We start from the raw sequence: 922,746 nt of genomic DNA on the forward strand, positions 1-922,746 counted from the left end.
TGTGATCCCGTTCCATAGCATAAAGTCTGGAACGGCCCCTGTCATTCCTTCTAGACTTAAATACATCGCCATTATGTAAGCGCCAAGTCCGAAGAAAATCCCATGTCCTAAACTTAAAACCCCTGTGTAACCCCACAAAAGGTCGAGTCCAAGCACTAAAATCGCAAAGGCAATATAGCGCCCGAGAAGATTGGTTCGAAAATCACTAAGAAAAAAAGGAAGAACTAAGAGAAGTACGATGATAAGAAACATTAACCATTGCCTCGTAAATAGTCGCGTACCAATATGTTGCAAAGTCATTCACACCTTTCTTACTGCTTGCTGGCGTAGTTCTTAATCTAAAGAACGAGTTGGTAAGGAAAACAAGCCTTGCGGGCGCCATTGTAAAAAGAGAATGATGCAGGCAAAGAGGAGTACTTTTCCTAAAGAGGCATTCGTCCAATATTCAAATAAGGTGTTAAACATCCCGATCCCTAACGCACCAGCCACCGTTCCTACTAACATGCCGACCCCGCCAACAACGACGACCATAAAGGCATCTACAATATAATAGGTACCGATGGTTGGCCCGATCGGCCCTAACAGCGTCAGTGCAGCTCCAGCTAAACCAGCACAACCAGAACCAATCGCAAATGTCATTACATCCACTTTGCGTGTAGAGATCCCTAAACATGTGGCCATGCTCCGGTTTTGCATCACCCCGCGAATTTTTCGGCCATTCCGGGTTTTATAAAAAAACCAGGCTAACAAACAAAAGCTTACGAGGACGAGAGTGATAATAAACAACCGAGAGAAAGGGAGTGTCACTCCGGCAATCTCTAGCCCGCCACGTAAAAACGATGGGCTTTGGACGCCTACATTTGGTGCCCCAAAGATTGTCCGCGCTGTTTGTTGCAAGATGAGTCCAACACCAAACGTGGCTAATAAACTATCTAGAGGTCGGCCGTATAAGTGGCGAATAACGGTAAGTTCAATGAGAATACCGATAAGAGCTGAAATGACAAACGATAACGGGACCGCGAGTAAAAAGTAAAGATCAAAATAAGCCTGAGGAACATATTGACTAAAAAGAAGCTGAACAACGTAAGTAGCATAGGCTCCAACCATAATTAATTCCCCGTGTGCCATGTTAATGACTCGCATCATTCCGAACGTTATGGCAAGCCCAAGAGCGATTAAAAGAAGAATGGAGCCTAAGCTTATACCGTTAAAAAGTTGTACGATCATGCCATTCCCTACCTTTCTATAGCCAAAAGAGGGGGAGAAAAAGTTCTCCCCACATTGTGTTTAATTGCCTGCAGCCGCGCTACTAATGCCCTCTACCCATTCATAATCTTCTAAGAATGGATCGGGTTTAACAGGTTCTCCTGAATTCCAAACCTCCTCAAACTGCCCATCGGCTTGAACCTCACCAATTCGGACCGTTTTGTACAAATGTTGATTGTCACCATCTACTTTCACTAACCCACCAGGGGCGGAAAACTCAATCGTACTCGCAGCCTCACGGACAGCCTCTACATCGGTTGTTCCCGCAGCCTCGACTGCTTGGGCCCATAAGTGAACCATCAAGTAGCCCGCTTCAATTGGATCCCCTGTCACCCGGTCGTCGCCGAAGGATTCTTTGTAGGCAGTGACAAACGTGTCGTTTTCAGGTGTGTCTGTTGTCTGGAAGTAATTCCAGCTTGCTAAATGTCCGGCAAGTACATCGGCACCAATTCCGCGAATTTCCTCCTCAGCCACACTTACCGACATGACGGTCACATCATCAGCGGTAATGCCTGCATCGGCGAGTTGCTTGAAAAAGGCTACGTTGCTATCACCATTCAACGTGTTAAAAATAACGGTTGGCTCTGATTCACGAATACGGGAAATGATCGTATTGTAATCCGTATGTCCGAGTGGAGTATATTGCTCATCGACTAATGTTGCTCCATGGCTTTCTAGCTGTGCTTTAATGATTGCATTGGCGAGTCGAGGGAAAACATAGTCTGATCCTAGTAAAAAAAACTCGGTTCCTCGGTTTTCTAATAGCCAATCCACAGCGGGAACAATCTGTTGATTTGGCGCAGCTCCGGCATAAAATATGTTCGGAGAGGCTTCCATTCCTTCATATTGGACAGGGTAAAACAACAATCCGTTGTTCTCTTCTACAACAGGTAGCATCGCTTTTCGGCTCGCAGACGTCCACCCACCAAAAATGACGGCGACTTCATCTTGCTGTAGGAGCTTTGTTGCGCGCTCGGCAAATATGTTAGGTTCAGAAGCGCCATCTTCGATAATAGGGACAAGCTCTTTTCCTAATACGCCGCCGGCCTCATTAATTTCTTCTATGGCCAATAATTCAGCATCGCGCACGGATGTTTCCGACATAGCCATCGTTCCGCTTAACGAATGGAGAATTCCGACAGCAATTTGATCGCTACCGACCTCGACTTCCGTTTGTTCGGCGGACTGCTCCTGTTGCTGGGCTGTTTGCTCCCCGCATGCCGCAAGGATCAATAAGCTAAAGGCCATCATGAACACTGTTTTACGTAAAGAACTCTCCATGTAAAACCTCCTGAATTTTCTGTCTTTTATGCTTAAACGGTAGCAACAATTTACAAGCTGTGCACTATGTTCGTTAGAAATCGTTACATAAATTTATACATAATGTAAAAAATAGGACTTTAATCATAGTTAGAATTTTCTGTAATCTTTTCTAACAAACTTGTTGCACCGACCTTGTCATCAAAGATAACATGGTGACATCGGATTCTTACCAATTACTAGAAAGAGTGGTCTGTGTGAGACTAAGTCCAGTTGAAAAAGAAAAGCTATTTCTATTTATGGCAGGAGAATTAGCAAAACAGAGGATGGACAGAGGACTGAAACTCAACTATCCCGAAGCCGTAGCCATTTTAAGCTGCTACGTTTTAGAAGGGGCAAGGGAAGGGAAGTCGGTTTCTGAATTGATGAAAGACGGAAAGCACGTGCTCTCGACAGAAGATGTAATGGAAGGTGTGCCAGAAATGCTCGAAGAAATTCAAGTCGAGGCCACGTTTCCAGATGGCGTAAAGTTAGTGACGATTCATGAACCGATTCAATAAGGGGGGGGAACGTAAATGATTCCTGGAGAAGTGATTCCGGCGAATGGAGAGGTTGTCCTTAATAAAGGAAGACGGATGGTAAAAGTCCTTGTGGCTCATACGGGTGATCGCCCAATTCAAGTAGGGTCCCACTTTCATTTTGCTGAAGTGAACCGTTCCCTCCACTTTGATCGCCAAGAAGCATTCGGGATGCGGTTGAATATTGCCGCTGGTACGGCGGTACGCTTTGAACCTGGTGAAGAAAAAGAGGTGGATCTTGTTGAAATCGGAGGAAAACGCCAAATCTACGGGCTAAATGGGTGGACAGACGGTGCCATTGACGATGAGAATCTTCCTTCCTTTTTGGCCTCCTATCAAGTAAGTGAAGACAAGGAGGATGAGGAAAAGTGAAGCTAACACGTGCCCAATATGCTTCCCTCTATGGCCCAACCGTAGGTGATAAAGTCCGTTTGGCAGATACTGATTTATTGTTAGAGATTGAAAAAGATTATACCGTCTATGGCGATGAGTGCAAATTTGGCGGCGGTAAGGTGCTGCGCGATGGCATGGGGCAAAGTGCTGTTTATACGCGGGATGAAGGTGTGCTTGACCTGATTATTACGAATGCCACGATTATTGATTACACAGGGATTGTGAAAGCCGATATTGGCATTAAAGATGGACACATTGTCGGGATTGGCAAGGGGGGAAACCCTGACATCATGGATGGGGTGGAATCACATATGATCGTAGGTGCGAGCACCGAGGCGATTGCAGGCGAAGGGCTCATCGTCACAGCAGGCGGAATTGACGCTCATATTCATTTTATTAGCCCGCAGCAAATCGACGTAGCCATTGCCTCGGGTATCACGACGATGCTCGGTGGTGGAACAGGGCCTGCCACAGGAACAAAGGCGACGACTTGCACGCCAGGTAAATGGAATATTGAACGGATGCTTGAGGCGGCAGATGCATTTCCGGTGAATCTAGGCTTTTTAGGAAAAGGAAATGCGTCCACACCAGCACCGTTGCGAGAGCAAATTGAAGCAGGCGCTATCGGCTTAAAGCTTCATGAGGATTGGGGCACGACCCCTGCGGCGATTCGCACTTGTTTATCCGTTGCCGATCTGATGGATGTCCAAGTGGCGATACATACAGACACGTTGAATGAGGCGGGGTTTGTTGAGGATACGATCAAAGCCATTGGTGATCGTGTCATCCATACGTACCACACGGAAGGTGCGGGCGGTGGACATGCCCCAGATATTATGAAGGTGGCTGGATTGCCCAATGTTCTACCATCCTCCACAAACCCGACTCGCCCATTTACCGTGAATACGATTGATGAGCATTTAGACATGCTGATGGTTTGCCACCACCTCGACCCAAATGTACCGGAGGATGTAGCGTTTGCTGATTCCCGTATTCGGCCGGAAACGATCGCAGCGGAGGATATTTTGCAAGACTTAGGTGTGATCAGCATGATCTCCTCCGATTCACAAGCGATGGGGCGCGTAGGGGAAGTCATTATTCGCACGTGGCAAACCGCAGACAAAATGAAAAAACAGCGCGGCGCATTAGCCGAAGATCAAGGAAAAGGAAATGATAATGTGCGCATTAAGCGCTATGTGTCCAAATATACGATTAACCCGGCGATTACTCACGGCATAGACGATTACGTGGGCTCTGTAGAAGTGGGGAAGCTAGCCGATCTCGTCTTATGGGATCCGCGATTCTTTGGGGTGAAGCCAGAGCTCATTTTAAAAGGCGGGCTTATTGCCTACAGTCAAATGGGAGATCCAAACGCATCGATCCCAACGCCGCAGCCTGTGTTTTCACGTCCCATGTTCGGTAGCTTTGGTCGCGCACGAGGGACGACGTCTATTACGTTTTTATCAAAAGCGGCCATGGATCTCGGGGTTCACGAAGCACTCGGGCTACAAAAGAAAATCGCCCACGTTAAAAATTGCCGTTCCATTAGCAAACGATCAATGAAATACAATGACGCTACACCGAATATTGAGATTGATCCAGAAACCTACGAGGTAAAGGTGAACGGGGAAATGATCACATGTAAACCCTTTGAGGAAGTCGCGCTCGCCCAACGCTATTTTTTATTTTAGAAAGGTAAGGGAGGAACAGGCATGTACGTGCATTCAGTAATCGGAAACATTGAAGCAAAGACACCTACGAAAACCATTGAATGGATTGAACTCGATTGGGACGAATTAAATAAACGGATTTTACGAAAGACGACGGATCGTGGCAGAGAAGTGGCGATTGTCATGGAAGAGCAAGGATTGACATTTGGAGACATTCTGTATGAGGGAGAAGACGTTGCCATTGCTGTACGTACGAAGCTTGAACCAGCGTTTGTCATCCGTCCGAAAACGATGAAGGAAATGGGGAAAACGGCGTTTGAACTCGGGAATCGGCATACACCTTGCCTTGTTGAAAATGATGAAATTTATGTCCGATATGATTCCACGTTGGCGGCTCTATTTAATGAAATTGGGGTGAACTATGAACAAACGGAGAAACGGTTTAAGCAGCCGTTCAAGTACAAAGGGCATCACCACCATCACGATTGATCCGCTCATGCTCGTCGAAATGATGCACATTCATGATTCGGCGTTTCCAATCGGAGGATACACTCATTCCTTTGGGCTTGAGACGTATATTCAGCGTGACATCGTAAAGGACGAAAACTCTTTGATCCAATGGTGTCGTACCTATTTGTATGACAATCTTGGCTATGGGGATGGAATTTTACTGAAGGAGACACTCGAAGTGCTCAAAAAATCAGGCTCTTTAGCCGCAATACTCGAGGTTGATCGGCTCGCTCACGCGCAAAAGCTTGCACGGGAATCACGGGAAGGTAGCTTGAAAATGGGACGGCAGTTTTTGCAGACGGTGCTGCCGTTACAAGAAGACGAGTCGCTATCACAATGGGCCCAGCTCATACGAGCGAAGGAAGCCCACGGTCATTACGCTACAACGTATGGTGTTTTCTCCAATACGAGGGCGTATCCTGATCAAATGACAATGATCGCCTTTCTTTATTCATCGGTTGCTAATCTCGTCCACAATGCTGTGCGAGCCATTCCTCTCGGTCAGTCAACAGGGGTGCGCGTCATTCACCAGTTGCACGAGGATTGCTTACATGTGACCCAGCAGGTGGTGGCCCGGAGCTTGAACGATTTATCAAACCACGCAATTGGGATTGAGTTAGCGTCGATGGAGCATGAGCACTTACATTCACGGTTGTTTATTTCATAAGTAGATACGAAAGGATGGTATATATGAAGCCCATTCGGATTGGAATCGGCGGGCCTGTCGGCTCAGGGAAAACCCATCTGGTCGAGCAATTAACGCGAGCGATGCATGAAAGCTATGAGCTTGCTGTCATTACAAACGATATATATACGAAGGAAGATGCTCAGTTTTTAGTGAAGCATGGTGTTTTACCGGAAGATCGTATCATCGGTGTGGAAACAGGAGGGTGTCCCCATACGGCGATTAGGGAAGATGCCTCAATGAATTTTGAAGCGATCCATGAATTGAAGCAGCGGTTTACCAACCTTGATATTATTTTTGTTGAGAGCGGAGGCGATAATTTATCAGCTACCTTCAGCCCCGAACTTGTGGACGGCTTTATTTATGTCATCGATGTGGCGGAAGGGCAAGACATCCCGCGCAAAGGAGGCCCTGGGGTTACACGTTCGGATTTGCTTGTGATCAATAAAATAGACCTAGCTCCGTATGTTGAAGTCGATCTAGATATCATGGAAGAGGATGCAAAGCAGGCTCGAGGAGAAAGACCGTTCGTGTTTACCGACCAGAAGCGAGGAAAAGGCATCGAGACCATTATCGACTGGATTAAACGAGAACTGTTGTTAGAAGACATGGTAAAGGAGCCTTCCGTGTGAGGGCTTCTTCTCATTTACCTCAGCTTCATGGGCGGCTTGACCTTACGTTTGAACGCCGCCGTGGAACAACAAGGTTAGTCGCTTCCGAACAAACCCCTCCTCTTAATGTAAGTCGCGTATTAAGAACAGAGGAAGTTGACCTTGCAACGGTTTATCTAGTGGAAACATCTGGGGGAGTGGTCAGTGGTGATTCTCAAACGATCGCCATTTACGTCGGTGAAGGAGCGAGGGTAGAGTTGATCCCTCAGTCGGCAACGAAGGTGTATCCTTCCCGTAAGCAAGGCGAGAGCTCAACACAGCAAGTATGGTTGCGAGTCGATGAAGGAGCGGCTGCCTTTTGGAAGCCAGAGTCGATCATACCGTTTCGAAAGGCATCCTTTCTACAAAGCACACGGTTTCATCTCCATTCCTCCTCTACTTTTTTTTACGGTGATATGTTGACGCCAGGTAGGGTTCACCATAATGAAAGGTTTCAATACGAACAAGTGGATAGTCTTGTGGAAATCTATCTTGATGAAACATTAGTAGTGCACGATCGGGTTCACTTGCAACCGAAGGATCAATTACAGACGATCGGTCGACTTGATGGCTACTCGTATTATGGTGCTGTGTGGATGCATGCTCCGATCCTAAAGGGGGCGCACTTGGAACAGTGGATGGAAAATGGAGGGCAGAACGATCGGTTTGCATATACGTGTGTCGCTGAAGGTCTTATTCACGTCCGATGGCTTAGTGAAAGTAGCTGGCGCTTGCGAGCAGCGTTGAATGATTTGTATACGGCATTTCGAACATTTGCTTTAAAAGGAGAATAACTATGCGACGATGGTTGGTCATATGGGCAAGTATGATGTTCCTTTGCGCTTGTGGGACGCAGGAAACAGATTCTTCCCCACTGGTGGGGGAACATGAGAGTAAGCATAGGGTCAACGATCAAAAACAGCTTACAGAGACAGGTGAGCCTCTTCTGATATACACCACCGTTTTCGTTCTCGAAGACTTTATTAAAAAAATAGGCGGGGACCATGTGGAAGTGAAAAACTTGATCCCAATTGGCGTAGATGCTCACACCTATGAACCTTCCGTTCGGGAAATGATTGCTGTTGCAGAGAGCGATGGGTTCTTCTATAGTGGCGGTGGTATGGAAGGTTTTATTGAATCGATGATGCATAGCTTGCGAGATGAGAAAGTGCCAATGTTTGAGGCCTCTGAAGGAGTTGAATTTATCGGTGGAGGGCACGATCACCATCACGATCACCATCACGATCACCATCACGGGGATCGAGATCCTCATGTTTGGATTGACCCGATTCGAGCCATTCAGTTGGCGCGAAACGTAAAGGCTGGCTTGCAGCAGTTAAAGCCAGAGGCCAGCGAAGAATTTGAGAAAAACTTCGAACAATTAGTCGAGCAGTTAGAAGCGCTAGATCAATCCTTTCTTGCCATGACCGAATCGGCCGAACGATGTTTCTCGTAGCCCATGCTGGCTATACGTATTGGGAGGAACGATATGGACTTGAGCAAGTAGCGATTACAGGCTTTTCCCCGGCGAATGAACCATCGCTGCATCAAGTAAAAGAGCTAATTGAATTTGCTGAGGCGCACGGCCTTTCTCACATTGGATTTGAGAGAAACTATAAGATTCCGATTGCAGAGACGCTTATGGAAGAGTTAGGCGGTGAGGCTGTCTACTTTAATAACTTGGAAAATGTCGTCCAAGCCGACAGGGACAAAGGATTCGATTACTTTGACCTAATGGAGCAAAATGTGAAGACCTTGGAGCAGTTGTTGAATGAATAGCGTACTGGAATTGATAAAATGAAAGCTAGAGTATAAGAAAAACGGTTGCTTCCGCCATGGAGACTCGGCGCTAAATCAAGTTATTCTGGAAAATTTATCGGTTGAACTACACGGTGCTGAAGCTCTTGCTTTTCCCGCAGGCGTCTCGTGATTTTGGCCATGAATATGGTTCAGGTCGTTGTGGCTTTAAACGAACATTTCATGGAGCAAAATGTGAAGATGGTTCAGGTTGCCCATTCCGACCGCAATGCACCGAAGCAAAGGAAGGAAACCAGATGAAAATCTTAGTCAATGAATCATGGGAACAACAAAGGAAAAAGATTCAGCAATTGCTCTCAGACGAGAAAACGGGGAAGGAATCTATGGTCAGTGTAAAGTGGACGTAGAACTAGTTTTTGGCTATCCGAAGGCTCATGAATGTCCATCAGTGCCAACGAGACCTGCAGAAATGAATAAGGGTTTGCCTTTATGACCGTGTACTGACGAAAGTGCACGGCCATAAAGGCCAATCAAACAACCGACAGTCCTTTGAAGCAACAGAAAAAGATGTGGACTATAAAAATAAAATGATCCGACCTTCCTTATTACGTTTGGCTAGTTATGCCCGAGTCTCTTAGGCATGTGAACATTTAGCGGCTCTTTCTAACAGTTAATCGTTAAATCATTTAACCTTCACTTGTAACGGAATTTTACCTCGTTTACCTGAGAGGATCTCATCTCTTGTAAGGCCTGTGACCGCTGCAGTTAGCTGCACGTCAACACCATAGTCTAGCATCCGTTCAGCAATTTGTAGCGTCGTGTCTTGTTTGGCTTGATATCGAACAGTTTCAAGCAATGATAAGAGCTCTTTTTCGTAAGCATCTGCGGAAGGATATCCTTTTTCGGTCAACACCATCACCCCGAACGTACATTCTTATTAATACTATCGTAATGGGGATGATTTAAAAAAACAAGGGTAAAAAATGGATAAAATATAGTTTTATTCTCATAGGCCTTGATCTTTCGAGGATAAAAAAATTTCGAAAAATAGAATTTCGAAAAAGGGGTTGATCAAAGAAGAGAATTTTTATATAATACTTTTTGTCAACATGGATGGACATGTTGATGGAAACTGTGGCCCGTTGGTCAAGTGGTTAAGACACCGCCCTTTCACGGCGGTAACACGGGTTCGAATCCCGTACGGGTCACCATTATTTTTTGGATGGATGAAGTTACACTTACTTTTTAAAAAGAAGGCATGCTAAAGGCGCAACGTCCTATTGCAACGCATGCTCCTGTACGTTGGAGGATTAGCTCAGCTGGGAGAGCACCTGCCTTACAAGCAGGGGGTCGGCAGTTCGATCCTGTCATCCTCCACCATATTTTTGATTGAAGGGTCTGTCCTTTTGTAGGCTACGACTTGTCTCGACGCATTCACATCGTTGTCAAAGCGAGAAGAGGAAGAGACAACGAACCTGAATCAGCATCATTCATACTGCGCCGGTCTAGCTCAATTGGTAGAGCAACTGACTTGTAATCAGTAGGTTGGGGGTTCAAGTCCTCTGGCCGGCATTTTAAAAAGCACGCTTCGATGGAGGGGTAGCGAAGTGGCTAAACGCGGCGGACTGTAAATCCGCTCCCTCAGGGTTCGGCGGTTCGAATCCGTCCCCCTCCACCATGTATTGATGGGCTATAGCCAAGCGGTAAGGCAACGGACTTTGACTCCGTGATGCGCTGGTTCGAATCCAGCTAGCCCAGCCATTTTTCCTTATATTCGTTTGATCGTTTCAACCGATTGGGATGAAAATGATCTTTTTTGTTTTAGAGCCATTAGCTCAGTTGGTAGAGCATCTGACTTTTAATCAGAGGGTCGAAGGTTCGAGTCCTTCATGGCTCACCATGTCATTGCGGAAGTAGTTCAGTGGTAGAACACCACCTTGCCAAGGTGGGGGTCGCGGGTTCGAATCCCGTCTTCCGCTCCAAAAAGGGGCCTTAGCTCAGCTGGGAGAGCGCCTGCTTTGCACGCAGGAGGTCAGCGGTTCGATCCCGCTAGGCTCCACCATATGTTTATAACGTAAGTCTTGGAGGATTGTCCGAGGCTTTTTTGTCTTGCTATTCTTTCGTACGCTCAAATTCGTTTAAGAGCAAGTCGAGCTTTTGGCTGCATGACACGACAATGTGAGAATGTAATGGGTAATCTTCGCCGAGATCGATTAAAAATTTTCTTATGTGTTCAATCTCATGTATAAGCTGTTGCTGAGTTTTCTCCATTTTACCCACTCCCTTGTGTGATCAAAGTTTTTAAGCCTCTATATATAGTATTCGAAATGGAATGAACATCCCCTTCTTAAAAATTAAAATGCATTTGAATTCTCTACAAAATTCTATTTCATGGTAAAATAAAATGGAAATCATGAAACATCTTAAACGTTCATTCGTATAAGAAATAGATTGATGTAGTAGGAGTTATTATTTATGGACAGTATTGATAAGAGACTTGTGCGTGAAGTGAGGGCTGGCGATGAACAAGCATTTGCCGAGCTTGTGGAGCTTTATAAAGATAAAGTGTATCAAGTAGCCTATCGAATGGTAGGAAATGTGCATGAAGCTCAGGATGTAGCACAAGAAGCGTTTTTGCGGGCATATACAAATATTGATACCTACGATATTCAAAGGAAATTCTCCACGTGGTTGTTTCGCATTGCCACAAATGTGGCGATTGATCGACTTCGCAAACGGAAACCGGACTTCCATTTAGAGGATCCAGTCCAAGGGGCAGATGGGTTAACGATTGAATCTCAGCTAGCGGCTGATGAGGAGCCTGTGGATGACCAAGTCATTCAAATGGAAACGAGAGATTGGATTCAGCAAGAAATCCAAGCGTTGCCACCAAAATATCGAATGGCTGTCCTTTTGAAATACATGGAAGATCTATCGTTGAAGGAGATCAGTGACATTCTTGATTTGCCTGTATCCACAGTCAAGACGAGAATCCACCGCGGTCGTGAAGCGCTGAGAAAGCGAATGCGACATGTGTAGAAAGGGTGTGAGCGAATGAGCTGCGAACAACATTACCGAACATTAATTGATAAATATATTGATGGCGAAGCAACGGCTGAAGAAAGACAGGAACTCAACGAGCATTTGGAAACGTGCGATGCCTGTTTTGAATACATGCTTGAAGTACGCAAAGTGGTCGCATTTGTCCAAAGTGCCTCCCATGTTCAAGCACCAGAAGGATTTACGGAAAATGTAATGAAAAACTTACCGAAACGAAAACAAACGAATCGTTTCAAAGTGTGGATGCGTCGTTATCCTTTAGCAGTGGCTGCCGCGGTCTTCGTTCTTCTCATGTCGACCAGTCTTTTCTCCATGTGGTCCAGTGATGGGGAGCATGTGACGGTCACGGGTACAGGAAATGTATCAATTGATCAAGAGAGTGGCCGTGTCATCGTCCCAGAGGGAGAAGTCATTCAAGGGGATTTGGTTGTCCGCAATGGAGAGCTTATTATTGAAGGGGAAGTACAAGGGAACGTCTTACTTGTAAATAGTAGTCAATATTTAGCATCTCCTGGATCTGTGTCTGGTGAAATTGATGAAGTGAATCAAATTCTCGACTGGATATGGTACCATACGAAAAAGTTTCTTACGAAAGTCATTGATATTTCTGATGAACAAAACAGTCCTTCCTCCTAAGGGCTGTTTTTTTCATCCAGCCTCGATGGTAGCAACATCGTTTCAAAGGTAAGATGCCATTACAATTGAGCTTGTAGCGAGCTTTGATGAAGAAGGGTAACTTGCAGAATAGGTTTATAAAAGGTGGAAGAAACTACAGAGAATGCAAAGAACCGCTTCCTCTTTAGAAAATGTGTTATAATAGACATACTGCCTTGCGAAATGCAAGGACTTTTCTTTTCCAATAGATCCGTAATCACTTTTGTTAACAAGTAAGACGAAGTAACTTTGAATGGATACGATGCCTTGCAACCTGAGGCACGTAACGTAGATGTTTCACTTTATCAACTGAGCTCGAATGAATTGTAAAAATGGTTTGGAGGAAAGACCATGTTTTTTGGAGAAAATCTTCCGTGGCTCAATTACCTAACGCAAATACTCGACATTTTAGTCGTTACCTATGTGATATATAAAGCTATTATGATTATTCGCGGTACACGAGCCGTGCAGTTATTAAAAGGAATTACCGTTATTTTGATCGTATATGCGATCAGTATCTTCTTTAATTTGCGTACCCTTGGTTGGATCGTAAACCAAGCGATTACATATGGACTTTTGGCTGTTATCATTATCTTCCAGCCTGAACTGCGGAGAGCGCTAGAACAGCTTGGACGGGGGCGCTTCTTTGCTTCCCGTACCGCAAATGAAGAAGAGACGATGAAGAAAACGATTGATGCGATTGTCAAAGCATCCACTTATATGGGGAAACGGCGGATCGGTGCATTAATCTCTATGGAGAGAGAAACGGGAATGACCGACTATGTGGAGACAGGTATCCCGATGAATGCCAATCTCACGTCAGAGCTACTAATTAATACGTTTATTCCGAATACACCATTACATGATGGAGCTGTCATTATAAACAATGATACGATTCTTGCAGCAGCGTGCTACTTGCCCCTTTCAGAAAACCCATTCATCTCAAAAGAGCTCGGCACTCGGCATCGAGCCGCTCTTGGAGTGAGTGAGGTGACTGACTGCTTGACGATCGTCGTATCAGAAGAAACGGGTCATATCTCGTTGACAAAAAACGGCGAATTGCATAGAGACCTAGACGAGGAGCAGCTCCGCAGTTTGCTCGAAGCGGAGCTCATTTCAGAAGCGAAAATGGTCACCACCTCGCGTTGGCAGTGGGGAGGGAAGAAGAATGGATAAGCTATTTAATAGCCCATGGTTTGTTAAAATTATTTCTTTTTTCCTTGCGATCATGTTGTTTATTATGGTGAATGTAGATAATTTGAACAACCAGCCAAGCATTCTACCGACGTTTGATCACGGGAATCTTTCCTTAGGGGAGCTAGAGCTTACCGTACTATACGATGAAGAACGATACGATATTGTGGAGCAAACGGAAACAGTTCAAGTTGATTTAGAAGGTCCAAGAGGAGTGCTCACTGTCTTTCGCTTTGCCCGGCCATCTTATGAAGTATTTGTTGATTTAACCGAAGCTGGTGAAGGAAGCCACACTGTCGACGTAGAACATAGAGGGTTTCCAGGCGATTTGGCAGTGACGGTTGAACCGAGAATGGCTCGCGTTCAGCTTGAAGAACGACAAACGGTGTCTGTGCCGGTCACGGTTGAAATGATCAATGAAGAAGAGATCGAACCAGGCTTTTCCCCAGGTACGCCAGTCGTCTCTCCGGTTAACATTGAGGTGACGGCTGGCCGGAGCAAAGTGGAGCAGGTTGCCTCTGCTGTCGTTTATGTTGATATGACTGGGGCTGAAGGGGAGATAGAGCAAGATTTAGAGGTTCAGCTACTGAATGCAGCAGGGGAGCCGCTGGATTTTGATCGCGAGCCTCAGACCGTCAATGTTCGTATACCTGTTGAGAGCCCATCGGTGGAACTGCCAGTACGCGTGACTCGTGCAGGGGAATTACCAGATGGTTTGAGCATTGAATCTGTAGAGATTGAACCAAATACCGTCACTGTTTATGGTCCGCAAGACGTCCTTGACGAACTTTCAGTGATTGAAGGAGAAGACCTGTCTGTCGATTTATCTGCGATCGAAGACACCGAAACGATAACCCTCGATGTTCCTGTACCTGAAGGAGCTGAAAGTGTTAGTCCGGCACAGATTGAAGTGACACTCCACATAGAAGAGGAAGACGAATTGGAAATGGCAGAAGTTCCAATTGACATTGTCGGGATAGCTGATAATATGGAGGTTGTGTTTACGGATGGGAGCCCATCTGTTGTAGCCTTATCTGTTTTTGGAGCAAGTAAACATCTCCAAAACCTAGAAGTCGGTGATATTGACATTTATGTGGATGTGAACGGCTTATCAGAAGGGGTTCATGAGGTACCATTGGAGTTTGAGGGCCCGTCATTTTTACGTTTTAAAGCAGATACATCCACTACAGAATTGAGATTGACAGCGCAATCGAATGATGAGCGCCGTTGAAGGAGAGATCACAATGGGAAAGTATTTTGGAACTGATGGAGTGCGGGGAGTCGCCAATACAGAGCTCACGCCTGAGCTTGCGTTCAAATTAGGGCGTATCGGAGGGTATGTACTAACAAAAGACAAGGAAAACCCTAAGGTGCTCATTGGTCGAGACACTCGTATTTCTGGTGAAATGCTTGAAGGGGCTCTCGTAGCGGGTCTGTTATCTATTGGCGTAGAAGTTATGCGATTAGGAGTCATCTCTACACCTGGTGTCGCTTTTTTAACGAAAGCGGTTAGCGCCAGTGCAGGGGTTATGATTTCAGCTTCACATAATCCGGTGGCTGATAACGGGATTAAATTTTTCGGTCCTGATGGTTTTAAACTCCTTGATGAGCAGGAGAAGGAGATCGAAACGCTTCTTGATGAGGAAGATGCTTTACCAAGACCTACGGGTGCCGATTTAGGCCAAGCGAATGACTATTTTGAAGGGGCACAAAAATACCTTCAATTTTTAAAGCAAACGGTAGATGAAGACTTTACAGGTATACATATTGCACTCGATTGTGCAAATGGTGCGGCGTCCTCGCTCGCCCCTCACCTGTTTGCCGATCTTGAAGCCGATATTTCGACAATGGGGACATCGCCAAACGGAAAAAACATAAATGATGGTGTCGGCTCTACTCACCCAGAAGCTCTCGCGGCATTTGTTAACGCGAAAAATGCCGATATTGGCCTTGCCTTTGATGGTGACGCAGATCGACTCATTGCCATAGATGAAAAAGGAAACATCGTGGACGGCGACAAAATCATGTACATTTGTGCTAAGTATATGAAAGAAAAAGGGCTGTTGAAGCAACAGACGCTTGTGACAACAGTGATGAGCAATTTAGGTTTATATAAGGCGTTAGAAGCGTTGCAAATTGACACGAAGCAAACCGCAGTAGGTGACCGTTACGTCATGGAGGAAATGCGTAAAGGTGGTTACAATCTTGGCGGAGAACAGTCTGGCCACATTATTTTCCTCGATCATATTACGACAGGTGATGGCATGCTCTCTGCGCTTCAACTCGTCAATATTATGAAGCAGACAGGGAAAAAATTGTCAGAGCTTGCCGGGGAGTGGGAGACATTCCCGCAAATGCTTGTAAACATTCGAGTAACAGACAAACATGCTGTGACTGATAACGAAAAGGTTGCCGCTGTGATCAAAGAAGTAGAGCAAGAAATGAACGGTGAAGGTCGAGTATTAGTTCGTCCGTCGGGGACAGAACCGCTTGTTCGCATCATGGTTGAGGCGAAAACAGAAGAGCTATGTGACGCTTTTGTGAATAAAATAGCCGATGTCGTAAAGGCAGAGCTAGGGCAAGAGTAATTGAATCCTTTGCACATTCTCATGCGCAGGCAACACGTTGTATGTTGCTTGCGCATATTTTGTAGTAGTTGTTTGAAAATGTTGATCAGTCTGAATGAAACAAAAAAAGTTTGGAGATTTGTTGGGAATGATTGACGTGCAGACAACAATTAGGTATGATTAGCCTGTCGAAGATAGAAAGGAGGATCGCAACAGAGGGAGACCTCTATGACAGTTGAAGCGCCAGGACTATTCCACGGACGGTAACGGAATAGTTGACGAGGAGAGGGTTTATCGAAGGTTCGGCGGATGCCCTCCGGTTGCACATGACAGCCGCAAGCTTTTGTAAAAAACAGAGGGGCGACCTTCTGGACAAAGGCAAAAGCGTTCATGCTAACAAAAAAGAGATAAAGAGTGGGGGCAAGTAGCCCCCTCGGTTACTTGCCCCCACGCCCGGGAGGTAACCAAAACTATGTGTGGAATTGTAGGTTATATTGGAACGGAAGATGCGAAAGAGATTTTATTAAAAGGGCTTGAGAAGCTTGAATACCGTGGTTATGACTCAGCAGGAATCGCTGTGGCTACGGAAGAAGGGGTCCATGTTTTTAAAGAAAAGGGACGGATTGCGACCCTCCGTGAAGTAGTGGATCAAGGCGTAAAAAGTACGGTCGGAATCGGACATACTCGTTGGGCGACCCACGGTGAACCGAGCAAGGTCAATGCCCACCCGCATCAAAGCGAATCGTCTCGCTTTACCATTGTTCATAATGGAGTCATTGAAAATTATGAACAGTTGAAGCGTGACTATTTGCAAGCCGTGACATTACAAAGTGATACGGATACGGAAGTGGTCGTTCAGCTTGTTGAGCGTTTTGTTCATGAAGGACAGAGCGTGGAAGCAGCGTTCCGCCACACCCTTTCCCTATTGAAGGGATCGTATGCCATCGCCTTATTAGACAAAAAAGACACGGACACGATTTATGTGGGAAAAAATAAGAGCCCGCTTCTTGTCGGTGTTCAGGATGGGGTCAATGTCGTTGCGTCAGATGCGATGGCGATGTTACAAGTAACGGATCAATTTCTTGAAATTATGGATGAGGAAATCGTCATTGTCACAAAAGATGACGTGACCATTAAAACGCTTGATGGCACAGCCGTCAGCCGTGAGCCTTATACAGCAGAGTTAGATGCGAGCGACATCGAAAAGGGGACGTACCCTCATTTCATGTTAAAAGAGATTGATGAGCAGCCGTTTGTCATTCGTAACATTATCCAAAAATATCAAAACGAAGACGGCTCTGTCCGTTTAGACGAAGACATTCGTCAAGCGGTTATGGAAGCTGATCGGATTTACATTATAGCAGCCGGCACGAGCTACCATGCAGGACTTGTCGGCAAACAGCTCATTGAAAACTTTGCAAAACAACCAGTAGAAGTGCATATTGCCAGTGAGTTCTTATACAATATGCCACTGCTGTCGAAACGCCCACTCTTTATCTTTATCTCCCAAAGCGGGGAAACGGCGGATTCACGAGGCGTTCTCGTCGAAGTGAAGAAGCTTGGCTACAAAGCACTGACGATCACGAACGTGCCAGGCTCTACTCTTTCACGTGAAGCGGACTTTACGCTTCATACGCATGCAGGCCCAGAGATTGCGGTGGCGTCCACAAAAGCCTATACAGCACAAATGGCGGTACTCACGTTGCTTGGAGCTGACACAGCGAAAGCAAAAGGAATCGACCTCGGGTTTGATCCAATCCAAGAGCTTAGCATTGTGGCCAACGCCATGGAGACACTATGCAACCAAAAGGAAACCCTTGAAAAGATTGCCCGCGATTATTTAGCGGTCACTCGCAACTGCTTCTTCATTGGCCGGGCAACGGATTACTTCGTTTGCCTCGAAGGCGCGCTCAAGCTGAAGGAGATTTCCTACATTCAAGCAGAAGGCTTCGCAGGCGGCGAATTAAAACACGGCACGATCGCGCTCATCGAAGAGGGCACACCGATTGTCGCCCTTGCAACACAAGAGCACGTGAACCTAAGCATTCGCGGCAATGTGAAAGAAGTGGCGTCCCGCGGGGCATTCCCGTGCATCATCAGCATGGAAGGACTGAACGAAGATGACGACACATTCGTCCTCCCGAAAGTCCACAGCCACCTTACACCGCTCGTGTCTGTCATCCCGTTGCAGCTGATCGCGTACTACGCAGCCCTTCACCGCGGATGCGATGTGGATAAACCACGAAACCTTGCGAAGAGTGTGACCGTGGAGTAGGTCGGTTTTATAGTTTGACTTGGTGATTGTAGATTTGAAATAAAGTTGTACCGTTTTACCCCTTTGGATATGATTAGCCAAAGGGGTTTTTTATTGAAAAGGACAAGAACATATGAGATTAAACAGTGGATTAAAGAAGGTTGGGCAACGGGCAGTGGGCCAGATTATCACCTTGGCTTAAAATTCAAGATGACTTCTCATTAGGTCAGTCACAGAGATTAAAAGGTATAAAAACCGGCAGACAACATGAGTTTTTATCGGATTTGGAACGGAACTACTTTTATTTAAATGAGGCAGGGGATTTTTATGTATAGAATATTAATTGTGGAGGATGAAAGAAGTATTACTCATACATTAAAAAATCGTCTTGAAAAATACGGATATGAGTGTCACACAATAGAAGATTTTAAAAGAGTTCTGGATGTTTTTCAAGAAACAGAACCGCATTTAGTTATTATGGATATCAATCTTCCTTACTTTGATGGATATTACTGGTCAAGAAAAATAAGACAGATATCCACATGTCCAATTATGATTCTGTCTGCTCGAATGAGCGAACTAGACCAGATATATGGTATTGAAAATGGTGCAGATGATTTTATCACTAAGCCTTTTGTAATGGATGTCGTATTAGCAAAAATCAATGGGCAAATTCGACGTACCTATGGAGAGTATGCAAAAAACACAGAACGACGAATAGTACAATTGGGTAATACCACCTTAAATTTGGACACAGTCCGTTTATCTACGCCGAAACAGGAGGAAGTATTGACGGTAAAAGAGCTCCAGCTTTGTACTATGTTTTTTGAGTCTTTTCCAAATGTTGTCACAAGACAGCAGCTGCTTTCTGTTATATGGGATGAAGAAGGATTTGTAGAAGAAAATACACTCACGGTGAATATTAAAAGATTGCGAAAAAAATTAGAAAATGTCCAATCCTCTTTAGAACTAAAAACGATTCGGGGAATTGGCTACCAATTAACGGTGAAAGACGAATGAAGTTATTTATAAAGGATCATCTCAGCTTTATTCTTTTGTATCTGATAACGTTTATCTGCTTGCCTTTTATCATTGAACAATTAGATGGTTTTGAAAATCATTATGACTATTTTAGTTTTTTAGCCATCACTTTATTAATAAGTCTACTTGTTATTCGCTATCTTCGTCGTAAAAAAATGTATACACATTTAAAAAAAGAAAATTTGGACCAAGCTGATTTTCTTATCTATCGTCCTCATGCTCCAATAGAAAAAGCATATGCCAATCAATTAAAGGAATTTTCCTCCTTACTCTTAAAAGAACAGGACACGTATCAAAATTTTTTACAGGAACAGCAGCTACTTATTTCACATGCGGTGCATCAGATGAAGACGCCTATTTCTGTCATGCAATTGCTTGTTCAATCGAATCAAACAAACGATGTCAAATCGTTGGGAGAATGGCAGAAAGTAGAAGCCGAATGCGATAAAATATACTTTTCGTTAAATCAGCTATTGTCTTATAGCCGCTCTACCCAATTATTATCTGATTTGAAAATTGAAGCGATGCCACTAAAGAAAATCATCCAAGAGGTTATTAATGATTTAAAAGATTACTTTATTGAGGAAGAACTATTTCCCAAGGTGACAATAGCGGAAGAAGTTATTCTTTATTCAGACCGAAAGTGGATGAAAGTAGTTGTCTACCAACTGCTTAGTAATGCGATAAAATATGGTGAGAAGCACTCTACTGTTCATATTTATTACAGGAATGGTCAGTTATCGATTCATAACAGAGGGGAAACCATTCCAAAAAGCGAGATCAACCGCTTATTCAATTTGTTCTATACAGGTTCAAAAGGACGGAAAAGAAGTGAAGCAACAGGAATAGGTTTATACTTAGTCAAAAGGATTTTGGTTACGCTAGATCACCCGTTTGAGTTAACGTCTCATCATCAAGAAACCACTTTCACCATTGAACTTTCGAAAAGTATTAGTACGGCTGCCGATTGAGGCAGCCGTTTTAAATGTGTCAATATTGTCACTTTGCCGTCATGATTCTAAATGTTAAGGAATGGACTACCTCGGTATAGTAAAGTTAACAATGAAAAAAACAGGAGTGGTATATATGTCAGATATCATATTAAATGTTCAACAACTCCATAAGGATTATGTGGGAGAGGTGAACTATAAAGCATTAAAAGGCATTGACTTTCAACTGAAACGTAATGAATTTGTCTCTGTAATGGGCCCATCTGGAAGTGGGAAGACGACATTTTTAAATTGTATATCAACCATAGACCGTCCGACAAATGGTTCTATTACAATTAACCAAAAAAATCCATATGAACTGAATGATGAAGATCTTGCAAAGTTTCGACGTAGTGAATTGGGTTTTGTTTTTCAAGATTTTAACTTGGTTCACACATTAACCGTAGAAGAAAACATTTTATTACCATTGACACTCGATGCAGTGAATGCAAAGGAAATGACATCCCGTTTAGCGGAAGTCGTTGAGTTTTTAGGAATTGAAGAAATCATGAAGAAGAGAACCTTTGAAATTTCAGGGGGACAGAAGCAACGTGTAGCCATTGCACGAGCCGTTATTCATCAGCCTAGTCTATTATTAGCAGATGAGCCGACGGGGAATCTGGACTCTAAAGCAGCAAATAGTGTGATGACGCTATTTCAATCCATTCACGAAACGTTTCAAACCTCTTTATTAATGGTCACACATGATCCGTATGTTGCCAGTTTTGCTGAGCGAGTAATTTTTATGCAAGACGGGATGCTCTACAATGAAATACAGAGAGGTGACCACAAGAAGCAATTCTATCAAGAAATTGTAGATACACTGACATTTCTGGGCGGTGGATATCATGAGCTTTAATCATATTGTCATTCAAAATATAGTACGGGATAAATGGACCTATATTTCGTATTTTCTGAGCAGCGTCTTTTCTATTTTAGTCTTTTTCTTTTTTTTGATTACTGCCTTTCATCCAATGATGGATGCAATCGATGCGAATAGCTCACTTGGAATAGCCATGATTTTATGTAGTATGATTGTCTATATTTTTTCTTTTATTTTTATTATTTATTCGATGCTGGCTTTTTTAAAGAAGAAAACCAAAAGCCTTGGCGTCTTTATCATTTCTGGAGCATCGACGAAGCAAGTGCGGAAAATGGTGTTCCGAGAAAATATGCTGATTGCTTTTGCGGCAATTATTACAGCCATTGTTGTTGGATTAATCGTTTCTCCTCTGTTTTTAATGGTCGTTAAAAATATCTTGGAGGCAGAAAGCTTTGGAATGTATGTACCCGTACAAGCGATTGCAACGACATTCATTTTATTTAGTGTTTTATTTTTCATTGTTTCCAAAATAACGACACGATTTATCAAGAAAGAAGAAGCTGTACAACTGTTAAAAGCAGATGTAACACAGGAAAAATTAATACTTCCAACTCCATGGAGGTTCCTTTTATCCATCTTAGTGAGTGCAGTTTGTTTACTACCTTTCAAAGTAAATCCAGATATCATTGAAAGCTTAGGAATTCTTTATTTTGTGATTTTGTTTATCAGTCTGTTAATTACGTTTTATTTGGTATTAACCCAAGGAACTTGGTTTACGATTCGGGGATTGCAAAAAAGCTCCTCGTATTACAGAAAAACGAATATGTTATTTGTATCGAATTTACAAGCCAAAGGCAAATCACATGCTCATATCATTTATTTGCTCAGTATTTTACTGCTTGCCGTATTTGTTACGACGAGTGTTTTGTACAGTTCGTATTATAATGTCGAAGAAAATACGGAAGCTGTATATCCGTATAGCTTTCAATATATTTCACATCCAGATAATCCTATAGAAAAAGTACAGCAAGATATTGAATTTATAGAGTCAACCCTTGAGCAAACAGTGGGAGATTTCGATGCGTATCAATCTGCGTTCAAAACAGACGAAGACCGCAGGATTGGCTTCATGTCCAATACTAATTTCAACGCACTAGGCACACACCAGGCGATAACACTTAACGATAATGAATATTATGTTGTAGCAGGAAATGTGGGAATGATTCCAAATACGGATACCATTCAGGATTATGTGGATGACCCTCTTCAGTACGTAGGATTAGAAGAAGGAATGATTCTTACAACAGGATTTCGGGCAGTATATTATGTTATTCCAGAAGCGATTTATGAAGCACTCAATTATCCAGAATATCATGTGTTTGCCTATGAATTGAAGGATTGGACAGAGAAACGGGATGTAGCAGAAAAAATAGAATCACAAATCATGACAGAACCAGATGAGCGTTATGTCACATCGAAAATTTCATTATATCATGATGAATTATTTGTGAAGAGGATCATGTTTTTTATTGGTTTTATGCTGAGTCTGCTTTTTTTAAGTGCAGCCATGAGTATTCTTTATTTTTACTTGCAGACCTCTTTAGCGGGTGAAAAAGAAAAATATTTGGGCATTCGCAAAATCGGGCTATCTATGAAAGAAATGAGTGTGATTGTGACAAGAGAATTATCCATACTGATTTTTGTCCCTTTTACAATTGCTACGATTTTATTATTTATCGTGTTATTCAGTATTCGTGATGCACTTTCACCAGCATTTTTTCAGATGACTAACGTTGGTGTAGGAATTATTTTGCTGTTGTTTACTCTGAGCTTTTTTATTATACGCAAGGCATATTTAAAAAAATTGGTAGAGTAAATGCACGTTAGCCGTCGTTTTAGATCAAACCTTAATTTAAATCTACAGGAGATTGTAGATTTTGAAAAAGGATATACCTTTTTTACCCCTTTGGATTATCGTGTCCAAAGGGGTTATTTATCGAAACGTATTCCACAATCAGGCGCGATGGCTAAAAATCAATTTGAAATTTTAGACCAAAGGACCTGGAAGTTGTTCAGGTGAGTTGGGTTATTAGGAAAGGATCATATTATGAAAAATTGACTAACCTCTTGTGAAAATGAAGGTAATTTGAAATAATTGTTAGTAAGCGATGGGCAGAAAAGAGGGAGGGAATTGTAATGAATAATATATCAGTATCCTGATGGTAGTATAATGCGAATTGAACAGAGTATCGCACTTTACGCATGGCATGGTAATCACCATTTAGCACATATTCAACAAGCTTTAAGAAGTACCAAGTAAGGATTATAAAGCAATTACGCAGGCATTAAGAAAAGGATAATAGTGCCCCGAGTCTGAAGGCTTGTCAAAAGGCCTTTGAATCCTTCAAACAACAATGGACCGCTTATCCAGAGAAACTTTGGACAAGTCGATTAGTTCTTTGACTATGCCAACGCCATTCGCAAAATCGACTTACGCCGTGGAAAGCATCCGTTCCAGCCTCAGGAAAGTGACGAAAAAAGGAGCATTCCCCCATGAGAATGCCCTATGAAAAGGATTGTAATTACGCATTAAAAGAACTGGAAAATAAGATGGGGTGGCGGGTACCCGAAACGGGTCCATTGTCAGGAACCAGCTGCTCCTTCATGATGAGCTGAAAGATAGGGTTTTAAAATAGCCTCAGTAACGTGGCAAACCCGCTAGTTTTGTCCCCGTCTACTAATCTTAGTCGTTTTTTGTCTCGCAATCTATGGGTTTCAATCTACCTTAAACCAAAGATTATTCCTCTTCGTCATCTGTTTCTTCCACAACGTCTTCAAATTCTTCTTGGTCTTGCTCCAATTCGTCTTCTGTTACTTCTTCCACTTCTGCATTTTGGTCAACGCTTTCCGTTTCATTTTCATCTGCATTGCATGCTACCAAGACAAAAATGCTAGCAAGCACTAACGTCAATCCCATTTTTCGCATCTAAGACACTCCTTCATAAAGCTAAGTTTTATTCTACTCTAAACAATTGCACATGTAGTTGTCAATGTGTTCCAATAAAAAACCGATATTCTACAAATTATTCTATTAATTTACTAAAAAGGCATTGACAAATTTTTCAACAATTTATAGAATTAATTTGCACCCAAAAATCGGAAAATTAAATGAAAAAGATTTTCTTTTCAGTAGCTGCAGCCACATTTCTAGCACTTGCTTCCCAACAAGTATTGGCCGCTGAACCAGAAACGGTTTCAGAACAAGAGGGCGTATCAAATGCCGATGTGACGCCATTTGAAACAGTCGATGCCCAGAGCACGGTTTGGATCTGGTCAAGAGGCATTACCAATGTTACAGACACTCGAAAAACGGCTTATTCTAATTACTATCATCGTGACAGGCCGCACCGTTCTGCTGCACAGTTAGGGAATGATCGAGCCGTCTCGCCGCTAGGCGGTCCGGGAGCAACTACCTATGCTAGCATCCGCGGCAACAAAAACTTACCAGCAACGTTCTATCGTTTTACGTACTAAACATGCCGCTTCGTCCAGTATCTACTGGGCGAAGCGCTTCATTTCCACGATACATATAACAGGAATGATTACGAAGGGGTTTATTTCATGAAGCGTCTTTTTCTCGTTTTTTTGGCTGCTTCTTTTCTGTTTTCGGCTTATGTTTCGTATTTACTGGAGACAGACAAAGAAGTGCACGCATGGTCGGCAGCAGCGTATGCTGATTTTGCTGTTACGATTCCACGAATCGATTTGTTAGGGCCTGATATTGTGTTGTCTGTGTTAGAGGAAGCAGCTACCCATCATCAGGTAAATTTGTTGCGTGATGTCCAACTCCTTGGGGAAGGCGACAAGATTGCCTTGACGACGTTTGCCTTGCTGACAGAAAAAAGCCCCTTTCTAGAGGCGATTCCACTTCGACACGGCTCTCGTTTAACGAGTGAAGATACCCGTGATGGTGACTTGATCTTGTCTTCTCGGCGAACGAAGGAAGACGTTGAGGAAATCAAAGGGACGATACAAACATTGAGCCAGACACATACACGAACGGTTAGGCCGTTGCACCAGTTTCCTAACTATGTCTCGCCCTATGCTACCTATCAAGTGGAACAAGCTGGTACTGTTACGAAAGAGCAGTTTTCCGCCACGCTTGCCGATTTATTCAACCATTACCTTGAAGACTATGTGGAAGAGCTTGAACCGTTAACAGTCGATGATTTTGCTGTTCAAACAGAGCCTAGTCATGTGAGCACAACATTTGATCCTACCTTTCCGAAAACGTTAGCATGGACGCTTTGGGGAATAACAGGGCTGATGCTCATGTTTTACATTATGCGAAACGGCAAAACAGTCGCGATTTATAGCATGCACGGTTTTTCGCTTTTTAAGATATGGCGACGATTGATCGGCAATGCCTGTGGAGGTTTTTTTGCTTTTTATTTGTTGTTCTTGCCCCTGTTGGCTTTTGCCTTGTTTGGCTGGCAACCTCGCTATCTCTTCGCTACAATGGTTACCGGATCATGGCCATTCCTGCTTCTGCTGGCGATATCCTTTTTGTTTGTGTTTTATAGCAGTCGTTCTTCCTTAATCGAGAGCATTAAAAACAACACGAAAACGAAGCTGTTTTTAATCGTAAGCCAAGTAGCCAAGGTGGTCGCCCTCGTTTCTGTCATTGTTTTTTTGCTACAAATCGCGGATCGCCTGACAATAATGGAAGAAGTGCGTAACTCGATGACCGATTGGGCGTTCGGTAAAGATTACGGCGAATTTTATCCCCATTCTATCGGTTACGACCAAGAAGAAATGAACCAGGAGAGTGGCTTATGGCAAACAGATATTTCCTTAACTAAGAGCTTGTATCCAGTGCTAAATGCTGTGGGCGCTCTCTATATAGATGCAGTACTTTATGAAGAAGAATGGTTGCGAATGGCTACGGAATATTCACAAGAACATATTCGTTCAATACGAGTGAACCCAAACTATTTACAAGCTTTTCCGCTAGTAGATGAGAATAATAAACGTATTGCCATTCAGGAAGAAGAAACCAATCGTGTGTTATTGGTTCCTGAGCAATATAAGGACCAGAAAGAAGATATTATTGCTTACTTTAAAGAAGATTATGCGTATTGGGCAACGATGCCCGAATATCAAGCAGAGTCTTATTCCCACTTGCAAGAGCAAACGTTTGACATCATTTGGCTCGCTTCGTCTCAAGAAGTGTTTAGCTTTAATCTCTATGTCTTCCCAAACGAAGGCAATCTAATTGTTGACCCTATCATACAAGTCCTTACGGAGAATAACAGCTATCCAATGGAACGAGATTTCTTTCGTGGCTCAGTCGGAAATGATCCGCTAAAAGTCAAACTGTTGGACCAAAATACAGCGAAAACCTATGAACACTATCTTCCGCTTTTGCGCGACTTGCAGCTTGATGACAATGCCAAACACTTGGTGACCGTTAATGAACAAGCACAAAAAGACATTACTGAGATCCAACGGGCACTAACACTTGATACGATCCTGTTTGTGCTTACGGCAACAATCGCCCTGTTTATGATTGTGCAATCAAGCCATTTGTTGTTCGCACAACACAAAAAACGCTTTCTATTGCGGCGCCTTTTCGGCCACAGTCTGTTTCGTGCTTACCGTAATGTCCTGTTTTGGACGTTGGCAACATGGGTCGTCATTTTAGGCATTGCCCTTTACCGCCATAGTGGGACCCAATACTTGGCGATCGTCGTACTTGTCCTTTTCTTGACGGAAGTGGTGGTCACGTCTGTTGTGTTAATGAGGCTCGAGCAGAAAAACAAAGTTAGCGTATTAAAGGGGGAATAACGAATGGCAGCTGCAATCGTAGAACTGACTGACATCAGCAAATCTTTTCATTCAGAAACGGTGCTCCGTGACTTCAACTTAACCATTGATCGTGGCGAAATGATCGCGATTACAGGGCCAAGCGGCTCAGGAAAGACAACGATTTTAAACATTATTGGTCTGTTAGAAAAAGAAGATCGCGGCACGGTGCGGCTTTTTGGCAAGAACAAGCCAGCATACCATTCCAAACAGGCATTGCAGTTCCGTAAAAGCAAAATCGCTTACTTGTTTCAAAACTTTGCTTTAATGGATGATGAAACGGTTTCGAAAAATCTCGACGTCCCGCTCGAACTTATAAAGGGATCACGTACATTCAAACAACAAAAGAAAAAGGAAGTGTTAGAAAAAGTCGGTCTCTTTAACAAACTAAATAAAAAAGTCCACTCGCTATCAGGAGGGGAACAACAACGTGTGGCTATTGCACGCCTCTTGTTACGGCCGTGCGACTTGTTGTTAGCTGATGAGCCAACAGGATCACTTGATATGGCTAACCGCAATGTCATTCTTGATTTGTTATGCCAATTGAACCAAGAAGGAATGACGATTGTGATCGTTACCCATGATCCTGAAGTTGCCGACCGATGCGATCGGGTAATCACCCTTTAAGGAAAAGTCACTACAGGGATTAACCATGCCTTTATGGCGTTCTCCTATAGAAATGCACGTTTTTATAGGAGAACGGTTAAGCCGGGAATATCAATGCAGCACGGTAATCAAGAACGATGCTCCATTAAAGGGCGCGATATTTTTTACACAGTCAATTCTAAGAAGTTGCCTTCAGGATCCTCTATCACACTCTCATAATAGCCGTCCCCAGTAACACGAGGACCATTAACAAGGCGGTAACCGTCATTGTGTAAGCGGCCTGTCATCTGATTGACGGCCTCCTTGCTCCCCAGAGAAATGGCAATATGAGCCCAACCCATCCGATCGTCCTGATCCGGCTTATCGATACCTGACTGACACATAATCTCTAAACGTGCACCCCCGTCAAACGTTAGAAAGTAAGATTCAAATTTCTTATCTTTATTATGATACTTTGAGTTTGCATGTCCATTAAAGTACTTAACATAAAATGTTTTCATAGCTTCTAAATCTTTGACCCAGATTGCTACATGCTCTATTTTCATCTCACTGTCACTCCTCTAATGTTGCACTATTTTTACCTTTTTTAAATTCTTGCGGATGATTAAATCATCTCATCATTCATGGATGAATAGGTTACGAGTTAAAGGAGGAGCTCACTTCTCAATACTGTGATGGCTTGCCCTAATAAGAAAACTCTATCATGTTGCAATTTGATTTTTAGGATGCCTCCTCTTTTAGAAGCCTGATAGGCAAGAAATTCGTTTTTGTTTAATTTTTCTTGCCAGTATGGACCTAGACAACAATGGGCTGACCCTGTAACAGGATCCTCGTTCACACCTACCGCTGGAAAGAAGCATCTTGAAATAAAATCGTATTCAGTTGATGTCGATTTGCTTGTTACAATGATTCCTCTAGTATCGATTTGTTCTAATAGTGAAAAATTAGGATTTAATTCTTTTAACCTTTGTTCAGAGTCTATTTCAATTAAATAATCAAATCGGTTTCGGCCAACATATAACGGTTGAATGCCTAATCCATCAATCAGTTCATTAGGATACACATTTTCCTGTTTTGGTTGTTCAGATGGGAAATCTAATTCGATCCATTCGCCGCGTTTACTAGCAGTAAGTATTCCGCTTTTAGTATAAAATGTAATGGGCTGTTCCGCGCTTATGTGATCCAGTTCCCATAAAATACGGGCACTTGCCAGAGTCGCATGTCCACACAAATCGACCTCTGTATTTGGTGTAAACCACCTCAATGAGTATCCATCTTGATAAGGGTGGAGGAAAGCAGTCTCGGATAAATTCATTTCCGAAGCAACATGCTGCATCCAAATATCATCTCGTGAAGTAGGAAGAACACAGACGGCTGCTGGATTCCCTTTAAAAGCTTGATTTGTAAAAGCGTCTACTACATAAATAGGGGTTGTCATCATCTAAATTCTCCCTCTTACGATTTTTAACCACTCTTTAAATTTTACCAAAAGATTAAACGAAGCGGAAAGGCTTTTCCTTCCAAGGTTGAGAATGATGTAAAATCGACAGAAGTTAATTAGCAAGATAAGTGAATAGAAGGTTTATTGAGTATTCCAGAACTGGGGACTATTTGCTAATGTGACGGATTGTTAACCGAATGATTTTATGATTTAATTGTAGTGTAGTAATACAGTTTAATAGGCTTCTTAGGTGCCTCATTTGTAGGAGAATAGGGAAGTTTTAAAACGACGCGGAGCCCGCCACTGTAGTCGAGGAGCTGCTACAATACCACTGGGAAACTGGGAAGGTGTAGCATGCGATGAATCGGAGCCAGGAGACCTGCCTAAGAAGATGCGCTGTCATTGATGAGGCATGGCATACCCTCAGCTTATTTAAGCTGGGGTTTTTTGTGTGGTCGGGAGTTACCATCAAAGGAGGAAGGATCATGCAAAAAGTAAAGGAAACGATTGGTTCAATCAATGGGTTGGACACAAAAGCACAGCAACAAATGGAACAACATTTAAACACTCTGACGAAACCTTTGGGGAGTTTAGGTTTATTAGAATCATTGGCGATTAAAATAGCGGGCATTACGGGTCACACCCAGCCTGAAATTGATCCTGCCACCGTAATCGTAATGGCGGCAGACCATGGCGTAGCCGCTGAAGGCGTTTCAGCTTATCCATCAGAAGTTACTCAGCAAATGGTTCATAATTTCATTACAGGTGGGGCAGCGATCAATGTGTTGTCACGTGTCTCAAATGCCTCGGTACAGGTTGTTGATATTGGTGTCAATGGCACGTTGCAGCTTCCGGGTTTAATCAACAAAAACGTACGCCATGGAACAAATAATATGGCGCAAGGCCCCTCCATGGAAAGAGAAGAAGCCATTGCTGCGATAGAGGTAGGGATCGATGTTGCACAGGCAGCTATACAGAATGGAGCTAAGTTGCTAGCGCTTGGGGAGATGGGAATCGGAAATACTACGGCAAGCAGTGCGATGCTCGCTGCACTCGAGCAGGTACCGGTGGAGCAAATCGTTGGTTTTGGGACAGGTCTAAGTCATGAAGGAAAAGAAAAAAAGGTCGCTGTGATCAAGCGGGCCATTGAAGTCAACCAGCCCAACGCAGCAGATCCGATTGACGTTTTAGCCAAAGTAGGGGGATTAGAAATAGCAGGTCTTGCAGGGATTGTACTAGGCGCAGCAGCATGGCGAATCCCTGTTTTAGTCGACGGTTTCATCACGGCTGTGGCTACCCTAACAGCGGTTCGAATCGCACCCCTATGTGTGCATTATTTGATTGCATCCCACCAATCAGTGGAGCCTGGTCATGTCTGTGTGAACAAACTTTTAGGCTTAACACCACTCGTCAATCTAAATCTTCGTCTTGGGGAAGGAAGCGGGACGGCCATTGCCCTTCCGATTGTAAGGTCAGCCATCCGAATTGCACGTGAAATGGCGACATTTGAGCAAGCTGGTGTGTCTGGTGCCATTGAGGATGTTGGCAAGGAGCAGTAGAAACAGTCATCGTTGGGATGGCTAGGCCGTATTCCTTCTTTACAGGTACCGACTCTCTCTAATCAACGTGGGGTGACGATTAATACATTAGAAGTTGTCACTTGAAGGGTCGTTTTAAAATCGAATGATTCGAGCAGATATGCTTAAAAGAATGGTCTCTTAGGACAGGATGTCTCTATGAGGCCGTTTTTTTATTGTAAGCTCTATAGCGTAAATCTTTAAGAATATTAGATCAACCCTTCCGTTTTCCTTACATTAGGTGTAAGTGTTTTTCGTCTGTCATACTGGTTAAAATGTGAATAGCTCCATCCGGTGGATGATGATTTCCGAAAATGATGATAGAAAAGGGGAGTTTCACATGGCCAGTCACGGAAAATTACTAGAGGTTCAAGACTTACAAAAAAACTACGGAAAGAAAAACAATCTAACAAAAGCGTTAAAGGGTGTTAATTTTGACATTCTCCCAGGAGAATTCTTAGGAATCATGGGTCCAAGTGGCTCTGGCAAAACGACATTATTAAACTGCATTGCTACGATTATTAAACCCACCTCGGGACGTGTTCTTTTACATGGAAAAAACATCAGTGCGTTTGATAGTAAGGATTTAGCGAAGTATCGTGGCAGTCGAATCGGGTATTTGTTTCAAGACTTTGAATTGCTGGATAATCTAACGGGACAAGAAAATATCCTATTACCATTAGCCATTCATGGAGTGGATTTTACAAAAGCGCGTGTGAAGTTAGATGAGCTGGCAAGTATTTTAGATATTGCAGATATTCTTCATAAATTCCCATCTCAGATGTCTGGTGGGCAAAAGCAGAGGGTCGCCGCCGCGCGTTGTTTGATTTCTGATCCAGATATCGTTCTGGCGGACGAACCGACAGGGGCATTGGACACACGCTCCGCAAGAACGTTAATGACGAAGTTGGAGAGTATTAATCGTAGTAGTGGAAGAACGATTTTAATGGTCAGCCATGACCCTAATGCAGCGAGCTTTTGCTCTAGAATCCTCTTTATTCAAGATGGTGTCATCTTTCACGAACTACGTCGCAAACAAGAAGAGTCTCGTGAGAAATTTTATGAAAGAATTTTAACGGTACTAGCTCAGCTTGGAGGAGGAAGCGCCAATGTTCTCTAAGCTGATCTATCGTCATGCGAAACGTAGCCGTAAGGAGAATTTAATCTATTTTGCAACCCTTATAACCGCAGTCGCCTCGTTTTATATTATTCTTTCCTTGGGGAAACAAGATATTATTTTATTCTTAAGGGAGTTTGAAAGTGATGCGATTGATAAACTGTTAGCCTTAATGCCCATTGTTTATCTATTTGCGTTATTTTTATTATTTTTCTTAATTTTATTTGCTAATCAGTACCAATTAAATCGAAGGAGTAAAGAGTTCGGGCTCTATCTCATGTTAGGAATGCGCAAGGAACGCCTTGTTCTTCAGCTTATAGCAGAGGGGTTCATAACATCCATTTTTGCACTCGTTGGTGGGATTTTAATCGGCGGATTTTTGGCAGAAATCATTAGCTTGACCGTTTCTAAATTAGTGGGACAGGGCATTATCGGTCATCAAATGACCTTGTCATTAAGCGCGATTTTCTTTACGATCATCGGCTTTTTATTCATCCAGTTTGTCGCGCTAGTCATTCTTGGCGGCAGACTATTTAAACAAGAAGTCCATCAGTTACTTTATGAGCAGATGGATAAGAAAACCGACATGGGACACGTGAAAGGGAACATCATCCATCTTTTAATTGGTGTGGCCCTTCTAGGTATGGCCTACTGGAGTGTTTTAGCTCATTTTGAGGAGCTTGCAGGGTTGCTTATGTTTATCGCATTGGCTCTCGGAAGTTTGGGGACGATCTTTTTTATGAGAGGTTTTGCAAAAATACTAGGTTTCTTGGCGGGATTGTCTGAGCGTAAATCAACGAAAGGGCTCCACACCTTTACAATAAGGCAGTTTCAGGAGAACATCGCGAATCGTTCGACCTCCGTTGCCGTCACATCGATTCTTATCACATTGTCGATCATTTTAATCGCCGATGGTGCCTCGACGATTTTGAATTCAGGAAGTGATTTATATAATCGCGAGTCCTCTGTGTATGACTTTACGGTTAATGGAGAGAGCGAAAGAGTGGAGGAGTTTCTGACTTCGGAAAACATGGTGTCGTATGTTGAGGATTTAAATCTCTTGGAAATAGGAAGGATGAAAGGCCAAGGCGAGCGGTTGGAAGATGGGATGGCGTTGTCATTGGTGGATTGGTCTAAATTAAGAGAACAAATCATTATGGCATTGCCAACGAGCGATCAAGAGCAAGTGTTATCTGGAGAAATGCAGAGTTATACGATCAGTTCGGAAAACCCTGAAGCACTTAACCTGTTTGGGGTCCTAGAGATCGATGCATCAGCACCTTACCTCATTCCTGAATCATCTTATAATGGACTTTTAGAAGCAGTAGGGGAACAACCGCTGAACTTACAATCAGACGAAATGGCTTTATACTTTAATCCTGATTTTATGCCGATGGATGATTTAGATCGCATGCCTGTACTCGATCAAATTCTTGAGCAGGCTGCAAACGATGGACAACGTTTAATACGTATGGATGATCAGACCGTATCTATACGTCCATCCACTCCAATGAGAGGGTTAGTAGCAGACCGTTCAGTTGAAATCCATTCCGCATTTATCGTCCCTGATCCGATGTTCGAACAATTCGTAAACACGGAAACGTATCGGTCTTATTGGAATTTTCGCATCCCACAAAAGGTACAAGAGCAGCACGGCTTAATGAAGCCGATGATGGAGGCGAAAGACGTATTAACGTCTGCTGGCTTCGAGTTTGAAAGTTATTTACAAAACTTTGGCCGCAAGCTGTTCTATGTTGTGGCTGGAAGCTATACCGTTTTATACATGGGATTTTTATTTTTGATTATTGCTTGTACGGTTTTAGCCCTACAATTTTTAACGCAAATGAAGCAAACAGGCAGGCGTTATTTAACCCTTTCCATGTTGGGCGCGAAACGTCATCAAATGAAACAATCGATGCAGAAACAAGTGTTGTGGACCTTTCTATTGCCTGTGTCACTCGCATGTGTGAGTGGAGCTGTTGGGATTAAGGCGATGATTTCTTTTGTAATGATTCACATCGAACATCAACCGTTACTGTATCCTATTGCCCTTGCCTTTGCGTGTATTATAATTGTAATTGTGGCGATTTATGGCGTAGCCGTTGCCCGATCAGCAGATCATGAAATTGATAAATTGCGTTGGAAGCGAACGATCGATTAACGAGTCGTTCATTTCATATGAAGGAGGTGCTGAAGTGACGAGGATTATTGTTGTGGAAGATGATTCATGGATGAGAGAAGAGTTAATCGACGTATTGCAAAAAGAAGGGTTTGAGGCCGTAGCGATGACAGACTTTCATGATATCGCTCTTCAAATCGCCACTTTAGCACCAGACTTAGTTTTATTAGACATTAATTTACCGGAACAATCCGGCTTTGACATTTGCAAAACTCTAAAATCAAAAGGAATTGGTCCAATATTAATTCTTACATCAAGAGATAAGCTACAAGATGAATTACATGGTCTTCATTTAGGAGCGGATGATTATCTCATAAAACCTTGCAATCGTGATCGATTATTAGCCCGTATTCAAAACCTGTTAAGAAGATTCAAAGGGCAACCAGACTTGATCGATGGAGGCAGATTCTCACTGGACCCTAACACCTTTACTTTGTATAAGGGATCGGAGTCGTTACGATTGTCAGAGAATGAAGGAAAACTATTATTGGCTCTGGTAGAGAATAAACCTGGGATCGTATCCAAGTCTACACTGAGCGAACGTTTATGGGGGACAGACGAATATATAGACGAAAATGCCCTTCAAGTTAATCTCACTCGCTTACGAAAAACATTGCGACCGTTAAACTTGGAAGATGAAATTGAAACGATAAGGGGGCAGGGGTATCGACTGAGGGGGCAACTAAAACCATGAGAGGGATCAAGCAAATCTATGATTGTCTTTATGCTTATAAGCTAGGGTTCCTCCTTTTGATTATAACCAATCTCCTATTTATTTTTTTCGCTTGGTTAGCTTACCCGGAAACCTTTAAAGTGTTAGTAGGGCTCATGATTGTTTTTACTTTAGCGACACTTTCGCTGTCCATTTTCATCATCGTAAGGAAGCAAAACATAATAGAGGCTGCCTTTCAAGAATTTTTGTTAGAACCGAATGAGATGAACGAAGAAAGATTATGTCGGGTCTCCCCTAAGACTCATTGGTCCTGCATCCGAGACATGGGCAGCAGCATAAGATCCTATCAGGCAGAGCTTAATGAACAGGTTATGGAGTTAGCCGATTATGAAAACTACATAGAAGGATGGGTTCACGAAATTAAAAAGCCGCTGTCATTGATGACCTTGGTATTAGATAACCGTAGGGATGAAATGTCTTCCCTCGTAAGACACCGTATGCTCCATATTCGAGATCAAATGCTTGGAGACGTAGAGCGAATTTTGTATTTTGCAAGGCTTGGTGCGGCCCATAAAGATTACATGTTTGAGCCAATAAACATACTAGCCTTTTGTAAACAAACGGTTGAACATCATCAAACACTATTAGATGAATCTGGTTTTCAAGTACAGTTCATCGGTGAGGAAATGGAGATTTTTTCTGACCGCAAAGGTTTAGCTTTTATAGTCGAACAAATCCTCGCGAATAGCACGAAATACGCTGCAGCAAATCAGGACAAACCCATCATAAAATTCGAAGCTCACTATGACAAAGGGAAGGATCAACGGATTTTAACGATTCGAGATAATGGACCTGGTGTATCTGAAGAGGATTTACCCTTCATTTTTGATAAAGGCTTTACTGGAAGGAGAGGTGCCTACACAAGACAAGCAACAGGGATGGGTCTCTTCTTAGTGAGCAAGATGGCTTATGATTTAGCGCTTCAGGTGGATGCAAAATCAGAGCTAGGTTCGGGATTGACCATATCGCTCATATTTCCACGTGTGAACGAAGCCTAATGTTTAAGATAAAAGTAAACAAACGATCCCCTTTGGTATTATTTGGCCAGAGGGGGTTTTTGTGCGAAACAGAAAACTGTTGCGGTCCCCTTTCATTTACGTTATCATTATCGATAATGATAATAATAAAATAAAAAGACGAGAATGAGGGTGATGAAGATCCAACTGAATTATAGTATCAATGACCTTAAAGAAATTGATTTCATGGCGGTTCTCCCTATGATATTTCCTGTTATTGCCATAGTGATGTTATTCGTTTTAATCGCATTAATTGATTTATATCGGCATCGAAAAACAAGAAAAAATGTACTTATTTGGACGATAATAATCCTTTTGGTTCTCCCGCTCGGGCCGATAGTCTACTTTATTATGGGGAGAAAGGACAGCGGAAGAAAATGAAATTAGAAATTAAAAGTGTCACAAAAAAATATAAAGAGAAAACCGCTGTTCATGATTTTTCGATGGATCTCCTCTCAGGTGAATGTGTAGGCTTAATTGGGCCCAATGGGGCAGGGAAAACGACGCTTATAAAAATGATTACGAACATTCTGGATCCCACTCGTGGAGACATTTTACTTAATGGAAAAAGAATATTCGAAATGAAACGGGAAATTGGCTATTTACCGCAGTACCCTGATTTTTACCAATGGATGACTGCATCTGAGACACTCCTCTTTATGGGGCAATTGTCTGGCATTAGTAAGAAGAAACTGACGAAGTCGATTCCAGAAATTTTGTCAAAAGTAGGTTTGCGTGGAGAAGAGAATTCCAAGGTTAGTACATTTTCGGGTGGAATGAAACAACGATTAGGTATTGCACAGGCGTTATTACACAAGCCATCTTTTATCGTAATGGATGAGCCGGTATCGGCTTTGGACCCCATAGGTCGAAGAGAAGTTTTAAACATTATAGAAGAAATAAAAAAAGACAGCACCATTTTATTATCTACACATATTTTGGCAGATGCAGAAGAAATATGTGAGCGGCTAGTTATGATTAAAAACGGTGAAAAAATTGAGGATACAACCATGATGGAATTATTAAATCGAAACAGCAAAAATAAAATTCGAGTGGAAATAACAGATGAAAGTAAAGATTGGATTGAAGTCGTTAAGAAGCTAAATTACGTACAAGATGTGGAGGTAACAGGAAATAAAGTAAATGTAGAGGTGAAAAATATAGAATTACACAAGAACATGTTGTTGGCAAATGCGTTAAAGCACGATGTGAACATTGTAAAGTTTGAGCTAGACCATGACACACTAGAAGAGCTATTTCTAAAATTGGTGGTGGGAGAATGAACCAGTTAACGATATTAGCCAAGAAGGAAATGGTTCAATTTGTGCGGGAATTTAAGGTTGTCTGGCTGCCGCTTGTTTTTATATTTCTAGGAATTACCCAACCGGTTGTAACGTATTATTTGCCTTCCATTCTAGAGGCGCTTGGTGGGGGGCAGGGAATTACCATAGACTCAAGTATGACAGCACAGCATGGGAGTGAGGTGCTGGCTAGTACATTAGGTTCTCAGTTTGACCAACTGGGCATTATGATCATGGTTCTCTCAATGATGGGGATTGTACAATCGGATAAAGCCAATGGGATGCTAGCTTTTATTCTTACAAGGCCTGTCACAGTTGGAACTTATGTTAGTGGAAAAGTCCTCTCTACCTTTTTGTTTATTGCTAGTAGTGTAACGTTAGGATACATCGCTTCATATATGTATACCTACTTTTTGTTTACTAGTATTCCTTTTACAGATTTATTGGTAACTTTATTATTTTATCTACTGTGGGTAGCTTTTATTGTTTCATTCACAACAATGGTCAGCACTATGTTTAATAGCCAAGGTGTGATTGCATGCATTTCTATTGTCGTTCTTTTGGGCTGTAGAATGATCGTTGGTTTAAATCCCATCCTTGATCATCTGAACCCGGCAAGTATGAGCAAACATGCTATGGAAGTACTAGTTTCAGGGACATTTAATTCGAGTCTAATAGGGAGCATAGTAGCCACCTTACTATTATCAGCATTAGCCATTCACATTTCCAACATGTGGATCTCTAGAAGAAATAAAGTGTAGCATCCTATGGTTTGAATAGCAGGAACGATCACAAAAACGGATCGATGTGTGTAGCTTTACTTCGAATGTTGGGTCACGGAAATGTGTACACAATCTCCTGCATTATCAGGAATGACGGGGGTAGTAGGGATCTATTTAGGGTTTAAGCTTCACCATTTTATTTTCTGACGCTCCCTTTGTAGAGGTAAAAAAACTTAAACGCACAAATGCTTGCATCATTTAGCATATGTGCGTTTGAATGTTGAGGTTTTTATTAACAATCTGTACGATCCAAGGATATTACTCTGTCCCAAAAAGAGTCTTTATTGGTAAACGTGGAAAGGGGCTCAAAAGTTGCAATATTACGTTGACAAAATTTTTATGAGAAATTATACTAATTTTACAAGTCATACTAATTATTTAGAACGAACTATAAAATTAGTAAGAGGTGAAAACATGGACTATCATTCAAAACAGCTCTCCATCTCGATTGAACAGTCTAAGTTATTAGGTAGTGCCCTTCGGGTCAAGATCCTTCATGCCCTCGAGGATGTGCCGAAAACGGCGAAGCAGGTTGCAGACCAGCTCGGTCAGACTCCTGGGAACATCCATTACCACATACAACGTCTATATGAAGGGCAACTGATTGACCTTATCGAAACGAAAGAAATAGGCGGCATCGTAGAGAAATACTATAGGGCGAAATCGACGTGGTTTAACCTTAAGTCTGATTCTAAATCCGTATCGGGTGATGCGTCAGCCACTAGAATCACAACACGCCTGTTACTTACCACAGAACAATTAGAACAGTTTCAATCTGATCTTCGAGATGTTTTAGATCAATGGGGACGTAAATCACCACAAGACGATTGGGAAGGGCTGTTGGAGTATACGGTGGATATTTCGTTGCGAGAGGTTAATCATGAGGAACCAAGTCTGAAATAAACCAATGATGTAACAACTAAAGTAAAAGAGTATGACAAATAAGCCATCCAGAGATGACTGTTTAGCAAATTATGGTATATCAAACAAAACTTAAGTTACTGTTTCCATAATTCGAAAGCCTTGGGATTTTGCCAACGAGATTGCTTGTTCAATCGTAATTTCGCGATTTACTGGAAGAACATCGGCTTTCTGATACAGATCTGGGTTATAAGATTCTTTTTTCTTCAAAATATGGTAAATTGCTGTTAACAACATTCGCGCTATAGCGATAATGGCACGTTTGTGTCCGCGACGTTTTTTAAGTCTTAAATAGCGGTTTCGGACTTCGGGATGCTTATCGCTTTTGACTACAGCCGTAGCACACTGTACCAAAAGGGGCTTGATATAAACCCCTGCTCTCGAAACCCTTACGGATTTTTTCTTGTCAGCACTTTCGTTATTCGTTGGTGTTAGCCCTGCCCAGGAACATAAATGCTTAGCTGTCGGGAACACGTCCATATTGACACCTATTTCCGAAACCACTGCAATGGCGGAGAAGATGTTTTTAAAGGGCGGAACAGTTAAGATCAAGTTAATTTCTTCTGTGTAGGGCTCGGCAAGAGAAAGGATCAGCTGTTCAAGATCTGCTTTACGAGCTTGAAGATCATCATAATGTTGTTTAATCACAGCTATTTTCCCTGCTTGCTCAGGTGAAATAACACCATCAATGGCAAGTTCTAACTCGGGAATCTTGTCCTTCATCGAACCGTGTATAAGGGGTTCGATATCAAAATCTGTATCTGTTGGGTCTTCCAGCAGTTTTTCAATAATATTCATGGAACTCTTTCCAAAGGTATCCGACACGGTATTACCAAGCTGGATGTTCGATACCGTTAGGCTGTTTTGAAATCGATTCTTTTCACTGGACGTAAAGTTGGTCAATTTAAAACGATAACGCATCAGGTCACGAAGTTGCCGAATAGCTAGGGGAGGCATAAAGCTTCCAGCTACAAGATCATGTTTAAATAAATCAGCAATCCATTTGGCATCTTTTTTGTCCGTCTTTTTACCCCGAATGGCTTTGACGTATTTGGGATGAGCCAGAGTGATGTTGCAGGAATCTTCAAGAACATTGAACACGGGAATCCAGTATTTCCCGGTAGATTCCATACAGACATCTTTACAGTTGTTTTCACAAAGCCATTGTGACAGCTCTTTCAGCCCTTTGGTATAGGTAGAAAAGCGATGGCGTTTGTAAGTAGTCACTCCTTTGTTGGTTGAAGCAATACAGGCCACAACAAAGGTTTTGTGGACGTCAATTCCACAACAGACGGGATAGACAATTTTTAAACCCATAGGGAGAACTCCTTTCCAAGATATATAGGGATAGACAGCATTGACTGATTACCTAGCTATAAACGAGTTGTTTATACAAAGATAAGTCTGCGTGCTCGAAGTCACACTTATTTGTGCTTGGAAAGGTAATCTACACATATAATCATGCGGTCACTCCATAACTGGAGCAGCCCACTCACCTCCACGTGATTTGTAGTGTACTGGTATCCCTATAAGTCTAGAATAATAAAAAAATCGCTCAGCACAAGTTTATTTCATGCCGTTTTGTGCCTTGAGCGAAGCGAAAGGAATGGGCATAATCATGAAGGAAAATGATGAGGAATCGAGCGATGAAGGCAAGTGTATAGAAGATTAGCGGTGTCTTACTTAATACAAAAATGGGTTAAGTAGAAGACTTATGAGCCTAGAGCTGTCAAAGGAAATCGAACAACCTCAGAGCCAGCGATTGTCATCTTTGCTACGTAACCAAAAGTTCTTACTTTTATGGGTTGCCAGTATTTTCTCTGGGTTGTCTTTTTCCATTTATTTTTTAACTAAGAGTTGGTATGTAGTTGATGAACTCGGTTTGAAGACCTTTCTCGGTGTAGTCCTTATGGCTATGACCGTTCCACGTGTTCTTCTCATGATGATTGGGGGAGTTTTAGCGGATCGATTCAGACGCTCAACCATTATGTTTTGCTCACTAATCACAAGAAGTGTACTTTTATTTGGGATGTTCATTCTTCAATTTTTGGGCGTAATCAATATATGGACGCTCATTGGATTTGCTTTTTGTATTGGAATTTTAGATGCTTTCTTCTGGCCAGCGAATTACGCAATTTTACCCTCTATTGTAAAAAAAGATCACCTCACTCGTGCAAACTCTTTCTTACAAAGCACAAACCATCTCACCTTAATTATTGGACCGATGATCGCTGGATGGTTCATCACAATTACCGCGTATGAATGGATTTTTGTAACGATTATGTGCTTACTGATCATAGGTGCCATATTGATTTTTCGAGTAAAAGAACCGTTTGATAAACCGGAAACAAAGCGGCTGCCTTCGCCACTAAAGGATCTTACAGAAGGATACTCTTACCTGAGGCACTCTCCTGTCTTGCTCAGTTTGATGTGGACGAGTGTATTCGTCAATTTTTTTATCACCGGACCTGGAACGATGGCCATTCCCTTGATCGTAGAAGAACGTTTAAAGGGTGATCCTTTAGAGCTTAGTTATTTAGAAAGTACGATTGCAGGAGGACTGATACTAGGTGCAATCATGATCGGGATCATTAACCTCAGATCAAAGCGAGGCCTATTAATCATCATAAGGTTAACTGTTATGGGAGTAGCAATCGCATTATTAGGACAGGTCGCCTCTCTTTGGCAGGCCATTTTCGTCTTAGCTATTTTAGGTATGGGAATTTCAATAGGAGATATACCAGCTAGAGCCGTAGTCCAAGAAAAAACAGATTCCGATAAGATAGGTCGTGTAATGGGGATGATGTCAACGGCCTCCAGTGGTTTGATTCCATTGTCATATGGGATGACATCCGTTACCCTTTCTCTTAACCTATCGATCTCTTCGATTTTGCTTTATTGTGGCAGTTTCGTCATTCTCTTTTCGTTTTTCGTACTATGGAAATTCGATAAGCTTAGGTCTTTGGAATAGTTATCGTCAAAATGTGTTACCTTCCACTACCTTATTGTTTATTGCTAGTAGTGTAACGTTAGGTTAGATCGCTTCATATATGTACACCTACTTTTTGTTTACTAGTATTCTGTTTGCATATTTATCCAACATGTGGATCTCTAGAAGAAATAGAGTGTAACACCTCATCATTTTTTTAATGAATACATCATGAAATCGCTTTACATTGTTTGAAAAAGTACATCTACTTTTTCAGCCGTTCGATCCGCTGAGTGATCTCTTGATATTCAGCATCGATGACGGTTAAGCCGATGGCATGACAGTCTTGGAAGAACTCCTCGGCCCCGGTTAACAGCATGTTCATCGTCGAGAGGGGGACAGCACACCGCTCTAACTCCGACGAATCATGGGAAAGCAGGAGCGTGAGGGTTTGTTCATTCCGTTTCAATTGAAAATCAAATGGTTGATAAGTAAACGGGAAGGAGGCTTCTGTTTCCGTCTGTAGGGCCTCAAGTGCAGAAAGCATGCCAAACCAAAAGGAATCAATGCTATCAATGTAAACCCTATCAAAGAGCGGCTCATCTTCAATAAACATGCGGAACGTCCCTAGAAAAATCGGTTGTCCTAATGGTAACCACTTTCTCGCTTCCTCTATATGATTGGTTGGAAAGAAATATTGATCAAAAGTAGAGTCTGCCACTGATAGACCAACATCATATTGTGGTTTTAAGAAATAGCTTCTAATCATGAGCCGCCCTCCGATGGTTTAATATTTGCGTTCGCCTAATCCCCAACCATTTGGATACATTGTAATTACTTTTCCCCCTTTAATGACCAATCGTACTTGTCCATGTGGGGTGTTGCCGTAAACGACCGTTCCGTTACTCGTAAATCCATTATTAAGGATTTGCGTACGATTGTTGCTAATGATTTGACCAATGATACTTTCATAATACCCTAATGGATGTCCAGGGTTAAAGAACGATTGAACTTGAGTAGGATTTCCGATAAAGAGTTCTGGCGCATGGCGGGCAAGAATATGGGTCATTCCATAGGTGGAGCAGCTACCGAAATCCAACTCTACGGATCGACCATTTCCCACATCGTATTGGGCAATATTCGTGCTGGAATAAGTGTTCGGCAGTCGGAAATACCCTTGGGTGGCATTGTTTACTTGCCCGCACGATTTATGGTAGAATCGTTCGCCGGTTGGCTGGTATTCAATGTATTGACTATAGATGTTCCATGAATAAGTGGATGCCTGTACGTGCCCTTGCCCGAAATGAGGTGCGAGTAACAGAAAAGCGAAAAGGACTGTAAAAACAGCATAAACCGACCGTTGTCTTCTTTGCATCGTTTTCCCTCCAGATAGAATTTATTTAGTAGTCTTCCTCTATTAAACTATAGAACATTTTTTAAAGAAATATGACGCTATGATGTAGGATGTATTAAGTTTTTGTTTACATTATGCAGTCGATCCAGAGCATCTGAAATAGAAGCCAGCAAAAGTGGGACAAAAGTCATCATTTTTATTTATATGAAAGCGTTGACAAAAACAAGGGAGTAGTATATATTGAGCATGTAAAGTGAATAAACTACAAATCCTTGGGATTGTAACTGCTTCGGGCAGGCAAAACCTAAATCAATGTATAAGGAGTCGACTCACTATGAGTCTGTCATCCTGTGCGTTTGATTTGGGTTTTTTTATTGCTTTCAAACGATTAGGCCTAATCGGAAATTCAAATGAAGGAGTCGTTACTATGAATTATGAGCAGGTAGCCAAACAGATTATCGACCATGTTGGCGGTGAAGAGAATGTGAAATCGCTCGTTCATTGTGCCACGCGATTACGATTTTCTTTAATTGATCATTCAAAGGCCGATAAGGAGCAATTGCTTAAAACCGATGGTGTCATTGCGGTCAAGGAAAATGGGGGCCAGTTTCAAGTGGTTATTGGGAATCGAGTGCCTGAGGTATATGCGGCGATAGGAAAAATATCCACGATTCTCGATGACACTACAAGTACAAAAAAAGGAGGAGATACAGGGAACAGTGGCAATTTTGTCAGTCGCTTAATCGATGTGGTGGCGAGCATTTTTACCCCATTACTCGGGGTGATGGCCGGTGCCGGGATCTTAAAAGGGCTTCTGGCGATTGCCACCAATGTAGGCTGGCTTGATTCTGGGGAGACGACTTATATTATTTTGCATGCTGCTTCTGATAGTATGTTTTATTTCTTGCCGATCTTATTGGCGGTAACCGCTGCACGAAAGTTTGAAACCAATCCATTCGTTGCGGCTACGATCGCGGGAGCTCTAATCTATCCGTCCATTGTGGAGCTACATGATAGCGCTATAGATGTAACCTTTTTCGGCATTCCGGTCGTTTTGATGAATTACACGTCCACAGTTTTTCCGATCTTGCTCGCTGTTTTTGCCATGAGTTACGTGGAGAAGTTTTGCAATAAAAAGATTCATGAAGCGGTTAAAAACTTTGTCACGCCACTTATTTTATTAGTCGTCATTGTCCCTGTTACTTTAATAATCTTAGGCCCAATTGGAGTCTATTTAGGGAACGGAATTGCGTCTGTGATTCAAGAGATCTTTACGTTCAGTCCTGTTTTAGCGGGAGCGATTGTTGCGGGTATATGGCAAGTGTTAGTGATTTTCGGCATCCATTGGGAGATTATCCCGATCATTTTGAACAACCTTTCTGTCAGAGGAGAAGATGTCATTAAGGCGGTGGCAGCCCCAGCTGTCTTTTCTCAAGCAGGCGCGGCTCTCGGAGTGATGCTGCGAACGAAAAATAAAAAACTAAAAGCACTTGCTGGATCCACTTCCATTACAGCGTTATTTGGAATTACCGAGCCAGCCGTATACGGGGTTACGTTACCACTGAAGAAGCCGTTCATAATGGCCGTTATTAGCGCGGCTGTAGGAGGGGCGATTGTTGGGCACTATGGAAGTGTTGCTGTCGCCCCAGGTGCACCGGGGTTATTAACGATTCCGATCTTTTACCCTGAGGATGGAAGAGGGTTTGTTGCTTTCGTCATCGCGATTATTATTTCATTTGTATTGGCAGCTGTTCTAACGTACATCGTCGGATTTAAAGATCCAGTTGATGACGAGGACACACTTTCGAATGAGTCAGGATCTGAGAATGAAGTAAAAAGAGAAGATGACAAGAAAGAACCTAGCGCATCTGAAGAGATCAAAAGTCCGTTAAAAGGAGAGGTGGTTCCGCTGACAGAGGTGCAAGACCACGTCTTTTCATCAGGTGCAATGGGGAAAGGTGTTGCAGTAAGGCCAAAAGAGGGACGTTTAGTGGCACCAATAAACGGTACCGTGACCTCACTATTTGAGACAAAGCATGCCATCGGGATTACATCTGACAACGGCACAGAAATCTTCATCCATGTAGGCATTGACACGGTGCAATTAAAAGGGGAGCATTTTACGTCATTTATTGAGCAGGGAGACGAGGTCGCAGCTGGTGATGTATTGCTTGAATTTGATGTCGAGCGAATTACAGCAGCGGGCTATGATGTCATCACGCCTGTTCTGATTACAAATGCAAAACAATTTTCAAATGTACAAACGACAGATAAGCGCGAGGTCACAAGTGAGGATTTGCTCATTCACGTCATAAAGTAACGATGTGGTCATTAGAGGCCAAGCACATGAAACGAGTGTGGAGAAAGACTCGATCGGTGTGTCTTATCCATCGGACACGCCTGGCTTGGCCTCAGCCTTAGTTGAATCCTTTTTGAAGGTGATAAAGATGAAAGTGGTGAAAGTTTATAATAACAATGTCGTGAGTGTCTTGAACGAGCAAAAGCAAGAGCTTATCGTGACGGGACGGGGGATAGGCTTTCAGAAAAAGCGCGGGGATGAACTAGAGGAAGAGAAAATCGATAAAGTTTTTTCCTTGAAGGATCGGGCCGTTTCGGAGAAATTTAAATCTTTACTCTATGAAGTACCGATGGAGTATATGGAAGTAACCGAAGAAATTATTTCTTACGCTAAAGAAAAGCTTGCGAAGGATCTGAATGATAGCATTTATATTTCGTTAACCGATCATATCAATTTTGCCCTCGAACGATTTCAAAACGGTATCACCATTAGCCACGGACTTTTATGGGAGTTAAGACGTTTATATAAAGAAGAGTTTGCCATTGGCATGGAAGCTTTGCGAATCATTAAGGATAGGCTCGGGATTGAGTTGCCGGAGGACGAAGCTGGATTCATTACGACACACATTATTAACGCTGAATTAAACGAAGGGATGCCGAACATTTCAAATATTACGAAGGTCGTTCACGATCTATTAAACATCGTAAGGTATCATTTTAAGATGGAATATGATGAAGATTCCCTTACCTTTTTTCGATTTGTCACTCATCTGAAATTTTTCGCCCAGAGGCTGCTTAGTGGAACGTCGTTAAATAGCAAGGATGATTTCCTATTACAAATAGTAAAAGAAAATCATTCTGAAGCTTATGATTGCACACTAAAAATCGGAGAGTTTCTGAAGGCACAATATCATTATGAGCTCACAAAGGAAGAACAACTGTATTTAACCATTCACATTGAACGGGTTGTGAATCGAAAGTAACGTAGACGCATCTCATCCATGTGAATGCGACTTTTTTATATGCCATTGGTAAATGTTATATCTTAGGGGATACTAACACCTGAAACCAATGAAGGAGGGATCATATGAGCGACGATAAGAAAAGACAAAAAACCGTCTTTCGCGACAATCAAGAGGTCGTCCCAGAAGGAAGCTTGCCAGGTGATCGGGAGGATCGAAGCGACAAGATGGGGCGGTCGAATTCGGAAGAACTTAGATACAAAAACGCCGACCATATTTATGATGAATATTAAGTTCAGCATGATTTGACGAAGAGGAATCCATTTTGAGCAACAATTTCAAAATGGGTTCTTTTTGTTTTACTCCAATATGACCGTTTGCATAAGTGTATGATAGGATGGATAATGAAGTAAAAATTGGGACCATAAAAAGAAAATATAACCACTAAGGAGCTCATGATGAACATTTCATTTATCGCTAGTAACACCCTACACGAACTTGCTACTTTTCTCGAGAAATTAAATAACATACGAGAGCATCATGTCGGCTTTTGTGGCGAAAAAGGAAGTGAAATAAAGGCCACACTTGAACGTGATTTCTCAGATATAGGCGTCTCGAAATCGTTTATCGTTGGTTATGACGGAATGGAGATCAAGGGAGCCGTTGGATTGGACGTGGATACGAAGGAAGAGAGTGCGGAAGTGTGGGGGCCTTTTGTGGATGAGGACGATCCTGAAATGTGGCTTAATACGGCAACGATTCTTTGGCAGCAATTAATCGACTCGTTAACTGTCCCTGTATCCACCTTTCAATTTTTTATCAATCAACACAATGTCAATGCGAAAAAGTTTATTCTGAAGTTAAACGGAATGGAAAAGGGCGATCATGACATTTTAACGTGTGATCGAACACAGTTTTATCCACCTCTGAATCATGACGTTCGATTGTTTACGAATAATCATACCCAGTCATTTAAAAAGCTTCATGATTCTTTATTCCCCCAGACGTATTATGATGCAGAAGAGATTCTTAAGAAGATAAACGAACCAACGAACAAGCTACTAATCGTTGAAAAAGAGCAAATCGTTATCGGCTATGCGTATGTCGAGGTAGAACCGGAGCATGGGGAAGGTCAGATCGAATATATCGGTATTGCGCCAGACTATCGACGGCAAGGGCTCGCGACCCAATTATTGACAAACGCGCTCCATGTTCTTTTTTCATATCCGACAGTTGAGGACATCACGCTTTGTGTAAGCAAGCAAAACACGAAAGCGATTCGTTTGTATCAAGCGGCAGGATTTAAAAAAGAGCGTCAATTGACCTATTTTGAATTAAACGTGGATGGTCTTGACAATAGAAGGGGGAGGGGTTAAACATGAAAGCAAAATCCATTTATCTAAGCTTAACAGGTAGTTTCATTCTATTAGCACAATTGTTTTAGTATGACTTGTATACATTGAAGCGCAAAAACCAAGACATCTATCAACATCATCAGACCCAAACCCTTATCTCATTGTATTGATACCAATTACACTCTGGTCTGTCGGTGCTATCATTTGGGGATTGACTAAAAGGGTTTTATGTGTAGGGATAGGTTTACTCGTTCAAGTTTGTTTTCTTGGCTGTTCATTAATCGCTCTCCTATAGAACTCCCCCAGGATCGGTCTTATAAAAAGCTCCCTGTCAGACCATTTTGGCACCAGTCCCCATCTATTAACCTCCAAATTGACTATATACGACTTCAGCTACTCGCTACCGTCCTTTCGCTTCGTAGCCTCCTTATGTAACAAAAGTGGACAGGGGTCATCCGTACCATTGTATTGATTTTATGAAAATGGTGCTATAGTCTATCTATGTATAGATATGAGGTGGAACATTGACTCTGATACATGAACAATTGTCACAAAAGGAAATGATAAATAAAAAACAGGTCGCTACCATAAGAGAAGCCATTAATGTCCGATATCAGGATTCAACGCCGAAGGAAAAAGCTAGAATGGTAGCGAAAATGATCCATGAGCTTATTGAGGATGCACTGCCGAATGTTTCAATCGAATCAAAAAGAAGCGTCCGAAAGGCATTAATTAACCGAAAGCTTTCGGTCAACTCGTTAACGATTAGTGCCAATGACATCTTTGAGTGTGTGATCGAATTTGCGACACAGGAGGAAGTAGAACAGGAGCTAGTGTCGTGGGTAAAAAAGGAAGTGCAACTAGATGAGGATCTAGTTGAAGAGTATATGATTACGCTTCTTACTCGTACCAAAAAAGGAGAAAGCGAACTGGCCGTGTCAAGTGATCGATTTTCACATGAGATGGCAACAGAGCCGGCTATTCAAGTGGACGAAGCAAGTCAATGGATGCCCAAAAAGAAACAGCGTAGCAATAGGCTCTATTTAGTAGGCACTATATCCATTCTTTTACTTTGTCTTATTGGCCTTCCCTCGATTTTAAGTGACAACGTTATGGGAAACACTAGCGACTATGAGGTGGATAAAATCGTGAAATCCACGGTCTATGAAACAAAGGTGAGAATGGTAAACGGATTGCCTACGAATTTACAATATCAACCGATAGATGATGTAAAGCTACGAGGATGGTTGGAGGAGCGAGATTCATTGCTGGCAGAAGAACCGTATTTCTCAACGATTTTAGAAGTGGCTGACGAGTTTAATATTCATCCCCTATTGCTGTTTGCTATAACAGGGCAAGAGCAGGGATTCGTACCAAGCAGCCATACACACGCTGACGAAATGGCAAATAATCCATTTAACGTTTTTCATAGCTGGGAAGACTTCAATTCAACCATTTTAGAATCGAGTCAAATTGCGGCTCGTACAATCGTGAATTTAAGCAAAGACCGGCCCGAGGATGTTGATCCGATTCAATGGATCAATCGAAAATATGCAGAAGATCCAAACTGGTGGAAGGGTGTTTCAGCCATTTTTAATCAATTGGAGAGTGCTGTTCAGGAAACAGAGGAATAGAAATGGAAAAACGGTTGGGGAGAGAGAAAAGCTCTCGGGGACAGGAAGCAGACTACATTCGTTTGGCGACTAGCATCAGAAGCCGAGCGAATGTTTTTTTCTTATGCATGGATCTTACGTTTTATAAGCAGTATTATTGAAAGTATATTTGAAAATGATTATCATTATTAATAACGTTTTCGTAAATTTGGTTGTTCTACATGAAGCCATTGAATGACGAAAAAAGGAGTGACATGTTTTGTACATACAATCACATTTGGCAAACGTAATAAAAGAACGGCGTTCCATTAAGAATGGCTATTTGGATCAAGAAGTGCCATTAGAGCTTGTCGAACAATTGTTAGAGGTAGCCGTCTGGGCGCCAACTCATGGTCTGAGGGAGCCTTGGCGCTTTATCTTTGTTTCTAGTGAACAAAAGGAAACGTTTGTGGCTCAATTAGTTCAAACGTTTCCGAAAGAGATGCAAGAAAACCGGAGAAATTATTTTAGCCAGCCTGCTGCCTTTTTAATTGTTGTCATGCAAGAAGACCCTCGACAAAAGCAGTGGGAAGAAGACTTTGGCGCGGTCAGCTCCCTTATCCAAAACTTTCAGTTGCTTGCGTGGGAGCAGAAGCTAGGGGTTGTATGGAAGACGAACCCACATATTTACGATCCTAAAGTACGGGATTTAGTAGGTGTTGCACCAGGAGAAAAGATTGTTGGATTTTTACATCTAGGTTATTTTGATGAAGTACCGAAGGCCATGCCTCGCACATCTGTTAAAGAAAAGCTGACGGTTTATGACGGTAAATAATAAACCGGCTCCGCTAAAAAAAGTGGGGCCGGTTTCCTGTATGTCTTCACATTTACTCCATGCAGTGCATTTGGACATGGTTCCCATTAGGGTCTACAAAGCAAGCGTAAAAGCCAAGCCCTCCTGGAATCTCTGTCTTTTCTTTAGTGATAGCCCCGCCACTTTCCTCAATCTTTTTTAACTTTGTTGGAATATCATCCACGCTGATTACGAATTGGACGCCTTGTTTTTCGTTTGCTGGTTGGAGCGTTGCGTCTAAACCACCACCTGTCCCAGTATCTCCAATTTTGAAAAAGGCATATTCATTCTCGGATAAAACCTCAAATTCCCAGTTAAATAATGTGGAGTAAAACTGTATCCCCTTTGCCAAATCGGGAGCCGGAATTTCAATATGATTGATCGTGAAAGGTGTTGTCATGAAAAAATTCTCCTCTCATCATTAATGGTAAGGATAGATTACCATACAAATTGAGGAGTGGTTTCTTCTCGATTGCGATTTTATTAAATCAAACGAATCTAAGCTTGTTTTTTAAGTAAACAAGCGCAAGCAAAACAAAACAGGAATAAAAAATTTTAGATTCCCTGTTGACAATAAATCTAGTTATAACTATTATTGTTATAACGTTATTAATTTTAACGGTGAACCTAATATATGACTTGGAGGGATTTTTATGAAATTATTAGTAACAGGAGCTACAGGTCAGCTTGGCTCATTAGTCGTTGAGGCATTATTAAAAACGGTACCAGCAGAAAACGTGGCGGTTAGTGTACGTGATCCGAAAAAAGCAGAGCATTTAAAGGCGCAAGGGGTAGACGTACGCCAAGGAGATTTCACTCAACCAGAATCGCTCGTCTCCGCTTTTGCAGGCGTTGACAAAATTTTAATCATTTCGTCAGCCCCTGGTGACCGAGTGGCACAACATAAAGCAGCGATTCAGGCAGCAAAAGAAAACAACGTACGTTTCATCGCATATACGAGTATCGCCAATGCCCAAGACAATCCGTTTTTTATCGCGGAAGATCATCGCGAAACAGAAAAAGCGATTGTGGAATCAGGCATCCCATACTCTTTCCTTCGTAACAACTGGTACTTAGAAAATGAGGTAGGAACGATTCAAGCCGTTGCTAGCGGAGCACCTTGGTTAACCTCAGCTGGATCAGGTAAAGTCGGCTGGGCTCCACGCCGCGATTATGCAGATGCTGCAGCGGCTGTGCTGACTGGGGAAGGACATGAGCATACGACCTATGAATTGTCTGGCCATCCGCTCACGCAAGAGGAGCTAGCACAAGTCGTGTCTGACGCGCTTGGCCGGGACGTTGAGGTTCAGCAAGTAGACGATGCGACATACGAACAAGCGATGAGTGGCGCTGGCATTCCAGAAGAAGTGCTTCCTTTTGTTGTTGGCATTCAACAAGGAATCCGCGAAGGCTATTTGAACGTCGTAAGCGGGGACTTTGAAAAGGTACTTGGTCGTCCGCTAACTCCATTAAAGGATGCTGTTCGTGAGATTTTAAACGAGAAGTAACCTTGCGAATGACACGTGCCGCCGTTCCATTTGACAAAAGAATGGGTTATCATTAAGATCATTCTAACGGTGGTGATCAACTTGAAACAGATTAGCAGTCGTTTTTCTATAGCTGTGCACATTTTAACCTTCATTGCCTCTGTGCGAGAAGGCTGTACGGGGGATTTTATCGCTGGGAGCGTTAACTCCAATCCGGTCATTGTCCGCAACATTATGGGGATGTTGAAAAAAGCCGATTTAATCGGTGTGCGTCCAGGCGTTGGTGGAGCGTATTTAAAAAAAGATGCTGACGAGATTACGCTGTTGGACGTGTATCGTGCTGTAGATGTGATCGGGGATGATCAACTGTTTGGCTTCCATAACCCGAAAATCGAATGCGAGGTTGGCCGAATCATTGAGAATACCTTGCGGGAGGAGTTAAAACAAGCGCAGGAGGCAATGGAACAACGGTTACAACTCGTAACCATCCAGCAATTATTAGACCAACCAGAAGTAAACATGCTGCAAACGTAAAAGCTGGATCCATGAGGGATTCAGCTTTTTTCTGACTGTACAAGGGTAAAAAACGATTAACGACTGGTGGGTTACAGTTGCAAAAACGTGATCGATTTGCGACAGTGGAAGAAAGAGGAGGAGACGGATATGACGGCCATCAAGGAGTTTATTTCAAGCTTTCTACTTGTCATCAGTTGGCTCTTTTTTGCGATGAGTGCTTATTTATTTTATTGGGTGATTGTTTTTACTTTAGCGGCGATCATTCCCTTTCTTGCGATGTTGTCGGTGGGCCTATGCTGTTTTTACATCTCGAAAAAGCTTGATAGCGGGAGAGAGAGCAAACCTGCAAATGGAACCTAAACCATTCATAAGAAAAGGAGAGACGGTGCGGTGATCAAATTAATAAAAGAGATGGATGACAAGCTATCGTATTGGGAAGTGTGGGAAGACTGGGAGGATGAAAAAGCCTTAATTGTACATTACGGGTTCGTTGGTGAAACAGGGGAAACCGAAGAAGTTGAACTAGAAAGCTATGCCCAAGGGGAAGAGGTGATGGAAGCCCTAGCCGAAGAGCAACTGAAGGAAGGGTTCCAATCCTTAGATGAAGAGGCGTTAATTGAACTAGTCGTGCAATATAGCTATGAAGAAAGTGAAATAGAAGCAACGTTAGAAAAAAGACAATTCGTCGAAGAGTTGATGGATCAATGTTTAGGCTGGACAGGAAATGGGATGTGCGACGGAGGGGATATTGGCCGTGGGACAGCCAATATTTTCAACTATGTCATCGATGTCGAGAAGGCGCTCAACACGATTCTAAAGGAGCTAACAAAGCATCAACTACTCGCCAATGTCAAACTCGCTTATCTAAATGAAGCCGATGAATATGTTCCCCTTTATCCAGAAGGTACGGACTTTGTCTTAATCCCTCAAGGCTGAAAGGGGTAGAGCGACTCTTATGTCTAAGGGTCGCTCCGATGTTTGCGGAATGATGAACTTTTTTAAGGATAAATAACTCCCACCCTTGAATGATCTGTATCGTCCTCCTCATCAATATAAATAATCAAATGACCTTCAGGATCAAAGAAGATATGCATAGGATTTATCTCTTCCATTATCGTTACTTCTAGGGGAACGAGTTCATCATCTTGGAACTCATAGAAGTAAAAATGGTGTTCATCATCTAGAATGGCTAATCTGTCATTGGATGAATCAAAATAATTAATATATTGTCCATGTTCCAAGGAATGATATTCATTTGTCTTTAAATCTAAGTAGCCAAAGTCCTGCATGGTCCAATCATTATTGTCAAAATGGATGGCGAATATTTTCCCGTTGCTGTATTTTGCATATCCGGGATAATGCTTGGGTGCTTGATATTTATCAGTAGATTTATTCTCTAAATCATAAAGATAGTAATATCCGTTTCCGTTGTCACTATCTGTCCATAATAATTTATTATCATGTAAATGCACAAAGGCGTGATATAAAGAATATTCATTGATATTCCCTACACTAATCGTTTCGTTTGTTTCGAGGTTGTGTAATTTGACTTCTACCTGCATTTCGTCATTTAATTCTGTCCAAGCGACATACTCCTTATATAATGAAGGCGTAAGAAGGGTTAAATACTCTGGGTTCGTTTCAGCAAGAGTCTGAATCTCACCGTTTGCTAGATTCATTGCCAGAATTTTTTCGTAATAGCCATCAACACTAGAATCTACCCAAACTAACCAATCTTCATTTACTTGTGTACTTTGCATCGCTGATTCCTCATACTCAGATTCATACAATACCTTTTCTTCACCTGTTTTCATATTGTACTGAATGAGTGCGTCTACATCGTACAATTTGGACGGATCACTATTGACATTTATAAACATCTCGTCTCCAAGGATCACAGGATGGTTGTACTCTTTATATGGAATTTCAATGATTACTTGTTTTACATCCTGATTGCATCCGGCGAGGGAGAAAATCATTAGGATCATGAATAGGTAATAGGTTTGTTTGGTCATTTAGATACTCCTATCTTTATTAAAATTGGACTGAAGATTAAGAAACATCTTCAGCCCAAGATCATTAAGGATAAATAGCTCCTACCCTTGAGTTATCCGTATCTTCCTCATCATTTATACAAATAATCAAATGACCTCCGTTATCAAAGAAAATATAAAAAGGATTTATCTCTTCCATTATCGTTGTTTCAATTGGAACAAGTTCATTATTTTGGAATTCATAGAAGTAAAAATGGTGTTCATCATCTAAAATGGCTAGCTTGTTATCACTTGTCTTAAAATAATTAATATATTGACCGTATTCTAAAGAATGATATTCATTTAACTTTATATCGTAATAGCCAAAATCTTGTGAGGTCCAATCTCTGTTTTCATCAAAATGAATAGCAAATATTTTCCCTTCACTATAACTAGCATATCCGGGGTATGGCTTTGGTGCTTGATATTTATCAGTAGATTTACTCTCTAAATCATAAAGATAGTAATACCCGTTTCCGTTGTCACTATCAGTCCATAGCAGCTTACCATTACTCATATAAACTGAAGAGTTGTATAAAGAGTATTCATTTAGAGTTGCAATACTACTCGTTTTGCCTGTTTTCAGGTTGTGTAATTTCACTTCAACTCGAGCCTCATCATTTAATTCTGTCCATGCAACATTGTCTGCATATAATTCAGGTGAAAAAATGGTTAAGTATTCAGGGTTTGTTTCACCAAGTGTTTGAATCTCGCCGTTTGCTAGATTCATTGCCAGAATTTTTTCATAATAGCCATCAACACTAGAATCTACCCAAACTAACCAATCTTCATTTACTTCTGTACTTTGCATCGCTGATTCCTCATACTCAGATTCATACAATACCTTTTCTTCACCTGTTTTCATATTGTACTGAATCAGTGTGTCCACATCGTACAATTTGGACGGATCACTATTGACATTTATAAACATCTCGTCTCCAAGGATCACAGGATGGTTGTACTCTTTATATGGAATTTCAATGATTGCTTGTTTTGCACCCTGATTGCATCCGGCGAGGGAGAAAATCATTAGGATCATGAATAGGTAATAGGTTTGTTTGGTCATTTAGATACTCCTATCTTTTATTAAAATTGGACTGAAGATTAAGAAACATCTTCAGCCCAAGATCATTAAGGATAAATAGCTCCTACCCTTGAGTTATCCGTATCTTCCTCATCATTTATACAAATAATCAAATGACCTCCGTTATCAAAGAAAATATAAAAAGGATTTATCTCTTCCATTATCGTTGTTTCAATTGGAACAAGTTCATTATTTTGGAATTCATAGAAGTAAAAATGGTGTTCATCATCTAAAATGGCTAGCTTGTTATCACTTGTCTTAAAATAATTAATATATTGACCGTATTCTAAAGAATGATATTCATTTAACTTTATATCGTAATAGCCAAAATCTTGTGAGGTCCAATCTCTGTTTTCATCAAAATGAATAGCAAATATTTTCCCTTCACTATAACTAGCATATCCGGGGTATGGCTTTGGTGCTTGATATTTATCAGTAGATTTACTCTCTAAATCATAAAGATAGTAATACCCGTTTCCGTTGTCACTATCAGTCCATAGCAGCTTACCATTACTCATATAAACTGAAGAGTTGTATAAAGAGTATTCATTTAGAGTTGCAATACTACTCGTTTTGCCTGTTTTCAGGTTGTGTAATTTCACTTCAACTCGAGCCTCATCATTTAATTCTGTCCATGCAACATTGTCTGCATATAATTCAGGTGAAAAAATGGTTAAGTATTCAGGGTTTGTTTCAGCAAGTGTCTTAATCTCACCATTTGATAGATCCATTGCAAGTATTTTTTCATAATAGCCATCAACACTAGAATCTACCCAAACTAACCAATCTTCATTTACTTCTGTACTTTGCATCGCTGATTCCTCATACTCAGATTCATACAATACCTTTTCTTCACCTGTTTTCATATTGTACTGAATCAGTGTGTCCACATCGTACAATTTGGACGGATCACTATTGACATTTATAAACATCTCGTCTCCAAGGATCACAGGATGGTTGTACTCTTTATATGGAATTTCGATAATTGCTTGTTTTGCACCCTGATTGCACCCAGCGAGAGAGAAGATCGTTAGGATCATGAATAGGTAATAGGTTTGTTTGGTCATCTGAAGACTCCTATCTTTGCAAAGCTGGATTAGAGATAGCTTATTATCTCTAATCCAGCTCTATTTTTATTAGTAAGCCATAGCTTTATTTGATCCTGCTTTATCTGCTTCGTATACAGCTCTAAATACACCATTTGAAGAAGTAGATCCAACCGAATCCCATTGGATACCACGGTATTTATCTTCATGATGTGGGTCTACTGTTCTCATCCTCTTTTTTCCACTAGAGTATTCATAAGAATAACCACTGATCGTATTGTAATGTCTACTAGCTTTTCCGTCATATCTGGTTAAGTATTTGGTTTCCATTAAAACGATAGGGGCATTCGTTTTGTTTTTAATTACCCCTTTCACTCTTGTTTCAAATGTCGATTTTGGGCTACTTACATTGGTGATATCTGCTGCTACATAGGGATTACTACTAAACCCGAAGGTACTTTTATAGGAGTTTAATCCACTTGCTATCCCTGATGTTGTACTTCCGGAAGAGGTTGTTCCAATCTTGGACGCTAAAGTTGATTGACTCGGCAAGCTTGTAGATGAACCGCTTTTGCTTTTGTGAAAGCTCAAAGTCTGTCTAGCAGATGCAGGTCCACAATAATAGCCATTTTCTTGTTTATAGTTTGAGACGGAAATTGTATAAAATTCTCCTTCTGTAACAGTGTTAATTCTCATATCTTCTTTTAAGGTCTCTTCTAACCATTGATCTTTTTCTTTTGCTAGAGCTTCTAATTCAGCATCTAATGCCGGGGTTAGCGATGGGTCATTTAGCATAGCTCCAGTGTGACCTTCAGTTTCATCATTCGCTTCCCCATCATTAGCCAAAGAGATAGTGGGAGAAGCAAACAGCAGAGTAGAAAGGGCGCTTACCGTTAATAATTTAGTCCATTTTTTATACGGATTCATGGATGAACCCTCCTAAATAAGATTGAATCGGCCGATTCACCTAAATTCTAGTATATTTTGGATGATAAATCCAAACTTTTCCTTCGATAAATTATTACAAATTTCTATGAATTTCTACAATTTCCCCCTAATAAAGATATTTAAGTCTATGAAGAGAGTTAAAGAGTTAAGGAATCTTCAAAGAAGTTGGCTAAATTTAGGTGTACTATAATCTCGAGGGACGAACGGTGGGAGTGAAATAATGGCTTTCAATCTCGTGTTTAACCGAATCAATCGGGAGCTTAAGATCTCTCCTCCAGATGTGGAAATCTCCATTTTTGAGACGTCAAAATATAACCGGGCATCAGGTGATTACTTAGGTATCAACGAACTTCAATGATTATGTAGAGGTAGGAAGGCGGTCATTCGTGACTGTCTTTTCTTTATACAAGTCGATAAAAGCCGTTTATGTCATAATGAGAGGGAATCACTCAATCAGAGGCAGGTGATCTCGATGTTTTTAAAGAGAATCGAACTACAGCGGGAAAAAGTTCTTTCGTTTCAAGAGTATCCTTTTTCGATTCCGGCGATTAAACATTTTCAAAGGTTAGAGCTGAAAAGCCGAGTGACTTTTTTTGTCGGGGAAAATGGTTCAGGGAAGTCGACCTTACTTGAGGCAATTGCGGATAAATGTGAATTTAATACAGCGGGTGGCGGGCGCAATAACTATTATGAAGTAGATGCTTCCGAATCAGCCCTTGGTGACTATATTCGTCTTTCGTGGCTACCGAAGTGTCGAATGGCTTCTTTCTACGGGCAGAGTCTTTCTACCATTTTGCCTCCCATGTAGATGAAGTAGATGCGCGACATGCTTATGGGGGCCGCTCATTGCACCACCAATCCCATGGTGAGGCGTTCTTATCCCTGTTTGCCAACCGGTTCAACCGGAAGGGCGTCTATTTGTTGGATGAGCCTGAGGCGGCTTTATCACCGCAGCGTCAGCTTTCGTTTTTAGCGATATTACATGATTTAGTCTCATCGGGCGATAGCCAATTTATCATTGCCACCCATTCGCCGATTCTCTTAGGGTATCCTCATGCGACCATCTTAAGCTTTGATCATGGCACGATTGAAGAGACCACGTATGAGCAGACCGAACACTATCAATTGACGAGGTATTTTTTAGAGAATCGCGAACGAATGTTGCGTGAGCTTTTGGGGGAGTAAGGGTTTAGCGAGACCGAAGTCGTTAAATAATCAGCAATCGCAAACTGAGTTTACTCTCCAACTAGCTCTTTGCATAATGCCCAAAGCTTCTCCCGAATGTTCGTATTTTCATAGGCTGGGTACACATTTGAGCCGAGGAGAAGCTTCATTTGCTTAAAGAATCCAGGATAGTGTGTCGGCGACGGCTCCATGATTTCCAACTTATCGTTAAAAAGCTTGCCTGTCGTCTGTTTGTACTTGTCAGATGTACAAATCGTGAAATACTTGTCAGCCATATAAGATGGGGGCGGGAAAAATAGATTTTGTCCCCAAGCTATAGGTCTCCACCATGGCTTCACCTTTTGAATGGTACGCTTAGACATTTTTGCCCCATTGATTTGTAAGGCGTTCACCTTAATCCCATCATCAGCAAAAACCTCTGCCATTTGAAAGGTTAGCAGCATTAACGCCATTTTCGATTGACAGTACATTTTATAAACACTGTATGACTTGGTGCCATGATTTTCTTGCAGTAGATCGAGGTCAAAGGTTTGTTTCGGATCAAAAAAATGTTTAATAATGTTGCTTCCGGCATGAAGAATTCTTGGGTCTTCCGATTGCTTTAGTCGGTCACGGAGTAATGAGGTCAGCAAATAGGGGCCGAACACATTAGTAGCAAACGTTAACTCAATGCCATCCGGACTTAGACGATAAGGCTCCCCGTGATTAAAGTAGGCTGCATTATGGATGAGGATATCTAGGCGTTTATATTGGCTGTTGAAAGTAGTACAAAATGTGCGAATCGAGGCGAATGAAGAGACGTCCAGTTCCAACAAGTCCACGTGATCATTGCCTGAAGCCGCAATAATATCGTGCTGGACTTTGCGACTGAAGGCTATATTTCTACAAGCCATGATGACATGATCTCCTTCATTTGCAAATCGCTGTGCGGCCTCTTTTCCAATCCCAGAATTCGCCCCTGTAATGATCACGATTCGTCGGTTTTCCATGCTTCACCATTTCCTCTCGTTTAGGGTTATAAGTCTTTTTCTTTGCGAACTTGTGCAGCCGTCAACACATCCTCGGCTAAGCTGTCTTGCAGCTTTATGATGTTCTCCATGGTAAAGTCCTCAGGTAGTAAGTCATTGGCAACCATCATTGTAAGTCCGAGTTGGAATGCTCTCATTTTAAGTAAAATGGTCATGAGTTCATCTTCTGAGAAGCCTTCAAGCTCAGGGTCTTGCTTCATTAATTGAATTAGATCCATTCCCTCATCATAGTCTTGCAAATATTCATTCGGCTTCATCATGAAATCATGAACGAAAACGGGGTACTCTTTAGCCATTTGAAGGCTGGCAAGCCCGATGTCTCTAAATGGGTTTCCTGTTTTCTGCTTTTGAATCATTTGCTGGCTTAGCTGAACTATCTTTTGAACAACAGCGTGTTTAAGCTCCTCAACATCTTCAAAGTTTACGTAAATAGGGGCGCTGGAACTGCCTAAATGATCAGCTACTTTTCGAATAGTAATCTTGTCGATCCCTTCCGTTTTTGCAATGGAAAAGGCCGAGTCAATAATGTCTTCCTTGGTAAATTTCTTTTTCGGGGGCATCATTGGTCACTCCTTATCTTATTTACTACCGTTATAAAACATATGTTATATAACATATATTATACATCAACTGTTCGTTTTGTGAAGCTTCTTTTGTTGTACAGTTGAAAAAATGAAGGTAGTGTAAGGGAAGGTGGAAAATTAAATAAAAATGATGCAGCTTTCAAACTTATTTAAAAGTTAGATTGATGCCACCTTAAGAGTCAGCAAATGTAGGACAAAATCAAACAATCACTTAAGACTTTTTGAACATGTGAAAGGGAAAATAATAAGAGACTAAAATAAATTTTGGATACAACCAAAAATTTAACGTAGGGAAGACGTCAAATGAAAAAACAGAAAATAACTATAATATCTATAATCAGCTTTATAATTGTTATATGGCTTCTGATCTATTTATCCAATGCAAATCTTACAAATGTTGTAGGCGATAGAGAAATTAAGGAAGAACTTAGTTATGGGGATTATAAGGTTATATTTAGTACAGATTCTGAGTACATTTATGGGGAAGTTTTTGAAATGGGGTTATTTGGATGGAGGCTCATTAATTCTTCGAGTCCGGCAGTTAATGATCTAGAACATCATATTAAAGAGCATATATTTCGACCTTCAAATATAGGTAGTATTTCAATAGGAAGCCAAGGATTTTTATTTGGTTACGTAAACCAAAAAGAAGTTGAGTCAATCCGTTTCCAAACAGATGAATTTGAGTACTTATTAAAAGTGAAGGACTATTTCTGGCTTATTCCTGTTGACGAAACGTACTTAGAATTTAAAGACGAACAATTAAGTGTCATATTAAAGAATGGTGAAGAAATTTTCTATCCTTTTAAGGAAGTTGAATGAAACAAGATTGCTTCTGATGAACCACTTTTTCTATAGCGTGAACGGATTCTTACGAAAGCGAGGCTAATGTGCCATGTCTTTACTAGAGGTGACAGAGACGTTATGCGCTCACGATCCAAATGATCGCCCTTTTATTGTTGGCATCGACGGATTAGGAGGAGCAGGGAAAACGACGTTTGTAAAAAAGCTAAGCCGAGAGCTAAAGAATCGGCATCGTGAAGTCATGGTTCTACCTCTCGATGATTACATTGTGGAAACGAAAAAGCGATACGAAACAGGCTATGAAGAGTGGTATGAATATTATTATTTGCAATGGGATATTCGATTGCTAGAGACAGAGCTGTTCAAAAAGCTACGCAATAACAGCACCGATTTAACGTTACCTTATTACGATCGAGCGACGGACACAATTATGCCGAAACACATTCACTTAACCTCTTCCACGATCGTTCTCATAGAAGGTGTCTTTTTGCAACGAGACGAGTGGAGAGATTATTTCGACTATGTTTTATTTATCGACTGTTCTCGTCCTAATCTTGGGATTGGGACGTTTTTTGTTTTGAAAGAAATTCTGTTCACAAATCCGGTTACGATTTTATCGTTTATGGCGATTTTCTCAGGTCTCGGTCTAGCAACGACTGGGGCAACCGCCGTTAACAGCTTTTCCCTAGTACTAGGCGTCTTTCTAGGATCGGCGTTATGGTGGCTGTTGCTGAGTAGTTTAGCAGGGGCGGTAGAGCATCGAATGAAAAAGCGTTCTCTCCATGTCATTCACCGAGTCTCAGGATTGATGTTGCTAGGGTTTGGCGTCTGGTCGTTAGGGAATTGGCTCATGGGAGTTTAAATGAACGAAGGGAATTGCCCTCGGTTGTTGAAATAAACAAGACCATTTCCAAAGAAGGATGAGAAAGATGAAAAAGCGACTGAACAAGTTATAACCTTATGCGGCAGCGAACCGAGCGCGTGCCCCTCCATTGAAAGCTACTGCGTAACCATAAACACAAAAAGCGGAGGGATGAACATGAGAACTGAACAAGAGATGATGGACGCCATACTCACGATTGCAAAGAAAGAAGAACGAATTCGGGTAGTCTATATGAATGGTTCACGGACTAACTCGAATGTGCCAAAGGATCTTTTTCAAGACTATGACATCGTCTATGTCGTAACGGACATAGCTCCATTTATTTATTCAGGAACAGCAATGGTTGAAAAAGTTTGGTGAGCCACTGATGATTCAAGAGCCAGATCAGCTTGATGCTGGCATTGGGATCAATCGGGATTTTAGCCGTAGGTATGCTTTTTTAATGCTGTTCACGGATGGTAATCGGATCGACTTGACCTTGCAAACGAAAGAGACGATGAGGGAAGTATATGAAAATGATACGTTGACGGTTCCGCTGTTAGATAAAGATCATTGCTTACTACCGATCCCGCCACCGTCCGATAGCGACTACCATGTCAAAGAGCCTACCGAAGGCGAATTTATTAGCTGCACGAACAACTTTTGGTGGTGCCTGCAAAACGTTGCGAAAGGCATATGGCGAGACGAATTACCATACGCCAAGCAAATGTTTGAGCTGACAACAAGAGCGTCTTTAGATGAGATGGTGAACTGGTGGATTGGGCTGGAAAGCGATTTTCAACTGTCCACGGGAAAGCTAGGAAAGTACTTCAAAAAGCACCTTCCTCCACCATACTGGGCTATGTACGAAGCCACCTACGCAAACAGCGATTACGAACAAATGTGGGAGTCGATTTTTATCGCATGCGACCTGTTCCGAACATTAGCAAAAGACGTGGCCGCAGCATGCTCATTCACTTACCCAGAAACGGATGATCGAAACATGACCGATTATTTGCATCGCGTAAAAAATTTGTCAGCCGATGCAACGGATATGTAGGAACAACCGCACCCTGCGGATAAGCGGGGTGCCTCTTATGACAAATGGAAGGAATGGAGACGGAGAAATGAGCCTCTTCCTACTCGCCCTAAGTCGCTGGGATGAGCCAAGGACGTTGTGATGAGGAATAAAAGAAAAGGGAGGGTGCTCTAGCAAACGGTTAACAAACCGTTAGTCTTTCGTGGTATCCTTATGTTAGGTTGGGAAGCAGCGCGTATTTTGGTGCGAACCCTAAGCGCACATAAAATCCCTAGGGGGCCCGCACCAAAAAACGAGGATATTATGTGTAAATGTGTGCCGATATGTAATAAAATGAAATAAGGAACAATTGTAATGAGAGAATCCCTTAATGACAGGTAAATATTTTCCATTCATTAGGTGATTTTCGCTGTCGCACTCTATATGAGTGCGTGGATTGAAATGACGTACTCCTGCACGGCCGCGACATTTGCCCAAAGTCGCACTCTATATGAGTGCGTGGATTGAAATTCAAATTTCGTTAGTTATGTATCAGGAATCGTTAAGTCGCACTCTATATGAGTGCGTGGATTGAAATCGTTTTAATTAGATCGGTCTTTTGGAGCGCTATTGTCGCACTCTATATGAGTGCGTGGATTGAAATGCCGACTGTTACGACAATGGGTGGCGGTCATCGCGGTCGCACTCTATATGAGTGCGTGGATTGAAATTCCTCTACCTTTGGAGGAGGTGTCTGAGCTGGTTGAGTCGCACTCTATATGAGTGCGTGGATTGAAATGTTGTGGCCGTCCGCTCAAAACGGTAAGGAGCCGTGTCGCACTCTATATGAGTGCGTGGATTGAAATGCAGGTTATCTCCGAATCTGATTGGTTTTTCAGAGTCGCACTCTATATGAGTGCGTGGATTGAAATTTTCGTCGCCCGTTTTTGTTCCAAGCCAAATAACTTGTCGCACTCTACATGAGTGCGTGGATTGAAATGTAACTATGGGGGGAGAATGCACTGCGTGCGACAGGTCGCACTCTACATGAGTGCGTGGATTGAAATTTTTCCTTAGCTGCTACACCAGATTGAAGAGCACGTCGCACTCTACATGAGTGCGTGGATTGAAATGAGTCTTCGACAAACTCCTGCTCTTCTGCGGGGGGTCGCACTCTACATGAGTGCGTGGATTGAAATTTGTACCCTCCTGTAAGTTAAGATATTTGCTGTCACGTCGCACTCTACATGAGTGCGTGGATTGAAATACGCGCGAGCGAAGAGTATCCGCGAAGGTAGAATGTCGCACTCTACATGAGTGCGTGGATTGAAATTAGTGGTATGTGACTAGTCTCTACACCTTCACCGTGTCGCACTCTACATGAGTGCGTGGATTGAAATGGAGGTAGCGCGAAAGAATATTTCGCAGAATCAGTCGCACTCTACATGAGTGCGTGGATGAATAGGTTACACTTAGTTGGACAGTTTCGTTAAGGTCATATACACTTGATTCAAATAAACTCTGAGGAGAATCAAACATGACCAAGCGTCCGAGAAGAAGCTATACAAAAGAATTTAAGGATCAAATCGTTCAACTTCATGTTTCTGGCAAGCCCCGTGCAGAAATTATCAAAGAATACGAGCTGACGCCTTCTGCCTTTGATAAGTGGGTTCGGCAGCACCAGAACAGTGGATCCTTTGAAGAAAAAGACAACCGTACACCCGAACAGGAAGAGTTGATTCGGCTGCGGAAAGAGAATCAAAAGCTTGCCATGGAGAATGATATTTTAAAGCAAGCCGCGCTGATCATGGGACGAAAGTAGATGTGATTCGGAACAACCGCCACAAATACTCGGTATCAGCAATGTGCGATGTCCTGCAAATGGCCCGAAGTACGTACTATTATGAAGCAAAAATTCGAGACGACCAGGATGAAGAGTTGTCGGAACTGATCGTTGATATTTTTAAGAACAGCCGTGATAACTACGGCCAAAGAAAGATTAAAATTGAGCTAAGAAAGAAAGGCTGGACTGTATCAAGACGCCGTATTGGGCGGATTATGAAGGAGCAGGGCCTGGTTTCCAAATATACAGTAGCTCAGTTTAAACCAGCAAAAACAAGCTGTAATGAATCAGAAATTGGGAATACACTAAACCGGGAGTTTAATCAGGAGCAAGAACTGAAAGTCGTTGTCAGTGATCTAACCTACGTACGTGTTCAACAGAAATGGCATTATATTTGTGTATTAGTAGATTTATATAATCGTGAAATTATTGGCTACAGCGCAGGTCCTCATAAAAGTGCTGAGTTAGTTCAACGTGCCTTTGCATCGGTTAAATACAATCTTCAGCGCCTCGAATTATTCCACACGGACAGAGGAAGTGAGTTTAAGAACAAACTTATCGATCAGGCATTAGAAACCTTTGGCATTGAGCGTTCATTGAGTGAGAAAGGAACGCCCTATGATAACGCCGTCGCAGAAGCCACATTTAAGACGATCAAAACAGAGTTCGTTCGTGGTGCGGTTTTTTCTAGCCAACAGGAACTTGACCTTGAACTTTTTGACTACGTTCACTGGTTCAATACTATTCGAATTCATGGATCATTAGATTACTTAACACCGACTGAATACAAGTTAATGAACCTTTAAATAATTGTCCGATTTAGTGTTGACATTCCAGGATTGAAATTATGTCATCAATGTGAATAATTTTATGGCCACTTGTCGCACTCTACATGAGTGCGTGGATTGAAATACATAATTTAACATGATGCGTGCGAAACGCGATGTCGCACTCTACATGAGTGCGTGGATTGAAATATTCCCCTGTACCGGTAGAGCGATAGTATCAAAGTCGCACTCTACATGAGTGCGTGGATTGAAATTCACCACGGCCATAAATGAGGGAAAGGGAATAGACTAGTCGCACTCTACATGAGTGCGTGGATTAAAATTTCATGATAATTTGGAGGATTTGGAGAATATCGAAGTCGCACTCTACATGAGTGCGTGGATTGAAATCACATTGATCCAACCAGTATAAAAGTCTGTGTCGTCGCACTCTACATGAGTGCGTGGATTGAAATATGTTGTATCCAATCAACCGAATAACAGTTAACGTCGCACTCTACATGAGTGCGTGGATTGAAATTTCAATCACTATTATTTCATCTGCCGCTTTTAGTGTCGCACTCTACATGAGTGCGTGGATTGAAATATAGTAAGATCGCTCCTTTATTGGTTGTTGTTGTTGTCGCACTCTACATGAGTGCGTGGATTGAAATTTGGATTAATTCAGTCGTGGCCGGCTGCATTTGTGTCGCACTCTACATGAGTGCGTGGATTGAAATACGTTAAACATTAGCTTCTTAATGTGGAATTTTAGTCGCACTCTACATGAGTGCGTGGATTGAAATCGTTAGCTTTCTTCGAGAAAGTCGAATGTTGGGGGTCGCACTCTACATGAGTGCGTGGATTGAAATACTTTGATTTTTCGCGGTGACGCTGTTTTATACTGTCGCACTCTACATGAGTGCGTGGATTGAAATTTAGTGTACGGATTATAATCGAGCCATTCATCGAGTCGCACTCTACATGAGTGCGTGGATTGAAATTTCTAACTTTTCTTGCACCCAAGGTACGATGTACCCTGTCGCACTCTTCATGGGTGCGTGGATTGAAATTGGATCATCGACAAAGCTAGCAAGCGCTAACGTCGCACTCTTCATGGGTGCGTGGATTGAAATTTCGAAGAGAATCAAGATCTGATACTGCTTCCAGTCGCACTCTTCATGGGTGCGTGGATTGAAATTTCAAAAATTACAACCTCATGAGGTGTTAAATTCACGTCGCACTCTATATGAGTGCGTGGATTGAAATTACACCTGCTGCTTCGCATGCTCGGTATGCTTCTAGTCGCACTCTATATGAGTGCGTGGATTGAAATTATTCTTAACTACTACTTCGTAAGTGATGTCGTGTCGCACTCTATATGAGTGCGTGGATTGAAATTAGCATCTCTTGGGTTTCCCATCCTGCAAGAGCCAGTCGCACTCTATATGAGTGCGTGGATTGAAATGCCAAATGTTTTGATGTCCACGGATTCGTTTGTGATGTCGCACTCTATATGAGTGCGTGGATTGAAATCTCGCGAATTACGGAGAGCAATTGACGCCCGAACACGTCGCACTCTATATGAGTGCGTGGATTGAAATACCTTCCTCTACACCCGCAAAGCTGCGCACAGCTTTGTCGCACTCTATATGGGTGCGTGGATTGAAACAACCCCCTCTGGAACAATAGTTTTTCGTTGCTGCGTCGCACTCTTCATGGGTGCGTGGATTGAAATATGCCTCTCAATCATGCTTGATTCGAGTTAACACTTACGAACGTGTAATCGAATAAAATCAAGTCAGTGGTTAAAAGGACCTTACAGACTAGGAACGAAAATTGCTGATGGTCCTTTACGATTAATGCAGGCTAGCCACTTGCCCTGCTCGTCATCAGTCTGCGTACAGGGAGGAGTGAGTGAATGGCTAGCCCTTGAAAATGGTTGCTTAAAGGTGATGAGGGGTGTAATAAAGGTTCTTAGTCAAATGTTGGGGTGGCATAGGAGGGCGAGCCCCTCTTATCCTACCCCGAATGTTTGATGTTTGAATTGATGATGCAAGAGAATACGGTTTCGCAAGCGATCATAACGCCGAAAACCAAAGGCATTTCTCTTAATCACCTTCGTTTGATTATTCAGTCCTTCAATAAAACCATTGTTTAAGCCAAACGCGAGGCTATTCAAGATCTCGGTCTGCCAGTTCTTCAGCGTCTGAATGGCTCGGTGGAACTCCTTTAACGGGCTCGCCTCCACTCTTCGGTAAAAGGCGTAGAGCCCTTGCTTCACCTCGCTCATTCGTCCTTCCCTTCCTTGCATCTTCGCTTCTTGATACCACTGACGAAAATGTTCTTTTAGCTCATACGCTTCCCTTAAATCAGGGGATAGCTCTAAGTACCGCTCCACCTTCTTCTTTTGCTTATCATCCAGTCCTTCTCTCTCTTTCTGAAACAGATGTTTGATCCGTTTACATCGTTTTCGATGATACGGATGGAACGCTTTTTGCACTCGGCGGCGAACCCCTTCCAGAGCCCAGTAGATGTAACGACAGAAATGGAACGGATCCCCAATGATGAGCGGGTGGCCTAAGGCCTTTTGAACAGCCGACTTGAAGGTATAACTGAGATCCATCACGACTGTTTTCACATGATGACCCTTCTCTTGAAGATATCGTTTAAGCGTATCGGCTTTACGATCCGGTAAGATATCCAGTGGCTTCCGTGTATCTGCATCCGCAATGATCACTTGATATTTCCCCGCATTCGTATCCCCTTTGTAATCATCAATCGCAATCCGAGGAGGAAGGTGATCCACCTTCTTCACGAGGGGGGCCGCCAATTGATCAAACCGGCGCATGGCAGTTGTCACGGACGTTTGGAATTGATTCGCTGTGTCCGTAAAGTTCTTCCCTTGAATGAGCCGTAAGCGAAACGCTTGATTCCATTCCACTGTCTGACGCTGATATCGCTCTACAAAACAGGCTTTCTCCGCAAACCGCTTCCCGCATCTGCACGCGTACCGGCGCTTTCGATAGAATAGATACACCCACCGTTCAAAGAGCTTGAGATGTTGAACTTTTTGGATGCGGTAATCATGGATTCTCTCGGTTCTCTCCCCGCAGGATGGGCAACGATGAGGCGTTCGCGGCATTTCTACATGGAGCGCGATAAAGTCCTCTCGTTCCTCCATCTTTGTGACCTTCACACCTTTTAATCCGGGCAAATCCATGGTAAAATTCATCGTACACGCAGCTCCTATCCTTTCTTTGTTTCTAGGCAATTCAAGGATAATGGATAAAGGAGCCTGCGTGCATTTTTTTTGCCCTCTTTTGTGCAAAAACCCCAACATTTATTGTAGAGCCGTAATAAAAGAAACCGCCCCTCACTAGGTAGAGACGGTGATTTTCCAATTCTTTTGTATAGTTGTTTAATCCAAGAAACCAAACATCTCTAAATTTTCCAAGTACCATTGGAAATATTCATCCTCTGGATCTTCCTTATAAGTTAGGAGGCCAGCCTCAATTTCCCCTGCGATGATTAACGCATTAATATAACGGCCAATCTTTTCACATTCGCGTACAATGAATTCGGTGACATGTTTACCGTCCTTACTTTCAAGAATTACATTGACCCTTCGGCCTTCATGTTCATCGATGTTAATATGGGTTAGAATGTGGTCTTCCTTTGTTTTTAATTGATTAAAATCAAACGGATTTAAACGGTTGTCGATTATTTCCTCCCGGTGCTCCTTTTTTTCTGCTGCTGAGTACCATTTGTTTAAGATCACCGGGTCATCAATGACAAAGCACTTGTAAATATAATTTTCATCCAAGTGATCGTGAAACTTTAACTTAATCATGTATTCATTTGGGATTTCTCTTGCTTTAAATTTTGAGATCAGGATTCGTTCCACATCATCTCGAGTAAAAACAAGCTGCTTTTTTCGACGTAGGTACTTTTTAAATAACTTGTGATAATCTTTCAAAGTATTCCATACCTCCTATTTAACTGGGGGTCCATAAAAAGCATGGGAAGCTGGCTTCTTGTCACCTGCGTGCCAATGCCAATATCGTCCTTTCCTTGGATTTAATCAACCTTCCGTAATAACTCATAAGTTTCTACGAAAGAATCAAAGCTGGCTTCCTTTCCAAAAGGAAGGTCCTTGCAAAAAGAATAAAACTCCTCTGCTGCTTTCTTAGCCGCTTTTTTAAGCTCTACATAGGGGATATCCTTATAATGCCTTTGGTTGACAGCCTTTACGGCGTTCGACGTATCTTTCATGAGCCACTTCACTAACATATTCTTTTGTACGATTACGCTTTAATTCTCTAGCAATCGTGGAATGGTGGCGATTGAGTTCTTTAGCGATTTGACGAGTCGACCAGCCCAACTTTTGAAGGGTTTCTAGTCGTCCACGTTCAAACGTGGTAAGATGGGAGTAGCTCATGATAAACCTCCGTGTAAGGGTTGTGTGGTAACTTCATTTTACACGAAGGATCATGGGCTTTTTGTGTTTATTTTTAGGTGTCGCACTTAATATTACAATTCGTCATCTAAAATAAAACTTGGGATTTACTCACAAAGGTTAACAGTGTATGTGCGAACCTGGGTCTGGTCTCCGGACGAGAAAAGCGGCCACGCCGGAAGTCTTGCCGTTTACCGAAGATTGTTGCAGACCCACACCCCTGTTCCAGGAGGGGCTAAAAACATGCAATCAGCCATTCGAGATTTTTTGGATAAGCATTATTAAAATCAGGATTTTTTAAAAAGAAGCACCTCTAAAAGGAGATGCTACTTCAGAATTAAAGACTATCAAAAGTACTAACATCAATACCAATAATGACGTGTACAGGAATTTTATATTCATCTAATGTTTGAAATTCATAGTGCTCAGGTTGTTTTAAAAAATCTAATTGATTATCCGTTAAGTCGTCTTTAAGTGTGAGTTCCTGTCTGACAGTTATTCGATTGTTATCTTTATCAAGCGAATCAATTAATGAGTGTCCATCTACAGGTTCGGGTAACTCGACCAAAGCTTCGCTAATTTCATCGTTTCCATCAAGATCAGCAAAATTATAATAGAAATTGTTGGCTGTGTTTTGGATTTTAGACAGCAATTCTTCTGTTAAAGCTATTTCCATACTTAAAGTTAGTTGATCCTCTTCTATGCTAATCAGCAATGTATCATTCTTTAGGTTTTCTCCATTAAAAGTATCTTGAAACTCCCTAATTGACTGATATTTCTCAGTAGAAGGTTCTTGTTCTTGAACGGTTTCTTTAGATTTTTCCGGTTCATTAGCTGAATCAGGTTCTGCTTGGCACCCGACTAGAATAATAGCAATCAATGAAATCAAAACATGAATTCTATACTTCATGATGTAACTCCCTTTTATTATTTGAGTTTTGTTTCGTCTTTATTTTCAGATTGAGATGAATTGTTAGCTAAAGATACATTCAGTGAGTAAAAGCGAACAAAGTAGTAAGAGCAACGAGAGACAACTTCATTTTTGAATTCTTTTTTATAATTTTCCCTCTTTTGAATTTGTTGGTGTTGATTAGTAAATATTACTATATAAAACATGTATTGTAAACCATCTTTTCATGAAAATAGAGTAAATAAATATATTTAAATAAGGTAATTTTGGAGAAGGGTTTACGACTTTTCAGAAAGGAAGTACCGGAGCTTAATTTTCACAAAATGATAGAAAGCAGGGGCTGTCCCATAAGTCAAAATGATTGACTTATGGGCAGCCCTTTTGAATACAAAAAAATCGCCCCGTTCGTTATAATGTAAGTACCCACACAAACAAAATAAGAAAACGGAGGCGATTCTTTTGAGTAACTCTATAGCTACTTTCATTCATTATAACATGGACCAATTAGTCCTTCCAATGGATTTTAGCGATCTCATCGCCGAAGACCATGTGGCGCGTGTGGTGAATGACATGGTGGAAATGGTGGATGAAGATCTCTTCTACGCCCCATACAAAGGTGGCGGCCGGAGTGCCTACCACCCAAAGATGATGACGAAAATCATTTTGTATGCCTACACGCAAAAATTATATTCGTGTCGCGACATTGCCAAGTCCCTGCGTGAACATCTTCCGATGATGTGGTTGGCCGCTCGTCAAACACCAGATTTCCGCACCATTAATCGTTTTCGCTCGGAACGAATGAAAGACATCATTGAGCCATTGTTTACGTCCCTCATTCAGTTACTGCTCGACCAAAACTACATCACCATGGACAACTACTTTCTCGATGGAACCAAAATCGAGGCGAATGCCAATCGATATACGTTTGTTTGGAAAAAGTCCGTCCAGAAGTATAAGGAGCGGCTACAGGACAAGCTCGAAGAATTATTCGCCCACATTGAAGAGACGATTGATTCCGATAACCAGCAGGTAGAGAATGATCAAGGGGAAAACAAGCGTGTGACTTCTGAACAGTTACGTGAAGCTGTCACTCAAGTGGAAAAACAGGCGAATCAAGCGGAACAAGCCCTTCATGACGAACAAGATCCGGTTCTGAAAAAAGAGAAAAAAGCGGAAGCTCGTCACTGGCGCCAATTACATAAGAAGTTAAACACAGACTATCTGCCACGCTTAGAAAGATACGAAGATCAATTAGCGACATTCGGTGATCGAAATAGTTTCTCCAAAACCGATCGAGATGCCACATTTATGCGTATGAAGGAAGATCATATGAAAAACGGTCAACTGAAACCCGGATATAATGTACAGGCAGGGACCGAAAATCAATTCATTGTCGGTTATTCCATTCATCAACGCCCAACAGATACTCGTTGTTTGATTCCACACCTTCGTATGCTTGAAGAACGCCAACTCCCCTTTCCAAAGAAGCTAATCGCAGACGCTGGTTATGGAAGTGAGCCCAACTATTTATATATCGCTGAAAACGAATGGGATGCCCTCATCCCTTATCATACGATGAGAAAAGAAGAAAGCCGGGTCTATCGGAACGACCCATGGAAGGTACAGAACTGGACGTATTTGGAACATGATGATACCTATATATGCCCAAATAACCGGAGAGTGACTTTTCGATACTACCGCAAACGAACGGATGCCTACGGATACGAACGAGACTTCAAAATATATGAATGTGAAGACTGTACCGGGTGTCCATTCAAGACGGATTGTACAAAAGCGAAAGGCAATCGCCAGATTCACTATAATCCGGTATATGAAGAAGGAAAATCAAAAATGAAACGAGCCCTTGATACGGAAGAAGGCGCAAAGACCTATCGAAAACGGAAAACAGAGGTCGAAAGCGTGTTCGGTCATATCAAGGGCAATCGGTCGTTCCGTCGTTTTCACCTTCGTGGCCTTGACAAGGTGAACATTGAGTTTGGGCTGATCGCAATCGCCCACAACTTCCTGAAACAGGCGAAGACCATCCGCCTGTTTCAGGAAGAGATAAACCGATCATCGGAGACAAAAAGCCTGAAGCGACTTATAAATGTCACTTCAGGCTTTTCTTTTTAAGGGCTTTTGAGACAGCCCCCTGCTGTTACACAAAGTTGTATAGGCTAGAAATCGGATTTACCTAGCTAAACGAACGAGTGTGAACCCTAAGGACACATAAAATCCCTAGAGAACCCACACCAAATAAAAAGTAAATTGTGTAAAAATATGTGTTAGAATTAAAAGGAACATAATGATTTTAATAAGAATAGAGAGAGAATTTTCCTAAGGGGAGGGTGAGATTCCCTTTTACTAGGTGATTTCCTAACTACGTCACAAAAAAATGTCGGATTCAGCTCGCTCAAACTTGTGAAAGCTGGAGATCGAAATCAGGTCAAAATGATTACAGCTTAATTGAAATTTTTGCCGATATGCTAATAATAGATTTTCTGGATTTTAAAACAAGACAGGGGAGTGAACGAATGGAGCTAGGCACACCTATTGCAGAGGGAAACACAGCAAAAATCTATCTTGTTGAAAACAGGATTGTAAAGGTGTTCAAGGATTATTTGCCCGATACAGAAGCAGCAAAGGAAGCAAGGAAACATAAATACGCCCATTCATGTGGACTGTCTGTGCCTGAAATTTTCGATGTCACTGAAGTCAATGGAAAACAAGCGATTATGATGGAATATATCAACGGGAAAACAATGGGAGAGATTTTATTCGAAAACAAGGAACAAGCAGAATATTACATGAGTATTTCCGTTGATATACAGCATCAAATTCATTCGAAAGTCGCTGATTCCCTTGAACCTATGTCTGAAAAATTAAGCCGTCAAATTAAGGCTGCTCCTGGATTGAGCAATAACCAGAGGTCAGCTTTATTAAAAAGATTAGAAACACTGTCCACCGACAACAGGCTTTGTCATGGAGATTTTCATTTGTACAACTTGATCATGACGAACAATAAAGTAACGATTATTGACTGGGTGGATGCCAGTGTGGGCGATATATGTGCTGACATTTGCCGTACGTACCTCTTATATTCCCAGTTTTCCGCAGAGCTAGCCGATATGTATTTACATCTTTCTTGCAAAAAAAGAGGTTTGTCTCAGGCTGATATTTTTCAGTGGTCACCAATTATAGCAGGAGCAAGACTGTCAGAAACGGTTATATCAGAAAAATCGGAACGTCTGATCGAAATAGTAAATCATCATTTTCCCCGCTAGCTTGTATGCAGGGGCTTCAAAAGAATGTCCGCTGTTTTTTGTTATGGGCTTTACAACGAAAGAAAATGACAGTGAGTATAATGCTGCTATTGATATCTAGCAAAAAAAGGTCACCTCCTTCTGGTGCGAACCCCAAGCGCACATAAAATCCCTAGGAGGTCCGCACCTGTTGATATGACTGGTTTTTTGGAGAAATGTATAGCGAATAATGCCAAATAATAGTAAACTAAAAATAGGTTCGCACCTTTGCTCACTGGAAGCCTTGTCTCGCAAGCCTTCCAACTGGGCGCTGTCGCACTCTATATGAGTGCGTGGATTGAAATTCACCTCATATCCAGTACCGCGCGTACTTTTGCCGTCGCACTCTATATGAGTGCGTGGATTGAAATACCATTTCGTCTCCATTCTAGATTCGTATTCTTCGTCGCACTCTATATGAGTGCGTGGATTGAAATTCATATAGTTGTATCTGGCTTTTATTCCTGGTCTCGTCGCACTCTATATGAGTGCGTGGATTGAAATTTTACCACACCGCTCGCAATATATCGGTTCATCGTCGCACTCTATATGAGTGCGTGGATTGAAATGTAAGCGGAAGAAGTTTGCTCTTTATGAGCGATCAGTCGCACTCTATATGAGTGCGTGGATTGAAATTATACTTAAGCGATAAGGAGGTAAATATATGTCGTCGCACTCTATATGAGTGCGTGGATTGAAATCCCACTGTATCGTTGAGGATAAATAACCATGTGGTCGCACTCTATATGAGTGCGTGGATTGAAATAGTCCTTCTACTTGTCCGTTCAGCTGCTCGATAGTCGCACTCTATATGAGTGCGTGGATTGAAATTTGTAATAGATCGCTATTGTGTTTACATGGTATTGTCGCACTCTATATGAGTGCGTGGATTGAAATAAAGATGAGAGAGAAGCAGCGCTGAGCTGTCATGTCGCACTCTATATGAGTGCGTGGATTGAAATTATGTTGTGTGGGGCAGATGACGGATCAAGTGTCCGTCGCACTCTATATGAGTGCGTGGATTGAAATCATTCCCCAGTTTTGAACGATAGGTTCAAACTACGTCGCACTCTATATGAGTGCGTGGATTGAAATCTTTCAAGGTAAACTGGACGGAGGGTACCACACCCGTCGCACTCTATATGAGTGCGTGGATTGAAATGAATCAAAGGCGCGCTAATCGAGCTTGACGGAACCGTCGCACTCTATATGAGTGCGTGGATTGAAATTTTGATGTCCTCGGCCAGTTTCGTCCAGTCTTCTGTCGCACTCTATATGAGTGCGTGGATTGAAATACGCGCTGAAACGCTCATCGATCAAAACGCGCAAGTCGCACTCTATATGAGTGCGTGGATTGAAATAAAATCGTTGTTGGGGCAAAACAAAAGCGTGCCATGTCGCACTCTATATGAGTGCGTGGATTGAAATTCAGCACGTTCAATCGTCGTCTGGATTGTGCTCGTCGCACTCTATATGAGTGCGTGGATTGAAATCATTTGCGGATGGTTGAAGCCGAAACACCTAGATGTCGCACTCTATATGAGTGCGTGGATTGAAATACTGTTAAGCACAGCATGAAGGCGAAAGGCAGCATTGTCGCACTCTATATGAGTGCGTGGATTGAAATAAGTGCTTAAGCGGTTGGCTTAATGTCAGATGTCCCTGTCGCACTCTATATGAGTGCGTGGATTGAAATTCGCGGTGGTACAAATACGCCTTATCCCACGGAGGTCGCACTCTATATGAGTGCGTGGATTGAAATAGATCACATCAAGCCAGCAAACGACGATGAGTGTGTCGCACTCTATATGAGTGCGTGGATTGAAATGGTCTCGCGATTGACGACGAGGAAAAGGGCGAGTTGTCGCACTCTATATGAGTGCGTGGATTGAAATCTTGCCATTCTCCTTCAAGTTTTATATATGGAGTCCGTCGCACTCTTCATGGTGCGTGGGAAATAATAGTGAGCGAGCGTGACATTTGGTTTCTGCAATGCTTCGATTTGGCTTATGCGGATTCAATAATCATGAAGAAGATGACCCTGAATCATTTCTGAGGTCATCTTTTTACTGTAAACCAACTTTTTAACTATCGAGTTTATAGTCTTAACATCAAATTTCCTATTATCTCAATTCGAGAATATCTATTTCCCCACTCCAACCGTTTAAATGGTTTTGCGGCATGCTAACACTGATGATCTACTGAAAAAATCGATGAGTTGATAAAAAATATAAATATATCGAAATACACTCTGGTTTAGATTCACTAGATAATATACTTTTTTAGGTAGTGTGTTGTACCGAAGCGTAGTGTTTACAATATAGTCAAAACTCAGATATTTCTTTTCTAATTAGTATCCATCATTTAGCAAATGCTTCGCTAAGCTTGTGAGACTTAGCGTGATTATAAAATACTAAGGTTTTAATAAGTAACTCTCTGATTATTATTTAATGTAGGACATTTAGTGGGTTTCTTTGGAAGGGTATAGGTTTGTCGATGTAGAATAATATCAAAATATCTTATTTTTGCAGTTTTTTGATGGAGGGGATAGAAATGACTAAAGAAAAACGTAAACAGAAGCTAGTGGCAAATGTGAAAGAGAACTACCGACAAGTAGAACAATCGATCGTGAACCAGCTCTATATGAAACATGATTTACATGGAACAAGCATTGGTTCTGCCCGTGAGGATATCTGGGCTCAGTTGTTTGAAATGATTATTCCCAAAAAATTTGTCATTGAACACTCCGTCTTTATCATTGATTCGGAAGGGAATGTCTCCAGTGAGGTTGATTTGGCTATACTTGATGAAACCTACACCCCTTATATTTTTCGTTACGGGCGTTTGAAGTTTATCCCGATTGAAGCGGTGGCTGTGGTGGTAGAATGCAAAAGTCAAAGTTTAGAAGGGATCACAAAATGGTGCGATAACTTAATGAAGCTAAAAACCGCAGATAATTCAATCACAAGAATAGCAAACCAAATCGCCATTGGCTCGGTTCCTACACAGAAATCGACATGCCCGATTCGCATTTTATGTACGCTGAAGTCGGAAGTGAACGAAGAGATTCAGCAAAACTTTGATTTTGTGCTCCTTGCTGTAAACGATGACATGGGAGGACGTATTGATATTGAGGATAATAGAGGAGGGAACTTGAAAGACTGGTTTAGAAAGCTTAATTTTCATGAAACGAACCCTGATAAAGAAATCTGTAACGAGAAACTCTTAACGGATATCAAGCTGAAAGACTACGAAGTGAAAGATGAAGATGATACACTTGTATCTTTGCTCACGTTTAATTTCCAATTGAATCAACTGTTAATGCTAATTAATAACCCTTTACTGTTCCCGCACCGCGCATATGCCAAACTATTTAATGCGGAAAGGATGGGTTCGTGATGGGCGACTATGTTGTTGCTGTATCGATTGATAAAGTACAGTCATTCCTTTACCATGTGCTGCAGGCGTATATCCAGGAAAATCAGGCCAACAGCGGGACACTTCGGGAAATCGTAAATTCATCGCAGTTGATCTCCGAGACGTTTTTTAGGGACATTGGAATCAAGGGAGAAGATGGCGAGTTTAACGATCATATTGATGAGCTATTGCTTGCATGTTCAGGCATGTGCATATTTACCACCTCGCTTGACCAAGAACAGATTACGAAAAAGCTGAACCAATTGTTCAGAAAGTATTATAAAACGTTCAAAGGCCAGCTGTTAATTAAACATGTTGTCTTTGAGAGGAAGCTTTCGACAAGCCAGGATAAACTAAGGGCAATTAAAGAGAGTAAAGACCGCCTTAGACAACCGAAGTGCCTGAATGAGATCATCACTAGTCATCGAGACTTGCTATTTCAGTTTTGTGGTGTCCCTAAGGGAAATGAACTTCGATTATCAATTGATCTAGATAAAATGTATCCGTCGTTTTCACGCGATATTAATGCGCTCTATTCCCAAGAAGAGGATGACAACGACAACCATTTTCGGATTGCTGTTATTAAGGCTGATTTAGACGGCATGGGGGCTTTGTTTGAACAACTTGGAGATTACAAGATATATAATGCAATCAGCCAATTATTGTCCAAATTCATAAGTCTGGATTATTTACATAAAATCACTGCGAAATATCAGGAGAAGGACAAGGACTTCAAGCTGTATCCATTATATATGGCTGGAGATGACATCTTCTTCGCGGTGACTGCTGCTCATTTATTGGGTGGTATCAATTTGTGCAAAGAAATTTTGCAGCAATTGAATGAAGAGATCAACAAATTAAGTGAACATTACATCACCCATTTGCCACAGCTTTCCTTGAGTGTAGGCATTGATTTTACCTTCAACCGTGAGCCAATTCGGTATTACTATGAGAGAGTACAACATCAATTGGATGAGGCTAAGGCTTGTTCACGAAACGACAAGGATAAGGTTGAAAAGTCCTCTTATATGAAGATTAGCATTAATAATTATATCTTCGAGGATTATGATGCAGAGAAGAAATCACAATGGGCTTATTTTAAAGATGATGTAGCTCTTTTGAAAGGAGCCATGGGAAAAGGCTTTGCTGCGCATCATTTTTTATACGGGTTGCTAAGCAAGATTAGCGACAAGACGATTGGTAGCAGTGACGTTAAATTCAGCAACGCCGTTCTGTATCATTTATTGCCAGAGCATTTGGAGAGCAGCAATAAAGATCTGAGAGAGTATGAATTATTGCTGATTGAAAAACTTCTGAGACAGGTGCTTGCCCCAAAAGAAGAACGTAGCTGCGGGAGAAAAGAAAATTCGAATGGAAAGAGGAATTCAGAAAAGGAATTGCGTTTTGGGTCTCGTCAACGTATTCGGTTAGAAAGATATGTGCGTATGCTACTGCTGTTTTCTGATCCACGTTTTGCGAATACAGGTGATAAAGTCGAGCCTAAATATTCTGATATCCGTAAGTTACGAGGAACTCTGTTCAATAAGCCGTTGAGGTATTTGTATCATCAGAATTTGTATGGTTCCTTGAAGAACGATAACACGATTAAAGAGTATGATATTCGCCAATTCCGTAATTTTTTTGCGATGTTTGATAGATATACAGCTCCTAATGGATCTAAGGTTGAGACTTACCGGAGGTTACAAATCTCCAGCTCCATGTTTCACCGCTTCAAAAAAATGGACAAGAGTCAAATCGGGACCGTTGCTGAGATGCTTCAATCAGTGAATGATCGGACGAAAGAAGATATTGAAGAACTGAAAGCTCAAAGGAAATTAGAAAAGAAAGCACCACCGGGGCTATTCTTTGATAAAGAAAGCTTTCGGAGTGTTGGAGATCGGACAAACCTTTGGACAGATGACTATATAGACTCCTTGCTTATTTTCTATCGTTTGAACGAGCTATCCATACTATACAAAACTTTATATCCATATAAGTTGAATTAAAGGATTACAATTACTCTCTGTTGAAATATAAGGGTAACACTTACCAATGAACGGAGAGGAACGAGATGACCCATTCACGTCAACATGAAATCGAAATCTTGCTTACAGCGATGAAAACGACCAAAGATAAACGAATGTATGAACGTTATCAAGCGATTTACTTTTATTTACAAGGCTATTCTAAAAAAGAAATCACAACCATGATTGGGCGTTCCGAAAAAACTATCTATAACTATGTGAATGCCTACGAAGAAAAGGGACTAGATGGCTTAACCATGGGACAATCACCTGGAGCGCCACGCAAATTAACACCCGAACAAGAACAGGAATTGGCTCAAGTGATTGCGACCAAACTTCCCGTAGATGTTGGCTTCCCAGCTAAGTATAATTGGACGTTAAAGATCATTGCTTCATTTATCGAGAAAAAATGGAACCAACCGTATACTCTTCGTGGTGTCTCTCGACTTTTACACGATTTAGGCCTTAGTTATACCAAACCGACTTATACGCTGGCAAAAGCTGACCCGTTGAAACAAAAAGAGTTTGTGGAAGAGACGTTCCCTGCCTATAAAAAAACTCTTAAATGAGGAGATTGACCATCTTCTCTTTCAAGATGAGTCGATGATTCGGGATTACCAAGCTCTTCAATACACATGGTTTTTAAAAGGCAAGCAACGAATCATTCCGACTTATGGAAAGCACCAGGGTGTCAAACTCATCGGTACACTTAATTATGAAACGGGAGATGTGCTTTGTGTAGAAGAAGAACGATACGATGCCGAAGCGTTTCTTCGTTTTCTTCAAAAGGTATTGAAACACTATCCGACCGGTAAGATTGTCATGGTGTTAGATAATGCCCGTATTCATCATGCGAAGCTGATTGAACCTTTTTTGCGTAACCACCAACATCGTTTAGAATTGGTTTTTTTACCACCTTACAGCCCTGAGTTAAATCTCATTGAAGGGTTATGGAAATGGCTCAAATCAGACGTAATTAATAACCTTTTTTATTCCTCTGTTAAAGAGATTCGAAGAAATGTGCAAGCTTTTATTCGTGAGTTAAATGACTCACCTAGAAAAGTTATTGATCGATTGTGCATTCGATTGTAAAAGATAAATTCAACTTATACAGATAAAAAGAAAAAAAATCAGACTAACAGAAATAAAAATCGGAACCAAAAAGATAGAGGACCGAAAGGGGATAAAAGATGAGCGTGAATACGATCCAGTTGAAAGTGACTACACTTTCTAATCTGTTTATAGGTGGTTCCCCGAGAACCTTTGAGATTGGCGGTATCGATCTGTTTACCGTCACTGATCATAATGGCAAGCCTTATATTCCGGCATCTTCTTTCAAAGGGAGCTTGAGAAGAATTGTGCGGGATCTAACTAAAAGTTCCGCAGAAGCGAAGCTGATAACGGAAGCTTACCAAGGTTATCTTGTCACCAAGCAAGAAGAAAACTTGCTCCGGATTGAAGAAATGAAAGAGAAGGATGAGCGGTTCCTAAGGGAAAGGGTTGAAAAACGTTTTGAAGAAGCAATCCATAAGGCATCAGCGGAGTACCTGTTTGGAGTGGACGGATTTAATCATACGCCGAAATTAATCTTTAATGACTTGCAACTAATAGGAACAGGAGATGTTGATCCATTCTCTATTGACTCTAAAAACTCGATAGAAGTGATTAGTGATTCCCATAAGGCTCCTGATGTAATCGCCAATCCACGAACCTATAAAACGGTTCGTCCAGGTGTAGAGTTTTCAGGGGAGATTCATTTTTATATGCTTGATCAATTAACAGTACCAATAGATGTTACAGCGAGATTTATAGAGAATGCTATCTATCAATTTAATGCTGGCGTATATCGTCTGGGCAATTCCGGAAGCCGTGGATATGGCAGAATACAGGTGGAAGTGAGCCGGGAGGGAGATTGATTTGACTGAAACTGTAACTGTAACCTATAAAGTAGAAATGTCACTGACGGGACGGCTTACACAGCTACCGGATTCTCAGAGAATATTTGGCGCGTTAATTTATCTGTATGCAGAGCGGTATTCCTCCGAGAGAGCAACGTTACTGGTTTCAAAGATTAGGGAAGGGGAGTTGTACTTTTCCTTGTCCAATATGATGCCTCGCGATTATTTGCCGCTGCCACAAACTTATTTACTGGACTCATTATCTGGACAGCCGTCCGATCAGTCTGATAGGAAGAAGGACAAGGGAACCTATAAGGAGATAAAGAAGCGCTCTTTCATGAAGTTGGCGGAGATTTTCAAGGCGATAGAGAATCCGAACCAAGCTGACTATCTGTATCCTTTTTCGTGTATAGAGTCTTCCCAACAGATTCACGCGGCGATTGACAGTCTCAGGTATGACATGCCAGGGCTGGATCCCAATTTGTACTCTGTCCCTGAAGTCAACGTCGTCGAAGTATTAGATGAAGGAAAAAAGGAGATCGTTACTGAATTTTCGTTTTACCTACGCGTTGACAAGTGTGAAGAGAGTGGTGAGTTTTGGAATGCCTTGATGCATGCACAAGAGAGCAGAAGACGCTTCTTTCTGGGAGCTAGAGCTTCGCAAGGCTTCAATACATTTATAGTGAATCGCATACAATCTTTTGAGTTTGGTGATTCAGGTCAGCAGCCAAATACCTATTTGAATCTGGGGATGCTTTTGCCTCAAGAGATTAATTTTAATCTCTCGTCACTAAAGCTTTTTACTTCGGAAAGGCGCCCTTATGATTCTGCAGGAGGATGGGATAAGGAGTTCTCTGGTCAGTTTATCAGCTTTATTGACGCAGGCAGCATTGTTTTTGTAAAGGAAGCTTTGAAAACAGCTGGCTGCTCGATTCAATCACCATTTAACTCGCGAGATATTGTGTTTGGGAATGCTTTTCTACTTCCAATAAACATTGATAGGAGGAAACAGCATGACGATCCATCCACCTCGTAAATATAATTATCGAATGAAAACTTACTCAACATTGGTTCTGTCTCCGAGGGATCACCAAGGTTTTTATAAAGCGGCAGGCGATTTCATACCAGAAGATTTGGAGAAGCAGGCTTCCGAGCATGTGAACAAGGAAAGAGTTAACATCATTTATCCATTTTATCAGTACGGGACTTATCCCCGATATGCGCCTGCAGAGACACAATATTATATTCCAGGTTCCTCTATTAAAGGAGCTTTACCAGATATCGGAACAGAGAAAGGTAAACCTTCATTGATGGTAGATGATATCAGAGTGAAGAGCGAGGATATTCAGCTATATCATTTGCAAAAAGTACAGAATATATCCAAAGAGGATACGCCAATTGAAGTCGCTGAGTTCTTCCCCAATGTTGCTGTTGAAATGCTTAGAGCGGACTCGGAGTATTCTGGAGAACTTTTTTATGTTGGGTCAAAATCAAACACAAAGCTAAAACATGAACCAGAGCTTTATTTTCGAGAGGCAGATCAAGCTACAAGAACCAAGCTTGAGCAACTGGTTCAAAGAATCAAGGGGATGTCCGATCAGGTGAAAAAGGAAGAGGATCAACTTATCTTAAGTGAATTGAGGAAAAACGTCCAAGCGATCTTGAATGAACCACAAGCCGACAGCAGCAATAATTTTCTGTTGATACTTGGCGGTTACAAAGGGCTTATGCTTTCAGCAATATCAATTAGAGATGACTATAACAGTGCGGTTTATCTTGATAAGACAAAGAGATTGCCTCATGGTCTGGTTCAATTAACATTGGAGCATAGCAGTGTATAATTCAGAGTTGTTTTCACTATCATATATGCCATTACTTATCCGATTAAAATGTTGCGAATCCGTGCGATTACCGCGTTATCTTGGCTCTACACTTCATGGTGTGATGGGATGGATACTATCCACAAATAATGAGACTTATAAATATGTTTTTGAAAATCGCAAATATGGAGGAGGAAAACAGGACATTGTAAATCCTTATATTTTGGAACCGCCCAGATTTCAAGAGATTTACAATGAAGGAGATATGCTTTGCTTTAAGTTTATTCTGTTAGGCAATGCCGTCAACTATACGAAAAGCGTGATCGATTCGTTGGTTAGCATTCCCTACTTCGAGCTTGGTGTGGAAAGAAAAAAATTTGAGCTTGTGGATATTTTGCAGGCGGACAGACTGGAGCCGATTTGGCACTCTGGCAAACTCCATATGGAACCAATCGCAACCAATATGCTTGCCTCTTGGGAGCAAAGAGGGATTTCCAGATGTTCTATTCATTTGATAACGCCGCTTCGTATACGACGAGGCGGGGAACTACTAAGAGAAATCGATTTTCCAACGATTATTCGAAGCATTACAAGGAGAATGGAGTCATTAACGAAGCGATATGGTGGATACGTGGATGATGATGAAGTATCCTATGTTTGCGAGTTATCGAATTCGGTAAAAACAACTTCTTCTGGCTTGTACTGGAGTGAGATGAGCCGATATTCGAATAGAAGAAAAAGGAAAATGGATTTTGGTGGCTTGCTTGGTGCGATGACATTTGAGGGAGATATGTATCACTTTGCTCCATGGTTATATGCCGCAAGTTGCCTGCATGTTGGTAGAAATGTTACCTTTGGCTGTGGTCAACTTGATGTTGTGTTTGGATAAATTTCGGGCTTCATAGTGTGTCTTTAAGTGAACATAAAACAGGTGCGAACCCCAAGCGCACATAATATCCCTAGGAGGTCCGCACCTGTTGATATGACTGGTTTTTTGGAGAAATGTATAGCGAATAATGCCAAATAATAGTAAACTAAAAATAGGTTCGCACCTTTGCCCAGTTGGAAGCCTTGTCCCGTAAGCCTTCCAACTGGGCGCTGTCGCACTCTATATGAGTGCGTGGATTGAAATTCGAAGCGACAGGGCCTATGTTAAACCTCGCAAGCGTCGCACTCTATATGAGTGCGTGGATTGAAATTGATAGGAGGTGATTGATCAACTCCTCGTTGTTGGTCGCACTCTATATGAGTGCGTGGATTGAAATCACTTATACTTGAGCAAGGCAAAAGTTGAAATGGTCGCACTCTATATGAGTGCGTGGATTGAAATCACTTATACTTGAGCAAGGCAAAAGTTGAAATGGTCGCACTCTATATGAGTGCGTGGATTGAAATCTAACCCAAGCGGGATTGTCTCCTGAACTCTCCCGTCGCACTCTATATGAGTGCGTGGATTGAAATCGTCATACACAATCACGCTATCCCCTTCGTCGAGTGTCGCACTCTATATGAGTGCGTGGATTGAAATTACTATTCACAACCACGCATCGTATATAATCAGGTCGCACTCTATATGAGTGCGTGGATTGAAATTTCCGTGGCGTGGAATTCAACTGTTGAACCTGCGTCGCACTCTATATGAGTGCGTGGATTGAAATATTGTTTTCCTCCTTATCAATCTTTCTGTTCCCGTGTCTGGAATGTCAACACTAAATCGGACAATTATTTAAAGGTTCATTAACTTGTATTCAGTCGGTGTTAAGTAATCTAATGATCCATGAATTCGAATAGTATTGAACCAGTGAACGTAGTCAAAAAGTTCAAGGTCAAGTTCCTGTTGGCTAGAAAAAACCGCACCACGAACGAACTCTGTTTTGATCGTCTTAAATGTGGCTTCTGCGACGGCGTTATCATAGGGCGTTCCTTTCTCACTCAATGAACGCTCAATGCCAAAGGTTTCTAATGCCTGATCGATAAGTTTGTTCTTAAACTCACTTCCTCTGTCCGTGTGGAATAATTCGAGGCGCTGAAGATTGTATTTAACCGATGCAAAGGCACGTTGAACTAACTCAGCACTTTTATGAGGACCTGCGCTGTAGCCAATAATTTCACGATTATATAAATCTACTAATACACAAATATAATGCCATTTCTGTTGAACACGTACGTAGGTTAGATCACTGACAACGACTTTCAGTTCTTGCTCCTGATTAAACTCCCGGTTTAGTGTATTCCCAATTTCTGATTCATTACAGCTTGTTTTTGCTGGTTTAAACTGAGCTACTGTATATTTGGAAACCAGGCCCTGCTCCTTCATAATCCGCCCAATACGGCGTCTTGATACAGTCCAGCCTTTCTTTCTTAGCTCAATTTTAATCTTTCTTTGGCCGTAGTTATCACGGCTGTTCTTAAAAATATCAACGATCAGTTCCGACAACTCTTCATCCTGGTCGTCTCGAATTTTTGCTTCATAATAGTACGTACTTCGGGCCATTTGCAGGACATCGCACATTGCTGATACCGAGTATTTGTGGCGGTTGTTCCGAATCACATCTACTTTCGTCCCATGATCAGCGCGGCTTGCTTTAAAATATCATTCTCCATGGCAAGCTTTTGATTCTCTTTCCGCAGCCGAATCAACTCTTCCTGTTCGGGTGTACGGTTGTCTTTTTCTTCAAAGGATCCACTGTTCTGGTGCTGCCGAACCCACTTATCAAAGGCAGAAGGCGTCAGCTCGTATTCTTTGATAATTTCTGCACGGGGCTTGCCAGAAACATGAAGTTGAACGATTTGATCCTTAAATTCTTTTGTATAGCTTCTTCTCGGACGCTTGGTCATGTTTGATTCTCCTCAGAGTTTATTTGAATCAAGTGTATATGACCTTAACGAAACTGTCCAACTAAGTGTAACCTATTCAGTCGCACTCTATATGAGTGCGTGGATTGAAATCTCGCTGATCTCTTCGTACTCAAGATCATCCATGGTCGCACTCTATATGAGTGCGTGGATTGAAATGGGACTTACCTTTTTTCAAACGATTGTGGTGTCTTGTCGCACTCTTTATGGGTGCGTGGATTGAAATTCTGAGTTTATTGACCGCCCTTGTCGCACGAGATCGGTCGCACTCTTATTGGGTGCGTGGATTGAAATGCGCTCTGTTTACTTTCACTTCTTTGAAAATCTCGGTCGCACTCTTTATGGGTGCGTGGATTGAAATTTTTGTTGTCACTAATTTTCCTTTGCGCCCACCGTCGCACTCTTTATGGGTGCGTGGATTGAAATTGCTTATTAGCGATTTCTTCCCCATTTCGAGAGAAGTCGCACTCTATATGAGTGCGTGGATTGAAATAATGTCTTGATTTTGCCATATGCCGTACCTGTGTAAGTCGCACTCTATATGGGTGCGTGGATTGAAATTCGATTTAGAATCACCACGGAGCAAGCCGCCAACATGTCGCACTCTACATAGCGCCCCTGCACCAACATCATCGAGCGGTGACACCCGATGACACCTAAAACTTTCATCATACGTGTCGCCATTCTCCATAAAGTGGCCCCTGTAAACAAGCGAACTTATACTCATGTGAAATAACCTTTTCTCCTTTTAAACCGAGAGAAGGTTATTTGCTTTCTCTATCTAAATTCCCATGCATCTAATGAAAACGACCAAACACCGTGACTTCCCCAAATAAAAATGGGCCTCGCGAAATCGTTATAGTCTTTTACCCTACCTTTAGACCGCAACTAAAGGACAATAAGCTAGAAAAAGAGGGAATTTTGTCTATATTTTGATGATTTTTGGCGCATAGTCTGGTAAAATGTACATAATTCAGTAAATATATTATAGGAGATTCGATTATGTACATTGCCCATATTCGAGAGGTTGATAAGGAAATTCAGACTCTTAAAGAGCACTTGTGCGGTGTCCAATGTTTAGCCGAAACGTTTGGAGCGAAATTGAGGTTACAACATGTAGCTGGATTGGCGGGGCTCCTCCACGATCTAGGGAAATACACAGATGAATTCAAAGATTATATCTATAAAGCTGTGTTTGAGCCCGAGTTAGCTGAGAAAAAGAGGGGACAAGTTGACCATTCCACGGCAGGGGGCAGATTGTTATACCAAATGCTTCATGACAGAGAGAACTCCTTCCACGAAAAGCTTCTTGCCGAAGTTGTTGGTAATGCCATTATTTCACACCATTCTAACTTGCAAGACTACATTTCTCCCACCATAGAATCAAACTTCCTTACGCGTGTTTTAGAAAAAGAACTGCCAGAATATGAGTCAGCGGTTGAGCGATTTTTTCAAGAGGTCATGACAGAAGCGGAATTGGCTAGGTATGTAGCTAAAGCGGTAGACGAAATAAAGCAGTTCACGGATAACAGCCCAACACAAAGCTTTTTCCTCACAAAATACATTTTCAGTTGTTTAATTGATGCGGATCGTACGAATACTCGAATGTTTGATGAACAAGCTAGGGAAGAAGAACCAACTCAGCCTCAACAGTTGTTTGAGCACTATCATCAACAATTGCTCAACCATCTTGCTTCATTAAAAGAAAGCGACAGTGCGCAGAAACCAATTAATGTACTGCGGTCTGCTATGTCTGAGCAGTGCGAGTCATTTGCCATGCGGCCATCTGGTATTTACACGCTATCCATTCCGACAGGGGGTGGGAAAACGCTGGCTAGCCTTCGCTACGCACTAAAACATGCTCAAGAATATAACAAACAGAGAATTATTTATATTGTTCCTTTTACTACAATCATAGAACAGAATGCCCAAGAAGTAAGAAACATCTTGGGAGGTGACGAAAACATTTTAGAACATCATTCAAATGTAGTCGAAGACAGCGAGAACGGTGACGAGCAAGAGGATGGAGTCATCACGAAAAAGGAGCGGCTAAAGCTCGCCCGAGACAATTGGGATCGCCCGATTATCTTTACCACCCTTGTCCAATTCCTCAATGTTTTTTATGCGAAAGGTAACCGTAATACGCGGCGTTTACACAACTTAAGCCATTCCGTCTTAATTTTTGATGAAGTGCAGAAAGTACCGACCAAATGCGTTTCTCTTTTTAACGAAGCCCTTAACTTTCTTAAAGAGTTTGCACATTGCAGTATTCTTCTCTGTACAGCGACTCAACCTACCCTCGAAAATGTAAAACATAGTCTCCTGAAAGACCGGGATGGGGAAATCGTGCAGAATTTGACTGAAGTCTCCGAAGCTTTTAAACGAGTTGAGATTCTAGATAAAACGGATCAGCCAATGACCAATGAGAGGTTAGCAGAATGGGTTAGAGACGAGGCGCCATCATGGGGCAGTACGCTCATCATTCTGAATACCAAAAAGGTTGTCAAAGACTTGTATGAAAAGCTAGAGGGTGGGCCTTTGCCAGTTTTCCATTTAAGTACATCGATGTGCGCTGCTCACCGCAAGGACCAGTTAGATGAAATTCGGGCTTTGCTTAAAGAAGGTACTCCGTTTATTTGCGTGACCACTCAATTGATTGAAGCAGGGGTCGACGTCAGCTTTAAATGTGTGATCCGCTCACTTGCTGGACTCGATTCAATTGCTCAAGCGGCTGGGAGATGCAATCGACATGGGGAAGAGCAGTTGCAATACGTATACGTGATTGATCATGCGGAGGAAACGTTATCGAAGTTGAAAGAAATTGAGGTTGGGCAGGAGATTGCCGGAAATGTCCTTGCCAGATTTAAAAAGAAGGCAGAGAAATATGAAGGGAATTTGCTCTCTCAAGCAGCAATGCGTGAATACTTTCGATATTACTACAGTAAAATGGACGCTAATTTAAATTACTTTGTCAAAGAAGTCGACAAAGACATGACCAAGCTTTTGATGAGTCTTGCTGTGGAAAATAGCTATGTCACCTACTATCAAAAAAAGACAGGTACTCATTTCCCTCTCTTATTAAATGGAAGCTATAAGACGGCAGCTGACCATTTTCGCGTCATTGATCATAATACGACCTCGGCTATCGTCCCATACGGAGAAGGCCAGGACATTATTGCTCAATTAAACAGTGGAGAGTGGGTTGACGACTTATCAAAGGTGTTGAAAAAGGCGCAGCAGTATACAGTCACCCTTTATTCACAAGAAATTGACCAGTTAAAAAAGGAAGGCGCCATCGTTATGCATTTGGACGGTATGGTGTATGAATTAAAGGAAAGCTGGTATAGCCACCAGTACGGAGTTGATTTCAAAGGAGAAGGCGGGATGGATGATCTGATCATCTAACACCCCGCCGTAATACAAAAGGTTTCCACTTTTTATTTTTTTTCCTTCAATCCACGCATTTCGCGACTAATACAATACTATTTCTTAAATTATTTTTATAGAACTTATAAGCAAAAGATTCGCCTTTCAAAAATAATAAGAAGTGAAGGAACCTTTATCTTCCCTCATACATATTCTTTTACTAACAACTGAGAGGTGGAGATAGAATTGAAAACCATTAAGACAAAGCAAGAAAAGAAGAAAGAGCATTTTCCTTTGAGTAAAGAGGAACAATCCCTAGAAATTTTGAGAAATGTAGTTGAAGTAGTTAGGTCTATCGTGAAATAGCTAATTTGCTCCTTAGTAAATGGCATACCTAAGGAGCGCTTCTTCTTTAATTAAATAAAGGAGGTGAAACCAACCCATGAGAAACGAAGTCCAATTTGAGCTATTTGGAGACTACGCGCTTTTTACTGATCCGCTTACGAAGATTGGTGGGGAGAAGCTTTCCTACAGTGTCCCTACCTATCAGGCGTTGAAAGGAATTGCTGAAAGCATCTACTGGAAGCCGACGATTGTCTTTGTTATCGATGAGCTTCGGGTGATGAAGCCGATTCAGATGGAGTCTAAAGGGGTGCGTCCGATTGAATATGGCGGGGGTAATACGCTTGCCCATTATACGTATTTAAAAGACGTGCATTATCAGGTAAAGGCCCATTTTGAATTCAATCTTCACCGACCTGACTTGGCGTTTGACCGCAATGAAGGGAAGCATTACAGCATTCTTCAGCGTTCTTTGAAAGCTGGGGGGCGGAGAGATATTTTTCTTGGGGCGAGAGAGTGCCAAGGATATGTAGCTCCGTGTGAGTTTGGGAGTGGCGACGGTTTTTATGATCGACAAGGGAAGCATCATTTAGGAACGATGGTTCATGGATTTAACTATCCTGATGAGACGGGTCAACATCAGCTTGATGTGCGGTTATGGTCTGCTGTAATGGAGAATGGGTACATCCAATTTCCAAGGCCCGAAGACTGTCCGATTGTCCGACCTGTGAAAGAGATGGAGCCCAAAATCTTTAATCCAGACAATGTTCAATCTGCCGAGCAATTACTCCATGACTTAGGAGGTGAGTGAAATGAGTTGGTTGCTTCACCTATACGAAACCTATGAAGCCAATCTCGATCAGGTTGGGAAAACGGTGAAAAAGGGAGAGGATCGAGAATACACATTGCTGCCGATCTCCCATACGACCCAAAATGCTCATATCGAAGTAACACTTGACGAAGATGGCGACTTTCTAAGAGCAAAAGCATTAACGAAAGAGAGCACGTTAATCCCTTGTACAGAAGAGGCTGCCAGTCGCTCAGGTTCAAAGGTTGCACCGTACCCTCTTCACGATAAGCTTAGCTATGTTGCTGGTGATTTTGTCAAATACGGAGGAAAGATCAAAAATCAAGACGATGCTCCTTTTGACACCTATATAAAAAATTTAGGTGAGTGGGCCAATTCCCCGTATGCGACGGAGAAGGTGAAGTGCATTTATACGTATTTGAAAAAAGGGCGATTGATTGAAGACTTGGTCGACGCAGGTGTCCTTAAGCTCGATGAAAACCAACAATTGATCGAAAAATGGGAAAAGCGATATGAAGAGCTACTGGGGGAAAAGCCCGCTATTTTTTCAAGTGGTGCTACCGATCAAGCGAGTGCTTTTGTGAGATTCAATGTTTTTCACCCTGAGTCGATCGACGATGTTTGGAAAGACAAAGAGATGTTTGATTCATTTATTTCTTTTTATAATGACAAATTAGGCGAAGAGGATATTTGTTTCGTCACAGGGAACAGGCTTCCTAGCACAGAACGCCATGCAAATAAGATCCGTCATGCGGCGGATAAGGCAAAATTAATATCAGCTAATGATAACTCTGGTTTTACCTTCCGTGGGCGATTTAAAACAAGTCGAGAAGCCGTGGGCATTAGCTATGAGGTTTCTCAAAAGGCCCATAATGCTTTGAAATGGCTCATTCATCGCCAAAGTAAAAGCATTGATGATCGTGTGTTTCTTGTTTGGAGTAATGATAACAGTCTTGTGCCTAACCCAGATGAGGATGCGGTAGACATCATGAAGCATGCCAACCGTGAGTTAGAAAGAGATCCAGATACAGGGCAAATTTTTGCAGGTGAAGTTAAGAAAGCGATCGGCGGCTATCGGAGTGACTTGAACTATCCAACAGAGGTTCATATTCTCGTTCTTGATTCAGCAACGACTGGGAGAATGGCCGTTCTTTATTATCGAAGTCTCAATAAAGAACTCTATTTGAATCGTTTAGAGGCGTGGCATGATTCGTGTGCATGGGAGCACCGGTATCGAAGGGACGAAAAGGAGTTTATTTCGTTTTATGGGGCACCTGCAACGAAGGATATTGCATTTGCCGCTTATGGACCGAGAGCGAGTGAAAAGGTCATAAAAGGCTTAATGGAACGAATGCTTCCTTGTATTGTCGATGGGCGTCGGGTCCCAAAGGATATTGTTAGAAGTGCCTTCCAACGGGCTTCAAATCCGGTCTCGATGGAGCGCTGGGAATGGGAAAAAACATTAAGTATCACATGTGCCCTTATTAGAAAAATGCACATTGAACAAAAGGAGGAATGGGGCGTGCCACTTGATAAAAGCTCAACGGACCGCAGCTACTTGTTTGGACGCTTGCTGGCTGTTGCTGATGTGTTGGAGCGAGGGGCTCTCGGTAAGGACGAAACAAGAGCTACCAATGCTATTCGTTATATGAACTCTTATTCAAAAAATCCAGGACGTACGTGGAAAACGATTCAGGAAAGCTTGCAGCCGTACCAAGCCAAACTCGGAACTAAAGCGACCTATTTATCAAAGCTAGTCGACGAGATCGGCGATCAATTTGAGCCAGGGGACTTTAACAACAACCCTCTGACGGAACAATATTTGCTTGGGTTTTATAGTCAACGTCGTGAGCTTTATAAGAAAAAAGAGGAGGAGACCAACCAATGACTATACTTGACCACAAAATTGATTTTGCTGTTATTCTATCTGTTACTAAAGCCAATCCGAATGGAGATCCCCTTAACGGAAACCGCCCACGTCAAAATTACGATGGGCATGGGGAGATTTCTGATGTTGCGATCAAGCGTAAAATTCGCAATCGTTTGCTAGATATGGAAGAACCTATTTTTGTTCAATCTGATGACCGTAAAGCAGATTCTTTTAAAAGTTTGCGAGATCGTGCTGATTCGAATCCTGAGTTAGCCAAAATGCTGAAAGCAAAAAATGCGTCTGTTGATGAATTTGCAAAAATTGCTTGTCAAGAGTGGATGGATGTGCGTAGTTTTGGACAAGTATTTGCGTTTAAAGGCTCCAATTTATCCGTTGGTGTTCGCGGTCCTGTGTCGATTCACACAGCAACGAGCATTGATCCTATTGATATTGTTAGCACCCAGATTACAAAAAGTGTTAACTCGGTCACGGGTGATAAACGTAGCTCAGACACCATGGGAATGAAGCACCGTGTCGACTTTGGTGTTTATGTGTTCAAAGGGAGCATTAACACGCAGCTTGCAGAGAAAACAGGCTTTACGAATGAAGATGCGGAAAAAATCAAGCAGGCACTCATCACCCTGTTTGAAAATGACAGCTCTTCCGCCCGCCCTGATGGGAGCATGGAGGTCCATAAAGTGTACTGGTGGGAGCATTCTTCAAAGCTTGGACAATACTCTTCTGCCAAAGTGCATCGTTCATTAAAAATTGAATCAAAGACGGATACACCTAAGAGTTTTGATGATTATGCCGTTGAACTATATGAATTAGATGGCTTGGGTGTTGAAGTGATTGATGGCCAGTAATGAAGAAGACCGCTATTTGATGTTGTCGGGACTCCAGCACTTTCAGTTTTGCAAACGACAGTGGGCCTTGATTCACATCGAGCAGCAGTGGGAAGAGAATGTCAGGACGATTGAAGGGCAACATTTGCATAAAAAAGCCGACCAACCGTTTATGAAAGAAAAGCGGGGAAGCAAATTGACCGTTCGCGCCATGCCCATTCAATCTAAGAACCTTCAAATAAGTGGTATATGCGATGTGGTGGAATTTGTTCAGGATTCAGAAGGCATCGAGTTGTCGGGTGTGTCAGGCAGCTATAAGGCATTTCCTGTTGAATACAAGCGAGGGAAGCCAAAGAAGGGCGATGAAGATATTGTTCAATTGGTGGCTCAAGCGATGTGCTTAGAGGAAATGCTTGTTTGTCGCATTGATAAAGGATATTTGTTTTACAACGAGATCAAGCACCGCGTCGAAGTGCCAATCACGGATGCTTTAAGAGATAAAGTAGTACAGATGGCAAAAGAGATGCACCATTACTATGAAAATCGTCATACACCGAAAGTGAAGACAGGCCCTTTTTGCAACAATTGCTCGTTGCAATCTATTTGCTTGCCGAAGCTGATGAATAAACGCTCTGTGAAACGTTACATTGAGGGGAGGCTGAGCGAATGAAAAAGCTATTAAACACTCTATATGTGACTCAGCCTGATACGTATTTGTCCCTTGATGGTGATAATGTGGTATTACTCAAAGAGCAAGAAAAGCTTGGCAGATTACCCCTTCACAATTTAGAGGCGATCGTCAGCTTTGGTTATACAGGGGCTAGCCCTGCACTCATGGGGTATTGCGCAGAGCGAAACATTTCGATCACCTTTTTAACGAAAAATGGGCGTTTTTTGGCGAGAGTGATCGGGGAAAGTCGAGGCAATGTGGTTTTAAGAAAGACACAATACCGCCTGTCTGAGAACGATCAAGAGTCCACAAAAATTGCCCGAAACTTTATCACAGGGAAGGTATACAACAGCAAATGGATGCTTGAACGGATGACGAGGGAACATCCGCTTCGGGTCAATGTTGAACAATTTAAAGCAACCTCTCAACTTCTGTCCGTTATGATGCAAGAGATCCGCAATTGTGACAGCTTAGAAAGTTTACGTGGATGGGAAGGGCAGGCGGCGATCAACTATAATAAAGTGTTTGATCAGATGATCTTGCAGCAGAAAGAGGACTTCGCTTTTCATGGACGTTCAAGAAGACCGCCAAAGGACAATGTGAATGCGATGTTATCATTTGCTTACACGTTACTCGCCAATGATGTAGCTGCTGCGCTCGAAACGGTGGGTCTTGATGCTTATGTCGGTTTTATGCATCAAGACCGTCCTGGCCGGGCGTCCCTTGCCCTGGATCTTATGGAAGAACTAAGGGGCCTTTATGCTGATCGATTTGTTCTTTCCCTTATTAATCGTAAGGAAATGACAGCGGATGGATTTTATAAAAAGGAAAACGGAGCTGTCCTGATGACGGATGAAGCACGTAAAACATTTTTGAAAGCATGGCAAACCAAGAAACAGGAAAAAATCACGCATCCATATCTCGGGGAAAAAATGTCGTGGGGGCTAGTACCTTATGTACAGGCTTTGCTGCTGGCGCGCTTTCTTCGAGGAGATTTAGACGAATATCCGCCATTTCTGTGGAAGTAGGTGAAAGCATGCTTGTTTTAATTACGTATGATGTCCAAACCTCAAGCATGGGAGGCACGAAAAGGCTTCGAAAAGTGGCCAAAGCGTGCCAAAATTATGGACAACGAGTGCAAAACTCTGTCTTTGAGTGCATTGTGGATTCAACTCAATTAACGTCGTTAAAATTAGAACTCACTAGTTTAATTGACGAAGAAAAAGACAGTTTGCGCATCTACCGATTAGGAAACAACTATAAAACCAAAGTAGAGCATATTGGAGCCAAGCCATCTATCGATGTAGAGGACCCTCTTATCTTTTAATGGTGCGAACCCCAAGCGCACATAAAATCCCTAGAGGACCCGCACCAAAAAACGAGCATATTATGTGTAAATATGTGATACTATGTAATAGAATGTAGATCACAACATGGAAAAAGAACAGAATGAACGAAAATTTCCTATTTTATCAAAGTGATTTTCTAGAATCTAGGGGATTTTCGCTGTCGCACTCTTCATGGGTGCGTGGATTGAAATATTATGACGTTGTGGGCGGTGATTCTGTTAAAGGCGGTCGCACTCTTCATGGGTGCGTGGATTGAAATATTACACATATTATTTACTTCCCATCCATCCTCTTGTCGCACTCTTCATGGGTGCGTGGATTGAAATGCGGAGGTCACCGCATTTGTTGCAATCTTCGCGGTCGCACTCTTCATGGGTGCGTGGATTGAAATTTATCATGAGGTGATCACATGGAGGTAAAAAACGTCGCACTCTTCATGGGTGCGTGGATTGAAATGTACGTATCGTAAATCTCTTTTATAGTAAGGTTTGTCGCACTCTTCATGGGTGCGTGGATTGAAATTAAAACTATAAACAAGTTATCTAAAGAAGGTAAAATCGTCGCACTCTTCATGGGTGCGTGGATTGAAATCTTGTGTATCCGAATCTAAATTTTTAAACCATAATGTCGCACTCTTCATGGGTGCGTGGATTGAAATTTCTTGCGCCAGCTGCCTCCATCAGATTTCTCGTCGTCGCACTCTTCATGGGTGCGTGGATTGAAATCTCCACCCCAATACTAACCTTTTGAGTAGTATTATCGTCGCACTCTTCATGGGTGCGTGGATTGAAATTCAACATTTGTTGCTCTTCTTCCAGGCTTTCTAAGGTCGCACTCTTCATGGGTGCGTGGATTGAAATAGTAAAGGTAAGCCAAAGACGGTTAACCTTATCCAGTCGCACTCTTCATGGGTGCGTGGATTGAAATCCCTCGTAGTACTCTCTCAATTCCTTCAATCTCGGGTCGCACTCTTCATGGGTGCGTGGATTGAAATATCTTTGACATAACCTCTTCATGCGGCATTGATTTGTCGCACTCTTCATGGGTGTGTGGATTGAAATACCAGAAGGCCTCCGAATCAAAGGCGCGCTAATGTCGCACTCTTCATGGGTGCGTGGATTGAAATCCTTTCGTTTGATTTTCGTTTACTTCGATATAAAGTCGCACTCTTCATGGGTGCGTGGATTGAAATGCCCTTGTACTTGTTGACAGCAACTGATCAGGCGGTCGCACTCTTCATGGGTGCGTGGATTGAAATATTTTCAATCTCTGCCGCGACTTTTGCATTTATGTCGCACTCTTCATGGGTGCGTGGATTGAAATCTTCAATCAGGGATGTTTTGGCTTTTGTAAGGGGTCGCACTCTTCATGGGTGCGTGGATTGAAATTATTTCTTCGTCGGTCACATCGTAATAGTCAGCGGTCGCACTCTTCATGGGTGCGTGGATTGAAATCAGATGACCGATCCCTCCCGCTTGTCGATATCCAGTCGCACTCTTCATGGGTGCGTGGATTGAAATTCTAATGAGGCGTATATCGGGAACATTGTCTATGGTCGCACTCTTCATGGGTGCGTGGATTGAAATGAACAATTTAAAGATGGAAACACTTTAATCGAAGGTCGCACTCTTCATGGGTGCGTGGATTGAAATTCCACCGCCGTGCCTGTCTTTCGCTTATGTTTAGTCGCACTCTTCATGGGTGCGTGGATTGAAATTCCGATGATGTCACTGATTCTGTTTAGCTCTCTGTCGCACTCTTCATGGGTGCGTGGATTGAAATAAGTCCTCCGCGATCCAATCGAGAAATCGATTCACGTTCCACTCTACATGAGTGCGTGCTGCACGGGTTGCTTCCTAATTACTCCAATCAATCTGTTCTTACAGGATGACGATGCTACTTTCAATAACGTGTCAAGAACTTTGGTATTTGAACACTGCTAGGAGAGGTCGGCTGAATGGACTTCGGCATCCCAATAGCCTTGGGGGAACTAAGACAAAAAACTATTAATGGCCATTTGCCGGAAGTGGAAGTGTCCTATTAGACAAAGGGGATTTTTCCCATGCATGTGGGCTTCATTCCGAGAATATTAGCTCCTCACTAAGATAAAAGGAAGAACGAGCCTTTAAGTGGAGGAAGGTCTCTAGACAAGGCTACGTTCCCTCAATACAATGAGCGCGACTGGATGTTTTTTAAGATTCTAATTATGACGGCTTCTTCGGGAATACAGTATAAGACCAAGAATAAATCGTATCAACGACGAAAATAATGCCCCACAGCATGGCAATGCTATAGATCGTCTCATTTGGATAGGGGCTTTGTTCATACGTTCCATGTTCAATCCAGGACCAATCCTTTACGTAAGCTAGGCTTTCGGACAGACTGTCGGTTCCCATTGAGATAAAGATCATTTGTGCTGTCACGAAGAGGGCGATGTGGATATAGGACGATCTGCGATAGCTTCGTGCCACATACGCCGGGTCTTTTTGTAAGGACATCAGCTGTCGGTCTTTCTCTGTTAATAAATCGATGCCTTTCCATCCTCCGATTTTTTGCCGCATCCAGCGATCGAGTTTCTTGAAGTCGCCAATCCCAAAGGTGATCGCGTATAAGACGAAGACCGTAATAATGATTTGCAGGGTGGAAATCTCCCCCGTTTTGTTGTATAACCACCATGCTAATGCTGCTTCCAATGCGGTAATGCCGATAAATAATAGAATAAATAGTAAGCTTGCTTTCCGAATGTTGAAATAATATCGTGTCACACCAAAGAGCAGCAGGCAAATCACCGTAAGAACTTCCATTGTAATAAAAATCTCCACCTGGTAGTCAAGAAAAAAAGTGCTCATTCGTCCCCTCCAATTAAACGGTTTTGGCTTCATTCAACGAGTACATCATGAAGGCCTTCCCATGTTTCCTTTCCATCTAGTTTAGTCCCTTCTTGTTGTGATCACTATTCATATGTATCATGATTTTTATGTGACAGGTGTCATACGTGGAAAGAACTCTCAGACCATGATGTGGAGTAAGGGCTTGCCAAATGACAAGGTCGTGTTAATGAAGGGAAGGACACATCCGGTGATATTCATTGAACCATTGTTTTTGTGGTTCTACAAAAAATGTTGGGGTTTTCGCACAAAAGAGGGCAAAAAAATGCACGCAGGCTTCTTTATCCATTATCCTTGAATTGCCTAGAAACAAAGAAAGGACAGGAGCTGCGTGTACGATTTACCATGGAGTTGCCCAGATTAAAAGGGGTGAAGATTGCCGATATTCGAAGATTCTCTCAAGGTCATGTCTGGTATAATAGAAGAGCAATAGAATAGGATTTCTCAAGGGTGGTCGGCACACTCCCAAGTTGAAAGGGGGTGGTGCTGTTTGACGGTATTTGAAGCGTTGATGTTTGCCGTAGCGTTTGCGACTTTAATCATCGCGGTGCTGTCGTTTCATGAAAAAAAGGTTCTTAGTCAAATGTTGGGGTGGCATAGGAGGGCGAGCCCCTCTTATCCTACCCCGAATGTTTGATGTTTGAATTGATGATGCAAGAGAATACGGTTTCGCAAGCGATCATAACGCCGAAAACCAAAGGCATTTCTCTTAATCACCTTCGTTTGATTATTCAGTCCTTCGATAAAACCATTGTTTAAGCCAAACGCGAAGCTATTCAAGATCTCGGTCTGCCAGTTCTTCAGCGTCTGAATGGCTCGGTGGAACTCCTTTAACGGGCTCGCCTCCACTCTTCGGTAAAAGGCGTAGAGCCCTTGCTTCACCTCGCTCATTCGTCCTTCCCTTCCTTGCATCTTCGCTTCTTGATACCACCGACGAAAATGTTCTTTTAGCTCATACGCTTCCCTTAAATCAGGGGATAGCTCTAAGTACCGCTCCACCTTCTTCTTTTGCTTATCATCCAGTCCTTCTCTCTCTTTCTGAAACAGATGTTTGATCCGTTTACATCGTTTTCGATGATACGGATGGAACGCTTTTTGCACTCGGCGGCGAACCCCTTCCAGAGCCCAGTAGATGTAACGACAGAAATGGAACGGATCCCCAATGATGAGCGGGTGGCCTAAGGCCTTTTGAACAGCCGACTTGAAGGTATAACTAAGATCCATCACGACCGTTTTTACATGATGACCCTTCTCTTGAAGATATCGTTTAAGCGTATCGGCTTTACGATCCGGTAAGATATCCAGTGGCTTCCGTGTATCTGCATCCGCAATGATTACTTGATATTTCCCCGCATTCGTATCCCCTTTGTAATCATCAATCGCAATCCGAGGAGGAAGGTGATCCACCTTCTTCACGAGGGGGGCCGCCAATTGATCAAACCGGCGCATGGCAGTTGTCACGGACGTTTGGAATTGATTCGCTGTGTCCGTAAAGTTCTTCCCTTGAATGAGCCGTAAGCGAAACGCTTGATTCCATTCCACTGTCTGACGCTGATATCGCTCTACAAAAGAGGCTTTCTCCGCAAACCGCTTCCCGCATCTGCACGCGTACCGGCGCTTTCGATAGAATAGATACACCCACCGTTCAAAGAGCTTGAGATGTTGAACTTTTTGGATGCGGTAATCATGGATTCTCTCGGTTCTCTTCCCGCAGGATGGGCAACGATGAGGCGTTCGCGGCATTTCTACATGGAGCGCGATAAAGTCCTCTCGTTCCTCCATCTTTGTGACCTTCACACCTTTTAATCCGGGCAAATCCATGGTAAAATTCATCGTACACGCAGCTCCTATCCTTTCTTTGTTTCTCAACAATTCAAGGATAATGGATAAAGGAGCCTGCGTGCATTTTTTTTGCCCTCTTTTGTGCAAAAACCCCAACATTTATTGTAGAGCCGAAAAAAAATAATCCACCCTTGAGTTAGCGGCTCAGGTGGATTCGTCTATCCTATGGCCGATCCCCTTGGAGGGAACCGTTTTATTGCATGACCGTCGATGTTACCGCATCGGCGGTTCTTTGTTAATATGCTTCATTCTACTCACATTATACCGCAGAGCTTTTGTAAAAGCAAAAGCGTCTTCGACAAACGAGTCAATCTCATCATCTCCAGGTCAAAAGGGTATGGAAAAGACACTCCGGTTTGCGCCGAGGTGTCTTTTTAAGTGACCGCGCAACCTTGGCATCCCTGACCCCAATCATCGCGCCGTCCTGTCTATTGACTTTTCTCTTCTTTTTCCCTCTTGAGTCTTCTGAACAGTTCGAGCTGTTCGTCTAGAAAGCGAAGTTCCTCATCGTCGAGGTCTTTGTATTTGTAGGATAGCGGGTGTTCGTGCACTGAGCTGTTGGCGTACGGTTCTTTTGCATCGGTTTCTCCTGCTAGGAAGGCGATGGAGACGTTGTATTTCTGGGCGAGTTGTTTCAGTTTGCCGATGGACGGCTCGTTGCGGCCTTGTTCATAGAAGCCGTAGGCGCTTTCGGTGATGTTAAGAAATGAGGCAACCTCCTGTTGGGTGAGGTTGTGGGCATTTCGCAGTTCGCGTAAACGGTCTTTAAGTTCAGCCATAAGCATGTCCTTTCTTTCGTTATTATTTTCCATTATACAACTAATGGTTGGGTGGACGGAAGGAAACTCGAAATAACACTTTGAAAAATTGGGAAAAACCGTTGACTCCCTATTATTTGTTGGGTAAACTATGACTAGAAAATGTTGGGGAGTGATCGATTTGCGTAGACGGGAAAAATTGATTTCTTTTCGGAAAGGGAAAAATTGGTCTCAGCAAGATGTGGTTGATTTGTTGAAACTCAGGTACGACGTCTCCATAACGGAGAGCTATTACGGGATGATAGAACAAGGCGTGAGGATGCCGAGTTTAACGGTTGCGATCGCGGTCTCTCATTTGTTTCAAGTCGAGCCTTCCGTCCTATTTGGCGTTCCCCGTCGCAAAGCTCACGATCCAAATTTTTCAAAGATAAGAAATGGGTTCGATAAAAGGGATGAATAATCCTTTATTTGTAAAAAAACAACCTGTTTCCGTCAAAAAAAGATGAAGGGGTGGAGTCGCTTTTCTACAAACAACGTTCATCTGAGCGGTATTGTCTGTATTTTCAAAATAGTACTTTCGGGAGGTAACGATGAATAAGATATGGGTTTTTGTCGCTGTTGTTTTACTGCTCGTTGGCTGTGGCGGTAACCAGGAAGAAGTGGGTTCTTCGGAGAGCGAGACGGATTCGAATGATGAAGCGGATCGGACGTTAACAATCGCCATCGGAACAGACATCGTGTCGTTTGATATTCATGACCATAACAATACGTCCACAGAAGCGGTTCACGATAACATGTTCAATTACCTCTTTAAACGGGATGAGAACAATGTCATTCAACCAGAGCTTGTGGAGACGTTTGAATCAATCGATGATCGGACGGTTGAGATGACCTTAAAAGAAGGCGTCACCTTCCATAACGGGGACCCGCTCACGTCAGAGGATGTGAAGTTTACCCTTGAGCGCGTCGCCACCGATGATACGTTACAAGAGTATCCGAACTACAAGCAGATCAAGGAAGTGGAGATTAAGGACGAGTTAACATTTCGAGTCATTACCCATGAACCGGAACCATCCTTGTTTCACCGTTTGTCACGGCTTGGTTCAGGAATTTTACCGAAAACCTACATCGAGGAAGAGGGATGGGATCACTTTCTCGCCAATCCGGTCGGGACAGGCCCGTACCAATTTAAAGAGTGGGTCCGTGATTCGAAAATTGTGTTGACGCCTTATGAGAATTACTTTGAAGGAGCTGTGGACGAATGGGATGAGGTCGTGTTTCGCGTCATTCCGGAAAACTCCACTCGGGTAGCGGAGCTGCTTACAGGAGGTGCCGACATTGCTGTCAACATTCCGTCCGCTGATTGGGAGCGGGTAGAGGAAAACGAAGGGACATCGATGAAAACCGAGACGTCCAACCGAACGATTATGCTCATTTTACGGGCAACGGAAGGCTATCCGACTGCTGACGTCCGCGTGCGTCAAGCGCTTGATCTTGCGATTGATAACAAGGCGATCACAGAAAATGTGTTGCGCGGCGGCGGGATTCCGACGAAAACGCGCGTTGCGCCAGGCAATTTTGGCGCAGAAGAGTCGCTTTACAATACGTACGATTATGATGTGGAGAAAGCGAAACAATTGCTGAAGGAGGCTGGTTATCCTGACGGGTTTGAGATGACGCTCCATTCACCGCATGGACGTTATTTACAGGATGCTGAAGTTGCGGAGATGATCGCGGGGATGCTGCAGGCAATTAATGTAGAGGTTCGTCTAGAGTTTATGGAGTGGAGCAATTTTGTCGAGATGCGGCAGGCAGGAGAAAACAAAGACGCCTATTTGATTGGCCTCGGCAACTCTATGTTTGATGGTGCTTATTCCGTTGACTGGCACCGCTCCGATCGTTTTGTCGGTGAGACGGATTACAAAAACGAAGAGATTGACGCACTGTTAGAAGCATCCGCCGTGAACATGGATGAGGAGGAACGGGCGAAACAAATTCAGGAGATTCAACGGATTGCCGCGGAAGAGGTCCCTCATATTATGCTACACCAAGAAACGCTCCATTACGGGGTGAGTGATCGGATTGCATTTGTCCCGTCCATGGATGAAATGATTTATGTTCCAGCGATTACGAGAAAATGATTGGAAAAGCCAGAGCTTACCTGGCTTGTGGAAAAAGGAGGGGGATTTGTGGCCGCGTTTGTGTTCAAACGATTGGCGGAAATGATTCCTGTGCTGTTTATCATTTCCTTTATTGTGTTTGCACTCGTCTTTGTAGCCGGTAATCCGGTGGCGCTTATGCTGCCGGAGGATGCTTCTCAGGAAGACATTGACCAGCTGACCGCCTCCCTCGGGTTGGACCAGCCGTTTTTAGTTCAATACGGTAAGTACTTGCTCAACTTAATTCAAGGGGATTTTGGCGAGTCGTTCCGTTATAACACAAGCGCTCTGCCGCTCGTACTCGAGAGGCTTCCAGCTACTCTTGAGCTGGCGGTCGCCGCGTTAGTGCTTGCGGTGGCGATGGCGATTCCCCTTGGTGTTTGGTCAGCGACGAAGCAACATTCGCCCGTTGACTTGCTTGCGGCTGGAGGGTCTGTCATTGGCAAGGCGATGCCGAACTTTTGGCTTGGAATTATGCTCATTTTGATTTTTTCTGTCATGCTTGGCTGGTTCCCAGTGTCAGGGCGGGGAACGCTCGGTCATTTAGTGCTTCCAGCGATGACGTTGGCGACAGGGATTGCGGCGGAGATCACACGATTGCTTCGGTCGAGCATGATCGAAATTTTAAATCAGGATTACATTCGAACGGCGAGAAGCAAAGGGATTCGCGAGGGAATGGTCGTGTACAAGCATGCGTTTCGCAATTCCCTCATTCCTCTCGTCACGATTGTCGCGTTGCAAACATCGACCGTGGTCGGTGGAACGTTGATTACGGAAACGGTGTTTTCGTGGCCAGGACTCGGACAGCTGCTCATTCAAGCCGTTCATATCCGAGACATGGCAATTGTGCAGGCGTGTGTGTTCGTCATTGCGATCTTAGTTATTTTCATGAACTTAGTAGCCGACGTTTTGTATCGGCTGCTCGATCCACGGATCAAATACGAGTAGAGGAGGTGCCGGATTAATGGAAACAGAAACGACGGTCACACGCCTTATGCGGCAAAGCAGGACAATGGGCTCAAAGCGTCTACTTGCTTGGGGGCGGCGTCTGGTACGGAGCAAGACGGGGACGGTGGGCTTGATCATTGTGTTGGTAGTCTTGCTTTTGGCCGCTTTTGCCGACGTTCTAGCACCTCACAACCCACATGAGGTAAATCCAGCCATGATGTTAAAGCCACCTGCCTGGTTGGACGGGGGCTCCAGCGAACACTTTCTTGGTACCGATCATTTGGGGCGCGACATCTGGAGTCGAATGGTGTATGGTTCGCGGATCTCGCTACTCGTCGGAGTGACAGCTGTCGTCCTCGCTGGGCTTATTGGCGTGACGGTTGGAATGGTCGCCGGATTTTATGGTGGCTGGTTGGATACCGCGTTCATGCGGTTAGTGGATTCGTTTTTGTCTATACCCAACATTTTGTTGGCTCTCGTCATTTTAAGTGTCTTCGGTCCAGGGGTTTGGACATTGATTTTCGTGCTTGGTGTTACAAACTGGGTGAACTATGCTCGGCTTGTCCGCGGAGAAGTGCTGTCGATTAAGGAAAGGGAGTTTGTGAAGGCAGCGCGGGCAATTGGCGTAAAAAATCGCATGGTGATGGTTCGCCATCTGTTGCCGAATGTCGTGTCTCCATTTATCGTCATTTCTACGTTAAGTGTGGCAACAACCATTATTTTAGAGGCGTCCCTCAGCTTTTTAGGGTTAGGGATACAGCCTCCCGATATTTCGTGGGGCGGTATTTTAAGTGATGGGCGCGACTATATTGCGACAAGCTGGTGGCTTGCAACCTTTCCGGGTCTTGCGATTACGCTGACGGTGTTAGGCATCATTTTCCTAGGCGACTGGCTCCGAGATGTGCTTGACCCGCGCGGCCAAAGCCGGCGATAGAGGGGGGATAGAATGAAAAAGGATACGCTTCTTTCAGTACGAGAGCTGAAAACATACTTTTATACGGAAAGCGGTGCGGTTCCATCGGTCAATGGGGTGTCCTTTGAAGTTAAACATGGGGAAACCGTGGCCGTTGTTGGTGAATCGGGCTGTGGCAAAAGCGTCACCTCCCTTTCCATTATGGGGCTTGTCCGCTCGCCGGGGAAAATCGTCGGCGGTGACATTCGATTCAATGGTCAAGACTTGACAACCATCAGCGAAAGGGAGTACCGGAAGCTAAGGGGAAATGAGTTGTCGATGATTTTTCAAGAGCCCCTGACGTCGCTCAATCCTCTGTTTACGATTGGCAACCAGCTAGGCGAAGTGATTTTGCAACATCAACAAGTGACAAAAGAGGAAGCGAAGCAGAAGGGGATCGAGATGTTAAAAAAGGTGGGGATTCCCCGTGCGGAGCAGGTATATCGTTCCTATCCGCACCAATTAAGTGGCGGTATGCGCCAACGGGTGATGATCGCGATGGCCCTCGCATGTGAGCCGAAGCTACTCATTGCCGATGAGCCGACGACCGCCCTCGATGTGACGATCCAAGCGCAAATTTTGCAGCTTATGCGTAAGCTAGTGAAAGAAAACGATACGGCGATTTTGCTCATTACCCATGATCTTGGGGTGGTGGCCGAAATGGCTGATACGGTGATCGTCATGTATGCTGGTCAAGTGGTGGAGCAAGCTGATGTGTTCACGTTGTTTGCGACTCCGGCCCATCCGTATACGCAAGGTCTGCTCGCAAGTACGCCAAACATTCATGCCAGTGGAGAAAAACTGCAATCGATTGAGGGAACCGTACCGACCTATGAGACGATGCCAAAAGGCTGTCGCTTTTTCCCCCGTTGTCCGCATGCTACTGAGCAGTGCGTGCATCAAGAGCCACCATTAATGAAAACCGGACGAGGACAGCACGTTCGCTGCTGGCTGTTCGATGGGAAGGAGGCGGCTTCTGGATGAAAGAGGTGCTATTGGAAGCGAAAGGCCTGACGAAGCATTTTGACGTGAGCGAAGGGTTTTTCAAACGGAAAAAGGCGGTGCTCCGAGCGGTTGATGGGGTGGATTTGACGATTTATGCAGGGGAAACGCTCGGCATTGTCGGTGAATCAGGCTGCGGAAAGTCGACGCTTGGACAGCTGCTCATGCGTTTACTGGAACCGACACGTGGTACGCTATCGTTTGCAGGCAGTGATTTTTTAGCATTAAAAGGGGAGGCGCTGCGGCAGAAGCGATCGGACATTCAAATCATATTCCAAGATCCGTTTTCCTCGCTCAATCCACGGATGACGGTGAGGGAGATTATTGGCGAACCGCTTAAAACGCATCGTCTCGCCAAGGGAAATGACCTGATCAAGCGAGTGGATGAATTGATGGATGCGGTTGGTCTTGATCGTAGTTACGCCAAGCGCTATCCCCATGAATTCAGCGGGGGGCAGCGCCAACGCATTGGGATTGCACGGGCGATTGCCCTAAAGCCGAAGCTCATTATTTGCGATGAACCGGTTTCGGCACTCGATGTGTCGATTCAGGCGCAAATTTTAAATTTAATGGTACGATTGCAGAAGGAGTTTCAGCTGACGTTTCTTTTTATTGCCCACGGCTTGCCAGCTGTGAAACATATTAGTCACCGAATGGCCGTCATGTACTTAGGGAAGGTAGTAGAGCTTGCCTCTAAAGATGCCTTGTTTGCACAACCGATGCATCCTTACAGCGAAGGCTTGATCCAGGCGGTGCCGATCCCTGATCCGACTGTTCGAAACGACAAGAAGTGGGTGACGCTGGAAGGGGATTTGCCAAGCCCGGTTCATCCACCGTCGGGCTGTCGCTTTCACCCTCGGTGCCCTTATGCGCAAGACAAATGCACCGTGCAGGAGCCGGCGTTGACGGAAAAAGAGCCTGGCCATTTTGTGGCGTGCCATTTCCCATTAGAAAAAACGAGAAAGGATCTGATGTAGGTGGACATAGGGGATAAAGGGGAGATGCTTTCGTTATTGAAAGCACTCGTGAACATAGACAGCGGTTCGTATCATAAAGAAGGGGTGGATCGAGTCGGACGAATGTTGACGAACGCCTTCAAACAGATCGGTTTCAAGGTGGCTATTTTTAAGCAAGAGCGCTATGGGGATCATCTTCTATTCACCCATCCTCATGCGTTTGATCCGAAGATCCTGCTCGTCGCCCATATGGATACCGTGTTTCCTGTAGGCACAGCTGCTGTCCGTCCGTTTCAATTGATCGGAACCCGTGCGTATGGACCCGGTGTTATTGACATGAAGGGCAGTCTGGTGTCTTGCCTATATGCGATCAAGGCTCTTGTGGATGCCCAGTCTCCTGCTTTGAAACAGGTGGCGATTTTAATGACGAGCGATGAAGAAATTGGCGCTCCCTCTGGCCGTGAGATCATTGAGAAAATAGGCGTTGGTAAGAAGGCCGTGCTCGTGATGGAGCCTGCACGTAAAGACGGCTCCCTTGTCACCGCCAGGCGGGGCGGCGGTCGCTATACGCTGAACGTCACGGGCAGGGCAGCTCACTCTGGGGTTGAACCGGAAAAGGGACGAAGCGCCATTGAAGAGCTGGCACATAAAATTATGAAGCTGCATGCTTTGTCAGATTACGAATCGGGAATTAGCGTCAATGTCGGGGTGATTGAAGGAGGAACAGCGGTCAACACCGTCGCAGATCGCGCGAAGGCAAAAGTGGACATCCGCATTAGCAGGCTCGAACAGGCGGAGCCACTGGATCGGGACATTCGCCGGATCTGCGGCACACCGGATGTCGATGGGACGACGATTGAGTTGAAAGGCGGAATCACGCGCCCACCGATGGAGCGAAACGCCCAAACGGTTGCCCTTTTCCAATTGATCCAACAAGTAGCTTCCACAATCGGGCTCGAACTGACGGAAACCGCCACCGGTGGCAGCTCCGACGCCTCATTCACGTCAGCATTAGGCATCCCGACAATTGATGGCATGGGCCCTGTCGGCGGCTTTCCCCATAGCGAAAAGGAATATTTGCGAGTGGACACGATGCAAGAGCGTACCTTGCTGCTGGCGAAAGTCATTGAGCGTTTGTCGGAGTGAGGGTGGGTGGCACACGATATTCTTCAATCGTTTAGAATCTTATCATTACTGTTAATAATATTTCACGCTCAAACTAATGAGCGTGATTTTTATTGGGGAGGGCTTTCACAAACACGAATAAAAAAGGGAGAAAAAAGTCGATACCTGACATTCGTTGTCAGGAAAAAAAGTATCCTTTTAAAAAAGCTTGAAAGAGAGGGATGAAAGTGAATCGGGCAAAAGTGAGGGAAAAGATGAAACGAATAAAGGAAAAAAAGGGAGAACAGAAAAAATCGGTTCAAACACAGTTTCGTGTGAAAATGGAACAAGCTAAAAAGGCAGCTGCTCCTGAAAAAACGCCAACAACGTCCACACTTGAGCAGCTTCAGACAGAGCGGAAAAAACGAAAGCAATTGTCGAAACAACTACTTTACATGGAGAAGAAGGCCAAACAATTAAAGGCAGAGTTATTAAAAAAAGAATCGCAAGTGCGAAAGCTGAAAAAACAAGTAAGCCAAGTGAGCCAGCAGCTAAAACAAGCCAAAGTAGCAGAAAAAACAGCGAGAGAAGTAGCGTCCTCTACTGTGGAAGTCAATCGAGCGCTAGAACGGGAACTAGTGGACTTGCGAAAAAAGAAAGTGCAAGAGGATAAACAAGTGACCTTAATCAACAACCGTTTAATGCGAATTAGTGCGCTTCAGCAAGAGAACAACGCACTAAAAAAACAAGTGAAACAATTGCTGGCAAAGCAGCAACCGACTGAAGAACAGGTCTACCAACAGCTCAAGCAACGAAAAGAAGAAGTTCGTAATTTGCAACGACGCATTCGCCAGTTAAAACAAAAAAAGGAACCGACTGTGTTTGAGATGTACCAACAGTTGCACAAAGGGTTAACAATCGAAACGGTCTCAAACTACATGCCAAATGAGAGAAACGTATTTGCAATGCTCGTTGAAGACATTGAAGCTTTGGCTAATCAGCGGCAAATGAAAAAAAGGGGACAGCCACTAGAGGAAAAAAGCCAAAAGACTTCGTATTTATTTGGCACAATGTATAAACAACCGCAAACGGAGGATTTCTTATTTCGGGATTTAGAGGGAAAAGTATACCAAATCGAACACAAGGGTGAAATAGTCGACGACGGACTTCCTGTCAAAGCAAAGCTTGTTTGGGAAAATAAAGTGGAAATCACCAAAGTTTATCAAACAATCCCGAAACAAATGAAACGTAGGGAACAAAAAGCAAGAAAACAAAAAGTTCAAGACAAGCCTATATTTGTCCCGATTGGCACATTCCGTGTTTGTCTAATAGGCTCCCAGCGTATGCAACGCTATAAAAAGCGCTTGGAACATCACGGGGTTCGTGTAACTATTTGTAACCCGTTTGAAGACAGCCCAGAAATCATTCGTAACGCATGTAAAAAATCAGCCTTAACGATTGTTTGTACCCAGCATACGTCACATACGGCGCTTGCCTTAGCACAGTCAAACAGTCAACATCTAGAGTGCATAAAACATGATAACGAAGAGAATCTCGTCGCTCGTACACGGTTCTTTGCCAAATGGAGTTTGCTCCAATTAGAAAAAAATAAAAAGAGGGAAGTGCTATACAAAAAGGAGAATAAAAAACAAAAATGACGTGTAAAGAAAACGTTTTTCAGATATTGGCTTGAATCACTAGTAACGAAAGCTACTAAGTCATGAAGTTAGAGGGGGATTTGTGTTAAAAGTGTTACTTTGTGGGAGTTTGCTGTCTAGACCCCTATAAGGGTAGTCGTAGATAATGCCAAGTCTATCCTAAGAAAAGGGGAATACTTCCTACTAATCAGAGTTTGATTTATTAGATGTTTTCGGTTCAACTCCCCCTCAATCCAAAAAGCCTATTAAAATAGATAATCTGGAGGATATCCAATAAGGTATTGAGAAACGTATCTAAAATTTTATGCATGGGAGGAATTTACAATAAAAGCAATTGGACCAATCTTTTATTTTTAATGATATGTACTTAAATTGAACTAAAACGAAATCAATCAAGTTAGATTTGTTTCTATCCCACTAAGTTCTCGTAACCTTTTCCCATTCTTTTTAGGTTTATGCAAAAGAAAAAGGACTAAGGACTATAAATAGGTTTGAGTATCGTTTCGTGGTTCTTTCTACAATCGACGTATTCTATCAGTCTAACGACTCGAGAGTTTTTCGAACAATCTTTTATTTCGCGTTGATCCTATCAGCCAAATGGTAACGTGTCATTAGTTGTCGATACTCCTCATACAAGCTATCTCTTACATCAACTGGTTCAAGTACCTCTACGTTTAGACCAAATCCACGTACCCAACGAAGGAATTCTTTACGACTTCTGACCGTTGCATGGAGGAGGAGCGATCCATCGCTTTGTTTTTCTATCTTCGTTTCCGCATAAAAAGTATATTCATCGACATAGCGGGCCACCTCTTGGTGAAAGCGTACCACAAACTTTGTTTCCTCCGCGTCATCAGCAAAAATAGCCCACCGTTTGGACAAATACTCATCCACGTTAAAGTTAGGGTCCATTACAAAGGTCTCTTCCTTAATTACAACTGATAAAAATCGATTTAACCGGAATGTTCGAAAGTCTTTACGCAAGGTACAATAAGCAAGCACATACAAGTGGCCGTTCCTTGGTATAATGTAATAAGGGTGAATCACCCGCTTTGCCATAGTATCATTATAAATTGCATAGTATTCAACTTCAATCGCTTTGTTCTCAACCATTGCTTGGAATAAAAGCGGCATTACATGATTCGTATCTTTATTGCTAACTTGATCGTGAAAGCGGATGCGGTCACCGAGCTCTTCACTCATGGCTAGCAACTGAGATGTATGGGAGTCTCGTGTAAGCCCTTTTAATTTTTCAAATCCTGCACGATAGGCGTAGTGTACTGGATGATCATTATGGAGAAAGTCATTTGTAACTAATGGATACACGGTAAGGGCCATCCATTCCTCTTGAGTCAGTTTACGATGTGGTACAACGGGACCAGAAATGAAATGATACCCATTCTTTCCTTCGGTTACGTAATGCACGCCTACTTTTTCAAGCAATGCCATGTCACGATAGATTGTCCGCTGAGTAGTTCCGCAATATTCCGCCAACTCACTTGCTGTAATCGTGTCTCGCTCTCTTAACAGGTTCAAAATCGTAAAAATCCGTTCGACTTTTTGTAAATCACGTCTCACATCTCCCATAGCACCGCCTCCTTTTTGACTTTCCTTTTAGTTTACTGGCAACGGAGATCCATGTCAAAACGATAAAAGTGCATGTTTTTATAGAAACAAAAAGAGACATTTACACAAAGTTCAGATAAAACGTATCCCTTGTCACTAAACGAGAAGGGGAGATACAAGTTTATAACCCACTAAGTTCAGATAAAACATCAAGAATAGACATGTGACGATGGCCGCAATTGTGAATTTATAACCCACTAAGTTCAGATAAAACTATATCAAGCTCTTTCTCTACCTTTGCTTTAGCTTTTATTTATAACCCACTAAGTTCAGATAAAACGGGGGCTGCTTTGAGGTTTATGTCTGGACCAATAGGCATTTATAACCCACTAAGTTCAGATAAAACGAAGTTTCCTAACCGAAAGGCTCGCGAACACTACTCATTTATAACCCACTAAGTTCAGATAAAACGTGGAGAGTCTGTTTTAGGAAATAAGTCCGACCAAATTTATAACCCACTAAGTTCAGATAAAACAGAACGGTAGAGATAAGAATTTTTGGGGAATGTGCGAATTTATAACCCACTAAGTTCAGATAAAACTTGCAGTCGGGGAGAGGTTGCCGCGCTTTGGAGCAGAATTTATAACCCACTAAGTTCAGATAAAACGAAGACGATAAAATAAAAGTGATCAATCAATTAAAAAATTTATAACCCACTAAGTTCAGATAAAACGAAACACAAATGATATAGTGCCGTTTCCGGTTATCGTCATTTATAACCCACTAAGTTCAGATAAAACGTAAAATGCTTCCCATCGAATCTTGGCATACCTTACAATTTATAACCCACTAAGTTCAGATAAAACGATCGATGAGATGGACATCCATTTTTATTTTGGTCTATTTATAACCCACTAAGTTCAGATAAAACACGGTGCGCCTGTTCCTTCGTTCAAAGTGATCGTTGCATTTATAACCCACTAAGTTCAGATAAAACGGGTATATCTGTTGCTTATGGTGATGGTTCTGCATTTATATTTATAACCCACTAAGTTCAGATAAAACAAACAAAAAACGCTGACACGCCCATTTATGTTTTTCACATTTATAACCCACTAAGTTCAGATAAAACGGGCGCGACCTTGTTTAAAAGATAGCATATGATTTACAGATTTATAACCCACTAAGTTCAGATAAAACAGGAAATGCGTTTGTATAACGTCACCATGCGGATCAATATTTATAACCCACTAAGTTCAGATAAAACGTGTGTTTAGGTACATGCCCAATGGCGTGATTGGCATTTATAACCCACTAAGTTCAGATAAAACGCTTTAGTTTTTCTGCCAACTCAAGTAATTCATCTGTATTTATAACCCACTAAGTTCAGATAAAACGCAAAATCCGTCTATAAAGCATTACAAAACCTTTCTGAATTTATAACCCACTAAGTTCAGATAAAACTCACGCTAAAGAAATAAATGAGCCTGATTTATTGGACTTGATTTATAACCCACTAAGTTCAGATAAAACGCTAGCGGCCGCTAATAACGCTGTTAGTGGAACGGAAATTTATAACCCACTAAGTTCAGATAAAACCTTACTCATTTGATACCCCTGCCTTGATTTCATAGGGATTTATAACCCACTAAGTTCAGATAAAACGTTATTTGAGTCTAAAAGACAACAAGGTTAAAGTATATTTATAACCCACTAAGTTCAGATAAAACGTATAGGCGTCTGTATAGCGTTATATACGTATTTTAGATTTATAACCCACTAAGTTCAGATAAAACCTCGTCAAAATAACGCCACCCGTCAGGCGGAAGCGAATTTATAACCCACTAAGTTCAGATAAAACGTAGGTGAAAACCATGAATAAATGCAAAACATGCGACATTTATAACCCACTAAGTTCAGATAAAACAGGGTGATCGGGATGAAAAAGGTAATGGTCAGAGCTATTTATAACCCACTAAGTTCAGATAAAACTGTCATCATTGATTACTTGCAACTACTCCAACCGCATTTATAACCCACTAAGTTCAGATAAAACTTGATTGGGCTTGATTCAGCCCAATTTGAAGTGGGCAAATTTATAACCCACTAAGTTCAGATAAAACATACGGCACGAGGATTGTCATAAAATTTTTATTCAGATTTATAACCCACTAAGTTCAGATAAAACGTATAGGCGTCTGTATAGCGTTATATACGCATTTTGAATTTATAACCCACTAAGTTCAGATAAAACCCTTCCATTTCAGTCGACAAAAAACCTTGAAACATTAGGCTTTTACGCGACTGCTTGGTTTAGCAAGCGTCTTGATTTTGCAGTGGATCGTCGGTCGTGTGTTTATAATTGTTTTAAATTAGCTCGTATCCCTTGTTGGGTAAGGCTTTAAGATATTTCGCTTTAAAATCGATTCACTGCAATCAACAAGTTTTCTTTCTTTATTCTACCATTTATCAGGATAATATTCATAATAGTTTCAACTATGTGAATGAATAATTTAACTATCTTTTTTACGCAGCATCCTGCAAGGTTAAGATTATTATTTATAATGGTTTCAAGACTAGCTATACTAAAAAGTATTTTTTTGCATTCTAAATTTCGTATTAACCCCCGAATTTTGGACAAAAGTTAACTTACTCTTTGATTTTCTTAATTTCTTGCTGTTTTTGAGCTTCTCTACATATTTGGTGAAATGGCCAAATGGCTTGACAAGGAGCCTCTGCGGGTATAATTTCACTGCCAAGACACCACTTTATAAAGCTTGGCTGCACCGATCAAGGGTATCATGCCCGCCACTCCATATAAAGTCGTGCTCAGACCTAATCTGACCTAGACACGAATTTCTTTGATTTTCAGAGATTGTGCCTTACTCATTTCGTAGAACTCTGATGGTGCTAGATCAAGAATACTAGAATGCATTCTTCGATCGTTGTAGAATCTCATAAACTCTGAAACTTCTTGATAGGCCTCACTATATGTTTCAAATTGAAATCGGGAAAGACAGTTTCCTCCAAGATTAGGTGAAAAGATTCAATATATGAGCATTTATGGAATGGTAATTACTGGGTGTTTTTCACCCAATAATCTTTTTAATTGATCATTCTCTTGTGAAAGTTTTTTTATTCATTGGGCTTGTTCCAGCGATTGATATTACATCGTCATATTTCCCTTCTCTGTATTCCTTGACCCATCGTAAGTTCATATCGACGAGCTACCAAAGCCGCATTACCTGTTTCAATGGCTTCTTTACATACTTGAACTTTAAATTATTGGGAATGTTTGGTTCGTTTCATGATGTCAGCTCCTTTAATATTTTTAGTTAGAGCTGTCCAAGTTCATTTTGGGACTTAAGAGATTTAATCATTTCAGTCATTTGAACTTTTGGGTTATAGAAACGGCATAAAAACACTTATCACGTTGTTTTTGTTCTTTACTCAATGTGTTATAGTTAGAAATAACAAAGGAAAATGCTTTATGTGAATTGAGAAGGTTATAAACTTAATTATTTTTATAATTAAAATCTTTATATGAACCTAGTGGGGTAATCAGCTATTTTACAATCAATCAGAGGTTGTAAAGTAGCTTTTTTTTGTAAAGATCTTAAAACACATTTAGTGACAATATTAAGTGATTAATTGAAAAATTTTATTGTTTTCTGCTTGTTAAAAATACCAAAAGTGTAGTTGCTGCGAACATTTAAGGAATAAGAAACCTTAAAATAGATAATTTACGCTTTTTAGACTTTTTGATTTTTCCTCCTGGACAAATGTAAACGCTAGAATGAAGTTGACAGTTTTTGCTCGATAAGATTTTACACTTTTGCTCAATCAACCTACTACTTTAGTAAAATAGATAGTAATGTTATTTTACTGGGGGTTAGGGTTTTGGAGGAGAAGTTAGTGTTATATGTAAAGATCCATGAATTACGTAAGAGAAAGTTTAAAGTAGCACAAATCGCTAAGGAGCTGAAAGTTTCAAGACCGACTGTCTATAAGTATTTAGACATGACATTTGATGAAGCAAAAGCATACACTGAACACCCTTTGGGGAAGAAGAGAAAACTAGATCCCTACAAAGACTGGATACTTGCTTGGCTAGAAGAATACCCTCATCTAAGTAGTGCTCAAATTCATGATTGGCTTTTGGAGAGATACCCCGATCTTGTCGTCGGTGGAAGTACGGTGAGAACGTATGTGAAAGATATTCGTGAGGTTTATCAGATTGAGAAGAAGGCCATGGTCCGTCAATATGAAGCCGTTCCTGAACAACCAATGGGTAAACAACTTCAGGTAGACTGGGGTGAGACAAAACAGAAAACGACAGACAACAAAGAAATCAAGCTCTATTTCATTGCCTTTGTCCTCGCTCATTCCAGGCAGAAATATATGGAATGGCAGGCGCGTCCTTTTACGACAAGAGACGCGATTCGTTGTCATGAACATGCCTTTCAGTTCTATGGAGGACGAACAGAAGAAATTGTTTATGATCAGGATCACTTAATCGCAGTGAGTGAGAATGCTGGACAACTGCTTTTAACAACGGAGTTCCAACATTATGTGAATGAACGTGAGTTTAACGTTCACTTGTGCCGAAAAGCCGATCCGGAATCTAAGGGCATGATTGAGAATGTAGTGAAATACATAAAGGGCAACTTCGCAGACAGTCGAGTGTTTAGCGATATAGAAGATTGGAATAGTCGAGCACTACAATGGCTTCAGCGTACCGGGAATCATCAGGTTCATCAAACAACGAAAAAAAGACCAGCAGAAGTGTTTCTCCTTGAAAAGCAACACTTACTGCCAGTCTCTTCGTTACTTTCATATGAAAGTACCCATAACCAAAGTATAACAAGAATTGTAAGCAAGGACAACACCATCCGGTACAAGTCAAACCGTTATTCTGTTCCCCTAGGGACGTATCAAACAATGAGTGAGAATCTTGTCTGGATTGAAGTGAAAGACGAAGGTCAAAAGACGCTCGTCATTCGCAGAGAAGCAAAAGGTGAAGTCATTGCCGAGCATCTTGTGAGCTCAGAAAAAGGAAAACTCATTCAAAATCGCCATCACACTCGAGATCGCTCCAAAGGGGTTGAAGAGCTTAAGCAACGCCTCGTCTCTTGCTTTGAAGATCAAGGTCAGGCAGCTGCTTATTTAGATGAGATCAGCCAAAGATACCCGAGGTATCGTCGAGATCAATTTGCGATCCTCTATAAGATCATTCAACAGTATCCAGCATTCATTGATACTGTTTTGACAAAGTGCATGGCAGAGAAACTATATCATGCGAATGATTTTCGTGATATTGCTCATCACCTTCATACATTGCGAGATGAACCGATTGAAGAGGGACAACCCTTTTATACTAGCTCACCAAAGCATTCTCATATCAAAGCATCTACCCGTTCTCTACTTGCCTATACCAGCATTTTAGGAGGTAGAGCATGATGAACAAGACTGTGCATGAATTACAAGATCAATTTCGTCAGTTACGTTTAGCAGAGACGGCGGAGGAGCTGCCACAGCTTCTTCGCGAAGCTGAAAAAGCATCATGGACCTACCTGGAATTTTTAGAATCGATCACTCGATATGAATTAGCAAAACGTGAAGCAAAAAGCCTCGAGAAAAGAATGAAATGGGCGCGCTTCCCTTTCGTGAAGTCGTTAGATGAGTTTGAACTGAAAGGACAAAACGTTCTGACGGCTCGTCAGCTTTCTCAACTCCGAGAATTAAGCTGGCTAGAGCAGCAGTACAATTTAATCCTTCTGGGTCCCCCTGGTATAGGTAAAACACATATCGCCATTGGATTAGGACTGGAAGCTGTGTATAGAGGATTCCATGTTTACTTCGCTACAATGGGTGAGCTTGTGCAGCTTTTAAAGTCAGAAGAATACCTGAATAAATCTAAAGTTCAGCTTAAAAGAATTAGAAATGCCGACCTTGTGATTATCGATGATTTAATGTATATGGCGATGGATCAGAGAGAAGCAAACTTGTTTTTTCATTTGATTAACCATTTATACGAACGAAGTTCGATCATCCTGACTTCAAATAAGAGTCCAGAAGAATGGGGTCATTTAATTGGAGATCAAGGAATCACAACAGCTATTTTAGATCGCTTACTTCATCGGGTGGAAGTCATCCATGGTGGAGAGAATGAGGAAAGTCATCGCATGAAAAACCGGAAAAGCATTTTTTCAGCAGAAGTGTAAAAAGGAAACGAGCAAAAAGTGTAAAATTCGACTTGACGTCTACAACAAAATCCTACACTTTTTTCAATGGGACTTAAACTGAAAGAAAATCGAACAGTTGGTTAGTCTTGAAGCTTGAAAAGGTAAGGACCACTAAAATTAGTGATTTTAGTACTATTCAGTTTAACGAACGTGTTTTCCACCACACTCTGTCAAACTAAAGCAGGTGTCAAGCCCCTTGTGCATCTTGTTTATATGGTAAGAACACTGTTTATACCAAAAAGGCTGTGCTAACAAAAAGAAAACTAGTATTTGTATTTTTTGATTTTTAGAAAAATAGAATCATGGTACATTCTGATCTTATTTATGCAACGATAGATACTTGACATAAAAAAGCGAGTTATCTATTATAAAAATTATTAATGGGTATTATTTTCTGGGTGGTGAAATAATCTGAATAAGATAACTTAATTATTAAAGTGAGCCAGGCTATTTAGGGGGAAAGAAGGGAGAATTCTAGAGAGGAGGTCACATAAATGTACATTTTTTTGATTTTTCTTAATCTTAAAATTCACTTTGGCAGAAGAAAAAAAGAAAAAATTTTAACCACTGACGGAACCTGTCAGTCCCAAAAATAAGATAGAATCATAGATTGCAAATACAGTTGGTTGTTGTCGAATATATGGTTGAAATGGTATATTTTGAGTAGGTGTTTATTCCTTTTTTGGAGGTGACTTATGCGAGTTGCAGTTACGTACAAAGTAGAGAAATTGCCGATTGCCTATCGTTTAGTTGTATTGAGCTTTATCAAAGAAGCGTTAAGGCGAGGAGATGAGGCCTACTTTAATGAACTATACGGTAGTAGATCTAGGAAAATGAAGCCTTTTTCGTATTCTGTTTATTTGAGAAATTTTTCTGTCGAAAGAGAAGAAATTCGTTTGTCTGAAATGACGATCACCATCAGTTCACCTGATATGACCTATATGCTTCATCTTTTCAATGGTCTGCAAGAAATGCAAACCTATCAAGCAGGTGAGCATGAGTGGATACGAAAGACGATGAAATGGCTTCCAGAAGCTAGTATTTGTGAGGACAAGGTCTTTTTTAAAACTCTCTCACCTGTACTGGTTGAAGATAAGGATGGAAACCCGGTTCATCCAGGCGATCAAAACTATGAACGGGAGCTTAGTTATTTTGCCTCATTGCGGATTCAATCGTTGGCTAAGCGTGAACCTTACCGGGAGTTACGGATTGTGCCAGGAAACCTAAAACGACGTGTCATCAAAGAAAGCAATTCAACTTTTCGTGAAAGTCAAGCAGGAGCCTATTTGACATTTACAGCCTATCAAGGAATGTATCAATGCACTGGTCATCCAGAAGATTTACAGCTTCTATATCAAGGCGGGCTGGGCAAGCGGGTTTCCCAAGGGTTTGGATTACTTGATTATGCAGGGGAAGGGGGACAGCCATGAGCGCGATACATATCGAGGCGGAGGATTGGTTAATGACGGCTGCCTTAATTGGTGTAGTCCGACTATTTGAGAATGAGGATTTGATAACCTCTTCTGGTGTGAAGCTGGAAAAACATCATTTAAAAGAAATTCCTAAAAAATATTTTGATTATTTGTTAACCCATTTTAGTATTGTAGACCGTGATGTCGATCGTATGAAATGGCAAGTTAACCGAGCCAACATAAAACCGGAACAAGTGAAGGACTGTGCTAAGGAAATTCGAAAGATCATGGGGGAACAAGCGAAAAAAGTCGAAAAGTATTTTGCTGATACAGATGAAGCCGTCAAATTAAAAACACTATTGGACAATCTTAAAGCAGTTAAGGCGGGGGATGATGGTTCAGTTATAGCTGAAGCGGTACACGAATACAAACAGATTATGTCAACCCCTTTTATCAATGAAAAGCTAACATTAAACTACGTCAAAGCGGTTATTCTAGGACCACTTTATGGCCAACCCAGCTTTCTACAGCCATCTTTTAATGCCAAAACGAGAGAAGCGCATGAACAACAGTTTTATAAAGACTTTGTATACGCTGCGGAGTTGGATTTTGAATTTTATGAACAAGTGAAAGGTGGGTATCAGTTAGAGACGCTTCTTCCGTTTTTAGAAGAGAGAGAAGAATACAAGCCTTTCAAGGATTGGCTGAAAAAACTAAAAAAAATGTCTTCTGCTGAGGTGCTTCACGCTTTTTTTACGGAAGAGCAGTTGCCATGTTCGTTTGTAGAAGGGTTTATTGCTACACAGTCTTTTGAAGAAATGGTGTTTTCACCACTAGCATTATCAAAAGAAAAGGCGGCTAATTTTAACTGGAATTTCAACCGGAATACCCCGGTACCGATTAGTGGCTTGGCGAGGTTGCTTCTATTTTTAGTGCCAATAGGCTTAACTACCTATACTCGCAAAGTCGGCTCAACGACATCAGGAGAGACGTTGCGTTTTTCTGGATTGATTCTTTCCCAGCAATTGTTTCCGGAAATCGTGAAGCATAACGAGCAATTATTCGCAGAACGGCAAAAAAAAGGCACTACGTTCGGCGAGGCGATTGTGACCGTACTGGCGGATGCTTCTGCCAAGGCTAAAAAGAAAAGTCAATCGTATATGTATGTCGAGTTTTTCTCCAATTATCAAACAAAAAAGACGCTTCTAGACTATTACCATATGCCAGGCTACTTAGTTAATTACTTGAATAACCACGGGCACTCGATCTTTCAACTTAAACACGCTGAATTACGTGATCGTTTTGTGCGAATGTTGATGAAAGGGATCGATACGAAGCAAGTGGTCTTTGACTACATCCGAACAGCGATAAAAGAACCTTTTCATGCCGTTGGTGCATTCTCAGCAGTAAAGGAAAGAAAGCGGTTAAATCAAGCGAAAAAGGGAGTGAGCAATTTGACAAATCAGGATAAGAAAATTTCGTTTATCTATATGAAGGGCGCTGAGTTAAGGCGCAATTATGTAAGGCCAGCAACAAGTACGGAAGAAGCGGGCATTTATCAGGCTAGTGGCCAAAAGAAATTGGAGAGTATCGCCTACCGGCTCTTAAATTCCGTCAAAGCAGGAAACCGTCATGCATTTATGGATACCGTATTCCGAATGTATATGGGAACGGGCTTAACAATCCCAACGATTTTCACTGACATTAACAAGGAACAAGGGTTGGATTTTGAAACAATTGCTAGTGCGTTTATAACAGGTTTGTTGGCAGAAGATCGTTCAAACAGTAAAGAGGAGGTAAAAGCGAATGGGTAAAGCAATTTCATTTACAGTTATCTTTAAAGCAAATTCATTGAATTATGGGGAAGGTGTCGGCAATGTATCCGAATTAAAAAAGATTCATCGTGGAAATGGCGATGTCTACACATTTGCGTCTCGGCAAAGTTTACGTTATGACATTGTCCGACTTGGAAACGAGCTGTTTGAGTGGAATTTAAATACAGTAGATAAAACAAAAGGAACACTTCAATTTAAGGATGACGTAACAATTGCTGACTCTGTTGAAATGGATTTATTTGGTTACTTAAAAACAGGTAAAAAGTCAATCAAACGTCCGGCGGTCGTTCGTCTTTCCCATGCTGTTTCCCTTGAACCATACCGCCACGACATGGAGTTTTTAACGAATATGGGTCTTGCCGAACGAATTGATGAAACGGCCAATTTAGCAAATATTGAACAGCATGAGAGTTTGTATGCGTATACAGTTACGGTTGATTTAGCTAGAGTCGGAAATGACCAGGGTGAAGAACTAGCAACAGAAACAAAATGTGATCGTGTCCAGCAATTTTTGGATGTTGTGAAATTATTAAATCGCCATATTCGCGGACGGCAAGAAACATTGTCTCCTTTGTTTGTCATTGGTGGACTTTATCCAGTTGCGAATCCATTCTTTTTGGGTCGTGTTCAACTAAGACCAGATTCACGGACGTGGGATTTGAATTTAGACAGTATTGCTGATGTGATGGATACAACAGTTGGCAGTAACCGAATTGGTGATTATACACGAATTGGTTTCGTAACCGGTCAATATGGAAATGAGAGTCAATTTGAGCAAGCAGCTGAGGGCAAGGCGGGAACAGTAGAAGCATTCTTTAAGGCTTTAAAAGAGGAAGTAGCACGCTATTATGGAGTGACTCAGTAATGAAAGTTCTTCGGTTGAAGCTTTACCAAGAAACAGCTTGTTATAAGAAACCGTTTGCTTTTAAAGTCTCGGAAACGTACCCGTTGCCTCCTTATTCTACTGTAAAAGGGATGCTTCATGCGGTACTAAATGCAACTTCATTGGTTCCGATGCGTTATAGCATCCAAGGCAGGTACGATACGCTTGTTACTGATTATCAAACCCACTATTTTTTTAAAAAGAGCAAGACGGAGGAATTTGTGTTAACAACAGCAGGGCTGGGGATCGAACGAGAATTCAAGGATTTGACCTCAATGCCGATTTACATGCATTTGCTATACGATGTAGAACTGCTGATTCATGTAAGCGCAGAGGAAGATGTTCTTCATCAGTTAAAAGAGGCCATTTTATCTTCAGACAGCCATCTGAGCCTTGGACGCTGGGAAGATCTTGTCCGCGTTGATGAGTGTGAGTTGGTGGAGACGAAACAGGTAAACGACGATATCACTTTACAGTCTTACAGTGCTTTTGTACCTGAACAGTGGTTAGACGAAGGTGATTATTTTCCCTATAAATTAAATTCTACCTACCGATCACTAGACGGAAATGTTAGGGTATGGGATAAGATTGCTGTCGGATATGTTCAACCAGGTTATACGATAGAAGAGCCATTAATTGATTCGTACGGGGACTGCGTATTGTTGCATAACTAAACGAATAAAGAAGTCAGGACAACTGGCTTCTTTTTTACTAGGAGGAGATTGTATGGACTTTTATGCAAAATCGGATCCTGAAGAAACCATTCGTGAGCATACAGAAGAGCTGTTAAAACGTTACGAACAATTGAAAAAGCAGTATGGGGACCGATTACCTTTAACAGAACGTGATTGGTACTTGTTGAAAATCATGGTGCTCTATCATGATGTTGGGAAAGCCGATGCGTTTTTTCAAAATAAAATCAGGAGTGCCTTAGAAAAGCCGTTGCTTCAAGCAGCCTCTGCGTTTGATGTCCAGCATAACTACTTATCTATCCTTGCCATCCCTGTTAAGCAACTAGGTCTGGATAAAGAAGAGGAAAAGCTGGTTATGCAGGTGATTGCTTACCACCATGAACGGGATCGTCCCGTGCATGTGGTAGAAGCGTTGGCTAACTATCGTGAAAATATATTACCAATTCGTGACAAGCTGCAAGCTCATATGGGGTTAGAAATCGAGGAGAGAATCAAGCAGAAACGGTTTGATCGCATAAGCACATCACAGCGGTTTACTCCTAGTCATGGTCCAATTTTTCGTCGATATGTACTCTTAAAAGGATTATTGCACCGGCTAGACCATGCGGCCTCAGCTCACGTCCCAATTGAATTAAGTCATGACTTGGCTGTTGGCGATTACGTCAATCGTTTTATGGAGCGAGAGTTTAATGGTGCGAAAAAGGAGCTGCAGCAGTTTACGGAAGCAAATCAGGACAAGCATGTTGTAGTTGTGGCCCAGACGGGGATGGGGAAAACAGAAGCGGGGTTGCTATGGCTTGGGAGGGAGAAAGGTTTTTTTACGTTGCCTCTCCGCGTTAGTTTAAATGCGATGTACGATCGGATTGTCAACCCGGACAAAATTGGCTTCACTCATGTAACAGATGAACATGGTGAGACCGCAACAGGCCTACTGCATTCAACAAGCTTAGATTATTTGCTGGATACGGTAGAGGGCGACGATTCTATCCTTGAAAAAGTCCATGCGCAATCAAAAGAATTTGCTAATAAACTTGTTATTTCTACCATCGACCAAGTATTAAAATTCCCATTCTTCTATCTTGGGTTTGAAAAAGAGTATGCGACCATGGCTTCTTCCAAACTAATTATCGATGAATTGCAAGCGTATAACCCAAAGATTGCTGCACTGCTTGTACGCGCCATGGCCATGATCGACGAAATTGGCGGCTCCTTTTTAATCATGACAGCAACCCTCCCTGACTTTTATTATAAAGCGCTCCAGCGGGAATTAAAGCAGCCGAACAAATCCATTTGTTACGGAGAATTTATTGATGATCAAGTTAAACGGCATAACGTCTCGATTCGGGAAAAGTCGATACTTGATTGCGCGAAAGAAGCGGCTGAAGCTGGGAAGACAAAAAAGGTATTGATGATCTGTAATACGGTAGATCAAGCAAGAGAGCTGTATAAAGAAGTTGTAAGGCAGTTGCATAAAGAAGTTGTGCTTCATCATCCCAACACAGAGCAGCAAATAGAAGGACAGCAGAACTGGACTGAAATCCATAAAGAAGTCGTTCAACATTATCCTAATATTCACTTGCTGCACTCACGGTTTATCCAAAAAGACAGAAAGCGGTTGGAGTCAAAGATTATGGCATTCGCGAAAAGTGAACAAACAGGTATTTGGGTGACAACTCAGCTTGTGGAAGCAAGCCTCGACATCGATTTTGATGTACTCTATAGCGAAATGGCTTCTCTTGATAGTCTGTTTCAACGATTAGGTCGCTGCAACCGAAGAGGGGAAAAGACAATTGATGTAACAAATGTCCACATTTTGACTAAAGACGTGAGTGGCGTCGGTTCTGTATATGATCAAGAGATTTATCAGCGAAGCCTGGACTTACTAAGCGAACAGAGTGGTGTGTTGATGGAAACGAAGAAACATGCGATGATTCAACGTTTGTATGATGAGGAGGCTTTAGTAGGGACGGATTTTAAAGCAGAATTTGATGAAACATTAAAGCAACTAAAATCTCGCCCTCTCTATGAAATTAGCAAACAAAAAGCACAGTCTTTGTTACGAGATTTTCAACAAAACCAGGTGGTTCCAACTATGTTTTTAGAATTGGATGAGGTCCAGCAGGCGATCAACGATTGGGAAAATGCCAACAAGCAATTTGAGCGGAAGGAGGACATCAAACGGGCAAAAAGGAAGGCTCGGCGTACGATTGAAAAATACTCTGTTAGTGTAAATAAGTTTAAAAATCTAGGTTTGAGTGATTTCTATGGGATAAAAGGGCTGCACATAGCCGAGTGTCGATATGATGCAACGCTTGGGTTATTAACGGATGAAATAGAAGGTTTTTTCTCATAAGAAGACAATGTCCACAAATGGAGGGGAAGTGTCATGCAAGCACAAACAATTGGAGGAGTCGATATTCATTACCTATCACTGTGCAAAAGAAAACTATGGCTGTATAAACATGGGATCTCCATGGAAACGGAGACAGATCGGGTAAGGGAAGGAAAAGTGCTTCACGAAACGGCTTATCCAAGAGTCGAAAAAAGGGAGATTCTAATTGACAATGCGTTTAAAATTCGACTCCATGGATGGTGAATATGTTCGAGAAGTAAAACTATCAAGTCGAATGAAAGATTCGGATAAAATGCAAATGCTGTTTTACTTATATCAGCTTGATCAAAAAGGAATCAAGAAAAAAGGATTGATCAGTTACACAAAAGAGAAGCGGACGATAGAGATGGTCTTAGGGGAAAAGGAAACACAACAAGTAAGACAAGCAATTGCGGAGGCTTTTCAGGTGATTAAGCAGCCTAGGCCGCCAGTGGTCAAGAGATTGTCCTACTGCAAAAAATGTGCCTATTATTCATTTTGCTATGCTTTGGAGGTAGATGACGATGATGCGTGATCATTATGTTTTTTCAAGTGGACGGCTTCAAAGAAAAGACAATACCGTATATTATATAGCCGAAGAAGGTGCCCGTAAGACATTACCTATTGAAAAAATCCGAAACCTTCATATTTTTGGTGAAGTGGATATGAATACAAAACTACTAAATTACTTAAGCCAGTATGATATTTGTATACATATCTATAATTATTACGGCTTTTATGCAGGGACATACTATCCACGTGAAAAAAATATCTCTGGTTTTCTTTTGGTTAATCAAGCAGAACACTACACTCACAAATATAAACGTTTGTTTTTAGCTCATCAATTTATTGCCGCTGGGATACATCATATGCTTCGAAATCTACGAAAGCGAAAAAAAGAAACTGCAACCTCAATCGAAGCCATCATGGCGATTCAACCAGATTTACAGACTTGTACAGACATTCCCATGTTAATGGGAAAAGAAGGGCAAATCCGAAAGATGTATTATGAAGGTTTTCAGCATTTAATCAAACAAGATTTTGTCTTTTCCAAAAGAACAAAGCAGCCTCCTAATGATCCAATAAACGCGCTTCTTTCTTTTGGTAATACGATGATGTATCAAACAGTCTTATCGGAAATTTACCGTACAGCGTTAAATCCGACTATTAGTTTTCTCCATGAACCTTCCACAAAACGGTTTTCTTTGAGTTTAGATTTAGCTGAAATATATAAGCCGTTGATCGTCGATCCACTTATTCTTACATTAATTAATAAAAGAACCATTACGAAAAAGCATTTTGAAAATTTTGAGGGTGAGATTTGCTATTTAAACGAGGAAGGAAAGAAGCGATTCCTCCGAGCTTGGGAGGAACGGCTACAAACAAGTATCATGCATCGAAAATTAAAGCGAAAAACGACTTATCGGTATTTAATTCGCCTTGAATGCTATAAATTGATCAAACATTTTATCAATGACGAAGTCTATAAACCACTGAAAGCGTGGTGGTAGCTGTGTTTGTCATTATAACCTACGACGTTAGCGAAAAGCGTGTCGGAAAAGTGTGCAAAACGCTACGGAAGTACCTTGATTGGACACAAAACTCTGTATTTGAAGGGGAAATCACGAAAGGTACTTTGAGCAAATGCTTAGCTGAGCTTGATGCTATCATCGAAAAAGAAGCAGACTCGATCTATATATACCAAGTAGCCAATCCAAAAAATCTTAAAAAATCCGTCCATGGATACGAGAAAAATCTTACTAACTTATTTTTATAAGTGGTAGAATGAAGGAAAAGAAACCCATCTATGCAGTGAATTGATTTTCGAGGTAAATGGAGGAAGGCCTTGTCAGAATTATAGTTTCAGCTACTTTAAAACGTTTCTAAATAGGCAACCGACGATTCAATGCAAAATGAAGATATTTGATAAAGCAACAATCATAAAAAAGCCCACAGTACTAAGGCTTTCAGTTGGCTAAAATGAAGGGTTTTATCTGAACATAGAGGGTTATAAATCCGTAATGTAATAATAAATACGATCTTGTCCCTCCATGTTTTATCTGAACATAGAGGGTTATAAATGAACAACGAGGTTATGGTAAAGAAAGGCGGGAAGTTCGTTTTATCTGAACATAGAGGGTTATAAATGAAGAAATTAAAAAACAATTCGTAAGTGTCTATCTCGTTTTATCTGAACATAGAGGGTTATAAATTTGCTCATCCGTCATCCTAAGGAGCTTGTCGCTCTTGTTTTATCTGAACATAGAGGGTTATAAATTAAGGTCTATCGTTTCAATATCGAAAACTTTCTCTCCGTTTTATCTGAACATAGAGGGTTATAAATTTGCATGGCGTCATCCTTTAGTCCAGTGAACCATACAGTTTTATCTGAACATAGAGGGTTATAAATAAGAAGAAAAGGAGTGAATCAAATTGGATAACAACGAGTTTTATCTGAACATAGAGGGTTATAAATGAATACAAGATTAAACTAAGTTGGAAGTGAAGTCATGGTTTTATCTGAACATAGAGGGTTATAAATTCGTAAATATCGGGAGCGTCCGTTTTGTACCGGTCCTGTTTTATCTGAACATAGAGGGTTATAAATGGTCACTGTTATCGTCGTCCAACGATATTGCGTGATACGTTTTATCTGAACATAGAGGGTTATAAATGTGGGACTGGCGGAGACGTAATACGTTGTTTATCGAGTTTTATCTGAACATAGAGGGTTATAAATTAGCCATTGTGGTCGGTTGGAGTACATCCATCTCAAGTTTTATCTGAACATAGAGGGTTATAAATCCGGCCGCAACCGCGCCAATCCCCGCCTCGACAAACGTTTTATCTGAACATAGAGAGTTATAAATGTGGAGCGTACTAAACCTCGTCTATTTCCGCGATATGGTTTTATCTGAACATAGAGGGTTATAAATGACCTTCGCCGTGCCGAACCGTCTGCAGGACGAAGAGAGTTTTATCTGAACATAGAGGGTTATAAATTCCGATCTTTTCGGCTATCACGTTAATGATCTCTTTGTTTTATCTGAACATAGAGGGTTATAAATGAGTTACGAGAGATGTTGTTGGATTTATGGCGAGAGGTTTTATCTGAACATAGAGGGTTATAAATTCAATAAAGGAACAAATGTTCCACCTTGGTTAAATTCGTTTTATCTGAACATAGAGGGTTATAAATTACACCCAATTCGAATAAAAACATCTATCAATTATGAGTTTTATCTGAACATAGAGGGTTATCAATCTCCATCAACGTTTTCTTCTTAGGGGAGAGGATTAGATCTGATGGCGAGGGGGGAAGTATAGCAGAATGAGAAGAAGGGAGGACGGATTTTATAGCTCAATATGGTACTCTCCCGTTGTTTATAACCATGAAGATTGATAGAACTGTGTATTCAATTTTATAACGATCCAAGCACTAGTCTATACAAATTTATCACAAGTTAGCTATCCAACCAACTAGCTTGGCTCTCTAGTTTTGAAATCGAAAAGACGATAAGGGTAAAAAGAAGATCTGCTATCTTAACATTTTTGGGTCATTATTTTTACTTTGCTGGCGGTCTTGACACGCGTTCGCTGTGGCACCAAATCTCTTAAACCAGTCCTACTTGCAACGGAAAAAACAGAACCTAGGTGAAAGCGATCAAGAATTATAGCAGATCAAGGTAAAAGCCACCAGTAGACAACATTCGAAGCATCTTTTGAAAGGAGTTACTCCCGCATGGCAAAACCTAATGTTGTGACGAAAGAAGAATTAATCGAGGCAGCCAAGCGCTGTATTGTTGAAAAAGGAATTCATAGTTTAACCTTGAAATCGGTTGCCGAGGGGGCCGGTGTCACCCAAGGAACCGTATATTATCATTTTAGAAGCAAGGATCAATTGATGTTGGAAATTGTAGAGAGCATGTGTACCTCGGCCTGGCATTCATTAGAATCTATGAGTAAGCAAGAAGGCGAAAATACCCATTGGATTCAAGCGGCCTTGCACTCAGCACATGACCGAACAACGAAAGATGCGTACTTTCATAAACTACTTGCTTCCTTAATCGTGACCGGATTTACTAACGAACAGATACGACAGAAGCTGGAGAAGTTGTTCCAATTTGAAAATCAAGTGCTGAAGGAGCAAATGGCGGCGGTCCTAGGAGATCATGAACTTCACGGCGTCTCTTTAGAGGTGTGGAGCGTTTTGTTTAACGCCTTAATCGATGGTTTGGCCATTCAGGCTTTAGTTGCAGAGAATACGGACATCGACGGTCTTTATCATCATTTGCATCTTTTAGTAAATAAACTACTTGAAGCCTCACGAGCTTAATGAGTTAACTTATAACTGAAGGTAAAGGAGTGTTTTTATGTTTTTTCTACTTTGGGGTGTTTTGGTTTGGCTTGGTGCTACTGGAGTTTTCAAATTGGCGGGACACTTCTTTTTTTCTCCTGAAAATCCAACACTGATGATCCTTTCCTATCTTCTCGTGATCCCATTGATACTGGTGTTAACCTTGCCGCTGTATAAATGGAAACAGTTAAATGATCACGAGAAACTAAAGGCCGCTATTTTTATTGCATTGCCTGGCATGCTGCTGGATGTGATCGTTCTTCTTAATTTTCAAGAGATTTTTACAAATCTTAGCCCTGACGCCGATCAATATTTTGCCTCATGGTTGCTCTGGGCGTATTCGCTCATGATCATGACCGGTTTTTTGAAAGCAAAAACCAAATGAGAGGCATGCCGTGTCCTTCGTGTTTCCCAGTTTTGAGCGTGTAGACCTTTTTTTCTTCGCAGTCTCTAGTTTCTTACAACCGCATGCTGCTGGATGTGATCGTTATGGTAATATGAAGGAACAATGGTCAGCTAGCGAAGTGGCCACCTGAGCAGGGGGATCTATATAGATGGAAACGAATGCATTAGACGTCAATAAGCAAAGCTGGGACCAGGCGGCGCCACGTTTTTTTGCGAGAAATCCTTTACCAGAATACGGGCCACTTGCCCCGAGTGAAGAAGAGCTCCATTTATTTGGAGATGTTGATCGTTTGAAAGTGCTAGAGATTGGCTGTGGTAGCGGGCATTCTTTAAAGTATTTAGATGAAAAACAGGCGGGGGAGCTATGGGGGATTGATTTATCGACCAAGCAAATCGAGGTGGCTCAGACGGTTTTAAAAGATTCTAGGGCACCGGTCACCTTGTTCGAGTCACCGATGGAGGTAAACCCAGGCTTGCCTACGGATTATTTTGACATCGTGTTCTCCATTTATGCACTAGGTTGGACAACGAACCTCACGAAAACGTTAGAGAATGTCTACCGCTATTTAAAGCCAGGAGGCTCGTTCATTTTTAGTTGGGAACATCCAATGTACAACCGTGTGAGACAACATCAACACGGTTTAACGGTGGATAAGTCTTATCACGAGGAAGGGGCTTATGCACATGAAGCATGGTCGAGTCCTGCTATAATGCAGCAATACCGGTTGAGTACCTATCTCAATCATCTAATTGATCACGGATTTAAAGTGGAGCGAGTGATTGAGGATGTTTGTTTGGCTGATGTTCAAAAGCACACGAATGGCTGGTACGGATACGAAAAAGCCCAAATGATCCCCATCACTTTGATCATAAAATGCCTAAAACAATAAAATGTGGAAAACATGTGGATAAGTTAATACTATAATCACTGTCAGCAAAGCTTTGTTGGCAGTTTTTTTGTAGGTCGTAAAAACTAGTACTGCGTAACTGGATAAGGATGTAAGTCGTGATTTTCTCGATTGGATAGAAAAGGTCGTATGATCATGCTAAGAAACAACTTATCATTTTAAATTTTAAGAAATTTTTAATAATGTTGTATAATTAGAAAAATGAAAGGGGATTGTCTTATCAGGATTTATAAGGGAGGTTAGGTATTCAAATGAAAAACAAAAAAATTATTAATGTTTCCGAATCTATTTTATTGGTCAGCTCATTTTTTATGTTTATGTTTGTTAATAAATATTTAGTGTTTATACCTGAATTTAAATATATTTTTGAGAGATATACTTTATGGTACATATTACCTGTTATAACTTTAGGTTTAGCTATACATTCATTTTGGAACAGGGAAACCTAATAATTCGGTTTTGATAATTATAAAAAAGGGTGGCTGCCAAAATTTGTTTTGTCTGACCCTCTTGGCACTGAATCGAATAGACAGGCTGGTAGCATTTGCTTTTATCCCCATTAGTCATTTTATTCTTCCGATTCTAGTGCGCCGATATTGGTTGGGGTGTGGATGGCACGTAAACACTTGTTAACGGAAGCGCATCTTCATCGTAAACAGCTACGCCGCATGGCAGTTGTCGGGATTTCGATTGCGCTTGTCGGTGGTCTGCCTCTCGCGATCGTTGGGGCACACTCATGGGAACTGAGCCCAATCGCCACTGGCTTGATCCAGGCGATCCACATCATGTCTGGTATTGCCGGGGGGTGTGCATATGCTGCCTTGTTTGGCCTGCTCGGTCCTGTGGTTAATCGTTCAGCGTTGGCCATTCGGGCTTTGGTCGCGCTAGGGAAACGCTCCTTTACCTTTTATGTTTTCAATGAAACGATGCTCGTTCTGTTGCTCTCCCCGGTCGCTTTAGGGCTTGGAGGAGGGCTCCATAGCACAGGAGCTGCTGTGACCGCCATCCTTATTTGGCTGACTGCGGTTGGGCTTGCCTTTTTGTTGGAGAAAAAGAACATGCGTGGCCCTCTCGAAGTGTTATTGCGTTGGCTTTTAGACCGAAATGCTCCAAAGTTAAAACAAACACAAGCATGATCTACGGAAGGTCGTTCTTAGGAGCGCCTTTTTTGTTGAAAGGAAGCGAAACATCTTTGCAGGGATCGGAAAGAGGAGACAGAATAGGAAAATGGATCAACGATTAAAGGGGGCTACGTATTGAAGTATATGATTTCATTGTCAAATCGATTGATGCAGCGCTATTTACCGGACCCTTTTCTCTTTGTTGTTCTTCTCACGTTTCTCGTATTTGCTCTATCCTTGATCTTCACGGAGAGTACACCTCTTACAATTGTTCAATACTGGGGAGAAGGCTTTTGGGGGCTGCTGTCGTTTTCCATGCAGATGGTTCTTGTGCTTGTAACAGGACATGTGCTAGCAAGCAGTCCTTTGTTTAAAAAGGGGCTCGGTGCGCTAGCTGGGCTTCCAGCTTCTCCAGGGCAGGCGATTTTATTAGTAACCGTCGTTTCTTTAGTCGCTAGTTTTATTAATTGGGGGTTTGGTTTAGTCATAGGTGCCTTGTTTGCAAAAGAGTTAGCGAAAAAAGTAGACAACGTTGATTATCGGTTGTTGATCGCGAGCGCCTACAGTGGGTTTATGATTTGGCATGGCGGATTATCAGGCTCCGTGCCTTTGACGATTGCTACACCAGATCACTTCGCCCAAGATATGATCGGAGTCATTCCGACAAGTGAGACGATTTTTGCGCCGTATAACTTGGCGATTGTTTTTGCACTATTTATTGCGATTCCCCTTGCCAATCGCTTAATGATGCCGGGAAAATCAGATACGGTGACGGTGGATCGCTCCTTGTTGGACGATGGACGGGATCTGCAAGCGGCTTCCCTTGAATTAGAGGCGATGACACCTTCAGACCGCCTTGAGAATAGTCGGATGATCTCCCTGTTGGTTGGTGTGCTCGGACTTGTTTTTTTAGGTTATTACTTTGCAACCAATGGATTTGAGTTAAACCTAGATATCGTCAACTTCTTGTTTCTCTTCCTTGGGATTTTATTTCACGGCACGCCAAAGTTGTTTTTGAAAGCGGTAACAAATGCGGTGAAAGGGGCGAGTGGCATTATCATTCAGTTTCCTTTTTACGCGGGGTTAATGGGGATCATGGTTTCCTCTGGGCTGGCTACCGTGATGTCCGAAGCTTTTGTGTCGTTTTCAAACGAAGTGACCTTCCCGCTGTTCGTTTTTCTCAGTGCGGGCATTGTTAATGTGTTTGTTCCTTCCGGTGGCGGCCAGTGGGCGGTGCAAGCGCCCGTTGTGCTAGAAGCTGCGCAAAGCTTAGGAGTTCCTGCGGCTAAGGCAGCGATGGCCGTTGCGTGGGGAGATGCGTGGACGAATATGATTCAACCGTTTTGGGCGCTTCCCGCTCTTGCGATTGCTGGTTTGAAAGCGAAAGACATTATGGGCTTTTGCGTGATGATTTTAGTTGTGAGCGGCGTAGTGATATCGCTCGGATTTTTGCTTATGTAACAAAGGTTATGTGAACTGTGTGAGGGAAATGAATCGATCCTTACACAGTTTTTTCGTAAGGATTATGATCAATTTGAGATTGAAACAGTCATGCAAGTAGGAACGATATTCGGGCACAAAAATTCAGAAGGAACCCTCGTCTCTAGTGCAGCGATCATTCCATATGAGTCGAAGCTAGCTTCGATTGGGATGGTCATCGTGTCTAGTCAATGTCGAGGGCTTGGTCTCGGTCGGGAAGTCACCGAAGCCTGCATCAAGGCTACACTGGAAGATACGACGTTGATGCTTATTGCGACAGACGAAGGCCGGCCGCTCTATGAAAGATTGGGGTTTGCAGCGGTTGAACGAATTCATAAGCATCTTTGTGATGATTATAAGGAACCGGAGTCGATACCAAGCATGGATGTTACGATTGAAGAGCTTCGATCGAATGATTTTCGCCAACTGGTTCAGTTAGATGAAGGTGCAATGGGCGTTAGAAGAAGTCGGTTTCTCAAGCAACGGACGACTCAAGCAAACCAAAGCCTAGTGGCAAAAGACAAAGCTGGGAACGTGATTGGGTATGGCCTTTCGATTTTAGGGCTAATCCATTTAATCATCGGGCCGATTGTCGCGCCAAATCATGAAATTGCCTGCTTGGTCCTTGATCGGTTAGCTTGTCAACATAAAGGAAAGCTTCGAATGGATGTGCCATCAGGGCATCATACGTTTTTACAGCATTTGCAGCGAAGAGGGTTTACTGAGGTGAACACACCACCTGTCATGGTGAAGCAATCAGCCTACGAACCGAGGCGAAACGGTACGCTGTTCGCGATTGCGGCCCAAGTGTTTGGATAAAATGTTTAAATAAACGTTTAATTAAGCGTATGTAACGAGAGAGCGGACTGTTCGTAACTTATAGAAAGGGTGCGAGAATTATAAATAGGCAAATTCCCCTCTGTCTAAGGTAGGCAGAGGGTTTCTAGTTGGATGCCATTCCTTTAGCATGAAAGGGTTTTTATATCTAAATGAACCAGCTATATGGAAGAATTTAGTCGGTTATACCTACGTTTTTTTTTTACAAAATAAAGATCGTTTTTCCCGTTTTTTGTCATGATGAGAAAAGGGCTTTTTCGTCGTGTATAATGTCGATTGAAAGGTGCATGATGTGATGTCTCAATGAGTGTGGGGAGCACAAAATTGAGAGATGGGCTGCGAGATCACAGAGGATTCACATTCTTTCAGTGGGTGAGAATATGAGGTGCTTCTGGTCTTTTTTAATTAAAAATCAGCTTAAAGAGAAAGAAGGAGAAAACCATGAAAAAACATTTATGGGGAAAAACGTGTTTAGCTGTATCATTAAGTGTCATGGTGACCGCATGCTCTTCTGCACCTTCCACAGAACCAGTCGATGAGCCGAGCGAGACACATGAGGAAACGAGCGGTGGCGCACACGAGGTTCATTGGTCTTACACTGGAGACACTGGTCCAGAGCATTGGGCAGAGTTGGATTCGGAATATGGTGCTTGCGCTCAAGGAGAAGAGCAGTCACCGATCAACTTAGACAAAGCGGAGGCCGTTGATACCGATACCGAAATCCAAGTTCATTATGAGCCGAGCGCGTTTACGATTAAAAATAATGGTCACACGATTCAAGCAGAGACTACCTCAGATGGGAACACGATTGAAATCGATGGAAAAGAATACACACTCGTTCAATTCCACTTCCATATTCCTTCCGAGCATGAAATGGAAGGAAAGAATTTAGATATGGAGCTACATTTTGTCCATAAAAATGAAAACGACGAGCTCGCCGTACTCGGGGTCTTAATGAAGGCCGGCGAAGAGAACGAAGAGCTAGCGAAGCTATGGTCAAAGCTACCAGCAGAAGAAACAGAAGAAAATATTTCGTTAGATGAGTCAATTGATTTGAATGCGCTCTTGCCAGAAAGCAAAGAAGGATTCCATTACAACGGTTCCTTAACGACGCCTCCTTGCTCAGAAGGGGTAAAGTGGACCGTGCTATCTGAACCGATTACTGTTTCACAAGAGCAAATCGACGCGTTTGCTGAGATCTTCCCAGACAATCACCGACCGGTCCAACCTTGGAACGACCGTGACGTCTATGACGTGATCACTGAATAGAAATAAATTCCATGTTAAGCAATACTACGCCCTACACGTTAGAGAAACAATCAACCGTGTAGGGTGTTTTTATGTTAGCTCATAGGGGATAAAGGAGAAAGAATAGTTGAAATCACGATGGTTACATGTTCGAGATCATGGAAGTAGCGAATCGCTGTTAAAGGAAGTTTGGTTAGGGGGAATTGTTTAAAGCTTTATGTTTACGAGCTCTCCCTCTTTGCTAGAATTGCCAAAAACCAACACCATATATCTAGTAGTTGTAATTATGGTTTATTCTCATGTTAAAATATAGGCAGTAGGAGTTGAATATCAATACATGAGACCAAAAAAAATTGATCAATCACTTATAATACAAGCATCATTGGCATTACTAGAAGAAAGCAACGTAAAAAGTTTTTCCATTAGAAAATTAGCGGATAAACTAGCGGTAAAAGGTGCCTCTCTTTATTGGCATGTAAAAAATAAAGATGAATTGCTCTGTTTAATTGCTGATTATTTAAGTCAAAAAGTCGAATACCCGAATCCTAGGTTGTCGTGTGAAGTACAATTAAAAGTCCTTTTCTCCCATTTTCGTGATGTGTTATTAACGCATAAGAATTCTGCATATGTATTTATTGAGACCCCGCCAGTTCATCCTAACCGGGTGGAACTTATTTCAAAAGTAAGTGAATTACTTGTTCAGTTTGGATTACCTGAAGAGAAAGTTTTTTCGGCAGCTTGGATGTTAAATAATTATGTCATCTCCTTTGTTACAGAGGAGTACCGTTTAGAAGAAGTGAACGATAAACCAAAAGAGTCGATTGATGATTTAAACCTGCCATTTAATCTGGCCAAGTTTAATACCCAGAAGGAATTTGATTTTGGGCTTGAAGTCATTTTAAATGGATTAAAGCAGGAATGTCTTAAGTAAAAGATCCTCTCGTCCAAGCAAGAGGATCTTTTTAGTGAATGGTGCTTCTCATGTTGAGCAAAAGAAGGGTACATACAAGAAAAACCCAGATCCAAGCTAATACTGTAAACCGAACAATAATGGAAAAGTCAATGATAATGGCACCAATTAACCAACCTAGCCCAGCAATGATACCTAGATACGCAAGCCAACGTTTTAAGACAGGAACAAATAATAACACAATTCCATATAGAATGATCGATAGCCCAAGCATAGCTTGTGAGATGAATGCGGTCGTTCCTAACATCGTTAAAGTAGCATTCGTCTCGATAACAATGGATCCATAGGTTTCCTCATCGGCGGAGACCCATTTAGTTGCTAGTAGCGGAAGGGCGAAGCTATGAATATGGAAATACAGAGCAAAAACACCACAAGTCATGATCATAAACGAATTAGCCACCTTACTCCAAATAATTGCGATCTTATTACTTAGTAATGAAGTCAAGATGATGAAGGAAGCTAGCCATAGGAAGATGGCTGCGATATTGGCTAAGTGAACTTCTCTCCACAAAGTAGAATCTGCCAGGAAGGGGAGGAGTGTCTCCGCTTCTTCAATCGGTGGATTCCCATGTATGGCTGAAGCAAAAATATATAGTAAAGTACCTATTATCCCTAGTATAGCTCCAATTTTTACGAAATTTCGCTCATCAGGATTGATCGTGATACCCATTATGGCTCACCCCTTTTACCTCAAAAACTAACAATGTTAGTTTTTGATTATAAAAAATGATGTAACTTTTAAACAAGTTTACAAATAAGCAAGACCCTACTTCTTAAGGTCCATTCCTTTGACAGCAACGGCTGTAATAAAAATTGTAATGCAAAAAATGGTTGTACTCGAAATTATCGCAATTGGTAAAGTCATATTTCTCCCTCCTCCTTATGGTTTTTAATCTAACGATGTTAGCTTATAATGGTTTGATTCTGTTGTCAAGTTGTAAAAGTGATCATTATTTCTTATTGCTTACGATTAAAACTGATGATTATACCGTTTCTCTTATGTGTAGTACCATTATATGGTGAGTTGATAGAGGAGGCGGTTACATGAAAGCGATAGTGGTTACAGCCTTTGGTGGGCCAGAGCACATGATGTGGGAAGACGTGAGCACTCCGGTAATCAAGGAGAATGAAGTGTTAATCAAAGTGGTGAAAACAAGTGTCAACTTTGCTGATATTAAAGCAAGGTACAGAGTAGGAAAGGGGGAACTCTCCCCTTTATTCCAGGTCTTGATGCTGCTGGATATGTTGAAAAAGTAGGGAGGGGAGTGTCTGACATCCAGGTTGGCCAACGAGTGATAGCATTTCCTAAGAGTGGGTCCTACGCAGAGTATGTCGTCGCAGCTGAATCACTTGTTTTTCCGATCCCAGATGAGATCAACTTTCGTACCGCAGCTACCTCCCCGATCGTTTCTTTTTTGTCCCACCGTCTCCTATGCAATGTGGCGCAAATGGAGCGAGGCGAGTCAGTGTTAGTCCACGCAGCAGCAGGTGGTGTGGGAACGACAGCGATCCAAATGGCTAAGCTGTTAGGAGCGGGGACCGTCATCGGTACCGTAGGGAGTGCGGATAAGATAACAGCCGCGAAAGAAAGTGGAGCGGACGAAGTCATTTGTTATGAGGAAGAGGATTTTGCAAAGAGCGTTCAAGAGATGACAAATGGAGTCGGCGTAGATATTATCTTAGACTCGGTTTCTGGGTCGGTTACAGAGAAAAGTCTTCAATGTTTAGCCCGTTATGGCAGGTTAGTACACTTCGGAAATTCTAGCGGGGCGATTGGAACCATTAAAACGATCGATTTGCATGCAAGTTGTAGGTCTGTTCTCGGATTTAGCCTTGGGACAACCCGAAAGTGTAAGCCCCATTTATTAAAGGAAACCGCTCGCCACGTTCTTCCTTATTTGGCTTCGGGGAAATTAAAGGTTCACATCGGTCATGAATATCGACTAGCAGATGCAGCAGACGCCCATCGATTAATGGAAAGTAGACTAAATAGAGGCAAGATTCTTTTGAACGTGGAATAGGTGAGAAGGGAACATAATTTGTTGAGTGATGTATAGCTTTTGATAGATTTCACCTAAAGGAGAAGGCTCGTCCATTGGCGGGCGTTCTTTTTTAGGTGTTTGTATTTGACCTTCTACACTATTTCCCTTAGTATAGAATATAAATAGGAATGATTACGATTTATGCGAAAGGTACTGACTATGAAAACGAAACCGATTGATCTTTACATCCTGAGTGGTTTTTTAGGGAGTGGAAAAAGTACGTTATTGAAACGATTAATTGAACAAGAGCAAGCTAGGGGCAACAAAATCGGGGTTTTGATGAATGAACTGGGGGAGGTCAGTGTCGATTCCTCCATTGTACCTAAGGATACTCCGTTAAAAGAAATGTTAAACGGTTGTATTTGCTGCACGATTCAAGGGGAGCTTAGCGCCCAGCTCCAATCATTTATCGAGGAGTATGAGCTTGATGTTATTTTCATTGAAGCGACAGGGGCGGCCCATCCTCTTGAAGTGGTAGAGGCTTGTACTCATCCTGTTTTTGCGGGTCAGGTTAGAGTGAGAGGGGTACTAACGGTTGTGAATGCTCGCCAATGGATTGAGGGAAAGATGAGCATCAAAATAAAAAAGCTTATGGAGGCACAAGTGACGTTTGCCGATCTCATCGTCGTTAACAAAGTTGATCAAGTGACAGATGCGCAGGTAGAGCAGCTCACAACAAGTATAAAAGACTTGAATCCGAAAGCGATTATTATACCGACAACTTTCTCAAATCTAGAGCCTGTTCATTCGGAGAGGCTTCATCATGCTGCCGCTCCCTCTTCAAGAGGCTCTGAAAGCAAAGCCCATGTGCATGAGCATTTACATTTACGGACGATGGCCGTTCCGATTCAACATCCTGTGGATCGAATGGAATTGCTTTCATTTTTAAAAGGAATTCAAGGACAGATTTACCGAGTGAAAGGGTTCATTCATCTGAAGGAGTCACCGGGGCTGTTTTTATTCAACTACGCTTATGGTGATCCGATGTTTGAACGGCATCGGACTGATCAGGCGTATGCACCGGTCCTTGTTTTTATCGGAGATGACCTCGATCATCAGGCGATTGAAGAGGGCTTACAGCAATTACAACAATAAAAGGTGACCCGTGCACGTAAAGGAGTGTGGAAGAGATGGCGACGTGGAACTTAACGAAGACGAAACACCATGTCCTTATTTGCAACGGAAGTAGCTGCAATAAAGCGGGGGCTGAACAATTGACCCGATCGATCCGTGCAGAGATTATGGCGAAGGGACTAGATCCTATCATCCATACGACAAGAACCCTGTGCAATGGGCGTTGTCAGGATAAATGTGTGCTCATTACGTATCCTAGTGGCCATTGGTATAAAGAGATGTCAAGCGAGGATGCGCCCCGGTTTGTTGATTCGTTGCTATCAGGGAGACGGGTGGAAGAAAAAATCAGCCATACTTTTAATGGAGAGGCATTTGAACCTACAGAAGGAACCGTCCTTGGCGTTGAAAAGGATCAGGAGCTTGTAAGAAGAGTATCAAAACTATGATAACTGCAAGAAGGTGGGAACCGTCATTGATTTTAAGTGGAAAAACCATTTCAGAAAAACTAACTGAAAAAGAACTAGAGATAACACCGCTGACGGAAGAACAAATTCAACCAGCCTCGGTTGATTTACGGCTTGGTCCTCATTTTGTCACGATCGACGATTCCAAAGAGGCTGTAATTTCATTTGAGCGCCCGATCCGTTATCGGGAATGGACGACAAGTGACGAAACGATCGTTCTTCCACCGCATACTTTTTTGCTAGCGACGACGATGGAAACCGTCAAGCTACCGAATCATTTAACGGCTTTTGTTGAAGGAAGAAGCTCGGTTGGGCGGCTCGGATTATTTATTCAAAATGCTGGCTGGGTGGACCCAGGATTTAACGGACAAATTACGCTTGAACTGTTTAATGCCAATCGCTTGCCCATCGAATTGCCGATCGGACGGAGGATTTGTCAGTTGGTGTTTGCAGAGGTAACGGGGGAAGTAGCACCGTATCAAGGAAAGTACCTTTTTCAAAAAGGTGCGACCATGAGCGAAATTTACAAAGACGCGTTTTAATGGTAATAGAGTTCATTTAGGTGAACTCTTTTTTACGATCAGGAAACAATGCGAAAGGAGAGGACCATGTTAGAACATTTATACCGTCAACTGGTCATTGACCACGCGAAAAAAAGGCGCAACCATCGGAGGATTAGCGGAGAACACGTACAACAAACCCATTATAAAAACCCTACTTGCGGCGATGTGATCACCCTGTACGTGGAGCTTCAAGGTCATCACGTTGACGATATTGCCTTTGTCGGGGAAGGCTGTAGCATCAGCATGGCTTCAGCATCCATGATGACCGAGCTTCTTAAAGGGGTATCCTTAGAAGAAGCTTCAAGCATGCGCCATGCGATGGAGCGCATGATTCGGCATGGGGAAATCTCAAGTGATGTTGATTTAGGGGACGCTCTTTCCTTGGAAGGGGTTCATAAATTAAGAGGGCGACACAACTGTGCGCTCATGGCTTGGCAAGCACTGGATCGAGTCATCGGCCATGAAACAACCTATGAGCCAGTGGCTCGATCGTGAAGACGCCGATAAGAATGGTCGTGTGAACCCCCACGTGCTCGCACCAAAAAAAGACTGAATCGTGCGACAAAATGTGGTAAAGTGGAATATAATCAAATTGGTGGAAGAGTCGTAGAATCAAGTTCAAATGAACGAGAGGGATTCCGACTCACACCTAGTATATGCCATGCTAACCTACATGGAAGCACTTTAATCTCTCAATTTGCCTACGAGTATCACCAACTGTTAAAGTGAGCAAAAGGATGAAGCTCAGGCTGTAAAGGTTGAAAAAGCACGTACGATTCTCATAGTATGAAACGGATCGTGAGGTGATACGGATGGAAAAGTCTCCGCTAGTTCATGAAGGTGGACGGTCGGTCACGTTTCTAAAGCAAGGTGTGGATGAAAAAGGGGCATACTTGTTAGTCGAACATCGGATGATGCAGCAAGGAGCGGTGAATGGACCCCATTGGCATCCGGTTCTACAAGAGACGTTTACAGTGAAAGAAGGACAGATGCGCTTTGTCATTGATGGGGAAGAAAAATTCGTCGAGGCAGGGGAGCAGGTTACGATTGAGCCCAAGCAGGTTCATCAGTTTTGGAATATGAGCGAAGAGCGACTCGTGGCTATACATGAAGTCCGTCCACCCGGAAATCATTGGGCGATGTTCGAATTGCTCCATAAGCTAGAAGTCGAAGGTAAGGTGAACCAGAAGGGGATCCCGACCAACCCGTTATGGGTCGGAGTGGCGTGGGAATTGATGGATGGTTACATAAAGGGGCCACCGCTACTTGTGCAGAAGGTTGTTTTTGGTGGATTAGCCAAGCTGGCCAAGATCTTTGGCTATTATCGTTAAACGACACTCGTTTCCTTTGTGGGAATGATAGACAGATAGAAAGTGACCGTATTAAGATAAAGCCATGTCAGCGTTTTTGAATGGTAGAAGCTAGCTAGACATGCTTTTTTTATTAATCGTTTACATCATCTCTGGCTACAGAAAAAGGGAGATTAATTGCTTGAGGAAATGAAAAGGAAATAATCAGTCAACAGGGCGATTGCTAAAAGGGAGCAATCGCTATTTTTACGTATACGGAGCACTGAGGAGGGGATGGCCTAATGTCAGAGCAGGATATCGAAAGGTTTTTAAGTGAACAAAATAAGAGAGTGGAAGACTTATATCAACCAGTCTTATTGAATCACTGGATGGTAGCGACGACCGGGGAACAGGAATGGAGTGATAAGCACGAGCAATCCTTAAGCGAGTATTGGGCCCATTTTTCCGATCGAGAATCTTTTCAAAAGGTTACTCGCTTTCGAAAAATCGATTCGCTCCCCTTGATGCAGCGGCGGCAACTTGATGATTTACATGATAAAATGATCAAAAATCAATTCGAGGAGGGCACTCGCCAACAGATCCTCTCGCTGGAGAAAAAGATTTCACATGTATTTACTACGTTTCAACCACTTAAATTTATTGATTCACGTTTACCTTTCCTGTTACGCTTTCATTCCCATACGCTAACGACAGAAGCGAGCGCGCTGTTTTTTGGTCGAATGACTAAGATGGCCGAATGGTACGAGCAATTTCTCGGAATTGATCGGGAAACGTGTGAAAGAATCGGACGAAACATGGAAAAAATGCTACAGCGGCAAATGGTCGTGTCGACAAGATGGATGCTTACCTTTAGCTTTTTTGAAAAATCATTGTATGAAGACCCGGATCAAGATATTAATGCTTTGTGGTGGAAGCTCGTCAAGGAGATTCAGTATATGGCCCCCCCAGAGGATACAGGTTCTCCTGATTGGGCGGCAAAAATGCATTTTTCGTTGGCGCCTGTTTACTACCAAGATTACCTTCTAGGGGAAATGGCCGCTTCTCAATTGCACCATTACATTAAAACAAACGTATCCACGGATCTATTCAGTCCGAACGTAGGAACTTATTTAAAGGAAAACGTTTTCAAACTGGGGGCTTTGCTACATTGGAACGATAAGATGAAAAAGGCAACAGGGGAATATTTGACGCCGACGTATTTTATAAAGCAGTTTTTTACGAATGATGAAGCAAGCTAGCGATCCCTTACGAGAGGCGTTACAATTTGGATAAGGTAAACGTATTGTATGTAGAGTGGGATGATTAAAGAAAAAGCGAAGGCCGCGGCCTTCGCTTTTTTCCGTAGCATAAAGCCACGTTTTTCTAAAATCATTCTTCTTCATGAAGCACATGACCTTCCACATGCTTTCGTTCGAGGAGGCGCTTCGTTTTTCGGTAGTCGACCGATTTAAAAATGAAGTCAAAATCATAGTTTGGCGGGTAGAGCTCACTTGCGGGAATATGAAGAGTTAACCGCTTATGGTTGATCCGCTGCTTCTCTCCTTTGATTTGCACGATGTAATGCCCTGTCTCATCAGGCCCTTTATAGACGATGCCAATGGCACCATGGGGAGAGACGGTGACGTTATCCCCTTGGTTGAATTGGGGGATCGGTGCTTTTTTTGTCTTTCCTTTTGTTCGAATATGATTGGACGTACGCAACTGCCTTTCATACCGAAGTCTTTGCGTTGAATCGAGATCTTTAGTGGTGGTATACCGAGATTCTCCTAACTGATCCCCTGTAAGCTGCTGGGCTCGGTGAATGAGCTCTGGATGGAGACCGAGTGTAAAGGCAATGTCGAAGGCTTGACTATTTCCCGTTTCCCCTAATAATAGGCGATAGGTTGGCTGAAGGGTCGCTACATCAAACTCCATTGAGCCGTTCAAAAAGCCTTCATGTGTTTTGGATAGGGACTTTAACTCCCGGTAATGGGTCGTAGCTAAAATCGTCGCTCCTTTTGCGAAAAGCTGCTCCAAAAGAACTTGGGCAAGAGCCATTCCTTCGTTCGGATCGGTTCCCGAGCCGAGCTCATCGACGAGCACCAAGGTTTGATCATCCGCTCGCTCAAGGATGTGAATAATATTTGTTAACCTCGAGCTGAACGTGCTTAAGTTTTGTTCAATGCTTTGCCCATCACCGATATCAACGAATAGCTTTTGAAACACGTGAAGGGAGGTCTTCGGTCCAGCCGGAATCATCAGGCCTGTTTGTGCCATTAAGGTAAGGAGCCCGACGGTTTTTAACGTCACTGTTTTACCGCCTGTGTTCGGACCTGTAATGATAAGCGCCCGTTCACGAATGCCTAGCTTTAGCGAAAGAGGCACGGCTTGCTCCCCTAATAGAGGATGGCGTGCGTCATCGAGATGGATCGTGTAGTCATCGTTAAGGGCTGGGATGACGCCATCAATCGAACGACCGTACTTCGCCTTTGCAAATAGGACGTCATAGTGGTGCATAATGTCCATCGCCAAGTGCAGTTCTTTCTCGATCGCCAACACACTTGCTGTTAACGTATAGAGAATTGTTTCCACTTCATAGCTTTCTGCGGCGAGCAAATCGTCCAATTGTTCATAGAGTGCTCCCACTTCTTTTGGCTCCATAAATACGGTCGCTCCCGAGGACGATGTATCGATTACAGTGCCTGAAACTTTGGAGCGATACTGCTTTTTGATCGGAATCGTGAACCGGCCGTTTTTCTCGACGACTATGTTCTCTTGGAGATAGGAAGCGAGCTTCTTCGAAAGGCACATGGCTTCCGCTTTTTCTTTTACTTCGGCTCGCTTGATCCTGAGATGTCGGCGGATGTTGGCCAGCTCTGGCGTAGCATGGTCGTCAATTTGCCCGTGACGAAGGCTACGCGCCATTTCATCTTCTGTATCGCCCATATCTTCGATTGATTGTACATACGTGGCGACGGTTGGAGCCACTGCTACTTTATCGCGCATATACCTTTTGAGCTTGCGGCAATGCTCGAGAAACGACATCACGCGCTGGAGCTGACTCGGCTGTAAATACAATCCCTTTTTCGCTTGCTCAAGATAGGTGGTCATATCATCGAGAGAATGAATCGGGACACTTGAGTTGATGGCAAGAATCCGTCCTGCTTCATCGACCTCGTGAAGCATGCGTTCAATTTGTTTTTTATTAAGTGTGGGCTTACTCATTCGGATCGTTTCCTTTGCCCGATCTGTATAGGCAAATGATGCTACGGTTTCTAATATGTGATCATAATCAAGTTGTTGTAAAGCTGTATCGTTCATGACGAGAATCGTCCCTTCTGTAATAAAATGTACACAAAAAACGCCTCAAGCAATCGCTTGAGGCGTTCGTTCGCCCTTTACGTTGAATAGACCCCGAATAAAGACAGACGGGTGCCTAGAATGATTGCTCGGTTCTTAACTCGTACGAATAGGTAGCACAAATAAACCGACGTGTATGTCGATTTTTTTACCGATTCGTACGTATCCAATTACGGATTAGTTAAGAACACTCACGCTCATAAAACAAACTCCTTTTTAAGCCCCGTCGGACAGAGGCCGTCAACGTAAAGGTTGTGTAATTACTCCAAGTGTATGCACGTTTCTTGATTTTGTCAATGTCCCCCTTTGGAATTAGTGGTAACGGTTTAAAAAGAGAACGTTGTATAATAGGAAAAAGCATAAAGGAGGGTGTCATGAAAGTAAGTAAGGCAAATGGGGAGCATTACATATGGGGCGACCAGTGCGATGGCTGGCATTTAGTGAAAACCGATGAGTTAAGCATCATCCACGAGCGGATGCCACCTCAAACGCAGGAAGTGCGGCACTATCATGAACGCTCTCGGCAGTTTTTCTTTGTCTTTTCAGGGACAGCGACACTTGAGGTGGATGGTGAAAAAATTCAAATTGGCGTGCAAGAAGGGGTGGAAGTCCCGCCACGTGTCCCGCATCAAATGTTCAATGAGTCAAGCGAAGATGTGCATTTTCTCGTCACCTCACAGCCAAATAGTCGAGGGGATCGGGTGTTGTGTAAATGAGAGAGTACATGGGGAGGCAAGCGATGAAGAAATTGGTAGATGTCAGTCATACGATTGAAAATGGTCTAATCACGTATAAAGGACTGCCGGCTCCGATAATTTGTGACTATTTGAGCCGAGAGGAGTCACGATCCTTCTATGAACCAGGTACGGAGTTTCAAATTGGCAAGATTGAAATGGTAACTAACACTGGCACCTACATTGACGTTCCCTTCCATCGATATGCTGATGGGAAAGACTTATCAGAAGCAACGGTTGAACAAATGGCCGGGCTGGAAGGTGTCGTCATTCCGATCGATAAGCACGTGAGAAAAATCGATGTTGATGTATTTAAAAGCGCAGATCTTCACGGAAAGGCTGTGCTCATCTATACAGGCTGGGACGAGCATTGGAACACGGAACGGTACTTTGAGGATCATCCGTATGTGACGGAGGAAGCGGCGAACTACTTGAAGGAGCAAAAGGTCGCGTTGGTAGGGATCGACTCCCATAACATTGATGATACATCGGGCAAAAGGCGTCCGGTGCATACGATTTTATTAGGGGCGGACATCCTGATTGTTGAACACTTATGCAAGCTGGGACAGCTCGTGGATCAATCGTTTCTTTTTTATGCGGTAGCACCAAAATTCAAAGGGGCCGGTACCTTTCCAGTTCGGGCTTTTGCGGAAAATGTATAAGATATAGTGTTGGGTCTAGAGAGATTGCGAGGAGCAGTCTCTCTTTTTTAGGAGGAAATGAGTTTGTTCATTCCCACTAAATGGTGAAAGATTAAGGGATTTTTAAGATTTTTCGATCATTAAGTTACGCTATAATAAAAGAAATTTAGGACAAATGAAAGAATCGGTGCTGAACGTTGTAGATCTTCTATCGTTACAACAGCGGCATCAGGCAACTCATCTACTTTCGACTGGAAGGAAAACGCTGCTCATAAAATCGCACAAGAACGTGGAAAAAAAGAGTGGTACCGACGCTTTACACTACGGGTTTGCAAAGTGGAGCGAGATTATTTTTTCGAAAGACCCTCCCATTTGTAGTGAAAAAAGCTTTTGACTTTACTGGAAATCAACTGTATAATTGGCGGTGAACTTTTAATGATAGGAGGATTGCTAAAGAATGTATTCTAACAGACTTCGTATTCCAGTTTTGAACGCGTAACTAAATACGTTCAAAAGCTCTGCTTGTGTGCAGAGTAAATGGGATCAGTCTGTCCTTTAGCAATCTTCATTCGGAATATACGATGAGAAGAAAGGCGACTCGTTCTGCCTTTCTTTTTGTTTGTTTAAGGAAAAAAAGGATGACGAGTTGCGAATCTGGTTTGGGTCGTGAAAAGTAGTTACAGGGAATAACTACTTTGTGTCATTGAGACCTTAATCAGCTTCTTTGTGTGATCGCTCTTTCGTTCTACAACGGGAGAGGTCTTTGTGACAGCTTATCATCTAACGAAAACAGGATTGGTCTGTTTCCCTTTTACTCAAATCACAAGCAGAGGCTTGTGATTTTTTTATTGAGAGGAAAGGGATGATCGCTATGACGAAAAAGAAGCATAAATACAGCAATAAAAAACTTAGTCGCGGAGAGCCCCCCAATTTCTCCGGTCAGCATTTAATGCATAATAAAAAGCTACTGCAAGAAATTGTGGATCAGGCAAAGGTTAGTAAAAAAGATACCGTATTAGAGCTCGGCGCTGGCAAAGGGGCGTTGACGACGTTTCTTAGTGAACGAGCGAAAAGAGTGCTCGCAGTGGAATATGACCAAACGTTTATTCAAGTGTTAAACCGGAAAATGGCGCACGCCGCCAATACGACGATCATACACGAGGACATTATGCGCATTCATTTACCTAAGGGGGAATTTGTCGTCGTTTCCAATATCCCATATTCGATTACGACGCCAATTATGAAAAAGCTTCTTTCCAATCCGGTAAGTGGTTTTCAACGAGGTGTGATCGTGATGGAAAAAGGAGCAGCGAAACGGTTCACGTTGCCTTTCATCAAAAATGCATATGTGCTTGCATGGCGGATGTGGTTTGACTTGGAGTACGTCAAAGGGATTTCGAGAGAGTGTTTTTCACCTCCTCCAAAGGTGGATTCGGCGATGGTATTCATTTCTCGCAAGCCGGACCCAATTGTACCGTATAAGGATCGCTCCGCCTTTTTCGGTCTAGCAGAATATGCGCTCCGCGAGCCTAAGGCGCCAGCTGATTCACTGCTACGAGGGATTTTTACAGCTGCACAATTAAAACATGTGAAGCGCAATGCTGGGATTAAGCACGATGTCTCAATTGGTGCATTATCGGAAAGGCAATGGGGCGTCATCTTTGAAACCATGACTCAATATGTAAGACGGCCGCTGTGGCCACGACCGAGAAAGACAACATTATAAAGGGTGTGTAAATAAATGAGCAAAACAAAAGAGCAAGTCGTTGAGCTGGCACAAAAGCACGGAATCACGATTCAGGAAGGATCATTGATATTGAATGAATCCGGTCTCGATTTTCAAGTCGTATTTGCCTTAGATGTGAATGGCGAACGTTGGGTGTTACGCTTACCGCGGCGGGAGGATGTCGTTCCTTCAACGGCGAAAGAAAAGAAAACATTAGAACTGATTGCCCCTCATCTTTCGATGCAAGTGCCAAACTGGGAAGTGTACTCAGTGGAAATGATCGCGTATAAACAGTTAAAAGGGGTACCAGCAGCCACGATCGACCACGGGAGAAAGGCGTACGTATGGGAAATGGACCACACGAACGTCTCTGATCGGTTTATCGACACACTTGCAAGCGGGATGGCATCCTTGCATCAGATCAAGCAGGATGAGGCAAGGCGTGCAGGCGTCCCCGCGGAACAAGCAACGGAGGCAAGGGAACGAATGAGCGTACGTATGGAAAAGGTGAAGTCGGAATTTGGCGTCAGTGAACCACTTTGGGCTCGCTGGCAAAAGTGGTTACACCACGATGCTTTATGGCCAGCCGAAACAGGTCTCGTTCATGGGGATTTGCATGCGGGACATATTCTCATTGGCGAGCAAACGGAAGTGTCAGGTTTTATCGATTGGACAGAGGCGCAAGTAACCGATCTATCGGAAGACTTTGTTCCCCATTATCGAATTTTTGGGGAGGCAGCACTGAATCGGTTAATTGCCGCATATGAAGAGGCGGGTGGTTATGTTTGGCCTTCCATGAAGGAGCACGTGATCGAACGGGAGGCAGCCTTCCCTGTAGCGATAGCCGAGTTTGCTTTAAAATCAGGAATCGGTGAGTATAAGCGAATGGCAAAAGAGGTCCTTGGGGTGGCTGAGTAACTTTGAAATAATAAGAACCGGTCTCATTAGCCGATAGTCGGCTATGGGACCGGTTTGTTTAAGGATAAAAAGGCCACTCTTATTACGTCAAGTGATGATGGTAATAGGGCCGGGGAGAATTACGATTCATACACCTTCGTCATCCAATCGACAATGCTGAGATTTTCTTCTTCGCGCAGTTGTTCCACGTTATGGTGACCGATAATTTTCCCCTCTTTGATTGCAATGACCTCATCTAAAATGTTTTCCACTTCACGAACTTCATGGGTCGTAATAAGAACGAGCTGTCTTTCGAGATCGATGAAGGAGATGAGTCCTTTGACGATCGATTGCCGTACCATCGGGTCAAGCCCTGATAACGGTTCATCCATAAGGATCACGGGGACGTTCCGGGCTAAAGACAGTACGATTTTTAATCGTCCGCGATTTCCTTTCGACAGTTGTTTCAATTTGCTTTCAGGATCAAGCTTCATAAAGGTTAAAATCTCATACGCTTTTTTCGGATCGAAGTCAGGAAATTGACTCGCATAAAATTCAATCGTCTGTTCGACATTGTAAAATCGGTAGTACTCATCAAGCTCAGACAAGTACGAAACCGAGGAGGCGATTCGACGACTCACCTTGTTGCCGTTTACGAGTACTTCCCCTTTTGTCGGGTAAATAAGACCAGCGATAAGCTTCAGCGTCGTGGATTTGCCACTACCATTTTCGCCGACTAAGCCAGTGATCTTCCCTCGTGTGAGCTCCAAATTCACTTCTTGGAGCGCTGCTTTTTGTCTATATTTCTTCGTTACTTGTTGAAATGAAATCATTGCTCAGATGCTCCTTTCTCTGTTAAATAAGATTCGAGCCCTGCTTGAATTTCGTTATCAGAGTATCCCATTTCTCGCATCCCTTGGACGAAATGAGAGATTTCCGTTTCCTTCATTTGCTCTCGTATAGCTTGGAGAACCTGCTCATCTTCTGTTACAAACGTTCCTTGCCCCCGTTTGGATTCCACAATTTTCAACCCCTCTAGTTCTCGGTACGTACGTTGCACCGTATTTGGATTCACATTGGCTTCAATTCCCATATCGCGCACGGAGGGAAGCTTTTCTCCTAGGCGTAATTCCCCGCGGACGATTTGCCGTTTCACCCGCTCTGCTAACTGTAAATAAATCGGTTCTGAAGAATGAAATGTGTCAGTCATTGATTACACCTCAACTTTACGATCAAGAATCCAGCAACCGCCGCCAAAGAGCAAAATAGCCAACGCCAGGTCACGCACAAAGTGACTAAGGTATAGAACGGTTGTTGTTTGCTCAATTTCAAAATGGTGAACCTCATTTGAAATACTAAACTCAACCCCTGAAGGAATATTTCCTATGTGAATCGCTCCCCAAGTTAAGAAGGGAAAGCCATCGAATGCACTAAGGAGCCAGACCGCCCCGACGAAAAAGATGAATGTGAACACGAAACTGAGAAAATCGTTATACGTTTTGCTTAACGCCATGAAAATCGTCCAAAAAAAGAGATAGGTACATCCAAATAAGATGGTGGTGATCATTAGATAAATCATCCACAGGGTTAGGACGCCAAGCCATTCACCAGAATTGATGGACACCATGCTGTTTCCGAACGCTTGCCATAATACGGTCACAGAAATGATAAAGGTGATGAGCATATAGGTAGAGCCTGAAACAAGTTTGGCTAACAGTAAAGATGATGTTGGTAGAGGGTTATGCAGCCATAAATGCATTCGTTTTCGCTCCACATCTAAGCTGTACAACATGTAGTAGACTAAATAGAAACTGTGGAGAGTGATTGCGGCGAAAGCAATGAATGTCAGTAATTCCCATACCATGTCAAGCGACCTGCCGATTAGGATACCAATCGCAAACATACCAATTAGAAAGACAAGTGAAAAAATAAACGCTGGTAGCCCTAAGCGGAACTCCTTTTTCGTTAAATCGAGCCAAGCAGTCATAATTATTCCTCCTATGTTTGAGTGTCTTATTGTACTAATGAAATAGTACACTAAGACAAAAGGACAGTCAAGGCCTTTTCAGAAAATGTACGTAAGCCCACCCCTAACATTAAGCGAAGGTAGCGATTGTCAGCATTTATCTATGCCCAATGCGAGTCGTGAAGTAAAAAAGCTAACAGAAAAAAAGTTGATAAAAAAAATGGAAACGGCTATCGATCGTAGAAAACAAATAATAAGCCTTTAGCTGAGGGTGAAAAGGTAATGGAAGGCGTGTTCCATGTCATTGAAGCAAGGTTTGTCAGCTCATCGATGGTGCTGATCAAGTTGAATTAGCGGAAATCGGCGAGGCTTTCAATGTGCTTCAAAGACATCTTTTTAAACAAGAGAGAAGATAAGGGGAGATGTGGGCTTGATTACAATCAAACGGTTAAAGGATTGCACAATGACAGAAGCAGCAGAAGCCGGGAATCGGGGATTTGAAGATTACTATGTAAATATTGGCTTCACCCCTGATCGGCTAGTTTCCATGCTGTCGTTAACAGGACTATCATCTGTACACTCGGTGGTCGCTTTTTATGACGATCGTCCTGCAGGCTTTATCTTAAATGGCATTCGAATGATTGGCGGAAAACAAGTCGCATGGAATGGTGGAACGGCTGTAGTCCCTGAACTTAGAAGGCAAGGGATCGGTCAAAAACTCATGGCAGCCACGGTGGAATGCTATGAGGAGCAAGGGGTTGAGCTGGCGACACTCGAAGCTTTTCGCATAAATGAGAGGGCGATTGCACTCTATGAGACATTCGGCTACCACATTGTAGATCAGCTCTGTTTTTTGCAGCATATCGGTGCATTGGAAACGAGCTTCCGATCAAAAAGTGTTGGAGAGAACGACTATCGCGTCGCAAGAGGAACCGCACATGACGTGAGGCTACTTTCTTTTTATCAGCACACGGCTCCTTGGCGAACGCAGTGGTTTGCACTGCGCGGTGGCCAGTCCATCCTTGTCAAAGATGCGCTTAATCACACCATAGGGTATGCCTTGTACGAACGGGTCTTTGATGGGGAAGGATCGTTGGCCTCGATTGTGCTCTATCAATGTGAAGCCGCTCCGGGGCGAGACGATGCTGATGAAATTGTTCGGGTGGCCCTTGATGCTTTATTTGCTCCCCATGACGAGCCGTGCAAACGAACAACTTTTAACATGCCGAGAGCCAATAAGCGAGTCGTGCGTATTTTGCAGGAGGCTGGATTTACGGATGCCCATACAGCCGACGGCGTTCCCTTTGAACAAGTTTATATGGTAAGAAAGGGAAAGGATGATCGATAAACATAAGGGAAGGGTACGCGGAAATTCATTTTTGACATATGGTTTCTTAACGTTCTGACACCCTCTTGATTTAGTGTTAGATATTAACATACAAATAATAGAATGGAGATGTCTACTTTTGTCGTAAATATTGTATTATAATTGAAAATTATTTAATATATAGATGTTCAAGGTACTGTCAATAAGTTTGTGTAACGGTCTTAGGGTACTCCTCGAATAGGGTTTCTAGCTTATGACTGTCCCTCTGCAGAGGGACAGTCATAAGCTGCTCGTCGCTCCTTGATTATGGCCCGGAGTAGCGTTGCTTGAACATTTCTTGTAAAGCTTCGTAGGCCTCACCAAAACCACGAAGCCTACGTGTCGCCCAGCGTTCGTTATAGTCAATCGCTTGGAGATACACGATCTTCTCCGCCGCTTTCTCATTGGGTAAGCTGTTCATCGTTTTCGTACGTTTCTTTATTTCTTTCATTGTTCGTTCGATAATATTCGTCGTGTAGATCATGGGCCTGATCGTAGAAGGATACGACAAGAACGTCAAAAGGACATCTAAGTCCTTCTCCCAAGTAGCCACCACTTTTGGATAACGCTTTTGCCAATTTTCTTTAAACTCCTTAAAGCGGTTTTTCGCTTCCTCATACGTATTGGCTTGATAAATCGGCTTGAAGTCCTGGGCAACGGCTGGTTGATCTTTCTTCCGAACAGCGTGTAAGGCATTTCGCACCTTATGAACCACACACCGCTGGACATCTGCCTTTGGATAGACGGCCTTCATCGCTTCTTCTAGCCCAGCTAAGCCATCAAATACACCAAGGAGGACTTCTTCTAAGCCGCGGCTATAGAGATCGAGAAGAATGTTTCGCCATCCATTCGCACTTTCTTGACCCCCTACATAAAAACCTAGGATTTCTCGGTAGCCTTCTTCTGTTACGCCAACGACAAGGTACACCACTTCATTCGCCACATCCTCTCGGCGTAGCTTGAGGTAGGTCCCATCTAGATAGAGCACGGAATAACGCTTTTTTAGGGGCCGCTGTTGCCACTGAGTGATATCTTCTGTCACAACATCTGTCACTTGACTGATCGTTGATGCTGAGTATGAGTGACCCAGAATCTTTTCAATAAAGTGACCGATCTCACGTGTGCTAACCCCTTTTTGATACATGGTGATGATGGCTTCTCCTAGCCACTCTTCTCGACGTTGGTATGGAGAAAATAGCTCGGTTTGAAAGGCATTTTGGCGATCTCGTGGAACGCGTAGATTCTCCAGTCGGCCATATCTTGTATCCAACTGGCGAGTGTAAAAGCCATTCTTTTGGTTTTTTCATTCTGGATGTTCATGCGTAAAGAAACTTTCCATTTCTTCTTTCATGATGGTTTCGAGCTTCTCTTTTACAAATTCACGAACCATAGAATCTAATTGATTTTCAAATGTACTTTGTCCTATACTAGTACTCATAGGTAGGGCCTCTCCTCTCAGTTGGTTTAGCGGTTAACTAGAGGGTACCCTACCTCTTTTTTTGATTCAACGCCTTTACACAAACTATCGTACATCATCATGTTCCATGTGATTTACGATTTTAATAGTTGTTAAAGGAGGTACAGATTATAAAGGAAAATAAATAGGATTGTTTTAAATAGTAGGTTAGAGCTTTTGATATTTCAAAGGAGATGAATAAAATGAAGAAAGTATTAGGGGTGTTATTAGTTAGTGGTTTACTTATTTTACCTAATGGAATAATGTTAGCTAATGAATCACATATTCAGACCACACATGGAATTGAAACAGTTAACGGAGAACGATATGAAGTGTCCGAACACAAAGTAGAAAGTCGTGAAATTCCAGATGGTACCATGTCTATAACAGCAGGGAAAGCAGGGAAAAGGTATTCTTCTACTAAGACTTACAAATCTCTTTTAGGAAACTATTATTTTATTTCAAAATCTCAAGCTGATTACCAGCAAAATGTAATCGGTGTAAGGGGCCGTGCATTTGATAGACACGATGGATTAGTCTCTTCAAAGTCTGATAAACAAACTCATTCTACAATTGCTAGCGTGAAAGTTTTCCCTGATATGAATAGCTTCTATAATGCATACGCTGTGGGTAACCATACTTACGAGAGAAAAGGTTTTAAAAATTATTATCCAGAAACCAAATCGTATTGGGGGAAATAGTTAAGAGTATGGTAAAAGACACCTTACAATTATAGTTTATAAAGAAAGGCGTTAAATGACGCCTTTCTTTAAACTAAATTTAGGAGGAATTAAAATTAAAAGAAAATTCATTATCATTAGTTGTATGACAATCACGTTAATAGCGATTGTCTATCTCCTGTATCAAAACCGCACCTTCCCTATTGAAGAAAATTCAAGCATATATATGATTGGAGAAGATCCTGATCAAGGTGTTGAAATTTGGACGACAAATACTCAAGGAGATCCAATTATGAATGATACCGTGTTTGAAGTTGAACAGGAATCAACAATAGTCAATGTACATATTAATCATGAGGTTAATACTTCAAGGGAGTATGGAATTATCGTGTTACAGGATTTCATTCAGTCCTCCTTTCAGGTTGATGGGGTAAGTTACAATAATCTATACACCTTTGAATCAGATCCTCTTACTGAGAATATAATTCCGTTAGAAATCGACATCTTTGATGACTCAAAGGAGCTGATCATTTTAATCATTAGAGAGCCTCACGTGAAAGAAAAAGAATTTGATCTTGAAAAAGCCGTTAATTATGAGCTTATCTATGGAAAACGGCACCTCTTGAAATCTGATCTTGAGTTACCGAGTGAATTTGTTGAGCCAGACGGGTATGTATCTGATGAACAAAATGAAATCGATATTTTTTTAAGTAGTGAAAAAGAGGATTTACAGGCGATTGCATCTATGACTGAGAATACAACCCTTTATCTCCATGTAGGAAATCAAGGACTCGGTATATCGGTGCCTTATGCTATTGTAGGGTTTATGGACTGGAAGCAGATCGAAATTGAAGGAGAAAACTCTGTTTTGTATATAGAATCACCGGTAGATTCGTCTGATAGAGCAATATATGAGTTTTTAATTCCAAATGTAGAACATGACACAAATCTACAATTTGTGTTGTGGCGTTTCCTTTTCCTTATGAGAATTTAAATGAACGGGTGTTGTTCCCAGTTCAAGGGACATTTAGAGTTGTCATCGAAGGGAAGCAATGATTGAAAATCTCTGAACCGCAAAACAAAAATTTTAGTGAACCCTAAGAAACTACTAATGATTGGTAGTTTCTTTTTTTTGTGCTCCCTTCACACCAAAAGCATTGAGCCGGCAATTGATCATGTTTGTCCTACGCATGTTTCATAATTGGTACTACCAAACTTTGTGATAAGTGGTACTACTATCAACCAGTTCCCCATGGTAGGTTAAAACGAATGGTAGGTTAAAACGAAGATGTTTTTTCTAGATTTTAGAAAGAGGAAGGATCGTGGAGGGAATCTAAATATGAATCAGACAATCTCGGCTCAACTAAAAATCATGTTCGCGATGGTGATCGTGGGAAGCTCTGTCGTGGCAGGGAAAATGCTTGTAGAAAGCTTTCCTGTCTTTCTCGCCTCGGAATTGCGCTTCCTCATCGCAGCTCTCATTCTCGTTCCAATGTTGTTGAAAAAGGAGGGGATTCCGACTTTTAGCAAAAAAGAGGTGGGAATTCTCTTTTTACAAGCGCTGTCTGGTGTTTTCTTATTTAGCATCTTCATGTTGTATGGGTTAATGTACACAACCGCTATGGAAGGGGGCATCATTATGAGCACACTACCAGCGGTTGTCGCTCTGATGGCGTTTATCACCTTGAAAGAAAAGCTGACAAGATTGACGATCATCGGCATTCTCCTAGCAGTAGGTGGAACGCTCGCTATCAATACATCAGGCACATTATCAGACGTTGAACGGGGGGTGGCTCCATTGCTGGGAAATCTTTTGATCATAGGTGCAGTCATTAGTGAAGCTCTATTTATCATTTTCGGAAAATCGATTTCCCAAAGAGTCTCGCCTCTGGCGATTTCGACGATGGTTAGTGTATTTGGGGTCGTTCTGTTTCTGCCGTTTGCTATCTATGAAGCGACAAGATTTCCGCTAACAGACGTATCTTTAAACGATTGGTTGATCATTTTCTATTTCGGTGTGGTCGTCACTGTAATTGCTTTTGTTCTCATGTATCAAGGAATTGAAAAGGTTCCGGCGAGCACAGTCGGTGTCTTAACTGGTGTATTACCGATAAGTGCTGTGCTGCTCTCAGCCTTGATTTTAAAAGAAAGCTTTTCAACGTTTCATGTGGCCGGCATGGGTCTCGTACTAGCTGCTATTTTGCTCATTTCGATTGATTCAAACGTAGAGAAAAAAGAAGTTGCTTCTCTCAAAAAGAAGAAAGGCATCTCTTAAGAGAGGTTGTCTCATAAGCTACTTGTTTTAAGAGCAACAATCCGTTTTTTTTTTAAGCTACCTAGAAAGAAAATGGTTGATCCCCGTAAAGCTAAATGAGGTTTGGGGGCATTCAATTCTTATTTTTCTCGGCCAAAACGTCCATCGAAAACGTCTCGCGAAATCCTGTTTTTCCAAGTGGAGTGATGTTTAAAGCTCTCGAACGGGGCAAACGTTCTATCCAATGGAGTTGATAAAACCGCTCAAGCAAGGCGTGGCCTAATGCACCTGCCAGATGGGGGCGTCGTTCACTCCAATCTAAGCATTTATGGGAGAAGGAGCGGCGCTTTTTTCGTAGTTCTTCTAGGTTGACTTGAAAATCGGAAAAGAACCGCTCTCCTTTATCCGTTATGGAGAAGCCATTTTCCGTTTCAAATATGAACTGGTTTTGAAGCAATGACTCCATTAATTGCACCCCCACATGCCCTGCTAAATGGTCGTAGCATGTCCGTGCAAAGCGTAGTGCATGATCTTCTGTCGCTTGATTGAAGGAGTGGATTTCTTTTGGTGGAGCAATTGCTAACAAGGATTCCAGTACGTTGGCAACGTCCGAATCGACAATTCCGTAGTAACGATGTCGGCCTTGCTTTTCAACAGCGACGAGATGAGCTTCTACCATTTTCGTTAGGTGAAAGCTAGCCGTTTGTGGTGTAATGTTAGCCGCTAATGCGAGCTCTGTCGCGGTGTGGAAGCGTCCATCTAATAAAACGGTCATCATCGCCCCACGAGAATCATCGCTCACAAGGGAAGCGACAAGGGATAGGTTTGTATGCTGCATAATCCAGCCTCCTTGTATTCCATACTTCGATGATAGTTGAAATATCAATCAATTACAATAAGAGACATCAAATGGAGAAAGGATGTCTCGAATGAGCCATGTGAAGTCGACAACGATAAAACCGAGCATTTTATATTACGGAACACCCGTCATCTTACTTACGACGCTGAATGAAGATGGAACGGTCAATATTAGTCCCATTTCTTCGTCTTTTGTCTTAGGAAATCATATTGTTTTAGGGATTGGGGTTGGCGGAAAAGCAATGGAAAACTTAGAACGGCATACGGAATGTGTGATCAATCTTCCGAGTCCCGAATTATGGGAACATGTCGAACGATTAGCTCCCTATACAGGAAAACAGCCGGTACCAAGGGAGAAGGAAGCCCTTGGATTTACGTTTGAAAAAGATAAATATGGGCGAAGCGGCTTAACCCCCGTTAAATCGCTTTCAGTTCAACCGGATCGAATCGCAGAATGTCCGTTGCAAATGGAGGCAAAGGTCATCGATGTAAAGGTCCCAGCTCATTCCCCCTACTTTGCCATTGTGGAAACAGAAGTGCTCCATGTCCATGCCCATGACAGCATTGTCATCGATAACCGGTATATTGATCCGGCGCGTTGGAGTCCGCTCATTTACAATTTCCGGCACTACTTCTCGCTAGGAACAGAGCTCGGAAAGACGTTTCGCAGTGAAACATAGCGTGATTGCGCCTCATGATCAAGCAGCTGTTTTTTACGCTCCATCCCCCAGGCAAAGCCGGTTAATTTCCCCGTTTTCCCGACGACACGGTGACAGGGGATGACGAGTGCTAATGGATTATGACCGATCGCCTGCCCTACAGCACGATAGGCGTTCTCTCTTCCGATGAGTGCGGCGATTTGTTGATACGTCTGCGTGTCGCCATACGGGATCGAAGCAAGGGCTTTCCATACTTCTTGCTGAAAGGGTGTCCCTCTCATATCAATCGCGACGGTAAACTGTTTTAAGGTTCCTGCAAAGTAGTCGGTGAGTTCGCGAATGCAGTGATCGGTTTGCTCATTAGGTCTCTGATGAGAAGTAGTGGTACTAAAGCGAATGTACAGTACGTGTGTATCGCTAGATAGGATCTCCATCGGTCCAATGGGAGAGAAGTAATAGTCTTGATAAAGGTTCATATGTGTTGCCTCCATTAACGTTTATTGACCTAAGCATATAAAAGGAAGCGACCGAAAGCTTTTCTATTTTTGCTTTGTTATTTTGAATCGAATCAATCAGTGGAAAATGTGTGATAAGATAAAAGAGATGAAAAGGAGGAGTTCCTATGGATGAACGATATTGGCAGGCGATTGTGTCTTGTGATCAATCGTATGATGGCGTTTTCTATTATGCGGTAAAAACAACGATGATTTATTGTCGCCCATCGTGTCGGTCGAAAACGCCGAAACGTGAGAATGTCCTCATTTTTCATGATCCTGAACAACCACGAACAGATGGATTTCGCCCCTGTAAACGATGCCGACCAGATGTGCGGTCTTTTCGCACGACAAAAGAAGAAATTGTTGAAAAGGCAAAAGCATTTATTACTGCTCACTATCAGGAGGAATTAAACGTGTCGGTGATTGCAAGTCAAGTCTACGTAAATCCTTTCTATTTGCAGCGGATTTTTAAGGAAGAAACGGGGCTTTCTCCGAGCCAGTATCTACTTAAAAAGCGGATAGATGCTGCTCTAGCGATGTTGGTTAATCAAGAGGAAACCATTACGGATATTGCATTTAAAGTGGGTTTTAAAAACCCAGCCCACTTTTCAACGGTGTTTCGACATATGATGGGGCTTCCGCCGAAAAAGTATCGAGAGTCTTTTACGTAACCTAGCGATTCTGGGAAGGGGTTGTCGTATGGGTAGACAATTCAGCAACTTCTTATTAATGCAACTATCGCTCTGCCACCGCAGAGTTTTTTTCGTTCATGGAGTGATGCTGCTATACTCCAGAATTGAATGTCTATTTTAAAAAAGACGCCCCTCGTAAATAGAGGCATACTAAATATGATGAAAAGGAGGGAGATTGTTGAGGTTATATGTAATGTTACTCAGTTTGAGTCTTATATGGGGATTTTCATTTGTTTTTATCGAACATTTATTAGGGATCGTCGGAGTGTGGGGAACGGTTGTAGTACGCTGTTTTGCAGGAGCGATCATCTTGCTTCCGATTTTGCTAATGAGACGAAAGCTGTTCTGCCGCCCTGCGCCGTGGAAGGCACTTATGATTGTAGGGATTTTTAATGCGGGGCTTCCGTGGGGGCTGATTGCTCTAAGTCAAACAGAGATTTATAGCAGTACAGCTGCTGTTTTAAATGCGCTGACGCCTTTGTTTACAGGTTTAATAGGATTTCTTCTTTATTCGAATGCGCTATCTAGACAGCAGTGGGGAGGGATCGTCCTTGGCTTCAGCGGCGTTGTTGTCCTTACAGGATTTCAGCTTCAACTTCTGGCACCTGAACACTTCGTCGGTGTCGGTACGATGATACTCGCAACGATTTGTTATGGTTTTGCTTCACAGTATGTGAAAAGACATTTACATGATACGGATGTTGTACTTATCACTACATTCTCTTTGCTTTTTGGTGGTTTGGTCGGTCTCATCGGCATGTGGATCACCGATTCATTTCATGTCGTGCGTGTTCCTTTAACTATTGACTGGCTCTCTCTTATTTCAATCATCGGTCTCGGTTGCTTAGGCTCTGGCATGGCCCATTTGCTCTATTACGATTTAATGAAAAAAGGCGGTCCTGAATTTGCAACGACCGTCACCTATTTGATCCCGATGACGGCCATTATCTGGGGGAAACTCTTTTTGGACGAACTCATAACAAAAAATATCGTCATCGGTATGCTTATGATTTTAATGGGTGTCTACTTTACGTCGAAAAAAGGAAATGTATGCTCAGAAGCGAAGGAGAACAGCAATAAAGGTGAGCTAGCTTGAGTCCCCCTTTTTAGTTCTATCATTGCCTAGGGAGGGGCTCATTCGTACAATGAAGAGGATGTAGAGGTTTTTCTGATTCTTCTGCTTATATGGTACGATTGGGTTAGGACCAAGTTGGAGGTACGAAGGTGAGAAAGAAAAAAACAAAGCTAAGCATTTTAATCACAGCTCTTGTCTGTTTAGTGGTGATCGTTGCTTTAATCATTACCGATTTACTTGTGAGCGTGGCTACAAGTGAACGACTGCAAAGCAACATTGAAGAAAAAGCGATCGCGATTTCTCGAACAGTCGCCAAGGCGCAGTGGGTCATAGACGGTTTGGAGAATGAAGAAGAAGAGTGGCGTGTTCAAACGTATACAACGGAAATTCAAAGCGCTACAGATGTCTTATTTATTGTTGTGATGGATATGGAGGGGATTCGCAAATCTCACCCGAACCCAGAAGAGATCGGCAAACGATTTGTTGGAGGGGATGAGGTTGCGGCCTTAGAAGGGAGGGAGCATGTCTCGATTTCCACTGGTACGTTAGGGGAGTCGTTGCGTGCGTTTACCCCCATTTTTAATGATCACGGTGAGCAGCTTGGAGCTGTTGCTGTCGGGATCTCTCTTCAAGAGGTGAACGATGTATTAGCGGACAACCATACAAGCATTTTAAAAGGTTCTGTTATCGGAATTATTGTTGGAATTATTGGGGCTCTCATTGTTGCGAGTTATATTAAACGGGCGTTGTTAGGACTAGAGCCGTTTGAGATCGCGAAAATATTAGAGGAGCGAAGTGCGATGCTCCAATCGGCACGTGAAGCGATCATCGCGGTTGATAGTAAAGGGACGATTACCCTCGTCAACAAATCAGCGCTGAACTTATTTGAAAAAGCCGGAATGTCAGGCGATCCGATCGGGAAAAAAGTGACGGAGTTTATGCCGACCTCCCGTTTAGAATGGGTACTAAAAACGAGGCAGCCTGAGTTTGACGAAGAACAACAGATGAATGGAATGACCATCTTAGTGAACCGGGTGCCGATCATTGTCAATGATGAAGTCGTCGGGGCGATTTCGACGTTTCGTGATTTAACGGAAATAAAGCAACAAGCAAAGCAATTAACAGGTGTAAAGCTTTATGTGGAAGCTTTGCGTGCCCAGTCTCATGAGTTTATGAACAAGCTTCATGTCATCCTGGGGATGGTGAAAACGGAAAGCTATGATGAATTAAACGACTACATTCATCAAATTGTCAATCACCGCTCGACGGAATTAAACCATGTGATCAAACGGATAAAAGATTCCGTTTTAGCTGGATTTATCCTTGGGAAGTTAAGTTATGCCAGAGAGAAGCATATCACGCTGGACGTCCAAACGAAAAGCGTCATTCCGAAGGCTAGCAGTGAACAGATGGTCCATGAACTGATTACGATCTTAGGAAATTTAATTGACAATGCGCTGGAAGCAGTGATAAAAGCGAAGGAGAAAACGGTGCTCGTTCAGCTGGAATACAGCAATGAGCGGTTACACATACGCGTACAGGACACGGGGCCAGGGATACCGGACGGTGAGCAGGGCGATATTTTCAAAAAAGGGTACTCAACAAAAGGAGAAAATCGAGGCTACGGTCTATATCTAGTGAAACAAAGTGTCGAGAAACTGGGCGGCGCAATGGAGTATGAAAGCCGCGCCACAGGCATGACGTTTTACGTCGACATTCCGTACAAAACAAGGAGAGACAAGCGATGATTCACGTACTAATCGTGGAAGATGATCCGATGGTGGCCGAATTTAATAAGCGATATGTAAAAAACGTGGATGGATTCCATCTAGTGGGTATTGCTTATCATGTGGAAGAGGCGAAGACCGTCATCGAAGAGAAAAAGGTCGATTTAATCTTACTTGATGTGTACATGCCGGGAGAAAACGGGTTGGAACTTCTAAGCTATATTCGCGCTGAAAAATTGGGGATTGATGTCATATTAATTACGGCGGCCTCGGATGCTGATCACATTCAAACCGCTTTGCGGTACGGTGCTGTTGATTATTTAATTAAGCCATTTGAGTTTGAGCGATTCGAGCAAGCTTTGCTCTCATACAAAGACAAGCAATATGCATTACGAGAGAAGGAGCAACTCAATCAAGAGGAACTCGACCAACTACTGCTATCAGATGACAAAGATCCGGATCAGGAAATCGCTCTTCCGAAAGGGTTGACGCAGAGCACACTACAAATCATTGTGGAAGAAATCCGCAAAATTGGCGAAACGCCGTTTTCAACGGATGAGCTTGCTGAACAAACGGAGATTTCAAGAGTGTCGATTCGAAAGTATTTAAAATTTCTCGTGGACATTGAGTGTTTGGAGGAGCGACTAACCTACGGAATCGGTCGTCCCGTCTACTCGTATCAATATATAAAAGAAAATGGAGATCGACTGAAGCAGTACCTTAGCGGCTAATACGCCGCTTTTTTTAATTTCAAAACCCTTTTAATAGTTACAAAAACATTCATAAAACGTTCATTTTTTTATAATGAAATCACGACATTGTTAGTGAAAGCGATTACTTTTGGAGGGACTCGAAGTGGCTAACCCAAATTTGAAAGAAGAGGCGATTGCGCTTCATCAGAAGCATTCAGGGAAATTAGAAATCGTCGGCAAAATGGAAATTACAGATGAGAAAGACTTAAGTCTTGTATACACACCGGGTGTTGCAGATGTTTGCAAGCAAATTGCAGAACAGCCGGATAAAGTGAATTCATTGACGTCACGTGGGAACATGGTGGCGATCGTCACAGATGGAACCGCTGTGTTAGGTCTAGGAAATATTGGCCCTAAAGCGGCCATGCCGGTCATGGAAGGGAAAGCCCTTCTCTTTAAGAAATTTGCCAACATTGATGGCTTTCCAGTCTGTTTAAATACGCAAGATACAGACGAAATTGTCCAAATTATTAAAGCCCTTTCCCCTACCTTTGCGGGGATAAATTTAGAAGATATTGCGGCCCCGCGCTGCTTTGAAATTGAAGAGCGGTTAAAGGAGGAGCTAGACATTCCTGTTTTTCATGATGATCAGCACGGAACGGCCATTGTCGTCCTTGCTGCTTTAACGAATGCTCTGAAGGTCGTCAACAAGCTGAACCAGCCGATCAAAATGGTAATCAACGGAGCTGGGGCAGCTGGAACCGCCATCGCGAACCTGTTGCTTCATGCAGGCTTTAAAGACATTACACTCGTGAGCCTAGAAGGTGTCGTTGCAAAAGGGGAGGCATGGCTCAACCCAATGCAAGCAAAGATGGCCGAAGTTACGAATCTAGCCGGAGTGAAAGGCACATTAAAAGACGCGATTACAGACGCAGATGTCTTTATCGGCGTATCTGGACCAGGTGCGATGAAGAAAGAACACATCCAGGCAATGGCTAAAGATCCAATCGTTCTTGCGCTTGCAAATCCGATTCCGGAAATCTATCCAGAAGAAGCGGTCGAAGCTGGAGCGGCAGTAGTGGGAACAGGGCGATCCGATTACCCGAACCAAGTGAATAATCTGCTTGCTTTCCCAGGTATTTTCAGAGGCGCTTTGGATGCCGGAGCGAAGACGATTACGATGGAGATGAAAATTGCAGCTGCATATGCAATTGCCGACGTTTTATCAGATAAAGAAGTGAATGCGAACATGATTATTCCTGATGCCCTTGATGCACGGGTGGCTCAACGCGTAGCCGAGGCCGTAGCTACGACGGCGTTACAGCGAGAAAGAGTCGCTGCTCTATCAGCGAATTAAACAGGTGGAACCGCACCTTCTCATCAGTGGTGGTGGGAGGGTGAGGCCACAATCGACTTGTGAGGTTTTAGTTTTAGAAAAGGGGATGAGAGAGATGAAACAAGCAGCTGAGAAATGGCCAGCAAATGAAATGAAAAATAAGACAGTGCCACTTCCGAAAGCAGGAGTTAAAATCTTTGAAACACCTGTTTTGTGGTTTTTTGTTTTTGCTATTGTCACAATCGTCAGTTTATATACAGGGAACCTTCCCGGTGGAATGATCGGAAGCTTACTGGTGATGATCGTTCTTGGCGAGCTATTAGGCTGGGGCGGGGATCGGACACCGATCGTAAAGACGTATTTAGGTGGAGGCGCTATTGTTGCGATCTTTGGTTCCGCTTACATGGTCTACAGCGGTTTGCTTCCTGAATATGCAATTACGGGTGTAACTGACTTTATGACGACAGGCGGGTTTCTTGACTTTTACATCGCTGCTTTAATTACTGGAAGTATTTTGGGGATGAGTTCGAAGCTCTTAATTAAGGTCGGAGTGCGCTTTTTTCTCCCAATCATCGGTGCAATCATTGGTGCAATTGTTATAGCAGCAATCATTGGTAGCCTTGTTGGTTTTTCCGTTCAAGATGCGATTTTAGTGATGACCTTGCCAATTATGGGTGGTGGAATGGGTGCAGGTGCTGTTCCGATGAGCCAAATCTATTCAGAGCTTTTAGGGAATGAGCCGAGCTATTACATTTCTATGCTTGTCCCTGCATTAGCGTTAGGAAACGTATTTGCGATTATTTTTGCTAGCGTGTTAGACATGGTCGGAAAGAAATATCCTTCATTAACAGGTAACGGTCAGTTGATTGAAGGGGTCGAACAAGAAAAGAAAGAGCACAAATATGACATTAAGATTATGGGTGTCGGCTTACTAGCCGCGATTACGTTCTTTACAGCGGGCAGCATTTTAGGAGATTTTCTACCCATTCATGCGTATGCGATTATGATCATTCTCGTAGCGATTGCGAAAATTACGAACATGCTCCCTAAAGTTGTGCTCGATGGTGCGAGCCAATGGTATCAGTTCGTTGCGAAAAACTGGACGTTCGCGTTGCTTTTCGGTATCGGTGTCGCTTACACAGACTTAAACACCGTGCTTGAAGCATTGTCTTATCAATATGTGCTTACCGTTTTCGGTGTCGTATTAGGGGCGATTCTCGGTGCGGCTCTCCTTGGAAAGCTCGTCGGCTTCTATCCAATCGAAGCTGCAATTACGGGTGGTTTATGTATGGCCAACATGGGTGGCACAGGAGACGTAGCCGTATTGTCTGCTGCGAAACGGATGCAGCTTATGCCATTTGCGCAAATTTCCTCTCGCCTTGGAGGCGCGATCATTCTCTTAATTACCGGGTTGATCATACAACTATTCTTGTAAAAAGAAGAGCATTGGGCGTTAGCCTGATGCTCTTTTCCATCTGGCGGAAAAGGGTTTTTCCACGTCTTCCTCGAAATTGTAACAGAACGCCCGTTTCGGAGGAGAGACTAATGAGCATGAGTGACCGAGCCCGCTTTCATGCGGTTTTTCAATATATAGAAACACATTATAAGGACAGGATTGATCTTGATACGCTAGCGAATCGGTCCCATTTATCAAAATATCATTTTAGCCGACTGTTTAAAGAATTGACGGGTGACTCCCCTATGGCCTACGTTAACAAAGTACGTGTTCAAAAGGCGATTCCCTTATTAACATCGACAAAGAAAACGGTTCTAGAAATCGCCAGCCTTTGTGGCTTTGATTCGGTATCAACCTTCAATGCAACATTTAAAAAGCACTATGACCTTACCCCATCCTACGTTAGAAAAAATAGCAACAATTCGTTGGTCGTCAGCAAAAAGCAAGAAGAACTACCCGCAGTATTACGTTATGATCCTATTAATGAAGACAGTTTTTTAAGGAGGATCTGGACGATGAATATATCGATTAAAGAATTACCTGATTATGAAGTTGCGTTCGTGCGGCATGTGGGCAGTTATTTAGAAACATACAAAGCATGGGCAACGTTAGGAGCGTGGGCTAGCGAGAACCGGCTCGATCCGCCTCAATCCTATTTTATTGGGATCTCTTTGGATGATCCTATAACGGTAGAGGAACACCTCTGTAGGTATGACGCGTGTGTGACCCTGCCGGAAGGCTTTACGAAAAAACCACATGAGGACATCCAATTTAAAGGTTTAAGCGGTGGAACATATGCCCTATATAGCTTTTATGATCGAGTCGATAAGCTCGGAATCGTATATCAAAGCATTTTTACACAATGGTTACCAGCAAGTGGGTTTGTGGCCGATGACAAGCCAAGCCTCGAATTTTGTATGAATGATCCTGCCCTTGATCCTGAAGGGAAGGCAAAGGTGGACCTGTATATTCCGATTAGAAAGAAATAATGAAATAGATACATGCGTCTCCTTAACGGAAGAGGAGGCGCTTTTTTAAAAAAGGTGAATTTGTCTTTATCGAATCATCCATAAAAAACGCGGCATTTCTAGACCATCGTAACGGACTAAACGAGAAAGGTAGAATAGGATAAACTAATACAGTTTGAACCGGTGGTGAACGGCCGTTGACAGAGGATGAATTGTTACTTTATGGAGCGTGGGTTGACGCTATTGGTACCATTGTCTCGGCTTATGCTGAACTACGAGAAATATCAGGATTCAATGATGAAAACGACAAGATTGTCTCGATTGGTGAAGGGCTACAGGCAGTTGGAACAGCGATGATGGGAATCGTTACAACCGAAGACCTAATGAACTTTGCAGGAACATGGGTTGATGCTGCTGGAGCCGCAACGGCCTCGCTTGCAGCGTACCGACAGTCGGTTGAGGGCGGGGAATCTGATGCGAATCTCCGTCTAGAGGTACTCGGCGATACGTTTCAAGCGATGGGATCTGCCATGAGTGCATTGGCTGAATATAGGGCAGGGGCACCTTATGCAGGAAATGTACTACAAAGTCTTGGAGCCACCCTTGAAGCATTGGGCGCCCTTTTTGAACAAAAAAGCCGAGAGGAACAAGGACAAATGCTCGCGACTGTTGGGGCGATTATTCAAGCAACAGGAGCTAATTTAAATGCAGTCCTTATTTCATTCGATCATATGAATTCAGATTGATCAAGAGTTGTTAAAGGTTTGGGAAATTTCTTTTTCGGCAAGATCTTCATTAGCTGCCTCTATTTCCTGATGCTCGTCAATGGAGTCTCCGACTGGCTTTTGATTCGTACTGTAAGGGCGGCCGTGCTCAACACCGAGCTCCCCTGATTGATTGGCTTCGGTAGGAAAGGGAAATGTCTTTTTTTGCTTGTTTTTCATTATGCTCACCTCATCCATTAGCTTGCCTGTCCGTCGCACGATTATGCTGGGCGTTTTTGACAACGGGTCATGCTGTATAGTTGAGGTGCTTTTTTCTAACGCTATGGTGAGAAAAAAAGGGGGGATTTATGTGGAATTTGTTGATCGGTTATACGAATTGTATAAAGATAAATTAACCGGAGATGAAGAGGACGCGTTCATCATTATTGAAGGAATCATGGAAAGCTTTACCGCACGTGACGTGAACCAGCTGTTTCACGACTTACCGGAGCCAGAACGCTTTGATATGCTTGCGCTCTATTTATATGAAAAGTTTCGTCAAAAGCTAGCTGAAGAAGGAATCGGCCAAACGAAAAATAGGGATGATGGACAAATAAAGTTTTATCATTAATTTTGTGCCAAACCAATTGCTGGAATCAGCTGAGCGACTTGTGGTACCTTTTACTTGCATGGTTAGCGTTTGACCAACGCAGGAAAAATGACAAGTAAAGGAGAGGATCACATGAACAAAAAAGCGATTGCCAAGGAAGAAATTTTAAATGCTTACCGTTTTCGCCACGCGACAAAAGAATTTGATCCAAACAAAACGATCCCCGCAGATGACTTTCAGTTCATTTTGGAAACAGGTCGGTTATCACCAAGCTCATTCGGAATGGAGCCATGGCGCTTTATCGTGGTACAAAATGAAAAGCTCCGAGATAAAATTAAGAACACATCATGGGGAGCGGCAGGCAAGCTGCCAGAGGCGAGTCATTTCGTGATTATTCTTGCGCGTACACATCTAGATACACGATTTGATTCAGCCTATTTAAAAGAACAATTTAGTGATTTTCCTGAAGATCGCTTGAGTCAGTATTTAGGCATGATCGAACAGTTTCAGAAGCATGACTTTAAGCTGCTTGACCAGGAACGTTTTCTCAACGATTGGGCCATCAGGCAAACGTACATACCACTAGCCAATATGATGACTGCTGCTGCGGAAATTGGCATCGATTCATGCCCAATTGAAGGCTTTAACGTCGAGCGAATGAATGAGCTATTAGCTGAGGAAGGGCTATTAGAAGATGGTCATTTCACCATTTCGGTTATGGTCGCTTTCGGATATCGAAAAAAAGAGCCTCAGCCGAAGACGCGCAGACCGTACGATGATGTCGTAAAGTGGATTGAGTAACGAAGAAAAAGCGAGGGGGAGTTCCCCTCGTTTTAAATTTGGCTGTTGCATTTTTTGTCACTCCTTATTATAATGATTATATAGCTATTATGTATTGCAAGGTAGTTATTTTTTTGTTCCGCTGTCTTGTTTTACAAGATAGTAACCTTGCGATCTTTTTTTGCATAACTACATTGCATTACAAGGTAGGTGGGAATGTGTCGATTCGCAGTCAACTGCTTAAAGGAATTCTTGAAGGGTGCATTTTAGCGGTCATTCGTCGTCAATCGGTGTATGGATATGAACTCGCCGTAAAACTACAAGAACATGGATTGGAAGTGAGTGAAGGATCTATTTATCCAATATTATTAAGGTTGCAAAAAGAAAAATTGATTAAAGGTACGATGAAAAAATCGCCGACGGGACCGAACCGGAAATATTACGTGTTAACCGAAGATGGAATGGCAGCACTCGAACAGTTTAAACAAAATTGGGAACAACTTAAAACACCAGTCGATGGTTTGTTGGAAAGGGTGGAAAAGCTATGAATGCAGATGAATTAATAAAGGATAACAATGAAAAACGAAAGCTTTTGACAGAGGAGAATTTAAAGGTGTATGAGGATTTACTCCTTTATATCCGGTTAGCTCATTCAAAATCGGAACAAGAAACAGAGGAGCTACTAACAGAGCTGCTGGACCATTTACTTGAAGCCCAAGCGAAAGGGAAATCAGCTAAAGCGGTATTTGGCGACAATCCGAAGCAGTATGCCGATGAGATCATCGGTGAAATTCCGAAAATGGTTACGAAGGAACGGTTCGGTTTATTCGCGTACGGTCTATCGATGTTTTTTGCGACCGTGTTAGTCTTCTCGGGAATCTATCGTATGTTTCGTTATTATGTGTTTCAAGTTGGGGAAGCTGTTAGTGAAGTTTACGTTGGTACAGCGTTGATAACGACCATAGCCTCGATCGTAATTGCGTGGATGTTTGTTTTTGTTGTTTTTCAATATTTTCGCTGGAGTTGCTTTCGTACGATAAACAAAGTGTTTGAATTTTTTATTCTCTGGCTCGGAGGAATGATTCCGTTCGCTTTATTTTTCGCCTTGCTCTATTTCACACCTAACGTTGGGCGTATGATTGAAATCCCTGTCTATCTATATTTTGTTGCAGGTGTCGTTCTTTATCTTGCGGCAAAATGGTTTCAATCCAGAGCTAAATCGTCTATATAAGAGAAATGAGGCTGGGACAAATCTAACTAAGAAGTAATTGTAGAAAGGGTCCGATCATCAAAATAAGATGTTTGGACCCTTTTTAGTTGTATTTTTGGTCATCTGTTGTCCTATTAACTGCTCATGGCGGTGTACTTTCTCAAGTTCACCGCCATGAATGCAAAACCTAATTCATTTTTTACCTTCTCTTTTCCTCTCACTGACATACGAGTGAAACCCAAATTAGCCTTCAAAAATCCGAAGACTGGTTCCACATCAATCTTACGTTTACCGTAGATTTCGCCCGTTTTCTCTTCTGAAAGCTTTTGTCTGATGGATTCCTTTTGCTGTTCCCATTTTTCATTGTAGTGTATTTTTCGATTATGGCCTTCTTTAGCCTTGGTGCATTGGGAACGGAATGGGCAACCTGAACAATCCTCACACTCGTAGACTTTAAATGCTCGTGTAAAACCACTTTTATCTTTCCGATTCGATAGGTAACGGAACGTCAACTTTTGCCCGTTTGGACATGTAAAAGAATCTGTTTCCTCGTCATATTCCCAATTGGCAGAGTGAAAGTCGTTATTTTTATATCTTTTTTTCTTCTCCTTACGGTACATATTATACGTGATAAGTGGAGTGCACTCCCGATTCATTACATCTTCATAATTCTGTTCACTACCATACCCTGCATCAGCGACAATGTACTGGGGCAGCTTAAAGAAGTGTTCCTCAATCTTATCCAGAAAAGGAATAAGCGTGCGTGTATCTGTTGGATTTGCGAAGACATCAAATGCAAGCGTATATTGCCCTTCTGTCGCAATTTGCACATTATATCCTGCTTTTAGCTGGCCGTTCTTCATGTAATCATCTTTCATTCGCATAAAAGTGGCATCCGGATCCGTCTTGGAATAACTGTTACGCTCTCCGAATATGGACATGTCGTTTTGGTATTTTTGTTTGCGGGCCAAAAAATCTTTGAACTGTTTGAGGTACTGTTTCGATCTTTTGCGTTCCGAACGTAGTTGTTTACGTTCCTCTACTTCTGCACTTTCTTTAATTTTTTTATCAAATTCCTCCACTTTCTCGTCAAGCTTTTGCACGACCTCGTGGAGTTCTTTAGGAGATAGTTCTTCCTGATCTTCCCGTTCTATTACCGGAATAATTTCCTTTTCCAGCAATTCATCATACATTTGATTGGATTTCTCCACCAAAGCTGCACTGTATTTTTCCGTCGCTTTGCGCCAAACAAACGTAAATTTATTGGCGTTCGCTTCGATCTTCGTCCCGTCAATAAAGATAGCTTCTTCCTCTATCAATTTTTCCTGCACAAGCTGGCAACGAAATTGGACGAAGCACTGACGTAGTAGTTCTTTTACGTCTTCGTGGACACGAAAGCGATTGATGGTACGGTAACTCGGTTCGTATCCTTGAGCCAGCCACATCATACGAATACTATCCTTGAGTAATGCTTCCATTTTTCTTCCGGAGAAAACAGATTGTGTGTAAGCACATAAAATCACTTTCATCATCATTCGTGGATGGTAAGCAGGGCTGCCCGTTTCACGCAAAAAACTGGCGAAGGCTTCATCAGGAATCTGTTCCACGAGGTCATTTACAGTGTAGGCAATATCCTTTTCCTGAAGCTTTACTTCTAAATCTAACGGCAAAATCACTTGATCCATGTTATAATATTTAAACATAAGGACACCCCCGGTAAGTTATTGTGTGGTTACTTTAATTTTACCAGAAGGTGTCCTTTAGGTTTCAACAAATTAGTTGATTGTAGCGAAAGGAGCGAGACGCCTTCGGGAAAAGCATTCGGCGAAGATCCCGCAGGGCGGTTTTCCCGAGGAAGCTGAGGCAATGCCCGAGGCAAGCGAGCATCCTGTAGCGAAAATCAACAACAAAGTTTAGCAGAGCATAAAAAGGAAAGAGAGACACCCACCCAAACTTATTGGGATGAGTGCCTCTCTATTTTTTATTTACCGGGTTTTGTCCCAGCCTCTTTCTTTTATGCTTTGAAATGGTGGAGCAATTGTTATGAGTCTTACGTGAATAATAAAAGTTGATTCAGAATGTTTCTTGACTCTCACGTTACGTGATGATTTATGATGCAAGAAGGAAGGAGGGGAAAATGAAATGGCGATGAAAGTGAAGGAAGTGGCTGAGCTTGTCGGAACGAGTGTCCGTACTCTTCATCACTACGATGAAATCGGGCTGCTCATACCTGATGAAACGACAGAGGCTGGTTATCGTCTTTACTCCGATGACAATCTAGAAATGCTACAGCAAATTTTGTTTTTCAAAGAGCTTGGGTTTTCTTTGAAACAAATTAAAGAAATTGTTTACAGTCCGACGTTTGATCGGTTGGAAGCTTTGTCCTTGCATCGGAACATGTTGCTTGAAAAACGAAGCCGAATCGATCAAATGGTGGAGACGATCGATAAAACAATTAAGCATTTGAAAGGGGAGATTCACATGACGAACGAAGAGAAGTTTGCCGGATTTGACTTTAGCCATAATCCGTACGAACAAGAGGCAAGGGAACGCTGGGGCGATGAGGCAGTTGATCGTTCTAACGAAAAGCTTGGTCGCTTGACGAAAGAAGAGCAACAAGCCCTTGGGGAGCGAATGAACGAAATTTATCGTCGGCTTGCAGAGATGCGCCATCTTTCACCACAATCACAAGCTGCACAGGAAGCGATTAAAGATTGGTATGAATTTTTAAACAACAACTTTGGTCATCACTATACACTAGAGGCTTTTAAAGGATTAGGGCAAATGTACGTGGAGGATGAACGATTTACGCAAAACATTGATCAATTTGGGGAAGGATTAGCCTTATTTATGAGTAAGGCCATGGCCGCTTTTGCGGATCAACAGAAAAAATCGTAAAATCGCCTTGACTCTCACGTAACGTGAGGCACTATACTCACCCTTAGAAAATGGCAAAGGGTGAAAAGCGTATGGAAAAAGTAATTAAACAAATCGTTACAATCAACCTAGAAGCGGGAAAAGCGAACCCAGCAAAAGTAGGAAAAGACCTTGCTCCAACCGGGATAAACCTTCTTGGCTTCTGCAACCAATACAACGAGATGACGAAACATCAGCTCGGTCTCGTCGTTCCGGCAAAGATAACGATATATGAAGATCGCAGCTTCAACGTGAAGCTCAAGACACCACCTGCTGCCTTCTTGTTAAAAAAGTATGCAGGTGTAGAGAAGGGGGCTGCCCAACCGGGGAAAGAGGTTGTCGGCTCGATTACCACGCAACAGCTACGAACAATAGCGGAGATAAAGCTTCCTGATTTAAATACGACTAGCATCGATCGTGCGATGAAAATCATTGCCGGAACAGCGAGGAACATGGGCATTAACATCGAGGATGATTAGTTTTTTATCAATACAAATACCACACGCAGGCAAGCGTGTGGTATTTGGTTCAACGATATCCGGTCGCATCGGCTTCCTTCCCGGTGAGTTGGACCTCAACAAGATAGCGCCAACAATCGGGCTTGGAACCGTCTAGATCAGTGAATCCATAAACTTGCGCAAGCTGACCGCTCGAAAGAGACTGTCCGTTCCAACGGGAAACGTTTGGGTCACTCGCAAGAGCGGCAACAGCACGGCCGACAAAACGGGGTGATTCAGAAATGACGAAGTGAGGCTCTTTTATGGTCGCATCACGCCAATTACGCTCTGTAACCTCGAAGTGATCAAGCATGATTTCAGAGCGCATCCAACCTGGTGTTAGAGCAACAGCGGTGCATTCATGTGGCTGGAGCTCTTGGGCTAATCCCCAAGCCATACGGAGGACGGACGTTTTGGCTAAGTCGTAATATAGCGGTTGCCTGTAATGTTCCCGATTATATTCAGCAGTCCCATCTGTCATTTCAACGACAAGACCCCGGCTCTTTAGAAGAAGTGGCAACGCAAAGTGACTCGTGATCAAGTGGGTATCGATTGCCAGGCGAAGCATCCGTAATCCATCGTCCAGAGAATGCTGCCAAACGGGGGCATTCCATTCAGTAAGCAGCTCACCGCCCCAAATGTCGTTGACGAGCACGTCTAGTTTGCCTTGCTCACGTTCAATTTGGGACACTAACGCCTCTACTTTCTGTGGATCAAGATGATCGACAGGAACAGCAATACCTGTGCCCCCTGCGTTTGTGACGAGCTCAGCTGTTTCTTCAATCGTTTCCGGACGATTGTACTCGGAGCGCCTTTCGCGGGTCGTTCGCCCCGTCACATAAACGGTCGCCCCTGCCGCCCCTAATTCAACAGCAATTCCTCTCCCTGCACCTCTTGTTGCCCCTGCCACTAATGCAACTTTTCCTATTAAAGGCTTCATATAACATCCCCTCCCTTGAATTCTCTAGTAGTGTAGATTAAAATGATGACACCTTTTGTCATATATTTTGTGGAAGATAGAAAATGGATACGGAGGTGGGAAGAGCATGAAGGCCGATCGATTATTGGAGATAGTTGCATTGCTACAAAACCATGAGAAGTTGACCACACACCAACTAGTCGATCATTTGCACGTTTCGAGTCGAACGATTTTGCGGGATATGGATACGCTTAGTGCCTTAGGCATCCCGATTGTAGCCGAGAGAGGCAGAGCGGGGGGATGGAAATTGATGGATCATTTTCGAAGCCAATTAAGTGGAATGAGCATGACTGAATTAAAAGCGTTATTTATTCTTCCGTCCGACAAGGTGTTAAAAGACTTAGGCATTCCGACGAAGGGGCGAGATATTCGCTTGAATATGTTGTCTAGTTTGCAAGGTAACCGAAAACATGCCGTTCGTCCATATTTAGAAAAGGTTTATATTGACACCGGAACGTGGAAACCATCGAAGGAGAGAATGGAAGAGTTCAATGTAGTTCAGCAAGCGGTTTTCGAGGAGAAGAAATTATACATTGTGTATGAAAACGCCAAGGGGGAACAACGAGAAAGGCTAATTTCGCCTTTAGGTCTTGTCGCAAAAGGGAGCGCATGGTATGTAGTGGCGACAGTGGAAACAGGGGACATTCGTAATTTCAAATTATCCCGTATAAAAGATTCGAAGCTAGTCCGTGAGCCGATCGTTAAACCGGAAACGTTTTCCCTCGCGACTTATTGGAATGAGAGCAAGGAGCAGTTTGTCCAGACACTTCCCTCTTATGAAGCAACGGTTCTCGCTCACGATTCCATCATTCATCGGCTAACGTTCACAGGAAAATTCGTAGAAAACATTCAGGTTGGCCATCGTGATGATGAGTGGGTTACCGTCAATTTATGTTTTCACGATGAACAGGAGATAACAGAATATGTGCTTGGATTTGGTGGTCGAATGAAGCTAGTAACGCCAAAGCATTTGATTGGGCGAATTGTACAGCAAGCTAGCGCAGTCATTCAGCAATATGCTAGTGATGAAGAGCCAACAAATGAAACGAAGGAGGGATTATAAGTAAGTTTCCCACTTAAACAGATGATTTTTTATTCGTTTTATTGTATAATTATTAATCGAGAGGAGGAATGGCTCATGTACATACCAAAAGCATTTCACGTTGATGATGTTAACGAACTGATGACATTTATACGCAACCATAGCTTCGGAATCATGGTTTCACAAACAGAGGAGTAACCCTTTGCCACCCATCTTCCTTTTTTGCTAGACGAACAAAAAGGAGAAAAAGGTGTATTGATCAGCCATTTAGCAAGAGCAAACCCGCATTGGCAAGGATTGCAGGATCAAAAGGTGCTTGTCGTGTTTCAAGGCCCACATGCGTACATTTCGCCTACTTGGTATGATGAGCCCCGTACCGTGCCGACATGGAACTATGTTGCTGTTCATGTGTATGGAACCTTTCGACAGATTCAGGACAAGCACAAAGTGAAAGAGTGGATCGAAAAAACGGTGAATGTTTATGAGCAAACAATGAATCCGCCATGGGAAGCTGTGTTTGATGAACCGTTCATGGAAGGTTTGCTGAATGGGATCGTCGCTTTTGAAATTGAAGTTGAACGAATGGAAGGCAATTGGAAACTCAATCAAAACCATCCGATCGAAAGGCAGGAGCGTGTAGTAAAGAAATTAAAATCGATCAATGAACCAAATGCGCAAAAAATGGCAGAATTGATGGAAAAAGAGATTGAGAAAAGGAATAAATGATGTCTCTTGACAGAGGCATTGTTTGCAAGGAGACATTCCTGGTATTCCTGATGGAAAATTCGGATAATAATAAAAATTTTATATTGATTTTCCAGATGATCCACTTTAAAATAAAGAAAAAATGAAAGGAGGGGAAAAGGAGATAAAGCGTGCTCGATTTTCCACAGGGTGTTTTTCCGTAAAAGGTCATCATCGATTCTATTACGATTTATTTTTTTAACTCGAAAAGTAAACGTTTTCTTTTTGAAGGTAAGGCTGTGTGAAGAAAGATTCTTTTTATTACAAATTTGTGCAAACGTTTGCCTAAATTGCACAAGGGGGAGGAAATATGAACGCCAGTTATGTAAAAAAAGTGAGCCTTTATTTGCTATTGTCATTTGTGATAACGCTTCCATTGTTTTCGCCTACATTCTCTATCAATAGCGTTGATGCCTCTCAAGGTGGCGAGCAGCAATCGTTCTCATGGGATAACGCAACGGTATATTTTGCGATTACCGACCGTTTTCACGATGGCAACCCATCCAACAACCAGTCATACGGACGACCACAAGAAGACGCATGGGGTCAAAACATTGGGACGTTCCACGGTGGGGATCTCCAAGGGTTAACGGATAAGCTTAATGAGGGATATTTTACGGAGTTAGGCATTAATGCGATTTGGATCACTGCTCCTTACGAACAAGTGCATGGCTGGGTTGGTGGTGGCTCAGACGGTGATTTTGCCCATTACGCTTACCATGGTTACTATGCATTAGACTACACGATGATCGATCAAAATATGGGAACGGTTGAAGATATGAGGGAATTCGTCCATACAGCCCATGAGCAAGGGATTCGGGTCGTTTTGGACGTGGTGATGAATCATCCTGGGTATAACACGATTAAAGATATGCATGAGTACGGGTTTGGTAATCCCGGGGTATCAGAACATTGGACGCCTGGTCAAGGACAAAATTGGCACGATGTCCATCAACAGATTAACTATGAGGACGCGGGTGCTTGGCGTCATTGGTGGGGACCTTGGATTCGGGCGGGTATTGCCGGTTATGAATCGTGCGGAAATAGTGAGATTACGATGTGCTTAGCCGGCTTACCAGACTTTAGGACGGAACTCACACATAGTGTAGGGTTGCCACCGCTATTAGAAACGAAGTGGAATCAAGAACGACAAGGTGGATACGAGGACTGGATCGTACCAGCTGCGAATGACCTGCGTCGTGATTTAGGTGTTGCACCAGCTGATTACATCGTTAAATGGCTTTCTGCTTGGGTTGAAGAATTCGGTATTGATGGATTTCGTGTTGATACGGCAAAGCATGTGGAGCTGTCCCGCTGGCAGCAATTAAAGGATGCTGCAAATGAAGCTCTCTGGAAATGGCGGGAGGAGAACCCAGAAGCCCCGGGCGCCAACTGGACAGATGATTTTTGGATGGTCGGTGAAGTGTGGGGACATGGTGTTGGCCGGAGTGAATATTTTGATCATGGATTTGATTCGGTGATTAATTTCACATTCCAAGGGGAGCATGGCAACGGGCCCGCGTACCGATTAGATACGATGGAAAGTACGTTTTCTCGGTACGCCGATGCAATCAATACAGATTCGACCTTCAATGTGCTAAGCTACTTATCCCAACATGATACGCAGCTATATCCGCGTGAGCGACTGATCGACGGAGGAACGTATTTAATGCTGCTTCCTGGCGGTGTGCAAGTATTTTACGGAGATGAGACTGCGCGACCTTTTGGACCTACAGGCTCTGACCCTCATCAGGGGACGCGTTCATCGATGAACTGGGATTCTGTCAATGAGGAAGTATTGCACCATTGGCAAAAGATGGGGCAATTTAGAAGCAACCACCTAGCGGTTGGGGCAGGGGAACATCGACAAATCGCTGCAAGTCCGTATACGTTTAGTCGCACATATGTTGAGGGGGATGTGGATGACCGCGTAGTCGTAGTAGTCGGCGCGAGTGGAGAGACAACAATTGACGTTTCCTCTGTCTTTTCGGACGGACAACAAGTCCGAGACTTCTACACCGGGAATGTGACTGTCGTCGAAAATGGTCATGTTACGTTCCCGGCTCATCGAAATGGTGTCATTTTAATTGAAAGGGCGGGAGACTTGCTTCCATCTGTATCCGCTTCTCCAGCTGGTGGTGAGTTTGATCGTGAGCAGCAAGAGGTGACCCTTTACGTCCAACATGCGGAGTGGGGGGCGTATACGATTGATGGTTCCGACCCTAAGGAAGAAGGAACAGCTTTTGCCAATGGGGACGTGATTACGGTTGGTAGAGAATTAAACATCGATGAATCTCTAACGTTACGGCTTTATGCTGAAAATGAAACTGGTGAAGCGAAAGCCGAGTTCACGTTTACAAAGGTTCCAGCCTACCCGCAAGTTTTTGCTGATCCTCCTGGGGGTACTTTTGCTGGTGACACACTCAAAGTAACGCTTCACACTCGGAATGTAGAGGGTGGAACCTACTCGATTGACGGCTCTGATGAGCAAGCCTTTACCGATGGGGACGAGATTATGATTGGGAAAGGGATAGAAGCTGGGAGCGAGACTACACTCCAGCTTAAAGCTGAGAACGAATTCGGTACAATAGAAGAAACATACACATACACGAAATCAACGGGGCTGACAATTTATTTTAAAAAGCCAGACTCGTGGGGAACGCCGCATTTGTATTATTACGATACAAACCCTAAAGTCGATGAGCCGACATGGAGTGAGGCCCCTGAAATGGAGCATTACGAAGGGGATTGGTATACGCATACGATCGAAGGAGTAGAGAGTGTGCGACTATTATTTAAGGATCGTGGAACGAATCAATGGCCTGGTCCTGGAGAGCCTGGTTTTTTCCGAGATCAAGACGGTTGGTTCGATGGTGAATGGCATGTTGATAGACCTGGGGACGCAACGGATATAACGATTTACTATAAGACAGGATGGACTCATCCGCATATACATTATTCGCTGAACCAAGGGGCGTGGACGACCTTGCCGGGGGTACCACTGACAAAATCAGAATATGAAGGTTACGTAAAAGTAACGATTGAAGCCGAAGAAGGTAGCCAGCTTCGCGCAGCATTCAATAACGGCAGTGGACAATGGGATAACAATCAAGGGAGAGATTACGATTTTTCTTCAGGGGTTCATACACTAGCAGACGGGCGAATCTTAAGTGGAACTCCTAAGTAAGTAATACGGGTGACTCGCAGCGATCAGCTGACGAGTCGCTTTTTTTATGAGTAACTGGAAAATCAGAGCATAAATGGTTTTCGATTACTTTACCAACATTTAATATGAATAGGTTCATTTTATTAATAGATGTTGAATGATAGAGAAAGCGAGCCTAAATGAATGAAAACAATAGATGATGTACGCTTACATTCTATTTTTTTAAATCTATGATTCGTGTTAAGATTTCGATGTTTACAACGGACTCGACTTTTGTGAGAGTCAAAAGTCACATTTTTAATAAAAATAAAAGAAAGAGGTGCTGAATTGAACATTCAACAACTGAAAAACGAATGGTTTGGCAATGTCCGTGGGGACGTTCTTGCGGGCATTGTGGTCGCCTTAGCGCTCATACCAGAAGCAATTGCCTTTTCCATCATTGCAGGTGTTGATCCGATGGTCGGACTTTATGCGTCGTTCTGTATCGCGGTCGTTATTGCTTTTGTCGGTGGTCGGCCAGGTATGATCTCTGCTGCAACAGGAGCAATGGCACTCCTCATGATTAACCTCGTCGCAGACCATGGGCTACACTATTTGCTAGCGGCAACGATTTTAACAGGGGTCTTGCAAATTTTATTCGGTGTTTTCAAATTAGCTTCCGTCATGAAATTTGTCCCTCGTTCCGTCATGATTGGGTTTGTCAATGCCTTGGCGATTCTAATTTTTACGTCTCAGCTGCAACATTTTGTCGGCGAAACGTGGGTCATGTATGCGCTCGTCGCGTTAACTCTCGCCATTATTTATCTATTACCTAAAGTGACGACGGCGGTACCATCCACGCTCGTTGCGATCATTATTGTGACTGCGATTGTGATCTTTGGAAACATCGGCGTGCGCACGGTCGGCGATTTAGGAACGCTTACACAAAGTCTACCAACCTTCCTAATTCCATCCGTCCCATTTTCGTTTGAAACGCTCATGATTATTTTTCCATATTCCCTTGCCTTGGCGATTGTCGGTTTGCTAGAATCATTGTTAACAGCCAACATTGTTGATGATATGACCGATACGGAAAGTGATAAAAACAAAGAAAGTCGTGGACAAGGGATCGCGAACATTGTGACTGGTTTCTTCGGGGGAATGGCAGGCTGTGCGATGATCGGTCAGTCGGTCATTAACGTTAAATCTGGCGGACGGGGCCGATTATCGGCCTTAGTCGCGGGTGTGTTCCTTATGTTTTTAATTATCGTCCTTGGGAATGTAGTTGTGCAAATTCCGATGGCAGCCTTAGCTGGGGTTATGATCATGGTATCGATCGGTACGTTTGATTGGAGTTCATTACGAAACTTGCATAAAATCCCAAGAACCGATGCTACAGTCATGGTTGTGACCGTTGGAACCGTTGTATATACGCACGATCTTTCCAAAGGGGTCTTGGCGGGCGTCGTATTAAGTGCGATTTTCTTCGCTGCGAAAATTTCTCGTGTGAAAGTTGAGGAAATGACGAGCGCTACTCCAGAACTGAAACGTTATAAAGTACAAGGTCAGTTGTTCTTTGCTTCTGTATCCGATTTGCCAGCGAAATTTTCCTATATGGCAAATGTAAATGAAGTAGAGATTGATCTATCTGAGGCTCACGTTTGGGATGACTCAGCCGTAGGTGCCCTCGATAAAATTGAAATGAAGTTTGAACAGCAGAATATCAAAGTAACGTTTACAGGTTTAAATACTGAAAGCCGGAAGCTGGTTCAGCGAATGGGCGGTCTATCCAAAGCCTCTGGACATTGATTGATGAAAAAGAGGTCGCTGTATTTCAGCCGCCTTTCCTTGTATAAGAAGAGTCAATGAGCTTTATTCGAGAACTCAGTTTTGGGCAACTACATCTCTTTTGCCCTTTAAGGCTAGGCCTTCGTTTTAAGAAACCAATGCTTTCCCTATAGGGCAAACGAAGAGAAAGCATGTGAGAAATAAGAATGATGCAATCTGACTTGGCGACAAGCCAAGTTTTTTTGTAAGGGAGAGGGAATAATGAAAAAAATACTTCTTGCCACAGATGGATCGGTCCAGTCACAGCGTTCTGCTGAGCAGGCCATTCAGCTAGCGACTGCTTTTAATGGGGTTATTGATGTCGTCCATGTCATTGATGCAGAACGTGCGAAGCATGATGCCTTAAAAAACATTACCCCTGCCGCGTTAGAACAAGATCGGAAGCAACGTCTGAACCCGGTACTGACTAATATTAAAAAGGAAGGGATTCCGTACAAGCTGCATTTCCTCAAAGGAGAGCCCGGCCCATCCATCGTCGATTTTGCGAACAAAGGCGAGTATGATTGGGTCATCCTTGGAAGTCGTGGACTGAACCCATTGCAAACGATGGTGCTAGGGAGCGTTAGCCATAAAGTAGCGAAGCGTGTAAAATGGCCGGTTATGATTGTAAAATAGTGAGATCTCGCGAGCGGTGCTCCTTTTTAAAGGAGGAGCGCTTTTTTTAGATTATTAAACTGTGTAAGAAAAGAGACCGAATGAAGAGGGAAACACTGTAATAAGATGTAAAAAAAGGGGGGGCGGGAAATGGAAAAAGTGCTCTTATTTTGTGATCCAGGCATTGATGACTCTGTTGCCATTATGTATGCGTTGCTCCATCCTGGCCTTGATGTCGTTGGCATTGTAACAGGGTACGGGAATGTAACCCAAGAACAAGCAACAGCGAATGCCTTTTATTTGCTTTCACTTGCAGGACGTTCTGATATTCCTGTCTACGCTGGAGCGCAGTTCCCACTAACGGGTGAAATCGCCACCTATTATCCCGAAATTCATGGTGAGAATGGGCTTGGTCCGATACGTCCCCCTATAGATTTAGAAGGGGAGTTGCTAAACTTCACCGATTTATTTGATTTGATTATATCCTACCCTGATGACATTACGATCATTGATGTTGGGCGGTTAACCTCCTTAAGTATTGCATATATACTAGGCGAGGAGACAATGGGAAGAGTGAAGCAAGTGATTGTCATGGGAGGTGCCTTTTTCGTACCTGGAAATGTGTCTCCCGTGGCTGAAGCGAATTTTATTGGAGATCCGGTTGCGGCTAACTTAATTATGGAACGAGCGCGGCCGTTGACCGTCGTTCCGCTAAATGTGACGAGTTATTCGGTCGTTACCGATGAGCATATAAGAGCGATCACCGACCGATATTATAATCCATTCACTCCCTTCATTCAGCCAATCTATCACTATTATGCAACGGCTTATTCTGCATTAATCCCTGGGCTAGAAGGGGCCTTATTTCATGATGTGCTGGCTGTTATGGCGCTCGTTCATCCTGAGATGTTCCAGATGATGAAACGGGATGTTTCCGTTTCGATCGCTCCACTGACGAGAGGACAGAGCGTTGCTGATTTTCGCCCGTTTGCTCCAGAAGGGGAACTAAAGATCGCGGTTGACTTTCACTATCCTACATTTATTCAAAGCTTTATCCAAGTGCTACGGCGAGAGTTATAATTATTTTTTGCAGACAGCGACACCGAATGCATAATGAACATTTGTCCGCTTTGGTTCAATGGTTACCCCCCGTTGATAAAACACCTCTTTTTCAGAAAAGGAATCAAACAATGAACGAAATTCCTCCTCTGTTAGTTGATGATAGTGAAACGGTTCATCACTTGGCTTTCCTCTCCCTTGGCCGAACGGGGTAGATAGAACGAGGGTGCCGTCTTTTTTTAACAGTTGTCTCATTCGCTCGATAAACAGACGATCGTCTTTTACATGTTCGATCGTTTCAAATGAGAGGATCGTATCAAACGTTCCGATTTGGTTCCGAAGGTAGGGGTCCATGGCGTCACCTACTAAGAAAGACACTTTCGGGTGATAATAGTTTTGCTTCGCATAGTGGATGACGTCAGCGTCGAAGTCAACCCCGAGGACTTGATCCACTTCCGTTTTGCGCGTTTTTGCCACCATGACGCTACCATAGCCAGTACCGCATGCAATGTCGAGAACGCGGCCGCTCGCATAAGGGGTTGAAAAATAATAACGGGCTAAATGCTCTAACAGCATTCCGTTCATAGGCTTCATATTTTTCGGAATAATTCGTTCTCCTGTATCGTCTAACACCTGAAATCACCGCTTCTCTGTAAAATCAATTAATCCCTATCTTAATTGAAAACCCTCGTTCGAGCAAATGAGAAAAAAATGTCCTTAATTGGTATAGACATTTTATCGATTTGAAATGTTCTTTTGAAAAGAGCTAAGTGTTCTAAGCGATCATTCATTTATGGCGAATGTATCCGGCATATTATGCTATAATGGTATAGACATGTGTCTTTGTAGGAAAGGAGGAGGAGGTTCAAACGTGATTAATAAAAACTCTCCTTTACCGATTTATTATCAGATTGAAGAACAAATTAAGCAGCAAATCGAATCAGGGGTGCTCAAACCCGGGGATATGCTCAAATCCGAGCGGGAGTATGCGGAGTATTATGATGTCAGTAGAATGACGGTAAGGCAAGCGATTAACAACCTTGTGAACCAAGGATACATATATAAGAAAAAAGGTAGCGGTACTTATGTTCAAGAGAAAAAAATTGAGCAGGCGTTAAACGGGCTGACGAGTTTTACAGAAGATATGAGAAAAAGAGGAATGGAGCCTAGCAGTCGCTTGCTCAAATTTGAACTGATTCCAGCAACGGCAAAAATCGCAAAGGAATTAAACTTGAAAGAGAACACGCCCGTTACAGAGATTAAACGAATCCGTTATGGTGATGGGGTACCAATTGCCATTGAACGCAACCTGTTGCCTGCGAACTTAGTGAAGGGATTAAATGAGGAAATCATAAACCAATCCTTATATCAATACATTGAGGAAGAGTTGAATTTGCGGATCGCCGATGCCCTACAAGTGATTGAAGCCTCGACTGCTAGCAAAACAGAAGCCGATCTATTAGAGATTCAAAAAGGTAGCCCGATTTTGTTAATTGAGCGTAAAACGTTTTTAGCCGATGGGACTGTATTAGAGCTAGTGAAATCCGCTTACCGAGCCGATCGGTATAAATTTATGATTACGATGCAACGATAAAAAACAAGGGGCTGTCCCATAAGTCAAAATGATTGACTTATGGGCAGCCCTTTTGAATACAAAAAAATCGCCCCGTTCGTTATAATGTAAGTACCCACACAAACAAAATAAGAAAACGGAGGCGATTCTTTTGAGTAACTCTATAGCTACTTTCATTCATTATAACATGGACCAATTAGTCCTTCCAATGGATTTTAGCGATCTCATCCCCGAAGACCATGTGGCGCGTGTGGTGAATGACATGGTGGAAATGGTGGATGAAGATCTCTTCTACGCCCCATACAAAGGTGGCGGCCGGAGTGCCTACCACCCAAAGATGATGACGAAAATCATTTTGTATGCCTACACGCAAAAATTATATTCGTGTCGCGACATTGCCAAGTCCCTGCGTGAACATCTTCCGATGATGTGGTTGGCCGCTCGTCAAACACCAGATTTCCGCACCATTAATCGTTTTCGCTCGGAACGAATGAAAGACATCATTGAGCCATTGTTTACGTCCCTCATTCAGTTACTGCTCGACCAAAACTACATCACCATGGACAACTACTTTCTCGATGGAACCAAAATCGAGGCGAATGCCAATCGATATACGTTTGTTTGGAAAAAGTCCGTCCAGAAGTATAAGGAGCGGCTACAGGACAAGCTCGAAGAATTATTCGCCCACATTGAAGAGACGATTGATTCCGATAACCAGCAGGTAGAGAATGATCAAGGGGAAAACAAGCGTGTGACTTCTGAACAGTTACGTGAAGCTGTCACTCAAGTGGAAAAACAGGCGAATCAAGCGGAACAAGCCCTTCATGACGAACAAGATCCGGTTCTGAAAAAAGAGAAAAAAGCGGAAGCTCGTCACTGGCGCCAATTACATAAGAAGTTAAACACAGACTATCTGCCACGCTTAGAAAGATACGAAGATCAATTAGCGACATTCGGTGATCGAAATAGTTTCTCCAAAACCGATCGAGATGCCACATTTATGCGTATGAAGGAAGATCATATGAAAAACGGTCAACTGAAACCCGGATATAATGTACAGGCAGGGACCGAAAATCAATTCATTGTCGGTTATTCCATTCATCAACGCCCAACAGATACTCGTTGTTTGATTCCACACCTTCGTATGCTTGAAGAACGCCAACTCCCCTTTCCAAAGAAGCTAATCGCAGACGCTGGTTATGGAAGTGAGCCCAACTATTTATATATCGCTGAAAACGAATGGGATGCCCTCATCCCTTATCATACGATGAGAAAAGAAGAAAGCCGGGTCTATCGGAACGACCCATGGAAGGTACAGAACTGGACGTATTTGGAACATGATGATACCTATATATGCCCAAATAACCGGAGAGTGACTTTTCGATACTACCGCAAACGAACGGATGCCTACGGATACGAACGAGACTTCAAAATATATGAATGTGAAGACTGTACCGGGTGTCCATTCAAGACGGATTGTACAAAAGCGAAAGGCAATCGCCAGATTCACTATAATCCGGTATATGAAGAAGGAAAATCAAAAATGAAACGAGCCCTTGATACGGAAGAAGGCGCAAAGACCTATCGAAAACGGAAAACAGAGGTCGAAAGCGTGTTCGGTCATATCAAGGGCAATCGGTCGTTCCGTCGTTTTCACCTTCGTGGCCTTGACAAGGTGAACATTGAGTTTGGGCTGATCGCAATCGCCCACAACTTCCTGAAACAGGCGAAGACCATCCGCCTGTTTCAGGAAGAGATAAACCGATCATCGGAGACAAAAAGCCTGAAGCGACTTATAAATGTCACTTCAGGCTTTTCTTTTTAAGGGCTTTTGAGACAGCCCCTTGTTTTGCTTATAGCTACCTTAATTTGACGAAACGGCTACTTTTTGTAGCGCCTCGCGATCGGCGATTATGGTCACTTGTTCATGGCGCTGTAAGACTGAGGCAGGGAATGATTCGTCCACCTTTCCGTGAATTAATTGGTACAATGCGTCTGCTTTCTTTTTCCCAGATGCAAGCAGAAGAATTTCCTTTGCATTCATGATCGATTGAATGCCCATCGTGATCGCCTCTGTTGGTACTTCCGATAAATCATTAAAATAGCGGGCGTTTGCTTCTCGTGTTGAATCTGTAAGCTTAACAATATGGGTAGATGACTCGAACGAGGTGCCAGGTTCGTTAAAGCCAATATGTCCATTTGCGCCAATCCCTAATACTTGCAGGTCGATCCCGCCATGCTGCCGTATAAGTGCTTCATATCTTTCACATTCCGCGTTGAGATTGGAAGCTGTCCCGTTCGGTAAAAACGCCTGTTTATCTGGAATGTCGATATGGTCGAACAAAGCTTTGTGCATGTACGTGTAATAGCTATTGGGATCATGACGATCAAGTCCGATATATTCGTCCAAATTAAACGTTGTCACTTGATGATAGGAGGTCCCGTTTGTTCGGTGATCGTTGATGAGAAGCTCGTACATCTTTTGCGGTGTACCCCCTGTGGCCAAACCTAAGGTGATGGTTGGATCGCGTTGAACCTTTTCGATCATAAACTGTGCTGCTTTTAGGCTCATATCATCAAAATGTTTAGCTTCTATGATTTTCATAGGACTTGGCTCCTTTCTGATAAACAATCCTTCCTTGGCACATTGTGAGGACAACATTCCAGTCTTGATCGAGTACGGTAAGGTCTGCGTCTTTTCCGACTCGAATGCTCCCTTTACGATCAAAAACATTTAGCTGCTTAGCGGGATTCACGCTCGCCATTTGGACCGCTTCTTCTAAAGAACATCCTGTGTAGGTCATCACATTTTTTACCGCATCGTTCATTTTTAATACGCTGCCTGCCAACGTTCCATCCGCTAACAGAGCTTTTCCGTTCTTCACATGGACGGTCTGTCCTCCAAGCTCGTAGGTGCCGTCGGCTAACCATTTTGCGCGCATCGCATCTGTAATGAGTATGATGTTGTCCGCTGTTTTCGCATCATAAGTAGCTTTGACAACCTCAGGATGGACATGAATGCCATCAACGATCAGTTCGACCGTCAACTCATCTCGCGCTAACGCTGTGCCTGCAACGCCAGGCTCACGATGGTGGAAGCCCCTCATCCCGTTGTAAAGGTGGGTGACATGGTTCGCACCGTGGGATATGGCGTCCATCATCTGTTCGTGCACCGCATCTGAATGTCCGATTGATGCAATAATTTGTCTAGACCGAAGTGCACCGACCAATTGCAGGCCTTGCTCTGTTTCAGGTGCCAGCGTAACTAATTTGATTGTGCGACCGGATATCTCGTACCACCTATTAAACAGGGATAGATTTGGCTCTAAAATATGTTCAACTGGTTGGGCGCCTGCTCGTTTTGCTGAAATAAAGGGGCCTTCTAGATGGACCCCTAACAGTTGGGCTCCTTCGTTGTGAGGTCCTTTTGCATATTCTGACACATTGGCTAATGCTTGCTCAATCCGCCCTTGCCCTTGGGTGATGGTCGTTGCTAAAAATCCTGTTGTTCCTTCCCGTACAATGCTTTTTGCGATCGTTTCTAGACATATTTGAGATGCGTCCATTGTATCGGCACCGTGTGATCCGTGGATATGGACATCGATAAAGCCCGGAACGACATAACATCCCGAAAGATCAATCGACTTATCATGCCTGTGAGTCTCGATCTCTTGCTCTGTTACTTCCGTAATGATGCCATGTTCTATTTTTAGAAAACCTTTGTCGTATGACTGTGTTTCACCAACGATCGAAGCTCCTTTTAATACGTAATTTCCGTTCTTCATGACGAGCTCCTTTCCTTTTATTCCTTTATCTGACGTTTAAAATCGCGCTTCTAGGAATTCATTTCGCATCGTGTTATGACATCCCCAGCGAAAGAACTTCCGTTATCCTCGCTTTCATTATAACAAGTGCGAGTTAATTTGTATATACCAATTTAGTTTGTTATATCTACTAATACTGTTATTATCAGTTTTTGTTCATTTATGTATAATAATAGGTATAGACAACTAATCATGGTGGTGATACGATAGGTCGTAGTAGAGATAGGACAATTGGGCCAAAATGAAAGATAAGGAGATGACATTATGCTTACATTTTTACAGAGAATAGGGAAATCCCTTATGCTACCGATTGCGGTATTGCCGGCCGCGGCTATTTTATTAAGGCTTGGCCAAGAGGACTTGTTCAACCAAGCGTTCATCGCGGCAGCAGGTGCTGCGGTCTTTGATCATTTGCCACTTATTTTTGCGATTGGCGTCGCGATCGGATTTTCGAAAGATTCGAATGGTACCGCTGGGTTGGCGGGAGCGATCGGGTATTTAGTATTAGTCAACGGTACACAAGCGATTGATCCTAATGTAGATATGGCCATTCTTGGTGGAATTATTTCTGGGATTGTTGCTGGACTTCTTTACAATCGCTTTCATGACGTCAAACTCCCTCAATGGCTAGGGTTTTTCGGAGGGCGGAGATTTGTTCCAATTATAACCGCTACTGTGATGGTCATCTTTGCAGGCTTGTTTGGTTATGTGTGGCCGCCGATTCAAGATGGGATTAATCAAATCGGTCAATGGATTATCGGTGGAGGAGCGCTTGGTGTCGGAATATTTGGGTTCTTGAACCGGCTGTTAATTCCGGTCGGGCTGCATCACGTATTGAATAGTCTCGTCTGGTTTGTATTTGGTGAGTATGAAGGCGCGACGGGTGACTTGCACCGTTTCTTCGCAGGTGATCCGACAGCAGGGTCATTTATGGCGGGTTTTTTCCCGATTATGATGTTCGGTTTGCCAGCTGCAGCACTTGCGGTGATTGCGGCGGCTAAGCCTGAGCGCAGAAAAGAAGTAACCGGGATGCTCATCGGAATTGCAGTGACCGCTTTTGTGACTGGGGTTACGGAACCACTTGAGTTTTCGTTTATGTTCCTAGCACCGATTCTGTATGTTGCTCATGCCTTGCTAACGGCGAGTTCGATGGCGATTGCTCATCTACTTGAAATTCGCCATGGGTTTGGCTTCTCTGGGGGAGCCATCGACTTTGTCTTGAACTGGCGGCTTGCCACCAAGCCTGCCCTTTTGATCGTCATGGGTCTCATTTATGCGTTCATCTATTTCGTCCTCTTCTATGTGGTCATTAAGAAATTTGACTTGAAAACACCAGGTAGAGAAGATGAAAGTGAGGAAACGGGTGCTCCAAGTGATGGACAAGCCGATAAATATGATGTGATGGCGAGCCATTTCATCACTGATCTTGGCGGACAGGAAAACCTCAAAACGATTGATCATTGCACGACACGTCTACGTTTAACAGTCCATGATATGGGGAAAGTGAATGAGGAATTGCTGAAAAAGCATGGGGCTCGCGGTGTCATTAAAGTCAATGAGACGAACGTTCAAGTCATCATCGGAACCGACGTGGAATTTGTGGCTGATCGAATGAAAAACAAGCATGGTTAATAGGGAAAAGGTGGCGTGAATGCCACCTTTTTTGTTGGCTTCATGGTTGCAGGATCAGGCTTTTCATACTCTAGTCTTTCCACCATCACTGTACCGACAGGCTCTCCGTTATATTGCTTATAAAACGGGTATCAATGGAAAGACATTACATTAAATAGAGGCAAAAAAGGGCGCTCTTGCATAAGGGACGCCGGTTTACGTTAAGGTCATGTCTGTGTCCAACGTTGATAGGACAACATGAGTAACGGTTTCGGCAAAGGGGGAAAGCTGCTCAATAAAAGCTTCTACCTTTGACAGATCTTCCATGTAAGCTTTGATCATAAAGCAGGCTCGACCAGCAATGCGGTGGCAAAATTCCACGTTGTTCATGCCCTCAACTACCTGTTTAAAGCGGGAGTATTCCCCATACTTCACGGTAGCTTCGATGAGGCAGCTCACAGGATAGCCGACCTTGGTCAAGTCGATGGCGACCGTATAGTTTTTAATGATTCCATACGACTCCATCTGCTTGACACGCTCGCGAACAGCAGGGGAAGACATGTTAATTTTCGTACCGAGTTCCTTCATGGAGATACGGCCGTCCTTCATTAATTCATTTAGAATCTGCTTGTCGATTTCGTCGATTTTTATCATGAAAGTGAATCCTCCAATCTCTTTAAAAAAGAAAAGAAATTTCCTTAAAGTCAATCAAAGTGATATGTAAGGCGAGAGATGTCTTTTATATGATTATGGCAAGGGAGGGATGAGGATGGCAAGACTTTCAGCTGGACCATATGGGGAAACCCCTTTTCAGAAGCGATTAGGCCATAATTGTTACATTTTACGCGCTTGGAATGGATTGAGCGAGATTCTCGAACAAGACGGGGCATTGTCTAGCACATTAAAAGAACAAGTGAGGCGAGCCCTCGCACAAAAAAATGGCTGTGAGTACTGCAAAGCAAAAGGGAGGCCTGATCCACAGCTGGTCGATGAAAAAACGGGAGTGGCCATCGGATTTGCTGAGGCGTTTTTACAAATGAGGGGCGCGGTGCCTGATTCCATATTTGAAGTTGCAAGAGAAGCGCTTAGTGAACGAGAAATGAGTGAGCTCTGCGCCTTTATTTGCTTTACGACCGCGTCTCAATTTTTTGGTGCGTTGATGGACCTTCAGCCAGATGAGGATGAATAGCATTAACTGGCTGGCTAGTGGCTTTACCATTGTTGTTCAGTGGTGAGGCCACTTTTTGATTTGTCGTATTCAGAAATATTTAATAATTAGAATTTTATATTGAAAGTTGGAAAAATGTCATGTAAGATGACATTATAGATCGATATAATAGATCGATCTAAAAAAAGGGGTGATATAATGAGTAAGAGATAAAATTTTTTTTAAAACATAATGTAAGCGCTATCTATTTGTAATTAATCGTTAGAAAAATGAAACTCTATGTTCTAGCTCAGATCAAGGGGGGTAAGGATGAAAAAAAAGGTGAATGTGCTTTTTTCTCTATTAGTTATTCTCGTTCTCTCTGCTTGTGGAGGAGAAACGGCTTCCCAGACAGACGAAGAATCTTCTGGAGAACAGAAAACGATGAAACTCGCGGTTGCTACATCTGAAGATCGATCGTTAACAAAAGGACTTTATAAGTTTGCAGAGATAATTGAAGACGAATCAGGAGGATCTATTCAAGTGGAGGTATATCCGAACGGTCAGCTAGGTGGGGATCGGGAAGTACTTGAGGGGGTTCAATTGGGATCAATTGAAGGTACCACTGTTTCCACTGGTCCTGTTGCTCAGTTTTCTCCACGCTTCAATGTTTTTGATCTGCCTTTTCTATTTCCATACAATGATATTGCTTATGAAGTTTTAGATGGCCCCATTGGACAAGAGTTATTAACGGATTTGGAGGAGCAAGGGATAATTGCCATTAACTACTGGGAAAATGGATTTCGTCACCTGACAAATAACGTAAGGGAAGTTACCACAGTTGAAGATATAAGAGGGCTGAGAATTCGTACATTGGAAAATGACCTTCATATGGATATGTGGCGCGAGCTTGGTGCCAATCCTACCCCGATAGCCTATACTGAGTTGTTTACGTCATTACAACAAGGTGTGGTTGAAGGACAGGAAAATCCTGTTGGTAATGTAACGACCATGAATTTTTTTGAGGTTCAAGATTATATAACAAAAACAGGTCACATCTATAATGCGAGCGTATTCATGATAAGTGAAGTTTTTTGGAACAGTCTTACAGAAGAGGAGCAAGAGTTGATTGTAAGGGCAGCTGAAGAAGCTAAAATCTATCAGCGTCAGTTAAATCAAGAAGAAGATCTTGAAGCCTTTGAGCAGTTAAAGGCAGAAGGAATGACAGTCACAGAACTGTCTGAAGAGGAGATACAAAAGTTCGTAGATCAGGTACAGCCAGTGTATGAAAAATACTCTAATCTGATTGACAAGGAGTTTGTTAAGCAGCTACTAGAAACCATTGAAGAAGCATCCCAATAATGAAGTTCCAAGGGGAGTATCCTTCTCCTTGGAACTACTACTGTTTTGAGAATGACAAAAGTATAGATCTTGGATAGGATCTATACTTTTGTCTTTCTTAGTATGAAGGAGGGGATAATAGTGAAGGTTGTACGTTGGCTTGATCACCATTTTGAAGAGATGTTTTTGCTTGTTTTTTCAAGTGTTATGGTCGTTGTAATCGCTTTACAAGTTTTTATGAGATATGTGATAGGATCCTCGCTTCCTTGGTCTGAAGAATTAGCACGATACTGTTTCATTTGGCTCGTTTATCTTGGTATTAGTTATGGTGTGAAGAAGCAGCGTCACATTAAAGTAGATGTAGTTTTACTTTTCTTAAAAGATAAATGGCAAATTATGGTAAATATTTTTGCGAACCTCTTATTTCTTGTATTTGCGTTCTATGTCATTTTTTACGGGGGACGCATTGTGTCTCAGCTTTTACAATGGGGACAATCGTCACCAGCCCTGCATGTACCAATGGGATGGGTTTATGCCGCAACACCGATCGGAATGGGGTTAACGGCCATCCGTATTATTCAACAACTAGTAAAACAGATTATGACAATACTTGGAAGGGCGGAATTTGAAGTAAAAACAGAGCAAGATCTTATTTTTGAGGCAAATCCCGAACAAGTAGATCAAAAGACAAAGAGATAGGAGAGAGATCGAATGACAGCTTTCGTCTTATTCGGTAGTTTTGCACTTCTATTGTTGTTAAGTGTACCTATAGGAATTGCTCTAGGGCTAGCAACACTAATCACGATTATTTATAGTGGTTCTTTACCATTAGAGTTCCTTGCTCAAGGGTTAGTCACATCTGTCGACTCCTTTCCGCTGTTGGCGGTTCCATTTTTCATTTTAGCTGGAGAAATAATGGGGAAAGGGGGCGTTTCAGATCGCCTATTCAACTTTGCTAATACGATTGTTGGAAATAAGACAGGAGGATTTGCCATTGCAGCGATTTTGACCTGTATGTTTTTTGCAGCGATTTCGGGTTCAGGACCGGCAACGGTTGCAGCTGTAGGAGGAATTATGATTCCTGCTATGGTGAAGCGAGGTTACGATAAAAGATTTGCAACGGCTGTTGTGTGTGCTGCTGGGTCTTTGGGTGTTATTATTCCCCCTAGTATTCCAATGGTTATTTATGGGGTAGTTGGGACAACATCCATTGGGGATTTGTTTATTGCCGGGATCTTACCTGGAATCTTCGTTGGGTTGGCTTTAATTGTTTGGGCATATATCTACTCTAAGAAAAAAGGATACAAGGGGCAAACGGAAAAGAGTACGTGGAAAGGTTTTGTAGAAGCTGGTTGGGAAGCAAAATGGGCTTTGCTTGTACCAGTTATTATTTTAGGAGGGATCTACGGAGGTATCTTTACGCCAACGGAAGCAGCAGTCATTGCTGTTGTATACGTATTATTTGCTGGGCTAGTATTCTATAGAGAACTTAAAATAAGAGATTTGCCAAAAATTATTGTGAATGCAGCTCTAACAACGGCTACTGTGTTAGTAATCATTGGCACGGCCACTGCATTTGGGAGGATTCTCACGATTGAACAAATTCCGACTCAAATAGCAAACGCGATGCTTTCAATATCTGAAAACCCAATCGTTATTATTTTACTAATTACGCTTTTGCTGTTGATTATCGGGTGCTTCATGGATACTGTGGCAGCGATTATTATTGTAACACCAGTGTTTTTACCCATAGCTACAAATTTAGGCTATGATCCGGTCCATTTTGGAATCATTATGGTTGTTAATTTGGCTATTGGTTTTATTACACCTCCTTTAGGTGTTAATTTGTTCGTCGGGTCAGGCATTTCAGGTTTGTCTATCGAATCCTTATCCAGAGCAATTATTCCCTTTTTTGTTGCCATGGTGTTGACGCTAATACTTATTACTTTTGTGCCGCATATTTCTTTACTATTTCTAGGAAGATAAACGGGGTGAAAGGAACCGATGAAATCAATAACAAAGACGATAACCATCCAAGTATCGGATGAACAGACTATTGTCGATTTAAGTAAGATACTTCAGTCATATCAAGCAGATGTTTTGATAAAGAAAGTGCTGAACGGAAACATACTAGAGGTTAATATAAAAAGCTTCTTAGGCTTGATCACACTTCGGCTACAGAACAATGATCGCGTCGAAATTTTAGCCGTAGGTGAAGATTGTGAAGAAGCATTACATAAAGTTGTTGAGTATTTTACTTAAACTTGAAACTTACCGATTCCTAGTTTTGATATATACAGAAAACTTAATATGTAGAATGGCCTCTAGCAAACTCGCCAGCTGGCGAGTTTTTCTAATGCTCATAAAATCACGGAAAGGTGATGAGACTTATGGTGATTTGACAGTTAAAGAAAACGTCATCATAATGAAAAGTATTATGATGGATACGAAATTTAATTTAGACGTTAAATAGGTGAGGATGATGAACAAAAAACGACGCCGTGTCACATTACAGGAAGTAGCAGAGCATGCTGGAGTCTCTCGTGCGACAGCATCTCTCATAGTAAGAAATAGCCCCAATATTTCAGAACCGACGAGGCAAAAAGTATTAAAGTCAATGCGTGAGCTTGGTTATGTATACGATCGTGTGGCTGCTAACCTTCGTTCCCAACGATCAAATACAATTGGGTTGATTATTACCGACGTTGCCAACCCGTTTTTTGCTGATTTGCTTGTCGGAGTTCATCACACTTTAGAAGCAGATGGTTATACGGTCATTCTCGGAACTACATTTGATTTAGAACAAAAACAAGAACAGTTATTATCAACCATGTTGGAACATCGTGTGGGAGGAGTCATCCTGTGTCCTGTTTCAAAAAGTGATCCAGAAACGATTGAACGTTTAGCTCATTGGAACATTCCGATCGTCCTAGCTGTACGTGAAATTCTTGGCCTAGATGATTATGACTATGTTGGGATAGACTACAAGGGTGGAGCAGAGATGGCAGTAGATTATTTAATTGGAAAAGGGCATCGCCGTATAGCGTTTTTAGGTGGGCTATCCGATTCCTCGGCATGGCAAGCGAGAAAGGAAGGGTATTCTCAAGCTCTGAGACGGGCAGGGATAGAGTTAGATGAAACATTAATCGTGGAAAGTCCCGCTATAAGAGAAGGTGGAGTGAGCTCAATAAATCAAGTGATGACACTTGAGGAGCCACCTACTGCCGTATTTTGTTTTAATGATTTAGTGGCGTTTGGGGTAATGGAAAGTTTAAGATCAAAAGGCCTAACTCCTGGTAAAGACCTTGATGTGGTTGGGTTTGATAATGTTAGAGAGTCAGCCATGACCAACCCGTCATTAACGACAATATCGTCCTTTGCTCGCATTATTGGAAGTAAGGCGGCAGAGCTACTGCACCAACGGATATTAAACGATGATATGGAAAGAAGACATATCGTATTAGATCCGAAGCTAGAAATTCGCGAGTCTACACAATCAAAGCTTTTGTAACCATTCCCTCGTTTCCGATTAATTAAGGAAACGAGGGAATTTTCATGTTCGAAGGTGATAGCTTATTCTTTCATAGCCACTAGCCGACAGGTTTTACGTAAGCCATGTGACGAGATAAGCAATGAAAATACCAATCGATATGTAAAGTAATGCGAACGGAAAGTTCCACATTCCGACTCTATAAGGGTTAAGTTTTAAGGAATCGGCCAAAATAGTTACGGATAAATTAAATGGACTGTATAACACGGTAGATAAGCTACAAACAATAAATACAATTGCTAGAGAAGGAGAGGAAACCTCATCTAAAAAAGGCCTTAATAATTCAATTAACAATGTAAACGACACAAGCGGGTGGAAGCCAATTAAAGATGTAATGAGAAAATAACCAGCAATCATACAAAAGAAGGGAAGCGCTGTGGACAGATTTGAGACAGTGTAGAACATCTCTTGTAAAAACAACAAATGATTGGATTGACTGAGCATTTCCACAAAAAAACCTGCGCTTAAAAACATATAGAAATAATTAGCGAGACCGTTTGTTCGTTCTCTCCAAAGTGGGACAAGTAATTGAAAAAATCGTCTGCCCTTTTTGATGACAAAAGCCCAGCTCACGGTGATCGGGACGATTAATATCACAATGGAAAGCAAATAACCCTTTTGGAAAATAAAATGAAAAGTACTAACAGCTAAAAAAAACGTTAGCAAAAGAAGGATGAAAGGTTGAACATGGCTAAACATCTTATTACTTTGTGTTACATGATCATTACAATTCTTCAAAGGCCAATGACGATATTTTATCGAAGAAACGATCCAGTCAAAAGAGACGACAATAATCAAGATCAGGACCATAACCGGAAAAATGGATAAATAACTTGTCCCGGTTACATCTAAGGAAGTAACAACCATTACTTCCATCGGGCTCCAGGTGAGACATAGGGCATAGGCTCGAAGTAGATTTTGTGAGTAAAATCGATCGGCTTGGTTTTTGGGTAAGTGCTGTAATGAAGATGTCAGGGATTCTTTTACAAGTGGTAATGTGGCAATATTTAAAAACAAACCGAGTGTGTGGCAAACAATAAAACTGCGGCGATAGAGATGGCTTACACGATTCATTCCATGCTCCATTGATGTACGAAGCTTTGTATCATATCGTCCCATTTTGATTAAAAGATTCAGAAATGGTAGTAGAAGAAAGAGCCCCAATATGCCAAGCATTGTGTCAAAATGAAATAATAACGCATGGATTGATTGACCTGACATGATAAAAAGACAGCCCCCAAAAAACAAAAACACAGATCCTGATGTGAAATAAAGTCCACGGGCATAAACAGCAGATATAACGAGAGTGATGATGGCAACAATACCAATAGCTCCAGATAAGAGGGAGTGATGAAAAAAAGTTGAAAGTAGAAACAATAAAATTAGTGTTGGATAAACAAATAAGCGCATATGAGACATCCTTCCTTGCATTAAAGAGTTAATAATGGTTGCGAATTTTCTTAATTTATCGTAACATAATGGTAGCGATTACATTAGATCGATCTACTATTTTTTTATCGAATTAGATCGATCTAATAAATTTATTAGATAAGTAGGTGATCGACATGAGTAAACAGAGTGCAAACCCGTTTGTTAATGGGGTATGGATCACTTCTGATGACCGACAAACGGTAGACATTACAAGTCCTTATTCAGGAGAAGTCATTGGGTATCAAGTGTTAGCAACGACTGTTGATGTTGAGCAAGCTTTGCAGACAGTCCACGAAGCAAAAGATGAGATAGCCAGCATACCGACTTATGAAAGGGCACGAATTTTAAAGAAAGCCTCATCCCTATTAGAGCTGCAAAAGGAACGATTTGCAAAATTAATTTCCCTTGAACTCGGGAAGCCACTAAAAAACACAATGGATGAAGTGTCTCGCTCAATCGAAACGTTAGAACTATCCGGTGAAGAGGCGAAGCGCTTAGTAGGAGAAACGATCCCTGGGGACGCTTCAGAGCGGGGGGGTCAATCCTACGCTAGCGTTTTCCGAGTCCCTGTCGGAGTCGTTGCTGCCATTACACCGTTTAATGCCCCGCTGAATCTAGTTTGTCATAAGATTGGACCTGCATTTGCAGCGGGGAATACAACCATTCTTAAGCCGGCACCACAAACAACCCTTATCGCAACAGAATTTTTAAAGCTGTTGCACGAAGCAGGGTTACCTGAAAACGCTGTGAACATGGTGTTAGGCGGTGTAGAGGTTGGTCAGCAAATCGTAAAGGATGGTCGTGTCAATATTATTTCCTTTACCGGTGGTACAGTAGCAAGTAAAAACATTTGTGAGTTAGCTGGGATGAAGAAGGTTCTGCTAGAACTGGGTGGAAATGCCCCTACGGTTGTTCACGAAGACGCAGATGTGATAGAGGTAGCGAAGCAAGTGGCAAAAACAGGATTTAGTAACTCGGGACAAAGCTGCATCTCCGTTCAACGTTTATATGTTCACCGTTCAATCGTAAATACGCTTACTGAGACACTAAAAGAAGAAATTTTAAAACTGAAAGTAGGTGATCCGTTACTGCCTGATACAGATGTTGGAACGTTAGTGGATGTAAAGGCAGCCAATCGGATTAGAGAGTGGATTGATGAGGCAGTTAAAGCAGGAGCCACGATTGTATGCGGCGGGGAACAGAAGGGTGCTTCGGTCTCGCCTACATTGCTCATCAATCCGCCGAAAACGGCAAATGTCGTTTGTCAAGAAGTGTTTGGTCCTGTCGTAAGTATCCTTACCTACGACACAATCGATGAGGCCATTGCGGAGGCTAATGACTCTGACTTTGGATTACAAGCAGGGATTTTCACTAACCAGATGGATACGGCTTACAAATTTGCAAATGCCCTTCATACAGGAGGGGTCATTATTAACGGAACATCTAATTTTCGATTGGATCACTGGCCGTACGGTGGCGTAAAGAACAGTGGTATTGGAAGGGAAGGCCCACATTACGCCATTCAAGAAATGACAGAAACAAAAATGATTGTCTTCCAATTGCCTAGCAAACAAACTTAATCGGTGACGGACTATTTGAGGTGAACAGCGTTGTGGAGTTTATACATTAATAATCCATCAGAATTGGAATTAAAAGAATTTCAATCTGAGCAATCTGTAAAAGATAATGAAGTAAGAATCAAGCCTATATACGGGGGCATATGTGGGTCAGATATAAGTGTTTTTAAGGGAAGACTTCCCCATGCCACTTATCCGATCAGACCGGGTCACGAATTAGTTGGCACTATTATAGATGCTGGGGAAAAAGTGGAATATGAGATCGGTACAAGGGTTGTTGTTGGTCCAAATACGTTTTGTGGGACGTGCGAATATTGCTCGAAAGGCCAAACCAATATTTGTCTTAATAAAGAATCGTTAGGCGTCAATCGGGATGGCGGCTTTTCCGAAGAGTTCGTTATTCCCTCAAGGTTCGTCCTCCCTGTTCCTGATCATTTACTTGATGAACTAGCTGTACTGATCGAGCCGTTTTCTGTCGTTGTTCATGCCTTAGATAAGGTCAACATCGCAGAGGGAACGCGAATAGCTATCATTGGTTGTGGTACGGAGGGAATGCTTGCAGTAGCATTAGCCCATTATTTAGGTGCTACCATTACAGCTGTAGATGTTAATACGGAAAAATTAAAAAAAGTCGAAGAGAGTTTTCTTGGCGTGGTGTCCTCGTTGCCAAGTGAAATGAAAGATGATTACTTCGATGTGGTGATTGAAGCAGCAGGGGTCGAATCGGCTGTTATTCAAGCAGTCGATGTTGTTAAGCCAGGGGGGGATGTTGTTCTCGTTGGGATGGCTACTGAAGCGACACTGCCGATTGTACGTATTGTTCGGAAAGAGGTTACGATCCACGGCTCTATTATTTATAATTTCCCTGATGATTTCCAAAAAAGCATTAATTTTTTGTCGGAGGAATGCTTCAATGCCAAACCAGTGATCTCTAAGGTCTTTCCTTTTAGAGAATATGTGAAAGCATACAATGAAGCCGTTTCAGGACGGCACGGAAAAATTATCTTGGATTTTAGAGAGGAGTGTTCGGAATGAAAAAATTAGTGTCGCACTTATTAGTCAAATATCTTGAACATCGCGGGGTTGAACATATTTTTGGTCTTTGCGGACACACCAATATTGCGGTGTTGACCGAGTTGGAAAAAAGTAAGATCCGTTTTATAAATGTTCGCCATGAGCAAATTGCGTCATCTGCTGCAGATGGTTATGCCCGTGTAACGAAAAAAGCGGCTGTTGTCCTTAGTCATGTAGGGCCTGGATTAACGAATGCTGCTACAGGAGTTGCCAATGCGGCCCTCGATTCGATTCCAATGGTTGTGATTGCTGGAGATATTCCGAGTCATTTTTATGGAAAACATCCTCACCAAGAAATTAATCTACATTCCGATGCTTCTCAAGTAGATATTTATAAGCCATTTGTGAAGCGGGCATGGCGCGTCGAGCGACCAGAACATGTACCAGAAATATTAGAAAAAGCATTCCAATTAGCGGAAAACGGAAACCCTGGACCTGTGCTTGTATCGGTCCCAATGGACATCTTTTCAAAAGAAGTGGAGGAAGAGATGTTCATTCGTGTTCAACATCATACCAAACAACTAGAAAAGCCATCAATTGATGAGCAAACAGCGAAAAAAGTCGTTGAAACGTTAGTGAACGCAGATCAACCAGTCATTTATGTAGGGGGAGGGGTAATTCTTGCCGATGCTGCTAACGAAGTAAGAGAATTGGTCGATCACCTTGGAATTCCTGTAGCTCATTCTTTGATGGGAAAAGGTGTATTGCCAGACGATCATCCATTAACACTGGGAATGACGGGTTTTTGGGGCACGACCTTTATTAACCAAAAAACAAGAACAGCTGATTGGGTTCTAGGATTAGGTACACGCTTCGCCGAGGCTGATAGCAGCTCCTGGGAGCCTGAGTATACATTCGATATCCCGAATGGTACGAAACTTATTCATATTGATATTGATCCGAGTGAAATTGGTCGAAATTATCCAGCAGAACTCGGAATTGTTGCCGATTTAAAGCAAGCATTACAAGTGATGATCCGTGTGGCAAAAGAGCTATATCCAGAAGGAAGAACGAACGAGGCATTGAAGGTGGAAATAGCAAAAGAACGGGCTCGGTTTAAAGAAGACAACAAGCAATATGAAACGGATAATGCTTTTCCGATGCAGCCCCAACGCATTTTAAAAGAAGTACGTGAGGTTCTTCCGAGAGACGCCTATATTACAACTGACGTAGGGTGGAATAAAAACGGTGTCGGGCAGCAATTTCCAATTTATACACCTGGATCTGTATTAACACCGGGAGGCTTTGCCACCATGGGATTTGGTGCTCCAGCTGCTCTTGGGGCAAAAATAGCATGCCCTGAAAAAGTGGTTGTCTCGTTAGTAGGGGATGGTGGATTTGGACAAAACCCAGCATTACTAGCCACAGCGGTAGAAGAAAATATTTCAGTTATATGGATTATTATGAATAATTATGCATTTGGTACGATCGCAGGCTTACAAAAAGCACACTTCGGAACGACGCTCGGAACGGTATTTCAAATCAATGGTGAACATTATTCACCTGATTTTGCTATGGTTGCCAAAGCTTATGGCGCGGAAGGAATAAAAATAAGTGCAGCCGAGGAATTTAAACCAGCCCTCAAAAAAGCTATAGATATGAATAAGCCTGTTGTCATTGATGTGCCCATGATAAATAACCCAACGCCTACAGCTGGACACTGGAATATTATGGACATATACTCACCGGGAAAAAAAGTTCACCACGTGACAACGTAATTGAAAGTCCATGGAGAGCATTTTTTCATGAACTTCCATCGGCTAAGTTCTCTAGAACGAATAGATTGGAGGAGAAATTAGGATGGCTAGACAATTCTCTTTAGCTCATCTAACCGCGATTGGCTGTTCTCCCTTAGAATTAACGCTTATAGCCGCACGATGCGGTTACGATTTTGTCAGTTTACGTACGATCCAAATGGGACTACCAGAGGAAACGAACGACGGACTGCTGAATGACAAACGAATGGTGAAAGAACTCAAGGGCGTGTTTAAACAAACAGGAATTCAGCTTTTAGACATAGAGTTAGCACGGATTTCAGAGGAGCACGACCCTAAAAGCTACGTGCCCGCCTTTGAGGCTGCGGCAGAACTAGGAGGAAGACATGTATTAAGCAGCATTTGGACAAACGATAGAAATTATGCGGTGGATCGGTTTGCTGAATTATGTGAGTTGGCAAAGCCATATGGTCTGACGGTTGAGTTAGAATTTGTCCCTATTGCTGGAATTAATACATTGCAAGGAGCCGTGGATATTCTGGAGAAGGCAAAACAAGATAACGCCGGTCTTATGATTGATATCCACCATTTTCATCGTGCAAATGGGAGAACAGAAGAGTTAGAGAAGGTTCCGCAGACATGGTTTCGATATTGCCATTTATGTGATGCTCCTAGGTTGATTCCTAAAGAAAAAGACGAGATGGTTCGGACGCTACGTGAGGAACGATTATATGTTGGTGAGGGAGGAATCGATGTTGCAGGCATTATCAATCGAATTCCAAATGTCCCTTATTCCTTAGAAATTCCACACAAAAAGCGAGCGCAAAAGTTAGGATATGAGGCATTTGCTAAGCGTTGCTTAGAAACGGCGAAGGAATACTTCTCAACATATATTGACAAAGGTTCTGTTAAAAACGTAAAGGCTAATTAAACATTAGATGGATGAATTCCTCATCAATGAAGGAGGCAGTCATTTGTGGAGTCATTCGAGAAGGTTGAAAGTACATTATCCATTTTAAGTAGCTTTACACCTAGCCACAATGAGCAAACACTTGCTGAAATCGCAAGCCGCATTAAGAAGGATGAGAAAGAGACAAAAATATTGATCGATCTGCTTGTAGAGAATCAGTTTATTGAATATCGTGAGGCTAGTCAAAAATATAAACTTACTCACAAGGTATATTACCTTGGATACGTCGCTCGCTGTTCGTTGCATTTACAAGAGATTGCTCATCCGATTATGAAAAAAATAAGCGGTGTTACCAACCAAACAGTAAATCTCTTTTTACTGCAAGAAAACTTCCGGATCTGTATTGAACAGAGCATAGGAAATGATACAGTTAACGGTTTGATTGAGAAAGGGGATCGACTTCCTCTTTGGACAGGAGCAAGCGGCAAAGTATTATTAGCATATCAAAAAGAGGAATTTAAAAAAGAGATTTTTCGCACGATTCCACCTCACATAAAAATCGTTGAGATCAATAAGAAGCTAGAACAGATTCGGATAAAAGGATACTGTTGGGAAGAAGATGTCCGTAATAGCGGCTTTTCTGCTATCGCTTTCCCTATTTTTGATGTGGACGGCAAAGTTATGGCAAGCCTTTCAATAACTGGACCAACCCATCATTTCACCCGTTCATCTATTACTCCATATGAGGGATTGTTGAAGGAGCATTGTCTGCTGATTTCCAAAGCTTTCGGTTACCGTTGTGAATAACTTCTCAAAAGCATTTGCGAAAGAGATCGCATATGCTTTTTTCTATTGCAGCGAATAATTAATTTGTATATACTTTAAAGCGTAAAAGCAAATGTTAAAATGGAACTGGTGAATGAACAAAAACAATAAATGCCACGACCTGTGTAACGCGGTAGTTATCAAAATTTTGAGAGACAATGCTAATATTCAGACAGAATGAAGAACACCTCTTCAGTTATGGAATTTCACTTTATCCTATAGAAAACGAGCTTCTTTTTTGGGAGGGCTGAACATGGAATCGTCGCTTAAGTCCATGAAGACTCGATCGATTGTCAAAGGGGAGAAACCACTGGTTTGTATCCCAATAGTGGGAAAGAGTAATGCTGATATTCTTAAAGAGCTAGCTAATATTCTTGATAAGAAACCTGATATCATTGAATGGCGTGCTGATTTTTATAATGGCCTTACAAATCGTAAACAATTGTTTCAACTACTTTCCTTTATTCGTGAAAAAGTAGAAGGGATCCCTATTTTATTTACGGTTCGTTCAGAAAAAGAAGGAGGACACCCGAACCATTTAACTGAAAGGGGAAAAGTTAGTTTACTTGCTGCTTTGTGCTCAAGAGGTTTAGTAGACATGATAGATTATGAGCTGCAAAATGATCTGTTCAGTATTCATTATCTGCGTCAAGTCTCTTTGAAATACAATGTGCCAATGGTTCTCTCCTACCATAATTTTCATGAAACACCGAGTCGGGAAGTACTAGTAGAGTTATGCTTAAAAATGGATCGCCTAGACGCTGATTTTGTGAAAGTTGCGGTTATGCCAAATCAGATGGAAGATGTTCTTGAATTGTTAAATGCTATGAGTGATGTGAGAAAGACAATCAATGCTAATCTGATTGCAATCTCAATGGGATCATATGGAGCCATTACTCGTTTGTTTGGCTGGATATTTGGATCTGCAATGACTTTTGGAATTGGAGAGCAAAGCTCAGCACCAGGTCAAATTCCGGTAGAGGATGTACGAAAAGTGATTGAATTGACAGCAAAATATATGTAATTCATCAAGGTTCCTGTTTGGAGGGACCTCTTTTTTGTTGTGTATTAGATCGATCTAATTTATAATGTACATAAAGAAATAAATTGAGAAAGGGGTTAAGATCAAGTCTTTTATTTGAAGACAAATTTAAAAAAGCAAGGATTTAAAGGCTTATGCTTAAAAATGAAAGCGTTTTATAGTGCTGAAGAGAAGCTGCCGATAGAATATTAGATAGGGAGTGGGTGTGTATGTTAGGAAATAATGGCCCTCTTACAGGGTTGAAGATCATTGATATTTCAACGATGATTGCTGCCCCGTTTGGAGCGACCTTGTTAGCAGATTTAGGGGCAGAGGTGACAAAAATAGAGTTGCCAGGCAAGGGGGATACGCTGAGAACAGTCGGTCCTTGGAAAGGGGAAGAGCCTCTCCGTTGGCCGGGACTAGCCCGTAATAAAAAATCACTGACATTAGATATTCGGACAGAAGAGGGTAAATTGATTTTTAAACGCTTAATTGAAAAGGTTGATGTATTAATCGAAAATTTTCGACCTGGAACATTAGAAAAGTGGGGTCTTGGCTATGAAGAATTAAAAAAAGTCAATCCTAAACTTGTCATGGTTCGCGTATCAGGCTACGGTCAAACAGGTCCATATCGTAAAAAGGCAGGATTTGGTACACCATGCACTGCCTTCAGTGGCCACACAGCAATCCAAGGATATTCTGATCGTCCACCAGTAAGTCCGTCATACTCCCTTTTAGACTACATTACCGGTGTATACGTCGCGTTTGCTACAATGTCAGCGATGTACTATCGTGATGTTCATCAATTGAATGAAGGACAGGTCGTGGAAATGGGGCTATATGAATCAATGTTTAGAATGCTAGAATTTTTAGTAGCTGAATACGATCAAAATGGTAAGATTAGGGGAAGGAGCCCAGGGCTTGCAGGTCATTCTAGTCCTGCTGGTACGTATGAGACGAAGGATGGTAAGTTTGTTGTTCTAGTATGCAGTACTGATTCGACGTTCAATCGCTTAGCCAAAGCGATGGGTCGTGAAGATATGGTAAAAGATGAACGATATTATACGAATGCTGTTCGATTAAAGCACGATGACAAGGTACAAGAAATCGTATCGAATTGGATTAGAGGCTTTAATCTTAAGGAACTGACAGAAAAATTAGATTCTTTTGGCGTCCCAGTCAGTCCTATCTATACGATTGAAGATATTTTTAATGATCCTCACTATAAAGAAAGAAATAATATCGTGGAAGTAGAACACCCACGTTTAGGGAAGGTGAAAGTACCTGGAGTAGTCCCGAATTTTTCAAAAACACCTGGGAAAATTCGTCATAGAGCTCCTGAGCTAGGTGAACATACGGATGAGATTTTAAAAAGCTTTGCCAGTGTATCAGATGAAGAGATTAAAAAACTTCGAGAGAAAGGAGTGATTTAATTGTTGCTCCCATCAAAAGTAACGATTTGTGAAGTGGCTCCAAGGGATGGGTTTCAGGCGGAGCAAGAATGGATTCCAACAAAGCAAAAACTTGAAATTATTAAGGCTTTAGCAACGACAGGAATTCAGTCAATGGAAATTACTTCGTTTGTTCACCCAAAAGCCATTCCTCAGTTAAAGGATGCTTCTGAGGTGGTGGAACGTTCTCAAGATTTAACGAATATAAGATTTCGTGCCCTTGTTCCTAATGCAAGAGGAGCTGAACGGGCGATCAAGGCAGGAATCAAAAAAATAAAGTTAATGTTATCTGCTACTGATTCTCATAGCATCTCCAATGCAAACTGCACCGTGGAGGAAGCTCAGAACAATCATATGTCTACAATTGAACTGGCTCACCGTCATAATATTAAAGTGGGGGGATCGATTTCTGTTGCTTTTGGTTGTCCGTACGAAGGAAAGGTACCTATTGACCGTCTTATATCAATTGTAGATCGATATAATCGTCAAGGTGTCTACGAGGTATCGTTAGCAGACACAACAGGAATGGCGGACCCTGTTCAAGTTTATGAAACGTTAGGTGTGTTAAAAAGTTTGTTTCCACAAACGACGTTTACTATGCACTTTCATAATACACGGGGAATGGCACTAGCTAATGTATTTGCAGCACTACAACAAGGAGTGTTAGATTTTGATAGCTCGATCGCAGGATTAGGAGGCTGCCCTTATGCACCTGGAGCATCAGGGAACGTAGCAACCGAGGATTTAATTCATATGCTAGAGCGAATGGGAATTGAAACAGGAGTGGATTTAGAACAAGTGATTTTAGTAGCGAAAGAAACGCAAAAATTAATTGGGCACGACGGAGGAAGTTATATGCTTCAGGCAGGTCCTTGCTCTGCACTTAGTCTTAAACCAACAGGACAACAGAAAATCGGGAAGTAAAAACAACCAATAGCAGAAGCCCGAATCGGAGGAATTCCGTTCGGGCTTTAGGTATCTCTTTTACACTTTAAATTGACTCATGAGCTGTTGGAGTTCTTCAGCTAATTGGGACAAGGCTTGAGCCGAAGAGGCGATCTCTTCCATTGAGGCCAGCTGTTCTTCCGTCGAGGCAGCCACGTTTTGTGTTTGTGAAGACGTGTCCGCCGAAACTTGTGCCACCCCACCAATGGAGACGGCTACTTCGCCTGTACTTGTGGAAATGTCCTCTGTTGCGGTGACTAACTGCTTAATCTTATCCGTCAGCTTCTCCATAAAGGTGAGAATCTCTTGGAAGTTCGTCTCGGTTTCTTTAATGACGCGAAGCCCGCCCTCCACATCGTCAGCCACTTGATCAAACGAATGGTTGGAGCGTTTCATATCCTCTTGAATTTCCGCAATTAAGTTAGCAATCTGTGCCGAAGAGTGTTGCGACTGTTCGGCTAATTTACGAACTTCTTCGGCAACGACTGTGAATCCTTTTCCGTGCTCTCCTGCTCGCGCCGCTTCAATGGCTGCATTTAATGCCAGCAAGTTCGTCTGTTCAGAAATACTAGCGATGACACTGGTAATATTGCCAATCTCTTTTGAGCGCGTGTCCAATGACTTGATCACTTCACCACTTTCCTCAACCGAGCGGTTAATGGCTTGAATTTGCTTGACCGTTTGCTGGACAAGAACCTCACCGTCCTTTGCTTTACCAATTGCTTGTGAACTAATATCAGAAATGCCGTTAGCATTCTCCGAAATAGCGTGAACGCTCATGGCCATGGCTTCTAGCGATTGGGAGGCATCTTCAACACTAGCAGACGCTTTTTCCGATCCTTCCGCTACTTGCTGAATCGCTTCGGTTATCGTTTCTGTTGCCTGACTCGTCTGCTCGGCACTGGCCGTTAGCTGCTCAGAGGAGGAGGCCACTTGGTTTGCTGAATCGACCATCCGGTGGAGCGTGTCTTGTAGTTTTTCCGCCATCCGGTTGTAACTTTCGGCGACGACACTTAACTCATCTCCATTCGTGTCTTTGATGGCTGTTGTGAAATCCCCGTTTCCTGCGGCTTCAAGTGCTGCTGTTACAACGGTTAATCGTTTTTTCATTTTTCTTGTAAACCAGTAAACAGCTAAACAAGCAACGATGGCCACGAGAAGCAATGCGATAAAAATAAACGTTAAAGCATTAGCGACCGTTTCTGTTATAAGTTCCTGTGAAGCGCCAACATAGAGCATACCAATGACTTGTCCTGATGCATCGGTTAACGGCATATAAGCGGTCTGATATTGATTTCCGACGACATTGGCTTCTCCTAAATAAAGCTCCCCGTTTGTTATTACCGTTTCAATCACTTCTTCAGAGGCTTGGATCCCAACGGCCCGTTCGCCATCGATAAGGACGTTCGTGGCAATTCGTGTATCACCTAAAAAAATAGTAACCGTGCCCCCCGTATCTTCTCCAATGGCATCCACAAGGTCAAAGTTGTCATTCATCAATGTCGTTCCTTTGTAAAGCTCCCCATCGGTTGCTTTCCAGTCACCAGGAAACCGTTCATCAATGTAGCGATGAGCTAAGGCAAGATCCGCTCTAGCCTTTTCCGTTGCGAACGCTTTAATTCCTTTTGTGATTTGATCGTTGACAACTACTCCAATAACAGCGGCAAATACAAGGATGATCGACAGGACTAGGACATTGATTTTCGTTGCTAGTTTTAGCTTCATGTGAACACCTCTTATTCTTCTTTTGTCATAGGAAATTGGTTGTGTGTCCTATCTCCATTATAATCGATCGATTGCTTATTTACAATGAACGAACTAAAATCAAGGTAGAATCAAAAAAATAGATAGAAAGAAGTTCCCAGATCTTTAGTCTTGTAAGGGGAAAGGAGTAGATACGAGATGAGAATTCGACCGATTGACACATTGGATGCAGAGGCGTTTCTTGACTTAAGTAAAGCAGTTGATCAAACAGGGATGATGTTGTTTGAACCGAGGGAAAAAAAGTGGACGGAGGAGCAACAACGAAAAATGATTGATGGGATATTAGGAAGACGAAATTCGATGACATTTGTGGCGGAGGAGTATGGCAGGCTGATAGGCTATATTACAGCCATCGGTGGAAATGTGAAACGGACAGCGCACCGTGCCTATATTGTGGTAGGAGTTCGTGAAGAGGAACAAGGGCGAGGGATCGCGACAGAGTTGTTTAACCGGTTATTCAATTGGGCAAAAAGTGTGGATATTACCCGCTTGGAGCTAACCGTGATTAAAGACAATCGGAAGGCGTTTCAGCTTTATCAGAAACTAGGGTTTGTATTAGAAGGAGAAAAGGTCCATTCGCTGATGATCGATGGAAAGCCTGTCAACGAATACTACTTATATAAATTGTTAGATTAATAATAGAAGAAAAGCGGTCCAGTCTCTCTCGGACAGAAAGAGTGGATCGCTTTTTGGTGTTACGAAATGGCCCATTTTCGATCATGTGTAAACGTCATATTGACGAGAGGCTCATAGGGGAGGGAGCGGAGTGATTGGTGAAACTGCTGACGAATGTCGTCTAGATCTTTAACATTCCTCGCACAAGAGGTTCGGTCGATAATAAAGTAAATATCGATAAAGAGTGTCTGGCCCACCTTCGCCATACGCACATGAGATTCAGGAATCTGATATTTTTCCTCAATCGCATGAATGTGTGATTCAATCGATTGCTGTAATTCTAGATTTGGTGCCATCTCTAGCATTTCCTTTCCGTTCAAGACGATCTGCTTCACCGGCAGGATGATAAACAAACCGGCTGAGAGCGCGACCATTAGAGGATCGACATACGGAACGAGGAACGCGAACTTCGTATGTGCTAAAAGAAACGCTGCGGCGAAACCGATAAACACAGCGGCGCTCAGAAATGTATCCATTAACCATTGATGGGTTTCCGCTTTTATGAGCGGGTTTGCTCCTGCTTTTCGTCGTAAAAAGAAAAAGATAGCAGCACAACCAGCTGTGGAAAGAAGGGAATAGGCAGCTCCATGGATTGGAACGACATGCCGTCCGCCATCAACTAAATCACCTACAGCCGTGATGAACGCGAATAGGCAAAGGAGCGCAATAACTCCATGCTTGATGACCAGTGTGAGCGCTTGAACCATTCCTTTACCATACGGGAATTTATCCCGATCATCCTTCATCATAAACACGGTCGCCCCTAATGAAAATAGGGAAAGAACGACACTAATGAGCGAGTAGATCCCATCAAATAGAATCATATGGGAATGAATCGCCAGTCCCCAAATGATGCCAACAGCAGAAAAGATAATCGCGCCAATGACTGAAATCGAAAGATAGAGAACAGAAACGCTTGATCTCATTTTATCACCTCATAAATGATTGACTATCAGTCATTTTACAACTAAAAATACTGAGAGTTATCTCAGCATGTTCATGACAACTTGAAATGTATCTTCTTTTAACTGCGAAAGTTCTTGTTCACATTCATTGGCAAAATAATGTCTCTCTGCTGTAAATTCAATTAGGTTCACTATCATAGGAACGAGTGTTTGAATGTTGATGGTAAGGTACTTCTTTAAGTGCTTCTCAATCCAACGGTAATAAGGGTCGTAAATTTCTTCCCAGCGGTTCAAGGAATCGTAGTAAGAAAGACCAGCATAACAGAGAAGGATAACCTCCTTATACGATTTCGTTAAAGTAAAGCTTACATCGATTAACTCACGGATGAGTGTTTGCACGTCATCGTCTTCTTGAATACGGTTTTGAAGCTGATGCAATTGGTCTTGCAATATTTCATCAGCAATGGCAGGGATGATCTCATTTTTCGCTTGGAAATACGTATAAAATGTTCCGTGGGCAACACCTGCTCTTTTGGCAATTTCACCAATCGACGCCTTTTCAAATCCCTTATCCTTCATCACATCAATGGCTGCCTGCAAGATCGCTCGATAGGTCTCTTCACTTTTGTATCTCATTAGCCCCTCCCAACATATGGGTGAAAATTGATTGATAATCAATCATTATTGTATCGTGCCGATAAAATAAAGTCAAGAGAGGTCAATTTCAGCAAGAATCGGCCAAGGTGACGAGAAATATTATGAACGTTTCATCCCTTTATCATGAGAAGGATATGGTAGCATAGAAGAAAAGAGATACGAAGATAGGAGGAGATAGGATTGGATTTTACCAGTCTTTTGTCGTTCTTAGGTGTGGCGGTTCTTCTGACGCTTATGCCTGGACCAGACATCTTATTTGTCTTAGCCCAAAGTATGTCGCAAAATCGCCAAGCGGGCATTGTCACAGCGCTCGGACTTTGTACAGGTCTGCTCGTACACATTACAGCAGCTGTTGTTGGTATATCAGCGCTCATTTATCAGTCTGCTCTCGCCTTTACTGTCGTAAAATACGCAGGAGCTGCATATTTGCTTTATTTAGCATGGAAGGCGTTTCAGGAAAAGGGAGAAGGTCTTTCGATTAACAAGCAAACCACCCTTGCCTACGGAGCCCTTTATAAGAAAGGCATTATTATGAATGTGTTAAATCCAAAAGTGTCCTTGTTTTTTCTCGCCTTGCTTCCCCAATTTGTAAACAGCGGGGCAGGATCTGCACCTTGGCAAATGCTTCTTTTAGGGGTTGTGTTTCTCATTCAAGCATTCATTATTTTTTCATTGGTTAGTTGGTTTGCGGAAAAGGTAGGGCAGCTCCTCATGCGTTCTTCATTTATAAAAAATCAAATGCATCGTATAAAAGGCGGGTTACTCGCGCTTATTGGTCTTCAAGTGGCCTTTAGCAAAAATTAAGAGAGGAAGCTGACAATGACGACCATTATATTTGATATGGATGGCACGCTCTTTCAAACCGATTCCGTGTTGGAAGGGGCGTTAGAAAAAACGTTCGACTACTTACGCCAAACCGATCGCTGGCAAGGAGAGACCCCGATTGAACAATACTTAGCAATCTTAGGGGCGCCGATGCACGTTGTTTGGGAAACGATCATGCCAAGTGCCTCTCATGAGGAACGTCAGGTAGCCGATCAAGCGTTTTGGGATTTTTTATTAGAAGAAATCCGTCTCGATCACGGAAAGCTTTATCCGAATGTAGGCAAGACGCTCGAAGAATTGTATCAATTAGGTTATGACTTGTATGTGGCAAGTAACGGGTTCATGCGGTATCTACAAGCGATCGTCGACCACTATGGCTTCACCTCTTATTTGAAAGATATTTACGGTGCCGACCGGTTTGAGACGGCCTCTAAAACAGAGCTGGTGGCAAAGTTAGTTCGTGACTATAGGATTGAGGGGGGCGTGATGGTGGGGGACCGATCATCAGATCTTACAGCAGGTGCTGATGCGAAGCTAGTTACAATCGGTTGTTTGTATGGATATGGGACTAAGGATGAACTGGATTCAGCAGATGTCCTCGTGGAAGACATCTCTGAAATCCGCTCGATCGTCTCACAGCGACTGGAAAATCATCAAAAACGCTAATCCCCAAATGAGGAGAGCAGATAGTCGGTTAAGATAGGTTACATATTTCTGAATCGCCTGAAGCTGGCCAAACCACCGACCGATCCAAGCGAGCAAGCAAAAATAAAGCCATGAGACAACGATTGTCCCACATGTAAACGACCATTTGTCTGCTGCTTCATAGAGCAACGAGTTCGTGCCGATGATCCCAAGGGTATCGAGGAGTGCGTGGGGATTCAGCAGGGAAACGGTTAAGGCGAACGACATTTGTTTTTTTGCTGTAAATGGTGCTACCTTACCGTTGCTCGCTGAGGTGCTGTTCCAAATGACCCAGCCCATATAAAGGAGGAAAACGAACCCTCCGATGATCAGAAAGGGAACGAACCGCTCGACGAGGTGGGCAGCTACTGCCATCACCAGCACTGAAACGATAATGAGTATCGTATCGCAAATCGAGGCGGTCATGACAGCTGGCAATGCGCGACGAAGCTTATTTTGCGTCATCCCTTGGGTGAAAATAAATAGATTCTGTACGCCCATGGGCAAAATGAGACCGAAGGCGAGAAGAAAACCATGTAAAAATGAATCCAATCGTAAACCCTCCTAAAAGTGAAGTCGACATCATCATAGCAAGCGACGGTCGTTTGTCATCATCCAGTTCGCCTAGCTCGAGGCCAACCAGTTCATTGAAATGAAGGTGAGAAGTATGAAATTGGATTGGAAGCCTGATCGTTCAAGCCACGTTCCAATCTATCTGCAAATTAAAGAAGAGCTTAAGCGACGAATCGAGGGCGGCGAGTGGACGGTAGGTACCCTTTTGCCATCACAACGGGAACTGGCAAACCTGCTCGGTGTTAATCGAAGCACGATTGTCCAAGTGTATGAAGAATTAATGGCAGATGGCTTAGTCGAAAGTGTTCAGGGGAAAGGAACAAAAGTTGTCAACAACACGTGGAACGTCATTGCGGCTACGTCTCCAGATTGGCAGCAATACGTATCAGGTGGGGTGTTTCAGCCGAATAAAACGTATGTACAAAAGATCAACGAAGCGGAGTTTTCCGAGGAAGTCGTACGCCTTGGGACAGGAGAGCTAGCAAAAGGGTTACTTCCTGTTAAGCAAACAGAAGAAGTGCTTGCTTCCCTCTCTCTTGAAGCAAGCCATTTAAGCTATGAAGAGGCGAAGGGTTCGCTTGCTTTACGAGAAGCGGTTTGCGAATTTGTCTCAAAATATGGGATTCACGTATCTCCGTCAAGCGTCTTAATTGTTTCGGGAGCACTCCAAGCTCTATCCCTTATGACGAATGGACTGTTTCAGGCAGGGGCACGTGTGGCTGTCGAGTCCCCGTCCTATTTAATGTCGTTACGTATACTTACGTCAGCGAACATACGTGGGGTCCAGGTGCCGTTAGCGGACGTGCAACACAAGCCGAACGTTTTACGACAATACAAAAGGCAACAAGATGTGCAAATGTTTTATACGATTCCTACGTTCCACAATCCAACGAATGTAACGTACAGCACCGCTGTTCGAAAGGAGCTACTACATGTTTGCCAAGCGATTCAACTGCCAATCATTGAAGACGATGTATACCGGGAGCTTTGGTTCGATGCGGCTCCACCACCTCCGTTAAAATCACTCGATCAAACAGGGAATGTTCTCTATCTCGGGAGCATGTCAAAAATCATCAGCCCTGGTCTTCGAGTCGGCTGGGTCATCGGTCCAGAGCCGGTTATCCACCGTTTGGCAGACATGAAAATGCAGACCGATTATGGGGCGAGCTCCATTTCCCAAGCGATCGCACAGAGATGGTTAACGAATAATGATTGGTTTACGAGTCATGCCCAGTTTGTGCGAGACAAGCTGAAAAATCAGCGAAACGCGATGCTTCAATTGTTGCAGGAGCATATGGGGGAGCTAGCGGAATGGAATCGGCCCTCCGGTTCGTTTTACATTTGGTGCAAATTAAAACACCCGGTTGATATGAACCGTGTCTTCCACCGCTGTTTAAAAGATAACGTCTTAATTCATCCAGGTACGATTTATGAAGGCTTGAAGCATTCTTATATTCGTCTTTCCTATTCATACGAAACAGGGGAAAGGCTCGAATACGGCATAAAAGCGTTAGCTCGTGTGATACATGAAATGTTAGCTTGAAGGGGGAGAAGCACAGTGGAAAGTATACGGATAATCGAAATGACAGACAACGATTGGCCTGAGGTAGAACGCATTTACAGAGAAGGGATAGAAACAGGGAATGCCACATTTGAAACGGAAGCCCCTTCGTGGGAGAAATGGGATGCCGGTCATGTGAAAAGCTGCCGTTTTGTGGCAAAGATTAAAGAAAAGGTCGTTGGCTGGGTAGCCTTGAGCCCAGTCTCCAGTCGCTGTGTTTATCAAGGAGTAGCCGAAGTCAGCGTTTATGTTGGCTCGACAGGAAGAGGAAAGGGAGTCGGGCGAAAGCTTCTGGCGTCCGTTGTAGAAGAAAGTGAAAAGCAAGGGTATTGGACGTTGCAGGCGTCTGTATTCCCTGAAAATGTGGCCAGTCTCAAGCTACACCGCCAGTTAGGATTCCGCGAAGTGGGGAAGCGGGAACGACTTGCAAAACGAGAGGGTGTGTGGCGGGACGTCATCTTGCTGGAGCGACGAAGCGAAAAGGTAGGATTGTAAAAAATAAAGGCGTTAGCCACCGCGGCTAACGCCTTTATTAGAGCAGCACTCGTCTAAGACAAGCGTAAATGAGCGTTCAGTGCTTCGTGCCATTTCTGCTTTGTCTGTTGATTCGTCCGTTCTAAATACTGGATTAACATCCATAATCCTTTATGGTCAAGGTTGTCGATGACCCTCTTCATGACGGCAGCATCCGTCGTATGCTCTAAGAAGTAGATGATTTCTTGTCTCATCCTTACCCCTTTCGTGAGAGGATTAAGCTTTCGTTTTTAGCTCTTCTCGTGCAGCTCGTGCGGCAGCTACCATGTTCTTAAGGGCGGCTACGGTTTCTTTTTCCGCGCGAGTCTTTAAGCCACAATCAGGGTTAACCCAGAAAAGGCTAGCTGGCAAGACCGTTAACGCGCGGCGGATGACATTTAGCATTTCTTCTTCTGAAGGAACGCGAGGGCTGTGAATATCGTAGACCCCTAACCCAATTCCCTTTTCATACGTCGTCTTTTCAAACGCGCTAATCATTTCTCCGTGGCTTCGTGATGTCTCGATGGAAATGACGTCTGCATCGAGATCATCGATGGCTTCGATCATTTCATGGAATTCGCTGTAGCACATATGAGTATGAATTTGCGTCGTTGCCTTCACATGGGCGCAGCTCGCACGGAAGGCGGACACGGCCCAGTCTAAGTACTCTTGCTGATCTTCAGCTTTTAATGGCAGACCTTCACGAATCGCCGGTTCGTCAATTTGAATCATTTCGATACCCGCTTCTTCTAATGCCGTCACTTCATGGGTGAGGGCCTCCGCGATTTGATGTGCAATCACAGTTAACGGTAAGTCATCACGAACGAACGACCAGTTTAAAATCGTGACAGGGCCTGTGAGCATGCCTTTCACCGGTTTGTCCGTTAACGATTGGGCATACACGGTTTCTGCTACCGTCATTGGTTCGGTGAAGCTCACATTTCCATAAATGATTGGCGGCTTGACGCAGCGGGAGCCATATGATTGCACCCAACCGTTGGCTGTGAATGCAAAGCCATCTAACTTCTCACCGAAAAATTCAACCATGTCGTTGCGCTCAAATTCTCCGTGAACGAGTACATCGAGGCCAAGCTCTTCTTGAATATTGATCCACTTTTCAATGTAGGACTTCATCGTCCGCTCATACTCGACTGTCGATAGCTCCCCTTTTCGCCATAACGATCTTGTGCGACGCACATCTTTTGTTTGCGGGAAGCTTCCGATCGTTGTCGTTGGAAGAAGAGGAAGCTGCCATTTTTCTTCTTGAACCGGACGGCGCTCGTTAAAGGATTGTGGGCGCTTTTTGTTTTCAAGGTTATGAGATGTTGCTGCTCCAGAGCGCCAGCCTGATTTTTCGAGAGCGGCTAAAGCGTCGTCATTGGCCTCAAGCGCTTCTTTCACCTCAGCTTCATTTCCTGCGGCTAGCTGTTTTAATGTGTGAAGCTCGGTTAGTTTTTCATTAGCAAATGCAAGCACACCTAGCAACGTTGGGTCGAGTTTTTCCTCACGCTTGGTTGTAACCGGTACGTGGAGAAGGCTGCATGATGGTTGCAATACAAGACGATCTTTCGCTACATGCTGTTCTAATTGATGAACAAGCTCATGGCGCTCGCGTAAGTTGCTAATCCAAATGTTGCGTCCATCAATGATTCCGGCAGCAAGCACCTTATCTTCAGGGAATCCGAACGTACGGAGAGCTTCAAGGTTTTTTGCCCCACCATGAACAAAGTCTAGACCAATGCCCTTCACTGGAAGAGAGACGACCTCTTCGTAAAAAGTCACCGCGTCAAAATACGTTTGTAGGAAGAGTGGTGCATCGGCGATCGCTTCGTTTATTTGCTCGTAAATACGTGTAACAAGCGCCATTTCTCGTGCTGAAATGGAGGTAACAAGGGATGGCTCATCCACTTGAATGGAACGAGCACCTGCATCGACGAGCTCCTGGATGACCTGGATGTAAAGCGGTAGCAATGATTGAATCGTCTCTTGAAGCTTATCCTCTTCATAGCCTTTGGCTAGCTTTACAAATGAGTATGGACCTAGAATGACAGGCTTTCCATCAATGCCTAATTCATTTTTTGCTTCTAAATAGGCCTCAAGTGGAGCGTTTTTCGTTAAGCGTGGTGCAGCATCATGTAGCTCAGGAACGATGTAATGGTAGTTTGTGTTGTACCACTTCGTCATTTCACACGCCTGGGCGTTTTTGCTTCCTCGTGCCATAGCAAAGTAAGTAGAGAGTGTCGGCGTATCACCTTGTTGTAAGAATCGTTTTGGAATAATTCCGAACATTACGGCCATATCGAGCACATGGTCATAAAGGGTAAAGTCACCAACAGGAATGAGATCAACCTCTTGTTCTTGTTGCACGCGTAAATGATTGAGGCGAAGCTCTTTCATTGTGGCGAGCAATTGTTCTTCAGTGGTGTCATTTGCCCAGAACGATTCAAGTGCTTTTTTCCATTCGCGGTTTTCGCCAATACGTGGGTATCCTAGATTGCTAGTCAACATGTAAAATTCCTCCTTGAAGTGATAGAGTAAAAAGGTAAAATAAAAAGGATATTTTTACCAATATGGGAGAGTGGTAAAAATATCCTTCGTTGGATGCAACGAAACATGTTTGAAACACCTCCCTATCTCCCGTAGGTAAAAGCAGTGCTGTTAGAACAGGCAGGTCTCCTGGCTCTAGCGTCAACATTGCAACAGTCTTCCCAACCAATGAACGGTCAGTGACAATATCGTTACAACTCAGCTATGACAGTGGCGGGACCGCTCCGGATTTGCACCGGATTCCCTTTTAAACATTAAGTCTATCATGTGACTTAACGTACCTGTTCCCAAACGATGAAATTTTAATCCACTTTAACGGAGGAAAGCCGATTTGTCAAGTAGGAAATAAGCGAAAACCTAATCAGTTTCTTTCCTCCTAACCCCTTTATATCAAGCTCTAATCCAATAAATCATAGTATTCTACTCTGTTTTTGCTATTTTAATGTAATATATTTTTTTGCGAGTGGCATCGTTCAGAGCAGTAAATCGAGAGTTGAAACATTAATCAATTGTATACAAAACCCTTACATAATTTACATTTTTAAAAAATAACTGTTACTTCTTGCGTGGTACACTTTTCATGAAAAGGCTGAATGAACAGTACATATCTGGTCTTTCTAAAAAATCTATTTCATATGGAGGACGTACATCATGGGATTAAAAAAAGCAGGGGCATCTTTATTGCTAGCCACCTCATTATTTTTAACTGCATGTGGCTCAAGTGCCACGGACAGTGAAGTGAGCGAAGGGGACGCGGTTGGCGGTACAGATAGTGAAGCCTATGTACCTGAATCGTTAATGGTTCAGTTCGTTCCATCGCAAAATGCTGAAACGTTAGAGGCTAGAGCCAAGCCGCTTGAGAATCTGTTATCAGATGAATTAGGAATTGATGTGGAAGTTAGTGTATCAACTAATTATAATACGGTCGTTGAAGCGATGGCTTCTGGTCAGGTTGATGTCGGTTTCCTGCCGCCAAACGCTTATGTACAAGCTCACGATGAGTACGGTGCAGCAGAGGTTATCTTGCAATCGCAACGGTTTGGAGTGAACGAGGATGGTTCACCAACAGATGAGCTAGTCGATTACTATTTGTCGATGTTTATTGCCCGTGCCGACTCTGATATTGAATCGATTGCAGATATTAAAGGGAAAACGGTCGCCTTCCAGGACTACACATCATCAGCGGGATACGTTTGGCCTGCCGCGATTTTGTTAGACGAAGGGATCGATCCTTTAACAGATGTGAATCCGCTCATTCTCCAAGGTCATGATGCAGGAGTTACTGCTGTCTTAAACGGTGAGGCAGATGTTGCTGCGATTTTCCAAGATGCGCGTAATGTTGTTGCGGGTGATTTTCCGACTGTTTTTGAAGATACAAAGGTGATTTCGTTCACAGAGCCGATTCCAAATGACACGATTTCTGTCCGATCCGATATGGACGATGAGTGGAAAAAGAAGATCCAGCAAGCTTTTATTAAAATTGGTCAATCTGAAGAAGGTCTAGAGATTATTCGTGATATCTATACGCATGAAGGTTATACCGAATCAGAAGATGCTACCTTTGATATCGTTCGTGACTATGCGGAGCGTGTTCAAGGCGAATAAAGGCTACTGAATCTCTGATTTTCACTTCATTACTTTTCTCTATTAGTCTATTAATAGGTCGTATCTCTAGGGGCTCACGATCTTGAGGTTGTCCAAAAGGGGGGAGAGCTCCCTTTTGAACAACTTTTTTTCCTCTTTAAGGACTTTGCTTCTGTAAAAGATGAAGGATAAGAAAAAATTGCACCCGCCATTTACGGCTTGGGTGAACCAAGCTTTCTCATTTTACGACTTAACTACTTATTAGAAAGTTGGATTTCTATGATTGAACTGAAGAATGTCTCAAAAGTGTATCCGAATGGAGTAATAGGGTTAGACAATATTAATTTAACGATTGAAAAAGGGGAATTTGTCGCGATTGTCGGTTTATCTGGAGCGGGTAAATCGACCTTATTGCGTGCCATGAATCGTTTGATCGATATATCCGATGGTGACATTATGATTAATCGTCGATCGATCACTTCAGCAAGTGGAAAAGAGCTACGTATGATGCGAAGAGATATTGGAATGATCTTTCAAAATTTTAATCTTGTGAAACGCTCCACTGTCTTACGTAACGTCCTTTCTGGTCGGGTGGCTCATAATCACACGTTTCGTACGCTTTTCAATCTATTTCCTCAAAAAGATGTAGATCTCGCCCTTCAATCACTTGAAAGAGTTAATATTTTAGAAAAAGCCTATACCCGTTCTAGTCAATTATCAGGCGGTCAACAGCAGCGTGTCTCGATCGCTCGTGCCCTTGCGCAAGAGGCAAAAATGATATTGGCTGATGAACCGACGGCATCGCTAGATCCGGTCACGACGAAACAAGTGATGGATGATTTAAAAAAAATTAATACAGAGGATCAGGTGACAGTTGTCATTAACTTGCATTTTGTTGACTTAGCAAGAGAGTATGCCACAAGAATTATTGGCTTACGGGACGGAAAGGTCGTTTTTGATGGTCCAGCGCAAAGAGCAACAGACGAGGTGTTTAAAGATATTTACGGTAGACCACTTAAAGAGGATGAATTGTTAGGAAAGGAAGTCGGGTGATGGAAACGAAACTGAATGATCGGGTGCCAATAAAGCCTTCACGACATTCCTTTTACCTTTTTCTCGTGATTCTATTTATCGTTGTTTTTGCAAGTGCTATTTACATTGAAGCTGACCCTTATGTCATTGTTCAAAATGGTTCCAATATGTTTGACCTCATATCACGCATGTTTCCGCCGGACTGGTCTTATATCGTCACAACGACACCGGCAATGCTCGATACGATTCGAATGGCTTTACTTGGGACAACGATGGGAACACTTCTCTCCATCCCCGTCATGTTCCTGTGCGCAAGGAACATGTATCACGTACGGTGGCTTGTTGAAGCGTCGCGTATTGGGTTAAATGTGTTACGGACGATTCCTGACTTACTGCTTGCGGCTATTTTTGCGGCGATTCTTGGATATTCATCCCTTGCAGGCATTGTGGCTCTGTCTGTTTTTTCTGTTGGAATCATTGCGAAGTTGTCATTCGAAGCGATTGAAAACATTGATGACGGCCCGCTAGAGTCTATGACGGCCGTTGGGGCAAACAAATTACAATGGATAGCGTTTGGGGTCGTACCGCAAATCATGCCCCACTTTGTGTCCTATGTTCTTTACACGTTTGAGATTAATATCCGAGCGGCCGCGATTCTCGGATTAGTTGGAGCGGGTGGAATCGGGCTATTCTATAACCGAGCGCTCAGTTCCTTTAACTATGACCAAGTGCTGGCGCTTATTCTTTATACGTTGGTCGTTGTTATCCTCATTGATCTGATTAGCTTGAAGACAAGGGAGAAGTTACTATGAAACGGTCCGATTTGTTTAAAAAAGAACGGTTCTTGAGAAGAGCAAAATTTTCTTTGTTGTTTATTGTTCTACTCGCTTTATACGGATGGGCAATTGCGGGTATACAGTTTAACGGGATGCTTGATACGGCATGGCCCGTTACAAAAAGCATTGTACAAGGGTTTCTTACACCTGATACTAGTTATATCTATAATCCTGAGGGAGAAGATTTGCTTAGAGGTTTGCTTGAGACATTAGCTATCGCGATAGTAGGTATCTGTCTGTCTATCGTTCTCGCGATTCCGATTGGCCTTTGGGCCGCGAAAAATTTAAGTTCAACCCCGCTTATTTCACAAGGAGGAAAATCGACTCTTAGTTTTATTCGTACCTTACCGGATATCATTTTAGCTCTTCTATTTATCAAAGTCGTAGGCCCCGGCGCTTATGCAGGAATGTTAGCTTTAGGGATTGGGGCGATCGGGATGCTAGGGAAATTGTACGCAGAAGAGGTAGAGGCGATGGATCCAGGTCCGGTAGAATCGATCGTCGCCGTTGGCGGAAATAAATTAGAGCAGTTAGCCTTTGGCGTGATTCCACAAGTTTTACCAGGCTTTATTTCTGCGACTTTATACCGATTTGAAATTAATATGCGCTCGGCGGCCACACTGGGGGTTATTGGGGCTGGCGGGATTGGTACACCGTTAATTTTTGCGATTCAGGCGAGGAATTGGGATAGGGTCGGGATGATCATGATCGGGATCGTTCTTGTGGTCTTAATCGTCGATTGGTGTTCAAGCGCCTTGAGGAAACGAGTGTTATAAAAGGCTATGTCAAACGGGAGTACGTTTTCCTTTTGCCATAGCCTTTTTTACTTCAAATATGTCATTGTGAGTACTTCCGTTCATTCCATTCCCGTTTCAGTATGCTCATTTCAATCAGATCCCAATATTCTCCTTTGACTTTTGTATTTTGCCGAAGGAGCCCTTCCCGTTGAAATCCTATTTTTTCGTAGCGATGAATTGCACGAACATTAAAAGAAAAAACACCGAGAGAGACTCGATTTAACGAAAGTTGCTCAAAGGCGATTCGAAGCAGCTCCTCAATCATTGGCGCCGCAAATCCTTTTCCTCTTGCTGCTGGAAAGACGAGCACTTTGCCCATTCGAGCCGACTCGTTAACACGATCCACTTTTCCGAGTGCGATATGGCCAATGGTTTCACTAGAACCTACGGCTTTCACCTTGAATATGTATTGATCGCTTCCGTCCATATTTGCCCCATCAATGTAAGAAGCCAGCTGGGATCGAGTGAGGGGATATGTGAAGGCTGAGCCGCTCCATTGCTTTAAAAACTCGGGAGATTCGATATGTTTTATGAGCTGGTCAAAGTCTGATTCATTAAAGTCCAAAAGTTCAATCATCGGTGGCCATCCTTTCTTCAGATTTGCCTTCTCCCTTTATTATATATTTTTTAGGAGTAAGGTGGTCTTATTTTAGAAAAACCCAATTTCAAAGATAGAGGTAAAAAATACTTTACAAAATGTAACTCGTTCTTTACAATGAAGGTGAACCTTTTGGAGTTAATATCCAGTAAAGGGAGTGAATGAAGTATGCAGCTTGAAGAGATTGCGTTTTATGGAAGTTCGATTGGCGGATTATTGGTGATCATAGCGTTTGTTGTGTTTTGGATTGTCGCTAAGCAAGCAGGTGAAACTGGTCACGCGAACGAGATCTTTTTGAAAGTGTATCGATTGATGTTTTCTGTGCTTGCCATTTTTATTCTTTCCAGTGTTGTTTTTAATTTAGGGGAAAAATTAACAGGTCACTTGTTTCAGCAAGTTTCCTTAACCGTATTTTCGATTGCTACGTTTCTTGGAGCTGTATATCTACTCATCCTGAATAAAACGCGTAGCTAGTCATATCTGTTTTTTACTCGTATCGAAACGTAAATGGAAGATGGAGGGTTCATAATGACAACAACAAATTATTTGATTGAAACGAACAATTTAACGAAGACCTATAAACATGTGCATGCGGTGGACCGTATAAACCTCAAAGTAAAAGAAGGAGAGATTTACGGGTTCCTCGGACCGAATGGAGCTGGCAAGACAACGACCATTCGTATGTTGCTAGGGCTCATTAAAGCCTCTCAAGGATCGATTAAAATATTTGGGAAAGACCTGAAACAACATCGACTTGACATCTTAAAAAATATAGGGGCTCTTGTGGAATCGCCTTCCTATTATCCACATCTTTCGGGTGAAGATAACCTTGAGACGGTTCGAAAAATAGTGAAGGTCCCTAAATCACGAATTGCTGAAGTACTTGAGCTTGTACGTCTAACAAAAGTAGCAGATCGAAAAGTGCAAGAGTATTCCTTGGGCATGAAACAGCGACTAGCCATTGCTGCAGCGCTGTTAGCCAATCCGCGCCTAGTGATCTTAGATGAGCCAACAAATGGATTGGACCCGGCAGGAATTATCGAGATTCGAAACTTGATCCTTCGGTTACCTAAAGAGTATGGGATTACTGTTTTACTTTCATCTCATCTCTTATCTGAAGTTGAACAAGTGGCCTCTCAAGTAGGGATTATCGCGAAAGGAAAGTTGATTTTTCAGGATTCGATTGAAGAACTGCGTAAGAAAGCAAATAGGAAAATATTTCTCTCGACGAGCCATCCAGAAGTTGCGGCAACCATTTTACAGGAGCGGGGAATTAATGTAGATACACAAGCTCGTGGATTGGTTATGAATGATCGCTCGGACGAAGAAATTGCTCAGCTTGTGAAAGCATTCGTTGAAAAAGATATTGATGTTTACCGGATTTCTGATGAAACTTCCTCACTGGAAGAGATCTTCTTACAACTGACAAAGGGAGGACAAACGCTGTGATCCTCGATTTGTTGCGATCTGATTTATTGAAAACGAAAAAAATTGCTTGGTTATTAGTCTTGTTCGGTCCAATCGGTGTTGTGGGCCTACAATTCATTAACTATTCTTTACGTTATGACCATTTGCTATCGGTACACCCGGACCATGGTTACTTTTTTCTCGTAAACGTTCATGCATTTTGGCCACCAGCGTTATTGTTAGGGATTACACTCATTATTTCGTTGCAGGCAAGTATCGAGCATCAAAAAAACCTATGGAAGCAAATACTTATCCTTCCGGTACGACGGGAGCAAGTCTATCTTTCGAAACTGTTTTTAATTGTAACGATGCTATTGTTAACTTCCCTTTTCCTAGTTGGTTGGACGTACGTAACGGGTATCTATTTTGGCTTCACAAATGAATTCTCACTTCTTCAAGCGTTCCAAATGAGCTTTTATACGTTATTTGCTGCATGGCCTTTTGTCTTGCTTCAGTTCTGGTTGTCCATGCATTTTAAAAATCAAGGAGCTGCTTTAACGGTAGGGATTGCGAGTGCGGCCTTTATTATGTATGCACAAGGGGTACCAGACTGGCTACCTTGGAAGTGGCCCCTATTATTAGATGGATTTTCCGAAAGTCTCTCGACAAGTGTGCTTTACGGTTCCATACTTGGCATCGTTTTCGCGTTACTATCGATGTTGGTGTTAACTAGAAAGGACGTGCATTAATATGTTCTTCAATGTTCTAGAGGTTGAATGGAATAAGTTAAAACATATGAAAGTTTGGATCATCGTCATTGCGGGGCCGTTACTTGCCAGTGTTATTGGATTCTTCCCTTACTTTACGATAGATGCGAGTGAATGGATTGCATTAGCTACACAAATGATTCTTGCACACAGCGCATTGTTCCTACCTCTCTTAACAGGAATTTATGCGGCCCTAATTTGTAGTTATGAACATCAACATGGAGGCTGGAAACAGCTTTTAGCATTACCAGTGGAAAGGTACCACGTGTATATTGCTAAATTTGTTGTCATTATTACTTTACTGTTGCTGACACAAATTGTCTTTTTCTTTTCCGTCTGGCTTGTCGGGGTTGCCAGAGGGTATTCCATTTCTTCTTTTACGTATATGCCTTTACTTGTTAGTGTGCTGGCTGGGTTTCTATCATGTCTGCCTCTTGCTGCTCTTCAGCTTTGGCTTGCGACACGGTTTACAAGCTTTGCTGCACCGAGCGTGATGAATGTCATGCTGACAGTGCCTGCGATCCTTATTGCTAATTCAGAAGTATTGGGACCGCTTTATCCGTGGGCTCATCCATTGTTAAGCATGACCCAAGGCTTTTCTATGGGACTGGGAGGGGATGCTGGGTTTTTGGCAAGCAATACAGCTTTTGTTGTAACGCTTATTTTAAGCTTTCTTCTCTTTAGTGTTGGAGGGGTCATTTCATTTCAGCGAAAGCAATGGACATAGTAATTTGCTAAATGAAAGGAGTTAAGCCAAGTGATTATAGAAGCAAAAGGACTAAAAAAAATCTACAACCATGTGCCGGTCGTAGATGATGTTGATCTTCTCGTTCCTGAGGGAGAAGTATTTGGTTTTCTAGGACCCAATGGTTCGGGGAAAACGACGGTGATGCGCATGCTCCTAGGTTTAGTTAAAACAGATGGGGGAGATATAAAAATTCTAGGAAAATCCCTTGAAAAGAATCGTTTGAGCATATTAAAAGAGGTAGGTGCTCTTATTGAAACCCCTGCGTATTATGGGCATCTTAATGCGATCGACAATTTAAAAATTGCTGCAACGTTGCGCCAAATTGAAGACCATAGCCAAATCGAAAAAACGCTCGATCGAGTCGGTTTAACTTCAAGTAAGCATAAAAAAGTTAAATCTTTTTCCCTTGGGATGAAGCAACGGCTAGGGATTGCTATGGCCTTGTTGCATCAACCCAAATTGCTTTTATTAGATGAGCCTACGAACGGACTTGATCCAGAGGGGATTCAAGAAATGAGGGAACTCATTCGCGATTTGCCAAAAAAAGAAGGCGTTACTGTTTTTGTTTCAAGCCATCTTCTTGGAGAAATTGATCAAGTCGCTAGCCAGGTAGGTGTCATATATCATGGTAGCCTACTCTATCAAGGGCAAAAGAACGATTTACTGGCGAGTCATGGTGGTACGACAGTATCGGTCCATACTCCTGAAAAAGACAAGGTGGAGCAGTTATTGGTGACGGAAGGCTTTCATGTACAGAAGAGCATACGCCATAAAGAAGACGAAATTATGATCACAGGACCTCACGTCACAAAGGAAGTCATTGTCATGCTTTTACAACGAGAAGGTATTCAGAACTATTATGTGCAAGAGCATCATCGCACATTAGAGGATGCTTATATGGCGCTTATCGGAGGAAAAGGGGTTGCGGTATGAGCCATTTATTAAAGGTAGAGTGGAGGAAGCAGCGCAAAGGTGTGCTCCTTGTCCCAATTCTCCTCTGTCTTATCCTACTTCCTGTGATTGGTGGCATGGCGTTTTCGTATTTAATCCAAAATGATCGCACGGTTGAGCAAGTGTGGGCAATCATTTACGAAACGTTTCACCTCCTGTGGAGTTATGTGGTGATCATCGTCATTGTCATTTATGCTGCGTTAGTAGTAGATGTAGAACACCGATCAGGTATGTGGCCATCTGTCCTGTTGTATCCGTATGCTAAATGGAAGCATTTCTTTATTAAGGTGTTATGGGTGTTTATTTTAGTGCAACTTTTTGGACTAATTTCGTGGGGGAGTATTGCGACTGTAAGCCTACTATATGGTGGGGTTGAAAGTAGTGAGCTGATTGCTTTTGGCACATTACTATATCTACCTTTTCTTTTGGCATTACCATTTGTTATATTTCAAACCTTTCTTTCGGTTGTTCTTTCGAATTCGTTCGTCTCGATGGGAATCGGGATGTTTGTTTTCCTATTTCATAACCTTCTTCCGTCTGTTTGGTTGCCTTGGGGATCGATGATACAACCGTTCCTAGAAGGACAACCGGTTAACGTAGTAGACATTATTTTTTTAATGGTTGGAGCAGCTCTATACACAATGATCTCCTTGTTCTTTTTTGAACGAAAAACGTTTTCGACTGGAGTTGAATAGCATGTCACTCTTTCGTCAGTCGTTCATGGCTGAATGGATGAAAATTCGTAAATCGACGATTTGGTTGGTCATTTTAGGCCTCGTAGCTCTTCCTGTTTTCTACGGGTGTATTATATTTACGCAAATCGTAGTAAAACAGTATAATTATACAGACAGTGACCCATGGCTAATGCAGTTAATGATGGTTCAAATGTTTTATGGAACCATATTCCTTCCAATCATCGTATCAATCATTATTGAGACAGTGCTAAATTTTGAACGAAAGGCCAATGAATGGGAACATCTTTTTCTATTTCCCATCAAACGTAACACGTTTTATTTAAGCAAAATGGCGTGGGTATTCATTTTAACGGCTTTGGCTCAATTATTAATGTTTACAATGGTTGTGATTGCGGGGATTGTCATAAAGATTGATACAACCATCCCTGTTTTAAGTTACCTGTCCGTATTCATATTGGGAACCATTGGGGCCATTAGCTTAGGAAGCCTATTGTTTTATTTGTTCATGTTAATAAAGTCAAGTCGAGTGGCTTTAGCAATCAGCATCTTTTTGAGTTTTCCCGCCTTTTTAGCTTTGTCTAATGAAAGTGGTTCATGGCTACCATCGTTGTACCCTTGGGCTCTCCCGATTTACGGAATGACCCAATCCATGAGCAGTGTCTCTTCGCTACTTGTCTTCTTAGGAGTCTGTTTCATCCTTATCATTTTGTCGTCCTTTTTAACGATTAAACGGTTAAAAAATGGAGCCCTGTCAGGGTAGTTTAAAAGAGAAGGGCTGGGACAAAAGACAGATCGGGTGTCCTAACAAAAAAGGTTCGGATCATTAAGATAAAGTGATCCGAACCTTTTTTCTTCCTTTGGGCTAGTTTTGTCCTAGCCTACTTAAATCGATTGGGGTACCTTTTGTTCTTCTGAATAATTGTTGTAGAATGAAGCATAGTAGCCACTTTGATTTAATAGTTCTGTATGGGTTCCTGTTTCAATTATTTTCCCGTCTTCTAAGACAATAATTAAGTCCGCATTCATGATGGTCGTGAGACGGTGGGCAATGACGATTCGGGTACATTTCATGGCTGATAAATATTGGTCAATCTTTGCTTCATTGACGTGATCTAAAGAGCTTGTTGCTTCATCGAGTAATAAAATTTTTGGTTTGTGCACAAGGGCGCGGGCGAGTGCGATCCTTTGCCGCTGGCCACCAGAGATGTTATGCCCCATCTCAGATACAAGTGTCTCATAGTTCATCGGCATGTTCATAATCTCTTCGTGAACTTGAGCGATTTTTGCGGCTTCGATAATGTCCTCCATGCTCGTATCTGGATTATGGAGGGCGATGTTCTCTCGAATTGACTGATTTAATAGTGTGACGTCTTGAGGAACGACACCAATTTTTTGCCGTAATGCTCGCTTGTTCAAATCGTTTAAATTGTATCCATCGTAATAAACCTCACCTTTTGTTGGCTCATACAACCCTAGCATGATTTTAGAGAGGGTGCTTTTGCCAGAGCCTGATTTACCGACGAGGGCAACCTTTGTTCCTGGTGCGACACGTAGCGATACATCTTTCACGACTTCTTGGCCAAATCGAGAATAACTGAAAGAGACATCTTTCAAGGTAATTTCACCATGGAGGTTATGAAGGGCCTTGCGATTTTCCCCGATATCCTCCTCTTTTGAGTCAAACACATCTTGAGCTCTTCCTAAGTAAGCATTTGCTAGTATAAAAGAATTGATCGTATGAACGAGAGAACTACTTAACCCGAAAAATTGCGTAGTCACAGAATAAAAGGCTACCACTGTTCCCATTGTTACTGCTTGGGCTAGGACTTGATGAGATCCAATGTAAAGAACGATGAGCGGCGCGATCACGGTTAAGAATGTCGTTGCCGTATTTACGTTATTTAAAATATATTCCTTATTCTTGTAAGCTAAGATGAGCTTATCGAATCGATTCTCCCACTTTTGATACATTGTATCTTCCACACCAGCTGTTTTAATGCCGAATATGCCGTACATCGTCTCAGTTTGAGTTGCCTGAACTTCCGATTGCTTCATAATCTCTTTTTGATTTGCCTCCGAAATTTTTGGCCGACTAAAATAGATGATTAGGCCATTTACTGTTGCTAGGAGGAAAACGATTAAAGTAAGCAACGGCGAAAACAGCGTCATGTACGCAAGTATGACCACTAACATCCCGATGTCCAATATCCCTTTTAACAGCTGATTGGCAAGTAAGTCTCGAATGACACGCAAGCTGCCTGCGCGAAAGAGAATATCTCCAAACGAGCGTACCTGAAAAAAGTGGTACGGTAAATTTAATAAGTGACGAAAAAACTTGGTCATCATTTCTCGGTCAAGGTGGTTTTGCATAATGACGAGAGCCCTGCCTTGAATGAAGACAAAGAAAGCTTGAGAAAAAACATAGCAACTAAGCCCAATTAAGAATACTTGAAGCATCTCTCGGTTTTCTGGTAAAAGAATAAAATCAATGACAAACTGGACGAGCAATGGATTGGCGAGCGTAAGTAATTGTAACGTAACGGAAACGGCGATGATGAAAAGGAGCAGCTTCGGCTTTTTAACCATGTATGTGAGATAAGGTTTCCAAAGGTTTTTCGGCTTCTGATAGTCTGGCTGCCTTTCTGGATTGCATGTCAAAATGTAGCCTGTATATTTTTGCTGCAACTCGTCCTGCCTGATTTTCAATCTTCCTAAAGCTGGATCAACAATATAATAGTGGTTTTTTGTTACTTTCTCTAAAACAACAAAATGTTTCCCTTCCCAAAAGAGAATTGCTGGAAGTTGATGCATGTGCAAGTGCTCTGCTGGTGTTTGATAGACTTTTGCTTCAAAACCTAAATGTTTGGCTAGTTGTTTTAAGTGGAGTAACGTCGTACCATCACGCCCATTGGCCATTCGTTCTCTTAGGTAGTGGAGTGAAACATGTCCCTTGTAGTATTTGACAATCATCGCCATACAACAAAGGCCGCACTCTGTTTGTTGAAGCTGTTCAATGAAGGGTACCTTTCTTCTATGTTTGATCTTATTATCTGTCATGAATTCTCAACTCTTTTTCGGTTAATGTAGAAGAGGGAAGCTCCAGTGCTAAAATCGATGGAACGGTAGGGTTAATATGTCGAAGCAATTGATAGCCAATACCTGTGACCCCTAACATCATTCCTTGCAATTGATCGCTATGATTTAAGCCCAATTTCCAGCCATATGTGTGCGCTTGGTCGATAGAAGAAATCGCTAATTTTCTTGCTAGCTCTTTTGGCTCGGGATTGTTCGTATACTGGGCATACAACAGTAAAAGATCTAAATTTCCGAAATCACCGTGACAGAGACTATGGTTATGCCCGAACCCGTCTGATATGGTTTTGTTTAATGCAGCATTTAATTCTTCGTGAAGAAGTTCGTCATCGTAGAACTGTGCTAGTAAAAGACGGCTGATCCCAATCCCAGGAGCACCATGGCACCAAAAGGTTTGATAGGCGTTTCCCTTCCTTAAATCCACCCAATTGTTTTCCTGTTTGTTAAATCGGTTCCGTTCATAGACAAGGTACGAGTGCCCTTGTTTCAAAAGCTGTTCATCATTCGCAGCCGTTCCGTAAGTGAGTAAAGCTAACGCAAATCCTGCGGCTCCATGGCTAAGCCCCGTAAGAACCGTATCTGGCTGTTTAGAATCTAATAGCACTGACAATCGGCTTGCGGTCGTCTTTGCTACCTCAAAAACTCTAGGCTCGTTTGTCAGTTGATAGATTTTTGTCAGCATATAAAGAACTCCAGATAAACCACTGACAAAGTCCGGTGTTTCTTCGTGCTGAACACATTCTTCCAAATGCTTCAAGTATTCATATGCCTTTTGAATGATGTGTGAATCAGACCGTTGGAGTCCAAGCACCATAAGGCCATAGAACAGTGACCCTAAACCGAAATAAGCAGAAGATGGCATTAACTCAGGTTTTAGCTGTTTAAACATTCCTTCCAACAAAGCATCAGCAGCATGCCGGTAGTGTGTTTCTCCTGTTTGTTGAGCAAGTTGATCGAAAAACAAAACAATTCCTAATGTACCATCATAAATCCCTGGTGTGAGAGGGGAGACGGTTACGGCTTCATTCATTCCAACACTTACACCAATTAAATAAGCGGCATGCCGATCGTCTTCCCAAATGAGTTGCGCTAAAATGTCATCTCCTATGGCTTGGGCTTCTCGCAAAAAGTATCCATCTTCTCGGTCAGCAGAAGCAGGTGACATTGGTGTTTTTTCGTGAGAAGGTGTCCAGTCGCCATTAGTAAGGGTAGCAAGAGAGCTCTTGATATAGCGAATTTGTCTTGCTTCATCTTCACTCCCTAACTGTTGTAGTCGATGGGTGACTCGTTCAATACAAGAGGATTGAAAGAGGTCAGCGATGTCTCTTCCATATCCATCCTTAACGATGGTTCCGCCACAAGTAAGGACAAAATAAGGGATATCATGGTTTTCAAGTTCTGCTATTTCATGTGGCACGATCTTCTTAAATGGAGCCATTAACGAGGTAATGTTCCAGAATGATTCAAACAGCTTATTCCGCCTAGTCGGTTCCTGCAAATAGTCGGGGTGAGTGCTAGCCTCCAAAAATTTAGCATAAACATGAGTGGCCCGAAACACATGGCGAATTTGACATGATTCAAAAGCGAAGATAGGCCCGTTGTGGTCCATTAGTTCATCGATTTCGTTGAGAAAGAGTCGATACATTTTCCGAAAACCATCTGTAACATGGGGGATGTAATTCCCGATATTCGCTTCTTTCCCGTTAACTGTAGGTTTATTTTGGCTAGATTCGGTTACGTAAGGTTGTTCAACTAACTTCATCTCATCCGTTTTTTGATTGACGATAACCCATGTTTTAATCTTTTCAGATTGAACGCCTTTTCCCCCGCCGACTGCACTTAGATCGATATCAAGTAATTTGCCACTAGCAATTGTAATTGGAAGCATCAAGGTCCCAAAGACAGATTGTGTTAGCTCCCTAGCAAGAGCAGGGAATGGAAATGCGCTGTCGTAACAATCCAAATCATTGGTGAATAATGTTTCTAAATCAATTAACATCGGGTGTTCTCCGCAGGCGATTAAATTGTCTAAATGAAGATCTGTCGCTCCGAAAAGATAAGCGATAGCCAGATATCCTCCGATTCTTGAATAATAGCGCTCGATCTCATCCTCCGATGTTGCCTCTTGATGTGGGATAAATTCATACCAGCCGTATGTTTGTCGATCAATGGCTATAGGAATGCGTAATGATGGTTGAAATCCTTTGGAATTAACCCACTCAATAAACTCACCAAATTGTTTATCAATTGACAGGGAACGGGGCTTGTAGACTACTTTTTGGCCAGAGGCAAATGTAAGGATGGTCACACATTGACCATTTACATGAGTATCCCCGACGCCGAGCTGAAGGTTCGTTAGTCGTAAGTCTTTCTCTTTAAAAAAATCACTCAACAATAGGTAGTCTTTCATATAATACTGAATGATCTTTTTTACAAAATTGATGGTGCGCAACGTCTCATTTACTACAAGTTTACCTAGAATTGGATATATATTAAATAAATTTTTTGATTTTGAAGTTTTATTAAATTTATGGTTAAAATCCATATAACGTTCGTGTGGTGTTGATCCGTTTAAGCCTACAGTTAATTTATCAATGTGCATTTCTGAAATTAACGTACGATGAGTTAAGTGAAAGAGGCGATGGTGAACAGCTGTTAAGGTTGATTGTAGAAGTGATTGCCGTTCTATGAGCGCCATGTCCGTTTTGAAAGTCATAAAATAGTCGGACATTGATTGATATGTAAATTGAAGAAAGGGAGTATAGAAAAAAGAAAACAAATCATTTTCTGCATGGAAGTATTTCTGGATCTCTTCGGTGACAGGGATCGATAAGATGTCATGAAGTTGTTCTAGCCAATCTGTATCGTTGGTGTGCGGAAGTGTTGTTGGTACGCTAGGATGCTCACTTGTTAGAGGAGTTTTCATCGTTACCTCTCTCCTTACTAGTTACTATTCTATTTAAAAAGTTTAAATCCTTTATAGAGGAGCAGCCCTCATGATCATGAGGGCTGATTTATGTCGACACTAAGTAAGTATAAAAATGAAGAGCACGCTACATTAGCACTGGCTTGTACACTTTGTAGTTGGGCACAAGGCTACGGAGACACCAACTGTAGCGCAAGGCCAAGTTGTTTGTGCATGCACATCTCCTGAACCAGCTAGAGACGAAAGTTCCTTCTCGTTCACCTCGTCAACGAATTGTAGACCTTGGGCTTTGCGGAATTCAGGATTACGCAAATCTTTTGAATTTACCATTAAAATACCTCCTAATATAAAATTTGTCTCTAGAGACAGTTTAAATGTATCATAGCTTCCTTTAAAATCCAATATAATTTTTGTGATTTTTTTATTATTTTTTAATTTAGGAAAATTTTAAAAAAATATTGTTGACTAAATTTCAACAAAGTGGTAGATTTTAAGTGAATTACATGGAAGGAGGTGAAATTAATGACAAATCTTTTAAAAGAATGGAAAATGCCTCTTGAGCGTACTCATAATAATTCTAATCCAGCAGGGGATATTTTCCAAGAGTTAGAAGACCAAGATATTCTAGCTGGGGTGAATGGTGCTTGCGCATGGTACAACATCAGCTGCCGTCTAGGTAACAAAGGTGCTTACTGCACACTTACAGTTGAGTGCATGCCTTCTTGCAACTAATACTTAACAAAATAGAGAAAGAGAGTAGTTACGCTACTCTCTTTCTTTACATGGACAAGGAGAAGAAAATGAGAGAATTACAAAATGCTCTTTACTTTTCAGAAGTAGTGTTCGGGCCAAATTTGGAGAAAATAGTTGGTGAGAAACGGTTGAATTTTTGGCTGAAGTTGATCGGGGAGGATCCTGAAAACCTTAAGGAGTTTCTCTCGCGAAAAGGGAATTCTTTTGAAGAACAAACGCTCCCGGAAAAAGAAGCGATCGTACCGAACAGATTAGGAGAAGAGGCACTAGAAAAAGTAAGAGAAGAATTGGAATTTCTTAATACATATTCAACGAAGCATGTAAGAAGAGTAAAAGAACTCGGTGTCCAAATTCCATTTGAAGGCATTCTTCTGCCGTTCATATCCATGTATATAGAGAAATTTCAACAACAACAATTGAGGAAAAAAATTGGTCCAATACATGAAGAGATTTGGACTCAGATAGTGCAAGATATTACCAGCAAACTTAATGCTATTCTACACCGTACACTTATCCTGGAACTGAACGTTGCAAGAGTCACCTCTCAGTTGAAGGGAGATACCCCGGAAGAACGATTTGCTTATTACTCAAAAACCTATTTAGGGAAAAGGGAAGTCACCCATCGTCTTTATTCTGAATATCCAGTTGTCCTACGATTACTATTTACCACGATTAGTCACCATATTAGCTTTGTAACGGAAATTCTCGAACGAGTTGCCAACGATCGAGAAGCGATAGAAACAGAGTTTTCCCCATGCTCACCGATCGGTACTTTGGCCTCACTCCACCTAAATTCAGGTGACGCTCATCATAAACAACGCACGGTCACTATTCTAGAGTTTTCTTCGTCGTTAAAACTTGTTTATAAACCGCGTTCTCTTAAGGTTGACGGGGTATTTAATGGCCTGCTTGCATTTTTAAATGACAGAACAGGTGAAGTGATAAAAGATCAATATTGTCCTAAAGTGCTACAACGAGACGGATATGGATACGTAGAATTCGTTACCCATCAAAGCTGTCAATCGCTAGAAGAGGTATCTGATTTTTATGAAAGACTCGGTTCACTTATGAGCCTTTCGTATGTCCTCAATTCATCCGACTTTCACTTTGAAAATATTATTGCTCATGGTCCATACCCTGTTTTAATTGATTTAGAGACGATTATTCATAATACGGCCGATTCATCAGAAGAGACATCCACAGCGATGGATAGAGCTTTTCGGATGTTAAATGATTCTGTCCTTTCAACAGGTATGCTACCTTCGTCTATCTATTATCGAGATCAACCGAATATGAAAGGGTTAAACGTAGGTGGTGTCAGCAAGAGCGAGGGACAGAAAACACCATTTAAAGTCAATCAAATTGCAAACAGAAATACGGATGAAATGAGAATAGAGAAAGACCATGTGACGCTTTCTAGTCAAAAGAACTTGCCAATTTTTCAATCGGCAGCAATGGAGTCTGTTCACTTTCTCGACCAAATTCAAAAGGGCTTTACTTCAATGTATCAATGGATTGAAAAAAACAAGCAGGAATTTAAGGAACAGGTGCGGAAGTTTGAAGGTGTCCCCGTCCGGGCGGTCCTCCGTTCCACGACACGTTATACGGAACTTTTAAAAAGTAGTTATCATCCAGATTTACTAAGGTCAGCACTTGATCGTGAAGTTCTCTTAAACAGGTTGACGGTAGATTCTGTCATGACCCCATATTTGAAGGAAATTATTCCTCTCGAAGTGGAAGATTTACTTAATGGGGATGTTCCATATTTCTATACTTTGCCGGAAGAACGCGCCTTATATCAAGAGGCTTCCTCTATCAATTCAACGTTTTTTACCACATCTATTTTTCATAAAATCGATCAAAAAATAGATAAATTAGGGATAGAGGATCATACTCAGCAAATGAAAATTTTGCATATGTCGATGCTTGCAAGTAACGCGAATCATTATGCAGATGTTGCAGACCTTGATATTCAAAAAGGTCATACGATCAAAAATGAGCAGTATGTAGAGATGGCAAAAGATATTGGAGATTACTTGATGGAATTATCTGTGGAAGGAGAAAATCAGGGTGAACCTGATCTTTGTTGGATCAGTACGGTTTTAGAAGGATCTAGCGAAATTATATGGGATATTTCCCCGGTAGGTGAAGATCTATATAATGGTTCAGCAGGGGTCGCCCTATTTTATGCTTACTTGTTTAAAATAACAGGGGAGAAGCGATATCAAGAGATCGCCTATAAAGCGTTAGTTCCTGTTCGGAGATCTGTTGCTCAATTCCAACACCACCCTAACTGGAGCATAGGTGCATTTAATGGAGCGAGTGGTTATCTTTACGCAATGGGAACAATCGCTGCTTTATTTAATGACGAGCGTCTTAAACATGAGGTAACTAGAAGCATCCCTCATATAGAGCCTATGATCCACGAAGATAAAATCTATGATTACATTGGGGGTTCAGCAGGGGCGTTGAAAGTATTTTTATCTCTTTCCGGCCTTTTTGATGAGCCTAAGTTCTTGGAATTGGCGATTGCTTGTAGTGAACATTTAATGAAAAATGCGATCAAGACTGACCAGGGGATAGGATGGAAACCACCATGGGAGGTAACTCCATTAACGGGTTTTTCTCATGGCGTATCAGGCGTAATGGCTTCGTTCATTGAACTCTATCAACAGACTGGAAATGAACGGCTGTTATCCTATATTGATCAATCTCTTGCGTATGAGCGAAGTTTCTTTTCAGAACAGGAGGAAAACTGGCTAACTCCAAACAAAGAAACGCCAGTTGTTGCGTGGTGCCATGGGGCGCCAGGGATACTTGTAAGTCGCTTACTATTAAAGAAATGTGGATATCTTGATGAGAAGGTAGAAAAAGAGATTGAAGTGGCCTTGTCTACAACGATAAGAAAAGGTCTTGGTAACAATCGTTCCCTTTGCCACGGTGACTTTGGCCAATTGGAGATTTTACGATTTGCGGCCGAGGTTTTAGGCGATTCGTATTTACAGGAAGTAGTAAACAATCTCAGTGGTGAGTTGTACAATCTTTTCAAAACAGAAGGGTATCAGTCGGGAACCTCTAGAGGGACGGAATCCGTTGGTTTAATGGTGGGGCTGTCTGGATTTGGTTATGGACTTTTAAGTGCTGCTTATCCATCTGCCGTTCCTTCTATACTAACGCTAGACGGCGAAATTCAAAAATACCGCGAACCGCATGAGGCGAATCATTAACAATGAACATCATTGGGAAGACAGGAGGTTTGTACTAATGGAGTGGAATGTACTAGTTGGCGTAATTATTATTTTTGCAGTGGCAATCGGTTTGTTTTCAATTAAGAAAAAAAAGTAAGAAAGAGGAGGGAGGTTCTAGTGAGAGCCTCCCATTTCTTTATCAAGCTTAAAATTTTCGTTGTAAATAAAGCCAGTAACAAAGCGCACTAATAAGAGTCAAAGAGAACATTGTTGTCGTCAAAGATCGAAATGTTGTATAGGTCATTTCAATCCAACCTGAAATAAGGATCAAGAACGACAATCCTGCCATGACAAAGAAAAATGAAAAGCGGAACAGACGGTATTGCATCGCCTGTGCTCGTTCATCGTCACCTTCGCGTTTCATTATGATCATAAGAACAATAAACACTAAAAAGGTAATGCTGCTGATGGCATTTAAAAAGGGGATCCATGTTTCCACTTTTACTCCTCCTCGTCCTGTATGTATTGGAAAACTTCATGAATATCGGCATTAAGCGCATGTGCGATTTCAAACGCTAACGCCAGTGAAGGGACATATTTATTTTTTTCAATTGAAATGATCGTTTGTCTTGTAACACCGGCACGTTCGGCCAACTGCTTTTGTGTCATGCTGTTCTCTGCTCGTAAGACGTTAATTCGATTCGAGATCTTCCCCTTTTTCTTCATGAACTCATCACCGCCCTTCTGATTGTGTAGCCTCACAAATCATACTAAAGAAAAACCTCCCTTGTGTAAAGTTTATTTTACAGATTGCCCACTAAAGATAACAGAACACCTGTTTATGATGAAAGACCTTTTTTTGCCATTGCGATTATTGATTTTTTTATATAAAAATGGTATTTTTTTATGATAAAATGAGTGTTATCAACGGCTAGTAGGTAATTAATCATAGCGCCATAAGGAGGATAACATGAGGTATAAGCGGGAAGAAGCGTTTCGGTATGAGTTTCCTACACCGATCATTGCGACTTTACTCGTCTATGAGGAAGGGGAATTACTCGCGAAAGACGAGCGATGTGAAGTGATCAATATGAGCCTTGGCGGAGCGCGAATTAGAAGCTCCTTAAATATAAAAAATCATTCTAGAGTAGAACTTCGATATATGATGGTTCAAAACAACGTCATGCTCATGTTACCTGGAGATATTGTCTGGAAGGAATCTACGTATACACATCAACATTATGGATTAAAGCTCGTCCTTGATGTGGAGGCGGAAGATCGTTTACTAAGGGACTTAAAAGCACGTGCAAAAATTATGCAATCTCTTCCTGATAAGACTTGATATCCTTTATAATGAAAGAAGTTTAAAGGCAGGGTGATCAGTCACTTGAATGGAGGACGAATGTGAAACGCGTATTAAACTATTTTAGACAAATGAAATTTTTATTGAGGTTTTCGCGGTCGCTTCCGTTTTTTCGTGAGTTCTTCTTTACAAAACAGATTTCAGTGAAAAAAAAGCTTATAGGTGTAGCTTTGATTGTGGGGTACGCGCTGTTTCCTTATGATCTTATTCCCGACTTTTTGCTTGGGATTGGGATTCTTGATGATGTCTTTGTCGCCACACTTGTTTTAAATTGGTTTATGAAGCTAGCGCCAGAACAATTAAAGACAAAGTATCAATTAATTGAGAAAAAAGATGATTCATCTGAGAATCCACGCATTAATTAACGCGTGGATTCTCCTTTTATAAAACGCCAAATCCCATTCAGTACGTTCGCTTGGTACAATGAGAGGAGAAGGACAAGAAGGACGGGCCCGATCACGAGGCCGAGTACACCGAATAGCTGCAGTCCAGCAAATAGTGAGATTAGTGTCGCAAGTGGGTTTAACCCGAGGCTCGACGAGAGTACCTTCGGCTCGGCTAATTGGCGAATGAGCACGGTTAAGCCGTAAAGAGCTAAAAGTCCGACGCCAAGAAACAGGTTACCTGTCACAATGCTATAGATCCCCCAAGGAATAAGAATGATACCCGTTCCTAAATAGGGAAGCAAATCTACAAGCCCAATAATGAGGGCGATCGTAAATGGATGCTCCACTTGAAGAACGAGCAACCCAATAAAGTTGATGAGCGCCGTTAAGCTGATGAGAATGACTTGTGCTGTAATGAACCCGAATACTTTCGTTTTTAAATCCTTGATTACATCGAGGGTTCGCCTTCGTACAATAAAGGGAAGTCTGGTCCTTGCAGCCATTTTAAATTTGTTCCAATCTTTACTGATGAAATAAAGGCCTAAAATAATAAAAACAACAACCGTCAATGTCAAAGGAAGGGCACTGACAATGTGAGAAAGGCCATTGGCGATTGCTTGTCCTAAATTGCCAAGCAAAGAAGCGAGTTGTCCTCCTAGCTGTTGAATCCCTTCTTCTAGTGCTCTTTGTTGGGAGGGCTCTAAGCGATCAATGAGACCAAGCCCTTGATTCCAAAGGGGTAAAATTTGTTCGTTCACATAGTTTTGGATCGTCATGGAAATCCGTTCAATTTGCGTCGGAACCATTAAGGACAAGTAGCGGAATCCATCGATCATTTTCACAATCATGATGGTAACGAGCCCGCCGATTAAGCCAAATAGGAGTAACAAACTGACGAGAACAGCCAATGGGCGGGGAAGACGAATATCCTTTTCTAACGTATTCACGATCGGGTTCATGAAAAAAGCAAGCAGCGCTGCGATGAGAAACGGATATGTGAGAGACAAAAAGAAATATAGCGCATAGAGACCAGTTGCAATAAGCAGGGCAACGATGAGAAGTCGAGCGATCAGTAGTAATGTGGGATGATTCATGATCATGCGCTCCTTCCCTTTAACTGAGCAATGAAAGTACAATCAAGCCAGCGAGCCAACAATAGAGAGCAAAATAGATCAGTTTCCCGTGTCTCATTATGTTCATAAACCATAGCAATGACACATAGGAGGCGATGAATGAGCCGATAAAAGCAATGGTATAAGGGATCCATAGAGCGGTGAAATGTGGATCTTGCACGATGTCGGAAATGGCAAGCACTCCAGAGCCGAGACTGATCGGAATGTACAAGAAAAAGGAAAATCGCAAGGCCGTTTCTTGTCTCCATCCCAGTCCCATGGCAGCGACAATAGTGGCGCCAGAGCGACTAATGCCAGGGATGAGAGCAGCTGTCTGTGCTAAGCCGACGAGCAGCGCATCTTTTAAGGTGATGTCTCCATCTTGTTTTCTTCCATTTAAATGGCGAATGAGCCAAAGAGCCATTCCTGTTATGAGTAAAGCAAATGCAATCACATGAAGCTGCTTTAATTCTATTTCAATCCAATCTTTGAACAGCAGCGCGGCGAGGACTGCTGGAACGGTTGCTAACAGGAGATAAAACGAGATCCGGAAATCGCCTTTTCCTTGCGCATCTTGATACAGTACGTATCGTGCCGATCCTTTGACGAGCTTGAGCAAATCGAACCGATAAATGGCGATGACGGCAAAGAGGGAAGCAAAGTTGACCATTACCTCAAAGCTCAGTCCTTCAATTTCGACGCCAAGAAAATGCTGAAGCAGAACAAGATGCCCGCTTGAGGAAACAGGAATCGGCTCGGTAAAGCCTTGAAATAGCCCTAATAGTAAATACTTGATTAATAGCCAAAGCTCTTGACTCCACTCCACTTTCGATCTTCCCCTTTTTCATCAATAGTTAGACATGCTCTATCGTATGAGTTTTTAAGAGGAATCATGACCGATTCTCATAAAGTGGGAATGAAAAGGAGGACGAGCTTAATTTCGCCAAATGATATAGACCATATACCCAATGTAAAAGGAAGCGAGAATCAGGCCTTCATATTTTCCGACCGTGTAGCGTGTTCTCGAGAAGACGAGTAGAAGCAACGTCAGGAAAATAAGCAACAGTAAGTCGACAACGACGCGGCTATCTACGTGCATCGGGGTGATGGTGGCGGCTGTCCCTAGAACGAAAAAAATGTTAAAGATCGAACTGCCAACAATGTTCCCGAGTGCGATCTCGCTTTCCTTTTTCAAGGCAGCCGTTAACGAGGTTACTAACTCAGGTAATGATGTTCCAATCGCAACAATCGTTAATCCGACTAACGTCTCACTCATTCCGTGAGAAAAGGCGATCGCCGTGCTATGCCTAATGACGAGTTCGCCACCGCCAATAATCATGGCAAGCCCAAGAATGGAGAGGAATATGTTTTTCCCCCATGTTGGCTTGATAGCGAAATCTTGGGCTATTTTCTGTTCACGTGGACTTGTTCGCGCCACCTCAAAAATGTAATAAAGGAAAACGCAAAAGATCAGTAACAAGATCAACCCTTCGCTGCGGGATAACGTACTTTCCACTGCCCCTTCAATCATTTGGTCATTAATAAATATGTATAGCGCAATGATTCCGAGAAGGGTGAACGGAATTTCCTTACGCAATGTCGCGTTTGTCACAATTAATGGTGAGAGGAGGGCGGTAAGCCCAACGACAAGGGTAATGTTAAACATATTACTCCCAATAACATTTCCTAAGGCCACGTCAGGATTCCCGTTCAAAGCCGCGATAATACTCGCGGTCGCTTCAGGAGAGCTTGTGCCAAAGGCAACGATTGTTAACCCAATTAAAAGAGGTGAGACGTTTAACAAGCGAGCGATAGATGATGAACCATCGACAAAAAAATCGGCTCCTTTGATGAGTAAGGCAAAGCCTAGCAATAAGAGAACATAGCTCATTTCATCTCACCTTTCCATTACGTTTTGATCAAGGGTTAGCAAAGCACTCTTATGTAAACTGGTTTTTGGATTTTTTGACGGTTTGCTTTTAGTATACCATTGAACCTGCAAAAAAGCAGCATGTTGAGGGCATTGTTCGAGTTTGTTCTGAAGGTTATCGTCAGACCTATAGAGAAACATATTCAACGGAGTACATGGAGCGAGTCATTCGGGAAATTTTATGACTACGAACGGATTGAAAAGGAATTAAAAGTGTCGCAAGAATGGGGCGGGTGGTTTGACTGCTGATCATGTAGGAGAAATCTTCGTCTTGTATATGGACCCTGTCCGGCGCGGGGAAGGAGTAGGCACTAAGTTATTAGAAGCGATTACAGCTCAGCAAAAGGAGTTTGGTGCAATGGAACAATGGGTTTCCGTAGCGAAAGGAAACGAGAAAGGCATTCCTTTTTGAAGCAAAAGGCTTTATTTGCATAGATGAGAAGAAGTCGTATGCAACGACTGAAGAGGAAGCGTATACATCGTTACGTTATAAGCGAATCAAATGAAACGAGGAGCTTGATGGCTCCTCGTTTATTTGTGTCCTTAAAATTCCATTCATAGTTGGTGGTAGCGAGCTTTCTGATGGTTAAACTTTATAGCCCCTCATCCTCAAATCGCTTCAAATCATTTTTATGGCCGATGACAATTAATAGATCACGGTTTTTAATCATTTCATCCGGAACCGGTGAGACATTAATCTCTTCCCCACGCTTAATCGCTAAAATCGTCACACCATATTTTGCCCGTACGTCTAACTCGATCAATGTTTTCCCAGCTACTTTTTCCGTAGCTAACAATTCCATAATACTGTACTCATCGGAGAGTTCGATAAAATCAACAACTTTTTCAGATGACAAGCTTTGGGCAATTCGCATCCCCATCTCATATTCAGGATGGATGATCCGGTCGGCTCCGATTTTATCTAACACTTTATGATGGTAATGGTTTTGTGCCTTCACCCAGACATTTTTAATGTCCATTTCTTTCAATAGCAGAGTAGCTAAAATACTTGCTTGAATATCTTCGCCAATACAGACAATGACATAATCAAAATTGCGGATTCCGAGTGACGTTAGTGCCTTTTCGTCTGTCGCTTCTGCAACGACTGTGTGTGTTGCTGTTGCTGTAAATTCATTCACTTTATCAGCATTTTTATCGATCGCAAGTACTTCATGTCCCATGCTATATAATTCGCGACATATACTACCGCCAAATCGGCCCAAACCAATAACAGCGAACTGCTTTTTCTCCCGCTTTGCCACCGGCACTCATTCCCTATCTATTTTAAAAGTTATCTAATCCATTCTATATGGGGCCTTTACATTTGTTTTAGGAATCGTTCATCCTACTTGATCTTACCCGTCCATAATCTGGATGTCAACGGAGGAGCCCTGTATCGTATGTAAAGCTACTTATGTCTATTTCCTAGGAAATATGTTGTCGATAAGTGACTATGGTGCTTTTACAATCTTAAAAACATTTACTAAAACTAGAGAATATTAACAATTTTCTAACGTTCAGTTTATAGAAGGTTAAAAGTGTCCTACTACCATACGAGGTGGAGGAAAAATGAGGTGGAGGGGATTTGAAGTTTATTAAGACTATTCGCCAGTTTAATGCTGCTCATGCTGTCGGCTTACAAAGCCGGGGGAACAGGCAGTACGAGCTGCGAAAGAAGTCGAAGGGAATGTTGAAGAAGACACGGTGGATCGGTCAGTTGGGCTAGATTAAATTGTTGATGTCTTTAATTAAGAGAGGATGAGTTCAATGAAAAAGTGGTTACAAGGGTTGATGGTCGCGGCTGTTGCCGTGGGGATGACGGCGTGTGGAAGCAGCGAAACGACTGGAGAGGACAAGCAGGCTGAAGGAAATACAGGTGAAGTCGATCATGCAGAAGTGGATCGCTCGAATTGGCCAGAGACGTTTGTGTATGGCATTTTGCCGACAGAAGATCAGGGGGAGCTGGCCAGCCGATTTGAGGCGCTTGAAGATTATTTGGAAGAAAAGGTAGGCATTGAGTTCGAGTTGTTTGTCGGAACTGATTATAACGCTTTAATTGAAGGTATGCGTAATGGACATGTGCATGCATCAGGGTTCGGTCCATTTTCCTACATGCTTGCCCATGAGCGAGCAAACGCTGAAGCCTTTGCGACAGGTGTGTCCGACCCTGAAGATGTGTTTTATTATTCTTGGTTTATAACCCTTGAAGAAACAAACCTGAACGGATTGGAAGATTTAGATGGAGCCACCATTGCTTATGCCGATCCAGCTTCCACATCGGGACATATTTTTCCAAAAGGGATGCTAATTACGGAATTAGGGCTGACAATGGACAATGTGGATGATTACTTCTCATATGTCACGTTCTCTGGTAGTCATGAAGCGTCGCTCTATTCTGTATTGAATGGTGATGTAGATGTAGCCGGTGTTTGTAGTTCATGCATTGAAAATATCTACGACCGAGTTGAAGATCATCCGAACTTTGAACAGTTAAAGGTGATCGCTGAGTCCGATCCGATTCCAAATGGCCCACAAGCGATCAGTATGGATCTCCCTGAAGATTTACGCGAGCTCATTATTGACGCGTTTTTAACGATGCATGAAGATCCGATCATGCAAGAATTTCTTGAGTCCAATGGGTATGATGCAGGTTACATTGAAGTGGATGACAGCATGTATGATGTTGTTCGTGAGACCGCAGAAGCACTAGAGATGAGCGCAGAGGATTTGTTGAACTAGTTGGGGCTTCAGTAGGGAGAACCAAAAACGTATGGACAAAGTCAAAGGGCCTCGCTGTAGGCCCCTACTTTTTTCACGAATAGGTGTATATAAACAGCACGTCAAATTTGTTTTTTGAACAGGAGGGTCAGCACGATGGGTGAAATGATCTTAAGGGTTGAAGGGTTGAAAAAAGTGTACCCAGATGGAACCGTTGGAATAAAAGAGATCAATACATCGATCCGCCGCGGAGAGTTAATTTCCGTTATTGGGCCGAGCGGGGCAGGAAAGAGCACGTTTCTCCGCTCCATTAATCGTTTAGTGGAACCAACTTCTGGGGCGATTTTTGTTGAGGGGGAAAATATTTGTAACGCGCGAGGAAAAAAATTACGGCAAATGCGACGGAAAATCGGTATGGTGTTTCAACATTATAACTTAATTAAACGATCCTCTGTCTTGCAAAATGTTCTTCATGGCCGTCTTGGGTATATGTCAACCATTAAGGGGGGGCTCGGTCGGTTTCATGAGTCAGATACGAAACGGGCATTATCGATTTTGAAGAGAGTTGGCCTTGAGGAGCAGGCGTTCAAGCGAGCAGATGAACTTTCAGGGGGACAACAGCAGCGTGTCGGGATCGCCCGAGCCATTGCGCAAAACCCGACGTTGATTTTAGCGGATGAGCCGATTGCTAGCCTTGATCCGACAGCTTCTGAAAACGTCCTCCATTATATGAAGACGATTTGTCAGGAAGAGGGAATTACAACGGTTGTGAATTTACACCAAGTGGAGTTTGCGAAGAAATTTGCCGATCGCATGATAGGGATTAAGGCAGGAGAAATTGTGTTCGACGGAACTCCGAGGGAATTAACGGATTACACAGTCGACCAGCTGTATCAATAAGGAGGTGGATGAACATGAGTCTACCAGCTGAGCAATTGACAGAGAAGCAACTGTCACGATCAAAAAAACATGAGGGGGAATCGGTCGATCAGCTATTTCAAGATTGGAAGCGGCGTAAGAAAATGGTCCGCAAAAATCGTATGTTTACGCTCATTGTCTTAGCTGCTCTTATCATTTGGTCTTGGGTTGAGACAGGCTTTCAACTGACGTATTTATTTTCAGGTGCTTCGAACATGGCCACTTTTATTTTTGAGGACTTACTCCCTCCGGACATGACTGCGATCGGCTTATTTTTAAAGCCAGCCTTTGATACGGTCATGATGAGTTACGTAGGAATGGTCATCTCGGTCATCGCTTCGTTGTTTTTTGGTTTTCTTGCCGCGAAAAATTTGAGCTTTCATCCGCTCATTAGCGTGCTGAGCCGTTCGTTTATTGCTTTTCTTCGCGCGGTTCCGGCGTTCGTCTGGGGAATCGTTATGGTTGCTGCCTTTGGCTTAGGCCCATTTGCCGGGACGCTTGCGATAGGCTTGTCGGGAGTAGGGATTCTTGCAAAAGCGTATGCGGATATGCTAGAGGAGTTGGATACTGGACAGCTTGAGGCGATTCGGGCAACAGGAGCAACGTGGTTTCAACTCGTTGGACAAGGCGTTTGGCCGCAATTCAAAGCAGGATTTGTCGGCTGGTCCCTTTACAAAATGGATTTAAATATTCGCGAGGCCGCTGTCCTGGGCTTGATCGGTGCAGGTGGGATTGGTACAGCATTGCAAAGTTCGATCAGCCTTTTCCAATATCAACAAGCAGCGGTAGGGATCTTAATGATTTGGGGTCTTATTCTCATTGTTGAGTTTACTACAGCTAAAATAAGGGAGCGACTATTATGAGTCAGTGGGCGCAGCAAAAAAATCGAACGACAAAGCAAATCATTGGTTTTTTAGCAGCCGTTTTCTTTCTATATAGTATGTTTCATCTAGAGATTGTACCCGAGCGGGTGATTCAGAGCTGGGAAAGAAGTCAATCGCTTATTTTAGGAATGTTTCCTCCCACATTGGATGAGCCGATTGATGTGTTAGGCGCGGCTCTTGAGTCACTTCACGTTGCGGTTATGGGGACAGTGCTTGGCGTCATTTTCTCGATCATGCTCGCTTGTTTTGCAGCGAAAAACCTCGCCCCTCATTGGTCGGTTAGCTATTTGGTAAAGGGGTTTGCAGCCTTTGTCCGTGCGGTGCCAGCCTTGATTTGGGCGTTGCTGTTTATTGTGGCGGTAGGTCTTGGTCCCATTCCAGGGATTTTAGCCTTAGCAGTAAATAGCATCGGCATGCTCGTCAAAGTGTATGCGGAAGCCATTGAGGAAATCGACCACGGTGTGATCGAAGCGCTACAGGCGACAGGAGCCAATCGAGTTCATGTTATCATGCAGGGAGTCATTCCGACCATTATGTCTGCATTCATCTCGTGGTCGGTTTTCCGATTTGATGTAAACATTCGTTATGCAGCTGTTTTAGGGATAGTCGGGGCCGGAGGGATTGGCTGGGAGCTTGTGCGAGCATCTCGAGTGCTTGCCTATGACCAAGTGCTCGGCATTACGCTCGTTATTTTTGCGATGATTATCGTAATGGAATTTTTGACCCGCTATTTAAAGCAGCGTTCAGATTTCGTGTTAGCGAAAGCGTCCAATTAAGTTTCAATCTAGGTAGAGGCGCCAACCCTCTACCTTTTCTCATTGTTTAGGAAAGTATAAAATATCGACTTGTGCATAACGTGTGGATAAAAATGTGGATAATTATCAGGGTGCTACACATCAAGCGAGATATGTTCTGAATGATTCATCTATATTTGGAACGTGATAAAAGTCGCGGTAGAGATTTTGTTCTTCGTTTTCAAAAAGGGGATGCATCGTTTTTGCCAACTCTTTGGAAAAGAGTTATGATCGTTTTGAAGTATGTGTTCGGTTTGAATGGTATATGGAAGAGAGGTTTTTGATGACAAAGTCAGAGCACGCACCTGAATCTAAATCTGTAAAAGTCGTCGCCCTTGTCACGGCCCTTTGTCTATTAGGGGACTCTCTATTGTATGTTGCCCTGCCGATTTATTATCGAGAAGTGGGGTTACAATCGCTTTGGGAGGTCGGAATCATTTTATCTTTGAATCGTTTTGTTCGGATTCCGATCAATCCGTTGGTCGGTAAGTGTTACCAGCATGTAACCTTGCGCACAGGGCTACTCATTGCCGTTAGTTTAACGTTGGTGACAACGATTGGTTATGGAGTCGGTTATGGATTTCTCGTATGGGTAATTCTCCGGTTGTTATGGGGAATTGCATGGTCTTTTTTAAGGCTAGGTGGTCTGTTTACGGTGCTAGAGGAAGCTACCGACAGCAATCGAGGCAAGCTGATGGGGCAGTACAATGGGTTATATCGACTTGGGAGTTTAGGAGGAATGCTTGGAGGTGGGATTCTTGCGAGCTTCATCGGACTCTCGGCAACTGCTATCATTTTTGGGGTGTTAGCGGTGCTCGCGATTCCGTATGTGTTACGCTACGTCCCATCGTTGGCACAAGAAAGAACTGGACAACTGGAAGGCGATTCAACTGAAAAGAAACGAAAAGGTTTGTACGGTCGTCATGCGATCCTTGCCATTAGTAGTGGCTTATTGCTTGCGTTATTTCTGCAAGGTCTGTTCGGGTCAACGCTGAGTTTGCTCATGCTAGAGCATTACGGTGAAACGATTTATATCGTCGGTATGATTGTAGGGGTAACCGCCTTAGCTGGGGTACTTCAAGGGGTACGCTGGGTGTGGGAGCCCTTCCTAGCGGTCTTGTTCGGTCATTGGTCCGACGGGGATCGAGGGCGTTTGCCCCTTTTCATCCTCTTTTTGATCATGACAGCCTTAGGATACGGGGCGATGGTTCTTTCCCTGCCACTAATAATCTGGTTAGCTGCCGTTATCGTTGTAATGGTCGCTTCAACGGCTTTAACGACCCTAATTGATGCGCTGACCTCTGATGTCGCCAAAGGACAAGATGCGAATCGGGTGATGACAAGTTACACGGTGTTTCTCGATGTTGGTGCAGCCCTTGGGCCCTTACTAGCCTATTTTCTATTGGACATTGGCTTAAGTTTGACGTTTGTCTATTTAAGCTCTGCGGTGATTTTTCTACTGCTAGCTGTCCAATGGGGGTGGTGCTACTTGCGCGATCCGTTTTATCGCCATGATTCGATGAGGAAAGCAGTGTAGAAGGTAAGGAAAGGAGGAGAACGAATGATCTTTTTTGATATTGACGATACATTGCTCGATCATCAAGGAGCGGAGCGACGAGGCGCAGCGCAATTTTATCACCAATATAGGCACGAGCTTCCGTATGGAAAGGCTGATTTCTTACAAGCATGGGAAGAGGCATCTGAGCATTTTTATACAAAGTATTTAACAGGTTGTTTATCGTTTCAAGAACAACGGCGAGAGCGAATTCGTTCTTTTTTTCCAGAATTGCTTGATGTTGAAGCAGACGAGCGATTCCAAGATTATCTTGATTATTACGAGGTAAATTGGCGAAGGTTTGATGACGTAAAGGCTTGTTTAGATCGATGGACAAAGGCCGGTCTTTCGTTAGGTGTGATTAGCAATGGTTCACAGCAACAGCAGCAATCGAAGCTTGAACGGTTAGAAATAAGAGAATTTTTTCGATATGTCGTGACATCAGAAGCAGCGGGGGTTGCCAAACCTGACCCGCACATTTTTGCTTATGCTTGTAACCTAGCAAAAGAGGCAGTGGAGAGCTGCTTCTACGTAGGGGATCGGTTGAAAACAGATGCTGTTGCTAGCCAGCAGGCAGGGCTGACGGGGGTTTGGTTGAACCGACTTGGAAAGGAATTACGTGAAACGGATGTCATCATCATCCGAAGTCTGGATGAATTGGACAAGTATCTTACCATTTGAAAAAGAGACTACCAAGTGGCAGTCTCTTTTTAGTATTTTTTACGGTTGGAAGGTTTTCAGCATGGCCCAGAAGCTTGGGAGAATCCCTTCTTGTGCTTCTTTATTCGGAATGTATAGTTCAAAACGATACGTTTCTCCATTTGGATACGTCTTAGCAACATGGAAAATATTCGTTTCTCCGTCATCGCTCGTCACTTTTTCACGTAGAGAAAAGTCCACATCCTCTAAAGGTGTAGGATAGTTGTCCTCGATGGTTCCAGTTGTGTGCTCGATGATGTTGTTTTTTAACGCGTTCGTGTCAGCACTTGATCCTTCTTGAATAATACGTGTAAAAAAACTTCCGTCGTAATCAGATAAAATGACATCACGGCGCGGCTCCTCACCTGTTAAAGAAAAGTTCTCAAGAACATAAATAGAATAGCCTAATTCACCGCGATTAAATTGGGCACTGCGCATCTCTTTATCGCCTTCGACCTCGACTTCAATCTCTTTTACTTCTGAAGCGTCGCTCGTTTCTTCTGAAGCTTCGTCTTCAGTGGTCTCTTCCTCTGTCGGTTCTTCTTCAGCTGTTTCTTCTTCGTCTACAGGCTCTTCTTCAACAGCATCCTCTTCTTCAACAGCTTCGTCTTCAGCGTTCTCCACGTCTTCTATGATTTCCTCTGGATCTTCTCCTTCTGTTCCTGAAGTTCCTCCTGTACCGCATGCGACAAGCATTACGCTAAGTACACACGTAGATAATCCTAACCATAATTTTTTCATCCTAAAGGTCCCCCTCTTTCTGTCTTTTCATCTATAGAACGTCATTTAAATCATAATTGTTTCATTTTTTTAAGTAAAGAGTCATCCTTTTTTGTTGGAAAGAAAGTAAGGACAACACTAGTTTATTGTTAGAAAGTTTTCGTTTGCTTTGGCTTGCTTGTACACCTGTTGCAACTTCCAAAGGATAAACGGCAGGCTTAGTAAGCTTAAGGCGATTCCCACATATCCAGTATAATAGAACATTTTCACTGTCAGTTCACTAGGCTCTGGTGTTTCTCCGATAGGCAGGTGAAAGATGACAAGAAGCACCAAATTGTGAAAGGCATGGAGAACGATCGGGAGCCAAATATTTTTCGTTGCCATATAAAGAAAACTCCAAAATAAGCCAATCATAAAATGTCCGAGAAACCCAAGATTGACATGAAGGAGAGCAAAGACAAGTGAGGCTATAATCGCTCCGGTGAATAGCCCATACCTAGCGGCCCACTTTTGCAGCAAGAAACCACGGAAAAACATTTCCTCTACGATCGGTGCAATGAGGACTGTGGCTAGAAATCCTCGTATAAACGAGCGATCATGAAGGAACGATGGGTTTGGAATAAAGTCAGTAAGTAGGCTCGGAAAAAGCAATGCCACGAAATACATAAGGACGAAAACAATCGCCATGGAAAACAGAAGAAAGACGAGCTGCCAGCAAGCTAGCTAGGTGAACGAGTTAAACGAAGGAAACCCTTCACGGAAAGTAAGCCATGTGCGCAATGATACACCGTGCGTCTTTAAGCGCCACCAAAGGGTAAAAACCGCTACTAGTGGCAGAAACTCAGCAACATAGCTTAACACATCAAGGGAAAAAACAATGCTGACTAGAGCAAGAATGAGCATCGCTATGAGTGAGGTCGCCACACACCATAAAAGAATACGAACGATAGGTACATGATTCATCAAATGTCACTTCCAGTATAGTTGAGAGAATATAAGCTATGGTAAAATGAGGGAGTGAAACCCTTTTAGGTAAGTGTATCAAAAATAAGCGTAAGGAGGCGAATGATGACGATTTCTCTTCGTAAGCTTAGTGACCGAGTGTACTACCTTACGACAAACGGTGATTTACATACAGCACGCGCCCTTTATGAGAAATTTGGATTTGCGATCGTTCATCAAGAGAAAAAGCAATATTCAGGGTATGAGCTAGTAGATGAAACATGGGAGCGTTCCTTACTCTCATAAGCAAAGGAGCGAAAAAAATGGATGTGAAGCGAACATTGGATGAGGCGATTGACCTTCGCCGAAGGAAGCGCTATCAAGAGTCGAATACCCTGCTTGTCACACTCTGTAAGGAGCATGCTCACGATCCACAAATTCTTTATCAATGTGGCTGGAGCTTTGATGTACTAGGATTGGAAGCTCAAGCTGTTCCTTATTATGAAAAGGCGATCGCATCGGGTCTTCAAGGAAAGGACTTGGCGGAGTGTTATCTCGGGCTTGGTAGCACATTTCGAACGCTAGGGGAGTATAGGAAAGCAGAAGCCGTTCTCGCAAAAGGAGTAAAGCAATTTCCTGACCATCAGGCGCTCCGTGTTTTCTACGCAATGGTCCTTTACAACCTTGGTCGCTATGAGCAAGGGATAGAAATATTGCTAAAAATGATCGCTGAAACGAGCGGTGATGAGACGATACAATCTTACAAGCAAGCGATTCTTTTTTATGCAGATAAGCTAGATGAAACGTGGAAAGCATAAAAGGTGAAGAGCTGGAGATACTATCTCCAAATTTAGTAGGAGGTGGTATGAAATGTCGTTAACGCCTTATGAACCGTTTCGCCATTTAGATCAAATGCGTCGAGAGTTTGATCGATTCTTTCCTGACTTTCCGATCGATATATCCAACCGGCATTTGACGCTTAGTCCGAAAATGGATGTGCACGAGACGGATCATGAAGTGATTTTAGAGTGTGATATCCCAGGGCTTGAATCGAAAGAGGATCTTCAAATCGATGTGGAACCTCGCTCCGTACGGATTGAAGGACGAATCAAACGATCAAAGGAAGTGCATGATGAACGATTTTATCGTCGTGAACGGGAGATTGGTCATTTTCGTCGAGTGGTACCGTTACCAGCTGAAGTGGCTGAAGATGACATTCGTGCTACCTATCGAAATGGGGTCCTAGAGGTGCGAATGAGAAAGCGACTCGATGACCGGCGGCGCACGATCGATGTAGAATTCCATTAATCCTGTATAACAAACACTTGTCTAACGAGGCAAGTGTTTTTGTTTTTACTTTAAGAAAGTTAACTAACAAAGAAAGGCGATGGTTTTCACCGAATAATCACTACCTTAGAAGAGGGGTCATTTTCTTATAATCGTCACATAACGGCCCTTGTAACAGTACACTTCTACTCATCCTGTTTCGAGGATTGTAGACGCGATAAAATGCCCCTTGGTACAGTGAAGGTACATTCGTTACGTGTCTTTGCAAATAAATGATAGCGCTTTCTTAAAATTTTGTTTGGCACGTAAATGATCATACAGAAAGGATGTGATGATGATTGGTCCATGATCAGTCGCTAGGTAGTCGTGTTTTCAACATCTTTAATTATCTGTTTCTCTTTTTATTTTCCATGATATGTTTTCTTCCTTTTGTCCACATAGTGGCTGGCTCGTTTGCGTCGGTGGAGGAAGTGCTGCAAAAGCGATTTATTCTGTTTCCAACGACGTTTTCCTTGGATGCGTACCGTTATATCTTTTCGACAGACATTATTTTTCGTAGTCTGATCATTTCCATTCTAGTGACCGTCGTAGGAACCGCATTCAGTATGTTTTTAACATCGCTGATGGCATATGGTTTATCGCGAAAAGATCTAGACGGTCGAAGGGTTCTAATGTTTCTTGTTGTATTTACGATGCTATTTAGCGGCGGAATGATTCCTACGTTTCTCGTTGTCCGATCATTGGGCCTGCTAGATACGTATTGGGCGCTGATTATTCCTACAGCGATTAACGCTTTTAATCTGATTATCTTAAAAAACTTCTTTCAAAACATTCCTGAGAGTCTGGAAGAGTCAGCAAAAATTGATGGGTGTAACGATGTTGGGATTTTCTTTCGGATCGTATTCCCATTGTCGATGCCAGCTATTGCGACAATCTCTCTCTTTTATGCAGTCACCTATTGGAATACGTTCATGCAAGCGATTTTGTACTTGAATGATTCGAGAATGTGGCCTATTCAAGTGTTATTGCGACAAATTGTCATTATGTCTAGTGGTATGCAAGGGGATTTAACCGAGCTCGGTGCCGGGTTCGTCATGCCACCAGAACAAACAATTAAAATGGCCGTTATCGTTGTTGCTACCATTCCTGTGTTAATCGTCTATCCGTTTATTCAAAAGCATTTTGCAAAAGGAGCTTTACTAGGTTCAGTGAAAGGGTAAAAATAAAAAATGGGGAGGTATGTTCATGAAAAGGATGTCTCTAGCATGTCGATGGCTCGCATTTTTATCACTTCTGCTTTTAGTTGTTGCTTGTTCTAGCAGCAATGAGGGGACAAGTGCTCCTGCTGAAGAGGGAGAAGGCAATACAGAAGAGGAAGCATTTGATCCGGATTCTCCTTTAGATTTGGATTGGATGGTGATCCTCTATCATCAACAGCCACCTAAAGATACTGTGATTAAAGAAATTGAAGAGTTAACGAATACGAATTTGGACTTAATCTGGGTACCAGATGCGGTGAAGGAAGACAGAGTGAATGCTGCGCTAGCTTCAGGAAACTTACCGAAAGTCATTACGCTGCAAGATTTCCGAACGTCATCTGTCCTTAATGCGTTTCGCTCAGGACAGTTTTGGGAAATTGGCCCTTATTTAGATGAATTCCCAAATCTAAGTGAGATGAATGAAACGATTTTAGAAAACGTTTCTGTAGACGGAAAGATCTACGGAATCTATCGTGAGCGTCCGTTGTCAAGACAAGGGGTCGTCATTCGCCAAGATTGGCTCGAAAACCTTGGGCTTGAAATGCCGACAAACTTAGAGGAGCTGTATGAAGTGGCTCGTGCCTTTACGTATGATGATCCTAATGGATCAGGTGCCGATGATACAGTCGGATTTACCGATCGAAATGATTTAATTTTCGGAGCATTTAAAACATTGGCTTCCTATCACGGAACCCCGAATGAATGGGGATTTGATGATGAAGGTAAATTAATGCCAGAATTTATGACCGATGAATATGTGGAAACGATGAATTACATGAAGAGCCTTTATGACGAAGGCTTGATCAACACCGAGTTTCCTGTCACGAGTAAAGAACAGCAGCAAGAGCTATTTATGACAGGGAGGGCGGGAATTTACGTCGGAAATATGGTTGATGCCCGTAACTTACGAGATAAAGCGAAGGACATTAATCCAGAGATGGAAGTGGCGATTACAAACCGTATTGCCGGTCCTGACGGTGAAGACCGAGTTTGGGCGCAAGGAGGTCACAATGGAATCTTTGCCATTCCAAAATCAAGTGTTGAAACAGAGGCTGAGCTCAAACGGATTTTGGCATTCTTTGATCGCATCGCAGAGGAAGATGTGTACAATTTAATGGCCTATGGAATAGAAGATGTACACTATGAAACAATTGATGGTGAGTACTTCGAGCGAATCGAAGAAAATTTAGATGACTGGGCGGCGGAAGTTCAGCCACTAGTATCGTTAGTTGCAAGAGAAATGAATTATTTAAAAGCATACGGTGACCCTCTCTATGAGGAGTATGAGCGTCTAACGGAAGACAATAACGAAATTATTGTCACCAACCCTGCTGAGCCACTCTTCTCGCCAACGTATACGGAGCGTGGAACCGAATTGCAGAAAATCATTGATGATGCGACTTATAAGTATATTTTAGGTGAGCTTGACGAAGATGGCTTCGAAGCTGAAGTAGAACGCTGGCTTACTAATGGTGGAGAAAGCATTATCGAAGAATTAAACGAAGATTACGAAAGACTCAATTAATCCGTTACTTAAGTAAAAATCCCCCTGTTAATATAAATGACATTCAACGGCTTTAGTCACTAGATTCTCTAGAGGCTAAAGTCTTTTTTTACAGGAGATAGAATTCATGTAAGGCTCATCATCTTACGACTTTTTTTATTAATAGCTCCACGCTAGTTCGAACTCTCGACCGGCCGACTCCCACGGACAATCGCATAGCTTCCTCAAGAACATCACTGTCACGGAGCGTCCAGCCTATTGGCGATCAGAGTCCCAAGAACTTGCGCACATGTTCGACCGACTGGACGTTCAAAGTATACAAAAGAGCGCGGGGCTTTGTGAACCTCACGCTCTTATGATACTTTTGATTGACGGTATTTTCCTGGTGTCATTCCTTCCTTTTTCTTAAACGATCGAATGAAGTTTTGCGAGTTGCCATAGCATAATCGTTCGGCAATTTCTCGAATCGGCATGGACGTTTCCAGCAACCATTTTTTCGCCATCGCTAATCGATAGGAGCTCAAATATTCACTAAATGAAATGTTCGTCTCCTTGCGAAAAATGCTGCTTAAGTAGTTCGGGTTGTAATGTAGTCGTTCAGCAATGGATTCTAACGTTAGTTCCATATCAAATTCATTTTGGATGATGTGGATAATTTGGTCGGAAATTGTTTTGTATTGGGAATCCATACGCTCGGCTACAGTGTGAACCGATGGCGCGATTAATTTCGTAAAAAACCATTGCTTCACTTCATCGATTGTTTGTAAGCTAAACAATTGGTCAAAGAGCGTTTTCTTATCATAAACGTCCACTGAATCAATGCCTAGAGTTTGCAGCAGTTGGATCGTATTGTTCAGCAGCCGAAGCAAGGAAATTTGATATTGGCTCGGATGAAGGTCCTTCTGAAAGATTCCATCAATCAGTGCATCTAAGTGATCTTTCACGTTCGATTTATCTCCTAGTTTAAGGGCATCGAACAATTCATTTTCTTGCTGCTTCGGATAGTACGTATGGAACGAATGAGTGTGTGCCAAATTTGAGAAGAAAATGACTGATTGACAGCCTAGTTTAATCCGATATTTTAACGCTTCTATCCCTTCATCATACGCTTCTTGTGTTTTTGTAATATCGTCATACGGCAGGCTCACACCGATGCTCACAGAAATGTCTAGCTGTTGTCTCACTTCGTTCATGATTGCTTCTGCTTTTTCGCGTACAAAACCGTCCCGCTTTTGCTCGTGGTCAACGTTCGTGAGGAGAATGAGTACGACGGTGTTGTTTAATAGAGCGGGCGTTAATCGCTCAACTTCAGGAATAAGGGTCTCTACTAAGTTGTTGATCGAAAATAAAAGAACATCTTTTTCTTCCTTTGCATACTTCGTTCCTTCCAGGGAATCGATTTGCAATGTAAGGACATGGAGCTGCCTCCAGTCTTTCGGATATTGGAATGTTTCGTATTTTGTTTCGATTTCCGATGGGCTCATATGACCTTTGATCAAATTAAGGACGAAAAATTGCTTTAGTTGTTTAATTTGACCTTGTAGCTTCTCTTCCAATTCATTGTTTAGATCGAGAACATTATGAATATGAGCGTGAATTAATTCAAATTCATCTTTCGGTGGCTTTTTCGCTGACCCTGCTGAAAAGGTCGCGGTGATCATTTGGTATAGCTCTTGAACTGGTCGGTAAATTCGCCTAGAGCCCACCCATGAATAAAGCAAGCTTAAGAGCAAGACACCAGCTGAAATGTACATTGTAAAGGCACCGATCGCGTTCGATTGTTTTGCTAGTTCTCGGCTTGAAATGACCGATACGTAGGTCCATTGGTTGTAATCAGATGTACGAAAGGTCACCGTGTAGGTGGAATGACTTAAAGGTAAAGAAAATTGACCGTTGCCATTGGCTGTTTGCTGGGCAGCTAATGCCTCTATTAACGTACCATCGGAGAGTAAGTCATCCTCTAAGATCGAAAGGTTATGATAGCCAACAGGGCGATACTGTTCATCCAGTACGAAAAACGCTTCATTTTGACTGTTTTCACTTAAAATTTTATTGACACTACATGCTGGAATGCTGGCGATGGCCAGTCCCGTTTTTTGATTGCTGTTAAGAGGTAGTTTTTTTACTAAATTCATTTGTGTGGAACAGGAGTTGGCTAATTCTTCATTAAATTCACTCCCCCACGTGTCCACTTCATAAATCCATGTTGAATTGACGGGTAATTCAAAATAGCGTTGGAAATGGTCCTCAATTTCTTTTTTCGTAATCCGCTGTAATCCCCAATTATTCATGAGCCATTCTTGGTTTGTGCTCAGCAACACAATGTCTTCAATACCAATCTCGTATGTTTGAAGGTGGGTTAATTCTTTGCGAATATCGTTATACAGTTGAAACTGTGTAGCAGTTAACGGTTGGTTCAACGTGTCTCGAAGCAAGCTTGAGTTGACAAAGTATGTGAGCGAATGGTCGGCTGTTTTTAAAATGTGTTCAATGTTCGTTTGCGTTTGGTAGACGCTGGAGCGCTTATCCTCCGAAACTTGTTCATGAATCGCGTCTGAAGCTTTAATGTAAGAAAATGTGCCTACAAGCAAGACTGGCAAAGTGCTTAAAATCAAAATAAATAAGATCAAACGAACATAGAACGTTGTCTTACGTTTGAACATGCGGCACCTCCTTACGAATATTTGATAGCGCTTTCACTAAACAGATTATACCTTCTTTTTCAAAATGAAAAAAGTGTTCGGAAAATTGTAACAAGTGGAAGGAAGAGTGTGAGGATATCGTCAAAGCTACGAGTGACAAGGGGTTTACTAGGGTCATAATCATTAGTTAACATCACGTTCATTTCTTCAGTTCTTTACCTGCTAAGGCTACCTGTGATAGCGTTTACAACTGCGTCACTTGATGATTATAGACGATATGAAGCGATTTGCGTTACGTTGGGGATAACGTTACGAGCAAAGGAGGTTCATCCCTAATGGCGCAAGCTTCAGTTGAACAAGCGTTGCCGATTGAATCGGCGGCTCCCTCCATTCCAAAAAAAGTGAGGCGACAGCAAAAGCTTAAGCGAATCTTTCGCAACAAATATTTGTATCTCATGATTTTACCGGGACTTGTTTACTTTCTCATTTTTAAATACGTCCCGATGTGGGGGCTTATCATCGCTTTTCAAGATTATCAGCCGTTTCTTGGTGTGACAGGAAGCGAATGGGTCGGCTTTAAACATTTTGAGCGATTGTTTACAGAACCGACATTTTTCCAACTATTACGCAACACACTCGTTCTATTTTTGTACAATTTAATCTTCTTTTTTCCGGTACCGATCATTCTAGCGGTGCTTTTAAATGAGATTCGTCTCATGGTGTTTAAACGTTTTGTCCAGACGATGATTTACATTCCCCACTTCATGTCATGGGTTATTGTCGTATCGCTTACGTATGTATTGTTTACGACTGATGGTGGTGTGATCAATGAGATCATTTATAGTATCACGGGAAAAAACGTGAACTTCTTAATGAGTGAGGATTGGTTCCGTCCTCTTTATATCTTGCAGGTCATTTGGCGGGAAGCGGGCTGGGCAACGATTATTTATTTTGCAGCAATCGCGGCAATTGATCCGTCCTTGTATGAAGCAGCGAAGATGGATGGTGCCAATCGCTTTCGGCAAATTTGGCACATTACGTTACCAGCGATTCGCAGTGTCATTGTCGTCCTCTTAATTCTGAAAATTGGTGATATTCTTGAGCTTGGTTTTGAGCATGTATTCCTGATGCTAAACGCGATGAATCGCGAAGTGGCAGAAATTTTTGATACGTACGTTTATACAGCAGGTTTAAAGGAAGGCCAATTTAGCTACAGTACCGCGGTAGGTTTCTTCAAGTCAATTGTCGGTTTGATCATGGTCATGCTTGCGAACTGGTTGGCAAAGAAATTTGGAGAAGAAGGCGTGTATTAACGAAAAGGAGGAAGGGATATGTCTACGTTGTCAGTAGCAACGATGGCAGTAGCAGAACAGGCGTGTCAAACGATAATGAAAAGGTATGAGCCTCTTGAGCTTCCACCGAAAAATCGTTGGCACTATCACCAAGGCGTGTTTTTGTATGGCATGTACCGGGTGTGGGAAGCGACGAAAAAGGAAGGGTATCTCTCTTATATCAAAGGGTATGTAGATGGACTCATCGATGAACATGGAAACTTTTATTTTGCCAGAGATGAACTAGACGCAATTCAAGCGGGGTTGTTGCTATTTCCCCTCTATGAAAAAACAAAGGATTCACGATATGAGGTAGCCGCGCGTAAGCTTCGTCAGCTTCTAACGACGATTAATCGCACGAGCGAAGGAGGGTATTGGCACAAAGATAAATACCCTTATCAAATGTGGTTAGATGGCCTCTATATGGCAGGTCCGTTTAAAATGAAGTTCGCACAAATGTTCAATGAACCAGAGCTAGTGGATCACGTTCTCTACCAAGAACAACTTATGCGTAGACATACGAGAGATCCAGAAACAGGGCTTTATTATCATGCATGGGACGAAAAGAAACAAATGCCTTGGGCTGATCCAAATACAGGTCGCTCTCAAGAAGTTTGGGGCCGCTCCATTGGATGGTACGGGATGGCGCTCGTCGATATAATAGAAGATTTGCCGGAAGGCCATCCATCTAGACATGAGTTGACCAAGGTGGTAACCGATTACGTCGATACGATCAGCCGTTATCAAGATCCAGACCATGGCTACTGGTATCAAATTGTAGACAAGGGCGAGCGGAAGGAGAATTGGCCTGAGTCTTCGGGAACGTGCTTGTTCTTGTATACGATCGCAAAAGGAATGAATCTAGGCATTTTTGATCATCCGTATGTCACACAACTTAGAAAAGGGTATCAAGGACTAGTCGATCACTTTGTCAAAATGGATAAAGATGGAGATGTGACGATTTCAGGGATCTGTATCGGTACCTCGTGTGGGGTTTATGATTATTACGTTGGAAGAGAGACGAGCGAGAATGATCTACATGGTGTCGGTGCCTTCTTGCTTGCGAGTGTGGAATGTGCAAGAGCATTGAGTCGATAGTGAGGAGATCACGATGAAATGGTTCATTTTGTTGCTCAGTTTGTACGTCATTAGCGGCTGTAGCAACTCATCGGATCAACTAGAAGTAAAAATTTATTCGGAATCGTTACAGCCTTTTGTGCATGAAATAGAACGAGCGGTTTCCGACGTTCGCGCAGTAGACATCCAGTTTCAAGCACCGTTTGCTGAAAAGCTCGTGCTGGATATCGTGGCGCAAGAAGGAGATTTGTTCATCGTGGACGAAGACTTGCTTCGTGCGATCTATGATCCTATCGGCCTCTACCCACTATATGAGGTGAGTCGTGAGTCGTTCGTTGATCAAGAGCGACTCAGTGATTATGAGGATCGAGAAGGAGGAGAAGTGACGTACTATGCCCTCCCTCTTTCCTTTGCAGGTTCAGACGTAGCTCTGTTCATCCCTCTATATAGTGAGCGTAAGGAGGAGGTTATGGATTTACTAATCGATGGATTTGATCTCCAATTAGAAAGGTGAGAAAAGAACGATGAAAAAATACGCGATTTGTGGAGTTAGTAATCGGGCATTGAGGATGTTTATTGCCCCCATACTGGACCAATATGCGAAAAATCACCAAGTAGTTGCCCTGTTGGATCAAGACCCGAGACGGCTAGAGATTGCAAAGGAGCAATATCCTCAACTTGAATCAGTACAAGGCTACGATGACCAATCGTTTGAACAGATGATGAATGAGACCAAGCCGGATGTGTTGCTCGTTTGCAGCCGTGATGATACGCACATTGACTACATTTTGAAAGGATTAGCCCACGATCTACATGTCATAACGGAAAAGCCAATGGTTACAACCGCTAAGGATGCAAAGCGGGTCATTGAAGCAGAAAACAAAAGTCGCGGAAAGGTGACCGTAACGTTTAATTATCGCTACGGATCCCATCATCGAAAAATTAAAGAGCTTATTTTAGAAGGACGGTTAGGGCGGATTACGTCGATTGATTTTAATTGGTACATTGATACGTATCACGGGGCAAGCTATTTTAAGCGTTGGAATCGAGTGAGAGACTATTCGGGTGGCTTGTCGATCCATAAGTCGACGCACCACTTTGATTTAGTCAACTGGTGGGTGGATCAGCGTCCGGTCGAAGCGTTCGCATACGGAGCCCTTAACTATTACGGAGCAGACGGTGAATTAAACCCTTCGAAAAAAAATGGACGTTTTTGTGGTACTTGTGACGAGCAAGATCGATGTCAATATTATCGCCGATGGACGACACGGTCACAAAGCTCGGCCGCAAAGGATGATCATATTGAATATGTCCCGAGCACGGCGAAGCTTTATACCGACTATCGGCCAGATGCCTGTATTTTCGATGAGGAAATCAACATCGAAGACACGTATGTTGCAACGGTTCGCTACGACAGGGGAACGCTATTAAGCTATTCGATTAATTTTTCCACTCCTTATGAAGGTTACCATCTAGTAATAAATGGGACGAAGGGACGGATTGAAACGAAAGAATATCATGAGCCGAGCCGGATTCCGTTTCCATTTGATGAGCAAACCATTGATTATTATCCTTTGTTCGGTTCAAAGGAGACGATTCACGTCGTGACGAATGAAGGTGGTCACGGTGGTGGCGATCCGATTTTGTTAGAGGATCTGTTTTTAGGCGTTGATCCTGCAAGACCGTATGAGATTTTAGCCGGGGCACAGGCAGGGGCTGATTCGATTGCTGTCGGTGAGGCAGTCTGGCGCTCAGTACAGACAGGACAACCGATTAAAATCGATGATTTACTGAAAGTGGAAGTACAGCAAAGATAAAAACGCAGGGTCTCATATGAAAGGGGGAGAACATGGTGGTGGAAATGCACGGGTTTACAGGAGCTTTTTATCGAGTCTGTGTCTGGATTGCTCGCTTTGCTTATGTGAATGCGTTATGGGTGACGTTTACCTTACTAGGGCTAATTGTCCTTGGCTTTATGCCCGCAACGACGGCGATGTTTGCCGTTGTTCGTAGGTGGGTGCAAAACGATCACGACATCCCGATCTTTAAAACCTTTGTCACCAACTATCGAAAAGACTTCGTCAAAGCGAATGGACTCGGGCTCTTTTATGGCCTCCTGATCGGACTCATTTTGGTCAATCTTGCCCTGCTTCCTCCCGACCCGTTGTGGGCCACACTGTTACGCTATGTTTTTATGTTCATGGGCCTCCTTACATTCGGAGCTTTGTTGTTTCTCATTCCAGTATTTGGCCAATTTGAGCTTTCTATTTATCAATACGTAAGAACGTCGATAATGCTCGCATTATCGTATCCACATTATGCGATCACAATGACTGCTGGGATGTTCGCCCTTCAATACGTATTCATGACGGTCCCAGGGCTTATCCCATTTTTTGCTGCAAGCTTTATTAGCTATGTTTTGATGTGGTTGTCCAACCGTGTGTTCTCTCATCTTAAAAAGAGGAGTGACGCGACTGATTATGAAGCACAGGCGAGCGGGGTGTAGAGAAATGAGTTGATAAAAGGACGAGTGTAAAGGGAACGATAACAGGACAACGGGTTGATGCTAGGAGGATTTACATCTATGGTTGACGACCGATTTAACCATTTTCGAATCATAAACCGAGTCCTTGAGAAAGGGATGCCTGTCTTAACACCTGTCAGTGTGGCCATAGGCGTTTGGATGGCTGAAAGATTTTCTAACTTTGCAAGCGCGGTCCCATGGTTGTTTGCGGTTATTAGCTTTGTTGGTGCATTAGGGTTAACGTTGGTCGATATTAGGGAGCGTTTGCGCCGTCCGCTGGCCATGATCGTCACGTTGTTTATTTTACAAATTTTAATGCCGCTTATTGCATTGCTTGTAGGCATGTTGCTGTTTGACCCAATGACGAGGTCTGGGCTTGTGCTAGCCTTCTCTATCCCGACAGGTGTGATGAGCTTAATGTGGGTGACGATTTATCATGGCAACAAAAGCTTTGCCTTAGCAGTGGTCTTCATTCATACACTCCTTTCCCCCTTTTTCATTCCGTGGACATTGCGCTGGTTTATTGGGACTGATATTCCGTTTGATGTGGGCGGCATGGTATGGGGGCTACTATGGATGATTGTGATTCCTTCGCTGCTTGCCATTAGTGCCACTCGCTATACCCCGAAAGTCGTCCCTATGATGAAGGATGTGCTGTCCCCGATTGCTAAGCTACACCTTATTCTCATTATAATGATCAATAGCTCGGTTGCTGCACCGTTCATTCGGTCATGGGATCTTTCCCTTTTATACATCATCTTGACCGTCCTTGCCATTGCATTAAGCGGCTATGGTCTCGGTTATGTAGGCGCAAGGCTGTTGAAGCTCGATGAATCGATGAGAATTAGCATGGTCTACACGTGCGGGATGAGAAACATCGGGGCCGGTGCAGCGTTAGCTGTCGCCTATTTTCCGCCACCGGTTATGGTCCCGATCGTGGCTGCGATCTTATTTCAACAAGTGCTAGCTGCGGCGTTAGGGAAGTGGATGCGAACAGGAAGAACTGACCAGTCTCTTATAGGAAGGGGAACGACATGAACGAAAAATTTGCCTATATTCACGAAAAGGACAATGTCATCATTGCCTTGTCGCCTTTAGAACAAGGGGAAGTGCTCAATGTTAACGGCTTACCCATTACGTTAAGTGAATCTATCCCAAGGGGACATAAGGTAGCCATTGTTACGATCGAACAAGGGGAAGATGTAATCAAATATGGATTTCCCATTGGTAAAGCCACGACGACAATTCAACCTGGTGCCTGGGTCCATTCACAAAATATGAAAACGAAGCTGGAAGGTGTTCAGGAATACGACTATACACCAAGCGCTCCCTCGTTCCGAAAACAAGTAGAGAAGGTACGGACATTCCAAGGGTATGTCAGGGATAATGGTAATGTTGGTATCCGCAATGAAATTTGGATTATTAACACCGTAGGATGCATTAATAAAACGGCAGAACGACTCGCAGCCATAAGTAACGAAACGTGCGGAGCCGGTGTAGACGGTGTGTATCATTACCCTCATTTGTTCGGGTGCTCCCAGCTTGGTGATGACCTGCTTTATACGCAGAAAATATTAAGGAATCTCGTCCTTCATCCGAATGCGGCAGGGGTGCTCGTATTAGGGCTTGGCTGTGAAAACAACCATATTGCTGCTTTTAAGCAGGTGCTTGGCGACTATGATGACAGGCGAGTGAAGTTTCTTGCTGTCCAAGAGGCCGATAATGAAATGGAACAAGGACTCGCAATTATTGAGGAGTTGATTCGTTACGCGAAAACAGCCAAGCGCGAGCCTATCCCCCTTTCCAAGCTAAAAGTTGGCCTGAAGTGCGGAGGGTCTGACGGCTTTTCCGGAATTACCGCAAACCCCCTCGTCGGTGCGTTTTCTGATAAAGTCGTTGCCCATGGGGGGACAACGGTGATGACAGAGGTACCCGAAATGTTTGGGGCGGAGACGATTTTAATGAATCGTGCCAAGGATCAGGCAACCTTTGAAAAAATGGTTCGGCTCATTAACGATTTCAAAGAGTATTTCCTTCGGCACAATCAACCAGTCTATGAAAATCCATCTCCTGGGAACAAAGAGGGAGGGATTACGACACTTGAAGAAAAGTCATTAGGCTGTGTGCAAAAGGGTGGTTTTGCCGAAGTCGTCGATGTCCTCCCATACGGAGAAAGGTTGGAAAAGCCAGGATTAAACTTACTGCAAGGCCCAGGGAATGATTTAGTATCGGTGACAGCTCTCGCGGCAGCCGGTGCCCATTTTGTCTTGTTTACGACGGGTCGTGGAACCCCTTTTGGTGGCCCAGTGCCAACGGTAAAAATTTCGACTAACACGTCCCTTTATGAACGAAAGAAGCATTGGATTGATTTTAACGCCGGGCGGCTAGTTGAAGGGGCAACCTTGGATGAAGTAGCTGAAGAGTTGCTCGACTATGGGGTGAAGCTTGCTTCGGGAGAAGTGAGGGCGAAAAACGAAGAGTATGGGTTTAAGGAAATTTCCATTTTTAAGGATGGAGTCATATTGTAATGGAACGATTGTCTGAGCAAGTGAGGAAGGTGCGCCGATGGCTCATTGATCAACCATTTGACGGAATCTTGTTATCAGAACAAAAAAACATTGCCTGGCTTACAGGTGCTCGTGCGTACGTCAATCTGGCAACAGAGCGCTCCATCGTCTTTTTTCTAATCACCGAATCGGAGACGGTCATGTACTGTAGCAACATTGAAAAAGAGAGATTACTAGCAGAAGAGATTGGCGATACGGTTGGGGAAATCCATGTGTTTCCATGGTATGATCCTTTGCTCGCTGAGTCGATTACACAAGAGCAGTCAAAAATAGGGAAGGTTGTTCTCGATCGCGAAGTCGAAAGCGCATTCAAAGCGGTACGCTCAGCCCTTTCTCCTTCTCAAGTCGCGGATTACCGTCAACTTGGCAAGTTGTCCGCTGCCGCGGTAGAGGAAACTGCCCTTGGATTACAACGAGGCGAAACGGAGCTAGAGATTGCAGGAAGACTTGCGAACGCTGCGATCAAACGAGGAATTGAACCTGTCGTCAACCTTGTGGCTGTTGATGACAGGGTGTCTGCTTACAGGCACCCATTACCGACTGACAAACGGCTTGACCGCTATGTCATGATCGTCTTATCAGGACGGAGAAACGGCCAGTATATTTCGTTGACACGGCTCGTCCATTTTGGTGTGATCCCGATTGACCTGAAGAAAAAGCATGCAGCGGTATGCACCATTGATAGTAGATTGATGCATCACACGCGGGTCGGGCAGTCAATGGGTGATTTGTTTAAGGAGATGAAGGCAGCTTATGCTGCTGTCGGTTATCAACATGAATGGAAAAACCATCATCAAGGTGGGCTTACAGGCTACGTTGGTCGGGAGCGATTGCTGCAGCCTGATGCTCAAGAGCTCATTCAAGCAAATGAAGTTTATGCGTGGAATCCAAGCATTACAGGGACAAAATCAGAAGACACCATTCTTGTAACAGAGTCGGGACCTGAAATATTAACGTTAGGGAAGGAATATCCACTAATGACGGTAACGGTCGCTGGGTGTACGTACGAACGACCGGATATACTCGTGCGAAATGATGGATGAAGGGGTGAAACGATGGAAAAGTTATCACATGGGCTTGTGACTAGCCGTAATATGATTCGTTATGAAAGCTCCCAATTGCCGGAGCGTGTGCTTCAATTTGGCGAGGGAAACTTTTTACGTGGATTTATCGACTGGATGATCCAGCAAATGAATAAGCAAAACGTTTTTAACGGCCGGGTTGTGGTGATCCAACCAACGCCTCACGGAAAAGTCGTACCGAAGCTGCAGGCACAGGATAGTCTCTATACGGTTTGGCTTAGAGGAATTGCGGACGGAGAGACGGTCGATCATCATGAGGTGATCACGTCGATTTCCAGGGGAATCAATCCATATACAAATTGGAAGGACGTTCTTGAAGTCGCCGCATCACCAGACATTTCGGTTGTTTTCTCGAATACGACCGAGGCTGGGCTGACGTATTTAGAAGAAGGTTATGACAAAGAAAAGGCACCCCTTTCATTCCCAGGGAAGCTTGCTGCATGCTTATGGCACCGCTACGAAACATTAGGACGGGGTGAAGGGTCGGGCCTCGTGATTATTCCGTGTGAGCTTGTTGAACAAAATGGGAAAGTCTTGAAGGAGCTCGTTTGCCGCTATGCAAAAGCGTGGAATTTTCCGCAAGAGTTTTTTACTTGGCTCGAGCGAGAAAACGAGTTTTGCCATACGCTCGTCGATCGAATCGTCCCAGGATTTCCGAGTGACACTGCAGATGAATGTTTCGAAAGGTTAGGCTACGAAGACATCCTTCTTACTGTCGCAGAACCGTATCACCTCTTCATAATCGAGGGGTCGGAGCGTGTCCGCAAGCTACTTCCCTTTAACGAAGCAGGCTTACATGTGAGATGGAACCATCTGGAGAAGCATCGCAACATGAAGGTACGCGTGTTGAATGGGACTCATACGTTTATGTTTGCCTTATCGTATCTTTCAGGTGTGGACACGGTAGGAGAAGCAATGGCAGATGAGCAGTTGTGCTCGTTTATTCGCAAAGGGTTGTTTGAAGAGATCCTCCCGTGTGTGGACGCACCGGAGCAAGAAGTGACCGCCTTTGTCGAAACGGTGCTTGAGCGATTCGAAAATCCATTTTTGCAACACCGACTAACCGATATCGGTTTAAATGCGGTGAACAAGTTTCGAACGAGGCTCATGCCAACATTCAACGATTATGTAGCGCAGACAGGAGAAGCCCCGACTTATCTGCTGTTCTCCCTTGCAGCTCTCATAAACTATTACCGTGGCGTTGAGGAAGATGGACCGTTTTTAATCGGAAGACGTAGGGAAGACCCTTATCTTATTCGTGATGACCTAAAAGTGATTGAAGCGTTCAAAGTGGGATGGCAACAGGTGAATACCGGTAAACTTTCTCTTGCTCAGTTATGTGAAAACTTATTAAGCAAAAGAGAACTTTGGGGCGTAGATCTATCAATGGAACGAAAGGTTGTTGACAAGGTAGCAGAGAGTTTACAAATAATCGTTGAAAAAGGGATGCGTCAAGCGATCAGTGGAGTTCTTAATCAAATAGGAGGGAATAACCATGTCCATAAACAGTAGGGAAGTGTTAGCGGAAAAAGTGAAGAACGCTGTCAACAATCAACCGGTAACGGATATGCACACACACCTTTTTTCACCCAACTTCGGGGAGATTTTGCTTTGGGATATAGACGAGTTGCTTACGTACCACTATCTCGTAGCCGAGGTGATGCGTTGGACCGATGTTTCGATTGAGGCATTTTGGGCCATGTCGAAACGGGAACAAGCAGATCTTATCTGGGAGGAGCTGTTCATTAAACGTTCTCCTGTCAGTGAAGCGTGTCGCGGAGTGTTAACGTGTTTGCAAGGCTTAGGGCTCGATCCAGCGACACGTGACTTGCAAGTCTATCGCGAGTATTTTGCGAAAAAAACGAGCGAAGAACAAGTAGATACGGTGTTGCAGTTGGCGAACGTTTCCGATGTTGTCATGACTAATGACCCGTTTGATGACAATGAGCGCATAAGTTGGCTGGAAGGGAAACAGCCGGATTCTCGGTTTCATGCAGCGTTGCGACTCGATCCGTTATTAAATGAATATGAACAAACAAAGCGTCGTTTGTGCGATTGGGGCTACAAGGTGAACGATGAATGGAACGAAGGGTCGATTCAAGAAGTCAAGCGATTTTTAACCGACTGGATTGAGCGAATGGACCCTGTTTATATGGCTGTTTCCCTTCCACCGACGTTCTCCTTTCCAGAAGAGTCGGACCGTGGGAGAATCATTCGTGATTGTTTGTTACCGGTTGCCGAAAAGCACAACATCCCATTTGCGATGATGATCGGGGTGAAGAAGCGAGTTCATCCGGCGCTAGGGGATGCTGGCGATTTTGTCGGCAAAGCGTCAATGGATGGAGTGGAGCACTTGCTCCGTGAATACCCAAACAATAAGTTTTTAGTTACGATGCTATCGCGCGAAAATCAACATGAGCTCGTCGTCCTTGCCCGAAAGTTCTCCAACTTGATGATTTTCGGCTGCTGGTGGTTTATGAATAACCCTGAAATCATTAATGAGATGACGAGGATGCGGATGGAGATGCTCGGCACTAGCTTTATTCCGCAACATTCTGACGCTCGTGTGTTGGAGCAGCTCATTTACAAATGGCATCACTCAAAATCGATCATAGCCGAGGTGCTTATTGACAAATACGATGACATTTTGCAAGCCGGCTGGGAGGTAACCGAAGAAGAGATTAAGCGCGATGTAGCAGATCTATTCTCACGTAATTTTTGGCGATTCGTTGGCCGGAATGATCACGTCACATCAGTGAAGGTGGAGCAGCAAACGTAAAGACAGGTACAACGGGCAGCTTCCTGCTGCTCGTTTGTTAAAACGGATTATGTAAGCGCTTTCCATTAAGGGAGAGGAGGAGCTTTTCTTGAGCATATACCTGAAAAAAATCAGTATCGTCACATTGGTCTTTCTCATTGTTTTTTCTCACTTCCCTAGGCTAGGTGTCAGTGCAAATCAGGAAGAGTTGGAAGCAGGTTGGTCGTTTCGTGCTTTTGGCGGTAATACAAGTGAGGAACGGAATCCTCCACCTGTCATTCACGAGGATGGTTCGGTCACAATGACAGCGACCGGAGGAAAGATCGCAAGCGGGGATGAAGGTCTGTCTTTTATGTATCAGGAGCTTCCACATGACGTAAACTTTACCCTTCATGCCTCGGTTGATGTTCAACATTTTAATAGCAATCAGTCGGTTAGCACGCCGAACCAAAAATCGTTCGGGTTAATGGTACGCGATGCAGTGGGAGAAGATGGGGACAGTGCAGTGCAAACGGCCAACTATGTGGCAAACGGAGCGCTAGATACGGTTATGAAGGGTTTCTATAAGGAACAAGGTGTACAAACAAAATTAACGCCTTTCTCGTCTAGTCGACCCCCTATCTCAGGCGAAACGTACGAGCTTTCGATTACCAAGTCGGGGGATGCGTATCTTTTAACGGCAAACGAGGAGTCTGAGGTCGTTTTGACGGAAGGGAACTTTGATGAGACTTTATTTGCAGGCTTTTATGTGGCTCGCGACGCAGAAGTGACTTTTCGCGACTTTTCTCTCGTCATCGATAATCGCGTCGTAGAACAATTGATTGTCGACGATCAAGACATGAAAAAAGATTATTTTGTGGGGGAACCGTTCGATCCGACTGGGCTACTCGTGACCGCTCGTTTTATGACGGGAGAGGAACAGACTTTGTCTCCTGATGATTATTTTTGGACAGGCTTTTCGAGTGCAGAGCCGGGGGCAAGGACATTAACGATCCATTACTTAGGGGCTACCGAAACCATTGAGCTTAAAGTACACCAGACTGCAGTGGAAGACCTAGCGATTTTATACTACCCTGCGAAGACGACGTATTATTTGGGCGATCATTTTGATAGAGAGGGGCTTGTCGTGATCGCTACTTTAGCGACAGGAGAGAGACAAGAGGTGCCTGAGGATGACTATTTTTTATCGTTGGACGGGGAAGTGATCGATGAGTCGTTTACGTTTTCACGGCCGGGGGAGCTGGCCGTCGACGTAACGCTGAAGGAAGACCGTGCCATGAGCACCTCGTTCGCTGTCGAGGTACGGGATGCGGCTGTCACTCACTTAGAACTTTACACCCCTCCGGAAAAGCAGCTTTATTTTATTGGTGAGGAATTAAAGATGGACGGGGCGATCGTATACGCCCATTACAGTGATCAATCGCGCGTTCGATTGCTGAGAGGTGAGTATGACGTATCAAAAATAGACTCTTCTACCAGCGGCATGCAAAAGGTGACGATTACGTATAAAGGCGTAAGTGCGTCGTTTACGGTAGAGGTAAAAGAACGAGAGATACAGGAGCTCACGATTGTTCGTTACCCAAAAACGACCTATACGGTCGGAGAGGCGTTAGCTTTAGAAGGTCTAGAAATAGGGTACCTGTTTGATAATGGAGATGTGGAGAAAGTGTCTGAAGACGAATACGAGGTGGATGTTTCTGCTTACAATCAGCAACAAACAGGGGTTTACGATCTGTTTATCCATCCGCTTAGACAAGAGGTTGCATCGATCGTTCTACCGGTCACTGTGCGGGAAGAGATCGAGTATGAGTGGAAGTCGATTCGATTTGGACAATCCACGTCCAATGCTCGAAATGTTGTGAATGACTTCGGAGATGGGACGGTTGAACTAATCGCCTTAGAAGGAGGCGGAAAGGTTACTGGGGATCACGATGGGATCACGTTCTATTACACGGAGCTTGATGCGGTAGAAGACAATTTTACGTTATCTGCCGATGTAAGGGTTAAAGAGTATGCTAAAAATCCCCATGATGGACAAGAGTCGTTTGGGGTGATGGCGCGGGATGTAATCGGACCTGCGAATGATGCCAGTGTGTTTGCCTCCAACATCGCGGCTGTCGGTGGCTATAGTGGGGGGACGCGGGAAGCAAATGGGACACAGCTCTTTGTTCGAACCGGTGTGTTAGCCAGTGACGGTGAAGGAAGCAAAGGGATTCAAAAGAAAATGCTCGATCAAGAAAAGCCGAGACCTGAAACCACTCATCCAGAGGCTTCATACAGGTTAACTTTAAAGAAAACGAACAGCGGCTTTATAGGTGCATTAAATGACGGGAAAGAAGAACTATTTTTTACACCGGACATAGTGAATGTTCAAGATTCGAAGATGTATATAGGCTTTTATACAGCACGACTAGCAACGATTGAAGTGAGCAATATTGAGCTGGAGGTGACTGCTGCCGCAACAGATTTTCCAAAACAAGAGCCACCAGAGGAACCAACCGCACCTGAATTGGATATTCTTTCTTTGTCTCGTGTTTCAAAGACGGATTATGAACTAATCGTCCGCGCAAATGTGGGCGGTTCCCTTACGATTAAGAAAGGGAATCAAACAATTGAAGAAAACCTTAACGTCGAAAAAGGAGAAATGATGACCGTTCCTACAACGGTGGCAAGCCATCAAAAGACAAATTTTAGCCTTTCCTTTATTCCAGACGATACACAGCTCCTGACGTCCTATGATCGGATCGTGAGAAACTTTACGGTGACGATGAAGACGTTTAATGAAGAAGGGGACCTTTATGTTTCTCCTGATGGTACGAGTGATGGGGATGGGACAAGAGGAGCGCCGCTAGATCTCGATACGGCGATTGATTTTATTATGGAAGGGCAAACAATTGTTGTCCTGGATGGTCATTATGTACGAGATTCGAAGCTTGAGATAAACAAGTACAATGATGGGACTCCTGATGCGATGAAAGCGCTGGTGGCTGAGCCAGGCACTCGTCCGATTATAGATTTTGATAGGCGGTCGGAAGGGGTCATTTTAAGCGGCAACTATTGGCACATTAAGGGACTTGATTTTACCCGTTCTGCTGGGAACACAAAAGGGTTTACCGTCGGTGGTAGCCACAACATTGTGGAAAATAGCCGTTTTTATGAAAATGGGGATACGGGTCTGCAAATAAGTCGTACCGATGGTTCAGAACATATTGCGGACTGGCCGTCCTATAATTTAATTTTAAATAGCACGTCGTTTGACAACCGCGACCCATCTGAAAACAACGCCGACGGCTTTGCCGCAAAGCTGACAGTAGGAGTTGGGAATGTATTTAGAGGATGTATTGCCCACAACAATATTGATGACGGTTGGGATCTTTATACGAAAGTAGGGACGGGGGCAATAGGACCAGTCTTGATTGAAGATAGCATCGCCTATAATAACGGCTTTCTCACCGATGGAACGGTCGGAGCAGGGGATAAAAATGGCTTTAAATTAGGCGGTGAAGGCATCCGTGTGCCACATATTATCCGAGGTAGCATGGCTTTCGGAAACGGAGCCTACGGATTTACGAGCAACAGCAACCCAGGTGTAATCGCAGAGCAAAACATCGCCTTCAACAATGGAGGAGGAAACTTAGACTTTACTACTTATCCTAACATTCAGCCAGACTTCACAATAGACGGATTTATTTCGTACCAGCACGATGCCAGTGCACGGGATCGTTACCCGGAAGAACTGGCATCAGACCGTAACTTCTTGTTTAATGGCCAATATTCGGAAAATAAGAACGGGGTTCGTTTAACGGATGCGAATTTTAAAAGCTTAGAGCCCACCATTCCATATGAACGGGACGATGCAGGTAACATTATTTGGGGCGACTTCCTGTCCTTCATTCCTCCAGGCGAAGAAGATGAAGAGAAAGAGATCATTGAGGCAAACGTTTCGTTTTCACCGCCGATTTTCCTGCTAGCTACCGGTCGTGGGAAAGGGGTGGCACTTGTGACGTTAGCTTTACCAGGTCCTTATAAGGCAAAAGATATTGACGTTTCCTCTCTAATTTTAAATGGGGAGGTGACTCCGGTTCGTACGATGCAAACCGGCAATCGAATGATGTTAAAGTTCCAGCGATCCGATTTAGCGCGTGTACTGGAGCGTGGACATAAAGTAGAAATACAAGTGACAGGCATGCTTCAAACCGGTGAATCATTTGTTGGCACGACGCACATTTTCGTTAAATAGTCATGTACTCACCGCGCACGATTAAGGAGCGGTGAGTCTTAGTTTCTTTGAAATATAATCATTTCTTCAGTTGTTGTCGTTTACTTGTAGAGTCAGATGCAATGATTGTTCAGTTATGAAGAAACAAAGGGTAACATGAAGCCATACTGACCATTGGGGGGAGAGCGATGGCATCATATGAATCACGGGTCGTTTGGGCTTTAATCGAAATTGAGGAGCTTATGGAATCGGTTATTTATTGGTTAGCACAAAGGTATGATTCCTCCTCTGGGGGATTTTTCTATGCTCAAAGTTCAGAGCATGTGAATGTAAAGATCCCTGATATCGAATCGACAGCCCAGGCGTTAAACATTTTAGAAAGGTACGATCTTTTAAGCGGAATGCCTGATGATGTAAGGCAGCAACTAATTGGTTTTTTTCAGATGAAGCAACAAGACACGGGTTATTTTCTCGATGACAATCCAATGATGGCAGAAGATGATGTGATGGTTGCAAGAGCTCTAAGCTACAGTTTGGGTGCTTTGAAGAAGTTAGGGGGAAAGCCTCTGCATCGATTACCAAACACAGCAGGGGCGTTGCCAAGCTATATGAAAACCCCAGAAGCTTATGGCGAGTGGCTCCGCTCGGTGAGTTTAAGCAATAGTTGGCGTGGCTGTGATCGGCTCTGTGTCTCGGGCGTGTACATTAAACAATTAACAGAGGAGAAGCGACCAATGTACTTACACGAAGCATTCTCCTATTTTGCTAGCATACAAGATCCAGTAACAGGTCTATGGGGCCAAGGGAATGACTATGTAAAAATTTCTGGTACGTTTAAGCTGTTCACCTTCTACCAACAGTTTCAAAGGCAGCTTCCTAATGAGGGAGCGATTTATCAAAGCGTTATGAAAACACTTACCGAAAAGCCCGCTAAAGACATGTGTTATGTGCGAAATTCTGTCAATTTGCTAGCTGCAATGGAGCGAGAGATAGAGCTGCCCGACGTGACGATAGTACTCGAGGCGATCGGCCTACAGCTAAAACGATTAAAGCAAAAGGATGGAGGATTTTCTCGGGAAATTTCAGGTTCACTGCCAGCTCCCAATGTAGGGCAAGTGAAAAAAGAGGAGAAATACTCGGAGTTGCCACAGCCGGTCATCCTTGGTGCTGGATTAATGGAAGGAGACATGAATGCAACAACCCAAGCGGTGCTCATTCATCGATTGTGTTATCAGCTGGCGAAGCGCCCGTTTCCTTTTGCAAAGATGGCTGGAGTACCCTTTTACTCGCTGATCAAATCAAAGGAGGCCTAACATGCTCGTGCATCCACTACCGAAAGAGAAACGGTTATAGACTGTATTTTGGACAGTAAAAGGTACAAGGAATAAGAAGGGGTGAATAAATAATGGATTTTGAACTTTGGGAGTATTCAGAGCCAGGGATCAAGCGCAAGCTGTATAAACCAGGTGAAAAACTTATGATAATGAAAGTCGTCTTTGAGGAAGGGGCAGAGGGGGCGAGTCATTCTCACCCTCATGAACAACTGACATACTGTTTAAAAGGCGATATGGAGTTTACAATTAAAGGAAAGGTGAAGCGCATACAAGAAGGAGAAGTGCTCACCATCCCACCTCATGCTGTTCATGGAGCGAAGGCGTTGGCGCCATCGATTATCCTTGATGTATTTACTCCACTTCGAGAAGATTTGCTTTCCGACACATCTTCTGTGTAATGATTTTGTAAACATGCAGACTCTCCCTTGAAGCGTCCTGTGTATTTTCGCTAAGATGAAAGAAACAAAGGGAATTGGGGGAGAACGATGTGGGAGGCCCATACAAAATTATTGCATTGGATATGGATGGAACGTTACTTTCAAGCAATCATCAAATTTCAGAGGGAAATCGGCGAGCCATTGAAGAAGCTCGTAATCATGGAGTACATGTGATTTTGAGTACAGGACGAAGCTTCATGACATCCAAGGAATACATGGAATCACTGGCCCTTGACTCGTACCATATTACCGTAAATGGCAGTGAAATTTGGCATACGTCAGGAGAATTGATTGAACGGCAAATGCTTCACGGGCAACATATTGAAACGATGTGGAAACTAAAAGAGCAACACAATACAACCTTTTGGGCTGTTTCAACCGAAAAGGTGTGGCGGGGAGAATTTCCTGAAAACATTCATGAGCATGAATGGCTTAAATTTGGTTATGATGTTCCAAATCAGGAAATAAGAGAGCAGATCGAAAAGGAATTACAGGCTCATTCCGAGCTAGAAGTGACAAACTCAAGCCCTACGAATCTAGAGATTAACGCTATGGGCGTTAGCAAAGCAAAAGCTCTAGCCACAGTGTGTGAACGACTAGGGCTTACGATGGCAAATGTGCTTGCAATGGGAGATAGTTTAAATGATTTAGCGATGATTGAAGAGGCGGGCTGTGGAGTCGCGATGGGAAACGCCCAAGAGATCGTCAAGGAAGCCGCCGATTGGGTGACTGGAACAAACGATGAGGATGGGGTGGCCCAAGCGATTCGCAAGTTTGTTTTAGACAATAGCTAATAGCTATGTAAAACGCTCAGGGAAGAAAGCACCCTGAGCGTTCTTTGTCGAGAGATCTTATTTGAACCAAGAGCAACCTACAATGATCAACAAGATGAAAAGGACAACGATTAACGCAAATCCTTTCCCGCCATGATAGCCAGCTACAGGTCCATAACCAAAACCGCAGTCAAAGCCTGCACCAGCAACAGGTCCGTACCCGTACATACAAGCACCACCTTTCTATGAGCTTACTACACCGTATGCACTTCCCATTCAATGTGGTTGGGCTAATACACAGTCTTTGTTATCGATTCACAAAACTAGGGACGCGCTATGTCCTTTGACTAGAGGCCATTAGACACAGACAACATCTGTTTGCTTCTTTTCTCTAATCCCTTTAACATAGAAAGGAAAGCGAATGGAAGGGAAATTAATGATGGAATTCACATGGCAAATTGGAATAATCGTTGTCATCACAGTTGTGCTTTTGGTTGGCTGGGTGGTTTATCGACTAAAAGAAAAGAAGCGGTACGATGTGGCAAAGATCACGATCCGTGACATTGATCGAATGGACGGGCATGAATTTGAAGATTATTTGTTCGTTCTTTTAGCGGGACTCGGCTATAATGAGACATACCAGACAAAAAAGAGCAGAGACTTCGGAGCTGATTTATTATTTAACGATTCATCTGGAGCACGCACGGTCGTTCAGGCGAAATGTCTATCTGATGCTCTCGGAGTGAAGGCGATCCAAGAAGTTTTTACCGCTAAAGTTTACTATCAAGCGGAAAAGGCAATCGTCATTACGTCAACGGAAACGATCTCGGATCCGTGCAGGCGTCTAGCGTCGGCCGCTGAAGTTAAGCTGATTGAGCGGGAAGCTTTACAGGAAATTATCGCTCTCTTTAAACGAGAGCAAATGAAGCAGGCTCAGGATGTCATAGAAGCACCACCTGAAAAGATCAAAACGACACCAGAGGATAGCTATGTTTATCCTGAACAAGATCAGCAAGTGATCCGAAGTGGAGAGTTTTATTATAAAAAGCCATCGTCATTCTTCAAACGAAGTGGGTAAGAGAAAGAGGGAAAGATACATGAAGCGAATTCCATCGGTTAGAGAGCGGAACATTGTGTTGATTGGTTTTATGGGGGTAGGGAAAACATCCGTTGGGGAACAGCTGGCTAAGCGGTTATTTCGTGATTTTATTGACGTCGATCAGGAAATTGAAAAAACATGGAAAATGAAGATTTCCGATATTTTTCGCTTGAAGGGTGAAGAAGCGTTCCGTAAAATTGAACGGGAAATGACAATTGATTATTGTACGAATACATCACTTAAAGTGATCTCGTTAGGCGGCGGCGCCTACATGCAAGATGCGATTCGCACTGCGTGTCTCGACCATTGCATCGTCATTTATTTAGATTTGTCTTGGTCCTTATGGAAGGAACGGTTAAATGTATTAATAGACAATCGCCCCGTTCTACAAGACAAAAAAGTAGAAGAAATGGAACAGCTCTTTACGAAGCGGCAACCGACCTATCAAAAGAATAGCTTTCAAGTAGAAACAGATGGCCGAGAGGTAGCAGAGATAGTATCCTATCTAGAAGAAGTGATCAAGTTAGGGTGGGAAATTTACGGATCATAAATGATTAATTATACAAATCTATGCATGGGTAATAAGCGTTCAGCAAATCACTAATCTGCGAAACCAAATTAATGATATTAACTGTAAACCAGACCTAGCAAAGGGTTCGTCTCAGGTTCCAATTTGTTCATAAATCGGTTAGAAAATTTTCCTTGCATTTCCGATGTATGTTCTTTACCATACAATATATAGAGTCAAAAGCAATTAAACATTACAATATCTAGTGTTTATGGACGGTAAGGTGCCCGAAGCGGCTTAAAAGGGAATCTGGTGCAAATCCGGAGCTGTCCCCGCAACTGTGAGTGCTACGAACGGAACGATTTGCCACTGTACATCCTCTACTTCTTGAGAAATGTATGGGAAGGCTTCTAAGTAGGTAAAGCACGAGTCAGGAGACCTGCCTTACTTCCACAAGTTTCGCATCTTCGGGGGTTGAGCATGTGAAGCGGCAAGTATAAGGCAGTGCGTGTATTCCGACTGAAAGGGAGGGGGACACGCTTGTGTATTGTACTGTCGTTTCAAGCCTTTCTCTCGAAGGAAGGTTTTTTATTTGGATTGATAGGGAGGAAATAAGATGACGATGACGATTAACAAGGAGCTCCACTGGCAAGAGCGACTGAAAGAAAGGTTTCCGCAACTAGAGGTAGAGGATGTTCTTTCTCAAGGGGCTTCGCTTGAATCGATGCGAATGAAGGCGATGGATGAAATCTCCGCCGAACAGCCGGAGTGGACGTTTATTACTGCACGTATTTATTTGGAAGAGCTGTACAACAGCGTCAAAGAGCAACGAGGGCTGGCGAAACCATATACACAGTTTTACGAACTAATTGAAGTACTTGTAGACAAAGGAATTTATGAAAAGGATCTGCTTAATCGTTATACAAAAGAGGAGATCAATGAACTCGGAGAGCATTTGAATCAAGAAAAGGACGAGCTGTTTACATACATTGGCTTAAAAACATTAGCGGACAGATACCTTGCCCGACTATATGATCGGACGTTGATGGAATTACCACAGGAACGCTTTATGGTCATTGCTATGTCTCTCATGAAAAAAGAAGTAAATAGCCAGCGTCTTTCGTTAGTGAAGGAAGCCTATTGGGCTCTCTCAAACCTCTATATGACAGTGGCGACACCGACATTTGCTAACGCAGGAAAAGCGGTAGGGCAACTCTCCAGTTGTTTCATTGATACAGTGGATGATAGTTTGCGAGGCATTTTTGATAGTTGTACTGATGCTGCGACCGTCAGTAAAAGTGGTGGTGGGCTCGGGATTTACCTAGGAAAAATTCGTGCCAAAGGATCGTCGATTAAAAATTATCAAAATGTGTCATCGGGTGTTTTGCCATGGATGAAACAGTTAAACAATGTGGCGGTGAGCGTTGATCAACTAGGTCAACGACAAGGAGCGATTGCCGTTTACCTAGACATTTGGCATAAAGACATCTTTTCTTTCCTTGATGCGAAACTGAATAACGGAGACGAGCGTCAGCGAACACACGATTTGTTCACGGCCGTTAGCCTTCCAGATTTATTTATGGAGGCAGTGGAAGCTAGAGACAATTGGTATTTGTTTGATCCACACGAAATCCGTCAGAAAATGGGCTTTTCTCTTGAGGACAGCTATGACGAGCAAAAGGGGAGCGGGACGTTCCGCGAGCGTTATGAAGCGTGTGTAAACAACCCAGATTTAAGCCGAACAGAAGTACCAGCGATCGAAATCATGAAACGAATTATGATTTCCCAGCTTGAAACAGGAAGCCCATTCATGTATTACCGCGATGAAGCAAATCGCATGAATCCAAACAAGCATGAAGGCATGGTCTATGGTTCGAACCTTTGTACGGAAATCATTCAAAATATGAGTCCTACGACAGTTGTAGAGGAAAAAACAGAAGACGGAAAAATTTTAATTACGAAGCAACCAGGCGATTATGTCGTGTGTAATTTAAGTTCCTTGTCTCTTGCTCGTGTAGTCGAAGACGATGTGCTTGAAAGGCTCATACCAATTCAAGTACGGATGCTCGATAACGTGATTGATGTGAACCGTATCGAGGTGAAGCAAGCGGAGCAAACGAACCAAAAATACCGTGCGATCGGCCTTGGGACGTACGGCTGGCACCACCTCCTTGCGAAAAAAGGAATTGCGTGGGAATCGGAGGAAGCGATTCGCTATGCAGATGAACTATACGAAACGATTAACTATTTAACCATTCAAGCAAGCATGAAATTGGCAGAGGAAAAGGGAGCGTACCCGATGTTTGCCGGATCAGACTGGGAGACCGGTGAGTATTTTGAGCGGCGTCAGTATACAACTGACAAGTGGACAGAGCTTGCAGAACAAGTAAAAGAAAAAGGACTGCGTAACGGATACTTACTTGCAGTTGCTCCAAATGCGACGACAGCGTTAATTGGCGGAACGACGGCCTCCATTGACCCGATCTTTCAAAAGACGTATGTGGAAGAAAAGAAAAACTATCGCATTCCAGTGACGGCGCCAGACCTTTCGCCAGAGACGACATGGTATTATAAATCTGCGTACCATATTGACCAAACGTGGAGCATTCGCCAAAATGGAGCCCGTCAGCGACATGTCGATCAATCAATTTCGTTTAACCTCTATGTGTCCAATACGATTCGTGCGAAAGAACTGCTGGAGCTCCACTTACTTGCTTGGAAAGAAGGATTGAAGACTACGTACTACCTACGTTCCACTTCAATGGAGATAGAAGATTGTGAAAGCTGCGCAAGCTAAGGAGGATTTTCAAAATGGAGCAGTTACAGAAACGAAAAATTTATGATACAACCGCATCCAATGCATCAACAGGCATTTTAAACGGTAAGAGCTCAAACGTGTTAAACTGGGATGACGTCCGCTTCTCGTGGGCGTACCCTCTCTATAAAAATATGCTCGCTAACTTTTGGACACCATTTGAAATCAATATGAGCCATGATGCCAAGCAGTTTCCTACTCTTACGGAAACGGAACAAGAGGCGTTCAAAAAAATCATTGGGTTGCTAGCGTTTTTAGATAGCGTACAGACCGACTATTCAATGCGAGCAGCAGAATATTTAACAGATTCCAGTCTTGCCGCCCTGATGAGCGTTCTCTCCTTCCAAGAGGTCGTCCATAACCAAAGTTACTCATATGTCTTGTCCAGCTTAGTACCGAAAGCGACGCAAGATGAGATCTTTGAATATTGGAAGCATGACGACGTATTGAAGGAGCGCAATGAATTCATCATAGATGGATACGAGAAGTTTGTGGACAATCCAACACCGAAAACATTTCTCGAATCAATTGTGTATGATGTTATTTTAGAGGGACTTAACTTTTATTCGGGCTTTGCGTTTTTCTACAACTTAGCCCGAAATCAAAAGATGGTATCCACGTCAACGATGATCAACTACATTAATCGGGATGAGCAACTACACGTCTACTTATTTACGAACATTTTTAAAGAGTTGCTCGTTGAATTCCCTGAATTGAATACGGAAGAAACCAAAACATTCGTAAAAACAACGTTAATGAAAGCAGCTGACCTTGAGAAAAACTGGTTCCGCTACATTATCGGAGACAAAATTCCAGGAATCAATCCAGAGGATATGGAGACTTACATTTCGTTTATTGCGAATAAGCGAGCCGTACAGCTAGGCATGGAGAAACCTTATCCTGAAATTAAGCACAATCCGATGAAATGGATTCGTGCCTATGAGGATGTTAACAGCGGGAAGAGTGATTTCTTCGAACAAAAATCACGCCAATATGCAAAAGTATCGGCCGATAACGGTTTCGATGAATTGTAAAGTACAAAAAAGCAACTGGGACATGCCAATCCCCCGGTTGCTTTTTTACGTTAAACACACATAGATTAGGTTAGCTTTATCCAATAACGCTGGATCGCAATCCCCGCTCATCTACTACCTCTGAGTCGAGAACACCGACGTTCCTTTGAATGGTCCGAGCCGATGGAAGATTTTCTTTATCACATGTAATGAGAACTTTTTCCAAGCCAAGTGCAGCGGCTTTTTCGAGTCCGAGCTTTAACATCAAAGTCGCGTAACCTTTGCCACGTTCGCTTGGGCGGATTCCATAGCCGATATGTCCGCCGCGATGGTGTAGCCAGTCATTAAGTGTGTGGCGAATATTAATTGCTCCAATTAAGCGCTTCTGTTCATGAACTAGCCTATAGGTTGTGTTGGCGACTCGATTCGCGGGAAGGTTAACTCCGTGTTGATAATCCTTAAGCGTCTTCAGTAAATGCTCAAACGGGATAGGATTTAATCTTAAGGTAAAAGGAATAGGCGTTTCTCCTGAATTTCCCCATTCTTTAAGCATGTCGAGATAGGCGTTTTGATACGCAAGGCTTGGTAGAATTAAAGTGGCGTTCTCCATCACATGTCCCTCTTCTCTAGTATTTTTTCTTATTGTAGGACAAGGGGTTGTACGTTTCAACGGATTTTACCGATTGGATTAGGAGGAAGGAAATGACTTGTAAAGATTTTGTTCAGAAATGATAAATATGTTTATGTATGCTCGGTGAATGACAAGAAATGGAGGGGAAGAGGGCTTTTTTCCCCCTGTTTTTAAGCATAATGCAAAAAGCAGAGAAATACAGTCTTTGATATGATGACGCTAGGAAGAGTACAAGATGAATAGAAGGGGTGAACGTTAAATGATGAAGCTAACAAAAGAAGTATTGCAACCATTTCCACAATTCATTGGACAAAAGCCGCAACGGATCGTAGAGGAAGCAAGCTGCATCACCTTTGATATCAATGAGTCTCTTTCTTTGATCTTTAAAGCACGATCAGAGCATTGTTTAACCGTACGTATTCAGCAATATCAATACGTTGATTGGTCAAGGTATCAACTACAAGTTAGAGAGCTCATCTCTCATTTAGAAAGCCTTGCCCTAGAATTAGATTTTACAGAAATTGAGTTTGAGTCGAGCAGAAGAACCACTTTGTTAAAAATTTTAGTACAGCAAGGCTATAATAACCGATACGGAGGCGTCCGTGGCAATGGCCTTGAAGGGCGATATGTTAAAATGCTCGTTCAATAAAAAAGGGTGGACGCATCATCCACCACTTTCTACCTCAGTCGTTAAGCGATTGAGTTGATTAGCAGATTGAGAAACTTGCAGCGACGATTCATCCAACTCTTTTGTGACGGAAAGAAGTTGCTGTAAGTCTGTTTTCATCTGCTCATTTTTTGTTTTGACCTCATTCATCGCCTCAGTAATAGAATGGAAGGTTCCAGCCGTCGAATCCATCCCTTTTGAGCCCTCTGATACGAGTTGATAAATGGTACCGATTGAATCGACAACGGATGCGATCTGCTCTGTTGTTTTTTCGATTAATTGAGACACAGTGTTTGTTGAATCTTTTGTTTGATCGGCAAGCTTTCGCACTTCGTTGGCCACAACAGCGAAGCCTTTACCTTTTTCTCCTGCTCTCGATGCTTCAATTGTCGCATTTAACGCTAGTAAATTCGTTTGGTCGGCAATGCCTTTCACCACGTCAACAAATTCTGTAATTTCAATGGATCGGTCATTGAGATCAGTCGAGATCGTCTGAATATGTTTAACACTTTGTAAAATCGCATCCATGTTCGAGCTCTGTGTCGTAATTTGTGCTTTACCATTCAATGAAAGTGTCTCAGCCTTGATCGCTAAATCAGTCCCTTCATTGGCGGAAGCGACCACTGTTTCTGAGCGATGGACGAGCTGCTTGTTTGCTGCGCTCGTTTGTTGAGAAATGGCGGCTAACTCTTGAGCGGCAGCTGTTAAATGCTGAATTAATTCTCTTTTTTGACGCTCATGTTCAGCCTCAATCCGCTTATTCTCGTTTTCATACGCCTCCAGCACGAGCTGTTGTTCAAGATTAAGGAGCTTTATCAATGAGCGGGTGGCCAAGACAATATCAGAAGGTGATTGGAGGTGCTGCTCAAGAAGTTGAATCAACGAATCGGTTAGTTGTTGAAAAGCCGACACGTACCACTTCGTTTGTAACCCGATACGGACATGGGCTTGAGCAATCTGTAAGCGCTTTTGTAAAAACGCTTGATCAATTTCTCCGTTAAACATTTCAAGGATATGCTGTTTTAGTGTCTCTTTTAGCCGTTCAACAGAGCTGTGAGTTTCAATAATTTCGTTTAGGTTTGGTTGCTTTATAATATTTGAATAAAAAGCATCAGCGAGAACCTCCATGTTTTCTTCAACGAGAGGTTGTAATGCTTTCATTCGTTTTAAATCATCCAGCGTTAAGTGGATCATACGGAGCTGTGCAGAAAGCTCGGATTCAGCAGGGAGCTCAAACTTAACAGCAGCTTGTTCGAACTGGTGTGAAAAATAAGATTCTCGCTTGCTTGGTTTAGATTGTCGAGTAAATAAGGGCAACATTTACACTCCTTTTATGATATAAGTAATGGGTCTTTTGATTTAATGAGACCTATCTATACTATCGGTTAAATGTAAATTTTCTAAAGTGAAATGAAAAACGAGCCTTTTATTCAAAGACTCGTAGTTCGCTCACAAGGTATTTTGGAAGCCGCCTTCAGAATGAATCACTTGCCCTGTAATCCATTCGGCATCATCGCTTGCAAGGAAGGCAATAAGGTTAGCTGCGTCCTTTGGCTCACCGAGACGACCGAATGGAAAGCGAGGAAGCAATTCTTGTTTCAACTGATCTGACATCCAACCAGAATTGGTGGGGCCTGGATTTACAGCATTGATTGTGATCCCTTTTTTGCCAGCTCGGTTTTCAACGTATACGTTAAAGCTTCCACGGTTGACTTCGTGATAGCATAAGAAAGCTCATTTGCCATCGGCCCTTGAGACCACCCTGTCGTTAGTTGGATGATTCGTCCGCCATGCCCCTTTGAAAAGCGCTTCGCGAATTCAGAGGTTAATAATGTCGTAGCCCGCACATTGATAACGTAATGGGCATCAAGATTCTCACTTGTAATCGTTTCATAGGAATCATTAACGGAAACGCAAGCGTTGTTCACCAAAATATCGGCTGTTGTCCCAAACCGCTGTTCAAATGCGTTAAAGATTTGTACGTATGCATTATCTTCTGATAGATCCAGCTCCAGGTGTGCTACGGCAACTCCATGTGACTCAAGTTCCTTCGCCAAACGCATTGGCTCATCGTTTTCTCCCTTTACGCCTAAGGTCTGATCATAGTGAAAATAATAAGTGAAAAACACATCAGCGCCTCGTTTGGCAAATTCACGGCAAATGGCTGCTCCGATCCCACTTAAACGACTAACCCCTGTAACAATAGCACGTTTTCCATGAAGGTTTTTCATCGATTCCCTCCTGTATTAAATGAATAAAACAAGCCAGGCCGTCGTTTTGACCTGGCTCCTACTTTATTGTTCTGGGAAGTTTTCGTCAGCGTTTATTGCGATTTCATATGCGGCAACGAGCTGTTCAATTTCGTCTTCTGTTGCATTCACAAGCGACTGGGAGCCATTGTGCTCTTCAATTCGCATGATTTCCATCTCCTGACCAGAAGAAATCATTGTGTAATGCTGTCCTCCCATTTCAAAAACAGCTTCTACTTCATATTCATGCTCATTACCTTGTTCATCACGAATTGTGATGTGATCTTTATCTACCATGATGTCACCTCTTCCTTTCGTCTCGTTTTAGTTTGCCCAATGAAAGGAATGAGAAACGTGAGGATTCATGGTTATGCCCATTTTTCTCCCCACTGCTGAATCGCTTCAATCACAGGTGTTAAATCCTTCCCCTTTTCCGTAAGTTCATACTCGATCCGCACGGGCTTTTCTGGATAAACGTGACGAATGACAACTTCAAGCTGTTCAAGCTCTTTCATCCGTTCGGTTAAAATACGATCACTCATACCAGGAATTTGCGCTTTAATGTCTTTAAAGCGTTTTGGACCAGCTAAAAGCACTCGTATGATAAGCCCTGTCCATTTCTTTCCTAATAAATCGATCGCGGCTTCGTATTTTGGACACATTGTATTGTAATCCATTTTCTTCACCTCATCTAACGTTAGTTTACCACATGTTTTCAGTCGAGATAAATAGCAGGGGAGTGTAGGTAAAGGCAATTAAACTTTATTAATTGATTAAATTTTCGCAAAAAAGATTGACCATTTTCAGAACTCTGTTATATAATAACTTAAAAATAAATACTATGTTATAACACACATAATAAAAGGAGGAAGGAACATGATGATGAGTCGACAAGAACGTGAGAACATGATTGAGTTTTTGACACAGAGGAAAGATTTTTCAACGGAGAAGCTAATGGTCATGACAGATGCTGAGATCGAGCATCTTTATGAGCGGGCATACAGCCATCATGAACGAGGTTAGGTTCGTAAGTGGGCGCGCCTTATAGTATACTACTTGTTGGAAAAAACTTTTTACGCTAAGCAGGTGGTATCGTGAGATTGTCAAATAAGGCACTGTTTATTTTAATAACGGTCATTGTCCTTATGTATGGATTTGGTTATTGGATCATCGGTCATTTTATTTTGACACGATAAGAGAAAACACTGACGAAGGGGGGACTCGTCAGTGTTTTTTATCTTATAGACCTTGGAGCTGAGTAAGGAAGGCGGTTGCGATACCGAAATAAATCATCAATGAAAAGATGTCATTAAGGGTAGTAATTAATGGACCGGAAGCGACAGCAGGGTCAACTCCCATCCGATATAGAAATAGAGGGATGATCGTTCCTGCCAATGTCCCTGTAATTAACGTAAGGAGCAAAGAGACTCCAACGACAAACCCTAACGTAATGTTAATCCAAATCGTTCCAATAACAAAAATCAAAACACCACAAGTAAGACCGATTAAGATACCGACTCGAAGCTCACGGAAAACGAGATGGATGATGGTTTTTCGATCCAGGTTTTGCGTAACAATCCCGCGAACGACAACAGCAAGTGATTGTGTTCCAGTGTTCCCCGTCATTCCGGCAATCATCGGCATGAAGAAGATCAGAGCGACGACTTGTTCAAGTGTTTCTTCAAAGTTGCTAATGATGCTACCTGATACGAGCCCGATGAACAACAGGAGTACGAGCCAAGGAAGGCGGCGTGCTGAAGCCGTCAACGCTTTCGTCTGGAAGTCAATATCTTTACCAGAAGCAGATAGCTTTTCAATGTCTTCGTTCGCTTCACGGATGACAACATCGATTACATCGTCCACCGTAATAATTCCGAGAAGTGTGTTCTGTTGATCAACGACAGGGATCGCAATAAAATCATAGCGTTCAATCGTTCGAGCGACTTCTTCCTGGTCCATATCAACTGGTACAGAGACGACCCTGTTAAACATAATGTCTTTAATTTTATCATCAATATGAGCAATTAATAAGTCACGGTACGAAACAACACCAACTAATTTCTTTTCCTCATTGATGACATACAAATAATAAATGTTTTCGCTGAAGCTCGCGTAATCTTTTAATTTGTCTACGGCCTGACGAACGGTATAGTCCTCTTTGATCCAAATGAATTGGTTTGTCATTAGGCCGCCAGCTGTTTCTGGATCATACCCCATAAGTGACTGAACTTTTTCCGATTCATCGTCTTTCATCGCATCGAGAAATTCTTGAATGCGTTCAACGGATAGTTCATTCAACAAGTCAGCAAGGTCATCGTTGTCCATAAGGTTCATAACCTTTGATGATCGTTCAATCCCGAGTCTGTGCAAAATCTCGATTTGCATATCTGAATCAAGCTCTTGAATTAAATCGGCAATTTGATCAGGTGTTAAAAAGGTTAAAAACTTGTGATGATGCTTATCCGGTAAACTGCGATAAAGCTGTGCAACGTCGTAAGGATGCAACTCATCAAGCATTTGCTGCAGGGCACCGCGTTTAGAATCCTTAAGATATTTAATCATGAGAACGAGAAGCTGATCTTCTGTCATGTTTGCCACCATGTCGCCTCACCTGCCTACAAGTTTCTGTGCGTCTATAACTGTACAAAAAAAGAAAGAAGAAGTAAATCTCTTCTTCATTATTACCCGACAAAACCGAAAACTACTCTTTTAATATGATGAGTAAAGTTTGAAAATTTGGTTAAATATAAGGATTCCGTTGCTGATGTACATGAGCCTATGCTATAATCAATCATAATGAAAATCATTCTCATTTTTGAGGGATAGATCGAGTTTTGGAGGTTCCCCATGAGCTTTATCCAGCTTCGCGACTTAACAAAAACATTTCCTCACACTTTAAAACCGGCTGTTGATTCGGTTCATTTAATAATTGAAAAAGGCGAAATTATCGCTCTGCTTGGTCCAAGTGGCTGCGGAAAAACGACAACCTTACGTATGATTGCTGGTTTTGAGCAACCGACGAGTGGCTCGATTAAGATCGGTGGTGAGGTTGTATATGAAAATCAATTTACTGTGCCACCAGAAAAACGTGGCATTGGTATGGTCTTTCAGGATTATGCCCTGTTTCCTCATTTGACAATTGCAAAAAATGTCATGTTTGGGTTATCAAAATGGGGGACACGTGCAAAACGAGAGCGGGCGAAGGAAGTGCTTGAGCTAGTCGGGCTTGCTGACTATGCGGCACGCTACCCACATGAACTTTCTGGCGGTCAGCAGCAACGTGTAGCCTTGGCGAGAGCTTTGGCACCGAAGCCTCACGTTGTCCTTATGGATGAACCATTTAGTAACCTAGACGCCGGTCTTCGTGAGAAAATGCGTTTTGAAGTGACGACGATCTTACGAAAAGCCAATGCAACGGCGATTATTGTCACACATGATCAAAAGGATGCCTTTGCTGTAGCTGACCGGGTGGTTGTCATGAATGAAGGTGTCATCCAGCAAATTGCCACACCAAGAGAGATGTATCGCTGTCCGAAAAATTGCTTTGTGGCTCAATTTGTAGGAAAAACGAACCTTCTATCAGGACGGTTATGTGAAGACATGCGGCATGTCGATACGCATATCGGTCGTGTATCATTACCTGCTCAATCAGAAGTAATGCTTGAAAATGTGAAGGTTTCCATTCGACCAGAAGGCTGTAAGTTGGCTGAAGAAGGGCGATTTACTGGAAAAGTGGAGCGGGTAACGTATAGCGGTGAATATCAGGAAGTCGTGGTCAACCTCGGAGCAGGGACGACTGAACCGATGATCCTTTATGCGCCAATTGATCAAGATGTTCAGCCAGGGATCGTTGTCTCGTTTGATATAACGCCAGAGCTCGTAGCACTCGTGGAATAAACGGGAGACAGCACACTCCAACTGTTCCCATACGGTTGGAGTCTTTAACTTGCTGTTGGAAGGCATATTTTTGCCCCGTATAACTGGAGCTAGGACTCGCACTACAAGGCAACTATGACAACTTCTATGTGTCCACATCGTGTAGGAGACTTAGCGATCATTCAATAGGGGATGAAAAAATCCCGCTGAATATTGTTTCACTTTATTATATGCTCAAAAACAAAACAACCCAGAAAATACCTGGTTGACAACGATTATCATTCTCAATATACTTAAAGCGTTAACTATTTTCTTATTATTGTTAACATTTTACAAAGATCACAAGGGGGCTATTTCAGATTATGGCAAAGTGTTTTCGTCTATTGTTTTTTGCTTTAATGGCAGTTGCCTTATTCGCACTTGCTGCATGCGGAGCAACTGAAGAAGAAGGAAATGAAGAACCAGCAGCAGAGGAAACAGAAGAAACAACAGAAGGTGCCGAGGAAGAAGGGCAAGAGGAGCAAGTGGCTGAAGGCACTGGTGAGCTTGTTGTCTATTCTTCTCGTAACGAAGATTTCGTTAATGCTCTTTTAGAAAAATTTGAGCAAGATACAGGGATTACCGTACAACCCCTTCATGCAGGAGACAACGCAGTGAACCGTATTAAAGGGGAAGCGGGCAACGTTCAAGCGGATATTTTTATTTCCAATGACATCGGTGCTCTTGAGCATCTTCGTTTGGAAGGATTGTTAGAAGGATCTGATCCAGAAGGCGTTGAGTCCATCGATGAGCAATATCGTGCCGAAGATAATTCCTGGATTGCATTGTCTGCACGTACTCGCGTTTTAATGTATAATAAAGATCTAATCACAGAAGAAGAAATGCCAAAATCAATTGAAGAATTAACGGATCCGAAATGGGAAGACGAATTTGCGATTACCCGCGGAGGAAACGGGAGTATGATTGCACATGTTTCCGCGCTTCGCCAAGAGTGGGGCGATGAAAAAACAAAAGAATGGATTACTCAAGTGAAGGACAATGCAGGTGCAATTCTTGAGGGTCATGGAGACATTCGCCGTGCCGTTGGTGCTGGCGAGTTCAAATTTGGTCTTGTGAACAACTACTACTACCATCAGCAATTACTTGAGCCAACAGACAACAATGTAGGCGTTATTTACCCTGATCAAGGAGACGATGAGATGGGTGCGGTTGTGAACGCTGCAGGTGTTGGTTTAATTAAAGATGCACCTAACGGAGAAAATGCACAAGCTTTCCTTGAGTGGATTCTTCTTCCTGAAAATCAACGTGAATTCTCTTTTGAGTCGTTAGAAGTACCAATTAACCCTGAAATTGAAGCGCCAGAAGGAGCGGCTACGATTAGTGACTACAAAACGCATGACATGCCGTTAAGCAAACTAGGCGAAGTGTGGGAAGATACGCGTGAACTAATTGAAGAAGCTGGTCTTGATCTTGATCTATAAAGCGTTTCTATAGGTGAGTAGGAGATGTCACATCATGAATGTTGATCCACATAAACAAAAAAAGAAGGTTGGACATCGCCAGGTTGGTGAGCATCGCTCACCAACCTCTCGCCGTTTATTTAATACATATTGGCTTAAACTCTGGAATGGCTCCCCGCCAGGAGCTGTTTTACTAAGCTTTGCAGCTGTGACTGCATTGTTAATGGCTATTCCGATTGTTTATGTCGTGTGGGAATCGTTATTTGCAGGTACTGATCGCTGGCTCCGACTGTTAGATACCCGAATTCCCCAATTACTTTGGAATACATTGTCCTTAACGGTCATGGTGACATTGTTTTCAGTAGCGATTGGGGTATCGCTAGCATGGCTCGTGAATCGGACAAGCCTTCCTGGTCGAAAAATGTGGCAGTGGCTTCTTGCATTACCGCTTGTGATTCCACCGTATGTTGGGGCGGTCACTTACATCATTATTTTCGGCCCTAGAGGTTGGCTATGGCGTTACTGGCAGCAAGAAGAGTGGCTACAGCAACGATTTGGTGATTATCCTATCGATGTGTACACATTTGCAGGCATATTTTTTGTCTTAACAATGTTCACGTATCCGTATGTCTATTTGATTGCAGGTGCATCGCTTCGTAAAATGAATCGAAATTTTGAAGAAGTGGCTCGTGCGCAAGGAATGACGACAGGACAAGTGTTGTGGAGGGTTAATCTTCCGTTTCTTCGCCCAGCGATTGGTGCAGGAGCGATCTTAGTTGCTCTTTATGTGCTCTCAGACTTCGGTGCGATCGCAATGATGCGCTATACGACCTTTACAGCTGCAATCTATTATCAGATGGGAAGTTACGATAATGTCTCTGCGACGGTTTTAAGTGTCGTCTTGATTTTACTCACGCTCATCATTTTGTGGCTCGAAGCACGTACTCGAAAAAAGCAAAAATACTATCAAACAACGAACAGCTATCATGAGCCAGAGATATTATCTCTCGGCAAATGGAAATGGCCTGCATTCTTTTTTGTCGCCGGCGTGTTCACTATATCCGTTTTGCTTCCAGTGATCGTCCTTGTCTATTGGACCGTTATCGGTGTTGGAGGCGGGGTTCTCGATGCAAAATTTTGGGGGTATGCGTGGAACAGCTTAAAAGTATCTGGATTAGCTGCTTTGTTTTGTATGCTGCTTGCTTTACCAGTTGTATACTTACGATCACGTTACCCATCAAAAGTATCTCATTTTATCGAAAAGTTAAGCTATGCAGGATATGCACTTCCAGGGGTAATCGTAGCCCTCGGAATTATCTATTTATTTAATCAATACATTCCTGTACTGTATAATACGTTTTATTTAATTGCGATTGCTTTTGTTGTGAGATTTTTACCTCAAGCTATGCAATCGACGGATGCTTCTCTCAGCCTTATTTCACCGCGCATTGATGAAGCGGCGCGCAGTCTAGGCCAACCGCCTTGGAAGGTAATGTTCACCGTCATTATTCCATCGATTTTGCCGGGGGTATTAGCAGGAGGAGCACTCGTATTCGTTAGTTCGATAAAAGAATTGCCAGCAACATTGCTATTGAGACCACCAGGCTTTGATACACTTGCGGTTCGAATTTGGGTTGAAACGAGTGAAGCGACGTATTACACGGCGGCACCTGCTGCTTTACTCATCGTTCTTGTTTCGGCGTTGCCACTTCGTTATTTATTGAAGAAATATTAATTGTTATTAACGCTAAGGCTTTTCCCTTAGCGTTTTTTTTGTACCTTAAAAGAAATGGAATTATCATAAGGGGAGACTCTGACGTGAGAACTTGGTGCTAAGACGAGTTCTCCAATAAGGAAGTATAGAGAGCTGTCTAGCGAGGGCGTCGATCATCCGTGAACCCTTTCTCTCCAGTGCTTCGCCAGTGGCTATGTATATAGGCGACGCTTTTGCGTTTTGCTGAATTGTTAGCGTATAAAAGAGTTCGGTTCGTAGAGTAAGAAAAACATAAGAATGTATATGCGAGTTCATGATTTATTCAAAAAATTTATTCAGGGAAACTGTTGACACTGATAATCATTATCAATTAAAATGAGAACTAACATATTGAGAATCATTTTCAAGTAAAGGAGTGTGAAGGCGGATGTCCTCGATTATGATTGTTGGTGCGGATCACTTAGGAACGATTCCGAAAAAACTGAATGAAATCGGCTTTAGTGAAATTATGCATGTGACAGGAAGAAAGGTAAAGGCCGTTAAAAAGGAAATTCCTAGCCATGTGGATTTAATTTTAGTCCTGACGGATTACATAAACCACAATTTAACGTCAGTATTAAAAAAACGAGCGTCCGAGCAAGACATTCCAATCTGTTATGCCAAACGTTCTTGGTGTTCGATCTACAAAGTGATTGGGCAATGTGATGCCTACTGTCCGAAACGAAACAGCTGTCAATTCAAATAGAAGATTCTAGGTGATGTGGAAAAGCACTACTAATAATTTTTTTAGTAGTGTTTTTCATGTTTGCTGAACAAAGAGAACTTAATGATTTGGAAATTTTATCTACTAAAATAAAAAAGAAAAACTAATTTTCACTAGACTTATGGAGAAAAATATGAAACAATAAGTTGCGTGAGGTAAAAATAATTAAAAGGAACAAAAAAGTTTGTCCTGAGACAATCTATTTTTTTGTAGCTTGTTTTGCCTTGGGGAAACTTTTTGGCTATTAGTGAAATTGAAGGGGGATGAAGATGAAAAAGGTTTGTTTTAGTTTTGTCATGATGGTCATTGCGCTAATCGTTGCTGGATGCGGAGCAGAAGATACGGGTACTAGTGAGGATGGGGAAGGCTTAAAGATTGTCACAAGCTTTTCTATTTTGGGAGATGTCCTTGAGAATATTGCGGGGGAACGGTCTTCCGTCACATACATTGTTCCAATTGGAGAGGAGCCCCACGAGTATGAACCAGTCCCAAGTGATTTTCAAGCCGTTTCTGATGCTGACGTATTTTATGTCAACGGCCTCGGTTTAGAGGAATGGTTACAGCGACTTGTGGAAAACACATCAGATGTGGATGTCGTAGAAGTGAGTCCAACGATAGATGCTTTGCCACTTGAAGAATCGGACGGACTGGATCCACATGCTTGGTTAGATGTTAAAAATGTTATGAAATACGTAGAAGTGATTCGAGATGATTTAGTCGAAAGGGATCCAGACGGAGCTGAGATTTACGTGGCGAATGCCGAGGCTTATTTACAAGATTTGCAGGAATTAGAGGACTGGATTCATGATCAAGTAACGACCATTCCAGAGGAACAACGCACAATTGTGATCAGCGAAAATGCCTATCGCTATTTTGGAGAAGCGTACGGCTTTGATACAGTAGGAATTTGGGAACTGAATTCTCATGAAGAAGGGACGCCTGGTCAAATTTCGCGGGTTGTAGACATTGTAAAGGAACTTGACCTTCCAGCCGTGTTTGTCGAAACAACGGTAAACAAAAGCTTCATGACGACAGTTTCCAATGATTCTGGTGTAGATATTGCTGGTGAAGTGTATACCGATGCTGTCGGTTTAGAAGGATCAGGTGCGGAAACTTATATCGATATGATGAAGCACAATGTTGATACTTTCGTGAGTGGATTGTCTCAGTAATTTGAAAAAGAGCTACCCTTTATTGGGAGCTCTTTTCGTTTTTGTTCTGCTGACAATTATTTAAAATAATCGGCTTAAGATCCCGATGGCAATTAGTAAACCGAGTCCGACCCAGAGAATTTTCTTTCCGATCCCTTTCGTGAAGCGTCGCTTTTTCCAACGGTTCGGATCAAAACGAACCTGCCGATCATCAGCAGCAACAGCAAACGCATAAAAGGGTCTTGCTTTTGCAAGTACAATAGGGGCTAATGCTGCACCGCCAATCATGCCAAACAAATGGGCGAATACATTAATGTTTGAGCTCAAAAAGGTCATGACTAAGCCGATGATAATGATGGTGATGACCAATTGGGTATTAGCTGGGTCTATTAAGTCCTTGCGATAAATAACCATGTATACGAAGATACCAAACAAGCCGAAAATGGCTCCTGATGCCCCTAGATGATACGGATAAGCAAGACCGCCAAGATAATAGGTTGCTACGTTAGCGATGAACCCCGAAAGGAGATAGACAAACAAAAACTTTCCTTTCCCTAGCATTCGCTCTAAGGCTGGCCCAAAAATGACGAGGGCAAACGAGTTAAATACGAGATGGCCGATCGAGACATGAAGAAAAACAGGAGTAATGAGTCGCCAATATTCACCTTGGCTGACAGCTAAATTAAAGCCAACGCCTGTTGCGTAAACCCAAGCGCCACCAGGTAAAAGGTGTATCCATACAAACAGAGCAATATGAATGAAGACAAGGGCAGTAATAATTGGGTAACTTCGTCTGAATGTGTAAAACGATTCGTTGCGAATAAACATCGTGTTCCTCCTTTTAATGGAGTGATTCGGTTCGAACAAAAACTGCGTGTGCCATGTTCTGTTGCAACGTTTGTGTGCCCCGAAGTGTGTGGGAATAGGCAACTGTGGAGATGCAGAATGAAGTTTCACTTTATAGTATAACAAAACATGGTTGCGAGTCGCTTGGATTCAACTAATAATATTACCTAGGTGTTGTAACTATGAAGAAAAGAGGGCGATCTATGATTATCGGAACAGGCATCGATATCGTTGAGTTAGAACGAATCCAGAGTATGGTTGAGAAGCATCCGAGGTTCGTAAAAAAGATTTTGACTGAAAATGAACAGGAAGTCTTTGCTCGCCTTTCAAGAAGGAGAAGGCTCGAATATATTGCCGGGCGGTTTGCGGCCAAGGAAGCATTTGTGAAAGCTGTAGGGACAGGAATTTCCGCTGAGTATGGCTGGCATGATTTGGAGGTTCTTTCCGATGAGCGTGGGAAGCCAGTCTTAAGTGTGAATCTTGATGCGACCATTCATGTGTCCATTTCCCATAGCCAATCTTATGCGATTGCTCAAGTAATTTTGGAACGCTTGTCAAGCTAGTCTGCATATTGCCCCAGTTTGTCTCATATAGATGTAGTGCGATTAGGGTGAGCAGCTAACCTAGAGAAGAAATGTGCCTCATTGTGCACCTTATTTTTATTTTTCTCGGTAGCTGAAAGGAAAACAACGGACCAATGGGTGGAGTTGTTTTCTAATCGTTCAAATGAGACGAAGGGGTGAAATGATTTGAGAAAAGTATCTTGGTTTATGATCCTCGGCCTTATGTTTGCAGTTTTGCTAACAGGATGCGGGGAGAAGTCACAAGATGAAGTGGTTACGGATTTGGAGAAGCGGTTAGCAGACATGTCCGGGTATAAGACCCATGCAACGATGACATTGCAAACAGGAAAGGACCCACAAACGTATGATGTGGAAGTATGGCATCAAGAAAAGAGCTATTACCGCGTAGCGTTAGAAAATGAAAACAAAGACCAAAGTCAAATTATTCTTCGTAATGACGACGGTGTGTTTGTGTTGACACCATCGTTAAACAAAAGCTTCCGTTTTCAAAGCGATTGGCCGACGAATAGCAGTCAAGTCTATTTGTATGAGTCGCTAATCCAAGACATTTTAATTGATGGGGAGCGCACATTTACGTCTACGGAGGATCATTACGTCTTTGAAACAAAGACCAATTATCAAAACAAAAACTTACATGCTCAAGAGATTACTTTGAATAAGAGAGATTTAACACCAGTTCAAGTCAAAATTATGAATGCGGATTTAGAATTACTCGTTCAAGTTGATTTCAGAGATTTTGAACTTGAGGCTAGCTTTAATGAGGGAGACTTTGAAATGGAGCGCAATATGACGGGGGCGCAAATCGATGAACCGACAATGGCTGAACCGTCCGAACCGTTTGTTGTCCATTACCCGATGTATGAGCCTCAAGGGTCAGAGTATATCGGTTCGAAGGAAATTGAGACAGAAGACGGAAAGCGGGTTGTGCTCCAATATGGTGGAGAACAGTCCTATACCATTATCCAAGAGCAAAGCCGCATTGTTCCGGCATCAACGCCAATGCATGCAGACGGTGAACCAGTGGATCTCGGCTTCACAGTCGGTGTGATGTCTGAGGATTCCATTATGTGGTCTTATAACGGTGTCGATTTCTTCTTAGCAGCCCCAGATATGGATCAAGAAGAGATGATGGCGATTGCTCGTTCAGTCTATGGAACCCAAGAAAAATAATAGGAGGGCAAGCTCAGTCACTGGATAGACTGGGCTTGCTTTCGCTTGCACATTAAGAAAGTTTACCTACGACAATGGGTGAAAATAATAAGGAAAACGAGCGCTCCGTGAAGAGGTTTAGCGATGAGTAAGGTTTTTTCTAAAGGTCATAATGAGAATTGACAATGGGAGGGAAGAGTTTGATAATCTAGGGATAAGATGTAGTGTAGGATGGTGAGCACGAGACGTGGAACATTTTTATCGAGACACTTGGGTAGAAGTTGACTTAGATGCGATTGAACAAAATGTAACGAACGCTCTTCGTCTTTATAAAGACAGGGAAATGAATTTGATGGCTGTCGTAAAAGCAAACGGTTATGGTCATGGTGCTGTAGAAGTCAGTCAAGCTGCTTTACGCGCAGGGGCGTCTTATTTGTCTGTCGCTTTTTTAGATGAAGCCCTCGCATTGCGAAAAGCAGGAATCGATGCCCCCATTCTGGTCATGGGTCTAGTGGACGCTGAGCATGTTCAGCTAGCCATCAAACATCGTATTACGTTAACCGTTTATCAATTGGACTGGCTGGAACAAGCGATCTCTCGCTTGCACACTAGAGACAAGCTAGCCATTCATTTAAAGCTAGATACTGGAATGGGACGAATTGGATTACGGCGAGAAGAGGATATTCGCTCATGTATGGATTTTATCGCATCCCACGAATGCTTTGAATTAGAAGGAGTTTTTACCCATTTTGCCACAGCTGATGAGAAGGATTTAACGTATTTTAAGAAGCAATGTCAACGATTTAATCAGTGGCTTGAGTACATTCGTGAATGGCAGTTGCCCATTCGGTACGTTCATTGCGGCAATAGTGCAGCAGGCCTTAGGTTTCCTGAGAAAAATTTTAATATGTTCCGCTTTGGCATCGCCATGTACGGGCTCACCCCATCCCCTGAAATAACGGATGAGCTTCCATTCCCATTAAAGCAGGCTTTTTCATTAAAATCCCGCCTCTCCAACGTGAAAAAACTACCGAAAGGAGAAGGCATTAGCTATGGAGCTACTTATGTGACAGAGGGTGCTGAATGGATTGGTACTCTGCCGATCGGGTACGCAGATGGTTGGATTCGCCATCACTCCAATGCTGGAGGGCATGTTTTGATCGATGGAAAGCGGGCTCCTTTTGTTGGTCTGATTTGTATGGATCAATGCATGATTCGTTTACCGAAAAAACATTCAATTGGCGATACAGTAACGTTAATCGGGGAAAGTGATGGGAAGCAAATTACGATGGACGAAGTAGCAAAACGGCTAAACACCATTAACTATGAAATTCCTTGCGTGATTTCGTGGCGGGTACCGCGTATATATTTTCGAGATGGACAAATAATATCTGTTAAAAATAACCTTTTGTGAGTCGGATATAGGGTGTATCAGCTCTCCGTCAATCATTCGTTTGACGTCTATCCCCATGAGAATAATAGGGAGTTTTGCCGAAAAATATAGCCTGTTTAGTTGAAAAGGCTCTTTGCAATCGGTTGTCGCAAATGCTATGATAAGTTAGAATGATTGAATGATTAGGTTGAAGGTGATGTTGGGGGTGTCCTTTGTGTCAGAATCAAGCACAAAACGAATTGTCGTGAATTTACCACAACATTTGCTAAATGAAGTGGACGGCGTTATTAAACAAGAGAAGGTTAATCGGAGTGAGTTTTTCTCTCAAGCCACAAAAATGTATTTACGTGAACGAAAAAAACGTCAAATTCGTGAAAAAATGCAGCAAGGCTACTTAGAGATGGCGAAAATTAATCTTAATATTGCGTCTGAAGCTTTTTTGGCTGAGGAGGAAGCTGAGCACACCCTAGATCGCTTAGTAAGTGGGGTGTAGAATTTGATTGTAAAGCGAGGCGACGTGTACTTTGCCGACTTGTCTCCTGTCGTTGGTTCTGAACAAGGCGGAGTTCGGCCGGTTCTCGTCATACAAAATGATATTGGAAATCGGTTCAGTCCCACTGTCATTGTGGCTGCAATCACCGCACAAATCCAAAAGGCGAAGTTGCCGACTCATGTAGAAATTAATGCGAAGCGCTATGGTTTCGATCGCGATTCCGTTATTTTGCTTGAGCAAATTCGAACAATTGATAAACAGAGGCTGACGGACAAGATTACCCATCTTGACGATGATATGATGTCGAAGGTAAATGATGCCCTGCTTATTAGTTTAGGTCTAATCGACTTCTAAGTTGAAACAAAAAATATGAAATAACTTAAAAAGTCTAGCACAATGGTGTATAGGCTTTTTGTGTTTTTGTGAGAACTTTTCAAATAACGCTCTTATTTACATGAGAGTAGATGTGTGAGCTTGGCAAGTATGAAGGTGTCATGAAATAATAACAGTAACAATGAAAAATGGGGGAAGGTCATGGAATCCTTTATTGTGTCATTTGTTAATGAGAAGAAAGATGAGCTAGTGAAACAATGGGAGAGTGAATTACACGAAATTCGCAGTGAAATCTATCTCGATAAAATATCAGATGACCTTTTTCTGCGGACAAGCCAGGAATTCATGGAGCACACTTTTGCTGCGATCCAAACGTCTCAACAGGAAGCCGGCGAACGGTTGGCTCCCTTTACAGAACGGCTGATTCAAGGCGGTTGGCCGCTCATTTATTTCACGAAAGGCTTGCAGGCATTTCGCCGCACAGTACTTGCCGTTTTAGCGGAGGAGAAGGATTTACAGCAAGTGTTGAAGTATTTCTATGAAGTAGAGGAATGGGTCGACAGAATGGTGAATGAACTTGTCCACGATTATACAGGTTCATGGGAAGATACAATTGAAATGCAAAAGCTGTCGTTATTAGAATTATCCGCTCCGCTTATGCCTGTATTTGAAGGGGTTACCGTAATGCCTCTCATCGGAACGATTGATACACAGCGAGCGAAGCTTATTATGGAAAACCTATTAGATGGTGTGATTAAACATAGATCTCAAGTGGTTCTCATTGATATTACCGGTGTTCCTGTGGTTGATACGATGGTGGCTCATCATATTATTCAAGCAGCTGAGGCCGTTCGCCTCGTTGGTGCTCAGTGTATTCTTGTTGGTATACGCCCTGAGATCGCCCAAACGATTGTGAATTTAGGGATTAACTTACAACAGTTCCCTACAAAAAGTACATTGCAGAAAGGCATCGAAGCAGCACTTGAACAACTGGGAAAGAAAATGGTGGATAAGTAACGTGGAGGTTAAACATGAGAATTCCTATTTTGAAGCTCAAACAGTATCTACTCATCAGCATACAGGTGGAATTAGATGACCAAATGGCGTTGCGTTTTCAGGAAGATCTTTTAACGAAAATCCATCAAGAAGGCTCAGAAGGGGTCGTGATTGACTTAACATCTGTTGAAACAATTGATTCATTTATTGCCAAAGTTTTAGGGGATGTTGTGAATATGGCAAACCTGATGGGGGCGAAGGTTGTCCTTACGGGCATTCAACCAGCTGTTGCAATTACGCTGATCGACATGGGCATTAAGCTAGAAAATGTTCCGACGGCACTAGACCTTGATCAAGGTCTAGAGAAATTGCAGCAGGAATTGGAGGGATAACACAATGAAAGCCCATTCCTGTAGTGTCGAAATTAGGAATGAATGGGGGATAGTTGCAGCAAGGCAAGAAGGACGGGCCCTAGCAAAGCAAGTTGGCTTTGGAAATGTAGATCAAGCAAGAATTACGACGGCGATCTCAGAATTAGCAAGAAATATTTATTTATACGCCGAGCGTGGCCAAATTGTCTTAGAGGAAGTCGAACGACTAGGAAAGCATGGGATGACCAAAGGGATAAAAATCATTTCTGAGGATAAAGGACCAGGAATTGAAGATATAAAGCAAGTCATGGAGGACGGCTTTACAACATCAGGCGGATTAGGTGCTGGATTGCCAGGGGTTAAACGGCTTATGGATGAGTTTTACATTGAATCAACTAAAGGGCAAGGTACTGTCATAACTGCTATTAAGTGGCTTCGTTTATAAGGGAGGGTCCGCTTTTGAAGCATACAAAAGATCTGTTAAACGAACAATATCGAACCATTTTAACACGATACTTGCAAAACAAATCAGAACAAGGGCTTTATCAAGCGGAACAACTGAGCAAACAATTGTTAGAGCAAAAAGTGTCACCAGAGGAGTTGGTCAGTCTTCATCGAACAGTGCTTAGTGACTTGTTTCCTTCCTTATCTAAAGACGTCCAAGATTCATTTGAGTTTTTGCTAGAAGTCATGGTTGGCTATGGTCTCGCCTATCGTGAGCATCAAAGCTTACGTGACAGGCAGCAGGAGCTGGAGTCTGAAATTGACGTGGCGGCTAATATGCAGCAAACATTATTACCCAAAGAGAAACTAAATGTTCCATCATTAGATATAGGAATCATCAGTGTCCCGGCGGAAAAAATGAGCGGCGATTTCTATCATTACATTCAATATGAGAACGATTGTATTGGCTTTGCCATTGCTGATATTATCGGCAAAGGTGTTCCAGCAGCCCTCTGCATGTCAATGATTAAGTACGGAATGGATAGCTTGCCTGAGCAACGCCTACAGCCAGCTGCTTTGCTTGAGAATTTGAACAAAGTTGTAGAGCAGAATATTGGAGATAGTATGTTTATTACAATGATGTACGGCTATTACGACGCGAGAGCTCATCAATTCCACTATTCTAGTGCAGGGCACGAGCCGGGCTTCTACTACCGTGCTGCCACAGATACGTTCGAGGATTTAAAGGCGAAGGGGCTCGTGTTAGGCGTATCCCGCAAAGCGGTATTTCATGAATATAAGCGTGATGTGAACCTCGACGACTTTATCGTCTTTTTATCCGATGGTGTCACCGAATGCCGTGTGGGAGATGAGTTTATTGAGCGAGATGAAGTGGTGTCTTATTTGAGAAAGTATAAACAATTACCCGCGCAGGATATGGTAGAAAAAGTATATCAAGAGCTTGCTCAAATTCAAGGGTACAACCTCCGTGATGATTTTACACTTATGATTGTCAGGAGAAAGGTTTAAGCTATTCGTAAACGTGGTATGGAGTAAAAACATTGCTTTACAATGACCGGAACCATGTGGGAGGTAATCAAATGAACTTAGACATTCACCTTGAAAAAGATCAAGACACCGTTTTGCTCAATGTGGAAGGTGAGATTGATGCATATACGGCTCAAGAATTACGAGAGAAGCTGTTGCCCCTTACAGAAATCAAGGGGCGCCAAGTGGTTGTCCATTTAGCCGATGTTCATTACATTGACAGTACGGGATTAGGAATATTTATTGGGGCATTGAAGTCAGCTCACCAACACGGGAGCTTCTTAAAATTAACAGGGGTAACACCGCGTGTTCGGCGTCTGTTTGATATTACAGGGCTCGATGAAGTAATTGAAATTGACGATCATGAAAGGGAGGAAGCGAGATGAGGGTTCATCAGCCTGAAACGATTGAGATGACAGTACCAGCGAAATCGGAGTTTGTTGGTGTTGTTCGTTTAACTGTATCTGGCATTGCGAATCGCTTAGGCTATACGTATGACGATATTGAAGATATTAAAATCGCTGTAGCGGAAGCTTGTACAAATGTTGTTGACCATGCATATGACGAAGGTGGGACCATGGGGTTGTCCTTTCATTTATACGAGGATCGAATGGAGGTCATTGTGACCGACCAAGGACAAAGTTTCGATATGGATGCTTTTCGCGAATCGTTAGGCCCAATTGATGGTTCAAAACCAATTCAGGATTTAAAGGAAGGAGGACTCGGGCTTTTCCTCATTAACACGCTTATGGATAAAGTAGAAATGAAAGAGGACTCAGGGGTGGTCTTAGCTATGACCAAGTTCCTTCAAAGAGATGAGGTGGACAATCGTGTCGAAGGAATCTCTGCAACACAAACGGAACAACGATGATGTATACGATTGGATTGAATCTTATCAGCAAGGGGCTGACGAGGAGGTCCAAACTAAGCTTGTAAAGCATTATGAACCGCTTGTCCATTCCCTTGCAAGAAAATTTTCCCGCAGTCGTGCCCATGACGATGATTTGGTTCAAGTGGGGATGGTTGGGTTACTTGCGGCTTTTGAACGATATGATCCAAAGTACGGACGAAGTTTTGAATCCTTTGCAGTCCCGACGATCATTGGTGAAATTAAACGATTCATTCGCGACAAAACATGGAGCGTCCATGTTCCGCGTCGCATAAAAGAGCTAGGGCCAAAAATCAAAAAAGCAACAGATGAGCTTGCATCGGAACTTCAACGTTCTCCAAGAGTTGAAGAAATTGCAGACTTTCTAGGAGTATCTGAAGAAGAAGTGCTTGAAACAATGGAGATGGGGAAAAGCTATCAAGCCCTATCTGTAGATCGTTCCCTTGAAGCGGATCCAGAGGGCGGTGAGGTGACCCTTTTAGATTTAGTCGGTCAAGAAGATGGGGGCTATGAAAAAGCGGATCAGCAAATGTTGCTGGAAAAAGCGTTTCAAGTGTTAGATGAGCGGGAGAAGCAAATTTTGCTTTGCACGTACTTTGAGCATTTGAGTCAAAAGGAGACAGGGCACCGTTTGGGGATTTCACAAATGCATGTTTCTCGATTGCAGCGACGCGCCTTAAAAAAACTACGCGACTCCATTCGGGTTGAACTGTCGGAGTGCATATAAATGGTTGAAACGTATAATCATGAGCGTGCGACGATCGTTGTTTGGCAAAGAACGAAAAAAGGAAATGACTGCTGCGGTGATGCACATGTCGTCGTAAATCAGGATGAATATACACTCTGTGCCGTCGTTGATGGTCTTGGCAGTGGACAAGGGGCTTCAGAATCAGCGTTAGCGGCTGTACAGACCATTAAAGAACATGCAGCAGAGAACCTTCCAACTATTATGGAGCGCTGCAATGAATCTCTTTTTAGTAAAAGGGGGGCTGTTCTTACCATTCTAAAAATTGACTACCTTCAGCAGCATATTAAGTATACGAACATTGGAAATGTCTGCTTCCATTTATGTGCCCCGAGCGGTAAGAGGGTGAGGCCCCTTCCTGTGCAAGGCTATTTATCAGGAAAAAAAGACTTAACTGTAGAGGAAAAGGTGTTTCCGTACGAGGAGGGGAGCGTGTTTATCCTTCATTCAGACGGAGTGAAGGATGAAAAATTCTTGCTATACTCTGTGTTAGATTCAACTGTGACTCCAGACCTGTTTATCGAAATGCTGGAAGAGAAAGGATCTACGGATGACTTAACGATTTTAGTCGGTAAACTGAGTAAGCCTGCTCGATCGGAGTAGGTTTTTTCGCTTTTGAGCAATTGAAAACTTTGGTGCTGTCATCGCCTGACGGTCTTTTACCTTAATGGATGACTGTGCTATGATGAAGCCAATGTTATGTGAGATGGAGAGATGTTTATATGAGTGTATCACTGGGATTTGAAGAACATACGATCAAAACACTTGCCAAAGAGTTATCATTAAAGCCAAATTACATAAAGCAAGTCATTCAATTATTACATGAGGGAAATACAGTCCCGTTTATAGCTCGCTACCGTAAAGAATTGACAGGTGGGATGGATGAAGTCAAAATCCGAGAAGTATCGGAAAAATGGACCTATGCAAATCAGCTCCATGAGCGAAAGGAAGAAGTTATTCGTCTAGTGGAGGAGCAAGGGAAGTTAACCGATGAATGGAAGAAAGCAGTTGAACAAGCACAAAAGCTGCAAGAGGTTGAAGATCTTTACCGCCCATATAAACAAAAACGGCGGACACGTGCGACAGTAGCCAAGGAGAAAGGGTTAGAGCCTTTGGCGGAATGGCTCTTTTCCTTACCGCGAGATGGTGATCCTTTGCAGGAGGCAGAAGTGTATCTTTCTGTCGAGCACGAGTTAACGAAAGTAGAAGACGTCCTTCAAGGGGCACAAGATATTATAGCTGAATGGATCGCTGACGATGCAGATTTGCGGAAGCGCATTCGATCGCTCGGCTTTAAAGAAGGATCGGTCATAGCAAAAGTTAAAAAAGAAGAGTTGGATGAAAAAGGCGTCTATGAAATGTATTATGACTACGAAGAGCCTGTCCGCACGCTCGTTCCTCACCGTACGTTAGCGCTCAACCGAGGTGAGAAAGAAGATGTATTGCGAGTAACTATTCGTTTTCCTGTTGATCGAATCATCGAAATGAGTGAAAAAACGTTCATACGTCGGTTTGGTTCTCCTGCTGTTCCTTACGTAAAAGCGGCGATTGAAGATGGGTACAAACGTTTGATTGAACCTTCGATTGAACGGGAAATTCGTCATGAGCTGACAGAAAAAGCAGAAGAGCAAGCCATTCATATTTTTGCTGAAAACTTGCGCAGTCTTCTTTTGCAGCCGCCAATTAAAGGAAAAGTCGTGCTTGGGTTGGACCCTGCGTACCGTACGGGTTGTAAGCTAGCGATCGTTGATGAGACGGGGAAGGTTCTTGATATCCAAGTCATTTACCCGACGCCGCCAAAAAATGAAGTAGCAGCCGCAAAAAAAATCGTGAAAAAGTTGATCGCTGATTATGGTGTAGAAATGATTGCAATTGGAAATGGGACAGCCTCTCGTGAGTCAGAGCAGTTTATTGCTGATTTGATCAAGGACCTCCCGCAAACGATTTACTATTTAATTGTAAATGAAGCGGGGGCTAGTGTTTATTCAGCATCTGAAATCGGACGTGAAGAATTTCCAGATCTGCAAGTAGAGGAACGGAGTGCAGTTTCGATTGCGAGACGACTTCAAGATCCATTGGCGGAATTAGTTAAAATTGATCCGAAATCCGTTGGAGTGGGTCAGTATCAACACGATGTATCACAAAAAAGGTTAAATGAGTCGCTAACATTTGTCGTCGAAACGGTGGTTAACCAAGTGGGGGTGAATGTGAATACAGCTTCCCCTTCTTTACTTCAATATGTGGCGGGCTTATCAAAGACGGTTGCGAAAAACATTGTTAAAAAGCGAGAGGAAGCTGGTCGTTTTACAGCACGGGCACAGTTAAAGGATATTCCGAGATTAGGTGCAAAAACATATGAGCAATGCATTGGCTTCCTCCGTATTATGGATGGAGATAATTTATTAGATGCGACAGCCATTCATCCAGAATCCTATGAGGTAACAGGTAAGCTTTTGTCTGAAGTAGGTGCTACCGCTGCTGATGTTGGAACAGAAGATTTAAAGAAAAAGCTTCAAGCATTAGATGTATCGGCGATGGCAGCCACATTAGACGTTGGTGTGCCGACTCTTAAGGACATGATTGATGCACTCATTCGGCCGACGAGAGATCCGCGTGATGAAGTGGCAAAGCCTTTACTAAAGCAAGATGTTCTACAATTAGAAGATCTTTTGCCAGGGATGGAGTTGCAAGGGACCGTACGGAATGTTGTCGATTTTGGTGTATTTGTTGACATCGGGGTTAAACAAGACGGTCTTGTCCATATTTCAAAATTGGCGAACCGCTATATAAAGCATCCGTTAGAAGTAGTCACAGTTGGTGAAATTGTAACAGTTTGGGTTGAAGATGTGGATATAAAAAAAGGTCGAATTGCATTAACGATGCTTAGACCAGAGGACCAAAACCTGTAAAGAAGGAAAGGCGTGTATTTCGCCTTTCTTCTTTGATTATGATAGAAGAGATTTCAACGAGGGTGTAAATCATATGTTTCGTGAAGTTTGCTTCGGATATTCTTTTTTTTGGTAATAAAACCAACATTGGTTCAACAATTTGACTTTGTAGCGATTTTTATGAGCAAATGCAGTTCGCAATTGGTTGATGAGCCAGTTGGGCATTTTGCCATCTCCCCTAACGGTATGATCGTATGAAACATTATATGTGATACAGTTTGTCAGTGTTTAACACTATTTTATGGAGGCGCAGGATATGACGGAGCAGGAATTGCAACAGTTAGTAGAGGATATTTCCTTAAAGTCATTTGGAATGAAGTTCCGTCACAAGGCGCGGTTTAATCCTCGGCTACGTACAACAGGAGGGCGGTATTTATTGCATAGCCATGATATTGAACTAAACCCGAAGCATCTTGAGCTATTTGGTCTTGACGAACTCATCGGGATCATTAAGCATGAATTGTGTCATTATCACTTGCATCTGCAAAAGAAGGGATACCGCCATCGTGATGCAGATTTTAAATTACTATTAAAAGAAGTCGATGCGCCTCGATACTGTGCCAAAATTCCTCATGCACAGAACAGTGTAAAGACTCGCCATCTCTATGTGTGTACGGGTTGCGGGACAAGGTTTGAACGCAAGCGTGAGGTTGATACCTCTCGTTATGTTTGCGGAAAATGCAATGGAAGACTAAAAAAAATTAAGGGTTGATTTTTGAATTTGTCATGTGCTATATTATAGAAGTCGCTGAACGAGACACTTGTTTATAAATGAATATTAAAAAGGTCATTGACAGAATGGATGACTTTCTTTAAAATATAAAAAGTCGAAAGTGAAGAAACATTCCGCAGTAGCTCAGTGGTAGAGCAATCGGCTGTTAACCGATCGGTCGTAGGTTCGAGTCCTACCTGCGGAGCCAATGGAGAAGTACCCAAGTGGCTGAAGGGGCTCCCCTGCTAAGGGAGTAGGTCGTGTGAGCGGCGCGAGGGTTCAAATCCCTCCTTCTCCGCCATTTTCAAAATGGCCCGTTGGTCAAGTGGTTAAGACACCGCCCTTTCACGGCGGTAACACGGGTTCGAATCCCGTACGGGTCATCATTTTTAAGGGTGTCTTCGACGCCCTGAGCATTCGGAGGATTAGCTCAGCTGGGAGAGCACCTGCCTTACAAGCAGGGGGTCGGCGGTTCGATCCCGTCATCCTCCACCATTTTATTGGTCCGGTAGTTCAGTTGGTTAGAATGCCTGCCTGTCACGCAGGAGGTCGCGGGTTCGAGTCCCGTCCGGACCGCCATTATTTCATTATTTTCAAAGATTCCATGCGGGTGTGGCGGAATTGGCAGACGCGCTAGACTTAGGATCTAGTGTCCTTGTGACGTGGGGGTTCGACTCCCTTCACCCGCACTTTTAAATGAATAAGCGGTTGTGGCGGAATGGCAGACGCGCTAGGTTGAGGGCCTAGTGGGGGTTGACCCCGTGGAGGTTCGAGTCCTCTCAACCGCATAGTATAAAGCGCCCGTAGCTCAATTGGATAGAGCGTTTGACTACGGATCAAAAGGTTAGGGGTTCGACTCCTCTCGGGCGCGCCATGTTTTGAGTGAGAATTGTCCGGGAAGTAGCTCAGCTTGGTAGAGCACTTGGTTTGGGACCAAGGGGTCGCAGGTTCAAATCCTGTCTTCCCGACCATCATATGCGGGTGTAGTTTAGTGGTAAAACCTCAGCCTTCCAAGCTGATGTCGTGGGTTCGATTCCCATCACCCGCTCCATAAATGTTATGTAAGGTTTATTTTTTTGCCTTCATTTATGGGCCTGTAGCTCAGCTGGTTAGAGCGCACGCCTGATAAGCGTGAGGTCGGTGGTTCAAGTCCACTCAGGCCCACCATAAAAATAAAGTGTTGACAAATGATTTGACGCTTGTTATTATGGAGAAGTCGCTGTTAAACGACTACAGTTCTTTGAAAACTGAACAAAAGCCAAGCGAAATAAAGAGATACAAGGTATCTCGTCAATTTACTTCATTATATGAAGTGTCGCAGGAAACAACATCCTGTGAAATATGAGCTTTATCAAACTTTTATGGAGAGTTTGATCCTGGCTCAGGACGAACGCTGGCGGCGTGCCTAATACATGCAAGTCGAGCGGACCAAAGGGAGCTTGCTCCTGGAGGTTAGCGGCGAACGGGTGAGTAACACGTGGGCAACCTGCCTGTAAGACTGGGATAACATCGAGAAATCGGTGCTAATACCGGATAATAAAAAGAACTGCATGGTTCTTTTTTGAAAGATGGTTTCGGCTATCACTTACAGATGGGCCCGCGGCGCATTAGCTAGTTGGTGGGGTAACGGCTCACCAAGGCGACGATGCGTAGCCGACCTGAGAGGGTGATCGGCCACACTGGGACTGAGACACGGCCCAGACTCCTACGGGAGGCAGCAGTAGGGAATCTTCCGCAATGGACGAAAGTCTGACGGAGCAACGCCGCGTGAGTGATGAAGGTTTTCGGATCGTAAAACTCTGTTGTTAGGGAAGAACAAGTGCCGTTCGAAAGGGCGGCACCTTGACGGTACCTAACGAGAAAGCCACGGCTAACTACGTGCCAGCAGCCGCGGTAATACGTAGGTGGCAAGCGTTGTCCGGAATTATTGGGCGTAAAGCGCGCGCAGGCGGTCTCTTAAGTCTGATGTGAAAGCCCCCGGCTCAACCGGGGAGGGTCATTGGAAACTGGGAGACTTGAGTACAGAAGAGGAGAGTGGAATTCCACGTGTAGCGGTGAAATGCGTAGAGATGTGGAGGAACACCAGTGGCGAAGGCGACTCTCTGGTCTGTAACTGACGCTGAGGCGCGAAAGCGTGGGGAGCAAACAGGATTAGATACCCTGGTAGTCCACGCCGTAAACGATGAGTGCTAGGTGTTAGGGGTTTCGATGCCCTTAGTGCCGAAGTTAACACATTAAGCACTCCGCCTGGGGAGTACGACCGCAAGGTTGAAACTCAAAGGAATTGACGGGGGCCCGCACAAGCAGTGGAGCATGTGGTTTAATTCGAAGCAACGCGAAGAACCTTACCAGGTCTTGACATCCTTTGACCACCCTAGAGATAGGGCTTTCCCCTTCGGGGGACAAAGTGACAGGTGGTGCATGGTTGTCGTCAGCTCGTGTCGTGAGATGTTGGGTTAAGTCCCGCAACGAGCGCAACCCTTGACCTTAGTTGCCAGCATTCAGTTGGGCACTCTAAGGTGACTGCCGGTGACAAACCGGAGGAAGGTGGGGATGACGTCAAATCATCATGCCCCTTATGACCTGGGCTACACACGTGCTACAATGGATGGTACAAAGGGTTGCGAAGCCGCGAGGTGAAGCCAATCCCAGAAAGCCATTCTCAGTTCGGATTGCAGGCTGCAACTCGCCTGCATGAAGCCGGAATTGCTAGTAATCGCGGATCAGCATGCCGCGGTGAATACGTTCCCGGGCCTTGTACACACCGCCCGTCACACCACGAGAGTTTGTAACACCCGAAGTCGGTGGGGTAACCTTTTGGAGCCAGCCGCCTAAGGTGGGACAGATGATTGGGGTGAAGTCGTAACAAGGTAGCCGTATCGGAAGGTGCGGCTGGATCACCTCCTTTCTACGGAGTTTTTAACTCTAGTCGACCATTCGCAGTTTCATCTGCGGAGGGACGCTTGAAGCTTTTGTTCAGTTTTGAGAGAACTCAAAGCTCTCAATTAAAATGCTTTTGCTCCTGCGATTACTCGTCGCAAGGCAGCATGAAGCACAGACTGGCAAGTGTTGCATGATGTGATTGAAATCAGTAGCCTTGTTCAGTTTTGAAGGAATTGTTCCTTCAAAACAACTGATGAAATTTGACAACACGTCAAAATGGTTCTTTGAAAACTAGATAATGATAAATTGTAAGTGAAGATGAGCGCGATGCTCATTGGAAGCTTATATGACGCAAATCGAGTTCACCGGGTATTTAACCTACATCCTGTAGGGAAAATACTCACGAACGAGACGTCAAGAATTCCATGACGCTTTTGATGAATCATGTATTTTGCGACGAGAAGCAAGGAGATCGAGGACACGCGTTTTCGAGTGAGGGAGCGTATTTGTATACGTGACCGACCGAGAAGAACGCAGTGGACGAAGAGGTCCGACGCTAATCGGAAGCAAAATTTTGGTTAAGTTAGAAAGGGCGCACGGTGGATGCCTTGGCACTAGGAGCCGAAGAAGGACGCGACGAACGGCGAAACGCCTCGGGGAGCTGTAAGTAAGCTTTGATCCGGGGATATCCGAATGGGGGAACCCACCATCCGTAATGGGATGGTACCCATACCTGAATCTATAGGGTATGAGGAGGCAGACCTGGGGAACTGAAACATCTAAGTACCCAGAGGAAGAGAAAGCAAATGCGATTTCCTGAGTAGCGGCGAGCGAAACGGGAACAGCCCAAACCAAGAGGCTTGCCTCTTGGGGTTGTAGGACACTCTATACGGAGTCAGAAAGAAACGAAGTAGGTGAAGCGACCTGGAAAGGTCCGTCACAGAAGGTAACAACCCTGTAGCCGAAACTTCGTTTCCTCCAGAGTGGATCCTGAGTACGGCGGGACACGTGAAACCCCGTCGGAAGCTGGGAGGACCATCTCCCAAGGCTAAATACTCCCTAGTGACCGATAGTGAACCAGTACCGTGAGGGAAAGGTGAAAAGCACCCCGGAAGGGGAGTGAAAAAGATCCTGAAACCGTGTGCCTACAACTAGTTGGAGCCCATTAACGGGTGACAGCGTGCCTTTTGTAGAATGAACCGGCGAGTTACGATGTCGTGCAAGGTTAAGCTGAAAAAGCGGAGCCGCAGCGAAAGCGAGTCTGAATAGGGCGAAATAGTACGCCGTCGTAGACCCGAAACCGTGTGATCTACCCATGTCCAGGGTGAAGTTCAGGTAACACTGAATGGAGGCCCGAACCCACGCATGTTGAAAAATGCGGGGATGAGGTGTGGGTAGGGGTGAAATGCCAATCGAACTCGGAAATAGCTGGTTCTCCCCGAAATAGCTTTAGGGCTAGCCTCGAGGGAAGAGTCTTGGAGGTAGAGCACTGATTGGACTAGGGGTCCCCACCGGATTACCGAATTCAGTCAAACTCCGAATGCCAATGACTTATCCTCGGGAGTCAGACTGCGAGTGCTAAGATCCGTAGTCAAGAGGGAAACAGCCCAGACCATCAGCTAAGGTCCCAAAGTATACGTTAAGTGGAAAAGGATGTGGAGTTGCCCAGACAACCAGGATGTTGGCTTAGAAGCAGCCACCATTTAAAGAGTGCGTAATAGCTCACTGGTCGAGTGACTCTGCGCCGAAAATGTACCGGGGCTAAACGTATCACCGAAGCTATGGATTCGCACCGTTGGTGCGAGTGGTAGGGGAGCGTTCTACGTGCAGCGAAGTCAGACCGAGAGGACTGGTGGAGCGCGTAGAAGTGAGAATGCCGGTATGAGTAGCGAAAAGAGGGGTGAGAATCCCCTCCGTCGAAAGCCCAAGGTTTCCTGAGGAAGGCTCGTCCGCTCAGGGTTAGTCGGGACCTAAGCCGAGGCCGAAAGGCGTAGGCGATGGACAACAGGTGGAAATTCCTGTACCACCTCCTCACCGTTTGAGCAATGGGGGGACGCAGAAAGGTAGGGTAAGCGCGCTGATGGAGATGCGCGTCCAAGCAGTTAGGCTGGAAAGTAGGCAAATCCGCTTTCCGTGAAGGCTGAGCTGTGATGGCGAGGGAAATGATAGTACCGAAGTTCCTGATCCTACACTGCCAAGAAAAGCCTCTAGCGAGGTGAGAGGTGCCCGTACCGCAAACCGACACAGGTAGGCGAGAAGAGAATTCTAAGACGCTCGGGAGAACTCTCGTTAAGGAACTCGGCAAAATGACCCCGTAACTTCGGGAGAAGGGGTGCTCTGATAGGGTGCAAGCCCGAGAGAGCCGCAGTGAAAAGATCCAAGCGACTGTTTAGCAAAAACACAGGTCTCTGCGAAGCCGCAAGGCGAAGTATAGGGGCTGACACCTGCCCGGTGCTGGAAGGTTAAGAGGAGGGGTTATCCCTTCGGGAGAAGCTCTGAATTGAAGCCCCAGTAAACGGCGGCCGTAACTATAACGGTCCTAAGGTAGCGAAATTCCTTGTCGGGTAAGTTCCGACCCGCACGAATGGTGTAACGACTTGGATACTGTCTCAACGAGAGACCCGGTGAAATTATAGTACCTGTGAAGATGCAGGTTACCCGCGACAGGACGGAAAGACCCCATGGAGCTTTACTGTAGCTTGATATTGGATGTTGGTACCGTTTGTACAGGATAGGTAGGAGCCTTGGAAGCCGGAGCGCTAGCTTCGGTGGAGGCGCTGGTGGGATACTACCCTGACGGTATTGACATTCTAACCTCGAACCGTGATCCGGTTCAGGGACAGTGTCAGGTGGGCAGTTTGACTGGGGCGGTCGCCTCCTAAACAGTAACGGAGGCGCCCAAAGGTTCCCTCAGAATGGTTGGAAATCATTCGTAGAGTGCAAAGGCAAAAGGGAGCTTGACTGCGAGACCTACAAGTCGAGCAGGGACGAAAGTCGGGCTTAGTGATCCGGCGGTGCCGTATGGAAGGGCCGTCGCTCAACGGATAAAAGCTACCCTGGGGATAACAGGCTTATCTCCCCCAAGAGTTCACATCGACGGGGAGGTTTGGCACCTCGATGTCGGCTCATCGCATCCTGGGGCTGAAGTAGGTCCCAAGGGTTGGGCTGTTCGCCCATTAAAGCGGTACGCGAGCTGGGTTCAGAACGTCGTGAGACAGTTCGGTCCCTATCCGTCGCGGGCGTAGGAAATTTGAGAGGAGCTGTCCTTAGTACGAGAGGACCGGGATGGACACACCGCTGGTGTACCAGTTGTTCCGCCAGGAGCATCGCTGGGTAGCTACGTGTGGACGGGATAAGTGCTGAAAGCATCTAAGCATGAAGCCCCCCTCAAGATGAGATTTCCCATGGAGTAAATCCAGTAAGACCCCTTAGAGATGATGAGGTTGATAGGTCTGGTGTGGAAGCGTGGCGACACGTGAAGCTGACAGATACTAATCGGTCGAGGACTTATCCAAAAACAAATCAAAAGCAACGTCTCGAACTCGAGAACGCGTCCCATTATCTAGTTTTGAGAGAATCTTGTTCTCCAAAGAAGCTTCGATACAACATCGCAAGATGCGACGTTAATCGGAAGCCGTGATCAAGAGATTATTCTCTTAGGTCCAAAGAAAAGGGTTTCGAGAAACGAGCAGTTTTAGGAATCGAGCGACGACAGACCGGAGCGTACACACGGTACGTGAGGATCTGGAGGAGTGAAGATGACACCAAAATGCGACGTTGATCGGAAGCCGTAACTATCTACAAAGAGGATCAAGAGATTTGCGGAAGCAAGCGAGTGACGAACTGAGCGTATATCAACATACGTGACAGGAAGGAACAAGCGTAGCTGACAAAAAAGCTCGCCGATCATCTGACGTAGAAAGGTTTGGTGGCGATAGCGAAGAGGCCACACCCGTTCCCATGCCGAACACGGTCGTTAAGCTCTTCAGCGCCGATGGTAGTTGGGGGCTTCCCCCTGCGAGAGTAGGACGCTGCCAAGCGATAAAGCACAATCCAATCGGGTTGTGCTTTTTTAGTGTCATCTGAAGTAGAAAAGGCGCTGAAGAGCGTTGATCCGAAGGAGCAGAGTCATCGAAGGAAAGCCGATGGCCACACCATGAAAAGGCGGCAAAGAAAAGCATCATGCCCCCTGCGAGACGACCCCATTCTCTTCGTAAACGACAAGAGAGACGACGGAGGAAGAGGAATGTCTCAATGGACTCTTGCTGTTAGAGGTATTTTTTATAGGTAAATATCACCATCTAAATTCCTCACAATCAAGCAGGAATTTAAGACCGGCATCGATAAGTTTATAATTAATCAACTTTCCATAAGGAGATTGGAATGAATATCAATAAATTTGTAACACCAGAGATTATTTTCGGGGGTCATGCAATAAGGCAAGCAGGGGACGCTTGTGTTCGACTTGGTGCGAAAAAAGTGTTGATTGTTAGTGATAGGGGCGTCGCAAATGCCGGATGGTTAGAAAAAGTAATGGAACTTTGTAAAGAGTCACATCTACCATTTGCCACGTTTGTCGGTGTGACGACAGACCCGAAAGATCGCGAGGTTGAACAAGGGTGTCAAGTGTTTGTGCAACATGAATGTGATGCCATTATTGGGGTTGGAGGAGGAAGTGTGTTAGATGTAGCGAAAGCGATCGCCATCCTTGCAACGAACGGTGGAGCTATTAGTGATTATGAAGGAATCGATAAAATAAAAAAACCCCTTCCTCCAATGATTATGATTATGACAACTGCAGGATCCGGTTCTGAAGTATCGCAATTTTCAATCATAGTTGATTCGAATCGAAAAAAGAAAATGACCATTGTATCAAAAACATTGGTTCCCGATATTGCCATTATTGATCCTTACACACTCGTGACGAAAGACAGTAGCCTAACCGCTACAACGGGGATGGATGTGCTGACACATGCCATCGAAGCGTATGTCAGTATTGCGGCCACCCCGCTTACAGATGTCCAGGCCAAAAATGCCCTCATCTTGTGTGCTCAATACTTGCGACCCTCTGTTGCTTCCAAAACGAATACAGAGGCAAAGGAAGCGATGGCAATGGCTAGCTTACAAGCAGGACTTGCTTTCTCAAATGCCATTTTAGGGGCAGCGCATGCAATATCTCATGCGATTGGAGGGAAGTTTCCCTTACCGCATGGAGAAATAAACGCTATTCTTCTCCCTTATGTCATGGATTTTAATTTTATCGCAACACCTAAGCGATTTTTAGACATAGCGACATGTTTAGGAATTGATACAAGGGGATTGACGGAACGGGAAGCAGGAAATGCTGCAATCCATTTTGTCAAAGAGCTGTCCTTTGATATCGGTATTCCCACAAGATTTAGAGAGGTAGGGATAACAGAAGAAATGATTCATCACATTAGCCAAGTAGCGTTAGAAGATGCATGTATGATTACGAATCCTCGTGACATGAATGTTGAGCAAGTAAAGCAAGTATTAAAAAATGTTTTATAGGTGGTGACAATAATGTTGGAAGATAAACAGAAAATGATTGCTCGTTTAACAGGCGTTGATTCATCGAAAAAAACATACTATACAGAATTAAAGAAAACAGTCGAACAACTGAAAAAAAAATATTCAATTAGAGATTATAAATGAAGTAATGAAAAGCATTAAGATCGATATGTCACTTGATGATATTATAAATAACATGATCGATAAACTAAAACTGCTCGTTCACTTTGATCGTATTAGTTTTTTATTGCTAGCGAATGAGACTTTGAAGTTAAGTCATGTGTATCCTAAAGGCAGCTATTCCCTCGATATTGGTTCAACCATTCCAAAAGAACAGTCTCTATATTGGTCAGCATTAGATCAAAGACAAACCATTCTTCGAAGTCTGACAGATACGCAAGATAATTTCTACGAGAAACAATATTTAGCTATTCTTGATCTAAAGTCCATTTTGGTGATACCAATTTATAGTAAAAACAAGAGGATAGGTGTCCTGAGTATCGGCCGAAAACAACAGATAGATTGGAGTTTGGATGATCTTGCGTTTTTAGAGCAACTTACCGATCATTTAGCAGTTAGTATCGAAAATGTGGAATTATATGGCCAAGTCTTACGGTCTAAACAAGAGTGGGAAGATACATTTAAAGCAGTAGATGATATGATCGTAGTCTTTGATCAAGAAGGAAACGTGATTCAATTCAATGATGCTGTTCAGCATTTTCTTCAGAGTACTAAATTAACTAAGATTTCCTTACTGGCCGAACACTGTGAACCCCTTGTGAAGGAAACATTCAAATCACAAAAAGCTGGACATGAAGAAATTCATTTTCGCAATCAAATTATTTGCGAACTTTCTACGTACCCACTTGTCAATAACGAACAGGTGATTTATGGGGTTATTGCTTATATTAAGGATGTCACGGAAAAGCGAAAAATGGAGGTACAACTTATCCATTCTGGAAAACTGGCGGCTATAGGTGAAATGGCAGCAGGAGTGGCCCACGAACTTAACAGCCCGTTAACTGCTATTTTGGGGAATTCTCAACTGATTCTTAGAGATGTGAAAGATCATGACCCGTTGTTCCCACTTTTAACGGATATAAAAAATTGTGGTAATCGCTGCAAACGAATCATTAATAGCCTACTTACCTTTTCGAGACAGGAAGAATTTGTGTTTGAGGCTTGTGCAATTAATGATGCTGTAAATGAAACATTGAACCTATTAAAGTATCAATTACAAAAAGAAGAAGTTGTGATCAAAACAGACCTACAAGAAGACATCCCGTTGATTGAAGGTAACCAAGCGCAGATTGAACAAATTATTATTAATTTATTATTGAATGCGAAAGATGCACTAGAAGAAGCCTTAAGTGACAAAAAGGAAGTCCTCATTAAGACGTGGTTTCAGTACAATGAAGTTCATCTATCAGTGACAGATAACGGAATCGGAATTGAGGAAGAACGATTGGCAGAAATCTTTCACCCTTTTCATACAACAAAATCATCCAAAGAAGGGACAGGATTAGGGTTATCTGTCAGTATTGGTATCGCCAAATCGCACGGCGGAACAATTGATGTTCACAGCAAACTTAAAAAAGGGAGTACCTTTATCTTAAGGTTGCCAGCAGCTAGCACCAAGATTGGAGGGGCGGTATGACAAGCATATTAATCATTGACGATGAAGTAGAAGTAGGTAACTTTCTTTCCCATCTCTTCATGTCAAAGGGATACAGTGTGACTGTTGTAAATAGTGGAAAGGAATTCAATGAAATTGACTTTAGCCACCAGCCATTTCATGCTGCGATGATCGACCTAAAATTACCTGATGCTAATGGACTTGTGTTACTCAAGCATTTGAAAAGGAGACAACCCCATTGTAAAGTGATTATCATGACAGGTTACAGCACAATAAAAACAGCCGTCGAGGCGATGAAGTTAGGGGCAAGTGATTACATAGAGAAGCCATTTGATGATATTGACTTGTTAGAGGCCCAAGTAGACGACTTGCTCATTTTCAATGTAACCTCCAACGAGCAACGCATTCTCGATTTGGCTATAAATGTAGGGCTCATTGTGGGACAGAATGAGACCATGAGACAGTTAATTCAAACGGCTTATAAAGTAGCAGGCAAAAATGTAAATGTGTTAATTGAGGGGGAAACAGGGACGGGAAAGGAAGTGTTGGCACGGTTTATCCATCAGGCAAGTCAAAGGAGTTACGAATCGTTTATTGGGGTAAACTGTGGAGCACTATCCGAATCTTTATTGGAGAGTGAGCTTTTTGGTCACGAAAAAGGAGCCTTTACAGGGGCAACACAAATGCGGAAAGGCCTTTTTGAAATTGCCAGCAAGGGGACGCTGTTTCTTGATGAAATAGCGGAAGCCTCAACTTCAATTCAAGTGAAACTCTTACGTGTACTTGAAACACGAGAGTTTATGCGTGTAGGAGGAGAACGAATATTTCGAACAAATACCCGTCTGCTTGCGGCAACGAACGAAGATCTTCAAGAAGCGGTGCAGCAGAAAAAATTTAGAGAAGATCTATTTTACCGGTTAAACGTCGTCCATTTACAAATTCCGCCGCTTCGAGAGAGAAAAGAGGACATCCCACTCTTAATAGAACACTTTTTGAAACGATATCCAAGTATCGAAATCACGTTTTCGGATGACGCCGTAAAAACGATGCAAAGCTATGAATGGCCAGGGAATATCCGAGAATTATCAAACTGCATTACTAGGATCGTTACGTTAGCCGATTCCGGTCATGTGAAAATCACTGCTGATCATCTTCCGTTTACAGGTCAACGTTCGGTCACCTCTAAAAAGCTAACAGCTAGCAGTCGTTCCGAAACACTGGGAGAGGGCATGGACGAGCATATTGAAAAATGGATGGATGAAGCTTTATGTTTTTATTCACAAAAAGAAGAGATTGATTTAGAAGAGGTTCTTGCCCAAGTTAAACAGTTAGAGTCACAACTCGGCAAAGCTCTCATTTTACAAACGTTAGAAGCTACCCATGGCAACCGAAAAGTAGCCGCAAAACGGTTGCAAATTTCGACGAGAAAGCTCCGATATCTTTTAAATGAAAAAGTGAATACAGAATAGCGAGTAGAGAGCTCTTTATGAAAAGGGTTCTTTTTTTATTTTTAAACCCGTGTTTACCGATTTCGCGAAAAGTTGTCATGTTTTGTCCAAGAATACGGCCGTAAAGAGCCGATTTTTTGGCTGCAAGGAAGGGAACTCACATGATGAAAGCGCTTTTTGTTGGCACGATTCTTGCTTGTTTAAGTAGTGAAACCAAAATGAGGGGAGAGATTTTACATGGGTGAAATAACCGAACGAAGAATGATGAAAGCGGCGGTCGTGGATAAGTTCAAACAGCAATTAGAGATTAAGGAAGTTCCGGTACCTTCATTGGAGTATGGAGAGGTGCTTGTCAAAATTAAGGCTTGCGGTGTTTGTCATACAGACTTGCATGCCGCTCATGGAGATTGGCCTGTAAAGCCTAAGCTTCCACTTATCCCTGGTCATGAAGGGGTAGGCATTGTAGAGGAAATAGGAGAAGGGGTAACTTCAATAAAGGTAGGGGATCGGGTCGGTATTCCGTGGCTTTATTCTGCATGTGGAGAGTGTGAGTATTGTTTGACAGGCCGGGAGACGTTATGCCCAGACCAATTAAATGCTGGATATTCAGTGGATGGGGGATATGCAGAATATTGTAAGGCTCCTGCAAACTATGTAGTAAAAATTCCAGAGCATCTTGATTTTGCCGAAGTATCACCCATTTTTTGCGCAGGGGTGACGACTTATAAGGCACTGAAAGTAGCAGAAGCCAAAGCAGGGGACTGGGTCGCCATTTATGGAATCGGTGGACTAGGTCACGTTGCTCTACAGTATGCAAAAGCGATGGGTTATAACGTCATTGCCGTAGATATTATGGAGGATAAATTAGAGTTAGCAAAAAGTCTTGGAGCAGATTTAACAGTAAATGGATTGGAAGTAGATCCTGTTCAAGAAATTAAAGAAAAAGTGGGTGGAGTTCAAGCGGCCATTAGTGTAGCAGTAACGAAAAAAGCATTTGAACAAGCTTACGGATCTGTTAAAAGAGGAGGGACATTGGTAGTGGTCGGTCTTCCAAATGATGAATTACCAATTCCGATTTTCGATACAGTATTGAACGGGGTAACGGTGAAAGGCTCAATTGTAGGTACGCGAAAGGATTTGCAAGAATCAATCGAATTTGCGGCCCAAGGAAAAGTGCGAACTAACATTGAAGTTCAACCGCTAGATAAAATCAATGACGTGTTTGAAAGAATGGCAAACGGAAAAATTAACGGCCGTGTTGTATTAACAATGGCTTAAAACGATTGAATAAGGGGGAAAAAAGAATGCAAAAAATCTCAACAAACGATAGCAAATTAAATCCAAGGTTAGTGGCGTTTTTAAACGGTGGACCAAAGAAGCTATTTATTAATGGGGAATGGGTTGATTCATTCTCTGGACAATCTTTTGAAACGATGAATCCAGCAACCGGAGAAACATTAGCTCTCGTAGCAGAAGCTGGGTCAGAGGACATCGATTTTGCAGTGAAAGCGGCAAGGAAAGCGTTCGATGAAGGGCCTTGGTCTAAAATGAGTGCAGCGGAAAGAAGTCGACTCATATACAAGCTGGCTGATTTGATTGAGGATCATAAAGAAGCATTAGCTCAGCTTGAGACGTTAGATAATGGTAAGCCAATTCGTGAGACGGCCAATGCTGATATTCCATTAGTAATTGAACACTTTCGTTACTTTGCAGGGTGGGCGACAAAAATTGTGGGCCAAACCATCCCTGTACAAGGCCATTATTTTAACTACACGCGCCATGAAGCCATTGGCGTTGTAGGCCAAATCATTCCTTGGAATTTCCCGTTATTGATGGCTGCTTGGAAACTTGGTGCCGCTCTAGCTACAGGTTGTACGGTTGTGTTAAAACCGGCAGAGCAGACTCCACTTTCCGCCTTATATTTAGGAGAATTGATCAATGAAGCAGGTTTTCCAAAAGGGGTTGTGAACATTGTCCCTGGATTTGGGCATTCGGCTGGAGCTCCCCTTGTGAATCACCCAGCTGTAGATAAAGTGGCTTTTACAGGGTCGACTGATGTCGGAAAGTTAATTATGAAACAAGCGAGTGAATCATTAAAAAGAGTAACGCTTGAACTTGGGGGCAAGTCACCAAATATCATTTTACCTGATGCTGATTTGTCAAGGGCCGTTCCTGGCTCACTTATGGGCATTATGTTCAATCAAGGACAAGTGTGTTGCGCAGGAAGTCGTTTATATGTACAAAAGAAACAGTATGATCATGTCGTTGCTGACCTGGTGTCGTTAACGAACGAGATTCAGCAAGGGGATGGATTATTAGAACAAACGACCATGGGACCTCTGATTTCAAATCAACAACAAAGTCGAGTGAAAAATTACATCGATCGTGGGGTTGAGGAAGGGGCAGAACTACTAACAGGTGGGAACATTCCGTATGATCAAGGGTATTTTGTCGCCCCAACCATTTTTGCTGACGTGGATCATTCCATGACGATCGCCAAGGAGGAAATTTTTGGTCCAGTTGTAGCCGCAATGCCGTTTGATAGCATAGACGACCTAATTGATAAAGCCAATGATTCTGATTATGGACTAGCTGCCGGTGTTTGGACACAGGATATTAAAAAAGCACACTACATTGCCCACCGAATCAAGGCAGGGACCATTTGGGTGAATTGCTACAATGTATTTGATGCCGCGAGCCCGTTTGGTGGTTACAAACAATCGGGGATTGGCCGGGAAATGGGGAGCTATGCATTAGAAAATTATACTGAAGTGAAAAGTGTTTGGGTGAATATGGATTAAGTCTTAAATGACGAAAGGAGGGAAGCTATGATTCACGCTTCTCTCCTTATTTTGATCTTTAAAAACGCCAGAGATGCAACAAGGGCGGACTTAATCTTTTAGTGCTACAAATCCCCTAATTCAACTGAATCAACTGAAGGAATTGCTTTAAGCTTGTAAAAAAATTCAACGGAGTATTGATGGCTCGGGATCGATAACGTGAATTGAAGTTGTTGCTTATTTGCTTCAAGGTCTTTCATTTTTAGGTTTCGAATATCCACTCGGTCTTTTCGTTTTCGAAACGTTTTTGTTGCATCGCTCGTTTGGTTAATCGCCTCGATGACATTTGCGATGTTTGCTTGCTCCGTTAGTACCATCTTAACCCCTACATCACGATGGCGTAATGAAGCAGGACCCACCCAACGAAACATAATCGGAATGACATTAACCGCGATTAAAATAAGAATGACGGCAAAAAAGGACTCGAAATAAAAACCTGCACCGATTGCGATTCCTAAACCGGAAGCTGCCCAAATCATTGCTGCCGTGGTCAGGCCGGAGATGACATCATTGTTTCGACGTAAAATGACGCCGGCTCCTAAAAATCCGATCCCGCTAACAATTTGCGCTGCTAAACGCATAGGGTCCACATTGTTCGTATTATGAAAAATTAACCCACTCCGAGATATATGCTCAATCGAAACAATGGTTAATAAGCAACTAGCAACGCAAATAACCATGCTTGTTCGTAGACCCAGTGGTTTATGTTTCATTTGTCGGTCAATCCCAATTAGGAGGCCAAGGACGAGAGAGAGGGAAAGCTTAATGAGCAGTTCATACAGCATGGTAGTACCTCCTTAAGGTCGTTTTTTACAAAAGTGTAACTGGAAATGGTCCTTTTGAAAAGAGTGGGGGCTTTTTTCATTAGTATGCCAGAACTTATTGGACAAGAACCAATAACTTGAAATCAAAAAGCGATCCTTGTCAGAAGAAGCAGAACTTTTGTACAATCTAAAGAAAAGCAAACAAGGTGGCTAGGAGTATGAGAGAGAAAAAATTTGCAACAAAATCGGTTCACTTTACAGAAAAAGAAATAAGCAAAAACCGTAGTAAATCTAAGCCCATTTATCAAACATCTGCCTTCGTGTTTCAAGACTTAGATGATATGGAAAGCTTCTACCGAGGGGAAAAGGAGTATTTGTACACAAGGTATGGGAATCCAAACAGTGATGACCTTGGCAAAGGGGTGGCTTCTTTAGAGCAGGCAGAGGATGGCGTAGCCACATCAGCAGGAATGTCAGCCATTTTAGTTGCACTCCTAGCTTTACTTGAAAAAGGAGATCACTTGATCGCCGCGAATGATTTGTATGGTGGGACTTACCAACTGTTGGCGGAGGAGCTTCCGAAGCTAGGAATCGATGTCAGCTTTGTTCCATTTCAAGAGCGTGAAGTGGTGAAACGTGCGATTCGAAAAGATACGAAAGTGCTCTATTCAGAGACAGTCACCAATCCATTGCTACGGGTGGAAGATATTCATCAGGTCGTTGAATTAGGAAAGGAACACGGCCTTTCAACTGTTATCGATAATACGTTTGCCACACCTTACTTTGTTCAACCTTTAACATGTGGTGTAGATGTAGTCGTCCATAGTGCAACCAAATATATTGGCGGGCATAGTGATGTGACAGCGGGTGTCGTCGTAGGATCTGCAGAAATCATTCAGCAAGTTCGGCAAAAAGTCGCGACTTTGGGTTGCAACTTAAGCCCATTTGAAGCGTGGCTCGCTTCGAGAGGATTAAAAACATTGGCATTAAGAATGGAACGACAAGGGGAAAATGCTCAAGCTCTCGCCACATTTTTTGCGGACCATCCAGGGGTTTCCCAAGTGTTCTACCCGACGACTGTCTCGAAACGCGGCAATGGGGCAATAGTGACGATCCGCCTAGCCGAAAAGGTAGAGGCAGCAACCTTTTTTGAATCATTAGACTGGGTGAAAATTGCACCAACATTAGCAGGTGTTGAAACAACCGTGTCTTATCCGATTCAAACGTCTCATCGAACAGTGCCAGAGTCGCTTCGACAAGAGTTAGGAATCGACAAGCAACTAGTAAGAATTTCGGTTGGTATTGAAGATATTGAAGACATCATGGCCGCGTTCGATAAGGCCATTAAAAAAGCTGGCTCTTAAAGGAGCCAGCTTTTTTCGTCAGGACTTATTGTGAGTATGAAAGATAAATTCAAAGAAATCTTGTAGTAACGGAATTTGATCGGTAAATAGGAGTACGGGTAAAAATAAGGCGGTTAAGACGAGCCCAACCGGCGTTAATATCATGATGCGAGCTCCTTGCCAGAAGATCTTAGCCATGACATTCCCTCCTTTTTAAACTAAAAAGCAATGAAAGTATTGGAATGTTTTTAATCATACTACCGAACTTTAAATTGTGCAATAGATTAATTGAAAAAAATATTGAGAAAGACCTTGCATTGAATGTAACAGTGTGGTATTATTTATTTTGCAGTCAAAAAACTGTTTGGTGGCGATAGCGAAGAGGCCACACCCGTTCCCATGCCGAACACGGTCGTTAAGCTCTTCAGCGCCGATGGTAGTTGGGGCCTTGCCCCTGCGAGAGTAGGACGTTGCCAAGCAGCTTTAACTGCATCCATTATAGAAACAACATCATTAGGACGCGGGGTGAAGCAACGAGCGAAGCATCTGCCGAGAAAGCGACCTTAGGAACAACAACATCCATTTACTTTATAACGACGCGGGGTGGAGCAGTCTGGTAGCTCGTCGGGCTCATAACCCGAAGGTCGGCGGTTCAAATCCGTCCCCCGCAATACCAAATATCCTCATTCGTGGAAGAATGGGGATTTTTTACTGTCTTCTTTTGTGGCTCTACAATAAATGTTGGGGTTTTTGCACAAAAGAGGGGCAAAAAAAATGCACGCAGGCTCCTTTATCCATTATCCTTGAATTGTTGAGAAACAAAGAAAGGATAGGAGCTGCGTGTACGATGAATTTTACCATGGATTTGCCCGGATTAAAAGGTGTGAAGGTCACAAAGATGGAGGAACGAGAGGACTTTATCGCGCTCCATGTAGAAATGCCGCGAACGCCTCATCGTTGCCCATCCTGCGGGGAGAGAACCGAGAGAATCCATGATTACCGCATCCAAAAAGTTCAACATCTCAAGCTCTTTGAACGGTGGGTGTATCTATTCTATCGAAAGCGCCGGTACGCGTGCAGATGCGGGAAGCGGTTTGCGGAGAAAGCCTGTTTTGTAGAGCGATATCAGCGTCAGACAGTGGAATGGAATCAAGCGTTTCGCTTACGGCTCATTCAAGGGAAGAACTTTACGGACACAGCGAATCAATTCCAAACGTCCGTGACAACTGCCATGCGCCGGTTTGATCAATTGGCGGCCCCCCTCGTGAAGAAGGTGGATCACCTTCCTCCTCGGATTGCGATTGATGATTACAAAGGGGATACGAATGCGGGGAAATATCAAGTGATCATTGCGGATGCAGATACACGGAAGCCGTTGGATATCTTACCGGATCGTAAAGCCGATACGCTTAAACGATATCTTCAAGAGAAGGGTCATCATGTAAAAACAGTCGTGATGGATCTTAGTTATACCTTCAAGTCGGCTGTTCAAAAGGCCTTAGGCCACCCGCTCATCATTGGGGATCCGTTCCATTTCTGTCGTTACATCTACTGGGCTCTGGAAGGGGTTCGCCGCCGAGTGCAAAAAGCGTTCCATCCGTATCATCGAAAACGATGTAAACGGATCAAACATCTGTTTCAGAAAGAGAGAGAAAGACTGGATGATAAGCAAAAGAAGAAGGTGGAGCGGTACTTAGAGCTATCCCCTGATTTAAGGGAAGCGTATGAGCTAAAAGAACATTTTCGTCGGTGGTATCAAGAAGCGAAGATGCAAGGAAGGGAAGGACGAATGAGCGAGGTGAAGCAAGGGCTCTACGCCTTTTACCGAAGAGTGGAGGCGAGCCGGTTAAAGGAGTTCCACCGAGCCATTCAGACGCTGAAGAACTGGCAGACCGAGATCTTGAATAGCCTCGCGTTTGGCTTAAACAATGGTTTTATTGAAGGACTGAATAATCAAACGAAGGTGATTAAGAGAAATGCCTTTGGTTTTCGGCGTTATGATCGCTTGCGAAACCGTATTCTCTTGCATCATCAATTCAAACATCAGACATTCGGGGTAGGATAAGAGGGGCTCGCCCTCCTATGCCACCCCAACATTTGACTAAGAACCTCTTTTGTGCTGGGGACAGATTTTTGCTTTTATGCTTGGGAACGGAGAGAAAATCGGCTACACTAATAGAGGATGAAACAGATCGGATAAGGGCTTCATAAGGAGGTGATCCCCATGCGCGATGAGTTTTCACTTATTCGTTCAATCTCTCCGGCAAACGTTCATCAACCTTCATTGCATGTTGGAATTGGTGATGATGCTGCGATTTATGAAGGAGCACCTGAAATGGAGGAAGTGCTCTGTGTGGACACGATGGTGGAAGAAATTCATTTCAGGCGTGACACGTTAACGCCTTTTCAAATTGGATACAAAGCGTTAGCGATCAACATAAGCGACTTAGCGGCGATGGGGGCTACGCCAAAGTTTTATCTCGTGTCCATTGCGGTCCCTCCCCAATGGTCTGATCGGGAGATTAAAACTCTTTATAGAGGGATGGCTGAGTGCGCAGCGCCCTACCGAATGGATTTAATTGGTGGAGATACGGTCTCGACGAATGCAAAGCTTGTCGTGACGGTAACAGCGGTAGGGCATGTCCCGAAAGGAACTCGCTTGCTTCGGCAACGTGCTCGGCCAGGGGATGTAGTCTTCCTGACAGGTACGGTCGGTCAATCTGCCGCAGGGTTAGAGCTTTTAAATAAAAAAGGCCTTCACGGTCCCTTTACAGAAGAAGAGGAGCTACTCGTTCTAGCCCATCAACAGCCACAGCCGCAGGTGGAAGCAGGGCACCTATTTGCTCGTTCGGGCTATCGGATCGCCCTCAACGATGTTAGCGACGGGGTGGCAAGCGAGGCCAATGAATTAGCAGAGGCAAGTAAAGTGAAGCTTGTGCTCAAAGCTAACACCATTCCCCTCCACCCTGCTATGGAGACCTTTTCAAAGGAACAACAGCTTGAATGGGCGCTGTTTGGTGGCGAAGATTTTCAATTGATTGGTACGGCAGCGGTCGACGCTTTTGCTTCTTTGCAACAGCTAGCTATAAAGCGAGGGATTTCCTTGACTGAGATCGGCTATGTAGAGGCGGGGAGTCCTGTTGTTGAGTTGGAGGAAGGGACGGCCCGTAGCGTATTGAAAAAAAGTGGATATAATCATTTCGCAAAATAAAAGGTGATGGAATGAAACGGTTGATGATGATAACCCAGTCGCCTGAGGCTACAATGGCATTTGCGCAAAAGCTAGCAGACAAGCTTCTTGCCGGAGATGTGATTACACTAGAAGGAGATTTGGGTGCAGGGAAAACAAGCTTTACAAAAGGACTTGCTCTTGGCTTAGGCATAAAACGTGTCGTCAAGAGCCCGACGTTTACAATTATTCGTGAATACAAAGGACGATTACCCCTCTATCATATGGATGTTTATCGATTAAATGAAGAGGAAGAGGACCTTGGATTTGATGAATATTTCCACGGGGATGGAGTGACGGTCGTGGAATGGGCCAGCTTGATTGAAGGGCGGCTACCTCCTGTTCGCTTAGCGATTACGATTACTCATGCAGGGGAAAACGAACGCCAGCTTTCATTTACAGCCTACGGAGAGCGCTGGGAAGAGGTATTAAAGGAGTTATTGGATCATGAAGACGTTAGCGATTGATACGTCCACCTATGTAATGGGAGTTGCCATTTTGGACGGTAACCAGTTAGTAGGAGAAGTGACGACAAACCTTAAAAAAAATCATTCACTGCGACTCATGCCTGCCATCGAGTCATTAATGAAGGAGGTGGGCGTAGCTCCTAATGAGTTTGAGCGGATCGTTGTCGCCCAAGGGCCGGGTTCTTATACAGGGGTTCGTATTGGAGTGACAACAGCCAAAACGTTGGCTTGGTCGTTAGGTATCTCGCTAGTGGGGGTGTCGAGTCTTGAGGTGATGGCACAGCACGGCTACTATGCGAAAGAATTAATTGTCCCGTTAATTGATGCGAGACGGGGGCAAATTTACAGTGGGACGTATCGATGGAATGGGAAAGAAGTAGACGTGGTTGAAGCAGACCGACTGATTTTGGCAGGAGATCTAGCGAGAATGTTAGCTAAAGCAGGCGAAGATGTGCTCCTAATCGGTCAGGATGTGAGCATGCATTACGATACATTTGCGGCTGTGCTTGGTGAAAAAGTGAAAAGGGCCCCGTTCACGCACTCGTTACCTCGTCCTGCGGAGCTTGGCCGTTTAGGACAACAGCGTTCACCGATAGAAAACCTTCATGCATTTGCACCAAGCTATTTGCAATTGGCAGAAGCAGAAGCAAAATGGCGTGAAGCGAAACGGCAGGATGAAAACAATGGTTGAGAAGAAAGAGCGCATCCGCTTTATGACTGTTGATGATGTGGATGCGGTGGTTCGTGTAGAAGAGCAAACATTTACCGTTCCGTGGAGTCGAGAAGCGTTCATAAATGAAGTTACAAATAATCAATTTGCCCGCTATGTCGTATATGAAGTAGGAGAGCAAATTGTCGGGTATTGTGGTGTTTGGGTCGTTTATGATGAATCTCATATTACTAATATTGCGATCCATCCCGACTATCGTGGGGAAAAGCGCGGCGAGGCTTTGCTTCGATACATCCTGGAATTTGCCCGATTATTGGGAGCGAAAAAATTATCATTAGAAGTGCGAATCTCAAACGAAATTGCTCAACGACTTTACCGTAAATTTGGGTTTCAAGCCGGGGGCATTCGGAAAAACTACTATACCGATAATCAAGAGGACGCACTAGTCATGTGGGTGATGTTGTCATGAATGAACGAGAATTGATTTTAGCGATTGAAACGAGTTGTGATGAAACATCGGCAGCTGTGATTGAAAGTGGAACCACCATTTTAAGTAATGTTGTTTCGTCGCAAATTGATAGCCATAAAAGGTTTGGCGGTGTTGTCCCTGAGATCGCCTCCCGCCATCATGTGGAACAAATTACAGTCATTGTGGAGGAGGCGATGCATGAGGCTGGAGTGGACTTTGCTGACCTAGCAGCGGTTGCTGTTACCGAAGGGCCTGGACTTGTTGGAGCTTTGCTCATTGGTGTCAATGCGGCCAAAGCGATCGCCTTTGCCCATCAACTCCCTCTTATCGGAGTCCATCACATTGCTGGGCATATTTATGCTAATCGCCTGCTAAAGGAGCTAGAGTTCCCTTTACTAGCCCTTGTCGTTTCCGGCGGGCATACCGAATTGATCTATATGGAGAATCACGGGGAGTTTGAAGTGATTGGTGAAACTCGTGACGATGCAGTAGGGGAAGCGTATGATAAAGTGGCCCGAACATTAGGTCTTCCGTATCCAGGTGGCCCGCATATCGACCGACTAGCGGTAAACGGGGAGGATACGCTCCAATTTCCTCGGGCGTGGCTGGAGCCTGACTCGTTCGACTTTAGCTTCAGTGGCTTAAAGTCAGCCGTGATTAATACGCTCCACAATGCAAAGCAGCGAGGAGAAAACGTTCAGGCAGAGGATGTAGCGGCCAGCTTTCAAGCCAGTGTGATTGATGTACTAGTGACAAAAACGAAAAAAGCAGCAGAAGAGTATAAGGTCAGACAGGTGCTCCTTGCGGGTGGAGTTGCTGCCAACAAAGGATTACGTACTGCTCTAGAGGAAGCATTTTTTAAAGAGCCAATCGATTTAGTGATTCCTCCTCTTTCACTTTGTACAGACAACGCCGCCATGATTGGTGCAGCAGCAAGTATAAAATTCAAGCAACAGACGTTTGCTGGTATGGATTTAAACGGCCAGCCAAGTTTAGAGCTAGAGAACGATTAACCGATGTATAACCCCTTTCTAGGAGTAAAAACTAGAAAGGGGTTTTTAATTGTTATGACATCGGTAAGTTTTCTTTCTTTAGAGGATTTAAGGAAAAAAAAGTCCCGACTATCGTCCGGATAATATTTATCCACAAACATGTGGATGAAGTGGAAAACTAATAAAAATAGGGAACGGAATGGACTTTAAGTTGTGCACAAAAATGCTGTGGATAAATGGGGTGTTTTGGGGATAACACCTATTTTCCTTGTAAAAACTTAATTTTATCTGTGAGTAATCCTGTGAAAAATGTGGATATGTAGAAAAATCGCTAAAGTGGGGCATTTATCATGAAATGGTTTTATTCGTGTTTATTAGCATCAATGTTAATTTTAGGGTGTTCGTCGCTAGCTGAAGCCTTTGAACATGAAACAAGCAATCTGATTCTTCTTCTCGTTCCATCCCTTTCTTTTGATGAAGTAGAGTGGTTGTTAGAACATGGGCAGCATTCAGATATGTGGGAAACGGGACACTTGGCGGCGATGAATATTCGATCCGATGGTCCGTACTCTTACCTAAATAGTACAGTGACATTGAGTCTTGGAGCGAGAGGAGAAGGGGTAAGTGATTGGAATGCGTTTGAACGAGGGGAGCTCGTATTAGGACAACCGGTGGAAGCCATCATGCAACAGTGGCTTAGTCAAAAGCAAGAAAGCCAGCTTTCTCATCCTTACCTCCCTCAATTGGTTAAAAAAAATGCTCAAGGCCATCTCGTTGGTCGACTCGGAACGTTACTAAAGCAACACGATGTGACAATGAACGTTTTTGGACATAGCGATACGGCAACAGAACCACATCGTTACGGATCTTTGTTTGTCATGGATGGTCAAGGAAGGGCTACCGGTGATCTACAAGGAACGGTACGAGCCCTAATGAGTGCACCGCACGGAATGGCGATGAACGAAGAGGCACTGCTCTCAAAGCTGCGTGACCAAACCGATTCGAAAGCATTCACTGTAATTGAGTGGGGGGATCTGTACCGATTATTTGATCAGAAAAAGAACATGCCATCAGCTATTTTTGCAGAGAAGCGGGCTAAGGAGCTCTATCGTCTAGAGACATTTATTCACAACGTGACGACAGGCTCTGCCTCTGATGTATGGCTTCTTGCCCCGATCATGCACGATGAGGCGTATAAGCAAAAGAAGCGTTTAGCCCCCACTTATTTTTGGGGCAGCGGCTTTAAAGGTAGTCCGTATTCTGCTTCTACTCGCAGGTCTGATGTACTTGCCAATGTTGACGTGGCGCCAACGATCCTATCGTACTTTCATATTAGTCCGGACCCACAAATGACAGGGAGGCCCCTTCTGTTTCAAGTAGATAGTGTAGAAAACGATAAAGAGGCAATTGTCTCTGAAGTGAATAAGCGATTTACGATTTTTCGTACACGTGGGGCGGTCTTATCTAGCTATATTACAATGCTTGTCGTCATGCTTCTTGTGGCGAGCATCGGAAGTTGGGTAAAAAAAGGGAACCCACGCTGGCGATTAGGGATGAAAATGATTCTTGCTTCGGCCGTTAGTACGCCACTTTGGCTATTAGTATTGACGCCATTCGTGCACGAAGTTGGCCCATATCTCTTCGTGCTCACGGTTATTGGATGTTCCCTTATTTTGGGGTGGACGGCGACACAACTAAGCGCACAACCGATCTGGCTTTTAGGATTTCTTTTATTTGCTGCGATCAGCATAGATTTAATGAACGGTGGCCCGTTCATTGCCACTTCGTATCTTGGCTATGATCCGATCATAGGGGCCCGTTATTATGGGATTGGCAATGAATTTGCCGGATTGTACATAGCTGCAGCTGTTCTTCTCATCACAGGAGCTGTTTGGCAAACAGAGCTGTGGAAACGGCTAGTGATTGTGTTTGTGGTGAGCGGATTTACACTCATGATGCTCGGAATGAGTCAGTTTGGAGCGAATGCTGGAGCTACGCTGTCGGCGGGGATTGCGTGTGCCTTTGTCGGTTATACGCTCATTGGAAAACAGCTGTCAAAGTGGAATTTAGTCATTGTGAGTGGGGGCGCACTTCTCATCACCCTTTTGTTACTGTTTGTTTTACAAATGAATAGCCCGTCTACACATATAGGTGACGCGTATGAGCGGCTGCTTTCTGGAGATATCCAGTACGTCCTTCAAACAATGAAACGAAAGGTAGCCATGAACATGACGATTTTTCGCTATTCAAACTGGACACAGCTTTTTGTGACGAGCTACCTTCTTCTCGGTGTTCTGATCTGGACGCAAAGTGCCAAAAAATATGACGCTGGTCAATCGTTGTTTTTAAAAGGGGGCATTGTTGCTTCAGTAGCCCTATTGTTGTTAAACGATTCAGGGGTAGTAGCGGCTGCAACCTCCATGTTTTTCATCGTGTCCACGAACTATTATTGGCTGCTTGCCCAAATGCAAAATGGGAAAATGATGAGCGAAGGAAAAGAGATGTAACAAAACTCCCCCTTGAAAACGTGTTGTCTTCTGGGGGAGCTTTATTATCCTTCTTCTGCATGGAGAAGCTCCCATTCTTCCATGAGGGCATCGACGGCTTTTTTCGCTTCATCGATGGTCTGTTGATGTGAGAGAGCTTTCTCATGATCTGTAAACACTTCCGGATTACAGAGGGCTTCTTCATGTGTAGACAGTTGCTTCTCTAGTTCCTCAATGGAGGCTTCAATTTGTTCGATTCGCCGTTGACGCTGGCGCTCTCGTTTCTTTTGTTCCTTGTCCTGTTCAAAGCTCCCTTTCTTTGATGAGGCAGCTGCGGCATGTGAAGATGATTCATCGAGTCGTTCCCGCTCTTTGATTTCTTGCTTTTTCTCTAAATAGTAATCATAATCTCCTAAAAAGACAGATGGTTGTCCTCCATCTAGTTCGATAATTCGTGTCGCCATTCGGTTTAGAAAATAACGATCATGGGAAACGAACAAGAGCGTTCCTGGATAATCGATCAACGCGTTTTCCAACACTTCTTTACTATCGAGATCTAAGTGGTTGGTCGGCTCGTCCATAATAAGCAAGTTCGCTTTCTCCATCATAAGTTTGGCGAGCGCTAGGCGTGCCTTTTCGCCTCCACTCAAATCAGACACCACTTTTAGCACGTCTTCGCCGCTGAACAAAAAGTTTCCCAGAACCGTACGGATGTCCTTTTCAGGTAAAAGGGGGTAATCATCCCAAAGCTCATAAAGCACTTGTTTGTTCGAGTGCAAGTTCGCCTGTTCCTGATCATAATAGCCGATTTTTACGTGACTTCCATACTCAATGGTGCCCTGCTCAGCTTGAAGCTTTTTAGTTAACAGCTTTAGCAGCGTTGACTTTCCTGCACCGTTAGGTCCGATGAGTGCAACACTTTCTCCGCGATTTAGGTCAAGATCTAACCTAGAAAAAAGGGGATCTCCGTCATAACTGAACGTAAGATCGCGAACACGGAGAACATCATTACCGCTTTGTCGCTCGATATCAAAGAAAAAGGAAGCCGATTTTTCGTCGCTGTTCGGTCGATCTAGTTTCGTCATCCGTTCAAGGGCTTTTCGTCGACTTTGCGCCCGTTTTGTTGTCGACGCTCTGGCGATGTTACGTTGAATAAAATCCTCAAGCTTTGCCACTTCTTTTTGCTGTTTTTCGAACTCTTTTAACTCCTGCTCATACCGAAGTGCCTTCTCATCTAAATAGTGACTGTAGTTGCCGACATATTTCGTTGATTTCGTTCGTGAGATTTCATAGACTTGCGTCACGAGCTTATCAAGGAAATAGCGATCGTGGGAGACGATCAAAATCGCCCCAGGATACGCGGATAAATATTGCTCCAACCATGATAGAGTATCGATGTCTAAATGGTTCGTCGGTTCATCTAAAATAAGCAAGTCAGGCTTTGTCAGTAATAGCTTTCCGAGAGCAAGACGTGTCTTTTGCCCACCGCTTAGAGTGGCGATTTTCGTTTCATGGTAAGGAAAATCAGCAAATTGCAAACCAGCGAGAACATTGCGGATGTCTGCCTCGTATTGATAACCGCCACGATCTTTAAACTCCACTTGCAATGAGTCATATTCCTCCAAGAGCTTTTCGTAGCTCGAGGCATTGTTTAAAAGAGAAGGGTTCGCCATTTGTTCTTCCATTTTCCGCAATCTCCGTTCCATTTGCTGGAGCGGTTCAAAGACAGACAGCATCTCGTCCCATATCGTGAGGTCGGATTCTAAACCTGTATGCTGCTCTAAATAGCCGATTTCTACACCTTTAGGAATGATGAGATCACCGCTATCATAGGAGAGCTTGTCCGCGATGATTTTTAATAACGTCGACTTCCCGGCTCCGTTTCGGCCGACAAGGGCGACGCGATCTCCTGTTTTTACTTCAAGCTTAATGTTCGACAAAATCGTTTCGGCCCCGAACGATTTTGTGATATTCACACATTGCAATACAATCATTTTTATCATCCTACATTCATTTGTTGTCTATTTTAAGTGTACCGTAATACCGGTCGATCAACAACAAACGACTCTGAAAGTAAAACGATTACATGGTTTGAGAAAATAGTGTACAATAGTAAACGACATGAATAAGGACGTGTAGATAATTGGGGGCAGACTATGAACAACGAACCAACGAAAATTCCACAAGCAACGGCTAAACGTTTACCGTTATACTATCGCTTTCTTGAAAATTTGCACGCTTCAGGAAAACAACGGGTCTCCTCATCTGAGCTAAGTGAAGCAGTCAAGGTGGATTCAGCGACGATTCGGCGTGACTTCTCCTATTTTGGTGCACTCGGAAAAAAAGGCTACGGCTATAACGTCAATTATTTGCTAACCTTTTTTCGAAAGACGCTTCATCAGGATGAGCTGACGAAGGTCATGCTCATCGGTGTAGGGAATCTAGGGACCGCCTTGTTAAACTATAACTTTTCAAAAAACAATCATACGCAAATTGTCATGGCGTTTGATGTAGATCGGGAAAAAATAGGGAATACTGTTAGTGGTGTAAAAATCGAAAATCTTGACAATTTAGAGAACAAAATAACGTCAGACGTATCGGTGGCGATCTTAACAGTGCCTGCTGCGGTTGCCCAAAAAACAGCAGACCGTCTCGTAAACGCTGGAGTGAAAGGGATTTTGAACTTTACACCAGCAAGAATTGCGGTGCCAGAGCACGTTCGTGTTCACCATATTGACTTATCGGTTGAATTGCAGGCGCTCATTTATTTTTTAAAGCATTATCCTTTATAATAGGATATAGGACAAGAAGGGGGTGTCAGTATGCCTGGAGGATTAGGTGCAGGTAGCATTCTTATTATTGCACTTGTTGCGTTGCTTATTTTCGGACCGAAAAAATTGCCTGAGCTTGGGAAAGCGGCAGGAAACACATTGCGTGAATTTAAAAATGCTACAAAGGGCTTAGCGGACGAGGACGACGATAAGAAAAAGTACGAGAATCAACAGAACGGACAGTAGGAAGGTAGTTGTATGAACGAACGAGACATGTCCTTAATGGACCATATCGCCGAGTTAAGACGGCGGATTTTAATCATCGTCGTCTTTTTTGCCATCGCCTTGGTTGTCGGATTTTTTCTGGCAACACCGATGATTACGTATTTACAAGGCGCACCGACGGCACAAGACCTTCCGATGAACGCATTCAAATTGACAGATCCATTGCGGGTCTATATGACATTTGCTTTTACGAGTGCGTTTATTCTTGTATTTCCCATTATTTTATATCAATTGTGGGCCTTCGTCAGTCCAGGTCTTCATGAAAACGAGCGCAAGGCCACATTAGCGTATATACCGATTGCATTTTTCCTATTTCTTGGTGGACTTTCGTTTGCCTATTTTATTTTGTTTCCGTTTCTGATCCAATTTATCGGGGGATTAGCGGAACGGTTACACATTAACGAGCTTTATGGGATCAATGAATACTTTACGTTTTTGTTCCAGATTACGATGCCGTTCGGTGTGCTATTCCAACTGCCGGTGGTGGTTATGTTCCTCACAAGACTTGGAATCGTGACCCCGGAATTTTTGCGCAGTGTACGGAAATATGCCTTTTTTGTCTTACTAGTCGTCGCAGGTTTTATTACACCACCTGAACTAATTTCCCATTTAATGGTTACGGTACCTCTATTACTGCTGTACGAATTTAGCATTTGGGTATCACACTTAACATATCGAAAAGTACAAAAGCTAGAGAAATTGAGGCAAGAAGAATATAGACAGGAGGAGGGCTAGGCTTACTAGCTCTTTTTTCTATTAACGGAAAGACAAACTCATGATAACTGTAACAGTAAAATGTAATGGAAACTGTTCTAACATGGGCTAAAATCAGGACATTCTAATCGAAAATCTGTTAAGATGGATAATAGTTATTTCGAAAAGCGAAATGGTGTGACAGATGATGAAAAACATTCCGAAAAAATGGATGGTCGTTTGTGCCGTCTTGTTCGGTTCATTCACGATGATTTTAAATAATAGTATGCTTAACCCTGCCATCCCTCAATTGATGAACGTCTTTGAAGCGGATGCCGTTGCCACCGGCTGGGTCATCACGATCTTCATGGTCGCGATGGGGATGACGATGCCGCTCACAGGCTATCTAGGTGATAAGATCGGAAAAAAAGAGGCATATATTCTCGGTCTTGGCATTTTTGTGCTCGGCTCTTTGCTTGGCGCATTGTCATGGAATTTACCTTCCTTGATCGTCTTCCGCGGATTGCAAGGAATTGGTGGTGGGGTCATGATGCCTTTGTCCATGACGCTCATTTTCGATGCGTTTCCGCGAAATGAGCGGGGCTTAGCAACGGGCGTATGGGGCGTTGCCTCCATGATGGCGCCGACCATTGGCCCGACTCTTGGCGGATTTATTGTTGAGACATCCAATTGGAAATATCTCTTTTTAGTTAACATTCCGTTTGGGCTACTCGGCATTATTGCCGCCGTCATTTATCTACCAAAAATCGCGCGAAGTGGACAAATCAAACTGGATCGTTGGGGCTTTTTATTTGTGACGGCCGGAGTTGGCTCGATTCCTTTAGCGTTCGGTCGGATGTCGGATTTAACCCATTTAACCGAATGGATAAACGGGGTTTTACTGTTACTTGGAGCGTTGTGTCTGTACGTGTTTGTGCAAGTGGAAAAACGTGCAGAGCAGCCACTTTTAGATTTGAGCCTTTTTCGCATCCCAGCCTATTCTTTAAGTATATGGGTAGCAGGTATTTCATCGATCGGATTATTTGCGGGAATTTTTCTCGTGCCGCTTTTGCTCCAGCAAGTATACGATTATGGCCCGATTATGACAGGACTTGTATTCTTACCTTCTGCCCTTTTTACGGGACTGACGATGTCGATCGGTGGCCGTATGTTGGATAAGCGTGGCCCGAGTGGGATTATGACGGCCGGGATGATGATTGCGGCTGTTGGTACGTTCGCTCTTGGCTACCTTCATCTTGAGACGGCATTATGGTATATTTTTGCTTGGATGGCGATTCGCGGGGTAGGTATGGGATTGACGACGATGCCAGCAACTACGACAGGGATGAATGCTATTCCTGAAGGACTTATCTCCCGTGGGTCAGCAATGAACAATGTGTTGCGACAAATGAGCTCGGCGTTCGGGATTGTGTTTATCTCTGTGTTCTTTGAGGTACGCCGCGGCCAGCTTGCCCTTGTCTCTACCTCTTTTGAGGAAGCGACTTTGCAGGCAATCAATGAAGGTTTTTTCATTGTTGGATTCCTCACGGCTCTTTCCATCCCAGCAGCATACTGGTTGGAAAAAAAAGCGAAGCAAGGTGAACAAGAGCGGGTCAATTCCACGGCAAGTTAATGGTTGAACAAAAGATCAAGGGAAGACGCCTTGGTCTTTTTTTAATCGGAGGACCACTTTAGCACAACAGCAGGAAGTAAGGGAGTAAACATGGAAGAACGTCTAAGTAAATGCCGCGCGACGATCGAACTTCATTTTTGGAGTAGTTCAGTGACTATGTAAGCATAGGAGGTTGAAAAAGATGAACACAATCGTAATTGCACCGGACTCTTTTAAGGAGAGCATGACCGCTTTACAAGCAGCAAGAGCGATAGAAAAAGGATTCAGGCGTGTTATTCCTAATGCTAACTATCGGCTCATTCCGATGGCCGATGGTGGAGAAGGGACGGTCCAATCGATCGTTGATGCTCTTCAAGGTGAGCGAAAGGTAGTTAAAGTCGAGGGACCATTAGGAGATACGGTGGAGGCTGAATATGGCCTTTCGGGAGATAGAAAAATCGCTGTTATTGAGATGGCACAGGCGTCTGGTCTTCATCTCGTACCGAAGGAAAAGCGGAATCCGCTATGGACATCTACCTATGGGACTGGACAATTGCTCATCGATGCCCTCGATGAAGGTGTAGAGCAAATCATCCTAGGAATTGGAGGGAGCGCCACAAACGATGGCGGTGCCGGCATGGCGCAGGCAGTCGGTGTCAGGCTGCTGAAAGAAAACGGGGAGCCGATTGGAAAAGGTGGAGGTAAACTAAAGGAGCTTGCACGAATCGACATGAGTAAGGTAGATCCAAGAATCCAACAGGTGAAGCTTCAAGTGGCATGTGATGTAGACAACCCGTTAGTGGGTGAAAAGGGAGCGGCGGTTGTTTATGGGCCGCAAAAAGGAGCCACGCGAGCAACGATCCGCGAACTGGATGAACAGCTTTTGCACTTTGCCAACATCATTGAAGAGGAGTTAGGAAAAGAAGTGGCTTCGATTCCAGGTGCGGGTGCGGCAGGAGGATTAGGGGCAGGGCTAATCGCTTTTCTTGACGCAATGCTCAGCCCAGGAGTGGAGCTCGTGTTACAGGCAACTAATTTTCATGAGCTCGTGAAGGATGCAGACCTCGTCATTACAGGTGAAGGAAGAATCGATCAACAAACGGTGTATGGGAAAACACCTATTGGGGTAGCAAAGGCGGCTAAACAATATGGTGTGCCGGTCATTGCGATTGCCGGAAGCTTAGGCCAAGGTTATGAAGCGGTTTTTGAGCATGGAATTGATGCTGCTTTTTCTCTCGTTCCGCGGATCATGTCATTGGACGAAGCGATGCAACAAGGCGATTCATTACTAGAACAAGCAGCCCGAAATATAGCGGTAGTTTCATCATGGAATAAAAGCACTTGACATACAATAGGGGGGTATAGTACATTGTGAGAGAAGAGAAAAGGAGGGGTAAAAAGTGGAGACTACTTTAAATGTAAAAGGAATGTCTTGTCAACATTGTGTGAAAGCAGTTGAAGAAAACGTCGGGCAATTAACAGGGGTAGAAAAAGTTACTGTTCAGTTAGATAAAGGAACAGTTAATGTGAGCTATAAAGAGGATCAAGTCTCGATTGATAAAATTAAGGATACAATTGAAGACCAGGGATATGATGTAGAATAAGCTTTGCCGTCTCATTGACGGCTTTTTATACGAAATGTTATATACCTAATAGGGGTATAGGGAGGTGTGAGAATGAAAAATCAAAAAGAATTAACGTTGGATATTCAGGGGATGACATGTGCCGCTTGCTCCAATCGAATCGAAAAGGGCTTACAACGGATGGATGGCGTTCAAGAGGCAAATGTAAACTTAACGCTTGAACGATCGACGGTAGTGTATGATCCAGAGAAGGTTCAGCCAGAGCAGGTTATTGAAAAAGTAGAGCAGCTCGGGTACAAAGTGGTAATCGACAGAGTGGAATTTGACGTGGTTGGAATGACGTGTGCCGCTTGTGCTAACCGAATTGAAAAGAAGCTGAATCGTCTTGAAGGGGTCCACAAAGCGGTTGTTAACCTTGCGCTTGAAACGGCTACGGTCGAATACAGACCGGAAAGTGTATCACCGTCTGATTTGGAACAGGCGATCGAGCAGATAGGTTACACACTAAAGCGCAAAACAGGTGACGCTGAAGAAGGAGATGTACGGGAACGTGAATTACAAAAACAGAAGCGCCGCTTTTGGATTTCAGCGGTTTTAACGTTTCCCCTCCTCTGGTCGATGGTGACACATTTTGAATTCACTTCGTTCATTTGGATGCCTCATCTATTTATGGATCCATGGGTTCAATTGTTGCTTGCGACACCCGTTCAGTTTTATATAGGGGCTCCGTTTTACGTTGGAGCGTATAAAGCCCTTCGCCATAAGAGCGCGAACATGGATGTACTCGTCGCCCTCGGTACATCGGCTGCTTATTTTTACAGCATGTATCTCGGCTATGATTGGTTGTATGGGACGCGGGAGGGGATGATGCCGGAATTATATTTTGAAGCATCAGCGATTATCATTACCCTTATTGTTCTTGGAAAATACTTTGAAGCAAGAGCGAAGGGCCGTACGAGTGAGGCGATTCGTAAGCTTCTTGGCTTGCAGGCGAAAACAGCCCGCGTCATTCGAGAGGGGAAAGAGGAGCAAATTCCGTTGGAAGAAGTGAAAACAGGGGATCTCCTTCTCGTCAAACCAGGCGAAAAAATTCCCGTCGATGGAGAAGTGGTGGAAGGCTACTCTGCCGTGGATGAGTCAATGCTTACCGGGGAGAGCATCCCAGTCGAAAAAGATGTTGGCGATCAAGTCATCGGTGCTACCGTTAATCATAACGGGTCACTTCGTATTCGAGCCACGCGAGTCGGAAAAGATACGGCCCTCGCGCAAATTGTGAAAGTGGTCGAGGAAGCGCAAGGCTCAAAGGCAGATATTCAACGTGCGGTCGATAAAGTCTCTAGTGTTTTTGTTCCTGTCGTTGTTGCTATTTCCGTCCTTACGTTTCTCGTATGGTATATGGTGATTGATCCAGGCAACGTCACAAGTGCACTCATTCCGACGATTTCCATTTTGGTCATCGCGTGCCCTTGTGCTCTAGGGCTTGCAACGCCGACATCCATTATGGCTGGTTCGGGTAGATCCGCAGAGTTAGGTGTGCTGTTTAAAGGCGGTGAACATCTTGAACATACGCAGCGAATTGATACAGTTGTTCTCGATAAAACGGGAACGGTGACGGAAGGAAAACCGTCGCTTACTGATTTCGTCACGTACGGATCAGCTGACGAGAAGGAAATGGCCACCATGCTTCATGCTGCAGAACGGCGATCTGAACACCCATTAGCAACAGCGATTGTGGACGGGATGAAACAGCTAGGCGTGGATCGCTTGGAGGCTGACTCGTTTTCTGCGATTCCGGGACATGGCGTTGAAGCGATGGTTGCTGGAAGGAACGTGCTCGTTGGAACGAGAAAGCTCATGGCCGAGCATCAGGTTGATTATAAAGAAGCGCTTTCGAGTGCCGAAGCGCGAGAAGCCCGAGGGGAAACGGTGATGTTCATGGCTGTTGACGGCATTCTAACAGCTCATGTGGCCGTAGCCGATCAGTTGAAGCCATCTTCTAAAAAGGCCATCGAACGGTTAAAGGCGCTTGGATTGGACATTGTCATGTTAACAGGGGATAATGAACGGACGGCCCGTGCTGTTGCGAATGATGTTGGAATTGAACAGGTGATTGCTGAAGTTTTACCGAAGGATAAGAGTGAACAAATCCGTAAGCTGCAGGAACAAGGACGAACGGTCGCCATGGTTGGCGACGGATTAAATGATGCCCCAGCATTAGCAACGGCCGATGTAGGGATGGCGATCGGTTCAGGGACCGACATTGCCATCGAGGCCGCTGATTTGACCTTGCTTGGGGATGACTTGCATCGGGTTGCAGATGCAGTCCTCATGAGCCAAAAAACGATGCGAAACATTAAGCAAAATTTATTTTTTGCTTTCGTCTATAATACGTCTGCAATTCCGATTGCTGCTGCCGGTTTATTAGCACCATGGGTAGCGGGAGCCGCAATGGCGTTCAGCTCTGTTTCCGTCGTCTTGAATGCATTACGTCTGCAGCGTTTCCAAATTAAATAATATTGAAAGGTTAGAGGGGGGTGCTAAGATGGCGCATGAACACAAAAGCCCATCACATCCACGAGATGAAAAGGAAAAAGAACAATTAATGAATCGGTTGAAGCGTATTGAAGGGCAAGTGCGCGGAATCCAAAAAATGATCGATGACGATCGATACTGTATTGATATTCTCGTCCAATTGTCGGCGATCGATGCGGCGCTAAAGAAGGTCAGCCTCAACTTGTTGGAGCGTCATACGAGTCATTGCGTGGTTGATGCAGTGGAAAAAGGGAAGAGCGAAGAAGCAATCGCCGAGTTAATGGATGTGTTTGAACGTTTTTCAAAAATATAAAAAGGGGGGGGCTGAGAATCCCCCCTTTTTCGTTTGGTAAAAGCTTACCGGTCTCTTTTTTTCAGTTGTTTTCCAAGCTGGTAGAAGCGAATGGCGATAATTACATTATAGGCAGCCATGGCAATCATGATCCACGCCCATAAATTCCAGCCATTTTCATTCACGACGTGAATCGCAAAAAAGGTGACTAACCCTGCCATCGTAAAATACAGGAGGGTTAAAAAGGTAGGACTGATCTTCATAACAACCCTCCAATAAACATTTGTAGTTCTTCTAGCTGTCTTTGTAGATCCATAATTTTGTCATAAAAAATGAGGTTGACGAGCACGACATAGACGTTAATGGCCACATGGGCAACAATTGGAACGAGAATCCGTTTCGTTTTTACGTAGAGGAAGGCAAATGCAAAGCCAGCGGCTGTATAGACGAGTAAATGGGTGAAGTCGAGATGGACGGCGGCGAAAATGAACGAGCTTAAAAGCGCGGCAATCCAAAAATTAAATCGTTTATACAAGGCGCCGAAAATAATCATTCGGAAAACAATTTCCTCTAAAATTGGGCCAATAATGGACGTGACGATGATGAATGCAGGGAAGGCTCTAGTGACTTCAACGATCATCTCCGTATTTTCCGATCCAGGCTCAATCCCAAATACAGTCATTTCAATATAAGCTGCGATTGCTTGGGCGACAAACACCAATATAACACCAAGAATCGACCAAGCGACTGCCTCCCCCCGTGAGGAACGGTTGCGAATCATGTGACGATTTCGGAAATCTGGTCGCAAAAGCCAGAGAATAATCGCCAATCCGATCGGGAACGAAATAAAGCTCCAAATGCCTGGAATTTGCTCTTGTTGGAACCCTAGTATTAATAGCAGAGGAACTCCTATAAAGGCGGAAACTTGAGTTAATCCATATGTAAGTATGACCAACCAATATCGTTTATTCAAGTTGAGATCTCCTTTATCATAAGGCTATACATCACTATATTTTAACATAGTTATTCGGAAAAAGCAGAAGGAATGCCAGATGGGATGAAGAATTATAGTTAGGGTGTATATCCAAAAAATACGAGGATATACTAGAAGAGGTTTCAAGCAATTTTTTCCTTTATGCCAAACCGATGTCATTCGAAAATTTTTTGTAAAAAAATTTGTGAAGGGCTTGCAAAATAAGCAGGTTCTGATTATCATTGTAACTGTGTTAGCACTCGTTTGAAGAGAGTGCTAACAAGGAAAATCTTATAAGCTCTAAAGGAGGGTGTTTTCCTTGTTAAAGCCATTAGGTGATCGTGTTGTGATTGAGCAAGTAGAAACTGAAGAAAAAACGGCGAGCGGTATCGTGCTTCCTGATACGGCGAAAGAAAAGCCACAAGAAGGACGTGTCGTTGCTGTTGGTACGGGTCGTGTCACGGAAAATGGTGAGAAAATCGCGTTGGAAGTGAAAGAAGGCGATTCTGTCATCTTCTCTAAGTACGCAGGTACGGAAGTAAAATATGATGGTAAAGAGTATTTAATCCTTCGTGAAAGCGATATTCTCGCGATTATCGGTTAATTTTACGTAGGGTTATCCCTACATACATGTAAGACGAGAGGTTTTTGTTTATTCCTCTTTTGTAAAATACCATTCAGGAGGTTGAGAATAACATGGCAAAAGATATTAAGTTTAGCGAAGACGCACGTCGCTCTATGCTTCGTGGTGTAGATAAACTTGCTGATGCAGTAAAAGTAACGCTAGGACCAAAAGGTCGTAACGTCGTTCTTGAAAAGAAATTCGGTTCTCCACTTATTACAAATGACGGTGTAACCATCGCAAAGGAAATCGAATTAGAAGATGCGTTTGAAAACATGGGTGCAAAGCTTGTTGCAGAAGTGGCAAGCAAGACAAATGACATTGCTGGGGACGGTACAACAACAGCAACGGTCCTTGCACAAGCGATGATTCGCGAAGGCTTGAAAAACGTCACGTCTGGCGCGAACCCAATGGTGATTCGTAAAGGAATCGAAAAAGCGACTCAAGTAGCCGTTGAAGAACTTTCTAAAATCTCTAAGCCAATCGAAGGCAAAGATTCAATCGCTCAAGTTGCGGCGATTTCTTCTGCTGACGATGAAGTAGGGAAAATCATTGCTGAAGCAATGGAGCGCGTAGGTAACGACGGCGTTATTACGATCGAAGAGTCTAAAGGATTCTCTACAGAGCTAGAAGTGGTTGAAGGTATGCAATTTGACCGCGGCTATGCGTCTCCTTACATGGTGACAGACTCTGACAAGATGGAAGCGGTTCTTGACAACCCTTATGTCTTGATCACAGATAAGAAGATTTCTAACATCCAAGAAGTATTACCAGTTCTTGAGCAAGTTGTACAACAAGGCAAGCCAATCCTTATCATTGCTGAGGATGTAGAAGGTGAAGCTCTTGCAACACTTGTGGTGAACAAACTTCGTGGAACATTTAACGCAGTAGCGGTGAAAGCTCCTGGATTCGGTGATCGTCGTAAAGCAATGCTTGAAGACATCGCGATCCTTACTGGCGGTGAAGTGATCACAGAAGACCTTGGACTTGACTTGAAATCTGCGAACATCGCACAGCTTGGTCGCGCAAGCAAAGTCGTTGTAACGAAAGAGAACACAACGATTGTTGAAGGTGCTGGCGAAAGCGATAAAATCGCAGCTCGCGTTAATCAAATCAAAGCACAAATCGAAGAAACAACATCTGACTTCGATAAAGAAAAACTTCAAGAGCGCTTAGCGAAGCTTGCTGGTGGCGTCGCTGTTCTTAAAGTCGGTGCAGCTACTGAAACTGAAATGAAAGAGCGCAAACTCCGCATCGAAGACGCGTTGAACTCTACTCGCGCGGCTGTAGAAGAAGGAATCGTTGCTGGTGGTGGTACTGCCCTTGTGAACGTGATTAAAGCAGTCTCTAGCATCGGTGCAGAAGGTGACGAAGCAACAGGTGTGAACATCGTTCTTCGTGCCCTTGAAGAGCCAGTTCGTCAAATTGCTCACAACGCAGGTCTTGAAGGCTCTGTGATCGTCGAGCGCCTCAAGAAAGAAGAAGCTGGCTTCGGTTTCAACGCAGCAACTGGTGAATGGGTGAACATGGTTGAAGCTGGTATCGTTGACCCGACAAAAGTAACTCGTTCTGCGCTTCAGCACGCAGCATCTGTATCCGCTATGTTCCTCACAACAGAAGCGGTGATCGCTGATAAGCCTGAGGAAAACGAAGGCGGCGGCGGAATGCCTGACATGGGCGGAATGGGTGGCATGGGCGGCATGATGTAATTAGGCTTAAAAAGCCCTATTACATCAATAGTTTCAGCTATTAACGCTTAGAACTATCCGCGCATTTGTCCTCGCAACTATATGAAAAATGAGAAAACCCTCGTCTATTTTAGGCGGGGGTTTGTTTATGAGTGGTAGAGAAGAATGTTTTTATTTTAATTGTTAACTTGTCTTTTTCTTCGTGAATGTTCATGTTGGTATTAATGTCACTATAACCAAAAATGCTACTGGATCTCTTTAATACCTACAATAGCCTCATTAAGTAGGGGTGTATGGGTATGACGAAAAGAGTAGGGAGTGATATTTCTTTTCAATCTCGGCTTTTTTTAATCTTGGTTTCAAGTACTTGCTGCAACTGTAGATGCCATCATCCCGAGCCAAAACAAACTTCAAATAATGTTTGGATCAGGGGTGTTCTTCCTCCAAAGCATCGATAAATCGATCGATTTCTTCCTCTGTACCTTCAGCATCCATTATATTTTCTACAAGCTCGATTTTTTTCTTTACTGGTCATCTTTACCTTCTATATAGGCTAGAAATAATCTTGAAGCTCCTCTTCAGCAAGAAGTAATTTGTTTCAGCTTCGACATCTTTTAAAGGTGAAGTACCTCCCATTTTCGTAAATCCTAATTTGTGGGAGGCTCCTTTTGTCATCTCATTATCATACTAGGATTGTCTAAATTATAATAAATGGCCTGATTTAATATATCTAATAATTATGAAAATTATACCAGAGTAGACAAGGAATAATAAGTATTTTATACTAGTATCGGTAAAGTTATGATTATGATATTAGTCCTGGTTTTATGCCTTGAAAAAGGCGAGTGATTGAAATGGAAAGACGCAAAGCTGCGAGTCTGAAATCCTTCTGAATAGGGATAGTCGAGTTGTCAAAAAGGATCACAAATGTTTAATTGGCTATCCTCATTCACGTCTGAGGTAGCTTTTTATTTATTAGGCTTCGGTGGAATATGATGAGTATCGCAAACGATAAGAAAAAGGAGATGGAGAGATGATCGTAGTAGATAAACGAAAATATAAAATGGGGATTAATGAAACCGCAAAGGAAATACATGTACAGGTGCACGGTTTAATGAGAGAGGAAGATGTAGAAGGTTATATGAAAGATTTGCAGGACACCATTCATAAAGTGCCAAAACAAGAGTATACGTTCGTTGTTGACGCTACTTACCAAACACCAGTCCCATCAAAAGTTGTACCCCAGTTAGGACAAACGATGCAATTTTATTCTAGTTTAGGTTTTAAGGATATCATCGTAGTCAAACCTTCATCAAAAATTGCTCAAGTTCAAATCAGAAATGCTCTTGAAAGAATCGAGTTCCCTGGCAAATTTGTCGATCGTATCGCCCATTCGATGTAAAAGCTGCGTCATGGGGAATGATTAGATTATGATTTGAAAGGAAGTCAATACGTGCAAAAAACAGAAGTGTTATACACATATAAAATAATTACGAAGGAACAGACTGCGTTAATTGAGCAGGCCGCAGATTGTCTAGCCCGTTCATTTATCGGGGTGGATGTCTCAGGAAAATGGGTGCAGGAACCGATGGTAGGTCAATTAAATCTACGTTATGACGACTTCTATCAGTTCACAAAAGATTATTTAGATTCCACCGTAGAGCAGGGATATTGCGCAGTCGCTTTAGATCATGATCATCATGTTGTTGGTGTGCTTGCTGGCGATACCAATGCGCCAGAGATTATCGGAGAAGATGTATTTGAAGGTTCATTTTATGATATGAATGTGATTCTACGTGTTTTAGAAGATGTGGATAAACGTTTCATGGAAGACTTTAAAGAACGAAACGGAAAAGAGCTTGAAGATGGAGAGTTATTGCATTTGTTCATGTTAGGGGTGACAGCTGAATATAACCGTCACGACATTATTCAACAATTAGGGAATAAATTGATAACAAAGGCATCTTCGCAAGGATTAAAGGCGATTTTAGCTGAAGCGACAAACGCAAAGTCGATCCGTGTGATGGAGAAATATCACAATATGAAGAAGTATAAAGATGTAGAAGGAAATGAGATTGTACATAAATACGAAGAGAATGCTAGGTTAAAAGATATTCCTTCAGATATAGCAGATGGAACCTATATTTTAATCAAAGAGCTTTAAAGTGTTCATCATCGATTCTACACAATAAATAAAAAAGTAGGGGATTTGTTTATCATGGAAGCTATAATGGTTGTTCTTATTGTGATCTTATTGGGCACAACAGTGTATTTTGCATACCGGTATTTTTCGCTGAAGCACCAACCGATTCATAAAGAAATAACAAACGGAATGAAAGAAATAGTAGCAGGAAAACTGGTTAACAAAATGGACGAAAAAAGTTCCAATCATGCTGTATTTAATCAACTAATCGAGTTTGTTAGTCGTGTGAGGGAAAAGTTTCTTTTATTCTCAAAAAACGTACATGAAAAAGGAGAAAATCTAGCTGAAATTGGAGAATACGCTACTGAGAAGGCTGATATTGTCAGAGCAGCAATCGATGAGGTAGGTAGAGGATTAAACAAACAACTAGTGGCTACAGAAGAAAATGCCATGTCGATGGAAGAAATGACCCAAGCGATCGAAGATTTATCCCAGAGATCTAATGAAATTTCTGAACTGTCAAATACGACCTTAGACTTGACACAAGAAGGAAGCGAGAAGTTAAAGGATTCTTTGGAAAAAATGAAGCAGCTTAATCAAACAATCAATACAACCTATGATGCCATAAATAAACTTGGGGAAAAGTCCCACGAAATCGGCATGATTGTAAAAGTCATTACTGGGATTTCAGAACAAATTAATTTATTGGCATTGAACGCTTCCATAGAAGCTGCTCGTGCGGGAGAACACGGTAAAGGGTTTGCGGTTGTTGCAGATGAGGTTCGGAAATTGGCTGAGCAATCACGTCAGTCTTCTTCTGAAGTATCAAATATTGTGAAGAATATACAGGAAGAAACAGGAATTGTTGTAGGGTCAATGCAAAAAGGTACAGAAGAATTTGAAGATACAAATACGACCATAGTAGAGGTAGGAGCCATGTTTGAAAAGATTTTAACTGCTACGAGAACGATTGCTGAGAATAATGGGAATTCTTCTGCTAGTACAGAGGAATTATCAGCTGCCTCTCAACAGATCATGACAACAATTGAAGAAATTGCTTCAATCTCTCGTGAATCTGTTGAAATGTTTGAAGAACTAACAGAAATTAGCGATGATGAACTATCTACATTGGAAAAACTAGTCCAAGAAGCAAAGCCGCTCTTAGCGTTAAAACAAGATGTAAATCAGTTACTATTGGCATGGGATCGTGAAGATGAAACAGAGGACATGAATCAAGAGACGGAAGATAAAATCAGTGTAGCGGTTTCATGATGGCTGGAAAAACATAAGATGCTTCTCATAGGTTTGATCAAACTTGTGTGAAGCTTCTTTTTTGTATGGGGCATAATTGAGTAATCGTTAGTGCTTCCGTCATACTATTTTTTTACGGTCTAACACTTACCAGTGCTTTCTTTGTTAGAAGGCAGCAGGCGAATCTAAATCATTTAAGGTCCTAATGGTTTTGAAAAACTACTTCTAGTAAAAAGCATCAAGGAGGTCAACAATGGCGGAAATACATAAATTGTTTCCCAGTATGGATGGGAATGATTTTCAGAGAGAGGAATTATTGTCCTACTTTAAGACAATTTTAACAAAGATAGATGAATTAAAAGATCCTAACAAACTAACGCTAGGAGAAATGCCAGCATACACAGAGGATTACTATAATCGTATGATTCATCAGGCAGGCATTCCGAAAGCGGGGATGGAAATAGAAGAAGTCATTCAGAAACTCATAAAATTGGTTGAAGGTCATAGGTATGTCAATCGAAACTATGTAGCTAATGCAGCACCTCTTCCGAATATTGCTAGTATCATCGGGAATTTAGTGATGGTGCTAGTCAATGGAAACAATTTATGGGATGTGGAAGGTTCAGCAGCCGCTGCTGCCGAAGTCGAAGTCACAAGCATGCTGTCAAAGCTCATCGGATACGATGAAAATGTAAGTTCAGGGTACACAACTTGGGGAGGTCAAGGGGCTGTCTTTAACTCCTTACGTCTTGCTATTGCCCGTTATGCTCCAGATTCAAATGAAACAGGCGTACCTGAAAATCTTTATTGCTTTTGTTCAGAGCTATCCCACTATAGCCTGTATAAGTCGCTAGAAGCAACTGGGATCGGGGTAAGAAACCTGGTTCGTGTAAAAGTAAATGATGATCATTCGATGGATGTACAAGATTTAAAAGAAAAAATGGAGCATGTCATTGCAAAGGGTGGTGTTCCGCTATATGTTCTTGCCACAATGGGAACAACTGATACATTTGGGATTGATGACATAAGGGAAATGAAGCGGATTGCGGTAGAGTTAGAGGACAAATACCATTTACAGCCAATCTATATCCATGCCGACTCAGCTATGGGGGGAATGTATGCCTTCTTTAATGATTACGACTTTGAAGGCAATCCGCTGGGGCTTGAAGACAACGTTCAAGAGGTATTGAAATCCTATCAACAGAAGTTTATACATATTCAGCTTGCGGATAGTCTAGTCTTTGATTTCCATAAACTAGGACAGACCCCCTATGTCACAAGTTTATTTTTGGTTAAAAACAGAGAGGACTTGAAGTATATCGATTTAGATGAAGCCGAAACACCATATGTTGGCAATCGTGGGTATGGAAGCTATCATACAGGCTACACATTGGAATGCTCGCGAATGGGAAGTGCTTTGGCGATTTATGCGTCATTATTAGCATTTGGCAAGGAAGGCTATCAAGAGCTATTAGCGAACTATATTCGCGTCAATCTTGCATTTAGAGAAGGGCTAACGAAAGAAGTTGCGAATGTAGCGATCACGAATGAGATTTCTCCGATTACGACCTTTCGCTTGTATCCAGAAAAGACAAAATGGCATGAAGAGTTGAGCGGGCTTTTACCTGTGGAAGAAGTAATGGAAATTAATCAATTTAATGAAGAGTTTGCGGAGGTCATTGGCGCCCAGCGAGATCAGATCTACTTTGGAAATACGAAAAAGCAGCGCCTAGTGAACGTAGCCAATTCAACGAAGCGAATATCCGTTTATGCCCATAAATTTTTTACGATTTCACCCTATTCAACGTTAGAAGAGGTTCACCGTTATGTTGAATTTCTAAAAGAACATCAAGACCTTTACTTGAAAACAAAAAGCATAGCTTACAATCTAAACTAAGCCCTACATTCTCATTTAAACATTAATGAAGAGAATGGTTACAATAGAAAGAAATCAAGCACTCGGAACGCTATGAAAGATATTTTATAGAGACAAGTGGTGAGGTCTTTTTCATTACAGTCTTTCATGAGATGCCCGTGGGCACTTTCGTTTAAGTTATCGACTTTTTCGAAGGTGCTTTTTTCATTGACAGTAAGGGGAGGTTCTCTCCGTGTTTTTCACATGTTTAGTAAGGGCTATAAAGATCGTAAGCAAATGACTTGACACTGAGAAATAGCATGTTGACGGAAAAGAGGTCAATCAATTATAATTTGAAAATGATTATCATTATTAATTATGTTCAGAAAGGAATAAAGACAGCATGTGTACATTAAATAGAAAACTAATCTTACTATTTGTCATTAGCTTGATCGCTAGTATTCTGGTAGGATGTGCAGAAAGTGAATCGGGAACAGCTTCAAATGAAGGGGAAGAGAATACAGAAAAATCGATCACTTTTTCTTGGCCGAGGGATATCGGGCCAATGAACCCTCATGTTTACAATCCTTCACAATTGTTTGCTCAATCGATGATTTATGAACCATTGGTCAGCTATACGGAAGGGGGAGAGCTGCAACCCCACCTTGCTGATTCTTGGACGATTTCCGAAGATGGTAAAGAGTATACGTTCAAGCTTCGTGAAGGTGTGCAATTTTCAGACGGGACGCCTTTTAATGCAGAGATTGTGAAAAAGAATTTTGACACGTGGATTGAACATTCAAGCCTCCATAGTTGGCTCGGGGTAATGAATGTATTAGAAAAGACTGAAGTAGTAGACGAGTTTACATTCAAAATGGTGTTAAAAGAACCTTATTATCCTGCGTTACAAGATTTGGCGGTCGTCCGTCCAGTACGTTTCCTGGGTGAAGCCGGTTTTCCTGACGGTGGAGACACTTCCCAAGGAATAAAAGAACCAATCGGGACAGGCCCTTGGATGTTATCTGATTACAAGCAAGACGAATATGCGGTGTTTACCCGCAACCCGAACTATTGGGGAGAAAGTCCAAAGATTGATAAAGTCACGGTAAAAATTATTCCGGACGCAGAAACACGGGTTCTTGCTTTTGAAAGTGGCGAACTGGATTTAATTTTTGGAGAAGGGGTCATTAGTATGGATGCCTTCAATCAATTGAAAGAATCCGGTCAATACGGAACGGATCTGTCGGAACCTGTTGGAACACGTAGCTTGCTCTTAAATACATCAAATGAAAAACTAGCAGACTTGCGAGTTCGCTTAGCACTTCATCATGGATTTAACAAACAGGCGATGGTAGAAGGCGTCACCCTTGGTTTGGAAGAGAAGGCGGATAACATTCTATCCACAAACTTTCCGTACACAGATATAGATGTTGAGCCAATCGAATACGATGTGGAGCAAGCAAATGCATATTTGAATGAAGCAGGATGGGAGTTACCTGCTGGTAAAACCGTGCGAGAAAAGAATGGAGAACAACTCGAACTAGAGTTGATCTACGATAAAACAGATCCAATCCAAAAAGCGATGGCCGAAACGATGCAAGCCGAATGGGCAGCAATCGGTGTCAAGCTAGACATTACAGGGTTAGAATTAACGACACAAATTCAACGACGAAGAGCCGGAGACTTTGATGTGGATTTTTGGTATAACTACGGGGCGCCGTATGATCCTCATTCCTTTATCAATGTTGTGGCTGAAGCCGGATGGGGGGTTGCAGAAGCCCATTCCAACTTGTCGATGAAAGAAGAATTAGATGAGCAAGTAAGAGCCACTCTTGCATCTACGGATGAGACAGAACGGCAAGAGCTTTACGGTTCGATTTTGAACACGCTACAGGAGCAATCGGTGTTTGTGCCAATCTCTTATATTAAGAAAACAGTTGTGTATCAGGAGAATGTAAATGAATTTATTTTCCCAGCGAATCGGGATGAACACCCATTTAACGGGATTGATGTGAGCAACTAAACGTAGGAGGCCATGGATGGTTAGCTATATCGCGAAACGGATTTTCGCAGTGATTCCCATTGTTCTCTTTGCGATTTTCATCATGTTTGTTTTTATACGCCTCTCACCGGTGGATCCGGCTGAGGCGTATCTAACGGCAGCTAATATTCATCCAACCGAGGAACTCTTGGCTGAGAAGCGACATGAATTTGGGTTGGATCAGCCTATGGTCGTTCAATATGTCCAAACGATCGTGAAGGTTTTCCAACTGGATTTCGGTCACTCTTATGTTACGAATCAACCAGTTTGGGATGAGGTCACGGCTAGGGTGCCTGCCACGTTGCAGCTTGCGGTTAGCAGTATTTTTCTGGCCGTCCTTATCAGCATTCCACTCGGTTTCTTATCAGCCATTTATAAAAACAGCCTGATTGATCGATTCAGCAGGCTTCTCTCTTATTTAGGTGCTTCGATTCCTCAATTTTGGCTAGGGTATTTATTAATCTTTTTTTTCTCGGTCAAGCTGAATCTCTTTCCGGTCGAAGGAAGGGGATCTTGGGCGCATCTTGTGCTCCCAACTGTCACCCTATCACTGGCGCTAATTGCCATCTATACTCGTCTCTTTCGTGCCAGTGTCCTAGAGCAAATGCAGGAGTCTTATGTTTTGTATGCCAGGACGCGAGGCATTAAAGAAAAAGTCATCATGGTGAAGCATGTGTTGAAACTAGCGATTTCACCTGTTATTACAGGACTAGGTATGAATGTAGGGAAATTGCTGACTGGGACGATTATCGTAGAACAAGTATTTTCTTGGCCTGGGTTCGGGCGTTATTTTGTTGATGCGATTTTTAACCGGGACATTCCCGTGATCCAATGTTACGTGCTGTTAGCTGCATGTCTGTTCATTGTGTGCAATTTAATTGTGGATCTTGTGCAACTGGTAATGGATCCTCGTATTTCATTGAAAGGAAGGGCCGAATATTGATTTCGAGTATGCAGATCGCCTTGAAAAGTCAGAAGACCGTGGTCGTATGCTCGGTCATTTTATTCGTTTTTTTCCTCGTGGCCATCTTGGCTCCGTGGATTGCTCCCCATGATCCGATTCAAGTGAATTTGGCGCTCAAGCTGTTGCCACCTTCGTGGGAATATCCGTTAGGTACCGACCAGTTGGGGCGCTGCAATCTGTCGCGACTTCTATTTGGAGCACGTGTTTCGTTAGGGTTTGCCACTTTGATCTTTATTTCCTCCCTAGGAATTGGATTGCTGGTCGGAGCGATTGCTGGTTATAGGGGAGGCTGGATTGATAGTGTATTAATGCGATTCTGTGAAGGGGTTATGGCGTTTCCGAATCTCGTGCTCGTTCTTGGATTAGTCGGGTTATTCGGTCCTGGACTGTGGCAGGTGGTTTTGGCCTTAGTGATGGTTCAATGGGTGTATTATGCTCGGATGTTTCGTAGTATGATCGTCAGTTTGAAGGAGCAAAACTTCATTACGGCTGCCCGAATAGGTGGATCGTCGCCATGGAAGATCATTAGGCGCCATATCATCCCCAATGTTCTTCCCCCGATTGTGGTCATCGGCACACTAGAAATGGGGTGGGCTATCATGGACATTTCCGCACTTTCATTTCTAGGACTGGGGATTCAGCCACCTACTCCAGAGTGGGGAGCGATGATTCATGAAGGGAAATCGTTTATTCGAAGTCATCCTGAATTAATGCTCTATCCCGGGATTATGATATTGCTTGTGGTTATGACATTTAATGTTTTAGGTGAGTCTTTATCGGATCGGTTTGGCATCAAACGACGTTTCTAAAAGGAATGAGGAAATTGATAAATAACAATCATCATGTCTTGAAGGTGAGAGATTTAAACGTCAAAGTAAAGTCAGATCAGGGGATGCTTCCACTTGTTCAGGATCTTCAGTTAGAGCTGAAACGAGGCAAAGTACTCGGTCTTGTTGGTGAAAGTGGTAGCGGGAAAACGATGACCTGTATGTCGATATTACAGCTTTTAGATCGGAAAACAACTTGCATAGAAGGAAGCATCCAATTGCAAGGACGTGAGCTAAATGGCTTAAAGGCAGAAGACATGCGGACGATTCGCGGGAAAGAGGTTGGCTACATTATGCAAAACCCGATGAATGCCTTCTCGCCAGTATTTACGATTGGTAATCAATTTATTGAAACGATTCGTACTCATACCGAACTGACAAAAAGGCAAGCGTTTGAGTTAGCGGTTGCTTCAATGGAAACGGTCCATTTGCCGAAGCCATCTGAGTTGATGCGACGGTATCCGTTCCAGCTAAGCGGGGGAATGCTCCAACGGGTGATGATTGCGATCTCGATGTGTCTACGTCCATCGGTCGTTATTGCTGATGAGCCGACAACAGCTTTAGATGTGACGAACCAATTACAAGTACTAAAGGAGTTAGATCGACTTCGCTTAGAATCTGATTCAGCCATCCTTTTGATTTCCCATGATTTAGGGGTGATCGCAGAACTAGCTGACGAAGTGGCGGTAATGCAAAAGGGACGAATCGTGGAAAAAGCAGACGTCTTTCAACTATTTGATCACCCTCAGCATGAATATACGAAAAAGCTTTTACAGGCGAGGCCCACATTGCCAATCTATGAACAGGCTCGAGAGTTCGCCTTTTAAAATTTGTGGAAGGAGGTGGGCAAGTGAGTTTACTAGAAGTGAGAGATGTGACCCATACGTATCGTACCTCCCTTTTGTTTTGGCGTGCGAAACAGCGGGCACCTGTTCTTACCAATGTGTCCCTTTCGATCGAAGAAGGGATGTGTATGGGGCTCCTTGGAACGAGTGGAGCAGGGAAAAGCACGTTAGGTAAAGTCATCCTTGGTCTTGCAAAGCCACAAAAAGGAACGGTTTTTTTCCAAGGACAAGATCTTTACCAAATGGACCCGAAATCCCGTAGACGTGTTCGCCGTGATCTTCAAGTCGTTTTTCAAGATTGCTATTCGTCCGTAAATCCGCGGATGACTGCTGAGCAAATCATCGGGGAACCTTTGGAAAACTACGAAAGATTGTCCGCCTCCGAACAGAAACGAAAGATTGCTCATTTACTAGACATGGTCGGGCTTCGTTCGGACGATATGAGAAAATACCCCCGTGAATTTAGCGGAGGGCAACTCCAAAGAATTAATATTGCGAGAGCCATTGCGTTAAAGCCGAAGCTCATTGTATTAGATGAATCTGTAAGTAGTTTAGATATGGTTAATCAAACCGTAATTTTGGAATTATTACGTGAATTAAAGGCAGCGTTCGGCCTTTCTTATCTTTTTATCACGCATGACATAAAAGCGGCGTACTCCATTTCCGATGAATTAGCTGTTATGGAGAAAGGACAGCTAATAGAACAATGCAAGGACAAAGCTCAACTCTTTTCGTCCAAGCATCCTGCTGTAAAGAATCTGCTCTCTTCCATCCTTTCTGAGCACCCTCGGCATCGGTCCATTTCTACGGGGAGTGTTTGAAATACACTCTTCGACGAGTGAGAACAAAGTACTTGAAAGAGACTCCCCTTGTAGAGGTGGATGGGGATGTAGAGAATTTTATCGTTCGCGATGATCCTGTAAGGGTGGCCCTAACCGACACCGCTAGTTTTTGAAGGGCGACCAAGTAATTTCCAAGCAGTATAGCCTTTTGATAGAAAATAAGCAATGAGTAATAAGCCAGCTAAGATACCATCAATCCATGCAATCATCCCGGCCCCCTCTACACCGCCTTGATGGAAAGTTCCTTTATTAAGTACTCTAGTCATTTGTTATGACAAAAATAGGAATAAACTGTTATACTATGTAATCATCCACCTGAATGCCACCCACTCATAAAAAACGAATCTAGAAAAGAAGGCGATTGCTTTTGATGAGACTGTTGCGAGCAAAACGTAAAGTAAGCCTAGAGCAGCTAGTGGAAAACGAAAATATACAGAACATAAGTGTAGATTACAACGGAAACCTTGTGATTTTATCAGTGACAAAGGATGGAGGGGACACACTTCACTCCATTTTTCATGTGACGGCATCGGGGGTAAGGAAAATTTTTGTGCCACCTGTTAAAGAAGCTTTTCACCATGTGCAGCCATTAAGGGAGCACTGGCTTCTTGTCAATGCACGGGTAATGGACAATCAAACGCATAATGCTTTTGTTTACGATGACCAACAGGGTTTGGTTACATCCTTTCATTTAGGGGATGGGATTGAGCATGTGCAAACGACGGATCAAGGTGATATCTGGGTAGGCTATTTTGATGAAGGTGTGTTTGGCGATACGATCGGCACGAGTGGTTTATTGTGTTTTGATCAAAAGGGAGACATCGTTTTTGACTTTGACGCTCTTGTAAAATTAAACAAAAAAATCCCGCTCATTGATGATTGTTATGCCTTAAATGTCATCACAAATGACACAGTGTATGTGTATTACTTTGGAGACTTTCCGATAGTAGCATTGCGTCATAAATCTGAGTATGAGCTGTGGAAAGATCAACTGCTTAAACGACCACCAATTGAAGGAAGCCAAGCGTTCTCCATTTGGGAAGATCACGTCCTGTTTAGCCATGGATACAAAGAAAAAGGAACTGTGCATCTTTATTCGTTCACACAAAAGAGCGTCAAAAGCTATCTTCCTGTCAATGAAGAGGGCGAGGTCATTCACTATGAGTTTGCTACTGGACGCCAGCATCTCTTGTATTTAGTGACTGAGAACACGGTCTATCAAATCGACCTAAAACTGTGTCTGTCCTCCTTTTAACGGGCAAGCATTTTAAAAAAAGATGCGCGTCGTCTAGCGCATCTTTTTTCGCTTGCTTACAGAAGCGACAATAAATAGCCACCGATAGCACCAGTTAGGACAATCACCCAAGGGGGCAGCTTCCAAAAAACGAGCATCGCGAATAAGAGGGCAGCAAAGGCAAAGTCGGTTGCTGATAAGATCGAACTCGTCCAGATTGGGTGATAGAGGGCAGCGATCAAAATTCCGACGACGGCTGCATTCACGCCCATTAACGCTCCTTTAACTTTAGGATTGCGGCGAAGCGAGTTCCAGAACGGCAATGTCCCTAAAATCAGGAGAAACGCTGGCAAGAAGATCGCCACTGTTGCGATGAGACCGCCTTGCCAACCATCAATGACGGCACCAATGTAGGCGGCAAATGTAAACAACGGTCCAGGGACAGCTTGGGCGGCACCATAGCCAGCAAGAAATTCGGCTTCACTTAGCCACCCTGTTGGAACAAATTCTCGTTCGAGTAACGGTAAGACGACGTGACCGCCACCGAACACGAGTGCTCCTGCGCGGTAGAAACTATCAAACATAGCAATCCAGCTTTGGTTGGTGAACTCTCTGAGGAGCGGTAGAGCGATCAAGAGCCCGAAAAACAACGTAAGGCAGACCGCTGCAAACCGGTGAGAAATCGGGAAGCTTGAATGCTCTAGCTTCTCATCGATCGTTTCGTTGCGAAAAAGAAGATAGCCCACGAATCCGGCAATCAGGATAACACCCACTTGCGTAAAGGCCGTTTGCCATAATAAAGTGAGAATTACTGCAAACAGGGCGATCGTTTTTCTTTTTACATCTGGGGTAAGGTTTTTCGCCATTCCTAAAATCGCATGGGCGACAACGACGACAGCAACGATTTTTAAGCCGTGAATCCAGCCTGCATCTTGAAATCCGAACGTAAGTAGTAGCAGGGCGAAAACGATTAAAGCAATCACGGACGGGAGGGTGAACCCAAGAAAAGAGACAACCCCACCCAATACACCTGCGCGCATGACGCCGATCCCAATCCCTACTTGGCTACTAGCTGGACCAGGCAAGAACTGACAAAGGGCGACTAAATCGGCATAGCTCTTTTCGTCCAGCCATTTTCTCCGGCGGACATACTCCTCGTGGAAATAGCCGAGGTGGGCAATGGGGCCACCGAATGATGTGAGCCCAAGCCGGGTTGACACGATTAAAATTTCGAGTAACGTTTTTATATTGTTGCCTTTTTGTACTGACATAGCTCCTCCCTCTTTTGCTTATTCTTTAATTTCTTTAAAAAGTTCATAAGCTTTGCTCCGTGCTTCCTTTAAGACGGATTCCCCTTTGGCAGTGGTCGTATAATATTTGCGAATCTTTCCCTCCACCTTTTGTTCTTGTTTTACTAATAGGCCGTCCGCCTCCATACTATGGAGAATCGGATAGAGGGTACCTGCACTCATGTCATATCCGTGCTCTTTCAGCTCTTCAAGCATCCATAATCCAAAGATCGGATGCTCCTTTGCATGGTGCAAAATATGGATTTGGATAAAGCCTAGGAATAGCTTCCGTAAAATTTTATCCTCCAAACGATCATCCCTTCCTATTATCGATATTCAATATCGGAATTCGATAATAAAACGATAACAAATTGACACTTGAATTTCAAAGGGATCGAGAAGAATTAACAACATCTTTACAAATGGATAAGCCAAAAAGACAGTAATAAATGGTGAAAATAAGGTATAGTTATCCAATCGAATGAAGGAGAGGAGGAGAATAACCAATGAATCTATTAAGTGATGTCGTTTTAAGACTCGCCCTCTCCATACCTGTAGAGCCAATTAATGAAATGGTAAAAAGGGGGGATCAAAAAGTTGGGTTTGTTGTTAGCTTTGCTTATCAGGCGGTGACAGCAGGGCTTGAACTGGTGATCAGTCGCTGATAGGAATGGTCACTAAGCGACGTTCTTAACAGTCGCTTAGCTGATTTTAACATACGGGAAATCGGTTAACGGCTATCTTTATCAACACTTACGTTTCGACCAGGATAAAACTTTAAGGACTCAATCGGTTCATTCACTTTCGCCGTTCGTTCACGGCAGCTAATTTTATAAATCGCCGTTCGACTACCTAACGACGAGCGGTATTTCTCTACGTGGCTCGCAGCGAGTGGTGAATGATAATAGCCGGGGACGTATTTATCTAACATTTGCTGCATGGCTTCGGTTCCTTCCTCTATCGCTGAAACGGGTTCGATCGTTCCGAAAATGATAACGCTCATGTAAGCCGTATCGGTGTGGGCGGGGACCGGAGACACGATCGTTCCGAGATCCTCACATATGGTAAAACACACTTCGGGATTTGCTTCGATCATCTTGATCTTTCTCCCTTCAGTTGCCCCATGAAAATAAATCGCGTGGTTATGCCAGACGAAATTTAATGGGATCACATACGGTTGATCGTTCGTTGAAAGCCCTAAAAATCCAGTTCTTGCTTTATTGAGAAACTCAGTGATTTTTTTCTCGTCCTTGCATTCTCTTTTCGTATAACGAATCGCGTTCATAAATAAACATGACCTCCTTAGAAAATTGTTATAATGAGTGTATAGCGTTGTTGACCTCTTCAAAAGGGACAAAAATAAAATATTTAATAGGGTCAGTAGGGAGGCAGAGATGATTCAAATCACCCCTTTTCTTGATTCAAAAAGGAAAACACCACTTTATGTTCAGTTGTATCAATATATAAAAGAAGGCATCGAATCAGGCCAGCTTAAATCAGACACATTTTTACCGTCTATTCGAGAGCTAGCTCTCCATTTACGTGTCAGTAAAAATACCGTGGAGGGCGCATATCAACAATTGATCGCTGAAGGGTATGTGGAAAGCATTCCGCGAGTTGGTTTGAAGATACTAGAGTTAGAAGCAACATTTTTGTGTGACAAAGGAGGCAAACAACTTCAAAATGTGACAATGGGTGAAATCCAACGAGAACATAAGTCGATAGAATACGATTTTGTTTATGGTGAAATAGACACGGCACACTTACCGCTAAAAGTATGGAAAAGACATGTGCAAGAGGTATTGAAGGGAGCGAGCGAAGAACTCTTGATGTACGGCGATCCCTTTGGTGATTGGCATTTACGCCAAGAGCTTAGCCACTATCTTTTGCAATCGCGTGGAGTCTCTTGTCGGCCAGAACAGATCGTCATTACGGCTGGTACGCAGCATGCGGTTAGCTTACTTTGTCAATTGTTATCTCTTCATGGCTCGACGGTTGCATTTGAAGATCCCGGCTATAATGGTGTACGATCGGTCTTTATTAATCAAGGCTGCCGCATCGCCCCGATTCCGATTGAAGCCGATGGACTGTCGCTCTCTCGTTTACATGAAAGCCATGCCAACATCGTCTATGTGACGCCTTCGCATCAATTGCCTTGTGGCATGATTTTACCCGTTCATAAACGCTCCTTGCTTTTAGAGTGGGCCTATGAGCATGAGGGGTATATCGTCGAAGATGACTACGACAGCGAATTTCGCTATCAAGGGCAACCGATCCCTGCGTTAAAAGCACTTGATCAAAACGAAAAGGTAATCTACTTAGGAACCTTTTCAAAATCTTTTCTGCCGAGTATTCGCGTCAGCTATATGGTTTTGCCTGGTGAGCTCGTGCCTTTATATCAACAGAAGCTGGCCAACTACAATCAAGCTGCATCACCGTTGATTCAACGAGCGCTCTATACGTTTATGAAGGATGGAGACTTTCAAAGACATATTCGCAGAATGAAAAAAGTATACCAGTCTAAACATCACACCCTATTGAAATCAGTTAAAACCTATTTAGGGGATAGAGTAACCGTCATTGGTGAAAAATCTGGATTGCACGTCTTGCTAAATGTCCATGGACGAGAAGATCATGAATTAATTGAAAAAGCGATGGCATGTGGCGTAAAAGTGTATTCGACGAAAACATTTTGGTATAATCCAAAAAATCAATGTTCATCGTTTATTATGCTTGGGTTTGGTAAGCTATCAGAGGAGGCGATAAAGAAGGGAATACGTCGATTACAACAAGCATGGTTTTAAATGGCTTGAGCTTATTAGCCTCAAATCATTTTTGGTAAAGAAAGTATAACTAGCGATGTCTAACGCAGGGCACAATCATCATTGGTCCGCAAGCTCATCATGATTCATTTTTAAGCGGGGGGGTCGCCCTTGTTAAGTAGTTTAAGAGGAAGTTGTTGACAAGACGAGGATACTCGCATTAAAATATGACTGACAGTCAGTCATATTTTGTTTACTGATTAAATCCTTTTACAAAGAAGGGAGCTAGACCATGCCAACAAACACGATGCCGACTGGTCCAAAAGGGAATCCTGTGCTAGGAAACACGATTGAATTTGGGAAAGATCCACTTCAATTTATTACGAGGTGTAGCCAAGAGTATGGTGAGATTGTTCGGTTAAGGTTTGAAAGGGAGAGGGACACGTTTTTACTTAATGATCCGAAGCATATTCAATATGTTTTCATGAACAAAGGTGGCGAGTTTTCGAAAGGATATCAGCAAGATCCGATTATGGGACTTGTCTTCGGTAATGGTCTACTCACGAGTGAAGGATCTTTCTGGCTCAGGCAGCGGCGCTTGTCACAGCCTGCGTTTCACCCGAAACGAATTGCTGATTACGCCGATACGATGGTCGGTTATTGTGAGCGGATGTTGAATACGTGGATGGACAATGATACAAGGGACATAAATGACGAAATGATGCAGTTGACGATGGCGATTGCGACCAAAACGTTGTTTGATTTGGATTTGCATAAAGGAGACACTAAAGAAGCAAGTCGCTCGCTAGACACGGTCATGACCGCTTTTAATGAGCAAATGACTAATGTTTTTCGACATGTATTGCATCTGATCGGGCTTGGAAAACTCGTTCCTCCTGTTAGTCGAGAGTTAAGGGAGGCGGTAGAAAGCTTAGATAAAATGATTTACTCGATCATAGAGGAAAGACGCAAACATCCGGGTGACCGAGGCGATCTCCTTTCAATGCTTATTTCGACCTATGATGAGGATGATGGTAGCTATATGACCGATCGACAGCTTCGGGATGAAATTATTACGTTGTTTTTGGCAGGCCATGAAACGACAGCGAACACCTTAAGCTGGGCGTTTTACTTGCTTTCTCAACATCCACACGTGGAAGAAAAGCTGTATCAGGAAGTATCAAAAGTTTTAGGGAATCGCCCAGCGACATTGGAAGATATGCCGAAGTTGTCCTACGCTGAGCACGTCATCAAAGAAACGCTAAGAGTTCAACCGACAGTCTGGTTAATTTCGAGGCGTGCGGAGAAGGATGTGACACTAGGAGACTATCATATTTCGGCTGGTTCAGAAATCATGATCAGCCAGTGGGGGATGCACCGAAACCCGCGTTATTTCAACGATCCTTTGACTTTCTTGCCTGAAAGATGGGATAATAACGATAACAAGCCTTCGAAATATGTATATTTTCCGTTTGGAGGCGGGCCACGGGTCTGTATCGGCGAACGGTTTGCGATGATGGAAGCCACGCTCATTATGGCGACGATTATAAGGGAGTTTCGCATGGAGCTTGTCGACGAGCTTCCGATTAAGATGGAGCCATCGATTACGCTGAGACCGAAACATGGGGTTACCATGAAGCTACGAAAACGATAAAATATTGAGTAGCTCCAAAAGGGTCTGTAGTGATCCTTTTGGGGCCACTTTTACCTAGCAGGTGATGGAGTCAATGAAGCAGCAAAAACTAGACAGGCGGGTGGAAATTCTCACGGTGGCGCGTGAAGTGCTCGCGGAAAAAGGACTAGAAGCGACAAAGGTATCTGAAATTGTGAAGCGAGCGGGGATTGCGCAAGGGACGTTTTATTTATATTTTGAATCAAAGAATGCTTTGATTCAGGCGTTAGCAGAGGAAATGATGGGTAAGGTGTTTGCCGCTGTGAGCCAAAGCCTTTTAGAAAGCAAGACGTTTGAACAGGGGGTTAAGCATGGGCTTAGGGCTGCCTTCTGTAGTATGAGTGAGTATTTGGATATATACAACATTCTCATCAATGGCTGTGCCGTTGTCGTAGCGGACCAAAAGGATTTGAGGACGCTGTTCGACCCCTATTATGAATTGTTGGAGACGTATATTGAAAAGTGGCAAGCGGATGGAGCCGTTGATGCCAAACTTGATCCGAAAATCACCTCAAGGCTGATCGTGTCACTGACCGATCAAGCCGTTGATGATTATTATATTCAAGAGTCTGCCACCACTGTTGAGACGTATATAGAGAATCTTACTCGGTTTGTGGTAAAAGCCCTTAAAGCATAATTAAATCCAGCCCTTTTCCTCCGCTTTTTGAATCGCTTGATGACGGTTTTCTACCTCTAGCTTTTGGATCGCGGTTGAGATATAATTTCGCACCGTTCCGTTGGTGAGGTAGAGAACAGTTGCGATTTGCTCTGTTGTTTTTCCGCCTTTCGTCAAGCGAAGGACTTCCTGTTCCCGTTCTGTTAAAGGATTTTCTTCTTTTAAGAAGAGGTGCATCGCTAAGTCAGGGCTTAGTACGCGCTCTCCGTTCATCACTTTATGAATGGCCTCGACGAGAAATTCAATCGGTTCGTCCTTTAAAAGATACCCTTCCACTTTTAAATCCATTGCTTGCTGTAAATAGCTTGCTCGGGCAAAAGTCGTGACAATCATCATTTTACAATCCCACTCCTGCTCACGAATCCTTTTTGCCACTTCGAGACCTGTCATATTTGGTAGCTCAATATCGAGAATGCAAAGGTCTGGCTGATGCTTTTCAATTGCAGCAAGTGCTTCAAGGCCATTCCGTGCTTGAGCCACAATCTTTATATCGTCCTCTAGCTGCAATAGAGCGGTCATAGCACCGAGCAACATCGTTTGATCTTCGGCGATGACGATTCGAATCATAGGGTAGCCCCCCTTTTGGCGTTGTGTATCGGTATGGTCATGGTGATGCTCATACCTCCATTGGGTAAAGACGTAAGACAAACGTTCCCTTGTAGCAAGTGAATCCGTTCGCGAATGGAGGTAATTCCGTTTCCTGTTTGCATTTGATCGATTTTTCCAATCCCATTATCAATCACTTGTAGTTTGTACTCGTTGTTTGCATATTCTTTTACAATGGTACAATGGGTCGCTCTGCTATGTTTGATAATGTTGGTGACCGCCTCTCGAAGGGAGAGGGCCAGCATGCTTTCGGCGACTTTGAGCAACTGTGGTGTGGCGCCTTCTTGTTTCACCTCAAGGGTTATGTTTTGCAAGCTAAGAATCTCCTTTGCATGACTGACTTCCTCTTCTAATGATACAAATTTCATCGTCGTTACGAGTTCACGCACCTGTTTGAGGACGCGGCGTGACGTATTCATAACCTCCGTCATTTCTTTTTTCGCTTGATCTGCATCCTTTTCCACGAGACGAGTAGCGAGCTGACTTTTCATTGTAATCATCGTTAAGCTTTGTCCGAGTGTATCGTGGAGGTCACGAGCGATACGGTGTCGCTCTTCTTCTTGGATATACCGTTCAAGTTTTTGATTGGCTGTGTCGAGCTCCTCCTTTAGCAACTTTGACTTCTCACGAATGCGAATCATGAATGGCAGCACCAATTGCAAAATCAAAATCGGGAGCTGCACAGGAGAATAGAAAGTAAACCAGTGACCGTAGAGGGCATAGGCTGTGCTAATGTGCATGGCAAAAAGGCCAACGATCCCTATCCACATGAGTCGCTTCGCGTGAGCTCGACCTAGAAAATCCGAGACAATAAAGCCGTACAGTAACAGCCAAGGTTTATAAAAGATCGCGAACAGGGCAAAGATGGAACACGCAGTAAGCGCAGCAAACAGCAGTCGTATGTCTTTGTACCATAGCATCATGTAATAGGTGAACAGAAAGGCTGCTAAAAGGCTGAGGCTCACGCCGATGGGAACTGGGGAGTCTACGCTCAAGACGTTGTAAAAAAGGGATACGATAACAATGACGTCAATGATTAAATAGGTATTGATCTGGTCTTCAGGATAAATCTTTCGAAACATGTTTTATACTCCTTCGCGGGAGCCCCGCCAAATATTTACGAGCGATCTCCATCGGGCCTAATGTGAAGAAATGGTGCCATACCGTAGCAAAACTAGCGAGCAGAACGGAAATCAAGAGCCAGATCGTCACGACGGTAAGCGAATTGACACTACCACCTAAACCGAACCCCCAACCGTAAAAGATGATCGAGGCGAGAATGTTTTGCAAGACGTAGCAACTTAGCGCCATTCGCCCAATATCCTCTAGACGCCCCCAAATCCACAAATGCTTGCTTTTCTCGAAAATGAAAGCGATTAGCGCCATATAGCCGAGAGATAAAATCGGAGCAAAAAGATAACGAACAGGGAGGTCAAAAATGCCGCCGGGAACAAAAATCAACAAATTAAGCGGAATCCCTACGTACATCCCAACGGCCAATAGTTTACGCCTAATTCGCTTGCCATGTTGATCCGGCGAAAATGCACCTGCACGCATGAGAAGTACACCGCTCAAAAATAAAAATACATTCATCGGCAAAACAAAGATTGCTTCACTTCGTAGTATCCAAAAATGGTTGATTCGGTACAGAAGTTGCTCAAGCCAAGAGCCATGCTGATAAAGGGCGATGGTGTGCTCCATCGAACCTAATGCTAGTGTCCCTCCTGATAAATAAATCAGTACACTTACGAGTAGGATCAATGATACAAGTAACAGATGAAAACCTCCAACCCATTTCAACGCCCGTTTAATTGCTTGATCTCCTCGTTTGACGATGAATGAAACGATGATCGCTGTAAGGGCATAGCTCATTAAGATGTCATACTCCATCACAAGCGTGAAATGGAGAAGGCCTTCCAGAAGCAAAATAAGCGATATCCAGATGTACATCCCAGGCCAAGGGGAGCCATGACGTAAAGCCTGACGATATTTTAATTCTAACCCAACTCCGAACATGATCGTCAATAAACCGAGAAATTTACCGTTCACTAAAAATAATACTAAAAGTCGAATAAAATCGTCAGATGATGCCCACCACCGGGAATGATCATAAGTAAGTACGTAAGACAGATCCCCTAAGTAAGCAAACAGCCAGATGTTCGTGCCTAACGTTCCTAATATCGCGAAGCCTCGTAAAATATCAAGTAATCGGATGCGTGATTGTCCGTTCAACATGGTTGAACCTCTCCTTTTTCATATAAATGGATGATGCTCTTATTGTAGCGAGGGAGAAAGGCTAAACCTATTCACATTCATCAACAGTTTCATATGACAGTTGTCATGAATCCTAAAGGAGATGTGGCCAAGGTGACAGAAGATAAAATACTTGATTGTTTCGCCGATGGGGCTTTATACTAATGATAAGAAAATGGAAAAAGGAGGGTGTCCACATGAAGAAAAGATCGCTTGTTTTTTTAGCAAAAGGCGTCGGGCACTCGACAGCTGTTTTCTTTCAAACTGCGAATCACGGGAGAAGTATGTCCAATAGCGAATAAGCGACTTTGATCCTAACGATTCGTCAGAGGATATTGTGGAAAAACACCACAGGTCGCTTTCCTGTGGTTCACATTGTACGCTCAACACCACAGGATGCCTGTGGTGTTTTTTACTTTTGTAAAAAGGAGAGGAAGGACATGAAACGCGAAGGTGAAAACATTGTCGTAAAGCTAGCCAGCGTGGAGGACGTGGAACAACTATTAGCACTTGAGGTACGAAATAAAGAGTTTTTTCAGCAGTTTACAGGTTTAAGAGATTCAGCGTTTTATACGTATGAAGGGCAAAAGGAGCGAATCATCCGTGAAATGGAGGCTGCGAAAGCCGATACAGGGTATCTCTTTCTTATTTGTTTGAAGGAATCTGATGAGGTGATTGGGGAGGTGAGCCTAACAGAGGTGGTTCGCGGGAATCTCCAAAGTTGCTGGATCGGGTATTTTTTAGACAAGGTTCATAACGGAAAAGGCTATATGACAGAAGCGGTTAAGCTCGTAGTCGATTATGCGTTTACTGAGCTGGCCTTTCACCGAATAGAAGCAGGCGTCATGCCTCACAACATCGGCTCCATCAACGTGTTGTTAAAAGCCGGATTCCAAAAAGAAGGACTTGCGAGGAAAAATGTGAAGATCAACGGTCGCTGGGAGGATCACCAAACGCTAGCCATCCTAGAAGGTGAAACAGTGTCCTGATGATGTTTGTGGAGAAAAGGGACAGTATGATGTCCCTTTTTTAGAAAAAGCTTGTATTATGAAGTAGAGCATGATAGATTAGACGTATACAATATACTATAATTTGTACAATGGAGATTAGGTGTGACTGTATGTTAGAACACTTTTATTCTAAAAGCGGAATAACTTTACAACGAGTGGCTGAAGAACTGCTCATTTGTGATCTTGGTGAGCGGATTCCTAAAATCAGTGACTTAGCAGAAAAATTCCAAGTCGGCCGGGGAACGATTCAGACGTCTTTGAAAAAGTTAGAAGAAGCTGATTGTATTAAATTGGAGTCTAGAGGTCACCTTGGAACATTTTTGCGAGAAAAAGATACGGTCAAGCTTCTCCAATATTCTGGGCTTGAACGGATTATTGGCGTTATGCCGCTCCCTTACTCGAAGAAGTATGAAGGTTTAGCCACAGGTATGACGGCACAATTTGAGCAGTTAAGCATTCCTTTAAACATGGCGTTTATGCAAGGCGCACATCCTCGACTTGAAGGGGTAAAAGAAGGACGCTATGATTTTGCGATTGTCTCAAAATTTTCCGCGCTCCATGAATTAAATAATAACGAAGGGGTTATACTTTCCCTTTCCTTTGGCCCGCAAACCTATCTATCTAGCCATGCAGTGATCTTTTCGGATGAAAAGGCAAAACAAATAGAAGATGGAATGAAAATAGGGGTGGACAAAAATTCATTGGACCAACAAATTTTAACCAATGCAGAGGCCGAAGGGAAAAAGGTGGAGTTTGTCCAACTAAATTATATGCATTTATTAGATCATTTAAAAGCGAACACCATTGATGCGACGGTCTGGAACATTGACGAAATTGGAGTAACACCGTTTAATGTTCAGCCGCTTACATCAGAAACCGCTTTGTCGTATGAAACAGAAATGACGGAGGCAGTCGTTGTCATACGTGAGGATAACAAGAAATTAGATTATATATTAAACCTCCTATCGTTACCGACTATTAGTGAAGTGCAAGCAAAGGTCGAAAACGGGGATTTAATACCAAAGTATTAATCCTCGGTTTACTTTATAATTAAAGTACAAAATACTGTATATTGGAGGGTTTGGATTGCAATCGTTAAAAGCCCGTCTCGATGTGTTAAGAGACACAAACACAATCACAGAGCGTGCGAGTTTGATTGCCGAACGTACGGTGGAACAATTCGTCACAGATGAGAATGCAGACTCCTATACGATGCTCATTACTCATTTAGCGATGGCTGTCACGCGAATCGACAGGCTGGAGCCGCTATCTCCTCCACCTGAGAGTATTATGAAGGAAATTTACGAGTCTCGCGATCTAGAAGAGGCAAAACGAAGGGTGGCCTGGATTGAGGAAACAATGGGGGACACGCTTCCACAAGAGGAAAAAGAGTTTTTGATTATGCATTTTGTTAGCGCTTTAAGTATGAACTAAACCCAGAAGGAGTGGAATTTGATGAAAATTGTCATTGGTGGTCAAGTGGATAAAAAGGAGATTGAATCATTAATTCAAGAAAAAGCTGGTGAGCGTGTGGAAACAATTGTGAAATCGGACCTCGACGCGGCCATGGCGATCAAATCTAATGAGGCAGATTACTATTTTGGGGCATGCCATACTGGTGGAGGAGGGGCATTGGCCATGGCGATCGCCATTCTAGGAAAAAATCGTTGTGCTACCATCTCTATGCCAGGTAAGCCTCCAGTTAAAGAAGAGGTTGATAATGCGGTACAACAGGGCGCGAAGGCTTTCGGATTTACAGGAGATCATAAAGAGAGAGCAGTTGAGTATTTGATTGAATCTCTTTTGAAGCCATAAGAAGGCTACAACTTAAAAGGGGGGCAAAACCATGCTAGAAATAATGTTGATGGTTTGCATCGGTGCATTAGCTGCAGTGATGGCAAATTTGGGGATTGCAGTGTTTAATGATGGGATTCGACCAATCGTGCCAGAAAATTTGGAAGGAAGGATGACAAGAAAAGAGCTCGGGGTAACAGCTTTTGCTATGAGCTTTGGACTTGTCATTGGGTTCGGTATACCTATTTCTATTGCTGGCAGTATTATTTTGATTCATAGCATATTGCTTGGGTCAGATATTATTGGGTTGGCTTTGGATCGAGGGAAAGTGAAAACAACGATTGCTGCAATTATCGGTGGATTATATGGGGCGGGTATCTATATGGGGTTGCAAGTTGTTGTTGATCTTTTTACGATGCTTCCTCTCAATTTTGTTGATGCTTTTAATAAAGTAGGCGATCCAGTCGTCGTCTCATTTATGGTGTTCCCAGCTATAGCGATTGCGCTGCAATTTGGCGTAAAAAAGGGAATTATTGCTTTTGCTATTGCCGCTTTTGCCCGGCAGCTCATTGTTTTTACCAACGGAGCAGAATTGATCAAAATTGGAAGTACTCCTGTTGTTCTTAGTCCTGAAGGAATCGCGCTCGTCGTTGGAATGTTTCTATTAATCTTTTTTGCGATGAGAGAGAAATCAGAGGAAACGAATTTATCAACATTAGCAACATTGTTTACGGATCGGGTAGCCCGGATTAAAAAACATCGCTGGATCTTAATGTTGAGCGGTGGACTTGTTGCCGCGGCTACAAATCTATTACTAATCGCCGGTGACCCGATTTCACTTAACTTGTTAGCTGAAGGGAAAATGTCGGAAGGGGGAATCGCCGCGCTGGCAAAGGCGATTGGCTTTGTACCTCTTATCGCAAGTACTGCTATTGCAACAGGGGTTTACGGTCCGATTGGATTTACCTTTGTTTTTGCAGCTGGTATTTTCGCCCCAAACCTTGGGATCGCTTTATTAATTGGTGCGCTTATCATTTTCCTTGAGATCCAGTTGTTGACAAAATTAGCTACCTTCTTAGATCGCTATCCGGGGATTCGAGCTTCTGGCGAAAATATCCGTACTGCAATGTCGAGAGTTTTGGAAGTGGCGCTTTTGATCGGTGGTGCAAACGCGGCAGATGCGATTGTCCCTGGTTTCGGATTTTTTGCAATTGCTGGTTTCTATCTCATTAATGAAATTGCTGGTCGGCCGATTGTACGTATGGCGATTGGACCAGTGGGAGCAATCATTGTCGGAATTGTTGGAAACCTGTTAGTGCTACTCGGGTTGTATACTCCTTAAAATTAGTGAGATAAAGGGTGGAGCGCATGTATATTGAAACGGTTCGCGGCAAAATCAAGCCAGAAGAGTTTGGTGTCTGTGCATGTCACGAGCATCTTCATATCGATTTGAGCAGAATTAAAAATGATTCAGATACTGCCCTAGTAGAGGTGGCTCTTGTTTTAAGCGATTTAAAGAGTTTTGTATCTCATGGAGGCCAAGCCATCGTTGATGTAACCAATGATGGTATGGGACGGGATGTGGAGAAGCTCGTTGTAATGAGTGAGGCGCTAGACTTGCACATTGTTGCTAGTACAGGGTGTTACAAAGATCCATTCATCCCAGAAGAAAAACAAATGTGGACACGGGAGCAATTTGCTGAGTGGATGATCGATGAAATTATGTATGGAATTTCGGGGACGACCGTGAAGCCAGGGGTCATAGGTGAAATCGGAAGCAGCCTGAATGAATTTAAACCGGTTGAGCTTGAACTGTTCTATGGAGCGATTGAAGCAGCAAAAACAACGAAACTCCCTCTCTCCACTCATACAACATTAGGCACGTTAGCAATGGAACAAATTCGCTTATTTGATTCAGAGTCCTTGCCATTAGACCAAGTGATCATTGGCCATCAAGATTTAAATGATGATGACGAACAGGTTTTAAAGGTTCTTAGCACAGGCGCCTATGTGGCCCTCGATACGATTGGTAAAGAAAATTACCGATCAGATGAAGCACGTCTCAACTCGCTGCTTCTCTTTTTAGAAAAAGGCTATGAAGATCAACTCCTCCTTTCAAGTGATGTAACGAGGACCTCTCACCTTCTCGTACATGGAGGACAAGGATATGATGTTGTACTAAGATCGTTCATCCCGAAATTAAGGGCTAAAGGTGCAGATGAGGCAACGATTCAGAAATTGCTAGTAAAAAACCCACAAAAAGCATTTAGCATCAAGAAAGAAGGCTAAAAGAATGACAAACGAACAATCCTCCATTTTAAAAAACATGACAGTAGAGGAAGCAACGCAACTTCAACACCGACTTGTTGATGAAATTTCTAAGGAATTTAGCAATAATGAATTTTTCCAAGTAGGAGATGTAGGGTTACACCCTGGTTACAAAAGACCAAAAATGACGGCGAAGGTGGAACATGTATTACAGCAAACATTCGATGCAGAAGCCTGCGCGCTCGTCCGTGGAAGTGGTACTGGGGCCATTCGTCTCGTCCTTAGTGTATTGCTCGAACCGGGAGATGCGTGCATCGTTCATACGGGCCCTATGTATCCGACGACAAAGGAGACCTTCCGCATGATGGGGATCCAGCCCGTTGCGGTTAATTTTAATAAGCCTCAGTCTATTCTAGAGGCGCTCAAACATCATGAAGAGGCCAAAGTTTTTTTTGTTCAGCATGCTCGTCAACAACCGACCGATACGTATGACCTGCGTGAAGTGATTCATTATGTTAAGCAACATCGGCCTGATTTACCGATAGTTGTCGATGATAACTATTGTGCCATGAAGATGAAAGGGATTGGTGTGCAATATGGTGCCGACTATTCGACATTCTCTGGGTTCAAACTGCTAGGACCAACCGGGATAGGCATCATTTTAGGAAAAAAATCAGGTGTTGAGCAAATTCACGTCCGCAATTATTCAGGGGGCGGACAAGTACAAGGCTTTGAGGCCCATGAACTCGTGCGCTCGTTAGTCATGGCTCCTGTGATGCTCGCTTTGCAAAATCAACAAGTGGAAGAACTTTATACCCGTTTAAATCAAGGTGAAGTCAAAGGGTTAAAACAGGTCTATGTGACAAACAGTCAATCAAAAAATGTCATTGTGGAGTTGGAGAAGCCGATAGCTGAGGCGGTTATTCGCTCAGCAGCTACCTATGGTGCTGCCACATACCCTGTGGGCGCCGAATCAAGATTTGAGCTGTTGCCGATGATTTATCGTGTGTCAGGGACATTCCTTGAAAAAAGACCAGAGTTAAAAGCATACGGCCTTCGAATTAACCCTATGAAAGCTTCAGCGAGTACAGTCATCCGAATTTTAACTTGTTCCTTAGCGGATGCTGCGAGGGATTGTTAATTATGTTCTTACCGATGACGTTAAAACGAAATGAGGGGTTAATTCGGGCAGCTGTAAAGCTTCACCAAGAGGGAAATATCCCTGCCAATACGTACGTGGTAGATTTAGATTCTTTTGAGTCTAACGTGAAAGTGATTCAGCAAACAGCAAAGCGATATGACGTGAGCTTGTATTATATGACAAAACAGCTTGGTCGCAGCGGTTTTATCGGTCAGATCATTGAACAGCAAGGAATAGAAAAAGCTGTGGCTGTTGACATTGATGAAGCCATACAACTAAAGGAGCGGTCTTGCCAGATTGGCAACATCGGTCATATCGTTCAGCCTAGTAGGTCGCAATGGAAGTTCGTTCTAACAAAGCTAAATCCGGAAGTTGTTACGATCTTCTCATATGAACGGGCGAAGCAGTTATCTGAAGCTGCTGTGAACGTAGGAAAAGTACAAGACGTTATATTACGAATTGTATATTCTCATGATGCTGTTTTTCCCGGGCAATATGGTGGGTTTTTAATAGAAGAGTTAGAAGGGCAATTACAAAAGTTGCAACGACTTAAAGGAATTTCAGTTGTCGGCATTACAAGTTTCCCAATCTTTGAACTAAACCCGGACAACAATGATTATCAGTTTACTCCGAATATGACATCCTTGCTTCAAGGGAAAAAATTACTTGAAGCCAGTGGGATTCAAGTAAAACAAGTGAATGCGCCAAGTGCCACTAGTTGCCGAACAATTCCAATGTTGAGTGAAATAGGGGTAACGCATGGGGAACCGGGACATGCGTTGACAGGAACGACTCCACTCCATGCGTATCAAGAAGATTTGCCGGAAGTTCCGTGCATGGTCTATGTCTCGGAAATCTCCCATATGGACGACACCCATGCTTATACGATTGCTGGTGGCTTTTATTCTCGCTCCGGGATGGAAGGAGCCCTATTTGGAGCTCATGCGGATGCTGTTGTTGCCCAGCGAGCAAAGGTGGATCTCGTCTCACCGACAAACATAGATTATTACGGTGCACTTGACCGATGCAAGGAAATGAATGTAGGCGACTCGGTTATTTATGCCTTTCGGACACAAATTTTTGTTACTCGTGCCCATGTTGCGTTTGTTCGAAACATTAAGCAAAAACCTGAGGTAGTGTACTTTCAAAAGAGGGGGATGTAACGGTGAAAAAGGTGACATTGCTCGTATTAGACGGATTTGGTGTCGGTGCAATGGCCGATTGTGAAAAAGTGAAGCCAGAAGATGTGAACGCCAATACGTACAAGCATTTACGTGAAGCTGTTGATATTCACATCCCCACCCTTTATCAGCTCGGACTTGGAAACATTGTCGATCATTTAGACACAGCGAGAGCAGCGTATGGTAGATGTGATTTGGCCCATCATGGGGCAGATACGTTCATGGGCCATCAAGAATTAATGGGAAGCAAGCCTGGGGTACCGCAAAAACGGTTAATGAGCGAAGTAGGAGCAACGATTAAAAAAAATTTAGAAAAACACGGATATGATGTGAGGGATCCTGTGGAGGGTGCTCCTGTTTTATTAGTGAATGAAGCTGTTGTAGTCGGCGATAACTTAGAATCAGAAGTAGGGAATATCATTAATGTTGTTGGTGATTTCCGTAAGCTGTCGTTTGAGCAAACGATAGAAGTTGGAAAAGTGGTCCGCAGCTCGGTCGACACAAGTCGGGTCATTGTCTACGGAAATAAAGAAAAAACATCGATTGACCTTATTTTGTCAACGATAAAAGAACGACATCCAGGTCAATGGGGGGTAGACAGTCCAAAGGCAAACGTCTATGGTGAAGGGTATCAAGTACTTCACTTAGGTTATGGTGTAGACTACGAAAAACAATTTGCACACCTTGCAGAGAAACAAAGGCTTCCTGTTTATCGGATCGGTAAGACAGCCGATGTGATTCAAGCGAGTGGCTATCACAATCCTGTTGTTTCGACACGGAAAGTGCTTGAGGTTTATCAGCATGAATATAGCAAAAGTGAACGGGATTCTGTTTTTCTAGTTAATGTGCAAGAAACGGATTTGGCAGGGCATAAGGAAGATTGTTTGTGGTATAAAGAGGTCATTGAGGAAGTGGACCGATTTTTGGCTTCATTTATTGACGAATTAGATGAGGAAGACCTGCTTATTATTACAGCAGATCATGGGAATGATCCGACCATCGGCCATTCAAATCATACACGAGAACAAACGCCAGTGATCATAGTAGGACCTCAAGTACGGCCAATATCGATTGGCACGAGACAGACGATGGCTGACCTCGCGGCAACAATGGCTGACTATATGGGGGTAGCCCCACCACAGTATGGAACGAGTTTTTTACACCAGATTCTCAGATGATCATAAAGCCCCCTCTTCTTTCGTAGTAGAGGGGGTACATTTGATAAAAAGAAAAAAGGATGGTACTACAACTTTGTTTTGAGCGGTGAATAGGAGTGCGGATCTATTGTTGCATTCGTTATGTCATCGCCTACTTGGTTCAAACTTAGAATTTAAAGAGATGGAATCATCATACGTCCTAATTCGTCTGTGAGATTTTGAATGTTTGGAAACTGAGCCTTTGCCCTGTTGGCGGCTTCTGTCATCGACAGCTGAGCTGCAACGATTTGTTTGCCGCGGTGAATGCTCGCCAAGCGTGATAGTTCTTGAAACACGATTTCGTGATAGTCTGTGACATGACCATGTAAAAGAAGGTCGAATGTGTTTGGAATCACATGTTGCTTGGGATTGTAGTATGATTATACAATGATTTTCAGGTCTCGCAGCAATGAAATGAATTAGATCCGATGAAACGGTGCATGGAAAGTCGGATGGAGAGCGGATTCCCTTGATATTCTAAATGAGCAGGGAGGTGATTGAGATGGATTGGCTTAAACGAATGAATGGAGCGATGACCTATATTGAAGAACATTTAACGGGAGACATAGATTATCGTGAAGTGGCAAGAATCGCTTGCTGCTCTGAATATCATTTTAAACGGATGTTCTCCTTTATCGCTGGTGTGACCCTGTCGGAATACATCCGACGCAGACGACTGACCCTTGCCGCCTTCGAGTTAACAAACAGTCAAATGAAGGTGATCGATGTAGCAGTCAAATATGGCTATCACTCACCGGATGCGTTTACAAGGGCGTTTCAGAGCGTGCATGGCATCACACCAACAGAGGCAAGAAGCAATGGACATTCATTAAAGGCGTATCCAGCAATGACCTTCCACATTTCAATCAAGGGAGGAATCGAAATGAATTACAGAATGGAACAGAAAGAGGCATTTCGAGTCGTCGGAATGAAGAAAAGAGTCAAGCTTGTTCATAGAGGAACGAACACAGATATTACCGATATGTTGGGAACGATTAGCGACGAAACGTACATGCAGATTGAAAACCTGTCTACTCTTGAACCAGGAGGAATTCTTAATGTATGTACCAACTTTTCTGAAGGGCGAGAAGACGAAGGAGAGCTGGATTATTATATCGCGGCAGCTACGACAAAAAAATGTCCAGAACATTTAGTCGAGCTTGAGATTCCTACTTCTACATGGGCTGTGTTTACCGTCAAAGGTTCATGGGAGGACGTGCAAGAAATGTGGGGCCGGATTTATTCGGACTGGTTCCCGACTTCCGATTATGAGCATGCCGAGGGTCCAGAAATTCTATCCAGTGCAAATGAAAAAAGTGAAATTTGGATTCCAGTTGTGAAAAAATAACCAAATGAACTTCTAGGGAATGGCTTTAAGGCTGTTCCCTTGTTAGTTAAATTATTCGTTCAAAAAGGCTTTAGGAGAAAGCGCTTAATAATTTTGGTGAAAGCGTTGACATTCGAACGAGCATATAGTATATTTTAGCTAGTAAATGATAAAGGTCTATAAATCAAAAGTCCTTTCTCTCAATTGAATATGTGAAGGAATGTTACCTCTTTTGGGCATAACCTGAACTGATTTGAACGCATACTGTCGATTTTTCGGCGGGTGTGATCAGATCGGATCAGGTTTTTTTTATTACAAAAATCAAGTAGAAAGTAGGGGGTATTGATGAAATACGAGCAATTGGCTAAAGACATCATTCAACATGTCGGTGGAAAAGAAAATGTTATCAGTGTCGTCCATTGTATTACACGTTTGCGTTTCAAGCTAAAAGATGAGGGGAAAGCGAATACGGATGTGTTGAAAAACATGGATGGTATTGTCACTGTGATGAAAAGCGGTGGTCAGTATCAAGTTGTCATAGGCAACCATGTCCCTGATGTATACAAAGATGTAGTTGAAATTGGTGGCTTCCAGAATCAAGCTGAGACAGAGACGGAAGATGAGGAAAAGTCTAAAGGGCTGTTCAACAAGTTTATTGATATTATTGCTAGTATTTTTACTCCAGTCCTCGGTGTATTAGCAGCAACAGGGATGATCAAAGGGTTGAATGCGTTATTTCTCTCGACAGGGGTGTTGGAAGAGGCGAATGGCACATATCAACTCTTACATGCAGTAGGGGATTCGCTGTTTTATTTTTTCCCAATCTTTTTAGGGTATACGGCAGCGAAAAAGTTTGGCGCGACACCCTTTATCGGGATGGCGATTGGTGCATCGCTTGTCTATCCAACGTTAGCGGTGCTCACTGAAGGGGAGCCGTTGTATACGCTCTTTACTGGAACGATTTTTGAATCACCTGTCCACATTACGTTTTTAGGGATACCTGTTATTTTAATGAGCTATGCAACCTCTGTAATTCCGATTATTCTTGCGGCTTATTTTGCTAGTAAGGTTGAAGCAAGGCTAAGAAAGATCATCCCGGATGTTGTAAAAACGTTTTTAGTTCCGTTCTTTACGTTGTTAATTGTCGTTCCTCTCACGTTCATTGTCATTGGTCCAATTGCTACATGGGCTGGGCAGTTGTTAGGTCAATTTACACTTTGGGTGTATAACCTTAGTCCAATCATTGCTGGTGCATTTCTCGGTGGTTTCTGGCAAGTGTTTGTCATCTTCGGGCTTCACTGGGGGTTGATTCCCATTGCGATTAACAATCTCGTCGTGCAAGGTTCCGATCCAGTGTTAGCGATGGTTTTTGCAGCATCTTTTGCGCAAATTGGTGCCGTTGCTGCGGTATGGCTTAAAATTAAGCAACAAAAAGTGAAGACACTTAGTGTGCCGGCGTTTATCTCGGGGATTTTCGGGGTGACAGAACCAGCCATTTACGGAGTGACTCTTCCGTTAAAGCGCCCGTTTATTATTAGTTGTATTGCAGCAGCTGTTGGGGGAGCGATCATTGGATTGTTCCGCTCTCAAGGGTACATTATCGGAGGGCTAGGAATCTTTGGGATTCCATCCTTTCTTCATCCTGCGGACGGAATGGATGCTGGTTTTTGGGGAATCGTGATAGCCGTAGTCGTTGCATTCGTCTTAGGGTTTATCTTAACGTACTTGTTCGGTTTAAAAAGCGGCAATGCCTCCGATGAACAAACCGAAACAAAGGCTCATACTTCTACGGGTACTGGTGAGAAAGAGGAGATTTCGAGTCCATTCAATGGAAGCGTTATCACTTTATCCGAAATTAAAGATGAAGCTTTTTCGTCAGGAGCACTTGGGGAAGGGATTGCGATTGAACCATCCGAAGGAAAACTTTTTTCTCCAGTGTCTGGGATGGTTACAGCTCTTTACCCGACCCATCATGCGTTAGGCATTACAACGGACAGAGGGGCCGAGTTATTGATCCATATTGGACTTGATACGGTGCAATTAGAAGGGAAGTTTTTCACAGCCCATACGATTCAAGGAGCTCAAGTTGAGAAAGGTGACTTACTTATTGAATTTGATATAAAAGAAATTAAAGCAGCTGGTTATGCGGTAACAACGCCCGTTATTGTGACCAATCATAAACAGTATGGTCAATTGGTTCTAACGGATGAACAGCAGGTGAACGCAGGCGATCGTTTACTTGAGCTCACTCGTTAAAGTTTTGTCGGAATAAACGAAGGAGGTGTCTTCAGGTGAAGCGTCTTCCTTCGATTTCTCTATAACATTTTTATAAGTAAAGGAGTTTTTCATATGTCAAAGCACTCATTTCCAGAAGGATTTTTATGGGGGGGAGCGATTGCAGCGAATCAGGCGGAAGGCGCTTATCTTGAAGACGGGAAGGGATTAACGCTTGTTGATTTACTTCCGACTGGTCAAAAGCGTTGGGATGTTATGTTAGGGAAGCTGGACTCGTTTACGCCATTGGAAGGAGAGTTTTATCCTTCCCACGAAGCGATTGATTTTTATCATCGTTATCAAGAAGATGTTGCCCTTTTAGCTGAAATGGGCTTTAAAGCATTCCGACTTTCCATCTCATGGGCGCGTATTTTTCCTAACGGAGATGATCCAGAACCGAATGAAAAAGGACTGCAATTTTATGACGATCTCTTCGATGAACTATTAAAATACAACATTCAACCTGTTGTCACTATGGCCCATTTCGATGTACCCGTTCATTTGATTGAATCGTATGGAGGGTGGCGGAGCCGAAAGCTTGTCGGTTTATTTGAAACGTATGCGAAAACGATTCTTTCTCGTTACAAAGATAAGGTGAAATATTGGATGACCTTTAATGAGATCAATATGCTTCTCCACTTGCCATTTGTCGGAGCTGGTCTCGTATTCAAAGAAGGTGAGAATAAAAAGCAGATCCAATATCAAGCGGCCCACCATCAACTAGTTGCAAGCAGCTTAGCCGTAAAAGCTTGTCATGAATTGATTCCTGATGCGAAAATCGGATGCATGCTTGCCGCTGGAGCCACCTACCCATACACGTGTCACCCGAACGATGTCTTTGAGGCGATGACGAAAGACCGAGAGTCGTTTTTCTTCATTGATGTTCAGTCACGAGGGGAATACCCTGGCTATGCGAAGCGTTTTTTCCGTGATCATAACATCGTCATTGATATGGAGGAAGGAGACGAAGCGCTTCTTAAGAACCATACCGTCGATTATATCGGCTTTAGCTATTATGCAAGCCGAGTGACAAGCACAGATCCAGAAGTATTGAAAAACATAACATCTGGCAACGTGTTTGGTTCGGTGGAGAATCCATATCTAGAAAAATCGGAGTGGGGCTGGACCATTGATCCGAAAGGGTTCCGCACGACCGCAAACCAGCTTTATGATCGCTATCAAAAGCCATTGTTTGTTGTCGAAAATGGTCTTGGAGCCGTTGATGACGTCACCCTTGAAGGCGAAATCAATGACGAGTATCGGATCGACTATTTAAGAAAGCATATCGCTGAAATGGCTGAAGCGATTGCCGATGGTGTGGACATTATCGGCTACACAAGCTGGGGGCCGATCGACGTTGTGAGCGCATCGACTGGTGAGATGAAAAAGCGTTACGGGTATATTTATGTGGATCGAGACAATGAAGGAAAAGGTTCGTTGAGACGAATGAAAAAGAAAAGCTTCCATTGGTATAAAAAAGTGATTGAAACGAATGGGGAAAAACGATAATCCCTTTTAGAGGGGCCGTTTAGCAGCGGCCTCTCTTTTTCATTTTACTAGGGCTAAGAGGGCAGCCAAGTTTTTCTAAAAACAATATTGACAACACCCTTTAAGAGGAGTACATTTATGAGCGAAAACATAAAAAGATACTCGTGCACCTTTAATCGCTGAATCTCTATTGAGAGCGGGGGAACCATACCTGACAGAGTCGTTTCTGTCTTGGGGTGAATCTTATGTTTTTTATTAAGAAGGGATACTCTCCATCCCTAATCCGACAGCTAACCTCGTAAGCGTTGATTCGAGAGAGGGTCTCGATTTTTTTCAAGACCATCTTCTTTGAGGTGGTCTTTTATTGGTGCGATGGGAGAAAAGGAGCTCAAGATGAAGACACAATTTGCAGTCATTGGTTTAGGTCGTTTTGGTGGAAGTGTATGCCGGGAATTGTATCAGCTCGGTCATGAAGTATTAGCAATTGATACGAACGAAAGTAAGGTCAATGAGTTTACAACGCATGCAACCCATACGGTCATTGCAAATGCTACGGATGAAAAAGCACTAACATCTTTAGGAATCCGTAACTTTGATCATGTTGTCGTTGCGATCGGGGATAATATCCAATCAAGCGTGTTATGTACTTTGTTATTGAAGGAGCTCGGGGTACCGAACGTTTGGGTAAAGGCTCAAAATGATTATCACCATCGGGTGTTAGAAAAGATCGGAGCAGACAGAATCGTCCACCCTGAACAAGACATGGGGATTCGGATCGCACAGCATTTAAGCTCGGAAAAAATTATTGATTACATTGAGTTATCTGATGAATATAGCATCGTGGAATTAGTAGCCACAAGTAAAGTAGCAGACCAAACATTAGCCGACTTGGACATTCGGGCAACATACGGTGCGACAGTGCTTGCGATTAAAAGTGGTGAACATATGAATGTCTCTCCCCTGCCAACCGATATCATTCGGCTTAATGATATTCTCATTGTGATTGGTCATAATAATGATCTGAACCGCTTTGAGAGAGAGGGCCTGTAAGAATGGCACGACTTTTATCCAAGTCAGCATTAAAGGGGAAGGTCATTCATTTAAGCCCACCGCAAATTTTAGCGCTTAGCTTTCTCGTGTTTATTATGATCGGCACGCTCCTATTAAAATTGCCGATCGCATCAACTACGTATATTTCGTGGATTGACGCGATGTTCACAGCAACATCCGCTATTACAGTGACCGGTCTCGTTGTTGTCGACACAGGAACGGACTATACCGTGTTTGGCCAAGTGGTGATTATGATCTTGATTCAACTTGGCGGACTCGGATTAATGACGTTTGCGGTGCTTGCGGTCATGATGCTGGGAAAGAAAATTGGGTTGCAACAACGGATTCTCATCCAAGAGGCGATGAATCAAACGTCACTAGGTGGCTTGATTCGGCTCGTTAGGGTGCTACTCCTGTTCACTCTGGTGATGGAAACGATCGCTTTTATTCTCTTATCGGTCCGCTGGGTACCTGAATTTGGCTGGCGCGAAGGGATGTATCAAAGTTTATTCCATACAATCTCAGCCTTTAACAATGCAGGTTTCTCCCTTTGGTCTGACAGTTTATCTGCATACGTAGGCGACCCTGCGGTCAACCTGATCATTACGATTCTTTTCATTACGGGCGGGATCGGCTTTACCGTGTTAGCGGATCTTTGGTACAAAAAGACATTCCGTGCCCTTTCGCTACATTCGAAAATTATGCTGCTCGGTACGTTAGCTTTAAATTGCATTGCCTTTATTGCGATCTTTATTCTTGAGTACGCCAACCCGCACACCTTAGGGGGACTGGCTCAGTCGGACCGGTTTTGGGGCGCTTATTTCCAAGCGGTTACTCCGAGAACGGCAGGATTTAATACGCTTGAGATTGCCGATATGACGACGGCCTCAATTGTTTTGATTTTGTTGCTTATGTTTATCGGTGCCGGAAGTGCTTCGACGGCGAGTGGAATTAAGGTTACCACGTTTTTCGTGATGATCCTTGCCACTTGGTCGTTTTTAAAAGGGCGTGCCGAAACGGTCGTCTTTGAACGGACGATCAAACTGCATACGATCTTACGTGCCCTAGCGATTATCGTCATTAGTATGATGATTGTATTTATTGCTGTTTTCATATTGGCCATCACCGAAGACGCTCCATTTATTGTAAAAGTATTTGAGGTGTTTTCGGCCTTTGGTACCGTTGGTCTATCGATGGGACTTACAGGTGAGCTGACGACTCTTGGCAAAATGACCATTATGGTCGTTATGTTTATCGGAAGGGTTGGACCGCTCACAATGGCTTTCACGCTTGCGAGGCCAAAGCAGTCAAACATACGTTACCCTGAAGATGAAGTGTTTACAGGGTAATGATCATTTTCTTAATGAAACCTTTGCTTGGAGGAGCAGAGGTTTTTTTGATTATGCAATATGCATAAAAAGGATATGTTATAAAAATTTATCATAAAATGTTCCTATTTGGAAAAATATGATATAGTAAAAATTGTAATCTACTATTTTAGGAGGAGATCCGATGAAAAAACTAGTTTCGTCCGTTTTTTTGGCAAGTATTCTGACCCTATCGTCCTTTGCGTGCTTACCGAATCCGTCTAGTGCAGCTACTCTATCGAATGAACCCAACGAGCTGGAAGTAGATCAATTAAACGAGGTGTCTCCTATGGCTATTCCTACAGGTTTAAGATTGAGCCATCCACCTGAAATCACTGGAGCTTCTGCGACAGTAATATTTCAATTACGCTTTTCCGGTGATACAGCCGGAGGTCGATATCGATGGACATTAAGTACAGGAGATGGTAGACCAATAAGAAGCGGCTCTACTAATGCTACTAGCCATAGTGTTATGCATACTTACTCATTAAGTCCAGGATACTTGAATGATCGGTATACAATCCAAGCAACAGTCACTGGCTATAGTTCACAGAGTACTAGAAGCACGATTCAGCATTGTCGCACAAAATGTTCTTAATGAAAGAGAGGCAAGCACTAGCATATCCAAATGCTAGTGCTTGTTAATCATAATAATAGGAGAGACTTATGATGATTCAACTGAAGAATGTGTCAGTTACATACCAGGCTTTACACGAGACGTTAACGATTTTACAAGATATTACTTTAACCGTTGCTTCAGGAGAATGGCTATCGATCGTTGGCCCATCTGGATCGGGGAAAACAACGCTACTAAAACTAATTGCAGGTGCCCTCCAGCCAGTGAGCGGAACGGTGACGATCAATGAGCGATCCATTACTGACTTAGCTCATACAGACAGACAAGCGTTTATACGGACACAGGTTGCTTCGGTCTATCAACAGTTTCGTCTGCTCCCGCAATTTAATGTGCTGGAAAATGTCATGCTTCCGCTTGTTCCTTACGAGAGCCGAAAAACGATACGCCCTCGGGCGACAGAGCTGATTGATCAAGTCGGTTTAAGCCATCGAATGACCCACTATCCTCATCAACTGTCAGGCGGAGAGCAGCAGCGGGTTTCCTTCGCCCGGGCGTTGCTAACAGAGCCAGCCATCCTGTTGTGCGATGAACCGACAGGTAATTTAGATCAAGCGAATCGTGACAACATTTTAGACTTGTTGAGCCAATTACACGCTCAGGGGCAAACCATTGTGTTAGCGACTCATGACGATGTCGTCGCTCGCAGGGGAGATCGAACGATTTCCATTGATAATGGTACCATTCATAAAGGAGAACTTGGCCATGCTTCGTTATAGTTTCCGGTCGATTAAACGGAACTTTGCTAGCTCTTTGCTGTTGGTTGGGGCCCTTGTGGCGATATTTGTTGCAAGCCCCTTGAGCTTTTCGATGCTGTCGTCGATTCAAGCCGAAGTCGATGCAAACATCAAGCAGTATGCAAGAGGAAGTTATGATTTGCTTATTCGACCGATTGGTACACAGACAGCCGTAGAAACAACGCTTGGTGTCGTCGAAGAAAATTATTTGGCCCTTGGCGAAGGTGGAATTTCGCTTAACGAATGGGAAACTATCAAAGCACTCGATGGGGTAGAAGTGGCGGCTCCGGTTGCATCGCTAGGCTACTTTGCGGGAGAAACACACACTGTGGCAGTCGAATTTCCAAATAATAGCAGTTTTATTGAGGGACGATTTCAGACGTCAGATGGCCTACATACGTATCCGTTACAAGCAGGTGGCTCCTATTATGTGCTTGAACAAGAAGGTTACTACTATGGTTATGAATATGTACAACAAGGGAATGAAGAAATTCCAGGGAGTGGAGGTCCGCCTTTTTTTTCGATGCCTGTTACGTACCACTTAATCGTCGGCATCGATCAACAAGAGGAAGAAAAGCTTACAGGCTTTAATTTCTCCGCATTAAACAACAGCATCCCGGAAGGCTTTAGGTTTTATTTTGATCTTGATGTTGAGAGACATATTAAAATCATTTATTTGAAGGATGCGACTACGCCGCTAACTGTGCAAGTGGATGTAGCACCGATTGATTGGGAGACTGCTGATACGGAGCGCCTAAAGGATGAGTTAGGGCTCACCTATGACGAGCCGCTGTTTATTTCTGAACAATTTCCATCGTTATTTGCACAGTTTCAGGATCGGCACATTGGACCGATCGAAACGTATACCTTTGATCTATCTGAACACATGCCTCCATTTTCCTATGATCCTGTATCCCTTGACTACGACGGAAGCATGCATGAACCCATAGAGAATGCATACGGAGTGAGTGAATCATCCCGATTTTATCAAGCGTCCCCGATTGACTATGACATTCAAGCCGGAGGGCGCTTAAAGGTCAAGCAAGTAGGTGACTACGAAGGAATTCCAATTTACCGCACGATCCAAGAACAAGGAGGTGCTGCATACGAGTTGCATGGCATTGGGAAAATTCCGTTCTTGTTATACCCTGTCGGTCATTTTACGACAGCAGAGTACGAGCATTCCCTTTCTGCTAGCCCGCTCGGCATCTATCAACAAGCACCCTCCGTGTTATCGGATGGCACGATGCTCCATGAAACGATTGCACCGGGAAGTTTTGTCAATGCACCGGCCCACGGTCTGATGGCGTTAGAAGATGCGGCGTTTATTAAAGGAGATGCGCCGATTGATGCGATTCGAATACGGGTTGCAGGAATTACTGCGTACGATCAAGAGGCAGTGGATAAAATGAGTGAGGTGGCGACTGAGATTGCTAAATTAGGAGACTATCAAATCGATGTGATCGCCGGAGCCTCTCCTGCTCCGATGACGATGGACGTTGAAGGTATAGGAGAAGTTGTTCAGCCATGGACGAGCTTAGGGGCTGCCGCTACGATTCGTGACGGCTGGAACGGGACGAACGTCTTGATTGCAGGATTGTTCCTATTCGTAAGTATTAGTTATTTGGCGAATCGGTTTCATTTTAGACGCCATACGAAAAAAGAGGAGCAGGAGCTTTTACTTGATCTAGGCTGGAAAAAACGACATATCCGATGGCTGTATCTAATGGAAAACAGCTCGCTCATCTTCCTCTCTGCCGCAATAGCCTCTCTCATTTTGCTTACTTATATTTGGTTATATCAAGCAGATTGGTTCATTTTGATCTTTTTTGTTGCTGTCGTTGTGCTAACGTTTCTCTTTAGTTTGATCTATGTGTCGATGATGAGAGGCGTTCAGAAAATCTCTTTTCGAAGGCTAAAAGGACAAACGGTATGGATACGGAATCTGTTCTATTATCGGCGCTTACTGACGTTAAGCATCATTCAGCTAGCTTCGGTGGCACTGCTGCTCGCTTTTGTCGTCTCTTCGATTGCGGCGACGATTGCCCAAACAGGTGGAACCTATTTAGGTGTATATATTAATGATGCTGTATTTATACCTCTAGTGTCTGTTATGGTAGCAGCGCTGTTTCTTGCTGTCTTGACGGTCGGTGAGAGCACCTCAGCCTTTTTGCTTTTACGGAAAGAAGAGCTGCAAACATTGCGTGATATCGGCTGGCGTATAAAAGACGTCCACCGTCTCTGCTTAAAAGAGTCGGCTTTTTGGACAACTGGGGCGATTATGGGCGGTGTCGTCATCAGCCTTCTCACGGTCAGCGTGTTTTATTCGCTTTCCCTTTCGTTGCTTTTATTTGCTGTCGTGGCGGTCGTACTTCTAAGTAGTATTGCAATCGTAACGGCAGGAGGCATGATCCGATCCTCGTTACGAAAAATGGCATGATAACCGTGTAAAGGAGGTAAGGGCTAGCATGTTGCTAGCTCTTATTTCGCATTGATTAAAGGCTCTCTGCTGTTACCTCGAGACTCAGCAATCGCTGAGCTTTCTCTCTGTTTTCAGCCCATATAAACCTTATGTTTCTTTCTGAGACCAAAAAGAACGAAAAGATTAATAAAACCAAAATCACGCAAAACATGAAAGCGCTTTTATAATGATAATTGAAAGAAGATTCAAAAAAGGGGGAGCAAAGAATGAAAAAACTATCAAAGCGGTCGCTGTTGTCCGCTATTGTAGGAGTAAGTTTGCTAGTTACTGCAGCATGCGGTGGTGGAAGTGATTCAACAGGAGCGGATGAAGCTGGAGAGGTTGAAGAAAAAGAAAGACCGTCCAGCGTGGTGATTGGAACTGCTTCTCAAGGGGGCGTTTACTACATTTACGGTGGTGGATTGGCCCAGCTATTAGACCGTGAGCTTGGCGTAAGCTCAAATGTTGAAGTAACAGGTGGACCTGTTCACAACATGCAGCTCGTGAATGAGCAAGAACAGGACATTGGCATGATCACAATGGGTCCTGGCTATGAAGGTGTATTGGGAGAAGGGGATTGGACAGGTGGAGAGACGTATGATAACGTCCGTGTCATTTTCCCGATGTATACGACTCCTTTCCACTGGTGGTCGTTGGAGTCAAGCGGCGTAACGTCCATTGAAGACATGGACGGGATGCGTGTCGGTGTTGGACCTTCTGGAGGTACTTCCGGAACGTATCTACCAATCATTCATGAAGTGCTAGGTTTGGATATTACACCAGTTCTTGCAGGTGCTAACGATATGGTTAGCCAACAGTTAGATGGTCAGCTTGATGTCATTGGGTTTGCAGCAGGCCTGCCAATTCCGGCTGTTGCAGAAGTTGAAGCTCAGCGAGACATTCACCTATTTGGAATTGATGGAGAAAATCGTGACAAGGTTTTAGAAGCATTACCGTACTTTGAGCCGTATACCATTCCAGCGGATACGTACGATCAGCTTGATGAAGATCTAGAAACAATTGCGATGTTTAACTTCGGTATTACGTACAGTGAAATGAATGCTGACTTTGTTTACGAGCTTGTCAAAGCGTATCACGAAAACAATGATTTGCTTATGACTACACACTCTTCGGCAGAAGAGGCAGTACCAGAGGCAATTTTGCGAAATGAAGTTGTGCCTCTACATGTAGGAGCGATTCGTTATTACGAGGAAATCGGTATCGACCTTCCTGAATCCGTATATCCTGCTGAATGGGAAAACGAATAAAACGATTGTTGCAGCCCTTGCTTTCATGATGGAAAGCAGGGGCCGCAATAGTAAGCATTGTTCAAAAGATCGAATGTAGCAGTATCAACTACGAAAGGATAGGAGGGATTCCCATGGCTGATGAGCAAAAAGTGAACTCCGTTGTAAGTGAAGACAAGGCAAAAGAATTGGAAGAAGCTGTTGAAGGCCCATCCAACGCTCGTTCGTTAACAGGTTGGGTCGGAATTCTGTTCACTGTCATTGCGGTTGGGGGAGCACTCTTTCATTTATATATTTTAAACTTTCATCCGATTGAGCCGTGGATTTTTCGCAGCGTTCATATCGCGTTAGGAGCCGTTCTTGGATTTCTATTGTTTAGAGGATGGAAAACAGATTCAAATCGCGTTCATGTCGTCGATTGGTTGCTGATCGCTGCAACGTTGTTTGTCACCTTTTATATTTATCAAAATGTCTCGGCCTTGTTGTTCCGTGTTGGGGTTATGCCACAACCGATGGATACAATCGTTGCCGTTTTAGGACTTCTCATCATTCTTGAGTTGACACGGAGAACAAGTGGCTGGACGTTGCCAATTTTATCAGGGGTATTTATTGCTTACGCCTTTCTCGGACCGTGGCTACCAGGATTTTTGAATCACGGTGGGTATTCATTTGATCGATTTGTTACGTATATTTATAGCTTGGATGGAGTATTCGGCGTAACCGTTGACGTTTCGTCGAAATACATTTTATTGTTCATTGTTTTCGGGGCCTTTTTACAAATGTCCGGTGTCGGCCGATTTTTCATTGACTTTTCATTCTCATTGGCTGGTGGGATGAGAGGGGGACCGGCAAAAGTGTCCGTTATTTCAAGTGGATTGATGGGCATGATGAACGGGACATCTGCCGGAAATGCAGTAGCGACTGGGTCGTTGACGATTCCGTTAATGAGACGTGTCGGCTATAAAGGGCAGTTTGCTGCGGCGACGGAAGCGACCGCTTCTGCTGGGGGACAAATTATGATTCCGATCATGGGAGCCGGTGCCTTTATTATGGCGGAAATTACCGGAATCCGTTACTCGGAAATCATTATCGCAGCAGCCATCCCTGCATTCCTCTATTTCTTGTCTGTTTACTTCATGGTTGATTTTCAAGCGATTAAAAACGGAATGAAGGGGTTGTCTCGTAAAGAGCTTCCACCTCTCAAAGGAATTTTAAAGCAATCCTATTTGTTTATTCCAGTCGTCTTGCTTATTGCTTCCTTGCTTATGGGCTATTCGATAATCCGCTCAGGTACAGTTTCGATTCTCGCCTGCTTAATCGTGAGCTGGATCCACCCAACGACTCGGATGGGGCTAAAGAAAGTGCTCGGTGCATTAGAGCTAGGAATGAAAAATGTCATTCAGCTCTTAGCGGTATGTGCGTGTGCAGGGATTATCGTTGGGGTCATTGCCCTTACAGGGGTCGGCTTGCGATTTAGCTCCATGCTTTTAGGGATTGCGGATGCAAACAAACTGTTGGCCCTTCTATTTGCCATGGGGATCTCCATCATTCTTGGGATGGGTATGCCGACGACAGCCGCTTATGCCGTTGCAGCTGCCGTTGTTGCACCAGGTTTGATTCAGATTGGCATTGAGCCATTACACGCCCATATGTTTGTTTTCTACTATGCGGTCATGTCAGCCATTACGCCACCGGTAGCGCTCGCAGCCTATGCGGCGGCTGGTGTAGCAGGAACGGATCCATTCAAAACCGGGGTCGATGCATTCAAGCTAGGATTGGCAGCGTTTATCGTACCGTTTATGTTCATTTACAGTCCGGCGATCATGATGGAAGGCGAAATCATGAGCATTGCCCTTGCGACGATTACCGCTTCTGTCGGCGTCTACTTGCTTGCGGCAGCGGTTCAAGGTTGGTTTGCAGGTAAAGCTGCATTAACTGTTGTTCGTTTGCTCCTCATTGTCGCTGCTGTTTGTCTTATTCATTCAAGCTGGGTGTATGACTTTGTCGCCCTCGGAATCGTGGCTATTGCCTTTATTTTACAAAGAACGGTTAATAAACAAACACCATTGGATCCGAAGGCAAGTACAGTTTAAACATAAAAAATTGAAAGGGCTACTCCAAAAAGGGGTGGCCTTTTTTCTTTTCCGAGGTTAAAAACAACCGAGAGTGCTCTAGATCAGTCCCCCCTTTAGTTTTGCTCTGCATTAAGCGCGTGCTTCGCTTTTTTTAAGTTTCATTTGTTAAACATTCTGACATGATTTTTTGTCAAATAATGATCTTTTTTCTTATGGAACGATTGTGATAGATTGATGTGGAGTTTTGATAATTCTAAATTTTCATTTAAAAGGAGGTTGAGGTTTATTTACGATTTTGTTAACAGTTGGCCGTTGGTTTCGGGTACTTTATTTGGGGGTGATGGAATCTGATGAAGTGGATGAAATCCATGGCATGGTTGGCCGTTGTTTTGGTCGTTTCGTTCGTAGCTCCTGCCGTTAGTTCTGCTCATGAGGATGTGAAAACTCTCGATATTCAGTCCTATGTAAGAGACATGCAGCCGGGTTGGAATCTTGGGAATACGTTTGATGCCGTCGGACAAGATGAAACAGCATGGAGAAATCCACGTGTGACACGAGAATTAATTGAACGGATTGCGGATGAAGGGTATAAAAGCATTCGGATTCCGGTGACGTGGGAAAATCGTATCGGAGGGGCACCTGATTATCCTATTGATCCTCAGTTTTTAAATCGAGTGGACCAAGTGGTTCAATGGGCGCTGGAAGAAGATTTGTATGTCATGATTAATTTACACCATGATTCATGGTTATGGATTTATGAAATGGAGCACAACTACAATGGTGTAATGGTCAAGTATCGCTCGCTCTGGGAGCCAATGGACAACGACTAACGCCGGGGCAGGACTATGAGTTAAATGGAGAAAGACTTACAGTGAAGGCCCATGTCCTATCGGCAATCGCTGGCTCAGGTACGTTAGGTTCAAATGGCATGGTAACGGCCGAATTTAATCGTGGGGCAGATTGGCATTTTCGGGTGAATACGTATCGTACGCCTGTATTGCAAAGCACGCAAGGCCACGTGAGCAACTTCAGCATTCCTGCTTCCTTTAATGGGAATAGCTTAGCAACAATGGAGGCTGTCTATGTGGATGGCGGAAATGCTGGCCCGCAAGACTGGACCTCCTTTAAGGAGTTTGGCTATGCCTTCTCTCCTTCTTATGATACAAATGAGATGAAACTGACCGAGGCGTTTTTTCGTGAGGTGCGGGATGGTGAAGTTCGGTTAACCTTCCATTTTTGGAGTGGTGAAACAGTCAACTATACGATTATTAAAAACGGGAACCAGGTGACTGGGATAGCAGCTCAGACAACCAATTCAAAAAACAAAAATAAAAAATAAAATTGAAAGCGCTTTCTATGGTGTTGCCCGAATATCTGAGGTTCTTTAGTAGAATCCGATATTCGGGTTTTTTCATACATTATAGGGGCGCTTTTTTATGTTGCGCAGGTTAAATGGTTTTACGTATGGGAACCCTACTACTAGATTATTGTGCACTCTTTTTGAGTATCATTATCACCGTCTTATCATATGTATATGAGTTGAACCATCTAGTAACCTCTCTTAAAATTGGTAAAGGAAATGTAACGTTGTGATAGTAAGGAAATGGTATGATGGAGAGAGACGTGTGTTCGAGAAATGGAGGAACGTAGAATGAATGAAACGATGCAACGCATCGCGAGAGTCATAGAGAATGTGGAACGAGTGGTCGTCGGGAAACGTCAGGAAATCGAGCTGAGCCTTGTCGCATTATTTGCTAGCGGTCATGTGCTCTTAGAAGATGTACCTGGTGTAGGGAAGACAATGCTGGTGAAGGCGATTGCTCGATCACTTGGTGCCGATTTTAAGCGAATTCAATTTACCCCAGATCTTCTCCCATCTGATGTCACAGGAGTTTCGATTTATAATCAAAAAACGCAGCAATTTGAATTTCGTCCCGGTCCCATTATGGCCAATGTCGTTTTAGCGGATGAAATCAATCGGACCTCCCCGAAAACCCAGTCAGCATTACTGGAGGCGTTAGAGGAAGGTAGTGTGACGATTGAAGGGAAATCTCTTGTCTTGTCAAAGCCTTTCTTTGTTATGGCGACACAAAATCCAGTAGAATACGCGGGGACTTATCCATTGCCTGAAGCGCAGCTCGATCGGTTTTTGTTTCGTCTGCAACTAGGATACCCTAAGCCGGACGAAGAGCTGGATGTCTTAAAGCGGTTAGAGAAACAGCATCCAATCCAGGAGCTATCTCCAGTGATGGAAACAGAGGAGGTTATCCAACTCCAGGAAGAGATTAAGGATGTTTTCGTTGAAGATAATGTGAAGGCCTATATCGTTGAGATTGTCAATTTGACGAGAAAGCACCAGAAGGTTGAATTAGGCGTAAGTCCGAGAGGGTCGATTGCAATGATGAAGGCGGCTCAAGCTTATGCGATGATCCAAGGGCGTGACTATGTGATTCCAGATGACATCAAAACACTAGCACCATTTGCTCTTAGTCACCGCTTAATTTTAACAGCAGAGGCGAAAATGTCAGGGACTGATCATGAAGAGATCATACACGATGTACTGCAACAGGCGAAAGTGCCAGTCATACGAAAGGAACTATTGACGTAGATGAAAAAAAGCAAGCTGTTTGGAGTGTTACACCATACTTTCAAGGTTTTCTTACTCGTCGGTTTGCTCGTCGCCTCCTTTACCTATGCCATGTTTCAAGGTGGCTTTGTTAGCTGGTTTCTCTTTTATAGCGTTGTGACCGTGACCGTGCTCACCCTGATCGTGTTTCTTTTTTCCTTTCAAGGATTTGACGTAGAGCGATCGTTAAGTCAGAAAACGGCACAAGCCGGAGGGGAACTGACAGTCACGATTTATCTTCGCAGACGTTCCTGGCGGCCGTTTTTTTATATTCGCGTAAAAGATTTAGTCCCCTTATCGATCGGACGAACGGAAGGCACAGGGGCACTGTTTTTCTTTGGATTGCAACGAGAGTGGTCCTATCAGTATGTCATTTCTAATATTCGCAGAGGGGAGCACCGATTTGAGAATGTGCACCTAGTGTTCGGAGACTTGTTTGGATTGATTGAAAAAGAGACGACCGTGCCTGTTGAATCAAGTGTCTTAATCTATCCGAACGTTCATCATGTGAAAGAGTTACCACCGATTCAAAACCGAACCTTTTCACAGGGGAAAAGGGCGAATCGCAAACAGGAAGAGGAACGATCCCTTGCTGGTGTTCGTGATTATGTACCAGGTGACCGGTTATCAACGATTGATTGGAAGCAGTCAGCACGGGCGTTGAAGTTTGTGACCAAAGAGTTTGAATCATATGATGGGGAAGGGATTGTTGTTGCCTTTGATGCTTATTTAGAGACACTCTCTCCCACAAGCTTTGAAACCGCGGTTGAATTGGCAGCTTCTCTAATGTATAAAGTTTTGCAACAACGGCCTTCGCTAGAAGTGGCGGTTCGCAGAAAAGGGTGGCAGACGGTGACGATTGACACCCACATGCTCACACTTCCGTTAACGTTGCTCGCAAAGCTTCAACCGACGGAGGAGGGACCTAAGGCAAAGGATCCTGTCTATCTTTCTTGGAGAGGAGCAACGGTCTTCTATGTTTGCACAGAGTTGAGCGAGGCGATAGTCGAGGCCGCCCGTACGTTGCAAATGCAGCATGTGAATGTGCAAATCTGTCTTGTTGGTAAACATCGCAAGAACCAAGAGTTTGCTGAGCAATTAAAGCAGCACCGGATCCAGATTCACACGTTTGAACCGTAAGAAGAAGGGGGGGGTTTAAAATGGTTGAGAAAAAAACGATGAACCTAGGGAGAGATTTTTTTCTGTATGGTCTAGGCTTTTTATTATTAATGGAATGGTTGCTCCCCCTGCCTTCGATTACTGATACAGGATATATTCGTGTGTTTGTGATTTTCACTAGCCTTTTTTTCTTAATCACTTTTCTCCAGCTTCCTTTAGCTGTATCGATGGTAGTGAAACTCGGCTTCTCGATCTACGGCATTTATTTGATCTTTTATGAGAGCCCCTTTTTTGCATTGGACTGGCTTCTTCTGTTTGTGGCAGAGATGGGGGTTAATTTAGGATTTATCGTTGGTGGCAATTTCTACGCGTTAACCGATATGTTCAGGAGCTTTCTATTTTTCGTCTTGTTGTCGATTATGAGTTACTTGCTTTTTTATTGGATCGTGTACATGCGAAGAGCACTTTTCTTTTTAGTGCTTACGATTATTTACATTACGGTTCTTGATACATTTACGGCTTATGATGCCTCGATGGCGATTGTACGTACATTTGTTGTCGGCTTCGTACTTCTCGGACTTGTCACCATTTATAGGAAAATGGAGCGGGAAGGGGTTCGTGTCGGCTCGAGGTATTTGCCCTTGCGGTTAGGTTTGATGTTAGTAGCCGTCATAGGGATCTCTAGCATATTAGGCTTTGCTTTCCCTAAGCTCGATCCCCAATGGGACGATCCAATGCCGTTTATGCGTGCAGCAGTGGGACTTGATCCGTACTCTGACTCTGTCGAGGTGGTTCAACGGATCGGCTATGGGGATTCGGATGGTCAGCTAGGTGGCGGATTTATCGATGATGAAACGACCGTGTTTTACGTCACCGCTCCCGAAGCTCAATACTGGCGTGGTGAGACAAAGGACTTTTATACGGGGCGTGGCTGGGAGACAACCACACCGGAGCAAGTGCAACCGCAAGCTCCGTTAAGGACTGCCACCGAAAATCTCGTTTCTGTTGAGCAGCGAAGGGCAGAGGTTCAATTTGAAGATGGACAAGCTCGTTATGAGCATCTGTTCTATCCAGGACAGCTCGACAGCTCGGAGACGGCAGGCATTGTAGTCGACGCGTATACGGAAAAGGCTACGACGTATTCTGGATCAAGTCCAACCGTTCTTACTAGGTATGAAATTGACTATTATTATCCAACGTATTATATCGATCAGCTTCAGCAAAGCTCAGAAGTCGATCCACAAAACATTCAAGATTACTATTTGCAGCTCCCCGATTCGGTGCCGCAGCGGGTTTATGAGTTAGCCGAAGGAATTGTCTCTGAATACGAGAACCGCTATGATCAAGCAAAGGCGATCGAAAATTACTTTCAGAGGTCCGGTTTTCGATATGAAACAACAGATGTACCGATCCCGGAGGATGGGCAAGATTACGTAGATCAGTTCCTCTTTGAAACCCAGGCTGGCTACTGTGATAACTTCTCTACATCGATGGTTGTTTTGCTTCGATCGGTAGGGATTCCAGCGCGCTGGGCAAAGGGTTTCACAGCAGGAACGCTAGTGGACTCAACGAATGAACAAAACGTATATGAAATTCGTAACTCAAATGCCCATTCTTGGGTGGAAGTTTATTTTCCTGAGGTAGGCTGGGTTCCATTTGAACCGACACGCGGATTTACGAACGAATTTGATTTTACGGAAAGTCCTGTGGATAATCAGCAGAATACTGAAATTGAACAAACTGATCGAGAGGAGCCGTTAGAGACTGTAGAGAACGAAGAACAAGAAGTAGAGGATGCCTTCGCTGAGTTGGAGGAGGCTAGTACAGAAGAGGTAGCAATTTCTCCTGAAAATGGAGCGGGAGGTTTACCGTTCCCTCTTTGGTGGCTTGCGCTTCCGTTGCTGATCTTGTGTATGGCTTTATTTGCAGGTAACAAAAAGCTTGTCGGTTTGGCTTTGATTGGCTATTTCCGAGTTACCAGAAAGGAGGATGCGTTTGTCCATGCGTATAAACGGCTCCTCTGGTATTTAAACTATATAGGGCTAGGGAAGAAGCAAGGAGAAACACTTCGAGAGTACGCCGTACGTATTGATCAAGAGTGGTCTACGGAGACGATGACGACATTAACGTTTGAATATGAGCGATTGCTCTACAGTTCGGATGTGCCGGCAAACTGCTGGGAGCACGTAAAAGGGGATTGGTTGCAGCTAATGAGAAAAATTAGCTCTTGAACCTTTTGTCCTCGACTGATAAAATGTTTCCGTGTTTTACATGTAGATATCATCCCTTTCGTATATACTTGGAGATAAGGTCCAGGAGTTTCTACCAGATCACCGTAAATGATCTGACTATGAAGGTGGAATGGCTCGATATCTTCGTACGGAACGTTTGTCCTTGCGTAGGATGATGGCTAGAATTCTGCCTTTTTATAGATGGAGGGGGATTCTAGCTCTTTTGTTATTCGCTTTGTGAACGATGTGTTTTTATTCTTGGTAAAGGGTGATATGAATGATGGAACAATTATCAGAAGAAATGATTGTGGTTCTCGATTTTGGTGGACAGTATAATCAATTAATTACGAGACGAATTCGTGATTTAGGTGTATACAGTGAGCTTCACCCTAACACAATCACTGCAGAACAATTGAAAGAGATGAAGCCAAAGGGGATCATTTTTTCAGGAGGGCCAAATAGTGCTTATGCAGAAGGGGCGCCTAAATGCGATCCGGCGATCTTTGATTTAGGAGTACCTATTTTAGGGATTTGCTACGGAATGCAGCTAATGACACAGCATTTCGGAGGTAAGGTTGACGCGGCTGAGCATCGAGAGTACGGAAAGGCGACGATCACAGTAGAAAATCAATCGAAACTGTTCCAAGGGTTGCCTGTAGAACAAACGGTATGGATGAGCCATGGTGACTTGATTGTAGCACCACCAGAAGGCTTTGTTGTCGATGCGCAAAACCCGTCTTGTCCGGTGGCAGCTATGAGTGATGAAGCACGCAACTATTACGGTGTTCAATTCCACCCTGAAGTCCGCCATTCACAATTTGGCGACGACATGCTGAAAAACTTCGCCTTCGCTGTTTGTGGTTGCGAAGGAAATTGGTCAATGGAAAACTTCATTGAATTGGAAATGGAGAAAATTCGCGAGCAAGTCGGGGACAAACAAGTATTATGTGCCCTTTCTGGTGGAGTCGATTCATCGGTCGTTGCGGTCTTGATTCACAAAGCGATTGGCGATCAGCTCACTTGTATGTTTATCGATCATGGTTTACTGCGTAAAGGTGAAGCGGATAGTGTCATGAAGACGTTCAGCGAAGGGTTCAATATGAACGTAATCAAAATCGATGCAAAAGACCGTTTCCTATCAAAATTAGAAGGTGTCTCTGATCCTGAGCAGAAACGAAAAATCATTGGTAACGAATTCATCTACGTGTTTGAAGAGGAAGCAAGCAAGTTAAAAGATATGGACTTTTTAGCGCAAGGAACATTATACACCGATATTATTGAAAGTGGGACTGCCACGGCGCAAACGATCAAATCCCATCACAATGTCGGTGGACTTCCTGAGGATATGCGCTTTGAATTAATTGAGCCGTTAAATACATTATTCAAAGACGAAGTAAGAAAGTTAGGTACAGAACTAGGGATTCCAGATGAGGTCGTTTGGCGACAACCATTCCCAGGACCAGGCTTAGGCATTCGTGTTCTTGGAGAAATCACAGAAGAGAAACTTGAGATTGTTCGGGAATCAGATGCGATCCTACGTGAAGAAATTAAAAAAGCAGGGTTGGATCGCGAAATTTGGCAATACTTCACCGCCTTGCCGAACATGAGGAGCGTTGGGGTTATGGGCGATGCACGGACATATGATTATACAGTTGGTATCCGTGCGGTTACATCGATCGATGGGATGACGTCCGATTGGGCGCGCATTCCGTGGGATGTCCTCGAGATTATCTCTACGCGTATCGTCAATGAGGTGAAGCATGTTAATCGTGTCGTCTACGATATTACATCGAAGCCGCCAGCGACGATTGAGTGGGAGTAAGACGAATATTATTCGTTGTTTTTAACTTAATGTTCGTCTTTTGTATTGACGGACGCTAGTGGGTTTGCTACACTATTTTTGAAAAATAAATCGAAAACATCATTTCGTATAATGGCAGGAATAGGGCCTGCGAGTTTCTACCAAGCTACCGTAAATAGCTTGACTACGAAAATAATGGGTTTTTTACTCTTTATTTGTGGTCGAGCTTCAGGTAGCTTTCTATCTGGGGCTTTTTTTATGAAGTTCTTGCTCGTTTTCGAAATGGTGACGAATAGAAGGAGAGGAACTATCGATGGATCGCTACTTTGGATTCAAAGAGCATGGCACGACCTATGGCCGTGAATCAATTGCCGGTTTGACGACGTTTTTATCAATGGCCTACATCCTGTTTGTGAACCCACTTATTTTAGGTGACGCTGGCATGGATGTCCAAGCGGTGTTCATGGCGACTGCGCTAGCTGCAGCTATTGGAACCCTCATAATGGGGATCCTTGCTAAATACCCGATTGCGTTAGCTCCTGGAATGGGATTAAATGCATTTTTTGCGTATTCTGTTGTCATTGGAATGGGAATTGACTGGCAACTTGCCTTGTTCGGTGTTTTTGTTTCGGGAATTATTTTTATTCTTATTACAGTCTTTAAAATTCGTGAAGTGATCATTAACGCCATTCCGGCAGAATTGAAAAATGCTGCTGCCGCAGGTATCGGATTGTTTATTGCGTTTATTGGATTAAAAAATGCAGGCATTGTCGTTAGCGATGAAGCGACCGCGGTATCTTTAGGGCATATTCTCAACGGCCCGACGCTGTTGGCTTGCTTCGGTTTAATTGTAACGGTTCTTTTCATGGTAAGAGGCATTCAAGGTGGTATTTTTTACGGAATGATCCTTACGGCGATTGTTGGGCTGATTTCTGGGATCATTACGTATACAGGTGGGGGAATTGTCAGTACTCCGCCGAGTTTAGCACCAACGTTCGGACAAGCCTTCAACATTCAGATGACTGATGTGTTCTCCGTTCAATTTTTGATCGTCGTGTTAACATTCTTGTTCGTTGACTTTTTCGACACAGCGGGTACTCTTTATGGAGTTGCCAACCAAGCGGGCTTTATTAAAGATAATAAGCTCCCTCGGGCAGGTAAAGCATTGCTTGCGGACTCAAGCGCAACTTCCATTGGAGCAATCTTAGGAACGTCAACAACAACGGCCTACATTGAATCATCCGCAGGTGTTGCCGCCGGAGGACGTACAGGATTCGCTTCCATTGTCACAGCTGGATTGTTCGTCCTTGCCATGTTCTTTTCACCATTGTTGTCCGTAGTTACGGAACAAGTTACGGCAGCGGCTCTTATTGTTGTCGGAATTTTGATGGCTTCTTCTTTACGGTTTATTGATTGGACTAAACTCGAAATTGCGATCCCGTCATTTTTAACGGTGGTTGCCATGCCGCTTACGTACAGCATTGCAACAGGGATTGCATTTGGCTTTCTATTCTATCCGATCACGATGATTGTCAAGGGACGCGGGAAAGAAGTTCATCCGATTATGTATGCACTGTTCTTTGTGTTCTTAGCCTATTTCATCTTCCTTTCAGAGTAGGTGTTCTTATTTAAGCTGGATTCGTTTAGGCGGGTCCGGCTTTTTGTTTTCAATCAAAGTAAGTGAATAATTAAGTGACGTCGATTAAAATAGGAAGTAGCAAATTGTAATTTCATTACCGTTGTCAACAGGGGCTGTATAAAAAATATTACTATCGAACGCAAGGAGCAATTTTACTTCAAGAGTGGGTTTCTTCAAGTGAGTTCCTATTGAATGTAAAAAATAGAAAGTGATAAAACCAATTTGACTTATCGGAATAATGTAGTACGATGGAATTATTAAATTTAAAAAAGATTTTGTCATTTGTGAGGTGGATATCGTTGCAACTTCAGGTAATGAACAGTCCTTTTAACGAGGAGCAGGTAGAACTCCTCAACCGCCTTTTACCAACCTTGAATGCGTCTCAAAAGGCTTGGCTAAGCGGTTATTTGACAGCTATTCAATCTGCCGATACTGCAACAGTGCTAGAAGCGGTACCAGCAGCGGCTCCGGCGGCAAATACAGCCCAGCCTGTATCTAAGGAAGTGACCATTCTTTTTGGCTCACAAACAGGAAATGCCCAGGGACTTGCCGAAAATGCGGGAAAGACGCTCAAAGAACAAGGTTTTCAAGTAACCGTCTCATCGATGAGCGACTTTAAACCGAACCAATTGAAAAAATTAAAAAATCTGCTTATCGTCGTTAGCACACATGGCGAAGGCGATCCGCCAGATAACGCGCTATCATTCCATGAATTCCTCCATGGGAGACGGGCTCCGAAGCTTGAGGATCTCCGTTATTCTGTGTTGGCTCTTGGCGACACCTCCTATGAGTTTTTCTGTAAAACGGGAAAAGATTTCGATCAGCGCCTTGAAGCTCTTGGGGCTACTAGACTTCAACCGTGTGTTGAATGTGACCTTGATTTTGAAGAACCAGCTGCGAAATGGCTTGAAGGTGTTATCGCCAGTCTAAGTGAAGGTCAGGGTCAGACTGTGCCTGCTCAGCCGGCAGCTCCTGAAGCCAAAGCAGTGGAGACGGTGTATTCAAGAAAAAATCCGTTCCGAGCAGAAGTATTGGAAAACATTAATTTAAATGGGCGGGGATCAAACAAGGAAACACGACACCTTGAATTGTCCCTTGAAGGCTCAGGTTTAACGTATGAACCAGGTGACGCGCTCGGCATCTTCCCTGAAAATGACCCTGAACTTGTCGATCTGTTACTTAATGAACTGAAGTGGGATGCAAACGAAGTCGTCGCAGTAGACAAGCAAGGAGAAAGGTTGCCACTTAAAGAAGCGCTAACTTCCTACTTTGAAATTACGGTGTTAACGAAAAAGTTAATTCAACAGGCAGCTGAGCTTTTGGATAATGAAAAGCTACGCGCTCTTACGGCTTCAGAAAATGCCCAGCAATTAAAAGCGTATATTGATGGACGCGACTTGGTTGATTTCGTCCGAGACTTCGGCCCGATCAATGCATCTCCGCAGGAGTTTGTTTCCATTCTTCGGAAAATGCCACCGCGCCTCTATTCAATTGCCAGCAGCATTGCAGCGAATCCAGAGGAAGTGCATTTGACAATTGGGGCGGTTCGCTATCATGCTCACGGCAGAGATCGAAAAGGGGTCTGCTCGATCTTATGTGCAGAACGCCTTCAGCCTGGCGATACGGTGCCGATGTTCATACAGCCGAACAAGAACTTTAAGCTACCAGAAAGTCCAGAAACACCAATTATCATGGTCGGACCAGGTACGGGTGTGGCACCATTCCGATCCTTTATGCAGGAACGAGAAGAAGCGGGAGCTACAGGAAAGTCATGGATGTTCTTTGGTGACCAGCATTTCGTTACCGACTTCCTTTATCAGACAGAGTGGCAAAAGTGGTTAAAAGACGGAGTGTTGACAAGAATGGATGTCGCCTTCTCTCGTGACACTGAAGAAAAAGTGTATGTACAGCATCGCATGCTCGAGCATAGCAAAGAGCTGTATAAGTGGCTTGAAGAAGGGGCGGTATTCTACGTTTGTGGTGATAAGACAAACATGGCAAAAGATGTTCAGGAGGCCCTGCTTGAAATTATTGAAAAAGAAGGCGGCAAGAGCCGTGAGGAAGCAGAAGCGTATTTAGCAGAAATGAAGAAGCAAAAACGTTATCAGCGTGATGTGTATTGATTTTGATTGAAAGGAGTTTTTTTACAACATGGGGAACGAAAGATTAAAAGCACCAGAAGGTCCACCGAGTGATGTAGAGCGCATAAAAGAAGAAAGTAATTATTTGCGCGGCACGCTGAAGGAATCAATGCTCGAGCCGATTAGTGCTGGAATATCCGATGATGATAACCGGTTGATGAAACATCACGGTAGTTATTTGCAAGATGACCGAGACCTTCGCAATGAGCGGCAAAAACAAAAGCTCGAACCGGCGTACCAGTTCATGTTGCGTGTTCGGATGCCGGGCGGAGTGGCAACGCCTGAACAGTGGCTTGTCATGGATGAACTTGCTCAGAAATATGGAAATGGCACTATGAAGCTAACAACAAGAGAAACGTTTCAATTGCATGGCATTTTAAAGTGGAACATGAAAAAAACGATTCAGGCCATCCACTCAGCTTTGTTGGATACAATCGCGGCATGTGGTGATGTGAACCGAAATGTCATGTGTACCTCAAATCCGTATCAATCGGAGATCCATCAGGAAGTATATGAATGGTCAAAGAAATTGAGTGATGATTTGCTTCCGCGTACACGCGCGTACCATGAAATTTGGCTTGATGAAGAAAAAGTGGCAGGCACGCCAGAAGCAGAAGAAGTTGAACCGATGTACGGACCGCTTTATCTTCCTCGGAAATTCAAAATTGGTATTGCAGTTCCACCATCCAATGACATTGACGTCTTTTCTCAAGATCTCGGCTTTATCGCGATTGTGGAAGATGACAAGCTTGTCGGTTTCAATGTGGCGATTGGCGGCGGTATGGGGATGACGCACGGGGATAAAACGACATACCCGCAGCTCGCTAAAGTGATTGGCTTCTGTAAACCTGAACAAATATACGATGTCGCGGAAAAAATTATTACGATTCAGCGTGATTACGGTAATCGCTCGGTCCGAAAAAATGCCCGTTTCAAGTATACGGTAGACCGTCTCGGTTTAGAGACCGTCAAGAATGAGCTGGAAAACCGCCTTGGCTGGAGCCTTGATGAGGCGAAGCCGTATCATTTCGATCATAACGGCGACCGCTATGGCTGGGTCAAAGGTGTGAAAGGAAGATGGCACTTTACATTATTTGTGGAGGGCGGTCGTGTCACTGATTATGCAGATTACAAATTAATGACCGGCTTGCGCGAGATCGCGAAAATCCATACTGGTGATATTCGCCTCACGTCCAACCAAAACTTGATTATTGCTAATGTTACTAGCCAGAAGAAGAAAAAGATCAATGAGCTAATCGAGCAGTACGGTCTGACGGACGGTAAGCATTATACAGCACTCCGTCGCAGCTCGATTGCCTGTGTTGCGCTTCCGACATGCGGACTGGCAATGGCGGAAGCAGAGCGGTATTTGCCGAAGCTAATCGACAAAATTGACGAAATCATCGAAGAAAACGGCCTGAAGAATGAAGAGATTACGATCCGTATGACAGGGTGCCCGAACGGCTGTGCCCGCCATGCGCTAGGCGAAATTGGCTTTATTGGAAAAGCGCCGGGTAAGTACAATATGTACCTTGGAGCTGCTTTTGATGGCAGCCGTCTAAGTAAAATGTACCGTGAAAATATTGGAGAAGAAGAAATTTTAAAAGAACTTCGCGAAATTCTCCCACGTTATGCGAAAGAGCGTAAAGAAGGGGAGCATTTTGGAGATTTTGTCATCCGAGCTGGAATCATCAAAGAAACGACGGATGGAACAAATTTTCATGATTAAAATAAACTGATAGATAGCCGCTTCGAAACGATCGCATATTTTGCGTCTAGTTTGAGGTGGCTCTTTTTTTGCGTAATTGCGACACGTTTTTAAAATGGACTGCTGTTTACTAGCTTTAAAAAAGTATTGCGAAGAATGGATGTTCATGATATATTATCGATTATTGTAAGGAGATTTAGCGTTTCGAACATTGAAAGGTAGCGAGTTTATCATTAAAAAAACAGTTGCACAATTGCTCGGAATGTGTTAAATTATTAAATGTCGTTGTTGAGATACACAGCGAATCACTTAAAACCTGATAAAAAAAGTTATTGCGCGAAATTAGTTATTTTGATATAATAGATTTTGTCGCTAAAAAAACTAAAGTTCTTTGAAAACTGAACAAAAGCCAAGCGAAATAAAGAGATACAAGGTATCTCGTCAATTTACTTCATTTATGAAGTGTCACAGGAAACAACATCCTGTGAAACATGAGCTTTATCAAACTTTTATGGAGAGTTTGATCCTGGCTCAGGACGAACGCTGGCGGCGTGCCTAATACATGCAAGTCGAGCGGACCAAAGGGAGCTTGCTCCTGGAGGTTAGCGGCGAACGGGTGAGTAACACGTGGGCAACCTGCCTGTAAGACTGGGATAACATCGAGAAATCGGTGCTAATACCGGATAATAAAAAGAACTGCATGGTTCTTTTTTGAAAGATGGTTTCGGCTATCACTTACAGATGGGCCCGCGGCGCATTAGCTAGTTGGTGAGGTAACGGCTCACCAAGGCGACGATGCGTAGCCGACCTGAGAGGGTGATCGGCCACACTGGGACTGAGACACGGCCCAGACTCCTACGGGAGGCAGCAGTAGGGAATCTTCCGCAATGGACGAAAGTCTGACGGAGCAACGCCGCGTGAGTGATGAAGGTTTTCGGATCGTAAAACTCTGTTGTTAGGGAAGAACAAGTGCCGTTCGAAAGGGCGGCACCTTGACGGTACCTAACGAGAAAGCCACGGCTAACTACGTGCCAGCAGCCGCGGTAATACGTAGGTGGCAAGCGTTGTCCGGAATTATTGGGCGTAAAGCGCGCGCAGGCGGTCTCTTAAGTCTGATGTGAAAGCCCCCGGCTCAACCGGGGAGGGTCATTGGAAACTGGGAGACTTGAGTACAGAAGAGGAGAGTGGAATTCCACGTGTAGCGGTGAAATGCGTAGAGATGTGGAGGAACACCAGTGGCGAAGGCGACTCTCTGGTCTGTAACTGACGCTGAGGCGCGAAAGCGTGGGGAGCAAACAGGATTAGATACCCTGGTAGTCCACGCCGTAAACGATGAGTGCTAGGTGTTAGGGGTTTCGATGCCCTTAGTGCCGAAGTTAACACATTAAGCACTCCGCCTGGGGAGTACGACCGCAAGGTTGAAACTCAAAGGAATTGACGGGGGCCCGCACAAGCAGTGGAGCATGTGGTTTAATTCGAAGCAACGCGAAGAACCTTACCAGGTCTTGACATCCTTTGACCACCCTAGAGATAGGGCTTTCCCCTTCGGGGGACAAAGTGACAGGTGGTGCATGGTTGTCGTCAGCTCGTGTCGTGAGATGTTGGGTTAAGTCCCGCAACGAGCGCAACCCTTGACCTTAGTTGCCAGCATTCAGTTGGGCACTCTAAGGTGACTGCCGGTGACAAACCGGAGGAAGGTGGGGATGACGTCAAATCATCATGCCCCTTATGACCTGGGCTACACACGTGCTACAATGGATGGTACAAAGGGTTGCGAAGCCGCGAGGTGAAGCCAATCCCAGAAAGCCATTCTCAGTTCGGATTGCAGGCTGCAACTCGCCTGCATGAAGCCGGAATTGCTAGTAATCGCGGATCAGCATGCCGCGGTGAATACGTTCCCGGGCCTTGTACACACCGCCCGTCACACCACGAGAGTTTGTAACACCCGAAGTCGGTGGGGTAACCTTTTGGAGCCAGCCGCCTAAGGTGGGACAGATGATTGGGGTGAAGTCGTAACAAGGTAGCCGTATCGGAAGGTGCGGCTGGATCACCTCCTTTCTACGGAGTTTTTAACTCTAGTCGACCATTCGCAGTTTCATCTGCGGAGGGACGCTTGAAGCTTTTGTTCAGTTTTGAGAGAACTCAAAGCTCTCAATTAAAATGCTTTTGCTCCTGCGATTACTCGTCGCAAGGCAGCATGAAGCACAGACTGGCAAGTGTTGCATGATGTGATTGAAATCAGTAGCCTTGTTCAGTTTTGAAGGAATTGTTCCTTCAAAACAACTGATTGTTTCTTTTGCGCTTGCGTCTGCGAGTATAGCTACGAAGCTAGCTTCCTCAGCGCATGGCTGCATGAAGAAATAGCGATGATGACCATCATGATGTGATTGAAGTCAGTCGCCATGTTCAGTTTTGAGAGAACTCAAAACTCTCAATACATTTTAAAAAAGTCATCTTGTATAGATGATCAATAAACCAATGGCTGGTTATCTTTAATCAATCAGTCAATTTGTTATGGGCCTGTAGCTCAGCTGGTTAGAGCGCACGCCTGATAAGCGTGAGGTCGGTGGTTCGAGTCCACTCAGGCCCACCATAACAGCTTTCGGGGCCTTAGCTCAGCTGGGAGAGCGCCTGCTTTGCACGCAGGAGGTCAGCGGTTCGATCCCGCTAGGCTCCACCATTCATATTGCTGCAGATGTGACAACATCTTGTAGTTTTGACAACACGTCAAAATGGTTCTTTGAAAACTAGATAATGATATTGTAAGTGAAAGATGAGCGCGATGCTCATTGGAAGCTTATATGACGCAAATCGAGTTCACCGGGTATTTAACCTACATCCTGTAGGGAGAATACTCACGAACGAGACGTCAAGAATTCCATGACGCTTTTGATGAATAACAAAGAGTCTCAAGTAGATCGAGGAAGCAAGGGTTTGAGGAATGGAGCGTATAGGAAAAGGAACCACGCTAAGGGCGTGACATCGTGTCACAACGCCTGGTACCTACATCCTGTAGGCAACATGACCGAAAATCCCGAAGCTGACAAAGAGATACGAAGAGAATCTGACGTTATTTGGTTAAGTTAGAAAGGGCGCACGGTGGATGCCTTGGCACTAGGAGCCGAAGAAGGACGCGACGAACGGCGAAACGCCTCGGGGAGCTGTAAGTAAGCTTTGATCCGGGGATATCCGAATGGGGGAACCCACCATCCGTAATGGGATGGTACCCATACCTGAATCTATAGGGTATGAGGAGGCAGACCTGGGGAACTGAAACATCTAAGTACCCAGAGGAAGAGAAAGCAAATGCGATTTCCTGAGTAGCGGCGAGCGAAACGGGAACAGCCCAAACCAAGAGGCTTGCCTCTTGGGGTTGTAGGACACTCTATACGGAGTCAGAAAGAAACGAAGTAGGTGAAGCGACCTGGAAAGGTCCGTCACAGAAGGTAACAACCCTGTAGCCGAAACTTCGTTTCCTCCAGAGTGGATCCTGAGTACGGCGGGACACGTGAAACCCCGTCGGAAGCTGGGAGGACCATCTCCCAAGGCTAAATACTCCCTAGTGACCGATAGTGAACCAGTACCGTGAGGGAAAGGTGAAAAGCACCCCGGAAGGGGAGTGAAAAAGATCCTGAAACCGTGTGCCTACAACTAGTTGGAGCCCATTAACGGGTGACAGCGTGCCTTTTGTAGAATGAACCGGCGAGTTACGATGTCGTGCAAGGTTAAGCTGAAAAAGCGGAGCCGCAGCGAAAGCGAGTCTGAATAGGGCGAAATAGTACGCCGTCGTAGACCCGAAACCGTGTGATCTACCCATGTCCAGGGTGAAGTTCAGGTAACACTGAATGGAGGCCCGAACCCACGCATGTTGAAAAATGCGGGGATGAGGTGTGGGTAGGGGTGAAATGCCAATCGAACTCGGAAATAGCTGGTTCTCCCCGAAATAGCTTTAGGGCTAGCCTCGAGGGAAGAGTCTTGGAGGTAGAGCACTGATTGGACTAGGGGTCCCCACCGGATTACCGAATTCAGTCAAACTCCGAATGCCAATGACTTATCCTCGGGAGTCAGACTGCGAGTGCTAAGATCCGTAGTCAAGAGGGAAACAGCCCAGACCATCAGCTAAGGTCCCAAAGTATACGTTAAGTGGAAAAGGATGTGGAGTTGCCCAGACAACCAGGATGTTGGCTTAGAAGCAGCCACCATTTAAAGAGTGCGTAATAGCTCACTGGTCGAGTGACTCTGCGCCGAAAATGTACCGGGGCTAAACGTATCACCGAAGCTATGGATTCGCACCGTTGGTGCGAGTGGTAGGGGAGCGTTCTACGTGCAGCGAAGTCAGACCGAGAGGACTGGTGGAGCGCGTAGAAGTGAGAATGCCGGTATGAGTAGCGAAAAGAGGGGTGAGAATCCCCTCCGTCGAAAGCCCAAGGTTTCCTGAGGAAGGCTCGTCCGCTCAGGGTTAGTCGGGACCTAAGCCGAGGCCGAAAGGCGTAGGCGATGGACAACAGGTGGAAATTCCTGTACCACCTCCTCACCGTTTGAGCAATGGGGGGACGCAGAAAGGTAGGGTAAGCGCGCTGATGGAGATGCGCGTCCAAGCAGTTAGGCTGGAAAGTAGGCAAATCCGCTTTCCGTGAAGGCTGAGCTGTGATGGCGAGGGAAATGATAGTACCGAAGTTCCTGATCCTACACTGCCAAGAAAAGCCTCTAGCGAGGTGAGAGGTGCCCGTACCGCAAACCGACACAGGTAGGCGAGAAGAGAATTCTAAGACGCTCGGGAGAACTCTCGTTAAGGAACTCGGCAAAATGACCCCGTAACTTCGGGAGAAGGGGTGCTCTGATAGGGTGCAAGCCCGAGAGAGCCGCAGTGAAAAGATCCAAGCGACTGTTTAGCAAAAACACAGGTCTCTGCGAAGCCGCAAGGCGAAGTATAGGGGCTGACACCTGCCCGGTGCTGGAAGGTTAAGAGGAGGGGTTATCCCTTCGGGAGAAGCTCTGAATTGAAGCCCCAGTAAACGGCGGCCGTAACTATAACGGTCCTAAGGTAGCGAAATTCCTTGTCGGGTAAGTTCCGACCCGCACGAATGGTGTAACGACTTGGATACTGTCTCAACGAGAGACCCGGTGAAATTATAGTACCTGTGAAGATGCAGGTTACCCGCGACAGGACGGAAAGACCCCATGGAGCTTTACTGTAGCTTGATATTGGATGTTGGTACCGTTTGTACAGGATAGGTAGGAGCCTTGGAAGCCGGAGCGCTAGCTTCGGTGGAGGCGCTGGTGGGATACTACCCTGACGGTATTGACATTCTAACCTCGAACCGTGATCCGGTTCAGGGACAGTGTCAGGTGGGCAGTTTGACTGGGGCGGTCGCCTCCTAAACAGTAACGGAGGCGCCCAAAGGTTCCCTCAGAATGGTTGGAAATCATTCGTAGAGTGCAAAGGCAAAAGGGAGCTTGACTGCGAGACCTACAAGTCGAGCAGGGACGAAAGTCGGGCTTAGTGATCCGGCGGTGCCGTATGGAAGGGCCGTCGCTCAACGGATAAAAGCTACCCTGGGGATAACAGGCTTATCTCCCCCAAGAGTTCACATCGACGGGGAGGTTTGGCACCTCGATGTCGGCTCATCGCATCCTGGGGCTGAAGTAGGTCCCAAGGGTTGGGCTGTTCGCCCATTAAAGCGGTACGCGAGCTGGGTTCAGAACGTCGTGAGACAGTTCGGTCCCTATCCGTCGCGGGCGTAGGAAATTTGAGAGGAGCTGTCCTTAGTACGAGAGGACCGGGATGGACACACCGCTGGTGTACCAGTTGTTCCGCCAGGAGCATCGCTGGGTAGCTACGTGTGGACGGGATAAGTGCTGAAAGCATCTAAGCATGAAGCCCCCCTCAAGATGAGATTTCCCATGGAGTAAATCCAGTAAGACCCCTTAGAGATGATGAGGTTGATAGGTCTGGTGTGGAAGCGTGGCGACACGTGAAGCTGACAGATACTAATCGGTCGAGGACTTATCCAAAAACAAATCAAAAGCAACGTCTCGAACTCGAGAAGCGTCCCATTATCTAGTTTTGAGAGAATCTTGTTCTCCAAAGAAAAGGGTTTCGAGAAACGAGCAGGAATCGAGCGACGACAGACCGGAGCGTACACACGGTACGTGAGGATCTGGAGGAGTGAAGATGACACCAAAATGCGACGTTGATCGGAAGCCGTAACTATCTACAAAGAGGATTAAGAGATTTGCGGAAGCAAGCGAGTGACGAACTGAGCGTATATCAACATACGTGACAGGAAGGAACAAGCGTAGCTGACAAAAAAGCTCGCCGATCATCTGACGTAGAAAGGTTTGGTGGCGATAGCGAAGAGGCCACACCCGTTCCCATGCCGAACACGGTCGTTAAGCTCTTCAGCGCCGATGGTAGTTGGGGGCTTCCCCCTGCGAGAGTAGGACGCTGCCAAGCGATAAAGCACAATCCAATCGGGTTGTGCTTTTTTATTGTCAAAAAGTAAAATTGTTTCTACAAGGAGGACCAAGAGATTTGCGGAAGCAAGGGAGAGACGGACTGAGCGTATACTAACATACGTGACAGGAGGGAACGAGCGTAGCTGACAAAAAAGCTCGCCGGTCATCTGAAGTAGAAAAGAGCGCTGAAGAGCGTTGATCCGAAGGAGCAGAGTCATCACTGGAAAGCCGATGGTCACACCATGAAAAGGCGCCAAAGAAAAGCGTCATGTCCCCCCTGCGAGACGACCCCATTCTCTTCGTAAACATCGTGAGAAACGACAGAGCGAAACGGTGTGGTAAAAGACCCCCGTAGGAGAGAAAGGGGGAGCCCAAGGACGCTGCCAAGCAGTAAAGCACAATCCAATCGGGTTGTGCTTTTTTGGGTGTGCCAGGCATGCGCATATTCTCTAGGGTTCAAGTCCCGAACTGTGAAGGCAGTCGTAACAGTTAGCTTAAGACAAGGGTGTCTGGGGTGACCCAGAATCTGAAGGAAGTCGGCGGCAAACCTCCGCTCCTAGGAACACGAACTTCATAATAAGGCTAGGTAGACTTGGATGAGATTGCCTAACAAATCAAAGTCCAGACTGCCAAAGGGTCTACCGAGTAAATGAAGAGGAGACATGGAGGGGAAGAATGTGTACTTACCCTGGGAGATCTGACTGATACGCGACACGCATGTCGTAACCTTGCATAAGAGTGCAAGCTGAACGGTCAGAAGTCAGCAGAAGCCATAGTACCCGCTTGGTCTAGACAAGAGGGGAAGGGCTGAATCACGTAAGGAGAATCATCCCTTCGCATACACGCATCTTGATGAAACAGAAAACGAAGAACCTCCTTCGTGGAGGAAGCGATGAATCTCGCTGGGGACACGAAGAGAGGGTGGAGAGAGCGCGTCACATAAGAAGAACCGATGATTCACGTAGGAGATTGATACGATGTTGGAACGAATTCTATCCCGTGAAAACTTAATACAAGCACTCGAACGAGTGGAAAAGAATAAAGGAAGTTACGGTGTGGATGAAATGGACGTAAAATCCCTACGCCTCCATCTTCATGAAAACTGGACTTCCATTCGAAATGAGATCATAGAAGGGTCTTATTTCCCGAAGCCTGTCCGTCGAGTCGAAATCCCGAAACCGAACGGTGGCGTAAGGAAACTAGGGATCCCCACGGTGATGGATCGTTTCCTTCAACAAGGAAAGTGTCAAACGACTCAAACAACGGATTCGAGAACTGACGAGCCGAAGACACTCCATGAAGATGTCTGATCGGTTACGCAGACTGAATCGCTACCTCACAGGTTGGCTTGGGTATTATCAATTGGTGGACACACCAAGTATCCTCGCCCAAATCGATGCATGGATCAGAAGAAGATTAAGGATGATTCGATGGAAAGAGTGGAAAACCCCTTCCGCTAGACAAAAGAATCTAGTCAGATTGGGGATCAAGAAGGCGAAGGCTTGGCAGTGGGCGAACAGTCGAAAAGGCTACTGGAGAGTCGCTCACAGCCCGATCATGGATTATGCCCTGAACAGTGAATACTGGAAAGGACAAGGTCTCATGAGTCTAGCCGAGAGGTATCAAACAAGACGTTGGACTTAAGTGAAACCGCCGTATACGGAACCGTACGTACGGTGGTGTGAGAGGTCGGGGGTTCGTCACCCCCTCCTACTCGATTGTCAAAAAGTAAAATCGTTTCTACAAGGAGGACCAAGAGATTTGCGGAAGCAAGGGAGAGACGGACTGAGCGTATATCAACATACGTGACAGGAGGAACGAGCGTAGCTGACAAAAAAGCGCGCCGGTCATCAAAGGAAAAAGGTGTGCTGAAGAGCGTGAATAAGATCTTTAATCGGAATATGAACTGTGTTTTATTATTAAAAAAGAGCGAAAAGTCCGATCCGATTAAAGGCCATATAGTTATATACTACTAATTTCTACTTATTTAATATTCCCATTCTAATCCAACTTGCTGCGGATTTCGTAAATTTTCAACTATCATTTCCCTTTATTAAAGCATTCAAACACGAGCTAATTTATTGTCGAAAACTCTTCTAACTCATTTGAAGAGTGAATGCTGTTACTGCAATGTAGTAACCGTTTTCAATGATAACCCTGTATTGAAAAAGTCTGTAAGATATCCTCCCAAACTAATTATAATAATCAGATTTTTATGACAAAATGACATCGAAAAGTAAAGGGGGGCGCGCAATGAGTCTGGTTGAAATTTTTCGCTTTCGAAATGAGCGAATAAAAATATTGCACCTTACGTGGATCGCATTCTTCATCTCTTTTTTTACTTGGTTTAATATGGCTCCGTTAGCGACGACAATGATGGAATCAATGGATTGGCTAACGCGTGAGCACATAGCGGCTTTAGCCATTATTAACGTTGCGTTGACGATTCCAGCCAGATTAATTATTGGGATGCTGTTAGACAGGTTTGGGCCAAGAATTGTCTACTCTAGTTTGTTAGTTTTAATGGCAATCCCAGCGTTTATGTTCGCATTTGGTGATACGTGGACCCAATTAATGATTTCACGACTGTTGTTAAGTAGCATTGGTGCAAGTTTTGTCGTAGGGATTCGAATGGTGGCAGAGTGGTTTCCACCGAAAGATGTCGGATTTGCGGAAGGTATTTATGGCGGTTGGGGAAACTTCGGTTCAGCTGTAGCGGCTATGGTGTTACCTTGGTTTGCGATTACTATGTTCGGTGGACCAGAAGGTTGGCGCTACGCAATGGCATTTACCGGCGTTGTCTGTTTGATCTATGGAGTGATTTACTATCTGTTCGTGCGGGACACTCCAGAGGGAAAAACTTTTGTTCGAGCTAAACGTACAGGTGCAATGGAAGTGAGTAGCTGGAAAGACTTGATTTGGCTCATTGTTTGGACGATACCATTGCACGCAGCTCTAGGGGTATTGGCTTGGAGATTAGAAGGGATGGGCTTCCTTTCTGAAACCATTCTATACACTATCTATCTCGTATTAGCTGTTGCCCTTGTTTATCAGGTCTACACAATTTTAAAAGTCAATGTTCCATTACTCAAAAAAGGGATCCCTGAAGATGATCGGTACTCATTTAAAAATGTGGCAGCACTAAACAGTACCTACTTTGCGAACTTTGGTGCGGAGTTAGCGATTATCTCCATGTTACCGATGTTCTTTCAGTTAACATTTTCTTTAACCCCCGGCCAAGCAGGGTTAATTGCTTCATCGTTTGCCTTTATTAACTTGTTTGCTAGACCGTTAGGCGGAATACTTTCAGATCGGATGGGCAGTCGCCGAAACATCATGCTCGTCTATATGGCAGGTATTACGATTGGCCTAGTTGGAATGGGATTCATGGATTCAAACTGGCCACTAGTGGTCGCCATCTTAATCACCGTGTTTACATCGGTCTTTATTCAAGGTGCTGAGGGAGCTACATTCGCTGTCATTCCAATGATTAAAAAGAGAATGACCGGTCAGGTTGCTGGAATGGCTGGAGCTTACGGAAATGTAGGGGCGACGATTTACTTAACGTTATACACGTTCGTCACACCACAGCAGTTTTTCTTCATCCTAGCTGGAGGAGCCCTTGCAAGCTTTGTCATATGTTACTTCTGGCTAGAGGAACCGGAGAATTCATTCGCTAGCGAATACGCTCTATCTTCAGTTGATGAACAGGCTGTCCAAGAAGCAGAAGTTAGCGAGGCGGAAGAATCCGTGGTCGTACAAAAGAAAGTGTTATAACAAACAGGATTAAAAGGGGGAGACGCTGTATGAAAGAAAAGTTAGTAGTTGTCGGAAACGGGATGGCAGGAATTCGAACCGTCGAAGAACTTTTTGAAAGAGGCGGACACGAACGGTATGAAGTAACAGTAGTTGGAGAAGAGCCCCACGTAAACTATAACCGAATTCTCCTTTCGTCTGTTCTCGCAAGTGAAGCGAACATGGAGGACATTGAGCTAAACTCATTGGATTGGTATCGCGAAAACGATGTGACGTTATACCGTTCTGAGAAAGTAACAAAATTAGATCGTAAAAAGAAAGTTGTTTTGACAGATAAAGGACAAAAAATTGCTTATGATAAAGTAATTTTGGCAACTGGCTCCCACCCTTTTATGCTTCCACTACCAGGAAGTGATTTAGAAGGGGTCATTGCCTTTCGAAACATTGAAGACTGTGAAACGATGATCGAAACGGCTAAAAATTATAAAAAGGCGGTTGTCATCGGTGGTGGGTTGCTAGGGATTGAAGCAGCAAGAGGGTTGCTAAACCTAGGGATGGAAGTAGAAGTCGTTCATATTTTTGATTATTTAATGGAGCGCCAACTTGACCGAACCGCTGCAAACATTTTACGCACAGAGCTAGAAAATCAAGGAATGAAGTTTTTGTTAGAAAAACAGACAGAGGCTATCATTGGAAAAGGCCGCGTTGAACGTGTCAAATTTAAGGATGGTACGGAAACAAGGGCAGACCTTGTTGTCATGGCCGTTGGGATTCGTCCGAACCATGAAGTTGCGTCTGCTAGTGGGATTGAGGTTAATCGCGGAATTGTCGTAGATGACTACATGCAAACGAGCGATCCAGATGTCTATGCTGTCGGAGAATGTGCCGAGCATCGCGGGATGGTATACGGTCTTGTAGCTCCATTATGGGAGCAAGGGAAAATTTTGGCCAATGCATTAATGGATAACAAGGATGAGAAGTACGAAGGATCCGTTTTATACTCGAAGTTAAAGGTATCCGGAGTACAAGTGTTTTCAGTTGGAGAATTCCAAGAGCAAGATGATGCCAAGTCTGTCAGCATGCTTGATGAGTTTGCCGGGATCTATAAAAAGATCGTCACACGTGGAGACAAAATTGTCGGCTCGATTTTAGTTGGGGATACGAGCGAAAGCACCATTCTCCTCAATCAAATTATAAAAGGGGTACCTTTTGAAGGGTCACCGATGCAGCTTCTACGCTCTCATGTAGGATCAGCGGATGACGGTGTCTCGGCAGTCTCCATGTTAAGCAACGAAGATCAAGTATGCGGCTGTAACGGGGTGTCGAAGGGTGCTATTATCGATGCGATCAAAACCCAAGGCTGTGCAAGTGTTGCCGATGTAGGCGCATGTACGACAGCAGGTCGCTCATGTGGAACGTGTAAGCCGATGATCGCTGACCTTCTCGCGGAAGAGTTAGGAGAAACGGCGAATGAAAAAGAAACAATGTGTGGCTGTACAAACCTTTCTCATGAAGAAGTCGTTGCAGCGATTCGCGAAAAAGGTCTCACCCATACACGGGAAGTGATGAATGTACTTGGTTGGAAGGAAGAGCATGGCTGTTCAAAGTGCCGACCGGCGATCAATTATTACCTTGCGATGGTACATCCTCTTGAGCACGAGGATGAGCGTGAATCTCGGTTTGTCAATGAGCGCCTCCATGCCAATATCCAAAAAGATGGAACGTACTCAGTCGTTCCGCGAATGTACGGTGGCGTTACCAATCCTGATGAATTAAGACGGATTGCGGATGTAGCGGAAAAATTTAACGTCCCTCTCCTAAAGATTACTGGGGGGCAACGGATTGACTTACTCGGTGTGAAAAAAGAAGACGTTCCAAGCGTCTGGAAAGAGCTCGATATGCCTTCTGGCTATGCATACGGGAAAGCACTTCGTACAGTCAAGACGTGTGTCGGTGAAGATTTCTGCCGCTTTGGCACGCAGGATTCCATCGGTCTCGGGATTGCGATCGAGAAAAAATTCGAGCGGTTGAATACACCTCATAAAGTGAAAATGGCCGTATCAGCATGTCCGCGAAACTGTGCAGAATCTGGAATCAAAGATGTAGGCATTGTCGGCGTTGAAGGAGCTTGGGAAATTTATGTTGGTGGTAATGGTGGTGCCAGTCTTCGTCTCGGCGATCTGATGTGCCGTGTGAAAACAAGTGAAGAAGTACTTGAAATCATCGGCGCTTTCCTACAATTATATCGCGAAGAAGCTCGCTATTTAGAGCGTACGTCTCATTGGGTTGAGCGAGTGGGACTGGATTATATTAAAGAAACTCTCCTTGAGCATCCAGAAAACCGTAAAGTACTCAACGAGCGGATGGATGAGGCTTTATCTGTGCTTACAGATCCGTGGGAGGAAATTAACAACGATCCTTCTTTGAAAGAAACGTTGTTTGAGGAAAAAGTAGCGGTAGTCACTAGTGAATAAGGGGGTCAAAAGATGAACGTTCAAGCATCAACAAAAACGTATTTTATTGGTAATGTAGACGATTTCCCAGTGAAGTTAGGGAGAGATATCTCGATTGATGGCGTGAAAATGGCCGTGTTTAAATTAGAGAGTGGACAAATCAAAGCCATTCAAAACAAGTGCCCTCACAAAGGGGGACCACTTGCGGAAGGAATTGTATCAGGAGAACATGTTTTTTGCCCACTTCATGATTGGAAAATATCGTTACAGGACGGAATGGTTCAATATCCGGATGAAGGCTGTGTAACGACTTTCAAGACGACAGTGACTGATGGGAAGGTATACGTGCATATGTAAACCTGATTGAAAAAGGGGCGTCTTGCGTTGGAAGAGATGATTCAGTTTTTCCGTGAAAAACAAAAACAACAAGGGAAGGAAGCTAGGTACGATACAAGGTGTCCGTTTTGCAGTGTCCAATGCTCTATGACACTAACTGAGGAAAAGCTAGTGGCGACGAGCCGCTTTAAAGCAATCCCAAATAAACAGGACCCTACATCTGAAGGTAGGCTTTGTATTAAGGGAGTTCATGCCCATCAACATACGGTTCATCGTGAACGCATTCGCCAGCCGTTGGTCAAGACAGGCGGTGCGTTTGTGGAAACATCTTGGGAGGTAGCCCTTGGGCTTATCGCAGAACGATTCAAGCGTCTGCAAAAAAGCTATGGACAAGATGCTGTAGGTGTCTTTGGCGGAGGCTCTCTTACGAATGAAGAAGCCTACCTATTAGGGAAGTTTGCTAGATTAGCCTTAGGGACACGTTACATTGATTACAATGGACGTTACTGCATGAGCTCAGCGGCCGCGGCTGCCAATTTGACGTTTGGTGTGGATCGCGGCCTCACAAATGAACTGCGGGAAGTCGAGGATGCCGAGTGCATCGTGTTAGCAGGGACAAATCTTGCAGAATGCCAACCTACACTAATGCCGTATCTCCGTCGAGCGAAAAAGAACGGAGCGTTTATTATCGTTCTCGATCCTCGGGAAACGGGGACAACGAAAATCGCAAACTTGCATTTGAAACCAAAGCCCGGCACCGATGGGGCGATTGCTGCGGGGATGTTGAAAGTATTGATCGAGGAGGAACTGATCGATCGTACGTTTATTGAAGCACGAACGAATGGATTTGAACAAGTGGAGTCGGAGCTGCAAGAGATAGCATTGGCGGAGCTTGCTCTTGCAGCAGGCGTTCCAGAGGAGCAAATTCGTGAAGCAGCGATTCGTTTTGGCGAAGCACAAACAGGCATGATCTTTACGGCACGCGGGGTAGAACAGCAAGCAACTGGAACCGCTGATGTCAGACAATTCCTCCACATTTTATTGGCGACTGGGAAGATCGGTCGCTATGCTTGTGGCTATGGTGCTGTAACGGGTCAAGGAAATGGGCAAGGTGGTCGAGAGCATGGGCAAAAAGCGGATCAGCTTCCAGGGTATCGTTCCATCGAATCGCCTGAAGATCGAGCCTATATTGCGTCGGTATGGAATGTCGAGGAAAAGGATATCCCGCGAAAAGGCGTTTCTGCGTTTGAATTGTTTCAAAAGATTGACCAGCAGGACGTTCGCGGAATGTTTATTATGGGGTCTAACCCAGTCCTCTCAAGTCCTCATGAAAACTTAGTGAAGCGAGCATTGTCTCGATTGGATGTACTAGTTGTAGTCGATATGTTTATCTCAGAAACAGCAGAGTATGCAGATATCATTTTGCCGACAACCTCTTATTTAGAAGATGAAGGTACGATGACAAACTTTGAAGGGCGTGTGGTCCATCGTCCAGGTTCGAAACCGCCTTTTGGAAAAGCGAAGCATGACTGGCAAATTCTCTGTGAATTAGCCGAGGCGTTAGACCGCTCTCATGGCTTTCAATTTTCCTCCCCTAAGGAGATTTTCAATGAGCTTTGCCTGGCCTCTAAAGGGGGAAAAGCGGATTACAGCGGACTCTCCTATGAGAAAATCAAAGGGGAAGGTGTCCTTTGGCCATGTCCTACAAAAGAGCATGAAGGAACGGGCCGGTTGTTCGAAGAGCGCTTTTATACAGAGGATGGACGGGCGCAGTTTGGTTCTGTGCACTGCCCAGTCGATTCGGAAAACGATGAGTACCCCATATTGCTCACAACGGGACGTGTTCTTACTCAATACTTGTCGGGTACACAAACGAGGCGGAGCGATGCGTTATTGTCCAAAGAGCCCGAACCATTCGTTCTTCTCCATCCAGAAACAGCCTCTTCTTATCAAATTCAAGATGAGGATTGGGTAATGGTTCGTTCTCCTTATGGCGAGGCAAAATTAAAAGCAAGGCAGTCAGAAGGAATTCGCGAAGATACTGTGTTCGTGCCGTTCCATTGGGCTGGTTCTGTATCGATTAACCATGTTGTCGCACCAGAGCTTGATCCAACATCACGCATGCCTGCCTTTAAGCGAACGAAGGTGAAATTAAAGAAAATAATTGAAGAAAAAGGCGAGAGTTGGTATTCTGGACAAAAGAACGATAGACAGGAGTCTGAGAATACCGATGACATACTCGATCCAGTCCATTCAGGTGGGGTTGCCAAAAACCGTTGATTACAAAGGGAAGGAAGTCACCACAAGCATCTTTAAGGAGCCGGTTACGGGTCCCGTCAAACTTATGAAAACAGGCGTCGAAGGAGATCAGCAGGCCGATTTGATCAATCACGGCGGTGTAGATAAAGCTGTTTGCGTCTATCCGCTTGATCATTATTCTTATTGGGGGGATAAGCTCGGTGGAAGCTTGGGGCCTGCTGCATTCGGTGAGAATTTGACAGTTATCGCGCTGACGGAAGAGCAAGCTCATATTGGTGACACATTCCGGGTGGGAGAGGCTCTCGTACAAGTGAGCCAGCCGCGCATGCCGTGCTTTAAGTTAAATGTAAAGCATGGGGTGACAAAATTTCCGTTATGGATTCAAGAAACGGGATGGAGTGGTTATTACTTACGTGTTCTTGAAGAAGGAGATGTGCGTGTAGGGGATACCTTTTCTCTCGTCGATCGTGTCGAGGGTCACCCGACTGTTCTAGAGGTCAACCAATTGTATTATCCAAAGGACATCAATAAAGAGCAGCTTAGACGAATGAGTCAATTACCGGAATTAGCAGATGCTTGGAAAAAGGCATTTAGCAAAAAGCTAGCAAACGCATGACAAAAAGTCATGCGTTTTTTGCATGATGTGCCTCATTTTGGAAATCATAACCGGTATGATGTACCTCAGAGGTAGGTGACCAAAAATGGCGTCGATTGTATCGGTGAGCAGCTATCCGCCCCCTTATTTATTGAAACAAGAGACAACGACTGAATTTGCGAAGGAGCTGTTTCAAGAAGATTTTCGTGACATTGAGCGCTTATTAAAATCATTTTCGAACGGGCAAATCGAAGAGCGACAGTTTGCTGTTCCTCTCGATTGGTTTCGTCAGGATCATTCTCTACAAGAAAAAAATGATACCTACATAAAGCTGGCAACGATGTTTAGTGTAGAGGTCGTTCGTCAGTGTCTCCAATCGAACGTTTTTTTGAAAAAGCCAGTAGCGGAGGAGGAAATCGATACGATTGTCTTTGTGTCGAGCTCTGGGATGGCTACCCCAAGCATTGAAGCAAGAATGATGAATGAGCTACCATTCTCTCCTCATACGAAACGGGTCCCAATGTGGGGACTCGGTTGTGCCGGTGGAGCTGCTGGGATGAGCCGGGCCTATGAATATTGCCGCGCGTTTCCGCGAGCGAATGTACTCGTCGTTTGTGTCGAGCTTTGCAGTCTCACGTTTCAACGCCAAGATCGGACGAAAAGCAATTTAATTGGAGCATCCCTTTTTTCTGATGGTGTTGCGTGTGCCCTAGTGAGCGGCGATGAATCTGACGTTCTTGGGCGGATGAAAATGCCAACGCGGCCATTAATCCTAGGCTCCTCTTCTACACTCATGCCAGATTCGGAACAAGTGATGGGCTGGGATGTGAAGGATACAGGCCTCCATGTCGTGTTTTCCCGAGATATTCCGAACATTATTCGCCACTGGCTCAGGCCTAATGTGGAGCGCTTTTTGGAGACGTATCGACTGTCCTTGGAACAAATTGAGGCTTTTATCGCCCACCCAGGAGGACGAAAGGTGTTGGAAGCTTATGAAGAAGCGCTGTCCTTTTCAGACGAGATGACGGAGTATTCCCGTGACATTTTACGCCATCATGGTAACATGTCATCCCCTACGGTATTGTACGTTCTTGAAAAATTTATGAAGGATACGAGAGATCCTGGACAATATGGATTAATGGCAGCACTAGGGCCAGGGTTCTGCTCTGAATTAGTGCTTATGCAATGGGAGGCGGTTCATTGATGATATGGGTGTATGCATTCATTAGCTTAGTCATTGTGCAACGGCTGGTGGAAGTGGGATTAGCGAATCAAAATGCTAAATGGATCCGGTCAAAAGGGGGATATGAGGTTGGACAGACACATTACAAATATTTAGTACTGCTTCATGGCTTCTTTTTTGTGTCGTTAATAACGGAGGTGACGATTAAAGGTGTCGCATTCGATCTTTGGTCGGCGATTCCCTTTGTATGGTTTCTTTTTGCGCAAATCTTACGGCTATGGGCGTTATCCTCACTCGGTCGATTTTGGAACACAAGAATCATGATTCTACCCGATGCGAATGTGATCGCAAGTGGTCCGTATCGTTACATCAAGCATCCGAATTATGCGGTCGTCATTATTGAGATTGCTATGCTCCCTCTATTCTTTAAAGCTTATGTGACAGCGTTTCTATTTTCCCTACTTAATGCCATTGTGCTTTACATACGAATCCATACGGAAGAAGAAGCATTACAAGCAGCAACGAACTATGAAGCTGTTTTCGAAGGAAAAGCCCGATTCACCCCGAAGTTGGATGAATAAAGAGGATAACCTTGTTTTTCTTGGTCATCCTCTTTTCATCCTACCACTCGATTTTGGCGATTAACTCCTCATAGATGTCCACCTCACCATACCTTGTTTCTGATGTTTTGCTTTTTAACTGTACCGATGCTATCTCTTTTTCAACTTTAGCAAAAAAAGTCATTTTTTGAAGAGGGAATCTCGCATGTTTCTCTTTTCAAACGAAAGGGAAACGTGCTATCCTTTACGAGAATTTTGAATTTCTTGCCCGATCGGCAAGCCGTACGTTAAGGAAAGTAAAACGTAAGCTTACGCAAGAGGACAAGATTTTCTAATGAAAATGAGGGATGCGGGATGGTTTCTTTTTTCATGGAGCATGCGCTGACGATGATCTTGATTATTCTCATTATCAATGTCGTGTATGTCACCCTTTTTACAGTGCGAATGATTTTCACCTTAAAAAATCAACGTTATCTAGCGGCTACTGTTAGTATGATTGAGATTATTGTTTACGTACTTGGATTAAGCCTTGTGCTGGACAACTTGGATCGTATTGAAAATTTAATCGCGTATGCGGTCGGCTATGGAATCGGTGTAATCACTGGGATGAAGGTGGAAGAGAAGCTAGCCCTCGGTTATATTACGGTCAATGTGATTACGAAGGAGTATGAGCCGGACATTCCGAATACGTTGCGTGATAAAGGCTACGGAGTGACAAACTGGGTTGCCTATGGGCGGGAAGGAGAGCGGCTCATGATGGAGATCCTCACCTCTCGTAAATCGGAAGCTGACTTGTATGCCACGATTAAAAAGCTGGATCCAAAAGCATTTATTATTTCCCATGAGCCGAAAACATTCTTTGGCGGATTTTGGGTCAAAGGGATTCGGAGGTAACGATGACAAAAAAGAAGAAGCAGCGATTTGAAGTCGGTGAGCATGAAACGATTGCCGAATGCTTGGCGCGAATGGAAAAGGCGGGATATGTACCTATTAGACGAATGGAAAAGCCCGTTTTTGAGGAGAAAAGCATAGGTGGCAAGAAGGAGTACGTCCCTGTCCGCCAGCAAATTGTTTTTGAAGGGCAATTGAAGTAAAAACGAACATTGATATATAGAAAACAAATATTGTTCGAGTTTTGTTGACAAGATAAGCATTTGCCTGTAAGATTAACGTACATTGAGTTAAATTACGAAAAACGTTCTTTATATAAAGTACCTCATATAATCTTGGGAATATGGCCCAAAAGTTTCTACCTGCTGACCGTAAATCGGCGGACTATGGGGAAAGATTTTGGATCTTCTGCTTTTGAATAAAGGCGTGCCGACCAAGTTAGTAGGTTGCGTTCTTTTTTATGTTCAAAAAGCGCGGAATGAGCGATCTTTCTCTAAGGAATTCGCTTGTCCTGCGCTATTTTTATTTCAAGGGAGAATACAGGAGGGTTAGTCATGGAGCCAGTCGTTGGCGTCATCATGGGAAGTACATCCGATTGGGAGACGATGCAGCACGCATGTGAAATACTCGAAGAATTAGAGGTACCGTACGAAAAAAAAGTCGTGTCAGCCCACCGTACACCTGATTTAATGTTTCAATATGCAGAAACCGCACAGGAACGCGGGTTGAAGGTGATTATCGCAGGTGCTGGAGGAGCTGCTCATCTTCCAGGGATGGTAGCGGCCAAAACGGTCGTTCCTGTCATTGGGGTGCCGGTTCAATCAAAGGCACTGAACGGGCTTGACTCATTACTTTCAATCGTACAAATGCCGGGCGGTGTTCCGGTTGCGACCGTTGCGATTGGAAAAGCTGGAGCCACAAACGCGGGGCTACTGGCGGCGCAAATGATCGGTGCCTTTGATCATCAAGTGGCTGAGCGAGTTCGCCTGCGCCGTGAAAAAGTGGAACAAGCTGTGCTGGAAAGTAGTGAATCGCTATGACGATCATTGAACCTGGAAAGACGATTGGTATCCTTGGTGGCGGTCAGCTAGGACGGATGATGGCGCTAGCAGCTCGAGCGATGGGCTATCGCATCGCCGTGCTGGACCCTAATCCAGATGGGCCATGTGCCCAAGTGGCTGATGTGGTGATTGAAGCCGCGTACGATGACATGGAAGCTGCGAAAAAACTCGTCAGTGTATCAGATGTGGTCACATATGAGTTTGAAAATGTGAACTTAGACGTAGCCAATTATATTGAACAAAAAGGCTGCTTACCGCAAGGGGCGAACTTGTTGCGAGTCACTCAGCATCGGGCGGTCGAAAAAGAGACCATAACTACTCTCGGTTTACCTGTCGCACTGTACAAATATGTAAACGAAGCGCCTGATTTTATCGAACTGGCACAAACGATTGGCTTTCCAGCCGTGTTAAAAACGTGCCGGGGTGGCTATGATGGCAAAGGCCAACGGGTTGTTCGTACGGTCGATGAGCTCAAAAGCGCCTACGATGAATTGAAGCTAGCTGGGGAACTCGTGTTGGAGGCTTGGGTACCATTTGACAAAGAAATCTCTGTGATCGTCGCCCGAAACGAGCGAAATGACACGAAAACATTCCCGGTAGCGGAAAACATTCACGAGGCGAATATTCTTCACCAGTCGATTGTTCCAGCAAGGATTGGGGATGATCTGAGAGATAAAGCCGAGCAGCTTGCGATTCGCTTAGCGGAAGGGCTAAATTTAATCGGTACGCTCGCCGTGGAAATGTTCGTCACAACGAGTGGGGACATTTATATTAACGAACTTGCCCCGCGCCCGCACAATTCGGGACACTACACGATTGAAGCCTGCGAAACATCACAGTTTGAACAGCACGTTCGTGCCATCTGTGGTTGGCCTCTAGGTCATGTAGGACTGTATAAACCAGTTGTGATGGGGAATTTATTAGGAGAGCACTTACCTGGTGTCTTAAATGAAATCAGTGAGATGAAGGATGCGAAACTCCACCTTTATGGAAAGGCGGAAGCCAAAGAAAAAAGAAAAATGGGGCATATCACCGTCCTTGCTGATGATCTGAACAGAGCCATTGACCGGGTAGGACAGATCCAAGAAAAGGCTTGTGCTAAAATAGGCTCGTAGAAACGACAAATTCGGAGTGGAGGCTGTAAATCAATGATTGAACGGTATACTCGTCCTGAGATGGGAGCAATTTGGACAGAAGAAAATCGCTATCAGGCATGGCTAGAAGTAGAGATTGTTGCCTGTGAAGCATGGGCGGAGCTTGGAGAGATTCCGAAAGAGGACGTAAAGAAAATCCGCGAACATGCCAGCTTTGATGTGGAGCGAATTTTGGAAATTGAGCAGGAAACTCGCCACGATGTGGTGGCGTTCACCCGTGCAGTATCCGAAACGCTAGGAGAAGAGAGAAAATGGGTTCATTATGGGTTAACGTCAACAGATGTCGTAGATACAGCGCTATCCTACTTGCTGAAGCAAGCAAATGAAATTATTGAGGCCGATCTTGTCAGATTTCTTGACATTTTAAAAGAGAAGGCATTAGAGCACAAGTATACGGTAATGATGGGACGGACACATGGCGTTCACGCAGAGCCTACTACATTCGGGTTAAAGCTCGCTCTCTGGTATGAAGAAATGAAGCGCAACCTTGAGCGTTTTCGTCTTGCAGCAGAAGGCGTTCGTGTTGGTAAGCTTTCAGGAGCGGTCGGAACGTACGCAAACATTGATCCATTTGTAGAGCAGTATGTTTGCGAAAAGCTAGGTCTTGAGCGGGCTCCAATTTCAACGCAAACACTTCAACGGGATCGCCATGCAGAATATATGGCGACGTTGGCCCTTATCGCCACTTCGATTGAGAAGTTCGCTGTTGAAATTCGCGGGTTGCAAAAATCTGAAACGAGAGAAGTAGAGGAATATTTTGCGAAGGGACAAAAGGGGTCATCGGCTATGCCACACAAGCGCAATCCGATTGGATCTGAAAATATGACAGGGATCGCCCGTGTCGTCCGCGGCCATATGCTTGCGGCCTATGAAAATGTTCCCCTTTGGCATGAGCGGGACATTTCCCATTCCTCTGCTGAACGGATCATTTTACCAGATGCGACGATTGCTATTAATTACATGTTAAACCGATTCGGAAACATCGTGAAAAACTTAACCGTATTCCCTGAAAACATGAAGCGTAATATGACACGTACGTATGGTCTTATCTACTCGCAAAGAGTGTTGCTTTCTTTGATTGACAAAGGGATGGTACGGGAAGAAGCATACGATCTTGTCCAACCGAAGGCAATGGAAGCGTGGGAAAAAGGCATTCAGTTCCGTGAATTGGTTGAGCAAGAGGAACGGATTACGTCTGTTTTATCACCTGAAGAAATAGAAGCATGCTTTGACTACAACCACCATTTAAAACATGTGGACACGATCTTTGAGCGTCTCGGCTTAACAAACGAATAAAGGGGCAGGTAGCTGCCCTTTTTCAATGATTCCCAATCTTCCAAAGAAGGTGAAATTATGGAAAAGCATGACCTTTTATATGAAGGTAAGGCAAAGAAAATTTATCGGACCGACGAAGAAGGGCTCCTTTGGGTCGAGTATAAAAATAGCGCGACCGCTTTTAACGGGGAGAAAAAAGCTTCAATTGAAGGGAAAGCTCGATTGAACAATGAAATCTCCTCGCTCATTTTCTCCTATCTCAAGGAACAGGGGGTCGACTCTCATTTCGTCAAACGCTTATCAGAAACGGAACAGCTCATCCATCAGGTGACGATTATCCCCCTTGAAGTGGTCGTCCGAAACGTGATCGCTGGTAGCTTGGCGAAACGGATCGGAATCGAGGAGGGCACACCGTTAGAAAAACCGTTAGTTGAGTTTTACTACAAAGATGACGATCTAGGTGACCCCCTTGTCACAGAGGATCATATTGCGATTTTGCAAGCAGCGACGAAAGAACAAGTAGACATTTTGAAAGTGAAGGCGATCGAAGTGAATGATGCGCTCACGACTTTCTTTGCAGGAATCGGGGTAAAGCTCGTTGACTTCAAGCTAGAATTTGGCGTAACAGCAGATGGTGCCATTTTACTAGCGGATGAAATCTCCCCAGATACATGCCGATTATGGGATGCGAAGACTGGAGAGCGATTTGATAAAGATTTATTTAGACGAAATCTAGGAAACTTGCAAGACGGCTATGAACAAATTTTAACGCGAATTGAACAAAAGGCGTAACGCGCCGAAATTGAAATAGGAGGCTCATCATGTACAAAGTAAAAGTATATGTCACCCTGAAAGAAAGTGTCCTCGATCCTCAAGGGAGTGCCGTACAAAAATCACTTCATGCATTATCATTCACAGAAGTGAACGAGGTTCGAATTGGAAAATATATGGAGTTAACATTAGAAAAAGGAGAGGGCGATCTTGACGAGCGTATCCATGACATGTGTCAAAAGCTCCTCGCCAACACCGTGATTGAAGATTATCGCTACGAAGTGGAGGAGGTTATCCCGTCATGAAGTTTGCTGTCATCGTATTTCCAGGATCCAACTGTGACGCTGACATGTATCATGCCGTGAAAGACGCTTTAGGTGAAGAGGTCGACTACCTTTGGCATACTGAAACGAGCGTTGAAGGCTATGATGCGATTTTACTACCTGGGGGTTTCTCATACGGTGACTACCTCCGTTCAGGCTCCATCGCTCGCTTTTCTCCGATTATGGAGGATGTGATTCGCGCGGCGAACGAAGGCGTCCCTGTGCTCGGCGTGTGCAACGGATTTCAAGTATTGTTAGAAGCAGGGCTCCTGCCTGGCGCGATGCTTCGCAACGAAAAGCTGACGTTTATTTGTAAACCGGTTGAGCTTGAAGTACAAAACAACGACACTTTCTTTACCTCAGAGTATGAGCAAGGGGAAACGATTACGATTCCAGTAGCCCATGGAGAGGGGAACTATTATTGTGATGATGAAACACTCAAGCAGCTTGAGGCGAACAACCAAGTCGTGTTTCGCTATACCGATCGTGTGAATGGCTCACGTAACCACATTGCCGGCATCGTCAATAAAGCAGGTAATGTTTTAGGTATGATGCCACACCCAGAGCGAGCAGTCGAGCAGCTTGTGGGCGGCGAAGACGGTCTGCGCTTATTTAAATCGATTTTACGAAATTGGAGGGAATCCCATGTCGTTACACCGTGAACCTACGGCAATCGAAGTGAAAGAACAGAAAATTTACCGAGAAATGGGCTTAACTGATGAGGAGTTTGCCCTTGTTGAATCCATTCTTGGACGCTTGCCGAACTATACGGAGACGGGACTTTTCTCCGTCATGTGGTCAGAGCACTGTAGCTACAAAAATTCGAAAGTGCTACTGAAAAAATTCCCGATTGATGGCGATAAGGTGCTTCAAGGACCTGGAGAAGGTGCGGGGATCATTGATATTGGCGACGAACAAGCAGTCGTATTTAAAATTGAGAGCCATAACCATCCATCGGCGATTGAGCCATACCAAGGAGCAGCAACAGGCGTTGGTGGGATATTGCGAGATGTGTTTTCCATGGGGGCTCGTCCAATTTCGTTACTAAACTCATTACGTTTCGGAGAGTTGACATCACCGAAAGTCCGCTATTTATTTGAAGAAGTTGTCGCTGGAATTGCCGGCTATGGAAACTGTGTTGGTGTCCCAACGGTTGGCGGCGAAGTGCAGTTTGATCCATGCTATGAAGGAAATCCCCTCGTGAATGCGATGTGTGTCGGTTTGATCGACCATAAAGATATTCAAAAAGGGCAAGCAAAAGGTGTTGGCAACACGGTCATGTACGTCGGTGCAAGCACGGGCCGCGATGGAATTCACGGTGCTACGTTTGCTTCTGAGGAATTAAGCGAAGCTTCGGAAGAGAAGCGTCCAGCTGTCCAAGTGGGCGATCCGTTCATGGAGAAGCTCCTCCTTGAAGCGTGTCTTGAACTTATCAAATCAGATGCCCTTGTTGGAATTCAAGACATGGGTGCCGCTGGGTTAACGTCATCTTCAGCGGAGATGGCAAGTAAAGCAGGCTCCGGTATTGAGATGAATTTGGATCATGTTCCTCAGCGTGAAAAAGGAATGACGCCATACGAAATGATGCTTTCCGAGTCGCAAGAGCGCATGCTAATCGTCGTCAAAAAAGGTCGAGAGCAAGAGATTAAAGATATCGTTGCCCATTGGGGATTACATGCAGTTGAAGTTGGTCAAGTGACCGACGATAAGAAGTTGCGCCTTCTACACAAAGGCGAAGTTGTCGCCGATGTTCCAGTTGATGCGTTGGCAGAGGATGCACCTGTCTATCATAAACCGTCGAAGGTTCCTGCATATTATGAAGCGTTCCAAAGCGAGAAAACGCAATGGATTCCAACAATCGCAGACGTGAAAGATACGTTGCTGTCCCTTTTACAGCAGCCAACGATCGCCAGCAAAGAGTGGGTTTACGAGCAATACGACTACATGGTTCAGACAAATACGGTCGTAAGTCCAGGCTCGGATGCGGCAGTGGTACGGATTCGCGGAACGAAAAAAGCATTAGCAATGACAACGGACTGTAACTCTCGCTACCTTTTCCTTGACCCAGAAGTAGGTGGAAAGATTGCCATCGCTGAAGCAGCCCGCAATATCGTCTGCTCAGGCGGAGTTCCGTTAGGAGTGACAGATTGCCTGAACTACGGAAACCCTGAGAAACCAGAAATTTTCTGGCAGCTAGAGAAATCAACAGATGGGATGAGTGAAGCTTGTCGTGAGTTAGGAACACCAGTCATCGGCGGGAATGTGTCGCTTTATAATGAAACGAACGGTGTCGCCGTGTATCCAACACCCGTTATCGGCATGGTCGGTCTTATTGAAGATGTGGGCCATATTACGACTCAAGCCTTCAAAAAAGCAGGCGACTTGATTTATGTAATCGGCGAAGCGAAAGCTGAATTCGGTGGTAGTGAATTGCAAAAGTTAGTGAACGGCGAAATTTCAGGAAAAGCACCAGCTATTGATTTAGCGGTTGAGAAGAAAAGACAGGAGCAATTGCTTGAAGCGATTCGAGCAGGTGCTGTCGCTTCTGCCCATGATATAGCAGAGGGTGGCCTAGCTGTTGCGCTAGCGGAGTCCATGATGGGAGAAGCTGTAGGTGCGGATGTTGTCATTGATGGTGAATGGACGACGGAATTGTTTGCAGAATCTCAGTCTCGTTTCCTAGTCTCTGTTCCGAAAGAGAAGCAAGCCATTTTTGAATCATTAGTGGAGGACGCGATTCATCTTGGGCAAGTGACAGACCATCCTCAATTAAACATTCAGGATGTAAACGGCGCTCAAGTCCTGCAAGCGAGTGTAAATGAAATGCTCGAAGCTTGGAAAGGAGCTATCCCATGTTTGCTGAAATCAAAGGCTTAAACGAAGAATGTGGTGTGTTTGCGATTTGGGGTCATGAAGATGCGGCACAAGTAGCTTATTACGGCTTGCACAGCCTCCAACATCGCGGGCAAGAAGGCGCTGGAATCGTTGTGACAGATGGCCATCAACTGTCGGTTCACAAAGGACTCGGTTTAGTTAATGATGTCTTTAATCCTGATATTTTTGATTCGTTAAAAGGAAAGGCAGCTGTCGGTCACGTTCGCTATGCGACGGCAGGAGGCGGGGGCTATGCTAACGTTCAGCCCCTTGTCTTCCGTTCACAGATTGGTAGCCTTGCGATCGCCCATAACGGAAATCTCGTCAATGCGAACCATTTAAAAAATCAATTGGAGAATCAGGGAAGTATTTTTCAATCAACGTCCGATACAGAAGTGCTCGCCCATCTCATTAAGCGAAGCGGATATCACCATATTCGGGAGCAGTTGAAAAGCTCGCTCTCCATGCTTAAAGGAGCCTATGCCTTTGCGGTGATGACGGAACGTGAGCTCATGGTCGCACTTGATCCGAATGGTTTGCGCCCCCTTTCCATCGGTCGATTGGGAGAAGCCTACGTCGTTGCCTCTGAAACATGTGCCTTTGACGTCATCGGTGCTGAATATGTGCGTGAAGTGGAGCCTGGGGAGCTCGTGACGATTAACGACGACGGTCTTACGTCAGAGCGGTTTGTAGGCGAAGCGGCCCGTGCCATTTGTAGCATGGAGTATGTTTACTTCGCACGTCCTGATAGCAACGTGGACACGATCAATGTTCATACAGCTCGGAAAAATTTAGGGAAGCAACTCGCGATTGAAGCTCCAGTAGAAGCAGATGTCGTGACGGGAGTACCTGATTCCAGTATCTCAGCGGCGATTGGTTATGCTGAGCAGTCAGGGATTCCGTATGAGTTAGGCTTAATCAAAAATCGCTATGTAGGACGAACGTTTATTCAGCCATCCCAAGCGTTGCGCGAACAAGGAGTCAAGATGAAGCTTTCCGCTGTACGTGGAGTTGTGGAAGGCAAGCGTGTCGTCATGATTGATGACTCCATCGTACGTGGGACGACGAGCCGGCGAATTGTCAATATGCTGCGTGAAGCGGGAGCGAAAGAGGTGCATGTTCGCATTAGTGCGCCACCGATTAAGCATCCGTGCTTTTATGGGATCGATACGTCAACAAAAGAAGAGTTAATTGCAGCCACTCATTCGATTGAAGAGATGCGCAAGCAAATGGGGGCAGACTCGTTATCCTTTTTAAGCTTAGAAGGTCTTGTCAAAGGGGTTGGCCGTTCAAATGAAGTGTCTTCATGCGGACAATGTTTAGCGTGCTTTACCGGACAATACCCGACAGAAATTTATCCTGATACACTTCATCCACACGACAAGCTTTTACCGGTATAGGAGGTCCAGACCATGTCAGATGCATACAAACAAGCAGGGGTCGATATTGAAGCAGGCTATGAGGCTGTGGCACGCATGAAAAAACACGTCCTTCGCACCGCACGTCCCGAGGTCATCGGCGGCCTCGGTTCTTTTGGAGGAATGTTTGATTTATCGGCGCTTAACATGAAGGAACCTGTTCTCGTGTCGGGGACAGACGGAGTTGGCACAAAGCTCATGCTTGCCTTTCAAATGAATAAGCACGATACGATCGGGGTCGACGCTGTCGCGATGTGCGTGAATGATATTGTCGTCCAAGGAGCTGAGCCACTCTATTTTCTTGACTACATTGCTTGTGGAAAATCGGAACCTGCACGAATCGAAGCGATTGTGAAAGGAATTGCCGATGGTTGTGAGCAAGCAGGTTGCGCTCTTATCGGTGGAGAAACAGCGGAAATGCCGGGAATGTATGACGAGACAGAATATGATGTGGCAGGCTTTGCTGTTGGTGCGGTTGAAAAGGCTGACCTTGTGACAGGAGCAGACATTGAGAGTGGTGACCTCATTTTAGGCTTACCATCGAGCGGTGTTCATAGCAATGGCTTTTCTCTTGTGCGCAAGATTCTTCTTCACGATCACGGATACACCCTTGATTCAGAGATTCCCGCCCTCGGGAAAAAACTTGGAGAAGAGTTGTTGACACCAACAAAGATTTACGTAAAGACCGTTCTCCAAACGTTAAAGACAGGCAAAGTAAAAGGACTTTCTCATATTACAGGTGGCGGTTTTTATGAAAATGTGCCGCGCATGCTTCCAGAAGGGTTAGGGGCGGAAATTGATTACGGTTCTTGGCCGGTGCCTCCGATCTTTTCGTTCATTCGAGAGACTGGACAGTTGTCCGCGAAAGATATGTTTTCAACCTTTAACATGGGGATTGGTATGGCGGTCGTTGTTTCGAGTGATGATGCACCACATGTTATTCGCCAGATTCAAGAAACAGGAGAAGATGCGTACATTATTGGACGTGTGACCGATACGAGCGGAGTTGTGATTGGGGGAGCATTCGAATGAAGCGAGTAGCCATCTTTGCTTCCGGTAGCGGGACGAATGCCGAAGCGATTATTCAGTCACAAAAGGCAGGGCAGCTTCCTTGTGAAGTCGCTCTTTTAATCACGGATAAACCCGGGGCAAAAGTGGTGGAGCGTGTAAAGGTTCACGAAATTCCTGTCTGTGCTTTAGACCCAAAAACGTATCCATCTAAGGAAGCGTATGAAATAGAAGTTGTCCAGCTGCTAAAGGAAAAACAGATCGATTTTGTTGTGTTAGCAGGTTATATGCGTCTAGTGGGACCGACGTTGCTTGGAGCGTATGAGGGGCGAATTGTGAACATCCATCCATCGCTCTTACCTGCATTTCCAGGACTCCATGCGATCGAACAAGCGATAAGGGCGAACGTGAAAGTAACAGGCGTCACGATCCATTACGTAGATGAAGGAATGGATACTGGACCGATTATCGCCCAGGAACCCGTTTCGATTGAAGAGGAAGATACTCTTGAAACGTTAACAACGAAAATTCAAGCAGTCGAGCACAGGCTTTATCCAGCCACGTTGCACAAGCTGCTTTCAAAATAAGGAGAGAGTCACACATGAAACGTCGTGCATTAGTGAGTGTATCGAATAAAGAAGGAATTGTCCCTTTTGCGAAAGCTCTTGTCGAGCATGAGGTTGAGATTGTTTCCACAGGTGGAACGAAGCGCGCCCTTCAAGAGGCGGGAATCCCTGTTACCGGTATTTCTGATGTCACAGGCTTTCCGGAAATTTTAGATGGTCGTGTAAAAACTCTCCATCCGAACATTCATGGTGGGTTGCTTGCCATGCGTGAGCGGGACGAGCACCTGGCCCAATTAAACGAGCATCACATTCGTCCGATCGATTTTGTCGTCGTGAACCTATATCCGTTCCAGCAAACAATTGCGAAGCCCGAGGCCACATTTGCTGATGCGATTGAAAATATTGATATCGGCGGTCCGAGTATGCTGCGGGCAGCGGCGAAAAACCACCAGCATGTAACGGTTGTCGTCGATCCTGTCGATTATGAAACAGTGCTCAAGGAGCTAGCGGATCAAGGAAACGTTGCAACAGAAACGAAGCGCCGTCTGGCAGCAAAAGTTTTCCGTCATACGGCTGCGTACGACGCAATGATTGCAGAATATTTAACCGATGCTGTTGGCGAAGAGAGTCCTGAGTCACTCACGGTAACGTTTGAGAAAAAGCAAGATTTACGCTATGGGGAAAACCCTCATCAGAAGGCGACCTTTTACCAAAAACCGCTCGGGGGCAAAGCTTCGATTGCCCATGCGAAGCAATTGCACGGGAAGGAATTGTCGTACAACAACATTAACGATGCAGATGCTGCGCTATCGATTGTTAAGGAATTCAAAGAGCCAGCGGCAGTTGCCGTCAAGCATATGAACCCTTGCGGCGTTGGGACAGGTGAAACGATTAAAGAAGCGTTCGATAAAGCGTATGAAGCAGACCCTGTCTCGATTTTTGGCGGAATTATTGCTTTGAACAGAGAAGTGGATGTTGAGACAGCGAAGACGTTAAAAGAAATCTTTTTAGAAATTATCATTGCCCCGTCGTTTAGCGAGGAGGCGTTAGACGTATTAACATCAAAGAAAAATTTACGTTTGCTAATGTTGCCGTTGAACGAAGAGAATCGAGCTGAAAAACGAATAACTTCCATCCATGGTGGGGCCCTCGTACAGGAGGAAGATACGTACGGCTTTGAAGAGGCAGAGATTAAAATCCCGACCAAGCGTGAGCCAACGGAAGCAGAATGGGAAGCGTTAAAACTAGCGTGGCGTGTCGTGAAACATGTTAAATCGAATGCGATCGTTTTAGCGGACGGACAAATGACGGTCGGTGTTGGTGCGGGCCAAATGAACCGAGTAGGTGCAGCGAAAATTGCAATTGAACAGGCGGGAGAAAAAGCAGCCGGTTCTGTCATGGGTTCCGATGCGTTTTTCCCGATGGGAGATACGATAGAATTAGCAGCAAAGGCTGGTATCACGGCGATTATTCAGCCAGGTGGCTCGATTCGTGATGAAGAATCAATTGAAAATGCCGATAAGCATGGTATCGCAATGGTGTTCACAGGCGTAAGACACTTTAAACATTAAGGAAAGGGGGAGTCGTAGAAATGAATGTACTTGTGATCGGAAGCGGTGGTCGTGAGCATACGATTGCTTGGAAGTTTGCTCAAAGTGAAAAGGTTGAGAGTGTCTATGTTGCACCAGGGAATGACGGGATGTCTGATGTTGCGACATGTGTTGCGATCTCTGAGCAAGACCACGATCAACTCGTGGCATTTGCGAAGGAAAATAAAATCGGACTTACCTTTGTTGGTCCGGAGGTGCCATTGTTAGCAGGGATCGTTGATCGTTTTCAAGAAGAAGGATTGCGCGTGTTTGGTCCGTCGAAGCGAGCGGCTGAAATCGAAGGAAGCAAGTCGTATGCCAAACAAGTCATGAAAACATATAACATCCCGACAGGTAGCTATGAAGTTTTCACCAGCTTTGATGAAGCGAAGGCATATGTCGAAGCAGAAGGAGCCCCGATCGTCATTAAAGCCGACGGATTGGCCGCTGGAAAAGGAGTCGTTGTTGCGATGACGAACGAGGAGGCCATCGCAGCTCTTGATGATATGCTCAACCAAGATAAATTTGGTGGTGCTGGTGCCCGTGTCGTCATTGAGGAATATTTAGAAGGAGAAGAATTGTCTCTTATGGCGTTCGTTCATGGTGAGACGGTGATTCCAATGGTAGGAGCTCAAGATCATAAACGGGCGTTTGACGGTGATCAAGGGCCGAACACTGGTGGAATGGGTGCGTATTCTCCGGTTCCTCAATTTAGCGATGTCCAATTAAAACAGGCCGTAAACGAGATTTTAATCCCAACTGCCCGTGCCCTCATGCAAGAGGAACGTTCGTTCACAGGCATTTTATACGCTGGGCTAATGATGACAGCCGATGGACCGAAAGTCATTGAGTTCAATGCTCGCTTCGGTGATCCCGAAACCCAAGTCGTTCTGCCGCGCCTAAAATCAGACCTTGTGAACGTCATTGAAAGCCTGTTGGATGGCAAAGTACCTGAGCTTGAGTGGGACGAGCAGGCAGTGCTAGGTGTCGTCCTTGCGACAAAAGGCTATCCAGGTTCTTATGAAAAAGGGTATACCATTTCTGGTCTAGAGCAGCTCGAAGACGACACACTTGTGTTCCATGCAGGAACGAAACGAGAAGAAGAAGAGCTTGTGACAAATGGTGGACGTGTTCTACTTGTCGCAAAACAAGCCTCTACATTAAGAGAAGCACAAGCCGCTGTTTACGAGGAACTAAACAAGGTGAAAAGCGACGGGTTATTTTACCGAAAAGACATTGGCAGCAAAGTTATCGCCGAGCGCGCCGTTTCCTCACAAACAGAGCAATAATTGCCATGATGCTTCCGATCAGTAAAGCGTAAACAAACAGTGTATCGGTGGCGTATTCTTGGATATTAATGGTCATCAAAATCACTCCTTATGTAAAGGGGGCTGAATCCTAATATTAGGATCTGCCCCCCTTTTTTGTTACATGAAAGGCTTAGACTGCTCCTCGTCATGCTCGCAATGTTCGCATTCTTCGTCAGCGTACTCATCGTAAAACCCATAGTCGTTGCGTTCAAGAAAATAGGTCATTGGGCAAAAGCGTGTGATTCCTTCGGCTGTTTTCATCGCACCTGCCATCGCTGTCATGATAAGGCAAGGGTGATTGGGCCGCTTTACCATTCGAGCACTAGACCATGCGAGGGTCGTTAACCCGACCGTAATCCGTACTAAAGCATTTACTCTTCCGATATTTGGATACATGCTAGGACTCCTCTCCAATGGTCATCATTCTGTCAAAATATTTTCAATTAATTTGTAATAAATTTTCACATCTTTAATGAGTTAAACCATAAATATATGGTACGATAGGTTCAACACAATCTTTTGCAAAGTTGGATGGGTGATGTGAATGTGTGAACAAAAGTATCGCTGGACGAAAAAGCAAATTCGGCAACAGTTAGCTGTCGTTAGAGGGGAAATGGCTCCAACCCTTGTGTTAAAAAATGCAACGTATCTTAACAGTGTACGAGGCAAATGGCTTGATGCGAATATTTGGATTTATCAAGATCGCATCGTGTACGTGGGGCAAGACATGCCAGCAAAACTTGACGATGAAACGGAAGTGGTTGACTGTGGTCAACAAGTGATCGTCCCTGGTTATATTGAGCACCATGCCCACCCGTTTCAATTATATAATCCCCACAGTTTTGCGAATTATGCGGCTGCGATGGGAACTACGACACTGATCAATGATAACTTAATGTTCTTTTTGGCGCTGGAAAAAAAGAAAGCGCTTTCTATGATTGAGTCATTAGATGAGCTCCCCTCTTCTATGTACTGGTGGTGCCGTTACGATCCGCAAACGGAAATGAATGATGAAGAGGGGCATTTCTTAAATTCGAAAATCAAAGAGTGGCTTGAACATCCTTTGGTCGTACAAGGTGGAGAACTCACATCTTGGCCAAAAGTGATCACAGGGGATGACGGCATCCTCCATTGGATGCAGGAGACGAGACGGCTAAGAAAGCCCATCGAGGGTCATTTTCCTGGCGCTTCGGAAAAAACGTTGACGCAAATGAGTTTGCTCGGAGTCACAAGCGATCATGAAGCAATGACAGGGGAAGAGGTCGTACGTCGGTTAGATCTCGGTTATATGACATCCCTTCGCCATTCATCGATAAGATCGGATCTGGAAAAGATTCTCCGTGAAATGAAGGAGCTTGGCATTGATGACTTTAGTCGATGTATGCTGACAACCGATGGATCACCTCCATCCTTTTATGAGCAAGGAATCATGGATCGGCTGATTAAAATTGCCCTAGATGAAGGAATTCCACCGAAGGATGCGTATGGAATGGCCACATATTATGTTGCCAGATATTACGGCTTGGACTATGAGCTCGGCATGATTGCACCAGGGCGTATAGCTCATCTGAACTTTTTAGAAAATGTATTTAATCCTGTTCCGACGTCTGTCCTTGCGAAAGGTCAATGGGTTGTGAGGGACGGACAAAGGTATGGTACCGATTCCGTATTTCCATGGGAAGACTTTGGGATGAAGCGTTTAACAATCGACTGGGACCTCTCGGTAGATGAGCTCCATTTTTCGATGCCGATGGGGATCGAGCTCGTCAACTCGGTCATCTTAAAGCCGTATCAAGTAAGCGTTGAAGCGAGCCGGGATACGCTTGCAGAAGACCATGATGAGTGTTTTTTCTTGCTGCTCGATAAGCATGGAAAGTGGAAGATTCCGACGATGATTAAAGGGTTTGCAAAAAAGGTATCTGGCCTTGCAAGTTCATTCTCAACAACTGGGGATATTATTTTAATTGGAAAATGTATACAAGATATGATTGTGGCTTTCAATGCGTTAAAACAGCAAGGAGGCGGCATTGTCCTCGTTGAAAATGGAGAAATCACCAGCAACATTCCGTTAGAAATCATGGGACTCCTTTCATCGAAACCGATGGAAGAAGTGATGGAGGAAGAGAAAAAGTTCGTAAAAGCGCTAAGAGAAAGAGGGTATGAGCACGACGACCCGATTTACAGCCTCCTGTTTTTCTCTTCGACACATCTCCCGTATATCCGGGTGACCCAGAGGGGAATCTATGATGTTCATAAGAAAACAGTTCTCTTTCCTTCAATTATGCGTTAAACTATAAAAGGATACTTAGGTCCTTTTGGGGAGGAAACTGAGAAGCAAGGCGCCATGGACCTACTTGATGAAACGTTCGTATTCATCCTATGGCCCTTGCTTTTTGTGGTGAAGACGGCCACCTATCACTTGAACGAACAAAGGGCGTGTCTCAATGAAAAAAATAATCCTTTTGCTCTTTTTGCTTTCTGCCACTGTCGTGCTACTTGTTGGATGCGGAGGGGATGAAGAACTGGAGGCCCATGATAACGTGCCAATGAAAGAAGAGGGCGACGTTGAAGAAGCTTCGACCATTACTTACCCTCTTACAGGAGAAGTGGCGAAGGAACAAGTGAATAGGCGTGTAATCGGTGTGACGATTAACAATCATCCTGAAGCCCGTCCCCATTCAGGCATTCAGGCTGCCGACCTTGTTTACGAAGTTCTTTCTGAAGGTGAGGTAACCCGTTTGGTTGCTCTTTTTCACAGTGAATATCCAGAAAGGGTTGGTTCGGTGCGCAGTTCTAGACCGTACCATATTGAACTTGTGCAAGGGTATGGTGGGCTTCTTGTAACACATGGGTGGAGTCCAGAAGCTGAGCAATTGCTCAAAGCTGGACGAGCCGATTACTTGAACGGATTATTTCATGATGGCACACTTTTTCAACGTTCTCCTGACCGGAAAGCCCCTCACAATTCTTACATTACATTTGCAAACATTCAAAAAGGGTTAACCGATAAGGGATACACATTGGAGGGGGACGTGGCTCCTTTCCGCTTTTATGAGGAAGGGACGGAAATGGAAGGGCTTGCGATTGATGAGCTGACGATCAATTATTTTGATCGGAACCGCGTCACATACAGGATCCAGTCTGAATCGGGTGAGATGACCCGCTACAATGAGGAGCTGCAGACGATTGATCTGGACACACGGAAGCCTGTGGAAGTGTCCAACTTGTTTGTTGTGGAAACGGACCATCGGGTACTTGACGATCAAGGTCGACGTGAGATCAACTTGACATCTGGTGGAAGAGGTCTTCTTCTCCAAGGTGGCCGGCTGCAATTTGTTGAATGGAAAAATGAAAATGGACGAATCCTTCCTGTACAGAATGGAGAAATCGTGCCGTTTTTATCTGGACAAACGTGGATCAATATTGTGCCAACATCACCTGGTTTAGATAAAATGGTAGAGTGGAACAATGATGAGAAAGGTGTGACCGATGATGCAAATTGACAAATTAAGAGGCCGTGAATTGGATCAATTGTTCAAATCGATCCTGTCATTACGTGACTTAGAAGAATGCTATCAATTTTTCGATGATCTATGTACAATAAATGAAATTCAATCGTTAGCCCAACGTTTAGAAGTGGCGCGGATGCTTCGTGAAGGAGCCACTTATCATAAAATTGAAACAGAAACAGGGGCAAGTACAGCGACCATTTCTCGTGTTAAACGTTGCTTAAATTACGGTAACGACGGTTATAAAATGACGTTAGAACGAATCAAAGACGTTGAAGCTGAGTAACAAATCCGCCATCTAAGGGATGGCGGGTTTGTTTTTTCGTTAAAGCCCTCGATTTAGTCATTGTTTAGGCCTAGACTTGCAAAAGATTGTTAGTCATTTTATCAAGAGTGCTGATTTTTTTCATCGTTTTCGATACAATAGGAAAAATAAATTCGTGCAAGGACGTGGTAGTGGATGACAGATAATCGATTGGAACGAAAACTTGCCATCGCGGCAAATCAAGATAAAGCGGATCTTCTTATCAAAAATGGACAAATCGTCGACGTCTTTCAACTGGAGACATTTGAAGGAGACGTTGTCATTGCAGGCGGAGAAATCGTCGCCATTAGTGATCCAGGAACATATGAAGCCCACGAAGAGGTGGATGCAAAGGGGGCTTTCATTGCTCCAGCTTTTATTGATGGTCATGTTCATATCGAATCCTCAATGGTAACACCTGAGCAATTTGCCAAGGTTGTCGTACCTCACGGGGTCACAACCGTCATTGCAGACCCCCATGAAATTGCCAATGTGGCAGGTGTCCAAGGAGTCGAATATATGCTTGATGCATCAGAGGGTATTCCGTTAGACGTAAAAATGATGGTGCCTTCATGCGTACCGGCGACTCCATTTGAACATAGCGGAGCACGGCTGACAGCAGAAGAAGTCGCCGAGCTTTTTCGCGATCCCCGCATTTTTGGCTTAGGGGAAGTGATGGACTACCCAGCCGTTTTAACTCGAGATCAAGAGATGATGGCCAAACTAAAGGCTGCTCATTCAGAAGGGCGCATCGTCGATGGGCATGGCGCAGGTCTTGATTCGGTAGCCTTGAACGCATATACAGCCGCAGGAATCAGCAACGATCATGAGGCTGTAACGCCAGAAGAAGCAAAGGCGCGGCTTCAGCGCGGGATGTATTTGCTCATCCGTGAAGGAACTGCGGCGAAAGACTTCGATGCCTTGATGAAAGCCATTACGCCTATGAACAGTCGCCGAGCTCTATTTGTGACCGACGATAAACATTTAGATGAGCTTGTGGAAGAAGGGAGCATCGACCATCATGTACGGAAAGCGATTCAAATTGGAGTCAACCCTTTGCAGGCGATTCAAATGGCGTCCCTCAACGCAGCGGAATGCTTTAAACTTGCGAAAAAAGGGGCAATAGCGCCAGGCTTTACGGCCGATTTACTGTTCATTGAAGATTTACAATCGTTGGCGATTACGCACGTATTTAAAAACGGCACATGTGTTGCAAAGAACGGTAAACTAATCGTTCCGATAAGGGAGACGGTTCAGCCGCCACAGCGACTGCTCGAAAGTGTCAATATGAAGCTGGTCACAAAGGAACAGCTCGAACTTTCGCTACAATCAGACGAGGAGGCGCATTTGATTCAAATTCAACCGGGCTCAATCGTGACAAAGCATATTCGGGAAAAAGTAGCGGTAAAGGATGGCGTGTTTATTCCTTCAGTCGCGAGGGATCAACTAAAGCTTGTTGTGGCGGAACGTCATCACAAGCGAGGGACCGTCGGTGTTGGTATCGTAAAAGGGTTTGGCTTGACGAAAGGGGCGATTGCTACAACGGTTGCTCATGATTCCCATAACATCGTGGCGGTCGGGACGAACGACGAAGATCTATTAGCTGCCATCAAAGAGCTTGAAAATATCCAAGGTGGCATGACGATCGTAAAAGACGGAAAAGTGTTAGTCTCGTTGCCACTTACGATCGGCGGGTTAATGTCAGACCAGTCATACGATGTCGTATGTGAACAAATAAAATCAGTTGATGCGGCGATTGGGGCACTCGGCTTTACCGGGGACTTTAATCCGTTCCTCACGTTATCCTTCCTCGCCTTACCAGTCATTCCTGAAATTAAGCTGACAGATCAAGGGCTATTCGATGTGACTTCTTTTTCGTTTATTGACCAACAAGTGTATGCAGAGGAGACGAATTAAAGGATAAAGGGAGCAATCTTAGGAGTGCTCCCTATTTTCCTTTTCCTTCATTTAATTTTCATGAATCGTGAAACCATCCATTCATTGCTTACGTAGATTTAAAAAATACTCACAAAGGAGAAGTCAACGTGTTTCTGTTCAATATGATCATAAGCGCTGTCGGCATTTTATTAATATTTGCAGTCCTGTTTGTTTTTATCGTTAGCTTGTTACAGAGTAAACAACATAAGTTTTCGTATATGATATTAATAATGGCCGTATTTTTTATCGTGTTGATCGTTCGAGACACGATCCACTTTCTATGAACTATGTGGAACCCCCTTGACTAAATGTAAAACACTTTATTATCATTATTAATAATGATAAAGGAGGCGGATCAAACCAGTGGCAAAGAAAAAGGCTGACTTGCTCCTTCATCCTGTGAGAATGCGGATCATTCAAGCGATAATGTCGAAAAAGCCAATGAGCCCATTAGAGCTTCTCGAGGTACTGCAGGATGTTCCACAAGCGACGTTATACCGACAAATCAAGGTTCTGGAAGACGCGGACATTTTACGTGTTGTGAGCACCCATAAACGGCGAGGGGCATTAGAGAAAGTATATGGGATTGACCAGGAAACATTGCATATCCCTGACGACGAGCTCGAACATACGACGAGGGAAGAGCATGTTCGTTATTATTTAACATATCAAGCGAATGTGCTTCAAGAAGTAGAGGCATATGTGATGAGCAGGGACCCAAACCATTACAAAGAGGATGGGTTCGGCTACTGGCAGACACCTCTCCATCTAACGGAACAAGAACAGCAGGAGTTTGCAGAAAAGCTAGTCGAGCTTGTGCAGACTTATGCGCAAAACGAACCGAGGAGCGACCGAAATACGGTGACGATGGCGACGACATTCGTTCCCCATATAAAGGGAGAGTCATCCTAAAATGGTTCGCCTTGGTGGAATGGAGGCGATGGTCAATGAATATAGCTGATGATAGGCTGAAATATGTCCTTATTCTTCTTCTCGCAGGATTACAAGTTGGCGGCATTGTTATGGTGTTTATCAATCTCCGCATCGCGATGTTTTTATTTATTGGGTATGGATTGGCGTTGGTTTTACTAATTCTACTATTGATATGGGAACGAAGAGAAGAAAAAAGGGAGGAACTTGACTATGATGATTGTGACTACTGATCGGATTGATGGCTACAACGTAAATGAAGTGAAAGGATATGTGAAAGGAAGCACGGTACAAACGAAACATATCGGAAGAGATATTACCGCAGGATTAAAAGGATTAGTGGGCGGTGAAATCAAAGGATACAGCGAGATGATGGATGAAGCAAGGAAGCTTGCGATTCATCGAATGGTACAAGATGCGGAAGCAAAAGGAGCAAACGCAGTCATTGGTTTTCGTCTGCAAACGTCGACGGTGATGGCCAATGCAGCAGAAATCATTGCGTACGGAACGGCGGTTGAAGTGGAAAAAGAATAAACGAGATAAAAAATGAAATCATGTCGATTTCATTTTTTTCATGCTTTATTAAGTAAACATTCTATTGAGAAGGTCTTGAACGTAAATAAAAACCGCCCATGCGACCATACCGGCACAAAGGGAAACAATGAATGGTACCGAGTGTTTCGTAAGGAAGTAGACGATCAATAAAAGGAATCCTGTGGCGGGTAAACCGATAAGAACTCCTAACGTAAACTGGTTCATATTTGTCTCACTTTCCCCTTGAATGCTTAACCAAAACAAGCTTAACAAGCTAACAAGGGGAAGTGCGGCGATGATCCCGCCATAGGTGGGAAGCCGGCGGCTAATCTCCGTAACAATGGCAATCACGAACGCTGATACAATCATTTTTAAGACGAAAAACATCGCTTAGCCTCCTCGCTTAAGCGGCGAAAAGCAGCCTCGATCATTGCCTGCTCTTCCTTGGACAAATGGGTGTAAACGGCTTCGAGCTTTTTCTCATCTAAGCTCGTATGGTGGAAGAGAATGTTCTTTCCATTAGGTGTTAATGACAGAACAACCTTTCGTTCATCCTTAGGGTCCCTTCCTTTTTCTACATACCCTTTTTGAATGAGCCGTTTCATATGTTCAGACGCGGTGTTTTGCGAGATTTGCAGGAGATGGGCAATATCGCGAACCCCTACCCTTTCTTTTTTATCGATATGCTGCATGATGCGAATCATCTGGTGAGTTACTTTTTCTTCCCCGTGGGTGTAGTGCAAGTAGTAATAAATGTCGGTCCAGTACTGATTTAGGTCCATTAGAACACCTCTTTTATCGCTATTTACGATTATATCTTATATTACGATATAATAGCGGCTTTTGCAAGTGAAAGAATCATGGTATGCTAGTTTTTCCAATTGAAACAGGGAGGGATGAAGATGACAAAGCTTTATGAGCCTTTCTATCGTTTAACGATTGAACCGACCGAGTGTGAGCGTGAGATCATTGGCTCAAGACCGTTCAAGCGATTAGCCCATTTGCATCATTACGGAGCTGCCGCGTTACGAACCCCTGTTACTCATTCACGCTACGAGCATACAATTGGCGTCTGGTCACTTACCGCTCATTTTTTTCCGAGCGATCAGTTGCTTCGCCTAGTAGCATTATTGCATGATATAGGTCATCTTCCTTTTTCCCATGCAGTCGAACAACCACTTGGCTTTAACCATCATTTGTTGACTGAAAGGTTAATCGAATCTCAGGAAGTGGCGAAGATATTAAAAAAGCATGGATTTACCCCCCAGGACGTGATCCGACGATTAAATGAAAATACACCTGTTTCAAATCAAGAGAAACTTTTAAGCTTGGATCACCTTGATAGCTTTTTACGTGATACGACGCTTGCGGGCACGTGTTCGCTCATCCCGCATGAAAGCCTAGGACGTCTGTCAGTTCGCGGGAACGGAATTGAAACAGACGAAGAGACCGCCCTGCTCCTTGCTTCCTGCATTGTAAAGGACCATGAGCTCTTTTTAGATCCGTTCAACCTAGCGATGGATGCCTTATTGGCTGAAGCTATTACTCTCTATATGGCAGATAAGCCACTGGTGTCAATGGAGAACATCCCACATATGACAGATGACGAAGTCCTAACGCTGTTGAGAGGTAGCTGGAATAAAAAAGTACACGCCCACCTTAAACTCCTTTTTTCACAGCAACCCACACTCGTGCAAACGGACGATGAATCATCAGCGAAGCTCACAGTTACAGTGCGAAAGGTATATGAAGATCGACCTTTAATCCGACACGGTACAGCTAAAGGACGGGAAATGGTAGAGAAGAAGTTGGCAGAGCTGCAAGAGTTAAAGGGGCGCTTTTCCTTTGTTTATTAAGTAAGTATGACTAGGGAGCGCAGCGCATTGCAAGAATGGAGACGGTTCTTCAAGAGACCCAAAGGTCAGTCATGATTGGTCCACAACGTATCTCAGTTGCTCTCGTTTTGAAGCCGGCGCTTTGAGCTTTTTTAGATTCTTAATGAAGGTATCCCTCCATAAAAAGATTAATGATTTCTTACATTCTTACCGGTCCAAAGACAAGGGCCGGTTTCTTTGATATAATGACGATCAGAATTATGTTCGAATTGTCCGAATGAAGTAGGAGATGAATTAATGATGCTGGAGTTTCAAGAGTGGCGGCATGTGTTTAAATTAGACCCGAACAAAGAGCTTAACGATGATGATTTAGAAGCGATCTGTGAATCGGGGACCGACGGGATTTTAGTCGGAGGCTCCGATGGCGTGACATTAGATAATACGTTGCAATTACTTGCCCGCATTAGGCGTTTTTCAGTCTCATGTGCGTTAGAGGTATCGAATTTAGAATCGATTACACCAGGGTTTGACCATTATTTTATCCCTTCTGTCGTTAACAGTGGGGAGGTCAAATGGATATCCGGTTTACATCATGAAGCGGTAAAAGAGTTTGGACCGATCATGAACTGGGACGAAATCGTCATGGAAGGCTATTGTATTATGAATCCTGACTCAAAAGCGGCAACATTAACGAGTGCGAAAACGGACCTTGCGAATGAAGATGTTGTCGCTTATGCCCGCATGGTGGAAAATATGTATCAATTTCCGGTCTTCTACCTCGAATACAGCGGAACGTTTGGTGATCCTCAGCTTGTAGAAGAGGTGAGTCAAGTTCTGACGAAAACGAAGTTGTTTTATGGTGGCGGTATTCGCACTGTAGAGCAAGCGGAACAAATGGCACCATTTGCGGACACAGTCGTTGTTGGCAACGTGATTTACGATGATGTTCAAGCAGCGCTTGCAACGATCGCCGCTGTAAAAAAGTAATGGAAACTTAAGGTGAAAAGCCGTACAATAGAAATAAGAACAAGTGTTTGGTGGTGTTACGAACGTGCAACGGAAAATCATAGAAAAAATGTTGGCAGGATTGAATGACAGACAACGAGAAGCAGTGAAGCACACAGAAGGGCCCCTGCTACTAATGGCAGGAGCCGGAAGTGGAAAGACAAGAGTACTAACGCACCGGATTGCCTATTTATTACGTGAAAAAGGGGTTGCCCCGTGGAACGTATTAGCGATTACGTTTACAAATAAAGCGGCTCGGGAGATGAAAGACCGGGTCGCTCAGCTTGTTGGACCGATCGCAGATGATATTTGGATCTCCACGTTCCACTCTATGTGCGTTCGCATCCTACGCCGCGACATCGATCGGATCGGCTATAGTCGTAACTTTACGATTTTAGATTCCACCGATCAATTGTCAGTGATCAAGCAAATTTTAAAAAACAACAACATCGATTCGAAGAAATTTGAACCGCGTAGCATTTTAGGTACGATCAGCGGCGCTAAAAATGAATTGAAGACACCTGAACAATTTATGGGCATTGCAAAAGGACCTTATGAGGAAACGGCAGCAGAAGTATATGTCGAGTACCAAAAGCAACTAAAGAAAAACCAAGCGCTCGATTTTGACGACCTCATCATGAAGACAACTAGTCTCTTCAAAAAAGTTCCAGAGGTACTTGAGTACTACCAGCGGAAGTTTCAGTATATTCTAGTGGATGAGTACCAAGATACAAACCGAGCCCAATATATGCTCGTGAAGATGCTTGGGGATCGCCATAAAAATGTGTGTGTTGTCGGGGATTCGGATCAGTCGATCTATAAATGGCGCGGGGCCGATATCGCCAACATTCTTTCATTTGAAGAGGATTACCAAGACGCAGAGGTCATTTTACTTGAACAAAACTACCGTTCCACGAAGACAATCTTAGAAGCAGCCAACCGCGTCATCGAAAACAATGTGAAGCGGAAGCCGAAAAACCTCTGGACGGAAAATGAGCAAGGGGCGAAGATTGGCTTTTATAAAGCTGATACGGAGCAAGGAGAAGCCCAGTTTGTCGTAGAAAAAATTCGTGAAGCGATTCAGGATGGTGCCTCTTATAAAGACATTGCCATCCTTTACCGAACAAATGCTCAGTCCCGTGTCATGGAGGAAATGCTCATTAAATCGAACATTGACTACAATATTGTCGGCGGGACTAAGTTCTACGATCGAAAAGAAATTAAGGATGTGCTCGCGTATTTACGTCTCGTGGCTAACCCTGATGACGACATTAGCTTGCAGCGCATCATCAATGTTCCGAAGCGGGGAATCGGAGCGACGACCGTTGATAAAATTGCTGCTTATGCGGAGCGACAAGGGATCTCGATGTTTGCCGCTCTAAAGGAGATTGAGCAAATCGGTGTCACCTCCCGTGCGGTAAGCAAATTAGTTGAGTTTACTGAGCAGCTTGGTCATTGGGTGCAAATGCAAGAATATTTGTCAGTCACTGAACTAGTGGAGGAGCTGCTTGAGCGGACAGGCTATCGCGACATGTTGCAAAACGAAAAAACACTCGAAGCCCAAAGCCGACTTGAGAACATTGATGAATTTTTGTCCGTAACCCAAGAGTTTGAAAAATCGAGTGACGATAAATCGCTCATTGCCTTTTTAACCGATTTAGCACTCATTTCGGACATCGATAAGCTTGATGATGAGGACGATGGAGCCAAGCCAACCGATGCCGTTGTGCTCATGACCCTCCATTCAGCCAAAGGACTCGAATTTCCGATCGTCTTTTTAATCGGACTGGAGGAAGGCATCTTTCCACATAGCCGTTCTCTTTTTGAAGATGATGAAATGGAGGAGGAGCGTCGTTTAGCCTATGTTGGGATTACTCGTGCCGAAAAGCAGCTTTATCTAACCAGTGCCCAGCTGCGAACGATTTACGGACGAACAAATGCCAACCCGCCGTCCCGTTTTATTGACGAAATTCCAGAAGATTGCCTCGAATTTTTGAATGAACCGCAAGAAGAACTTCCGTGGATGAAGACATCACGACCGGTGACAAAAGCGAAACAACCATCTCGTTCTGTGCCGCAAATGACAACGACGGGAGGCGAACAATTTGCATGGACCGTTGGGGACAAAGCGGAGCATAAAAAGTGGGGAATTGGCACGGTCGTAAGCATGAAGGGGGAAGGCGACTCCCTGGAGCTTGACATTGCATTCCCACCGCCGACTGGCATCAAACGACTATTTGCAAAGTTTGCACCGATTACGAAAGCGTAAGAAAGGAAGACAGACATGGAACGAAACGATGCAGAGCGGAAAATTGAAAAGCTTCGTAACCAGCTTGAAGAATACGGCTACCACTACTATGTGTTGGACAAGCCTCTTGTCTCTGATGCAGAGTATGATGGATTAATGAACGAATTAATTGAGCTAGAAGAAGCTTTTCCCGAATTGAAATCCGATACATCGCCAAGTGTGCGAGTCGGGGGACCACCACTTCCTCATTTTGAGAAAGTAGAACACCGCACACCGATGCTTAGCTTAGGGAACGCTTTTTCCGATCAGGATTTACGTGATTTTGACCGCCGCGTTCGTCAAGTCGTGGGCGATGAGGTCACCTATAGTTGTGAGCTGAAAATTGATGGTTTGGCAATCTCATTAATTTACGAAAGCGGACGTTTTGTCCGAGGGGCGACTCGTGGTGATGGAACGACTGGGGAGGATATCACGCAAAACTTGCGGACGATTCCTTCGATTCCCTTGCGCTTAAAAGAAGCGGTCAGCCTTGAGGTTCGCGGGGAAGCGTTTATGCCGAAACGCTCGTTCGAAGCGTTGAATGAAGCGAAGGAAGCGGCGGGAGAAGAACGATTTGCCAACCCGCGTAACGCAGCGGCTGGGTCTTTGCGTCAGCTTGACCCGAAGCTAGCGGCGAAACGTCACCTCGATGCGTTTATTTACGCGATCGGAAGTGTGGAAGGAAAAGAGCTCCATTCTCACCATGAGGGGTTAAACTATTTAAAAACGATCGGCTTTAAGATTAATCCCGAAAGCGCCTATTGCGAATCAATCGATGAAGTTATTGACTATGTGAACAGCTGGCTTGAGCGCCGGGCAGACTTACCGTATGAAATCGACGGGATTGTGATTAAAGTAGACAATGTAAACTTTCAGGAGCAACTAGGGTATACGGCGAAAAGTCCCCGTTGGGCGATCGCTTATAAATTTCCTGCGGAAGAAGTGATCACAACGTTGCTTGATATCACATTAAACGTAGGAAGAACGGGGGTTGTCACACCGACGGCTGAGTTAAAGCCCGTCACGGTAGCAGGAACAACCGTTAAGCGCGCTTCACTGCATAACGAGGATCTTATTCGTGAAAAAGACATTCGCTTAGGTGATTCTGTCGTTGTGAAAAAGGCAGGGGACATTATCCCAGAGGTCGTGAACGTTCTCACAGAGCTTCGAACGGGAGAAGAGCGACCATTTTCTATGCCAACCCATTGCCCAGAATGCGGAAGTGAGCTCGTCCGCTTGGAAGGAGAAGTGGCTCTTCGTTGCATCAACCCTCAATGCCCAGCACAAATTCGCGAAGGACTCATTCACTTCGTCTCAAGGCAAGCAATGAACATTGATGGATTAGGAGAAAAGGTGATAACTCAACTGTTTGAACATGGGTTGATTCATAATGTAGCTGACCTTTATAAATTAAACAAGGACGAACTCCTACAATTGGAACGAATGGGTGAAAAATCAGTAAACAATCTCCTCGCTTCGATTGAAACCTCGAAGAAAAGTTCGCTTGAACGGCTTTTGTTTGGTTTGGGTATTCGCTTTGTCGGTTCGAAGGCGGCGAAAACGTTAGCCATGAATTTCCCAACCATGACAGAACTTAGACGGGCGAGCTATGACGAGCTTATCGCTGTCAATGAAATTGGCGAAAAAATGGCTGCCTCCATCGTGAGTTATTTTGAAAAGCCTGAAGTGAACGAATTAATCGATGAGCTTGCTTCGCTAGGTGTCAACATGACGTACAACGGACCGAAGCCAATCGGGGAGGAAGAAATAGCGGACAGTCCGTTTGCAGGTAAGACCGTCGTACTAACTGGAAAATTACAAGCCTTGACGCGCGGGGAAGCAAAGGAGAAAATTGAAGCATTGGGTGGAAAAGTGACAGGAAGTGTAAGTAAAAATACCGATCTATTAGTGGCCGGTGAAGACGCAGGATCAAAGCTAACAAAAGCGAAAGAGCTTAATATCGAAATATGGGATGAAGAAGCGCTAGTGAAGGCGATCAGCCACTAGGCGCACAGGAGAAGTTGGTAGGAGGAGTGAGTGAATATGCTCAAAAAGATGGGCATTGGTCTGATGGCGAGTGTTCTCTTCTTGTCCGGGTGTTTTCCTTTTGTGCAAGATACAGAAGACAATGTAGTGGACATGGGAGAAGAAGGCGATCCACAAGAGCAGGAAGTAGGCGTTGTACCTCAAGCGTCAACGGCCGAAAACTTTTATTCAAGTGTTCTTTATGATGGGACTTATATTCATGGAAGAACGCGTGGATTTGGGAGTGCGGTTGTTTACAATCGTGCAGACTTAGATCAGTTGGAGCTAGGTTTGACAGAAATAGCGAAAGAGCATTTTGATCCTGAGACTTATTTTTTCAGAGAAGGTCAATTTATCTTACGAGATGAGTTGAACAGCTGGCTTATGAGGGAAAGTGATGATAATCCGAACGGACTCAACCCTCCTCTAGGAAAAGGGGATAACATGCGAGAACGTGAAGAAGATCAGCCTCGCTACCTCTCTCATATTTTAGAGCATAACTATTTAGTAGAAGACAATGGCGAGTACAAGCTCGGTGGGATTGTGATCGGACTTTCGATGAACAGTGTCTACAATTTTCGCGTTGAAGACGACCAAGGACGCTACAACTTTTATGAGACAGATATATCAGAAAATAAAATGCTAGAAGAAGGAGAGAAGATCGCGCAAGAGGTTGTGAATCGCTTACGCTCTCAAGAAAGGGAAGATGGGAGCTTTAACGATATTCCGATCGTCATTGCGCTCTTTAGAGAACAGCCACGAGACTCGGTTATTCCGGGTAATTTTGTCGCGACCGCGGTAGCGGAGCCTGATAAAGAATTATCCGGACTCCAATCGATCAATGAACGCTATTATTTGTTTCCGTCCGATGATGCCAACAATAACGCTAGAAATGATTCAGATAACTTTTTGCGCTTCCGAGAAGAAGTCCAAGGGTTTTTTGAATCCTATGTAGGGATTGTGGGGAAAGGGTATTACCGTGACAATAGCTTACAGGAATTAACGATCGACGTGCCGATTCGTTACCAAGGAAAAACGGAAATCGTCGCGCTTTCTCAGTTTATCGCTGATCGGATCGAGCAGCGCTTCCCTAAGAACATCAAAGTCCAAGTGTACATTAACTCGGTGGGAGAAAAACAAGAAGCGATTGTGGTGCGCCAACCGAATGAAGAACCGTTTATTCATATTTTTCGGTAATAACTGAACGTTGAACCCGAGCGAGGACACAACCTCGTTCGGGTTTTTCATATGCTCGTGTATGCGTGGATAAAAACAGTGAAGATAAGGAAATTTCCTTTCATTTCGAAACAAACGGTTGAAAGATGCTTTGTGTGTGTATATAATGTATATATAGTATATATACATTATATAAATGATGAAAAAACGTAAGATGATATGACAAATTGATCGTTACAGCCGTTGATAGCACTTTTCTTAAGCAGTCATACATGACGTTCGTTTGTTTTTAAAAACCATAGAAGAGGGATTTAAATGAAAATCATTATTTCCAACAGTTCAAAGGAGCCGATTTATGAGCAAATTACGAATCAGATTAAAGCGTCTATTTTATCAGGTGAACTAAAAGAGGGGGCGGCGATACCTTCCATGCGTAAGCTCGCAAAGGATTTGCAAGTGAGCGTCATTACGACGAAACGTGCCTACGAGGAATTGGAGAAGGCGGGCTTTATCTATTCGATCGTTGGAAAGGGTTCTTTCGTTGCTGAGCAAAATTTAGAGGTCATGAGGGAGAAGAAACTGAAGGCCATTGAGGAGCAATTGAGTGCGGTCATAATGAATAGCAAAGAAATCGGGCTATCACTCGATGACTTGCAGCAATTATTGAAAATTTTATATGAGGAGTGAAACCGAATGGAAAATATAGTGGAATTAATTAATGTCACAAAAACATTCAAAGATTTTTCAATTAATAAGATGGATTTACAAGTGAAAAAAGGGTTTGTTACGGGATTCATTGGCGCAAATGGGGCAGGGAAGTCGACAACGATAAAAATGATGATGAATCTACTAAAACCAGATGACGGAGAGGTTAAGCTTTTCGGAATGGACTACACGACACATGAGAAGGCGATCAAGGAGCGCATTGGATTTGTATACGATGGTAATGTATTTTTTGAAGGACTAAACTTAAAAGATATCAAGCATATTGTTGGACCAGCGTACAAACGGTGGGATGATACATTGTTTTATCAATATGTGGATAAATTCGAATTGCCACTTAATAAGGCAATAAAAACATTTTCAAAAGGAATGCAAATGAAGGCATCATTGGCAATCGCATTATCACATCATGCAGAGTTGATCATCATGGATGAGCCAACAGCAGGGCTAGACCCCATTTTTAGACGAGAACTGTTGGATATTCTACAGGAATTAATGATTGATAATGATCGTACCATTTTCTTTTCTACGCATATTACAACAGATTTAGATCGTATCGCAGACTATATCGCTTTTATGCAGGGGGGAAATTTAGTTTTTAACCAGTCCATTCACGACATAGATGAAAATTATGCGCTCGTAAAAGGAGGATTGGATCTTTTGGATAAAGACACTGAAAAAGCCTTTGTTCATGTTCGGCGCGCATCAACTGGATTTGAAGCTTTAACGAATAACTTATCAGTTGTGAAAAATATATTTGGAGACACCGTTATCATTGAACGAGCAACTCTGGAAGATATTATGTATTACATGAAAGGAGGCGTACATTATGTTTAATTTAATCAGACGAGATATCATACTTCAGAAAAAGATGCTGCTAACGTTCATTCCTTTTATCGGATTCTTTATCTTTATGGACTCACATCCAGCGCTAATCTTTCTCGTTGCCAGTATTTTTATTCCCTTTAATGCTTATGCTTACGATGAAAAGGCAGAGACCAATATATTGCTCAATTCCTTACCTTACACTCGTAAGGAAATTATTGCATCACGATATCTTGGCGCTGTCATGTATATGCTGTTAGCCATTGGAGTGACAAGTCTAGCATTATTTATTTTCAATAAACCTTTTGCTTTATCTGATATTGCGATTGGTGGTGGATTATTTTTACTGTTTACTGCATGCACCTTCCCGTTATTTTATCTATTTAAACCTGGTCATATCACAACCGTTATCCTTGTTAGCTTTATCCTTTTAGCAGGTATAGGCCCGTCTGTTGTCATGTTTTTAGCGGAGCATTTAACAGCAATAACTGATTTTATTGTAAACTTATCTGTTCCGGCTTTATATACAGGAGCGGCCATTGTAATCATAACACTCTATGCGATTTCTTGGGGAGCTACCACTTTCATTTACCAGCGAAAAGCGTTATAAGTAAGGCTTTCTAGATTAGTTGGTAATTCAAACGAATGGAAAAAGGATCGGTACAGTTCGCAGCATTGATTTCATTCGAATCGTTTTAAGATTAATAAAATCATAATAAAAAGGGTGGTAAGCTTGGTGAAATGTAGAGTCTGTATGGTGGGGTTAAGTAATATCGCGCAAAAGCATACTTACCTCTTCTTTCAAAGGAAGCAGATTGGGCATTTGTAGGTGCATTTTCTCCTAGTAGAGCAAAGAGAAAGGCAATTTGCAAGCAGTATCGTATACAAGATTTTGATAGCGTGCAAGTATTGGCTCAAGAATGTGATGCCGTATTTGTACATAGCTCATGAGTAAATAGTGGATGTGATTAGGTCGTTTAACCTTGATGTTCTCAAGCATCAGAACGTTACCGAATACAGGTCAGTATATCCGGTTGTTAGGGGGGAGTCACCCCCCTTCTATTATGCCATTGTGGCATTAAAAGGCGAATTGTTTTTTTAGTCATGATTGACACTCCTTTACTTTTGAAGTAAGGCAAGTATAAACTGAGCACAAATAAAAAAGTAGTACGCACTTTTTTGATAGGTACTACCCGAAAGGAAAGTGTGAATATGAGTATGGCTGAATACAAAGGAAAAGTTAAAAATATTCAAGATACCCCTTTTGGTTATACTTTGTCCCTTATCGGTGGTAAATGGAAAATGGTGATTATTTACCTTCTGGCAGAAGATCAGCCGATTCGCTTTAATGAACTAAAAAGGCAGATAGGGACGATTACTTATAAAACATTGAGTTCACAGCTTAAAGAATTGGAAGCGGATGGTCTGGTGAAACGGAAAGAGTATCCTCAAGTTCCCCCTAAAGTCGAGTACAGCCTCACGGATAAAGCGGGAACATTATTACCCATTTTGGAAGAGTTATGTGAGTGGGGCGTAAAAAACCAAAATAATTGAATCTACATCTCCTTCAGATCTAAACAAAGGTTCGCGCAAGGAAATACATTCTTATTATTCGCTTGATAGTATTAGGAGAAAGTAAAATTCAGAAGATAAAAACTTGACGTTGCTAAGTATGACAGCTATTATAGATATGTAAAGTCTTTCATTGAGGTGAACACTGCATCATGAAGTATTCGAAAGCGACAAACTATGCTCTGCACACCGTGCTCTTTCTTGCAGCAGCCACCCCGAGTAAGTTTGTCGGTGTTCAGCAACTGGCGGAGCGGCAGGAGGTTTCGCCTACGTATTTATCGAAAATACTGACCAAGCTCGCCAAGGCGGGAATAATTGAATCCGTTTCAGGCGCCAATGGCGGATATAGACTAAAACGGGATTGGGAAGAGATTTCGTTCCTTGATGTCATTCACGCGATTGAAGGTACAGCCTCCTTGTTCCACTGCGATTTGAACCATGGATCAGAATGTTTGATTCAGAAGGTGATGGTCTCGGCTGAAGAGAAAATGGAGGATTATTTAAGAGAGCAAAAAATAGCTGATCTTACAAAGAAAATAGCGGGTGACTGATGAAGTCGGCTATTTTTTGGAAATAATTAGAGACATGAAGACTCTTTAAAGTCTATTATATCATTGGTTTTCTTTCGGTGAATGGCTGTGAAGCGCAGAATCCATCGTTGGGGTGCAGCCAACCAAATCAAGGGTTCAGTCACTCTTAACAGGTGTAAAGGATAGTAAAGATTAATGGAGGTGCTTAAACGTATGGAAAAACAACAGCTTGATGTAGCCATTATTGGCGGGGAACCGGCAGGATTGAATGCCGCCCTTGTGCTGGGACGGGCGAGGAAACAGGTGGCGGTGATTGATGAAGGCCGTCCCCGTAATGCGGTTACTCGCGAAGCTCACGGGTTTCTTACCCGGGACGGGATAAGACCTGCTGAATTTCGGCGAATAGCCAAGGAAGAAATCATTGCTTATCCTAACGTTTCTTTTGTGGCGGATACGGCTGTGTCGATTGCAGGAGTGGACGGTCAGTTTCAAATTGTGACTGCCGAAGGGATCACTTTTGAAACCAAGAAGCTGCTGTTTGCCGTCGGCATGAAGGATCGACCACTGGATATTCCGGGGCTGGTGGAGGCTTATGGAAAAAGCGCCTTCGTGTGCCCGTATTGCGATGGCTGGGAATTAAGGGATGAATCGCTTGTTGTCATTAACAAGGGAGAGGAGCTTCTACACTTTGCACCGATTATATCCGGGTGGACGGATCGTTTTACCATCTGCACAAACGGACCCGATGAACTGACGGAGGATCAACGGGAGGAGCTGAGACGGCATCAAGTGCCTGTGTATGATTCACCGATTCGATCCATTAATTCAAACGACGGGATCGTGCACCAGGTTGTTCTTCAGGATGGGACGATAATTCCGTGCAGGGGGATCTTTTTTAAACCGGAGCTGATCCCTGGATCGGATCTGCCACAATCCATTGGATGTGACATCACGGAAGCGGGAATGGTTGTCGTCGATGACTTCGGAAAAACAAGCGTTCCGGGTGTTTATAGCGCTGGGGATGTGGCATCTAAAATGTATCAGGCCATTGCCGCTGCTTCTATGGGCGCTCTAACCGCCGCGGCCATGAACAATGAGCTGAACATGGAGGCTTGGAAACGAAACGGGTGAAAATCGGTTACGTATGCAGTTGAAAGGACATCTGAAGGTCAGTAAGTGACGAACGAAGTAAGGTGGGTCGTCAGGCGGACAGAACGATTGCTTCCTTTGAAACTTCGGCGTTCGCCGATTCACGTATGCAACAACAAGGAATTAAGGAGGTCAGATTACTGACTAGAAAGCCATTCAAATGGAGGGGATGTCAGCTAAAAAATGTTTTCGGACAGGTAATTCTTATCAATCAGAGGGAGTGACTAGCATGACGCTGGAGTTTTCATTCGATGCCAAAATGGGGCTTGCTTACGAGAAAAATACTCGAATCTCAGTGCCCACCTATGACACGTTATTTGAAATGATCCAATCTTATTTTCGGATGCAATTGGGCGAAAAAGCGGCATCGGTGCTTGTTGTCGGTGCCGGTGGCGGCAATGAACTCTCCGCGTGGGGTCCGACTAACCCGAACTGGACGTTCACCGGAGTTGATCCTACTGTGGAGATGCTGAAGCTTGCTCAACAGAAAGCAGTTCAGCTCGGGCTGGAAAGCCGCGTCAGACTTATTCAGGGAACGATTGGCGACCTGCCGCGACACGATAGAACGTTTGACGCGGCAAGTTGCATCTTGGTGCTGCACTTCATTCACGATGAACAAGAGAAGTTGGAGCTGCTCGAAACGGTGAAAGCTCATTTGAAACCGGGCGCCCCGTTTGTGCTCGTGAGTGCGTACGGAGATCGCGATAGTGGTGAACTTCAAGACAGAATAAATGTGTGGAAAAGCTTTTTTTTAGATGCTGGAAAAGAACCAGCTATAGTGGATGAGATGGTACCCAAAGTCTTGACGCAAATTTCTTTCCTTCCTGAAAGACAGATCACATCTCTGTTGGCGGAAGCGGGCTTTACCAGTATCACCCGCTTTTATTCCACAGGACTTTTTGCGGGCTGGATTTGTCATGCGAAATGAATTAATCTGATTCCGTGCAACTGCTGTTAAGTCGCTGCTTGGGAATGCTCAACAATATGAAATAACGCCCTTCCAACTTCCAGTCGGGAAGCGAAGGGCTAAGTGCTTCAATATTTTTTCGCTTCAGCAACTCTTCTCCCCGTTTTCACACCTGCTGGGCGGTAGTCGTCCTTGTCTATTTTCAGCTTATCCGTTGCCAGACGTATAAGCCATAATCACAGCGGAAGCGGTTCAATGTGAATCTATCCCCTATGGAATCAAATAGTTCCTTTAACATTGCCGCTATCTTGCTTCATCTGTTTCAAGGGATTCGTTGAATAACCTCGTTAAGCTCCTGTCATTTTTGTTTGCCCTCCACATCGGCGGCATGATAAGTTCTCCGTTTTTATTTTATAGTGCCTTTTTTATATTTTTCATAAATCCAAAATAGTTAAAGTTTGTTTTTGAAGCATTCGTTACAAAAAGAAGAGATGCTGTCTAAGCAGGTTTTTGATGTCATTTTCCCCGCTTTTAATGTGCCAGTAACCATCTTCTTTTAATCTTGTCAATTGTGGTCTAGTATTCATTGATTCGCTTCTTTATCAGAAAAAATGATTCCTCGAACACCTCCATATGATGAACCTAAGTTTCATCACGAAAATCGGCGGGAAATTAACAGGATCTTATGATATAATAGCGCTTACATAAGTGAATTATTTGAAAAATAATCTTCATTAATTTTTTTGAATAGATATGTTTATATAGTTAAGTAAGCGCTTACGAACATCGCATTTTTGCATAACTATTCAAATGGCGGTGGTAAAAATGATTGTTTGAATGTTCTGATTTTTATATTATGTTATAGTTTTCTTTGTGATTCCTTCGGTTTTTCCTAATGTTCTTTAGTTGATGAGTTGTATACGATGAAGAACGTTGCATAAACATTGTATAGAAAACAGTGAGATCGTACGAAAAGGAGGGGATAAAATGGAGCATAGTTTAACGACAGGCACTTGGATATTACTATTTGTGCCAATGCCGCTGTTAATCTTGTTATCGATCTTGACGTTAAAGAGAAAAGAGGAGTGAGTGAACTGTGGAACTTGCAACGTTAATAACGTTTATAGTCTATCTTGTTGGAATGCTAGTGATTGGCTTAATTGCCTATCGAATGACGAACAATCTATCAGACTACGTCCTAGGTGGGCGCCGTCTTGGCGGAAGTGTAGCCGCTCTTAGTGCGGGTGCTTCCGATATGAGTAGCTGGTTGTTGTTAGGATTACCGGGAGCCTTATATGTTGGCGGTATGGGGGAAATTTGGATTGCCGTCGGCTTGGCGATTGGGGCGTATTTAAATTGGCAGTTTTTAGCATCTCGTCTACGAAACTATACAGAGATTGCGAAGGATTCGATTACGCTACCAGATTTCTTGGAAAATCGGTTTCATGACAAGTCAAAAATTCTACGTATTGTATCAGCCCTTGTTATTTTAGTGTTTTTTACGTTTTACACATCTGCAGGGTTAGTCGGGGGGCATTGCTCTTTGAAGCTTCCTTTGGAATGACATATGTTCAAGCGCTGTGGATCGGTGCAATTGTCATTATATCCTATACGTTTTTAGGTGGATTTTTAGCTGTTAGCTGGACGGATTTCTTTCAAGGGATTCTGATGTTTTTAGCTCTAATTATCGTTCCGATCGTGGCCATCAATAAAATGGGGGGCTTTAGTGAAACGTTAAACGCCGTCGGTGCGATCGATACTGCTTATTTAGATGCGTTCCAAGGAGCGACTGTCATCGGAGTTGCCTCTTTGCTTGCATGGGGATTAGGGTACTTTGGCCAACCACACATCGTAACCCGCTTCATGGCGGTAAAATCATTAAAGGAAATTCCGAAGGCACGATTTATCGGTATGACTTGGATGGTGCTGGCCCTATTCGGTGCGATCTTTACTGGGTTTGTCGGTATTGCCTATTTCTCTGCCACCGGTCCAGGACCTGAGATTGCAGGAGAAGCTCGTGAAACGGTCTTTATTTTATTTACACAAATTTTATTTGATCCTTGGGTGGCTGGCTTCTTATTAGCCGCTATCTTATCTGCCATTATGAGTACAATTGACTCACAATTACTCGTATCATCGAGTGCTCTAGCCGAGGACTTTTACAAAGGGATGCTAAGAAAAAACGCCTCCCAGAAGGAGCTCGTTTGGGTCGGGCGTTTCGGGGTTGTGTTAATCGCTCTTGTTGCGATTGTACTCGCCTACAATCCTGATAGCACCGTGCTTGATCTCGTTGGCTATGCATGGGCAGGCTTCGGGGCTGCATTCGGTCCTGTCTTATTGCTTTCTCTCTTCTGGAAGCGAATGACACGGAACGGTGCTCTTGCTGGAATGGTTGTTGGTGGTGCCACGGTCATTATTTGGGCAGAGCTCACCAATTGGTTTAACCTAAGCGTCGAGCAGTATCCGATTCTTGGGCTGTATGAAATCATCCCAGGCTTTATCCTCGCTTCAATAGCGATAATCGTAGTCAGCCGATTGGATCAAGAACCACCTCAAGAAATTCAAGACGAATTCGAAAAGGCAAAAACGAAAGTCATCTAGTGTGAAAGCCTGTCAGCATAGCTGGCAGGTTTTTTGTTGTCACTTCCTTACCGCTCAAATATAAATAAATATCTTTATTGACAGTCGAGTATTTTAAAGCTTTTCCTAGGATTTTCAAGGTTAGACATTCAAGTATTTACAAAATGTTCTATATTTGAGGATTGATGCAAAAGGTATCGATCATTTATGATAAAAGTAGGAAAATTTATGGGTTCGAAGGATCATAAATGAAAAGGGAGGGGTAAACGGTGGTCGAAAAACTAGCCAGTAGTGAAGTGGCGAATCGGCTAAATGAATGGTATGACACGATTAAACAGCAAGATGTTGAGCGAGCTAGCAAGTTAAGAAACGAAGTACAGAAAGCCATCAATCAGATGGAAGAGGATCAAAGTGTATTGCTCTATTTTAACCTTATTGATTCAAGGTACAAATTATTAATAGAGCAATTTGATGAATCTGGTAGCATTTTAAAGAGTGTAAAAGAACAAAGCGAGCAAACAGAAACAGATCACCTTCTCAGATATTACTACTACTTCTTTAGCGGCCTCTATGAATTTGGAAGAAGGAAAATTATAGAGGCTATCCACTTTTATCATCAAGCAGAGAACTTCCTCGGTGATATTCCTGATGATATTGAACATGCAGAATTTCATTTTCAACTCGCAACTGCCTATTATGAAATTACTCAAAATTATGTATCTTTAAGTCACACAAGAAAAGCTCTTGAAATTTATTCAAAACATGATAACTATGTAAATCGTCTTATTTCAACACAACTGGTAACAGCTTTCAACTACTTAGAATTGAACGAGCATAGAGCTTCTGAGTTATTATTTAAAAAAACGATACAGATAGCGTCAAATCACCAACATAAGTATATGGAGATACTCGGTTACCTTAATCTTGGGATTTGTTATGAATCACAAGGTAAACTTGAATTAGCAAAAGATTGTTTCGATGCAGCACTTGACATTAACTATCCTCAAGATAGTAAAAAGATCACTTATTTGAGAATTAAATATATGTTAGCTCGAACTTTGCTTAAAATGGACTTACTAAAAGAGGGGCGAGAATGGCTTCAATCTGCTAAGTTACTTGCAGAGGAAACCAATGAAGCCACTTATCAAGCAAAATTGATGATTCTTGATTCGATCTATTTAGAAGTGAATGAATCAGTTATTGATGAGAGTCTTAAAACATTAAAAGACAAAAAGTTATGGTACGATGTTTCAGATTTAACGACAAATGCAGCGAGACATTTCAAAAAGAAGGAAATGTTTAAGCTAGCAACGAAATATTTTAACGAAGCTTTACTAGCGAAAGAAAAAATTCCTATGTTATATAAGGAGGTAGAGAGTGAATGAAAAATGTTTTATTAACACTTATTGCGGTAAGCTTTGCCTTCAGTTTTGTTCCTCCAGAAGAGCTACCTAACAGTTATGGATCAGGAGGAGGATTTACGGCCTCAGAAAGAAACAATACAGGGGGAACTTGATATGCAGCGAAATATTTTAGTGAGGCTTTACTAGCGAAAGAAAAAATTCCTATGTTACATAAGGAGGTAGAGAGTGAATGAAAAAAATATTACTAACACTTATTACGGCATGTATCGTATTGGGATTTGCACAACCTCTAGAACTGAAAAATAGTATTAGTTCTGGAGAAGATTTTACGACTCTTGAAAAAGGGCATGTTGGTGGTCTTTAATAAGCAAAATGAGAGTCAGTGTAGGCAATATCCTTTTCCTGAAGCTTTACTTCTAAATCTAACGGCAAAATCACTTGATCCATGTTATAATATTTAAACATAAGGACACCCCCGGTAAGTTATTGTGTGGTTACTTTAATTTTACCAGAAGGCGTCCTTTTTTTGTGTCTTAAAAATTAAAGAAGTGACTAGTTCAAGGCTAGTTTTGTTTTTTAATTAGTTGATTGTTGCGAAAGGGGCGAGACGACTTCGGGAAAAGCTTTCGGCGAAGATCCCGCAGGGCGGTTTTCCCGAGGAAGCTGAGGCAATGCCTGAGGCAAGCGAGTCTCCTGTAGCGAAAATCAATGACAAAGTTTAGAAGAGTATAAAAATAAAGAGAGGTGTCCCACCCAAACATTGGGATGAGCGACTCTCTATTTTTTATTTACTGGGTTTTGTCCCAGCCTCTTTCTAACTTGAAAATGAGAATTGTCATTTGAATTGGTAATCATTACAATTTTCCTACTGGTGATAATGGGAAAAATCAGTTTTTTTAAAGATAGGGACGAAGGGAATCAGCTTTATTCATTTTTGCAGAAGTTCCCTCTCACTCCTTCATCTCCTCCGTCCGTTTTATCGTTTCGCCTTTTCTGACTCCATACAACCGGCTTTTCGGTTCATAGATCGTTTGGGACGGCCAGAGGCCATGGTGTCCCGAGAATAGGTAACTGGTGAGACAGGCGACGAAAAAGAATTCGATCCCTTTTCCGTTGAACATTTCAACGCCTAATAAGAAGGCGGCGATCGGGGTATTCGCACCACCGCCAAAGGTGACGATCATGCCTAGGGCCGCAAGAAATGATAGCGGCAAGTCGATAAAAGCATGTAGTGTGTTTCCTAATGTGGCACCAACAAAAAAGAGGGGAATCGCTTCTCCACCGACGAACCCCATGCCCATCGTTACTGCGGTAAACACGAGCTTGGCTAAAAAGGCGTAGGGAGGCACGTCCTGTGTAAAGGAATCCTCCAGCATGTCAAGGCCGCGCCCATTGTAGTCATAGGAGCCGATGATATACGTTAGAGCGACAATAATCAGACCACCGACAAAGGCGCGAACCATATGATTTTTCATCGTGTATTTTTCAGAAAGCTTGTGGATGCCATGTCTTAATTGACAATACAAAACACTCACAAGGCTAAACACGATCGCGAGCAGAATCACTTTGCTGAAGGTGAGGGCGGATACCTCTGGTACTGTTGTGATGATAAATTTTTCGTGTTCAACGTGCCAAAACTTCTCCGTCGTATAATGGCCGACAAAGCTAGCTACGAGACACGGGACGAGGGCTTCGAATTTCAGCCTGCCGAGACTGGCCATTTCCATTCCGAAAATGGCTGCGGTAATTGGTGTACCAAAGGCGGCCCCGAATCCTGCGCTAATTCCGCCCATCAGCAAAATCCTCGTATCAATCAGTTTCACCTTAAACAGTTTATTGACAGCCTCAGCCACACTTCCACCCATTTGAATCGCTGCCCCTTCCCTTCCTGTTGAACCACCGAACAGGATCGTCATAAAGGTGCCGAGGTAGACGAGAGGGCCCAACCGTAACAGCATTTTTCCTTTCCCTTGAACGCTTTCGATCACAAGGTTATTTCCTTTGTACAATTCATTACCAGCACTTGTTCCTGCCTTCATGTACAAGTACCCTAACGCAAGACCTGCGAGTGGGAGGAAGAGGACGAACCAAGGTCGGTTTTCCCGCGTTTCACCGAGGTGATCGTTCACCGTTAACAGCAAGGCGGTTGCCGAGCCGACAATGGCCCCAATCATTATGCCGAAAAAGATCCATGTCAACAGAGTGAGCCAAAAGGTTTTATTCATTCGTCTATCATCCTCATTCTAGGTGTGTTGGCGGCGGGGTTTGGTGCTTGTTCTCGGCAGCTTCAGTAAAAAGATTGCCTGTCTCATTTGGTTGGATCATCGGTGGTTGGAGCGGTGCATTTGGTAGCGCTGTTTGGATGAGCGTTTGCAGTTTTTGCATGTCCTCTTTCGTAGCGGCTTGCTTTTCCGGCTTTAGCGAGTAGCCTAATTGCCCGTTCGATTCAATCGTCGCCCATTGGACATCGCTCATGTGTTGAATCCCTTGCTGTCTTAGTCGTAATTCCAACATATCGACGGTTAAGCGCAGCTTTTTTAAGTTTTGTTCCTGAAGCTGGCCGTTTTTAATCACAACGATCGATTGCCCGTAAAAGAAACGCTCAAGGGTATCATTCTTTAAGACGATATACTCAATAAAAAGGAGGGTCAGCACAAGGAGCAGCGTAATGGCGATTGTAATCCAAATGTTTCGATCTCCTACAGGTTGGATAATTAATGAGCCGATGGCAATCATCATCACCGTTTGGGCGACCGTCATTTGCGAAATAGACTTACGACCCGCAAGACGCAAAATCAACACCCCACCAAAAACGATCACAATCGCCTTCCAAATAAAATGGAAGTCCAAAGGTTGTTCCTCCTTTCTAACTGAGTTATCCATTTTAATCCTATTGATAGCTTTCGCGAAATGAAATGTAAATATGTAGGAAGTATAGGGGTTTTCAAAAGAATGGTTACCCTCACGTTGTTTATAGGCAATAAACAGATGTCCATTGGCGTTTGTTGCCTGTATGCGGCGAATTTGGTATCATGAGAATATTGTAGACCGTACGAAAATTCTCCGGAGGTGTGGGACGTGTCACGAATTTCGATGGAACAAGTCAAGCATGTGGCTCATTTAGCCCGTTTGGCGATTACGGAAGAAGAAGCGAAGCTGTTTACTGAACAATTAGGAGACATCATTCAGTTTGCTGAGCAGCTTAATGAGCTAGATACAGAAGGGGTTGAGCCAACCTCACACGTGCTCGATATGAAAAATGTTTTACGTGAGGACAAGCCAGAAAAAGGCTTACCAGTGGAAGACGTACTAAAAAATGCACCGGACCATGAAGATGGACAAATTCGTGTACCATCAGTCTTGGAATAGTTGGGGGGAACGAGCTTCATGTCGCTATTCGACTTAAAATTAAAAGATGTACATACAAAGCTACACGAAAAAGAGATTTCTGTTTCTGACCTTGTGGATGAGGCGTACAAGCGAATCGAGCAAGTCGATGGGCAAGTGGAAGCCTTTTTGGCGTTAAATGAAGAAAAGGCGCGTGCTTACGCAAAAGAATTGGATGCCGCTCTCGATCGCTCCGAAGCAAGGGGATTGCTGTTCGGGATTCCTATTGGTGTTAAGGATAACATTGTGACGAAAAATTTACGCACGACGTGCTCTAGTCGCATTTTAGGGAATTTTGATCCAATTTACGATGCAACGGTCGTACATAAATTGCGCGAGGCTCAAGCAGTTACGATTGGAAAGTTAAATATGGACGAGTTTGCTATGGGTTCTTCCACGGAAAACTCCGCCTTCCAAAAAACGAAAAACCCTTGGAATCTTGAGTATGTTCCTGGTGGCTCGAGCGGGGGTTCCGCTGCGGCTGTAGCGGCTGGTGAAGTGCCATTCACTCTCGGCTCGGATACAGGTGGCTCGATCCGTCAACCCGCGGCATACTGCGGAGTTGTCGGATTAAAGCCGACGTATGGCCGCGTATCGCGGTATGGTCTTGTTGCTTTTGCGTCGTCCCTTGATCAAATTGGACCGATTACGCGTAATGTTGAAGATAACGCGTATCTCCTTCAAGCGATTTCGGGACATGACCCAATGGATTCCACGTCTGCGAACTTGGACGTGCCTGACTATTTATCCGCTCTTACGGGTGACATTAAAGGACTTAAGATCGCTGTTCCGAAAGAGTACCTTGGCGAAGGTGTAAAGGAAGAAGTGAAGCAATCGATTTTAGACGCATTAAAAGTGCTTGAAGGTCTAGGGGCGACATGGGAAGAAGTATCTCTTCCTCATTCAAAGTATGCGCTAGCGACCTACTATTTATTGGCGTCTTCAGAGGCTTCCGCTAACCTTGCCCGATTTGATGGTGTTCGTTACGGTTTCCGCAGCGACAATGCTGATAACTTACTGGACATGTACAAGCAAACACGTGCAGAAGGCTTCGGTGACGAGGTGAAACGCCGGATTATGCTCGGTACGTTCGCGCTTAGCTCTGGTTACTATGATGCGTATTACAAAAAGGCGCAACAAGTGCGCACACTCATCAAACAAGACTTTGAAAAGGTGTTCGAGCAATACGATGTGATCATTGGACCGACGACGCCGACCCCAGCGTTTAAAATTGGTGAGAAAACCGATGATCCATTAACGATGTACGCAAACGACATTTTAACGATCCCGGTCAACCTTGCAGGTGTTCCTGCAATTTCGGTGCCGTGTGGATTTGACAATGGCTTGCCGCTAGGCTTACAAATCATCGGAAAGCATTTTGATGAAGGTAGCGTGTACCGAGTGGCTCATGCCTTTGAACAAGCAACGGACTATCATACGAAGCGACCAACGCTGTAAGGGGTGAAAGCAGATGAACTTTGAAACGGTGATTGGACTTGAAGTCCACGTAGAATTAAAAACGGAATCTAAAATTTTCTCGGCTAGCCCGAACCATTTCGGTGCAGAGCCGAACGCCAACACGAGTGTCATTGATTTAGGCTATCCAGGTGTCTTGCCTGTCTTGAATAAAGCAGCGGTGGAGTTTGCGATGAAGGCTGCGATGGCGCTTAACTGTGAGGTTGCGACCGATACGAAATTTGACCGGAAAAACTACTTCTATCCAGACAATCCGAAGGCGTACCAAATTTCTCAGTTTGACAAGCCGATCGGTGAAAATGGTTGGATTGAAATTGAAGTAGATGGAACGAAAAAGAAAATCGGCATTACGCGCCTGCATTTAGAAGAGGATGCAGGGAAACTAACCCATAGTGGCAACGGCTATTCACTCGTTGACTTTAACCGCCAAGGGACTCCACTTATTGAGATCGTCTCAGAGCCGGATATCCGCACGCCACAAGAGGCGTATGCGTACTTAGAAAAGCTTAAATCGATCATTCAATATACAGGTGTTTCCGATTGTAAGATGGAGGAAGGCTCGCTCCGTTGTGATGCGAACATTTCCTTACGTCCGGTTGGTCAAGAAGAATTCGGAACGAAAACAGAGCTTAAAAACTTAAATTCATTCAACTTTGTGCGCAAAGGCTTGGAATACGAAGAAAAACGGCAGGCGCAAGTGCTTCTCTCTGGTGGAGAGATTTTACAAGAGACGCGTCGTTATGACGAAGCTGCTAATAAAACAGTGCTCATGCGGGTCAAGGAAGGCTCTGATGACTATCGTTACTTCCCTGAGCCAGACTTAGTGGCCCTTCATATTGATGATGAATGGAAAGCGCGCATCCGCTCTGAAATTCCTGAACTGCCAGATGCACGGAAGAAGCGGTATGTGGAGGAGCTTGGACTACCAGCATATGACGCGATGGTGCTTACGTTAACGAAAGAGATGTCCGATTTCTTTGAAGAGACGATCATGAAAGGTGCCGATCCGAAGCTTGCGTCAAACTGGCTAATGGGAGAGGTTTCGGGCTACTTAAATGCTGAGCAAAAAGAGCTAGATGAAGTGGCACTGACACCTGACGGACTGGCAAAAATGATTCAATTGATTGAAAAAGGAACCATTTCCTCAAAAATCGCGAAAAAAGTGTTTAAAGATTTAATTGAAAAAGGCGGCGATCCAGAGGAGATTGTCAAAGCAAAAGGGCTTGTGCAAATTTCGGACGAAGGCGAGCTACGCAAGTATGTTGTTGAAGTACTCGATAACAACCAGCAATCAATCGATGATTTCAAAAACGGAAAAGACCGTGCAATTGGCTTCCTTGTCGGTCAAATCATGAAAGCGACAAAAGGAAAAGCGAATCCACCAATGGTCAACAAGCTATTGCTAGAAGAAATCAACAAACGCTAACGTAGAGAGGCTGTCATCTAAGGTCATTTGTATGACTTCACGGTGACAGCTTTCTTATTGAGACAAATGAAAAAGGTGGTAGAAAGTTTAGTATGTTCTTTTTTATTAGCAGTTTGCTCGTGGTGATTTTTGCTTTTTTAACACCCGTTTCTCTTTCATTCCCAGTTGTTGCAAACGTAGGTGCCATTATCGGTATTTATCGGATTCGAAAAAAACCGAAGACAACGCTCTTAAAGATGGCAGCGTTTATTTTCGTGTTAGGATTAATGGCTGCCATTTTAAATATGGTTTATTATGGCTTACCGATCATTGGCGATGTTGACATGATTGGTCAACCTTGACTGAAAGAAATCTTGAAATTAACTTCCCCTTTCTTTACGATGATAAGTGGTAGGATTTTCATAAAACAGCTTAGAATGTCATGATCATAAAGTCTTCCTATACAATTCATGCGGGAGGGAGTTAGTCAAATGACAAAGGAGCAAGCAGTGTTAAGCGGGTTTTCCTTTATTGGTCGTACGGCACGAACGACGAATGAAGCCGAAATGAAAGGGGAAGGTGTGATCTCGTCACAATGGGATGCGTTCTACAAAGAGCCGTTTGTAGATCGAATTCCGCAGCAAAAAGAGGAAGCGATCATCGCCTTGTATACAGACTATGAATCGGATGAAACAGGCGAGTACACTTTTGCCATTGGAGCGAAGGTACAAGATGAAGCGGAGGCACCTGAAGGCTTATCGAAAGTGACCGTCCCTGAAGCGACATACGTAAAGTTTACGAGCCGGAAGGGACCGATGGATCAGGTCGTCATGGAAGCATGGCAAGAAATTTGGGAGTGGTCGAAAGCAAATCCGAATAAACGGGCGTTCATAGCTGATTTTGAAGTGTATGATGAGCGAGCACAGGATCCGCAAAATGGGCAAGTTGATATTTACATTTCGGTGGTTTAATAGAATCCAAGGAGAGAGCGATTCCCGCTCTCTTTTTTATAGTGGTTTAAAGGGTGGATCGCAGTTTTTTAGGTTTAAATATAGAAAGTATTAATCTAGAGATGCTTGAGCTGGTGATTCAACCTCATCTAAAATACGTAAAAGCTGTCTTATACAATAATACTGTAAAGTGGTTATTTGTCTATTAAATAACAACCCGCCTCCTTCTAGTCGCTACGTTTTTAAGACAACATTATTCATTTTTTAAAATCATTTGTCACAAACCACCTCCTTTTGTCGTCATGAGTAGTGAAAGAACAAAAGGAGGTTTTCATGATGACGAAACATTGGGATGTTGTCATTGTAGGTGGTGGGTTAGCAGGGTATGTAGCCGCCCTTTTTTTAGCGAAGGCGAACGTGTCGGTTTTACTCGTGGAGAAAGGAAAACGAGTGGGGGGAAGGGCAAGGACCGACGTGATAAAGGAGCACTATTTTAATTTAGGCCCCCACGCTCTCTATAAGCAAGGAAAAGCAAAGCCAATCTTGGATGAGCTAGGAGTCATGATACAAGGGAATTCGCCAAAGTTAGGCGGTCTCCTCATCGAAGGGGATAAAGATCATATCGCTCCGTTCTCACCTATCGGAATTGCGACGACGACGTTTTTAAATTGGCGAGAACGGAAGGAATGGCTGGCGTTTATGGCTAAGCTACCAACCATTCGATTGGAATCAATTGATGATGAGGAAACGTTTCAGCAATGGCTTATGCGCAACACAACATCACGAAAGGTGCAGTCACTTGTTTACACTCTTGCAAGACTGTCCACTTATTGTCACGCCCCTGAATATGTAAGTGCTAAGGTGGTTGTTGCCCATTTAAAGGCATCTACCGGTGGCGTTCTCTATTTAGATGGCGGTTGGCAGTCGATGATTGATCAATTGCATAATCAAGCGGTAGTGGCTGGAGTTCACATTCGAACTCAGGCGCAAGTCAAACAAATCGTGGCTGAAAAGGATCGTCTGTTTACGCTCACTCTTGCAAACGGAGAAGCGATCACGAGCAAAAAGGTCGTTTATACGGCCAATCCGAAGGAGCTTCCTGACATGTTGCAAGGAGAGACGCTGGAACCAACCTTTTTTGATCGCCTGAGGCCTGTAACTGGAGCCGCCCTCGATGTAGCGTTGACAACGTTACCGAATCCGAAGCGACTGTTTGCTCTCGGTACCGATCAGCCGCTTTATTATTCGGTCCATTCCAACTACGCGAAGCTTTCGAAAACGAGAGAGAGTGTGGTGTTACACGTCTTCAAATACAGCCATCCAGATGAACTTATTGATCGGGATGAGGTGAAGGCGGAGCTGGAGCAATTTCTAGAGCGAGTGCAACCAGGCTGGCGCTCGCATTTGATCACGAGACGATGCTTACCCCACATTACGGTCAATCATCGTTTGCCACAAGTGGGTGATGAAAAGGAGCTGACACAGCTAGAAACGAGTGTGTCTGGTCTATATTTGGCAGGAGATTGGGCGTCCCCTGATTCGGTATTAGCCGATGCAGCAGTAAGTAGCGGTAAACGAGTCGCGCTTGAAATAACCGAGAAAGAAAGGTGATCACGTGCAAATTAGCAATGAAGACTACGAGCAGCTGAAGCCGTTGTTGTTTTCTTTAGGCTATCGTCTCCTCGGATCTGTAACCGATGCGGAGGACCTTGTACAGGAAACGTTTTTGCGTGCTTACCAAGCGGAAGAGCGGGAAATCAACAATAAAAAAGCGTACTTGTGCAAAATGATGACGAATCGCTGCCTAGACGTATTAAAATCAGCTAGGAGAAAGCGGGAGCAATACGTCGGCCCATGGCTACCGGAACCTCTTCTAATATCAAGCGATGATCCGAGTGAAGTGATTTTACAAAAGGAAGGGCTGAGCATGGCGTATTTGCGGATGATGGAGCATTTAACTCCACATGAGCGAGCCGTGTTCCTGTTGCGAGAAGTATTCACCTTTTCTTATAGAGAAATTGCCTCCATGATGGAAAAGAAAGAAGACAACTGTCGTAAGCTCTATAGCCGCGCGAAGGAAAAACTTTCGGCCGTAAAGGGGGAGAGTCTCCATTATGAAAATAACCGCTCGGTCGTGGATCGCTTTATTCACTCGTTCCAAACGGAGGATCAAGGCGATTTATTAGAGTTGCTCTCTGACCATGTGACACTTTATACGGATGGTGGGGGTAAGGTACGAGCTGCCCTCCGACCGATCTACACGAAAGACCATGTGGCGGCTTTTCTATTTGGAATTGCCAAAAAGCGACCGAATGATTTTTATGTAGAAGTAAAAAACGTGAACGGCCAACCAGCACTCATTAGTTATGCTGACAGTGAGCTATACAACGTCATTTGCTTTTATATTGTAGGAGGACAGATTCAAGACATTTATATCATCATGAACCCAGAAAAGCTGCCAAGTAACGGGTGATGATGAAAAAGAGACTCCCGAAGCTGAGAGTCTCTTTCCTTTTACAGCCTTTTTTTCATCGCATTGGCGACAAATTCCACATCGGTACCAATGACGACTTGTATAGTCGTATCGTTGAGCTTTACGACCCCTTTAGCTCCTGCAAGCCTTAAGGCTTTTTCATCGACAGATAACCATGAATGGATCGTTAAGCGAAGTCGGGTCACGCAAAAATCAAGATCTTTCACGTTTTTCTTACCGCCCAATGCCGCCAAAATGGCTTTTGCCATCTCTTCATAATCGGCAGAAGAGGTCTCCGTCTCATCCATGCTCTCTTCTTTTTCCCGACCCGGTGTCTGCAAGTTGAGCTTGATGATAAGAAAATAGAAGAGAACGAAGTAGATTACAGCATAGATGAGCCCGATAAATGCGAGTACCCATGGCTTAGTAGCGATTCCGAAATTAATAAAGTAATCGATCGCCCCAGCAGAAAACGTAAAACCATGCCGGATCTCGAGCGTATAGGCTACTGCCATCGCTGTTCCGGTTAACACCGCATGCACCCCGTATAAAAGAGGGGAGAGGAACATGAAAGTAAACTCAATTGGCTCGGTAATTCCCGTTAAAAATGCGGTGAAGGCAACCCCGCCAAGAAGGCCAGCGGTCGCTTTACGCTTTTCTTTTTTCGCTGCGAGAATCATTGCTAAGGCAGCGGCAGGTAAGCCGAACATCATGATAGGGAAGAAGCCAGCCATAAAGATGCCCGCATTCGGATCACCGGCGAAAAAGCGATGCAAATCTCCAGTGGCGCCGTTAAATTCCCCGAACACAAACCAGACGAGCGTGTTGATCACATGGTGTAAACCGAGTGGAATTAACAAACGGTTGAAGAAGCCATAAACCCCGACGCCAGTCGCTCCAGCTCCGATAATCCACTGACCAAATGAATCAAGCCACCCTTGAACTGTCGGCCAAACAAAACCGAAGAATATGGCAAGAACGAGCATGAACAATCCAGTCATAATCGGCACAAAGCGGCGACCGCCAAAGAATGCGAGCCATTCCGGCAGCTTTGTTTCCTTAAAGCGGTTGTATGTCATTCCGGCAACGACACCAGAAAGAATACCCCCTAGAACTCCCATGTTAATCGTTTCATTGATGGCTTGGGTTCCTTCCGTTAAGACGAAAAATCCGATGGCACCTGCTAGAGCAGCAGCTCCGTGACTGTCTTTTGCAAAGCCGACGGCGACCCCGATTGCAAATAAAAGAGCTAAGTTACTGAACAACGCGTCACCGGCAGCTGCCATAAAAGGAATATTCAATAAGTCCTCTTGTCCGAGACGAAGCAGTAATCCAGCGACAGGCAATGCAGCAATCGGAAGCAGTAACGAGCGACCAATCCGTTGTAGAAATTGAAGCATCGTCTGTACCCTCCTTCAGTTTGTAGGAACGAGGGGAAGATGCCCACGGTCCCCTCGTTACATGTCTATGCCCGTCTGCTGGAAGACTTGCCTATTAGTACAATAGGTATTTTTTTCTCGTTTTTTCAAAAGCTTTGATCTCTTTCCCCCAATCAGCGACGATTTCTTCAACAGACGCCCCTTGCATGATTTGCTTGCGCACATCACCATTACCGATCAGGCGATCAAAAAAGGAAATGCCCTGCTGATCTTCGGCCGTAAAGCGGAAATCGTCGGGATACAGGTCGTGTATTGTTTTGACAATGTGAAGTCCTGTTATGACAGGTTGAAAAGATTTTTCGTCGGTCACGTGAATTTGAATACCGTGACTTAAAGTGCCGGCATGCTTGGAAAACATCGGTGTAAACGAGGCCGCACGGAATGTCACCCCTGGAAGGCCAAGATCATTCAAGGTAGCGGCTAGCTCGGTCGAGTTCACAAACGGTGCCCCGATCAATTCAAACGGCTTTGTCGTCCCTCGTCCCTCAGAGACGTTTGTTCCTTCTATAAGGGCGGCTCCGGGATAGACGAGTGCTGTGTCAAGTGTTGGCATGTTAGGTGAAGGAAGCACCCACTCTAGCGGCAAATCCTTGAAATCGGTATGACGTTTCCAACCTGTCATCTCGACAACGGTCACGTCGGCCCCAATAGCAAACTCCTCATTAAACAATAGGGCAAGCTCTCCGACGGTCATTCCGTGGCGAAGGGGAATCGGGTACAAGCCCACAAACGAGCGGTACGGTTCTTCCAACATTGGACCTTCGACTTTTTGTCCGCCGAGAGGATTCGGTCTGTCTAACACGATGAACGGTAAATCGTTTTCAGCTGCGGCTTCCATCGCATAGGCCATCGTGTAGATGTACGTGTAAAAACGCGTTCCTACATCTTGGATATCAAACAAGAGGACGTCAATGTCTTCGAGCATGTCTGGGGTCGGCTTCCGCGTTTGTCCATAAAGACTGTATACCGGTAATCCCGTTTTGTCATCGATGTAAAAAGGGACGTACTCCCCGGCTTGAGCATCACCACGAACCCCATGCTCAGGACCATACAATGCGGTCAATTCGACGCGCTCATCTTCAAACAACACATCGACAATGCTATGGAGCTCGCGGTCCACTCCAGTTGGGTTCGTAATTAGGCCAACCTTTTTCCCTTCAATTAAATGAAACTCGTTTTGTAGTAACTGCTCGACCCCGAGAGAGAACGCATGGGGATTTCCTTTCTTTTTTCCTTTCCCTGCGCCATGGGCCACAGAGACGAGCCCAAACAAGAGCGTTACGGCTAGCAAAAGAGCCATCGTCCGTTTCATGTGACACACTCCTTTCTTTACTTATTACCATGATAACCCATGGCCATATTCAAACATCACATCACCCTCGATTGTCGGTATCGTTATCGGCAGTTGTCCAGACGGCGTGAGGTCACCGACAATCGTCCGTGCGGAGGCGCGGAAGCTTGCATCACGAAATCCATATTGAGCAATGTATGCTGGAACGGAAGGGTAGGCCATGATGTCATATGGATTACGAATCGCAACAGCGACTACTGGTTGATCAGCCGATTCACTCAGCGTCGCATATAGTTGCATGTGAGGATGTGACGGTGAGCGACCAGCGACGTTAGCCGAATGGGAAGCGATGATGATGGCGGCAGCCCCCTCTACAAGGTCTTGCTGTTCGGCGGTCAAGCTCGATTGGTTGCTACTAAGTAAAATATGTTCTGTTGGAACAGAGGCGTCTTCAAAGGCAGCTGCTAAGTTTTCACTATAGGTGGAACCAACGACAACGACGTAGTCATCCTCTTTAACGGATAGAGGAAGCGTGTCTTGTTCATTTTTTATCACGGTTATGGATTGTTCGGCGATTTGTTGTTCGATCTGGCGGTGGTCGTCTGAGCCGATCACTCTTTCAGCCTCCGCGATCTGTTCATCAATCGGTGTCGGGGAGTCCGTTTTAAGGATGCCTCGGTTCAGCTTCAATGTTAAAATGCGTTTCACCGCTTCGTTCACGCGCTTCTCGGAAATTTCTCCATTCTCCACGGCTTCCACCACCGCAGGAAACACCGTCTGTAAGCCGACTGGCATTAAAATAATATCCGCCCCAGCATTGATCGAACGAATGACTGCATCCGTTGGGCCAAAATGATCACTGATCGCGTTCATGTTCATCGCGTCGGTAATGATCACCCCTTCAAAGCCGAGGTCGTCACGCATTAAATCGGTGAGCACCTTTTCCGATAATGTAGCTGGTAAGGAAATAAGTGAGCCATCCTTCTCTGAGATCACTTTTGTATCGTCAATGGCTGGGAACGTAACATGGGCGGTCATGATGGCATCGATTCCTTCGGCCATCGCTTGACGGAAAGGAGCAAGCTCTACTTCATCTAGTCGAGCCCGATCATGAGGCACCTCTGGTAACCCTAAGTGAGAATCAACATCGGTGTCCCCATGTCCGGGAAAATGTTTAGCAGTAGCAGCGACTCCTGTAGATTGTAGTCCCTTTGTGTAGGCGACTCCTAATTGGCCGACAAGCTCAGGGTTTTCCGAAAAGGATCGAACCCCGATCACTGGGTTGTCTGGATTGTTGTTCACATCGAGAACGGGTGCGAGGTTCATATTAATCCCGAGTGACTGTAGCTCCCGGCCAATGACAGTTCCAGCTTGAGAGGCTAAACCCTCTGAACGGGTAGCTCCGAGCGCCATGTTTCCCGGGAGATCTGTCCCATTTTGAAGGCGCGTCACAATCCCACCTTCCTGGTCAATCGTGATGAGCAGTCCGAGCTTTTCTGCTGCGTCTTGATAATCGTTTACAAGATGGATTATTTGCTCGGTTTCTACAACATTTTCACGGAAAAGGATCACGCCGCCGAGATGATATTCCTTCACCATTTGTTCAATCTCCGGAAGCATTTCCACCACATTCTGCCCGTTCCAAGTACGGAAGTCAGGCATCATCATTTGTCCAATTTTTTCTTCGAGCGTCATTTGGTCGAGGAGCGTTTCGATGACATCGTATTGCGGACCTTTTTCCTGAATGAGCGTGACCCCTTTTTTCGGCGTTACGTGTATGGCGATTCGGTCAGAGGATGAACCGTGTGTGGCGTGAATGAAAGTCCGGCCAGGCTTGCCTGTGAGTGTGACAGTTCCCTTGTTATCAACAGTGGCAACTTTCCGATTGGACGAGCGCCAGCTTACCTCTTGATAGGTTTTGACTAACGCCCCGTCCTCTATCGTTAATGGTGTGAAGCGAATTGAGTCTCCAGAAGGGGATGGCAGAAAGCCAGGTACATTTTCCAGCAGTAGAAAAGAAGATGATCGTTTTGCTTCGACAACACTTGACGGGGCAAAGCACATCGTAATGGCTATGATGAGCGATAGAGCAAGTCCAAATTTCATATTCTTTCTCCTCTCCTTAATAATTAGTGGCTTGCTATACTTTATGAGACAAGGTGTTGGTCTCATGCACGAGGAGAACAGAATCGGCCCAATTCCCTAGCATATGGGGAAGATTGTAAGTACAGCTTTAGCCGATTGCAGGTGGCATATACTTACTCATTAATCAAATCGATCATTGGCATAAAGTGGAGATAAAAGAGTTGGTTTCTGAAGGTAAGTACGATAAAATGAAATCGTATATTTTCCAGATGACCACCATGATCGCATCACGCGATATGTAGGAGTTGTAGCAGATGAAAACAGCTCGATTGATCTATAACCCAACATCAGGGCGGGAACAAATCAGAAAAAGTCTAGCCTATATTCTTGAGCGACTAGAATTGGCAGGATATGAAACATCGACCCATGCGACGACTGGGGAAGGTAGTGCCACGGAGGCAGCTAGGCTTGCTGGTGAGCGGAGGCATGATTTAGTCATTGCGGCAGGTGGTGACGGCACGATTTATGAAGTTGTCAATGGCCTTGCAGGGTTGGAGAAGCGTCCTACGCTAGGACTCATTCCAGCAGGAACGACCAATGATTTTGCTCGAGCGTTGAACATTCCTCGTGACATCGAAAAGGCGTGCGATATTTTAATAGAAGGTCATACGAAACCAGTGGATGTAGGAAAAGCAGGGGACCATTACTTTATTAATATTGCTGCTGGAGGGACATTGACTGAGCTTACGTATGAAGTTCCTAGTAAACTGAAAACAGTCGTCGGCCAGCTCGCTTATTACATTAAAGGGCTGGAGAAGCTTCCGCAAATTTCACCAACAGACGTAAGAATTGAATATGACGGCAAGCTGTTTGAAGGGGAAATTATGATGTTTCTCGTGTCAAACACGAATTCTGTGGGTGGCTTCGAACGGCTAGCCCCCAATGCTTCATTGCGAGATGGCATGTTCGACTTCATCATCGTGAAAAAAACGTCCTTTCCTGAATTTCTTCATCTTGCAGGATTAGCGTTAAGAGGGGAGCACATTAAGCACCCAAAAGTATTATACGTGCAGGCGAATCGGATTAAAGTGCAGGCAGAAAAAAGCATGCAGCTCAATTTCGATGGCGAATATGGCGGGCTTCTCCCTGCTGAATTCGTTAACTTATACCAGCATTTTCAGATGCTATGCCCGAAAGACTGAATTAGAAGTCTGAGCCCAATGGTTCAGGCTTTTTGTTTTTATAGTTGTGACGACCAACTAATTAGATTATAATCTAATTAGATGATTGTCTAAATGGAGGTTTCTTTATGCAGCTCAATCGATTAGTTCATTTTCATAAAACGTTAGGAGATAAGACAAGAATTCGGATCATTGCTTTATTAAAAGGAGGCCCTCTCCATGGTCAAGCGATTGCAGGGAAGCTAGGACTTACACCACCGACTATTTCTCATCACTTGTCGAAACTGCGGGAAATTGATGTTGTTTATCAACGGAGGGAAAAAAACACAATTTATTTTTATCTTGATGAAAAAAAGCTGGAACGGATGGCAGGCGCGATCTTAATGATAGGGGGAGATGAGATGTTTAATTTTCAAGTCGATGATCAAGAGAAGGTCAGAGTGATTAAAAACTTTACGTTACCGGATGGCCGAGTAAAAACGTTGCCGGCCCAGCGAAAGAAAAAACTGATCATTCTTGAGTATATGCTAAGAGGAATCGAGCAGGGGCGCGTCTATAGTGAGAAAGAGATCAATGAGCATATTAGGCAATTTCACGAAGACTTTGCCACGGTTCGTCGCGAATTTGTCATGTGTCAGTTTATGTTTAGGCAAAACGGGCAGTACGAATTAAACCCAAAAGAGATGTGGCCGCTTTAATTTTTTGTTAGGCAACTCACTTTACTTTTGCGTCATTGCGGGCGAGCGATCCCGACGATTTTTGGAACGTTGAAGTTAGCGTAACCGAAAAAGGAAGCCTCTCCGTCTAGGGGGCTTCCTTCGTTTCGTGTTGAGATAAACACTCGGCAGTTAACTACGTGTTCTCATCGACTATTAATGCTTCATGGATATGTTCGTGGAGACCGGTGTCGTCTTCAATATGGAAAACGACATGATACTCACCCGCGTTTGCAAACGTATGGCTGACTTCGTACTGACCTACGTCCGTCTCTTCGGTGTCGAGCCATGTATGTGCTTCGTCCTCATGTTGCCAAATCTCAAGTGTCAAAACCCCGCCAGTAAACGGTTTATCCTTATGTTCCACTACAATTAATAGGGTGGTTTCTTCGCCTGCTTGAATCGAGTCTTCCGCAAATAAGGAAAGGTCAATGATCTCAGATTCATACTCGACAAACGATTGTTTCTCTTGGTCAGCTGCCTCCTCACCAATCGTCAATTCATAAAGGGGCATTCGGTGCATATCTCGAGCTGTCACGTGAGGTTGGACGAAGTAGAGACCATCCTCAGGAAACTCGTAGGTCACGCGATACACTCCGCCTCCTTCATTGGTTGACTCAATCATGTCACTCTCTTCTTTTGCCCCTTCTTGCCAAAATTCAACGATTACCTCCCGGGCATCTTCAACCGGCGCCTCGTTCTGGGTAACGAGAACGTCAAAGGTCATATTTTCCCCCGATGCGAGCGCTTCCTCATACAAAAGCTCAACTTCAATCGGTGATAACTGTTCTATATGATCGACCGCACCTTGCTCCTCTTCTGTCTGGCCACATGCGACGAGGAGAATGGCAACAGCGACCATTATCAAATATTTCAAAGGACGTCCCTCCTAAAGATTGTGCGCGTTCCCTTCCATTGTAAAGAGTTGGACAAACAGAAACAAGTTTCGTGTTGTGAACGTTTTGTCAACAAATGCCGGCAAAAAAGATAGACCTTTCATACTTTTTGGTCTAGGTGAATAGACTGATTTTCGGGGAATGAAAAAGGTTTGCGATTGTTTATCACGAAAATAGGGAAAACAGAAAGAAATGAATAGCGGAAAGGGAGATGGGTACCGGTGGGAGTGACGTACCAAGTTGAGATGAACGCTGCAATTGAAACGGTGTTTCGTTATGTGAGCGAAGAAGACTTGATGCGTGAATGGCAATGCGGGTTTATGGAAAACATCTACTTTCATAAGCTAGAGGGCATGAAGCGTAAAGGAGCTACCTTCGTTCAACGGATTCACAACGGTCGAAAAGTGGAGGAATATGCAGGAGAAATCATTGCTTTTCATCGTCCGTCTTTTTACGGTGTTCGCTTAGAAAGCGACTATCTTACGATGGAAATCTTTTATCGACTCATTGAAACTGAGGCAGGTGGAACGATTGTCCATTTCGAATGCATTCCGACCTTTAACAATTGGTATACGAAGGCCATTCGCCCGTTCCTTCATCAATCATTGCGCACGATGGGGCGGAAGCAGTTGGAGGCCCTGAAGGCGTGCTTAGAACAACAATGGCAAGGAATGCCGCTAGAGTCGAGAGTGTGAGAGAGAACCTACGGAAAATTCAATGAACGATGAGGGGGAACCCCCTCTATTTTATTTGGATATGGAGTCAGGTAAGCATCCAGATCTGAAAAATGAATCTACCAAATGTGATGGTAAGGGAATGGTGATAAGAAGATAAAGCAGATCAATAATTGGTGGTGTTTCGATTAAGAAGTCACTAAGTATTTATTGTTCCTGCAAAGAATGTAACAAAATTAGGCCATGGCGGTGAACTAAGAAAATCCACCGCCAAAACGTCACAATAGGTAATAGGACAATTCAATCAAAGAAAGGTTCCCGCCATCCAGTATTGATGTTTGGAACCTTTTTTCGTTGTTTTGCTATTTTTAAATCCGGAGGGCCTTTCGCTCGCTCTCTGTAAAGACGCGAGATCGTGTCAAGAATCGCTTTCCTTCAGGCCCTTCAAGGGAAAACATCCCTCCGCGTCCATCGACGACATCGATGATTAACTGGGTATGCTTCCAATATTCGTACTGATCCCTCGCAATGTAAAAGGGGACACCACCAATTTTACCGAGAAGCACGTCATTGGCGCCGACGCGGAGCTCTCCTTCAGGATAACACATAGGCGAGCTGCCATCGCAGCAGCCGCCAGACTGATGAAACATGAGTGGTCCATGGGTCTGTTTCAGCTTGTCGATGAGCAACAAGGCCGCCTCGGTTGCCGTTACTCGTTCGGGCACGTTCATCACCTCTTAGAAAAATCCTAATGCGTCTTCACTGTAGCTGACGAGCAGATTTTTCGTTTGTTGATAGTGGCTCAGCATCATCAGGTGTGTTTCTCGACCAATACCGGACTTTTTGTACCCTCCAAAAGCGGCGTGGGCAGGGTAGGCGTGATAGCAGTTCGTCCATACGCGTCCCGCTTGAATCTCTCGCCCAAATCGGTAGGCTTTATTCATGTCCCGCGTCCAAACACCTGCCCCGAGTCCGTAAAGGGTGTCATTCGCAATCGCTAATGCTTCCTCCGCATCCTTAAACGTCGTCACAGAAACGACCGGCCCGAAGATTTCCTCTTGGAAGACGCGCATATCATTCGTACCTTTAAACACAGTTGGACTAACATAGTAGCCGTTCGCCAATTCACCTGGCAAATGATTGCGTTCACCGCCAGCGAGTACCTCGGCGCCTTCCTCCTTACCGATGGCTAAGTACGAAAGAATTTTTTCAAGCTGCTCCTGTGAGGCTTGAGCGCCAATCATCGTGTTAGGATCTAGCGGATTGCCTTGTTTAATCGCTTGTACCCGAGCCAAAGCACGCTCCATAAATGTATCGTAGATCGACTCTTGGATGAGGGCGCGAGACGGGCATGTGCAAACTTCTCCTTGGTTCAAGGCAAACAGGACGAACCCTTCGATCGCTTTATTTAAAAAGGCGTCGTCTTTTGCCATCACGTCATCAAAGAAAATATTCGGTGATTTACCGCCAAGTTCAAGTGTGACCGGAATCAAGTTTTCCGACGCATATTGCATGATTAAGCGGCCGGTTGTCGTTTCCCCTGTAAATGCCACCTTGGCGACACGACTCGAGGAAGCGAGCGGTTTTCCTGCTTCCACTCCGAAGCCGTTCACAATGTTGACAACCCCTTTTGGCAGTAGATCTTCAATTAATTCAAGCAAGACAAAAATCGAAGCCGGCGTCTGTTCTGCAGGCTTTAAGATGACGCAGTTGCCGGCAGCTAAGGCAGGTGCCAGCTTCCACGTCGCCATTAAAATCGGAAAGTTCCAGGGGATAATTTGACCGACAACACCAAGCGGTTCATGAAAATGGTACGCGACCGTATCGTTGTCAATTTGGCTCAACGTACCTTCTTGGGCACGAATCGCGCCAGCAAAGTAGCGAAAATGGTCGATCGCCAGTGGAATGTCGGCATTTAACGTTTCACGGACGGGCTTCCCGTTCTCCCACGTCTCCGCAACGGCGAGTTTTTCTAAGTTTTCCTCCATCCGATCGGCTATTTTATTTAATAGATTTGCTCGCTCAGCAGGTGACGTTTTTCCCCATTGCTCTTTCGCCGCGTGGGCGGCGTCAAGGGCTAGATCAATGTCCTCGGCTGTGGAACGAGCGACTTCACAAAAGACTTCGCCTGTAACCGGAGTGACATTTTCAAAATATTGACCTTTCACAGGCGGTGTCCATTCTCCATTCACGTAGTTGTCATACCTCTTCTTAAACGAGACGACAGCACCTTCTTCATTTGGACGTTGATACACCATTCTACAAAAACCTCCCCCATATGATTTTACTCCCAAAACAAGTGGGAGTATGTTCTTTCTTCGACAAAATGTAAGCGCTCCCTCCGTCGATTTTTAATTTTCTTAAAGGACGAGCTCACGTTCATCCTATGTGGAGAAGGAAAAAAATAGAACATTAAAAACTAAAAAATAAGCCCCTAAGAAAGGGGCCTGTGATCAATAGAACAGGTTTAATAAATCGTCTTTTTCCACTTGACCGAAGTACGTTTTGACGTCTACGTCCGCTAATGCTTGTTCGATGTCAGCTCGCTCATAACGGATGCCAACCAGTCTATCCTCCAGATCACGTACATCCCCTGTACCAAAGAAGTCGCCAAAGATTTTGCACTGTTGAATCGTACCACCTTTCACCTCAAGGCGGATGTCAATGTTGCCGACAGGGAAGCGGTGGGAATGTTGCAGGTTAAAGGCTGGGGATTTCCCGTAGTTCCAATCCCAATTTTGATACCGTTCCTTTGACAGCTCATGAATCTCTGCCCAGTCGTCGGCGGTTAATTTGTACTCTTGGATGTTCGCTTGACCGTCAAAGATCGATTCAAGTAGCAATGAGCGGAATTGGTCAATGGAGATTTTTTCGGTTAGAAATTCAGAAATGTTGGCAACACGACTGCGGATCGATTTAATGCCCTTCGATTCAATTTTATCTTTGCTAACGTTAAGGGCGGAAACAACATGGTCAATTTCAGAGTCAAAAAGAAGAGTTCCGTGACTAAACATTCGGCCCTTTGTGGAGAATTGTGCATTTCCGGAAATTTTTCGACCATCGCTTGCGATAATATCGTTTCTTCCTTTTAATTCAGCCGTGACACCGAGCTTGGCTAACGCCTTGATAACCGGATCAGTAAACTTTTGAAAGTTGCTGAAGCTCTCACCATCATCCTTTGTAATGAAGCTAAAGTTTAAATTTCCGTGGTCATGATAGACGGCTCCTCCTCCCGAGAGGCGACGGACGACGTGAATACCATTCGATTCTACATATTCCGTATTAATTTCTTCGATCGTGTTTTGATTCCGCCCGATAATAATCGACGGTTCATTAATATAAAAAAGCAAGTAGGTTTCATTAATGTCTAGGTTTTTTAAGGCGTATTCCTCAATCGCTAAATTAATGCGTGGATCGGTAATGCCTTGGTTATCTATAAAAAGCATGCGCGTCGCTCCTTTACAGTTTGTCTCTCTTATATTGTAGGGAAAAGGGAGGAGTGGTGCAATTTTCAAGCAATTGATTGACATATATAAATATTTTTATACAGGTCCGCTGTTGAAAAAGAATAACGAAGCATGAAAGATACTAGGTCAGTTGCTGTGGAAATATGGCGGATCAGAGAATGTGAGATCTGTGATAGATTAAGAACAACTTCTAGTAGAGGGAGGAAGGTAGAATGAAGCGGCGTGTACACGTGTTGATCATGACCATATTGATGATCGTTCTGGCGACTGGGACAGCTTTTGCAGACAATCGTGAAGATACAGAAGATACAGAGGAATATTTGGTCGGCTTTAAAAATGAAGCGGCCGTTCAAGCCTTCAGTAACAATGTCACGACCTCAGCGGTAGAAGTGCAGCACGAATACGAAAACCTCCCTGTCATCGTGTCAGAGCTTTCCACAGAAGTGGCCGAGTTGCTAGAAAATGACCCATCGGTTGAATTTATTGAAAAGAATGAAAAAGTATACCTTGATCCGCTTGTGATGAATAACATCCAAGAGACGGATATTCCGAAATTGGAAGAGCGTATGAAGCGGGGAGACGGGGTTAAGGTCGCGGTCCTTGATACGGGAATTGCAAGCCATGATGATTTACATGTTATTGACGGTGTGAGCTTCGTATCAGTTGAACCTTTTTACCGTGACTTAAATGGGCACGGAACCCATGTTGCGGGCACCATCGCTGCCCAAGAAAATGATGAAGCTTCGACTGGAATCGCACCGAATGTGGAGCTCTATGCCGTCAAAGTGCTGAATGGTCTTGGTGCAGGCTCGATTGCCTCGATTACGAACGGGATTGACTGGGCGATCTCAAACGATATGGACATCATTAATATGAGTCTCGGCACGAACACCGACTCAGAAGCGTTACAACGAGCGGTCGAGCGCGCCCATGATCATGGGATTTTAATCATCGCCGCCGCTGGTAATTCAGGGGAAGCGGACGAACAACATACGATTGATTACCCGGCTCGCTATGATTCGGTTGTCGCCGTTGGAGCGGTCGATGGCAATAACGAGCGAGCAAGCTTTTCAAGCTACGGGGAGCAGCTTGAAATCATGGCCCCTGGTGTTGAGATTCATAGCACCTTCCTCTTTAATCGATACGAGCGATTAAGTGGAACGTCAATGGCTTCACCTCATGTGACAGGAGCAGCTGCCCTCATTAAAAGCAACAACCCTGAGCTAACAAACGAACAAATTCGCAAGCGATTGAATACAACGGCCACACCACTCGGAAATCCGTTTTATTACGGTCATGGCCTTCTTAACGTGGACGCCGCTTTAGATTAAAAAAGGAGCCACCCTCTTTTCCGTTGTCGATGGAGGGTGGCTTACTTAACCGATGAATTTCAGTCCGATTGTTGCTGCTAAAATGAGAGCGATGCATATAATCCGTAGGGTTTGTCGTGGTTCATCGTAAAACAACATACCGAGGAGTGCACCGCCTGATGCACCGATTCCGGTCCAAACGGCATAGGCTGTTCCCATCGATAGAGATTGCATCGCCATGGCTAACAACCAAAAGCTAAGTCCAAATCCGATGATCATCCCAGCATAGGCCTTCCACGAACGGCTTCGATGGAGCTGATTAATCATCAGTACGCCGACCATTTCACATAACCCTGCGGCAATAAGAATCACCCAAGCCATTTACCCCACCTCCTTTTGTTGAGATGAAGACTGTCCGCTCGCTAGCTTTAAGCCGATTACACCCGCTAATAAAAGCACAATAAGTAGCAGCTTCATTGAAGAGAGCGGTTCGGCAAAAAGAACAGCTTCAGCACACACGGTGCCAGCCGTACCTAGACCGACAAAGACCGCGTACACAGTACCGACGGGCAGCTGTTTCGCTGCTAAAATCATTAGCGAAAAACTAATGACAATCGCGAGGGCGGTTCCTCCCCATTCTAGCGGATGATCCGCGTGCTTCAACCCGATCACCCATCCTACTTCAAACACCGCTGCTATGACAACCATAAGCCATTGTTTATTCATATAGCATTCTCCTTTCCATATAAAAAGCCCGAGACATATCGTGTATCGATATCTCCCGGGCTTTTCTCCCTCCGTGGACAAAAAAGACAATCTTTTTTGCGTTTTCTCTCGGACCAGGCCTTGCCTTGCAAGCGGAACCCTAGAAAACATTTGGCTATTCGGTTAATCCCCCTCATTATAGCAAGCCCCTTGCCAGAGTCAAGTCAAGGAATTTAGGATATTTGCCACCGGTTATGGTACAATCATTGACGAATCTACGTGAACGTGAAAAGGACGGGTACCATGAGCAAGCAACAAGCACCAGTTAACAAAAATGATGTAGTCGAAGTAACGATAGAAGATTTGACCCATGACGGGGCAGGCGTTGCAAAGGTAGACGGCTACGCTTTGTTTATCCCGAAGGCCTTACCAGGCGAGCGCCTGAAGGCAAAGGTTGTGAAAGTAAAAAAAGGCTATGGCTTCGGGCGCGTGTTAAACATGATCGAAGCAAGTCCAGATCGGGTCGAGGCGTCATGCCCCGTATTCAATCAGTGCGGCGGCTGCCAGCTCCAGCATATGAGCTATGACGCCCAGCTTCGCTATAAGCAAAAGCAAGTGCAAGACGTATTGGAGCGAATTGGGAAAATCACCGCTGTGACGGTGAGGCCGACGATCGGTATGAATGAACCGTGGCGTTACCGCAACAAAGCACAAGTGCCGGTTGGGGAGCGAGAAGGGGGCTTAATTGCAGGCTTTTATCAAGAACGGAGCCACCGAATCATCGATATGGACGAATGCATGATCCAGCATGAGGAAAACGACAAGGTGATTCGTCAAGTGAAGGAGCTCGCCCGTGAACTTGGGATTCGCGGCTATGACGAGGAAAAGCACCGTGGCACCTTACGTCACGTCGTCGCCCGCTATGGAAAAAACACTGGGGAGATTATGGTTGTTCTCATTACCCGCGGCGAGGAGCTACCTCATAAAAAAACACTGATTGAACGAATTCACACGGCGATCCCTCACGTCAAATCGATCGTTCAAAACGTGAATCCGAAGCGAACTAATGTCATTTTTGGTGATAAAACAAAGGTCCTTTGGGGTGAGGAATACATTTACGACACGATTGGTGACATCAAATTCGCCATTTCCGCACGCTCCTTTTACCAAGTGAATCCCGAGCAGACGAAGGTGTTATACGATCAAGCCCTCGAATTCGCCAACCTGACCGGAAGTGAGACCGTCATTGACGCCTATTGCGGCATCGGCACCATCTCTTTATTTCTCGCACAACAAGCGAAGCATGTTTATGGCGTTGAAATCGTCCCAGAGGCGATCAGCGATGCGAAGCGCAACGCCCTTCTCAACGGCTTCGACAACGTTCAATTCGCTGTCGGTGAAGCAGAAAAAGTCATGCCTTGGTGGTATGCCCAAGGTGTCCGCGCTGACGTCATCGTCGTCGACCCGCCGCGTAAAGGCTGTGACGAAGCTTTATTAAAGACGATCTTGAACATGAAGCCAGACCGCGTCGTCTACGTCTCCTGTAACCCGGCTACCCTCGCTCGCGACCTGCGGGTATTCGAGGATGGCGGGTATGAGACGAAGGACGTACAGCCAGTCGACATGTTCCCGTGGACGACGCATGTGGAGTGTGTGGCGTGGTTATCCCGATAATATTAGGGTTCCTACGCCTTTGTGATTGACCACAGCTTGACCTACTTGTCAGCCGGTGCTGTCAATGATTAATGTGACAATGAATTAAGAGTCTCCTACAATAGGGGGCTCTTTTGTTATTCAGAATGTTAAACAATTAAACAAAATTATTGTTTTTTCCACTTTTATGTAAAAAGTATGGTAGTGTAGTATTGAAGAAAGATTTTATATTACACTATATATTCTTTATTCAACTAAATGTAATAAGAAATTTGAATCCGATGATAAACCGAGTGAGGGATAATGATGATGAGTATCTATAAATCAATTGAAAGTGAAAAGATGATTTTGGATTTATACGACTCACAAGTTAGAGGCTTAAGAGTAGACTATGAAGAATTATATGTTAACACAAGGTATGGAGAAACCCTAGACAATGATCAAACTTTTTTATAAAAGCTGGATAAACAAAGAGCCTAAACGGTCTTGATCAATCTTTTGCTCCCATTTAAACCATGCATATAAACAAGTAGCACCTCTTGGTACGATGAATGATGTTACTCAAAAGTAGACACAGTTTTCGATAAAACTAACGAATAATACGAGGTGTCGAAAATGAGCAGACAAACAAACGTTAGTCAGGCACGTTCATACATCATTTGTAGAATCGAGGGGACTTTATGGAGGTCCTAAGATTGCAAAAGATTTTGAACGAAGAGGGATAAGTTAGATAAGCTACTTTTAAGTGTATTTGGATGAAATGAGATTTTTGTATTGAGGGTGGAACAGGATGACTAAACATGTTGATGAAATTGTCAAAGACTTAGTGAATGGAGATTTACAAAAATATTGGTCAGGTTTTGAATCAGTTGCTTATGCATTATACGATAAGAAAAATGTTTATCTTTTCAACCATCCTAGAATGACAAACAATAAACCGATTAATTATCAAGTTTTAAAGTGGAATGAACAGTTTAATGGTTGTACCCTTATACTTTATGATGATTATCCAACAGCAATAGTTGATCTCGAATTGTATGATGATTATGCAAGTTTATATTCTATCCTTATACACGAACTCTTTCACGGTTTTCAATGTATTAAAGGTGAAAAACGGTTTGCAGATGAAATGATGGGCATCACATATCCGCTATTAAAAGAAAATGTGGAGTTAAGAAATCAGGAAAGAGAGCACCTTTTTAGTGCGATGTTAGAAAAAAATGTTAGTAAAAAGAAACAACATCTTACTATTTTCATGGCCCTGAGAGATAAAAGAGCTGCCATAATTAATGAACATCTATTATACGAGAACTTTATTGAAACAATTGAAGGACCTGCTTTGTATGTAGAACTAAAGGCTTTCTCGGAGAAAAGTCCAATTTCGTACAAATCAGTCTTAAAAACTTATGGACAGCCCCTTTTGGACAAATATTTTTCTACTACTAATATACGTAGGAGTTGCTATAGTTCTGGTTTGGTAATGTGTTTATTACTAGATGAATTTTCACCAGGTTGGAAGGGAAATTTTTGGAACAAAGAAGAATCATTATATGATTTATTAAAACAACTTTTCGATGATAGGGTAAAAATAAATGCGTTAGAAATAACTCCTGAAACAAAGGAAGTAATTAATTTTGCTAAACAAAATAGAAAAAATGAATTTGAAAATTTTGAACAACAAAAGGGGATTCATTTAATTATTGAAGGCGAAATGATTGTTAAATCATTTGATCCTATGAATATTGTTTCATTTGAAGAAAGACTTTTGCATAAGAATTTCATAAAAGTATCAATTAACAACGAAGATTACCTTGTTCGACAACCTGCTATCGCCCTGTGTAAAAGCGGATTACACAATATAAAAAAATTACATATTAGAGTAAATTTCATAAATCTCAGACCTTTTGTTTCAAGGGTTCCTAGGCACAAAAAAGGAAGTACCTCCCCAAATCCAGTATAATGGTAGTCGACGAAAACATCCCAAAAAGACTGGAGGAGTACTTCCTATGACCATTATACGACAAATGAGTTTATTTAGCATGCAAGAATTATATGAGATGGAACCTACCCAACGTTATGACGCGATTTTTTCCGCTATTGATCTGTCTTCCATTGTCCACGAGGTGACGAAAAAATCTCACCTTGGGGCACCAGAAGCATTGAATTATCCAGCGATGGTTATTTCTATATTGATCCGTCTTGTCGAAGGAATTCCAACGATGAAGCACCTAATTAAGCGTTTGAACGAAGACCTAGCCTTTAAGAGAAATTGTGGTTTTCTTGTATCCGATTCAGTTCCATCTGAAGCATCCTATTCTCGACTTTTAACGAAGCTTGAGAACTCTAACATTTTAGCTGAAGTTCAGGAAAAAGTGATCCTCCAAGCGATCGCTGAAGGGTTTATTACCGATGACACGGTAGCGATTGATGCCACACATTTTGAAGCGCGTGATCAGGCTCCACCAAAGGAAGAAAAACCAAAAGAAGAACCTCAAAAACGTGGTCGTAAAACAAAGAAAGAACGTGAACAATGGCTCATCGAACAGGCAGAAAAAGAAGCGAATCTCCCGTTATTCGAAAAGAAAATCGAAGCACAATTAGAAGTCTCATTAGCCCAATTACGTCGGGAGATCCCGCAAGATCCTAAATGGGGTATAAAAAAGAACAGCGAAGGAAAGAACGTCTTCTGGTATGGCTACAAGGGCCATTTAGCCGTTGGAACCTCGAGCCAATATATTCTCCAATCGCTTTTTTCATCGGGAAACTTAAACGATGGCAAAGCCGCGATTCCTCTATTAAAAGGAATCCATGAACGACTACCTTTGAACTCTCTTCGTTATCAAACGATGGATGCTGGTTATGATTTTGAACCCATTTATGAACAGGTCTATCGTATGGGACAACAGTCCGTCATTGCCTACAATAAGCGTAATGAGAGAGAAAGAGTTGGTTTTGACGAGCATTTCGCGCCGACCTGTGTCAGGGAACATTCTTATCGGTACGATAGCTTTGACCCCAAGTACGAAACGTTAAAATATACACGACCGAAAGAGTGTCACGACTGTCCTTTAGCCAATGATGGACTCTGTCAAAAGGTATATAAAGTCAAAATCACGACCGACCTTCGCAAATACACAGCACCTGCGAGAGGTTCAAATGTTTGGAAATCCATCTTTAAACAACGCACCGCAGTTGAACGAGTTAATGCTTATTTAAAAGAGCTTTTTCAACTGAACAATGTTCGACATCGCTCAGGGAAACGAGCCAAAGTTCACTTTGATCTCGTCACCTTAGTTTACAATGCTTCTAAACTCGCTGTTGATCGTATTCGTACTAGCCATCAGCAACAACAAGCTGCTTAAATTTTTAAAAATGAAATTTTATAAATTCTGCCCGTCTCAAAATTTATAAATTAAGCAATTATGAAATTGATTCATTATATTAAATAATGAACCTATTGAAAGAAAAGATTCTATTATAATTGATGGGATAGGAGTATTAAAGGGAAGGTATAAGAAAAAAGAAAATGTTATGCATTTATATGTGGATTAGAACATATTATCTTGTTCATCTACCGAAAGCGAGAATATGGAAGCGAAAGCATGGGGACGGTTCTCTAGTTCTGAGAAGGAAAGGGAGAAAAAGAAACGTCCCGATGCATTACATAAAGTAAACTCTTACTTGTACAAGATCTATAATACTGCCGTCGACTGGACTGCGAGAATATACCCATAATTGTCCGCTAGGTGAGGTAGGTGGTCGATCAATGAGAACGGTTCCAGAAAAATAACCGTATGCAGGTGGACCTTCAAGTGCTGTCGTAAAGCGTTCTGCTGAGACGATCACCCCGTTATCATCCCGAATCTGCATCAATACATTGGCCTCAAATACACGAGCGAAGCCTTCCACAAGCTCTCTGCTTGGCATAATATCCCCTGGAAACGGATGAGTGACTACGATATTTCTTGATGACGGAAGTGGAAGGAGTAAACGAAAACCGACAAAAATGAAATCAAGTGAAAATCCAGGACGACCTTCGTTTGCTGCTAAAATTTTTGTTATCGGAATTTGAAAGCGTCTAGAAATCCCAAATAGAGTATCCCCTACTTCAATTTCGTACACAAAGGCTGGAACCCAGAGAAGCTGCCCAACAAAAATAAGGTTCGGATCCTGGAGTCTATTAACTCCGGCGATAAGGTCGAAATGTGCTGAAAATCGCTGACTAATCCGAAAAAGTGTATCTCCAGGGACCGGAAGATAGGTGGTGTCAAAGGGGCGTACGGTAGGGACAGGAATAACAAGTGTCCAGCCTGGAAAAATGACATTTGGATCGATGAAACGAGGATCCTGTAGGTTCGCCCGTTGAATTTCTAGGACTGTACTGCCAAAACGTGCAGCGATTGCAGATAACGTATCGCCTGGCTGAACGGTGTAAACGACATGTGATTGTCTTACAACAGGCATATAACATACACTCCCCTTGGGCTATTCGAATTGTAATATTCCTAGGTTAGCATCATTGTTTACGTTTTTTATTCTTACGATTTATAGTTGAAAAATATGATGAATACGAAAGACGCAGTAAATCTTAGTATGAAATTTAGAGTTGCTTTTATACCTACCAGGGTATATAATATGGATATAAACAACGAGGGGGGCAGATAATTGATAAAGAAGTGTTGGCATATCATAATCCCTATAGCCATACTAATTGGATTTTTGGGATATAAACTAGCGCTTAATGCAGCCATAGATGAAATTAGCACGGAACAATTAGCCAAATTAATGAATAAGCAAAATGAAGATTATTTCTTTGTTGATGTTCGTGAGCCTCTTGAATTTAAAGAGGGGCATATAGATGGTATGATAAATATTCCTTTGAGTACACTGGACAATAATACCGACCTTATTCCTAAAGATCATACAATAGTCCTCATCTGCCGCAGTGGTAACAGAAGTCTTCAAGCTGCAAATGCATTAAAAGATCTTGGTTATCAAAATTTAGTCAATGTAAAAGGCGGAATGCTTTCATGGAAAGGTGAGGTTATAAAATAACTTCTAAGTGGCTTATATGACGACTATTATAATTGTATTTATAGTTATTTTATCGGTTTCTTATATGAAATTGGTTTTAATTTGTGTTGAAACTGGAAAATAAATGATCAAGATCATACTATCGTGCTTGATATAAGGACTAGGTTCAACTTTAGAACCAAACAAGGAGGGAATTCTATGGAGTACAATGACAAAATGAAAAACAGAGTAAAACGTGTAGAAGGACAAGTTAGAGCTATTCTTAGAATGATGGAAGAAGGGAAGGACTGTAAGGAGCTTGTCGTTCAAATGTCAGCGGCAAGAAATGCATTGGATCGTGCGATTGGTTTAGTCGTAAGCTCTAACTTAGAGCGGTGTGTTCGTGAGCAAATTGTAAAAGGTGAAGACACGGAAGCGCTTATTCAAGAAGCCGTGAATTTATTAGTGAAAAGCAGATAGTATATAAATAAATTGATTCACAGGGGTGAGTGATATCAATTACAACACCCCTATAGGTTTAATGGACTTTGATCAACGAATTAAAATGCTCTTGACAAAAATTTTTAATCTATTAAAATACCTGTATGGGTATAGGTATGTGTATAGATATAAAAAGGAGGCTACTAAAATAAAAAACAGATAAAATTTCTTGATGGGAAAGGTCTAGATTGTCCAATATCAATTATAAAAGGGAAGAAAGCATTAAGTGAGATGGAATCAGATCAGGCTTTAGAGATTCATGCGACAGAAAGAAAGCAAAAATAACTTATCGGCTTGGACTAAATCTGGTGGGCATAAGTTACTTTCAGATAATGAAGAAGAGAGTGTATTAATGTTCTGAATTGAAAAAGGCTAAGCAATCTATTTTTTTGAATGTTTTAATACCCATACATGTATATGTAAAAGAAGAAAATGATAAAGGAGAGGACAACATGACAGACAAAAAGAAAACAACGATCATCTTGTTTAGTGGTGATTATGATAAAGCAATGGCAGCTTTTATTATCGCGAACGGTGCTGCGGCTTATGATCATGAAGTAACCATCTTCTCAACATTTTGGGGACTAAACGCTTTTAGAAAAGATCAACATGTACCAGTGAAAAAAGGATTCTTAGAAAAAATGTTTGCAAAAATGATGCCTCGAGGAGCTGATAACTTGGGTCTTTCTAATATGAACTACGCAGGAATGGGACCAAAAATGATCAAGCATGTTATGAAAAAACACAATACTATGCCATTATCTGATTTACTACGAGTGGCACAAGAACAAGGTGTAAAGTTAGTGGCATGTACGATGACAATGGATTTATTAGGACTACAAAAAGAAGAATTGATAGATGGTTTAGAGTACGCAGGAGTAGGTGCATATCTAGCTGACGCTGAAGAAGGAAATGTGAACTTATTTATTTAATAAGTTTGACCAAAAGGAGGGAAAAAATGAAGGTAGCTATTTTAAAAGCTATATTTCATCATTCATATCTGTTAAAGGTGTAAGACAAATTTCAACAAGTGACCTAAAAAAGCATTTAATGAGACAGGATATTCAATATATTGGTGCAAGAACATCCGGCGAGTTCTCTAGACATAAAGTCAACACATTACAAAACATTCGATTCGATGAACATTTTCAAAAAGGAAACCAGTTATCAAAAAAGAAAGAAGTTGTTGTTATTTTCCAGTGGAATGCGAAGCATATACCAGGAAGTGTAAATATCCCACTTGGATTACTAGGGTTTTCGTTGCATGAACTAGACAAAACGAAAGAATATATTATCGTTTGTCGCTCTGGTGCTCGAAGTGGAAGAATCACCGAGTTTCTGTCCAGTCACGGGTTTCATGCTATCAATATGGTAGGAGGCATGATGAACTGGGAAGGTAACGTTCAGTAAATTTTTTTGAACTTAATTATACCTATAAGGGTATTGTTTCTAAGGAGGACTATTAATGGAAACGATTAAATATGATCAACTAGTAGATGCAAAAGGATTAGCATGTCCGATGCCAATCGTTCGTACAAAAAAAGCGATGAATGAGCTCGAACCAGGAAAAGTATTAGAAATTCAAGCAACAGATAAAGGATCAACTGCTGATATTAAAGCGTGGGCACAAAGCACTGGACATCAATATTTAGGAACCGTTGAAGATGGTGAAGTGTTAAAACATTATCTGCGTAAGGCTAATGGAGAAGAAAAAGAAAAGCAGAAGCACCCTCATGTAGTAAACAATGAAGAGCTACAAACCAAGTTGGCTAACAATGAAGATATCGTGGTTTTAGATGTTCGTGAATCAGCAGAATATGCGTTCAGTCATATTCCTGGTGCTAAATCGATTCCACTTGGTGAACTTGAGAATCGCTTAAATGAACTAAGTGAGGATGCAGATATTTATGTTGTGTGTCGAACTGGAAGCCGTAGTGATTTAGCCGCGCAAAAGTTAACAGAAGCAGGATTTAAAAAAGTGATTAATGTTGTACCTGGCATGAGTGAATGGAGTTACCGAACAGATCATCTAAATAAATAGGAAGAGTCTATCATGAGTCAGCTTACTGTTTATACTTCTAATGGTTGTTCATATGATGTAAAAAAACGTATTCGCAGATCAAAACATTTCCTACCGTGAAGTGAATGTGGACACGTAGCAACTTGTAGAAAAAACAGGTCAATTAGGGCCTCCACAAACGGAAGTAAACGGCCATTGTGTTGCCGGTTATGACCCAAATAGCACTGTGCCAGCATTGAGATAATAGCAGGTTGGAAATTTGAGTATAAAATAGCGATCATTTCAAGTGGTGGTGGATTATTTGATGACTACAAAGTATTCAATGTAGCAACAGTTGCAGCTGCAACAGACCAAGAGGTAGCAATATTTTTAGCTTTGAAAGTGGGTGGAGCCGTTACATTCTTAGAATTCGCAAACGATGCAGATGTAACACATTATTGTTTTAATTAAATTTTTTTAAACTAAAACATACTAATGGGGGTATTGTGAAATGTCAGTAAAAGCGATGAATTCAAAAGAAATAGCAAGAAAAGTAATCGAAAAGAAAGAGCTATTTATTCTAGATGTTCGTAATGCAGGGGATTTCGCTGATTGGAAAATTGAAGGAGAAAACTTTGATTACTTCAATATTCCTTATTTTGAACTATTAGATGGTGTAGAAGAAATCATCGATAAAATTCCAGCAGATAAAGAAGTCTTAGTCGTTTGTGCGAAAGAAGGTTCTTCCATGATGGTAGCTGAGATGCTTTCTGATGAAGGGTTAGACGTAGCTTATTTAGAGGGAGGTATGAAAGCTTGGAGTGAATATCTTGAACCAGTAAAAGTAGGGGACTTGAAAGACGGTGGTGAGTTGTATCAATTTGTTCGTCTAGGTAAAGGGTGTTTATCCTATATGGTTGTTTCAAATGGGGAAGCTGCGATTATCGATGCAACACGTATGGCGGATGTGTTTGTGAATTTCGCAAAAGAAATCGGAGCGCACATTACACACGTATTTGACACACACTTGCATGCCGACCACATCTCAGGTGGAAGAAAAATTGCCGAAGCAACTGGTGCAACGTACTGGTTACCTCCAAAGGATGCAGGTGAAGTAGTGTTTGAATATGCGGCACTTGAAGGTGGGGATGACGTAGTGATCGGGAACTCAACGATCAACATTCATGCTCTATACTCACCTGGTCATACAATCGGATCGACTTCATTTGTTATCGATGAAAAGTACCTATTATCCGGGGATATTCTCTTCATTGATTCAATTGGAAGACCTGACTTAGCAGGCCTTGCTGAGGATTGGGTAGGAGATTTACGTGAGTCACTTTATAAGCGTTATAGAGAACTATCAGAAGAGTTAGTTGTTCTACCGGCTCACTTTATGATCATCGAAGAGTTAAATGACGATGGAAGTGTTGCAGAAAAACTAGGAACACTATTTGCTCAAAATCATGGACTAAATATTGAAGATGAAAATGAGTTTAGATCAATGGTGACAGAAAACTTACCGCCACAACCAAACGCGTATCAAGAAATTCGTGAAACCAATATGGGGAAAATCATGCCAGATGAAGAAAAACAACGTGAAATGGAAATTGGACCTAACCGTTGTGCAGTAAGATAACAAACGATAAAACTGGAGGTTTTATAAATGAATGCGGATAAAGTATTAGACGCAAAAGGATTAGCATGCCCAATGCCAATCGTTCGTACAAAAAAAGCAATGACTGAACTTGAGTCAGGTCAAATCTTAGAAATTCATGCGACTGATAAAGGAGCAAAAAAAGACCTAGCAGCATGGGCTAAGTCTGGCGGTCATGAGTTAGTATCAGATACGGAAGAAGATGGTGTATTAAAATTTTGGATTAAAAAAGGCTAATTGCTATGGGAGCCAATTTGGTTCCCACCTTTCTTTGGAAGGAGGTCATCTTAATGGATTTTACCTTTATTTTCATCATTTTTTCAATTGGTTTTATAGGATCATTTATTTCAGGAATGTTAGGAATTGGCGGATCTATTATTAAATATCCCATGCTTCTATATATTCCACCATTGTTTGGTTTAGCCACTTTTAGTGCGCATGAAGTTACGGGTATAAGTGCGATTCAAGTGTTTTTTGCCACAATAGGTGGGGTATGGGCCTATCGCAAAGGTGGATACTTAAATCAAACGTTAATTGTTTATATGGGATCAGCTATTCTAATTGGCAGCTTTGTTGGTGGTTATGGATCAAAACTGATGTCAGAGGGCGGAATTAATCTTATATACGGAATCTTAGCATTAATTGCCGCAGTCATGATGTTTATTCCTAAAAAGGGATTTGATGATGTTCCACTTGATCAAGTGAAGTTTAATAAATGGTTAGCGGCTAGCTTTGCATTAATCGCAGGGGTTGGAGCAGGAATTGTAGGTGCTGCTGGTGCGTTCTTATTGGTCCCAATCATGCTTGTTGTATTAAAAATACCAACGCGAATGACAATTGCTTCTTCATTAGCGATTACCTTCATCTCGTCCATTGGAGCAACCGCCGGAAAGGTTACAACCGGACAAATTGATTATTTTCCAGCCATAATTATGATCGTCGCGAGTTTAATAGCATCTCCACTAGGGGCAATGGTAGGGAAGAAGATGAATACAGAGGTTTTGAAAGGGATATTAGCTTTATTGATTGCTGCAACAGCAGTGAAAATTTGGATAGATATCTTATAAAAACAGTGACAGGCGCACTAGTGTTGCATAAATGATACCTAAACAATTTAAACGTTTTCCCTGTGAGGAGTCAAAAAAATCAGTAAAGAGGCTCGATCCATTTTATCCGCATACTTTTCAAAGTGTAAATGTGTGGCTTGAAAACGAGGGAAGAATCGTCGTTACACAAAACAGAAAGCACTTGCTTATAAAGCGAATGTTAGAAGATGGATTTAGACAATGGTTAAGAGTCTCCATACAATGAGGAGGCTCTTTTTTGTTAAAAGAAAAATATAATATTCCCTTGTTCGAATATTCCTATAATGGTATATTTATTGTACAAAAGAAAAGGAAGTCGAGAGTGAGGTGACATTCTCAAAGATACAGAAAGGATCGAACGAATGGATACGAAGACATTCAGTGCGCTTGCTGAGCAAAATCGCTTAAGAATCGTGGAGTTACTGCGGGACGGCCCGTTACCGGTAGGAGAAATTGCTAACCGAGTAGGTCTTCGCCAACCACAAGCTTCAAAACATCTGCGTGTCTTATTGGAAGCTGGTCTCGTTGAAGTCAAAGTAGAAGCCAACCGTAGAATTTATACCCTTCGGCAGGAACCATTTCAAGCATTGCATGAGTGGCTTGAAACGTATAACACCATCTGGAACGAGCGTTTTAATTCTTTGGATCGGTACTTACAGGAGCTACAAACCAAAAAGCAAAAGGACACGTGAATTTTCAATTTCGGGGAGGAAATGATGATGGCAAATTCTATGATTTTTAAGGCAGAAGGGAATCAATTGATTGCGGAGCGTGTTTTTGATGCCCCTCGTGAGTTGGTGTTCAAGATGTTTACGGAAGCGGAACATTTGAAAAATTGGTGGGGGCCGCGCGGATGGGATTCGACCTGGTGGTTCGTGGCATTTTTGCATGAAATGCGTTGATGAAAATCAGGGGGATTTTTACGGATATGAATCGTGGGGTAAGGCACTTTACCGTGAGATAGTAGAAGGAGAAAAAATCGTATACGTCGATTACTTTTCTGATTCCGAAGGCAACCTATCGGAGGAGATGCCAGCTGCTGAAATCATCTTGACTTTCATTGATCTTGGAGGCAAGACGAAAATCGTCAATCAGGTGGAGTATCCTACTGTAGAAGAGCTTCAAAAGGTTCTAGACATGGGAATGGAGCAAGGTTTCATAGAAACGTGGGATCGTCTCGTGGAATATCTCCAAGACATTCAATAAAAGATTAGATTTAAGGTGGGGCGACTGAACGCGTCGCTCCTTTTTTATGTCCATAATCTCTCATTCTATTATTCTCTTTAAGAAATTAATTAAAAATTTTCTTATAATTTAAAATACGACAAAATTCGACCGATATAATGAACGTGACTAATACATTGTGTAACACCCACTGTCAATGACAGTGGTTTCTATAAAAGGAGGAGTTTCTATTGAACAAACGTCTTAAACGATGGTCAGCGATCATGAGCTTTGTTCTGTTAGTGAACTTGCTTGTTCCTGTTGGAACGTTCGCAGATACAGAGGAAGAAAAGGTAGATATCATTGTCACCTACAAGGATGTAGTGCGGGAATCGCCTGACTCTCGTCGCTCGGTCTATGAAAACGAACACACAATGAAAACATTACCGATCAAAACGATGACAGTTCCCGTCAGTGAGGTGGAGCGACTAAAGGAAGATCCGAATGTTGTATCGGTTTCACTGGATCAACCGCTTCAATTAATGTCTGATACCCGCGAGCTCGGGGAGCATGACTGGAACAATGATATGGTCAAAGCGTTTGATGCTTGGGATGACGGTTATACAGGGAAAGGTGTAAAGGTGGCTGTATTCGACACAGGCTTTGATGAACATCAAGATATTACATATGCTGGCGGTCATTCTGTCTTTGAAGGCGAGCCTTACACGCACGATCATCATGGACATGGTACTCATGTAGCAGGGATTATTGGGGCCCGTGAAGGGACGCTTCACCAAGGGATTGCCCCAGATGTTCAATTGTATGGCGTCAAAGTGTTTAGCCAAGAAAAGGGAGGCAATACGTCTCACCTTATAGCAGGAATTGATTGGGCCATTCAAGAGGGCATGGATATTATCAATATGAGTTTAGGTTACACGAATGAAGTACCAGCCGTCCATACAGCGATTCAACAAGCGGTTGCTCAAGGAATTTTAGTGGTGGCGGCAAGCGGAAATGGTGGGAAAGCCGACGGTTCTGGGGAAACGATTGAATACCCTGCGAAGTATGATGAAGTCATTGCTGTTGCTTCGGTGGACAAGGAGATGAAGCGGACGAATACCTCGGCGACAGGGGTAGAGAATGAATTAGCAGCACCTGGTGATCTGATCGGAGGGTTAGCTCCTGGGAACAAATATGTGTTTATGAGTGGTACGTCTCAAGCTACACCTCATGTGACAAGTCTAGCTGCCATTCTGATGGGAAAACATCCTGAGCTTTCGAGCCAACAAATCCGAGCACTGTTAGTTGAACAGTCACTCGACTTAGGTTCTGAAGGGCGCGATCGCTTGTATGGCTATGGACTCGCTCAATATGTTTCTTCAACGCCGCCAGATGAAGAAGAGAACGAAGAGAGTCCAGCAGAAGATCCGCAAGAACAGCCATCTGATGGAAAAGAAAATGAAGGGTCAGAGGATCAAGGCTCCACCCCGCCAGATGAAGAAGAGAACGAAGAGAGTCCAGTAGAAGATCCGCAAGAACAGCCGTCTGATGGAAAAGAAAATGAAGGGTCAGAGGATCAAGGCTCCACCCCGCCAGATGAAGAAGAGAACGAAGAGAGTCCAGCAGAAGATCCGCAAGAGCAGCCATCCGATGAAAAAGAACATGAAGAGTCAGCACCACCGTCTGAAGGGAATGAAGGAAAGCAAGCAACACATGTGGAAGTCAAACCGGTCAATCTAGGGGGAGTAGCGATCATCTCAAATGCGGATATCGCTTCCGTACTTGATAAAGGAACATTGGTTGTGTTCTTCGATTCATCCCTAGATGACTTGACTCGTTTAGCTTTAACGGCTGATCAAGTAAAGGAACTCAAGGATCGAGGGATAACCCTTGTCATTGCAAAACATGATCTTGAACTTGTCATTCCGCACGGGGTCTTTAAAGCAGGCGATGTTGTCATCGAATTTGAACGTGTAGTAGGCAAAGGAATTCCGTATGCAGGACAGGCGAAAAGCACGGTATATCAATTCAAAATCATTCAAAATGGACAACAGGTTCGTCACTTTGATGAGGAAATCGAAATGGGTTTTCGAGTAGATCAAGAGAAAAACGTCAATAACTTAAAGATTTATTACTGGAACGAATCCCTTAATGAATGGGAGAAAATTGGCGGTAACTATCAAGAGGGTTTTATTGTAGCGAGGACAAATCACTTTAGCACATACACAGTGTTTGATTCAGCTGTCTTTGAGAAAACAAAGAGCGGGACCCCGATAAGTGGAGGAAAAACCAATGGAAACTCTACAACTGAGGGTACTACAAACAGAGGGACGTCGAAAAACGGGACAGGAAGCGAACCTCAAGCTGAGGAAAGTAACGAGCAAAATAACAAGGATGGAACATTGCCGAAGACTGCTACAAATTTGTACAATTCGCTTGCGATTGGCGCGCTGTTACTGTTGATAGGATTTGTACTTTTACGAAAATCAAAAAGAAGAATAGTAGAATAAAGAGGAATGGGCCTTTCGAGAACGATTGAAAGGCTCTTTTTGTCTCATTTTAAGAAAGGCCAATAGCAACACTTTTTATTAATTGCAAGAAGGAACGGCCACAAAAGCCATAGAAATAGTGTCAAAACCATAAAAAATTGTACGAAAGGAATGGACCAATTGAAACAGATCATTGCGCTCGGGGGTGGAGGATTTTCCATGGAACCCGAGAATCCACTGTTGGATACATACATCCTGGATCAATGTGCAAAAGCGAACCCCAAAATTTGTTTCATCCCGACAGCAAGTGGTGATTCAGAGCATTACATCACTAAATTCTATGATTTTTTCGGTAAACAAGACTGTCAGCCTTCCCATTTGTCATTGTTCCGACCACCTACGAGAGACTTGGAAAGCTATCTTTTAGATAAAGAGATTCTTTATGTTGGCGGTGGGAATACGAAAAACCTGCTCATTTTATGGAAAGAGTGGGGGCTTGATTCAATCTTGAGGAAAGCGTGGAAAGAAGGCATATTGTTAGCTGGTATTAGTGCAGGCTCTATTTGTTGGTTTGAGGAGGGTGTAACTGATTCATATGGCGATGGACTTGAACCGATAAAATGTTTAGGCTTTTTAAAAGGGAGTCATTGCCCTCATTATGATGGAGAAACGGAAAGAAGGCCTTCCTACCATAGACTTGTGACCTCTAATGAAATCCAAGGCGGAATTGCAGCAGATGATGGCGTGGCGATTCATTATATTGGAGAGGATATACATAAAATTGTTAGCTCAAGGCCGCGTGCCAAGGCCTATCGCCTTCATCAGTTCGATCACAAAGTGATAGAGACTGAGCTTGAAACAGTGTTTTTGGGCGCTTAAAAAGGACGAGCATAGCTATGTAACTCTTATCGTTTTCGTACATAGGCAAGGAGTAAGGATCTCGATCATGCATTTTTCAGTGAAACGGCCAAACTAAAGGATTCGTTCAGGTCGTTAGAAATAGTAAAGGAAGAGGATGAATTTTCCTCCTCCTTTGTTTTAGAGGGTAGCACTCGCCTTCAATGAACGTTATTGTACTCTAGGACTTGTACTTACTTACCTGCTCCAGCATTATTTATGACATGGCTTCTTACTTGAGAAGCGTTCCTTAAAGTATATGAATAGTAGTCAGACGGCTTCCAAGTGACTCCGGATGCTCTCGTTGTCATAGACCCACTATTGACAAAATAACTACCGCTATCTCTAATATATCCTGGTTTGCTTGTAGTATCGATAAAACTAGTAGGATGTCTGAGGTTTTCGAAATAGTTATTCTCAGAGTATATTTTAGCTGAAACGCCAACACCAATCGCATATCCTAAAGAGGATGAATAGCCCATATCTCTTCCGTATTTCCCCATATCACTATAGTAGTTGTTATAGAGGTGAACCATTCCGAATCTGACTCTTGGATTTCGTTGAGTTGTTCCTCTAAACCAGCAATCATGAATCGTGACTTTATATTTATCCGTATTCGTATCATTATCATTGCCACTGATTGTTATCGATTTATTATGCTGCTCAAATCTACTGTTTGAAATGGTCACATAATTAGCGCCGTTTACGATATCTATCAATCCGTCGCCATGCTTTCTCATCGTGACATGATCAATCCATATATGATGAGCGTCTTTTCCCGTGATCTGAATGCCATCATAATCGTTCGTTTTGCCATCCCAGTCACCCTCGACATACGTGCCTCGAATCGTCAGGTTTTTAACGATGACATTACTGCCTCTTATTTTAAGCCCACCATTTATAATTTCAGAGCTTGCGTTAAGGCCTACGATTGTTTTATTGGAGCTGACGTCAATGTATCTCCCTTTTGGAGAGAGATTGATGGAACCTGAGACTTTAATAATGTATTTGCCGTTGCATATCTTTCTAAATCTGCTGCATTTGTCACTGTCACTTCCGTGCCACCTGAACCACCTGTTGTTCCATTAACTCCATCGGCATTTATAGAAGCCCAACCAGTTGTACTCTTAAAGGAATAAGAGTTAGCGCTTGCAGCATTAGGCGCGGTGCCTAACATGAAATAAATAAGTAAGAAACTATTTTTTTCATTTCTACCATTTTATCGACCTCTTTCCAGAATGTATTTAATGTAAAATATATAATGTTTTTCCATTAGTCAATATAAAATGAAGAAAGTTTGTAAGAATGAACAAATTTTTCAGCTGATAGGATTCACGATAACGATAAAAGGTGGAGAGAAGGAAGAGAGAGTAACTTCTCCCTTCCTTTCCTGATCGATGTGACCTACTACCTTGACGTGGAGTCACTTTAAGATACAGGCTTCTTCGCGTTCAAGCGAATGAGTCACTCCTTTTATATACTCTCCCTTCAGAATTGAGATAATCTCTATTATTCTCCCCCTACCAGTGAGTAGATTGTGCTCTTCCTTTAATTAGGTGGATTCGTCATTGGCTCACCCTAACGAATACGAACGAGCACAGTTACTCCACACTAACAGGGAGATTTGTAGTATAATTTACCATTATAAAGAAGAAAAGGGGTCATGCGATGACAGGACATGTTGAGCGGTTTCCAATACTTGAAACGAAGCGATTGATTTTGCGAAAAATAACAACCAACGATGCAAGCAGTATATTAAGTTATCTTTCCGATAAAGAAGTGATGAAATACTTCGGATTAGAGCCCTTTCAGACACTCGAGGATGCGTTAGAGGAGATTTCATGGTATGAATCCATCTTGCATGAACAAACAGGAATTCGCTGGGGGATCACGTTAAAAGGGCAAGATGAAGTGATAGGAAGCTGTGGCTTTCATCAATGGGTACCCAAGCATCACAGAGCAGAGATTGGCTTTGAATTAAGCAAGCTTTATTGGGGACAAGGAATCGCTAGCGAGGCGATCCGTGCCGTCATCCAATATGGGTTTGAGCATTTGGAATTACAACGAATCCAAGCATTAATTGAGCCACCGAACATTCCCTCGCAAAGGCTAGTAGAAAAACAAGGCTTCATCTCAGAAGGGTTGTTAAGAAGTTATGAATATACTTGCGGTAAATTCGATGATTTGTACATGTATTCATTATTAAAAAGAGATTTTGACAAGATCCACCGCTCGTTGTAACAAAAGCCATAGAAAGGCCGGTTCCGCTAAGGACTCGACCCTTCTATTTGGTTTTATTAGGTTTTTGTAGCACTTAATTTTAAGGTGTTGATCTCAAGGAATTGTTTGATGCCAATAAAACAAGCACCCAACGCGCAAGCTTCTTTTCCGAGATTTGATATTTTAAGCGTTTTATAATGGCTAATTTTTGAATGAAGGTGTGATTGAATCTTGTGCTCGATGTTAGGCAAATGAGGCATTAATCCACTGCTAATGACAATGGTCTCAGGGTTGTAGGAATTGATGATGTTATTCAACCCAAGTGAAAAATAATAAATAAATTGGTCAAGCTTCTTCAACGTTTCTTCATCACCAGCCTCAATTAACGCTAGCACGACGTCACGATCCACGTGTTCGCGCTTCGTTGATTCCGAGATCTCCTGATAAAGGGCTTTCTCCGAAGCATAGAGCTCCCAGCATCCTTTGTTTCCACAACGACATGGCTTCCCTTCAGGCACAATGATCATATGGCCAACTTCCCCCGCATATCCGTGAAACCCTTTATAAATTTCGTTATGGACAATGAGTCCCATCCCTACTCCCGAAAAAGAGCTAATGCAGAGAAGGTTGTCCGCTTCGTGATCGCTTACGACATTTTCAGCCAATGCACAAAGGTTTGTGCTGTTTTCCACGACGACAGGAATGTTTACCGCCTGTTCAATCGGTTGCTTTACGTTTACGTTGGACCAATGGTGTCCAGGAGTAAACGCGATCGTTTCGTCATTGTCTACGATTCCGTGAATGCCAATACCAATCCCTACAACTCCATATTTAGAAGCAGGAATGTCCTTTAAAAACGACTGGATCAAAGAGATCATTTCATTTACGACATCATCGAAATCGACATTGGCTAGTTTCCACTGCTCTTTTTTGATCACTGCCCCTTTTAGGTTGCATAACATAAACGTTAACGTTTTGATATCAAGATCAATGCCTAATGTGAAAGCGGCATTCTCGTTCAATGTGAGGAGGATGGGCTTACGGCCCCCGCTAGATTCGGCGTATTGTTTTTCAATAATTAAATGTTCCTCTAATAACGAGGCAACCTGAGACGAAACGGTCACTTTATTTAAATTTGTGATTTTTGATAAATCCGAACGCGAGATTTCTTGTTTTTCGATAATTTTTTCAAGAATGGCTCGCCTGTTCATTTTTTTTATGAACGTCGCTCCTCTTGTATCCATACGTATCCCCTCAATTTGTTCTGTGAATATTGATCCCCATCATATTTAATCATACTGTTTGGCAAAAAAGAAATGAAAGGGGTTGCAAAAATTTTTTAACTGTTGTTATAATGATAGCACAAGTTTGTTAAGTTAACAAACAAAGTTATCTAATGTATTGAAAAGGTTTACAATTCGATGAGAACTGCTTTAGCAGCTCATATAAATTTAGGAGAAATAAAGGGGGAGACAGTTTGAAACATTTTATCGTTGCTTTAATGATTAGTAGTTTCCTAGTGGTTGTAGCTGCTTGTGGAAGTAATGAATCCTCGACGGACACGCCGGGAGAGAGCGGGAATGGTGAAGCGAAAGAGCACAATTTAACATTGGCTCACAATTTAAGCGAAGATCATCCTGTCCACTTAGGGTTAGCAAGGTTTGCTGAGCTTGTGGAGGAGCGCTCAGAAGGTCAAATTACGATGGAGATTTTTCCGAATGGTGTATTAGGCGATGAACGGGAAGTGTTAGAGCAAGTCCAAGCGGGTGGAGTCGATATTACAAAAGTAAGCGCTGCTGCCCTTGAGAACTTCTCTTCCCAATACGCTGTATTCAGCCTTCCGTATGTGTTTGCTGATGAAGAGCATTTCTTTCAATCGATGGAGTCAGAGGCTGTTGCTCAATTGTTTGATGAGACAGAAGCTGATGGGTTCGTTGGATTAACATGGTATGACTCTGGAGCGCGCAGTTTTTACACGGTTGATCAGCCAATCATGCACCCAGATGATTTAAAAGGCTTGCGAATTCGCGTGATGGATAGTCAAACGCAAATTGAAATGATGGAAGCTTTAGGCGGGGCCCCTACACCGATGCCATATGGTGAAATTTACACGGCGTTACAGTCGGGAGTGGTGGATGGTGCAGAAAGTAACCCTACTGCCTTAACGACTGGAAAGCATGGAGAGGTGGCAAAAGCGTTTTCTTTTGATGAGCACGCACGGATTCCAGACATTGCCGTTATTAGTAGTGCAGTTTGGAACGAATTTACAGATGAGCAGCGTCAGTTCGTACGAGATGCGGCAAAAGAATCAACAGAATACCAGAAGGATATTTGGGCGGAGGCCGTTGAAGAAGCGATCGAAGAAGCGGAGGCCATGGGAGTAGAGTTCCATTATCCAGACCAAGAGCCTTTCTATCAAGCTGTCCAACCATTGCACGAAAAATACCGCGAAGATGAGAAGATTGCTGAATTGTTAGATGCATTTGATCAGCTGCGTCAATAAAAGAGGAAGAGTGCTCCACTTAATGGGGAGCACTCCAACTTTATCTCCACTAACGGATGTTAAACCCTTTAAGTGGGGCAACGAATGACATTTTACTAGGTTCACGCTGTATAACATTCCGATAAAGAGCGGAGGATCAAGATGCTTACCGTATTAAAAAAAATCAAGACGGTCATGAACCGCGTGATCATGATAGTCGCTTCGATTCTGACAATTGTTTTAGTGCTGGGCGCTTTATGGCAAGTGTTCAGCCGATATGTGTTAAATGACCCAAGCACGTTTACAGAAGAGCTTTTACGCTTTCTTCTAATTTGGGTGGCGATGCTCGGCACGACATATGCCTTTGGATCAAATGAGCACTTAGCGATTATCTATTTGAAAAATAAGCTCCGTGACGAGCAGAGAAAGTATCTTCAACTCTTTATTGATTTTACGATTATTTTCTTTGCGGGCCTCATCTTAATCAAAGGTGGCTACAGTCTCTCCACTTCAACTTTAAATCAATTATCACCGATTTTAAGAATTCCGATGGGATACATTTACGCGATTTTACCGATTTCAGGTACGTTTATTGTGTTCTATCAAATCATTAATATGTTTGAGAGGCGGGAGCAGACGGAGCTAGCTCAGCAAGCAGTAACTTCATCTGTATCTCCGCACACAAGGAAAGAGTAGGAGGGGTCAACATGGAGCTAGCCACACAAGCCGCTTTCTTACTGTTCGGAGTCTTTTTCCTCCTACTTGCCATCGGTGTCCCGATCTCCATCAGCATCGGATTAGCTTCCCTTGGAGCCGTCATCCTCGTGATGCCACTGGAGACGATCGTGTTTACTGCTGCTCAACGGATGGTAGGTGGCATTAATAGTTTCGCATTACTAGCGGTCATTTTCTTTATTTTGTCAGGCAGCATTATGAACAATGGAGGGATCGCGTTAAGGCTTATTAATTTAGCAAAGTTAATCGCGGGTAGGCTGCCTGGTTCGTTAGCACATACGAATGTAGTCGGAAATATGTTGTTCGGTTCGATCTCAGGATCTGCTGTTGCCTCGGCTGCGGCGATTGGGAGCGTTATGGCTCCTTTGCAAGCGAAAGAAGGATACAACAAAGCATACTCTGCCGCGGTCAATATTGCTTCGGCACCTGTCGGTTTGCTCATCCCTCCTAGTGGTGTTCTGATCATTTATTCGCTTGTGAGCGGAGGGACGTCGATTTCTGCTCTGTTTATGGCTGGATATTTACCGGGCATATTAATGGGGCTTGCGGTCATGGTCGTCGCGTTCTTTATGGCGAAGAAAAACGATTACACAGTGTCGGAAAAAGTGAGCGGAAAAGAAGCAATCAAAATTATTTGGCAAGCGATTCCTAGCTTGTTGTTAGTCGTCGTCGTTATCGGCGGGATTGTCGGGGGCGTGTTCACAGCGACTGAAGGGGCAGCAGTAGCTGTTTTATACTCACTCGCCCTTTCACTCATATACCGCTCGCTAACGTGGGCCCATTTTCCGAAAATTTTAAAAGAGACAATCGTCATGACTGGGATCGTGCTGTTTCTTGTGGGGGCCTCCTCCATCATGTCGTGGGCGATGGCGGTCACCGGACTTCCTGCGGCAATCAGTCAAGCGATTTTAAGCATTTCCGATCATACAGTTGTCGTATTGATGATCATGATGCTTACGTTATTGGTGATCGGGACGTTTATGGATTTGACACCGGCAGTCTTGATTTTCACACCGATTTTTTTACCGATTGCGTTACAGATGGGCATCGATCCCGTACATTTTGGCATTATGCTTGTGTTTAACTTAGCGATCGGCATTATGACCCCGCCGGTAGGAAGCTGCTTATTCGTCGGGTGTAGTGTCGGAAATGTATCGATTGAAGAAGTGATTAAACCGCTACTGTTATTCTTTGTTGCCCTCGTGGTTGCCTTGTTTATCGTCGTCTATGTTCCAGCAATTAGTTTATTTTTACCAGAGCTGTTAGGGTTGCTTTAGTCTGTTAGGAGGAGAGGAAATGCAGAAGGGCAAGAGAACGTTTTCCATACAAACGATCGGGGAAGAAGGTATCCACTTTACGAACGAAACGGGAACGCTTAATGTTAGCGTCTTTGTGCTAGAGGAGCACCTCTTTCGTGTGTTATTTCGAAAACATCATACGTTAACAGTGCAGGCGACATGGTTAGTTGCACCGGGAATGGAGGATATTCCGTATGAGGGGAGGGATCGTCTTGATTTAACTCCTTTTTCCCTCCCAGGTTTCAGCTATGAACGTTCTGAGAATGAGGGTACGGTCTCTATTCATACAGAGCGATTAAAAGCTTATATTCAACTCGAAGGCTTTAAGGTGACGTGGTTTGAAAATAAGGATGGCGTTTGGACTGAGGTTGCAGCTGATCGGAACACGCAGGCGTATAACTTTGACGGCTCCCTCGGTCGTGGAATCTTTCATTATATGAAGCGGGATCAAGAGGATCGTTATTATGGGCTAGGTGAAAAAACAGGGAGTTTGAATCGGCACGGGAGACGGTATCGGATGATGAATCTCGATCCGATGGGGTACGATCCAATTCATACTGATCCACTGTATAAGCATATTCCTTTTTATTTAACGCGTACGAAGGAAAAAAGCTGGTACGGACTATTTTACGATAATACGGCTACATCTACATTTGACATGGGAAATGAGCTTGATAATTACCATGGCTTTTATCGATTCTACCATGCGGAAGAGGGAGATCTAGACTACTATATGATCGTTGGCGCCGATGCTGCTGAAGTGGTCGAGACATTTTCATGGCTTACGGGAAAAACGACGATGTTGCCTAAATGGAGCCTCGGCTATTCTGGTTCGACGATGACCTACACAGACGCAGAAAATGCCCAAGAACAGCTGTATCAATTTCTCGACGACTGTAAAACGTATGACATCCCATGTGATTCGTTCCAATTATCATCAGGCTATACGTCCATTGGCGAAAAGCGCTACGTGTTTAATTGGAATCGCAGCAAATTTCCTGATCCGAAGCAGTTTATCGCTGATTTCCATGAGCAAGGGGTAAGGCTTTGTGCCAACATTAAACCATGCCTTTTACAGGATCATCCACTCTATGAACAGTTAAAAGAAAAGGGGATGTTCATTAACGATGAGGATGGGCAGGAGGAGGAAGTTGTTCAATTTTGGGATGATGTCGGGGCGTACTTAGACTTCACTAATCCTGAGACGATCGACTGGTGGAAACGGAATATCACAGAGCAGCTATTAGAATTTGGCATTGACTCGACGTGGAACGATAACAATGAGTTTGAAATTTGGAAGCCAGATGCGAAGGCCCATGGGTTTGGCAAACCAATCGACATTGGCAAGATCCGACCGATTCAACCGTTACTCATGATGAAAGCCTCTTTTGAAGCGCAACGGGAGTTTGATACGAAGAAACGTCCTTATCTCATTTCCCGCTCTGGCTGTCCAGGTATGCAGCGCTACTGCCAAACATGGACGGGTGATAACCGGACGAGTTGGGATTCCTTAAAGTACAACATTAAAACAGGCTTAGGCTTGAGTTTGTCAGGAATTTATCATGTTGGTCATGATGTTGGCGGGTTTGCCGGTGAGAAGCCAGATCCGGAATTATTCATACGTTGGATTCAAAACGGAATCTTTCATCCGCGGTTCACGATTCACTCATGGAACGAAGATAAGAGTGTGAATGTGCCATGGATGTATCCAGAAATCATCAAGCCGATTAGTGACTTGATGAGATTTAGGGTGACACTCATACCATACCTTTATCAATTAATGTATGAATCGTACCAAGCCTATAAACCTATCATAAGGCCGACGTTTTATCAGTTCCCGAAAGATGAACGTACGTTTACGGAAAATGATGATTTTATGGTTGGCGATCATTTGCTAGTCGCATCTGTAGTAGAAAAAGGCGTTCATCAAAGGGATGTCTATTTGCCCGAGAACGGCAAAGGGTGGTATGACTTCTATTCTGAAAGGACGTATGAAGCCGGACAAACGATCACCTTGCCTGCCCCATTCAATCAAACACCGTTATTAGTAGAGGCAGGAGCGATGATTCCGATCAATGATCATGAGGTGACGTTTGAAACAAAGAATGAGGAAGCAAGAGGATTCCTATGCTACCCTCATTTGACCGAAGGAAACGAGGTGTTTCGTTTATATGAAGATGATGGTGAAACGAATGATTACAAGGACGGCGTATACACTTTCGTAACGGTCAAAATGGATTGTACGAAGGAAGAGGTTCGTGTGCACATCGAGAAGGAAGGAACGTTCCCCTTACCTTACGAAAAGGTAAGAGTCTATTTTCCGAAAGGGGAGCAACGAACGATTTATGTGAATGGATCTGAGGTATGTACAAACGCCAGACAGAAAATAGAAGTTTCCATTTAACGATAAGATGACGAAGGAGGCGCCAATGACGAATTTTCTTTCAGAAGACTTCCTGTTAATGAACGAATACGATCGAGAGCTATATTACACATTTGCAAAAAATATGCCGATCTGCGACTATCATTGCCACCTCAGCCCGCAAGAAATTTGGGAAAACAGACCGTTTGAAAATATGACGAAAGCGTGGCTTGGGGGCGATCATTATAAGTGGCGAGCGATGCGACTTAACGGAGTGAGAGAAGAATTCATTACAGGCGATGCTCCGGACAAAGAAAAGTTTCTCGCTTGGGCAAAGACTGTCCCGAAAACGATCGGTAATCCATTATACCATTGGACTCATATGGAACTAAAAACGTACTTTCACTTCCATCAGCCTCTTGATGAGACAAATGGAGAAAACGTGTGGGATGCGTGCAACCGCTTGTTGCAACAAGAAGCGTTTACGCCGCGGGCACTCATCGAACGCTCCAACGTACGGGCGATCGGTACAACCGATGACCCTACCGATTCGTTGCTCTATCACCAAAAGCTGCAGGCGGACGATACGTTTCACGTTAAGGTTATACCAACCTTCCGCCCAGATGGCGCGCTTAAAATCGAACAAGGCTCGTTTGCAGACTGGGTAGCTAAATTAAGCGATGTGACGGGGAAATCTATCGATACATTGGATGCCTTTTTGCACGCATTAAAGGAACGGCTCACTTATTTCGATAAACACGGCTGCCGTTCCTCAGACCATGACATGACGGAAGTCCCGTTTGTGGAGGTAAGCGAACAGGAGGCCCACCATATTTTTCGTAAAAGGTTAGCCAACGAGGACCTTACAAAGGTTGAAAACGAAAAATATAAAACATTTCTCATGACATGGCTAGGGAAGGAATACGCAGCACGTGGCTGGGTGATGCAGTGGCATATTGGCGTGATGAGAAATAATAACAGCCGCATGCTTCATAAGTTAGGTCCTGATACGGGCTTCGATTCGATTGGCGATGGACAAATCGCACACGCAACAGCGAAATTACTCGATTTATTAGATAAGCAAGGTGCGCTACCGAAAACGATTTTGTATTGTGTGAACCCAAATGCAAACTATATTCTTGCTTCTATGATTGGGAACTTTACGGAAAGTGGCGTCAGAGGGAAGGTTCAGTTTGGTTCGGCATGGTGGTTTAACGACCATATCGATGGAATGAGACGACAACTAACCGATTTAGCGAGTGTCGGACTGCTAAGTAATTTTATTGGCATGTTAACTGATTCAAGGAGCTTTTTATCGTACCCAAGACATGACTATTTTAGAAGAATCCTCTGTCAGTTGATCGGCTCTTGGATCAAGGAAGGGCAGCTTCCACCTGACATGGAGCGGTGGGGGCAGATCGTCCAAGACATATGTTACAACAACGTAGTTGACTATTTCGACATGAAGGAGACTGTTCGACTATGAGACTTACGATGAGATGGTTTGGGCCGTCAGACAAGGTCAAGCTTGAGTATATTAAGCAAATTCCAGGCATGAAAGGAATTGTCTCAGCGATCTATGATGTGGCCGTAGGAGAAGTGTGGCCAAAAGAAAAAATCCTCGCGTTAAAAAACGACATTGAGCGGCACGGATTAACGTTGGATGTGATTGAAAGTGTTCCTGTACATGAGGATATTAAGCTAGGAAAACCGACAAGGGACCGGTATATCGAAAATTACAAGCAAACTCTTCGTCATTTAGCAGAATGCGGGATTGAAACTGTTTGCTACAATTTCATGCCCGTGTTTGATTGGACCCGCTCTCAGCTCGACTTCAAGCTGGAAGATGGCTCAGAAGCTTTGATCTATGAAGAGGACGTGATTAGCCGAACAAACCCGCTTTCAGGAGAATTGGAGCTGCCTGGATGGGACACAAGCTATGAAAATGAAAGCTTAAAAGGGGTCCTGCAAGCGTACAAGAAAATATCAGAAGAGGATTTGTGGGATCATCTTACCTACTTTGTTCAAGCGATTATGCCAGTGGCCGATGAAGTTGGGATCAAGATGGCGATCCATCCAGATGACCCGCCATGGTCGATTTTTGGTTTGCCGCGCATCGTAACGAACAAGGCAAACCTCGAGCGATTGTTATCCCTTTACGATAGTCCGAACCATGGAATCACTATGTGCTCAGGGTCGCTAGGTGCCAATGAAGCAAACGACCTTCCAGAAATGATCCGTCATTTCGGCGGGCAAGGAAGAATTCATTTTGCCCATGCCCGCAACATCAAAAGAACAGGTCCTCGCTCCTTCCAAGAGTCAGCCCACCTATCGGAAGCGGGCTCCGTCAATATGGTGGCTATGTTAAAAGCGTATCATGATATCGGCTTTACCGGCCCACTTCGCCCAGATCACGGTCGGATGATTTGGGGAGAAAAGGGGAGGCCGGGCTACGGTCTTTATGATCGAGCATTAGGGGCGACGTATTTAAATGGAATTTGGGAAGCCGTTTCGTCATAAAGAAAAGCTTCTAACGATGGGCAAGCCGAGGGGGATCGGAATGGAGTTATCATTTCAAGTTGATTTAACAAATAAGGTCGCTGTTGTGACAGGTGGAAGTGGTGTGCTTGGACGAGAATTTTGTTTAGCGCTGGCCAAATGTGGGGCGAAGGTGGCCGTTATCGGAAGAACGGACGACAAGCTAAAAGCTATAGTGAACGAGATAACAGTCAATGGCGGGAAAGCCATCGCTATTAGTGCTGATGTTCTGGCCAAGACAGACATGGAACGAGCACGGGAGCAGGTTCGAACGGAATTAGGTACGTGCGATCTTTTGATTAATGGCGCTGGAGGAAATCATCCGAAAGGAACGACGCAGCTCGATTATTTGCGAGAGGCTGACTTACATGGGATTGATCAAGACGTCCGTACGTTCTTTGACCTAGATGCCGATGGGATTCGCCATGTGTTTGAGTTGAACTTTTTAGGGACATTGATCCCTTGCCAAGTGTTTAGTCAAGATATGCTCGGCAAGGAAGGGGCGAGCATTGTCAACATATCTTCAATGAACGCCTTTACCCCTCTGACACGAATTCCTGCCTACAGTGGAGCCAAGGCCGCTGTCAGTAACTTTACCCAATGGTTAGCGGTTCACTTTTCGAAAGTTGGAATCCGTGTCAATGCGATCGCGCCAGGATTTTTTTTAACCGAGCAAAACTATTCGTTATTAGTAAAGGACGATGGCACTTACACGGATCGAGCGAATAAAATTTTGAGTCAGACGCCTGCTGAACGATTCGGAAAGCCAGAAGAACTGATTAGTACACTGTTATGGCTCGTGGATTCCTCGACTAGCTTTGTCAATGGAGTTATCGTACCGGTGGACGGCGGTTTCTCTGCTTATTCAGGGGTGTAATGAGGAGCTTGGGGAAAGGGGGGAGTCTGTCATTAAGACAACGGCTTTCCCCCTCAAGGGTTTCTTGATCCTATTTTATCGCCATGGCAGCGATTTTATAAAACAGACATGTTTGCAGATAATCAACCTCCCTCTTGATTTAGCAGAGGAAGGTTGATTTAGATATTAAGTTGTCTCTGCATAGGGAAAGCGAAAGTCAACTGGCAATGGCTCTGGCTTACGACATGTGCTTTTCATTTGATAATGGTGCCCTGACGTAGAAGACATGTGAAACCCGTGCATGGCTTCTAGCACGTGGAATCCCATCGTGCCACTTGCCCGATAGTCACTCCCGGTAAGAAGAGACATAGCCATATCGGCGACACCGATCCCGCGACTGTTTTCAGTATAGTGGTAGGTTAAAGGGACCTCTACAAACTCCCTTTCATCACGTTTTCTCAATTGAACCGGCCCATTAAACGTATTTGGATCTGGAACGAGCAAGGTACCTTCACTGCCATAAACCTCAATTGGTGGAAGGACAGAGCCACCGAAGGCATCAAAGCTTGTCGTAATGCTAGCAATCGCTCCATTGGCAAAGTCAATCACACCTGAAATATGAGTCGGGGTTGACACTTTGATTTTTGTGCCTTTCTTTGGCTCGCTTAAAATGGTTCGCTCTGGATAAGTTATTCGAGCAGAGCCCGATACTCGCACCATAGGACCTAGCAAAGCGGTGAGGGCTGTTAAATAATACGGGCCCATATCATACATTGGTCCGCCCCCAACGTCGTAATAGAAGGCAGGATCAGGGTGCCAGTGCTCATGGCCACGGCTGATCATGAAGGCGGAGGCTCCAACTGGTGTCCCGATTTCTCCTCTTTCAATCACTTGAATCGATGTCTGAATCCCTGCTCCTAAAAAGGTATCTGGTGCGCACCCTACGAGTAGTCCTGTTTCTTTCGCTTTCTTCAATAGTTTCTGTCCCTCTTCTAGGGTGATCGTTAAAGGCTTTTCTGTGTACACGTGTTTTCCCGCCTCTAACGCTTGGATACAAACCTTTGCATGTACCTGAGGGATGGTTAAGTTGATCACTAGCTCAATTTCGGGATCTTCCAATAATTCTGCAACCGTGCAAGCTTTCGGAATGCGATACTTTTCTGCTTGAGCTCGTGCTCGTTCAAGATGTAAGTCGGCACATGCGACTATGGTCAGATGTTTGAACCGATGAACGTTTTCAAAGTAAATCGAACTAATATTTCCGCAACCAATGAGACCTGCCTTAATGATTCTCATCCTGTCTCCTCCGTAGGTAGCTAGTGTTATTGACTATCGCCCATGCCAGTATAGGTTTCTTTCTTCTCCGTATACAAACGAGAATATCGTTCCTTTCCTTCCGCAGCCCATAAGAAACCGCGCCGCATGATCGTTGTGACTTCAGGCATGGCGACAATATTTGCTTGATGACCTAATGAACAATAAAATACCCGTCCCAACCCCCAGCGCTTCGTCCAGACAACAGGCATATCCACTGCCTTGTTAGTGGAATGGGGGCCTTCAATAATAGGAAAGCGGGTGGTGGCTAGTACTTCGACTGCGGGGTCTACATGTAAATAATATTGTTCGCTGCAAACGTTAAAGTCTTCAATCCCTTCAAGAAGTGAACTGGAAGAATGTTTGATCTGAACGGTATAGTCAACCCCGTCATTACCTGGATGGGCAACCCAGTTGCCACCTGTGATAAATTGCCAATCCACGTTGTTGCGAAAAGCGTCACACATGCCGCCGTGACATCCGGCGACTCCGACGCCACTTTGAATCGCCTCGGAAATATGGTGGACGTACTCTTTAGGAATGGTCCCCATCGTCCAATGGGGGATAATTAAATCTAGGGATTTAAGTTTTTCCGCATCTGCATAGGATTCGAGAGTGTTCGAGACTTCTACTTGAAACTGTTCTTCCTCGAGGGTCTGTTTAAAAATATGCGCCACTTGCTCAGGTTCATGGCCATCCCAGCCACCCCAAACGATGAGTGCTTTTTTCGGCATCATCAAAAACCTCCACATCTATAAGTTAAAGATCAGAAACTTGGATCCATTCACGTTTTGCAATGGACAAATCGACGGCCTCTAAAACTTGTTGACATTTAACGCCGTCTTTGAAGTTGGGGACAGGTTGCCGACCTTCTTGTAAGGATTCCATTAGCTCGGCGATTTCATGGATAAAGGTATGCTCATACCCGATCGTGTGTCCAGCTGGCCACCATCGATCAGAGTACGCATGTGCCCCATCTGTTGCCAATACTCTGCGGAAGCCTTGGACGTCATCTTGATCATCGGTAAAGTAAACCTGCAGCTCATTTAACCGTTCAAAGTCAAAAATAACACTACCTTTACTACCGTTTATTTCAAACGAGTTCGTGCTTCGATGTCCGGTAGCGAAGCGAGTCGCCTCAAAGCTTCCTAAAGCACCGTTGGCAAATCGTGCCATAAACAAGGTGGCGTCATCAACTGTCACTGGTCCTTTTGGTGCTGTATAGTCGTTACTTCCCCTTCCTGACAATCCGGTCATTTCCGTAGGAAGCGGGCGTTCTTTAATAAAGGTTTCATTCATTCCAATTACTTCGGTTATGTCCCCAATCAGAAAGTGGGCCATATCGATAAGGTGGGCGCCTAAATCTCCATGGGCACCGGAGCCAGCAATGTCTTTTTGTAGTCGCCATACGAGAGGGAAATCGGGAGCGACAATCCAATCTTGTAAAAACCATGCGCGGAAATGATAAATATCGCCTAATCTTCCTTCGGCAATTAATTTCTTTGCTAACAGGACGGCGGGAGTAAATCGATAATTGAAGCCGATCATATGCTTCACTCCAGCAGCTTCAACTGCTTCTAACATGTGGCGTGAATCTTGTAATGTAAGCGCTAACGGTTTTTCGCAAAAAATGTGTTTTCCTGCTTGTGCGGCGGCAAGGGTAATTTCTTTGTGGACATCACTCGGGGCGTTAATGTCGATTAAATCAATGTCATCTCGGCGAATAAGGTCCTTCCAGTTAGTCGTGTATTCCTCCCAGCCATATTGAGACGCAGCCTGTGCAACCCCTTCTGGATTCCGTCCACAAATGACCTTCATTTCAGGACGAAGATGGTCTGGGAAAAACATCGGGAGGTCACGATATGCATGACTATGCGCTTTTCCCATAAATTTGTAGCCGATCATTCCAACCTTAATCGATCCCATGGAGGAGTCTCCTTTCCATAATCGTTTACGAGCAGAGCTACGAGTTCAACTTAATATTACCTATTTGATTACATCATAATAGCCATCGTTCAGATTTTACATAGATGATACAATCAAAACATGAACAATTTTGCTATTTTCTATTTCTGGAAGGGGCTGGTTCTCTGTGAATATTAAATTTTGTGGGTACTCCTTACATGCCCAGAAGTTCTATATGGAATTTAAAACGGGAGTACCAGGTTATCTTCTTCGCCTGCAAACCGAAGGAACATGTAAGGTCAAATTGAATGAAAGGGAGTTCCAATTAGAAAAAGGAGATCTTTTGTTAACAAATCCTGAAGATATGTTCGAATTAATCGTAGAAGACGGCGACAATAGTGGGGATTATCATTTGCTCTGTGAAGGTGATTGGATCGATGCATGGTGGAGACGATCAGAGAAGCCTTCCGTTAGTACAATCGATCTTGATGAGAACATCATGGCAATATGGAGATGCATGATTTTAGAAGATCGACGTTCTGTTTCTGAAAAAAATGACGAAATTCTTCATTACCTAGTGCAAACCCTATGCCTCTCTTTGGAAAGAGCAGCGATGGAAACAAAGTCAATGTCAAGCAGGCCATATACTGTTACGAGAATGATGAGATATATTGAGGAAAATGCGATCACGGGAATAAAAGTGGAAGATGTGGCGAAGCATGCAGGATTAAGTGTCTCCCGTTCGGCACATCTTTTTAAAAGTAGTGTAGGAAAAACAATGATCGAGTACGCCCATGAAATTAAATTGGCTGTAGCGATCGACTTTTTAAAACATACGACCTATACACTCGAACATATTGCCGAAGATTGCGGTTTCGGTTCGTATTCCTATTTCCATCGTGTCTTCAAAAAACATTACGGGATCTCTCCAGGCGACTATCGTTCAAGTACAAAGCATAAAACCATGACCCTCATTTAGAAAAAGGAAGGAATGTCTTTTTACAGGAAGATGGTTAGCGTAAGCGGCGAGTCCCTAGAACGGCTTCATCGAGTATTCATTGGTTCTTTAGCTTCCCTTGTTGCTTCGGTCCATCGCTATTCTTAAGCTCCTATTTTTCCATCAGGCTAAAAGCTTGCCTTCATGCAAGAAAATAGAATGGATGAATGTAAATTTGCTTGCGTGAAATTACTTGATTTCAAGTAAAAACGTTGCTCTAGACCCACTCGATCCCCGTCTGATAGGATAGAAACGCAAACGAGAATGGAAGTTCACGTAACGTCATTTTATGGTGGTGTCATGGATGGAGAGTCGTTTTAAGGAAGCAGAATTTGCAACGTGGGTCGGAATCATTGTTAATGGCTTATTGGCTCTTATGAAAGGGGTTATTGGGTGGCTTTCTGGGAGTCGAGCGTTAATCGCAGATGCAGCCCATTCAGCCTCTGATGTAGCGGGGTCGATCGCTGTTCTCGCAGGATTGCGAACCGCTAAAAAACCACCGGATGCCGATCACCCATATGGTCATGGAAAAGCGGAGAATGTGGCAACGATCATTGTGGCCATCCTGTTAATTGTCGTCGGTGTTGAGATCGCGATATCCTCTACTAAAGTATTTGTAGGGGAAATGCCATCGGCTCCTAAAGGAATAGCACTAGTGGCCATCATTGCTTCGATTCTCATCAAGGAGGTTTTATTTCAATATAAATATCGTCTGGCCAAAAAAATAAACAGCTCTGCGTTGTTAGCAGAAGCGTGGCACCACCGGTCAGATGCCCTTTCCTCGATTGCAGCCTTTATCGGGGTGTTTGGTGCCATGGTAGGTCAACATTTCAACTATCCGATCCTTGTTTACTTAGATCCTGTGGCGGGGCTAATCGTTTCATTAATCGTTATCAAGATCGGCTTTTCCCTAGCGAAGGAATCAAGCTCAATTATGATGGAGCAAGTGCTTGATCCGGAAAAAACGAAACCATTTATCCGAACGGTATCTAAGATCGAAGGCGTGAAAAGAATCGATGAATTGTTGGCAAGAACGCATGGTCATTACATTGTGGTTGATATCAAGGTAGGAGTGGATCCAAACCTTAGTGTGGAGGAAGGGCATCGAATCTCCAAACGAGTCAAAAAAGCATTGCTAGCCAACCATAACCATATTAAAAGAGTGTTTGTCCATATCAACCCGTACCAGACCGAGGGTGATCTGAACCGTCAAGAACGTATAAACTAAAAGCGAGGAATACGGACTGGGTGAGAAGGTACAACTTGCTCCGCGTTCGGGCCTTTGTGATTTGGAAAATGAAACAGAAAGTCGCTAGTCTGTTGTACCAATTCGTTTCATTCTTTCAACGATGAACAGATTAATCGATCGCATGTAATCAAAACAATTAGCAGCGAACGGCTACGATTCATGAATAGATATGAAAGATAAAAGCGAAAGGCCCACGACCAACGAATGGAAGTGGACCTTTCTTTTATTACGTTAATTGCTGCTCGGCAAACTCGCGATAGAGATCATGGGTTTGGACGAGCTCTTGATGGGTGCCGATTCCGGTGATTTGGCCTTTTTCAATAAAGATGATTTTATCGGCATTGACGATTGTCGATAGCCGGTGGGCGATCACAAACGTTGTCCGTCCCTCCATAAGGCGGGTCAATGCTTGTTGCACGATGCCTTCCGATTGACTATCCAAGCTTGCAGTCGCTTCATCCATCATTAATATTTTTGGATCTCGCAAAAACGCTCGAGCAATCGCGATTCGTTGACGCTGCCCTCCGGAGAGCTTGACACCACGTTCACCGACTTCCGTATCAAGTCCTTTCGGAAACTCGCTTATGAATTGATCCGCGTAGGCCATTTTCGCGACTTCCCAAAGCCGATCGTCGTCGATATCGTCACGATCCTCTAATCCATAGCACAAGTTTTCTCGGATCGTTCCGACCATCATCGGACTGTCCTGAGACACGTAGCCGATTTGTTTGCGCCAAGAGTACATGGAAAGCTCTTGTATGGAGGTATCCCCTATGAGAATTTCCCCAGAGGTTGGCTCGTAAAAGCGTTCCAGCAAGCCGAACATCGTCGTTTTCCCGCCGCCACTCGGACCGGCAAAAGCTACCATTGTTCCTGGTTCTACATCAAAGGAAACATTCTGGATGACGGGCTCCTCTTCATTGTAGGAAAAGGAAACGTTTTTTACGTGAATGGCCTTGTTTGAAATGTCCATCTCGATCCCTTGTTGCCCATTCTCCTCCTCGATGTCTAAAATCTCGATAATTCGCTCAGTTGCTCCTTTTGCCTTTTGCAATTGGGTAAAAAACATCGTAAACGACGTAATCGGGAAAATGATTTGGAACAAATAAAGCAAGAAAGCAACAAGCGATCCTGTCGTCATGGTTCCTTCTGCTACCCGAATACCACCATACCCGATAATAATGACGATCACGACCATAACGACGAGATACATAAGTGGGGCAATCAAAGCAAAAATTTTCCCTTCCTTTAACCCGAAGGAAAACAGCTTCTCGATCCCAGTTAACCCTTTCTTTTCTTCTGTTTGTTCGGCATTGGATGCTTTCATTAAACGGATTTCACTAAGCGTTTGCTGCACATTTCCCGTAAAGTTCGCCGTTTCATCCTGCAAACCACGAGAAATTTTTGACATTCGCATCCCGAGGGGAACCATCACGGCGACCGTGATTGGGACAGCAATAAACATTAACAAGGTCATTTTCCAATCCATAATAAATAAGATGATCACGGCCCCGATAATTGTAATGATACCGCCGACAAATTGAGGAAAATGTTGAGAGATTAAGTCTTTTACAATCCCAGTATCATTCACGACCCGGCTAACCGTTTGCCCACTCGTGTTTTTATCAAAATAGTTGACAGGCAAGCGAAGCAGTTTGAACCACATCCGTTCTCTAAGACGGGCAACAATTTTTTGCCCAACATAGGCAAGTGCGTACATGGATAACCCGTCAAGCACCGCTTGTAAAATAAACACGACGATGATCGCGGCAATGAGGAACGTATTGAGTGATTCTAGCGAAAAGCCATCGACCATTTCCCGTGTAAGTAGCGGAATTGTGAGTCCTACGAGTGTTGTAATCAAACTACCTATAAGCCCGAACGTTAAGGCAAGTTTCGGAATGCTTGTTGATAGAATGAGCGAGAAAAATGGCTTCAAACTGGTTTGTTGTTGTTTTTCCATATTATTAACTCCTTTAACGATGAGTTATCACGGTACTGATCATAATCAATTATCAAGAATAGGTACAAAATAATGCACTTTCTATTGGCAGACCTCCTAACATGATGAATCTAATATGGGACATCATCTCCTAAATGAATCATAAATCCTTCCCTTACGTAAAGGGCAACCTTATTTTTAAAAAGGAATAGATTTTCCCTAGAAAAAATCCTAGGGAGAACCTTACATGCTGGTATTTAACGATTTAAAAAAGCCCCGGTATGTGATTCTTTCACAGCGACAATTTGCTCTGGTGTTCCTTGGGCGACTACTTGGCCCCCATCTTCTCCGCCTCCGGGGCCAATGTCAATCACCCAGTCGGATGCACGAATCACTTCCAATGTATGCTTGACTGTGATCACGGTATTTCCTGCATCTACAAGTCGGTTTAGCAGAAGCAAGAGATTTTGCACATCAGTTGGATGCAGCCCGGTTGTTGGCTCATCGAGAAGATATAATGTATGGTTCGATGTTTGCTTGTATAGTTCTTTTGCTAATTTGAGCCGTTGTCCTTCACCGCCGGATAAGGTTGTGACTGGTTGCCCCCAGCTTAAATAACCGAGTCCAACTTCACAAAGCAGCTCGATGATCGAGCTAATCTTTTTCACATGTTTAAATAAGGGACGGCTTTCTTCGATGGTTAAATCAAGGATAGAGGAGATTGTTTGTCCGTTATAGGTAATGTCGAGAATGAAGTCTTTAAAGCGCCTCCCCTTACAAACGGGACACGTCACCTCAAGGTCAGGTAAGAAATGCATGTTCGTCATGACAAAACCGAGCCCTTGGCAATACTCGCATCGTCCACCTTGCATGTTAAAGGAAAAATCTTTCGCCTTTAATTTTTTTTGTTTCGCTTCAGGAAGATTAGAAAACAAGTGTCGAATGTGAGTAAACGCATCTGTGGAGGTCGCAATGTTGGAGCGCTGCATTCGTGTGAGTGGTGTTTGATCGACCGTGATCAACGTTTTGATTGCCTCAAAGCCAGTGATTTTTACACAGCCTTGAGAGGCTCCGTTGAATCCGGCGGCGAGCACATCAAACACGAGCGTTGATTTCCCTGAGCCCGAAACACCTGTGACGGAGATGAGCGTTCCAAGGGGAAAGGAGACCGTGATGTTTTTCAAATTATGTTTAGTTACGTGATGAACGGTTAAATGGTTCCCGTTTCCGGTTCGTTTTTTATGAAAAGTAGTTGGCGGCTTTTTTAGAAAGGTCCCTGTAATCGACTGCTCCTGTTCCATTAATTGGGGAACGGTCCCTTGGCCGACGACGGTACCACCGTATTTTCCCGCTCCTGGGCCAATGTCGATGATGTGATCGGCCCCTCTCATCATATCTTCATCGTGTTCAATGACGAGAACGGTATTTCCTAAATCTCTAAGGTCTTTCATCACTTGAAGTAGTCCGTGAGTATCTTTAGGATGAAGGCCTGCCGTCGGCTCGTCTAAAATATAGAGGACGCCTGTTAAGCCCGATCCTAATATCGTCGCCAACCGTAAGCGCTGGGCCTCGCCGCCAGAAAGGGTGATCGTTTGCCGATCGAGCGACAAGTAACCTAAGCCGACACGAACAATCCGAGTCAACTTTGTTTTTAAATCGTGTAAAAGAGGCTCTATCACTTGAAAGCTTTCATCTGAATAACGTTGCTGAAGATTGTCTAGCCAAGTGAGGATTTCATTCAGGGACCACTTGGTGACACGCGAAATGGAGGTATTCGCCACTAATACGCCGCGACTTCTCTTATTTAAACGCTCACCATGACAGTCAGGGCATTGCTTAGTGAAGAAAAGGTTAGCTTCACCTGATTGCCCTACTTTTTCTTTATACCTTCGCCAAATGCCTGTAACGACCCCTTCAAATTTGCCTTGTCCGACCGTTTTTGGTGGTTTTTTGTTTGGAAAATGGGCGCTAAACGGTTCGCTTTCAACCCCATAGTAAAGCAGATCCTTTTGGATGTTGTTAAAGCTTTTCAATGGACTGTCGAGGTCGAGGGAAATGTCATAGTACTCCGCTGCCGCTTGCAAAATCGCCAACTGATAGTCTCGGTATTGGCCTTTCCAAATGGCTACACCGTCTTCCTTCAAGCTTTGTTCCTCTTGAAAAACTGCTGTAAGGTCAAGCTCTGAGACATTTCCGAGACCATCGCATGTTGGGCAGGCTCCTTCTGGCTTGTTAAAGGAAAAATGGCTTCGAGTTAATTTTTCAAAGCGCTGATGACAATGGGGGGCAATCGATCAATTGCTTAAACCCTCCATCTTCCTCATACTGTTCTTTATCGACTCGAGGAGGAACCATCTTATCGCAATGGGGGCATGGCTGCTCGCCTAACTTTTCGTAGAGCACCCGCAAGTACGTGTACATATCGGTTGTAGTTCCAACGGTGGAACGGGGATTTCGGTTCGTAATATGTTGGCCGATGCTAATCGATGGTGACAAGCCGACGATTGAATCGACTTTTGGCTTACTCACCGCATCGGTCGTCATCCCCATCGACTCCATGTATTGTCGCTGACATTCTCGTTGCAGCGTGTCGAGGGCAAGCGTGGACTTCCCTGAACCGGACGGCCCTGTAAGCAGCACTAGTTTATTTTTTGGGATCTTAAGGGAGATGTTTTTCAAGTTGTGCTCCCGTGCTCCGCGAATGTTGATGTCATGTTTCAAACAAAAAACCTCCTTTTTATTGGCTTACCCTTAAATCTTACAACAGTGATGCAAGTGCGAAGGTTTAGTGATTTATCTACTGAAAATAAGTCAAAACTCCGTCACAGGACTTTAAGGTTATGTAGGAATGTTTAGTTCAAAAGTAAAAGGCTAAGTAAGAGATTACTTACTCAACCTTTACGCAATGAAACATAAATGGAGGTAAGGCCATTTAGCGACAATAAAATCACCGTGAAAATCGTAAGCCATGCAATATCAGGAGTAAATACAGTAATCGTGTGCCAAGGAGCATGGACACTATAGGTAAGGAGTGGAATAAGCAGGATAGCGGAAAGAATAGACGTTAGCCCCCATATCCGCCAACGGATGTTTTTACGAGTGCTGTTACTTTTCATCGTCTTCAGTAAAGAGATGAACCGTATGAGAAGCATGGACAACAATCCTGACATGATCCATTGAATCGTTGGAAGCTTTTTAGGAACATGGAGTGGTTGCTCACCATGCAAAATCTGAATAATGCCCTCGCGTAAATGAGTTACGGCTTCTTCCTCTAAACGATGATTTTTATTCGTAAGAATCACGCCACCCCATTTGTGTTCTGGCAAGATGAACAATTCAGCCCGTGAATCAGGAGTTGCCCCTGAATGCCAAATCATCGTCTCTCCAGAATCAAAAGTGGTCAGTCGCAAACCAAAGCCGTAATAGCGATTCTCCCTCTGTTGAACAAGAGGAGATAAATAGATGGATAGGCTTTCTTCTGTTAGAAAATCGTTTGGCTCATTCCCTTGAAGGAACTTAATATACGAAGCTATGTCCTCAGCACTGGCCGCGATGTAGCCATAGGGAGTACCTCCGTTATCATAGGAAACGCGACTTTTTGTTGGGAAGCCGAACCAAGATTGATAGCTACCAAGATACCCGTTTCTTGCTGCCGTTCCATGATCCGCTGCTGCATGCTCCATCCCTAAAGGTGAAAAAATATACTGCTTCATATATTCAGAAAATGGCTGACCGGACACCTCTTCTACGAGAGCACCAAGAATTAAGTAGTTTGCATTGCTATATTGATGTTGCTCTCCAGGAGCAGCTGTGAGCTCCTCAGTTGCTAGATTTCGCACATGACTTACGATCGCGTTTTCATCTGCAGATCCTTGATCTGCGATAGCCAATCCCGTGTATGTACTAAGTCCACTCGTATGAGCGAGGAGATGTCTGATCGTTATTTGTGCAGCGGCTCCTTGATCCTGAAGCGTGAACCATGGGAGATGCGCTTGCACCGGGTCGTCCAGCATGATCTTGTTTTCTTCTAGCAATTTCACGATCGCCAAGGCAGTTAACGACTTAGTGACCGATCCTATCAAAAAAGGTGTTTCCAGAGTGACTGCTTCCTCTGATCCTCCAGTTACACCCCAGCTTTTTGCATAAATCGTTTCACGATCCTGCACGATCGCAATCGCAGCACCTGGGATACGATGCGTCTCTAGAAATGTTTCTACATAGTTATCCAACGTACTTTCTATGTCCGGCTTTGCTAAGCTCTCGCGACTAGGTAGAAATAAACAAAACAACAAGAATAAGATGATACAGCAGGTCAATAATCTTTTCATGCTACATTCCTTTTTCGGACAAAGGCAAACACGAGAAAGCTAACGACAAAGGCTATGGAAAGGCTGATTGCCAGTAGCATGTAATTCCACCAAGGATGCTCCGAGATGTTATACAAAATATTGTATTGGAAAAATGGATTCGGATGTTGCGGTTGAAAGGAATCTGTTAAAACTAGAGACAATATGAACTGTGAAGTGAGAAAGGTAGTGATAAACGTAAGCGTGGCGATGATGAATATAGACCAGCTGTTAGGGTTCTTTTTAATGGCCGGATGGGGAAAAATTCCGTGAACGTCGAAAAAATCTTTGACGAACGTCGCAGGATCACCTATTGTCTCTAGACTGTCTTCACCGTGGTCATGAGCTTCCTGAAAATGCTCTAAAAGCTGCTGTTTAATCGTGTCACGATCTTCAGAGTTGATTTGCTCGTGTTTTAATTCATTGAGAACTTGCTGTAAAAATTGTTTTTCCGCTAAGGTTAATGATTCATTCATCGTAAAAGTTCCCCTCCTAAACCTTGTTGCAATAAGGATTGAATGTCTTCTTGCAGCGTTAGCCACTCATTTATTCTTTTCCGTAAAAACACCTTACCTGTTTCATTGATTTCATAATAAACGCGGACCTTCCCGCTCTCTGTTATTTCACGGTACGTATCGACACATCCTTGATCTTTGAGCTTCGTTAAAATCGGATAAATGCTTCCTACTCCTTTCAAACGTAAGTTATGTCTTTCTAGTTCCTTCATGATTTCATAACCGTAACTTTTTTTCTTTGACAAAATCGACAAAACGCACATTTCTAAATGTCCTTTAATTAAACTAGTGTTATCCATAAAATAACTTTAACAAAAATATATACTTCATTCAAATATATATTGAAAAATGAATAAAAAAAGTCAATCATGTGGACGTTCATCTATAATATTGTCAAAATTACCTATAGATGAAATAATTGTTAGTTACTATATCGCTAAGGGTGTGAAACATTGAAGCTGAATGCATGGTTTGGAATGATCTTCATTTTTTTATTAATGGCTTGTACTACAGCACAGACCGTTGTGACGGAAACAACTAGTTTTAAGGGGGAAAACGACAATTGGGATGTACAATACATTTATGATCCTGAGCTGAGGAAAAGAAGATCAATTGGTTTGAAATAGAGTGGAAAGGGAAGCCATTATCCGAGTGTGGTGACAAGGAAAATCCAGAATAGGAGATACTTGATCATACACTAAAGTTGAAGGTCTTCTTTTCAAAAAGAAAAATACAATGACAAAAGAGAGGGGATAATACCATTCCCTCTCTCTTTTTTGCACCACTGCTGTTTATTGAAACGAGGAAAGTCCTCTATTGCCAAGTTTAATGATTAACTCGGCCATTTCTTTCGGTGATTGTTTTAGCCCATTTTTTAGCCAACTTTGCACGATATGAATGCTTCCGTTGACGATATACAAGCTTACATACTCTGAGATGTCCGGTTTTGTATGTTTTCCAACTAAAGGTGTTTTGATGACATGGTCGTGCGCCAACATCATCACTTTCTTTTGAAATGAGGGATCACCATATTCACTAAATAAGGTTTGACAGCTTTCTCGATTGTTTGCAATATACACTAATAAATTCTCCGTCATTTGCAAGGCTTCTTCGTCTTTTGTGTAGTTGTAGGAGGATAAAGTTTCACTTAAGTCCTTGATAATCTCATCTTCAATTTGATAAAGAAGATCGTATAAATCTGTGTAGTGGGAATAAAAGGTGGACCGATTAATATCGGCGAGACCACATATTTCTTTGATCGTTATATTCGATAACGGTTTTTCTTGCATTAGCTTCATCAGGCTCTCTTTTAAGACCATCCGTGTATACTTTTTCCGTCTATCTAATTTAACACTCATCCATTTTCCCCCTTGTCGTTAGTTAAACAACAGATAACCTATTATTTGTTGGATACATAACGTTTGATAATGAACTGTTCGTTGAATAGACAACATAGTGTCATTATAATTAGCTAATAGTGAGAAAGCAAGGAGAGAAAAAGATGACAGACATCGCAGCGTTCATCTTAAAAAAAAGAAAAACGATCGTCCTTTCGTTTGCCATTCTAACGTTCATCAGTGCCATTGCACTGTTTTTTGTTTCGGTTAACTACAATATGACCGACTACTTACCAGACGAAGCACAATCAACGAAAGCCATTGAGGTCTTGGAAGAGGAGTTTGATCGTACGGTCTCTAACGCGAGGGTCATGATACGTGATGTGACCGTGCAAGAAGCGCTTTTGTATAAAAAAGAGCTAGAAGAGATCGATGGCGTGTCAGATGTTATATGGCTCGATGAAGTTATGGATTTGGAGACGCCCCTCGAGATGGCGGATAAAGATCTCGTCAAATCGTACTACAAAGATGAAAGCGCACTGTTTTCGTTAACGATTCGTGAAGGGGATGAAGTGGCGGTAACGGATGCTATTTATGAGTTAATCGGTGAGGACAATGCCTTGTCAGGGGAAGCTGTCAATACGGCAGTCTCGCAGCAAATGACTGGAAAAGAAACAATATACGCCGCATCGTTGCTAATCCCGATCATTGTAATCATTCTCATCATTTCCACAACGTCGTGGATCGAGCCATTGTTTTTCCTTACAGCGATCGGTGTATCTGTGCTTATCAATTTAGGAACGAACATCTTTATTGGGGAAGTGTCCTTCGTCACTCAATCGGTTAGTCCGATTTTGCAATTAGCTGTTTCCCTCGACTACGCCATCTTCCTCCTTCATCGGTTTTCAGATTATCGGAAACAGACAGAAGATCCGGAAGAGGCGATGCAAATAGCCGTTAGAAAATCGTTTCCAGCGATCGCAGCCAGTGCTGCCACAACGTTCTTCGGCTTTACAGCTCTGACGTTTATGCAGTTTGAAATCGGGGCAGATTTAGGGTTAAATCTCGTCAAAGGCATTGTATTGAGCTTCATTAGTGTCATGGTATTTTTACCAGCCTTAACTATATGTTTTTATAAATGGATTGATAAAACGCAGCATAGACCGTTCTTTCCTCGCTTTCAGTCAATTGGGAACGAGGTCATGAAGATACGATTTATCAGTTTAGCTGTTGTTTTTCTTCTCATTGTTCCTAGCTATCTAGCACAAGGCCAAACGTCGTTTATTTATGGAATCGGGGAACTACCGGAGTCCAGTCGTGCAGGTAGTGATACGGCGACGATTGAAGAGGTATTCGGGAAATCAACCCCGATCGTCCTTCTCGTTCCAAAAGGGGATGTGGCCAGAGAAGTGGAGATGGAGCAAGAATTAGAAAAAGTAGACTACATCACAAATGTAATTTCCTATAACCAATCAGTCAGTGCTACGATTCCAACCGAGTATATTGATGAATCGGTCACCGAGCAGTTCTATTCTGAACATTACAGTCAGATCATCCTTTATACGGAAACCGATGTAGAAGGGGAGGTGGCTTTCTCAGTCGTTGAAACGGTGCAGGAAATAGCCGCGTCGTATTATGGGGATGACGCCCTGTCACTAGGTGAAAGTGTCTCCTTGTATGATATGAAAACAACAATTATGAAAGACAATAGGGTTGTGAATCTGTTGACGGTTGTGGCCATAGCGATCGTCTTGCTGTTGACGTTCCGCTCGATTTCGATTCCGGTCATTTTATTGCTAACGATTCAATCAGCTGTATGGCTAAACTTGGCGGTGCCTTATTTTACAGATGCGCCTTTAGTTTACTTAGGCTATTTAATTGTCGGTACCGTACAGCTCGCGGCAACAGTTGATTATGCGATTCTCTACACGGAAGGCTATCTCGTCAATCGAAGAAAAATGCCGAGACGACAAGCGATCACAAAGACGTTAACCGAAAAAACATTTTCAATCTCGATCTCAGCCGCTATTTTATCAAGTGTTGGTTTTATCTTATGGCTCACGTCTTCAAACCCTGTCGTCTCATCGATCGGATTGTTGCTTGGCCGAGGGGCTTTACTTGCTTTTATTCTAGTAATCTTTTTCTTACCTGCGATGCTACTTGTGTTTGATAAGGCGATACGTAAAACGACATGGAAAGCAAATTTTTATCGGGAGGATCATTCATGAAGACAAAGAGAATACTTCTAGTTTTAATCACGGTGCTGCTTGTTATGCCTGCGAATAGAGGGTTAGCGGCAACGAATCATGCTACAAATGAGGGGAACATCACGACGAAGGATGAGGTCGTATACGCCAGCTTAAAGGCTGCTGGAACGTTGAACGAAATATATGTAGTGAACATATTAGAGGTGACAACACCTGGCTCTATCATAGATTATGGTCCATATACAACGGTTAAAAATCTTACAGACCTCTCTGATATTGAGCAGTCAGAGGATAAGGTAGAATTACACGTTTCACCAGGTACGTTTTATTACCAAGGAAATATGAAGGATCGTAAACTACCATGGGATATTGATATCTCTTATCGGTTAGATGGGAAAAAAGTCGCTCCAGAGTCATTAGCAGGAAAGGATGGACGGTTACTTCTCACGATCAAAACATCAGCCAATGAGACGGTCGACCCCGTATTCTATGAAAACTATGTATTGCAAATCATGATGACGTTAGATACGGAGGTTGCTAGCCATATTCAAGCCCCCGATGCGACGATTATAAACGTAGGGAGAAAAAGACAAATCGCGTTTAATGTTATGCCTGAGAGTGACGGGGAATTTAGTCTCCTAGCAGATGTAGTTGATTTTGAAATGGAGGGCATAGACATTTCCGCTATTCCATTGTCAATGGCTATTGATGCACCAGAAATAGATGAGATGAAGGACATGCGGACATTAAGCGATGCGATTGCAGAAATGAACGATGGTGTTTCAGAATTAAATAAAGGAGTCTCTGATTTAAATCAAGGCGTTCATCGCCTGCGTGAGGGCTCTAGTAAATACGAAGCGGGGATGAGCGAAGTAAAGCATTCTTCTTCTGAATTAATTCAAGCGTCGGAAACGATTGAAGAATCTCTTATCGCTCTAGAGAAGGCTCTTAGCGGTTCATCCGCAGAGATGGACCTTAGTGAGCTAGCTCAATTGCCAGAAGGCTTATCGCAATTAGCCGACGGTCTTCGTGAGGTTGCCGATGGATTAAGTCAATTAAAAGTCAATTATGCGAAAGCGTACGCTGCTTTGGACGAGGCTATGGATGAAATCCCTAACCATCAGATAACAGAAACCGAGGTTCAGCAATTATATAAGAGTGATGCCAACCGGCAAACGGTCGATCAATTGCTTGAAGTTTATGTAGCTGCCCAGACGGCAAAAGGAACATACGATGCAGTAAAAGAAGCCTTTGCGGCTGTAGAAGCAACCCTTGAACAAACAAGCAGCTCTGTTCATGACATGAGCAACCACTTGGCATCGCTTGCGAGTGAGCTCTCAGCCTCGTTAGAAACGATGGAGGGACTTGATTCCTTGAGTGAACTACAAGAGGGAGTGGCACAACTTGCCGCGAATTACGGGGAGTTTCATGGAGGGCTCATTTCGTATACGGACGGAATTTTCCAACTCGCAGATTCCTACAGCGAGATTCATTCCGGTCTTGATGGCATTGCCGAAGGGACGTCTGAATTAGAAACGGGTGTTGACGAGCTTCACAAAGGAACGAAAGAATTAACGAATGAGACGAACGATTTACCAGAGCAAATGCAAGAAGAGATCGATGCTATGATCGACGACTATGATAAATCTGATTTTGAAGCCGTGTCCTTTGTTTCAGCAAAAAACGAAAACATTCACTCGGTTCAGTTCATTCTTAAAACCGAGCCGATTGAAGTGGAAGAAGGAGAAACAACGGTAGAAGAGGAAGAAGAGAAACCAGGTTTTTGGCAACGGCTCAAACATCTATTTTCCTAAAGTAAGGGCATGAGAAAGGGAGGCAGTTGCCTCCTGTTGATTTATTGAAATAATTGTTCTTGCAACTTTTGGGTGGAGTCCTCAGTTAGAGAATACAGCGTATGCGTATCACCTGTGTACATGATCGATCCTGTTTTGGCTTCATCATCTAACCAGAGGTGGAATGAAAAGTCTTCCTCATTGTCACGCAAAAGTTCGATATCAAAATCAGCTTTGACTACGTTGACAATGCCGTCCATTTTCGTAGCGGTTTCGATTGCTTCACCAAACACGGCAATTTCATCCGGATTGTTCAACGTCATGAATGGTGCTTGATTGATTTTGCCGAATTGTTGAAATTCAGACACGGAAACAGAAGTAATCTCGTTTGAAGTTGGTGTAGAGGATGAGGAACAGCCGGTAAGCAATAAACAAATGAAAGTGGATAAATAGAATAAGTTTTTCAAGTTTAATTCTCCTCTTTTTTTCTTGTGAATTTTTGAGTCGACTTCATGTAACGCCAAAACTTTTGCTTTGGTTACATTTAGCAATTGTTTTTATCTATACCTAGCACGTACGAGTTAACGGCTAAGCTAGGATGGATTACTTATTTTGTTGTTTTTTAAGAGTTGTGGTTGCCATGATTCACAAGCATACGAATGATGGTAAATATAAACGAAGTTTGAAACGAAAGAAGGCGGAGATCGTAGATAGGGTATATGATCAACTCTATAACGAAAGAAGGGATTTGTTTTGAAAAAATACCTATGGTTTGTTGGCGTTTTTGTTGTTGCATTTGTTGCTTTGCAACTAGCTGCCGGTCTCATCATGACAATGCTCTATACACCGAGCTTTCTGCTTGAAGGGGGCACATCATTACAATCAGAGGTTGTATTTGGAGAAGCAAGTCTGATTCCTCCAGTCGTCCTTGCTTTACTGGCGCTAGGGGCTGCTTATTTCACGACAAGATTGGTTGCCAAAAAGCGTTTACTAAATTCATAACCACTTGAGTACTCAGGAAGAGCCAGGTCCGGTGATGATCTGGCTCTTACCTTTGATTGATGATTTTTATTTTCGGATTTCGTTTTACTAACTGTTTCTTAAAATGTTCCTTTTCTTTAGGGGAAATAGCAATGTGTCTACCGTTACCATAATATAACTGAAGTTTGTTCATCGATAGAGCTGGATCGATAAACGGATTTTTTGTTTCACGAATACTTTCAATCGTTTCGATCTCAACCTTCTTTTTGAAAGGGCCGTATTCGATGACGAGCCAATCCTCTGTTACGGTATAGCCTGTTCGAAACCAAATCCACAACAACAATCCTGCTATTGTATAGAAAAAGGTTAATCTCACTGGATAGGTATCGAAAAAGCTTGGTAACATGAACACACCGAAGTCAGAAAAGACGACGGGAGGAAGAGTGAATAGGAAAATAACGAGCCAATAGATGCCCCCAAGCCCAATATCTTTTTTAGAAGGAAAATACATAGCTTCACTCCTAATCAATTAAACGTTCGAGCTTTGACTTTTTGTAGCGCAGTGGTGTCATATTCATCGCTTTGCGAAATTGATCGATGAAATAGCTTGTGCTGTTAAAGCCCACTTGATAGGCAACGTCTGTGACGTTCGATTCTGGCTGCTGGAGGAGAGTTACGCTTTTTTGGATTCGATAATCTGTCACATATTGAAGTGGCGTCATTTTTAATGTTCGTTTGAAATAACGACAACATTCAGAGCGGCTTAGCTGTCCGGCTTTCGCTATATCATCCAAGCGAATGTTCTCCCCGTAATGGAGATGAATCCATTGAAGCATCGCTTTCATTCGTTGGTTTTTAATCATGGCGGACTGATCGTATTCCAATGGAAATCCGTTTGTAATTAAGCTTTTCCATATGACCGTTAGCTTTGTCGTAATGTCCATCTCATAGTACGGGGGCTGCTCCTCGAGACATTGATGGATATTTAACGTCGCTTCTATTATGTTTTGTCCCCACATCTCACTTGAAGGAATAAGCACGTAAGGGAGGTTTGTCGCTTGAACGTACGGAGCCACGTAAGCAGTATACAGTTCACGGGATATGATCGATTGTGCCGGTACATTTAAGCAAATATAGACACAGTTTGATTCGTTCCCATCCTCCGCCATATGAAGGCACCCGCTATTGATAAACAACCCGTCCCCCTCTTGAACGATGATGGCTTCCTCATTGACTTGAAAGCGGGCTTCCCCTTGAATGATGACGACAAATTGTAGCTCATCGTGCCAATGAAGGGGCATGTAGCCATGGATGTTCTTTCGAATGGTTGTTCGATGAGAGATAATGGGTAGCATGAATGTCCAGAGATCAATCGATTCTTTCAAATTTTCATCAATGATCACTTCGTTCATCTCCACTCGATTCACCTCAATATTCTTATATTTTTTCGTCCGATTTGAGTATTTTTTAGCTGATTTTTCCCTTATTATAACACCATTATGGTATTTAAAGGTGGAGAGAAGCATGAAGCGGTGGATAGGAGTTATTCTCGTCTTAACTGGGGCCATTTGTTGGGGTGTAGGTGGCACCGTTGCCCAAAAGCTTTTCCAACAATACGATGTCGATGTGAATTGGCTTGTGTCGACTAGGTTGCTTGCGGCAGGAGCCTTGCTTTTAACTATACAATGTGTGTTAAAGGATCGGTCGCAAGTTTTCCGGGTTTGGCAGACGAGACAGACAGCAGGGAAGCTACTTATTTTCGGAATTGTAGGTATGCTCGCGGTTCAATATACGTACATGGCTTCGATCAAGCATGGCAATTCAGCAGTGGCCACATTGCTGCAATATTTAGCGCCAGCAATGATCATCTTGTATTTGTTCGTTCGCAGGCAAAGCCCATTTACAGGTCGAGATTTTGTGACTGTGTCCCTCGCCTTGCTCGGATGTTTTTTCTTATTAACGAACGGATCACTTTCTCAGCTTTCGGTGCCCACACCCGCCATTGTTTGGGGGATCCTTTCCGGCGTGGCACTCGCTTTTTATACACTATACGCTGTTCCTTTATTAAAGCAATACGATTCCTTAGTGATTGTCGGTTGGGCCATGGTGATCGGTGGTGTCGCTTTAAGTATCATCCACCCGCCGTGGCGCGTAGACCTCGCCCAATTTGAGCTAGAAACGTATGTTTATTTAGGGTTTATCGTAGTATTCGGGACGATGCTAGCGTTTTGGTTTTATATCGAAAGCTTGCAAACTCTTTCCCCGAAAGAAACGAGTCTTCTCGGAAGTGTTGAGCCATTAGCAGCCGTCGTGACGATGATTGTCTGGCTCCATGAGCCGTTCAGTGCGTTTCAATGGCTAGGAACAGCTTGTATTCTTGGAATGATTTTTATCATGGCATGGCTGAAAGAGAAGGAGATAGCCTCCGCGGAGAAAGAAAAGGCACCTTGTAAAGTAAGCTGACTTGGTGTAAACGTTACGTCTATATTGGAAAAAGAAGCTCGGCTAAATAGTAGATATGGCGATTTAATGGAGGGATAAAGTAGAATGAACTAATAGGGTTATAGAAATGAATGAAAATGATGGGAGGATATGACATGATTCGCTATCCGGTGTTAAAAGAGGGAGCGACTATTGGCGTAACCGCTCCTTCATCAGGCGTACCTAAAGATCTTCACGACTTGGTAAAAGCCGCTTGTGAGCGCATGGAGGAACGTGGGTTTCGTGTCGTTTGTGGGGAAACGGTGTGGACGCAGGAAAAGGCAAAGTCATCTGAGGCGAAAAAAAGGGCGACCGAGCTTCAAGCAATGATGGAAGATGATGCAATTGATCTTATGATTCCGCCTTGGGGTGGCCAGTTACTGATTGAAGTTTTACCATTTTTAGATTTTGAACAATGGGAGCCGAAATGGATATTAGGCTATTCTGATACGAGCCTCTTGCTGCTTGCGATAACGCTAAATACGGGAATAGCCACGGCTCACGGGACCAATCTCGTCGACTTACGGGGTGAGTATTCTGACGATACGACAGCCATGTGGCAGCCTGTGCTTTCGACAAAAATAGGTGCTTCAATTGTGCAACATTCGTCGAAAAAGTATCAAAAGGAATGGGATTTTGAGCGACCAACTCCGTGTGTGTTCCACTTAACGGAAAAGACGAAATGGCAAGGCGTTCCAAAGCAAACACTCTCCATCAATGGACGATTGCTTGGCGGGTGTATTGACGTGATTCGTCATCTTATAGGAACACCGTATGGTGATGTCACTCGATTTCAAGCAGACGTTATAAAAGGAGCACCTATCATTTGGTTTTTTGAAAACTGTGAGCTAACGACTACGGATTTGCGAAGAACATTAGTGCAAATGAAACTAGCGGGCTGGTTTGACCATTGTTCCGGAATTATGTTCGGCAGAAGCCCCACTAACACACCTGTTGAGGATTACACGGTTGACGATGTCTTTCGAGACCTTTACGAAGAACTGAAAGTCCCCCTTATGACTGACATCGATTGCGGTCATGTTCCGCCGCAGCTTACGCTCATTAACGGAGCCTACGCAGAAATTAAGCTGAACGATGGTAAAGGGACCGTTACGCAATTCTTTAAAAAGTAGTCCATCGTTTAATCGTAAAGATTATGTTAGCCTTCTCCATCTAGTCAAAAAGATTTACCTACTCGTTAGCTCTTGTTAAGCTACAGTTCATCTTGGTGCGTTATCCTTTTATTGGATAAAAGGAGAGGGTGGGGAGGATGAAACTGTTAGAGATTGGTCTGTTAGTTTGTACAGCGATCATACTGTATGGTTATGTTTTTGGCTATGGAACGAGATGGAGAAACATAGTATTGTCGATCATTGGTGTCGTAGTTCTCTTGTTTCATATCTTCATCGAAGGTCCGCGAATCCAGTCGCTTCTATTGTATGGTATTTTTGGTGTATGTCTTGTTTTTGTCGTCATTAGCTTTGTAAGAAAAACGCGAGAGGGAGAGCGGAAGAAATGGAAGTGTGTCGTTGCCGGAGGGCTGGGAACAATCGCACTGGCGGTTACGATGGCTGTGCCGCTTTATCTTCTTCCGATCGTCACCCTCCCTGAGCCCACAGGTCCATATGAGATCGGTGTCACCAATTTCCATTGGATTGATCACGACCGTGAAGAAGTAGAAGGAGTCAATGGAAATCGTGAATTGATGGTCCGAATATGGTATCCGGCAGAACTAACAGAAGGTGGATTGAAGGCACCTTACGCTTTTGATCCTAGCTATACGGAACTTGTCAGTAAAGAGCTTCCATATTATTATAAGGCATTGCTTTATTCCGTCGTTCAAACGGAAACCCATTCGTTTGCAAACGTTCCTGTAGCAGATCATGGGGCTCCTTATCCTGTGTTAATATTGTCACCAGGGTATGGAAACTCGAACTTTATGTATACAAGTCAGGCGGAGACTTTGGCGAGCCATGGTTACATCGTGTGCAGCATTGAGCATACGTATTATACAGGGCTGCCGACCCTGTTTCCTGATGGCCGTGTTGTTTATGAACAAATTGATTTTGAGGACGGTCGAGATTTAGATGAGGAAATCACCGTTTGGGTTGATGACGTCCAATTTGTCCTTGATCAGCTCCAAAAGTGGAACGAGAGTGATCCGCAAAATTTATTGAATGGGAGATTGGATATGGATCGAGTCGGTATGCTCGGGCATTCGTTTGGTGGAGCGACCACGGCGCAAGTGATGCATCAGGACCCGCGAATTCGAGCAGGGGTCAATATGGATGGTTTTCTTTTTGGTTCTCTCATTGAAGAGGGGCTTGATTATCCATTCATGTATATGTCAGGGGTAGAAGAGGTCTCTATGGAAGGCCCTGATGGAAAAAAAGTTGAAGAAGCTGAGCTGCCAGAGGAATTTCAAGAGTTTATCGCAGATGATAAAAGGCGGAAAGAGGGCGCATTGAAAAATAACGGATTGTATGTCGTAATAGAGAACGCGGAACATGAAAGCTTTTCCGACTGGATGCTGTATTCCCCCCTCTTACTCGACCGTGATCTTCCCATGTTAGATCAAATCAACAAAACGTTGCTCGACTTTTTTGATGAGCATTTAAAATAAGACATGAGCTGCCTTCAAACCGAAGGCAGTTTTTTCGTAGCAAGAACAAGACTTTCGTTCTATTAAAAAAAGAAAACTTCACAGGACTATCGGATGAGTTCTGTTGAATTTTGTAGAATCGGAGAAATACATTTTGGCAAGAATTATCGGGTTTAGTATAATAATAACAGTTTTTATAGATTACATAGTGGGAGGAGACAGATGCAGTTGTTTTCAAAGCCGATGGGTGTCGGCGAAATTTTAGATCAAAGTTTTCAAATTTATCGTAAGCATTTTAAAGTATTAATGCTCCTTGTTCTCATCCTTTTTGGTCCTTTTTATTTTCTTCAGCACTTGCTGCTCTTTAATTTATCGGTTGTGCCGATTTTTAATGAAGATGTGGTCTATACGTGGATGGATGACGACATCTTTTTCATTGGTTTTATCATTCTCATGTTGCTATTGCCTGTGTATCTCCTAGCATGGCTTCCTGTAACCATTGCGGCGCCTTTGCATGTCGTTCACGCCGTGGTGGAAAAAAGACCGATTCAGCTTAAAGAGATCTTAAAAAAATCGTTCTCTCCTTATTGGAAGATGGTAGGGAATACGTTTTTGTTTGGCCTTGTCATAATGGCGATCCAATTCGGGATGACGCTGCTAACGATGCTCGTCGTATTCGTTTTTATGTTTCTCGGTGTTTCGCTAGGTGCTGGTTTTTATGATCTAGACATGATCGGCTTTGATTCACACGGGCTTGGCATGATTTTTACGGTGATTTTTATCGGATTGTACTATTTGCTCGTATTTTCGGTCTATGTGTTGTATTCCTTTTTTATGATTCGGTTCGGCTACTTTCTCCCGCCCGTTATTTTTGGTGAGGAGCGAATTGGTTTAGGCCGTAGCTGGCGGTTGACCGAGGGGAGCTTTTGGCGAATCTTTGCTGTGTATCTCGTCATCGCCCTTGTTTGTTCTGTGATCATTCTCGGAATTTATGGCGTGGCGCTTCTTTTGTTTCAAGCTTCATTGCTCGGTCAATTAATTGCCACTCTACTCACGATGTTCGTTCTCCCATTAGCGCTCATCCCATATGGATTGATCTATTTCGATTTGCGGGTGCGTAATGAGGGTGTTGATTTAGAAAGGGCCATGATGACTTATGAAAGAAACTAGCATCCAGGCAGATAGAGAAACACTAGAAGAGATTTTGAGCCGGGAGGAGTACACAGCCTATACAAGGGAGCGGATGCCTAACCCGGTGTTGGAATGGATTCAGGGTGTATTAAAAAAAATGGAGGATCTTTTTCCTGAAATTTCGGTATCACCTGGGACATCGATTAGTTCCGCTTCGCTCGTGCTCATTCTTCTGCTTATCTTGCTAGCAGGAGTGATCGCTTGGCTTACGTACAAGCTAGTGTCAGCCCGAATCAGGCGTACCTATGCTGTCTACTTAAGCGACCGGGAAATGGAGCAGACAGTAGACGCTTTGTTACAAAAAGCTGACACATTCGCTTCGGAGCATAATTATTTTGAAGCCATTCGTTACAGCTTTTTAGCGTTGCTCAAAGGTCTCGATGATCGAGAGTGGATTCGTGCGGAAAAATGGAAGACAAACTTTGAATATGCGGAGGAGCTTTCCTTTCATCAGCCGGAAGCGGTTTTACCGTTTCGGCAGGCCGCCCGCTTATTTGAGCGTGTCTACTACGGGCGAGGGACATATGGGAAGCAGGAATATGAGCAAATGATTCAAATGGTTGCTCCATATGTGCGGAAGGAGGGAGGCCAATGAAAAGTAAGGAACATCTCCCTCTGATTTTAAGCATTGCCGCTTTTCTTGTCGTCGGGCTTCTTGTCATAAAGCCAAACTCAGAGGAAGTAGCACCGCCCTATGCTTCCTCGTCTGCAGCTCCTGATGGGGTGAAAGGGCTATTTACGTTATTTGATGAGAGTGACATACAGGTAGGTGCATGGACGAAACCGTGGACCCAGTTGCCCGATCGAGGCAATCAAACCTTAATTGTGATCGAACCACGTGACATCGTAGATGAGGAGATTGAGCAAATTGAAGACTGGGTGGCTCTTGGAAATGAGTTGCTCGTATTTGTAGACGAACCAAACGATTGGGAAATGTTCTCGTCCACCGATGGTTGGGACCATGGTGATGCGGTACAGGATATAGTGGGGATGAGTGGTTTAGAGACGATGGGTTTAGGAGAGGTTTCAACCGATGATCGACTAGAATATCGCGAGGATCTTGAGCGTATTCTCATAGACGATAACGGAATTCTTGCTGGCCGCATGGAGATAGGGGAAGGGGGCATTTCGTTATTTTTGCTCCCCGACTGGCTACGAAATGATACCATTTTGGAAAACGACCATTTCGAGCTTTTATGGCCCCATCTTAAAAGAGAGGACGGGCTCGTCTGGTTTAATGACTATCACCGAGGCATTCAAGATAAACCAGGTTTATTGGCTGCCTACCCTAATTGGTTTCTTGCTGTTGTGCTGCAACTTGTCATCGGTGCCTTGCTTTGGATTTGGTACAAGGCCGTTCGGTTTGAGCCGGCTTATACACCGAGGGAGTGGACGGTTCGGCGCGGTGATGAGACCTTGCTGGCGGTTGGGGGCTGGTATGAACGACAAAAGCTAACCCGAGAAGCGTTTGAGCAACAAATGACGTATGTGCGCAGCTTGCTCCGTGAACAGTGGGGACTACGAAAGGATGCCAGTGATCCTCAAGTGCTTGCAGCTGCGAGGCGACATTGGCAGCAGGAAGATGTGGAACGGCTCGCAGACCTGTTGCAAAGCTGGCAGGAAGCACAAAAAATGTCGAGCTACCCAGCGACGAAGTTTCTGACAGACAGTCAAAAAGCAGACTTCGTGATCAAAAAATTACAGGGAGAGTGACGAGCATTGCAACAGTTACTACAGCAAATGGATCAAGTGATCATCGGACAGCAAAAAAATATTCGTCTATTGTTAACCGCTTTTTTGGCAGGTGGGCACGTGCTGTTAGAAGGGGTGCCGGGCATCGGGAAGACGAAAATGGTCCGGGAGCTTGCCGATTTGACCGATGGCGATTTTAAGCGAGTGCAGTTTACTCCTGATATGATGCCAAGTGATGTGACAGGAAACGTCATTTTCAATTCTAAAGATAATGACTTTCAAATGGTGAAAGGTCCTGTCTTTACGAATTTATTGCTAGCCGACGAAATCAATCGAACGCCACCAAGAACTCAGGCGGCCCTGCTAGAAGCGATGGAGGAGCGGCAAGTGACGATCCAAGGGGAAACATACCAGCTGCCGGACCCGTTTTTTGTCGTGGCGACGCAAAACCCAATTGAATATGAAGGGACATATCCATTGCCGGAAGCCCAGCTTGACCGTTTTTTATTTAAGCTTGAAGTCACCTACCCTTCCCTCGAAGCAGAACTGCAGATTGTCAAAGGCCATGTTCCGTTTTTCGTTGAACAAGGGAATGAGACGGATGGTCGCTCTGCCTTTTCACTAGCCGAGTTGAGGGAGCTACGTCAACAGCTTCAACAGGTTGTTGTAGAAGACTCCCTTATGGAATACATGGTGACAATTATTCGCAAAACGAGAGAAGATCAACGGGTCATGAATGGGGCGAGCCCGCGGGCTGCGATTGCATTAATGATGGCGGCACGGGCGTGGGCTTTACTTGACGGGCGTCAATTCGTCACACCGGATGACATTAAAATGATCACGGTCCCGGCACTAAGACACCGTCTACAATTGACGCCGCAAGTAGAATTGGAGGGAGAAACTAGTGACCACTTCATCCAGGAAACGCTGGCCTCTGTTCCGGTCCCTCGCTAACGTACTGGAGAGAAAAATGATTTTGCCAACGCCTCGGATGGCATGGATTGCGATGGCTGGTGCGCTCCTTGTGGCTGTTGGATATGCTGTTGGAATCGGGCTCTGGGCTTTGCTGTTTGTCAATTTGGGACTAGTTGTCGTGAGCGGAATTGAGCTTGCCTTGCTTCCAAGGCGTAAGGAGCTAATCTTCAAGCGAGTGTTACCGGCACGAGCAGATATGGAGCAGCCGTTTCATGTGGAGATACACGGACGATCGCCGAAGCCTCTCATGGTATCGTGGGAGATTCAAGACGATGTGCCGCAAACGTTTATTGCACCGAAAGAGTCGATGGCAGGGCGATGGCGCGGGAAAACGGCAACCATTGCCTATACGACAGCGGGAAAAGAAAGAGGAAACTATCCGTTTTCCTATTTGCGCATTCGCTTAAAAGGACCCTTTGGCTTATGGATGAAGCAAACGAAAGTATTCACTGAACAGGAGATGAAAATTTTTCCTGATTTATCAGGAGTGCGAGGAATTTTAGCTTCGATGCAAAATCAATTCATGCTCGAAGGGAAAAAAGTGAATCGAAAAGAGCGAACAGGCTCTGAGCTTCACGCGATTCGGGAATACATCCCAGATGATGATCCCCGGTTGATCAACTGGAAGGCCACGGCTCGTACAGGGACGTTAATGACGAGCGAGTTTCGACCGGAGCGGGGAAAAGTCGTGATGCTCATGCTCGATTGCGGAAGAATGATGGGGATCGAGCTAAACAATCGGACGAAGCTAGATGCGACGATTGAAGCTGCCCTATCGCTAGCAGCGGTTGCTCTCAAGCAAGGGGATAAAGTAGGGTTGATCGCTTTTTCGAATGAGATTAAAGCCTACGTCCCACCGGCTACAGGTATGAAGCAATTACAAGTGATGACCGAAGCCATTTACGATCTGAAGAGCGATTTTGTTGAAGCGAGTTACAGTTTTGCGTTGCAATATTTAATGAAAGTTCAGAAGAAGCGCAGCTTGATCGTCCTCTTTTCCGATATGGACAACTACATGTTTGATAGTGGACTTAGGTCACTGTTATTACGAATCAGAAGGCAGCATTATTTGTTACTTCTTGGGCTTCGGGATGATGTTTTGCATGAGTGGACGTTGATTGATACGAAGAAGCGGCGCGACGCCTTTAATAAAAGCATAGCCTATAAGTTTACGATGGACCGACAAGCGGCCACCGCTCATATTAGAGCGGCGGGGATTGATGCGATTGACGTTCCTGTAGGAGAATTGGCTTGGAATGCGGTGAACCGTTATTTGCTCGTGAAATCTCAGGATGCTCTTTAACTTGTTGCGCTGATGCGTTTCGATTATGAACAACGCCATACCATATGTACAGGCCAAGGGCAATCAGTGTAGCAAAAGCGACAATGTACTTAGCCTCAAGGGATAGGGTCGACGGTGTAATGTACCCCTCGATCAGTCCAGCGATGACAAACAGCGGAATCGTACCAAGTAAGAGCAACGCCGATTCCTTCACCGTGCGCAGCAAACGGTATTTCCACGTAAATGGCCCAGGATGGATCATCCGGTAGCCGAGGTATAACCCAGACCCGCCAGCAATGAAAATGGCGACGAGCTCGATAATGCCGTGTGGTAAGATGTAAGCCCAAAACACATAGCTCATACCTGAATGCCAAAACAAAGCGGCGAGGGCACCAATAATGAGGCCGTTGTAGACGAGCAAATAAATCGTCAACAAGCCGAACGTGATGCCAGCTACAAAGGCGAGAATCGCCACACGAATGTTATTGACCATGATCTCTGAAGAAAAGGTGGCATTCGCTAGCTGGTCATGTCCTTCTCCGACGCGATGAGGATCAACTGCGTGACTGATTTCAGGCGGAAGGACGACATATAGGTTCATCGGATCTGTCCAAACGGCAAAAAAGCCAGCAAATCCTCCGACGATGAAGAGGAGAAGCGCTGCAAGGATAAATCCTTTTCGATCGACTAGCATTTGGACAAAGTGCCGCTTGAAAAAGTCTCCGAGACGATGGGACGTTTTCCATTGTTCTGAATGGAGCACGTGGTGGGCTCGTGACACGAGTTGATTTAGTACGATTTTGACTTCATCGTTCGGATAATAGGTTTGCGCATAAGCCAAATGAGCAGAGGCTGTTTTGTACAAATGGGAGAGACGGTCAATGTCCGTTGCTTCTACGGTGCGTTTCTTTCGTTCAAACTGGATCAGAAGCTCATCAAGCTCAGACCAGACCTTTTTATATTGTTGAATAAAATGTTGAACATTCACAGGATGGAGACGACTCCTTTCTGAAAAATAGCAGTATATCGTAGTTTCATACAATCTATATATTACCATAAGTAAACTGGAAAGGAGAGAAAAGAATGGATGCGAATAGCAACCGTCAAACGACAATTGTTACGTCAGAGCATGTGAAGTTAGAGCTAACAACCGCAGGGATTGGTAGTCGTGCGGTGGCCTTATTACTAGATTATCTGCTCATAGTCGCCTTGTTTTGCCTTTTTTGGTTGTTCGGCGGCATGCTGTTTATTTTATTTGGCGGCGATTGGAATGACCTTTTGCTCGATTATGTGTTTGCCTTTTTAACGATTTTACTCGCGCTCTTAATCGGCGCCTATTTCATTATTATGGAATACTATCGCGCTGGACAAACTTTCGGGAAAAGATGGACAGGATTGCGCGTCGTCCAAGAAAATGGTCAGCCTGTTACGTTCCTCTCTGCTGTCATACGTAATTTTTTCCGGCTGATCGACTCACTCCCGTTTTTTTATTTTATAGGGATTGTTTGGATGTTCTTTCATTCGAAAGATAAACGCCTAGGAGATGTGGCGGCTGGGACTGTAGTGGTGCGAGACGTGCAGCATGCCCGGGAGCGCCGGAAACTCCGGGCGAAGAAGTGGATTCAGCGCTTTAAAGCGAACCGTTCAGTCAACATGCAACTCCCTGAACATGTGGAAAAGAAATTAGAGCGGGAAGATTGGCAGCTGTTACAGGCATATATTGAACGGCTTCCTTCCCTCCATAAAAGCAAACGAAAAGAATTGGCGCAAAGAATGGCAGGGCACTTTTGCGAAAAACTTGAATTGGATCAGGCGCTCATGGAGCGACCCGTATCCTTTTTGATCAGCCTCTATGAAAAAGGGTATGAGGATTGGTCGATCTAATGAAAAAATCCTGTTCTCTAAGAGAGAGCAGGATTTTTTTTCATTAATAGCTTAAAAGTGCAGCAAACATAAAAAAGAAAATAAGAAGAATGACATAAAGACCGACGACAATGGCCATCATGATGAGAAAGGCTTTAGAGTAATTTTCTTTGTTCGGATTGGCATTTCCGCCAAACGCCCAAATGCACACCATGATAAGATTTACGATGGGGATCACCAAAAGAAGCATCGTGATTAACCATTCAGACACTTTCATCACTGGAGCCGTTTCCTCTGCGACGTGAACAGTTGATTGAGCTGTAGTGGTTTGAACCTCTGTCTCCATCTCTTTCACCTCCTTCCAAAAAAGGAATCAATATGTAGCCGTAACTCTCTTATTTTAGCGATTACCGGCAGATTGTGCAATACAAGAAGGAGGCTTTTATTCATTTCTATTGCTTATGATAGAATCGTAGATAAGAAAAGGCGTGACGCTTGAATAGGATGTGGTTAGATGAAGATTGGATTGCTTCGTCATTTTAAAGTGACGAGAGGATACCCGAATCGGTTAGTAACATCGGATGAGCTGATGAAGTGGGTCGAAGAGTATGATGCGTCCGAGGTGGAGGCGAATGAGGTTGATTTACGAGGGATCGAATGGGAGAAGTGCTATTCGAGTGATTTGCCGCGGGCGATTCAAACGGCGGAGGCTGTTTATGATGGGGAAATCGAAAGGATGGAAGCCCTGCGCGAAATTCGGCTTGCGCCGCTTTTTCGTATGAACGTTCGCTTGCCACTGTTTGTCCATCTCCTGTTCATTCGCGGGGCGTGGTTGTTTAATCACAAGTCACAACCAGAAGCTAGGCAGGAAGTGATTGTGAGAATACGCTCTACTTTAGATGAGATCGTAAAGGAAGAGAAGGATGTGCTCATTGTTAGTCACGGTGGGGTGATGATGTTTATGCGCAAGGAACTGATGCGCCGTGGATTTCGTCCACAGGGAGCAGCCTTTAAGCGACCGGAAAACGGCAAGCTGTATGTGTTTGAAAAACAGGGCACCTGAGAGGTACCCTGTTTTTGCTATCGAGAGGTTACCACGTTCGAAACCCTCTAGAACCTGATTCCATGTGATGCAGCAATTCAGCAATCGGAATGGCATACGCTGCGATAATGAGAAAAGCGGCAATACCGATCCAAACCCACCATTTTTCCAAAAGCTTCGGCGTGCTTGATGGATCACTTTCTGCTAATGGAAACTCGACGATTTCCTCTTCGGTCGCCTTTGGGCCAACTAGGCTGATCACGACGATCACGATTAACAGCATGGCTGATAGAAACAGAATGGTTCCGCCAACGGCCATCGTCACATGGTTGGAAAAGATGCCGTCAAACCATGTTAAAGCGGCCTCGTGTCCACCGTACTCTGTGAATGCGGTTCTTCTCGGTGCACCGAGAAGTCCCAAGACGTGTTGTGCTGTTGACATGAGGAACATTCCGAGCGACCAAGTGATTACTTGGATCAACGCTAATTTTTTCGCGAGTCGTGAAAATGGCCTTCCGGTTAAGTAGGGAACAAGCCAAAAAGTCAATCCGTAAAACGTCATCGCAACAGGAGCGCCGACAGTAATGTGAAAATGGCCAACGACCCACAATGTATTGTGGACGACTTCATTTAGTTGAAAACTAGCGTTTATAATCCCGCCAATTCCCCCGGGAATAAAGAACAACATCGCAAGGAAGAGTGAAAGGAAGCGGACATCGCGCCACGGTAGTTTTGTAAACCAGCCGAATAGGCCTTTTCCTCCTTTTTCTCTACCGCTTATTTCGAACACGGCGAACATGGAAAATGCCGTCATCAAAGACGGAATGATGACCATAAAGGTTAAAACGGTTTGGAGAAATTTCCAAAAATGATCAATTCCAGGGTCAACGGCTTGGTGATGAAAGCCAACCGGGATCGAAAATAAGAGAAAGAGAATGAAGGCAAGTCGAGCAAGTGAGTCACTAAATACGTTGACGCCAAGCAGCTTTGGAACAATTAAATACCATGCCATATAGGCTGGAAGCAACCAAAAATAAACAAGGGGATGCCCGAAATACCAAAATAACGTCCGGCTCAGCCCGACATTAATGGTATCTACCCATCCGAAGGCTAGAGGGATGAATTGAAACAATACGGTCGCGACAACGCCTAAACATGCGATGATCCATAGAATGAGCGTGGTAACCGTCATAAAGGCAAACAGAGGGCTCAATGATCCTTTATGTCGCTTTTTCCACGAGACATAATGGCCAATTAAGGCGAAGCCACTAATCCAAGTCCCTACAACGAAAAGGGCTAATCCAATATAGAAAAAGCCATTCGCTTGTAGAGGAGCGTAAAAGGTGTACAACACGCTAGCCTCTCCAGACACGATCATGATGACCGTTATGATCGTACCTAGGGTCATGACGAAAAAACCGATCCATGAAGTCATGCGAACGTTATCACTGAAGGAGCCGAGGGTTTTACTCATCCCAGTATAAAAAAAGCCAAAAATGAAGTAGGTGGTGAACACGAGTGCGAGCAATACCCCGTGGGCTGTAAGAATTTGATAGTAATCAAGCCATGCAGGTAATTGAATCGCGTCATTGCGAATGAACACTTGCAGTAGACCGCATAAAGTCCCTACTAAAAAGGCGGCATAGGCTACATTAATGTTGGTCAAGGCGAGCTTGCGATCAGGCTTTGCAACGCTATCCGTTATCGTTAGCTTTTGGTCACGTAACGCTGTTTCGGTATTCATTGAGAAACCACCTCGATTTCCATGCTCATATAATGGTGACCCGCCCCGCAGTATTCATTACATACGATTAAATAATGTCCCGTTTCTTTAAAGGTGTACTCTTTTGTTGAAATGAGACCAGGGACCACCATCATATTGACATTCGTATTGACGATCGAAAAGCTATGAGTGACGTCCGTACTCGTAACGTTAAAAATGATTTTCTTGTCAACAGGTACGGTGATCGTATTTGGTTGATAGCTAAAGGCCATGGCGACAACGGCAACTTCGTAAGTGTCTTCGTCAATTTTCGTGACGCCAGGGCTATCAAAAGGGGGCGTTTCATGCACGCGTTCAGGGTCAATGGTGCTTGACCCCCCTGAAGGATGGTGATCAAAAGAAAAGGCACTAACGCCAATAATAGTAAGAAATAAAATAAGACAACAAATACTAAAAATCAGCCAAATTTTTTCGAATTTATGCAAATGCATAAGATTTCACCTCCTTGTTATTTAGCGAGTGACATAAAACAAATACATGCCAAACCAAGCAATACAAATAAGCAAGCCGAGAATAAACACACTAACTAATGTTCCTTTCAAATGAGTATGATGTGGTTCCTGATCGGTTTTTTTCACAAGATCACCTCATTCCTAGGTATTAATTACCATCATTGTATAAAATGAAATTATTTTAGTCTGTGACTTATATCACAATAGATAGAATTTAATGGAAAATGAAATTGGATCAACGATGGGTACTCATAATTAGTGGGTTTTTCGTTTCCAGTATTTTCAAAATTAATTGTGGAGGATCTGGATACAATATTTGACGGAAAGGGTGGTGATTGACAGTGCAAAAAGCATTAGGTGTTCACGAAAGTTTAGAACTGCATGAACTGCTAACGTTTAAAAATGTTTGCTTAACGAAATCTTCAACAATGATGGGGTTAGTTAATTGTGAAGAGCTTCGTGGTCTCATGCAGCAAGATGTTCAAGCAACAAAGCAATCCATTCAGCAAATTCAAAATTTAATGCAAGGCCAGTAGGAGGGAAGAACATGAATCAATTTGTCCAAAACATGACAGGAATGGGCCCAATGACAGATCAGGTCGTGGCAACCGATATGCTCATTGCTGCAAAAGCAGGAATTAAAAATATTGCGACCGCGATCTCAGAATCTGCAACACCAGAGGTTCGGGCGGCACTCCAACAGCAACTTGACCAACAAATCCGTTTTCACGGTCAAATGACCGAATACATGATGAAAAACGGGTACTACCATCCATATAATATGGAAGAGCAAGTAAGGGTGGATCTGGCAGCGGCGAATACAGCACTTTCGCAAGCTAATCAAGGTCAACAAATGCAGCAGTAATACATGTGCAGACTAAGACCATGGAGAGATGTGTCTCTGTGGTCTTTTTTCGTTTTAAACGATGTGACTTTCGGCCTAATGGTGAGCTGTTTTGACATTTGAGTTTATAGGCTTTTACCTTTTTTAAAAAAATGAACCTCTGATTTTTCAAGGAGTTCCTTTTCTGTTCCATGAGGGTGTGTGGCACTCTCGGTGCTTTTGCTTATAGTAAATTATTCAAAACACAAAGCAGAAATCAAGAATCTTTGAAAATGAAATTCGTTATCAATAATTTTTATTAAATTAAAATTATTATTGTTTAATTTTTTGTTTGTTCATGTTATGATATGTATGTTCATCATGATTTAGTGTTATTTTTAAAGGGGTTTTGGTCATTTAGAGTGAGTATTAATGATGATTATTATTCTCATTTAACCAATAATTAAACGAGAATGAATCTCAGTTTAATGATAATCGGAGGAGGAGATTTCCATGTTTGTAGAAACAAAATCTTTGAAACAAACAAATCGAATGGATACGAGTTGGTTTGAAAAATTAAAGCCTCATGCTGAGCTGTTAGCCGCTCTGTTTAGCGGCTTGCTCATTTCCATTGGATGGGTGTTGGAAAATCAGCAAATCATTCCTGTAGCTGTTGCCGTCTATTTAGCTGCGTATGTGATCGGTGGGTATGCGAAGGCAAAGGAAGGCATTGAAGAAACAATTGCAAATAGAGAATTGAATGTTGAAATGCTCATGATCTTTGCGGCGATTGGTTCCGCGGCAATTGGGTACTGGATCGAAGGAGCGATATTAATCTTTATTTTCTCATTAAGCGGTGCGCTTGAAACGTACACAATGAACAAAAGCAATAAAGAAATTTCGGCCTTGATGGAATTACAGCCGGAGGAAGCGCTACGGGTGAGAAATGGGAGTGAGGAAAGAATTCCTGTTAGTCAGTTACTAGTCGGGGATGTCATTGTCATCAAACCAGGGGAACGGGTGCCTTCCGACGGAAAGATCATCGAAGGTCAGACAAGTCTTGACGAAGCGGCGATTACAGGGGAATCCATCCCCGTTAGCAAGTCATTACACGACGAAGTATTTGCCGGAACGGTGAATGTGCGCGGAACGATTATGGTGGAAATTACGAAGCCGAATAGCGAGACCTTATTTCAAAAAATCATTCAATTAGTGCAAACGGCTCAAAGTGAGAAATCGCCGTCCCAGCAATTTATTGAACGATTTGAGGGGCCGTATGTAAAAACAGTTCTTGTGGCGGTCGGGCTCATGATGTTTGTGCCCCATTTTGCCTTTGGCTGGAGCTGGACGGAGACGTTTTACCGAGCGATGATTTTGCTTGTCGTGGCGTCCCCTTGTGCGCTCGTAGCATCGATCATGCCAGCGACTTTATCGGCGATATCGAATGGTGCCCGAAAAGGGATATTACTAAAGGGTGGTGTGCACCTTGAGAATCTTGGCCAGTTGAGAGCAATTGCGTTCGATAAAACAGGAACATTGACGAAAGGCACACCAGAGGTGACCGATGTTATTGTTCGTGATGGAATGACGAAGGAGGAGCTACTCACCTATGTGGTGTCGATTGAAAAATATTCAAACCATCCACTCGCTTCTGCCATTGTTCGCCATGCATCCACCTGTATGAACGATCAGCTAAAACCTGTAAACATGGAGGATGTGGCTGGGTTCGGAGTCAGCGCGTATCTGAATGGTGTATCCTGGAAGATCGGGAAGGCTGATTTCGTTGGCAAGGTGGAAGCAGAGCAGTTTAAAGGCGGAGTCGCTACCCGGTTAGCTGAGGAAGGAAAAACAATCGTTTTTGCAAGAGACGAGCAAGGAATAGCCGGAGTGATCGCTCTTAAGGACCAGGTTCGCAAAGACACGCTCGCGGCGATTCAACAATTGCAAAAAGCAGGGATTCGCACGATCATGCTAACGGGAGACAGCGAAAAAACGGCGGCGGCCATTGCGAAGGAAAGTGGCATTGATACGTATGTTGCAGAATGTCTTCCAGAGACGAAGGTAGATGAAATGAAGAAACTAAAACAGGCATACGGCACTGTCGCGATGGTAGGGGACGGGATTAATGATGCTCCTGCTTTGGCAACGGCTTCCGTCGGTATCGCCATGGGGGAAGGAACCGATGTGGCGCTAGAGACGGCGGATGTAGTGCTCATGAAAAACCACTTGCCGCGAATCGCTGAAGCCGTCCAACTTTCGAAAAAAATGAATCGAATCGTGAAGCAAAACATCGTGTTCTCCATTGTGGTCATCCTTGCGTTAATTGCCTCGAACTTTATGCAGTTTCTGCACTTGCCGATGGGAGTCATCGGGCATGAAGGAAGTACAATATTAGTCATTCTAAATGGGCTCAGGCTGTTACGATAAAACTATGAAACAACTAGGCATCGTCTATATGGCGATGTCTTTTGTTCTTCCGTGAACAAAATAAACAAAATTCGTTTTATGTGAGTAAGCTTTTTCTCCGTATTTTTTGTATGGTATGTTTCTATATATTAAAAAAATTGATTCAATTCACGCCTTATTTTGAAAGCGCTTAACATTTGATAGGGCGTGTGAAGATCGTTCAGGGGGGAGAAAGCATGCTTAGTCTTATCGGTTTGGCGACGATCCTGGTCATTGTCATCATGCTTTTACGTGGCAAAATGACACCGATCATTGCATTAGTTATCATTCCACTCGTGGCTGCTTTGGTAGCTGGCTTCGACATTATTGAGATCGGCGGGTTCTTCGATGAAGGAATCGACAGGGTCATTAATGTTGTCATTATGTTCATTTTTGCGATTCTTTACTTCGGTATTATGCAAGACGCCGGATTGTTTGATCCGATCATTGATCGAATGATTGCTATTTCAAGAGGAAATGTGATAGCGGTTGCAGTAGCGACGGTCCTTATCGCAGCGGTCGCTCACTTGGACGGATCAGGGGCGTCGACGTTTTTAATTACGATCCCTGCATTGCTTCCGTTATACAAGCGATTGAATATGAATCCGTACTTGCTCCTATTGTTGGTCGGAACGAGTGCCAGTGTGCTAAACATGCTTCCGTGGGCTGGACCACTCGGTCGAACGGCAGCAGTACTAGGAATGGATGCGACAGAGCTATGGCGTCCGCTCATTCCACTGCAAATTATCGGACTCTTTGTCTTAATCGGGCTAGCCGTCTTATTAGGAATTCGAGAAAAACGGCGTATTGCCAAGCTTGATCCGACTGCCATCGCAGAGACAGCAGCGGCGCAAGAGGCAGAGATTAAAGCTGATGATCAAACAAAGAAGAAGGATCGTTCATTAGCTCGTCCAAAATTGCTTTGGGTCAACTTATTGATTACGCTCGCGTTGATCGGTCTGCTCGTCTGGGGGGAAATTCCTGCAGGATTTGTCTTTATGATCGCGCTAGGCGTCGCTTTACCGCTTAACTATCCGAAGGTAAAAGATCAAATGGAGCGAATCAAAGCTCACGCCCCTAATGCATTATTAATGGCGTCGATCATTTTGGCAGCGGGAGCATTTTTAGGGATCTTAGGTGGCACTGGGATGCTCGATGCGCTCGCTGAAGATATCGTAAAAGTGTTACCGGCATTTGCGGTTCCATATTTACACTTAATTATCGGTGTGTTCGGTGTTCCATTTGAGCTAGTGCTTAATACGGACGCCTACTACTTTGCATTGCTACCAGTTGTAGAGCAAATCGTGACCGGTTACGGTGTCGATAGTGTGACTGCAGCTTATGCTCTAATCATCGGTAACATCATCGGTACGTTTGTCAGCCCATTTGCGCCAGCATTATGGCTAGCTCTTGGTTTGGCAGGGTTAGAGATGGGGAAACATATCCGCTACTCGCTTTTCTGGGTATGGGGATACAGTTTGGTTTTGTTCATCATTGCGATCTTCATGGGAATCATAGTGATTTAACGGAAACGGATTGAAGAATGCTGATAAGTTACCTTACAAATGAATGGTTTCTCGCCTAAAATCATCATATACTAACGGTAACTTAATCGAGCTCAACACTCTTCGTATATCCTCTCAATATGGGATGAGGGTCTCTACAGGTACCGTAAATACCTAGCTACGAAAAGAATGCAGTTAATGTGTTCTTTTGTGGCTAGGTTTTTTGCGCGTTGAGGAACATGATGTATTGGCTATTTAGAAAGCGAATGCTTGAGGAGGCTTTTATATGACAACGATCCTAATTAAACAGGCAGAGATGGTAACCATGAATCCAAAGGAGGACATTGTTTACGGTGATCTATTGATTAAGGATGGGCTCATTTGTGCGATCGGTCAAGACTTAAGCGAAGAGGGAGTCGAGAAAGTGATTGATGCCACTGGACGGACGGTGATTCCTGGATTTGTTCAAACGCACATTCATCTATGTCAGACGCTTTTTCGCGGGAAGGGCGACGACTTAGAATTAATGGATTGGCTCAAAAAGCGAATTTGGCCGCTTGAAGCCGCGCATGATTCTGAGTCAATCTATTATTCTGCCTTGCTAGGTATCGGTGAGCTCATCAAAAGTGGAACGACGACCATCGTGGATATGGAAACCGTTCATCATACAGACTCTGCGTTTGCAGCGATTGCTTCAAGCGGCATTCGCGCGATATCAGGTAAGGTGATGATGGATAAAGGGGAGGAAGTGCCGCTCCCATTGCAAGAGAAAACGGCTCAGTCGATTGAAAAAAGTATCGAACTGCTTGAAGAGTGGCACAGCTTTGATGGAGGTCGAATACGTTATGCGTTTTCACCTCGCTTTGTCGTCTCTTGTACCGAGGAGCTTTTGCGTGAGGTGGGGAAGCTTTCAGCCCATTATCAAGTCCATGTTCACACCCATGCCTCTGAAAATCGCGGAGAAATTGAAATGGTCCAACAGGAGACGGGGATGCGAAACATCGAATACCTTGATCATGTTGGCTTAGCGAACGAACGGCTCATATTAGCACACTGCATTTGGTTGAGTGAAAACGAAAAACGGATCATCAAAGAACGAGGTATTCATGTGAGCCATTGCCCAGGATCTAATTTAAAGCTTGCATCCGGAATCGCGGACATTCCCAGTTTGTTAGATCAAGCAATCCCCGTTAGTTTAGGAGCGGACGGCGCTCCGTGCAACAACAATTTAGATATGTTTAATGAAATGAGACTCGCTGCATTAATTCAAAAGCCGGTGCACGGTCCAACGGCAATGGATGCTCGTACAGTTTTTAAGATGGCGACAATTAACGGGGCAAGAGCCATCGGAATGGATCATGAGATCGGAAGCCTAGAGGTAGGAAAAAAGGCAGACCTTGCGATTTTGAATTTACGTCATTTTCATACGTACCCGTCGTTTGATGTGGACCCGATTTCACGAATTGTGTATTCAGCGACGCGAGCAGATGTGGAGACGACGATTATTAATGGCCGCGTCGTCATGGAAAATCGGGTGATGAAAACGATCGATCCAGCCATCGTTCTTCGGGAGTCGGATCGTTCCATCGAACGGTTGCTAAAACGAATGCCTGCGTTAACGTAATAGTTTTATTAAATGAAAATCAAAATGAAGAAAATCTATCACAGTAGTTGTGTGGTGTGGTAGCGAATAGAAGGGAAAAACGAGGGGAAATCTTGTGATGAAGTGATTCGAACGGTTTGCGATGAAACAGACTCGCGAGCAGAGACCTTAGCGACAAATTTCACGCGGAAGGAGCAGAGGAAATTAGTATCAGCATCATGGCCCAACTCATTCAAGCTCGCGTGAAGAGGAGAACGTTCTCCAAAGAGAAACATAGTTTACTGTAGGAAGTGAACGGTAATGATGAAACCATCGGTTAGCGCCGCCATTTTAGCTGCAGGCACATCGACGAGAATGAACGAAATGAAACAGTTAGCCAAAATACAAGGGACATACATGCTAAAGTACGTAATTGATCAAGTGAGCAACCACCCATTTCAACACATTTTTGTCATCGTCGGTCATCAGGCGGACATAGTAATGAAGATGATTCAAGTGGAAGATAAGCGAGTCCAATGGCTGGTCAATGACCAATATAAGCAAGGACAGAGCACATCGTTTAAGCTAGCGATGGAGCAAGCAAGACAGTATGGGGACGCCGTGATGATGTTTCTTGCCGATCAACCATTGATCGAAAAGGAAACAGTTAACATAGTGTTGAATGAAGGGATAACTCGTGTTCAAGAAGAGCCCTTTATTGTTCGCCCCATGTATGAGAAGAAAGAGGGGCATCCGGTATACTGGGGAAATATTCACGCTCTGGATTGCTCAGCTGTGAACGGAGATGAAGGAGGAAAGACACTCATGGAGGAATTGGAGAGGATGCTTATTCCTGTTCATGATCAAGGGGTCCTTGTGGATGTGGATACTTGCGAAGATTACAAGAAAGTGAATGATTTAATGAAGAGGAAATCCCCTTCCACACATTAATTGTTGAGAAAGGGGGATTTTTTGTAAATAAGTAAGGGAAACTCACCATCAATGCCATCGCTCGTGGCTAGTTTCCGGTAGTCTCGGGTGCTTTTCTTACGAGCGAAGTACTTTTTTCGTATAAACCGTCCGAGCGAGAAGAAAATAGATGAGTTGGAACAGGAAATAGAGGACAATTGCAAACGAACCAGTTTGCCAAACGGTTGATGCAAACAAAGCGGCACGGGCGCTATTAAAGGCAAATAACGTATGGATCGTCCCAACAAGAACAGGAAGAAAAAAGAGAATGGCCAATTGTATCGTCAAAACCCGTCGTATCTCTTGATCCGACATGCCGACTTTCCTTAAAATCAAAAACATTTGCCGATCGTCCTCTAATTCAGTAAACAGCTTAAAGTAGATGAGACTTCCATTGGCAAGGAAAAATAACAACGCGATAAAAAGCCCGATAAATAATAGGAGCTGATTGGCTGTGTGTACGTCTAAATACGTCATGAAGCCTTCGTACATCACGTCTGTAGCTTCCGGTTTTTCTTGTTGCAATGCGGCATAGAATTCTTTGCCATGGGTTAGATCACCGAAGTAATATTCATGGAGGACGAGTGCCTTCTCCTGAGGGTAGTCTTTTTTCCACTCTTGGAAATGGTCATCACTTACGACGAGCAAATATTTTTCCCCTAACGGCTTGCCCCGAATAATCGCTACCTCATACAATGAATCGATCACCTTGACAAGCTTTTCCCCTTTAGCAAGGGGGATAAGCATCTCATCATCCTCATACGTTGGTGGACGATAGACGTCCCCTTCTCCTTGAACAAACGGAGCGATAAATACGGCATCATCTTCTGCAACTGTGAGTGGCTGTACAGACTCCATACGCTCCGCTCGTTGATTGTAGTCACTTACCGACATGATCCACATCGTATGTTCTCGTTGATCTAAGAGAACTGTAGATGGAAGAATCACTGTTTCATCTACGGCGTGGACATCCATCTCATATGTTTGTGCATAAGACCTGATCTCGTTCTCTGTATACACCGGCTCGTCCTCTAAGCCTTGTTGAACGATGAGTAAGTCTTGTGGACCGCGAATCGTCGTACTAGAAGAATCGCTGAACCAAAGCAATAACCCCATGCTTGATGTAACGACGGCGCTTAAAATTGAAACGATGCTTAAGATTCGAGCATTGTCTTTAAGTTTATATATGAGATTGCTAATCGTTGTCATGTTCGTTTTTTTCCAATACAGCGTTGAGCGTTGTTGCAATTTGCTTAACACGGCAGTCGTTACTTGCATAAATAGTAGGTACGTTCCGATAATGACGAAAACAAGAATAGGGATGATCGCAAAAAATAATAACACTAAGTTGGAAATGGCGGCGAGCGCATACCCTGCCATTAGCAACATCAAGGCGATCGCAACAAGAAACCGTGAATAAACAGGGGGTTCCTTCGGTTTTTTTGCTGCTTTGATTAAGTGAATCGTTTCGCTTTTTTGGATTTCTCGGAGCCCGAGCAACGTAATGAGCTCAAAAAGAAGGAGAAATACCCCAACGGTAAGCACGAGCGCGTCGATGGGAACCGCAAACGTCAGCGGGATGATCGGCTTAAGGATAACGTTGATTCCCATGAAAAAAAGTTTGGTCATTAACATCCCAAATAGAATGCCAATGACAATGGCTAGGATAGAAATCATGGAAAACTCGAAAAAGATTAGGCGTGCAATCTGTTTGTTTTCTAAGCCGATGAGCTTGAGTAAACCAAACTCTTTTTTTCGTGATTTCATGAACGTCGAATTGGAGTACCAGACAAATATAACGGTAAAGAACACAATGACAACTAAGCACCCCATAAGTAAAACGGTCACAATTCCATGGATGTTCTCACCTAGCTTTACATTCGGATGAAAAATAAACGCTGAAAACAAATAGAAGATGAATACGGTAAACGTACAGCTCAAAAAATACGAACTATACTTATGGAAGTTGCCCAGACTATTTTTGAGGAGGAGCTGACGAAAGGTCATCATACGCACCCCCTAGCATCGAGAGAACATCCAAGATTTTTTGGAAGAAGGCTTGTCGTTTTTCCCCGCGATAAATCTCGGTGTACGGCTTTCCGTCTCGTATGAAGACAATCCGGCTGCAGTAGCTTGCAGCAAACGGGTCGTGTGTCACCATTAAAATGGATCGCTCTTGCTCGCGATTGAGCGCTTCAAGGGCGGTCATTAATGATGTCGCGGACTTCGAATCGAGATTTCCTGTCGGTTCGTCGGCTAAAATTAATTCAGGATTGTGAATTAAAGCCCGTGCCGCCGCCGTTCGTTGTTGCTGACCTCCAGATATTTCATACGTTCGTTTCAGTAAAATATCTTGAATGCCTAAAATCCCAGTTAACTCCTGTAACCGTCTCTCCATTTCAGCTTTGTCCACCGATTCGAGCACGAGAGGCAACAAAATGTTTTCCTTTACATTCAACGTATCAAGCAAGTTAAAATCTTGAAAAATAAAACCTAGACGCTTGCGACGAAAAAGTGCCACTTCCTTTCGACTCAACGCTTTCATGTTGACTCCATCTATTTTTACGGTGCCTGCGGATGGTTTATCGATCATCGCTAAAATATGAAGTAACGTGGATTTTCCACTGCCAGAAGGCCCCATAATTCCTACAAATTCACCGCGCTTCACGTGTAGGTTAAACTGATCGAGCGCCTGATGAGAAGCGCCACCTTTCCCCGACGTATAGATTTTTGATACATTTTCAGCTTGTAGTAGCATCGTCATCCCTCCTGTGGTCTACTGTATAAAATTTGAGCGTGCGTAACGATTGAATGACATGACAAATGACGCGGGGAAGGTGACAATGTTGTCATCTTCACGATTCGGAAAGACGGGACGATTCATTTGTCCGAGCGCTTCCGCTGGCATCACCTTAGTAGCGTGCTATAAGCGGACGGTGGTGGAATGAAGAGAGTGACGGTCGTCCCTTCGTTAACGGTTGATTCAATCGTAATGGAGTGACCGAGTTGATCGCATATTTGTTTGACTAAGTATAAGCCCATACCTGTTGATTCCTGTAGCTTTCTCCCGTTTTCACCAGTGAAAAAAGGATCGAATACCCGCGGAAGATCTTCAGCAACGATGCCGATTCCTTCATCTTGAATGGAGACGGTTACACCGTTATCCGTTTCTTCTACTCGGACGGTGATATATTTTGAAGGTTCTCTTGCCAGAGTCGAAGAATATTTTAAAGCGTTTTGAATGAGTTGCTCCAAAACAAAAATCAGCCATTTCTTATCGGTTGCAGCGAACACTTCCTCAGCCTCTGATATAAGCCGTGGATAAATGCGATACCGGATGAACGTCTTTCGCTTGCCATGAAGAACTGAACGAATCACACTAAGTAACGCTATTCGTTCGATGGAGAAATCGAGTTCAAACTTTTGTAACCGAACCGTCGAAAGCATCATGTGCAAGCCGTCTTCAAGCTTTCCTACTTCCTCCTCAATCTGATCGACAAGCACCTCTTTAGTCCACTCATCTTGTTCTTGAAGAATTAACCGAATGACCGATAATGGTGTTTTCATTTGGTGGGTCCAGCGATTCGCAAAATGATAGGAACGGCTATGCTGTTCTTGCGCAGCATGGAGCCTAGTCGAATAGTCTTCAAATGCTTGTCCGAAAAGCTGTATCATGGCAAGCTGTTCGTTCGTAATGCCTTCTTTCACTTTAAGCAAAGATTCGAGACTCACGTTTTCTTTTGCCTGTCTTAATTCTTGAAAAAAGGGTCGCTGTCTTATGTAATCAGCGAAGAGAAACAATGCTAACGATACAACTGATAGAAGACCAATGTAGCCTATAGTAGCATTGGAAATGAACAAGCCCTCCTCATTTAGAGCCAGCTTTATGACGAGGAGAATGAGCAACGTGTTACCGATATAAAAGAGAGAATAAAACCGACGATCACGACAAAATTGAATAAAACTCATCAGACGGGCCCCCAGCTTTTCTTTAAGCAGTACCCTTGCCCGCGCACAGTCTGGATCGCATCCGTAATGCCGATATCTTCTAAACGCCGTCTGCCTCTCCGAATATTGACATTTAGCGTGTTGTCATCGACAAAGTCTATCTCATCCCAAATCGCTTCAAGTAGCTTATCTCTAGATACAATGTTCTCGACATGTTCTGCTAAACAAATGAGAAGGCGAAACTCCTTTGGACTACATTCTACTTTTTGTCCGTTCAATTCAATGGTGTTTCTATCTCGATAAAAGAAAAGGCCGTCCACTTCAAGGATGTTTTGATTTAAAGGAATCGCATAGTCTCCGTACGATCGGCGAAGAACTCCTTTTACTTTTGCAAGCAGAACCTCAAGGTGAAATGGCTTTGTTATGTAGTCATCCCCACCATTTTCAATTGCATAGACTTGATCCATCTCACTGGCTCTTGCTGATAAAAAGATAATCGGTAAGTTCGAGAGACGCCGTAGTTGCCGGCACCAGTAAAACCCGTCAAAAGCAGGTAGATTAATATCTAACAAAACGAGGTCTGGACGGTAATCGAGGAAATCTTGTTTAATCATGTCAAAATCGATAGCATATTGAGCTTCATATCCGTACTTCTTGAAATATTGGCAAATAATCGAAGCCATTTTTCGATCATCTTCGATTACAAAAATCTTATACATCGAAAGACTCCTTTCAAAACGATCTACTTGTCATTTTACACGATCAGGAAGAAAAACGTTTTTCCAGCATGGTAGGATTTTAACTTTTTCTAAATGTGAAAAAAAGAAACGCCCACCAAAAGGCGAGCGTCAAGCGGCTTTGGTTCGTTTCATGGGAAGGCGTTTCTTGTAGGTTAAGCTGCGCCAGATCCACTCCAATGGACCTGTGCGATACCGCCTGAACCAGAGCAGGCTCAAAGCCATTTGGAAAGCAAAAATGGCGAAGGCCATAAGGGTGCCTACAAATGGTCCAACCGATCCATACAAACCTAGCCCGTAACGGTAAAAAAGAAAGGTGCAAATAAGAGATTGACATAAGTAATTTGTAAAAGCCATTCGGCCAACGGTGGCAAATGGATGGAACCACCTAGCGATAGAAGTCTTCGTCACAAGGTATGTCAAGGTTGTCACATAAAACAGCATCAGGAACGGCGCCCCTATTAAAAGGTACAGTTGCTGGTTCGAGAGCGCTGCTAGTAAATTTCCACCGATTCCGATAATGAGTCCAATAATCCAAAGAATGCGATGAATTCGTTGATGCTTATCAGGATCATGCAAAATGCGTGCTTTTGCAAAGGCGGCTCCAAGTAAGAACATAGAGAAATACGGGATCGATGAAAAAAAGTAGATAAAAGGGTTAAATGTGAGCATACCGTTGATGGACATGTAGGTCATTCGATCGTGAATCCGCTGTGTAGCAATCTCACTAAACGTGCCGTTGCTGTAAACTTCAAGGGCTTGCTTCGCTTCTGACTCGTATTCCGTTTTCATCGTTTCTTCCCATTCGTTCATCCCATTTTCTCCTGTTTCTACAACGAAACTAGATAAAACGAAAGGAATCGAAAATAAAAGATAGAGAGAAAGAGCCCAAATGACGAGCGTTTTTGGTTTGGATCTTCCGAAAAGAAGGAGGACGAAGCCGAGCAAAGCATAGTCAGTTAAAATATCCCCATCCCAAATGAAAAAGGCATGGACGGTTCCAAATAGAAGCAAGACGATTAATCTTCTCACATACATGGAAGCAAACCGTGTGCCCTTCTCAAGCGATCGCTCACGCATCACCGCCATTCCGAAGCCGAACAAAAACGAGAACAGTAAAATGAATTTCATTTGAATCCATACATCTAACAAAAAGCGGGTGACATGGTCAGTGAAATGCCATGTATTTGAAAGAAAATGCTCGTTTCCGACAAACGACAAATACAGATCAGGATAACTAAAGTGGGCCATATTCACGAGTAAAATTCCGAGCAACGCTACTCCGCGAAGGACATCGAGTAGCGGCAGGCGTTCATTTTCGGCAACTGGCTGCAATGCTTTCATCCTATTCACTCTCCTAGCAATGGGTTCTATACGCTTCTTTCATTTTAGAGAAACGATTTTCTGAGAACCATCGATTGAGATTGCAAAGAGGGTAAGAAAGCTTACAAAATTGTCATCGTGAGGAGGAGTGAATTATGTTTTTACAAGAAGGGGTTTCATGAACAGGGCCATACGTAACTGTAAGGTTTCATGTCCCCCTTTTAAATCGATGCCTAGGATTCCTCGCACTTTTTAATGCGGTAGATGACCGTGTTGCGATGAATAAACATGCTTTTCGCCGTTTCGGAAATTTGACAATGGTGATTTAAAAAGCTGTCGAGTGTTTCAAGCAAGTCTTGCTTTTCCTTCGTTTCAGGAAAGGCCAAATCTTTTAAAGATGATTGATAAAATTCCTTTAGCTTCTGTTGGGGGATGGATTTGAACAGTTCAGTCATTTCTTTAATTCGGTATGTTTTAATGAACCGCTTTTTGTTTTCCCGATAGCCAGAGCGGAGAGCATCGACAGCTTCTTGAAAGGCGGTCGCAATATCGGTTACCCGTTCGGTATAATTGCTGACCCCGAAGGAAAAGGAAAAGTCTAGTATTTGGGTAAGCTCCTGCTGGATGTCCCGTATGGCATCAATAAACATCTTTTCCACCGCGTCATTGTAATAAGAAAACCCAATCAGTATGACAAAAAGGTCCCCTTTTGTAAACAGAATCAAATGATCAAAGTGCTTCTTTAAATAGGAATCTAGTAGCTCAAACATCTGCTCCCGCTGCTGTCTTAGCTCTTTTTCCATGTACAGAGGCTGAACCTCGGTCTGAAAGCTAGACATCTCATCAAATTTACTGGCTAGACAAACATATTGAAGCGATTTATCTAGTTGATAAGCTTTCCCCCTATTCAAAATTTCCTCTTCCCTAGTAATTAAACCTTCTACTAAATCACAAAAAAATCATTTTTGAGCTGTCTCGCAGTTGTTCAATCGCCAACATTTTCATAAGTTCAAAGGAGATGACGTTTGCCGCTTGCTCCAAGGCAAGAATTTGCAAGCCTTTCGCGTCTGGAGAAAGGTTTCCTAACACGACAAGGAAGCCTTTTTGCTGGTTCGCCGAATGGATCGGGTAAAGAAAAAACGTCCGGTATGGATTCGTCGTGTTGGATTGGGGGAGTGTACATTGTTGATAGGTTTGAGTATCTTCCGCATGGTTTTTTTCATGAATGAACCAATACACCTCGAAAAAACCGTCTTTATCCATTTTGTGGGTGGCAGCCATAATGTCGAGTCGCTCGTTTAATAAAATGACAGGGGCCTCTAGGATCGCCGCAAGTTTTTCAATAATTTGTGAGAATCCTTTTCCCGAAAGGATCATATTGGTAAATTCTCGATGGAGCGTTAAGGCATAATTTAATTCATTCGTTTAATTAGTGGAAAGGTTGATTTAACCGATAGCTCTAGTAGCTTTTCTGGTATAGGAATCGGTCTGACTAAGGCGCTGTTGACAATCGCTTTAGTGAGTAAACGAGGGTTTATACTGATCATTTGCAAGAGGATTTGCGCCCCTAAGGAAAACCCAATGACGATAACGTCTCTTCCCTGTGCCTTCTTTTCTATTAAACGAATTAACGCTTCAGCACTATTTAAAATAGTAAACGATGTTTCACGACCACTGAGACCATGATGAGGCAAATCAGTGATAGTGGCGAAAGTAGTCGACTTGATTGCTCCACATCCAACCACTCACCCCTCCGCCATGAAGGAACACGAGTAAAGGTGCCTCTAGATCCCCACATTCTTTCACATGTATATTCATAGATTGCACATCCTTTTATCCATATGCTTTAAGTCTATCAAAGTTTTTCCTCATGTTCTTGCCGTAACATTTTGTTAACAAAAAATTAGTACCAGATCATAATAATAAGTGATAAAATATATCCAAGTGACATGTGAGGTGAACAAGATGAATGTTTCAAAAGCTCGAATTACGGCGATCGGGTCGTATGTTCCTGAACGTCGATTGACAAATGACGACTTAGAGAAGATGGTTGATACGAATGATGAATGGATTGTGAAACGTACAGGCATTCGTGAGCGTCGAATCGCTGCGGACGATGAGTTCACAAGCGATATCGGTTATAAAGCTGTTCAAGATTTAATCGCACGCTATGAAAAATCGGTCGATGATGTGGATATGATCATTGTTTGTACTTTTACTCCCGACTTTAAAACGCCAAGTGCGGCCTCATTGATTCAGGCAAAGTTAGGCATTCAAAACACGGGTGCTATTGACTTAAATGCAGCATGTGCAGGGTTTACGTACGGTCTTCATATGGCAAACGGACTTATTTCTTCAGGGTTACATCGTAAAATCTTAGTGATTGGTGCAGAGACGATTTCCAAGGTGACTGATTACACCGACCGTACGACATGCATTTTGTTTGGTGATGGAGCTGGGGCTGTTCTTGTCGAATATGATGAGAATGAGCCGAGTTTTGTGTCTTTCAACCTAGGCTCGGAAGGAGAGCGGGCTAATAAGCTTTATTGCACAGGTCTTGCGGAGCAAATGAATGGGGAAGAGCTAGTAAACACAGGGAATCTCGTTCAAAGTGGGCGAGAGGTTTATAAATGGGCGGTCAATACAGTCCCGGCTGGCATGAAAGCTGTTTTGGAAAAGGCAGCTATGAAAAGAAATGAGATTGATTGGTTTGTTCCTCACAGCGCTAATTTACGGATGATCGAGTCGATTTGCGATAAGAGCGGCATTCCTCTCGAACAAACATTATATAGTCTCGTCCAATACGGTAATACATCATCAGCGACGATTCCCCTTGCATTAGACATTGGGGTCCGCGAAGGAAAACTGAAATACGGAGACAACGTCCTTCTTTATGGCTTTGGTGGGGGATTGGCCCATGCTGGTCTCATTTTGCGTTGGACAGTGCCAACTGAGAAGAACTAATTGCTTGTTTGATAACAGACATCCCATGATGAGGTGTCTGTTTTTTATATGCTCTTTTCGTTTAAGACTGTGAGACAAATGTTAAGCTTATCTAGCATTAGAAATGACATGTAAGGAAGAGACGGTTTGTCAACTGTCCTCATCGATAAATTTTTAGAAAATTTAAAAATAAGAGTTGATTTATTTTGGAAGCGCTTTTATAATTGTTTACAAAGGTAACTATATAGAACAAATGATAATTCGACGAAGGGGGAAGTGGAATGTGGGGATGGTTTATCGCCATTTTTGTCGGCATGTGGTTGATGCAGTTTTTCATGTCACGTATACAAATGAAAAACTATCAACAGACACTTAAACGTATGAGTGACCGTTCTTCAGGTTTTTTAGGAGTAGGAGTGCACAAGCAAAAACTTGGAATTGGCGCAATTGCTATCGTTGTGACAGATAAAGATGGAGAGATTGTTGATTGTGAGATGATGTCGGGGGTTACAGTCTTTAGTCGGTTTAAACCGTTGACGGATTTTGTCGGAATGAGTTTGAACGAATGTAAAGTCCTGTTACAAAATGAATCAGTAGACATCGCCTTACATGGTGCGTTGAAAAAAATCGAAGAGCAAATGAATCGCAAGGAAAATGTGACGACATAAGGAGGGAGTTAAATGGAATTTTTAGTTGGGCTTGCTGAAGGCTTCATTGGTATGTTTCAAGAAGGTGGAGAGGTGTTTATGGGCCTCGTCACAGGCATTATTCCGACACTTATCTGTTTAATTACAGCGGTCAATGCAATTATTAAAATGGTCGGTGAAGAAAGGATTAATCGCTTTGCTATGAAGTGTACGAAAAATATTATTTTACGCTATAGTGTGTTTCCGGTGCTTGCGGTGTTTTTCTTAACGAACCCAATGGCTTACACATTTGGACGTTTTTTGCCTGAGAAACAAAAGCCAGCATTTTACGATTCAGCCGTTTCCTTCGTTCATCCGGTTACTGGACTTTTTCCACATGCGAACCCTGCTGAGCTTTTTGTTTATATGGGGATTGCTGCTGGAATAACCGAACTAGGTCTCTCGTTAGGACCATTAGCGATACGATTTTTTCTAGTAGGGATTCTCGTCATCCTCATTCGCGGAATTGTAACCGAGTTTTTAACTGTGCGGATGATGAAAGCAAAAGGGATGGATGTAGATCAAGGATCAGTAAAGGCTTAAGGGGGGAGCAATGATGAATTATCAAGCGGTGAAAATTACCAAAGGATCAGGAGGCTGGGGTGGCCCACTCGTTGTCCTACCTGCTGGTGAGAAGAAATATATCGTCTCTGTCACAGGGGGAGGTATTCATCCTGTCGCACAGAGAATCGCTGAACTAACAGGAGCCGAGGCGGTAGACGGATTTAAAAGCTCCTATGAAAAAGAAACGATGGCATGCGTCGTTATTGATTGTGGGGGAACGGCTCGTTGTGGTGTTTATCCAAAAATGGGAGTGTTGACGGTTAATATTAATGCGACTTCTCCTTCGGGACCTTTAATGAAGTTTATTAACGAACAAAACTTCGTCTCAGGGGTAACGGAAAGTGATATTCAATTAACCGACGGAGAGGCAGCGGCCGCCATAGAACCACAAGAGGAAAAGAAGCTGTCTGCTCAAGAGCTGAAAGAGGAAGCAAAGAAAAAAGCAGCTCAATATACAGGGAAAGAGAAGAAACCGAACATTATTGAAAAAGTAGGTCGCGGTGCTGGGAAAGTAGTCGGTGTATTTTATCAAGCAGGGCGAGAAACGGTTGAGCAAGTCATAAAAAACATTTTACCGTTCATGGCTTTCGTAAGTACGCTCATCGGAATTATTTTATACACAGGTATTGGAGACGTGATCGCCAATGTCGTCTCTCCACTTGCAGGAAACATTGTCGGGTTATTAATCATCTCGGTCGTTTGTGCGATTCCTATTTTATCGCCATTGCTTGGACCAGGGGCTGTTATTGCTCAAGTGGTTGGGGTGCTTATCGGTGTAGAAATTGGTCGTGGCAACATTCCGCCTAGCTTGGCACTTCCTGCGTTGTTTGCGATCAATCCACAAGTAGGAGCGGATTTTGTACCTGTCGGCCTAACATTAGGGGAAGCCAAACCTGAGACAATTGAAGTCGGGGTTCCGGCTGTGTTAATGTCTCGCTTAATTACAGGCCCATTAGCTGTTGTGTTGGCCTACTTGTTTAGCATTGGATTGTACAACTAAGGACAAATGAAGGAGGAAGTTTTTATGGAGGGAACAATGACGTGTATCTATGAATCCGTTATTACGGGAGTCGGGTCTGAAGTTCAGTACTTTATAGAGGAAAATATGGTCGTCATTTTTAACGACACGGTTCCAGACGACTTAAAGTCAATCGGTGTCATACACAAACAGACAGAACTTCAGGCGGACGTTGCCGCAGGTGATGTTCTTGAAGTAAACGGTGCTTGCTTTCGAATATTGTTTGTTGGAGACAAAGTGAATGACACGTTGCGTGAGATCGGGCATTGCACGATTGCTTTCAATGGCGAAACGAATGCTGATCTGCCTGGAACGTTATGTGTAGAAAAGAAGCCACTTCCTGACTTTGTAACAGGGGCAACGATTAAATTTATAAAAGAATAAATAACCTAATAGGAGTGGGTACCTATGCTGGGAATTAATCGAAAATTAGAACAATTGGAGTCGGATGGGACAATAATCCGTGTTGGCCTTGTTGGAGCAGGGCAAATGGGACGGGGAATGGTCTCGCAAATTGAAAGTATGAAAGGCATGCGCGTTGTTGTGACAGCTGATATTGTACTTGAAAATGTGAAGCTTGCGTATGAGAGAGCGGGTGTTCCGAAGGATGAGGTAATCGAAACTGATGAGCTATCGAAAGCTGCAGATGCGATTCAAGCAGGAAAGGTCGTAGCAACAGGGGACGCTGAGCTTGTGACAGCCCTCTCAGAAGTGGATGTTGTTGTTGATGCAACAGGGATTCCAAACATTGGAGCAAAGATTGCCTGGGACGCTATATTAAACAAAAAGCACATTGTGATGTTAAATGTAGAGGCTGATGTGACAGTAGGACCGTTATTAAAGCAGATGGCCGATGCATGCGGTGTTGTGTATACCGGTTCAGCAGGGGATGAGCCGGGGGCGGTCATGGAGCTGTATGACTTTGCTGATGCCCTTGGGTTTGAAGTCGTCGCCCTCGGAAAAGGAAAAAACAACCCTCTTAATGTGGAAGCGAATCCTCAGACGGCAGCGGAAGAAGCAGAACGTAAAGGAGCCAGCCCGAAAATGCTCGCCTCATTTCAGGATGGAACGAAGACGATGGTTGAAATGACAGCAGTGGCCAATGCGACTGGCTTCCTCCCGGACAAACCAGGAATGAACGGTTTTGTAGGAACGGTAGAGGAACTCCCGGCTATTTTTAGGCGGAAAGAGGAAGGCGGACAGGTCGAGAACGAGAGGATCGTCGAATATATTAATGGCGTAGCACCAGGAGTATTTGCGATCGTGAAATCGGATAAAGAGGAAGTTAATCATGAGATGACCTATTTAAGTATGGGTGAGGGACCGAATTATGTATTGTACCGGCCGTATCATTTGACGAGCTTGGAAACCCCGATCTCGATTGCGAGAGCCCATTTGTATCATGAGGCGACGATCGCACCGTGGCAAGGCCTACAAGCGGAAACAGTCGCTGTTGCAAAAAAGGATTTAGCGGCAGGGGAGTTTTTAGACAGCATCGGTGGGTTTACCGTGTATGGAACCATTCTGACGGTCACAGATGCGAAGGAGAAAGGAGCGTTGCCAATCGGGCTTGTGGATGCTCATGTTCAAGTGAAGCGTCCGATTAAAAAAGGAGAAATCATCACATATGATGATGTGGAGCAAACAAAGGAATCGACAATTTGGCGCCTTCGCCGAATCCAAGATGAGACGTTGGTAGGAAAAAGGGAGCTTGAAGCAAAAGTATGAGTAAGAGCGGGCATAAGAGATGAGCTTATGTCCGCTTTCCTGACGCCCTAGGGCGAGAGAACGACAACTATTTTTTAATGTGAGTAGGTGATTCTAATGAAGATCAAGCAAATGGAAGCTGATTTATACTGCATTCACTGTAAGGGTGAGACGGAGCACTGTATTTCTTATGTGAACGAGAAGCTTTCAAGTGTAAAATGCGAGGAATGTGAGCACGAGATTGAGTTCAACATCGATGTGACTCGCGAGTTTTATAAAGAAATTTTTGCGCGGATTTCAACGAAGCCTGCGAGAATGACAAAGGAATATCGTGAGGATTTAAGTCAGCTTCTATTCTCGTTGCCTATCCGTGTCATAAGCAAGCCATATCGGCTCTTAAAAGACATTAAACAATCTCGTAACGTGATCAAAGGATATAAAAGCAAGAAAAAATCTTAACCAATAAAACCCCCCTGTCCAATGAAAGTACGGGTTTAGTTATTTTTCATGTCATTACACTAGTCTTCCTCTCAATTACTTAGAACTTTCTTTTAAACAAATGTCCTTAAAACAAGCAATAATAAAAAATAATCTATCAATTCCGTAAAAAAGGTTGACGGGAGTGGATTTCGTTTTTTATCATATTTACAAATGTAACTATAAAGAACAAATGTAAAAGGAGGTTTTTATTGTGAAGACCGTTAAGTTCCCAGCTCAAATGACGGAGAAAAAACTAGTGGATTTATTCAAGCAAATGTGGTTGATTCGCTATTTTGAAGAAAAAGTGGATGAATTTTTTGCGAAAGGAATGATTCACGGAACGACTCATTTAGCCGTTGGACAAGAAGCTTCTGCTGTCGGTTCCATTGCGGTGCTGGAGGAGAGAGACAAATTGACGAGTACCCATCGTGGCCATGGCCATTGCATTGCCAAAGGAGCTGATGTAAACCGGATGATGGCAGAGCTGTTCGGTCGAGAGACAGGCTATTGTAAAGGAAAAGGTGGCTCGATGCACATTGCTGATGTAGAGCGAGGAAACTTAGGAGCGAACGGAATTGTAGGTGGTGGCTTTTCCATTGCTACAGGTGCGGCCTTAACGTCAAAAATGAAAAAGGAAGGCTATGTCGTTCTATGTTTTTTTGGCGACGGGGCATCAAACGAAGGAAGCTTTCATGAAGCGGTGAATCTTGCTTCGATTTGGAAGCTCCCTGTCGTGTTTATTTGTGAAAACAATCAATACGGTATGTCGGGGTCTGTGAAAGAGATGATCAACATTGAACACATTGCCGATCGAGCAGCAGGCTACGGAATCCCTGGAATGGTTGTGGATGGCAATGATGTGTTCGCGGTCATGAACGTTGTCGGGCGAGCCGTAGATCGAGCACGTCGCGGGGAGGGACCGACGATCGTTGAAGCAAAAACGTATCGGTGGAAAGGACATTCCAAAAGCGATGCGAAAAAATACCGGACACGTGAAGAGGAGAAGGAATGGCGGGAGAAAGACCCAATTGCCAGATTGCGCGCAACGTTAGTGGCGGAAGGTATCGTGACAGAAGAGGAGGCAGATTCCATTCAAAAAGAGGCGAAACAAAAGATAGAAGATTCGGTTCAGTTTGCGAAAAACAGCCCAGAGCCAGAAATTGAATCGTTGTTGGAAGATGTCTACGCCTAGCGAAAGGGGAGAGGGTCATGCGAGAGATTACGTATTTGGAAGCTGTTCGGGAAGCTATGACGTTGGAAATGAGAAAGAACGAGGACGTCTTTATTTTAGGAGAAGATATTGGCGTGTATGGAGGAGCGTTCGGCGTGACGCGGGGGATGATCGAGGAGTTTGGATCAGAACGGGTTCGGAATACTCCGATCTCAGAAGCAGCGATTTCTGGTACGGCCATCGGAGCAGCGCTCACAGGCATGAGGCCCATTTTAGAGCTGCAATTTTCCGATTTTATTACGATTGCCATGGATAATATGGTGAATCAAGCGGCCAAGCTGCGCTATATGTACGGTGGGAAGGCCAAAGTTCCCATGGTGTTAAGAACCCCAGCTGGGTCAGGAACTGGAGCGGCGGCACAACATTCACAAAGTTTGGAGGCGTGGATGGCCCATATTCCAGGACTGAAGGTCGTTCAACCTGCCACCGCGTATGATGCGAAGGGGCTTTTGAAGGCAGCCATTGATGATAATAACCCGGTCATCTTTTATGAACATAAACTATGTTATCGAACGAAATGTCACGTTCCAGAAGAGGAATATTCCATTCCACTTGGTAAGGCAGATGTGAAGCGGAAAGGAACAGATGTAACGGTAGTAGCCACTGCCGTAATGGTTCATAAAGCGTTGGAGGCGGCAGTAGAGTTAGAGAAAGAAGGAATCTCGGTCGAAGTCATAGATCCACGGACGTTAGTACCTTTGGATGAAGAAACCATCATCCGATCGGTAAAAAAGACGAGTCGACTGATCGTTGTCCACGAAGCGGTAAAGCGAGGTGGATTCGGTGGAGAAATTACCAGCATCATCGCTGAGAGTGAAGCGTTTGATTATTTAGATGCACCGATCAAACGATTGGGAGGTAAGCCTGTGCCAATTCCATATAATCCGACGCTGGAGCGTGCCGCCATCCCGCAAGTGCCGGATATTATTGAAGCCGTTAAAGAAACATTGAATTGGAGTTAAAAGGAGGGAGAGCGATGGCCAAAGAGATTTTTATGCCAAAACTGAGCAGCACGATGCAAGAAGGGACGTTGCTCCAATGGTTTAAAGAAGAAGGGGACCGTGTTGAAGTCGGTGAACCGTTATTTGAGATTATGACCGATAAGATCAACATTGAGGTGGAGGCTTATGAGGAAGGGACACTGTTGAAACGATATTATGGGGAAGATGATGAAATCCCTGTGAACCATGTGATTGGCTACATTGGCACGCCAGAAGAGTCGGTGCCAACTGAACCTCCTGGAGCATCGGAAAGTACGGCATCATCAACAGATGAAGCGGATGACCATCGCACTACCGCCGTAAAAAAGGCTCCTTCTGACCGAGAGAACGTTCGCGCTACGCCTGCAGCAAGGAGAATCGCGAAAGAAAAAAGAATTGATTTGCGGCAAGTAGAAGGCTCTGGTCCAGAGGGGCGGGTACAGGCGGTCGATGTTGCTACGTTTAAGAAGAAAGGCCAAAAGGCGACCCCTTTAGCGAAAAAGGTAGCAGAGGTGAAAGGGGTTGCTCTTGAAAAGGTTCAAGGTTCTGGCCCCTACGGAAAAGTATACCGAGAAGATGTGGAACACGTTCAAGCCGCTTCGCCAGTAGAGGATAAAGGGAATCGAGTCAAACTAAGTGGGTTACGTAAGGTCGTGGCAAAACGGATGGTGGATAGCGCCTTCTCTGCCCCGCATGTGACGATTACAACCGAAATTGATATGTCGAGTACAATCAAGATCCGTTCACAACTGTTAGGGATGATTGAACAACAGACAGGCTACCGTTTGTCCTATACAGAAATTGTGATGAAGGCGGTTGCTCACGCGCTAATGAGTCACCCTGCCATTAATGCCTCTTTCTTTGAGGATGAAATCGTCTACCATGAAGACGTGCATATCGGTTTAGCCGTAGCAGTTGAAGGAGGATTGGTCGTCCCAGTTGTTAAACATGTAGACAAAAAAGGACTGGCCCAATTAACAAACGAGTGTAAAACAGTAGCTATGGCAGCTAGAGACAATCGACTTTCACAAGAAATGATGAGCGGTGGCACGTTTACGATCAGCAATTTAGGAATGTATGCAATTGACGTCTTTACACCAGTTATCAATCAACCGGAATCCGCGATTTTAGGTGTAGGTAGAATTCAAGAAAAGCCGGTAGGGATAGACGGTCAGATTGAGCTTCGCCCGATGATGACTGCTAGTTTATCATTCGATCATCGTGTCATTGATGGAGCTCCGGCGGCGGCCTTTTTAACAGACGTGAAATCCATGCTAGAGCAGCCATTTCAACTATTGATGTAAGGGGTCGATAAGAGTGAAGAGCTATGACATTGTGGTGATCGGAGGAGGACCTGGAGGTTATGTGGCTGCGATAAAAGCGGCGAAATTAGGAAAGAAAGTCGCGCTTGTGGAAGCAAAAGATCTTGGAGGTACGTGCTTAAATCGCGGCTGTATCCCTTCTAAAACATTACTTCATCAAGGAGAGATCATAGAGAAAATCAAGCAGGCGAAGGAATGGGGAATTGAAACAGGGGCTGTCACGTTATCTTTGCCGAAAATGCTTGTGCGAAAAAATGAAATCATACAAAAGCTTCGAGCGGGGATCCATTTCTTACTGAAACAAGGTAAGATTGATGTTTACTTTGGTTATGGGAAAATAGAGCGAGATCGTTCAGTCAAGATCAAAATGAAAGAAACAGCAGAAATCGTCAGTGTAAGGACAGAAAATATTATTGTGGCGACTGGAACTGAGCCAACCATTCCCCCTGTTCCTGGATTAGCAGAGGCGGTTGTTGACACGAGTGATACGATTTTTGAACTCGATTCGATTCCCCAATCGATTGTCATTATTGGCGGGGGTGTGATCGGTGTGGAGATTGCCTGCATTTTTTCTAGTTTGCAAGTCGATGTAACGATCGTCGAAATGGGCAAGCGAATATTGCCACAAGAGGATGAGGAAGCAGCTAAAGTATTGGCAAAAGCTTTGGCAGCAAAAGGTGTCCATCTTTTGACAAACACGAAAGTAACAGCGGTGCTCCAAGGTGATAAACAGAAGGTGGAGATTGAAACGAGCACCGGAGACCGAGACTGGCTGGAGGGGGAGCGGATTTTGCTGGCGGTTGGACGCACACCAAATCTTTCAGCGGTTAAGGAGCTAGGATTGGGCATGGCAGGTCCGTTTCTTAAAGTGGATGATCAGATGAGGACGAGTGATCCATCGATATACGCGATCGGTGATGTGATTGGTGGCTGGCAGCTAGCCCACGTGGCAAGTGCTGAAGGACTTGTTGCAGCCGCTAACGCTAGCGGGAAGGTGGAAATCATTAATCGTCAAGTCATCCCGCGCTGTATTTATACACAACCGGAGATCGCGAGTGTCGGCTTGACAGAGCAAGAGGCGAAAGAGAAGGGCTATTCATATAAAGTTGTAAAAGTCGATCTTCGAGCGAATGGTAAAGCGATGGCTTTAGGGGAAACGACTGGATTCGTCAAAATGATTGCCGACCCTAATTATGGGGAAATTTTAGGGGTTACGATGGTCGGTCCCCATGTGACAGAGATGATAGGAGAACCGGCTGCTTTCATCCATTTAGAAGGGACGGTTGACGAATTAAAAGCGATGATTCATCCACACCCGACAGTGTCGGAGGCTCTTTATGAAGCTGCTGCTAGCTGGCTCGGACAAGGGGTCCACCAACCATAAATTGAAACGAGCATGGGTAGATACTCGTTTGCGATTACTGGTATAATTAGTGAAAACGGGTGCGAGATGAAAGTGGGAAGGGATGAAGATGGTAAACTGGGAAGAGCGCAGACTCATTGTCAAAGTGGCGAGCTTATATTATTTTGAAGGATGGACACAAGCACAAGTTGCGAAGAAAATAGGGGTTTCACGTCCGGTCATTTCGAAGCTATTAAATAAAGCAAAGGAACAAGGAATTGTTGAGATTTATATTAAAGATGAAAATATTCATACGGTGGAATTAGAACAAAGGCTTGAAAAGAAATACCATCTCAAAGAGGCTATCGTCGTTCCAACGTCTGGATTAACGCAAGATATGATTAAAAGGGCGATCGGAAAAACCACATCCTATTATGTTTCAAAAAATATAAAAGGGATGGATTCGATTGGCATTTCTTGGGGAACGACTGTTTCGAGCTTCGTGCAAGAATACCCGTATGAACAGCACCGAGAGCTGAAAGTAATTCCGCTCGTCGGAGGAATGGGACGGAAATTTGTTGAGCTTCATTCGAACTTGTTAGCCTACGAATTAGCAAAAAAAATGAACTGTGAGTGTTCGTATCTTTATGCTCCAGCAATGGTGGAGGCGAAAGAACTAAAGGAACGACTCATCCAGTCAGAAGACATTGCCTCCGTATTGGAGGAAGGGCGCAATGTAAAAATGGCCGTCGTCGGGATCGGTAGCCCTTTTAAAGGTTCTACCATGAAGGTTATGAACTATTTGAAGGAAGAAGACATTGCCACATTAAAGAAAATCGGTGCTGTTGGTGATATGAGCTCTCGCTTTTACGATGCGCTAGGCCAACCCATCGATCATCCGCTAAACGAGCTCGTCATCGGAATCGATCTTGACGAACTAAAACGCATCCCCATCGTGATCGGTGTCTCGGAAGGAGCCCATAAAGTCGATAGCGTGGAAGCTGCGTTAAAGGGTGGGTATTTAGACGTACTAGTGACAGACGATTCAACCGCACAGTCGTTAATAAATGCAATTGGATAATAAGTGAAGCAGCGGTGGTAATCATCGCTGTTTTTTATTGGGAAAATCTTATGAATGATCGTTTTGATTAATAGGTCTTACGATTCACTAAAGAACTAGGTCTTAAAAAGGAAATGATGTATAATGAGGAAAAGTTAAAGGCAAAACGCTTTCTGTAACCCTTTTAACATGGAGATTAGGTAGATGGTGAGAATGACTTGAGAGCAGGTGAGGTCAGTGAAAATCGCAAAAATTATAAACAATAACGTCATTAGCGTAATCAATGAACAGCAAAAAGAATTGATTATTATGGGGAAAGGTATTGGTTTTCAAGCGAAATCTGGTGATCCTGTAGACAAGACGAAAATCGAAAAGATCTTTACGTTAAACAGTCAAGAGACGACCGAGCGGTTTCGTACCCTCCTGCGCGAAGTACCGATTGAAGTGATGGAAGTAACGGAACAAATCATTCAACATGCGAAGATGGCCTATAAAAAAGATTTAAATGACATTATTTATGTAGCGCTCACTGACCATATAAACTTCGCGATTGAACGGGTGAAAAAAGGTTATGAAATCAAAAACGCGCTTCTTTGGGAAATTCGTAAGCTTTACCAAGATGAGTTTGCCATCGGTCAACATGCAATCGAAATTATCGAGAAAAAGCTAGGAATTACACTGCCTGAGGATGAAGCTGCGTTTATTGCTCTCCATATCGTTAATGCCGAGTTGAATGAAGAAGTGCCAAACGTGATCAACATTACGAAATTAACGAAGCACATTCTAAAAATTGTTAAATATCATTTTAACACAGATTTAGATGAAGACTCGTTAAACTACTTCAGGTTTATTACTCACTTGAAGTTTTTCTGCCAACGGTTAATCAATCGAACATTTTTAAGCAGTGATGATGATACATTTTTCGATATCGTAAAGGAAAAACATAAAGACTCATTTGCCTGCACCGAGAAAATTAAAGAATACATTAAAAAGCAGTACGATTATGAATTGACAAACGAAGAAATGCTCTATTTGACGATCCATATTGATCGAGTCATCCATCGATAAACGAAAAAGCTAATACCTTCTCGCTTGAAGAGGTATTAGCTTTTTTGCGTTTTGTGAAAAACGATCAATTTCGCTCGTGATCGAAGTTTTTCTAATTAGCTAAACTTGTTGCTCTAAACATTCAGTCGCCGCTTCCATTATTCCTTCCTTCATAATATCGACCATTTGCTTTAATTGGTCATTCGTTGCTGCAAGAGGAGGCATTAAAACGATAACATCTCCAAGAGGTCGCGTAAGCATCCCGAGGGCTCGCATTTTTAATGTGGATCGGTAAGCGACACGTTGTTCCCAGGGGAATGGCTCGTTTGTTCGTTTATGCTGAACGAGTTCAATTCCGCACATAAGCCCTAATTGTCGGACGGCACCGACAAATTCAAGCTCAGCAACGTGTTTAAGCTGCTCTTCTAAAAACAAGGCTTTTTCTTCCACTTGTTGGATGATGTTCTCTTTTTCAAAGATTTCAAGATTAGCTAATGCGGCGGCACAACCAAGCTGGTTTCCTGTATAGGAATGGCCGTGAAAAAATGTTTTTAAATCTGTATACTCTCCGTAAAACGCTTCGTAAATATGTTCTTGTGTAAGGGTAGCTGCAATTGGGAGGTAGCCACCCGTAATCCCTTTTGCGACGGTCATGATATCAGGCTGGACGTTTTCGTGCTCAACGGCAAACATTTTCCCCGTGCGACCAAAGCCAGTGGCGACTTCATCAACAATGAGTAAAATATGAAACTCCTTGCACAATTGTTCGACCCCTTTTAAATAGCCTTTGGGCATGAGATTCATACCACCTGCACCTTGAATAAGTGCTTCCACCGTAATGCCGGCAATTTCTTCGTGCTTCGCTTCAAAAAGCTCACGGAGTTGCTTAAGGCTTTCACGGCAAAGGTCTGATTCGGTTTGCTCCTCCTGACGAGAGGAAGGAAATGGGATAACAATGGCATCAAATAGGAGCGAGGTATATACCTTGTGGTAGAGTTCAATGGACCCGACACTCATTGTACCGACCGTATCCCCATGGTAGCCGTTGCTTAATGTAACAAATGATTTCTTGTTTTCGTATCCACGATTTTGCCAGTATTGATAAGCCATTTTTACCGCAATTTCTACAGCTTCAGCGCCGCTATCGGAGTAAAACACCCGTGTGATCGCTTCAGGAGCGAGCTCAACTAATTTTTCCGCAAGTTGTATCGAAGGGATATTAGCTGCTCCGAGTAACGTCGAGTGTGCAATCAACTGAAGCTGCTTTTCAATCGCTTCATCAATTTCCTTTTTCCGATGACCATGAACGTTAAGCCATAGGGAAGAGTATCCGTCTAAATAGGTGTTTCCTTCAATATCCTTTAAATAGACACCGTTTCCGCTTTCGATAATAAGGGGGTCTTTTTCGTAGTCACTCATTTGGGTGAAGGGGAGCCATAAGTGCTTTTTACTTTTCGCTAAGAGATCGTTGCTAGTCACTGTGAATCAACTCCTTGAATCGTCGTTTATCCCAATCTTTATATAGGTGTCTCCGTAATTTGTCATCGGCAAGCACCGTATGAATGTCAGGCGAATATGGAACAATCCCGAGAATGGGAGTGTCCGTTAGTTGTTTAATCGTCTCTACATTGGACTGCTCAATCACTGGGTCCCCTATTTGTAGTTGATTAAAGATAATGCCGGCAATTGGTAGATTGCGACCTTTCATGGCTTCAATGGCAAGGACCGTATGATTGATCGTGCCAACTCGTAAAGCGGAAACGAGAATCGTAGGAACGTTAAGCTCTTCCATAAAGTCTATGTAGCAATACCCATCATTCGTAAGCGGAACATACAACCCCCCTGCGCCTTCTATGAGGACAGCATCATACGTTTCTTCCAATTGATGCACTTGTTTCATGATGACGGACCGATCTAGCGTTATGTTTGCTAGATCAGCAGCCAAATGGGGAGAGCACGGCTTTTCTAATAAGTATGTATTAAAGTCGGTTACGTCAAATTCAGGGCGGACGAGCTGGTACATTTGAGCGTCGGGCGGGATCATACGAGCTCCATTATTAGTAGCTCCAGATTGAACCGGTTTGTATGGAAAAGCGTTTACACCCATGTCGATGAGGAAACGAGTAAGTAAAGAGGTCACAACGGTTTTTCCAACATCAGTATCTGTGCCTGTAATAAAAAACGAACGAATAATGACCACCTCCTGATTATATGTTAACCAGTTTAGAAAATATGTTAACATATATGACTTAATGAAACAATCAAAAGATGATAGAAATTGGGTAAATATGGGGGATAGGATCTTGTTTGACGTATACAGGAAAAGAAAGAAAAAGAGGTGATTCGCTTGCCTTTCAGAAGGCAGGCGAATCTCTTTGTAAGCAGTCATGTAACTATAAAAATAAAGATCTCTAGCGCAACCGAAAAGGATTAATGGTAAAGATATCAATCCTCTCGTGTTGAAGCTACTTTATCAGAGGAATCGCCATCAATTGGTTTCGTCATAGGTAGAGTGATTCCTAAATGGACCCCTCCTGAACCATGGCGGCTAATGTGAATTTCGCCTCCGAGACTTTGGACGCGGTCGTTCATCATCGTTAAACCAAATCCAGGTTTAATCGGAGTAGTCGTTTGCCCGTTATCAATGAGCTCAAACCAAATTCGCTCGTCTTTCGCTTCTAATGTGAAAAAAAATTCAGTGCTCTGTCCGTGGCGTATTCCGTTAGTTAACCCTTCTTGAAACGCTCGAAAAAGGGTGAGCTCCTGTTCAGGTGTTAACTTTGGCAAATCACCGATATGACAATGAATACTAACTCCTGTGCTTTCACTCGTTTCTTTTGCGAGAGCTTCCAAACTCGGGACGAATTGAAGAAACGAAGGTTTTTCATGTAGGGTTTTAACGGAACGACGTACTTCAGCAAGTCCTTTTTTAATATGTTCCTGCGCTTTTGTTAGTTTTTCAAAGGCTTCTTCCGTGCGCTGATGTTGGAGCAATCGTTTGACCGACTCAAGTCCGACAATCGCGGTCGTTAACGTATGGCCAATCGTATCATGAATTTCCCGTGATAGGCGAACCCGTTCTTCCATTAACGTCTTTTTCTCTAGTTCTTTCCCCGCGGAGGATAATCGTTCATAGGCAAGGTTTAGCTGCTCTTTTTGTTCAATTGTTATTTTGGATATATAACTAAACCCGAAAAAAAGTATGTATTCTAACAACCTTGGAATGACAAACAAAAGCTCTGAGAAGCTAGGAAAATGAAGGTTGACAGCGACTCCAACAACAAAACACCCATAGGCGATGATCGCAATTGGAATGCTGACTCTTTTATTCATCAAAAAGGCACTTTCTGCAATGATGATGAATAAAAGAATTTGTGGCACAAAGGAGCCGTCGATCGCGGTGATGAAAAAAGCTAGGAGTAACTGCAAAAGCATAAGAAAAACGATCACTTGATTGCTTAAAGAGTAATGCCTGTGGTGACGGACGAAATAAATTAGTGTGTAACCAAGCCATAGAAGTGAAAGGTGTAGCTGGTGGTCCGGATTTGTAGCAAACAAAAATAGCCATGTGACAAATAACGAGGTATAAATGATCCCGTTAATAAATATTGTCGCTTTCTGATCCATTAGACTCACCTCCTATCTAGTTCAATTATAGCACAACTTTAGTCGTATGTATTTGTTCCCATATAGACTTATTCGATTTGGAAAGAAAAATGCTACCACCGTGCTCAGAGGTGGAATGAACGATGACAATCCCAGAGCTTTTCTACATAATTATGAAGCAACAATTAGAGGAAGAGTACCTAATATTTCTTCGCCAAGAAAAAAGTGTGACCCTCGCGTAAATAAGTTTAAGGCGGAAGACGATTTCTTTTATAAACAAGTTTCGTTTTTATTGGAAAAAATTCCTTGGTGTTGAAAAATCTTAGCCGAAAGGTCTGAGGTAGAGATGAGCAGCTGATCAAGTGTTATTTGATTAGCTGCTTTTTACACTTTAAGAAAGTTGCGCTTCTATCATTAAGGCTTGACTATCTTAGAATGGACAAAGTTAATTTTTGCTACAAAAATTAAAGGGATTGGCCAAGGCGGATTGACGCCTTGAAGGAGCTTTACTACGATCTGAGTGAATGCGCTTACATTAGGTGTGTGCATTTAGCATTTTTATAGGGCAATCCGTTCTCTGGACGATGCCACAAAAAAGGTGGGGTGAACGTTGAAAAAAGGTAGTGTCTTTTCCTTTGTGTTTATTGCGGTGTTGATTCTCGTGTTGCTGCCGAGTCAAGGGTTTGCAAGTCAGCCTGAGTCTTCATATTGGTATCCTGAAACGTTGCTCGATTGGAGTCCGGAGACGGATCCTGATGCGCGCTTTAACCGAAGTTCCATTCCTCTTCGTGAGCGGGAAGTGCTGTATACGGTGAACGATACTCAGCAAACGGACGCTAAGCTTGTGGCCTTATCCGCATTAAATCCCAATACGAGTGGCGTTCCTTCCCAAGGAGGAAATGAATTTTTTGCCAACACGTTCGGCTTTTGGCAATACGTTGATTTAATGGTGTATTGGGCAGGTTCTGCCGGTGAAGGAATCATTACGCCGCCAAGTGGTGACGTCATTGATGCCGCTCACCGCAACGGCGTGCCTATTTTAGGGAACGTGTTTTTCCCACCGAAAGTTTACGGGGGACAAGAAGAATGGGTTGACAAGATGCTTGCGCGTGGGGAGGACGGATCATTTCCGGCTGCGGATAAGTTGTTAGAAGTAGCCGAATACTACGGATTTGATGGTTGGTTTATTAACCAAGAAACAGAAGGAGGGACACCTGAAACAGCAAAGGACATGCAGGAATTTCTCCTTTATCTTCAGGAAAATAAGCCAGAAGGAATGCACATTATGTGGTATGACTCAATGATTTCGAATGGAGACATTCGCTGGCAAAACTATTTAACCGACGAAAATGCAATGTTCTTTCAAGCTGGAAATCGAAAAGTTGCTGACAGTATGTTTCTCAATTTTTGGTGGTGGAATCATAGCCAAGAACGATCAAAACAGAAAGCAGCATCGCTTGGAAGAAGTCCTTACGATTTATATGCAGGCATTGATGTAGAGGCTAATGGCACGAACACTTACGTAAATTGGCAACAAGTGTTTCCAGAAGGTGGCGAGCCGCACACATCCCTAGGGATCTACAGACCGGATTGGGCCTTTAAGTCATCTGATACGATGCGCGATTTCTATGATCGGGAACAACTCTTTTGGGTCGGTCCATCTAGAAATCCAGCTAAAGTCGATGAACACGCGGAGTGGAAAGGGATGGCTACTTATTTTCCTGAGAAGACGGTCATTAATGAACTACCGTTTGTGACCCATTTCAATACGGGAAGCGGACAATTTTTTGCGATCAATGGTAAAACCAAATCGGATGCATCTTGGAACAATCGGAGCTTGCAAGACCTTTTGCCAACATGGAGATGGATGGCTGAAAGCGGCGGAACGCCTCTAACGGTAGACTTTGATTGGGGAGAATCATTTTACGGAGGGAGCTCTCTGAAACTATCAGGAGACTTATCGAAAGAAAACGCAACAAACGTCAAGCTCTATAAAACCAATCTATTAATAGAAAAAGATACAGAGATTCAACTCACCTACAAAACGCCTGTGAAAAAACACGGACTAAAGGTAGGGATTAGTTTCCTTGACGATCCAGATGAGTTTATCTTTTTTGACTTGAAGAAGCAAGGTGATCATGAGTGGGTGACGGAAAAAGTGAAGCTGAAAAAGCACAAAGGGAAACAAATCGCCGCCATATCACTCTATGTGGAGAGCGATCAGCGAATCACCGATTACCACCTTTATGTGGGTGAATTAAAAATAAGCAACAAGCATGACAATCAACAGGTGCCACCAGAGGTCACTAAAGTAAAGGTGAGCAATCATTCGTTTGAGGATGGAATTTATGCTGATCTTTCGCTTGAGTGGACAGGAGGCGAAAATGTTCGTCATTATGAAGTTTATCGTCAACTGGCAAGCGGTGAAAAACAATTTCTAGGTGCAACACCTAACAATGTTTATTACCTTTCCAAGCTTAAAAGAGTTGGGAAGGAAGAGGCAACTACGCTCGAAGTCGTTCCTGTTAGCGAAACGTTTGCGAGTCGTCCATCTGGTACGCGGGTAACGTTTGAGTGGCCACCATACCCGAAGCCGAGAGCCGATTTTTCAGTTAGCCAAACGGTTGCAGCACCTGGTGAGTCGATTCAGTTTTTCAATCATTCCTCCGAGGTAACGGAATCGGTGGAATGGACGTTTGAAGGTGGTCAACCGAATAGAAGCGATGAACTGAATCCAGTCATTGTTTATCAGGAGGAAGGGACATATTCCGTCAAGCTCGTGGCAAAAAATAGTGAAGGAGAAGATGTTCTCATACGCGAAAACTTTGTGACGATTACAGAAGAGGCGGCAAGGATGACGAATCTTGCGTTGCAGAAAAAAGCAACAGCAAGTGGCCAATGTGCGTCAAGCGAAGGACCAGACAAGGCGGTGGACGGCAACGTATCTGACAACAGCAAATGGTGTGCTATAGGCACAAATCAATGGTTACAAGTAGATTTAGGAGAGGTCTACACGATCGCGAAATTTGTACTTAAGCATGCGGAAGCAGGAGGAGAACCAGCAGCCTTTAATACAAAGGCCTATACGATCGAAACGAGTATAAACGGCGAATCGTGGAAGCCGGTTGTCGAAGTAGTAAATAATACAAAGGCAACAAGCGAGCATTCCATTCCATTGGAGAGCGCCCGGTATGTAAGATTGTTGATCGATCAACCGACACAAGGTGGCGATCAAGCGGCACGAATTTATGAATTCGAGGCTCACGGGTTCTAGTTGGATCATTCGATAGAGGGGGGAGACCCTCTCTATTTTTTGTTTACTCTTTATGAAAGCTTGCCTTTTGTAAAGAACCTGGTGACGCCTAGTGCAGGCGTCAAAAACGAGGCGACTCCTCTAAACATTCCTATCGGTGCAACATCTCATCACATTCCTTTATATCCGTGCTTCGATCAGTCGCTCCGTTTTAAGTCGGTGCTTTGTGCTTTTCCATAAACCTTGTCAATTTTAAAGTTTTCATGTGCATTTTAAATGATTTAGATCATTCGTGTTCAAACTTTGCCTCTTTCTCGCTAAGATAGACAAAAAGGATGTAAGCGATTTCTATAATTCTAAGTGGAACGAGGGATGAAGATGGCGTACTTGTTAACGATTGATATAGGGGGCACATTTACAAAAATGGCACTCGTTTCAGTCCGTGCTCAATTGGTTGAAAAAATCGAGCAGCCGACACCGAGCAGCTTACCGATCTTTTGTCAGATGGTAGATGAATATTATGAAAGGTTTAGTCAGCGTTACAACATTATCGGCATCGCGATGAGCTGTCCGGGAAGTGTCACATCCACTGGTGACGTTCTCGGTTCTAGTGCAGTTGAATTTGTTCATGAGAACAATTTGAAGCGAACGCTTGAAGAAACATATGGACTTCCTGTAGCGATGGAGAATGATGCAAACTGTGCGGCGATCGCCGAAGGATGGAATGGGGCAGCACAAGGTGTGGGCACATTTGCCTGCATTGTGTGCGGAACTGGGATCGGTGGCGCTTTTGTCCTTGACGGGAAGCTCCGACGCGGTGCCCATTTACACGGTGGCGAATTCGGTTATGCGATCATGAATGTAGATGAGAGAGGCGATTCCAAATCGTGGAGTGAAATCGGCTCGTCAGTCGCCATCGTTAAACGGCTGAAAGGGGAACCCCCTCATGATGAGCGATGGACGGGATATCTTGCGTTTGAGGAAGCGGCGAAAGGCCATAAGAAGGCACAAGAGTCAATCGACGTCTTTTTTCAATCGTTAGCGGTGGGTGTGTTTAACCTGCAATATATGTTGGATCCAGAAAAGATTTTCATAGGCGGTGGAATTACGAGACAGCCTGGGTTTATGAAGGAGCTTGAGAAACGGCTGGCTGACATTTTTGCAGGACGTCAGGAGGCAACAATAAAGCCTTCCTTGGCTCTCTGTGAGCATCTTGATCAGGCTCAATTGTTCGGAGCAGCGAAACGGTGGCTCGACGAACATCAAAGGGGGAGGGGCGATGATTAATCGTTTAGGGGGATTTTTCACCGAGGCGAGTTTTTGGATTTGGCGAATGATGCAGTTGAATTGGGCGTGGCTCGCTCACATTTTATTAGGGGGCGTCGTTCTTGGCTTGTTTCCTGCAACAGGAGCATTGTTTGCAACGACGAGGAGATGGTTGCACGGGGAATTAGATCTTCCCATTTGGAAGTCATTTCATACGTTTTATAGAATAAACTTTTGGAAAATGAACGGAATTGGCTCAGTGTATCTGTTCCTTGGTGCCTTGTTAGTTTTCGATCTTTATTTGGTTACGCAATTAAAGGGGATCATCGCTCTCATTAGTACGATCGTCATTATCACATGTCTTGTCATTTATGTATTTTCGTTTTTCTACATGTTTTCGTACTATGTCCATTTTGAGCAAACGGTGAAACAGTATTTATGGCAGCCTTTCATTATTACACTCATAAGTTTGAAGCAAAATATTTTAATCGGTCTCGGGCTAACGGTTATCGGTTTTTTACTTTATCAGATGCCCGGATTAATCCCTTTTGCGCTAGGCACGCTACCGGCTTTTTGGGTGATGAAAGTGGCATTAAATCGTTTTCGTCAGTTTCGAGTAAATGAATAACTGGATCAGCTTTAGTGGAGAGAGAGGATTGTATGATGAAAAAAACAGCCCATATTATTTCCCATTCCCATTGGGATCGAGAATGGTACATGCCATTCGAATGCCATCGTTACTATTTAATTCAACTAATGGATGACTTGTTAGAGCTATTTGCTACAGATCCGAACTTTCGAAGCTTTCATATGGACGGGCAAACGATTATGCTCGAAGACTATTTAAACATTCGGCCAGAAAAAGAGGCGGAAGTTAGAAAATATATTCAAGACGGTCGATTGGTGATCGGCCCTTGGTATATTTTGCAGGATGCTTTCTTAACAAGCGCTGAAGCCAATGTACGAAATCTATTGTACGGGATAAAAGATACGGAGACTTTTGGACAGAAAAGAGAGCAAATTGGCTACTTTCCCGATACGTTTGGTATTTACGGTCAGGCGCCCCAACTGTTAGCACAAGCAGGTATCCGTGCGGCGGTTTTTGGGAGGGGTGTGACGCCGACGGGGTTCAATAACCAAGTACAGCACGATGACTATTCGTCGCCTTTTTCTGAATTAATTTGGGAAGCGCCTGACGGATCACAAGTAATAGGGGTTTTGCTTGCAAACTGGTATTCAAATGGAAACGAAATTCCAACGGACGAAGACGAGGCGCAGACATTTTGGGTGAAAAAGCTCAGAGACGCCGAGAGATTTGCCTCTACTTCACAGTTATTGTTTATGAACGGCTGTGATCATCAGCCAGTCCAAAAGGATGTCACTCAAGCCATTAAAGTGGCGGAAACGTTATTTCCCGATGTAGCGTTTAAGCATTCTAATTTTCACGATTATCTCACACAAATAAAGGAAGAGCTACCGAAGGAGTTACAAAAAATTACAGGGGAGTTGCGGAACCAGAAGACGGATGGTTGGTCAACACTCGTCAATACAGCTTCAGCGAGAATCTATTTGAAACAGGCGAATGATCGTTGCCAAACACTTTTGACAAACGTATTGGAACCGATGGGTCTTCTAGTTGAAAACAAATCTCTTCATCGTGATTTTTCCGAATATTATTGGAAGCTATTAATGGAAAACCATCCCCATGACAGTATTTGCGGCTGTAGCATTGATGCGGTTCACCGCGAAATGAAGACGCGGTTTGAGAAGGTAGAGGCCGGAGCGACGACATTTATTGCGGAGCAGGGAAAGGAAATCGCTACCCAAATAAACACCTTACATGATTCAGAGGAGGCTATTCCTCTCGTTGTGTTGAAGACGAACGGAACGTCTGGAAAGAGAGTTGTCCGTCACAAAGTTGCTATGAAAAAAATCTACTTTGACGAGATGGATTTTCGTCATATTCCCGATCGCTTGAAAGAGATTGTGATGCCGACATACCGGCTAGAATTCCCGAACAAAGGAAGCGTTCCTATCGAAGTGCAAGATGCAGGTGTTCGCTTCGGTTATGATCTGCCAAGAGACGGATTTAGACGACCGTATTATGCGAGAGAATTAGAAGTCACCTTTTCATATGATTCTGACCTTTATCTCGGATACGAGTGTGGCTTTCTTGTCCCGGTTGAAGAGAAACAAACAGAGGCACGAAAAGAGTTGATTGGCGATCCGTCTATGAACACGCTGGAAAACGAAGCGATGAAGGTGATGATTCATCGAAATGGGAGCTACTCTATTCTTGATAAAACGACAGGGTTCGAATATCGTCACTTAGGAATATATGAAGATGTGGGCGACATTGGCAATGAATATATGTTCAAAGCTTCATCTGATGGGGTTCGCTATACGACTGAGGCGTGTGAGGCATCGATCCGAATCATTGAAAACAATTCATTATGTGCGACGGTTGAGATTTGCCAGACGCTCTCTGTTCCAGCGGCAGCTGACGAACGATTGAAGGAGGAGCAGGAACGGTTAGTGTGGCATCCTGACAGAAAGGCAGGTAGATCTAAGGAACGAACGGACATCACGCTGCGCACGGAATTGACGTTAGAACAAGGAGCAAAAGGATTAAAGGTGAACGTGAACATCGACAATACGGCAAAGGACCACCGAATGAGAGCTCTTTTTCCAGTAGAAAGAGCCCGCGGCAACCATTATGCGGACAGCATCTACGAAATCGTAGAGCGTCCGAATACACCAGATCCGAAATGGCAAAATCCAGCCTTTGATCACCATATGCAACGACTGGTCAGTTTAGATAATGGGGAGTACGGGCTAACGATTGCAACGAAGGGCTTGCATGAATACGAGATTGTAAGTGATAGCATCGCTGTTACGCTGCTCCGCTCAGTCGGAGAACTTGGTGATTGGGGTCTGTTTGAAACACCTGAGGCTCAATGTTTTGGACAAAATGAAGCGCAATTCGTCCTTTTACCACATAAAGGGGATGTTCTATCGGCAAATGTCTATGTGGCTGCCTATGATGACCCCGTGGAACCGACGGTGATCCAAACAGAACAAAGCATGGGTCCCCTTCCTCATGCAACAAACCTTTTCCAATGGTCAGGAGAAGGGCTTGTATTAACAGCGTGTAAGCCGACAATGGATGGCCGTGGGATGATTCTTCGCTGGTTCAACCCTAAGCGTGAGGGCGAAGCGCTAATCGTGCAGTCTACGCACTTTTTACAGATTTACCGTTGCACCATTTTAGAAGAACAAATAGAGAAGCTTGGAACGGGAAATGTACAGATAGAGGTTCGACCACAAGAAATCGTGACGTTACGATTTGAATAAAAGGGAGACATGGAGATGGCTGCTGAAAGAAAAATACCGCGATCGTTGCAAGCGATCATCGATCAAGTAAAGGAACATTATGCAGACGATCAAGAGCTGCAAACATTGTTTGAACAATGTTTTTTGAATACGTATTTAACGACCATACAGGAAGATGAGCAAGGAACCTTCGTCGTCACAGGCGATATTCCCGCCATGTGGTTGCGAGACTCGAGCGCGCAAGTCCGTCCTTATTTGACGGTCGTGAAGGAAGATGCTGATATGGCTCGGTTGATCAAAGGGGTGATCGAGCGGCAATGGCGCTACATTTTGCATGATCCGTATGCCAACGCATTTAATCAGACAGCAAACAAGCAAGGGCATCAGCAAGACCGAACCGAGATGAGCCCCCTCGTATGGGAGCGAAAATATGAATTGGATTCGTTATGCTATCCGATTCAGCTCGCGTATTTATACTGGAAAGCGACAGGCGATGATTCGGTGCTACAGCCAACATTAAAGCAAGTGCTTGAGACCATATATCGGATATGGAAAATCGAACAGGACCATGAGGCAAAGTCATCCTATTCATTTGAACGAGACGACTGCCGCGTGTCAGACACGCTGTTACGAAAGGGAAAAGGAGGGTACTCGGTTCCTACAGGAATGACGTGGTCCGGATTTCGTCCAAGTGATGATGCGTGCTTATACGGCTACCTCATCCCAGCAAACATGTTTGCTGTAGTCGTCTCAAACTATGCAGTTGAATTGCTAACAGCTATGGAGGAGATTAAGCTAGCTGAGCAATTTCGCGAGTTAGAGGCAGACATTCGCCAAGGGATCGGGCAGTATGGCAAGATGGACCATCCGGTTTACGGTGAAATCTATGTGTATGAAACGGATGGGAATGGCCGGGTCAATCTTATGGATGATGCCAATGTTCCAAGCTTGCTCGCGATACCATATCTCGGTTATACAACTGCCGATGACCCTGTTTATCAAAACACAAGACGTTTCATTTTAAGTCGGGACAACCCGTATTATTACGAAGGTTCGTATGCGAAAGGAGTCGGGAGTCCTCACACACCTGATCATTACGTCTGGCATATTTCCTTGGCGATCCAAGGAATGACAGCAATTGATTCAAAGGAAAAAAAGCAGATTGTTGCCATGTTTAAGCAAACCCATGCTGATACGTACTTTATGCATGAAGGCTTTGATGTGGACCGTCCTGAACAGTATACGAGATCTTGGTTTGCTTGGGCTAATTCTATGTTCAGTGAATTTTTGTTAAGTGAGGCTGGGATTTACGTGCCTGGTAGCCCTTTAGAGAATATGAAGAACAATAAAGCGGGGGATCGTCATGTTTTATCAACTGGAAAAGCTGCAAAACCGAATCAATGAACTAGCCTCGTATCGGTATCGTGATGTAAAGCCGCTGGACAGCTTTTATATGTATGAACCAGAGCAAGGCAAAGAGAGCGTTGTTCCTACACACTACCCAAAGCAAACGTTTCACGTGAACGATACGTGGTCAGGGCGAAATAAATATGTATGGTTGAATACCTCTCTCCATCTCCCAGAAGCATGGAGTGATAAGCGGTGTGTATTATTTCTCGATGTTGGACGGACGGGAGGCGGAAACAATTCGGGCTTTGAAGCGTTGCTGTTTGTGAATAAGCAGCCGTTTCAAGGGGTGGACAGCAACCACCAAGAAGTGCTTCTCCCAAAGGAAGGCGGAAACCGTCTCGAAATTGATGTGATGATGTGGTCTGGCCTTGAAGGAGGCGGGACTCCTAGGACGCAGTACTATCGTTTCAAACAAGCGTGGTACGGTTGGCTTGATCAAAAGGTGGATGCATTTTATTTTCAAGCGAAGGCCATTCTTGAAGCGATTGGTCAGCTTGACGTTCACGATGCTACCAGAGTGGCGATGCTGTCACGTTTGAATCAAGCATTTGCTTCAATCAACTGGACACAGCCTGGGAACGAACAATTTTATGATTCTGTTTACGAGGCTCTTGAACGTTTAGAGAGAGACATGGAGCACCTCCCGAAACATTCGGATGTTCACATCCATGCCATCGGCCATTCCCATATTGATCTCGCATGGCTCTGGCAAACGAAGCATACGAAGGAAAAGGCCAAACGAACCTTTTCAACCGTTTTGCGTTTAATGGACTTGTACCCCGACTATGTGTACCTACAAAGCCAGCCCCAGCTTTACCAATGGATGAAAGAAGAGGAGCCTAAGCTGTATGAAGCCATCAAGCAAAAGGTGGACGACGGTCAATGGGAAGTGGAAGGGGGGATGTGGGTCGAAGCTGACTGCAACATTCCTTCAGGTGAATCCCTTGTACGTCAACTGTTATATGGTAAGCGGTTTTTCAAAAAGGAGTTTCATAAGGAGAGCAAAATTCTCTGGTTGCCAGATGTGTTCGGCTATAGTTGGGCGCTTCCACAAATTTTAAAAAAATCGGGCATCGATACGTTCATGACGACGAAAATTAGCTGGAACCAATATAATCGAATGCCGAATGATACGTTTTATTGGCGTGGACTGGACGGGACGGAGATCTTAACTCATTTTATTACAACCCCAGAGCCGGGAAGGCCAAAAGACTCGTGGTTTTATACGTACAATGGCCTTATGAGTGCGGAGACAATTAAAGGGACTTGGGAAAAATACCGTGATAAAGCAGTGAATCAGGATTTACTTTTAGCGTACGGCTACGGAGATGGTGGTGGCGGTGTGAACCGGGAAATGTTAGAGATGAAACGCCAGCTTGACCAAGTCCCAGGGGTACCACATGTGAAATCAACCCATGTGAAAGAGTATTTTCATCAGTTGCATGAGAATGTAGCAAATACCGCAGAGTATGTCCATACATGGGATGGAGAATTGTACTTAGAATACCATCGCGGAACCTACACAAGCCAAGCCAAAATGAAAAAAAAGAACCGGCAGCTAGAGTTTTCCTATCGAGAGGCGGAAATTCTCGCGGTGACTGCGAGCGCGGAAAAGGGGTGGGATGCGTATCCTGGGTCTTCGCTTGAAAAAGGATGGAAGCTTCTTTTGCTCAACCAGTTTCATGACATTATCCCCGGTTCGTCGATTAAAGAAGTGTATGAAGATGCAGCAAAGGATTACACCGAGGCGGCAGCCATCCAAAAGCAAGTTGTTGCTACACAAGAAAAGCGAATGGTGAATGATAAACGAGAAAAGTGGACATTTTTTCATCCATACCAATATGATACACCGATTCTTGTAACGATTCCTAAGGGAACAGACGAGCGTTTCGTGGATCAAACAGGCCATGGGCTTTCATCTCAGCAAACCGCAAATAACGAAACACTTGTCTTACTTGAGAAAAGCATTCCGTTTGCCTATCAAACAATTAGTAAAGCAACGATGGCAGCAGAAGAAGTGCAGATGCTTAGTCAGGTAAATTTTGAGGAGCGGAGGTGGGAAACTCCGTGGTATCAATTGGAATGGAACGATGAAGGCCAGTTTATTAGGATGTATGATAAACTAGGGAAAAGAGAATGGCTCGCCCAAGGCAAGCTAGGGAATGTGTTCAAACGTTTTGAAGATAAGCCCCTTGCCCATGATGCTTGGGATATTGATTTGTTCTATCAAGAAAAGTCATCCACCGTTTCTAGCTTTCAAGGCTGTGAGCTGATCGAAAACGGCCCGCTACGAACAACAGTTTTATTTAGATGGAAAGAGGACGGTGTAGTGATCAAGCAAGCGATACGGTGCTACCGTCATACGGCGAGAATTGATTTTGCAACAGAGGTGGACTGGCAAGCGAGGCAACAACTACTAAAGGTTGAATTCCCAGTCGATATCCGTACAAATGAAGCGATATACGATATTCAATTCGGCAATCTTAAGCGTCCGACCCATTGGAACACCTCATGGGATATGGCGCGATTTGAAACGGTCGGTCATAAATGGGCTGCGATCGCTGAAGCAGACTATGGCATCAGCTTGCTGAATGATAGCAAATACGGCTATTCGATCAAGGACAATGTGCTTTCCCTCTCTTTACTTAAAGGGGCTATATACCCTGACCCAGAAGCCGATATAGGCAATCATCAATTTACGTATGCATTATACCCGTTTCAAGGGCCAGCTTTTAAACGGGACGTTGAGCGGGAAGCCACTTATCTTCAGTCAGCGATCATCGCGGTGCCAGGAGAAGCGGAGATGCCGTTTGACCAGCCGCTATTCACCGTTTCTTCTGATCAAGTGATCGTGGATGCAATCAAAAAATCGGAAGACGGAACGTCCGTCATTATTCGGCTTCATGAAATGGAAGGGGCACGGGCTACAGTCAAGCTTGATTGTCGTTATGAAGCAAAGCAGTGGAGGGAAGTAAATTTAATCGAGTCTGAGGCGCTGTCTGAATGGTCCACACGACCGGTGGAACTCACTTTTACTCCTTATGAAATTAAAACAATTGAACTGACGTTATGAATGGATCGAGTAAACAGAGGCTTTTTTAAGTCTCTGTTTACTTACATCATTGGGCAGGGGAGATGAACATCATTGAAAGCGCTTAATTTATTGAGAAAGCTGAGCAGCCGAATGTTCTATCGCGTCTTCTTTACCTACTCCACAATCATCTTTTTAACGATGGCTTTTTTGTTCGTTTTTCTATCCGATCATTATTCGGAATTTATCATCCAAAGGGAAGTGGACAAGCAGGCGACAGCGATCAATCAAATCAAATCAGAAATCGAAAAAAAACACACGTTTGTGCAACAAGGGGTTTATCAGCTTTATCGCGAAAAGCATTTGATTGAAGATTTAGCCTTTGCCCTCCAGCATGACTATCAGCAATACATGGGGTATAGGCTAGACAAATATTCCAGGAGCTCGTCCTTTGTTCCTTACAATTTTGATATTTACGTGAAAAACTATTTTTCACGAGATTCTGATATTGTAGCACTGCAAGTTCGGAACGAAACATTAGGTACGCAATACCATTATTTATACAATTACGGACTATGGAAAGAAAGTGATTTTTACGATGAAGAAGAAAGGGATCTTTACGGAAAAGACAACGATTTTTTTACCTTGGAAGAGCAGATCAATGATCCGATTTCCCTTGAGCGATTAGGAACGCTCAGCGTTTATTTTACTTTTCACCATATTGACCGGCTCTTAACGTACAATGGAGACCCGATGAAGGGGAGCTATTATATTATTGATGAAGAACTAAATGTTGTTTACAGCTACGGTGACGTGTTAGACGAGGCGTTGAAAGAAATCGACTATCGCGCCACACAACAGCTTGTAAACAACCGATATTTGATCCAATCATCGATTGAACCATCGACTGGTTTCATGGTTGCATCCATTGTTCCACGAAGTGAACTGTCCCAATTGTTCCACTACAAAATTACGATGTTTCTATTGATCCTTCTTTTAACAGTTGTATCCATTGCTCTCCCTTACGTCTCGTTGAGGGGCTATTTGACTAGGGTGAATGATCTTGTTCAAACGATGAAGGAAGTGCAAAGCGGTCAGCTATCCGTTCGGATCGAGACAGGAAATGTCGACGATGATCTGGCGATGATTTCAAACACATTTAACGAAACACTGGACGAACTAGAGGACTATATTGAAAAAGTTTATTTTTCAAAGCTTAAGCAAACAGAAGCGGAGCTGGCAAACCTTCAAAGCCAAATCAATCCACACTTTCTCTACAATACGCTCGAAGCAATTAGGATGAAGTCATTGTCTGAAGGAGGAAGAACGACAGCCAAGATGATCGTTCAGCTGTCTTATTTGTTCAGATACTCGTTAAAAAGTGCCGACCTTGTCACAATCGGTGACGAGCTTCAACATGTGGAACAATACGTTGAATTGTTTAACATTCGGTTCCCGAATCAGCTCACATTTCAGGTGGCTGTTGAAGAAAAACACAAACATTACGTAGTACCTCCCTTTATTCTCCAACCGTTGATCGAAAACTTTCTAATTCACGGGTTTAAACGGGAGCGTGACGACAATCAAATCAACATTATCATCCAAGAACATAGACAAACATTGCAGATTCAAATCATGGATAACGGAAAAGGGATTCCACGAAAAAAGGTAGAGGAAATCAATGAGCGACTATCAATGACAGAGAATTCATCGCATTCGATCGGCCTATTTAATGTGAATCAAAGATTGCGCTTGCGGTATGGAGAGCGTTTTGGAGTAAGCGTTCAAAGCGAACCTGACGTTTGTACGATTGTCACGATTAGAACTCCAATGATCATAAGTGAGGTGGATGTCCATGATACGAGTGATGCTAGTTGACGATGAGCCTCTTATTTTAGAAGGCTTAAAGCATCTCATTGATTGGGGGCAATTAGGTTATGAAATTGTGGCGACGGCACGCAATGGTGTTGAAGCTTTAGAAATAGCAAAGTACGTTTCGTTTGATCTGTTGATTACAGATATTAAAATGCCTGAAAAAACGGGCTTGGAACTAATTGCAGCTTTAAATGAGCGGGAGAAGACTATTAAATCAATCGTGCTTTCAGGATTTCAGGAGTTTCATTTTGTCAAGCAGGGTCTAACCTTAGGGATTGAAAACTATTTATTAAAGCCGATCAATGAGAAGGAATTGATCTCTACGCTGTCCCACGTGAAGGAAAAGATTAACCATGCTTTTTTGAAGGAAGAGTCAACACTCGTTTTACGTGATCATTCCATTTGGCGTTGGCTTGTCGGAAAGATGGGCCATACAGAATTTAAACAACGGATGGCTTTCTACCCTGAAGTTCAATGGAAGTTCCCACTTAGGATAGGCCTGTTAAAGATGGAGTGGGATCAGCACACAGAAGAAGAGCTATATCGCCTGCAACGAACATTGGAACAAGAAACTAGCGCCATGACAGTCGTCACCCCTTCTGGTGATCTTTTGTTTATCTGGTGCGGCTTTGAAAGGGAGTCCGATTGGGGGCAAGAACGTTCACGATTTCAGTCGGTCGTCACTGAAGCGCCAATCGGACAACCGTTTGTATTTGTTCATAGTGAACCGATTTCCGAAATTCAATGCCTGTACGAAGTGTATCGAGAGATGGAGATGAAATGTGAGCTAAAGCTGTTATTACCAGAAAGAGATCATCACATGGCCGATCAGCTCACATTTAAGCGGGAAAGCGAGTTGATTCCCCCTCAGATGAACATCACATTGGAGCAAGACATTTTTGAGCATTTAGCCAATCGTCATTATCAAAAGGTACGGAAGGATCTGGAGCACATGCTCAGTGAAAGTCACTGTGAACGAAATCCGATTTTCTTAAAAAGCGTTCTCATGGAATTTTTTTATCGGCTTAAAAGTCAGTTTATTGTCCAATTACCGTTTGATCAGTACGTCCAAATTGTGCAGCAAATTGTCCACGTCGAAACGACTTCTGAGGCGATGAAAATGATCGACCGTTGCATTGACCTGCTAGAGGACGATCATCTCCAGGAAAATGAAAAAAACTACAGTCCGATCATACAAACGGTTTTGCAGCACATCCATCAACATTTTTCACAGGATTTATCGTTAAAAACATTAGGCCACTCGTTTCATATTAATCCTATCTATTTAGGGCAACTTTTTCAGCGAGAGGTCGGCTGTTCGTTTACGAAATATTTAAATCAACTACGAATTGACCGGGCGAAAAAATTGCTGTTGAATTCATACGATCGAGCTGGACAGATTGGAAAAAAAGTAGGGTATGGCGATGCGACTTATTTTTATAAACAGTTTAAAAAATATGAAGCGATGACACCGACCGAGTGGCGGAAAGTCCATAAGCATTCATAAAGGGCGTGAAAGCGCCTTTTTTTCGTGACTTCCCGAAGATTGTCCAATTATTAGTAATTACAGGTTCCCGCTCGATCGAGTGTGTTACACGTTTCCATCTCCAACCCTTTTACCGTTTAAAAACATTTACTTTTGCCAGTAAATTTAAGATATCTCAACTAGGAAGAATGTAAGGGGTTTCATAGAATGGAGGTATAGAACGATTACGCAGTTAGAGGGGGGAAGAGATGAATAAGATTCAACAAACACTAAAAAATATATATGACAATCGCATTTGGTTGTTGATGGTTTTACCGGGGCTCATTTGGCTCCTCGTTCTAAAGTATATTCCCATGTTTGGACAAATTATTGCGTTTAAAGATTTTCGTTTTCATCCGGATGGCTTTTTTGCCAGCCTGTACCATAGCGAATGGGTCGGACTTGAAAATTTTCAGTTTTTGTTTAGTACGAACGATGCGTTCATCATTACGAGAAATACGGTTTTATATAATGTCGTTTTTATTGTTCTCGGGCTTGTATTGGCTGTGGCGGTCGCAATTATTATTAGTGAGTTGACCAATCAAAAGCTGGCCAAAATCTATCAAACAGGCATGCTGTTTCCTCACTTTTTGTCCTGGGTTGTTGTCAGCTATTTTGTGTTTACGTTTTTAAGTATCGATCGTGGACTGTTCAATACGATTTTGTCAGCCATAAATATCGATCCTGTTGCTTGGTACAACGAACCTGGATATTGGCCTTATTTCATCATTACTATCAGCCAATGGAAAGGGGTCGGCTTTAGTAGCATCGTCTATTTAGCCGCCATTGTCGCCATTGATCGTACGTACTATGAAGCCGCCATTATTGACGGGGCAAGCAAGTGGCAACAAATTCGCCACGTCACGATCCCGATGATTATGCCGCTCATTATCATTTTAACAATCTTGAACATTGGAAGTATTTTTAGCGCGGATTTCGGCTTGTTCTATCAAGTGCCACGTGACTCAGGTCCGCTATATTCCGTCACTAATGTTATCGACACGTATGTTTATCGCGGGTTAATGACGATGGGGGACATTGGAATGAGCACAGCGGCGGGTCTATATCAGGCAACGGTTGGGTTTGTATTAATTTTAATCACAAACTATATCGTGAGGAAAATAGATGAAGAAAATGCCTTGTTCTAGATAGGAGAAAGGCGGAAGTCAGATGAGTGAACTCGCAAAACAAAACAGAAAAATGGCGGAGCTAGAGAGCACACCACCACCGAAGAAAAAGAAGACGTACAATCCGTACGGTTTTTCTGGATCTACTAATATTTTTATGCACACATTGATTGGAACGTTTGCATTCTTATGTATCTTCCCGTTTATTTATGTGATCATCATTTCCTTGACGAGTGAGCAATCGCTTGCGATGAATGGATACCGCATCATTCCAAGCGAATGGAGCTTCGACGCCTATCGTTACTTATGGCAAATGCGCTCAGAAGTGTTTCGGGCCTACGGGGTTACGATCTTCATCACGGTTGTTGGAACGTTGATGAGCGTCTCGATTATTGCGTTGTATGCCTATGCCATTTCAAGAAAGCAATTTTTATACCGAAAGCTGTTTACGTTTATTGCCTTTTTCACGATGCTTTTTAGCGGTGGAATGGTCCCGTTTTATATCGTCATGACACAATTTCTTGGTTTGAAAAACTCTGTCTGGGCCTTAATTTTACCAATGGCGGTTAACGCGTTTTATATCATTATTATGCGAACCTTTTTCCAACGCTCCGTCCCTGAGGCCATTTTAGAATCTGCTAGAATTGATGGAGCTGGCGAGTTTCGGATTTTTTTCAAAATTGTCCTGCCCCTTTCGATTCCTGGGATTGCAACCATAGCCCTGTTTAGTACGCTCGCCTATTGGAATGATTGGTTTAATGCTCTGCTCTTTATTGACGATCCAAAGCTTGTTCCATTGCAGTCGCTGCTCATGAGAATTGAGAATAACTTAGATTTCATTAGACAAAATGCGATGCTTTCAAGCCAAAACAGTGCGTTATTAGACTCGATTCCGCAAGATTCGGCGCGAATGGCCATGGTTGTGATTGCCACGCTTCCGATTGCCTTATCGTATCCGTTTTTTCAAAAGTATTTTGTCAAAGGACTTACGATTGGTGGAGTGAAGGAATAGTTGTCTCAAGAAGGAATCTTCCTTTTTGAAATAGATATTGAAGGAAAAAGAAATGGGGGAAAATGATGAAATCGTTTGTTATGAAGCTTGCGGTGATGGTGTTTTTGCTCGTTGGCCTAGTGGCATGTTCATCTGCCAATGAATCGAGTCAATCAGAGCCTGAGGGCCATGATGAGTCTGGGGAGCAGTCAGCTAATGAGACGGAGGCTACTGATCTAGACCATGTGACGCTGACGTGGTATATGATCGGTACACCACAACCTGACCTTGAACTTGTCATGGAAGAAGTGAACGCCTATACGGAGGAAAAAATCAATGCGACCGTCGATTTACGAATGCTCGATTGGGGCGAGTATGATGAAAGAATGCAAGTCATTACAACCTCAGGAGAAGCATACGATATTGCCTTTACGAGCTCGTGGGCTAACAACTATGCTTTAAATGCGAGACGGGGGGCGTTTTTAGAATTAAATGAGTTACTAGATGAGCACGGACAAGAAATGAAAGAGTTGATTGATCCCGCGTTTCTAGAAGGGGCACAAGTAGACGGTAAACTGTATGCTGTGCCAACGAATAAAGAAGTAGGGCAACAAGCTGTCCTGTCGTTTAACAACGAGTTAGTTGAAAAGCATAATCTCGACCTTTCATCCGTCCATTCATTGGCAGATTTAGAGCCGCTCCTGGCGGTCATTAAAGAAGAGGAATCTGACGTAACACCAATTGCCACGTTTGATGCTTACTTACCGTTTGATTCGATATTGCAAGAGGAAATGCCGTTTGCCTTTAGGCTAGAAGGAAACACGAACGAGGTAATCAATAAATACGAGGAAGACATTACGATGGAGACGCTTAAGACGATGCACGACTATTATAAAAAAGGCTACATTCGTCCAGACGCAGCAACGAGTACAGATTCTTGGCCGTTAGAGACACCGAATTGGTTCGTGCGTAAAGAGCTATACCAACCGTACGCTGAACTCATTTGGACACGAACCGCAGGATATGAGATCGCGACGAGACCTCTTCATGAGCCATACATTTTTAATAACTCTGTAACTGGATCCATGCAGGCGATTTCGGCAACATCGAAAAACCCTGAGCGGGCGATGATGTTTTTGAATTTGCTTAACTCAGACCCCTATTTACGAAACCTTCTGGATAAAGGAATTGAGGGTGTCCATTACGAGGAACTTGAGGATGGCACGATTAACGACTTGCCTGCACGTGTAGAACGCTATAACATGCCAAGCTTTGCGATTGGGAATCAGCTCATTCTAAAGTTATACGAAGATGACCCGCAAGATAAATGGGAAGCGTTTGAAGCTTTTAATGAAAGTGCGATTCCTTCACCAGCTCTCGGCTTTTACTTTGACTCGAATCCAGTGCGTACTGAAATTGCTGCGATTTCAAACGTGACGAGCGAATTCTCTCCAGCGCTGCTGAAAGGTGCTGTAGATCCAGAGGAGTATTTACCACTCTTTAATGACAAGCTGAACGAAGCTGGACTGCAAAAAGTGATCGATGAAATGCAGCGCCAATTTGATGAGTGGCAAGAACTGAATCAATAATTTGTTGCAGAAACCCTGTGCCTTTACAGGGTTTCTGTTCTTTAAAGAGAGCTAGCATTTTGCTTCGGTTAAGAGGATAATAGAGTTAAGTTTTGTAAAGGAGGATGGCACCATGAAGGTTGGAATCGATTTAGGTGGAACAAAAATAAAAGCGGCACTCGTTAGTGATGCAGGAGAGATAATTTCCGTGCAAGAATGCCCAACGGAAGCGGCGCAAGGTCCAGAGGAAGTAATGAACAAGATGATGTCTTTAACAGAAAAAGTCACGGATCATCAGCCGTTTGCCGGAATTGGAATTGGGGCACCGGGTCCGTTAAGCTCTACGGAAGGTACGATTCTTAGTCCACCGAACCTCCCAGGCTGGGATCATATTCATCTAGTTGATCGTTTTCAGGAGCAGTTTCAGTGCCCTGTGAAATTAGATAACGATGCCAATGTGGCAGCACTGGCGGAAGCTTTGCTTGGAAGTGGACAAGGATTTACGAGTGTTTTCTATTTAACGATCAGCACAGGCATTGGTGGCGGCTATGTTTTAGATGGGAGCATCGTTCATGGGGCCAGTGATTATGCAGGGGAAATTGGCAACATGATCGTTCAACCAAATGGCTATCAGCACGCAAATTTGAACCCAGGGTCACTAGAGGGGCTAGCAAGTGGAACGGCTATCGGACGAATGGCACGAGAGCGTTTTGGGGTTGAAGGTGGGACGAGAGAGGTATTTGACCGGATTCGCCGGGGAGATCATGATATGCAACGCTTAGTCGAAGAAGCGATGGACTATTTAGCGATCGGGATCGCGAATATCGCCCATACTGTAAATCCAGATGTCTTTGTTCTTGGCGGTGGTGTTATGAATGCGGATGATCTGATTTTACCGATCGTAAAAGAGAAAGTATCTCGCTACCTTTATCCAGGATTGGCACGATCAACAACGATCGTGAAGGCAAAACTAGGCGGTGACTCGGGCGTACTAGGTGCGGCGATGCTCGTTTAATCACAATGAAAACGGTTGCGAATTAGGCTCCTTTCTGTATACTAAAAACGTTGGGTCATAATTTAATAAGCACGCTCAAGCATTAGGTGGTTCAAACAATCGGTTGAATCTGAAAAGGGAAGCTGGTGAAAGTCCAGCACGGTCGCGCCACTGTAATAAGGAGCTACATGTGAAGAAACCACTGTCCAAAGGATGGGAAGGTACACATGGAGTGTTGATCTTAAGTCAGGAGACCTGCCTAATGTATGCACTTGCACCTACGCGTCATAGGGAGGAGTGATAGCTGTTTTACATATTGTTTTTAATCGTTGGATTCGTATGCTATCACAAACTCTCTTTCCTATGAAAAGAGGGTTTGTTTTGCTTTAAGAAGTTAGTCTAAGCAACGGCTTTCGCTAGATGACTTGCGACAAGCCGAGTTTTCAAATGACATTGAAAGGGCGGAGACATCCATGATCCAATCTTATCCGGTTGAACGATCAAGAACGATACAAACGAGGCTCGTATTACCACCAGATACGAATCATCTAGGGACGATTTTTGGTGGGAAAGTTCTCGCATATATCGATGAAATAGCTGCTTTAACAGCGATGAAGCATGCTAATTCTGCGGTGGTTACTGCTTCAATCGATTCTGTTGACTTTAAGTCGTCGGCTACTGTGGGTGATGCCCTTGAACTTGAAGGGTTTGTCACACATACAGGAAGAACGTCGATGGAAGTATATGTGAGGGTTCATTCGAACAACTTATTGACAGGAGAACGGACGTTAACAACCGAGTCGTTTCTAACGATGGTCGCCGTTGACGAATCAGGTAAACCAAAACCAGTGCCCCAGGTCGAGCCTCAGACCGAAGAGGAAAAACGGCTATACGAAACCGCGCCTGCACGAAAAGAAAACCGGAAAAAACGAGCAGCCTTAAGATAAGCTGCTCGTTTTTCTGCGTAAAATGATGAAATAATACTATTTTTAAAAACTATTAAATCCATTTCGATATCTAGCGAGCCGCTTCCTTTACTCGGTATTCAACTGCTTAATAGAAGGAGACATTCGTCCTTTGAAAAAGTCTAGGTGCTTTATTTATCGGATTTTTCAGACTATTTAACTGTGAAAGCTATATTCTCAGATCAGAGCAAAGATTTTTTTTAAAAGATGAAACGACATTTTTAGAAAACGCTTACATTTTTCTGAAATAACATGTATTCTAGAAGTAGATACAGAAGGAGGGAGCACGTTGAAGCGAGATCAACATTTTGAAACAAGAGCGATTCATACAGGCTATAAGCCTAACGAGCATTTTGACAGCTTAACCCCACCGATTTATCAAACCTCAACGTTTACGTTTGCTTCCATGGAGCAAGGAGGTAATCGTTTTGCTGGGGAGGAAGCTGGCTATGTTTATTCAAGGTTAGGCAATCCGACCGTTCAGATTCTTGAACAGCGGATAGCAGAGCTAGAAGGAGGAGAAGCTGCCCTGGCCTTCGGTTCAGGGATGGCCGCAGTCTCTGCCATTCTTGTTGGCTTGACGAAAGCAAACGACCATATCCTTGTCTCAAATGGTGTGTACGGGTGTACGTTCGGTTTGCTCACTATGCTGAAAGAAAAATACAACATTGACGCAACGTTTTCGCCAATGGACTCAGTTGAGGAAATCTTAGCAAACATTCAAGATAACACGACGTGTATTTATGTGGAAACACCGATCAATCCAACGATGCAGTTAATCGACCTTGAGCTTGTCGTGAGGGTAGCAAAAGAAAAAGGGATAAAAGTAATTGTCGATAATACATTTGCCACTCCGTACTTACAGCAACCGATCGCATTAGGATGTGATTTCGTTGTCCACAGTGCGACGAAATACATTGGCGGGCATGGCGACGTTGTGGCAGGCGTATTAATTGGCGACAAAGAAACGATTCAACTGATTCGAAAAACAACGCAAAAAGATATGGGTGGCGTCATTTCTCCGTTTGATGCATGGTTATTGCTACGGGGGTTAAAGACGTTAGCGGTCCGAATGGATCGTCACTGTGAAAACGCTGAAAAACTAGCGGAAAAACTAAAGGAACACCCGAAGGTAAGCACGGTTCTCTATCCAGGTGATTTTGAGCACCCTGATCATTCGATCGTTGCAAAGCAAATGAAAAAAGGGGGCGGGCTACTCTCATTTGAGATAAAAGGAACAGAGGCAGACATAGCGAAAGTTGTTAATCAGCTTAAGCTCATTCGAATTGCCGTTAGTTTAGGTGATGCGGAAACATTAATTCAACACCCCGCGACGATGACACATGCCGTCGTTCCTGAAAAAAGACGGACCCAAATGGGGATCTCTAAAAAATTGCTACGGATGTCTGCTGGTCTTGAAGCTTGGCAAGACGTGTGGGCAGATTTAGAGCAAGCATTAAATCAGTTGTAGACATCAGAAAGCTGAGTATTAAGCTCAGCTTTTTTCTTTTTGCCCACCATTAAGAGCCCGTGACTCGCCCCCCATTTGGATGCAAAATTTGTCCTGTCAAATATTTAGAGTCATCCGATGCAAGAAAGACGAAGCTTGGTGCAACTTCAAACGGCTGCCCCGGTCGGCTTAGTGGAGTGTCCGATCCGAACGTAGGAATCGAATGAGCAGGGTATGAAGATGGGATGAGCGGTGTCCAAATCGGTCCTGGGGCGACGCCGTTTACACGAATTTCTTGGTCGGCTAGAGATCCAGACAGGGCACGGGTGAAAGTCGTAACCGCTCCTTTTGTGGCAGCATAATCGATAAGCTGTGAGTGACCAAGATAGGAAGTGACGGAGGTTGTATTAATAATTGCACTACCTTTTTTCAAATGGGGGAGGGCAGCTTTCGTCATAAAAAAATAGGCGTAGATATTCGTACGAAATGTAATGTCAAGCTGCTCTTCTGTTATGTCCAATAGACTCGTTTGTCTAAATTGAACAGCATGATTATTGACAAGTACATCAAGCTTGCCAAAACGTTCGATCGTTTTTTCCACGACTTTAACGGACATTTGTTCATGTTGAAGGTCACCAGGCACGAGCAAACAATCTCGTCCGATCTCCTCTACCCGTTTTTTTGTTTCGATCGCGTCCTCATGCTCCGATAAGTACGAAATGACAAGATCTGCCCCTTCCTTAGCGAAGGCATAAGCAACAGCGCGCCCGATCCCACTATCTCCACCAGTAATAATAGCCACTCGATCAAGGAGCTTATGACTGTGGGGCCGATGGGGGTTTTCTGAGATTGGCCTAGGCTCCATTAAATATTCAAGTCCTGGGTGCCACGGCTGAGATTGAGGAGGGAAATGAACAGGAATGTCATCACATTTTTGGTGCGTGTCAATCGGTTCATGTTTCGGATACATCCTCTCACACCTTTCAAGTTCTAGACAGTAGCCCAGTATATGTAAATTAAGTGGAAAATGTTACTTTATATAGGAGTTAATTCATTGTGTATCTTTCACAATTTCTACGAATTAATGTTAAGATTAAACGTGAGAATACTGAAAATAAATCGTTATTTTGTTAGAAATGAACATTTAACTGTTGACCTTTAGGTTTGTGTGTTGTAAATTAACAAAGGAGGATGTTATAAATGAACATTCAAAAGGATGGAAAAAATGTGACCTCTCGGAGGGAATGGATCGAAAAGCTCGTTGAATCAAAAGGGAAAGTGGACATTGAAGAATTAGCTTCTCATTTTGGCGTGTCCTCGATGACCATCCGTCGCGATTTGATGCACTTAGAAGAACATAACAAGCTGATCCGAACACATGGTGGCGCCGTCGCTCCAAGTTCACTTATTGGCGAAACTCCTTACGCACAAAAGCAGACTGAGCATTTAATGGAGAAGCAGCTCATTGCAAAGCAAGCGAGCACCCTTGTCCCTGAGGGAGCAACAATTCTAGTAGACTCAGGAACGACGACCTTAGAGCTTATTAAGCTCCTTAAGGATCGAAACGATTTAACGATTGTCACAAATGACATTACGATTGCCGCTGAACTAGTGAATGCCTCACCAAAGTGCATTGTCACAGGAGGGGAATTGCAGTCAGGGGTTGGCGCGTTGTTTGGTCCGCAGACAGAAGGGATGATTCGTGAACTTCACGTAGATCTGTTTTTCCTTGGTGCCCATGCTGTGGATGAGGCTGCCGGTGTAACAGCTCCAACCTTGGAGAAAGCAGCGATAAAAAAACGAATGATGGAAGCTGCGCAGACGACATGGCTCATTTGTGATTCGAGCAAATTTTCGAAGCGGGCGTTTGCGAATGTTTGCCAGCTGACAAAATTAGAAGGAATCATTACGGATGCTAATTTTTTTACTAGCTTTAAGCATGAAAACTATCATGACAACATGGTGATTGCACAGGCTTAATGATAGGAGGCCACAACTGTGAGAATAGGCGTAATTGCAGATGATTTAACGGGAGCGAATGCGACAGGCGTTCGACTCGTAAAGCAAGGATTTCCCGCAGCGACGGTCGTGCACAGCGCGAGTGTCCCGTCCGGGGATAATTACCAAGCATTGATAATGGATACAGACAGCCGTTACGTTCGTTCTGCCATTGCGGCAAAGCGTGTGACGGATGCGATGAATCAGTTGAAGCGATGGGGCGCACGAATGTTTACGAAACGGATTGATAGTACGTTAAGGGGAAATATTGGCGTCGAGCTTGATACGATGCTTGCTGAGCTTGGTGAGTCGTCAGTGGCGATTGTCATGCCATCCTTTCCTGACTCAGGCCGAACAGTCACAGGTGGCTATTTACTCGTTCATGGCGTTCCAGTTCAAGATACATTTGTATCAAAAGACCCTGTTTCGCCGATTATCACATCGTATGTTCCAGATTTGTTACGCAAGCAGACGAAACACCCTGTCGGCTATGTTGGATTACATGAAGTGATGAGTGGAAGAAACGTCATTTTACAGCATGTAGAGCAGCTCATTAGCGAAGGAAAGCGTCTAATTGTCATTGATGCGGTGACGAACGAGCAAGTGGATGATGTAGCAAAAGCGGTAGCGGTGATTAAGGATCGACCGATCGTTCCGGCTTGTCCTGGCCCTTTTACTGCGGCGTACGTTCGCGCTGTTACCCAGCAGCAACAGGAGGATGCCCGCCTTCTTGTAGCGGTAGGAAGCGCTACCTCACTAACAGGTAGACAGCTTGATTATTTAATTACCAAGCTCGATGCTTCTCCCATCTACGTTAACCCAGAGCCTTTAGCCAGTTATACGAGCACCTGGGATGAAGAAGTGGAACGGGCGACAAAAGCGGCCCAGGAAGCGGGAAAAACAGAAAAAATTCTTATCGTCACAACGTATAAGCCAGGCCAACAGCTTGTGAACCTAAAAGAAAAAGCCAAGCAAGAAAACACGAGCGAGGATGCATTAGCGAAACGGATTACAGACGGTTTGGCGACGATCAGCCGGCAAGTGCTAGCAAGTGATGAACTATCCTTTGCTGGTTGTTTTACGAGCGGGGGAGATGTGACCGCCTCCATGTGTGCTCTTGGGCGAGCGAACGGTATTGCGTTGCAGGATGAGGTTCTCCCTTTAGCTGCCTTTGGAACGTTTGTAGCTGGTTATTTTGATGGCCTGCCAGTTGTGACGAAGGGCGGGCTTGTAGGAGATGAAACATCGATTTACGACTGCGTGCAATATTTGTTAGCACATGTAAGCAAATGTCAACTACAGAAATAGGAGTGAGAGAGATGAACAAAAAACCAATCATTGCGATTCCGATGGGAGATCCTGCAGGGATCGGTCCGGAAATTACAGTCGGGGCATTAAACAAAAAAGAACTCTATGACGTAGCGAACCCTGTTGTCATCGGCCACGGAGATATGCTAGAAAAAATGCTCCCTGTGATGAAAGCAGACTTGACGATTAACCGGATCACGACCGTCGATGAGGCGATGTTTGAATATGGCACGATTGATGTGATTCATCTTGATAACTTGAATGTAGCCGAGGTGAAAATGGGAACTGTTCAAGCACAGTGTGGCAAGGCCGCATTTGAGTACATTCGTCATGCTGTTCAATTAGCAAACGATAAAAAAGTAGACGCCTTAGCGACGACACCGATTAACAAGGAATCATTAAAAGCAGCTGAAGTCCCGTACATCGGACATACGGAAATGCTAGCTGATCTAACGAAGACCGAGGATCCGTTAACGATGTTCGAAGTTCACAGCATGCGGATTTTCTTCTTAACCCGTCATTTGTCACTGAAAGATGCCATTGATCAAATGACGAAAGAGCGGGTTCACGACTATTTGCTTCGCTGTGATAAAGCGCTCGAGAAATTAGGTGTAAAAGAAAGACGCTTTGCTGTCGCAGGCTTAAATCCTCACAGTGGGGAAAATGGCTTGTTCGGCCGTGAGGAAATGGATGAAATTACTCCGGGAATCGAATTAGCGAAAAAAGACGGCATCAACGCAGTCGGTCCTGTTCCCGCTGATTCTGTGTTTCATCATGCACTTAACGGTCGCTATGACGCAGTGTTGTCCCTTTACCATGATCAAGGGCATATTGCGGCAAAAATGACCGACTTTGAGCGGACGATTTCGATAACAAACGGTCTACCATTTTTACGTACATCCGTCGATCACGGAACGGCCTTTGATATAGCTGGGAAAGGGATCGCAAGCACGGTCAGCATGGAAGAATGCATTAAACTAGCGGCTAAATACGCGCCGCATTTTGTAACAGCGTAACGTTCTGGTTGTTACGAAGGCATGCGGAGAACGCGTGCCTTCGTTCAACATAAACATGGGGGAAAAGAGGGATAATGATGGAAGTTTCAGGAGCTCAAATGATTTTAGGTCTTGTCATTGCCATTATGGTTTTAATTTTTCTAGTCATCAAAACGAAAGTGCATGTCTTTTTAGCCCTGATCATCGCGGCTTCAATAACCGGTCTAGTCGGAGGGATGGCACCGCCTGATGTTGTAAGCGCCATCACAGAAGGATTTGGAAGCACGCTCGGGTCTGTGGCGATCATTATCGGTTTCGGTGTAATGATGGGACGAATATTAGAAGTATCTGGAGCGGCCGAACGACTAGCTTATACGGTCGTCAAAGTGTTAGGAAAGCGCAAAGAGGAGTGGGCGATGGCTGTTACGGGCTATATCGTATCGATTCCTATATTTGTAGATTCTGCCTTTATTATATTAAGTACATTAGCGAAAGCGCTATCAAAGAAAACAGGGAAGTCCATTGTTACGCTCGCCATTGCCCTTGCTGGTGGAGCGGTCGTTATGCACCATGCTGTACCACCGACACCTGGGCCGCTAGGGGTTGCAGGAATTTTTGATGTGGACGTTGGCTTAATGATCTTATCGGGGTTGATCTTTGGGATTCCGATTATCATTGTTACCGTTTTATATGCAAAATGGATCGGGAAAAAAATCTATCAGCTTCCCGATGATGACGGCTTAGGATGGATTAGACCAGAGCAAGAGGTGAACGTCGAGGATTGGCTTGAAGAGAAAGAAAACAAAGAGCTACCATCGTTGCTTCGCTCCGCTGCACCGATTGTCGTACCGATTCTCTTAATTTTCATGAATACGACGGTAACGGCCATCGGATTAGAAGGAACGCTCGTAGAGTACGTTCAATTTTTCGGTTCCCCCGTGATCGCTGTTGGGATTGCAGTCCTCCTTGCCATCTATGGATTATTCAACCACGTGAAGCGCTCGGAAGCTCTTGATCGAATGGAGGAAGGGATTCAGACAGCTGGGATAATCTTGTTAGTTACAGGAGCAGGTGGAGCCCTTGGTTATGTGCTACGCCAAACAGGAGCTGGAGATTATATAGCCGAACTTGTAGTTGATACAGGAATTCCTGCGATTTTGCTTCCGTTTGTGATCGCTTCGCTCGTCCGCTTGATTCAAGGAAGCGGGACGGTTGCCATGATAACGGCTGCGTCAATTTCTGCGCCAATCTTAACAGGGATGGATGTGAACCTTGTCCTAGCCGCGCAAGCAGCGGCCCTCGGAGCGATGGTGTTTTCCTACTTCAATGATAGTCTGTTTTGGGTCGTGAACCGCACGATTGGGATTAAAGACCCGAAAGAGCAAATGCTCGTTTGGTCTGTCCCAACAACGCTCAGCTGGTTAACGGCACTCGTTTGCTTACTTATCGCCAATCTCATTTTCGGATAAAAGCGAAAGCGTTCCTTCTCTTAAGGAAGGAGCGTTTTTTGTTTTTGTTAAAAATGTATCATGAAGCACGAAATGAATGGCTTTCTGAATGATAAAAATAAAATGAATAGTATAGTAGAAAGAGAGAATCTTGGAATACATTTTTGTAACTGATTATATGATTAGGCTTGACGCATAAAAAAAACAGAAAGGATGAGTGACCGTTGAAGCAGAGTAAAAAATTTGCATGGACGTGGACCGTTAAAGAATCGTGCTTAGAAGAATACGTGGCGATGCACGTAGATCCGTGGCCAGAGGTGTTAGCAGAACATACAAAAGCAGGAATTCGTAACTACTCCATCTTTCAAAATGGCAATCAATTTTTCTACTGTTTTGAATGTGATGATGTAGACGCAGCTTTTGCTTACATCGCCGAAAGCGAAGTGTGTCAAAAATGGAATGACCTCACGTCAAAGATGGTCGAAGGTTCGTTTGATTTTAAGGAGTCTAACCCGATTAAGCCGTTACGAGAAGTGTTTTATTTACCGTAAAACAGAGGAGAAAGGTAGAAATAGATCTGCCTTTTTCCTATCCTTTTTCTTCAATAGGAGCCCCAACATAATAAGCCTGTTTTCCAGGAAACAAATTGATCGCGCAGAGGACCAAAGTCAGGACAAGGGTTAGGATGGCTCCAGATGCAACGACCAGCTTAACTGAAAAGAACTGAGCCGACACAGCGAAGGTCGTCGTCATTGCGATGATAAGGGCTGCTTCCACAAGGCCATATAGGCTAGCGATCCGCCCCATGACCTCCACCGGGATGTTGTTTTGGTAGAAGGTCATAAAGCCGGTGTTGGCAAAAGCATTTGCAAGGGCTAGAACGAATACACCAACGGATGCGATGACAAAGCTAGACGAAAATGCAAAAATAAGATAGCCCACGGCCACAAACACAGAGCCAATACCAATTAAATAGGAGATGCCCCATTTTTTCGCAAAAGCCACGTTCAAAAATGAGCCGACTAAGATTCCAGCCCCTGCAAGACTAACGAGGAATCCGTACTCACTATCGGTTAAGAGAAGAACTTCCTTTGAAAAAGCAACCTCTAGGGAATCAATCGCTGTTTGCATGACGATAAAGCCGCTGAAGAGAACGTACACGGATATCACGTAAACATGCATTCGGCTGAAGCTTATGACGAAACGCCAATCGTCTTTTAATAGATGGAGCGACATTTTCTTTGTTTTCTTCACCTTTTTCTGCTTTTGCTCCTTTTCCACATTTGGCATGAAGCATGTAACAACGGCAGAAAAGAAAAGAGCACCAGCATTAATAATAATCGCATAGACGGGTGTTCCGATAAGAAACAAAACGCCTGTAATGGCAGGGCCGATAAAAAATGCACCTGAATCAAGTAAACTTCTAAGAGAGTTAAACCGTTGCCGTTGGTGGGCTGGGATTAACCGAGTAATGTAACTCATTGACGTAGGATGGTAAACCGACGCGGCCATATGAATGAAAAAGACAAGTACATAGATCAGCCACAATGACGAAGAAGCGATCGCAAGAAGGGTGATAAGCCCACCTTGGATGACGTCTAGGCCGATCATAAGTCGCTTCTTATTCATTCGGTCGATTACGCTCCCACACCACCAGTTCGTAACGATTGTCGCGAGCGGTCTGATGAGATATAAGGCAGCCACTGCAAGGGCAGAGCCTGTCATTTGGAAGACGATCAAATTCAGGGCAATGAAGTACACCCACACACCTATAGATGAAATCCCGATACTAAACAGTAAAATCATTGGATATTTCCAATTATTCAAAGAAAAACACATCATCCTTTTTCCTCCTTACCGCGTTATGAACAAAAAAACGTCCCCAAGACTGATAAAAGTCTTGGGGACGATCACTTGTCGTGGTGCCACCCCAGTTCGTCCATATATCACGATATGAACCTCATGTGTATAGTGAGCCTATACATTGCTAGATAACAGGAGCTCCTGTCACACCATCCCAACCTTTGGATTAAATGCTTGCCGGCCGGCGTAGGGTTGTTCCGATGTGCCGCTCAGAGTCTTGCTTCCATACAGCTCTCCTACCCGTTCTCAGCAACTACAGGCTTTCTGTGAGGAAAGGGATGTATGTACTCTTCTCTTCATCGCGTGTTAGGTTTGAGGAACATATTAGCATGGCATGAAACCAGTGTAAAGGATTTTTTTCAATCATTTGCTGAGAAGGGATTTTTTATGAGAACGTGGAAGAGTTTCTAATGAAGGAGGTGTCGTGCGTTGGCAAGTAAGGTTGAACGGTTAGATCAACGCTTGGCCGAGCTCTCGCCCAAAAACATCGGCGAGCAAGTGCGAAAGCTTGTGATCGAAATTTATGGAATAGATTTGCAGGTAGTCTCGGATAAAAACGTTGGAAAACAAGCTCGGTATCGGGAAACGCTTGTGACTGAGTTGTTAGCGGCTAATTCTCGTTACTCAAGAGAGGCTGTCCACACATTGTCAAAGGTTGAGTTTTTAATAGAATACTTGAACAGTACGGGGGAAAGATCACCTGAACGTATTCGCGAGCTCATTAATGACATTTTCGGAATCAATTTATACGGAATTTCTAGCTTAGAGGGAAAGGGTTTAGCCCTTTATTCAAAAGGTCAATGGCTCGTCAAAGGAGAACAAGATTTGTTTATTCTGCATACAAGTGCGAGTGATGAAGAAGTTTGGATTTATCCAACGGAGTACTTCAAACACCGAAGGGATGATCAGTTGTGGCCAGAATCGTTCAAGCATCGATTAGAGGCGCTTGGCTTCGTTTTTGACGATGAGCGAAAGGCTTATTCCTACAGGGAGCCAACGGGAACGTCGATTCCGAACGATTTTAAAGTGACATCGACGCAAAGTGTACTCGAAGAAATCGCGTGCATTCGAAACAAAATGTCTAAGGGAGAGGGGCTTCATTCATGAAAGGGAAGTATACGGTTTGGATCTTTTTTCTATTGATAGTCGTAGGGTGTCAGCACCATGAGGAAAAGCCGCTGACGTTTTATAGCGAAAGTGAAAATTGGCGTGGGGAGCTTATCATACAAGCAGAAGATACGGAATAGGAAAAAGCTACCACTGCCTTTCAATACATCGGACCTGCTACTGACATCGAGAGGGTCACCATATATTCACCAATCTCATCCACCTATGATTCCCATCCTGTTGAAGCACCTGTTGGAAGCATCCAGGCTGACGATGTCTTAAAACGTGACTATGAGAATCACGGATTCCTAGGGCTGTTATATGTAAATGATGAAGTAACTTTTATAATTGAATGGGAGGAAGAAAAGATGGAAAAAATCGAAGAAATCCGTTTCTATCATGAAGAATGAACACTACAAGTAAGAGGAAGCCGGGAGCTGTTGTCCCGGCTTTATCTTTCATGTCCAATTGGTTTGATCCGTTCAACCACGAATGATCGCTGCATCATAGCCTAAGTTACGAAGCCGGCGTGCAAATGCTTCAGCGTTCGCTCGGTTGGCAAAAGCACCTACTTGTACTTTCCAGAGGCCGCCTTCTTGAAAGACAAATGGCGTGATCCCATCATTTTGCAATTGATCTCTTAACCTTAAAGCATTCGACCGATTCGCAAAAGCACCTGACTGAACTTTAAAAAGGGCTCCATTGTTTTGGCTCGGTGGTGGAGGAGAAACTTGATTTCGTCTGAGGTTAAAGGCACTTGCTAGACCGTTGACATGACCGCGGGCAATTAGCTGTAGAACGGAAGCTCGGCGCAACAGGGCAGCATCATTGGCGTTATCAACAAAAAGATTTTCGGTGAGTAGGGCAGGCATTCGAGACAGTCTTAACACGGCAAAATTTGCTGACTTTTGTCCGCGATCACGAACATTAAGTTGTTGAACGATTGCGCGATGAATCGTTTGTTGCAACTGACGTGTGCGCGTGGGGCGACTAGAATGAATAAATGATTCAAATCCTGTGCCGCCTCCTGCATTATTATGAATCGACAAGAAAAAATCAGCGCCCCAACGATTGGCCATATTGGCTCGCTCGTTTAGGCTCACACTAACGTCACGATCACGGCTCATGCGAACCTCTACATTTTGATACTCATTGAGCAACATCTCACGAATGTGTCTTGCAATGGCCAACGTGAGATTTTTCTCCTGGAGCCCATTGGCGACTGCACCAGGATCGGAGCCACCGTGTCCTGGGTCTATAAAAATTTTAGCCAAGCATGATCACCTCTTAGTCAAGTTTCTCTATTACGGTATGAAGTTTGACTATAAAGGGCACGGCATTCGCTTAACTGGTTATAAACAAAATAATAAAACGCCTTAGTTTCTTTAAATAAAATGATCAACTGAACGGATCTCAGAGAAAAATTACACGAACATGGGCGCAACTTCACTCTATTCGCATAACGTACAATAGGATAGAAATGGGGAGGAGGTGTAAAGGTGTATCAACATATTGTCAAGCCGGGAGAGACGATTGCACAAATAGCTCTCGATTATCGTACGCCAGCCCAATCGATTATTCAGGCGAATCAGCTCATCGATCCGAATCGGATTTTTGTTGGGCAACGTTTGACAATTCCAGGGTTCCCTGATCCGACCCAACTCCCTTATCGAATTGACGTATCAACGAATAGACGAACGTTAACGTTGCGAACACAGCCAGCTGGAGAAGTGGTGAAAGTATATCCGATTGCCGTTGGACGAATTCTCCATGAAACCCCTGTGGGAGAATTTATTATCATTAACAAAGCCCCGAACCCAGGAGGGCCGTTTGGTACGATGTGGATGTCGTTATCGAAACAGCACTACGGAATTCACGGGACAAATGACCCGGCTTCAATCGGTCGAGCGGTTTCAAGAGGATGCATTCGGATGTACAATGAAGATGTGGAAGAATTAGCACGAATGGTTCCAATTGGTACACCGGTTTTTATCCAGCCATAGAAACCAGAGGGCAATGCTTTCTGGTTTTTACTAAGATTACATATAGGACAAGAGAGGAGACAGAGAAGGTATGCATGAGCTTCGCTTTAAAGAAGAGGAATTTTCCCTTCATCGTGATGAATATGGGCGCCATTTTATTCACGTGTATGACTATGAGTCTGTCGTCATACTTGCTCAGAACGGCGAGCATTTTGTCTTGATTAAACAATTTCGTCCTGCGCTGGGTCGCGAGATTATTCAACTGCCAGGAGGTGGGGTAAAAACGGGAGAGAGCTTGGAAGAGGCTGTTAGACGTGAAATGTTAGAGGAAACAGGCTATGAATGTGGCGAAGTGCAATATCTTGGAGGGTGTTTTCTCGCTCCATGGCTGACAAATGAAATCACCCATGTGTTTTATACAAATCAAGTTCGCTGCGTAAGGGATCCGTCTCTTGAAAGCCATGAAAAAATTGAACTCGTTCAGCTATCTGTCGATGACTGTCTACAAAAGTTAAAAGACGGGACGCTTCAAGATGGTGAGCTTGCTTTCGCTGTTTGCCAAGCCATGATTCGCGGCTTGCTCCCGCAACGTATGGTAAAATAGTGGTTATTCTCGTCCTCGAGAAGGAGACGCCTGTGGAACAAGGATCTCACGAAGAACTGATGGCGAAAAAAGGCGTCTATTACGACATGATCGACCGTGGGCAACAGACATTAGCAGAAGGAGAGGTCATTCGATGAAGCATGCCATGGGGTTATTCAAGGTGCCGTTTGAATCGATCAAGGCCGGAAGGAAAACGGTCGAAGTTCGTCTAAATGATGCGAAGAGACGGCAGGTAGCGGTAGGAGACACGATCGAATTTACGAAACTTCCTGAAAAAGAGGAAACCTTAAAAGTAGTAGTCACTAAACTTAGAAGCTACGATACCTTTGAAGCGATGTATAAAGAGATTCCTTTCGAAGCGTTCGATTGTGAAGGATGGACAATGGACGAAATGCTAGACGGAACATATGAAATCTACACTTCAGAACAAGAAAACGAATGGGGAGCGCTTGCGATTTACGTGGAGCGAATGTAAGAGGAGTAGGGAAGGGGCAGGGGATATTCCTTGAATCATGTATTGGTCATGGAAACGGAATTAACAGCAGAGCCATTATTGAAACCCATTTAAGTGGCCGTCAAAAATTATGCGCATCATGCGCTTTCTTTTTCTCGAATATGATGATTGTATGCACAGCAACTACTGGAGACAAAATACACCTGTTTTCATGATAGGTGCATTTTGTCTATTCCTCTCTTTTTTGCTGCCCATCTAATCCCTAAAGCACATCTGCTTCTTCGATATTCCGAAAGGTGAGATAAGCAAGTAAAATTCCGATACAAGCAAGAGTCACTGGAATGATGGTAATTGAACTTAGGGAAAAACCGTTATTGTTGGATGTGACGATTGCAATTAATAATAAGCCTGATACGATCGTAGTCGGGACTGATTTCTTGAGCATACCAAAGTATACTGGAGCCAAGCTGATTCCACTTGATGTTGCAGTGCTTATCAATAACGATTTCGCATGATCTATTAAAAGGTAATGGGATAGTTGATCAGGGACAAGAGAAAAATGCTCCGATAGGAAGAAAAACGCTGTTGTGACAAAAGCATTGGACAGGAGAATCGTGACAAATGTAAAGAAAAAAACGATGATCAGCTTGGCTGCAAATAGTTTTTTCCGCTGGATTGGATAGGAAAACATGACCGTAATCGTTTTATATTTGTATTCCTCGATCACCAGCCTGGCAATTAAGACAGCCGCGAATACAACAAATGTCACTTGAACCAGCACATTGATCAAGCTGAACGCTTCTCCATACGTTTGAAAAGCGTAGATTCCCTCCAACTGTTCTAAGAAAGTAATTCCGGTAACAAAAAGGGCAATGAGCACGTTGGCTATTATGATTCCTCTAATGTAGCCGCTGAAACGAACCTTCTTAAATTCTAGTTGAATCAACTTCAGCACTGTTTTCATCTCCCTCGATTAAATTCATAAAGTAGTCTTCAAGCGAATGATTTTTCCTTGCAATTGCTTCAATGTTCACATCGTTTGAGATAAGTGTTTTAGATAGTTGATTTTGAGTTAAGTGGTGGTCATATATACGAATCAATGATTGATCCATAAGCTTAACGTTTTTCAGTCCCAACTCATTGTCTAATACATATAAAGCTTTCCTTGCATCATAAGTCAACAATTCGATGTACTCTGTCTGTTGACTTCGAATGTCGTCCAATGCCACTTCCGCTACAAGCATTCCATTTCGAATGACACCGACTGTATCGGCGATCTGTTCAATTTCAGACAGAATATGGCTAGAAATGAGTATTGTAACGCCATATTCGTTGCACAATGTTTGAAATAGCTGTCTGATCTCCTTTATCCCAACCGGATCCAGACCATTGATTGGCTCATCTAAGATGAGCAACTCCGGTTTCGTACATATTGCTCGAGCGATTCCGAGTCGCTGTTTCATCCCGAGCGAAAAGTCTTTAACTGCCTTACTCCCAGTAAGTTGTAACTTTACCATTTCCAATGCTTCTTCGATCGCACTAGGTTTATAGTACCCCATGTATTCACAATGCAACTCAAGATTTTCGCGGGCTGATAATTTTTCATAAAAAATCGGAAATTCTATCATACTACCAATTCTCTTTAACATTTCATAGGATTGAGAGGTGAGACGTTGACCGAAAAGCTCAATTTCTCCTGCGGATGGTTTAACTAAGTTCATCAACATTTTCATTACAGTCGTCTTACCTGCACCATTTGGACCTAAGAAACCGTAAATCTCTCCTTTATTAACGTGTAGATTTAGATTGGAGATGATTTCTTTGCCTTGAAACGTTTTCGTTAGATTGCGTGTCGTAATGACCTTTGTCACAGTTGAGCCTCCTTTCAGCTTAATCTTAGTGTAAGGGGCAGAGCTTGATATTTACTTACTAAAACCTTAAGAAAATCTTACGTTAAAAAATCGCAGCTTCATGGCGTGAATTACCCAGTTATTCGCTTTAGCTTGACGATGAAAGATGTTCGGTCGTATGGTCGACTTTCCAAATGAATATGCCCGTTTAATCTTTCTGTGAGGCGTTTCGTAATGGTCAACCCGAGGCCGCTCCCTTGATACTGTTTATTTCTTGAATCTTCAAGTGTGTACAGTCGTTCAAATACTTTTTCACGGTCCTTATCCGAAATTCCTTTTCCACGGTCCCACACTTCAATGGATACGTACGCATCATCATGATAAAGTCGTAATCCGACCATCTTTCCGTCTTTCCCGTAACGGATGGCATTTGAGATCAAATTATCTAAAATCCGGTCTAATGCTTTTTCATCAGCTAACACATAAAATGGTTGGCTGGGGATCTCGATTTCGACTTGCAGTTTCTCGTTTTGAATCAGGTCAAAATAGGAGAGAATCCGGTTTTTGCAAAGTTCGTTTACAGCCACCTTTTTGAACGTTAAGTTCTGATCTCCCGCCTCTAATTTGGCTAAATCAAAAAACTTATTTATTAACTCAATGATTTCAATCGTTTTCGTTTGAACTTTTTCAAGTCTTTCTCTGTCGTTCGCTGAGCCTTTCCCTGCAAGTATTGTCTCAACATAACCGTGGATAACCGTTAACGGTGTTTTCAAATCATGTGAAATGTTTGCTAACATTTTTCTCATCGATAATTCTGTCCGCTGGTAATTGGCCGTTACTTGATTATGCTCCTCGATAAGATCGTTGATTGCTCGCAGCAGTTCTCGAAGCTGCGCATCCCCGGTAAAGACCATAACTGTTTCAGCTGATTGGCTTGTTCGAATCTCATCGAGTTTATGAGTCACATAAGCAAGCTGTTTATTTCGTTCAAGATTTTGTTTGGATTGCATTAGGCAGATGAACAGAAGAAGAACGAGCGTGATGCTCAGTAGTAGAGTCATTCAAACTCCCCCATCCGGTAACCGATTCCCCAAATCGTTTTGATATATTGTGGCTTGGAAGGGGTGTCTTCAATTTTTTCTCTTAACCGTCTGATATGAACATTAATGACATTTTCATCGCTATAATAGTCATCATTCCAAACGGAACGATACAACTGCTCTTTCGTAAATACTTTTTTCGGATGGGTCACAAACAACTTAAGAATCTGAAATTCTTTGGCAGTTAGTTTGATTTCTTCGCCCTTTTTTTTGACCGTAAAGCTGCTTAGCTCAACTACTAATTCATGAATTTTTATTCTTTCGTTCTCAGCACTCTGGCTTGCTTGAGCGTAATTGACCGTTCTGCGAATAGCGGCCTTGACCCGAGCCGTTAATTCAATCATGGAAAAAGGTTTCGTTATGTAGTCATCGGCGCCAAATCCTAATCCGAGTGCTTTATCTACATCACTGTTTTTTGCTGACATAATGAGAACAGGGACAACACTCTTCGTTCGAATCCATTGTAAGCAATCAATCCCGTTTCGTCTTGGTAGCATCAGATCAAGTAAAACAAGGTCATACGTATTTTGCTCAAACAGTCGTGTGGCTTCTTCGCCATCAAAAGCGCAACAAACATGATAACCCTCAAGCTGTAAATGCTCTTTCACCATCTCACTGATTGAAACATCATCTTCAATAAGTAATATTTTGTGTTCTATCATCATCATCCCACCATTTTACAATAATCTACTACACTTCCCAATTTTATCATACTAACGGTAGTTCAGGAGTTTTGAGCACTACTAAATGCTGACAAAACACATGCTGCACGATGAAAAAAGTAAACAAAGTTGACATAGAGTCATTATGTTACAGTTAAATAAGGAATACAAAGGAATGGAGGCGAGGTTTCATTGAAGAAGATGATTGACAATAGAGGAGAAGAGCATGAGTGGACGCTTATAATGGTTACAGTTTTCTCTCTGATCACTTTTAAAAAGATTGCGAAACCAGAACGATATGAAAATAAATTAAAAGGTACGTTCACATTTTACTAAAAAATTAGGGGAGATTATTTACCAAGTATCCCTCATAAGGAAGCAGCCTTAGATTAAGCAACCTAAGGCAAGGTATTGTCATTTTTCCAACAAACGGTTTACCTCTATAACGGCTTCCAGTTTAAGGCTTCACGCTTCACTTCTTAGCTCTAAACACGAAATACCCAATTGAGCTTCCGTGGATGTCCAAAAAGGCTTGATGCTGTTGCAAGGTGGAGAAGAGCTCGTCATCGATCGCCGAGGGCATCCAGTCAGGTGCTTCGCTTTCGTCGGGCCGTGCTTCTTGGACGTTACCCCGCTTGAGGACATCCATGTGAGAAAAGCCATTGTTCGTCAGAGTGGTCATCCACTCCTTCTCCGTCGGTAATTGGTTGACGCCATACACCTTCGTTAGTTCTTCGCTAGTAAACACATCTAGTGGCTTGAGCGCCATCATTTCAATCCCAAGCAAGCTGCCTGTTTTCTTTAGTACCCGGGCGCATTCTGACAGCGCTCGATTCATCGAAGTGAAAAACAGCACTGATTCGGAAAGGATAAAGTCAAAGGTGTTGTCCTTGAATGTAAGCTGCTCCACGTTCCCTTGTTGAACTGGAATGTTCAGCTCTTTTTCTTGAAAACGCTGCTTCGCTTTTTCGACCATGACTGGATGTATATCCACACCGTTAAGCTCACAGTCATACATCTGTTGAATGTACTCCAACGTTTTTCCTGTCCCGCAGCCGATGTCGAGTAATCGGCTTTCATTCGTAAGTTTCTCGTGAGCTAGTAATTGTTTTGTTAACGCAAATCCACCTGGGTGGGCGCTCCCGATCCCGAGCGTAGCAAGTAATTCTAAGTAAGACATGACCCCTTCTCCTTCCATATTTTCGTTGTCATAGTATATGGGACTTATAGGTGAACGTGATGGAGGTCTTTCTTCATTAAAACGAAAGATATAAATATTCCCTAGACTTGTCTCATACATATAGTGAGGACAGACAGTAAAAGGGGATATGCGGATGAATATGTTTGTAAGGGGTGCGGCGCTCCTTATTGCAGCCGCATTTATTAGCGAATGCTTAGAATTTCTTATCAATATGGTGTTGGCAAGGGAGCTTGGAGAGGAAGGACTCGGTCATTACATGGCACTGTTGCCGACAATCGTTTTCCTCGTCGTTATCGCAAGCATGGAGCTGCCCATTTCTGTATCTAAGTTTGTCGCAGAAAAAGAGGAGGGCTATCATCGCAGCATGCTTCAGCAAACATTGAAGTTTGCGACGATGATGACGGTCATCTTTCTTGTGGCCGCGATTGTTATCTTTCCGCTCCTCTCCGTCTTTGAGTCCTATCATCCAGCTGTTCGTTGGCTGTTGCTGTTGCTCATACCTATTGTTTCCTTTTCCTCGGTTGCCCGTGGTTATTTTATGGGTGCCCAGCATATGGGGAAAATCGCAATCGCTAACTTTTTACGGCGATCGGTCCAGCTTTTGTTACTGCTTGTTGTCTTTCAACTATTTTTATTTGATACGGAAGTGGCGATTTTTATTGCGCTATGTACCGTGGTTGCCACAGAGTTAGTCGTGTTGCTGTTTTTACTTATTTATTTTTTCGTCGGTATGAAAAAAATGAAAGGAACGTCCACCAAGTCAATCAGTCAGCCTGATGTTCGTCGAGCCTTATTAGCGGTGTCTCTCCCGACAACGGGGCTGCGAATTTTCCATGCGGCATCTTTTGCGATAAAGCCCTTTCTCATTAAAATCGCTCTCATGAATGCGGGGTTGATGGAAAGCACCGCGATCATTCAATATGGGAAGTTAGCGGGAGTGGCGTTTACGATCGGGTTTTTCCCAGGCTTTATTGCCCACTCACTGCTGACGGTTTTAATCCCAACGGTGGCAGAGGCCTATTCGAAGGGTGACATGGATCGGCTGCAACGGCTTTTAACGAATGTGATGCTCGGAACGTTTGTGTATGCAGTCCCATCGGTGCTCGTGTTTTATTTTTTCGCCAACGAGCTGACAAGTTTGTTTTTTGAAGCCTCACCTGCGGCTGTCTACTTGCAACTTCTCGTTCCATATTTCTTCTTTCACTTTTTCGTCATTCCGATGCAAGCCTTTTTGATCGGTCTTGGGATGATGAAGGATGCGTTTTACCATTCGGTTTGGGCCACAGTTGTTTCTTACGTGCTCATGTATGTGCTCGGATCGATGCCACAACTACAAATGGACGGAATCATTATCGGTATGAATACAGGTGTCGTCATGTTGACGCTCATGCATTTACTTACGATTCGCTACAAAATGCAAGAACCCCAAAGCTGGAAATTATCCAGAGCTTAAAATGAACCGATTGGCTTGCCGACGTTGGCAAGCTTTTTCATACCTTAGAGGAATGATGATTTTTGAAAAAATGTTAAATGATATGTAATATTGTTTCCTTTTTTGCTAGTGACCACGTATGATGAAAGAAAGACTCTTGAGTGATAAGAGGTGGTTGCATGGAGGAGAAAGAACGGTTGCAATTGGAAGCGGAATCCTTTTTAACGAAGTGCTATGAGGAGCTAGGCAGTACAGGAGAATTGTCGAAGCGGCTAGAGGAAGTTCGCAAGGAGATTGACAAAACGGGGACGTACGTACATACGACAAAAGAGTTGGCTCACGGGGCGCGGATGGCATGGCGGAACAGCAATCGCTGCATAGGCCGCCTTTTTTGGGAATCGCTTCATGTGTTAGATTGTCGCCATTTACAAACAGAAGAGGAAATGGCTGAAGCGCTCGTAGATCATATTACGTATGCAACGAATGACGGGAAAATCCTCCCAACGATTTCAGTTTTTCGTCCTCGCCATCCGAACAAAGGTGATGTGCGGATTTGGAATCAACAGCTCATTCGTTACGCAGGCTATGAAGAGGGCGACCAAGTGATCGGTGATCCGATTTCGACAAAATTTACTCAGGCGTGTGAGCGGCTAGGCTGGAGCGGAGAGCGAACGCCTTTTGATGTGCTTCCTTTAGTCATCCAAGATGGATCGAAGCCACCGAAATGGTTCGCGGTACCAAATGAGTCGGTAAAAGAGGTACCGTTGCGCCACCCAGAGTATGAATGGTTTGCAGGGTTTCAACTCAAGTGGTATGCCGTCCCGATCGTGTCAAACATGCGACTCGAAATTGGCGGTATCCACTATCCAGCGGCTCCTTTTAACGGCTGGTACATGGGAACTGAAATCGGTGCTCGTAATTTAGCGGATGAAGACAGGTACAACATCCTCCCAAAAATGGCGGAATATATGGGGCTTTCCACAGGGAAAGATTCGACGCTCTGGAAGGATAAAGCCCTCGTTGAATTGAATGTCGCCATCCTGTATTCCTATAAGCAAGAAGGCGTTAGCATTGTCGATCATCATACGGCTGCGAAGCAATTTGCTCGTTTTGAGCAGGCGGAACAGGCGGCCAATCGAAAGGTAACGGGAAGGTGGTCGTGGTTGATCCCACCTGTCTCTCCAGCGACGACGCACATCTTCCATCATGAGTATGAAGACGAAACGGTGTTGCCGAATTATTTTTACCAGCCAGCCCCTTATGAATCGGACACGTTTTAATCGCTCCAAAACCGGGTAATCACCAAGAGACAAAGGAGGTCGACAGATGGATCGTAAAGAAACAGCGAAACTTATGGAAAACGTAATGACCGAGCTTTCGGAGAAGGAAGGATTCCTCGGCATTGAAGATGATGAGAAGCGAAAGCGAATCGTCTTATCGGCGCAAGAAATTTTAACGACAACGGACAAAATCATTAAGAGCTACATACGGGTCTCTACAGAACATGGAATCATGCGGATTCCAGCCTACCGGGTCCAGCATAACAACATTAGCGGCTTTTATAAAGGGGGCATCCGCTTTAGCGAGTTTGTCTCTGAGGAAGAAGTAGAAAATTTAGCGATTCTCATGACACTGAAAAATGCGCTCCACCGTTTACCTTTTGGTGGTGCAAAAGGTGGCGTCCATGTAGACCCGAGAAAATACTCGGAAAAGGAATTAAACCTGATTAGTAAAAAATATGTACAGCGCTTCGCAAGAGACCTGGGGCCGAACCATGACATTCCAGCCCCTGACCTCGGAACAAATGAGCAAGTTATTGATTGGATGGTTGGAGAATTTAAAACGATTCACCCAGGTCAAGCGTATCTCGGTTCATTTACAGGCAAAAGTGTTGAAAATGGAGGGGCACGTGGCAGGCGAGAAGCCACCGGAAAAGGAACTTTTTTAAGCTATATTTGGCTCTTAAGTCAATGGTACGATGAACATGTCTCTGGTAACGGAATCAACCGAACGAAGCAGTGGGAGACCATATCAAATCTAAAGCAACAAGCCGATAATAGCGATCCAATTCGTGTGGCGGTGCAAGGATTCGGGAATGTGGGGAGCGTGGCAGCCCTCGAAGCCTATCAATGTTCAGAAATCGCCCACCGGGTTGTGGCTGTCTCCGATCGGTATACGACGCTTTACAATGAGAAGGGGCTCGATGTTCGTGCCTTGGCAGCTTATACGATCGGCGGTAAGGATTTACCGAAAAACAGTGAAGAGCTAGCGGCAGCTGGGGTGGAAGCATCGGTTTTACCAGTGGATGCCGTTCTTACGTGTGAGACGGACGTGCTCATTTTAGCGGCGATTGAAAACCAAATTCATGAACGAAATATGAAGCAAGTGAACGCCCGCGTCCTAGTGGAAGGAGCGAATGCCCCGATTTCGACAGAGGCTGATGACTATTTCGAAGCAGCGGGCACAGTGGTCATCCCTGATATTCTTGCCAATGCCGGTGGGGTCATCGTCTCTTACCTTGAATGGAAGCAGAGCCGGATTACGGAGCTTTATTCTGAGGATGATATTTTAGATGAAATGGGAACGCAGATGAAGGAAACGCTAAAATCCGTCTATGAGCGCTATTTTTCCTCGGTCGGGCATACGCTGCGTTTTACGTGCTTTACGCTAGCCCTTGAACGGCTAACGAGCTTGCTCTATAAGCACGGAAAGCTCTATTAATCGATTCAGGCCGCTCCACCTCGGGGTGGCCTGATTGTTTCTGATTGTTTTTGAACGAAAGGGGAGAAAAGCCTGTGAGGACGCATTTCGATTTACGATTATCGTATGCCAAAGGGGAAATGGGTTCACTCTGAAAAAGGGTGGGCTTTTTTGGTTTGAAAGAATTTTGTCGAATTTGATTATTTTTGATTGATTTTGACCGAAAGTGATTGTATACTCTAAATAAGAAGTCGTATGAGGTGTGTCCTATGTTAACGATCGAACGTCATGAACAAATTGTAAAACTAGTACAAGAAAAAGAAGTTGTAACGATTCATGACCTTGTCGAATATACGAATGCGTCAGAGTCTACGATTCGTCGTGATTTGACCGAGCTAGAAAAACAGAAAAAATTAAAGCGTATTCATGGCGGGGCTTCCGTCCTAAAGAAGCGCCGTGAAGAACCTACCATGGCTGAAAAAACAGTCAAAAACAATCACGAAAAAAAGAAGATTGCGGAATTAGCTGCAAGCTTCGTAGAGGATGGCGATTGTCTGTTTCTTGACGCAGGAACGACAACGTATGAATTAATTCCTTTTATTAAAAATAAAAAAATAGTTGTTGTCACGAATGGACTTGACAGCATCTCCGCACTGCTTGAGGCAGGGGTGGAAACGTACGTTATTGGCGGGACGGTGAAGCAAGGAACACGGGCATTTGTAGGACGCCATGCGATTCAAAGCTTGCAGACGTTTCGATTTGATAAAGCGTTCCTTGGCATTAATGGAGTCCATTTAGAGGATGGCTTCACAACACCGGACCCTCAAGAAGCATATGTGAAAGAAACAGCCCTTTCCCTTTCGCGAGAAGCCTTTATGTTGGTCGACCATTCAAAATTTGGAGAAACGACATTTTCAACCGTTGCGCCGATTCATGCTGCTACGATTGTGACGAGCAGCCATGTGGAGCAGCAAGTCATTCAAGCATACGAAACTCAGACAGCAGTGAAGGTGGTGACGCTATGATTTATACAGTGACGTTAAACCCCTCAATTGATTACATCGTCCAAGTGGAAAACTTTGAGCAAGGAGTCGTCAACCGTTCAGAGCGTGATAGGAAACAGCCTGGTGGTAAAGGCATCAATGTCTCCCGCGTATTGAAGCGTCTCGGACATGAGACAAAGGCAATTGGATTTTTAGGTGGGTTTACAGGAGCTTATGTAAGAAACGCCCTCGAAAAAGAAGAGATTGGTCTCTCCTTTATTGAGGTGGAAGGCGATACAAGAATTAACGTCAAGATCAAGGGTAAGCAGGAAACAGAATTAAATGGCACCGCTCCCCTGATTAAGAAAGAACATGTTCAAGCTTTGCTTGAGCAGCTAACAGAATTAGAAAAAGGGGATGTGCTCGTTCTTGCTGGTAGTGTCCCACAAGCGATGCCACAGACAATTTACCGCTCGATGACACAAATTGCCAAAGAGCGAGGCGCTTTTGTGGCTGTGGATACGAGTGGAGAGGCATTACACGAAGTATTGGCAGCAAAGCCTTCGTTCATAAAGCCCAATCATCATGAGCTTTCAGAACTCGTTTCAAAGCCAATTGCTTCGATTGAGGATGCCATCCCCCATGTTCAGCGACTCATCGGTGAAGGCATCGAATCCATTCTCGTGTCATTTGCAGGGGATGGGGCATTGTTTGCCTCAGCGGAAGGGATGTTTCATGTGAACGTTCCGTCTGGGGAGGTGCGAAATTCGGTCGGGGCCGGTGATTCGGTCGTGGCGGGATTTTTGGCAGCATTACAAGAGGGAAAGTCCCTTGAAGATGCAGTGCCATTCGCAGTTGCTGCTGGTAGTGCGACAGCATTCTCCGATGGGTTTTGTACAAGAGAGGAAGTCGAACGGCTGCAACAGCAACTTCAACGAACGATAAAAAAGGAAGGGTGATTACGATGTTAAAAATTTCAGAGCTTCTAAAAAAAGACACAATGGTACTCAATTTACGAGCTGCCTCTAAAGAAGCCGTCATTGATGAGCTCGTCCGTACGCTTGATAAAGCGGGACGGCTCAACGATGCACAAGCATTCAAACGAGCGATTCTTGAGCGTGAATCACAAAGCACAACAGGTGTCGGGGAAGGGATTGCGATCCCTCATGCCAAGACGGCAGCGGTGAAACAGCCGGCGATTGCGTTTGGACGCTCAGATGCAGGGATTGATTATGAATCATTAGACGGACAGCCAAGTCACTTGTTCTTCATGATTGCCGCGAGCGAAGGGGCGAACAACGAGCACCTTGAAACCCTATCAAGACTATCGACTTTCTTGATGGATGAATCCTTCCGTAGCACCTTAATGAAAGCGCAATCAGAGGACGAGATTTTAGCAGCAATTGATAAAAAAGAAGCAGAAACAGCTGGAGAGGCTGAGGAGAAACAGGAAGGCTATGAGCTATTAGCGGTTACAGGCTGCCCGACTGGTATTGCCCATACGTATATGGCAGCCGACAACTTAAAATCAAAAGCACAGGAGCTAGGGGTATCGATCAAAGTAGAAACAAACGGCTCAGGTGGTGTAAAGAATCGTCTCACAGATGAGGAAATTAGCGCAGCAAAAGCGATTATCGTTGCGGCGGATACGAAGGTGGAGATGGATCGCTTCCACGGTAAGCCTGTGATCCAAGTTCCTGTCACCGACGGTATTCGTAGGCCAAAAGAATTAATTGACCAAGCGTTAGCAGGGAAAGCGCCTGTCTATGAAGGCGGAGCTCAAGCAAGTGGAGAAGACGGTTCTGCAGGTGGAGGACGTCCGAAGCTCGGGTTTTACAAACACTTAATGAACGGTGTTTCCAACATGCTTCCGTTCGTTGTTGGTGGTGGTATTTTAATTGCGATTTCCTTTATGTTCGGGATCAAAGCATTTGATCCGAGTGATCCATCCTACCATCCATTTGCGGAAATGTTAATGACGATCGGTGGCGGAAATGCGTTCGGTCTTATGATTCCAGTTCTTGCGGCTTTCATCGCCATGAGTATTGCGGATCGTCCTGGATTTGCCGCAGGTATGATCGGTGGATTGATTGCGTCAACAGGTGAAGCTGGATTCTTAGGTGGGTTGATTGCCGGTTTCTTAGCAGGTTATGTTGCTCTCGGTGTGAAAAAAGTATTGGCTAACCTTCCGCAAACACTTGATGGAATTAAAACGATCTTGTTCTACCCGGTCTTTAATATTTTTATTACTGGTATGATCATGCTTGTCATTGTTGGGCCTCTAGCTGCCTTTAACACTGGTCTTCAAGATTGGCTCGGCTCAATGGGAACAGCTAACATGGTGATTCTCGGAATTATCATAGGTGGTATGATGGCAGTTGATATGGGTGGACCAATCAACAAAGCGGCCTTCACGTTTGGAATTGCGATGATTGACGCCGGAAACTTCGGTCCACATGCAGCTGTTATGGCAGGTGGAATGGTGCCACCGTTAGGGATTGCCCTTGCGACAACATTATTCAAGAAGAAATTCACGAAACAAGAGCGTGAAGCAGGGAAAACAAACTACATTCTCGGTGCATCGTTCATTACTGAAGGGGCGATTCCATTTGCAGCCGCTGACCCAGGACGTGTCATCCCGTCCATCATCGTCGGTTCGGCGTTCGCTGGAGGCTTGACCGCTCTCTTTAATGTAACTTTATCAGCGCCACACGGCGGAGCCTTCGTCATTTTTATTGGTAACATCGTCAACAATCCACTTCTCTATCTTGTAGCCATTATCGCTGGTTCAATCGTTACCGCGCTCTTACTCGGATTCTGGAAAAAAGACGCGAAGCTTTAAGTAAAAAGCTGCTGTCCCAAAAGCACCTTAAAACATAAAATCGGGAGAACCATTTGATGCGGTTCTCCCGATTTTTGTGTTGATGTGTTTTCGTTGATTATTCGAGCGAAGATCCACCGTCGCTCGTTTCTTTATGTTGTGCAGTAAGGGCCACAAGCCTGAGCTCGATGTGCACGTTTTCTTTACCGCGAAGATGCAGCCTTCGGAAGCGGAGAGTTTTGTTTGACATGACCAAATCCCCTCTCCACATCTTTTTTTTGGTGGAGCGTTCTGCCTTCTTCGCTTTCAGTTCCTCGTACACTGGGTTGTAGTGACCTGTCGATTTCCCTGGGCCTTGGTACACTCCAGCTTGAACGGCATTCTTCACATGATTCACACTCATATCATCTAAAATCCCATGTATAACCTTACGGATCGATCCACTTGGTGTATCGTTTAAAAGAGACTTTCCGCTGATTTTGGGTACTGTTCGATACATGACATTCACCACACGTGCCACATGGTTCTCTGGACTGAGATCGGAAAAATCCATAGGAAGCACGAGTGGATTCATGGTATACGGCTAATAAGTAGCCGCTTGGCTACACAAAAAATCGCCTTCTTTCGTTTGAATTTTGGTAGTGGTACCTTCATTTTAAACAATCGGTCGACTTTTTTTGTATGTTCTTTCGCGCGTTAAATGGGGTCGAACGAGCGACAGGCGGCGACTCCTGCGGGAAAAGCAACAGCGGAAGATCGCCGAGAGTGGGGTTCTCGAGGAAGCTGGAGCGTTGCCCGCGGAAAGCGTCCGCCAAGTCGCGATTTAGAACAAATCAGAAAAGCTGCATCAAAAGATAGACTTTTGATGCAGCTCCTTTTCATTTCAAATGGTTGGAGACGTCGACAAGGAAAGAAAAAACAATACCATTCCGACTCAACTTATGCTAGGATAAATGAGAAAATAAAACATGTATAACCACTAGGGGTGTCGAAAGACTGAGAGAGGCGAATCCTCAACTCTTGGAACCTGATCTAGTTCATACTAGCGAAGGGAAGTGGCGCATTTCGTGAAAACTAGTTTACGATAATCAGTCAATGCGGCATCTCCTTGTGGGTAGGAAGGAGATGTTTTTTCATGGCTTCATCAAGGTTACTTATTTTAATCGAGATCGCTATCATGAGTGGTTTAGCGTTCGTGCTCAGCTTCGTAAAAATTGGCGTCTTTTGGGCGTATGGTGGGTCGATTTCACTCGTGATGCTGCCGATCGTTGTTATGGCCTTCCGGCGTGGCTGGAAAGCGGGGATTGTGACGGGATTGATTGTCGGCTTGCTCAAATTAATTGGCGGCTACGTCGTCCATCCTGTTCAACTTGTCCTCGACTATCCGCTACCATTTTTAACGATCGGCTTGGCTAGCCTTTTTGCCGTAAAAGGTTCATTTGAAGGGAAACGTTTTTATGCGGCGATGATCGGCGGTGTGTTATTTGCCTCATTTCTCCGGTTTTTATGTCATTTTACGTCAGGCATCGTTTGGTTTGGGGAGTATGCTCCAGAAGGAACGCCTGTAGCCCTCTATTCATTTGTGTACAACATCTCATACGTGCTGCCTGAGGCGTTAATCAGCATCATCGTTCTTGCCCTTTTTGGGAAAAAATATTCACAAATGTTTCAACCGAAAAAAGAGCTCGGGGTGTAAAGCCCAAGCTCTTTTTCTTCGTTACAGGTTATTTTACTACGATTTCATCCCCTAGGACAAAGTCGGTTTTCCCGAGTCGTTCCGCATAGGCAAACACATAATAGCGGCCGGGAGCAAGCTCCGTCGTATCCCATGTGACGTCATGATAGCCTTTGCCGATGTTCTGCACGACAGCAGCCGATGTGACGTACTCTAGCGTATCGCGCGTGTAAATCCAAAGACCAAACTCCTCTGCACCGTTTGGCAAATAGGCGCTTCCAAACAATACACCATTTTCATCAATGTCTAAATCAAACGTTGTAACCCGAGGATAATCTGGCTCTGATACAAAGAGGATCGTTGGCACCTCTACTGTTTGCGATCCATCAGATACGATGATCGTACCTTCGTAATAACCAGGATCTAATTTCCGCGCGTCGACTTGTACATTAAAGTTAATCTTCTGTGTTTTTCCTGGTTGTACGCGAAGGTTTTTACTCGTTTTCACTTTAATCCCGTCTGGGTTTCCAGCGAATTGAACGTCGAATTGATACGTTTTTCGTTTGTTCGATAAGTTATGAATCGTGAAATGCTGCCGTTCCACTTGTTTTCCGCGTTCTTTCGTGAACGTACCAAACGAATGGCTACCAGGTGTGACAAGGGTTTCAGCTTCAATTGCATCAACGATACGGATGCTTCCGGCCCCCTGTGTGTTGTGCGGGTAACGGTTGCCGTTTTCGTCTACAAGGTTTTCAGCTGTATTCATAAGTGCTGCTTTCACGTGGTCAACACCCCAGTTTGGGTGAGCTTCAAGGAGAAGCGCTGCTGCACCTGCTACGTGAGGAGAGGCCATGCTCGTCCCTTGACGTGAGCCGTAACCGTACGGATCATCAGGCTGGTGCGTTGGAATCGTACTCACAATCGCAACCCCTGGTGCAGAAACGTCAGGCTTAATCATCCACGTATGCATCACAGGTCCACGTGAGGAGAAATCGGCAACAGTTTCGCCGACGAGTTTATCAAACTCGATGGAGAACGTCACGGTATTCTGACCATTTTCAAGCTCGTTTCTCATCTTTAATCCGTCTTCATTTGATAGCATAATCGTTGGGATCGCCAGTCCAGGAACAGTTGGCTGAACTCCTGCAACGTTGTTATAAATAATCGCGCCCACTGCGCCCGCTGCTTTTGCATTTTCTGCTTTTTCGACAAATGGTATTTCTCCGCGAACGATTAAGGCAATTTTTCCTTCAACGTCCACACCTTCAAAATCACCCGGTTTGCCTAGGCCTGCAAAAGCATATTCATACGCCTCGCCATCGAGTTCAAGTAGTTCCTCATCTGACGGGAAGCCCATAATATCCGCACTCGGATAATCGATTCCATCTGATGTAAACACACTCGCTTTGTACTTATTATAAGGCAAGCGAGTGGCACCGACAGAAATGGCGTCGCGGGACGTACCAGGAGACCCTACTGTCCAGTTGTTCGGACCACTATTTCCGTTCGACGTAACCGCTACAACTCCTTCGGCCATCGCCCAATCGAGGGCAATGCTTGTCGCGAAGTCAGGATCATTTAATGTATTTCCTAATGATAGATTCATAATATCTGCGCCATCTTGAACAGCACGCTCAATTCCGGCGATTACCCCAGCGGTTGATCCACGCCCACCCGGTCCTAGCACACGATATGCTAGTAGGTTTGCATCAGGGGCAACCCCTTTGATCAGACCGTTGGCGGCTACAGTTCCAGCAACGTGTGTGCCATGTGTCGTTTCTGCACCACGCGGATCACCTGGTGATGTTTCTTGTGGATCATCGTTGTTGTCGATAAAATCCCAACCTTTGTAATCACCAAAAGCGTGGACTAAATCAGGATGTGTGTAATCAACACCTGTATCAAGAATGGCTACGGTAATGCCTTCACCTGTATAACCAGCTTCCCACGCATCATTGGCGCCGATGAAGGGAGCGCTGTCTAACATCTCAGGGCTGTAGGCATCCTTTTCAATGACAATTTCGTCAAAGTCAGTCTCTACCTCATATTCTATATTTGGATAGACAGCATGAACGCCATCAACCCCTAAAATAGAAGGAATTTGATGAGCTGGGAGCTCAAGGGCAAATCCGGAAAATAGAAAGTCATACTCATGAGTAACCGTGCTTGACGGGACCAAGTCTTGGATTTGCTCAATTACCGATTGACGGGCTTGTTTTAGCTCGTTTTTTGACTGTTTTTGTCCTTGGTGTTTGGCTTCAATAATCGATGGATCTTCAATTTCGACTATGACGGTCTCTAATGCAGAGGAAGAAGTATCAATCTCCCCGACCATCGGCGCAAGAGATGGCGATTCGCCATTCGCTTGACTCACTGGTATGTAGCTTGTTAGCGTTAGAAGTAAAATAAGGGTGAAGCTAACAAAAGTTCGAAACGTTCGCATCATCAATAAAAGTCACTCCTTTATAGGAAGATAGTGTGCAAGCATTCGCTCGCCATTTTGTTTCGATTCTAGAAATGTTTGCAGAACTCCTTTAATTGTAGAAAAAATGAGAAAAAACTACTTTTTTTATATAAAAATAATTAATTATTAAAAGGAAATGTGAGAAAAAAGTCGAAAAGAATGGGAAAATCGTGGAGATAAAAAAGAAATTACTGAAAGGAATTGAGTATCGCTTTTCAGTATTTGTCGAATAACAAAGTCTTAAGTTGTAGTCCTAAAGAATCAACCTGTTGTGCCAACAGGTTTTCGCAACCGTTTCACGATGAAAAACGTATAGTTTGTTAAACGGAATAAAGGTGGAATAAATGATGCTAACGTTAGCTGAAAAATTATTACTGATCGGATTAAATGATGAAACAGGTAAAGTCCACTATCAGGCGAGTACGGCGCTTCCATACGGTTTAGCAGGTGCGGTGCTTGCCGATCTTATGCTGTTAGGGAAAGTAGAGCTTCAAGGGAAAAACATTGTCGTTGTTGATCCAAAGCCGGTCGGCCAACCGATTTTCGATAAGGCACTACACATCATAAACAAAACGCCTCGTAAACGGAATGCGAAGTATTGGGTACAAAGATTAAAACGCGACTTAAAAACGTTGCGGCAAGATGTATTAACGCTCTTGATTGAGCAAGGGATTTTAAAGGAAGAAAAGCGAAAAATTCTCGGCTTATTTGAAACGCGAACGTACCCAGCGGTTGACGGAGAAATGGAAGAACAAGTGAAGGAAAAGCTGAGAGTCCTCGTATTGCAGCCAACTGAAATCGAAGAAAACAAAGAGCTGGCCCAAGAACGGACTCTTGTCCTCCTTTCACTCGTAAATGCGTGTGATCTGTTACGACAAGTATTTGATCGACAGGAAGCACGTGTCGTGAAAAAACAAGTAAAGCATTTGACAAAAGACGTACCAGTCTCCAAAGCCGTAAAAGAAATGGTCGATGCCATCAATGCTAGCGTTGTATTAGCCATTACATCAGCAGCGGTCGTCACGTCAAGTAGTAGCTCGTCTAATTAAGCATTTAATCATGGGAGAGACTAACGATAGATCAAACATAAGGAGGCCAATCATTTGACTCATCCTGTTATTAAAAAATTGCAGTTGAAAGATACAGAGCAACCGGTTTTGATTCTCAATGCACCGAAAGAATATGAAGATGTCATCCAAGCTTTTCCACAAGAAGTTCATAAAGAGGCGAAAGAAGAAGCTTATCCGCTCATCCAAGTGTTTGGCACAACAAACGAAGCGCTTCAAGAAGCAACGATGAAGATCTTCTCGAAGCTAGCGGAAAACGGACTTCTTTGGCTCTGTTATCCGAAAAAATCATCGAAAACCTACCGTGGCTCTAATTGCAGTCGCGAGACGGTGGCACAGCTTTTGGCCGAAGCGGGCTTTGAGCCTGTGCGCCAAGTAGCCATTGACGATGATTGGTCTGCTTTACGGTTCAAACATGTAGATACTATCAAAACAATGACGCGTAGCTTTGCCGTAACCGAAGCAGGCAAGAAGCGGACGGAAAAATAAGGATGAGATCATACTAGACAGATGGCGTGGGCTCTGTTAAAATGCTCGATAACTGAATCGCGTGAACGTTAAAGATTGGGAGAGTACTTTTACCGAAAGTCATAAAAGCGAGTCGGGATGGTGGGAGCCGATTGGACTGGTGAAAGGAAACGCACCCATGAAATGGCCTGTTGAATAAAAGTAGACAGGTCCGGTTTGTCACCGTTATGTGCATCAAGTGACTCACAAATGAGTAACGAGAGTGGTACCGCGGGTAAAAGCTCGCCTCTTTTTAGAAGAGGCGGGTTTTTTATTTTATTGTAGAAAGGATTGGTTAGGATGTTAGCGCAGATGATTTCAGAAGAACTGGCTCGCATTTTATCGTTGAAGGAAGACGAAGTCGAGCGTCTTCTTGAGATTCCTCCTCAAGAGACGCTAGGGGATTTGGCTTTTCCATGTTTCACTTTAGCCAAGACGAAAAGAAAAGCTCCTCCATTCATTGCCGCGGAACTTGAGGCCGCCTTTTTAGAACATAAAGAGGTCACGGCAAAAGCGACAGGAGGCTATGTGAATTTCTTTTTTCATCGCGAGACGGTGGCTGGGCAATTATTTCAGGAGATGAAATCCAATCAGTATTGGCAGCCGAATAGCGGGGATGGTAAACGTGTCGTCATCGATATGTCTTCTCCTAATATCGCAAAACCATTCGGCATTGGCCACTTGCGTTCAACGATTATCGGACATGCGTTGTACCATCTTCTGAAAAAAACAGGCTATGATCCGATCCGTGTGAATCATCTTGGGGATTGGGGAACACAGTTTGGGAAACAAATTGCGGCCTATCAACGTTGGGGTGGGGATGTTGCTCTCAAGCAAAACCCAATCGCCTCCTTTTTGGAACTCTACGTTCGTTTTCATGAAGAGGCGGAAAAGGACGAATCGCTGGAAGACGAGGGAAGGGAGTGGTTTAAAAAGCTGGAAGAAGGTGATGAAGAAGCGGACCGTCTTTGGACTTATTTTGTCAAGGAAAGCCTGAACGAATTTGACAGAATGTATAACAGGTTAGGGGTTGAATTTGACTATGTCCTAGGGGAAAGCTTTTACAATGATCAAATGGCACCTGTCGTCAAGGAACTACAAGAAAAAGGACTGCTCACGTGCAGTGAAGGTGCTCTTGTCGTGCCATTAGAGGATGCTGACTTGCCTCCATGTTTGATCGTGAAATCGGACGGAACCTCCATTTATGCGACAAGGGATTTAGCGACGGCGATCTATCGTCATCACGTGCAAAAAGGGGAAAAATTGTTGTACGTCGTCGGAGGGGAACAGACGCTTCACTTCAAGCAAGTGTTCCACGTGCTAAAGAAAATGGGCTATAAATGGGCGGATCAGTGTGAGCACATTTCGTTCGGATTACTCAGGTTGGATGGGAAGAAGATGTCAACGCGAAGAGGTCGGGTGGTGATGCTAGAAGATGTACTGAATGACGTTGTCGCCCATGCGAAGGCAAAAATAAAGGAAAAGCACCCAAACCATCCACATTTACACGAGGTGGCAGAAGCAGTAGGTGTTGGTGCTGTCATTTTCGGCGATTTAAAGCAAGATCGCCGGCTAGATGTGAACTTTCGCTTAGAGGACGCGTTGAGCTTTGAAGGGGAGACAGGTCCTTACGTTCAGTATACGTACGCGAGAATCCAGAGCATTCTTCGGAGAGGGGATAAGCTAAATGATAGCCGTCACATGGACTGGCAGCATGTGACGAACGATGAAGGGTGGAGTTTGTTAAAAGTGCTTATTCACTATCCGAATGTGCTCATTAAGGCGACCGAGGCAAGAGAGCCGCATCAGCTCGCCCGTTATGTCCTTACCGTCAGTAAAAAATTCAATCAATTCTACCACAAATACGTCATTCTCGCAGATGATGAAACGGTGAGGCAGGCAAGGCTTATTCTAGCTGAAAGGACTGGCGAAGTCATCGCAGATGCTATGGCTGTCCTGGGGGTGAAAACACCGGAAGAATTATAATGACAACGAGGTGGCACAAGTAGAGCCACCTCAACGTGTATTTGTCTACATAGGCGACGAGCTCACTCCAATGACAAAAGGCTCTTTAAATACTTTGCAACCTCTAACATGCCGTACTGTCCTACCCGTTGCTCTGCCTCCGAATTGTAATTTGTGTTCGTGTTAATGTCATACGTGTAAAGTGTTCCGTCTTTATCGCGGATGCATTCAATGCCGGCAACCTGAATGTCGTTCGCTTTCAGCACTTGTTCATATTTTTCAATGACTGGGTCATGGAAATCTTTGCAAATTTGAAATTTGGACGTGGGTTCTTCCCCTACTGGGCAAAATTTGCTTTCGATTGAGCACGTATCGGCTGGGCATAGCTCAAATCCTTCCGATGTATCGACACGAACAGCATATAGAAATGCGCCGCCGACAAATTCACAGCGTGTAATGTAAGGTTCAGCTGCTTGAATGTATTGCTGAAGAAGGGTGATGCCATCGACCGGCTCTTCAAATTCATCACTTTCTACATACTCTTTTAAAGCTGAAATGTGTTGGAATAGTTGGACGCCAAGCCCCTTGCCTGCACGATTATGCTTCGTAATAAAGGCTTGTCCTTCAAAGGAGGCTGCCGCATCAAGTAGCTCTTTCTTTCCTACAGCTACAATCGTTTTCGGAGTGGTGATCCCGAACGTTTCTAGCGCCATATATTGATTCACTTTACTTACTTCTAGCTGCAAAGCGCGAGAACCGTTAATGACCGTCCGCCCATGGCGCTCAAGCCAAGCGAGGACAGCGCCGGCTAACTCAGGAGCGTAACGGTGTCCGCGCGTATGGGAGGAGGCGCTCATTCGATTATAGAACACACCTTCTGGCGGTGCTTCATGAAGTTTGATTGAACCTGAACGAAGATGCCAATCCTCATAAGGAAGTCCAAGCTCCTCAAGTCGTTTAAATAGGTGAACCGTCCATTCATCGTTTTCGTGGATTACGTAAATTTTTTTCATGTACAACGCCTCCTCATTCCAAGTTGTTCTTTTTTTGTCTTGCTGTTTTCGGTACAATAACAAGTAATCTTTCCGACAGATAAGGTGTTAAAACAAGAAAAAACACCTCTTCGATAAGAAGACGTGCGATCCGTTCGCTTCTTATCTTTCAGAACATCATGTTCTGCTGGAATTGGCACCTTCTTTAAAAAAAGAGGTTGCCGGGCTTCATAGGGCCAGTCCCTCCACCACTCTGGATAAGAAAATATGAAGTTTAAGTAATCATATCAGAATGATGGGAATAAAGCAATCCATATGAACGAAAAAAATGGAGGGGAATAGATTGACAGATAAACAAGCGATACGGGAACAAATGTGGCAGGAAATGACCGAAAAAAAGGTTGGCCGTTTCCCGTTTCCGTTAAAAGGACGTATTCCGAACTTCAAAGGGGCAGAGCAGGCTACCCGCCATTTAATCCAGCTTGAGGCGTATAAGCAAGCAAAAGTCGTTAAAGTAAATCCTGACTCACCTCAGCTACCGTTACGAGCGCAAGTGTTAATGGACGGGAAAACGTTGCTCGTCCCAACGCCAAGACTGAAAGATGGTTTTATCCTCGTAAAGCCAGAGTGGGTGCCAGAAGGAGAGGAGCGTAAAGCGGTGAGCCTTCGCAACATTCTCTCCTATGGAAAAGTGATTTCATTAACAGAGATGCCAGAAATTGATCTGATCGTAATGGGGTCGGTCGCGGTCGATCGCTCGGGAAGACGGATCGGCAAAGGGGAGGGCTATGCTGATCGGGAGTATGCGATCATACGTGAGCTCGGTAATCGTCCGGTCCCTGTCGTGACCACTGTTCATCAGGTACAGCTTGTGGACGTGGAATTACCTCGGGATGCTTACGATGTAACCGTTGACTGGATTGCCACAACGGAAGGACTTATGCAGTCAGTAGGAGCGATTGAAAAGCCGACCGGAATTGTATGGTCAGAGGTTACCGAGGAGGAACTCGAAGCAATGCCAGTGCTGCGCGAAATACGCGAACTGACAAAGAAGCAATAAATAGAAAGGGAGGGTTAACATGGAAATTGAAGACATCTATGGAGACTTGCCAACGATAGAAACTGAACGATTACGACTGCGGAAGTTCCATAAAGATGATGCGGCGGCCATTTACGACTATGCGTCCAATGAACAGGTGACCAAATACGTCCTTTGGGAAACGCACCAAAGCATCAAAGATAGCGAAGCGTTTTTAGCGTTTGCCTTAAACAAATACGATGAAAGAGATGTCTCTCCGTGGGCCATTGAGCTGAAAAGAAACGAGCGAATGATCGGAACGGTCGATTTTGTTTGGTGGAAGCCAAAAGACAAAACGGCAGAGCTAGGCTATGTCTTATCGGAACCATATTGGGGTGAAGGAATTATGACTGAAGCGGTGAACGCCTTAGTCGAATTTGGCTTCAATAATATGGAGCTCGAACGAATCCAAGCAAAATGCTTTGCCGAAAATATTTCGTCCGCAAGAGTGATGGAAAAGGCGGGGTTGATCTATGAGGGTACCCATCGCCGCGCCATCTATGTCAAAGGGGCGCATCGAGATTTCAAGGTTTATGCGATCATACGTGAAGATTATGAGCAGAAACATCAGCCATTGGTTCGTACTAGATCCTAGTTTTATAGTTGTTCATCGCAGCTCGCCATTTGGCGGGCTTTTTCAATATAATGAAGGAGAAGGGGTGTTACTGTCTACGGTCTCAACTGGTGAACTGGTTGTCCTTGTTTATTTAGCCTCAACTCTTTCTTCGTGTGCGGTCACGCTTTCGGCTGTTAAGAAGGAGATGGGTGCGTCGTTTGCGGTTCAATTAAGCATGAAACAGATCATCACCTCCTTGATTTCTGGGCTGCTACTATTAGCCGGTTATCGATTCTTTTTCTAACGGCATGCTTTGCTGGTCAAAAAATAGGATCGATTATTGTAAAGCCTTACTCATAGATGACAGCAGGATTTGCCAACACTGTTTCTTTCATAATCCGTCTCTATTCACCATTTCACAAAAGGCTTGATAGGCATAGCTTGTATGTTTCTCCTTTCTTCGTAAAAGCGCAGTCGTCATGTAACGATATTTTTCAGGGATTGGAAAAGCGTAAAGATCTTCGTAGGCGCCTTTTAATACGGACCGAGGGAGGAGGGTAGCCGCTAAGCCAGATTTGACACTACTTAATAATATTTCAAGTGAGTGAATCTCAAGATAGTTCTCAAGTGATCCTCCCTCATCTTGCAACCATTCCTCCAACCTTTTTCGAAATGGACACCCAGATGAAGAAACGACCCATTTCCGATCAAGCAGTGTTGTAAAATTAAACTCATCGTGCGATAGGACGACAAGCTCTTCTGTCCAACTTTCGTCTATCTCGATCCAAGGGAAGCTAGGTATGTCTGTAACCAATGTAGCGTCTAAATCATATTCTTTAACCTTCTCCAATAATTGAGGAGTTTGACCTGTTTTAATGCTAAGCTCGACTTGATTGTATGTTGATTGGTAAGACGCAATCAGAGGGATGAAATGACCACATGTCACCGTTTCAACTACACCAATTCGAAGGGAGCCATTGGGCTGCTCGTGATCTTGTAATACTCGGATTGATTCTTCGACCATTCGTAAAATAGAATCAGCATATTGTTGAAAAAGGACGCCCTTTTCTGTCAATTGGACTCCTTTTGGTTTTCGATAAAATAACAAAACGCCTAGTTCATTTTCTAGCTTTTGTAATCGAGCAGTTACATTTGATTGGACATAGTTTAACTGTTTGGCTGCTCCAAAAGTGAATTTATTATACTAAACGCAAAAAAGTGCAGTGTCAATGTAACGGTTTCTCATCTATAATTCTGACATGGTTACAAACGTTCGATTCTGGGAAGATGAAGTTAAAAAATGTTATGTAACAATCGTAGGAGGGAAGAAAACTTTATGAAGATTCAATTCGATTCTCCAGCTAGTTTTTGGACGGAAGCGCTACCTATAGGGAACGGTAACCTCGGGGCGATGGTATTCGGAAAGGTCGAGAAGGAGCGTATCGCTTTAAATGAAGACACGTTATGGTCAGGCTACCCGAAGGATTGGAATAATCCAAGGGTGAAGGAGGTACTGCCGAAAGTGAGAGAGCTGATCGCACAAGAAAAGTATGAAGAAGCAGATCAGCTCTCAAGGGACATGATGGGTCCTTATACGCAATCCTATTTACCTTTTGGCGATTTGAACATTTTCATGGATCATGGCCAAGTTGTGGCTCCTCATTATCACCGAGAGCTAGATCTATCTACAGGGATCGTCACCGTTACTTACACAATTGGTGGCGTACAGTATACCCGTGAACTATTTGTAACGTATCCTGACCGAGCCATCGTCGTTCGTTTAACCGCAAGCAAGGAGGGGTTCCTCAGTTTCCGGGCCAAGCTGGATAGTCTGCTGAGACATGTATCGAGCGTTGGTGCGGAACACTATACGATATCCGGCACAGCACCAGAGCACGTGTCACCTAGTTACTATGATGAAGAGAATCCTGTACGTTACGGACATCCAGATATGTCGCAGGGGATGAAGTTTCACGGGAGACTTGCTGCCGTCAACGAAGGTGGGTCGTTGAAAGTAGATGCCGACGGATTGCACGTAATGGGGGCGACTTGTGCAACTTTATATTTTAGTGCGTCGACTTCCTTTGATCCAAGTACAGGGGCGAGCTGCTTAGAACGAGATCCTAGCTTGCGCACAATTGAAACAATCAAGGCGATTTGTAAGAGAGGATATAAAGAGATTGTTAATCGTCATCTTGAAGATTACACGAAGCTATTTAATAGGGTTTCGCTGCATTTGGGAGAGAGCATAGCCCCAGCGGACATGTCAACCGATCAACGAATAAAGGAATATGGTAGCCGTGATCTTGGGTTGGTGGAGCTCTTATTCCAGTATGGTCGGTATTTAATGATCGCCAGCTCTCGTCCAGGAACCCAACCTGCCAATTTACAAGGGATTTGGAATGAAGAAACACGGGCGCCATGGAGCAGCAACTATACGTTAAACATTAATGCGGAGATGAATTACTGGCCGGCGGAGACTTGCAACCTAGCCGAACTGCATAAACCGTTAATTCATTTTATCGAAAGGTTGGCAGCGAACGGAAAGAAAACAGCTGAAATAAATTATGGCGCAAGAGGATGGGTGGCGCACCACAATGCTGATTTGTGGGGACAAACAGCACCAGTTGGCGATTTTGGTCATGGAGATCCGGTCTGGGCGTTTTGGCCGATGGGTGGTGTATGGTTAACCCAACATTTATGGGAACATTACACTTTTGGCGAAGATGAAGCATATTTGCGAGATACGGCATATCCGATTATGAAGGAGGCGGCGTTATTCTGTTTGGATTGGTTGATTGAGAATGAAGCAGGTTATCTTGTCACTTCACCTTCGACCTCTCCCGAGCAACGGTTCCGGATTGGAGAAAAGGGCTATGCCGTTAGTTCTGCGACGACGATGGATCTGTCATTGATCGCAGAATGCTTTGACAATTGCATTCAGGCGGCAAAACGCCTCTCAATCGATGAAGATTTTGTAAAGGTCTTATCTGATGCGAAGCAACGGCTGTTGCCGCTTCAAATCGGTAAGCGCGGCCAATTACAGGAATGGTCGAACGATTTCGAAGACGAAGATGTTCATCATCGTCACGTCTCCCACCTTGTCGGGATTTACCCAGGGCGGCTCATTACAGAGCAATCAGCGCCAAATCTTTTTGAAGCAGCCAAAACGTCCCTTGAAATTAGAGGTGACGAAGGAACAGGCTGGAGTCTAGGTTGGAAAATTAGCTTATGGGCTAGATTTAAAGATGGGAATCGCTGCGAGCGGTTACTCTCAAACATGTTAAAGCTTATTAAAGAGGATGAATCGATGCAACATCGCGGTGGTGTATACGCTAATTTATTCGGTGCCCATCCACCTTTTCAGATCGATGGAAACTTTTCGGCAACAGCTGGTATCGCCGAAATGCTTTTACAATCGCATCAAGGCTACCTCGAGTTTCTCCCGGCGCTTCCTGATTCATGGAAAGACGGGTATGTGAAAGGGTTACGAGGCAGAGGAGGATATGAAGTTGATTTAGCTTGGACGAATGGAGCACTGGTCAAGGTGGAAATCGTCTCAACTAAAACGCAAACGTGTGAAGTGCTTACTCGAATAAACATGCGAATAACCGAGAGCGGTGAAGAGGTAGAAGGGGATGTTTTGGACTCTGGACGAATGAGCTTCCAAGTGGAGAAGGGGAAGCGGTACGTCTTAAACCGAACAACGGATGGCGATTTTTAGGGAACGGATCATGAACAAGAAGTGGAAAGCTTAGACGAGTATACTTAAGGAGGCTAAAAAAATAATAAAGAATAAGCGCTCAATCATGGACGGATTTTAACGATGAATGGATGAAAGGGCTGCTTTTGAGCAGCCCCTCGAGTTTCGTACATTACACCGTCACTTTTTGTAGTTTTGCGATCATGGATAACGAGCGCCCTGTTCCAATCGCAACAGCTTCTAGCGGACTAGGTGCAAGGTGAACAGGTACGTCAATTTCATCAGTGAGCCACTCTTGGAAACCATTCATCAACGAGCCCCCGCCAGTTAAAATGACACCGCGGTCGACAATGTCACCGCTCAGTTCAGGTGGACAATCTTCAAGGGTGGCGCGTAAGGCTTCAAGAATTTGCAGTAATGATTCATTGATTGCATACTGGATTTCCGTTGATTTCAATTCAATCGTTTTCGGTAGGCCCGACACTAAATCCCGGCCACGAACTTCCATTGTCAAGACTTCGTGATCAATTGGAGCGTATCCGATTTCAATCTTTACCTGTTCGGCTGTCCGTTCACCGATCAACACGTTGTAGTTTTTTCGAATGTATTGAATGATGTCCTCGTCGATTTTGTCTCCACCGATTCGGACAGAATTGCAGGAGACGACACCGCCAAAGGAAATGATAGCAACTTCTGTTGTTCCACCGCCAATGTCAACGACTACATTGGCGACAGGCTCGTCCACTGGAAGGTCTGCACCGATGGCAGCCGCAACAGGCTCTTCAATAATTTCCACTTGTTTCGCTCCGCAGCTCCGCACAGCATCGAGAATCGCGCGACGCTCTACAGACGTCGATCCAGAAGGAGCACAGACCACGACATTAGGCTTTCGCATCGAAAGCCCAGCCGATTTGCTCACCTGTTTCATAATGTGTTTTAACATTGTGGCTGTCACGTCAAAATCGGCGATGACTCCATCCTTTAATGGACGCATGGCAACGATGTTTCCAGGTGTTTTTCCGACCATGTTTTTCGCTTCAAGTCCGACAGCGAGTACTTCGTTCGTCTCCACATTCATGGCAACAACTGATGGTTCATTTAAAATAATTCCTTTATCTTTGCTATATACAAGAAGATTGGCTGTTCCTAAATCAATCCCAATTTCTGCACTTGAAAACATGTTTTCATTCACCACTTCTTTATTCAGATTCTTTTCTGTCAGCCTATTCTACCAAGAGCGATCACCGTCAGAAAAGGGTCGGATAGCATATCTTCTATGTCGAAACTTGTAACATACATTAAAGAAATGTCTCAAAACAGGACATGTTTCTTAGAATTGAAGAAAAATGTACCACCTTTTAATGAAGTATAGTGATGAAGTCTGTGGTGGTTAGTCCCGAACTGAAAAAAGTATTTCAAAAAAGACTTCCATTTCAAGGGTTTGATAAAGCGAAGTAATAAAAATGGGAGAGCAACATTGTAGTTGCCCTCCGTGGGTGGGGAAAGGGAGTTCAAATAAAGTGACTCATTGAAGCCATGTAAGGAGGTACATGAATCACTGTCACTTTACATGTACCCTTACTGAATCGAGACTAAACATTGGATAATTAAAAGTCTTATGGCAAAAAAAGAAACCAAGTGGTGAACTTGGTTTCTGTATAAATAACTATTGTTTAATGGAAAGAATGTTTTCTGTGTTTGCTTTTTGCTCACCAGATGTATGAAGCGTGATGTGCTCTCCTTCGGCAAGGTTAGTAAAAATAATCGGCGTGATCGCTGATTTCGCTTTTTCATTAATCACATCTAGGTCGAAGCTCATAAGCTTTTGACCTTGTTGAACAATGTCATCTTGCTCGACATGGGCAGTGAATCCTTCCCCTTTTAAGTTAACCGTATCGATACCGATATGGATGAGCACTTCTTTGCCAGTATCTGTCGTCAAGCCAATCGCGTGTTTTGTCGGGAAGATCGTACTTACTTTTCCGTCAAATGGCGCATAGACGATACCTTCTGTCGGATCAATCGCAAAGCCGTCGCCCATCATTTTTTTCGAAAACACTTCATCTGGTACGTCGCTTAGATCAAGAAGCTTTCCTTCAATCGGCATGGCGAAAGAAATGTCGCCTGCAACCGGAGCGGCTTGCGCTTCATCAGGTGTTTCTTCAGTAACGACTGGTGTTTTACCATCAAGAATGTCTTGAATTTGCGTTTTAATTTGATCAGAACGTGGGCCGAAGATCGCTTGAATGCTGTTCCCCACTTCCATTACACCAGAGGCGCCTAATTTCTTCAGACGATTTTTGTCAACATTTTTCGCATCTTTGACGTTCACGCGTAATCGCGTTATGCACGCATCTAAGTTTGTTAAGTTTTCCTTGCCACCAAAAGCTTCAAGGACATTGAATGGAAGAGAGTTTTTATCTACTTCAGCCCCAGCTCCATCTTCTTCCGTTGGTTCTTCGCGACCAGGAGTCATAAGATTAAATTTCTTGATTGCAAAGCGGAACCCGAAGTAGTAAATGACTGAGAACACTAATCCAATCGGAATCACAAGCCACCAAGCGGTTCTGTTTGGAAGGACTCCGTAAAGGATAAAGTCAATGACCCCTCCAGAGAAAGTCATCCCAATCTTAATGTCCAAAATGTGCATGATCATAAATGAAAGACCAGCGAAAATGGTATGCACGGCAAACAATAATGGCGCTACAAATAAGAAACTAAATTCAATAGGCTCTGTAATCCCTGTTAAAAACGAAGTAAGGGCTGCAGATGCCATAATACCAGCAACAACTTTTTTGTTTTCAGGACGTGCGCAATGGTAAATCGCAAGTGCAGCAGCTGGAAGACCGAACATCATGAACGGGAATTTACCTGCCATGAACGTACCAGCTGTCAGCTCAGCACCATCACGAATTTGCGCAAAGAAGATCCGTTGGTCCCCACGTACAATTTCACCAGCGGCGTTCGTATACTGACCAAACTCAAACCAGAATGGCGAGTAGAAAATGTGATGAAGTCCGAACGGAATCAGAGCACGCTCAATGACACCAAAGATAAACGCTGCAACCGTACGGTTTGACTCCGTCATGTAATAAGAGAATGCGTTTAAGCCATCCTGAACGGTCGGCCAAATAAAGTGTAAGAGCACCCCGACGAATAAGGAGAAAAAGGCTGTTGCGATTGGAACAAATCGTTTTCCCGCAAAGAAACCTAAGTATGACGGTAATTCAATATTAAAGTATTTCTTGTACATATACGCACCGAGAAGGCCGGCAATGATTCCGCCGAATACCCCTGTTTGTAGCGTTGGAATGCCAAGTACGCTTGCATAAGCTGGGCTATCTCCGACCATCTCAGGTGTAACATGCCCGATAACGCTCATTGTTACGTTGATGATCAAATACCCGATTAACGCAGCAAGTCCAGCGACCCCGTCTCCATTCGAAAGACCGATGGCGACCCCAACGGCGAAAAGAAGGGCGAGATTTGCGAAGACAATGTCCCCTGCATTTTGCATAAGTTCGGCAATGATCACGATCCAATCTGCCGTTAAAAACGGAAAACGCTCCGTCATATCAGGGTTTTGGAGCGCGTCACCAAAAGCGAGCAAAATCCCAGCTGCCGGCAGTAAAGCGACCGGTAGCATGAGCGCTTTTCCGACGCGTTGCAAAACGCCGAATGATTTTTTAAACATGGAAAAAACCTCCTTATAGATGTTACAAACCGAAAAAAATCACACAACAAAAAGGCATGAGGGAAAGGGGGAAGACACAGCCATAAAGATAGGAGTCTCCTCCTTATCTCTATAGTCTGCACCTTTTCCTTTCTCTCATGCCTGCATAACCAGTAACACGGAAAGAAAAATGCCAGTTATTCTTTTGCAAGACGCTGAAGGTGTAAGGTTAAATAAACGGCTTCAGCATCTGGAATCGCTTTCTTTAACGACTGTTGCATAATTTTAATCAGCTTGTATGAAAGATTGTAGCATACTGGATATTCTTCTTTCAAGATTTTTTTTAATCGTTCTTGATTGTCGTTATACTCTCCTTTTTGGATCCGCTCGATTGCGTGATGGAGGTGACGAACAAGCCGGAGATAATCGACGTGCTGCCGATCGATCGTCAGCTCAAGCGAGGTTTCAATGACATAGACGAGCTCACTTATGAGCCTAGTATGTTGATTGACTTCCTCAAGCGAGCGTCTCGTTAGCGCGCTATGGATATGAAGAGCAACAAATCCTATTTCCCCTGGTGGAATGGAAATGTGAAAAGCCGCTTCTAACGCTTGGATAATCTCTGTGGCCACATCAAATTCTTTCGGATACGCTAGTTCAGTTTCGGTTAAAAATGGATTTTTAATATCAAACCCTTGATTAATTCGTTTAATGGCATAAAATAAGTGGTCGGTCAATGCCACATGAATATGCTCGTGTAGCCGAACCTGAAAGCGTTCTTCAATTCGTTCGATGGCGTCATTCATGAACCCGATAAAGGATTCGTCGACGTAATCGAGCAACTGTTTGTATTGCTCTTGTTCCTTCGCATCCTTCAATACAAAAAATTTTTCAGCGCTTTCGCCTGCGACTTCATCTCCCGGCCTCTTGCCAAAGCCTAGACCTTTTCCGATCAAAACGACTTCGTCATAACTCGGGTGTTCGGCAATCAAGACGTTATTATTCAAGGCTTTTTTGACTACTAGCATTGTGGCTCCTCCTACCAAAATCGTTTTAACCGAACCATTAGCCCCATGTCTTTCGTATAGCCATCATCTTAACGAAAGAGGGACATAACCGTCAAGGACAAAGTAAAAACGATTTTCCAACAAGTTCGTGACGGGTTCGATTGACTTTGGAGGGAGGGAAGTGGGGGATAGAAAAGAAAAGAGAGCTGGGACAAAACATATAGGGGGTTGATTGTGTCAAAAAACCACTTGCTTACCGCAGGCGTTTCGTGATTTTGACAATGAACGATGGGCATACATCTGTTTTTTCTGGACATCAAACAACCGACAACCCGTAAATCAATAGAAAAAAAGTTCGGATCATCAAAATAAAATGACCCGAACCTTCTTTATTGCTGTTGGCTAGTTTTGTCCCAACCGCTTTGCGGCAAGCAGTCGTTCGATGGAGTGGGAAACCCCATGCTCATAGTTTGATAAAGTTACCTCGTGGGAGATCTGTTTAATTTCGGCACGGGCATTTCCCATGGCGATACTGTAGCCAGCGATTGTGATCATCGAGTAGTCATTCATGCTATCACCGATCGCCACTGTATGTTCTAGGGGGATGTGCAAATGTTTAGCTAACCATGTCAAGGCGTTACCCTTTGAGGCGAGTGGATGTTCAAGCTCGAAGTTGTGTTCAGCTGATGTGACGAGCGTTAAGTTATCCGTTTGTTTAAAGCGATCCCAACCTTTTGCTAATTTGTGTTCATCAAAGGAAAAGGCGAGAATATTGTAGATGTTCACTTCAGTATCAAGCAAGTCACGATAAGATGAGACATATGAAAACCCAGTTTGACTGAATTGTTTTGCGGCTGCCTGGGATAACGTGCCAAGGTCTGTTTGCGGATTCGCGCTTACAAGCCGATCCATTTCGATGGCAAGCAGCTCCCGTCCATTTTGTGGTGTGAAAATCGCTTCATCGCTAAACACCTCGTAGTAAAAATGGTTTCCTTCTAGCCAATGTAAAATCTCAATCGCCTGTTTATGCTCAAGGGGAATTGAAAGCAATCGCCTTCCTGTTGGATCATGGATCGTTGCGCCGTTGGCCCCGATCACCCATGGATGCATGCCTGTTGGCTTTAAAAGGTCTACAACATCAAAGTAAGCTCTTCCTGTCGCGATCACCACTTCCATGCCAGCCTCTTGCGCCCTTTGTAACGATTCCATGTTTTCTTCGCTAATTGTGCTCTTCTCGTTAAGTAACGTTCCGTCCAAATCGATGGCGATCAACTTTTTCATTCTTCAGTCTCCTCCCCTGTGATGACAAGCTCCACACCATGTTGCTGTAACAATTGATGAAACGAATAAGGTGGGGACCGGTCCGTGATCAAGACATCAATATCGGATAAGTCAGCAAGCTTGAAATAATCAGTAACGCCAATTTTTGAATGATCGGCTAACACGATTTTTTGCTTTGCTTGCTGGAGCATTGTTCGTTTCACCATGCCATCTTCCTCGTGGGCAATCGTAAGCCCATGCTCGGAAATGCCTACAACCCCTAAAAACAATTTGTCGACATAATACGAACGTAGCCTTTCAATTACGGAAGCTCCATACAAGTAACGGTGTTTCTTCTCAAGTTTACCGCCAAGTAATTGGATGTCTGCGTGCTTTTTTGCTGACAAAAGGTCTGCGAGATTGATTGAGTTTGTCACAATTGTACAGCGAACATTTGGAAAAAAATCAGCAAGGGCTTGAACTGTTGTAGATGTATCAAGGATTAAACGATCACCTTCATGAATAAAAGATGCTGCTTTTTCGCCGATCTGCTTTTTTTCTTTTGAGACCGTTTCTAATCGTTGGTGATAGCCTTTCACTTCTTGGTGGGCAGACGGAAGGATCGCGCCGCCTCGCGTGCGGATAATTACTTTTTGTTCTTCTAGCTTTACAAGATCACGACGGGCTGTATCTCGTGATACTCCAAAACGTGCGCAAATTTGTTCAACGGTAATGCGCTGATGTTTCTTTAATTCCTCTAAAATTAACGGCAAACGCTCATCTTGGTACAAATTCATCACCAACTCATAAGTATTGTTAATTTGTTATAAGTAATTATAAGTGATTTTGCGCGATTTAAGCAAGGTGTTTGCGTGTTTTACTTATGTATTTTTCAAAATAAATATATTTTCTGTCCATAACATAAAAAAAGCCATGCTCCGCGCATGACCCTTAGGATTTACCTTGTTTAAGATCGGCGACAAGCTCAGGCAACCCACCGATAAAGAAATGATCGTTCCCGTTTAGTGTGCGTATGATAGCGTTGGGAAAGATTTCTCTATAAAATGTTTGATGTGAGGATGGGACGACATGGTCACTGCGACTATGATAAAGAACGACTCGGTCGATTGAGAGAAGTGTAGATGGATCTGTTATAGTAAACGCCTCGTTTTGCCATTCTTCGTCCCGGCCCCAAAAGGGAGGTGCAATGAGGTACAGCCCTGTAACCTGTGGAAGAGGAGGAGATTTTTCTGAGAGATATTTGACGAGAACAGCGCCCCCAAGGGAATGGCCGACAAGGATAACCTCTCCATCGATGAACGAAAGCTCTTTCTCTACTTGTTTGACCCATTGATCGTATTCAGGTGCTTCCGGATTGGGCATTTCGGGATACGCTACGTTATGTTCCGAACGGAGGGATTGCTTTAAATAATGGACAAGGTCATCACTTCTTTGAGAACCTGCACAATGAATGAAAAGAATCGTCTTCATTTAATCCCCCTTCTCTTTGTGGGTTCACCCGTAAAATCGTGCCACACGGATCAGAAATCCAGTAACCGGCTGCACCTTCATGGATTTCCACTTCATCTCTTCGGTCAACTCCGCACTCGTTTAAATGATTTGACGCGACCTCAAGGTCATCTGTCTGCACCTCGAGCCACACATCTTGTTGCGAGTAGTTGTCCATGCAATCGAGCCATAGGGTAGAGGGACCTAGTTGAAATTTATAAGATCCTTGTTCTTGACCTAGGTAAGGGAGACGCAAAATGTCCTGATAAAACCGAACCGTTTCTTCATACTTGAACTTAGGAATCTTTAGCGCAATGTTATGGCCGCCAACAAATTGAATCACAGGTTTCATGGACGATCACTTCCAATCATGTTTTGATACCGAAGGAGGCTGACGTGATGCAGCTGGGGTGCATCTTGTGAACCAGTCTAGTTGGAGCTTTCCTCTTGTGTTGTTACGTGCCACGTGATACCAAACTTATCAATTACTTGACCATACAGTGGGCTGAAAAATGTTTTCTCAAGTGGAGCGATTTCTTTTCCACCTGAAGCTAATTTTTGAAAAACTTCCGTTGTCATTTCTACATTGTTCGTTGTCAGAGCGATAGTGACGGGAGATCCACTTTGCTGCGGAAAGCGTTCAGGATCAACATCAAGACATTGGTCAGATATCATCAGGTCCATCTCACCTAGCTTTAAATGAGCATGAAGGATCAGGTCTTTGTTTACAGATGCCATAGGAGAGTCTGGTTGCTCAGGTAAATCCCCATACGTTTGAATCATTATCACTTCCGCGTTTAATGCATCTTGATAAAATTCGATAGCAGCCTGCCCATCCCCATCTAACATCAAGTAAGGATTCATAGTTAAAATCATCAAATCACCTCTTTATGAATGATAGTGTCATTTTAGCAAGAATGTCAGTGCGTGATTTCTTCTTAATTGCTATGTTGCAATGCGCGCTTTTAAAAAATTTTTCATGAGCAGTGGTAGAGAAATTAAAATAGGTGGATCATCAAGTCGTGGTGTGTGGAGCGTCAGGGAGTATTCTAGGATGGAAGGGGACTCAGTCACGATGATCGGCTCTTTAATCCGTCCGCGTAGCGTTGTATAAGGTAGTAGGATATCTTTAGCCTGCATGGACCATGAAATGGATGTGGCCATTAAATAATAGATTCCGGGTTTGACACCGGTAAAAGAAAACGAACCTGTTGATAAAAGGATATTCCCATATAATGGTACACCCTCTGGGATAGGCTTGGAAAAGAGGCCAATTAAGATAAATCCTTCAAGCGGGGCCTCAGAATCGATCTTGCCTGTTACGGTAGAAAATGGCCTGATGGATTGTAAGGAAGAGTGCCAATCCGAAAGCATTTGTAAGGAATGGAGCGAATGATTCACTTGATTCATAGATTCGCGAAAGTGAGAAGGGCTCATGCCTACACATTTTGTAAATCGGGTCGTGAACGTGCCTAAGCTTTGTTGACCGATTTCAAGCCCGATGTCACGAACGGTTAAGTTTGTGTTTAGTAGCAACTCCTTGGCTTTTTGCAATCGAAGGGCAGAAACATAATAGAGAGGGGGAAGACCTGTTTTTTCTTTAAATAAACGGGAAAAATGATAACTGCTATAGCCTACATAGGAAGCGATATGAGAAAGGGAGAGCGGTTCATACAGGTGATTGTGGATGTACGAAATTGCTACATCTATTTCGTTGTAAGGTCCTGGCATCGACGTATCCCCCCTAAGAGCTTTTACATCCTGCTTCTATTATCCCATATAAACAGGATCACGCAACAGAACTTCCCTCCTTTGTCAAACGTTTGATGCAAGTAGAAGGTGGTATAATAAAGAGAGAGGGGGAAGAAGGATGAGGGATCAAATGTTGCCATCGATTATATTGTTTGACGGTGTTTGCAACTTTTGCAACTATTGGGTACAATTCATCATCAAACGAGACCCACAAGCTACGTTTCAATTTGCCTCCCTGCAATCTGAGGTCGGCCAAGAGCTGCTAGAGAAGCATTCCATCGATCGATCCACTGATTCGGTTGTCCTTATTATGGAAGGGCAAGCGTTTGTATGCTCAGATGCTGTCTTTAAGATTGTAGCGCAGCTAGACTCTCCGATTCGATGGTTAAAATGGGCGGTTATCTTTCCGCGCTTTTTGCGTGACTTTATCTATCGGATCGTGGCACGAAATCGCTACAAATGGTTTGGAAAGCGAGACGAATGCCAAATTCCAACAAAAGAACAACGAAGCCGTTTTTTATAAACTAGTACAAAAGCAGGTGATGAATTGAAGGGCACACGAGATGTTCAAGTGATCCCGTGGCAAGGGGAAGAACAAATAGTCGTGGCAACAGACGCATCGGGTGGAGTTGGAGAAAAGGCGAAAGATCATGTCCACGTTCCATATGAAGTGGTAAGTTACTACGCGGCTCGAGTGGCGTTACTTGAATGTATGAGTGTGGGGGCAACACCGTTTACCTTCCTTGTACAAAATTTTTCAGGGGACGAACCCTACCAAAAAATGATCGATGGAATCAACAGGGCGCTAGGAGAAGCAAACCAAGCCCAAGCCACAATTGCTGGTAGCACGGAATCGAATATGGTCTTAGAGCAATCATGCCTTGGCGTGACAGTGATTGGAAGGGTTCATCAATCAGCGCTTAAAATAGGCATTACTCCGAAAGACGCAGGAATTGCGTTATTAGGAAAGCCACTTGTTGGGGAGGAAGTAGTATCTCAGGAAAAGGATGTTTTCCCACTGAAGCAGTTCGATGAACTTCTACAGGAAGAAGGCGTCTATGAAATTATTCCTGTAGGCTCAAAAGGTGTGAAGTATGAGCTAGAGGTGTTAGCAGCCACGAATGAATGGAATACACTACAAGTTCCGGTAAATGGAAATGTGGATTTAACTAAATCGTCGGGTCCGGCTACATCGCTTCTGATCACATTTGATGGAACGATGGAAGCGTTGTTGAAGGCTAAATATTCTTCTTGGTGGACCACGTTAGCTTCCAAAATTTCGACATAGTTTCATTGTTCAGGATCAGTAGAAAACATGGTATGATAAAATATAAAGTGCAACAAGGTGCACAATGGAGGGAGATACGATGGGAACACAATCAATGGAAGTGTATTTCGAAGAGAAGCTTCTCGCGGCAAAAACACAGTTTGAACGAACCATCGATTGTAAGCATACAGAATTTGACGACCTTTATCCATATATGTCAGAGCAACCTCAATTTTTCTGGTATAAGCGATATGTTGCGTGGCAAGAGCTGTTGACAGTTGTCGGCATTGCTGCAGATTTAGAGATTGAGTGGAAAAAGCACTTTTTGACGAAGCAAGTCAGCTACATTGAAGCGAAAATTCTCGATGCGAAAGTTCTCGATGACTGGTATGAAACTGAAACGAAGGAAGAAGAAATCGAGCTATAGGGAGCGAACACGTCTGCATAGGATGCAGGCGTTTTTCTTTCAAGGAATAGTATTTGATAATACTTTAAAGTTGAGACTTGTTAAAGGGATAAGAAAAAAAACGATATATAAATATGTTTATCTAAGTGGGAAGTTTTGTAGAATAATGACGGTTATTGACCATAGGAAGTGGACAAACCACCAAAAATGGCAAATACAGACTCCTTTGCAATCTGCTAGATTGAATAATAAGAGATTTCTGAAATATCTGCTAGATCGAAAAGTATGTTATTTCTGAAATTTCTAAAATAAAAAGGAGGCTGAATGGTTTATGAGACAAAGTCTAAAAGTTATGGTTTTGTCAACAGTGGCATTGCTTTTCATGGCAAACCCAGCAGCAGCAAGCGAGGAGAAAAAGGAATATTTGATTGTCGTCGAACCTGAAGAAGTTTCTGCTCAGAGTGTCGAAGAAAGTTATGATGTGGACGTCATCCATGAATTTGAAGAGATTCCAGTCATTCATGCAGAACTAACTAAAAAAGAATTGAAAAAATTAAAGAAAGATCCGAACGTAAAAGCCATCGAAGAGAATGCAGAAGTAACCATCAGTCAAACGGTTCCTTGGGGAATTTCATTCATTAATACGCAGCAAGCGCACAACCGCGGTATTTTTGGTAACGGTGCTCGAGTCGCTGTCCTTGATACAGGAATTGCTTCACACCCAGACTTACGAATTGCAGGGGGAGCGAGCTTTATTTCAAGCGAGCCTTCCTATCATGACAATAACGGACACGGAACTCACGTGGCTGGTACAATCGCTGCGTTAAACAATTCAATCGGTGTGCTTGGTGTAGCACCATCGGCTGACTTGTACGCTGTGAAAGTTCTTGATCGGAATGGAAGTGGTTCGCTTGCTTCTGTAGCTCAAGGAATCGAATGGGCAATTAACAACAACATGCACATTATTAATATGAGCCTTGGAAGCACGAGTGGTTCTAGCACGTTAGAGTTAGCTGTCAACCGAGCAAACAATGCTGGTATTCTCTTAGTAGGGGCAGCAGGTAATACGGGTAGACAAGGAGTTAACTATCCTGCTAGATACTCTGGTGTTATGGCGGTTGCAGCAGTTGATCAAAATGGTCAACGCGCAAGCTTCTCTACGTATGGCCCAGAAATTGAAATTTCTGCACCTGGTGTCAACGTAAACAGCACGTACACAGGCAATCGTTACGTATCGCTTTCTGGAACATCTATGGCAACACCACACGTTGCTGGAGTTGCTGCACTTGTGAAGAGCAGATATCCTAGCTATACGAACAACCAAATTCGCCAGCGTATTAATCAAACAGCAACGTATCTAGGTTCTCCTAGCCTTTATGGCAATGGATTAGTACATGCTGGACGTGCAACACAATAAATGCACAATGAAAGGCTGAGACAAAACTAGCCAAATGTAATAAAAAAGTTCGGATCATCAAAATAAAATGATTCGAGCTTTTTTCTGTTTGCTTCATGGGCTCATCTGTTGTTTGATTGGCCTTGTGGTACCCTTTTTGTGGAACGTTTAACTAGACTGACGTTTCCAAGTTGATGGTCAAAATCACGAGACGCCTGCGGGAAAAGCAAGAGCTGAAATTCCATCGGGGCGATTTCCCCCGATTAGCTGAAGCCTTGCTCGCGGCAAGCGAGTGATTTTTGAAACAATCAACCCCATATAAATTAGCCTCTTTCGTATCGTTATTTATCGTGTATTTGGCCTCATTTGGGTATGATAGGAGGGAGATAAGGAAAAGGGGTCGACGATTGATATGAAACGACTAATTGGTTGTGTTTTACTTTTCTTGGGGGCAAGTTTATATGGATGTGGGGGTCAAGGGGAAGATCCTGAAACCATTGTGAGCGAAAAGCCAATAGAAGAATGGGACGACGAAGAGGAAGATGGTGGAGAGTGGACGGTACCTGACATCGATTTATCGAACTTTAGACACGATCCGACGGAATGGGGAGAAAACGTCACAGGCGTGAAAACAAAGCTGGATACGAAGGAGCAAGTAATCGCGTTAACGCTCGATGCTTGCGGTGGCCCGCACGGTAGTCAATTTGATGAGGAGCTACTGGCTTACTTACAAGAGAAGGAAATTCCAGCGACGCTGTTTGTAAACGAACGATGGATTGATGAAAATGAAGACGTGTTTCTTTCCCTGGCGAACAATCCTCTATTTCAAATTGAAAATCACGGGTCTGCTCATAAACCATTATCAGTTAATGGACGGAACGCATGGAACATCGAAGGGACTAAGTCTCCAGAGGAAGTAGTTAAAGAGATTACAAACAACCAACAACGGATTTATCAACTAACAGGCCGGTCGACGAGGCTGTTTCGTTCAGGCACAGCGTTTTATGATGAAGTGGCCGTTGAAATCGCCAATGCCCTCGGAGTAGAGGTCGTCAATTATTCTGTACTCGGAGATGCAGGTGCAACGTTTACAGCGGAGCAAGTAAAGGCAGCGTTACTGAACGCCGAGCCTGGGGCAATTGTGTTAATGCATATGAATCAGCCAGCGAGTGGAACGGCAGCAGGAGTAAAAGCAGCCATCCCGTTATTGATCGAAAAAGGGTATACCTTTGCTCGTTTAGATGAATACGACTTGACCTAACTCAGAGCTTATCGGGTTAGGTTTTTCACTTTAAGAAAGTTTACCTGCATCAACGGTTAAAGATTAAGGAAAAATGACTGCTTCCCAAAGTAAGAGTTGGCGGTAAGTTAACCTTTTCTAACAGATTCACTTCTTCCAAGATGAAGTGGTTGAAATGGAAAGGGAGGAAGAGGTAGAATAGTGGAAATATTGTATAAAAAACAAATGTATATGGGGAGAAGACGATGGAGATGTTAGCGAAAGTGAGTCAATTTTTCAGTAAATATTTTGCGTTTTTTGTGATCATCATTAGTTTTGTTGCTTTTTTATCACCAGATCATTTTACTTGGATCACTCCACACATTACGATTTTGCTTGGTGTGATCATGTTTGGGATGGGGCTGACATTGAAACTCAGTGACTTTCGTATTGTGTTGCAAAAGCCGATTCCTGTATTAGTCGGAGTGCTTGCACAATTTGTCATCATGCCCCTCGTAGCATTCGCTCTAGCCTATGCTTTTAACTTACCACCGGAGCTGGCGGCAGGCCTTGTTTTAGTCGGGGCATGTCCTGGTGGTACTGCTTCAAATGTAATGGTTTACCTTGCGAAAGGAAATGTTGCTGCATCGGTTGCGATGACGTCCGTTTCGACCATGCTTGCACCGATCGTAACCCCTTTTATTTTGCTTCTTTTAGCAGGGCAGTGGTTACCCATTGATGCTAAGGCGATGTTCGTATCTATTTTGCAAATGATCATTGTACCAATTGCTCTCGGTTTATTCGTACGAAAAATGGCTCCAAATGCCGTTGATAAGAGCACAGCCGTCTTACCGTTGGTCTCCATTGTAGCGATTATGGCGATCGTTTCAGCGGTTGTTGGCGCAAATCAAGCCAATTTAATGTCGGGCGCGGCCTTGCTGTTTTTAGCGGTGATGTTGCATAATGTTTTCGGGTTGTTGCTTGGCTATTTGACAGCGAAATTTGTTGGCTTGGATGAATCGACACGGCGGGCGATTTCGATTGAAGTTGGCATGCAAAACTCAGGCTTAGGAGCAGCATTGGCAGGTAATCATTTTTCACCGTTGGCCGCATTGCCGAGCGCGATCTTTTCTGTATGGCATAACATTTCAGGACCTGTCCTTGTGAGCATTTGGTCAAGGTCAGCGAAATCGGCTCAAAAGCGTCAATCAGATGCGGATATGAAAGTCGATCTTTAAACGAAAAAAGGTGGCGAGGAGTATGGATTTTGCTAGTCGTCTGGCAGAGGAACGAATCCAAAAGGCAATAAAGGAAGGAGCCTTTGATGATCTTGAAGGAAAAGGAAAGCCGTTGACGTTTGAAGAAGATCAAGGGGTTCCCGAGGAGCTTAGACTAAGCTATAAAATCTTAAAAAATGCTGGATTTGTCCCGAAGGAAGTAGAAGCCCAAAAGGAAATCATCCAGCTAAAGCAGTTAGTGGAAGCATGTGTTGATCCAGATGAAGAGGTGAAGTTGAAGAAAAAGCTCAGCGAAAAAACGCTCCGCTACAACCAACTTATGGAGCAACGAAAATGGAGTTCCTCAAGTAGCTTTCGTCGCTACCGCCACAAGTTAACAGAGCGTTTCTTTTAGTACTATAAATGGGCTCATGTGAAAAGACGCATGGGTTCTTTTTTCATGTTAAGTCCTTAGGATGACGAAACAAATTTTCTTCCATTTCCTAAAAAGCGTGATATAATCATTCGGGTAACCATTTACTAGCGGGGGTGAAACCGATGAAACCGACAGAAACATTACAAGAGAAAGGGAAGCTATTTCTCGTTGTGATGATGCCGATCTTAATTACGCAAATCGGGCTCTATGCAATGAATTTTTTTGATACGGTTATGTCGGGGCAAGCAGGTGCCAATGACTTGGCAGGGGTTGCGATTGGCTCTAGTTTGTGGGTTCCTGTATTCACTGGTTTAAATGGTGTTTTGCTAGCATTGACGCCAATCATTGCTCAAAGCATTGGCGCTGAAAAACGAGATGATGTTCCATATGTGTTTTTGCAAGGACTTTACTTATCGATAGCGATCTCTATCGCGGTGATTTTGATTGGGGCTGTCGTGCTCGATCCGATTTTGTCCGCGATGTCATTAGAAGATGAAGTTGGCCGAATTGCGAAGGAGTATTTAATCGGGCTCGCGTTTGGGATCGTGCCCCTTTTTATATATACAACCATTCGTTGTCTCATTGACTCCCTCGGGGAGACACGGGTGACGATGTTTATTACCCTTTTATCTCTACCAATCAATATCTTTTTTAACTATGTGTTGATTTTCGGAAAATTAGGGTTTCCCCGTTTAGGCGGTGTAGGAGCAGGCTACGCTTCGGCGATTACGTATTGGTTTATTTTAGCTGTCGCGATTGTAGTCGTTGTTAAAGTCCGTCCGTTTACCGATTTTCAACTGTTTAAGAAGCTGTACCACGTTTCGTTGAAAAAGTGGAAGGAAATATTGCTACTAGGGCTACCCATTGGGTTTACGATCTTTTTTGAGACGAGTATTTTTGCGGCCGTTACGCTGCTTATGAGTACGTTTGATACGGCAACGATCGCCGCCCATCAAGCCGCGGTTAATTTTGCGTCCTTTTTGTATATGATTCCGTTAAGTATTGCATTTACTTTAACGATCGCTGTCGGCTACGAAGTAGGAGCAAAGCGAGTGGAGGATGCGCGTCAATATAGCAGGCTCGGAATTACCTTTGCCTTGATCATGGGGCTTGTTGCTGGTGTCATTATTTATGTCCTACGTGCCCCCGTCGCTTCCTTGTACACGAATGATTCCCAAGTCGCTTGGCTTATTCAGCAGTTTTTGATCTACTCGATCTTTTTTCAATTATCGGATGCTCTAGCTACACCGATCCAAGGCGTGTTACGTGGACATAAGGATGTGAATGTTCCGTTTGTGATGGCGCTTGTGTCTTTTTGGATTATCGGACTACCGACCGGATATCTTTTAGCTAACTTTTCGCCACTCGGTCCGTATGGCTATTGGATCGGTCTCATTACAGGGCTGGCTTCATGTGCGATTGCGTTATCGTGGCGGCTAAAGCAAATGCAACGAAAATTCGAGCGAGCGGCACGATTAAGTCAAAACGGAAATAGCTAGCGTTCGTTCAACGTTATGTTTGCATCATGATGGCTGAAAACAGCAGAAATGGTTTCACCAATATCTTCTTCCAATTCGTCGTCTGTCGGTAGCTCGTCGTACGATTGGATGACCGTGAATGTACGTAAGCATACGAGATGGTATGGAAATGCCCGTTCATCTTCATCTTTCACAATCACGTACAGATGATCGTTTTCCGTAGAAACCATATCGCCTACTTGTGAGACTTGACGCTTTGGATTAATGTTGACATCCATCATTGTTCTCCTCCTTTTCTAGCAGTCTCTCCTTTATTACTAGATTGTATACGAGAGCCTGTGCCTTTATTCATATGAGGGCACAGGCTTTGGTTATTTTTTGCCTTTTGCGTTTGCTCGGTTTGAGCCGTTGTCCACCATTTCACTCGCAACGTTTTCATTAAACATGGATTCGGTCGGTGTCTTATTGTTTGTCATCGCTTTGTCTTTTTGCGGGGAACGTTTTTTCACAGTTGTCACCTCTTCCATTGTCAATTGACTTGATCATTGTTACTATTTGTAAATAGACAACGGTTATTCATAAATGAGGTGGAAAGATGGCAAAGTCAAAATACTATGTCGTATGGAATGGACGGAAGCCCGGCATTTATACGAGCTGGTCTGCATGTGAAGCTCAAGTAAAAGGATATACCGGCGCCAAATTTAAATCCTATCCTTCCAAGGAAGAAGCAGAGGCTGCTTTTAGAGGAGAAGAGGCAACACCGAAGCTTGCAAAAGAGGAGATTATTTGGGAGAGCCTGTCTGTAGATGTTGGCAGCCAAGGGAATCCCGGAATTGTGGAATATAAAGGCGTTGATACGAAAACGGGAGAAGTCCTTTTTGAACGAGAGCCGATTCCGATCGGGACAAACAATATGGGTGAGTTTCTCGCGATCGTTCACGGGCTTCGTTACCTTAAGGAACGGAACAGTCGTAAGCCGATCTATTCTGATTCCCAGACGGCAATCAAATGGGTGAAGGATAAAAAAGCAAAATCGACCCTCGTGCGCAATGAAGAAACAGCGCTTATTTGGAAGCTTGTAGATGAAGCGGAGGAGTGGCTAAACACTCATACATATGAAACGCCCATCTTAAAATGGCAGACCGATAAGTGGGGGGAAATTAAGGCCGATTACGGGAGAAAATAAGATAAGTAAAAATTAAAAGAAAAACGAAACGATTGATTTGGATAGTTGAATTTCAAAATGACGCGATTGTCATTCAAAAAACTAGCTAAACGGATTGAGATCAGGGTAGAGCGTTTGTCTACTCTGATTTTTTCATGCACTTTGAACTGGTTTCTGAAAATAAGGCTTTGCAATCGTCGAGCTTTCTTTAAGGGTGAAATGGAACATGAGATTACTTTTGTTCGTATAGAAGCTAGGGGCAGATCATCCAAAAGTACTAGCCGTCTGATTAGATGATTTTCATTTACAATATGAGGGGGCAGGAATAAAATGGACGAAGATGAGTTGAGGTTGTTAAGAGGATGAATTCTTAAAGCAAGTCAAATGAGTTCAGTGACAGAAGATAGGAGAGGTAGTACATAATGAACGCCGGAATCATTGTAGTTGTTCTGATCATTGGTATGATTGTTTTTATGTTTCGCGGGGTAAAAAATTTACGTAGAACAGGAATCATTAAGGAAGATTCCCCGATCTTAGATTTCGTATTTATTCTTCCGATCAGCTTTCAAGGTTTTGTTTTATATCCAGATCGTGCAAGTGTTATTTTTCATATTTGCCTGCTTCTTTTCGTAACCGTCCTTTTGATTATAAAAAGGTATCGAAGTGCTTTGTATGTTATTCCGAATGGTCAGCTAAATACCCTCCGTTCGCTAGTTCAAGAATGTCTCTTAAACTACGAGGACGATATTCGCCAAGAGGATGGTTATCGTGAAAGTTTACTCGGGAAGCCGGTCGAGCGTTATTTGCTGCCGTCGTCACGGGCATCGATCGATCTTGTATGGCATAAAGAAAAAGAGGAGATCCCACATTCGATCAAGCTTGTCATCAACCGACCTTTTCGTTTTTTGGCGCGACGCCCATTTTTATACGAATTAAGTGACCGAATCGAACCGATGCAACAGCAGGTCGGAAAAGTTTATCGCGGGGCCATTGTGGAATTGCTATTGGCTGGGGGGCTCCTCCTTTTACTTGTCTTTTTAGTCCAGCAAGGACACGTGCTATTTCTCAAGTAATCGAAAACTTTGGAGGTTGTTGTAATGAAGGAAAAAGTTCAAATGCAGCGGAGATATTTTCATACGAACGAAACAAAAGAGCTTTCATTTCGCATGAACATGTTAAAAAAACTAAAAAAAGCGCTCCTAGACTATGAAAACGAATTGCTTGCCGCCTTAAAAGAAGATTTAAATAAATCGACGTCAGAGGCGTTTTTAACGGAGCTTGGCCCCCTTTATCACGAGATCACGTTTATGTTAAAGCATTTACCGACTTGGATAAAGCGAAAAAAAGTGAAAACACCGCTGACCCACGTTGGCTCAAAAGGATACATCCATTATGAGCCTTATGGGGTCGTGCTCATTATCGCCCCATGGAACTACCCCTTGCAACTAGCGATTAATCCGCTGATCGGTGCTATTGCAGCAGGAAATTGTGCAATCGTGAAGCCATCTGAATTAACACCTGCTACTTCTGGCGTCATCACCGAGATGATCGAAAACACATTTCCTGAAGAATACGTTTGTTCAGTGGAAGGAGGAGTGGAAACGAGCCAAGCTCTTTTAGCGGAGAAGATGGACTATATCTTTTTCACAGGAAGTGTCGGTGTTGGGAAACATGTAATGAAAGCTGCTTCTCGTCATTTAACGCCTGTCACTTTAGAGCTTGGTGGCAAAAGCCCAGCGATTGTGTGCGAAGACGCGCAGATCGCTGTGACGGCGAAAAGAATGGCATGGGGGAAATTTTTGAATGCGGGACAAACGTGTGTTGCCCCAGATTATGTCCTCGTACATGACTCAAAAAAAGAGGACTTTTTAAAGGCGCTGCAAACAGAAATAAAAACGCTTTTTCAACGTAAGATCGACAGAGGCGACTATCCAACGATCGTCAGTGATCGTCATTTTGCGCGACTCATCCGATTTTTGCAAGACGGAGATGTGGTCAGCGGTGGGCAGCATGAGCGCAATAAACGGTTCATAGCCCCAACCGTTTTAACGAATGTTTCATGGGAAAGTCCAGTAATGGAGGATGAAATATTCGGCCCTATCCTACCGGTGTTTTCCTTTTCTGAACTAGATGAAGTGATTGAAAAAGTGCGTGAGAGGCCGCATCCCCTTGCCCTTTATCTGTTTACCGAATCAAAGGAAACAGAGGAGAAACTAATCCATTCTCTTTCCTTTGGTGGCGGATGTATTAATGATACAGTCATGCATTTAGCAACCCCGTATTTACCGTTTGGCGGCGTTGGTGAGAGTGGAATGGGTGCATACCATGGAGAAGAGAGCTTCTACACGTTCTCTCATCGGAAAAGTGTGTTAAAGCAACCAACAAGTGTGGATCTCCCGATTCGATACAAAGAGAGTAAGCTGTCATTGAAAATGCTGCGCAAGCTTTTCCAATAACAAGCCCAAGTTAAAAAAAGCATCTAGAGAGTCTGTTGACTCTGTGGATGCTTTTTTTAAGGAAGAAGTTTAACCAAAATGTATAGCGCAGGGGCTCTCAATCGGTTCTTAGGCTCTTGTCATTCTTTTTCTCGGTTGCTACTAATTCCTCAATTGGTATTTCCACGGACAACTTTAATAAACATGCAGGTTTTCTGCAATAAATGTAAAGAAATATAACGAAATATTTCAATTTTTATAAAAATTATATTGGATTTCATTTTTCATTCATTTATAATGGCGGAAATAGTAGGGAATTCGCCCATGAATAAGCATTGAAGGAGGAGATGTAATGAAACCTGCCCCACATGTAGAACTAAAGCCAAATCAGAGGGGAGTTTTTGTACGATTTTTAGATATCATCGAGAAATATGGTAATAAGCTTCCCGATCCGATTATGCTGTTTGTCATCATGGCTGTGCTTATTTTAATATGTTCCGCCATTTTTTCCGCATTAGGTACGTCAGCAGTCCACCCTGGCACAGGGGAAGAGATTGGGGTCGTCAATTTATTAAACGGAGAGGGATTCATTCTCATTCTTACGGAACTCGTCAACAATTTTACTAGTTTTCCGCCACTAGGGCTTGTGCTCGTTGTCATGCTAGGGGTTGGTGTAGCAGAATCGACAGGACTCCTTTCCGCTTTGATGAAAACGACCATTTTAAATGCACCGAGAAAACTCATATTACCGACAATTGTCCTCGTCGCTATGCTCGGAAATGCAGCGGCCGATGCGGCGATGGTTGTTTTACCACCGATTGTTGCGATGATCTTTATTGCCCTTGGACGGCACCCCCTCGCTGGACTAGCTGCCGCTTATGCTTCTGTTGCTGGTGGATTTAGCGCCAATTTAATTTTGAGCATGCTAGACCCGCTCGTGGCAGGGTTCACACAGACAGGAGCACAAATGATTGATCCTGATTATGTGGCCAATCCAGCGATGAACTACTATTTCCTTGTCGCCTCATGCCTCGTACTCGTTCCTGTTGCCGTATGGGTGACGACAAAAATTGTTGAGCCCCGTTTAGGTACTTACACTGGAGAGGTAGAAGAAATAACAGGGGTAACAAAAGAAGAGAAAAAGGGATTGCGTTGGGCAGGGATTTCCGTTGTCATTCTTGCTGTAGTCTTCTTGTTTTTAACGGTGCCAGAACAGGCTCTCTTGCGTGACCCTGAAACGGGATCATTGACCGTTTCTCCTTTTATGACTGGAATTGTTCCTATCATGATGGTGTTTTTCTTAGTGCCAGCCCTCGTGTATGGATTTGTTGCCAAGGTTTTCACGTCATCGAAGGACGTTGCGGACCATTTAGCGAAGTCAATGTCAAATATGGGCACCTATATTGTGATTGCCTTTGTCGCCGCGCAAATGATCGCCTTTTTTAATTGGAGTCAACTTGGTCCGATCGTGGCAATAAAAGGGGCGAACTTTTTACAAACGATTGGATTTACTGGTTTACCGTTGCTGCTTGGTTTTATCGTCATTGCCGCTCTCATCAACTTAATGGTGGCCAGCGCGTCAGCCAAATGGGCCATTCTTGCACCGGTGTTCGTCCCTATGTTCATGCTCCTTGAATACAGTCCAGCGTTTACGCAAGCGGCGTACCGTGTAGGAGATTCGATTACCAACCCGATTACACCGATGTTGCCATACTTTGCGATTGCTTTAACCTTCGCCAAAAAATATGATCCTAAAATCGGCATTGGTACGTTTATGTCTTCGCTTCTTCCGTATTCCATCGCCTTTGCTGTCATTTGGATTATCCTCTTTACTGTCTGGTATTTGCTTGGGCTTCCCCTTGGGCCAGGTGAATATATTCATTTACACACGTAATGCCAATGGATGCCTCCCATCGTAATGGAAAGTGGGAGGCTTTTTCTGCTTTTACCAGCGTTCCTATCATGCTTCTTTTCTTATAGCTTTACGATAGACTTACAAAAAAACATCATTTATAATAAAAAACATACATCATGTCATTATTAATGAACTATTAATGTACAAATGAAATTTTTTATCTGTTTTCTATTACTTTTTAAAAAGGGAGCTGGTCGTGTGAGTGTGATGTTTGACCCCCAATCGTATCCTTATCCATCACGGAGAAATGTCGTTTACGCCAAAAATGGAATGGTGGCCACCTCTCAGCCTCTTGCTGCACAAGCGGGGCTAGATATTCTAAAGGCAGGAGGGAATGCTATTGATGCAGCTATTGCCACTGCTACTGCCTTAACGGTGTTAGAGCCTACATCGAATGGAATCGGCTCTGATGCGTTCGCGCTCGTATGGACGAAAGGAAAGCTTCACGGTCTAAACGGAAGCGGCAGAGCACCAATGTCTTTAACGATGGAAGCGGTAAAGGCAAAAGGATATGAGCAGGAACTCCCCCCGTACGGTGTTATTCCTGTAACGGTACCTGGTGCACCAGGTGCTTGGGCGGAGCTAGCCAAAATGTATGGAAACTTGCCGCTTGCCGCTTCACTGGCTCCTGCGATTCGTTATGCGGAGGAAGGCTATCCTGTGACTCCGACACTTGCAAAGTATTGGAAAGCAGCCTATGACCGATTTAAAACAGAGTGGACTGACGACGTCTATCAACCATGGTTCGACACGTTCGCCCCTAAAGGAAGGGCACCGAGAGTTGGGGAAGTATGGCGCTCACAAGGTCATGCGGACACGCTGCGAAGTATCGCTGAGTCGAATGGGGAGTCATTTTACCGCGGGGAGTTAGCAGACCAAATTCATGCGTTTTTTGATAAGTATGGCGGGTATTTAACGAAGGACGATCTAGCATGTTATCGCCCAGAGTGGGTAGAGCCTATTTCCATTGACTACCGAGGCTACCGTGTGTGGGAAATCCCGCCAAATGGGCAAGGCCTTGTCGCATTAGAGGCTTTAAACATTGTGAAAGGGTTTGAATTTTATCATAAGGATACAGTGGACACGTATCATAAGCAGATTGAAGCGATGAAGCTTGCCTTCGTTGATGGGATGAAATATGTCACCGAGCCGAGCGATATGTCGGTTTCAGTTGAGCAATTGCTCTCAGATGAATACGCGACTGAGCGGAGGAAGGAAATCGGTGAGCAGGCGCTTACCCCTGAGCCGGGGACTCCACCTCGAGGGGGAACGGTATATTTAGCGACGGCTGATGGCGACGGAAATATGGTGTCATTCATTCAATCCAACTATATGGGCTTCGGTTCAGGTGTTGTTGTTCCAGGTACAGGGATCGCGATGCAAAATCGCGGTCACAATTTTTCACTTGATCCGAACCATGATAATGCGCTTAAGCCTGGAAAGCGTACATACCATACGATTATCCCAGGGTTTTTAACAAAAGATGATCAGCCGATTGGCCCGTTCGGTGTCATGGGTGGATTTATGCAGCCGCAAGGCCACATGCAAGTGATGATGAATACGATTGATTTTGGGTTAAATCCTCAGGCGGCGCTTGATGCTCCTCGTTGGCAATGGACAAACGGGAAACAGGTACAAGTGGAACCGACGTTTCCGGTCGATATTGCTCAGGCTCTTGTGCGAAAAGGACATAAGATTCAAGTTGTTCTAGATGAAGGTACGTTCGGACGAGGGCAAATCATTTGGCGTGACCCCACGACCGGTGTGTTAGCAGGGGGAACAGAACCGCGAACCGATGGGCAAGTGGCTGCGTGGTAATAATACTCACCGCTTGTTAAGCTGAACAAGTGGAAGGAGTCAACGTATTGATAGCCATTTAGGATGACTGTGGAGAAAGATAAAATCGCTGAACGACTCGTTCAGCGATACGTTTTCTAGAGTTTTAAGCCTGTACGGCTTTTAAAACGGCGCAATAAAATGTGGCTTTCTACTCGGGTAATTCCTTGAAGAGCGTATAATTCTTCATTAATGAAATACTCAAGCTGGTCAAAATCCTCGACGAGTACGTGCATATGTAAGGTGCTCGGTCCAGTCATTTGATAACAGCTGGCGACCTTTGGATTTTCCGCTAAGGTTTCGGCTACTTTCACGAGAGAGGTTGGTTCACAATCCACTTCAAAGAAGGCAGAAACTTTTTTACCCACTTTATCGGAGTTAATGACAACGCTGAACTTTTCGATCACACCTGCTTCTTTTAACTGATGGATACGTTCGCGAATGGCCACTCGTGAAAGGCCTAATTCCTTTGCGATGTCCACATAGGACATGCGGCCATTTTCTGTTAAGAGCTCTAATATTTTTTGATCGGTTGCATCAATTTTCATCCATTTCACCAACTTACTTGGAGTCCTGTATTTATTATATTAAACGAATGGTTCGCTGTCATGTTGATTATGTAAAGAAGAAAAGGGGTAAGTGTATGGACTGGTCGTTACAACGCGATATTTTCATTGCTTTTTTCCGTTCGGGCATGCTTGGGTACGGAGGGGGGCCATCAACCATTCCCCTTGTCCATAAAGAGGTCGTCGAACGCTATAAGTGGATGACCGATGATGAATTTGCCGATGTTCTCGCGCTAGGAAATACATTGCCAGGGCCGATCAATACGAAAATGGCCGGATATATTGGCTATCGAATCGGGGGCTGGAGCGGTCTGGTAAACGGGGTGCTCGCGACCATTTTGCCAACCGTAGTCTTGTTGATTGGCTTGATCGGGCTCCTCAGCCAATTTCGAGAGTCCCGAGTCGTTCTAGGAATGACTCAAGCGGTAACCCCGGTCGTAGGCGTGATGTTACTCACGTTAACGTATTCGTTTTTTAAACAGTCAAAAAAGGGACTCGGCTGGACAGGGACATTGGTAATCGGAATCGTAAGCCTCGTTTTATATGAATGGGTTGGCGTCCATCCTGCGGTGATCATTGCAGGCTTGCTAATCTATGCCCTTGTCAGCCGAAGCGACAAATCGAAAACGAACCGAAAAGAAAAGCAGAAGCAAACGGTATAGGAGCGATCATATGATTTATTGGGAAATTTTCTTAGCTTTTTTTATTCCAAATATCGTCGGCTACGGAGGAGGGCCAGCATCGATTCCGCTCATCCAAATGGAGGTCGTCGATCGGTACGGGTGGATGACTGTCTCGGAGTTTGGTGAGCTGTTAGCGATTGGTAATGCCCTTCCCGGTCCAATTGCGACAAAAATGGCCGGATATATCGGATATGAAGTAGGCGGTGTGTTCGGGGCAACCATCGCGCTGTTTGCCACTGTCGCCCCATCGCTAATTGCCATGGTGTTTTTACTCGGCATTCTTTATAAGTTCAAAGATTCACCGAAAGTGAAAAAGATGACTTCATTCGTAAAGCCAACCATCGGTGTTCTTTTAGGGGTGCTCGCAATTGAATTTTTCGTTACCTCATGGGAAGGTGCTGGCACATGGCAAACGGTTCTATTGGCAGGTGGAAGCTTCCTGCTGATGGAAAAGTGGAAGGTGCACCCTGCTTTTGTCATTGCCGGTTCACTCCTTTATGGTGCCTTGTTTCTTGGGCATGTATAATCCTAAACCTTATTAAGCATGGGTGGCTTACCATTCATGCTTTTTTCTTATTCATTTCTTTTCATGAAGCTGCTTAAGAATAAGTAAATAGACATACAAATGGAAACGGGAAAAAGATTTTGCTACAGTGAAAATAGTACGGATATCGAAATAAATGGGAGGGGTGTGGACATGAAGTATCCACAAGTCTGGGATTTGGACACCTTTTTTAAAGGTGGCAGCCAATCAAGCGATTTTCAACACTTTGTCAAAGAAACCGAGGAGCTTGTCGATAAGCTTGTCGCTTCAACGAGCGCAAAAATGACTCTTGCACAATTGGTTAATGAACTTGTTAATGTGCAAAAGGTCATGCAGCGGCTACGACATGGGGCGGCATTTGTAAGCTGTTTAAAAGCACAAAATGTAAAGGATGAGCACGCTGTCCAATGGCAAGGTAAACTGAATGAATTACAGGCGAAGCTGCAAAACATATGGGTCGAACTTGAAGCTACGTTTGTCCGAATGGAGGATGGTGAATGGCAGGAGCTGTTGAACCATCCGCAGCTGTCGGATATTACTTTTTCATTAAATGAACGGCGGCAAGCGGCAGCAGAGAAGCTTGCACCAGAACAAGAAAAATTAGCGGCTCAACTAGCCGTTGACGGGTACCATGCTTGGGGAGAAGTATACAATCAAGCCGTTGGGCGAATGGAAATTCCGTTTGAAGAGGATGGAGAGACGAAGCGCCTTTCACCGGGGCAGCTTTCAAATCGGCTAAGCAGTAAAGATCGAAAAGTAAGAAAACGAGCATCTAAAGCCTATGCAGAAGCATGGAAAAAAGAAGCACCTTTGTTTGCCTCCACATTAAATCATCTTGCCGGATTTCGTTTAAACTTGTACCGTGCGAGGGGCTGGAACGATGTACTAAAAGAGCCGCTCTTGATCAATCGAATGAAGAGGAAAACACTTGATGCGATGTGGTCAGTCATTAACGAGAACAAGCCGAAATTTTATGAATTTATGGACCGAAAAGCCAAGCTGCTTGGTGTCGATAAATTAGCAATGCATGATATCCACGCGCCGCTGCCAAACGGTGGCAATGATAAAATAGCGTATGATGATGCGTGTGAACTGATTATCCGTCATTTTCGAAAAGTAAGCCCGAAATTAGCTCGTTTTACAGAAGGTGCGCTGCGTGATGGCTGGGTTGAAGCGGAGGATCGGCCAGGAAAACGTCCAGGAGGTTTTTGTACATCCTTCCCCCTCGCGAAACAGTCGCGCATTTTCATGACGTACAACGGAACGATGTCGAATGTGGCTACGCTTGCCCATGAGCTAGGCCATGCTTACCACGGATATTGCTTGAAAGACAAGGCACCGCTAGCTCAGCGGTATGCGATGAATGTAGCAGAAACAGCGTCCACATTTGCAGAAACCATTGTCGCAGATGCTCTCGTTCAAGAAGCAAAGACAGAAACGTTAAAACTTTCACTGTTAGAAAATAAGGTTAATCGAGCGATTGCTTTCATTATGAACATCCACGCTCGTTTTCTGTTTGAAACTCGTTTCTATGAAGCACGGAAACAAAAGCGGCTGTCCGTGAAAGAGCTTTGTGACCTTATGGAGGAAGCGCAGCGTGAAGCTTATGGCAACCAGCTTTCCAGCTACTCCCCAACCCTTTGGGCTCATAAACTTCATTTTCATATTACCGGCGTGCCATTTTATAATTTCCCATACACATTCGGGTACTTATTTTCGATCGGGATTTACCAGCTAGCCCTTGAGAAAGGCGCCTCATTTGAGGATGATTACATTGCGTTGCTTCAAGATACGGCAAGCATGACAGTAGAGGAGTTAGCGTTAAAACATGTAGGGGCTGATTTAACGAAACGTGATTTTTGGCAGTCTGCCATGGATTTAATTATTAAGGACGTAGATCTATTTTTAGAGATGACATCGTAAAGAGGCTGGAATAAGTAAGAAAAAAGGTTCGAATCATGTTATTTTGATGATCCGAACCTTTTTTCTGTTATATACGCATAACTAGACGACGTTTCCAAGTTGCTTGTCAAAATCACGAAACGCCTGCGGGAAAAGGAAGAGCTGAAGACCCATCGGGGCGATTTCCCCCGTTTAGCTGAAGCCTTGCCCGCGGCAAGCAAGTGGTTTTTGAAACAATCAGACCCATAAAAATAACTTTATCCCAGCCCCTTTGGTTTTAGCATAAGCAAACATAACCTAAGAGTGGATGAATATAAGATCACTATTGAGGGGATGTTTTTTCGGCGTTTGACCAACTTGTATATACAAGTTATACTTAAAGGGATAGAGATGAGAAAAACAATGTTGTTTACAATATAAAAAAGCAACGAGATGTAGCGGAGGGATGCTAGTATGTATCAAGAATGGTGGAGGAAAGCAGTTGTTTATCAAATTTATCCGAAAAGCTTCAATGATACGACAGGGAACGGTGTCGGTGATTTGGAGGGCATAATTCAGAAGCTTGATTATTTGAAAACACTTGGAGTTGATGTCATCTGGCTGACTCCGATTTATGCTTCACCACAAAAGGATAACGGCTACGATATTAGCGACTACTATTCGATTCATCCAGAATATGGGACAATGGAAGACTTTGAACGATTGCTCAATGAGGTTCATGATCGAAAAATGAAGGTAATTATGGATATCGTCGTTAATCATACATCGACAGAGCACGAATGGTTTAAACAATCGGCACAATCAAAGGATAACCCGTACCGTGATTTTTACATTTGGAAAGACCCGGTGGATGGTCTTGAACCGAACAACTGGCAATCAAAATTTGGCGGTTCCGCCTGGAAGTTTGATTCGAAAACAGACCAGTATTATTTGCATCTGTTTGACGTATCGCAGGCTGATCTAAACTGGGAAAATGAAGAAGTACGCAACCGAGTGTATGAGATGATGGATTTTTGGTTTACAAAAGGTGTGGATGGCTTTCGTCTTGATGTTATTAACCTCATTTCGAAGGATCAAGCCTTTCCAAACGATGACGGCTCTGTTCCTCCGGGAGACGGTAGACGCTTTTACACGGATGGCCCACGTGCCCATGAATTTATGAACGAGATGAATCGCAAAGTCTTTTCGAAATACGATGCGATGACGGTCGGAGAAATGTCATCAACGACTTTAGAGCATTGTATTCAATATACGAGACCTGAAAACAAAGAGCTGAGCATGACGTTTAACTTTCACCATTTGAAGGTCGATTATCCGAATGGTGAAAAATGGGCGATCGGTGACATGGACTTTTTTGCCCTGAAAGAAATTTTATCTAAGTGGCAAGTTGGTATGCATAAAGGCGGCGGTTGGAACGCGCTGTTTTGGTGTAATCACGATCAACCACGAGTCGTGAGCCGTTACGGAAATGACGGGAAGTACCATGAAAAATCGGCGAAAATGTTAGCAACAACGATTCACATGATGCAGGGAACTCCTTATATTTATCAAGGAGAAGAGTTTGGAATGACCGATCCGAAATTTGATCGGATTGATCAGTACCGTGATGTAGAAACGCTCAACTATTATGACATTTTAAAAGAACAAGGACTATCAGAAGAAAAGGTCATGGAGATCATTAAACGAAAATCCCGTGACAATTCTCGGACACCTGTTCAATGGGATGATAGTCCACATGCCGGGTTCACGTCAGGAACCCCATGGATTGATGTGGCGTCTAACTATCGATCAATCAATGCGAAAAAGGCATTGGCGGATAAACAATCGATTTTTTATCATTATAAAAAACTGATTGAGCTTAGGAAGACATATGACATTGTAACGTATGGGGACTATGAATTACTCTTACCTGAGGACCCGCGTGTGTTTGCGTATGTTCGGCGCTATCAGGACGAAACCTTGCTCGTCGTCAATCATTTTTTTGCTGGAGAAGTAACGATTCAGGTTCCAGAGGATGTGACGGCCGAGAAGCATCAGGTTGATGTCCTTCTGGCCAATTATCATGACCCTTCTCGTGAGTTTCAGCAGTTAATCTTGCGTCCGTATGAGTCTGTTGTTTATTATATGAAATAGAACTCGAATGCGGTGGTGAGGCGTTTTGCTTAATAAATACGATACGATTTATCAACAGTTAGCGAAAGAAATTGATGATGGTAAACGTTTGCCGGGAGAGAAACTCCCTTCCGAACATGAATTAACGGAGCTGTTTGCCACGTCACGAGAAACGATTCGCAAAGCGCTTAAACTATTATCAGAACACGGATATATTCAAAAAATTCGCGGGAAAGGCTCGATTGTCCTTGATCGGTCTACGTTTGACTTTCCTGTCTCGGGGCTTGTTAGCTTTAAAGAATTGGCCCATAAACTAGGGGATGATGTCGTCACAACAGTCCATTCTTTACAGAAAATCTCAGCCAATGATTTTTTGCAAAAACAGTTGGGCTGTGATGCTGAGGAACCACTCTGGGCTGTAGTGAGAGCACGAAAAATAAGCGGAGAATCAATCATTTTAGATAAAGATTATTTTCTCGAGGAATATGTTCCAAATTTAACAAAAGAAATCTGCCAGGATTCCATTTATGAATATGTGGAGAAAACCCTCGGATTGACGATTAGTTTTGCGAAAAAGGAAATGTTTGTCACTGAGGCAACAGAGGAAGACAAACAGTATCTTGATTTGCAAAACTATGATTTAGTGGTCGTCGTCCGTAACTATGTCTATTTGGACAATGCCGTCTTGTTCGAGTATACAGAGTCCAGGCACCGGCCCGACAAATTTCGTTTTGTTGATTTTGCCCGAAGGAATCGTTAATGATAGAGCAAAAGGCTGTTTACCGTTAGTAGGTGAACAGCCTTTTGCCGTGTTAGCTCGCTTTTTCCCACTCAAGATCCATCACATCTGCGAGGATGAGTGGTATTTCTGTGTTGTCTAACAATCCATGAAGCCGATCAGAGCAAGGCCCGAACGCATAAATAGGAATATCCGTTCCCGTGTGAACAGGGGTCGTCCATCCTATCAACGCACGTCTGCTAATGACTTGATTAATGGCATTCGTTAAGTGATCCGCCTTTTTAATTTGTTTGAGCTCTTTTTTTGTTAGCTCAAACCCAGTGTATGTTTTCATAACGTCAGCTAGGTTGGTCCGGCGTTTGTTCACTTGACTGGCAATAAATTTCCCAGTTGCTTTTACTTGTTTGAGCATATCGGGTTTTGCTTTGTACTGTCCATATGCACCTACGGAAAGTCCACCCGTATCATGGTCGCCTACGACAACGACGAGGGTATTCCCGTCCTTCTCCGCAAAATCAAACGCGACGCTCACCGCTTCTTCAAACGCTTCAATATCCTTCATGGCCCACGCAGCATCATTGTCATGACCAGCCCAATCAATTTGGCTTCCTTCAACCATTAAGAAGAAGCCGTTCGGATTTTGTTTTAACGTGTGGAGCGCAACTTCTGTCATTTCTGCTAAGCTCGGCTCTTGTGTCCCTTGTCGATCCAGCTCTGGTGCCAAGGCTCCCTCGGAAAATAGGCCGAGAACCTTTGCTGAATTTACATTTTGCAGTTCTTCCTTTGTTTCGATCAACGCATAACCCGCGTCCTCCGCTTCATTTAGTAGATGCCGGCTATTTTGCATTCCTCCTTCTGCTTCGGGAACAAACATTTTTTTCCCGCCCCCTAGTAACACATCCACCTGTCCGATCATTTGCGGCGCAATCTTCGCTTCATCGATTCTTAATGGAACACTTGCTACGAAGGCGGCTGGTGTCGCATGGGTAAGTCGAGTCGTAACGACGATTCCTGTCCCTTTTTTATGTTTTCCAGCAGCTTGTAAAATGGACTCAAGCTCTTCTCCTTCAGTGGACATACCGATCGTCCCGTTGCTCGTTTTTGTACCTGTCGCCAGCGCAGTTCCGGCGGCAGCCGAATCGGTGACCCAACTGTCAGCCGAATGAGTTTTTACCATCCCGACAAGATGGGGGTCCCAGATCGGCTCCTCCTCGCCTTTATAAATACGATAATTGGTAGCATAACTAGCCGAGTACCCATCGGGGATCATATAAATAATGTTTTTAACTTGTTCGCTGTCAGGTGTGATTGTTCCCTCCTGAACAAAAGAAGCAAACACGGTTTCCGCTGGCAAGATAAGCACAATCATAACAAAAAGTAAGACGGTTACATGTACGCGATGTTTCATAAAAACGACTCCCTTCTAGTAGTATAGGATCAAAAGGAAGAGCGACTAATGATATGTAGCTGGCAGCTTGTGCATCGGTCAAAGTGTCGTTATCTAGCTTTTACCATGAGGGATGAGAACATGTGTCGTTTTCGTTCTTATTTTCAAAAGAACCGTGAGCAGAAAAATAGACAGGTAAGCGAAACGATTGAATAATGGGTAGTGAGCGGAATGGAGGGATTTAATTGAAATTAAGTGTGTTAGACCAGTCACCGATTGCTTACGGCAGCAATGCAAAAGAAGCTCTTAGGCAGACAACGGAGCTAGCAAAAGTGACCGAAGCTCTAGGATACCATCGATTCTGGGTATCAGAACATCACGATGCATCGACCCTTGCTGGATCAAGTCCAGAAGTATTAATAGCACACCTAGCCGCCCATACGAAAAAGATTCGTCTCGGGTCTGGCGGTGTGATGCTTCCCCATTATAGTGCGTATAAAGTTGCTGAGAACTTCAAGCTATTAGAAGCGCTACATCCTGGGAGAATTGACGTAGGGCTTGGTAGAGCCCCAGGAGGGATGCCAATTGCGAAAATGGCATTACAAGAAGGGAAAGAGCAAAATATTCATAAATACCCTCTTCAAGTGAAAGATGTAATTGGGTACTTGCAGGATGATTTGCCAACGGATCATCGTTTTCATGGCTTAAAAGCGACCCCACTTATCGATACAGTACCTGACGTTTGGCTGCTCGGTTCGAGTGGAGGAAGTGCCAATGTAGCTGCGGAAAATGGTACAGGCTTTGCGTTTGCTCACTTCATTAACGGAGAAGGAGGCGTGCAAGCGGTTGAGTCGTATCGCGAGACTTTTCAGCCATCTGCTTTGTTTGACAGACCACAGACGAGTGTCGCGATCTTTGTCATTTGCGCAGATACGGATGAACAAGCAGATCAGATTGCTTCCAGTTTAGACCTTTCGTTAATCATGCTTGAAAATGGGCAGCTATCAAAAGGAACACCTTCCATCGAAAGCGCCCTTTCCTATCCGTATAGTCCATTTGAACGGGCACGCATACGGGAAAATCGGAAACGGATGATTGTCGGCTCACCAAAAGCTGTTCGGCAACAATTGGTGGAGCTAGCGAGGGCTTATGAGACAGAGGAGGTTATCGTTGTCACGATTACCCATCGCTTTGAAGATCGGATTAGATCATATGAACTATTAGGGGAAGAATGGAATGTAAACGTCCATTGACGAAATCTCGAACCCGGTGGTGAAATCCATCGGGTTTTTCCTTTAAAAACTTTCGTAGAGGATAATACAAAAGCTTCCGCTAATAGACTTGACGACAAGCCTGTTTAACATGTAAGAGAAAGGAATCATGATAAGCATGAATCGAGTGAACATTTACGAAACAAAGAAAGATTTGCACATTTTACAAGAATACAAACTATTTTGCTTATTTTTGTGATATTATTTTTAATGTAGGGTTAAAGTACTAGTTCTTATGTTCTGTTTATCTGTGCAAATAAAATAGGAAGGGGCTTTTCAGTGTCTGTAGGAAGAAAGATTATTAGTTCATTTATTATTGTGGCATTGTTGTATGGTGTAGCAAGCGGTGTTTCCCTCTATTCGTTATACAAAGTGAACGATACATACACCACGATTATTGGAGAAGTAGAGGGAGCACGTGCAGCCGCTCTGCAAATTGAATCATCAGTCAGTCAGCAAAGCAACCATTTACGAGGATACTTGCTCTCAGGAGAAAGGGAGCTACTCGATCGATTTTATCAGGCGAACCAAGAGGTGAATCGGTACATTGAAGAAATCGAGCTACTTCTTTCTGACGAGGAATATCTAGAAACGGTTGAGCTCATTCGTGAGAATAACCGCTCCATGGTCGATTCAGCCAACGACGTTGTTAGTAAATATAGGCTTGACCCAGAAGGTGCAATAGAACAAGCGAACAGTGAGGTCGTTCCACTAGGTACCGTGATTAACAGTCAGGCAAGTCAATTTGTAATGGCAATGGAAGACATTATTCAAGAGGCTGAAACTCAGGCGAATACGACTGCGAACATTGCGTTTGCCGTTGTCGTGGCCGTCAGTATAGTTGCTTTTGTTTTAGCGATTGTCCTTGCATTTATCACATCAAAAATGATAACAAAACCGCTGGCAAGACTGACGAAAGTGGCGCGGCTTGTCGCCGATGGGGATTTAACGACGGAACGGGTAAAGATTAAAAATCGCGATGAAATCGGACAATTAAATGAATCATTCGAAGCAATGAAAGAGAACTTACGCGGATTAATTCAACGTATTTTACAAAATGCAGATCAAGTGGCTGTTTCATCAGAGCAGCTTTCAGCGAGTGCGGAGCAAACATCTAGTGCGACAGAACAGACGACTAGTGCGATTGAATCCATTTCCCGTGGCGCCGATATGCAGACAAGTGCTGCACAAACTAGCGTAAAGACGTTAGAAGAAATGAATCAAATTGTGACAGAGATGACGGATGGGGCGAAGCAGATCGAAAGCAACGCGAATTTGACCCTTACTTATGCGAATGAAGGGGATACGCTCGTAAAAGAAACCGTTGAAAATATGCAGTCCATTGATGAATCAGTTAAAGGCTCTGACCAAGCGATTCAAACCCTATCGAAACGCTCGGAAGATATCGTTGAAATCCTTGATGTGATTCAATCCATTGCCGAGCAAACGAATTTACTTGCTTTAAATGCTGCCATTGAAGCGGCCCGGGCAGGGGAGCATGGAAAAGGGTTTGCCGTTGTAGCAGAAGAAGTCCGAAAGCTTGCAGAGGAGTCTTCTCAATCGACAAAGAAAATTCATGATCTTATCGATGAAATGGTAAAAGAAACGAACAATTCTGTTGAGAAAATGGGGCTAGTAAAAGAAGAAGTGTCCGTTGGGTTAAAGACAGCTGCGCAAACATCGGAGAAATTCCACTCCATTGTTGCTTCCATCCAAGGAGTAACGAGTCAGGTAGAAGCGATGAATCGTGTCACGCGGGAGGTTGCTGAAAAGTCTACTGAGGTAGCGACATCCGTGCAAAACATGGCGTCCGTTGCGGAAGAATCAGCGGAGCAATCCTCATCCGTCAGTGCAGTCGCTGAAGAGACGTTGGCCTCCATGCAGGAGGTTACCGCGTCTGCGAACCAACTAACGGAAATGGCTGAAACATTACAGGAAGCGATTAAGCAATTTAAGCTATGATTTTTAATACGGCTTAAACGAAATAACGTTGCGTTTTTGACTATTTAAAAAAGCTGTTGGGATGGCCCGACAGCTTTTGCTATTCGTCCGTTGTCAAATCCTTTCGCAAATAGCGTTTGTCTTTCATAAACAGCCACCAAAATAAAATGAAGGCAGGTATGAGTAACGCCATACCGATTAAATAGCCGATAAATAGAGAGTAGAACATCGTTTCGTTCGTAAACGCATCATAAATCGTTAAATGAGGGTAGAGCAAGTATGGCATGTGAGCCGACCCGTAGGCAAAGCTAGCGAGACCAAACTGGGCAACGATCAATAAGACTGCGACCCGCGGTTGGCCAATCTCCCCCTTTTTCGACGGCCACCAAAGAGCGCTATAGCCAATGGCAAATGCAAACAAGGATAGGGAAAATAATAGCCACTCGTTCACCATGTTTTCTACCATCCACGCTGCTTCGGGCAGAAGGGTAAAAATCGCTGCAACAGCAAAGGCGAGGGTGATCGGTCCAAGGACGATTGCGTTCCGGCGGTAGACGGAAAATGTCGACTCAATTTGTGCTTCACGGGCATAATCACTTAAAAGGAGCGCCGAGAGGAACAATTCTGTGCTTAATCCAAATCCAATATGAGTATAAAACGTAGGACTTGTAAAGAGTTGATTCAATAAGATATATTGCCGATCACCCACCGTTTCAATAAAGCCCCCAATGGCAGCAGGTAAAATGCTAATGAGCAAGGCAGGAATGAGGAGGCCAGTGATCCCTGAGATGACGATGAGCATATTCGAATATTTTTGCACGGAATACGAGTAGACCATAAACGCGCTGCGAATAATGAGCAAAAACAGCACGAGGCAAAACGGAACAATCATTAAGGTGCCGAGAGAAGCGGCAGCCCCAGGAAAAAAGCCAACAAGGGCAATGACGAGCAACACGAGGAAAACATTCGTCACTTCCCACGACGGTGATAAGTACCGGTTCGCAATACTGGCAGCTTTCGTTTCCTGCCGCTTTAAATAAAACATAGCCCAAAAACCAGCACCAAAATCGATGGAGCCAGCAATGGAATAGATGAACAGAAACGACCAAATAATGATGATCGCGATATACACTTCATTCATGAACAGCACCTCTCCTTACGTGGTAGACGACATCCACTCGTTTGACACAGGATTGCGGTGAAAGTAAAAACGCATGACGAGAGCAGTAATGACGAGCAACACGGCATAAAGGGTTATAAAGAGGATGAAGAGAAACCCTAAATTTCCTGATTGTGTTGCCGCTTCTGATGTTAGTTGAATGCCGTAAATGGTCCATGGCTGACGGCCTGTGCAGCTAAAAATCCATCCGGTTTCAATCCCGATCATTGCGAGAGGCCCAGAGGCAATCAGACCAGCTAATAGCCATTTCGGAAACGGCTTCCTTTTGAAAAAGAACCAAAAGCCCCAACAGGCGACAGCTAACCCGATTAAACTAAATCCAATCCCGACCATCATGTTAAACAACGTATGGACAAATAATGGGGGCCACTCGTTTCGTGGGTAATCGTATAATCCTTTTACGACGCCATCAGTCGTTCCAGTGGCAAGCCAACTGAGCATTCCGGGAATTTCAAGCCCTCCTATCACCCTTCCAGCTTCCGGGTCGGGTGTACCGAATATGGCGAGTGGTGCATTGTCCTGTGTTTCAAACAATCCTTCAGCGGCAGCAAGTTTAACGGGGAGGTATTGATGTAACATCTTCGCCGTATCATGCCCGTTGATTGCCGTATAGATCGACATGATCAAGCCGATGGCAAGGGCAAACATCATTCCTTTTCGGTGATAGGAAGCTTCTCGTTCAGACAGATTGCCACGGAACAGCTTATATGCCGCAACAGAGGCGATGACAAATGCCCCGGTCATATAGGCCGTTCCGACGACATGCATGGCCGTAACATAGATGCTTGGGTTGAAGACAGCCTCTAAAGGTCTGACATTCGTCACAGCACCGTCGACTATCGTAAAACCTCGTGGGGTGTTCATCCATGCGTGAGCATCCGTAATAAGGACGGCCGAGGCAGTCGCTCCAAGGGCAACAAAAAAAACACTGACCAGGCGAAGCGCAGGAGTCAGACGATCAGCGGCGTAAACATAAATGGAAAGAAACAATGCTTCGAGAAAGAATGCAAAGATTTCAATTTGGAACGGAAGAGCGATCACCTGTCCGACAATTTCCATAAAGCCTGGCCATAATAAAGACAACATGACGCCGACAATCGTACCGGATGGAATTGCAACTCCAAGCAAAATGGCGACTCCTTTCGTCCAGCGCTTGGCCATTAGCCCGTAGTCTTCGTCTTTCCGAAGCCAGCGCATGAGCTCAGCTAATAAAATCATAAAGGTGATACCTACCCCAAGGGTGGCAAAAATAATATGAAAAGCCATAGAAGAGCCAAACAGCATTCGAGCAAGGAGCACAGAATCCATTTCCCATCTTCCTTTCTTATTTCAAAATGGAGAAGAAGTTCTTTTTTACTTTTTGACTAAGGTTGGTAAACTATGCATGAGGTTGGAAAAAGAAGCGGATGTTGGAGGAATCCCCATGAAACATTATGAAGCCTACGGAATAGCTACAAGGAATACGAAGATTCAGGGGCAATTTTATCGATTGGCCGACGAGGAAGTGTTTATTCATCACTTTGAACCATTGCAAAAAAACAATGACATCATTTTATTACTTCACGGATATATGGATCATAGTCTTACGTCTGCTCGCTTGATCAATCGCTTGATTAGCGAGGGATTTGAAGTGGTGGCGCTTGATTGGCCAGGACACGGGTTGTCGAAAGGGGAAACCTATCATATTCAATCATTCAGGCAGTATAACACGATTTTTCTTCAACTTGTTCAGGATATGATCGAAAGGTGGGGGAGTGACCGTATTCACTTAATAGCCCATTCGACAGGGGCCGGGGTTGTTCTCGATGGGTTAACAAACAATCTAAAAGAGATGCCAACAGGAGGGATTGTGCTAACATCCCCTTTAATTAAGCTGCCGTCCCATCGTATAGGGAAGCTTTTTCTCCCTTTTGTTCGTAAGTGGAGAAAGCAAGTTCGACGAATTTATCGGACAAACTCCTCTGACCCATTGTTTATGAAAGCTATCGAGGAAGATCCATTACAGCATGAAGTCATACCTCTTACGTGGTTTGATGCCTATTTACAGTGGCATGAGGATATGAGAAGAAGAGCAAAATGTTCAGCTGAAAATGTAACGATTCTACAAGGGACGAGAGATACGACTGTTCATTGGAAAACAAACATGAAGTGGTTGGCTGAAACATTGCCATCGGCTGAGCGGATTCTAATCGATGGAGGTGGGCACCATTTATGGAATGAAGGCGATTTGATTCGTGAGCTCGTGTTTCGTTTCATTTTAAAAAGACTCAAAAAAACGTAAAAGCAAATCCCTCCGACAACAAATCGAAGGGATTTGCTTTTGTGCTAATTGGCTTTTTTAATCGTTTTCTGCGCTTGTGCCTGTTTTTCATCGAGACGTTTTTCGATCTTGGACAGTTGTTCGGGATCGTTCAGAAGCTCTTTCTTGTTTTCAAGGACAAGCTCTTCAAACGATAAAAGTTTTCTACCCATACGGCACCTATCCTTTTCAAAGTATTTCTTAGTACTTATTATATCGACAAAAAATAGGTATTTGTTAATAAATTGTTACAATATTTCGAATAAGAGGACTGTTTTATTTTTCAAGCAATACGTTAAAAGAATGCGTGAATACTACTCACAAAATCGTCTTCTTAAAAAAAATATAAAAATGGGGAAAGAGGCATTTACTTTTCATCGAATTGTTGTTAGAATATTTTTAACTTTAAATTAAAAAGTACAATTGTCTTTGTCGAGAGGAACTGAACAACCGCTCATGGAGAATGAATGAGGAGGAGAGGGAGACCATGACAGTATCAGAGAAAAAGCAGCTAGATGACATGGAGAGAATGATTGAGCGTTTAAAGGTTGAGATCAAGGAGTTAAAGCAATCAAAAAAAGAGGGCTTTGATTCTCTAGAAACCGATCATTTTTTAACAGAAGCCTATAATTAAATGTTATGATAAAGGTGTTTAACAAAATTTGTTAAGCACCTTATTTTTTACGTAAAGATATGCAGACGTGAAATGTTAGGAGGAAGTATTATGGAACCATCCATTCATCAGCTAACCATTCCGACCCCTTTCCGCGTTGGTCCCGTTCATCTTTATTTAATCGAAGGTCCTGTGCTAACTCTTGTTGATACAGGTCCTAACACGGCGGAAGCATGGGATGAACTGACAGTACAGCTTCGGTCAATAGGGGTCGATCCGTACGATGTGAAGCAAATTATTTTAACCCACCACCATCCAGATCATGTAGGCTTAACATTTAGATGGCCAGAGGCAACCATAATCGGTCACTCGTTATTAAGGCCTTGGCTCGAAAAGGATGAACAGTTTTTCGCAGAGTATGCTAATTTCTTTTACCCGTTTTATCGGCAACATGGCTTATCAGATCAGCATTTGAAGCAGGTGAAAAAATCGTATGTGGATTATCTCGGATTTGTAAAGGAGACAACGCTAGACACGGAAGTGGGGGAGGGAGATGAACTTCCATTCTTACCGGATTGGGTTGTTTATGAAGCGCCAGGTCATGCGCAAAGCCATATTCTCCTTTATCACCGCAAAGCCCAAGTCGCGATTGGTGGTGACGTTTTATTGGCCTCTGTTTCCTCTAATGCTTTGCTTGAAGCACCAAAAAAAGGAGAGCCAAAGCCAAAGTCCTTGCTTCAATATCGCGATACGTTACGAAAGGTTAAGCAACTTTCGATTAAAAAGCTTTACCCCGGTCACGGTCCGGTGATTGAAAATGTCGCAGAGCTTGTTGACCAACGATTGCTTGCCCACGAAAAACGAGCCCAGGATATTTTACAATTGATGAATGGAGAGGCGATGACTGTAACGGATTTATGTGAGCGTTTGTTTGCAGATGTTCACCAAGGACAGCCGGAGCTTACATTTTCTGAAGTTTATGGTCACTTAGAGTTATTAATGGCAAACGAGCAGGTGGAACAAGTGCAACAAGGTGAACGTTGTTTGTTTAAAATGAATGACTGATCATTCATGAAAAGTGCCTTTTCCTCCTTTGCAAAAGTTGGTAAGATGGAGAATAGGAAGTTCATACAGTAAAGGAGGTATGGCGTATGGAAACAAAGCAACGATACGAAAAAAAATCATCGTGCAAAACGTTATGTAAAGGTCTATTAGTAGGCGGAACCGTTGCTTTAGCTGTCATCTTGAGTCGAAAAGAGTGGCGAACGAAAATCGTCCAAGGAGCAAAGGAAGTTAAACATTCATCAGCAGAAGCGGTTTCTTTTCTCCGAGAGAATCGTGAAGAAATCATTAGCTCTATTCGAGGAGCGGCCCAGGATGTATCGACGGTGATTCGGGAAATTACCGAGGATGTAAAAACCATTTCAGAAACAGCAAATCACCTGAAAGAAAGCTCTGAGGAAATTGTGAAAGCAACGAAAGAAGCAGCCGAACAATTGAAGCAAATGAAAATCAAAGAAGATGAATAAGAAAGGACGATTCGGACAAGCTACTATCATGGCAGCCATTGCTGCCCAGTTCCATCCACTCAAGTTGATGTTCAAAACACAATAGGCAAGCAACGATTTCGTCTATGTCTCGATTGAGGTGATGACGTTGGAGAAGATCAAGAAGTTTCTAGTATGTTCTTCGTAACATCAATGAAATGAGGTGTCTCCAAAAGATAGTAATCGTTTCGACCCCAGATTGTTCATTGAATAAATGATACTTGGGATGGTTGGAGCATAAGAGGTGGTCATGAGTGGGCCACCTCTTTTTGTTGGTTTTTCATTGGTGCATGAGAGCGAAAACAAATACCAAGGAAAAAGATGAGCAGAAGAATACCACTAACAGAGTAATAAAGACTTCCCCGTTCAAAAAGATCAATAAAGACTCCTCCGACCATAGGACCGATCATACTGCCTAGTCCAAAGCTGACAGCCATCATTACGTTGCCGGTCGGCAATAAGTGGGGCGGAAGCAAATCAGCCATATACATAACGCCAAGTGAATAAAGAGATCCTACGAAAGCTCCGGCGAGGGCGAAAGAGAGAAAGAGTCCAATAAACGTATGCTCCAAATAGACCATGGACATAAATGTCGCGCCGCCGAAAAACAGGACCATAAGAAGAAGCGGTTTACGCCCCATTCTGTCACTTAAAAATCCTAGTGGCATTTGCGTAATTAATCCACCAACGACAAATGCGGGAAGCAGGATGGACACCTGCTCAACGGTTAATCCTGATCGTAATCCGTATACCGGGAAGTTACCGTGTAAGGAAGATTCTAAATAGCCGTAGCAAAACGCTGGGAGAAGGGCGAACCAACCTAGCTTAACGACTGCTTTATAACGAGTCCACGTCCCTGATTGGGAGCCGGTCTCAACATCTTGGGCTGGATACTCGTTTCGAAGTCTCAAAATAAGTAGCCAAGCAGCAAAGCTCGTAATGGCAGATAGGATAAATGGTAAAAATTCATTGATCTGCAGCAGTCTTGTCATGAACGGACCGAGCCCAAATCCGAGACCGAAGGCGAACCCATAAAAGGAAATGTTACGGCCGCGCTTCTTCATCGGGCTTGTCGTCGTAATCCACACTTGAGTGGCAAAATGAACCATATTATCTGCTATGCCAATGATCATTCTTAACACAAACCAGAACCAAAACGCTTGCCATAACGGTAATACCAATAAAGAAACAATCATCGCCATGAGTCCAATTGTAATAATCGGCTTATAGCCATAGCGGCGCAATGGTTTTTCGATGAACGGTGAGGCAAGCAAAATGCCGATATAAAGGGCTGCAGCATTCAATCCGTTCAGTGACGATGAGACACCTGCCTTCTCTAGCATAATGGCAAGAAGGGGTAAAAGCATCCCTTGGGCAAAGCCAGCGATAGCGACCATGACAATTAACACAAATAATCGGTAGGTCGGAGAATTTTGTTTTGTTGGAATCGTCATGTATAATCCCCTTTTCGGTCAAAGAATCAACATACCTATTTTACTTCGTTTCCCGAAAAGATGGAACCATTTTATTTCCATCATAGAGAGTACGCATGAACACGGAAGAGAAAAGCTCGTTCATGATACAATAAAGAAAAATGACTTTTGAAAGGGAGAGCTTGATGAATTTTTCAATGAGAGAGAACAGCTTTATAACAGAGCTTGACTTTGGCACGTTAGAAGTATCAGGAAATGAACAGTATGGTTTTCGGCCGTACCAGTTGCTCGTGTCATCCATTGCTGTGTGCAGTGGTGGTGTCTTGCGAAAAGTGTTAGACAAGATGCGGATTAGCTATGACGATATGAAAATTACCGCGGACGTTAAGCGAAACGAACAAGGGGTCAATGAAGTGACAGACATTGCGTTACATTTTAGCTTGTTTGGGGTAGATGCTTCTGAAGAAAAGATAAAGAAAGCCTTGCATGTGACGTGGAAAAACTGTCCGATTGTTCAGTCCGTAAAAGATAGCATACGCATAACTGAAACATTTGAATTGAAATAAGCGCTCTGTTTTCATGGAGTGTTTTTTCTTTTTCTAACAGATCGGACATCCTATAATGAAAGAAGAGACATTGGCAGATTGGAAAGGACCTAGGATGAATAACAAGCAGCTTGACTTTACGGAAGGAAGCATCACGAAAAAAATGGTGGTGTTTTCTTGGCCGATTTTCTTAAGCAATTTATTGCAAACCTCGTATCAGATCACAGACAGTCTTTGGGTTGGAAATTTGCTTGGCGCTAGTGCTTTGGGGGCGCTCTCCATTTCTGCGACTGTTGTTTTTATGGTTTTGTCGTTTATTATTGGTTTAAATGGAGCGACGTTAACGGTTCTTTCTCAACGACAAGGAGCGAAAGATGAAGCGGGGCTGAAAGCTTCTTTAAATGCGTTCGTGTTTGTCTTAGGGCTACTGGCGATACTCCTTGGCTTGATCGGCTATTTCAGCGCATCATCGATTTTACAACTACTCGGCACACCAGAAGAGATTTTGCCGCTAGCTGAATCATACTTAAAAATTAATTTTATCGGGATCCTATTTCTCTTTGGATATAATTTTATCGGAACGGTTTTGCGTGCGATGGGTGATAGCCGTTCACCAGTGCGGTTCATTTTTATTGCCGTAATCTTAAATATCATTCTCGATCCGTTAATGATTGCTGGCTTTAACCTAGGGATTGACGGAGCGGCTTATGCGACGATTGTGTCACAAGGAACGGCTTTTATCTATGGTTTAATCTATTCCGTTCGGAAAGCTGGTGTCCCGTTTCAAATCCCTTATGTACCGGAAAAGCGTTATTTTTTCGTCCTCTTTAAACTAGGCTTGCCAGCGGGACTATCGATGATCACGATCTCATCAGGTGTTACGGCCATTTTATCGGTGGTGACAAGCTTTGGAGAGGAGGCGGTTGCTGGGTTCGGTGCAGCCCAGCGCCTCGATAGCTTAATCATGCTTCCAGCGTTGACACTCGGTTCGGCAGTTAATACGATTGCGGGGCAAAACATTGGTGCAAATAAGTGGGAGCGAGTCCGCGCCACAGCAAAGCAAGGGGTTATGCTGATCATCGCCGTCACACTTATCATAGGATTGGTTACTTTTATAGGAGCTCAATTTTTCATTCGTCTCTTTGTCCGAGATGACGCGACCGTTGCTTTTGGCGCGATGTATATTCAAACAATTGCCTTCTTTTATCCGTTTCTCGGAATTAATTTTGTTTTAAATGGAATCGTTCGTGCTTCGGGTGCTATGTTCCCCGTTCTTTTACTTAATATCATTTCATTTTGGGTCTTACGATACCCGCTAACGTATTGGATGTCCGATCTTTTTGGGGAGCGAGGGATTGCTTTAGGTATGGGGTTCGCCTTTGTTGTGAGCAGTCTGATCGCCACCGGCTATTATTTCCTCGGAAATTGGCGAAAGGTTGGCGAAGAATTGGCACAAAAAACCGGTCATTCGAAAGTATGAAAAAGACGTTTCTCAAAGGGAAACGTCTTCTCTGCGTAAAAAGGTTCATAAAGAAGGCTAAATGACGATTGTTTTTGCTGGATTGGGCGATGAACCGAATTTTAATGACGTTTCTAGTTGGCTCTTGCCTGAGCTCTTCCATTAGTCGCTTGCACCGCTCGTTGCAACGCACCTTGGAAGTCATCATGAAGCAATGATTGTAATCCAGCAGCCGTAGCTCCCCCAGGGGTTGTCACTTGTTCACGAAGTTGTGTTGGATCTTTATACTCCTTCAGCATCTTGGCACTTCCTGTGATCATACCAATGACAAGTTCTCGAGCTTTTTCAGGGGCCACTCCATAGGATTGGGCTGATTGCTCCAATGCTTCAGCGAGAAAGTAAAGAAAAGCCGGAGCACTTCCCGTAATGGCAGTAAGATGATGAATTTGTGATTCGGTGAGCTGTTCAGACATACCGATCGCATCAAGGATAAATGAGATAAGCTGTTTGTCTCTCTCTTTTACATGTTGACCGAAACAGTAGATCGACATTGATTCCCCAACACTTGCCGCCGTATTTGGCATAATCCATGCAGTGGGTGTTCCTTTCGGAAGGTGGGTCTCCAAGTCCGTTGGGCCAATGCCAGCAGCCACCGTTATCACGAGCTGTCCATTGCAACTAGGAGATAGTTTTTTTAGCACATTCTCGTGAGCAGCGGGAGGGCAGGCGAGTAAAATGACATCTGCTTTTTCTGCCATCGCTGTCCAATCGGTCGTTGTTTTGACGGGATACGTCTTTTTTAGCTCTTTTAACCGGGTCACGTCCTTATCATTACTCACCGTGATATGAAAAGGGTTTTCTTCTCGTTTTAAGATCCCTGAAAAGATTGCTTCTGCCATCCGTCCAGCCCCAATGATTAACATATGATGTTGTTTCATCTTGAACTCCTTCCTGAAACGTCCTATTCCTTTTATTCTCTATCACCGTAACAAAAAAATCGAGTAACGGAAAGGATGGATAATTTTCGGAGCAACGAAAACAATATGAAATATCATCATGATCTACTCAAGGAGGAATTAAGATGAAGCGTTTGTTGCTCATTGCTCTTGTTCTTTGTTTTACGTTGCAAACCGTTCCAGCACTTGCGGAAAGTGACGACCAAGCCCCTGAAGAGAAAGGCATAAAAATTCCTGATTCAGTGATGACAATTGCAAAGGAAAATACGTACCCGAACCCTGCACAGGATTTACCCCGTCTTCAGCCAAGTGAGCTCGCACAGCAGCTTTTAGACTCGACGGATGTTCCAATCGAAAACCCAGAGTTGATTCGGATGTTTAACGAATCGACTTTTAGCTCATCGCCGCTTGCTCTTGCGTTTCGAGCATCCATTTATTTAGGTGAATGGCCCCTCTATTATGAATCATCGGAAACCCACGTCAATTGGGAATATCAGCGTGTCAACAAAAATGTGCTAGATAATCGTGGTGGAAAGTCAGTTAAAACTCTAACTTATAATCAAGAAGAACAAAAGAAAGTCACTGGTGGCTTGACAGCACAAATTCCGAAAAGTGACGCAGTGATGAAAATGATGATGATCAAAGCTGCGGAAAATACAGGCCTGCCCCTTGCTTTTGAGACAATCATTGGGGAAGGAACGAAGAAAGCACAAACGTATAACATCCAGCCGAAGCACATCGGTTACTTGCATAGCTATGTTCCGGCAGCAAATGAAAAAGGAAAGGTCACGTACGGTGAGGTCTATTTAACGTTCCGAGCAGGAAAACCGAAGCTAGAAATAAAAAATGTTACTCAGCAAGGCATCGGCGCTTGGATTCCAGTTCAAGATCATCTCTCATTTACTTTCCTTTCTGGTACAAAACCGCAATAACTAAAAAATGGTGACCCTATAACGGAGTCACCATTTTTTTTTACTTATGAAGCACTGCCTTTCGCTTATGGAAATCTACTTCGCGATAGTACGTGTTTTTCACTAAAATGTTCGGCCCTAAGCACTCTGCCATTGGGCAATGACAGCTCAACTTCTTGCTAATTTCAGATTGCTGCCATTTTTCATACGCTTCGATGAACGACGTTGTCATAATGTTACCAAGGGGAGGTGTATCCCCAAAGTCAGTTACAATAATGTTTCCATCAAACAAGTTCACATTTAGTCGTGAGCGCCCATCTGGGTCGTTACGGACGGTTACGTTTGGTTCACCGTAAAGCCGTTTGAGAAGCATCAAATCCTCTTCTTGATCACTGCACGGATAAAACGGAAGTGTACCGAACAGCATCCACGTCTTTTTGTCACGAGCATCAAGAAGGCGGTGAATCCCTTTGCGAATTTCGTCAAGGCTTGCCACATCAAGGGCGCTCGCAAAATCACTAGGGTACATCGGGTGAACTTCATGACGCTGACACCCCATGGATACGATTTGTTCATGAATCTTTTCAAGATGTGGGAGCGTTCGTTTGTTTATCATCGTTTCTGCAGAGACAAATACACCTTCTTGCGTCAACATTTTCGCGTTTTCCACCATGCGATGGAATAGAGCTTCTCGCTGTTCGATGGACGGCTTTCTCTCCATGACAGCAAAGCCAATATCTGTGAAATCGTTAATGCTTCCATAGTTATGAGAAATATGAAGAACATCAAGGTACGGTAAAATCTTTTCATATCGTTCGATATTTAACGTGAGATTGGAGTTAATTTGCGTCCGAGCACCTCGCTCATGGGCATAACGGAGAAGGGGCACGACGTATGACTCCACTGACTTTTTTGAGAGCATCGGCTCACCACCTGTAATGCTGAACGCCCGTAAATGGGGAATTTCATCAAGGCGGCGGAGAAGTAGATCGAGAGGTAATGCATCTGGATCTTTCGTTTGCAGCGTGTAGCCGACGGCACAATGCTCACAACGCATATTGCATAACGTTGTTGTCGTCACTTCGATATTCGTTAATGTCGGTTTCCCAAACATTTTTATGTCATCATACGCTTCCCACGGGTCGTTGTTTGGCGTAATCGATGGTACAGCATGGGTCGTGTTCACATGAAAAACTCCTTTTACCAAGCAATCTATATCTATCTCATCATAACGTATAAGCTACTAATCGAAAAGACTTAAGCAAAGAACAGGTGGATAAACGAATTTATATACGTTATTATGAATATATATTCATAGCGGAAGGAGATTGATGATGGAATTATATTGTGAAAAGCCAGCGCTAAAAAACTATTTGCAGGAAACAGAGGTGATTAATTATTCACATCGGTTGATCCAAAAGACGATAGCAGCTTTGGCTTTAGACGAGCTAGATGAAGTAGGGAAAATCAAACAAGCCTTTTTGTTTGTACGAGATGAGATTTCCCACTCTTGGGACATTCAAAGCCACAAGGTGACATGTGCCGCTTCAGATGTACTTAGGGAAAAGGAAGGAATTTGCTATGCAAAAAGCCACCTGTTAGCAGCTTTGCTTCGCGCCCAAGGGGTTCCGACTGGCTTTTGCTATCAACGGCTCATGTTGTTTGATACACCTGAAAAAGGGTATGCGCTTCACGGGCTCAACGCCGTATATAGTCAAACATTACAACGCTGGATTCGGCTTGATCCAAGAGGAAATAAACCGGGGGTTGACGCGCAATTTTCTATAACAACAGAGCAGCTCGCCTTTAAGCCCGATGAAAAGGTAGGAGAGAAAGATGGCCGCACGATTTATGTAAATCCTCTACCAGTCATCGTTGATACGTTGACGAAGCATAAGGATGCTCTTCACATGTATGTTCATCACCTACCTGATGCGTTTTGATTTCTTACTTCTAGGCTTAGAAAGCAAATTTTCATAGGATTAAAACGGTTCTCCTAAATCATTGAGCAATGAAAAGCTTTCTGCTACACTTTTTCCATAATACTTAGCCTTTTGCTCAGAACAGGCGAGAATAGGTGAGAACATGAACTTATACTTAATTAGACATGGAGAATCCATGGGGAATAAGCTAGGCAAAATTCAAGGAACAGAAGACTTTCCTCTTTCTCCATTAGGCGAAAAACAGGCAGCAGAACTCGGGTCCTATTTCAAAGCAATCCCCCTTGACTACATTTACAGCAGTGACTTAACGCGGGCTCATGAGACAGCGAAAGCCATCGGGCAAGTGAAAGGTTTACCTGTAGAGGCTACAGCCCTTGCACGGGAAGTCCATCTCGGACCGTTCCAAGGGAAAACTCGCGCCGAAATTTACGAACACTATCCAGAGACGAAAAAAACTACGATCCTAACCTCTGGAATCGAAGGCACAGAAACGGTAGAAGAGCTAACGAAACGATGCAATCATTTCCGCTCGGAGCTGTTAATGAAACACCGAGGTGAAAATGTGGCGATCGTATCTCACGGTGGATTTATTAGTATTTTTCTTATGTATCTAGTCGTTGGCGAACAATGGTACAATTTCCATCGGCCGTTTCGGATTGACAATACGAACATTACCCGAGTCGAGTGGACAGAGGATGACCGCTTCTTCATCCACTACATCGGACGCAATAATCATTTAGAGACATTATCCAATAAGTCAAACACTCTTCTATAACAAGCCGATCCCCTTGACGAAAATCGGAAAGGGGATTTTCAGAGTAAGAAAAACGATTGCCTCCTCTATTATGGCCTAGCGATAAACCGAGCTTTTCTAAAGACTTTCATGGGCAAATGGTGTGCGAGGGCGAACGGCCTTATACCATTGCATAAAAAAGACGAAGATCAAGACAATATCCACTGCATCTCCACCATAATACATAAGCACTCCGCCCATTTCTGCTTGGTTCAGTGGAACAGAGGCTGGAGGCGAGAAGTAGATATACTTAGAAAGAATTCCGTGGGCTGCCAACGCAAGGACAAGGACAATCCCGCGATAGGTAAAACTCGTACGGTGCGGCATTGGATCAATTGAAATCATCGAAGCTGTAAAAAGATAGCCTGCCAAAAAGACATGAAGGTGGATCACAATATGAAGTAAGGGATGCCCATGCATCGCATTATACAATGGGGTTGTATAGAGAATCCACAGTCCTCCGATGTTGAGGATGGACGCAACGATCGGATCACTAATCACTTGAATGTAGCGGCTTTTTAAAAGTTTGGCCAACTTACGGGCATGCTGTACAGGAAGGGCACGAAACGCGACCGTGAAAGGGGCTGCTAGCACCATTAATAAGGGAGCCAGCATCCCGAGAAGCAAATGACCGACCATATGTAGCGTGAAGTCTGTATGGGAGCGAGTAGCAATCGGGCCACAGACGGCTAGTAGGGCACAGACGGAACCCAAGATCCAAAGATTTGTCCGGTATAAAGGCCACGAGGAATAGGAACGGTTGGAATGAACGATACTCAACAGGTACAGTACAAGACCGATGACAAAGGGGATCGCCAGAACGATTTGCTCTTCAAGCCCTAACGTATGAACGTGGGTCGAATGATTACCGTTCATAACTGACCTCCTTTTCTTGGGGGGATTTTCGTTTGGCACGGAAAAGTACCACAAGCCCGATAATGACCATTGCTATTGCAAGTACGTTCCAAACGAAGTCATACACAATGACATTTTCCACGTAACGAATTTGGTGAATGCGCATAAGTTTATGTTGGATCGTTCCATCATACAGTTGAAAGAGTCCAGCCCCAAGCCATAACCCGCCCCACCAATAGCTACGCTGAAAGGTTTTTTTTCGTTTTAAGTCAGCAAACATAAACAACCCCCCAATGGTGGCAAACCAACTGAAGGCATGGAAGAGGCCGTCCGAGATTAAGCCTATTTCGGTTGTGGACCTGTCGTAAAAGTGATGCCAATGAAGCAATTGGTGAAATAACGCCTCATCAAAAAAAGCCACAAGCCCAAGGCCGAACAAAATACCAGACCATAGGCTACGCTTTGAATCAAATGGAGAAGTCATAGCAACCTCCTTCGTTTTTTTACCGTTAGTTTTCCATTTTTTAACGAGATTATGTAGATTAAAGGAAGACGAAAAACGCTTACAGTTCCATCTTTCGTAATCGTTTGACTAGGCGTATAATAGAGTCTGTATGGACTACCCGCAGCGGAAAGGGAGATGAAAGATGGAGAAACTGCAGGAAAGCATGTATCAACTCATCGTCGAAACGTCAACCAATTTACCGAATGATGTGCGCCGTGCGATTGCAGAAGCAAAGGCAAAAGAGAACGCTGGAACACGGGCAGCACTTTCTTTATCGACCATAACAGAAAACATTAAAATGGCCGATGAAAATATCTCTCCAATCTGTCAAGATACTGGAATGCCAACATTTGAAATAAAGGTTCCCGTTGGCGTCAACCAAATTGAGATGAAGAAGGCGATCTATGCAGCCATTGAACAGGCAACAAAAGATGGAAAGCTTCGTCCCAATTCTGTTGATTCGCTAACAGGGAAAAATAGTGGCAACAACCTTGGAGAAGGAACGCCGGTCATCCATTTTGAACAATGGGAAGAGGATTACATTGATGCCCGCTTGATCCTAAAGGGAGGCGGCTGTGAAAACAAAAACATTCAATATAGCTTACCTGCTGAACTAGAAGGTTTAGGCCGTGCTGGACGTGACCTTGACGGAATCCGTAAATGCATTATGCACTCGGTATACCAAGCTCAAGGACAAGGCTGTAGCGCTGGTTTTATCGGTGTTGGTATTGGCGGAGACCGGACAACGAGCTATAGCCTTGCGAAGGAGCAGCTGTTCCGCAAAGTCGATGATGTGAATCCGAATGACGACTTGCGAAAGCTCGAAGAATACGTATTAGAGAATGCAAATAAACTTGGGATCGGTACGATGGGCTTTGGTGGAGAAGCAACCCTTTTAGGCTGTAAGGTCGGGGCGATGAACCGTCTCCCAGCAAGCTTTTTTGTCTCTGTTGCGTACAACTGCTGGGCGTTTCGTCGTCTCGGCGTCGAGCTAGACGCGGAAACCGGTGAGATTAAAAAATGGCTCTACAAAGATGGTGAACGAGTCGACTTAAATGAAGTGGCAAGCCAAGTCGCTGCAACCGCTGAGACAACGGAAGTACGTGAGGTTGTGCTTGAAGCGCCAGTAACAGAAGAGCAAATTCGGGAATTAAAGGTCGGGGATGTCGTTATTATTAATGGCATGCTTCACACCGGTCGAGATGCGATCCACCATCACTTAATGGATCATGATGCACCGATCGACTTGGACGGACAAATCATTTACCACTGCGGACCGGTCATGCTCCAAGATGACGCAGGGGAATGGCATGTAAAGGCAGCAGGTCCAACGACAAGTATTCGTGAAGAGCCGTACCAAGGAGACATTATGAAAAAATTCGGCATTCGTGCAGTCATTGGAAAAGGTGGCATGGGACCAAAAACATTGAAAGCCTTACAGGAGCATGGCGGTGTGTATTTGAATGCGATTGGCGGCGCTGCTCAATATTATGCGGACTGTATTAAGAAAGTGAAGGGTGTCGACTTAATGGAATTTGGAATTCCTGAAGCGATGTGGCATTTAGAAGTGGAAGGGTTCGCAGCGATTGTGACGATGGATTCTCATGGAAATAGTCTTCACGAAGATGTCGATAAATCATCACTTGAAAAGCTCGAACAATTTGCAGAAAAGGTCTTTTAATCGATAACTGCGGTGCCTGTATGGTGCTGCAGTTTTTGCTTAAAAAAGGAAGGCATAATCGTCAATCTGTGCTCTCACACTAACGACAAATCGGAAAGGGAGTACAGCGTATGACGAAACGAATCATTTTAGCGCTCATCTTTTGCATCGTTTGTTTTTTTATTGTGTGGCAGCCGTCTGTTGAGGCCTATAGTAACAAAACGTACAACTGGAGCTTTAAGCCGTCACGGAACAACGAACCTGCAACAACGGAGTCCCATTACATCGAATTGCTCGACAAATATGGTGGCTTTTTTATCGGTGACACTTCAAGGAAAGAGCTGTATCTTACATTCGATAATGGCTATGAAAACGGCTATACGGCAGTGATTCTTGATGTGCTAAAAGACAAGCAAGTGCCTGCCACTTTCTTTGTGACGGGGCATTACTTAGAAACCGAGCAGGAATTGATCAGGCGAATGGTAGGAGAAGGTCATATTGTCGGCAATCACTCGTGGCATCATCCAAGTTTGCCGAATGTGAGCGATGAGCGATTAGAGCGAGAATTGGAGAAGGTAAAGGGAAAGTTCACTGAAATTACGGGCATTCAAGAGATGCACTATTTGCGACCACCTAGGGGCGAATTTAGTGAACGAAGCTTAGCTTTATCTGAAAAGCTCGGATATACGAATGTCTTTTGGTCGATGGCTTATAAAGATTGGGAAGTGGACAAACAAAAAGGGGCTCAATATGCTTACGATCAAATTATGAAACGAATTCATCCGGGTGCCGTCATGCTTCTTCATTCCGTTTCAAAGGATAATGCCGAAGCGCTCGAACGTGTCATTGATGATGCACGAGCCGAAGGATATGAATTTAAGAGCCTTGACGATTACATGCTGGATAAGCAGCTTAAGCCACTATAAGCGAAAAAGAGCTGGACGGATTCCAGCTCTTTTACATTTTTCAAATTAGTTAGCGTAGCTTTCTTGGCCGATGGCTGTTGCAATAGTCTCGAGCGTACTCACATCTGTCACATCAAAGGCAATCGGTTGAAGTGTACGAACAATTAGCATACCGACCTCTTTGTCCTCATTATTTTTGATCGGAAACTTTAATTCACCGTTGCAATCCCAGCGCAAATCCTCTTCAAAATTAGAGGCAGCCACAAGCTTATAGTCAAGCTGATCATACATATAGATACCGGCCCAATCTATGTAAGGGACATGCTCGACAAGGCTTTCGACCGTTTTCTTAAAAATCGATTGCAAGCCTTTCTTCTGGTACACTTGGGCCATAATTTGCAATGACACGACGTCGGTAGGAATCGACATTCTCACACTTCCTCTCATCTCTCTATTACTATTATTATTCTAGCAAAAAAGATTGGCTCGCCCGTCTAGTAAGTTTAGGAAGTTTGCAGGGCATGCTATAATGGAAGCGTAGCGAAAAAGAGAGGTATGAAGGAAAATGACGAAACAAGCGACAAATGCTGTATTAAAAAAAGGACAGCGGTTCCCTTTGACCATTAAGCGACTGGGGATAAATGGAGAAGGTGTTGGCTATTTCAAGCGTCATGTGGTGTTTGTTCCAGGAGCGCTTCCAGGAGAAGAAGTGGTTGTAGAGGTGACCGATGTGAAACCTCGTTTCGCCGAGGCGTCTATTCGGAAAATTCGCAAGTCGTCTCCCGACCGAATCAGCCCGCCTTGTCCTGTCTATGACCAGTGTGGAGGCTGTCAATTACAGCATTTATCATATGAAGCAACATTAAAGGAAAAGCGAGAGATCGTAAAGCAAGCCTTTGAACGGCATACTACGTTACGAGCAGATACATTAACGATTTTGCCAACGATTGGCATGGAGGATCCTTGGGCGTATCGCAACAAAAGTCAATTACAGCTTAAGACGGAAAAGGGTCAAGTGAAAGCAGGCTTGTATGTGATGAATACACACAAGCTTGTGGATCTGTCTAGTTGCCTCGTGCAGCATGATGCAACGAATGAAGCGTCTGAAGTGGTAAAACAAATCGTGCAAGACTTACAGATCCCCACGTATAACGAACGGAAGCGAACAGGGATTTTACGCTCAGTCGTCAGTCGGGTCGGATTTGAGACAGGGGAATTGCAAGTAATTCTTGTGACAACAAAAAAGGATTTCCCCAAGAAGGATTTGCTTGTTGAAGAAATTAAAAGTCGACTTCCTCACGTGAAATCGTTACAGCAGAACATCAATCCGAAAAAAACATCCTTGATTATGGGCGACGAAACGATTTCCTTGTTCGGTGAAGAAACGATTGAGGAAACGCTCGGTGACATTTCCTTTTCTTTATCGGCACGGGCCTTTTTTCAACTAAATCCGAAGCAAACGGTTAAGCTCTACAACGAAGTGAAGCGAGCCGCCGCGCTAACAGGAAAGGAAAAAGTAATTGATGCCTATTGTGGAGTCGGTACGATCGGCTTATGGTTAGCTGATCAAGCAAGAGAAGTTCGCGGCATGGACGTCATTGCTGAAGCCATTGAAGATGCTAAAGAAAATGCAAAAAGGCAAGGGATAACAAACGTTCAATACGAGGTTGGAAAAGCCGAGAAAATCATCCCCTCTTGGGTCCGGTCCAGTTGGATTCCTGATGTCATCGTTGTCGACCCACCACGAACAGGCTGTGACGATCAATTACTGAAAACGATCAAGCAAACAAAACCGAAACGGATCGTCTATGTATCCTGTAACCCGTCCACCTTAGCGAAGGACGTCGAACAGTTGCAGCGATCAGGCTACAAAGTGAAAAACATTCAACCCGTGGATATGTTCCCATGGACGGCGCAGGTGGAGAGTTGTACACTCCTTGTTTATGAAGGGAAATAAATAAATTAACAATTAACTTGATCAGAAGGTATCCTTTTTGTGTATACGTATAACTAGACGGACGTTGTCAAGTTGATGGTCAAAATCACGAGACGCCTGCGGGAAAAGCAAGAGCTGAAGATCCATCGGGGCGTTTTCCCCCGATTAGCTGAAACCTTGCCCGCGGCAAGCGAGTGGTTTTTGAAACAATCAATCCCATATAAAAATAAGAGTGGCACTCATCGTCGGTGAGTGTATTCTTGTTTAAAGGAAGTTAAGATTTACATTATCCCCTAGCAGAATGAGTTGAGAAGTGGACAGGATTACGGTAATAAATTATTCATTATTTAAATAGAGAATGGAGAGCTATAATGGCTGATGGTAAAGAACATAAATACAGAATGGTTTTTGGTTGGGAAGATGATAACGGAATTGGTGAAATGTTAATCCAGCAAATTATAAATGGAGAAAAGACAGCGACATGTGCTCCGAAAGAAGAGTATTCAGAGCAAGAATTGCAAGAAACTTACGAACCAGTTGGTGAAAACGTTACGGTGTTTGATAAAAATGGCAATGCCAGATGTACGGTTAGGCTACTAGAGGTATTTGAAACGACGTTCGGCAATCAAGATTTAAGGCTGGTACGAGGTGAAGGGAATGGCGACAATGTTAGTAAGTTTCAAGAAGACCACAGGATAGCTTGGAAAGATATTGGTCTTGACTTAAGAGATGATACCGTTTTAATTGTTGAACTATTTGAATTGGTAGACGGTTGATATTTGTACTTTGCATAAGGGATTTGTGAGTAAAAAATTTCAATCTAACCTTAAATGAAGAGGTCTCTGAATGAGACCTCTTCATTTATTCCTATTACCTAATCTATTTTTAATATAATAAATAAAAACAAAATCAAAATGTGGTAAAAATCTTAATATTTATAAAATTTGCAATGTTTGTGCTTTCATACTATAATCTCCAAATGAAGGAGGTGATTGTATGAAGTTCCCATAATGTGATAAAAGGCAAATCGTGGACTGAATCAAGAAATCGACAACAAACGTGTAAATAAGTAGTACGATAAAAATTTTGAGGAGGACGTATCATGTTTAAGTTCGTTACGAAAGTTTTGACGGTAGTAATTGCAGCTACAATTAGTTTTTGTTTGAGTGCAGTACCGGCAAGTGCTAATACCTATTGGCAATATTGGACCGATGGTGGTGGAACAGTAAATGCTACAAATGGACCTGGTGGAAATTACAGTGTGACATGGAGAGATACAGGGAACTTTGTTGTCGGTAAAGGTTGGGAAATCGGTTCACCAAATCGAACGATCCATTACAATGCTGGTGTTTGGGAACCGTCTGGAAATGGATATTTGACTCTCTATGGGTGGACAAGGAATCAGCTCATAGAATATTATGTCGTTGATAATTGGGGAACTTACAGACCTACTGGAACCCATCGAGGCACCGTTGTCAGTGATGGAGGAACATATGACATCTATACGACTATGCGATACAATGCACCTTCCATTGATGGCACACAAACGTTCCAACAGTTCTGGAGTGTGAGGCAATCGAAGAGACCGACTGGAAATAACGTTAGCATTACGTTTAGCAACCACGTGAATGCGTGGAGAAATGCAGGAATGAATCTGGGAAGTAGTTGGTCTTACCAGGTATTAGCAACAGAAGGCTATCAAAGTAGCGGGAGATCGAATGTAACGGTTTGGTAGAACGAGAAAGATGAAATTAACTTTCTGAATATTTAAAAACAAATCTATTGTTGTGACGAACTTAAGATTTACTCATTAAGAAGAATGAAGCGGAGCGGTCAGGGGCTCGAGCAAGGACAACCTTTTATCCGAAAAATGGCTATCGTCCTATTGGACAAGCCCATGGCCGCACCTTCCCTTTTTATTACGGAGGACCCAAACATAAGCGAGTGATAGGGCGTTGGCATCTATCACTCATCCTATTCGTCTAAAGGAGATCTACCGATGAGAAAACGATTTATTTTTCTTGTAATTGTGATGATTGTTGCTACAGCTTGTTCGCAAGTAAAGACTGTAAACAGCGAAAACCCTGTTTCGAATGATCACTTAGTATTAGTAGAGGGCGGGACCTTTACAAGTACGAAGACCAATGATTACGAAGAAACGATAACAATAGACGATTTTTATATCGGGAAATATGAGGTCACTCAAAAAGAGTGGATGGATGTAATGGGAAGCAACCCTTCACATTTCAAAGGGGACGACTTGCCTGTTGAAATGGTCAGCTGGTATGACGCTATTGAGTACTGTAATAAAAGAAGTATAAAAGAAGGGTTAGAACCGTATTACAACATAAACAAAAACGAACTCGATCCAAATAATAAGAGTGAGTACGACCATATAAAATGGACAGTAACGATCAATGAAGGGGCTAATGGATACCGATTGCCGACAGAAGTAGAGTGGGAATATGCTGCAAGTGGTGGGCAATTGAGTGAAAGTTACACATATAGCGGAAGTCATAATGTTGATGAAGTGGCATGGTATTGGAGAAATGCCGGAGATCAATACTTATCAGGCGATTGGAGCTGGCCTACTATCGAAAACAACAACAATCAAACCAATTCTGTCGGTTTAAAGGAACCTAATGAATTAGGACTTTTCGATATGTCCGGTAATGTCAGAGAGTGGTGCTGGGATTGGTACGGGGAATTGGGCGGAGATAATGAAAGCGGTTCCCTGCGGGTTGTAAAGGGAGGTGGCTGGCTCGGCGATGTCAGTAGCAACGAGATCTCCTTTCGCGGCAAATTCGAGGCGAGTGGAATTGGCCCAGATCAAGGCTTTCGCGTAGCCAGAAACAAGTAATCAAAACAGATGAGTGGTTTCATTCATGTGGACCGAAACCGTAGAAGTTGTTCTCGTTAACAATTCCCTTCCTGACTCTGGTTTCGTAAAAACAATCATTGCGAAATCGGGGTCTTTTGTGTATTTTATATCATAAATAGACAGCTACTTTTTAACACTTGTGTAATATGAGTCAAATCTATGGGAATAATTTTTCAGGTGGCTAACTAGAGGTGAGAGACAGTGAAGGTAACGATTAAAGATATTGCTACTATTTGTGGAGTATCAGCTGGAACAGTGGATCGAGCACTAAATAATCGAACGGGTATTAGTGAGAAAACGAGGGAAAAAATTTTAAAAACAGCAAAAGAGTTAAACTACAGACCCGATTACACAGCAAGAAGTCTTGTAATGGGAAAAACAATGACGATTGGGGTCGTCTTGTTTGATTTATATAACCGTTCCTTTGCCCAATTATTAAATGCGATTGAACTAAAAGCTAGAGAATTAGGCTATTTTATTTATATTACCCTTTCAGATAAAAACCCGGAAAATGAACTTAATTGTATTGAGCATTTAGTGAATCGAAAAGTAGATGGTATTATCTTGTTCACAGTGAATAAGGGAGAGCAATTTGAAGCGAATTTAAGTAAATGGGGTATTCCTATTATTACAATTTTCAATTATGTATCGGAAAAATGGGAGTATATAGGGATTCAAGAGCGACAAGCTATGAAAGAGGCGGTAGACTATATTGCAAGTAAAAGGTATAAAAAGTTTATTTATATTAGTCCACCTTTAACCTATTTAGGAAAAAACAATATATACACACAAGAAGAGAGACTGAACGGTTTTTATGATGGTCTAAAAAGTAATGGAATTACCTCTAAACCACTTATTATTAAAAATAGTGAGTATATTAAGGAGTTAGACAACATAACTTTTAGCCAAGACGGAAAAGTAGCTATTGTCTGTTCCACGGATCTCTATGCATTAGAAGTAATGAATTACCTAAAGGAGAAAGGTTTTAATATTCCTGAACAGGTAGGAGTGATGGGCTTTGATGATATTGATATGTTAAAATATATAACTCCGCGCTTGACGACTGTAAAGTACCCAATTGATGAAATTGGAAGAAGAGCGATAGAAAGCATGGTTAATAAAATTAATCATGGACATTTCATTTCGACTCCTTTACTAAATTATCAAATTATAAAAGGTGAGTCTATTTAACTGATGTCAGAAAATTTGTAAATTTGGTTGACGATTGTTAGGAAGGGTGTTACTGTATAATTAAATTGACTTAATTATTACTTTTTCTACCATTCGTTGAAAGGGAAGTTTAAAAAATAGCTGGTAGAATTGATTTTTTTGTTTTTCGTGTACGTACACGAAAAACATTGATTAGGCAATTCATCAAGGGTCTTATTTGTATTGTAAACGCTTTCTTGTTGTGTTTTGTTTTCACGAAAACGTGTACGTACACGATACTTAGACTTGAAAAAAGGAGGGGGTTCTATGTTAAAAACGGGAAAAGGTACAGAGCAAGAAGTAGTTCAGGTACATACTAGGAAATCTAGCCGTTTATTTACCTTCTTTAACTCTCAAAAGGTAGTTCCGTATGTATTGATTTCACCGTTCATTCTTTCATTCATAGTGTTGTCGTTTTACCCAACCGTTCAAGCAATTGTGATGAGCTTCCAACGAGTGTTACCGAGTGAAGTGACTTATGTTGGATTATGGAATTATTCGAGAATATTAAATCCGACGTTTTTCACTGCATTGCAAAATACGACGACCTATATGATTTTAACCGTTGTGATTTTAGTCTCCATCCCAATGTTATTTGCCGTTTTATTAAATTCAAAAGTTGTAAAATTTAGAATTCTTTTTAGGACCGCCTTATTTTTACCTGCATTAACGTCAGTAATTGTTGCAGGAATGGTTTTTCGTTTAATGTTCTCTGAAAGCGATACGGCTGTAGCGAATCAAATCCTGAATTGGATCGGACTTGAGTCCGTTGAATGGAGATATAATGCCTGGTCCGGAATGTTCTTGATGGTTGTTCTTGCATCATGGCGTTGGATGGGGATTAACATATTGTACTTCTTAGCTGCCTTGCAAAATGTACCGAAAGAATTATATGAGGCCGCGGATATTGATGGGGCCAATGTTGTACAAAAATTTTTCTATGTTACGCTACCTTTTTTAAAGCCTGTAACGATTTTTGTTACTACTATTTCAGTTATCGGTGGCTTTAGAATGTTTGAAGAAAGTTTTGTATTCTGGGAAGCCGGATCACCAGGGAATATTGGTTTAACGATAGTTGGTTACTTATATCAAGAAGGTATACAACAAAATGATATGGGATTTGGGGCAGCTATTGGTGTTGTATTAATGTTAATTATTTTTGTCATCAGTATAACTCAACTTTATCTAACGGGTGCATTTAAAAAGGGGGATCAGTAATGAAGCGAAAGACTAGTCCGATATTGTCATGGCTACTCACCATTGGATTTGCCTTTATAGCATTTATTGCTGTTTTCCCACTTTTGAATTTAATACTTGCCTCATTTCGACCGTCGACCGAATTAATGAGAAATGGGATAACGTTAATCTTTGATCCTAGTACATTAACATTGGATAACTTTATTTATATCTTTACAGAGGCTGGTTTGTATTGGACATGGTTTGGAAATAGTGTGTGGATTTCAATCGTGATTGTTGTCTTATCCCTACTATTTTCCTCAATGGTAGGGTATGCCTTGGCAGTATATGATTTTAAAGGTAGAAACTTTTTCTTTCTACTCGTTTTAATCATATTGATGATTCCGTTTGAAATATTAATGTTACCCCTTTTCCAGTTAATGATTAAACTTCAATTAGTCAATACGTACACTGCTGTGATCTTACCTGCGATAGTGGCACCCATTGCTGTCTTTTTCTTTAGACAATATGCTTTAGGGCTTCCTAAAGAACTGATGGATGCTGCGAGAATTGATGGATGTACAGAATACGGTATATTTTTTAAGATCATGCTTCCCCTGATGGGACCTTCATTAGCAGCAATGGCTATTTTACAAGGGTTAAACAGTTGGAATAACTTCCTTTGGCCGTTAGTCGTGTTACGGTCAAATGACATGTTTACACTACCTATTGGTTTAGCAACATTGTTAACCCCTTATGGAAACAACTATGATATTTTACTTGCTGGTTCTGTTATGACTATTGTTCCGATTGTTATTTTGTTTATTTTCTTTCAGCGATATTTCATAGCGGGTTTAACGGTTGGTGGAGTAAAGGGATGATTTTCTAATGGCTTCCAATGACGATTGTAAGGATGAGGGGTGAATCGCTCATGAACGGATCTCAAATTGTACTATCATTGGATCGGGTCCTTCGTTGGATCGTGCAAATCGCTGCCATCAACCTACTGTGGTTTTATTACACGTTGATCGGTTTATGTATAGGAGGTGTATTTCCAGCGACATTAGCAGCATTGGGAGTATCTAGAAAATGGATAATGGGAAACACGGATATAAATATTCGAAAAACCTTTAAGCAAATTTATAGAGAAGAGTTCTTACGCTCCAATTTGATGGGATGGTTTCTAACGATCATTGGTGGGATCCTTTATCTAAATTACCTTGCAATCAGAAACGCAAGTGAAGAGCTACTATTTGTGATCCCGTTTGCTTTCTACTTTATTTTATTCTTTTACATCATCGTTGTTCTTTGGGTTTTTCCTCTATTAGCCCATTATCAAACCACGTGGTTTGCATACATTCGCCATGCGATCATTATTGGATTGACAAACATGCACTATACTTTAGCAAGTGGTTTGGTTGTCTTTTCTGTAGTTTATTTCTCATTGGATTTTCCAGGATTGATTCCGTTTTTTTCGGTTAGTTTAGCGACAATAGGCTGTATGTGGTTCTCGATGCAAACCTTTAGACAATTAGATGAGAGAACGAATTAAAAATGTAAACGTTAACAAAAATTATAAAATCGTAAGGTACTAGAAGGAGGTGATCTCCTGATAGATCTTCCGCTGTCACCAACTTTATAAGATATTAAAAATAGGGAGGATTTCAATGGGAAAGAACATATTGTTTTTTTCGTTTGTTGGGGTTATGGTGCTTGTATTAGTAGCTTGTGGTGGTAGTTCATCTTCTTCAAGTGATGCAGATGAAACATCGGTCATTGGTGACGACATTGAAGGAGCAACAGAACTAATATTCTGGACATTTGCAGGCCAACATGTTGATTTATTTGAGGATGCGGTGGTCTCTTGGAATGAAGAGTTTCCGGATCGACCAATAAAGCTTGTTGCAGAAACGTACCCATTTGATCAAATGCATAACAATTTATTGCTTGCGTTACAATCAGGTTCAGGAGCACCAGATTTAGCGGATATTGAAGTGTCAAGATTCCCGAATTTTTTACAAGGTGTGCCGCAACTGCTACCAATGAATGATCATGTAGAACCCGTCATTGATAAATTCGTTGAAGCTCGATTTAACCTCTACGCCAAGGACGGTGAATATTACGGAATCCCTACACATGTTGGTGCATCTGTCATGTACTATAATAAAGAAATTATGGATGAGGCCGGAGTAGATATTGAATCAATTGAAACCTGGGATGACTATGTTGAAGCTGGTAAGCAAGTTGTAGAACGTACGGGGAAGGTCATGACAACTGTTCCTACCGATGATTACTTGCCGATGTTTCAAATGGTCAGCCAACGTGGATCCGATTTCTTTGATGAAAATGGAAACTTAACGTTGGATACTCAAGAGAATATTGAAGTGTTACAATTCCTATATGATTTAATCTATGTTCATGAAATAGCTGAATTGACACCAGGGGGGCAGCCACATGCGGAGGAATATTACCAATACATGAATGTTGGAAATGTAGCTTCCATGGCAATGCCAATATGGTATATGGGACGCTTCCTTGATAACATGCCTGACCTAGCAGGAAAAATGTTGATTCAGCCACTCCCTGCATGGGAAGAAGGTGGGTTCCGTTCAGCAGGAATGGGAGGTACAGGGACAGTTGTTACAAATCAGACAGACCATGAGGAACTTGCTAAAGATTTCTTAGCCTATGCAAAAATCTCAGAAAAAGCAAACGAAAAGCTTTGGACTATTCTTGGGTTCGATCCTCCCCGTTGGGATGTCTGGGATAATCCTGTATTCCAAGAAGACAATGATTTTTATCAATTCTTTGGTGAGAATATTTTTGAAGTATTACTCGATGTTCGTGATGAAATTAATTCTATAAATATCTCACAATACACCCCTAGTGTGGCGAATGAGTTTAGTACCAATATTTTTAATGATGTGTTGAGACAGCACACACACACTCCAGAAGAAGCTTTGAAAAAAGCACAAGAAACAATTGAAGCCAACATGCAGCAGTAATACTAAATGTGGGATGCAGTCATACTAGCAAAACTTAATCGTTAAGATAGGAAAGCTTTTTACTCTAGAATCCTTCGACTTTATAGAATAAAGACAGTCATTTCCGTGTGCGTACTCGGGGAGTGATTCTAAAGATGTAGGCAGATGCATTATGGATAAAAAAGAAACCACGTCGCTGAGCTGACAGTGGTTTCTTTTGGTCTTTATTTACTTGTTAATTGAGCTTTTTTGTTTAGTTTAAGATCGAAGCGATCAGCATTCATGACCTTAACCCAAGCTGCGATAAAGTCTTCGACAAACTTTCCTTTGTTATCGTCTTGAGCGTAAACTTCGGCAATCGCACGTAGAATAGAGTTTGAGCCGAATACGAGATCCACTCTTGTTGCAGTGCGTACGACTTCTCCTGTCTTACGGTCTCGACCTTCATATAGGTTGTAATCTACAGGTTTCCACTCAATTCCCATATCAAGTAAGTTTACAAAGAAATCGTTTGTGAGTGTACCGACACGATCAGTAAATACACCATGCTGTGTGCCGCCATAGTTAGCCCCTAAAGCGCGCATTCCGCCAATAAGTACAGTCATTTCTGGTGCAGTTAGATCGAGCAATTGAGCTTTGTCAATTAAGAGTTCTTCAGGGCTTACACTGTATTCTTTCTTCTGGTAGTTACGGAAACCATCAGAGACAGGCTCTAATACGGCAAATCCTTCTACATCTGTTTGCTCTTGTGTTGCATCGCCGCGTCCAGGAGCAAAAGGAACAGTTACATCAAAGCCAGCCTCTTTTGCCGCTTTCTCTACTGCAGCACTACCACCTAGTACAATCAAATCAGCGATGCTGACTTTTTTGTCTAGTTGATTTTGAATGTTTTCTAGTACTGAAAGGACTTTTTCAAGCTGCTCTGGCTGATTCACTTCCCAATCTTTTTGTGGAGCAAGACGGATACGGGCACCATTAGCTCCACCACGCTTATCTGAATTACGGAACGTACTAGCTGAAGCCCAAGCCGTTGTGACTAATTCGCTAACAGTAAGTCCAGAATCTAAAATTTTTGTTTTAAGCTCTTCTACTTCTGCATCAGTTAATTCATAATCAACGGTTGGTACAGGATCTTGCCAGATAAAGTCCTCTTCAGGAACTTCCGGACCAAGGTATCTTACTTTTGGCCCCATATCGCGGTGTAATAATTTGAACCATGCACGAGCAAAGGCATCTGCAAACTCATCTGGATTCTTATGAAAACGACGAGAAATTTTTTCGTATTCTGGATCGTAACGCAAGGCAAGGTCCGTAGTTAGCATGACCGTTGGGACTTTAACTGATGGGTCCTCTGCATCTGGTGCTAAATCCTTTTCATCAGGATCAACAGCTTGCCATTGATATGCACCTGCTGGACTTTTAGTAAGCCACCATTCATATCCAAACAATAGATCAAAGAAACCATTATCCCACTGTGTCGGATTCGCAGTCCAAGCGCCTTCAAGGCCACTAGTGATCGTGTCGCGACCTTTGCCAGAGCCGTATGTGTTTTGCCAGCCTAAGCCTTGCGCTTCAATCGGAGCTGCTTCTGGCTCTGGACCAACATGATCTGGATTTCCTGCACCGTGAGCCTTACCAAATGTATGTCCACCAGCGATAAGGGCAACCGTTTCTTCATCGTTCATTCCCATTCGGCCAAATGTCTCGCGAATGTCATGAGCGGCTTTTAGAGGATCTGGTTTACCGTCTGGACCTTCAGGGTTAACGTAAATAAGCCCCATCTCAGCAGCTGCAAGTGGATTCTCAAGCTCACGATCACCTGAGTAACGTTTATCCCCTGTTAACCACTCTTTTTCGCTCCCCCAGTAAATGTCCTCTTCAGGGTGCCAAATATCTTCGCGTCCAGCTCCGAAGCCAATTACCGGTCCACCCATATCTTCAATGGCTACATTACCCGCTAATACAAGTAAGTCAGCCCAAGAAATCTTGTTACCGTATTTTTGTTTTATTGGCCATAGTAATCGGCGAGCTTTATCAAGGTTGCCGTTGTCAGGCCAGCTATTAAGAGGGGCAAAGCGTTGGTTACCAGTTCCGCCACCACCTCGACCATCACCTATACGGTAAGTACCTGCAGCGTGCCAAGACATACGGATAAAGAATGGACCATAATGACCAAAGTCAGCAGGCCACCAATCTTGACTGTCTCTCATTAGGTCGCGCACGTCTTGTTTAAGAGCATCATAATCTAGCTTCGAAAATTCTTCAGCATAATCAAATTCTTCTCCCATTGGGTTTGATTTTTTGTCATGCTGACGAAGAATATTTAAGTTTAACGCGTTTGGCCACCAGTCGTTATTTGTAGTACCACTTGATTTAGGACTAGTAGTGGCGCCGTGATGGAATGGGCATTTTCCTGTGTTATTTGTGTCCATTTGTTTTCCCCTCTCTTTTTAAATGAAGTATTAAATAATTATTACTCTAGTTGTCGAAATTCCACGAACTAGATAATAATAATTATTGTTATGTAATCATTATAATAAACTATTTCTTAAAAAGAAAGAAATATAATAATAAATTTTAAAAGTTTTTTTGAACTGAGAGAGTCTATATAAAAATAGGCTTTTACTAGAGAAGATAGATAGCCCTTCCTTCTCAATACTATGCAAGTCATTTACAATTAATAATTGAAAATGAGAATGAATAGCGCTCATAATAAAGGGTAAAGCACCGACTGTCTCTTTTTAAGCACTAGTTATCAGAAAAACGAATGAAAATTCCTTCATATTTGAGTTAAAAGTACATAATGAGTTGGACAACAAACACTGACAATTGGTGTTAGGAATTTAGAGTCATTCATACAATCATTTGGAGGTGGCTTAGATTTGCTTACAACATGGTTAACCGAAGCAAAGAAAATTGTCATTTTTACTGGTGCGGGAATGAGTACGGAAAGCGGGGTTCCTGACTTTCGTTCAAGCCGTGGCTTGTGGCAAGGGAAAAAACCTGAGGCGTTAGCAAGCGTAGACGCAATGGACCATAATCGAGAAGCATTTATTGACTTTTACCGGATGCGAATCGAAGGACTTCAAGGTGTGCGCCCTCATAAAGGCTATGACGTGTTAGCTGCATGGGAAAAAGAACTCCCAATCACCTCTATTATTACGCAAAATACCGATGGGCTTCACGAGCAGGCAGGAAGCGAAGTGGTACTTCCTCTTCATGGGTCAATTCAGCGCTCATACTGTGTCGCATGCGGACAGAGATATGATGTGGCTCGGTACATCACCAACGAACCATATTGCTCGTGTGGAGGCTTTATCCGTCCGGCGGTTGTGCTATTCGGTGAAATGTTAAATACGGACACGCTTGCTTTAGCAGAGCGCCATACGAAGGAGGCCGATTTGTTCCTCGTGTTAGGGTCCTCTCTTGTTGTTTCCCCAGCTAATCTCTTTCCGAAAATCGCCAAAGAATGCGGGGCAAAGCTCGTGATCGTAAACCATGATGAGACACCTTTGGACCCATTAGCTGACCTAGTCATTCAAGATCAGTCCATCGGCACTTTTTTAGAAGAAACGAATCGAGCGCTTCAAGCTTAAAAGCGCTCATAAAAAACTAGACTTGTCACGATGGAGTGTGACAAGTCTAGTAGTCTAATGATCGGAATACATTCGATTGTAGCGTTCGGCGGATCGATAAGCATCTACGACTCCCCAAATCCACATGATTGGCCACGTAATGAAACCAATGAGAACGAAAAATAAAAGTCCATTGATCGCTTGAATAATAATAAATAAAATGCCTTTTCCTATTTGTCCGTTATAGATTTGGCCAAATCCGGACCAAAGAGCACTTAACACGGCAGCAATTCCAGGGTTTTTCAACGGTTGATTGGGCAAAAAAATTCCCTCCTTCCTCAAATTTACCTTATGCATTGGTAAAATGTCTTATGATGCTAATAGTAAAAGGAATTGTACCGTTTGTCAAAAAATTGTTTTCTAATCAAAGAGCTGCCCATATGTGGACAGCTCTCATCTTTTCACAAGGCTAACGCCTGCTGCAACACTTTTTCCCCATTCATCGTCCCATACGCCATTGAATCAATGATAGCCACTTTAATACCATGTGGTTCGGCCTTGCTCTTAATTTTACTTTCTAAATAACGAACTTGCGGTCCGATTAAAATGATGTTTGTCGTTCCGAGCTCATTTGCGAGTCCAGATTCGGCCGTCGCATCAATGGTTGCTTCAATTCCTTGAACTTCGGCAGCCTTCCTCATCTTATCTACGAGTATACTTGTGGACATTCCTGCAGAACAAACGAGTAAAATTTTCATTTCTATTCACACTCCTTATCGACTTTTTCGTGAAGCTCGATGATCTCTAGACAAAGGTCTTTCGTCGTCATCGAGGTCATTAAATGATCTTGGGCATGGATCAAGAGCAGGGAAGGGGAGACGGCATCACCACTTGCTTCCTGTTGAAGTAAGCTCGTCTGAGCATGATGGGCTTCATGAAATTCCTTATCTGCTTGCTCCATACGTTCTCGTGCTGCAGCGAATTTTCCTGCTTTTGCTAATTGAATGCCTTCCATGGCACATGAGCGAGCATTCCCTGAATGAAGAATGATTTGAAAGGCAATTTCTTCAAGAGGCTTTTGTTGTGTTGGCATCGGCTTTATCTCCTTCGTTATGAAAATTTCTCTGTTCGGCTCTCATCGCTGCTTTTATAAATGGAATGTAAAGGGCAGTAGCGAGCGTAATGTTAAAAAGCTGCAAAACAACGCCGGCGAATGAGCCTCCTGTCACGAGATAACCGCTAATGAGGGGCGGAGTCGTCCAAGGAACAAGGGCGACCGTCTTAGGAACGAGTCCTATAGCAATGGCCAGATACGACGTTAGTGTTAAAAGAACCGGAATCGTTAAAAACGGAATGAACATGACAGGGTTTAACACAACAGGCAATCCGAAAAGAACAGGCTCATTAATATTAAAAATCCCCGCAGGTGCTGATAGCTTTCCAATCGTTCGATAATGTTTTGAAGCGGATACAAGGAAAATCGCAGCGATTAAGGCAAGCGTCGTTCCCGATCCTCCCATGAAAACATACGCATCAAGAAATGGTTTTGTGACGATGTATGGAACATCGGCTGCACTTGTGCCTTGAGCAAACAAGCTAATGTTTTCTTCAAGTAAAGGGAGATAGATTGAATCGATCACAGGTCCTAAAATGTTCGTGCCGTGTAAGCCAAAAAACCAAAGGAGCTGATTTAAAAATGTAATGATAAGCGCGGCAGGTAGCGTGTTCCCTAACACTTGTAACGGTTGTTGGATAACGGTAAAGACGAGTTCATGAATGCTGCCGTCTGTTATTGCAGCAATAAGCATCTGCAAACCAGAAACAAGGATGAGTATAACAGTAGCTGGGATTAAGGCGCGGAAGGATTTGACGACACCGCTCGGAACCCCTTCAGGCATCTTAATTGTAAACTTTGATTGATATAAGAGACGGAAAAGTTCAGTCACCACGATAGCGGTCAAAACACCAACAAACAACCCTTGCGATCCGGTCCAAGCATATGAAAGCCCCCAATCGTCCGTCGTCGGTGTGAAAATGATATAGCAAGCGACAGCGAGAAGTGCAGCAGATAGAGCATCCACATCATAAGATTTAGCCAAGTTATAGCTAATCCCTGCTACAACAAGCAAAGAAAGAACGGCGAATGATCCATCCCATATGTTCCCTCCTAGCGTTTTCCAGCCTTCACCAAACGTGTTCAGCATAAAGTTTTGAAAAAACTCAATCGGCAAGTTGTTAATTAATACGGCAAACGATCCTATAATAATTAACGGCATAATGGCGACAAAGCCATCGCGAACGGCAACTAAGTGACGTTGTGACCCGATCCGCCCGGCAACCGGAATAAAATGCTTCTCCATCCACTGCATCACTGGATTCATTAAATAACAGCTCCCTTACGATAAAATTGGGGTAAGTGCTCTTTATGAGCATCTAGCAATTCGTCTAGGACGACCTTTGCCTTTTTTTCGTCAGCGACAAGAGGATTCATGATGAGGGCATTGTAAGCGTCGTAATAATCACCGGATAGGGCAGCTTTGATAACAAGCTGTTCGAACGTTTTCATGTGCCCGATTAACCCTTTAATATGTGGTGGAATCTTTCCAATCGCAAGCGGTCTTGGGCCGTCTTTTGTAATGACAGCATTAATCTCAACGACCGCATCATCCGGTAAATCTCGGATACTTCCGTTATTAAGTGTGTTCACAGTCTGAATGTCCTGTTTGTTCGTATAGAGACTTTCCATTAAGTTGCACGCCGCTTCACTATAGTAGGCGCCACCGCGCTGCTCAAGCTCTTTCGGTTTTTCTGATAATGATGGATTTTGGTACGTCAGAAAAAGCGAATCTTCTACTTGCTTGACGATTTCAGCCCTCGTTCCATTGTTTCTAAAAGCATCGAGATCCTTTTTTAACACCTCCTCTGTTTGGAAATAATATAAATGATAAGGGTTTGGCAGCAGCTGGAGCGCTGTGACAAACGCCTTAGACCACCCAAGAGAGACAATGTTTGCTGGAGAGTAATCGACCTTGTCTTCCGTTAGTTTCGCTAATGCTTCGGTCGTCCGGTCTTCGCCGCGAATAAACACCCTTTTTCCGAACACAAAATGATTCATGCCAATAAACTCAATCTCCACTTGTTCGACAGGGCAGGAAAACATTTCGGCAATTCCAGTCCTCATATTAAATGGGATATTGCATACACCAACAACTTTTTTGTGTGGACTATGGTGCAGTAAGGCCTCTGTCACAATTCCCGCTGGGTTAGTAAAATTGATCATCCAAGCTTGGGGACAAATGTCGTGAATCGCTTGGGCAATTTCAAGCAAAACAGGGATTGTGCGAAACGCTTTAAAGACTCCACCAGCTCCATTCGTTTCCTGCCCGATCAATCCGTGCTTTAACGGAATGCGCTCATCCTTTTCCCTTGCTTCCAGTCCACCGACACGGATTTGTGTCGTCACAAAATCTGCGCCTTCTAAGGATGCCCGTAGGTCAAATGAGCTGTGAACATGGATCGGATAACCTGAATTTTCGATCATTCTCCTAGATAGAGCTTCGATAATCGCGACTTTTTTTGCCCCGGCTTCGATGTCAACAAGAACAATTTCACGAACAGGTATCTGATCATACCGTGTGATCAATCCTTCAATAATTTCGGGGGTATAGCTGGAACCTCCACCGATGATAACCACTTTAAGTGACATTTTTTCTCCTCCTTCAATAACAAAAGAAAACGCTTCCTCTAGTACATATATATCATATTTGTTATTACTAATCAATTATTAATTGTAGTTACTTATTTTTATTTCCCTTTTTATACGTAATGACAATTTTATGGTATAATAAGAGGGAAACTTAGAGGGGGGACTACACCGTGAAACTGATTGTCAATGCAGATGATTTCGGATTATCACGTGGCGTAAACTATGGAATTGTTGATGCTCACGAGCTAGGCATCGTAACGTCCACGACGATGCTGACGAACATGCCCGCAACTAATCACGCGTTTCAATTAATGGAGAAGTATCCTAAGCTAAAGGTTGGGGTTCATTTAACGTTAAGCTGCGGTGCACCGATAACAACCGACTGCCCTACATTAATCAATCCCCAAGGGGAATTTCGCCTTACGAGCCAATATCCGTTATTAAAAGAACATGGATTGAGCGAAGAAGAAGTGGAAGCTGAGTGGGAGGCGCAAATTCAACAGTTTTATAAACGAGGGATGACACCGTCTCATCTCGATAGCCATCACCACATCCACACGTGGGAGCCGATCATTCCCGTGATCAAACGGCTTGCGCAAAAATATGACCTCCCTGTGCGAACTGGATTTCGAAATCCACCAAACGGGGTTAGGCTTTGGTCTGATGTCATTGATGCAGGCTTCTACGGAGAGGGTGTAAAGGAGAAGTATTTCATTGAGCTCTATGAAAAGTTTAAAGCGTATGACGGAACGATAGAAATCATGTGTCATCCAGCATACATTGACGAAGTGTTGAGACAGCATTCTTCTTATGTGGAAGGCCGTTTGAAAGAATTTGAAATTTTAACAAGGATTAAGCTAGCCGAAGATGTCACCCTTATATAATCAACGAAACCGACTCTGACTTATGACGTCTGAGTCGGTTTTTGGTAGTTTCGTTCGATCGTAAAGCTCGCCTTTTCACCGTGAAAATAAGCAATGGAATACTCGATCTTTGTATCGTCCGCTAAGTACGCATGGGTTTCAATTTGAATACAAGGATCTCCAATAGAGATTGATAGCTTTTCAGCGACTTCTTCATCAGCGAGGACGATATGCAAATGCTCTTTCGTCTTTGCTAATGATAGATCAGGATGACTTTGCAGCAATTGATAGAGAGAGTGTTCACAGCCTTCTTTCGTTAACCAAGTCGTTTTGCGCCAAGGCAAATAAGAAATTTCATATTGTAGAGGGGCGTCGTCTGCATAACGAATACGTTCAAGGCGGTGGACAGGTTCATTTTCGTCAATTTCCAGCATAGCCGACAAAAGCTCATCAGATGGAACAACAGTTAAATCAATTACTTGTATTTTCGGTTTTTTCCCTTGCAGGCGTAGCTGTTCACTATAATTTCCTTCGGTTGCAGATAACGTTTGCTTTACTCTGCGGCTTGCGACGAAGGTTCCTTTTCCTTGAATTCTCTCTACATAGCCATCGATTACGAGTTGTTGTAATGCATTTCGAATCGTTGTTCGACTAACGTCGTACATTTGGCATAGTTCAGCCTCTGTCGGCAATTGAGATTTAACTGGATAAACCCCTTGTTGTATGGCGTTAACTAACTCATTTTTAACATAGGAGTGTAGAGATTGATCAATGTTTTTTTTATTCACGTCCGCTGTGACTCCTTTCGGTCGATTAAATGACTATCAATCAGTATGATTATTGTTCACGTTCATTATAACATTTTCTAAAAAATAAGTATCAAATAGAATCATCAAAGGTTATAACAGGACAAAATTCACACAAATGACCACCGCATGTTTTCGCAAATCTAACAATAAAACTAGTAAAAAAGATATTTTCTTTATAGATAAAGGGAACTATTTTCTAAAGATTCTAATAATAATATTGAACATATTTGTTATTACATTTATGATCGTTTTAGTAGTAACTTTTATTTTTAATTTTGTTACTACAAATAAAAATTGATGAGGAGGAAGAGATGAATGGGGTTTCGTAAACGAATGGGGAAACTGCTCATATGGATCGTCACTGTTTTACTAGTGGTCACATGGATGCCAGCTGATCAGGTTGTAGGTGCAGCTGAAACGTCGGACGACCAATACAAAATTGTCGCCTACTATCCTTCATGGGGAGCTTATGGCCGTGATTACCAAGTGTGGGACATTGATGCGTCTAAGATTAGTCATATAAACTATGCCTTCGCAAATATTTGCTGGGACGGGAGGCATGGAAATCCAGATCCGGCAGGACCTAATCCGCAAACATGGTCGTGTCAAGATGAAAATGGAGTGATTGATGTTCCAAATGGTTCGATTGTTATGGGAGATCCTTGGATTGATGCACAAAAGTCAAACCCAGGTGATACATGGGACGAGCCACTTCGTGGGAATTTTAAGCAGCTGAACAAATTAAAAGAGGAGCATCCTCATTTAAAAACGTTAATTTCAGTCGGTGGGTGGACATGGTCTAACCGTTTCTCTGACATGGCGGCAACGAAAGAGACGAGAGAAAACTTCGCGAATTCAGCCGTCGAGTTTATTCGTAAATACGGGTTTGACGGTGTCGATGTTGATTGGGAGTATCCAGTGAGTGGAGGTCTTCCCGGAAATAGCCGTCGTCCAGAGGATAAAGAAAATCACGTCCTGCTCTTACAAGAGGTGCGAGACAAATTAGATGAGGCGGGGCAGGAGGACGGCAAAGACTATTTATTGACGATCGCTTCAGGTGCTAGCCCTGGATATGTGGAAAACAATAAGCTCAATGAAATTGCTGAGATTGTTGATTGGATCAACATCATGACCTATGATTTTAACGGTGGCTGGCAAAACATTAGCGGTCATAACGCCCCGCTTTACTATGATCCAGCTACTGCAAATACGGAGTTGCCGACGCCAGAACATTTTAATGTTGAAAGCGCTGTTGAAGGGCACTTACAAGCTGGGGTGCCAGAACATAAACTCGTATTAGGCATGCCTTTTTACGGTAGGGGATGGAGCAACTGCGATGGGGCCAATCAAGGCGAGTATCAGCGCTGCGCTCCTCCGCGTGAAGGAACATGGGAAAACGGTGTCTTCGATTTTTCTGATCTTGAGGATCATTATATTAACAAGAATGGCTACCAGCGGTATTGGAACGATGTAGCGAAGGTTCCTTTCTTATATAATGCAACAAATGGTAACTTTATCACCTATGATGATGAAGAGTCTTTCCGATACAAGACCGATTTTATTAAATCTAATAATCTAGCAGGCTCCATGTTTTGGGATGTGAGCGGTGATCGTAACGGAACGCTACTTACGGCATTAGCGGATCAGCTTGGCTTTACCCCAGATGAAGGGCAAGAACCAGAAGAGCCTTCTTTAGCACCGACTAACATTCAGGCGACTGAGGTTACGTCAACAACTGTTACTCTTACGTGGCAGGCACCGACCGAAGAGCCAACGCAATACTCGGTAGCCTACGATTCAAAAGAAAAAACGACCACTCATACAACGATTACGATCGAGGATTTGCAGCCTGAAACGACGTATACGTTTGTCGTTTCTGCTGAACATAAAGACGGAATCCGTCATGCGGGTCAAGCTCTCCAAGTCACAACGAAATCTGAAACTGGCGGTGACGGGTGTACTGCTCCGACATGGCAGGCAAACAATGTGTATACAGGCGGAGACCAAGTTCAGCATGGAGGGAAGCTGTATGAAGCGAAATGGTGGACGACAGGTGAAGAGCCGGGAACAACAGGTGAGTGGGGCGTGTGGAAGCTTATTGGCGATTGTGAATAACGATATTCGCACAGGCCGGGTAAGCATACCAGCATACAATAAAAAATACCATGGGAATAGTCGCCTTTATAACTAGAGGGGGGAGGTCACGTGGCCTCCTCCTTTTGCTCTTTTGAACGAGGACACTAACTGCAACAGTCAACGGAAAAAAAACGAGGGCATTTTGTTGCTTTCTTGTCATTCATTTTATACGATAAAAAGAGAGGCTAGGGAGGGATGATAAGATGAAACTATACAAAGCTCACTTCCTGCACCCTTATACGAACGTTCCACTTATCGTATATTTCAATGAAAATAGTGGTCTATTAGCTTTTGAAAAGGACGAAGAAGTGATTAAAGTGATGACCATGTTTGAAAGTAAAATCAAGGACAAAGCAGCATTTATGGCCAATCTCGAGAAATCATCGCACTTATGTCAAACGAGTTACCCTGTGACGTCTTTAGAAGATGTGTATGAATTTCTTGAACAGATGGGTGTTGAAAAAGAAGACATCAAATTCAAACCCGTCTTGCTCCATTAACAATATAAAGGGGAAAAGGACGCAAGCCTCAGGCTTACGTCCTTTTCTCATTATTCGTCGTCGACTAGCGGATACACACCATTTTCATCATGGGTCTCTTTCCCTGTAATTGGTGGGTTAAAGACGCAAACCATACGCATATCGGTTTTGGCGCGTAGCAAATGTTCGTCGTGCTCATCAAGTGCGTAAATTTCATTCGCCTTAATCGGCCACACTTTGCCGTCTTTGACTGTCTCAACTTCACCTTCGCCTTCGATGCAGTACACGGCTTCGAGGTGGTTCTGATACCAAATGTGCGTTTCTGTCCCTGCTTTAATGATAGTGTCATGGACGGAATAGCCCATTCCATCTTTTTTTAAGAGCAGTCTGCGACTCGTCCAGTTCTCCCCTTTAACTTCTTGTTCTGTTCCAATGATATCTTCTAATTTAACGACTTTCATGTCTGTTCCTCCTATTGGATCGATTCGTTTTCGTGTAAGTTATTGCATGACAAGCTCTTTGGTTTCGACAAGAGCTTTGATGCTTTCTTCAATGATAGCTAACCCTTTTTCTAACCCTTCATCATCGATGGTGAGTGGCGGGAATAGCTTAAACACTTCATCGTTCGGACCTGAAGTCTCCATTATGAGACCGCGGGAAAATGCTTCTTCCGTCACTTTTGAAGCAAAGCCTTCTACATCAGACGCGATTCCGACCATAAACCCTTTTCCTTTTACTTCCCCTTTTATTTCAGGGTATTCCGTTACGAGCTTAACAAGGAAATCAGAGATCGTTGCTGATTTTTCTTGAATGTCTTTTTCGAAGGAATCATCTTCCCAATAAGACAAGGCTTCGGTCGCTGTGACAAACGCGTGGTTATTTCCACGGAACGTTCCGTTGTGTTCACCTGGTGCCCAAATGTCTAGCTCAGGTCGGAAGAGGGTAATCGCTAACGGAAGCCCAAAGCCACCGATTGATTTTGACAAACATACGATGTCAGGTGTAATCCCTGCGTCTTCAAAGCTAAAGAACGTGCCAGTGCGTCCCACTCCAGCTTGAACGTCATCAATAATGAGGAGAATTCCCCAGCGTTTGCAAATCTTCTCTACTCGCTGCAACCATTCTGTACGAGCGGCATTAATTCCGCCTTCTCCTTGAACCGTTTCAAGGATCATCGCAGCAGGAATTTCAACACCTGAACCGCCATCCTCTAAAAAGCGCTCCAAGTAATCGAGTGTATCAAGGCTTTCACTGACAAAATTGTCATAAGGCATAGTCACTACGTTCGTGAGAGGGATTCCGGCCCCTTTTCGCTTGAATGAGTTCCCAGTCACAGACAAGGAACCGATCGTCATGCCATGAAATCCGTTAGTAAAGCTAATAATATCCGTACGGCCAGTCACTTTTCGCGCAAGCTTTAACGCACTTTCTACGGTATTTGTCCCAGTAGGTCCAGGGAACATCACTTTATAATCAAGGTTTCTCGGTTTTAAAATGACATCATGAAATTTCTGTAAAAACTTTCCCTTTGGCGTTGTGGCCATATCGAGAGAATGGGTAATTCCGTCATCCATAATGTAGTCCACAAGCGCTTTTTTCATTTTCTCATCATTATGTCCGTAGTTTAAGGCGCCTGCCCCAGAGAAAAAATCAATGTACTCTTTCCCGGCTTCGTCCCACATTTTATAACCTTTTGCTTTGGTGAAAACGGTTGGAAAGCTACGGCAATAACTTCGAACTTCCGATTCCAATTGTTCAAAAACGTTCATATCTGTTTGGCTCATGTTTAATAAGCTCCTCCTTGTATTTAGATACCGATACTCGGTATAGGTATTATGACCGTTCGAAAAACCCCTTTAACAATTCTTACTTGTTAAGAAAATGAAAGGTTTACGGGTGAAGGGGACCGATACGGAAAGTTAATTCAGCTTCATGATCATCGCCAGGGAATAAATCTTCAGAGAAACATTCACTCACTTCACATTGAGTGTTATACTCCCGAGCTAGCTTTTGAAACAAAGCCTGTGAAGCTTTATTTGAAGGGGTAACAGTTGCCTCAACATAATTTACATTGCTACAGATATCACGTGAAATTAATTCTTGAAGCAATTTGGATGCGAGACCTTTCCCGCGTTGTGATGAGTCAACACCAATTTGCCAAACAAATATAACATCTTGGTGTTCAGGTGGAATAAAGGCCGTTACAAATCCGACCAATCTTTCGTTTTCCTTTGCGACAACACACGTTTCCGCAAAGTATTCGCACATCATAATGTACTTGTAAGGTGAATTCGTGTCGAGCGTTGACTTGTTAACCAGTTCCCACATGGCCGCGCCATCTTCCACTGTTGGTTTTCCTATCGTAATTGTGGTATCCAACGTTTTGGGAGGGGCGGTTGCAATTTGACTGTTAATAATGAATCCTCCTTTGAAGGCTTTTTCATTGCATTGAACCTGCAATTCAAATCTCTTTTTTATCATAAAGTGACCTCGTGTAATTGGCAAATAAGCTCAATCATGATTAATGAGGGTTAATCGGCTTAAAGCGGGATAGCGTTCGCTAAGAACGTTGCTCTTATGAAATGCTTCCATATTGTATGGTTTCCTGACAGTTTGAATAATTAGATAGGGAAATGGAGGCCAGTAAAGGAGATGGCAAACCTTAATGTCACAATGGTTTGCAGCATGTTTATAACAGATGGGGGTGAAACGCAGAAAAGAAGGTAAAAAAAACAGATTTTTTGAAAAAAATATGTAAAAGTAGCTACAATGCAAAGGAAATGGGCCTCACCAGTAGCGAAGCCCATTCAACCTAGTCTATTTATTTTTTCTTTTTTTCGCCCGTTGATTTGCTGCCTTTGCGCGAGCTTCAGCTTCCAAATCTTCCGCATCGGCAAATTCTTCGTTATACTGCTGCTGTTCAAATTCCTCTTTATTTCGTTTCTTTTTACCCACGTAAGATTCCTCCTAACCTGGTTCTTAAAGAAAGCTTTTGCAGTGGCTTTCCACCATAGTGTGACCAGGCTAGAATCGGATATTCCTACTACTTTTTGGTGTTTTCAAACTGGCGATCTGCTGCTTTGAAATCGGATTGATATGTTACTTGCTGAGCTTTCTTTAGTCGATTCCGTCCTTCTGCCATACGCTGCTTTTTGTCCATTATACTCACTCCTAAAGGAAGTTTTCATTAGTGTGAACAGGAGTGGGGGACATTATCCATTTCTTTTATGCTTCCATGGCTTCATGCTGTGTGTTGGCGGTGCGTAATGTGTGCAAATGATAGTGATCTCGCTCTACTTGAAATAAATCATATCTGTGCCCATCAGGATTTAATTGTTGAAACAAATCTGGGCGAAGATCATTGGCAAGCGAGCAATAAGGCAGCTTTTTTGCCGCTTCAATCGAGCGACGATTTCCAGTACGAATGCGCATAAAAACAGTCTCTATTTGATGGGTAAAAAACAATTCGGTGAAAAAGGCATTCTTCGCAAGCTGGTTATAGCCTTTACCGAAATATGGTTTGCCAATCCATGTGCCTAAAAAACCACGATGATTTTGAAGGTCGAATAACGTAATGACCCCAATCGGGCTCTGCCATTCATCTACAATCGTTCGTGAAATGAGACGGCCTTGTTCTTCAAGTTCGATCGTCTGCTTTGTCAAAAACACAAACTCTTCATAAGAATAGGCTTTTTGCCGAACATATGGAAAAACAGCTGGGTCAATCATCAAATCATACAAAACGTGACAATCGGCAACGTCTCGTCTTTTTAACACCATATTAAAAAGCCCTCCTTTAATCGAGGGCGAATAGGCCGTCCACCCTCGAATTTATCATGTGATGCAAATAAATTCGGGGTGGGAATCGAACCCACTAGAACCAGAAAAACTGGTGGCGCACCAATTGCCTTCCCAAAACGTATTTAGTTGAAATCAGCGAAATAATGTGCTGACATTGAATTATAGTACAAATTCCTTATGTTTACTCATAATAACTCCTGATTACTCTAATATAATACTTTGATTTTATAAAAAAGGGAAGGGCTTTTAATAAAAATTAACATAAACAACATCATCATTTTTTTCCATTACGATTCATTTGGATGTGAAAAAATTTGCTTGTTCTTTAGGAATGGGTAAGTCCGTGCTATCATTGAAAAGAGAACGAATGAAGGAGATGATGGGTGATGGCAATCATTACCCGAATCGAAGTTCAGAAGCGAAACAATGAGCGGTACAATATTTTTATTCACCAAAACGGCCAAGATGTATACGCCTTTAGCGTAGACGAACAAGTATTGATTAAGCAAGGGTTAAGAAAAGGCTTAGATATTGATGCGGAGCAAATGAAGCAGATCCTGTACGAAGATGAGGTTCAAAAAACATTCAATCTCGCCTTGCATTATTTGTCATATCGGATGCGTTCGGTTCATGAAGTGCGTACGTATTTAAAAAAGAAGGATCGAGAGGAGCCTATCATCGAACACGTGCTTCACCGCTTAACCGAGCAACGGCTACTCGACGATCATGCCTTTGCAGAGGCGTTCATTCAAACAAAACGTGCCACTACGTCAAAGGGCCCATTAAAATTAAAGCAAGAGCTCGCGGAAAAAGGGGTGAGTGAAAAGACGATAGAAGGCGCTCTTACGACTTTTTCTTATGAAGAACAAGTAGAGCAGGTGAAAGCATGGCTTGAAAAGCAAAAGGGTCGTACCTTTAAAGGCTCGTCTCTAGCGTGGAAGCAAAAATTGTCACGGCAGTTACTGGCAAAAGGATATACCTCTCCTGTAATTGAGGAGGCTTTTGCTGATGTCCCGATTAAGCAAGAGGAAGAAGAGGAATGGGAAGCTTTAAAAGCCTTTGGTGAAAAAGCGATGCGAAAATATGCAGGGAAAAAGGCAGGATGGGAATTGCAGCAAAAAGTAAAGCAAGCCTTATATCGAAAAGGCTTCTCGTTAGAAATGATTGAACGGTACTTAAATGACTGAGGAGGAAGGTTGTCTAATGGAAGAAAAACGATATAGTGAGATGACAGAGTTTGAGCTACAAACAGAAATTTCTAGTCTAAATGATAAAGCAAAAAAGGCTGAGCAGCTCGGACAAATGAATGAGTTTGCTGTATATGAACGTAAGATGCTTATGGCGAAGGCTTATTTATTGGACCCGAACGATTTTAAACCTGGAGCTACTTACAAGCTCGGAAATGACGAGGAAACGTTTCATATTTCATATTTAAATGGGCGTTTCGCTTGGGGCTATCGAAATGAAGAAGCGAAGCTGGAGGCGGTGCCGATATCCTTACTTGGGGAACAATTGTCTAGGGAGGGATAAAGAAAAAGCACCCCAATGCCATACGAGGCATTGGAGCGAAATAAAAGACGGTGATTAGGTGCGTTTTCGTGTATCTACCTCTAAGACGTGGTTATGAAGACTTTGCTGCGTTTCTCCATTCACTTGATGGAACGCATGTTTCGGATTAGCTCGCGGTGAATGAAATGGATCTCTGTAGAAAAACGGATTGTTTTTTCGATCTTTTCCCATGTCGATCCCTCCATGTCTTAGCTGAGCGACCTATTGATCAGGATTTGCTTGATGCATTCGCTCCTGCGGCTTCGTATTAATTGTGCCATTTGCACGTTTGGAAGCATGCTTTGCTCGATCTGGTTCACCGTCAAATGAAATCCGATGGGGAAAGCCATGTGCTTTGTTTCTCATGAAAATGCCTCCTTCATCCGATTTCATTTTTTAGTATGAGGGAGAACGATGTGTCATATGATCGAAAATTGTTGTTAAAGGAGGAAAAGGTAATGGAAGATCGTTTTGAACGGTTAGCCGAACAACTGTTAAAAGCAAACAATCATTTAAGCTACGGGCAAGCGAGAACATGGGTAGAAAGCCTTTGGGAAGATTTTGAATCCACTCGAGCTAAAGCTGGAAGAACGTACAAAGGACAGGACATGACCGAGCAAATCGTTCTAAAATGGATCGAACAATACGGGCCTTATCTGCATCAGTACAAACCATCCGGTCATAAATTTTCCTTTTTATCGAAGGATAATCACTTAAAACATTAACACTAAAACACCTTGCAAGGAGCTTCTTACAAGGTGTCAAAAATGATTACTCAGTAACGATTTCGAGCTTTTTCTGTAACGTTTTTTCGCTGAAAACCCAGCCGGTGTAAGAGCGAATGACGTTCAAATCTTGATCCAATTGTACGCATGCAACGAACGGATAATGGCCTTTCGAGCGGTAACGCAAGTCATAAAACCGAACTTCCGTGACATCCTCTTCCAGTTCGTTGATTTCCCAACGATAGGTGGGAGAGAACGATAAGAAGGCAGCTAAGTTTTTGTCATTTCGTGCGGCATTTAAAACAGGGATGTCTGGAATTGGCTCAAAAGGGTATTGCTCGTAAAATGTAAACGAACGATCCTTTACCCTTGCCACATAGAGCATCTCCTTCGTTCGAATCACCACATGCCACTTGTTCCAGTGAAGGGTCGGTGAAACGAACACGTGAGTCGCTTCTGGGTAATGATTCCTTGCTTTGAGCACGATCTCATGTTTTAATTTCAGGCGCCATACATAGTAGCATGTGAGTACGAAATAAAGAAGTAGAAATGTTGGGATAGAGTTTGTTCCTAGATACCAACAAAAAATAGCCACTACATGAGCAAAAAAGATAAATGGATCAAAAATGTTAATCACTCCAAGAGCAATCCAGCGATCCGAAATGGGACGTAAGGCTTGAGTGCCATAGGCGTTAAATATATCAACAAAAACGTGCAAAAAAACGGCGATGAAAGACCATAGCCATAACGTGAAAAAGGCGGACTCTGGGAACAATAACCAAATGCCACCTGCCACGAGAAATGGCCAAATGAACAAGGCGGGCAATGAGTGGGTCAAACCGCGGTGGTTTCGTATATAAACAGCATTATTGCGAAGCTTTAAAATCGTATCAAAATCGGGGGCCTGAGAACCAATGATTGTTGCGATCATGACCGTCGACTTCATCATTGGATCATTGGTGACTGCAGGATCGATCGCAGCAAGGCCACCGAGGGCAACCCCCATGACAACATGGGTTCCTGTATCCATCTAGTGTATTCCTCCTTGAAGCCTTTATTATATTTATACCCGATTTTGCAAGGAAACAACAGAGGAGTGTCAGAAAAATGACTCAATCTTTACAAATCTTTATAGAGTACAAAATAAAAAAAGAAACAATAAATGAATACGAGCAAGTGATGAAGGAGATTTTGCAGGAGCTTCCATCATATGAAGCCTCAAACATCGAATGGTTCGTTGCGTCCGATCAACCTTATTTATATGTGGAAATGTTTGAAGTGCCAACTACATCCCATTATCATGTACTAAAAAAACTCCGTCAATCAGAAGATCATCGTCTGTTCGGAAAAATTATTCCGATGGTGGAAGGTGGAGCCTCAGCTATCCATTGTTGGGCGTTTGAACGAAAAAAACAGGGGGATCAATCGTGAGTAAGATACTACAAGATTTTGACATTTCGACATTTCAGAATGATTTAGTTACATGGTTTTCTGACCATTATCGCGAATTACCGTGGCGGGAGAATAAAGACCCATACCGCGTCTGGGTGTCAGAAATCATGCTACAACAAACGAGGGTCGACACCGTGATTCCCTATTACCAAGCCTTTATGAGACAGTTCCCGACCTTGGAAACTCTTGCGTATGCCGAGGAAGATCAAGTGCTAAAAGCATGGGAAGGGCTCGGTTACTATTCGCGAGCGCGAAATTTACAATCCGCTGTACGTGAAGTTGTGGAATCTTACGGCGGTGAAGTACCGTCCACTCGGAAGGAAATTTCGAAATTAAAGGGAGTTGGTCCTTATACAGCAGGAGCCATTTTGAGCATTGCATACGATCAACCAGAACCGGCGGTAGACGGGAACGTCATGCGTGTGTTATCCCGCGTATTATATATTGAAGAAGATATCGCGAAAGTAAAAACACGTACATTGTTCGAATCACTGTTATACGATCTCATTTCAAAAGAAAATCCGTCATTTTTCAACCAAGGGCTTATGGAGTTAGGTGCTTTAGTCTGCACACCGACATCACCGGGCTGTCTTCTCTGCCCCGTTCGTGACCATTGCCGGGCCTTTGCTGCAGGAGTACAGGAGCAGCTCCCGATAAAAGCGAAAAAGAAAAAGCCGAAAGCAAAGCAACTTATCGCCGCGGTAATTCGTAATGAAAAAGGACAAGTTCTAATTGAGCGTCGGCCTGAAAAAGGACTTTTGGCCAAGCTTTGGCAATTTCCAAACGTAGAATTGGAAAGCACAAAAAATGCACAACAAGTACTAGGAGATTACATACATGAACGATTCCATCTAGATGCTGCAGTTGGGGAATACGTACAAACAGTGGAGCACGTGTTCTCTCATTTAATTTGGAACATTCGTGTGTATGAAGCAACAGTCAAAGGAGTCCCATCACTCAATGACAAGTATGAGGCGGATTGGGTGGATGACAGGACGATTGAAAACTACGCGTTTCCCGTGTCTCATCAAAAAATCATTCAAGGGAATCTAAGAAAGGTGGACGATACCATTGGATTTACAGCTGAAGGATAAAGTTGTACTCGTAACAGGTGGGTCAAAGGGAATCGGAAAGGGGATCGCCCAAGCGTTTGTAGAGGAGGGAGCAAAAGTTGCAATCGTAGCTCGAGATGCGCACGGGCTTCAAGTGGCAAAACGTCAGTTAGGAAATGTTTTGACGATTCAAGCGGATGTAACTGACAAGAACGAGCGAGAAAAAATATTTAGCCAATTGCTTGAGACATACGAAACGATTGATATCCTTGTTAACAACGCAGGGGGGAGTAACGGTGGCCTCATTTCGGAAACGGAGCTTTCCTTATTTGAGGAGGCCTTTAGCCTGAATTATTTCTCTGCTGTTCACTTCAGTCAATTAGCGTTACCTGTCATGAAAGCAAAGCAATCTGGAGCCATTATTAACATTTCATCTATTTTTGGCAGAGAATCAGGGGGAAAAGCAACCTATAACAGCGCAAAGGCAGCAATGATTTCCTTCACGAAATCGCTTGCCGACGAAGTGATTCGTGATGGCATTCGTGTAAACGGAATTGCCCCTGGCTCCATCTTACACCCAACCGGAAACTGGCAAAAACGGCTAGAAGAAAACCGAGAAAAAATGGAGCAATTTATCGATCAAAATATCCCAGCCGGACGGTTCGGAACCGTAGAAGAGATCGCCAACGTGGCCGTATTTTTAGCATCGGAGAAAGCAAGTTGGGTCGTCGGTGCTACCCTTAATGTGGATGGAGGACAATCCTACTCTAATTTTTAATGAAGGACAACGTATATGAAAAAGAAAATAATCTTTCTATTGATTAGTCTCATAGTAGTCACATTTATTGCGGTCCCATTTGTTTTGATTTACATCTTGAATCACGGCAACCCGTATGAAAAATTTATCGTAACGAAAAATGTCTCTACACATCTTGAAGCGATGGGCTATACAGATGACGATCTATTGAATCAATCCTATATAGAGCCAAAATATTTAATCAACGATAGTGTATATCATGGGCATTACAAGGTCGTTTTCGCGGACGAGCCTCACCTGGAATACTTGTACGGAGTGACGAAAAGAGATAAGGAGGTCGTTCAATTTTGTGAAAAGGAAACGTTTATTGAAGAATCTTCCTATTGGGAGAGGACGACGGAAAAAACAAATCATAGTGAGGATGAATGTACGGACTATATGAACTAAATGCTGCAGTAGATTTATCTCATGAAAAAAACCTCGCAAAAACGAGGCTTTTCATCATTGATCGTCATTTACTAAGTGAATTTCTTGAATCTGTCTTTTCGTCTCGTCAGTTCCGTATTTATAAATCGCTTCATAGACGTCATTGAGACTAGATTGAAGGTCATCTTTGTCTTGATCCACCTTCTCATCATCAAAGTGGCGGAACGAAAACATATTGCCTAACTCCATATCATGCTTTTGCGCGCTATGAAGAAGCTGCTCCAATGCTTCCTTTTCTGTAGGGGTCACACGCACTTCATATTCGATCATTTGTCCGTCGTTAGCTGGTGTTGCACTTAACGTATCCATGCTAATCGGATTTAGATTGACGTAATAAGTCTCTTTCTCCAAATGAAACGCCTCCTTCCTCCGCTTTTATCATTAGTGTGCGAAGGAGAGGAAGGTTTTAATCCTCGTGCGACAAAATGATTCTCCCTTGATAGGTCTTGGCTTCAAGCGCGCGATGGGCATGAGCCGCTTCATCGATGGGAAAAACCTTTCCAATATAGGCGGATAGTTCCCCTTGTTCAAAGCCTTCAGCGATCTCTTTCCCTGCTTGGCGGAGAACGTTTTTAGGGGCTGTGAACACAAGGACGCCGATTAACGAAGCATGCTTCATATTAAGCTGGCGCCATAAAAGAGGCGGTGTATTATCAACAGGAGAGCCGATTGCAACAATTCGTCCACCAGTCGTAAGGACGTCAAAATCTTGGGCCATGTTTTCACTAAGAGACATATCTAAAATGAGAGGAACCCCTTGCCCATTCGTTGCTTTGCCTACTGCGTCCACTACGCTTTCCTCTTTATAGAAAATCACCTGATCAGCCCCGGCTTGTTTAGCAATTTCCCCTTTCTCACGGTCACCGGCAGTCGTAATGACGGTGGCGCCTGCTCGCTTTGCGAGTTGAATCGCAGCATGACCAACGGCTCCTGAGCCTCCATAGATGAGGACGGTTTCCCCTTTTTGTAACCGTCCGCGATCAAACAATGATAGATGGGCGGTCATAAACGTCATAGCTAACGCGGCACCTTCCTCATAGCTGACCGATTTTGGAAGCGGAAAGAGCAGGTGCTCTGGAATGAGGGCATACTCGGCGGAGGCTCCCTTTATGTTTGTCGCCCACACGCAGTCACCGACCTTCCAGTTTTGTATGTCAGATCCTATTTCGACAATTTCTCCCGCTACATCAAAGTGAGGAATGTGTGGAAACTGTTCAACTTGGCGGATGCCCTTACGAAAATACGTATCGACGGGGTTTATGCCGCTTGCTTTTACGTTGATAAGGACGTCGGTAGGTCCAATCGTCGGTTTTGGCACGTCCATGACTTTCAATACACTCGGATCTCCGTATTGTTCATATACAACTGCCTTCATCAGAAACACTCCTTTGTTTAGAGAATTTGCGCTAGTTGATTTGCTGCCTTCCGTAGCTCGGTCTCTGGTTGAACGAGAGCCATTCGAACATACCCTTCTCCTTCATTTCCGAAAGCATGACCTGGCGTAACAATGACACCGGCATGCTCCATCGCATGTTTGACAAACGACATGGCATCTCGCCCATCATCAGGAATTTTAGCCCAAATGAACATACCGCCCCCAGGCTTAGACACTGTCCAGCCATTCAGTTGAAGCGCTTCTACAAATGTGTTCCGCCTTTTTTCATACAGTTCTCTTTGAGTTTCTAAAAACGCATCACCATGTTCTAGTGCTTCAATGGCCCCATACTGGACAGGCAGAAACACGCCATAATCAAGGTGAGATTTTAGTGCAGCCAACGGTTGGAGAATCGATTCAGCTCCGATGGCATAACCGATTCGCGCTCCTGCAATGTTGAAGCTTTTCGACAGGGAATTAAATTCTATCGCTGTTTCAAAAGCACGTGGAACAGAAAAAATACTTAAGGCTTCTCGTTGATCAAATAGTAATTCGGAATAAGCATAGTCATGAACGATCAGGATGTTATGCTTGATGCCAAAGGCAACCAGTTTTTCAAAATAGGCCGCATCTGCCATTGCCGCGGTTGGATTACCGGGATAGTTGACAATCATTAGCTTTGCTCTTTGCTTCACATCGTCTGGTAACGTCTCCACATCGAACATAAATTGATTCGCCTCATTGAGAGGATACGTGTAGAGCTCGGCACCAGCAATATGAGCACTCGCAGCATAAATCGGATACCCAGGATCAGGAGCTAGAAGCAGGTCACCGGCATCTACATATGCAAGGGCGAGATGGGCAAGGCCATCTTGAGAACCCATAAGAGAAAGAACTTGACGTGGATTTACATTCACTTGATAACGTCGCTGATAAAATTGAGCCACCGCTTCATGAAAAGCGGCTAATCCAGTAATGGCATACCCGTATTGATTCGGGTTTGAAACATAAGCGTTCATCTTCTGTAAGACAAAATGTGGAGGTGGTAGATCTGGGCTACCGATACTTAGGTCAATAAGTTCACGTCCGTCTTGCTTGTAGGCTTCCTTCATGTTTGCAAGCTCTGTAAAAACACTTGTTGCAAGCGGAGCTAGCCTCCGTGATGGTTTAATCATAAAGACACTCCTATTCTAACGGTAGCTTCTCTCCTTCATTTTAACGGATGGGGTGAGAAATGCCTATAAAAAGAAAAGAGGTCGCAACGCGAATGCGCTGCAACCTTGTGAAGTTAATCCGGATGGATTTGTGAGCCTTGAGTCCAAGTGGCATCTTGCTTCAAGCCACCCCGCCGTTCGATTTCTTCGATAATTTCACGGTGAATGGTGGCTCCCTCTGCATTTAAATACGGCATCATTTGTTGCAAACCGTGGTGGAAGTATGCAAGCTCCTTATCAGTCCATTCCGTTTTTTTCATCATCGACAATTCCGTCATATCTCTGCCAACATACATCTGTTCCGCCTCCTTTTAGTCTGTATTAGTCTGCCTGTTCACTCGTTTCGCTATACGATATAATGAAGTGATGAATTGAAAGAGGAGTGAAACAAATGGAACGAAAAGTGGCCCTCGTAACAGGAAGCAGCCGCGGAATTGGTAAAGAAATTGCTTTGCGTTTAGCTGATCGTGGCTATGATCTCGTCATTAATTATGCGAGAAGCAGAAAAGCTGCGGAAGAAACGGCAGCGGAAATCGAACAAAAAGGCGTAAAAGCATTGATTGTAAAAGCAAATGTGGGAAAGCGGGATAAAATTGAAGAGCTATTTGCCCAAATTGATGATACATATGGTCGTTTAGATGTTTTTGTAAACAATGCCGCTTCAGGAGTTCTACGCCCGCTCATGGAATTAGAGGAAAGTCATTGGGATTGGACGATGGACATCAACAGCAAAGCCCTGTTGTTCTGTGCTCAGGAAGCTGCTAAGCGAATGGAGAAAAACGGCGGTGGGAAAATTGTTAGCTTAAGCTCGTTAGGGGCGATTCGCTATTTGAAAAACTACACGACAGTCGGGGTGTCAAAAGCTGCTGTAGAGGCGCTTACCCGTTACCTCGCAGTAGAACTTGCGCCAAAAAACATTGTCGTCAATGCAGTTTCGGGTGGTGCCGTTGATACGGATGCGCTCACGCATTTCCCGAATCGTGACGAGCTATTAGAAGATGCAGCTAAACGCACACCCGCAGGCAAAATTGTTGAGCCAAGTGACTTAGCGAATGCAGTTCTTTTCCTCCTCTCAGAGGAAGCGTCCATGATTCGCGGACAAACATTAATTGTTGATGGCGGAATTTCTTTGCTCACATAAAAAATTTTTTGGATAAAACGGATATCACCTGGACACCTTAACTACCGTGGAGGTGATACCGAATGAACAACAAGCGCCAACAACAACCGCAAGCTTCTAAAACAAACGCTCAAGAAGTAAAGCGTCAAAACCAAGCTTCTGAGCAAAACGCTGGCTTTGCTACGGAATTTGCTAGCGAAACAAACGCTCAAGAAGTGAAGCAACAAAACCAGCAAGCAGAAGCGAAAAAGCAACAACAAGCTCAACAAAATCGTCAACAAAACCAATAAAGGTTTCTTGTCTAGGAAGAAAAGAACGCGCTCTCTACAACCGAGTAGAGAGCGTGTTTCTTTTTTACATGAAGCATGAAGTTTGTCTTTTTGCTTTCGCAACCAATAAGTAATAAGAAAACCAACAGCTTCAGCATAAACTAAAGTTGTTCAATACTTGAACAGGGAAGACCCGTTCTTTGTCATCAAAGAACGTACTATAAATGAAGTGATAAATGATCAATATGTACATAAAGATATGTAGGTGTACCGAGTGTCTAAGTTTAAATAAAAAGGGGCAAAGTGGTAAAGGGCATAGAAAGCGACTCTTAACGTTTCAAAATAAGAAAGAAACAGGTATAATAAAAAGGATAGAAAAAGTTGCTATAGTTTTTGTTGAACGGTTAAGAAAGGAGCGTAGGCTCCTGACGTCCAAAAATTGAATAGGAAGGAGTCGATCATGAATTTTCCCAAAGTTGGCAGCAAGATCCAAATACAGAGCTATAAGCATAACGGATCGATTCATCGCATTTGGGAAGAAACCATCGTGCTTAAAGGGACGTCAAAGGTTGTGATCGGAGGAAATGACCGAATTCTTGTGAAGGAATCAGATGGCCGTCATTGGCGAACACGTGAGCCTGCCATTTGTTATTTTGATTCGGAACAATGGTTTAATACGATCGGCATGATTCGAGCGGATGGCATTTACTTTTACTGTAACCTCGGAACCCCGTTTACGTGGGATGAAGAAGCGCTAAAGTATATTGACTACGACCTTGATATTAAAGTGTTTCCTGATATGACCTTTAAGCTGTTAGATGAGGATGAGTATGCGATGCACCGGAAGATGATGAAATATCCACCGGAGATCGATCGGATTTTGCAGCGTAGTGTCGATGAATTAGTATCATGGATCCATCAACGAAAAGGGCCTTTTGCGCCGCAGTTTGTGGAAAGCTGGTATGAACGATTTTTGCAATACCGTTAGGGGAAGCCTGGAAGCAGGCTTTTCTTTCATTTTACACTAGCCTATGGATGATTTTAACGTGAGTAGATGGCCGATTAAACTTGTAAGTGCGCCCTACGTGATTGTCATCATGAAGTATCGTTCTATCGTATAACCATAGGAAAGAGCTTACCTTATCATAGGCATGGTTTAGAAGAAAGTGGTGGTAACACTGGAGAGCATACGTCGATATTTATTGTTTGTCCGTCCTTATTGGAAACAGATTTTTATCACGATTATTATTGGTTTATTGAAATTTGGCATTCCGTTATTGATTCCGCTACTCGTAGCATACATCATTGATGGAATCATTTTTGCTGAACAAATGACGAACGAGGAGAAATTCTCGGCTCTATTTACAGTCATGGGCGGGATCTTTTTTATTTTCATCGTTTTGCGCCCACCGATTGAGTACTATCGCCAATATTTTGCCCAATGGATCGGCAATAAAATTCTTTATGATATTCGTGACCATTTGTTTACACACATTCAAAAGCTAAGCCTTCGCTTTTACTCAAATCGAAAAGTGGGGGAAATCATCTCCCGAGTCATCCATGATGTGGAGCAGACAAAGACCTTTGTCATGACAGGATTAATGAACATTTGGCTCGATATGTTCACAATCATTATTGCTCTAGCGATTATGTTTTCGATGAACGCGTGGCTGACGTTAGTGGCGATTGCCATGTTTCCGTTTTACGGATTTTCGATTAAGTATTTTTACGCGAAGCTTCGTCATTTAACAAGGGTAAGGTCTCAAGCGCTCGCGGATGTTCAGGGACATCTGCATGAGCGGGTCCAAGGGATGAGCGTCATTCGTAGCTTTGCCCTCGAAGATTACGAACAGACGCAATTTGCCAAGCGAAATGGCACATTTTTAAATCGGGCGATCGATCATACGAAATGGAACGCGAAAACTTTTGCTGTAGTTAACACTGTGACAGACATCGCCCCACTACTCGTGATTTTTGTAGCTGCCTGTTTTGTCATTAACGGGGAATTAGAAGTCGGGGCAATGACCGCGTTTGTCTTGTACATGGAACGTCTCTACAACCCGCTCCGCCGCTTGGTCAACTCGTCGACGACACTAACGCAATCGATCGCGTCAATGGATCGAGTCTTTGAGTTCATTGATGAAAAATACGATATTGTCGACAAAGAAGGGGCTGTGAAGCTTGAGGAAGTCCACGGAGATGTGACCTTCGACCATGTGTCCTTTTCATATGAAAAAGAAGAAGCACCTGCGCTGAAAGACGTACACTTTCACGTAAAGCGAGGAGAGACCGTCGCATTTGTCGGGATGAGTGGCGGCGGGAAAAGTACACTCATCAGCTTAATTCCTCGTTTTTACGATGTAAGCAGTGGACGAATTTTGATCGATGGTCATGACATTCGTGACTATCAAGTGCGCAGCTTACGGGATCAAATTGGGATGGTACTGCAAGAAAATATTCTTTTCAGTGATTCTGTGCGGATGAACATTTTAATGGGGAAACCTGACGCTACGGAAGAGGAAGTCATCGCGGCCGCAAAAGCAGCCAATGCTCATGACTTTATTATGAATCTGCCGAACGGCTATGATACCGAAGTGGGAGAACGGGGCGTGAAGCTGTCAGGGGGGCAGAAGCAACGGGTCGCGATCGCGCGAGTGTTCTTGAAAAACCCGCCGATTCTCATTTTTGATGAAGCAACATCGGCCCTTGATCTAGAGAGTGAACATTACATTCAGGAAGCGATGGAAAAGCTTGCGAAAAACCGTACGACCTTTATCGTCGCCCATCGGCTGTCAACGATTACCCATGCCGATCGAATTATCGTGGTTGAAAATGGTGAGATTGTCGAGAGTGGCACCCATGATGAACTTATGTCCTGTAATGGCGTGTACAAAAAGCTGTTTGAGGTCCAGAACTTAGATTAACCAAATCAAAGCGGAGGAGTCGGAATGACCCTTTCACTTTGTTGGTATGAAAAGGGGATCGGCTGAACGGGATGATTGCTTCGATCCCTACATACAGAGCAGTTGATATCTAAAAACCTCCTGCCGACAATGCAGGAGGTTTTTATGTTCATTCGTCCATTTCATTAATTTGGACTTTGTTCGCTTTTTGATGGTAATTGAAAAAGCTATCGACGAGGTGGTCTAAATGCTCAAGCTGTTCTTGATATTCAATTAGTTGAGAAATCGCTGGCAGCAAGTGGGACCAAGCGTCAGCATCCACATTGTCATCCTGATAATGTGCCATGAAAGCGTCTGTTAAAGCTGACTTCCCTTCGTTCAATTCATCGTTAATTTGATGATCACATTGTGGACTAACCTTTCCGATATAACGGAGCAAAATCCGATCATGATACGTCGTCAACAAATGGAGTTGATTTTCGATCAACGCTTGGGTTTCATCCGGTAGGTAGTGCAAGTAATCAGAGCGACGCTCAAGATTTTTTAGTACGGTGAACGCTTTTTTCGTTGTCGCCACCATTTGTCTGAACAGCACGATCTTTCTCGCTTTCGCATAGCGGGTGCGGATGAAATAATTCCGCTCTTCCTTATAAAAAAGGTAAAGCTGATCAATTTTTATTAAATTTTCATTCAAACGCGATAAATCCTTTTTTAGTGATTGTGGATTTGCATCACGGCGAATGAAAAGCATCAACCATTGGATAATATCCTCCGTATTTTTTACGATTTTATGATACAGCTTCGTCTCATACCGCGGAGGGATAAACACAAGGTTTACGAGAAAGGCGGAAACGACCCCAAGCATTATCAGTAGAAAGCGATCGGTGGCAAAATCAACAAAATTCTCGACCGGGCTTTCCATAATAACAATGATCGTCACAAGTGCAATTGAGATTGTCGATGTATCTAATTTAAGCTTTAAGATTAGGGCGATGGTGATGACAATGACGACGGCGATGACAAACGGTTCGTGCCCAAAAGTCACAGCAAAAATGACAGCAATAATCGCGCCAATGACATTTGCTTGAACTTGATCCAAAATCGTCTGGAATGTCCGATAGATGGACGGTTGGACAGCAAATGCCGCGGTTAGTGCAGCAAAGACCGGTGAATCGAACTGTAGCCAAATCGCCAAGTAAAGGGATAACATAACAGCAAGACCCGTCTTAAAAATACGAGCTCCGAGTTTCATTTTTATTCAAATATCCTCGCTTTCGAAGAGAAAACTTAGTTGTGGTTCACCTATATTCACAGGTGAGGAATTGGTAACGAACGTACTATACACTGTATGAGAAAGAGAATCAAGGGGGTATTGACGATTTTCTTGTGAAGAAAAGTAAAATTTTCCCGAGAAGTAGTGGTGAGAGGTGCATGTTACGAAAAAATAATCCCCTCTGTGCGTTTACAAAGGGGATTCACCTTTTTAATGATAGCCTTTGGCAGCCATCACTGAAAAGGCATGATCAACTGCCTGAAGGGTCTTTTTAATATCCTCATCAGTATGAGCAATCGTTAAAAACCATGCTTCATACTTTGAAGGAGCTAGGTTTATTCCTTGATTTAACATCTCTTTGAAAAAGAGTGAGAATTTTTCTCCGTCTGATCGTTCTGCTTGCTCGTAGCAAGTGACTGTCTCATCGGTAAAATAAACCGTGAGCGCTCCTTTAAGCCGGTTGATGGAAATCGTGATGCCGTGGGCTTCCGCATGGGCTTTAATCCCTTTTTCAAGAATTGCCCCTTTCCGGTCCAACTCATCATATAAGCCTTCTTCTTGAAGAACTTCCAGGCATGCGATTCCGGCGCTCATTGAAGCTGGATTTCCTGCCATCGTTCCTGCTTGGTATGCTGGTCCAAGGGGAGCCACTTTCTCCATAATATCGATGCGCCCGCCATAGGCACCAATCGGCAAGCCGCCACCGATAATTTTTCCTAAGGCTGTCATGTCAGGCTCGACCCCAACATAGTTTTGCGCGCCTCCATACATGAAACGAAAAGCAGTGATCACCTCATCATATATGACCAAAGCACCAGCATTGTGAGCAAGCTCATTCACACCTTCGAGGAACCCTTCATGAGGTTCAACAATCCCAAAATTGCCGACGATTGGTTCAACTAAAACGGCTGCCACTTCTTCACCCCAATGATCGAGCGCCTCCTTTAAGGAATCAAGCTGATTAAAAGGAACGGTGATAACTTCTTCGGCAATGTTTTTCGTGACACCAGCAGAATCGGGTGTTCCTAACGTAGAAGGTCCAGACCCTGCAGCAACGAGAACCAAATCGGAATGGCCGTGGTAACAGCCAGCAAATTTAATGATTTTATCGCGGCCTGTATATGCTCTTGCTACACGGATGGTCGTCATAACAGCCTCTGTTCCAGAGTTCACAAAACGAACTTTTTCTAAGGAAGGAATCGCTTGTTGGAGCATGCTAGCAAACTGGTTTTCTAGCTTTGTCGGTGTTCCATAGAGCACGCCGTTTTCCGCTGCTCGCTGAATCGCGTTCGTAATATGGGGATGAGCGTGCCCTGTAATAATTGGGCCATAAGCGGCCAAGTAGTCAATATATTGATTTCCGTCTACATCCCAAAAGTAAGCGCCTTTTGCCTTTTCCATAAAAACAGGCGCTCCACCGCCTACTGCTTTGAACGAACGGGAGGGGCTGTTCACACCCCCGACAATCAAGGATTGTGCTTTTTGAAACAATGATTCTGATCGAGAACGATTCATGTTCTGACCTCCAAATTTATAATGTCTGTCTGTATCTAACCATAAGTAAAGGAAGGAAAGCAATAACATTGACAAGCTATCAAAATATTCATTATTAATTGTAAAATTAGTGTTATTCAGTTATAATGGAAAAAATTAATATTTTTGGGAGTTGACGTAGGCATGAGTACGCTCCAGTATATTGGTTCACAAATCCGTAGTCTTCGGAAAGGAAACAAATGGACGTTAAGTGAATTGTCGAAGCGTAGTGGTGTAACATTAAATTATTTAGCCCAATTGGAGCGAGGTGAAGTCAATGTAAGCGTAAATAAGTTGGACAAGGTATTACAGGCTTTGAATGTGGAATGGTCTTTGGTTGTACCCTCTCCTTATGATACAACGCCTTTGAAAGCAGCACTTATAAAAGAATGCATGGAATTAGAAGATGAAAAACACCTGCACATAGCTTTATCTTTAGTAAAAGAGCTTAGAAGGTTTGAAAGCTAATCGTTGACGGCGGGTGAGGAATGAAACAGGAACAGACGAATCGTATTATTTGGACGCATAGACCCTTTTTCCTCAGTCAAGCAGGAAGTGTTCAACTCCTTCTACTTCGTTCATCCCTCACTTTTTTTCTTCCAACAGTGAGTGCAACTCTTTAAAATGATTTCTTTTAATAATTATTTTTTAAAAAAGGTTCACAATCTAAGGAAATTTGTGTATCCTTTATTTAAGTAATTGCTTAAATAATTAAATGAGAGGGTGGAATCGTGAATCCTTCTATTTACAAAGCGCTGGCCGACATGAATCGGCGAAAAATATTGGATCTGTTAAATGAGGGTGACAAAACAGCGGGCGAAATTGCTGATCAATTTGATATGAGCAAACCTGCTATTTCTCAGCATCTAACCGTGTTGAAAAACGCTGAGCTCGTTCATGCAGAAAAAAAAGGCCAGTACGTTTACTACTCATTAAATACATCCGTGCTTCAGGAAATGGTGAAATGGCTGATGCGATTTACAGAAAAAGAAGGTCGTCAACCTACTGGGATAGAACCGAAAAAAACATAAATGAAAGGCGGAGAAAAGGTGAGACAACAATTAATGGCTATACTAATTGGAGCATCGTTCATTTGGGGAGTGTACGTATATTTATTTCAACTAGCCGGAACAGAGGCCGGGTTTTATGGTGTGGTGACAGCGTTTCTTCATCCGTTCATCATGGTGCTGTTATGGATCAATGTGCTCATTTTACCAAGGATAGAAACATTGAAGCCTTTTTACGAACGGTATAAAAAAGGAATGGAGAATATCTTTTTGTGCGTATTGTCCGTTGTTTTTTCGATACACGGTGTGATCCTTTTAAACGTTTCCGGGTATGATTTAAACCTTTTGCTACTTGTTCCGCTCAGTGTAGGCATTGTTACAATGACAGCTGCAAATACATTGCCGAAGTTTGTCGTGCCAATAACCGATGAAAGCTCCCTATCGTCTCTTTCATCCAAACGTTGGAATCAATTGATTCGACCGGTGGCAGCTAAGATGTTTATCGGTGGACTGATGATGATCGCAACCGTCTTCCTTCCAGAATCGATGATGCTAACTTGTTTCTTTGGGGTTTTAGCCTTTGTGATTGTAACGATCATTTTCCGTTCACACAAAGTGTTAAAACATGGCGCGTAACTTCATGGAAGGATAACGCTACCCCTGTTTCCTTGCAGACATAAATCCAAAAGGCAATTGTCTAAAAAGTTGCCCAAGTCCATATATATGACTGAGGTGTTTTTTATGGAGCAATTGCTGTTAGCTGGAGCTATGATTATGGCAGGGGTGGCGATCTTTTTAAGTGTTGTCCTCCTCGTTCGTTATTTCTCCCAATCGGGGATTTATCGCTTTTCGATCAATCATTTAACCATGCTTATTTTCGTTTACACGACGGTCATTCTCGCCTTTGCTGTCGTTTATTTATCGTTATCGCTTCAAGGTTTTCAAGTCATTCAAGCTGTAGATTTCCGTTCGATGGCATCGGTTTGGGACATTATCGAGACAACGGTTTATTTTAGCGGAGTCACTTTGCTAACGGTTGGTTACGGGGATTATGTTCCGATAGGGATTGGACGCTACGTTGCTTTGCTGCAAGCATTGCTCGGGTACTTACTCCCAGCTGCTTTTGTTGTGTCGACGGTCATGATGCGAGAAAAGCACTCACAATAGTTGTCAGAAGGAGCAAGTTTCGTTACGCTTAAATTGGAGACTATAGAAGCAAAACGATACTCTAGGAGGAATGATTTCATGTTAGAAGGAAAACAAGCACCTGATTTTTCACTTCCAGCTAGTAACGGAGAAACAGTATCATTATCCGATTTTAAAGGTAAGAACATTGTGCTCTATTTCTACCCAAAAGATATGACACCAGGATGCACAACAGAGGCGTGTGATTTTCGCGATCGGGTTGAAGATTTTAAGGGGCTAAATACCGTAATTCTAGGCGTAAGTCCAGATCCAGTGGAAAGACATAAAAAGTTTATCGAAAAATACAGCTTGCCCTTTTTGCTTTTGGCTGATGAAGATACGAAGGTGGCGCAGCAATATGATGTTTGGAAGCTAAAGAAAAACTTCGGCAAAGAGTATATGGGCATTGAGCGCTCAACCTTTGTGATCGACAAAGATGGAACAGTAGTGAAGGAATGGCGAAAAGTGCGTGTGAAAGACCACGTGGAAGAGGCGCTTGCCTTTATTAAAGAAAACCTTGAATAATCGATAGGAACGGTGAAGCGAATGAACGTTGTATCTTCAGCTCGTGTTAGGCCCGAAATCCAGCAGGAGTTACTAGACGATTATCCAAATGTTCATTTTCATTTTTTTGAGCGGATGGAGATCGTTGGCTCTGCTTTGGAAGAAGCTGATGTTCTCATTACCTATGGTGAGGATGTTACAGAGGAGCATTTGCAGGCTGCGAAAAAGCTCAAATGGATTATGGTTATCTCAGCAGGGGTTGAACAGCTTCCGTTCCAAGCCATCAAAGAGAAAGGGATCATCGTGACAAATGCGAAGGGGATCCATGCAATACCGATGGCTGAATATACGTTGTCGATGATGCTGCAAGTCGCGCGAAATGCGAAGCGTCTCATTTCTTTAGAGCAAGAGCAGACGTGGGATAGACGCGTGCCGATGATTGAACTTAATGGACAAACGGTGGGAGTTCTCGGTGCTGGTGCGATCGGACAAGAAATCGCTAGACTTGCGAAGGCATTTCGAATGAAAACGATCGGTATGAATTCTACGGGGCGCACGGTTTCATCATTCGATCAAATCGTTCCACCTGCTTCTGTTGATACGCTTTTAAAGAATTCCGATTTTGTCGTTTCCGTTCTACCTTTTACGAAAAAGACAGAGGGCTTCATGACATATGAACGTTTTCAGCTAATGAAGCCTTCTGCTGTTTTCATTAACATAGGTAGAGGAAAAACGGTCAAACAAACAGAATTACTAAAAGCATTAGAGGAAAAGGCGATTTCCCATGCTGTTCTCGACGTTTTCGAAGAGGAACCGCTTGAAGAAAACCACCCATTTTGGACGATGGATTCTGTAACGGTAACGCCGCACTTGTCGGGGATCTCTCGTCAATACCAGCCGCGCGCATTCGCTATTTTTCGGGAAAATTTCGATTCGTTCTTAGCAGGGAACCCTCCTCTCATCAACCGAATAAACTTAGATGAAGGGTATTAAACTAGAGGTGAGGTGCATATATAATGAAACTGCTCATTTGTATCATTGATAATTTTTATGCAGATGAGGTTGAAAAACAGCTTCGAGACAAGGGGTATCGTATGACTAAACTCGCGAGCTCCGGAGGCTTCATGAAAAAAGGGAATACTACGTTTCTCTTCGGTTTAGAAGAAGATGACCTCCCCGCTCTTCGCTCTGCTTTGAAGGAAGCGTGCGCCGTTGTGGAAGAAAGAAAACAACGGAAAAACAAGCAAGCGCATCGATACACATCCTTTTTACTAGATGTAAAAGATACAGCACCGCTCTTTTTAACGACTTAATTGACAATAATATCGGCTTCATACTATACTATTTATAAAGATTATAATGTAAGAATGTTTTTTTTCTTGAAAGTGAGGTGCATGACGATGTCTAATCACCGTTTACAAGGTGCAATTGAAGCATTGAAAACAACGCGGGTTCGCATGACCCCTCAACGTCATGCCATTTTGGAATATTTATTTGAATCGATGACTCATCCAACAGCGGATGAGATTTATAAAGCATTGGAAGGTCGATTTCCAAACATGAGTGTTGCGACCGTTTACAACAACCTCCGTGTTTTCAAGGAAGCTGGAATCGTTAAGGAATTAACATACGGTGATTCGTCAAGCCGATTTGATTGTGTCACATCAGATCATTATCACGTTATCTGTGAAGAGTGCGGCAAAATTGTTGACTTCCATTATCCAGGACTTGATGAAGTGGAGACTCTGGCTGAACATGTGACAGGTTTCAAAGTGAGTAGTCACAGAATGGAGATCTACGGGATTTGTCCTGACTGTCAAAAGAAAAGCCAGCATTAATCGGATTTCTTTCGATTCTCATTTAAAAAGAGTTGATGATATTAGCCATCAACTCTTTTTTTGCCTTTTAGATTGTATTTTTCGTCAAATTCCTTGCCTTCTAAGCTTCGATCGAGTGTGAGCGGCTGGTCACAATGCATGCAAGCATCAACCCGACCAAGTACTTTTGTTGGTTTCCTGCATTCAGGGCATACAACGGGAATAGCGCGTGTGGAGATCATTCCGATCCAGAAGTAAACAGCAGTGCTTGCAATAATACAGAGAAAGCCTAAGATCATGGCTAACACCATGATGACCTCATGGGTGCGGAAGAAAATCCCAATGTACATGACAAGGATCCCGAGAAACACTAACGATAAAGCAAATGTTCGTATTTTATTTATTTTATTTGAATATTTAATTCCCATAGACATGTCCCTCCTAGATGACAGTATAGCATAGTAAAGAAAGGCTATGCATAAGTTAGATGCGTCTGTCTGATGAAAAAAGACAAAAAAGAAAGGATTTTTGCTGTTTTTGTCGAACTAAAGTGTTGAAGTATAGAGAGAAGGGGGAAGGGTAATGGATGATTTGGTAAGGGCACTTTATCAAGATCGAGCTGCTGAAAGTGATACATTAGCCATTCTTGTTATGGAGAGTGAACCTTCGAAAATACACGTAACTGATCGATTCAACATAACGATCCTCGTCATTAAAGATCACTATACATATAATTGGAATGTGAAGCATTATCATCTACAGGACAAAACGTGTGCTCTTTATATAATAGATGCTTATACTTTACAGCGAGCTCTATTAACAGGGAATCACCGTAGGCTTGTGGAATGGCTTGTCCATGGAAAAACAGTATTTGACCGAAATGAATTTCTCCATTCATTTAAACAAAGAATGGAGACATTTCCTATAGAAGAAAGATCAAAAAAACTTGTCCTTCACTATGCTAAGCTGTTAAGACGTTTTGAAGAGGGCAAGGTGTTATATCAGGAAGGTCATTACTTAGATGCTTACAATTTTATGATGCACGCCTTACATCATCTAGCCAGACTATCCGTAACAGAACATGGTTTTTATCCTGAAGTGACGGTATGGGAGCAAGTTCGTCAGATTGAACCTGAGACGTACAAGCTTCTTCATGAGTTAATTGTCGGTGAAGATTCGGTGGAAAAACGGGTGGAGCTCTTGTTAATTGCTTTGGAATTTGCGATCTCAGAAAAGACAGAGGTCGGTTCTTATGAATTATTAAAATTAATTGAAGAACAATCAGAGCCGATCATGATTCAAAGTTTATTAAATGATCCACGAGTGGAAGATTACCGCATCGATCTTGAACTGCTCGTCAATCATTTAGTCAACAAAAAATTAGTAACCGTCTCATTAAAACAATCAAAGGTAGCGGGGATTTATCATCGTCAATACTCAGTTAAAAGAAATGTGGAAAAAAAATTGACATCAATTTAGTAGTGTGATATATTATTAGACGTCGCAACGAGATGGAGTATTTATGGATCAGGAAAGCGAAAAAAGTTGTTGACATTGTTTGAAGTTAAGTGTTATTATTTGAAGGTCGCTGTTAAACGACTACAGTTCTTTGAAAACTGAACAAAAGCCAAGCGAAATAAAGAGATACAAGGTATCTCGTCAATTTACTTCATTATATGAAGTGTCGCAGGAAACAACATCCTGTGAAACATGAGCTTTATCAAACTTTTATGGAGAGTTTGATCCTGGCTCAGGACGAACGCTGGCGGCGTGCCTAATACATGCAAGTCGAGCGGACCAAAGGGAGCTTGCTCCTGGAGGTTAGCGGCGAACGGGTGAGTAACACGTGGGCAACCTGCCTGTAAGACTGGGATAACATCGAGAAATCGGTGCTAATACCGGATAATAAAAAGAACTGCATGGTTCTTTTTTGAAAGATGGTTTCGGCTATCACTTACAGATGGGCCCGCGGCGCATTAGCTAGTTGGTGGGGTAACGGCTCACCAAGGCGACGATGCGTAGCCGACCTGAGAGGGTGATCGGCCACACTGGGACTGAGACACGGCCCAGACTCCTACGGGAGGCAGCAGTAGGGAATCTTCCGCAATGGACGAAAGTCTGACGGAGCAACGCCGCGTGAGTGATGAAGGTTTTCGGATCGTAAAACTCTGTTGTTAGGGAAGAACAAGTGCCGTTCGAAAGGGCGGCACCTTGACGGTACCTAACGAGAAAGCCACGGCTAACTACGTGCCAGCAGCCGCGGTAATACGTAGGTGGCAAGCGTTGTCCGGAATTATTGGGCGTAAAGCGCGCGCAGGCGGTCTCTTAAGTCTGATGTGAAAGCCCCCGGCTCAACCGGGGAGGGTCATTGGAAACTGGGAGACTTGAGTACAGAAGAGGAGAGTGGAATTCCACGTGTAGCGGTGAAATGCGTAGAGATGTGGAGGAACACCAGTGGCGAAGGCGACTCTCTGGTCTGTAACTGACGCTGAGGCGCGAAAGCGTGGGGAGCAAACAGGATTAGATACCCTGGTAGTCCACGCCGTAAACGATGAGTGCTAGGTGTTAGGGGTTTCGATGCCCTTAGTGCCGAAGTTAACACATTAAGCACTCCGCCTGGGGAGTACGACCGCAAGGTTGAAACTCAAAGGAATTGACGGGGGCCCGCACAAGCAGTGGAGCATGTGGTTTAATTCGAAGCAACGCGAAGAACCTTACCAGGTCTTGACATCCTTTGACCACCCTAGAGATAGGGCTTTCCCCTTCGGGGGACAAAGTGACAGGTGGTGCATGGTTGTCGTCAGCTCGTGTCGTGAGATGTTGGGTTAAGTCCCGCAACGAGCGCAACCCTTGACCTTAGTTGCCAGCATTCAGTTGGGCACTCTAAGGTGACTGCCGGTGACAAACCGGAGGAAGGTGGGGATGACGTCAAATCATCATGCCCCTTATGACCTGGGCTACACACGTGCTACAATGGATGGTACAAAGGGTTGCGAAGCCGCGAGGTGAAGCCAATCCCAGAAAGCCATTCTCAGTTCGGATTGCAGGCTGCAACTCGCCTGCATGAAGCCGGAATTGCTAGTAATCGCGGATCAGCATGCCGCGGTGAATACGTTCCCGGGCCTTGTACACACCGCCCGTCACACCACGAGAGTTTGTAACACCCGAAGTCGGTGGGGTAACCTTTTTGGAGCCAGCCGCCTAAGGTGGGACAGATGATTGGGGTGAAGTCGTAACAAGGTAGCCGTATCGGAAGGTGCGGCTGGATCACCTCCTTTCTACGGAGTTTTTAACTCTAGTCGACCATTCGCAGATTCATCTGCGGAAGGACGCTTCGGACTTTTGTTCAGTTTTGAGAGAACTCAAAACTCTCAATTAAAATGCTTTTGCTCCTGCGATTACTCGTCGCAAGGCAGCATGAAGCGCAGACTGGCAAGTGTTGCATGATGTGATTGAAATCAGTAGCCTTGTTCAGTTTTGAAGGAATTGTTCCTTCAAAACAACTGATGAAATTTGACAACACGTCAAAATGGTTCTTTGAAAACTAGATAATGATAAATTGTAAGTGAAGATGAGCGCGATGCTCATTGGAAGCTTATATGACGCAAATCGAGTTCACCGGGTATTTAACCTACATCCTGTAGGGAGAATACTCACGAACGAGACGTCAAGAATTCCATGACGCTTTTGATGAATAACAAAGAGTCTCAAGTAGATCGAGGAAGCAAGGGTTTGAGGAATGGAGCGTATAGGAAAAGGAACCACGCTAAGGGCGTGACATCGTGTCACAACGCCTGGTACCTACATCCTGTAGGCAACATGACCGAAAATCCCGAAGCTGACAAAGAGATACGAAGAGAATCTGACGTTATTTGGTTAAGTTAGAAAGGGCGCACGGTGGATGCCTTGGCACTAGGAGCCGAAGAAGGACGCGACGAACGGCGAAACGCCTCGGGGAGCTGTAAGTAAGCTTTGATCCGGGGATATCCGAATGGGGGAACCCACCATCCGTAATGGGATGGTACCCATACCTGAATCTATAGGGTATGAGGAGGCAGACCTGGGGAACTGAAACATCTAAGTACCCAGAGGAAGAGAAAGCAAATGCGATTTCCTGAGTAGCGGCGAGCGAAACGGGAACAGCCCAAACCAAGAGGCTTGCCTCTTGGGGTTGTAGGACACTCTATACGGAGTCAGAAAGAAACGAAGTAGGTGAAGCGACCTGGAAAGGTCCGTCACAGAAGGTAACAACCCTGTAGCCGAAACTTCGTTTCCTCCAGAGTGGATCCTGAGTACGGCGGGACACGTGAAACCCCGTCGGAAGCTGGGAGGACCATCTCCCAAGGCTAAATACTCCCTAGTGACCGATAGTGAACCAGTACCGTGAGGGAAAGGTGAAAAGCACCCCGGAAGGGGAGTGAAAAAGATCCTGAAACCGTGTGCCTACAACTAGTTGGAGCCCATTAACGGGTGACAGCGTGCCTTTTGTAGAATGAACCGGCGAGTTACGATGTCGTGCAAGGTTAAGCTGAAAAAGCGGAGCCGCAGCGAAAGCGAGTCTGAATAGGGCGAAATAGTACGCCGTCGTAGACCCGAAACCGTGTGATCTACCCATGTCCAGGGTGAAGTTCAGGTAACACTGAATGGAGGCCCGAACCCACGCATGTTGAAAAATGCGGGGATGAGGTGTGGGTAGGGGTGAAATGCCAATCGAACTCGGAAATAGCTGGTTCTCCCCGAAATAGCTTTAGGGCTAGCCTCGAGGGAAGAGTCTTGGAGGTAGAGCACTGATTGGACTAGGGGTCCCCACCGGATTACCGAATTCAGTCAAACTCCGAATGCCAATGACTTATCCTCGGGAGTCAGACTGCGAGTGCTAAGATCCGTAGTCAAGAGGGAAACAGCCCAGACCATCAGCTAAGGTCCCAAAGTATACGTTAAGTGGAAAAGGATGTGGAGTTGCCCAGACAACCAGGATGTTGGCTTAGAAGCAGCCACCATTTAAAGAGTGCGTAATAGCTCACTGGTCGAGTGACTCTGCGCCGAAAATGTACCGGGGCTAAACGTATCACCGAAGCTATGGATTCGCACCGTTGGTGCGAGTGGTAGGGGAGCGTTCTACGTGCAGCGAAGTCAGACCGAGAGGACTGGTGGAGCGCGTAGAAGTGAGAATGCCGGTATGAGTAGCGAAAAGAGGGGTGAGAATCCCCTCCGTCGAAAGCCCAAGGTTTCCTGAGGAAGGCTCGTCCGCTCAGGGTTAGTCGGGACCTAAGCCGAGGCCGAAAGGCGTAGGCGATGGACAACAGGTGGAAATTCCTGTACCACCTCCTCACCGTTTGAGCAATGGGGGGACGCAGAAAGGTAGGGTAAGCGCGCTGATGGAGATGCGCGTCCAAGCAGTTAGGCTGGAAAGTAGGCAAATCCGCTTTCCGTGAAGGCTGAGCTGTGATGGCGAGGGAAATGATAGTACCGAAGTTCCTGATCCTACACTGCCAAGAAAAGCCTCTAGCGAGGTGAGAGGTGCCCGTACCGCAAACCGACACAGGTAGGCGAGAAGAGAATTCTAAGACGCTCGGGAGAACTCTCGTTAAGGAACTCGGCAAAATGACCCCGTAACTTCGGGAGAAGGGGTGCTCTGATAGGGTGCAAGCCCGAGAGAGCCGCAGTGAAAAGATCCAAGCGACTGTTTAGCAAAAACACAGGTCTCTGCGAAGCCGCAAGGCGAAGTATAGGGGCTGACACCTGCCCGGTGCTGGAAGGTTAAGAGGAGGGGTTATCCCTTCGGGAGAAGCTCTGAATTGAAGCCCCAGTAAACGGCGGCCGTAACTATAACGGTCCTAAGGTAGCGAAATTCCTTGTCGGGTAAGTTCCGACCCGCACGAATGGTGTAACGACTTGGATACTGTCTCAACGAGAGACCCGGTGAAATTATAGTACCTGTGAAGATGCAGGTTACCCGCGACAGGACGGAAAGACCCCATGGAGCTTTACTGTAGCTTGATATTGGATGTTGGTACCGTTTGTACAGGATAGGTAGGAGCCTTGGAAGCCGGAGCGCTAGCTTCGGTGGAGGCGCTGGTGGGATACTACCCTGACGGTATTGACATTCTAACCTCGAACCGTGATCCGGTTCAGGGACAGTGTCAGGTGGGCAGTTTGACTGGGGCGGTCGCCTCCTAAACAGTAACGGAGGCGCCCAAAGGTTCCCTCAGAATGGTTGGAAATCATTCGTAGAGTGCAAAGGCAAAAGGGAGCTTGACTGCGAGACCTACAAGTCGAGCAGGGACGAAAGTCGGGCTTAGTGATCCGGCGGTGCCGTATGGAAGGGCCGTCGCTCAACGGATAAAAGCTACCCTGGGGATAACAGGCTTATCTCCCCCAAGAGTTCACATCGACGGGGAGGTTTGGCACCTCGATGTCGGCTCATCGCATCCTGGGGCTGAAGTAGGTCCCAAGGGTTGGGCTGTTCGCCCATTAAAGCGGTACGCGAGCTGGGTTCAGAACGTCGTGAGACAGTTCGGTCCCTATCCGTCGCGGGCGTAGGAAATTTGAGAGGAGCTGTCCTTAGTACGAGAGGACCGGGATGGACACACCGCTGGTGTACCAGTTGTTCCGCCAGGAGCATCGCTGGGTAGCTACGTGTGGACGGGATAAGTGCTGAAAGCATCTAAGCATGAAGCCCCCCTCAAGATGAGATTTCCCATGGAGTAAATCCAGTAAGACCCCTTAGAGATGATGAGGTTGATAGGTCTGGTGTGGAAGCGTGGCGACACGTGAAGCTGACAGATACTAATCGGTCGAGGACTTATCCAAAAACAAATCAAAAGCAACGTCTCGAACTCGAGAAGCGTCCCATTATCTAGTTTTGAGAGAATCTTGTTCTCCAAAGAAGCTTCGATACAACATCGCACCATGCGACGTTAATCGGAAGCCGTGATCAAGAGATTATTCTCTTACGTCCAAAGAAAAGGGTTTCGAGAAACGAGCAGTTTTAGGAATCGAGCGACGACAGACCGGAGTGTACTCACGGTACGTGAGGATCTGGAGGAGTGAAGATGACACCAAAATGCGACGTTGATCGGAAGCCGTAACTATCTACAAAGAGGATCAAGAGATTTGCGGAAGCAAGCGAGTGACGAACTGAGCGTATATCAACATACGTGACAGGAAGGAACAAGCGTAGCTGACAAAAAAGCTCGCCGATCATCTGACGTAGAAAGGTTTGGTGGCGATAGCGAAGAGGTCACACCCGTTCCCATGCCGAACACGGTCGTTAAGCTCTTCAGCGCCGATGGTAGTTGGGGCCTTGCCCCTGCGAGAGTAGGACGCTGCCAAGCAACTAATGTTCCACAGTAGCTCAGTGGTAGAGCAATCGGCTGTTAACCGATCGGTCGTAGGTTCGAGTCCTACCTGTGGAGCCACGGAGAGCTGTCCGAGTTGGCCGAAGGAGCACGATTGGAAATCGTGTAGGCGGTGACAAACCGTCTCGAGGGTTCGAATCCCTCGCTCTCCGCCAGATAAATTACCGTGGCCCGTTGGTCAAGTGGTTAAGACACCGCCCTTTCACGGCGGTAACACGGGTTCGAATCCCGTACGGGTCATTCTTTCTTTAGGACTTTATGTCCTTTATGTATTGGAGGATTAGCTCAGCTGGGAGAGCACCTGCCTTACAAGCAGGGGGTCGGCAGTTCGATCCTGTCATCCTCCACCATTCACTCATTAAGAAAATTACTCATATACTTTATAACGACGCGGGGTGGAGCAATGAGCGAAACTTCTGCCGAGAAAGCAACGAGTAACCTCGACGCATGATGGCGTCTGTGAGAAAGCAAGAAGAGGAGAGGTCCTGCTTCTTAGAAAAAACATCATCCATATACTTTATAACGACGCGGGGTGGAGCAGTCTGGTAGCTCGTCGGGCTCATAACCCGAAGGTCGGCGGTTCAAATCCGTCCCCCGCAACCAATAAGGTCCGGTAGTTCAGTTGGTTAGAATGCCTGCCTGTCACGCAGGAGGTCGCGGGTTCGAGTCCCGTCCGGACCGCCATTATACATAAGGCTCGGTAGCTCAGTCGGTAGAGCAATGGACTGAAAATCCATGTGTCGGCGGTTCGATTCCGTCCCGAGCCACCATCTGTGCCGGTCTAGCTCAATTGGTAGAGCAACTGACTTGTAATCAGTAGGTTGGGGGTTCAAGTCCTCTGGCCGGCACCATTTTTCCATTGACGATATGATGATTTTTCGGTATCATAGATATTGTTCCTTAATGGAGGGGTAGCGAAGTGGCTAAACGCGGCGGACTGTAAATCCGCTCCCTCAGGGTTCGGCGGTTCGAATCCGTCCCCCTCCACCATTTATTTTCATAGGGGCATAGTTTAACGGTAGAACAGAGGTCTCCAAAACCTCCGGTGTGGGTTCGATTCCTACTGCCCCTGCCAATTTATCATTTCAGTGTGGCGACTGTGGCGAAGTGGTTAACGCACCGGATTGTGGCTCCGGCACTCGTGGGTTCGATTCCCATCAGTCGCCCCATTAGTTTTGATATTGGGCTATAGCCAAGCGGTAAGGCAACGGACTTTGACTCCGTGATGCGCTGGTTCGAATCCAGCTAGCCCAGCCAATAAGCGGAAGTAGTTCAGTGGTAGAACACCACCTTGCCAAGGTGGGGGTCGCGGGTTCGAATCCCGTCTTCCGCTCCAAAGCTTTGGCGGCATAGCCAAGTGGTAAGGCACGGGTCTGCAAAACCCTTATCCCCGGTTCGAATCCGGGTGCCGCCTTTTTTGATCTTTCCACGTAATTCCTTGCCGGGGTGGTGGAATTGGCAGACACACAGGACTTAAAATCCTGCGGTAGGTGACTACCGTGCCGGTTCGAGTCCGGCCCTCGGCACCATTTTAGACAAGCTTTGCGCCCGTAGCTCAATTGGATAGAGCGTTTGACTACGGATCAAAAGGTTAGGGGTTCGACTCCTCTCGGGCGCGCCATTTCTATATATACGTACATACAAAGAGCATTGGATGATCCAATGCTCTTTTTTGGGCTCTACAATAAATGTTGGGGTTTTTGCACAAAAGAGGGCAAAAAAAGGCTCTACAATAAATGTTGTGGTTTTTGCACAAAAGAGGGCAAAAAAAATGCACGCAGGCTCCTTTATCCATTATCCTTGAATTGCCTAGAAACAAAGAAAGGATAGGAGCTGCGTGTACGATGAATTTTACCATGGATTTGCCCGGATTAAAAGGTGTGAAGGTCACAAAGATGGAGGAACGAGAGGGCTTTATCGCGCTCCATGTAGAAATGCCGCGAACGCCTCATCGTTGCCCATCCTGCGGGGAGAGAACCGAGAGAATCCATGATTACCGCATCCAAAAAGTTCAACATCTCAAGCTCTTTGAACGGTGGGTGTATCTATTCTATCGAAAGCGCCGGTACGCGTGCAGATGCGGGAAGCGGTTTGCGGAGAAAGCCTGTTTTGTAGAGCGATATCAGCGTCAGACAGTGGAATGGAATCAAGCGTTTCGCTTACGGCTCATTCAAGGGAAGAACTTTACGGACACAGCGAATCAATTCCAAACGTCCGTGACAACTGCCATGCGCCGGTTTGATCAATTGGCGGCCCCCCTCGTGAAGAAGGTGGATCACCTTCCTCCTCGGATTGCGATTGATGATTACAAAGGGGATACGAATGCGGGGAAATATCAAGTGATCATTGCGGATGCAGATACACGGAAGCCACTGGATATCTTACCGGATCGTAAAGCCGATACGCTTAAACGATATCTTCAAGAGAAGGGTCATCATGTGAAAACAGTCGTGATGGATCTAAGTTATACCTTCAAGTCGGCTGTTCAAAAGGCCTTAGGCCACCCGCTCATCATTGGGGATCCGTTCCATTTCTGTCGTTACATCTACTGGGCTCTGGAAGAGGTTCGCCGCCGAGTGCAAAAAGCGTTCCATCCGTATCATCGAAAACGATGTAAACGGATCAAACATCTGTTTCAGAAAGAGAGAGAAGGACTGGATGATAAGCAAAAGAAGAAGGTGGAGCGGTACCTAGAGCTATCCCCTGATTTAAGGGAAGCGTATGAGCTAAAAGAACATTTTCGTCAGTGGTATCAAGAAGCGAAGATGCAAGGAAGGGAAGGACGAATGAGCGAGGTGAAACAAGGGCTCTACGCCTTTTACCGAAGAGTGGAGGCGAGCCCGTTAAAGGAGTTCCACCAAGCCATTCAGACGCTGAAGAACTGGCAGACCGAGATCTTGAATAGCTTCGCGTTTGGCTTAAACAATGGTTTTATTGAAGGACTGAATAATCAAACGAAGGTGATTAAGAGAAATGCCTTTGGTTTTCGGCGTTATGATCGCTTGCGAAACCGTATTCTCTTGCATCATCAATTCAAACATCAAACATTCGGGGTAGGATAAGAGGGGCTCGCCCTCCTATGCCACCCCAACATTTGACTAAGAACCCTTTTTTGTTATTATGGACTAAACCACGATTTGACTCTTCAAAAGCTTTTTAATGGCTGAGGCTGCTTTTACTTTATCATGAAGGCACGGCGAGATCGCGAGGCGATAGGCTCCTGTTCGGATCATTCGTTTTAAATCAGCTATGGATTGAACATCCATTGTTGATTCATTGTACGTGCATCCATATTGAAAATGATGGTGTGTATCACTACCAGCGACTACCGGTAGATGCAAATGATTTGCTAGTTGTGTAATCGCATCCTTCGTTTCAGCAATTCCATTGGCATGTAAGTCTTTCCCATTTAAATCCAATGCGTCCAGTCTTTCTAGCAAATCTTCACTCAAATGATGAAGAGGCGTGCTCTTTCGAAAAGCGTGAGCTCCTATTTTAAGCATGTTATAAAGATCCGCTACGTTTAAAAGTTGCCTGAAGGAAATAAAAGAATCTGCCGTTTTATGCTCTTTTAAATGGTGATGAAGCTGAAGAACCGATTCACGTGTCCCCACTAGTAAAATATGGCCTGTCTCTTGAATATCGACTTCTACTCCGGGAAAAACTTTTAATCCATTTACATCGTAATAGTGATCAACATACGGAAAATGTCGATCGAATTGTTCATAAATCTCGTCAAACCTTAATGTATTAAAATGCTCAGTTAAACAAATGGCGTCCAGTCCCGCCTTTTTTGCCTCTGATGCCATCTCTTTTACGAACGCTAAATCAAAAGGCGCTTTTTTGGATAGCTTCATATGCGTATGGAAATCAATTCTCATTTTATTACTCCTTTAAAAATAATAAAAACAACCAACGTATACAATATCGAAAAGGAGAGGAAGCAGTAGTCTCGCCAGCCGAAGTGTAAGTGCTTTAGCTTAATTTTTTTCACTTTTTGTGAGGACAATGCTTCTGAATACCCCTTTGTCTCTAGCGCTTCCACGGTCGTTCGTGCTCTTTTAGCACTACTCAAAATGAGGGGATAAAACGATCTAACGGCGATTCTCATAAAGTAGATGATGGAACGAATGTAAAGAAAACCTCTTGTCTCTGGTGCTTTCCCACGCAGACGGAAAGAAAGGAAGATTTGATGATACTCCTCCATCAAATTAGGAAGCATTCGATACCCATATGAAATGGCGAATGATACATGGCCGGGCATGCCGATACTCAAAAAGCCATCGCTAAGCTTTTCCGGATCCATTGAGTTAAAGACGACAATGCTTGCTAGTGAAATGATCGCCAATTTTAACGTAAGCGTCATTAGTGGCACAATCGTCTCTAGATTTCCTCCAAAAAACCACGAGACCACGAACAAATACCCAGCTTGACTCATGAGCCCAATACCTAAAATAAAAAGAATCAACGGACTTACTTTACTATTAATCGTCATTGCCAGCATCAACAGAAACAAACTAAATAAGATAGATTCGTCATAAATAAACCATGGGGCAAAGCCAAAAAATAAATACCAAATAAACAATGTGCGTGGATCAAGCTTGGCGATAAATGTATCACCGTTTCCATAGGCCGTACGCAAAAGCTCAATTTTTAACTGTTCGACTGACAACTTATCGAGCAGTTTACGGGAATATTCCATGCGCTAAGATTTTCTCCTTTCGCTGTCTATAAGTAACGAATTCATTCACCGAATAAGTAGGGGGCATTCCAAGGCGCTGACTAAGTTGTAAAATTTGTGGCTGCTGTAAGCCCGCGCGGTTTAATAAGTACTCATCAGTAAAAACAGATTCACGTGTTCCATCATGAAGAACCGTTCCTTCATGTAAAACGATGATGCGCGTGGCCCATTCTGCGACAAGTTGCATGTCATGAGTTGCGATGATCGCCGTATCCACTTGGCCTTTTACCTGATGTAATACGTTCAGGATGTCTTTTTTTGTCGCTATGTCTAAATTGGCAGTTGGTTCGTCTAGTAACATGATCGAAGGCTCCATTGCAACTCCAATAGCAAGAGAGGCGCGACGTTGCTGACCGCCACTTAGTAGTCGGCCGTCACGATTGGCTAGCTCTGTTAAGCTGAAGTCAGCAAGGAGTTGCCCCACTTTCCCTTCCCATGCTTCTCGCTTTCTTGCTTTTAGAAAAAAGCTAATGTCTTTTTTGATTGAATCTTCAATAAACATATCTTCTGGGTTTTGATAAATGTACGCGACTACATCGGCTAGCTGTTCAGGTGCAATCTTTTTTGTGTCGTGATGGAGAACTTGTACGCTCCCACTGTCTGGTTTGCTTAACCCGGTTATTAACCGAAGTAATGAAGATTTTCCAGCACCGTTATTGCCAACAAGAGCTATGTTTTCACCTTTATAGATGGATAAAGAGAGATTTTGTAAAACTTGCTTGCGCTGTCTCGTTAATGTTTTATAGGAAAAGCTCACATCGTTGAAGGAAATAAGAAGTTCTTCTTTAGGAGCATCTTCGATATTCGAGCATGAACGATGTTTCCGCAGCTTTTCATCTGAGAAAAATGAAGCAGCTTCATCAAGAGTGATCGGCCATCTCCATTTTTTTTCATAATGGCCTAGCTTGTATGCTGCTTCAGTGACTTGAGGTGGATAAATGTGTCTAGTTAGCAATTCATCTACTTCTTGTAGAGCTTCGTCGGTTTGTTTTTTCCAAAGAACTTGCCCGCCATCCATCAACACGACTTGGTCACAATAGTCAGCAATAAACTCGGTATGGTGTTCAATGACGATAATCGTTTTTTCATGATCCTTGTTTAATGAGTGCAACAAGCGGTAAAACTCTCGGGCGTGTTCCGGATCTAATTGAGCAATGGGCTCATCGACGATAATGATGTCTGGATCCAATGAGAGTACACTTGCTAAGGCAAGCAAATGCTTTTGCCCACCACTAAGCTGCCATATGAATTCGTTTGGATCCACATGGAGACCAGCTAGATCCAATGCTTTCCTACCGCGGTCGATGTAATCTTCAAAGCCATAGTTCAAAGCAGGAAAACTGGCATCATCAAGGACGGTCGGACGGACGAGCTGGTTTTCAAAATCTTGATAGACATAACCGACATGGCGCGATAAAGTTGCAACTTTACCGGTTGTCGTTTGGATACCGTTAACGGTCACAGTTCCTTCAAAATCACCAACGTAATAGTGGGGAATGAGTCCATTCATTAGCTTGCACAATGTTGATTTTCCGCTACCATTGCTACCGAGGATGGCGACAAATGAGCCCCTTTCCACTGCGAGGGACACGTTGTTTAATACAGGCTTGTTTTCTCCTGGATACGTGAATGTTACGTCCTTAATTGCGATGATCGGTTCATTAGACATTTGCTGAATCCCTTTCGGCGTTTTTCCTTTTCTTTCGCATCATAAGCCAAATCGTTAGGATGGAAAGGAATATGGCCGCTCCGATGCTAATGAAAACATAACCATCACCTAGATCAAGGTCCCATTCAACTAAAGCAAAATCCGCTTCGGCTAAAAATTCAGCTATTGCTGCTATGGCTGCCAGAAGAATGAAGGTCGTAACGAGGCGTGGGGTCAGAATTTCTTTAAGAGAATAATGGACCGAACGATCTCGTGGCTTCATCCCCAATAACGGCTCGACTTTTCCATACAAACGAGGGACGAGATACAGAGTAGGCAATAGAGCAAATAAGATTCCAGAGAAAAGTACATCATTTAAAAAGGAGAAGCCTTCAATGACTACAATACTTTCCGCTAATCCTGGAACTGCTTCTAGCTCCTCAACACCAATCCAGACTTTACAAATATCAACCACCGCGCTAATAAACTGATGGATGATGACACCGAGCATTGCCGCGAATCCGACTTGGCGCTTATTCAACGGGTTGCGAACGATCGTTCCGGCTACGAACATGGCTAATGAAAAAGAAATGAATTTTTCCAACTCACCTAGCCCGCCAAATTGTCCGAGCATGATTTCCCCGAAAATCACTTCACCGAGTGACGCACCAATGGCGGCATACAATGGGTGAAAAAGGATACAGAGGGTAAGCGGGATAAAAGCGAAATACTCGACCGAAAATTCAATAGGTCCAAGGTAAAACTTTGGAATCAGCTCCGTAATCATGTTGGATAGTCCATAAAGGGACATGGACAAAATAAACACCATCATTTTTTGTGAACGGGTTAATTTGTACCTTTCTTTGAGCCGAGCCATTGCAAAAACCTCCTTAATATAAATTCACCCTTAGTCTAATGAGTATTTATTAAAGAGGTATGGGAAAACTGTAAATGTGTTGTAAAAATATCATAATTTAATTTAATGAAAAAAAACATACATTTCGAACGAGCGTATGCTATGGTAAAGGAAAACGAGCGATAAGGAGAGGAGAAAGTGAGTTCATTTCATTGGAATACGGAAGAGATGTCTCCCAATCAAGTTAAAATTGCAGATTACATTCAACGTCATACACGAGAAGTATTATTGTCAACAGAGAAGGAGATAGCGGAGGCAGTTGGTCTAAGTACAGCTTCCGTTTCACGTTTCTGGAAAAGTGTAGGTTATAAAAATTTAAAGGATTTTAAAAAGAAAATGAAAGAGAAAGTCGATATCACGCCGGCGAAAAAACTTGAAAATATGATTGATATGATCGGCGGAGATATGTGGCAAAAGGAATTTCTGACATTAGGGATAACCTACTTACAAGAGACGATAGAGCATTTTAACCTTGAAGAATTTGAAGCAGCGGTTACGCTCCTGCATCAGGCTAACTTGATTCATTTGTATTGCCCTGGTCCGACAGAAGGATTAGCTGGTCTGTTGCAGTACCGGCTCAACCGCTTCGGCTTTGCGGTGAAACCGATGAAGAGCAGCGGAAGTGAGTTACTCGAAAGCCTTTTAACGATAAAGGCGGGAGACGTCATCGTGTTGTTCGGTTTTATTCGCATGCTTCCAGAGGCGAGGGTGATCATCGACTACGCAATACAACACGATATAAAGACGATCTTAATCACCGATCAATTAGTTTCTGATTTTAATGGACAGGTTGACATTACATTGTTCGCAAGCCGAGGAGAGGTGCAGCACTTCCACTCCATGATCGCTCCAACGTTCATAATAGAGAGCCTCATCATCGCCCTCGGGAAAACAAACGAACATCAGACATTTGAACGCCTACACAAACTGTCAAATTTACGAAAACGATACGAACAACATTTACCCCGTTAATTAATTAGGGAACGACTCCTCCATTTGAGAGGAGTTTTTTATTGCTATAAAGTTGAACGGAAAACCTTATTTACTGGAAACGAATAACTTAACGTTACGTAAATAATGGGAAATCTCTTGCTAGAAGAGGAGGAATCCATTAGAATGAGAACAGATGTTCGTATAAAATAAAAATAATTTTGCGAACATGCTCAAATAATTGAAATTCACGAAGGGAGGATATATATGCGAAGGATAACAAATTATTGATAACATCTTTTCCTCAAAGGGGGAGCCGAATTCGTAATATATGATGAAGCAGAAAGAAAGGAGGAAGGCGGTGGACCCAAACGAACAATTAACCGTTCTGGCGAAAACGTATGTTGACACTAGGAGCCCAAAAACATTTGAGCAAATCTACCACATTCTGAAAGCTGATTGGCAACCGAAGTTTCCGAAGATCGCAAAATCCCTTTGGACAACCACTCATGAGGTAGAGGCTCTCTACGAAGATACTTTAATGGCTGTTCTTGAAAAGTATGACGGCAATCGTGAGTTCCTGCCGCTATTAGTCGTAAGTTTAAAAAACAGGCGGGCAGATTATTACAACAAGGTGCAGAGGCTGAGAAAACGAGAAATGTTAACACCTGGAGCATTTGAATCAACTGATAGGACTCTAGCATTGACGGACGCGGCAACGTTCGAGATCGCAGATGAGTTTAACCTTGAAGAGCATGTCATAAAAAAAGAAGAAGACCAGCGGCAACTGATCTCCTTCTTGGCTGACCCGAATCGGGTCGATGCGAAGACGACGGCAATCGTCAACGCATTTCCTAACTATGAATCCCAAACAGCTTTGGCAAGGGCACTGGGATTCGATCGTAAAACCATTAGGCAAAAATTAAAAAGCTTAGCGCAAAACTATGACGAAGAGGTCATGGGAGAATTACGCCTATACTTTTCTGCCTAATATGATAAACGCAGTGAGGTTTTTTCCTCTCTAACGTTATCACAATGTAAATGATAACAGCTCTCTAACGTGTAAACGAAATCTGCGAGAAGCCCTTAAGGTTTAGGTTAAAAAGCGTCTATATTCCAGTCCATACTAACACATTGAGAATATTTGTGCAATTGAGAGTCATTGTTTCAAAGCATAGTAGAAAACCGAGGGCAAGCAGCATCCAGAATACCTATCCACGAGAACATAGAGGGGGCTGTTACATTGAGTATGTATGACAAGGAAGCAAAAATCCGCCGTTATTCCACACGGTACCATTCGCTTGGGACCTCATTAGGGGTGCGCCGTTTGTTGCGTGATTACCATACGTTAAAAGAGCGACGATACGACGGTGATTATGTAGCATGTGATGTTTTAACAGATTTAGAAATGGCCATTTCTCTCGCATGTCTGACCACGCGGCAAAGGCAGACACTAGCGCTTATCTATATTAAGGACTTAACCCAGAAAACGGCAGCTGAACAACTTGGTCTACGCCAAGATACGATTAGCAGACATGAAAAGGCAGCGATTCAAAAGGTTGCGGCAGTTTATCAATATTGGACAGAGATCGGTGAAGGATATTAATTAAAATTGGAGGACTAAATGAAAAAAACAGAATTAAAAATGAAGATTGACACGTTATGGAGAGAAACAAAAGCAGGAAAGTTGCCACGTCATCACCGATTAAAGGCGATCGAGGGTCTGACAGAAACTTATTTTAAAACGTCAGGACAGATGCCAAGTGGAGGAGCCCTTGTTCGGCTGACGACACTATGCCTTTATGAGGAGATCACAAATGCTCACCCAGATAAAATGACACGAGAAGAGTATCCGATTATGAGCGATAACCAGTACCGTAGGAAAACAGAAGGGCGACATGTTAGACGTGGGGGAACAAACGGTAAGTTGAAACCATTAACGCGAGAGGTACCACTTTCACTCGCAGTTAACATGGCAACCGATGGAAGGGAATATCGTTACCCCTCTCGGCGCGAAAGAGATGTACAGGAGGTAATGGATATGGAGTTTTATTACCAGGGAACTCGGGAAAATCGAGAGCTTTGCCGATAAGGAGTCGCTACGAAAAAAAATAAAAACTTTTTTATAAAACGATCCATCTTTTCCGCCATTAGTTATCTTACCTTTTATGAAGGAGAGACAAAGTCACTTATTCACTGATCCTATCGTTTTTCTACATCTAAAAAACAACCTGTAAACGAACAGAATAGCAAATGATCTGTGAGTTCATTCGCAGCATGCCACAGCATTTCATAACATTCTGATAAGCCGTTCCAATCAATTGGGCGGCTTTTTACGTCGTGTTGAAAGGGGGGAGGCTTACGGGAAGCAGTTTTAGGTGTCATTGAAAAACGCTCGATCGGAAGTAGGGGCTTAGGTCTACCTGAATAAATCAAAGGAGTAGCTAGAATAAGCTGGCTACGGAAGTGAGTTTCGACACGACACTCACACAAAATAGAAGGAGGAATTATTTATGGCAATGGAATACAAAGGTGATGAGGTACTATTTGCAGTCGCAATTTCAGACGAGAATGGGGAAACGTTGGTTCGACCGTTTAACCAAACAGGTGGATCAACAAATATTTCGGCAGAAAGCATTGATTTAACGACGAAAGATAAAACAGGATCAGATTACGGCAGCGTTTCGCAAGAAGTTTCCTTGGAAGGAATTGTTACGGAAGGAGATCCTTTCGTCAATCATATTAAAAAGGCAATTCGTAACAAAGAGTTCGTCAAAATTTACGAGATTGACACGCGTACGAAAGAAGCGGAGCATGGCATGTACATGGTCTCCTCTTTTGAGCGCACGTACAGCAACGGAGAGTTTGCGACCTACTCTTTAAGTGGGACGTTAAATGGTGAAGTCTCAGAAGAAACATTGGTAGAAATCCCTGAAGGGGCTCCTGCAACTGAGGAAACTCCCTAAACAGCCCGAAGAACCAGGAGAGCCAGAGTCACCAGACCAACCGAGTGATGGAGAGCCTGGCGAGGGCGAAGGAGATGAAGAATGATGAGAAATCGGCGTCCACAAAAGGGCGCCGATTGTAATTTGAACATAATCGAAAGGATGATGAATACATGGCGACATTTGAAATGCAAGGAAAAGAATACGAGCTTAAATTAAATTTTGAAAGTGTGAAGTACTTAAACAAAGTGGTAGAGGGCGGTTCTTTAGGCTTGATCGGAAAAGCGATGATGGGAGACCTTGAAGTTTTCTCACACATTGTTCATGCCGGGCTTTTCCACCATGGAAAGAATTTTTCTTTTAAGGAAGTAGAGGCAGAAATCGAGCAGGCGATCGCAAACGAAACGTTAGATGGACAAGACGTATTTGCCATCTGCAATGAAGTCGTGACCGATAGTTTTTTCTACAAGAAGCAAGTGAACAAGCTTCTAGCAGACAATCCAGAAGCATTCGAAGCGCTGAACAAGCTCAAGTCTTAAGTGAATTAGGAGAATTAACAGAAGTGGAATGCCTGTTAGCCGATGGTTGGCGTTATTTACGTTTAACCCCTGCTGAATTTTACCGGCTGACACCGCGAGAATTTCAAATCATGATGCGGATGGAACGGGAGTATCTCCACGATGAATTGGAGCGCGCTGCGCGCATTGCCCTCATGCATGAGCAAGCGGCTCGAGCCAAAAGGCCGAAGCTATCCGATCTATACAAACGCCCAACAAACGAACAAAATGATGAAACGCTCGCGGAAAAAGCGGAAGCAGCCAACCACGCGCAAGAATGGCTCTCACAATTTACATTCGAAGCACGCGAAAAAAATAAAGAAAGGAGGTAGGATTTATGGATAGCCTTATATCTTTTGGAAAGGACCTAAAAAAATGGTCAGATAGTTTTACTGAAACGGCAAAAAAGGTCGGAGAGTTTACTAAAGTAAATGAAGATTCTCTAAAGACAATAGAAGTATACGGTCAAAAAGTGGCTGGAATAGGAGAAAGTTTATCTGAAGGGCTTAGCTCTGCTGTAAACACAGCTTCAGAGTTTGAGAAAACCCTTTCTAGTGTAGGGAAGATGATCGGATTGTCAGACGATGCACTTGGGGTATTCATGCCGAAACTGCATCCAATAATCTTAGCAATTGTTGCGATAGGAGCAGCTCTTGTTTATGCCTACAATGAATTTGAATGGTTTCGTGACATTGTCGATACAGCATGGGCGAAAATCGAAGAGACAATTACGAGTGCTACTGAAGCAATATGGGACATTCTCACCGAGATTTTCGGACAGATTATGGAGATCATTTCCCCAGTGATTGAGCTAATTAAAGAAGACTTTACAGAAGCGGGATCGGTCATTATCGATAAGTTCGGCGAGGCCTTTATGTTTGTAGCCGATCTCATCTCTGACGTTATCACGTTTATTAGTGAGGTGGTTATGACTGGCCTCACCGTAATTCAAGAGTTTTTAACGGAACATGGTGGCACGATCACAGCAATTTTGATAGGGGCTTATGAGTTTATTAAGGAAGGAATCGAATTTGTTATCAGCTTCATAGCGGATATCATTGAAATGGTTCTCGATGCGATTTCGCAATTTTGGGAAGAACATGGGCAAACGATCATGGATTTTGCAGAAGCCGCGTGGGAGACGATAAAAACAGTAGTCTCAGAAGTAATCAACACGGTGATGGAGGTTGTCAATCAAGTCCTTGATCGAATTAGTGAGCTTTGGGACGAGCATGGTGAGACGATCATGGCGATTGTAAAAGGTGCATTCGAATTTATTAAGACCATCATCGGAACCGTTATAGACGTTATTCGTGAGAGAATAAGCACTTGGCTAGAAGCTGCGAAAATCATTTTCGATACGGTATGGCCAGCTATCTCTAGCATTGTTAAGGTCGCATGGGAGCTCATTAAACTAAGCGTTAAAAATGCGATTGACTATGTGTCTGGCATAATCGATACCGTCATGAATCTTATTAAAGGTGATTGGGAAGGTGCTTGGGAATCCATTAAAAATACAGCCGAGAGAATTTGGAACAACATGGAGGCCTTCTTTGAGAGTGTCAACCTGATTGAAATTGGTAAGGACTTAATCCGCGGTCTTTGGGAAGGTATTGGTTCAATGAAGGACTGGATTCTTGGTAAAATTGGCGGCTTTATGGATAGCATCGTCAATAATTTACTATCCTTCTTCGGTATCAAATCACCTTCCCGTTTGTTCAGAGATGATATCGGCCAGTGGTTACCGAAAGGGTTAGCGGTCGGTATCGAAGGCAATCTCAATACAGTGGATAAGGCAATTACGGTCATGACCAACCTAGTCCCTTCAACGATTGACGCTCCTGCAATGGCAGCGATGGAGGTGGCCCGCCCGAATCTAAGTGGCGGATCAATTCACGGAGAGCTAGCAGTATCTGGTGGCATGACTACGTCGAATACGGAAAGCTTATTGGGACAAATTGTGGACGAATTGCGGAGGCAAAAGGATCGAATTATTGAAATGGATTCTCGTATTGTTGGCCGCTTAGTTGAGCCGCACGTGTCAGAAAGTCAAGGAAGAAAACAATATCGGACGCAAAGGTCCCCGAGATAAAAGGGGTGATAAAAGATGAATTTTAGCTTTAATGGTGTGACAAAAGAGTATATCGAGGTATTGCATGGTTTTCAACGACCGATGATAGCACCTATTGAACATGACCTTTATGAAAGTCGTCAAAACGGTGTCATCGTACGAAAGGCGAGGTTAGCACCAATTGAACTATCTGTGCCCGTGGTGATTAAACACCGCGGGCGTTCCCTTGAAGATGTAAAAACAGAGCTTAATGGTTGGTTGTTTCATCAAGAGGCAAAGCGTCTTGTATTTGAGGATGATCCTGATCGTAATTATTTGGCTAGGTTATTGTCGGTTGAGTTGGGGGAGTATGAGCACTTTGCGAAAGGGGCTATTACCTTTTACTTAGATCAGCCTTACCGGTTCGGTGCTCAAAGAGAACTGGAAGTGACTCCTACAGCCTCTGAGCAAACCATTACAGGACAGGTGGAAACACCATGGACAAGTGAAACGACGTTTAGTAATGCCACATCCCATTTCACACTGGAAACTAGCCAAGGAATGCGAATTTTTCTCCACTATCGATTCATTTCAGGAGATCTTTTGCACATCGATTATGAGAAACGAAAAGTTACGTTAAACGGCCAAGATTTAGCAGCAGCAATCAGTCTAAGCTCGCACTGGGATTCCTTAAAGCCAGGGGCTATTTCATTGAATGCCAGTGAGCCGACAACAGTCACCTATACGGAGAGATACTATTAGTAGAAAGGAGGAAACGCATTCATGACAGAGTTATTCATTTTTGATCGCGAAGACCAATTGCTTACAATACTCACAGAATCGACTGGGCTTGTACGGGCGCTGTTTCGAGAGGAATTGAATCGGGTCCCTAATCAACCGTTCGCATTTACGATTGAAGCTAGTTCGGAAGAGGCAAAACACGTGGTCGAGGAACATCAGGTCGTCTTTCGTGATAAGGAAGGCGATCTTCGTCTTTTTGTGATTAAGGAACTGGAAGATGTAGATGGTTTGAATGGACCGCAAACGACGGCGATTTGTGAACCAGCGTTTATGGAGCTAGCTGAACATATGATCGTTGAACAGAGTGTAGTGAATCAACCGGCCCATGTAGCGCTAAATGTGGTTCTTCAAGGAACTCGTTGGACGGGAAGTGTAGAAGTTAATCTCGGAAATGCAACAGAGCATTTTTCTTATGTCAGTGCGATTGAAGCCGTGTGGAACATCCTCGTGACTTGGGGTGGTGACTTTAAAGATGTCGTCACATTCAATGCGGAAAACAAAATCACGTCCCGTCAAATCAAGATTGTTCAACGGCGGGGAGTGGATCGTGGGAAGAGATTTGAAATCGATCATAATATTGAACAAATCGAGAGAACCATTCTTTCATATCCCATCACGGCCCTATATGGTCGGGGGGCTTCACTTCAAGGGGAGAACGGTCAGGAGGGTTCTTTAGATTTTGGAGAGGTGGAATGGCGGAAATCAGCAGGCGCCCCTGTAGATAAGCCGAAGGGGCAATTGTGGGTAGGAGATCCAGAAGCCCTGCAAAAATACGGGCGTAAGCACAACGGCCAGCTATTGCACCGAGAAGGCATTTATCAAAATACGGACATTGAAGATCCCGAAGAATTATTGGAGAAAACATGGGAGCAGCTGCAGAAATCTAGCAAGCCGGAAGTTCATTATCGTTTATCAGTACGATTGTTTGAACATATTTCTGGATACGAGCACGAGAAGGCGAGCCTTGGCGACACTGCCGTTGCGATTGATCGGCAGTTTAGTCGTCCCATTGAAATTCAATCTCGGATTATTGCGATTGAATATGATTTAGTTGATATCGATGGAACCGGAATGGTGGAGATGGGACAGTTTTTGTCTCTCAATGGCATGGATGAACGGCTTGAACGAGTCATTGAAGAGATTGAAAAAAATCGGGGGAAATGGGGAAGCAGCGGTACGATTACGAGGGATAAATATCCTGATATCAAACCATCCGCTCCCGTAAACCTTCGAGCAGAGAGTGGATTTCAAGCGATTCAACTTTATTGGGATTATGCGGATGAACTTTACATTGAACATTATGAAGTTTATGGAAGTCAAGTCAGTGATTTCGTTCCAGACAGTCAACACTTACTGTGGCGAGGAAAGGTTTCCGCTTTTGCTCATTTTGTTGATAAAGATCAGCAATGGTACTACTACGTCCGTGCCGTCAACTATCATGGCAGACCATCCGATTGGTCCGACAAAGTATCGGGTTCTACCCATCGAATCATTAGTGATGATATTTTGTTCGGCCCCGACCTCGCTGAGAGATTAAGAGAATTAAATCGAATCAGTGACATTATTGGTGAAGGTGGCGTAAATTTTGAACAAATTAGTGATCATGCAAAAGCGCTTTTAAATCAAGAAGCACGCCAATACACAGATGAGGAAATAAGGGCTATAGAAGATGTGATCAATGCAGAACTGGCAGAAAAGGCTGGTTTAACGTATGTGGAAGGCAAGTTTTCGTTGATCGATAGTGAGTTAGAGGCGGTTGACGGGAAATTTGTATCAGTATCCACGCAACTAGCTGAATTAGAAACCGAAATTAGTTTGAAGGCCGAGCAAACACAAGTTGACGTGATCGAGGGCGAAGTAACAAACGTGGCCCATGATCTAAGTCAATTAACTGTTAGTGTCAATGGAGTCCAGTCCGAAGTGACATCGATTCGGTCGGGAATTGGTCACTTAGAGGAGATCGTAAACGGGAAGGCGACAGAGTATAAACTTCATTTCTCGTTCAATGCCTCAAGGGATTATCTCATCTTGTTGACAAGAGCCGATTTAACTGGAGCACGAAATTATGTAGCAGGGACTCTTTTTGGCCGAAGAGTTAGTGGGAATGTTGGATCAGGAAAAATCGAAGTCATTTTCAATAATTCCTCTAATGGAGATCGGGCATCGGGCTATTTTGAAGCAAGTGAAATCCAAACGTTAAATGGATGGAGTATGGTCACTTGCGATTACAAAGGCGAGAAGTATATCGCTCTTAGACACCAACTCCCCAATGAACACGACATTTGGAATACCGATACTCGTTTTTATGGACAGATCGGCTCTGATAGCGAAATGTTACTACCGGTTGACAACTGGGGTGGGAATCCTGACATTACAAACATTCAGCCATTCGAAAGTTCGAGACCAGTTGCTACTCCCATCATGAGAGCAGAAACGCGTATTGATCAAAACTCTCAGCAAATCGCCCTTCGTGCCACGGAAATTAATTCACTAGCCGGTCGTGTAACGCAAGCTGAAGCTGAATTGTCTGTACAAGCGACAGAGATCGCCGCTCGAGTTGAAAAGGACGGCATTGTCACAGCGCTTAACCTTTCACCAGAAGGAATACGCATCAAGGGAAGCTTAATCCATCTTGACGGAACGACATTAATCAATGATGGGGTCATTCAGAACGCACATATTGCGAATGCCGCGATCACAAGAGCTAAACTGGGCACAGCCGTTATTGGGACAGCGCAGATTGAGGATTTGGCGGTGACCTCTGCGAAAATTTCTAGTGTCAACGCGGATAAGATTAACGCTGCTAGTCTATCTGCAATTTCAGCCAATTTAGGCACAGTGACGGCGGGGATTATGCGGTCGAATAATAACAACATGGAGTTAAATTTAAACACTGGGACGCTTAACATGCGGAATACAAACTTTACACTTGGAAGTGGGGCTGACATTGAGTTTACTGACCCAGGGAACCGTCTATATTTTAAACAGTACGATCCAGTAGGTAATATTACAAGAAGTGCAGGTTTTGGAATTGGTCGATCAATTAATGATCGTTTTCCATATGGGTTCCTCGGAACAACAAATACAACTAAACCCAATCCTATTGATGATCAAAACTTTACAGGATTTATCACTAACACTAATCAACGTATGATTACAGACGGTATTGGAAATTCAGTAGTGGGGAGGATTTTCCACATTCGTGATCAAGCAGTCAGTTTTAGAAAAGGTGTTGCCTTTAATTTTAGTGATTCAACCACTATGAATATTTACCCCATCAATACAGGTTCTTACGACTACGTTTTTGGATCAAATAATAACAAATGGAAAGACATTCATGCAGATAATATACGAGCAGCCCAAGTATATATACGAAATCCTGTAGGGACGGGGGGATATATATTCGAAACGCAACCAGAAAGCGGTTCAGCAACGATGGTTTTTCGGGGGATTAATGTTTCTTTTTCTGGTTGGAATTATAACTTAGGGACGTCTTCGGCTCCATGGAACTTCGGTCGAATCAATCATTTAAGACCGAGTGGAAGTAGCCATAGTGTGGGCTCATCTTCAGAGCGCTACAATTTCGTTTATACCAATACTTTGGTTGAAGGCTCAGATATTAAAATTAAGAGCGATATTAAAAATAGCTTCCTCGGATTGGCATTTATTAAAGATTTACGTCCAGTAGATTTCCAGCTTGTTGAAAATGAGCAATACAAAACAGGTTTAATTGCTCAAGAAGTTGCAGCTGAATTAGAGCAACACGGAATAGACTTAGAAAAACAAACGATCGTTACCATTAATGATAGTGTTATGGGAGTTTCATACACACAGCTTATTGCCCCAACAATTAAGGCAATTCAAGAGCTAGATTCATATGTAAGAGACGAGGTCAATTCGCTTAAACTAGAAAATCAACGACTAAAAGAAAAAATAACAAAACTTGAGGAGAAGATAGCATGATTAAACTTCAAAATAAAGAATTAAAAGACGTAGCTGTATTTCTTAAAAAATTACCTTTGAATGGTAAAAAATCTGTCCACCGGATGCGGATTGTTAAGGTCTTGGAAGAACAAAACAAAAAGCTTGGTGAAGAAGAGTTGGAGCTTTTAAAAGAGTATGTTGAAACGAATGAAAAGGGCGAATTTGTCCATGAAAGCGGTAATCTCAAGTTTAAAGGAGACGTAAAAGAATTCAAGAAACAACAGGAAGATTTGTATAACGAGTATTTCGTCTTAGACGACACAAACTTAGAAAGTGCCCTTAAGACTTTGGAAGAAGTCGTGAACGACTACAATAAAGAGTTATCAGAAAAAGACGCGGAAGCTCATTTTACTTTAGTAGAAGCTTTTGAAAATGAAGGCGAATAAAGAAAAAGATAGGAATTCAATGTAATAAAAGAGTTTTCTAATGAGCCGTGGTTCATCTTTGAGCTAGCCAAAACCTAATTGCATGATTGGAAAATCTAGTGGTAGAAAATATAGAGAGAACGAGAAGCCGAGTAAGGCTTTTTATTATGTTTCAAAAAGTCAAAAAACAGGATATGAGGTGCTAAAATGCATAAAGAAGTTAATTATGTATTTGAATTTACTATGGATGGGGAGACTCAATCACATGTGGAATATCATTATATTGATGGGTATGAAAAAAGGCGATATAGATGGATAACCGATGGTGATGGTGGGTTCCCTCAGCCGTTAGATTTTAAAGGAACTGAAAAAGAGTTTAAAACAATTAAGCCAGTCTTACTTGATCAAGAGTTGGTTTATGAGAATTCTAGAGGAGAACAAACTTATAATCTTATTTATGATTTGACGGATGTTGACGTAGTAGTCATTCTTCCATTCACTAGGTACTATATGGGGGACAGACCCTATTATGAGTTCGGATTTAGCAACTTTGTTTATAAATTTAAATTTAAAGAAGACAATTAAATGGTAAAGAGAAAATCCTAATAGATTTTAGAAAGGAGAAAAGGGATGGAAGCCTTGCTGAAATGGTCAGCAGCTGTACTTGCAGCTGCTGTCTCTTTTTTATATGGGGAGTGGACAATTTTGCTATCAATTTTACTTACATTAGTGGTCATTGATTATGGCACGGGGCTAGTAGCAGCTGGCGTAACCGGAAATATTAACAGTCGTGTCGGTCTTATAGGGATTACGCGCAAGGTTTTTATTTTCGTTATGGTGGCAATTGCCCACATGATCGATACTGTTCTGCTAGAGGTCGGAATTGAAACAGAGGCTTTAATTTTTATGGCCGCCGTTGTTTTTTATATCGTGAACGAACTTATTAGCATCTTCGAAAATGCTGGTCGAATGGGACTACCGGTACCAAAGCAATTGAAACAGGCGATTTCCATTTTAAAAGGAGATGAATCAAAATGAAAATCTTTCTTGATCCAGGGCATGGCGGTCGTGACCCTGGTGCAGTTGCAAATGGATTGCAGGAAAAAGATCTTGTCCTCACGATCTCCAAGCAAATTCGTGACATTCTCACCTCTGAGTTTGATGGTGTGGAAGTAACCATGAGCCGGGAGAATGACCGCTTTTTATCGCTGACAGAACGAGCGAATGCTGCCAATCGCTGGGGCGCGGATTACTTTTGCTCCATTCATATTAATGCGGGCGGCGGAACGGGGTTCGAAACGTTTATTCATCCAAATCCATCTCGCGAATCGGTGAATGCACAAAACATTATCCATCCTCGGATTCTCGCGGAAATGAACGTTAGAGATCGAGGAAAGAAATCAGCCAACTTCGCTGTTTTACGGCAAACGAACATGCCTGCCATTCTAACGGAAAACCTTTTTATCGATAACCCGGCGGATGCCGCCCTTTTAAATGAGGATCAATTTATTACGAAGATCGCCCGCGGTCATGCAGAAGGAATTGCAGACGCTTTTGGGCTCAATCGGAGGGCAGGGAGTACTAGCGTTGCGAAAAAGCAAAAAGCAGCAGTGGGCGCTTCCAAACAAGATACGACATCTGGCTATGATCTCATTCGGCGTTACTTTCCCAACGTTGCCGTCTTACAACGGCAGCTGATCGCAGTCGGAGAAGACTTATCACGCTACCGTGACGATGGAGTGCCAGGTGAAGAGACGTTAACTGCAATTAAGTCGTTCCAACGAAAAGAGAGAATTACTGTAGATGGAATTCCAGGGCCAGTGACTCAATCCCGTCTACTGCATAAGCTTCAATATTCAAGAGTACTTTACTTGCAAAATCCGATGATGAAGGGAGAAGACGTTCGACAAGTTCAACGCGTGGTCAACGTCAATCCTGACAGCCTTTTCGGTCCACAAACGGAAAGGGGTGCTCGCCATTATCAGCAAAAGCACGGACTACAGGTCGACGGCAAAGTCGGTCCACAGACATGGGGGCACATGTTCGGTTAAAAACAAGGAGGAACAGCACATGAATGAAGAAAAGATACGAAACATTAGTGCAGGGACGGTTACTCGGTTTATTCTATTAGTAGTTGCACTCATAAATAGTGGGTTTGAAATGGCGGGTATTTCGTTCATTCCCATTGACGAAGAAGGCGTTAGCACCTTCGTTTCTCTTGCCTTTTTAGGCGGAGCGTCGCTTTGGGCCTATTGGAAAGATAACGACATCACCCGAACGAAAGAACACCTCCGATGAACCACAGATCAAAGCCTCGGTCATCCTGACAGGGGCCCTTCCCCTTCCCTATGCTCCGCAACATTCCCTAGTAGAAAATACAAAAACAACATATTGACGCAAGTGGTTATTCATGTTATATTATTACTTGTCCAACGCGATCAACTTCTAAGATACTGAGTTTAGATGATTGTTCGAGCATGGAAGATAACGTGCCGGTGTGGCGGAATTGGCAGACGCGCACGACTCAAAAGAGTCAGATTTCCGCGATACATACACGTACGACATAAACGTTGATATAACGCTGATTCTCCGTAAGGAGGGTCAGCGTTTTTTTCGTCCTCCGCGTCAGATTAATTGTTTTACGGTATGTGTTCGGATAATTAAGCTGAACGGAGGTGAAACGTTTGTCACGGAGAAGAAAAAATGTAATTAATACGGTAAAAGTCGAGGAACAGACGGTAATCGATGTCGAGGATTTCGAAACGTCAGTCCATTTATTTTTACGAGATAGGAAGATTAAGAATCTTAGCGAGCATACGTTGAAGTATTACCGCACTGAACTGTTAGGAACAATGCGCCAACTAGAGCGTCAAGGAGTCGAGACGCATCCTTCTACGATAACGGACAGAACGATTAAAGAAAACGTTATCCTTGATCTGATGGAAGCGGGAAGGAAGGAAACAACTATCAATGCAAGATTACGGGCACTACGTTCATTTTTCGGATTTCTTAGCGATGAAGGAATGATTGCGCAAAATCCGTTTGATGACGTAGGCTTAATTAAGCAACACAAGGAGATCATCCAGACATTTACACGTGCGCAATTACGAGAAATCCTTTCGCAAGCTGATCAAGGTACGTTTACCGGCGTACGAGACTATACGTTAATGCTGCTCATGGTAGAAACGGGCGCGAGAGTACGTGAGGTTTGCGATATTACGATTAACGACATTAAATGGGAGGATAATCAAATCAAACTTAACGGTAAGGGCGCGAAAGATCGCCTTGTCCCGTTCCAAAAGACGATGAAGCGTCAACTCCGTAAGTATATGGCGGTAAGGGGGCACGTATCGGTAACGGATATTTTATTTGTCAATATTGACGATAAACCGTTAAGTAGACGGAGAGTCCAAGAAATTGTAGCTAAATATGGGCGCATGGCTAACATTAAAAACGTACGGTGTAGCCCACATACATTCCGGCATACATTCGCCAAGATCGCGGTCCAAAACGGAGCCGACGTGTTTGCGCTACAAGCCATGCTCGGACATACATCGCTAGAAATGGTACGTAATTATGTAAATCTATTTTCTTCCGATGTTTTTGAAAAACATAAACATTTCTCGCCCGTAGAGAACCTTTTCTAATCCTTTAAAAGGAGGACGGTAAAGTTGAAACGAATCACGATGACTCATGAAAAAGAAGGTTTCATGGACATGATGACGAGGATCATCGTACTACTCCCGTTAAATCTAGCGTTAAAGACACTAGGCGTAATAGCCGCTATTACAATCATCGGTATCCCTGCCTCGGTACTACTATTTAAAATGGCTAACATGTTATGGTACAAGACCTATAAGCTTGAGTGCCCGTCCTGCGGTAAAAAAATATCGATTCAAGGCGGATCAGAAGCCACAAATTGCATGTACTGTAAAGAGCGTATTGTCGCTACTTGGAGAAAACCGGCCTAGTGGGGAACCGAAATGACACTCGTTAAAAAATTAAAATAAAGGAGACGATTAAAAATGAGCAACAAATATTTAGAGTATTTAAACGATTTTGTGGAGCGTGAGCAAATCCTAAAACAATTGCGTGAGGGCAATCTACTAAACATAACGTTAGCACCGGAGATTGGCTTCACGCCGCCGAAAGCGAGCCAAAAAGAGATCGCACAGGCGTATTACCGATTTACGATGGACAAGTCGCATAATCTATCTGTTTTAACCGGAGGGGAGACGCCCTGCATCATCGAGGACGATAATAAAGGTGTGATTACACAGCAAGAGATTGTTGCTGAAATTGAGAAGCTGCTTGCATACGTTAAGGGGGATGATCTCGCTATCGCAACAAGAGATCAAGACGATCAAAACACGGAGCTGGCGATTAAAAACAAACACATTGAGACAGTTGCGCAGCTGACATTGCGCAGAGTCTAACATTTCGAGACGTGACCAAAAGCGGTCACGTCTTTTTTCGTTTGAGTACGTTTATATTCGAAAGTTTATATCTCCCCGTCACGGGACGTGTAGGCGCATATGCGGACGTATTTATGTGCGAAATCGTCTTCGCTACGTGTAATAGTAGTGAGGGGGTTTTCGGGATGAACGAGAAAGAAACGAAAATATTCGTAAAGATGTACGTTGATGCCGTAAGTAGCGGGTTAATCGCCGATATGGGACCCGACAATTGGCAGACACTTTGCGTCATCGCCTCGTATATGGACGAGAATGGGCGATGTTACCCGACACAAGCGCAGATTGCTCGTGGACTTGGCGTAAGAAGGGAGACGGCGAATCGTCGAGTAAAAAAGCTACTAGACTATCGATGGTGCGGTCGACCGATTATCGAAGCCTACCGGAAGAGAAACGGAAAGGGCGTATGGGAGAATACGGAATACGTGATTTCGGCAATTAGTCAGCTACGAATATTTGACGCTGAACCGGAGGATGTCCGTCCATGTGACGCGTAACTAACATGGCTGTAGCTAACATGGCTATACGTCACACTAACAAGAACCACGTATTAACTATAACCACGTATAACAAGATAAATAATTGCGCGATGCTTCGCATCGCCTGAAAATCAAAGATTTTCAGTCCTATTAACTCCGTTCTTTATAAGCGGAAATAATAAGCGAAGTAAGGGATAAGACGGGTGGATGCGAGTGTATACGAAATAAAATCCGAAAAATTTTATCGAAAGTGTGCGAAAAAAGAATCGGGAAGTGTATTAAGAGTGAGGAGGCGATAATGACGTGTCGGCTACTCCATAACGTATATAATCGGTTACTACAATAAACGTAGTAAAATCGTAGTAAAACGTTGATATATCAAGGGTTTCAAGCTACATCCCTTAAAGAAGTGAATATAAACGTAGTAATTCGAGTACACACGAAAGAGGAAGGGAGGGCGCTAATTTTAAACGTATGTAAACGAAGTAGGATAATTAATGCGCCAGTCAAGCAGAGCTTGACTGAGTGAATGCTACGCATTCACTCCCGTATTACATAAACAAACATCGTTATAAACGCTAAAACATAGCCACTCTCGTAATATTTGAGATAAACCGCAATATTCCGTTAGTTACGCGCGTGACGTGTGTAAAAATCCGTTAAAAGTCGTTTTCATCCGGAGGGCGGTAAGTTCCGAGGAATGGGGTAAGGGTAGCAGTTATTATTAGGGACAATGAAACAAAAAGTGGCGTCAAACGCAGTTGTGACAAAGGATTGACCGTTATTTGTAATGCACACGAAAAGGCGTATATTTTGCCGTTTTTGCACACGAAAAGGCGTATATTTTAGTTTTCGCTGGTAATCGATAAAAGGGGGGAATCAATATTGGCAAAACAAAGACCATTTATGGACGGATTGAAGAGTGACGCATTCCGCATACACATGGAGCTTAAAGACAGGTTAAAGGTTGTCGACAGTGAAACCGGCGCGGTACTAGATTATTATCGACCGGAGCCCGTCATGTCAGAAGAAAAAAAGCGGTCATTTAAGTTCATGACAGAATTAGACTACCACGCGGACAAATATGGCGGCTTCATTATTGCTTTTTTCGAGGGAAGTAGACGGATGACCGATATATTTCCAGACCTTACCCAAGCAGACTACGCGAGGTTACTTTACGTATCAACTTATACTGCATACAGCGAGAGAGATGATCTCCATTGTTATCTAAAGCACGATAACGGTCACTTTATTAATCGGAGTAGCTTGTTTAAATTACTCGGGGTTGCACGCAATACCTTTTCCGCTTTTTATCGGAAGTTAATAGATAATAACATCATTCAGGAGTTGGACGGTAAACTAGCTATTAATCCGGAGTTTTTCTTCCGCGGAGAAATAAAAAAAGTGAGCCATTTTCATTCGAGAACGACAGTCCATACGAGAGTATTTAGGCGCACGGTTAGAGAACTCTACCAAAAGTATGGCCGAAGGAAAACTAAACAGCTAGGTATCTTGTACGCAATACTTCCGTACGTTAACTTTAGGTACAATATCCTTTGTCACAACCCTACGGAAAGTAATTGTGAACTTATTCATCCTATGAAACTAGGCGAGTTGGCGGATAAACTAAGATACCGAAACGCTAGTAAACTAAAAACCGCTATGAGAGGGATTCGGTTTGAGGATATGCCCGTATTTCAATTTGTAGAGGATGCGCACGATAACCGACAACGTAAAGTAATCGTTAATCCTGCGTTATTTTACGCAAGTGGCGGCGAAACGCTAGAGACGGCAAAGGTGCTATTTCAACAAAATGGCGGCAGTGGCTACAAAAAGGATATATAGGGGTAACAGTGTGACCATAAATGATAAAAGATTAAAAATATCCAATTTAACAATATCACACTAATTCCGCATATCCAAGCGGAAATACGGAAAGGAGGAGAGTAGGTGACACAACCGAGGGAACCGGGGAGCGGAGCGATTGCATTTGCAGCCAAATATGTACGCGATCTCGACTTTGAACAAGCATTAATCACGTTGGGACGATTAATGGACGGACAATTACACGATCCGCGAGACAAGCGGGTAAAGCGGTGTGATTATTGCGGCTATTTTTGGCGGGATGAGACGAGAAATAATCGGAAACAGACGTGTTCCGCCGAGTGCAGACGAGGGATCAAGACGTTACATCAAGCGGCAAGACGAGCAAAGCAAAAGGCGCGGAACTCGGGAGGCCGAAAGCCCACGAAAAAGGGAGAGTATTACCGGCGAGAGCACGGGCTATGGACAACTGAAGGTGAAATGTTAAAACATGTAAGCAAACACGAAAGGCCGTATCCAACGCATAAAGTCGCTCAAATAGACGCGGCAAAGGGGCGAGATCGACTGACGGGCGGGCGTAGGAAACCTAATTACTATGTCCCGTATAGCGGGGACGAGAAAGACGGAGGGCACGCCTACAATCACCGAGTCAATTTACGAATACCGGAGACAGACCGAGAACCGAGCGAACTAAAAACAGGAAAAATTGACGATGTAGACGCGTATCTGCGCATGCGATACTCGGCAGAAACCTTAAAAAGGGAGCGGAAACGAGCGTCACAATTAAGTCGTAAGTTGGGACTATGCCCGTTATAATAAAGGATTAAAGTCCTATTTCTCCTCTCTTTACCATCCTTTATGATAAATAACATGGATATTATTTCCTTGAGAAAATTTTGATGGTTAGTAATAGGAAAGTATTAGTCGTTTCGATTACGGATAAAAGTAAATGGTAGGTTAATAAGAGAATAGGTAGTGGCAGAAGGCAGTCGATTCATCTAGTAGATGCCCAAGCATTCCAATGCGGGTGGTTTTACTAGGCAGTACAAAAAGCCCCATGGCCTCCTATAACTTACTGATCTGATTACATAATGATCGACAGAATCTTTTTAAGTGGTCAAGGGGGTTTCAACATGAAGTTCTTAGATGTGAACCAACATCTCTCGGAACTCGATGAACACATTAAAGTGTTAAAATCATATGGAGATGTGTTCGAGGCAGTTGAAGCAAGAATCACGCGCGTCATTAATATGGATGGAGCATTTAAAGGTGAAGGTGCAAAGGGAGTCATTTATAATCATGCCCATATGCAGCTGCCAACGATTCGTTCGATTCGAGCCTTTCTGATTTCTTTCAGTGAGACACTTGAAAAAATGAAAGCGAACATCACTGAGTATGAGCCTGCGTCAAATGGCTCGGTGTCAGAAGACTTTTGGAAAAATCAGCTACCAAAAGCATATGACCGTTACGAAGAAACGCTAGCGGAAAGAGAGGCAGCGATTAATCAGGCGACAGCCGAAGTGAGCCATATCTTACACCTCGGCAAGCTTCAGACAGGCGACGTGTACAACAGCGTCGATAGTGCACGCAAACACGCAGATACGGTGTTAGAGGGTTTATATGATCTCGACCAAGCAGGTGTCGAATTAATGGCCCAAGTACGAACGAAGATGGAAGAATTAAAAGCGACGATCCGGCAGGTGTTGGATTGGAACATGACCGGTGGCGTGACGATGAAGGGTGTCAGCATCATGGAGGTAGGTGGGTATTTTGCCAACAACGCGACCTTGCATGAGAAAGCGCCAGCAGTCGATACGAGTAAGGTGAGTGCGGGTGTGCATGATCCGGCGCTAGCAGGTAATCCTGCGTATATGATAAGCTATCAGGCGTGTTCTTTCAACGACTGGGCCAATCCGGAATTACGTGAGGATTACGAGCTAATTTATGAAACAGAAAATACCTCGAGCGCTTCGATAGGACAAGAAGCCGGATCTGCTGTACTTGATTTTATCCCAGTCGTCGGTAATATTAAGGCCGGGGTTGAAGCGGTCATAGGAAAGGACCTCATCACTGGTCGTGAATTAGAAGATTGGGAACGAGCCCTTGCTGGTGCTGCAATTATGGGTGGACCGATAGTAAAAGGGGCATCTAGGGGAGCAAGGTTAGTTAATAATGCAAGTAATGTTCCTGTCCATACAGTAAACAATAGGACACAAGCATTAAACCATGCGAAGGATTTAGCGGGTGTTCCAAGATCTCAACAACCTGTCCGTCAATGGCAAGTTGGCGATGATATTACTAAGAAAGGTGCGGACTATAAAAACTATCAATATAATGCAAATACAACTCACCACGGGCGTTACTATGAGTATGATACACCACAGGGGAAAAGGGTAGTTGTTGATCATATTAATGATGGAAGAAAGCATGCCCATGCAGGAAAACCTGATCCTAGAGTAAATCAGTTTGATTACGACTTCAAAGAAAACAGATATAAAAATATATACGGTCCGAATGGTGACCACCATATCTATTATGAATAAAAGGTGAAAATTATGACAAACCGTAATGAGATGATTCAAAGGAAAATAGCTATGATAAACGCAAGGAAAATAATGGGAGAATTTGAATATTTACAACTTATTAATTTTGAAGAGCAGGAATCTCACTGGATACACTTATTCCAACCGAAGCTTGAAGAATTTCTCAAAATTAATTCGAAGCCGACTTATGAGAAGGTCGAAGGTGATATAGAGAAAAACTATATTTTATGGATCGAAGATCGTTTAAATTTCCTAAAGAATGTAAAAGAGTGGCTTATAGGAGTTCCAAATTGTTCTGTATGGGCGAATGTAAAGGTATTAGATTATGCTAAAGCGATTGAAGAACTTTGGCTTTTCTCTGAAGACAATAGTTTTTTGATTGCTGACAAATCGTCAGGGGTAGTTGTGCAAACATTCTCCGAAGAGAAATGTTATGAGATCCATATAGGTAAATGTGATGTTAAATCTATAGAATCAAATTGATTCAAATTAGAAATGAAGAATAATAGGCAGCTTCTCTACGAGGCTGCTTTTTCTATTTTCGGTAAGGAGGTGACTAAATGACGTTAGAAAAAGAAATCCGCAAACTCGCCCGCCTACACTGCGCCAACTTTAACGCCGCCACAGAAACGGAATGCCTCTATTACGACAAACCGTGCCGATATTTCAACGAAAAAGGACGGTGCTCCTACTTCGAGACGGCCGTACTTCCGTCAGACGAAGCGCTACAAACGCGATATTGGAACGCGATCACAGGCGATGCCCAGCCCGTTTATTGCGCTTATTGTGGCGAGCCTTATGAGCGGAAGTCTAACGCGCAAAAATATTGCCGTAAGTGTGCGCCGAGAGTTGAACGAGAAATGAGACGGCTTAGGGACCGAGAATATCGACAAAGAAAACGACGGAATCAAGAAGAAATTAGTCGATTTTAGCGGGTATATGACGCGATACAGCAACGTTACTTATTGCCGAGTGTATTTGGTAGAGTAACGGCTTTTTGACGTTCAAACGCGTCGCATTAATTAACGAAAGTAAAGGAGGCGGAGGATGAGACGCTACGGAGAAAACGTAAATGTGACCGAGTACCACGTAGGTACAGCCGTCGAGCGTAAGCCGATGACGTTGTGGCCGGACGGGACTCTAACGGATATACAAGTACGTGAGTATCCCCCGACAGCACGTAATCACACGGCAGTTATTGACGTCTTCCCGCACATGGTTGCGACAGATGACGGCGATTATTTTACGGTGGTTGACGTGGTGATCGCAGACAAATCAAACGGAGAGCCAGTTTTGACGTACTGTAAGACGTTCAACCCGCGCGATGAGCCGAGACGCATCGAGGAATACACGGAGTATGACGCTGTTTACAAAGCTGAAAGAATGGGCTTTAAGGAGATCGCGGAGGTGAACGTATGGCCAAGCATGACAAATTACGGTCAAGGCGAGAGCTACGCAATCGAAAGCGCCTAAACGACGGTGATTCGTGGACAAAAAAATTGATGCATGAACTCGAAGCTAAAAAATCGAAAAAGGATGGCGGTGGATCGAATGAGTGAACAAGAAGTACAAACAAACGTAAAGATGGATGAGCAACCTGATTATAAAAAACTATACGAGGAGGCACAAAACCGTCTTAATCAGATTAAGCTACAGATTAGCTGTTATGCGGTGCTGAAAGATGAATACGTCCATCCGTCATTACACGATGATTTTATTGATCTTGCGGAGAGGATAGGGATAAAAAAGGAAGAGGATTTCACAGAATTGGTTCGCTTTTACCAAGATCATGCCGATCTCTCTCGAGTTAAATCAGACTCACCGGCAAGCAAGTATTTAAAATAAAACTTAAAAAGGAGATGTTTAAAAATGGAAAACTACGAATATATCTTAACCACTCAATCTGTACAAAACGAGGACGGTAGCTTCTTTAATCCTCATGAGTTAATTTCAGTTCCCGAGGATAAGGCGAAAGAACTAGCGAAAACAGGACAAGCAATTAGGATCGACACTCGCGTCATGGACGAGCTACAACGTAAAGTAAGACGCGCAATCAAGCAGGCGAAGAAATCTATCCGAGAGATGCGCGAGAGCGATAATCCGTATTATCACGACCCAGCCGTACTTGATTACGAGATTAAACGAGTTGAGGACGCGCTAGACCGAGAAGTTAACGAGATTAACGAGCAGTGGAAACGAGAACGTCAGCAAATGATCGACGAGGCGACCGACATCGCCGCAAACTATACGGTTAGGGTATCGTCAAGTGATCGTGATAAAGCAGAAGTAATCGTCTCTGACTTCCTTTTTGGATCAGAGACCGGTAATAAAGCGGATGCTTTGTCCGACTTTCAAGCGAGATTAGCAAGCGCTAGTCCTTCCGTTTTGCAGGCGATCAAAGCGAGATATGCCGATATTAAACGCACATTAGACACGCATTTTAACACGCTTGATGCGGTGGTTACAATGTCGGCAATCAACCGTCAACCAAAAGAAAAACTCGTAAAAATAGCGGTTGAGCAACTACCGGTAAACGTGGACCACGATTATTTTGTGTATAAAACGATTAAACAGAGTAGAGATAGATTTGCTTGGCAGGCGTTAGACTCGGTAGAATCGGCAGGCTCACTAGATGCTCAATTCCGCGCGTTAGATCGGATGGGCAAATAAGTAGCGTTTAAAATCGGCGTACTTCAACACGAGGTACGTCGGCTTTTTTTATTTCGCGTTACTCTCGATCATTGATTCGTTGTATAATATGTAGGGATTGGTTACAAGACGAGTTCTTTACGTAACATTAACCTAGTGCGTCGTTCACGATGAGCGCTGTCTAAAAACCCGAGGGTTCGTTATATCCGAACATTAAGCCGTAAAACTCCCTTCTATCAACGGTATACAGGCGCAAACACAAACGAATCACATACGAGAGATAGACGGAAGATGCCCGACGATTCTCCTGAATGAAACACGATTTTATGCAAGATTTTATTCATCGGTAAATTACGGTAAATAGCGTATAATCAACGTTTGTGGTACTGCATATTTGCGAGGATATAGCGAAAGGAATAAGGACGCGTGAAACCGTTGATATAATACGGTTTTTGTTTTCGTCTAGTTAACATAATCTATGGTATCGGAACCAATTGTGCATAACGATGAATGCTACATACATATTACAACCCAAAAACGAAACGGTACCAAGAACACGAAATGAAAAACGGAAACAGAACATCCTAATGAATAGTAGCGATAATGATGATGGACCCTTTACTTATCGTTTTATTGCATTTAACTAGACTGAATCGCATGCCAAAACCGAAATAAAAAACGGAATTACGCATGAAGGTACGCCTATTAATATAAGCGCTCTGTCCGATCCAGTCTCGATTATTTATCACGTCTATTATCGTGTAACCACGTAGACTTACGGATTAAAGCCGTTAAGTTAGCTTACATACCTCCGATAAAGCGTATAACGTCGATCTCTATCGTTGATCGTGAAAGATTTAAAGAGTCGAGGTGTTACGCACTTAATGTGGTTTACCGATGATACGTCCTTGTAATCGTTGGTTAATGTTCATCGATGCCTCGCTTATCGTATCAACGTAGACACACGAGTATTGACGGTTAATCAACGGAATCTAACGCCTAACAACGGGGTATGGGCCTGTTAGATAACGTGATAACTACGTTAATAGACGCAATGACAGATTAATGTGTACAGACAGCCGACAAATATCGAGAAAAATTTGGGTAATCACTTCGCTAAAAATCGAACGTTATAGCTGCTCTCGTGCCCAGCGTTCGTGATTCGTCGGTACGGGAGGGGGCGGGGATCGGGTGTTTTTGTCGCGCACTGACCCCCGTAACATTCCGACAAAAATTTTAAAACCGAGGGGTAACGAAAGTGGATAGAGGTGTGATATATGAGTGAAGAATTGTTAAGTGAAATGGAAAGGTTAAAAGAAATCCTAATTGCTTGAGCCACAGGAGATTTTCCGGATGAACAGGAATATAGAGAATTACGGAAGAAATTTATTTCAAATACATCTATAAGAAGAAAATTATTGCCAGAATTTATATTTAATTGTCGTACTTTTTCAGACTATTGGGGATTTATTAAAGAAAAATCAGATACATATCAAGGTAGGCGGGACTTTTTAAGAGATGCTTTCGCTGATGTTCTACTATACTTAGAAGAACAATCATTATGCTCAACACCCATAGATGAGATTGTCCTGATGTCGATTTCAAATAACAATATTTACTCATACGTCCAAGAAAACTGGAAAAGAGCTATAGACAGGAGAAACAGTGACCCCGAAGGTGCTATTACTATGGCTAGAACACTGTTAGAGACTACATGTAAACATATCTTGGATCAAGCAGGGGAGTCTTATAAAGATAGCGACGATTTACCTCAATTATATAGTAAGATTAAGCGTTTATTGAATTTGGCACCGAGTGAACATACAGAGAAAATATTTAAACAAATTCTTGGGGGCTGCGTATCTATTGTTAACGGATTAGGTTCCATTAGGAATAAAGTGGGAGACGCCCACGGAAAAGGTATTATAGGGCCGAAACCCTCTCCTCGACACGCTCAGTTAGCAGTTAATACGGCAGGTGCAATGGCTGAGTTTTTGATTGCCACGTGGGAGGAAAAAGTAAAAAGGGAGAACTAAAATAGTTGAAACGGCCACTCCCCGGAGCCGATCCGAAAACAAAAGCGAAACTATCACCGTTAGAACAGTGGCGCAGAAGGCGCAAGCAAGTACGTCCTATTGCCTGTGGATAAAAAATCGTGGTAATATTAAAAATAATTACCAAGGGCGGTGTTGGACGTGAATAGAAACGAAAGTATGCCGGCAGTCATTCTATATTATTTTGGATGGATTCTTACGATCGCGGGAGTTGTCGCAGGCCTATATCTCGGATTTACCTTAGACCTACCCAAAGATGGGTATACTTATCTAACTGATCCGCATCCATTACGTTGGGTTTACGGATTTTCTACGATAATTGGTTCCGCGGTGTTCGGATTAATTCTCGTTGGAATATCGGAGATTATCGCAATTATTTCTGAAAAAAGTTACGAGCATAAGGAGCTACAAAAAAGCGTAATACGTCGGTTAGACGAGATTATCAAGAAAGATAGCGCCGATTGAACGTCCTGAATTAACGATACTTTCCGACAAAAATTTTAAAACCGAGGGGTAACGGCTTAGAACGCTATAATAAACATTCGCATATTTTCGTATTCAATTCGTAGGTTGCCAATCGGTAGTCTACGATCTTTTTTATTTTCACGGTTGACTATCGAAATTATCCGTGATATATTACTATATGTCCGACGCGTACTACTCGTGTAATTGCGAACCCGCGCACGATCGACATTCGGTTGATATGTCGGTGATTCTACGTAAAAGTAAGCAAGTAATGTGCGGTAGGACGAATAAGATGCGCTCTATTACGGTGAAGGATGCCGTTATAGCAACGTTTAACGTGCCGGTGTGGCGGAATTGGCAGACGCGCACGACTCAAAATCGTGTTCCCTCGTGGAGTGTCGGTTCGACCCCGACCACCGGTACCATTTATTTGAATTACATAGCGTGATATCAACGTTCTCTATGATGATAGGGGACGTTTTTTATTTGCCTCTTTTGCACTCTCAAAATTGTGTCGGCTGGGGGAAGAGTAGCACTCACTTCGAGCAGAAGAACAATAGCTTTTAAATGATTAATTAAGTCTACTCTAAAATTTAAAGCTTCTTTAGGGTTTTTGATAGATAGTTGAAGTTACCAAACTTAGACAATAATGAACGGTTACTCTTGGAAACCGAATTGCACTGTCTTCTGCTCGTCTTGTAATGAAGTTTAGTTATTCTGTTTACGACGGTTGATTCTGGGCTATCCTTACTTCCTTAGCATAGCATATACGAACATTTTTGCATAAATTCTCCTCTCTCTAAGTAATCCAGAAGGGGGCGTTGTAAATCCAAATTGGGCACATTCTCTATTAAACTATTTTGATTTTCTTCCAAACAAGTTATATTTGTCTGTATATATAATACTGTGGCTCGTTTTATCGTAAACAATTAAAAAGCTTTTAAAGATCAATCCTTTCCCTAGAAGGTTTATTCTATTCCCTCGTTCCGAGACATCGAATTTTTTAGCTTGCATATTTTCAGGTAATGATTTTAATATTTCATGGAGTTGCGGGGTTATTGTAACGACTGGTTTAAAAGAATTACAGATATGGCACTTGCCTGATGGATTACAGTCTGTACAGTAAAATTGATTACAATTTGCACAAAGGTTCAATTCTTCAGCTGATATGGTATGTAAACAAGATTGACATTCAGTCGCATGATTATGACATAAGGTTGAATGAGAGATTGCAGAAACTTCTTTACACTCGTCACATAACTCTGAACTACAGACAACACACGTTTTTTTCTTGTGATCTCCTAAGCATTTATGACAGTTTGAGCATTTAAATACTCTATTCGTTTTTGCAATGAGATTATCACTTGTTATTGTAAAAGGACCAATTGATTCATTCGTGACTGAACAATTGATGTTACTTTCAGTTTTGCTGATTAAATCTATGTTTACTTTGCCAAAAGGACTTTCGACGGTAACTTTTGCTGATTCGTTATTCTCTTTTAATAACAGTATCGCGACCGGTTCAATCGTGACTTCTTGTTGTTGAATTCGGCTTTTCTTTATTTGTTGATCGATTAAATTTTTTCGTTCCTTTTTTAATAAAGCAAGTTCTTCTTCTGGAGTCAGACCTTTAGAACTTTCGGCAAGTTCGTTTTCAGACTCTAATAGATCGTAATACTCATTAATTCGGTTTATTTCTTTTTGTAATGTTGCTTCATGATCCTTTAATTTTTCAGTAATAAAAGTTTGGGCATCTTCTTGAGCAATTGCATAAAGCTTTTGTATAGCTCCATCAATAAGATCATACGAGATATCAGTAATCTGTTCTTCCTTTATTTCATCTAAAAAATCATTAAGCTTTTCCTCTGAGGGAACATTTTCAAAGGTTCCTGTTTTCAGACTGTATTTAAACCCTTTTAGATACTCCTCAGTTAGGTAAAGGTTCACAGTGGTCTTAAACCATACCATGATAAAATCACTACGTTCAAATAAAGAGCTAGTTACTTGGAGGTTACAGTCAGGGAAACTGTCCTTAAGCTTGTCTAAATGAGTTTGAATGGTCGTCGTTATGGTACCACTACTAACACCTGAATTGTATTCAGCAACGAGTTGTGCGATTTTTTGTGTGAAATAAGTTTCAAAGGTGATATAAGTTGCATGTGGATCGTTTGTTTTCTCAAAAGTTATCACCATTTCTTCTTGACCATTAAATTCATCTCTATATTTTTCTGGGAAGAAGATCTTCCAATTAGATGTTGTCATCTGGTGCACTTTCATCCCTAAAAAATGGCAGCTCTCGAGAATATATGGTTTAAGTTCATATAGTTCCATTAGGTTCCTACTCCTATTGTATTTAATATCTTAGTCGCTTGATCGACATCTTGATCTAATTCTTGTTTTGCGGTTAAAAATTCATCACTGATTGAACGTAACTGTTCTTCAACCTCGGCGGAATTCTTTGATTCCAATATAATTTTGCCTATTCGTAATTCGAAGGATTCATCGTTGTTCTTCATATAAGATAGGATAGTATCTAATTCACCTATGACAACTTCAAAAAGGTTAACCTTGGAAGTGAGGGTATATAGAAGGTACTCATCGATTGCGCCTTTTGTTGGCATTGTATAGATTTCTACGTCATTCACTTGACCAAAACGATGCACGCGACCAATTCGTTGTTCAATTCTCATTGGATTCCAAGGAAGATCGAAATTGATTAAACGATGGCAGAATTGAAGGTTTAATCCTTGACCACCAGATTCGGAGGAGATGAATACTTGTGCCTCCTTATTTTTGAATCTTTCGATCGATTGTTGCTTTTCGCGAGAGGAAAGTCTACCGTGATAAGTAGTAACGGTAAAATCATGCTCTTCAAGCAATTCAGATAGTAGATCAATTGTTGCCCGATATTCGGAATATACAATCGCTTGCTCATCTGATTGCTTGAGTAGCTTCAGAAGCTCTATTGCTTTTGATGGTGCCGTAATTCGTTCGCCTAGTTGAATGAGATCTAGACAGTTTTTTTTGTCAACTCCATCAAGCCTTGGAAACATTTTGGTTCTTAAAGTACTTAACGAGGCTTGAGGACTACTGCAATTTTGTTTCAGTAAAGATAGTAAGATGAGGACGATTAGATGTACTCTAGTTTTATCCCAGCCAATTTGAATGTCACCTTCCATATACTTTTTATAAGTATCTCTGCAAAAATCGATTACTCCATTATGGAAGTTCCTTTCAATTTCAGTTAATTCAATTTCAACGTTTCGTATCACCCTTCTAGGTAGTTCCACGAGAGTATCAGATCGTCTGTGACGGATCATGACTTTGTTTAATAAATCTCTTAAAGCTTCAATATTTTTAGGCGTATAGCGATTAACAATAAATTGTTCACGAAACTTTTTTCTGCTTTTTAAAAATCCCGGCTTTAAAATGTTTACGAGGTTAAAAAGTTCTCTCATGTCGTTTTGAATTGGCGTTGCAGACATGAGCAATGTATTATTTTTTTGTATTGTATAAACAAATTTATATGTTTGAGTTCTGTGATTTTTAAGACAGTGAGCTTCATCAACCACTAATAAGTCGAAGGTTCGTTTATTGATTATTTCTTGTCTTTTCTTAGAGCGTACTAGATAAGGCATTGATGATATAAGTAGATTTTGTTCTTCCCAACCCTCTTCTTTTAAATCTGTTAACTGTATCTTGAATTTGTCGTTCATTTCGTCTCTCCACTGTTCTACGAGAGGGGCAGGGACTAAGATTAAGACAGAATTGATAAGACCTCGAACTAGAAGTTCTTTTATAATTAGACCTGCTTCAATTGTTTTACCAAGGCCTACTTCGTCTGCTAAGATCGCGCTACCTTGCATATCTCGCAGAACTTTAATAGCGGTTTCATATTGCCAAGGTCTAGGCTCTAAATAGACTTCATCTAAACAGATTAACCTATCGAATCCTTTTTGGAGTTGGATGGCTTGAGATTGTAGTTTGAGCTTAATATTTTTTAAGGGGGAAAGTTCTTTCGTCAAATGAAGCTTTTGCTGTTTTGAAACAGGAATAATGTTCATTACGCTTGTGACTCCTTAGAAAATATTCTAAACAACTGTCTGATAGATTGGTTTGGGTTTTAACTTAATTAAATAATCTATAAGTAGTAGCGGGGTCCTGTTAACCGAAAGGATGTGGATATAATCTATTATACAATGTGTTGATGTTTTTTCGTAAAAGGTAAAAGAAGTGATCTTGGAGATTCCCTAAGTATCAAGGGCTAAAAACGCTTTCTGCTAGAGTGTTCAAAAAAATAATTAAACATATAGATATCCCCGTGTTTTCTTCAAATCAATCCATTTCTTATCATAAAGAATCCCCGTTCATGCTCTAGTCACGCAAGCACAAACGGGGGGAATGAATTACTGCTCCACTTGATTAAATCCTTTAGGTAAGACGTATATGAACAGAGTCAGAAACAATGCAACGACAGCACTCCCTAATGCCCAAGGGAGCCAAGCAACGGATGAATGATCATCTAGTGCCTGTTGCGGTAAAGGGTTCTCTGTCTCAAACAGTCCAATATGACTTGCGATCATTTCTGTTGTGACTTTGTCTTCGCCATTGAAAGAGAGGGCTCGAATCATTTCGTCATATTCTTGTTCTAGCGGTTGGTCGAATTGCAACTTACGCACTTCATCTGGTACACGTACGGGCTCTCGTGCCTCTCCTGAGCTGTGATCATTTCGTAAAGTAGGCCGGATCTCATGCTCTCGATACTCAGCTGGATCTGTACGTGTAGGCTCCTCCGCGCCAAAAGAAAGGAGGGGAGAAAACCCTGTAAGAAGCATTGCTATGGCACCACAGCAAACAATCAAACGCTTAAACATCATATTCCTCATCCTCTGCCGAATGACGTGATTGTTGATTTTGGTAAAGGTGTTTAGCCACTGGTATCGCAATAGCAAGGCAAGTAATCGCGGCTAATATTAAAGCACCTGGAATAAATAGCTTTTGCTCTCTATGTTGGATGGATATGAATAGTTCCGCTATCGGATTGTTGGAACTAAAGTTTGGCATCGCCATATCAAGGAGCGGAGTGGTAAATAGGAAAATAATTAAAACGCTCCCGAGTGCTCCAATCCATGGTCCGATCATGAGCATTAAACGAATAACTCCTACCGTAGCTAGGATTAGCAATACCGTAATGATGGTCCATTGAATGGCCTGTCCATCCGACATTGTATAGATGTTGAGTCCATATATGCTAATGATTAATCCAAGAGCAACCGATAAAATGACATAAAGTGAAAGATGTACGGGAATTGGCAAAGCCCCATAATGGTGTGCCAAATACCCTATCAGCAGGCTGACAAGCAAGATAATCACAAGCATGACAACCGGTGGTGTAAATGGCTCGGTAGGTTCTTCCACTTGTTCCCCGGCAATGTTCACAGGGTTCGCTAAATAGTTGTAGACGTAATCATTGTAATAGCCATCGTTAATAGCATTATAAAGGATGTCATTCAAATTGTTGTGTACAAGTTCGGTCGTACCAATACTCTGTTTCCATCGGTCGTTTAGATCATCCGATTTGCCTTGTACGCTGGAGACTTGTGCAAACATCTCTTCGGTGGATCCAATTAAATCGTCTTGATGTTCACTAAGGGAAGACACAGTATCGCCGAGTAGTTGCACCTCCATCAGAGACGTTTGATGACTCACTTGCACTAGATGACCGTCAAGGCCCTCGATGGGTCCAGCTTCAATTTCAATAGGCTTGTGGTTACTCTTCATTTGATCTAAAGAGTTGCCCGCAAGATCTCGTGTATCATTAACCAAGGATACAATCAGCTGTTGTTCTTCTTTTATGTCATCACTTAGCTTGGAGAGCACGGCATTTGTATCTTTAAGGAGCTTATCCATTTCCTCACGTGCTTCTCTAGAGAACTCCTGGAATTGTTTAATATCCTCGGTCAGAAACATAAAGGATGTTACTTTATCTTTTGAGCCCATGATTTGCTCTCTTAACTCTTCCATACGAGCAAAATGTTTAATCGCTTTTTCAGCTTTGTCTCGATCTACAGTGCTACTAGAGTGATAGGTTCGCATCGTCAGTTCAAGCTCAGCAAGTAATCCGTAATAGTCCATGAGCTTATCAGGGTCACGATTTTGGATTGGCTCTTCAAAATGAGACGCGAATTCACTCGCTGGTTCGGATTCTAAAATCTTCTTCTCGCGCTCATGAATTTTAGTAATGAGAGAGTTAGGTACCTCGTCTCTCCTTTTTTCTAATTGATCCACGTAATGAAGCAGTTCTTCTAGGTATCTGTCGTAGTTAGATACGAGATCGTGGTTGTTTTTGATATTTGATTTTTGATCACCTAGCTCTTTCTCTAGTTGTTCAACAAGGGCAGTTGCCCTTTCCCAGATTGTATATGGGGAACGGTCGTCCTCAGGCTGCTCAGGCTCCGGTCCTGGCTCAGGATCTGGAGTTGGCTCAGGATCTGGCTCAGGCTCCGGTGTTGGCTCAGGATCTGGAGTTGGGTCCGGGTCCGGTCCTGGTACAGGCTCAGGATCCGTTATTGGGTCAGGATCTGGCCCTGGTTCAGGATCTGGAGTTGGCTCAGGCTCCGGTGTTGGTTCTTCCTTTTCCGGTTCAAGCTGGGTAAGCAATTCTTTTATGATATTAATTTGTTCCTGCATCCCATCAAGCGTACCTGGATTTAACCCCATTAAGTCCTCTTCTGGTGCACCTGGCCGCTGTGGTTCACCAGGGGTGATTTGAGTCAGATTCTCACGTCGGTTGAGAGTTCTTTCCATTCTAGAAATAAAGGCCGTCAAAGTATCCTGCTGATTGTAATTTCTAATGACATCCCTGTGTGATTGCGGCAGAAGGTCTACCTCTCGATTGAGTGCCTGAAACGAATGGCTCATATTCGTTTCAAAGCCATGCATTTGCTGATTGAGAGTACCCATTCCAGAATGAAAAGTTAGCAAAAAGTCGTACACTTTGCTTCCTTCATTTTCTAGTTGTGGCTGAAAGGGTTCCTGCCCTTCTCTAATCCGTCTCTCGCCATCTTCTAGTAATGCTTTGAGCTCAGTGGATGCATCATTTACCAACTGTCCATTTTCAAGATCAATCAACCGTAAAGAGTCAGCTACATCGTCTTGATAGGCTAGGTATGTGTCGATATTGTTTGTCAGTGTTTCAAAAGCCTTTTCAGCTTCTGTCAGGCTGCTGTGTGAATTTCCTGCAATATCTGTCGCCTCTTTTGAGTGGGAAAATAACTGGCTCAAGCGATCACGCTGGCGATCAATTTCTTTCCCAAGTTCTTCTGAACTAGGGGCGTAAAACGCATGCATTTCATTTAAAAAATTAATCTCTTTCTCTAGTACTTCATCAAAGTTCGTTTGTACCTCGTGGATTTCTTCGCTCACATAACGCCAATACATAGCTGTAACTTGACTGTTCAGCTTTTTTTGGGCCGCTTCTAGTTCTTTTTGGACGCGTTCTTGGTTTTTTGCGTTTAGATGGGGCGAGATTTCATAACGAATGTTAGTGATGCTAGGCATTTCCTCTTTAAATGACATAATGTCACGTGAAAAGGAAGAAGGGATATAAATGACAGCATCGTATTCTTTGTTTTCCAGCCCTGCTTGTGCGACGGGTCGGCTAACAACAGGCCATTCATACTCTGATTCACCGTCCTCAATCGTTAGGACCAAGTCTTGACCGAGCGTGACGAGATCATTATCTGCTCGAAGAAAACCATCATCTTCGTTTACAATGGCGATTTGATCTGTCGTGTTTTTCGGTCGAAACATAGGTTCCGAACCAATGTAATTAAAAAAAGCGAGCGGTGTCACCACGATGATCACAATGGCGATGAGTAGGCTGACACTGCTTTTCATGCTTCTCACAGTCTATGAATCCTCCTTCATTACATAAATATAGTCTATACGTCAGCATACGACGGTATGTCAACGATTTCCTTATAATCGTACCAGAAACAACGATTGATGAAAATCACTAATTTTGTGGAAAAGTGTAAACAGATGTAGAAGTATGTATATAATCATGAATATGACAGTGGTTATCAAGGGTTATGAAATTGTGAAAAAGAGGGTTTTAATGTTTTTTTGTAGGGGAATATGTAGAATTATGAAACAACATCGTACCAGTAGCAAGTGCGTGTGGAGATCGACTATAACACGAGATGAAAGGTTCATATAGAAGCATTCTAGGGAATAACCGTAAAATTACATAGGTAATATAGGATAGGTAAAAAGATAGCGAGTACACAGGACTACGAACTATGTAATTTAAAGAAAAAATAAGTAGATAAGTGAGGAGCAAGTAACGATTCGAAGGATTTACTATGATACTGATGGGGCACTAAGGTAGGTGATATGATAGGAATACTGGACTAGGCCAAGATGGCTGATGTGTAAAATATACCAAATAAACGTTGACATGATCATAATTCGACACTTACAATAATTACGCAATATACAAAAATTAATAAATATTAGGAGGAGATTTTTCATGGCACAAATTCGCATGACACCAGAAGAATTGCGTACTGAAGCTAATGAGACTCGTTCAGATGCAGCATCTTATCAAGATCTACTACAAAGAGGAGATGCACGTATTGAGAAGCTTGGCTCTACTTGGGAAGGGGAAGCATTCCAAGGCTTCGCTGCACAGTGGCAGGACAAGCGGAAGCACGTAGAAGAGCTTATCCAACTTTATGAAGAGCTTGGAGCACAAACGGATGATATTGCAAATGTTGTAGAAACAACAGACCAAGAAATCCGTAGCCGCATTGGATACTAATTCATATCGACGGAGCGCAATCGCGATTCATGTTATTGTGGATTGTGGTTGCGCTTTTTTTGGAAGAGGTGTTTTTCGTGTTCATAAAAGTAACGGTTGATTTGCGCCATTATATAGAAGGAAAAGAAATTGATTTGCGCCTATCAGACCAATACACGGCGCGCAAGTTCATTGACATTGTGTGGGAAGTTGAAAAGCTGAATCAAACGCGACGAGAGGGAGATTTTATTCGCATTGATAACAAGGCGCGTATACTTGGGGGAGATCAGATCTTGGCAGACCATGGTGTCACAAATGGTGATCGCTTAGTGATACTGTGACATAGGAGAGGGGCAGAACAGGGAAAATGAGTGAAAGAAAACGACGTTATATAGAAGAACAAGTAGGCATGCAGTTAGGAAAAGATGAAAACAGCCATTATACCATTACCTTTCAAAATGAAGAGATTAAATTACATGATACGTTAGAAGCAAAAGTATTAGACGGATGTGATCCGCACACGACAAGAGAAATCGAACAAAATGAAGACGACTTTGTAATTAAAGTGAAACCAGTGATCCCTTTGAGGTCGTTCGGTTCGCTTCGAAATAAAGAAGAAAGTGTAAAACTCTTTGTTGCCCACGCATTGATCCAAAAAGTCATCCAACATGATCACGATAAGCTGCATCTGATTGTTAGCCCAGAGAACGTGCTTGTCAGTGATGGATTAGATGTGACATTTATCCATTACGGTGTGAAAGACAGTATCCCCCCATATGAAACAGACCCTGAGAGATTATTTCTTGAATTACGTGCTACCTTGCTAGTGCTTCTAGATGGAAATCACCGATTCCATGAATATATGAATTATCATGACACATTAAAACTATCACCTAAAGCCAAATCTCTCGTCCAACAAACAACGTTAGAAGAATTACGTGAGCTTGTTCGTCATTGGATACAGAAACACGAGCAACAAGAAAAGCAATTACATAAAGTTCCAAAAACAAAGTGGACCATACAAAAGTGGGTAGGGATCGGGCTCATTGCCGCGCTTGTACCAGCAATCATCTATATTGTGTACGTCCTTGCGTTTTTACAGCCACGCCAAGAAGCATTTACCGCCAGCCATGCTGCTTACTTAAATGAAAACTATAGTCAAGTGATTGATACGCTTGAACCGTATTCACCAAACAGCATGCCACGTGTCGTCAAATATCAACTTGCGCAATCTTACGTCGCAGTAGAACCGTTGCAAGCCTATCACCGAGAAAACCTTAAAAATGTGCTTGTGCTACAGGCTGCTGAATCTTATTTTGATTACTGGATTGCGATTGGCCGAGGCGAAAATGAAAAAGCGATTGATATTGCTCGCGGGCTCCAAGATAAAGAGTGGCTCGTCTACGCTAATGTGAAGCGTCGAGAAGAAGTCAAAAGTGATGAGAACCTCTCAGGAAAAGAGCGGGAAGACTTGATCAAAGAGATTGAAGCGGAGATCGATGATTATATGCGAGAACTTGAGGAGTTAGCAGAGGAAGGGGAATCATTCCAACCGAATGCAGAACCTGCTGCCTCTAACGAGCTAGAAGAAGATGAAGGCGATACAGAAGAAGATGATTCAGACAACCAAGAAGCCAAAGACGAAGACAAAGACAAAAAACAAAAAGATAAGGATGGAGGTGATAAATAATGTCCTCGACGTTGTGGATCTTTTACGATCAGTATGTGCAAAGGGCAACGGTGGATGGACTCCCTACTTTCATTGGCCCAGGAGAACAAGCGACGTTACGTATTTCATGCTTAAAAAACGACATACAAGTACGTGATCAAGACGGTCAGTGTTTGATCATGACTGATGGTGAAGAACTGCATACACTTCCTTCTGGTGAGTCATGCGAATTGACCATTGACGGAAAGCCTTATTCCTTCCTATATGTTGGAGAAGCGCCAAGCGAGAAAAAGTATTACATGGGTCATGCTAATCTTGTGACGATCTCAAATGAGCCTTCTGCCAATATCGTGCTACCATCAGATATTGGAATGGATTGCACATTGCTATGCGAAAGAAAGGAATGGACGCTCTATCCGAAAGAAGGCACACAAGCTCCCTATGTGAACGGGAGGAAAGTGTCAATCCCGACCCAGATAGTAGACGGTGATGAGATGCTTTTCGGACGCGTGCTTTTGAAAATAATAGAGGGGGACATTTTAGTAGTTGAAAGTAGTGATGCGTATGAAACGACGCTAACGCAAGTAGAGACGCCGACGTCCCTCATGCAACAACAGTATCCCATTTATCGTCGTACACCGCGAATGATCTACGAGCAACCGACTGACAAAGTGGAATTCTCTATGCCATCTGAAGAAATAGATGATGTTGGTAGGCCGCTGTGGATGGTTTTGTTGCCGCCAGTTGCAATCATCGTAATTATGGTGACGATTTCCATTGTTTTTCAACGCACGTGGATGCTGTTCATGTCAGTGCCAATTATGACGGTCATGGCGGTTGTGGCGACAACGATGTTTTTTCGCGAGAAGAAAAAGCGAAAGCAAAAAGAGGAGAAGCGCAAGCGCGTGTATAGCCGCTATTTAGAGGTGAAGCGGGACGAATTACAAGCGCTAGCGGATGCGCAAAGGCATGCGCTTATGTATCATTTCCCCACGTTTGAACAAATGAAGAACAAGGCGCGTCGTGTGAGTAGTCGCATTTGGGAACGAACGATTGATAACAATGACTTTTTAGATATTCGAATCGGACGGTCGTCTGTACCCGCGAGCTTCGAATTAAATCAACCGAGTGATGAGTTATCGAATCGTGATCGAGATGAGCTGATGGATGATTTTGATCGGTTTCGTGAGAAGTATTCCCATTTAGAGAATGCGCCGCTGCGTTTAAGTGTGGCCCGTGGGGCGATCGGATATGTTGGAAAGCCTTCGATTGTCGAACGTGAAGTGTCACAGATCATTGGGCAACTTGCATTTGCCCACAGTTATCATGACTTACGATTTGTTGCGATTTTGAATGAGGAACAACGTAAGAAGTGGGAGTGGATGAATTGGCTACCACATTTTCAATTGCCTGGTACAGAGGCAAAGGGCTTCATTTATGATGAAAAGGCGTGCGACCACATTTTAAATCCATTGTATCATATGCTTCGTGAACGGGATCTAGCTCAAAAGGAGACTGTTGAAAAGAAACGTGAAAAGAAGAGGTTCCTGCCGCACATTGTCTTCTTCGTCGCAAACCGTTCATTGATTGCCGAACATGGCATTATGGAATATTTGGAAGGGAAAGACAAAGAGCTCGGCTTTACGGTCATTTTCTTAACAGATGTGGCGCAAAACTTAAATGAGCATGTGCATACAATTGTGAAAGCCGTTAATCGAAATGAAGGTGAAATTGTCCTACTAAGGAATATTTCCATTCACAAACGCTTCCAGTTTGATGCATACGATCCAGCGTCAAATGAAAACTATGCCCGAATGCTGGCCTCTCTGCATCATCAACAGGGCATGACGCGCTCAATCCCTGATATGGTGTCCTTTATGGAAATGTTCCCAGGGGTCATACAGGCGAAAGATTTAGAAATCAGAAAACGGTGGCAAACAAATGACAGCACTAAGTCCCTTGCAGTGCCAATCGGCTTAAAAGCCAAAGACGAGCTCCTTGAGCTAGACGCCCATGAAAAAATGCATGGTCCACACGGATTGCTTGCAGGAACAACGGGATCAGGAAAATCTGAGTTCTTACAAACATATATTTTATCTTTAGCTGTTAACTATCACCCCCATGAAGTCGCCTTTTTGCTTATTGACTACAAAGGGGGCGGAATGGCGCAACCGTTTAAAGGGATGCCGCACCTCCTTGGTGTCATCACGAACATTGCAGAAAGTGAAAACTTCAGTGCACGTGCCCTTGCCTCGATTCGATCAGAATTAAAGAAGCGCCAGCGCTTATTTGATGAACATACCGTTAACCATATTAACGACTACACTGAACTGTATAAAGCAGGTACTGCGAAAGAACCGATGCCGCACCTCTTTATCATTTCCGATGAATTTGCGGAGCTAAAAAATGAAGAGCCAGAATTTATTAAAGAACTTGTATCTGCGGCACGAATTGGTCGTTCACTTGGTGTTCATCTTCTCCTAGCAACACAAAAACCGAGCGGGGTCGTAGACGGACAAATTTGGAGTAACTCCCGTTTTCGGATCGCCTTGAAAGTACAAAATGCGACCGATTCAAGAGAAATTTTGAAGAACGAGGATGCCGCTTATATTAAAGAAACGGGTCGTGGCTATTTACAAATCGGAAGTAACGAGCAATACGATTTGTTCCAAAGCGCATGGAGCGGTGCACAGTACTTGCGCTCAGCCCATGACGGCGAAGAGGAGATTGCGTATGTGACAGATCTCGGTTTAAAACTTGTGTCACGAGCGGAGATAAAAGAAGATCGCGAGCAAGAAAGCATCACCGAGATTGAAGCGGTTGTGAACGAAATTGCCGCAACAACTGACGAATTGGCGATCGTTCCGGCCAAAAGCCCATGGCTTGACCCATTAGAGGAACGGATCTTTTATGAAGCGACAAGTTCAGAGGACGAGGCACAAGCCTTTCCATTTGCGCTTGCCGATGACCCAGAGAATCAGCGACAATTCCCGATTTGTTATGACTGGGGCAAAAGCGGCAATTTGATGATCTTCGGTACGAGCGGGTACGGAAAGTCGACGACGCTTTTGACGTTACTTTTAGCATTTGCGGAAAAGCGCTCACCAGAGCAAGCGAACTATTATGTGCTTGACTTTGGAAACGGTGCGCTCCTGCCGTTACGCCAGCTTCGTCATACCGGGGATTACATTAAAATGGATGAAGGACGTAAATTAGAAAAGCTTATTGACTACATTGAAAAAGAAATGGAACGCCGCAGTGAGCTGTTTATGGAGAAAGAAGTGAGCAACATCTCCGTATACAATGAAGTGAGCGATGAGCCATTGCCGTCGATTTTCATTGTCATTGATAACTACGACATTTTGCCAGAAGAATTTTCAGACCAAGCACCAGCATTTACCCGGTTCGCTCGGGATGGTCAATCGCGCGGCATTTACGTGTTTGCGACCGTCACGGCAAGAAACGCCGTGAAGCCTGTGTTGTTAAACAGCATGAACATGAAGATTTGCCATTATATGATTGAGAAAACCGATCTTACGTCATTACTCGGAAGGGTTCCATTTGCGATTGAATCTGTCCCTGGCCGGATGATCGTCGCAAAAGATAAGAACTGGCTTGCCCATACGTACTTGCCAGCAAAAGGAGAAAACGACTTTGAGGTGATTGAAAACGTCAAAGCGCGTATTCAAACAATCAATGATCGCTATGAAGATTCCAAGCTGCCAAAATCGATGGCCATGTTGCCAAAAACTTTGACACTTACTGGGTTGCGAGAACGTATAAAAGAAGAGCCACGATTAGGAATCCCACTAGGGCTAAACGAAGAGACGGTTCAGCCAGTGTATATAGATCAGGATGCCGGTGCGCATATGGTGATCGCTGGTGAGCCAAAACGCGGAAAATCAAACGTGCTAAAAGTGATACTCTCATTCTATTTTGAAACCGATGTGGAGAAAATCGTTTTGTGTGACGGTGTAGATCGTCCATTGTTTGATTTTAGCCGAAAAGATAAAGCGTTGTATCCAACCAATGCAGAAGAGTTACAGCATGCAGTAGAAGAGTTGAAGCAAGTGATGGAGGAACGGAGAATGCAGTACGATGAAGCGCTGCAAGCTGGGACGGAGATTCCTCAATTCCGCCCGTATCTCTTTGTCATTGATAGCTTCAACGAATTTAAAAAGATGTTAGGGGTTTCTAAAGAGCCAGCCTTTGCAGAGATGATGCAACTGTATGGTCACCTTGAGTTTCGGGTGATTGTGGCTGCCGACCATAAGGATGTAAGTCTCGGTCGTGGTGGCGTGATGGGAGAATTGAAATCGGCTCGACAGCTTGTCCTTCTTGTGAAGAAATCAGCTCAAAGTCTGGTCAGCTTTACTCATGACCGGACGGAGAAATTGGAAGATGGATTTGGCTATCACGTGGTAAATGGTAGAGACACGAAGATTAAGATTCCTGAAGTAGTAAAAGAAGAAGCATTCATACATTCATAGATGATTGGGCATCAGCGTCATCTTTAGGCGTTACTCTAGAGGGACTCGAATCCAAATCTCTCAACGAAGAGACACGGAAAAAGAAAACAAATTGTGAAGTAAAACATACCATTTAATGGAGAAGGGGTATGCGACATGAGCGATTATTCAAGTAGAATTAACGCGCTTAATCGAGAGATCGGCGTATTAAATGATGCCATTAGTGTGGCTCAGTCTCGTCGACAAGAGTTAGCGGAAACACGTCGTCAGTTGGTTACGGGGAAATCACAGTTGAGTACAGATGAAGAGTTGATCAAAAAGCCGGAAACAGGCGAACCTGGATCAATCGGTACACATGCGTCAAACCATGAGGATGCGGAGCGAAGCATGGTATTAAAAGGACATAAGGACTTACCGGTACAAGTGCAAGAGATGATTGATGCGATTGATAGTGAAAGAGACAGACTTCAAGACAGAATCGATGGCCATAGAAGAAGCATCAGCTCAAAAAGAAATACCATTAGACATTTGAGGGAAAGACAGCGTATAGAAAATGCAAGGAAAGGATCGTGATTGATCATGGAAATTAAAGTGAATGTTGCCGAAGCTAACGCCCTGCTTCAAAGTGTTGGTGAATTAGCGGGAAGCTTTCAAGCCGTTCCTGTCAGTACATCAGCTGATGACTTAGATATGATGACTGAAGTAGATGCGGTGAAAGTGGAGCTAGATGAATATGTGCAGGCGTACATGGCGGCCTTGTATCAAACAGAAGTAGAATTGCAGTCTTTAATTCAAGGCTATGAAACAGTGGATCATGAGCTAGCCGGTCTAATGAAATAGTCGATAACGAGTTCCATGCAACCATTAGGATAGGGGCGACGGTCGAAGAAGCCCCCATCGCTCCTATAAGCTAGTAATCTGGTGAAGTACGATTCAAATGTTCAAGGGGGATCTTACACATGAAATTCTTAGATGTGAACCAACATCTCTCGGAACTCGATGAACACATCAAAGTGTTAAAATCATATGGAGATGTTTTCGAAGAAGTAGAAGCAAGAATCACACGTGTCATCAATATGGACGGAGCATTTAAAGGAGAAGGAGCACAAGGAGTTATTAACAATCATGCCCATGTGCAGCTGCCGACGATCCGCTCCATTCGCGCCTTTCTGATTTCTTACGCCGAGACACTCGAAAAGATGAAAGCGAACATCACTGAGTATGAGCCTGCCTCCAATGGCTCTGTGTCAGAAGACTTTTGGAAAAACCAGCTACCAAAAGGATACGATCGCTATGAAGAAAAATTAGAGGAACGAGAGGCGACGATTAATCAGGCCACGGCCGAAGTCAGCCACATCTTACACCTCGGCAAACTTCAGACAGGCGACGTGTACAACAGCATCGATAGTGCACGCAAACACGCAGATACGGTACTCGAAGGCTTGTATGACCTCGACCAAGCCGGTGTCGAATTAATGGCCCAAGTACGAACGAAGATGGAAGAGCTAAAAGCGACAATCCGGCAGGTGCTAGACTGGACCATGACTGGTGGCGTGACGATGAAGGGTGTCAGCATCATGGAGGTAGGCGGGTATTTCGCCAACAACGCAACCTTGCATGAGAAAGCACCCGAGGTGGACACGAGCAAGGTGAGCGTAGGAGTGTATGACCCAGCGCTGGCAGACAATCCTTCGTTAGTGCAGGGAGTCGTGAATTTTTTAGGAACAGATGCAAAAACGATTCAGAATTGGGGACTGGTCGGTGTTGATGTTACGCGAGGTGCAGCGACGGCAATTATGTTTACAACGGGCATGTTGAAATTCGTGGACAATGGCAACGGTACTGTTAAATTGGTGGCCGATAAGACATGGAAAAGTCAAAAGGGAAAGTACGAGTCAAAACTGGCTTCTAAAATACATGAGTTAATGAAACATCCAAAAGGAAAGTATTTTGGTCAACGTTTTGGAAATATACCTAGTAATCTACCTAGAGACATAGCCGGATTAAGAAACCTTCCAAACGTAGGAGTTGGAGGACTGTTGAACAGGGCTACAGGTCCGATGGTGATCTATAGAAATGGCCAGCGGTTTGTGAATTACTATCAGCGTGGAGCTGGTAGGAGTAATTTCGGAAACTTATTAAAAAATGTAAAGCATAACTTTGTACCAACGATAAAGAGCATTGATGTCAAAAATACGCTTAAAAATATGAAACCGGGTGGTGGCGGTTGGCAAAAGAATCTTGCCCGCGCAGGAAATGTATTGGCGGTAGGGCTCAACTTTATGGAAGCATTTTCGGATGAACATAAAGATAAAAGTACAGCACAAAGAACGGGTCGAGCGCTTGCCGGGACAGCGTTGGATATTGGTGCTGCATATGCCGGAGCAACTGCCGGGGCAGCGATCGGCACGATGATTTTTCCTGGCGTCGGTACCGTTGTAGGCGGGTTTGTTGGCGCAGCAGTCGGAGGTATCGCAGCGAACACATTTTTAGGGGAGCCTGTACGGCAAGTTGGAGAGAAAATTGGCGCAGCAGCTGAAAAAGGTTGGAATGCTACAGTGGATGCCGGAAAAGCCGCCTGGAACGCTGCAAGTGATTTTGGGAATGACGTCAAAGAAGGGGCAAAGAATTTATTATCAGGCGGTGCCAAAGCGCTCGGAAGTCTATTTGGTTAATATAGGTGAGTGGGGAGATATCTTTCCCCGCTCATCCCCATTTGTGAAATGACTTCTTGTTTCTGTTATGACAATGTGGAATTGAGGTGTGGTTGTGAGAAACATCCATTCTTTTTCTGATAAAAGTGAAGCGAAAGAAACTTACCCATCAATTTTAAGCCTTTATCTCATTGGTGGAGTATTTGTTTACCTTTATAGCATTCCGAATATCTTTTTTGTGTACATAAGTGATACATGGCGTTTGTTTGCGATTGTTCTGTTTTTAAGCTATTTCGTGATGAGCGCAGGTGCTGCATATGTTGTTTACCGCTTCGGAAGTTATGAGAGACTCGAGGCTAACCTGCTTAGTGCCACGGTTTGCTTATGGTCAATGGTGGCGATTAATTTATATGGGATTCAGGCGCTAGTGAACCAGCCATTTTATCAAGAACTTTATATCAATCTTCTTTGGATCCAATTATTTTTTATTTTATTCTCATGGATCAAGTGGATTCCCATTCGTACACGTAAACTGGTAGCTCGTATAGTAACCATTATTCTTGGCGCGTTTTTTATTTTTCATTTATTAGGGGTTTTTGCTTCTACTAAAGGCATGGGTATTTATGTGTTCTTGTTCGGTCAGGAGGTGGCAGTTGCCCTTATATGGCCAGGTATTGCCCTTTTTTTATCTGGATTTTGGACACGTGTGATCATGGCCGGGGGGATCGACATAGATATTACCCCAGAAGAGCGGGCGCGAATGATCGCAGAAGAAAAAGCTCGCGAAGAGGCATCAAAACGAAAACCATCAGAGGAAATGCTGTCAAGTGGACGTCACTTAGAATTCGGAGAGTTGGATTATTTGGTTGCCGAGGGAATAAGTACGTACCGGGAAAAGGGATCAAAGACGTTTGAAGATGTAGAGTTTTTATATGTAGAGAACGGTGTCCGTTATTTTAGTCGAATGGATTTGAATCCGGCGAAAGAACTGATGTTGTATCAAGAGAACGGACAATGGTATTGCCAAACAGCTGGGCAAGAACCTGAAAAGGTGTTGTTGCCACCAGAGCATCTGGAAGAGGAAAAGCATGAGTTTGAAATCGATAAACGTGAATATTTGGAGCAAGCAATTGAATACAGACGTTTAGTCCCACGTTTTGTAGAGATTCCGAGTGATATTGATGCGTCTAAGATCGACTGGTGTGACTAACACTGTGTTTTGAAATAGCATATCAGCAGTTGGTAAGAGTAGTTTTGGTAAAGTAAGAAACAGTTTAAAGGGGAGGTAGAGACGATGAGTGAAACACATCAAACTCAAGTCAGTAAAGATCGTATGATCGTTTACCCAGGGAAAGGAAGAACATTATTGCTTTCCATCTTGTCATTGGCGTTTGTAGCTGTTCTGGTGTGGGCAGCGTTTAATCGAGACACAATTGGGGAGAATGCCCAAGGAATTACGACTGTTATCGCGCCAATCCTGCCCTTAATCTTAGTAATAGGCATTCCGTTCTTTAGCCTTTGTACGGTGTATTTGTTGTATCGTCTGGTAAAACCGAAGCCGTCATTACGGATTGATAAAGAAGGAATTTACGAAAATGCTTCTCTAGCAAGTGTCGGTCTAATCCGCTGGGATGAGATTGAACGAATGGGGATGTATTCATTAGCAGGACAAAAGATGATAGGCATCGTTCCAACAGATTTTGAACCTTTCCTTCAGCGACAAAGCGGTGTAAAACGGTCCCTTTTAAGTGCGAACAAAAATAAGGAATTTCCAATCAGTATCCCGCAAAACGCTAGTGAGGTCCCATTAGAGTCGGTGTTGGAATTTGCCCGGCAGTTTATTGATCAAGAGAAAATCGGATAGGCACGATAATAAGCACATTCATTTGTGCCTATTATCGTATTGGGATGAGGATCGTGAATGGAGGGATAGACAATGATTCAGGAGAAAAAAACATTCTCGTTATCGACAGAAGAACTAAGCGTAGCGATGATGCTGTGTGGATACGAGCAGGCAGCAGCTGATGCGTTGAAGAACACGCGAGAATGGAAAAGTGACGAACAACTACAAGAAATTATCGGTGAAGCGGAATTATTATTACGGCGTCGCGGTTATCAAAATGAGAAGGGCGAGATGGATCACGGACTCGAAAGTTTGATTCATCTATTGATGAGAGCAGAGAAAAAAGTACGTTGTGTACACGGTAAAACAGTGATGCTTTTACATAACATGGGATCTCGGAAGGTGCTCGTGCAAAAATGTGAAGATGGCGTGCATAGCTTTTACGACATTGATTTGACCAAAAAGGAACAGGGTGAAAAAACCATACAAGACTTTTATCAGTTTCCTGCCGAGCAACCGATCGAGATGGAGCCGTTTATGATGTCGAGTGAGATCTTTCAATCGTTTTCAGTCGCAAAGACGGCAGAACAAATCAACGAATTGCTTTCTAAAGGAGAACATCCTCCAGCTATGCAAGTATTCATGAAGGAGTTTGTAGAGAGTGGATGTTTCCTAAATAATCTATCACTAATCAAATCTGATTACATCACTGATGAGAACGAGATGCCAGAAATCCATTTATTTTTACCGTCAACATCCTTTATTTGGTATATCGATTATACGGAAGTAGATACGCAGGGGAGCGTATATTTCTATCCTACAGAAGCGTCTTCATTAATTAAGATGATCATGACGCGGATGAAAATGTGGTTTGGCTATTAATAAATTAAGCGGCTGTGCTTATTAGAGGGGTGGATGATGAACTTGTTAGAAGAAAAGAAGATCGCCTTATCTACAGATGAAATGATTGTAGCGCTGGCCTTATGTGGTTATGAGGATGTAGCACGGGAAGCTTCCTTGCTAAAACGGGATATGACAGAAGAACAGATAGACGCTTTAGCATACCATGCAGAAAGACTGTTAAAGCACCGGGGGTATTGGAATGAGGAGCGACCAACTCAATTAGCCCAAGAAGTGGAAGATCTGATTCATGCTATGATGAAGGCACCAAAAAAGATTCGCTGCGTATATGGACAGTACGCATTGCTGTTTCATCACCTGGCAGACGGAGGCATGATTGTCCAACGCTTTGAAGGCATGGACCATATGTTCACAATTATTAATCATAACTCTGATTATGTGGAGCACCTGATCGATTTTTACGGTTTACCTGAAGAGAAGCCGACGGAGGGAATCGCGCCTTTTGCGATCGAACGAGAACTGTTTGATTCCTTGGACACGTTTACAGATGAAGAAATGGACGCAATTTGTGAAGATGAAGGCCATCCTATCTCATTTCGCTCCTTTTTAAAAGACTTCCAAGAGCGTCATGCGGTTCTAGATTCAATCACATTTATGTTTGGAGAAGAAACCGAAGAGGATCAGCGCGATGAGCCAGTTTATCTCTTTTTAAGGGGAAAATCGTGTGTGTGGGTTCTTGATTATAGTTTTGTGACGGAAAGAGATGAGATTGATGTATACTCTGTGGAAATGAAGGAGTATCTTAAACTGATTACGGAGGAAGAGCTTCCTGCTTGGTTAGAGCGGAATTAACATCAAAAGAACATACTTTATTCTTGTGGCGAGCTTTAGGGAGTTCGCAATTTTACCATGTGATTAGAAGGTGAATAGAAATAATTTTAGTTCTTGTGAGGGATGATAGATTGTCCAATAAAAGAGTCAAGAGTGGAGGATCCTCCCCAAAACGGTTTGGTCCAGAATCTTTTATGCAGGGCTACATCACTTTAGTTTTAATGGGGGTTGTGGTCTATGGTTTCAGTATTGTCAACATAAATTTCATTTACTTAAGCGATTTCTTCCGCTTTCTTGGACAAGGGATATTGATGAGCTACTTTATTGTTGGCGCAGTTGTCGTGTATATTAGTCTTCGCTTTTTTAATAGCATGATCATGTCATTGTCTATCGGATGGTCTGTGGTGCTATGGACGGTTTTCTCAGCTGCTTTATGTGCTTTGCAGGTGTTGAAAAGTTATCCCAGTCTACAATTGATATACATAGTCATTAACGCTTTTCTTTTCTTCGTCTTGTGGTTGATGTCTAGAAAAAAATCTTGGTGTCTACTAAGAAGAAAATTTTTAATTCGTACGTGGCTGTATGGACAAGCATTGTGATTTTTTTGTTTGTATCTCTTTGGCTTACTGGATATCGTCGGTATGGAGAAGGGGTTGGAGATGAAGGAATTTATCATCAAATTCTAGGAAAAGAGTTAGCTAATTCAATCGCAGGCCCTTTTTTCTCGATTTATGTATCTGCTGTTGTTATTGGTTTGTTTATGTGGATTCTCTTGAAAAAAGAAACGAAATGGAATTTCGAGGAGGTTCCTATACCAGTGGCTATAGCAGGTCACTTATTTTATCAACAAGGAAAATGGGGATATGAAGGAAGATGGGGCTATCATGCCATTGATAGTAATAATTTTCCTGATGCAGTAACATTTTTAGAAGAAAAAGAAGGAAAGTATTATTTTTACCGGAAACCAATCGGTGGTCCAGAAGAGAAAATCGTTCTCTCTAAAGGAGGAAGTGCAGAACGAGGTATGTTCTACTGTAAGATTGTAGGAAGTGAACGCCCTTCTGAACAAATCATGGTTGTATATGAAGAAAGTGTGGGCAAATGGCGTCCATACGAGTTTGAAGAAGAGGAAGAAAAAAGCTCATCATAAAGCACAGAGGAGATTAAGAATGTCAAGCAAACCTTTTGATCGAGAACCACCTGGTGGTCGTCTTGGACCTGAATCGATCACAGCAGCGTATATAATTTTAATAGCATGGGGAATTGGTGTTTATGGCTTTAGCATTGCAAATATTAACTATATCTATGTGAATGATTTTCTTCGCCTAGTAGCTCAAGTTTTGTTAGCAGGATATTTTATAGTAGGTGTGTTCATCATTCATATCGGATGGAGCTTTTTCAATAGAAAAAAAATGTTCTTGACGCTGGTATCGATGATTGTTCTGTGGACAGTGGCAGCTTCAGTTTTATGTTTTTTACAAGTATTAAATGGTCATCCTCTTGCACAATTGATATTTAGTGTGATTGTCGTGATACAACTAGTGTGCTTGCTTGTAGTGGCTCGCAATCGGCTTCCTCTATCAAATCAGTTCAAATTTTTTCTGACATATACTTCGATAGTGTTATTTATTATTTTTGGCACAATAGCTGTTCTACAGCTAGCAGGTTACCGGAGGCGTGGTGGAGTAGGCACTGATGGTATTTTCCACCAAATATTAGGTGAAGATTTAGCTGGTAAAGTAGCGGGAGCTTATTTTATAACTTATGTTTCTGCTATAGTAATAGCTATTTTAATTGGGGGTATCGTTCACATACGACGCAAGTGGAACTTCTTTTACGAACTACCCCCGGATAGAACCATCGAAGGGTATCTAATTTACATCCCTCCGAAATTTGGCTATTCCAAAGGGAAGTGGGGATATCTCCCTGTTGGAAGCAGTGATTTCCCTGATCCGGTAGCATTTATTGAAGAAAAAAATGGTGTACGCTATTTCAAAAGGAAAGTGCATAGAGCCCCAATAGAAGATTTTTCGCTACTAAAAAGGCCAGGAACGGAGAAAGGTGTGTTCACTTGTCGCGTGTCAGACGGTGAATCGAAACAGGTAAAAGTATTTTATGAAGATGGCGTGGGTAAATGGCGTTTAGGAAAATGGCATCCATACGAGTTTGAAGAAATTAACGAGAAGGCAGAATAATAGAGAGTGGCCAATCGATGGATTATTGCTGGTCAGGGCAAGATGACAAGGAGATGTCGGTGCAGCCGCAGGAACAGCGATTGGCACGATGATTTTCCCAGGGGTTGGTACGTTTGTTGGCGGATTTGTGGGTGCGGCAGCAGCTGGTATCGCAGCAAATACAGTCTTGGGAGAACCGGTAAGACAATTAGGAGAGAACATTGGTGGCGCGGTTGAAAAGGGTTGGAATGCAGCGAAGGAAACAGCCAATAACGTGACAGAAGGGGCGAGAAATTTATTGTCAGGGGGCGCCAAAGCACTTGGTGGTTTGTTTGGGTAGTGTAGGTGAGCGGGGAAGGCCTTTTCCATTGTTCTCCATTCTTTACATGACTTTATTGTCTTTGTTATAACATCGTGGAATTGAGGTGCGATCGTGGTATATGTTAAGCCTTCCCCAGGTTCACGCGGGGAAAAAAGTTTTTTGCTTGCTTATAGTGGATTTAACTTTCTTTTCGGATTGTTGGTTCATCTATACAGCATCCCAAATATTTTTTTTGTATATACTGATGACACGTGGCGTCTTTTTGCGATTCTTCTGTGGGGGAGTTATTTTATAGTGAGCGCTATTCCTGCATATGTGTACTACCGCTTAGATGACAATTCCCAATTGGGATCTTACTCGATTGTTTTTACAGGATGTTTATGGTCCATGGTGGCAATTAACTTATATGGGATTCAAGCGCTAGCCGATGAACCATTTTACCAAGGGGTTTATATTAATTTTCTTTGGGGGCAACTGTTCTTCATTTTAATTGCATGGACAAAGTGGATCCCCATTGATACACGCAAACGTGTGGCACAGGGAGTGACCATTGCCCTTGGAGCATTTTTCTTGTTCCATCTGTTGGGGTCTTTTAATTCGACTAGAGGTGCTGGCATTTATGTGTTTTTGTTTGGAGAAGACGCTGCGGTGGCCCTTATCTGGCCAGGTGTTGCTCTTTTTTTCTCTATTTTTTGGACACGTGTAATTATGGCCGCAGGTATCGACATAGACATTACTCCAGAAGAGCGAGCTCGTGAGATCCAACGATATGAAGCGGAGAAGGAGGCGCAAAAGCGCAAACTATCGGAGGAAATGCTATCAAGTGGGCGGTATTTGGAATACGGTGAGTTGGATTATCCCATTGAAAGCATAGATAGTTATCGAGAAAAGGGCTCAACAACGTTTGAAGATGTGGAATTTTTATATAGAGAAAACGATATTCGTTATTTTAGCCGAATCAAATTTCATCCACCGAAAGAAATGATTTTGTATCAAGAGAACGGTCAATGGTATTGTCAAACAGCTGGACAAGAACCTGAAAAGGTGTTATTGCCAGAATCGACAATCAAAACAGAAGAGAAATTGCGTCCATTTGAAGATGATAAACGTGCGTATTTAAAGCGAGCGATCCGTGAGCGTTTAGAAGTTCCACATTTTGTGGAAGTACCAGACGACATTGATGAATCTAAGATCGAGAGGTACAAATAGCAAGAGATTCAGAGAATGAATGGTGGAGTAGATGATTTTTAGTTAGCACGGATCCGAAGCTGTCAATGATCGAGCAGAGGTTATATTGGCTGCGAAAAGATAATCGATAGGCATTAAGGGGAGCGAATCTTAAGTCTCCATTTGAAGTAAGAAAATGGATGAAAAAGGTTAAGATGATCTATGAAATAGTCGTTTTGTCTAATATTTACAATAGGAATGATGAAATATGAAGCTGATCCCGATTTATACTGAAATTGTAAAAGATCGACAAAATCATACGATATTTCTTGATGAAAAAACACGATTTACTTATAAGGCTTACCATAAGGAGCCTAGTCAACGTTTTTATTGGATTGGATTCTTTAGTTTTTTATTCTTCATGAGAGAAATGCAACAGTTGAATTTATCTTTCTCCAATACGGTGAACATTGGCTTAATCATTGCTGTCATTATACTTGGACTAATTTCTGGTAAGTATTTCTATAAGAAATTCACATATGAAGAGTTAAAGAAATTTATTTGACCGAATCAATGATTGAAGATTATGTCGAGGAGGGAGAGAGAGTATTCAAACTAGAATTGTGGATTGCTGCTATTTGTTTGATTAGCTTTTTGTTCTTAATCATTTTATTTATCTTTACTTCTTCCTTCGTTTTATTAATTTTCTCTTATTTGGCATTGGTGTTTTTTAAGGTCTATTTATATAGACTGCCAAAAGAGAGGTTTAGATTATATAAACGTTCTACCAATTAACGACTTTGTTGAAATTTATAGTGGCTAATGTTTTCATTTTTTAATCTTGCATTCTCGTTTTTCGGTATTTCAGCTTTTCAATTACTTAACGAACTAACGGGTGCTCTTTTAAAAAGATTATGAATGGAAGAGGTACTATTGTACCATTGGTAGAAAAACAACAATTTAAGAAAAAAGGAGATCATCATGTTTAAGAAGAGCATCCGCTACCCTTTAATCTATTTTATAGTCTCTATTATTTATCAGTTAGTGATTCATCAAGAGGTTAGATGGATTGAAAACCTATTTATCTGTTCTGCAATGTTCATGATTTATATGTTGTACTATTGGGCAAAAATTCCATATGAATGGAAGAAGAGGAGTGATGAGTCATAATCGAATAAAGCAGAGTCTAATTGATCAGGTAACTAAATCGATTGGCGGATTTCGTATAAGTTACGAGGCTTTTATTTTACCCTCTCAACAGCTATAACAGTAGGTGTCTAATCTCCTTTCGAATGCCGAGTTACTCTCCCCAATCATTTTACGTTTTTCCAGTGCTGAGCTAAATAATTGCTTTACTCGCCTAACCTATAGTAATCTCAAGTTACTTACTATACTTTTTTATATAATAAGTAGTTTATTTTTCGTGGCATTACTAGGCTAGCGTTATAAGGAGTGATCAACATGGAGGCAAATACGTCTAAACATTTTCAGCGGGATGTGAAAGATCATTGGTATGTTCAGTATGAGCAAGGCTCGTTTCCTTTCATTCAAAAAGGGTGGGTTTTGCCTGTCGAGCGTTGGCGTGAGTTTGACCCTTTTATTTTAATGGCGGAAGATTGGTTTAAAAGAGGCGCTTTTTCCGATCACCCACATCGCGGATTTCAGACCATTACGTATGTCATTGATGGAAGGCTTGAACATATTGATAATGGCGGTGGACGCGACATTTTAGAGCCCGGAGATGTTCAGTACATGAATGCAGGTTGGGCTGCAAGGCATGCGGAGGAAGGAGTCGAGGAAGACATCGCTCATACGCTGCAATTGTGGCTGAATTTACCGAAGGGCCAACGAAAAACAGAAACATCTTATCAAAACATTTACGCTGAAGATGCTCCGGTCATAAACGTGAGAGGCGGATTTGTGAAAGTGTTTGCCGGCGATTTTGGTGAAGTAAAAGGGCCACTTCAATCTATTGTACCGATTACACTAGCGGAAATTAACCTTGAAAAAAATGCAACATACAAGCACCTTTTACCTGAAAACCATAATGCATTTGTCTATGTCTTGTCAGGAGATATGGACCTTGGAACAGAGGAAAAACGCGTGAACTTAACCAAGCATGGTGTTGCCACGCTTACGTATAAAGATGACGGAGATCCAGCAAGAAGAAGTGAATTAACGATTACGTCCAAAAGGAGAAGAGGAAAACTGCTGATTTACTCGGGTACCCCAATTAAAGAGGAAATTGTCCCGTATGGCCCTTTTGTTATGAATTCAATGGAAGAAATCAAGCAAGCCTTTCGGGATTTCCACGATGGACAATTTGGCCCACCCGCTGTTTAAAAGGAAAGAATAGAAGAGTAAAAGCATTGAATGGACCATCGGCTTTGGCAATGAGCGTTGCTAGTGCTGATGGTCCTTTTTCATTAGAGACGAGAGCTTGTTACTTGATAAACATATATTGTGAAAAGAGTACCATTTTTGAGCATTTAGGCTTATGCATAATTGGTGATAAAATCCTATTTAACCAATATCAACGGTGTCTTATGATAGTTTACATGGATATTATTTCCTTGAGAAATTTTTGGTGGTTAGTAATAGGAAAGTATTAGTCGTTTCGTTTACGGATAAAAGTGAATGGTAGGTTAATTAAGAGAGTAGGTAGTGGCAGAAGGCAGTCGATTCATCTAGTAGATGCCCAAGCGTTTATGCGGTGGTTTTACTAGGTAGTACAAAAAAGCCCCCATGGCCTCCGATCACCTACTTATCTATAGCATATAGACTGGCGAAACCATTCTAGTTTTTAAGGGGGGCTTTAGCATGAAGTTCTTAGATGTGAACCAACATCTCTCGGAACTCGATGAACACATTAAAGTATTAAAATCATATGGAGATGTTTTCGAAGAAGTAGAAGCAAGAATCACACGTGTCATCAACATGGACGGAGCATTTAAAGGAGAGGGCGCAAAGGGAGTCATCTATAATCATGCCCATATGCAGCTGCCAACCATCCGTTCCATTCGCGCCTTTCTAATTTCTTTCAGCGACACACTCGAAAAGATGAAAGCGAACATCACTGAGTATGAGCCTGCCTCCAATGGCTCGGTGTCAGAAGATTTTTGGAAAAATCAGCTACCAAAAGCATATGACCGTTATGAAGAAACGTTAGAAGAAAGAGAAGCAGCCATAAATCAGGCCACGGCTGAAGTCAGTCACATCTTACATCTTGGTAAGCTTCAGACAGGCGATGTATACAACAGCGTCGATAGTGCACGGAAACACGCAGATACGGTGCTAGAAGGACTGTATGACCTCGACCAAGCCGGTGTCGAATTAATGGCACAGGTGCGGACGAAGATGGAAGAATTAAAAGCGACGATCCGGCAGGTGCTAGACTGGACCATGACTGGTGGCGTGAGGATGACAGGTGTGAGCATCATGGAGGTAGGCGGGTATTTCGCCAACAACGCGACCTTGCATGAGAAAGCGCCAGAGGTAAGCGTGAAACTCTCAACTCCAGATCCACTCATTCAGTATGCAAATGATTTTCCGCTTCGTTTTAAGTACGACACTATGCGTAGTATAATGAAACTACTTGATCTATCTAACTACCAGAAGTGGTTTTCGAGTATGATCCAATCGTTACCGCTCACGAGCTTTTTTAATGTGGCACGGGCGTCTACAGTGAAAACAAGTAATACTGGAAAGGTGTCTCAAAGCCGAATGGAGTGGGAGGAGCCGGATACGACTGGCAGGAAATACGTCCAAATTGAGGTTGCCACGGGTGTGCGCATCTGGGTCTGGTCTTCGGACGGGAGAACGGCCACGCCGGAAGACTTACGGTTTACCGAAGAGCATGATGAATGGAAACGAAAATACGGCGTGAAAAAAGAAACAGATCCCACCTTGGAACAAGTGATGATGGATAACTTCAAGGATCACGCAGAACGGCTACGAACAGGAGTGAATCCGGAAACGGGTGAAGCGTTAACCGAGGTGGAGAGAATGCAGAGCTGGTCGGTCGTGCTGAGCGGCCCGTCCACACTGGCGTCTCTAGCCTACTGGGGAAACCGCTGGGGAAATGTCAAGGTCAATCCGGGAATCGTAGACAAGAAACCAACAAGCCTTGGTTCAGTCAATCCCAAGCAGAAAAGCAGCCAAGTTCATGCTGTTGAAAGCAAGCCCAAGGATAACAACCCTGTGTCGGAGAAAAAGGGGAATCATTCATCGAGGAGTGGGGTGGTTGATGGTAAGGGTAATGCAATCTTGGAGGCAGATAAATTTAAACTATCTCAATGGAAATATCGCCCCTCTGATGAAGTGTATATACAGTATAAGCATGTTTTTGATAACCCTAAATATTATGACCAAACGACTGGTAATATTAGGTGGCCAATTAATGATGGATTTGAAGGTGTTGCCAAAGATGCAACATTAAGACCAGGCACTCGAATCGACAGGTATGGTTTTGAAAGTGGAACTTTTGTCTCGCCTGAAGGGATTTCTTATGAAATGAGATCATTAGCTCCAGGTACAAAAAGTAAACCATATCATGTTTATGAAGTATTAAAGCCTATAGAAGGCTTTGAAGGAAAAATAGCACCATGGTTTGATGAAGTTGGTGGAGGGGTACAATATAAACTGACTAAGTCAATCCAAGAATTGATAGATGAAGGATACTTAAGGGAGGTATTTGACTAATGAGGTTAAACGAGCTTGAGAAGAAACTTCAAGAGATGAATATACCTAGCGATGTTTATTCGTTGAATGGTGGACTACCTAATGAAGCATTCTGTGTGAATGAGGATAATGGCAGATGGGAAATTTATTATAGCGAGAGAGGCAATAAGTCCGGAAGAAAAATATTTGATACCGAAAATGAGGCGTGCGATTACTTTTTGACATGGATTAAGCGTAATCTCAAGATTGTTTAATTTATGACACGATAGAGGTCTGGTTTACGTAGTATGGAAAAAATACATTGTGGAGATGGCTTTGTAATTATAGAGAAAGATGGAGAATATCAAATTTCTTGGGCGCAAGGACCATATAATGAGCCAGTTTTTTATCCTATTTCTAAACGAAATAAGGACAAAGCGTTAAAATCAGATCAAGACGCTCATGAAGTAATGCTTTACGCAGAAACAGGTCAATGGCCTTCAGGTGTAGAGGAAGAGACAGAAATAAATAAGGCTTTTGTACGAAAATCTCCAGAACTACTCTTAAAAGTTCCAGAGACCAGGAGTTATTTACGAAGTCTGAACTGGATGAACTGTTGCCCTTAGCTAAGAAAGCACTTACGGAATCAGATGATTAACTTGTGGGTATGTTGTACTTTCACAGTTAGGGGAAAGATTAACTGATAATGAAGATTTACTAGGTTCAGAAGTATTGCCAATATCGGCTGTTTTCGCAGGTGATGTTTGGATTTTAGAGATAATATGTAGTGCTACCAAGGCATTGGTTAGCACTACTATTTTTTATATAGTAGAAGTGGAGAAGAGGTCGGGGGCTCTTTGGGATCTTAGAATCCGTACAAAAAACTGACCTTCTTCACTTACTTTTTTGAATCAGGTTTGAGTATGTTGGATCCTAGAGATCGAGTATAAGAAATGGGGATCGATAAAAGTAAGTGAGGGAACTTCAAGACTTTTTTGGGAGGGAATAAGATGAAACATGTCATCGCATTTGAGGTATGTGTGGGCAAAAGTTACATGGTCATTTACAACGCACTGAAAAAGTGTATTTATGAGGGAGAAATCAAGCATTCACGACCTGACTTTTTTCAAAAATTAAAGGAAAAGATCAACAAATTAACTGAAGGTTATGGTGAACAGCCTTACATTGTTTTTGAATCAACTGGGGTCTATTTCAGGCAACTCGAGCGGTTTATGAACGACAACGGCTTTTCCTATTGTCTCTTAAATCCACTTGAAGCTAAACTTCAGTGCGACACCTTGAGGATCCACAAAACGGACAAGAGTGATGCCTACCAACTGGCCCTTACTCACTTCAGCTGGTAAGAAAGCACATTATTCCAGAGAATCACAAGAGTTATGGAATGAAATGCAACGAGAGATACTGGAAATATCCTCTGATGGTGAATGGGTGATTGCTGAAAACAGTGGTCATTATATACAAAAGGATGAACCAGAAGTGGTAGTCAGTGCGATAAAGAAGCTGATTGATATTCATGAAGATGAAAGGTTTTACTTAGACTAAAGAAGCAGGAAACGTATTGGTCCCCTGGTAATATCATTAGGAAAATGAAGGTGAAAGGGGCCGAGATTGAAATGGTGATTTTAAGAGCGGGATACGGTCTAGATTCTAATGGATTTATTGTGAGCGATGTTAGTAAAGATAAAATAGCTAAGGTCTATGTGCCTTGCATTTGCGAATCTGTAGAGAGACTTAAGGACTTGTTTCATCAACAATTGCACAGTGTTTATGTGTACGGTAGTGTAGCCAGAGGGGAAGCGATTGCTCTTAAATCGGATTTAGACCTTATTGCTATGTTTGATGGCCAATTGAGTTCTGTTCAGGTGGCTGAATTAAAGAAACTTGCGGGAGAGCTGTCGCAAGCGTATCGTTCTCTTGTTCGTGAGGTCGGTATCGCTGTTACCTCTTACGATTATACGGTGGACCCCGCGAATTATTACGAAAGTGCATTTCTAAAGGAACTCTGTGTTTGTGTGTACGGAGAGGATGTGGGAGAACGATTTGGTCCGTACAAACTCACATCAGAGATTGCCATTCGCTTCAATGGTGATATTGGCGAGGATCTTACTCGCGCGTTAACTAGGCTAGAAGCAGCTTCTAACGAAGAATTTAAACCATGTGCCCAAAGCTTCGCTCGTAAACTCATTCGAACCTTCTATTCAATGGTGATGGTGCGTTCTCAGATTTGGACGACACGGCTTCATGAGCAATCAGAAGTCTTTATCCACCACTTCCCAGATAAAGAATCGATGGTACGTACCTTGCTAAAGTGGATAGATGAACCGCCGACGGACCGTGAGACTGTATATGAGTTGTTTAAGAGTGAGGGTGAGTGGGCTTGTGCGAATTTTACGTATGAAGCCAATCGTTCGGTTTAAATCCGGCGATCTTTTGACTATAATAAAGAAAACCATCTAAGGGGGGAAGGATCATGCCCAAACATCACATCTATACAATGAGTTTCGCTAGTGTCTATCCCCATTATGTTGCGAAGGCGGAGAGAAAAGAACGGACAAAAACAGAGGTCGATGAAATCATCCGTTGGTTGACAGGATATAGTCAGGAAGAGTTAGAAGCGCAATTGGAAAAACAGACAGACTTCGAGACTTTCTTTGCGGAAGCTCCCGGGCTGAATCCGGCGCGGGCGTTGATCAAAGGTGTGGTTTGCGGTGTCCGAGTGGAAGACATCGAAGAACCAACGATGCGTGAGATTCGCTATTTGGATAAGCTGATCGATGAGTTAGCAAAAGGAAAAGCAATGGAGAAGATTTTGCGGAAATCATAATAAAAAACAAAGAAACACTGATTCCATGTTAGAACTAAAAAGAATCGGTGTTTTTTGTTGATTCGATACGACTTGAGCTATATGCTACATGAACATGTTTCTTCACAGATTTTCCGAGTATCCTTTATTGTAAATCACCGGAGTTTTATATTGCCACTCCTTCCAAAGTTCATCCTCCTTCACTAGTTCAGCCATAAAATGACTGACATTGATTCTGCTAGTTTTACCAGCATTAAATATTGGGCTCCTTATTGGAGATTTATAAACTTCATAGGAACTTTCATCATCATGGTTGACTAATGTATCGGGGCGTACGATAACCCATTCTACCGTTTCATACTTTGTCCCCACTTCGGTGATCAGATAATTTGCAGCCTTGACATTATCACGATGAGGCGGAAGGCAAAGATTTACTAAGGATAAAATGATTTTTTCTCCCATAGAACTTGTTTCTCCCGATAACGTATTCGTATAACCGGTTGTACTCATAAGTATGAGTTTTACTTTACTGTCTGGCTTGTTTTTGACTGTCTCACTAATCCTTTTTACTGCATCAAAGACCAAATAACGAGGTTGGCCAAAGAGCCCTTTGAGCGTCATATTGTGACCAAGGCAGGAGATCACGGCATTGGAGTCACGTAGAAGGTTATTCATTTCATCGTTCGTTAATTCGTTGATGTTCCCCTTCGCGATTTCCACTAATGGATTCTCTTGAATGTCTTTAGGGAGAACGGCACTTTCTCTGATGAGAATCCGGGTATTGATTTGTCTTTTCATGAGTTGCCTGACGACTTGTTTGCCGGTCGCACCGCTTGCCCCAAGAACGATTACTCTCATATTCTACCTCCGTTTTTAGTAAGACGTTTTGCCAAAACCAGCCGATTGAGCGTCAGTTTGCGTACAGACTTTCGTTTAGTCTTTTCATTAAGCGCGGACGGGGAACTGTTTTCGGTCGGAGGAATAGACAATGCGGATGCTATTATCGAAGTATTCATAATTTTATTATAAATGACTGCGCTTCTGTCATCAATTGTTATGGCAGGTGTTAGGTTTGAAGAAATCCGTACCCTTAGCCATTTGATTTGTTTTTCGGGCATTATTAGTATCAACCAACGGTACAATCTAGATCGGCTGACAGGTTCATTAAAGTGCTGTACCCTGCTCTGATTTATCATTTCTGGAGGGCTATCATTGTGAAAAGAGTACCATTTTTGAGTATTTAGACTTATACATAATTGGTGATAAAATCCTATTTAACCAATATCAACAGTGTCTTATGATAGTTTATATGGATATTATTTCCTTGAAAAAATTTTGATGGTTAGTAATAGGAAAGTATTAATTGTTTCGTTTACGGATAAAAGTGAATGGTCGGTTACCAAGAGAGTAGGTAAGTAAATAGAAGGCAGTCGATTCATCTAGTAGATGCCCAAGCATTCCATTGCGGGTGGTTTTAACAGGCAGTACAAAAAGCCCCCATGGCCTCCGATCACCTACTTATCTGATTACATATGGACCGACAGAATCTTTTTGAGTGGTCAAGGAGGTTTCAACATGAAGTTCTTAGATGTGAACCAACATCTCTCGGAACTCGATGAACACATTAAAGTATTAAAATCATATGGAGATGTTTTCGAAGAAGTAGAAGCAAGAATCACACGTGTCATCAACATGGACGGAGCATTTAAAGGAGAGGGCGCAAAGGGAGTCATTTATAATCATGCCCATATGCAGCTGCCAACGATCCGTTCCATTCGCGCCTTTCTGATTTCTTTCAGCGACACACTCGAAAAGATGAAAGCGAACATCACTGAGTATGAGCCTGCCTCCAATGGCTCGGTGTCAGAAGACTTTTGGAAAAATCAGCTACCAAAAGCATATGACCGTTATGAAGAAACGTTAGAAGAAAGAGAAGCAGCCATAAATCAGGCCACGGCTGAAGTCAGTCACATCTTACATCTTGGTAAGCTTCAGACAGGCGATGTATACAACAGCGTCGATAGTGCACGGAAACACGCAGATACGGTGCTAGAAGGACTGTATGACCTCGACCAAGCCGGTGTCGAATTAATGGCCCAAGTACGAACAAAGATGGAAGAGTTAAAAGCGACGATCCGGCAGGTGTTGGATTGGAACATGACCGGTGGCGTGACGATGAAGGGTGTCAGCATCATGGAGGTAGGCGGGTATTTCGCCAACAACGCGACCTTGCATGAGAAAGCACCGGAAGTCGATACGGGTAAGATGAATGCAAATGTGCATGATCCTTCTTTATCCAACTTGACTAACTATGTCAAAATGAGTCAAGCTACCGCTAAATTAAAACAAGGACTTCAAGTGTGGGGACGACTCTTTCAAGCATCCGTGTTTTATGTATTTCATCCTACATATGTTGAAAAACTTATATCGCGAGCTCGCTCCTCTATCAGTCAATCACCGAAGGTTCAAACTCAAGTACAGAGAGAGCAAGAGTTAGATGCTATAATAGAAGAACGTAAAGTAGTACTCACACTAGAGGAAGAAGAAGCTCTTAAACAATACTTAAGTGATCCAACTAACTTTGAGGGGAAAACACTCATTCGCCCCGCTGATACAGAACGTCCGGCACCCCATTTTGACAGCTATCGTAAAGTATTGGGTAACCCAAATTCAGACGTAAATATGCTAGCATCTGGTCACATTACGACTGCGACCGGTAATTTTTTTGCAGAAGATTTCATTACTCTCGTGGACAGCGAAGCAAGTATGGGAGAAAAAGCACTAGCTGCAGGGTTTATTCTAGTTAAACCTGCCAAATTAGTGGATAAACTTTTAGATCTAAACAAGGCGAGGAAGATTAATAATTCGAGTGGATCAGGCGGGTCCCAATCTTCAAATTCTTCATCAGGATCGACTGATAAGCGTAGTACAGATGTATCAAGTAATGAAAAGAATACTGACAATATAAGTAATACGAATAGCAACGTCAATGTTAGTAATGAAACTATTATAAATTCAGCTTCAATACCTAAGAAAGGTGGAGAAACTGTAGTAGGTCATGCATTACAAAAACATGCTGGACGAAACCCTGACATTTGGGGTAAAGTCAAGGGTGGACCTGATCAAATTAACCAAACTGCGATTAAACACTTAGAGGAAATACTCAATGGACCTGGTGATTTTGCAAGGGTTGCAAACAATAGAGGTATAACATTTCTTGAGAAAAAATTAGCTGATGGCCGAGGTGTAAGGCTTAATTTAGACGGAACTTTTAAAGGTTTTATTGACCAATAGAGGGAGTGATACTTTTTGGATAATTTAGAGGTTATTTTAGTGGATTTTAAAAAAAGTGCCCTGGATACACTGATATTTGCTGAACTAGAGATTAAGTCCTCTCAAGTCATTAGGTCACATTTTTTCGATAAAAACCAGAATCGTGATGTTGAATTCCAGCAGATTAACAGCTTTCAGAAAATACTGACACCTAATGGTACAGGGAACGTATTCCTTCGCGAATTAAATATGGGATACACGATGAAAGATGTAATGGTTGTTTTCTCATTTGATGATATATATGGGGATATTGTCTTTAATTTTCCAGAGAGTGGACTGTTTACCGAAGATAGCAATACAACTACAATAGCAGCAAAACAAGTCATTGAATTTTTTATAAGGATAAAAGAAAAGTTTGATATTCCAAATGTGAAAATCGGTATTGAGCCAGCTTCAGATGATGATACATGTCTTATAGAGCTAAATGAAAATTTTATTGATATAGACACCGCTACTAAAAAATTATTGAATGTAAATTAAGCTTAATAGTAGTGTTATTATGATATTGAGTGATTGTTTTTAAGTTTAGTATCGTACTGGACTTATGCTAGCCAATTTTGTTGCACAAATGTATTTAATGGCTGTAAAACCGGATTACCCTGAACGAGCATTTATCAGTCTAATGGAAAAACGCATTCATCAAGTCGCACGGGAAAAGGCAATGAATGATCCAGAATACGCCTCAGCTGATGGAAAAAAGTCTAGTATCTTTGAGCGTTTACGAGACTCCTTGACGACGGAAAAGCAGCGATCCCTTCTTGATGATTTAGAAGGGGCATATCCGTAACTAACGATAGCTTAAAGCGAAACTAACTATAGTAGGGATTCTCTGAATCTCTAGCAATCGATAGGGTTGGAAAGTGAATGAGTCATTGAAGGCCATGTGAAAACTTAAGAGAGAGTTCATGATGTTACTGGTTAGCTGGTTTGAGTTCAGCCTTGTGCTGTTTGAGCTGAAAGGATAAATTCTGATGAATATATTTATTCTCAGAGTAAGAGGTACTAAATTTTCTAATGGTGAACTTTCTTGTTTAGGAAGCCAACTATCAGTAATATAGGAGAGTCTCGAAGAATATACGAAAGAGCATAATTGGTACATCTTTGATGTTTTAGGCAGTAGTCAATGTTCATTCGATGAATTGTTTCCTTTAGACGCTGAAAACAAAACAATGGTTACTTCTACTAATAGATTGATTGACAAAGTAAAAGAAGTAATTCAGTTTGAGTCAGGAGTATTTATCGCGATAAGAAAAGATAAAAAAATTAATTGGGAAACTGATTTTCTACCTGTTACTGAAGAGGATGAAGGTTTACAGCATCCTTTTGCAGATATAGAAATTCGAGCTTTTGATTACTCTTATTTTGAAATATCTGGTATGGATTTTGAGGTTGAGAAAAAGATATTAAAGCATTTGGAATAAAAGATAAGAAGAAGCCTTGAATGTCATTCTATTCAGGGCTTCTCTCTTTATTAAATCTATCATGTCAGTAAGGTGCATCAAACAGTAGACCTACATTACCAATGAAATATAAGGGTGATGGAGAAATAATGGGAGGAGAAAAGCTTAAAGGTAGAACGTCAATTCAGTACAGATAATCCACTAGATTGCTTGTCATGTGGTATTTTTGGCAAAATCGATTCATTTAGTTCTATTATTGGAATTAAAGTTAAGCATCCATTAGTTCCACCCCCCTCTTACAGCCACTCTTTTCCGTGTTCGCGAATGAATGTGATGTCGTTTTGATAATGGTGAAGATGGCCTTCCTCTATCATTTTTTGAAACGCCATGTCTCCTTCACTGGCTTTTCTGGTCATGGTTTTACATAATCCTTCTAATCGGAGCAAGACCATGTCTACATACTCTTCCTTTATGCCTTCACCGTAAGAGTCAAAAAACAATCGCACTCTTTGTTTGATACGGTTGGCATGCTGTGATGAATTGTAATAAACGGTCTCACCTGTTTCAGAAAGATAACATCGACTTAAGGGGACGCAAGTATAAAGGGTATACGCGATATCCCAAAGTCTTGGTCCAGGTCCGGCTACATCGAAATCAATAATGCCTATGGGTCTTTCATGGTTAAAAATAATATTGTATATGGCAAAATCATTATGGCATAGTACCTCAAATGGTTCGGGGGTGTTATCGATCGGCTGCCAGCTATCATCAAATGGAAAGTCGCTTACCGCATCATGGTAAAGGCGGAGCATTTTCGCTATTTCGATCAAGACCTCATTAGACCACATGTACTCTTTTAAAGGGTAATGACCCGTTTCGCCTTCAATAAAGGATAAGATCTCTCTTCCTTTTTCATCAATCCCTAGAAACGTTGGTGCATAACGAAATCCTTTGTTCTCCAAATGCTTTAAAAGCCTATGAATTTGGGGACTTTCTGGCTTTACTTCTCGTCGCACCGTATCTCCCAAACGATAAACGTGAGAAACATTTCCCCCTGTTAGTATTTCTTCGTTTTCATGTTTTGACATCTGCCCATTCCTCCCTACTATGACTTTCGAGATACCGTAAACCAAATCCTGTTTGTTTCCTTGTCTAGTCTGTCCATACGAAGTTGACAAGTAAATATTTTTATAAAATATATGTTTAAAATATTGTTTAAAATGATAGGGAACAAAACAGCGAACAAAAAATGAACTTGAGGACATTATGCGAGCTCTGTGAAAAGTTCTAAAATCTTATCAATAAAAGGTTTTCAGTGGTTTTTTGATATGGGTTAATAGCAAATATGTTCACTTCCTTTGTCATTAGTGGGGTTGGTCACGATTCCCTAATTATAAGCACAAAATAGTCTATATTTTACGTATAAAATTATAAAAAATATATCGTTCAATATTGTTGATAGACAGTCCGAAATACTATAATATGGGTGTAAGGAGGTGATAATTTTGGCAAGAAAAGCATTTACTACCACCATAGAGGAAGAGCTCCAGCGAAAGTTTAAGGAGGCGTGCGATAAGAATGGGGCAAAAATGAATAATGTGATTGAAGCCTTTATGAAGTCTTACATTGATGGGGAATTTCAGATTGAGCTTATTTACAAACTCACGCCAACGAAAAGCAAATGAACGTAAAAAGGAAGTCGTCCCCCGACAAGGTTACGACTTCCCCATTACACCCCCAAGGAGGAGGCTATTGTCATTATAGCAGGCAAATCCTTCCTTGGCAAAGGGGTAAAACCAAGGAGGATCATAATATGGTGGAAAAAACGGCTGTTGAACGAGCCTTTATCGGTCTAATGGAAGAGCGCATTCATCAAGTCGCACGGGAAAAGGCAATGAATGATCCAGAATACGCCTCAGCTGATGGAAGAAAGTCTAGTATCTTTGAGCGTTTACGAGACTCCTTGACGACGGAAAAGCAGCGATCCCTTCTTGATGATTTAGAAGGGGCGTGGACGTACGCAGGAGGATTAATGCAAGAATTCGCGTATCGCCAAGGCATAGAAGACAGCCCCATGATCCACAACGAGTTAAAGAAGTTCGGCATATCCGTAACTAACGATCATTCAAAGCGTGACTAACATAGTAGGGACTCTAGACGCTAGCTATCGATAGGGATGGAAAGGGAATGAGTGATACAAGTCTATGTGAAAACTTAAGATAGAGTTCAGGTTAGCTGGTTTGAGTTCAGTTTTGTGCTGGGCTTGATCCAGTTAATTTTTGTTTTACTTCCATGTCTATTGAGTTGTACCGTAGATAATAAATATCTTTATGGACAATAGAGCATTTAAGAGATATTCCGCGAATTCTCGACATTCAAATGGTATTATTTTTCAAATTACTATAATATTGCAGTTTGGTGAAAAAGATGTATATAGAGTAAGATGAAAGTAGGAAAATTTATGGGTTGATCGTGTCGAATAAAGGGAGGGATAACGATGACTGAAAAGCTAGCCAGTAGTGAAGTCGCAAATCGGTTGAATGAGTGGTACGACTCAATAAAGCGGCATGACATTGAGAAAGCTACCAAGTGTAAAGAAGAGATTAAAAAGTCAATTGATGAAATGGAAGAAGATCAAAATGTGCTCCTTTATTACAATTTGATTGATTCGAGGTATAAGCAAGTCATTCAGAGGTTTGACGAATCTAGAAACATTCTAAATGATATCAAAGAGCAAGGAGAAAATACAGAAACCGACGAACTTCTTAGATTCTACTATTATTTCTTTAACGGCCTCTACGAGTTCTACAGAAGAAATTATATACAAGCTATCCACTATTACCGCCAAGCAGAAACCTACCTCGAAGATATTCCAGATGAGATCGAACACGCGGAATTTCACTTTCAACTAGCAAATGCCTACTACGGGATTGATCAGAACTTCTTTTCACTTAGTCATGCAGAGAAAGCCATTGGAATTTACAAAAAACACGATCACTATGTGAATCGTCAAATTTCTTTGAAGATGGCTATAGCCGCAAATAGGTTTGACCTTAATCGACATGACTCGGCTATGTCTCTTTATAAAGAAGTCATCGAAATATCATCCAAACATGGGCAAACGTTTTTGGAGGTATTAGGCCATTACAATTTAGGTCTTTGTTATGAATACCTGAACGAGCTAGAAGCAGCTAAAGGCTGTTTTGAGACAGCTCTTGACATCGAATACTCACAAGAAAATAAGAAAGACACGTATCTTGAAATTAAATATATGTTGGCAAGAGTTCTTTTTAAAATGGACCAACTAGAAGAAGGAAAAGGGTGGTTTAATGTTGCCAAGACCCTTGCAGATGAGACAGGCGAAGAGACTTATAAGACCAAGTTAGCGATTCTTCACCACATCTATTTAGAGCCTAATGAATTGCTGCTAGATGAAGAGTTGGAAACTTTAAGAAAAAGAAAGCTATGGCATGATGTTTCAGATTTAGCTGCAAACGCTGGAAGACATTTCAAAAAGAAGGAAATGTACAAGCTGGCAACGAAGTATTTTGTTGAGGCCTTACAGTCGAAAGAGAAAATACCAACATTACAAGAGGAGGTAGAGAAAGTATGAAAAAAGTATTCTTATCGTTTATTGCCGCAGGTTTGATCTTTGGCTTTGTTAATCCTCAAGTCCTTAACCAAAGTAGCAGTTCTGGAGATGGATTCACGATCCAACAGAAACATAATACTGGTGGATGATACTGCTCAACCATGTAGCCCCGTGGAAATCATGGGGCTGCTGGTTTTTGTATTTGCCTCAGTAAATCAAAGCTACATCATTATTAACTCAATTTCTCAGGAAAAGACCGTAATGGTAAGAATTGTGTTTATTAATGGGATTTTCAGGAAAGGGCATAGAATCATCTTTACAGGAGGAGGCCAAAATGCATGAAAAAAGTAATCTTAACATTGGTGACAGCTAGTTTGATCTTTGGCTTTGTTAGTCCTCAAGAGTTACATCACAGCAGTAGCTCAGAAAGCGGATTTACGATTCAGGAAAAACACCGTAATGGTGGGAATTGATTACTGTCGTTAGAGGATAAGGCTCAATATTTATTGAGGCATTTTTGGCAAAAGAATATATTTCAACATTACAGGAGGGGGTAGAGAGAATGAAAAATGTATTCTTATCGCTAATTACTGCAAGTTTGATTGTTGGCTTTGTTAGCCCTCAAGAGCTAAAGCAAGATAGTAATATGGGAGGCGGATTTACGATTCAGGAAAAGGGAAGGACTGGTAACTAAAGGATGCGGGACTGTTCGAAAGGTTACGTATTAAGCGATCTTTCGAACAGCCCCGTTTTGTTGGATAAAAGGATCTGCAATAAAAGTTGGATTTCAGCAAATGTAGTATGTCAACACTAAATTTCAACAGAAGTGTCTGATTAATTTGCAATCACAAATGAATAATTTTGTAATCTGATGTGTTATCATAATAAGTAAATATAGTAGTAAGGTGCGTGTCATGACAAATGAGTAATAATATTATTTTGAATAGAATTTTTACTCAAAGTATCTTTATGGAATTAATAAATAATAAAGAAAATTCTTTATACGATACTTGTGTACGCCGATACTTACGTGATGCAGATCAATTAGAAAATAATCAATTAGTAACCAGATTGTATGAGTTTATGAAGAAAAAATATAGAAATGAATATTTTTATAAAAATACTCTTCTTAATAAACTGTTACTTGGAAGGCACAGTTTAAATACTACAACTGCATTATCTGAAATCCCTATAAATAAATCAAAGGCAGATTTTATATTAATTAATGGGAAGGCTATTGTGTATGAAATAAAGACTGAACTTGATACTTTTGACAGATTAGATAGTCAAATCAGTGACTACTATAAAGCTTTTAATCATGTATGTGTCGTAACTTGTGAATCAAATTATAATAAGCTCCAAGAGCTGCTTAATGATTCAAAAGTTGGTATCTGTGTTTTAACAGACCGAAATACGATTAGTACAAGGAAAGAGTCGACTGAGGATAATTCTAATTTAGATCACTCCACTATATTTAAAATCCTTAGAAAAAGTGAATTTGAAAATGTATTGATAGAACATTACGGTAATTTACCTAAAACATCCCAAGTTAAATATTATAAAGAGTGCTTTAAATTGTTTTTAGAAATTGATATAAATACTGTTTATAAATATTTTATTAAGGAATTAAAAATGAGGAATAAAATTGAATTAGAGGAATTTAAAAAAGTCCCTTATGAGTTGAAATTTTTAATGTATTTTTCTAATTATAATAAAAATGACTATTCAAAGTTATTTAGTTTTTTAAACGAAAAGTGGAGGGGGAATTAGAATGTATTTTCCATATCTAAGAGGTAGACAATTTGAATTAATAGCTATAAGAGAATTGGTCGAAAATGAGCTTATTGGTTCAAAAGTTATTCCTATTATAGAGCCAATTAAACCTACATCAACTCTTATGAAGACTATAAATCTTATTATTGAAAGAGAGCAAAAAATTGCAGTTATTCATAATCCTCAAGTAAGCACGTACCTTAAAGCCCTTTCAAATCTTTCGTCCAGTACTTTGAAAGATGGTTTAATGAATGTGTATGAAAGTGAAAATGTAATTTTTTCGCACATATTAAATAAAAAAAGCACAGCGGAATTAGCGGCAATTGAAGAAGAGCACTCAAAAGAAGACATGTTATTAATATTAAATGATACCGAGTATATAAATTACTATTTAAATATATTCGATGACGAAACACCAAAATTCACATTAGTTCCTGATGAAAGTTCTTATAGAAGGAAAATTAAAAATAATAGGGTTCTGTTTATGGACAGATTTACAAAGCAGCAAAGGAATGCAGATTATTACAATTTGGAAGATGAATCATACTCAGAAGACCATTTATATTACAACGAGGATGGATATATCGGGTTTTCAGATTATTCGATTGTAGGGGCAGATTTTTCTGAATCAGGGTTTGCTCCATATGCTGTGGTAATACATATGGTATATTTTGATAATGACCGAAACCTACGTATAAAACATTTTGTTTCCGAATCTAATGACGATATTAATGACCCAGCAGGAAAATTTTATGAGGCATTAGAGAAACTTATGGAATGGCAGTCTGAAGTTAAACTTGATACTTTCGGCATGAAGGAGTTCGCTAAACATTACACTAATGGAACATATCCAGGGTTAGGTACTGTGAAAAAACTGTCAATTATGCACCATATTGAATTGGTGAACAAATTTCTTGAGGAGTAAATAGCTAATGATTTGTTGTGAAAAGTGTTTCAAAGATTCAGAGATAAAAGGAATTATTAAAAGCTTGAATAATAATGGAGATTGTGAGACATGTAATAAGAAAAATGTTTTCATTTATGACACTGAATCAAATGATAACTTAGTAGACAACTTTAATGAATTATTAGGGATATATACTCCGATAACCAGTCTTCCAAAGGATTTTCCAAGAGAAAAGTTGAGCCTCCTTAAAGATGTACTAAACGATAAATGGAATATTTTTAATATCGATAGTGAGAAAATCTATTCATTACTTACGAATATTTGTAAAGAAAAGTATGAAGAAGCTCCTGAACTTTTTGATTTCCCTATAGGTATTTCAGAAATTAATGAAAAAGATTACCTAGAATCACATTCAATACTTAAGACACATGAATGGGAAGATTTTGTTGAAGAAATAAAAACAAAAAATCGCTTTCATACAAAATATATAAATACAGATGTTTTAGAAGTTCTTTGTTCATTTATTGAAAGGCCTTTAAAAAAAGGAACCAAATTGTATAGAGCAAGAATTTCTGAAGAAAGTGGCTTTCCGGTTGATAAAATGGGAGCACCCGCTCCAGGTAAAGCATCTGCTGGACGTGTTAATCCGCTAGGAATAAACTATCTTTATTTAGCTGATGATCGTTTAACTACTTTAAATGAAGTAAGGGCTGGAGCATATGACTATGTATCGGTTGGTGAATTTATATTAAAAGAAGATATAACTATAGTTGATTTTACATTGTTGGAAAAAATAAGCCCTTTTACAGGTGTAGGCACTACACAACTAGCTATTAACATGGATCATTTAAGAAAAATTAGTAATGAAATAGCGAAACCTCTTAGAAGAAGTGATGGACCATTAGATTATCTCCCAACCCAGTATATCGCAGATTTCATTAAAAGTGTAAAGCACGAAGATGGTGGAACTTACGCAGGTATAAAGTATAAAAGTACTCTTTATGAAGATGGGTACAATATTGCTTTTTTTGATGAAAGGTTATTTGAATGTGTAGAGGTTTGTGTTTATGACGTTAAAGGAATAGAATATAGATTTAACCTCTTAGGTGAGTAAAAGTGAGTCACTCAAATCATTTAATAAACATCACCCTCACAAAATCTTTTAAGCTTAATACATCTTGACCTATATCGACTCTGCTCATCGATATCATTCGTAATTTAATCGATAGTTAACTCATAGATGTTGATACATCAATGTTTGTCGTATTTTTTGAAGAATGGCAATAAGTAGAGGCTACTGAATAACTAAAAAACATTGATAGGACAAAGTTTTTTGTCAATAAATGTACAAGGGAACTGTAGAAAAACAAGAAAAATCTTGCACTTGTAGGAACCCCTATAGCAGCTAGAATTATCGGTGAAAAAACCAAGTGAATGAATGAGTCATAGAAGCCCAACGTCAGAAGAAGATCTTGATGATGACGATGATGATAATCAAGCCAGATCGTCTACAACCAACACAGCCCCAAAGGAGGAAGGAGATCGAAGAGAAGCCAACCCCATCAGAGGAAACTGTTGATGGAGGTGACGTGTGCTCCTGCGGATATTTCTTATCCCACAGATCTCAAACTCTTGAAGGAAGCTAAGTTAGGAACCCTTCTTTCAATTCACCACCCAACGCTTTTTACAATCGTAAGAGGCTTTTTTCTTCTCCCCGCCACCAATTCTACAAGAATAGCCATCATTTTACGGTTGTTGGTGGTAGCGATTTCATATAGAATGGAGAGAGTATATATTTTTTATTAAGTCTAGCGCAAGGCGCCATCGTCTCGTGTGAGTGGCTGTCCGCTACAAATAATGCTGCGGGCACACATCCGAGGGAGGACAGACGGTGCTTGGCGCTTTTTTAAAAGGGGTGCTCCAGTGAGTAAAAAAGTGAAAATTGTGACTGACTCAACGATTGATTTACCAAAAGAAGTGATGGATCAACTAGATGTGACAGTCGTTCCGTTGTCAGTGACAATTAACGGGGAATCCTATCTAGATGGAGTCGAGATTACGTCGAAAGAGTTTGTGAATCATTTAGTTCAATCTGAGGACATTCCAAAGAGTTCGCAGCCATCGGTAGGTTCGTTTTTAGAGGTGTATGACAGATTAGGGGCAGACGGTAGCGATGTGCTCTCGATTCATATGACGAGTGGGATGAGCGGGACGTATGCCGCGGCGAAGACGGCTGCTGATATGTCAGATTCGAATGTGACGGTGGTGGATTCAAAATATATTTCTTTAGCCTTAAGCTTTCAAGTGAGGGAAGCCTGTGATATGGCGGCGGCTGGGGAGACGGTTGACGCGATCGTGGCACGGCTAGAGGTTATTCGGAATAACACGTCCCTCTATATTATGGTGGATACGTTGGAGTATTTAGTGAAAGGAGGGCGAATCGGGCGGGGCAAGGCATTGGTCGGCTCGCTCTTAAAAATAAAGCCAGTGGCGTCCTTGCAAGATGGCGTCTATACGCCAGTGACAAAAGTTAGAAGCTACATGCAAATGATTAAGTTTTTGACGAAAAAGTTTGAAGAAGAAACGTCTGATAAGATCGTCAAAGGGATCGGGATTGCGCAAGTGGAGGCTCGTGACTTGGCGAATCAAGTGAAGGATGCTTTAAAGGAATTAACGAGCTTTAAAGACATTTCGCTCGTCGATACGACGCCGATCATTAGCACTCACACCGGTCCAGGAGCGATCGCGCTCATGTACTATACAGACGAACGCTAAATGGGTGAATCTCTACTATACGCATAGTAGGGATTTTTTTGTCCTTCATAAGAGGAACGACATGTTATAATAGGATTTTATTGGATTGTTTTTAGTTGGAGTGAAGTCATCCATCAGCTCTTTTGTGGTGGAAATTCCACCGACCAACGGCTTCATTTGTTATTTTCAATCGAAAAAAGGAGTGACATAACATGACGAATCCGTTTCCGTTTGCCGAATTAATGTCACAGGATGGCTTACACTGCTTCCGCATTGGTTCGTACGGCTATGCCTACCCAGAGGCTGACAATGAATATGATGCGGATTGGCATCGAAATCCTCTTTCCTTCACACTGCCTGGGTTTAAGGTGGCATTTGATGAGATCATCTTGTCAGGAGGTGTTGTGGAGGACTTTGTAGCAGAGTGTATTTGGCAAGAGAAAAATGCATAAAACGGCAAGCCTTTTTGCAGCCACTTAATAACACTTATTCCTTACATATTGTTCAAAAGGAATGACTCTTTCATTCGGTTACTATCTCCTCCGAAAATCACTAAATGAGAGTGGTGAATCAGGCGATCTACCACGGCTTCCGTTAAAATAGGGTCGCCAAATACATGATTCCATTGCCCAAACTGCAGATTTGTAGTGATGATAATACTCCGCTTTTCATAACACAAGGAGATGACCTGGAAGAGTAGCTCGGCCCCATGTTTGTGAAGCGGTATATATCCCAGCTCATCCAGAATTAAAAGATCAAGCTTCTCGATTTTCTTAAACAGCTTATTGAGATTTCCTTTGTCATTCGCCTCTAATAACTCATTGGCTAGAGAAGCAATGGTATAAAACTTCACTCGTTTCCCATATTTTTGTATCGCATTCATGCCAATGAGGGTGGAAAGGTAGGTTTTTCCTGCACCAACGCCGCCATAAAACACCATGTTTTCTTTTGATTCAATAAATTCACCGTCCAGGAGAGATTGTTGACTTAACCCCTGCCCCAGCTGAATATCCTTCCAGTCAAAAGGTTTGCCGGATACGTTCGGCAGGGTTGCCGCCTTGAACAAAAGATTAATTTTTCGTTCTTCACGCTGTTCTATTTCTTTTTCAAAGAGCTTCAGTAAATATTCTTCTGTGTTCGCCGCTTCTACCTCTCGGTAGTTCTCTCGAATCCAGCTTAGCTTTAAGCGCTTGGCATATTCTTGGATCTGTTCCTGCATTAGGCCTTCCTCCTTTCCTGCTGGAAGAAGACATCGTATTGATTCATACCTCGTTCAGCTATTGGCATTACTGGAACTGTACTTTTTAGCCTTACTGTCTCTCTGGAGCCTCTGCCATGAATGAGCTGATGAAAGACTTGCTTTATTGTTTCTGTGGATGGATGACATCGCTCGGATGCAATTTCCAGGGCCTCTGTAGCTGTCTCCAGACTATGGTCTTTAAGAAGGTCTGAGAGTAACTGAAGCGCCTTTTTCTTTTCTTCCAGAGTACATTCCTCCAGATAAGTTTGCCATTTAAAGGGCAGTTGATCATAGAAAGTTGTATATTTTAGCGCCGTCGGCCTTTTAGCCATTAGGTACAGATAAGGCTGCCATTTCATCGACTTTGATTCTTCTCCATACAGTCGTTCATGGCTCACAATCACTTCATAGTTGTCCGAAAGGATATCTATCCTGTTATAAGTGATGCCAGCCAATACCTTTTGATTGGCAAAGCGCGGGGAAGTAGAATACCTTTTCGTATCTACTAAGATATAGCCGTACTTGTCTGCTTTGAGAGTTTCATAGCGTACACAAGAGTATTCTTCCGGCGGTAAATACATTAACGCTTCTTTGTCCTCTTCAAACAGCCTGGCAATTTCTTGTTTCTTTTCATAATGAGGACGGTTTCGATCCTTTTCTGCCTCCTCCCATAACCGATCATTCAAATTATCCAGCTGATATACCGTTCGTTCCGGAAGGAAGAAATTATTCCTCGCATATTTAACCATCGCTTCTACATGTCCTTTTTCATTGCCGGCACCCGGATTACAAAATTCATACTCAAACCCGTAGTGCAAAGCGAAGCGCTTGAAACCCTCAGTAAGCTCGCGTTTTCCTTGTGGTAAAACCTTTTTTACTGCGGGGGATAAATTATCAAAACGAATCCTTTTTGGCACTCCTTGCAGATGATGGAAGAACCGTTTTAAGCCCTCCAGGAAACATTCCTGATTTTCAGCTTCAAACACCTGAACTAAGAATGCGTTACTGTATGGAAAAGAAAGCACCAAATACGGCAGGTCTATAACCTTTCCCTTTACTTTAAAAGGGGCTTCCCCAAAATCTACTTGAGCGTCTCCTGGCTTGGATTCCAACGGAAGAGCAGCGTCATCGCTTTCTTCCAATAACTCCTTTTTCCGTTTGGAGACATACCCGCGTACAGTTCGCTCTGAACCTTTGAAACTTACTTCATCTTTAAGTAATTGCCAAATACGTTTGGCAGTCCTTCGATACTTCTTTTTCTTCTTCATATCCTCTCTCAACCATTGATCAACTATGTCTTTGACTGGATCCATTACTGGAGCCGGCTGAGCTTTCTTCTTCTTCTTTTCCGGTTGGAAATTGTCCATATCGGCATACTTTTTGACTGTGCGGAAATCCGTGTTTGTTCTTCTCGCAACATCTGAGTACGAATACCCTTTTGAGTTAACTTCATTTCTGATATACTTAATTTCGTCCACTTGTAACATCTCCTAAAACTACCTCCTGCCAGATTATTGGGTCCAACAGGAAGTGTATTGAATTTTTGGGGTGTTAGCAAGTGGCTTTTTTTATGCAGGCTCCCCGCGGGGGGCCTGCATAAAAGGAATGCCATAACCTACATTTTTATTCTGCCATAAACATAGCAGAGCTCAAACAGTTTCGGGCGCTGGCGATAAACGAGGCTGTGTTTGATCCGATCGAGCCGTTCTTCCAATTGACGTTTTCGTTCAACCAGCTGAAAAAAGTCGTTGTAAGTGGCTACGTGGAATATCCTGTTGGCGAGGGGGCGCAGCTGCAATTTGAGTTTGAAACCGATTTGACCTACGTTGATCAATTTGCTGCTGGGTTAAAGGAGATGCTGCAACGATTTCCGGTACGTGACGTATAAGGGGCCTTCCCCCCTCATAAAAGAAGTCAAATTATTTTTAAATCGGTAAAATCTGTGCCTACTCCTTTGCATCATTTCGCCCTACGATAGGGGGAAAAGCGGAGGAGGCGACGACTGTGGAATCGGCTGGGTGGACAGGTGGATTGTTTCGCATGTGTGAATGGATTACGAGGCTCGCGTTCGTGAATGGGCTATGGCTGTTGTTTACGGTGGTTGGCCTTGGGTTGTTCGGGTTTGCCCCGGCGACTGTCGCGATGTTCTCGATTGTCCGTAAGTGGATTATGGGGGAGCAAAGCTTTTCGGTCTATTCTACGTTTTGGACGATTTATAAAAAGGAGTTTCGTAAGGCGAATCTGTTGTTCGGGTTGGTCTTGCTGACGCTAGTCGTCCTGTATGTGAACTACGTCATTATTCATGCGATGACGGGGGCTTTGTACTATGTGCTGCTCATCTGTTTTAGCTTGTTTTGCCTCGTCGTGGCGGTCGTGCTTCTTTATATTTTCCCGATCTATGTTCATTTTGAAGGGAGTCTCTTGCATTATTTCCGGTCGGCGATTCTGGTGGGGACGTCCTTCCCGTTGCGAACGGTGGTCATGGCGGTCACAGCCTTTACCGCTGTATTGCTCGGGTTGCTCTTGCCTGGGGTGGCGCTCCTTTTTTTCGGCAGTGGCCTCAGCTTTGCCCTTATGTTTATTTCCTATAGCATCTTTTCAACGATTCAACCGGCGACGGGCTCAACCACTCTCACGTAAGAGTGGTTTTTTGATGTAGTGGTCCTCACTGTAAAAGTCAAAATTATTGCAATTGTTATCAAAATAGCGTTAAGCCTTTAGGCCTTATCTCTTTTATAATAGATTCAAATCGTTAGAGAGGAGATAACAGATGAGTATTAAAACAGAAAGGTTATCGACTTCCTCAGAGGTAGGCGTGGTGAAGAAGAAAAAATCAACGCTTGATCGATATGAAAATCTAGCAGGTTGGCTGTTTGTTGCACCGATGTTAATCGGTGTTACCGTCTTAGTGTTATTGCCGATTGTGGCAACGTTCATTTTAAGTATGGCCGACTGGAAATTCATCCAAAACATCGATCAGTTGCAGTGGGTCGGCTTCGGAAATTTCAAAGAGTTGATGACAGATAGCGTGTTTTTGAAATCGCTTTTAAACAATGGCATCTTTTTGTTTACCGTTCCGATCTGTATGGGGATTTCCCTTGTGTTAGCGGTGGTCATTGATAAAAGCGTTTACATGAAGAGCTATTTCAAGGTTGCTTTTTTCATGCCGTACATTTCTAGTGTGGTCGCGATTGCGGTCGTATGGCAAGTGTTGTTCCATCCGTCGGCCGGGCCGATTAACCAAACGTTAATGGCCCTAGGGATAGCCGACCCACCAAAGTGGATTGCCGATCCGAGCTTCGCGCTCATTTCCGTCATGCTCATTCAAATTTGGATTTCAGTCGGGTTCAATTTGATCATTTACATTGCCGGACTGCAAGCGATTCCGAAAGAATTGTATGAAGCGGCGGAGATGGACGGAGCGAACGCGTGGGATAAATTCCGCAAGATTACGTTCCCGATGGTGTCTCCAACTTCTTTCTTTTTGCTGATTACGGGGATTATTGCGAGTTTTAAAGTGTTTGACCTGATCGCGGTGTTAACAAAAGGGGGGCCGATGCATTCGACGAGTGTGCTCGTCTGGCACTTGTATGATACGGCCTTTGTTAATTTGGATATCGGCTATTCGTCGGCGATGGCGATGATTTTGTTCATCATTGTCTTTCTCATTACGATCATTCAATGGATCGGACAGAAGAAATGGGTTAATTACTGAGAAAAGGGGAGAAGGTTCATTGAAAACGATCAATATCCAAAAATGGTTGACGACGATCATCGTCTTTTTGCTCAGCGTCATGTTTTTGTTGCCTTTCGCTTGGATGCTGTCCACCTCGTTTAAAATTGAAGCGGACGTTTTCACGTATCCGATTCAATGGATTCCTGAGCGGTGGAACGGCTTTAACAACTATATGCAAGTGTGGTTTGGCGATTATCCTTTTTATCTTTATTATTGGAATTCCTTAAAAGTAGCGGTGTTAACGACGGTCGTTTCGTGTACGGTGTCGGCGCTTGCGGCTTACGGGTTTTCGAAGGTGAGGTTTCCAGCGGGGAAGTGGTTGTTTCTCATCGTGTTAGCGACGTATATGGTTCCGCAGCAGGCAAGCTTAGTCCCGCAGTTTATTTTGTATCGTCAAATCGGCTTGTTTGACAGTCACCTTGGGCTCATTTTGTTAGGAAGCTTCAGCGTTCTTGGAACGTTTATGCTGCGCCAGTTTTTTATGGGCGTTCATAATGAATACATTGAAGCGGCTAAGATTGACGGGGCTGGGCATTGGAAAATTTTTTGGCTCATCGCACTGCCGATTGTTAGGCCGGCCATTGCTACCTATGCGATTTTGCGATTCATTTGGACGTGGAACGATTATCAAAATCCGTTGATCTTTTTACGGACAGATGCCTTGTACACGATTCAGTTAGCGATGCAAAAGTTTACGACGATTAACGGGGAGTTTTATTCTCTCATTATGGCGGCTGCTGTTTCGGCGATTCTCCCGTTGTTAATTATTTTCGTCATCGGGCAAAAGCAAGTCATCGAAGGGATTGCCCTTGGCGGGGTGAAAGGGTAACGAATCTGTGTTGCCCCCTTTTGTCTAATGAATAGATGTCAAATTATTTTTAATATTGGTAAAATTATTTCCGTCTCATGAACAAATCGCTTTGCTATAATTCGGTTTGTAAGGGTTTTCATAATAGAGTACAAGGGGGAAATAGAATGAAGAAAACATGGGTATCCACTGTTTTTGCTTCTGCCGTCCTCATGATCGGGTTGGCGGGGTGTTCGGGTGGTAGTGGCGATAGCACATCGGCAACGAATGATGATAATGGACATGATAGCGAAGAAACGGTAACGATTAAATTTCATACACACGGTAACGAGGCTAGCTATAACTGGGCTCACACGATTGCCGCTTTTGAAGAAGAGCATCCTAACATCAACATTGATTTAGTCATTTTAAGTGAGAAGGGTGATTCACAGGAAGCGATTCAAAAGCTCGATTTAGCTGCCGCTTCTGGGGAGCAGCTTGATGTGTTAATGTTCAGTGATCCGGCAAGTTATGCGCAACGGGTGCATTTAGGAATGGTCGCCCCGATCGATGAATTCATTAGCGAAGAAGGCTTTGCGATGACGGAAGAATATAAGGTCGATACGCAAATTGACGGCCAATATTATGCGCTTCCAGGTAAATTCAACCCTTGGTACGTCTTAATGAATAAGGACCACTTAGAAGAGGCTGGATTGGACGTGCCGACCGATTGGACATGGGATGATTTTATGGCCTATGCGAAAGACTTAACGACAGACGATCATTACGGTACGTACTTCCATGGTCCACAAGGGGACGGCTGGATGGAATTTATGAAACTAGCGCTTGCGAGTGAGGAGAATGATACAGAGTTCATTAAAGATGATGGAACGTCCAATCTCGACCATCCGCTATTCAAGAAAACGTTAGAAATGCGCGTGCAAATGGAGAAAGAAGATCAATCGGCTGTGCCGTACACGGATATTATTTCGCAGAAGCTTCATTACCGGAATCAATTTTTCGGTCAAGATGCGAGCATGATTCTGATCGGAAGCTGGATGAATACGGAGCTCGGGGGAACGGATCAATTTCCACTTGATTTCAACGTCGGAGTGGCGCCTTACCCGAAAAATGATCTAAGCGGGGAATCGTATACCCCTGTGACAACGGATTATATGGCGGTCGCAGCCAATTCGGAGCATAAGGAGGAGGCGTATACGTTTATTCGCTGGTACACAACGGAAGGGCAAGTCGTCCAAGGGAAAAACGTTCCGTCATGGAACGGGGTAAGTGACGAGGATCTCGGGACGATCATTGACGGCATTTTAGCAGAAACGGTGTCGCCTGAAAAAGTAGATCGCGACTCTTTAGTCAATGTGTTGCAAAACGCCCAGTCGTCGAAAATGATTGCCCCTGTGTCCTATCAAGCCGAGCTTTACAAAGTGATTGGTGAGGAATACGAGAAGCTCATTTTAGACGATCAAGATCTCGACACGACGCTTGAGAAAATGCAAGAACGAGGGCAAGAGATTATTGAGAATAATCAGTAAACGTCTGTTAGAATAATCGTATAGGGGCGTAAACCGTTTCCGTCCCCTTCTTTTTCATTCTAAATGAGGAGGTTGGTTATGTGGAATCGGATGAAGCGAAAGCTTGCGCCCCGTTCTTTTCGTTTTAAAGTGATCCTTATTGCAGTTGTATGCCTTATGATTCCGGCGATGATCACCTTGTACGTGTATAGTTATTTGACGAAAGATGCCATGAAGGAACAGGCAATTTCGAATGCTAATCGCGAATTGAGCTTAGCGGGCGCCTATGTCTCAAAGATTTTTGACGACATGCTGTATGCGGTCAATTACGTTCAGCTCGATTCAGAGATTAATACGATTTTGAAAAAGAATGCCAATGCTGATAGAAAGCCAAAAAATATCAAGTATGAAGAGTATTTAGAATATCGGAAGGTGACAAAGACGATTGAAAACATGACGTTGCTCGGAGAAAAGTCTTATGTGACGATCTTGCTGAAAAACGGCATGCACTATACGAACTATCCGCTAGCCGACTATAACCCGGAGATGCTGTTTCAAGAGCCGTGGTTTAAGCAGCTAGAGGAGGTGTACGGCTATGAGACGATATGGATCGGTAGCCAGCCGACCGTTTTTGCATCCGAGCGGGAGGAAAATCCATACCAAATTTCCGTCGCCAGGACGTTACGAGACGCTAATTTGCGTATTTACGGCTATGTGATTGTGACGATTATGGAAAGTGAAATCAAACAAGCGTTTGCGGGAATCCAAGACAGTGGCGACATGCTGCTCGTTGACTCGGCGAACCGCATTTTATCCCATAGCGACAACGAACAGATCGGGACCACGTTTCCTTATGCGGAACAAGTGGCACAAGCGAAAGCTTCCAATATGATTGAAGTCGAAAAAGAAACGTATGTGTATGCCGACCACCCGCTCTCTTATACGGGCTGGAAGCTAGTTTCGATGAACCCGTACAAGCAAGCGATTAGCAAAATGAATCATTTGTTTGACAACGTCTTTTTTGCTCAATTCATCTCCTTTGTTCTCTTTTTTCTATTATTAACGTCTGTTCTGCAAACGGTTACAAAGCCGCTCGTTCACCTCGGACAGGTGGCGACGACCGTGCAAGGGGGAAATTTAAAGGTCCGTTCGAACATTCGCAGTCAGGACGAGATCGGCAAGCTCTCCCATTCGTTTAATCAGATGTTAGACCGAATCAATGAAATGATCAAGGAAATCACCGAAACACAAGTGAGGAAACGGAAAGCGGAATTTGCGATGCTACAAGCGCAAATCAACCCCCATTTTCTGTTCAATGTGTTGAATTCGATCCGGATGAAAGTGATGCGAAAAGGCGATTATGAGAGCGCTGAAATGATCAGTTCTCTCTCCAAATTGTTGCGGATGACGATTGAGAAAGAGAAGGGAATGATTCCGTTTCAAGAGGAAGTGGACATTGTCGAAGATTTTGTCAAGCTCATGAACATGAGGCAGAAAGAAAAGGTGGAACTGAAAATTAATGTCTCACCGGAAGTTTATTCTGAGGAGATTCCGCGGTTTATTTTACAGCCGATCATTGAAAACTCGATGATTCATGGACTCAATCAAAGTGCCGGCGTCATTTCGGTAGAAGCTTATATCCATCAAAACGATTTTGTCGTTGTCATTGAAGATAATGGGCAAGGGATGAGTGAAGAGGCGTTACACAAGCTGCGGCACAGTCTTTCGATTCAAGCCGATCTCGTGGATGGGAAGCATAAAAAAGGTTTTTCCAATCTCGGAATTTCCAACGTCTATGAACGAATGCGGATGACATTTGGAGAAGCATTTGCCATGGAGGTTCATAGTTTGAGAGGAAAAGGTACGAAGGTTAGCATGTACGTTTCGAGAGGAGGGCGAGAAGCAGATGTACAAAGTGATGCTGGTTGATGATGATTATCCAGTGTTGGAGCTATTGTCGGAAACCATCGAATGGGAGAAGCTTGGGTTGACTCTGCAAAGCACTCATGAAAATGGAGCAAGCGCCTTGGATTATGCCTTACAGGAAGAGATGCCAGATATTTTAATTACCGATATCGGTATGCCGAAAATGAATGGCATTGAATTGATCAAGCAAATGAAAGAAAAGAACCCGCTGATTCAAGTGAGCGTATTGTCTTGCCACAGTGACTATGAATTTACGCGACAGGCCCTTTTGCTGCAAATCCAAGATTATTTATTGAAAGATACGTTGAATCCGGAAGATCTTACATCGGTTCTAACAGGCCTTAAAAAGAACATCGAACGAGAAAACGAAAAGACGAAGCAAGAAACGAAGCTACACCAAATCGCTTCACAGAATCAAGAGTCAAGGAAGCGTGAGTTCATCCGCAAAACGATCAACCAGCCAACTGGTCAAGAAAAGGAATGGTATGAGGAAGCCCGTTCATATGGGTTCGATGTAGAGGACAATCGCTACATTCCAGCGTTATGTTTTATGCAAAATTACCGCATGGCCAAACAATTGGATCAACCCGAGGATCAGCTAGTCTGTTCAATTCAACGTGTGGTGCAAGACGTGCTTGAGACGTATGAAACCAAGGGGATTCATTTTGCGTTTTCACTGAAAGAATTCTTCCTTCTCTTTCCTTATCGTTCAAGCGTAAAGTCGGACTGTTACGGCATCATGATGGAATGTGTGAGCGCGATTCAGCGAGCCGTTCATTCAGACTTGCAGCTTTCCCTCGGGTGTGTCATTGGGGAGCATGTTCATAATCAATCGTCCTTTAAGCGAGAGATCGAGCATTTAGTCAAAAACAAAAACCAGCGCTTTTATATGAAAGCAGGCGCGATTGAAAAGAAGCAGCCTGACGCGCGAGTAACCGAAGGGCTATTCAATTGGTATGATGAGGCGGCCGTTGCCATGAGACGCTTGATCATTGAGCGAAATCAACCGCAAGTGAAACAAACCGTGCATGAGTGGATCGAGCGGTTTGCTAGCGAGCGATACTCGTTTGAGGCTGTGAAGGAATGGGTGCTGAAGCTGTTGTTAGACGTAAAGGTGAAGCTAAAAGCGTTGCAGTTTTTTAATGCCAATTATTCGGAGGAAGTCCTTCACGAAGAAGTGTTTGCGATTGATACGCTCGACGAGCTGAGCGCTTGGTTAACAGATTACTTCGACTCGCTTCTTGCAGCCGTGGTTGAAATCACCTCGCAAACGAGGCGAAAAGAAGTGCTGGAGGCCTTTCAGTACGTGTCTGCTCATCTAGAAAAGAAAATTACATTGGAGGAAGTGGCGAACCATCTGTTTTTAAACCCGAGCTATTTTAGCCGTTTGTTTAAGAAGGAAGTGGGCGAAACATTTGTGGAGTATGTGACGAAGGCGAAAATGAACCGGGCGAAGGAATTGCTCGAGCAAACGGTAGAGCCTGTAGGGAAAATTTGTGAACGGCTAGGGTATGACAATCAAAGCTACTTTATAAAAGTGTTTAAAAGCTATGAAGGCATTACGCCGATTGAATATCGGGGAGAGCATGTGTAAGTGGGCCCTGTAGACGTAATTTGAAACGGAAAAAGGTGAAACGATGACAAACCATGTAGACTGGGTAGAAGAAGCATTGCAAAAGGTTTACACGAAAATATCACGCACGAGCAAGAAAATCGGGGCTAATTTTCCCCATGCGAGCGTCGATGGAACGTATCAGCTTGAGCCACCCCATTGGTGGACTGCCGGATTTTGGCCGGGGCTGCTTTGGCATATGTACCGCGAGACGGGGGATGAAACGTTGAAAGCGATCGCGGAACAATGTGAGGTGCGATTAGATACGGTCATAACCGATTATTATAAACTTGATCATGATATGGGGTTTATGTGGACGTTAACGAGTGTGGCCCACTATAAGCTGACAGGGGACGAGGAAGCGAAGAGGCGCGCCTTGCTCGTCGCCAATTTATTGCTAGGACGGTTCAACTGTAAGGGTAACTATATTCGTGCCTGGAACCCGTGGTTTGAAGGGGATGAAAATTCAGGCTGGGCGATCATTGATTGCGTAATGAATTTACCGCTCCTGTTTTGGGCATCGAAGGAGACAGGCGATCCGAGGTTTCGTCATGCGGCGGAAAGGCACGGGGAGACGGTGTTAGCTCATTTTATTCGTAAGGATGGCTCGGTCCACCATATCGTGACATTTGATGCGGAGACGGGGGAAAAGGTAGGAGCGATCGGAGGACAAGGGTTTGCCCCTGATTCCGCATGGTCGCGGGGGGCTGGTTGGGCGATTTATGGCTTGGCGCTCCTATACCATTATACGGAGAAGGATGCATATTTACAGGCAGCGAAAAGCGTCGCCCATTTCTTTATCGCCAATTTACCGGAGGACTTTGTTCCTTATTGGGATTTCCGGTTACCAGAAGGGGTGAAGAACGATCGGGATTCCTCGGCAGGGGCGATCGCCGCGTGTGGATTGTTGTTCATTTCTACCCTTGTCCCGCGAACAGAGGCGGACATTTACAAGCAGGCCGGTGTTAACATTCTCCGCTCGTTGTACGAACGGTACGGGACGTGGGAGGACGACGGTCAGGACGGGTTGATATTACACGGCACAAGTCATTACCCTGAAGGGAAAAATATCGATGTCCCTCTTATTTACGGAGACTACTTTTTCGTTGAAGGGTTAACGAGTTTAAAAGGCGAGCGGGAACGATTTTGGTAGAAAGCGATAAAGGAGTGAGACATGGGAATGGTTATGAGCACAGAGGCTGTCGCAATCGAAACGAGAGACGATCTATCAGGCCTTTTAAAACGAATCTTTGAACCAGTTAAACCCTATTATAGCGAAGGGTTTGCCCGCCTTCATTTCGGGAACACCGGTGCCGCCTACCCTGAGGCAGTAGCAGGATTTGAAGGTTTTTCAAGAATGCTTTGGGGGTTGGTGCCTCTCCTCGCGAGCTCCGATGAGACGTACGCGCTATGGGAACGTCATCTTCAAGGGATCAAACATGGCACCAATCCGCAGCACCCTGAATATTGGGGAGACGTGACCGACTATGATCAGCGCGCGGTGGAAATGGCTGCCTTCGGTCTCGCCCTTCTCCTCATTCCTGAAAAAGTGTGGGAGCCCCTTTCTTCTGAGGAAAAGGAACATCTGAGTCGTTGGTTAGCGAAAATCAATAACGTCAAGGTGTGGGACTGTAATTGGCTGTTCTTTCCGGTGCTCGTCAATTTAGGCCTTAAACGTGTCGGGCAGCCTTACGATCAACAAACAATTGATGAGAACTTGGCTCGGATCGAACAATTTTATGTAGGGAATGGTTGGTATACAGACGGAGCTGGGGGGCATAGCGACTACTATGTTCCGTTTGCGATTCATTTCTATGGGCTCGTTTATGCAAAGGTGATGGAGAATAATGACCCGGTTCGTTCGGCCTCCTATAAAGCGCGGGCCGTGGAATTTGCGCAAGACTTTATTTATTGGTTTGCAGCAGATGGACCCGCGATTCCATACGGAAGAAGCTTAACGTATCGCTTCGCACAAGCATCCTTTTGGAGCGCAGCCGTATTTGCGGGCATTCAGCCATTTTCGTTAGGTGAGATGAAGGGGCTTATTTTTCGTCATTTGCGCTGGTGGTTTCAGCAGCCCATTTTTGATTCCAAGGGATTGTTGACGATCGGGTATACTTATCCAAACATGGTCATGGCAGAAAACTATAACGCACCTGGCTCTCCTTATTGGGCGTTAAAAACGTTTTTACCTTTAGCGCTCGATAAAGATCACCCCTTTTGGCAAGCGGAGGAAGAGCCTTTACCGGTGTTACAAAAGCAGGCCGTTCAAACAGAACCGCACATGGTCATTTGCCGAGATGAACGAGGGCAACATGTCGTCGCCTTTAACTCAGGCCATCCGTCGTCCAATGAGCATACGCATACGTCGGCTAAATATGAAAAATTTGCGTACTCCACCGTTTTCGGTTTTAGCGTTCCGCGAGCGGAGTGGGGTCTTGGGCAAGGCGCGTTTGACTCGATGCTCGCCTTAAGTGAGGGAGATAACCTTTACCGTGTGAAACGTTATGGTGAGGAATCCTCTGTTCATGATCAGTTTCTTTATGCGAAGTGGCACCCGTGGCAAGATGTAGAGGTGAAAACATGGATCGTCCCTGGTGTTCCGTGGCATGTGCGGATTCACCGCATCGAAACAAGCAGAGTGCTTGATGCGGCAGATGGGGGATTTGCCTTAGGGCTGGAACACGGGGAAACGGAGCTACTTCCTGATGCAACCCGATGCGTAGCGAGAGGCGTAACGGCTGCGAGCGGGATCGTCAATTTGTACGGTGAGGGCAAAACCGAGCTCATCGTTCCGAACGCAAACACAAACGTGCTTCACCCACGGACCGTTATACCGACCGTGAAATCGAGAGTAAATCGCGGCACAACGATGCTCGTAAGCGCGGTCTATGGCGAAGTCGGTGATGATTGTAGCTGGGCGACTGTCCCTACGGTGCAAGTGATGGGCGAAACCATCATCGTATCGTTTCCGAATCGGGTGCCAATAGAAGTGAATCTCGGAGCGATAAACGGTGAGTAAAGTGGCGATGCAACGAGAAGAAATTATACCGCTCGTAAAAAACGATTCGGCGTCCTTGCTGTTCTCCTCACAACAGGCGCAAGATGAATGGTTTCAAGCGATCAGGGAAAAGCCGTCCTATCAAGGGATGATCGCTGAAATACGGGAGGAGGCGAACCGGCTTTTACGTGAACCTTTGCTCGAAATTCCGTTTTCGAGGTTTACGCTTTTCCGGGACCGTGGGTTGCGGCTTGACTATGAGAAGCTTTACTTTGAGAGACGGCGCAGGCTCAATACATTTGCGCTTATGGCATTGATTGAACGAGAACAAACCGTCTATTTTGAGCAGCTGCAAGATGTGCTTTGGGCGATTTGCCATGAATACACGTGGTGCTTACCGGCCCATTTAAAGAACAGCCCTGAGATGGACACTGGAATACGGTTATCCGGCATACAAACGAGCTTTACGGTCGATCTGTTTGCGGCGGAAACAGCATTTACTCTTAGCGAATTGTCTCAATTATTACACAATCGGCTTGATCCGTTGGTGCAGAAGCGAATGATTGAGGAGGTTAATCGGAGAGTTTTACAGCCGTTTTTACAGCAACAAGAGTTTGAATGGGAGACGGCAACGCATAATTGGGCGGCTGTCTGTGCGGGCTCCATCGGCTCGGCCGCGCTCCATCTCATCGAGGATGAAGAGGTGCTTACTACGATTTTAGAGCGAGTGCTGCGAACGATGGACTGTTACTTAGCGGGGTTCAAGGATGATGGTGCGTGTACGGAAGGCTATGCGTATTGGCAATATGGGTTTGGCTATTACACGTATTTGGCAGATTTGCTGCTGACGAAAACCGCTGGCGCGATCGATTTACTCCAAGGGGAAAAAGTCCAGCAAATCGCTCGATTTCCGCAAAAGTGTTTCGTTCATAACCATCACGTCGTCAACTTTTCCGACTCGATGCCAACGGGGACGATTTTTTTAGGGCTCATGCATTATTTGAATAAAATCGACCAAGGCGTAGAAGTTCCAGAGGCTGATCTCCGTGCTCCTTATACAGCGGATCATTGTAGCCGATGGGCGCCTGCCTTTCGAAATCTCTTATGGTTTGATGAAACGAAGCGAGGCGAGCCGTGGGCCAATCAAAGCACTTATTTGCGTGACGCCCAGTGGTTGATTTCGCGTCAGGCTCCTTATGTGTTCGCATGCAAAGGAGGCGATAACGATGAGCCGCATAATCATAACGATCTCGGCCACTTTATGCTGTTTGCAGACGGTGAAGCGGTGGTAAAAGATTTAGGCTGCGGGATGTATTGTGAAGACTACTTTAATGAGAAGCGTTATTCTTTTTTTTGTAATGGCTCACAAGGACACTCGGTTCCGATCATTAATCAGCAATATCAAAAAGCAGGACGGTCTCATACGGCAACGGTCAGGAATGTGTCGATTGGAAAAGACATCGATCGGATAGAGATGGAGCTAGAACACACGTATGATATCGACTCGCTCCAAAAGTTAAAGCGTACCTTCACTTGGCGAAAAGGGGCTCATCCTAGCTTAGTTCTATCTGATTTCTATCAGTTTTCCGAGAAACCGCTGTCGATTGTGGAACGTTTCATCATTCCCGACCTTCCTCTATCTTCTACTAACGACGGCATCGTACTAGAAGGGGAGCATAAGCTTAAAATTACCTTTGATCGCCATTTGCTTGAATGGACGGTCCATACCCATACGTTTTTCAATCATTTTGGCGAGGAAGAGACCGTCCAAACGCTAGACTTTGCCGTTAGAGAGGCGCGGCGACTCGTTCAAGTCGAATGGCAGTTTATGTTTCTATGATCATGTTCTTAGGCGCATACGAATAGGGGGCTTTACACGATCAAACGTTGTAATGGCCCCCGATAATTTAATGGTGTGCTAGAGCGAGATAAACGGCTTCTAAGGCATGAATAACGGTTGTATCGAACAACGGTACTTTTGAATCTTCTTGTTGGACCAATAATCCAATTTCCGTACAACCTAATATGATGCCTTCTGCTCCATGAGCAACTAAGCGATTCATGACTTCCTCGTAATACTTCTTTGACGATGGCCTAATGCGTCCTACACATAATTCTTCATATATTACTTTATTGATCATGTCTCTTTCCTGTTTAGTTGGGGTGATGACCTTAATGCCTCGAGACTCTATTCGGGATTTATAAAAATCTTGTTCCATCGTATAGCTGGTCCCTAGTAAGCCAACGGTTTGGATAGTAGATTTTTGGATTTGATTTGCCGTTGCATCGGCAATGTGGAGGATAGGAATTTGGATTTTTTCTTCTATGTGGCTAGTGACTTTATGCATCGTGTTTGTACAGAGGACAATAAAATCTGCACCTGCTTTTTCTAATGCGAACGCCACATTGCCTAATCTTTCACCAGCTTGATCCCAATCGCCAGCAGCTTGAAATCGTTCAATTTCGTCAAAATCGACACTATACAACAGGCACTTGGCTGAGTGTAATCCCCCTAATTTGTTTTTCACTTCCTTGTTAATGATTCGATAATACTCAGCTGAGGATTCCCAGCTCATTCCCCCAATCAGTCCAATGGTTCGCATGATCATCCCCCCTTGAGTTCCCTACTATTGCATCCATTTTTTCACCCCTTCATGGGATTGTCAAATCCAAGCTCGACTTAAATGGAAAGATAAAAGACTGAGAGAGAAGGACAACATGTCAAAATAATCGTAAAAGAAGTCAAGATAGTGGCAACAAGAGGGAGGGGAATATGCAATAATGAAAGCGCCAACATATAAAGTCTGAAAAATCTGAATAAAAGGAAGGGAGAGTGAGACATGAGCAAGATTCAAAGTTTAGCTGGGATGCTCCTTTTTGTCGTCATGGTCGCGACATTGCTTGCCTTCAGTTCACAACTGGCGGTGGCAGAAAACGGAACGAGTGCCGGCCTCATTCTTCACTATGACATGACCAACATCGAGGGAACGAAGGTGATCGACAGTACGGGTCGTTTTGAAGGAACGCTCGTCAATCCTGAAAATGCTGAGTTCATTCAAGGGACTGATGTTGGGGTGATTCGTTTTAAGGGAGGGAATTCGAACGCTTACATTGACCTACCAGAAGGGGTGCTAAATGGCTTGGAAAGTGTGACTGTTTCCTCTTTAGTTCATTGGAATGGGGAACGAGAGGCGGAATGGATTTTTGCGCTAGGGCAGGACGACAATCGCTATCTTTTTGTCACTCCGAGGCGTAATTCCGGTGATCGTTCAGCGCGCGTCGGGCTAGGAATCACCGGCTGGAGAAATGAAGCGGGGGCCAATGCGACTACGGGAGCGCTACAGGCAAATGAATGGAAATTGGTGACTGCGGTTCTGTCAGGTTCCGAACAAACGTTAACATTGTACATCGATGGAGAGCAAGTCGGGACAGGCTCGACGAATGGGTATACGTTAGAGCAGATCCGCAATGTGAACGGTCGAAGTGGTTATATTGGGCGTTCATTCTATGGGGCAGATCCTTTTTTTGGTGGGATGATTGCTAGTTTTGAAGTGTATAGTAGGGCCTTAACGGCAACGGATGTAAGCGCATTAAACGAGAAGGCAGATGAGAAAATAGCGAAAATGGACGACCTCCTTTTGCAACATGCAGCAAGTCAGCTAGACTACAGCACCTTTTTAAATCAAAACGCGGATAAAGATGAAGTCACAACCGATCTAAGCTTGCCTAAGCAAGGGGCTCACGGCACAACGATTACGTGGGAATCTCACAACGAAAGCATCATTTCAAATGAAGGGAAGGTGACGAGGCCGTCCTATGAAGATGGGGATCAAACGGTGAAGATGACAGCGAAAATCACCGATGGGGTGAGCACTGTAACGAAGGAGTTTACGGTCATTGTCTTGAAGCGGCCTCATGATGCGGTTGCAGTCACATTAGATGCACAAGCATTGATCGTGTACAACATCCACGATGTTCGCGGGAATTTAACGTTACCGACAAAAGGAGAACACGGTTCAACGATCACGTGGACATCAAGTAATCCGCAGGTGGTGACAGCGACAGGAGAAGTGACCCGGCCTGAAAATGGTGCTGGTGATACAATGGTGAAGCTCACCGCTACCCTCACATTAAATGAGGAAACGGTGACGAAGGCCTTTTTAGCCCATATGAAGGAGCTACCGGAGCAGGTAGACTTTGCTGGCTATTTGTTCAGCTATTTTACGGGTGAAGGGTTCGCCAACGGGGAGCAAATATATTTTGCTTTAAGTGAAGGAAACAACCCGCTCAAATGGAGAGAGCTAAACAATGGTAATCCAGCCATTACGTCCGATTTAGGGGAAAAAGGGTTAAGGGATCCGTTTATTATTCGCTCTCCTGAAGGGGACAAATTTTATATGATCGCGACAGACTTAAAGATCCACGGTAATGGAAACTGGGATCGGGCCCAGCGTTTCGGCAGTCGAGCGATTATGGTGTGGGAATCGGATGATTTAGTGCATTGGTCTGAGCAGCGAATGGTCGAAGTGGCGCCGCCAGAGGCTGGAAACACGTGGGCACCGGAAGCCTTTTATGATCATACGACAGGTGAATATGTTGTCTTTTGGGCATCGAAGCTCTATGACAATGAGGAGCATAGCGGCTCGACCTATAACCGCATGATGTATAGCACGACGAGAGATTTTTATACATTTTCAGAACCGAAAGTGTATATTGACTACGGGTATTCCGTCATTGATACGACGATGATCGCCCATAACGATCGAATTTATCGCTTCTCCAAGGACGAGCGAAGCAATACGCCGTCTACTCCTAACGGCAAATTCATTTTCCAAGAGGTCGGGAATTCAGTGCTTGACTCTGATTTTACGCTCATTAAAGAAGGGATTGGCAAAGGGTCCATTAGTGCAGGAGAAGGGGCGACGATCTTCAAATCGAATACGGAAGAAAAATGGTACATGTTCATTGATGAGTTTGGAGGAAGAGGCTATATTCCGTTTGAAACGACCGACTTAGATTCAGGAGAGTGGACGGTCTCTGCTAGCTTTGAATTGCCATCCCGTCCGCGCCACGGAACGGTTCTCCCGGTAACACAAGCCGAGCACGATGCTTTGACGACCAAGGTTCCGACGGTTTCCGTGCCGCCAGCCGTGCAAAAGCCAACTGGTGTCACCCTTGATCAAGAATCGTTGCGGTTAACGGTCGGGAGTACGGCGCAACTAACGGCAACCGTCACGCCTCATGAGGCGGTGAATCAAGACGTTGTTTGGTCAAGTAATCACGAACAAGTAGCCATTGTTGATGAAGAGGGGAAGGTGACGGCCGTAGGTAAAGGAAAGGCAAGGATTACTGTCACAACGGTGGATGGAGGGCTCATTGCCATCAGCGAGGTGACCGTTGAAGAGGAGGAAGGGCCTACACCAACAGTTGATTTCGATCATCTCATTCAGCTGACAGAATCGTACGTGACGAACAAGGAAGTGACGGACGCGCTCATTCGCAAGCTTCAAGCAGCAAAAAAATCGGCAGCGAAAGGTCAGCAAAAAGCAGTCATTGGGCAATTAAGAGCCTATGAAAATCAACTGAACGGGCAAACAGGTAAGTCGATCAGGAAGGAAGACGCGCAACGGTTAATCTCGTTAGCCAATCAATTAAGATAGTGGAAAAGCTAGTTTCTAGGTTAAAGCCTCGGAAGCTAGCTTTTTCTACTTTAAGAAAATGTCGAAAAGATGAAAGGGTAAAAAAAATCGCAAATGTTGTCAAGATAATGGCATAAAAAAGGTTGAGAGTATGCAATAATGAAAGCGCTAACAATATTTAGTCTGAAAAGTCAGATAACACGAAGGCGAAGGTTAGACCTGAAAAGGGGAGCCCCCGATTTCAGCTAACATAAACAACAAAAAGTGGAACATAACAGAGCGAAGAAGGTCAGGTTGGGCAACGGAAGACAACACAATGAAGGAATTTGCTGACCATCCTCTATTGGAAGGGAGGGACAGATTGTTTTGCTATTTAGCTATCACAAATCGTTCGACCGATAATCAGAGGAAGGAGAATTTCATGGGAACGAAAAAAAAGATGAAAGTTGCAATTGGATGGATGTGTATTATTTGCCTGCTTTTCAGCTCTATTCCGTTTATACCAACTAGCGAAACGAAGGCGGAAGCTGCGACAAAAACGATTACCATTGATGGAAACAAGGTGGATCCCTACAACCGATTTAAAGGCTTTGGAACCGTATCAGCAAACAATACGACTCGTTTATTGCTAGATTACAAAGAAGAGCATCCAGAAAAATATTGGGAGATTATGAATCAGTTGTTTAATAAAGAGACGGGGGCTGGGCTCACACACGTCAAAGTAGAGCTTGGGGCCGATGTTGACTCCTCTTCTGGAACGGAACCGGCCACGATGCGCTATGCTGATGAACCAGCAAATGTGCTCAGAGGGGCTGGATTCCAATTCGCGGCAGATGCGAAATCCATCAACCCGAATATTACGACGGAAATTTTGCGCTGGGGTGAACCTCGTTGGACTTGGAATGGGGCGGCCAATAAAGAGTATGAAAATCGCTACCAATGGTATAAACAAACAATCGATGCTGTTTATGAAGAGTATGGCTTTCAATTGGACTATATCGGAATCTCGCAAAACGAAAGAGCGATCAACAATAATGGGCGAAATGAAGTCGAATGGCTGAAATATTTTACATCAAGAATAAAAGAGGAGCCCAATTATGAAGCAGACTATCAGGATATTAAACTAGTAGCCGCTGATGGCTATCGCGATACGGCCACCATCAGCCGGACCTTACTCGACAATCCAGACTTAATCGATGAAATCGACGTCATTAGTTCCCACTACGGGTTGACTGGATCGAATGAACTGGCTCAATTGCAAGAGAAGCTGATCGAAGATGGAAAAAAACCGAAGGAAATTTGGGTATCTGAAGGAATTGCGCCGATGATCAATGCTCGCTATCGGCTAAATATGGAGCCTCACTATAACGGGTTAGGGGGACGAGCAGGAATCATTGATGTCACGTCACGGATCATTTCCGTCTATTCTTGGACAGGAGCAGGGAATTTGCCGCTTCAAGCCGTGTCATTTGATTTTCAACCATCGGTTGCTGCGTTTTACGAAGGGTCTAACTACAATCCGAAACACCTCATTAGCGCATCCGACCCGTGGTCTGGCTTTTATGAAATGGACGGCGGGGTTCAAGGGGTCCGTCATGTTATGAATTTTGTCGGCTACGATGACCGGACGACACCGGAAAATGAGCGTTGGATGTATGTAAAGGATGCCACGTATAGCGATGGGAATTTCTTTGACGGTGGTGTCGATGTTGATACGAGTACGCATAACTACATGACTTTAAAAGACCCTGAAACGGATGACTACACGACGGTTTTTGCCAACAATACAAAACAGACACGGACGTACAAAATCGAGGCAAAAAACTTGAGTGGAAAAGAGAATGCATCCGTGTATGTTTGGGAAACTCGTGGGCCATATGCAGGACAAGCCTATGATGCGAACTGGTTTAAACAGATTAATGTCATCACACCTACGGAAGGTGAGTACGAAATTGAAGTCAAGCCGTACTCGATTGTCACGATAACGACGTTAGATAAAAAAGCGGAAATCGACGGCTTTGAATATGAATCACAGCCGGTAGATCTTACAAAAGATACGATCATGCCATTGCCGTATACGGATGATTTTGAGTATGATCGCTATCCTGTCGATGAAAAAGGTAGAGATTACGTGGATCGTCGCGGAGGCACCCCGCGGTATACGACGGATCAGCGTGGTGCATTTGAAGTCGTGAAGGAAGCAACCAAGCCTGTCACGAAAGGAAGTGCGGAACGTACGAAGCGGGAAATACCGAATGCAGACGCTCACGGAAACATGCTTCAGCAAAAAATCACCCCTGACATCATCGGGGCTGAATGGGCTGTCTGGGGAGGGATCGATGGGGCCGAGTCAAACAGTAATCCATATACGACAATCGGTGATTTCCGTTGGGTCAACTATAAAGTGTCGTACGACTTTTTGTTTGATACGTATACTCCTGAAGTAAGCGGTCGAGCCAATTACGCACTGATTGGCGTTCGTCAAGTGAAGGCTGGCGGCGTCGATTCCAGCGCGCCGTATAATGCTCGCATCTATACAGACGGAACATATGAAATTCTCAGGTTCGGAAACGTGGTGGAAAAGGGGACGGTTGAAGATTTCGATCAAGAGGTTTGGCATAACCTTGCGTTTGAAGCAAAAGAGAACGTGTTTACCCTTTACCTTAACGGCGAAGAAATAGCTTCTTATACGGATAAGGATGCAACCGTCATGTCTGGGCGAGTCGTGTTAGGTTCAGGTTATTATGAAACGCTGTTTGACAATGTGAAAGTGGAACCAATTGAGGGCTATACGTATGAATCAGATAAATTTGATAATGCCCGAGGGAAAACTTACGATTCTGAAGAAGAAGCGTTAAACAACATCGATGCCAACAATCCGATCGGCTATGTTGGGAAGTGGAGTTATACGCAAGCAGGATATGCCCACTTCAATCGTACACTGATGACCGCAGCGACAGATGTCCCTGTGTGGAACGGGGTCACGGTAGGCCATCGGGATTCAACAACGGAACAAGGAACGTTAAATAAAGTGTTCTACAATGGAAGTTGGTCTTCAAACAGTGCGAATGCGTGGGGATCTAACGGGGCTTCCTTTGAAATTACTTTTAAAGGGACAGAGATTCGGCTGTACGGTGTGACCAACCCATCGAACGGAACCGCGGACGTCTATTTAAATGGCGAGTTGGTCGGCGAAGCAAACTACTTCAACAATAGCGAAATCACGCAAATGGTCTGGTCGCAAGATAACCTCGAAGACAAAGAGCATACCGTGAAGGTTGTCGCGAAAGAGCGGTTTACGAGCTTTAGCCGAGCAGAAATCACCACAACCGACTCTGTATTAGCTGTGAAAAAACTAGGGCCGAACGAGATTGTCAAAGTATCAGATGAGGCAGACATCGGCACAGAAGAAAATACTGTCTACGCGTTTCGGAAAAATACGTCCTGGGGATCAAATAACACTAATGCGTGGGCCAACTTTGATGATGATCCGTACATTCTCATTCACTTTACGGGAACAGGCATTGATTACCTTGCAGGAACGGGAGAACAGACGCTGTACAAATTCGAGTTGGATGGTGAAGACGTCGGTAACTTTGGTGTCGATCCTAGCACCGGCATCAGGTATTCCGTTCGAGATCTTGAGGAAGGTCCACATACGTTAAAAGTATCTTTAGGAGAGAATGAACGAAAAGAAACGTTTATGGACTATCGCGGCGTCAATATTTATAGCACCCCTCAAGCCGACAAACCGACAAGCACGATGATCTTCCAGTTTGAAGGAACAGGATTTAATTTATTCGGAGCCACTCCAGATGCGCTCATCGACGTCTATATCGACGGAGAACTAGTCGACGAAAATCATCGAGTTCATGCCAAAGGTGACAGGCAAACCTCATACCACATAAGAGGGCTAGACGATACGAAGCATCTAGCCAAAATTGACATCAAAGGCGGCACCTTTGTGTTCGATGGTCTAGACGTCATCAAAGGCTCATCGAAAAAGGAACAGGAGGATGTGAAGGGAAAGCTTCAACAGTTATACGAGGCCAATCAAGGCAAAGACAAAAAAGCCTACACGAAAGAAAGCTGGAAGGTGTTCCACAAAGCGATGCAACATGCGAAGGCGGTGTTGAAAAATCCGAATAGCTCAGTGGATAAACTAGCAGCCGCCCTGACAGCTCTGCAGGAAGCAGTCGAAGGGTTGGAAGAAAAATAACTTGAAAGAAACAAGCTATTCCATGATGGAGTAGGTTGTTTCTTTTTCTAGCTTTTTGAAATCTTTCATCTCCTGAATCTAATTTGATTCCGCACTTTTTTTGTATAAACATGCTAAACTTTTACTCTAGACGCTAGAGACAGCAATCAACAAATGGATAGAGGGGATTTCATGAAGATACATCCAAAAGCTTTTCTTTGCAACGGGCTGTCCTATGTCATACGATCTGTAACCGAGGATGATGCGAGAAAATTATCGGAAGTAAGGCTGCAAATCGATGGCGAAACGGAATATTTAGATCGAGAACAGGGCGAGGCGTTTTTAGATGAATCGGCCTTTAAACAGATTATCAGAAAGGATACGGAAAATAGCTATCATTTGTTTTTAGTAGCAGAAGTGGATAAGCGAATTGTCGGCTTCTCTCGCTGCGAAGGAAACAAACTGAAACGGTTGGCTCACAAAGTCGAATTTGGCGTTTGTGTGTTAAAAGAATGGTGGGGATATGGGATCGGAAAGCACCTTTTGGCCGAATCCATCCATTGGGCCGACACAAGTGGAATCAAGAAAATGAATTTAAGTGTGCTTGAAACTAATGGCAAGGCAATTAAACGATATGAACAATTTGGATTTGAAGTGGAAGGGGTGTTACAAAAGGACAAACGACTTTCAGACGGAACATACTACAATACCGTTTTGATGGGAAGGTTTAAGGAGTAGAGGTTCATACATAAAAGATGTTTTTCTGAGCGAGTGAAAATGCAACGTATTAACGTCATCTTTATTTATGACCATTTAATGGTGCTAAATGTGGTAAAATTTGATATAAAGGGACGTCAACTATTTTGGAGGTATGCATGAATATCGGTGCCGAGTATTTAAACGTCGTGATTGAGAGATTTCAAAGTGTCAAACGTCTAGGCGATCGAACATTAAGTCAATTATCGAATGAAGACATCCATTGGTCCCATCACGATGAGTCCAATAGTGTGGTGATCATTGTCAAGCACATGAGTGGCAATATGATTTCCAGATGGACTGATTTTTTAACGACCGACGGAGAGAAAGAATCTCGCAATCGTGACGAAGAATTTACCGACGATATCACTTCTAAAGCAGAACTAATGGCGATCTGGGAAAAAGGGTGGTCTGCACTCATGAAGGCGCTCGGTGAACTACAGCCTGACGATTTACTGAAGACGGTAACGATTCGCGGGGAAAAACATCTAGTCCTAGCAGCCATTGAACGGCAGGTGGCCCATTATGCTTATCATGTCGGACAGATCGTATATATTGGAAAGGAACGAAAACATACAGATTGGGAAAGCCTCAGCATTCCAAAAGGGCAATCCGAGACCTACTTACAGCAAATGCTAGATAAACATAGGTCAGATAATGAAAGGTGAGTAGCTTAGACTTTATTGACTAGCTCCATACAAATGAATGGGCTTTTTTGTCATGAAGCAAGAACAAAAATCTTTTGACACATGAAGTGGTCTCGTTTAAAATTGAAAATAGTAATCATTACGATTTACAAAAAGGATTTTAGGAGGCCCATATGAGTCAAACGATTCCGGTCACGGTTTTAAGTGGATATCTTGGATCAGGGAAAACAACGTTGCTTAATCATCTATTGAAAAATCGCCAAGGGTTAAAAATTGCGGTAATTGTCAATGACATGAGTGAAGTGAACATTGACGCCGAATTGGTGAAGCAGGGCGGTGAATTGTCTAGGACGGAAGAGAAATTAGTTGAGATGTCCAATGGCTGTATTTGCTGCACATTACGTGAGGATTTGTTAATTGAAGTCGAGAAGCTAGCACGTGCGGGAACTATTGATTATATCGTCATTGAATCGACCGGCATTAGCGAGCCGATCCCTGTGGCACAAACATTTTCCTACATTGACGAGGAACTTAACATTGATTTAACGAAGTTTTGCCGCTTGGATACGATGGTGACGGTTGTGGATGCGAATCGTTTTTGGCATGATTTTCGCTCAGGTGACAGCCTGCTTGATCGAAAGGAGGCGCTCGGTGAGGATGATGAGCGGGAGATTGCCGATTTGCTTATTGATCAAATCGAGTTTTGCGATGTGCTGCTGTTAAACAAGTGTGATCTTGTGGAAGAAGCGGAGCTTGAGAAACTAGAAAGCGTGCTCAAAACGTTACAGCCAAAAGCGAAAATCATTCGCACGATTAACGCGGAGGTTGACCCGAAAGAGATATTACATACGGGGCGATTTAACTTTGAAGAGGCGAGCAACTCTGCCGGTTGGATCCGAGAGCTTACAGCTGGACACGCGCAGCATACACCAGAAACGGAGGAATATGGGATTTCGTCGTTCGTCTATACGAGACGGGAGCCGTTCCATTCAGAACGCTTTAACCACTGGATTCATTCGATGCCTGAAAATATCGTTCGTGCTAAAGGGATTGCATGGTGCGCAACGCGAAACAACTTGGCGCTTTTACTCTCACAGGCGGGACCGTCTGTTACCATCGAGCCTGTTTCATTTTGGGTTGCCAGCCTTCCAGAAGCGGAGAAGCAGCACATTTTACGAGAAAATCCCCACTTGCTAGAGGCTTGGGATGAAACGTACGGAGATCGTCATACTAAATTAGTGTTTATTGGAACCGACTTAAACCCGGAAGAGATTACACGTGAATTAGACCACTGTCTGTTAACAGACGGAGAGTTTTCGTCGGATTGGGAGCAGCTAGAAGACCCATTCAAGTGGAATTTGCAAAGAGCGTAGACCTCTCCTATAAAAAAAGATAGAGCTCAACTTTGATTGGGTTCTATCTTTCCTTATTTATAAATAAGAATAATTACGATTTATCCGACGTAACAATAAAGGAGTACACATTTGAAGGGAGATCAAATGGTGAAAGTCCCAGTATTTATCTTAAGTGGTTTTTTAGGAAGCGGGAAAACAACGTTACTGGAACGGCTGTTAGTTGAAAGTGAGAAGAGAAAGCTAAAATCTGCGGTGTTAATGAATGAGATGGGAAAAACCGATACGGATGGTCAGATGATTTCAGGGAAAAGTCATCAGGTCGAAAAGCTATTAGATGGTTGTATGTGCTGCAATAAAAAAAGTGAAGTGGTTCATTGCATGGAAACATTGTTAGCACGAAAGCCTGACATACTCTTTATTGAGCTAACAGGTGTAGCCAACCCTGAAGAAGTAGTCGACTCGTTGACAGAGCCTCAGCTTATCAATCGAGTGTACGTGAAGAAGATAATTACATTAATCGATGCGGAGAATATTCTTGCTTATAACAGTTTGTTTGAGTCTGATCGAGAGCTTGTAAAAACAACGAGACGGCAAGTGGAAGTAGGGGATTTCCTCATAGTTAATAAAATCGACTTAGTATCAGATTCAAAAAAAGCGAAAATCGAAAAATTCATTAAACGGCTAAATTCTGTAGCTAAGACCGTATTTTCCACGTACAGCGAGGTGGAGTTAGATTCATTTTTCAATACGGCACCACCTTCGATTCAGCGCAACCGTATGAGGCTCAAAACGAATGATCATCATCATTCGTTTTCAAGAGTGAAAAGCATCACCTTATCCCTCTCCACACAAACAAGAAAGAAGGACATTGAAAGGTTTTTGAAAAAGTGGAAACCCCGACTACTGAGGGCTAAAGGGTATGTTCATTTTGAGAATGGTACGTATTTGATGCAGCAGGCCATGAAGCGGGTTCAATGGTCACGTGCCCTTTTTCTTGGCGAGCCGTACATTGTCTTAATCGGAATCGACTTACACGAGGAAGAGATCAAAGAAGATTGGGCGCGGCTTGTGGAGAAAGCAACGGTTGGATAGACGAAGTAGCTGCCTTATGCGGCTGCTTTTTTTTGATGACTTCATTTTTTCTAAATCATAATAATTCTGATTTACTGTTTGTCCGCATAGAGATGAAATAACCTACGTGCGGAGAGAAGGGAACTGGATGGATACGAAACAGGATTATACGGGAGTTGTAGGTTTTCTGTTGCTTGGGCTAGCGGCGATCGTGATGGTCTTTCATAAGCAGTTCACGCTCCATCAGCTCATCTTGCCTGAATCGCTATTAACGTTCAATGTGATTTTTTTAAGTATTTTTATCGAAGCGATTCCGTTTGTGTTAATCGGTGTATTGATTGCTGGAATCATTCAAGTGTTTGTTACCGAAGCTCATCTTAATCGATTCATTCCGCAACATCCGTTCTTGGCGGTCATTTCCAGCTGTTTCATTGGAGCGCTGTTTCCGGCGTGTGAATGCGGGATTGTTCCGATCGTGCGTCGCTTAATCGCAAAGGGAGTTCCCCTTTACGCCGGAGTAGGGTTTCTCCTGACAGGTCCTTTGATTAATCCGATCGTGCTGTTTTCCACCTATGTGGCGTTTGGAGGAAGTCTACCGATGGCCTTTTTACGTATGTCGCTCGGGCTCGTCATCGCCATCATTGTCGCTGGGCTGATTGCGAGTGTTTTTAGGCGAAATCAGCTAAAGCGGACAAGAGAAGATGTCACACGTGGTGAAACTGCCGGACCGAAGCCTCCGTTAGGCGAAAGGTTTAAAGCGATGTTTCGACATTCAATTGATGAATTTTTTGACATGGGAAAGTTTTTAATGATCGGTGCACTGTTAGCTGCATTCGTTCAAACCTATGTTTCAACTAGCTCTCTCCTCGGACTTAGTGAAGGGATCGTTACGTCTACGCTCATCATGATGGGACTTGCTTACCTTCTTTCTTTATGTTCAGAGGCGGATGCCTTTATTGCGGCTTCCTTTCATCATGTGTTCCCGCAAACCTCGCTCCTTGGATTTTTAATTTACGGCCCAATGTTAGATTTGAAAAATACGATCATGATGCTGGCGGTCTTTAAGTTTCGATTTGTCTTGGTGCTAATGGTGATGATCACAGGCACCGTTGCGGGGATTTTGCTACTAATGCATCCATGGATTGACTAGGAGGGCAGACGATGATGTACATACGCACAAACCAATTGCTGAAAGCGGTCATCTTATTGCTGTTTGCGGTGTTTCTCTTCCTGTTGCATGAGACGGGAGAGATCGCTCGGTTTATCAACCCCCAATACGTGCACCTCAGTCAAATTGCGTCGATCCTCTTCTTGTTTTTATTTTTCATCCAAGTGCCGAGAATGTTCACGAATTCAGAGGACGACCTTTGCGGGTGTGGCCTTTGGGGCTGTAGTCATGGAGAAGAAGGACGTTTTGCTATGAAGCATGTTATTTCCTATGGACTCATCAGCTTGCCACTAATGATCGGCTTTCTGTTCCCATTTAAAGATTTTGGAGCGGCTGAAGCGCTAAAACGAGGGGTTCAGTATCAAGTATCCCAACGCGAAGCACGCGATGAAGCCTCTTTAGAGAAAAATGTGCAAGAGCTGCTGGAGCAGTCTGCTTTGGTATTACACCGTGACAATTTCGTTAGCTCATTGCGGGCGCTAATGGCATACCCTACGCGCTTTGTTGGCAAACCAATTTTGCTAGAAGGGTTTATTATAGAGGACTGTCAGGATGAAAAGGTGACGGTCATTACACGATTTCTCGTCACCCATTGTGTCGCGGACAGCCATGCGGCAGGATTCATCCTTGAGCATGAGGATTCATTAGGGGGAAGAGAGGAGCAATGGCTTCAAGTAATGGGTGTGTTAGATGTCAAACAACATGGAGGGGTTTTATTACCTGTCATCCGCGTCATCGAGTGGGAGGAAATTGAACCTCCCGCAAACCCATACGTCTATCCTTAACCAAAGGCGATTCGATCATGGTTTGGTTGTAGGCACTCATGAAGGAGACGACTAAGTGCGTCACGATCTAGCTCAAAACCAATAAACAATAACTCTGTTTGAACGTCACGGTTCTCCATTAGATCTGTGGTCGTTGTGTCCACTTGAATATGGGCACCTACTTGAGAAATGGAGTGAAGCTCACCTGTTTGCGGGTTATAGCAACGCCCCTTCATGCGAAAAATGTCGTTCGGAAGATGCTCGAAAAATCGCTCCAACTGGTGAATGCCAACAGGCTGTGAGCTTTGATAGAAAAACGTATCAACCCCGTAGTTGTGGATCACTTTTACATGTTGTCGTGAAGCGACAAGGTTCCGCTGTTCCACATAAAGAGACGCATAGCCGTTCTTGTCAAAGGTTGTATGCCCCTTTTGGCAACGTTGAATGGCTTCGTGCAAATCACATAGCAACGCTCGTGGCTGGAGCACGCGTAAAAAAGCTGTAAGTTCACCGAGGCGCTCAGAGGAAAGCCCATCCTGGTGATAAAGACAAAGGGTGTCCGCTAACTCTAGCTGAAGGATGAGCGCTTCCCCTAACGTTTGAGTGAAATCTTGGTCAGCGGTGATAATCTCGTGTTCTGAGAAGTAAGAAAACCAAAACGCTTTAGCATCCAATACGTGAACATGGGATGCAATGAACCAGCGACGATCTGAAGTGAATTGCTCTAAAAGGCTGTCGATGGATGAGAAAGGAGAAACATCTAAAAGAATCTCATCTGTGCTACGGTTTTGGTGCTCTTTAGCTAATAATGACATCAGATCCTCTTCGGTTGTTGCTTCCACATGATGGATCGCCTCGCCAATAAAGCTTGTTACCGGAAAAGGATCCTCACCATTTAATGTAAGCTTCATAGCTTTGGGGTGAAAGCGAATGATCTTTACGTGGTTTTGCCGGTTTTCTTGATAGCTTTTCATCAACTCTCTCTTCCCGTTTTCCGAGAAGCCTGAGATCACTGTGAGTGGCTTTTGTCTATTCAACCTCGACACCCCTTGTCTAATTCATTACCAGCTTGATTTTTTCACGCCAGGAATTTGCCCTTTATGTGCAAGCTCGCGAAACGCAATCCGTGACAGCTTGAACTTGCGTAAGACGCCCCGTGGTCTGCCGGTCATTTCGCATCGTCTCGTTAACCGAGTAGGGGAGGAGTCTCGAGGAAGCTTTCGGAGTGCTTCGTAGTCACCTTTTTCTTTTAACTCTTTTCTTAATTCTGCATAACGAGCGACGAGCTCCTGACGTTTTTTTTCCTTTGCGACTTTTGATTTCTTCGCCATAACGTTTACCACCTTTCTTTTGAAAATCAAAATCATTACGATTTATATCATAGTAGAAATAGCGTCGGAAGTAAAGGGTTGTGACGAAATCAATCGTAATCGTTACGGTTAGTTAGTTGATTGCAATCGTTTAATAGAGTGGATTCAAAATAATAGGAAATGTTGTTGACTTTTTACAATCTATATATATAATAAAAAAAAGTAAATATATAAAAAGTGGGAGATGAGGAAATGAAAAGAATGAAACTTGGTATTATTGGTTTTTGTGTGGTAGCTTTATTAGTAGTGCCAACAAATGCAAATGCTTATTCTGGTTCTTATAGCTTTGATATTTCTTACGGTGTAGAAGGAAGCAAGAAGCATAGTTTAGCCAATAAAAGTACAAGTACAACAGCCAGAGCAAATACCTATTGGCATAGTGGTGAAGTTAAGAGTTCAAAAGGAAGATATGATGTTTCCTTAAAAAGGACGTTAAAAACTTATACAACGTCACTAATAACAGCAGACGGTACTAGCGCAAAACGTAATTTCGGAACTGTTACGAAGAATGATTACACTGTAAGAGTAGATAAAAGAACTGGGGATGCGGATCGAATCAAAGGATCTGGTACTATTAATCAATAGTTTAAGAGATTGATTATTCTGTTAGCGATTTGTTTGAATGTTCAAACAAATCGCTAACTTTTGTATAAATTGTACTCACTAGGAGGCCTTCCATGAATAGTTTTATCAGCATTCCAGTCGCGTTCATTTTTGCATTTCTATCCATTATTTATATTGTTATTGATTTATTTCGAAACAAGAGGAAACGATTTAAGAGAAGAGTTGTTTTCTATAGTTTTCTTTTTTATCTAACAGGAGTCATCCATGTAACGATTGGAGAGCTTACCTTTCCCCCACAGACCTATCAAGATCAACTTATGCAGCTAATTCCATTTTATTTTATATACGACTTTATCGTAGTACAGCAAAATGCAGGGAATTGGTTTTTAATGAATACCATTAAGCTTTCTTTCTACAATGTCTTGTTGCTCCTTCCTTTAGGTGTTTATGTGAGTCTATTATTTGAGGTCAACCGGCTAAGCAGAGCGGCTCTAATTGTTTTTTCCACGAGCCTATTGATCGAAGTTACGCAACTGACATTATCGGGTTTTGGATTTGTCTGGGCCCGGAGTTTTAACGTGGATGACTTATTGCTAAACACGCTTGGTGGTGTGATTGGTTTCGTTGTGGTTCGAGCGATCATAAATAAGCAGCAACAGAGGAGTCAATTAAACGAAGCTAGTTAATCAATTTGGATGAGTATTTGAGGAGTGTTACATATGGCAGTTTCACTAGAAGCCAGAGACTTAAGCAAAACATATACTGGAAAAAATATCGTAAAACGTGTAACGAAAACGTTTGATCAAGGGATTCACGTCATTAGAGGGAAGAGTGGTTCAGGAAAATCAACGTTATTAAGCTTGTTAGGAGGGATGGAAACGCCAACTACAGGAAAGGTGATTTTTCAGGGACAGTCATTTTACGAACAATCAGAGAAAGAACAAGCGAAAGTGAGAGGTACATTTTTCGGCTTTATTTTTCAATCCTTTCACTTAATACCAGAATTATCAGTCTATGAAAATATATTGCTTCCGCTTCAGTTCACAAATGATTATAAGAAAGAACGAAACATTCATTCACTGGCAGTAGACTTAGGCATCGATCAGAAATTAAACATGTATCCGTTATCTTTATCAGGAGGGGAACAGCAACGAGTGGCCATAGCGAGGGCGATGATTACAGAGCCCAAAGTGATTTTTGCCGATGAACCGACGGGTAATTTAGACCGTAAGTCTAGTGAGATGGTAGAACAAAAAATGAGACAGTTATGCAATGACCTCAATCAAACACTAATCATGGTGACTCATGATCAGTCTATTTTTCAAAAAGATGTTCACTCTTATTGGATGGAGGATGGATACATACAAGAGGTGAGTCCATGAGTATGATTCGACTAGCCCTGAAACTGTTACAATCACAAAAGAAGTGGATGTTTTTAACACTATGTACACTGGTTGCCGGACTTACGGTATGTACAACAGTCTACTTTTCTACTCAAGCTATTAAGGGAGCCATTTTAGAGAAATCTTATAAGCAGTATGGAGAGTTTGACGCGGTATTACTCGATGTTAATGATTCTAATGTTGCGGTTGATAGGATTCAAAAAAAATATCCTCATGCTCAAATTGGCAAAATGGGTTTGGTGGGATCAGTCAGAGAGAATGAAATAGAAGCAACCGTTGGTTGGATGGATGAAACGTCAGCAACATTAGGACACTTGAAGATTAACGATGGAAGATTGCCTAAAAAATCTGGGGAAATAGCTATTGAAGAGTATTACTTACACACGATAGACCCTAGTTGGTCGCTCGGAGAAACAAGAACACTTAACATTGGTACTCATACGGATACATATACATTGGTAGGAATTGTTGAGAACTATTCTTCTGAGTGGTCAACTCCGTTAGATGTGGAAAAAGGTGTTAATGATTTTCCTAACTTTTTTATAAGTGTAGAGGAATTTAAAAATAATGAAAACACTGTAACCGTACATCTTATTGTGAAAGTAAGCGAGTCAATAAGTAGCGCTGAAAATAAGGCGTTTGAATTGTTGGAAGAGTATCAATACAATGGGTATTTCAACGAAAACCTTTTTTACGTTGGTTTAATTGATTACAATGTCATTTCATTGTTTTCAATGATCTTTATCATGATAATTGCTGTTGTAAGTACCCTTAGTATTTATCAACTGTTTGCTTTTTTTTACAGAGAACAGGTGAAAAAATCTGCTATTTTACGGGCATGTGGTGCGACTTATTATCAAATCTATAAACTTATTTTTGTTCAGTTTTCCTTTCTATATTTTGTGAGTATCTTAATGTCATTGCCATTAACGATGATTGTATCGTTTGTTTTTATTAAAAATACTTTTATAGATGGGAGTATTTTTAGGGATGTAGGTTATGGTGATCTTCTAATTGGATCATTGATCATTATCGTTGTTTTTCTTGTCCAATCACTGACTGCTTTTGTTCCGCTTCTTAAAAGAAAAGATCATTCAATTTTAGAAATGCTAAAGGCAAGAAAAACGAATAGGGAAAAAAGAATTCTGACTCACCAAAGTTTCCCTATTCAATTTGTAGTCAATCAAGTAATTAGCAGATGGAAGCAAACAACCTTATCCATTCTTGGTATAAGCAGTGTAATATTAATATTTTTTGTTTTCGTCTTCTTAGCTAAAGAAACAGAAGGTGTTTGGGAAGGTGAAGAGGATTTTTACTATTTAGCATCACAAAAAGGATACAGTTATGAACCTTTAGCTGGTATGAAATTATTATCAGTTGATGTCATCACTTTTGATTTAGATGATGTTAATAGTCTGGAAGAGCATGAAGGGGTTGAATTTGTTGAAAAGATCCCATTTTCAGAAGACGTATTTCCTATTCTAGATGAACGTCAACAGACACCCTTCCTTAAACAATGGAGCTCTCATTTTATTGAAGAAGGACAAGAAAGTGATATAAGCCATTTCATTAAGGATGAATTGCTAAAAGGCTCAAAGCCACTCCCTAATGTCAACTTCCTGACGGTTAATGAAGAGGAATTTAATAAGATCACCGATTATTTTTTTAACAGCGAAGAGGATTATGCAAAATTTTCTCGTGAAAACCATCTAATGATTTTTTTACCTAGTGACTTTCCTGAAGAAGAAATTCAAGCTTTACAAGGAGAAGAACTAATACTAGGGAAGTTAGTAAAGGATATTGAAGGGGAACATAGATTAGAACAGTGGCCGTATACCGTATCGAACATCGCAATCGGAGAATTTACGTTACCGATAAGGGAGACCATTGTTCAACATCTCAGTGGGATTACGATCGTCGTTGATGAAACCCAGGCTTTTTCTCAAGGGATATTTTCAGGTTACTATGATTTGAAGGTTTATCCTAAACATAACATTGATCGGGAACTTCGATTAGAAGTAGATACTTTGACGAGAAATTTAATTGCAATGATACCGGGGAGCCTATATCAACCGATATTAGAATGGTTGCAAGAAGAAAAAAAGTTAATCGATTTTATTTTTTGGACAGGTTGGTTACTATTCTTTGTTACGGTAGCTTTGTCATCTATTAGTATTGGTACAAACGTATACAGCCGATTTATGGAGAAAAAAGAAGAATGGGCCATCTATTTAGCGAACGGAATGAATCGAAATGTTATGGCCAAATGTTTTCAGCTAGAGCTCCTTATATATTTTGTTGCAAGTGTTGTCATAAGTACGCTTGCTTTTGTGGCTTTAGTTTCTTTTATTAATAGAAGTCACACTGTTCTTCTCTATTTAATATATTTCGGTTACTCCATTCTCCTTGTTTTTGCTTGCCTTTACGTATGTTCCGTTTTCATCATAAAACGAGCGAACAAACGCTCGATATTATCTCTTATTCGGAAGCCTGAGTAGAAGGGCCAATTCCTCTAAGGCGGATAATATAGCTGTCAGACCCCTCTCAAAGATTTTCTAGAGAGGGGTCATCTCTGAGTCTGCCGATGCAATGTTTCGTTTATACACATGATGACGATCGGTAGTTTATAGGACGCGTTTTTTCGATATGATCATACTTCGATTGAAACAAAGCTTCGTTAAAAGTCTTCATTTTTCATAGAATCTTCCCCCGAAGTATCAAATACACTTCATGGTGTAAACGCTAGAATGAAGTTGACAGTTTTTGCTCGATAAGATTTTACACTTTTGCTCAATCAACCTACTACTTTAGTAAAATAGATAGTAATGTTATTTTACTGGGGGTTAGGGTTTTGGAGGAGAAGTTAGTGTTATATGTAAAGATCCATGAATTACGTAAGAGAAAGTTTAAAGTAGCACAAATCGCTAAGGAGCTGAAAGTTTCAAGACCGACTGTCTATAAGTATTTAGACATGACATTTGATGAAGCAAAAGCATACACTGAACACCCTTTGGGGAAGAAGAGAAAACTAGATCCCTACAAAGACTGGATACTTGCTTGGCTAGAAGAATACCCTCATCTAAGTAGTGCTCAAATTCATGATTGGCTTTTGGAGAGATACCCCGATCTTGTCGTCGGTGGAAGTACGGTGAGAACGTATGTGAAAGATATTCGTGAGGTTTATCAGATTGAGAAGAAGGCCATGGTCCGTCAATATGAAGCCGTTCCTGAACAACCAATGGGTAAACAACTTCAGGTAGACTGGGGTGAGACAAAACAGAAAACGACAGACAACAAAGAAATCAAGCTCTATTTCATTGCCTTTGTCCTCGCTCATTCCAGGCAGAAATATATGGAATGGCAGGCGCGTCCTTTTACGACAAGAGACGCGATTCGTTGTCATGAACATGCCTTTCAGTTCTATGGAGGACGAACAGAAGAAATTGTTTATGATCAGGATCACTTAATCGCAGTGAGTGAGAATGCTGGACAACTGCTTTTAACAACGGAGTTCCAACATTATGTGAATGAACGTGAGTTTAACGTTCACTTGTGCCGAAAAGCCGATCCGGAATCTAAGGGCATGATTGAGAATGTAGTGAAATACATAAAGGGCAACTTCGCAGACAGTCGAGTGTTTAGCGATATAGAAGATTGGAATAGTCGAGCACTACAATGGCTTCAGCGTACCGGGAATCATCAGGTTCATCAAACAACGAAAAAAAGACCAGCAGAAGTGTTTCTCCTTGAAAAGCAACACTTACTGCCAGTCTCTTCGTTACTTTCATATGAAAGTACCCATAACCAAAGTATAACAAGAATTGTAAGCAAGGACAACACCATCCGGTACAAGTCAAACCGTTATTCTGTTCCCCTAGGGACGTATCAAACAATGAGTGAGAATCTTGTCTGGATTGAAGTGAAAGACGAAGGTCAAAAGACGCTCGTCATTCGCAGAGAAGCAAAAGGTGAAGTCATTGCCGAGCATCTTGTGAGCTCAGAAAAAGGAAAACTCATTCAAAATCGCCATCACACTCGAGATCGCTCCAAAGGGGTTGAAGAGCTTAAGCAACGCCTCGTCTCTTGCTTTGAAGATCAAGGTCAGGCAGCTGCTTATTTAGATGAGATCAGCCAAAGATACCCGAGGTATCGTCGAGATCAATTTGCGATCCTCTATAAGATCATTCAACAGTATCCAGCATTCATTGATACTGTTTTGACAAAGTGCATGGCAGAGAAACTATATCATGCGAATGATTTTCGTGATATTGCTCATCACCTTCATACATTGCGAGATGAACCGATTGAAGAGGGACAACCCTTTTATACTAGCTCACCAAAGCATTCTCATATCAAAGCATCTACCCGTTCTCTACTTGCCTATACCAGCATTTTAGGAGGTAGAGCATGATGAACAAGACTGTGCATGAATTACAAGATCAATTTCGTCAGTTACGTTTAGCAGAGACGGCGGAGGAGCTGCCACAGCTTCTTCGCGAAGCTGAAAAAGCATCATGGACCTACCTGGAATTTTTAGAATCGATCACTCGATATGAATTAGCAAAACGTGAAGCAAAAAGCCTCGAGAAAAGAATGAAATGGGCGCGCTTCCCTTTCGTGAAGTCGTTAGATGAGTTTGAACTGAAAGGACAAAACGTTCTGACGGCTCGTCAGCTTTCTCAACTCCGAGAATTAAGCTGGCTAGAGCAGCAGTACAATTTAATCCTTCTGGGTCCCCCTGGTATAGGTAAAACACATATCGCCATTGGATTAGGACTGGAAGCTGTGTATAGAGGATTCCATGTTTACTTCGCTACAATGGGTGAGCTTGTGCAGCTTTTAAAGTCAGAAGAATACCTGAATAAATCTAAAGTTCAGCTTAAAAGAATTAGAAATGCCGACCTTGTGATTATCGATGATTTAATGTATATGGCGATGGATCAGAGAGAAGCAAACTTGTTTTTTCATTTGATTAACCATTTATACGAACGAAGTTCGATCATCCTGACTTCAAATAAGAGTCCAGAAGAATGGGGTCATTTAATTGGAGATCAAGGAATCACAACAGCTATTTTAGATCGCTTACTTCATCGGGTGGAAGTCATCCATGGTGGAGAGAATGAGGAAAGTCATCGCATGAAAAACCGGAAAAGCATTTTTTCAGCAGAAGTGTAAAAAGGAAACGAGCAAAAAGTGTAAAATTCGACTTGACGTCTACACATGGACAAGTCCTTGAATAAAGATCGTAAAGTTCTCTGTTAAAGGTGTAATTTTATAATTGCTTTTTTGATCTACAAGGATGACCGCTGGTTACCCCTCTTTGCAGCAGGCGCGATAATGGAGCATTACTAGAGAGACAGATCGAAAATTTGACAAATTTAGAAACTCCTTTAGATTTCACGTCCTTTTCACAACTTTTGTTTACACTGACTTCGGAAACTAGAAAGGAGAAGGAGTGGACGATGGTGGAAGCGGCAAACGAGAGGGTGAAAACAAAAGATGCCGAGCAGAGAAAGCGAGCGCGATACCAAATCGTATGGCGGTGGCATTTTTATGCAGGCCTCATATTTTCACCGTTTTTGATCATTTTAGCGATTAGTGGGGGCGTCTATCTTTTTAAACCACAAATTGAATCGTCCCTGTACCAAGAGTTGTACTACGTTCAGGAGATAAAGGAAACTACGTTAGCGCCGTCTGCCTTAGTGGCACGTGCGAAGGAAGCTTTTCCAGAGTCGCCCGTAAGCTCGATACGATTTTACGACGATCCTCAGCGGACAACGGAGATCAGCATGGTGAAGGATGGGGAACGGATTTCCGTTTATGTGAATCCTTACGATGGAGTCGTTCAAGGTTCTCTCGTGAACAGCGAAAAGCTAACAGAGATTTTTAAAAAGATTCATAGTGAATTGTGGGTTGGCGGTACGTTTGCGAACAGGCTTGTCGAGCTTGCGGCCTGTTGGGCGGTGATTTTATTGATCACTGGACTTTATATTTGGTGGCCGAGAAACAGAGCGTCCATTTGGGGGACCATCCTTCCGCGATTTAAGAAAAAAGGACGAGTCTTTTGGCGTGACATGCACGCGGTGCCAGCGTTCTGGTTATCTTTGTTCATCTTGATTTTAATTGCAACAGGTCTCCCTTGGACAGGAGTGATGGGGGAGCAAATCAATCGTATCGCTACATCAACGAATACGGGATATCCCCCGTATGCACTTAGCTTTAGGGACAAGCCGGAGTCGACTGTTAAAACAAAAGAGGTGGCAGACGATGTTCCGTGGGCAACTGAACATATAACGGTTCCTACCTCCTCAGGAGGACAAATCCCGATTTCTCTTGAAGATGTGACGTACCTTGCAGAGACAAGAGACGTGAACAAACCATATACGATCTCGATGCCGGAAGGAGACACGGGTGTTTATACGATCGCCAGCTCCCATACGAAACCTGGGGATAATGCTACCATCCATGTGGATCAGTATAGCGGTGCGATTTTAAGTGATGTGCGTTTCCATGATTACGGAATGATGGCGAAAGGGATTACGATCGGAATCGCTCTTCATGAAGGACGGTTGTTCGGCTTACCCAATCAAATTCTTGGTCTTATCACCTGCCTAGGTTTGATCGGGTTAATTGTTAGCTCGTGGATGATGTGGAAAAAGCGAAAGCCTCAAGGGTCATTGGGGGCACCTACTCAAGTGAAGGATCGAAAGGTTTCGCGAGCGGTTTTTCTCATCATGATGGTCATGGGAATCATCATGCCTCTCGTCGGGCTCTCAATTATTTTCATTTATTTCTTGGATCGCTTTGTTTTATCTAAAATGAAGCGACTGCAAGCGTGGTATTCATAATTGGAGGAGGAATGAATGTGAGACAGGCACGTTTCTATTATGTTTTCGTCATTTTACTGGTGGTTGTGGCAGGATGTACAGCCAATACCGATCCGGCAGAACTGTCACAAGACAGAATGGAGGTCATTGACGTAGCGTTTGCGATTTCGGATGAGCTAAAACCAAACACTCTCCATGAGTTGGCGATTCACGTCACACAAGGAGACGAGAATGTGACAGATGCGACAGACATTCAATTTGAAATTTGGCAAGGCCACGATCGGGAGCAAGGAGAGCTTATCGAAGCAAGCCATGTGGAAGACGGGATCTATCTGGTGGAGTACGAATTTCCCGAAGACGGCATCTATTTTGTCCAAGCCCATGTGACGGCGCGGGGTCTCCATGTTATGCCGACGGAACGGCTAATCGTCGGTGACGTATCAGAAGAAGAGCTTGAATCATTGGAGGAGGACTCTGGACAAAGCGAAACCGGCGGAGGCGCCCATCATTAAATAGAGGCTAAAATCTACTGGTGGAGTGACAAAGCTTACTCCACCAGTAGATTATCCATCTTTTTTAACGAGAAGATAGATTCCAATTCCTAAAGGGACGAATACACATACATAAACAAGTGGATCAATATAATGAATCCAATGTACATAGTGGGAAGGAGTGGTTTTCTCAACGGCTTGGGATAAAATCGCGAGCATGATCACCAGTGCGGAAAAGAGGAGAGCTAAGCCGATGAGGACGAAACCATACATTTTCGTAGTGGACAATGCTTTCACTACCTTTCTATTGTTCATTTGGTTCATTCGGTATGGAGTTGAGTAAATCGTCAGAGAGTTGGGACTTGGCTAATTCTCGTAATCTTTTATAAACGATGCCCTTCTCGTCAACTAAGGTGAAGGCTGTTTCCCCGTTTGTCTCAATGATCACTCGTTCGGACAGTACGATAATCGAATGATCCTCATCAATATCTGGCAAGGTCAGTCCACGAATGATAAAGCCACGGAATCCAAGAACTATCTCTTTACTAGACTCGGCCGAATGGTCTGGTAGCTGCTCGATCAATGATGTCATCTCGTCTATTTCCTCTGCTGCCAATGCCCATGTCGGATTTGGCTGGCCTGATAACAAATCGACTTCTACTTCTGCTTGACCTACCGTTTTCCCGCAACTTGAAACGATGAACACGAGTACGGCTGCTAGCATTACCTGTCTTAGCTTCATTTTCATTCGTCTCCTTAAAGGGGATGGACAATAAGCTTTGCCTGAACGATCTTTCCAACGACGGGCAATGGGATAGTCTGTATAATAAGAAGGGAGGCATGATGACAGGAAGTAATTGTCATATATAGTATAAAATAATCCACATATCGTAACGTGTCAACTATTTATTGGTAAAATTATGTCTGGTTAAGCAACCACCTCATTGACGGTCATTTCCTAAGAGCTCGATTTATTTTGGGAATGGACTCGCTTTCAAGAGAGCCATCCCGATTTTCTTCGTAAGTATAATCGCTTGAAAGAGCAATTTCATGGAAAGCAGATGGAGATGTATCGTAGAGAGAAAAATCGATTTTTTGAAACGGTCTTAACATCAGAAGCGTATCAATCATTTGTACAACAAATAGACCGCACGAAAGGAGGAAGCGATGGAGAGTGAACGCCTGAAGATTTTCGATGAAGATGGCAATCCCATTGGTGTGGCTACTCGTGAGGAAGTCCATGCCCGCGGGCTTTGGCATGAAACGTTTCACTGTTGGTTTATGACCAAAGAAGATGATACGCACTATCTCTATTTGCAAATCCGCAGCGAGCAGAAGAAGGATTATCCGAACTTATTGGACATTACAGCGGCGGGACACCTACTTGCCAATGAAACCGTTCAGGATGGGGTACGGGAAGTGTGTGAGGAAACGGGAATCGCGGTTTCATTTGAAGTGCTCAAGCCTTTAGGGATCATGAAATATAGCTTGACACGAGAGAAGTTAATCGATCAAGAGCGAGCCCATGTGTTTTTGTATCAAGATGGCATCACGTTTACTGATTTTCGCTTACAGCGTGAGGAAGCCGCAGGGATGGTTCGAGTGCGATTCGCAGATTTTTATATGTTTTGTTTGCGAAAAAAAGAGGAAGTTGTCATAGAAGGCTTTAAACAAAACGAGAGCGGTGAAAAAATGCCCGTCCTTGAAAAGGTAGGATGGGAGCATTTTGTTCCCCATGAACCGTCATTTTATGAAGAGGTTGTGAACCGAATCGACAAGGCGATAAAGTCATAGAGCAACAGGCAATTTTAAAGATTTCCTGTCTATTGACCAAGTATAAGAGGGACGGTTTTCCTATGATATAGAGCTTAAGCAGGAACGGCTGAGGCGATTGACATAGAAAGGGTGGGTTGGCAGTGGATGTCGATTTAAATGAGCTTGCCGGGCAATTTGCCAGCGGTTTTTTAACTGTTGACGGGGTGTACCGAACGACTTTAGAAGCAGGGCGTGTTCTCGGACATACGCGTGCGTATCCGACCCCAAAATCTGGATTTTTGTTTGCGTTAAAAGGGGAGGCGTCGTTTGTATTTAACGGAACTGCTTATCATCTCAGCCCGGGGAAAGTCGTTCATGGTGGCAAAAATATGGAGCTGATCGTCAAAGTAGGACCGGCAGCTTTTGAATATTGTCTGATTCATTATACGCTTCATACACGATCAAACCACCGGAATGATACGGATTCCCACTTTTTACTGGATCCCGGTGAAAATTTGGCGATTACCGAAAAGCTAGACCTGTTGCATCGAATTAAAAGCACCCCTGGAAATTTTCCTGAAATCCAAGCGAAAGCATTGTTTTACACGATCTTTCATGACATGTTGATTTGTGCGCGGAATCGGTTAAATCGGGAAAGCCAACTGGTGATTGAGCAAGTGGTGGAATATATCCACCATCATTATATGGAGCCGATGACGGTGAAAAAATTAGCCGATATGAGCGGCATGGGAGTTAAACCGTTTTCTTATTTGTTTAAGAAATACATCGGTATGTTTCCGATCGATTATCTCATTCAGTACCGATTAAAACGGGCAAAAAACCTTCTCGTCTCGAGCAACAGTAGCATCGCTGACATTGCTGAGAGCATCGGATACTTGGATGCCCTTTACTTTAGCCGATTGTTTAAAAAGCATATCGGCTGTTCACCGACGGCTTTTCGTACCCAGATGGGGAATTGTCCATCTGATGATCAGTAATCGTCTATTTACATAGGAAGGGAGCTTTTTTATAATCTTCATTGATAATGAAAATTATTATCAATGAAGATTTTTTTGAGTGAAAAAAATAAATAGAGGTGTCTGGCGTAGGGCGCTTTGCACTTTTCTTTTAGTCCAAGGGGGAACAAAAGGTGATGAAAATCAACAATGGGAATGTTGTTATTCTCGGAATGTTGTTAATGGTCATGTTGTTTTCCGGCTGCAATGGTAGTGCGGAAGAAACGACAGATGAGAATGCGGGAGGGACGGATGAGACGGTTGAACCGGCTGATGGGGAGGCAACAGATGGCTTTCCGAAAACGATCCATCATGCAAAAGGTGAAACGGTGATCGAATCCAAACCTGAAACGGTGGCTATTCTTTATTTTCCTTATGCTGAGCATTTATTTGCAATCGATGAAGCTTCTCTCGTTGGGGGAGTCGTCGGCTTAAAATCGCTGCAAAATTTCCCAGTCTACGAGCCGTTTCTTGCGAGCGGGGAGATCATTGATTTAGGAGACGAAGCAAACCTCGAACAAATCGTCGAATTGAATCCTGATGTCATCATTGCGACCGAGATCGATGATAAAATTTATGATCAACTAGAGAAGATTACAGATACTGTCATGATTCCGATGTCGGAAAACTGGCAGGAAACGATCATCCAAGTTGGCGCTGTCGTGGGGGAAGAGGAGAAAGCGCAACAGTACATTGATTCCTTCAACCAAAAACTGACGGATATTGCAGCTACGATGGAGCAAACCGACCAAAAAGGAAAAACGGCTCTCTTCATGATGACATGGGCGAACGGCTTTAATTATTACAGCGGTGTTCGTATGGCTCATTATTATGAGGAGCTCGGCTTTGAGCCGTTTGCGGAATTGGACGATTATGGCGAGATCGGACTAGAAGGGGTGAGCGAGCTTGACCCTGATTATATCTTTCTCGCAGAAGATTTTACTGAAACGGCGGAAACCAAGTTGCAAGACCTTGAGGAAAGTCCAGTCTGGAACCAATTAACAGCTGTTAAACATGACCATGTGTATGTCGTGGATACAGAAATGATGGGGCCTTTGGCAATGGGACAATTCAAAGGGCTGGAAGTGATTGAACAGATCATGAGTGAAGCTGAATAAGTTCCTTTATAAAAGGTAGAGAGAATATTAAAAGACTACTTATACAAATAACCCAATATTGACTTATGTAAGTCATAATTGGGTTATTTTTTTGTTAAAAACGAGAAAAAGAAAGCGTGCTCCTAGAAGGTTCGTAAGATTTCATGACATGTATAGTTAAGTCATAAATGACTCAGGCGAAAGGGAGGAGAGTGGGAATGCCTTAAAAATACTGAAAAATTAGATCATTTAGACTTGGCACGCGATTTGCATATTCATTTGGTAGATCGTTAGAAAGGGTGATGCAATTGTGAGTCAATCGATTCAGACACAAGAGGAAGATTTGAAAAGCTTGTTGACGAGACGGGAACGAATCGTTCCGAGAGGGGTCGTAAATAACATTCAGACGTTTGCCAAAGAGGCCAAAGGGGCGATCGTGATCGATGTAGAAGGGAAGTCGTACATTGATTTTGCTGGAGCGATTGGGACAATTAATGTCGGTCATAGTCATCCGAAAGTCGTACAAGCCGTTCAGCAGCAGGCCGACCAATTCATTCATACCGGCTTTAACGTGATGATGTATGAATCGTATATTGAGCTGGCAGAGCGATTAGCTGCTTTAGCCCCAGGTTCGTTCGAAAAAAAAGTATTGTTGCAAAATAGCGGAGCGGAAGCTGTAGAGAATACGGTAAAAATTGCGCGCAAGTATACGGGGCGCCAAGGGATTGTCTCGTTTTCTCGTGGATTCCATGGACGGACGCTTATGACGATGACGATGACGAGCAAGGTGAAGCCTTATAAATTTGGCTTCGGTCCATTTGCTCCTGAGGTGTATAAAGCGCCATATCCGTACGAATATCGCCGACCTGAAGGGATGTCTGAAGACGCTTATCACGCGTATGTGTTACAAGAATTCATCCAGTTTATGAATGTAGAAGTGGCCCCCGAATCGGTTGCGGCAGTTGTGATGGAGCCTGTTCAGGGAGAAGGTGGCTTTATCGTCCCGAGCAAGTCTTTTGTTCAAGGGGTTTATCGCTATTGTAAGGAGCACGGGATTCTCTTTATTGCTGATGAAATTCAAACAGGTTTTGCTCGAACAGGTCACTACTTTGCGAGCGAACATTTTGAGATAGAGCCTGACTTATTAACAGTGTCCAAGTCGCTCGGAGCCGGCGTACCTATTAGCGGGGTGATTGGTCGCCGAGAAGTGTTGGATGAAGCAAGTCCTGGGGAGCTCGGGGGAACATATAGCGGGAGTCCGTTAGGCTGCGCGGCAGCATTAGCGGTGCTCGACATCATCGAGGAAGAAGGCCTCAACGAACGGGCGCGAAAACTTGGTCAAGTCGTTATGGACAAGATGGCACAGCTTCAAGAGCAATATGAGTGCATTGGCCATATTCGCGGACTTGGCGCCATGTGTGCGATGGAAGTCGTAAAGGATCGACACACGAAAGAGCCTGATAAAGAATTAACGGCCAAGATCGTTTCCGAAGCGGGGAACCGTGGCCTGTTGTTATTAAGCGCTGGCCAATATGGAAATGTCCTCCGTTTCCTCATGCCGATTGTCATTACAGATGAACAGTTAAACAACGGGTTTGCCATTTTAGAAGAAGCGTTAGCAACAGCTATAGTGAATAGGTAAAACCTGCATTTCCCCCTCCTCTTTTGGCATAGTACACTTATATGAAAGGATGGGGGAGGAATGATGATGGGATCTCGTGAGAATGAGCTTGAACTTTTAAATGCCGAGCTTGAAGACATTTTTGAAGCTTCCTTTGACGAAATTTTCGTGACCGATGCCGACGGAATTGTTGTGAAAGTGAACTCAAGGTGTGAGGAAAATTATCGGCTTTCGGCAGATGAAATGGTCGGAAAGCACGTGAAGGATTTAGAAAAGGTAGGGGTGTTTTATCCGTCGGCCACCTTGGAGGTTATCGAAACCTATCGCCCACTTGAATTATTGCAACAAACGCGATCAGGTCGGTATTTACATGTGAGATCAAGGCCAATTTTTGATCGAAACGGACAATTAACAAGGGTCGTTAGCTATTCGCGAGATTTGACTGAGCTTACGTATTTGAAGCGGAAAATAGAAGAAATGGAAGGTCAACTAGCAAGCTATAAGCGTGAATTGGGTGACCCCGTTACCCTAGAAGGGATCGTCTCGAAAAGTGAACAGATGACACGGTTGATGGAGCTTATTCATCGCGTCGCCAAAGTGGATAGTACCGTCCTTGTTCTTGGTGAGACAGGTGTTGGGAAAAGTAAAATCGTGAAGCTTATTCATGAATTAAGCGATCGTGAGAACCAGCGATTCTATGAAATCAATTGCGCCGCGATTCCAGAGCAGCTCATCGAATCGGAGCTGTTTGGCTATGAAGCGGGTGCCTTTACGGGTGCGAGCCGTCACGGAAAGAAAGGGTTGTTTGAGCTTGCGAATGGGGGGACGCTCTTTCTTGATGAAATTGCGGAAATGCCTTTGCATTTACAAGGAAAGCTGCTGCAAGTGCTTCAAGAAAAAAGCTTTCGGCCCATTGGTGGACAGGCGATGCAGCTAGTCGATGTCCGCGTAATTGCCGCGACGAATCAAGAGTTGGAACAGATGGTGGAGCAAGGCCAATTTCGCCGGGATTTATTTTATCGTTTGCAAGTGATCCCGGTTCACATCGCTCCCCTTCGAGAACGGAAGGAAGATATTTTGCCTCTTGTTTACTATTTTCTCGACCATTACAACAACCGATATGGGCGGGATGTGAAACTGTCACCTAAGGGACTTGATGCGCTCTATTCCTATCATTGGCCGGGAAATGTTCGGGAGTTAGAAAACTTAATGGAACGGTTAGTCGTCACATCTGATCAAATGGTAGTGGCGGAAGATTTACCGTTTCACACGGAAAGTATGCCTGCAAAAATCGAAGGACGTAGTTTAAAAGAATTATTAGAAGAAACGGAACGGGCGATCATTCGAGATAGGTATGCATCGCATCAGTCATCGTATAAGCTGGCCGAAGCATTGAAGATTAGCCAATCAAGTGCGATACGAAAAATAAAAAAATATATCGAGTGAAAGGCAGTGGTATGATTGCTTCAGCAAAATCGAGAACTTAAGAAGGTGTTGTCACGATTAGATGTTTTTGTCCTTTCAGTTGGTGCCATGCTTGGCTGGGGGTGGGTCGTCTTATCGGAAAGCTGGCTCACATCTGCGGGCTCTTTCGGAACCATCCTCGCCTTCCTGATAGGTGGTTTACTCGTCACGTTTGTCGGTCTCACCTATGCGGAGCTCGCATCGGCAATGCCGAAAGTGGGCGGAGAGCACGAGTATGTTCACCGAGCGATGGGAGGGAAAGCCGCGTTTCTCGCATCTTGGGCGATTACGTTAGGGTACGTTTCCGTCGTCGCTTTTGAAGCCGTTGCCTTGCCTACGGTCATTGAATACATTTTCCCGAACTATCAAGTCGGATACATGTGGACGATTGCCGGGTGGGATGTGTACGCCTCATGGGTGTTAGTTGGTATGGCTGGATCAATTTTTGTCATTGCAATTAACTACTTCGGCTTAAAGCCCGCCGCAAAAATCCAAGTGATTTTAACATTGAGCATTATTTTAATAGGTCTTATGCTCGTATTTGGTTCAGCTGTAGGCGGAGAGACGGTGAACTTTGAACCGTTGTTTGTAAATGGCGCTACTGGCATCATGGCGGTCTTAATTATGGTGCCTTTCTTGTTTATCGGATTTGATGTCATTCCACAAACGGCAGAAGAGGCGAACATTCCGGCTAAAGATATTGGAAAATTATTAATATTCTCTGTTTTCTGTGCTATTGTCTTTTACATTTTGATTGCTATCGGTGTGGCGTCTGCCCTTGATGCTAACGCCCTTGAGGTGACCCAGCTCGCAACAGCTGATGCCATGTCCGCCCTGTTCGGCTCAACATTTTTTGGGCATTTACTTGTCGTTGGTGGGGTGGCTGGAATTATGACAAGTTGGAATGCCTTTATTATTGGCGGGAGCCGCGTGATGTTTGCGATGGCCCAATCGGGCATGCTTCCGAAATGGTTTGGTCGTCTCCATCCAAAATACCGGACGCCATCCAATGCGATTCTTTTTATCGGTGGATTAGCTGTCCTAAGTCCGCTTTTAGGGAGACCGGCCCTCGTCTGGTTTGTAGATAGCGGTGGTCCCGCGATTGTCATTGCTTATTTAATGGTGGCGATTGCCTTTCTTTTGCTACGAAAAAATGAACCGGCGATGGAAAGGCCTTATCAATCAGGACGATCCTCTACTGTAGGTTGGATCGCACTCGTGTTAAGTATCGGATTTTTGATTATTTATTTGCCGGGAATGCCAGCTGCGTTAACAGGACCTGAGTGGGTCATTTTTGTCGGTTGGTTCCTAATCGGACTTTACTTCTTTGTCCAAATGAGTAAAGGGAAATATAAAGAGAACGAAAACGAAAAAACGTCTGATCAGGCGATGTAAGGGAGTGGAGGTTAAATGGATCTCTATATTAATGGAGAGTGGATGAGGAGCGGAAAAACATTAGATGTGACCAATCCGGCGACGGGTGAAGTGATTGATACCGTTCCCTTTGCTGGAAAGAAAGAGGCAGAGCTCGCCGTATCCGCTGCATATGAAGCTTTTCCGCAGTGGTCAAGCCAAACAGCCTCAGAGCGGAGCCGCTATTTAATGAGATGGTTTCAGCTCATTGATGAACAACAAGAAGAGATTGGCGAAATCATGACGAAGGAGCAAGGGAAGCCGCTTCGTGAAGCGATTGGAGAAGTCCAATATGCCAACTCGTTTATTCAATGGTATGCCGAGGAAGCAAAGCGTATTTACGGTGACACGATCCCTGCTTCGGCTATAAACAAACGGATTCTTGTGCAAAAACAACCAGTAGGTGTGATCGCAGCCATCACGCCATGGAACTTTCCTGCCGCAATGATCACAAGAAAAGTAGCGCCAGCTTTAGCGGCCGGTTGTACCGCTATAGTAAAGCCAGCAGAGCAAACACCGTTAACGGCCTTAAAGCTAGCCCAATTGGCGGAGGAAGCAGGGATTCCTGCTGGCGTCCTTAATGTCATTACCGGGAATGCCCAAGACATTGGTGAGGCTTGGCTTGAGGATTCACGGGTACGAAAAATCACGTTTACCGGCTCAACAGAAGTTGGGAAGCTCTTAATGCGCGGGGCAGCTCAGACAGTAAAAAAAATATCGCTTGAGCTCGGAGGTCACGCCCCGTTTATTATCATGGATGATGCCAACTTAGAGGAAGCCGTTGACCAAGTAATAGCTTCGAAATTTCGCAATGCTGGTCAAACGTGTGTATGTGCCAACCGAATTTACGTTGCCCGGGAAATAGCCGAAGCTTTTACAGAAAAGTTTGCCGCAAAAGTGAACGAACTAAAGGTTGGAAATGGACTGGAGGAAGGTGTCACGATTGGCCCATTAATTGATAAAGCTGCCGTGGAAAAGGTAGAAGCTCATATTCATGATGCCCTTAAAAAAGGAGGACAGGTTCTTGTTGGCGGCCGGTGGACGAATCATTTTTTCGAGCCTACGATCATTACTGGTGCGACAGACGAGATGCTTTGCATGAATGAAGAGACGTTCGGTCCCCTCGCCCCGGTTGCAACGTTTGACACGGAGGAAGAAGTGATCGAACGAGCAAACCATACACCGTACGGATTGGCAGCTTACGTCTTCACCGAAAATATTGGCAGAGCGATCCGTTTAAGCGAAAAGCTCGAATACGGGATTGTTGGGGTGAATGACGGGATGCCTTCAGTGGCTCAAGCTCCGTTCGGTGGCTGGAAAGAAAGTGGCCTCGGACGTGAAGGTGGAAAATACGGAATCGAAGAATACCTTGAGGTCAAATATGTATCGGTCGCGTTCAAATGAAGGAGGGCCCCTAGACTCTGCTTATAGAGTTTAGGGGGTTTTATTGATAAAAAAAGTTCATACTCAGTTCACATATTTTTGTTACTCTTTACGCATATAAGTTTTTTTGAGTGTGATCATGAATGAACCAGAAGAAAGAGAAGGTGTGGGTTTGATAAAAATGAAAACAATCAAGGACATTGTCGAATCCCTAAAGCTCCAAGGGGTTCAAGCAGAGCATTTGCAGGCGGGTACTTGGACAACACTAGTATCTTTTTTTGATTTGACGGGAACGATAGTTATATTCAGCTAGAGGGGGAACCTATATGTTCTTTCACGCGATGGACATTTTGATTTTTGCAGCGCTTGGACTTGCTTTGTGGGCTCAGTCAAAAGTAAAAGGAAATTTTCAGAAGTGGTCTAGAGTAGCAGCATCTTCAAACGCAACAGGTGCCCAAGTCGCTCGTTTTATTTTAGACAAGGAAGGTCTTCATCATGTGAAGGTGGAGAGGTCGAAGAGTGGCACGTTGTCGGATCACTATGACCCTAGAGCAAAAACAGTTCGTTTATCAGATCCTGTGTATCAAGGGCATTCGATTTCGGCTCTAGCAGTAGCGGCTCATGAGGTGGGCCACGCCATTCAAGATCAACACAACTATTCAATGCTTGTCATTCGGCACCGGTTATTTCCAGTAGCGAGCATTGGTTCACAACTAGCCCCTTGGTTGTTTATCGCTGGTTTTTTGCTTGAGATGACCAATTTAATCGGCGTTGGAATCATTCTTTTCTCTGGAGCTGTCCTGTTTCAAGTCGTAACCTTGCCGGTCGAGTTCGATGCGAGCAAAAGGGCAAAAGATAAGCTTCTTCAGCTTGGACTCATTCAGTCCCGAGAGGAAAAGGGGATCGGTCAAGTGTTGAACGCTGCAGCGCTCACGTATGTGGCGAGTACGCTTATGGCCGTCTTGCAGTTAATTAAATTTATTATGATTTTTAGAGGTCGAAGATAACGATTTTTCATAAAACGAGACTGAGTCTATCATGGATCAGTCTCGTTTTTTATAGAGGATCTTCGGAATGCCTGTCCCTTTTTGGACTACTTTTTTGAATAGGAGAGCGTAGCAATGGCGTCATGCTGATGGATCGACTCTTCATTTCTGCACTCAACGGTAAATGCTTTAATCGTTTCGTTTTCATAAAGATCTGCGGCGGTTAATCGCACCATGTCTTCGACGAATCGTGGGTTTTCATAAGCCTTTTCTGTCACTGCCTTTTCATCAGGCCGCTTCAAAACAGGGTACAAAATCGAACTAGCATTAGATTCCGCTGCTTCGAGCAAGGTCACTTTCCAATCGTCGCTTCCTTCTGTTGGCTCATAAAAAGTTGCTTTGATGGTGACATAGCCCCGTTGATTATGAGCACTGTACTCACTGATTTCCTTAGAGCACGGGCAAAGAGTCGTGACGGCTGCTGTTAATCCGACCTCATGAGTAAAGCCTAGCGTTTCATCGAAGTGAACGTTCAAACGAGCTTCTGCATGGGCTAGCCCGATTTTATTTAGGGAAGGGCTCTCACGTTCAAAAAACCAAGGAAATGTGACATGAACATGGGCCCTTGATTGTTCCATTCGTTCGGCTAAATCTTTTGTGAAAGCTTGCATATTTTTTAAACTCAAGATGAATCCAGTTTGGTGGTACTCCTGAAGCAATTCGGTTAAACGACTCATGTTAATCCCTTTACTCATTTGCTCCAAGCTTGTCGTTAATGAGAAAGTCCCAACCGTTGTCTGTTCGTATGGCTTGAGGTTAGACTGGATAATGCAAGGGTGTTTCACATTATGAATGCCGACAGAATCAAGGGCAAACAAAAAATCGTTCGGCATGTTTTGCAGATCGGCCATTTCTTCTTTATGAATCGGTTTCTTTCCCGCTACAGGGGGAACAGAACCAAATCGTTTATGTCGCTCTGTTTTACTAGGCCATTGTTTCGTTTTCATAGGACCTCCTTCACCTCTTAAATAAGAATAATTACGATTTATATCTTATCCTATAAAGTCTTGAGAAGTAAATGAAAAAGCTTAAAGAGAAAGGAAAAGGTCAAATCGTGTCGAAAATATCTACCAGAAGGGAGAGATGAAGGTGAAAAAAAGGCACGACATTCTTTTTACGCAATTAGAAACGTATCGAGGCTATTTGCTAAAGGTTGTGGCGGATGTAACGGAGGAAGAAGCGAATATCATTCCGAGTGGTTTTAACAACAACATTCGCTGGAATTTGGGCCATGTCTATCTTGATCAATTTTTATGGATTGAAGAGGTGACAAGGGAGAAAATCGATTACCCTAAAGCATTTCTCCGTTGGTTTAACTTTAAGACATCGCCATCGGACTTTACCGCAGAGACGCCAACGGTAGCGCAACTAAAGAAATTACTAGAACAACAGCCAGCTTGGATTAAAGAGACGTATGGACACCGATTAGAGGAAGAGATGGCTCCTACAGAAATGGGGATGTGTACGATCGAACAAGTACTATCACGTACCATTTTTCATGAAGGAATGCATCTCCAAGCGATAATCGATCTAAAAAAACTCGTCAAATCCTCTTAAAAGAATAACCTTGTTCAAAAAAGCTTTGATGCGTAGTCAAAGTCTTTTGATGCTGATGGAAAAGTGGTACGATTGAAGTCGTGCCTTTGGCTAATTTTGAATAAGGAGAGGTTCAAATGGGGATAGTGTGTAAAGCATTTCAATCGATTCCAGAGAAGAACGTAGTAGCTGGCATTCTCCACTTGCATGAGCAAATCTTTGGTCAGAAGGATAATTTGCTTGAAAAAATGGAACGTAAGCCCAACATCCTTATCTTCGTGGCACTGGATAGGGGCCATGTAGTTGGGTACAAGATAGGATATGAATTGGACAAGCGGACGTTTTACAGTTGGTTAGGTGGCGTTGATCCGAACATAAGAAAGCAAGGAATTGGCTCCATGTTAATGGAAAGGCAGCATGACTATTTAAGAGATGTTGGTTATAAGGTTGTACGAACGAAGACGATGAACAAGTGGCGAAACATGCTTCTATTAAACATTAAAAGTGGTTTTGATGTGATTGAGACGTACATTGATGATAAAGGGCTACATAAAATTGTCCTCGAAAAAAAGCTAGATGCTTCAAGTTAAAAAGACCGTTCTCGTGTGAGAAAGGTCTTTTTATATGACATTATATCTATCTTTTCTCATGAGTCTATTAGTCTATCTATTCGACACAATTAGTAATTAATCGATAATCGTGCTGAAAGTCCTGCTAAAAAACGATTCTTTCGAACTGGAAATTTTATGAGATAATAGCTAATGTTGTGATGGATATACTTTTACAATAGAGGGAGCGAATGGACATTGATAGGTAAGAAGTTATGGATGAGTTTAGGTGTTATTGCAGTTGTTATTGGAGTCGGTTTCTTTGTGTATTCGGTTATTAATAATTCACCAGAAATGAAACTCGCAAAGGCACTAGATCGACTATTAGAAGCAGAAAAGATTCAAATTGAAACAGAGCAGAAGGGAACTTTGGATTTTGAGATTTCCCCGGAAGAGTTGGGACTAGCTTATGATGAAGAGGTTTACTTAGACATTTTTCAAGATCTGCTTCAAAATTTCGAGGCAACAAGCTCGACTATTTATGACAAAGAGGAGAAAGTATTAGAGGTGGATGGATCCTTTGGAATCTCAGGGGATGTTCAAGGAGAAAATATTACCCTTCATTTTCCTATAAGTGTATATTTAGATGAGAAAGAAAATGAGTGGGCAGTAGATTTAGATCCATATGTACAATTTGTCCCAGAATTGATTGATGTGTTAGCTTATAACGTTGTACCAAATGTTCCTGAGATTGAGCAAGAATTGGCTTTAATCGTAGACGGTGATCTAAGTGATTGGATTTCAAAAGAGGCAGGCGCTATTATTAATCCGATTTTAGAAGATTCGATGAAAGAGAAGAAATATACGTTTGACAATAAACTGCCAGCTAGCCTCTTTGAAATGACTGAATTCGAATCTGAATCATGGGAATACGTAGAACAATTCTTTGTGGACAAAATGTTGGATTACTATAAAGAACATGCGGAAGAGGGCTTTATAACCGAAGAGGACGGATGGATCTACCTAGATCTTGATCAAATATTATTCTACGAATCGCTCATTTATGCATTAGAAGAAGTGGAAGCTGATGAGAATGCAAAGGAAGCATTGGAAAAATATGATGTAAATGTTAAAGATGCAATCGAAGTTTTTGATGAAGTGATCGATGAGTATAAAGACACTGAGACGTCAGCAAAGCTCGGGTTCTTCATTGAGAAAGGCATTTTAAAACAAATGACTGCTGAAGTTACATCAAGTTTTGAAGAGGATGGAGCAACAATTAGTTCAACGTCAACATCCACTAGCACATTTAAGTACAACGAAGATGTTGAATATCGTTTCTACGGGAAAGACCGTGACAACATTACTGATGATGATATCGAACAGATGATGTATGATATTGAAATGGATTTTGAATCTGCTATTGCACAATTACAACAAGATTACTATGAAGAAGAGTTGAGTGAGGAAGATTTAGCATTGCTTGCAGCGATTGAAGCACAAGAAGTGTCCCATGAAGATTTTGGATTGACTGAAGAAGAAATGTATTATTGGGTACTTGATTTAGAATTAGCAGGTTTGGTTGAGCCTGGAACATCCGACTTGTATTTAGAGTAATGAGAGAGAAAATGGGGCTGGCAGCGTTGCCGGCCTTTTTTCTCTACCTGTTAGAAAAAAATCTACCATAAAAAAGGTGGACAAAACTAGCCAAACGTATTCAAAAAGGTTCAGATCATTTTATTTTGATGATCCGAACCTTTTTTTCTTGCTTAGGTGCACCGGGGAGAGAATAGGCAACCTGAACAAGCTTCACATAAAGGTTTAAAGTATAAGGAAACATTCTCTTCTGCCATTAAGAGTTGGCGGAAAGATAAACGCTATTATTCAGGAGTATGCTTCCTATGTTTCTTTTCTCCCATTATGCCGTAAAAGAAAAGCTTCGTAATGTCCTCTGTTAACGGTAAGATTTTTTCATATACTTCTTCCTTTTGGATATATTCATTAAGCATTTTGATATAGAAGATAATCGCTTCATGGGATAAAGAAGGATCGACATATCCTTGTTCTTTTCCTTCTTGGAACAAGTGATCAAAGTGCTGAAGGGCATTTTGCATATAGTCGTTTTCAGCAATGGTTTCGTTTGCCGTATATTCCTTCATCAAATATTGATAAAACTCTTCATGAATGCGGCGCGCCACTTCTTTTTTTCTAAACATAATTTCCTTTATTTTTTCGGGGAATGGTTTATCGCTATACACCGTTTGTTCAAAATCGCGAACCGCCTTGTCCATATAATAAAGAAAAACTTCATGAGTCAAATTATGTTTGCTCTCAAAGTAATTATAGATCGTCACTTGTGAAACGTTCGCGTTCTTTGCAATTTCTGCTATCGATACTTTTTGGAGACCATACTCCATAAATAAAGATAAAGCTGCCTCCAATATATCGCGTTTTTTTTGTTCTTTTCGTCGTTGAAAGCCGTCCATTTGCAACACCTCATCGTTAGTGTAATAAAAATTTTGTAATAAAACAAATCAAATCGTTCATAAATTGTTGTCAAACGGTTGATTTTTTTATATTATGAAATATAAAGGTAAAAATATTTCAAAATATATGTTGATCCTTACATGTGGATGTCAAAGGAGGATTTCCTATGGAAATTGTAAAAGCAACAAATGTGACGAAAAGATTTGGGGCATTCACCGCATTAAATCGTATAAATCTTGAAGTACAGCGGGGAGAGATTTATGGTTTTATCGGACCAAATGGTGCTGGTAAATCGACAACAATTCGTATATTGCTTGGGATTTTAAAGGCTTCTGAAGGAGAGGCAAAAATTTTTGGCAAGGATGTATGGAGTGACGCTGTAGAAATCCATAAGCACCTTGCATACGTTCCGGGGGATGTGAGCCTTTGGCCTAACTTAACAGGAGGAGAAGTCATCGATTTGTTTATGAAGCTGCGTGGTTCAGTGGACAAGAAACGCCGCGATCACTTTATTGAGAGATTCAAACTTGATCCTTCGAAGAAATGTCGAACGTATTCAAAAGGGAATCGGCAAAAGGTGGCTTTAGTCGCGGCGTTTGCGTCAGGAGCAGATCTCTATATTTTAGATGAACCGACCTCTGGTCTTGATCCGCTCATGGAACGGGTGTTTCAAGAATGTGTGTTAGAGGCGAAAGAAGCAGGAAAAAGCGTTCTTCTTTCCAGCCATATTTTATCTGAGGTTGAGAGATTGTGTGATAAGGTGGGGATTATTCGTCAAGGTGAAATGATTGAAACGGGAACATTAGATGAACTCCGCCACTTAACAAGAACCACTTTAGTCGTGAAGACGAAACAACCGATTCCAGCTTTACAAGAACAAAAAGGTGTCCATGATCTTGCCGAAAAAAATGGGGGCTTTTCTTTCCAAGTTGATGCCGAATCTTTGGATGAAGTGATGAAATATGTGAGTCAGTACGGATTAATTACACTTGAAAGCGCGCCTCCTACGTTAGAGGATTTATTCATGCGCCATTATGAGGGGGCAGGCCAAAGTCCAACATCGCAAGCTGGAGGTGAGGGGTAATGTGGGGGCAGCTGTATGAGCAAACAGCGAACATGATCTCGTTTATTCTCCGGCGTGATCGTATCCGTTTGCCTATCTGGATAATAAGTTTAACGGCGATCACGGTTATAACGGCCTCGGCGTTTCCTGGGCTCTATTCATCAGATCAGGAGCGGCAAGCAATTGCAGAAACAATGAAAAATCCTGCGATGACGGCAATGGTAGGTCCAGGATATGGATTAGACGACTATACAGAGGGAGCGATGATGGCGCACCAAATGCTCCTTTTTACTGCAATTGCTGTCGCAATCATGAGCATATTAATTGTCACCCGTCATACGCGTACAGATGAGGAGGAAGGACGTGTTGAACTCATACGTTCCCTTCCCGTTGGGCGATTAGCAAATGTGATGGCAGCGATGGTCGTTTTGCTCGGCACGAACATTCTTTTGGCGGTCATCATCGGATTTAGTCTGTTTTCGTTAGGGATTGAGAGTATAGACTTGCAGGGTTCTCTCTTATATGGAGCTGCTTTGGGTGGAACGGGAATCTTTTTTGCTGCGGTCACGGCCCTTTTTGCCCAGCTATCGGAAAGTTCTCGTGGCACGATCGGATACTCTTTTGCCCTGTTAGGAGTCGCGTATTTAGTCCGTGCGATAGGGGATGTAAGCAGTGAGGCTTTATCTTGGTTCTCACCGCTAGGGTGGATTTTGCGGACAGAAGTATATGTGAACAATCGTTGGTGGCCACTGCTTCTGACAGTAGGTATTGCTTTCATCATTGGGGGAGTCGCCCTTTATTTAAACCGCCGACGAGATTTAGGGGCAGGAATTTTACCATCGAAACCAGGAAAGAAAAATGCCTCCCCGCTTTTACAAAGTCCGTTTGGTCTGGCACTCAGATTACAGCGCACGAGCATCATTGCATGGGCGGTCGGAATGTTTATCTTGGGTGCTTCCTATGGATCCATTTTTGGCGATTTAGAATCCTTTCTTGCCAATAATGAGATGATGCGTCAAGCGTTTGAGCCGATTGAAGGGTTAACGTTAACGGAGCAATTTTTAACGATGCTTATGTCAATTATTTCTATGATTTGTACTATACCACCAATCATGTTCGTGTTAAAACTGAAAGGGGAAGAAAAACGGAATCGAACGGAGCACTTGCTTGCGCGGGCAGTCTCTCGCATGCATGTCATGGGGAGTTATTTCGTCCTCTCGGTTCTCTTCGGATTTTTAATGCTTCTACTAGCTCTAACGGGGCTGTGGCTCGCTGCTTCTTCAGTTATGGAAGAGCCGATTTCATTAGGAACGCTCTATCAAGCAGGACTCGCCTACTTGCCTGCCATGTGGATGATGATTGGCCTTGCCATGTTGCTCATAGGGCTTATTCCACAAATGACAGGGATCACTTGGCTCTATTTAGGATATTCTTTCTTTGTCGTTTATTTAGGAGGGCTGCTTCAATTTCCGGAATGGCTTGGTCAGCTCTCGCCGTTTGGTCATATTCCTCAGCTACCAGTTGAAGACCTAAACATCTTATCAGTGTCTGTGTTGACAGGCTTAGCCGCTATTTTAGCCGCGATCGGATTTATCGGCTATCGAAAACGGGACCTTGCTGGGTAAATTCAGTGCCTCCTGCCTATTTTAGGGTGGGAGGTTTTACATGTGTAAATAGATATGAGCATCTCGTTGAGGACGTGAGGTAGGTGTCAACTTGAAATAGTGAAATTAAAAAGTCTCTTCATTGTGAGAGGCTTTTTTTAGTAGGTAAGAACGTATAACGAGAGCTATCTAGCGCAGGATGAGAAACACGAAGCGCTTCCCGAAAGAGCCCTACGATCAGACAGCAATGGCTTGAAAGCTTTCCTTCTCTTCATTGTTACGGTCCAGTCGCTACGTTTTTGAAGCGGATGCTTTGCACTTTTCCTATTCCCCATCAATCTCCTAATCTGTCATTATTCGATGAACCGTTAAAAAATTTCCTCATGAACCGATAATAATAGTGTAGGTACTTAAGACTAGGAGGTTTCTATGTTTAACATCCAAGATTTAAATAAACAGTACATTGATGGAGAATGGAGGGATGGAAAAAGCCCTCGGGTACTTCGTGATCGAAATCCGTACAATCAAGAAGTATTAGCTGAATTTCAAATCGCAACAGATTCAGATGTTGACGCGGCTTACCATGCAGCTTTAAAAGCACAGAATGAATGGGCCACTGTGAATCCATATAGAAAGCGAGAGATTCTTGAACGGGCCGTTACCTACATCGAAGAACATGAAGAGGAAATCGTTGCAATCATTATCGACGAATTAGGTGGCACACGTTTAAAAGCGGCTTTTGAAATCGGACTTGTAAAAAACATGATCAAGGAAGCCTCCACCTTTCCCCTAAGAATGGAAGGAAAGATTTTACCTTCCACGGAAAATGGGAAGGAAAATCGACTGTATCGTGTCCCAGCTGGGGTCGTGGGTGTTATTAGTCCTTTTAATTTCCCTTTCTTTTTATCTGTTAAATCGGTGGCACCAGCTTTAGGGGCTGGAAATGGTGTTGTGTTAAAGCCACATGAAGAAACGCCGATTACCGGAGGAACGTTGATTGCCAAAATCTTTGAAGAGGCCGGTGTTCCAAAGGGGCTCTTAAATGTCGTCGTGACTGAAATTGATGAAATTGGCAACGCTTTTGTTGAGCATCCGATTCCTAGAATCATTTCATTTACAGGCTCGACGAATGTCGGTAGCCACATCGGTCAACTCGCGGTAAAGCATTTCAAGAAGCCGCTGTTGGAGCTAGGTGGCAACAGTGCCTTTCTTATTTTCGCTGATGCGGATCTTGACTATGCGGTTCAAGCTGCGACATTTAGTCGTTTTACTCATCAAGGCCAAATATGTATGTCGGCCAACCGAATCTTCGTCCAAAGAGATGTATATGATGAGTTTGTTGAGCGTTACGTAGCCAAAGTCGCTTCGCTTAAAGTAGGAGATCCAAGGGACCCTGAAACAGTCATCGGTCCTGTTATGAACAGCAGGCAAGCAGAAACACTCAAACAAGCAATTGAGAGCGGAATAGCGGCAGGTGCAAAGCCTGTTTTACATGGAGCTATTAATGGAAATATGGTCGAACCTACCATTTTAATCGATGCCTCGTCGGAGATGGCGATTGTTCAAGAAGAACTCTTTGGTCCTGTCGTTTGTGTCATTCCGTTTGATACGGAAGAGGAAGCGGTTGAAATGGCTAACGATACAAAATACGGGCTTAGTGGCGCGATTCATACTGCGAATGTGGAACGTGGCGTTGAAATCGCTAAGCGTATTCAAACAGGAATGATTCATGTAAATGACATTACGATCAATGACGAGCCGATTGTTGCTTTTGGCGGGGAAAAACATTCTGGGCTGGGACGATTGAACGGTGAGTGGAGCTTAGAAGAATTTACGACATTAAAATGGGTATCAGTTCACTATAGTCAACGGGTTTTCCCATATTAAAAAAAGAGGGTTGATGAAGAAGATGAGCGAACTTATGGAAAAAGATACGAAACAGGATCTGTTGGAAGCATTTGTAAAGGTAGCCCCGTTTTTAAATCAATTAGTTCAGGATGACATTACGGTCGGGGTTTATGATACAGAAAAACTGATCATCAATATTCCTGCCAAAACCTTTTCCCTCAATGTAAAGCCGGGGGACCCGCTTGCGGAAGGAGATATTATTACAGAAGCGATTCGGCACAACGCTGAGCGTGCAGCGATTGTGCCAAAAGAGCTGTTCGGCTTTCCTTTGATCGCCAAAGCGATTCCGCTCCATGATTCGAAGGGCAAGGTCATTGGCGGTGTCGGAATGGGAACAAGCTTAGAAAAAGCGAACAAGCTGTTTGAAATGGCAGAGAGCTTTTCTGCCATCGTGGAAGAGACGGCCGCTTCCATTGAAGAGATAAGCGATTCTGTGACAAAGCTGACAGAGCAGGTCACTGATGTATCTTCTCATATGAAAAATGTGAGTGTGAGCGCGGAGCAAATTGGGGAAATTTCCTCGGTTGTAAGAGGTATTTCCGACCAAAGTAACCTTCTAGGCCTTAACGCGGCCATTGAAGCAGCACGTGCGGGAGAGTCAGGAAAAGGCTTTTCTGTCGTGGCGAATGAAATTCGGAAGCTTGCGACAAATTCAAAAGAAAACGTCAGTCAAATTAACGATATTACAAATACGATACAGGATCTATTAAAAAAGCTAAACGAAGCGTTTTCCGAGATTCACCAGCTGACAGATACACAGGCTGGTTCAATCGAGGAGTTTGCTGCCACCATGCAGGAAATTAGTCGAAATGCCCAAGATTTAGCAAAGGTAGCAGAAATCTCTCTTCCGAAAGAGTAGTAACGAGTAAAAGGCGGCTTAACGTCATACTTCATGACGGTCAGGCGGCCTTTTCTCATTTTACATAAAAATTAGTTGAGAACAAAAGCGAGCGCTTCCATCATTAAGGCTTTTGCGCAAACAACGGTCATAGTTTTTTTCCTAGACGGCTTGACATGTTTTAGGACGGTATGCTATCAAATAATCGTTAGCACTCGTTGCTTGCAAGTGCTAACGATTTCTTGCACAATCAAAAAGGGTACCATTTGTACTCATAGGTGTAGTAGCAAGCGAATTTTTAAATGAATCTTAGTCATTGAAAGGAGAGAGTGCCATGGAGAGAAAAGAGTTTAAAGCGGAATCGAAACGGCTGTTAGAAATGATGGTTAACTCCATTTACTCGCAAAAGGAAATTTTCTTGCGAGAGCTCATTTCAAATGCGAGTGATGCGATTGATAAAATTTACTACAGAGCATTAAGCGATGATTCGATCACGTTTAACAAGGATGATTATTTTATTAAAGTAACGGCTAACAAAGAGGATCGGACGTTAACGGTAAGTGATACGGGAATTGGGATGACGAAAGAGGAGCTTGAAAGCAACCTCGGAACGATTGCTAAAAGTGGGTCGCTTGCCTTTAAAACCGAGAACGAAAGTAAAGACGGACATGACATTATTGGTCAGTTTGGGGTTGGCTTTTACTCAGCATTTATGGTCGCAGATAAGGTTACCGTTACAACGAAAGCATTAGGAGAGGAAAGCGGCTATCAGTGGGAATCTACCGGTGCGGATGGTTATACGATTCTACCGATTGCTAAAGAGTCAGTCGGAACAGAAATTACGTTAAAGCTCAAGGAAAACACGGAGGATGAATCGTACGATGAGTTCCTAGAAGAGTACCGACTACAGAGCATTATTAAGAAGTATTCTGACTTCATCCGCTATCCGATCAAAATGGATGTAACGAAGCGTGAGCTTAAGGAAGGTACCGAGGACGAATATGAGGACGTCATTGAGGAACAAACGATTAACAGCATGGTGCCAATTTGGCGGAAAAATAAAAACGAGCTTAAAGACGAGGACTACACTAACTTTTATCATGAAAAACGGTACGGCTTTGACCAACCGTTAAAGCATATCCATATTAGCGTCGATGGGGCTGTTCGATATAACGCGATTCTTTTCATTCCAGAAAACATTCCATTTGATTATTACACGAAAGAATTTGAAAAGGGCCTCGAGCTTTATTCGAACGGTGTGCTCATTATGGAGAAATGCCCTGACCTCCTTCCAGATTATTATAGCTTTGTGAAAGGAATGGTCGACTCTGAGGATCTATCGCTCAACATTTCACGTGAAATGCTTCAGCACGACCGGCAGTTAAAGTTAATTGCGAAAAATATTAAAAACAAGATTACGAGCCATTTAAAGACGTTATTAAAGGACGAACGGGAGAAATTCGAGCAATTCTACCGTTCATTTGGTCGCCAATTAAAATATGGGGTGTACAGTGATTTTGGTGCCAATAAAGAGGACTTACAAGATTTGCTCCTTTTCTACTCTTCGACGGAGAAGAAAATGGTCACTTTAGACGAATATGTGTCTCGCATGAAAGAAGACCAGCCGTACATTTACTATGCGACAGGGGAATCCTATGCTCGGATTGAGAAATTGCCGCAAACGGAAATGGTCGCAGATAAGGGATATGAAATTTTATATTTCACAGAAGATGTGGATGAGTTTGCGATTAAAATGTTAGCTAGCTATAAAGAAAAAGAATTCCGTTCTGTCTCAAGTGGTGACTTAGGATTCGAAGATGACGAGCAGAAGGATACTGCCGCTGACACGGACGAACAGAAAGAGCTGTTTGAACATATGAAAACCATTTTAGACGGCAAAGTGAAAGATGTTCGAGCCTCCAAACGATTGAAATCCCATCCTGTGTGCCTTACTGCAGAGGGGGAAGTATCAATTGAAATGGAGAAGGTACTCCGAGCGATGCCTGATAATCAAAACGTTCAAGCAGAAAAAGTGTTAGAAATCAATGTGAACCATGACGTGTTCGATGTATTGAAGGCATCATTTGAGTCAGATAAAGATAAAGTCGATTTATATACGAAGCTTTTGTACAATCAGGCACTACTCATTGAAGGATTACCAGTGGAAGATCCGGTCGCCTTCTCAAATGATATTTGCAAGGTGATGGCATAATGGTTCAACGAGGGAGCTCCAACAGATGGAGGCCCTCTTTTTTTGGCTCTACAATAAATGTTGGGGTTTTTGCACAAAAGAGGGGCAAAAAAAATGCACGCAGGCTCCTTTATCCATTATCCTTGAATTGCCCAGAAACAAAGAAAGGATAGGAGCTGCGTGTACGATGAATTTTACCATGGATTTGCCCGGATTAAAAGGTGTGAAGGTCACAAAGATGGAGGAACGAGAGGGCTTTATCGCGCTCCATGTAGAAATGCCTCGAACGCCTCATCGTTGCCCATCCTGCGGGGAGAGAACCGAGAGAACCCATGATTACCGCATCCAAAAAGTTCAACATCTCAAGCTCTTTGAACGGTGGGTGTATCTATTCTATCGAAAGCGCCGGTACGCGTGCAGATGCGGGAAGCGGTTTGCGGAGAAAGCCTGTTTTGTAGAGCGATATCAGCGTCAGACAGTGGAATGGAATCAAGCGTTTCGCTTACGGCTCATTCAAGGGAAGAACTTTACGGACACAGCGAATCAATTCCAAACGTCCGTGACAACTGCCATGCGCCGGTTTGATCAATTGGCGGCCCCCCTCGTGAAGAAGGTGGATCACCTTCCTCCTCGGATTGCGATTGATGATTACAAAGGGGATACGAAAGCGGGGAAATATCAAGTGATCATTGCGGATGCAGATACACGGAAGCCACTGGATATCTTACCGGATCGTAAAGCCGATACGCTTAAACGATATCTTCAAGAGAAGGGTCATCATGTGAAAACAGTCGTGATGGATCTCAGTTATACCTTCAAGTCGGCTGTTCAAAAGGCCTTAGGCCACCCGCTCATCATTGGGGATCCGTTCCATTTCTGTCGTTACATCTACTGGGCTCTGGAAGGGGTTCGCCGCCGAGTGCAAAAAGCGTTCCATCCGTATCATCGAAAACGATGTAAACGGATCAAACATCTGTTTCAGAAAGAGAGAAGGACTGGATGATAAGCAAAAGAAGAAGGTGGAGCGGTACTTAGAGCTATCCCCTGATTTAAGGGAAGCGTATGAGCTAAAAGAACATTTTCGTCAGTGGTATCAAGAAGCGAAGATGCAAGGAAGGGAAGGACGAATGAGCGAGGTGAAACAAGGGCTCTACGCCTTTTACCGAAGAGTGGAGGCGAGCCCGTTAAAGGAGTTCCACCGAGCCATTCAGACGCTGAAGAACTGGCAGACCGAGATCTTGAATAGCTTCGCGTTTGGCTTAAACAATGGTTTTATCGAAGGACTGAATAATCAAACGAAGGTGATTAAGAGAAATGCCTTTGGTTTTCGGCGTTATGATCGCCTACGAAACCGTATTCTCTTGCATCATCAATTCAAACATCAGACATTCGGGGTAGGATAAGAGGGGCTCGCCCTCCTATGCCACCCCAACATTTGACTAAGAACCCTTTTTTTCACTCTTCTTTAAGTTGGCGAAATTCCCTTAGCCCAGCATACATATGGTACAGTTTACAGAGGCGTAGCTTGGTATTAATGTATTGTTATCTATCTAGCGTTCTCTTGGATGAAGCAAGCGTGTCGTAACAAAGGGTGTTGCTTGTATGCACTATAAACTAAAAAGCCACCTAACTGGCGGCTTTCCGTTTCATTTGAGGGACGCTTTTCGAAAAGAAGCTATGGGCCATCATCCCGGCGATAATCAGGGCAAGACCGATAACGGCGAGTCCGCTCGGCCATGGGGAGGCGAGCAGCCACACTTCACCGAGAATGACGAATAAGACTTGCGTTGACTGGGTGGCTTCCACTGCTGCTAATTTTGTTTCCTGCTTTCTTACCCGGTCGGTAGCAATAAAAAATAAGGTCGTGGCGATTACACCGGAGCTAATGGCAACAATGAAGGTTTGTAGCCACTGGTTGCTAGCCGGTGGGCCAACGGTAACGAAGCCATAGATTGATAGAATTGCCCAAAACGGTAGCGACATGAGCGTCATCCCGAAGACGCGCTGGAACGTGTCAAGGCGGGAGCTACACAGCGCCATCATTTTTCGGTTACCGAGCGGATAGGCGAAGGCAGCCACGAGTACGGGGAAGACGCCGACAACTACATGATGCAAGGATAATGAGCTGATGTGCTGGGCTTGAATGATGACAATGCCAACGAAAATAACCGACGAAATGATCAAGGCTCGGAGCGGTAGCTTTTGCCGTACGATTGTTTCTCCTTGTTTTGTAACAAATAAGGGGGCGAGCAAAACCCCTGCGACAATTGTGAATTGCCACGTGCTTGCCACGAGCCAGCCTGGCCCCGATGCAGCCGCGTAAGTGATCGGTGCATAAAACAACACGAACCCACAAAAGCTCCACACAAGCCAAGGGAGCGGGTGTTTTTTAATGTCGCTAAACACTTCTCTCACGTTACGACGAAACAGAACGATTAGAAACAAAAAGGGAAGCATAAAGAAAAAACGAAGCGATGCGCTCCAGATCCAGCTACCGCCAGAAAGCTCCATTGCTCGATTTAACACAAATGTAACAGCAAAAAACATGGACGCCACAATCCCGAGAAGAATTTCCTTCATGCGCATCACGTCCTTTGTATGTATATTATATTTTACTTTAGTACACTATAGCATATTTTACTTACGAAAAAAACTCCACTTTGTCAAAATGACCAAACAAGGCGGAGTTTTTTAATTTCTTAAATCGAGTGTATTGTTGATGCCGAAGGGTCTAGAGTTTGCTGGGCATGGGCATCCCCCCATTCATCCATTTGCTCTAGAAGGGGGAGGAGGGTTTTTCCATGGTCTGTAATACAATATTCAACCTTCGGCGGGACTTGTGGATACACTTTTCGTTCGATGATTCGGTGCTTCTCTAATTCCCGTAGGTCGGATGTTAGCATTTTTTGCGTGATCCCTGGAAGCGCTCGCCTTAATTCGCCAAATCGAAGTTTTTCATTGGTGTAGAGGTGGTATAGAATCATGGATGTCCATTTCCCTGAAACGACGGCCAACGTCTTTTCAACGCCAGTACATTTTTTACCCATTTTGAACCTCCTCACGATTAGTACTTATTAAAAGAAAGTAACTTGTAAAAAGGATAACATAAATGAATCATTTTTGCAGCTTGAATGCGTTGCGCCAGCCTAATAGTATCTTCGGGGAAACTAGCTTACAAAAAAGTGCGTACTTTTATTGAAAAAAGTGATTGGGCATAATGATTATGTAAGAAAAACACAGCGGGAGTTCAGAAAAAAACTTCCTATTATGAGGTGTATGCGATGGGCTTTTTAGAAAAGCTTTTCGGAAAACAATCGAATCCAAAGGAGGATGTAGCAATGACAAAATTGGCGATTATCTATTACAGCTCCACAGGAACAAACTATCAGCTTGCCCAGTGGGCGGAAGAGGCAGCTAAAGAAGCGGGGGCCGAAGTGAAAGTGCTTAAGGTGGCTGAGACTGCACCAGATGCTGCGATCGATTCGAATCCAGCTTGGCGTGCTCACGTTGACGCTACGAAAGACGTACCGGCGGTAACGCTCGATGACTTAGTTTGGGCAGATGCGATCATGTTTAGTATCCCGACTCGGTTTGGAAATGTCCCTTCACAAGTGAAAGCGTTCCTAGATACGACGGGCGGGCTTTGGTTTGAAGGAAAACTAGCGAATAAGGTTGTAAGTGCCATGGCTAGTGCCAGTAATGCCCATGGTGGACAGGAAGCAACCGTTCTTTCCCTTTATACAACGATGTATCATTGGGGCGCTATCGTAGCTGCTCCAGGTTATACAGCACCTGAAACATTTGCTGCCGGCGGAAACCCGTACGGCACAAGTGTCACAGTTGATCAAGAAGGGAACATGAAAGAGGACGTAAAAGCGGCAGTCGCTCACCAAGCGAAGCGGACGATCCAAGTCGCTGAATGGGTGAAACAAGGACTGCAAGGATAATGAAAAACAACCTGAGTCAATCATAGGCTCAGGTTGTTTTTATCCGGAGTTTCAAAGGTGTTACTCTCGGTGCTGTTCGTAAACGGCTGCTTTCGCAAGCTTTTGAATGTGCTGACGTTCTTCTGCCGTTAACGGAGTTGCTTCCACAGCCTGTACGTTCGCTTTTACTTGGTCGATCGAGCTAGCCCCAGCGGCTACGGTAGCGACAACGTCATGAGCTAAGCAATATTGTAAGGCAAGCTCGTGGAGTGGTCGGTCCGTAGGAAGAGATTCTCGGAGTGATTTCAGTTCATCGTAGCGATAATTTAAGTATCCCTCTCCTTCTGGAAGTGGACGCCTACTGAGCAACCCTCTAGCAACAGGACCACGAACGACCACGCTGACGCCGTGCTCTTGAATGAGTGGGAACCATTCCTCTGGTCTCCGATCAAGAATACTGTATTGCATCATAATGCTCACAATGTTTGAACGTTTAAGATATTCCTTGATTACATTTGGCCGAATCGAAGAGATGCCGTAATAGCGGATGACGCCTTCCTGTTTTAACTCCTCAAAAGCTTCAATGGTTTCATCAATAGGGTCATCAATTGTTCCTCCATGGAGCTGATACAAATCAATATAATCTGTTTGTAGGCGTCTCAGGCTATCCTTTACCGCTTCTTTTATGTACGCCTTTGACGGGTCCCACCACCAGCCTTCTTTCCCTTGCTCAAAGCGGTTTCCTACCTTTGTCGCTAAAATGATGTCTTGCCTGCGTCCTTTCAGCGCTTTTCCTACGAATTGCTCGTTTAAGCCTTGATTGTAAAGATCGGCTGTGTCCAAATAATTAATGCCAAGCTCCAACACTTCATCCATAATCCGACGTGCTTTCGTTTCATCTGTCCCGAGAGACATACAGCCAAAACCAAGCTCGCTTACATGCAAGTCGGACGTACCAAGCTGCCGTTTTTTCATCGGTTGATCCCCTCCTCTTGCCTCCATTGTAAAAAAAGAAACAGGTTTGCTCAAATAAAACAAAATTTGTGGTATACTTTTCCTTCAAAAGGGAGGGAGAGGAAGAAGATGTTGAGACCATTAACAGAAAAAGACCGTGAGCAATTGCTCGTCTTCGTCGGAAAAGAGCCGGCCGTCAATTTGTTTATCATCGGCGATGTAGAAACATTTGGGGTGGAGACGGAATTTCAACAAATATGGGGTGAGTTTAATGAGCGAGGGGAGCTTGTGGCAGCGATGCTCCGGTACTTTCAATCCTTTTTAGTTTATGGGGAGTCTGATTGGGATCATCACCGGTTCGCGCAAATCGTGAACGAACACACTGGAAAGTTCGAAGTTTCAGGGCGAAGTGACATCGTTGAACGTTTTGAAAACGGCGTCATTCCGAAGCTCGGACAGAAACGCCAGCTATACTTATGTGAGCTCCAATCCGCAAAGGAATTAAGCGATCGCAATGGTGTACAGCATTTGTCGGTAGATGATCTGAACCGTCTGCTAGTTTTACATGATCAGATTGATGATTTTGCGCAAAACGATAATGGAAAAGAGCAGATGAAAGTGTCAATGGAAAAAGGGGCTAGTCGAACGTATTATGTAGAGGAGGACGGGAAGATCATCGCTTCCGCCTCGACTGCAGCCGAAAATTCACGTTCGGCGATGATCGTCGGTGTGTGCACACATCCTGACTATCGCAACCAAGGACTGGCGTCTCGCTGTATGAGTGCCCTTTGTGAAGACTTGCTCGCTGAAGGAAAAACCGTTTGTCTTTTTTACGATAATCCAGTAGCAGGCCGAATCTATAAACGACTCGGTTTTAAAGATATAGGAAGGTGGACCATCTATCGCTCATGAACACCCTTTGTATCATTCCGTGTGGAAACAAGAAAATTTGGGATAAACAAGAAGATGCAGGCCCTGTTGCAGCAAGTGAAGCATATATTGGAACGCTTCACCGGCTTTGTGCCATGTACGCCGAACGGTTTTTCGACCATTGGGTGATCTTATCAGCAAAGCACGGTTTTTTGTTCCCAGATGATGTGGTCGACGGTCCATATGATGTGTCATTCTCCCACACACATTCTGGCGTTATCACGCTTGATCAATTAACCGAGCAGGTTCATGAAAAAAAGCTCGATTCCGTTCCCTATGTTGTTCTTCTAACGGGGAAAAAATACGGGCCAATCGTTGAAGCTTGTTTTCCGCAGGCCACTGTTGAGTGCCCTCTACTCAGCTACTCGGGTATTGGATACATGCAGCAAGCGCTTAAGCGGGCAATTGAACAAAAGCAACCGCTTCATTCAGCAAAAAGAAACTGACCTTGAACGATCCATTCACTGAGAGGATCGTTTTTTTCGCGATCTGTTTGTGCAACATTTCATGAGGAGGAGAACGGATGAAAAGAGTAATGATAATAGGTCCAGGTGGAGCGGGAAAATCGACATTTGCTAAGCAGTTGCACGAACGAACAGGCTTACCGCTTATTCATTTGGATGCCCATTTTTGGAAACGAGGCTGGGTTCCGTCTACGACAGAGGAAATCGCAGTCATGCAGAAGAAATGGGTACAAGGGGAGGAATGGATCATTGACGGCAATTACGGAGCGACATTAGAGATTCGCTTTGCGGCCTGTGATACAGTGATTTACTTCGATTTTCCGACATATATGACGCTGTATGGCATTTTAAAGCGACGGCTCATGTATCATGGGCAATCCCGTTCTGATATGGGGGAAGGCTGTATAGAGAAGCTCGATTGGATATTCATCAAATGGGTCGCCACTTACCGACGAAGGAAAAGACCGCACACTTTACGAGCATTAACTGAGCTTCCTCGAGAGAAGAACGTGATTATCTTTCGTTCCCGCTCAGATGTTCGTCGGTTTTTACAAGAGATTGAGCAAAAGCCGAGCGAAAAGCGCCGAGACTTCTGAAAAACGAGAACATACTCTATTATAACTACAATCCTCTGATCGAACATACCAATCATTATCCATTTTCTAAGTGAAAAAGACCTTATGGGAAACAATTGGATGCCAAAACTAAAGGCTTAATTCTAACGGTTTTACAAAAAATTTACGGATCTTCAATCACCTGAAACGGTTTTCCATTTACACTTAAAGAAGATGCCTGTCCCCCGTATGGCATTGCGTTGATTGAAAACATACATAGGAGGTTGGAAATATGGGTGGTTTACGACATGCTTGGCGAACGACATTCATCGTCATCAGTGCCTTTTTGCTAACATTTACGTCACTGTTTACGAATGCGGCTCCGATGCTGGCTCAAGCGGGTGCTAGCAGTGACCATGAATTGACAATCGTTTATACGAATGACATTCATGCAAGGATTGATGGGTACGGGAAAGCATCCGCTTATATTAAGGCAGAACGAGAAAAAGCGGAACACTTTTTATATTTGGATGCAGGGGATATTTTCAGTGGGAACCCTGTTGTCGACTTGAATCATGGTAAACCGATTGTCGAGCTACTAAATGTGGCTGGCTTGGATGCGATGGTTATTGGTAATCATGAGTTTGATTATGGGCAGGACGCTTTTGCCGAGCGGGTAAACGATTCAAACTTTCCATGGCTTTCGGCTAATATGAAGGTGGTGGATCCGTCGATTCCGATTGAACAACCAGATCCTTATCAACTTTTTGATGTGGACGGGATCAAGGTTGCTGTGTTTGCCTTAACAGAAGCACCGCCATCGACAGCACCAGCTGGTATTGTTGGTCTTGAATTTGAAAGAGACTATGCAGCGGTCGCGAAACGATATGAGGATGAGTTAAAAGAACAGGCTGACGTTATTATCGCATTAACCCATATCGGGTACGGTGCAGACCGTGCGCTAGCTGAACAAGTGGACTATTTTGATCTTATCATTGGGGGACATTCTCATACGACTCTAACTTCTCCACAATACGTCAACGGCACACCAATCGTACAAAGTGGTGCGAATTTGACGAATGTGGGTAAAGTGGTACTTGAGCTAGATGAACAGACAAATGAAGTCGTGTCTGTTGAAGGGTCCCTCCAAGCAGTGAGTGAGTTAACAGAAGTCGATGATGAGGCACAAGCGATTATCGATCACTATAACAGTGAAATGGACGAACTGTTAGGTGAAGTCATCGGTGTATCAGATACGGGACTTTCTCGCGATGGCCGTTATGAAGCAGATGCCCCGCTCGGAAACTTTTGGACCGATGCGATGCGCATCTACGCGCAAGCGGATGTGGCCGTGACGAACAATGGTGGGATCCGCGATAGTATCGCCCCAGGCGAGGTGACCGTCGGTGACATTTATCGGATCGAGCCGTTTGCAAACGAGATCATGTTGTTTGAAATGACAGGGAAAGCGATTAAGGATGTTCTCGCTTACTCGTATTCCCGTGGTGATCGGAATCAAATTGATTTGCAAATCTCTGGCTTGTCGTACGAAATCATTGCTGGTCCTGTCGGGAATTTTATCGATGTTCGTGTTACGGTTGATGGGGAACCGATTGATGAAGAAGCCACATATCGTGTCGCTGTTCCTGATTACATCGGTACAGGCGGGTCTGGCTATGAGTTCGATGGAGAAATTCTTGAGCCGTATGTTGGATTAATGACAAATGCGATGATCGACTATGCGAAAGAACGGACGGCCGCTGGAGAAAAGTTAAACTACTCGAGCGAAGGCCGAATTAAGGTTACGATTGATCCGAGCGGACCGATGCCAGGTGACGTGATCGGCTCCACGACTAACGGTTTGTATTCTCATAATAAAAACAAAGTGGATGTGGGGATCGGTAACTTATATACAGATGCCATTCGTGAGATTTCTGAAGCCGACCTTGCGTTGCTAAACGGCTCGTCTGTTACAGGGGAAATCCCACCAGGCAATATAACCGATAAACAAATTGAGGCGCTGGATCGTTTCGGGAATGAAATTGTGGTCGTTCGGGCGACTGGAGAAAAAATTAAAGAAGTCATCCTTAGTCAGTCTTCGCATCATCAACGGGTTGACTTGCAGGCAGCGGGCCTCACGTATACGCTCATTCCGAACGGACAAGGGAATGGTTTTCAAGATGTAGAGATCGTTTTAGAAGACGGTACGCCACTTGATCCGTCAAAGGAATACGTTGTCGCTTACAATGACTATATGCACGGAACGGGCTTTTACCAGCTAAGTGATCAAGTCGTTGATGATGGGCTAGGAACGGTTTGGGCGGCTGTCGTTACTTATATTAAAGGACAGAGTGATCCGATTGATTATGTAGAAGGAGAGCGCATCCGGATTGAAGGAGCAACACCTCCAGACGATCCGAAGGGAACGATCACAGTTGCAGAAGCAATTGCCCACAATCAAGGGGAAGCGACTGTACGCGGGTATATTGTCGGTTCGATTAATGGAAGTCCGGTAATCGGTGAAGGAAATCATGCTCCGTCAAACTTACTGTTAGCTGATTCACCAGATGAAACCGACCGAACCAAAATGTTGCCGGTTCAGCTACCGTCAGGAAGTACGGTACGTACAGGGCTAAATCTCGTCTCTCATCCTGGAAACTTAGGAGAGTTTGTGATGATTACTGGGGCTCTCGATACGTATTTCTCTACTCCTGGTATGCGTAATCCTACGGCGTTTACGTTTGCCGATCCTTCCGATTACCCAGATCCAGGGGATGGTGATTCGCAAGAGGTGATTTCGATCGCTGAAGCCCGAGCGTTGGAGCGCGGAGAACGTGTCGTTGTAGAAGGGGTTGTGACGTCAACACCTGGGGCATGGGGAGCAAAAGGATTTTACGTTCAAGATGAAACAGGTGGTCTTTACGTTTATCAGTTTGATGTAGAGGTGAATGTTGGAGACATCGTTCAAGTGGCTGGGACGATGGATGAATTTAATGGAGAGCTTCAATTATCGACCCCGTCATCGATTAACATCGTAGGAAGTAGGGATGTACCGAAACCACTTCCTGTGACACCAGAAGCTGTTTCACTCGAAAATGAAGGGCAGCTCGTACAGTTGGATGGAGTTACGATTGAGAATCTTCGCCAAGTAAACAATTTTGGCACGTTTGAATTTGAGGCGGTTCGTGGGAGTGAGCGAGTATTAATTCGCGTCGACAATCGGACAGGGCTTGTTTATGATGAGTTTACCTTTACGGAAGGGGAGGTTGTCACCATTACGGGTGTTTCTAGTCAATTCCGAGGGACCCCTCAGGTGAAACCACGCCAAGCAGATGACATTGTCGTCTTTGAGCAAGAATCGTCTGAATATCTTTCCGTTGCAGAAGCGATCGAATTGGATCGGGAAGTTGTGAAGGTGAAAGGCTATATTGTCGGCAACGCTCGGAATAAAAACCATGTGGCTGTGCAATCTGGTGCTTACAATGACCACAACGTGCTCATTGCAGATGATCCAAATGAGACGGATGTGAAGAAGATGTTGCTCGTTCAGTTAAAAGGAACGGATCGAACAGCGTTTGGCTTAGTGTCTAACCCGGAACACTATGGAAAACAAGTGGAGCTAACGGGGAAACGTCATAAGGAAAAGTTTCATTTCCCACTCATTAAACATCCTGATGAATTTGTCGTGCTCGATTTAAAAAAATAATCATAGAGAGTTAGAAACAGGCCGCTCCTCGTCAAGTCGACAAGGGGCGGCCCGTTCGTTTATGGTGACTTCCACAATGATCAGTTATCCTTGGATCATGGGGGCTTACGCTTTTTTACTGCTCAAGTGACACATCCTGAAGTTGGTAAATCCCGGAGGCATCGGCCCAAAAGCCTTGGACTTCATCACGATAGCCCATAAGGTGATCTGGATGATAAAGGAAGACCGTTGGCACTTTTTCATTTAAATATTCTGTCGCTTCCACATACATTTGCAAGCGGGTCTCTTCATCTTGCTCAATTCGCGCTTCATGCAACATAGCATCGAATGCTTCATCTTGGAAAAAGGAACGGTTTCCCGTTTCCCCGATATTTTCTGAGTGGAACAGCATATGCATCGGATAGTCGGCATCCCCCGTTCCTAACGAAAGCCCTAAGATGAATAGGTCATGATTACCGGAGCCTGTCAATTCGAGGTACGCTCCCCATTCGACCACTTCAATGTTGGCATCAATGCCAACATCGGCAAGGTTCGCTTGAGCGATCTCGGCAATGTCCATTCGCTCGCGGTTATCATTGGTCCAAATGGTTGTGGAAAAGCCTTCTTCATATCCAGCCTCAGCTAGCAATTCTCTGGCACGCTCTACATCTTGCTCAATCCCTGCAACCTCTGAGCTGAATCCAAAGTTCGTTTCATTAAGTGGACCGACAGCAGGCTCTCCTGTGCCGTCCAATACACCTTGCAGCATAGCATCTTTATCTAATGCAAGGGCGATCGCTTGACGAACCAATTCATCATCTAGCGGCTCTTTTTGAACGTTAAAGCCCATATACGTAATACTTGCGGCGTTTCGTTGATAAAGATTCATCCCGTCGGTGTTTTCTACGCGAGCGCGATCACTCGCCTGAATAGGATCAATAATATGTACGCCGCCTGTTTCTAACTCTGCTAACCTCGTTAAATCTTCTGGAATGACGCGGAACGTGGCTGTGTCAACGTGTGCGGGCTCGCCCCAATAGTCGTCGAAACGGGAGAGGACCACTTCGCTTCCTGGGTTCCAGTTTTCGAAGGTGAAGGCGCCTGTTCCATAAGGGTGTTCATTGATATAGGTTCCTGGCTGTTCACCACTTTCAACCGCTGCTTGATCGGCTTCGATAGCTTTCAGTGAAATCATGCTCGATGCATAGTGAGCAAAGTGGGCTGGGAGGGGAGCAAAGGGTTGCTCCGTTTTCATACGGACAGTATGAGAATCGACGACCTCAATTTTCTCGATAATTTCAAACAAGATCGCCCGTGGCGATGCAGTCGTTTCATCCAAGATTCGCTCGATATTTGCTTTCACTACGTCTCCGTTAAATTCAGAGCCATCGTGAAAGGTGACACCTTCTTGTAATCTAAATTCCCAAACGTCTTCCTCGACGGCTTCCCAAGATTCAGCGAGTAACGGTTCTAATTCCATGTCGGAATTAAATTTGACGAGCGTCTCATAAATGTTGGATTGCACCGCTCCCGAAGGAACATCGCTGGACGTATGAGGGTCCAACATGGAGATGTCAGATAAGACACCGAGTATGAGGTCACCCCCTCCGCTATCGCCTATGGCTTCACCACCAGCGTCACCTGCGTTTTCTTCCTGTTCCGTTGTCGGCTCGCTAGCGCACCCGATTAAAAACAGGCTTGCGGCAAATGATAGAAATCCTGTTTTAAACCAATGATTGTTTTGCATGCCTTCCTCCTTTTTTAAAATATTTTTCTAGAAAAGGGCTTGTTAGCCAAAAGGACGAAACAATTATAAAAATACTATAAATATTTCGATTTGTAAATAATATTAAGAAAATTTATGCTGCGCTTATACATCGTTTGTTTGCAGGAAACGAGCTCTCCTTTGCATATGGTTATAGTAGGAAGAAGGGAGTTGAAACAAGGTGAATGAATCGATTTTACCTGTTCAAATCGGCACGAAGCATCTCATTGAAAAACAAGCAGACGTCTATGTTCCGCTCGTGACAGGTGGAACCAATGCACAAGCAAGGAAAAGAATGAATGAACGGATTGAACAGCAAGTAAAAACACTTCTTCAAAAAGCGGGGGTATCAGAGCCTAACACGGAAATTACAGGGATGTACGAAATAAAAACGAACCAACGTCATGTCCTCAGCTTAACGAATAGCCAGTATTCGTATACGCAATCAGCTGCCCATGGGATGACCTACTTGCGCTCGCTCACGTTTGATACGACGACAGGGAAAGCTTATCGCTTAAACGAGCTATTTAAACCGGGGAGCCCGTATCAACAAGTAATCAATGAACAGATTAAGCAGCAAATTGCCGAGCGCGACTTGCCGCTGCTTGCACCTTTTGAAGGAATTGCACCGAATCAATTTTTTTATATTGCAGATAAAGCACTTGTGATTTATTTTCAGCTCTACGATTTGATGCCGTATGCGTATGGTTTCCCTTATTTTCCGATTTCCGTTTATTCACTAGCATCTATTGTGAAAGAAGATGGACCGTTAGGACGGATGATGTACTAGAAGGAGATCTTTACATGAAACCCCCCTCATACACGGGTTTCGTGAGTGAGGGGGCTTCAGACGTTACTTCAAGAACGATCGTAGCATCCAATTGTGTTTTTCTAGTGATTGATGAATGGCAAGAAGCATGTCTGCGGTCGTCTCGTCACCTAGAGAATCAGCCGCCTCCATTCCTTCTTTTAACTCATCAATAAGGGTATCAAAATCTTTACTAATTTCAGCGACCATTTCATCTGCAGTCTCTTCACCCCGGGCTTCAGTAACAGAAGAGATTTCTAGGTATTCACGCATCGTTGCAGCGGGCTGACCTCTCAGGGCGAGAAGACGTTCCGCTAACTCGTCAATATGTGTCGCTGCTTCATTGTAAAGCTCTTCAAATTTCTCATGAAGTGTGAAAAATTGAGGCCCTTTGACAAACCAATGGTAATTGTGAAGCTTGACAAAAAGGACACTCCAGTTTGCAATTTGTTTGTTCAGGATCGAGGCTACTTTTTCGTGACTCATGATTTGTTTCGTCCTCCTTTGCTGTTTTCATTTTACATTTACCCGAACGTATTCGTTTTAAACATTTATTTTCTAATCACGGTATGAGCAGACGTTCCGCCGTGAATTTGGACAAACATGTGAGCGGCTGCGGTTAAAAGCTTTTCCGTGTCTTGATCGGTGAGCGACGGCCGCAAATAGGCAATTTGAATTGCAGACGTCGTTTTTTCGGTCACAGCAGTTCGCTTTGAGTCAACGATGGGGCTGCCGAACGGCCCTTCCGCATCGCACGTAACTAGCTTTCCTTCCATTGCATTGACCCGTCCATTTAACCCTTCATATTGTGCGCCAATATCTCCTAGTTTAAGCACAATATCTCCGTTAATTTTTTCCGCGTCATAAATACCAAAAGGGCACTCATATTCAAGGGAGAAGAAGTTGTTTACGTCAACAGCTGAGTGAATTTCTGGAAGTGACTTTCCTTGTTTTATTCGGCGGTATAAGGCTTCGGAGGACGGACGATACTTGGACGGATCAATCCCAAGCTGCTTAAAGGTTTGCCGCCATTCGACAATTCCTTTATAATCAGTAACGGTCTTAGTTGTATTAGTAGCGACTTTGACTTCCTCTTGGAAAAATTGCAGTCGCCCTCTGAGCATTTGCGGAGATGGTGTGACGACGATATTATGGTATGTAATCATGCCGATTTTAAAGGATGGCACTCGTTCAAAAATAGATGATTCAATCGTGAGCTTGGTCATAAACATCCCTCTTTCCTAATATGTGAATTACATTTATAGTATCATCCTTTGCGACGTTCATCGAACCTTTAGACCGAAAGAAAGGAGGAAAGGAGCATGACACCTGCCCAATTAAAAGACGAGCTTATTGCATATAGTAAAACGATCGGGATCGATAAAATCGGTTTTGCTTCTGCAGATCCGTTTTTAACATTAAAAGAGCGGTTACAAACACAACAGGCGCTCGGGTATCAATCAGGATTTGAGGAGCCAGATATTGATAAACGAGTGTACCCAGAGAAAATTTTACCGAAAGCACGCTCCATTATCTCAATTGCCTTGGTATACCCTTCCAAAATGAAAAATCCTCCAAAAAGTAAAAAAGGCGAGCGACGTGGCGTCTTTTGCCGTGCTTCCTGGGGGAAAGATTATCACGATATTTTGCGCGATCGCTTAAAAAAGCTTGAAGATTTCTTATTGGAACGCGTCCCTGATATGAAGGTGTTGTCGATGGTCGATACGGGTGCACTATCGGATCGTGCGGTTGCAGAACGAGCTGGAATCGGTTGGAGCGGTAAAAACTGTGCTGTCATTACACCAGAATTCGGGAGCTATGTGTATCTAGGGGATCTGGTGACAACGATTCCTTTTCCTCCAGATATTCCATTAACCGATCAATGTGGTACGTGTAACAAATGTGTGGATGCCTGTCCGACCGGTGCTCTAATTCAAGGGGGACAGCTCGATTCGCAAAAATGCATTGCGTTTTTGACACAAACAAAAGGGTTTCTGCCGGAAAAATATCGTAAAAAATTAGGGAACCGTCTCTACGGCTGTGATACGTGCCAGCAAGTTTGTCCAGCAAATAAAAGGAAGGATTTTCACTTCCATGAGGAGATGGAGCCAGATCCAGAAATTGCAAAGCCGAAATTGATCCCTTTGCTAACGATGAGCAACCGTGAATTCAAAGAGAAATTTGGCCACGTGTCTGGCTCATGGCGTGGAAAAAAGCCGATTCAACGGAATGCGATTCTCGCCCTCGCCCATTTTAAAGAGGAGGCCGCCTTACCGATTCTTGCCGATTTACTACGGCAAGATCCTAGACCTGTGATTCGTGGAACGGCAGGATGGGCATTAGGGAAAATTGGTGGTCCAGAAGTTGAAACATGGTTGAAAGATGCGCTAAAACGAGAAAAAGACGAGGATGTCCGAGCTGAAATCAGCAGAGGGCTCGAGATCCTTGCCTACGGTGATTCAGGGAATGGAAAAGAGACGGAGGATTCGATAAGATAAGAGCAAGACAGGAAGTGGAAGGAAGGGATAAAGATGGCCGAACAATCACTGTTGTACGATGAAATGGAAAGCCCGATTGGTTGCCTTTCAATCGTCTCAACAGATCAAGGTGTATGTACAATTTTATTTGGCTCCCTCGAATCCAATCAAGTGACATTAAATGTTTGGCTAAAAAAACATAGGCTTCCATGCCAACTGTTAAAAGACGAAGAGGCTATTCGTCCAGTGATTGCCCAGCTCCTGGAGTATTTTGAAGGCAAGCGACACTCTTTTGATGTGCCGCTAGACTTATATGGAACCCCGTTCCAAAAACGGGTTTGGCAAGCACTTCAAACCATTTCTTATGGCGAGACGCGCTCCTATAAAGAGATCGCCCAACACATAGGTGCACCAAAAGCAGTAAGGGCCATCGGCGGTGCTAATAACCAAAATCCGATTCCAATCATCATTCCGTGCCATCGCGTCATTGGTAGCAACGGCTCAATGGTCGGATATGGCGGGGGATTGGAGAAAAAAGAGTGGCTGCTCAGCATTGAAGGAGCTTATGAGAAAATTAGTTAAACGGTAGAAATAGATGATTGTATTTACAAAGGGTGACTGAAAGCCATCAGGCTGGAGAGTCATCTTTTTTTGTGGCTCTACAATAAATGTTGGGGTTTTTGCACAAAAGAGGGCAAAAAAAATGCACGCAGGCTCCTTTATCCATTATCCTTGAATTGTCGAGAAACAAAGAAAGGATAGGAGCTGCGTGTACGATGAATTTTACCATGGATTTGCCCGGATTAAAAGGTGTGAAGGTCACAAAGATGGAGGAACGAGAGGGCTTTATCGCGCTCCATGTAGAAATGCCGCGAACGCCTCATCGTTGCCCATCCTGCGGGGAGAGAACCGAGAGAATCCATGATTACCGCATCCAAAAAGTTCAACATCTCAAGCTCTTTGAACGGTGGGTGTATCTATTCTATCGAAAGCGCCGGTACGCGTGCAGATGCGGGAAGCGGTTTGCGGAGAAAGCCTGTTTTGTAGAGCGATATCAGCGTCAGACAGTGGAATGGAATCAAGCGTTTCGCTTACGGCTCATTCAAGGGAAGAACTTTACGGACACAGCGAATCAATTCCAAACGTCCGTGACAACTGCCATGCGCCGGTTTGATCAATTGGCGGCCCCCCTCGTGAAGAAGGTGGATCACCTTCCTCCTCGGATTGCGATTGATGATTACAAAGGGGATACGAATGCGGGGAAATATCAAGTGATCATTGCGGATGCAGATACACGGAAGCCACTGGATATCTTACCGGATCGTAAAGCCGATACGCTTAAACGATATCTTCAAGAGAAGGGTCATCATGTAAAAACAGTCGTGATGGATCTAAGTTATACCTTCAAGTCGGCTGTTCAAAAGGCCTTAGGCCACCCGCTCATCATTGGGGATCCGTTCCATTTCTGTCGTTACATCTACTGGGCTCTGGAAGGGGTTCGCCGCCGAGTGCAAAAAGCGTTCCATCCGTATCATCGAAAACGATGTAAACGGATCAAACATCTGTTTCAGAAAGAGAGAGAAGGACTGGATGATAAGCAAAAGAAGAAGGTGGAGCGGTACTTAGAGCTATCCCCTGATTTAAGGGAAGCGTATGAGCTAAAAGAACATTTTCGTCGGTGGTATCAAGAAGCGAAGATGCAAGGAAGGGAAGGACGAATGAGCGAGGTGAAGCAAGGGCTCTACGCCTTTTACCGAAGAGTGGAGGCGAGCCCGTTAAAGGAGTTCCACCGAGCCATTCAGACGCTGAAGAACTGGCAGACCGAGATCTTGAATAGCTTCGCGTTTGGCTTAAACAATGGTTTTATTGAAGGACTGAATAATCAAACGAAGGTGATTAAGAGAAATGCCTTTGGTTTTCGGCGTTATGATCGCTTGCGAAACCGTATTCTCTTGCATCATCAATTCAAACATCAAACATTCGGGGTAGGATAAGAGGGGCTCGCCCTCCTATGCCACCCCAACATTTGACTAAGAACCTTTTTTGTTTGATAAAAAACGTATAACTAGAGATGTTTAACGCAGGGCGTCCCAAGAGTGCCCGCCGATAACGGATCAAAAGTGTGCCTTTATCGAAAGTTGTTTGTAAGGGCGAAAGGATAATCAAAAGCTAGGGTCCTGGCGATATGTTAAGTTTTTTCTAACATAAGTTTTAGGACGAATGTGTTCATGATCCCTCTTTTTCTTTCATAAAATTGGCTACAAGTACAACGGGAAAAGAGGAGGGAAAATCATGAGCCGAAACGCTTTGCAACAGCTACATTCACTGATTGAAAAGCGAAATGAAGGCTTTGTGAACGGGAAGGTTGACTTTCTCTGTCATGAAGATGACTTGCTCTCTCTAGAGCGACGGCGACAGCGGGATAAAAATCGAGGGGCCGAAACAGTAAAAGCGAACGTAAACGGGGCGATTGTCTCAAGGCGACAAATCGATGAAAAGCTGATAGTCGACTATTCGATTAAATATGAGTTTTTGATCAGAATGAACAAGCGCTTTTATATTGAAGAACAGCAGCAAGAACGGAGAGCGATTTTTCTTGACGATGGTCTGTTAGAAGATCGAGAAATCCCAGTGATTGAGGAAGAATATGATCATTCCGATACTCAAACAGTGTTTCTCACATCACCTGTCGCTCAGCGTTCGAGCTACGATCGAAGGGAGGCGATCCGCTATGCTGAACGCTGGTGGAACGATTACAACCCGAACTATAAAAACTTTGAGAACAATTGCACCAATTTCATCTCTCAGTGCCTTCGAGCAGGAGGGGCTCCGACGACGGGAGCACCAAACCGATCGAAGGGATGGTGGTACCAAAACAACAATTGGAGCTACAGCTGGACGGTGGCAAATGCGATGCGCTGGCATTTAAGCGGGGCAAGAACGGGGCTGCGTGGGGAAGAGCGAAAAAGTCCCCGTGATCTCATTCCAGGTGATGTGATTTGTTATGATTTTAATGGGGATGGTAGATGGCAGCATACGACGATTGTTGTCGCTAAAGACGTAAATGGTGATCCACTCGTTAATGCACAAACCACGAATAGCCGGATGCGTTATTGGGCCTATGAGGACTCGACAGCGTATACACCGAACATTCAATATAAGTTCTTTCATATTGTTGATCGGTTTTAAACATGATCAAAGGGTGAAACTAGTGATATAATAAGGTCCGAAGTTTAAAAAAAGAGGTGCAAATCGTGGGGTTACATATCGTTCTATATCAACCAGAAATTCCAGCCAATACGGGGAATATTGCTCGGACATGTGCTGGAACAAATACAGAATTACATCTAATTCGCCCGCTCGGTTTTTCAACGGATGATCGCATGTTAAAGCGCGCAGGCTGCGACTATTGGCCTAATGTAAACATTCATTACTATGATTCGGTTGATGAGTTGTTTGCTACGTTTCCCGATGGTGAGTTTTATTTTATTGAGACTGTTGGCTCAAAAAACTATGCTGATTTTGATTATAGTGATGGTTCAAAGGATCACTTATTTGTTTTCGGAAGAGAAACGACTGGATTGCCGAATGAGCTAATCGAACAACATCTGGACCGTTGTTTCCGCATTCCACAAACAGATAAAGTCCGTTCATTGAATTTATCCAATACGGCAGCGATTGTCATTTATGAGGCGATTCGCCAACAAGGTTTTGCCGGATTAACTTAAGCATACAAAAATCCCCCCCTGCTGCTACAGGGGGGGATTTTTCTTAGTTTTTATGAGGATTGTCTTCATATCCTGCTGTGAAAATCGAAACAAGAAATGCAAGACAAACGCCAAGAATCAGAATCGTATTCATTGTCGTCCTCCTTTAGCCATCCTTCGCTACATTTTATTATAACGGAAAACCGTCCACAAGGGAAACGTTGATCTGAAATTCAAAGGACATGTATTAGACATTATGAGAAAGTTTACAGGATTGTCACATTTTTTCCGAACTAGAGGATCTCTTCATGTCTAGTCCAAAAGACTGTCGTGGCACGACTCGCTTCCAAAGGATACTTGAAATGCATGTTTGTTGACAAAATAAATGAAAATGCTTATCATTTTCACTGATAATGATTATCACTTTTAGGTGTTTCAGTTGGAAGGAAGATGTCATGAAGAAACGTTATCTCTTGCCTGTATTACTTCTTTCCTCCATCTGTTCGTTGTTTATCGGTGTGAGTGAAGTCACGCTTTCAGGCCTGCTACGAATGGATGAGGGGCAATGGCAAATTCTTTTCACAAGCAGACTACCACGGTTGATGAGCATTTTAATTGCCGGCATCGGCATGAGCGTTTGCGGTTTGATCATGCAGCAGCTTACACGTAATCGGTTTGTTTCACCAACAACAGCGGGAACGCTTGATTCTGGTCGCCTAGGCATCTTAGTTTCGATGATCCTGTTTACTTCAGCAGGACCGATCGAGAAAATTTTTGTCGCTTTTTTATTTGCCTTAGCTGGGACGTTCATTTTTATGATGTTACTTGAGCGAATTAAGTTTAAGGATCCGATTTTTATTCCCCTCGTGGGACTCATGTTTGGAAGCATCATTAGCTCAATCACGACTTTCTTTGCATATCGCTATGATCTAATACAGAACATGTCAGCATGGCTGCAAGGAAATTTCGCCTTAATGATCAAGGGACAATATGAACTGTTATACATAAGTATCCCCGTACTCATTCTAGCTTATGTGTTTGCCAATCGTTTCACTGTGGCAGGAATGGGAGAAGAGTTCGCTGTCAACTTAGGCTTAAAATATAAGCAAGTAGTGAATCTCGGTCTGGTCATTGTAGCTTTAGTTACATCTGTCGTCGTGTTGACTGTAGGAATGATTCCCTTTCTCGGGTTAATCATTCCAAATATTGTATCGATCTACAAAGGGGATAATTTGCGAAAAAATCTTCCATATACCGCCCTGTTAGGCGCATTGTTTGTTCTTTTGTGCGATATTATCGGTCGGGTCATTATTTATCCTTATGAAATAGCGATTGGGCTGACGGTTGGTGTGGTCGGAAGTGCGATTTTCCTATACATGCTGTTAAGGAGACATAAATATGGGTTTTAAAGCAAAAATCATTTCCTTAACAGTCCTGAATATTGTGTTGATTGGACTCTTTTTAACGATTGATGTGAAAAACTGGGAGTATGCGTTGCCGAGAAGAGGCGCTTCTGTTGCAGCAATTGCCGTTACTGGAGCTGCTATTGCTTTCTCTACTGTTGTGTTCCAAACGATTACGAATAACCGAATTTTAACGCCGAGCATTATCGGCTTAGATTCGTTGTACATGCTAATTCAAACGTTCATCATCTTCGTGTTCGGGTCTACAAGTTTTTTGGTCATCGATCGAAATGTTAACTTTTTATTGTCGGTCGGGATGATGATCTTATTTGCGGGCTTGTTCTACAAGCTGCTGTTTCGCAGAGAAGGGCAACACTTATTTTTACTTTTGCTCATTGGCTTAGTGCTCGGAACGTTGTTTTCCAGCCTGTCCACCTTCATGCAAGTACTCATTGATCCGAATGAGTTTCAAACCGTGCAAAACCGAATGTTTGCCAGCTTTAATAACATCAATACGGATCTGCTTTACTTAGCCATTGCTTTATTTATTGGAATCACGATTTATTGTTACAAATATTTCAAGTTTTTAGATGTACTTTCGCTAGGGAGAGAGCATGCGGTTAATTTAGGAATTCCGTATGATTCGGTGATCAAACGATTGTTGATCGTTGTTGCCATTTTCATTTCGATTGCAACAGCACTCGTTGGTCCGATTACATTCCTTGGATTGCTCGTTGCCAATGTGGCGTACGAGTTTATGCGGACATACAAGCATCGTGAGATCATCATCGGTGCGATCTTAATCAGCACGATCGCTCTCATTGGCGGGCAGCTGGTTGTCCAGCACGTCTTTACATTTTCAACGCCTCTTAGCGTCATCATTAATTTTATTGGCGGTGTGTATTTCCTCTATCTTTTATTAAAGGAGAATAAAAAATGGTAGACATTCAACAAGTGACAAAGCAATATGGAGAAAAATTAGTGATAGACGATGTGTCTGTTTGCATCCCTCAAGGAAAAATTACGTCCTTCATCGGACCGAATGGGGCAGGCAAAAGTACGTTGCTTTCCATGGTTAGTCGCTTGTTAAAAAAGGATGCAGGTCAGATTCTAATCGACCAGCATGAAGTAACCCAGTACGATAGCCGAGAGTTGGCGAAAAAGCTATCCATTTTAAAACAGGCCAATACGATTAACATTCGCTTAACTGTGAAGGATCTCGTTTCGTTTGGACGCTTCCCGTATTCTCAAGGGGCCTTGACGAAAGAAGACCATCGTCTAATTGATGAAGCGATCCGTTACATGGACCTTACTGACTTAGAAGATCGCTATTTAGATCAGCTCAGTGGTGGGCAAAAGCAACGGGCGTTTATCGCGATGGTGATTGCCCAAGATACGGACTATGTCCTTTTGGATGAACCATTAAACAACCTTGATATGAAGCACTCCGTTCAAATTATGAAAGTGCTCAGACAAATGGTCGAGGAATTAGGGAAAACAGTCGTTATTGTTTTACATGACATTAACTTTGCTTCCTGTTATTCAGATTATATTGTCGCATTGAAAAATGGAAAAGTTGTGCGACAAGGCCCAAAAAACGAGATTATTGACCGTGAAGCTCTTCGGGACATTTACGATATGGACATGGAGGTTAATTGTATTAACGATCAAAAAATTTGCGTGTACTTCACGTAAAAATATAGACATAAAAAAGGAGTTGGGGAACGTGAGAAAAAAACCGTTCTATATGGCAATTGTAGTAGGGATCGTGTCACTATTAATGGTAGCATGCGGAGCTGATGATACCGCAGAGCCAGCTGATGCTGAGCAAGAGGAAGCCGCTCAAGACACAGTAGAAGAGGAAACGGTAGAAACAGAAGCAGGCGGTGAGGTAACCGTTCAACATGACCTTGGGGAGGCAGTCATACCAAAAAATCCTGAAACCGTTGTTGTGTTTGACTTTGGGACATTAGATTCTCTTGACCGTTTAGGTGTCGAAGTAGCGGGAGTCCCACAAGCCAACGTGCCAGCATACTTATCTCAGTATGAAGAGGAAACGTATGCCAACGTAGGGACGCTATTTGAACCAGATTTTGAAACGATCTATGATCTTCAACCTGATTTAATTATCATTTCTGGGCGGACATCAGAAGCGTACGACGAGTTAAGTGACATTGCCCCAACTTTATTCGTTGGCCTTGACACAGAAAACTATCTTGAATCATTCCGTTCCAACATGGAAACCTTAGGTGAAATCTTCGGTAAAGAAACTGAAGTGGAAGAAGCGTTGGCGAATCTAGAGGCTAGTATTGAGGAAGTACAGCAATTAGCAGCAGAGAAAGAAGAAACAGGGTTAATTGTGCTAGCGAATGATGGGAACGTGAGCGCTTACGGTCCAGGTTCACGCTTTGGTGTCCTCCATGATGAGTTTGGTGTGACCCCAGTAGATGAAAACATTGAAGTGTCCAACCATGGACAAAGCATCTCCTTTGAGTATATTGTAGAGAAAAACCCAGATCATCTATTCGTGATCGATCGTGGAGCTGTCGTACAAGAAGGAGAAGAGACCAATATTGAAAATGAACTAGTCCAGCAAACAACGGCATATGAAGAAGGAAATATTCATTATTTAACCCCTGACTACTGGTATATTTCGGGCGGCGGACTCGTATCCGTTGAACAGATGATTGACGAAATGAAAGCCGCTTTACAGTAAACTAAAGAAATCGAAAGGTGCACGGCGATTCCGTGCGCCTTTTTTCAATTGATAAGGCTTCTATAAAAGGTGGGGAATTCGAAATTAGGGTGAATCAACAACCTTTTACGTGCATAGATTGAATTAATCGCTCTTGACCACGGATGGAGGTTGACCTGATGGATATTTTAAAAAAAGTCGAACAGTACAGAGAAGAGGAAGAACGACTTAAGTGGGAAGGGACGTTTGCGGATTATTTGGCTCTGTTGAAGGAGAAACCATGGGTTGCACAAACGGCGCATGCCCGCGTGTATAACATGATTAAAGATGCTGGTTTCGAGGAGAAAGATGGTCGAAAAACATATAGCTTTTTTAGCGATCAAATTTTTGGCTTAGAAGATTCGATTGAGAAATTAGTAGAAGAATATTTTCATTCCGCGGCTAAACGGTTGGATGTACGTAAGCGGATTTTACTGTTAATGGGTCCAGTCAGTGGGGGAAAATCGACGATTGTGACAATGCTCAAGCGAGGCCTGGAAAACTATTCTCGAACCGAACGGGGAGCGGTGTATGCGATTAAAGGCTGCCCGATGCATGAGGACCCTCTCCATTTAATTCCTCAGCATTTACGCCGTGATTTCTATGAAGAATACGGAATACGTATTGAAGGGAATTTATCACCGTTGAACATGATGCGTCTGCAAGAAGAGTATGGTGGACGAATTGAAGATGTGATCGTGGAGCGGATCTTTTTCTCGGAGGATAAGCGCTGCGGGATCGGTACGTTCAGTCCGTCTGATCCGAAATCTCAAGACATTGCTGACTTAACGGGTAGCATTGACTTTTCAACGATTGCCGAATATGGCTCAGAATCGGATCCGCGAGCATATCGATTTGACGGAGAGTTAAATAAAGCCAATCGTGGCTTAATGGAATTTCAGGAGATGTTAAAGTGCGATGAGAAATTTCTCTGGCATCTACTTTCCCTAACGCAGGAGGGGAATTTTAAAGCGGGAAGGTTTGCACTCATTAGCGCGGATGAAATGATCGTCGCCCACACGAATGAATCGGAATACCGTTCGTTTATTGCCAACAAAAAGAATGAGGCGCTCCATTCGCGGATCATCGTCATGAAAATTCCGTACAATTTGCGCGTGTCAGAAGAAGAACGAATTTACGAGAAAATGATTGAGGATAGCGATCTGTCTAATGTTCATATTGCGCCTCATGCGTTAAAAGTGGCGGCGATTTTTACGATTTTAACGAGACTGAAGGAGCCGAAGAAGCAAGGCGTTGATCTTCTAAAGAAAATGCGACTGTATGACGGAGAAGCGGTTGAAGGCTACAATGTGCAAGATGTGGAGGAGTTACGCAAAGAATATGAAGATGAAGGCATGAGCGGCATTGACCCCCGTTATGTGATCAACCGAATTTCATCTGCGATTATTCGTAAGCAGCTAACGTCAATTAGCGCACTCGATGTTCTACGTTCCATCAAGGAAGGGTTAGATCAGCACGCATCGATCTCAAAAGAAGACAAAGAACGCTACATGGACTTTATCGCCATCGCGCGGCGTGAGTACGACGACATTGCGAAGAAAGAAGTACAAAAAGCGTTCGTTTATTCGTATGAAGAATCAGCGAAAACGTTGATGGATAACTATCTCGATAATGTGGAGGCATACTGCAATAAATCAAAGCTCCGCGATCCGCTTACTGGAGAGGAAATGCAGCCTGATGAAAAATTAATGCGCTCCATTGAGGAGCAGATCGGTATTTCCGAAAATGCGAAAAAAGCCTTTCGTGAAGAAATTCTTATTCGAATTTCGGCATATGCACGAAAAGGGAAGAAATTTGATTACAACTCACATGAACGGCTTCGTGAAGCCATCCAGAAAAAATTATTCGCTGACTTGAAAGATATTGTTAAGATTACAACGTCCGCAAAAACACCAGATGAGTCACAGCTAAAGAAAATCAATGAAGTCATTGCTCGTTTAATCGATGAACATGGGTACAATTCCGTGTCTGCTAATGAGTTGCTTCGCTATGTCGGCAGCCTGCTCAACCGTTAAAATTTCTTAGGTCCCTCAAATAGGGGCCTCTTTTTGTTTGTTAAAAAGCAAACATGTTAGGTTCCATAAGCACGACGTTACCAGTGAAGGTTCACTTATCCGACAAAAGGACTTAATTAAGAGATTCAGAAAAAAGAAGATTGTGTCTTCACCCTAAGAGTGGTAAATTAAAGGAAAAGACATGTGGAGGCACTGCTTGTGGATACAAAGAAAAGTGATATAAATGAATGGATAAAAGCCATCTTGATTGCTTTGCTACTTGCGGTTTTGATTCGTTCATTTGTGTTTGTAAGCTATGAGGTACGTGGGGAATCGATGGAACCAACAGCCTATGAAGGCGAAATGTTTATAGTGAATAAACTTAGCTATGAGTTTTCTGAACCGAAACGGTTTGATTTAATTGTCTTTCATGCAACGGAAACAGATGATTACATAAAGCGGATCATTGGTTTACCAGGGGACACAATTCGAATGGAAGATGACATTCTCTACATTAATGATGAGCCTTACGAGGAACCATACTTAGACGAATGGAAAGAAGGACGACCTGGAAAATACACGCAAGATTTTGTTGTGGAAGAACCCATTCCAGATGGATATGTGTTTGTTCTCGGGGATAACCGTCCAAGAAGCTCAGACAGTCGCGCCTTTGGCCCTGTCCCGTTAGAAGAAATCGTCGGGAAAGTAGGAGTGCGTTTCTGGCCTGTGACAAAAGTAGGCGTTTTAAATTAGTACGATACGCGAAACCTTCAGCGACTGCTGGAGGTTTTTTATACTCTAAGAAAGGGATATAAATCACGACTAGAGCAAGCGAAAACTAGTGTTACAAAAGTGGCGGCCAATATTATATTTTGGCAAAACGGTTCGTGCCGATGGTGGTACCATTAAGCTTCATGATGTAGCTATGCTAGCAGCTTTACCGAAAGGATCGGAAATCTATTCCCTTAAAAATATGGAGGCGGCCATAGAACGGTAGCCATTCGTTTTAAGTCGAATGAAGGAATATGGCAGAAATAGAGGAGCAAGAGGCGATCTCTAATGATGTGAACGCCAATCATAACAGGGGACAGAAATAACGTTTAAAATGTTGCGACCGCCTGTTGACGTGTATGTCGAAAGTGAGCGAGGGTACCTAGTTTACATTTGGCCCTTTTGAATCGATTTAATCATATTCCACTATTGGATAGGGATTTCAATCATGGGAGAGAGGCAACTTCCTAAAGAAGCAATGAGTAAAAAAAGCTAGTGAATTGGCAAATTGGCATGGACGTGTGTGTAGAAAGCCTTGACAAAATCAAGGCCTTCTTTTTTAAAAAAAAGAATAACACTGCTGCTACGGGATTTGTCAGAATTTATAAGCAACTCTTCCCTTTCTTTGCATAGGATAAAGTAAGTCACGTTCCGAAAAACGATGAGCGTGACCCACATTAGCATATGACGGTGAATCAGATTTGGTGATTTGTCCACAAAATAAAATGTCAATACCATCAAAATTGAAGGAGGGGTTGGACGCGTGAAGAAAGGGAGTCGACATAATTTCGTGGTTTCACAGGAAAATTGGACCCTCCATCGAAAAGGTTATCAAGACCAACGCCGCCATCAGGAGAAAGTAAAGGAAGCGATACGGAAAAATCTACCCGACCTTGTGAGCGAAGAAAACATCATCATGTCAAATGGGCGCGAAGTCATTAAAATCCCGATCCGCTCATTGGATGAATATAAAATTCGCTACAATTATGATAAGAATAAGCACGTCGGTCAAGGGGATGGAGACAGCCAAGTCGGGGACGTGATTGCCCGTGATCCAAGTGCTGGACAGCAAGGACCGGGCAAAGGCCAAGGAGCAGGTGATCAGCCTGGAGAAGACTATTTTGAAGCAGAAGTGTCGATTCTAGAATTGGAGGAATTGTTGTTTCGCGAGCTGGAGCTGCCGAACTTGCAGCAAAAAGAAGAGGATCATCTCGTCGTCGAACATATCGAGTTCAACGATATTCGCAAAAAAGGCTTGATGGGCAATATCGATAAACGGCGAACGATTCTATCTGCAATCAAGCGAAATGCATTAGAGGGAAGACCTGGACTTATACCAATTTACAATGATGACCTAAGATTTAAAACATGGAACGAAGTGGTCCGCCCAGAGTCAAAGGCCGTTGTCCTCGCGATGATGGATACATCAGGGAGCATGGGGCGTTGGGAAAAATATATGGCTCGCAGTTTCTTTTTTTGGATGACGCGCTTTTTGCGTACGAAATATGAAACGGTAGACATTGAATTCATCGCCCACCATACTGAAGCAAAAGTCGTATCGGAAGAAGACTTTTTCTCAAAAGGGGAGAGCGGTGGGACGATTTGTTCATCCGCTTATCGGAAAGCACTCGAGCTCATCAATGAAAAATATGATCCTGCTCGCTACAACATTTATCCGTTCCACTTCTCAGATGGTGACAATTTAACGTCTGACAACGCTCGCTGCCTTAAGCTTGTGCATGAGCTAATGGAATCGTCCAGCATGTTTGGCTACGGTGAAGTCAATCAGTACTCCCGTCACAGCACCTTAATGAATGCTTATAAAAATCTAAAAGACCCTCGATTCCGCTCGTACGTGCTAAAAGAAAAAGGAGACGTGTACCGAGCGATGAAAACCTTCTTTAAAAAAGAGGAAGAAGCGGTATCGTAAAGAAGAGACCCATAGGGCAAAATATGCCCTATGGGTTTTTTCGTTTCGAAAGGAGGTTATGATTTGAAAGATCCCAAACGAATGACAGTGATGATCATCCATCCGTGACGCCATAAAAGAAAAGTGTGATAACAAGGCAACAAAAAAAGCGACTGTGATTAACTCCACGTGTCAGCACGGGGAGTTAAAGGAGTAAGGTTTTCATTGGTTTGAATCCCCCCTTACTTTGAAAACGCCTAGTCATTCTCACCAACGAGAACTTCGGTTTCAAGGATCGAGGTGCCACGATTGTAAAATCGCGGATCGAAAATGACGGCATGATGTTCGTTCTCATCTAACGTAATTCCATAAAAAGGAGCAAACCAGGCGATCGTTTCTGCATAAGGGTCTTCCAGGACCTTTTCCACAATCAACGGATCATCAACAGTCTCGATGATCGTTTTTTCTCCTTCACTCCATAAGCTTTTAGAATAAATTTCGATCACGTTTCCATTCTTGCCGAACACCGTGAATTGAGTTGGAATAAAGCTAGCAGAGACTACCGTTTCCTCATACTGTTCGGAGACTTGTTGTTTGATCCATAGATTCTGCATTCCTTGGGAGCCAACATACATGAAGATGGCAATCCAAACGATGCGAAACGCCTTTTTCGTTCCTAGTTTTTTACGTAGAATAAAACCAGTAATGAAGAATAGAAGAATGGGAAGATCGACAATCGGTAAAAAGCCTAACGAATAACGAGAGTCAACAAACGGTTCAAGCAACCCTGTCCCCCATGTGGTTAGCCAATCGGCTCCTAAATGGGAGAGCACCGAAAAAAGTGAAAGGAAATAAATCCATTTCCATGAAAGTTCTTTTCGTTTTTTAAAGGCAACAAGATAGATGATCCCAACAGCTAAGGCGGCCATCAGTGGGGAAATCAAAAGTGAATGAGTAAGCCCACGGTGAATGCGCAAATACGCCTCACCATCGTTAAAGAGTAACCCGTCAATGTCTGGAATTTCAGCGGCGACAATGCTTGCCAAAGCATACCACTTTTTATGTGTTTCCATGAAGGGCTTTTTGAAGGCAGCATATACACCATATCCTAGTAATCCATGGGTAACCGTATCCATAATAATAGACTCCTAGATTTTAATCGTTATGTCTATTATCTGTCTTTCGTTTTCCGATGGCAAATGGAATGATCTTTTAAAAGCTGGAAAAACCGAATCCTCATAGCTATAGGGAGTGGACGCACGAATAGCGCACTACCCCGCCTAAAAGCATATAAGAATTCTGCGCCGGTTATTTAGGAGAAATAAATTAAAATGACCTCAGGCTCATCTTTAGAGCTTTGAGGTCAGGCGCTTCGTTAAAAAATAGAGAAACCACACCGCATGGTTTTGTTCATCTTTGGCGGCCCGTTGAAATGCTTCACGAATTTGTAAATTAGGGGCATGATCGGCCACTTCTAAATAAAAATCAACGGTCTTTTGCTCTTCTTCAACAGCAAACGCTAATGCTTTTTCGTAGTTGTGTGAGATTTTTTGATCGGTGGTCGGTTCATGCTGTTTTTCGGTTATTTGTTGATAGAGTGCTGAAAAAGTCCGTAAGTGTCGCTGTTCATCCGTTATGATTTCCTCTATTTGCTGCTGCTCTTTTTTCGTTGGGGCGTGTTGCGCCATTTGCTGATAGCATTGAATGGCACGGTGTTCTCCATCAATAGCAGTCATTAAATCTCGCATGATGGTGCGAGTACGATCCTGGGGAGTCTCTGGTGTACGTAGTGGTCTCGTTAAGTAAGGAACAAGCGACGTCTGATACGGGCTAGAGTATGGTCCAGTGTACAATGGCGGTAACTGAAAATAAGGAGGTGCCTGCTGCTGAACAGGAGGCTGGTACCACGGAGTGCCCCCTAATTGCCAGTATGGATAATACAAGAAACCCCTCCTTTGCTCTCCGATAGTGTTATCGCATTTGTTAAAGTGTATGATTGAACAACTTGTCACTATACATGATCACGGAATCATGAGACGACAGCCTGCACGGAGGACTCGAGAATGGATAGCAATTGATTCAGTTCTTCTTCATTGATGATTAGAGGTGGGGCACAGACGAGCACGTCTTGTTGATCAAAGGTAACGGCGCGCAAAATCAGACCACGCTGATCAGCCGCTTGCACAACCTTTGGTGCGAGGGGTTCGTTTTTTCCGTTATGAGAAAACGCGAGTGCGGCCATCAATCCTCTACCTCGAGCGTCATGAATCTCGGAATATTGCTCTTGAATGGTACGGAAGCCGAGAAGCAGCTTTTCCCCCATGGTTGCTGCATGGTCGATCAAGTTCTCTTCCTCGATTATCTGAATGTTCTTAAGGGCAACAGCACAAGACGTTGGATGGCCGCTATACGTATAGCCATGTAAAAGCGTACCGTGGGAATGTACCGTTAGCTGTTCGTGCAATGATTTTGACAGCATCACACCACCGAGCGGTGCATATCCGCTCGTAATCCCTTTGGCGATGCACATCATATCAGGGCTAATGTTGGCATGATCGCAACCAAAATAGGCTCCCGTTCGTCCGAAGCCGGTAATGACTTCATCTGCAATGAACAGCAGTTCGTATTCATCGCAAATGCTACGAATGTCACACAAGTACGAATCGGGCGCCACATGAACACCGCCCGCTCCTTGAATCGGTTCACAAACAAAGGCCGCGATCGTCTCAGGTCCCTCTCGATCAATCATTGCTCGCAACGCTTCTATTGACATATGGTCGACATGTAGGAAGTCCGGAGCAAGCGAGGGAGCAAAATCGCGAAACGGTTTCAACCCGGTAGCGCTCGTGGCTCCCATGGCGACCCCGTGATAGGACTTCATGCGGGCAATGATTTTTCTTTTTTTCGGCTGGTCTTTTACTTTCCAATAGTGTCTAGCTAACTTGAACGCCGTATCGTTTGCTTCTGATCCGCCCGACGTAAAAAAGGTGGCGCGCAAGGAAGGAGGCGACACGCGAGCCAGCTTTGCTGCTAATTCAATTGCAGGCTTATTGCTAAAGGTGGCAAAGCAGGATGAGAACGCGAGCGTGTCCATTTGTTTTTTAGCGACCTCTCCAAGTTCTCTCCGTCCGTGCCCTACATTGACGTTCCATAATGATGACATGCCATCAAGGTATGCTTTTCCATCATGGTCATACAAGTAAACACCTTTCCCACGTACAAAAATATGGGCAGGCCCGTGCTGCTGCTGTTGTTGCATGGAAGAGGTGGGATGGATAAAGTGCTGTTGATCAAGCCCAATGAGGTTACGAGAAGTTTCATCGTTTTTCTTCATTTGTATCACCGCCTTTATGTTCACAATATGCGAAACAAGAATGATTCATTAGAAAAACTTGGCTTGTTTCCAGACTCTTACCCGAAATGTACATAGCCCTTCTCGCTTAGGAGAAGAGCTATTTCAGTTATTCACTTTCTTCTTCACCTGTTTCAGAGCTTGGTGGGACAGCTGGTAACACCATTCCGCCCCCTTCGGAATAGATTTCAGGAACCTCTCCTTGAATGTTCAAAATGCCAATTGGTACCGTCGTTTCGTAGGCTTCGGTTGCGGTCGCAAAAGGGATGACGATTTGCGCATCAACCATGACATCAAAGCTAACAGCGAGGGTCGTATTGTTGATCCCCGTATCGATGACTTCTAAATTGAGGTCGGTGCTTATTTCCCCGATCGTTGAGAAGCGAACAGGCACGTGGGGACCGAAATGGGCTAAAAGGGCATTGTTGGTTGCTTGCCCGAGCGGAATCGTGTACATGATCCCACCATCCGTAATTTTCACATCTTGATCATTTAAGATCGAATGCAAGTTTAAGTCTGTGACAAGTCCTTGTTCAATCGCTTTTAAGTGGTTCTGAACCCTGACCGTTGCTTCGGAAACGAGTCGGTTGTAAATTTGTGTGTTAAACTGCACTTGATTGTCGCCTTTTTCGATGAAAAGCTCATCTTGGTCGAGCTGATCGACAATGTTTCGCGAGACGGCATCATTGATGACGGATGTGGCAATGAGTTTTGTCTCATTAGAAGCAATGCTAATAAGCGTCGGTCTTATCGATTGTTCCACGAGCCAAAAGCCAATCACCGTTAAAAATGTAAAGATTAAAAAGGAAAATAAAAAGACGTAGCGCAATGGAAGGGGCCCGCGCCTTTTTCGGGGTTTTACCCTTTTTAATGGTCTCGGTCTCATGTTGACTCCCCCTTTTGTAAATGTCTATGCACAATTGGGGGAGGGTTTTCCACCTTCACACAAAATTGAACAAAAACATGGAGGCGGTAAGGGGGAAAAGGGAACTTTCTAATCGTGAGAAACGCTCAAGAAGATTAATGACACTTACGATCAATTCTGGGAAAAGGGAACTTTCTAATCGTGAGAAGGACGTTTGATTAAGAAGGAACCATTCTATGTTCATTAAACATGACATTTTTCACCGCAGGTAAAAGAAGAAAATATGAGATTGATTCTCACTTGTTTGTTGAAAATTGTTCTCACTCGTTTTATAATCAGGTAAGTGATAATCATTATCAGGACATTAGAAATATAATAGTTGGAGGAGTACATTGATGAGAAACCGTTGGCTTTTTACATTGGCAATGTCTTTCGTTTTTGTCCTACTAGCTGCATGCGGAGGAAATGAACCAAGCGAAGGTGAAGAACCAGAAGCAGGAGATCAAGAACAAGTCGAAGAGACAGGGGATGAAGGAGCGGAAGCGTCAGGTCCATACTCTGTTGAGGATGTCTTTGGTACGGTCGAATTTGAGGACGTTCCTGAACGAATTGTTGTTCTAGAGTGGACATATGCAGAAGATTTGCTAGCTTTAGGAGTCCAGCCTGTCGGTATGGCTGATATTGAAGGTTTTGAGGCGTGGGTTGATATTGAGGCTGGACTCTCAGACGAGGTCGTGGATGTAGGTACGCGTCAAGAGCCAAATTTAGAAGAAATTGCAGCTCTTGAGCCAGATTTAATCATTACTGCAAAGTTCCGTCACGAAGCGATTAAAGATGAGCTTGACCTAATTGCTCCGACGTTATTCTTTGAACCATATCCAGAGGATGAATCGATTAATCAATACGACGAAATGGTGACAACGTTTGAAACGATTGCAAAGGTCGTACAACGTGAAGATGAAGCTGCAACCGTATTAGCTGAAATGGAGCAAAAATTTGAAGAAGCAAAAGAAGCGATTGCAGAGGCTGATCTTGAATCAAACGAATTCATTTTAGCGATGGCTTACTCTGGTCCACAAGCGCCAGCGATTCGAATTTTTGCGCCAAATGGAATGGCAACGATCATTCTCGAAAACTTAGGGCTTGAAAATGTCCATGAGCCAGATGCGTTTGAAATGTACGGGTATTCTGAAGTAAATGTTGAAGCTCTTCCAGAGTACGAGGATGCTAACTTCATTTACGTTGTGCAGGAAGATGACAATGTGTTTGAGGATCAACTTGCAGATAACCCTGTTTGGACCAATCTGAATTTCGTCCAGGAAGAGCGGACATATTCCCTTGGCGGAGATGCTTGGCTATATGGCGGTCCACTTTCAGCGAAAACACTCGTTGATCGCCTCGTTGATTCCCTTACACAATAGTCATGAGTAGCTTAAAACAACGAAAGCCTACCTTGCTTTTTGCAGGAGGCTTTCTCCTACTTTTACTGTTAAGTGCGATTCATGTGACTCAAGGCCAAGCGAATTTGACGCTTTCCGAAATTGTAACCGACGTCTGGACAGAAGGTCGCGTGCAAGATATCGTCGTCACGCTCAGGCTTCCGAGGGTGTTAATGGGGATTCTCGCCGGTGGTGCACTAGCCGTTGCGGGTGCCATGTTGCAAACGCTAACGAAAAACCCGTTAGCCTCAGCAGGAATTCTCGGCATTAATGCCGGGGCTTACTTGTTTGTCGTGGCAGCGATGATTTTTGTTCCGAACGTTCTTGGACAATTCCCGCTGATCGTTTCATTTATGGGAGCGGCAGTCTCCGCACTGCTCGTCCTAGCTCTCGTTGGTAAGGCGATGGAGCCCGTTCGTGTCGCGTTGACAGGGATGATCGTCACAATGTTATTTTCATCGATTACTGGAAGCTTGCAGCTCATTTATGAAAATGAGACAAACGGGTTATTTCTCTGGGGATCAGGTACCCTCGTTCAGTTAGATTGGACGGGTGTGAAATTTTCCGTTGGCTTCATTTTTGCTGGATGGATTGGAGCGTTGTTACTCGGAAAGTCGATGGATCTTTACGCCCTAGGAGACGATGTCGCTACGTCCCTCGGTCAATCGGTCGCTCGTACGAAGTGGTTAGGCTGGCTCGTGGCGATCTTTCTTGCGGCAGCGACCGTTAGTGTAGTTGGGCCAATTGGCTTTATTGGCTTGATCGCTCCCCATTTAGTGCGAATGATGGGGGTTCGGAATCATATACCTTTGTTTCTCCATTCGTTTTTATGGGGCGCTGTCCTCCTTGTTGGTGCGGACGTACTTGCACGCTGGATTGAGCCAGGGAGAGAGATTCCTGTCGGAGCGATGACAGCGATCATTGGTGGTCCGTGGCTTATGTATCTTGCCTATCGTACGGGAAAAAAGCATTCGCAGCGTCGCAACCGATTAGGTGGTCATGTCGTAGCGACTCCTTATTGGCTCGTTGCTTCGATCATGGTTGGTATTAGCGTGGCCATTTTGGTTGTCTCTCTATCATTCGGTGGAACAAACTTCTTTTCATTGCAAGATTGGCTCGACAAACAGATTTTCTCACCGTTCGTTTGGCAGCTTCGTGTCCCGCGAATCATTACGGCGTTTCTAGTCGGAATGCTTCTTGCTTTGTGTGGTGTCCTCTTGCAAGGGGTGCTCCGTAATCCATTAGCAGATCCGACCGTTCTCGGGATTACTTCGGGAGGGGGAGCAGGGGCGATGATCTTCCTCGTCCTGTTCCCAACTGCTTCGATTCAATTTTTACCGTTTGCTGCGATCATTGGTGCCAGTATTTCCATTGCGATTATTTTGCTCGTCACGTGGCGTTCAAATTGGGAACCCATTTTGTTAGCGCTTATGGGAGTGGCCGTTTCGGCCGTTGGTTCAGCGATCATTCAAATAATGGTCGTCAAAGCCCAATTAGGGGTAGCACCTGCGCTTGCGTGGTTAGCAGGAAGTACGTATGCAAAAAGTTGGACAGATGTTCAACTTGTCACCTTGTTTGCGATAATCGCGATTCCGATCGGCTATCTGTTGTCACGGAAAATGGATTTGCTCGCCTATGGAGATGACGTGGCAACGGGACTCGGACTCGACGTTACGCAGACGCGATTGATTGCGATATTGCTAGGAGTCAGTGCCGGAGCTGCTAGTGTCTCCGTTGTTGGAACCATTGGCTTTATTGGGTTGTTAGCACCACATGCTGTTCGACGGATTGTGGGGGTTGAACATAAAGCCATGATTCCTCTAAGTTTGCTAGTAGGTGGGATCATGCTCGTTGCTGCTGATTTTGTTGGTCGCTTGTTGCTTGCACCTAAGGAAATTCCAGCCGGTCTAGTCGTGGCTGTCCTTGGAACTCCATACATTTTGTATTTATTACGGAAAACTTAAACCATTGAAACATGGAGGATGATCGCAATGTTTTCGATTGAAACGAAGAACCTAACCCTCGGGTACGATGATACGATTATTATTGAGGAGCTTGACCTCAATATTCCTAAAGGGGAAATTACCGTCCTTATTGGTGGGAATGGCTGTGGGAAATCAACGCTCCTCCGTTCCCTTGCTCGTCTATTAAAACCGCAAAGTGGCGCAGTGCTTTTAGAAGGTTCTTCGATTCAGCAATTGGCCACGAAGGAAGTGGCTACGAAACTTGCAATTTTGCCACAAGGTCCAGAGGCGCCAGAAGGGTTGACGGTATATCAGCTCATTAAACAAGGGCGGTACCCTCATCAAGGCTTGTTCAAAAAATGGACATCTAAGGATGAGGAAAAGGTGATGCAGGCGTTGGAAGCGACAAGGCTAACAGAGCTTGCAGATCGTCCGGTGGATGCGTTGTCTGGGGGCCAGCGGCAGCGGGCGTGGATTGCGATGACCCTTGCGCAAGATACAGAAATCATCTTATTAGATGAACCGACAACATACTTAGATTTAACTCATCAAATTGAAATCTTGGATTTGCTTTTTGAATTAAATGAACGAGAGAAACGTACGATCGTGATGGTTCTTCATGACCTTAATTTAGCTTGTCGCTACGCCCACCATTTGATCGCTGTAAAAGATCGGACGGTGTACGCTCAAGGAAAACCGGAAGAA

Annotated in this window: 833 protein-coding genes, 39 tRNA genes, 10 rRNA genes, 22 pseudogenes, 8 CRISPR repeat arrays, 13 riboswitches and 2 other annotated features (2 of these 927 cut by a window edge); of the genes and pseudogenes, 686 read left to right on the plus strand and 218 right to left on the minus strand. The window is 43.5% G+C overall.

What is annotated here, in order from left to right; translation table 11 throughout:
- The 3 genes in view from urtC to urtA are tightly spaced (at most 60 nt apart) and all read right to left on the minus strand, a layout consistent with a single transcriptional unit that may run on beyond the window.
- Positions 1 to 300, minus strand: partial view of an urea ABC transporter permease subunit UrtC gene (urtC, locus tag FED51_RS01480; protein ID WP_053432090.1) — the start only. Its footprint begins 804 nt before the window's first position; only the first 300 of its 1,104 coding nucleotides appear in the window; the start codon lies at positions 298 to 300; the stop codon falls past the left edge of the window.
- A gap of 33 nt (positions 301 to 333) precedes the next feature.
- Positions 334 to 1,227: an urea ABC transporter permease subunit UrtB gene (urtB, locus tag FED51_RS01485; protein ID WP_053432091.1), complete on the minus strand. Its 894-nt coding sequence runs from the start codon at positions 1,225 to 1,227 to the stop codon at positions 334 to 336.
- A 60-nt stretch (positions 1,228 to 1,287) separates the two neighbouring features.
- Entirely contained in the window at positions 1,288 to 2,547 is a 1,260-nt protein-coding gene (gene urtA / locus FED51_RS01490; RefSeq protein WP_053432092.1) for an urea ABC transporter substrate-binding protein, read from the minus strand.
- Between the two features lie 236 nt (positions 2,548 to 2,783).
- Between urtA and ureA the strand changes: the two genes are divergently transcribed.
- The 10 genes from ureA to FED51_RS01540 all read left to right on the plus strand — a co-directional run bounded on the left by ureA (position 2,784) and on the right by FED51_RS01540 (position 9,177).
- Positions 2,784 to 3,086: an urease subunit gamma gene (gene ureA, locus FED51_RS01495; protein ID WP_010896434.1), complete on the plus strand. Its 303-nt coding sequence runs from the start codon at positions 2,784 to 2,786 to the stop codon at positions 3,084 to 3,086.
- 15 nt (positions 3,087 to 3,101) lie between these two features.
- Positions 3,102 to 3,476, plus strand: coding sequence for an urease subunit beta (locus FED51_RS01500; protein ID WP_010896435.1), 375 nt, complete (start codon positions 3,102 to 3,104; stop codon positions 3,474 to 3,476).
- Positions 3,473 to 5,188 (plus strand): urease subunit alpha, encoded by a 1,716-nt coding sequence (gene ureC, locus FED51_RS01505; RefSeq protein ID WP_053432093.1) that lies wholly within the window; start codon positions 3,473 to 3,475, stop codon positions 5,186 to 5,188. The genes FED51_RS01500 and ureC overlap by 4 nt, the downstream gene beginning before the upstream one ends.
- Positions 5,189 to 5,209: 21 nt before the next feature.
- On the plus strand, positions 5,210 to 5,656 hold the full coding sequence (locus tag FED51_RS01510; RefSeq protein WP_053432094.1) for an urease accessory protein UreE: 447 nt from the start codon (positions 5,210 to 5,212) through the stop codon (positions 5,654 to 5,656).
- Positions 5,589 to 6,344 (plus strand): urease accessory protein UreF, encoded by a 756-nt coding sequence (locus FED51_RS01515; RefSeq protein WP_053432095.1) that lies wholly within the window; start codon positions 5,589 to 5,591, stop codon positions 6,342 to 6,344. Before FED51_RS01510 ends, FED51_RS01515 begins: the two co-directional genes overlap by 68 nt.
- Before the next feature lie 23 nt (positions 6,345 to 6,367).
- On the plus strand, positions 6,368 to 6,994 hold the full coding sequence (gene ureG, locus FED51_RS01520; protein ID WP_053432096.1) for an urease accessory protein UreG: 627 nt from the start codon (positions 6,368 to 6,370) through the stop codon (positions 6,992 to 6,994).
- Positions 6,991 to 7,806 carry an urease accessory protein UreD gene (locus FED51_RS01525; RefSeq protein ID WP_010896440.1) on the plus strand — a complete coding sequence of 272 codons (816 nt, stop codon included), beginning with the start codon at positions 6,991 to 6,993 and terminating at the stop codon, positions 7,804 to 7,806. Before ureG ends, FED51_RS01525 begins: the two co-directional genes overlap by 4 nt.
- 2 nt (positions 7,807 to 7,808) lie before the next feature.
- Positions 7,809 to 8,468: a metal ABC transporter solute-binding protein, Zn/Mn family gene (locus tag FED51_RS21810; protein ID WP_053432097.1), complete on the plus strand. Its 660-nt coding sequence runs from the start codon at positions 7,809 to 7,811 to the stop codon at positions 8,466 to 8,468.
- Positions 8,456 to 8,791, plus strand: coding sequence for a metal ABC transporter solute-binding protein, Zn/Mn family (locus tag FED51_RS21815; RefSeq protein ID WP_053432098.1), 336 nt, complete (start codon positions 8,456 to 8,458; stop codon positions 8,789 to 8,791). The genes FED51_RS21810 and FED51_RS21815 overlap by 13 nt, the downstream gene beginning before the upstream one ends.
- Positions 8,792 to 8,892: 101 nt before the next feature.
- A complete protein-coding gene (locus FED51_RS01540) occupies positions 8,893 to 9,177 on the plus strand; it encodes a transposase (protein ID WP_041820105.1) in 285 nt (94 codons plus the stop codon).
- A gap of 275 nt (positions 9,178 to 9,452) precedes the next feature.
- Here FED51_RS01540 and FED51_RS01545 read toward each other — a convergent pair whose 3' ends face one another.
- Positions 9,453 to 9,680: a hypothetical protein gene (locus FED51_RS01545; protein ID WP_010896443.1), complete on the minus strand. Its 228-nt coding sequence runs from the start codon at positions 9,678 to 9,680 to the stop codon at positions 9,453 to 9,455.
- A 226-nt stretch (positions 9,681 to 9,906) separates the two neighbouring features.
- Between FED51_RS01545 and FED51_RS01550 the strand changes: the two genes are divergently transcribed.
- The 8 genes from FED51_RS01550 (at position 9,907) to FED51_RS01585 (ending at position 10,832) form a co-directional block, all read left to right on the plus strand.
- Positions 9,907 to 9,981: transfer RNA gene (locus tag FED51_RS01550), tRNA-Glu, on the plus strand.
- Positions 9,982 to 10,074: 93 nt separating this feature from the next.
- A tRNA-Val gene (locus FED51_RS01555) sits at positions 10,075 to 10,150 on the plus strand.
- A gap of 119 nt (positions 10,151 to 10,269) precedes the next feature.
- A tRNA-Thr gene (locus tag FED51_RS01560) sits at positions 10,270 to 10,342 on the plus strand.
- A gap of 21 nt (positions 10,343 to 10,363) precedes the next feature.
- Positions 10,364 to 10,448, plus strand: a tRNA-Tyr gene (locus tag FED51_RS01565).
- An 8-nt stretch (positions 10,449 to 10,456) separates the two neighbouring features.
- Positions 10,457 to 10,531, plus strand: a tRNA-Gln gene (locus FED51_RS01570).
- Positions 10,532 to 10,594: 63 nt separating this feature from the next.
- Positions 10,595 to 10,670, plus strand: a tRNA-Lys gene (locus FED51_RS01575).
- Positions 10,671 to 10,677: 7 nt separating this feature from the next.
- Positions 10,678 to 10,752: transfer RNA gene (locus FED51_RS01580), tRNA-Gly, on the plus strand.
- 4 nt (positions 10,753 to 10,756) lie between these two features.
- Positions 10,757 to 10,832, plus strand: a tRNA-Ala gene (locus tag FED51_RS01585).
- Between the two features lie 50 nt (positions 10,833 to 10,882).
- Here the strand turns inward: FED51_RS01585 and FED51_RS01590 are convergent.
- Positions 10,883 to 11,041 (minus strand): aspartyl-phosphate phosphatase Spo0E family protein, encoded by a 159-nt coding sequence (locus FED51_RS01590; protein WP_010896444.1) that lies wholly within the window; start codon positions 11,039 to 11,041, stop codon positions 10,883 to 10,885.
- Between the two features lie 204 nt (positions 11,042 to 11,245).
- Between FED51_RS01590 and sigW the strand changes: the two genes are divergently transcribed.
- From sigW to FED51_RS21300, 12 genes and pseudogenes are all read left to right on the plus strand, one after another.
- Entirely contained in the window at positions 11,246 to 11,809 is a 564-nt protein-coding gene (gene sigW, locus FED51_RS01595; protein ID WP_010896445.1) for an RNA polymerase sigma factor SigW, read from the plus strand.
- Between the two features lie 15 nt (positions 11,810 to 11,824).
- On the plus strand, positions 11,825 to 12,466 hold the full coding sequence (rsiW, locus tag FED51_RS01600; protein WP_053432099.1) for an anti-sigma-W factor RsiW: 642 nt from the start codon (positions 11,825 to 11,827) through the stop codon (positions 12,464 to 12,466).
- 369 nt (positions 12,467 to 12,835) lie between these two features.
- Positions 12,836 to 13,660 carry a diadenylate cyclase CdaA gene (cdaA, locus tag FED51_RS01605; RefSeq protein ID WP_010896447.1) on the plus strand — a complete coding sequence of 275 codons (825 nt, stop codon included), beginning with the start codon at positions 12,836 to 12,838 and terminating at the stop codon, positions 13,658 to 13,660.
- On the plus strand, positions 13,653 to 14,909 hold the full coding sequence (locus FED51_RS01610) for a CdaR family protein (protein WP_053432100.1): 1,257 nt from the start codon (positions 13,653 to 13,655) through the stop codon (positions 14,907 to 14,909). Before cdaA ends, FED51_RS01610 begins: the two co-directional genes overlap by 8 nt.
- Positions 14,910 to 14,922: 13 nt before the next feature.
- Positions 14,923 to 16,266, plus strand: coding sequence for a phosphoglucosamine mutase (glmM, locus tag FED51_RS01615; RefSeq protein ID WP_053432101.1), 1,344 nt, complete (start codon positions 14,923 to 14,925; stop codon positions 16,264 to 16,266).
- Positions 16,267 to 16,717: 451 nt separating this feature from the next.
- Positions 16,718 to 18,520, plus strand: coding sequence for a glutamine--fructose-6-phosphate transaminase (isomerizing) (gene glmS, locus FED51_RS01620; protein ID WP_053432102.1), 1,803 nt, complete (start codon positions 16,718 to 16,720; stop codon positions 18,518 to 18,520).
- A 69-nt stretch (positions 18,521 to 18,589) separates the two neighbouring features.
- Positions 18,590 to 18,831: pseudogene (locus FED51_RS21710) on the plus strand (hypothetical protein); the annotation flags it as partial.
- Positions 18,827 to 19,519 carry a response regulator transcription factor gene (locus FED51_RS01630; RefSeq protein WP_053432103.1) on the plus strand — a complete coding sequence of 231 codons (693 nt, stop codon included), beginning with the start codon at positions 18,827 to 18,829 and terminating at the stop codon, positions 19,517 to 19,519. The pseudogene FED51_RS21710 and the gene FED51_RS01630, both read left to right, overlap by 5 nt.
- On the plus strand, positions 19,516 to 20,511 hold the full coding sequence (locus FED51_RS01635; protein WP_053432104.1) for a sensor histidine kinase: 996 nt from the start codon (positions 19,516 to 19,518) through the stop codon (positions 20,509 to 20,511). Before FED51_RS01630 ends, FED51_RS01635 begins: the two co-directional genes overlap by 4 nt.
- A gap of 115 nt (positions 20,512 to 20,626) precedes the next feature.
- The gene (locus tag FED51_RS01640; RefSeq protein ID WP_010896454.1) at positions 20,627 to 21,388 is read left to right on the plus strand and encodes an ABC transporter ATP-binding protein; all 762 of its coding nucleotides are present in this window, start codon (positions 20,627 to 20,629) and stop codon (positions 21,386 to 21,388) included.
- Positions 21,378 to 23,228 (plus strand): FtsX-like permease family protein, encoded by a 1,851-nt coding sequence (locus FED51_RS01645; protein WP_053432105.1) that lies wholly within the window; start codon positions 21,378 to 21,380, stop codon positions 23,226 to 23,228. Before FED51_RS01640 ends, FED51_RS01645 begins: the two co-directional genes overlap by 11 nt.
- Before the next feature lie 433 nt (positions 23,229 to 23,661).
- Positions 23,662 to 24,048: pseudogene (locus FED51_RS21300) on the plus strand (IS256 family transposase); the annotation flags it as partial.
- A 101-nt stretch (positions 24,049 to 24,149) separates the two neighbouring features.
- Here FED51_RS21300 and FED51_RS01655 read toward each other — a convergent pair.
- Positions 24,150 to 24,338 (minus strand): hypothetical protein, encoded by a 189-nt coding sequence (locus FED51_RS01655; RefSeq protein ID WP_010896459.1) that lies wholly within the window; start codon positions 24,336 to 24,338, stop codon positions 24,150 to 24,152.
- A gap of 182 nt (positions 24,339 to 24,520) precedes the next feature.
- On the opposite strand from FED51_RS01655, the gene FED51_RS01660 reads away from it, so the two are divergent.
- The 3 genes from FED51_RS01660 (at position 24,521) to FED51_RS01670 (ending at position 27,844) form a co-directional block, all read left to right on the plus strand.
- Positions 24,521 to 24,886 carry a lactococcin 972 family bacteriocin gene (locus tag FED51_RS01660; RefSeq protein ID WP_053432106.1) on the plus strand — a complete coding sequence of 122 codons (366 nt, stop codon included), beginning with the start codon at positions 24,521 to 24,523 and terminating at the stop codon, positions 24,884 to 24,886.
- 87 nt (positions 24,887 to 24,973) lie between these two features.
- Positions 24,974 to 27,199, plus strand: coding sequence for a bacteriocin-associated integral membrane family protein (locus FED51_RS01665; protein WP_053432107.1), 2,226 nt, complete (start codon positions 24,974 to 24,976; stop codon positions 27,197 to 27,199).
- A gap of 3 nt (positions 27,200 to 27,202) precedes the next feature.
- Complete coding sequence (locus FED51_RS01670; RefSeq protein WP_053432108.1) at positions 27,203 to 27,844, plus strand: ABC transporter ATP-binding protein; 642 nt, start codon at positions 27,203 to 27,205, stop codon at positions 27,842 to 27,844.
- 143 nt (positions 27,845 to 27,987) lie between these two features.
- Here FED51_RS01670 and FED51_RS01675 read toward each other — a convergent pair whose 3' ends face one another.
- Both FED51_RS01675 and FED51_RS01680 read right to left on the minus strand, forming a co-directional pair.
- Positions 27,988 to 28,368: a VOC family protein gene (locus FED51_RS01675; RefSeq protein ID WP_053432109.1), complete on the minus strand. Its 381-nt coding sequence runs from the start codon at positions 28,366 to 28,368 to the stop codon at positions 27,988 to 27,990.
- Between the two features lie 98 nt (positions 28,369 to 28,466).
- Positions 28,467 to 29,264, minus strand: coding sequence for a PhzF family phenazine biosynthesis protein (locus FED51_RS01680; protein WP_083445640.1), 798 nt, complete (start codon positions 29,262 to 29,264; stop codon positions 28,467 to 28,469).
- Between the two features lie 231 nt (positions 29,265 to 29,495).
- Positions 29,496 to 29,665: riboswitch (cobalamin riboswitch) on the plus strand.
- Positions 29,666 to 29,749: 84 nt separating this feature from the next.
- Between FED51_RS01680 and cobT the strand changes: the two genes are divergently transcribed.
- From cobT to FED51_RS01725, 9 genes are all read left to right on the plus strand, one after another.
- Entirely contained in the window at positions 29,750 to 30,823 is a 1,074-nt protein-coding gene (gene cobT, locus FED51_RS01685; RefSeq protein WP_053432110.1) for a nicotinate-nucleotide--dimethylbenzimidazole phosphoribosyltransferase, read from the plus strand.
- Between the two features lie 358 nt (positions 30,824 to 31,181).
- Positions 31,182 to 31,961, plus strand: coding sequence for an ABC transporter ATP-binding protein (locus FED51_RS01690; protein ID WP_010896467.1), 780 nt, complete (start codon positions 31,182 to 31,184; stop codon positions 31,959 to 31,961).
- Positions 31,951 to 34,119, plus strand: a complete 2,169-nt coding sequence (locus FED51_RS01695) for an ABC transporter permease (RefSeq protein ID WP_053432111.1) — start codon at positions 31,951 to 31,953, stop codon at positions 34,117 to 34,119. The genes FED51_RS01690 and FED51_RS01695 overlap by 11 nt, the downstream gene beginning before the upstream one ends.
- Before the next feature lie 34 nt (positions 34,120 to 34,153).
- Positions 34,154 to 34,831 carry a response regulator transcription factor gene (locus FED51_RS01700; RefSeq protein ID WP_083445641.1) on the plus strand — a complete coding sequence of 226 codons (678 nt, stop codon included), beginning with the start codon at positions 34,154 to 34,156 and terminating at the stop codon, positions 34,829 to 34,831.
- A complete protein-coding gene (locus FED51_RS01705) occupies positions 34,828 to 35,868 on the plus strand; it encodes a sensor histidine kinase (RefSeq protein WP_053432112.1) in 1,041 nt (346 codons plus the stop codon). Before FED51_RS01700 ends, FED51_RS01705 begins: the two co-directional genes overlap by 4 nt.
- Before the next feature lie 153 nt (positions 35,869 to 36,021).
- Complete coding sequence (locus FED51_RS01710) at positions 36,022 to 36,267, plus strand: PLDc N-terminal domain-containing protein (protein WP_407901023.1); 246 nt, start codon at positions 36,022 to 36,024, stop codon at positions 36,265 to 36,267.
- Positions 36,264 to 37,169, plus strand: coding sequence for an ABC transporter ATP-binding protein (locus FED51_RS01715; protein ID WP_053432113.1), 906 nt, complete (start codon positions 36,264 to 36,266; stop codon positions 37,167 to 37,169). The genes FED51_RS01710 and FED51_RS01715 overlap by 4 nt, the downstream gene beginning before the upstream one ends.
- Positions 37,166 to 37,948 (plus strand): ABC transporter permease subunit, encoded by a 783-nt coding sequence (locus FED51_RS01720; protein ID WP_053432114.1) that lies wholly within the window; start codon positions 37,166 to 37,168, stop codon positions 37,946 to 37,948. The genes FED51_RS01715 and FED51_RS01720 overlap by 4 nt, the downstream gene beginning before the upstream one ends.
- Before the next feature lie 435 nt (positions 37,949 to 38,383).
- On the plus strand, positions 38,384 to 38,872 hold the full coding sequence (locus FED51_RS01725) for an ArsR/SmtB family transcription factor (protein WP_053432115.1): 489 nt from the start codon (positions 38,384 to 38,386) through the stop codon (positions 38,870 to 38,872).
- Between the two features lie 90 nt (positions 38,873 to 38,962).
- Here the strand turns inward: FED51_RS01725 and FED51_RS01730 are convergent, their stop codons facing one another.
- Positions 38,963 to 40,207, minus strand: coding sequence for an IS110 family RNA-guided transposase (locus FED51_RS01730; RefSeq protein WP_053432116.1), 1,245 nt, complete (start codon positions 40,205 to 40,207; stop codon positions 38,963 to 38,965).
- Between the two features lie 397 nt (positions 40,208 to 40,604).
- On the opposite strand from FED51_RS01730, the gene FED51_RS01735 reads away from it, so the two are divergent.
- Positions 40,605 to 41,861 (plus strand): MFS transporter, encoded by a 1,257-nt coding sequence (locus tag FED51_RS01735; protein ID WP_053432117.1) that lies wholly within the window; start codon positions 40,605 to 40,607, stop codon positions 41,859 to 41,861.
- A 223-nt stretch (positions 41,862 to 42,084) separates the two neighbouring features.
- Here FED51_RS01735 and FED51_RS01740 read toward each other — a convergent pair whose 3' ends face one another.
- Both FED51_RS01740 and FED51_RS01745 read right to left on the minus strand, forming a co-directional pair.
- Entirely contained in the window at positions 42,085 to 42,588 is a 504-nt protein-coding gene (locus FED51_RS01740) for a hypothetical protein (RefSeq protein WP_010896475.1), read from the minus strand.
- Between the two features lie 18 nt (positions 42,589 to 42,606).
- Entirely contained in the window at positions 42,607 to 43,194 is a 588-nt protein-coding gene (locus FED51_RS01745) for a hypothetical protein (protein ID WP_010896476.1), read from the minus strand.
- A 406-nt stretch (positions 43,195 to 43,600) separates the two neighbouring features.
- Between FED51_RS01745 and FED51_RS01750 the strand changes: the two genes are divergently transcribed.
- From FED51_RS01750 to FED51_RS01770, 6 genes are all read left to right on the plus strand, one after another.
- Positions 43,601 to 45,493 carry a PTS beta-glucoside transporter subunit IIBCA gene (locus FED51_RS01750; RefSeq protein WP_053432237.1) on the plus strand — a complete coding sequence of 631 codons (1,893 nt, stop codon included), beginning with the start codon at positions 43,601 to 43,603 and terminating at the stop codon, positions 45,491 to 45,493.
- Positions 45,494 to 45,620: 127 nt separating this feature from the next.
- A complete protein-coding gene (licT, locus tag FED51_RS01755; protein ID WP_010896478.1) occupies positions 45,621 to 46,454 on the plus strand; it encodes a BglG family transcription antiterminator LicT in 834 nt (277 codons plus the stop codon).
- Between the two features lie 104 nt (positions 46,455 to 46,558).
- Positions 46,559 to 46,726 carry a hypothetical protein gene (locus tag FED51_RS20980; protein ID WP_010896479.1) on the plus strand — a complete coding sequence of 56 codons (168 nt, stop codon included), beginning with the start codon at positions 46,559 to 46,561 and terminating at the stop codon, positions 46,724 to 46,726.
- A 165-nt stretch (positions 46,727 to 46,891) separates the two neighbouring features.
- A complete protein-coding gene (locus FED51_RS01760) occupies positions 46,892 to 47,809 on the plus strand; it encodes a GNAT family N-acetyltransferase (protein WP_053432118.1) in 918 nt (305 codons plus the stop codon).
- Between the two features lie 503 nt (positions 47,810 to 48,312).
- The gene (locus tag FED51_RS01765; RefSeq protein WP_041820120.1) at positions 48,313 to 49,422 is read left to right on the plus strand and encodes a hypothetical protein; all 1,110 of its coding nucleotides are present in this window, start codon (positions 48,313 to 48,315) and stop codon (positions 49,420 to 49,422) included.
- 238 nt (positions 49,423 to 49,660) lie between these two features.
- A complete protein-coding gene (locus FED51_RS01770; RefSeq protein WP_010896484.1) occupies positions 49,661 to 50,215 on the plus strand; it encodes a nitroreductase family protein in 555 nt (184 codons plus the stop codon).
- 52 nt (positions 50,216 to 50,267) lie between these two features.
- Here the strand turns inward: FED51_RS01770 and FED51_RS01775 are convergent, their stop codons facing one another.
- The gene (locus FED51_RS01775; RefSeq protein WP_010896485.1) at positions 50,268 to 50,633 is read right to left on the minus strand and encodes a VOC family protein; all 366 of its coding nucleotides are present in this window, start codon (positions 50,631 to 50,633) and stop codon (positions 50,268 to 50,270) included.
- A gap of 253 nt (positions 50,634 to 50,886) precedes the next feature.
- Here FED51_RS01775 and FED51_RS01780 point away from each other — a divergent pair, with 253 nt between their 5' ends.
- The 4 genes from FED51_RS01780 to FED51_RS01795 all read left to right on the plus strand — a co-directional run bounded on the left by FED51_RS01780 (position 50,887) and on the right by FED51_RS01795 (position 53,172).
- A complete protein-coding gene (locus FED51_RS01780; protein WP_053432119.1) occupies positions 50,887 to 51,741 on the plus strand; it encodes an SDR family oxidoreductase in 855 nt (284 codons plus the stop codon).
- A gap of 81 nt (positions 51,742 to 51,822) precedes the next feature.
- A complete protein-coding gene (locus FED51_RS01785; protein WP_010896487.1) occupies positions 51,823 to 52,254 on the plus strand; it encodes an Rrf2 family transcriptional regulator in 432 nt (143 codons plus the stop codon).
- A gap of 129 nt (positions 52,255 to 52,383) precedes the next feature.
- Complete coding sequence (locus FED51_RS01790; protein WP_010896488.1) at positions 52,384 to 52,596, plus strand: hypothetical protein; 213 nt, start codon at positions 52,384 to 52,386, stop codon at positions 52,594 to 52,596.
- A gap of 30 nt (positions 52,597 to 52,626) precedes the next feature.
- Entirely contained in the window at positions 52,627 to 53,172 is a 546-nt protein-coding gene (locus tag FED51_RS01795; RefSeq protein ID WP_053432120.1) for a hypothetical protein, read from the plus strand.
- A gap of 62 nt (positions 53,173 to 53,234) precedes the next feature.
- Here FED51_RS01795 and FED51_RS01800 read toward each other — a convergent pair whose 3' ends face one another.
- From FED51_RS01800 to FED51_RS01815, 4 genes are all read right to left on the minus strand, one after another.
- Positions 53,235 to 54,251, minus strand: a complete 1,017-nt coding sequence (locus FED51_RS01800; RefSeq protein WP_138090138.1) for a hypothetical protein — start codon at positions 54,249 to 54,251, stop codon at positions 53,235 to 53,237.
- Between the two features lie 64 nt (positions 54,252 to 54,315).
- Entirely contained in the window at positions 54,316 to 55,335 is a 1,020-nt protein-coding gene (locus tag FED51_RS01805) for a hypothetical protein (protein WP_138090140.1), read from the minus strand.
- A gap of 65 nt (positions 55,336 to 55,400) precedes the next feature.
- Positions 55,401 to 56,420, minus strand: coding sequence for a hypothetical protein (locus tag FED51_RS01810; protein ID WP_053432123.1), 1,020 nt, complete (start codon positions 56,418 to 56,420; stop codon positions 55,401 to 55,403).
- 69 nt (positions 56,421 to 56,489) lie between these two features.
- Entirely contained in the window at positions 56,490 to 57,326 is an 837-nt protein-coding gene (locus tag FED51_RS01815; protein ID WP_053432124.1) for a C39 family peptidase, read from the minus strand.
- 241 nt (positions 57,327 to 57,567) lie between these two features.
- On the opposite strand from FED51_RS01815, the gene FED51_RS01820 reads away from it, so the two are divergent.
- Positions 57,568 to 57,705, plus strand: a complete 138-nt coding sequence (locus FED51_RS01820; protein WP_138090142.1) for a tautomerase family protein — start codon at positions 57,568 to 57,570, stop codon at positions 57,703 to 57,705.
- Positions 57,706 to 57,819: 114 nt separating this feature from the next.
- Positions 57,820 to 58,532 (plus strand): annotated as a pseudogene (locus FED51_RS01825) (AAA family ATPase).
- 50 nt (positions 58,533 to 58,582) lie between these two features.
- On the opposite strand, the gene FED51_RS01830 reads toward FED51_RS01825, so the two are convergent.
- Positions 58,583 to 59,521: an SDR family oxidoreductase gene (locus tag FED51_RS01830; protein WP_053432125.1), complete on the minus strand. Its 939-nt coding sequence runs from the start codon at positions 59,519 to 59,521 to the stop codon at positions 58,583 to 58,585.
- 26 nt (positions 59,522 to 59,547) lie between these two features.
- Positions 59,548 to 60,123: a TetR/AcrR family transcriptional regulator gene (locus FED51_RS01835; protein WP_321541596.1), complete on the minus strand. Its 576-nt coding sequence runs from the start codon at positions 60,121 to 60,123 to the stop codon at positions 59,548 to 59,550.
- Positions 60,124 to 60,447: 324 nt separating this feature from the next.
- Here FED51_RS01835 and FED51_RS01840 point away from each other — a divergent pair, with 324 nt between their 5' ends.
- The 5 genes from FED51_RS01840 (at position 60,448) to FED51_RS01855 (ending at position 65,477) form a co-directional block, all read left to right on the plus strand.
- Positions 60,448 to 60,966 (plus strand): hypothetical protein, encoded by a 519-nt coding sequence (locus tag FED51_RS01840; protein ID WP_053432127.1) that lies wholly within the window; start codon positions 60,448 to 60,450, stop codon positions 60,964 to 60,966.
- Between the two features lie 73 nt (positions 60,967 to 61,039).
- Positions 61,040 to 61,810: a kinase gene (locus FED51_RS20985; protein WP_083445643.1), complete on the plus strand. Its 771-nt coding sequence runs from the start codon at positions 61,040 to 61,042 to the stop codon at positions 61,808 to 61,810.
- A 177-nt stretch (positions 61,811 to 61,987) separates the two neighbouring features.
- Entirely contained in the window at positions 61,988 to 62,191 is a 204-nt protein-coding gene (locus FED51_RS21715) for an aminoglycoside 6-adenylyltransferase (protein ID WP_420810272.1), read from the plus strand.
- Entirely contained in the window at positions 62,175 to 62,870 is a 696-nt protein-coding gene (locus tag FED51_RS01850; protein WP_420810273.1) for an aminoglycoside 6-adenylyltransferase, read from the plus strand. Before FED51_RS21715 ends, FED51_RS01850 begins: the two co-directional genes overlap by 17 nt.
- 390 nt (positions 62,871 to 63,260) lie before the next feature.
- A CRISPR array of direct repeats spans positions 63,261 to 64,294; the repeat unit is 32 nt; unit sequence GTCGCACTCTATATGAGTGCGTGGATTGAAAT.
- 71 nt (positions 64,295 to 64,365) lie between these two features.
- Positions 64,366 to 65,477, plus strand: a protein-coding gene (locus FED51_RS01855; RefSeq protein WP_134228893.1) for an IS3-like element IS655 family transposase whose coding sequence is annotated in 2 segments (ribosomal slippage) — positions 64,366 to 64,615 and positions 64,615 to 65,477 — 1,113 coding nt in all. Because the reading frame shifts where the segments join, the coding sequence is not laid out codon by codon here.
- A gap of 74 nt (positions 65,478 to 65,551) precedes the next feature.
- Positions 65,552 to 67,176: a CRISPR direct-repeat array (repeat unit 32 nt; unit sequence GTCGCACTCTATATGAGTGCGTGGATTGAAAT).
- A 279-nt stretch (positions 67,177 to 67,455) separates the two neighbouring features.
- Here the strand turns inward: FED51_RS01855 and FED51_RS01860 are convergent.
- From FED51_RS01860 to FED51_RS01875, 4 genes and pseudogenes are all read right to left on the minus strand, one after another.
- Positions 67,456 to 68,673, minus strand: a complete 1,218-nt coding sequence (locus FED51_RS01860) for an ISL3-like element IS651 family transposase (RefSeq protein WP_138090144.1) — start codon at positions 68,671 to 68,673, stop codon at positions 67,456 to 67,458.
- 186 nt (positions 68,674 to 68,859) lie between these two features.
- Positions 68,860 to 69,417, minus strand: coding sequence for a hypothetical protein (locus FED51_RS01865; protein ID WP_010896504.1), 558 nt, complete (start codon positions 69,415 to 69,417; stop codon positions 68,860 to 68,862).
- Positions 69,418 to 69,672: 255 nt separating this feature from the next.
- Positions 69,673 to 69,879, minus strand: a pseudogene (locus FED51_RS01870) (helix-turn-helix domain-containing protein); the annotation flags it as partial.
- Positions 69,880 to 70,234: 355 nt separating this feature from the next.
- Positions 70,235 to 70,807, minus strand: coding sequence for a hypothetical protein (locus FED51_RS01875; RefSeq protein WP_138090146.1), 573 nt, complete (start codon positions 70,805 to 70,807; stop codon positions 70,235 to 70,237).
- Between the two features lie 495 nt (positions 70,808 to 71,302).
- Here FED51_RS01875 and FED51_RS01880 point away from each other — a divergent pair, with 495 nt between their 5' ends.
- From FED51_RS01880 to cas6 (FED51_RS01920), 9 genes are all read left to right on the plus strand, one after another.
- Positions 71,303 to 72,940, plus strand: a complete 1,638-nt coding sequence (locus FED51_RS01880; RefSeq protein ID WP_138091072.1) for an IS1182 family transposase — start codon at positions 71,303 to 71,305, stop codon at positions 72,938 to 72,940.
- A gap of 401 nt (positions 72,941 to 73,341) precedes the next feature.
- Positions 73,342 to 74,091 (plus strand): aminoglycoside phosphotransferase family protein, encoded by a 750-nt coding sequence (locus FED51_RS01885; protein WP_138090148.1) that lies wholly within the window; start codon positions 73,342 to 73,344, stop codon positions 74,089 to 74,091.
- A gap of 291 nt (positions 74,092 to 74,382) precedes the next feature.
- A CRISPR array of direct repeats spans positions 74,383 to 76,004; the repeat unit is 32 nt; unit sequence GTCGCACTCTATATGAGTGCGTGGATTGAAAT.
- Positions 76,005 to 76,662: 658 nt separating this feature from the next.
- Positions 76,663 to 77,508 (plus strand): DUF6602 domain-containing protein, encoded by an 846-nt coding sequence (locus FED51_RS01890; protein ID WP_138090150.1) that lies wholly within the window; start codon positions 76,663 to 76,665, stop codon positions 77,506 to 77,508.
- The gene (locus FED51_RS01895) at positions 77,508 to 79,532 is read left to right on the plus strand and encodes a Cas10/Cmr2 second palm domain-containing protein (protein ID WP_138090152.1); all 2,025 of its coding nucleotides are present in this window, start codon (positions 77,508 to 77,510) and stop codon (positions 79,530 to 79,532) included. The genes FED51_RS01890 and FED51_RS01895 overlap by 1 nt, the downstream gene beginning before the upstream one ends.
- A 65-nt stretch (positions 79,533 to 79,597) precedes the next feature.
- A protein-coding gene (locus tag FED51_RS01900) for an IS630 family transposase (RefSeq protein ID WP_138090154.1) occupies positions 79,598 to 80,642 on the plus strand; the annotation gives its coding sequence in 2 pieces (ribosomal slippage) (positions 79,598 to 80,095 and positions 80,097 to 80,642; 1,044 coding nt in all).
- A 98-nt stretch (positions 80,643 to 80,740) separates the two neighbouring features.
- Entirely contained in the window at positions 80,741 to 81,466 is a 726-nt protein-coding gene (locus tag FED51_RS01905; protein WP_218973205.1) for an RAMP superfamily CRISPR-associated protein, read from the plus strand.
- 1 nt (position 81,467) lies between these two features.
- Complete coding sequence (locus tag FED51_RS01910) at positions 81,468 to 82,484, plus strand: hypothetical protein (protein ID WP_138090156.1); 1,017 nt, start codon at positions 81,468 to 81,470, stop codon at positions 82,482 to 82,484.
- Positions 82,462 to 83,289, plus strand: coding sequence for a hypothetical protein (locus tag FED51_RS01915; protein ID WP_138090159.1), 828 nt, complete (start codon positions 82,462 to 82,464; stop codon positions 83,287 to 83,289). The genes FED51_RS01910 and FED51_RS01915 overlap by 23 nt, the downstream gene beginning before the upstream one ends.
- Complete coding sequence (gene cas6 / locus FED51_RS01920) at positions 83,282 to 84,157, plus strand: CRISPR system precrRNA processing endoribonuclease RAMP protein Cas6 (RefSeq protein WP_138090162.1); 876 nt, start codon at positions 83,282 to 83,284, stop codon at positions 84,155 to 84,157. The genes FED51_RS01915 and cas6 (FED51_RS01920) overlap by 8 nt, the downstream gene beginning before the upstream one ends.
- Before the next feature lie 211 nt (positions 84,158 to 84,368).
- Positions 84,369 to 84,927: a CRISPR direct-repeat array (repeat unit 32 nt; unit sequence GTCGCACTCTATATGAGTGCGTGGATTGAAAT).
- Positions 84,928 to 84,994: 67 nt separating this feature from the next.
- On the opposite strand, the gene FED51_RS01925 is transcribed toward cas6 (FED51_RS01920), so the two are convergent.
- Positions 84,995 to 86,106, minus strand: a protein-coding gene (locus FED51_RS01925) for an IS3-like element IS655 family transposase (protein WP_134228893.1) whose coding sequence is annotated in 2 segments (ribosomal slippage) — positions 84,995 to 85,857 and positions 85,857 to 86,106 — 1,113 coding nt in all. Because the reading frame shifts where the segments join, the coding sequence is not laid out codon by codon here.
- Between the two features lie 79 nt (positions 86,107 to 86,185).
- A CRISPR array of direct repeats spans positions 86,186 to 86,685; the repeat unit is 32 nt; unit sequence GTCGCACTCTATATGAGTGCGTGGATTGAAAT.
- 441 nt (positions 86,686 to 87,126) lie between these two features.
- On the opposite strand from FED51_RS01925, the gene cas3 (FED51_RS01930) reads away from it, so the two are divergent.
- The 7 genes from cas3 (FED51_RS01930) (at position 87,127) to cas2 (FED51_RS01960) (ending at position 95,352) form a co-directional block, all read left to right on the plus strand.
- Positions 87,127 to 89,529: a CRISPR-associated helicase Cas3' gene (gene cas3, locus FED51_RS01930; protein WP_138090165.1), complete on the plus strand. Its 2,403-nt coding sequence runs from the start codon at positions 87,127 to 87,129 to the stop codon at positions 89,527 to 89,529.
- A gap of 403 nt (positions 89,530 to 89,932) precedes the next feature.
- Entirely contained in the window at positions 89,933 to 90,643 is a 711-nt protein-coding gene (gene cas5c, locus FED51_RS01935) for a type I-C CRISPR-associated protein Cas5c (RefSeq protein ID WP_134229864.1), read from the plus strand.
- 1 nt (position 90,644) lies between these two features.
- The gene (cas8c, locus tag FED51_RS01940) at positions 90,645 to 92,528 is read left to right on the plus strand and encodes a type I-C CRISPR-associated protein Cas8c/Csd1 (RefSeq protein WP_138090167.1); all 1,884 of its coding nucleotides are present in this window, start codon (positions 90,645 to 90,647) and stop codon (positions 92,526 to 92,528) included.
- Entirely contained in the window at positions 92,525 to 93,376 is an 852-nt protein-coding gene (gene cas7c / locus FED51_RS01945; protein WP_134229866.1) for a type I-C CRISPR-associated protein Cas7/Csd2, read from the plus strand. Before cas8c ends, cas7c begins: the two co-directional genes overlap by 4 nt.
- On the plus strand, positions 93,366 to 94,025 hold the full coding sequence (gene cas4, locus FED51_RS01950; RefSeq protein ID WP_041820143.1) for a CRISPR-associated protein Cas4: 660 nt from the start codon (positions 93,366 to 93,368) through the stop codon (positions 94,023 to 94,025). The genes cas7c and cas4 overlap by 11 nt, the downstream gene beginning before the upstream one ends.
- A complete protein-coding gene (gene cas1c / locus FED51_RS01955; protein ID WP_138090169.1) occupies positions 94,022 to 95,053 on the plus strand; it encodes a type I-C CRISPR-associated endonuclease Cas1c in 1,032 nt (343 codons plus the stop codon). The genes cas4 and cas1c overlap by 4 nt, the downstream gene beginning before the upstream one ends.
- A gap of 8 nt (positions 95,054 to 95,061) precedes the next feature.
- Complete coding sequence (cas2, locus tag FED51_RS01960; RefSeq protein ID WP_138090171.1) at positions 95,062 to 95,352, plus strand: CRISPR-associated endonuclease Cas2; 291 nt, start codon at positions 95,062 to 95,064, stop codon at positions 95,350 to 95,352.
- Positions 95,353 to 95,533: 181 nt separating this feature from the next.
- A CRISPR array of direct repeats spans positions 95,534 to 97,156; the repeat unit is 32 nt; unit sequence GTCGCACTCTTCATGGGTGCGTGGATTGAAAT.
- Between the two features lie 422 nt (positions 97,157 to 97,578).
- Here cas2 (FED51_RS01960) and FED51_RS01965 read toward each other — a convergent pair.
- From FED51_RS01965 to FED51_RS01975, 3 genes are all read right to left on the minus strand, one after another.
- Positions 97,579 to 98,223, minus strand: a complete 645-nt coding sequence (locus FED51_RS01965; protein WP_138090173.1) for a hypothetical protein — start codon at positions 98,221 to 98,223, stop codon at positions 97,579 to 97,581.
- 654 nt (positions 98,224 to 98,877) lie between these two features.
- Positions 98,878 to 100,095, minus strand: coding sequence for an ISL3-like element IS651 family transposase (locus tag FED51_RS01970; RefSeq protein WP_138090175.1), 1,218 nt, complete (start codon positions 100,093 to 100,095; stop codon positions 98,878 to 98,880).
- 437 nt (positions 100,096 to 100,532) lie between these two features.
- A complete protein-coding gene (locus FED51_RS01975) occupies positions 100,533 to 100,883 on the minus strand; it encodes a helix-turn-helix domain-containing protein (protein ID WP_010896525.1) in 351 nt (116 codons plus the stop codon).
- A 130-nt stretch (positions 100,884 to 101,013) separates the two neighbouring features.
- Between FED51_RS01975 and FED51_RS21720 the strand changes: the two genes are divergently transcribed.
- From FED51_RS21720 to FED51_RS02015, 8 genes are all read left to right on the plus strand, one after another.
- A complete protein-coding gene (locus FED51_RS21720; RefSeq protein WP_134229873.1) occupies positions 101,014 to 101,322 on the plus strand; it encodes a helix-turn-helix transcriptional regulator in 309 nt (102 codons plus the stop codon).
- 130 nt (positions 101,323 to 101,452) lie between these two features.
- Entirely contained in the window at positions 101,453 to 103,003 is a 1,551-nt protein-coding gene (locus FED51_RS01985; protein ID WP_134229874.1) for an ABC transporter substrate-binding protein, read from the plus strand.
- 48 nt (positions 103,004 to 103,051) lie between these two features.
- Positions 103,052 to 103,969, plus strand: a complete 918-nt coding sequence (locus FED51_RS01990; protein WP_134229875.1) for an ABC transporter permease — start codon at positions 103,052 to 103,054, stop codon at positions 103,967 to 103,969.
- A gap of 16 nt (positions 103,970 to 103,985) precedes the next feature.
- Positions 103,986 to 104,903, plus strand: coding sequence for an ABC transporter permease (locus FED51_RS01995; RefSeq protein WP_138090177.1), 918 nt, complete (start codon positions 103,986 to 103,988; stop codon positions 104,901 to 104,903).
- Positions 104,904 to 104,915: 12 nt separating this feature from the next.
- Positions 104,916 to 105,905: an ABC transporter ATP-binding protein gene (locus tag FED51_RS02000; RefSeq protein WP_138090179.1), complete on the plus strand. Its 990-nt coding sequence runs from the start codon at positions 104,916 to 104,918 to the stop codon at positions 105,903 to 105,905.
- Positions 105,902 to 106,900, plus strand: a complete 999-nt coding sequence (locus FED51_RS02005; protein ID WP_138090181.1) for an ABC transporter ATP-binding protein — start codon at positions 105,902 to 105,904, stop codon at positions 106,898 to 106,900. The genes FED51_RS02000 and FED51_RS02005 overlap by 4 nt, the downstream gene beginning before the upstream one ends.
- A gap of 24 nt (positions 106,901 to 106,924) precedes the next feature.
- Positions 106,925 to 108,025 (plus strand): M20 family metallopeptidase, encoded by a 1,101-nt coding sequence (locus FED51_RS02010; protein ID WP_166740085.1) that lies wholly within the window; start codon positions 106,925 to 106,927, stop codon positions 108,023 to 108,025.
- Positions 108,026 to 108,258: 233 nt separating this feature from the next.
- Complete coding sequence (locus FED51_RS02015; protein ID WP_218973206.1) at positions 108,259 to 109,641, plus strand: hypothetical protein; 1,383 nt, start codon at positions 108,259 to 108,261, stop codon at positions 109,639 to 109,641.
- Positions 109,642 to 110,211: 570 nt separating this feature from the next.
- On the opposite strand, the gene FED51_RS02020 is transcribed toward FED51_RS02015, so the two are convergent.
- Positions 110,212 to 111,228 carry a helix-turn-helix transcriptional regulator gene (locus FED51_RS02020; protein WP_134229880.1) on the minus strand — a complete coding sequence of 339 codons (1,017 nt, stop codon included), beginning with the start codon at positions 111,226 to 111,228 and terminating at the stop codon, positions 110,212 to 110,214.
- Positions 111,229 to 111,386: 158 nt separating this feature from the next.
- Positions 111,387 to 113,461: direct repeats of the CRISPR family, unit length 29 nt; unit sequence ATTTATAACCCACTAAGTTCAGATAAAAC.
- 591 nt (positions 113,462 to 114,052) lie between these two features.
- On the minus strand, positions 114,053 to 114,253 hold the full coding sequence (locus FED51_RS21725; protein WP_138091078.1) for an IS3 family transposase: 201 nt from the start codon (positions 114,251 to 114,253) through the stop codon (positions 114,053 to 114,055).
- Between the two features lie 869 nt (positions 114,254 to 115,122).
- Here FED51_RS21725 and istA (FED51_RS02030) point away from each other — a divergent pair.
- From istA (FED51_RS02030) to FED51_RS02115, 19 genes are all read left to right on the plus strand, one after another.
- A complete protein-coding gene (istA, locus tag FED51_RS02030) occupies positions 115,123 to 116,667 on the plus strand; it encodes an IS21-like element IS643 family transposase (protein ID WP_138090185.1) in 1,545 nt (514 codons plus the stop codon).
- Positions 116,667 to 117,431: an IS21-like element IS643 family helper ATPase IstB gene (gene istB / locus FED51_RS02035; protein WP_010900090.1), complete on the plus strand. Its 765-nt coding sequence runs from the start codon at positions 116,667 to 116,669 to the stop codon at positions 117,429 to 117,431. Before istA (FED51_RS02030) ends, istB (FED51_RS02035) begins: the two co-directional genes overlap by 1 nt.
- 716 nt (positions 117,432 to 118,147) lie before the next feature.
- A complete protein-coding gene (gene cas6 / locus FED51_RS02040; protein WP_138090187.1) occupies positions 118,148 to 118,882 on the plus strand; it encodes a CRISPR-associated endoribonuclease Cas6 in 735 nt (244 codons plus the stop codon).
- On the plus strand, positions 118,879 to 120,678 hold the full coding sequence (locus FED51_RS02045; RefSeq protein WP_138090189.1) for a hypothetical protein: 1,800 nt from the start codon (positions 118,879 to 118,881) through the stop codon (positions 120,676 to 120,678). The genes cas6 (FED51_RS02040) and FED51_RS02045 overlap by 4 nt, the downstream gene beginning before the upstream one ends.
- On the plus strand, positions 120,671 to 121,564 hold the full coding sequence (gene cas7i, locus FED51_RS02050) for a type I-B CRISPR-associated protein Cas7/Cst2/DevR (protein WP_138090191.1): 894 nt from the start codon (positions 120,671 to 120,673) through the stop codon (positions 121,562 to 121,564). Before FED51_RS02045 ends, cas7i begins: the two co-directional genes overlap by 8 nt.
- Positions 121,564 to 122,256 carry a type I-B CRISPR-associated protein Cas5b gene (gene cas5b / locus FED51_RS02055; RefSeq protein ID WP_138090193.1) on the plus strand — a complete coding sequence of 231 codons (693 nt, stop codon included), beginning with the start codon at positions 121,564 to 121,566 and terminating at the stop codon, positions 122,254 to 122,256. The genes cas7i and cas5b overlap by 1 nt, the downstream gene beginning before the upstream one ends.
- A 52-nt stretch (positions 122,257 to 122,308) precedes the next feature.
- Entirely contained in the window at positions 122,309 to 124,627 is a 2,319-nt protein-coding gene (gene cas3, locus FED51_RS02060) for a CRISPR-associated helicase Cas3' (protein WP_138090195.1), read from the plus strand.
- A gap of 33 nt (positions 124,628 to 124,660) precedes the next feature.
- The gene (locus tag FED51_RS21515; protein WP_276403787.1) at positions 124,661 to 124,870 is read left to right on the plus strand and encodes a Dna2/Cas4 domain-containing protein; all 210 of its coding nucleotides are present in this window, start codon (positions 124,661 to 124,663) and stop codon (positions 124,868 to 124,870) included.
- Entirely contained in the window at positions 124,839 to 125,180 is a 342-nt protein-coding gene (locus FED51_RS02065; protein WP_276403815.1) for a Dna2/Cas4 domain-containing protein, read from the plus strand. Before FED51_RS21515 ends, FED51_RS02065 begins: the two co-directional genes overlap by 32 nt.
- Positions 125,170 to 126,156, plus strand: coding sequence for a type I-B CRISPR-associated endonuclease Cas1b (gene cas1b / locus FED51_RS02070; RefSeq protein WP_138090197.1), 987 nt, complete (start codon positions 125,170 to 125,172; stop codon positions 126,154 to 126,156). Before FED51_RS02065 ends, cas1b begins: the two co-directional genes overlap by 11 nt.
- Positions 126,157 to 126,158: 2 nt before the next feature.
- Positions 126,159 to 126,422, plus strand: coding sequence for a CRISPR-associated endonuclease Cas2 (gene cas2 / locus FED51_RS02075; RefSeq protein ID WP_138090199.1), 264 nt, complete (start codon positions 126,159 to 126,161; stop codon positions 126,420 to 126,422).
- A gap of 210 nt (positions 126,423 to 126,632) precedes the next feature.
- Positions 126,633 to 127,910: a CRISPR direct-repeat array (repeat unit 29 nt; unit sequence GTTTTATCTGAACATAGAGGGTTATAAAT).
- Between the two features lie 477 nt (positions 127,911 to 128,387).
- Positions 128,388 to 128,981, plus strand: coding sequence for a TetR/AcrR family transcriptional regulator (locus FED51_RS02080; protein ID WP_010896533.1), 594 nt, complete (start codon positions 128,388 to 128,390; stop codon positions 128,979 to 128,981).
- A 37-nt stretch (positions 128,982 to 129,018) separates the two neighbouring features.
- On the plus strand, positions 129,019 to 129,387 hold the full coding sequence (locus tag FED51_RS02085; RefSeq protein ID WP_138090201.1) for a DUF5367 domain-containing protein: 369 nt from the start codon (positions 129,019 to 129,021) through the stop codon (positions 129,385 to 129,387).
- A 169-nt stretch (positions 129,388 to 129,556) separates the two neighbouring features.
- A complete protein-coding gene (locus FED51_RS02090) occupies positions 129,557 to 130,297 on the plus strand; it encodes a class I SAM-dependent methyltransferase (RefSeq protein ID WP_138090203.1) in 741 nt (246 codons plus the stop codon).
- A gap of 629 nt (positions 130,298 to 130,926) precedes the next feature.
- Positions 130,927 to 131,451: a DUF418 domain-containing protein gene (locus FED51_RS02095; protein ID WP_010896536.1), complete on the plus strand. Its 525-nt coding sequence runs from the start codon at positions 130,927 to 130,929 to the stop codon at positions 131,449 to 131,451.
- A 120-nt stretch (positions 131,452 to 131,571) separates the two neighbouring features.
- On the plus strand, positions 131,572 to 132,897 hold the full coding sequence (locus FED51_RS02100; RefSeq protein ID WP_412734079.1) for a short-chain fatty acid transporter: 1,326 nt from the start codon (positions 131,572 to 131,574) through the stop codon (positions 132,895 to 132,897).
- Between the two features lie 90 nt (positions 132,898 to 132,987).
- Positions 132,988 to 133,734 (plus strand): GNAT family N-acetyltransferase, encoded by a 747-nt coding sequence (locus FED51_RS02105; protein WP_138090205.1) that lies wholly within the window; start codon positions 132,988 to 132,990, stop codon positions 133,732 to 133,734.
- Positions 133,735 to 134,193: 459 nt separating this feature from the next.
- Positions 134,194 to 135,021, plus strand: coding sequence for a carbonic anhydrase (locus FED51_RS02110; protein WP_138090207.1), 828 nt, complete (start codon positions 134,194 to 134,196; stop codon positions 135,019 to 135,021).
- A 316-nt stretch (positions 135,022 to 135,337) separates the two neighbouring features.
- Entirely contained in the window at positions 135,338 to 135,931 is a 594-nt protein-coding gene (locus tag FED51_RS02115) for a TetR/AcrR family transcriptional regulator C-terminal domain-containing protein (protein ID WP_138090209.1), read from the plus strand.
- Positions 135,932 to 135,962: 31 nt separating this feature from the next.
- On the opposite strand, the gene FED51_RS02120 is transcribed toward FED51_RS02115, so the two are convergent.
- A complete protein-coding gene (locus tag FED51_RS02120; RefSeq protein ID WP_138090211.1) occupies positions 135,963 to 136,640 on the minus strand; it encodes a hypothetical protein in 678 nt (225 codons plus the stop codon).
- Positions 136,641 to 137,014: 374 nt separating this feature from the next.
- On the opposite strand from FED51_RS02120, the pseudogene FED51_RS02125 reads away from it, so the two are divergent.
- From FED51_RS02125 to FED51_RS02155, 7 genes and pseudogenes are all read left to right on the plus strand, one after another.
- Positions 137,015 to 137,991, plus strand: a pseudogene (locus FED51_RS02125) (quinone oxidoreductase family protein).
- 180 nt (positions 137,992 to 138,171) lie between these two features.
- Positions 138,172 to 139,107 (plus strand): CobW family GTP-binding protein, encoded by a 936-nt coding sequence (locus FED51_RS02130; protein ID WP_175414291.1) that lies wholly within the window; start codon positions 138,172 to 138,174, stop codon positions 139,105 to 139,107.
- 35 nt (positions 139,108 to 139,142) lie between these two features.
- Positions 139,143 to 139,532: a (2Fe-2S) ferredoxin domain-containing protein gene (locus FED51_RS02135; RefSeq protein WP_010896546.1), complete on the plus strand. Its 390-nt coding sequence runs from the start codon at positions 139,143 to 139,145 to the stop codon at positions 139,530 to 139,532.
- Positions 139,533 to 139,558: 26 nt separating this feature from the next.
- On the plus strand, positions 139,559 to 140,092 hold the full coding sequence (dcd, locus tag FED51_RS02140; protein ID WP_010896547.1) for a dCTP deaminase: 534 nt from the start codon (positions 139,559 to 139,561) through the stop codon (positions 140,090 to 140,092).
- Positions 140,093 to 140,158: 66 nt separating this feature from the next.
- Positions 140,159 to 140,608 (plus strand): Fe-S cluster assembly sulfur transfer protein SufU, encoded by a 450-nt coding sequence (gene sufU, locus FED51_RS02145; RefSeq protein WP_010896548.1) that lies wholly within the window; start codon positions 140,159 to 140,161, stop codon positions 140,606 to 140,608.
- Between the two features lie 317 nt (positions 140,609 to 140,925).
- On the plus strand, positions 140,926 to 141,444 hold the full coding sequence (locus FED51_RS02150; RefSeq protein ID WP_010896549.1) for a cupin domain-containing protein: 519 nt from the start codon (positions 140,926 to 140,928) through the stop codon (positions 141,442 to 141,444).
- 260 nt (positions 141,445 to 141,704) lie between these two features.
- Positions 141,705 to 142,661, plus strand: a complete 957-nt coding sequence (locus tag FED51_RS02155) for a hypothetical protein (RefSeq protein WP_138090215.1) — start codon at positions 141,705 to 141,707, stop codon at positions 142,659 to 142,661.
- Between the two features lie 130 nt (positions 142,662 to 142,791).
- Here the strand turns inward: FED51_RS02155 and FED51_RS02160 are convergent, their stop codons facing one another.
- Positions 142,792 to 144,723, minus strand: coding sequence for an endonuclease MutS2 (locus tag FED51_RS02160; protein WP_138090217.1), 1,932 nt, complete (start codon positions 144,721 to 144,723; stop codon positions 142,792 to 142,794).
- Between the two features lie 413 nt (positions 144,724 to 145,136).
- Between FED51_RS02160 and FED51_RS02165 the strand changes: the two genes are divergently transcribed.
- From FED51_RS02165 to FED51_RS02185, 5 genes and pseudogenes are all read left to right on the plus strand, one after another.
- Positions 145,137 to 145,478 carry a cupin domain-containing protein gene (locus FED51_RS02165; protein WP_138090219.1) on the plus strand — a complete coding sequence of 114 codons (342 nt, stop codon included), beginning with the start codon at positions 145,137 to 145,139 and terminating at the stop codon, positions 145,476 to 145,478.
- 23 nt (positions 145,479 to 145,501) lie between these two features.
- The gene (locus FED51_RS02170) at positions 145,502 to 146,158 is read left to right on the plus strand and encodes a cyclase family protein (RefSeq protein ID WP_138090221.1); all 657 of its coding nucleotides are present in this window, start codon (positions 145,502 to 145,504) and stop codon (positions 146,156 to 146,158) included.
- 231 nt (positions 146,159 to 146,389) lie between these two features.
- Positions 146,390 to 146,515: pseudogene (locus FED51_RS21305) on the plus strand (antibiotic biosynthesis monooxygenase); the annotation flags it as partial.
- Positions 146,516 to 147,008: 493 nt separating this feature from the next.
- The gene (gene erm, locus FED51_RS02180) at positions 147,009 to 147,863 is read left to right on the plus strand and encodes a 23S ribosomal RNA methyltransferase Erm (RefSeq protein WP_138090223.1); all 855 of its coding nucleotides are present in this window, start codon (positions 147,009 to 147,011) and stop codon (positions 147,861 to 147,863) included.
- A 15-nt stretch (positions 147,864 to 147,878) separates the two neighbouring features.
- Positions 147,879 to 148,781, plus strand: a complete 903-nt coding sequence (locus FED51_RS02185) for a macrolide 2'-phosphotransferase (RefSeq protein WP_138090225.1) — start codon at positions 147,879 to 147,881, stop codon at positions 148,779 to 148,781.
- A gap of 119 nt (positions 148,782 to 148,900) precedes the next feature.
- On the opposite strand, the gene FED51_RS02190 is transcribed toward FED51_RS02185, so the two are convergent.
- Genes FED51_RS02190 through FED51_RS02200 form a run of 3 tightly spaced genes read right to left on the minus strand, consistent with a single transcriptional unit; the run spans position 148,901 to position 150,747 of the window.
- Complete coding sequence (locus FED51_RS02190; protein WP_138090227.1) at positions 148,901 to 149,593, minus strand: ABC transporter ATP-binding protein; 693 nt, start codon at positions 149,591 to 149,593, stop codon at positions 148,901 to 148,903.
- Positions 149,590 to 149,970, minus strand: a complete 381-nt coding sequence (locus tag FED51_RS02195; protein ID WP_010896562.1) for a GntR family transcriptional regulator — start codon at positions 149,968 to 149,970, stop codon at positions 149,590 to 149,592. Before FED51_RS02195 ends, FED51_RS02190 begins: the two co-directional genes overlap by 4 nt.
- A gap of 3 nt (positions 149,971 to 149,973) precedes the next feature.
- Positions 149,974 to 150,747, minus strand: a complete 774-nt coding sequence (locus tag FED51_RS02200; RefSeq protein WP_138090229.1) for a hypothetical protein — start codon at positions 150,745 to 150,747, stop codon at positions 149,974 to 149,976.
- A gap of 409 nt (positions 150,748 to 151,156) precedes the next feature.
- On the opposite strand from FED51_RS02200, the gene FED51_RS02205 reads away from it, so the two are divergent.
- Positions 151,157 to 152,074 (plus strand): GNAT family N-acetyltransferase, encoded by a 918-nt coding sequence (locus FED51_RS02205; protein ID WP_138090231.1) that lies wholly within the window; start codon positions 151,157 to 151,159, stop codon positions 152,072 to 152,074.
- 283 nt (positions 152,075 to 152,357) lie between these two features.
- On the opposite strand, the pseudogene FED51_RS02210 reads toward FED51_RS02205, so the two are convergent.
- Positions 152,358 to 153,530: pseudogene (locus FED51_RS02210) on the minus strand (IS256-like element IS654 family transposase).
- Positions 153,531 to 153,751: 221 nt separating this feature from the next.
- Between FED51_RS02210 and FED51_RS02215 the strand changes: the two are divergent.
- The 3 genes from FED51_RS02215 to FED51_RS02225 all read left to right on the plus strand — a co-directional run bounded on the left by FED51_RS02215 (position 153,752) and on the right by FED51_RS02225 (position 156,503).
- Positions 153,752 to 154,249, plus strand: coding sequence for a hypothetical protein (locus tag FED51_RS02215; RefSeq protein WP_010896566.1), 498 nt, complete (start codon positions 153,752 to 153,754; stop codon positions 154,247 to 154,249).
- A gap of 55 nt (positions 154,250 to 154,304) precedes the next feature.
- Complete coding sequence (locus FED51_RS02220; RefSeq protein WP_138090233.1) at positions 154,305 to 155,222, plus strand: hypothetical protein; 918 nt, start codon at positions 154,305 to 154,307, stop codon at positions 155,220 to 155,222.
- A gap of 345 nt (positions 155,223 to 155,567) precedes the next feature.
- The gene (locus tag FED51_RS02225) at positions 155,568 to 156,503 is read left to right on the plus strand and encodes a DMT family transporter (protein ID WP_010896568.1); all 936 of its coding nucleotides are present in this window, start codon (positions 155,568 to 155,570) and stop codon (positions 156,501 to 156,503) included.
- A 112-nt stretch (positions 156,504 to 156,615) separates the two neighbouring features.
- Here FED51_RS02225 and FED51_RS02230 read toward each other — a convergent pair whose 3' ends face one another.
- Complete coding sequence (locus tag FED51_RS02230; RefSeq protein WP_053432128.1) at positions 156,616 to 157,320, minus strand: ArsR/SmtB family transcription factor; 705 nt, start codon at positions 157,318 to 157,320, stop codon at positions 156,616 to 156,618.
- 82 nt (positions 157,321 to 157,402) lie between these two features.
- On the opposite strand from FED51_RS02230, the gene FED51_RS02235 reads away from it, so the two are divergent.
- A complete protein-coding gene (locus FED51_RS02235; protein WP_053432129.1) occupies positions 157,403 to 158,020 on the plus strand; it encodes a flavin reductase family protein in 618 nt (205 codons plus the stop codon).
- Here the strand turns inward: FED51_RS02235 and FED51_RS02240 are convergent.
- Positions 157,969 to 158,475, minus strand: a complete 507-nt coding sequence (locus tag FED51_RS02240; protein ID WP_053432130.1) for a methylated-DNA--[protein]-cysteine S-methyltransferase — start codon at positions 158,473 to 158,475, stop codon at positions 157,969 to 157,971. The genes FED51_RS02235 and FED51_RS02240 overlap by 52 nt on opposite strands.
- 146 nt (positions 158,476 to 158,621) lie before the next feature.
- Between FED51_RS02240 and FED51_RS02245 the strand changes: the two genes are divergently transcribed.
- From FED51_RS02245 to FED51_RS02280, 8 genes are all read left to right on the plus strand, one after another.
- Positions 158,622 to 159,167, plus strand: coding sequence for a bifunctional transcriptional activator/DNA repair enzyme AdaA (locus tag FED51_RS02245; RefSeq protein ID WP_053432131.1), 546 nt, complete (start codon positions 158,622 to 158,624; stop codon positions 159,165 to 159,167).
- Between the two features lie 199 nt (positions 159,168 to 159,366).
- On the plus strand, positions 159,367 to 160,284 hold the full coding sequence (locus FED51_RS02250; protein ID WP_053432132.1) for a DMT family transporter: 918 nt from the start codon (positions 159,367 to 159,369) through the stop codon (positions 160,282 to 160,284).
- Between the two features lie 128 nt (positions 160,285 to 160,412).
- Positions 160,413 to 162,011, plus strand: a complete 1,599-nt coding sequence (locus FED51_RS02255; RefSeq protein WP_053432133.1) for a sensor histidine kinase — start codon at positions 160,413 to 160,415, stop codon at positions 162,009 to 162,011.
- Positions 162,008 to 162,721 (plus strand): response regulator, encoded by a 714-nt coding sequence (locus tag FED51_RS02260; RefSeq protein WP_010896576.1) that lies wholly within the window; start codon positions 162,008 to 162,010, stop codon positions 162,719 to 162,721. The genes FED51_RS02255 and FED51_RS02260 overlap by 4 nt, the downstream gene beginning before the upstream one ends.
- Before the next feature lie 124 nt (positions 162,722 to 162,845).
- Positions 162,846 to 164,039 (plus strand): NAD(P)-dependent malic enzyme, encoded by a 1,194-nt coding sequence (locus FED51_RS02265; RefSeq protein WP_053432134.1) that lies wholly within the window; start codon positions 162,846 to 162,848, stop codon positions 164,037 to 164,039.
- 94 nt (positions 164,040 to 164,133) lie between these two features.
- Entirely contained in the window at positions 164,134 to 165,453 is a 1,320-nt protein-coding gene (locus FED51_RS02270) for a 2-hydroxycarboxylate transporter family protein (RefSeq protein ID WP_053432135.1), read from the plus strand.
- A gap of 110 nt (positions 165,454 to 165,563) precedes the next feature.
- The gene (locus FED51_RS02275; RefSeq protein WP_083445645.1) at positions 165,564 to 166,463 is read left to right on the plus strand and encodes an AraC family transcriptional regulator; all 900 of its coding nucleotides are present in this window, start codon (positions 165,564 to 165,566) and stop codon (positions 166,461 to 166,463) included.
- A gap of 176 nt (positions 166,464 to 166,639) precedes the next feature.
- Positions 166,640 to 167,188, plus strand: coding sequence for a DUF6944 family repetitive protein (locus FED51_RS02280; protein ID WP_053432136.1), 549 nt, complete (start codon positions 166,640 to 166,642; stop codon positions 167,186 to 167,188).
- Here FED51_RS02280 and FED51_RS02285 read toward each other — a convergent pair whose 3' ends face one another.
- Positions 167,189 to 167,386, minus strand: coding sequence for a hypothetical protein (locus FED51_RS02285; RefSeq protein WP_053432137.1), 198 nt, complete (start codon positions 167,384 to 167,386; stop codon positions 167,189 to 167,191). It abuts the gene before it with no gap.
- A gap of 130 nt (positions 167,387 to 167,516) precedes the next feature.
- Between FED51_RS02285 and FED51_RS02290 the strand changes: the two genes are divergently transcribed.
- From FED51_RS02290 to FED51_RS02305, 4 genes are all read left to right on the plus strand, one after another.
- Positions 167,517 to 167,777, plus strand: coding sequence for a DUF6154 family protein (locus tag FED51_RS02290; protein ID WP_010896582.1), 261 nt, complete (start codon positions 167,517 to 167,519; stop codon positions 167,775 to 167,777).
- Between the two features lie 111 nt (positions 167,778 to 167,888).
- Positions 167,889 to 168,557, plus strand: a complete 669-nt coding sequence (locus FED51_RS02295) for an NAD(P)H-dependent oxidoreductase (protein WP_053432138.1) — start codon at positions 167,889 to 167,891, stop codon at positions 168,555 to 168,557.
- Positions 168,558 to 168,754: 197 nt separating this feature from the next.
- Positions 168,755 to 169,084, plus strand: a complete 330-nt coding sequence (locus FED51_RS02300) for a PadR family transcriptional regulator (RefSeq protein WP_041821154.1) — start codon at positions 168,755 to 168,757, stop codon at positions 169,082 to 169,084.
- Entirely contained in the window at positions 169,081 to 169,767 is a 687-nt protein-coding gene (locus FED51_RS02305) for a DUF1129 family protein (protein ID WP_053432139.1), read from the plus strand. The genes FED51_RS02300 and FED51_RS02305 overlap by 4 nt, the downstream gene beginning before the upstream one ends.
- A gap of 113 nt (positions 169,768 to 169,880) precedes the next feature.
- Here the strand turns inward: FED51_RS02305 and FED51_RS02310 are convergent, their stop codons facing one another.
- Positions 169,881 to 171,449: an IS1182-like element IS663 family transposase gene (locus FED51_RS02310; RefSeq protein WP_138090235.1), complete on the minus strand. Its 1,569-nt coding sequence runs from the start codon at positions 171,447 to 171,449 to the stop codon at positions 169,881 to 169,883.
- 439 nt (positions 171,450 to 171,888) lie between these two features.
- Here FED51_RS02310 and FED51_RS02315 point away from each other — a divergent pair, with 439 nt between their 5' ends.
- Entirely contained in the window at positions 171,889 to 172,644 is a 756-nt protein-coding gene (locus tag FED51_RS02315; RefSeq protein WP_053432140.1) for a MerR family transcriptional regulator, read from the plus strand.
- A gap of 71 nt (positions 172,645 to 172,715) precedes the next feature.
- Positions 172,716 to 173,141, plus strand: a complete 426-nt coding sequence (gene rplK, locus FED51_RS02320; RefSeq protein WP_053432141.1) for a 50S ribosomal protein L11 — start codon at positions 172,716 to 172,718, stop codon at positions 173,139 to 173,141.
- 49 nt (positions 173,142 to 173,190) lie between these two features.
- Here the strand turns inward: rplK and FED51_RS02325 are convergent, their stop codons facing one another.
- Positions 173,191 to 174,099 carry an SDR family oxidoreductase gene (locus FED51_RS02325; protein WP_053432142.1) on the minus strand — a complete coding sequence of 303 codons (909 nt, stop codon included), beginning with the start codon at positions 174,097 to 174,099 and terminating at the stop codon, positions 173,191 to 173,193.
- Between the two features lie 106 nt (positions 174,100 to 174,205).
- Here FED51_RS02325 and FED51_RS02330 point away from each other — a divergent pair, with 106 nt between their 5' ends.
- The 6 genes and pseudogenes from FED51_RS02330 (at position 174,206) to FED51_RS02355 (ending at position 182,591) form a co-directional block, all read left to right on the plus strand.
- Positions 174,206 to 175,201 carry a helix-turn-helix transcriptional regulator gene (locus FED51_RS02330; RefSeq protein WP_053432143.1) on the plus strand — a complete coding sequence of 332 codons (996 nt, stop codon included), beginning with the start codon at positions 174,206 to 174,208 and terminating at the stop codon, positions 175,199 to 175,201.
- Positions 175,202 to 175,276: 75 nt separating this feature from the next.
- Positions 175,277 to 175,906 (plus strand): annotated as a pseudogene (locus tag FED51_RS02335) (FMN-binding negative transcriptional regulator).
- Between the two features lie 328 nt (positions 175,907 to 176,234).
- A complete protein-coding gene (locus FED51_RS02340) occupies positions 176,235 to 179,111 on the plus strand; it encodes an alpha-amylase family glycosyl hydrolase (RefSeq protein ID WP_053432144.1) in 2,877 nt (958 codons plus the stop codon).
- A 306-nt stretch (positions 179,112 to 179,417) separates the two neighbouring features.
- Positions 179,418 to 180,878 carry a SulP family inorganic anion transporter gene (locus tag FED51_RS02345; protein WP_010896592.1) on the plus strand — a complete coding sequence of 487 codons (1,461 nt, stop codon included), beginning with the start codon at positions 179,418 to 179,420 and terminating at the stop codon, positions 180,876 to 180,878.
- Between the two features lie 237 nt (positions 180,879 to 181,115).
- A complete protein-coding gene (locus FED51_RS02350) occupies positions 181,116 to 181,532 on the plus strand; it encodes a universal stress protein (RefSeq protein ID WP_053432145.1) in 417 nt (138 codons plus the stop codon).
- A gap of 129 nt (positions 181,533 to 181,661) precedes the next feature.
- Positions 181,662 to 182,591 (plus strand): nucleoside hydrolase, encoded by a 930-nt coding sequence (locus tag FED51_RS02355; protein ID WP_053432146.1) that lies wholly within the window; start codon positions 181,662 to 181,664, stop codon positions 182,589 to 182,591.
- Here FED51_RS02355 and FED51_RS02360 read toward each other — a convergent pair whose 3' ends face one another.
- Positions 182,592 to 183,203 (minus strand): class I SAM-dependent methyltransferase, encoded by a 612-nt coding sequence (locus FED51_RS02360; RefSeq protein ID WP_010896596.1) that lies wholly within the window; start codon positions 183,201 to 183,203, stop codon positions 182,592 to 182,594.
- Positions 183,204 to 183,441: 238 nt separating this feature from the next.
- Here FED51_RS02360 and FED51_RS02365 point away from each other — a divergent pair, with 238 nt between their 5' ends.
- Both FED51_RS02365 and FED51_RS02370 read left to right on the plus strand, forming a co-directional pair.
- Positions 183,442 to 184,164 (plus strand): GntR family transcriptional regulator, encoded by a 723-nt coding sequence (locus FED51_RS02365; protein ID WP_010896597.1) that lies wholly within the window; start codon positions 183,442 to 183,444, stop codon positions 184,162 to 184,164.
- Positions 184,165 to 184,330: 166 nt separating this feature from the next.
- Complete coding sequence (locus tag FED51_RS02370; RefSeq protein WP_138091084.1) at positions 184,331 to 185,968, plus strand: IS1182 family transposase; 1,638 nt, start codon at positions 184,331 to 184,333, stop codon at positions 185,966 to 185,968.
- Between the two features lie 39 nt (positions 185,969 to 186,007).
- Here the strand turns inward: FED51_RS02370 and nagB are convergent, their stop codons facing one another.
- Positions 186,008 to 186,748, minus strand: coding sequence for a glucosamine-6-phosphate deaminase (nagB, locus tag FED51_RS02375; protein ID WP_053432147.1), 741 nt, complete (start codon positions 186,746 to 186,748; stop codon positions 186,008 to 186,010).
- Positions 186,729 to 187,928, minus strand: coding sequence for an N-acetylglucosamine-6-phosphate deacetylase (gene nagA / locus FED51_RS02380; protein WP_053432148.1), 1,200 nt, complete (start codon positions 187,926 to 187,928; stop codon positions 186,729 to 186,731). Before nagA ends, nagB begins: the two co-directional genes overlap by 20 nt.
- Before the next feature lie 303 nt (positions 187,929 to 188,231).
- On the opposite strand from nagA, the gene nagE (FED51_RS02385) reads away from it, so the two are divergent.
- A complete protein-coding gene (nagE, locus tag FED51_RS02385) occupies positions 188,232 to 189,599 on the plus strand; it encodes an N-acetylglucosamine-specific PTS transporter subunit IIBC (protein ID WP_053432149.1) in 1,368 nt (455 codons plus the stop codon).
- A 195-nt stretch (positions 189,600 to 189,794) separates the two neighbouring features.
- Here the strand turns inward: nagE (FED51_RS02385) and FED51_RS02390 are convergent, their stop codons facing one another.
- The gene (locus FED51_RS02390) at positions 189,795 to 190,229 is read right to left on the minus strand and encodes an Lrp/AsnC family transcriptional regulator (RefSeq protein WP_053432239.1); all 435 of its coding nucleotides are present in this window, start codon (positions 190,227 to 190,229) and stop codon (positions 189,795 to 189,797) included.
- 118 nt (positions 190,230 to 190,347) lie between these two features.
- Here FED51_RS02390 and FED51_RS02395 point away from each other — a divergent pair, with 118 nt between their 5' ends.
- The 6 genes from FED51_RS02395 (at position 190,348) to FED51_RS02420 (ending at position 195,577) form a co-directional block, all read left to right on the plus strand.
- Positions 190,348 to 190,767 (plus strand): carboxymuconolactone decarboxylase family protein, encoded by a 420-nt coding sequence (locus FED51_RS02395; protein WP_053432150.1) that lies wholly within the window; start codon positions 190,348 to 190,350, stop codon positions 190,765 to 190,767.
- A gap of 288 nt (positions 190,768 to 191,055) precedes the next feature.
- Positions 191,056 to 192,087, plus strand: coding sequence for a TRAP transporter substrate-binding protein (locus FED51_RS02400; protein ID WP_053432151.1), 1,032 nt, complete (start codon positions 191,056 to 191,058; stop codon positions 192,085 to 192,087).
- Between the two features lie 120 nt (positions 192,088 to 192,207).
- Positions 192,208 to 192,765, plus strand: a complete 558-nt coding sequence (locus tag FED51_RS02405) for a TRAP transporter small permease (RefSeq protein WP_053432152.1) — start codon at positions 192,208 to 192,210, stop codon at positions 192,763 to 192,765.
- A gap of 12 nt (positions 192,766 to 192,777) precedes the next feature.
- Positions 192,778 to 194,052 (plus strand): TRAP transporter large permease, encoded by a 1,275-nt coding sequence (locus FED51_RS02410; RefSeq protein WP_053432153.1) that lies wholly within the window; start codon positions 192,778 to 192,780, stop codon positions 194,050 to 194,052.
- A gap of 18 nt (positions 194,053 to 194,070) precedes the next feature.
- Positions 194,071 to 194,328, plus strand: coding sequence for an HPr family phosphocarrier protein (locus tag FED51_RS02415; protein ID WP_053432154.1), 258 nt, complete (start codon positions 194,071 to 194,073; stop codon positions 194,326 to 194,328).
- Between the two features lie 217 nt (positions 194,329 to 194,545).
- Entirely contained in the window at positions 194,546 to 195,577 is a 1,032-nt protein-coding gene (locus FED51_RS02420) for a LacI family DNA-binding transcriptional regulator (protein WP_053432156.1), read from the plus strand.
- 93 nt (positions 195,578 to 195,670) lie between these two features.
- On the opposite strand, the gene FED51_RS02425 is transcribed toward FED51_RS02420, so the two are convergent.
- Positions 195,671 to 197,026, minus strand: coding sequence for a hypothetical protein (locus FED51_RS02425; protein ID WP_053432157.1), 1,356 nt, complete (start codon positions 197,024 to 197,026; stop codon positions 195,671 to 195,673).
- 155 nt (positions 197,027 to 197,181) lie between these two features.
- On the opposite strand from FED51_RS02425, the gene FED51_RS02430 reads away from it, so the two are divergent.
- The 8 genes from FED51_RS02430 (at position 197,182) to FED51_RS02465 (ending at position 206,547) form a co-directional block, all read left to right on the plus strand.
- The gene (locus FED51_RS02430) at positions 197,182 to 198,627 is read left to right on the plus strand and encodes an aldehyde dehydrogenase family protein (RefSeq protein WP_053432158.1); all 1,446 of its coding nucleotides are present in this window, start codon (positions 197,182 to 197,184) and stop codon (positions 198,625 to 198,627) included.
- Positions 198,628 to 198,657: 30 nt separating this feature from the next.
- Positions 198,658 to 199,659 (plus strand): zinc-dependent alcohol dehydrogenase, encoded by a 1,002-nt coding sequence (locus FED51_RS02435; protein WP_053432159.1) that lies wholly within the window; start codon positions 198,658 to 198,660, stop codon positions 199,657 to 199,659.
- Positions 199,656 to 201,416 (plus strand): thiamine pyrophosphate-binding protein, encoded by a 1,761-nt coding sequence (locus tag FED51_RS02440; protein WP_053432160.1) that lies wholly within the window; start codon positions 199,656 to 199,658, stop codon positions 201,414 to 201,416. The genes FED51_RS02435 and FED51_RS02440 overlap by 4 nt, the downstream gene beginning before the upstream one ends.
- A gap of 82 nt (positions 201,417 to 201,498) precedes the next feature.
- On the plus strand, positions 201,499 to 202,344 hold the full coding sequence (locus tag FED51_RS02445; protein ID WP_053432161.1) for a sugar phosphate isomerase/epimerase family protein: 846 nt from the start codon (positions 201,499 to 201,501) through the stop codon (positions 202,342 to 202,344).
- Positions 202,345 to 202,389: 45 nt separating this feature from the next.
- Positions 202,390 to 203,130, plus strand: coding sequence for an IclR family transcriptional regulator (locus FED51_RS02450; RefSeq protein ID WP_053432162.1), 741 nt, complete (start codon positions 202,390 to 202,392; stop codon positions 203,128 to 203,130).
- A gap of 271 nt (positions 203,131 to 203,401) precedes the next feature.
- Positions 203,402 to 204,172 carry a type I 3-dehydroquinate dehydratase gene (gene aroD, locus FED51_RS02455; protein ID WP_053432163.1) on the plus strand — a complete coding sequence of 257 codons (771 nt, stop codon included), beginning with the start codon at positions 203,402 to 203,404 and terminating at the stop codon, positions 204,170 to 204,172.
- Between the two features lie 227 nt (positions 204,173 to 204,399).
- Entirely contained in the window at positions 204,400 to 205,605 is a 1,206-nt protein-coding gene (locus tag FED51_RS02460) for a CaiB/BaiF CoA transferase family protein (RefSeq protein WP_053432164.1), read from the plus strand.
- Positions 205,606 to 206,547: a hydroxymethylglutaryl-CoA lyase gene (locus FED51_RS02465; RefSeq protein WP_053432165.1), complete on the plus strand. Its 942-nt coding sequence runs from the start codon at positions 205,606 to 205,608 to the stop codon at positions 206,545 to 206,547.
- 60 nt (positions 206,548 to 206,607) lie between these two features.
- Here FED51_RS02465 and FED51_RS02470 read toward each other — a convergent pair whose 3' ends face one another.
- Positions 206,608 to 208,293 (minus strand): methyl-accepting chemotaxis protein, encoded by a 1,686-nt coding sequence (locus FED51_RS02470; protein WP_053432166.1) that lies wholly within the window; start codon positions 208,291 to 208,293, stop codon positions 206,608 to 206,610.
- A gap of 177 nt (positions 208,294 to 208,470) precedes the next feature.
- On the opposite strand from FED51_RS02470, the gene FED51_RS02475 reads away from it, so the two are divergent.
- Positions 208,471 to 208,968 (plus strand): GNAT family N-acetyltransferase, encoded by a 498-nt coding sequence (locus FED51_RS02475; RefSeq protein WP_053432167.1) that lies wholly within the window; start codon positions 208,471 to 208,473, stop codon positions 208,966 to 208,968.
- A 59-nt stretch (positions 208,969 to 209,027) separates the two neighbouring features.
- Here FED51_RS02475 and FED51_RS02480 read toward each other — a convergent pair whose 3' ends face one another.
- On the minus strand, positions 209,028 to 209,933 hold the full coding sequence (locus FED51_RS02480; protein WP_053432168.1) for a cation diffusion facilitator family transporter: 906 nt from the start codon (positions 209,931 to 209,933) through the stop codon (positions 209,028 to 209,030).
- 57 nt (positions 209,934 to 209,990) lie between these two features.
- A complete protein-coding gene (locus tag FED51_RS02485; protein ID WP_053432169.1) occupies positions 209,991 to 210,548 on the minus strand; it encodes a TetR/AcrR family transcriptional regulator in 558 nt (185 codons plus the stop codon).
- A 201-nt stretch (positions 210,549 to 210,749) separates the two neighbouring features.
- Here FED51_RS02485 and FED51_RS02490 point away from each other — a divergent pair, with 201 nt between their 5' ends.
- Positions 210,750 to 211,373, plus strand: coding sequence for a LysE family translocator (locus tag FED51_RS02490; protein ID WP_053432170.1), 624 nt, complete (start codon positions 210,750 to 210,752; stop codon positions 211,371 to 211,373).
- 15 nt (positions 211,374 to 211,388) lie between these two features.
- Positions 211,389 to 212,060, plus strand: a complete 672-nt coding sequence (locus FED51_RS02495; protein WP_010896608.1) for an HAD family hydrolase — start codon at positions 211,389 to 211,391, stop codon at positions 212,058 to 212,060.
- On the opposite strand, the gene FED51_RS02500 is transcribed toward FED51_RS02495, so the two are convergent.
- Entirely contained in the window at positions 212,028 to 212,630 is a 603-nt protein-coding gene (locus FED51_RS02500) for a LysE/ArgO family amino acid transporter (RefSeq protein ID WP_083445646.1), read from the minus strand. The genes FED51_RS02495 and FED51_RS02500 overlap by 33 nt on opposite strands.
- A 115-nt stretch (positions 212,631 to 212,745) precedes the next feature.
- On the opposite strand from FED51_RS02500, the gene FED51_RS02505 reads away from it, so the two are divergent.
- The gene (locus tag FED51_RS02505; protein ID WP_053432171.1) at positions 212,746 to 214,194 is read left to right on the plus strand and encodes an aminotransferase-like domain-containing protein; all 1,449 of its coding nucleotides are present in this window, start codon (positions 212,746 to 212,748) and stop codon (positions 214,192 to 214,194) included.
- Between the two features lie 24 nt (positions 214,195 to 214,218).
- Positions 214,219 to 214,707: a GNAT family N-acetyltransferase gene (locus tag FED51_RS02510; RefSeq protein ID WP_407901403.1), complete on the plus strand. Its 489-nt coding sequence runs from the start codon at positions 214,219 to 214,221 to the stop codon at positions 214,705 to 214,707.
- A gap of 53 nt (positions 214,708 to 214,760) precedes the next feature.
- Here FED51_RS02510 and FED51_RS02515 read toward each other — a convergent pair whose 3' ends face one another.
- On the minus strand, positions 214,761 to 214,940 hold the full coding sequence (locus FED51_RS02515) for a hypothetical protein (protein WP_010896615.1): 180 nt from the start codon (positions 214,938 to 214,940) through the stop codon (positions 214,761 to 214,763).
- Between the two features lie 22 nt (positions 214,941 to 214,962).
- Positions 214,963 to 217,233 carry a 5-methyltetrahydropteroyltriglutamate--homocysteine S-methyltransferase gene (gene metE / locus FED51_RS02520; protein WP_053432173.1) on the minus strand — a complete coding sequence of 757 codons (2,271 nt, stop codon included), beginning with the start codon at positions 217,231 to 217,233 and terminating at the stop codon, positions 214,963 to 214,965.
- 141 nt (positions 217,234 to 217,374) lie between these two features.
- Positions 217,375 to 217,572, minus strand: a riboswitch (cobalamin riboswitch).
- A 351-nt stretch (positions 217,573 to 217,923) separates the two neighbouring features.
- Here metE and FED51_RS02525 point away from each other — a divergent pair.
- The 4 genes from FED51_RS02525 to phnE (FED51_RS02540) all read left to right on the plus strand — a co-directional run bounded on the left by FED51_RS02525 (position 217,924) and on the right by phnE (FED51_RS02540) (position 221,500).
- Positions 217,924 to 218,877 carry a phosphate/phosphite/phosphonate ABC transporter substrate-binding protein gene (locus FED51_RS02525; RefSeq protein WP_010896617.1) on the plus strand — a complete coding sequence of 318 codons (954 nt, stop codon included), beginning with the start codon at positions 217,924 to 217,926 and terminating at the stop codon, positions 218,875 to 218,877.
- 258 nt (positions 218,878 to 219,135) lie between these two features.
- Positions 219,136 to 219,909, plus strand: a complete 774-nt coding sequence (gene phnC / locus FED51_RS02530) for a phosphonate ABC transporter ATP-binding protein (protein ID WP_010896618.1) — start codon at positions 219,136 to 219,138, stop codon at positions 219,907 to 219,909.
- Complete coding sequence (gene phnE, locus FED51_RS02535) at positions 219,909 to 220,700, plus strand: phosphonate ABC transporter, permease protein PhnE (protein WP_053432174.1); 792 nt, start codon at positions 219,909 to 219,911, stop codon at positions 220,698 to 220,700. Before phnC (FED51_RS02530) ends, phnE (FED51_RS02535) begins: the two co-directional genes overlap by 1 nt.
- A complete protein-coding gene (gene phnE / locus FED51_RS02540; protein ID WP_053432175.1) occupies positions 220,697 to 221,500 on the plus strand; it encodes a phosphonate ABC transporter, permease protein PhnE in 804 nt (267 codons plus the stop codon). Before phnE (FED51_RS02535) ends, phnE (FED51_RS02540) begins: the two co-directional genes overlap by 4 nt.
- 61 nt (positions 221,501 to 221,561) lie before the next feature.
- On the opposite strand, the gene FED51_RS02545 is transcribed toward phnE (FED51_RS02540), so the two are convergent.
- Positions 221,562 to 222,098: a GNAT family N-acetyltransferase gene (locus tag FED51_RS02545; RefSeq protein ID WP_053432176.1), complete on the minus strand. Its 537-nt coding sequence runs from the start codon at positions 222,096 to 222,098 to the stop codon at positions 221,562 to 221,564.
- Between the two features lie 189 nt (positions 222,099 to 222,287).
- Between FED51_RS02545 and FED51_RS02550 the strand changes: the two genes are divergently transcribed.
- From FED51_RS02550 to FED51_RS02580, 7 genes are read left to right on the plus strand one after another with little or no spacing between them, the layout of a single operon-like run.
- On the plus strand, positions 222,288 to 222,593 hold the full coding sequence (locus FED51_RS02550) for a hypothetical protein (protein ID WP_053432177.1): 306 nt from the start codon (positions 222,288 to 222,290) through the stop codon (positions 222,591 to 222,593).
- 54 nt (positions 222,594 to 222,647) lie between these two features.
- Positions 222,648 to 223,568: an ABC transporter ATP-binding protein gene (locus FED51_RS02555; RefSeq protein ID WP_053432178.1), complete on the plus strand. Its 921-nt coding sequence runs from the start codon at positions 222,648 to 222,650 to the stop codon at positions 223,566 to 223,568.
- Positions 223,565 to 224,275, plus strand: coding sequence for an ABC transporter permease (locus tag FED51_RS02560; protein ID WP_010896624.1), 711 nt, complete (start codon positions 223,565 to 223,567; stop codon positions 224,273 to 224,275). The genes FED51_RS02555 and FED51_RS02560 overlap by 4 nt, the downstream gene beginning before the upstream one ends.
- 1 nt (position 224,276) lies before the next feature.
- Positions 224,277 to 225,020, plus strand: a complete 744-nt coding sequence (locus FED51_RS02565) for an ABC transporter permease (RefSeq protein WP_010896625.1) — start codon at positions 224,277 to 224,279, stop codon at positions 225,018 to 225,020.
- 30 nt (positions 225,021 to 225,050) lie between these two features.
- The gene (locus FED51_RS02570; protein WP_053432179.1) at positions 225,051 to 225,974 is read left to right on the plus strand and encodes an ATP-binding cassette domain-containing protein; all 924 of its coding nucleotides are present in this window, start codon (positions 225,051 to 225,053) and stop codon (positions 225,972 to 225,974) included.
- Entirely contained in the window at positions 225,971 to 226,687 is a 717-nt protein-coding gene (locus tag FED51_RS02575) for an ABC transporter permease (RefSeq protein ID WP_053432180.1), read from the plus strand. Before FED51_RS02570 ends, FED51_RS02575 begins: the two co-directional genes overlap by 4 nt.
- A 1-nt stretch (position 226,688) precedes the next feature.
- On the plus strand, positions 226,689 to 227,447 hold the full coding sequence (locus tag FED51_RS02580; protein ID WP_010896628.1) for an ABC transporter permease: 759 nt from the start codon (positions 226,689 to 226,691) through the stop codon (positions 227,445 to 227,447).
- A gap of 122 nt (positions 227,448 to 227,569) precedes the next feature.
- Here the strand turns inward: FED51_RS02580 and FED51_RS02585 are convergent, their stop codons facing one another.
- From FED51_RS02585 to FED51_RS21730, 3 genes are all read right to left on the minus strand, one after another.
- Positions 227,570 to 229,744: a peptidase domain-containing ABC transporter gene (locus FED51_RS02585; RefSeq protein ID WP_010896629.1), complete on the minus strand. Its 2,175-nt coding sequence runs from the start codon at positions 229,742 to 229,744 to the stop codon at positions 227,570 to 227,572.
- Positions 229,734 to 232,706, minus strand: a complete 2,973-nt coding sequence (locus FED51_RS02590; RefSeq protein WP_138090237.1) for a type 2 lanthipeptide synthetase LanM family protein — start codon at positions 232,704 to 232,706, stop codon at positions 229,734 to 229,736. The genes FED51_RS02585 and FED51_RS02590 overlap by 11 nt, the downstream gene beginning before the upstream one ends.
- Before the next feature lie 132 nt (positions 232,707 to 232,838).
- Positions 232,839 to 233,036, minus strand: a complete 198-nt coding sequence (locus FED51_RS21730) for a class II lanthipeptide, LchA2/BrtA2 family (RefSeq protein ID WP_010896631.1) — start codon at positions 233,034 to 233,036, stop codon at positions 232,839 to 232,841.
- A 192-nt stretch (positions 233,037 to 233,228) separates the two neighbouring features.
- On the opposite strand from FED51_RS21730, the gene FED51_RS02600 reads away from it, so the two are divergent.
- Both FED51_RS02600 and FED51_RS02605 read left to right on the plus strand, forming a co-directional pair.
- Positions 233,229 to 233,438, plus strand: a complete 210-nt coding sequence (locus tag FED51_RS02600) for a plantaricin C family lantibiotic (RefSeq protein WP_010896632.1) — start codon at positions 233,229 to 233,231, stop codon at positions 233,436 to 233,438.
- Positions 233,439 to 233,506: 68 nt separating this feature from the next.
- On the plus strand, positions 233,507 to 236,686 hold the full coding sequence (locus FED51_RS02605; RefSeq protein WP_175414292.1) for a type 2 lanthipeptide synthetase LanM family protein: 3,180 nt from the start codon (positions 233,507 to 233,509) through the stop codon (positions 236,684 to 236,686).
- 166 nt (positions 236,687 to 236,852) lie between these two features.
- Here FED51_RS02605 and FED51_RS02610 read toward each other — a convergent pair whose 3' ends face one another.
- Together FED51_RS02610 and FED51_RS02615 are read right to left on the minus strand one after the other, a co-directional pair.
- Positions 236,853 to 237,146 (minus strand): hypothetical protein, encoded by a 294-nt coding sequence (locus FED51_RS02610; protein ID WP_010896637.1) that lies wholly within the window; start codon positions 237,144 to 237,146, stop codon positions 236,853 to 236,855.
- Positions 237,147 to 237,148: 2 nt separating this feature from the next.
- Positions 237,149 to 237,373, minus strand: a complete 225-nt coding sequence (locus FED51_RS02615) for a helix-turn-helix transcriptional regulator (RefSeq protein WP_010896638.1) — start codon at positions 237,371 to 237,373, stop codon at positions 237,149 to 237,151.
- Between the two features lie 244 nt (positions 237,374 to 237,617).
- Between FED51_RS02615 and FED51_RS02620 the strand changes: the two genes are divergently transcribed.
- A complete protein-coding gene (locus tag FED51_RS02620) occupies positions 237,618 to 237,989 on the plus strand; it encodes a PilZ domain-containing protein (protein ID WP_010896639.1) in 372 nt (123 codons plus the stop codon).
- 62 nt (positions 237,990 to 238,051) lie between these two features.
- Positions 238,052 to 238,375 carry a YkvA family protein gene (locus tag FED51_RS02625; RefSeq protein ID WP_138090241.1) on the plus strand — a complete coding sequence of 108 codons (324 nt, stop codon included), beginning with the start codon at positions 238,052 to 238,054 and terminating at the stop codon, positions 238,373 to 238,375.
- On the opposite strand, the gene ytvI is transcribed toward FED51_RS02625, so the two are convergent.
- The 3 genes from ytvI to FED51_RS02640 form a co-directional block, all read right to left on the minus strand.
- Positions 238,372 to 239,490, minus strand: a complete 1,119-nt coding sequence (ytvI, locus tag FED51_RS02630; RefSeq protein ID WP_010896641.1) for a sporulation integral membrane protein YtvI — start codon at positions 239,488 to 239,490, stop codon at positions 238,372 to 238,374. The genes FED51_RS02625 and ytvI overlap by 4 nt on opposite strands.
- Before the next feature lie 19 nt (positions 239,491 to 239,509).
- Positions 239,510 to 240,334, minus strand: coding sequence for an undecaprenyl-diphosphate phosphatase (locus tag FED51_RS02635; protein WP_138090243.1), 825 nt, complete (start codon positions 240,332 to 240,334; stop codon positions 239,510 to 239,512).
- Between the two features lie 108 nt (positions 240,335 to 240,442).
- Positions 240,443 to 241,399 (minus strand): calcium/sodium antiporter, encoded by a 957-nt coding sequence (locus FED51_RS02640; RefSeq protein ID WP_138090245.1) that lies wholly within the window; start codon positions 241,397 to 241,399, stop codon positions 240,443 to 240,445.
- A gap of 277 nt (positions 241,400 to 241,676) precedes the next feature.
- Here FED51_RS02640 and FED51_RS21665 point away from each other — a divergent pair, with 277 nt between their 5' ends.
- Positions 241,677 to 241,850: a GNAT family N-acetyltransferase gene (locus FED51_RS21665; RefSeq protein WP_338035672.1), complete on the plus strand. Its 174-nt coding sequence runs from the start codon at positions 241,677 to 241,679 to the stop codon at positions 241,848 to 241,850.
- A gap of 181 nt (positions 241,851 to 242,031) precedes the next feature.
- On the opposite strand, the gene FED51_RS02650 is transcribed toward FED51_RS21665, so the two are convergent.
- Entirely contained in the window at positions 242,032 to 242,700 is a 669-nt protein-coding gene (locus tag FED51_RS02650; RefSeq protein ID WP_010896645.1) for a potassium channel family protein, read from the minus strand.
- 323 nt (positions 242,701 to 243,023) lie between these two features.
- Between FED51_RS02650 and FED51_RS20990 the strand changes: the two genes are divergently transcribed.
- From FED51_RS20990 to FED51_RS02680, 7 genes are all read left to right on the plus strand, one after another.
- Positions 243,024 to 243,164 carry a hypothetical protein gene (locus FED51_RS20990; RefSeq protein ID WP_175414293.1) on the plus strand — a complete coding sequence of 47 codons (141 nt, stop codon included), beginning with the start codon at positions 243,024 to 243,026 and terminating at the stop codon, positions 243,162 to 243,164.
- Between the two features lie 41 nt (positions 243,165 to 243,205).
- The gene (gene phnD / locus FED51_RS02655) at positions 243,206 to 244,177 is read left to right on the plus strand and encodes a phosphate/phosphite/phosphonate ABC transporter substrate-binding protein (RefSeq protein WP_175414294.1); all 972 of its coding nucleotides are present in this window, start codon (positions 243,206 to 243,208) and stop codon (positions 244,175 to 244,177) included.
- Positions 244,178 to 244,312: 135 nt separating this feature from the next.
- Positions 244,313 to 245,056 (plus strand): phosphonate ABC transporter ATP-binding protein, encoded by a 744-nt coding sequence (gene phnC, locus FED51_RS02660; protein WP_053432188.1) that lies wholly within the window; start codon positions 244,313 to 244,315, stop codon positions 245,054 to 245,056.
- Positions 245,057 to 245,070: 14 nt separating this feature from the next.
- Positions 245,071 to 245,937, plus strand: coding sequence for a phosphonate ABC transporter, permease protein PhnE (gene phnE, locus FED51_RS02665; protein ID WP_175414295.1), 867 nt, complete (start codon positions 245,071 to 245,073; stop codon positions 245,935 to 245,937).
- The gene (phnE, locus tag FED51_RS02670; protein ID WP_138090251.1) at positions 245,934 to 246,734 is read left to right on the plus strand and encodes a phosphonate ABC transporter, permease protein PhnE; all 801 of its coding nucleotides are present in this window, start codon (positions 245,934 to 245,936) and stop codon (positions 246,732 to 246,734) included. The genes phnE (FED51_RS02665) and phnE (FED51_RS02670) overlap by 4 nt, the downstream gene beginning before the upstream one ends.
- 301 nt (positions 246,735 to 247,035) lie before the next feature.
- Positions 247,036 to 248,289 carry an MFS transporter gene (locus tag FED51_RS02675; protein ID WP_175414296.1) on the plus strand — a complete coding sequence of 418 codons (1,254 nt, stop codon included), beginning with the start codon at positions 247,036 to 247,038 and terminating at the stop codon, positions 248,287 to 248,289.
- A 24-nt stretch (positions 248,290 to 248,313) separates the two neighbouring features.
- Positions 248,314 to 248,988, plus strand: coding sequence for an HAD family hydrolase (locus tag FED51_RS02680; RefSeq protein ID WP_053432191.1), 675 nt, complete (start codon positions 248,314 to 248,316; stop codon positions 248,986 to 248,988).
- A 39-nt stretch (positions 248,989 to 249,027) separates the two neighbouring features.
- On the opposite strand, the gene FED51_RS02685 is transcribed toward FED51_RS02680, so the two are convergent.
- From FED51_RS02685 to FED51_RS02695, 3 genes are all read right to left on the minus strand, one after another.
- Positions 249,028 to 249,747 carry a hypothetical protein gene (locus FED51_RS02685; protein WP_138090255.1) on the minus strand — a complete coding sequence of 240 codons (720 nt, stop codon included), beginning with the start codon at positions 249,745 to 249,747 and terminating at the stop codon, positions 249,028 to 249,030.
- A 117-nt stretch (positions 249,748 to 249,864) separates the two neighbouring features.
- On the minus strand, positions 249,865 to 250,392 hold the full coding sequence (locus tag FED51_RS02690) for a CPBP family intramembrane glutamic endopeptidase (protein ID WP_175414297.1): 528 nt from the start codon (positions 250,390 to 250,392) through the stop codon (positions 249,865 to 249,867).
- A 57-nt stretch (positions 250,393 to 250,449) separates the two neighbouring features.
- On the minus strand, positions 250,450 to 250,689 hold the full coding sequence (locus tag FED51_RS02695; protein ID WP_138090259.1) for a hypothetical protein: 240 nt from the start codon (positions 250,687 to 250,689) through the stop codon (positions 250,450 to 250,452).
- A gap of 105 nt (positions 250,690 to 250,794) precedes the next feature.
- On the opposite strand from FED51_RS02695, the gene FED51_RS02700 reads away from it, so the two are divergent.
- The 5 genes from FED51_RS02700 (at position 250,795) to FED51_RS02720 (ending at position 254,739) form a co-directional block, all read left to right on the plus strand.
- Entirely contained in the window at positions 250,795 to 250,974 is a 180-nt protein-coding gene (locus FED51_RS02700; RefSeq protein WP_138090261.1) for an N-acetyltransferase, read from the plus strand.
- Between the two features lie 17 nt (positions 250,975 to 250,991).
- A complete protein-coding gene (locus FED51_RS02705; protein WP_138090263.1) occupies positions 250,992 to 251,486 on the plus strand; it encodes a tetratricopeptide repeat protein in 495 nt (164 codons plus the stop codon).
- A gap of 52 nt (positions 251,487 to 251,538) precedes the next feature.
- The gene (locus FED51_RS02710; RefSeq protein ID WP_138090265.1) at positions 251,539 to 251,976 is read left to right on the plus strand and encodes an Hsp20/alpha crystallin family protein; all 438 of its coding nucleotides are present in this window, start codon (positions 251,539 to 251,541) and stop codon (positions 251,974 to 251,976) included.
- Between the two features lie 389 nt (positions 251,977 to 252,365).
- Complete coding sequence (locus FED51_RS02715; RefSeq protein ID WP_175414347.1) at positions 252,366 to 253,175, plus strand: carbohydrate ABC transporter permease; 810 nt, start codon at positions 252,366 to 252,368, stop codon at positions 253,173 to 253,175.
- Between the two features lie 25 nt (positions 253,176 to 253,200).
- Positions 253,201 to 254,739 carry an extracellular solute-binding protein gene (locus FED51_RS02720; protein ID WP_010896660.1) on the plus strand — a complete coding sequence of 513 codons (1,539 nt, stop codon included), beginning with the start codon at positions 253,201 to 253,203 and terminating at the stop codon, positions 254,737 to 254,739.
- Positions 254,740 to 255,071: 332 nt separating this feature from the next.
- Here the strand turns inward: FED51_RS02720 and FED51_RS02725 are convergent, their stop codons facing one another.
- Positions 255,072 to 257,381, minus strand: a complete 2,310-nt coding sequence (locus FED51_RS02725) for a helix-turn-helix domain-containing protein (protein WP_138090269.1) — start codon at positions 257,379 to 257,381, stop codon at positions 255,072 to 255,074.
- 314 nt (positions 257,382 to 257,695) lie between these two features.
- On the opposite strand from FED51_RS02725, the gene FED51_RS02730 reads away from it, so the two are divergent.
- From FED51_RS02730 to FED51_RS02795, 14 genes are all read left to right on the plus strand, one after another.
- Positions 257,696 to 258,673, plus strand: coding sequence for an ABC transporter permease (locus FED51_RS02730; protein ID WP_010896662.1), 978 nt, complete (start codon positions 257,696 to 257,698; stop codon positions 258,671 to 258,673).
- Positions 258,674 to 258,691: 18 nt separating this feature from the next.
- Positions 258,692 to 259,789, plus strand: coding sequence for a glycoside hydrolase family 88/105 protein (locus FED51_RS02735; RefSeq protein WP_053432199.1), 1,098 nt, complete (start codon positions 258,692 to 258,694; stop codon positions 259,787 to 259,789).
- A 13-nt stretch (positions 259,790 to 259,802) separates the two neighbouring features.
- A complete protein-coding gene (locus FED51_RS02740) occupies positions 259,803 to 260,282 on the plus strand; it encodes a hypothetical protein (RefSeq protein WP_053432200.1) in 480 nt (159 codons plus the stop codon).
- A gap of 10 nt (positions 260,283 to 260,292) precedes the next feature.
- The gene (locus FED51_RS02745; protein WP_053432201.1) at positions 260,293 to 261,585 is read left to right on the plus strand and encodes a Gfo/Idh/MocA family protein; all 1,293 of its coding nucleotides are present in this window, start codon (positions 260,293 to 260,295) and stop codon (positions 261,583 to 261,585) included.
- Positions 261,586 to 261,617: 32 nt separating this feature from the next.
- Positions 261,618 to 262,274 (plus strand): YesL family protein, encoded by a 657-nt coding sequence (locus FED51_RS02750; RefSeq protein WP_053432202.1) that lies wholly within the window; start codon positions 261,618 to 261,620, stop codon positions 262,272 to 262,274.
- Between the two features lie 78 nt (positions 262,275 to 262,352).
- Positions 262,353 to 263,330: a bile acid:sodium symporter family protein gene (locus FED51_RS02755; protein ID WP_053432203.1), complete on the plus strand. Its 978-nt coding sequence runs from the start codon at positions 262,353 to 262,355 to the stop codon at positions 263,328 to 263,330.
- Positions 263,327 to 264,820 carry a UxaA family hydrolase gene (locus tag FED51_RS02760; protein WP_053432204.1) on the plus strand — a complete coding sequence of 498 codons (1,494 nt, stop codon included), beginning with the start codon at positions 263,327 to 263,329 and terminating at the stop codon, positions 264,818 to 264,820. The genes FED51_RS02755 and FED51_RS02760 overlap by 4 nt, the downstream gene beginning before the upstream one ends.
- Positions 264,820 to 265,902 (plus strand): M24 family metallopeptidase, encoded by a 1,083-nt coding sequence (locus FED51_RS02765; RefSeq protein ID WP_053432205.1) that lies wholly within the window; start codon positions 264,820 to 264,822, stop codon positions 265,900 to 265,902. The genes FED51_RS02760 and FED51_RS02765 overlap by 1 nt, the downstream gene beginning before the upstream one ends.
- A gap of 12 nt (positions 265,903 to 265,914) precedes the next feature.
- The gene (locus FED51_RS02770) at positions 265,915 to 267,453 is read left to right on the plus strand and encodes a tagaturonate reductase (RefSeq protein ID WP_053432206.1); all 1,539 of its coding nucleotides are present in this window, start codon (positions 265,915 to 265,917) and stop codon (positions 267,451 to 267,453) included.
- Entirely contained in the window at positions 267,437 to 268,720 is a 1,284-nt protein-coding gene (locus tag FED51_RS02775; protein WP_053432207.1) for a glucuronate isomerase, read from the plus strand. Before FED51_RS02770 ends, FED51_RS02775 begins: the two co-directional genes overlap by 17 nt.
- Before the next feature lie 88 nt (positions 268,721 to 268,808).
- Positions 268,809 to 272,939, plus strand: coding sequence for a right-handed parallel beta-helix repeat-containing protein (locus FED51_RS02780; RefSeq protein WP_053432208.1), 4,131 nt, complete (start codon positions 268,809 to 268,811; stop codon positions 272,937 to 272,939).
- Between the two features lie 167 nt (positions 272,940 to 273,106).
- A complete protein-coding gene (locus FED51_RS02785; protein WP_010896673.1) occupies positions 273,107 to 274,231 on the plus strand; it encodes a prenyltransferase/squalene oxidase repeat-containing protein in 1,125 nt (374 codons plus the stop codon).
- A 92-nt stretch (positions 274,232 to 274,323) separates the two neighbouring features.
- Positions 274,324 to 274,650 carry a cupin domain-containing protein gene (locus tag FED51_RS02790; protein ID WP_175414298.1) on the plus strand — a complete coding sequence of 109 codons (327 nt, stop codon included), beginning with the start codon at positions 274,324 to 274,326 and terminating at the stop codon, positions 274,648 to 274,650.
- Between the two features lie 89 nt (positions 274,651 to 274,739).
- Positions 274,740 to 275,483 (plus strand): Cof-type HAD-IIB family hydrolase, encoded by a 744-nt coding sequence (locus FED51_RS02795; protein WP_010896675.1) that lies wholly within the window; start codon positions 274,740 to 274,742, stop codon positions 275,481 to 275,483.
- 57 nt (positions 275,484 to 275,540) lie between these two features.
- Here the strand turns inward: FED51_RS02795 and FED51_RS02800 are convergent, their stop codons facing one another.
- On the minus strand, positions 275,541 to 275,690 hold the full coding sequence (locus FED51_RS02800; RefSeq protein ID WP_010896676.1) for a YjcZ family sporulation protein: 150 nt from the start codon (positions 275,688 to 275,690) through the stop codon (positions 275,541 to 275,543).
- A 208-nt stretch (positions 275,691 to 275,898) separates the two neighbouring features.
- Here FED51_RS02800 and FED51_RS02805 point away from each other — a divergent pair, with 208 nt between their 5' ends.
- The 4 genes from FED51_RS02805 (at position 275,899) to FED51_RS02820 (ending at position 280,918) form a co-directional block, all read left to right on the plus strand.
- Positions 275,899 to 276,540 (plus strand): restriction endonuclease, encoded by a 642-nt coding sequence (locus tag FED51_RS02805; protein WP_134229509.1) that lies wholly within the window; start codon positions 275,899 to 275,901, stop codon positions 276,538 to 276,540.
- Between the two features lie 19 nt (positions 276,541 to 276,559).
- On the plus strand, positions 276,560 to 277,111 hold the full coding sequence (locus FED51_RS02810) for a shikimate kinase (protein ID WP_053432210.1): 552 nt from the start codon (positions 276,560 to 276,562) through the stop codon (positions 277,109 to 277,111).
- A gap of 222 nt (positions 277,112 to 277,333) precedes the next feature.
- A riboswitch (cobalamin riboswitch) is annotated at positions 277,334 to 277,530 on the plus strand.
- 155 nt (positions 277,531 to 277,685) lie between these two features.
- A complete protein-coding gene (locus FED51_RS02815; protein WP_053432211.1) occupies positions 277,686 to 279,866 on the plus strand; it encodes a ribonucleoside-diphosphate reductase subunit alpha in 2,181 nt (726 codons plus the stop codon).
- Positions 279,867 to 279,880: 14 nt separating this feature from the next.
- Positions 279,881 to 280,918, plus strand: a complete 1,038-nt coding sequence (locus tag FED51_RS02820) for a ribonucleotide-diphosphate reductase subunit beta (protein WP_053432212.1) — start codon at positions 279,881 to 279,883, stop codon at positions 280,916 to 280,918.
- A 76-nt stretch (positions 280,919 to 280,994) separates the two neighbouring features.
- On the opposite strand, the gene FED51_RS02825 is transcribed toward FED51_RS02820, so the two are convergent.
- Positions 280,995 to 281,507 carry a GNAT family N-acetyltransferase gene (locus FED51_RS02825; RefSeq protein WP_053432213.1) on the minus strand — a complete coding sequence of 171 codons (513 nt, stop codon included), beginning with the start codon at positions 281,505 to 281,507 and terminating at the stop codon, positions 280,995 to 280,997.
- Between the two features lie 280 nt (positions 281,508 to 281,787).
- Between FED51_RS02825 and FED51_RS02830 the strand changes: the two genes are divergently transcribed.
- The gene (locus FED51_RS02830; protein ID WP_010896682.1) at positions 281,788 to 282,177 is read left to right on the plus strand and encodes a hypothetical protein; all 390 of its coding nucleotides are present in this window, start codon (positions 281,788 to 281,790) and stop codon (positions 282,175 to 282,177) included.
- 15 nt (positions 282,178 to 282,192) lie between these two features.
- On the opposite strand, the gene FED51_RS02835 is transcribed toward FED51_RS02830, so the two are convergent.
- The 4 genes and pseudogenes from FED51_RS02835 to FED51_RS02850 all read right to left on the minus strand — a co-directional run bounded on the left by FED51_RS02835 (position 282,193) and on the right by FED51_RS02850 (position 285,121).
- Complete coding sequence (locus FED51_RS02835) at positions 282,193 to 283,515, minus strand: globin-coupled sensor protein (protein WP_053432214.1); 1,323 nt, start codon at positions 283,513 to 283,515, stop codon at positions 282,193 to 282,195.
- A 129-nt stretch (positions 283,516 to 283,644) separates the two neighbouring features.
- Positions 283,645 to 284,426: pseudogene (locus tag FED51_RS02840) on the minus strand (SDR family oxidoreductase).
- A gap of 63 nt (positions 284,427 to 284,489) precedes the next feature.
- A complete protein-coding gene (locus FED51_RS02845) occupies positions 284,490 to 284,741 on the minus strand; it encodes a DUF1292 domain-containing protein (protein WP_010896685.1) in 252 nt (83 codons plus the stop codon).
- 71 nt (positions 284,742 to 284,812) lie between these two features.
- Positions 284,813 to 285,121, minus strand: coding sequence for a winged helix-turn-helix transcriptional regulator (locus FED51_RS02850; RefSeq protein WP_010896686.1), 309 nt, complete (start codon positions 285,119 to 285,121; stop codon positions 284,813 to 284,815).
- Positions 285,122 to 285,320: 199 nt separating this feature from the next.
- On the opposite strand from FED51_RS02850, the gene FED51_RS02855 reads away from it, so the two are divergent.
- On the plus strand, positions 285,321 to 285,467 hold the full coding sequence (locus FED51_RS02855; protein WP_010896687.1) for a BH0509 family protein: 147 nt from the start codon (positions 285,321 to 285,323) through the stop codon (positions 285,465 to 285,467).
- A 216-nt stretch (positions 285,468 to 285,683) separates the two neighbouring features.
- On the opposite strand, the gene mgtE is transcribed toward FED51_RS02855, so the two are convergent.
- On the minus strand, positions 285,684 to 287,045 hold the full coding sequence (gene mgtE / locus FED51_RS02860; RefSeq protein ID WP_041820189.1) for a magnesium transporter: 1,362 nt from the start codon (positions 287,043 to 287,045) through the stop codon (positions 285,684 to 285,686).
- A 246-nt stretch (positions 287,046 to 287,291) separates the two neighbouring features.
- Between mgtE and FED51_RS02865 the strand changes: the two genes are divergently transcribed.
- The 5 genes from FED51_RS02865 (at position 287,292) to FED51_RS02885 (ending at position 293,429) form a co-directional block, all read left to right on the plus strand.
- On the plus strand, positions 287,292 to 288,341 hold the full coding sequence (locus FED51_RS02865) for an ABC transporter ATP-binding protein (protein ID WP_053432215.1): 1,050 nt from the start codon (positions 287,292 to 287,294) through the stop codon (positions 288,339 to 288,341).
- A gap of 341 nt (positions 288,342 to 288,682) precedes the next feature.
- Entirely contained in the window at positions 288,683 to 289,801 is a 1,119-nt protein-coding gene (locus tag FED51_RS02870) for an extracellular solute-binding protein (protein WP_053432216.1), read from the plus strand.
- A 34-nt stretch (positions 289,802 to 289,835) separates the two neighbouring features.
- The gene (locus tag FED51_RS02875; RefSeq protein ID WP_053432217.1) at positions 289,836 to 291,515 is read left to right on the plus strand and encodes an ABC transporter permease; all 1,680 of its coding nucleotides are present in this window, start codon (positions 289,836 to 289,838) and stop codon (positions 291,513 to 291,515) included.
- A 406-nt stretch (positions 291,516 to 291,921) separates the two neighbouring features.
- Positions 291,922 to 292,239 (plus strand): DUF2325 domain-containing protein, encoded by a 318-nt coding sequence (locus FED51_RS02880; RefSeq protein ID WP_010896693.1) that lies wholly within the window; start codon positions 291,922 to 291,924, stop codon positions 292,237 to 292,239.
- A gap of 287 nt (positions 292,240 to 292,526) precedes the next feature.
- Positions 292,527 to 293,429, plus strand: a complete 903-nt coding sequence (locus FED51_RS02885) for a metal ABC transporter substrate-binding protein (RefSeq protein WP_053432218.1) — start codon at positions 292,527 to 292,529, stop codon at positions 293,427 to 293,429.
- Between the two features lie 60 nt (positions 293,430 to 293,489).
- Here the strand turns inward: FED51_RS02885 and FED51_RS02890 are convergent, their stop codons facing one another.
- Complete coding sequence (locus FED51_RS02890) at positions 293,490 to 294,236, minus strand: rhomboid family intramembrane serine protease (protein WP_053432219.1); 747 nt, start codon at positions 294,234 to 294,236, stop codon at positions 293,490 to 293,492.
- Positions 294,237 to 294,457: 221 nt separating this feature from the next.
- Between FED51_RS02890 and acpS the strand changes: the two genes are divergently transcribed.
- From acpS to FED51_RS02960, 14 genes are all read left to right on the plus strand, one after another.
- Positions 294,458 to 294,817 (plus strand): holo-ACP synthase, encoded by a 360-nt coding sequence (gene acpS, locus FED51_RS02895; RefSeq protein ID WP_010896696.1) that lies wholly within the window; start codon positions 294,458 to 294,460, stop codon positions 294,815 to 294,817.
- A 186-nt stretch (positions 294,818 to 295,003) separates the two neighbouring features.
- Entirely contained in the window at positions 295,004 to 296,008 is a 1,005-nt protein-coding gene (locus tag FED51_RS02900) for a LolA family protein (protein WP_053432220.1), read from the plus strand.
- 226 nt (positions 296,009 to 296,234) lie between these two features.
- Positions 296,235 to 297,401 carry an alanine racemase gene (alr, locus tag FED51_RS02905; protein WP_053432221.1) on the plus strand — a complete coding sequence of 389 codons (1,167 nt, stop codon included), beginning with the start codon at positions 296,235 to 296,237 and terminating at the stop codon, positions 297,399 to 297,401.
- A gap of 175 nt (positions 297,402 to 297,576) precedes the next feature.
- Entirely contained in the window at positions 297,577 to 297,873 is a 297-nt protein-coding gene (locus FED51_RS02910) for a CopG family ribbon-helix-helix protein (RefSeq protein WP_041820192.1), read from the plus strand.
- 3 nt (positions 297,874 to 297,876) lie between these two features.
- Positions 297,877 to 298,227: a type II toxin-antitoxin system PemK/MazF family toxin gene (locus FED51_RS02915; RefSeq protein WP_010896700.1), complete on the plus strand. Its 351-nt coding sequence runs from the start codon at positions 297,877 to 297,879 to the stop codon at positions 298,225 to 298,227.
- Positions 298,228 to 298,407: 180 nt separating this feature from the next.
- Complete coding sequence (locus FED51_RS02920) at positions 298,408 to 299,223, plus strand: RsbT co-antagonist protein RsbRA (protein ID WP_053432222.1); 816 nt, start codon at positions 298,408 to 298,410, stop codon at positions 299,221 to 299,223.
- A gap of 14 nt (positions 299,224 to 299,237) precedes the next feature.
- Positions 299,238 to 299,594 carry an STAS domain-containing protein gene (locus tag FED51_RS02925; RefSeq protein WP_053432223.1) on the plus strand — a complete coding sequence of 119 codons (357 nt, stop codon included), beginning with the start codon at positions 299,238 to 299,240 and terminating at the stop codon, positions 299,592 to 299,594.
- Positions 299,595 to 299,598: 4 nt separating this feature from the next.
- Complete coding sequence (locus FED51_RS02930; RefSeq protein WP_053432224.1) at positions 299,599 to 300,018, plus strand: anti-sigma regulatory factor; 420 nt, start codon at positions 299,599 to 299,601, stop codon at positions 300,016 to 300,018.
- A 14-nt stretch (positions 300,019 to 300,032) separates the two neighbouring features.
- The gene (locus FED51_RS02935) at positions 300,033 to 301,046 is read left to right on the plus strand and encodes a PP2C family protein-serine/threonine phosphatase (RefSeq protein WP_010896704.1); all 1,014 of its coding nucleotides are present in this window, start codon (positions 300,033 to 300,035) and stop codon (positions 301,044 to 301,046) included.
- A gap of 71 nt (positions 301,047 to 301,117) precedes the next feature.
- The gene (locus tag FED51_RS02940; RefSeq protein WP_053432225.1) at positions 301,118 to 301,450 is read left to right on the plus strand and encodes an STAS domain-containing protein; all 333 of its coding nucleotides are present in this window, start codon (positions 301,118 to 301,120) and stop codon (positions 301,448 to 301,450) included.
- Positions 301,447 to 301,935, plus strand: coding sequence for an anti-sigma B factor RsbW (rsbW, locus tag FED51_RS02945; protein ID WP_053432226.1), 489 nt, complete (start codon positions 301,447 to 301,449; stop codon positions 301,933 to 301,935). Before FED51_RS02940 ends, rsbW begins: the two co-directional genes overlap by 4 nt.
- Positions 301,895 to 302,680 (plus strand): RNA polymerase sigma factor SigB, encoded by a 786-nt coding sequence (sigB, locus tag FED51_RS02950; protein ID WP_138090271.1) that lies wholly within the window; start codon positions 301,895 to 301,897, stop codon positions 302,678 to 302,680. The genes rsbW and sigB overlap by 41 nt, the downstream gene beginning before the upstream one ends.
- Complete coding sequence (locus tag FED51_RS02955) at positions 302,681 to 303,301, plus strand: PP2C family serine/threonine-protein phosphatase (protein WP_053432228.1); 621 nt, start codon at positions 302,681 to 302,683, stop codon at positions 303,299 to 303,301.
- A 119-nt stretch (positions 303,302 to 303,420) separates the two neighbouring features.
- Entirely contained in the window at positions 303,421 to 305,607 is a 2,187-nt protein-coding gene (locus FED51_RS02960) for a Tex family protein (protein WP_053432229.1), read from the plus strand.
- 69 nt (positions 305,608 to 305,676) lie between these two features.
- Here FED51_RS02960 and cmpA read toward each other — a convergent pair whose 3' ends face one another.
- A complete protein-coding gene (gene cmpA / locus FED51_RS02965; RefSeq protein WP_134229522.1) occupies positions 305,677 to 305,811 on the minus strand; it encodes a cortex morphogenetic protein CmpA in 135 nt (44 codons plus the stop codon).
- A gap of 91 nt (positions 305,812 to 305,902) precedes the next feature.
- Between cmpA and FED51_RS02970 the strand changes: the two genes are divergently transcribed.
- From FED51_RS02970 to FED51_RS03065, 21 genes are all read left to right on the plus strand, one after another.
- Positions 305,903 to 306,358, plus strand: a complete 456-nt coding sequence (locus FED51_RS02970; protein ID WP_138090273.1) for a SprT family protein — start codon at positions 305,903 to 305,905, stop codon at positions 306,356 to 306,358.
- A 133-nt stretch (positions 306,359 to 306,491) separates the two neighbouring features.
- Positions 306,492 to 306,566, plus strand: a tRNA-Asn gene (locus tag FED51_RS02975).
- Positions 306,567 to 306,568: 2 nt separating this feature from the next.
- A tRNA-Ser gene (locus FED51_RS02980) sits at positions 306,569 to 306,659 on the plus strand.
- Between the two features lie 10 nt (positions 306,660 to 306,669).
- Positions 306,670 to 306,741: transfer RNA gene (locus tag FED51_RS02985), tRNA-Glu, on the plus strand.
- Between the two features lie 36 nt (positions 306,742 to 306,777).
- Positions 306,778 to 306,853: transfer RNA gene (locus FED51_RS02990), tRNA-Val, on the plus strand.
- Between the two features lie 7 nt (positions 306,854 to 306,860).
- Positions 306,861 to 306,937 (plus strand) — tRNA-Asp (locus FED51_RS02995).
- A gap of 27 nt (positions 306,938 to 306,964) precedes the next feature.
- Positions 306,965 to 307,047: transfer RNA gene (locus FED51_RS03000), tRNA-Leu, on the plus strand.
- A gap of 15 nt (positions 307,048 to 307,062) precedes the next feature.
- Positions 307,063 to 307,146: transfer RNA gene (locus tag FED51_RS03005), tRNA-Leu, on the plus strand.
- 9 nt (positions 307,147 to 307,155) lie between these two features.
- A tRNA-Arg gene (locus tag FED51_RS03010) sits at positions 307,156 to 307,232 on the plus strand.
- Between the two features lie 20 nt (positions 307,233 to 307,252).
- Positions 307,253 to 307,329 (plus strand) — tRNA-Pro (locus FED51_RS03015).
- 6 nt (positions 307,330 to 307,335) lie between these two features.
- Positions 307,336 to 307,409: transfer RNA gene (locus tag FED51_RS03020), tRNA-Gly, on the plus strand.
- A gap of 39 nt (positions 307,410 to 307,448) precedes the next feature.
- A tRNA-Ile gene (locus FED51_RS03025) sits at positions 307,449 to 307,525 on the plus strand.
- Positions 307,526 to 307,716: 191 nt separating this feature from the next.
- A 16S ribosomal RNA gene (locus FED51_RS03030) occupies positions 307,717 to 309,266 on the plus strand.
- A gap of 551 nt (positions 309,267 to 309,817) precedes the next feature.
- Positions 309,818 to 312,756: ribosomal RNA gene (locus FED51_RS03035) — 23S ribosomal RNA — on the plus strand.
- A 409-nt stretch (positions 312,757 to 313,165) separates the two neighbouring features.
- Positions 313,166 to 313,281: ribosomal RNA gene (gene rrf, locus FED51_RS03040) — 5S ribosomal RNA — on the plus strand.
- The 16S, 23S and 5S rRNA genes sit together here with 11 tRNA genes alongside, the layout of an rRNA operon.
- A gap of 343 nt (positions 313,282 to 313,624) precedes the next feature.
- Positions 313,625 to 314,773 (plus strand): iron-containing alcohol dehydrogenase, encoded by a 1,149-nt coding sequence (locus FED51_RS03045; protein ID WP_053432294.1) that lies wholly within the window; start codon positions 313,625 to 313,627, stop codon positions 314,771 to 314,773.
- A 12-nt stretch (positions 314,774 to 314,785) separates the two neighbouring features.
- Positions 314,786 to 314,917, plus strand: a complete 132-nt coding sequence (locus FED51_RS21670; protein ID WP_338035673.1) for a hypothetical protein — start codon at positions 314,786 to 314,788, stop codon at positions 314,915 to 314,917.
- A 52-nt stretch (positions 314,918 to 314,969) separates the two neighbouring features.
- Entirely contained in the window at positions 314,970 to 316,430 is a 1,461-nt protein-coding gene (locus FED51_RS03050; RefSeq protein ID WP_338035674.1) for a GAF domain-containing sensor histidine kinase, read from the plus strand.
- Positions 316,427 to 317,878, plus strand: coding sequence for a sigma-54-dependent transcriptional regulator (locus FED51_RS03055; RefSeq protein ID WP_053432292.1), 1,452 nt, complete (start codon positions 316,427 to 316,429; stop codon positions 317,876 to 317,878). Before FED51_RS03050 ends, FED51_RS03055 begins: the two co-directional genes overlap by 4 nt.
- 243 nt (positions 317,879 to 318,121) lie before the next feature.
- Complete coding sequence (adhP, locus tag FED51_RS03060; protein ID WP_053432295.1) at positions 318,122 to 319,135, plus strand: alcohol dehydrogenase AdhP; 1,014 nt, start codon at positions 318,122 to 318,124, stop codon at positions 319,133 to 319,135.
- A gap of 26 nt (positions 319,136 to 319,161) precedes the next feature.
- Positions 319,162 to 320,658: an aldehyde dehydrogenase family protein gene (locus tag FED51_RS03065; protein ID WP_053432291.1), complete on the plus strand. Its 1,497-nt coding sequence runs from the start codon at positions 319,162 to 319,164 to the stop codon at positions 320,656 to 320,658.
- Positions 320,659 to 320,762: 104 nt separating this feature from the next.
- On the opposite strand, the gene FED51_RS03070 is transcribed toward FED51_RS03065, so the two are convergent.
- Entirely contained in the window at positions 320,763 to 321,482 is a 720-nt protein-coding gene (locus FED51_RS03070) for an MgtC/SapB family protein (protein WP_010896718.1), read from the minus strand.
- A gap of 197 nt (positions 321,483 to 321,679) precedes the next feature.
- On the opposite strand from FED51_RS03070, the gene FED51_RS03075 reads away from it, so the two are divergent.
- On the plus strand, positions 321,680 to 322,825 hold the full coding sequence (locus FED51_RS03075) for an aminotransferase class I/II-fold pyridoxal phosphate-dependent enzyme (RefSeq protein ID WP_053432290.1): 1,146 nt from the start codon (positions 321,680 to 321,682) through the stop codon (positions 322,823 to 322,825).
- Positions 322,826 to 322,843: 18 nt separating this feature from the next.
- Here FED51_RS03075 and FED51_RS20995 read toward each other — a convergent pair whose 3' ends face one another.
- Positions 322,844 to 323,002, minus strand: a complete 159-nt coding sequence (locus FED51_RS20995) for a hypothetical protein (protein ID WP_010896720.1) — start codon at positions 323,000 to 323,002, stop codon at positions 322,844 to 322,846.
- A gap of 165 nt (positions 323,003 to 323,167) precedes the next feature.
- On the opposite strand from FED51_RS20995, the gene rrf (FED51_RS03080) reads away from it, so the two are divergent.
- The 9 genes and pseudogenes from rrf (FED51_RS03080) to FED51_RS03120 all read left to right on the plus strand — a co-directional run bounded on the left by rrf (FED51_RS03080) (position 323,168) and on the right by FED51_RS03120 (position 331,138).
- Positions 323,168 to 323,283, plus strand: a 5S ribosomal RNA gene (gene rrf / locus FED51_RS03080).
- Between the two features lie 118 nt (positions 323,284 to 323,401).
- Positions 323,402 to 323,475 (plus strand) — tRNA-Met (locus FED51_RS03085).
- A 169-nt stretch (positions 323,476 to 323,644) separates the two neighbouring features.
- Positions 323,645 to 324,869, plus strand: a pseudogene (locus FED51_RS03090) (ISL3-like element IS651 family transposase).
- Positions 324,870 to 325,028: 159 nt separating this feature from the next.
- Complete coding sequence (gene thiL / locus FED51_RS03095) at positions 325,029 to 326,015, plus strand: thiamine-phosphate kinase (protein WP_053432289.1); 987 nt, start codon at positions 325,029 to 325,031, stop codon at positions 326,013 to 326,015.
- Positions 326,016 to 326,026: 11 nt separating this feature from the next.
- Positions 326,027 to 326,500, plus strand: a complete 474-nt coding sequence (tsaE, locus tag FED51_RS03100) for a tRNA (adenosine(37)-N6)-threonylcarbamoyltransferase complex ATPase subunit type 1 TsaE (protein WP_010896722.1) — start codon at positions 326,027 to 326,029, stop codon at positions 326,498 to 326,500.
- Positions 326,481 to 327,191: a tRNA (adenosine(37)-N6)-threonylcarbamoyltransferase complex dimerization subunit type 1 TsaB gene (tsaB, locus tag FED51_RS03105; protein ID WP_053432288.1), complete on the plus strand. Its 711-nt coding sequence runs from the start codon at positions 326,481 to 326,483 to the stop codon at positions 327,189 to 327,191. Before tsaE ends, tsaB begins: the two co-directional genes overlap by 20 nt.
- Positions 327,184 to 327,639, plus strand: coding sequence for a ribosomal protein S18-alanine N-acetyltransferase (gene rimI, locus FED51_RS03110; protein ID WP_138090277.1), 456 nt, complete (start codon positions 327,184 to 327,186; stop codon positions 327,637 to 327,639). Before tsaB ends, rimI begins: the two co-directional genes overlap by 8 nt.
- Entirely contained in the window at positions 327,636 to 328,652 is a 1,017-nt protein-coding gene (tsaD, locus tag FED51_RS03115; RefSeq protein WP_083445657.1) for a tRNA (adenosine(37)-N6)-threonylcarbamoyltransferase complex transferase subunit TsaD, read from the plus strand. The genes rimI and tsaD overlap by 4 nt, the downstream gene beginning before the upstream one ends.
- 329 nt (positions 328,653 to 328,981) lie before the next feature.
- Complete coding sequence (locus tag FED51_RS03120) at positions 328,982 to 331,138, plus strand: hypothetical protein (protein WP_053432285.1); 2,157 nt, start codon at positions 328,982 to 328,984, stop codon at positions 331,136 to 331,138.
- Between the two features lie 44 nt (positions 331,139 to 331,182).
- Here FED51_RS03120 and FED51_RS03125 read toward each other — a convergent pair whose 3' ends face one another.
- Positions 331,183 to 333,111 (minus strand): ABC-F family ATP-binding cassette domain-containing protein, encoded by a 1,929-nt coding sequence (locus FED51_RS03125; RefSeq protein WP_053432284.1) that lies wholly within the window; start codon positions 333,109 to 333,111, stop codon positions 331,183 to 331,185.
- A 162-nt stretch (positions 333,112 to 333,273) separates the two neighbouring features.
- Between FED51_RS03125 and FED51_RS03130 the strand changes: the two genes are divergently transcribed.
- The 8 genes from FED51_RS03130 to FED51_RS03165 all read left to right on the plus strand — a co-directional run bounded on the left by FED51_RS03130 (position 333,274) and on the right by FED51_RS03165 (position 340,906).
- Positions 333,274 to 333,909 (plus strand): redox-sensing transcriptional repressor Rex, encoded by a 636-nt coding sequence (locus FED51_RS03130; RefSeq protein WP_010896728.1) that lies wholly within the window; start codon positions 333,274 to 333,276, stop codon positions 333,907 to 333,909.
- A gap of 30 nt (positions 333,910 to 333,939) precedes the next feature.
- Positions 333,940 to 334,134, plus strand: a complete 195-nt coding sequence (locus tag FED51_RS03135; RefSeq protein WP_053432283.1) for a twin-arginine translocase TatA/TatE family subunit — start codon at positions 333,940 to 333,942, stop codon at positions 334,132 to 334,134.
- A gap of 12 nt (positions 334,135 to 334,146) precedes the next feature.
- A complete protein-coding gene (gene tatC / locus FED51_RS03140) occupies positions 334,147 to 334,908 on the plus strand; it encodes a twin-arginine translocase subunit TatC (protein WP_053432282.1) in 762 nt (253 codons plus the stop codon).
- 166 nt (positions 334,909 to 335,074) lie between these two features.
- Entirely contained in the window at positions 335,075 to 336,499 is a 1,425-nt protein-coding gene (locus tag FED51_RS03145) for an MDR family MFS transporter (protein WP_138091087.1), read from the plus strand.
- 181 nt (positions 336,500 to 336,680) lie between these two features.
- Positions 336,681 to 337,823 carry a glycerate kinase gene (locus FED51_RS03150; protein WP_053432280.1) on the plus strand — a complete coding sequence of 381 codons (1,143 nt, stop codon included), beginning with the start codon at positions 336,681 to 336,683 and terminating at the stop codon, positions 337,821 to 337,823.
- A 55-nt stretch (positions 337,824 to 337,878) separates the two neighbouring features.
- Positions 337,879 to 338,082 (plus strand): copper chaperone CopZ, encoded by a 204-nt coding sequence (gene copZ, locus FED51_RS03155; RefSeq protein WP_010896733.1) that lies wholly within the window; start codon positions 337,879 to 337,881, stop codon positions 338,080 to 338,082.
- A gap of 72 nt (positions 338,083 to 338,154) precedes the next feature.
- Entirely contained in the window at positions 338,155 to 340,575 is a 2,421-nt protein-coding gene (locus FED51_RS03160) for a heavy metal translocating P-type ATPase (RefSeq protein WP_053432279.1), read from the plus strand.
- A 28-nt stretch (positions 340,576 to 340,603) separates the two neighbouring features.
- Positions 340,604 to 340,906: a metal-sensing transcriptional repressor gene (locus tag FED51_RS03165; protein WP_010896735.1), complete on the plus strand. Its 303-nt coding sequence runs from the start codon at positions 340,604 to 340,606 to the stop codon at positions 340,904 to 340,906.
- Positions 340,907 to 340,950: 44 nt separating this feature from the next.
- Here FED51_RS03165 and FED51_RS03170 read toward each other — a convergent pair whose 3' ends face one another.
- Together FED51_RS03170 and FED51_RS03175 are read right to left on the minus strand one after the other, a co-directional pair.
- Complete coding sequence (locus FED51_RS03170; RefSeq protein ID WP_010896736.1) at positions 340,951 to 341,148, minus strand: YdiK family protein; 198 nt, start codon at positions 341,146 to 341,148, stop codon at positions 340,951 to 340,953.
- Positions 341,145 to 341,858, minus strand: coding sequence for a CPBP family intramembrane glutamic endopeptidase (locus FED51_RS03175; protein ID WP_053432278.1), 714 nt, complete (start codon positions 341,856 to 341,858; stop codon positions 341,145 to 341,147). The genes FED51_RS03170 and FED51_RS03175 overlap by 4 nt, the downstream gene beginning before the upstream one ends.
- Positions 341,859 to 342,177: 319 nt before the next feature.
- Here FED51_RS03175 and groES point away from each other — a divergent pair, with 319 nt between their 5' ends.
- The 12 genes from groES (at position 342,178) to FED51_RS03235 (ending at position 356,191) form a co-directional block, all read left to right on the plus strand.
- Positions 342,178 to 342,462 carry a co-chaperone GroES gene (gene groES, locus FED51_RS03180; protein WP_010896738.1) on the plus strand — a complete coding sequence of 95 codons (285 nt, stop codon included), beginning with the start codon at positions 342,178 to 342,180 and terminating at the stop codon, positions 342,460 to 342,462.
- A 92-nt stretch (positions 342,463 to 342,554) separates the two neighbouring features.
- Positions 342,555 to 344,189, plus strand: a complete 1,635-nt coding sequence (gene groL, locus FED51_RS03185) for a chaperonin GroEL (protein WP_053432277.1) — start codon at positions 342,555 to 342,557, stop codon at positions 344,187 to 344,189.
- Positions 344,190 to 344,998: 809 nt separating this feature from the next.
- A riboswitch (cyclic di-GMP riboswitch) is annotated at positions 344,999 to 345,084 on the plus strand.
- A 117-nt stretch (positions 345,085 to 345,201) separates the two neighbouring features.
- Positions 345,202 to 345,570 carry a hypothetical protein gene (locus FED51_RS03190; RefSeq protein WP_053432276.1) on the plus strand — a complete coding sequence of 123 codons (369 nt, stop codon included), beginning with the start codon at positions 345,202 to 345,204 and terminating at the stop codon, positions 345,568 to 345,570.
- A gap of 51 nt (positions 345,571 to 345,621) precedes the next feature.
- Positions 345,622 to 346,332 carry a hypothetical protein gene (locus FED51_RS03195; protein ID WP_053432275.1) on the plus strand — a complete coding sequence of 237 codons (711 nt, stop codon included), beginning with the start codon at positions 345,622 to 345,624 and terminating at the stop codon, positions 346,330 to 346,332.
- Between the two features lie 54 nt (positions 346,333 to 346,386).
- On the plus strand, positions 346,387 to 347,583 hold the full coding sequence (locus tag FED51_RS03200) for a methyl-accepting chemotaxis protein (RefSeq protein WP_041820215.1): 1,197 nt from the start codon (positions 346,387 to 346,389) through the stop codon (positions 347,581 to 347,583).
- 232 nt (positions 347,584 to 347,815) lie between these two features.
- Positions 347,816 to 349,459 (plus strand): pyridoxal phosphate-dependent decarboxylase family protein, encoded by a 1,644-nt coding sequence (locus FED51_RS03205; protein WP_053432274.1) that lies wholly within the window; start codon positions 347,816 to 347,818, stop codon positions 349,457 to 349,459.
- 361 nt (positions 349,460 to 349,820) lie between these two features.
- A complete protein-coding gene (gene nikA / locus FED51_RS03210) occupies positions 349,821 to 351,440 on the plus strand; it encodes a nickel ABC transporter substrate-binding protein (protein WP_053432273.1) in 1,620 nt (539 codons plus the stop codon).
- Positions 351,441 to 351,456: 16 nt separating this feature from the next.
- Positions 351,457 to 352,401 (plus strand): nickel ABC transporter permease subunit NikB, encoded by a 945-nt coding sequence (gene nikB / locus FED51_RS03215; RefSeq protein ID WP_053432272.1) that lies wholly within the window; start codon positions 351,457 to 351,459, stop codon positions 352,399 to 352,401.
- An 8-nt stretch (positions 352,402 to 352,409) separates the two neighbouring features.
- Positions 352,410 to 353,231 (plus strand): nickel ABC transporter permease subunit NikC, encoded by an 822-nt coding sequence (nikC, locus tag FED51_RS03220; protein WP_138091090.1) that lies wholly within the window; start codon positions 352,410 to 352,412, stop codon positions 353,229 to 353,231.
- Between the two features lie 5 nt (positions 353,232 to 353,236).
- Positions 353,237 to 354,076, plus strand: coding sequence for a nickel import ATP-binding protein NikD (gene nikD, locus FED51_RS03225; protein WP_053432270.1), 840 nt, complete (start codon positions 353,237 to 353,239; stop codon positions 354,074 to 354,076).
- A gap of 23 nt (positions 354,077 to 354,099) precedes the next feature.
- On the plus strand, positions 354,100 to 354,915 hold the full coding sequence (nikE, locus tag FED51_RS03230) for a nickel import ATP-binding protein NikE (protein WP_010896748.1): 816 nt from the start codon (positions 354,100 to 354,102) through the stop codon (positions 354,913 to 354,915).
- A 391-nt stretch (positions 354,916 to 355,306) separates the two neighbouring features.
- Positions 355,307 to 356,191: a hypothetical protein gene (locus FED51_RS03235; RefSeq protein WP_053432269.1), complete on the plus strand. Its 885-nt coding sequence runs from the start codon at positions 355,307 to 355,309 to the stop codon at positions 356,189 to 356,191.
- A 56-nt stretch (positions 356,192 to 356,247) separates the two neighbouring features.
- On the opposite strand, the gene FED51_RS03240 is transcribed toward FED51_RS03235, so the two are convergent.
- Positions 356,248 to 357,441 (minus strand): chromate transporter, encoded by a 1,194-nt coding sequence (locus tag FED51_RS03240; RefSeq protein WP_053432268.1) that lies wholly within the window; start codon positions 357,439 to 357,441, stop codon positions 356,248 to 356,250.
- Positions 357,442 to 357,459: 18 nt separating this feature from the next.
- A complete protein-coding gene (locus FED51_RS03245; RefSeq protein WP_010896752.1) occupies positions 357,460 to 357,768 on the minus strand; it encodes a PadR family transcriptional regulator in 309 nt (102 codons plus the stop codon).
- Between the two features lie 197 nt (positions 357,769 to 357,965).
- Here FED51_RS03245 and FED51_RS21000 point away from each other — a divergent pair, with 197 nt between their 5' ends.
- On the plus strand, positions 357,966 to 358,124 hold the full coding sequence (locus FED51_RS21000) for a hypothetical protein (RefSeq protein ID WP_175414300.1): 159 nt from the start codon (positions 357,966 to 357,968) through the stop codon (positions 358,122 to 358,124).
- 65 nt (positions 358,125 to 358,189) lie between these two features.
- Here the strand turns inward: FED51_RS21000 and FED51_RS03250 are convergent, their stop codons facing one another.
- Positions 358,190 to 358,744 (minus strand): pyridoxamine 5'-phosphate oxidase family protein, encoded by a 555-nt coding sequence (locus FED51_RS03250; protein WP_053432267.1) that lies wholly within the window; start codon positions 358,742 to 358,744, stop codon positions 358,190 to 358,192.
- 109 nt (positions 358,745 to 358,853) lie between these two features.
- On the opposite strand from FED51_RS03250, the gene pdxR reads away from it, so the two are divergent.
- From pdxR to FED51_RS03265, 3 genes are all read left to right on the plus strand, one after another.
- On the plus strand, positions 358,854 to 360,263 hold the full coding sequence (gene pdxR / locus FED51_RS03255) for a MocR-like pyridoxine biosynthesis transcription factor PdxR (protein ID WP_053432266.1): 1,410 nt from the start codon (positions 358,854 to 358,856) through the stop codon (positions 360,261 to 360,263).
- A 250-nt stretch (positions 360,264 to 360,513) separates the two neighbouring features.
- Positions 360,514 to 361,875, plus strand: a complete 1,362-nt coding sequence (locus tag FED51_RS03260; protein WP_053432265.1) for a cytochrome P450 — start codon at positions 360,514 to 360,516, stop codon at positions 361,873 to 361,875.
- Positions 361,876 to 361,948: 73 nt separating this feature from the next.
- Positions 361,949 to 362,530, plus strand: coding sequence for a TetR/AcrR family transcriptional regulator (locus FED51_RS03265; protein WP_010896757.1), 582 nt, complete (start codon positions 361,949 to 361,951; stop codon positions 362,528 to 362,530).
- On the opposite strand, the gene FED51_RS03270 is transcribed toward FED51_RS03265, so the two are convergent.
- Genes FED51_RS03270 through FED51_RS03280 form a run of 3 tightly spaced genes read right to left on the minus strand, consistent with a single transcriptional unit; the run spans position 362,531 to position 365,410 of the window.
- Positions 362,531 to 363,136 carry a response regulator transcription factor gene (locus tag FED51_RS03270; protein ID WP_010896758.1) on the minus strand — a complete coding sequence of 202 codons (606 nt, stop codon included), beginning with the start codon at positions 363,134 to 363,136 and terminating at the stop codon, positions 362,531 to 362,533. It lies immediately after the preceding gene.
- Complete coding sequence (locus tag FED51_RS03275) at positions 363,133 to 364,257, minus strand: sensor histidine kinase (protein WP_053432264.1); 1,125 nt, start codon at positions 364,255 to 364,257, stop codon at positions 363,133 to 363,135. Before FED51_RS03275 ends, FED51_RS03270 begins: the two co-directional genes overlap by 4 nt.
- Entirely contained in the window at positions 364,235 to 365,410 is a 1,176-nt protein-coding gene (locus FED51_RS03280) for a DUF418 domain-containing protein (RefSeq protein WP_053432263.1), read from the minus strand. The genes FED51_RS03275 and FED51_RS03280 overlap by 23 nt, the downstream gene beginning before the upstream one ends.
- Before the next feature lie 458 nt (positions 365,411 to 365,868).
- Between FED51_RS03280 and FED51_RS03285 the strand changes: the two genes are divergently transcribed.
- The 9 genes from FED51_RS03285 (at position 365,869) to FED51_RS03325 (ending at position 374,000) form a co-directional block, all read left to right on the plus strand.
- The gene (locus FED51_RS03285; RefSeq protein ID WP_010896762.1) at positions 365,869 to 366,417 is read left to right on the plus strand and encodes a GNAT family N-acetyltransferase; all 549 of its coding nucleotides are present in this window, start codon (positions 365,869 to 365,871) and stop codon (positions 366,415 to 366,417) included.
- Between the two features lie 131 nt (positions 366,418 to 366,548).
- The gene (yhfZ, locus tag FED51_RS03290; protein WP_053432262.1) at positions 366,549 to 367,469 is read left to right on the plus strand and encodes a GntR family transcriptional regulator YhfZ; all 921 of its coding nucleotides are present in this window, start codon (positions 366,549 to 366,551) and stop codon (positions 367,467 to 367,469) included.
- A 55-nt stretch (positions 367,470 to 367,524) separates the two neighbouring features.
- A complete protein-coding gene (locus FED51_RS03295; protein WP_010896764.1) occupies positions 367,525 to 367,872 on the plus strand; it encodes a PRD domain-containing protein in 348 nt (115 codons plus the stop codon).
- 21 nt (positions 367,873 to 367,893) lie between these two features.
- Positions 367,894 to 368,253, plus strand: a complete 360-nt coding sequence (locus FED51_RS03300; RefSeq protein ID WP_010896765.1) for a DUF2620 domain-containing protein — start codon at positions 367,894 to 367,896, stop codon at positions 368,251 to 368,253.
- 31 nt (positions 368,254 to 368,284) lie between these two features.
- Entirely contained in the window at positions 368,285 to 369,574 is a 1,290-nt protein-coding gene (locus FED51_RS03305; protein ID WP_010896766.1) for a YhfT family protein, read from the plus strand.
- 26 nt (positions 369,575 to 369,600) lie between these two features.
- Positions 369,601 to 370,521 carry a phosphotriesterase-related protein gene (locus FED51_RS03310; protein ID WP_053432261.1) on the plus strand — a complete coding sequence of 307 codons (921 nt, stop codon included), beginning with the start codon at positions 369,601 to 369,603 and terminating at the stop codon, positions 370,519 to 370,521.
- Between the two features lie 4 nt (positions 370,522 to 370,525).
- Positions 370,526 to 371,641, plus strand: a complete 1,116-nt coding sequence (locus FED51_RS03315) for an aminotransferase class V-fold PLP-dependent enzyme (RefSeq protein WP_053432260.1) — start codon at positions 370,526 to 370,528, stop codon at positions 371,639 to 371,641.
- Between the two features lie 2 nt (positions 371,642 to 371,643).
- The gene (locus tag FED51_RS03320; RefSeq protein ID WP_053432259.1) at positions 371,644 to 372,804 is read left to right on the plus strand and encodes a YhfX family PLP-dependent enzyme; all 1,161 of its coding nucleotides are present in this window, start codon (positions 371,644 to 371,646) and stop codon (positions 372,802 to 372,804) included.
- A 2-nt stretch (positions 372,805 to 372,806) separates the two neighbouring features.
- Entirely contained in the window at positions 372,807 to 374,000 is a 1,194-nt protein-coding gene (locus FED51_RS03325) for a phosphopentomutase (protein ID WP_010896769.1), read from the plus strand.
- A gap of 152 nt (positions 374,001 to 374,152) precedes the next feature.
- Here FED51_RS03325 and FED51_RS21260 read toward each other — a convergent pair whose 3' ends face one another.
- Positions 374,153 to 374,293: a hypothetical protein gene (locus tag FED51_RS21260; protein WP_218973207.1), complete on the minus strand. Its 141-nt coding sequence runs from the start codon at positions 374,291 to 374,293 to the stop codon at positions 374,153 to 374,155.
- A gap of 227 nt (positions 374,294 to 374,520) precedes the next feature.
- Between FED51_RS21260 and FED51_RS03330 the strand changes: the two genes are divergently transcribed.
- The 44 genes and pseudogenes from FED51_RS03330 to purD all read left to right on the plus strand — a co-directional run bounded on the left by FED51_RS03330 (position 374,521) and on the right by purD (position 433,763).
- Positions 374,521 to 375,366: an AraC family transcriptional regulator gene (locus tag FED51_RS03330; RefSeq protein WP_053432258.1), complete on the plus strand. Its 846-nt coding sequence runs from the start codon at positions 374,521 to 374,523 to the stop codon at positions 375,364 to 375,366.
- Positions 375,367 to 375,690: 324 nt separating this feature from the next.
- Positions 375,691 to 377,601: a beta-glucoside-specific PTS transporter subunit IIABC gene (locus FED51_RS03335; RefSeq protein WP_053432257.1), complete on the plus strand. Its 1,911-nt coding sequence runs from the start codon at positions 375,691 to 375,693 to the stop codon at positions 377,599 to 377,601.
- Positions 377,602 to 377,694: 93 nt separating this feature from the next.
- Positions 377,695 to 379,128, plus strand: a complete 1,434-nt coding sequence (locus FED51_RS03340; protein ID WP_053432256.1) for a 6-phospho-beta-glucosidase — start codon at positions 377,695 to 377,697, stop codon at positions 379,126 to 379,128.
- A gap of 146 nt (positions 379,129 to 379,274) precedes the next feature.
- A riboswitch (cyclic di-AMP (ydaO/yuaA leader) is annotated at positions 379,275 to 379,427 on the plus strand.
- 73 nt (positions 379,428 to 379,500) lie between these two features.
- Positions 379,501 to 380,157, plus strand: coding sequence for a potassium channel family protein (locus tag FED51_RS03345; RefSeq protein WP_134229781.1), 657 nt, complete (start codon positions 379,501 to 379,503; stop codon positions 380,155 to 380,157).
- Positions 380,158 to 380,159: 2 nt separating this feature from the next.
- On the plus strand, positions 380,160 to 381,506 hold the full coding sequence (locus FED51_RS03350; RefSeq protein WP_053432254.1) for a TrkH family potassium uptake protein: 1,347 nt from the start codon (positions 380,160 to 380,162) through the stop codon (positions 381,504 to 381,506).
- 684 nt (positions 381,507 to 382,190) lie between these two features.
- Complete coding sequence (locus tag FED51_RS03355) at positions 382,191 to 382,877, plus strand: ABC transporter ATP-binding protein (protein ID WP_041820227.1); 687 nt, start codon at positions 382,191 to 382,193, stop codon at positions 382,875 to 382,877.
- On the plus strand, positions 382,864 to 385,335 hold the full coding sequence (locus tag FED51_RS03360; RefSeq protein WP_053432252.1) for an ABC transporter permease: 2,472 nt from the start codon (positions 382,864 to 382,866) through the stop codon (positions 385,333 to 385,335). The genes FED51_RS03355 and FED51_RS03360 overlap by 14 nt, the downstream gene beginning before the upstream one ends.
- A 248-nt stretch (positions 385,336 to 385,583) precedes the next feature.
- Entirely contained in the window at positions 385,584 to 386,624 is a 1,041-nt protein-coding gene (locus tag FED51_RS03365; RefSeq protein WP_053432251.1) for a TAXI family TRAP transporter solute-binding subunit, read from the plus strand.
- 113 nt (positions 386,625 to 386,737) lie between these two features.
- Positions 386,738 to 388,696 carry a TRAP transporter permease gene (locus FED51_RS03370; protein WP_053432250.1) on the plus strand — a complete coding sequence of 653 codons (1,959 nt, stop codon included), beginning with the start codon at positions 386,738 to 386,740 and terminating at the stop codon, positions 388,694 to 388,696.
- A 332-nt stretch (positions 388,697 to 389,028) separates the two neighbouring features.
- A pseudogene (locus tag FED51_RS21735) lies at positions 389,029 to 390,017 on the plus strand (cellulase family glycosylhydrolase).
- A 312-nt stretch (positions 390,018 to 390,329) separates the two neighbouring features.
- A complete protein-coding gene (locus tag FED51_RS03380) occupies positions 390,330 to 391,286 on the plus strand; it encodes an AAA family ATPase (RefSeq protein WP_053432247.1) in 957 nt (318 codons plus the stop codon).
- Positions 391,287 to 392,444 carry a DUF58 domain-containing protein gene (locus tag FED51_RS03385; RefSeq protein ID WP_053432246.1) on the plus strand — a complete coding sequence of 386 codons (1,158 nt, stop codon included), beginning with the start codon at positions 391,287 to 391,289 and terminating at the stop codon, positions 392,442 to 392,444.
- A 20-nt stretch (positions 392,445 to 392,464) separates the two neighbouring features.
- Complete coding sequence (locus tag FED51_RS03390) at positions 392,465 to 394,654, plus strand: transglutaminase TgpA family protein (RefSeq protein ID WP_053432245.1); 2,190 nt, start codon at positions 392,465 to 392,467, stop codon at positions 394,652 to 394,654.
- Between the two features lie 38 nt (positions 394,655 to 394,692).
- Positions 394,693 to 394,794, plus strand: a riboswitch (purine riboswitch).
- A 140-nt stretch (positions 394,795 to 394,934) separates the two neighbouring features.
- A complete protein-coding gene (guaA, locus tag FED51_RS03395) occupies positions 394,935 to 396,476 on the plus strand; it encodes a glutamine-hydrolyzing GMP synthase (RefSeq protein ID WP_053432244.1) in 1,542 nt (513 codons plus the stop codon).
- Positions 396,477 to 396,560: 84 nt separating this feature from the next.
- Positions 396,561 to 396,662, plus strand: a riboswitch (purine riboswitch).
- A gap of 106 nt (positions 396,663 to 396,768) precedes the next feature.
- Positions 396,769 to 398,073, plus strand: coding sequence for an NCS2 family permease (locus FED51_RS03400; protein ID WP_053432243.1), 1,305 nt, complete (start codon positions 396,769 to 396,771; stop codon positions 398,071 to 398,073).
- A 320-nt stretch (positions 398,074 to 398,393) separates the two neighbouring features.
- Positions 398,394 to 400,217, plus strand: a complete 1,824-nt coding sequence (locus FED51_RS03405; protein ID WP_053432242.1) for an assimilatory sulfite reductase (NADPH) flavoprotein subunit — start codon at positions 398,394 to 398,396, stop codon at positions 400,215 to 400,217.
- Positions 400,218 to 400,245: 28 nt separating this feature from the next.
- Positions 400,246 to 401,964 carry an assimilatory sulfite reductase (NADPH) hemoprotein subunit gene (gene cysI / locus FED51_RS03410; protein WP_053432241.1) on the plus strand — a complete coding sequence of 573 codons (1,719 nt, stop codon included), beginning with the start codon at positions 400,246 to 400,248 and terminating at the stop codon, positions 401,962 to 401,964.
- A gap of 487 nt (positions 401,965 to 402,451) precedes the next feature.
- A 16S ribosomal RNA gene (locus FED51_RS03415) occupies positions 402,452 to 404,001 on the plus strand.
- A gap of 458 nt (positions 404,002 to 404,459) precedes the next feature.
- Positions 404,460 to 404,536 (plus strand) — tRNA-Ile (locus FED51_RS03420).
- 11 nt (positions 404,537 to 404,547) lie between these two features.
- A tRNA-Ala gene (locus FED51_RS03425) sits at positions 404,548 to 404,623 on the plus strand.
- 396 nt (positions 404,624 to 405,019) lie between these two features.
- A 23S ribosomal RNA gene (locus tag FED51_RS03430) occupies positions 405,020 to 407,958 on the plus strand.
- A 326-nt stretch (positions 407,959 to 408,284) separates the two neighbouring features.
- Positions 408,285 to 408,400: ribosomal RNA gene (gene rrf / locus FED51_RS03435) — 5S ribosomal RNA — on the plus strand.
- A 979-nt stretch (positions 408,401 to 409,379) separates the two neighbouring features.
- Positions 409,380 to 410,046, plus strand: a pseudogene (locus tag FED51_RS03445) (group II intron maturase-specific domain-containing protein).
- Between the two features lie 609 nt (positions 410,047 to 410,655).
- On the plus strand, positions 410,656 to 412,179 hold the full coding sequence (locus tag FED51_RS03450; RefSeq protein ID WP_053432401.1) for a NarK family nitrate/nitrite MFS transporter: 1,524 nt from the start codon (positions 410,656 to 410,658) through the stop codon (positions 412,177 to 412,179).
- 29 nt (positions 412,180 to 412,208) lie between these two features.
- Entirely contained in the window at positions 412,209 to 414,632 is a 2,424-nt protein-coding gene (gene nirB, locus FED51_RS03455) for a nitrite reductase large subunit NirB (RefSeq protein WP_053432402.1), read from the plus strand.
- Between the two features lie 12 nt (positions 414,633 to 414,644).
- Complete coding sequence (gene nirD, locus FED51_RS03460; RefSeq protein WP_053432403.1) at positions 414,645 to 414,968, plus strand: nitrite reductase small subunit NirD; 324 nt, start codon at positions 414,645 to 414,647, stop codon at positions 414,966 to 414,968.
- A 36-nt stretch (positions 414,969 to 415,004) separates the two neighbouring features.
- Positions 415,005 to 417,227 carry an assimilatory nitrate reductase catalytic subunit NasC gene (gene nasC, locus FED51_RS03465; RefSeq protein ID WP_233443903.1) on the plus strand — a complete coding sequence of 741 codons (2,223 nt, stop codon included), beginning with the start codon at positions 415,005 to 415,007 and terminating at the stop codon, positions 417,225 to 417,227.
- Complete coding sequence (locus tag FED51_RS03470) at positions 417,178 to 417,822, plus strand: MOSC domain-containing protein (protein WP_138090279.1); 645 nt, start codon at positions 417,178 to 417,180, stop codon at positions 417,820 to 417,822. The genes nasC and FED51_RS03470 overlap by 50 nt, the downstream gene beginning before the upstream one ends.
- A gap of 85 nt (positions 417,823 to 417,907) precedes the next feature.
- Positions 417,908 to 419,005, plus strand: a complete 1,098-nt coding sequence (locus FED51_RS03475) for a type III polyketide synthase (protein WP_010896793.1) — start codon at positions 417,908 to 417,910, stop codon at positions 419,003 to 419,005.
- The gene (locus FED51_RS03480) at positions 419,005 to 419,565 is read left to right on the plus strand and encodes an isoprenylcysteine carboxyl methyltransferase family protein (protein ID WP_053432405.1); all 561 of its coding nucleotides are present in this window, start codon (positions 419,005 to 419,007) and stop codon (positions 419,563 to 419,565) included. Before FED51_RS03475 ends, FED51_RS03480 begins: the two co-directional genes overlap by 1 nt.
- Before the next feature lie 333 nt (positions 419,566 to 419,898).
- Positions 419,899 to 420,438 carry a DUF2179 domain-containing protein gene (locus tag FED51_RS03485; RefSeq protein ID WP_010896797.1) on the plus strand — a complete coding sequence of 180 codons (540 nt, stop codon included), beginning with the start codon at positions 419,899 to 419,901 and terminating at the stop codon, positions 420,436 to 420,438.
- A gap of 2 nt (positions 420,439 to 420,440) precedes the next feature.
- Positions 420,441 to 420,638, plus strand: a complete 198-nt coding sequence (locus tag FED51_RS03490) for an NETI motif-containing protein (protein ID WP_010896798.1) — start codon at positions 420,441 to 420,443, stop codon at positions 420,636 to 420,638.
- Positions 420,639 to 420,740: 102 nt separating this feature from the next.
- Positions 420,741 to 420,842: riboswitch (purine riboswitch) on the plus strand.
- A 147-nt stretch (positions 420,843 to 420,989) separates the two neighbouring features.
- Entirely contained in the window at positions 420,990 to 421,475 is a 486-nt protein-coding gene (gene purE, locus FED51_RS03495; protein ID WP_010896799.1) for a 5-(carboxyamino)imidazole ribonucleotide mutase, read from the plus strand.
- Complete coding sequence (gene purK, locus FED51_RS03500; RefSeq protein WP_010896800.1) at positions 421,472 to 422,611, plus strand: 5-(carboxyamino)imidazole ribonucleotide synthase; 1,140 nt, start codon at positions 421,472 to 421,474, stop codon at positions 422,609 to 422,611. The genes purE and purK overlap by 4 nt, the downstream gene beginning before the upstream one ends.
- Positions 422,612 to 422,644: 33 nt before the next feature.
- Entirely contained in the window at positions 422,645 to 423,946 is a 1,302-nt protein-coding gene (gene purB / locus FED51_RS03505; RefSeq protein ID WP_053432406.1) for an adenylosuccinate lyase, read from the plus strand.
- A 57-nt stretch (positions 423,947 to 424,003) separates the two neighbouring features.
- A complete protein-coding gene (gene purC, locus FED51_RS03510; protein WP_010896802.1) occupies positions 424,004 to 424,717 on the plus strand; it encodes a phosphoribosylaminoimidazolesuccinocarboxamide synthase in 714 nt (237 codons plus the stop codon).
- A 29-nt stretch (positions 424,718 to 424,746) separates the two neighbouring features.
- Complete coding sequence (gene purS / locus FED51_RS03515) at positions 424,747 to 425,001, plus strand: phosphoribosylformylglycinamidine synthase subunit PurS (protein WP_010896803.1); 255 nt, start codon at positions 424,747 to 424,749, stop codon at positions 424,999 to 425,001.
- Entirely contained in the window at positions 424,998 to 425,681 is a 684-nt protein-coding gene (gene purQ / locus FED51_RS03520) for a phosphoribosylformylglycinamidine synthase subunit PurQ (RefSeq protein WP_010896804.1), read from the plus strand. The genes purS and purQ overlap by 4 nt, the downstream gene beginning before the upstream one ends.
- Positions 425,665 to 427,896, plus strand: a complete 2,232-nt coding sequence (purL, locus tag FED51_RS03525) for a phosphoribosylformylglycinamidine synthase subunit PurL (RefSeq protein WP_053432407.1) — start codon at positions 425,665 to 425,667, stop codon at positions 427,894 to 427,896. The genes purQ and purL overlap by 17 nt, the downstream gene beginning before the upstream one ends.
- The gene (gene purF, locus FED51_RS03530) at positions 427,872 to 429,293 is read left to right on the plus strand and encodes an amidophosphoribosyltransferase (protein WP_010896806.1); all 1,422 of its coding nucleotides are present in this window, start codon (positions 427,872 to 427,874) and stop codon (positions 429,291 to 429,293) included. Before purL ends, purF begins: the two co-directional genes overlap by 25 nt.
- A 12-nt stretch (positions 429,294 to 429,305) precedes the next feature.
- Positions 429,306 to 430,343 carry a phosphoribosylformylglycinamidine cyclo-ligase gene (gene purM / locus FED51_RS03535; protein ID WP_010896807.1) on the plus strand — a complete coding sequence of 346 codons (1,038 nt, stop codon included), beginning with the start codon at positions 429,306 to 429,308 and terminating at the stop codon, positions 430,341 to 430,343.
- Complete coding sequence (gene purN / locus FED51_RS03540; protein ID WP_053432408.1) at positions 430,340 to 430,906, plus strand: phosphoribosylglycinamide formyltransferase; 567 nt, start codon at positions 430,340 to 430,342, stop codon at positions 430,904 to 430,906. The genes purM and purN overlap by 4 nt, the downstream gene beginning before the upstream one ends.
- A 14-nt stretch (positions 430,907 to 430,920) precedes the next feature.
- A complete protein-coding gene (gene purH, locus FED51_RS03545; protein ID WP_053432409.1) occupies positions 430,921 to 432,456 on the plus strand; it encodes a bifunctional phosphoribosylaminoimidazolecarboxamide formyltransferase/IMP cyclohydrolase in 1,536 nt (511 codons plus the stop codon).
- Positions 432,457 to 432,476: 20 nt separating this feature from the next.
- Entirely contained in the window at positions 432,477 to 433,763 is a 1,287-nt protein-coding gene (gene purD, locus FED51_RS03550; protein ID WP_053432410.1) for a phosphoribosylamine--glycine ligase, read from the plus strand.
- On the opposite strand, the gene FED51_RS21685 is transcribed toward purD, so the two are convergent.
- Positions 433,723 to 433,839, minus strand: a complete 117-nt coding sequence (locus FED51_RS21685) for an EYxxD motif small membrane protein (RefSeq protein ID WP_010896811.1) — start codon at positions 433,837 to 433,839, stop codon at positions 433,723 to 433,725. The two genes, purD and FED51_RS21685, sit on opposite strands and share 41 nt — an antisense overlap.
- Before the next feature lie 62 nt (positions 433,840 to 433,901).
- Positions 433,902 to 434,180 carry a YgaP family membrane protein gene (locus FED51_RS03555; RefSeq protein ID WP_010896812.1) on the minus strand — a complete coding sequence of 93 codons (279 nt, stop codon included), beginning with the start codon at positions 434,178 to 434,180 and terminating at the stop codon, positions 433,902 to 433,904.
- A 148-nt stretch (positions 434,181 to 434,328) separates the two neighbouring features.
- Here FED51_RS03555 and FED51_RS03560 point away from each other — a divergent pair, with 148 nt between their 5' ends.
- From FED51_RS03560 to FED51_RS03590, 7 genes are all read left to right on the plus strand, one after another.
- On the plus strand, positions 434,329 to 436,074 hold the full coding sequence (locus tag FED51_RS03560; RefSeq protein ID WP_053432411.1) for an adenine deaminase: 1,746 nt from the start codon (positions 434,329 to 434,331) through the stop codon (positions 436,072 to 436,074).
- Positions 436,075 to 436,228: 154 nt separating this feature from the next.
- Positions 436,229 to 437,287, plus strand: a complete 1,059-nt coding sequence (locus FED51_RS03565; RefSeq protein ID WP_053432412.1) for a DUF3048 domain-containing protein — start codon at positions 436,229 to 436,231, stop codon at positions 437,285 to 437,287.
- Positions 437,277 to 437,579, plus strand: a complete 303-nt coding sequence (locus FED51_RS03570) for a YerC/YecD family TrpR-related protein (protein WP_010896815.1) — start codon at positions 437,277 to 437,279, stop codon at positions 437,577 to 437,579. Before FED51_RS03565 ends, FED51_RS03570 begins: the two co-directional genes overlap by 11 nt.
- 174 nt (positions 437,580 to 437,753) lie before the next feature.
- On the plus strand, positions 437,754 to 439,514 hold the full coding sequence (gene ade / locus FED51_RS03575; RefSeq protein WP_053432413.1) for an adenine deaminase: 1,761 nt from the start codon (positions 437,754 to 437,756) through the stop codon (positions 439,512 to 439,514).
- Between the two features lie 384 nt (positions 439,515 to 439,898).
- Entirely contained in the window at positions 439,899 to 440,447 is a 549-nt protein-coding gene (locus FED51_RS03580) for a transcriptional regulator (RefSeq protein WP_010896817.1), read from the plus strand.
- A 35-nt stretch (positions 440,448 to 440,482) separates the two neighbouring features.
- Entirely contained in the window at positions 440,483 to 440,698 is a 216-nt protein-coding gene (locus tag FED51_RS03585; protein ID WP_053432414.1) for a hypothetical protein, read from the plus strand.
- On the plus strand, positions 440,679 to 440,999 hold the full coding sequence (locus FED51_RS03590; protein WP_053432415.1) for a YbjQ family protein: 321 nt from the start codon (positions 440,679 to 440,681) through the stop codon (positions 440,997 to 440,999). Before FED51_RS03585 ends, FED51_RS03590 begins: the two co-directional genes overlap by 20 nt.
- Before the next feature lie 48 nt (positions 441,000 to 441,047).
- Here the strand turns inward: FED51_RS03590 and FED51_RS03595 are convergent, their stop codons facing one another.
- Together FED51_RS03595 and FED51_RS03600 are read right to left on the minus strand one after the other, a co-directional pair.
- Positions 441,048 to 441,386, minus strand: a complete 339-nt coding sequence (locus FED51_RS03595) for a DUF3147 family protein (RefSeq protein WP_053432416.1) — start codon at positions 441,384 to 441,386, stop codon at positions 441,048 to 441,050.
- Complete coding sequence (locus tag FED51_RS03600) at positions 441,371 to 441,781, minus strand: MarR family winged helix-turn-helix transcriptional regulator (RefSeq protein ID WP_010896821.1); 411 nt, start codon at positions 441,779 to 441,781, stop codon at positions 441,371 to 441,373. Before FED51_RS03600 ends, FED51_RS03595 begins: the two co-directional genes overlap by 16 nt.
- A 120-nt stretch (positions 441,782 to 441,901) precedes the next feature.
- Between FED51_RS03600 and FED51_RS03605 the strand changes: the two genes are divergently transcribed.
- The 17 genes and pseudogenes from FED51_RS03605 (at position 441,902) to FED51_RS21525 (ending at position 459,341) form a co-directional block, all read left to right on the plus strand.
- On the plus strand, positions 441,902 to 442,855 hold the full coding sequence (locus FED51_RS03605; RefSeq protein ID WP_166740088.1) for an HD domain-containing protein: 954 nt from the start codon (positions 441,902 to 441,904) through the stop codon (positions 442,853 to 442,855).
- A 279-nt stretch (positions 442,856 to 443,134) separates the two neighbouring features.
- Entirely contained in the window at positions 443,135 to 443,821 is a 687-nt protein-coding gene (gene pcrB, locus FED51_RS03610) for a heptaprenylglyceryl phosphate synthase (protein ID WP_041821204.1), read from the plus strand.
- A gap of 88 nt (positions 443,822 to 443,909) precedes the next feature.
- Positions 443,910 to 446,108, plus strand: a complete 2,199-nt coding sequence (gene pcrA, locus FED51_RS03615; RefSeq protein ID WP_138091093.1) for a DNA helicase PcrA — start codon at positions 443,910 to 443,912, stop codon at positions 446,106 to 446,108.
- A 15-nt stretch (positions 446,109 to 446,123) separates the two neighbouring features.
- Entirely contained in the window at positions 446,124 to 448,133 is a 2,010-nt protein-coding gene (gene ligA, locus FED51_RS03620) for an NAD-dependent DNA ligase LigA (protein WP_053432419.1), read from the plus strand.
- Positions 448,134 to 448,169: 36 nt separating this feature from the next.
- Positions 448,170 to 449,348 carry a CamS family sex pheromone protein gene (locus tag FED51_RS03625; protein WP_010896826.1) on the plus strand — a complete coding sequence of 393 codons (1,179 nt, stop codon included), beginning with the start codon at positions 448,170 to 448,172 and terminating at the stop codon, positions 449,346 to 449,348.
- A gap of 294 nt (positions 449,349 to 449,642) precedes the next feature.
- Entirely contained in the window at positions 449,643 to 450,014 is a 372-nt protein-coding gene (locus FED51_RS03630) for a GntR family transcriptional regulator (protein ID WP_010896827.1), read from the plus strand.
- 6 nt (positions 450,015 to 450,020) lie between these two features.
- Positions 450,021 to 450,887, plus strand: coding sequence for an ABC transporter ATP-binding protein (locus FED51_RS03635; protein ID WP_053432420.1), 867 nt, complete (start codon positions 450,021 to 450,023; stop codon positions 450,885 to 450,887).
- Entirely contained in the window at positions 450,880 to 451,485 is a 606-nt protein-coding gene (locus FED51_RS03640) for an ABC-2 transporter permease (protein ID WP_010896829.1), read from the plus strand. The genes FED51_RS03635 and FED51_RS03640 overlap by 8 nt, the downstream gene beginning before the upstream one ends.
- 144 nt (positions 451,486 to 451,629) lie before the next feature.
- A pseudogene (locus FED51_RS21310) lies at positions 451,630 to 451,823 on the plus strand (Gfo/Idh/MocA family oxidoreductase); the annotation flags it as partial.
- Between the two features lie 264 nt (positions 451,824 to 452,087).
- Positions 452,088 to 452,429 carry a winged helix-turn-helix transcriptional regulator gene (locus FED51_RS03645; protein ID WP_053432421.1) on the plus strand — a complete coding sequence of 114 codons (342 nt, stop codon included), beginning with the start codon at positions 452,088 to 452,090 and terminating at the stop codon, positions 452,427 to 452,429.
- 170 nt (positions 452,430 to 452,599) lie between these two features.
- Complete coding sequence (locus FED51_RS03650; RefSeq protein ID WP_053432422.1) at positions 452,600 to 452,998, plus strand: Rrf2 family transcriptional regulator; 399 nt, start codon at positions 452,600 to 452,602, stop codon at positions 452,996 to 452,998.
- Between the two features lie 192 nt (positions 452,999 to 453,190).
- Entirely contained in the window at positions 453,191 to 454,108 is a 918-nt protein-coding gene (locus FED51_RS03655) for an NAD(P)/FAD-dependent oxidoreductase (RefSeq protein WP_053432423.1), read from the plus strand.
- Between the two features lie 247 nt (positions 454,109 to 454,355).
- Positions 454,356 to 455,054: a class I SAM-dependent methyltransferase gene (locus tag FED51_RS03660; RefSeq protein WP_053432607.1), complete on the plus strand. Its 699-nt coding sequence runs from the start codon at positions 454,356 to 454,358 to the stop codon at positions 455,052 to 455,054.
- A 1,150-nt stretch (positions 455,055 to 456,204) separates the two neighbouring features.
- Positions 456,205 to 457,634, plus strand: a pseudogene (gene putP, locus FED51_RS03665) (sodium/proline symporter PutP).
- A gap of 248 nt (positions 457,635 to 457,882) precedes the next feature.
- A complete protein-coding gene (locus FED51_RS03670; protein WP_053432424.1) occupies positions 457,883 to 458,998 on the plus strand; it encodes a response regulator aspartate phosphatase in 1,116 nt (371 codons plus the stop codon).
- Complete coding sequence (locus FED51_RS21520) at positions 458,995 to 459,129, plus strand: hypothetical protein (RefSeq protein ID WP_276403788.1); 135 nt, start codon at positions 458,995 to 458,997, stop codon at positions 459,127 to 459,129. The genes FED51_RS03670 and FED51_RS21520 overlap by 4 nt, the downstream gene beginning before the upstream one ends.
- A 77-nt stretch (positions 459,130 to 459,206) precedes the next feature.
- Positions 459,207 to 459,341, plus strand: a complete 135-nt coding sequence (locus FED51_RS21525; RefSeq protein WP_276403789.1) for a hypothetical protein — start codon at positions 459,207 to 459,209, stop codon at positions 459,339 to 459,341.
- A 586-nt stretch (positions 459,342 to 459,927) separates the two neighbouring features.
- On the opposite strand, the gene FED51_RS03675 is transcribed toward FED51_RS21525, so the two are convergent.
- Both FED51_RS03675 and FED51_RS03680 read right to left on the minus strand, forming a co-directional pair.
- Positions 459,928 to 461,202 carry a voltage-gated chloride channel family protein gene (locus tag FED51_RS03675; RefSeq protein ID WP_138090281.1) on the minus strand — a complete coding sequence of 425 codons (1,275 nt, stop codon included), beginning with the start codon at positions 461,200 to 461,202 and terminating at the stop codon, positions 459,928 to 459,930.
- A gap of 13 nt (positions 461,203 to 461,215) precedes the next feature.
- On the minus strand, positions 461,216 to 461,827 hold the full coding sequence (locus FED51_RS03680; RefSeq protein WP_138090283.1) for a DUF421 domain-containing protein: 612 nt from the start codon (positions 461,825 to 461,827) through the stop codon (positions 461,216 to 461,218).
- Positions 461,828 to 462,055: 228 nt separating this feature from the next.
- Between FED51_RS03680 and gatC the strand changes: the two genes are divergently transcribed.
- From gatC to FED51_RS03715, 7 genes are all read left to right on the plus strand, one after another.
- Positions 462,056 to 462,346 carry an Asp-tRNA(Asn)/Glu-tRNA(Gln) amidotransferase subunit GatC gene (gene gatC, locus FED51_RS03685; RefSeq protein ID WP_010896841.1) on the plus strand — a complete coding sequence of 97 codons (291 nt, stop codon included), beginning with the start codon at positions 462,056 to 462,058 and terminating at the stop codon, positions 462,344 to 462,346.
- 18 nt (positions 462,347 to 462,364) lie between these two features.
- Complete coding sequence (gene gatA / locus FED51_RS03690) at positions 462,365 to 463,822, plus strand: Asp-tRNA(Asn)/Glu-tRNA(Gln) amidotransferase subunit GatA (RefSeq protein WP_138090286.1); 1,458 nt, start codon at positions 462,365 to 462,367, stop codon at positions 463,820 to 463,822.
- Between the two features lie 13 nt (positions 463,823 to 463,835).
- Positions 463,836 to 465,266, plus strand: a complete 1,431-nt coding sequence (gatB, locus tag FED51_RS03695; protein WP_053432427.1) for an Asp-tRNA(Asn)/Glu-tRNA(Gln) amidotransferase subunit GatB — start codon at positions 463,836 to 463,838, stop codon at positions 465,264 to 465,266.
- A gap of 92 nt (positions 465,267 to 465,358) precedes the next feature.
- Complete coding sequence (locus FED51_RS03700) at positions 465,359 to 465,607, plus strand: hypothetical protein (RefSeq protein ID WP_138090288.1); 249 nt, start codon at positions 465,359 to 465,361, stop codon at positions 465,605 to 465,607.
- 129 nt (positions 465,608 to 465,736) lie between these two features.
- Positions 465,737 to 466,216 (plus strand): GyrI-like domain-containing protein, encoded by a 480-nt coding sequence (locus FED51_RS03705; RefSeq protein ID WP_053432429.1) that lies wholly within the window; start codon positions 465,737 to 465,739, stop codon positions 466,214 to 466,216.
- Positions 466,217 to 466,528: 312 nt separating this feature from the next.
- On the plus strand, positions 466,529 to 467,806 hold the full coding sequence (locus FED51_RS03710) for a phytoene desaturase family protein (protein ID WP_233443876.1): 1,278 nt from the start codon (positions 466,529 to 466,531) through the stop codon (positions 467,804 to 467,806).
- 4 nt (positions 467,807 to 467,810) lie between these two features.
- Positions 467,811 to 468,668 (plus strand): RNA polymerase sigma-70 factor, encoded by an 858-nt coding sequence (locus FED51_RS03715; protein ID WP_138090290.1) that lies wholly within the window; start codon positions 467,811 to 467,813, stop codon positions 468,666 to 468,668.
- A 41-nt stretch (positions 468,669 to 468,709) separates the two neighbouring features.
- On the opposite strand, the gene nagE (FED51_RS03720) is transcribed toward FED51_RS03715, so the two are convergent.
- The 3 genes from nagE (FED51_RS03720) to FED51_RS03730 all read right to left on the minus strand — a co-directional run bounded on the left by nagE (FED51_RS03720) (position 468,710) and on the right by FED51_RS03730 (position 473,504).
- Positions 468,710 to 470,068 carry an N-acetylglucosamine-specific PTS transporter subunit IIBC gene (gene nagE, locus FED51_RS03720; protein WP_138090292.1) on the minus strand — a complete coding sequence of 453 codons (1,359 nt, stop codon included), beginning with the start codon at positions 470,066 to 470,068 and terminating at the stop codon, positions 468,710 to 468,712.
- Between the two features lie 94 nt (positions 470,069 to 470,162).
- Positions 470,163 to 471,419 carry an exo-beta-N-acetylmuramidase NamZ family protein gene (locus tag FED51_RS03725; RefSeq protein ID WP_010896849.1) on the minus strand — a complete coding sequence of 419 codons (1,257 nt, stop codon included), beginning with the start codon at positions 471,417 to 471,419 and terminating at the stop codon, positions 470,163 to 470,165.
- 24 nt (positions 471,420 to 471,443) lie between these two features.
- Complete coding sequence (locus FED51_RS03730) at positions 471,444 to 473,504, minus strand: glycoside hydrolase family 3 protein (RefSeq protein WP_138090294.1); 2,061 nt, start codon at positions 473,502 to 473,504, stop codon at positions 471,444 to 471,446.
- Between the two features lie 293 nt (positions 473,505 to 473,797).
- Here FED51_RS03730 and FED51_RS03735 point away from each other — a divergent pair, with 293 nt between their 5' ends.
- Both FED51_RS03735 and FED51_RS03740 read left to right on the plus strand, forming a co-directional pair.
- The gene (locus FED51_RS03735; RefSeq protein WP_010896851.1) at positions 473,798 to 474,685 is read left to right on the plus strand and encodes a diacylglycerol kinase; all 888 of its coding nucleotides are present in this window, start codon (positions 473,798 to 473,800) and stop codon (positions 474,683 to 474,685) included.
- 107 nt (positions 474,686 to 474,792) lie between these two features.
- On the plus strand, positions 474,793 to 475,362 hold the full coding sequence (locus tag FED51_RS03740; protein WP_053432434.1) for a DUF2087 domain-containing protein: 570 nt from the start codon (positions 474,793 to 474,795) through the stop codon (positions 475,360 to 475,362).
- A gap of 154 nt (positions 475,363 to 475,516) precedes the next feature.
- Here FED51_RS03740 and FED51_RS03745 read toward each other — a convergent pair whose 3' ends face one another.
- Positions 475,517 to 476,257, minus strand: coding sequence for a FixH family protein (locus FED51_RS03745; RefSeq protein WP_138090296.1), 741 nt, complete (start codon positions 476,255 to 476,257; stop codon positions 475,517 to 475,519).
- Between the two features lie 240 nt (positions 476,258 to 476,497).
- On the opposite strand from FED51_RS03745, the gene FED51_RS03750 reads away from it, so the two are divergent.
- A complete protein-coding gene (locus FED51_RS03750; RefSeq protein WP_010896854.1) occupies positions 476,498 to 476,971 on the plus strand; it encodes an SRPBCC family protein in 474 nt (157 codons plus the stop codon).
- Between the two features lie 347 nt (positions 476,972 to 477,318).
- Here the strand turns inward: FED51_RS03750 and FED51_RS03755 are convergent, their stop codons facing one another.
- From FED51_RS03755 to FED51_RS03765, 3 genes are all read right to left on the minus strand, one after another.
- On the minus strand, positions 477,319 to 477,675 hold the full coding sequence (locus FED51_RS03755; RefSeq protein ID WP_053432436.1) for a DUF779 domain-containing protein: 357 nt from the start codon (positions 477,673 to 477,675) through the stop codon (positions 477,319 to 477,321).
- Positions 477,676 to 477,687: 12 nt separating this feature from the next.
- Positions 477,688 to 479,208, minus strand: coding sequence for an aldehyde dehydrogenase (gene adh / locus FED51_RS03760; protein ID WP_053432437.1), 1,521 nt, complete (start codon positions 479,206 to 479,208; stop codon positions 477,688 to 477,690).
- 195 nt (positions 479,209 to 479,403) lie between these two features.
- Positions 479,404 to 480,396: a lipoate--protein ligase gene (locus FED51_RS03765; protein ID WP_053432438.1), complete on the minus strand. Its 993-nt coding sequence runs from the start codon at positions 480,394 to 480,396 to the stop codon at positions 479,404 to 479,406.
- A gap of 233 nt (positions 480,397 to 480,629) precedes the next feature.
- Here FED51_RS03765 and FED51_RS03770 point away from each other — a divergent pair, with 233 nt between their 5' ends.
- Complete coding sequence (locus FED51_RS03770; protein WP_053432439.1) at positions 480,630 to 481,748, plus strand: S8 family peptidase; 1,119 nt, start codon at positions 480,630 to 480,632, stop codon at positions 481,746 to 481,748.
- Between the two features lie 45 nt (positions 481,749 to 481,793).
- Here FED51_RS03770 and FED51_RS03775 read toward each other — a convergent pair whose 3' ends face one another.
- Complete coding sequence (locus FED51_RS03775) at positions 481,794 to 482,108, minus strand: DMT family transporter (protein WP_010896860.1); 315 nt, start codon at positions 482,106 to 482,108, stop codon at positions 481,794 to 481,796.
- Complete coding sequence (locus FED51_RS03780; RefSeq protein ID WP_053432440.1) at positions 482,109 to 482,453, minus strand: DMT family transporter; 345 nt, start codon at positions 482,451 to 482,453, stop codon at positions 482,109 to 482,111.
- A 50-nt stretch (positions 482,454 to 482,503) separates the two neighbouring features.
- A riboswitch (guanidine-I (ykkC/yxkD leader) is annotated at positions 482,504 to 482,607 on the minus strand.
- A gap of 128 nt (positions 482,608 to 482,735) precedes the next feature.
- On the opposite strand from FED51_RS03780, the gene rlmD (FED51_RS03785) reads away from it, so the two are divergent.
- From rlmD (FED51_RS03785) to FED51_RS03795, 3 genes are all read left to right on the plus strand, one after another.
- Positions 482,736 to 484,106: a 23S rRNA (uracil(1939)-C(5))-methyltransferase RlmD gene (gene rlmD, locus FED51_RS03785; protein WP_138090298.1), complete on the plus strand. Its 1,371-nt coding sequence runs from the start codon at positions 482,736 to 482,738 to the stop codon at positions 484,104 to 484,106.
- A 769-nt stretch (positions 484,107 to 484,875) separates the two neighbouring features.
- Positions 484,876 to 486,045 carry a hypothetical protein gene (locus FED51_RS03790; RefSeq protein WP_138090300.1) on the plus strand — a complete coding sequence of 390 codons (1,170 nt, stop codon included), beginning with the start codon at positions 484,876 to 484,878 and terminating at the stop codon, positions 486,043 to 486,045.
- Between the two features lie 46 nt (positions 486,046 to 486,091).
- A complete protein-coding gene (locus tag FED51_RS03795; RefSeq protein ID WP_010896456.1) occupies positions 486,092 to 487,447 on the plus strand; it encodes an IS1182-like element IS656 family transposase in 1,356 nt (451 codons plus the stop codon).
- A gap of 298 nt (positions 487,448 to 487,745) precedes the next feature.
- On the opposite strand, the gene FED51_RS03800 is transcribed toward FED51_RS03795, so the two are convergent.
- Positions 487,746 to 488,549, minus strand: coding sequence for a LysM peptidoglycan-binding domain-containing protein (locus FED51_RS03800; RefSeq protein ID WP_138090302.1), 804 nt, complete (start codon positions 488,547 to 488,549; stop codon positions 487,746 to 487,748).
- A gap of 201 nt (positions 488,550 to 488,750) precedes the next feature.
- Between FED51_RS03800 and FED51_RS03805 the strand changes: the two genes are divergently transcribed.
- From FED51_RS03805 to FED51_RS03870, 13 genes and pseudogenes are all read left to right on the plus strand, one after another.
- Positions 488,751 to 489,140, plus strand: a complete 390-nt coding sequence (locus FED51_RS03805) for a rhodanese-like domain-containing protein (RefSeq protein WP_233443877.1) — start codon at positions 488,751 to 488,753, stop codon at positions 489,138 to 489,140.
- Positions 489,141 to 489,317: 177 nt separating this feature from the next.
- Positions 489,318 to 489,578, plus strand: a complete 261-nt coding sequence (locus FED51_RS03810) for a metal-sensitive transcriptional regulator (protein WP_053432446.1) — start codon at positions 489,318 to 489,320, stop codon at positions 489,576 to 489,578.
- 180 nt (positions 489,579 to 489,758) lie between these two features.
- Positions 489,759 to 489,960, plus strand: a pseudogene (locus tag FED51_RS03815) (sulfurtransferase TusA family protein).
- Between the two features lie 91 nt (positions 489,961 to 490,051).
- The gene (locus tag FED51_RS03820; RefSeq protein ID WP_053432447.1) at positions 490,052 to 490,531 is read left to right on the plus strand and encodes a DsrE/DsrF/DrsH-like family protein; all 480 of its coding nucleotides are present in this window, start codon (positions 490,052 to 490,054) and stop codon (positions 490,529 to 490,531) included.
- Positions 490,532 to 490,649: 118 nt separating this feature from the next.
- Entirely contained in the window at positions 490,650 to 491,009 is a 360-nt protein-coding gene (locus tag FED51_RS03825; protein WP_083445674.1) for a rhodanese-like domain-containing protein, read from the plus strand.
- Positions 491,010 to 491,064: 55 nt separating this feature from the next.
- On the plus strand, positions 491,065 to 491,640 hold the full coding sequence (locus FED51_RS03830; RefSeq protein WP_053432448.1) for a sulfurtransferase TusA family protein: 576 nt from the start codon (positions 491,065 to 491,067) through the stop codon (positions 491,638 to 491,640).
- Between the two features lie 469 nt (positions 491,641 to 492,109).
- Positions 492,110 to 493,237 carry an MBL fold metallo-hydrolase gene (locus FED51_RS03840; RefSeq protein ID WP_053432449.1) on the plus strand — a complete coding sequence of 376 codons (1,128 nt, stop codon included), beginning with the start codon at positions 492,110 to 492,112 and terminating at the stop codon, positions 493,235 to 493,237.
- 27 nt (positions 493,238 to 493,264) lie between these two features.
- On the plus strand, positions 493,265 to 493,492 hold the full coding sequence (locus tag FED51_RS03845) for a sulfurtransferase TusA family protein (RefSeq protein ID WP_053432450.1): 228 nt from the start codon (positions 493,265 to 493,267) through the stop codon (positions 493,490 to 493,492).
- A 53-nt stretch (positions 493,493 to 493,545) separates the two neighbouring features.
- A complete protein-coding gene (locus FED51_RS03850; RefSeq protein ID WP_053432451.1) occupies positions 493,546 to 494,322 on the plus strand; it encodes a sulfite exporter TauE/SafE family protein in 777 nt (258 codons plus the stop codon).
- Positions 494,323 to 494,702: 380 nt separating this feature from the next.
- Entirely contained in the window at positions 494,703 to 495,032 is a 330-nt protein-coding gene (locus FED51_RS03855) for an ArsR/SmtB family transcription factor (protein WP_010896867.1), read from the plus strand.
- Positions 495,033 to 495,056: 24 nt separating this feature from the next.
- Positions 495,057 to 495,546 (plus strand): annotated as a pseudogene (locus FED51_RS03860) (SRPBCC domain-containing protein).
- A 209-nt stretch (positions 495,547 to 495,755) separates the two neighbouring features.
- A complete protein-coding gene (locus FED51_RS03865; protein WP_138090304.1) occupies positions 495,756 to 498,014 on the plus strand; it encodes a S8 family serine peptidase in 2,259 nt (752 codons plus the stop codon).
- Between the two features lie 159 nt (positions 498,015 to 498,173).
- Positions 498,174 to 498,872, plus strand: coding sequence for a Type 1 glutamine amidotransferase-like domain-containing protein (locus FED51_RS03870; RefSeq protein ID WP_053432455.1), 699 nt, complete (start codon positions 498,174 to 498,176; stop codon positions 498,870 to 498,872).
- A 212-nt stretch (positions 498,873 to 499,084) separates the two neighbouring features.
- Here the strand turns inward: FED51_RS03870 and FED51_RS03875 are convergent, their stop codons facing one another.
- Positions 499,085 to 499,912: a pectate lyase family protein gene (locus tag FED51_RS03875; RefSeq protein WP_138090306.1), complete on the minus strand. Its 828-nt coding sequence runs from the start codon at positions 499,910 to 499,912 to the stop codon at positions 499,085 to 499,087.
- 646 nt (positions 499,913 to 500,558) lie between these two features.
- On the opposite strand from FED51_RS03875, the gene FED51_RS03880 reads away from it, so the two are divergent.
- A complete protein-coding gene (locus FED51_RS03880) occupies positions 500,559 to 501,131 on the plus strand; it encodes a GNAT family N-acetyltransferase (RefSeq protein WP_053432457.1) in 573 nt (190 codons plus the stop codon).
- Positions 501,132 to 501,187: 56 nt separating this feature from the next.
- On the opposite strand, the gene FED51_RS03885 is transcribed toward FED51_RS03880, so the two are convergent.
- The gene (locus FED51_RS03885) at positions 501,188 to 502,354 is read right to left on the minus strand and encodes an ROK family transcriptional regulator (RefSeq protein ID WP_053432458.1); all 1,167 of its coding nucleotides are present in this window, start codon (positions 502,352 to 502,354) and stop codon (positions 501,188 to 501,190) included.
- Between the two features lie 233 nt (positions 502,355 to 502,587).
- Between FED51_RS03885 and FED51_RS03890 the strand changes: the two genes are divergently transcribed.
- The 7 genes from FED51_RS03890 (at position 502,588) to FED51_RS03920 (ending at position 511,402) form a co-directional block, all read left to right on the plus strand.
- Positions 502,588 to 503,613 (plus strand): TRAP transporter substrate-binding protein, encoded by a 1,026-nt coding sequence (locus tag FED51_RS03890; protein WP_053432459.1) that lies wholly within the window; start codon positions 502,588 to 502,590, stop codon positions 503,611 to 503,613.
- Positions 503,614 to 503,754: 141 nt separating this feature from the next.
- Entirely contained in the window at positions 503,755 to 504,288 is a 534-nt protein-coding gene (locus FED51_RS03895; RefSeq protein ID WP_053432460.1) for a TRAP transporter small permease, read from the plus strand.
- A gap of 11 nt (positions 504,289 to 504,299) precedes the next feature.
- A complete protein-coding gene (locus tag FED51_RS03900) occupies positions 504,300 to 505,604 on the plus strand; it encodes a TRAP transporter large permease (RefSeq protein ID WP_053432461.1) in 1,305 nt (434 codons plus the stop codon).
- A gap of 19 nt (positions 505,605 to 505,623) precedes the next feature.
- Positions 505,624 to 508,029: a glycoside hydrolase family 31 protein gene (locus FED51_RS03905; RefSeq protein ID WP_053432462.1), complete on the plus strand. Its 2,406-nt coding sequence runs from the start codon at positions 505,624 to 505,626 to the stop codon at positions 508,027 to 508,029.
- A gap of 25 nt (positions 508,030 to 508,054) precedes the next feature.
- Entirely contained in the window at positions 508,055 to 509,473 is a 1,419-nt protein-coding gene (gene uxaC, locus FED51_RS03910) for a glucuronate isomerase (RefSeq protein ID WP_053432463.1), read from the plus strand.
- Positions 509,470 to 510,507 carry a mannonate dehydratase gene (gene uxuA / locus FED51_RS03915; RefSeq protein ID WP_053432464.1) on the plus strand — a complete coding sequence of 346 codons (1,038 nt, stop codon included), beginning with the start codon at positions 509,470 to 509,472 and terminating at the stop codon, positions 510,505 to 510,507. The genes uxaC and uxuA overlap by 4 nt, the downstream gene beginning before the upstream one ends.
- Positions 510,508 to 510,547: 40 nt before the next feature.
- Positions 510,548 to 511,402, plus strand: coding sequence for an SDR family oxidoreductase (locus tag FED51_RS03920; RefSeq protein ID WP_053432611.1), 855 nt, complete (start codon positions 510,548 to 510,550; stop codon positions 511,400 to 511,402).
- Positions 511,403 to 511,567: 165 nt separating this feature from the next.
- On the opposite strand, the gene FED51_RS03925 is transcribed toward FED51_RS03920, so the two are convergent.
- The 3 genes from FED51_RS03925 to FED51_RS03935 are packed head-to-tail and all read right to left on the minus strand — an operon-like array spanning position 511,568 to position 514,621.
- Complete coding sequence (locus FED51_RS03925) at positions 511,568 to 512,677, minus strand: Gfo/Idh/MocA family protein (RefSeq protein ID WP_053432465.1); 1,110 nt, start codon at positions 512,675 to 512,677, stop codon at positions 511,568 to 511,570.
- Positions 512,678 to 512,703: 26 nt separating this feature from the next.
- Positions 512,704 to 513,429: a ThuA domain-containing protein gene (locus tag FED51_RS03930; RefSeq protein WP_053432612.1), complete on the minus strand. Its 726-nt coding sequence runs from the start codon at positions 513,427 to 513,429 to the stop codon at positions 512,704 to 512,706.
- A gap of 25 nt (positions 513,430 to 513,454) precedes the next feature.
- The gene (locus FED51_RS03935) at positions 513,455 to 514,621 is read right to left on the minus strand and encodes a Gfo/Idh/MocA family protein (protein ID WP_053432466.1); all 1,167 of its coding nucleotides are present in this window, start codon (positions 514,619 to 514,621) and stop codon (positions 513,455 to 513,457) included.
- A gap of 166 nt (positions 514,622 to 514,787) precedes the next feature.
- Between FED51_RS03935 and FED51_RS03940 the strand changes: the two genes are divergently transcribed.
- A complete protein-coding gene (locus tag FED51_RS03940) occupies positions 514,788 to 515,579 on the plus strand; it encodes an AraC family transcriptional regulator (RefSeq protein WP_010896884.1) in 792 nt (263 codons plus the stop codon).
- Between the two features lie 322 nt (positions 515,580 to 515,901).
- Positions 515,902 to 516,825 (plus strand): cation diffusion facilitator family transporter, encoded by a 924-nt coding sequence (locus FED51_RS03945; protein ID WP_053432467.1) that lies wholly within the window; start codon positions 515,902 to 515,904, stop codon positions 516,823 to 516,825.
- Between the two features lie 247 nt (positions 516,826 to 517,072).
- Here FED51_RS03945 and FED51_RS03950 read toward each other — a convergent pair whose 3' ends face one another.
- From FED51_RS03950 to FED51_RS03975, 6 genes and pseudogenes are all read right to left on the minus strand, one after another.
- Positions 517,073 to 518,809: an ABC transporter ATP-binding protein gene (locus FED51_RS03950; RefSeq protein WP_053432468.1), complete on the minus strand. Its 1,737-nt coding sequence runs from the start codon at positions 518,807 to 518,809 to the stop codon at positions 517,073 to 517,075.
- Between the two features lie 236 nt (positions 518,810 to 519,045).
- Positions 519,046 to 521,509, minus strand: a pseudogene (gene uvrA / locus FED51_RS03955) (excinuclease ABC subunit UvrA).
- 170 nt (positions 521,510 to 521,679) lie between these two features.
- On the minus strand, positions 521,680 to 523,116 hold the full coding sequence (locus tag FED51_RS03960; RefSeq protein WP_053432469.1) for a serine hydrolase domain-containing protein: 1,437 nt from the start codon (positions 523,114 to 523,116) through the stop codon (positions 521,680 to 521,682).
- Positions 523,113 to 523,610 carry a hypothetical protein gene (locus FED51_RS03965; RefSeq protein ID WP_053432470.1) on the minus strand — a complete coding sequence of 166 codons (498 nt, stop codon included), beginning with the start codon at positions 523,608 to 523,610 and terminating at the stop codon, positions 523,113 to 523,115. Before FED51_RS03965 ends, FED51_RS03960 begins: the two co-directional genes overlap by 4 nt.
- Complete coding sequence (locus FED51_RS03970) at positions 523,607 to 523,948, minus strand: PadR family transcriptional regulator (protein ID WP_053432471.1); 342 nt, start codon at positions 523,946 to 523,948, stop codon at positions 523,607 to 523,609. Before FED51_RS03970 ends, FED51_RS03965 begins: the two co-directional genes overlap by 4 nt.
- A 492-nt stretch (positions 523,949 to 524,440) precedes the next feature.
- Positions 524,441 to 525,007, minus strand: coding sequence for a TetR/AcrR family transcriptional regulator (locus tag FED51_RS03975; protein ID WP_053432472.1), 567 nt, complete (start codon positions 525,005 to 525,007; stop codon positions 524,441 to 524,443).
- Positions 525,008 to 525,150: 143 nt separating this feature from the next.
- On the opposite strand from FED51_RS03975, the gene FED51_RS03980 reads away from it, so the two are divergent.
- Positions 525,151 to 527,214 (plus strand): efflux RND transporter permease subunit, encoded by a 2,064-nt coding sequence (locus tag FED51_RS03980; RefSeq protein WP_053432473.1) that lies wholly within the window; start codon positions 525,151 to 525,153, stop codon positions 527,212 to 527,214.
- Positions 527,211 to 529,007, plus strand: coding sequence for a YhgE/Pip domain-containing protein (locus FED51_RS03985; protein WP_053432474.1), 1,797 nt, complete (start codon positions 527,211 to 527,213; stop codon positions 529,005 to 529,007). Before FED51_RS03980 ends, FED51_RS03985 begins: the two co-directional genes overlap by 4 nt.
- Before the next feature lie 41 nt (positions 529,008 to 529,048).
- Here FED51_RS03985 and FED51_RS03990 read toward each other — a convergent pair whose 3' ends face one another.
- Entirely contained in the window at positions 529,049 to 529,453 is a 405-nt protein-coding gene (locus FED51_RS03990) for a YhfM domain-containing protein (RefSeq protein WP_053432475.1), read from the minus strand.
- Positions 529,454 to 529,739: 286 nt separating this feature from the next.
- Here FED51_RS03990 and FED51_RS03995 point away from each other — a divergent pair, with 286 nt between their 5' ends.
- Positions 529,740 to 529,988, plus strand: a complete 249-nt coding sequence (locus tag FED51_RS03995) for a hypothetical protein (RefSeq protein ID WP_053432476.1) — start codon at positions 529,740 to 529,742, stop codon at positions 529,986 to 529,988.
- Positions 529,989 to 530,034: 46 nt separating this feature from the next.
- Here FED51_RS03995 and FED51_RS04000 read toward each other — a convergent pair whose 3' ends face one another.
- Complete coding sequence (locus tag FED51_RS04000) at positions 530,035 to 530,478, minus strand: PH domain-containing protein (RefSeq protein WP_053432477.1); 444 nt, start codon at positions 530,476 to 530,478, stop codon at positions 530,035 to 530,037.
- 10 nt (positions 530,479 to 530,488) lie between these two features.
- Positions 530,489 to 531,385, minus strand: coding sequence for an AraC family transcriptional regulator (locus FED51_RS04005; protein WP_053432478.1), 897 nt, complete (start codon positions 531,383 to 531,385; stop codon positions 530,489 to 530,491).
- 106 nt (positions 531,386 to 531,491) lie between these two features.
- On the opposite strand from FED51_RS04005, the gene FED51_RS04010 reads away from it, so the two are divergent.
- The 8 genes from FED51_RS04010 (at position 531,492) to FED51_RS04045 (ending at position 540,211) form a co-directional block, all read left to right on the plus strand.
- Positions 531,492 to 532,430, plus strand: a complete 939-nt coding sequence (locus FED51_RS04010; RefSeq protein WP_053432479.1) for an EamA family transporter — start codon at positions 531,492 to 531,494, stop codon at positions 532,428 to 532,430.
- Between the two features lie 134 nt (positions 532,431 to 532,564).
- Positions 532,565 to 533,581 carry a S66 family peptidase gene (locus tag FED51_RS04015; protein ID WP_053432480.1) on the plus strand — a complete coding sequence of 339 codons (1,017 nt, stop codon included), beginning with the start codon at positions 532,565 to 532,567 and terminating at the stop codon, positions 533,579 to 533,581.
- Between the two features lie 137 nt (positions 533,582 to 533,718).
- Positions 533,719 to 535,071, plus strand: coding sequence for an alpha/beta hydrolase family protein (locus tag FED51_RS04020; RefSeq protein WP_053432481.1), 1,353 nt, complete (start codon positions 533,719 to 533,721; stop codon positions 535,069 to 535,071).
- A gap of 201 nt (positions 535,072 to 535,272) precedes the next feature.
- Positions 535,273 to 536,220, plus strand: coding sequence for a hypothetical protein (locus FED51_RS04025; protein ID WP_053432482.1), 948 nt, complete (start codon positions 535,273 to 535,275; stop codon positions 536,218 to 536,220).
- Positions 536,207 to 536,836 (plus strand): DUF4129 domain-containing protein, encoded by a 630-nt coding sequence (locus FED51_RS04030; protein ID WP_053432483.1) that lies wholly within the window; start codon positions 536,207 to 536,209, stop codon positions 536,834 to 536,836. Before FED51_RS04025 ends, FED51_RS04030 begins: the two co-directional genes overlap by 14 nt.
- Positions 536,833 to 537,954 carry a DUF4350 domain-containing protein gene (locus tag FED51_RS04035; RefSeq protein WP_053432484.1) on the plus strand — a complete coding sequence of 374 codons (1,122 nt, stop codon included), beginning with the start codon at positions 536,833 to 536,835 and terminating at the stop codon, positions 537,952 to 537,954. Before FED51_RS04030 ends, FED51_RS04035 begins: the two co-directional genes overlap by 4 nt.
- Before the next feature lie 6 nt (positions 537,955 to 537,960).
- A complete protein-coding gene (locus FED51_RS04040) occupies positions 537,961 to 538,887 on the plus strand; it encodes an AAA family ATPase (protein ID WP_053432485.1) in 927 nt (308 codons plus the stop codon).
- 16 nt (positions 538,888 to 538,903) lie between these two features.
- A complete protein-coding gene (locus FED51_RS04045) occupies positions 538,904 to 540,211 on the plus strand; it encodes a DUF58 domain-containing protein (RefSeq protein WP_233443878.1) in 1,308 nt (435 codons plus the stop codon).
- On the opposite strand, the gene FED51_RS04050 is transcribed toward FED51_RS04045, so the two are convergent.
- Positions 540,111 to 541,178 (minus strand): stage II sporulation protein M, encoded by a 1,068-nt coding sequence (locus FED51_RS04050; protein ID WP_053432487.1) that lies wholly within the window; start codon positions 541,176 to 541,178, stop codon positions 540,111 to 540,113. The two genes, FED51_RS04045 and FED51_RS04050, sit on opposite strands and share 101 nt — an antisense overlap.
- Before the next feature lie 95 nt (positions 541,179 to 541,273).
- Here FED51_RS04050 and FED51_RS04055 point away from each other — a divergent pair, with 95 nt between their 5' ends.
- The gene (locus FED51_RS04055; protein ID WP_053432488.1) at positions 541,274 to 542,074 is read left to right on the plus strand and encodes an RDD family protein; all 801 of its coding nucleotides are present in this window, start codon (positions 541,274 to 541,276) and stop codon (positions 542,072 to 542,074) included.
- Between the two features lie 43 nt (positions 542,075 to 542,117).
- Here the strand turns inward: FED51_RS04055 and FED51_RS04060 are convergent, their stop codons facing one another.
- Complete coding sequence (locus FED51_RS04060) at positions 542,118 to 542,399, minus strand: hypothetical protein (RefSeq protein WP_010896908.1); 282 nt, start codon at positions 542,397 to 542,399, stop codon at positions 542,118 to 542,120.
- Positions 542,400 to 542,567: 168 nt separating this feature from the next.
- Between FED51_RS04060 and FED51_RS04065 the strand changes: the two genes are divergently transcribed.
- Positions 542,568 to 543,116, plus strand: a complete 549-nt coding sequence (locus FED51_RS04065; protein ID WP_053432489.1) for a histidine phosphatase family protein — start codon at positions 542,568 to 542,570, stop codon at positions 543,114 to 543,116.
- A gap of 28 nt (positions 543,117 to 543,144) precedes the next feature.
- On the opposite strand, the gene FED51_RS04070 is transcribed toward FED51_RS04065, so the two are convergent.
- Genes FED51_RS04070 through FED51_RS21265 form a run of 3 tightly spaced genes read right to left on the minus strand, consistent with a single transcriptional unit; the run spans position 543,145 to position 545,456 of the window.
- The gene (locus tag FED51_RS04070; protein ID WP_053432490.1) at positions 543,145 to 544,839 is read right to left on the minus strand and encodes a b(o/a)3-type cytochrome-c oxidase subunit 1; all 1,695 of its coding nucleotides are present in this window, start codon (positions 544,837 to 544,839) and stop codon (positions 543,145 to 543,147) included.
- Entirely contained in the window at positions 544,836 to 545,309 is a 474-nt protein-coding gene (locus FED51_RS04075; protein ID WP_010896913.1) for a cytochrome c oxidase subunit II, read from the minus strand. The genes FED51_RS04070 and FED51_RS04075 overlap by 4 nt, the downstream gene beginning before the upstream one ends.
- A 21-nt stretch (positions 545,310 to 545,330) precedes the next feature.
- Positions 545,331 to 545,456 (minus strand): cytochrome c oxidase subunit 2A, encoded by a 126-nt coding sequence (locus FED51_RS21265; protein ID WP_218973208.1) that lies wholly within the window; start codon positions 545,454 to 545,456, stop codon positions 545,331 to 545,333.
- A 215-nt stretch (positions 545,457 to 545,671) separates the two neighbouring features.
- On the opposite strand from FED51_RS21265, the gene FED51_RS04080 reads away from it, so the two are divergent.
- The 6 genes from FED51_RS04080 to FED51_RS04105 all read left to right on the plus strand — a co-directional run bounded on the left by FED51_RS04080 (position 545,672) and on the right by FED51_RS04105 (position 552,636).
- Entirely contained in the window at positions 545,672 to 545,866 is a 195-nt protein-coding gene (locus FED51_RS04080; RefSeq protein WP_053432491.1) for a hypothetical protein, read from the plus strand.
- An 11-nt stretch (positions 545,867 to 545,877) separates the two neighbouring features.
- Positions 545,878 to 546,195: a spore coat protein gene (locus FED51_RS04085; RefSeq protein ID WP_010896916.1), complete on the plus strand. Its 318-nt coding sequence runs from the start codon at positions 545,878 to 545,880 to the stop codon at positions 546,193 to 546,195.
- Positions 546,196 to 546,666: 471 nt separating this feature from the next.
- A complete protein-coding gene (locus FED51_RS04090; RefSeq protein WP_053432492.1) occupies positions 546,667 to 548,580 on the plus strand; it encodes a heavy metal translocating P-type ATPase in 1,914 nt (637 codons plus the stop codon).
- Between the two features lie 215 nt (positions 548,581 to 548,795).
- On the plus strand, positions 548,796 to 550,124 hold the full coding sequence (locus FED51_RS04095) for a CitMHS family transporter (protein WP_053432493.1): 1,329 nt from the start codon (positions 548,796 to 548,798) through the stop codon (positions 550,122 to 550,124).
- Between the two features lie 82 nt (positions 550,125 to 550,206).
- Positions 550,207 to 550,304, plus strand: a riboswitch (purine riboswitch).
- Between the two features lie 85 nt (positions 550,305 to 550,389).
- A complete protein-coding gene (locus tag FED51_RS04100; RefSeq protein ID WP_053432494.1) occupies positions 550,390 to 551,727 on the plus strand; it encodes a 5'-deoxyadenosine deaminase in 1,338 nt (445 codons plus the stop codon).
- Between the two features lie 279 nt (positions 551,728 to 552,006).
- A complete protein-coding gene (locus FED51_RS04105; protein ID WP_053432495.1) occupies positions 552,007 to 552,636 on the plus strand; it encodes a nucleotidyltransferase family protein in 630 nt (209 codons plus the stop codon).
- A gap of 96 nt (positions 552,637 to 552,732) precedes the next feature.
- On the opposite strand, the gene FED51_RS04110 is transcribed toward FED51_RS04105, so the two are convergent.
- The 8 genes from FED51_RS04110 to FED51_RS04145 form a co-directional block, all read right to left on the minus strand.
- Entirely contained in the window at positions 552,733 to 554,664 is a 1,932-nt protein-coding gene (locus tag FED51_RS04110) for an FtsX-like permease family protein (protein ID WP_083445676.1), read from the minus strand.
- Positions 554,630 to 555,412, minus strand: a complete 783-nt coding sequence (locus tag FED51_RS04115) for an ABC transporter ATP-binding protein (RefSeq protein WP_010896926.1) — start codon at positions 555,410 to 555,412, stop codon at positions 554,630 to 554,632. Before FED51_RS04115 ends, FED51_RS04110 begins: the two co-directional genes overlap by 35 nt.
- A gap of 149 nt (positions 555,413 to 555,561) precedes the next feature.
- Positions 555,562 to 556,623, minus strand: coding sequence for a HAMP domain-containing histidine kinase (locus tag FED51_RS04120; protein ID WP_053432497.1), 1,062 nt, complete (start codon positions 556,621 to 556,623; stop codon positions 555,562 to 555,564).
- A complete protein-coding gene (locus tag FED51_RS04125) occupies positions 556,623 to 557,321 on the minus strand; it encodes a response regulator transcription factor (protein WP_010896928.1) in 699 nt (232 codons plus the stop codon). Before FED51_RS04125 ends, FED51_RS04120 begins: the two co-directional genes overlap by 1 nt.
- 129 nt (positions 557,322 to 557,450) lie before the next feature.
- Entirely contained in the window at positions 557,451 to 558,683 is a 1,233-nt protein-coding gene (locus FED51_RS04130) for a DUF418 domain-containing protein (RefSeq protein WP_053432498.1), read from the minus strand.
- A 212-nt stretch (positions 558,684 to 558,895) separates the two neighbouring features.
- Entirely contained in the window at positions 558,896 to 559,573 is a 678-nt protein-coding gene (locus FED51_RS04135) for a PucR family transcriptional regulator (RefSeq protein WP_053432499.1), read from the minus strand.
- A gap of 37 nt (positions 559,574 to 559,610) precedes the next feature.
- Positions 559,611 to 560,039, minus strand: coding sequence for a hypothetical protein (locus FED51_RS04140; RefSeq protein WP_053432500.1), 429 nt, complete (start codon positions 560,037 to 560,039; stop codon positions 559,611 to 559,613).
- Positions 560,040 to 560,074: 35 nt separating this feature from the next.
- Entirely contained in the window at positions 560,075 to 560,407 is a 333-nt protein-coding gene (locus FED51_RS04145; RefSeq protein ID WP_053432501.1) for an alpha/beta fold hydrolase, read from the minus strand.
- Between the two features lie 220 nt (positions 560,408 to 560,627).
- On the opposite strand from FED51_RS04145, the gene FED51_RS04150 reads away from it, so the two are divergent.
- The 13 genes from FED51_RS04150 (at position 560,628) to licT (FED51_RS04210) (ending at position 573,063) form a co-directional block, all read left to right on the plus strand.
- The gene (locus tag FED51_RS04150) at positions 560,628 to 561,626 is read left to right on the plus strand and encodes a ketoacyl-ACP synthase III (RefSeq protein ID WP_053432502.1); all 999 of its coding nucleotides are present in this window, start codon (positions 560,628 to 560,630) and stop codon (positions 561,624 to 561,626) included.
- A 260-nt stretch (positions 561,627 to 561,886) separates the two neighbouring features.
- The gene (locus FED51_RS04155; RefSeq protein ID WP_010896943.1) at positions 561,887 to 562,273 is read left to right on the plus strand and encodes a transcriptional regulator GutM; all 387 of its coding nucleotides are present in this window, start codon (positions 561,887 to 561,889) and stop codon (positions 562,271 to 562,273) included.
- Positions 562,274 to 562,285: 12 nt separating this feature from the next.
- The gene (srlA, locus tag FED51_RS04160) at positions 562,286 to 562,834 is read left to right on the plus strand and encodes a PTS glucitol/sorbitol transporter subunit IIC (RefSeq protein ID WP_010896944.1); all 549 of its coding nucleotides are present in this window, start codon (positions 562,286 to 562,288) and stop codon (positions 562,832 to 562,834) included.
- A 10-nt stretch (positions 562,835 to 562,844) separates the two neighbouring features.
- Positions 562,845 to 563,855, plus strand: a complete 1,011-nt coding sequence (gene srlE, locus FED51_RS04165; protein ID WP_041820282.1) for a PTS glucitol/sorbitol transporter subunit IIB — start codon at positions 562,845 to 562,847, stop codon at positions 563,853 to 563,855.
- A gap of 24 nt (positions 563,856 to 563,879) precedes the next feature.
- Positions 563,880 to 564,257, plus strand: a complete 378-nt coding sequence (locus FED51_RS04170; protein WP_053432503.1) for a PTS glucitol/sorbitol transporter subunit IIA — start codon at positions 563,880 to 563,882, stop codon at positions 564,255 to 564,257.
- A gap of 24 nt (positions 564,258 to 564,281) precedes the next feature.
- Positions 564,282 to 565,601 (plus strand): NAD(P)H-dependent oxidoreductase, encoded by a 1,320-nt coding sequence (locus tag FED51_RS04175; RefSeq protein ID WP_053432504.1) that lies wholly within the window; start codon positions 564,282 to 564,284, stop codon positions 565,599 to 565,601.
- 96 nt (positions 565,602 to 565,697) lie between these two features.
- Positions 565,698 to 566,039 carry a hypothetical protein gene (locus tag FED51_RS04180; RefSeq protein WP_010896948.1) on the plus strand — a complete coding sequence of 114 codons (342 nt, stop codon included), beginning with the start codon at positions 565,698 to 565,700 and terminating at the stop codon, positions 566,037 to 566,039.
- A 259-nt stretch (positions 566,040 to 566,298) separates the two neighbouring features.
- Positions 566,299 to 567,252, plus strand: coding sequence for a pyruvate dehydrogenase (acetyl-transferring) E1 component subunit alpha (gene pdhA, locus FED51_RS04185; RefSeq protein ID WP_053432613.1), 954 nt, complete (start codon positions 566,299 to 566,301; stop codon positions 567,250 to 567,252).
- Positions 567,253 to 567,269: 17 nt separating this feature from the next.
- The gene (locus tag FED51_RS04190) at positions 567,270 to 568,253 is read left to right on the plus strand and encodes an alpha-ketoacid dehydrogenase subunit beta (protein ID WP_053432505.1); all 984 of its coding nucleotides are present in this window, start codon (positions 567,270 to 567,272) and stop codon (positions 568,251 to 568,253) included.
- A 14-nt stretch (positions 568,254 to 568,267) separates the two neighbouring features.
- Positions 568,268 to 569,575, plus strand: coding sequence for a dihydrolipoamide acetyltransferase family protein (locus FED51_RS04195; RefSeq protein WP_053432506.1), 1,308 nt, complete (start codon positions 568,268 to 568,270; stop codon positions 569,573 to 569,575).
- A gap of 13 nt (positions 569,576 to 569,588) precedes the next feature.
- Positions 569,589 to 570,977: a dihydrolipoyl dehydrogenase gene (lpdA, locus tag FED51_RS04200; protein ID WP_053432507.1), complete on the plus strand. Its 1,389-nt coding sequence runs from the start codon at positions 569,589 to 569,591 to the stop codon at positions 570,975 to 570,977.
- 88 nt (positions 570,978 to 571,065) lie between these two features.
- Positions 571,066 to 572,016 carry a sugar-binding transcriptional regulator gene (locus FED51_RS04205; RefSeq protein ID WP_053432614.1) on the plus strand — a complete coding sequence of 317 codons (951 nt, stop codon included), beginning with the start codon at positions 571,066 to 571,068 and terminating at the stop codon, positions 572,014 to 572,016.
- Positions 572,017 to 572,232: 216 nt separating this feature from the next.
- The gene (gene licT, locus FED51_RS04210) at positions 572,233 to 573,063 is read left to right on the plus strand and encodes a BglG family transcription antiterminator LicT (protein WP_053432508.1); all 831 of its coding nucleotides are present in this window, start codon (positions 572,233 to 572,235) and stop codon (positions 573,061 to 573,063) included.
- A gap of 99 nt (positions 573,064 to 573,162) precedes the next feature.
- On the opposite strand, the gene bioA is transcribed toward licT (FED51_RS04210), so the two are convergent.
- The 3 genes from bioA to FED51_RS04225 all read right to left on the minus strand — a co-directional run bounded on the left by bioA (position 573,163) and on the right by FED51_RS04225 (position 576,669).
- Positions 573,163 to 574,461, minus strand: a complete 1,299-nt coding sequence (gene bioA / locus FED51_RS04215) for an adenosylmethionine--8-amino-7-oxononanoate transaminase (RefSeq protein ID WP_233443905.1) — start codon at positions 574,459 to 574,461, stop codon at positions 573,163 to 573,165.
- Between the two features lie 52 nt (positions 574,462 to 574,513).
- Positions 574,514 to 575,284 carry a dethiobiotin synthase gene (gene bioD, locus FED51_RS04220; protein WP_175414302.1) on the minus strand — a complete coding sequence of 257 codons (771 nt, stop codon included), beginning with the start codon at positions 575,282 to 575,284 and terminating at the stop codon, positions 574,514 to 574,516.
- Positions 575,285 to 575,487: 203 nt separating this feature from the next.
- Positions 575,488 to 576,669 (minus strand): sensor histidine kinase, encoded by a 1,182-nt coding sequence (locus tag FED51_RS04225; RefSeq protein ID WP_053432511.1) that lies wholly within the window; start codon positions 576,667 to 576,669, stop codon positions 575,488 to 575,490.
- A gap of 589 nt (positions 576,670 to 577,258) precedes the next feature.
- On the opposite strand from FED51_RS04225, the gene FED51_RS04230 reads away from it, so the two are divergent.
- The 14 genes from FED51_RS04230 (at position 577,259) to megL (ending at position 599,457) form a co-directional block, all read left to right on the plus strand.
- Complete coding sequence (locus FED51_RS04230) at positions 577,259 to 579,922, plus strand: endo-beta-N-acetylglucosaminidase (protein WP_053432512.1); 2,664 nt, start codon at positions 577,259 to 577,261, stop codon at positions 579,920 to 579,922.
- A gap of 351 nt (positions 579,923 to 580,273) precedes the next feature.
- A complete protein-coding gene (locus FED51_RS04235; RefSeq protein WP_053432513.1) occupies positions 580,274 to 581,188 on the plus strand; it encodes an ROK family protein in 915 nt (304 codons plus the stop codon).
- Positions 581,181 to 581,795, plus strand: a complete 615-nt coding sequence (locus FED51_RS04240) for a YesL family protein (protein WP_053432514.1) — start codon at positions 581,181 to 581,183, stop codon at positions 581,793 to 581,795. The genes FED51_RS04235 and FED51_RS04240 overlap by 8 nt, the downstream gene beginning before the upstream one ends.
- A 32-nt stretch (positions 581,796 to 581,827) precedes the next feature.
- On the plus strand, positions 581,828 to 584,521 hold the full coding sequence (locus FED51_RS04245; RefSeq protein WP_053432515.1) for an alpha-mannosidase: 2,694 nt from the start codon (positions 581,828 to 581,830) through the stop codon (positions 584,519 to 584,521).
- Between the two features lie 15 nt (positions 584,522 to 584,536).
- The gene (locus tag FED51_RS04250; protein WP_053432516.1) at positions 584,537 to 585,904 is read left to right on the plus strand and encodes a glycoside hydrolase family 125 protein; all 1,368 of its coding nucleotides are present in this window, start codon (positions 584,537 to 584,539) and stop codon (positions 585,902 to 585,904) included.
- Positions 585,864 to 588,983: an alpha-mannosidase gene (locus tag FED51_RS04255; RefSeq protein WP_053432517.1), complete on the plus strand. Its 3,120-nt coding sequence runs from the start codon at positions 585,864 to 585,866 to the stop codon at positions 588,981 to 588,983. Before FED51_RS04250 ends, FED51_RS04255 begins: the two co-directional genes overlap by 41 nt.
- Before the next feature lie 72 nt (positions 588,984 to 589,055).
- A complete protein-coding gene (locus FED51_RS04260) occupies positions 589,056 to 590,819 on the plus strand; it encodes a sensor histidine kinase (protein WP_138090310.1) in 1,764 nt (587 codons plus the stop codon).
- A complete protein-coding gene (locus FED51_RS04265; RefSeq protein WP_053432519.1) occupies positions 590,797 to 592,323 on the plus strand; it encodes a response regulator transcription factor in 1,527 nt (508 codons plus the stop codon). The genes FED51_RS04260 and FED51_RS04265 overlap by 23 nt, the downstream gene beginning before the upstream one ends.
- A 227-nt stretch (positions 592,324 to 592,550) precedes the next feature.
- Positions 592,551 to 593,489, plus strand: a complete 939-nt coding sequence (locus tag FED51_RS04270) for an ABC transporter permease (RefSeq protein WP_010896967.1) — start codon at positions 592,551 to 592,553, stop codon at positions 593,487 to 593,489.
- Between the two features lie 22 nt (positions 593,490 to 593,511).
- Positions 593,512 to 594,480: a carbohydrate ABC transporter permease gene (locus tag FED51_RS04275; protein ID WP_010896968.1), complete on the plus strand. Its 969-nt coding sequence runs from the start codon at positions 593,512 to 593,514 to the stop codon at positions 594,478 to 594,480.
- Positions 594,481 to 594,545: 65 nt separating this feature from the next.
- Positions 594,546 to 596,048: an ABC transporter substrate-binding protein gene (locus FED51_RS04280; RefSeq protein ID WP_138090312.1), complete on the plus strand. Its 1,503-nt coding sequence runs from the start codon at positions 594,546 to 594,548 to the stop codon at positions 596,046 to 596,048.
- 112 nt (positions 596,049 to 596,160) lie between these two features.
- Positions 596,161 to 597,042, plus strand: a complete 882-nt coding sequence (locus FED51_RS04285) for an ROK family protein (RefSeq protein ID WP_053432522.1) — start codon at positions 596,161 to 596,163, stop codon at positions 597,040 to 597,042.
- Positions 597,043 to 597,109: 67 nt separating this feature from the next.
- A riboswitch (cobalamin riboswitch) is annotated at positions 597,110 to 597,298 on the plus strand.
- Between the two features lie 196 nt (positions 597,299 to 597,494).
- The gene (locus FED51_RS04290) at positions 597,495 to 597,968 is read left to right on the plus strand and encodes an acyl-CoA thioesterase (RefSeq protein WP_010896971.1); all 474 of its coding nucleotides are present in this window, start codon (positions 597,495 to 597,497) and stop codon (positions 597,966 to 597,968) included.
- A gap of 307 nt (positions 597,969 to 598,275) precedes the next feature.
- Positions 598,276 to 599,457, plus strand: a complete 1,182-nt coding sequence (gene megL, locus FED51_RS04295; RefSeq protein ID WP_010896972.1) for a methionine gamma-lyase — start codon at positions 598,276 to 598,278, stop codon at positions 599,455 to 599,457.
- 49 nt (positions 599,458 to 599,506) lie between these two features.
- Here the strand turns inward: megL and FED51_RS04300 are convergent, their stop codons facing one another.
- Positions 599,507 to 600,406 (minus strand): SDR family oxidoreductase, encoded by a 900-nt coding sequence (locus tag FED51_RS04300; protein ID WP_010896973.1) that lies wholly within the window; start codon positions 600,404 to 600,406, stop codon positions 599,507 to 599,509.
- A gap of 230 nt (positions 600,407 to 600,636) precedes the next feature.
- On the opposite strand from FED51_RS04300, the gene FED51_RS04305 reads away from it, so the two are divergent.
- From FED51_RS04305 to FED51_RS04325, 5 genes are all read left to right on the plus strand, one after another.
- Positions 600,637 to 601,416, plus strand: coding sequence for a DeoR/GlpR family DNA-binding transcription regulator (locus FED51_RS04305; protein WP_053432525.1), 780 nt, complete (start codon positions 600,637 to 600,639; stop codon positions 601,414 to 601,416).
- Positions 601,417 to 601,434: 18 nt separating this feature from the next.
- A complete protein-coding gene (locus tag FED51_RS04310; protein ID WP_053432526.1) occupies positions 601,435 to 602,742 on the plus strand; it encodes a four-carbon acid sugar kinase family protein in 1,308 nt (435 codons plus the stop codon).
- 11 nt (positions 602,743 to 602,753) lie between these two features.
- Positions 602,754 to 603,758, plus strand: coding sequence for a 4-hydroxythreonine-4-phosphate dehydrogenase PdxA (pdxA, locus tag FED51_RS04315; RefSeq protein ID WP_010896977.1), 1,005 nt, complete (start codon positions 602,754 to 602,756; stop codon positions 603,756 to 603,758).
- A gap of 77 nt (positions 603,759 to 603,835) precedes the next feature.
- Positions 603,836 to 605,206, plus strand: a complete 1,371-nt coding sequence (locus tag FED51_RS04320) for a GntP family permease (protein WP_053432527.1) — start codon at positions 603,836 to 603,838, stop codon at positions 605,204 to 605,206.
- A gap of 203 nt (positions 605,207 to 605,409) precedes the next feature.
- A complete protein-coding gene (locus FED51_RS04325; protein WP_010896979.1) occupies positions 605,410 to 605,736 on the plus strand; it encodes an L-rhamnose mutarotase in 327 nt (108 codons plus the stop codon).
- A 37-nt stretch (positions 605,737 to 605,773) separates the two neighbouring features.
- Here FED51_RS04325 and FED51_RS04330 read toward each other — a convergent pair whose 3' ends face one another.
- The gene (locus FED51_RS04330) at positions 605,774 to 607,024 is read right to left on the minus strand and encodes an MFS transporter (protein ID WP_053432615.1); all 1,251 of its coding nucleotides are present in this window, start codon (positions 607,022 to 607,024) and stop codon (positions 605,774 to 605,776) included.
- 60 nt (positions 607,025 to 607,084) lie between these two features.
- Positions 607,085 to 607,357, minus strand: a binding site (T-box leader).
- A gap of 120 nt (positions 607,358 to 607,477) precedes the next feature.
- Here FED51_RS04330 and FED51_RS04335 point away from each other — a divergent pair.
- Together FED51_RS04335 and FED51_RS21010 are read left to right on the plus strand one after the other, a co-directional pair.
- Complete coding sequence (locus FED51_RS04335) at positions 607,478 to 608,155, plus strand: hypothetical protein (RefSeq protein ID WP_053432528.1); 678 nt, start codon at positions 607,478 to 607,480, stop codon at positions 608,153 to 608,155.
- On the plus strand, positions 608,152 to 608,295 hold the full coding sequence (locus FED51_RS21010; protein WP_175414303.1) for a hypothetical protein: 144 nt from the start codon (positions 608,152 to 608,154) through the stop codon (positions 608,293 to 608,295). The genes FED51_RS04335 and FED51_RS21010 overlap by 4 nt, the downstream gene beginning before the upstream one ends.
- Before the next feature lie 342 nt (positions 608,296 to 608,637).
- Here the strand turns inward: FED51_RS21010 and FED51_RS04340 are convergent, their stop codons facing one another.
- Positions 608,638 to 609,429, minus strand: coding sequence for an N-acetylmuramoyl-L-alanine amidase (locus tag FED51_RS04340; protein WP_053432529.1), 792 nt, complete (start codon positions 609,427 to 609,429; stop codon positions 608,638 to 608,640).
- 225 nt (positions 609,430 to 609,654) lie between these two features.
- Here FED51_RS04340 and FED51_RS04345 point away from each other — a divergent pair, with 225 nt between their 5' ends.
- From FED51_RS04345 to FED51_RS04355, 3 genes are all read left to right on the plus strand, one after another.
- On the plus strand, positions 609,655 to 610,158 hold the full coding sequence (locus tag FED51_RS04345; RefSeq protein WP_053432530.1) for a L,D-transpeptidase family protein: 504 nt from the start codon (positions 609,655 to 609,657) through the stop codon (positions 610,156 to 610,158).
- Positions 610,159 to 610,228: 70 nt separating this feature from the next.
- Positions 610,229 to 610,741, plus strand: coding sequence for an NUDIX hydrolase (locus FED51_RS04350; RefSeq protein ID WP_053432531.1), 513 nt, complete (start codon positions 610,229 to 610,231; stop codon positions 610,739 to 610,741).
- A 133-nt stretch (positions 610,742 to 610,874) separates the two neighbouring features.
- The gene (locus FED51_RS04355) at positions 610,875 to 611,216 is read left to right on the plus strand and encodes an ASCH domain-containing protein (RefSeq protein ID WP_053432532.1); all 342 of its coding nucleotides are present in this window, start codon (positions 610,875 to 610,877) and stop codon (positions 611,214 to 611,216) included.
- Between the two features lie 241 nt (positions 611,217 to 611,457).
- Here FED51_RS04355 and FED51_RS04360 read toward each other — a convergent pair whose 3' ends face one another.
- The 4 genes from FED51_RS04360 to FED51_RS04375 all read right to left on the minus strand — a co-directional run bounded on the left by FED51_RS04360 (position 611,458) and on the right by FED51_RS04375 (position 614,807).
- Positions 611,458 to 612,150, minus strand: a complete 693-nt coding sequence (locus FED51_RS04360) for an ABC transporter permease (RefSeq protein ID WP_053432533.1) — start codon at positions 612,148 to 612,150, stop codon at positions 611,458 to 611,460.
- The gene (locus FED51_RS04365) at positions 612,122 to 613,066 is read right to left on the minus strand and encodes an ABC transporter ATP-binding protein (RefSeq protein ID WP_083445681.1); all 945 of its coding nucleotides are present in this window, start codon (positions 613,064 to 613,066) and stop codon (positions 612,122 to 612,124) included. Before FED51_RS04365 ends, FED51_RS04360 begins: the two co-directional genes overlap by 29 nt.
- Before the next feature lie 110 nt (positions 613,067 to 613,176).
- On the minus strand, positions 613,177 to 614,106 hold the full coding sequence (locus tag FED51_RS04370; RefSeq protein ID WP_053432535.1) for a sensor histidine kinase: 930 nt from the start codon (positions 614,104 to 614,106) through the stop codon (positions 613,177 to 613,179).
- Positions 614,103 to 614,807 (minus strand): response regulator transcription factor, encoded by a 705-nt coding sequence (locus FED51_RS04375; protein WP_053432536.1) that lies wholly within the window; start codon positions 614,805 to 614,807, stop codon positions 614,103 to 614,105. Before FED51_RS04375 ends, FED51_RS04370 begins: the two co-directional genes overlap by 4 nt.
- Before the next feature lie 192 nt (positions 614,808 to 614,999).
- On the opposite strand from FED51_RS04375, the gene FED51_RS21015 reads away from it, so the two are divergent.
- Positions 615,000 to 615,143, plus strand: a complete 144-nt coding sequence (locus tag FED51_RS21015; protein WP_175414288.1) for a hypothetical protein — start codon at positions 615,000 to 615,002, stop codon at positions 615,141 to 615,143.
- A gap of 136 nt (positions 615,144 to 615,279) precedes the next feature.
- Here the strand turns inward: FED51_RS21015 and FED51_RS04380 are convergent, their stop codons facing one another.
- Positions 615,280 to 615,987, minus strand: coding sequence for a class I SAM-dependent methyltransferase (locus FED51_RS04380; protein WP_053432537.1), 708 nt, complete (start codon positions 615,985 to 615,987; stop codon positions 615,280 to 615,282).
- A 154-nt stretch (positions 615,988 to 616,141) separates the two neighbouring features.
- Between FED51_RS04380 and FED51_RS04385 the strand changes: the two genes are divergently transcribed.
- The 6 genes from FED51_RS04385 (at position 616,142) to FED51_RS04410 (ending at position 623,965) form a co-directional block, all read left to right on the plus strand.
- Positions 616,142 to 617,461, plus strand: coding sequence for a polysaccharide biosynthesis protein (locus FED51_RS04385; RefSeq protein ID WP_053432538.1), 1,320 nt, complete (start codon positions 616,142 to 616,144; stop codon positions 617,459 to 617,461).
- Between the two features lie 158 nt (positions 617,462 to 617,619).
- A complete protein-coding gene (locus FED51_RS04390; protein WP_010896996.1) occupies positions 617,620 to 618,720 on the plus strand; it encodes a nitric oxide synthase oxygenase in 1,101 nt (366 codons plus the stop codon).
- Between the two features lie 46 nt (positions 618,721 to 618,766).
- Positions 618,767 to 620,161, plus strand: coding sequence for a Glu/Leu/Phe/Val family dehydrogenase (locus FED51_RS04395; RefSeq protein ID WP_010896997.1), 1,395 nt, complete (start codon positions 618,767 to 618,769; stop codon positions 620,159 to 620,161).
- A 248-nt stretch (positions 620,162 to 620,409) separates the two neighbouring features.
- Positions 620,410 to 621,165, plus strand: a complete 756-nt coding sequence (locus FED51_RS04400; protein WP_053432539.1) for a DeoR/GlpR family DNA-binding transcription regulator — start codon at positions 620,410 to 620,412, stop codon at positions 621,163 to 621,165.
- Positions 621,162 to 622,082, plus strand: coding sequence for a 1-phosphofructokinase (gene pfkB, locus FED51_RS04405; RefSeq protein WP_053432540.1), 921 nt, complete (start codon positions 621,162 to 621,164; stop codon positions 622,080 to 622,082). Before FED51_RS04400 ends, pfkB begins: the two co-directional genes overlap by 4 nt.
- Before the next feature lie 5 nt (positions 622,083 to 622,087).
- Positions 622,088 to 623,965 (plus strand): PTS fructose transporter subunit IIABC, encoded by a 1,878-nt coding sequence (locus FED51_RS04410; protein WP_053432541.1) that lies wholly within the window; start codon positions 622,088 to 622,090, stop codon positions 623,963 to 623,965.
- Here FED51_RS04410 and FED51_RS04415 read toward each other — a convergent pair.
- Positions 623,919 to 624,423 (minus strand): annotated as a pseudogene (locus FED51_RS04415) (transposase); the annotation flags it as partial. The gene FED51_RS04410 and the pseudogene FED51_RS04415 sit on opposite strands and share 47 nt — an antisense overlap.
- A gap of 492 nt (positions 624,424 to 624,915) precedes the next feature.
- Positions 624,916 to 625,015, plus strand: a riboswitch (TPP riboswitch).
- A 64-nt stretch (positions 625,016 to 625,079) separates the two neighbouring features.
- On the opposite strand from FED51_RS04415, the gene thiT reads away from it, so the two are divergent.
- Positions 625,080 to 625,640 (plus strand): energy-coupled thiamine transporter ThiT, encoded by a 561-nt coding sequence (gene thiT, locus FED51_RS04420; protein WP_010897003.1) that lies wholly within the window; start codon positions 625,080 to 625,082, stop codon positions 625,638 to 625,640.
- Positions 625,641 to 625,668: 28 nt separating this feature from the next.
- On the opposite strand, the gene FED51_RS04425 is transcribed toward thiT, so the two are convergent.
- Positions 625,669 to 628,065, minus strand: a complete 2,397-nt coding sequence (locus FED51_RS04425; protein ID WP_053432543.1) for a S8 family serine peptidase — start codon at positions 628,063 to 628,065, stop codon at positions 625,669 to 625,671.
- A gap of 362 nt (positions 628,066 to 628,427) precedes the next feature.
- Between FED51_RS04425 and FED51_RS04430 the strand changes: the two genes are divergently transcribed.
- The 3 genes from FED51_RS04430 (at position 628,428) to argS (ending at position 631,643) form a co-directional block, all read left to right on the plus strand.
- Positions 628,428 to 629,132: a GOLPH3/VPS74 family protein gene (locus FED51_RS04430; RefSeq protein WP_083445683.1), complete on the plus strand. Its 705-nt coding sequence runs from the start codon at positions 628,428 to 628,430 to the stop codon at positions 629,130 to 629,132.
- Between the two features lie 54 nt (positions 629,133 to 629,186).
- On the plus strand, positions 629,187 to 629,639 hold the full coding sequence (locus FED51_RS04435) for a DUF3052 family protein (RefSeq protein WP_010897006.1): 453 nt from the start codon (positions 629,187 to 629,189) through the stop codon (positions 629,637 to 629,639).
- Positions 629,640 to 629,701: 62 nt separating this feature from the next.
- Positions 629,702 to 629,911 (plus strand) — a binding site (T-box leader).
- Positions 629,912 to 629,957: 46 nt separating this feature from the next.
- Positions 629,958 to 631,643: an arginine--tRNA ligase gene (gene argS / locus FED51_RS04440; RefSeq protein WP_053432544.1), complete on the plus strand. Its 1,686-nt coding sequence runs from the start codon at positions 629,958 to 629,960 to the stop codon at positions 631,641 to 631,643.
- A 62-nt stretch (positions 631,644 to 631,705) separates the two neighbouring features.
- Here the strand turns inward: argS and FED51_RS04445 are convergent, their stop codons facing one another.
- Positions 631,706 to 632,635: an ATP-grasp domain-containing protein gene (locus tag FED51_RS04445; protein ID WP_053432545.1), complete on the minus strand. Its 930-nt coding sequence runs from the start codon at positions 632,633 to 632,635 to the stop codon at positions 631,706 to 631,708.
- A gap of 138 nt (positions 632,636 to 632,773) precedes the next feature.
- A riboswitch (SAM riboswitch) is annotated at positions 632,774 to 632,878 on the minus strand.
- A 79-nt stretch (positions 632,879 to 632,957) separates the two neighbouring features.
- On the opposite strand from FED51_RS04445, the gene FED51_RS04450 reads away from it, so the two are divergent.
- From FED51_RS04450 to FED51_RS04460, 3 genes are all read left to right on the plus strand, one after another.
- Complete coding sequence (locus FED51_RS04450; RefSeq protein WP_134230244.1) at positions 632,958 to 633,674, plus strand: 5-formyltetrahydrofolate cyclo-ligase; 717 nt, start codon at positions 632,958 to 632,960, stop codon at positions 633,672 to 633,674.
- 19 nt (positions 633,675 to 633,693) lie between these two features.
- On the plus strand, positions 633,694 to 634,287 hold the full coding sequence (locus tag FED51_RS04455; RefSeq protein ID WP_053432547.1) for a GNAT family N-acetyltransferase: 594 nt from the start codon (positions 633,694 to 633,696) through the stop codon (positions 634,285 to 634,287).
- A gap of 64 nt (positions 634,288 to 634,351) precedes the next feature.
- Complete coding sequence (locus FED51_RS04460) at positions 634,352 to 634,552, plus strand: hypothetical protein (RefSeq protein WP_138090314.1); 201 nt, start codon at positions 634,352 to 634,354, stop codon at positions 634,550 to 634,552.
- Between the two features lie 87 nt (positions 634,553 to 634,639).
- Here FED51_RS04460 and FED51_RS04465 read toward each other — a convergent pair whose 3' ends face one another.
- Positions 634,640 to 635,272: a LysR substrate-binding domain-containing protein gene (locus FED51_RS04465; protein WP_233443906.1), complete on the minus strand. Its 633-nt coding sequence runs from the start codon at positions 635,270 to 635,272 to the stop codon at positions 634,640 to 634,642.
- A 48-nt stretch (positions 635,273 to 635,320) separates the two neighbouring features.
- A pseudogene (locus FED51_RS21530) lies at positions 635,321 to 635,419 on the minus strand (helix-turn-helix domain-containing protein); the annotation flags it as partial.
- Between the two features lie 165 nt (positions 635,420 to 635,584).
- On the opposite strand from FED51_RS21530, the gene FED51_RS04470 reads away from it, so the two are divergent.
- Positions 635,585 to 637,972, plus strand: coding sequence for a glycoside hydrolase family 95 protein (locus FED51_RS04470; protein ID WP_138090316.1), 2,388 nt, complete (start codon positions 635,585 to 635,587; stop codon positions 637,970 to 637,972).
- A gap of 151 nt (positions 637,973 to 638,123) precedes the next feature.
- On the opposite strand, the gene mreBH is transcribed toward FED51_RS04470, so the two are convergent.
- From mreBH to FED51_RS04515, 9 genes are all read right to left on the minus strand, one after another.
- Positions 638,124 to 639,131, minus strand: coding sequence for a rod-share determining protein MreBH (mreBH, locus tag FED51_RS04475; protein WP_010897016.1), 1,008 nt, complete (start codon positions 639,129 to 639,131; stop codon positions 638,124 to 638,126).
- Positions 639,132 to 639,617: 486 nt separating this feature from the next.
- Positions 639,618 to 641,645 carry a glucose-specific PTS transporter subunit IIBC gene (ptsG, locus tag FED51_RS04480; RefSeq protein ID WP_053432549.1) on the minus strand — a complete coding sequence of 676 codons (2,028 nt, stop codon included), beginning with the start codon at positions 641,643 to 641,645 and terminating at the stop codon, positions 639,618 to 639,620.
- A 176-nt stretch (positions 641,646 to 641,821) separates the two neighbouring features.
- Positions 641,822 to 642,652 carry a glucose PTS transporter transcription antiterminator GlcT gene (gene glcT, locus FED51_RS04485; RefSeq protein ID WP_010897018.1) on the minus strand — a complete coding sequence of 277 codons (831 nt, stop codon included), beginning with the start codon at positions 642,650 to 642,652 and terminating at the stop codon, positions 641,822 to 641,824.
- Positions 642,653 to 643,033: 381 nt separating this feature from the next.
- Positions 643,034 to 643,912, minus strand: a complete 879-nt coding sequence (locus tag FED51_RS04490) for a Cof-type HAD-IIB family hydrolase (RefSeq protein WP_053432550.1) — start codon at positions 643,910 to 643,912, stop codon at positions 643,034 to 643,036.
- The gene (locus FED51_RS04495; protein ID WP_053432616.1) at positions 643,909 to 644,682 is read right to left on the minus strand and encodes a DeoR/GlpR family DNA-binding transcription regulator; all 774 of its coding nucleotides are present in this window, start codon (positions 644,680 to 644,682) and stop codon (positions 643,909 to 643,911) included. Before FED51_RS04495 ends, FED51_RS04490 begins: the two co-directional genes overlap by 4 nt.
- Positions 644,683 to 644,842: 160 nt before the next feature.
- Positions 644,843 to 645,382: an alpha/beta fold hydrolase gene (locus FED51_RS04500; RefSeq protein ID WP_053432551.1), complete on the minus strand. Its 540-nt coding sequence runs from the start codon at positions 645,380 to 645,382 to the stop codon at positions 644,843 to 644,845.
- A complete protein-coding gene (locus FED51_RS04505) occupies positions 645,336 to 645,752 on the minus strand; it encodes a VOC family protein (RefSeq protein ID WP_053432552.1) in 417 nt (138 codons plus the stop codon). Before FED51_RS04505 ends, FED51_RS04500 begins: the two co-directional genes overlap by 47 nt.
- A 77-nt stretch (positions 645,753 to 645,829) precedes the next feature.
- Positions 645,830 to 646,276 carry a VOC family protein gene (locus FED51_RS04510; protein ID WP_053432553.1) on the minus strand — a complete coding sequence of 149 codons (447 nt, stop codon included), beginning with the start codon at positions 646,274 to 646,276 and terminating at the stop codon, positions 645,830 to 645,832.
- Positions 646,277 to 646,345: 69 nt separating this feature from the next.
- Complete coding sequence (locus tag FED51_RS04515) at positions 646,346 to 647,131, minus strand: helix-turn-helix domain-containing protein (protein WP_053432554.1); 786 nt, start codon at positions 647,129 to 647,131, stop codon at positions 646,346 to 646,348.
- Positions 647,132 to 647,270: 139 nt separating this feature from the next.
- Between FED51_RS04515 and FED51_RS04520 the strand changes: the two genes are divergently transcribed.
- From FED51_RS04520 to FED51_RS04555, 8 genes are all read left to right on the plus strand, one after another.
- Positions 647,271 to 647,675, plus strand: coding sequence for a thiol-disulfide oxidoreductase DCC family protein (locus FED51_RS04520; RefSeq protein ID WP_083445684.1), 405 nt, complete (start codon positions 647,271 to 647,273; stop codon positions 647,673 to 647,675).
- 24 nt (positions 647,676 to 647,699) lie between these two features.
- Positions 647,700 to 648,440, plus strand: coding sequence for a hypothetical protein (locus FED51_RS04525; protein ID WP_041820312.1), 741 nt, complete (start codon positions 647,700 to 647,702; stop codon positions 648,438 to 648,440).
- A gap of 79 nt (positions 648,441 to 648,519) precedes the next feature.
- Positions 648,520 to 648,846 carry a hypothetical protein gene (locus FED51_RS04530; RefSeq protein WP_053432555.1) on the plus strand — a complete coding sequence of 109 codons (327 nt, stop codon included), beginning with the start codon at positions 648,520 to 648,522 and terminating at the stop codon, positions 648,844 to 648,846.
- A gap of 310 nt (positions 648,847 to 649,156) precedes the next feature.
- Positions 649,157 to 650,242 (plus strand): S8 family peptidase, encoded by a 1,086-nt coding sequence (locus tag FED51_RS04535; RefSeq protein ID WP_053432556.1) that lies wholly within the window; start codon positions 649,157 to 649,159, stop codon positions 650,240 to 650,242.
- A 391-nt stretch (positions 650,243 to 650,633) separates the two neighbouring features.
- On the plus strand, positions 650,634 to 651,482 hold the full coding sequence (locus FED51_RS04540; protein WP_053432557.1) for a polysaccharide deacetylase family protein: 849 nt from the start codon (positions 650,634 to 650,636) through the stop codon (positions 651,480 to 651,482).
- A 224-nt stretch (positions 651,483 to 651,706) separates the two neighbouring features.
- Positions 651,707 to 652,678, plus strand: coding sequence for a bile acid:sodium symporter family protein (locus tag FED51_RS04545; RefSeq protein ID WP_010897031.1), 972 nt, complete (start codon positions 651,707 to 651,709; stop codon positions 652,676 to 652,678).
- Between the two features lie 22 nt (positions 652,679 to 652,700).
- On the plus strand, positions 652,701 to 653,072 hold the full coding sequence (locus tag FED51_RS04550) for a DnaJ family domain-containing protein (protein ID WP_053432558.1): 372 nt from the start codon (positions 652,701 to 652,703) through the stop codon (positions 653,070 to 653,072).
- Positions 653,073 to 653,215: 143 nt separating this feature from the next.
- Positions 653,216 to 654,592, plus strand: a complete 1,377-nt coding sequence (locus FED51_RS04555; protein ID WP_010897033.1) for an MATE family efflux transporter — start codon at positions 653,216 to 653,218, stop codon at positions 654,590 to 654,592.
- Here the strand turns inward: FED51_RS04555 and FED51_RS04560 are convergent.
- Both FED51_RS04560 and FED51_RS21020 read right to left on the minus strand, forming a co-directional pair.
- Positions 654,589 to 654,852 (minus strand): hypothetical protein, encoded by a 264-nt coding sequence (locus FED51_RS04560; protein WP_010897034.1) that lies wholly within the window; start codon positions 654,850 to 654,852, stop codon positions 654,589 to 654,591. The two genes, FED51_RS04555 and FED51_RS04560, sit on opposite strands and share 4 nt — an antisense overlap.
- Positions 654,853 to 654,942: 90 nt before the next feature.
- The gene (locus FED51_RS21020) at positions 654,943 to 655,080 is read right to left on the minus strand and encodes a hypothetical protein (protein WP_010897035.1); all 138 of its coding nucleotides are present in this window, start codon (positions 655,078 to 655,080) and stop codon (positions 654,943 to 654,945) included.
- 86 nt (positions 655,081 to 655,166) lie between these two features.
- Here FED51_RS21020 and rnhA point away from each other — a divergent pair, with 86 nt between their 5' ends.
- From rnhA to FED51_RS04585, 5 genes are all read left to right on the plus strand, one after another.
- Complete coding sequence (gene rnhA, locus FED51_RS04565; RefSeq protein ID WP_010897036.1) at positions 655,167 to 655,757, plus strand: ribonuclease H; 591 nt, start codon at positions 655,167 to 655,169, stop codon at positions 655,755 to 655,757.
- Positions 655,758 to 656,158: 401 nt separating this feature from the next.
- Positions 656,159 to 656,809: a hypothetical protein gene (locus FED51_RS04570; RefSeq protein WP_053432559.1), complete on the plus strand. Its 651-nt coding sequence runs from the start codon at positions 656,159 to 656,161 to the stop codon at positions 656,807 to 656,809.
- 24 nt (positions 656,810 to 656,833) lie between these two features.
- Entirely contained in the window at positions 656,834 to 658,192 is a 1,359-nt protein-coding gene (locus FED51_RS04575) for an aldehyde dehydrogenase (protein WP_053432560.1), read from the plus strand.
- A gap of 331 nt (positions 658,193 to 658,523) precedes the next feature.
- Positions 658,524 to 660,065 (plus strand): AbgT family transporter, encoded by a 1,542-nt coding sequence (locus FED51_RS04580; RefSeq protein ID WP_053432561.1) that lies wholly within the window; start codon positions 658,524 to 658,526, stop codon positions 660,063 to 660,065.
- Positions 660,066 to 660,293: 228 nt separating this feature from the next.
- A complete protein-coding gene (locus FED51_RS04585; protein WP_053432618.1) occupies positions 660,294 to 661,904 on the plus strand; it encodes a gamma-glutamyltransferase family protein in 1,611 nt (536 codons plus the stop codon).
- A 116-nt stretch (positions 661,905 to 662,020) separates the two neighbouring features.
- On the opposite strand, the gene FED51_RS04590 is transcribed toward FED51_RS04585, so the two are convergent.
- On the minus strand, positions 662,021 to 662,470 hold the full coding sequence (locus FED51_RS04590) for an Lrp/AsnC family transcriptional regulator (RefSeq protein ID WP_010897041.1): 450 nt from the start codon (positions 662,468 to 662,470) through the stop codon (positions 662,021 to 662,023).
- A gap of 95 nt (positions 662,471 to 662,565) precedes the next feature.
- Between FED51_RS04590 and FED51_RS04595 the strand changes: the two genes are divergently transcribed.
- The 5 genes from FED51_RS04595 (at position 662,566) to treR (ending at position 668,489) form a co-directional block, all read left to right on the plus strand.
- A complete protein-coding gene (locus FED51_RS04595) occupies positions 662,566 to 663,150 on the plus strand; it encodes a chromate transporter (protein WP_010897042.1) in 585 nt (194 codons plus the stop codon).
- A 10-nt stretch (positions 663,151 to 663,160) separates the two neighbouring features.
- Complete coding sequence (locus FED51_RS04600) at positions 663,161 to 663,697, plus strand: chromate transporter (RefSeq protein WP_053432562.1); 537 nt, start codon at positions 663,161 to 663,163, stop codon at positions 663,695 to 663,697.
- Positions 663,698 to 663,868: 171 nt separating this feature from the next.
- On the plus strand, positions 663,869 to 665,638 hold the full coding sequence (locus tag FED51_RS04605) for a M3 family oligoendopeptidase (protein WP_053432563.1): 1,770 nt from the start codon (positions 663,869 to 663,871) through the stop codon (positions 665,636 to 665,638).
- A 432-nt stretch (positions 665,639 to 666,070) separates the two neighbouring features.
- Positions 666,071 to 667,750, plus strand: coding sequence for an alpha,alpha-phosphotrehalase (treC, locus tag FED51_RS04610; RefSeq protein ID WP_053432564.1), 1,680 nt, complete (start codon positions 666,071 to 666,073; stop codon positions 667,748 to 667,750).
- Between the two features lie 25 nt (positions 667,751 to 667,775).
- Positions 667,776 to 668,489 (plus strand): trehalose operon repressor, encoded by a 714-nt coding sequence (treR, locus tag FED51_RS04615; protein ID WP_053432565.1) that lies wholly within the window; start codon positions 667,776 to 667,778, stop codon positions 668,487 to 668,489.
- A 52-nt stretch (positions 668,490 to 668,541) separates the two neighbouring features.
- On the opposite strand, the gene FED51_RS04620 is transcribed toward treR, so the two are convergent.
- The gene (locus FED51_RS04620) at positions 668,542 to 669,876 is read right to left on the minus strand and encodes an alkaline phosphatase (RefSeq protein WP_053432566.1); all 1,335 of its coding nucleotides are present in this window, start codon (positions 669,874 to 669,876) and stop codon (positions 668,542 to 668,544) included.
- A gap of 224 nt (positions 669,877 to 670,100) precedes the next feature.
- Here FED51_RS04620 and FED51_RS04625 point away from each other — a divergent pair, with 224 nt between their 5' ends.
- The gene (locus tag FED51_RS04625) at positions 670,101 to 671,108 is read left to right on the plus strand and encodes an LLM class flavin-dependent oxidoreductase (RefSeq protein ID WP_010897048.1); all 1,008 of its coding nucleotides are present in this window, start codon (positions 670,101 to 670,103) and stop codon (positions 671,106 to 671,108) included.
- A 297-nt stretch (positions 671,109 to 671,405) separates the two neighbouring features.
- The gene (locus FED51_RS04630) at positions 671,406 to 673,088 is read left to right on the plus strand and encodes a methyl-accepting chemotaxis protein (protein ID WP_053432567.1); all 1,683 of its coding nucleotides are present in this window, start codon (positions 671,406 to 671,408) and stop codon (positions 673,086 to 673,088) included.
- A 79-nt stretch (positions 673,089 to 673,167) separates the two neighbouring features.
- Here FED51_RS04630 and FED51_RS04635 read toward each other — a convergent pair whose 3' ends face one another.
- Both FED51_RS04635 and FED51_RS04640 read right to left on the minus strand, forming a co-directional pair.
- Positions 673,168 to 674,208 carry a cytochrome d ubiquinol oxidase subunit II gene (locus FED51_RS04635; protein WP_010897050.1) on the minus strand — a complete coding sequence of 347 codons (1,041 nt, stop codon included), beginning with the start codon at positions 674,206 to 674,208 and terminating at the stop codon, positions 673,168 to 673,170.
- A 15-nt stretch (positions 674,209 to 674,223) separates the two neighbouring features.
- On the minus strand, positions 674,224 to 675,555 hold the full coding sequence (locus FED51_RS04640; RefSeq protein ID WP_053432568.1) for a cytochrome ubiquinol oxidase subunit I: 1,332 nt from the start codon (positions 675,553 to 675,555) through the stop codon (positions 674,224 to 674,226).
- Positions 675,556 to 675,670: 115 nt separating this feature from the next.
- Here FED51_RS04640 and FED51_RS04645 point away from each other — a divergent pair, with 115 nt between their 5' ends.
- Positions 675,671 to 676,528 carry an alpha/beta fold hydrolase gene (locus FED51_RS04645; protein WP_053432569.1) on the plus strand — a complete coding sequence of 286 codons (858 nt, stop codon included), beginning with the start codon at positions 675,671 to 675,673 and terminating at the stop codon, positions 676,526 to 676,528.
- 44 nt (positions 676,529 to 676,572) lie between these two features.
- Here FED51_RS04645 and FED51_RS04650 read toward each other — a convergent pair whose 3' ends face one another.
- The gene (locus tag FED51_RS04650) at positions 676,573 to 676,719 is read right to left on the minus strand and encodes an FbpB family small basic protein (RefSeq protein ID WP_010897053.1); all 147 of its coding nucleotides are present in this window, start codon (positions 676,717 to 676,719) and stop codon (positions 676,573 to 676,575) included.
- Between the two features lie 314 nt (positions 676,720 to 677,033).
- On the opposite strand from FED51_RS04650, the gene FED51_RS21025 reads away from it, so the two are divergent.
- From FED51_RS21025 to FED51_RS04660, 3 genes are all read left to right on the plus strand, one after another.
- Positions 677,034 to 677,180 (plus strand): hypothetical protein, encoded by a 147-nt coding sequence (locus FED51_RS21025; protein ID WP_010897054.1) that lies wholly within the window; start codon positions 677,034 to 677,036, stop codon positions 677,178 to 677,180.
- Positions 677,181 to 677,270: 90 nt separating this feature from the next.
- Positions 677,271 to 678,224, plus strand: coding sequence for an MBL fold metallo-hydrolase (locus tag FED51_RS04655; protein WP_053432570.1), 954 nt, complete (start codon positions 677,271 to 677,273; stop codon positions 678,222 to 678,224).
- A gap of 86 nt (positions 678,225 to 678,310) precedes the next feature.
- On the plus strand, positions 678,311 to 678,688 hold the full coding sequence (locus FED51_RS04660; protein ID WP_010897056.1) for a methyl-accepting chemotaxis domain-containing protein: 378 nt from the start codon (positions 678,311 to 678,313) through the stop codon (positions 678,686 to 678,688).
- A 266-nt stretch (positions 678,689 to 678,954) separates the two neighbouring features.
- On the opposite strand, the gene FED51_RS04665 is transcribed toward FED51_RS04660, so the two are convergent.
- Entirely contained in the window at positions 678,955 to 680,160 is a 1,206-nt protein-coding gene (locus FED51_RS04665) for an MFS transporter (protein WP_010897057.1), read from the minus strand.
- Positions 680,161 to 680,324: 164 nt separating this feature from the next.
- On the opposite strand from FED51_RS04665, the gene FED51_RS04670 reads away from it, so the two are divergent.
- Both FED51_RS04670 and FED51_RS04675 read left to right on the plus strand, forming a co-directional pair.
- On the plus strand, positions 680,325 to 680,705 hold the full coding sequence (locus FED51_RS04670) for an OsmC family protein (protein ID WP_010897058.1): 381 nt from the start codon (positions 680,325 to 680,327) through the stop codon (positions 680,703 to 680,705).
- A 94-nt stretch (positions 680,706 to 680,799) separates the two neighbouring features.
- Positions 680,800 to 682,164, plus strand: a complete 1,365-nt coding sequence (locus FED51_RS04675) for an MATE family efflux transporter (RefSeq protein ID WP_053432619.1) — start codon at positions 680,800 to 680,802, stop codon at positions 682,162 to 682,164.
- Between the two features lie 113 nt (positions 682,165 to 682,277).
- Here FED51_RS04675 and proC read toward each other — a convergent pair whose 3' ends face one another.
- Complete coding sequence (gene proC, locus FED51_RS04680) at positions 682,278 to 683,081, minus strand: pyrroline-5-carboxylate reductase (protein ID WP_053432571.1); 804 nt, start codon at positions 683,079 to 683,081, stop codon at positions 682,278 to 682,280.
- A gap of 143 nt (positions 683,082 to 683,224) precedes the next feature.
- On the opposite strand from proC, the gene FED51_RS04685 reads away from it, so the two are divergent.
- Complete coding sequence (locus FED51_RS04685) at positions 683,225 to 684,031, plus strand: YfkD famly protein (RefSeq protein WP_053432572.1); 807 nt, start codon at positions 683,225 to 683,227, stop codon at positions 684,029 to 684,031.
- A gap of 40 nt (positions 684,032 to 684,071) precedes the next feature.
- Here FED51_RS04685 and yfkAB read toward each other — a convergent pair whose 3' ends face one another.
- Positions 684,072 to 685,196: a radical SAM/CxCxxxxC motif protein YfkAB gene (gene yfkAB / locus FED51_RS04690; RefSeq protein WP_053432573.1), complete on the minus strand. Its 1,125-nt coding sequence runs from the start codon at positions 685,194 to 685,196 to the stop codon at positions 684,072 to 684,074.
- 148 nt (positions 685,197 to 685,344) lie between these two features.
- Here yfkAB and FED51_RS04695 point away from each other — a divergent pair, with 148 nt between their 5' ends.
- Complete coding sequence (locus FED51_RS04695) at positions 685,345 to 685,953, plus strand: transglutaminase-like domain-containing protein (RefSeq protein ID WP_053432574.1); 609 nt, start codon at positions 685,345 to 685,347, stop codon at positions 685,951 to 685,953.
- Between the two features lie 142 nt (positions 685,954 to 686,095).
- Positions 686,096 to 686,728 (plus strand): histidine phosphatase family protein, encoded by a 633-nt coding sequence (locus tag FED51_RS04700; RefSeq protein ID WP_041820325.1) that lies wholly within the window; start codon positions 686,096 to 686,098, stop codon positions 686,726 to 686,728.
- Between the two features lie 96 nt (positions 686,729 to 686,824).
- Here FED51_RS04700 and FED51_RS04705 read toward each other — a convergent pair whose 3' ends face one another.
- Together FED51_RS04705 and FED51_RS04710 are read right to left on the minus strand one after the other, a co-directional pair.
- Entirely contained in the window at positions 686,825 to 687,622 is a 798-nt protein-coding gene (locus FED51_RS04705) for a cytochrome c oxidase assembly protein (RefSeq protein ID WP_010897065.1), read from the minus strand.
- The gene (locus tag FED51_RS04710) at positions 687,612 to 688,085 is read right to left on the minus strand and encodes a DUF2243 domain-containing protein (RefSeq protein ID WP_053432575.1); all 474 of its coding nucleotides are present in this window, start codon (positions 688,083 to 688,085) and stop codon (positions 687,612 to 687,614) included. Before FED51_RS04710 ends, FED51_RS04705 begins: the two co-directional genes overlap by 11 nt.
- A 163-nt stretch (positions 688,086 to 688,248) precedes the next feature.
- On the opposite strand from FED51_RS04710, the gene FED51_RS04715 reads away from it, so the two are divergent.
- Complete coding sequence (locus FED51_RS04715) at positions 688,249 to 689,787, plus strand: fumarate hydratase (RefSeq protein WP_010897067.1); 1,539 nt, start codon at positions 688,249 to 688,251, stop codon at positions 689,785 to 689,787.
- A 110-nt stretch (positions 689,788 to 689,897) separates the two neighbouring features.
- Positions 689,898 to 690,692 (plus strand): delta-lactam-biosynthetic de-N-acetylase, encoded by a 795-nt coding sequence (pdaA, locus tag FED51_RS04720; RefSeq protein WP_010897068.1) that lies wholly within the window; start codon positions 689,898 to 689,900, stop codon positions 690,690 to 690,692.
- A 45-nt stretch (positions 690,693 to 690,737) separates the two neighbouring features.
- Here the strand turns inward: pdaA and FED51_RS04725 are convergent, their stop codons facing one another.
- Positions 690,738 to 691,100 (minus strand): GAF domain-containing protein, encoded by a 363-nt coding sequence (locus FED51_RS04725; protein ID WP_010897069.1) that lies wholly within the window; start codon positions 691,098 to 691,100, stop codon positions 690,738 to 690,740.
- Between the two features lie 136 nt (positions 691,101 to 691,236).
- Here FED51_RS04725 and rlmD (FED51_RS04730) point away from each other — a divergent pair, with 136 nt between their 5' ends.
- From rlmD (FED51_RS04730) to FED51_RS04770, 9 genes are all read left to right on the plus strand, one after another.
- Entirely contained in the window at positions 691,237 to 692,628 is a 1,392-nt protein-coding gene (gene rlmD / locus FED51_RS04730; RefSeq protein ID WP_010897070.1) for a 23S rRNA (uracil(1939)-C(5))-methyltransferase RlmD, read from the plus strand.
- A 350-nt stretch (positions 692,629 to 692,978) separates the two neighbouring features.
- The gene (locus FED51_RS04735; RefSeq protein ID WP_053432576.1) at positions 692,979 to 693,383 is read left to right on the plus strand and encodes an ASCH domain-containing protein; all 405 of its coding nucleotides are present in this window, start codon (positions 692,979 to 692,981) and stop codon (positions 693,381 to 693,383) included.
- Positions 693,384 to 693,709: 326 nt separating this feature from the next.
- Positions 693,710 to 694,342, plus strand: coding sequence for a glycoside hydrolase family 11 protein (locus tag FED51_RS04740; RefSeq protein ID WP_010897072.1), 633 nt, complete (start codon positions 693,710 to 693,712; stop codon positions 694,340 to 694,342).
- A gap of 264 nt (positions 694,343 to 694,606) precedes the next feature.
- The gene (locus FED51_RS04745; RefSeq protein ID WP_053432577.1) at positions 694,607 to 695,467 is read left to right on the plus strand and encodes a formylglycine-generating enzyme family protein; all 861 of its coding nucleotides are present in this window, start codon (positions 694,607 to 694,609) and stop codon (positions 695,465 to 695,467) included.
- A gap of 222 nt (positions 695,468 to 695,689) precedes the next feature.
- Complete coding sequence (locus tag FED51_RS04750; protein WP_053432578.1) at positions 695,690 to 696,679, plus strand: LacI family DNA-binding transcriptional regulator; 990 nt, start codon at positions 695,690 to 695,692, stop codon at positions 696,677 to 696,679.
- A 285-nt stretch (positions 696,680 to 696,964) separates the two neighbouring features.
- Positions 696,965 to 697,915 (plus strand): carbohydrate ABC transporter permease, encoded by a 951-nt coding sequence (locus tag FED51_RS04755; protein ID WP_053432579.1) that lies wholly within the window; start codon positions 696,965 to 696,967, stop codon positions 697,913 to 697,915.
- Positions 697,915 to 698,754 (plus strand): carbohydrate ABC transporter permease, encoded by an 840-nt coding sequence (locus FED51_RS04760; RefSeq protein WP_010897076.1) that lies wholly within the window; start codon positions 697,915 to 697,917, stop codon positions 698,752 to 698,754. Before FED51_RS04755 ends, FED51_RS04760 begins: the two co-directional genes overlap by 1 nt.
- Positions 698,755 to 698,804: 50 nt before the next feature.
- Entirely contained in the window at positions 698,805 to 699,425 is a 621-nt protein-coding gene (locus FED51_RS04765; RefSeq protein ID WP_053432580.1) for a YesL family protein, read from the plus strand.
- A 115-nt stretch (positions 699,426 to 699,540) separates the two neighbouring features.
- Positions 699,541 to 700,878 carry an ABC transporter substrate-binding protein gene (locus FED51_RS04770; protein WP_053432581.1) on the plus strand — a complete coding sequence of 446 codons (1,338 nt, stop codon included), beginning with the start codon at positions 699,541 to 699,543 and terminating at the stop codon, positions 700,876 to 700,878.
- 203 nt (positions 700,879 to 701,081) lie between these two features.
- Here FED51_RS04770 and katG read toward each other — a convergent pair whose 3' ends face one another.
- Positions 701,082 to 703,289, minus strand: coding sequence for a catalase/peroxidase HPI (gene katG / locus FED51_RS04775; protein ID WP_053432582.1), 2,208 nt, complete (start codon positions 703,287 to 703,289; stop codon positions 701,082 to 701,084).
- Between the two features lie 450 nt (positions 703,290 to 703,739).
- Between katG and FED51_RS04780 the strand changes: the two genes are divergently transcribed.
- Positions 703,740 to 704,453: an SIR2 family NAD-dependent protein deacylase gene (locus FED51_RS04780; protein WP_053432583.1), complete on the plus strand. Its 714-nt coding sequence runs from the start codon at positions 703,740 to 703,742 to the stop codon at positions 704,451 to 704,453.
- A 54-nt stretch (positions 704,454 to 704,507) separates the two neighbouring features.
- Here FED51_RS04780 and FED51_RS04785 read toward each other — a convergent pair whose 3' ends face one another.
- The 5 genes from FED51_RS04785 to FED51_RS04805 form a co-directional block, all read right to left on the minus strand.
- Positions 704,508 to 704,789: a TM2 domain-containing protein gene (locus FED51_RS04785; RefSeq protein ID WP_050768961.1), complete on the minus strand. Its 282-nt coding sequence runs from the start codon at positions 704,787 to 704,789 to the stop codon at positions 704,508 to 704,510.
- A 104-nt stretch (positions 704,790 to 704,893) separates the two neighbouring features.
- A complete protein-coding gene (locus FED51_RS04790; RefSeq protein WP_053432584.1) occupies positions 704,894 to 705,190 on the minus strand; it encodes a PTS sugar transporter subunit IIB in 297 nt (98 codons plus the stop codon).
- Between the two features lie 2 nt (positions 705,191 to 705,192).
- Entirely contained in the window at positions 705,193 to 705,525 is a 333-nt protein-coding gene (locus tag FED51_RS04795) for a PTS lactose/cellobiose transporter subunit IIA (protein ID WP_053432585.1), read from the minus strand.
- Complete coding sequence (celB, locus tag FED51_RS04800; protein WP_175414304.1) at positions 705,500 to 706,813, minus strand: PTS cellobiose transporter subunit IIC; 1,314 nt, start codon at positions 706,811 to 706,813, stop codon at positions 705,500 to 705,502. The genes FED51_RS04795 and celB overlap by 26 nt, the downstream gene beginning before the upstream one ends.
- The gene (locus tag FED51_RS04805; RefSeq protein WP_053432586.1) at positions 706,813 to 708,138 is read right to left on the minus strand and encodes a 6-phospho-beta-glucosidase; all 1,326 of its coding nucleotides are present in this window, start codon (positions 708,136 to 708,138) and stop codon (positions 706,813 to 706,815) included. Before FED51_RS04805 ends, celB begins: the two co-directional genes overlap by 1 nt.
- 170 nt (positions 708,139 to 708,308) lie before the next feature.
- Here FED51_RS04805 and chbG point away from each other — a divergent pair, with 170 nt between their 5' ends.
- Positions 708,309 to 709,022: a chitin disaccharide deacetylase gene (gene chbG / locus FED51_RS04810; RefSeq protein WP_053432587.1), complete on the plus strand. Its 714-nt coding sequence runs from the start codon at positions 708,309 to 708,311 to the stop codon at positions 709,020 to 709,022.
- Between the two features lie 20 nt (positions 709,023 to 709,042).
- On the opposite strand, the gene FED51_RS04815 is transcribed toward chbG, so the two are convergent.
- Positions 709,043 to 709,789 carry a GntR family transcriptional regulator gene (locus FED51_RS04815; RefSeq protein ID WP_010897087.1) on the minus strand — a complete coding sequence of 249 codons (747 nt, stop codon included), beginning with the start codon at positions 709,787 to 709,789 and terminating at the stop codon, positions 709,043 to 709,045.
- Between the two features lie 405 nt (positions 709,790 to 710,194).
- On the opposite strand from FED51_RS04815, the gene FED51_RS04820 reads away from it, so the two are divergent.
- Both FED51_RS04820 and FED51_RS04825 read left to right on the plus strand, forming a co-directional pair.
- Entirely contained in the window at positions 710,195 to 711,925 is a 1,731-nt protein-coding gene (locus FED51_RS04820) for a glycosyl hydrolase family 18 protein (RefSeq protein ID WP_233443907.1), read from the plus strand.
- A 224-nt stretch (positions 711,926 to 712,149) separates the two neighbouring features.
- A complete protein-coding gene (locus FED51_RS04825; protein ID WP_010897089.1) occupies positions 712,150 to 712,446 on the plus strand; it encodes a hypothetical protein in 297 nt (98 codons plus the stop codon).
- Between the two features lie 50 nt (positions 712,447 to 712,496).
- Here FED51_RS04825 and FED51_RS04830 read toward each other — a convergent pair whose 3' ends face one another.
- From FED51_RS04830 to FED51_RS04850, 6 genes are all read right to left on the minus strand, one after another.
- On the minus strand, positions 712,497 to 712,886 hold the full coding sequence (locus tag FED51_RS04830) for an ectoine synthase (protein WP_053432589.1): 390 nt from the start codon (positions 712,884 to 712,886) through the stop codon (positions 712,497 to 712,499).
- Positions 712,887 to 712,925: 39 nt separating this feature from the next.
- Positions 712,926 to 714,209, minus strand: coding sequence for a diaminobutyrate--2-oxoglutarate transaminase (ectB, locus tag FED51_RS04835; RefSeq protein ID WP_010897091.1), 1,284 nt, complete (start codon positions 714,207 to 714,209; stop codon positions 712,926 to 712,928).
- 106 nt (positions 714,210 to 714,315) lie between these two features.
- On the minus strand, positions 714,316 to 714,885 hold the full coding sequence (gene ectA, locus FED51_RS04840) for a diaminobutyrate acetyltransferase (RefSeq protein ID WP_010897092.1): 570 nt from the start codon (positions 714,883 to 714,885) through the stop codon (positions 714,316 to 714,318).
- A gap of 357 nt (positions 714,886 to 715,242) precedes the next feature.
- Positions 715,243 to 715,380, minus strand: coding sequence for a hypothetical protein (locus tag FED51_RS21030; RefSeq protein WP_010897093.1), 138 nt, complete (start codon positions 715,378 to 715,380; stop codon positions 715,243 to 715,245).
- Between the two features lie 88 nt (positions 715,381 to 715,468).
- Positions 715,469 to 715,585 carry a YfhE family protein gene (locus FED51_RS04845; RefSeq protein ID WP_010897094.1) on the minus strand — a complete coding sequence of 39 codons (117 nt, stop codon included), beginning with the start codon at positions 715,583 to 715,585 and terminating at the stop codon, positions 715,469 to 715,471.
- 65 nt (positions 715,586 to 715,650) lie between these two features.
- On the minus strand, positions 715,651 to 716,202 hold the full coding sequence (locus tag FED51_RS04850; RefSeq protein WP_041821274.1) for a GNAT family N-acetyltransferase: 552 nt from the start codon (positions 716,200 to 716,202) through the stop codon (positions 715,651 to 715,653).
- A gap of 410 nt (positions 716,203 to 716,612) precedes the next feature.
- Here FED51_RS04850 and recX point away from each other — a divergent pair, with 410 nt between their 5' ends.
- The gene (gene recX, locus FED51_RS04855) at positions 716,613 to 717,413 is read left to right on the plus strand and encodes a recombination regulator RecX (RefSeq protein WP_053432590.1); all 801 of its coding nucleotides are present in this window, start codon (positions 716,613 to 716,615) and stop codon (positions 717,411 to 717,413) included.
- Positions 717,414 to 717,429: 16 nt separating this feature from the next.
- Positions 717,430 to 717,756 carry a YfhH family protein gene (locus FED51_RS04860; protein WP_053432591.1) on the plus strand — a complete coding sequence of 109 codons (327 nt, stop codon included), beginning with the start codon at positions 717,430 to 717,432 and terminating at the stop codon, positions 717,754 to 717,756.
- Between the two features lie 54 nt (positions 717,757 to 717,810).
- Here the strand turns inward: FED51_RS04860 and FED51_RS04865 are convergent, their stop codons facing one another.
- Both FED51_RS04865 and sspK read right to left on the minus strand, forming a co-directional pair.
- A complete protein-coding gene (locus tag FED51_RS04865; protein ID WP_010897098.1) occupies positions 717,811 to 717,966 on the minus strand; it encodes a YpzG family protein in 156 nt (51 codons plus the stop codon).
- Between the two features lie 30 nt (positions 717,967 to 717,996).
- Positions 717,997 to 718,140, minus strand: a complete 144-nt coding sequence (sspK, locus tag FED51_RS04870; RefSeq protein ID WP_010897099.1) for a small, acid-soluble spore protein K — start codon at positions 718,138 to 718,140, stop codon at positions 717,997 to 717,999.
- Positions 718,141 to 718,232: 92 nt separating this feature from the next.
- Between sspK and FED51_RS04875 the strand changes: the two genes are divergently transcribed.
- A complete protein-coding gene (locus FED51_RS04875; protein ID WP_010897100.1) occupies positions 718,233 to 718,499 on the plus strand; it encodes a YfhJ family protein in 267 nt (88 codons plus the stop codon).
- A 46-nt stretch (positions 718,500 to 718,545) separates the two neighbouring features.
- Here FED51_RS04875 and FED51_RS04880 read toward each other — a convergent pair whose 3' ends face one another.
- Entirely contained in the window at positions 718,546 to 719,529 is a 984-nt protein-coding gene (locus FED51_RS04880) for a metal-dependent hydrolase (protein ID WP_053432592.1), read from the minus strand.
- Positions 719,530 to 719,606: 77 nt separating this feature from the next.
- Here FED51_RS04880 and FED51_RS04885 point away from each other — a divergent pair, with 77 nt between their 5' ends.
- The 4 genes from FED51_RS04885 to FED51_RS04900 are packed head-to-tail and all read left to right on the plus strand — an operon-like array spanning position 719,607 to position 722,207.
- Entirely contained in the window at positions 719,607 to 719,930 is a 324-nt protein-coding gene (locus FED51_RS04885) for a hypothetical protein (RefSeq protein ID WP_053432593.1), read from the plus strand.
- On the plus strand, positions 719,927 to 721,045 hold the full coding sequence (gene mutY / locus FED51_RS04890; RefSeq protein WP_053432594.1) for an A/G-specific adenine glycosylase: 1,119 nt from the start codon (positions 719,927 to 719,929) through the stop codon (positions 721,043 to 721,045). The genes FED51_RS04885 and mutY overlap by 4 nt, the downstream gene beginning before the upstream one ends.
- Positions 721,023 to 721,781 (plus strand): SDR family NAD(P)-dependent oxidoreductase, encoded by a 759-nt coding sequence (locus FED51_RS04895; RefSeq protein ID WP_053432595.1) that lies wholly within the window; start codon positions 721,023 to 721,025, stop codon positions 721,779 to 721,781. The genes mutY and FED51_RS04895 overlap by 23 nt, the downstream gene beginning before the upstream one ends.
- A 15-nt stretch (positions 721,782 to 721,796) precedes the next feature.
- Positions 721,797 to 722,207: a DUF3139 domain-containing protein gene (locus FED51_RS04900; protein ID WP_053432596.1), complete on the plus strand. Its 411-nt coding sequence runs from the start codon at positions 721,797 to 721,799 to the stop codon at positions 722,205 to 722,207.
- Between the two features lie 54 nt (positions 722,208 to 722,261).
- Here the strand turns inward: FED51_RS04900 and FED51_RS04905 are convergent, their stop codons facing one another.
- From FED51_RS04905 to FED51_RS04920, 4 genes are all read right to left on the minus strand, one after another.
- Entirely contained in the window at positions 722,262 to 722,597 is a 336-nt protein-coding gene (locus tag FED51_RS04905; protein WP_010897106.1) for a hypothetical protein, read from the minus strand.
- A gap of 55 nt (positions 722,598 to 722,652) precedes the next feature.
- A complete protein-coding gene (locus FED51_RS04910) occupies positions 722,653 to 723,621 on the minus strand; it encodes an NADPH:quinone reductase (RefSeq protein WP_053432597.1) in 969 nt (322 codons plus the stop codon).
- Positions 723,622 to 723,638: 17 nt separating this feature from the next.
- Positions 723,639 to 724,796, minus strand: coding sequence for an LL-diaminopimelate aminotransferase (locus FED51_RS04915; protein ID WP_053432598.1), 1,158 nt, complete (start codon positions 724,794 to 724,796; stop codon positions 723,639 to 723,641).
- 113 nt (positions 724,797 to 724,909) lie between these two features.
- Positions 724,910 to 725,131 carry a hypothetical protein gene (locus FED51_RS04920; RefSeq protein ID WP_053432599.1) on the minus strand — a complete coding sequence of 74 codons (222 nt, stop codon included), beginning with the start codon at positions 725,129 to 725,131 and terminating at the stop codon, positions 724,910 to 724,912.
- A gap of 95 nt (positions 725,132 to 725,226) precedes the next feature.
- Between FED51_RS04920 and fabL the strand changes: the two genes are divergently transcribed.
- From fabL to FED51_RS04940, 4 genes are all read left to right on the plus strand, one after another.
- Complete coding sequence (gene fabL, locus FED51_RS04925; protein WP_010897110.1) at positions 725,227 to 725,976, plus strand: enoyl-[acyl-carrier-protein] reductase FabL; 750 nt, start codon at positions 725,227 to 725,229, stop codon at positions 725,974 to 725,976.
- Positions 725,977 to 726,038: 62 nt separating this feature from the next.
- Positions 726,039 to 726,245, plus strand: a complete 207-nt coding sequence (locus FED51_RS04930; protein WP_010897111.1) for a gamma-type small acid-soluble spore protein — start codon at positions 726,039 to 726,041, stop codon at positions 726,243 to 726,245.
- Between the two features lie 439 nt (positions 726,246 to 726,684).
- Positions 726,685 to 727,212 (plus strand): nucleoside tri-diphosphate phosphatase, encoded by a 528-nt coding sequence (ntdP, locus tag FED51_RS04935; protein ID WP_010897112.1) that lies wholly within the window; start codon positions 726,685 to 726,687, stop codon positions 727,210 to 727,212.
- Positions 727,213 to 727,402: 190 nt separating this feature from the next.
- Positions 727,403 to 729,148, plus strand: a complete 1,746-nt coding sequence (locus FED51_RS04940) for an ABC transporter ATP-binding protein (protein WP_053432621.1) — start codon at positions 727,403 to 727,405, stop codon at positions 729,146 to 729,148.
- Positions 729,149 to 729,296: 148 nt separating this feature from the next.
- Here FED51_RS04940 and FED51_RS04945 read toward each other — a convergent pair whose 3' ends face one another.
- Both FED51_RS04945 and FED51_RS04950 read right to left on the minus strand, forming a co-directional pair.
- Positions 729,297 to 730,379 carry an aromatic acid exporter family protein gene (locus FED51_RS04945; protein ID WP_010897114.1) on the minus strand — a complete coding sequence of 361 codons (1,083 nt, stop codon included), beginning with the start codon at positions 730,377 to 730,379 and terminating at the stop codon, positions 729,297 to 729,299.
- A gap of 231 nt (positions 730,380 to 730,610) precedes the next feature.
- Positions 730,611 to 731,915: a glutamate-1-semialdehyde 2,1-aminomutase gene (locus FED51_RS04950; RefSeq protein WP_053432600.1), complete on the minus strand. Its 1,305-nt coding sequence runs from the start codon at positions 731,913 to 731,915 to the stop codon at positions 730,611 to 730,613.
- 162 nt (positions 731,916 to 732,077) lie between these two features.
- On the opposite strand from FED51_RS04950, the gene FED51_RS04955 reads away from it, so the two are divergent.
- The 8 genes from FED51_RS04955 (at position 732,078) to perR (ending at position 736,467) form a co-directional block, all read left to right on the plus strand.
- Positions 732,078 to 732,401 carry a helix-turn-helix domain-containing protein gene (locus FED51_RS04955; protein WP_010897116.1) on the plus strand — a complete coding sequence of 108 codons (324 nt, stop codon included), beginning with the start codon at positions 732,078 to 732,080 and terminating at the stop codon, positions 732,399 to 732,401.
- Between the two features lie 263 nt (positions 732,402 to 732,664).
- The gene (locus FED51_RS04960) at positions 732,665 to 732,964 is read left to right on the plus strand and encodes an autorepressor SdpR family transcription factor (protein WP_053432601.1); all 300 of its coding nucleotides are present in this window, start codon (positions 732,665 to 732,667) and stop codon (positions 732,962 to 732,964) included.
- An 18-nt stretch (positions 732,965 to 732,982) separates the two neighbouring features.
- Positions 732,983 to 733,576, plus strand: coding sequence for an SdpI family protein (locus FED51_RS04965; protein ID WP_134229853.1), 594 nt, complete (start codon positions 732,983 to 732,985; stop codon positions 733,574 to 733,576).
- 105 nt (positions 733,577 to 733,681) lie between these two features.
- Positions 733,682 to 734,107 (plus strand): ion channel, encoded by a 426-nt coding sequence (locus FED51_RS04970; RefSeq protein WP_010897119.1) that lies wholly within the window; start codon positions 733,682 to 733,684, stop codon positions 734,105 to 734,107.
- 78 nt (positions 734,108 to 734,185) lie between these two features.
- Entirely contained in the window at positions 734,186 to 734,650 is a 465-nt protein-coding gene (gene bcp / locus FED51_RS04975) for a thioredoxin-dependent thiol peroxidase (RefSeq protein ID WP_010897120.1), read from the plus strand.
- 21 nt (positions 734,651 to 734,671) lie between these two features.
- Positions 734,672 to 735,622 (plus strand): D-2-hydroxyacid dehydrogenase, encoded by a 951-nt coding sequence (locus FED51_RS04980; RefSeq protein ID WP_053432603.1) that lies wholly within the window; start codon positions 734,672 to 734,674, stop codon positions 735,620 to 735,622.
- 23 nt (positions 735,623 to 735,645) lie between these two features.
- The gene (locus FED51_RS04985) at positions 735,646 to 735,942 is read left to right on the plus strand and encodes a cyclic-di-AMP receptor (protein ID WP_053432604.1); all 297 of its coding nucleotides are present in this window, start codon (positions 735,646 to 735,648) and stop codon (positions 735,940 to 735,942) included.
- Positions 735,943 to 736,023: 81 nt separating this feature from the next.
- The gene (gene perR / locus FED51_RS04990) at positions 736,024 to 736,467 is read left to right on the plus strand and encodes a peroxide-responsive transcriptional repressor PerR (RefSeq protein WP_420810274.1); all 444 of its coding nucleotides are present in this window, start codon (positions 736,024 to 736,026) and stop codon (positions 736,465 to 736,467) included.
- 41 nt (positions 736,468 to 736,508) lie between these two features.
- On the opposite strand, the gene FED51_RS04995 is transcribed toward perR, so the two are convergent.
- Positions 736,509 to 736,874 (minus strand): YgzB family protein, encoded by a 366-nt coding sequence (locus tag FED51_RS04995; protein WP_053432605.1) that lies wholly within the window; start codon positions 736,872 to 736,874, stop codon positions 736,509 to 736,511.
- A 154-nt stretch (positions 736,875 to 737,028) separates the two neighbouring features.
- On the opposite strand from FED51_RS04995, the gene FED51_RS05000 reads away from it, so the two are divergent.
- From FED51_RS05000 to FED51_RS05100, 21 genes are all read left to right on the plus strand, one after another.
- Positions 737,029 to 737,925 carry a nucleotidyltransferase-like protein gene (locus FED51_RS05000; RefSeq protein ID WP_138090318.1) on the plus strand — a complete coding sequence of 299 codons (897 nt, stop codon included), beginning with the start codon at positions 737,029 to 737,031 and terminating at the stop codon, positions 737,923 to 737,925.
- A 248-nt stretch (positions 737,926 to 738,173) separates the two neighbouring features.
- A 16S ribosomal RNA gene (locus tag FED51_RS05005) occupies positions 738,174 to 739,724 on the plus strand.
- A 596-nt stretch (positions 739,725 to 740,320) separates the two neighbouring features.
- Positions 740,321 to 743,259 (plus strand): 23S ribosomal RNA (locus FED51_RS05010).
- A gap of 408 nt (positions 743,260 to 743,667) precedes the next feature.
- Positions 743,668 to 743,783: ribosomal RNA gene (rrf, locus tag FED51_RS05015) — 5S ribosomal RNA — on the plus strand.
- Between the two features lie 9 nt (positions 743,784 to 743,792).
- Positions 743,793 to 743,867, plus strand: a tRNA-Asn gene (locus tag FED51_RS05020).
- Between the two features lies 1 nt (position 743,868).
- Positions 743,869 to 743,962: transfer RNA gene (locus FED51_RS05025), tRNA-Ser, on the plus strand.
- A gap of 13 nt (positions 743,963 to 743,975) precedes the next feature.
- A tRNA-Glu gene (locus FED51_RS05030) sits at positions 743,976 to 744,047 on the plus strand.
- A gap of 34 nt (positions 744,048 to 744,081) precedes the next feature.
- Positions 744,082 to 744,157: transfer RNA gene (locus FED51_RS05035), tRNA-Val, on the plus strand.
- 176 nt (positions 744,158 to 744,333) lie between these two features.
- Positions 744,334 to 744,410, plus strand: a tRNA-Met gene (locus FED51_RS05040).
- A 4-nt stretch (positions 744,411 to 744,414) separates the two neighbouring features.
- Positions 744,415 to 744,491, plus strand: a tRNA-Asp gene (locus tag FED51_RS05045).
- A 10-nt stretch (positions 744,492 to 744,501) separates the two neighbouring features.
- Positions 744,502 to 744,577: transfer RNA gene (locus FED51_RS05050), tRNA-Phe, on the plus strand.
- Between the two features lie 5 nt (positions 744,578 to 744,582).
- Positions 744,583 to 744,658: transfer RNA gene (locus tag FED51_RS05055), tRNA-Thr, on the plus strand.
- A gap of 54 nt (positions 744,659 to 744,712) precedes the next feature.
- Positions 744,713 to 744,797: transfer RNA gene (locus FED51_RS05060), tRNA-Tyr, on the plus strand.
- A gap of 11 nt (positions 744,798 to 744,808) precedes the next feature.
- A tRNA-Trp gene (locus FED51_RS05065) sits at positions 744,809 to 744,882 on the plus strand.
- Between the two features lie 18 nt (positions 744,883 to 744,900).
- Positions 744,901 to 744,976 (plus strand) — tRNA-His (locus tag FED51_RS05070).
- Between the two features lie 13 nt (positions 744,977 to 744,989).
- Positions 744,990 to 745,064 (plus strand) — tRNA-Gln (locus tag FED51_RS05075).
- Positions 745,065 to 745,068: 4 nt separating this feature from the next.
- Positions 745,069 to 745,143: transfer RNA gene (locus FED51_RS05080), tRNA-Gly, on the plus strand.
- Positions 745,144 to 745,150: 7 nt separating this feature from the next.
- Positions 745,151 to 745,221: transfer RNA gene (locus tag FED51_RS05085), tRNA-Cys, on the plus strand.
- A 26-nt stretch (positions 745,222 to 745,247) separates the two neighbouring features.
- Positions 745,248 to 745,336 (plus strand) — tRNA-Leu (locus FED51_RS05090).
- Between the two features lie 15 nt (positions 745,337 to 745,351).
- Positions 745,352 to 745,428 (plus strand) — tRNA-Arg (locus FED51_RS05095).
- Positions 745,429 to 745,651: 223 nt separating this feature from the next.
- On the plus strand, positions 745,652 to 746,869 hold the full coding sequence (locus FED51_RS05100) for an ISL3-like element IS651 family transposase (protein ID WP_138090320.1): 1,218 nt from the start codon (positions 745,652 to 745,654) through the stop codon (positions 746,867 to 746,869).
- 63 nt (positions 746,870 to 746,932) lie between these two features.
- Here FED51_RS05100 and FED51_RS05105 read toward each other — a convergent pair whose 3' ends face one another.
- From FED51_RS05105 to FED51_RS05120, 4 genes are read right to left on the minus strand one after another with little or no spacing between them, the layout of a single operon-like run.
- Entirely contained in the window at positions 746,933 to 747,688 is a 756-nt protein-coding gene (locus FED51_RS05105; protein WP_053431897.1) for a PHP domain-containing protein, read from the minus strand.
- Positions 747,685 to 748,509, minus strand: a complete 825-nt coding sequence (locus tag FED51_RS05110; protein ID WP_053431896.1) for an energy-coupling factor transporter transmembrane component T family protein — start codon at positions 748,507 to 748,509, stop codon at positions 747,685 to 747,687. The genes FED51_RS05105 and FED51_RS05110 overlap by 4 nt, the downstream gene beginning before the upstream one ends.
- A complete protein-coding gene (locus tag FED51_RS05115) occupies positions 748,493 to 750,217 on the minus strand; it encodes an ABC transporter ATP-binding protein (RefSeq protein ID WP_053431895.1) in 1,725 nt (574 codons plus the stop codon). The genes FED51_RS05110 and FED51_RS05115 overlap by 17 nt, the downstream gene beginning before the upstream one ends.
- On the minus strand, positions 750,210 to 751,073 hold the full coding sequence (locus tag FED51_RS05120; protein WP_053431894.1) for a DUF8171 family membrane protein: 864 nt from the start codon (positions 751,071 to 751,073) through the stop codon (positions 750,210 to 750,212). Before FED51_RS05120 ends, FED51_RS05115 begins: the two co-directional genes overlap by 8 nt.
- 177 nt (positions 751,074 to 751,250) lie before the next feature.
- On the opposite strand from FED51_RS05120, the gene FED51_RS05125 reads away from it, so the two are divergent.
- The 29 genes from FED51_RS05125 to FED51_RS05265 all read left to right on the plus strand — a co-directional run bounded on the left by FED51_RS05125 (position 751,251) and on the right by FED51_RS05265 (position 777,655).
- Entirely contained in the window at positions 751,251 to 752,084 is an 834-nt protein-coding gene (locus FED51_RS05125; RefSeq protein ID WP_233443879.1) for a MurR/RpiR family transcriptional regulator, read from the plus strand.
- Between the two features lie 319 nt (positions 752,085 to 752,403).
- Positions 752,404 to 753,033 (plus strand): hypothetical protein, encoded by a 630-nt coding sequence (locus tag FED51_RS05130; protein WP_053431893.1) that lies wholly within the window; start codon positions 752,404 to 752,406, stop codon positions 753,031 to 753,033.
- Between the two features lie 258 nt (positions 753,034 to 753,291).
- Positions 753,292 to 753,648: a sigma factor-like helix-turn-helix DNA-binding protein gene (locus FED51_RS05135; RefSeq protein WP_053432028.1), complete on the plus strand. Its 357-nt coding sequence runs from the start codon at positions 753,292 to 753,294 to the stop codon at positions 753,646 to 753,648.
- Between the two features lie 18 nt (positions 753,649 to 753,666).
- Positions 753,667 to 754,134 (plus strand): hypothetical protein, encoded by a 468-nt coding sequence (locus tag FED51_RS05140; RefSeq protein ID WP_053431892.1) that lies wholly within the window; start codon positions 753,667 to 753,669, stop codon positions 754,132 to 754,134.
- Between the two features lie 421 nt (positions 754,135 to 754,555).
- Positions 754,556 to 755,008: a phage major tail protein, TP901-1 family gene (locus FED51_RS05145; protein WP_053431891.1), complete on the plus strand. Its 453-nt coding sequence runs from the start codon at positions 754,556 to 754,558 to the stop codon at positions 755,006 to 755,008.
- Positions 755,009 to 755,160: 152 nt separating this feature from the next.
- Complete coding sequence (locus FED51_RS05150) at positions 755,161 to 755,526, plus strand: tail assembly chaperone (RefSeq protein ID WP_053431890.1); 366 nt, start codon at positions 755,161 to 755,163, stop codon at positions 755,524 to 755,526.
- Positions 755,527 to 755,549: 23 nt separating this feature from the next.
- Positions 755,550 to 755,876, plus strand: a complete 327-nt coding sequence (locus tag FED51_RS05155) for a phage tail assembly chaperone (protein WP_053431889.1) — start codon at positions 755,550 to 755,552, stop codon at positions 755,874 to 755,876.
- Between the two features lie 5 nt (positions 755,877 to 755,881).
- Complete coding sequence (locus tag FED51_RS05160; protein WP_053431888.1) at positions 755,882 to 757,636, plus strand: phage tail protein; 1,755 nt, start codon at positions 755,882 to 755,884, stop codon at positions 757,634 to 757,636.
- Between the two features lie 15 nt (positions 757,637 to 757,651).
- A complete protein-coding gene (locus tag FED51_RS05165) occupies positions 757,652 to 758,356 on the plus strand; it encodes a distal tail protein Dit (protein ID WP_053431887.1) in 705 nt (234 codons plus the stop codon).
- Positions 758,357 to 758,377: 21 nt separating this feature from the next.
- Positions 758,378 to 762,358 carry a phage tail spike protein gene (locus FED51_RS05170; protein ID WP_053431886.1) on the plus strand — a complete coding sequence of 1,327 codons (3,981 nt, stop codon included), beginning with the start codon at positions 758,378 to 758,380 and terminating at the stop codon, positions 762,356 to 762,358.
- Entirely contained in the window at positions 762,355 to 762,765 is a 411-nt protein-coding gene (locus FED51_RS05175; protein ID WP_053431885.1) for a hypothetical protein, read from the plus strand. Before FED51_RS05170 ends, FED51_RS05175 begins: the two co-directional genes overlap by 4 nt.
- 186 nt (positions 762,766 to 762,951) lie before the next feature.
- Entirely contained in the window at positions 762,952 to 763,329 is a 378-nt protein-coding gene (locus FED51_RS05180) for a hypothetical protein (protein WP_053431884.1), read from the plus strand.
- A 45-nt stretch (positions 763,330 to 763,374) separates the two neighbouring features.
- On the plus strand, positions 763,375 to 763,782 hold the full coding sequence (locus tag FED51_RS05185; RefSeq protein ID WP_010897137.1) for a phage holin family protein: 408 nt from the start codon (positions 763,375 to 763,377) through the stop codon (positions 763,780 to 763,782).
- On the plus strand, positions 763,779 to 764,795 hold the full coding sequence (locus FED51_RS05190; protein WP_083445602.1) for an N-acetylmuramoyl-L-alanine amidase: 1,017 nt from the start codon (positions 763,779 to 763,781) through the stop codon (positions 764,793 to 764,795). Before FED51_RS05185 ends, FED51_RS05190 begins: the two co-directional genes overlap by 4 nt.
- Positions 764,796 to 764,814: 19 nt before the next feature.
- Positions 764,815 to 765,042 (plus strand): phage holin, encoded by a 228-nt coding sequence (locus FED51_RS05195; RefSeq protein WP_053431883.1) that lies wholly within the window; start codon positions 764,815 to 764,817, stop codon positions 765,040 to 765,042.
- Between the two features lie 386 nt (positions 765,043 to 765,428).
- Positions 765,429 to 766,391 (plus strand): tyrosine-type recombinase/integrase, encoded by a 963-nt coding sequence (locus FED51_RS05200; protein ID WP_053431882.1) that lies wholly within the window; start codon positions 765,429 to 765,431, stop codon positions 766,389 to 766,391.
- Positions 766,392 to 766,415: 24 nt separating this feature from the next.
- Entirely contained in the window at positions 766,416 to 766,715 is a 300-nt protein-coding gene (locus tag FED51_RS05205) for a DUF2614 family zinc ribbon-containing protein (RefSeq protein ID WP_053431881.1), read from the plus strand.
- A 54-nt stretch (positions 766,716 to 766,769) separates the two neighbouring features.
- The gene (locus tag FED51_RS05210; RefSeq protein WP_053431880.1) at positions 766,770 to 767,180 is read left to right on the plus strand and encodes a hypothetical protein; all 411 of its coding nucleotides are present in this window, start codon (positions 766,770 to 766,772) and stop codon (positions 767,178 to 767,180) included.
- 164 nt (positions 767,181 to 767,344) lie between these two features.
- Complete coding sequence (locus tag FED51_RS05215; protein WP_053431879.1) at positions 767,345 to 767,713, plus strand: helix-turn-helix domain-containing protein; 369 nt, start codon at positions 767,345 to 767,347, stop codon at positions 767,711 to 767,713.
- A gap of 867 nt (positions 767,714 to 768,580) precedes the next feature.
- A complete protein-coding gene (locus FED51_RS05220) occupies positions 768,581 to 769,540 on the plus strand; it encodes a hypothetical protein (protein ID WP_053431878.1) in 960 nt (319 codons plus the stop codon).
- 105 nt (positions 769,541 to 769,645) lie between these two features.
- Complete coding sequence (locus tag FED51_RS05225) at positions 769,646 to 770,335, plus strand: hypothetical protein (protein ID WP_053431877.1); 690 nt, start codon at positions 769,646 to 769,648, stop codon at positions 770,333 to 770,335.
- A 317-nt stretch (positions 770,336 to 770,652) separates the two neighbouring features.
- A complete protein-coding gene (locus tag FED51_RS05230) occupies positions 770,653 to 772,062 on the plus strand; it encodes a T7SS effector LXG polymorphic toxin (protein WP_053431876.1) in 1,410 nt (469 codons plus the stop codon).
- 12 nt (positions 772,063 to 772,074) lie between these two features.
- A complete protein-coding gene (locus FED51_RS05235) occupies positions 772,075 to 772,545 on the plus strand; it encodes a hypothetical protein (RefSeq protein WP_175414305.1) in 471 nt (156 codons plus the stop codon).
- Between the two features lie 77 nt (positions 772,546 to 772,622).
- Complete coding sequence (locus tag FED51_RS21820; protein WP_053431875.1) at positions 772,623 to 772,994, plus strand: cysteine-rich VLP protein; 372 nt, start codon at positions 772,623 to 772,625, stop codon at positions 772,992 to 772,994.
- Between the two features lie 115 nt (positions 772,995 to 773,109).
- Positions 773,110 to 773,535, plus strand: coding sequence for a hypothetical protein (locus tag FED51_RS05245; RefSeq protein WP_053431874.1), 426 nt, complete (start codon positions 773,110 to 773,112; stop codon positions 773,533 to 773,535).
- Positions 773,536 to 773,613: 78 nt separating this feature from the next.
- Complete coding sequence (locus tag FED51_RS05250; RefSeq protein ID WP_053431873.1) at positions 773,614 to 773,907, plus strand: hypothetical protein; 294 nt, start codon at positions 773,614 to 773,616, stop codon at positions 773,905 to 773,907.
- A 24-nt stretch (positions 773,908 to 773,931) separates the two neighbouring features.
- Positions 773,932 to 774,732 (plus strand): hypothetical protein, encoded by an 801-nt coding sequence (locus FED51_RS05255; RefSeq protein ID WP_053431872.1) that lies wholly within the window; start codon positions 773,932 to 773,934, stop codon positions 774,730 to 774,732.
- Between the two features lie 1,397 nt (positions 774,733 to 776,129).
- The gene (locus FED51_RS05260) at positions 776,130 to 776,747 is read left to right on the plus strand and encodes an abortive infection family protein (protein ID WP_053431871.1); all 618 of its coding nucleotides are present in this window, start codon (positions 776,130 to 776,132) and stop codon (positions 776,745 to 776,747) included.
- 822 nt (positions 776,748 to 777,569) lie between these two features.
- Positions 777,570 to 777,655: transfer RNA gene (locus FED51_RS05265), tRNA-Leu, on the plus strand.
- A gap of 430 nt (positions 777,656 to 778,085) precedes the next feature.
- Here the strand turns inward: FED51_RS05265 and FED51_RS05270 are convergent.
- From FED51_RS05270 to esaA, 4 genes are all read right to left on the minus strand, one after another.
- Positions 778,086 to 779,561: a hypothetical protein gene (locus FED51_RS05270; RefSeq protein ID WP_053431869.1), complete on the minus strand. Its 1,476-nt coding sequence runs from the start codon at positions 779,559 to 779,561 to the stop codon at positions 778,086 to 778,088.
- Positions 779,561 to 781,294 (minus strand): DEAD/DEAH box helicase, encoded by a 1,734-nt coding sequence (locus FED51_RS05275; protein ID WP_053431868.1) that lies wholly within the window; start codon positions 781,292 to 781,294, stop codon positions 779,561 to 779,563. The genes FED51_RS05270 and FED51_RS05275 overlap by 1 nt, the downstream gene beginning before the upstream one ends.
- A 342-nt stretch (positions 781,295 to 781,636) precedes the next feature.
- Positions 781,637 to 782,107 carry a YueC family protein gene (locus tag FED51_RS05280; protein WP_233443880.1) on the minus strand — a complete coding sequence of 157 codons (471 nt, stop codon included), beginning with the start codon at positions 782,105 to 782,107 and terminating at the stop codon, positions 781,637 to 781,639.
- Positions 782,097 to 785,129 carry a type VII secretion protein EsaA gene (gene esaA / locus FED51_RS05285; RefSeq protein WP_233443908.1) on the minus strand — a complete coding sequence of 1,011 codons (3,033 nt, stop codon included), beginning with the start codon at positions 785,127 to 785,129 and terminating at the stop codon, positions 782,097 to 782,099. Before esaA ends, FED51_RS05280 begins: the two co-directional genes overlap by 11 nt.
- A 634-nt stretch (positions 785,130 to 785,763) precedes the next feature.
- Between esaA and FED51_RS05290 the strand changes: the two genes are divergently transcribed.
- The 23 genes and pseudogenes from FED51_RS05290 to FED51_RS05405 all read left to right on the plus strand — a co-directional run bounded on the left by FED51_RS05290 (position 785,764) and on the right by FED51_RS05405 (position 809,527).
- On the plus strand, positions 785,764 to 786,054 hold the full coding sequence (locus tag FED51_RS05290; protein WP_010897144.1) for a WXG100 family type VII secretion target: 291 nt from the start codon (positions 785,764 to 785,766) through the stop codon (positions 786,052 to 786,054).
- Between the two features lie 77 nt (positions 786,055 to 786,131).
- On the plus strand, positions 786,132 to 786,374 hold the full coding sequence (gene yukD / locus FED51_RS05295) for an ESX secretion system protein YukD (protein WP_010897145.1): 243 nt from the start codon (positions 786,132 to 786,134) through the stop codon (positions 786,372 to 786,374).
- A gap of 26 nt (positions 786,375 to 786,400) precedes the next feature.
- Positions 786,401 to 787,723, plus strand: coding sequence for a type VII secretion protein EssB (gene essB, locus FED51_RS05300; protein ID WP_053431866.1), 1,323 nt, complete (start codon positions 786,401 to 786,403; stop codon positions 787,721 to 787,723).
- Positions 787,723 to 792,192, plus strand: a complete 4,470-nt coding sequence (gene essC, locus FED51_RS05305) for a type VII secretion protein EssC (RefSeq protein ID WP_053431865.1) — start codon at positions 787,723 to 787,725, stop codon at positions 792,190 to 792,192. The genes essB and essC overlap by 1 nt, the downstream gene beginning before the upstream one ends.
- 135 nt (positions 792,193 to 792,327) lie before the next feature.
- A complete protein-coding gene (locus FED51_RS05310) occupies positions 792,328 to 792,744 on the plus strand; it encodes a YwqH-like family protein (RefSeq protein ID WP_053431864.1) in 417 nt (138 codons plus the stop codon).
- A 6-nt stretch (positions 792,745 to 792,750) separates the two neighbouring features.
- Positions 792,751 to 793,011: a DUF5344 family protein gene (locus FED51_RS05315; protein WP_083445633.1), complete on the plus strand. Its 261-nt coding sequence runs from the start codon at positions 792,751 to 792,753 to the stop codon at positions 793,009 to 793,011.
- 119 nt (positions 793,012 to 793,130) lie between these two features.
- The gene (locus FED51_RS05320) at positions 793,131 to 794,846 is read left to right on the plus strand and encodes a ribonuclease YeeF family protein (RefSeq protein WP_053431862.1); all 1,716 of its coding nucleotides are present in this window, start codon (positions 793,131 to 793,133) and stop codon (positions 794,844 to 794,846) included.
- A gap of 94 nt (positions 794,847 to 794,940) precedes the next feature.
- On the plus strand, positions 794,941 to 796,035 hold the full coding sequence (locus tag FED51_RS05325; RefSeq protein ID WP_053431861.1) for a hypothetical protein: 1,095 nt from the start codon (positions 794,941 to 794,943) through the stop codon (positions 796,033 to 796,035).
- Between the two features lie 84 nt (positions 796,036 to 796,119).
- Positions 796,120 to 796,689 (plus strand): STM3941 family protein, encoded by a 570-nt coding sequence (locus FED51_RS05330; protein WP_053431860.1) that lies wholly within the window; start codon positions 796,120 to 796,122, stop codon positions 796,687 to 796,689.
- A 72-nt stretch (positions 796,690 to 796,761) separates the two neighbouring features.
- The gene (locus FED51_RS05335) at positions 796,762 to 797,550 is read left to right on the plus strand and encodes a hypothetical protein (RefSeq protein WP_053431859.1); all 789 of its coding nucleotides are present in this window, start codon (positions 796,762 to 796,764) and stop codon (positions 797,548 to 797,550) included.
- Between the two features lie 33 nt (positions 797,551 to 797,583).
- Positions 797,584 to 798,381, plus strand: coding sequence for a hypothetical protein (locus FED51_RS05340; protein ID WP_138090322.1), 798 nt, complete (start codon positions 797,584 to 797,586; stop codon positions 798,379 to 798,381).
- A gap of 574 nt (positions 798,382 to 798,955) precedes the next feature.
- The gene (locus FED51_RS05345; RefSeq protein ID WP_053431856.1) at positions 798,956 to 799,510 is read left to right on the plus strand and encodes a hypothetical protein; all 555 of its coding nucleotides are present in this window, start codon (positions 798,956 to 798,958) and stop codon (positions 799,508 to 799,510) included.
- 19 nt (positions 799,511 to 799,529) lie between these two features.
- Positions 799,530 to 800,555: a hypothetical protein gene (locus tag FED51_RS05350; RefSeq protein WP_053431855.1), complete on the plus strand. Its 1,026-nt coding sequence runs from the start codon at positions 799,530 to 799,532 to the stop codon at positions 800,553 to 800,555.
- 88 nt (positions 800,556 to 800,643) lie between these two features.
- The gene (locus FED51_RS05355; RefSeq protein WP_053431854.1) at positions 800,644 to 800,874 is read left to right on the plus strand and encodes a hypothetical protein; all 231 of its coding nucleotides are present in this window, start codon (positions 800,644 to 800,646) and stop codon (positions 800,872 to 800,874) included.
- Between the two features lie 369 nt (positions 800,875 to 801,243).
- Positions 801,244 to 802,065 carry a hypothetical protein gene (locus FED51_RS05360; protein WP_053431853.1) on the plus strand — a complete coding sequence of 274 codons (822 nt, stop codon included), beginning with the start codon at positions 801,244 to 801,246 and terminating at the stop codon, positions 802,063 to 802,065.
- A 1,419-nt stretch (positions 802,066 to 803,484) separates the two neighbouring features.
- Positions 803,485 to 804,366 carry a pirin family protein gene (locus FED51_RS05365; RefSeq protein ID WP_053431850.1) on the plus strand — a complete coding sequence of 294 codons (882 nt, stop codon included), beginning with the start codon at positions 803,485 to 803,487 and terminating at the stop codon, positions 804,364 to 804,366.
- A gap of 477 nt (positions 804,367 to 804,843) precedes the next feature.
- The gene (locus tag FED51_RS05370) at positions 804,844 to 806,724 is read left to right on the plus strand and encodes a T7SS effector LXG polymorphic toxin (RefSeq protein WP_053431849.1); all 1,881 of its coding nucleotides are present in this window, start codon (positions 804,844 to 804,846) and stop codon (positions 806,722 to 806,724) included.
- Positions 806,724 to 806,957 carry a hypothetical protein gene (locus FED51_RS05375; RefSeq protein WP_053431848.1) on the plus strand — a complete coding sequence of 78 codons (234 nt, stop codon included), beginning with the start codon at positions 806,724 to 806,726 and terminating at the stop codon, positions 806,955 to 806,957. The genes FED51_RS05370 and FED51_RS05375 overlap by 1 nt, the downstream gene beginning before the upstream one ends.
- Positions 806,958 to 806,990: 33 nt before the next feature.
- Positions 806,991 to 807,308, plus strand: a complete 318-nt coding sequence (locus FED51_RS05380; RefSeq protein ID WP_233443881.1) for a hypothetical protein — start codon at positions 806,991 to 806,993, stop codon at positions 807,306 to 807,308.
- Positions 807,309 to 807,692: 384 nt separating this feature from the next.
- A pseudogene (locus tag FED51_RS05390) lies at positions 807,693 to 808,040 on the plus strand (IS110 family transposase); the annotation flags it as partial.
- Positions 808,018 to 808,245: pseudogene (locus tag FED51_RS05395) on the plus strand (alpha/beta fold hydrolase); the annotation flags it as partial. The pseudogenes FED51_RS05390 and FED51_RS05395, both read left to right, overlap by 23 nt.
- Positions 808,246 to 808,316: 71 nt before the next feature.
- Positions 808,317 to 809,120, plus strand: coding sequence for a nucleotidyltransferase domain-containing protein (locus FED51_RS05400; protein WP_053432025.1), 804 nt, complete (start codon positions 808,317 to 808,319; stop codon positions 809,118 to 809,120).
- Positions 809,121 to 809,173: 53 nt separating this feature from the next.
- On the plus strand, positions 809,174 to 809,527 hold the full coding sequence (locus FED51_RS05405) for a DUF2200 domain-containing protein (protein ID WP_053431847.1): 354 nt from the start codon (positions 809,174 to 809,176) through the stop codon (positions 809,525 to 809,527).
- A 102-nt stretch (positions 809,528 to 809,629) separates the two neighbouring features.
- On the opposite strand, the gene FED51_RS05410 is transcribed toward FED51_RS05405, so the two are convergent.
- Complete coding sequence (locus FED51_RS05410) at positions 809,630 to 810,364, minus strand: SDR family oxidoreductase (protein WP_053431846.1); 735 nt, start codon at positions 810,362 to 810,364, stop codon at positions 809,630 to 809,632.
- Positions 810,365 to 811,081: 717 nt separating this feature from the next.
- Here FED51_RS05410 and FED51_RS05415 point away from each other — a divergent pair.
- The 4 genes from FED51_RS05415 to FED51_RS05430 all read left to right on the plus strand — a co-directional run bounded on the left by FED51_RS05415 (position 811,082) and on the right by FED51_RS05430 (position 814,260).
- Positions 811,082 to 812,800 (plus strand): ribonuclease YeeF family protein, encoded by a 1,719-nt coding sequence (locus FED51_RS05415; protein ID WP_053431845.1) that lies wholly within the window; start codon positions 811,082 to 811,084, stop codon positions 812,798 to 812,800.
- A gap of 15 nt (positions 812,801 to 812,815) precedes the next feature.
- Complete coding sequence (locus FED51_RS05420) at positions 812,816 to 813,319, plus strand: hypothetical protein (RefSeq protein WP_053431844.1); 504 nt, start codon at positions 812,816 to 812,818, stop codon at positions 813,317 to 813,319.
- A gap of 97 nt (positions 813,320 to 813,416) precedes the next feature.
- The gene (locus FED51_RS05425; RefSeq protein ID WP_138090324.1) at positions 813,417 to 813,626 is read left to right on the plus strand and encodes a hypothetical protein; all 210 of its coding nucleotides are present in this window, start codon (positions 813,417 to 813,419) and stop codon (positions 813,624 to 813,626) included.
- Positions 813,627 to 813,978: 352 nt separating this feature from the next.
- Positions 813,979 to 814,260, plus strand: coding sequence for a hypothetical protein (locus FED51_RS05430; RefSeq protein ID WP_138090326.1), 282 nt, complete (start codon positions 813,979 to 813,981; stop codon positions 814,258 to 814,260).
- A gap of 275 nt (positions 814,261 to 814,535) precedes the next feature.
- Here the strand turns inward: FED51_RS05430 and FED51_RS05435 are convergent, their stop codons facing one another.
- Positions 814,536 to 815,327, minus strand: coding sequence for a phosphotransferase (locus tag FED51_RS05435; protein ID WP_053431841.1), 792 nt, complete (start codon positions 815,325 to 815,327; stop codon positions 814,536 to 814,538).
- Positions 815,328 to 815,744: 417 nt separating this feature from the next.
- Here FED51_RS05435 and FED51_RS05440 point away from each other — a divergent pair, with 417 nt between their 5' ends.
- From FED51_RS05440 to FED51_RS05475, 11 genes are all read left to right on the plus strand, one after another.
- A complete protein-coding gene (locus FED51_RS05440; RefSeq protein ID WP_053431840.1) occupies positions 815,745 to 815,924 on the plus strand; it encodes a hypothetical protein in 180 nt (59 codons plus the stop codon).
- 128 nt (positions 815,925 to 816,052) lie between these two features.
- Positions 816,053 to 816,379 carry a hypothetical protein gene (locus FED51_RS05445; RefSeq protein WP_053431839.1) on the plus strand — a complete coding sequence of 109 codons (327 nt, stop codon included), beginning with the start codon at positions 816,053 to 816,055 and terminating at the stop codon, positions 816,377 to 816,379.
- A 357-nt stretch (positions 816,380 to 816,736) separates the two neighbouring features.
- On the plus strand, positions 816,737 to 817,852 hold the full coding sequence (locus FED51_RS05450) for a response regulator aspartate phosphatase (protein WP_053431838.1): 1,116 nt from the start codon (positions 816,737 to 816,739) through the stop codon (positions 817,850 to 817,852).
- Positions 817,849 to 817,980 carry a hypothetical protein gene (locus FED51_RS21535; protein ID WP_276403790.1) on the plus strand — a complete coding sequence of 44 codons (132 nt, stop codon included), beginning with the start codon at positions 817,849 to 817,851 and terminating at the stop codon, positions 817,978 to 817,980. The genes FED51_RS05450 and FED51_RS21535 overlap by 4 nt, the downstream gene beginning before the upstream one ends.
- Before the next feature lie 189 nt (positions 817,981 to 818,169).
- The gene (locus FED51_RS21540) at positions 818,170 to 818,304 is read left to right on the plus strand and encodes a hypothetical protein (protein ID WP_276403791.1); all 135 of its coding nucleotides are present in this window, start codon (positions 818,170 to 818,172) and stop codon (positions 818,302 to 818,304) included.
- 89 nt (positions 818,305 to 818,393) lie between these two features.
- A complete protein-coding gene (locus FED51_RS21545; RefSeq protein ID WP_276403792.1) occupies positions 818,394 to 818,525 on the plus strand; it encodes a hypothetical protein in 132 nt (43 codons plus the stop codon).
- Positions 818,526 to 818,752: 227 nt separating this feature from the next.
- Positions 818,753 to 819,601 (plus strand): sce7726 family protein, encoded by an 849-nt coding sequence (locus FED51_RS05455; RefSeq protein WP_053431836.1) that lies wholly within the window; start codon positions 818,753 to 818,755, stop codon positions 819,599 to 819,601.
- A gap of 1 nt (position 819,602) precedes the next feature.
- Positions 819,603 to 820,529 carry a sce7725 family protein gene (locus FED51_RS05460; protein ID WP_053431835.1) on the plus strand — a complete coding sequence of 309 codons (927 nt, stop codon included), beginning with the start codon at positions 819,603 to 819,605 and terminating at the stop codon, positions 820,527 to 820,529.
- Positions 820,530 to 820,536: 7 nt separating this feature from the next.
- On the plus strand, positions 820,537 to 821,625 hold the full coding sequence (locus tag FED51_RS05465; RefSeq protein ID WP_053431834.1) for an RES family NAD+ phosphorylase: 1,089 nt from the start codon (positions 820,537 to 820,539) through the stop codon (positions 821,623 to 821,625).
- Between the two features lie 809 nt (positions 821,626 to 822,434).
- A complete protein-coding gene (locus FED51_RS05470; RefSeq protein ID WP_276403793.1) occupies positions 822,435 to 823,286 on the plus strand; it encodes a DegV family protein in 852 nt (283 codons plus the stop codon).
- A 191-nt stretch (positions 823,287 to 823,477) separates the two neighbouring features.
- Positions 823,478 to 823,717, plus strand: a complete 240-nt coding sequence (locus tag FED51_RS05475; RefSeq protein ID WP_053431832.1) for a hypothetical protein — start codon at positions 823,478 to 823,480, stop codon at positions 823,715 to 823,717.
- Positions 823,718 to 823,758: 41 nt separating this feature from the next.
- On the opposite strand, the gene istB (FED51_RS05480) is transcribed toward FED51_RS05475, so the two are convergent.
- Complete coding sequence (istB, locus tag FED51_RS05480) at positions 823,759 to 824,484, minus strand: IS21-like element helper ATPase IstB (protein WP_134229558.1); 726 nt, start codon at positions 824,482 to 824,484, stop codon at positions 823,759 to 823,761.
- Complete coding sequence (istA, locus tag FED51_RS05485; RefSeq protein ID WP_134230280.1) at positions 824,484 to 825,992, minus strand: IS21 family transposase; 1,509 nt, start codon at positions 825,990 to 825,992, stop codon at positions 824,484 to 824,486. Before istA (FED51_RS05485) ends, istB (FED51_RS05480) begins: the two co-directional genes overlap by 1 nt.
- A 152-nt stretch (positions 825,993 to 826,144) precedes the next feature.
- Here istA (FED51_RS05485) and FED51_RS05490 point away from each other — a divergent pair, with 152 nt between their 5' ends.
- The 10 genes from FED51_RS05490 (at position 826,145) to FED51_RS05535 (ending at position 838,936) form a co-directional block, all read left to right on the plus strand.
- The gene (locus FED51_RS05490; protein WP_420810279.1) at positions 826,145 to 826,393 is read left to right on the plus strand and encodes a WapI family immunity protein; all 249 of its coding nucleotides are present in this window, start codon (positions 826,145 to 826,147) and stop codon (positions 826,391 to 826,393) included.
- A gap of 116 nt (positions 826,394 to 826,509) precedes the next feature.
- A complete protein-coding gene (locus FED51_RS05495) occupies positions 826,510 to 827,145 on the plus strand; it encodes a YesL family protein (RefSeq protein WP_053431830.1) in 636 nt (211 codons plus the stop codon).
- Between the two features lie 130 nt (positions 827,146 to 827,275).
- Positions 827,276 to 828,220 (plus strand): carbohydrate ABC transporter permease, encoded by a 945-nt coding sequence (locus FED51_RS05500; protein WP_053431829.1) that lies wholly within the window; start codon positions 827,276 to 827,278, stop codon positions 828,218 to 828,220.
- A gap of 79 nt (positions 828,221 to 828,299) precedes the next feature.
- Positions 828,300 to 829,070: a carbohydrate ABC transporter permease gene (locus tag FED51_RS05505; protein ID WP_083445632.1), complete on the plus strand. Its 771-nt coding sequence runs from the start codon at positions 828,300 to 828,302 to the stop codon at positions 829,068 to 829,070.
- Positions 829,071 to 829,216: 146 nt separating this feature from the next.
- Complete coding sequence (locus tag FED51_RS05510; RefSeq protein WP_053431827.1) at positions 829,217 to 830,578, plus strand: ABC transporter substrate-binding protein; 1,362 nt, start codon at positions 829,217 to 829,219, stop codon at positions 830,576 to 830,578.
- A 78-nt stretch (positions 830,579 to 830,656) separates the two neighbouring features.
- Positions 830,657 to 832,486, plus strand: a complete 1,830-nt coding sequence (locus tag FED51_RS05515; protein WP_053431826.1) for a sensor histidine kinase — start codon at positions 830,657 to 830,659, stop codon at positions 832,484 to 832,486.
- Positions 832,464 to 834,077: a helix-turn-helix domain-containing protein gene (locus FED51_RS05520; protein WP_053431825.1), complete on the plus strand. Its 1,614-nt coding sequence runs from the start codon at positions 832,464 to 832,466 to the stop codon at positions 834,075 to 834,077. Before FED51_RS05515 ends, FED51_RS05520 begins: the two co-directional genes overlap by 23 nt.
- A 43-nt stretch (positions 834,078 to 834,120) precedes the next feature.
- The gene (locus FED51_RS05525; protein WP_053431824.1) at positions 834,121 to 835,248 is read left to right on the plus strand and encodes a glycoside hydrolase family 88 protein; all 1,128 of its coding nucleotides are present in this window, start codon (positions 834,121 to 834,123) and stop codon (positions 835,246 to 835,248) included.
- Positions 835,249 to 835,269: 21 nt separating this feature from the next.
- Positions 835,270 to 837,117 carry a DUF2264 domain-containing protein gene (locus FED51_RS05530; protein WP_338035675.1) on the plus strand — a complete coding sequence of 616 codons (1,848 nt, stop codon included), beginning with the start codon at positions 835,270 to 835,272 and terminating at the stop codon, positions 837,115 to 837,117.
- A complete protein-coding gene (locus tag FED51_RS05535; protein ID WP_053431823.1) occupies positions 837,110 to 838,936 on the plus strand; it encodes a heparinase II/III family protein in 1,827 nt (608 codons plus the stop codon). The genes FED51_RS05530 and FED51_RS05535 overlap by 8 nt, the downstream gene beginning before the upstream one ends.
- A 67-nt stretch (positions 838,937 to 839,003) precedes the next feature.
- Here the strand turns inward: FED51_RS05535 and FED51_RS05540 are convergent, their stop codons facing one another.
- Positions 839,004 to 839,699 (minus strand): aspartate/glutamate racemase family protein, encoded by a 696-nt coding sequence (locus FED51_RS05540; RefSeq protein WP_053431822.1) that lies wholly within the window; start codon positions 839,697 to 839,699, stop codon positions 839,004 to 839,006.
- Between the two features lie 237 nt (positions 839,700 to 839,936).
- Between FED51_RS05540 and FED51_RS05545 the strand changes: the two genes are divergently transcribed.
- The 8 genes from FED51_RS05545 to FED51_RS05580 all read left to right on the plus strand — a co-directional run bounded on the left by FED51_RS05545 (position 839,937) and on the right by FED51_RS05580 (position 852,715).
- A complete protein-coding gene (locus FED51_RS05545) occupies positions 839,937 to 842,756 on the plus strand; it encodes an immunoglobulin-like domain-containing protein (protein ID WP_134230148.1) in 2,820 nt (939 codons plus the stop codon).
- A 400-nt stretch (positions 842,757 to 843,156) separates the two neighbouring features.
- The gene (locus tag FED51_RS05550; RefSeq protein ID WP_053431820.1) at positions 843,157 to 846,954 is read left to right on the plus strand and encodes an FIVAR domain-containing protein; all 3,798 of its coding nucleotides are present in this window, start codon (positions 843,157 to 843,159) and stop codon (positions 846,952 to 846,954) included.
- Positions 846,955 to 847,125: 171 nt separating this feature from the next.
- The gene (locus FED51_RS05555; protein ID WP_053431819.1) at positions 847,126 to 847,671 is read left to right on the plus strand and encodes a GNAT family N-acetyltransferase; all 546 of its coding nucleotides are present in this window, start codon (positions 847,126 to 847,128) and stop codon (positions 847,669 to 847,671) included.
- A gap of 137 nt (positions 847,672 to 847,808) precedes the next feature.
- Complete coding sequence (locus FED51_RS05560; protein WP_053431818.1) at positions 847,809 to 848,357, plus strand: DUF1572 family protein; 549 nt, start codon at positions 847,809 to 847,811, stop codon at positions 848,355 to 848,357.
- A gap of 152 nt (positions 848,358 to 848,509) precedes the next feature.
- Positions 848,510 to 849,709, plus strand: coding sequence for a GTP-binding protein (locus FED51_RS05565; protein ID WP_053431817.1), 1,200 nt, complete (start codon positions 848,510 to 848,512; stop codon positions 849,707 to 849,709).
- A 111-nt stretch (positions 849,710 to 849,820) separates the two neighbouring features.
- A complete protein-coding gene (locus FED51_RS05570; RefSeq protein WP_053431816.1) occupies positions 849,821 to 850,783 on the plus strand; it encodes a CobW family GTP-binding protein in 963 nt (320 codons plus the stop codon).
- A 127-nt stretch (positions 850,784 to 850,910) separates the two neighbouring features.
- On the plus strand, positions 850,911 to 851,912 hold the full coding sequence (locus FED51_RS05575) for a permease (protein ID WP_053431815.1): 1,002 nt from the start codon (positions 850,911 to 850,913) through the stop codon (positions 851,910 to 851,912).
- Between the two features lie 11 nt (positions 851,913 to 851,923).
- Positions 851,924 to 852,715, plus strand: coding sequence for a TIGR03943 family putative permease subunit (locus tag FED51_RS05580; protein ID WP_053431814.1), 792 nt, complete (start codon positions 851,924 to 851,926; stop codon positions 852,713 to 852,715).
- Here the strand turns inward: FED51_RS05580 and FED51_RS05585 are convergent.
- Both FED51_RS05585 and rpsN read right to left on the minus strand, forming a co-directional pair.
- Positions 852,712 to 853,731, minus strand: coding sequence for a GTP-binding protein (locus FED51_RS05585; RefSeq protein WP_053431813.1), 1,020 nt, complete (start codon positions 853,729 to 853,731; stop codon positions 852,712 to 852,714). The genes FED51_RS05580 and FED51_RS05585 overlap by 4 nt on opposite strands.
- A 24-nt stretch (positions 853,732 to 853,755) precedes the next feature.
- Positions 853,756 to 854,025 carry a 30S ribosomal protein S14 gene (gene rpsN, locus FED51_RS05590; RefSeq protein ID WP_053431812.1) on the minus strand — a complete coding sequence of 90 codons (270 nt, stop codon included), beginning with the start codon at positions 854,023 to 854,025 and terminating at the stop codon, positions 853,756 to 853,758.
- Between the two features lie 231 nt (positions 854,026 to 854,256).
- Between rpsN and FED51_RS05595 the strand changes: the two genes are divergently transcribed.
- The 8 genes from FED51_RS05595 (at position 854,257) to FED51_RS05630 (ending at position 863,370) form a co-directional block, all read left to right on the plus strand.
- Complete coding sequence (locus tag FED51_RS05595) at positions 854,257 to 854,649, plus strand: hypothetical protein (RefSeq protein ID WP_053431811.1); 393 nt, start codon at positions 854,257 to 854,259, stop codon at positions 854,647 to 854,649.
- Positions 854,650 to 854,741: 92 nt separating this feature from the next.
- Entirely contained in the window at positions 854,742 to 855,314 is a 573-nt protein-coding gene (locus FED51_RS05600; protein ID WP_083445595.1) for a VanZ family protein, read from the plus strand.
- A gap of 33 nt (positions 855,315 to 855,347) precedes the next feature.
- Positions 855,348 to 856,010 (plus strand): ABC transporter ATP-binding protein, encoded by a 663-nt coding sequence (locus FED51_RS05605; RefSeq protein ID WP_053431810.1) that lies wholly within the window; start codon positions 855,348 to 855,350, stop codon positions 856,008 to 856,010.
- The gene (locus FED51_RS05610; protein ID WP_053431809.1) at positions 856,007 to 858,529 is read left to right on the plus strand and encodes an FtsX-like permease family protein; all 2,523 of its coding nucleotides are present in this window, start codon (positions 856,007 to 856,009) and stop codon (positions 858,527 to 858,529) included. The genes FED51_RS05605 and FED51_RS05610 overlap by 4 nt, the downstream gene beginning before the upstream one ends.
- Positions 858,530 to 858,897: 368 nt before the next feature.
- A complete protein-coding gene (gene istA / locus FED51_RS05615; RefSeq protein WP_138090185.1) occupies positions 858,898 to 860,442 on the plus strand; it encodes an IS21-like element IS643 family transposase in 1,545 nt (514 codons plus the stop codon).
- On the plus strand, positions 860,442 to 861,206 hold the full coding sequence (gene istB, locus FED51_RS05620; protein WP_010900090.1) for an IS21-like element IS643 family helper ATPase IstB: 765 nt from the start codon (positions 860,442 to 860,444) through the stop codon (positions 861,204 to 861,206). The genes istA (FED51_RS05615) and istB (FED51_RS05620) overlap by 1 nt, the downstream gene beginning before the upstream one ends.
- Positions 861,207 to 861,493: 287 nt before the next feature.
- Positions 861,494 to 862,879, plus strand: coding sequence for a PepSY-associated TM helix domain-containing protein (locus tag FED51_RS05625; RefSeq protein WP_053431808.1), 1,386 nt, complete (start codon positions 861,494 to 861,496; stop codon positions 862,877 to 862,879).
- A 17-nt stretch (positions 862,880 to 862,896) separates the two neighbouring features.
- A complete protein-coding gene (locus tag FED51_RS05630) occupies positions 862,897 to 863,370 on the plus strand; it encodes a FixH family protein (RefSeq protein ID WP_053431807.1) in 474 nt (157 codons plus the stop codon).
- 51 nt (positions 863,371 to 863,421) lie between these two features.
- Here FED51_RS05630 and FED51_RS05635 read toward each other — a convergent pair whose 3' ends face one another.
- Positions 863,422 to 863,637, minus strand: coding sequence for a hypothetical protein (locus tag FED51_RS05635; protein WP_053431806.1), 216 nt, complete (start codon positions 863,635 to 863,637; stop codon positions 863,422 to 863,424).
- A gap of 16 nt (positions 863,638 to 863,653) precedes the next feature.
- The gene (locus FED51_RS05640; protein WP_053431805.1) at positions 863,654 to 864,091 is read right to left on the minus strand and encodes a hypothetical protein; all 438 of its coding nucleotides are present in this window, start codon (positions 864,089 to 864,091) and stop codon (positions 863,654 to 863,656) included.
- A 425-nt stretch (positions 864,092 to 864,516) separates the two neighbouring features.
- Between FED51_RS05640 and FED51_RS05645 the strand changes: the two genes are divergently transcribed.
- The 9 genes from FED51_RS05645 (at position 864,517) to FED51_RS05680 (ending at position 874,105) form a co-directional block, all read left to right on the plus strand.
- Entirely contained in the window at positions 864,517 to 865,143 is a 627-nt protein-coding gene (locus tag FED51_RS05645; RefSeq protein WP_053431804.1) for an NUDIX hydrolase, read from the plus strand.
- Between the two features lie 122 nt (positions 865,144 to 865,265).
- A complete protein-coding gene (locus tag FED51_RS05650) occupies positions 865,266 to 866,102 on the plus strand; it encodes an AraC family transcriptional regulator (RefSeq protein ID WP_083445593.1) in 837 nt (278 codons plus the stop codon).
- Positions 866,103 to 866,257: 155 nt separating this feature from the next.
- Positions 866,258 to 867,238, plus strand: coding sequence for an ABC transporter substrate-binding protein (locus tag FED51_RS05655; RefSeq protein WP_233443910.1), 981 nt, complete (start codon positions 866,258 to 866,260; stop codon positions 867,236 to 867,238).
- A gap of 289 nt (positions 867,239 to 867,527) precedes the next feature.
- Positions 867,528 to 868,859 (plus strand): 4-aminobutyrate--2-oxoglutarate transaminase, encoded by a 1,332-nt coding sequence (gene gabT / locus FED51_RS05660; RefSeq protein WP_053431802.1) that lies wholly within the window; start codon positions 867,528 to 867,530, stop codon positions 868,857 to 868,859.
- A gap of 63 nt (positions 868,860 to 868,922) precedes the next feature.
- Entirely contained in the window at positions 868,923 to 870,284 is a 1,362-nt protein-coding gene (locus FED51_RS05665) for a sigma-54 interaction domain-containing protein (RefSeq protein WP_053431801.1), read from the plus strand.
- Positions 870,285 to 870,299: 15 nt separating this feature from the next.
- Complete coding sequence (locus tag FED51_RS05670) at positions 870,300 to 871,697, plus strand: APC family permease (protein WP_053431800.1); 1,398 nt, start codon at positions 870,300 to 870,302, stop codon at positions 871,695 to 871,697.
- A 15-nt stretch (positions 871,698 to 871,712) separates the two neighbouring features.
- Entirely contained in the window at positions 871,713 to 873,119 is a 1,407-nt protein-coding gene (locus FED51_RS05675; RefSeq protein ID WP_053431799.1) for an NAD-dependent succinate-semialdehyde dehydrogenase, read from the plus strand.
- A gap of 118 nt (positions 873,120 to 873,237) precedes the next feature.
- The gene (locus tag FED51_RS21035) at positions 873,238 to 873,411 is read left to right on the plus strand and encodes a hypothetical protein (protein ID WP_175414306.1); all 174 of its coding nucleotides are present in this window, start codon (positions 873,238 to 873,240) and stop codon (positions 873,409 to 873,411) included.
- Positions 873,412 to 873,424: 13 nt separating this feature from the next.
- Positions 873,425 to 874,105 carry a zinc metallopeptidase gene (locus FED51_RS05680; protein ID WP_053431798.1) on the plus strand — a complete coding sequence of 227 codons (681 nt, stop codon included), beginning with the start codon at positions 873,425 to 873,427 and terminating at the stop codon, positions 874,103 to 874,105.
- An 86-nt stretch (positions 874,106 to 874,191) separates the two neighbouring features.
- Here the strand turns inward: FED51_RS05680 and folE2 are convergent, their stop codons facing one another.
- Positions 874,192 to 875,091, minus strand: a complete 900-nt coding sequence (gene folE2 / locus FED51_RS05685) for a GTP cyclohydrolase FolE2 (RefSeq protein ID WP_053431797.1) — start codon at positions 875,089 to 875,091, stop codon at positions 874,192 to 874,194.
- A gap of 142 nt (positions 875,092 to 875,233) precedes the next feature.
- Between folE2 and FED51_RS05690 the strand changes: the two genes are divergently transcribed.
- The 3 genes from FED51_RS05690 to FED51_RS05700 all read left to right on the plus strand — a co-directional run bounded on the left by FED51_RS05690 (position 875,234) and on the right by FED51_RS05700 (position 877,845).
- Positions 875,234 to 875,701 carry a DinB family protein gene (locus FED51_RS05690; protein WP_053431796.1) on the plus strand — a complete coding sequence of 156 codons (468 nt, stop codon included), beginning with the start codon at positions 875,234 to 875,236 and terminating at the stop codon, positions 875,699 to 875,701.
- 116 nt (positions 875,702 to 875,817) lie between these two features.
- A complete protein-coding gene (locus FED51_RS05695) occupies positions 875,818 to 876,270 on the plus strand; it encodes a GNAT family N-acetyltransferase (protein ID WP_053431795.1) in 453 nt (150 codons plus the stop codon).
- Between the two features lie 237 nt (positions 876,271 to 876,507).
- The gene (locus FED51_RS05700; protein ID WP_053431794.1) at positions 876,508 to 877,845 is read left to right on the plus strand and encodes a hypothetical protein; all 1,338 of its coding nucleotides are present in this window, start codon (positions 876,508 to 876,510) and stop codon (positions 877,843 to 877,845) included.
- Positions 877,846 to 878,108: 263 nt separating this feature from the next.
- Here the strand turns inward: FED51_RS05700 and FED51_RS05705 are convergent, their stop codons facing one another.
- Complete coding sequence (locus tag FED51_RS05705; RefSeq protein ID WP_010897172.1) at positions 878,109 to 878,714, minus strand: TetR/AcrR family transcriptional regulator; 606 nt, start codon at positions 878,712 to 878,714, stop codon at positions 878,109 to 878,111.
- A 167-nt stretch (positions 878,715 to 878,881) separates the two neighbouring features.
- On the opposite strand from FED51_RS05705, the gene FED51_RS05710 reads away from it, so the two are divergent.
- The 6 genes and pseudogenes from FED51_RS05710 (at position 878,882) to FED51_RS05735 (ending at position 887,722) form a co-directional block, all read left to right on the plus strand.
- Complete coding sequence (locus FED51_RS05710; RefSeq protein ID WP_010897173.1) at positions 878,882 to 879,799, plus strand: ABC transporter ATP-binding protein; 918 nt, start codon at positions 878,882 to 878,884, stop codon at positions 879,797 to 879,799.
- A complete protein-coding gene (locus FED51_RS05715) occupies positions 879,799 to 881,403 on the plus strand; it encodes an ABC transporter permease (protein WP_053431793.1) in 1,605 nt (534 codons plus the stop codon). Before FED51_RS05710 ends, FED51_RS05715 begins: the two co-directional genes overlap by 1 nt.
- A 408-nt stretch (positions 881,404 to 881,811) precedes the next feature.
- The gene (yfmT, locus tag FED51_RS05720) at positions 881,812 to 883,269 is read left to right on the plus strand and encodes a benzaldehyde dehydrogenase (RefSeq protein ID WP_138090330.1); all 1,458 of its coding nucleotides are present in this window, start codon (positions 881,812 to 881,814) and stop codon (positions 883,267 to 883,269) included.
- A 22-nt stretch (positions 883,270 to 883,291) separates the two neighbouring features.
- Positions 883,292 to 884,149, plus strand: a complete 858-nt coding sequence (locus FED51_RS05725; RefSeq protein WP_041821297.1) for a methyl-accepting chemotaxis protein — start codon at positions 883,292 to 883,294, stop codon at positions 884,147 to 884,149.
- 313 nt (positions 884,150 to 884,462) lie between these two features.
- Positions 884,463 to 886,340, plus strand: coding sequence for a molecular chaperone HtpG (gene htpG / locus FED51_RS05730; RefSeq protein WP_053431791.1), 1,878 nt, complete (start codon positions 884,463 to 884,465; stop codon positions 886,338 to 886,340).
- 166 nt (positions 886,341 to 886,506) lie between these two features.
- Positions 886,507 to 887,722 (plus strand): annotated as a pseudogene (locus tag FED51_RS05735) (ISL3-like element IS651 family transposase).
- A gap of 223 nt (positions 887,723 to 887,945) precedes the next feature.
- On the opposite strand, the gene FED51_RS05740 reads toward FED51_RS05735, so the two are convergent.
- On the minus strand, positions 887,946 to 888,899 hold the full coding sequence (locus FED51_RS05740) for a DMT family transporter (RefSeq protein WP_053431790.1): 954 nt from the start codon (positions 888,897 to 888,899) through the stop codon (positions 887,946 to 887,948).
- Positions 888,900 to 889,018: 119 nt separating this feature from the next.
- Positions 889,019 to 889,366, minus strand: coding sequence for a winged helix-turn-helix transcriptional regulator (locus FED51_RS05745; RefSeq protein WP_010897179.1), 348 nt, complete (start codon positions 889,364 to 889,366; stop codon positions 889,019 to 889,021).
- Between the two features lie 234 nt (positions 889,367 to 889,600).
- Here FED51_RS05745 and wrbA point away from each other — a divergent pair, with 234 nt between their 5' ends.
- Positions 889,601 to 890,266 (plus strand): NAD(P)H:quinone oxidoreductase, encoded by a 666-nt coding sequence (gene wrbA, locus FED51_RS05750; protein ID WP_050768963.1) that lies wholly within the window; start codon positions 889,601 to 889,603, stop codon positions 890,264 to 890,266.
- Between the two features lie 60 nt (positions 890,267 to 890,326).
- Here the strand turns inward: wrbA and FED51_RS05755 are convergent, their stop codons facing one another.
- Positions 890,327 to 891,220: an aldo/keto reductase gene (locus FED51_RS05755; protein WP_053431789.1), complete on the minus strand. Its 894-nt coding sequence runs from the start codon at positions 891,218 to 891,220 to the stop codon at positions 890,327 to 890,329.
- A gap of 108 nt (positions 891,221 to 891,328) precedes the next feature.
- Between FED51_RS05755 and FED51_RS05760 the strand changes: the two genes are divergently transcribed.
- The 4 genes from FED51_RS05760 to FED51_RS05775 all read left to right on the plus strand — a co-directional run bounded on the left by FED51_RS05760 (position 891,329) and on the right by FED51_RS05775 (position 896,853).
- Positions 891,329 to 892,111, plus strand: a complete 783-nt coding sequence (locus tag FED51_RS05760; RefSeq protein WP_053431788.1) for a GNAT family N-acetyltransferase — start codon at positions 891,329 to 891,331, stop codon at positions 892,109 to 892,111.
- Complete coding sequence (locus FED51_RS05765) at positions 892,108 to 892,575, plus strand: DUF6884 domain-containing protein (protein ID WP_053431787.1); 468 nt, start codon at positions 892,108 to 892,110, stop codon at positions 892,573 to 892,575. Before FED51_RS05760 ends, FED51_RS05765 begins: the two co-directional genes overlap by 4 nt.
- Positions 892,576 to 892,652: 77 nt before the next feature.
- Positions 892,653 to 893,189 carry a DNA topology modulation protein gene (locus FED51_RS05770; RefSeq protein ID WP_053431786.1) on the plus strand — a complete coding sequence of 179 codons (537 nt, stop codon included), beginning with the start codon at positions 892,653 to 892,655 and terminating at the stop codon, positions 893,187 to 893,189.
- A gap of 250 nt (positions 893,190 to 893,439) precedes the next feature.
- Positions 893,440 to 896,853: a 5'-nucleotidase C-terminal domain-containing protein gene (locus FED51_RS05775; protein WP_053431785.1), complete on the plus strand. Its 3,414-nt coding sequence runs from the start codon at positions 893,440 to 893,442 to the stop codon at positions 896,851 to 896,853.
- A gap of 115 nt (positions 896,854 to 896,968) precedes the next feature.
- Here FED51_RS05775 and FED51_RS05780 read toward each other — a convergent pair whose 3' ends face one another.
- The gene (locus tag FED51_RS05780; RefSeq protein WP_053431784.1) at positions 896,969 to 898,579 is read right to left on the minus strand and encodes a glutathione ABC transporter substrate-binding protein; all 1,611 of its coding nucleotides are present in this window, start codon (positions 898,577 to 898,579) and stop codon (positions 896,969 to 896,971) included.
- Between the two features lie 199 nt (positions 898,580 to 898,778).
- Between FED51_RS05780 and FED51_RS05785 the strand changes: the two genes are divergently transcribed.
- The gene (locus FED51_RS05785) at positions 898,779 to 899,387 is read left to right on the plus strand and encodes a DUF3298 and DUF4163 domain-containing protein (RefSeq protein WP_053431783.1); all 609 of its coding nucleotides are present in this window, start codon (positions 898,779 to 898,781) and stop codon (positions 899,385 to 899,387) included.
- Positions 899,388 to 899,450: 63 nt separating this feature from the next.
- Here the strand turns inward: FED51_RS05785 and FED51_RS05790 are convergent, their stop codons facing one another.
- Positions 899,451 to 899,891: a Dps family protein gene (locus FED51_RS05790; RefSeq protein WP_010897188.1), complete on the minus strand. Its 441-nt coding sequence runs from the start codon at positions 899,889 to 899,891 to the stop codon at positions 899,451 to 899,453.
- 65 nt (positions 899,892 to 899,956) lie between these two features.
- On the minus strand, positions 899,957 to 900,631 hold the full coding sequence (locus FED51_RS05795) for a B3/B4 domain-containing protein (RefSeq protein ID WP_010897189.1): 675 nt from the start codon (positions 900,629 to 900,631) through the stop codon (positions 899,957 to 899,959).
- A gap of 96 nt (positions 900,632 to 900,727) precedes the next feature.
- On the opposite strand from FED51_RS05795, the gene queG reads away from it, so the two are divergent.
- The 13 genes from queG (at position 900,728) to yhbH (ending at position 914,442) form a co-directional block, all read left to right on the plus strand.
- A complete protein-coding gene (gene queG, locus FED51_RS05800) occupies positions 900,728 to 901,903 on the plus strand; it encodes a tRNA epoxyqueuosine(34) reductase QueG (protein WP_053431782.1) in 1,176 nt (391 codons plus the stop codon).
- 33 nt (positions 901,904 to 901,936) lie between these two features.
- Positions 901,937 to 902,464, plus strand: coding sequence for a methylated-DNA--[protein]-cysteine S-methyltransferase (locus FED51_RS05805; RefSeq protein WP_053431781.1), 528 nt, complete (start codon positions 901,937 to 901,939; stop codon positions 902,462 to 902,464).
- A gap of 194 nt (positions 902,465 to 902,658) precedes the next feature.
- The gene (locus tag FED51_RS05810) at positions 902,659 to 903,876 is read left to right on the plus strand and encodes an ISL3-like element IS651 family transposase (RefSeq protein ID WP_138090122.1); all 1,218 of its coding nucleotides are present in this window, start codon (positions 902,659 to 902,661) and stop codon (positions 903,874 to 903,876) included.
- A 298-nt stretch (positions 903,877 to 904,174) separates the two neighbouring features.
- Positions 904,175 to 905,071, plus strand: coding sequence for an amidase domain-containing protein (locus FED51_RS05815; protein WP_053431780.1), 897 nt, complete (start codon positions 904,175 to 904,177; stop codon positions 905,069 to 905,071).
- Between the two features lie 65 nt (positions 905,072 to 905,136).
- On the plus strand, positions 905,137 to 905,610 hold the full coding sequence (gene trmL, locus FED51_RS05820) for a tRNA (uridine(34)/cytosine(34)/5-carboxymethylaminomethyluridine(34)-2'-O)-methyltransferase TrmL (RefSeq protein ID WP_053431779.1): 474 nt from the start codon (positions 905,137 to 905,139) through the stop codon (positions 905,608 to 905,610).
- Between the two features lie 434 nt (positions 905,611 to 906,044).
- A complete protein-coding gene (locus FED51_RS05825) occupies positions 906,045 to 906,998 on the plus strand; it encodes an ABC transporter permease (RefSeq protein WP_138090332.1) in 954 nt (317 codons plus the stop codon).
- Positions 906,988 to 907,935, plus strand: coding sequence for an iron chelate uptake ABC transporter family permease subunit (locus FED51_RS05830; RefSeq protein ID WP_010897196.1), 948 nt, complete (start codon positions 906,988 to 906,990; stop codon positions 907,933 to 907,935). Before FED51_RS05825 ends, FED51_RS05830 begins: the two co-directional genes overlap by 11 nt.
- Positions 907,929 to 908,687, plus strand: a complete 759-nt coding sequence (locus FED51_RS05835; protein ID WP_053431777.1) for an iron ABC transporter ATP-binding protein — start codon at positions 907,929 to 907,931, stop codon at positions 908,685 to 908,687. The genes FED51_RS05830 and FED51_RS05835 overlap by 7 nt, the downstream gene beginning before the upstream one ends.
- A 31-nt stretch (positions 908,688 to 908,718) precedes the next feature.
- Positions 908,719 to 909,708, plus strand: a complete 990-nt coding sequence (locus tag FED51_RS05840; protein WP_083445592.1) for a siderophore ABC transporter substrate-binding protein — start codon at positions 908,719 to 908,721, stop codon at positions 909,706 to 909,708.
- Between the two features lie 158 nt (positions 909,709 to 909,866).
- Entirely contained in the window at positions 909,867 to 911,762 is a 1,896-nt protein-coding gene (locus FED51_RS05845) for a PrkA family serine protein kinase (RefSeq protein WP_010897199.1), read from the plus strand.
- 198 nt (positions 911,763 to 911,960) lie between these two features.
- A complete protein-coding gene (gene lepB / locus FED51_RS05850; protein ID WP_041820349.1) occupies positions 911,961 to 912,494 on the plus strand; it encodes a signal peptidase I in 534 nt (177 codons plus the stop codon).
- Positions 912,495 to 912,582: 88 nt separating this feature from the next.
- Positions 912,583 to 912,738: a hypothetical protein gene (locus FED51_RS21040; protein ID WP_175414307.1), complete on the plus strand. Its 156-nt coding sequence runs from the start codon at positions 912,583 to 912,585 to the stop codon at positions 912,736 to 912,738.
- Between the two features lie 537 nt (positions 912,739 to 913,275).
- The gene (gene yhbH / locus FED51_RS05855) at positions 913,276 to 914,442 is read left to right on the plus strand and encodes a sporulation protein YhbH (RefSeq protein WP_010897201.1); all 1,167 of its coding nucleotides are present in this window, start codon (positions 913,276 to 913,278) and stop codon (positions 914,440 to 914,442) included.
- Positions 914,443 to 914,678: 236 nt separating this feature from the next.
- Here the strand turns inward: yhbH and FED51_RS05860 are convergent, their stop codons facing one another.
- From FED51_RS05860 to yunB, 4 genes are all read right to left on the minus strand, one after another.
- Entirely contained in the window at positions 914,679 to 915,557 is an 879-nt protein-coding gene (locus tag FED51_RS05860) for a metal-dependent hydrolase (RefSeq protein WP_053431711.1), read from the minus strand.
- 213 nt (positions 915,558 to 915,770) lie between these two features.
- Positions 915,771 to 916,364 (minus strand): ferritin family protein, encoded by a 594-nt coding sequence (locus FED51_RS05865; RefSeq protein ID WP_010897204.1) that lies wholly within the window; start codon positions 916,362 to 916,364, stop codon positions 915,771 to 915,773.
- Between the two features lie 86 nt (positions 916,365 to 916,450).
- Positions 916,451 to 917,755 (minus strand): aminotransferase family protein, encoded by a 1,305-nt coding sequence (locus FED51_RS05870; protein ID WP_053431710.1) that lies wholly within the window; start codon positions 917,753 to 917,755, stop codon positions 916,451 to 916,453.
- A 127-nt stretch (positions 917,756 to 917,882) separates the two neighbouring features.
- Complete coding sequence (gene yunB, locus FED51_RS05875) at positions 917,883 to 918,659, minus strand: sporulation protein YunB (RefSeq protein WP_010897206.1); 777 nt, start codon at positions 918,657 to 918,659, stop codon at positions 917,883 to 917,885.
- 374 nt (positions 918,660 to 919,033) lie between these two features.
- On the opposite strand from yunB, the gene FED51_RS05880 reads away from it, so the two are divergent.
- The 3 genes in view from FED51_RS05880 to FED51_RS05890 are tightly spaced (at most 27 nt apart) and all read left to right on the plus strand, a layout consistent with a single transcriptional unit that may run on beyond the window.
- Positions 919,034 to 920,059: an ABC transporter substrate-binding protein gene (locus FED51_RS05880; RefSeq protein WP_053431709.1), complete on the plus strand. Its 1,026-nt coding sequence runs from the start codon at positions 919,034 to 919,036 to the stop codon at positions 920,057 to 920,059.
- Positions 920,060 to 920,061: 2 nt separating this feature from the next.
- Entirely contained in the window at positions 920,062 to 922,041 is a 1,980-nt protein-coding gene (gene fhuB, locus FED51_RS05885) for a Fe(3+)-hydroxamate ABC transporter permease FhuB (RefSeq protein ID WP_053431708.1), read from the plus strand.
- 27 nt (positions 922,042 to 922,068) lie between these two features.
- On the plus strand, positions 922,069 to 922,746 hold the 5' portion of the coding sequence (locus FED51_RS05890) for an ABC transporter ATP-binding protein (RefSeq protein WP_010897209.1). Its footprint extends 138 nt past the window's final position; only the first 678 of its 816 coding nucleotides appear in the window; the start codon lies at positions 922,069 to 922,071; its stop codon lies beyond the right edge, outside the window.

The organism is Halalkalibacterium halodurans (assembly GCF_005671335.1).
Lineage (GTDB): Bacteria > Bacillota > Bacilli > Bacillales > Bacillaceae_D > Halalkalibacterium > Halalkalibacterium halodurans.

Bases quoted from the DNA above. Each gene is read 5' to 3' on its own strand.
- FED51_RS02690 (WP_175414297.1), bottom strand. From the start codon at position 250,392: ATGTATTTCGTGGCATTGCTTTTTCCGAGCCTACTTACTGACTTTATT.
- FED51_RS04140 (WP_053432500.1), bottom strand. From the start codon at position 560,039: ATGATCCTTTCGGGAAAAGGATTCTCACAAATTATTGAAAAACTTGCG.
- acpS (WP_010896696.1), top strand. From the start codon at position 294,458: ATGATTATCGGAACAGGCATCGATATCGTTGAGTTAGAACGAATCCAG.
- ade (WP_053432413.1), top strand. From the start codon at position 437,754: ATGACAGATAATCGATTGGAACGAAAACTTGCCATCGCGGCAAATCAA.
- FED51_RS02525 (WP_010896617.1), top strand. From the start codon at position 217,924: ATGGGATTAAAAAAAGCAGGGGCATCTTTATTGCTAGCCACCTCATTA.
- FED51_RS02695 (WP_138090259.1), bottom strand. From the start codon at position 250,689: ATGAATCATGTACCTATCGTTCGTATTCTTTTATGGTGTGTGGCGACC.
- FED51_RS03320 (WP_053432259.1), top strand. From the start codon at position 371,644: ATGTTCTTACCGATGACGTTAAAACGAAATGAGGGGTTAATTCGGGCA.
- nikC (WP_138091090.1), top strand. From the start codon at position 352,410: ATGCAGATCGCCTTGAAAAGTCAGAAGACCGTGGTCGTATGCTCGGTC.
- pdxR (WP_053432266.1), top strand. From the start codon at position 358,854: ATGATTCAAATCACCCCTTTTCTTGATTCAAAAAGGAAAACACCACTT.
- mreBH (WP_010897016.1), bottom strand. From the start codon at position 639,131: ATGTTTTCAAGTGCAGAAATTGGGATTGATTTAGGAACAGCCAATCTT.
- ectB (WP_010897091.1), bottom strand. From the start codon at position 714,209: ATGAGCCAAACAGATATGAACGTTTTTGAACAATTGGAATCGGAAGTT.
- FED51_RS05435 (WP_053431841.1), bottom strand. From the start codon at position 815,327: ATGTCAAAACATGAAAACGAAGAAATACTAACAGGGGGAAATGTTTCT.
- FED51_RS02700 (WP_138090261.1), top strand. From the start codon at position 250,795: ATGACGATTTCTCTTCGTAAGCTTAGTGACCGAGTGTACTACCTTACG.
- FED51_RS05605 (WP_053431810.1), top strand. From the start codon at position 855,348: ATGGCAGTTTCACTAGAAGCCAGAGACTTAAGCAAAACATATACTGGA.
- FED51_RS03810 (WP_053432446.1), top strand. From the start codon at position 489,318: ATGGAGTACAATGACAAAATGAAAAACAGAGTAAAACGTGTAGAAGGA.
- FED51_RS02750 (WP_053432202.1), top strand. From the start codon at position 261,618: ATGGTGGTGGAAATGCACGGGTTTACAGGAGCTTTTTATCGAGTCTGT.
- FED51_RS05880 (WP_053431709.1), top strand. From the start codon at position 919,034: ATGAGAAACCGTTGGCTTTTTACATTGGCAATGTCTTTCGTTTTTGTC.
- FED51_RS03820 (WP_053432447.1), top strand. From the start codon at position 490,052: ATGACAGACAAAAAGAAAACAACGATCATCTTGTTTAGTGGTGATTAT.
- FED51_RS04175 (WP_053432504.1), top strand. From the start codon at position 564,282: ATGCTGGGAATTAATCGAAAATTAGAACAATTGGAGTCGGATGGGACA.
- FED51_RS04910 (WP_053432597.1), bottom strand. From the start codon at position 723,621: ATGAAGGCAGTTGTATATGAACAATACGGAGATCCGAGTGTATTGAAA.
- FED51_RS03920 (WP_053432611.1), top strand. From the start codon at position 510,548: ATGGAGTTATCATTTCAAGTTGATTTAACAAATAAGGTCGCTGTTGTG.
- FED51_RS05455 (WP_053431836.1), top strand. From the start codon at position 818,753: ATGAGTAATAATATTATTTTGAATAGAATTTTTACTCAAAGTATCTTT.
- FED51_RS02775 (WP_053432207.1), top strand. From the start codon at position 267,437: ATGTCCATAAACAGTAGGGAAGTGTTAGCGGAAAAAGTGAAGAACGCT.
- istA (WP_134230280.1), bottom strand. From the start codon at position 825,992: ATGTTACAAGTGGACGAAATTAAGTATATCAGAAATGAAGTTAACTCA.
- adhP (WP_053432295.1), top strand. From the start codon at position 318,122: ATGAAAGCGGCGGTCGTGGATAAGTTCAAACAGCAATTAGAGATTAAG.
- FED51_RS05560 (WP_053431818.1), top strand. From the start codon at position 847,809: ATGAATATCGGTGCCGAGTATTTAAACGTCGTGATTGAGAGATTTCAA.
- FED51_RS04240 (WP_053432514.1), top strand. From the start codon at position 581,181: ATGATTAATCGTTTAGGGGGATTTTTCACCGAGGCGAGTTTTTGGATT.
- FED51_RS21035 (WP_175414306.1), top strand. From the start codon at position 873,238: ATGAATGAACCAGAAGAAAGAGAAGGTGTGGGTTTGATAAAAATGAAA.
- FED51_RS03855 (WP_010896867.1), top strand. From the start codon at position 494,703: ATGGATACGAAGACATTCAGTGCGCTTGCTGAGCAAAATCGCTTAAGA.
- FED51_RS02940 (WP_053432225.1), top strand. From the start codon at position 301,118: ATGAACTTAGACATTCACCTTGAAAAAGATCAAGACACCGTTTTGCTC.
- cobT (WP_053432110.1), top strand. From the start codon at position 29,750: ATGCAAAAAGTAAAGGAAACGATTGGTTCAATCAATGGGTTGGACACA.
- FED51_RS04470 (WP_138090316.1), top strand. From the start codon at position 635,585: ATGAAGATTCAATTCGATTCTCCAGCTAGTTTTTGGACGGAAGCGCTA.
- FED51_RS03935 (WP_053432466.1), bottom strand. From the start codon at position 514,621: ATGGGATCGATTAAGGTTGGAATGATCGGCTACAAATTTATGGGAAAA.
- FED51_RS05215 (WP_053431879.1), top strand. From the start codon at position 767,345: ATGAACGAGAAAGAAACGAAAATATTCGTAAAGATGTACGTTGATGCC.
- FED51_RS01510 (WP_053432094.1), top strand. From the start codon at position 5,210: ATGTACGTGCATTCAGTAATCGGAAACATTGAAGCAAAGACACCTACG.
- FED51_RS03840 (WP_053432449.1), top strand. From the start codon at position 492,110: ATGTCAGTAAAAGCGATGAATTCAAAAGAAATAGCAAGAAAAGTAATC.
- FED51_RS05515 (WP_053431826.1), top strand. From the start codon at position 830,657: ATGTGGAATCGGATGAAGCGAAAGCTTGCGCCCCGTTCTTTTCGTTTT.
- FED51_RS21515 (WP_276403787.1), top strand. From the start codon at position 124,661: ATGCAAGCACAAACAATTGGAGGAGTCGATATTCATTACCTATCACTG.
- tsaD (WP_083445657.1), top strand. From the start codon at position 327,636: ATGAATGAACGAGAATTGATTTTAGCGATTGAAACGAGTTGTGATGAA.
- FED51_RS05775 (WP_053431785.1), top strand. From the start codon at position 893,440: ATGGGTGGTTTACGACATGCTTGGCGAACGACATTCATCGTCATCAGT.
- FED51_RS04605 (WP_053432563.1), top strand. From the start codon at position 663,869: ATGAAGTATCCACAAGTCTGGGATTTGGACACCTTTTTTAAAGGTGGC.
- FED51_RS04250 (WP_053432516.1), top strand. From the start codon at position 584,537: ATGGCTGCTGAAAGAAAAATACCGCGATCGTTGCAAGCGATCATCGAT.
- FED51_RS03330 (WP_053432258.1), top strand. From the start codon at position 374,521: ATGGATTGGCTTAAACGAATGAATGGAGCGATGACCTATATTGAAGAA.
- purD (WP_053432410.1), top strand. From the start codon at position 432,477: ATGAATGTACTTGTGATCGGAAGCGGTGGTCGTGAGCATACGATTGCT.
- FED51_RS02190 (WP_138090227.1), bottom strand. From the start codon at position 149,593: ATGATTTCATTTCAACAAGTAACGAAGAAATATAGACAAAAAGCAGCG.
- FED51_RS05235 (WP_175414305.1), top strand. From the start codon at position 772,075: ATGACAAACCGTAATGAGATGATTCAAAGGAAAATAGCTATGATAAAC.
- FED51_RS04785 (WP_050768961.1), bottom strand. From the start codon at position 704,789: ATGCATAAGGTAAATTTGAGGAAGGAGGGAATTTTTTTGCCCAATCAA.
- FED51_RS03925 (WP_053432465.1), bottom strand. From the start codon at position 512,677: ATGAGAATCATTAAGGCAGGTCTCATTGGTTGCGGAAATATTAGTTCG.
- FED51_RS03045 (WP_053432294.1), top strand. From the start codon at position 313,625: ATGAATATCAATAAATTTGTAACACCAGAGATTATTTTCGGGGGTCAT.
- nirD (WP_053432403.1), top strand. From the start codon at position 414,645: ATGAACGTTCAAGCATCAACAAAAACGTATTTTATTGGTAATGTAGAC.
- FED51_RS02810 (WP_053432210.1), top strand. From the start codon at position 276,560: ATGAAGCGAATTCCATCGGTTAGAGAGCGGAACATTGTGTTGATTGGT.
- FED51_RS04795 (WP_053432585.1), bottom strand. From the start codon at position 705,525: ATGCCAACACAACAAAAGCCTCTTGAAGAAATTGCCTTTCAAATCATT.
- FED51_RS01820 (WP_138090142.1), top strand. From the start codon at position 57,568: ATGGCTTTCAATCTCGTGTTTAACCGAATCAATCGGGAGCTTAAGATC.
- ureG (WP_053432096.1), top strand. From the start codon at position 6,368: ATGAAGCCCATTCGGATTGGAATCGGCGGGCCTGTCGGCTCAGGGAAA.
- phnC (WP_053432188.1), top strand. From the start codon at position 244,313: ATGGGTGAAATGATCTTAAGGGTTGAAGGGTTGAAAAAAGTGTACCCA.
- cas8c (WP_138090167.1), top strand. From the start codon at position 90,645: ATGAGTTGGTTGCTTCACCTATACGAAACCTATGAAGCCAATCTCGAT.
- FED51_RS04205 (WP_053432614.1), top strand. From the start codon at position 571,066: ATGGTAAACTGGGAAGAGCGCAGACTCATTGTCAAAGTGGCGAGCTTA.
- FED51_RS05860 (WP_053431711.1), bottom strand. From the start codon at position 915,557: ATGGATACGGTTACCCATGGATTACTAGGATATGGTGTATATGCTGCC.
- FED51_RS03800 (WP_138090302.1), bottom strand. From the start codon at position 488,549: ATGCCTGTTGTAAGACAATCACATGTCGTTTACACCGTTCAGCCAGGC.
- perR (WP_420810274.1), top strand. From the start codon at position 736,024: ATGACGATGTCTAATCACCGTTTACAAGGTGCAATTGAAGCATTGAAA.
- FED51_RS02095 (WP_010896536.1), top strand. From the start codon at position 130,927: ATGGCACGTAAACACTTGTTAACGGAAGCGCATCTTCATCGTAAACAG.
- FED51_RS03705 (WP_053432429.1), top strand. From the start codon at position 465,737: ATGACAAAGGAGCAAGCAGTGTTAAGCGGGTTTTCCTTTATTGGTCGT.
- FED51_RS05160 (WP_053431888.1), top strand. From the start codon at position 755,882: ATGGATAGCCTTATATCTTTTGGAAAGGACCTAAAAAAATGGTCAGAT.
- FED51_RS05790 (WP_010897188.1), bottom strand. From the start codon at position 899,891: ATGAGTCACGAAAAAGTAGCCTCGATCCTGAACAAACAAATTGCAAAC.
- FED51_RS05290 (WP_010897144.1), top strand. From the start codon at position 785,764: ATGGCACAAATTCGCATGACACCAGAAGAATTGCGTACTGAAGCTAAT.
- FED51_RS01775 (WP_010896485.1), bottom strand. From the start codon at position 50,633: ATGACAACACCTTTCACGATCAATCATATTGAAATTCCGGCTCCCGAT.
- FED51_RS01695 (WP_053432111.1), top strand. From the start codon at position 31,951: ATGTTCTCTAAGCTGATCTATCGTCATGCGAAACGTAGCCGTAAGGAG.
- nikB (WP_053432272.1), top strand. From the start codon at position 351,457: ATGGTTAGCTATATCGCGAAACGGATTTTCGCAGTGATTCCCATTGTT.
- FED51_RS03075 (WP_053432290.1), top strand. From the start codon at position 321,680: ATGAGAGAGAAAAAATTTGCAACAAAATCGGTTCACTTTACAGAAAAA.
- FED51_RS05135 (WP_053432028.1), top strand. From the start codon at position 753,292: ATGTATGACAAGGAAGCAAAAATCCGCCGTTATTCCACACGGTACCAT.
- FED51_RS03555 (WP_010896812.1), bottom strand. From the start codon at position 434,180: ATGTATCCAAATATCGGAAGAGTAAATGCTTTAGTACGGATTACGGTC.
- FED51_RS03710 (WP_233443876.1), top strand. From the start codon at position 466,529: ATGATGACGAAACATTGGGATGTTGTCATTGTAGGTGGTGGGTTAGCA.
- tatC (WP_053432282.1), top strand. From the start codon at position 334,147: ATGAACGAACGAGACATGTCCTTAATGGACCATATCGCCGAGTTAAGA.
- FED51_RS01800 (WP_138090138.1), bottom strand. From the start codon at position 54,251: ATGACCAAACAAACCTATTACCTATTCATGATCCTAATGATTTTCTCC.
- FED51_RS01665 (WP_053432107.1), top strand. From the start codon at position 24,974: ATGAAGCGTCTTTTTCTCGTTTTTTTGGCTGCTTCTTTTCTGTTTTCG.
- rlmD (WP_010897070.1), top strand. From the start codon at position 691,237: ATGACGAAACAAGCGACAAATGCTGTATTAAAAAAAGGACAGCGGTTC.
- FED51_RS02200 (WP_138090229.1), bottom strand. From the start codon at position 150,747: ATGACTGCTTGGCTCGATTTAACGAAAAAGGAGTTCCGCTTAGGGCTA.
- wrbA (WP_050768963.1), top strand. From the start codon at position 889,601: ATGGGCTTTTTAGAAAAGCTTTTCGGAAAACAATCGAATCCAAAGGAG.
- istB (WP_010900090.1), top strand. From the start codon at position 860,442: ATGAACAAGACTGTGCATGAATTACAAGATCAATTTCGTCAGTTACGT.
- FED51_RS02960 (WP_053432229.1), top strand. From the start codon at position 303,421: ATGAGTGTATCACTGGGATTTGAAGAACATACGATCAAAACACTTGCC.
- FED51_RS04550 (WP_053432558.1), top strand. From the start codon at position 652,701: ATGGATTTTGCTAGTCGTCTGGCAGAGGAACGAATCCAAAAGGCAATA.
- FED51_RS04535 (WP_053432556.1), top strand. From the start codon at position 649,157: ATGAGACAAAGTCTAAAAGTTATGGTTTTGTCAACAGTGGCATTGCTT.
- FED51_RS03845 (WP_053432450.1), top strand. From the start codon at position 493,265: ATGAATGCGGATAAAGTATTAGACGCAAAAGGATTAGCATGCCCAATG.
- FED51_RS02245 (WP_053432131.1), top strand. From the start codon at position 158,622: ATGGATGAACGATATTGGCAGGCGATTGTGTCTTGTGATCAATCGTAT.
- FED51_RS05100 (WP_138090320.1), top strand. From the start codon at position 745,652: ATGAATTTTACCATGGATTTGCCCGGATTAAAAGGTGTGAAGGTCACA.
- FED51_RS03475 (WP_010896793.1), top strand. From the start codon at position 417,908: ATGGCGTCGATTGTATCGGTGAGCAGCTATCCGCCCCCTTATTTATTG.
- FED51_RS04640 (WP_053432568.1), bottom strand. From the start codon at position 675,555: ATGGATTCTGTGCTCCTTGCTCGAATGCTGTTTGGCTCTTCTATGGCT.
- FED51_RS04700 (WP_041820325.1), top strand. From the start codon at position 686,096: ATGAACTTATACTTAATTAGACATGGAGAATCCATGGGGAATAAGCTA.
- FED51_RS04465 (WP_233443906.1), bottom strand. From the start codon at position 635,272: ATGGTCGAAGAATCAATCCGAGTATTACAAGATCACGAGCAGCCCAAT.
- FED51_RS03050 (WP_338035674.1), top strand. From the start codon at position 314,970: ATGATCGATAAACTAAAACTGCTCGTTCACTTTGATCGTATTAGTTTT.
- FED51_RS04225 (WP_053432511.1), bottom strand. From the start codon at position 576,669: ATGGATCAGAAAGCGACAATATTTATTAACGGGATCATTTATACCTCG.
- FED51_RS04380 (WP_053432537.1), bottom strand. From the start codon at position 615,987: ATGTCTTACTTAGAATTACTTGCTACGCTCGGGATCGGGAGCGCCCAC.
- FED51_RS04585 (WP_053432618.1), top strand. From the start codon at position 660,294: ATGTTTGACCCCCAATCGTATCCTTATCCATCACGGAGAAATGTCGTT.
- FED51_RS04115 (WP_010896926.1), bottom strand. From the start codon at position 555,412: ATGCTACTACAAGCTGAAAATGTATCAAAAATCTATACGTCGGGGAAA.
- FED51_RS01610 (WP_053432100.1), top strand. From the start codon at position 13,653: ATGGATAAGCTATTTAATAGCCCATGGTTTGTTAAAATTATTTCTTTT.
- FED51_RS02305 (WP_053432139.1), top strand. From the start codon at position 169,081: ATGAATGCAGATGAATTAATAAAGGATAACAATGAAAAACGAAAGCTT.
- FED51_RS01635 (WP_053432104.1), top strand. From the start codon at position 19,516: ATGAAGTTATTTATAAAGGATCATCTCAGCTTTATTCTTTTGTATCTG.
- FED51_RS02220 (WP_138090233.1), top strand. From the start codon at position 154,305: ATGACGCCTTTCTTTAAACTAAATTTAGGAGGAATTAAAATTAAAAGA.
- FED51_RS03190 (WP_053432276.1), top strand. From the start codon at position 345,202: ATGATCGTAGTAGATAAACGAAAATATAAAATGGGGATTAATGAAACC.
- fhuB (WP_053431708.1), top strand. From the start codon at position 920,062: ATGAGTAGCTTAAAACAACGAAAGCCTACCTTGCTTTTTGCAGGAGGC.
- FED51_RS02315 (WP_053432140.1), top strand. From the start codon at position 171,889: ATGGCGATGAAAGTGAAGGAAGTGGCTGAGCTTGTCGGAACGAGTGTC.
- FED51_RS05000 (WP_138090318.1), top strand. From the start codon at position 737,029: ATGGATGATTTGGTAAGGGCACTTTATCAAGATCGAGCTGCTGAAAGT.
- FED51_RS02835 (WP_053432214.1), bottom strand. From the start codon at position 283,515: ATGTTGCCCTTATTTACTCGACAATCTAAACCAAGCAAGCGAGAATCT.
- FED51_RS05505 (WP_083445632.1), top strand. From the start codon at position 828,300: ATGTTTTTGTTGCCTTTCGCTTGGATGCTGTCCACCTCGTTTAAAATT.
- FED51_RS02590 (WP_138090237.1), bottom strand. From the start codon at position 232,706: ATGAAAACTCCTCTAACAAGTGAGCATCCTAGCGTACCAACAACACTT.
- FED51_RS04755 (WP_053432579.1), top strand. From the start codon at position 696,965: ATGTTAAAAACGGGAAAAGGTACAGAGCAAGAAGTAGTTCAGGTACAT.
- FED51_RS05250 (WP_053431873.1), top strand. From the start codon at position 773,614: ATGAGTGAACAAGAAGTACAAACAAACGTAAAGATGGATGAGCAACCT.
- FED51_RS03340 (WP_053432256.1), top strand. From the start codon at position 377,695: ATGTCAAAGCACTCATTTCCAGAAGGATTTTTATGGGGGGGAGCGATT.
- FED51_RS05355 (WP_053431854.1), top strand. From the start codon at position 800,644: ATGATTTTCCCAGGGGTTGGTACGTTTGTTGGCGGATTTGTGGGTGCG.
- FED51_RS02870 (WP_053432216.1), top strand. From the start codon at position 288,683: ATGGCAAAGTGTTTTCGTCTATTGTTTTTTGCTTTAATGGCAGTTGCC.
- FED51_RS04860 (WP_053432591.1), top strand. From the start codon at position 717,430: ATGGAAGAAAAACGATATAGTGAGATGACAGAGTTTGAGCTACAAACA.
- sigW (WP_010896445.1), top strand. From the start codon at position 11,246: ATGGACAGTATTGATAAGAGACTTGTGCGTGAAGTGAGGGCTGGCGAT.
- FED51_RS21815 (WP_053432098.1), top strand. From the start codon at position 8,456: ATGTTTCTCGTAGCCCATGCTGGCTATACGTATTGGGAGGAACGATAT.
- FED51_RS02160 (WP_138090217.1), bottom strand. From the start codon at position 144,723: ATGAACGATACAGCTTTACAACAACTTGATTATGATCACATATTAGAA.
- FED51_RS02620 (WP_010896639.1), top strand. From the start codon at position 237,618: ATGAGGTATAAGCGGGAAGAAGCGTTTCGGTATGAGTTTCCTACACCG.
- FED51_RS03600 (WP_010896821.1), bottom strand. From the start codon at position 441,781: ATGGACCTAAATCAGTACTGGACCGACATTTATTACTACTTGCACTAC.
- FED51_RS02110 (WP_138090207.1), top strand. From the start codon at position 134,194: ATGAAAAAACATTTATGGGGAAAAACGTGTTTAGCTGTATCATTAAGT.
- FED51_RS21715 (WP_420810272.1), top strand. From the start codon at position 61,988: ATGAGAACTGAACAAGAGATGATGGACGCCATACTCACGATTGCAAAG.
- FED51_RS04070 (WP_053432490.1), bottom strand. From the start codon at position 544,839: ATGAATACCGAAACAGCGTTACGTGACCAAAAGCTAACGATAACGGAT.
- FED51_RS04170 (WP_053432503.1), top strand. From the start codon at position 563,880: ATGGAGGGAACAATGACGTGTATCTATGAATCCGTTATTACGGGAGTC.
- FED51_RS04950 (WP_053432600.1), bottom strand. From the start codon at position 731,915: ATGAATCGTTCTCGATCAGAATCATTGTTTCAAAAAGCACAATCCTTG.
- FED51_RS05665 (WP_053431801.1), top strand. From the start codon at position 868,923: ATGATGGGATCTCGTGAGAATGAGCTTGAACTTTTAAATGCCGAGCTT.
- FED51_RS04190 (WP_053432505.1), top strand. From the start codon at position 567,270: ATGCGAGAGATTACGTATTTGGAAGCTGTTCGGGAAGCTATGACGTTG.
- FED51_RS01890 (WP_138090150.1), top strand. From the start codon at position 76,663: ATGACTAAAGAAAAACGTAAACAGAAGCTAGTGGCAAATGTGAAAGAG.
- FED51_RS01630 (WP_053432103.1), top strand. From the start codon at position 18,827: ATGTATAGAATATTAATTGTGGAGGATGAAAGAAGTATTACTCATACA.
- FED51_RS03595 (WP_053432416.1), bottom strand. From the start codon at position 441,386: ATGTTTTTCGTCTTAAAAATGATTGTATCAGCGTTCGTGATTGCCATT.
- FED51_RS03660 (WP_053432607.1), top strand. From the start codon at position 454,356: ATGACGCTGGAGTTTTCATTCGATGCCAAAATGGGGCTTGCTTACGAG.
- FED51_RS04970 (WP_010897119.1), top strand. From the start codon at position 733,682: ATGGAGCAATTGCTGTTAGCTGGAGCTATGATTATGGCAGGGGTGGCG.
- FED51_RS05825 (WP_138090332.1), top strand. From the start codon at position 906,045: ATGAAGAAACGTTATCTCTTGCCTGTATTACTTCTTTCCTCCATCTGT.
- metE (WP_053432173.1), bottom strand. From the start codon at position 217,233: ATGTTGACTAGCAATCTAGGATACCCACGTATTGGCGAAAACCGCGAA.
- FED51_RS04515 (WP_053432554.1), bottom strand. From the start codon at position 647,131: ATGCCAGGACCTTACAACGAAATAGATGTAGCAATTTCGTACATCCAC.
- FED51_RS04995 (WP_053432605.1), bottom strand. From the start codon at position 736,874: ATGGGAATTAAATATTCAAATAAAATAAATAAAATACGAACATTTGCT.
- cas7i (WP_138090191.1), top strand. From the start codon at position 120,671: ATGGGTAAAGCAATTTCATTTACAGTTATCTTTAAAGCAAATTCATTG.
- FED51_RS04760 (WP_010897076.1), top strand. From the start codon at position 697,915: ATGAAGCGAAAGACTAGTCCGATATTGTCATGGCTACTCACCATTGGA.
- FED51_RS04695 (WP_053432574.1), top strand. From the start codon at position 685,345: ATGGAATTATATTGTGAAAAGCCAGCGCTAAAAAACTATTTGCAGGAA.
- essB (WP_053431866.1), top strand. From the start codon at position 786,401: ATGAGTGAAAGAAAACGACGTTATATAGAAGAACAAGTAGGCATGCAG.
- FED51_RS02555 (WP_053432178.1), top strand. From the start codon at position 222,648: ATGACAACAACAAATTATTTGATTGAAACGAACAATTTAACGAAGACC.
- FED51_RS03385 (WP_053432246.1), top strand. From the start codon at position 391,287: ATGAAAAAAAGCAAGCTGTTTGGAGTGTTACACCATACTTTCAAGGTT.
- FED51_RS02850 (WP_010896686.1), bottom strand. From the start codon at position 285,121: ATGGATTACAATACAATGTGTCCAAAATACGAAGCCGCGATCGATTTA.
- FED51_RS02880 (WP_010896693.1), top strand. From the start codon at position 291,922: ATGTCCTCGATTATGATTGTTGGTGCGGATCACTTAGGAACGATTCCG.
- FED51_RS04920 (WP_053432599.1), bottom strand. From the start codon at position 725,131: ATGTATGTTGGCAGAGATATGACGGAATTGTCGATGATGAAAAAAACG.
- FED51_RS05845 (WP_010897199.1), top strand. From the start codon at position 909,867: ATGGATATTTTAAAAAAAGTCGAACAGTACAGAGAAGAGGAAGAACGA.
- FED51_RS02485 (WP_053432169.1), bottom strand. From the start codon at position 210,548: ATGAGATACAAAAGTGAAGAGACCTATCGAGCGATCTTGCAGGCAGCC.
- FED51_RS02830 (WP_010896682.1), top strand. From the start codon at position 281,788: ATGATGAAGCTAACAAAAGAAGTATTGCAACCATTTCCACAATTCATT.
- FED51_RS02715 (WP_175414347.1), top strand. From the start codon at position 252,366: ATGATATGTTTTCTTCCTTTTGTCCACATAGTGGCTGGCTCGTTTGCG.
- FED51_RS04055 (WP_053432488.1), top strand. From the start codon at position 541,274: ATGGATGCGAATAGCAACCGTCAAACGACAATTGTTACGTCAGAGCAT.
- FED51_RS05230 (WP_053431876.1), top strand. From the start codon at position 770,653: ATGAAGTTCTTAGATGTGAACCAACATCTCTCGGAACTCGATGAACAC.
- FED51_RS04530 (WP_053432555.1), top strand. From the start codon at position 648,520: ATGGGAACACAATCAATGGAAGTGTATTTCGAAGAGAAGCTTCTCGCG.
- FED51_RS05805 (WP_053431781.1), top strand. From the start codon at position 901,937: ATGGCCGAACAATCACTGTTGTACGATGAAATGGAAAGCCCGATTGGT.
- FED51_RS02640 (WP_138090245.1), bottom strand. From the start codon at position 241,399: ATGAGCTATGTTCTCTTATTGCTAGGCTTTGCCTTACTCATCAAAGGA.
- FED51_RS01885 (WP_138090148.1), top strand. From the start codon at position 73,342: ATGGAGCTAGGCACACCTATTGCAGAGGGAAACACAGCAAAAATCTAT.
- FED51_RS05830 (WP_010897196.1), top strand. From the start codon at position 906,988: ATGGGTTTTAAAGCAAAAATCATTTCCTTAACAGTCCTGAATATTGTG.
- FED51_RS01975 (WP_010896525.1), bottom strand. From the start codon at position 100,883: ATGGCTGAACTTAAAGACCGTTTACGCGAACTGCGAAATGCCCACAAC.
- FED51_RS02495 (WP_010896608.1), top strand. From the start codon at position 211,389: ATGACGACCATTATATTTGATATGGATGGCACGCTCTTTCAAACCGAT.
- FED51_RS03310 (WP_053432261.1), top strand. From the start codon at position 369,601: ATGTATATTGAAACGGTTCGCGGCAAAATCAAGCCAGAAGAGTTTGGT.
- FED51_RS04500 (WP_053432551.1), bottom strand. From the start codon at position 645,382: ATGAAGACGATTCTTTTCATTCATTGTGCAGGTTCTCAAAGAAGTGAT.
- FED51_RS03470 (WP_138090279.1), top strand. From the start codon at position 417,178: ATGACATACTCGATCCAGTCCATTCAGGTGGGGTTGCCAAAAACCGTT.
- FED51_RS21685 (WP_010896811.1), bottom strand. From the start codon at position 433,839: ATGACCATTAATATCCAAGAATACGCCACCGATACACTGTTTGTTTAC.
- FED51_RS02720 (WP_010896660.1), top strand. From the start codon at position 253,201: ATGAAAAGGATGTCTCTAGCATGTCGATGGCTCGCATTTTTATCACTT.
- FED51_RS04410 (WP_053432541.1), top strand. From the start codon at position 622,088: ATGTTAAAAATTTCAGAGCTTCTAAAAAAAGACACAATGGTACTCAAT.
- FED51_RS03880 (WP_053432457.1), top strand. From the start codon at position 500,559: ATGACAGGACATGTTGAGCGGTTTCCAATACTTGAAACGAAGCGATTG.
- uxuA (WP_053432464.1), top strand. From the start codon at position 509,470: ATGAGACTTACGATGAGATGGTTTGGGCCGTCAGACAAGGTCAAGCTT.
- FED51_RS04540 (WP_053432557.1), top strand. From the start codon at position 650,634: ATGAAACGACTAATTGGTTGTGTTTTACTTTTCTTGGGGGCAAGTTTA.
- FED51_RS05550 (WP_053431820.1), top strand. From the start codon at position 843,157: ATGGGAACGAAAAAAAAGATGAAAGTTGCAATTGGATGGATGTGTATT.
- FED51_RS03700 (WP_138090288.1), top strand. From the start codon at position 465,359: ATGTTCTTTTTTATTAGCAGTTTGCTCGTGGTGATTTTTGCTTTTTTA.
- FED51_RS03130 (WP_010896728.1), top strand. From the start codon at position 333,274: ATGAACAACGAACCAACGAAAATTCCACAAGCAACGGCTAAACGTTTA.
- FED51_RS03205 (WP_053432274.1), top strand. From the start codon at position 347,816: ATGGCGGAAATACATAAATTGTTTCCCAGTATGGATGGGAATGATTTT.
- FED51_RS02890 (WP_053432219.1), bottom strand. From the start codon at position 294,236: ATGTTTATTCGCAACGAATCGTTTTACACATTCAGACGAAGTTACCCA.
- FED51_RS03985 (WP_053432474.1), top strand. From the start codon at position 527,211: ATGAAGACAAAGAGAATACTTCTAGTTTTAATCACGGTGCTGCTTGTT.
- FED51_RS01680 (WP_083445640.1), bottom strand. From the start codon at position 29,264: ATGATGACAACCCCTATTTATGTAGTAGACGCTTTTACAAATCAAGCT.
- FED51_RS05780 (WP_053431784.1), bottom strand. From the start codon at position 898,579: ATGCAAAACAATCATTGGTTTAAAACAGGATTTCTATCATTTGCCGCA.
- FED51_RS03830 (WP_053432448.1), top strand. From the start codon at position 491,065: ATGGAAACGATTAAATATGATCAACTAGTAGATGCAAAAGGATTAGCA.
- FED51_RS05770 (WP_053431786.1), top strand. From the start codon at position 892,653: ATGAAAAGAGTAATGATAATAGGTCCAGGTGGAGCGGGAAAATCGACA.
- htpG (WP_053431791.1), top strand. From the start codon at position 884,463: ATGGAGAGAAAAGAGTTTAAAGCGGAATCGAAACGGCTGTTAGAAATG.
- FED51_RS03345 (WP_134229781.1), top strand. From the start codon at position 379,501: ATGAAGACACAATTTGCAGTCATTGGTTTAGGTCGTTTTGGTGGAAGT.
- FED51_RS02970 (WP_138090273.1), top strand. From the start codon at position 305,903: ATGACGGAGCAGGAATTGCAACAGTTAGTAGAGGATATTTCCTTAAAG.
- FED51_RS04390 (WP_010896996.1), top strand. From the start codon at position 617,620: ATGGAGGAGAAAGAACGGTTGCAATTGGAAGCGGAATCCTTTTTAACG.
- FED51_RS03280 (WP_053432263.1), bottom strand. From the start codon at position 365,410: ATGTTGAACGGACAATCACGCATCCGATTACTTGATATTTTACGAGGC.
- FED51_RS04395 (WP_010896997.1), top strand. From the start codon at position 618,767: ATGGATCGTAAAGAAACAGCGAAACTTATGGAAAACGTAATGACCGAG.
- FED51_RS21670 (WP_338035673.1), top strand. From the start codon at position 314,786: ATGTTGGAAGATAAACAGAAAATGATTGCTCGTTTAACAGGCGTTGAT.
- FED51_RS05725 (WP_041821297.1), top strand. From the start codon at position 883,292: ATGAGCGAACTTATGGAAAAAGATACGAAACAGGATCTGTTGGAAGCA.
- pfkB (WP_053432540.1), top strand. From the start codon at position 621,162: ATGATTTATACAGTGACGTTAAACCCCTCAATTGATTACATCGTCCAA.
- FED51_RS02430 (WP_053432158.1), top strand. From the start codon at position 197,182: ATGAGTAAACAGAGTGCAAACCCGTTTGTTAATGGGGTATGGATCACT.
- FED51_RS04425 (WP_053432543.1), bottom strand. From the start codon at position 628,065: ATGATGCGAACGTTTCGAACTTTTGTTAGCTTCACCCTTATTTTACTT.
- FED51_RS03315 (WP_053432260.1), top strand. From the start codon at position 370,526: ATGACAAACGAACAATCCTCCATTTTAAAAAACATGACAGTAGAGGAA.
- FED51_RS21720 (WP_134229873.1), top strand. From the start codon at position 101,014: ATGACTAGAAAATGTTGGGGAGTGATCGATTTGCGTAGACGGGAAAAA.
- FED51_RS04620 (WP_053432566.1), bottom strand. From the start codon at position 669,876: ATGAAACATCGCGTACATGTAACCGTCTTACTTTTTGTTATGATTGTG.
- FED51_RS05120 (WP_053431894.1), bottom strand. From the start codon at position 751,073: ATGGCTCGGCTCAAAGAAAGGTACAAATTAACCCGTTCACAAAAAATG.
- rsbW (WP_053432226.1), top strand. From the start codon at position 301,447: ATGAGGGTTCATCAGCCTGAAACGATTGAGATGACAGTACCAGCGAAA.
- bioA (WP_233443905.1), bottom strand. From the start codon at position 574,461: ATGAGTGACTACGAAAAAGACCCCCTTATTATCGAAAGCGGAAACGGT.
- FED51_RS03485 (WP_010896797.1), top strand. From the start codon at position 419,899: ATGGTTTCTTTTTTCATGGAGCATGCGCTGACGATGATCTTGATTATT.
- FED51_RS02285 (WP_053432137.1), bottom strand. From the start codon at position 167,386: ATGAAAAACAAGCAAAAAAAGACATTTCCCTTTCCTACCGAAGCCAAT.
- FED51_RS02575 (WP_053432180.1), top strand. From the start codon at position 225,971: ATGAGCCATTTATTAAAGGTAGAGTGGAGGAAGCAGCGCAAAGGTGTG.
- FED51_RS03740 (WP_053432434.1), top strand. From the start codon at position 474,793: ATGCAGCTCAATCGATTAGTTCATTTTCATAAAACGTTAGGAGATAAG.
- cas3 (WP_138090195.1), top strand. From the start codon at position 122,309: ATGGACTTTTATGCAAAATCGGATCCTGAAGAAACCATTCGTGAGCAT.
- FED51_RS04150 (WP_053432502.1), top strand. From the start codon at position 560,628: ATGAATGTTTCAAAAGCTCGAATTACGGCGATCGGGTCGTATGTTCCT.
- ligA (WP_053432419.1), top strand. From the start codon at position 446,124: ATGGAACGAAACGATGCAGAGCGGAAAATTGAAAAGCTTCGTAACCAG.
- FED51_RS02955 (WP_053432228.1), top strand. From the start codon at position 302,681: ATGGTTGAAACGTATAATCATGAGCGTGCGACGATCGTTGTTTGGCAA.
- cas2 (WP_138090171.1), top strand. From the start codon at position 95,062: ATGCTTGTTTTAATTACGTATGATGTCCAAACCTCAAGCATGGGAGGC.
- FED51_RS03640 (WP_010896829.1), top strand. From the start codon at position 450,880: ATGTTTAATTTAATCAGACGAGATATCATACTTCAGAAAAAGATGCTG.
- FED51_RS04600 (WP_053432562.1), top strand. From the start codon at position 663,161: ATGATTTATTGGGAAATTTTCTTAGCTTTTTTTATTCCAAATATCGTC.
- FED51_RS04265 (WP_053432519.1), top strand. From the start codon at position 590,797: ATGATACGAGTGATGCTAGTTGACGATGAGCCTCTTATTTTAGAAGGC.
- FED51_RS05705 (WP_010897172.1), bottom strand. From the start codon at position 878,714: ATGGACGGCTTTCAACGACGAAAAGAACAAAAAAAACGCGATATATTG.
- FED51_RS04290 (WP_010896971.1), top strand. From the start codon at position 597,495: ATGATCCAATCTTATCCGGTTGAACGATCAAGAACGATACAAACGAGG.
- FED51_RS03775 (WP_010896860.1), bottom strand. From the start codon at position 482,108: ATGGCTTGGGTGATTCTTATTGCCGCAGGGTTATGTGAAATGGTCGGC.
- FED51_RS02920 (WP_053432222.1), top strand. From the start codon at position 298,408: ATGGAATCCTTTATTGTGTCATTTGTTAATGAGAAGAAAGATGAGCTA.
- FED51_RS03565 (WP_053432412.1), top strand. From the start codon at position 436,229: ATGAAAAAAATAATCCTTTTGCTCTTTTTGCTTTCTGCCACTGTCGTG.
- FED51_RS21540 (WP_276403791.1), top strand. From the start codon at position 818,170: ATGAAAAAAGTAATCTTAACATTGGTGACAGCTAGTTTGATCTTTGGC.
- FED51_RS02885 (WP_053432218.1), top strand. From the start codon at position 292,527: ATGAAAAAGGTTTGTTTTAGTTTTGTCATGATGGTCATTGCGCTAATC.
- FED51_RS01815 (WP_053432124.1), bottom strand. From the start codon at position 57,326: ATGAATCCGTATAAAAAATGGACTAAATTATTAACGGTAAGCGCCCTT.
- FED51_RS05410 (WP_053431846.1), bottom strand. From the start codon at position 810,364: ATGAGAGTAATCGTTCTTGGGGCAAGCGGTGCGACCGGCAAACAAGTC.
- FED51_RS03635 (WP_053432420.1), top strand. From the start codon at position 450,021: ATGGAAAATATAGTGGAATTAATTAATGTCACAAAAACATTCAAAGAT.
- FED51_RS02420 (WP_053432156.1), top strand. From the start codon at position 194,546: ATGATGAACAAAAAACGACGCCGTGTCACATTACAGGAAGTAGCAGAG.
- FED51_RS05580 (WP_053431814.1), top strand. From the start codon at position 851,924: ATGATGTACATACGCACAAACCAATTGCTGAAAGCGGTCATCTTATTG.
- FED51_RS04770 (WP_053432581.1), top strand. From the start codon at position 699,541: ATGGGAAAGAACATATTGTTTTTTTCGTTTGTTGGGGTTATGGTGCTT.
- FED51_RS04635 (WP_010897050.1), bottom strand. From the start codon at position 674,208: ATGAATGAAGTGTATATCGCGATCATCATTATTTGGTCGTTTCTGTTC.
- FED51_RS02865 (WP_053432215.1), top strand. From the start codon at position 287,292: ATGAGCTTTATCCAGCTTCGCGACTTAACAAAAACATTTCCTCACACT.
- nirB (WP_053432402.1), top strand. From the start codon at position 412,209: ATGAAAGAAAAGTTAGTAGTTGTCGGAAACGGGATGGCAGGAATTCGA.
- FED51_RS01895 (WP_138090152.1), top strand. From the start codon at position 77,508: ATGGGCGACTATGTTGTTGCTGTATCGATTGATAAAGTACAGTCATTC.
- treC (WP_053432564.1), top strand. From the start codon at position 666,071: ATGTATCAAGAATGGTGGAGGAAAGCAGTTGTTTATCAAATTTATCCG.
- FED51_RS05315 (WP_083445633.1), top strand. From the start codon at position 792,751: ATGGAAATTAAAGTGAATGTTGCCGAAGCTAACGCCCTGCTTCAAAGT.
- FED51_RS02415 (WP_053432154.1), top strand. From the start codon at position 194,071: ATGAAATCAATAACAAAGACGATAACCATCCAAGTATCGGATGAACAG.
- FED51_RS04125 (WP_010896928.1), bottom strand. From the start codon at position 557,321: ATGTATAAGATTTTTGTAATCGAAGATGATCGAAAAATGGCTTCGATT.
- FED51_RS20995 (WP_010896720.1), bottom strand. From the start codon at position 323,002: ATGGCTAAGATCTTCTGGCAAGGAGCTCGCATCATGATATTAACGCCG.
- FED51_RS04945 (WP_010897114.1), bottom strand. From the start codon at position 730,379: ATGAAACTCGGAGCTCGTATTTTTAAGACGGGTCTTGCTGTTATGTTA.
- FED51_RS04180 (WP_010896948.1), top strand. From the start codon at position 565,698: ATGAAGATCAAGCAAATGGAAGCTGATTTATACTGCATTCACTGTAAG.
- FED51_RS03730 (WP_138090294.1), bottom strand. From the start codon at position 473,504: ATGAAATTTGGACTTGCTCTATCGCTCATCATAGCCATTACGATGTGC.
- nikD (WP_053432270.1), top strand. From the start codon at position 353,237: ATGAGGAAATTGATAAATAACAATCATCATGTCTTGAAGGTGAGAGAT.
- celB (WP_175414304.1), bottom strand. From the start codon at position 706,813: ATGAATCCAGTGATGCAGTGGATGGAGAAGCATTTTATTCCGGTTGCC.
- FED51_RS04280 (WP_138090312.1), top strand. From the start codon at position 594,546: ATGAAATCGTTTGTTATGAAGCTTGCGGTGATGGTGTTTTTGCTCGTT.
- gatB (WP_053432427.1), top strand. From the start codon at position 463,836: ATGAACTTTGAAACGGTGATTGGACTTGAAGTCCACGTAGAATTAAAA.
- FED51_RS04570 (WP_053432559.1), top strand. From the start codon at position 656,159: ATGAACGCCGGAATCATTGTAGTTGTTCTGATCATTGGTATGATTGTT.
- FED51_RS05140 (WP_053431892.1), top strand. From the start codon at position 753,667: ATGAAAAAAACAGAATTAAAAATGAAGATTGACACGTTATGGAGAGAA.
- FED51_RS04090 (WP_053432492.1), top strand. From the start codon at position 546,667: ATGTTTGTAGAAACAAAATCTTTGAAACAAACAAATCGAATGGATACG.
- FED51_RS03160 (WP_053432279.1), top strand. From the start codon at position 338,155: ATGAAAAATCAAAAAGAATTAACGTTGGATATTCAGGGGATGACATGT.
- FED51_RS01660 (WP_053432106.1), top strand. From the start codon at position 24,521: ATGAAAAAGATTTTCTTTTCAGTAGCTGCAGCCACATTTCTAGCACTT.
- rlmD (WP_138090298.1), top strand. From the start codon at position 482,736: ATGAGCAAGCAACAAGCACCAGTTAACAAAAATGATGTAGTCGAAGTA.
- FED51_RS05700 (WP_053431794.1), top strand. From the start codon at position 876,508: ATGAGTTTAGGTGTTATTGCAGTTGTTATTGGAGTCGGTTTCTTTGTG.
- FED51_RS01745 (WP_010896476.1), bottom strand. From the start codon at position 43,194: ATGCAAAGAAGACAACGGTCGGTTTATGCTGTTTTTACAGTCCTTTTC.
- rsiW (WP_053432099.1), top strand. From the start codon at position 11,825: ATGAGCTGCGAACAACATTACCGAACATTAATTGATAAATATATTGAT.
- FED51_RS02930 (WP_053432224.1), top strand. From the start codon at position 299,599: ATGAAAGCCCATTCCTGTAGTGTCGAAATTAGGAATGAATGGGGGATA.
- FED51_RS03970 (WP_053432471.1), bottom strand. From the start codon at position 523,948: ATGGATAACACTAGTTTAATTAAAGGACATTTAGAAATGTGCGTTTTG.
- FED51_RS03065 (WP_053432291.1), top strand. From the start codon at position 319,162: ATGCAAAAAATCTCAACAAACGATAGCAAATTAAATCCAAGGTTAGTG.
- FED51_RS03950 (WP_053432468.1), bottom strand. From the start codon at position 518,809: ATGGAAAAACAACAACAAACCAGTTTGAAGCCATTTTTCTCGCTCATT.
- FED51_RS01740 (WP_010896475.1), bottom strand. From the start codon at position 42,588: ATGATTAGAAGCTATTTCTTAAAACCACAATATGATGTTGGTCTATCA.
- FED51_RS05500 (WP_053431829.1), top strand. From the start codon at position 827,276: ATGAGTATTAAAACAGAAAGGTTATCGACTTCCTCAGAGGTAGGCGTG.
- FED51_RS03885 (WP_053432458.1), bottom strand. From the start codon at position 502,354: ATGGATACAAGAGGAGCGACGTTCATAAAAAAAATGAACAGGCGAGCC.
- FED51_RS04545 (WP_010897031.1), top strand. From the start codon at position 651,707: ATGGAGATGTTAGCGAAAGTGAGTCAATTTTTCAGTAAATATTTTGCG.
- FED51_RS03390 (WP_053432245.1), top strand. From the start codon at position 392,465: ATGGTTGAGAAAAAAACGATGAACCTAGGGAGAGATTTTTTTCTGTAT.
- argS (WP_053432544.1), top strand. From the start codon at position 629,958: ATGTTAGCGCAGATGATTTCAGAAGAACTGGCTCGCATTTTATCGTTG.
- FED51_RS04725 (WP_010897069.1), bottom strand. From the start codon at position 691,100: ATGTCGATTCCTACCGACGTCGTGTCATTGCAAATTATGGCCCAAGTG.
- FED51_RS02910 (WP_041820192.1), top strand. From the start codon at position 297,577: ATGTTGGGGGTGTCCTTTGTGTCAGAATCAAGCACAAAACGAATTGTC.
- FED51_RS05310 (WP_053431864.1), top strand. From the start codon at position 792,328: ATGAGCGATTATTCAAGTAGAATTAACGCGCTTAATCGAGAGATCGGC.
- phnE (WP_053432175.1), top strand. From the start codon at position 220,697: ATGAAACGGTCCGATTTGTTTAAAAAAGAACGGTTCTTGAGAAGAGCA.
- FED51_RS02580 (WP_010896628.1), top strand. From the start codon at position 226,689: ATGTCACTCTTTCGTCAGTCGTTCATGGCTGAATGGATGAAAATTCGT.
- FED51_RS05465 (WP_053431834.1), top strand. From the start codon at position 820,537: ATGATTTGTTGTGAAAAGTGTTTCAAAGATTCAGAGATAAAAGGAATT.
- FED51_RS04735 (WP_053432576.1), top strand. From the start codon at position 692,979: ATGGCTGATGGTAAAGAACATAAATACAGAATGGTTTTTGGTTGGGAA.
- FED51_RS04370 (WP_053432535.1), bottom strand. From the start codon at position 614,106: ATGACTCTACTACTGAGCATCACGCTCGTTCTTCTTCTGTTCATCTGC.
- FED51_RS05675 (WP_053431799.1), top strand. From the start codon at position 871,713: ATGGATCTCTATATTAATGGAGAGTGGATGAGGAGCGGAAAAACATTA.
- FED51_RS04320 (WP_053432527.1), top strand. From the start codon at position 603,836: ATGGAAGTTTCAGGAGCTCAAATGATTTTAGGTCTTGTCATTGCCATT.
- FED51_RS04715 (WP_010897067.1), top strand. From the start codon at position 688,249: ATGGAGAAACTGCAGGAAAGCATGTATCAACTCATCGTCGAAACGTCA.
- FED51_RS01500 (WP_010896435.1), top strand. From the start codon at position 3,102: ATGATTCCTGGAGAAGTGATTCCGGCGAATGGAGAGGTTGTCCTTAAT.
- FED51_RS03765 (WP_053432438.1), bottom strand. From the start codon at position 480,396: ATGCTTTTTATAGATAACCAAGGCATTACCGATCCACGCATTAATTTA.
- nagE (WP_053432149.1), top strand. From the start codon at position 188,232: ATGCTTACATTTTTACAGAGAATAGGGAAATCCCTTATGCTACCGATT.
- FED51_RS03585 (WP_053432414.1), top strand. From the start codon at position 440,483: ATGAATATAGCTGATGATAGGCTGAAATATGTCCTTATTCTTCTTCTC.
- FED51_RS05710 (WP_010897173.1), top strand. From the start codon at position 878,882: ATGGAAATTGTAAAAGCAACAAATGTGACGAAAAGATTTGGGGCATTC.
- FED51_RS05835 (WP_053431777.1), top strand. From the start codon at position 907,929: ATGGTAGACATTCAACAAGTGACAAAGCAATATGGAGAAAAATTAGTG.
- FED51_RS01830 (WP_053432125.1), bottom strand. From the start codon at position 59,521: ATGGAAAACCGACGAATCGTGATCATTACAGGGGCGAATTCTGGGATT.
- FED51_RS02170 (WP_138090221.1), top strand. From the start codon at position 145,502: ATGAAGAAATTGGTAGATGTCAGTCATACGATTGAAAATGGTCTAATC.
- FED51_RS03235 (WP_053432269.1), top strand. From the start codon at position 355,307: ATGAGACTGTTGCGAGCAAAACGTAAAGTAAGCCTAGAGCAGCTAGTG.
- FED51_RS04065 (WP_053432489.1), top strand. From the start codon at position 542,568: ATGAAGATTGGATTGCTTCGTCATTTTAAAGTGACGAGAGGATACCCG.
- FED51_RS05745 (WP_010897179.1), bottom strand. From the start codon at position 889,366: ATGGGTAAAAAATGTACTGGCGTTGAAAAGACGTTGGCCGTCGTTTCA.
- FED51_RS02400 (WP_053432151.1), top strand. From the start codon at position 191,056: ATGAAAAAAAAGGTGAATGTGCTTTTTTCTCTATTAGTTATTCTCGTT.
- proC (WP_053432571.1), bottom strand. From the start codon at position 683,081: ATGAAACAACATCATATGTTAATCATTGGGGCTGGACGGATGGCAGAA.
- fabL (WP_010897110.1), top strand. From the start codon at position 725,227: ATGGAACGAAAAGTGGCCCTCGTAACAGGAAGCAGCCGCGGAATTGGT.
- FED51_RS04025 (WP_053432482.1), top strand. From the start codon at position 535,273: ATGCAGTTGTTTTCAAAGCCGATGGGTGTCGGCGAAATTTTAGATCAA.
- FED51_RS04765 (WP_053432580.1), top strand. From the start codon at position 698,805: ATGAACGGATCTCAAATTGTACTATCATTGGATCGGGTCCTTCGTTGG.
- FED51_RS02445 (WP_053432161.1), top strand. From the start codon at position 201,499: ATGGCTAGACAATTCTCTTTAGCTCATCTAACCGCGATTGGCTGTTCT.
- FED51_RS03965 (WP_053432470.1), bottom strand. From the start codon at position 523,610: ATGAATGAATCATTAACCTTAGCGGAAAAACAATTTTTACAGCAAGTT.
- FED51_RS02130 (WP_175414291.1), top strand. From the start codon at position 138,172: ATGAAAACGAAACCGATTGATCTTTACATCCTGAGTGGTTTTTTAGGG.
- FED51_RS02680 (WP_053432191.1), top strand. From the start codon at position 248,314: ATGATCTTTTTTGATATTGACGATACATTGCTCGATCATCAAGGAGCG.
- FED51_RS03930 (WP_053432612.1), bottom strand. From the start codon at position 513,429: ATGCCGAAAAAAGCACTCATCGTTTGGGGTGGCTGGGATGGCCATGAA.
- FED51_RS04555 (WP_010897033.1), top strand. From the start codon at position 653,216: ATGAAACCGACAGAAACATTACAAGAGAAAGGGAAGCTATTTCTCGTT.
- FED51_RS02195 (WP_010896562.1), bottom strand. From the start codon at position 149,970: ATGACTGACACATTTCATTCTTCAGAACCGATTTATTTACAGTTAGCA.
- FED51_RS04865 (WP_010897098.1), bottom strand. From the start codon at position 717,966: ATGGGAAAAGATCGAAAAAACAATCCGTTTTTCTACAGAGATCCATTT.
- FED51_RS02505 (WP_053432171.1), top strand. From the start codon at position 212,746: ATGAAATTGGATTGGAAGCCTGATCGTTCAAGCCACGTTCCAATCTAT.
- rplK (WP_053432141.1), top strand. From the start codon at position 172,716: ATGGAAAAAGTAATTAAACAAATCGTTACAATCAACCTAGAAGCGGGA.
- FED51_RS04060 (WP_010896908.1), bottom strand. From the start codon at position 542,399: ATGGAGACAGAGGTTCAAACCACTACAGCTCAATCAACTGTTCACGTC.
- pcrB (WP_041821204.1), top strand. From the start codon at position 443,135: ATGCTGGAGTTTCAAGAGTGGCGGCATGTGTTTAAATTAGACCCGAAC.
- FED51_RS21010 (WP_175414303.1), top strand. From the start codon at position 608,152: ATGAAAGGGAAGTATACGGTTTGGATCTTTTTTCTATTGATAGTCGTA.
- FED51_RS05810 (WP_138090122.1), top strand. From the start codon at position 902,659: ATGAATTTTACCATGGATTTGCCCGGATTAAAAGGTGTGAAGGTCACA.
- FED51_RS03645 (WP_053432421.1), top strand. From the start codon at position 452,088: ATGAGTATGGCTGAATACAAAGGAAAAGTTAAAAATATTCAAGATACC.
- FED51_RS04245 (WP_053432515.1), top strand. From the start codon at position 581,828: ATGATGAAAAAAACAGCCCATATTATTTCCCATTCCCATTGGGATCGA.
- FED51_RS04400 (WP_053432539.1), top strand. From the start codon at position 620,410: ATGTTAACGATCGAACGTCATGAACAAATTGTAAAACTAGTACAAGAA.
- purE (WP_010896799.1), top strand. From the start codon at position 420,990: ATGGAGCCAGTCGTTGGCGTCATCATGGGAAGTACATCCGATTGGGAG.
- FED51_RS01985 (WP_134229874.1), top strand. From the start codon at position 101,453: ATGAATAAGATATGGGTTTTTGTCGCTGTTGTTTTACTGCTCGTTGGC.
- FED51_RS21730 (WP_010896631.1), bottom strand. From the start codon at position 233,036: ATGGTAAATTCAAAAGATTTGCGTAATCCTGAATTCCGCAAAGCCCAA.
- FED51_RS03480 (WP_053432405.1), top strand. From the start codon at position 419,005: ATGATATGGGTGTATGCATTCATTAGCTTAGTCATTGTGCAACGGCTG.
- FED51_RS01760 (WP_053432118.1), top strand. From the start codon at position 46,892: ATGAACATTTCATTTATCGCTAGTAACACCCTACACGAACTTGCTACT.
- FED51_RS01835 (WP_321541596.1), bottom strand. From the start codon at position 60,123: ATGATGCCCCCGAAAAAGAAATTTACCAAGGAAGACATTATTGACTCG.
- FED51_RS05460 (WP_053431835.1), top strand. From the start codon at position 819,603: ATGTATTTTCCATATCTAAGAGGTAGACAATTTGAATTAATAGCTATA.
- FED51_RS03650 (WP_053432422.1), top strand. From the start codon at position 452,600: ATGAAGTATTCGAAAGCGACAAACTATGCTCTGCACACCGTGCTCTTT.
- FED51_RS02470 (WP_053432166.1), bottom strand. From the start codon at position 208,293: ATGAAGCTAAAACTAGCAACGAAAATCAATGTCCTAGTCCTGTCGATC.
- FED51_RS21000 (WP_175414300.1), top strand. From the start codon at position 357,966: ATGAATCTATTAAGTGATGTCGTTTTAAGACTCGCCCTCTCCATACCT.
- FED51_RS04355 (WP_053432532.1), top strand. From the start codon at position 610,875: ATGAAGCATGCCATGGGGTTATTCAAGGTGCCGTTTGAATCGATCAAG.
- purN (WP_053432408.1), top strand. From the start codon at position 430,340: ATGAAGCGAGTAGCCATCTTTGCTTCCGGTAGCGGGACGAATGCCGAA.
- FED51_RS04805 (WP_053432586.1), bottom strand. From the start codon at position 708,138: ATGTCACTTAAAGTGGTTATCATCGGTGGAGGTTCCAGCTATACCCCC.
- FED51_RS05540 (WP_053431822.1), bottom strand. From the start codon at position 839,699: ATGCGAACCATTGGACTGATTGGGGGAATGAGCTGGGAATCCTCAGCT.
- FED51_RS02225 (WP_010896568.1), top strand. From the start codon at position 155,568: ATGAATCAGACAATCTCGGCTCAACTAAAAATCATGTTCGCGATGGTG.
- pdxA (WP_010896977.1), top strand. From the start codon at position 602,754: ATGAACAAAAAACCAATCATTGCGATTCCGATGGGAGATCCTGCAGGG.
- FED51_RS05400 (WP_053432025.1), top strand. From the start codon at position 808,317: ATGGTGATTTTAAGAGCGGGATACGGTCTAGATTCTAATGGATTTATT.
- FED51_RS03355 (WP_041820227.1), top strand. From the start codon at position 382,191: ATGATGATTCAACTGAAGAATGTGTCAGTTACATACCAGGCTTTACAC.
- FED51_RS01640 (WP_010896454.1), top strand. From the start codon at position 20,627: ATGTCAGATATCATATTAAATGTTCAACAACTCCATAAGGATTATGTG.
- folE2 (WP_053431797.1), bottom strand. From the start codon at position 875,091: ATGAAAACGAAACAATGGCCTAGTAAAACAGAGCGACATAAACGATTT.
- FED51_RS03450 (WP_053432401.1), top strand. From the start codon at position 410,656: ATGAGTCTGGTTGAAATTTTTCGCTTTCGAAATGAGCGAATAAAAATA.
- FED51_RS03895 (WP_053432460.1), top strand. From the start codon at position 503,755: ATGCTTACCGTATTAAAAAAAATCAAGACGGTCATGAACCGCGTGATC.
- FED51_RS05595 (WP_053431811.1), top strand. From the start codon at position 854,257: ATGAAAAGAATGAAACTTGGTATTATTGGTTTTTGTGTGGTAGCTTTA.
- FED51_RS02545 (WP_053432176.1), bottom strand. From the start codon at position 222,098: ATGATTGAACTTTTGGACTTTAATGAATCAGACTTTGACCAGCTCATA.
- FED51_RS04655 (WP_053432570.1), top strand. From the start codon at position 677,271: ATGGAACCATCCATTCATCAGCTAACCATTCCGACCCCTTTCCGCGTT.
- FED51_RS04575 (WP_053432560.1), top strand. From the start codon at position 656,834: ATGAAGGAAAAAGTTCAAATGCAGCGGAGATATTTTCATACGAACGAA.
- FED51_RS05510 (WP_053431827.1), top strand. From the start codon at position 829,217: ATGAAGAAAACATGGGTATCCACTGTTTTTGCTTCTGCCGTCCTCATG.
- uxaC (WP_053432463.1), top strand. From the start codon at position 508,055: ATGACGAATTTTCTTTCAGAAGACTTCCTGTTAATGAACGAATACGAT.
- cas3 (WP_138090165.1), top strand. From the start codon at position 87,127: ATGTACATTGCCCATATTCGAGAGGTTGATAAGGAAATTCAGACTCTT.
- FED51_RS02745 (WP_053432201.1), top strand. From the start codon at position 260,293: ATGAAAAAATACGCGATTTGTGGAGTTAGTAATCGGGCATTGAGGATG.
- FED51_RS01780 (WP_053432119.1), top strand. From the start codon at position 50,887: ATGAAATTATTAGTAACAGGAGCTACAGGTCAGCTTGGCTCATTAGTC.
- urtA (WP_053432092.1), bottom strand. From the start codon at position 2,547: ATGGAGAGTTCTTTACGTAAAACAGTGTTCATGATGGCCTTTAGCTTA.
- FED51_RS04595 (WP_010897042.1), top strand. From the start codon at position 662,566: ATGGACTGGTCGTTACAACGCGATATTTTCATTGCTTTTTTCCGTTCG.
- FED51_RS01655 (WP_010896459.1), bottom strand. From the start codon at position 24,338: ATGCGAAAAATGGGATTGACGTTAGTGCTTGCTAGCATTTTTGTCTTG.
- FED51_RS04455 (WP_053432547.1), top strand. From the start codon at position 633,694: ATGGAAATTGAAGACATCTATGGAGACTTGCCAACGATAGAAACTGAA.
- FED51_RS03400 (WP_053432243.1), top strand. From the start codon at position 396,769: ATGGATCGCTACTTTGGATTCAAAGAGCATGGCACGACCTATGGCCGT.
- FED51_RS03605 (WP_166740088.1), top strand. From the start codon at position 441,902: ATGACAAAGCTTTATGAGCCTTTCTATCGTTTAACGATTGAACCGACC.
- mgtE (WP_041820189.1), bottom strand. From the start codon at position 287,045: ATGGTGGCAAACATGACAGAAGATCAGCTTCTCGTTCTCATGATTAAA.
- purQ (WP_010896804.1), top strand. From the start codon at position 424,998: ATGAAGTTTGCTGTCATCGTATTTCCAGGATCCAACTGTGACGCTGAC.
- FED51_RS03570 (WP_010896815.1), top strand. From the start codon at position 437,277: ATGCAAATTGACAAATTAAGAGGCCGTGAATTGGATCAATTGTTCAAA.
- FED51_RS02685 (WP_138090255.1), bottom strand. From the start codon at position 249,747: ATGAAAAAATTATGGTTAGGATTATCTACGTGTGTACTTAGCGTAATG.
- FED51_RS02120 (WP_138090211.1), bottom strand. From the start codon at position 136,640: ATGGGTATCACGATCAATCCTGATGAGCGAAATTTCGTAAAAATTGGA.
- FED51_RS05815 (WP_053431780.1), top strand. From the start codon at position 904,175: ATGAGCCGAAACGCTTTGCAACAGCTACATTCACTGATTGAAAAGCGA.
- FED51_RS02710 (WP_138090265.1), top strand. From the start codon at position 251,539: ATGTCGTTAACGCCTTATGAACCGTTTCGCCATTTAGATCAAATGCGT.
- FED51_RS05375 (WP_053431848.1), top strand. From the start codon at position 806,724: ATGAGGTTAAACGAGCTTGAGAAGAAACTTCAAGAGATGAATATACCT.
- FED51_RS03675 (WP_138090281.1), bottom strand. From the start codon at position 461,202: ATGAATAAAACCTTTTGGCTCACTCTGTTGACATGGATCTTTTTCGGC.
- FED51_RS04000 (WP_053432477.1), bottom strand. From the start codon at position 530,478: ATGTATTTTCCTTCTAAAAAAGATATTGGGCTTGGGGGCATCTATTGG.
- FED51_RS05740 (WP_053431790.1), bottom strand. From the start codon at position 888,899: ATGAAGGAAATTCTTCTCGGGATTGTGGCGTCCATGTTTTTTGCTGTT.
- FED51_RS04275 (WP_010896968.1), top strand. From the start codon at position 593,512: ATGAGTGAACTCGCAAAACAAAACAGAAAAATGGCGGAGCTAGAGAGC.
- FED51_RS04105 (WP_053432495.1), top strand. From the start codon at position 552,007: ATGATGAAACCATCGGTTAGCGCCGCCATTTTAGCTGCAGGCACATCG.
- FED51_RS02150 (WP_010896549.1), top strand. From the start codon at position 140,926: ATGGAAAAGTCTCCGCTAGTTCATGAAGGTGGACGGTCGGTCACGTTT.
- pdhA (WP_053432613.1), top strand. From the start codon at position 566,299: ATGACGGAGAAAAAACTAGTGGATTTATTCAAGCAAATGTGGTTGATT.
- FED51_RS05600 (WP_083445595.1), top strand. From the start codon at position 854,742: ATGAATAGTTTTATCAGCATTCCAGTCGCGTTCATTTTTGCATTTCTA.
- purS (WP_010896803.1), top strand. From the start codon at position 424,747: ATGTACAAAGTAAAAGTATATGTCACCCTGAAAGAAAGTGTCCTCGAT.
- FED51_RS04590 (WP_010897041.1), bottom strand. From the start codon at position 662,470: ATGAAAATTGATGCAACCGATCAAAAAATATTAGAGCTCTTAACAGAA.
- FED51_RS02045 (WP_138090189.1), top strand. From the start codon at position 118,879: ATGAGCGCGATACATATCGAGGCGGAGGATTGGTTAATGACGGCTGCC.
- srlE (WP_041820282.1), top strand. From the start codon at position 562,845: ATGATGAATTATCAAGCGGTGAAAATTACCAAAGGATCAGGAGGCTGG.
- FED51_RS02725 (WP_138090269.1), bottom strand. From the start codon at position 257,381: ATGTTCAAACGTAAGACAACGTTCTATGTTCGTTTGATCTTATTTATT.
- FED51_RS02705 (WP_138090263.1), top strand. From the start codon at position 250,992: ATGGATGTGAAGCGAACATTGGATGAGGCGATTGACCTTCGCCGAAGG.
- erm (WP_138090223.1), top strand. From the start codon at position 147,009: ATGACGAAAAAGAAGCATAAATACAGCAATAAAAAACTTAGTCGCGGA.
- licT (WP_010896478.1), top strand. From the start codon at position 45,621: ATGAAAGTGGTGAAAGTTTATAATAACAATGTCGTGAGTGTCTTGAAC.
- cas1c (WP_138090169.1), top strand. From the start codon at position 94,022: ATGAAAAAGCTATTAAACACTCTATATGTGACTCAGCCTGATACGTAT.
- FED51_RS02515 (WP_010896615.1), bottom strand. From the start codon at position 214,940: ATGAGACAAGAAATCATCTACTTCTTAGAGCATACGACGGATGCTGCC.
- FED51_RS04110 (WP_083445676.1), bottom strand. From the start codon at position 554,664: ATGATGACCTTTCGTCAGCTCCTCCTCAAAAATAGTCTGGGCAACTTC.
- FED51_RS05185 (WP_010897137.1), top strand. From the start codon at position 763,375: ATGGAAGCCTTGCTGAAATGGTCAGCAGCTGTACTTGCAGCTGCTGTC.
- FED51_RS03275 (WP_053432264.1), bottom strand. From the start codon at position 364,257: ATGTTTCGAAAGATTTATCCTGAAGACCAGATCAATACCTATTTAATC.
- FED51_RS02395 (WP_053432150.1), top strand. From the start codon at position 190,348: ATGGCAAGACTTTCAGCTGGACCATATGGGGAAACCCCTTTTCAGAAG.
- FED51_RS04155 (WP_010896943.1), top strand. From the start codon at position 561,887: ATGTGGGGATGGTTTATCGCCATTTTTGTCGGCATGTGGTTGATGCAG.
- FED51_RS05350 (WP_053431855.1), top strand. From the start codon at position 799,530: ATGTCAAGCAAACCTTTTGATCGAGAACCACCTGGTGGTCGTCTTGGA.
- FED51_RS03945 (WP_053432467.1), top strand. From the start codon at position 515,902: ATGGAGAGTCGTTTTAAGGAAGCAGAATTTGCAACGTGGGTCGGAATC.
- FED51_RS04035 (WP_053432484.1), top strand. From the start codon at position 536,833: ATGAAAAGTAAGGAACATCTCCCTCTGATTTTAAGCATTGCCGCTTTT.
- FED51_RS02460 (WP_053432164.1), top strand. From the start codon at position 204,400: ATGTTAGGAAATAATGGCCCTCTTACAGGGTTGAAGATCATTGATATT.
- FED51_RS02275 (WP_083445645.1), top strand. From the start codon at position 165,564: ATGAGCATGAGTGACCGAGCCCGCTTTCATGCGGTTTTTCAATATATA.
- istB (WP_134229558.1), bottom strand. From the start codon at position 824,484: ATGCAGGAACAGATCCAAGAATATGCCAAGCGCTTAAAGCTAAGCTGG.
- FED51_RS02115 (WP_138090209.1), top strand. From the start codon at position 135,338: ATGAGACCAAAAAAAATTGATCAATCACTTATAATACAAGCATCATTG.
- queG (WP_053431782.1), top strand. From the start codon at position 900,728: ATGACACCTGCCCAATTAAAAGACGAGCTTATTGCATATAGTAAAACG.
- FED51_RS04790 (WP_053432584.1), bottom strand. From the start codon at position 705,190: ATGAAAATTTTACTCGTTTGTTCTGCAGGAATGTCCACAAGTATACTC.
- FED51_RS04685 (WP_053432572.1), top strand. From the start codon at position 683,225: ATGAAGCGTTTGTTGCTCATTGCTCTTGTTCTTTGTTTTACGTTGCAA.
- FED51_RS21820 (WP_053431875.1), top strand. From the start codon at position 772,623: ATGACGTTAGAAAAAGAAATCCGCAAACTCGCCCGCCTACACTGCGCC.
- FED51_RS04095 (WP_053432493.1), top strand. From the start codon at position 548,796: ATGCTTAGTCTTATCGGTTTGGCGACGATCCTGGTCATTGTCATCATG.
- FED51_RS01710 (WP_407901023.1), top strand. From the start codon at position 36,022: ATGAAGATCCAACTGAATTATAGTATCAATGACCTTAAAGAAATTGAT.
- FED51_RS05555 (WP_053431819.1), top strand. From the start codon at position 847,126: ATGAAGATACATCCAAAAGCTTTTCTTTGCAACGGGCTGTCCTATGTC.
- FED51_RS21525 (WP_276403789.1), top strand. From the start codon at position 459,207: ATGAAAAAAATATTACTAACACTTATTACGGCATGTATCGTATTGGGA.
- FED51_RS05105 (WP_053431897.1), bottom strand. From the start codon at position 747,688: ATGAGAATTGATTTCCATACGCATATGAAGCTATCCAAAAAAGCGCCT.
- FED51_RS02000 (WP_138090179.1), top strand. From the start codon at position 104,916: ATGAAAAAGGATACGCTTCTTTCAGTACGAGAGCTGAAAACATACTTT.
- bioD (WP_175414302.1), bottom strand. From the start codon at position 575,284: ATGTTAACATATTTTCTAAACTGGTTAACATATAATCAGGAGGTGGTC.
- FED51_RS05565 (WP_053431817.1), top strand. From the start codon at position 848,510: ATGAGTCAAACGATTCCGGTCACGGTTTTAAGTGGATATCTTGGATCA.
- pdaA (WP_010897068.1), top strand. From the start codon at position 689,898: ATGACGAAACGAATCATTTTAGCGCTCATCTTTTGCATCGTTTGTTTT.
- nasC (WP_233443903.1), top strand. From the start codon at position 415,005: ATGATTCAGTTTTTCCGTGAAAAACAAAAACAACAAGGGAAGGAAGCT.
- nagB (WP_053432147.1), bottom strand. From the start codon at position 186,748: ATGAAAATCATAGAAGCTAAACATTTTGATGATATGAGCCTAAAAGCA.
- FED51_RS03270 (WP_010896758.1), bottom strand. From the start codon at position 363,136: ATGATTCGAATCGTCATCGCCGAAGATCAAACGATGTTGCTCGGTGCT.
- ptsG (WP_053432549.1), bottom strand. From the start codon at position 641,645: ATGTTTAAAAAATCATTCGGCGTTTTGCAACGCGTCGGAAAAGCGCTC.
- FED51_RS05765 (WP_053431787.1), top strand. From the start codon at position 892,108: ATGAACACCCTTTGTATCATTCCGTGTGGAAACAAGAAAATTTGGGAT.
- FED51_RS01590 (WP_010896444.1), bottom strand. From the start codon at position 11,041: ATGGAGAAAACTCAGCAACAGCTTATACATGAGATTGAACACATAAGA.
- FED51_RS01840 (WP_053432127.1), top strand. From the start codon at position 60,448: ATGAAAAAACAGAAAATAACTATAATATCTATAATCAGCTTTATAATT.
- FED51_RS04235 (WP_053432513.1), top strand. From the start codon at position 580,274: ATGAAGATGGCGTACTTGTTAACGATTGATATAGGGGGCACATTTACA.
- FED51_RS05370 (WP_053431849.1), top strand. From the start codon at position 804,844: ATGAAGTTCTTAGATGTGAACCAACATCTCTCGGAACTCGATGAACAC.
- FED51_RS01515 (WP_053432095.1), top strand. From the start codon at position 5,589: ATGAACAAACGGAGAAACGGTTTAAGCAGCCGTTCAAGTACAAAGGGC.
- FED51_RS04015 (WP_053432480.1), top strand. From the start codon at position 532,565: ATGATTCGCTATCCGGTGTTAAAAGAGGGAGCGACTATTGGCGTAACC.
- FED51_RS02675 (WP_175414296.1), top strand. From the start codon at position 247,036: ATGACAAAGTCAGAGCACGCACCTGAATCTAAATCTGTAAAAGTCGTC.
- FED51_RS03350 (WP_053432254.1), top strand. From the start codon at position 380,160: ATGGCACGACTTTTATCCAAGTCAGCATTAAAGGGGAAGGTCATTCAT.
- FED51_RS05610 (WP_053431809.1), top strand. From the start codon at position 856,007: ATGAGTATGATTCGACTAGCCCTGAAACTGTTACAATCACAAAAGAAG.
- FED51_RS03260 (WP_053432265.1), top strand. From the start codon at position 360,514: ATGCCAACAAACACGATGCCGACTGGTCCAAAAGGGAATCCTGTGCTA.
- FED51_RS03770 (WP_053432439.1), top strand. From the start codon at position 480,630: ATGAAGCGGCGTGTACACGTGTTGATCATGACCATATTGATGATCGTT.
- FED51_RS05475 (WP_053431832.1), top strand. From the start codon at position 823,478: ATGACGAATCCGTTTCCGTTTGCCGAATTAATGTCACAGGATGGCTTA.
- pcrA (WP_138091093.1), top strand. From the start codon at position 443,910: ATGTTGGCAGGATTGAATGACAGACAACGAGAAGCAGTGAAGCACACA.
- FED51_RS03070 (WP_010896718.1), bottom strand. From the start codon at position 321,482: ATGCTGTATGAACTGCTCATTAAGCTTTCCCTCTCTCTCGTCCTTGGC.
- FED51_RS05255 (WP_053431872.1), top strand. From the start codon at position 773,932: ATGGAAAACTACGAATATATCTTAACCACTCAATCTGTACAAAACGAG.
- FED51_RS21520 (WP_276403788.1), top strand. From the start codon at position 458,995: ATGAAAAATGTTTTATTAACACTTATTGCGGTAAGCTTTGCCTTCAGT.
- essC (WP_053431865.1), top strand. From the start codon at position 787,723: ATGTCCTCGACGTTGTGGATCTTTTACGATCAGTATGTGCAAAGGGCA.
- aroD (WP_053432163.1), top strand. From the start codon at position 203,402: ATGGAATCGTCGCTTAAGTCCATGAAGACTCGATCGATTGTCAAAGGG.
- FED51_RS04885 (WP_053432593.1), top strand. From the start codon at position 719,607: ATGACTCAATCTTTACAAATCTTTATAGAGTACAAAATAAAAAAAGAA.
- FED51_RS02370 (WP_138091084.1), top strand. From the start codon at position 184,331: ATGGACCAATTAGTCCTTCCAATGGATTTTAGCGATCTCATCCCCGAA.
- FED51_RS05340 (WP_138090322.1), top strand. From the start codon at position 797,584: ATGATGAACTTGTTAGAAGAAAAGAAGATCGCCTTATCTACAGATGAA.
- FED51_RS05115 (WP_053431895.1), bottom strand. From the start codon at position 750,217: ATGTCTAATGAACCGATCATCGCAATTAAGGACGTAACATTCACGTAT.
- FED51_RS02790 (WP_175414298.1), top strand. From the start codon at position 274,324: ATGGATTTTGAACTTTGGGAGTATTCAGAGCCAGGGATCAAGCGCAAG.
- FED51_RS02855 (WP_010896687.1), top strand. From the start codon at position 285,321: ATGATGATGAGTCGACAAGAACGTGAGAACATGATTGAGTTTTTGACA.
- FED51_RS05625 (WP_053431808.1), top strand. From the start codon at position 861,494: ATGGTGGAAGCGGCAAACGAGAGGGTGAAAACAAAAGATGCCGAGCAG.
- FED51_RS01905 (WP_218973205.1), top strand. From the start codon at position 80,741: ATGAGCGTGAATACGATCCAGTTGAAAGTGACTACACTTTCTAATCTG.
- FED51_RS05645 (WP_053431804.1), top strand. From the start codon at position 864,517: ATGGAGAGTGAACGCCTGAAGATTTTCGATGAAGATGGCAATCCCATT.
- FED51_RS03655 (WP_053432423.1), top strand. From the start codon at position 453,191: ATGGAAAAACAACAGCTTGATGTAGCCATTATTGGCGGGGAACCGGCA.
- FED51_RS03900 (WP_053432461.1), top strand. From the start codon at position 504,300: ATGGAGCTAGCCACACAAGCCGCTTTCTTACTGTTCGGAGTCTTTTTC.
- glmM (WP_053432101.1), top strand. From the start codon at position 14,923: ATGGGAAAGTATTTTGGAACTGATGGAGTGCGGGGAGTCGCCAATACA.
- FED51_RS02825 (WP_053432213.1), bottom strand. From the start codon at position 281,507: ATGGAGAACGCCACTTTAATTCTACCAAGCCTTGCGTATCAAAACGCC.
- FED51_RS02240 (WP_053432130.1), bottom strand. From the start codon at position 158,475: ATGAACCTTTATCAAGACTATTACTTCTCTCCCATTGGACCGATGGAG.
- FED51_RS02340 (WP_053432144.1), top strand. From the start codon at position 176,235: ATGAACGCCAGTTATGTAAAAAAAGTGAGCCTTTATTTGCTATTGTCA.
- FED51_RS02820 (WP_053432212.1), top strand. From the start codon at position 279,881: ATGGAGCAGTTACAGAAACGAAAAATTTATGATACAACCGCATCCAAT.
- FED51_RS02330 (WP_053432143.1), top strand. From the start codon at position 174,206: ATGAAGGCCGATCGATTATTGGAGATAGTTGCATTGCTACAAAACCAT.
- ntdP (WP_010897112.1), top strand. From the start codon at position 726,685: ATGAATTTTCCCAAAGTTGGCAGCAAGATCCAAATACAGAGCTATAAG.
- FED51_RS04985 (WP_053432604.1), top strand. From the start codon at position 735,646: ATGAAACTGCTCATTTGTATCATTGATAATTTTTATGCAGATGAGGTT.
- FED51_RS05330 (WP_053431860.1), top strand. From the start codon at position 796,120: ATGAGTGAAACACATCAAACTCAAGTCAGTAAAGATCGTATGATCGTT.
- FED51_RS05575 (WP_053431815.1), top strand. From the start codon at position 850,911: ATGGATACGAAACAGGATTATACGGGAGTTGTAGGTTTTCTGTTGCTT.
- groL (WP_053432277.1), top strand. From the start codon at position 342,555: ATGGCAAAAGATATTAAGTTTAGCGAAGACGCACGTCGCTCTATGCTT.
- tsaB (WP_053432288.1), top strand. From the start codon at position 326,481: ATGAAGACGTTAGCGATTGATACGTCCACCTATGTAATGGGAGTTGCC.
- FED51_RS05180 (WP_053431884.1), top strand. From the start codon at position 762,952: ATGCATAAAGAAGTTAATTATGTATTTGAATTTACTATGGATGGGGAG.
- FED51_RS01735 (WP_053432117.1), top strand. From the start codon at position 40,605: ATGAGCCTAGAGCTGTCAAAGGAAATCGAACAACCTCAGAGCCAGCGA.
- FED51_RS01715 (WP_053432113.1), top strand. From the start codon at position 36,264: ATGAAATTAGAAATTAAAAGTGTCACAAAAAAATATAAAGAGAAAACC.
- cmpA (WP_134229522.1), bottom strand. From the start codon at position 305,811: ATGCCCAACTGGCTCATCAACCAATTGCGAACTGCATTTGCTCATAAA.
- FED51_RS03200 (WP_041820215.1), top strand. From the start codon at position 346,387: ATGGAAGCTATAATGGTTGTTCTTATTGTGATCTTATTGGGCACAACA.
- FED51_RS01670 (WP_053432108.1), top strand. From the start codon at position 27,203: ATGGCAGCTGCAATCGTAGAACTGACTGACATCAGCAAATCTTTTCAT.
- FED51_RS02135 (WP_010896546.1), top strand. From the start codon at position 139,143: ATGGCGACGTGGAACTTAACGAAGACGAAACACCATGTCCTTATTTGC.
- FED51_RS03150 (WP_053432280.1), top strand. From the start codon at position 336,681: ATGAACACAATCGTAATTGCACCGGACTCTTTTAAGGAGAGCATGACC.
- FED51_RS03055 (WP_053432292.1), top strand. From the start codon at position 316,427: ATGACAAGCATATTAATCATTGACGATGAAGTAGAAGTAGGTAACTTT.
- FED51_RS02230 (WP_053432128.1), bottom strand. From the start codon at position 157,320: ATGCAGCATACAAACCTATCCCTTGTCGCTTCCCTTGTGAGCGATGAT.
- purC (WP_010896802.1), top strand. From the start codon at position 424,004: ATGGAAAAGCATGACCTTTTATATGAAGGTAAGGCAAAGAAAATTTAT.
- FED51_RS05190 (WP_083445602.1), top strand. From the start codon at position 763,779: ATGAAAATCTTTCTTGATCCAGGGCATGGCGGTCGTGACCCTGGTGCA.
- rimI (WP_138090277.1), top strand. From the start codon at position 327,184: ATGGTTGAGAAGAAAGAGCGCATCCGCTTTATGACTGTTGATGATGTG.
- katG (WP_053432582.1), bottom strand. From the start codon at position 703,289: ATGGACACAAATAACACAGGAAAATGCCCATTCCATCACGGCGCCACT.
- FED51_RS04880 (WP_053432592.1), bottom strand. From the start codon at position 719,529: ATGGATACAGGAACCCATGTTGTCATGGGGGTTGCCCTCGGTGGCCTT.
- FED51_RS01995 (WP_138090177.1), top strand. From the start codon at position 103,986: ATGGAAACAGAAACGACGGTCACACGCCTTATGCGGCAAAGCAGGACA.
- FED51_RS02875 (WP_053432217.1), top strand. From the start codon at position 289,836: ATGAATGTTGATCCACATAAACAAAAAAAGAAGGTTGGACATCGCCAG.
- FED51_RS03370 (WP_053432250.1), top strand. From the start codon at position 386,738: ATGGCTGATGAGCAAAAAGTGAACTCCGTTGTAAGTGAAGACAAGGCA.
- FED51_RS03170 (WP_010896736.1), bottom strand. From the start codon at position 341,148: ATGAAGATCAGTCCTACCTTTTTAACCCTCCTGTATTTTACGATGGCA.
- FED51_RS04740 (WP_010897072.1), top strand. From the start codon at position 693,710: ATGTTTAAGTTCGTTACGAAAGTTTTGACGGTAGTAATTGCAGCTACA.
- purK (WP_010896800.1), top strand. From the start codon at position 421,472: ATGACGATCATTGAACCTGGAAAGACGATTGGTATCCTTGGTGGCGGT.
- FED51_RS03980 (WP_053432473.1), top strand. From the start codon at position 525,151: ATGACAGACATCGCAGCGTTCATCTTAAAAAAAAGAAAAACGATCGTC.
- FED51_RS02355 (WP_053432146.1), top strand. From the start codon at position 181,662: ATGGAAAAAGTGCTCTTATTTTGTGATCCAGGCATTGATGACTCTGTT.
- FED51_RS03365 (WP_053432251.1), top strand. From the start codon at position 385,584: ATGAAAAAACTATCAAAGCGGTCGCTGTTGTCCGCTATTGTAGGAGTA.
- FED51_RS04285 (WP_053432522.1), top strand. From the start codon at position 596,161: ATGAAGGTTGGAATCGATTTAGGTGGAACAAAAATAAAAGCGGCACTC.
- FED51_RS02010 (WP_166740085.1), top strand. From the start codon at position 106,925: ATGCTTTCGTTATTGAAAGCACTCGTGAACATAGACAGCGGTTCGTAT.
- FED51_RS04675 (WP_053432619.1), top strand. From the start codon at position 680,800: ATGAATAACAAGCAGCTTGACTTTACGGAAGGAAGCATCACGAAAAAA.
- FED51_RS05245 (WP_053431874.1), top strand. From the start codon at position 773,110: ATGAGACGCTACGGAGAAAACGTAAATGTGACCGAGTACCACGTAGGT.
- FED51_RS02755 (WP_053432203.1), top strand. From the start codon at position 262,353: ATGGTTGACGACCGATTTAACCATTTTCGAATCATAAACCGAGTCCTT.
- FED51_RS05320 (WP_053431862.1), top strand. From the start codon at position 793,131: ATGAAATTCTTAGATGTGAACCAACATCTCTCGGAACTCGATGAACAC.
- FED51_RS01860 (WP_138090144.1), bottom strand. From the start codon at position 68,673: ATGAATTTTACCATGGATTTGCCCGGATTAAAAGGTGTGAAGGTCACA.
- glcT (WP_010897018.1), bottom strand. From the start codon at position 642,652: ATGCTAGTAGTCAAAAAAGCCTTGAATAATAACGTCTTGATTGCCGAA.
- FED51_RS04020 (WP_053432481.1), top strand. From the start codon at position 533,719: ATGAAACTGTTAGAGATTGGTCTGTTAGTTTGTACAGCGATCATACTG.
- FED51_RS04955 (WP_010897116.1), top strand. From the start codon at position 732,078: ATGAGTACGCTCCAGTATATTGGTTCACAAATCCGTAGTCTTCGGAAA.
- sufU (WP_010896548.1), top strand. From the start codon at position 140,159: ATGTTAGAACATTTATACCGTCAACTGGTCATTGACCACGCGAAAAAA.
- FED51_RS04330 (WP_053432615.1), bottom strand. From the start codon at position 607,024: ATGTGTTTTTCTTTGAATAATTGGAAATATCCAATGATTTTACTGTTT.
- FED51_RS03790 (WP_138090300.1), top strand. From the start codon at position 484,876: ATGACTAAACATGTTGATGAAATTGTCAAAGACTTAGTGAATGGAGAT.
- FED51_RS02425 (WP_053432157.1), bottom strand. From the start codon at position 197,026: ATGCGCTTATTTGTTTATCCAACACTAATTTTATTGTTTCTACTTTCA.
- FED51_RS04255 (WP_053432517.1), top strand. From the start codon at position 585,864: ATGTTTTATCAACTGGAAAAGCTGCAAAACCGAATCAATGAACTAGCC.
- FED51_RS05195 (WP_053431883.1), top strand. From the start codon at position 764,815: ATGAATGAAGAAAAGATACGAAACATTAGTGCAGGGACGGTTACTCGG.
- phnC (WP_010896618.1), top strand. From the start codon at position 219,136: ATGATTGAACTGAAGAATGTCTCAAAAGTGTATCCGAATGGAGTAATA.
- FED51_RS03960 (WP_053432469.1), bottom strand. From the start codon at position 523,116: ATGAAAAGATTATTGACCTGCTGTATCATCTTATTCTTGTTGTTTTGT.
- FED51_RS03630 (WP_010896827.1), top strand. From the start codon at position 449,643: ATGAAAATCATTATTTCCAACAGTTCAAAGGAGCCGATTTATGAGCAA.
- purH (WP_053432409.1), top strand. From the start codon at position 430,921: ATGAAACGTCGTGCATTAGTGAGTGTATCGAATAAAGAAGGAATTGTC.
- FED51_RS05520 (WP_053431825.1), top strand. From the start codon at position 832,464: ATGTACAAAGTGATGCTGGTTGATGATGATTATCCAGTGTTGGAGCTA.
- FED51_RS02005 (WP_138090181.1), top strand. From the start codon at position 105,902: ATGAAAGAGGTGCTATTGGAAGCGAAAGGCCTGACGAAGCATTTTGAC.
- FED51_RS05405 (WP_053431847.1), top strand. From the start codon at position 809,174: ATGCCCAAACATCACATCTATACAATGAGTTTCGCTAGTGTCTATCCC.
- FED51_RS02165 (WP_138090219.1), top strand. From the start codon at position 145,137: ATGAAAGTAAGTAAGGCAAATGGGGAGCATTACATATGGGGCGACCAG.
- FED51_RS02020 (WP_134229880.1), bottom strand. From the start codon at position 111,228: ATGGGAGATGTGAGACGTGATTTACAAAAAGTCGAACGGATTTTTACG.
- FED51_RS03735 (WP_010896851.1), top strand. From the start codon at position 473,798: ATGAAAACAGCTCGATTGATCTATAACCCAACATCAGGGCGGGAACAA.
- FED51_RS01705 (WP_053432112.1), top strand. From the start codon at position 34,828: ATGAGAGGGATCAAGCAAATCTATGATTGTCTTTATGCTTATAAGCTA.
- FED51_RS02770 (WP_053432206.1), top strand. From the start codon at position 265,915: ATGGAAAAGTTATCACATGGGCTTGTGACTAGCCGTAATATGATTCGT.
- FED51_RS05280 (WP_233443880.1), bottom strand. From the start codon at position 782,107: ATGATGTTTAAGCGTTTGATTGTTTGCTGTGGTGCCATAGCAATGCTT.
- FED51_RS04830 (WP_053432589.1), bottom strand. From the start codon at position 712,886: ATGAAAGTCGTTAAATTAGAAGATATCATTGGAACAGAACAAGAAGTT.
- FED51_RS01915 (WP_138090159.1), top strand. From the start codon at position 82,462: ATGACGATCCATCCACCTCGTAAATATAATTATCGAATGAAAACTTAC.
- FED51_RS01730 (WP_053432116.1), bottom strand. From the start codon at position 40,207: ATGGGTTTAAAAATTGTCTATCCCGTCTGTTGTGGAATTGACGTCCAC.
- FED51_RS04030 (WP_053432483.1), top strand. From the start codon at position 536,207: ATGAAAGAAACTAGCATCCAGGCAGATAGAGAAACACTAGAAGAGATT.
- FED51_RS02295 (WP_053432138.1), top strand. From the start codon at position 167,889: ATGAACAAAAAAGCGATTGCCAAGGAAGAAATTTTAAATGCTTACCGT.
- FED51_RS02765 (WP_053432205.1), top strand. From the start codon at position 264,820: ATGGAACGATTGTCTGAGCAAGTGAGGAAGGTGCGCCGATGGCTCATT.
- nikA (WP_053432273.1), top strand. From the start codon at position 349,821: ATGTGTACATTAAATAGAAAACTAATCTTACTATTTGTCATTAGCTTG.
- FED51_RS02925 (WP_053432223.1), top strand. From the start codon at position 299,238: ATGAGAATTCCTATTTTGAAGCTCAAACAGTATCTACTCATCAGCATA.
- FED51_RS03625 (WP_010896826.1), top strand. From the start codon at position 448,170: ATGCTCAAAAAGATGGGCATTGGTCTGATGGCGAGTGTTCTCTTCTTG.
- FED51_RS03380 (WP_053432247.1), top strand. From the start codon at position 390,330: ATGAATGAAACGATGCAACGCATCGCGAGAGTCATAGAGAATGTGGAA.
- FED51_RS04510 (WP_053432553.1), bottom strand. From the start codon at position 646,276: ATGATTTTAACTATGAATCCTTACTTGATGTTAGATGGGGATGGGCAG.
- FED51_RS01880 (WP_138091072.1), top strand. From the start codon at position 71,303: ATGGACCAATTAGTCCTTCCAATGGATTTTAGCGATCTCATCGCCGAA.
- FED51_RS03780 (WP_053432440.1), bottom strand. From the start codon at position 482,453: ATGAATAAACAATGGCTTATGGTTGTCATAGCAGCGGTGTTTGAAGTA.
- FED51_RS04350 (WP_053432531.1), top strand. From the start codon at position 610,229: ATGCATGAGCTTCGCTTTAAAGAAGAGGAATTTTCCCTTCATCGTGAT.
- FED51_RS04445 (WP_053432545.1), bottom strand. From the start codon at position 632,635: ATGAAAAAAATTTACGTAATCCACGAAAACGATGAATGGACGGTTCAC.
- FED51_RS04900 (WP_053432596.1), top strand. From the start codon at position 721,797: ATGAAAAAGAAAATAATCTTTCTATTGATTAGTCTCATAGTAGTCACA.
- FED51_RS05365 (WP_053431850.1), top strand. From the start codon at position 803,485: ATGGAGGCAAATACGTCTAAACATTTTCAGCGGGATGTGAAAGATCAT.
- FED51_RS05335 (WP_053431859.1), top strand. From the start codon at position 796,762: ATGATTCAGGAGAAAAAAACATTCTCGTTATCGACAGAAGAACTAAGC.
- FED51_RS04085 (WP_010896916.1), top strand. From the start codon at position 545,878: ATGAATCAATTTGTCCAAAACATGACAGGAATGGGCCCAATGACAGAT.
- FED51_RS05445 (WP_053431839.1), top strand. From the start codon at position 816,053: ATGGTGGAAAAAACGGCTGTTGAACGAGCCTTTATCGGTCTAATGGAA.
- FED51_RS05360 (WP_053431853.1), top strand. From the start codon at position 801,244: ATGGTGGCAATTAACTTATATGGGATTCAAGCGCTAGCCGATGAACCA.
- FED51_RS01645 (WP_053432105.1), top strand. From the start codon at position 21,378: ATGAGCTTTAATCATATTGTCATTCAAAATATAGTACGGGATAAATGG.
- FED51_RS02215 (WP_010896566.1), top strand. From the start codon at position 153,752: ATGAAGAAAGTATTAGGGGTGTTATTAGTTAGTGGTTTACTTATTTTA.
- FED51_RS03335 (WP_053432257.1), top strand. From the start codon at position 375,691: ATGAAATACGAGCAATTGGCTAAAGACATCATTCAACATGTCGGTGGA.
- FED51_RS02800 (WP_010896676.1), bottom strand. From the start codon at position 275,690: ATGTACGGGTACGGACCTGTTGCTGGTGCAGGCTTTGACTGCGGTTTT.
- guaA (WP_053432244.1), top strand. From the start codon at position 394,935: ATGGAACAATTATCAGAAGAAATGATTGTGGTTCTCGATTTTGGTGGA.
- FED51_RS05530 (WP_338035675.1), top strand. From the start codon at position 835,270: ATGGGAATGGTTATGAGCACAGAGGCTGTCGCAATCGAAACGAGAGAC.
- FED51_RS04010 (WP_053432479.1), top strand. From the start codon at position 531,492: ATGAAGCGGTGGATAGGAGTTATTCTCGTCTTAACTGGGGCCATTTGT.
- FED51_RS03240 (WP_053432268.1), bottom strand. From the start codon at position 357,441: ATGTCAGTACAAAAAGGCAACAATATAAAAACGTTACTCGAAATTTTA.
- FED51_RS03560 (WP_053432411.1), top strand. From the start codon at position 434,329: ATGTGTGAACAAAAGTATCGCTGGACGAAAAAGCAAATTCGGCAACAG.
- FED51_RS04915 (WP_053432598.1), bottom strand. From the start codon at position 724,796: ATGATTAAACCATCACGGAGGCTAGCTCCGCTTGCAACAAGTGTTTTT.
- adh (WP_053432437.1), bottom strand. From the start codon at position 479,208: ATGGTGTATCAACGTCCAAATGAAGAAGGTGCTGTCGTCTCGTTTAAG.
- FED51_RS05870 (WP_053431710.1), bottom strand. From the start codon at position 917,755: ATGAAGAAAAACGATGAAACTTCTCGTAACCTCATTGGGCTTGATCAA.
- FED51_RS03300 (WP_010896765.1), top strand. From the start codon at position 367,894: ATGAAAATTGTCATTGGTGGTCAAGTGGATAAAAAGGAGATTGAATCA.
- FED51_RS03125 (WP_053432284.1), bottom strand. From the start codon at position 333,111: ATGATTGTATTGCAATGTGTGAATATCACAAAATCGTTCGGGGCCGAA.
- FED51_RS02410 (WP_053432153.1), top strand. From the start codon at position 192,778: ATGACAGCTTTCGTCTTATTCGGTAGTTTTGCACTTCTATTGTTGTTA.
- FED51_RS04385 (WP_053432538.1), top strand. From the start codon at position 616,142: ATGAATATGTTTGTAAGGGGTGCGGCGCTCCTTATTGCAGCCGCATTT.
- FED51_RS05680 (WP_053431798.1), top strand. From the start codon at position 873,425: ATGTTCTTTCACGCGATGGACATTTTGATTTTTGCAGCGCTTGGACTT.
- FED51_RS02085 (WP_138090201.1), top strand. From the start codon at position 129,019: ATGTTTTTTCTACTTTGGGGTGTTTTGGTTTGGCTTGGTGCTACTGGA.
- FED51_RS02815 (WP_053432211.1), top strand. From the start codon at position 277,686: ATGACGATGACGATTAACAAGGAGCTCCACTGGCAAGAGCGACTGAAA.
- FED51_RS05170 (WP_053431886.1), top strand. From the start codon at position 758,378: ATGACAGAGTTATTCATTTTTGATCGCGAAGACCAATTGCTTACAATA.
- cas5c (WP_134229864.1), top strand. From the start codon at position 89,933: ATGAGAAACGAAGTCCAATTTGAGCTATTTGGAGACTACGCGCTTTTT.
- FED51_RS04980 (WP_053432603.1), top strand. From the start codon at position 734,672: ATGAACGTTGTATCTTCAGCTCGTGTTAGGCCCGAAATCCAGCAGGAG.
- yunB (WP_010897206.1), bottom strand. From the start codon at position 918,659: ATGAGACCGAGACCATTAAAAAGGGTAAAACCCCGAAAAAGGCGCGGG.
- FED51_RS05275 (WP_053431868.1), bottom strand. From the start codon at position 781,294: ATGAACATTATTCCTGTTTCAAAACAGCAAAAGCTTCATTTGACGAAA.
- FED51_RS03360 (WP_053432252.1), top strand. From the start codon at position 382,864: ATGCTTCGTTATAGTTTCCGGTCGATTAAACGGAACTTTGCTAGCTCT.
- FED51_RS01750 (WP_053432237.1), top strand. From the start codon at position 43,601: ATGAATTATGAGCAGGTAGCCAAACAGATTATCGACCATGTTGGCGGT.
- FED51_RS02735 (WP_053432199.1), top strand. From the start codon at position 258,692: ATGTCTACGTTGTCAGTAGCAACGATGGCAGTAGCAGAACAGGCGTGT.
- nagA (WP_053432148.1), bottom strand. From the start codon at position 187,928: ATGAAGAACGGAAATTACGTATTAAAAGGAGCTTCGATCGTTGGTGAA.
- FED51_RS03975 (WP_053432472.1), bottom strand. From the start codon at position 525,007: ATGAGTGTTAAATTAGATAGACGGAAAAAGTATACACGGATGGTCTTA.
- FED51_RS01790 (WP_010896488.1), top strand. From the start codon at position 52,384: ATGACGGCCATCAAGGAGTTTATTTCAAGCTTTCTACTTGTCATCAGT.
- FED51_RS01720 (WP_053432114.1), top strand. From the start codon at position 37,166: ATGAACCAGTTAACGATATTAGCCAAGAAGGAAATGGTTCAATTTGTG.
- FED51_RS04875 (WP_010897100.1), top strand. From the start codon at position 718,233: ATGGAAGATCGTTTTGAACGGTTAGCCGAACAACTGTTAAAAGCAAAC.
- FED51_RS02270 (WP_053432135.1), top strand. From the start codon at position 164,134: ATGAAACAAGCAGCTGAGAAATGGCCAGCAAATGAAATGAAAAATAAG.
- purB (WP_053432406.1), top strand. From the start codon at position 422,645: ATGATTGAACGGTATACTCGTCCTGAGATGGGAGCAATTTGGACAGAA.
- FED51_RS04045 (WP_233443878.1), top strand. From the start codon at position 538,904: ATGATTTTGCCAACGCCTCGGATGGCATGGATTGCGATGGCTGGTGCG.
- FED51_RS04430 (WP_083445683.1), top strand. From the start codon at position 628,428: ATGATGCTAACGTTAGCTGAAAAATTATTACTGATCGGATTAAATGAT.
- FED51_RS03165 (WP_010896735.1), top strand. From the start codon at position 340,604: ATGGCGCATGAACACAAAAGCCCATCACATCCACGAGATGAAAAGGAA.
- FED51_RS04580 (WP_053432561.1), top strand. From the start codon at position 658,524: ATGAAACCTGCCCCACATGTAGAACTAAAGCCAAATCAGAGGGGAGTT.
- nagE (WP_138090292.1), bottom strand. From the start codon at position 470,068: ATGCTTCAATTTCTACAACGGATTGGTCGCTCGTTACTGCTTCCGATT.
- FED51_RS03825 (WP_083445674.1), top strand. From the start codon at position 490,650: ATGAGACAGGATATTCAATATATTGGTGCAAGAACATCCGGCGAGTTC.
- FED51_RS04560 (WP_010897034.1), bottom strand. From the start codon at position 654,852: ATGATGGATGTCAACATTAATCCAAAGCGTCAAGTCTCACAAGTAGGC.
- FED51_RS03725 (WP_010896849.1), bottom strand. From the start codon at position 471,419: ATGAAACGGACGATGGCTCTTTTGCTAGCCGTAACGCTCTTGTTTGGG.
- thiT (WP_010897003.1), top strand. From the start codon at position 625,080: ATGGCTTCATCAAGGTTACTTATTTTAATCGAGATCGCTATCATGAGT.
- FED51_RS04745 (WP_053432577.1), top strand. From the start codon at position 694,607: ATGAGAAAACGATTTATTTTTCTTGTAATTGTGATGATTGTTGCTACA.
- FED51_RS02480 (WP_053432168.1), bottom strand. From the start codon at position 209,933: ATGAGATCAAGCGTTTCTGTTCTCTATCTTTCGATTTCAGTCATTGGC.
- FED51_RS05380 (WP_233443881.1), top strand. From the start codon at position 806,991: ATGGAAAAAATACATTGTGGAGATGGCTTTGTAATTATAGAGAAAGAT.
- FED51_RS04845 (WP_010897094.1), bottom strand. From the start codon at position 715,585: ATGGACAAAAAGCAGCGTATGGCAGAAGGACGGAATCGACTAAAGAAA.
- FED51_RS04075 (WP_010896913.1), bottom strand. From the start codon at position 545,309: ATGCATTTGCATAAATTCGAAAAAATTTGGCTGATTTTTAGTATTTGT.
- FED51_RS02015 (WP_218973206.1), top strand. From the start codon at position 108,259: ATGAAACGAATAAAGGAAAAAAAGGGAGAACAGAAAAAATCGGTTCAA.
- FED51_RS05715 (WP_053431793.1), top strand. From the start codon at position 879,799: ATGTGGGGGCAGCTGTATGAGCAAACAGCGAACATGATCTCGTTTATT.
- FED51_RS04660 (WP_010897056.1), top strand. From the start codon at position 678,311: ATGGAAACAAAGCAACGATACGAAAAAAAATCATCGTGCAAAACGTTA.
- FED51_RS04270 (WP_010896967.1), top strand. From the start codon at position 592,551: ATGAATAAGATTCAACAAACACTAAAAAATATATATGACAATCGCATT.
- FED51_RS05110 (WP_053431896.1), bottom strand. From the start codon at position 748,509: ATGGAATATTCCCGTAAACTGCTCGATAAGTTGTCAGTCGAACAGTTA.
- FED51_RS05795 (WP_010897189.1), bottom strand. From the start codon at position 900,631: ATGACCAAGCTCACGATTGAATCATCTATTTTTGAACGAGTGCCATCC.
- rnhA (WP_010897036.1), top strand. From the start codon at position 655,167: ATGGCAAAGTCAAAATACTATGTCGTATGGAATGGACGGAAGCCCGGC.
- gatA (WP_138090286.1), top strand. From the start codon at position 462,365: ATGTCGCTATTCGACTTAAAATTAAAAGATGTACATACAAAGCTACAC.
- FED51_RS01725 (WP_053432115.1), top strand. From the start codon at position 38,384: ATGGACTATCATTCAAAACAGCTCTCCATCTCGATTGAACAGTCTAAG.
- FED51_RS21025 (WP_010897054.1), top strand. From the start codon at position 677,034: ATGACAGTATCAGAGAAAAAGCAGCTAGATGACATGGAGAGAATGATT.
- FED51_RS04120 (WP_053432497.1), bottom strand. From the start codon at position 556,623: ATGAGTTTTATTCAATTTTGTCGTGATCGTCGGTTTTATTCTCTCTTT.
- FED51_RS05695 (WP_053431795.1), top strand. From the start codon at position 875,818: ATGGGGATAGTGTGTAAAGCATTTCAATCGATTCCAGAGAAGAACGTA.
- FED51_RS20985 (WP_083445643.1), top strand. From the start codon at position 61,040: ATGTCTTTACTAGAGGTGACAGAGACGTTATGCGCTCACGATCCAAAT.
- FED51_RS05655 (WP_233443910.1), top strand. From the start codon at position 866,258: ATGAAAATCAACAATGGGAATGTTGTTATTCTCGGAATGTTGTTAATG.
- FED51_RS03265 (WP_010896757.1), top strand. From the start codon at position 361,949: ATGAAGCAGCAAAAACTAGACAGGCGGGTGGAAATTCTCACGGTGGCG.
- FED51_RS02440 (WP_053432160.1), top strand. From the start codon at position 199,656: ATGAAAAAATTAGTGTCGCACTTATTAGTCAAATATCTTGAACATCGC.
- FED51_RS02310 (WP_138090235.1), bottom strand. From the start codon at position 171,449: ATGTTTAAATATTATAACATGGATCAAGTGATTTTGCCGTTAGATTTA.
- FED51_RS04650 (WP_010897053.1), bottom strand. From the start codon at position 676,719: ATGGGTAGAAAACTTTTATCGTTTGAAGAGCTTGTCCTTGAAAACAAG.
- ytvI (WP_010896641.1), bottom strand. From the start codon at position 239,490: ATGAATCATCCCACATTACTACTGATCGCTCGACTTCTCATCGTTGCC.
- FED51_RS05640 (WP_053431805.1), bottom strand. From the start codon at position 864,091: ATGAAGCTAAGACAGGTAATGCTAGCAGCCGTACTCGTGTTCATCGTT.
- phnE (WP_138090251.1), top strand. From the start codon at position 245,934: ATGAGTCAGTGGGCGCAGCAAAAAAATCGAACGACAAAGCAAATCATT.
- cas4 (WP_041820143.1), top strand. From the start codon at position 93,366: ATGGCCAGTAATGAAGAAGACCGCTATTTGATGTTGTCGGGACTCCAG.
- FED51_RS21545 (WP_276403792.1), top strand. From the start codon at position 818,394: ATGAAAAATGTATTCTTATCGCTAATTACTGCAAGTTTGATTGTTGGC.
- FED51_RS02615 (WP_010896638.1), bottom strand. From the start codon at position 237,373: ATGAAGAAAAAGGGGAAGATCTCGAATCGAATTAACGTCTTACGAGCA.
- FED51_RS03490 (WP_010896798.1), top strand. From the start codon at position 420,441: ATGACAAAAAAGAAGAAGCAGCGATTTGAAGTCGGTGAGCATGAAACG.
- yfmT (WP_138090330.1), top strand. From the start codon at position 881,812: ATGTTTAACATCCAAGATTTAAATAAACAGTACATTGATGGAGAATGG.
- FED51_RS01810 (WP_053432123.1), bottom strand. From the start codon at position 56,420: ATGACCAAACAAACCTATTACCTATTCATGATCCTAACGATCTTCTCT.
- FED51_RS04490 (WP_053432550.1), bottom strand. From the start codon at position 643,912: ATGAAAAAGTTGATCGCCATCGATTTGGACGGAACGTTACTTAACGAG.
- FED51_RS04825 (WP_010897089.1), top strand. From the start codon at position 712,150: ATGAAACTATACAAAGCTCACTTCCTGCACCCTTATACGAACGTTCCA.
- yhfZ (WP_053432262.1), top strand. From the start codon at position 366,549: ATGTTAGAACACTTTTATTCTAAAAGCGGAATAACTTTACAACGAGTG.
- cas7c (WP_134229866.1), top strand. From the start codon at position 92,525: ATGACTATACTTGACCACAAAATTGATTTTGCTGTTATTCTATCTGTT.
- FED51_RS04705 (WP_010897065.1), bottom strand. From the start codon at position 687,622: ATGAACGGTAATCATTCGACCCACGTTCATACGTTAGGGCTTGAAGAG.
- FED51_RS05425 (WP_138090324.1), top strand. From the start codon at position 813,417: ATGGCTGTAAAACCGGATTACCCTGAACGAGCATTTATCAGTCTAATG.
- urtB (WP_053432091.1), bottom strand. From the start codon at position 1,227: ATGATCGTACAACTTTTTAACGGTATAAGCTTAGGCTCCATTCTTCTT.
- FED51_RS04930 (WP_010897111.1), top strand. From the start codon at position 726,039: ATGAACAACAAGCGCCAACAACAACCGCAAGCTTCTAAAACAAACGCT.
- FED51_RS03590 (WP_053432415.1), top strand. From the start codon at position 440,679: ATGATGATTGTGACTACTGATCGGATTGATGGCTACAACGTAAATGAA.
- FED51_RS04505 (WP_053432552.1), bottom strand. From the start codon at position 645,752: ATGAAACCTGTGATTCAATTTGTTGGCGGCCATAACATTGCGCTAAAG.
- purF (WP_010896806.1), top strand. From the start codon at position 427,872: ATGTTTGCTGAAATCAAAGGCTTAAACGAAGAATGTGGTGTGTTTGCG.
- FED51_RS05545 (WP_134230148.1), top strand. From the start codon at position 839,937: ATGAGCAAGATTCAAAGTTTAGCTGGGATGCTCCTTTTTGTCGTCATG.
- FED51_RS05175 (WP_053431885.1), top strand. From the start codon at position 762,355: ATGATTAAACTTCAAAATAAAGAATTAAAAGACGTAGCTGTATTTCTT.
- purM (WP_010896807.1), top strand. From the start codon at position 429,306: ATGTCAGATGCATACAAACAAGCAGGGGTCGATATTGAAGCAGGCTAT.
- rpsN (WP_053431812.1), bottom strand. From the start codon at position 854,025: ATGGCGAAGAAATCAAAAGTCGCAAAGGAAAAAAAACGTCAGGAGCTC.
- FED51_RS02585 (WP_010896629.1), bottom strand. From the start codon at position 229,744: ATGACAGATAATAAGATCAAACATAGAAGAAAGGTACCCTTCATTGAA.
- glmS (WP_053432102.1), top strand. From the start codon at position 16,718: ATGTGTGGAATTGTAGGTTATATTGGAACGGAAGATGCGAAAGAGATT.
- FED51_RS01970 (WP_138090175.1), bottom strand. From the start codon at position 100,095: ATGAATTTTACCATGGATTTGCCCGGATTAAAAGGTGTGAAGGTCACA.
- FED51_RS04100 (WP_053432494.1), top strand. From the start codon at position 550,390: ATGACAACGATCCTAATTAAACAGGCAGAGATGGTAACCATGAATCCA.
- FED51_RS01675 (WP_053432109.1), bottom strand. From the start codon at position 28,368: ATGAAAATAGAGCATGTAGCAATCTGGGTCAAAGATTTAGAAGCTATG.
- FED51_RS04710 (WP_053432575.1), bottom strand. From the start codon at position 688,085: ATGACTTCTCCATTTGATTCAAAGCGTAGCCTATGGTCTGGTATTTTG.
- FED51_RS03145 (WP_138091087.1), top strand. From the start codon at position 335,075: ATGAAAAACATTCCGAAAAAATGGATGGTCGTTTGTGCCGTCTTGTTC.
- FED51_RS05755 (WP_053431789.1), bottom strand. From the start codon at position 891,220: ATGAAAAAACGGCAGCTTGGTACGTCCGACTTGCATGTAAGCGAGCTT.
- FED51_RS02565 (WP_010896625.1), top strand. From the start codon at position 224,277: ATGTTCTTCAATGTTCTAGAGGTTGAATGGAATAAGTTAAAACATATG.
- thiL (WP_053432289.1), top strand. From the start codon at position 325,029: ATGCGCGATGAGTTTTCACTTATTCGTTCAATCTCTCCGGCAAACGTT.
- phnD (WP_175414294.1), top strand. From the start codon at position 243,206: ATGAAAAAGTGGTTACAAGGGTTGATGGTCGCGGCTGTTGCCGTGGGG.
- cas6 (WP_138090187.1), top strand. From the start codon at position 118,148: ATGCGAGTTGCAGTTACGTACAAAGTAGAGAAATTGCCGATTGCCTAT.
- sspK (WP_010897099.1), bottom strand. From the start codon at position 718,140: ATGAGAAACAAAGCACATGGCTTTCCCCATCGGATTTCATTTGACGGT.
- FED51_RS02740 (WP_053432200.1), top strand. From the start codon at position 259,803: ATGAAATGGTTCATTTTGTTGCTCAGTTTGTACGTCATTAGCGGCTGT.
- FED51_RS03905 (WP_053432462.1), top strand. From the start codon at position 505,624: ATGCAGAAGGGCAAGAGAACGTTTTCCATACAAACGATCGGGGAAGAA.
- FED51_RS01690 (WP_010896467.1), top strand. From the start codon at position 31,182: ATGGCCAGTCACGGAAAATTACTAGAGGTTCAAGACTTACAAAAAAAC.
- FED51_RS02155 (WP_138090215.1), top strand. From the start codon at position 141,705: ATGTCAGAGCAGGATATCGAAAGGTTTTTAAGTGAACAAAATAAGAGA.
- FED51_RS21535 (WP_276403790.1), top strand. From the start codon at position 817,849: ATGAAAAAAGTATTCTTATCGTTTATTGCCGCAGGTTTGATCTTTGGC.
- FED51_RS02730 (WP_010896662.1), top strand. From the start codon at position 257,696: ATGGCGCAAGCTTCAGTTGAACAAGCGTTGCCGATTGAATCGGCGGCT.
- FED51_RS03305 (WP_010896766.1), top strand. From the start codon at position 368,285: ATGCTAGAAATAATGTTGATGGTTTGCATCGGTGCATTAGCTGCAGTG.
- FED51_RS03120 (WP_053432285.1), top strand. From the start codon at position 328,982: ATGAAATGGTTTTATTCGTGTTTATTAGCATCAATGTTAATTTTAGGG.
- FED51_RS02805 (WP_134229509.1), top strand. From the start codon at position 275,899: ATGATGGAATTCACATGGCAAATTGGAATAATCGTTGTCATCACAGTT.
- FED51_RS01875 (WP_138090146.1), bottom strand. From the start codon at position 70,807: ATGAAGTATAGAATTCATGTTTTGATTTCATTGATTGCTATTATTCTA.
- FED51_RS02185 (WP_138090225.1), top strand. From the start codon at position 147,879: ATGAGCAAAACAAAAGAGCAAGTCGTTGAGCTGGCACAAAAGCACGGA.
- FED51_RS05760 (WP_053431788.1), top strand. From the start codon at position 891,329: ATGTTGAGACCATTAACAGAAAAAGACCGTGAGCAATTGCTCGTCTTC.
- tsaE (WP_010896722.1), top strand. From the start codon at position 326,027: ATGAAACGGTTGATGATGATAACCCAGTCGCCTGAGGCTACAATGGCA.
- FED51_RS01805 (WP_138090140.1), bottom strand. From the start codon at position 55,335: ATGACCAAACAAACCTATTACCTATTCATGATCCTAATGATTTTCTCC.
- cdaA (WP_010896447.1), top strand. From the start codon at position 12,836: ATGTTTTTTGGAGAAAATCTTCCGTGGCTCAATTACCTAACGCAAATA.
- FED51_RS04665 (WP_010897057.1), bottom strand. From the start codon at position 680,160: ATGACGATTCCAACAAAACAAAATTCTCCGACCTACCGATTATTTGTG.
- cysI (WP_053432241.1), top strand. From the start codon at position 400,246: ATGGGGAACGAAAGATTAAAAGCACCAGAAGGTCCACCGAGTGATGTA.
- FED51_RS20980 (WP_010896479.1), top strand. From the start codon at position 46,559: ATGAGCGACGATAAGAAAAGACAAAAAACCGTCTTTCGCGACAATCAA.
- FED51_RS05450 (WP_053431838.1), top strand. From the start codon at position 816,737: ATGACTGAAAAGCTAGCCAGTAGTGAAGTCGCAAATCGGTTGAATGAG.
- FED51_RS04305 (WP_053432525.1), top strand. From the start codon at position 600,637: ATGAACATTCAAAAGGATGGAAAAAATGTGACCTCTCGGAGGGAATGG.
- FED51_RS03135 (WP_053432283.1), top strand. From the start codon at position 333,940: ATGCCTGGAGGATTAGGTGCAGGTAGCATTCTTATTATTGCACTTGTT.
- FED51_RS02845 (WP_010896685.1), bottom strand. From the start codon at position 284,741: ATGGTAGATAAAGATCACATCACAATTCGTGATGAACAAGGTAATGAG.
- cas1b (WP_138090197.1), top strand. From the start codon at position 125,170: ATGATGCGTGATCATTATGTTTTTTCAAGTGGACGGCTTCAAAGAAAA.
- FED51_RS02260 (WP_010896576.1), top strand. From the start codon at position 162,008: ATGATTCACGTACTAATCGTGGAAGATGATCCGATGGTGGCCGAATTT.
- FED51_RS02760 (WP_053432204.1), top strand. From the start codon at position 263,327: ATGAACGAAAAATTTGCCTATATTCACGAAAAGGACAATGTCATCATT.
- FED51_RS02090 (WP_138090203.1), top strand. From the start codon at position 129,557: ATGGAAACGAATGCATTAGACGTCAATAAGCAAAGCTGGGACCAGGCG.
- FED51_RS01965 (WP_138090173.1), bottom strand. From the start codon at position 98,223: ATGAGCACTTTTTTTCTTGACTACCAGGTGGAGATTTTTATTACAATG.
- FED51_RS05415 (WP_053431845.1), top strand. From the start codon at position 811,082: ATGAAGTTCTTAGATGTGAACCAACATCTCTCGGAACTCGATGAACAC.
- cas5b (WP_138090193.1), top strand. From the start codon at position 121,564: ATGAAAGTTCTTCGGTTGAAGCTTTACCAAGAAACAGCTTGTTATAAG.
- recX (WP_053432590.1), top strand. From the start codon at position 716,613: ATGGCAATCATTACCCGAATCGAAGTTCAGAAGCGAAACAATGAGCGG.
- FED51_RS05270 (WP_053431869.1), bottom strand. From the start codon at position 779,561: ATGGAACTATATGAACTTAAACCATATATTCTCGAGAGCTGCCATTTT.
- FED51_RS02550 (WP_053432177.1), top strand. From the start codon at position 222,288: ATGCAGCTTGAAGAGATTGCGTTTTATGGAAGTTCGATTGGCGGATTA.
- purL (WP_053432407.1), top strand. From the start codon at position 425,665: ATGTCGTTACACCGTGAACCTACGGCAATCGAAGTGAAAGAACAGAAA.
- FED51_RS04520 (WP_083445684.1), top strand. From the start codon at position 647,271: ATGAGGGATCAAATGTTGCCATCGATTATATTGTTTGACGGTGTTTGC.
- FED51_RS02785 (WP_010896673.1), top strand. From the start codon at position 273,107: ATGGCATCATATGAATCACGGGTCGTTTGGGCTTTAATCGAAATTGAG.
- FED51_RS05210 (WP_053431880.1), top strand. From the start codon at position 766,770: ATGAGCAACAAATATTTAGAGTATTTAAACGATTTTGTGGAGCGTGAG.
- FED51_RS05150 (WP_053431890.1), top strand. From the start codon at position 755,161: ATGGCGACATTTGAAATGCAAGGAAAAGAATACGAGCTTAAATTAAAT.
- FED51_RS04820 (WP_233443907.1), top strand. From the start codon at position 710,195: ATGCCAGCTGATCAGGTTGTAGGTGCAGCTGAAACGTCGGACGACCAA.
- bcp (WP_010897120.1), top strand. From the start codon at position 734,186: ATGTTAGAAGGAAAACAAGCACCTGATTTTTCACTTCCAGCTAGTAAC.
- FED51_RS02475 (WP_053432167.1), top strand. From the start codon at position 208,471: ATGAGAATTCGACCGATTGACACATTGGATGCAGAGGCGTTTCTTGAC.
- FED51_RS04645 (WP_053432569.1), top strand. From the start codon at position 675,671: ATGAAACATTATGAAGCCTACGGAATAGCTACAAGGAATACGAAGATT.
- FED51_RS02325 (WP_053432142.1), bottom strand. From the start codon at position 174,099: ATGAAGCCTTTAATAGGAAAAGTTGCATTAGTGGCAGGGGCAACAAGA.
- FED51_RS02600 (WP_010896632.1), top strand. From the start codon at position 233,229: ATGACAAATCTTTTAAAAGAATGGAAAATGCCTCTTGAGCGTACTCAT.
- esaA (WP_233443908.1), bottom strand. From the start codon at position 785,129: ATGAAAAGCAGTGTCAGCCTACTCATCGCCATTGTGATCATCGTGGTG.
- FED51_RS04375 (WP_053432536.1), bottom strand. From the start codon at position 614,807: ATGATAGAACACAAAATATTACTTATTGAAGATGATGTTTCAATCAGT.
- FED51_RS02080 (WP_010896533.1), top strand. From the start codon at position 128,388: ATGGCAAAACCTAATGTTGTGACGAAAGAAGAATTAATCGAGGCAGCC.
- srlA (WP_010896944.1), top strand. From the start codon at position 562,286: ATGGAATTTTTAGTTGGGCTTGCTGAAGGCTTCATTGGTATGTTTCAA.
- FED51_RS04195 (WP_053432506.1), top strand. From the start codon at position 568,268: ATGGCCAAAGAGATTTTTATGCCAAAACTGAGCAGCACGATGCAAGAA.
- FED51_RS04130 (WP_053432498.1), bottom strand. From the start codon at position 558,683: ATGAAAGCATTGCAGCCAGTTGCCGAAAATGAACGCCTGCCGCTACTC.
- phnE (WP_053432174.1), top strand. From the start codon at position 219,909: ATGGAAACGAAACTGAATGATCGGGTGCCAATAAAGCCTTCACGACAT.
- FED51_RS03250 (WP_053432267.1), bottom strand. From the start codon at position 358,744: ATGAACGCGATTCGTTATACGAAAAGAGAATGCAAGGACGAGAAAAAA.
- FED51_RS05145 (WP_053431891.1), top strand. From the start codon at position 754,556: ATGGCAATGGAATACAAAGGTGATGAGGTACTATTTGCAGTCGCAATT.
- FED51_RS02235 (WP_053432129.1), top strand. From the start codon at position 157,403: ATGTCTCGAATGAGCCATGTGAAGTCGACAACGATAAAACCGAGCATT.
- FED51_RS02605 (WP_175414292.1), top strand. From the start codon at position 233,507: ATGAGAGAATTACAAAATGCTCTTTACTTTTCAGAAGTAGTGTTCGGG.
- FED51_RS21810 (WP_053432097.1), top strand. From the start codon at position 7,809: ATGCGACGATGGTTGGTCATATGGGCAAGTATGATGTTCCTTTGCGCT.
- FED51_RS03795 (WP_010896456.1), top strand. From the start codon at position 486,092: ATGACCATTATACGACAAATGAGTTTATTTAGCATGCAAGAATTATAT.
- FED51_RS02105 (WP_138090205.1), top strand. From the start codon at position 132,988: ATGCAAGTAGGAACGATATTCGGGCACAAAAATTCAGAAGGAACCCTC.
- FED51_RS05525 (WP_053431824.1), top strand. From the start codon at position 834,121: ATGACAAACCATGTAGACTGGGTAGAAGAAGCATTGCAAAAGGTTTAC.
- FED51_RS03850 (WP_053432451.1), top strand. From the start codon at position 493,546: ATGGATTTTACCTTTATTTTCATCATTTTTTCAATTGGTTTTATAGGA.
- phnE (WP_175414295.1), top strand. From the start codon at position 245,071: ATGAGTCTACCAGCTGAGCAATTGACAGAGAAGCAACTGTCACGATCA.
- FED51_RS03285 (WP_010896762.1), top strand. From the start codon at position 365,869: ATGAAACGCGAAGGTGAAAACATTGTCGTAAAGCTAGCCAGCGTGGAG.
- FED51_RS04300 (WP_010896973.1), bottom strand. From the start codon at position 600,406: ATGTATCCGAAACATGAACCGATTGACACGCACCAAAAATGTGATGAC.
- FED51_RS02065 (WP_276403815.1), top strand. From the start codon at position 124,839: ATGCGTTTAAAATTCGACTCCATGGATGGTGAATATGTTCGAGAAGTA.
- FED51_RS04670 (WP_010897058.1), top strand. From the start codon at position 680,325: ATGAATTTTTCAATGAGAGAGAACAGCTTTATAACAGAGCTTGACTTT.
- FED51_RS05165 (WP_053431887.1), top strand. From the start codon at position 757,652: ATGAATTTTAGCTTTAATGGTGTGACAAAAGAGTATATCGAGGTATTG.
- istB (WP_010900090.1), top strand. From the start codon at position 116,667: ATGAACAAGACTGTGCATGAATTACAAGATCAATTTCGTCAGTTACGT.